This window comes from Nocardia cyriacigeorgica GUH-2, from assembly GCF_000284035.1.
GTDB lineage: Bacteria > Actinomycetota > Actinomycetes > Mycobacteriales > Mycobacteriaceae > Nocardia > Nocardia cyriacigeorgica_B.
Window position 1 is genome coordinate 1,945,809 of record NC_016887.1, and the last position, 919,562, is coordinate 2,865,370.

General features: G+C 68.3%; 827 protein-coding genes, 2 tRNA genes, 6 rRNA genes, 8 pseudogenes and 2 riboswitches (2 of these 845 cut by a window edge). Of the genes and pseudogenes, 446 read left to right on the forward strand and 397 right to left on the reverse strand.

The genetic code is table 11. The features are described 5' to 3' along the window. The 3 genes from NOCYR_RS08775 to NOCYR_RS30880 all read right to left on the reverse strand — a co-directional run. Positions 1–609 carry the 5' portion of an elongation factor G-like protein EF-G2 gene (locus NOCYR_RS08775; RefSeq protein WP_014350000.1) on the reverse strand. The gene continues 1,554 nt to the left of window position 1, outside the view, so the window shows 609 of its 2,163 coding nt (coding positions 1–609); it begins with the start codon at positions 607–609; its stop codon lies beyond the left edge, outside the window. Positions 610–728: 119 nt separating this feature from the next. Then, positions 729–2,738, reverse strand: coding sequence for a UvrD-helicase domain-containing protein (locus NOCYR_RS08780; RefSeq protein ID WP_014350001.1), 2,010 nt, complete (start codon positions 2,736–2,738; stop codon positions 729–731). A gap of 191 nt (positions 2,739–2,929) precedes the next feature. Then, the gene (locus NOCYR_RS30880) at positions 2,930–3,253 is read right to left on the reverse strand and encodes an Rv3235 family protein (protein ID WP_014350002.1); all 324 of its coding nucleotides are present in this window, start codon (positions 3,251–3,253) and stop codon (positions 2,930–2,932) included. 769 nt (positions 3,254–4,022) lie between these two features. Here NOCYR_RS30880 and NOCYR_RS08790 point away from each other — a divergent pair. Both NOCYR_RS08790 and NOCYR_RS08795 read left to right on the forward strand, forming a co-directional pair. Further along, positions 4,023–5,975 (forward strand): UvrD-helicase domain-containing protein, encoded by a 1,953-nt coding sequence (locus tag NOCYR_RS08790; RefSeq protein ID WP_081505350.1) that lies wholly within the window; start codon positions 4,023–4,025, stop codon positions 5,973–5,975. A gap of 4 nt (positions 5,976–5,979) precedes the next feature. After that, positions 5,980–6,678: a histidine phosphatase family protein gene (locus tag NOCYR_RS08795; protein ID WP_048833194.1), complete on the forward strand. Its 699-nt coding sequence runs from the start codon at positions 5,980–5,982 to the stop codon at positions 6,676–6,678. A gap of 16 nt (positions 6,679–6,694) precedes the next feature. Here NOCYR_RS08795 and NOCYR_RS08800 read toward each other — a convergent pair whose 3' ends face one another. Both NOCYR_RS08800 and NOCYR_RS08805 read right to left on the reverse strand, forming a co-directional pair. Further along, the gene (locus tag NOCYR_RS08800) at positions 6,695–8,365 is read right to left on the reverse strand and encodes a bifunctional metallophosphatase/5'-nucleotidase (RefSeq protein ID WP_081505351.1); all 1,671 of its coding nucleotides are present in this window, start codon (positions 8,363–8,365) and stop codon (positions 6,695–6,697) included. Between the two features lie 76 nt (positions 8,366–8,441). Continuing rightward, entirely contained in the window at positions 8,442–9,491 is a 1,050-nt protein-coding gene (locus tag NOCYR_RS08805; RefSeq protein ID WP_014350006.1) for a flavin-containing monooxygenase, read from the reverse strand. Positions 9,492–9,648: 157 nt separating this feature from the next. On the opposite strand from NOCYR_RS08805, the gene NOCYR_RS30335 reads away from it, so the two are divergent. Continuing rightward, entirely contained in the window at positions 9,649–9,903 is a 255-nt protein-coding gene (locus NOCYR_RS30335; RefSeq protein WP_014350007.1) for a hypothetical protein, read from the forward strand. A gap of 53 nt (positions 9,904–9,956) precedes the next feature. On the opposite strand, the gene NOCYR_RS08810 is transcribed toward NOCYR_RS30335, so the two are convergent. From NOCYR_RS08810 to NOCYR_RS30135, 4 genes are all read right to left on the reverse strand, one after another. Then, positions 9,957–10,271 carry a hypothetical protein gene (locus NOCYR_RS08810; protein WP_014350008.1) on the reverse strand — a complete coding sequence of 105 codons (315 nt, stop codon included), beginning with the start codon at positions 10,269–10,271 and terminating at the stop codon, positions 9,957–9,959. A gap of 75 nt (positions 10,272–10,346) precedes the next feature. Next, positions 10,347–10,829, reverse strand: a complete 483-nt coding sequence (locus tag NOCYR_RS08815) for a hypothetical protein (RefSeq protein WP_014350009.1) — start codon at positions 10,827–10,829, stop codon at positions 10,347–10,349. 621 nt (positions 10,830–11,450) lie between these two features. Continuing rightward, a complete protein-coding gene (locus NOCYR_RS08820; RefSeq protein WP_081505352.1) occupies positions 11,451–15,089 on the reverse strand; it encodes a caspase, EACC1-associated type in 3,639 nt (1,212 codons plus the stop codon). Between the two features lie 5 nt (positions 15,090–15,094). Then, complete coding sequence (locus tag NOCYR_RS30135) at positions 15,095–15,490, reverse strand: hypothetical protein (RefSeq protein WP_197538410.1); 396 nt, start codon at positions 15,488–15,490, stop codon at positions 15,095–15,097. 354 nt (positions 15,491–15,844) lie between these two features. On the opposite strand from NOCYR_RS30135, the gene NOCYR_RS08830 reads away from it, so the two are divergent. Next, complete coding sequence (locus tag NOCYR_RS08830) at positions 15,845–16,543, forward strand: class I SAM-dependent methyltransferase (protein ID WP_014350012.1); 699 nt, start codon at positions 15,845–15,847, stop codon at positions 16,541–16,543. A 68-nt stretch (positions 16,544–16,611) separates the two neighbouring features. On the opposite strand, the gene NOCYR_RS08835 is transcribed toward NOCYR_RS08830, so the two are convergent. Beyond that, positions 16,612–17,256 carry a DUF4352 domain-containing protein gene (locus NOCYR_RS08835; RefSeq protein WP_231856048.1) on the reverse strand — a complete coding sequence of 215 codons (645 nt, stop codon included), beginning with the start codon at positions 17,254–17,256 and terminating at the stop codon, positions 16,612–16,614. Between the two features lie 522 nt (positions 17,257–17,778). Here NOCYR_RS08835 and NOCYR_RS08840 point away from each other — a divergent pair. Beyond that, positions 17,779–18,207 (forward strand): NIPSNAP family protein, encoded by a 429-nt coding sequence (locus NOCYR_RS08840; RefSeq protein WP_197538411.1) that lies wholly within the window; start codon positions 17,779–17,781, stop codon positions 18,205–18,207. Here the strand turns inward: NOCYR_RS08840 and NOCYR_RS08845 are convergent. The 4 genes from NOCYR_RS08845 to NOCYR_RS08860 all read right to left on the reverse strand — a co-directional run bounded on the left by NOCYR_RS08845 (position 18,201) and on the right by NOCYR_RS08860 (position 22,947). Continuing rightward, entirely contained in the window at positions 18,201–21,668 is a 3,468-nt protein-coding gene (locus NOCYR_RS08845) for an AAA family ATPase (RefSeq protein WP_158430144.1), read from the reverse strand. The genes NOCYR_RS08840 and NOCYR_RS08845 overlap by 7 nt on opposite strands. A 206-nt stretch (positions 21,669–21,874) precedes the next feature. Then, entirely contained in the window at positions 21,875–22,099 is a 225-nt protein-coding gene (locus NOCYR_RS08850; RefSeq protein ID WP_231856049.1) for a hypothetical protein, read from the reverse strand. Between the two features lie 144 nt (positions 22,100–22,243). Then, the gene (locus NOCYR_RS08855; protein WP_231856050.1) at positions 22,244–22,387 is read right to left on the reverse strand and encodes a hypothetical protein; all 144 of its coding nucleotides are present in this window, start codon (positions 22,385–22,387) and stop codon (positions 22,244–22,246) included. Between the two features lie 53 nt (positions 22,388–22,440). After that, a complete protein-coding gene (locus tag NOCYR_RS08860) occupies positions 22,441–22,947 on the reverse strand; it encodes a hypothetical protein (protein WP_048833195.1) in 507 nt (168 codons plus the stop codon). A 254-nt stretch (positions 22,948–23,201) separates the two neighbouring features. Here NOCYR_RS08860 and NOCYR_RS08865 point away from each other — a divergent pair, with 254 nt between their 5' ends. Further along, positions 23,202–24,086 (forward strand): helix-turn-helix domain-containing protein, encoded by an 885-nt coding sequence (locus NOCYR_RS08865; RefSeq protein ID WP_048833196.1) that lies wholly within the window; start codon positions 23,202–23,204, stop codon positions 24,084–24,086. After that, complete coding sequence (locus NOCYR_RS08870) at positions 24,076–24,276, forward strand: DUF397 domain-containing protein (protein ID WP_048833197.1); 201 nt, start codon at positions 24,076–24,078, stop codon at positions 24,274–24,276. The genes NOCYR_RS08865 and NOCYR_RS08870 overlap by 11 nt, the downstream gene beginning before the upstream one ends. A gap of 390 nt (positions 24,277–24,666) precedes the next feature. Here NOCYR_RS08870 and NOCYR_RS08875 read toward each other — a convergent pair whose 3' ends face one another. The 13 genes from NOCYR_RS08875 to NOCYR_RS29690 all read right to left on the reverse strand — a co-directional run bounded on the left by NOCYR_RS08875 (position 24,667) and on the right by NOCYR_RS29690 (position 48,281). Then, complete coding sequence (locus NOCYR_RS08875; protein ID WP_014350021.1) at positions 24,667–25,716, reverse strand: DUF3644 domain-containing protein; 1,050 nt, start codon at positions 25,714–25,716, stop codon at positions 24,667–24,669. Positions 25,717–25,953: 237 nt separating this feature from the next. Beyond that, the gene (locus tag NOCYR_RS08880; protein ID WP_014350022.1) at positions 25,954–26,595 is read right to left on the reverse strand and encodes a DUF4352 domain-containing protein; all 642 of its coding nucleotides are present in this window, start codon (positions 26,593–26,595) and stop codon (positions 25,954–25,956) included. Positions 26,596–26,682: 87 nt separating this feature from the next. Further along, positions 26,683–27,057 carry a DUF732 domain-containing protein gene (locus tag NOCYR_RS08885; RefSeq protein WP_014350023.1) on the reverse strand — a complete coding sequence of 125 codons (375 nt, stop codon included), beginning with the start codon at positions 27,055–27,057 and terminating at the stop codon, positions 26,683–26,685. A gap of 35 nt (positions 27,058–27,092) precedes the next feature. Beyond that, positions 27,093–27,683 (reverse strand): hypothetical protein, encoded by a 591-nt coding sequence (locus NOCYR_RS08890; protein ID WP_148280574.1) that lies wholly within the window; start codon positions 27,681–27,683, stop codon positions 27,093–27,095. Then, a complete protein-coding gene (locus NOCYR_RS08895) occupies positions 27,680–28,276 on the reverse strand; it encodes an exonuclease domain-containing protein (protein ID WP_014350025.1) in 597 nt (198 codons plus the stop codon). Before NOCYR_RS08895 ends, NOCYR_RS08890 begins: the two co-directional genes overlap by 4 nt. A gap of 174 nt (positions 28,277–28,450) precedes the next feature. Next, positions 28,451–28,750 carry a hypothetical protein gene (locus NOCYR_RS08900; protein ID WP_148280575.1) on the reverse strand — a complete coding sequence of 100 codons (300 nt, stop codon included), beginning with the start codon at positions 28,748–28,750 and terminating at the stop codon, positions 28,451–28,453. 404 nt (positions 28,751–29,154) lie between these two features. After that, a complete protein-coding gene (locus NOCYR_RS08905) occupies positions 29,155–31,287 on the reverse strand; it encodes a DEAD/DEAH box helicase (protein ID WP_014350027.1) in 2,133 nt (710 codons plus the stop codon). After that, complete coding sequence (gene brxD, locus NOCYR_RS08910) at positions 31,284–32,597, reverse strand: BREX system ATP-binding protein BrxD (protein WP_014350028.1); 1,314 nt, start codon at positions 32,595–32,597, stop codon at positions 31,284–31,286. Before brxD ends, NOCYR_RS08905 begins: the two co-directional genes overlap by 4 nt. Positions 32,598–32,998: 401 nt before the next feature. Then, on the reverse strand, positions 32,999–35,818 hold the full coding sequence (gene pglZ / locus NOCYR_RS08915; RefSeq protein ID WP_014350029.1) for a BREX-2 system phosphatase PglZ: 2,820 nt from the start codon (positions 35,816–35,818) through the stop codon (positions 32,999–33,001). Next, positions 35,815–39,723 carry a BREX-2 system ATPase PglY gene (gene pglY / locus NOCYR_RS08920; protein WP_014350030.1) on the reverse strand — a complete coding sequence of 1,303 codons (3,909 nt, stop codon included), beginning with the start codon at positions 39,721–39,723 and terminating at the stop codon, positions 35,815–35,817. Before pglY ends, pglZ begins: the two co-directional genes overlap by 4 nt. Then, positions 39,723–43,352, reverse strand: a complete 3,630-nt coding sequence (gene pglX, locus NOCYR_RS08925; RefSeq protein WP_014350031.1) for a BREX-2 system adenine-specific DNA-methyltransferase PglX — start codon at positions 43,350–43,352, stop codon at positions 39,723–39,725. The genes pglY and pglX overlap by 1 nt, the downstream gene beginning before the upstream one ends. After that, the gene (pglW, locus tag NOCYR_RS08930; RefSeq protein ID WP_014350032.1) at positions 43,349–47,833 is read right to left on the reverse strand and encodes a BREX system serine/threonine kinase PglW; all 4,485 of its coding nucleotides are present in this window, start codon (positions 47,831–47,833) and stop codon (positions 43,349–43,351) included. The genes pglX and pglW overlap by 4 nt, the downstream gene beginning before the upstream one ends. 274 nt (positions 47,834–48,107) lie before the next feature. Next, the gene (locus NOCYR_RS29690; RefSeq protein ID WP_158430146.1) at positions 48,108–48,281 is read right to left on the reverse strand and encodes a hypothetical protein; all 174 of its coding nucleotides are present in this window, start codon (positions 48,279–48,281) and stop codon (positions 48,108–48,110) included. Positions 48,282–48,445: 164 nt separating this feature from the next. Between NOCYR_RS29690 and NOCYR_RS08940 the strand changes: the two genes are divergently transcribed. The 5 genes and pseudogenes from NOCYR_RS08940 to NOCYR_RS08955 all read left to right on the forward strand — a co-directional run bounded on the left by NOCYR_RS08940 (position 48,446) and on the right by NOCYR_RS08955 (position 54,436). Next, positions 48,446–50,437 carry an N-6 DNA methylase gene (locus tag NOCYR_RS08940; RefSeq protein ID WP_048833200.1) on the forward strand — a complete coding sequence of 664 codons (1,992 nt, stop codon included), beginning with the start codon at positions 48,446–48,448 and terminating at the stop codon, positions 50,435–50,437. Beyond that, positions 50,434–51,072, forward strand: coding sequence for a hypothetical protein (locus NOCYR_RS08945; RefSeq protein ID WP_048833201.1), 639 nt, complete (start codon positions 50,434–50,436; stop codon positions 51,070–51,072). The genes NOCYR_RS08940 and NOCYR_RS08945 overlap by 4 nt, the downstream gene beginning before the upstream one ends. A 41-nt stretch (positions 51,073–51,113) precedes the next feature. Beyond that, a complete protein-coding gene (locus NOCYR_RS08950) occupies positions 51,114–52,544 on the forward strand; it encodes a serine/threonine-protein kinase (RefSeq protein ID WP_014350036.1) in 1,431 nt (476 codons plus the stop codon). A 281-nt stretch (positions 52,545–52,825) separates the two neighbouring features. Continuing rightward, positions 52,826–52,990, forward strand: a pseudogene (locus NOCYR_RS30985) (HNH endonuclease); the annotation flags it as partial. A 15-nt stretch (positions 52,991–53,005) separates the two neighbouring features. After that, positions 53,006–54,436, forward strand: coding sequence for a hypothetical protein (locus NOCYR_RS08955; protein WP_148280576.1), 1,431 nt, complete (start codon positions 53,006–53,008; stop codon positions 54,434–54,436). A gap of 567 nt (positions 54,437–55,003) precedes the next feature. Here the strand turns inward: NOCYR_RS08955 and NOCYR_RS08965 are convergent. The 11 genes from NOCYR_RS08965 to NOCYR_RS09010 all read right to left on the reverse strand — a co-directional run bounded on the left by NOCYR_RS08965 (position 55,004) and on the right by NOCYR_RS09010 (position 68,608). Next, a complete protein-coding gene (locus NOCYR_RS08965; RefSeq protein ID WP_014350038.1) occupies positions 55,004–56,311 on the reverse strand; it encodes an AAA domain-containing protein in 1,308 nt (435 codons plus the stop codon). 129 nt (positions 56,312–56,440) lie between these two features. Further along, the gene (locus NOCYR_RS08970; protein ID WP_014350039.1) at positions 56,441–57,967 is read right to left on the reverse strand and encodes a hypothetical protein; all 1,527 of its coding nucleotides are present in this window, start codon (positions 57,965–57,967) and stop codon (positions 56,441–56,443) included. Next, a complete protein-coding gene (locus NOCYR_RS08975) occupies positions 57,964–59,049 on the reverse strand; it encodes a hypothetical protein (protein ID WP_014350040.1) in 1,086 nt (361 codons plus the stop codon). Before NOCYR_RS08975 ends, NOCYR_RS08970 begins: the two co-directional genes overlap by 4 nt. After that, positions 59,046–59,828 (reverse strand): hypothetical protein, encoded by a 783-nt coding sequence (locus tag NOCYR_RS08980; RefSeq protein WP_014350041.1) that lies wholly within the window; start codon positions 59,826–59,828, stop codon positions 59,046–59,048. Before NOCYR_RS08980 ends, NOCYR_RS08975 begins: the two co-directional genes overlap by 4 nt. A gap of 136 nt (positions 59,829–59,964) precedes the next feature. Continuing rightward, complete coding sequence (locus NOCYR_RS08985; RefSeq protein ID WP_014350042.1) at positions 59,965–61,374, reverse strand: wax ester/triacylglycerol synthase family O-acyltransferase; 1,410 nt, start codon at positions 61,372–61,374, stop codon at positions 59,965–59,967. After that, positions 61,374–62,312, reverse strand: a complete 939-nt coding sequence (locus NOCYR_RS08990; protein WP_014350043.1) for an alpha/beta hydrolase — start codon at positions 62,310–62,312, stop codon at positions 61,374–61,376. The genes NOCYR_RS08985 and NOCYR_RS08990 overlap by 1 nt, the downstream gene beginning before the upstream one ends. A 332-nt stretch (positions 62,313–62,644) precedes the next feature. After that, a complete protein-coding gene (locus NOCYR_RS30745) occupies positions 62,645–62,767 on the reverse strand; it encodes a hypothetical protein (RefSeq protein WP_014350045.1) in 123 nt (40 codons plus the stop codon). Between the two features lie 228 nt (positions 62,768–62,995). Further along, positions 62,996–64,174, reverse strand: a complete 1,179-nt coding sequence (locus NOCYR_RS08995; RefSeq protein WP_014350046.1) for an ABC transporter permease — start codon at positions 64,172–64,174, stop codon at positions 62,996–62,998. Continuing rightward, positions 64,171–65,049, reverse strand: a complete 879-nt coding sequence (locus NOCYR_RS09000; protein ID WP_014350047.1) for an ABC transporter ATP-binding protein — start codon at positions 65,047–65,049, stop codon at positions 64,171–64,173. Before NOCYR_RS09000 ends, NOCYR_RS08995 begins: the two co-directional genes overlap by 4 nt. Positions 65,050–65,214: 165 nt before the next feature. Then, a complete protein-coding gene (locus tag NOCYR_RS09005) occupies positions 65,215–67,275 on the reverse strand; it encodes an NB-ARC domain-containing protein (protein WP_014350048.1) in 2,061 nt (686 codons plus the stop codon). Between the two features lie 85 nt (positions 67,276–67,360). Then, positions 67,361–68,608 carry a hypothetical protein gene (locus NOCYR_RS09010; protein ID WP_014350049.1) on the reverse strand — a complete coding sequence of 416 codons (1,248 nt, stop codon included), beginning with the start codon at positions 68,606–68,608 and terminating at the stop codon, positions 67,361–67,363. A gap of 760 nt (positions 68,609–69,368) precedes the next feature. On the opposite strand from NOCYR_RS09010, the gene NOCYR_RS09020 reads away from it, so the two are divergent. Then, positions 69,369–69,845, forward strand: a complete 477-nt coding sequence (locus NOCYR_RS09020) for a hypothetical protein (RefSeq protein ID WP_014350050.1) — start codon at positions 69,369–69,371, stop codon at positions 69,843–69,845. Positions 69,846–69,878: 33 nt separating this feature from the next. Here the strand turns inward: NOCYR_RS09020 and NOCYR_RS09025 are convergent, their stop codons facing one another. The 6 genes from NOCYR_RS09025 to sucB all read right to left on the reverse strand — a co-directional run bounded on the left by NOCYR_RS09025 (position 69,879) and on the right by sucB (position 76,212). Further along, positions 69,879–70,871: an SMP-30/gluconolactonase/LRE family protein gene (locus NOCYR_RS09025; protein WP_014350051.1), complete on the reverse strand. Its 993-nt coding sequence runs from the start codon at positions 70,869–70,871 to the stop codon at positions 69,879–69,881. A gap of 254 nt (positions 70,872–71,125) precedes the next feature. Then, positions 71,126–72,142, reverse strand: coding sequence for a lipoyl synthase (lipA, locus tag NOCYR_RS09030; protein WP_014350052.1), 1,017 nt, complete (start codon positions 72,140–72,142; stop codon positions 71,126–71,128). Next, entirely contained in the window at positions 72,139–72,903 is a 765-nt protein-coding gene (gene lipB / locus NOCYR_RS09035) for a lipoyl(octanoyl) transferase LipB (protein WP_048834028.1), read from the reverse strand. Before lipB ends, lipA begins: the two co-directional genes overlap by 4 nt. A 10-nt stretch (positions 72,904–72,913) precedes the next feature. After that, entirely contained in the window at positions 72,914–73,498 is a 585-nt protein-coding gene (locus NOCYR_RS09040) for a GNAT family N-acetyltransferase (protein ID WP_014350054.1), read from the reverse strand. After that, entirely contained in the window at positions 73,495–74,397 is a 903-nt protein-coding gene (locus NOCYR_RS09045; RefSeq protein ID WP_014350055.1) for a TIGR01777 family oxidoreductase, read from the reverse strand. Before NOCYR_RS09045 ends, NOCYR_RS09040 begins: the two co-directional genes overlap by 4 nt. A gap of 15 nt (positions 74,398–74,412) precedes the next feature. Next, entirely contained in the window at positions 74,413–76,212 is a 1,800-nt protein-coding gene (gene sucB / locus NOCYR_RS09050) for a 2-oxoglutarate dehydrogenase, E2 component, dihydrolipoamide succinyltransferase (protein WP_014350056.1), read from the reverse strand. Between the two features lie 296 nt (positions 76,213–76,508). On the opposite strand from sucB, the gene NOCYR_RS09055 reads away from it, so the two are divergent. Continuing rightward, a complete protein-coding gene (locus NOCYR_RS09055; protein ID WP_014350057.1) occupies positions 76,509–76,862 on the forward strand; it encodes a hypothetical protein in 354 nt (117 codons plus the stop codon). 54 nt (positions 76,863–76,916) lie between these two features. Here the strand turns inward: NOCYR_RS09055 and NOCYR_RS09060 are convergent, their stop codons facing one another. Further along, complete coding sequence (locus tag NOCYR_RS09060) at positions 76,917–78,428, reverse strand: leucyl aminopeptidase (protein ID WP_014350058.1); 1,512 nt, start codon at positions 78,426–78,428, stop codon at positions 76,917–76,919. A gap of 74 nt (positions 78,429–78,502) precedes the next feature. Further along, complete coding sequence (locus NOCYR_RS09065) at positions 78,503–79,336, reverse strand: TetR/AcrR family transcriptional regulator C-terminal domain-containing protein (protein ID WP_014350059.1); 834 nt, start codon at positions 79,334–79,336, stop codon at positions 78,503–78,505. A gap of 98 nt (positions 79,337–79,434) precedes the next feature. Here NOCYR_RS09065 and NOCYR_RS09070 point away from each other — a divergent pair, with 98 nt between their 5' ends. The 3 genes from NOCYR_RS09070 (at position 79,435) to NOCYR_RS09080 (ending at position 82,379) form a co-directional block, all read left to right on the forward strand. Beyond that, positions 79,435–80,043 carry a GNAT family N-acetyltransferase gene (locus tag NOCYR_RS09070; RefSeq protein WP_014350060.1) on the forward strand — a complete coding sequence of 203 codons (609 nt, stop codon included), beginning with the start codon at positions 79,435–79,437 and terminating at the stop codon, positions 80,041–80,043. A gap of 57 nt (positions 80,044–80,100) precedes the next feature. Then, entirely contained in the window at positions 80,101–81,201 is a 1,101-nt protein-coding gene (gene gcvT / locus NOCYR_RS09075) for a glycine cleavage system aminomethyltransferase GcvT (RefSeq protein WP_014350061.1), read from the forward strand. Positions 81,202–81,278: 77 nt separating this feature from the next. Continuing rightward, positions 81,279–82,379, forward strand: a complete 1,101-nt coding sequence (locus tag NOCYR_RS09080; protein ID WP_014350062.1) for a branched-chain amino acid aminotransferase — start codon at positions 81,279–81,281, stop codon at positions 82,377–82,379. A 63-nt stretch (positions 82,380–82,442) separates the two neighbouring features. On the opposite strand, the gene NOCYR_RS09085 is transcribed toward NOCYR_RS09080, so the two are convergent. The 6 genes from NOCYR_RS09085 to NOCYR_RS09110 all read right to left on the reverse strand — a co-directional run bounded on the left by NOCYR_RS09085 (position 82,443) and on the right by NOCYR_RS09110 (position 87,626). Next, complete coding sequence (locus NOCYR_RS09085) at positions 82,443–83,156, reverse strand: MBL fold metallo-hydrolase (protein WP_014350063.1); 714 nt, start codon at positions 83,154–83,156, stop codon at positions 82,443–82,445. A 136-nt stretch (positions 83,157–83,292) separates the two neighbouring features. Beyond that, complete coding sequence (locus NOCYR_RS09090; protein WP_014350064.1) at positions 83,293–84,042, reverse strand: adenosylcobinamide-GDP ribazoletransferase; 750 nt, start codon at positions 84,040–84,042, stop codon at positions 83,293–83,295. Between the two features lie 82 nt (positions 84,043–84,124). Beyond that, the gene (gene cobT / locus NOCYR_RS09095) at positions 84,125–85,225 is read right to left on the reverse strand and encodes a nicotinate-nucleotide--dimethylbenzimidazole phosphoribosyltransferase (protein ID WP_048833205.1); all 1,101 of its coding nucleotides are present in this window, start codon (positions 85,223–85,225) and stop codon (positions 84,125–84,127) included. 67 nt (positions 85,226–85,292) lie between these two features. Then, positions 85,293–85,907 carry a TetR/AcrR family transcriptional regulator gene (locus NOCYR_RS09100; protein ID WP_014350066.1) on the reverse strand — a complete coding sequence of 205 codons (615 nt, stop codon included), beginning with the start codon at positions 85,905–85,907 and terminating at the stop codon, positions 85,293–85,295. Between the two features lie 23 nt (positions 85,908–85,930). Beyond that, a complete protein-coding gene (locus NOCYR_RS09105) occupies positions 85,931–86,476 on the reverse strand; it encodes a bifunctional adenosylcobinamide kinase/adenosylcobinamide-phosphate guanylyltransferase (protein WP_014350067.1) in 546 nt (181 codons plus the stop codon). 190 nt (positions 86,477–86,666) lie between these two features. Then, complete coding sequence (locus tag NOCYR_RS09110; RefSeq protein ID WP_014350068.1) at positions 86,667–87,626, reverse strand: helix-turn-helix domain-containing protein; 960 nt, start codon at positions 87,624–87,626, stop codon at positions 86,667–86,669. An 86-nt stretch (positions 87,627–87,712) separates the two neighbouring features. Between NOCYR_RS09110 and NOCYR_RS29695 the strand changes: the two genes are divergently transcribed. Further along, on the forward strand, positions 87,713–87,874 hold the full coding sequence (locus NOCYR_RS29695; protein ID WP_158430148.1) for a hypothetical protein: 162 nt from the start codon (positions 87,713–87,715) through the stop codon (positions 87,872–87,874). Positions 87,875–87,984: 110 nt separating this feature from the next. On the opposite strand, the gene NOCYR_RS09115 is transcribed toward NOCYR_RS29695, so the two are convergent. After that, positions 87,985–88,653, reverse strand: a complete 669-nt coding sequence (locus tag NOCYR_RS09115; RefSeq protein ID WP_014350069.1) for a DUF3043 domain-containing protein — start codon at positions 88,651–88,653, stop codon at positions 87,985–87,987. 195 nt (positions 88,654–88,848) lie between these two features. On the opposite strand from NOCYR_RS09115, the gene NOCYR_RS09120 reads away from it, so the two are divergent. Further along, positions 88,849–89,199 (forward strand): HesB/IscA family protein, encoded by a 351-nt coding sequence (locus tag NOCYR_RS09120; RefSeq protein ID WP_014350070.1) that lies wholly within the window; start codon positions 88,849–88,851, stop codon positions 89,197–89,199. Positions 89,200–89,301: 102 nt separating this feature from the next. Continuing rightward, positions 89,302–90,273 carry a carbohydrate kinase family protein gene (locus NOCYR_RS09125; protein WP_048833206.1) on the forward strand — a complete coding sequence of 324 codons (972 nt, stop codon included), beginning with the start codon at positions 89,302–89,304 and terminating at the stop codon, positions 90,271–90,273. A gap of 102 nt (positions 90,274–90,375) precedes the next feature. On the opposite strand, the gene asnB is transcribed toward NOCYR_RS09125, so the two are convergent. Next, entirely contained in the window at positions 90,376–92,319 is a 1,944-nt protein-coding gene (gene asnB, locus NOCYR_RS09130; RefSeq protein WP_048833207.1) for an asparagine synthase (glutamine-hydrolyzing), read from the reverse strand. Between the two features lie 494 nt (positions 92,320–92,813). Here asnB and NOCYR_RS09135 point away from each other — a divergent pair, with 494 nt between their 5' ends. The 3 genes from NOCYR_RS09135 (at position 92,814) to NOCYR_RS09145 (ending at position 94,904) form a co-directional block, all read left to right on the forward strand. Then, positions 92,814–93,800 (forward strand): cytochrome c oxidase subunit II, encoded by a 987-nt coding sequence (locus NOCYR_RS09135; RefSeq protein WP_228781265.1) that lies wholly within the window; start codon positions 92,814–92,816, stop codon positions 93,798–93,800. Between the two features lie 13 nt (positions 93,801–93,813). Beyond that, entirely contained in the window at positions 93,814–94,230 is a 417-nt protein-coding gene (locus NOCYR_RS09140; protein WP_014350074.1) for a cytochrome c oxidase subunit 4, read from the forward strand. A 119-nt stretch (positions 94,231–94,349) separates the two neighbouring features. Next, positions 94,350–94,904: a hypothetical protein gene (locus NOCYR_RS09145; protein WP_148280577.1), complete on the forward strand. Its 555-nt coding sequence runs from the start codon at positions 94,350–94,352 to the stop codon at positions 94,902–94,904. Positions 94,905–95,007: 103 nt separating this feature from the next. On the opposite strand, the gene NOCYR_RS09150 is transcribed toward NOCYR_RS09145, so the two are convergent. The 13 genes from NOCYR_RS09150 to NOCYR_RS09210 form a co-directional block, all read right to left on the reverse strand. Continuing rightward, positions 95,008–96,285, reverse strand: a complete 1,278-nt coding sequence (locus NOCYR_RS09150) for an FAD-binding oxidoreductase (protein WP_014350076.1) — start codon at positions 96,283–96,285, stop codon at positions 95,008–95,010. 53 nt (positions 96,286–96,338) lie between these two features. After that, positions 96,339–97,901 (reverse strand): alkaline phosphatase D family protein, encoded by a 1,563-nt coding sequence (locus NOCYR_RS09155; protein WP_014350077.1) that lies wholly within the window; start codon positions 97,899–97,901, stop codon positions 96,339–96,341. A gap of 87 nt (positions 97,902–97,988) precedes the next feature. Beyond that, positions 97,989–98,756, reverse strand: coding sequence for a sporulation protein (locus NOCYR_RS09160; protein ID WP_014350078.1), 768 nt, complete (start codon positions 98,754–98,756; stop codon positions 97,989–97,991). Positions 98,757–98,993: 237 nt separating this feature from the next. Continuing rightward, positions 98,994–99,719, reverse strand: a complete 726-nt coding sequence (locus tag NOCYR_RS09165; RefSeq protein WP_014350079.1) for a lysophospholipid acyltransferase family protein — start codon at positions 99,717–99,719, stop codon at positions 98,994–98,996. A gap of 352 nt (positions 99,720–100,071) precedes the next feature. Next, positions 100,072–101,082, reverse strand: coding sequence for an ROK family protein (locus NOCYR_RS09170; RefSeq protein WP_014350080.1), 1,011 nt, complete (start codon positions 101,080–101,082; stop codon positions 100,072–100,074). Beyond that, positions 101,079–101,765, reverse strand: a complete 687-nt coding sequence (locus NOCYR_RS30340) for a hypothetical protein (protein WP_014350081.1) — start codon at positions 101,763–101,765, stop codon at positions 101,079–101,081. The genes NOCYR_RS09170 and NOCYR_RS30340 overlap by 4 nt, the downstream gene beginning before the upstream one ends. Further along, the gene (locus tag NOCYR_RS09180) at positions 101,762–103,048 is read right to left on the reverse strand and encodes an ArsA family ATPase (RefSeq protein ID WP_014350082.1); all 1,287 of its coding nucleotides are present in this window, start codon (positions 103,046–103,048) and stop codon (positions 101,762–101,764) included. The genes NOCYR_RS30340 and NOCYR_RS09180 overlap by 4 nt, the downstream gene beginning before the upstream one ends. Positions 103,049–103,095: 47 nt before the next feature. After that, entirely contained in the window at positions 103,096–103,533 is a 438-nt protein-coding gene (locus NOCYR_RS09185; RefSeq protein ID WP_014350083.1) for an SRPBCC family protein, read from the reverse strand. A gap of 57 nt (positions 103,534–103,590) precedes the next feature. Next, on the reverse strand, positions 103,591–103,962 hold the full coding sequence (locus NOCYR_RS09190) for a hypothetical protein (RefSeq protein WP_014350084.1): 372 nt from the start codon (positions 103,960–103,962) through the stop codon (positions 103,591–103,593). Positions 103,963–103,991: 29 nt separating this feature from the next. Next, the gene (locus NOCYR_RS09195; protein WP_048833208.1) at positions 103,992–105,119 is read right to left on the reverse strand and encodes a glycosyltransferase family 4 protein; all 1,128 of its coding nucleotides are present in this window, start codon (positions 105,117–105,119) and stop codon (positions 103,992–103,994) included. 45 nt (positions 105,120–105,164) lie between these two features. Then, a complete protein-coding gene (locus NOCYR_RS09200) occupies positions 105,165–106,172 on the reverse strand; it encodes a peptidase MA family metallohydrolase (RefSeq protein ID WP_014350086.1) in 1,008 nt (335 codons plus the stop codon). A 6-nt stretch (positions 106,173–106,178) separates the two neighbouring features. Beyond that, on the reverse strand, positions 106,179–107,216 hold the full coding sequence (locus NOCYR_RS09205; protein WP_014350087.1) for an NlpC/P60 family protein: 1,038 nt from the start codon (positions 107,214–107,216) through the stop codon (positions 106,179–106,181). Between the two features lie 184 nt (positions 107,217–107,400). Continuing rightward, positions 107,401–107,988 carry a C40 family peptidase gene (locus NOCYR_RS09210; protein WP_014350088.1) on the reverse strand — a complete coding sequence of 196 codons (588 nt, stop codon included), beginning with the start codon at positions 107,986–107,988 and terminating at the stop codon, positions 107,401–107,403. A gap of 595 nt (positions 107,989–108,583) precedes the next feature. Here NOCYR_RS09210 and NOCYR_RS09215 point away from each other — a divergent pair. Both NOCYR_RS09215 and NOCYR_RS09220 read left to right on the forward strand, forming a co-directional pair. Further along, positions 108,584–110,335 carry a DEDD exonuclease domain-containing protein gene (locus NOCYR_RS09215; RefSeq protein ID WP_014350089.1) on the forward strand — a complete coding sequence of 584 codons (1,752 nt, stop codon included), beginning with the start codon at positions 108,584–108,586 and terminating at the stop codon, positions 110,333–110,335. A gap of 127 nt (positions 110,336–110,462) precedes the next feature. Beyond that, complete coding sequence (locus NOCYR_RS09220) at positions 110,463–110,738, forward strand: Lrp/AsnC family transcriptional regulator (RefSeq protein ID WP_014350090.1); 276 nt, start codon at positions 110,463–110,465, stop codon at positions 110,736–110,738. Positions 110,739–110,742: 4 nt separating this feature from the next. Here NOCYR_RS09220 and NOCYR_RS09225 read toward each other — a convergent pair whose 3' ends face one another. Further along, a complete protein-coding gene (locus NOCYR_RS09225) occupies positions 110,743–111,039 on the reverse strand; it encodes a hypothetical protein (protein ID WP_014350091.1) in 297 nt (98 codons plus the stop codon). 218 nt (positions 111,040–111,257) lie between these two features. Continuing rightward, positions 111,258–112,319 carry an anthranilate phosphoribosyltransferase gene (trpD, locus tag NOCYR_RS09230; protein WP_014350092.1) on the reverse strand — a complete coding sequence of 354 codons (1,062 nt, stop codon included), beginning with the start codon at positions 112,317–112,319 and terminating at the stop codon, positions 111,258–111,260. A gap of 239 nt (positions 112,320–112,558) precedes the next feature. Between trpD and NOCYR_RS09235 the strand changes: the two genes are divergently transcribed. The 4 genes from NOCYR_RS09235 to NOCYR_RS09250 all read left to right on the forward strand — a co-directional run bounded on the left by NOCYR_RS09235 (position 112,559) and on the right by NOCYR_RS09250 (position 117,002). Then, a complete protein-coding gene (locus tag NOCYR_RS09235) occupies positions 112,559–113,167 on the forward strand; it encodes a cytochrome c oxidase subunit 3 (protein ID WP_081505355.1) in 609 nt (202 codons plus the stop codon). Positions 113,168–113,225: 58 nt separating this feature from the next. After that, complete coding sequence (locus NOCYR_RS09240) at positions 113,226–114,089, forward strand: c-type cytochrome (protein ID WP_081505356.1); 864 nt, start codon at positions 113,226–113,228, stop codon at positions 114,087–114,089. A gap of 94 nt (positions 114,090–114,183) precedes the next feature. After that, on the forward strand, positions 114,184–115,365 hold the full coding sequence (locus NOCYR_RS09245; protein WP_014350095.1) for a ubiquinol-cytochrome c reductase iron-sulfur subunit: 1,182 nt from the start codon (positions 114,184–114,186) through the stop codon (positions 115,363–115,365). Further along, a complete protein-coding gene (locus NOCYR_RS09250) occupies positions 115,362–117,002 on the forward strand; it encodes a cytochrome b (protein WP_014350096.1) in 1,641 nt (546 codons plus the stop codon). The genes NOCYR_RS09245 and NOCYR_RS09250 overlap by 4 nt, the downstream gene beginning before the upstream one ends. 66 nt (positions 117,003–117,068) lie before the next feature. Here the strand turns inward: NOCYR_RS09250 and NOCYR_RS09255 are convergent, their stop codons facing one another. Next, a complete protein-coding gene (locus NOCYR_RS09255; RefSeq protein WP_014350097.1) occupies positions 117,069–117,557 on the reverse strand; it encodes a polyadenylate-specific 3'-exoribonuclease AS in 489 nt (162 codons plus the stop codon). Between the two features lie 172 nt (positions 117,558–117,729). Between NOCYR_RS09255 and NOCYR_RS09260 the strand changes: the two genes are divergently transcribed. Next, on the forward strand, positions 117,730–119,118 hold the full coding sequence (locus NOCYR_RS09260; RefSeq protein ID WP_014350098.1) for a class II 3-deoxy-7-phosphoheptulonate synthase: 1,389 nt from the start codon (positions 117,730–117,732) through the stop codon (positions 119,116–119,118). Positions 119,119–119,199: 81 nt separating this feature from the next. On the opposite strand, the gene NOCYR_RS09265 is transcribed toward NOCYR_RS09260, so the two are convergent. Next, on the reverse strand, positions 119,200–119,568 hold the full coding sequence (locus tag NOCYR_RS09265; protein WP_036535256.1) for an Rv2175c family DNA-binding protein: 369 nt from the start codon (positions 119,566–119,568) through the stop codon (positions 119,200–119,202). A 159-nt stretch (positions 119,569–119,727) separates the two neighbouring features. Here NOCYR_RS09265 and pknB point away from each other — a divergent pair, with 159 nt between their 5' ends. Further along, a complete protein-coding gene (pknB, locus tag NOCYR_RS09270) occupies positions 119,728–121,659 on the forward strand; it encodes a Stk1 family PASTA domain-containing Ser/Thr kinase (protein WP_048833209.1) in 1,932 nt (643 codons plus the stop codon). Between the two features lie 96 nt (positions 121,660–121,755). Beyond that, positions 121,756–121,956 (forward strand): cold-shock protein, encoded by a 201-nt coding sequence (locus NOCYR_RS09275; protein WP_014350101.1) that lies wholly within the window; start codon positions 121,756–121,758, stop codon positions 121,954–121,956. A gap of 4 nt (positions 121,957–121,960) precedes the next feature. Here NOCYR_RS09275 and NOCYR_RS09280 read toward each other — a convergent pair whose 3' ends face one another. The 4 genes from NOCYR_RS09280 to NOCYR_RS09295 all read right to left on the reverse strand — a co-directional run bounded on the left by NOCYR_RS09280 (position 121,961) and on the right by NOCYR_RS09295 (position 127,509). Then, entirely contained in the window at positions 121,961–122,971 is a 1,011-nt protein-coding gene (locus NOCYR_RS09280) for a phytoene/squalene synthase family protein (protein WP_014350102.1), read from the reverse strand. Next, positions 122,958–124,649: an alpha-(1->6)-mannopyranosyltransferase A gene (locus NOCYR_RS09285; RefSeq protein ID WP_081505357.1), complete on the reverse strand. Its 1,692-nt coding sequence runs from the start codon at positions 124,647–124,649 to the stop codon at positions 122,958–122,960. The genes NOCYR_RS09280 and NOCYR_RS09285 overlap by 14 nt, the downstream gene beginning before the upstream one ends. A 60-nt stretch (positions 124,650–124,709) precedes the next feature. Beyond that, positions 124,710–126,296, reverse strand: a complete 1,587-nt coding sequence (gene crtI, locus NOCYR_RS09290) for a phytoene desaturase family protein (protein WP_014350104.1) — start codon at positions 126,294–126,296, stop codon at positions 124,710–124,712. A 76-nt stretch (positions 126,297–126,372) separates the two neighbouring features. Next, positions 126,373–127,509, reverse strand: a complete 1,137-nt coding sequence (locus tag NOCYR_RS09295) for a polyprenyl synthetase family protein (RefSeq protein WP_014350105.1) — start codon at positions 127,507–127,509, stop codon at positions 126,373–126,375. Positions 127,510–127,658: 149 nt separating this feature from the next. Here NOCYR_RS09295 and NOCYR_RS09300 point away from each other — a divergent pair, with 149 nt between their 5' ends. Next, entirely contained in the window at positions 127,659–128,660 is a 1,002-nt protein-coding gene (locus tag NOCYR_RS09300) for a methylenetetrahydrofolate reductase (protein WP_081505571.1), read from the forward strand. A 111-nt stretch (positions 128,661–128,771) separates the two neighbouring features. On the opposite strand, the gene NOCYR_RS09305 is transcribed toward NOCYR_RS09300, so the two are convergent. The 7 genes from NOCYR_RS09305 to NOCYR_RS09335 form a co-directional block, all read right to left on the reverse strand. Further along, a complete protein-coding gene (locus tag NOCYR_RS09305; protein ID WP_014350107.1) occupies positions 128,772–129,575 on the reverse strand; it encodes a DUF1684 domain-containing protein in 804 nt (267 codons plus the stop codon). A 200-nt stretch (positions 129,576–129,775) separates the two neighbouring features. Continuing rightward, positions 129,776–130,933 (reverse strand): glycosyltransferase, encoded by a 1,158-nt coding sequence (locus tag NOCYR_RS09310; protein ID WP_014350108.1) that lies wholly within the window; start codon positions 130,931–130,933, stop codon positions 129,776–129,778. A 33-nt stretch (positions 130,934–130,966) separates the two neighbouring features. Beyond that, positions 130,967–131,746 carry an LppM family (lipo)protein gene (locus NOCYR_RS09315; RefSeq protein ID WP_048833210.1) on the reverse strand — a complete coding sequence of 260 codons (780 nt, stop codon included), beginning with the start codon at positions 131,744–131,746 and terminating at the stop codon, positions 130,967–130,969. Positions 131,747–131,815: 69 nt separating this feature from the next. Beyond that, positions 131,816–133,012 (reverse strand): TerC family protein, encoded by a 1,197-nt coding sequence (locus NOCYR_RS09320; RefSeq protein WP_014350110.1) that lies wholly within the window; start codon positions 133,010–133,012, stop codon positions 131,816–131,818. A gap of 167 nt (positions 133,013–133,179) precedes the next feature. After that, positions 133,180–134,049 carry a carotenoid biosynthesis protein gene (locus NOCYR_RS09325; RefSeq protein ID WP_014350111.1) on the reverse strand — a complete coding sequence of 290 codons (870 nt, stop codon included), beginning with the start codon at positions 134,047–134,049 and terminating at the stop codon, positions 133,180–133,182. Next, on the reverse strand, positions 134,046–135,608 hold the full coding sequence (locus tag NOCYR_RS09330) for a phytoene desaturase family protein (RefSeq protein ID WP_014350112.1): 1,563 nt from the start codon (positions 135,606–135,608) through the stop codon (positions 134,046–134,048). The genes NOCYR_RS09325 and NOCYR_RS09330 overlap by 4 nt, the downstream gene beginning before the upstream one ends. A 7-nt stretch (positions 135,609–135,615) precedes the next feature. Continuing rightward, positions 135,616–136,227 (reverse strand): GNAT family N-acetyltransferase, encoded by a 612-nt coding sequence (locus tag NOCYR_RS09335; RefSeq protein WP_014350113.1) that lies wholly within the window; start codon positions 136,225–136,227, stop codon positions 135,616–135,618. A 172-nt stretch (positions 136,228–136,399) separates the two neighbouring features. Here NOCYR_RS09335 and NOCYR_RS09340 point away from each other — a divergent pair, with 172 nt between their 5' ends. The 23 genes from NOCYR_RS09340 (at position 136,400) to NOCYR_RS09450 (ending at position 163,674) form a co-directional block, all read left to right on the forward strand. Beyond that, complete coding sequence (locus NOCYR_RS09340; protein ID WP_081505572.1) at positions 136,400–136,855, forward strand: SAV_6107 family HEPN domain-containing protein; 456 nt, start codon at positions 136,400–136,402, stop codon at positions 136,853–136,855. Between the two features lie 111 nt (positions 136,856–136,966). Then, positions 136,967–137,392 (forward strand): DUF3040 domain-containing protein, encoded by a 426-nt coding sequence (locus NOCYR_RS09345; RefSeq protein WP_014350115.1) that lies wholly within the window; start codon positions 136,967–136,969, stop codon positions 137,390–137,392. Between the two features lie 476 nt (positions 137,393–137,868). Then, on the forward strand, positions 137,869–138,300 hold the full coding sequence (mraZ, locus tag NOCYR_RS09350; protein WP_036535307.1) for a division/cell wall cluster transcriptional repressor MraZ: 432 nt from the start codon (positions 137,869–137,871) through the stop codon (positions 138,298–138,300). A 254-nt stretch (positions 138,301–138,554) separates the two neighbouring features. After that, positions 138,555–139,544: a 16S rRNA (cytosine(1402)-N(4))-methyltransferase RsmH gene (rsmH, locus tag NOCYR_RS09355; protein WP_309139355.1), complete on the forward strand. Its 990-nt coding sequence runs from the start codon at positions 138,555–138,557 to the stop codon at positions 139,542–139,544. Between the two features lie 134 nt (positions 139,545–139,678). After that, positions 139,679–141,166, forward strand: a complete 1,488-nt coding sequence (locus tag NOCYR_RS30040; protein WP_014350118.1) for a hypothetical protein — start codon at positions 139,679–139,681, stop codon at positions 141,164–141,166. Next, positions 141,163–143,040, forward strand: coding sequence for a peptidoglycan D,D-transpeptidase FtsI family protein (locus tag NOCYR_RS09365; RefSeq protein WP_081505358.1), 1,878 nt, complete (start codon positions 141,163–141,165; stop codon positions 143,038–143,040). The genes NOCYR_RS30040 and NOCYR_RS09365 overlap by 4 nt, the downstream gene beginning before the upstream one ends. Positions 143,041–143,208: 168 nt before the next feature. Continuing rightward, complete coding sequence (locus tag NOCYR_RS09370; RefSeq protein WP_014350120.1) at positions 143,209–144,795, forward strand: UDP-N-acetylmuramoyl-L-alanyl-D-glutamate--2,6-diaminopimelate ligase; 1,587 nt, start codon at positions 143,209–143,211, stop codon at positions 144,793–144,795. Further along, entirely contained in the window at positions 144,792–146,306 is a 1,515-nt protein-coding gene (locus NOCYR_RS09375) for a UDP-N-acetylmuramoyl-tripeptide--D-alanyl-D-alanine ligase (RefSeq protein ID WP_014350121.1), read from the forward strand. Before NOCYR_RS09370 ends, NOCYR_RS09375 begins: the two co-directional genes overlap by 4 nt. Further along, positions 146,303–147,379: a phospho-N-acetylmuramoyl-pentapeptide-transferase gene (gene mraY, locus NOCYR_RS09380; RefSeq protein WP_014350122.1), complete on the forward strand. Its 1,077-nt coding sequence runs from the start codon at positions 146,303–146,305 to the stop codon at positions 147,377–147,379. Before NOCYR_RS09375 ends, mraY begins: the two co-directional genes overlap by 4 nt. 49 nt (positions 147,380–147,428) lie before the next feature. Further along, positions 147,429–148,871: a UDP-N-acetylmuramoyl-L-alanine--D-glutamate ligase gene (gene murD / locus NOCYR_RS09385; protein ID WP_048833211.1), complete on the forward strand. Its 1,443-nt coding sequence runs from the start codon at positions 147,429–147,431 to the stop codon at positions 148,869–148,871. Then, positions 148,868–150,313, forward strand: coding sequence for a putative lipid II flippase FtsW (gene ftsW / locus NOCYR_RS09390; protein WP_014350124.1), 1,446 nt, complete (start codon positions 148,868–148,870; stop codon positions 150,311–150,313). The genes murD and ftsW overlap by 4 nt, the downstream gene beginning before the upstream one ends. Before the next feature lie 125 nt (positions 150,314–150,438). Beyond that, positions 150,439–151,485: an undecaprenyldiphospho-muramoylpentapeptide beta-N-acetylglucosaminyltransferase gene (gene murG, locus NOCYR_RS09395; RefSeq protein WP_228798288.1), complete on the forward strand. Its 1,047-nt coding sequence runs from the start codon at positions 150,439–150,441 to the stop codon at positions 151,483–151,485. Then, positions 151,482–152,984: a UDP-N-acetylmuramate--L-alanine ligase gene (gene murC / locus NOCYR_RS09400; RefSeq protein WP_014350126.1), complete on the forward strand. Its 1,503-nt coding sequence runs from the start codon at positions 151,482–151,484 to the stop codon at positions 152,982–152,984. The genes murG and murC overlap by 4 nt, the downstream gene beginning before the upstream one ends. Positions 152,985–152,990: 6 nt before the next feature. Next, complete coding sequence (locus tag NOCYR_RS09405; protein WP_014350127.1) at positions 152,991–153,683, forward strand: cell division protein FtsQ/DivIB; 693 nt, start codon at positions 152,991–152,993, stop codon at positions 153,681–153,683. A gap of 364 nt (positions 153,684–154,047) precedes the next feature. After that, complete coding sequence (gene ftsZ, locus NOCYR_RS09410; RefSeq protein ID WP_014350128.1) at positions 154,048–155,289, forward strand: cell division protein FtsZ; 1,242 nt, start codon at positions 154,048–154,050, stop codon at positions 155,287–155,289. Between the two features lie 59 nt (positions 155,290–155,348). Next, the gene (pgeF, locus tag NOCYR_RS09415; protein WP_048833212.1) at positions 155,349–156,086 is read left to right on the forward strand and encodes a peptidoglycan editing factor PgeF; all 738 of its coding nucleotides are present in this window, start codon (positions 155,349–155,351) and stop codon (positions 156,084–156,086) included. Then, complete coding sequence (locus tag NOCYR_RS09420; protein ID WP_014350130.1) at positions 156,083–156,829, forward strand: YggS family pyridoxal phosphate-dependent enzyme; 747 nt, start codon at positions 156,083–156,085, stop codon at positions 156,827–156,829. The genes pgeF and NOCYR_RS09420 overlap by 4 nt, the downstream gene beginning before the upstream one ends. A 253-nt stretch (positions 156,830–157,082) precedes the next feature. Beyond that, positions 157,083–157,847 carry a cell division protein SepF gene (locus NOCYR_RS09425; protein ID WP_014350131.1) on the forward strand — a complete coding sequence of 255 codons (765 nt, stop codon included), beginning with the start codon at positions 157,083–157,085 and terminating at the stop codon, positions 157,845–157,847. Positions 157,848–157,936: 89 nt separating this feature from the next. Then, positions 157,937–158,239 (forward strand): YggT family protein, encoded by a 303-nt coding sequence (locus NOCYR_RS09430; protein WP_036535351.1) that lies wholly within the window; start codon positions 157,937–157,939, stop codon positions 158,237–158,239. Positions 158,240–158,308: 69 nt separating this feature from the next. Next, positions 158,309–159,157, forward strand: a complete 849-nt coding sequence (locus tag NOCYR_RS09435) for a DivIVA domain-containing protein (protein ID WP_014350133.1) — start codon at positions 158,309–158,311, stop codon at positions 159,155–159,157. Between the two features lie 48 nt (positions 159,158–159,205). Continuing rightward, positions 159,206–159,406, forward strand: a complete 201-nt coding sequence (locus NOCYR_RS09440; protein ID WP_014350134.1) for a hypothetical protein — start codon at positions 159,206–159,208, stop codon at positions 159,404–159,406. A gap of 318 nt (positions 159,407–159,724) precedes the next feature. After that, complete coding sequence (gene ileS / locus NOCYR_RS09445; protein WP_014350135.1) at positions 159,725–162,874, forward strand: isoleucine--tRNA ligase; 3,150 nt, start codon at positions 159,725–159,727, stop codon at positions 162,872–162,874. A 254-nt stretch (positions 162,875–163,128) separates the two neighbouring features. After that, positions 163,129–163,674 (forward strand): NlpC/P60 family protein, encoded by a 546-nt coding sequence (locus tag NOCYR_RS09450; protein WP_014350136.1) that lies wholly within the window; start codon positions 163,129–163,131, stop codon positions 163,672–163,674. 79 nt (positions 163,675–163,753) lie between these two features. On the opposite strand, the gene NOCYR_RS09455 is transcribed toward NOCYR_RS09450, so the two are convergent. Then, complete coding sequence (locus tag NOCYR_RS09455) at positions 163,754–164,629, reverse strand: UTP--glucose-1-phosphate uridylyltransferase (RefSeq protein ID WP_014350137.1); 876 nt, start codon at positions 164,627–164,629, stop codon at positions 163,754–163,756. 330 nt (positions 164,630–164,959) lie between these two features. Here NOCYR_RS09455 and NOCYR_RS09460 point away from each other — a divergent pair, with 330 nt between their 5' ends. The 3 genes from NOCYR_RS09460 to NOCYR_RS09470 all read left to right on the forward strand — a co-directional run bounded on the left by NOCYR_RS09460 (position 164,960) and on the right by NOCYR_RS09470 (position 170,520). Next, positions 164,960–166,483 carry a DNA polymerase IV gene (locus tag NOCYR_RS09460; RefSeq protein WP_014350138.1) on the forward strand — a complete coding sequence of 508 codons (1,524 nt, stop codon included), beginning with the start codon at positions 164,960–164,962 and terminating at the stop codon, positions 166,481–166,483. A 117-nt stretch (positions 166,484–166,600) separates the two neighbouring features. Continuing rightward, complete coding sequence (locus tag NOCYR_RS09465; protein ID WP_014350139.1) at positions 166,601–167,107, forward strand: hypothetical protein; 507 nt, start codon at positions 166,601–166,603, stop codon at positions 167,105–167,107. 137 nt (positions 167,108–167,244) lie between these two features. After that, entirely contained in the window at positions 167,245–170,520 is a 3,276-nt protein-coding gene (locus tag NOCYR_RS09470) for an arabinosyltransferase domain-containing protein (RefSeq protein ID WP_014350140.1), read from the forward strand. An 11-nt stretch (positions 170,521–170,531) separates the two neighbouring features. Here NOCYR_RS09470 and NOCYR_RS09475 read toward each other — a convergent pair whose 3' ends face one another. Beyond that, positions 170,532–171,461, reverse strand: coding sequence for an ADP-ribosylglycohydrolase family protein (locus NOCYR_RS09475; protein ID WP_048833213.1), 930 nt, complete (start codon positions 171,459–171,461; stop codon positions 170,532–170,534). A 106-nt stretch (positions 171,462–171,567) separates the two neighbouring features. After that, on the reverse strand, positions 171,568–172,512 hold the full coding sequence (gene rarD, locus NOCYR_RS09480; RefSeq protein ID WP_048833214.1) for an EamA family transporter RarD: 945 nt from the start codon (positions 172,510–172,512) through the stop codon (positions 171,568–171,570). Positions 172,513–172,569: 57 nt separating this feature from the next. Between rarD and NOCYR_RS09485 the strand changes: the two genes are divergently transcribed. Continuing rightward, positions 172,570–174,951, forward strand: a complete 2,382-nt coding sequence (locus NOCYR_RS09485) for a cation-translocating P-type ATPase (protein ID WP_048833215.1) — start codon at positions 172,570–172,572, stop codon at positions 174,949–174,951. A gap of 94 nt (positions 174,952–175,045) precedes the next feature. Here the strand turns inward: NOCYR_RS09485 and NOCYR_RS09490 are convergent, their stop codons facing one another. Beyond that, positions 175,046–175,513: a VOC family protein gene (locus NOCYR_RS09490; protein ID WP_014350144.1), complete on the reverse strand. Its 468-nt coding sequence runs from the start codon at positions 175,511–175,513 to the stop codon at positions 175,046–175,048. Between the two features lie 92 nt (positions 175,514–175,605). Further along, complete coding sequence (locus NOCYR_RS09495; protein ID WP_148280849.1) at positions 175,606–176,496, reverse strand: hypothetical protein; 891 nt, start codon at positions 176,494–176,496, stop codon at positions 175,606–175,608. Between the two features lie 196 nt (positions 176,497–176,692). On the opposite strand from NOCYR_RS09495, the gene lspA reads away from it, so the two are divergent. From lspA to NOCYR_RS09510, 3 genes are read left to right on the forward strand one after another with little or no spacing between them, the layout of a single operon-like run. Next, positions 176,693–177,328, forward strand: coding sequence for a signal peptidase II (lspA, locus tag NOCYR_RS09500; RefSeq protein WP_014350146.1), 636 nt, complete (start codon positions 176,693–176,695; stop codon positions 177,326–177,328). Further along, the gene (locus NOCYR_RS09505) at positions 177,325–178,251 is read left to right on the forward strand and encodes an RluA family pseudouridine synthase (protein ID WP_048833216.1); all 927 of its coding nucleotides are present in this window, start codon (positions 177,325–177,327) and stop codon (positions 178,249–178,251) included. Before lspA ends, NOCYR_RS09505 begins: the two co-directional genes overlap by 4 nt. Before the next feature lie 42 nt (positions 178,252–178,293). After that, positions 178,294–179,031: a hypothetical protein gene (locus NOCYR_RS09510; protein WP_014350148.1), complete on the forward strand. Its 738-nt coding sequence runs from the start codon at positions 178,294–178,296 to the stop codon at positions 179,029–179,031. A 56-nt stretch (positions 179,032–179,087) separates the two neighbouring features. Here NOCYR_RS09510 and NOCYR_RS09515 read toward each other — a convergent pair whose 3' ends face one another. The 5 genes from NOCYR_RS09515 to NOCYR_RS09535 form a co-directional block, all read right to left on the reverse strand. Continuing rightward, a complete protein-coding gene (locus NOCYR_RS09515) occupies positions 179,088–180,602 on the reverse strand; it encodes a flavin-containing monooxygenase (protein WP_014350149.1) in 1,515 nt (504 codons plus the stop codon). Continuing rightward, the gene (locus NOCYR_RS09520; RefSeq protein ID WP_014350150.1) at positions 180,599–181,519 is read right to left on the reverse strand and encodes a hypothetical protein; all 921 of its coding nucleotides are present in this window, start codon (positions 181,517–181,519) and stop codon (positions 180,599–180,601) included. The genes NOCYR_RS09515 and NOCYR_RS09520 overlap by 4 nt, the downstream gene beginning before the upstream one ends. 1 nt (position 181,520) lies before the next feature. After that, on the reverse strand, positions 181,521–182,393 hold the full coding sequence (locus NOCYR_RS09525) for an SDR family NAD(P)-dependent oxidoreductase (RefSeq protein WP_014350151.1): 873 nt from the start codon (positions 182,391–182,393) through the stop codon (positions 181,521–181,523). Position 182,394: 1 nt separating this feature from the next. Then, complete coding sequence (locus tag NOCYR_RS09530; protein WP_048833217.1) at positions 182,395–183,393, reverse strand: alpha/beta hydrolase; 999 nt, start codon at positions 183,391–183,393, stop codon at positions 182,395–182,397. A 135-nt stretch (positions 183,394–183,528) separates the two neighbouring features. After that, positions 183,529–184,350 (reverse strand): PhzF family phenazine biosynthesis protein, encoded by an 822-nt coding sequence (locus NOCYR_RS09535; RefSeq protein WP_048833218.1) that lies wholly within the window; start codon positions 184,348–184,350, stop codon positions 183,529–183,531. Positions 184,351–184,518: 168 nt separating this feature from the next. Between NOCYR_RS09535 and NOCYR_RS09540 the strand changes: the two genes are divergently transcribed. Beyond that, positions 184,519–185,103 (forward strand): maleylpyruvate isomerase family mycothiol-dependent enzyme, encoded by a 585-nt coding sequence (locus tag NOCYR_RS09540; RefSeq protein ID WP_014350154.1) that lies wholly within the window; start codon positions 184,519–184,521, stop codon positions 185,101–185,103. Between the two features lie 50 nt (positions 185,104–185,153). On the opposite strand, the gene acs is transcribed toward NOCYR_RS09540, so the two are convergent. The 8 genes from acs to NOCYR_RS09585 all read right to left on the reverse strand — a co-directional run bounded on the left by acs (position 185,154) and on the right by NOCYR_RS09585 (position 194,223). Next, positions 185,154–187,106 carry an acetate--CoA ligase gene (gene acs, locus NOCYR_RS09545; protein ID WP_014350155.1) on the reverse strand — a complete coding sequence of 651 codons (1,953 nt, stop codon included), beginning with the start codon at positions 187,104–187,106 and terminating at the stop codon, positions 185,154–185,156. 52 nt (positions 187,107–187,158) lie between these two features. Then, the gene (locus NOCYR_RS09550; RefSeq protein ID WP_014350156.1) at positions 187,159–188,799 is read right to left on the reverse strand and encodes a cation acetate symporter; all 1,641 of its coding nucleotides are present in this window, start codon (positions 188,797–188,799) and stop codon (positions 187,159–187,161) included. Beyond that, positions 188,796–189,152: a DUF485 domain-containing protein gene (locus NOCYR_RS09555; RefSeq protein WP_048834042.1), complete on the reverse strand. Its 357-nt coding sequence runs from the start codon at positions 189,150–189,152 to the stop codon at positions 188,796–188,798. The genes NOCYR_RS09550 and NOCYR_RS09555 overlap by 4 nt, the downstream gene beginning before the upstream one ends. 140 nt (positions 189,153–189,292) lie before the next feature. Then, entirely contained in the window at positions 189,293–191,053 is a 1,761-nt protein-coding gene (locus NOCYR_RS09560) for a cation acetate symporter (protein ID WP_014350158.1), read from the reverse strand. Positions 191,054–191,067: 14 nt separating this feature from the next. Next, a complete protein-coding gene (locus NOCYR_RS09565) occupies positions 191,068–191,433 on the reverse strand; it encodes a hypothetical protein (protein WP_014350159.1) in 366 nt (121 codons plus the stop codon). Continuing rightward, the gene (locus NOCYR_RS09570; protein ID WP_014350160.1) at positions 191,430–192,206 is read right to left on the reverse strand and encodes a LytR/AlgR family response regulator transcription factor; all 777 of its coding nucleotides are present in this window, start codon (positions 192,204–192,206) and stop codon (positions 191,430–191,432) included. Before NOCYR_RS09570 ends, NOCYR_RS09565 begins: the two co-directional genes overlap by 4 nt. A 64-nt stretch (positions 192,207–192,270) precedes the next feature. Next, positions 192,271–193,488 (reverse strand): sensor histidine kinase, encoded by a 1,218-nt coding sequence (locus NOCYR_RS09575; RefSeq protein ID WP_014350161.1) that lies wholly within the window; start codon positions 193,486–193,488, stop codon positions 192,271–192,273. 288 nt (positions 193,489–193,776) lie between these two features. Then, a complete protein-coding gene (locus NOCYR_RS09585) occupies positions 193,777–194,223 on the reverse strand; it encodes a hypothetical protein (protein ID WP_014350163.1) in 447 nt (148 codons plus the stop codon). Between the two features lie 224 nt (positions 194,224–194,447). Between NOCYR_RS09585 and NOCYR_RS09590 the strand changes: the two genes are divergently transcribed. Further along, complete coding sequence (locus NOCYR_RS09590) at positions 194,448–195,407, forward strand: phosphotransferase (RefSeq protein ID WP_086008222.1); 960 nt, start codon at positions 194,448–194,450, stop codon at positions 195,405–195,407. A 71-nt stretch (positions 195,408–195,478) separates the two neighbouring features. After that, positions 195,479–195,739: a zf-TFIIB domain-containing protein gene (locus NOCYR_RS09595; protein WP_081505573.1), complete on the forward strand. Its 261-nt coding sequence runs from the start codon at positions 195,479–195,481 to the stop codon at positions 195,737–195,739. A gap of 193 nt (positions 195,740–195,932) precedes the next feature. Here the strand turns inward: NOCYR_RS09595 and dnaE are convergent, their stop codons facing one another. Then, on the reverse strand, positions 195,933–199,481 hold the full coding sequence (dnaE, locus tag NOCYR_RS09600; RefSeq protein ID WP_014350166.1) for a DNA polymerase III subunit alpha: 3,549 nt from the start codon (positions 199,479–199,481) through the stop codon (positions 195,933–195,935). Between the two features lie 334 nt (positions 199,482–199,815). Here dnaE and NOCYR_RS09605 point away from each other — a divergent pair, with 334 nt between their 5' ends. Further along, entirely contained in the window at positions 199,816–201,021 is a 1,206-nt protein-coding gene (locus NOCYR_RS09605) for a cytochrome P450 (RefSeq protein WP_231856055.1), read from the forward strand. A gap of 18 nt (positions 201,022–201,039) precedes the next feature. On the opposite strand, the gene NOCYR_RS09610 is transcribed toward NOCYR_RS09605, so the two are convergent. Continuing rightward, positions 201,040–202,239 (reverse strand): styrene monooxygenase/indole monooxygenase family protein, encoded by a 1,200-nt coding sequence (locus NOCYR_RS09610; protein ID WP_014350168.1) that lies wholly within the window; start codon positions 202,237–202,239, stop codon positions 201,040–201,042. A gap of 207 nt (positions 202,240–202,446) precedes the next feature. On the opposite strand from NOCYR_RS09610, the gene NOCYR_RS09615 reads away from it, so the two are divergent. Then, positions 202,447–205,020 (forward strand): AAA family ATPase, encoded by a 2,574-nt coding sequence (locus NOCYR_RS09615; protein ID WP_014350169.1) that lies wholly within the window; start codon positions 202,447–202,449, stop codon positions 205,018–205,020. Between the two features lie 54 nt (positions 205,021–205,074). Here the strand turns inward: NOCYR_RS09615 and NOCYR_RS09620 are convergent, their stop codons facing one another. The 3 genes from NOCYR_RS09620 to NOCYR_RS09630 form a co-directional block, all read right to left on the reverse strand. Then, complete coding sequence (locus tag NOCYR_RS09620; RefSeq protein ID WP_014350170.1) at positions 205,075–206,280, reverse strand: Cmx/CmrA family chloramphenicol efflux MFS transporter; 1,206 nt, start codon at positions 206,278–206,280, stop codon at positions 205,075–205,077. Positions 206,281–206,356: 76 nt separating this feature from the next. Further along, positions 206,357–206,929: a TetR/AcrR family transcriptional regulator gene (locus NOCYR_RS09625; protein ID WP_014350171.1), complete on the reverse strand. Its 573-nt coding sequence runs from the start codon at positions 206,927–206,929 to the stop codon at positions 206,357–206,359. A gap of 74 nt (positions 206,930–207,003) precedes the next feature. Continuing rightward, positions 207,004–207,618: a class I SAM-dependent methyltransferase gene (locus NOCYR_RS09630; RefSeq protein WP_048834046.1), complete on the reverse strand. Its 615-nt coding sequence runs from the start codon at positions 207,616–207,618 to the stop codon at positions 207,004–207,006. Positions 207,619–207,702: 84 nt separating this feature from the next. On the opposite strand from NOCYR_RS09630, the gene treZ reads away from it, so the two are divergent. Next, on the forward strand, positions 207,703–209,433 hold the full coding sequence (treZ, locus tag NOCYR_RS09635; protein ID WP_014350173.1) for a malto-oligosyltrehalose trehalohydrolase: 1,731 nt from the start codon (positions 207,703–207,705) through the stop codon (positions 209,431–209,433). Between the two features lie 91 nt (positions 209,434–209,524). Here treZ and ilvA read toward each other — a convergent pair whose 3' ends face one another. Both ilvA and NOCYR_RS09645 read right to left on the reverse strand, forming a co-directional pair. Beyond that, on the reverse strand, positions 209,525–210,877 hold the full coding sequence (gene ilvA / locus NOCYR_RS09640) for a threonine ammonia-lyase IlvA (protein WP_014350174.1): 1,353 nt from the start codon (positions 210,875–210,877) through the stop codon (positions 209,525–209,527). Between the two features lie 54 nt (positions 210,878–210,931). Further along, positions 210,932–211,366, reverse strand: a complete 435-nt coding sequence (locus tag NOCYR_RS09645) for a nitroreductase family deazaflavin-dependent oxidoreductase (RefSeq protein WP_048833219.1) — start codon at positions 211,364–211,366, stop codon at positions 210,932–210,934. A gap of 130 nt (positions 211,367–211,496) precedes the next feature. Here NOCYR_RS09645 and NOCYR_RS09650 point away from each other — a divergent pair, with 130 nt between their 5' ends. Then, positions 211,497–211,730 (forward strand): hypothetical protein, encoded by a 234-nt coding sequence (locus NOCYR_RS09650; protein WP_014350176.1) that lies wholly within the window; start codon positions 211,497–211,499, stop codon positions 211,728–211,730. A gap of 3 nt (positions 211,731–211,733) precedes the next feature. On the opposite strand, the gene NOCYR_RS09655 is transcribed toward NOCYR_RS09650, so the two are convergent. Both NOCYR_RS09655 and NOCYR_RS09660 read right to left on the reverse strand, forming a co-directional pair. Continuing rightward, complete coding sequence (locus NOCYR_RS09655) at positions 211,734–214,685, reverse strand: helix-turn-helix transcriptional regulator (protein ID WP_014350177.1); 2,952 nt, start codon at positions 214,683–214,685, stop codon at positions 211,734–211,736. Between the two features lie 125 nt (positions 214,686–214,810). Continuing rightward, positions 214,811–215,440, reverse strand: a complete 630-nt coding sequence (locus NOCYR_RS09660; protein ID WP_014350178.1) for a TetR/AcrR family transcriptional regulator — start codon at positions 215,438–215,440, stop codon at positions 214,811–214,813. 157 nt (positions 215,441–215,597) lie between these two features. Here NOCYR_RS09660 and abc-f point away from each other — a divergent pair, with 157 nt between their 5' ends. Beyond that, on the forward strand, positions 215,598–217,205 hold the full coding sequence (gene abc-f / locus NOCYR_RS09665; protein ID WP_014350179.1) for a ribosomal protection-like ABC-F family protein: 1,608 nt from the start codon (positions 215,598–215,600) through the stop codon (positions 217,203–217,205). A 28-nt stretch (positions 217,206–217,233) separates the two neighbouring features. On the opposite strand, the gene NOCYR_RS09670 is transcribed toward abc-f, so the two are convergent. Beyond that, positions 217,234–217,737, reverse strand: coding sequence for a hypothetical protein (locus NOCYR_RS09670; RefSeq protein WP_148280580.1), 504 nt, complete (start codon positions 217,735–217,737; stop codon positions 217,234–217,236). 289 nt (positions 217,738–218,026) lie between these two features. Between NOCYR_RS09670 and NOCYR_RS09675 the strand changes: the two genes are divergently transcribed. Continuing rightward, positions 218,027–218,383, forward strand: coding sequence for a nuclear transport factor 2 family protein (locus NOCYR_RS09675; protein ID WP_014350181.1), 357 nt, complete (start codon positions 218,027–218,029; stop codon positions 218,381–218,383). 34 nt (positions 218,384–218,417) lie between these two features. Continuing rightward, positions 218,418–218,834, forward strand: a complete 417-nt coding sequence (locus NOCYR_RS09680) for a hypothetical protein (RefSeq protein WP_014350182.1) — start codon at positions 218,418–218,420, stop codon at positions 218,832–218,834. 526 nt (positions 218,835–219,360) lie between these two features. Here the strand turns inward: NOCYR_RS09680 and NOCYR_RS28265 are convergent. Further along, positions 219,361–219,681 (reverse strand): hypothetical protein, encoded by a 321-nt coding sequence (locus NOCYR_RS28265; RefSeq protein ID WP_148280581.1) that lies wholly within the window; start codon positions 219,679–219,681, stop codon positions 219,361–219,363. 280 nt (positions 219,682–219,961) lie between these two features. Between NOCYR_RS28265 and NOCYR_RS09685 the strand changes: the two genes are divergently transcribed. The 3 genes from NOCYR_RS09685 (at position 219,962) to NOCYR_RS27915 (ending at position 223,230) form a co-directional block, all read left to right on the forward strand. Then, positions 219,962–220,843, forward strand: a complete 882-nt coding sequence (locus NOCYR_RS09685; protein ID WP_231856056.1) for a helix-turn-helix domain-containing protein — start codon at positions 219,962–219,964, stop codon at positions 220,841–220,843. Then, positions 220,840–221,046, forward strand: coding sequence for a DUF397 domain-containing protein (locus NOCYR_RS28270; protein WP_081505359.1), 207 nt, complete (start codon positions 220,840–220,842; stop codon positions 221,044–221,046). The genes NOCYR_RS09685 and NOCYR_RS28270 overlap by 4 nt, the downstream gene beginning before the upstream one ends. A 339-nt stretch (positions 221,047–221,385) precedes the next feature. After that, positions 221,386–223,230: an HNH endonuclease signature motif containing protein gene (locus NOCYR_RS27915; protein ID WP_081505360.1), complete on the forward strand. Its 1,845-nt coding sequence runs from the start codon at positions 221,386–221,388 to the stop codon at positions 223,228–223,230. Positions 223,231–223,626: 396 nt separating this feature from the next. Here the strand turns inward: NOCYR_RS27915 and NOCYR_RS09700 are convergent, their stop codons facing one another. From NOCYR_RS09700 to NOCYR_RS09710, 3 genes are read right to left on the reverse strand one after another with little or no spacing between them, the layout of a single operon-like run. After that, positions 223,627–224,091, reverse strand: a complete 465-nt coding sequence (locus NOCYR_RS09700; RefSeq protein WP_014350186.1) for a pyridoxamine 5'-phosphate oxidase family protein — start codon at positions 224,089–224,091, stop codon at positions 223,627–223,629. Continuing rightward, on the reverse strand, positions 224,088–224,603 hold the full coding sequence (locus tag NOCYR_RS09705; RefSeq protein ID WP_193364734.1) for a DoxX family membrane protein: 516 nt from the start codon (positions 224,601–224,603) through the stop codon (positions 224,088–224,090). Before NOCYR_RS09705 ends, NOCYR_RS09700 begins: the two co-directional genes overlap by 4 nt. A gap of 31 nt (positions 224,604–224,634) precedes the next feature. Next, positions 224,635–225,138, reverse strand: coding sequence for a hypothetical protein (locus tag NOCYR_RS09710; protein WP_148280582.1), 504 nt, complete (start codon positions 225,136–225,138; stop codon positions 224,635–224,637). 210 nt (positions 225,139–225,348) lie between these two features. Here NOCYR_RS09710 and NOCYR_RS30990 point away from each other — a divergent pair, with 210 nt between their 5' ends. Continuing rightward, complete coding sequence (locus NOCYR_RS30990) at positions 225,349–225,552, forward strand: hypothetical protein (RefSeq protein ID WP_419538297.1); 204 nt, start codon at positions 225,349–225,351, stop codon at positions 225,550–225,552. A gap of 45 nt (positions 225,553–225,597) precedes the next feature. Here the strand turns inward: NOCYR_RS30990 and NOCYR_RS09720 are convergent, their stop codons facing one another. Further along, complete coding sequence (locus NOCYR_RS09720; RefSeq protein WP_048833225.1) at positions 225,598–226,155, reverse strand: TetR/AcrR family transcriptional regulator; 558 nt, start codon at positions 226,153–226,155, stop codon at positions 225,598–225,600. A gap of 181 nt (positions 226,156–226,336) precedes the next feature. On the opposite strand from NOCYR_RS09720, the gene NOCYR_RS09725 reads away from it, so the two are divergent. Together NOCYR_RS09725 and NOCYR_RS09730 are read left to right on the forward strand one after the other, a co-directional pair. Further along, positions 226,337–227,284, forward strand: coding sequence for a cupin domain-containing protein (locus tag NOCYR_RS09725; RefSeq protein WP_014350191.1), 948 nt, complete (start codon positions 226,337–226,339; stop codon positions 227,282–227,284). Between the two features lie 169 nt (positions 227,285–227,453). Further along, positions 227,454–228,596 (forward strand): DUF2235 domain-containing protein, encoded by a 1,143-nt coding sequence (locus tag NOCYR_RS09730; RefSeq protein WP_014350192.1) that lies wholly within the window; start codon positions 227,454–227,456, stop codon positions 228,594–228,596. A 6-nt stretch (positions 228,597–228,602) separates the two neighbouring features. On the opposite strand, the gene treY is transcribed toward NOCYR_RS09730, so the two are convergent. Then, complete coding sequence (treY, locus tag NOCYR_RS09735) at positions 228,603–230,999, reverse strand: malto-oligosyltrehalose synthase (protein WP_048834051.1); 2,397 nt, start codon at positions 230,997–230,999, stop codon at positions 228,603–228,605. Between the two features lie 53 nt (positions 231,000–231,052). Further along, positions 231,053–233,170 (reverse strand): glycogen debranching protein GlgX, encoded by a 2,118-nt coding sequence (glgX, locus tag NOCYR_RS09740; protein WP_014350194.1) that lies wholly within the window; start codon positions 233,168–233,170, stop codon positions 231,053–231,055. A 216-nt stretch (positions 233,171–233,386) separates the two neighbouring features. On the opposite strand from glgX, the gene NOCYR_RS09745 reads away from it, so the two are divergent. Continuing rightward, complete coding sequence (locus tag NOCYR_RS09745; protein WP_048833226.1) at positions 233,387–234,658, forward strand: adenosylmethionine--8-amino-7-oxononanoate transaminase; 1,272 nt, start codon at positions 233,387–233,389, stop codon at positions 234,656–234,658. Between the two features lie 24 nt (positions 234,659–234,682). Here the strand turns inward: NOCYR_RS09745 and NOCYR_RS09750 are convergent, their stop codons facing one another. Further along, positions 234,683–235,057: a cupin domain-containing protein gene (locus tag NOCYR_RS09750; protein WP_014350196.1), complete on the reverse strand. Its 375-nt coding sequence runs from the start codon at positions 235,055–235,057 to the stop codon at positions 234,683–234,685. 60 nt (positions 235,058–235,117) lie between these two features. Here NOCYR_RS09750 and NOCYR_RS09755 point away from each other — a divergent pair, with 60 nt between their 5' ends. The 5 genes from NOCYR_RS09755 to NOCYR_RS09775 all read left to right on the forward strand — a co-directional run bounded on the left by NOCYR_RS09755 (position 235,118) and on the right by NOCYR_RS09775 (position 240,587). After that, positions 235,118–235,594, forward strand: coding sequence for a MarR family winged helix-turn-helix transcriptional regulator (locus NOCYR_RS09755; RefSeq protein WP_014350197.1), 477 nt, complete (start codon positions 235,118–235,120; stop codon positions 235,592–235,594). 71 nt (positions 235,595–235,665) lie between these two features. Beyond that, entirely contained in the window at positions 235,666–236,814 is a 1,149-nt protein-coding gene (locus NOCYR_RS09760) for an 8-amino-7-oxononanoate synthase (protein WP_048833227.1), read from the forward strand. A 25-nt stretch (positions 236,815–236,839) separates the two neighbouring features. Continuing rightward, positions 236,840–237,520: a dethiobiotin synthase gene (gene bioD, locus NOCYR_RS09765; protein WP_014350199.1), complete on the forward strand. Its 681-nt coding sequence runs from the start codon at positions 236,840–236,842 to the stop codon at positions 237,518–237,520. 248 nt (positions 237,521–237,768) lie between these two features. Further along, positions 237,769–239,364, forward strand: a complete 1,596-nt coding sequence (locus NOCYR_RS09770; protein WP_014350200.1) for a GMC oxidoreductase — start codon at positions 237,769–237,771, stop codon at positions 239,362–239,364. 44 nt (positions 239,365–239,408) lie between these two features. Further along, the gene (locus NOCYR_RS09775) at positions 239,409–240,587 is read left to right on the forward strand and encodes a phage tail tip lysozyme (RefSeq protein WP_148280583.1); all 1,179 of its coding nucleotides are present in this window, start codon (positions 239,409–239,411) and stop codon (positions 240,585–240,587) included. 155 nt (positions 240,588–240,742) lie between these two features. On the opposite strand, the gene NOCYR_RS09780 is transcribed toward NOCYR_RS09775, so the two are convergent. The 5 genes from NOCYR_RS09780 to NOCYR_RS09800 all read right to left on the reverse strand — a co-directional run bounded on the left by NOCYR_RS09780 (position 240,743) and on the right by NOCYR_RS09800 (position 246,056). After that, positions 240,743–242,314 (reverse strand): DHA2 family efflux MFS transporter permease subunit, encoded by a 1,572-nt coding sequence (locus tag NOCYR_RS09780; protein WP_014350202.1) that lies wholly within the window; start codon positions 242,312–242,314, stop codon positions 240,743–240,745. Further along, positions 242,311–242,796 (reverse strand): MarR family winged helix-turn-helix transcriptional regulator, encoded by a 486-nt coding sequence (locus NOCYR_RS09785; protein ID WP_014350203.1) that lies wholly within the window; start codon positions 242,794–242,796, stop codon positions 242,311–242,313. Before NOCYR_RS09785 ends, NOCYR_RS09780 begins: the two co-directional genes overlap by 4 nt. A 236-nt stretch (positions 242,797–243,032) precedes the next feature. Continuing rightward, positions 243,033–244,058, reverse strand: coding sequence for an ABC transporter substrate-binding protein (locus NOCYR_RS09790; protein ID WP_193364735.1), 1,026 nt, complete (start codon positions 244,056–244,058; stop codon positions 243,033–243,035). Next, positions 244,055–244,858, reverse strand: a complete 804-nt coding sequence (locus tag NOCYR_RS09795) for an ABC transporter ATP-binding protein (RefSeq protein ID WP_052315496.1) — start codon at positions 244,856–244,858, stop codon at positions 244,055–244,057. Before NOCYR_RS09795 ends, NOCYR_RS09790 begins: the two co-directional genes overlap by 4 nt. 166 nt (positions 244,859–245,024) lie before the next feature. Further along, the gene (locus tag NOCYR_RS09800; RefSeq protein ID WP_014350206.1) at positions 245,025–246,056 is read right to left on the reverse strand and encodes a FecCD family ABC transporter permease; all 1,032 of its coding nucleotides are present in this window, start codon (positions 246,054–246,056) and stop codon (positions 245,025–245,027) included. Between the two features lie 72 nt (positions 246,057–246,128). After that, positions 246,129–246,195: riboswitch (cobalamin riboswitch) on the reverse strand. Positions 246,196–246,299: 104 nt separating this feature from the next. Between NOCYR_RS09800 and NOCYR_RS09805 the strand changes: the two genes are divergently transcribed. From NOCYR_RS09805 to NOCYR_RS09820, 4 genes are all read left to right on the forward strand, one after another. Then, positions 246,300–247,454 carry an alpha/beta fold hydrolase gene (locus NOCYR_RS09805; RefSeq protein ID WP_048833229.1) on the forward strand — a complete coding sequence of 385 codons (1,155 nt, stop codon included), beginning with the start codon at positions 246,300–246,302 and terminating at the stop codon, positions 247,452–247,454. A gap of 69 nt (positions 247,455–247,523) precedes the next feature. Beyond that, positions 247,524–248,615 (forward strand): ABC transporter substrate-binding protein, encoded by a 1,092-nt coding sequence (locus NOCYR_RS09810; protein WP_081505575.1) that lies wholly within the window; start codon positions 247,524–247,526, stop codon positions 248,613–248,615. Further along, positions 248,615–249,469 carry an ABC transporter permease gene (locus NOCYR_RS09815; RefSeq protein WP_014350209.1) on the forward strand — a complete coding sequence of 285 codons (855 nt, stop codon included), beginning with the start codon at positions 248,615–248,617 and terminating at the stop codon, positions 249,467–249,469. Before NOCYR_RS09810 ends, NOCYR_RS09815 begins: the two co-directional genes overlap by 1 nt. Then, positions 249,445–250,176 (forward strand): ABC transporter ATP-binding protein, encoded by a 732-nt coding sequence (locus tag NOCYR_RS09820; RefSeq protein ID WP_014350210.1) that lies wholly within the window; start codon positions 249,445–249,447, stop codon positions 250,174–250,176. The genes NOCYR_RS09815 and NOCYR_RS09820 overlap by 25 nt, the downstream gene beginning before the upstream one ends. Before the next feature lie 69 nt (positions 250,177–250,245). Here NOCYR_RS09820 and NOCYR_RS09825 read toward each other — a convergent pair whose 3' ends face one another. Continuing rightward, positions 250,246–250,836, reverse strand: coding sequence for a TetR/AcrR family transcriptional regulator C-terminal domain-containing protein (locus NOCYR_RS09825; RefSeq protein WP_014350211.1), 591 nt, complete (start codon positions 250,834–250,836; stop codon positions 250,246–250,248). Positions 250,837–250,981: 145 nt separating this feature from the next. On the opposite strand from NOCYR_RS09825, the gene bioB reads away from it, so the two are divergent. The 5 genes from bioB to NOCYR_RS28275 all read left to right on the forward strand — a co-directional run bounded on the left by bioB (position 250,982) and on the right by NOCYR_RS28275 (position 253,969). Next, complete coding sequence (gene bioB, locus NOCYR_RS09830) at positions 250,982–251,995, forward strand: biotin synthase BioB (protein WP_014350212.1); 1,014 nt, start codon at positions 250,982–250,984, stop codon at positions 251,993–251,995. 30 nt (positions 251,996–252,025) lie between these two features. Then, on the forward strand, positions 252,026–252,235 hold the full coding sequence (locus tag NOCYR_RS09835; RefSeq protein ID WP_193364736.1) for a hypothetical protein: 210 nt from the start codon (positions 252,026–252,028) through the stop codon (positions 252,233–252,235). A 35-nt stretch (positions 252,236–252,270) separates the two neighbouring features. After that, complete coding sequence (locus NOCYR_RS09840; protein ID WP_014350214.1) at positions 252,271–252,993, forward strand: DUF2567 domain-containing protein; 723 nt, start codon at positions 252,271–252,273, stop codon at positions 252,991–252,993. Between the two features lie 109 nt (positions 252,994–253,102). Beyond that, complete coding sequence (locus tag NOCYR_RS09845) at positions 253,103–253,633, forward strand: DUF1353 domain-containing protein (protein ID WP_014350215.1); 531 nt, start codon at positions 253,103–253,105, stop codon at positions 253,631–253,633. 150 nt (positions 253,634–253,783) lie between these two features. After that, complete coding sequence (locus tag NOCYR_RS28275) at positions 253,784–253,969, forward strand: hypothetical protein (protein WP_014350216.1); 186 nt, start codon at positions 253,784–253,786, stop codon at positions 253,967–253,969. Positions 253,970–254,023: 54 nt separating this feature from the next. Here the strand turns inward: NOCYR_RS28275 and NOCYR_RS09850 are convergent, their stop codons facing one another. After that, entirely contained in the window at positions 254,024–254,650 is a 627-nt protein-coding gene (locus NOCYR_RS09850) for a hypothetical protein (RefSeq protein ID WP_014350217.1), read from the reverse strand. 68 nt (positions 254,651–254,718) lie between these two features. Then, positions 254,719–255,477: an NUDIX hydrolase gene (locus NOCYR_RS09855; protein ID WP_048834058.1), complete on the reverse strand. Its 759-nt coding sequence runs from the start codon at positions 255,475–255,477 to the stop codon at positions 254,719–254,721. A 77-nt stretch (positions 255,478–255,554) separates the two neighbouring features. Here NOCYR_RS09855 and nadA point away from each other — a divergent pair, with 77 nt between their 5' ends. From nadA to nadC, 3 genes are all read left to right on the forward strand, one after another. Then, positions 255,555–256,598 carry a quinolinate synthase NadA gene (nadA, locus tag NOCYR_RS09860; protein WP_014350219.1) on the forward strand — a complete coding sequence of 348 codons (1,044 nt, stop codon included), beginning with the start codon at positions 255,555–255,557 and terminating at the stop codon, positions 256,596–256,598. A gap of 133 nt (positions 256,599–256,731) precedes the next feature. Continuing rightward, positions 256,732–258,378: an L-aspartate oxidase gene (locus NOCYR_RS09865; RefSeq protein ID WP_014350220.1), complete on the forward strand. Its 1,647-nt coding sequence runs from the start codon at positions 256,732–256,734 to the stop codon at positions 258,376–258,378. A gap of 95 nt (positions 258,379–258,473) precedes the next feature. Beyond that, positions 258,474–259,334, forward strand: coding sequence for a carboxylating nicotinate-nucleotide diphosphorylase (nadC, locus tag NOCYR_RS09870; RefSeq protein WP_014350221.1), 861 nt, complete (start codon positions 258,474–258,476; stop codon positions 259,332–259,334). A 28-nt stretch (positions 259,335–259,362) separates the two neighbouring features. Here the strand turns inward: nadC and NOCYR_RS09875 are convergent, their stop codons facing one another. After that, positions 259,363–260,910, reverse strand: coding sequence for a long-chain-fatty-acid--CoA ligase (locus NOCYR_RS09875; protein ID WP_014350222.1), 1,548 nt, complete (start codon positions 260,908–260,910; stop codon positions 259,363–259,365). Positions 260,911–261,094: 184 nt separating this feature from the next. Here NOCYR_RS09875 and NOCYR_RS09880 point away from each other — a divergent pair, with 184 nt between their 5' ends. The 5 genes from NOCYR_RS09880 to NOCYR_RS09900 all read left to right on the forward strand — a co-directional run bounded on the left by NOCYR_RS09880 (position 261,095) and on the right by NOCYR_RS09900 (position 265,317). Further along, positions 261,095–262,279, forward strand: a complete 1,185-nt coding sequence (locus tag NOCYR_RS09880; protein ID WP_014350223.1) for a lipid-transfer protein — start codon at positions 261,095–261,097, stop codon at positions 262,277–262,279. Between the two features lie 3 nt (positions 262,280–262,282). Continuing rightward, positions 262,283–262,741: a MaoC family dehydratase N-terminal domain-containing protein gene (locus tag NOCYR_RS09885; protein WP_014350224.1), complete on the forward strand. Its 459-nt coding sequence runs from the start codon at positions 262,283–262,285 to the stop codon at positions 262,739–262,741. Further along, complete coding sequence (locus tag NOCYR_RS09890) at positions 262,738–263,151, forward strand: MaoC/PaaZ C-terminal domain-containing protein (RefSeq protein WP_014350225.1); 414 nt, start codon at positions 262,738–262,740, stop codon at positions 263,149–263,151. Before NOCYR_RS09885 ends, NOCYR_RS09890 begins: the two co-directional genes overlap by 4 nt. A 24-nt stretch (positions 263,152–263,175) precedes the next feature. Continuing rightward, the gene (locus NOCYR_RS09895) at positions 263,176–264,006 is read left to right on the forward strand and encodes an SDR family NAD(P)-dependent oxidoreductase (protein ID WP_014350226.1); all 831 of its coding nucleotides are present in this window, start codon (positions 263,176–263,178) and stop codon (positions 264,004–264,006) included. Positions 264,007–264,087: 81 nt separating this feature from the next. After that, positions 264,088–265,317, forward strand: a complete 1,230-nt coding sequence (locus NOCYR_RS09900; protein WP_014350227.1) for a TetR/AcrR family transcriptional regulator — start codon at positions 264,088–264,090, stop codon at positions 265,315–265,317. Positions 265,318–265,325: 8 nt separating this feature from the next. On the opposite strand, the gene NOCYR_RS09905 is transcribed toward NOCYR_RS09900, so the two are convergent. After that, positions 265,326–266,504 (reverse strand): winged helix DNA-binding domain-containing protein, encoded by a 1,179-nt coding sequence (locus tag NOCYR_RS09905; RefSeq protein ID WP_014350228.1) that lies wholly within the window; start codon positions 266,502–266,504, stop codon positions 265,326–265,328. A gap of 172 nt (positions 266,505–266,676) precedes the next feature. On the opposite strand from NOCYR_RS09905, the gene NOCYR_RS09910 reads away from it, so the two are divergent. The 3 genes from NOCYR_RS09910 (at position 266,677) to NOCYR_RS09920 (ending at position 269,097) form a co-directional block, all read left to right on the forward strand. Continuing rightward, entirely contained in the window at positions 266,677–267,627 is a 951-nt protein-coding gene (locus tag NOCYR_RS09910; RefSeq protein WP_014350229.1) for a phosphotransferase, read from the forward strand. Positions 267,628–267,704: 77 nt separating this feature from the next. Continuing rightward, complete coding sequence (locus tag NOCYR_RS09915; protein WP_014350230.1) at positions 267,705–268,580, forward strand: LLM class F420-dependent oxidoreductase; 876 nt, start codon at positions 267,705–267,707, stop codon at positions 268,578–268,580. Between the two features lie 106 nt (positions 268,581–268,686). Continuing rightward, positions 268,687–269,097 (forward strand): hypothetical protein, encoded by a 411-nt coding sequence (locus tag NOCYR_RS09920; protein ID WP_014350231.1) that lies wholly within the window; start codon positions 268,687–268,689, stop codon positions 269,095–269,097. A gap of 87 nt (positions 269,098–269,184) precedes the next feature. Here NOCYR_RS09920 and NOCYR_RS09925 read toward each other — a convergent pair whose 3' ends face one another. Then, positions 269,185–269,727, reverse strand: a complete 543-nt coding sequence (locus tag NOCYR_RS09925) for a YaeQ family protein (RefSeq protein WP_014350232.1) — start codon at positions 269,725–269,727, stop codon at positions 269,185–269,187. A 70-nt stretch (positions 269,728–269,797) separates the two neighbouring features. Further along, entirely contained in the window at positions 269,798–270,151 is a 354-nt protein-coding gene (locus tag NOCYR_RS09930; RefSeq protein ID WP_014350233.1) for a DoxX family protein, read from the reverse strand. Between the two features lie 90 nt (positions 270,152–270,241). Here NOCYR_RS09930 and NOCYR_RS09935 point away from each other — a divergent pair, with 90 nt between their 5' ends. The 3 genes from NOCYR_RS09935 (at position 270,242) to NOCYR_RS09945 (ending at position 273,067) form a co-directional block, all read left to right on the forward strand. After that, positions 270,242–271,132, forward strand: coding sequence for a LysR family transcriptional regulator (locus tag NOCYR_RS09935; protein WP_014350234.1), 891 nt, complete (start codon positions 270,242–270,244; stop codon positions 271,130–271,132). 118 nt (positions 271,133–271,250) lie between these two features. Further along, entirely contained in the window at positions 271,251–272,087 is an 837-nt protein-coding gene (locus NOCYR_RS09940) for an SGNH/GDSL hydrolase family protein (RefSeq protein WP_014350235.1), read from the forward strand. 23 nt (positions 272,088–272,110) lie between these two features. Further along, entirely contained in the window at positions 272,111–273,067 is a 957-nt protein-coding gene (locus NOCYR_RS09945; protein WP_014350236.1) for an esterase/lipase family protein, read from the forward strand. A 6-nt stretch (positions 273,068–273,073) separates the two neighbouring features. Here the strand turns inward: NOCYR_RS09945 and NOCYR_RS09950 are convergent, their stop codons facing one another. Both NOCYR_RS09950 and NOCYR_RS09955 read right to left on the reverse strand, forming a co-directional pair. Further along, entirely contained in the window at positions 273,074–273,265 is a 192-nt protein-coding gene (locus tag NOCYR_RS09950) for a hypothetical protein (RefSeq protein ID WP_014350237.1), read from the reverse strand. After that, entirely contained in the window at positions 273,262–273,600 is a 339-nt protein-coding gene (locus NOCYR_RS09955) for a hypothetical protein (RefSeq protein WP_014350238.1), read from the reverse strand. The genes NOCYR_RS09950 and NOCYR_RS09955 overlap by 4 nt, the downstream gene beginning before the upstream one ends. 289 nt (positions 273,601–273,889) lie before the next feature. Here NOCYR_RS09955 and NOCYR_RS09960 point away from each other — a divergent pair, with 289 nt between their 5' ends. Further along, the gene (locus NOCYR_RS09960; protein WP_014350239.1) at positions 273,890–274,819 is read left to right on the forward strand and encodes a helix-turn-helix domain-containing protein; all 930 of its coding nucleotides are present in this window, start codon (positions 273,890–273,892) and stop codon (positions 274,817–274,819) included. Between the two features lie 119 nt (positions 274,820–274,938). Continuing rightward, positions 274,939–275,034, forward strand: a pseudogene (locus NOCYR_RS30885) (DUF397 domain-containing protein); the annotation flags it as partial. 122 nt (positions 275,035–275,156) lie between these two features. Here the strand turns inward: NOCYR_RS30885 and NOCYR_RS09965 are convergent. Then, positions 275,157–275,864, reverse strand: coding sequence for an NAD(P)-dependent oxidoreductase (locus NOCYR_RS09965; RefSeq protein WP_014350240.1), 708 nt, complete (start codon positions 275,862–275,864; stop codon positions 275,157–275,159). A gap of 87 nt (positions 275,865–275,951) precedes the next feature. Here NOCYR_RS09965 and NOCYR_RS09970 point away from each other — a divergent pair, with 87 nt between their 5' ends. Then, a complete protein-coding gene (locus NOCYR_RS09970) occupies positions 275,952–276,623 on the forward strand; it encodes a TetR/AcrR family transcriptional regulator (protein WP_014350241.1) in 672 nt (223 codons plus the stop codon). Between the two features lie 22 nt (positions 276,624–276,645). Then, a complete protein-coding gene (locus NOCYR_RS09975) occupies positions 276,646–277,053 on the forward strand; it encodes a VOC family protein (RefSeq protein WP_014350242.1) in 408 nt (135 codons plus the stop codon). 397 nt (positions 277,054–277,450) lie between these two features. On the opposite strand, the gene NOCYR_RS09980 is transcribed toward NOCYR_RS09975, so the two are convergent. Continuing rightward, positions 277,451–277,738 carry a hypothetical protein gene (locus tag NOCYR_RS09980; protein ID WP_014350243.1) on the reverse strand — a complete coding sequence of 96 codons (288 nt, stop codon included), beginning with the start codon at positions 277,736–277,738 and terminating at the stop codon, positions 277,451–277,453. Between the two features lie 189 nt (positions 277,739–277,927). On the opposite strand from NOCYR_RS09980, the gene NOCYR_RS09985 reads away from it, so the two are divergent. The 3 genes from NOCYR_RS09985 to NOCYR_RS09995 all read left to right on the forward strand — a co-directional run bounded on the left by NOCYR_RS09985 (position 277,928) and on the right by NOCYR_RS09995 (position 282,668). After that, positions 277,928–278,794: an arylamine N-acetyltransferase family protein gene (locus tag NOCYR_RS09985; RefSeq protein ID WP_014350244.1), complete on the forward strand. Its 867-nt coding sequence runs from the start codon at positions 277,928–277,930 to the stop codon at positions 278,792–278,794. A gap of 253 nt (positions 278,795–279,047) precedes the next feature. Beyond that, complete coding sequence (locus NOCYR_RS09990) at positions 279,048–280,799, forward strand: penicillin-binding transpeptidase domain-containing protein (protein ID WP_048833232.1); 1,752 nt, start codon at positions 279,048–279,050, stop codon at positions 280,797–280,799. Positions 280,800–281,078: 279 nt separating this feature from the next. Further along, positions 281,079–282,668, forward strand: a complete 1,590-nt coding sequence (locus NOCYR_RS09995; protein ID WP_048833233.1) for a serine/threonine-protein kinase — start codon at positions 281,079–281,081, stop codon at positions 282,666–282,668. 29 nt (positions 282,669–282,697) lie between these two features. On the opposite strand, the gene NOCYR_RS10000 is transcribed toward NOCYR_RS09995, so the two are convergent. Beyond that, entirely contained in the window at positions 282,698–283,546 is an 849-nt protein-coding gene (locus NOCYR_RS10000) for a helix-turn-helix transcriptional regulator (protein ID WP_048834060.1), read from the reverse strand. A gap of 141 nt (positions 283,547–283,687) precedes the next feature. Between NOCYR_RS10000 and NOCYR_RS10005 the strand changes: the two genes are divergently transcribed. From NOCYR_RS10005 to NOCYR_RS10035, 7 genes are all read left to right on the forward strand, one after another. Beyond that, positions 283,688–284,728, forward strand: a complete 1,041-nt coding sequence (locus NOCYR_RS10005; protein ID WP_014350248.1) for an aldo/keto reductase — start codon at positions 283,688–283,690, stop codon at positions 284,726–284,728. 95 nt (positions 284,729–284,823) lie between these two features. Continuing rightward, positions 284,824–285,111, forward strand: a complete 288-nt coding sequence (locus NOCYR_RS10010; protein ID WP_014350249.1) for a putative quinol monooxygenase — start codon at positions 284,824–284,826, stop codon at positions 285,109–285,111. Positions 285,112–285,579: 468 nt separating this feature from the next. Further along, positions 285,580–286,917 carry a histidinol dehydrogenase gene (gene hisD / locus NOCYR_RS10015; protein ID WP_014350250.1) on the forward strand — a complete coding sequence of 446 codons (1,338 nt, stop codon included), beginning with the start codon at positions 285,580–285,582 and terminating at the stop codon, positions 286,915–286,917. Beyond that, a complete protein-coding gene (locus tag NOCYR_RS10020; protein WP_014350251.1) occupies positions 286,914–288,047 on the forward strand; it encodes a histidinol-phosphate transaminase in 1,134 nt (377 codons plus the stop codon). The genes hisD and NOCYR_RS10020 overlap by 4 nt, the downstream gene beginning before the upstream one ends. Positions 288,048–288,061: 14 nt before the next feature. Beyond that, a complete protein-coding gene (gene hisB, locus NOCYR_RS10025; RefSeq protein WP_085996188.1) occupies positions 288,062–288,694 on the forward strand; it encodes an imidazoleglycerol-phosphate dehydratase HisB in 633 nt (210 codons plus the stop codon). After that, the gene (gene hisH / locus NOCYR_RS10030; protein WP_048833234.1) at positions 288,691–289,323 is read left to right on the forward strand and encodes an imidazole glycerol phosphate synthase subunit HisH; all 633 of its coding nucleotides are present in this window, start codon (positions 288,691–288,693) and stop codon (positions 289,321–289,323) included. The genes hisB and hisH overlap by 4 nt, the downstream gene beginning before the upstream one ends. Positions 289,324–289,634: 311 nt before the next feature. After that, positions 289,635–290,162 (forward strand): hypothetical protein, encoded by a 528-nt coding sequence (locus tag NOCYR_RS10035; RefSeq protein ID WP_014350254.1) that lies wholly within the window; start codon positions 289,635–289,637, stop codon positions 290,160–290,162. Positions 290,163–290,334: 172 nt separating this feature from the next. Here NOCYR_RS10035 and NOCYR_RS10040 read toward each other — a convergent pair whose 3' ends face one another. Further along, on the reverse strand, positions 290,335–290,910 hold the full coding sequence (locus NOCYR_RS10040) for a DUF6223 family protein (protein WP_197538413.1): 576 nt from the start codon (positions 290,908–290,910) through the stop codon (positions 290,335–290,337). A gap of 211 nt (positions 290,911–291,121) precedes the next feature. On the opposite strand from NOCYR_RS10040, the gene NOCYR_RS10045 reads away from it, so the two are divergent. From NOCYR_RS10045 to hisI, 9 genes are all read left to right on the forward strand, one after another. Continuing rightward, positions 291,122–292,225 carry a sensor histidine kinase gene (locus NOCYR_RS10045; protein WP_014350256.1) on the forward strand — a complete coding sequence of 368 codons (1,104 nt, stop codon included), beginning with the start codon at positions 291,122–291,124 and terminating at the stop codon, positions 292,223–292,225. Further along, complete coding sequence (locus tag NOCYR_RS10050; RefSeq protein ID WP_014350257.1) at positions 292,222–292,896, forward strand: response regulator; 675 nt, start codon at positions 292,222–292,224, stop codon at positions 292,894–292,896. Before NOCYR_RS10045 ends, NOCYR_RS10050 begins: the two co-directional genes overlap by 4 nt. Positions 292,897–293,011: 115 nt before the next feature. Continuing rightward, entirely contained in the window at positions 293,012–293,743 is a 732-nt protein-coding gene (priA, locus tag NOCYR_RS10055) for a bifunctional 1-(5-phosphoribosyl)-5-((5-phosphoribosylamino)methylideneamino)imidazole-4-carboxamide isomerase/phosphoribosylanthranilate isomerase PriA (protein WP_048833235.1), read from the forward strand. Positions 293,744–293,752: 9 nt separating this feature from the next. Next, positions 293,753–294,595: an inositol monophosphatase family protein gene (locus NOCYR_RS10060; RefSeq protein WP_014350259.1), complete on the forward strand. Its 843-nt coding sequence runs from the start codon at positions 293,753–293,755 to the stop codon at positions 294,593–294,595. A gap of 4 nt (positions 294,596–294,599) precedes the next feature. Then, complete coding sequence (gene hisF, locus NOCYR_RS10065; RefSeq protein ID WP_036535683.1) at positions 294,600–295,373, forward strand: imidazole glycerol phosphate synthase subunit HisF; 774 nt, start codon at positions 294,600–294,602, stop codon at positions 295,371–295,373. A gap of 136 nt (positions 295,374–295,509) precedes the next feature. Then, on the forward strand, positions 295,510–297,165 hold the full coding sequence (locus NOCYR_RS10070) for a fatty acyl-AMP ligase (protein WP_014350261.1): 1,656 nt from the start codon (positions 295,510–295,512) through the stop codon (positions 297,163–297,165). Positions 297,166–297,197: 32 nt separating this feature from the next. Then, positions 297,198–297,464, forward strand: a complete 267-nt coding sequence (locus tag NOCYR_RS10075) for an acyl carrier protein (RefSeq protein WP_014350262.1) — start codon at positions 297,198–297,200, stop codon at positions 297,462–297,464. After that, positions 297,461–302,293, forward strand: coding sequence for a type I polyketide synthase (locus tag NOCYR_RS10080; protein ID WP_014350263.1), 4,833 nt, complete (start codon positions 297,461–297,463; stop codon positions 302,291–302,293). The genes NOCYR_RS10075 and NOCYR_RS10080 overlap by 4 nt, the downstream gene beginning before the upstream one ends. Positions 302,294–302,300: 7 nt before the next feature. Then, on the forward strand, positions 302,301–302,648 hold the full coding sequence (gene hisI, locus NOCYR_RS10085; RefSeq protein ID WP_014350264.1) for a phosphoribosyl-AMP cyclohydrolase: 348 nt from the start codon (positions 302,301–302,303) through the stop codon (positions 302,646–302,648). 6 nt (positions 302,649–302,654) lie between these two features. On the opposite strand, the gene NOCYR_RS10090 is transcribed toward hisI, so the two are convergent. The 3 genes from NOCYR_RS10090 to NOCYR_RS10100 form a co-directional block, all read right to left on the reverse strand. After that, entirely contained in the window at positions 302,655–303,086 is a 432-nt protein-coding gene (locus NOCYR_RS10090) for a MarR family winged helix-turn-helix transcriptional regulator (RefSeq protein ID WP_148280585.1), read from the reverse strand. Positions 303,087–303,258: 172 nt separating this feature from the next. Beyond that, positions 303,259–303,876 (reverse strand): hypothetical protein, encoded by a 618-nt coding sequence (locus NOCYR_RS10095; protein ID WP_014350266.1) that lies wholly within the window; start codon positions 303,874–303,876, stop codon positions 303,259–303,261. Positions 303,877–303,977: 101 nt separating this feature from the next. Further along, a complete protein-coding gene (locus NOCYR_RS10100) occupies positions 303,978–304,439 on the reverse strand; it encodes a peroxiredoxin (protein ID WP_014350267.1) in 462 nt (153 codons plus the stop codon). A 62-nt stretch (positions 304,440–304,501) separates the two neighbouring features. On the opposite strand from NOCYR_RS10100, the gene NOCYR_RS10105 reads away from it, so the two are divergent. The 9 genes from NOCYR_RS10105 (at position 304,502) to NOCYR_RS10145 (ending at position 314,377) form a co-directional block, all read left to right on the forward strand. Next, entirely contained in the window at positions 304,502–306,106 is a 1,605-nt protein-coding gene (locus tag NOCYR_RS10105; RefSeq protein ID WP_014350268.1) for an anthranilate synthase component I, read from the forward strand. After that, a complete protein-coding gene (locus tag NOCYR_RS10110; RefSeq protein ID WP_014350269.1) occupies positions 306,103–306,834 on the forward strand; it encodes a TIGR02234 family membrane protein in 732 nt (243 codons plus the stop codon). The genes NOCYR_RS10105 and NOCYR_RS10110 overlap by 4 nt, the downstream gene beginning before the upstream one ends. 175 nt (positions 306,835–307,009) lie before the next feature. Next, positions 307,010–307,828: an indole-3-glycerol phosphate synthase TrpC gene (gene trpC / locus NOCYR_RS10115; RefSeq protein ID WP_014350270.1), complete on the forward strand. Its 819-nt coding sequence runs from the start codon at positions 307,010–307,012 to the stop codon at positions 307,826–307,828. Continuing rightward, the gene (trpB, locus tag NOCYR_RS10120) at positions 307,828–309,099 is read left to right on the forward strand and encodes a tryptophan synthase subunit beta (RefSeq protein ID WP_014350271.1); all 1,272 of its coding nucleotides are present in this window, start codon (positions 307,828–307,830) and stop codon (positions 309,097–309,099) included. Before trpC ends, trpB begins: the two co-directional genes overlap by 1 nt. After that, positions 309,099–309,899, forward strand: coding sequence for a tryptophan synthase subunit alpha (gene trpA / locus NOCYR_RS10125; protein WP_014350272.1), 801 nt, complete (start codon positions 309,099–309,101; stop codon positions 309,897–309,899). The genes trpB and trpA overlap by 1 nt, the downstream gene beginning before the upstream one ends. Positions 309,900–310,001: 102 nt before the next feature. Next, a complete protein-coding gene (lgt, locus tag NOCYR_RS10130; protein WP_081505576.1) occupies positions 310,002–311,249 on the forward strand; it encodes a prolipoprotein diacylglyceryl transferase in 1,248 nt (415 codons plus the stop codon). A 115-nt stretch (positions 311,250–311,364) separates the two neighbouring features. Continuing rightward, entirely contained in the window at positions 311,365–311,982 is a 618-nt protein-coding gene (locus tag NOCYR_RS30350; protein ID WP_014350274.1) for a hypothetical protein, read from the forward strand. Between the two features lie 66 nt (positions 311,983–312,048). After that, the gene (gene pyk, locus NOCYR_RS10140) at positions 312,049–313,467 is read left to right on the forward strand and encodes a pyruvate kinase (RefSeq protein ID WP_174343920.1); all 1,419 of its coding nucleotides are present in this window, start codon (positions 312,049–312,051) and stop codon (positions 313,465–313,467) included. A gap of 97 nt (positions 313,468–313,564) precedes the next feature. Beyond that, on the forward strand, positions 313,565–314,377 hold the full coding sequence (locus tag NOCYR_RS10145) for an acyl-CoA thioesterase (RefSeq protein WP_228781298.1): 813 nt from the start codon (positions 313,565–313,567) through the stop codon (positions 314,375–314,377). A gap of 75 nt (positions 314,378–314,452) precedes the next feature. Here the strand turns inward: NOCYR_RS10145 and NOCYR_RS10150 are convergent, their stop codons facing one another. The 4 genes from NOCYR_RS10150 to NOCYR_RS10165 form a co-directional block, all read right to left on the reverse strand. After that, positions 314,453–314,860 (reverse strand): hypothetical protein, encoded by a 408-nt coding sequence (locus NOCYR_RS10150; protein ID WP_014350277.1) that lies wholly within the window; start codon positions 314,858–314,860, stop codon positions 314,453–314,455. Between the two features lie 96 nt (positions 314,861–314,956). After that, positions 314,957–315,583: a low molecular weight phosphatase family protein gene (locus tag NOCYR_RS10155; protein ID WP_014350278.1), complete on the reverse strand. Its 627-nt coding sequence runs from the start codon at positions 315,581–315,583 to the stop codon at positions 314,957–314,959. Positions 315,584–315,753: 170 nt separating this feature from the next. Continuing rightward, a complete protein-coding gene (locus tag NOCYR_RS10160; RefSeq protein WP_014350279.1) occupies positions 315,754–316,269 on the reverse strand; it encodes a phenylacetaldoxime dehydratase family protein in 516 nt (171 codons plus the stop codon). A 51-nt stretch (positions 316,270–316,320) separates the two neighbouring features. Beyond that, entirely contained in the window at positions 316,321–317,238 is a 918-nt protein-coding gene (locus tag NOCYR_RS10165; protein ID WP_014350280.1) for a hypothetical protein, read from the reverse strand. A 27-nt stretch (positions 317,239–317,265) separates the two neighbouring features. On the opposite strand from NOCYR_RS10165, the gene NOCYR_RS10170 reads away from it, so the two are divergent. Next, positions 317,266–317,883, forward strand: a complete 618-nt coding sequence (locus tag NOCYR_RS10170; RefSeq protein WP_014350281.1) for a TetR/AcrR family transcriptional regulator — start codon at positions 317,266–317,268, stop codon at positions 317,881–317,883. 49 nt (positions 317,884–317,932) lie between these two features. Here the strand turns inward: NOCYR_RS10170 and NOCYR_RS10175 are convergent, their stop codons facing one another. Further along, positions 317,933–318,349, reverse strand: a complete 417-nt coding sequence (locus NOCYR_RS10175) for a nuclear transport factor 2 family protein (protein ID WP_014350282.1) — start codon at positions 318,347–318,349, stop codon at positions 317,933–317,935. A 124-nt stretch (positions 318,350–318,473) separates the two neighbouring features. Here NOCYR_RS10175 and NOCYR_RS10180 point away from each other — a divergent pair, with 124 nt between their 5' ends. Then, positions 318,474–319,037 carry a PadR family transcriptional regulator gene (locus NOCYR_RS10180; protein WP_048834062.1) on the forward strand — a complete coding sequence of 188 codons (564 nt, stop codon included), beginning with the start codon at positions 318,474–318,476 and terminating at the stop codon, positions 319,035–319,037. 79 nt (positions 319,038–319,116) lie between these two features. Here the strand turns inward: NOCYR_RS10180 and NOCYR_RS10185 are convergent, their stop codons facing one another. Further along, positions 319,117–320,064 carry an RNA polymerase sigma-70 factor gene (locus NOCYR_RS10185; RefSeq protein WP_014350284.1) on the reverse strand — a complete coding sequence of 316 codons (948 nt, stop codon included), beginning with the start codon at positions 320,062–320,064 and terminating at the stop codon, positions 319,117–319,119. A gap of 130 nt (positions 320,065–320,194) precedes the next feature. Next, a complete protein-coding gene (locus tag NOCYR_RS10190) occupies positions 320,195–321,274 on the reverse strand; it encodes an NADP-dependent oxidoreductase (protein ID WP_014350285.1) in 1,080 nt (359 codons plus the stop codon). A gap of 196 nt (positions 321,275–321,470) precedes the next feature. Between NOCYR_RS10190 and NOCYR_RS10195 the strand changes: the two genes are divergently transcribed. Both NOCYR_RS10195 and NOCYR_RS10200 read left to right on the forward strand, forming a co-directional pair. Next, positions 321,471–321,863: a DoxX family protein gene (locus NOCYR_RS10195; protein ID WP_014350287.1), complete on the forward strand. Its 393-nt coding sequence runs from the start codon at positions 321,471–321,473 to the stop codon at positions 321,861–321,863. Between the two features lie 165 nt (positions 321,864–322,028). After that, entirely contained in the window at positions 322,029–323,282 is a 1,254-nt protein-coding gene (locus NOCYR_RS10200; protein ID WP_014350288.1) for an MFS transporter, read from the forward strand. 86 nt (positions 323,283–323,368) lie between these two features. On the opposite strand, the gene NOCYR_RS10205 is transcribed toward NOCYR_RS10200, so the two are convergent. After that, positions 323,369–323,962, reverse strand: a complete 594-nt coding sequence (locus tag NOCYR_RS10205; RefSeq protein WP_014350289.1) for a TetR family transcriptional regulator — start codon at positions 323,960–323,962, stop codon at positions 323,369–323,371. 154 nt (positions 323,963–324,116) lie between these two features. Here NOCYR_RS10205 and NOCYR_RS10210 point away from each other — a divergent pair, with 154 nt between their 5' ends. From NOCYR_RS10210 to NOCYR_RS10225, 4 genes are read left to right on the forward strand one after another with little or no spacing between them, the layout of a single operon-like run. Continuing rightward, the gene (locus NOCYR_RS10210) at positions 324,117–325,337 is read left to right on the forward strand and encodes an acetyl-CoA C-acetyltransferase (protein ID WP_014350290.1); all 1,221 of its coding nucleotides are present in this window, start codon (positions 324,117–324,119) and stop codon (positions 325,335–325,337) included. Then, a complete protein-coding gene (locus NOCYR_RS10215; protein WP_014350291.1) occupies positions 325,334–326,089 on the forward strand; it encodes an SDR family oxidoreductase in 756 nt (251 codons plus the stop codon). The genes NOCYR_RS10210 and NOCYR_RS10215 overlap by 4 nt, the downstream gene beginning before the upstream one ends. A gap of 29 nt (positions 326,090–326,118) precedes the next feature. Beyond that, positions 326,119–326,877: an SDR family oxidoreductase gene (locus NOCYR_RS10220; protein WP_014350292.1), complete on the forward strand. Its 759-nt coding sequence runs from the start codon at positions 326,119–326,121 to the stop codon at positions 326,875–326,877. Continuing rightward, the gene (locus NOCYR_RS10225; protein WP_014350293.1) at positions 326,874–327,326 is read left to right on the forward strand and encodes a MaoC family dehydratase; all 453 of its coding nucleotides are present in this window, start codon (positions 326,874–326,876) and stop codon (positions 327,324–327,326) included. The genes NOCYR_RS10220 and NOCYR_RS10225 overlap by 4 nt, the downstream gene beginning before the upstream one ends. A gap of 93 nt (positions 327,327–327,419) precedes the next feature. Here the strand turns inward: NOCYR_RS10225 and NOCYR_RS10230 are convergent, their stop codons facing one another. Then, positions 327,420–328,142 carry a lipase family protein gene (locus NOCYR_RS10230; RefSeq protein WP_081505363.1) on the reverse strand — a complete coding sequence of 241 codons (723 nt, stop codon included), beginning with the start codon at positions 328,140–328,142 and terminating at the stop codon, positions 327,420–327,422. 567 nt (positions 328,143–328,709) lie between these two features. Here NOCYR_RS10230 and NOCYR_RS10235 point away from each other — a divergent pair. Both NOCYR_RS10235 and NOCYR_RS30750 read left to right on the forward strand, forming a co-directional pair. Next, positions 328,710–329,768 carry a hypothetical protein gene (locus NOCYR_RS10235; protein ID WP_014350295.1) on the forward strand — a complete coding sequence of 353 codons (1,059 nt, stop codon included), beginning with the start codon at positions 328,710–328,712 and terminating at the stop codon, positions 329,766–329,768. Positions 329,769–329,969: 201 nt separating this feature from the next. After that, positions 329,970–330,158: an SDR family oxidoreductase gene (locus NOCYR_RS30750; RefSeq protein ID WP_048833237.1), complete on the forward strand. Its 189-nt coding sequence runs from the start codon at positions 329,970–329,972 to the stop codon at positions 330,156–330,158. 198 nt (positions 330,159–330,356) lie between these two features. On the opposite strand, the pseudogene NOCYR_RS30360 reads toward NOCYR_RS30750, so the two are convergent. The 10 genes and pseudogenes from NOCYR_RS30360 to NOCYR_RS10275 all read right to left on the reverse strand — a co-directional run. Then, positions 330,357–330,494 (reverse strand): annotated as a pseudogene (locus NOCYR_RS30360) (Tn3 family transposase); the annotation flags it as partial. Positions 330,495–330,665: 171 nt separating this feature from the next. After that, a complete protein-coding gene (locus NOCYR_RS10245; protein WP_014350296.1) occupies positions 330,666–331,676 on the reverse strand; it encodes a hypothetical protein in 1,011 nt (336 codons plus the stop codon). 139 nt (positions 331,677–331,815) lie between these two features. Continuing rightward, a complete protein-coding gene (locus NOCYR_RS10250; RefSeq protein ID WP_014350297.1) occupies positions 331,816–333,054 on the reverse strand; it encodes a WD40 repeat domain-containing protein in 1,239 nt (412 codons plus the stop codon). Then, positions 333,055–334,203, reverse strand: coding sequence for an effector-associated domain 2-containing protein (locus tag NOCYR_RS10255; protein ID WP_148280588.1), 1,149 nt, complete (start codon positions 334,201–334,203; stop codon positions 333,055–333,057). It abuts the gene before it with no gap. Between the two features lie 166 nt (positions 334,204–334,369). Further along, entirely contained in the window at positions 334,370–335,320 is a 951-nt protein-coding gene (locus NOCYR_RS29190) for an alpha/beta fold hydrolase (protein WP_148280589.1), read from the reverse strand. An 804-nt stretch (positions 335,321–336,124) separates the two neighbouring features. Then, positions 336,125–336,505 (reverse strand): NUDIX hydrolase, encoded by a 381-nt coding sequence (locus tag NOCYR_RS10260; protein WP_231856058.1) that lies wholly within the window; start codon positions 336,503–336,505, stop codon positions 336,125–336,127. 230 nt (positions 336,506–336,735) lie between these two features. Next, a complete protein-coding gene (locus NOCYR_RS10265) occupies positions 336,736–337,497 on the reverse strand; it encodes a hypothetical protein (RefSeq protein WP_014350301.1) in 762 nt (253 codons plus the stop codon). Positions 337,498–337,502: 5 nt separating this feature from the next. After that, on the reverse strand, positions 337,503–338,405 hold the full coding sequence (locus NOCYR_RS10270; protein WP_231856059.1) for a radical SAM protein: 903 nt from the start codon (positions 338,403–338,405) through the stop codon (positions 337,503–337,505). Between the two features lie 5 nt (positions 338,406–338,410). Next, positions 338,411–338,641, reverse strand: a complete 231-nt coding sequence (locus tag NOCYR_RS30365) for a hypothetical protein (RefSeq protein ID WP_231856060.1) — start codon at positions 338,639–338,641, stop codon at positions 338,411–338,413. A 154-nt stretch (positions 338,642–338,795) separates the two neighbouring features. Further along, positions 338,796–339,320, reverse strand: coding sequence for a hypothetical protein (locus tag NOCYR_RS10275; protein ID WP_014350302.1), 525 nt, complete (start codon positions 339,318–339,320; stop codon positions 338,796–338,798). 292 nt (positions 339,321–339,612) lie between these two features. Between NOCYR_RS10275 and NOCYR_RS10280 the strand changes: the two genes are divergently transcribed. The 6 genes from NOCYR_RS10280 to NOCYR_RS10295 all read left to right on the forward strand — a co-directional run bounded on the left by NOCYR_RS10280 (position 339,613) and on the right by NOCYR_RS10295 (position 345,461). Then, positions 339,613–340,929: a helix-turn-helix domain-containing protein gene (locus tag NOCYR_RS10280; RefSeq protein WP_148280590.1), complete on the forward strand. Its 1,317-nt coding sequence runs from the start codon at positions 339,613–339,615 to the stop codon at positions 340,927–340,929. Next, entirely contained in the window at positions 340,926–341,819 is an 894-nt protein-coding gene (locus NOCYR_RS10285; protein WP_014350304.1) for a phosphotransferase family protein, read from the forward strand. Before NOCYR_RS10280 ends, NOCYR_RS10285 begins: the two co-directional genes overlap by 4 nt. Positions 341,820–342,166: 347 nt before the next feature. Continuing rightward, a complete protein-coding gene (locus NOCYR_RS30995) occupies positions 342,167–342,484 on the forward strand; it encodes a DUF6083 domain-containing protein (RefSeq protein ID WP_419538298.1) in 318 nt (105 codons plus the stop codon). A 158-nt stretch (positions 342,485–342,642) separates the two neighbouring features. Beyond that, positions 342,643–343,242 (forward strand): hypothetical protein, encoded by a 600-nt coding sequence (locus NOCYR_RS29195; RefSeq protein ID WP_148280591.1) that lies wholly within the window; start codon positions 342,643–342,645, stop codon positions 343,240–343,242. 795 nt (positions 343,243–344,037) lie between these two features. Continuing rightward, positions 344,038–344,250 (forward strand): helix-turn-helix transcriptional regulator, encoded by a 213-nt coding sequence (locus NOCYR_RS10290; protein WP_048833238.1) that lies wholly within the window; start codon positions 344,038–344,040, stop codon positions 344,248–344,250. Between the two features lie 53 nt (positions 344,251–344,303). Further along, on the forward strand, positions 344,304–345,461 hold the full coding sequence (locus NOCYR_RS10295; protein WP_330981623.1) for a tyrosine-type recombinase/integrase: 1,158 nt from the start codon (positions 344,304–344,306) through the stop codon (positions 345,459–345,461). Between the two features lie 487 nt (positions 345,462–345,948). On the opposite strand, the gene NOCYR_RS10300 is transcribed toward NOCYR_RS10295, so the two are convergent. Continuing rightward, complete coding sequence (locus tag NOCYR_RS10300; protein ID WP_014350307.1) at positions 345,949–346,692, reverse strand: ABC transporter ATP-binding protein; 744 nt, start codon at positions 346,690–346,692, stop codon at positions 345,949–345,951. 17 nt (positions 346,693–346,709) lie between these two features. Continuing rightward, positions 346,710–347,765, reverse strand: a complete 1,056-nt coding sequence (locus NOCYR_RS10305) for an FtsX-like permease family protein (RefSeq protein WP_048834066.1) — start codon at positions 347,763–347,765, stop codon at positions 346,710–346,712. Positions 347,766–347,896: 131 nt separating this feature from the next. Between NOCYR_RS10305 and NOCYR_RS10310 the strand changes: the two genes are divergently transcribed. Both NOCYR_RS10310 and NOCYR_RS10315 read left to right on the forward strand, forming a co-directional pair. Continuing rightward, the gene (locus tag NOCYR_RS10310; protein ID WP_014350309.1) at positions 347,897–349,096 is read left to right on the forward strand and encodes a sensor histidine kinase; all 1,200 of its coding nucleotides are present in this window, start codon (positions 347,897–347,899) and stop codon (positions 349,094–349,096) included. Beyond that, the gene (locus NOCYR_RS10315; protein ID WP_014350310.1) at positions 349,093–349,710 is read left to right on the forward strand and encodes a response regulator; all 618 of its coding nucleotides are present in this window, start codon (positions 349,093–349,095) and stop codon (positions 349,708–349,710) included. The genes NOCYR_RS10310 and NOCYR_RS10315 overlap by 4 nt, the downstream gene beginning before the upstream one ends. A gap of 716 nt (positions 349,711–350,426) precedes the next feature. Here the strand turns inward: NOCYR_RS10315 and NOCYR_RS10320 are convergent. After that, positions 350,427–351,191: an NAD(P)/FAD-dependent oxidoreductase gene (locus NOCYR_RS10320; protein ID WP_014350311.1), complete on the reverse strand. Its 765-nt coding sequence runs from the start codon at positions 351,189–351,191 to the stop codon at positions 350,427–350,429. 572 nt (positions 351,192–351,763) lie between these two features. On the opposite strand from NOCYR_RS10320, the gene NOCYR_RS10330 reads away from it, so the two are divergent. Both NOCYR_RS10330 and NOCYR_RS29200 read left to right on the forward strand, forming a co-directional pair. After that, positions 351,764–353,848, forward strand: a complete 2,085-nt coding sequence (locus NOCYR_RS10330; RefSeq protein ID WP_048834067.1) for an acyltransferase family protein — start codon at positions 351,764–351,766, stop codon at positions 353,846–353,848. 194 nt (positions 353,849–354,042) lie between these two features. Beyond that, on the forward strand, positions 354,043–354,705 hold the full coding sequence (locus NOCYR_RS29200) for a hypothetical protein (RefSeq protein WP_148280593.1): 663 nt from the start codon (positions 354,043–354,045) through the stop codon (positions 354,703–354,705). Positions 354,706–354,830: 125 nt separating this feature from the next. On the opposite strand, the gene nhaA is transcribed toward NOCYR_RS29200, so the two are convergent. Both nhaA and NOCYR_RS10345 read right to left on the reverse strand, forming a co-directional pair. Further along, positions 354,831–356,132: a Na+/H+ antiporter NhaA gene (nhaA, locus tag NOCYR_RS10340; protein WP_014350314.1), complete on the reverse strand. Its 1,302-nt coding sequence runs from the start codon at positions 356,130–356,132 to the stop codon at positions 354,831–354,833. Positions 356,133–356,584: 452 nt separating this feature from the next. After that, positions 356,585–358,024, reverse strand: coding sequence for a sodium/glutamate symporter (locus NOCYR_RS10345; protein ID WP_014350315.1), 1,440 nt, complete (start codon positions 358,022–358,024; stop codon positions 356,585–356,587). Between the two features lie 224 nt (positions 358,025–358,248). Between NOCYR_RS10345 and NOCYR_RS10350 the strand changes: the two genes are divergently transcribed. Next, positions 358,249–358,596: a hypothetical protein gene (locus tag NOCYR_RS10350; protein WP_148280594.1), complete on the forward strand. Its 348-nt coding sequence runs from the start codon at positions 358,249–358,251 to the stop codon at positions 358,594–358,596. 22 nt (positions 358,597–358,618) lie between these two features. On the opposite strand, the gene NOCYR_RS10355 is transcribed toward NOCYR_RS10350, so the two are convergent. Continuing rightward, positions 358,619–359,113: a GbsR/MarR family transcriptional regulator gene (locus tag NOCYR_RS10355; protein ID WP_014350317.1), complete on the reverse strand. Its 495-nt coding sequence runs from the start codon at positions 359,111–359,113 to the stop codon at positions 358,619–358,621. Then, positions 359,110–359,625, reverse strand: coding sequence for a GbsR/MarR family transcriptional regulator (locus NOCYR_RS10360; protein WP_014350318.1), 516 nt, complete (start codon positions 359,623–359,625; stop codon positions 359,110–359,112). Before NOCYR_RS10360 ends, NOCYR_RS10355 begins: the two co-directional genes overlap by 4 nt. A gap of 93 nt (positions 359,626–359,718) precedes the next feature. Here NOCYR_RS10360 and NOCYR_RS10365 point away from each other — a divergent pair, with 93 nt between their 5' ends. After that, positions 359,719–360,636 carry an ABC transporter ATP-binding protein gene (locus tag NOCYR_RS10365; RefSeq protein ID WP_048833240.1) on the forward strand — a complete coding sequence of 306 codons (918 nt, stop codon included), beginning with the start codon at positions 359,719–359,721 and terminating at the stop codon, positions 360,634–360,636. A 68-nt stretch (positions 360,637–360,704) separates the two neighbouring features. Further along, a complete protein-coding gene (locus NOCYR_RS10370) occupies positions 360,705–362,297 on the forward strand; it encodes an ABC transporter permease (RefSeq protein WP_014350320.1) in 1,593 nt (530 codons plus the stop codon). Positions 362,298–362,450: 153 nt separating this feature from the next. Here NOCYR_RS10370 and NOCYR_RS10375 read toward each other — a convergent pair whose 3' ends face one another. After that, positions 362,451–362,999, reverse strand: a complete 549-nt coding sequence (locus NOCYR_RS10375) for a TerD family protein (protein ID WP_014350321.1) — start codon at positions 362,997–362,999, stop codon at positions 362,451–362,453. Positions 363,000–363,325: 326 nt separating this feature from the next. On the opposite strand from NOCYR_RS10375, the gene NOCYR_RS10380 reads away from it, so the two are divergent. From NOCYR_RS10380 to NOCYR_RS28300, 3 genes are all read left to right on the forward strand, one after another. Further along, positions 363,326–364,390: a potassium channel family protein gene (locus tag NOCYR_RS10380; RefSeq protein ID WP_048833241.1), complete on the forward strand. Its 1,065-nt coding sequence runs from the start codon at positions 363,326–363,328 to the stop codon at positions 364,388–364,390. A gap of 135 nt (positions 364,391–364,525) precedes the next feature. Beyond that, on the forward strand, positions 364,526–366,079 hold the full coding sequence (locus NOCYR_RS10385) for a sodium-dependent transporter (protein ID WP_014350323.1): 1,554 nt from the start codon (positions 364,526–364,528) through the stop codon (positions 366,077–366,079). Then, positions 366,079–366,195, forward strand: coding sequence for a methionine/alanine import family NSS transporter small subunit (locus NOCYR_RS28300; RefSeq protein ID WP_081505366.1), 117 nt, complete (start codon positions 366,079–366,081; stop codon positions 366,193–366,195). Before NOCYR_RS10385 ends, NOCYR_RS28300 begins: the two co-directional genes overlap by 1 nt. 32 nt (positions 366,196–366,227) lie before the next feature. On the opposite strand, the gene NOCYR_RS29700 is transcribed toward NOCYR_RS28300, so the two are convergent. Continuing rightward, complete coding sequence (locus tag NOCYR_RS29700) at positions 366,228–366,491, reverse strand: hypothetical protein (RefSeq protein ID WP_014350324.1); 264 nt, start codon at positions 366,489–366,491, stop codon at positions 366,228–366,230. A 55-nt stretch (positions 366,492–366,546) separates the two neighbouring features. On the opposite strand from NOCYR_RS29700, the gene NOCYR_RS10395 reads away from it, so the two are divergent. The 4 genes from NOCYR_RS10395 (at position 366,547) to NOCYR_RS10410 (ending at position 368,685) form a co-directional block, all read left to right on the forward strand. Beyond that, positions 366,547–366,873 carry a type VII secretion target gene (locus NOCYR_RS10395; protein WP_158430150.1) on the forward strand — a complete coding sequence of 109 codons (327 nt, stop codon included), beginning with the start codon at positions 366,547–366,549 and terminating at the stop codon, positions 366,871–366,873. Then, positions 366,870–367,604, forward strand: coding sequence for a hypothetical protein (locus tag NOCYR_RS10400; RefSeq protein ID WP_014350326.1), 735 nt, complete (start codon positions 366,870–366,872; stop codon positions 367,602–367,604). Before NOCYR_RS10395 ends, NOCYR_RS10400 begins: the two co-directional genes overlap by 4 nt. Then, complete coding sequence (locus NOCYR_RS10405) at positions 367,601–368,116, forward strand: hypothetical protein (protein ID WP_014350327.1); 516 nt, start codon at positions 367,601–367,603, stop codon at positions 368,114–368,116. Before NOCYR_RS10400 ends, NOCYR_RS10405 begins: the two co-directional genes overlap by 4 nt. A 293-nt stretch (positions 368,117–368,409) precedes the next feature. Continuing rightward, the gene (locus NOCYR_RS10410) at positions 368,410–368,685 is read left to right on the forward strand and encodes a hypothetical protein (protein ID WP_048833242.1); all 276 of its coding nucleotides are present in this window, start codon (positions 368,410–368,412) and stop codon (positions 368,683–368,685) included. Between the two features lie 820 nt (positions 368,686–369,505). Here NOCYR_RS10410 and NOCYR_RS10415 read toward each other — a convergent pair. After that, positions 369,506–369,592, reverse strand: a tRNA-Leu gene (locus NOCYR_RS10415). Between the two features lie 221 nt (positions 369,593–369,813). On the opposite strand from NOCYR_RS10415, the gene NOCYR_RS10420 reads away from it, so the two are divergent. From NOCYR_RS10420 to NOCYR_RS10460, 10 genes are all read left to right on the forward strand, one after another. Continuing rightward, positions 369,814–370,428, forward strand: a complete 615-nt coding sequence (locus NOCYR_RS10420; protein ID WP_014350328.1) for an ANTAR domain-containing response regulator — start codon at positions 369,814–369,816, stop codon at positions 370,426–370,428. Between the two features lie 228 nt (positions 370,429–370,656). Next, positions 370,657–371,853: a branched-chain amino acid ABC transporter substrate-binding protein gene (locus NOCYR_RS10425; protein ID WP_014350329.1), complete on the forward strand. Its 1,197-nt coding sequence runs from the start codon at positions 370,657–370,659 to the stop codon at positions 371,851–371,853. A gap of 93 nt (positions 371,854–371,946) precedes the next feature. Beyond that, a complete protein-coding gene (locus tag NOCYR_RS10430) occupies positions 371,947–372,984 on the forward strand; it encodes a branched-chain amino acid ABC transporter permease (protein ID WP_048833243.1) in 1,038 nt (345 codons plus the stop codon). Then, positions 372,981–374,408 (forward strand): branched-chain amino acid ABC transporter permease, encoded by a 1,428-nt coding sequence (locus tag NOCYR_RS10435; RefSeq protein WP_014350331.1) that lies wholly within the window; start codon positions 372,981–372,983, stop codon positions 374,406–374,408. Before NOCYR_RS10430 ends, NOCYR_RS10435 begins: the two co-directional genes overlap by 4 nt. Beyond that, positions 374,405–375,373, forward strand: coding sequence for an ABC transporter ATP-binding protein (locus tag NOCYR_RS10440; RefSeq protein WP_048833244.1), 969 nt, complete (start codon positions 374,405–374,407; stop codon positions 375,371–375,373). The genes NOCYR_RS10435 and NOCYR_RS10440 overlap by 4 nt, the downstream gene beginning before the upstream one ends. Next, positions 375,370–376,101 (forward strand): ABC transporter ATP-binding protein, encoded by a 732-nt coding sequence (locus tag NOCYR_RS10445; RefSeq protein WP_048833245.1) that lies wholly within the window; start codon positions 375,370–375,372, stop codon positions 376,099–376,101. The genes NOCYR_RS10440 and NOCYR_RS10445 overlap by 4 nt, the downstream gene beginning before the upstream one ends. Positions 376,102–376,161: 60 nt before the next feature. Continuing rightward, positions 376,162–378,933, forward strand: coding sequence for a DNA polymerase I (polA, locus tag NOCYR_RS10450; RefSeq protein WP_081505368.1), 2,772 nt, complete (start codon positions 376,162–376,164; stop codon positions 378,931–378,933). A 361-nt stretch (positions 378,934–379,294) separates the two neighbouring features. Continuing rightward, a complete protein-coding gene (locus NOCYR_RS10455; RefSeq protein WP_014350333.1) occupies positions 379,295–379,744 on the forward strand; it encodes a hypothetical protein in 450 nt (149 codons plus the stop codon). Positions 379,745–379,921: 177 nt separating this feature from the next. Beyond that, on the forward strand, positions 379,922–380,053 hold the full coding sequence (locus tag NOCYR_RS30755) for a hypothetical protein (RefSeq protein ID WP_256666670.1): 132 nt from the start codon (positions 379,922–379,924) through the stop codon (positions 380,051–380,053). 91 nt (positions 380,054–380,144) lie between these two features. Next, positions 380,145–380,573, forward strand: coding sequence for an alpha-isopropylmalate synthase regulatory domain-containing protein (locus NOCYR_RS10460; protein WP_014350335.1), 429 nt, complete (start codon positions 380,145–380,147; stop codon positions 380,571–380,573). A 66-nt stretch (positions 380,574–380,639) separates the two neighbouring features. Here NOCYR_RS10460 and trxA read toward each other — a convergent pair whose 3' ends face one another. Both trxA and NOCYR_RS10470 read right to left on the reverse strand, forming a co-directional pair. Further along, positions 380,640–381,011, reverse strand: coding sequence for a thioredoxin (gene trxA, locus NOCYR_RS10465; protein WP_014350336.1), 372 nt, complete (start codon positions 381,009–381,011; stop codon positions 380,640–380,642). Between the two features lie 47 nt (positions 381,012–381,058). After that, positions 381,059–381,589, reverse strand: coding sequence for a 2'-5' RNA ligase family protein (locus tag NOCYR_RS10470; RefSeq protein WP_014350337.1), 531 nt, complete (start codon positions 381,587–381,589; stop codon positions 381,059–381,061). A gap of 68 nt (positions 381,590–381,657) precedes the next feature. Here NOCYR_RS10470 and NOCYR_RS10475 point away from each other — a divergent pair, with 68 nt between their 5' ends. The 4 genes from NOCYR_RS10475 (at position 381,658) to NOCYR_RS10490 (ending at position 385,503) form a co-directional block, all read left to right on the forward strand. Then, positions 381,658–382,749, forward strand: coding sequence for an isocitrate/isopropylmalate dehydrogenase family protein (locus tag NOCYR_RS10475; RefSeq protein ID WP_014350338.1), 1,092 nt, complete (start codon positions 381,658–381,660; stop codon positions 382,747–382,749). A 174-nt stretch (positions 382,750–382,923) separates the two neighbouring features. Continuing rightward, entirely contained in the window at positions 382,924–383,796 is an 873-nt protein-coding gene (locus tag NOCYR_RS10480) for an ABC transporter substrate-binding protein (protein ID WP_014350339.1), read from the forward strand. 1 nt (position 383,797) lies between these two features. Next, positions 383,798–384,709 (forward strand): amino acid ABC transporter permease, encoded by a 912-nt coding sequence (locus NOCYR_RS10485; RefSeq protein WP_014350340.1) that lies wholly within the window; start codon positions 383,798–383,800, stop codon positions 384,707–384,709. 41 nt (positions 384,710–384,750) lie between these two features. Then, a complete protein-coding gene (locus tag NOCYR_RS10490) occupies positions 384,751–385,503 on the forward strand; it encodes an amino acid ABC transporter ATP-binding protein (RefSeq protein WP_048834070.1) in 753 nt (250 codons plus the stop codon). 17 nt (positions 385,504–385,520) lie between these two features. Here NOCYR_RS10490 and NOCYR_RS10495 read toward each other — a convergent pair whose 3' ends face one another. Then, positions 385,521–386,423 carry a LysR family transcriptional regulator gene (locus NOCYR_RS10495; RefSeq protein WP_014350342.1) on the reverse strand — a complete coding sequence of 301 codons (903 nt, stop codon included), beginning with the start codon at positions 386,421–386,423 and terminating at the stop codon, positions 385,521–385,523. 71 nt (positions 386,424–386,494) lie between these two features. Between NOCYR_RS10495 and NOCYR_RS10500 the strand changes: the two genes are divergently transcribed. From NOCYR_RS10500 to NOCYR_RS10510, 3 genes are all read left to right on the forward strand, one after another. After that, the gene (locus NOCYR_RS10500) at positions 386,495–387,880 is read left to right on the forward strand and encodes an FAD-binding oxidoreductase (protein WP_014350343.1); all 1,386 of its coding nucleotides are present in this window, start codon (positions 386,495–386,497) and stop codon (positions 387,878–387,880) included. A 75-nt stretch (positions 387,881–387,955) separates the two neighbouring features. Next, a complete protein-coding gene (locus NOCYR_RS10505) occupies positions 387,956–388,840 on the forward strand; it encodes an SPFH domain-containing protein (RefSeq protein ID WP_014350344.1) in 885 nt (294 codons plus the stop codon). An 11-nt stretch (positions 388,841–388,851) separates the two neighbouring features. Continuing rightward, positions 388,852–389,031: a hypothetical protein gene (locus NOCYR_RS10510; RefSeq protein WP_014350345.1), complete on the forward strand. Its 180-nt coding sequence runs from the start codon at positions 388,852–388,854 to the stop codon at positions 389,029–389,031. A 41-nt stretch (positions 389,032–389,072) separates the two neighbouring features. Here the strand turns inward: NOCYR_RS10510 and NOCYR_RS10515 are convergent, their stop codons facing one another. Beyond that, on the reverse strand, positions 389,073–389,930 hold the full coding sequence (locus NOCYR_RS10515; protein WP_048833246.1) for a class I SAM-dependent methyltransferase: 858 nt from the start codon (positions 389,928–389,930) through the stop codon (positions 389,073–389,075). Between the two features lie 167 nt (positions 389,931–390,097). Here NOCYR_RS10515 and rpsA point away from each other — a divergent pair, with 167 nt between their 5' ends. Next, complete coding sequence (gene rpsA, locus NOCYR_RS10520; protein ID WP_014350347.1) at positions 390,098–391,564, forward strand: 30S ribosomal protein S1; 1,467 nt, start codon at positions 390,098–390,100, stop codon at positions 391,562–391,564. 252 nt (positions 391,565–391,816) lie between these two features. Here rpsA and NOCYR_RS29205 read toward each other — a convergent pair whose 3' ends face one another. Beyond that, on the reverse strand, positions 391,817–391,975 hold the full coding sequence (locus tag NOCYR_RS29205) for a hypothetical protein (RefSeq protein WP_162471523.1): 159 nt from the start codon (positions 391,973–391,975) through the stop codon (positions 391,817–391,819). A 456-nt stretch (positions 391,976–392,431) separates the two neighbouring features. On the opposite strand from NOCYR_RS29205, the gene coaE reads away from it, so the two are divergent. Then, on the forward strand, positions 392,432–393,640 hold the full coding sequence (gene coaE, locus NOCYR_RS10525; protein WP_081505369.1) for a dephospho-CoA kinase: 1,209 nt from the start codon (positions 392,432–392,434) through the stop codon (positions 393,638–393,640). A gap of 8 nt (positions 393,641–393,648) precedes the next feature. On the opposite strand, the gene NOCYR_RS10530 is transcribed toward coaE, so the two are convergent. Continuing rightward, on the reverse strand, positions 393,649–394,173 hold the full coding sequence (locus NOCYR_RS10530) for a DUF402 domain-containing protein (RefSeq protein ID WP_048833247.1): 525 nt from the start codon (positions 394,171–394,173) through the stop codon (positions 393,649–393,651). A gap of 100 nt (positions 394,174–394,273) precedes the next feature. Here NOCYR_RS10530 and uvrB point away from each other — a divergent pair, with 100 nt between their 5' ends. Beyond that, the gene (gene uvrB, locus NOCYR_RS10535) at positions 394,274–396,448 is read left to right on the forward strand and encodes an excinuclease ABC subunit UvrB (RefSeq protein WP_014350350.1); all 2,175 of its coding nucleotides are present in this window, start codon (positions 394,274–394,276) and stop codon (positions 396,446–396,448) included. Between the two features lie 63 nt (positions 396,449–396,511). On the opposite strand, the gene NOCYR_RS10540 is transcribed toward uvrB, so the two are convergent. Further along, positions 396,512–397,054, reverse strand: coding sequence for a PadR family transcriptional regulator (locus NOCYR_RS10540; protein WP_014350351.1), 543 nt, complete (start codon positions 397,052–397,054; stop codon positions 396,512–396,514). Between the two features lie 97 nt (positions 397,055–397,151). On the opposite strand from NOCYR_RS10540, the gene NOCYR_RS10545 reads away from it, so the two are divergent. After that, positions 397,152–398,456: a carotenoid oxygenase family protein gene (locus tag NOCYR_RS10545; protein ID WP_014350352.1), complete on the forward strand. Its 1,305-nt coding sequence runs from the start codon at positions 397,152–397,154 to the stop codon at positions 398,454–398,456. Positions 398,457–398,467: 11 nt separating this feature from the next. Here the strand turns inward: NOCYR_RS10545 and NOCYR_RS10550 are convergent, their stop codons facing one another. After that, entirely contained in the window at positions 398,468–398,938 is a 471-nt protein-coding gene (locus NOCYR_RS10550; RefSeq protein ID WP_048834072.1) for a VOC family protein, read from the reverse strand. Between the two features lie 52 nt (positions 398,939–398,990). Here NOCYR_RS10550 and NOCYR_RS10555 point away from each other — a divergent pair, with 52 nt between their 5' ends. From NOCYR_RS10555 to NOCYR_RS10565, 3 genes are all read left to right on the forward strand, one after another. After that, a complete protein-coding gene (locus NOCYR_RS10555) occupies positions 398,991–399,881 on the forward strand; it encodes a helix-turn-helix domain-containing protein (RefSeq protein WP_014350354.1) in 891 nt (296 codons plus the stop codon). A gap of 79 nt (positions 399,882–399,960) precedes the next feature. Continuing rightward, positions 399,961–400,374: a DoxX family protein gene (locus NOCYR_RS10560; RefSeq protein ID WP_014350355.1), complete on the forward strand. Its 414-nt coding sequence runs from the start codon at positions 399,961–399,963 to the stop codon at positions 400,372–400,374. A 463-nt stretch (positions 400,375–400,837) separates the two neighbouring features. Continuing rightward, positions 400,838–401,290 (forward strand): universal stress protein, encoded by a 453-nt coding sequence (locus tag NOCYR_RS10565; protein WP_014350356.1) that lies wholly within the window; start codon positions 400,838–400,840, stop codon positions 401,288–401,290. Positions 401,291–401,340: 50 nt separating this feature from the next. Here the strand turns inward: NOCYR_RS10565 and NOCYR_RS10570 are convergent, their stop codons facing one another. Next, positions 401,341–403,647 carry a HelD family protein gene (locus NOCYR_RS10570; protein ID WP_048834073.1) on the reverse strand — a complete coding sequence of 769 codons (2,307 nt, stop codon included), beginning with the start codon at positions 403,645–403,647 and terminating at the stop codon, positions 401,341–401,343. Positions 403,648–403,811: 164 nt separating this feature from the next. Then, on the reverse strand, positions 403,812–405,143 hold the full coding sequence (locus tag NOCYR_RS10575) for a diguanylate cyclase domain-containing protein (protein WP_048834074.1): 1,332 nt from the start codon (positions 405,141–405,143) through the stop codon (positions 403,812–403,814). 236 nt (positions 405,144–405,379) lie between these two features. Here NOCYR_RS10575 and NOCYR_RS10580 point away from each other — a divergent pair, with 236 nt between their 5' ends. Then, entirely contained in the window at positions 405,380–406,525 is a 1,146-nt protein-coding gene (locus tag NOCYR_RS10580; RefSeq protein WP_014350359.1) for a beta-ketoacyl synthase N-terminal-like domain-containing protein, read from the forward strand. Positions 406,526–406,532: 7 nt separating this feature from the next. Here the strand turns inward: NOCYR_RS10580 and NOCYR_RS10585 are convergent, their stop codons facing one another. Further along, positions 406,533–408,350 carry a GAF domain-containing sensor histidine kinase gene (locus NOCYR_RS10585; RefSeq protein ID WP_014350360.1) on the reverse strand — a complete coding sequence of 606 codons (1,818 nt, stop codon included), beginning with the start codon at positions 408,348–408,350 and terminating at the stop codon, positions 406,533–406,535. Positions 408,351–408,515: 165 nt separating this feature from the next. Between NOCYR_RS10585 and NOCYR_RS10590 the strand changes: the two genes are divergently transcribed. Then, complete coding sequence (locus NOCYR_RS10590) at positions 408,516–409,271, forward strand: sigma 54 modulation/S30EA ribosomal C-terminal domain-containing protein (RefSeq protein ID WP_014350361.1); 756 nt, start codon at positions 408,516–408,518, stop codon at positions 409,269–409,271. Here the strand turns inward: NOCYR_RS10590 and NOCYR_RS10595 are convergent. Then, positions 409,268–409,900, reverse strand: a complete 633-nt coding sequence (locus NOCYR_RS10595; protein WP_014350362.1) for a response regulator transcription factor — start codon at positions 409,898–409,900, stop codon at positions 409,268–409,270. The two genes, NOCYR_RS10590 and NOCYR_RS10595, sit on opposite strands and share 4 nt — an antisense overlap. 201 nt (positions 409,901–410,101) lie before the next feature. On the opposite strand from NOCYR_RS10595, the gene uvrA reads away from it, so the two are divergent. Further along, positions 410,102–413,029: an excinuclease ABC subunit UvrA gene (gene uvrA / locus NOCYR_RS10600; protein WP_014350363.1), complete on the forward strand. Its 2,928-nt coding sequence runs from the start codon at positions 410,102–410,104 to the stop codon at positions 413,027–413,029. Between the two features lie 76 nt (positions 413,030–413,105). On the opposite strand, the gene NOCYR_RS10605 is transcribed toward uvrA, so the two are convergent. The 3 genes from NOCYR_RS10605 to NOCYR_RS10615 form a co-directional block, all read right to left on the reverse strand. Continuing rightward, positions 413,106–413,810, reverse strand: coding sequence for an alpha/beta fold hydrolase (locus NOCYR_RS10605; RefSeq protein WP_048833248.1), 705 nt, complete (start codon positions 413,808–413,810; stop codon positions 413,106–413,108). 607 nt (positions 413,811–414,417) lie between these two features. Further along, positions 414,418–414,759 (reverse strand): DUF1844 domain-containing protein, encoded by a 342-nt coding sequence (locus NOCYR_RS10610; protein ID WP_048833249.1) that lies wholly within the window; start codon positions 414,757–414,759, stop codon positions 414,418–414,420. Positions 414,760–414,793: 34 nt separating this feature from the next. After that, the gene (locus NOCYR_RS10615; protein ID WP_048833250.1) at positions 414,794–415,315 is read right to left on the reverse strand and encodes a DinB family protein; all 522 of its coding nucleotides are present in this window, start codon (positions 415,313–415,315) and stop codon (positions 414,794–414,796) included. A 335-nt stretch (positions 415,316–415,650) separates the two neighbouring features. On the opposite strand from NOCYR_RS10615, the gene infC reads away from it, so the two are divergent. From infC to NOCYR_RS10635, 4 genes are all read left to right on the forward strand, one after another. Next, entirely contained in the window at positions 415,651–416,346 is a 696-nt protein-coding gene (gene infC, locus NOCYR_RS10620) for a translation initiation factor IF-3 (protein ID WP_370012530.1), read from the forward strand. 61 nt (positions 416,347–416,407) lie between these two features. Next, positions 416,408–416,602 (forward strand): 50S ribosomal protein L35, encoded by a 195-nt coding sequence (gene rpmI, locus NOCYR_RS10625; RefSeq protein WP_014350368.1) that lies wholly within the window; start codon positions 416,408–416,410, stop codon positions 416,600–416,602. A 102-nt stretch (positions 416,603–416,704) separates the two neighbouring features. Beyond that, positions 416,705–417,085, forward strand: coding sequence for a 50S ribosomal protein L20 (rplT, locus tag NOCYR_RS10630; protein WP_011208447.1), 381 nt, complete (start codon positions 416,705–416,707; stop codon positions 417,083–417,085). 40 nt (positions 417,086–417,125) lie between these two features. Next, positions 417,126–417,926, forward strand: a complete 801-nt coding sequence (locus tag NOCYR_RS10635; protein ID WP_014350369.1) for a TrmH family RNA methyltransferase — start codon at positions 417,126–417,128, stop codon at positions 417,924–417,926. A gap of 39 nt (positions 417,927–417,965) precedes the next feature. Here the strand turns inward: NOCYR_RS10635 and NOCYR_RS10640 are convergent, their stop codons facing one another. After that, entirely contained in the window at positions 417,966–418,523 is a 558-nt protein-coding gene (locus NOCYR_RS10640) for a TetR/AcrR family transcriptional regulator (RefSeq protein ID WP_228794574.1), read from the reverse strand. A gap of 105 nt (positions 418,524–418,628) precedes the next feature. Between NOCYR_RS10640 and NOCYR_RS10645 the strand changes: the two genes are divergently transcribed. From NOCYR_RS10645 to NOCYR_RS10670, 6 genes are all read left to right on the forward strand, one after another. Continuing rightward, on the forward strand, positions 418,629–420,080 hold the full coding sequence (locus NOCYR_RS10645) for an MFS transporter (RefSeq protein ID WP_014350371.1): 1,452 nt from the start codon (positions 418,629–418,631) through the stop codon (positions 420,078–420,080). Between the two features lie 270 nt (positions 420,081–420,350). After that, on the forward strand, positions 420,351–421,412 hold the full coding sequence (gene pheS / locus NOCYR_RS10650; protein ID WP_014350372.1) for a phenylalanine--tRNA ligase subunit alpha: 1,062 nt from the start codon (positions 420,351–420,353) through the stop codon (positions 421,410–421,412). A gap of 30 nt (positions 421,413–421,442) precedes the next feature. Then, positions 421,443–423,944, forward strand: coding sequence for a phenylalanine--tRNA ligase subunit beta (pheT, locus tag NOCYR_RS10655; RefSeq protein ID WP_014350373.1), 2,502 nt, complete (start codon positions 421,443–421,445; stop codon positions 423,942–423,944). 102 nt (positions 423,945–424,046) lie between these two features. Next, entirely contained in the window at positions 424,047–424,817 is a 771-nt protein-coding gene (locus tag NOCYR_RS10660; RefSeq protein WP_014350374.1) for an alpha/beta hydrolase, read from the forward strand. A gap of 58 nt (positions 424,818–424,875) precedes the next feature. Then, on the forward strand, positions 424,876–425,373 hold the full coding sequence (locus tag NOCYR_RS30045; RefSeq protein ID WP_014350375.1) for a PspA/IM30 family protein: 498 nt from the start codon (positions 424,876–424,878) through the stop codon (positions 425,371–425,373). A gap of 47 nt (positions 425,374–425,420) precedes the next feature. Continuing rightward, a complete protein-coding gene (locus tag NOCYR_RS10670; protein ID WP_048834076.1) occupies positions 425,421–426,452 on the forward strand; it encodes a hypothetical protein in 1,032 nt (343 codons plus the stop codon). Positions 426,453–426,459: 7 nt separating this feature from the next. On the opposite strand, the gene NOCYR_RS10675 is transcribed toward NOCYR_RS10670, so the two are convergent. Further along, complete coding sequence (locus NOCYR_RS10675; protein WP_048833251.1) at positions 426,460–426,984, reverse strand: copper chaperone PCu(A)C; 525 nt, start codon at positions 426,982–426,984, stop codon at positions 426,460–426,462. A 342-nt stretch (positions 426,985–427,326) separates the two neighbouring features. Between NOCYR_RS10675 and NOCYR_RS10680 the strand changes: the two genes are divergently transcribed. Further along, on the forward strand, positions 427,327–428,310 hold the full coding sequence (locus NOCYR_RS10680; RefSeq protein WP_014350378.1) for a GlxA family transcriptional regulator: 984 nt from the start codon (positions 427,327–427,329) through the stop codon (positions 428,308–428,310). Here NOCYR_RS10680 and NOCYR_RS27920 read toward each other — a convergent pair. Then, on the reverse strand, positions 428,300–431,560 hold the full coding sequence (locus NOCYR_RS27920; RefSeq protein ID WP_014350379.1) for a protein kinase domain-containing protein: 3,261 nt from the start codon (positions 431,558–431,560) through the stop codon (positions 428,300–428,302). The two genes, NOCYR_RS10680 and NOCYR_RS27920, sit on opposite strands and share 11 nt — an antisense overlap. Before the next feature lie 170 nt (positions 431,561–431,730). Between NOCYR_RS27920 and NOCYR_RS10690 the strand changes: the two genes are divergently transcribed. Then, positions 431,731–432,288 (forward strand): sugar O-acetyltransferase, encoded by a 558-nt coding sequence (locus NOCYR_RS10690; protein WP_048833252.1) that lies wholly within the window; start codon positions 431,731–431,733, stop codon positions 432,286–432,288. A gap of 79 nt (positions 432,289–432,367) precedes the next feature. After that, on the forward strand, positions 432,368–435,217 hold the full coding sequence (gene ppc, locus NOCYR_RS10695; RefSeq protein ID WP_048834078.1) for a phosphoenolpyruvate carboxylase: 2,850 nt from the start codon (positions 432,368–432,370) through the stop codon (positions 435,215–435,217). Between the two features lie 6 nt (positions 435,218–435,223). Here the strand turns inward: ppc and NOCYR_RS10700 are convergent, their stop codons facing one another. Continuing rightward, the gene (locus NOCYR_RS10700) at positions 435,224–435,850 is read right to left on the reverse strand and encodes a TetR/AcrR family transcriptional regulator (RefSeq protein WP_081505370.1); all 627 of its coding nucleotides are present in this window, start codon (positions 435,848–435,850) and stop codon (positions 435,224–435,226) included. Between the two features lie 45 nt (positions 435,851–435,895). Here NOCYR_RS10700 and NOCYR_RS10705 point away from each other — a divergent pair, with 45 nt between their 5' ends. After that, positions 435,896–437,056, forward strand: a complete 1,161-nt coding sequence (locus NOCYR_RS10705) for an FAD-dependent oxidoreductase (protein ID WP_014350383.1) — start codon at positions 435,896–435,898, stop codon at positions 437,054–437,056. Positions 437,057–437,220: 164 nt separating this feature from the next. Here the strand turns inward: NOCYR_RS10705 and NOCYR_RS10710 are convergent, their stop codons facing one another. Continuing rightward, on the reverse strand, positions 437,221–438,186 hold the full coding sequence (locus tag NOCYR_RS10710) for a helix-turn-helix transcriptional regulator (protein ID WP_048833253.1): 966 nt from the start codon (positions 438,184–438,186) through the stop codon (positions 437,221–437,223). Positions 438,187–438,247: 61 nt separating this feature from the next. Between NOCYR_RS10710 and NOCYR_RS10715 the strand changes: the two genes are divergently transcribed. Then, the gene (locus tag NOCYR_RS10715; RefSeq protein ID WP_014350385.1) at positions 438,248–438,739 is read left to right on the forward strand and encodes a pyridoxamine 5'-phosphate oxidase family protein; all 492 of its coding nucleotides are present in this window, start codon (positions 438,248–438,250) and stop codon (positions 438,737–438,739) included. Positions 438,740–438,853: 114 nt separating this feature from the next. Then, positions 438,854–439,729 carry an alpha/beta fold hydrolase gene (locus NOCYR_RS10720; RefSeq protein WP_014350386.1) on the forward strand — a complete coding sequence of 292 codons (876 nt, stop codon included), beginning with the start codon at positions 438,854–438,856 and terminating at the stop codon, positions 439,727–439,729. Here NOCYR_RS10720 and NOCYR_RS10725 read toward each other — a convergent pair. From NOCYR_RS10725 to NOCYR_RS10735, 3 genes are read right to left on the reverse strand one after another with little or no spacing between them, the layout of a single operon-like run. Beyond that, positions 439,712–440,986: an RNA polymerase sigma factor gene (locus NOCYR_RS10725; RefSeq protein WP_014350387.1), complete on the reverse strand. Its 1,275-nt coding sequence runs from the start codon at positions 440,984–440,986 to the stop codon at positions 439,712–439,714. The two genes, NOCYR_RS10720 and NOCYR_RS10725, sit on opposite strands and share 18 nt — an antisense overlap. Continuing rightward, positions 440,986–441,327 carry a YciI family protein gene (locus NOCYR_RS10730; protein WP_014350388.1) on the reverse strand — a complete coding sequence of 114 codons (342 nt, stop codon included), beginning with the start codon at positions 441,325–441,327 and terminating at the stop codon, positions 440,986–440,988. The genes NOCYR_RS10725 and NOCYR_RS10730 overlap by 1 nt, the downstream gene beginning before the upstream one ends. Positions 441,328–441,329: 2 nt before the next feature. Then, entirely contained in the window at positions 441,330–441,926 is a 597-nt protein-coding gene (locus tag NOCYR_RS10735) for a dihydrofolate reductase family protein (RefSeq protein WP_014350389.1), read from the reverse strand. A gap of 171 nt (positions 441,927–442,097) precedes the next feature. Between NOCYR_RS10735 and NOCYR_RS10740 the strand changes: the two genes are divergently transcribed. Beyond that, positions 442,098–443,402, forward strand: a complete 1,305-nt coding sequence (locus tag NOCYR_RS10740) for a cation:proton antiporter (RefSeq protein ID WP_014350390.1) — start codon at positions 442,098–442,100, stop codon at positions 443,400–443,402. 125 nt (positions 443,403–443,527) lie between these two features. Here NOCYR_RS10740 and NOCYR_RS10745 read toward each other — a convergent pair whose 3' ends face one another. Continuing rightward, complete coding sequence (locus NOCYR_RS10745) at positions 443,528–443,728, reverse strand: hypothetical protein (protein ID WP_014350391.1); 201 nt, start codon at positions 443,726–443,728, stop codon at positions 443,528–443,530. Positions 443,729–443,820: 92 nt separating this feature from the next. Between NOCYR_RS10745 and argC the strand changes: the two genes are divergently transcribed. The 11 genes from argC to NOCYR_RS10800 all read left to right on the forward strand — a co-directional run bounded on the left by argC (position 443,821) and on the right by NOCYR_RS10800 (position 453,940). Further along, the gene (argC, locus tag NOCYR_RS10750; RefSeq protein ID WP_014350392.1) at positions 443,821–444,879 is read left to right on the forward strand and encodes an N-acetyl-gamma-glutamyl-phosphate reductase; all 1,059 of its coding nucleotides are present in this window, start codon (positions 443,821–443,823) and stop codon (positions 444,877–444,879) included. Then, positions 444,876–446,093, forward strand: coding sequence for a bifunctional glutamate N-acetyltransferase/amino-acid acetyltransferase ArgJ (gene argJ / locus NOCYR_RS10755; RefSeq protein WP_014350393.1), 1,218 nt, complete (start codon positions 444,876–444,878; stop codon positions 446,091–446,093). The genes argC and argJ overlap by 4 nt, the downstream gene beginning before the upstream one ends. Then, the gene (gene argB / locus NOCYR_RS10760; RefSeq protein WP_014350394.1) at positions 446,090–447,016 is read left to right on the forward strand and encodes an acetylglutamate kinase; all 927 of its coding nucleotides are present in this window, start codon (positions 446,090–446,092) and stop codon (positions 447,014–447,016) included. Before argJ ends, argB begins: the two co-directional genes overlap by 4 nt. Next, complete coding sequence (locus tag NOCYR_RS10765; protein ID WP_014350395.1) at positions 447,013–448,221, forward strand: acetylornithine transaminase; 1,209 nt, start codon at positions 447,013–447,015, stop codon at positions 448,219–448,221. The genes argB and NOCYR_RS10765 overlap by 4 nt, the downstream gene beginning before the upstream one ends. After that, on the forward strand, positions 448,218–449,201 hold the full coding sequence (argF, locus tag NOCYR_RS10770) for an ornithine carbamoyltransferase (protein ID WP_014350396.1): 984 nt from the start codon (positions 448,218–448,220) through the stop codon (positions 449,199–449,201). Before NOCYR_RS10765 ends, argF begins: the two co-directional genes overlap by 4 nt. Further along, positions 449,198–449,713, forward strand: a complete 516-nt coding sequence (locus tag NOCYR_RS10775) for an arginine repressor (RefSeq protein WP_014350397.1) — start codon at positions 449,198–449,200, stop codon at positions 449,711–449,713. The genes argF and NOCYR_RS10775 overlap by 4 nt, the downstream gene beginning before the upstream one ends. Positions 449,714–449,935: 222 nt before the next feature. Beyond that, entirely contained in the window at positions 449,936–450,256 is a 321-nt protein-coding gene (locus tag NOCYR_RS10780; protein WP_014350398.1) for a GYD domain-containing protein, read from the forward strand. Positions 450,257–450,349: 93 nt separating this feature from the next. Continuing rightward, positions 450,350–451,000: a DedA family protein gene (locus NOCYR_RS10785; RefSeq protein WP_014350399.1), complete on the forward strand. Its 651-nt coding sequence runs from the start codon at positions 450,350–450,352 to the stop codon at positions 450,998–451,000. A gap of 9 nt (positions 451,001–451,009) precedes the next feature. Continuing rightward, positions 451,010–452,101 (forward strand): sensor histidine kinase, encoded by a 1,092-nt coding sequence (locus NOCYR_RS10790; RefSeq protein WP_148280596.1) that lies wholly within the window; start codon positions 451,010–451,012, stop codon positions 452,099–452,101. Next, positions 452,089–452,760 carry a response regulator gene (locus tag NOCYR_RS10795; protein WP_048833255.1) on the forward strand — a complete coding sequence of 224 codons (672 nt, stop codon included), beginning with the start codon at positions 452,089–452,091 and terminating at the stop codon, positions 452,758–452,760. Before NOCYR_RS10790 ends, NOCYR_RS10795 begins: the two co-directional genes overlap by 13 nt. A 148-nt stretch (positions 452,761–452,908) precedes the next feature. Further along, entirely contained in the window at positions 452,909–453,940 is a 1,032-nt protein-coding gene (locus tag NOCYR_RS10800) for a serine hydrolase domain-containing protein (RefSeq protein ID WP_148280597.1), read from the forward strand. A gap of 72 nt (positions 453,941–454,012) precedes the next feature. Here NOCYR_RS10800 and NOCYR_RS10805 read toward each other — a convergent pair whose 3' ends face one another. Then, a complete protein-coding gene (locus NOCYR_RS10805; RefSeq protein WP_014350403.1) occupies positions 454,013–454,192 on the reverse strand; it encodes a hypothetical protein in 180 nt (59 codons plus the stop codon). A gap of 230 nt (positions 454,193–454,422) precedes the next feature. On the opposite strand from NOCYR_RS10805, the gene NOCYR_RS10810 reads away from it, so the two are divergent. From NOCYR_RS10810 to NOCYR_RS10820, 3 genes are all read left to right on the forward strand, one after another. Beyond that, positions 454,423–455,625 (forward strand): argininosuccinate synthase, encoded by a 1,203-nt coding sequence (locus tag NOCYR_RS10810; RefSeq protein ID WP_014350404.1) that lies wholly within the window; start codon positions 454,423–454,425, stop codon positions 455,623–455,625. A gap of 170 nt (positions 455,626–455,795) precedes the next feature. After that, positions 455,796–457,217 (forward strand): argininosuccinate lyase, encoded by a 1,422-nt coding sequence (gene argH / locus NOCYR_RS10815; protein ID WP_014350405.1) that lies wholly within the window; start codon positions 455,796–455,798, stop codon positions 457,215–457,217. A gap of 110 nt (positions 457,218–457,327) precedes the next feature. Then, positions 457,328–457,651: a DMT family transporter gene (locus tag NOCYR_RS10820; protein ID WP_014350406.1), complete on the forward strand. Its 324-nt coding sequence runs from the start codon at positions 457,328–457,330 to the stop codon at positions 457,649–457,651. Between the two features lie 205 nt (positions 457,652–457,856). On the opposite strand, the gene idi is transcribed toward NOCYR_RS10820, so the two are convergent. Further along, a complete protein-coding gene (gene idi, locus NOCYR_RS10825) occupies positions 457,857–458,417 on the reverse strand; it encodes an isopentenyl-diphosphate Delta-isomerase (RefSeq protein ID WP_014350407.1) in 561 nt (186 codons plus the stop codon). 163 nt (positions 458,418–458,580) lie between these two features. Here idi and NOCYR_RS10830 point away from each other — a divergent pair, with 163 nt between their 5' ends. Then, positions 458,581–461,526 (forward strand): acyl-CoA synthetase, encoded by a 2,946-nt coding sequence (locus NOCYR_RS10830; RefSeq protein WP_014350408.1) that lies wholly within the window; start codon positions 458,581–458,583, stop codon positions 461,524–461,526. 39 nt (positions 461,527–461,565) lie between these two features. Here the strand turns inward: NOCYR_RS10830 and rffA are convergent, their stop codons facing one another. Both rffA and NOCYR_RS10840 read right to left on the reverse strand, forming a co-directional pair. Continuing rightward, on the reverse strand, positions 461,566–462,705 hold the full coding sequence (gene rffA, locus NOCYR_RS10835) for a dTDP-4-amino-4,6-dideoxygalactose transaminase (protein WP_086008262.1): 1,140 nt from the start codon (positions 462,703–462,705) through the stop codon (positions 461,566–461,568). Then, on the reverse strand, positions 462,699–463,697 hold the full coding sequence (locus NOCYR_RS10840; protein WP_048834083.1) for a glycosyltransferase: 999 nt from the start codon (positions 463,695–463,697) through the stop codon (positions 462,699–462,701). The genes rffA and NOCYR_RS10840 overlap by 7 nt, the downstream gene beginning before the upstream one ends. 255 nt (positions 463,698–463,952) lie before the next feature. On the opposite strand from NOCYR_RS10840, the gene NOCYR_RS10845 reads away from it, so the two are divergent. The 3 genes from NOCYR_RS10845 to NOCYR_RS10855 are packed head-to-tail and all read left to right on the forward strand — an operon-like array spanning position 463,953 to position 467,112. Beyond that, positions 463,953–466,223, forward strand: coding sequence for a hypothetical protein (locus tag NOCYR_RS10845; RefSeq protein ID WP_086008227.1), 2,271 nt, complete (start codon positions 463,953–463,955; stop codon positions 466,221–466,223). Continuing rightward, positions 466,220–466,873 (forward strand): GtrA family protein, encoded by a 654-nt coding sequence (locus NOCYR_RS10850; protein ID WP_014350412.1) that lies wholly within the window; start codon positions 466,220–466,222, stop codon positions 466,871–466,873. Before NOCYR_RS10845 ends, NOCYR_RS10850 begins: the two co-directional genes overlap by 4 nt. A gap of 5 nt (positions 466,874–466,878) precedes the next feature. Next, positions 466,879–467,112: a Trm112 family protein gene (locus NOCYR_RS10855; RefSeq protein ID WP_014350413.1), complete on the forward strand. Its 234-nt coding sequence runs from the start codon at positions 466,879–466,881 to the stop codon at positions 467,110–467,112. On the opposite strand, the gene NOCYR_RS10860 is transcribed toward NOCYR_RS10855, so the two are convergent. The 4 genes from NOCYR_RS10860 to NOCYR_RS10875 form a co-directional block, all read right to left on the reverse strand. After that, a complete protein-coding gene (locus NOCYR_RS10860) occupies positions 467,094–467,765 on the reverse strand; it encodes a TetR family transcriptional regulator (protein ID WP_014350414.1) in 672 nt (223 codons plus the stop codon). The genes NOCYR_RS10855 and NOCYR_RS10860 overlap by 19 nt on opposite strands. Then, positions 467,762–468,556, reverse strand: coding sequence for an ABC transporter permease (locus tag NOCYR_RS10865; RefSeq protein ID WP_014350415.1), 795 nt, complete (start codon positions 468,554–468,556; stop codon positions 467,762–467,764). The genes NOCYR_RS10860 and NOCYR_RS10865 overlap by 4 nt, the downstream gene beginning before the upstream one ends. Next, complete coding sequence (locus NOCYR_RS10870; RefSeq protein WP_014350416.1) at positions 468,553–469,284, reverse strand: ABC transporter ATP-binding protein; 732 nt, start codon at positions 469,282–469,284, stop codon at positions 468,553–468,555. Before NOCYR_RS10870 ends, NOCYR_RS10865 begins: the two co-directional genes overlap by 4 nt. A gap of 92 nt (positions 469,285–469,376) precedes the next feature. Continuing rightward, positions 469,377–470,894 carry a multicopper oxidase family protein gene (locus NOCYR_RS10875; protein ID WP_048833257.1) on the reverse strand — a complete coding sequence of 506 codons (1,518 nt, stop codon included), beginning with the start codon at positions 470,892–470,894 and terminating at the stop codon, positions 469,377–469,379. A gap of 199 nt (positions 470,895–471,093) precedes the next feature. Between NOCYR_RS10875 and NOCYR_RS10880 the strand changes: the two genes are divergently transcribed. From NOCYR_RS10880 to rrf (NOCYR_RS10915), 9 genes are all read left to right on the forward strand, one after another. After that, positions 471,094–472,272, forward strand: a complete 1,179-nt coding sequence (locus NOCYR_RS10880) for an NAD(P)/FAD-dependent oxidoreductase (RefSeq protein WP_014350418.1) — start codon at positions 471,094–471,096, stop codon at positions 472,270–472,272. Then, positions 472,269–473,222, forward strand: coding sequence for an RNA polymerase sigma-70 factor (locus NOCYR_RS10885; protein ID WP_014350419.1), 954 nt, complete (start codon positions 472,269–472,271; stop codon positions 473,220–473,222). The genes NOCYR_RS10880 and NOCYR_RS10885 overlap by 4 nt, the downstream gene beginning before the upstream one ends. A gap of 54 nt (positions 473,223–473,276) precedes the next feature. Next, entirely contained in the window at positions 473,277–473,906 is a 630-nt protein-coding gene (locus NOCYR_RS10890; RefSeq protein WP_048833258.1) for a DNA-3-methyladenine glycosylase, read from the forward strand. 206 nt (positions 473,907–474,112) lie between these two features. Then, a complete protein-coding gene (locus tag NOCYR_RS10895) occupies positions 474,113–474,544 on the forward strand; it encodes a DoxX family protein (RefSeq protein WP_014350421.1) in 432 nt (143 codons plus the stop codon). A 58-nt stretch (positions 474,545–474,602) separates the two neighbouring features. Then, on the forward strand, positions 474,603–474,770 hold the full coding sequence (locus NOCYR_RS29705; RefSeq protein ID WP_158430152.1) for a hypothetical protein: 168 nt from the start codon (positions 474,603–474,605) through the stop codon (positions 474,768–474,770). A 25-nt stretch (positions 474,771–474,795) separates the two neighbouring features. Beyond that, positions 474,796–476,088: a tyrosine--tRNA ligase gene (tyrS, locus tag NOCYR_RS10900; RefSeq protein ID WP_014350422.1), complete on the forward strand. Its 1,293-nt coding sequence runs from the start codon at positions 474,796–474,798 to the stop codon at positions 476,086–476,088. 498 nt (positions 476,089–476,586) lie between these two features. After that, positions 476,587–478,105 (forward strand): 16S ribosomal RNA (locus NOCYR_RS10905). Positions 478,106–478,425: 320 nt separating this feature from the next. Beyond that, positions 478,426–481,562: ribosomal RNA gene (locus NOCYR_RS10910) — 23S ribosomal RNA — on the forward strand. Between the two features lie 228 nt (positions 481,563–481,790). Further along, positions 481,791–481,907: ribosomal RNA gene (rrf, locus tag NOCYR_RS10915) — 5S ribosomal RNA — on the forward strand. The 16S, 23S and 5S rRNA genes sit together here, the layout of an rRNA operon. A gap of 711 nt (positions 481,908–482,618) precedes the next feature. Here rrf (NOCYR_RS10915) and NOCYR_RS10920 read toward each other — a convergent pair. After that, a complete protein-coding gene (locus tag NOCYR_RS10920; protein ID WP_048833259.1) occupies positions 482,619–482,978 on the reverse strand; it encodes a hypothetical protein in 360 nt (119 codons plus the stop codon). A gap of 99 nt (positions 482,979–483,077) precedes the next feature. Further along, entirely contained in the window at positions 483,078–483,476 is a 399-nt protein-coding gene (locus tag NOCYR_RS10925) for a hypothetical protein (protein ID WP_148280598.1), read from the reverse strand. 507 nt (positions 483,477–483,983) lie between these two features. Here NOCYR_RS10925 and NOCYR_RS28315 point away from each other — a divergent pair. The 6 genes from NOCYR_RS28315 (at position 483,984) to recN (ending at position 489,894) form a co-directional block, all read left to right on the forward strand. Then, a complete protein-coding gene (locus tag NOCYR_RS28315; protein ID WP_370012180.1) occupies positions 483,984–484,901 on the forward strand; it encodes a tetratricopeptide repeat protein in 918 nt (305 codons plus the stop codon). Between the two features lie 275 nt (positions 484,902–485,176). Next, the gene (locus NOCYR_RS10935) at positions 485,177–486,064 is read left to right on the forward strand and encodes an HAD-IIA family hydrolase (RefSeq protein ID WP_014350425.1); all 888 of its coding nucleotides are present in this window, start codon (positions 485,177–485,179) and stop codon (positions 486,062–486,064) included. A 13-nt stretch (positions 486,065–486,077) separates the two neighbouring features. Continuing rightward, positions 486,078–486,353 (forward strand): hypothetical protein, encoded by a 276-nt coding sequence (locus tag NOCYR_RS10940; protein ID WP_048833261.1) that lies wholly within the window; start codon positions 486,078–486,080, stop codon positions 486,351–486,353. Between the two features lies 1 nt (position 486,354). Further along, on the forward strand, positions 486,355–487,176 hold the full coding sequence (locus NOCYR_RS10945; protein WP_048833262.1) for a TlyA family RNA methyltransferase: 822 nt from the start codon (positions 486,355–486,357) through the stop codon (positions 487,174–487,176). Then, positions 487,173–488,144, forward strand: a complete 972-nt coding sequence (locus NOCYR_RS10950) for an NAD kinase (protein ID WP_014350428.1) — start codon at positions 487,173–487,175, stop codon at positions 488,142–488,144. Before NOCYR_RS10945 ends, NOCYR_RS10950 begins: the two co-directional genes overlap by 4 nt. Then, complete coding sequence (gene recN, locus NOCYR_RS10955) at positions 488,122–489,894, forward strand: DNA repair protein RecN (protein ID WP_014350429.1); 1,773 nt, start codon at positions 488,122–488,124, stop codon at positions 489,892–489,894. Before NOCYR_RS10950 ends, recN begins: the two co-directional genes overlap by 23 nt. A gap of 65 nt (positions 489,895–489,959) precedes the next feature. Here recN and NOCYR_RS10960 read toward each other — a convergent pair whose 3' ends face one another. The 3 genes from NOCYR_RS10960 to NOCYR_RS10970 all read right to left on the reverse strand — a co-directional run bounded on the left by NOCYR_RS10960 (position 489,960) and on the right by NOCYR_RS10970 (position 492,316). Then, positions 489,960–490,379, reverse strand: coding sequence for an SRPBCC family protein (locus NOCYR_RS10960; RefSeq protein WP_014350430.1), 420 nt, complete (start codon positions 490,377–490,379; stop codon positions 489,960–489,962). Between the two features lie 93 nt (positions 490,380–490,472). Then, complete coding sequence (locus NOCYR_RS10965; RefSeq protein ID WP_048833263.1) at positions 490,473–491,012, reverse strand: gluconokinase; 540 nt, start codon at positions 491,010–491,012, stop codon at positions 490,473–490,475. Continuing rightward, the gene (locus NOCYR_RS10970) at positions 490,970–492,316 is read right to left on the reverse strand and encodes a GntP family permease (RefSeq protein ID WP_014350432.1); all 1,347 of its coding nucleotides are present in this window, start codon (positions 492,314–492,316) and stop codon (positions 490,970–490,972) included. The genes NOCYR_RS10965 and NOCYR_RS10970 overlap by 43 nt, the downstream gene beginning before the upstream one ends. Before the next feature lie 145 nt (positions 492,317–492,461). On the opposite strand from NOCYR_RS10970, the gene steA reads away from it, so the two are divergent. From steA to der, 11 genes are all read left to right on the forward strand, one after another. Next, a complete protein-coding gene (gene steA, locus NOCYR_RS10975; RefSeq protein WP_014350433.1) occupies positions 492,462–493,676 on the forward strand; it encodes a putative cytokinetic ring protein SteA in 1,215 nt (404 codons plus the stop codon). Next, positions 493,673–494,617: a copper transporter gene (locus NOCYR_RS10980; protein ID WP_014350434.1), complete on the forward strand. Its 945-nt coding sequence runs from the start codon at positions 493,673–493,675 to the stop codon at positions 494,615–494,617. Before steA ends, NOCYR_RS10980 begins: the two co-directional genes overlap by 4 nt. Before the next feature lie 270 nt (positions 494,618–494,887). Then, positions 494,888–496,612, forward strand: a complete 1,725-nt coding sequence (locus NOCYR_RS10985; RefSeq protein ID WP_048833265.1) for a CTP synthase — start codon at positions 494,888–494,890, stop codon at positions 496,610–496,612. Next, the gene (locus NOCYR_RS10990) at positions 496,613–497,266 is read left to right on the forward strand and encodes an NUDIX domain-containing protein (RefSeq protein ID WP_014350436.1); all 654 of its coding nucleotides are present in this window, start codon (positions 496,613–496,615) and stop codon (positions 497,264–497,266) included. Between the two features lie 12 nt (positions 497,267–497,278). Continuing rightward, on the forward strand, positions 497,279–498,208 hold the full coding sequence (gene xerD / locus NOCYR_RS10995) for a site-specific tyrosine recombinase XerD (RefSeq protein WP_014350437.1): 930 nt from the start codon (positions 497,279–497,281) through the stop codon (positions 498,206–498,208). Between the two features lie 259 nt (positions 498,209–498,467). After that, positions 498,468–499,448 carry a ParA family protein gene (locus NOCYR_RS11000; RefSeq protein ID WP_231856061.1) on the forward strand — a complete coding sequence of 327 codons (981 nt, stop codon included), beginning with the start codon at positions 498,468–498,470 and terminating at the stop codon, positions 499,446–499,448. A 62-nt stretch (positions 499,449–499,510) separates the two neighbouring features. Further along, positions 499,511–500,377, forward strand: a complete 867-nt coding sequence (locus tag NOCYR_RS11005) for a segregation and condensation protein A (protein WP_014350439.1) — start codon at positions 499,511–499,513, stop codon at positions 500,375–500,377. Next, complete coding sequence (scpB, locus tag NOCYR_RS11010) at positions 500,374–501,030, forward strand: SMC-Scp complex subunit ScpB (RefSeq protein ID WP_014350440.1); 657 nt, start codon at positions 500,374–500,376, stop codon at positions 501,028–501,030. Before NOCYR_RS11005 ends, scpB begins: the two co-directional genes overlap by 4 nt. 9 nt (positions 501,031–501,039) lie before the next feature. Then, positions 501,040–502,152 (forward strand): pseudouridine synthase, encoded by a 1,113-nt coding sequence (locus NOCYR_RS11015; protein ID WP_014350441.1) that lies wholly within the window; start codon positions 501,040–501,042, stop codon positions 502,150–502,152. A gap of 65 nt (positions 502,153–502,217) precedes the next feature. Beyond that, positions 502,218–502,895 (forward strand): (d)CMP kinase, encoded by a 678-nt coding sequence (gene cmk / locus NOCYR_RS11020; RefSeq protein ID WP_048834091.1) that lies wholly within the window; start codon positions 502,218–502,220, stop codon positions 502,893–502,895. Beyond that, a complete protein-coding gene (der, locus tag NOCYR_RS11025; RefSeq protein ID WP_014350443.1) occupies positions 502,892–504,304 on the forward strand; it encodes a ribosome biogenesis GTPase Der in 1,413 nt (470 codons plus the stop codon). The genes cmk and der overlap by 4 nt, the downstream gene beginning before the upstream one ends. Positions 504,305–504,389: 85 nt before the next feature. Here der and NOCYR_RS11030 read toward each other — a convergent pair whose 3' ends face one another. The 4 genes from NOCYR_RS11030 to NOCYR_RS11045 form a co-directional block, all read right to left on the reverse strand. Beyond that, positions 504,390–504,647, reverse strand: a complete 258-nt coding sequence (locus NOCYR_RS11030; protein ID WP_014350444.1) for an HPr family phosphocarrier protein — start codon at positions 504,645–504,647, stop codon at positions 504,390–504,392. Between the two features lie 71 nt (positions 504,648–504,718). After that, on the reverse strand, positions 504,719–506,989 hold the full coding sequence (locus NOCYR_RS11035; RefSeq protein WP_014350445.1) for a PTS fructose transporter subunit IIABC: 2,271 nt from the start codon (positions 506,987–506,989) through the stop codon (positions 504,719–504,721). A 13-nt stretch (positions 506,990–507,002) separates the two neighbouring features. Further along, the gene (locus tag NOCYR_RS11040) at positions 507,003–507,953 is read right to left on the reverse strand and encodes a 1-phosphofructokinase family hexose kinase (RefSeq protein WP_014350446.1); all 951 of its coding nucleotides are present in this window, start codon (positions 507,951–507,953) and stop codon (positions 507,003–507,005) included. Continuing rightward, positions 507,950–508,717 carry a DeoR/GlpR family DNA-binding transcription regulator gene (locus tag NOCYR_RS11045; protein WP_014350447.1) on the reverse strand — a complete coding sequence of 256 codons (768 nt, stop codon included), beginning with the start codon at positions 508,715–508,717 and terminating at the stop codon, positions 507,950–507,952. The genes NOCYR_RS11040 and NOCYR_RS11045 overlap by 4 nt, the downstream gene beginning before the upstream one ends. Positions 508,718–508,860: 143 nt before the next feature. Between NOCYR_RS11045 and NOCYR_RS11050 the strand changes: the two genes are divergently transcribed. Further along, on the forward strand, positions 508,861–510,546 hold the full coding sequence (locus tag NOCYR_RS11050; protein ID WP_048833266.1) for a putative PEP-binding protein: 1,686 nt from the start codon (positions 508,861–508,863) through the stop codon (positions 510,544–510,546). Between the two features lie 39 nt (positions 510,547–510,585). Here NOCYR_RS11050 and NOCYR_RS11055 read toward each other — a convergent pair whose 3' ends face one another. Then, entirely contained in the window at positions 510,586–511,728 is a 1,143-nt protein-coding gene (locus NOCYR_RS11055; protein ID WP_014350449.1) for a glutamate--cysteine ligase, read from the reverse strand. Positions 511,729–511,800: 72 nt separating this feature from the next. Between NOCYR_RS11055 and NOCYR_RS11060 the strand changes: the two genes are divergently transcribed. Continuing rightward, positions 511,801–513,267 (forward strand): aminotransferase class I/II-fold pyridoxal phosphate-dependent enzyme, encoded by a 1,467-nt coding sequence (locus NOCYR_RS11060; protein WP_014350450.1) that lies wholly within the window; start codon positions 511,801–511,803, stop codon positions 513,265–513,267. Positions 513,268–513,281: 14 nt separating this feature from the next. On the opposite strand, the gene NOCYR_RS11065 is transcribed toward NOCYR_RS11060, so the two are convergent. Both NOCYR_RS11065 and NOCYR_RS11070 read right to left on the reverse strand, forming a co-directional pair. Beyond that, positions 513,282–513,515: a hypothetical protein gene (locus NOCYR_RS11065; protein ID WP_014350451.1), complete on the reverse strand. Its 234-nt coding sequence runs from the start codon at positions 513,513–513,515 to the stop codon at positions 513,282–513,284. Between the two features lie 5 nt (positions 513,516–513,520). Next, positions 513,521–513,751 carry a hypothetical protein gene (locus NOCYR_RS11070; protein WP_014350452.1) on the reverse strand — a complete coding sequence of 77 codons (231 nt, stop codon included), beginning with the start codon at positions 513,749–513,751 and terminating at the stop codon, positions 513,521–513,523. Between the two features lie 198 nt (positions 513,752–513,949). Here NOCYR_RS11070 and NOCYR_RS11075 point away from each other — a divergent pair, with 198 nt between their 5' ends. The 6 genes from NOCYR_RS11075 to NOCYR_RS11100 all read left to right on the forward strand — a co-directional run bounded on the left by NOCYR_RS11075 (position 513,950) and on the right by NOCYR_RS11100 (position 519,193). Beyond that, positions 513,950–514,192: a hypothetical protein gene (locus tag NOCYR_RS11075; RefSeq protein ID WP_014350453.1), complete on the forward strand. Its 243-nt coding sequence runs from the start codon at positions 513,950–513,952 to the stop codon at positions 514,190–514,192. Positions 514,193–514,404: 212 nt separating this feature from the next. After that, positions 514,405–516,474: a catalase gene (locus tag NOCYR_RS11080; RefSeq protein WP_048834092.1), complete on the forward strand. Its 2,070-nt coding sequence runs from the start codon at positions 514,405–514,407 to the stop codon at positions 516,472–516,474. Positions 516,475–516,674: 200 nt separating this feature from the next. Continuing rightward, positions 516,675–517,085: an STAS domain-containing protein gene (locus NOCYR_RS11085; RefSeq protein ID WP_014350455.1), complete on the forward strand. Its 411-nt coding sequence runs from the start codon at positions 516,675–516,677 to the stop codon at positions 517,083–517,085. Between the two features lie 126 nt (positions 517,086–517,211). Continuing rightward, positions 517,212–517,874 carry a PAS and ANTAR domain-containing protein gene (locus NOCYR_RS11090; RefSeq protein WP_048834094.1) on the forward strand — a complete coding sequence of 221 codons (663 nt, stop codon included), beginning with the start codon at positions 517,212–517,214 and terminating at the stop codon, positions 517,872–517,874. Between the two features lie 79 nt (positions 517,875–517,953). Further along, on the forward strand, positions 517,954–518,391 hold the full coding sequence (locus NOCYR_RS11095; protein WP_014350457.1) for an ATP-binding protein: 438 nt from the start codon (positions 517,954–517,956) through the stop codon (positions 518,389–518,391). After that, on the forward strand, positions 518,381–519,193 hold the full coding sequence (locus NOCYR_RS11100; RefSeq protein ID WP_014350458.1) for an RNA polymerase sigma factor SigF: 813 nt from the start codon (positions 518,381–518,383) through the stop codon (positions 519,191–519,193). The genes NOCYR_RS11095 and NOCYR_RS11100 overlap by 11 nt, the downstream gene beginning before the upstream one ends. A 12-nt stretch (positions 519,194–519,205) precedes the next feature. Here the strand turns inward: NOCYR_RS11100 and NOCYR_RS30760 are convergent, their stop codons facing one another. The 10 genes from NOCYR_RS30760 to NOCYR_RS30380 form a co-directional block, all read right to left on the reverse strand. Continuing rightward, positions 519,206–519,403 carry a hypothetical protein gene (locus NOCYR_RS30760; protein WP_014350459.1) on the reverse strand — a complete coding sequence of 66 codons (198 nt, stop codon included), beginning with the start codon at positions 519,401–519,403 and terminating at the stop codon, positions 519,206–519,208. A gap of 31 nt (positions 519,404–519,434) precedes the next feature. Next, positions 519,435–520,076: a UdgX family uracil-DNA binding protein gene (locus tag NOCYR_RS11110; RefSeq protein ID WP_014350460.1), complete on the reverse strand. Its 642-nt coding sequence runs from the start codon at positions 520,074–520,076 to the stop codon at positions 519,435–519,437. A 5-nt stretch (positions 520,077–520,081) separates the two neighbouring features. Beyond that, positions 520,082–520,408, reverse strand: a complete 327-nt coding sequence (locus NOCYR_RS11115; protein WP_014350461.1) for a hypothetical protein — start codon at positions 520,406–520,408, stop codon at positions 520,082–520,084. 56 nt (positions 520,409–520,464) lie between these two features. Further along, positions 520,465–520,797 (reverse strand): DUF6766 family protein, encoded by a 333-nt coding sequence (locus NOCYR_RS11120; protein ID WP_014350462.1) that lies wholly within the window; start codon positions 520,795–520,797, stop codon positions 520,465–520,467. Positions 520,798–520,864: 67 nt separating this feature from the next. Continuing rightward, positions 520,865–521,833, reverse strand: a complete 969-nt coding sequence (locus NOCYR_RS11125; RefSeq protein WP_014350463.1) for a TIGR03557 family F420-dependent LLM class oxidoreductase — start codon at positions 521,831–521,833, stop codon at positions 520,865–520,867. A 37-nt stretch (positions 521,834–521,870) separates the two neighbouring features. Beyond that, the gene (locus NOCYR_RS11130; RefSeq protein WP_014350464.1) at positions 521,871–522,623 is read right to left on the reverse strand and encodes a metallophosphoesterase family protein; all 753 of its coding nucleotides are present in this window, start codon (positions 522,621–522,623) and stop codon (positions 521,871–521,873) included. A 27-nt stretch (positions 522,624–522,650) separates the two neighbouring features. Beyond that, the gene (locus tag NOCYR_RS29930) at positions 522,651–522,926 is read right to left on the reverse strand and encodes a BON domain-containing protein (protein WP_014350465.1); all 276 of its coding nucleotides are present in this window, start codon (positions 522,924–522,926) and stop codon (positions 522,651–522,653) included. Further along, on the reverse strand, positions 522,926–523,489 hold the full coding sequence (locus tag NOCYR_RS11140; RefSeq protein ID WP_014350466.1) for a nucleotidyltransferase: 564 nt from the start codon (positions 523,487–523,489) through the stop codon (positions 522,926–522,928). The genes NOCYR_RS29930 and NOCYR_RS11140 overlap by 1 nt, the downstream gene beginning before the upstream one ends. 46 nt (positions 523,490–523,535) lie before the next feature. Next, on the reverse strand, positions 523,536–523,757 hold the full coding sequence (locus NOCYR_RS11145) for a DUF6480 family protein (protein WP_014350467.1): 222 nt from the start codon (positions 523,755–523,757) through the stop codon (positions 523,536–523,538). 117 nt (positions 523,758–523,874) lie between these two features. Then, the gene (locus tag NOCYR_RS30380) at positions 523,875–524,378 is read right to left on the reverse strand and encodes a hypothetical protein (protein ID WP_228794468.1); all 504 of its coding nucleotides are present in this window, start codon (positions 524,376–524,378) and stop codon (positions 523,875–523,877) included. Positions 524,379–524,525: 147 nt separating this feature from the next. Here NOCYR_RS30380 and NOCYR_RS11150 point away from each other — a divergent pair, with 147 nt between their 5' ends. After that, complete coding sequence (locus NOCYR_RS11150; RefSeq protein ID WP_014350469.1) at positions 524,526–526,505, forward strand: copper-translocating P-type ATPase; 1,980 nt, start codon at positions 524,526–524,528, stop codon at positions 526,503–526,505. A gap of 150 nt (positions 526,506–526,655) precedes the next feature. Here NOCYR_RS11150 and NOCYR_RS11155 read toward each other — a convergent pair whose 3' ends face one another. Continuing rightward, positions 526,656–529,181: an MFS transporter gene (locus NOCYR_RS11155; RefSeq protein WP_014350470.1), complete on the reverse strand. Its 2,526-nt coding sequence runs from the start codon at positions 529,179–529,181 to the stop codon at positions 526,656–526,658. 309 nt (positions 529,182–529,490) lie between these two features. Between NOCYR_RS11155 and NOCYR_RS11160 the strand changes: the two genes are divergently transcribed. After that, positions 529,491–531,092 (forward strand): hypothetical protein, encoded by a 1,602-nt coding sequence (locus NOCYR_RS11160; protein WP_014350471.1) that lies wholly within the window; start codon positions 529,491–529,493, stop codon positions 531,090–531,092. A gap of 13 nt (positions 531,093–531,105) precedes the next feature. Here NOCYR_RS11160 and NOCYR_RS11165 read toward each other — a convergent pair whose 3' ends face one another. Then, positions 531,106–531,339: a hypothetical protein gene (locus tag NOCYR_RS11165; RefSeq protein WP_048833268.1), complete on the reverse strand. Its 234-nt coding sequence runs from the start codon at positions 531,337–531,339 to the stop codon at positions 531,106–531,108. 145 nt (positions 531,340–531,484) lie between these two features. Here NOCYR_RS11165 and NOCYR_RS11170 point away from each other — a divergent pair, with 145 nt between their 5' ends. Continuing rightward, a complete protein-coding gene (locus NOCYR_RS11170; protein WP_014350472.1) occupies positions 531,485–531,820 on the forward strand; it encodes an ArsR/SmtB family transcription factor in 336 nt (111 codons plus the stop codon). Positions 531,821–531,842: 22 nt separating this feature from the next. After that, the gene (locus NOCYR_RS11175) at positions 531,843–532,193 is read left to right on the forward strand and encodes a hypothetical protein (protein WP_014350473.1); all 351 of its coding nucleotides are present in this window, start codon (positions 531,843–531,845) and stop codon (positions 532,191–532,193) included. Here NOCYR_RS11175 and NOCYR_RS11180 read toward each other — a convergent pair. Then, a complete protein-coding gene (locus NOCYR_RS11180) occupies positions 532,190–532,987 on the reverse strand; it encodes a class I SAM-dependent methyltransferase (RefSeq protein ID WP_014350474.1) in 798 nt (265 codons plus the stop codon). The genes NOCYR_RS11175 and NOCYR_RS11180 overlap by 4 nt on opposite strands. A 97-nt stretch (positions 532,988–533,084) precedes the next feature. After that, a complete protein-coding gene (locus tag NOCYR_RS11185) occupies positions 533,085–534,026 on the reverse strand; it encodes a hypothetical protein (RefSeq protein WP_014350475.1) in 942 nt (313 codons plus the stop codon). A gap of 213 nt (positions 534,027–534,239) precedes the next feature. Here NOCYR_RS11185 and NOCYR_RS11190 point away from each other — a divergent pair, with 213 nt between their 5' ends. From NOCYR_RS11190 to NOCYR_RS11210, 5 genes are all read left to right on the forward strand, one after another. Beyond that, positions 534,240–534,632: a YciI family protein gene (locus NOCYR_RS11190; RefSeq protein ID WP_014350476.1), complete on the forward strand. Its 393-nt coding sequence runs from the start codon at positions 534,240–534,242 to the stop codon at positions 534,630–534,632. Beyond that, positions 534,629–535,876 carry an RNA polymerase sigma factor gene (locus tag NOCYR_RS11195; RefSeq protein WP_014350477.1) on the forward strand — a complete coding sequence of 416 codons (1,248 nt, stop codon included), beginning with the start codon at positions 534,629–534,631 and terminating at the stop codon, positions 535,874–535,876. Before NOCYR_RS11190 ends, NOCYR_RS11195 begins: the two co-directional genes overlap by 4 nt. An 87-nt stretch (positions 535,877–535,963) precedes the next feature. Further along, a complete protein-coding gene (locus NOCYR_RS11200; protein WP_014350478.1) occupies positions 535,964–537,304 on the forward strand; it encodes a hypothetical protein in 1,341 nt (446 codons plus the stop codon). After that, positions 537,304–538,695: a PQQ-binding-like beta-propeller repeat protein gene (locus tag NOCYR_RS11205; protein ID WP_014350479.1), complete on the forward strand. Its 1,392-nt coding sequence runs from the start codon at positions 537,304–537,306 to the stop codon at positions 538,693–538,695. Before NOCYR_RS11200 ends, NOCYR_RS11205 begins: the two co-directional genes overlap by 1 nt. A 94-nt stretch (positions 538,696–538,789) precedes the next feature. Further along, entirely contained in the window at positions 538,790–539,017 is a 228-nt protein-coding gene (locus NOCYR_RS11210; RefSeq protein WP_014350480.1) for a hypothetical protein, read from the forward strand. 39 nt (positions 539,018–539,056) lie between these two features. Here the strand turns inward: NOCYR_RS11210 and NOCYR_RS11215 are convergent, their stop codons facing one another. Beyond that, positions 539,057–540,097 carry an alpha/beta hydrolase gene (locus NOCYR_RS11215; RefSeq protein WP_014350481.1) on the reverse strand — a complete coding sequence of 347 codons (1,041 nt, stop codon included), beginning with the start codon at positions 540,095–540,097 and terminating at the stop codon, positions 539,057–539,059. Positions 540,098–540,227: 130 nt separating this feature from the next. After that, on the reverse strand, positions 540,228–540,809 hold the full coding sequence (locus tag NOCYR_RS11220; RefSeq protein ID WP_014350482.1) for a winged helix-turn-helix transcriptional regulator: 582 nt from the start codon (positions 540,807–540,809) through the stop codon (positions 540,228–540,230). A 92-nt stretch (positions 540,810–540,901) separates the two neighbouring features. On the opposite strand from NOCYR_RS11220, the gene NOCYR_RS11225 reads away from it, so the two are divergent. From NOCYR_RS11225 to NOCYR_RS11240, 4 genes are all read left to right on the forward strand, one after another. Continuing rightward, entirely contained in the window at positions 540,902–542,113 is a 1,212-nt protein-coding gene (locus NOCYR_RS11225) for a pyridoxal phosphate-dependent aminotransferase (protein ID WP_014350483.1), read from the forward strand. Between the two features lie 90 nt (positions 542,114–542,203). Then, positions 542,204–543,055: an SDR family oxidoreductase gene (locus NOCYR_RS11230; protein ID WP_014350484.1), complete on the forward strand. Its 852-nt coding sequence runs from the start codon at positions 542,204–542,206 to the stop codon at positions 543,053–543,055. A 178-nt stretch (positions 543,056–543,233) separates the two neighbouring features. Beyond that, positions 543,234–545,693 (forward strand): ATP-dependent Clp protease ATP-binding subunit, encoded by a 2,460-nt coding sequence (locus tag NOCYR_RS11235; protein WP_014350485.1) that lies wholly within the window; start codon positions 543,234–543,236, stop codon positions 545,691–545,693. A 132-nt stretch (positions 545,694–545,825) separates the two neighbouring features. Then, positions 545,826–546,935 (forward strand): mechanosensitive ion channel family protein, encoded by a 1,110-nt coding sequence (locus NOCYR_RS11240; protein WP_014350486.1) that lies wholly within the window; start codon positions 545,826–545,828, stop codon positions 546,933–546,935. Positions 546,936–546,960: 25 nt separating this feature from the next. On the opposite strand, the gene NOCYR_RS11245 is transcribed toward NOCYR_RS11240, so the two are convergent. Further along, on the reverse strand, positions 546,961–548,610 hold the full coding sequence (locus NOCYR_RS11245; protein WP_193364738.1) for an alkaline phosphatase D family protein: 1,650 nt from the start codon (positions 548,608–548,610) through the stop codon (positions 546,961–546,963). A gap of 173 nt (positions 548,611–548,783) precedes the next feature. On the opposite strand from NOCYR_RS11245, the gene NOCYR_RS11250 reads away from it, so the two are divergent. Further along, positions 548,784–549,290: a nuclear transport factor 2 family protein gene (locus NOCYR_RS11250; RefSeq protein ID WP_014350488.1), complete on the forward strand. Its 507-nt coding sequence runs from the start codon at positions 548,784–548,786 to the stop codon at positions 549,288–549,290. An 8-nt stretch (positions 549,291–549,298) separates the two neighbouring features. Here the strand turns inward: NOCYR_RS11250 and bla are convergent, their stop codons facing one another. Continuing rightward, positions 549,299–550,156 carry a class A beta-lactamase gene (bla, locus tag NOCYR_RS11255; protein ID WP_370012231.1) on the reverse strand — a complete coding sequence of 286 codons (858 nt, stop codon included), beginning with the start codon at positions 550,154–550,156 and terminating at the stop codon, positions 549,299–549,301. A 232-nt stretch (positions 550,157–550,388) separates the two neighbouring features. Between bla and NOCYR_RS11260 the strand changes: the two genes are divergently transcribed. The 4 genes from NOCYR_RS11260 (at position 550,389) to NOCYR_RS11275 (ending at position 554,775) form a co-directional block, all read left to right on the forward strand. Next, positions 550,389–551,273: a LysR family transcriptional regulator gene (locus NOCYR_RS11260; protein WP_014350490.1), complete on the forward strand. Its 885-nt coding sequence runs from the start codon at positions 550,389–550,391 to the stop codon at positions 551,271–551,273. After that, positions 551,270–552,208 (forward strand): serine hydrolase, encoded by a 939-nt coding sequence (locus tag NOCYR_RS11265; RefSeq protein WP_014350491.1) that lies wholly within the window; start codon positions 551,270–551,272, stop codon positions 552,206–552,208. Before NOCYR_RS11260 ends, NOCYR_RS11265 begins: the two co-directional genes overlap by 4 nt. Before the next feature lie 148 nt (positions 552,209–552,356). Continuing rightward, positions 552,357–553,583, forward strand: a complete 1,227-nt coding sequence (locus tag NOCYR_RS11270) for a cytochrome P450 (RefSeq protein ID WP_014350492.1) — start codon at positions 552,357–552,359, stop codon at positions 553,581–553,583. Between the two features lie 193 nt (positions 553,584–553,776). Beyond that, positions 553,777–554,775 (forward strand): NAD(P)H-dependent flavin oxidoreductase, encoded by a 999-nt coding sequence (locus NOCYR_RS11275; protein WP_269147618.1) that lies wholly within the window; start codon positions 553,777–553,779, stop codon positions 554,773–554,775. A 28-nt stretch (positions 554,776–554,803) separates the two neighbouring features. Here NOCYR_RS11275 and NOCYR_RS11280 read toward each other — a convergent pair whose 3' ends face one another. Both NOCYR_RS11280 and NOCYR_RS11285 read right to left on the reverse strand, forming a co-directional pair. Further along, the gene (locus NOCYR_RS11280; RefSeq protein WP_014350494.1) at positions 554,804–555,274 is read right to left on the reverse strand and encodes an NUDIX hydrolase; all 471 of its coding nucleotides are present in this window, start codon (positions 555,272–555,274) and stop codon (positions 554,804–554,806) included. 80 nt (positions 555,275–555,354) lie between these two features. Then, on the reverse strand, positions 555,355–555,921 hold the full coding sequence (locus tag NOCYR_RS11285; protein WP_081505374.1) for an SRPBCC family protein: 567 nt from the start codon (positions 555,919–555,921) through the stop codon (positions 555,355–555,357). A gap of 362 nt (positions 555,922–556,283) precedes the next feature. On the opposite strand from NOCYR_RS11285, the gene NOCYR_RS11290 reads away from it, so the two are divergent. Continuing rightward, on the forward strand, positions 556,284–556,658 hold the full coding sequence (locus tag NOCYR_RS11290) for an SHOCT domain-containing protein (protein ID WP_048833270.1): 375 nt from the start codon (positions 556,284–556,286) through the stop codon (positions 556,656–556,658). Positions 556,659–556,713: 55 nt separating this feature from the next. Here the strand turns inward: NOCYR_RS11290 and NOCYR_RS11295 are convergent, their stop codons facing one another. Further along, entirely contained in the window at positions 556,714–558,219 is a 1,506-nt protein-coding gene (locus NOCYR_RS11295; RefSeq protein ID WP_197538414.1) for an FAD-dependent oxidoreductase, read from the reverse strand. A 228-nt stretch (positions 558,220–558,447) separates the two neighbouring features. Here NOCYR_RS11295 and NOCYR_RS11300 point away from each other — a divergent pair, with 228 nt between their 5' ends. Together NOCYR_RS11300 and NOCYR_RS11305 are read left to right on the forward strand one after the other, a co-directional pair. Next, positions 558,448–559,500: an alpha/beta hydrolase gene (locus NOCYR_RS11300; RefSeq protein ID WP_014350498.1), complete on the forward strand. Its 1,053-nt coding sequence runs from the start codon at positions 558,448–558,450 to the stop codon at positions 559,498–559,500. 198 nt (positions 559,501–559,698) lie between these two features. Beyond that, complete coding sequence (locus NOCYR_RS11305; protein ID WP_014350499.1) at positions 559,699–560,670, forward strand: pirin family protein; 972 nt, start codon at positions 559,699–559,701, stop codon at positions 560,668–560,670. A gap of 45 nt (positions 560,671–560,715) precedes the next feature. On the opposite strand, the gene dapA is transcribed toward NOCYR_RS11305, so the two are convergent. Then, the gene (gene dapA, locus NOCYR_RS11310; protein WP_014350500.1) at positions 560,716–561,597 is read right to left on the reverse strand and encodes a 4-hydroxy-tetrahydrodipicolinate synthase; all 882 of its coding nucleotides are present in this window, start codon (positions 561,595–561,597) and stop codon (positions 560,716–560,718) included. 71 nt (positions 561,598–561,668) lie between these two features. Here dapA and NOCYR_RS11315 point away from each other — a divergent pair, with 71 nt between their 5' ends. Then, positions 561,669–562,556 (forward strand): LysR family transcriptional regulator, encoded by an 888-nt coding sequence (locus tag NOCYR_RS11315; protein WP_014350501.1) that lies wholly within the window; start codon positions 561,669–561,671, stop codon positions 562,554–562,556. Positions 562,557–562,590: 34 nt separating this feature from the next. Here the strand turns inward: NOCYR_RS11315 and NOCYR_RS11320 are convergent, their stop codons facing one another. The 5 genes from NOCYR_RS11320 to NOCYR_RS11335 all read right to left on the reverse strand — a co-directional run bounded on the left by NOCYR_RS11320 (position 562,591) and on the right by NOCYR_RS11335 (position 566,661). Beyond that, complete coding sequence (locus tag NOCYR_RS11320) at positions 562,591–563,871, reverse strand: RNA polymerase sigma factor (protein WP_014350502.1); 1,281 nt, start codon at positions 563,869–563,871, stop codon at positions 562,591–562,593. Positions 563,872–563,886: 15 nt separating this feature from the next. After that, the gene (locus NOCYR_RS11325) at positions 563,887–564,309 is read right to left on the reverse strand and encodes a YciI family protein (protein WP_014350503.1); all 423 of its coding nucleotides are present in this window, start codon (positions 564,307–564,309) and stop codon (positions 563,887–563,889) included. 127 nt (positions 564,310–564,436) lie between these two features. Beyond that, on the reverse strand, positions 564,437–564,583 hold the full coding sequence (locus NOCYR_RS28320; RefSeq protein ID WP_014350504.1) for a DUF1059 domain-containing protein: 147 nt from the start codon (positions 564,581–564,583) through the stop codon (positions 564,437–564,439). A gap of 87 nt (positions 564,584–564,670) precedes the next feature. Further along, positions 564,671–565,393 carry a cyclase family protein gene (locus NOCYR_RS11330; RefSeq protein ID WP_014350505.1) on the reverse strand — a complete coding sequence of 241 codons (723 nt, stop codon included), beginning with the start codon at positions 565,391–565,393 and terminating at the stop codon, positions 564,671–564,673. After that, on the reverse strand, positions 565,390–566,661 hold the full coding sequence (locus NOCYR_RS11335; protein ID WP_014350506.1) for a PucR family transcriptional regulator: 1,272 nt from the start codon (positions 566,659–566,661) through the stop codon (positions 565,390–565,392). The genes NOCYR_RS11330 and NOCYR_RS11335 overlap by 4 nt, the downstream gene beginning before the upstream one ends. A 164-nt stretch (positions 566,662–566,825) precedes the next feature. On the opposite strand from NOCYR_RS11335, the gene NOCYR_RS11340 reads away from it, so the two are divergent. The 4 genes from NOCYR_RS11340 to NOCYR_RS11355 all read left to right on the forward strand — a co-directional run bounded on the left by NOCYR_RS11340 (position 566,826) and on the right by NOCYR_RS11355 (position 572,698). Continuing rightward, on the forward strand, positions 566,826–568,283 hold the full coding sequence (locus tag NOCYR_RS11340) for a class I adenylate-forming enzyme family protein (protein WP_014350507.1): 1,458 nt from the start codon (positions 566,826–566,828) through the stop codon (positions 568,281–568,283). A gap of 42 nt (positions 568,284–568,325) precedes the next feature. Continuing rightward, positions 568,326–570,131 carry a DUF3556 domain-containing protein gene (locus NOCYR_RS11345; RefSeq protein WP_014350508.1) on the forward strand — a complete coding sequence of 602 codons (1,806 nt, stop codon included), beginning with the start codon at positions 568,326–568,328 and terminating at the stop codon, positions 570,129–570,131. A gap of 55 nt (positions 570,132–570,186) precedes the next feature. Continuing rightward, entirely contained in the window at positions 570,187–571,602 is a 1,416-nt protein-coding gene (locus tag NOCYR_RS11350; protein WP_014350509.1) for a phytoene desaturase family protein, read from the forward strand. A 448-nt stretch (positions 571,603–572,050) separates the two neighbouring features. Continuing rightward, positions 572,051–572,698: a DUF1579 family protein gene (locus NOCYR_RS11355; protein WP_148280599.1), complete on the forward strand. Its 648-nt coding sequence runs from the start codon at positions 572,051–572,053 to the stop codon at positions 572,696–572,698. A gap of 58 nt (positions 572,699–572,756) precedes the next feature. Here NOCYR_RS11355 and NOCYR_RS11360 read toward each other — a convergent pair whose 3' ends face one another. Next, the gene (locus NOCYR_RS11360) at positions 572,757–573,299 is read right to left on the reverse strand and encodes a hypothetical protein (protein WP_148280600.1); all 543 of its coding nucleotides are present in this window, start codon (positions 573,297–573,299) and stop codon (positions 572,757–572,759) included. Between the two features lie 129 nt (positions 573,300–573,428). On the opposite strand from NOCYR_RS11360, the gene NOCYR_RS11365 reads away from it, so the two are divergent. The 5 genes from NOCYR_RS11365 to NOCYR_RS11385 all read left to right on the forward strand — a co-directional run bounded on the left by NOCYR_RS11365 (position 573,429) and on the right by NOCYR_RS11385 (position 579,659). Further along, a complete protein-coding gene (locus NOCYR_RS11365; RefSeq protein ID WP_014350512.1) occupies positions 573,429–576,578 on the forward strand; it encodes an acetyl-CoA carboxylase family protein in 3,150 nt (1,049 codons plus the stop codon). Between the two features lie 24 nt (positions 576,579–576,602). Further along, positions 576,603–577,127: a VOC family protein gene (locus NOCYR_RS11370; protein ID WP_231856064.1), complete on the forward strand. Its 525-nt coding sequence runs from the start codon at positions 576,603–576,605 to the stop codon at positions 577,125–577,127. 26 nt (positions 577,128–577,153) lie between these two features. Beyond that, a complete protein-coding gene (locus NOCYR_RS11375) occupies positions 577,154–577,966 on the forward strand; it encodes a MerR family transcriptional regulator (protein ID WP_048834101.1) in 813 nt (270 codons plus the stop codon). Positions 577,967–578,192: 226 nt separating this feature from the next. Further along, positions 578,193–578,705, forward strand: coding sequence for a hypothetical protein (locus tag NOCYR_RS11380; protein WP_148280601.1), 513 nt, complete (start codon positions 578,193–578,195; stop codon positions 578,703–578,705). Positions 578,706–579,263: 558 nt separating this feature from the next. Continuing rightward, the gene (locus NOCYR_RS11385) at positions 579,264–579,659 is read left to right on the forward strand and encodes a hypothetical protein (RefSeq protein ID WP_014350516.1); all 396 of its coding nucleotides are present in this window, start codon (positions 579,264–579,266) and stop codon (positions 579,657–579,659) included. Positions 579,660–580,600: 941 nt separating this feature from the next. On the opposite strand, the gene NOCYR_RS11390 is transcribed toward NOCYR_RS11385, so the two are convergent. The 3 genes from NOCYR_RS11390 to NOCYR_RS30890 form a co-directional block, all read right to left on the reverse strand. Continuing rightward, a complete protein-coding gene (locus NOCYR_RS11390; protein ID WP_014350517.1) occupies positions 580,601–581,236 on the reverse strand; it encodes a DUF1345 domain-containing protein in 636 nt (211 codons plus the stop codon). A gap of 110 nt (positions 581,237–581,346) precedes the next feature. Further along, positions 581,347–582,273 (reverse strand): LysR family transcriptional regulator, encoded by a 927-nt coding sequence (locus NOCYR_RS11395; RefSeq protein ID WP_014350518.1) that lies wholly within the window; start codon positions 582,271–582,273, stop codon positions 581,347–581,349. A gap of 39 nt (positions 582,274–582,312) precedes the next feature. After that, on the reverse strand, positions 582,313–583,545 hold the full coding sequence (locus NOCYR_RS30890; RefSeq protein WP_014350519.1) for an FUSC family protein: 1,233 nt from the start codon (positions 583,543–583,545) through the stop codon (positions 582,313–582,315). Between the two features lie 366 nt (positions 583,546–583,911). On the opposite strand from NOCYR_RS30890, the gene NOCYR_RS11405 reads away from it, so the two are divergent. The 4 genes from NOCYR_RS11405 (at position 583,912) to NOCYR_RS11420 (ending at position 588,038) form a co-directional block, all read left to right on the forward strand. Continuing rightward, positions 583,912–586,242 (forward strand): FdhF/YdeP family oxidoreductase, encoded by a 2,331-nt coding sequence (locus tag NOCYR_RS11405; protein WP_014350520.1) that lies wholly within the window; start codon positions 583,912–583,914, stop codon positions 586,240–586,242. A 360-nt stretch (positions 586,243–586,602) separates the two neighbouring features. After that, entirely contained in the window at positions 586,603–586,815 is a 213-nt protein-coding gene (locus NOCYR_RS11410; RefSeq protein ID WP_014350521.1) for a hypothetical protein, read from the forward strand. Continuing rightward, entirely contained in the window at positions 586,812–587,045 is a 234-nt protein-coding gene (locus NOCYR_RS11415; protein WP_014350522.1) for a hypothetical protein, read from the forward strand. The genes NOCYR_RS11410 and NOCYR_RS11415 overlap by 4 nt, the downstream gene beginning before the upstream one ends. A gap of 126 nt (positions 587,046–587,171) precedes the next feature. After that, a complete protein-coding gene (locus NOCYR_RS11420) occupies positions 587,172–588,038 on the forward strand; it encodes an SDR family NAD(P)-dependent oxidoreductase (protein ID WP_175587273.1) in 867 nt (288 codons plus the stop codon). Positions 588,039–588,059: 21 nt separating this feature from the next. Here the strand turns inward: NOCYR_RS11420 and NOCYR_RS29215 are convergent, their stop codons facing one another. Further along, positions 588,060–588,758 (reverse strand): hypothetical protein, encoded by a 699-nt coding sequence (locus tag NOCYR_RS29215; RefSeq protein WP_014350524.1) that lies wholly within the window; start codon positions 588,756–588,758, stop codon positions 588,060–588,062. 276 nt (positions 588,759–589,034) lie between these two features. Here NOCYR_RS29215 and NOCYR_RS29710 point away from each other — a divergent pair, with 276 nt between their 5' ends. Further along, complete coding sequence (locus NOCYR_RS29710; RefSeq protein WP_014350525.1) at positions 589,035–589,949, forward strand: alpha/beta hydrolase family esterase; 915 nt, start codon at positions 589,035–589,037, stop codon at positions 589,947–589,949. Positions 589,950–590,011: 62 nt separating this feature from the next. Here the strand turns inward: NOCYR_RS29710 and NOCYR_RS11435 are convergent, their stop codons facing one another. The 3 genes from NOCYR_RS11435 to NOCYR_RS11445 are packed head-to-tail and all read right to left on the reverse strand — an operon-like array spanning position 590,012 to position 591,679. After that, positions 590,012–590,860 carry a helix-turn-helix domain-containing protein gene (locus tag NOCYR_RS11435; protein ID WP_014350526.1) on the reverse strand — a complete coding sequence of 283 codons (849 nt, stop codon included), beginning with the start codon at positions 590,858–590,860 and terminating at the stop codon, positions 590,012–590,014. After that, entirely contained in the window at positions 590,857–591,372 is a 516-nt protein-coding gene (locus tag NOCYR_RS30895) for a DUF6879 family protein (RefSeq protein WP_048833275.1), read from the reverse strand. The genes NOCYR_RS11435 and NOCYR_RS30895 overlap by 4 nt, the downstream gene beginning before the upstream one ends. Continuing rightward, positions 591,350–591,679 carry a hypothetical protein gene (locus tag NOCYR_RS11445; RefSeq protein WP_048833276.1) on the reverse strand — a complete coding sequence of 110 codons (330 nt, stop codon included), beginning with the start codon at positions 591,677–591,679 and terminating at the stop codon, positions 591,350–591,352. The genes NOCYR_RS30895 and NOCYR_RS11445 overlap by 23 nt, the downstream gene beginning before the upstream one ends. A gap of 192 nt (positions 591,680–591,871) precedes the next feature. Between NOCYR_RS11445 and NOCYR_RS30395 the strand changes: the two genes are divergently transcribed. Next, positions 591,872–592,231, forward strand: coding sequence for a hypothetical protein (locus NOCYR_RS30395; protein ID WP_231856066.1), 360 nt, complete (start codon positions 591,872–591,874; stop codon positions 592,229–592,231). Positions 592,232–592,329: 98 nt separating this feature from the next. Here the strand turns inward: NOCYR_RS30395 and NOCYR_RS11455 are convergent, their stop codons facing one another. Then, positions 592,330–593,457, reverse strand: a complete 1,128-nt coding sequence (locus NOCYR_RS11455; protein ID WP_014350530.1) for a transcription termination factor Rho, short form — start codon at positions 593,455–593,457, stop codon at positions 592,330–592,332. Between the two features lie 416 nt (positions 593,458–593,873). After that, positions 593,874–594,290 carry a hypothetical protein gene (locus tag NOCYR_RS11460; protein ID WP_014350531.1) on the reverse strand — a complete coding sequence of 139 codons (417 nt, stop codon included), beginning with the start codon at positions 594,288–594,290 and terminating at the stop codon, positions 593,874–593,876. Between the two features lie 270 nt (positions 594,291–594,560). Between NOCYR_RS11460 and NOCYR_RS11465 the strand changes: the two genes are divergently transcribed. Then, a complete protein-coding gene (locus NOCYR_RS11465; protein WP_193364739.1) occupies positions 594,561–595,223 on the forward strand; it encodes a HEAT repeat domain-containing protein in 663 nt (220 codons plus the stop codon). Positions 595,224–595,238: 15 nt separating this feature from the next. Beyond that, a complete protein-coding gene (locus NOCYR_RS11470; RefSeq protein ID WP_014350533.1) occupies positions 595,239–596,231 on the forward strand; it encodes a MerR family transcriptional regulator in 993 nt (330 codons plus the stop codon). 232 nt (positions 596,232–596,463) lie between these two features. Here the strand turns inward: NOCYR_RS11470 and NOCYR_RS11475 are convergent, their stop codons facing one another. Then, positions 596,464–597,381, reverse strand: coding sequence for an alpha/beta hydrolase (locus NOCYR_RS11475; protein WP_014350534.1), 918 nt, complete (start codon positions 597,379–597,381; stop codon positions 596,464–596,466). A 329-nt stretch (positions 597,382–597,710) separates the two neighbouring features. On the opposite strand from NOCYR_RS11475, the gene NOCYR_RS11480 reads away from it, so the two are divergent. Beyond that, positions 597,711–598,340, forward strand: a complete 630-nt coding sequence (locus NOCYR_RS11480) for a DoxX family protein (protein ID WP_014350535.1) — start codon at positions 597,711–597,713, stop codon at positions 598,338–598,340. Positions 598,341–598,384: 44 nt separating this feature from the next. Here NOCYR_RS11480 and NOCYR_RS11485 read toward each other — a convergent pair whose 3' ends face one another. Beyond that, complete coding sequence (locus NOCYR_RS11485) at positions 598,385–599,257, reverse strand: hypothetical protein (RefSeq protein ID WP_014350536.1); 873 nt, start codon at positions 599,255–599,257, stop codon at positions 598,385–598,387. Further along, positions 599,254–602,229 carry a LysM peptidoglycan-binding domain-containing protein gene (locus NOCYR_RS11490; protein ID WP_014350537.1) on the reverse strand — a complete coding sequence of 992 codons (2,976 nt, stop codon included), beginning with the start codon at positions 602,227–602,229 and terminating at the stop codon, positions 599,254–599,256. Before NOCYR_RS11490 ends, NOCYR_RS11485 begins: the two co-directional genes overlap by 4 nt. 219 nt (positions 602,230–602,448) lie before the next feature. Between NOCYR_RS11490 and NOCYR_RS11495 the strand changes: the two genes are divergently transcribed. After that, positions 602,449–603,402, forward strand: coding sequence for a DNA polymerase domain-containing protein (locus tag NOCYR_RS11495; protein ID WP_014350538.1), 954 nt, complete (start codon positions 602,449–602,451; stop codon positions 603,400–603,402). 166 nt (positions 603,403–603,568) lie between these two features. On the opposite strand, the gene NOCYR_RS30050 is transcribed toward NOCYR_RS11495, so the two are convergent. The 7 genes and pseudogenes from NOCYR_RS30050 to NOCYR_RS11525 form a co-directional block, all read right to left on the reverse strand. Further along, complete coding sequence (locus NOCYR_RS30050) at positions 603,569–604,549, reverse strand: hypothetical protein (protein WP_014350539.1); 981 nt, start codon at positions 604,547–604,549, stop codon at positions 603,569–603,571. A 38-nt stretch (positions 604,550–604,587) separates the two neighbouring features. Further along, positions 604,588–605,940, reverse strand: a complete 1,353-nt coding sequence (locus tag NOCYR_RS30400) for a phosphatase PAP2 family protein (RefSeq protein ID WP_081505378.1) — start codon at positions 605,938–605,940, stop codon at positions 604,588–604,590. A gap of 341 nt (positions 605,941–606,281) precedes the next feature. Beyond that, positions 606,282–606,416 carry a hypothetical protein gene (locus NOCYR_RS30900; RefSeq protein ID WP_330981624.1) on the reverse strand — a complete coding sequence of 45 codons (135 nt, stop codon included), beginning with the start codon at positions 606,414–606,416 and terminating at the stop codon, positions 606,282–606,284. Between the two features lie 217 nt (positions 606,417–606,633). After that, positions 606,634–607,245: pseudogene (locus NOCYR_RS31000) on the reverse strand (amidohydrolase family protein); the annotation flags it as partial. A gap of 364 nt (positions 607,246–607,609) precedes the next feature. After that, on the reverse strand, positions 607,610–608,452 hold the full coding sequence (locus NOCYR_RS11515; protein ID WP_014350541.1) for a helix-turn-helix domain-containing protein: 843 nt from the start codon (positions 608,450–608,452) through the stop codon (positions 607,610–607,612). After that, on the reverse strand, positions 608,449–608,943 hold the full coding sequence (locus tag NOCYR_RS11520; protein WP_014350542.1) for a DUF6879 family protein: 495 nt from the start codon (positions 608,941–608,943) through the stop codon (positions 608,449–608,451). Before NOCYR_RS11520 ends, NOCYR_RS11515 begins: the two co-directional genes overlap by 4 nt. Then, positions 608,940–609,260 (reverse strand): hypothetical protein, encoded by a 321-nt coding sequence (locus NOCYR_RS11525; protein ID WP_148280604.1) that lies wholly within the window; start codon positions 609,258–609,260, stop codon positions 608,940–608,942. Before NOCYR_RS11525 ends, NOCYR_RS11520 begins: the two co-directional genes overlap by 4 nt. Before the next feature lie 206 nt (positions 609,261–609,466). On the opposite strand from NOCYR_RS11525, the gene NOCYR_RS11530 reads away from it, so the two are divergent. Then, on the forward strand, positions 609,467–609,796 hold the full coding sequence (locus NOCYR_RS11530) for a hypothetical protein (RefSeq protein ID WP_231856067.1): 330 nt from the start codon (positions 609,467–609,469) through the stop codon (positions 609,794–609,796). Further along, positions 609,793–609,942 carry a CcoQ/FixQ family Cbb3-type cytochrome c oxidase assembly chaperone gene (locus tag NOCYR_RS29220; protein ID WP_148280605.1) on the forward strand — a complete coding sequence of 50 codons (150 nt, stop codon included), beginning with the start codon at positions 609,793–609,795 and terminating at the stop codon, positions 609,940–609,942. Before NOCYR_RS11530 ends, NOCYR_RS29220 begins: the two co-directional genes overlap by 4 nt. Before the next feature lie 117 nt (positions 609,943–610,059). Here the strand turns inward: NOCYR_RS29220 and NOCYR_RS11535 are convergent. Further along, positions 610,060–610,136, reverse strand: a tRNA-Pro gene (locus tag NOCYR_RS11535). 254 nt (positions 610,137–610,390) lie between these two features. On the opposite strand from NOCYR_RS11535, the gene NOCYR_RS11540 reads away from it, so the two are divergent. From NOCYR_RS11540 to NOCYR_RS11580, 9 genes are all read left to right on the forward strand, one after another. Next, positions 610,391–611,638: an acyl-CoA dehydrogenase family protein gene (locus NOCYR_RS11540; protein WP_014350545.1), complete on the forward strand. Its 1,248-nt coding sequence runs from the start codon at positions 610,391–610,393 to the stop codon at positions 611,636–611,638. Then, a complete protein-coding gene (locus NOCYR_RS11545; RefSeq protein WP_014350546.1) occupies positions 611,635–612,417 on the forward strand; it encodes an SDR family oxidoreductase in 783 nt (260 codons plus the stop codon). The genes NOCYR_RS11540 and NOCYR_RS11545 overlap by 4 nt, the downstream gene beginning before the upstream one ends. Next, on the forward strand, positions 612,410–613,441 hold the full coding sequence (locus NOCYR_RS11550) for a phosphotransferase family protein (RefSeq protein ID WP_014350547.1): 1,032 nt from the start codon (positions 612,410–612,412) through the stop codon (positions 613,439–613,441). The genes NOCYR_RS11545 and NOCYR_RS11550 overlap by 8 nt, the downstream gene beginning before the upstream one ends. Before the next feature lie 21 nt (positions 613,442–613,462). Next, complete coding sequence (gene fabG / locus NOCYR_RS11555; RefSeq protein WP_014350548.1) at positions 613,463–614,221, forward strand: 3-oxoacyl-ACP reductase FabG; 759 nt, start codon at positions 613,463–613,465, stop codon at positions 614,219–614,221. Between the two features lie 27 nt (positions 614,222–614,248). Then, positions 614,249–615,439, forward strand: a complete 1,191-nt coding sequence (locus NOCYR_RS11560) for an acyl-CoA dehydrogenase family protein (protein WP_014350549.1) — start codon at positions 614,249–614,251, stop codon at positions 615,437–615,439. Next, positions 615,436–616,557, forward strand: a complete 1,122-nt coding sequence (locus tag NOCYR_RS11565) for an acyl-CoA dehydrogenase family protein (protein ID WP_014350550.1) — start codon at positions 615,436–615,438, stop codon at positions 616,555–616,557. Before NOCYR_RS11560 ends, NOCYR_RS11565 begins: the two co-directional genes overlap by 4 nt. A 2-nt stretch (positions 616,558–616,559) precedes the next feature. Then, positions 616,560–617,543, forward strand: coding sequence for an NADPH:quinone oxidoreductase family protein (locus NOCYR_RS11570; protein WP_048834103.1), 984 nt, complete (start codon positions 616,560–616,562; stop codon positions 617,541–617,543). Next, the gene (locus tag NOCYR_RS11575) at positions 617,540–618,175 is read left to right on the forward strand and encodes an HAD family hydrolase (RefSeq protein WP_014350552.1); all 636 of its coding nucleotides are present in this window, start codon (positions 617,540–617,542) and stop codon (positions 618,173–618,175) included. The genes NOCYR_RS11570 and NOCYR_RS11575 overlap by 4 nt, the downstream gene beginning before the upstream one ends. Positions 618,176–618,312: 137 nt before the next feature. Then, the gene (locus tag NOCYR_RS11580; RefSeq protein WP_014350553.1) at positions 618,313–618,918 is read left to right on the forward strand and encodes a TetR/AcrR family transcriptional regulator; all 606 of its coding nucleotides are present in this window, start codon (positions 618,313–618,315) and stop codon (positions 618,916–618,918) included. Positions 618,919–618,927: 9 nt separating this feature from the next. Here the strand turns inward: NOCYR_RS11580 and NOCYR_RS11585 are convergent, their stop codons facing one another. Next, positions 618,928–620,415: an AMP-binding protein gene (locus NOCYR_RS11585; protein WP_014350554.1), complete on the reverse strand. Its 1,488-nt coding sequence runs from the start codon at positions 620,413–620,415 to the stop codon at positions 618,928–618,930. A 193-nt stretch (positions 620,416–620,608) separates the two neighbouring features. Between NOCYR_RS11585 and NOCYR_RS11590 the strand changes: the two genes are divergently transcribed. From NOCYR_RS11590 to NOCYR_RS11610, 5 genes are all read left to right on the forward strand, one after another. Beyond that, entirely contained in the window at positions 620,609–621,997 is a 1,389-nt protein-coding gene (locus tag NOCYR_RS11590) for an MFS transporter (protein WP_014350555.1), read from the forward strand. 55 nt (positions 621,998–622,052) lie between these two features. Continuing rightward, positions 622,053–623,252 (forward strand): acetyl-CoA C-acyltransferase, encoded by a 1,200-nt coding sequence (locus tag NOCYR_RS11595; protein WP_048833279.1) that lies wholly within the window; start codon positions 622,053–622,055, stop codon positions 623,250–623,252. 86 nt (positions 623,253–623,338) lie between these two features. Continuing rightward, the gene (locus NOCYR_RS11600; protein ID WP_014350557.1) at positions 623,339–623,812 is read left to right on the forward strand and encodes a MaoC family dehydratase; all 474 of its coding nucleotides are present in this window, start codon (positions 623,339–623,341) and stop codon (positions 623,810–623,812) included. A 40-nt stretch (positions 623,813–623,852) separates the two neighbouring features. Continuing rightward, entirely contained in the window at positions 623,853–624,554 is a 702-nt protein-coding gene (locus tag NOCYR_RS11605) for a hypothetical protein (RefSeq protein WP_014350558.1), read from the forward strand. Between the two features lie 130 nt (positions 624,555–624,684). Continuing rightward, the gene (locus tag NOCYR_RS11610) at positions 624,685–625,275 is read left to right on the forward strand and encodes a QsdR family transcriptional regulator (protein ID WP_014350559.1); all 591 of its coding nucleotides are present in this window, start codon (positions 624,685–624,687) and stop codon (positions 625,273–625,275) included. Positions 625,276–625,358: 83 nt separating this feature from the next. On the opposite strand, the gene NOCYR_RS11615 is transcribed toward NOCYR_RS11610, so the two are convergent. Beyond that, entirely contained in the window at positions 625,359–626,588 is a 1,230-nt protein-coding gene (locus NOCYR_RS11615; protein WP_014350560.1) for a lipase family protein, read from the reverse strand. 326 nt (positions 626,589–626,914) lie between these two features. Here NOCYR_RS11615 and NOCYR_RS11620 point away from each other — a divergent pair, with 326 nt between their 5' ends. Next, positions 626,915–627,730 (forward strand): SDR family oxidoreductase, encoded by an 816-nt coding sequence (locus NOCYR_RS11620; RefSeq protein ID WP_014350561.1) that lies wholly within the window; start codon positions 626,915–626,917, stop codon positions 627,728–627,730. Positions 627,731–627,738: 8 nt separating this feature from the next. After that, the gene (locus tag NOCYR_RS11625) at positions 627,739–628,461 is read left to right on the forward strand and encodes an HAD family hydrolase (RefSeq protein WP_014350562.1); all 723 of its coding nucleotides are present in this window, start codon (positions 627,739–627,741) and stop codon (positions 628,459–628,461) included. A 102-nt stretch (positions 628,462–628,563) separates the two neighbouring features. Here NOCYR_RS11625 and NOCYR_RS11630 read toward each other — a convergent pair whose 3' ends face one another. After that, positions 628,564–629,232, reverse strand: coding sequence for a CatB-related O-acetyltransferase (locus tag NOCYR_RS11630; RefSeq protein WP_014350563.1), 669 nt, complete (start codon positions 629,230–629,232; stop codon positions 628,564–628,566). 132 nt (positions 629,233–629,364) lie between these two features. Between NOCYR_RS11630 and NOCYR_RS11635 the strand changes: the two genes are divergently transcribed. The 3 genes from NOCYR_RS11635 to NOCYR_RS11645 all read left to right on the forward strand — a co-directional run bounded on the left by NOCYR_RS11635 (position 629,365) and on the right by NOCYR_RS11645 (position 631,485). Beyond that, positions 629,365–629,994, forward strand: a complete 630-nt coding sequence (locus NOCYR_RS11635) for a YczE/YyaS/YitT family protein (RefSeq protein ID WP_014350564.1) — start codon at positions 629,365–629,367, stop codon at positions 629,992–629,994. A 75-nt stretch (positions 629,995–630,069) separates the two neighbouring features. Continuing rightward, the gene (locus NOCYR_RS11640; RefSeq protein ID WP_014350565.1) at positions 630,070–630,900 is read left to right on the forward strand and encodes an SAM-dependent methyltransferase; all 831 of its coding nucleotides are present in this window, start codon (positions 630,070–630,072) and stop codon (positions 630,898–630,900) included. A gap of 78 nt (positions 630,901–630,978) precedes the next feature. Continuing rightward, positions 630,979–631,485: a GNAT family N-acetyltransferase gene (locus NOCYR_RS11645; RefSeq protein ID WP_048834106.1), complete on the forward strand. Its 507-nt coding sequence runs from the start codon at positions 630,979–630,981 to the stop codon at positions 631,483–631,485. 16 nt (positions 631,486–631,501) lie between these two features. On the opposite strand, the gene NOCYR_RS11650 is transcribed toward NOCYR_RS11645, so the two are convergent. Further along, positions 631,502–632,113: a TetR/AcrR family transcriptional regulator gene (locus NOCYR_RS11650; protein WP_014350567.1), complete on the reverse strand. Its 612-nt coding sequence runs from the start codon at positions 632,111–632,113 to the stop codon at positions 631,502–631,504. A gap of 163 nt (positions 632,114–632,276) precedes the next feature. On the opposite strand from NOCYR_RS11650, the gene NOCYR_RS11655 reads away from it, so the two are divergent. Beyond that, a complete protein-coding gene (locus tag NOCYR_RS11655) occupies positions 632,277–633,296 on the forward strand; it encodes a crotonase/enoyl-CoA hydratase family protein (protein ID WP_014350568.1) in 1,020 nt (339 codons plus the stop codon). A gap of 65 nt (positions 633,297–633,361) precedes the next feature. Next, a complete protein-coding gene (locus NOCYR_RS11660) occupies positions 633,362–634,228 on the forward strand; it encodes an alpha/beta fold hydrolase (protein WP_048834107.1) in 867 nt (288 codons plus the stop codon). A 36-nt stretch (positions 634,229–634,264) separates the two neighbouring features. On the opposite strand, the gene NOCYR_RS11665 is transcribed toward NOCYR_RS11660, so the two are convergent. From NOCYR_RS11665 to NOCYR_RS11685, 5 genes are all read right to left on the reverse strand, one after another. Further along, a complete protein-coding gene (locus NOCYR_RS11665; protein WP_148280606.1) occupies positions 634,265–634,471 on the reverse strand; it encodes a hypothetical protein in 207 nt (68 codons plus the stop codon). A gap of 293 nt (positions 634,472–634,764) precedes the next feature. Beyond that, entirely contained in the window at positions 634,765–636,738 is a 1,974-nt protein-coding gene (locus tag NOCYR_RS11670) for a hypothetical protein (protein ID WP_014350571.1), read from the reverse strand. A 35-nt stretch (positions 636,739–636,773) separates the two neighbouring features. Continuing rightward, positions 636,774–638,021 carry an ATP-grasp domain-containing protein gene (locus NOCYR_RS11675; RefSeq protein WP_014350572.1) on the reverse strand — a complete coding sequence of 416 codons (1,248 nt, stop codon included), beginning with the start codon at positions 638,019–638,021 and terminating at the stop codon, positions 636,774–636,776. Between the two features lie 349 nt (positions 638,022–638,370). After that, a complete protein-coding gene (locus NOCYR_RS11680) occupies positions 638,371–640,002 on the reverse strand; it encodes an ABC-F family ATP-binding cassette domain-containing protein (protein WP_014350573.1) in 1,632 nt (543 codons plus the stop codon). Between the two features lie 143 nt (positions 640,003–640,145). Next, positions 640,146–640,901: a MerR family transcriptional regulator gene (locus NOCYR_RS11685; protein WP_014350574.1), complete on the reverse strand. Its 756-nt coding sequence runs from the start codon at positions 640,899–640,901 to the stop codon at positions 640,146–640,148. A 73-nt stretch (positions 640,902–640,974) separates the two neighbouring features. Between NOCYR_RS11685 and NOCYR_RS11690 the strand changes: the two genes are divergently transcribed. Continuing rightward, entirely contained in the window at positions 640,975–641,445 is a 471-nt protein-coding gene (locus NOCYR_RS11690; protein ID WP_014350575.1) for a DUF6194 family protein, read from the forward strand. A gap of 4 nt (positions 641,446–641,449) precedes the next feature. Here the strand turns inward: NOCYR_RS11690 and NOCYR_RS11695 are convergent, their stop codons facing one another. From NOCYR_RS11695 to NOCYR_RS11710, 4 genes are all read right to left on the reverse strand, one after another. Beyond that, positions 641,450–641,980 (reverse strand): GNAT family N-acetyltransferase, encoded by a 531-nt coding sequence (locus NOCYR_RS11695; RefSeq protein WP_014350576.1) that lies wholly within the window; start codon positions 641,978–641,980, stop codon positions 641,450–641,452. Between the two features lie 29 nt (positions 641,981–642,009). After that, positions 642,010–642,912: a Ku protein gene (locus NOCYR_RS11700; protein WP_014350577.1), complete on the reverse strand. Its 903-nt coding sequence runs from the start codon at positions 642,910–642,912 to the stop codon at positions 642,010–642,012. Then, entirely contained in the window at positions 642,912–644,024 is a 1,113-nt protein-coding gene (locus tag NOCYR_RS11705; protein ID WP_048833280.1) for a lycopene cyclase family protein, read from the reverse strand. The genes NOCYR_RS11700 and NOCYR_RS11705 overlap by 1 nt, the downstream gene beginning before the upstream one ends. Before the next feature lie 127 nt (positions 644,025–644,151). Further along, positions 644,152–644,844 (reverse strand): TetR/AcrR family transcriptional regulator, encoded by a 693-nt coding sequence (locus NOCYR_RS11710; RefSeq protein ID WP_014350579.1) that lies wholly within the window; start codon positions 644,842–644,844, stop codon positions 644,152–644,154. A gap of 91 nt (positions 644,845–644,935) precedes the next feature. Here NOCYR_RS11710 and NOCYR_RS11715 point away from each other — a divergent pair, with 91 nt between their 5' ends. Then, positions 644,936–646,411 (forward strand): MFS transporter, encoded by a 1,476-nt coding sequence (locus NOCYR_RS11715; RefSeq protein WP_014350580.1) that lies wholly within the window; start codon positions 644,936–644,938, stop codon positions 646,409–646,411. Between the two features lie 136 nt (positions 646,412–646,547). Here the strand turns inward: NOCYR_RS11715 and NOCYR_RS11720 are convergent, their stop codons facing one another. Both NOCYR_RS11720 and NOCYR_RS11725 read right to left on the reverse strand, forming a co-directional pair. Then, on the reverse strand, positions 646,548–647,411 hold the full coding sequence (locus NOCYR_RS11720; RefSeq protein ID WP_228781379.1) for a hypothetical protein: 864 nt from the start codon (positions 647,409–647,411) through the stop codon (positions 646,548–646,550). Positions 647,412–647,520: 109 nt separating this feature from the next. Further along, a complete protein-coding gene (locus NOCYR_RS11725) occupies positions 647,521–649,017 on the reverse strand; it encodes an NAD(P)/FAD-dependent oxidoreductase (protein ID WP_014350582.1) in 1,497 nt (498 codons plus the stop codon). Between the two features lie 229 nt (positions 649,018–649,246). On the opposite strand from NOCYR_RS11725, the gene NOCYR_RS11730 reads away from it, so the two are divergent. Further along, a complete protein-coding gene (locus tag NOCYR_RS11730) occupies positions 649,247–650,731 on the forward strand; it encodes a cytochrome P450 (protein WP_014350583.1) in 1,485 nt (494 codons plus the stop codon). A 43-nt stretch (positions 650,732–650,774) separates the two neighbouring features. On the opposite strand, the gene NOCYR_RS11735 is transcribed toward NOCYR_RS11730, so the two are convergent. Both NOCYR_RS11735 and NOCYR_RS11740 read right to left on the reverse strand, forming a co-directional pair. Continuing rightward, a complete protein-coding gene (locus tag NOCYR_RS11735) occupies positions 650,775–651,671 on the reverse strand; it encodes a hypothetical protein (protein ID WP_014350584.1) in 897 nt (298 codons plus the stop codon). 97 nt (positions 651,672–651,768) lie between these two features. After that, complete coding sequence (locus NOCYR_RS11740; protein ID WP_228781380.1) at positions 651,769–651,966, reverse strand: hypothetical protein; 198 nt, start codon at positions 651,964–651,966, stop codon at positions 651,769–651,771. A gap of 276 nt (positions 651,967–652,242) precedes the next feature. On the opposite strand from NOCYR_RS11740, the gene recC reads away from it, so the two are divergent. From recC to NOCYR_RS29225, 6 genes are all read left to right on the forward strand, one after another. Beyond that, the gene (gene recC / locus NOCYR_RS11745; RefSeq protein WP_014350586.1) at positions 652,243–655,974 is read left to right on the forward strand and encodes an exodeoxyribonuclease V subunit gamma; all 3,732 of its coding nucleotides are present in this window, start codon (positions 652,243–652,245) and stop codon (positions 655,972–655,974) included. Continuing rightward, positions 655,971–659,294 (forward strand): UvrD-helicase domain-containing protein, encoded by a 3,324-nt coding sequence (locus NOCYR_RS11750; RefSeq protein ID WP_014350587.1) that lies wholly within the window; start codon positions 655,971–655,973, stop codon positions 659,292–659,294. The genes recC and NOCYR_RS11750 overlap by 4 nt, the downstream gene beginning before the upstream one ends. 238 nt (positions 659,295–659,532) lie before the next feature. Beyond that, the gene (recD, locus tag NOCYR_RS11755; RefSeq protein WP_014350588.1) at positions 659,533–661,422 is read left to right on the forward strand and encodes an exodeoxyribonuclease V subunit alpha; all 1,890 of its coding nucleotides are present in this window, start codon (positions 659,533–659,535) and stop codon (positions 661,420–661,422) included. 191 nt (positions 661,423–661,613) lie between these two features. Next, positions 661,614–662,816 carry an NAD(P)/FAD-dependent oxidoreductase gene (locus NOCYR_RS11760; protein ID WP_014350589.1) on the forward strand — a complete coding sequence of 401 codons (1,203 nt, stop codon included), beginning with the start codon at positions 661,614–661,616 and terminating at the stop codon, positions 662,814–662,816. Then, positions 662,816–663,730, forward strand: a complete 915-nt coding sequence (locus NOCYR_RS11765; RefSeq protein WP_014350590.1) for an RNA polymerase sigma-70 factor — start codon at positions 662,816–662,818, stop codon at positions 663,728–663,730. The genes NOCYR_RS11760 and NOCYR_RS11765 overlap by 1 nt, the downstream gene beginning before the upstream one ends. Before the next feature lie 324 nt (positions 663,731–664,054). Then, positions 664,055–664,456, forward strand: coding sequence for an Rv3235 family protein (locus NOCYR_RS29225; RefSeq protein ID WP_148280608.1), 402 nt, complete (start codon positions 664,055–664,057; stop codon positions 664,454–664,456). Between the two features lie 172 nt (positions 664,457–664,628). On the opposite strand, the gene NOCYR_RS11775 is transcribed toward NOCYR_RS29225, so the two are convergent. The 8 genes from NOCYR_RS11775 to NOCYR_RS11810 all read right to left on the reverse strand — a co-directional run bounded on the left by NOCYR_RS11775 (position 664,629) and on the right by NOCYR_RS11810 (position 673,998). Continuing rightward, positions 664,629–666,761: an MMPL family transporter gene (locus NOCYR_RS11775; RefSeq protein ID WP_014350592.1), complete on the reverse strand. Its 2,133-nt coding sequence runs from the start codon at positions 666,759–666,761 to the stop codon at positions 664,629–664,631. Further along, the gene (locus NOCYR_RS11780) at positions 666,758–667,951 is read right to left on the reverse strand and encodes a hypothetical protein (RefSeq protein ID WP_014350593.1); all 1,194 of its coding nucleotides are present in this window, start codon (positions 667,949–667,951) and stop codon (positions 666,758–666,760) included. Before NOCYR_RS11780 ends, NOCYR_RS11775 begins: the two co-directional genes overlap by 4 nt. Positions 667,952–667,979: 28 nt before the next feature. After that, on the reverse strand, positions 667,980–669,026 hold the full coding sequence (locus NOCYR_RS11785; RefSeq protein ID WP_014350594.1) for an NAD-dependent epimerase/dehydratase family protein: 1,047 nt from the start codon (positions 669,024–669,026) through the stop codon (positions 667,980–667,982). After that, entirely contained in the window at positions 669,023–669,310 is a 288-nt protein-coding gene (locus NOCYR_RS11790) for a hypothetical protein (RefSeq protein ID WP_148280609.1), read from the reverse strand. The genes NOCYR_RS11785 and NOCYR_RS11790 overlap by 4 nt, the downstream gene beginning before the upstream one ends. Continuing rightward, on the reverse strand, positions 669,307–670,983 hold the full coding sequence (locus NOCYR_RS11795) for a fatty acid CoA ligase family protein (RefSeq protein WP_014350596.1): 1,677 nt from the start codon (positions 670,981–670,983) through the stop codon (positions 669,307–669,309). Before NOCYR_RS11795 ends, NOCYR_RS11790 begins: the two co-directional genes overlap by 4 nt. After that, on the reverse strand, positions 670,980–671,903 hold the full coding sequence (locus tag NOCYR_RS11800) for a hypothetical protein (RefSeq protein ID WP_014350597.1): 924 nt from the start codon (positions 671,901–671,903) through the stop codon (positions 670,980–670,982). The genes NOCYR_RS11795 and NOCYR_RS11800 overlap by 4 nt, the downstream gene beginning before the upstream one ends. 2 nt (positions 671,904–671,905) lie before the next feature. Continuing rightward, positions 671,906–672,955 (reverse strand): 3-oxoacyl-ACP synthase III family protein, encoded by a 1,050-nt coding sequence (locus NOCYR_RS11805; protein ID WP_014350598.1) that lies wholly within the window; start codon positions 672,953–672,955, stop codon positions 671,906–671,908. 362 nt (positions 672,956–673,317) lie between these two features. Next, on the reverse strand, positions 673,318–673,998 hold the full coding sequence (locus NOCYR_RS11810; protein WP_014350599.1) for a TetR/AcrR family transcriptional regulator: 681 nt from the start codon (positions 673,996–673,998) through the stop codon (positions 673,318–673,320). Between the two features lie 130 nt (positions 673,999–674,128). Here NOCYR_RS11810 and NOCYR_RS11815 point away from each other — a divergent pair, with 130 nt between their 5' ends. Continuing rightward, the gene (locus NOCYR_RS11815; protein ID WP_014350601.1) at positions 674,129–675,697 is read left to right on the forward strand and encodes a succinic semialdehyde dehydrogenase; all 1,569 of its coding nucleotides are present in this window, start codon (positions 674,129–674,131) and stop codon (positions 675,695–675,697) included. Between the two features lie 37 nt (positions 675,698–675,734). Then, positions 675,735–676,562 carry an SDR family oxidoreductase gene (locus tag NOCYR_RS11820; protein ID WP_014350602.1) on the forward strand — a complete coding sequence of 276 codons (828 nt, stop codon included), beginning with the start codon at positions 675,735–675,737 and terminating at the stop codon, positions 676,560–676,562. Between the two features lie 80 nt (positions 676,563–676,642). Here NOCYR_RS11820 and NOCYR_RS11825 read toward each other — a convergent pair whose 3' ends face one another. Both NOCYR_RS11825 and NOCYR_RS11830 read right to left on the reverse strand, forming a co-directional pair. Next, on the reverse strand, positions 676,643–677,440 hold the full coding sequence (locus NOCYR_RS11825; protein WP_148280610.1) for a putative protein N(5)-glutamine methyltransferase: 798 nt from the start codon (positions 677,438–677,440) through the stop codon (positions 676,643–676,645). Positions 677,441–677,563: 123 nt separating this feature from the next. Further along, the gene (locus tag NOCYR_RS11830; protein ID WP_014350604.1) at positions 677,564–678,418 is read right to left on the reverse strand and encodes a YdcF family protein; all 855 of its coding nucleotides are present in this window, start codon (positions 678,416–678,418) and stop codon (positions 677,564–677,566) included. Between the two features lie 224 nt (positions 678,419–678,642). On the opposite strand from NOCYR_RS11830, the gene NOCYR_RS11835 reads away from it, so the two are divergent. Continuing rightward, positions 678,643–679,494 (forward strand): bifunctional 5,10-methylenetetrahydrofolate dehydrogenase/5,10-methenyltetrahydrofolate cyclohydrolase, encoded by an 852-nt coding sequence (locus tag NOCYR_RS11835; RefSeq protein ID WP_014350605.1) that lies wholly within the window; start codon positions 678,643–678,645, stop codon positions 679,492–679,494. A gap of 96 nt (positions 679,495–679,590) precedes the next feature. Continuing rightward, entirely contained in the window at positions 679,591–680,025 is a 435-nt protein-coding gene (locus tag NOCYR_RS11840; protein WP_014350606.1) for a DUF6653 family protein, read from the forward strand. 19 nt (positions 680,026–680,044) lie between these two features. Here NOCYR_RS11840 and NOCYR_RS11845 read toward each other — a convergent pair whose 3' ends face one another. Both NOCYR_RS11845 and NOCYR_RS11850 read right to left on the reverse strand, forming a co-directional pair. Beyond that, on the reverse strand, positions 680,045–680,233 hold the full coding sequence (locus NOCYR_RS11845; RefSeq protein WP_014350607.1) for a DUF397 domain-containing protein: 189 nt from the start codon (positions 680,231–680,233) through the stop codon (positions 680,045–680,047). After that, complete coding sequence (locus NOCYR_RS11850) at positions 680,230–681,027, reverse strand: DUF5753 domain-containing protein (RefSeq protein ID WP_014350608.1); 798 nt, start codon at positions 681,025–681,027, stop codon at positions 680,230–680,232. Before NOCYR_RS11850 ends, NOCYR_RS11845 begins: the two co-directional genes overlap by 4 nt. 380 nt (positions 681,028–681,407) lie before the next feature. On the opposite strand from NOCYR_RS11850, the gene NOCYR_RS11855 reads away from it, so the two are divergent. Together NOCYR_RS11855 and NOCYR_RS11860 are read left to right on the forward strand one after the other, a co-directional pair. After that, positions 681,408–681,728, forward strand: a complete 321-nt coding sequence (locus NOCYR_RS11855) for a hypothetical protein (RefSeq protein ID WP_014350609.1) — start codon at positions 681,408–681,410, stop codon at positions 681,726–681,728. Continuing rightward, positions 681,725–681,955 carry a hypothetical protein gene (locus tag NOCYR_RS11860; RefSeq protein ID WP_014350610.1) on the forward strand — a complete coding sequence of 77 codons (231 nt, stop codon included), beginning with the start codon at positions 681,725–681,727 and terminating at the stop codon, positions 681,953–681,955. Before NOCYR_RS11855 ends, NOCYR_RS11860 begins: the two co-directional genes overlap by 4 nt. A 325-nt stretch (positions 681,956–682,280) precedes the next feature. Here NOCYR_RS11860 and NOCYR_RS28350 read toward each other — a convergent pair whose 3' ends face one another. Both NOCYR_RS28350 and NOCYR_RS28355 read right to left on the reverse strand, forming a co-directional pair. After that, positions 682,281–684,158, reverse strand: coding sequence for an HNH endonuclease signature motif containing protein (locus NOCYR_RS28350; RefSeq protein WP_014350611.1), 1,878 nt, complete (start codon positions 684,156–684,158; stop codon positions 682,281–682,283). Next, positions 684,145–685,251 carry a glycosyltransferase gene (locus NOCYR_RS28355; RefSeq protein ID WP_014350612.1) on the reverse strand — a complete coding sequence of 369 codons (1,107 nt, stop codon included), beginning with the start codon at positions 685,249–685,251 and terminating at the stop codon, positions 684,145–684,147. The genes NOCYR_RS28350 and NOCYR_RS28355 overlap by 14 nt, the downstream gene beginning before the upstream one ends. Positions 685,252–685,342: 91 nt before the next feature. Between NOCYR_RS28355 and NOCYR_RS11880 the strand changes: the two genes are divergently transcribed. The 5 genes from NOCYR_RS11880 to NOCYR_RS11895 all read left to right on the forward strand — a co-directional run bounded on the left by NOCYR_RS11880 (position 685,343) and on the right by NOCYR_RS11895 (position 689,691). Then, a complete protein-coding gene (locus NOCYR_RS11880) occupies positions 685,343–686,581 on the forward strand; it encodes a hypothetical protein (protein ID WP_014350613.1) in 1,239 nt (412 codons plus the stop codon). Between the two features lie 267 nt (positions 686,582–686,848). Beyond that, a complete protein-coding gene (locus tag NOCYR_RS29715; protein WP_158430156.1) occupies positions 686,849–687,010 on the forward strand; it encodes a hypothetical protein in 162 nt (53 codons plus the stop codon). A gap of 123 nt (positions 687,011–687,133) precedes the next feature. Further along, positions 687,134–687,616 (forward strand): cation:proton antiporter regulatory subunit, encoded by a 483-nt coding sequence (locus NOCYR_RS11885; RefSeq protein ID WP_048833284.1) that lies wholly within the window; start codon positions 687,134–687,136, stop codon positions 687,614–687,616. A gap of 9 nt (positions 687,617–687,625) precedes the next feature. Further along, a complete protein-coding gene (locus tag NOCYR_RS11890) occupies positions 687,626–688,816 on the forward strand; it encodes a cation:proton antiporter (RefSeq protein ID WP_086008264.1) in 1,191 nt (396 codons plus the stop codon). 92 nt (positions 688,817–688,908) lie between these two features. Then, positions 688,909–689,691, forward strand: a complete 783-nt coding sequence (locus tag NOCYR_RS11895) for an ESX secretion-associated protein EspG (protein ID WP_014350617.1) — start codon at positions 688,909–688,911, stop codon at positions 689,689–689,691. 190 nt (positions 689,692–689,881) lie between these two features. Here the strand turns inward: NOCYR_RS11895 and NOCYR_RS11900 are convergent, their stop codons facing one another. Beyond that, positions 689,882–691,012, reverse strand: coding sequence for a TerD family protein (locus tag NOCYR_RS11900; RefSeq protein ID WP_014350618.1), 1,131 nt, complete (start codon positions 691,010–691,012; stop codon positions 689,882–689,884). Between the two features lie 207 nt (positions 691,013–691,219). Here NOCYR_RS11900 and NOCYR_RS11905 point away from each other — a divergent pair, with 207 nt between their 5' ends. Both NOCYR_RS11905 and NOCYR_RS11910 read left to right on the forward strand, forming a co-directional pair. After that, entirely contained in the window at positions 691,220–692,776 is a 1,557-nt protein-coding gene (locus NOCYR_RS11905; RefSeq protein ID WP_014350619.1) for a phytoene desaturase family protein, read from the forward strand. 129 nt (positions 692,777–692,905) lie between these two features. After that, on the forward strand, positions 692,906–694,315 hold the full coding sequence (locus tag NOCYR_RS11910; RefSeq protein WP_014350620.1) for a three-helix bundle dimerization domain-containing protein: 1,410 nt from the start codon (positions 692,906–692,908) through the stop codon (positions 694,313–694,315). Positions 694,316–694,353: 38 nt separating this feature from the next. Here NOCYR_RS11910 and NOCYR_RS11915 read toward each other — a convergent pair whose 3' ends face one another. The 4 genes from NOCYR_RS11915 to NOCYR_RS11930 form a co-directional block, all read right to left on the reverse strand. Next, positions 694,354–695,505: a PQQ-dependent sugar dehydrogenase gene (locus NOCYR_RS11915; protein ID WP_081505584.1), complete on the reverse strand. Its 1,152-nt coding sequence runs from the start codon at positions 695,503–695,505 to the stop codon at positions 694,354–694,356. 184 nt (positions 695,506–695,689) lie between these two features. Beyond that, positions 695,690–697,030, reverse strand: a complete 1,341-nt coding sequence (locus tag NOCYR_RS11920) for an MFS transporter (protein ID WP_014350622.1) — start codon at positions 697,028–697,030, stop codon at positions 695,690–695,692. Positions 697,031–697,090: 60 nt separating this feature from the next. After that, complete coding sequence (locus NOCYR_RS11925; RefSeq protein WP_014350623.1) at positions 697,091–698,011, reverse strand: LLM class F420-dependent oxidoreductase; 921 nt, start codon at positions 698,009–698,011, stop codon at positions 697,091–697,093. 56 nt (positions 698,012–698,067) lie between these two features. Then, a complete protein-coding gene (locus tag NOCYR_RS11930) occupies positions 698,068–698,292 on the reverse strand; it encodes a hypothetical protein (RefSeq protein WP_014350624.1) in 225 nt (74 codons plus the stop codon). A gap of 313 nt (positions 698,293–698,605) precedes the next feature. On the opposite strand from NOCYR_RS11930, the gene NOCYR_RS11935 reads away from it, so the two are divergent. Continuing rightward, positions 698,606–700,711 (forward strand): AMP-binding protein, encoded by a 2,106-nt coding sequence (locus NOCYR_RS11935; RefSeq protein ID WP_048833287.1) that lies wholly within the window; start codon positions 698,606–698,608, stop codon positions 700,709–700,711. An 81-nt stretch (positions 700,712–700,792) separates the two neighbouring features. Continuing rightward, entirely contained in the window at positions 700,793–702,160 is a 1,368-nt protein-coding gene (locus NOCYR_RS11940) for a metallophosphoesterase (protein WP_014350626.1), read from the forward strand. Here NOCYR_RS11940 and NOCYR_RS11945 read toward each other — a convergent pair. Next, complete coding sequence (locus NOCYR_RS11945; protein ID WP_048833288.1) at positions 702,141–703,361, reverse strand: phthiocerol/phthiodiolone dimycocerosyl transferase family protein; 1,221 nt, start codon at positions 703,359–703,361, stop codon at positions 702,141–702,143. The two genes, NOCYR_RS11940 and NOCYR_RS11945, sit on opposite strands and share 20 nt — an antisense overlap. A gap of 150 nt (positions 703,362–703,511) precedes the next feature. Between NOCYR_RS11945 and NOCYR_RS11950 the strand changes: the two genes are divergently transcribed. Further along, entirely contained in the window at positions 703,512–704,294 is a 783-nt protein-coding gene (locus NOCYR_RS11950) for a siderophore-interacting protein (protein ID WP_014350628.1), read from the forward strand. Here the strand turns inward: NOCYR_RS11950 and NOCYR_RS11955 are convergent, their stop codons facing one another. Further along, positions 704,295–705,077 (reverse strand): M50 family metallopeptidase, encoded by a 783-nt coding sequence (locus NOCYR_RS11955; RefSeq protein ID WP_014350629.1) that lies wholly within the window; start codon positions 705,075–705,077, stop codon positions 704,295–704,297. It lies immediately after the preceding gene. Between the two features lie 221 nt (positions 705,078–705,298). Between NOCYR_RS11955 and NOCYR_RS11960 the strand changes: the two genes are divergently transcribed. Further along, on the forward strand, positions 705,299–705,691 hold the full coding sequence (locus NOCYR_RS11960; RefSeq protein WP_014350630.1) for a hypothetical protein: 393 nt from the start codon (positions 705,299–705,301) through the stop codon (positions 705,689–705,691). A 19-nt stretch (positions 705,692–705,710) separates the two neighbouring features. Here NOCYR_RS11960 and NOCYR_RS11965 read toward each other — a convergent pair whose 3' ends face one another. Together NOCYR_RS11965 and NOCYR_RS11970 are read right to left on the reverse strand one after the other, a co-directional pair. Beyond that, a complete protein-coding gene (locus NOCYR_RS11965) occupies positions 705,711–706,931 on the reverse strand; it encodes a PucR family transcriptional regulator (protein WP_014350631.1) in 1,221 nt (406 codons plus the stop codon). Positions 706,932–707,092: 161 nt separating this feature from the next. Next, the gene (locus NOCYR_RS11970; protein WP_014350632.1) at positions 707,093–707,590 is read right to left on the reverse strand and encodes a DUF3558 family protein; all 498 of its coding nucleotides are present in this window, start codon (positions 707,588–707,590) and stop codon (positions 707,093–707,095) included. 186 nt (positions 707,591–707,776) lie between these two features. On the opposite strand from NOCYR_RS11970, the pseudogene NOCYR_RS11975 reads away from it, so the two are divergent. Then, a pseudogene (locus NOCYR_RS11975) lies at positions 707,777–708,534 on the forward strand (pirin family protein). Positions 708,535–708,599: 65 nt separating this feature from the next. On the opposite strand, the gene NOCYR_RS11980 reads toward NOCYR_RS11975, so the two are convergent. From NOCYR_RS11980 to NOCYR_RS11990, 3 genes are all read right to left on the reverse strand, one after another. Beyond that, positions 708,600–709,706 carry a DoxX family protein gene (locus NOCYR_RS11980; RefSeq protein ID WP_048833289.1) on the reverse strand — a complete coding sequence of 369 codons (1,107 nt, stop codon included), beginning with the start codon at positions 709,704–709,706 and terminating at the stop codon, positions 708,600–708,602. A gap of 231 nt (positions 709,707–709,937) precedes the next feature. Further along, entirely contained in the window at positions 709,938–711,350 is a 1,413-nt protein-coding gene (locus NOCYR_RS11985) for an MDR family MFS transporter (protein WP_014350636.1), read from the reverse strand. 76 nt (positions 711,351–711,426) lie between these two features. After that, a complete protein-coding gene (locus tag NOCYR_RS11990; RefSeq protein WP_014350637.1) occupies positions 711,427–712,476 on the reverse strand; it encodes a ferredoxin--NADP reductase in 1,050 nt (349 codons plus the stop codon). Between the two features lie 187 nt (positions 712,477–712,663). Between NOCYR_RS11990 and NOCYR_RS11995 the strand changes: the two genes are divergently transcribed. The 3 genes from NOCYR_RS11995 to NOCYR_RS12005 all read left to right on the forward strand — a co-directional run bounded on the left by NOCYR_RS11995 (position 712,664) and on the right by NOCYR_RS12005 (position 715,234). Continuing rightward, positions 712,664–713,461 (forward strand): mycofactocin-coupled SDR family oxidoreductase, encoded by a 798-nt coding sequence (locus tag NOCYR_RS11995; RefSeq protein WP_014350638.1) that lies wholly within the window; start codon positions 712,664–712,666, stop codon positions 713,459–713,461. Positions 713,462–713,463: 2 nt separating this feature from the next. Further along, positions 713,464–714,291 (forward strand): mycofactocin-coupled SDR family oxidoreductase, encoded by an 828-nt coding sequence (locus tag NOCYR_RS12000; RefSeq protein ID WP_014350639.1) that lies wholly within the window; start codon positions 713,464–713,466, stop codon positions 714,289–714,291. A gap of 79 nt (positions 714,292–714,370) precedes the next feature. Next, positions 714,371–715,234 (forward strand): alpha/beta fold hydrolase, encoded by an 864-nt coding sequence (locus NOCYR_RS12005; protein WP_014350640.1) that lies wholly within the window; start codon positions 714,371–714,373, stop codon positions 715,232–715,234. A gap of 331 nt (positions 715,235–715,565) precedes the next feature. Here the strand turns inward: NOCYR_RS12005 and NOCYR_RS12010 are convergent, their stop codons facing one another. The 6 genes from NOCYR_RS12010 to NOCYR_RS12035 all read right to left on the reverse strand — a co-directional run bounded on the left by NOCYR_RS12010 (position 715,566) and on the right by NOCYR_RS12035 (position 722,124). Next, a complete protein-coding gene (locus tag NOCYR_RS12010; RefSeq protein ID WP_014350641.1) occupies positions 715,566–717,065 on the reverse strand; it encodes an MFS transporter in 1,500 nt (499 codons plus the stop codon). A 302-nt stretch (positions 717,066–717,367) separates the two neighbouring features. Then, positions 717,368–718,159, reverse strand: coding sequence for an SDR family NAD(P)-dependent oxidoreductase (locus NOCYR_RS12015; RefSeq protein WP_014350642.1), 792 nt, complete (start codon positions 718,157–718,159; stop codon positions 717,368–717,370). Between the two features lie 27 nt (positions 718,160–718,186). Continuing rightward, positions 718,187–718,444, reverse strand: coding sequence for a hypothetical protein (locus tag NOCYR_RS12020; RefSeq protein WP_048834119.1), 258 nt, complete (start codon positions 718,442–718,444; stop codon positions 718,187–718,189). A 13-nt stretch (positions 718,445–718,457) separates the two neighbouring features. Beyond that, positions 718,458–720,119: an FAD-binding protein gene (locus tag NOCYR_RS12025; protein ID WP_014350644.1), complete on the reverse strand. Its 1,662-nt coding sequence runs from the start codon at positions 720,117–720,119 to the stop codon at positions 718,458–718,460. A gap of 30 nt (positions 720,120–720,149) precedes the next feature. Beyond that, positions 720,150–720,521 (reverse strand): nuclear transport factor 2 family protein, encoded by a 372-nt coding sequence (locus tag NOCYR_RS12030; RefSeq protein WP_014350645.1) that lies wholly within the window; start codon positions 720,519–720,521, stop codon positions 720,150–720,152. Between the two features lie 37 nt (positions 720,522–720,558). Next, the gene (locus NOCYR_RS12035) at positions 720,559–722,124 is read right to left on the reverse strand and encodes an FAD-binding protein (RefSeq protein WP_048833290.1); all 1,566 of its coding nucleotides are present in this window, start codon (positions 722,122–722,124) and stop codon (positions 720,559–720,561) included. A 166-nt stretch (positions 722,125–722,290) separates the two neighbouring features. On the opposite strand from NOCYR_RS12035, the gene NOCYR_RS12040 reads away from it, so the two are divergent. Next, entirely contained in the window at positions 722,291–723,922 is a 1,632-nt protein-coding gene (locus tag NOCYR_RS12040) for a flavin-containing monooxygenase (RefSeq protein ID WP_014350647.1), read from the forward strand. 60 nt (positions 723,923–723,982) lie between these two features. On the opposite strand, the gene NOCYR_RS12045 is transcribed toward NOCYR_RS12040, so the two are convergent. Continuing rightward, on the reverse strand, positions 723,983–724,489 hold the full coding sequence (locus NOCYR_RS12045) for a flavin reductase family protein (RefSeq protein WP_014350648.1): 507 nt from the start codon (positions 724,487–724,489) through the stop codon (positions 723,983–723,985). Between the two features lie 195 nt (positions 724,490–724,684). Here NOCYR_RS12045 and NOCYR_RS12050 point away from each other — a divergent pair, with 195 nt between their 5' ends. Beyond that, positions 724,685–725,305, forward strand: a complete 621-nt coding sequence (locus NOCYR_RS12050; protein WP_081505585.1) for a helix-turn-helix transcriptional regulator — start codon at positions 724,685–724,687, stop codon at positions 725,303–725,305. 181 nt (positions 725,306–725,486) lie between these two features. Here the strand turns inward: NOCYR_RS12050 and NOCYR_RS12055 are convergent, their stop codons facing one another. The 8 genes from NOCYR_RS12055 to NOCYR_RS12090 all read right to left on the reverse strand — a co-directional run bounded on the left by NOCYR_RS12055 (position 725,487) and on the right by NOCYR_RS12090 (position 732,962). After that, complete coding sequence (locus NOCYR_RS12055; protein WP_048834121.1) at positions 725,487–726,416, reverse strand: alpha/beta hydrolase; 930 nt, start codon at positions 726,414–726,416, stop codon at positions 725,487–725,489. 186 nt (positions 726,417–726,602) lie between these two features. Beyond that, complete coding sequence (locus tag NOCYR_RS12060) at positions 726,603–727,457, reverse strand: IclR family transcriptional regulator (RefSeq protein ID WP_014350651.1); 855 nt, start codon at positions 727,455–727,457, stop codon at positions 726,603–726,605. Positions 727,458–727,643: 186 nt separating this feature from the next. After that, positions 727,644–728,549 (reverse strand): biphenyl-2,3-diol 1,2-dioxygenase, encoded by a 906-nt coding sequence (gene bphC, locus NOCYR_RS12065; protein ID WP_014350652.1) that lies wholly within the window; start codon positions 728,547–728,549, stop codon positions 727,644–727,646. Positions 728,550–728,576: 27 nt separating this feature from the next. Continuing rightward, positions 728,577–729,755, reverse strand: a complete 1,179-nt coding sequence (locus NOCYR_RS12070) for an acyl-CoA dehydrogenase family protein (protein WP_014350653.1) — start codon at positions 729,753–729,755, stop codon at positions 728,577–728,579. 33 nt (positions 729,756–729,788) lie between these two features. Continuing rightward, entirely contained in the window at positions 729,789–730,970 is a 1,182-nt protein-coding gene (locus NOCYR_RS12075; RefSeq protein ID WP_048833291.1) for a Rieske 2Fe-2S domain-containing protein, read from the reverse strand. A gap of 143 nt (positions 730,971–731,113) precedes the next feature. Then, the gene (locus tag NOCYR_RS12080; protein ID WP_048833292.1) at positions 731,114–731,818 is read right to left on the reverse strand and encodes a Dabb family protein; all 705 of its coding nucleotides are present in this window, start codon (positions 731,816–731,818) and stop codon (positions 731,114–731,116) included. After that, the gene (locus NOCYR_RS12085; RefSeq protein ID WP_014350656.1) at positions 731,811–732,161 is read right to left on the reverse strand and encodes a hypothetical protein; all 351 of its coding nucleotides are present in this window, start codon (positions 732,159–732,161) and stop codon (positions 731,811–731,813) included. The genes NOCYR_RS12080 and NOCYR_RS12085 overlap by 8 nt, the downstream gene beginning before the upstream one ends. A 3-nt stretch (positions 732,162–732,164) precedes the next feature. After that, entirely contained in the window at positions 732,165–732,962 is a 798-nt protein-coding gene (locus NOCYR_RS12090) for an SDR family oxidoreductase (RefSeq protein WP_081505385.1), read from the reverse strand. 160 nt (positions 732,963–733,122) lie between these two features. On the opposite strand from NOCYR_RS12090, the gene NOCYR_RS12095 reads away from it, so the two are divergent. The 3 genes from NOCYR_RS12095 (at position 733,123) to NOCYR_RS12105 (ending at position 734,892) form a co-directional block, all read left to right on the forward strand. After that, on the forward strand, positions 733,123–733,548 hold the full coding sequence (locus NOCYR_RS12095) for a hypothetical protein (protein WP_014350658.1): 426 nt from the start codon (positions 733,123–733,125) through the stop codon (positions 733,546–733,548). Beyond that, complete coding sequence (locus NOCYR_RS12100) at positions 733,545–733,931, forward strand: hypothetical protein (protein ID WP_014350659.1); 387 nt, start codon at positions 733,545–733,547, stop codon at positions 733,929–733,931. The genes NOCYR_RS12095 and NOCYR_RS12100 overlap by 4 nt, the downstream gene beginning before the upstream one ends. 103 nt (positions 733,932–734,034) lie before the next feature. Then, complete coding sequence (locus NOCYR_RS12105; protein WP_014350660.1) at positions 734,035–734,892, forward strand: alpha/beta fold hydrolase; 858 nt, start codon at positions 734,035–734,037, stop codon at positions 734,890–734,892. Between the two features lie 6 nt (positions 734,893–734,898). Here NOCYR_RS12105 and NOCYR_RS12110 read toward each other — a convergent pair whose 3' ends face one another. Further along, positions 734,899–735,891, reverse strand: coding sequence for an LLM class flavin-dependent oxidoreductase (locus tag NOCYR_RS12110; RefSeq protein WP_014350661.1), 993 nt, complete (start codon positions 735,889–735,891; stop codon positions 734,899–734,901). A gap of 174 nt (positions 735,892–736,065) precedes the next feature. On the opposite strand from NOCYR_RS12110, the gene NOCYR_RS12115 reads away from it, so the two are divergent. From NOCYR_RS12115 to rrf (NOCYR_RS12130), 4 genes are all read left to right on the forward strand, one after another. Beyond that, positions 736,066–736,920 (forward strand): SDR family oxidoreductase, encoded by an 855-nt coding sequence (locus NOCYR_RS12115; RefSeq protein ID WP_048834122.1) that lies wholly within the window; start codon positions 736,066–736,068, stop codon positions 736,918–736,920. 565 nt (positions 736,921–737,485) lie between these two features. Continuing rightward, positions 737,486–739,004: ribosomal RNA gene (locus NOCYR_RS12120) — 16S ribosomal RNA — on the forward strand. A gap of 322 nt (positions 739,005–739,326) precedes the next feature. Then, positions 739,327–742,462: ribosomal RNA gene (locus NOCYR_RS12125) — 23S ribosomal RNA — on the forward strand. A gap of 228 nt (positions 742,463–742,690) precedes the next feature. Further along, positions 742,691–742,807, forward strand: a 5S ribosomal RNA gene (gene rrf, locus NOCYR_RS12130). A gap of 72 nt (positions 742,808–742,879) precedes the next feature. On the opposite strand, the gene NOCYR_RS12135 is transcribed toward rrf (NOCYR_RS12130), so the two are convergent. Continuing rightward, complete coding sequence (locus NOCYR_RS12135) at positions 742,880–743,536, reverse strand: response regulator (protein ID WP_014350666.1); 657 nt, start codon at positions 743,534–743,536, stop codon at positions 742,880–742,882. Next, positions 743,533–744,546 carry a HAMP domain-containing sensor histidine kinase gene (locus tag NOCYR_RS12140; RefSeq protein WP_048834123.1) on the reverse strand — a complete coding sequence of 338 codons (1,014 nt, stop codon included), beginning with the start codon at positions 744,544–744,546 and terminating at the stop codon, positions 743,533–743,535. The genes NOCYR_RS12135 and NOCYR_RS12140 overlap by 4 nt, the downstream gene beginning before the upstream one ends. A 177-nt stretch (positions 744,547–744,723) precedes the next feature. Here NOCYR_RS12140 and NOCYR_RS12145 point away from each other — a divergent pair, with 177 nt between their 5' ends. Genes NOCYR_RS12145 through NOCYR_RS12155 form a run of 3 tightly spaced genes read left to right on the forward strand, consistent with a single transcriptional unit; the run spans position 744,724 to position 746,805 of the window. Continuing rightward, positions 744,724–744,996, forward strand: a complete 273-nt coding sequence (locus tag NOCYR_RS12145; RefSeq protein ID WP_048834124.1) for a hypothetical protein — start codon at positions 744,724–744,726, stop codon at positions 744,994–744,996. Beyond that, positions 744,996–745,493 carry a CBS domain-containing protein gene (locus tag NOCYR_RS12150; RefSeq protein ID WP_014350668.1) on the forward strand — a complete coding sequence of 166 codons (498 nt, stop codon included), beginning with the start codon at positions 744,996–744,998 and terminating at the stop codon, positions 745,491–745,493. Before NOCYR_RS12145 ends, NOCYR_RS12150 begins: the two co-directional genes overlap by 1 nt. 28 nt (positions 745,494–745,521) lie before the next feature. Then, complete coding sequence (locus NOCYR_RS12155; RefSeq protein ID WP_014350669.1) at positions 745,522–746,805, forward strand: SLC13 family permease; 1,284 nt, start codon at positions 745,522–745,524, stop codon at positions 746,803–746,805. Between the two features lie 499 nt (positions 746,806–747,304). Here NOCYR_RS12155 and NOCYR_RS12160 read toward each other — a convergent pair. The 3 genes and pseudogenes from NOCYR_RS12160 to NOCYR_RS12170 form a co-directional block, all read right to left on the reverse strand. Then, positions 747,305–747,703, reverse strand: a pseudogene (locus NOCYR_RS12160) (arsenate reductase ArsC); the annotation flags it as partial. Between the two features lie 34 nt (positions 747,704–747,737). Beyond that, on the reverse strand, positions 747,738–748,823 hold the full coding sequence (arsB, locus tag NOCYR_RS12165) for an ACR3 family arsenite efflux transporter (RefSeq protein WP_014350671.1): 1,086 nt from the start codon (positions 748,821–748,823) through the stop codon (positions 747,738–747,740). Continuing rightward, on the reverse strand, positions 748,820–749,182 hold the full coding sequence (locus NOCYR_RS12170; protein ID WP_048833294.1) for an ArsR/SmtB family transcription factor: 363 nt from the start codon (positions 749,180–749,182) through the stop codon (positions 748,820–748,822). Before NOCYR_RS12170 ends, arsB begins: the two co-directional genes overlap by 4 nt. 94 nt (positions 749,183–749,276) lie before the next feature. Between NOCYR_RS12170 and NOCYR_RS12175 the strand changes: the two genes are divergently transcribed. Then, positions 749,277–749,567, forward strand: coding sequence for an antibiotic biosynthesis monooxygenase family protein (locus NOCYR_RS12175; protein WP_014350673.1), 291 nt, complete (start codon positions 749,277–749,279; stop codon positions 749,565–749,567). A gap of 5 nt (positions 749,568–749,572) precedes the next feature. Here NOCYR_RS12175 and NOCYR_RS12180 read toward each other — a convergent pair whose 3' ends face one another. After that, the gene (locus NOCYR_RS12180; RefSeq protein WP_014350674.1) at positions 749,573–749,971 is read right to left on the reverse strand and encodes a MerR family transcriptional regulator; all 399 of its coding nucleotides are present in this window, start codon (positions 749,969–749,971) and stop codon (positions 749,573–749,575) included. Between the two features lie 112 nt (positions 749,972–750,083). Between NOCYR_RS12180 and NOCYR_RS12185 the strand changes: the two genes are divergently transcribed. The 3 genes from NOCYR_RS12185 (at position 750,084) to NOCYR_RS12195 (ending at position 753,468) form a co-directional block, all read left to right on the forward strand. Then, on the forward strand, positions 750,084–750,815 hold the full coding sequence (locus NOCYR_RS12185; protein ID WP_014350675.1) for a VTT domain-containing protein: 732 nt from the start codon (positions 750,084–750,086) through the stop codon (positions 750,813–750,815). A gap of 264 nt (positions 750,816–751,079) precedes the next feature. Next, positions 751,080–752,444, forward strand: coding sequence for a hemolysin family protein (locus NOCYR_RS12190; protein WP_014350676.1), 1,365 nt, complete (start codon positions 751,080–751,082; stop codon positions 752,442–752,444). Beyond that, positions 752,437–753,468 carry a hemolysin family protein gene (locus NOCYR_RS12195; RefSeq protein WP_048833295.1) on the forward strand — a complete coding sequence of 344 codons (1,032 nt, stop codon included), beginning with the start codon at positions 752,437–752,439 and terminating at the stop codon, positions 753,466–753,468. The genes NOCYR_RS12190 and NOCYR_RS12195 overlap by 8 nt, the downstream gene beginning before the upstream one ends. Here the strand turns inward: NOCYR_RS12195 and NOCYR_RS12200 are convergent. Continuing rightward, positions 753,453–754,205 (reverse strand): SDR family oxidoreductase, encoded by a 753-nt coding sequence (locus NOCYR_RS12200; RefSeq protein WP_014350678.1) that lies wholly within the window; start codon positions 754,203–754,205, stop codon positions 753,453–753,455. The two genes, NOCYR_RS12195 and NOCYR_RS12200, sit on opposite strands and share 16 nt — an antisense overlap. Before the next feature lie 114 nt (positions 754,206–754,319). On the opposite strand from NOCYR_RS12200, the gene NOCYR_RS12205 reads away from it, so the two are divergent. Then, the gene (locus tag NOCYR_RS12205; protein ID WP_014350679.1) at positions 754,320–755,279 is read left to right on the forward strand and encodes a LysR family transcriptional regulator; all 960 of its coding nucleotides are present in this window, start codon (positions 754,320–754,322) and stop codon (positions 755,277–755,279) included. Here NOCYR_RS12205 and NOCYR_RS12210 read toward each other — a convergent pair. Continuing rightward, a complete protein-coding gene (locus NOCYR_RS12210) occupies positions 755,205–756,044 on the reverse strand; it encodes an SDR family oxidoreductase (protein ID WP_014350680.1) in 840 nt (279 codons plus the stop codon). The two genes, NOCYR_RS12205 and NOCYR_RS12210, sit on opposite strands and share 75 nt — an antisense overlap. A 21-nt stretch (positions 756,045–756,065) precedes the next feature. Continuing rightward, on the reverse strand, positions 756,066–757,121 hold the full coding sequence (locus NOCYR_RS12215) for a glucose 1-dehydrogenase (protein WP_014350681.1): 1,056 nt from the start codon (positions 757,119–757,121) through the stop codon (positions 756,066–756,068). Positions 757,122–757,303: 182 nt separating this feature from the next. Here NOCYR_RS12215 and NOCYR_RS12220 point away from each other — a divergent pair, with 182 nt between their 5' ends. Further along, entirely contained in the window at positions 757,304–757,504 is a 201-nt protein-coding gene (locus NOCYR_RS12220; protein WP_014350682.1) for a hypothetical protein, read from the forward strand. 159 nt (positions 757,505–757,663) lie between these two features. Here the strand turns inward: NOCYR_RS12220 and NOCYR_RS12225 are convergent, their stop codons facing one another. Further along, positions 757,664–758,263: a DUF6328 family protein gene (locus tag NOCYR_RS12225; RefSeq protein WP_228794399.1), complete on the reverse strand. Its 600-nt coding sequence runs from the start codon at positions 758,261–758,263 to the stop codon at positions 757,664–757,666. Positions 758,264–758,489: 226 nt separating this feature from the next. Between NOCYR_RS12225 and NOCYR_RS12230 the strand changes: the two genes are divergently transcribed. Then, positions 758,490–758,912: a ChaB family protein gene (locus NOCYR_RS12230; RefSeq protein ID WP_014350684.1), complete on the forward strand. Its 423-nt coding sequence runs from the start codon at positions 758,490–758,492 to the stop codon at positions 758,910–758,912. Positions 758,913–758,924: 12 nt separating this feature from the next. Here the strand turns inward: NOCYR_RS12230 and NOCYR_RS12235 are convergent, their stop codons facing one another. The 5 genes from NOCYR_RS12235 to NOCYR_RS12255 are packed head-to-tail and all read right to left on the reverse strand — an operon-like array spanning position 758,925 to position 763,425. Further along, positions 758,925–759,128, reverse strand: a complete 204-nt coding sequence (locus tag NOCYR_RS12235; protein WP_048833296.1) for a CDGSH iron-sulfur domain-containing protein — start codon at positions 759,126–759,128, stop codon at positions 758,925–758,927. Then, on the reverse strand, positions 759,106–759,762 hold the full coding sequence (locus NOCYR_RS12240; RefSeq protein ID WP_081505386.1) for a HemK2/MTQ2 family protein methyltransferase: 657 nt from the start codon (positions 759,760–759,762) through the stop codon (positions 759,106–759,108). The genes NOCYR_RS12235 and NOCYR_RS12240 overlap by 23 nt, the downstream gene beginning before the upstream one ends. A gap of 18 nt (positions 759,763–759,780) precedes the next feature. Continuing rightward, positions 759,781–760,812 (reverse strand): iron-containing redox enzyme family protein, encoded by a 1,032-nt coding sequence (locus tag NOCYR_RS12245; protein WP_014350687.1) that lies wholly within the window; start codon positions 760,810–760,812, stop codon positions 759,781–759,783. Positions 760,813–760,849: 37 nt separating this feature from the next. Further along, positions 760,850–762,301: an NAD-dependent succinate-semialdehyde dehydrogenase gene (locus NOCYR_RS12250; protein ID WP_014350688.1), complete on the reverse strand. Its 1,452-nt coding sequence runs from the start codon at positions 762,299–762,301 to the stop codon at positions 760,850–760,852. Then, the gene (locus NOCYR_RS12255; protein ID WP_014350689.1) at positions 762,298–763,425 is read right to left on the reverse strand and encodes a zinc-binding dehydrogenase; all 1,128 of its coding nucleotides are present in this window, start codon (positions 763,423–763,425) and stop codon (positions 762,298–762,300) included. Before NOCYR_RS12255 ends, NOCYR_RS12250 begins: the two co-directional genes overlap by 4 nt. Before the next feature lie 129 nt (positions 763,426–763,554). On the opposite strand from NOCYR_RS12255, the gene NOCYR_RS12260 reads away from it, so the two are divergent. From NOCYR_RS12260 to NOCYR_RS12270, 3 genes are read left to right on the forward strand one after another with little or no spacing between them, the layout of a single operon-like run. Further along, positions 763,555–765,408 carry a helix-turn-helix domain-containing protein gene (locus NOCYR_RS12260; protein ID WP_014350690.1) on the forward strand — a complete coding sequence of 618 codons (1,854 nt, stop codon included), beginning with the start codon at positions 763,555–763,557 and terminating at the stop codon, positions 765,406–765,408. A 43-nt stretch (positions 765,409–765,451) separates the two neighbouring features. Further along, positions 765,452–766,072 carry a TetR/AcrR family transcriptional regulator gene (locus tag NOCYR_RS12265; RefSeq protein WP_014350691.1) on the forward strand — a complete coding sequence of 207 codons (621 nt, stop codon included), beginning with the start codon at positions 765,452–765,454 and terminating at the stop codon, positions 766,070–766,072. Then, entirely contained in the window at positions 766,059–766,823 is a 765-nt protein-coding gene (locus NOCYR_RS12270) for a glucose 1-dehydrogenase (protein ID WP_014350692.1), read from the forward strand. Before NOCYR_RS12265 ends, NOCYR_RS12270 begins: the two co-directional genes overlap by 14 nt. A 38-nt stretch (positions 766,824–766,861) precedes the next feature. Here NOCYR_RS12270 and NOCYR_RS12275 read toward each other — a convergent pair whose 3' ends face one another. The 4 genes from NOCYR_RS12275 to NOCYR_RS12290 are packed head-to-tail and all read right to left on the reverse strand — an operon-like array spanning position 766,862 to position 771,193. Further along, positions 766,862–767,740 (reverse strand): SDR family oxidoreductase, encoded by an 879-nt coding sequence (locus NOCYR_RS12275; protein ID WP_014350693.1) that lies wholly within the window; start codon positions 767,738–767,740, stop codon positions 766,862–766,864. Further along, positions 767,737–769,200, reverse strand: coding sequence for a flavin-containing monooxygenase (locus NOCYR_RS12280; protein ID WP_014350694.1), 1,464 nt, complete (start codon positions 769,198–769,200; stop codon positions 767,737–767,739). Before NOCYR_RS12280 ends, NOCYR_RS12275 begins: the two co-directional genes overlap by 4 nt. A 29-nt stretch (positions 769,201–769,229) precedes the next feature. Beyond that, positions 769,230–770,276 (reverse strand): PDR/VanB family oxidoreductase, encoded by a 1,047-nt coding sequence (locus NOCYR_RS12285; RefSeq protein ID WP_014350695.1) that lies wholly within the window; start codon positions 770,274–770,276, stop codon positions 769,230–769,232. After that, positions 770,273–771,193, reverse strand: a complete 921-nt coding sequence (locus NOCYR_RS12290; RefSeq protein ID WP_014350696.1) for a metal-dependent hydrolase — start codon at positions 771,191–771,193, stop codon at positions 770,273–770,275. Before NOCYR_RS12290 ends, NOCYR_RS12285 begins: the two co-directional genes overlap by 4 nt. Positions 771,194–771,292: 99 nt before the next feature. Here NOCYR_RS12290 and NOCYR_RS12295 point away from each other — a divergent pair, with 99 nt between their 5' ends. Further along, positions 771,293–771,895, forward strand: coding sequence for a TetR/AcrR family transcriptional regulator (locus NOCYR_RS12295; protein ID WP_014350697.1), 603 nt, complete (start codon positions 771,293–771,295; stop codon positions 771,893–771,895). A gap of 5 nt (positions 771,896–771,900) precedes the next feature. Here NOCYR_RS12295 and NOCYR_RS29720 read toward each other — a convergent pair whose 3' ends face one another. Beyond that, positions 771,901–772,047, reverse strand: coding sequence for a hypothetical protein (locus NOCYR_RS29720; protein WP_014350698.1), 147 nt, complete (start codon positions 772,045–772,047; stop codon positions 771,901–771,903). Positions 772,048–772,472: 425 nt separating this feature from the next. Here NOCYR_RS29720 and NOCYR_RS12305 point away from each other — a divergent pair, with 425 nt between their 5' ends. Genes NOCYR_RS12305 through NOCYR_RS12320 form a run of 4 tightly spaced genes read left to right on the forward strand, consistent with a single transcriptional unit; the run spans position 772,473 to position 776,177 of the window. Next, positions 772,473–774,242, forward strand: coding sequence for a hypothetical protein (locus NOCYR_RS12305; protein WP_231856111.1), 1,770 nt, complete (start codon positions 772,473–772,475; stop codon positions 774,240–774,242). Beyond that, positions 774,239–774,439, forward strand: coding sequence for a hypothetical protein (locus NOCYR_RS12310; RefSeq protein ID WP_014350700.1), 201 nt, complete (start codon positions 774,239–774,241; stop codon positions 774,437–774,439). Before NOCYR_RS12305 ends, NOCYR_RS12310 begins: the two co-directional genes overlap by 4 nt. Further along, positions 774,436–774,843 carry a hypothetical protein gene (locus NOCYR_RS12315; protein WP_014350701.1) on the forward strand — a complete coding sequence of 136 codons (408 nt, stop codon included), beginning with the start codon at positions 774,436–774,438 and terminating at the stop codon, positions 774,841–774,843. The genes NOCYR_RS12310 and NOCYR_RS12315 overlap by 4 nt, the downstream gene beginning before the upstream one ends. Next, entirely contained in the window at positions 774,840–776,177 is a 1,338-nt protein-coding gene (locus NOCYR_RS12320; protein WP_014350702.1) for a hypothetical protein, read from the forward strand. Before NOCYR_RS12315 ends, NOCYR_RS12320 begins: the two co-directional genes overlap by 4 nt. A gap of 7 nt (positions 776,178–776,184) precedes the next feature. On the opposite strand, the gene NOCYR_RS12325 is transcribed toward NOCYR_RS12320, so the two are convergent. The 7 genes from NOCYR_RS12325 to NOCYR_RS12355 form a co-directional block, all read right to left on the reverse strand. Continuing rightward, entirely contained in the window at positions 776,185–779,142 is a 2,958-nt protein-coding gene (locus tag NOCYR_RS12325; RefSeq protein WP_014350703.1) for a crotonase/enoyl-CoA hydratase family protein, read from the reverse strand. Positions 779,143–779,179: 37 nt separating this feature from the next. Then, positions 779,180–780,625, reverse strand: coding sequence for a flavin-containing monooxygenase (locus NOCYR_RS12330; RefSeq protein WP_014350704.1), 1,446 nt, complete (start codon positions 780,623–780,625; stop codon positions 779,180–779,182). A 143-nt stretch (positions 780,626–780,768) separates the two neighbouring features. Then, positions 780,769–781,191 (reverse strand): MerR family transcriptional regulator, encoded by a 423-nt coding sequence (locus tag NOCYR_RS12335; RefSeq protein ID WP_014350705.1) that lies wholly within the window; start codon positions 781,189–781,191, stop codon positions 780,769–780,771. A 1-nt stretch (position 781,192) separates the two neighbouring features. Next, positions 781,193–782,698, reverse strand: coding sequence for a SulP family inorganic anion transporter (locus NOCYR_RS12340; protein ID WP_048833298.1), 1,506 nt, complete (start codon positions 782,696–782,698; stop codon positions 781,193–781,195). Positions 782,699–782,842: 144 nt separating this feature from the next. Beyond that, entirely contained in the window at positions 782,843–784,774 is a 1,932-nt protein-coding gene (locus NOCYR_RS12345) for a glycosyltransferase (RefSeq protein WP_014350707.1), read from the reverse strand. Continuing rightward, the gene (locus NOCYR_RS12350; protein ID WP_014350708.1) at positions 784,771–786,672 is read right to left on the reverse strand and encodes a hypothetical protein; all 1,902 of its coding nucleotides are present in this window, start codon (positions 786,670–786,672) and stop codon (positions 784,771–784,773) included. Before NOCYR_RS12350 ends, NOCYR_RS12345 begins: the two co-directional genes overlap by 4 nt. Next, complete coding sequence (locus NOCYR_RS12355) at positions 786,665–787,864, reverse strand: NAD-dependent epimerase/dehydratase family protein (protein ID WP_014350709.1); 1,200 nt, start codon at positions 787,862–787,864, stop codon at positions 786,665–786,667. Before NOCYR_RS12355 ends, NOCYR_RS12350 begins: the two co-directional genes overlap by 8 nt. A 236-nt stretch (positions 787,865–788,100) precedes the next feature. Between NOCYR_RS12355 and NOCYR_RS12360 the strand changes: the two genes are divergently transcribed. The 10 genes from NOCYR_RS12360 (at position 788,101) to NOCYR_RS12405 (ending at position 799,188) form a co-directional block, all read left to right on the forward strand. Further along, complete coding sequence (locus NOCYR_RS12360) at positions 788,101–789,777, forward strand: SulP family inorganic anion transporter (protein ID WP_014350710.1); 1,677 nt, start codon at positions 788,101–788,103, stop codon at positions 789,775–789,777. Between the two features lie 88 nt (positions 789,778–789,865). Next, positions 789,866–790,531: a GAP family protein gene (locus NOCYR_RS12365; protein ID WP_014350711.1), complete on the forward strand. Its 666-nt coding sequence runs from the start codon at positions 789,866–789,868 to the stop codon at positions 790,529–790,531. Positions 790,532–790,701: 170 nt separating this feature from the next. Next, the gene (locus NOCYR_RS12370; RefSeq protein ID WP_014350712.1) at positions 790,702–792,519 is read left to right on the forward strand and encodes an alkyl/aryl-sulfatase; all 1,818 of its coding nucleotides are present in this window, start codon (positions 790,702–790,704) and stop codon (positions 792,517–792,519) included. A gap of 341 nt (positions 792,520–792,860) precedes the next feature. After that, a complete protein-coding gene (locus tag NOCYR_RS12375; protein ID WP_330981625.1) occupies positions 792,861–795,338 on the forward strand; it encodes a LuxR C-terminal-related transcriptional regulator in 2,478 nt (825 codons plus the stop codon). Between the two features lie 129 nt (positions 795,339–795,467). Continuing rightward, entirely contained in the window at positions 795,468–795,674 is a 207-nt protein-coding gene (locus NOCYR_RS12380; RefSeq protein ID WP_014350714.1) for a hypothetical protein, read from the forward strand. Positions 795,675–795,685: 11 nt separating this feature from the next. After that, complete coding sequence (locus NOCYR_RS12385) at positions 795,686–796,651, forward strand: DUF389 domain-containing protein (protein WP_048833300.1); 966 nt, start codon at positions 795,686–795,688, stop codon at positions 796,649–796,651. A gap of 88 nt (positions 796,652–796,739) precedes the next feature. Beyond that, entirely contained in the window at positions 796,740–797,153 is a 414-nt protein-coding gene (locus tag NOCYR_RS12390) for a DUF7144 family membrane protein (protein WP_014350716.1), read from the forward strand. A 3-nt stretch (positions 797,154–797,156) separates the two neighbouring features. Then, positions 797,157–797,579 carry a DUF6325 family protein gene (locus tag NOCYR_RS12395; RefSeq protein ID WP_014350717.1) on the forward strand — a complete coding sequence of 141 codons (423 nt, stop codon included), beginning with the start codon at positions 797,157–797,159 and terminating at the stop codon, positions 797,577–797,579. Positions 797,580–797,610: 31 nt separating this feature from the next. Beyond that, positions 797,611–797,940: an SHOCT domain-containing protein gene (locus tag NOCYR_RS12400; RefSeq protein ID WP_048833301.1), complete on the forward strand. Its 330-nt coding sequence runs from the start codon at positions 797,611–797,613 to the stop codon at positions 797,938–797,940. A 99-nt stretch (positions 797,941–798,039) separates the two neighbouring features. Continuing rightward, a complete protein-coding gene (locus NOCYR_RS12405) occupies positions 798,040–799,188 on the forward strand; it encodes an AI-2E family transporter (protein WP_014350718.1) in 1,149 nt (382 codons plus the stop codon). A gap of 13 nt (positions 799,189–799,201) precedes the next feature. Here NOCYR_RS12405 and NOCYR_RS12410 read toward each other — a convergent pair whose 3' ends face one another. From NOCYR_RS12410 to NOCYR_RS12420, 3 genes are all read right to left on the reverse strand, one after another. Continuing rightward, complete coding sequence (locus tag NOCYR_RS12410; protein ID WP_014350719.1) at positions 799,202–800,908, reverse strand: SulP family inorganic anion transporter; 1,707 nt, start codon at positions 800,906–800,908, stop codon at positions 799,202–799,204. Next, positions 800,908–801,567 carry a GAP family protein gene (locus tag NOCYR_RS12415; protein ID WP_014350720.1) on the reverse strand — a complete coding sequence of 220 codons (660 nt, stop codon included), beginning with the start codon at positions 801,565–801,567 and terminating at the stop codon, positions 800,908–800,910. Before NOCYR_RS12415 ends, NOCYR_RS12410 begins: the two co-directional genes overlap by 1 nt. Positions 801,568–801,634: 67 nt before the next feature. Beyond that, positions 801,635–802,045: a DUF7144 family membrane protein gene (locus NOCYR_RS12420; RefSeq protein ID WP_014350721.1), complete on the reverse strand. Its 411-nt coding sequence runs from the start codon at positions 802,043–802,045 to the stop codon at positions 801,635–801,637. Between the two features lie 336 nt (positions 802,046–802,381). Between NOCYR_RS12420 and NOCYR_RS12425 the strand changes: the two genes are divergently transcribed. Beyond that, positions 802,382–803,425: an alpha/beta hydrolase gene (locus NOCYR_RS12425; RefSeq protein WP_014350722.1), complete on the forward strand. Its 1,044-nt coding sequence runs from the start codon at positions 802,382–802,384 to the stop codon at positions 803,423–803,425. 105 nt (positions 803,426–803,530) lie between these two features. On the opposite strand, the gene NOCYR_RS12430 is transcribed toward NOCYR_RS12425, so the two are convergent. After that, a complete protein-coding gene (locus NOCYR_RS12430; RefSeq protein WP_014350723.1) occupies positions 803,531–805,738 on the reverse strand; it encodes an MMPL family transporter in 2,208 nt (735 codons plus the stop codon). A gap of 494 nt (positions 805,739–806,232) precedes the next feature. Between NOCYR_RS12430 and NOCYR_RS12435 the strand changes: the two genes are divergently transcribed. From NOCYR_RS12435 to NOCYR_RS12450, 4 genes are read left to right on the forward strand one after another with little or no spacing between them, the layout of a single operon-like run. Then, positions 806,233–812,694, forward strand: a complete 6,462-nt coding sequence (locus NOCYR_RS12435; protein WP_048834130.1) for a type I polyketide synthase — start codon at positions 806,233–806,235, stop codon at positions 812,692–812,694. Positions 812,695–812,712: 18 nt separating this feature from the next. After that, entirely contained in the window at positions 812,713–814,116 is a 1,404-nt protein-coding gene (locus NOCYR_RS12440; RefSeq protein WP_014350725.1) for a condensation domain-containing protein, read from the forward strand. Positions 814,117–814,128: 12 nt separating this feature from the next. Continuing rightward, on the forward strand, positions 814,129–814,827 hold the full coding sequence (locus NOCYR_RS12445; RefSeq protein ID WP_014350726.1) for a hypothetical protein: 699 nt from the start codon (positions 814,129–814,131) through the stop codon (positions 814,825–814,827). Then, complete coding sequence (locus NOCYR_RS12450) at positions 814,824–816,254, forward strand: MFS transporter (RefSeq protein ID WP_014350727.1); 1,431 nt, start codon at positions 814,824–814,826, stop codon at positions 816,252–816,254. The genes NOCYR_RS12445 and NOCYR_RS12450 overlap by 4 nt, the downstream gene beginning before the upstream one ends. Positions 816,255–816,258: 4 nt before the next feature. Here the strand turns inward: NOCYR_RS12450 and msrA are convergent, their stop codons facing one another. Continuing rightward, positions 816,259–816,774 carry a peptide-methionine (S)-S-oxide reductase MsrA gene (gene msrA / locus NOCYR_RS12455; RefSeq protein ID WP_014350728.1) on the reverse strand — a complete coding sequence of 172 codons (516 nt, stop codon included), beginning with the start codon at positions 816,772–816,774 and terminating at the stop codon, positions 816,259–816,261. 289 nt (positions 816,775–817,063) lie between these two features. On the opposite strand from msrA, the gene NOCYR_RS12460 reads away from it, so the two are divergent. After that, positions 817,064–817,624, forward strand: a complete 561-nt coding sequence (locus NOCYR_RS12460; RefSeq protein ID WP_048833302.1) for a hypothetical protein — start codon at positions 817,064–817,066, stop codon at positions 817,622–817,624. A 164-nt stretch (positions 817,625–817,788) separates the two neighbouring features. Here NOCYR_RS12460 and NOCYR_RS12465 read toward each other — a convergent pair whose 3' ends face one another. Further along, positions 817,789–819,315, reverse strand: coding sequence for an alpha/beta hydrolase (locus NOCYR_RS12465; protein WP_158430158.1), 1,527 nt, complete (start codon positions 819,313–819,315; stop codon positions 817,789–817,791). A gap of 146 nt (positions 819,316–819,461) precedes the next feature. Here NOCYR_RS12465 and NOCYR_RS29230 point away from each other — a divergent pair, with 146 nt between their 5' ends. From NOCYR_RS29230 to NOCYR_RS12490, 4 genes are all read left to right on the forward strand, one after another. After that, positions 819,462–819,833, forward strand: a complete 372-nt coding sequence (locus tag NOCYR_RS29230; RefSeq protein WP_081505388.1) for a DUF397 domain-containing protein — start codon at positions 819,462–819,464, stop codon at positions 819,831–819,833. Between the two features lie 162 nt (positions 819,834–819,995). Then, on the forward strand, positions 819,996–821,267 hold the full coding sequence (locus NOCYR_RS12480; RefSeq protein WP_014350731.1) for an ABC transporter substrate-binding protein: 1,272 nt from the start codon (positions 819,996–819,998) through the stop codon (positions 821,265–821,267). A gap of 9 nt (positions 821,268–821,276) precedes the next feature. Further along, positions 821,277–823,082 (forward strand): hypothetical protein, encoded by a 1,806-nt coding sequence (locus tag NOCYR_RS12485; RefSeq protein WP_148280613.1) that lies wholly within the window; start codon positions 821,277–821,279, stop codon positions 823,080–823,082. Beyond that, complete coding sequence (locus NOCYR_RS12490) at positions 823,079–824,725, forward strand: hypothetical protein (protein ID WP_014350733.1); 1,647 nt, start codon at positions 823,079–823,081, stop codon at positions 824,723–824,725. The genes NOCYR_RS12485 and NOCYR_RS12490 overlap by 4 nt, the downstream gene beginning before the upstream one ends. Here the strand turns inward: NOCYR_RS12490 and NOCYR_RS29940 are convergent, their stop codons facing one another. Then, on the reverse strand, positions 824,726–824,875 hold the full coding sequence (locus NOCYR_RS29940; protein ID WP_014350734.1) for a hypothetical protein: 150 nt from the start codon (positions 824,873–824,875) through the stop codon (positions 824,726–824,728). It lies immediately after the preceding gene. Between the two features lie 131 nt (positions 824,876–825,006). Next, entirely contained in the window at positions 825,007–826,230 is a 1,224-nt protein-coding gene (locus NOCYR_RS12495) for an oxygenase MpaB family protein (protein WP_014350735.1), read from the reverse strand. 257 nt (positions 826,231–826,487) lie between these two features. On the opposite strand from NOCYR_RS12495, the gene NOCYR_RS12500 reads away from it, so the two are divergent. Next, positions 826,488–827,111, forward strand: coding sequence for a hypothetical protein (locus tag NOCYR_RS12500; RefSeq protein WP_014350736.1), 624 nt, complete (start codon positions 826,488–826,490; stop codon positions 827,109–827,111). 127 nt (positions 827,112–827,238) lie between these two features. Then, entirely contained in the window at positions 827,239–828,702 is a 1,464-nt protein-coding gene (locus NOCYR_RS12505) for a glyceraldehyde-3-phosphate dehydrogenase (RefSeq protein WP_014350737.1), read from the forward strand. Positions 828,703–828,885: 183 nt separating this feature from the next. Here the strand turns inward: NOCYR_RS12505 and NOCYR_RS12510 are convergent, their stop codons facing one another. Continuing rightward, complete coding sequence (locus NOCYR_RS12510; protein ID WP_048833305.1) at positions 828,886–829,077, reverse strand: hypothetical protein; 192 nt, start codon at positions 829,075–829,077, stop codon at positions 828,886–828,888. A gap of 544 nt (positions 829,078–829,621) precedes the next feature. Here NOCYR_RS12510 and NOCYR_RS12515 point away from each other — a divergent pair. The 3 genes and pseudogenes from NOCYR_RS12515 to NOCYR_RS31005 all read left to right on the forward strand — a co-directional run. Beyond that, the gene (locus NOCYR_RS12515) at positions 829,622–830,974 is read left to right on the forward strand and encodes a helix-turn-helix domain-containing protein (protein ID WP_014350738.1); all 1,353 of its coding nucleotides are present in this window, start codon (positions 829,622–829,624) and stop codon (positions 830,972–830,974) included. Continuing rightward, on the forward strand, positions 830,971–831,624 hold the full coding sequence (locus NOCYR_RS12520; RefSeq protein WP_014350739.1) for a GDSL-type esterase/lipase family protein: 654 nt from the start codon (positions 830,971–830,973) through the stop codon (positions 831,622–831,624). The genes NOCYR_RS12515 and NOCYR_RS12520 overlap by 4 nt, the downstream gene beginning before the upstream one ends. A gap of 93 nt (positions 831,625–831,717) precedes the next feature. Continuing rightward, positions 831,718–831,777: pseudogene (locus tag NOCYR_RS31005) on the forward strand (hypothetical protein); the annotation flags it as partial. A gap of 124 nt (positions 831,778–831,901) precedes the next feature. Here NOCYR_RS31005 and NOCYR_RS12525 read toward each other — a convergent pair. Together NOCYR_RS12525 and NOCYR_RS12530 are read right to left on the reverse strand one after the other, a co-directional pair. Further along, the gene (locus NOCYR_RS12525; protein ID WP_014350740.1) at positions 831,902–832,636 is read right to left on the reverse strand and encodes a flavodoxin family protein; all 735 of its coding nucleotides are present in this window, start codon (positions 832,634–832,636) and stop codon (positions 831,902–831,904) included. A 38-nt stretch (positions 832,637–832,674) separates the two neighbouring features. Beyond that, a complete protein-coding gene (locus tag NOCYR_RS12530) occupies positions 832,675–833,154 on the reverse strand; it encodes a hypothetical protein (RefSeq protein WP_048833306.1) in 480 nt (159 codons plus the stop codon). Positions 833,155–833,611: 457 nt separating this feature from the next. Between NOCYR_RS12530 and NOCYR_RS12535 the strand changes: the two genes are divergently transcribed. Both NOCYR_RS12535 and NOCYR_RS28385 read left to right on the forward strand, forming a co-directional pair. Continuing rightward, positions 833,612–834,763, forward strand: a complete 1,152-nt coding sequence (locus tag NOCYR_RS12535; protein ID WP_014350742.1) for a Rieske 2Fe-2S domain-containing protein — start codon at positions 833,612–833,614, stop codon at positions 834,761–834,763. After that, complete coding sequence (locus NOCYR_RS28385; protein WP_014350743.1) at positions 834,760–835,029, forward strand: hypothetical protein; 270 nt, start codon at positions 834,760–834,762, stop codon at positions 835,027–835,029. Before NOCYR_RS12535 ends, NOCYR_RS28385 begins: the two co-directional genes overlap by 4 nt. Positions 835,030–835,088: 59 nt before the next feature. Here NOCYR_RS28385 and NOCYR_RS12540 read toward each other — a convergent pair whose 3' ends face one another. From NOCYR_RS12540 to NOCYR_RS12565, 6 genes are all read right to left on the reverse strand, one after another. After that, positions 835,089–835,652 carry an LGFP repeat-containing protein gene (locus NOCYR_RS12540; RefSeq protein ID WP_014350744.1) on the reverse strand — a complete coding sequence of 188 codons (564 nt, stop codon included), beginning with the start codon at positions 835,650–835,652 and terminating at the stop codon, positions 835,089–835,091. A gap of 40 nt (positions 835,653–835,692) precedes the next feature. Then, on the reverse strand, positions 835,693–836,031 hold the full coding sequence (locus NOCYR_RS12545; RefSeq protein WP_014350745.1) for a hypothetical protein: 339 nt from the start codon (positions 836,029–836,031) through the stop codon (positions 835,693–835,695). A 137-nt stretch (positions 836,032–836,168) separates the two neighbouring features. Continuing rightward, positions 836,169–836,384, reverse strand: a complete 216-nt coding sequence (locus tag NOCYR_RS12550; RefSeq protein ID WP_036539053.1) for a dodecin — start codon at positions 836,382–836,384, stop codon at positions 836,169–836,171. Positions 836,385–836,433: 49 nt separating this feature from the next. Then, positions 836,434–837,402, reverse strand: coding sequence for an Acg family FMN-binding oxidoreductase (locus NOCYR_RS12555; RefSeq protein ID WP_014350747.1), 969 nt, complete (start codon positions 837,400–837,402; stop codon positions 836,434–836,436). Between the two features lie 284 nt (positions 837,403–837,686). Next, entirely contained in the window at positions 837,687–839,480 is a 1,794-nt protein-coding gene (locus tag NOCYR_RS12560; protein WP_048833307.1) for a hydroxysqualene dehydroxylase, read from the reverse strand. Then, entirely contained in the window at positions 839,473–840,894 is a 1,422-nt protein-coding gene (locus NOCYR_RS12565; protein WP_014350749.1) for an NAD(P)/FAD-dependent oxidoreductase, read from the reverse strand. The genes NOCYR_RS12560 and NOCYR_RS12565 overlap by 8 nt, the downstream gene beginning before the upstream one ends. Before the next feature lie 152 nt (positions 840,895–841,046). Between NOCYR_RS12565 and NOCYR_RS12570 the strand changes: the two genes are divergently transcribed. The 6 genes from NOCYR_RS12570 (at position 841,047) to narI (ending at position 849,290) form a co-directional block, all read left to right on the forward strand. Next, positions 841,047–841,697: a TetR/AcrR family transcriptional regulator gene (locus tag NOCYR_RS12570; protein ID WP_014350750.1), complete on the forward strand. Its 651-nt coding sequence runs from the start codon at positions 841,047–841,049 to the stop codon at positions 841,695–841,697. Positions 841,698–841,965: 268 nt separating this feature from the next. Continuing rightward, on the forward strand, positions 841,966–842,256 hold the full coding sequence (locus NOCYR_RS12575; RefSeq protein ID WP_171048237.1) for a hypothetical protein: 291 nt from the start codon (positions 841,966–841,968) through the stop codon (positions 842,254–842,256). Between the two features lie 281 nt (positions 842,257–842,537). Further along, on the forward strand, positions 842,538–846,221 hold the full coding sequence (locus NOCYR_RS12580; RefSeq protein WP_014350752.1) for a nitrate reductase subunit alpha: 3,684 nt from the start codon (positions 842,538–842,540) through the stop codon (positions 846,219–846,221). Then, a complete protein-coding gene (narH, locus tag NOCYR_RS12585) occupies positions 846,221–847,894 on the forward strand; it encodes a nitrate reductase subunit beta (protein ID WP_014350753.1) in 1,674 nt (557 codons plus the stop codon). The genes NOCYR_RS12580 and narH overlap by 1 nt, the downstream gene beginning before the upstream one ends. Further along, positions 847,891–848,556, forward strand: coding sequence for a nitrate reductase molybdenum cofactor assembly chaperone (gene narJ, locus NOCYR_RS12590; RefSeq protein ID WP_014350754.1), 666 nt, complete (start codon positions 847,891–847,893; stop codon positions 848,554–848,556). Before narH ends, narJ begins: the two co-directional genes overlap by 4 nt. Positions 848,557–848,558: 2 nt before the next feature. Beyond that, positions 848,559–849,290 carry a respiratory nitrate reductase subunit gamma gene (gene narI / locus NOCYR_RS12595; protein ID WP_014350755.1) on the forward strand — a complete coding sequence of 244 codons (732 nt, stop codon included), beginning with the start codon at positions 848,559–848,561 and terminating at the stop codon, positions 849,288–849,290. A 47-nt stretch (positions 849,291–849,337) separates the two neighbouring features. On the opposite strand, the gene NOCYR_RS12600 is transcribed toward narI, so the two are convergent. The 10 genes and pseudogenes from NOCYR_RS12600 to NOCYR_RS12645 form a co-directional block, all read right to left on the reverse strand. Next, positions 849,338–852,031 (reverse strand): fumarate reductase/succinate dehydrogenase flavoprotein subunit, encoded by a 2,694-nt coding sequence (locus NOCYR_RS12600; RefSeq protein WP_014350756.1) that lies wholly within the window; start codon positions 852,029–852,031, stop codon positions 849,338–849,340. 230 nt (positions 852,032–852,261) lie between these two features. Then, positions 852,262–853,644, reverse strand: coding sequence for an ABC transporter substrate-binding protein (locus NOCYR_RS12605; RefSeq protein WP_014350757.1), 1,383 nt, complete (start codon positions 853,642–853,644; stop codon positions 852,262–852,264). An 8-nt stretch (positions 853,645–853,652) separates the two neighbouring features. After that, complete coding sequence (locus NOCYR_RS12610) at positions 853,653–853,880, reverse strand: 4Fe-4S dicluster domain-containing protein (RefSeq protein ID WP_014350758.1); 228 nt, start codon at positions 853,878–853,880, stop codon at positions 853,653–853,655. Beyond that, the gene (locus NOCYR_RS12615) at positions 853,881–854,654 is read right to left on the reverse strand and encodes a GntR family transcriptional regulator (protein ID WP_048833308.1); all 774 of its coding nucleotides are present in this window, start codon (positions 854,652–854,654) and stop codon (positions 853,881–853,883) included. Positions 854,655–854,815: 161 nt separating this feature from the next. Next, positions 854,816–855,460, reverse strand: a complete 645-nt coding sequence (locus NOCYR_RS12620) for a QsdR family transcriptional regulator (RefSeq protein WP_231856069.1) — start codon at positions 855,458–855,460, stop codon at positions 854,816–854,818. A gap of 43 nt (positions 855,461–855,503) precedes the next feature. Continuing rightward, positions 855,504–857,297, reverse strand: a complete 1,794-nt coding sequence (locus NOCYR_RS12625; protein WP_014350761.1) for an acyl-CoA dehydrogenase — start codon at positions 857,295–857,297, stop codon at positions 855,504–855,506. Between the two features lie 96 nt (positions 857,298–857,393). Then, positions 857,394–857,938, reverse strand: a pseudogene (locus NOCYR_RS12630) (dihydrofolate reductase family protein). Between the two features lie 138 nt (positions 857,939–858,076). Then, positions 858,077–859,909, reverse strand: coding sequence for an adenylyl-sulfate kinase (gene cysC / locus NOCYR_RS12635; protein ID WP_014350763.1), 1,833 nt, complete (start codon positions 859,907–859,909; stop codon positions 858,077–858,079). Then, on the reverse strand, positions 859,909–860,841 hold the full coding sequence (gene cysD / locus NOCYR_RS12640; RefSeq protein WP_014350764.1) for a sulfate adenylyltransferase subunit CysD: 933 nt from the start codon (positions 860,839–860,841) through the stop codon (positions 859,909–859,911). The genes cysC and cysD overlap by 1 nt, the downstream gene beginning before the upstream one ends. A gap of 9 nt (positions 860,842–860,850) precedes the next feature. Continuing rightward, a complete protein-coding gene (locus NOCYR_RS12645) occupies positions 860,851–861,750 on the reverse strand; it encodes a helix-turn-helix domain-containing protein (protein WP_014350765.1) in 900 nt (299 codons plus the stop codon). 82 nt (positions 861,751–861,832) lie between these two features. Here NOCYR_RS12645 and NOCYR_RS12650 point away from each other — a divergent pair, with 82 nt between their 5' ends. Genes NOCYR_RS12650 through NOCYR_RS12660 form a run of 3 tightly spaced genes read left to right on the forward strand, consistent with a single transcriptional unit; the run spans position 861,833 to position 864,950 of the window. Continuing rightward, complete coding sequence (locus NOCYR_RS12650; protein WP_014350766.1) at positions 861,833–862,996, forward strand: hypothetical protein; 1,164 nt, start codon at positions 861,833–861,835, stop codon at positions 862,994–862,996. After that, positions 862,996–863,772, forward strand: coding sequence for an SDR family oxidoreductase (locus NOCYR_RS12655; protein ID WP_014350767.1), 777 nt, complete (start codon positions 862,996–862,998; stop codon positions 863,770–863,772). The genes NOCYR_RS12650 and NOCYR_RS12655 overlap by 1 nt, the downstream gene beginning before the upstream one ends. A gap of 14 nt (positions 863,773–863,786) precedes the next feature. Then, positions 863,787–864,950, forward strand: a complete 1,164-nt coding sequence (locus NOCYR_RS12660; protein ID WP_014350768.1) for a sulfotransferase family protein — start codon at positions 863,787–863,789, stop codon at positions 864,948–864,950. A 195-nt stretch (positions 864,951–865,145) separates the two neighbouring features. On the opposite strand, the gene NOCYR_RS12665 is transcribed toward NOCYR_RS12660, so the two are convergent. Beyond that, entirely contained in the window at positions 865,146–865,814 is a 669-nt protein-coding gene (locus NOCYR_RS12665) for a PaaI family thioesterase (RefSeq protein ID WP_014350769.1), read from the reverse strand. Positions 865,815–865,866: 52 nt separating this feature from the next. Continuing rightward, on the reverse strand, positions 865,867–866,463 hold the full coding sequence (locus NOCYR_RS12670; RefSeq protein ID WP_014350770.1) for a TetR/AcrR family transcriptional regulator: 597 nt from the start codon (positions 866,461–866,463) through the stop codon (positions 865,867–865,869). Positions 866,464–866,484: 21 nt separating this feature from the next. Between NOCYR_RS12670 and NOCYR_RS12675 the strand changes: the two genes are divergently transcribed. The 4 genes from NOCYR_RS12675 to NOCYR_RS12690 all read left to right on the forward strand — a co-directional run bounded on the left by NOCYR_RS12675 (position 866,485) and on the right by NOCYR_RS12690 (position 869,571). After that, a complete protein-coding gene (locus tag NOCYR_RS12675) occupies positions 866,485–866,853 on the forward strand; it encodes a hypothetical protein (protein WP_048833310.1) in 369 nt (122 codons plus the stop codon). Continuing rightward, a complete protein-coding gene (locus tag NOCYR_RS12680; protein ID WP_014350772.1) occupies positions 866,850–867,338 on the forward strand; it encodes a hypothetical protein in 489 nt (162 codons plus the stop codon). Before NOCYR_RS12675 ends, NOCYR_RS12680 begins: the two co-directional genes overlap by 4 nt. A gap of 316 nt (positions 867,339–867,654) precedes the next feature. Beyond that, positions 867,655–868,968 (forward strand): cytochrome P450 family protein, encoded by a 1,314-nt coding sequence (locus NOCYR_RS12685; protein ID WP_218582852.1) that lies wholly within the window; start codon positions 867,655–867,657, stop codon positions 868,966–868,968. 90 nt (positions 868,969–869,058) lie between these two features. Beyond that, a complete protein-coding gene (locus NOCYR_RS12690; RefSeq protein WP_014350774.1) occupies positions 869,059–869,571 on the forward strand; it encodes a mycothiol transferase in 513 nt (170 codons plus the stop codon). A gap of 19 nt (positions 869,572–869,590) precedes the next feature. Here the strand turns inward: NOCYR_RS12690 and NOCYR_RS12695 are convergent, their stop codons facing one another. Both NOCYR_RS12695 and NOCYR_RS12700 read right to left on the reverse strand, forming a co-directional pair. Next, complete coding sequence (locus NOCYR_RS12695) at positions 869,591–870,394, reverse strand: ABC transporter ATP-binding protein (protein ID WP_014350775.1); 804 nt, start codon at positions 870,392–870,394, stop codon at positions 869,591–869,593. Further along, positions 870,391–871,062, reverse strand: coding sequence for a FadR/GntR family transcriptional regulator (locus tag NOCYR_RS12700; protein ID WP_014350776.1), 672 nt, complete (start codon positions 871,060–871,062; stop codon positions 870,391–870,393). The genes NOCYR_RS12695 and NOCYR_RS12700 overlap by 4 nt, the downstream gene beginning before the upstream one ends. Before the next feature lie 172 nt (positions 871,063–871,234). Between NOCYR_RS12700 and NOCYR_RS12705 the strand changes: the two genes are divergently transcribed. Further along, complete coding sequence (locus NOCYR_RS12705) at positions 871,235–873,001, forward strand: 2-isopropylmalate synthase (RefSeq protein WP_014350777.1); 1,767 nt, start codon at positions 871,235–871,237, stop codon at positions 872,999–873,001. Between the two features lie 81 nt (positions 873,002–873,082). Here NOCYR_RS12705 and NOCYR_RS12710 read toward each other — a convergent pair whose 3' ends face one another. Together NOCYR_RS12710 and NOCYR_RS12715 are read right to left on the reverse strand one after the other, a co-directional pair. Then, entirely contained in the window at positions 873,083–873,604 is a 522-nt protein-coding gene (locus NOCYR_RS12710) for a DinB family protein (protein WP_014350778.1), read from the reverse strand. Between the two features lie 71 nt (positions 873,605–873,675). Then, positions 873,676–874,305 (reverse strand): maleylpyruvate isomerase family mycothiol-dependent enzyme, encoded by a 630-nt coding sequence (locus NOCYR_RS12715; protein WP_014350779.1) that lies wholly within the window; start codon positions 874,303–874,305, stop codon positions 873,676–873,678. A 266-nt stretch (positions 874,306–874,571) separates the two neighbouring features. On the opposite strand from NOCYR_RS12715, the gene NOCYR_RS12720 reads away from it, so the two are divergent. The 5 genes from NOCYR_RS12720 (at position 874,572) to NOCYR_RS12740 (ending at position 879,411) form a co-directional block, all read left to right on the forward strand. Beyond that, a complete protein-coding gene (locus tag NOCYR_RS12720; RefSeq protein ID WP_014350780.1) occupies positions 874,572–875,033 on the forward strand; it encodes a thioredoxin family protein in 462 nt (153 codons plus the stop codon). A gap of 2 nt (positions 875,034–875,035) precedes the next feature. Beyond that, the gene (locus NOCYR_RS12725) at positions 875,036–875,824 is read left to right on the forward strand and encodes a class I SAM-dependent methyltransferase (RefSeq protein ID WP_014350781.1); all 789 of its coding nucleotides are present in this window, start codon (positions 875,036–875,038) and stop codon (positions 875,822–875,824) included. Positions 875,825–875,987: 163 nt separating this feature from the next. Continuing rightward, a complete protein-coding gene (locus NOCYR_RS12730) occupies positions 875,988–877,448 on the forward strand; it encodes a serine/threonine-protein kinase (protein WP_014350782.1) in 1,461 nt (486 codons plus the stop codon). Between the two features lie 119 nt (positions 877,449–877,567). Further along, positions 877,568–878,398, forward strand: coding sequence for an IclR family transcriptional regulator (locus NOCYR_RS12735; RefSeq protein ID WP_014350783.1), 831 nt, complete (start codon positions 877,568–877,570; stop codon positions 878,396–878,398). Between the two features lie 359 nt (positions 878,399–878,757). After that, positions 878,758–879,411: a cutinase family protein gene (locus NOCYR_RS12740; protein ID WP_148280614.1), complete on the forward strand. Its 654-nt coding sequence runs from the start codon at positions 878,758–878,760 to the stop codon at positions 879,409–879,411. 8 nt (positions 879,412–879,419) lie between these two features. Here the strand turns inward: NOCYR_RS12740 and NOCYR_RS12745 are convergent, their stop codons facing one another. The 3 genes from NOCYR_RS12745 to NOCYR_RS12755 form a co-directional block, all read right to left on the reverse strand. Further along, positions 879,420–881,450 carry an SDR family oxidoreductase gene (locus NOCYR_RS12745; protein WP_048833311.1) on the reverse strand — a complete coding sequence of 677 codons (2,031 nt, stop codon included), beginning with the start codon at positions 881,448–881,450 and terminating at the stop codon, positions 879,420–879,422. Between the two features lie 292 nt (positions 881,451–881,742). After that, entirely contained in the window at positions 881,743–882,444 is a 702-nt protein-coding gene (locus NOCYR_RS12750; RefSeq protein ID WP_014350786.1) for a heme oxygenase (biliverdin-producing), read from the reverse strand. Positions 882,445–882,574: 130 nt separating this feature from the next. Further along, entirely contained in the window at positions 882,575–884,137 is a 1,563-nt protein-coding gene (locus NOCYR_RS12755; protein WP_081505390.1) for a threonine/serine ThrE exporter family protein, read from the reverse strand. A 167-nt stretch (positions 884,138–884,304) separates the two neighbouring features. Here NOCYR_RS12755 and NOCYR_RS12760 point away from each other — a divergent pair, with 167 nt between their 5' ends. Further along, positions 884,305–886,236 (forward strand): acyl-CoA dehydrogenase, encoded by a 1,932-nt coding sequence (locus NOCYR_RS12760; RefSeq protein WP_048833312.1) that lies wholly within the window; start codon positions 884,305–884,307, stop codon positions 886,234–886,236. A 129-nt stretch (positions 886,237–886,365) separates the two neighbouring features. Here the strand turns inward: NOCYR_RS12760 and NOCYR_RS12765 are convergent, their stop codons facing one another. From NOCYR_RS12765 to NOCYR_RS12775, 3 genes are all read right to left on the reverse strand, one after another. Beyond that, positions 886,366–887,034: a phosphatase PAP2 family protein gene (locus NOCYR_RS12765; protein WP_014350789.1), complete on the reverse strand. Its 669-nt coding sequence runs from the start codon at positions 887,032–887,034 to the stop codon at positions 886,366–886,368. A gap of 34 nt (positions 887,035–887,068) precedes the next feature. Next, the gene (locus NOCYR_RS12770) at positions 887,069–887,947 is read right to left on the reverse strand and encodes a nuclease-related domain-containing protein (protein ID WP_231856071.1); all 879 of its coding nucleotides are present in this window, start codon (positions 887,945–887,947) and stop codon (positions 887,069–887,071) included. A 134-nt stretch (positions 887,948–888,081) separates the two neighbouring features. Further along, positions 888,082–889,491, reverse strand: a complete 1,410-nt coding sequence (locus tag NOCYR_RS12775) for a DUF2252 domain-containing protein (RefSeq protein ID WP_014350791.1) — start codon at positions 889,489–889,491, stop codon at positions 888,082–888,084. Positions 889,492–889,676: 185 nt separating this feature from the next. On the opposite strand from NOCYR_RS12775, the gene NOCYR_RS12780 reads away from it, so the two are divergent. From NOCYR_RS12780 to gcvP, 7 genes are all read left to right on the forward strand, one after another. Next, positions 889,677–890,267, forward strand: coding sequence for a CDP-alcohol phosphatidyltransferase family protein (locus tag NOCYR_RS12780; protein ID WP_014350792.1), 591 nt, complete (start codon positions 889,677–889,679; stop codon positions 890,265–890,267). A gap of 63 nt (positions 890,268–890,330) precedes the next feature. Continuing rightward, positions 890,331–890,729 carry a glycine cleavage system protein GcvH gene (gene gcvH, locus NOCYR_RS12785; RefSeq protein WP_014350793.1) on the forward strand — a complete coding sequence of 133 codons (399 nt, stop codon included), beginning with the start codon at positions 890,331–890,333 and terminating at the stop codon, positions 890,727–890,729. A 166-nt stretch (positions 890,730–890,895) separates the two neighbouring features. Then, a complete protein-coding gene (locus NOCYR_RS12790; protein ID WP_014350794.1) occupies positions 890,896–891,381 on the forward strand; it encodes an FHA domain-containing protein in 486 nt (161 codons plus the stop codon). Between the two features lie 54 nt (positions 891,382–891,435). Continuing rightward, positions 891,436–892,248 carry a MerR family transcriptional regulator gene (locus NOCYR_RS12795; protein WP_048833313.1) on the forward strand — a complete coding sequence of 271 codons (813 nt, stop codon included), beginning with the start codon at positions 891,436–891,438 and terminating at the stop codon, positions 892,246–892,248. A 157-nt stretch (positions 892,249–892,405) separates the two neighbouring features. Next, positions 892,406–892,879: a bifunctional nuclease family protein gene (locus NOCYR_RS12800; RefSeq protein WP_014350796.1), complete on the forward strand. Its 474-nt coding sequence runs from the start codon at positions 892,406–892,408 to the stop codon at positions 892,877–892,879. A 228-nt stretch (positions 892,880–893,107) separates the two neighbouring features. Beyond that, positions 893,108–893,665 (forward strand): MerR family transcriptional regulator, encoded by a 558-nt coding sequence (locus NOCYR_RS12805; protein ID WP_014350797.1) that lies wholly within the window; start codon positions 893,108–893,110, stop codon positions 893,663–893,665. A 294-nt stretch (positions 893,666–893,959) separates the two neighbouring features. Continuing rightward, a riboswitch (glycine riboswitch) is annotated at positions 893,960–894,056 on the forward strand. Between the two features lie 212 nt (positions 894,057–894,268). Beyond that, on the forward strand, positions 894,269–897,019 hold the full coding sequence (gcvP, locus tag NOCYR_RS12810; RefSeq protein ID WP_231856113.1) for an aminomethyl-transferring glycine dehydrogenase: 2,751 nt from the start codon (positions 894,269–894,271) through the stop codon (positions 897,017–897,019). Positions 897,020–897,161: 142 nt separating this feature from the next. On the opposite strand, the gene NOCYR_RS12815 is transcribed toward gcvP, so the two are convergent. Beyond that, positions 897,162–897,749: a TetR/AcrR family transcriptional regulator gene (locus tag NOCYR_RS12815; protein WP_014350799.1), complete on the reverse strand. Its 588-nt coding sequence runs from the start codon at positions 897,747–897,749 to the stop codon at positions 897,162–897,164. 139 nt (positions 897,750–897,888) lie between these two features. Between NOCYR_RS12815 and NOCYR_RS12820 the strand changes: the two genes are divergently transcribed. Then, entirely contained in the window at positions 897,889–898,746 is an 858-nt protein-coding gene (locus NOCYR_RS12820) for a Virginiamycin B lyase (Streptogramin B lyase) (protein ID WP_014350800.1), read from the forward strand. A gap of 182 nt (positions 898,747–898,928) precedes the next feature. Here NOCYR_RS12820 and NOCYR_RS12825 read toward each other — a convergent pair whose 3' ends face one another. The 6 genes from NOCYR_RS12825 to NOCYR_RS12850 all read right to left on the reverse strand — a co-directional run bounded on the left by NOCYR_RS12825 (position 898,929) and on the right by NOCYR_RS12850 (position 904,836). Continuing rightward, positions 898,929–900,599 carry a VWA domain-containing protein gene (locus tag NOCYR_RS12825; protein WP_148280616.1) on the reverse strand — a complete coding sequence of 557 codons (1,671 nt, stop codon included), beginning with the start codon at positions 900,597–900,599 and terminating at the stop codon, positions 898,929–898,931. Positions 900,600–900,681: 82 nt separating this feature from the next. After that, positions 900,682–900,930 carry a WhiB family transcriptional regulator gene (locus NOCYR_RS12830; RefSeq protein WP_014350802.1) on the reverse strand — a complete coding sequence of 83 codons (249 nt, stop codon included), beginning with the start codon at positions 900,928–900,930 and terminating at the stop codon, positions 900,682–900,684. A 28-nt stretch (positions 900,931–900,958) separates the two neighbouring features. Then, complete coding sequence (locus NOCYR_RS12835) at positions 900,959–901,507, reverse strand: HNH endonuclease (protein ID WP_014350803.1); 549 nt, start codon at positions 901,505–901,507, stop codon at positions 900,959–900,961. A gap of 313 nt (positions 901,508–901,820) precedes the next feature. After that, positions 901,821–902,354 carry a DM13 domain-containing protein gene (locus tag NOCYR_RS12840; RefSeq protein WP_048834135.1) on the reverse strand — a complete coding sequence of 178 codons (534 nt, stop codon included), beginning with the start codon at positions 902,352–902,354 and terminating at the stop codon, positions 901,821–901,823. 22 nt (positions 902,355–902,376) lie between these two features. Beyond that, complete coding sequence (locus NOCYR_RS12845) at positions 902,377–903,510, reverse strand: acyl-CoA dehydrogenase family protein (RefSeq protein ID WP_014350805.1); 1,134 nt, start codon at positions 903,508–903,510, stop codon at positions 902,377–902,379. A gap of 36 nt (positions 903,511–903,546) precedes the next feature. Continuing rightward, entirely contained in the window at positions 903,547–904,836 is a 1,290-nt protein-coding gene (locus NOCYR_RS12850) for an acyl-CoA dehydrogenase family protein (RefSeq protein WP_014350806.1), read from the reverse strand. A 272-nt stretch (positions 904,837–905,108) separates the two neighbouring features. Here NOCYR_RS12850 and NOCYR_RS12855 point away from each other — a divergent pair, with 272 nt between their 5' ends. Then, complete coding sequence (locus tag NOCYR_RS12855) at positions 905,109–907,289, forward strand: malate synthase G (protein WP_014350807.1); 2,181 nt, start codon at positions 905,109–905,111, stop codon at positions 907,287–907,289. Positions 907,290–907,568: 279 nt separating this feature from the next. On the opposite strand, the gene NOCYR_RS12860 is transcribed toward NOCYR_RS12855, so the two are convergent. Next, positions 907,569–908,252 carry a TetR/AcrR family transcriptional regulator gene (locus tag NOCYR_RS12860; protein ID WP_014350808.1) on the reverse strand — a complete coding sequence of 228 codons (684 nt, stop codon included), beginning with the start codon at positions 908,250–908,252 and terminating at the stop codon, positions 907,569–907,571. 43 nt (positions 908,253–908,295) lie between these two features. Here NOCYR_RS12860 and NOCYR_RS12865 point away from each other — a divergent pair, with 43 nt between their 5' ends. Together NOCYR_RS12865 and NOCYR_RS12870 are read left to right on the forward strand one after the other, a co-directional pair. Further along, positions 908,296–910,320, forward strand: a complete 2,025-nt coding sequence (locus tag NOCYR_RS12865) for an ABC transporter ATP-binding protein (RefSeq protein ID WP_231856072.1) — start codon at positions 908,296–908,298, stop codon at positions 910,318–910,320. Beyond that, the gene (locus NOCYR_RS12870) at positions 910,317–912,062 is read left to right on the forward strand and encodes an ABC transporter ATP-binding protein (RefSeq protein WP_014350810.1); all 1,746 of its coding nucleotides are present in this window, start codon (positions 910,317–910,319) and stop codon (positions 912,060–912,062) included. Before NOCYR_RS12865 ends, NOCYR_RS12870 begins: the two co-directional genes overlap by 4 nt. Positions 912,063–912,094: 32 nt before the next feature. Here NOCYR_RS12870 and NOCYR_RS12875 read toward each other — a convergent pair whose 3' ends face one another. Genes NOCYR_RS12875 through NOCYR_RS12885 form a run of 4 tightly spaced genes read right to left on the reverse strand, consistent with a single transcriptional unit; the run spans position 912,095 to position 915,887 of the window. Beyond that, entirely contained in the window at positions 912,095–913,414 is a 1,320-nt protein-coding gene (locus NOCYR_RS12875) for a salicylate synthase (RefSeq protein ID WP_014350811.1), read from the reverse strand. Positions 913,415–913,419: 5 nt separating this feature from the next. Beyond that, complete coding sequence (locus NOCYR_RS29725) at positions 913,420–913,584, reverse strand: hypothetical protein (protein ID WP_158430160.1); 165 nt, start codon at positions 913,582–913,584, stop codon at positions 913,420–913,422. 45 nt (positions 913,585–913,629) lie between these two features. Further along, positions 913,630–914,862: a cytochrome P450 family protein gene (locus NOCYR_RS12880; RefSeq protein WP_014350812.1), complete on the reverse strand. Its 1,233-nt coding sequence runs from the start codon at positions 914,860–914,862 to the stop codon at positions 913,630–913,632. A 14-nt stretch (positions 914,863–914,876) separates the two neighbouring features. Beyond that, the gene (locus NOCYR_RS12885; protein ID WP_014350813.1) at positions 914,877–915,887 is read right to left on the reverse strand and encodes a methyltransferase; all 1,011 of its coding nucleotides are present in this window, start codon (positions 915,885–915,887) and stop codon (positions 914,877–914,879) included. Between the two features lie 144 nt (positions 915,888–916,031). Between NOCYR_RS12885 and NOCYR_RS12890 the strand changes: the two genes are divergently transcribed. Further along, positions 916,032–919,562 carry the beginning of a non-ribosomal peptide synthetase gene (locus NOCYR_RS12890; RefSeq protein WP_014350814.1) on the forward strand. Its footprint extends 6,321 nt past the window's final position, so the window shows 3,531 of its 9,852 coding nt (coding positions 1–3,531); its start codon is at positions 916,032–916,034; its stop codon lies off the right edge, out of view.

The following is a 919,562-nucleotide window of genomic DNA, read 5'->3' on the forward strand; positions in this document are numbered from 1 at the left end:
GTAATCGGCGATCCGCTGCTCGAGCAGCTCCATCAGCCCGGTCGCCGGCCTATGCCCATCGGCACTTGCGGCCCCGTACACCGGCAGATGCAGCGGCAGCACATTCTCCGCCGATTCGCCGCCGAGCAGCGCCTGACAGGTCCGTGTCATCTCCTCGAAGTCGGCGCGCGCGGTATCCAGATGCGTCAGCACGATCGCCCGCGGCATCCCCACGCTCGCGCATTCCTCCCACAGCGCCCGCGTCGACCCGGCCACCCCCTCGACTCCTTCGGCCGCCGACACCACGAACAACGCCGCATCCGCCGCCCGCAACCCGGCCCGCAGCTCACCCACGAAATCCGCATACCCCGGCGTATCGATCAGATTGATCTTCACCCCCTCCCATTGCACCGGCACCACCGACAGCTGCACCGACCGATGCTGACGTTGCTCGATCTCGTCGTAATCCGACAGCGACGTCCCGTCCTCCACCCGCCCCGCCCGGTTCACCGACCCGGTGGCCAGCGCCAACGCCTCCACCAACGTCGTCTTCCCCGACCCGCTACCACCGACCAGCGCCACATTCCGGATGGCCTCCGGCCGCCCCACCCCGTTCGCTCTGTCCACCATGACTCACCGTCCTCGGGAATCGACACGCGGTTACATCGAGCTTCCCACCGCCGAGGTGTTCACGTCCACGGTTCCGGTGAACAGTTCAGGCGGCGAATCGGCCGAGGTCACGAGCAGGTCTATCCGCTCGGTCCGATCGGTGTCACCCGGTTGCTGCGATCGCGCCCGTGATCGTGTCGATCCGGCGGGCGAGCGGCGACGAACCCGACCCAGGCGAAGTCGCGAGCCCTGGTGATCGCGACCATCGTCTGCCGGTCCCACAGCTCCGACCGCTGCCGGTCGGCTCCCGAGGAACCGGGCGTCAAGGGGCGGGGTGGTTCGGTGACGTAGAAGATTCCTCGGAACTCGAGCCCCTTCGCCCGGTGAACGGTGCCCACCTTTACTCCTCCCGTCCGCTCGCCCCGATAATCCTCGAGGGGAGTGGCGGGAATGCCGGCCCTGCGCAGTCCGTCGATGACAGCGCCACCGAGCTGACGGCTCGTGGTGATGACGGCGAGTTCGGCCAGCGGGGCCGAGCATCTGCGGATGGCAGCGACCAGGGTGGCGTTCAGTTCGTCGACCGAGCCCTGCCAGTCGACGGTGTGGCCGTCGGGCAGCACGAACTGCGCCTCGTTGAGTGCGCAACCGGGGAGCCCTTCGAATCGACCGAGGGTGTTCAATGCGTTGACCGTCGCCGCCCGGCGGAACACCGCCTCTCTGTTGCGATAGTTCACGCGCAGCAGCGCGGTGCGTCCGCGCACGTCGATACCGGCATCGGCCGGTCGGCACCCACCCTCGTACACCTGTTGCTGGCCGTCGCCGACGAGCAGCAGCGGTGCGTCGTCACCGCCGCCGGCGATGGCATGCGCCAGCCGGAGCCCGTTGAGCGTGATGTCCTGGATCTCATCGACGACGACCATGCCGTAGGGCTGCTCATACGGCTTGTCGCTCAGCATTTCGAGCGCCAGGGAGATCATGTCGTTGAAGTCCGAAATTCCCTGTCGCCGGAGATTGTCGCAGTATTGGAGATAGAGCTCGTTCCAGACGAGTTCGCGTTGATCGCGATCCAGATCGGGACCGCTGCGGCCGGTGCGATCGTGTTCCCAGTAATGCGGGAGGTCGGGGATGCCGCGCCCTTTGATGACCCGGTCGATTTCGGTTCGCCAGTAGTCGGCGCGGGGATCGATGGCGGCCAGCGTGGCTCCGGCGTGGCGCCAGGCGTGCTGGAAGGCGCCATCGGTCTGCCTGGGCTCCACCTTGATGTAGCCGCCGCGATCGATGATCAGCTGGTGCGCCCACGCGTGCAGTCCGACGAACTCGGCGCGGTCGCTCACCTCGCGGGCGAGGCGTCGGAAGTGGGTTCGCTGACAGGCCGCGAGGGTGGTGACGAAGGTCGTGTACAACGCGCGCCCGCTGTTGTACCGGAGGTGCCGCGCCATCCGATGTAGCGCGACCACCGTTTTCCCGGTACCCGCCGGACCACTGATCCGCGCCGGGCCGCGGAATGTGCGATTGACCAGGCTGATCAGTTCGGGGTCTCGAAAGGTCGTCCACTCGTCGAGTGGGCGGCCGGCAGCCGCCGCCCGTTCTTGCCCCCTCAGCTCCGCCGGGTCGAGCAAGGCCTGCTCCGCTGAACTCCGCGGCGAGACATCAATGCGTAGTCGCCGGTAGTTCGACGCCCGCGACTCGACCTGGTCCGCGATCGCCCTGGCTCGTGCCGCACTGAATTCCGCGCCACCTCGCGACAGATGCGCGGCGAAGTCGGCCAGGCGCGTCGGGATTTCACGACCGGATGCCGCTACCTCCACACCATCCGGCAGCAGCAGGATCGCGCGCAGACGTTGTGCGACGAGGAAATGCCGATCATTGTGCAGCCCGGCAACGAGTGTCCGTGCCGCGCGGATGATCTCGTCGGTCCGGTGAAACCGCTGTCCAGGCTCGACGAAGACCAGCAGATACACTCCGCGACTGCCGATCACGATGGCGGCTGCCTCGTTCGCGGGCTGGTGGGGCAGTTCGCGGTGTACAAGGACATGCCAGGCCTCGTCGTTCAACGGCACGCTCAGGAAGTTGCGCTGCCGCGGTGTGAGGTCTGGGATCTGCCGGAGGACTTGGTAGACCCTGGTCCGCCGCGAGTCGCTGTTGGTCATCGCAGAACCCCCTTGCTGCTCGACTTCCAGCAATCAACAGTACGGTTAATCCATTGCAGCCGTGAGTGATTCGATAGCAGAGATCGGAATGTAACCAACCCGCGCGTCCGGACGGATGCGGTGCAGGAGTTGTCAGTACGACCTTCGACGCCACAACCGCTGCCTGCGGAGGCGGGTGTGTGCCCGGCGGTTCAGCTCAATCGCAGCGCGGTCAGGTGCCAATCTCGGCTCCCGGATCGCTCGATGCGGGCGGCCAGCGCCAGTCGTCGCGAGCCGCGTATGTATCGAGCACAGATCTCCGCTGTCTGTTCGTCGACCATCTCCACATGGAGACCGGCCAGAACAGCGGCGCCGAGCTCTCTGCTGGGCACGAGGTCGGCCCGCACCAAGGTGCCGACCGCCGCGACGGTGCGTTCGTCGGCGATCCCGGACAGCTGGGAGACCGGGCGCCGATGGTCGAGTACTTCCAACGCCACTCGCAGCGATCGTTCGGCGGCCAGCCGTGCCTGTTCCAACGCCTCACCGCCATGGTTCGACCGCGCCGCCGAGCACGCCGCCCGGCGGATTCCTGCGGGTTCTCGATGAGTGGATGATCCGGTCCGGGGTCGTAGGCGACTGCGGCACGGCAATGTTTCCGGGCCCGCAGGTAGGGGTGCCCGCGAACCGTTCGGCACGTACGGCCGTGCCGGAGGTTCGTACATGGGAATGGGCAGCAGTTCTATCCGGAACTCATCCATCGGTATCCCCCTCGCAGATGATCGCCGGAGCGCGATCGGCTGGTTGCAGCATGGCATTCGGGAAAATCTGTTCGCCGGGTTTCGCGCCGGATTCGTCGCACACCCGCTGTCGGATCGGCGTTTTCGGAATCGACGGCGTGTCGTGTCGAGTCGGCGGATGGGCGTCGAGTGAGCGAACGGGCAATCATCCGTGGTTCGCCTCACCGGAGTAGGCGGCGTCGGCGATCTTGGGTTACCCGAACGCCGAACAGGGGGGGCTGTCACCCGACTCGCCGCGTTGCTGGGCTGCCGCGCCGAGCGGTTCGAGGCAGCGGGTCGGCGTCCACGATTTGCGACCGGGCCCGGCGCGGTGCCGGGGCTCTGCGCCCGACCCCCACTGCTGTCGCTCACCCCGTACCTTCGGGAACTGGTGCGCAGCAAATGCAACGACATCTGCAAGAACATTCCCAATTCCATTGGCAATAAGCAGATTTCACTGTTGAAACAACAACATTCCGGTAAACTTCCTCCTCGGATGCAAACATCATCCGAAGGTAGGGGATCACTCATGACCGATATTGCTCGTGAGCGCAGGCGCCGGTGGGTGGAGCGCGAACTCGCTGACCTACCGCGGCTCACGGCGGCGCAGCGGCGGTTTCTATCCGTGCCGCTGTCCGAGCGGGATTGGCACATTTTGGTCGACCGCGCGGGTGACAACGAGGGACGGGCGTCGGGGTTCGCGATCGGGCGTACGGGTGTGTATGCCTTGGTGTTCACCGATGTGGTGCCGTCCCGAGGGTATTTGGCGCGGGTGCGCAAACATGCGGAGGAGGCCTTTGCGGGCCTGCTGTTCGGGCGCGAACAGTTCGTCCCGCACATGCTCGACATCATGTTGCTGATGTCCTCGGCGGTGCGGGCGCAGGCACACGATCAGTTCCTCGCGGTCGACGAGTCGACCATTCGGGAAACGTTGATCACGGGCGAAACCAAACTATCGAAACGGCGGGCACGCGATATCGCGCTCTCGGTGGCGGACCGATTGACCTGGTACCAGCACATTTCCACCGAATCGGCGCCTGCAGGGGATGCGGTGGCCGCCGACGGATTGTTCGGTGAATCCACGCTGGCCGAGGAGGCGAGAGCGAATGGTCTGGCCCGCCCGTTCCGCGACTGGATGACGTTCCTGGATCCCGAACAGCTCGCGCTGGTCCACGCGAACTTCAACGGCCCGGCCAGATTCAGCGGACCCGCCGGCACCGGAAAGTCCGTCGTCGCGCTGCATCGCATGGCGCATTTCGCCAAACACCATCCCGGCCGCCTGCTGTTCACCAGCTTCGTCAAGACCCTCCCCGCTTATCACGAGCAGAGCTTCGCCCACCTGGCTCCGCACGCGCGGGGTCGAGCGAAGTTCATCGGCCTGCACGCGTGGACGATCGACTTCCTCAAGCGCCGTGAAGTGCCCTACTACCTCGACTCCACCATTCGGGAAGACGCTTTCGCCCGCGCCTGGAGCCGTGCTCGTGACGTGCTCGGACGGATCGAGGGCACCGATTATCAGTATTGGCAAGATGAGCTGGATCGCACCATCAAGGGCCGCGGCCTGGAGACCCGCGATGCCTACAAGGCGATCAAACGCACCGGCCGCGACGGCATTCAACTGCACGGCAGTCGCCGCGATTACGTGTGGGAACACCTCTATCGCCCCTACCAGGCGCGCATGGCCAATCGTGGCGCCGACGATTTCAACGACATCATCCGCAAAGCGATCGACGAGCTGCGGGCGCGGCCCTTGGACAGCACCGAGGATTACGCCATGGTCGTCGTGGATGAAGTGCAGGATTTCACCCTCATGCAGTTGCGCCTGGTCCATCAGATCGCCGGTGGCGGCCCGGACGCGAACCTGCTCATGGTCGGTGACGGCCAGCAGCAGGTCTATGCGGGCGGCTGGCGCATCTCCGACGCCGGAATTCCGCTGCTGGGTCGCGGCCGTATCCTGCGGCGCAATTACCGCAACCGGGAAGCGATTCTGCGCTACACCCAGCAGATCGAGGCCGGAAACAGCGTCGACGATCTCGACGGGGGCCGCGGATTCGTGTTGCGCGACAGCGACTCCGTACTCCCGGGCGGCGAGGCCAGCGAGCGATTAGTCAGCCGGGCCGAGATCGACACGCTGCTGGTCCGGGCGATCAAGGATTCCGGCCTGCCCGCCACCGATATCGCCGTCATTGTCAGCACCAGGAAGGACGCCGCGCACTTCCAAGCGGTCCTGGAACAGGCCAACTTCCCGGTGCTGTCGCTCGAGGAATACGACGGCACCCAGCTCGACTGCATCAAGGTCGGCACCGTCTACCGGGCCAAGGGCATGGATTTCGCCGCCGTCTTCCACATCGCCGACAAACCCATCGACACCACCCACCTCACCGGCGGGGCCCGCGACCGCGCCGAACTGCTCGCCCGCCAGCGACTGGTGGCCGTGAGCCGTCCACGCGACTACCTGTGGGTCGCGTATCTGACAGACTGACCGGGTGCACGAAGCGCTCGCATACCCGCTTCCACGGCCGACCGAACTCGCCGGAGTCTGGGCGGTCAGACACGGCCAGAGCACCGTGAATGCCGCAGCTGGCGGACCAGACGCCGACTCCCGCAACCGCGTGCCCGACTGGACGATCGAGCTGTCGCCGCTGGGGGAGCAGCAGGCCGCGGCACTCGGCCGATGGTGGTCCGGGCTGGGTGGCGATCGCCCCGGGCTGGTCCTCTGCTCGCCCTATCTGCGCACGAGAAAGACCTGGGCTGCGATGGAGCAGGCCGCACGAGGTTCCGGTGCCCAGCCGGTGGTGGTCGTCGACGAACGGCTACGCGACCGCGAGATGGGGTCGCTGGAACTGTGGTCGCCCGCCAGAATCCGCCGCGACGCACCCGAGGAAGCCGAACGCCGACAGCGCCTGGGGGATTGGTTCTATCGCCCGCCGGGTGGCGAATCGCTGGCCGACGTCACATTGCGCGTGCGCGATCTCATCAACGACATCGAACGGCCCGCCGCGCGCACGCAGGTGCTGATCGTCGCCCACGACGCGACCATCGCTGCGCTGCGCCGAATCTTCTCCGGTCCGGGTTCCGAGCTGCCCGAGGAACTTCCGCCGGTCCCGAATGCGTCTGTTTCCCAGTGGGTTCAGGACCGGGGGCGGCTGAAGTTGGTTCGGTGGGGGGAAAGCGTTTTCGCCTGATCGACCAGCAACCCGATCACCGACGTTCGATCCGCACCGCCGGCGGCGCGACCGGCCCGCGCTCGGTGAGGTAGCCCTCCAGCACGTCGAGATCCACCGGCCCCACCGTCATATCCGTCCCCCGCGTGAACACGCTGAATCCATCACCCCCGGAGGCGAGGAAGTTGTTCGTCGTGACCCGGTACACCGCAACCTCGTTCAACGGCTGGCCACCGATCCGGACGCTGCTCTCGTCGATCTTGTCGCCCGCCGGCGCCGCATCGTCGTAGGCGTAGGAGATGCCGGCCACTGACAGAATGGTCGCCTTGTCCGGGCGACTCCATTGCTGTTCGAGCAGGTCCACGATCTGGCGTCCGGTCAGGCTGACGGTCACCACCTGATTACCGAACGGCTGCGACTGATAGATGCTGCCGAACGTGATCGGCCCTGCTCCGATATCGGCCCGCACACCACCCGGGTTCATGAACGCCGCCACCGCCTGCGCGGGCCCGGCGGTAGCGTCGAGCATGGCGTCGGCGATCAGATTGCCCAACGGCGATTCACCGCCCGGAGCAGCGGATTTGGGCAACGGCGCCGCCGCGGCACCCACTACCCGCTCGGCCCGGGGCGCGGCTTCGGCAGCGAAGAAGTCGATCAGCTCGACCGTCGCCGGATCGGGTGCCACATCCCGCGTCACCACCCGGTTCACGGCCCGCACATCGACATCGCCGTCCCCGAAACGCAACGTGACGTCGGTGATCAGCCGCCCATACGACGCCGCCTGCGTCACGACCTTCCCGTCGAATTCGCACACGTAGGACTGGTGGCTGTGCGCGGTCATCAACACCCGCACCGCCGGATCGGTGCGGCGGGCCAGCTCGGGCACGTTCGGCGTGATGTTCGCGCAACCGTTGTAGTCGGCGTCGGGCACCTGCTGCTTCCCACCGTCGTGCACCAACCCGACGATCACCTCCGCACCCGCGGCGAGCATCTCGGGCACATGCCGGTTGATCGCTTCCGCCGGGTCGCCGAAGCTGTATCCGCGAATCCCTTCCGGGAAGACGATCTGCGCGGTCTCGGGCGTCACCACGCCGACCACACCGATCTTGTGCCCGCCCGCCTCGACCATTGTCCACGGCCGCAGACCGGGCGGCAGCTGCCCGTCACCGTTGGTCATATTCGCCGCCAGATACGGAAACTCCGCCCCGGTGAACGGCGCTCCGGGCGAGCACCCGTCGAGCGCGCAGCCACCCTGCTGCATCCGCGCCAGCTCCAGCACACCGTCATCGAGCTCGTGGTTCCCGACCGCCGACGCCGCCGGCCGCAGCGAATTCAAGTACTTCACCGTCGGCTCGTCATGGAACAGCGACGACACCAGCGGACTCGCCCCGAAATTGTCACCCGCCAACAGCACCGCGCTGTCCGGGTAAGCCGCCCGCAACCGCGCCACATGCGTCGCCAGGTAGGCAGCACCACCCGCGTCCCGGCCCGCGATCTGCCCGTTGGAACCCTCCGGCGGCTGCAGATGCCCGTGCAGATCGTTGAACCCGAACAGATGCACCTCACCAGACTGCGCTTCGGGCAGATCGTCCGTCGAGACGAGCGGGGTCTGGCCGGGAGAAGTCGGCGGCTCGGCGGTACAGCCGACGAGAAGGATCACGCTGAGCAGGCCGGCGCAAGCAGCGGCGACGCGATGAGAGGCGCTCATGCGTCCCGACGGTGACATATCAGGTGGGCCGGAATGCGACGGAGGGGTGAATTCTGACGAATGCCGCCGAGTCGCTTCACCTGGTGCTGCGCCGATAATCCCTGGTCAGCTTCCGTGCGAGGTAGTGGCTGTCGCGACCCACACCGTGCAGCGTTCCGGACAGGATGGACCGCTGGTACTCCAAGCCGATGAACGCCAGACCTGGACGAGCGGTGGACAGGCCGTTGCGATGCGACGGAAACCCGGCCGCATCGACGGTGATCAGACCGTCCAGGTACTGGAGCGCGGGCCGATAACCGGTGGCCAGGATGACGGCGTCGACCCGAGCGGTCCGCCCATCAGCCCAACGCAACTCCGTGCCGTCGGCGGCGGTGAACATCTCGGTGGCCTCGAGCTTTCCGCTGTCGATGAGCTCGCGGTGACCGTCGGTGTCGATGACCGGAATCGTCCCGCTGTGAAAGAACCGGCCCGCCGGCAGCCGCGCGGCCAGCGACAGCACTCGCCAGAACCGAGAATCCGCCGGGATCGGCTCGGTGGTCGCGTAGCGCAGCGGGGTGCGCGAGGCCAGGATCACCTCAGCGTAGGAGGCGAGTTCCACCGCGATCTGGAACGCCGAATTCCCCGAACCGACCACGACAACCCGCTGTCCCGCAAAGGGTTCCGGCGCCCGGTAGTCAGAGCTGTGGCTGACTTCGCCGGTGTAGGAATTCAGCGCAGGAATGTCCGGGCGGTGCGGATTGCCGAACATGCCAGAGGCCGCGATCACCATGGGTGCGGTGAATTCCGTGCCCTCCGTTGTCTGTACGCGGTATCCGCCGTCGACGCGCGACACTCTGTGCACCCGCTGTCCGGTGCGAACCGTCAGGTCTTCGGCGCAGCGCCGCAGGTAGTCGGCGACTTCGTCGCGAGTCGGGTAGCGGTTCGGGTCGCCGGGGAACGGCCGACCCGGCAGTCCGTCGAGGTGAGCCGGCGTGAACAGCCGGAGGCTGTCGTAGTAGTGCGGCCACGAGCCCGCGGTATCGTCACCGGCTTCCAGCACCAGTGGTCGCAACCCACGTTCCTGAAGCGCCAGTGCCGCGGCGATACCGGCCTGACCGGCGCCGATGACGATCGCTGAGGTATCCATGACGGCCCGATCGTGACAGCCGGCCATGCGCGGACGCAAACGAATTACGCCCGGCTGATCACGGATACGAGCATCAGGTCGTTCGACCCCGTCTGCCTCACAAGCACTCCCGACCGCATGAGAGAATCGTCAGCGTTTCACAAGTGAATGGAGCAAGATGAGAATCGCCGCTGTTCTCGGGACGTCCGCTGTTGCTGTCGGATTGGTCCTGTCGGTTCCGGTGCAGGCTTCGGCGCAGCCGGGGTCGGGGTGCCATGAGTCCTATGACCCGTGTGTGCCGATCACTTCTGATGTGGACTGTGCCGGTGGGAGTGGGAACGGGCCGGAGTACACCGGGCGGGTTCGGGTGATCGGGCCGGATGAGTACGACCTCGACCGCGACGGAAACGGAATCGGCTGCGAGAACAGCTGATTCCTGGTTGGCCGGGTCCGGGCCACCGGTCCGGACCCCAGGCCACGGCCGCATCACCCTCCAGGCTGCAACCCCGAGGAAATCTCGACCACGATCTGCTGATCGGTCACCTCACGCACCGTGATCGTGTTGCCCTCGGCCGACCCCGATTCACCCACCGGAACCGTGACTTCCTGCCCGCCCACCGAGAGGGTCACCAGGTTCCCCTCCACCGAGACGACCTTGACCTTCAACCCGAGCACGTTCGCCTCGGCATCAACGCCACGCTCGAACGTGATAACGCAGCCCTCAACCTTGCACTCGCTGGTGTACCCGTCACCCTGAATGGTGCAGGCGCCCGCACCGAACGCGGTCAGGGCGGCGAACATGGACGCTGCGATCAGCCGTCGAACAAACACGCCACCAGTGTAGATCCGCAATTGGCCACAGACCGCCCAACCGCGTCAGTCCTGCCCCTCCGCCATCACCACCACCCGATCCACCCCCGGCGAATACCCCAGCACCGGCCGCTCGACATCCCCCTCCGCGTACATCACCACCGCCTTCCCCAACAGCCGCCCGATCGTGCCGAGAAACCCCGCCAGCACATCAACCCCACCCTGCCCCCGCAACTCCTGCAGATCGACATCGAATTCCACCTGCGACTCGAACCACGGCCGAAAGATCGCCAACAGCTCCGGCCCCACCCGAACATGCAGACTGACGACCTCATCGTCCTCACCCCGCCCCAACACCTCCGCCGCCCCCGGCAACGGCCGCACCTCATCGCCTACCCGAAACTCCCACTCCCACCCACTCGACCGAATCAGGTCGAACACGGCCTGCCAGTCGTCGACGGTGGTGTCGTGCACGTAGATGTCCGGTAGCGCACCCATGACCGCGGGATCGAAGAAGCCCTTGACGTCGTCCCATTTCAAATCCGACATGGGTTCATCATGGTCGACTGGAGTAATACGGCGTGATCGGATCCGTGGATTCACCTCATCGCGGGCAGGTGACGGTCCCCATAGATATGTTCACCTCCTAAGACCCCACCCTTCAAACACCAGCCTGACCATCGGTATCGCGAGGACTATGCCGATTCCCATGCAAATGAGTCCCCACATGTCGTAGATGCTCGCTCGGTGCGATCGGATCTGGCAGCGCCGCAGGAACCCATGTCGGCGGTTGCGACACCGATCGCCCGTGGTTTCCGTCCAAGCCCAACACCGTGAGAAGAACCAGCCCCCGGCGGCAAATGGAGCGGCGAATGTAGTGACAGCGGCGATGGTCATCCACCGCGGTTGAGGAAATATGTCGGCGGGACCGAGCAGAGCGATCGTGCCGCTGATTGCGGAGATGATCAGGGATACGCTCAGCGCGCATGCGACCCGTGTTCTGTCGTGATTCCACCATGACGGGCCGGCTTGGTTCGAGTAGGACCCACGCGGTGCAACATATGTCGACCGGTACGTGGTTCGGTACCTGCAAGCCTGCGCGGATCGATGTCTGCCTACCGGGCATCGGATGTCGTACTGGCACACGGGTCTTCCACCATTTGCGCGTTGTCAGTCCATGTACAGCCGCCAGGCCGGAACTCTGCTGCCGAAGATCCGGTGGCCATGGTCGGTACGGAGTCGCGCCCGCTCGAGCATCACGCGGAGATGGCGGTCGGGGGACGCGTCGCCGCATCCGGCGTCGAGTACATATGCATTGGTGGTTCCGTCACCGGCTCGAGTAACAGCGTCGGTGTAGTGCCCGAGAACGGTGACTCCGAAGTCGGTTTCGGTAGCGTCGCGTAGCCATCCGTACAGCCTTTTCGTCAGGTCGTTGGACGGCTGAGGCTCGAAGGGCCGGCCCGCCGCGGCGGCCAGCAGCTCTTGGCCGATGCGACGCTGCTGCCAGACTCGTTCGTCTCCGACCACGTGGAGTTGGGATCGTGCTCTGGTGATGGCGACGTTCCATAGATTCGGCTGCTTGTCGATCCAGTCGATCGAGCCTCGTGGCATATTCGGCGCGGCAACCAAGGAGAAGATGATGATGTCGCACTCGCCACCCTGGAACGTATGTACAGTCCCGACGCGAATATCCGCTCTGCCCAGCTGTTTTTGGATGGCATCGGCTTGTGGGCGGTACGGCGTAACGATGCCGATCGTGATGTCGTCTTGGTACCCGCCGGGCCGACTCAATTGAGCAACCAGATCCGTGACTGCTCGGACCTCGGAAGGGTTGGTCCAGGAGCCCTTCTTTGCTCGCTCGGCGGCGCCATCGGTCTTGTGCCAGATAATCGAATCATCGGCGGCGGACGCGCGCTGCATCCTGACGTCGGTCATCACCGTGAGGCGGCCATTGTAGAATAGATTGCTGGCAGTTGTGGCAATCGTCGGATGGCAGCGGAAGTGCTCGTCGAGCAGGAGACTGCCGCCCATTTTGCGTTCGGCCGCATTGAAGGCCGAGTGCCGGAGGTATGACATATCGTTGCGGTCCAGCCAGACCGGCGAGACATCCGCCATGCGTTCGGCAGCCGCCGCGCCTTGTATGTCGAGTGTCGCGATATGAGTGAGCTGCATCGGGTCGCCGATCACCAGCGCCCGCTTTGCGCGGAACAGCAAGGGAAGCACCGCAGGAACTGAGCACTGGCTCGCCTCATCGATAACGACGAGGTCGAACAGGCCGGGATTCGGGGGAAAACTACGCGCCGACTGGGCGGTCACCGCCCAGGCCGGTGCCCCACGCAACGCGCCGGTCTTGGCTGCCCAATCGCTGCCGGACCTGTGGTTCAGGAGGGCGGTGATCGATCGCCGGTTCGAATGAGCGACGGTGCGGACCGTCGAGTCGAGCAAGGTCTGTGATGCCGTTCGGGCCGCTTCCGCGGCCTGTTGTAGACGGGACCGCAGTTCATAGTCCGGAAGCTGTGCAGCTTGTCGATCGATTGCCTCAGTCCAGGAAACCTCGGCTCGGGCGGTTTCGGCCAACAGCTCGATAGTTCGGAGCGGGTCACGTTCTTCATCCTCGAAACCGAGGCGACGCATTAGTCGTCTGCAGCGCCGCTTGGCAATCAGCCCGAAACGCAGCGCCTTCTTGCATCTGCGGGCCACCGTCTTGGGATCATGGTTTTCGAACAGTGTCCGGCGTTGGCCATCGTCGAATTCCAGTTTTCCAATCAGTATTGCGCGGTGTCGCGCGATGTCGAGCAGCCGCTGTTCCGCGAGGGCGATCTGGCCGAGCGATTCGCGCTGGCGATTGAGTTCCTCGCTTGTGAAATCCACCTTCAGCGCCGCGGTCTGAATATTGATGTCGGGTGGACTCAGCCGGGTGAGGCTGGTGAGGCCTGCCTGCTCATTGCCTTGATTCGCGACGTTTCCGCTGCGGATGACTGTGCCCGGAAGCAGTTTCTCGCACCGCTTCCACACCTCGTCGACAGCTCGGTTGTTGGTCGAGGCCACCAACACGGTGTGGCCGGTGGAAATCGCCGTCGCGACAAGGTTGACCACCAGGTCGGTCTTCCCTGTTCCCGGAGGCCCGGTCGCGACAGTGAGCGGCTGTGTCATAGCCGAACGGATCACCGCTTCTTGCGCTTCGTTGCAGCGCAGTGGGGTGACAATCCGGATCGAGTGCTCGGGCTCGGCACGATGTGGGGGTGCCGCACCAGGTGAAATCGCGCCGAGCGCAGTCCGCGGTATTTCGGCCACTTTGGCCCTGATGTCCTGAAGATCGGCGAGGAGCTTTTTGTTGGGGCCGGAATCGACATCGGGCATGCGAAACAGGATGGCGGCATTGCGGGCCCCATCAGTCGGTGTATCGACATCCAGCGTTGATTCCAGAAATTCTGGTTCGAGTTCCTGGACCTGATGAATCTCGAAGTCATTGCGCAGGATCTGCCTGATGTCGTTGGCCATCTCCGCTCGTCCGCCGGCATGCCAGTGCGGCTGGTAGGCCTGTACGAAGACTGCGGCCTCGTCCGAGTTCATGAACTCACTGAGTACCGCGGGGTGCACGATCGGCGGCCCGATGGGGCAGAGCCGGCGGGAACCTGCGGATTCGACAACCTCGACGCGCCGGATCAACAATGGAGCGAATTGCTTCTTGACCCGAGTGTTGCGGCGTTTGCGCTGTAGGCGGTGTTGTACGACGACGGCCGGGTATCCTGCCCATAGCTGCTGGTGTCCAGCGACCGAGTCGGACACCAGATCACGCGCCTCATCGGGCACCGCGATCGAATGGTCTGAGTCCATGTCACCGACAAGGAGCCGCTCGCTGCCCTGTAGCACGACGAAGGTCTCACCGTCGTCATCAGCCGAGAGCCAGGAATCCGACTCTGCGCGCAGACAATTGCTGAAATAATCGAGGAGCTGATCCCACGACGGGGGGCCTGATTTACCGGATGCGGTCGGCAGGTCCGCTCCCGGGATCGGCGGCGGTCCGGCAATGAGTTCGATGGGTGTTCGCGGGCAGGCAGCCAGGACGATCCGATCGTCGACACCGGCCGCCGAGATGACCGGAATCTGCCCTGCACCGCTACTGCGTAGCTTGGTGTTGACGTACTCGAACAGGTCCTTCACCGACACGTCGGTCCTGCCACGAGCCGCTTCGCCAGTCCGCAGGGCTTCGACCAGCACGTTGGTGAACACGGAGGGCTCCGACTCGTCACGGCCGGCGAACGATCGTTCGCCGGCTCGTGATGACGAGACCACGTACACGCCACGGCTTTCCAGCGGGGAGATCTGCCTGACCGGATCACCATTCGCCGCGCCCTTAGGCGTGGGGTCCGACGTGCGGAAGCCCGTCGCGAAGCCTCCGCTGAGACAGCTGTCGATGATGACGACCTTCTGCGCGGCCGGGCACTGGTCGAGCTGGTCGTTCACGTAGTGAGCACGGACCGCGGTGTGCTCGAGTCGACGCGTGTCTGTGTCCGTAGCGATGAAATGGAACTCGCCGTTGGCATCTATCGCTCGCGTGCCATGCCCGGAAAAGTAGAGTACGGCGAGTTCGTCCTCACGGCTTTCCTGGAAGAAGTCGTATATCGCCTCTCTCATCTGGTTCGCGGTGAGATCCAGCAGGGATCTGATCTCGGTGAAGCCGCCTATCCGCCGGTCGTCGAGCACCTGCCCGACGAAGGCGAGGTCAGCATTGACAGACGGCAGATCGTCAAGGTTCGCGTCGGCATAGGTTTGGTTCCCGATAAGCAGCGCGCGCCGCCTCGCCATCCGGCTCAACTGTCCAGCTCCGTCTGAGGTTCGCCGTCGCGCCGTTCCGCGACTTCGCCGAGGAATTTGTCGACGATATCGAGCTGATCTGCCGTGTTGCCACTGAGGACGAGCTCGGCGTCGCCGATACGAAGCTCGACCTGACGACGGCGATCCCGTTCGCACCACTCCCGGATCAGGGTCGTCAGCACCCGTGCAGCGCCGGCCGAAAGCCCTGCGCTCACGAGTAGAACCAGTTCTTGACTAATTCCGCTCTTGTGTCCTGCTGACGCGGACGCGGAGGTGGCAAACGCCGCATCGACACCTTGTAAGCCGAGGTGGGAACGCAACTCGCGGGTCAACCGCTCAGTCAACAGGCTGTTGCCCCCGGTCAGGACCCGCAGCTCCCAGGCATCGCTCATCGAAACCCCCTGCTCTGGCGAAAAGTTCGCATCGCCATTGTGCCCGACCGAGATCGATCTTGCCGCCTACACCAGTAACGTTCCGAGTGGTTTGGTTCGTGAGTTACTCATGAGCCCAGTGAAATTCAGTGGTTGAAGCCGTTCCGTCGGATTCACCCTCGTCCCGCCTGCGGCTTGATCGCCAGTGACAGCTACCGCGCTCTTCGAGCCTGCGCTGCTTCGCTTACGCCGCCCTGCGGCCGGATCGAGCAACCGTTCGGCAAGTTGATCTCCTGGCACTAGGGCCGGCGAGTCGGCAGGATGGTGCGCATGCCTGCAATTCCCGAAAGCTCGGTCGGACCCACAGACGTGCCCGTGGAGAACGACTACGACAGCTTTGCCGAGGGGTATACCGCCGAAACCGAAAACAACCTTATCAACGGCTATTACGCGAGGCCCGCGATCGTCGGCCTGGCCGGTGATGTGGCCGGTCGGCAGATCCTCGACGCCGGCTGTGGCTCCGGCCCGATACTCGCAGCGCTGCGCGACCGAGGCGCCATCGTGACCGGCTTCGACTCCAGCGCCAAAATGGTGGAGCTGGCCCGGCGGCGACTCGGTGCCGATGCTGCTCTCCACGTCGCCGATATCGCAGGCCGGCTGCCGTTCACCGACCGCGCATTCGACGATGTCATCGCGTCCCTGGTACTGCACTACTTAGAGGACTGGGCAGGGCCGCTGGCGGAGCTGCGGCGCGTCCTGAAGCCCGGCGGCCGCCTGATCGTGGCCGTCAATCATCCCTTCGTTTACAAACTGCGTTACCCGGAGGCTGATTATTTCGCGACCGTCAAGCACTCCGAGGAGTACACCTTCGACGGTCAGAAGGCCGTGCTCACCTACTGGCATCGGCCGCTGCATGCGATGACGGATGCCTTTACCGCGGCCGGGTTTCGCACTATCACGATCAGCGAACCGCCTCCGGCGCCGGAAGCTCAGGAACTCTTCCCCGACGTCTTGGCGAGATCCTCTTCCGGTAGGTTTTTGAGCTTCCTGTTCTTCGTTCTGGAATCCGTCTAGTGCTTCGAGGGCTTCCGCGCTCCAATGCGGCGAAAGCCCTTTGACAGCAGTCCGATCAGTCGGAACGATCAGGTCACTGCGACGAATACCTTGTCGGAGAGTAATGCCGGCTCAACGGCGAGGGTGCCTTGTGCCGCCGATGCGGACGGCACAAGGAATTCGACGTTGCCGGTAGTCGACGCTCCCTCGAACAGCGGGCTATTCGTGTCGAGCGCATCGGGTGCCACGGCGTTGCTGTCGTAAGAGTTCACGGTGTTCCCGTCCGCGGTTACATAGCTGATCGTTGCGAAGGGCGTATCGCCTTGAGGGTCGTTTCCGATATAGGTGATCGTGACGTTGGCCAGGAGATACTGCGAGCCTGGCGGGGGCGCTTCGTTGTACGAGTTCTCCGCGGCGACAGCATCATTCGCGTTGAGCGTCACGCTGTTGACGGTCACCTGCCAGTCGCCGTCAGTTATCACCGACCCCAGTGGGTACGGATTCGCGCGGGTTCCTTGATCCGTTGAGGTGTCCTGGTCAGCTGCGCCGGACTCGGTTGCCTGGCCTGGTGCCGCCGGGGTGGCCACGGATACGTCGCTGGTGTCGAACGCGTCATCGAAAGCATCGGAGACCACGGCGAAGAAGACGACGAAACCAACGACTGTGCCGACCACTGAGATGATAATCGCGGCGATGCTGGTGCCTTTGGTTTTTCCGGTCTGGCACACGCCCACGATTCGAGAATGAAAGCGATCGGCAGCAGGACCCACCCGACGATCAGGGCCCCGGGTATGCAGGCGAAGAGGAAGCCGACGACTGCGGTAATGACCGCAATTATCCCTAGCGTGTTCCGCTCTTTTCCTGGCGCGACGGGCGGCCCTGGGTAAGGGCCGGCAGGCGACCATGGAGGCGGCGGCGAGGGCGGGTAGGGAGGCGAGGTCATAGTTGCGCACCTTCGGTTGTGCAGGACTCGGGGTGGAGTGTTCGATCAGCGCGGTACGTGGCGTTCACTGACTAATAGCCGGCACTGTGAGCTACGTTACAAAGCAGTTTCGGCTGCTCCCGCTTGGGGAGGAAATTGCTGGTCATCGCCTTAGGGTCGGGTTGGTGCCGCGCCCAGATGCCTGACGTCAGACCATGCGAGGCTGGTAGCCAACCTGAGAGGCTCATGCCGCGTAGGCGGGCTGCTCTGCTCTTGGGTTCGCCGATATCGGCACTATCACCGCGCAGGCCGAGCCCGGACGGCAAGCGACGGGGTGAGCGGGCTGGCCCTAATTCATCGAGCTGGCCCGGAACGACCCCGCGCGCCGCTGCCGGGCGAGGGTGGCCCGAAATGGCGGCAATATGGGGTCGCAGACGCCACGCCCGTCGTGAAAGATACGAATATGCCACGCACAACACAGTTACGGACCTACACCATCCGTGAAGGTCTCCTCGACGAGTGGGCCGGCAAGTGGCGCGACCTGGTGGTGCCGCTGCGCCTGGAGCTCGGTTTCGAGATCGGTGGAGCCTGGTTGGATCGCGAACGCAGCCAGTTCATCTGGCTGATCTCCTATGAGGGGGAGGACACGTTCGAGGAAGCCAACGAGCGCTACTGGGCTTCGCCGAAGCGGGAGGCGCTCGGGCTCGATCCGGCGGAGTATCTCGTCGGGCGGGACGTCCGGGTTGTCGATCCGGTTCAGTGAGCCGGGAGTAAGTGCGCGGATCGTTCCTCCGGGGTCAGTGACCGGTATGCCCGGGCTCTTGCGCGGGCACGGAGGTCGTCGAGGTCGACGTCGACCGGCCAGATGCGGGCCGTGCCGTCGAAGGATGCAGTCAACACCTGGTCTCCCGAGGGCAGCCATTCGACATCGGTGATTCGGTCCCGGTGGACGCCGATGACGCCGATCTCGTTGTGGGTATGTGCGTCCCAGACGCGCACGGTGCGGTCGTAGGAGCCGGTTGCTATCCGGGTGCCGTCCGGCGACCACGCGACGGTTTTGACTCGGCCGGTGTGCCCGAGCAGGACCACGGTGGACTCGCCGGCGACCCTGTCCCACACGCGTGCGGTGTTGTCGGCGCCGCTGGTGACGAGCTGCGACTCGTCGGGCGCCCACGAGACGGCGTCGACCCAGTTCCCGTGTCCGATGAGCGTGGTCACGAGCTCGGCGCGGGGGCCTTCGGGTGTCGACGTCACTCGCCAGACGGCGCCGGTGCGGTCGTCGGAGACGGTGGCCAGATAGCGGCTCGTCGGTGACCACGCGAGACCGGTGATCCAGTCGGTGTGATGGTGCACGCGGAAGGTAGCGGGCGAGGGGGTCGAGTAGGCGAGGTAGAGGCACCGGTCGTGTCCCGCGTAGGCGAGATAACGGCCGTCGGGGGACAGCTGCGCAGCTTCGCAGGTCATGTCGGTCTCGATGGTGGCGAGACGAGTCCACTCGCTGCCGATTCGCCAGAGTGCGACGCTGGAATCCTTGGCGCATGTGGCCGCGTATGAGTTCGTCGCCGAGACGTCGAGGACTGGCTCGTGATGGCTCGCGGCGACACTCGACCGCTCGGGTCGCAGGATGTCCGAGACCCGAATGGTCGCGTCGGTGCCCGCTGTGACGATCGAGTCGCCGACCGGCAGGGCTCGCTGCACGGGACCTCGGTGGCCGGTGACCTGCCGGCTCTCGGCGCCCCGCGGGGAGAACGCCCACACGCGTGCGGTGGCATCCGCGCCACCGGTGACCAAGCGGGAGCCGTCCGGCGACCAGCGTATGGACCACACATCACCCGTGTGGCCGCGCAGGACGAACTTCTCCTCGGCATTGACGGGATTCCAGATCCTCGCCGTTGCATCCCCACCACAGGTCGCCAGCATCGAACCGTCCGGTGACCAGTCGCAGTTCCAGGCCCTGTCGTCGTGGCAACGGATTAGCATCGTCTGGGTTGCGCTTGAAACATCCCAGATACGCACGGTCGCGTCGCCACCGGCCGAGGCCAACCGTGCGCCGTCCGGAGACCACGCCACACCTTCGACGAAGTCCTCGTGCCCTTCGAGAGCTATGGCGGTGTGGTCGGTGAGGTCCCAGACTCGGACCGTGCGGTCGTGACAACCGCTGGCCAGTCGGCTGTTGTCCGGGCTGAACGCCAGCCCGAGAATGTTGTCGGTATGTCCGGTGAGTTCCGCGCGGAGAGTATAGGTTTCGGCGTTCCAGAGCCGGATCACGCGGTCTCGGCAACCTGTGGCTATCAGGGTGCCGTCGCCGGACCAGGCTACGGCACGGCAGACGTCGCCACCCGCCGGAAGTTCCCCCAGGACCCGGCCGGTCGCCGCTTCCCACACCCGCGCGGTTCGGTCACGCGAGGCCGTCACCACTTTCGTCGAGTCCGGAGACCAGGCCACCATTTCGACCATGTCCCCATGCCCTCGCAGGGTCTGCGTGCACTGACGTGATTCCGCGGCCCACACGCGGGCGGTGCCGTCCCGTGAAGCGGTAGCGATCAGCCGCCCATCCGGTGACCATGCGACATTGCGCACGGTATCGGTGTGCAGATCGAGCACATCGATGAGCCGGTGGTGCGCCAGCACAGCCATCAACGCGCGGGTCGCTACGGGGGTAGGTGGGCATTCGGCCAGCGCGGCGAGGCACAGCAGGACGGAGAGATCCGGATAGTCCTCGACATGGGTGAGCACGTATTCGCCGATGCCCTCCGACACCCGGCGCAGGAACGCGGCATCCCGGCGCGCGGACTCGTCGACGAACGCCACGACCGCCGGACCAGCGAGTTCCGGATGATCCCGGATCCACTGCCGGGCCTGCTCCAGCCGGTCGCCGGTAAGTAGATAGTCGGGGTTCCGGCCGGCCTGCTCCCAATCGCCCGCCCACCGCTCCAGCTCGGCGCGACGCCGCAACTGGGCCGCTCGCGCTTCGACCTCCTGGCGCAGCGGCACCCACTGACGGAACAGTGCCTCATGAGCTGCCTGCGCTATCGGTCTACCGTCGACAGCACCGGTCACCAGGAGGCGTGCATCGACAAATGCGTCGATGACATCTCGCTCTTCTGTCCCGATCTCTGGGAGTGGCACGCGGCGCCGGTAGGCCTGCTCCCCATCGATGGTGACGAACTCGAGCAAGACACGCAGGATCCGCGGTGTCGCTTCCGGCCCACCGAGCCGTTCGACCGCTTCTGCGGCCTGCCGCGACAGCGAGCCGGCGACACCACCGAGACGTTGATAGTGCTCGAATGTCGCGCGGCGGGATGGTCCGGCGGCGAGGTACAGCTCCTGGAGCAGATACGCGAGCAACGGCAGGGCGTCAGCGGTTGCCGTATCGCCGAGGATGTGGTCGACCAGTCCTGGAGCGAATTCGAGTCCGACCAACTCGGCGGGACCGGTGACAGCAGACCGCAGTTCGGTATCGGTGAGCGCGCCGAGAGCGAGCGGGCGCCGGAACAGTCCCGAGTACGGGGTGTCGAGGAAGTCGGCGAGATGCTCGATCCGCACCGTCAGGGTCACCCACAGCCGGCGGTCGTCGCGCAACGCGGTATCGACGCAGCGCAGAAACCGCGCTCGCTCCTGCTCGCCGGCCAGGGTGAACAGCTCCTCACCCTGATCCACCAGCAGCAGAGTCTTCGACCTCGAGTGTCCCGCACGCTGCCGAGCCTGAATGATCATGTGGCCGAATGCCTCGTGGTTACGGCGCAACTCGTCGATGTCGCCGCCGACCGCTCGCGCCAAGGCGGCAACAGGGTCGGGGCCAGGCGTCAGGGTCGGTAGTACCGTCCATCGCCTTTCGGCCAACCGCGGCACTACGCCCGCTTGCACCAGGGACGACTTGCCGCTGCCGGAAGCACCCACCACGACGACGAGCCGGTCCCGCCCGTCGCCGTGCATCCGCTCGACAAGCTCTTCGATCTCTTCTTCCCGGCCGAAGAACACCGAGGCTTCCTCGGCGGTATAGGAGTCGAGGCCGGGATAGGGCATTCGGGACGGATCCCACCGGCGTGACCTGCGCCGTGGTTGTTGCGTCCGCGTCGTCATTACCGTGCCGACGATAAGGACGAGGAGCACGACGATTATTGCCGGTCCGGCATATTGCTGGACCAGACGCAGCGCAAGCGGCGGCGAGGGCTGGTTTGTGGCGTAGTTGGTCGCGATGCCGAGTAGCGCTGTAGACAGCACCAAGAGCACCTGCAGGCTACCCGTGAACCGTGGCCGCCCCATATCCCACGTTCCTCCCCACCGAGCCGGAGACCGGACAACTCTACCGCGGTGAGGGTGAAAAGTATTGGGGGTGTTCTGTTTCGGTTCAGGTGTACGGCTCGGGACCGTGTTGTCCCCGTGCGGTGCCGGGGAACGGGCCGCGACTATGGCCTCGGTGCCGCAGGCTATTCGCTCAAATAGCGCTCGATCTCGGCCAGGGAAGCGGACTCGAACAGTCGCTCGCCATCCTCGAGGTCTACGAGTGTCCATCGGTTGGGCTCTTTGGGTTCGGCGATCAGCTGGTACCCGGCGCGGCGGGCACGTGCCATCAGGAAGCGCAGTCGGGCGGTGTCCGGGGCGACCCGGTGATCGTGGGTCACCGCGGGCTTCCGTTGGTCGTGGGCTGCCATTTCCGCAGGGCCTCGGCAATGCGCGTCAGTTCGGTGAGGTTCGGTGGCGGTTGGCAAACCAGACGGACTCTCGGTGAGGGTATCCAGGTTCGGCCGGGTTCACGCCGCGGCAGTTCGTCGAGCATGTGTACCTCCGGGTCTTGGTTAGAAGCCCATATGCGGGCGGTCGGCCGGCACCATACGGCGCGTGGCCACCAGCCGGGCTTTGGCTTGTTGTTTGATCGGGCAGATCGAGATCGGGCACTCGATGTGCTGCTGCATCACCGCGTGGGCGAGTTCGATGGTCATCGTCGGCACGCCGCGATGTTCGGTGACAGATAGTCCGAAGGTGCCCGGTGACGTCATCGGACGGGCACGTAGGTCGGGATGCTGCGCCAGCCGGTGCGGGCGGTGCAGGCGCGGATCGAGTCGATGACTGCTAGTCCGGACGGGCGGATCGTGCAGGGCGGGAGGTGGATCCAGCGTCGGAAGAGCTCGCCGCGATCGCTGGGGGAGGGGAGCGCGATGGTGGCACCGGTTCGGACGATGGATACGTTGAGGCGGAACATCTCGGCGAACAAGGCGGTGTCGTCGGGGATGTCGGGTTCGACGAGGAAGCTCCAACGGCCCGACCGGACGTGAGAGAGGATCGAGCCAGCGCCGATGCCGGCATCATGGTTGCGGCAGCGTTCCAGGTCGGATTTGACGGCGAGCCCGAGAGCCGACGGCATCATCAGCGCCCAAACCTGCTCTGCCGGTAAAACAATGCGGCCGAGTTCGGTCGGGTGAATCCGGGCCGGCAGGCCGCAGACGTCGCGGTAGTACCGGCAGCGAGTGCGTGGCGTGTCGCCGAATGGAACATGCTCCATGGCAAGGACCTTCGGAGTTCGAGGGGTTGATGGGAGCGCCCGGCCCGGTGCGATGACGGACACCGGAGCGGGAGTTACGGAACGGATTCGGGGCGTCTCCCTGCCGGGCGCAGATCCAGTTGACCACGTCGGTGCCGCGACGGGAACGTTCCGAAGTGGCCGGGTGCGAGAAATTTCGCAAAGTTCCAGAATTGCTGCCACACTGGGGTTCCAGAACTGACCACCATCGTTAGCGACCCTTCGGAGATACGCCGATGACGACTGGTTCGACCCTTCCTCGCCGAATACTGGCCCGACAGCTCCGCACCCTTCGCGACAAGGCCGGCGTCAGCGCTGAAGCCGCTCGCAGCGAGATCGGAGTCAGCAAACAGACCCTATGGCGCATGGAGAACGGCCTACCGGTCAAGCTCAACCCGCTTTTCATTCGGCGGCTCTGCGAGATCTATGGCGCGCCCGAAGAACTGACTACAGCGCTCGTGGCTCTGGCAGAGGAAGCGAAGACCAAGGGCTGGTGGCACGCCTTCGACGACGCGATCCCCCAGAGCTTCGGCCTGTTCGTGGGGCTGGAGGACGCGGCGCATCACATCGTGTCCTTCCAGACGACGTTGATACCGGGCCTGCTGCAAACGGCCGAGTACCGGCGGGCGCTCTCCTGGATCGACTCGCCCAACAGCCCCACCGAGCAGATCGAGACCGGAGTGGCGATCGGCGCCCGCCGTCAGCTTCGGCTGACCAACACGAGCCATCCGCTGACGCTCGACGTGTTCATCGACGAGACCATTCTGCGTCGAGTCACGGGCAGCACGGCGATCATGGCGGACCAGCTCCGGCACCTCGAGAAGATGTCGCGGTTGCCGAACGTTTCGATTCGCGTCATACCGTCGAGAGTCGGAAGCTATCGGGGCCTGATCGTCGGGCCGTTTGTCCTGCTCGAGTTTCCGCAGCATCCGACCGCCTACCTGACCGAGCCGCCAGTCGTCTTCGTTCAGGGCTTCACCGGCGACTTGTACCTCGATCGCCCAGAGGAGATCGAACGGTATCGTGAGGTCTGCACAGACTTGAAGCGTCTGGCACTCGACGAGGCCGAAAGCCGTGCGCTATGCCTCGAGCTTGCAGAGGAGTTCGACCGTGTCCGCTGAGTTATCCGATGCCCGCTGGTTCAAGAGCAGCCGCAGCGCACCGTCGAAGGATTGCGTGGAGGTTGCGTTCTTGGGTTCGGCGGGCGTTGGGGTCCGCGACTCAAAGAACCCCACCGGCTCGGCCCTCATCTTCACCCCGGAGATCTGGAGCGGTTTCACCGCAGCTGTCCGTCGCGGCGAGTTCCGTTAGGCCTGACTCCCGGACACGGCCCATCCGCCCCCGCTGGATCGCTTCGGGGAGGGCTGAGTCGGCAACCAGGGCTGCGCAGTAGACCACCGAGCCCGGACAACCCGAGCGCAGGATCGAGGCACCCCAGGTGAGGGCGACAGCACCCCTGGTCCGCGACGCCGTTGCGGCATTTCGCTATTTGTCCGGACCTGACCTCGACTGGGCGCTGGGCAGTGGATCCGAGTGGGGAGGGAAGGCCACCGGATACCTGCAGGAAGGCACCACGATCCTGGTGCTGTCGGCATCCGCAGGCGGTTGATCTCTGTGGCGACCTCAGAATATCAAGATCGTGGCAGCTATTAGCTGATTGAACGCTGGCTATCTATCGAGTCGATGTTTGGGTGCGTCTAACTACTTCGGCTTCGGCAGTTTGCCGACTAGCTTTTTATATTTTTCGGCCGTATCAAGTTCGCTAACCATTCGTTCGACGAGTTTTGGGAGATAGGTGAACCGATTGAACGTGGGCGAATATAGACAATATCCGTCAGACTTGGGAAGCTGCTCCTTAGATCCAAATTTGACGGGACCGATCTGCCATTCTTTCCGAACGGTGGTAAATTCATTCAACCCGAACTTATACGGGATTCGTGATTCAACTGCCGCGGCCGCAGCGCCCGGCAACATTTCGTCACCGCTGGCGGCGTTTCGATACTTCTCGGCGATAATCACGCTTCCTTCTCGTCCGACCAGTGCCTGCAGGTCCTCTCTGCTAAGGTCATCCTGCCTCACGAAGTTGAGCGCCATGTCGGCATCGGTCTTCGGCCCCTTCATCGGTAGCAACAGCAAGCGGTAGGCGTATCGCTCATCGCTTCGAATGGCTTCGGCCAACGACCGTTCGTATTCTGTGATGAACGTTGATACCGAGGAGGGCAGCTGTCGGCGAAGGATGCGTTGCTCGTCATAGTGTGACGGGCTGAGTGATTGAATGAAGACTGGGAATTTGAGTTCGTTTCCCAAAGTTTCGGATTCGCCGAATCTGCGTATGACTTCGCTCTCGAAGTTGATAATGCACGCGTGCGCTTCAGCGGCCGTTACCGTCAGGATGGAATCCTGGAAACGATGCTCGATGTGATTGCGGAGCCCAATAAAGAATTCGATATTAGCGCGTATTGGATCGTTTTCCTGGAACTCATGTTTGAGGCACTGCGTCAAGTCCCACGTTTTTTTCGATCCATCAGGGTTGCGCTTGAATTTTCGTTGTTTTCCCAATTCACGATAGAAGATCTCAGCTTTTTTGCGCATCCGATCGGCATGAAGGAGGTTTTGCCACGCAAGGTGAATGTGCACGATGAAGTCGGCCATGCTCCGCCGGTCCCCAGGGCGGTTGTAAAAGTCAATCGCGACGAGGGCCTGACGACGTCCTTCGTCGAGTGTATGCCTCCAGGCGGGTGGACGCGCCAATGCTCACCTCCGGCTGGCTTGAACCCAAGTTTTCTGGATGTAATTCCATGCGCCCGTTGAACGTACTGGCCAGCGGACGCCATTCAATCGTGACACACATAGCGGCGGTCATTTGCTAGATTTGTAGGTATCGGGTGGCGGATCGTGGGAGATATCAGGTTGATCCTCAATCGGTTTGATCCTCAATCGGTGCCCACCGTCTGCCGAGGTAGGGGTCGTCTGGCAGGTCACCTGGCGTCACCGCAGCGCGACCTTCGCGCCACCCGAGAACATCGAGTCGTGCAGTTCCAGCGATGCCGGCGCCGTGCCGACCGGCACATCGAAGACGATGGTGACGTCGACCGAGTTCCCCGGATTGATGGGCGTCGAGAGGTGATCGTTGACGTTCAACTCGGCCATGGTGTCGTTCTCGTGCCGGCGCCCTTGGTCGTCGAACAGCTTCTGGTTGCTGCTGAAGTAGGTCTGCGGGCGGTCGCCGATATTGGTGACGGTGACGTGCACGAGGATGTATTCGCCCTGCGCGGTCTTCTGCATGTACGGGTTGTCGCCGATGGTGGATACCGGGGGATCCACCGCGGTGACGGTGAATTCGAACTTGCCGTCGCGGACCGAGGCGCCGGCGGGAGCGGTGTCGGAATCCTTATCGGCAGGCTTTCCGAGTTCGCCGGGCTTACCGGGTTCCGGGTTCGCGGCGGAGGTGAAGGTGGTGTCGCTGTCGGACGAGTTGTTGGCGGCAACGCCGACAATGCCGAAGCACCCGCCGCACAGCAGGATGACGGCGCCGATCAGGATCCACGGCCAGACGGGCATCTTGCGTTTGGGCGGCTGCGGCGGCTGGAACGGCTGCGGGTAGGGCTGGGGGCCGGAGGGGTAGGTCATGGTGACTCCTGGGAAAGTGGTTCGGCGCGTGATATGCGAGGTATGCCGGTCGCGTAACGGCGCGTGCGTGTTTCGGTGGTCGGTAGATCAGGAGCGGTTCCACGGGCAATACGCGTCGATCGCGGCGTGCAAGAAGATGTACGGGTACTCGACCGCATCCCTCGAACTTTCGGCCAGGTAGATCCGGTTGCGTGCCGAGTTGCCGTACGTGTCGAGGTACCCGCACTGACTGTGTGCCAGGCCGATGGCGGCGTCCTGGACGTCGTAGCTCCGCTCGTCGTAGTAGCTTTCGCGAAGGAACTGGCGGTCTGCCGCGCTTCGCTGCGGGCCCGCGCTGCCGGAACCCGCGCTGCCACTGGCCGATCCGGAGTCGAACGGAGCGGCGTCAGCGGTGTGCGCGCCGCCGACGACGAGGGCCGCGCTGATGGGAAGCAGGGCGAACAGGTGCGCGAGTTTGCGCATGGTGAACCTCTGATCTGCTCAGGTGGGGAACTGTTTCAGTCGATGGGGGCTGAGGTCTCGGGCCAACGGACTATGGGCGCGGGAATCGGCAATCCGTGCACACCGGCTTCGACGATGATCTCGATATCGACGAGCCGCGCGGCGGGGAAGTGCCCATCGCGGTTGGTCAGGTACCAGCCACCGCCGACGGCGAACACACCCGCCACAGGTGCGGCGACCGCGAATCCGGTAATGGTGAACAAGCCGTACGGCACCTGCTCGAACACCGCGGTCACAATGTCGCCGTGGTTCAGGCCGGCGACCATGCGGGTCGTGTCGCCTCGACCTACCTGAGGCTCGCTCGACAACTCGAGCGAGAAGAGCTCCGGAACCGGTCGTCGTAGCTGCCCACTGGTATCGAGCGGTTGTCCGCCCAGCAGATATCCGCCGGTTGCTCCGGATCTAACAATGGTTCCGGTGACGAGGTGCGGCCCGAACAGCTCCGAACGGAATGCCGCCGTCGCGATGGTCCCGGCTTGGATCGTGGCCAACTTCTCGTTGAGGCGCAGCACATTTCGTCTGCCGGAGAATTTCAGGGTATCGAGAGAATGCATGGTGGCTCCTGTGATGGCCGGCGGGATCGTCATCGACAGTCGCGCTTGCCGGCCGGGCTCAGATGCCCGAGCTGGGTGCGCGTGGCGCGAGCGAGGCTGGCGAGATCGTCCGCGCCGGCGAGCTGGGCCAGGCGGATCGCGATATCCGCGGCGGCCGTGGCGTCGGCGCCGGCATCATGATGGTCGTCAAGCCGGACATCGAGGGCGTGGGCAACCGTCTTCAGCTGGTACTTCTCCAGCAGCAGTTGACGTTTCGCCCAGACCTTCGTGCACCCGTACACCCAGGTTGGTACCGGAATGCGGCTGTGTCCGCAGGCCTGGTGGACGGCGCCCATGTCGAACTGGGCATTATGCGCGACCACCGGCAGGTCGCCGATGACCGACCGGATCTCCTGCCACCGCTGCCCGAAGCTGGGCTGGTCGGCCACCATCGAAGGTGTGATCTTGTGGATGCCCACGTTGCGTGGCGCGAACGTGGACACCGCGTCCGGCGGGCGGCACAGCCATTGGCGCGTGCTCACACGTTCGCCGTTACGGACGATCGCGACGCCGATCGAGCAGATACTGCCGTACTTCGGGTTGGCGGTTTCGACGTCGAATGCCGCGAAGGACAGATTCCTTGTCATCGGGATTTATCTCCGGGGAATGAATCGGCCCATGGCCGTGGTGTCGGGGTTCGCGTACGGACCGGGCGAAGGGACGGTGTGGCCTCGTCTGGGCAGGCGTGATCGGACCGCGAATCATGCTGGTTCGCGGTCGACGAAAGTGACGGCGGCCCGCCGTCAGGGAAGTGTCAGGGGCTAGGACAGTCCGTCGAAGCTGCCGGTTGCCATCAGCGCGAGCATGTGCAGCGGAATCTCCGCATGCGGTACGACCGAGAGCCGGTACCGCCCGCCGTTGAGTCGATCGCACAGAACGACTGATCCGGGCACACTTCCCATAGCTGCTTTATCGGCATTGCAGGCCCATTCGGCGTCGTAGCCGGAGTAGTGGCGAATGTGGGTTTCGGCCTGAGCAGTGCCGGCGCCGATCCCGGCGACGAGTGCGGCCGCGGCGGAGGCGGTCACAGCGGTTGCGGTGAGTCGAGCGCGAGTGAACATTGTTCTCCTTGATCACGGCACTGGCATCGCGCCGATGGTGTGGGTAGGGGCCTGGCGGTGTGGCCGGCTCGTCGGTTGCCGGCCCGTGCACGTGGGGCAGCGGTAGCCGTGCTGGTCGCGTTTAACGAGCTGATCGTGGCGACGACGCATGGCAAACCTCCTGTGACACAACCTGATCGTTGCGGGTGCGGAGGAGGGTCGGTTAGCCTCGCGGATGCAATGCAACCATAGACGATGGCTGAAAACATTGTCAAACACTATCTGGGTCATTGACTTAAATCCGGCGAAGGTTGTAGCTATCGAGACGCAAGAGGAAGAGCTTTACCTGAGGACGTCTGGTAGCTGACGAATGACGCGTTAGTGACGCGTTTGGTGGAAGTCTCCCGATGCAGGTTGCGAGCGGATCAGACGGTGTAGAACACCGTATCCTCGCCGAGTACCCGCCGTGCCGATTCGGGATCGGCCAGACGTGCGGCGATCGTCGCCCTCGCCGCATGGTCGGGCAGCACCTCGGAGAACTTCAATCCGCGGCATGCGCGCTCGTCGACCTGCGGCAGTTCGAGTGCTGGCAGGCGTGTGATCCGGTCGAGGATCGCGTTACGCCACATATCGACCGATAGATCCGGTCGCAGGCGGATACTGAAATCGTTCGGCCGCTGCGTCGGATCGACAATGCCGGAAAGAGACGCTACCAACGTGGCATTGGCCCGGAACCCCGCCCAGGTCCACCAGTGGACATGTTCGCCGTCGCGATGGATGACAGTCGCGGTCGGGTGAGCGTGGCCCGTCCCTTCGGTGGCCCGGATGTCGGACAGCTGGGTTTTAGCTCGCCGGGTCAACTCCACCGGCGGATCTGCCCCGAGATATATCTCGCGCATCGCGCGGGTGAGTTCGAATGACAATCCGCGCAAGCCCAGGTTCGACCATTTGGCTACGCCGCCACCCTCCGCCGGTTCCACGAAGGCACGCCGACGGCCCCAGTCGATATACGTGACCTTCCAACTTCGCCCACCGAGCAGCAGCAGCCGGGGTCCCGGCCTGTCGTCGGTGAGTACCGATGGATCGGTTCGGCCGATCTCGTCGCGGCCGGCCAGGACAGTGAACTGCGGTGGTGCGGTGAAGGCCGCTGTGAGGTCGAGGAAATGTCGGCGACCGAATCGCTTCTCAGCAACCGGGCCCATATGCAGTAGTCCGCCGTCATCGTCGAGGTAGCCCTCGGCGAGAAGATGCTGAAGTATCGGGGCAGCGGAGGCGTCGAAAGGTGCGATGCCGTTCCATTCCTGTGGCCATAGCCGGTCGCCGATATGGTGATGCTGCAGCGTTAAGGCCATCAGCTGCTGTGCGACAAGATGTCGTGGTTCGGGCGGTGCCGTGATGGGCTCGACCCACCCGCGACCCCACAGGAGCAGCAGGCCGGCGGCCTGTACGAGCGCGTCGTTGGTGGTTGCGAGAAACAGACAGTTGCGGACGCTGCCGGCGCGGCGACCGGTGCGCCCGATTCGCTGGAGGAACGACGCGACCGTCGTCGGTGCATCGATCTGGATCACCCGGTCGAGGTCGCCGACGTCGATCCCGAGCTCGAGGGTGGATGTGGAGACGATGACGCAGTCGCGTGCCTCGGCAAATGCTTGTTCAGCGCGGGTGCGTTCGTCGACCGAGAGTGAGGAATGGGAGAGAAATACCGTAACGTCGCGTTCTCGTAAAGCGGCGCCTAGATGTTCGACTTGTCGCCTGGAGTCGCAGAAGACCAGCCGCTTCTCGCCGCGATGTAGGGCAGCGATCACTTTCGCGGCATTGTCGAGCGATCCGACATAGTCGAGTTCGACCTCACCCGGTGGAGGTGTGGAGGTCTTCACCGTCGTCGGCAGCTGGACATCCGGGGCGACCACTCGGCCCGGCCGGATGCCAGCGCCTGAACCCTGTAGCCAGGTGAGAAGGTGGTCCGGGTTTCCGACCGTGGCCGACAAGCCGACTCGCTGAATCGGGCGGCCTGAGATCCGCTGCAGTCGTTCCAGTACCGCCAGTAGGTGCCACCCACGGTCATCGCCGGCAAAAGCATGCACCTCGTCGACCACGACCGCGCGGATACTGCTGAGAAACGCGTTGTGGTCGGTCTTTGTGCCGATCAGCATGGCTTCCAAAGACTCCGGCGTCGTCAGCAGGATATCGGGGTGCTCGCGGCGGATCCGGTCACGCTTGGAGTTCGAGATATCGCCGTGCCATAGAGCAGCGCTTCTACCGAGCCACTGCGCGTACGCGTCGATTCGCGTGACCAGGTTGTTCAGCAAGGCCTTCAGCGGGCACAGGTAGAGGATCGACGTGCCGGTCCACTGATTCTGTGCCATGGCACTCAACAAGGGGAAGCAGGCGGCCTCGGTCTTCCCTCCTGCGGTCGGCGCGAGCAGAACGGCGTCCTCGCCGTCGATCAGCGGTGTGATCGCGGCCTGTTGAAGTGGCCGAAGGCCCGGCCAGCCCAGTGTGTTGACAATGTGGTGGACAACCACGGGGTCGAGCCGATCCCAGGGGTTCTCGGTCATGGGTCCAGGTCGATGTCGTCGGCGCGTACGAGGTTCCGCTCGGCATTGGTGAGTTCGGCGGACTTGACCGTCAACCTGTAGTGCTGTCGCGGATCGAAGTCGGGAAACTGGTCGACCCGGTCGAGAACGTCGGCGACGAGCTTCTTGAGGAAGAGACGAGGTGCCACGCCGACTTTGCCGCCGAGAGTGCCGCAGACGGCAGCGGCCAGATCAGCGATGTACGCGTCATCGGCGATATCGCGAATCCTCGCTGGGTGCTCACTACCATCGGCATATAGATCGCGGATGGTAATACCCAGTGCGACAAGGGAGTCCATGGTGAATCCAGGCAATCGCAGCTGCACAGCGCGAGGATTGTCGAAGCGGGGGTCGGTGGTGAAATCCGTAGCGACACGCTGCGCCAGCGGTGCGAGGCGTTGCACCCCCTGCTGGCCGTCATAGAACGCGGGAGTGCCGGTGATCAGCAAGTACAGTCCAGGAAACCGGCCGGAGTAGACCTCGTCGATCAGTTGGCGCAGTGCGTTGAGTGCTTTGTCCCTGGCGTCGGAGCGCACCCGCTGGAGAGTCTCGACCTCGTCGAGTACCAGCAGCAGACCACGATGCCCACTGTCGCGCAGCGCGGTGAGCAGCCCCTGGAGGAATCCGAAGGCGCCGAAATGGTCGAGTTCGCCGCGCACACCCGCGGCCCGCCGCGCCGACGCGGCAACGTTCGGCTGCCCGCCCAGCCACGCCAGGATCGCGGCGGCTGTCGCCTCGTCACCGTCGACCATCGCCGACCGATATCCACGTAGCGCCGTCGCGAAGGACGGCGCATGCCGGGAAACCTCGATCAACCGGGCGGCCATGAGGTGATCGACCGCTTCGATGAGCGAGTCGTCGTCGGCGCCCGTCGCCAGGGCGTCTTCCTCGAGAGCGTAGAACCAGGCATCGACCACCGAGCGCAGTGCACTCGGCGGGAAACTCGATGTGGTGAGTCGCTCGGTAAGTCGCCGGTATACCGTTTCCAGCTTGTGCAATGGAGTCTCGGTTTCGGAGATCTGCACCTCCGACACGGCGAAATTGCGCCGTTTCGCACGCTCGCCCAGCCATCGGGCGAAGAACGTCTTACCAGATCCGTACTCACCACGTACAGCTTTGAACACCGAACCGCCGGATTCGACCAGGTCCAGCTCGTCGTCGAGAGCGGCCTCGAACCGGTCCAGCCCGGTCGCCAGCAGGTCCAGTCCGCTCTCGGGCACCGCGCCGCGTCGCAGCGCATCGATGACGGTGCGCCGCCGGGCCGCGCTGACCTGGGTTGGCTGGCTACTCACCAGGACAGTCTCGCATGGTCCAGTGCCAAGCCGACCAGCACGCGTATGAGGAATGTGGCGATGCGTGGCGTCGAAAAGTGTCGGTCCGGTGCGGCATCATGGCTCGAAGTGGTGCATCGATCGGTCCTCCGATTCAGAGGTAGCGGATGAGAAACGAATTCGAAGCGGTGTGCGCGAGGTGCGGGTACGCACTCGGCCCAGGTCAAGGAGTAGTGCATACGCGGTCTCCTCGGCCGTTCCCGGTCCTCTGCGATTCGTGCATGTTCGAGGTCGCCGATGAGGAGCGCGAGGCTGCCGAGCAATTCGATTGAATCCGTCCCGGCTGTCGTCCCAGTGCGAGCTCCCTGACGAGCTCGATCCATGCGGGTGGCGTCGGACCAGGTCCGGCGCCACCCGCACGGTCAGCGCAGACCGAATTGCGACCGCAGCAGCGCTACGTTCAGCTTCAGGGTGCGTCCATCCGGAAGGACCTCGAGCACTTGTGCTCCGTCCACATTGAGCAGTTGTCCGAGTATCGCGGCGAAGCCGGCGGCCCGGGCCGGTGGGTCGCCGACACGCTGGGCGAGTGCGGTCGTCGATTGTGGTCCGTCGAAGAGCGCTCGAATCGCCTTCTCCAACTTGGCGGTAGTGGGCTTACGCGCCAGCTGTTCGAGTTGCGTGGCAAAGATCTCAGAACTGAGCAGTCCGTTGATCAGCCCGTCGGCGGCGCTAGTCGGTGGTGACAGAGGCTGGGCGCTAGGCAATGGAATATCCAGCGTGATCTGGGCGGTCAACTTCTCGGCGGCCTTGCCGGCGACACGAGCCCGCGTTGTCGGAGCTGCCGCGGCGGCGCTCGCCTGCGGCAGTGCTTCGGCGCTGTCGCGCCACCATGCGGGACGCTGATCGCCGAGCTCGCGCCATCCAGAAGGTGGCGGGGCGCCGAAGGGCAGGAACGCCAGTACCGGAATGGTGATCTCAGCCAGTGCGGCGCCGCCGTGATAGCCGGCCTTCTGCGCGCTGTAGCGGGAGTCGTTATCCCACAGCGCAACGATTGACGCACCGGATTCGGGCCACACGACGCGGGGTCCGTGCAGGGCGATTTCCGTTTCGGCCAGGCGGTCGTACTCGCCGAGTGGCAGGCGGTGCCGTGCCGACTCGATGTTTTCCGCTTCGACCGACTTTCCGCGCCGGTCGATGACGTGGCCGTGATCGCTGGTGATCAGCACAACCATGCCCTGGGCCGTTGCCACCGAGATCAACGCTCGCAGATCTCCGATTTCGCGAGTCTCCCAGCCGGAGTCGTCGAGTTTGGCTTCCTTGGCGAGTCGGTCGTCGATGGTGTTGAGCACGATCGCGACATGGCAATCGGGGTCGGCGAGTGCCGCACCGAGGTCGGCGCCGAATCGTTCACCCGGTGTGCTGCGCAGGTCGCTCTTGTGGAAGACCTGGGCTCGCTTCGCACCCCAGAACCGGTGTTGTGGGAACAATCGTTGCTCGGTTTTCTGGTCACCTTTCATCAGCTTGCCCGCGAACAGGGAGGTACGCGATACCGCGGTCAGGCTCGGCAATGCCGCGGCCATGCACCGGCGATAGGGGGTGCCGGTGCCGGGCAATGGGTCGTATTCGGCGAAGGTTCCGCGCAGTTCGCCGGCCAGCTCGGTCGCGATCGCGGCGCTCATGCCGTCGACAACCAGCAGCAGCACACGATGATCGGAGGCCAACGGCCGAACGACGCGATGCAGGAAGCTCTCGACGGTCAACATTTCCCCCGGCGAGCTGCCCGATTCGGTCCACACCGCGAAGTTTGTCGCGAACTCTCGATCGAACTCGTAGCGGATTTCGCGAGCTCTTGTCACCAGCGTGTGGTACGCGATGCGTAGCGAGGGGTCGTCGTCACCGCCCGCCTCCAGATAATCGATGGCGCGATCGGCCCATGCGGTGTCGCGCATCTGCTGGTCGAGAGCTTCGGCGACACTTCGGCCGGTCGGGTCGGGGTTGGTGCGCAACCACCGGTGGAGGCGCTGCGCCATCCGAACTCGACCGACTCGAACTCGGTGGTCGGGGGCGAGGTCGTGCTCACGCAGCCTGATCACGGCCTTATCGATATCGTCGCTCACACCGCCACCGAGTGCCTGGCCCGCGGCCGTGAATCGAGCCTCGAGACCCGCGGGGAGCAGGGGGCTGTGCTCGGCCGCCGTTGCTGCGCCGAACTGGCGCACCAGGAGATCGGCTTCGGCGAGTACGGTATCGGTGATCTTGCGCGCATGCCGAGCCGCCTCGTCGGCTTCGTCGTGCAGGTCGGTCGAGGAGCGCGCTTTCACGAGCAGATCACGGATGTAGTCCTCGCAGGTGCGGCCGAAGGTTGCCAGCATCCGGTCCAGCCCCTGCCCCACCGCGGGCGGATGTTCACCGAGCCAACGTTCTACACGCCCACGCGCTTGGTACACCGCATTGTCCGGGGCGGCATGCTGCCACAGGGCTGCGCACACCAGTCCGTAGGCGACCGATTCGGGCCCGTGTCCGGCGCGAACGAGGGCAGTGATTATCGCCCCGGTGGCACCGGACTGCTCCGTTTCGCTGAGGAAGCCGATGAGCCCATCTCGTTCGGGCGCCCGCAGATCCAGTAGCAGTTGCGGACCGCCCGGACGCTGGGACCATTCGAGCAGGCTGAGTGGATCGATCCGGTCGACCTCGGCCCGAATGCCCAGTCGGCGAGTGGCGAGCGCGGTGAGAGCGGGAACACGGGAGAGGACACCGCCGGCAAGGGCCGTCGGCCACCCGTGCGCGCCGGCCGCATCTAGCAGCGCCTCGCACGCCCACCCGTCACGTTTGAGCAAGGGGTCGACCGCCGTGGCACCGAAGGTTTCCCGCACGATGTCCCAACGGTCCACGGTGTGCACGCGCCCGCGGTGGGTCCGTACCAGAATGGCCGGATCGAGGTCGTGCTCCTCGACACTGGTCAGCACCACCAGCACACGCGGATCGGGCGCGATCTCCCGAGCATGTGCCAGGACTGTTTCATGCACCGACAGCGGGGAAGTGCCGACCGATACCCGCGCGCGCCGTCCATCGGCAAGGGTCAGGACCGGGTCTCCCTCCCACTCGGGTTCACCGCGTAACAGCAGCGTGACAGGGTCACCGGGGGCGCCGAGAACCTCGGCGAGCCGTTTGTGCGAGGAGAGGTACTGGGCGACCGTCGTTCTCGACAGTCGCATCGCGGTTGTGACGGTGGTACCGGTCATTCGATGACCCGCCACAGGATTTCGACCGAGGCGCCGGGTTCCAGCTCGGCGAGCTCGGCCACCTCGGCAGAGAACTTGGCCACCGCATCACGAGCAGTTGTGGTGTATTTGCCGGACCGACGCCTGGACCGCGTGCTCTGCGGTGTGCTGCCATCGAGCGGCGGATTGCTCGTTCGGGTCCCGAGGTCGACATCATCCGCTTCGGCGGTGCGTCTCGTGGTCCCCTCGGATATCGGTGAGATCGGTGTTGGAGATGCTTCCCTACGCTTGCGCTCGTCCTCCTCACGGAGTTTGCGGGTCGTCAGCGCGGTGATCTTGGCATCGGTGCTGCGCAGCGCGTCGGCCAGATCGGCGGAGCGCTGGTCGGATCGGGCGACGTTCCGCAAAGAGTCCAGCAGTGCGGCGCCTTCGGGTCCGAGCAAACTGGCTTGTTCGAGATTTCGCCAGGCAGCATGAGTTAGCGCCGCGATCACATTCTCGGCGGATTTGATCGAGGTGGCATAGCGGTCCGCGTTCACCTCGGCGAGGTCGAAGTGGGCGAGCGCTTCAACGGTCTTCTTGGCGCCCGCCGAGCCGCCGCCACCGGTAGAAACGAGCGCCGACAACAGGGCGAGCGAGCGACGAGCGAGCGCGAGCCGCCCGCTGGGTTCGTTGTCGTCGAGCCCGAGGAACTCGGCATGCTTCTCCAACTGTTCGACCAGTCGGGTCGCAGCGTCGTGGTACTTCGTCGCGGAGCTGCTGATCTGCCGGGCGAACAGCTGCACCGGCCCGCCGCGTCGCAGTGTCGGCGGCTTCTCGCCGAAGATCACTTCGAAACGATTTCGGGCCGTGTCCCAATCCGATTCGCTCGGTAGCGGCTGGGTGCGCAGCGCGTCCCCGGCGTGAATCTTGGTGAGTTCGGGCGTGTCGATCGGCACGCCGCCACGTACCCAGATCCTGTCGTCCATTTCAGCGAAGGACGCGATCACGAGATTGGCGATGTGTGGTTCCAGGCCGCGCGGCTGAGGCAAGTCGATCCAGTCGCCGAGCGAGATCACCGACAAGTCGCCGGTGCTGCCCGCGTTCTGCGCCGACTTGCGGAAGTGGTCGGCCCACCGCCTGGACAGCTCGAAGTACGCCTCCTTCTGCTGGCCCAGGCCGAGGGGTTCAGCCACCCGCCGCATGAGCGCACGGTCCTTCGCTGGAACCTCGAAGCGGTTATCGCGCGCCTCGGCTGCCCCTTTCACGTGCGCGAGAATGGTTTTCGCATCGGTGGGCTTGACGGCGGTGCCGGTGCCGTCCGGGTCCAGGTTCGGGTGCTCCGGAAACTGGTGGGCGAGGAGTTTGCCCGCCAGCGTGCGGATGGCGTCGTGCATCGACTGGCCGATGGAGATGGTGAGGCCATCGATATCGGGCAGCGGGTGGAACAGCTGGTCCAAATCGTTGGTCACATCGTCGGGTTTGCGTTCTGCCAAGCCGTACGCCTGTTTGAACGTGGCCAGTACCCGCTTGCGCAGGGTTTCGCGCTGGGACTCCAATAGCTGCTTAGCGCTGGCCCGATTGTCGGGATTGAGATGCTGAGCGTATTGCGTATCGAACCGGTACGGGTCAGCGAGCGCCTTGGTGACCACGAGCAGGCGCCGGAAATCCTCCCAGCGCGGTTTGGTCAGATGCGACGGCAACCATGCCACCGTGCGTGGATGGTTGCCGCCCTGCTCCTGCTTGAGCCGCCGGATACGGTCGGCGTCCTCCACCGGCCCGAGCAGGCCCTCGTCGTAGGGCAGGTCGACGACGATCCGCCAGAGCCCCTCGTACGTGGGCTGTAGATCATGGTTGGGCAGGGCGTCTTCGTCGCTGACATTGCCGAAGATCACTTCCACGGTGCGATTCGAGCCGCGCCAGACGAACCGCAGCTCATCGGCATCGAACCGGCCGTTGGCGCGATCGAGACCGAATTCCTCGGCGAGGAGGTCGCGAGCGAGTGCGAGCCGGTTCGATGGGTTGTCGTTGACCTGTGCGTTGGCGAGCACCAGCTCCACGTCCACGCCGGACAGCTCGAGGCGCACACCGGGATTTACGTCGGTACCGGTGAGTTTGATCTCCGGGAACCGAGCGGCCCACTCGCCGATCATATCCTTGATCACGCCCTCTTCCCGCCCGGGAATCATGGTCGTGATCGAACCGTGGTTGAGCGCGCCGAGGCGGCGAATGGTCAAGTCGCGCAATGCTGGAACGCTGGGTGCGAGTGCCGCGAGCAACACTGTGCAGGCAAGACGGTTCTGGCCGACGAACTTCTTGCAGTTGCCGGCGAGCTTCGGATCGGTGATGGTCTCGCGCCGGTTGAGGTAGGCGTCGATGTCGTCTTCGGTGACCTCGCACGAGCTGAGCAGGTACGGACGCAGCCGCGTCTTGTACAGCTTGTCGGCGGCTTCGAAGAGCACCTTCTTGTCGGCGACGAACGGCCGGTCACCGCCCCGGGTGAGCTGCTGGTAGAGATCGCCCAGCGGAACCAGATCGCCGAGGCGCAGCTCGTTGCGGTGGTCGGCGAGAAGCTGGCCCATCAATTTCAAGCCGGTGCGAGAACGCTGCAGGGCCGCCGAAATATGTACCAGCGTGTCGAGGAACGCGGGGGAGAACGGGTAGCTCAACCGGAACGACGCTTCGTCGGCGCCGGTGGTGCTCTCGTCGGAACCGAGAAGGGTGTCCCACACCTTCGGTCCGAGCTTCTTGGTCTTCTCGAACGCGGCGTCGATCTCCGCGCGCGCGGCGGCATCGCGCGGCTTCAACAATCGAGCATGAGCGATTTGTGGAAGGTTGCGGTCCTCGAGGCTGATCAGGTCGAACCGGCCGGAGGCATGGTTGAGCGCATCCTGGATCGCCGATTCCGCAGCACCCGCGAGCTCTTCACCGACCAGCTCGCGCAGGTCGCGCTGGCGGGCGATGAACGAGACGATCGGGATCGCTCGGCGAGCATCACCACCCTCACGGAAGTTGGTGATCTTGCTGGCCTCGCGCGCCACGCGTTTCTCGTCGTGGATGAGGCTGGCCAGCCAGAGGATCAGCTCGTCGAGGAACAGGATAATCGCGTCGTAGCCGAGCGACTTCGCGTGCGCGGCAATGACGCTGAGGCCGGCATCGAGGGAGATGAATCCGCTTTCGTCCTCGGCGGCGCGCTGAGCGAACCCCGGAAGCAGATGGGTGCCCGCGTCGTGCACCAACTTGGCGCGCAGCTCCGGCGGCGTGGTCGGATTCACCAGGTTCAGGCCGCCACCGTCATGCGATTCCGATGCCGACAGAGCGGTATCGACCTTCTGGGTAGTCCAGAACGCGGTCGACTCACCCCATTCGTCGTCCTCGCCGGCCTGATCCTGGTTGAGGACAGCAAGGAAACGATCCTCGCCCATCGAGGCACGCAGTGCCCGCAGGTCGGTGAAAAGGGCGTCCGTGCGATACACCGGGGGAATCGGTGCCTCCGGGTGCTTCTTGCGGACGAACTCGACGTAGCCGCCGAGCACCCGTTGCTCCATCGCCTTGGCGTCGATCATGTGATACGGCACCATCAGGAACTTCTTGTTGTCCGACAGCAGCCAGTCGTGCTTGGTGATGACCGGATCGAACTCGCCGCGGGAACGGGCCACCGGGTTGCCGGAGAGCAAGGCGTAGAGCACCGCCATGAAGTGCGACTTACCGGCACCGAACGAGCCATGCAGGAACGCGGGCTTGGAGGTGTTCCCGTCGAGCGCGGACTTGATCAGCGCGAGAGCTTCGTCGAAATTGCCGAGTAGGCGGTCGGTGAGGACATAGTCCTCTACAGCTTTCGTGGAGCCTTCCTCGGTGACCGCATCGGCGAGGGTGAGGACGTAGTCCGAGCCGGCGACGTGTTCCTTGATGTCGATGAGGTCGCGCAGCAGTGGGCGCTGGTCCATCAGTTGTCCCCCTCCGCCGTTGCGGACTTCTTCTTCGTGGTGCGTTTGGTGGTGGCGCGGCGGCCTCGGGTCGCGGGCTGCGGCCGCCAGTTGCGGAGATCGTCGTCGGTGAGGCCGTGTTCGTCTTGCCGGTCTCGGCGGTCACCCGCGAGGAAGGTCGAGGGCGCGATGCCAAAATTCGGGTCGACCTCGTTATGCCACTGGTCCAGCCAAGGCTGGAGCTCGAGCAGACCTGCCAGGAACGGAGTGATCTCTTCGGTGGAGAGATTGTGTTCGGCGAGGTAGATGGCGATCGCCATGGCCTGCTCGCGATGGTCCCAGCCCGCCCAACCGTAGAGTTCAGGGGTGGCGACGTTGGCGGAGCCGTAGGAGATGAAGCGTTCCTTGGGCACGTCGAGCTTGCCGCGCGCCTGCCAGAAGGAAGTGCGCAGGAAGTCCGCCGAAGTGTACTTGGGTGGGACCGGGATGGAGTCGCGGAATTTGTTCTTGTTGTGGCCGTCGGGCATCGCGTCTTCTTGGCGCTGCATGTCCCAGACGTGTTCCCAATCCGCGCGCTTCTTCAAGCCGGAGGGCTTGTAGCGCAGGGCGGCCAGGAAGGGGACGTGCTCGTCGGTGATCAGGTCTGCCACGACCTGCGCCAAATCAGTGCGGGGGGAGTACAGGGCAGCGACGGAGACGAAGTCTTCGTCAGCGGCGAGACGGTCGGTGAGCCTGGACAACGTGAGTACTTGGGGTTGGCCGGTGTCGCCGAACCACAGATCGTATGACTCCATGCGATCGAGCAGCCATGCGCGCAACGCCTTTTCTTGTAAGGCCTCCCAGCCGTCCGTGGCCCAGCGACGCTTATACTCCGGCCGTTCGATCATCCCGATAGCGCGATTGGACTCTATGACTTCGATACGTCGACGGACGATTTTCTGGTACGTGTCGGGCCAGTGGTTAGGAAGGCTCGTAACAGGCTGCGCGGCGTGCCTAGCGAACCACTCACCAGATGCTTCGCCACGCGCCGCTTTACGCGCCAATACGATCTCAAATGCGCGTTCTCCGAAGGTTATTTCCGGAATCTCGTCCTTGACTGCTGTCAGGTCATCCCGCAGCAGGCTGTAGAGCCCGTAGACCTGCCAATCGAGTTCTTCCTGAAGTGCGATCATCTTCCGCCTGATGGACTCCCAGCGGCGCTTGCCGTTTCGAAGAGTTTCCGCGGTCGGCGTGGCGTTCGATGTGATGGTCGCAGGTTGCGTCTCCGCCAGCTGTTCCGCGAGCGAGTCCAAGGCTTCGCCGAGGGACCCCGGGTACCTGCCCGGGAGGGGGAAATCCTGCAGCTTGGTGCCGGTGAACTCGAAGAACTTCTCCCATGACTCACTGGCGATGCCACCGCCAATGCCACCGTTACCCTTGTCGTGGCTCACCATCTTGAGCCAGAAGCAGGCGGTGGAGCTGTTGAGCAGCCCGACCAGCCGCAGATGCTCCTCCTCGCTCGCCCCCTCCGGCAACTTGATCACCGGCGCGGACTGCTTGAACACCTTCCCGCCCCGGTCCAGCACGAAATGGTTGTGCGTCGCCACGAAGGCGAAGGGAATGCCGAGTGGTTTCCTGTACCTCTCGGTGAAAAACATCGAGTATTCGAACCACGTAAGTCCGCGTGCGACCTGGGATTTACCGAAAGCTACCCGATTGCGAAGAATAACTCGATGTGGCCACAAAGCCCGCGTGACCCGTTCTGAGGCTTGCGCTTTGAGGGTGGATTCAGAATATGGCCACAACGACGCGGTGGCCTCAGCGATGGAGTAATCCCGGACCTCAGTGCCCTCGACGATTGCGCGTCGGTAGTCGGGTTCGATTCCCTTGCGTCTCAAGCAACCGTTGCCCAACATGTACGCGCTATCTTCACGCGTGATGGCGCCTGTTCCTATTTCGGTGGTGACAGATCGAAGCTTGTCTTTTGCGGATTCATGCAGACGCTCGACCATCTCAAGACCGCCGTCGAGGAGGATCCATGGCTGCTTGTTGAAGTAGCGGGTTCGCTCAAGATCATCGACTGAAACCCACTGGCTGACGCTTCCGGGATTGTCGATTTGCTCGACAATTGCACTCCAGACCCGTCCATTCTCAGGACGCTCGGGAGCCCGTGGTTCACCCTGTACGCTTCGTACCGTTCGAACGGTCGTGCTGCGGCTGTTGCCGGAACGTCGCGTGCCAATCAGGATTACTGTCGGTGTGCCGTGGCCTGGTATATACGCTCCGGAAGTATCGATGACCTCGGTGAGTTCTACGGTTTGAGCAAAGTACTCCTCAATCAGCTTGGTGCCGAACTCGCGCTTCATAAAGGAATTTGCGGTGATCTGCCCGACTCGACCGAATCCGTGCCCGTCGTGTTGGCCAAGTCTTGCGAGTTCGAAGAACCGCTCCGCGAATGGAACGGATAGTGCGTACGACCCGGAGCAAGACTTGTAGAGGCCGCGGTACAGCTCGTTGAGGTTCTTGTCTTTAACGGTGATGTAGGGCGGGTTTCCCACGACGACGTGGTACCGACCTGGTTCGAGAATTCCCGGGTAGTCGTGGACGTCCTCGGTAGCGTAGGAGAATTCGGCCAGCGGGTCCCGGTGGTCGCCGTCGAAGGTGAGCTCTAGCTGCCGTGCCTTGATCAGCGAGTCACCGACCGCCAGTTTGATCGGCCACTCGTATCGCGCGGCCTCGGCCAGCGTGCGCACGTTGGCGGCAGCCATGGCGGCTACCAACAGACGGAAGCGGGCAATGGCGATAGCGAACGGGTTGATGTCGACCCCGTGCACCGAGTTCAACGCTGCGTGGACGCGTTCATGCCGATCCTTCGTCGGTTGTTCATCGGCCCACCGCTGAGTCAGCCGCCGGAACGCACCGAGAACGAAGTGTCCCGATCCGCAGGTCGGATCGATGAGTTGGATGGTTTCGTAACCGAATTCGCGGATCGCGGGCTCGAGGGTGCGGTCGAGGATGAACTCCTCGACGAACTCCGGGGTCTGGAGTAGCGCGTAGTTCTTGCGGATGTCCTCGGAGAGATCTTGATAGAGGTCGCCGAGGAAGCGGGTGTCCCAGCCGTTGATGCCGTCTTCGTCAAGAGGGTCGGTGAAGTTGTGGACGAGGACGCCGTGTTCGTCACGGGTGCGCCAGAATTCGATGAGTTCGCGGGCGCCGTCGTGAGAGACGGGGATCTGGTAGAGGGCGTTGTGGTTGGGGTCGAAGAGGAGTTTTCCGGCTTGCCCGGCGCCGAGTTCGGCGAAGGCGTTCTCGAGCCAGCCTCGGTAGGTCGGGTCGGGATCGGTCTCGACGTAGGCGTCGTAGCGGGCGTGGGCGAGTTCGCGACGGTCGTCCGTGGGGCCGGTGAGGTAGGGGTCGGCGATGAGGTGGTTGTCTTCGCAGAAGCGGACGAAGACGGTGCCGAGGACCCACGCGACGGCGACCTGCGTGACGCGCTCGCCAAGCCACGAGGACTCGGTGGCGGCGGTGCGGTTGAGTTTGCGGGCTTGGGCCCATTCGTCGTGCAGGCGTGCTTTGACCTCGGGCAGCACGTCCAGCTGCTTCTCGAGGTCGGTCTCGACCGCGACCACCTGCTTCTTCAGGTCGGCGAGCAGTGCGGCGCGGTCGATCATGCGGTTACTCCTGTGTCGGTCGAGGCGCTGGTGCGATGGATATTGCGGATCCACGCTTCGGGCAACTGGATCCATTCGTTGAGGGAGGATTGGTACGGCACCGCTTCGGTGCCGAGGTGAGGTTGGCGGAGGGGATCGGACTGCGGGCACAGCAGCCACAGGCCGCCCTTACCGCGTCGTGCCTGTTCAGCCAGGCGGCCGAGGACGCCCATGGCGTCGTAGCGGGCGAACACGAGTGTGTCGGTGAGCAGCAGTGGGCCGTCTCCCGCGATATTGTCGGCGATCTCGGTTTCGATGCGGCCCCACGCGGTGCGCGCGTACTCACTGAACTTCAAGGCAGCGCGCGACCCCGGCTCGGCGATATCGGCGCGCAGGATGGTGTCCCAGGTGGGTTTTGTGCCCGGAGGAACCAGATCGTGCATGTTCGCCAGGAACAATGCCGTCGCCGACATCGGGCGCACCGAGAAACGCTCGCGCAGTTCGCGAATGGCAGCGGGGGTGGCTGAGGTCGGTGAAGTGGGGGAGGTGAGTACCCGGAATCCGTCCCGTGGTGCGGCACCGGTCAGCAGCTCCTCGGCGCGGGCGGCCTTGGCCATGTCCGGATCGTCCGAGTAGCTACCGGCCGCGTGGCTGTTGACGGCGGTCGACCAGCGCGGTGCGTGCGCGGTATAGCTGGACTGCAGGTCGGCGTGCTCGGGGATATAGCGCTGGATGCGGGACTCGGGGTGGGTTGCCACCACCAGGTCGAATCCGGCCTCGCGCAGCGCTTTCGTCAGCTCCGGGGTCGGTACATCGCGGTCGCTTCCCGCGATGACCAGCTCCGGGAATCGTGCCAGGATCCGCTCGAAGACGCGCTCGGCCCGCAGCCCGGTCTGCTGCTTCAGCGGAACTCCGGGGGTGAGGGTCAGCAGTCCGGCCTGGGTCAGCCGGACGGCGCGCACCAACGGGAGGTCGCGCGGATAGATCTCGAGCCTGGGTGTCACGGCGGCGTTGCGCGACGCGCTGACCGCTACCTGCACGAGGCGCCGCTCGTCCAAGGCGAAAGTGCCCGCGGGAGGTTCGATCGCGCCCAGCCGATCCAACACGGTCGCGGCCGTCGGCAGTGTCTCCTGGGCAGCCAATGCATCAGCGGTTCTGCCCAGGCGAAGGGCGTAATTCGCCAGCGCCGGTGCAGCCGGGGCACCTGGGCCGGCTTCCTCGCCCGCCTCGAGTGCCAGCACGACCACCGGATTGGCGCCGGAATCGCGTTTCTGCGCGGTGTAGAGGGCCGCCTCATCCGGCGTCAGCTGCTCGACCTCGACCACGACGCGCACGGCAGCCAGACCCAGTGCGCGGCGCTGAGCTCGGTCGTCCAGCCGGGTGCCACGCCGGGCGGCCAACGCATCGGCGAGTTCGGTGGCCGCCGCGACCCGTCCGAATTCCTCGAGCAGCTCCAGCACCTGGTCGCGGAGAGCCTGGACTGCGGGGTCTTTCTTCCACTGCTGCCGTTGAGCTTTCAGCAGTTGCGCGACCCGGCCCGAGGTCAGATTCAGGGATTCGGCGACCGACGATTGGGTCGGCCACGCATCCAGTTCGGGGAGATCGCCCGCACCGGGAATGCGCAACAGTCGTGCCACCGCATCGACCTTGCTGGCATTGGAGCCATTGTTATTGCGCTCCGGCACAAATCGAGCGGCCAGGGTATCCAGGCTCAGCGTGCGGAGCAGGCCGGCGCCCAGATCGGCCTCAGCGGCGTCGAGTTCCTGCTTCGCTTCCTTCCGTGCTTGCGGTGTGAGCGGTGCGGGCTCCTCTTTGCCGAAGCGACGGCCCCATTCCTTCAGCCGGTCCTGGATCTCGCGGCGGGCGCGAGCGCCGAGGCCGGGTGCGTTGATCAGTTTGCCTCGGCCGTAATCCAGCAGCTCACCGACCGTGTTCACGCCCAACCCATAGAGGAACTGCTCGGTGGCAGCGGTCAGGCCCGCCTGCGACAGGTGGGTTTCGACGGTCGCCTGCTCGGCGATGAGGCGGCGCTGATCTTCCGGCGAGACCTCATCGACATCGACGGGCTCTGACGGATGTGAGCTGAGCGGTCGGGACGGCACCGAGCGACTCATGTCGAGGAAGATTTTGCGCCACGCATCGCGCATCGGCTTCAGATCCGAAAAGCGTTGTCCTGCATCGCGATGTAGCGCCTTCCGGAAAAAGGCGACCAAACCGTCACGCACAGAAGCGTCGAAAGCGTCGGCTGCGATCTTCGGATATGGGAACTCCGCGGGGTCCAGCTGGCGCGGCAATACGCTGCCGTCACCCCATCGAGGCAACTCGCCCGACGCCATCTCGTGCAGTGTCACGGCCAGCGCGTAGCGTTCCGCCTGGGCGTCGTAGACGCTGCGAGTTAGGGTACCGATGAACGGGTCGAGGTAACCGTCTGTGCCCGCATCGGTGTTCTGTACCGGGTACCCCGCCAGTGAGAAGTCGATGAGGACGAGTTCGCGGGTTCGGTTGGGACGCACGCGGATCGCGATGTTGTCCGGTTTCAGGTCGCGATGCCAGACGCCTTCGCCCTCGAGGAAATCGCTGGCAGCGAAGAGGTAGTCGCTGTAGGTCTCCAGGCGCCCGACCTGAAGGCGACCGTTGTCGCGCAGCTCGCGGGCGACGGTCGCCTCGGTGCGGTGGTCCGAGTCCTGGTCCAGGCCCTGCTCGTCGCCGACGTACTCGAGGACCAGCGTCTTGCGCCCCCCGAGTACCAGCACACCCGGATCGACCAAATTGATCACACCGGAATGTCGCCGCAGGCCACGCAGCACGCCGGCCTCGCGCTCGAGTAGGTCGGCTCGGTCGTCGGAGAGCGCGATCTTCAGCACCACATAGGTTTTGGCGCCCCGCTTGTCGGTCTCGGCCTGCAGATCGCGAACGAGCAAGGCGCGGCTGGTCGATCCGGTGCCCAGGCGGCGGCGCACCAGCCAGCGGCCGGCAAGCACATCGCCTGGGACAGCGTCCAGTGGGTCCTTCTCCTCGGTCACGACCTCCTCTTCCGCGGGTGCGGTCAGCGACTCCTCGACATCCTCGACCAACTCGAGGAACTCATCCATGGAGGTGAGCCGCTTCGACGGTCGATAGTCCGTCGCCGCTGCCACCAGGAGATCGACATCGGAGGGCAGGTTGTCGACCAGTGCGCTCGGACGCAGGTCCTCACCGGCCTCGAAGCGGGCCAGCAGTTCCGCCTGTGTTGCCGCGGGAGCGCGACCCGTCACCAGGAGATAGGTGAGCAAGCCCAGACCGTAGACATCCATGGCGATGGGGTCGGGCGATGGCGCGGACACTTCGGGCGCGAGATAGGCGTCTGAACCGGCGGACAGGTGGTGTGCCGACAGCAGAGTCGGGGCATGCCGGGTCATCGTCAGCGCCGTGCCGGCTGAACGTTGGGTAGCAACCTGCCAGTCCGAGATCTGCAGCCGCGGTGAGCGCCACCGCTGCGCCTCGCCGGCTCCCGGCCGCGGAACGACATGGATCGAACGAGCGGCCAGTGCCCGGTGATACAGCCGGGCCGAATGCGCCGACCGCAAGGTTTCCGCGAGCTGTCGCACTAGTTCGATGCGGTCACCGATATCCAGTGACGCGCCGTGGCGGGCAAGGTAATCGTCCAGGTGCAGTGTGTCCGGGTGGTACCGGAAGATCAGCGCCGGTCCCGCAGTATGGGCCGACGGGTCGAACAGCTCCAATTGCACGGCCCCTGGATGCCGGAACCTGCGTAGCACTGCGGCTTCTCGTCGAGCGGCGGCGTCCACCGACTTGCGGGCCTCCTCATCGGCGCCGCGTTCACGCAGGTAGAGGCGAACTCGGACGGGCTCCCGCAGCTCGGTGTGAACGGCCAGATAATCCTGCCAGGTCGGGCCCGCGTCGAGCGGCTTGCGCTCCAGCAGATACGGGCCGACGGTGAAGTCCGCGTCGCTGCGCCGGATGCCGATCTGCTCCAGTGCCTTCTTGATCGCCCGCGCACGCTGGGCGTTGATCGTGTGCTTGATGTCGCGGACCGGAGCGTGCAGCCGATCGATCAACTCCCGGACCGTGTACGTGCTCGCGCGGTCACCTGTCGGCAGATCGAAGCGCAGCCCCGAATTGGTGAGGCAGACCGCCGAGCTCAGGAAAACGCGGGCGCCGTTGTCGCCGAGCAGGCCGGCCAGCTCTTTGCTCTTCTGGTTCACCAGGTGCAGCGGGTTCCGGTGGAACCGGCGATCGCCGCGCGTGGTGGTCTGGACCCAATCCCCACCCTCGCTGGTGAGCCGGCCGCTCCAGTCCTTGAGTTCGATCATGTAGACGCCGTTCGCGGCGATCACCAACAGATCGACCTCACGGATGTGCCCGGTCTTGGCGGTGAAGGTGAAGTTCGACCAGGCGTACCACGGATCGACATTCGGCAGCTGCGTCCGGATCGCCTCCAGCCCCCGGCGCTCATGCTCGAAACTCGACTCGGTGACCGTTGTCCACCGACCCTCGTCCATAGATGCGCGTCCTGTCCTCGTAGTCTCGTACGCCTCTCGACCTTCGCGAAGGACGATCGACCGTGCGATGTCCACACCGTTCGTACGGTACGTGCGTACCGAGCGATCTACCGCCGATACGGCCCCATCTGCCGCAGCCACAGTAGCCTGCCCAGGTGGTGTGCCGATCCATCGGTCGACCTGCCGATCTTCGGCCGTCCGATGGGTAGCGTGCCGTCATCTAGAGGTGGATCGGCGCGACTCCGCTTTGTGTTTCGCGGCTCACCGATCACGTCTACTGATCGGGCAGCAGCCCCAGTCGTGCCCGGACCTTGTCGACGGCCTCGCGTGCCGGACCGCGCTGTATGGCCACCTTGCCGTCGTCGAAGACGATGTTGTTGCGCGCCGCGGCGTCCGCCGACGCGGCAGTCAGCGCCTTGTCCAGCCCGTCGTGTTCGGAAAGTCCCATGCGATTGTGATCCATGGCGCGCCTATCTGGTCGTTCGCTGAGGCATGATCGAGTGGTCGATGTAAACTCTAAGAATAACTGAAAGCAATGTCAATCAGGCCTGGGAGTTGATTTTTGCTCACAGCGCGGCGAAGGTTTCCGGTGGGGACCACAGAGGAGGCGGTATGTCGGAGGTGAGTGCGGCCGAGGTATCTCGGCTCGCCGGCGTTACGCGCGCGACCGTCAGCAACTGGCGCCGTCGACACGACGACTTTCCGCCAGCGGTTGCCGGCACTGATTCGCGCCCGCTGTTCGACCTGCAGCAGGTGCGGTCATGGCTGCTCGACCACGGGTTCACCGTGCCGGATTCCCCGGCGACGGACCTGCGTACCCTGGTTCGCTCGCAGGAACCCCGGCTTATCGCGCAGGTGATGACGGAATTGCGCAAGTCGGCTGACGGTTGGTCCGTCGGCGGCGCGAATCGTCGTAGTTCGAGCTTCGCCGCGGAGGTAGTGGACGCGGTTGCCCGGACTGCCGAGAGAGATGGGGCTCGGACCGCGATCGACACCTTGGCGGAGCGGGCGATGGAGAGCTCTCCCATGACTGGGGTGTACACCACGCCCCCTGAGATCGCGGCGCTCATGGCGGCACTGTCGAAGACATCGACCGGTCCCGAGCTCCGAAGTTGCTTCGATCCGGCGTGCGGGAGCGGTTCATTGCTGTTGGCGGCAGCTGAAGCGGGGGCGACCGAGCTGCACGGTCAAGACCTGTCGAAGATCCAAGTCGATCGCACCCGGCTCATGATCGAGGCGGATACCGACCTCGATGCCGACGTTCGGCAAGGCGACAGTCTGATCGCGGATGCCTTCGCCGGTCGCCAGTTCGACGCCGTGCTATGCAACCCTCCTTACGGCCAACGTGATTGGGGTTCCGGTGAGCTCGCGCTGGATCCACGATGGGACTACGGTCTGCCGCCCCGTGGTGAACCAGAACTCGCCTGGGTGCAGCACGCCCTCGCGCACTTGCATCCAGGGGCCGGCGCGGTGTTGTTGCTTCCGCCGGCGGTGTCGACACGGCCCTCCGGACGCAAGATTCGCGCCAATCTCGTGCGGACCGGCGCCTTGCGAGCAGTGATCGGTCTGGCTCCGGGCGCTGCGCAGCCATGGCATATCGGGCTGCAGATCTGGGTCTTGCGCCGTCCGCAGCCGGATAGCGAGGTGCCGGATGCCGTGCTCTTCATGGACACCGCGACATCATCAACGAGTACCTCGACCGATGACCAGGCCGAATGGGGCGGAGTGACCGCAGACGTCGTACCTGTTTGGCGCGCTTTCGATATGGGGGACTACGACCGGGCCGAGATATCCGGCGTGGCGGCAGTGGTTCGGCTCGTCGACGTCCTCGACGAGATCGTTGATCTCACACCGGCCCGGTATGTGCGATCGTCGATGGACGCGGAAGTGGTTTCCAAGCAGGTCGAACAGGCTGTGAACAGCCTCGCCACCGCTGCCACCGAGTTGACCTCGTTGACGTCGGAGCTGACCGGCTCGTCGGGACGAGCGGGGAGTGCATGGCGCTCGGTGACGGTCGCGGACCTGGTGTCGCACGGTCAACTCGAATGGATTCGCGCCCGACCAGAAGCTGCCGACCGTGCCGTGCCGACCGACGTCAGGCCGGTGCTGACGGCTCCAGATGTGGCGACTGGAAATCCCGCATCGGCCACCACTGCGTCTGTGCGTCCGGCCGAGATCATCGAAATCCGGCCTGGCGATGTTCTGATTCCGGCGGTCCGCAGTGATCGACGTGCCGGCCGCACAGCACGAGTCGCCGGAACCGAGGATGCCGGCGTGGTCCTCGGACCGCACGTGCACGCGCTGCGTCTCGATACCGACGTACTCGACCCGTGGTTCGTCGCGGGGTTTCTCACCGGAGCCGAGAACGTCTCTGCCACAAGAACCTCGACCATTCGGTTCGATCCCAGTCGTCTGCGGCTGCCCGTGCTGTCAATGCCGGACCAGCAACGATATGGTGTGGCATTCCGTCAGCTGTTCCGGCTTCGCACGGCCGCAAGCCGCGCGTGTACAGCCGCCGAACACGTCGCGGAACTCATGACGACTGGATTCACCGCTGGGGCGATAGTTCCGGGCTCCGACGAGCGCGGGACGGTGCGACGGTGACCGACCACTGGGACGATTACGCCATGCTGCGCACCGCGCTGCTCGAACACCCGATGACGGTTCCGCCCGCCCTGCGCTCGAGTCTCAGATCCTACGGTTCGGTCCAGATCGAGGATCTGGTAGAGGCGGAGGCTGTCACGGTGTACCTGTCACCGCCGACACTCGCGTCCGACAACGGCGACCTGCCCATGTTGTCGGTGAAGGACGTTCGGCTCGGCCGACCACCATCGAGATATGGCTCCGCCGATACCCCCGGAGCCGTCACCGTGCGGTCCGGGGACATCGCCGTCGTTGTCGGGGTGGGTGCCGCGATCAGTGTGTGTACAGACGGTGGAATTCTGCTAGGCCCCGGGATTCACCTCGTGCGCTGTAATCCCGACACATTAGATCCGCATTTTCTCGCATGCGTGCTCCGCGGAGCGATCGATACCGACGATGGTTCTCCGGTTGATCTGTACGGGATCGAGGTTCCGCGCGTTCCGCTCGCCGAGCAACGCCGCTACGGTGTCGCATACGCGAGATTGTGCGAGCTGGAAGCGTCTTGGCGCCGCCGACGTGCGAACATTGAACAATTGGTGCGCACGGGCATCCGAGGACTGGCGACGGGCGCGCTGCAGCCAGACCCTGGTGAATAGCGCGGCGTATCGGCTCATCAGGACTCACGGAGGTAGCGGCGGTGAAACCGCAGGTCGTCGGAGATCGGTACGAGCTCATCGGGGAGATCGGCTCCGGCGGGATGGGGCAGGTCTACGAGGGATTCGATCGCCATCTGAAACGCCGGATCGCCGTCAAGTTCACCCAGCAGGGACTCAACGCCGACCCTGACTGGACAAAGCGTTTCTTCCGGGAAGCGGAACTGATGGCGCGGCTGCACCATCCCGGGTTGCCGACTATCCACGATGCCGGCAGTGTTCCGGATAGCCCCGAGCGCCCCTACCTCGTGATGGAGTTCATCGAAGGTGTTACCTTCGGCGAACTGCTGGCCCGGCGTGGGCCGCTACCAGTGGGTGTCGTCGCCACACTCGGTGCGCAAGTGGCGGCAGTGCTCGCGGCTGCCCACCGGCACCGCATTTACCACCGCGACCTGAAGCCATCGAACCTCATGCTGTGCGCTGACGGGACCGTGAAGGTCCTCGACTTCGGTCTCGCTGTGGCCCTCGACGCCGATATGAGCCGCTACACCAGCACCGGCCACACACTCGGGACGCCCGCATTCATGGCGCCGGAACAGGTCGAAGGTCGATCGGTTGTCCCGCAAACCGACCTCTACGCACTCGGTCTGGTGCTGCACGAACTCCTCACCGGTGATCGAGTCATGACCGGCAGTACGCCATATGCGTTGTGGCAGAATCAGGTCCACCTGCCCTCCCCCGAGATTCAGGAGATCTGCCCGGACGTACCGGACGATATGGCACGGCTCATCATGAGCATGCTCGCCAAGTCGCCGGACCAGCGGCCTGAGGACGCCGCCACTGTGCATTCTGTGTTGCTTCGGCATGCGATCGACCTGGGTGCGCTTCCGGAGATCAATGACCTGCGCGGTCCTGCTCTGATGTATGCGAAGGCCGTTGGTGTGACCGGGTCGCCAGCTGTCAGCGCGCCCGATGCGGTACGTGCTCCAGTGGTCTCGGAGCCAGATGACGCGCCCGAAGGGGATGCGGTAACGGTCGAATTCAGCCGCGGGGACCTGCAACGCGCAGTCGAGCGCGCGGGCGACCTCGCGGATGACTCACGCTACGACCCGGCACTTAGGCAGCTGGAATCCGCGGTGGAACGCGCCGCTACCTTGTTCGGTTCCCGAGATGCGGATGTGGTCGAGGCTCGGTTGCGGCTCGCCCAACTCCGATTCGAAACCGAGAATTACGCGGGTGCCGCCGAGGTATATCGGCACCTCGTCGATGACATCGGTGCCGAGCGTGGGCCGTACGACGATCAGGTCATGTTCTGTCAACGGAGTCTGGCCATCTGCGAAGTGCGAAACGGTGATGTCGACGCCGCCATCGCCCGCCTGCGACATCTGCACAGTCAGATGGCAGTTCGGTACGGCGAGCAGGATCGTCGCGTCATCGAGCTGGCGGCGTTGATCAGGAGTATCGAAGGCCCCTAGGGTCGAAGAATCGCGATTGCGCGTGGTTGCGATCGACTGTGAGGAAAGCGCCTGTACAGTCACTGCGTATCGGCAGGTTTCTGGCTCGAGTTCAGGCGTGCCGGGGCCGAGTCGCGCTGCGGTGGCTATGCTGTGCCGCATGGGGGGTTCACCTGACTACCTGTTGGTGGGTTCATCGGATCCTCTGCAGCACAAGAATTGTCGGGATAGGGGTGTGCATGGGGCGTAGTGGCGAGGTCAAGGGCTCTGTAAAGCGCGAGCTCTGGCGGGCGGCGAACGGTATGTGTTATCGGTGCCGCCGCGAGCTCGACGTCGGCGTTGCGGGGGCGGTACCCACTGCGGAGACTGCACATATCCACGCCCTTTCGGATGCGGGCCCACGCGCTGATCCTGGGATGTCCACGGAAGAACGGAATTCCGTAGAAAACCTGTTGCTACTGTGCCCCAGCTGTCACGACATCGTGGACAAGACCGAGGTGGGCGCCGAGGAATTGCGCACATTGAAGGCGGTGCATGAGCATTGGTGTGCAGTGCTGCGAAAGGCTGGCCGATCCTGGAATGCCCGCTACAGCAGCGTCGACTACCTCAATCTACCGCGCATAAGTATGCAGACAGACGGACTTGGTCTACATACGATTGCGAATGAGGTGGGACTGGATCCGACGCGACCATTCAACGGTCAGCGCTCCGCAGTGGGCATGTTCGTGCACCGCATTCAGCCGATCTTCGAGAACTGGAATGAGCAGGCAGTGCAGCTCGATGTCGAGAATGTTGATGTGCTGACGCAGGGTCTGACGGTTGCCTTCGATGGACCCATGTGGGTGGTGAACCCGCCAGGGCGTCCTCCGCGGCCGATCACCGGTTCGTGGGCACAGGATCCATATCTGACTTTCACGCTCGGCGACCGAAGGGTGAAGATCCGATTCGACCCTGAGTGGCTGACCACCGCTACGGCCACGACCGATCTAAATGCGGCTCAGAGAGAGCCGATTGTATACACGGGGCTAGGCGTGATCGTCGGTATTTCGGAGACCGAAATCAAGGTATCGGCGAGGCTTTTCGGGCAACCAAAAAGTCCGATTCAAGCCATGTTTGAGTATGCACGCCTGGGAAGCCGGCGCGAGCTGGATCTGGCGGACTTCGCTGACGAGCTGTCAGGATCCAGGGCGGAGGACGTCGCCGCGCGGCAGCAACCCATCTCGATGACCCTGCATAGGGTCGTATTGCATTTCGATGAGGTTCAGGTCGTTCCCATGCAGATCGAGAAGGAGGTATTCCGAAGGCTGTTGCGCGTTGTTCCGGAGTATCGCCGCGAGCTTACTGCTACTGCAGCATTTTCTCCTTCCACATGGGAGATGAATCGGGCAGGGTTGTCCCCGGCCGAGATCGCATTGAAGGTTTTCGATGGGGCCGGCTTGCGGGAAGGTCTGTCCGTTCCTGGTTTCGCCAACATGATTCGCCAATACAACGTCGCTGCCATCGTTGTTGCTGGACTCACTGCCTCCCAGTTGCAAGACCTAAATGATCTGCTCCGACTCGATATTGATTACTATTTGGGAGCCCTCGAGTATTCACAGGATAAGTCGATTCATCGGAGGCTATACGAATACCCGACCAAATACAAGATCGTGGAGAGAGACCTCCGCATCCTCTACAGCGCAGCGGATGTAGCATTCAGTAATGACGAGTTGCCGGACGACCTGATCGACGATTGGACGCACACTGGGCTGTTCAGCACCGTCGAATGGGAAGAGGATCCGGAACGCAGTAGACGCGATGAGGCGGAGGCGCGTCGAATTTTGGAGATGTTCACCCCGTACGGGGAGGACCCCGCCCCACCACCCACTGACGAGCTGATGGACGAGCCCGGTGATCCTCCGACTTTATGGTGAGAGGCATGGACGCTTGGCGGCACGATCCACGGCTGATGTGGCTCAGGTAAGCGGTCGGGTAGGTTTGATCGGTTATGCATGAGCATTTCGAAGCTGCTAGGAAAAGCACTGCCGTAGCCGAGAGAAGGAGTCCTGCGACAGCGGCCGCAGACCCTTCTGGAGGTCGGTGTTCTGGATTCCGAACTTGATGCCGCGCTGGTTGTTCGGGAATTGATCCGGAATTGGCGTCGCGAGCTCTGCGACGACTTTAATGGGTATGACGTAGCTGTAGAGCTCGGGTTCTGGCCAGGGCACATTCCGGGCAGGTCGTGCTGGGCCTGTAACGGTGGTCATTGCGATCAAGCCGGCTCCAGGGCGCTGTCCGCCGCCACGCCAAACGAACACGATGTCATCCTGGTGTACCTGGAGAGCGCTACGTTGCGCCGAAGCGCTGGAACGAACACCGATCAAACCTGTGTCCTTACAGATTGGCCAGTTGGCAGAATCGCTATAGCTGAGACTGAATACGAAGGCGGCCAAAGTCTCTCTCCTGGTTGTCAGAATCTGTTGAGGTTTGAAGTCATCTTGTCAGCCGTGGTGCGCGGCTGGAACCCGGTGCTCGGCAAGGTGACTCAACACCGACTGGTTCGCCTCCCACCCGTCCGGGAACTTCACCGGCACACCGAGATGCACCGGCTCCGCTGACGGGTGCGCATCCAGTAGCTCGGGGATTCCGGCGCGCCCGACCACGATGCAGGCGTGGCGGTGGCGGGAGGTGAGGACACACAGTCGGCCCGCTTCCAGGTGGAAGGCGCTGGCGTCGCGGCGGCCGGAGAGGGGGTGGAGGACGATGGTGATGTCGTATTCGCGGCCTTGGAGGCGGTTAGCGGTGTCGACGGTGATCGGTTCGGCGGGGGTGCCGCGCAATGCGGCTCGGACGGCGTCGGCCTGGTCGCGGTGAGCTGTGCCGATGGCTACGCGCTCGGTGGTGACCGGGTGGGTGCCTTGTTCGGAATGCGCTGTCGCGCCTCGCTCGAGGAGGCGGCAGGCCAAGGCGGCGATGGCGGATACCGCTTCGCGGTCGGTGCGCAGCGTGTGGCGGGCCGGTAGCTCGTACCAGGCCCAGCCGGTTTCGGCGGCCATGTCCAATGCTTCGTCCAACGGGCTGCGGAGGCCGCGGGTCGCGTAGTCGAGGCGGCGTTGGCCGGGGTCGGTGCCGGCGCGGAACGGAGTGAAGGGGTAGAAGGCTGCCGAGACCACGGAGGCGGCGGAGGTGGGAAGGCGCCAGGACACCGGAAGGCGATGCGGTTCGGGAAGGTCCGGGTTGTTGGCGAGCATGACGCTGACAGCGCTCATGGTGGGATCCCAGGACAGGCCGGCCCAGCGGTCGACGTCGACCGTGGCGAAGGGGTCGAGTTGGCCGGGGTCGCCCACGAATAGTGCGCGGTCGAAGCGGTTGGCGATGCGTAGCAGCATGTCGGAGCGCATCTGGTAGGCCTCGTCGACGATGGCCCAGGACCAGGTGCCGTCGTCGACGGTGGCCCATTTGGCGGCGGTGCCGATGACGATGGCGCGGTCGGTGAGGTCGGTGTGCTTCTGGGCGATGCGGACGTTGGGGCGTTGGACGCGTTCGGATTCGGTGTAGTTGGCGGCGGAGAGGCGGCCGATGCGCAGGGCCGGGTCGGCGGTGGCGAGGCGGTCGATGAGGTCGTCGACCTGCTCGTTGGTTTGGGCGACGATCATCTTTTGGGCGTCGTCTTCGGCGAGTTGGCGGGCGGCGCGGACGACGAGGGTGGATTTGCCCGCGCCGGGCGGGGAATCGACGACGAGGGCGCGGTGAGGTGGGTCGCGCAGGTCGTCGAGGATGTTGGTGACTACCTGGTCAGGGGTGGTCATGCTAGGGCCTCCGACGGTGAGCTGCGGGCGACGACGATCCGCGCCGGGGAATCGGAGAGCCGACACCGAACAATGGCGTCACTGGGCAGTGCTTGTTGCCGGCGGCGAGCGGCAACGCGGCGAACCACCTCATGACCACTCCTCGGCGGGCTCGTCGGCAATCGGCACGTACTCTGGCGGCGGCCCACCGTGTGTCCACGGAGTTTCTTCGCGCGCAGGCAGTTTGGCCGGTGCGTTGAAGCTCGCGGGAGAGAAGCGGGCGAAACTCACGACTTCGCCGACTTCGGGGACGGAACCGGGTGGTGCGGTGAGGGCTCGGCCCATGCCGCCTTCGAGTTCGAGTACGAAGCTGTCGTCCTCGATGGCGACGACCTTGCCCTTCTGTTTCACCCGGTCGACGCTGAACACTGTTTCGTCAAGGGAAGCGCGGAAGGGGTCGTCGGTTCGGACCCGGATGTGCGGGCGCAGTTTGCGGCGGGAACCGCTGGTGTCGATGCGGTCTGGCTCGCTGTCGACCACCTCGCCACGGAAGGCTTCGCCGTCGAGGCGGCGTTCGATCATGACGCGCGGGTCGTCGAAGGCCCGTTCGGCTTCGAAGACGTCGAGGGCGCGTTCGCGGTCGAGCAGGCGGCGCACGGCCGGGACGGCGGAATCGCGGCGGGCCTGCGGGAACCCTTCGGGGATGTCGGCGGTGAAGCGGGAGAAGGCGGAGCGGTCGTTGAGCCAGCGACGGGCGACGCTCCCGCCTTCTGGTAGCGCGCGGAGTAGGTCGATGCCCTGCCACATGAGCTGCCAGGTGGGTTCGAGTTGGGCCCGCAGCGCACTTTCGAGCCGGTGCACGGCAACGGTTTTCGCTTCGTCACCAGCGGCCTTGTCGTAGGCGGCGATGAGTGGGGCCAGTTCCTCGTTGTCGAAGCCGGGGTCGGTGGCGGGACCCGCGGGAGGGCACCGCAGCGGGTCCTCGGCGCGGGCGGCGGCCTGTGGGCCGGTGAGGCCGTCGGGTGGGGCGATCCAGCCGAGCAGGGCGGCGAGATTGGCGTCTTCGAGTGCGGACTGGCCGGTGGCCCAATGCATGGCGAGCACGGTCGTCAGGGGCAGTAGGGTGCTGGAACCGGGATGTTCGGCGCGGTCGGCGAACCAGGTGAGCCAGCGGCCCAGCAGCGGCACCGATTCGGGCACGGCGTTGGGGCCCTCGATGGGCTGGAAACGGACGGCGCGGCCGAGTAGGCGGAGGAATTCGACGCCGCCGGTGTTGGGTACGAGCAGCTGCGGGGCGTCGTTGTAGCGCTTCCATTCCTGGGGCGCGTCCTCATCAGCCTGCTGTTCGGTTCCACCGCGGGACTTGATCGGCACCAATTCGAACGAGTCGGATTCGTCGGCGAACGACGAGATATACGGCAGCACACGGTCGGCGAGCTGCGCGATGAAACGCAGGCGCAGCACGCGGTCGCGAGGCTGCGGAACAATGAGGAATTCGACGTCATCAGGTGCGGTGCCGGTGAGCACGGCCAGCGGTGCGGCAGCCTCCCCGGCCAGCCGCAACGGAACCATGACCAGTGGACGGTCGGACAGGTGGACGTGGCGGACATCGGCGATGGGCTGGGCCCGTCCCGCCTGCGCGGCCTCGATTCGGGCGAGGGCAGTGAGCACACTCATCCGGCGATCTCCAGCCGCAGGCGGTGCGCGACACGCAGCTTCTCGGCGATATCCGCGTGCTCCGGCCCCGGTGTGAGGGTTCCGTCGGCCAGGCCGAGAACCGTGTCCATCTGATCGATGCCGCCGACGTCATCGCAGACGCCACGGCCGAGCACATCGACCGAGCCTCCCACCCGCGCCTCGGCGCGGCACGCGAAAGCCAGATCGCAGGTCGACATGCATTCGGGCGCGTAGCGGGCCGGAATGGCGGACAGGGTGCTCTCGAGGCGCTCACCGGGCTCGAACGTGGCATCCGGGGGCAGCGTGTCGGTGAGGGCGGTGATGGCGGTGAGCCGGGAGAGCTGGCGGGAGATGACCGCGAGCTGTTTGCGCAGATCCACCTTCTCGGCGGTGGGACGGTTGCTGAAGTCCTTGGTGCACACCAGGATCGCGGTGTCGGCAACCAGACTTGGTGACTCCCCGATGGCCGTCATCAGCTCGCGCAGTGCCAGCACGTAGACCGCGGACTGCCGGGCCGCGGAGGCGACCTGGACGGGATCGGCGCGGCCGTCCACGACAGGGAAGGACTTGATCTCCACGACGTGGAACTGGCCCTCGATCTGCAGCGCCACCACGTCGGGTTCGAGGTAGGCGGGGACGCCGGCGATGTCCAGGCGCAGCATCGGATGGTCGAACAACGTGCCCGTCCCGGACCGGATGGCGTCGGCGAGCAGCTGACGAGTGCGCTGGTAGCGGACCGCGTTGCCGGCGTTGTCGCCGACGGTCGCGAGATCGTGGTAGGCCACCTCGGGCAGAGTGAGATCGAGCTTGTCCCGCAGCAGGGCGAGCAGTTCAGCGCAACCGTTGGCTTTGACCATCGCCTCGAAGGCATTACCGCGGGTGATGGCGAACTGCGACTGACCGAACTGCGGTGGATGGCCGAGGGCCTGCGCGATTGCGGCCTTGTCGACTGCGGCGGCGTCGAGCAGCGCGCGGCGTGCGCAGCCGGGATTCGCCGTCAGCGCCGCGATGGTGCGGGCATTGTGCCTGGTCGTCGGCGCGGTACCGCGCAGTTGGTCGAGCTTCGCTGTGAGAGTGGTCATCCGGCCTCGCTTCGACGGGCGGCGACGCCGAGCCGCGCACCGAAGAGCTGCGCGGCCGGGTCGTCGAGCTGACGGGCCGCGCGCTCGGCGGCCGCGGCACGATGACGGGTGTCTTCGTCGACGTGAACCGCCAGTTCGCCGCGGGCCGCCTCGATGACGGCTGCGGGGTCGAGGCGGCCCGGGGCACCGCTGATTCCCGGAATCGACGTGGAGATCTGCCAGAGCACCCGCTGTCCCGACGGCTCGGTGTGCTGCTGCGCGGCAACGTGTTCGGCAAGCCGGATCGCCGCGGTGAGCAGATCGACGCGCGGGCTGAGCGGCCCGACCATGCGCTTGGCCAGCGGCCAGGTGCTCACCGCGAGCAGCCCTCGTGCGGGGGCCAGCAGGTCGGTGGTCAGGGCCGAGCAGATGTAGTACGGGCGGGAGTATGGCGCGGCGCGGAAGGAGCGTTCCTCATCGCGGCGCAGGCTGGTCAACCGCGCGGGCACCAGCTCGCCGGAGAAGAACCCGGTGTGCACGGCCAACACGAGCTTCGGCGCGGCCGGTACCGACAGCAGGGTGAGTGCGCGGTGTACGTGTTCGCGCACGGGGACGGTGGAGCCGACGGGTTGCGCCTCTTGCGTGGCGCCGAGAACGACGGCATCCCAGGAATCCTCGGCTCGCCGCAGCTCGGCGCGCAATTGTCGGGCGGTGGCGCGATCGCCGGTGGCCGCCGCGCGCCGGACTTCGGCTCGCAACGCCGCGATCTGTGCCTCCAGCTGTTCTGCTGACGGGGTCACGGATGCACTGTATCCAGTGGTTCCAGTAAATGCCAGTATTTGCCAGTATTTGTGCGTGTTGAGGGTGAGGGCCGTTCTCGCGGCAGCATGGTCGATATGTCGGCGGTTCTCGCCTGGTTGTTTCGTGCGAGATGGTTTATCGCCGGTTGGCGGCGAACGATGCGAAGGGAGCGCGGAACGAGTCCAGCAGGTGTGCGGCGTACTCATCTGAATCGGGCATCATCGTCGCGTCTGTGCTGAAGGAGATGACGATCTCGTCGCCCTGTGAGGTGATCAGGTGGCGAAGACCGTCGCCGTCCATCGTCGGGAGCACGCCGAAGATTCGGGCGACGGGCCGGCCGCAGAATTCGAGGGCGGTGGCGACAGGGGGGACGTTGCTGATGGTGGTGTTGACCAGTGGGACGGTTTCGGCTGCTTCGAAGCTGCGCTGGGCGCGGGCCCAGCCGGCTAGGCGGAGGAGCCAGGAGGGGGAGGTTTCTACTCGGGATTCGGTGCGGAGGGTTGACGGGTCGGAGTTGCGGTGTTTCTCCGCGGTGGCGGATTTGCGGATTGCTTGGAGGCGTTCGAGGGGGTCGGGGATGTTGGTGTGGAGGTCGACGTACATCTGGACCAGTTGGTTGGCCGACGTCCAGGTGGTGAGGGGGCGCATGGACATGGGGACCATGGCGGCTAGGGAACCAGCAGGGGATTCACCCTTTTCGGCCAGGTAGGTGGATAAGGCGCCGGAGATCGTGGCCAGCATCAGGTCGTTGACGGTGATGCGGGTGGGACTGTTGGCTTTGGTTTTCAGGACTTCGGCTAGGGGGATGGTGACCAGGTCGAAGGTGAGGGGGTGGTGAGTGGGGCGGTTGAAGCGGGTGGCGGGGCGGTGGGGGAGAGGTTGTTCTATGAAGTGGGTGGGGGTTTCGGCGGCGGAGCGGGTGCGGTGGAGGCCGGTGGCGAAGCGGAGGGTGCCGAGGGTGAGGGCGTCGGCGGTGTTGAGGACGGTGGTGGGGGTCGGCCAGCGGGGGTCTAGTTGGGCGGGTGGTGGGAGGGGCACGTTGCCGAAAAGTTTGAGTTCGAGTTCTCGGGTGGCTACGCCGTCGCCGACGCTGTGGTGGAACTTCAGGACTACGACGGTGGTTTCGCCGGGGAGGCCGGGGACCTCGCGGACTCGGTCCATGACGTGGATTTCCCACGGGGGACGGGAGAGATCCATTCGGGTGGAGGTTATTTCGGCGATGTCGCGGCGGACGTCGGACCACGTGCCCGGTGTGGTGAGCGTGACGTGGTCGCGGAGGTCGACGATGGGGTCGGGAACCCAATAGGGGAGGTCGACATCGAGGGGGAGGCGCTGTAGCCGGCGGTGGAAGAGTTTGGCGTGGCCCAGGCGGGCCTGGACCCAATCGAGCACCTGATCCGTAGTCAGAGGGTCGGTGTCGGACGCGTCGAAGGCGTAGACGGCGACGATGTTCGACAGGTGGCGGTCGGTTTCGTCGTAGACGAAGACGGCGTCGCGGGGATGTAGGCGTTCGGCGGTGACGCGCAGTGGGGCAACGGGATTCATCAGGCGCCGATCGATTGGGCGATCATCGGCCAGGAGTCGTGCAGGTCGTCCTGCCAGTAGCCCCAGGAGTGGGTGCCCATGGGGCGGATGTTGTAGGTGATGTTGGTGCGGCCGAGTTCGGCGGTGCGTTGGGCCAGGCGGGTGGTGCAGAAGTTGGTGGCTGCCTCGATGGTGCCGCCGACGAGGGTTTGGTTGAGGAGTTTGCGGGTGTCGTTGTCGAGGCGGGCGTTGGCGAGGGTGTCGTGGATGCCGGGGAAGCCGCTGCCGCTGGAGATGTACATGGGGATGTTCGGCAGGCGGTGGGCTTGCAGGTAGGGGTCGTGTTCGCGCCACTGGTCGCTGTCGAAGGGGCCCCACATGTTTTCGGCTTCGCCGCCACCCATGTCGATGACGGTCTTGACGAACGCCTGGCCGATGGGGTCGCTGGTCATCGCGCAGCCGCTGTAGGCCGCGGCGCTGCGGTAGAGGGCGGGGGCCTGGATGGCGAGGTCGAGGACCGAGGTGCCGGCCATGGAGATGCCGGCGAGGGCGTTGACGCCGGTGGTGCCGAAGGTCGAATCGATCACCGGCGGAAGCTCTTTGGTGAGGAAGGTGGCCCACATGTTGCGGCCGTTGTTGTCCAGGGTTTCGGCCAGGCCCTCGTCGGGCGCGAGCCAGTCGGTGTAGTAGCTGAACGCGCCTTCCATCGGGATGACAACGTTGACGTGCTTGTCGGCGAAGAACTCGACGGCGTCGGTCTGGCCGAACCAGTTGGCCGCGTCCTCGCCGCCGCCGGCGCCGTTCAGTAGGTACAGGGTCGGCGCGGGCGTCTGAGTATCGCTGGGGCGCAGCACCTTCAAGGCGATCGAGCGTTGCATTGATGGCGAATAGACCTCGAGCTCCACCAGCTGGCCGACGGCGGATCGACTGACCACCGCGCTGGGTTCGGCGGACGCCATTGCCCCGCCAACCGCGACGGGCGTCGCCGCCAACGCGAAAGCGCATGCGGCCGAAGTGATTCCGCGCAACCTGCCAAGATTCATCATCAACTACCGATCACATAAAGATCGGGGGCACCCGCGTATGCGGGCGCCCCCGGACCGTTGCCTGGGAATTACTTGCCGGGGGCAGGTGTGCCGCCGCTCAGGGTGATCAGCGCGTTCACGATATTGGTGCCGTGCTCGCCGAGGCTCGCGGTGCCCATGCCCAGAATGTCGATGAGCGATCCCATGGTGTTCTCCTAGCGTTCGTGCGGGTCGAGCCCGGCTGGGCTCGGGGGAATATCCGGATGTCAGGCGATGAAGGTCTTGAGGCCCTCGAGCGAGCCGAGGAAGACGTCGAGCAGGCCGTCGCCGGCCACGGCCGAGCCGAGGGCGGGGATCAAGGCGCCGAGCAGGTCGCTGAGCGAACCCATAGCGAATCTCCTTCTATGAGACTTGGTGCGAAATCCTCACGGCGGTTGGAACCCGGACCGAGAGGTAGGTCACGTAAGGGTCTCTACTGTGACGTGGGCAACATAGCAAGCGACCGTTTGTGTTGACAAGGGGTTGTTTCACACTTTGTCGGGTCATGGGATGTAATGGCAGCTCAACCAGCGGAAACGCAGGTCACGCCCCTGGAATTAGGGGCGGTGGTAGGGAGTTCAGTCCTCGACGGCGAGAGCCTGGCGGAAAGTCAGGCGGCGCTGGGTCTGCATCAGGGAGCGTCGGTAGACCTTCTCGGCGACGAGCACGATCCCGTAGGTGGCCGCCGACATCAGGGCCAATGCGATGATCGGCTCCCACCAGGCGGCGGTTCCCTCGGCGAGCCGGGCGGGCATCGCGACGATCGACACGATCGGAACATAGGACGCCACGACACGCGCTGTACCAGACAGGAAAATTCCAGCAAACAACACGATCATGACGAACATGGTCATCGGAGTGGCCGTGGACTGGAGATCCTCGCTGCGGGTGGCCAGCGATCCGGCGACGGCCCACAGCCCGGCCAGCGCCAGGAATCCGACGACGAAGAAGACGATGAACCAGCCCGCCGCCCCCGCGATCTGCGCGACCTGACCGCCGCGTCCGGTTGCGGCCAGCCCGAGCAGACCGGCGACGATGAACAGCGTGAGCTGGGCGAAGGCCAGCACGGTATTGCCGGCGACCTTGCCGATCAGCAACTGGCGCACCGGGATCGCGCTGGCGAGGATCTCGACGATGCGGTTCTGCTTCTCCTCCACCACGCTCTGCGCGATGGACATGCCGAACAGGATCGACGACAGATAGAACAGGAACGCGAACACGATCGCGACGATGGTGGCCAGGCCGGTGTCGACGGCCGCTTCATCGAGCAGGTCATAGCTGACGGCGCTGCCGCGGGCGAGCTGTTCGAGGGTGACGCCGGCGGCGGTGGCGTTGTGCTCCAACGCGATCTGCTGGGCGGCGGCGGTGACGTAGGTGTCGACCTTGTCGTTTTCGGAGGTGTCGCCGAGCAAGCGCCATCCGTCGGGCGCGACGAGCAGGCCGGCGTCGACCGTGCCGTCGCGGACTTGCTGTTCGAGAGCGGCTTCGTCGGCCACGCGGTGCGCGGTGAAGTCGACATCGGCGTCGGCATGGTCGGCGAGCACGTTGGCGGTGCTGATCACCTGGCCGGCGGCGGGGTCGGTGATCGCCACATCGATCTTGTCGGTGCGGCTGGTCAGAAACCCGCTGACGGCCAGCGACGCGATGATCGCCACAATGGTGATGACGGTGGAAATCAGGAAGTTCCGGTCGCGCAGTTTCACCGCGATCTCGCGCTGGGCGACGATCAGCCAGGCGCGTCGGGGAGCGGTACTCATGCTGTCACCTCGCGGAAGATCTCGGCTATGGACGGTCGGACCTCGCCCAATTCGTGCACCGAGCCACGGATGAGCGCTTCGGTGAGCAGCGCGTCGGTGGTGATGCCGTCCAGCTCGAGCAGGACCGCCGAACCGTTGCTGTCGACCACGCGCACGCCGGTGAATTCCCGCAGCCACTCGGTGTCGCCGGCCATGCGCAGGCGATGGCGGACCGGGCCGGTGGAACGCAGCTGCTCGGCGGAACCGTCGGCGACGACGTGGCCCTTCGCGAGAATCACCAGGTGGTCGCACAGCCGCTCGACCAGATCGAGTTGGTGCGAGGAGAACAGCACCGGCACGCCGCGTGCGGCGTACTGTCCCAGCAGGTCGGCCATGGCGTCGACGGCCACCGGGTCCAGACCGGAGAACGGTTCGTCGAGGATCAGGGCGGTGGGGTGCGCGATGAGGGCTGCCGCGATCTGGACGCGCTGCTGGTTGCCGAGAGACAGCGATTCGAGTTTGTCGGTGCCGCGGTCCTGGAGGGAGAACCGTTCCAGCAGGTCAGAGGCTTGGTGTTTGGCTTCGGCGGCGGACAGGCCGCGCAGCCGAGCCAGGTAGACGAGCTGGTCGCGGACCGGCTGTTTGGGGTAGAGGCCGCGTTCTTCCGGCATGTAGCCGAACGAGCGGCGGTCGTCGGCGGTGACCGGGCGGCTGTTCCAGGTGATCGCGCCGCCATGTGCGGCGAGGACGCCCATGATCATGCGCATCGTGGTGGTTTTGCCCGCGCCGTTGGCGCCGACGAAGCCGGTCATCGTTCCCGGGGCGACGGTGAAGGAGACGTCGTCGACGGCGGTGTTGTCGCCGAATCTGCGCACCAGGTGTGCGACTTCCAGCATTGGGATCCCCACTTCGTCGTCCGGTGATGGTGTGAGCCGAGAACGCCGACATCCACCGTACTGTCTGGTTTTGTTTTCGCCATGGAGCTATGAGTCCGTGGGCGGGAAGGAGGTGGGGCCGACCGAGATGTGGGTCGCCCGGAGTTCCGTCCATCGGTGCGGAGCTCAACCGGATAGTTGGTCACGGAGTGCGGCGACGTCATTCGCGCGGTTGTCGCCTAACTCCTGGTACAGGGTATGAGCGAGATCGAGGTTGGTCAGCGCATCCGCCTGCCGGTGCGCGGCGGCCAGCGCCCTGGCGCGCCAGAATTCCGCGCCCGCCTGTTCGCGGGTCGCGCGTTCCTGCCCGAAGTGGGTGGCTGCCGTGGCGAACTCGGCTTCGGCGCCGGCGGCATCGCCCTGAGCGAGGAGAGCGCGACCGAGGACCAAGCGGGCCTTGGCCACGTTGTCGGTCTCGTTGTGCTGCCGGACGAAGTAGTCGAGTGCCGGGCAGATGTCGTCGACCATGCCGTCCCACTGGCCGACGTCGGCGCGGGCGCGGTTGCGTTGCAGCCGGAGCAGGGCGAAGACGCGCTCCTTGTCCGCGGGGCTGATGGCCTCGTCGGAGGCGGCGACGGTGACGTCCCAGGACCGTTGGTAGAAGTGTTCGGCGCGGTCGTAATCACCGGCGCGTGCTGCGGTTTTGCCCAGCCACTCGAGAGCACTCTGCTCGCCGATGGCGTGCGGCAGTCGCTGGGCGTAGTTGAGTGATTCGTCGAACTTCTGTTCCGCCGCGGTGAGTTCGCCGGTAGCCAAGTGCGCTGCACCGAGCTGGGAAGCGAGCTGCACGATGCCGACGTGGGCCTCGCCCCGCACCCGTGCGTCCGCATCGTCGGCCGCAGCGTGGGCCGAGGCCAGGCCGAGAACGTGGGTGTCGATCCACGTGTCGTGGAACCCGTAGAGGTGCTGGTACTTCCACATCACGACACACAATTGCCAGCACTGCTCGTACAGATCCGCACCATGCGCGGCGCGAATGGCGGCGATGAGGTTCGGATACTCTGCGTCGAACCAGGCCAGGCCCTCCGCGCGGCTCGGCGTGGGGATCTCGGCACCGTAGTACCGCATCGCTCGGTCGAGAACCGGCGTGACGAACCAGCGATTGGACAGCGCCAGACCGCGTGGTATCGCCTCGCGCAGTACCTGGTCGATCCAGCGCTCGAGCACCGCCGCGCGATCGGACGGCGAATCGGTCGTCTCGGCCCGCAGTTGCGCATCGCCGCGCAGCAGCGGATGGAACGCGTATCGGCCGGTACCGGACTTGGTGAGCAGGTGGAACGAGGCAAGCCGGGTGAGGGCCAGGGCCGCCCGAGTTTTTCCGATATCCAACGCCGCCGCTACGGTCGCTGCGTCGAAATCGGTGGCGGGGAGGACGCCGAGCAGTCGGTAAGCCGTGGCGAGTTCGGCGTCGAGGCTCTGATAGGTGCTGTCGAGGAATCGGGCGATGCGCTTTTCGTCGCCGATATCGAGAATCGAGAGGCCGGCGTCGCGCAGCTCGGCCAGGAGCGCATCGGCCGAGCTGGGGTCGCTGCGCACCTGGGCGGCGAGCAGTTTGATCGCCAGCGGGAGCCCACCGCACATCGCGACCAGCTCCACGGTCACGGCGGCATCGATCACCTCTGCCGCATCGCCTAGATCGTGCCGGAACAGTTCGGCTGCCGATTCCGCACTCAGCAGCTCCGGCTGGAACGGCGCGAAACCTTGCTCGGCTTCCAGCTCGAGCTGCGCGAACGGCGAGGTGGTGATGAGGACCGCGCCGGGTGCATCGCCGGGGAGCAGGAGCCTCGCCTGCGCTGTGCTGTCCATGTCATCGAGCACGATGACGAACTGCTTGTTGCGTGCGATCGCGTGGTACTGGTCGAGCTTCCCGCCATCGGAAACCGCTTGGTCTGCATCGGAAACGCCGAGTTTGCGCAGCACCCGGTTCAGCAATTCGCCTGATGCGACGGGGGTGCCGTCGGGTTCACGGCCACGCAACCAGATGAAGGTATGACCGAGGAGGTCGCGCTTGTCCTTGCCGAATCGGGCGACAGAGCTGGATACGCCGAGCCCCTCGAGCCCGAAGACGTGCAGGTAGGCCGGTCGGCCTTGCCTGCGGAAGGACTCGACACTGTCGGCCATGGCATTCAGGAGATCTTCGCGGTCGAAGAAGGGATCGGCCCACGGCGGTACCCAATTGCTACTCACAACGGCCTCCCCTGCTGTCGATCATCCCCACCCGGCGACTCTATCGGACGCCGCGCCGACCGGTAGTGCGAACGACCCGGTCGGCTCAGATCACCTTGAGGCGGAACGTTACTCGGTGTTGCCCGAGCCGGGCGACACCACCGTTGCCGTCGATATCGACCTGACGGCCGACATGGTGTGCGGCCGCGGCGAGCCCCGCCGGCCACATCGGAACAGCTACCGGCTCAGACACTTCGAGTTCGAATCTGCCGTGGCGTCGGTGCAGAATCATCAGCCGTTCGGGCTGGACGATGGTGACGACCATGATGGCGGCCGGATAGGCGCGCAGGATCTCGGCGTCGGTGGCGGCGTAATCGGCGCTCTGGACGAGGATGTCGGCGTTGGCGCGCAGATCCCTCCGGGAATGCGTGATCTCGACGGCGGCGTAGGTTTCGGTGGTGCGGTGGCCGCGCCGAGGTCGCGCAGCGACATCGCCCGGCCACATCTGTATGTGAAGGTCCACGCCGTCGGGGCGGCAGAAAATCCGGCATGAGCGGACGGGTTCTCGATCGGCATCCAGCCCGGCGACCGGATACGGCGGAACCGGTGCGGCGAAAGCTGGTTCCGCGAGGCCGATCAGCCGGTAGAAGACGGAGCGGAGTAGATCAGCGCATTGTCCAGGCCTCGAACTCACCCGTTGTGCGATCTGCTCGGAGAGGTCGGAGTCGTGTCGCGACCGAGCCTCGCCCAACTGTTCGGGCAGTGCTCGCCTGCGGTCCAGGCGGGGCGCGAACCGGCCGACCAGTTCTGCTGCTGACCCCGGCGCTACCTCACTTTCGGGGAAAGCGGCGAGCAGCGTCGGAATCGACAGGGCGGCAGCGTAACCGGTGACGGCGCCGTGATCGCCGATCACCACATCGGAGGCGATGAGCGTGGTCTGCCAGCCGTGGAGGGGTGGGATGAGGCGGAGTCCGGCGCGGCGGGCGCCGGCCAGCCAGCGGCGTAGCTGCCAGGGGCCGTGGGCGAACCAGACATTGGGATGGATGATCGCGGTGACGATGTGGTCTTGGAGGGTGAGTTCGGCGAGGGTGGCGTCGATGAGCTCGGGGTTACGGCCGAGCAGCGAGTTCGGGCCCCAGGTGGAGGTGAGGGTGACGACCGTGGTGTGCGAGTCGGCGCCGAGCGCGCGGCGATACTGTTGCCGCAGTGGGAGACTGGCGGTGAGGCGGTCGAGGCAGGGGTCGCCGGCGACCACGGCGTTCGGCACGGCTTCCGGGGTGGTGCGCGACAGCGCGGTGAGGTCGCTGTCGTGGGGGAGGATGACCGCCGCGGGGACGGTGCCCTCCCGGTACAACCAGCGGCGGCCGAGACCGTAAACGTCGTCGCTCGTCGCTCGTCGCTCGTCGCTCGTCGCTCGTCGCTCGTCGCTCGTCGCTCGTCGCTCGTCGCTCGTCGCTCGTCGCTCGTCGCTCGTCGCTCGTCGCTCGTCGCTCGTCGCTCGTCGCTCGTCGCTCGTCGCTCGTCGCTCGTCGCTCGTCGCTCGTCGCTCGTCGCTCGTCGCGATGCCGGACGATCTTAGAGAAGCCGATGCCGTGGGACAAGACTGCGAGAGGGGCTGATATGCGGTGTAATTCGCCGCTGTGGTGGACGGCGATGGCGGCGTCGAAGGTGCCGGTGAGGGCTTGCGACCAGGGGATGACGAGGGCGCCGTCGTCGGCGAGTTGACGTTCGACGTCGCCGGTGACGTCGGAGACGGCCGGGAAGGTGAACACGAGCTGGACGCGGCGGTCGGAGTCGAAGACCGTGAGGATATCGGCCAGGCGGTTCCAGGCGGTCATGGTGTGGACGACGACGAGGACCGTGCGCGAGGACTGGATGGTGATCCAATGCGGATGTCTCGGCCCCGCGGGGTCGAAGCGGTCCGCCGAACGCGACACGGTTGTTCTCCTCAGATCTGCACGAGCGCGACCACCGTAACCTGGCGTCGTCGGCGGCTGTTCCGCAGGTCGGCGGGGGCGTGCGTGGCGGAAGGCGCTGACCGGCGGCGCGGTGGTACGCCGATCGGGTGGTGCTGCGCGTGGCGGGACGCCAGCCATCGGTGGTAGATGTCGCACATGACCAGCCAACTGTGGTTGACGGCGGCGGTGGCGATCGCCGGGAATCTGACGCTCGTCGCCAACGTCATCCTGACCGGCCGCAACGCCACCGAGCTCGCCCACCGCAACCAGGCGATCGCGCTCCAGGCGGCACGGACCGGGAAACTCGAGGACGCCTGCCACCAGTTCCTCGTCGCCGCTCGGCAGGTGCGTTCGCCGGTGGAAGGGGTTCGCGGCGAGGAGAAGGATTCGGCGTTGTCGGAACTGCGGTCGGCCGTCGCGCGAATCGAGTTGTATGGGTCCGCGCAGGCACATGAGAAGGCGGTGGCGGCGTTGACGGCGCTGGAAAAGCTCGCGGCCGCGCGGTCCAGCGGGTCGTGGTCGGATTCGCTGGCTGCTGCCGAAGCGGATAGCGATACGGCGATGGAGGATGCCCGGGCTGCGTTGGCCGTGGAGATCGGCGGACAGGGCGAGGTGGAAGTTCGCCGCGCCTGACAGCGACCACCCGGCGCCGGCCGCGAATCCGCGTCAGGAGGAAGCGCCGGCGCCGGTCACTGCGGCCTGGAGCGTGCGTGCCGTGCGGTTACGGTGCCGCTGTGCGGGCGTTGGGTCGAAGCCGCCGGGGACCTCGTAGATCACGCCGGTGAACGTCGCGGCGAAGAGGCGGCCTGCGGAGAAGCCCTGGGTGCCGCGACCGTAGGTGACGACGCTGGTGAGGGGGTTGCCGGTGCTGAGGATGCAGTACTGGTTCGGCGCGTCGACGCGGATGACCTGGCCTGCGGTGTTCAGCGGGACGACGGGGCGGTCGGCCGAGTCCAGGGTCAAGCCGTCGGGTGCGGAGAGGGCGTCGGGGCCGGTGAGGTCGAGCACGGATTGGGGCGCTGCGGGGTTGGCGACGGGGATGCGGCTGACGCCGGGGTTGACGAAAGTGCGGGCCACGTAGAGGAATTCGTCGTTGCGGTCCAGGACGGCGCCGTTCGCGCTGGGGAAGCGGGCCCAATCGGCTTGCACGGTGCGATTCGGGTGGACCTTGCCGATCAGCGCAGCGAAGTCGTTGGTGGCGTAGACGCTGCCGTCGCGGGCGGTGGCCATGCCGTTGGCGGCGCTGAGGCCGGAGGCGAAGGGCGTGAGTGCGCCGGTGTTCGGGTCCATTTCGACGATGCCGGCGTGGCGCAGCGCATCGCCCACGACGACGCGGGCATCGGCGCCGTAGCCGACCAACAGCGTCCCGCGTGGGGTCCAGGCCAGCGCGCCCCCGCCGCCGCTGGGCACCGTGGCGATCGGGACGGCCGGTGCGCCGGGTGCGTCGATCCGGTAGACGCGGCCGGTGGTCAGATCCGTGGTGAAGGCTCGGCCGCGGTCGTCGACGGTCAAACCTTCCAGTGCGCCGCCGACGGTGGCCGCGACCGAGGTTGGTTGCCCGGCGCCGGGACAGATCGGTGCCGCCTGCGCTGTCCCGGTCGCGAGGGTGGAGAACATCGCGGCCGAGACGATTGCCATACCCGCTGCGAGTGTCTTCATGCGGGTTATCCCATCACAGGAACTCCGCGCCGACCGTCGTTTCGGAGCACGTGGCCGACGCCGCGTGCCGGGTTGTGGCTCTTACCTCGTATGTCGCCAACGCGAGGCTCGGTCGCGCTGGACCGGGCGAGCCCGCAGTAGTGGACACAGACACGGCGCACCTGCCGCCCGACGACGACCCGCGCCCCCGCCTGCGCCGGATACGCTGACCGAATCGCGGCGGCAGGAGATCGCCGCGCCGGGCAGTCCGCCCATCAGCTCCCGAACCGCGCCAGCACCGAACTGGCTTCCTGCGAAGCCGTCCCTTCCTCCGCGAGATGCGCCATCGCAGGGGCGATTTCCCGCCCATGATGCGCCATCGCCTGCGCGTACAGCCGGCCCGCGCGGTACGACGAGCGCACCAGCGGCCCCGCCATCACTCCGGCGAATCCGATCTCCTCGGCCACCTTCGAATGCTCCACGAACTCTTCCGGCTTCACCCAGCGATCGACCGGATGGTGGCGGGGGGACGGGCGCAGGTATTGGGTGATGGTGAGGATGTCGCAGCCGGCCTCGTGCAGGTCGCGCATGGCCTGGGTGACTTCTTCGGGGGTTTCGCCCATGCCGAGGATGAGGTTGGACTTGGTGACCAAGCCGGCCTCGCGGGCGGCGGTGAGCACTTCCAGGGAACGCTCGTAGCGGAAGGCCGGGCGGATGCGCTTGAACACCCGCGGCACGGTTTCCAGGTTGTGGGCCAGCACCTCGGGGCGCGAGGAGAAGACCTCGGCGAGCTGGTCGGGCTTGGCGTTGAAATCGGGGATCAGCAGTTCGACGCCGGTGTTGGGGTTCAACGCCTTGATGGCGCGCACGGTTTCGGCGTAGAGCCAGGCGCCGCCGTCGTCGAGGTCGTCGCGGGCGACGCCGGTGATGGTGGAGTAGCGCAGACCCATGGCCTGCACGCTCTCGGCCACACGGCGGGGCTCGTCGCGGTCGAGCGCGGCCGGCTTGCCGGTGTCGATCTGGCAGAAATCGCAGCGGCGGGTGCACTGTTCACCACCGATGAGGAAGGTGGCTTCGCGGTCTTCCCAGCATTCGAAGATGTTGGGACAGCCGGCTTCCTCGCAGACGGTGTGCAGGCCTTCGCGTTTCACCAGGCCCTTGAGCTCGGAGTATTCGGGGCCCATGGTGGCGCGGGTGCGGATCCATTTGGGCTTGCGCTCGATCGGGGTCTCCGCGTTGCGCGCCTCGATGCGCAGCAGCTTTCGGCCTGCCGGTGCTTGTGCTGAGGTCACGAGTTCGACCTTACGCCGGTGGGATCGGCGGCCGTGCCTGCCGTGTCCCCGGGTGTGAGATGTTCGATATCGTGCGCCTTAACGGGAATTTCTCCGTTCAACGCGGCAACAATCGCCTCGGCGACCAGCGGGCGCACCTCGTCGACGGTGACGTCGCGGCCGAGCTCACGCGAGAGCGTGGTGACGCCGGCGTCGCGGATTCCGCACGGGATGATCGCGCTGAAGCCTTCCATGCCGGAATTGCAGTTGAGCGAGATGCCGTGCAGGGCGACGCCGCGCTGCACACGCACGCCGATGGCGGCGATCTTGCGTTCGGCGAGCGGGCCCGCGGCCGGCAGCCAGACGCCGGAGCGGCCCTCGACCCGGCCGCATCTGACGCCGAGTCCGGTGCACACGGTGATCAGTGCTTCCTCGAGCCGGCGCACGTAATCGACGACGTCGACGGGTTCGGCGAGCCGGATGATCGGATAGCCGACCAGCTGACCGGGCCCGTGCCAGGTGATCTTGCCGCCGCGGTCCACCTCGACCACCGGGCTGCCGTCGATGGGCAGGTCCTCGGCCTCGGTGCGGCGGCCCGCGGTGAACACCGACGGATGTTCCAGCAGCAGCAGGTGATCGGCGCCGAGACCCTCGGCGCGCTGGGCGGCGATCTCGCGTTGGCGATCCCAGGCCCGGTGATAGTCGATGAGTCCCAGATCCTCGACGACGACGGGTGTGGTGTCGAAGCGAGCCGATCGGGTGACGGAGCGCGTGTGGTTCACGATCACGACGTTACGCCAGTCGTTGCGGGCCGGATGCGGGCCCGTCACCGGCGGCGGGCCACGACGCGGGATCGCCGAGCCCGATGGTCAGTTGCATGAGGGTGAGGTCGAGCCAGCGGCCGAATTTGATGCCGACCTGCGGCAGCACGCCGACCGTCCGGAAGCCGAAACGCTCGTGCAGCGCGATCGACCCGGTGTTGCCTGCTTCGATGGCCGCGACCATGACGTGCACGTCACCGGCCGCACGCGCCCGCGCGATCAGCTCGGTGAGCAGGGCCGAGGCGATGCCGCGCCGATGGAACCGGTCGGCGACGTAGACCGAATTCTCCACGGTGTGCCGGTATCCGGACTTCGGCCGCCAGGTGCCGTAGCTGGCGTATCCGGCGAGTTCGCCGTCGACCTCGGCGATCAGCACTGGACGTCCGGCGCCGGTGCGTTCGCGCAGCCAGGCCCGCCGATCGTCGAGGCCGACCAGCTCCTCGTCCCAGATGGCGGTGGTCTCGGCGATGGCGCGGTTGTGGATGTCGAGAATCGCCAGCAGGTCACCGTCGGTGGCGTCCCGGATGACGGAGGTGCTGCGGGTTTCCAGCGTCATCGGTGGTTCCCGCCCACTGCCGCCGCGAGCGCCGCGCCGATGGTGGGGTGCTGGAACTGGTAGCCCGCCGCCTCCAGGACGGTCGGGATCGCGCGTGGGCCGTGCAGGATTCCCTCCTGCGCGAACTCGCCCAGAACCGCGCGCAGCGCGAACGCAGGCACCACCATCGGCGTGGGCCGGTGCACCGCGCGGCCGAAGGCCCGATTGAACTCGGCATTGGTGACCGGCGCCGGACCGACGACGTTGACCGGCCCGGCGATCGCGTCGTTGCCGAGCGCGAACAGGATCGCGCCGATCTCGTCGTCGAGCGAGATCCACGGCGTGTACTGGCGGCCGTTGCCGAGCCGCCCACCCAGCCCGAGCTGGTACAGCGGTTTCAACATGCCGAGCATGCCGCCGTTGCGGGCCAGCACCACCGCGCTGCGCAGCAGCACGGTGCGGGTGCCCGCGGCGCTGGCGGGCAGCGTCGCGGCCTCCCAGTCCCGGCACAGGGTGGCCAGGAAGCCGGTGCCCGGCGGCGTGGATTCCTCCACCACGCGGTTGCCGGTGTCGCCGCCGTAGATGTGCACGCCGCTGGCATTGACCAGCACCGGCACCCCGGCGGCGACGACGGCACCGGCCAGCACGTCGGTCGGGGTGATCCGGCTGTCGCGCAGCTCCTGTTTGAAGCTGCCGGTCCAGCGGCGGCTGCCGATGCTCGCCCCGCACAGGTTCACCACGGCATCGGCACCGCGCAACGCCTGCTCGTCCAGATCGGCGCGGGCGGGATCCCACACGTACTCGTCGGCCGCGGCCGCCGGACGGCGCACCAAGCGGACGACCTGGTGCCCGTCGCGGCGCAGTGCCGCGACGAGCGCCGTACCGATCAACCCGGACGAGCCGGCGATCACGACCTTCATCCGTGAATGTCCCGGTTACAGGCCGAGGTCAGCCTCGAACGCCGCCTCTTCGAGCCGATGCCGGATCGTGGTGAGGAAACGACCCGCGTCGGCGCCGTCGATCAGGCGGTGATCGTAGGTCAGCGGCAGGTAGCACATCGACCGCACACCGATCGACTCGTTGCCGGTCTCGTCGGTGACCACGACCGGACGCTTGACGATCGCACCCGTACCGAGCATGGCCGCCTGCGGCGGAACCAGGATCGGGGTGTCGAACAGCGCGCCCTGGCTGCCGATATTGGTGATGGTGAAGGTGCCACCGGCCAGCTCGTCGGGCTTGAGGCCACCGTTGCGGGCGCGATCGGCGATATCGGCGATGGCGCGCGCGAGCCCGGCCAGCGACAGGTCGCTGGCGTTGTGGATCACCGGGGACAGCAGGCCCTGCTCGGTGTCCACGGCGATGCCCAGGTGCACCGCGGCGTGGTAGGTGATCTCCTTGGTGCCCTCGTCGTAGCTGGCGTTGACGTTGGGGTGCACACCCAGCGCCTCGACCACGGCCTTGGCGAAGAACGGCAGGAACGTCAGGTTGACGCCCTCGCGCTCCTTGAACGCGGCCTTGGCCTGTGCCCGCAGGGCCGCGATCTTGGTGACGTCGGCCTCGTGGACCTGGGTCAGCTGCGCGGTGGTCTGCAGCGATTCCCGCGTCTTGGTCGCGGTGATCTGGCGGATGCGGTTGGCCTTCTGGGTGGTGCCACGCAGATGCGCCAGTTCCGGCTTGGCGGCGGCGGGCGCCTTCGCGGCCGGAGCGGCCTTGGCGGGCGCGGCGGCGGCCGGAGCCGGGGCCTTCTTCGCCTCGGCGGCGGCCAGCACATCCTGCTTGCGGATGCGGCCACCGACACCGGAACCGGTGAGGGTGGACAGGTCGACGCCGTTCTCCTCGGCCAGCTTGCGCACCAGCGGGGTGACGTACGGCGTCGCGCCGTTCGCGGCGGGCGCGGGAGCGGCCGGAGCGGGAGCCTGCGCCGCGGGAGCCGGGGCGGGCTTGGGGGCCGGCTTGGGCTCCGGAGCCCGAGCCGGAGCCGGAGCAGGCGCGGGGGCCGGGGCGGCAGCAGCCGGAGCGGGCTCCGGCTTGGGCTCGGGCTTCGGTTCGGGAGCCGGGGCCGGAGCGGGCGCAGGCGCCGGAGCGGCGGCGGGCGACCCACTGCCGATGATGCCGAGCTGACCGCCGACAGAGACGGTGTCGTCTTCCTGCGCGGTGATCTCCAGCAGCGTGCCCGCGACCGGGGACGGGATCTCGGTGTCGACCTTGTCGGTGGAGACCTCGAGCAGCGGCTCGTCGACGGCGACCTCGTCACCGACGGCCTTGAGCCAGCGGGTGACGGTGCCCTCGGTGACGGATTCGCCCAGCTCCGGCATGTTCACCGGGGTGCCGGAAGCGCCGTCGCCGGAAGCCTGCGCGGCCGGTGCCGGTTCGGCCGGGGCCTGCTCGGCGGGAGCCTGTTCGGCCGGCGCCGGGGCCTGCGCGGCGGGCTCGGGTTCGGGGGCCGGTTCCGGGGCCGCGGCGGGTTCGGGGGACTCGGCGGGCGCGGCGTCCTCGCCGGCCTCGCTGATGATGCCGAGCTCGCCACCGACCTCGACCACGTCGTCTTCCTGGGCGACGATCTTCGACAGCACACCCGCCGTGGGGGACGGGATCTCGGTGTCGACCTTATCGGTGGAGACTTCGAGCAGCGGCTCGTCGACCTCGACCGTGTCTCCTTCCTGCTTCAGCCACCTGGTCACCGTTCCCTCGGTGACGCTCTCACCAAGAGCGGGCATCTGGACGGAGAAGGCCATGTCCGTTGACTCCTCTGACTGCTCGACGGGTCTACAACAGTTCGTACCCCGCTGGTAGCTCGCCGCGGGTCGTGGCGAATTACCGGCCACCGATCATTGTGCGTGACACAGGCATTGTGTGCCGCGCTCTTGGTTCGGCGCGTGGCTGCGGGGGTCCGTGTGGTTCTTGTACCGGGAACCATCCTTGCACTTATGGGCGCACGACGTCGCAGAGGGCGTCCCTCAGCCGGGAACTGGCAATATGGACTTACCGGTAACTACCACGGTTCCGGTGCGGGACTAGGAGGTCAGCGCGCGTGGGTTTGCTCGATCGTTTCCGCCGCGGTGCGCGCAAGCAGGTGAAAGCTACTCGCGGGTACGGAAATGACGCCCGCTATCTGGCCGACTGGGTACGCACCCACACCGGCGTCGAGGGCTTCATCGAACCGAAGACGACGCTGACGGATGTGACCGTGGTGCTGGTGGCCGCCGACGGGGAATGGACACGCCGGGCCATCGGCGAGCGCGGCTCCCAGAATCTCGCACGCGACCTGGGCATTCCGGTCTACGACGTGCACAAGACCGGATATCCGCAGCGCATGCGCGATTACGACGCGCGGCGCCGGATCGAACGTCAGCGCCAGATCGAACGCGATCTCGAGGATCTGTAGCGGTACCGGCGCGGCGTCCGCGTCTGGGACGCCGCATCCGGCCGATGCTGACCGCTACTCCGCGGCGATGTCTTCCAGCACGGCGATGAGCGTGCGGACCGGAACACCGGTGCCGCCCTTGCCGATGTAGCCGAACGGTCCGCCGGTGTTGTAGGCCGGGCCCGCGATATCGACGTGCGCCCACTGCACGCCCTCGGGCACGAACTCCTTCAGGAACAGCCCGGCCGCGAGCATGCCGCCCCAGCGGTGCGGGGTGACATTGGCCAGATCGGCGACCTTGGAGTTGAGGTCGGACCGCAGTTCGGCGGGCAGCGGCATCGCCCAGCCGTTCTCGCCGACCTCGCGCGAGATGCGGGCGACGCGATCGCGGAAGTCCTCGGTGCCCATCACGCCCGGGGTGCGGGTGCCGAGCGCGACCATCTGCGCACCGGTCAGGGTGGCGACGTCGATGAGGTAGTCGGGCTCGTCCTCGCCGGCGCGGACGATGGCGTCGGCCAGGATCAGCCGGCCCTCGGCGTCGGTATTGATGACCTCGACGGTGGTGCCGCCGTACTGGGTGAGCACATCGCCGGGGCGCTGCGCGGTCGCCGAGGGCATATTCTCGGCCATCGGCACGGTCGCGGTGACGGTGATCGGCAGGCTCAGCCGCGCGGCCAGCAGCGCGGTGGCCACGACCGCGGCGGCACCGGCCATATCCGAGGTCATGTTCTCCATGTTCTGCGCGGGCTTGATGGAGATGCCGCCGGTGTCGAAGGTGATGCCCTTACCGACCAGCGCGACCTTCTTCGGGCCGCCTGCATAGGTGAGCCGCACCAGCCGCGGCGGACGCGAGGAGCCCTTGCCGACGCCGATGATGCCGCCGTAACCGCCTGCCTCCAAGGCGTTCTCGTCGAGGACTTCGACCTCGAGCCCGGCGGCCTCGGCCAGAACCTGGGCGCGTGCGGCGAACTCGGCGGGGTAGAGGTGGCTGGGCGGAGTGTTGACGAAATCGCGTGCGGTGGCGACGGCTTCGGCCACCAGCTGCGCGCGCAGCAGCTCCATGATGCCGAAACTCGGCTCGGGCACCAGCAATTCGACGCGCACCACCGGACGCTCGTCGGGCTTGGGTGCGGTCTTGTCCGAGCGGAACGGGGTGAACGAGTAGGCGCCCAGATAGAAGCCCTCCGCCGCGGCGGCGAGGTCGAGCCCGGACAGCGTGGTCGACACCAGTTCGGTGCCCGACAGCGACCGTGCGGCCACACCGGCGCTGCGGCGGATCTGCTCGGCGTCGAGTTTGTCGGCGCTGCCGAGGCCGACGGCGAGCACGCTGGTGACGTTGTCGAGTCCGGCGGGCGCGGGAATCCGGGTCAGTTCCTCGGCCTTGCCCTTCGCGCCGACGGCGCCGAGCTGATCGAGCAGTTGTGCGCGCAGCTCGGGCCCGAGTACATCACTGAACATGTCCTCGGGCGCGATGGCCGGGCCGTCCTCCGACGAGGTCAGTCCGATGACGAGCACATCGGTGTCGGGGCCGATGGATTCGGTGCGATGCAGTTCGGGGCCCAGCGGGCGATCAGCGACAGCGGTCATGGGCTCAGGCTAGCCGCGGCGCGCCGATCGGCGAGCGCGACCTCGGGCGAACCCGCGGCAGGCCGGGTGGTCGGTCACGACGCGGGGTGCCGCCGGTAGCGCGCGGCGACACCGTCGAGGAGCAGGTCGATGCCGGCGTCGATGACTGCGTCGAAATCGACCTCCGGCGGCCCGGTGCCGAACAGTTTGCCCAGCACCGGACGTATTGCCGGATCGAGCAGCTCGGCCAGCTCGGCCTGCACCTGCTCACCGGGCTGGGCGTCCGGATCGAGCGCTCGCTCCACGTACTCCGCGCTCCACATCAGGGCGATGCCCTGGACCAGGCCGGACAGGGCGAGGTAGATCGACAGGATCTCGTGCGGCGTCATGGCCGGCTCGTCCAGTGCGCTGAAGGTGCGCTCCAGGATGTCGAACAAGGCGGGACCGATCGGTGGCCGGGTCCGGGCCAGCACCGGCAGCAACCACGGATGACGCTGGTAGAGCTGCCATTCCTGACGCGCCTCGTAAGCGACGCGGGCGCGCCATCCGGTCAACTCCGGTGGCGGCGGCGGTACCTCGGCGAGGACCAGTTCGGCCATGGCGGCCAGTAGCGCGTCGCGGTCGGCGTAGTGCCGGTACAGCGCGGCGGTGGTGACGCCGAGTTCGCCGGCCAGCCGCCGGGTGGACAGGCCGTCCAGGCCGAGGCGATCGGCCAGTTCGACGGCGGTGCGGGCGATGGTGACGGCGGTCGGCGGTGCGCCGGTGGCGCGGCGGCGGGTGGGTGCTGTGTGGTGCGCCGGGATGAGGGCGTCGCGGCGGGCACGGTACGCGCGGGCCTGGCAGGAGCGGGAGCAGTAGCGGCGGCGTCGTCCGCGGGCCGGGTGGGCGAGGGGTTGTCCGCAGGTCACGCATGCGTCCAAGGCCGCCATTTCATCACCCTAAGCAGTGTGACGAAATGATGGCAAGGGCATTGTCGTCGCTCTACTTTGGCACCCAGACACACTGTTCACGGCGGGAGGAAACGGATATGGGTACCACGCTGACGGTGCGGCGGGCGAGCGAGGCGGATCGGGATGCGGTGGTCGAGGCGTTCGGCAAATGCTCGGACGAGGCGGTGACGGCCTGGGTGCTGGAGGGGCATCCGGTCGAGGCCTACATCGACCAGCATGTGCCGATGATCATCGATCGCGGGTTGAAGGAGGACGAGATCTGGATCGCCGGGGCCGGCGAGGAGGTCTGGGCGGTATCGATCTGGCAGCACGTCACCTCGATGGACCGGTTCGTCGCCGAGGCCGAGGAGGCGCGGGCGATGCGGGAGCAGATGCCGGAGCTGAGCATCGCGCGGCGGCTGGACGCGGTGATGTCGTTGCTCGCCGCGGAGCACCCGCGCGAGATTCCGCATCGGTATCTCCAGGTGATCGTCACCGTGCCGGAACATCGCGGCAAGGGTGCGGGCGCGGCGATCCTCGCCGACCGGTTGCCGGTGTTCACCGCCGAACGGATTCCGGCGTTCCTCGAGGCCAGCACCGAGCGCTCGTCGCGGTTGTACGCGCGCCACGGATTCGAGGCCACCGGTATCAACCACACGCTGCCGGAGAACGGGCCTACGCTGCGGCCGATGTGGTTCCGGCCCTGATTCGGCCGGTCCCGACGGGTGGGACAGCGCCGCCGCCCGGCGGGTTAAGCTCGCCGGGTGAGCGACGCTGACCTGCTGCAAGGGCCGATCCATGATCTCCACGTCGAACTGGGTGCGAGTTTCGCGCCGTTCGGCGGGTGGGAGATGCCGGTGTCGTATGCGGGCACCGTGGCCGAGCATCAGGCGGTGCGGACCACGGTCGGGCTGTTCGACGTCAGCCATCTCGGCAAGGCGACGGTGCGCGGGCCCGGTGCGGCGGAGTTCGTCAACGCGACGCTGAGCAACGACCTGGGGCGGATCCGGCCGGGTAAGGCGCAGTACACGCTGTGCTGCACCGAGGACGGCGGCGTCATCGACGATCTGATCGCCTACTACGTCGCCGACGACGAGATCTTCCTCGTGCCCAATGCCGCCAACACCGCAACCGTCGTGGCGGAGCTGCGGAAGGTGGCGCCCGAGGGCATCACCGTGACCGACGAGCACCGCGACTACGCCGTGTTCGCGGTGCAGGGCCCGCGCTCCACCGAGGTGCTGACCGCGCTCGGCCTGCCGACCGACCTCGAGTACATGGCCTACGCCGACGCCGAATGGGATGGGCGGCCCGTGCGGGTCTGCCGCACCGGCTACACCGGCGAGCACGGCTACGAGCTGCTGCCGCGCTGGGCCGACGCCGAACCGCTGTTCCGCGCCCTGGTCCGCGAGGTGCAGGCCGCCGACGGACAGGTCGCCGGCCTCGGCGCCCGCGACACCCTGCGCACCGAGATGGGTTATCCACTGCACGGGCACGAGCTGTCCACCGAGATCTCGCCGGTGCAGGCGCGGGCCGGGTGGGCGGTCGGCTGGAAGAAGCCGGAGTTCTGGGGCAAGGCCGCGCTGGAACAGGAGAAGGCGGCCGGACCCAAGCGAATCCTGTTGGGGCTCAAGGCTCTCGATCGCGGTGTGCTGCGGCAGGGGCAGCAGGTCCTGCTCGGGGATCAGGTCGTGGGGGAGACCACCTCGGGAACGTTCTCGCCGTCGCTGAAGGTGGGTATCGCGCTCGCCCTGCTCGACACCGGGGCCGCGCTGGAACCGGGTGCCGAAGTCGCGGTGGATGTGCGTGGGCGGCGGCTGCGGTGCGAGGTGGTCCGGCCGCCGTTCGTCGAAGTCAAGGCGAAATAGCCGGCGCCATGTCGCGAGGTTGCCGAGCCGGACAACGCGCCGAAAAGCGGCGAAACCTCGACCGATAAGATCGCCGTATGACCGCTGCTGCACAGTTCACCCGTATTCCGCATCCGGCTCCGCTTCCGGAGCAGCGGGTACAGGAGATACTGACGGCGCCGGGTTTCGGTCGCTACTTCACCGACCACATGGTCTCCATCGACTACACCGAGGCCGCGGGCTGGAGCAACGCCCGCGTGGAACCGTACGGGCCGCTGTCGATGGATCCGGCGACCATGGTGTTCCACTACGGCCAGGCCATCTTCGAAGGGTTGAAGGCCTACCGCCAGCCCGACGGCAGCGTCTCCTGCTTCCGGATCGACGCCAACGCCGCCCGGTTCCGCCGGTCGGCGCGCCGGATGGCGATGGCCGAACTGCCGGACGAGCTGTTCATCGAATCGGTGCGTCAGCTGCTCGAGGTCGACGAGCGCTGGGTGCCCGCGGCCGGCGGTGAGGAATCGCTGTACCTGCGGCCGTTCATGTTCGCTACCGAATCCGGCCTCGGCGTGAAGCCGGCCGCGGCCTACAAGTACCTGCTGCTCGGCTCGCCCGCCGGTGCCTACTTCCCGCGCGGAGTGAAGCCGGTGCGCGTGTGGCTGTCCACCGAGTACGTGCGCGCGGCTCCCGGCGGCACCGGGGAGGCGAAAGTGGCGGGCAACTACGCGGCCTCGCTGCTGGCGCAAGCCGAGGCCACCGAGAAGGGCTGCGACCAGGTGGTATGGCTGGATGCCTGCGAGCGCCGCTACGTCGAGGAGATGGGCACCAACAACCTTTTCTTCGTCTTCGGGTCCGGTTCCGATGCCCGACTGGTGACGCCGGAACTGTCCGGTTCGCTGCTGCCCGGCATCACCCGCGATTCGCTGCTCACCCTGGCCGCCGACTCCGGCTACCAGGTCGAGGAACGCAAGATCTCGGTGGAGGAATGGCGTAAGGGCGCCGAATCGGGCGAGATCACCGAGGTGTTCGCTTGCGGCACCGCCGCGGTGATCACCCCGGTCGGCTGGGTGCGCACCGGGGACGAGGAGTTCGCCATCGGCGGCGGTGAGCCCGGCGAGGTCACCATGGCCCTGCGCGAGACGCTGACCGGGATCCAGCGCGGCACCTTCGCCGATATCCACCAGTGGATGCGCCGTCTGTGACGGTCCCCGGAAATCCGGCCGGCCGGCTGTGGCCGGGCCCGGCCGGAGGGGCGAATCGGCCGATCAGCCGGGCATGAGCGCCTGCCATTCGGCCAGTGACGTCGGGCGCAACACGTAGTTGTTGGCGCGGATCGTGTCGAGCGAGGCGTTCGGATCCTGGCTGTACCAGTGGCCGGGGTAGACCGTGGGATTGCCGTCCAATTCGGACAGATAGCGCAGGCTGCGGAACATCGCCTCGGAGTCGCCGCCGGGGAAGTCGGTGCGCCCGCACCCGTCGACGAACAGCGTGTCACCGGCGATCAGGCGGTTGTCGAACAGGAAGCACTGGCTGCCCGGGGTGTGTCCGGGGGTGTGCAGCAACTCGATGTCGAACGCGCCGACGCTCACCTTGTCGCCGTGGTCGTGGCCGGTGAGCTCGCTGGGCGCGATCCCGGTGACGTTGGCGACCCACGGTAGTTCCTGGTTGTTGACATGCACTGCGACGCTGGTCTTTTCGAGGAGCTCGCGCACCCCGCGCAGGGTGAAGCCGAGCATGGTCCCACCGACGTGGTCGGGGTGGTGATGGGTGGCGAGCACCCCCGTCAGCCGCAGCCCGTCCGCTTCGGCGATATCGGCCAGCTCACCGGCGGCATACGCCGGATCGACCACCACGCACTCACCGGCGTCCCGGTCGCCGATCAGATAGGCGAAATTGCGCATCTGCGTCGCGATGGGATCACCGACGGCGAAATCCCGTCCGGACAACAGCTGACGAAAGTACAGGCGCTCGGCTGACATACCCGTCACTGTAGGGCCATAGGTATCGGCGGTGTCGGGTCAGCTGGCCGATTCGACACCGTACGACCCGCCGAGTTGGAGATCCGCCCAGGTCGGGCGCTCTCCGGTGACTGGGACGGTCGTGTCCCCGGTGGTGTCAGGGGCCGAGGGAGAAGCCGAGGGCGGTGAGGGCGGTGGTGGTTTCAATGACGGTGCCGAGGACGTCGCCGGAGAGACCGCCGAAGCGGCGCAGGCAGTGGCGGACCAGGACCAGGACGGCGAGGGCGGTGAGTGCGACGACGAGGGGGCCGAGCCAGCCGTGGGCGGGGAGAGCGAAGAAAGCGGCGGCTACGGCTGCCAGGGTCCAGGCGGCGATCGTGATCGGCGATTGCGTGCCCGCGACCAGAGCGCCGAAGCCGGTACCCGGGGCGGCTGTGGTTCCCCTGCGGCAGGCCGCGACGACGGCGACCCTGGGCAGGGAGACGGCCAGGATCACCGCGAACCAGCGTCCCTCATCGGCGAGGGCGGCGAACGAAAAGGCTTGCAGGGCAACGGTGAAGACGATGGCGGCGACGCCGAATGGGCCGGCGCTGCCGCTCTTCATGATCTCGCGGGCCCGTTCGGGTGGGCCGTAGCTGCCGAGGCCGTCGGCGGTGTCGGCGAGCCCGTCCAGGTGCATGCCCCGGGTGCTCAGCGCGAGCACCCCGACGGTGACCAAGCCGGCCACCGCCGAACTCGCCCCGGCCACGGTGAGCAGCCACAGAACTCCGCACGCGAGCACACCGAGCGATGCCCCGACCACCGGGGCCCAGGCGATGGCGATCGCCGCGCTCTCGCGGTCGACGGTGTCGGGTCCGCGGACGGGGAGAACCGTCAGCCAGGAGAAGGCGAGACGCGGTCCGATCATGGGGTCGGCTCCGTCACCCCGTACGTGGTACCGGCGCCACGAGGCGGTCGGCGCGGCGCCGAGTGACCGAGCGGCTGGGCCGTCATTTGTGCAGGTCGACGGCGGCTGTGGCGTCCGAAGTGCTGACGCCGGCTTCGTCGAAGGTGGCCATCTCGGCGAGGGTGGCGACGGCAGCGCGCAGGATCGGCAGCGCGGTGAGAGCTCCGGAGCCTTCGCCCAGGCGCATCTCGAGATCGATCAGTGGGTCCAGCCGCAGGTTGGTCAGGGCCAGTGCGTGGGCCGGTTCGGTGGAGCGGTGGCCGGCCAGCCACCAGTCGCGGGCGCCTGCGGCGAAGTCCTCGGCGACCAGTGCGGCAGCGGTGGTGACGAGCCCGTCCAGGATGACAGGGGTGCGGCGGACAGCGGCCTGGGCCAGGAAACCCGCCATCGCGGCGATATCGGCGCCCGCCGCGACGCGCAGCAGATCGACCGGATCCTTCGCGACCGGGCGGGCGCGGCGCATGGCATCGCGGATGGCGGCGACCTTGCGGATCCAGCCCGCATCGTCGACACCGGTGCCGCGCCCGACCGCCGCCACCGGTTCGGTATTGGTGAGAGTCGCGATCAGCACGGTGGCGGGAGTGGTGTTGCCGATGCCCATATCGCCGGCGATCAACAGGTCGGCGCCCGCATCGATCTCCTCGTCGGCGATCGCGCGGCCCGCGGCCAGTGCGGCGGCGACCTCGTCGGCAGTGAGGGCGTCCTCGCGGTCGATGCACCCGCTGGACCGGCGCACTTTGTGCTGCGAGATGCCCGGATCGGTGTCGGCGTCGACCGCCATGTCGACCACCCGCACCGTCGCGCCGGCCACCCGCGCCACCGCGTTCACCGCCGCCCCGCCGCCGAGGAAGTTGGCGACCATCTGGGCGGTCACCTCGCTCGGATACGCCGAAACCCCTTCCCGTGCGATCCCGTGATCACCGGCGAACACCACCACCCGGGCCCGCTCGAACTGCTTCGGCGGGCACACCCCCTGACAGGCCGCGACCCAATTGCCCAGTGCCTCCAGCCGTCCCAGCGCACCGGCGGGCTTGGTCAGCCGGGCCTGCCGCTGCTGCGCCGCCGCCCGCACCTGCGCGTCCGGCGCCGCAACCGCCCCGAATCCGTCTGTCACTGTGCCGAGCTCCTCCGGTCGCACCTGCATCACTGCGCACCATCTTGCCCGGCGATGATCACCCGGCGCCCACCACCCGCCACGCCGTCATCGCTTCTCAGTCGGCCAGCAGTTCCCGCGCCAGCGCTTCGCCCCACCAGCGTTCGACCCGTTCGGGCGACCAGCCGCGCTCGACGGTGCAGGTGGTGTAGACGTCGACATTGCACAGGGCGGCGTAGATGTCGGTGGCGGTCGCGATATCGAGCCCGGGACGCAGGGTGGCGTCGGGCCAGGACGAGAACACCTCGACGCGGGTGCGATCACCCAGCTTGCGGGCGCGCTCGTAGACGTCGGCCAGTTCCGGTTCGGTGCGACCGGCCTCGCGCACCAGCTCGATGAGATTGCCGGCGCGCTCGAACAGCCTGCGGTCGTAGCCCGCCATGGCGGCGAGCTGCCCGGCCGGATCGGCGCGATCTTCCAGTTCGGCCAGCTGCTGCGGCTGGTCGGCGGCCAGATCCGCGGCGTTCACCAGGGCCCACACCAGGCCGGTCTTGTTCCCGTAGGCCGCGTACACCGTCGGCACCGAGACCCCGGCGGCCTCCGCGACGTCGCGCACGCTGGTCGCCGCCCAGCCCTTGGCGGTGAACAACCTGGCCGCGGCCTCGGCGATATCGCTGCGCGTGCGATCGGCCTGGGACTGGCGGCGCAGGGATTCGTAACGGCGGCGTTCCACGCGTTGACGCTCCAATCTTTCGGTCAGCTCAGGCGCAGGGGTAGTCCCGCGACGATGAGGACGGCTTCGTCGCAGACCTGGGCGAGGCGCTGGTTGAGGGTGCCGAGCTCGTCGCGGAAGAGGCGGCCGGAGCGGGTGGCGGGGATGACGCCCATGCCGACTTCCGGGGTGACGATGACGAGGCGGTGGTCGTAGCCGGCGACGGCGGCGACGAGGGCGTCGGTGTCGGGGGAGACGGTGCCGCGCGGTTCGTCCCAGGCATTGCGGGCGTCGATACGGGCGGTGAGCCAGGTGCCGAGGTCGTCGATCAGCGTGGCGCCGGGGAAGGGGTCGGCGAGAACCGTTGCGGTATCGGCGTTCTCGACGGTCTCCCAGTCGGCGGGTCGGCGTTCGCGGTGCTTGGCGATGCGTTCGGCGAAATCGACGTCGGCCGGGTCGGGGATCGCCGTGGCGATGTAGCGGACCGGGCCGCCCGCTACCAGCGACTCCGCATACGCCGACTTCCCCGATCGCGCGCCGCCGAGCACGAGCGTGCGGCGCGCGGGGGACGGGTGCGGGGTGGGCGACACCCGTGCACGCTACCAATTCGGCTGTCGGTGGTCGGATGCCGCGCGTAGCGGCTGCCCCACGCCCGATCGATGCGGCATCTGCCTGCGATTCGTCCGACTCGGCGTTCATACGGGGCTGGGCGAGAACGCGGATCGGCTGCATCGGCAATCGCGGTGGTTCGGCGTGCGAGGCGACGCGGAGGCCACCGCACTATGTCGTCCCCGTACCGAACCGCCGCCGATACTCCGTCGGCGCGATGCCGACCACCCGCTGGAAGTGGTGGCGCAGCAAGGCCGCCGATCCGAAGCCGGCGCGGGCGGCGATCTGCTCGAGTCCGAGGTCGGTGTCCTCCAGCAGGTGTTCGGCGGCCTGGACGCGCTGAGTCGTCAGCCATTTGACCGGGGTGGTGCCGGTTTCGGCGGCGAAGCGGCGGGCGAAGGTGCGGGTGGACATCATCGAGCGGGCGGCCAGCGATTCCACGGTGTGCGGGAGCTCGAGGTTCTCCTGCATCCATTGCAGGGTCGCGCCGAGGCTGTCGGAGGCACAGTCGGGGACGGGGCGTTCGATGAATTGGCGCTGGCCGCCGTCGCGCTGCGGTGGGACCACCATGCGGCGGGCGATGCCGTTGGCGGCGGCGCTGCCGATTTCCCGGCGCACCAGGTGCAAGCAGGCGTCGATGCCCGCGGCGGTGCCCGCGCTGGTGATGAGGTTGCCTTCGTCGACGAACAGCACGTCGGGGTCGACGGTCGCTTCCGGGAATTGGGCGGCGAGCTGGTCGACATAACGCCAGTGCGTGGTGCACTTGCGACCGTCGAGCAAACCCGCCGCACCCGCCAGGAACGCACCCGAGCAGACGGTGAGCACGATGGCCCCGGCCTCGGCGGCCGCGCGCACGGCATCGACGACGACGGGGTCGTGGCGGGCCGTGGCCGGGAAAGCGGGAATTGCCACCAGATCGGCGTGTGTGAGTTCGCCGAGGCCGTACTCGGGCGTGACCGAGATCCCCGGCGAGGTGGCAGGCAAGGGTCGTCCGGGTTCGCGCCCGCACACCCGGAAATCGAATCCGGGCAGGCCATCGGCGGTGCGGTCGAGGCCGAACACCTCGCAGACCACGCCGAACTCGAACATGGCCAGCCGTTCGGACAGCACGACGGCGACCTTGGACAACATGCCGACAGTTTATCTGGCCGAATATTGATGAACTATGTCAGTACTGCCACTTTCGGCCGGATCTTGCTCGGCAAACAATTACTGCCATGGCTGGATTGGTGATAACCCTGGTGGCATTGGCAGCGTTCGTCGCGGCGATAGGCTGGCTCGGATTCGGGCGAGCGGGTTCGACCGACGTCATCGATCGCGACGTCGAACGGGCGCGTGAAGAACTCGCGGCGATGCGGTCCCGAGCGCCGCACCGCTGATCAGCTGCGGAAAAGGGGAGGCTAGTCGAAGCGCCGTAGCCGGGGGCTGCCCGCCGCAGTGGCTACCGACAGTGGGACAGGCCGCCGCCGGCGACCGCAGGACGCGAACCTCAGACCGCGTCGCCCGGACCCACCCGCGGCTTCGGCGCCCGCATCTTGCGGATCTGCGAGGCGCGCACGAACGCGTACCACCCGAGCCGGAACCCGGTGTCGGTGGAATCGGGGAACCGCTCACGGACCCGGTTGTTGACGATGCGGCCGAGCATCACGCCCTCGATGGCCATGAACAGCATCATGACCAGCATGGCCAGCGTCACGATCGATTGCAGCGCGGGCGCAGCGAACATCGACAGGATCAGCACCAGCGCCATCGGCATGAACAGGCCGACGAGGTTGCGCCGGGCGTCGACGATATCGCGGACGAACGCCCGTACCGGGCCCTGATCGCGGGGCAGCAGGTACTTGTCTTCACCGGCGAGCATGCGGGCGCGCCGGTCCTGGGCGGCGGCGCGGCGCTCGGCGGCGGCCGTCTTGCGGTCCTGCTTGTTGCCGCGGGCTGCCTTGCGCCGGGCGCGGGCCTCTTTCGCGGTGAGCGGGGCGGGCGCGACCGGGCCGCGACGCCGGGCTTCGGCGTCACGGCGCTTCGGGGTGGGACGGCCCTTGCCCGCGGTTGCGGTGGCCGCCTGCCGCGTCGAGTTCGCGGCGGTATCGCCGTCCGCGCTCGTGCGGTCGGCGGGCTCGTCGGTGGTGCTGGAGTCGCCGCGGCGGAACAATTTCACAGCAACCAGGCTATTCGATGTATGTCATCGCCGGAAATGCGGTCTGCCCGACACACGTGGGCAGGGTCACCCGGGTCGCGTCCGGTGCAGGCGAGGAAGGTGGCAAGATGGGAATAGCAGCCCGCCCGGTGGTGTTGACTCCCGACGAGCCGTGCGCTGTTCACGGGATGACCACAGCTGTCCTTAGGAGAGTTCATGACAGTGCAGAACGAGACCGAAGTCCACGGTGTGACGCTCACCGACGCAGCCGCCGCGAAGGCGAAGGCGCTGCTGGACCAGGAGGGTCGTGACGACCTGGCACTGCGGATCGCCGTGCAGCCGGGTGGTTGCGCGGGCCTGCGCTACCAGCTGTTCTTCGACGACCGTTCGCTCGACGGCGACCTGACCGTCGATTTCGGTGGCGTCACCCTCGCGGTCGACCGGATGAGTGCCCCGTACGTGCAGGGCGCCTCGATCGACTTCGTCGACACCATCGAGAAGCAGGGTTTCACCATCGACAACCCCAACGCCACCGGCTCCTGCGCCTGCGGCGATTCGTTCAACTGATCTCAGTTGTTCCTTCAACGGACACGTAGTTGATACGGTGAAGACCCGGACTCCGGTCCAGGTCTTCGCCTTTTGCCGCCTTCTCCAGAGGGGTTCAGCTACGTGTCCATTGCCGTATCCGCGTCCATTGCGACCGACCATCTCATGCGTTTTCCCGGGCGGTTCGCCGACGTACTGCTGGCCGATCAGCTCGACCATGTTTCGCTGAGCTTCCTCGTCGACGATCTGGTGATCCGTCGCGGTGGGGTCGGCGGCAACATCGCCTATGCCATGGGTCTGCTCGGCCGCAATCCGCTGCTTCTGGGCGCCGTCGGCGCCGATTTCACCGAGTACCGGCAGTGGCTGGAACGCCACGGCGTCGACTGCTCGGCGGTCCGGATCTCCGATTCCGCGCACACCGCGCGCTTCGTCTGCACCACCGACGAGGACATGGCCCAGATCGCCTCGTTCTATCCCGGTGCGATGAGCGAGGCCCGCGACATCTCGATCGCCGGCCTGGTGGAGAACCGCACCCTCGACCTCGTGCTGGTCGGCGCGAACGATCCCGAGGCGATGCTGCGCCACACCGCCGAATGCCGGGAACTCGACATTCCCTTCGCCGCCGACCCCTCCCAGCAGCTGGCCCGCCTCGACGGCGATCAGACCGTCCAGCTCATCGACGGCGCCGCCTATCTGTTCACCAACGAATACGAGTGGGGCCTGCTCAAGCAGAAGTCCGGGCTGACCGAGGAGGAAGTCGCCTCGCGGGTCGGCATCCGGGTCACCACGCTCGGCAAGAACGGTGTGCTGGTCGTCGATCGTGACGGCACCGAGGTCCGCGTCGGCGTGGTGCCGGAGAACGCCAAGGTCGACCCGACCGGCGTCGGCGATGCCTTCCGCGCCGGCTTCCTCACCGGCCACACGGCGGGGTTGAGCCTGGAGCGCTCCGCGCAGCTGGGTTCGCTGGTGGCGGTGCTGGTGCTGGAGACTGTCGGTACCCAGGAATGGAGCCTGGACCCCGACGACGCCCTCAAGCGTCTGACCCAGGCGTACGGACCTGAAGCCGCCGCCGAATTGGAGCCGTTGCTGCGCTGAGGTTCTCTCGGGCGGCACGCCGCGTGTGCAGTCCGAACCGAACTCCGAACAACCGAGTGCCCCGCTCGAAAAGAGCGGGGCACTCGGGTTTTCAGCTCGCAGTTACAGCGACACCGGGTACGTCGGCTCCTGGATCTCCGGCTTGATCCGGTCCTCGACGAAGATGCCGTGCCACACCATGAACACCAGCAGCGTCCACAGCCGGCGGCTGTGATCCGACGTGCCGGCCCGGTGCGCTTCGAGCATCTTGGTGATCGCGGCCTTGTCCAGCAGGTGATCGGTCTGCGATTCGGCGATCTGCTGCTGGGCCCAGTCGTAGAGTTCGGTGCCGCGCAGCCAATGCCGCAGCGGGACAGGGAAACCCAGCTTCGCGCGGTGCAGCACATGCGCGGGCACGATGCCCTCGAGCGCCTGGCGCAGCGCGTACTTGGTGGTGTCCTTGGTGATCTTCTGCTCGAACGGGATCTGCTCGGCGACCGCGAAGACCTCCGAATCCAGGAACGGCACCCGCAGTTCCAGCGAATTGGCCATCGTCATCTTGTCGGCCTTGACCAGGATGTCGCCGCGCAACCAGGTGAACAGGTCCAGATGCTGCATCCGGGCCACCGGGTCCCAGCCGCGCGACTTCGCGTAGATCGGCGCGGTGACGTCCTGATGGGTCCATTCGGGCCGGAAATCGCGCAGCACCGCACGCAATTGGGCATCGTTGAAGCTGCGCGCATTGCCGTAGTAGCGCTCTTCCAGCGTGAGCGATCCGCGGTGCAGCAGGCTCTTGCCGCGGGTGCCCTCCGGAATCCGGTCCGAGAGCTTGCCCGCCAGCCGGCGCAACCCCTTCGGCAGCCGCTCGAACGGCTTCAGCGACAACGGTTCCCGGTAGATGGTGTACCCGCCGAACAGCTCGTCGGCGCCCTCGCCGGAGAGCACCACCTTGACGTGCTTGCGGGCCTCCTTGGCCACGAAATACAGCGGGACCAACGCGGGGTCGGCCACCGGATCGTCGAGGTACCAGACGATTTCGGGGATGGCGGCGGCGAACTCGGCGGGGGAGACCACCTTGACGATGTGGCGGGCCCCGATCGCGGCGGCACTCTCGGCGGCGACGTCGACTTCGGAGTAGCCCTCGCGCTCGAACCCGGTGGTGAAGGTGATCAGGTTCGGGTTGTGCCGCATGGCCAGCGCGGCGATGGCGGTGGAGTCGATACCGCCGGACAGGAACGAACCGACGGTCACATCGGCGCGCATGTGCTTGGCGACCGAATCCTCCAGCGCCGCCGCGATCTCCCGGTAGCGGGCCTGCTCGGACCCGGCCGCGAACGGCTTGACCCGGAACCGCGGCTCGAAGTAGCGGACGATCTTCGGCTGCTCGCCGGGCTGGACCATCGCGTAACTACCCGACTCCAGCCTGCGGATCGCCGCATGCAGGGTCTCCGGCTCCGGCACGTACTGCAGCACCGTGTAGTGCTCGAGCGCGCGCGGATCCAGCTCGTCGCCGGAACCGATCGCGGGCAGCAGCTCCAGCAGGCTCTTCTTCTCACTGCTGAACGCGGTGCCGCCGGGGCCGGTGGCCAGGAACAGCGGCTTGATGCCGAACGGGTCGCGGGCCAGGAACAGCTGCTCGGTCTCGGTATCCCAGATCGCGAATGCGAACATGCCGCGCAGCCGGCGCACTGCATCCGGGCCCCAGTAGTGGAAGGCCGCCACGATGGACTCACTGTCGCCCTCGGTGGCGAACATGGCCCCGTCGGGGAACTCGGCGGCGTGCTCGCGCGCCAGTTCCTCGCGCAGCTCCAGGTAGTTGTAGATCTCACCGTTGAAGGTGAGGGCATAACGCTGCGGGTTGTCGGCCGGACCCCAGCGCAGCGGCTGATGCGAATGCTCGATATCGATGATCGACAGCCGGTTGAAACCGAAGATCACATGCTCGTCGTGCCAGGTGCCGCGCTCGTCCGGGCCGCGGTGGCGGCCGCAGTGCAGGGCGTCGTACACCTGCTCCACCGTGTCGGGCGCTGCTTTGTCAGACGTCAGAAATCCGAGCAGTCCACACACGGCGTCGGCAACCTCTTTCCTGCGGTCGGTACCGCGCCGATCCGGGTCGCGCGCGGCGGGGGATTCCCTGGCGAAAATCTAGTGACCGAGTATGCCCCACTCGACGGCTGATCGCGTTGTTCAGGGGCGGTCGGCATTGCCGCGAACCCCCGCGTGCTGGGCGTATGTGCGCACCGGCGCGGATGCGTACCGCAGCACGGAGTGTCGAAGCCGACCCGACGCGGAACCAAGACCAGGTTTGGTCTACGCTGCGTAGTACTCGGGCCGTCCCGTGGTGCTCCGTGCGCGAAAGCGCCGGTCTCCGCGGCGAGGTTCGGACAAGCTGTTGACGTGCCGTCCCCAGCGGGCGGTGCAGTGTCGGAATGTGTGGCGACCAGGAAGGCGTGAGCGTGGCGCACAAGGCGAGCGACGAGATCGGGGCACACCCCGCCCGGGGGCGGCAGGGCCGTGTCCTTCGGCGGGCCGGGCTGGCGGTGTCCTTGGGGATCACCGCGATGCTCGTCTCGGGCTGCTCGATCGACAATGTCTGGCTCCGGTTCGGCTGGCCCTCGGGCATCACGCCGCAGGCCACCCGCATGCGCGAGCTGTGGACCTGGTCGGTCGTCGCCGCCCTGCTGATGGGTGTGCTGGTGTGGGGCCTGACCTTCTGGACCATCGCCTTCCACCGCAAGAAGAAGGACTCGCCGGAGTTCCCGCGCCAGACCGGCTACAACGTGCCGCTGGAGCTGACCTACACGGCGATCCCGTTCGTGATCATCGCGGTGCTGTTCTACTTCACCGTCGTCGTGCAGAACTACGTGCACGAAAAGGTCGACAACCCCGACGTGGTCGTGGACGTGACCGCCTTCCAGTGGAACTGGAAGTTCGGCTACCGCACCGTCGACCTGAAGAACGGTTTCACCTACAACGGCATCGATACCGAGCGTGAGGCCCTCAACCAGGAGCAGCTGAAGGCCTACGAGGAGCGCGTCGACGCCGAGCACGGCCACCCGCAGCCGGGCCCGGTGCACGGTAAGCCGGAAAACGACATCCTGTCCTACCTGCACTACGACAAGATCGAGACCGTCGGCTCCAGCAACGAGATCCCGGTGCTGGTGCTGCCGACCGGCAAGGTCATCGAGTTCCAGCTCGCCGCCGCCGACGTCATCCACGCCTTCTGGGTGCCGGAGTTCCTGTTCAAGCGCGACGTGATGCCGAACCCGAAGGAAAACCACTCCGACAACGTCTTCCAGATCACCAAGATCGAGAAGGAAGGCGCGTTCGTCGGGCGCTGCGCCGAGATGTGCGGTACCTACCACTCGATGATGAACTTCGAGGTCCGCGCCGTCTCGCCGGAGAAGTTCCAGGCCTACATCGAAGCGCGCGACAAGGGCATGACCAACGCCCAGGCGCTCGAGTCCATCGGTGAATCGCCGGTGGCCACCTCCACCCGGCCGTTCAACACCGACCGCACCGTCAAGAGCGCGGCCGAGAGCAACTGAGGACTGATCTGACATGAAGATCGAAGCGCGGATTTTCGAACTGCTGACGGTGTTCTTCGTCATCGTCGGCATCGTCTACGGCTTCTTCACGGCACAGTCGCGCACCGGCGTCGAATGGGCGGGCACCACCGCCATCGTGCTGACCGCGGGTCTGTCGCTGATCATCGGCACCTACTTCCGCTTCGTCGCCCGGCGCCTGGACCTGCGTCCGGAGGACTACGAAGACGCCGAGATCGTCGACGGTGCCGGTGACCTGGGCTTCTTCTCGCCCGGCAGCTTCTGGCCCATCTGCCTGGCGGCCGCCGGTTCGGTCACCGCCCTCGGCCTGGCCTTCTTCCAGTTCTGGCTGATCGGCATCGGCGTCGTGCTGGTCCTGATCGCCGCAGGCGGCCTGGTCTTCGAGTACCACATGGGTCCCGAGAAGCACTGAGCCACACATGACGAATGCCCCGCCGGTTACAACCGGCGGGGCATTCCTCGTTTCAGCGTCGGCCAGAGACGAAACCAGCCGGTGCTCGCCGCTCGCGTCGGTTCGGAGGGGTCGGCCGAGTGCCGCCTGAAGCGCGGTCGGCGCGCAAGTGGAGGTATCGATATGCTCACCGTGTGTCAGAGCTATGGATGTCACGCCGGGGGGAGCTCGGCGACACCGTGCGAGAGCCGGTGATCGGGTTTGTGGTCGGGCTGTTCTTGACCGTAGTCGGCATGTTCGTGCCGTTGTTCGCCACCGATCGTGGTGGTGACGGCCGGGAGACCTATTCGTTGTTCGCGTTGCGGGAAGAGGGGATCAGCGGCGTCTGGCTGCTGTTCGTGGTGGTCGCCGTGCTGGCCGTGATTGCGATCGCGTTTCCGCAGCGGTTCGCCACGTCCGCGGTTGGAACGTGCACGATGACCCTGACGTTCGCGTTGGTTATCGGAGAACTAATCCTGATCGCGTTCGGATATGCGGCCCTGGTCGCGCGATTGGAATCGACCAACGATTCGCGTAATTGGGCTCCCGACCATACCGACATGCTGCCGGGGCTGGTTGTCCCAGTGCTCGGCTTGGCGGTAACCACGGCGTGCGTCATCGCGTGGTGGTCCCGCACCGTGCGGGCACCCATGTGACCACTGGCAGCCACCGGTTGCCGGCGTAAGTAGCGCGAGACCGATCACGCGAGAAAACCGGCCGCCGGATTCGGGCGCGGCCGGGTTGCCCGCTGCTTCTGATCTACTCCGCCGATTCGTAGCGGAGGGCGTTCTCCGACCTGCAGATTTCGTCGATGGTGGTGACGATGTCGCGGAGCTGTTCGGAGGGGAGGGAGGCGGGGCGCAGGCGGCAGGTGAAGGTGATGAGGCCGTGGTCTTCGGTGGACAGGCCGCGGGTGGCCGATTCCTGGCGCAGGAAGTTCGAGCGGACGCCGTAGGTCATCGCGGAGATGACGGTGAAGCAGCCGGTGCGTTCGCGGTGGCCGGCGAACAGGTCGTGCAGGCGGTAGAAGACCGAGGTGTAGCTCGACAGTGGGGCGAAGACGCCGACGCGATAGGCGGGGCCGCGTTCGGAGGAGCTGATGACGGTGTCGGCGAGGTATTCGGCGTCGCGCAGGGTGAGCACCTTCGGAGTGAGCATGACCGCGCCCGCGGCGGCGTTGCGCACCGGCATGCCCGCACGCCCGCCGGCGGCCGAGGCGATCACGCCCAGCGATTTGCGGGCCCTGGTGCCGACCTCGCGACGCGCGCGCAGCGACCGGGTGGGCGCGGTGGGGTAGAGGCTCGACCACTGTCCGAACCGCACGGTGCCCAGCTGCACATGCCCGGTGCCCACCGGCCGCGACACCTTCAGCGGCGCGGTGTCGACCCAGCGGCCCACCTGCAACACCGCCTCACCGGGCCGCGCGACCTGACCGTGCGCGTACTCGACGAAGGAATCGAAATCCAGGAAGCGGTGCGCGTTGGTGCTGAGCCAGCTGTGGTCCTTGTCGACCTCGACGGTGTCCAGGGTCAGCGCGGTGATGATGCCCGCGCGCCCGCCGGCGCCGAGGATGCGGTGGAAACGCTCGGTGTGGTGGTCGCGCCCGCAGGTGCCGATACGCCCGTCCGGGTCGACGTATTCCAGGTCGACGATCTGGTCGATGAACATGCCGTATTTGTGCGAGGCCGTGCTCACCCCGCCGACGGAGGCGAAGCCGCCCGCGGTGATATCGCGGTGGTCGCCGACGATCGGCAGGCCCAGCCCGTGCGCGCCGAGCCGCCGGTCGATCTCGGACAGCCGGGCACCGGCCTGCACCCGGACCGTCCCGCGCCCGAGGTTGATATCGAGCACCGAGTTCATCCGGCGCATCGACACCACGGCGCGCTGATCGGGCACCGACACGCCGTCATCGGCCAGCTCACCACCGCAAACGGTGAGCGGCTCGGCGCGCTGACGCGAATCGCGCACGGTGCGAACGACATCCGCGGTGTCACGAGGGAGATGTTCTTCGGCGGCGACAGTGTGCGGCGTGCTCATGGCACGCAAGCTAACCACAGCGCGGCCCCTCGTGCGCGGCCGATCCATCCTCGTCACCGGCCCGGCGCGGGCAGCCGTCGGCTGAACAGCACCGATCCGTTCGCGTCGCACAGATTCACCGTCAGCTCCCTTGACCGGCCGTCGATCAGCACCTCGCCGAAATGCTGGTAGGCGCCGTCGAGCGGGGAGGTATTGGGCTGCGGCGGGGCGTGCACGAACACCGCTTCCGGCCCGAAGGTGGGGTCGAGGGTGTTGGGTCCGAATGCGCCGGCGTTGAGCGGTCCGGAGACGAATTCCCAGAACTCGTCGAAGTCGGTGAACGCCGCCCGCTCGGGGGAGTAGTGGTGGGCGGCGGTGTAGTGGACGTCGGCGGTCAGCCACACGACGCCGGTCACCCGATCGCGTTTGATGGCCGAGAGCACCTGGGCGATCTCGGATTCGCGACCGGACGGCGCGCCGGCCTTGCCGTTGGCGGGGCCCTCGTAGGCGGTCTTGCCGTCCGGCACCACCACCCCGAGCGGCAGGTCGTTGGCGATGATCTTCCAGGTGGCGGTTGAGGCGCGCAGGCCGTCGATGAGCCAGCGGGTCTGCTGCGGGCCGAAGATGCGGCCGTCGGGTGCGGTGTTGGCGCCGTTGGTGTCTTTGTAGGTGCGCATATCGAGCACGAAGACGTCGAGTAGCGGGCCGTAGGAGATGGCGCGGTAGAGCCTGCCGTCGGCGGCCTCGTGCGGATCGAGCGGATTCCATTCGTGGAAGGCCTGCCAGGCGCGGGCGGCGAGGACGTTCATATCCCGCTCGGTGTAGCCCTTGTCGGCGGCGACGGTGCCGCCGGGTGACCAGTTGTTGGTGGTTTCGTGATCATCCCACTGGACCAGTTGCGCGACCGAGGCATTGAAGCGGCGGACGTTGTCGTCGGAGAGGTTGTAGGCGTACTGGCCGCGGTACTGGTCGAGCGTTTCCGCGACCGCGCTCTTGGCCTCGGTGACGATGTTCTTCCAGACCCGGCCGTCGGGCAGGGCCACGGTTTCCTGCAATGGTCCGTCGGCGTAGACGACGTCGCCGGAGTGCAGGAACAGATGCGGGTCGCGGGCGGCCATGGTGGAGAAGATCTTCATGCCGCCGATGTCGGGGTTGATGCCGAAGCCCTGGCCGGCGACGTCACCGGACCAGTGCAGCCGGATATCTGCGGGCGCCAGCGGTGCCGTGCGGAAGACGCCGGTCAGCGGTTCGGAGGTGGCGCCGTCCTCACCTTCCAGGGTGACCCGGTAGTGCACGAGTTCACCGGCGGGCAGCCCGGAGACCCGCAGGCGCCCGGTGCCGTCCGAATCGGGGGTGAGCAGCGGCCCGGTGAATCGTTTGGCGTCGGTGAACGATTCGGTGGCCGCGGTTTCCACGATCAGCGTGGCCGGGCGGTCCGACCGCGCCCAGAGCAGGGCGCCGTCGCTGCGCGGATCGCCGACGGCGACGCCGTGGGTGAGCGTCGGCCGCTGCCGGACCAGTGCGGGCCCGGTGTCGTTCGAACACGCTGCCAGCGCGGGTGCGGCCACCAGGCCGAGCGCGGAGGTGCGCAGCAGTGCGCGCCGGGAGAAGCCGTTGCCGGGGCGGAGAACAACCATGGCGTCGACCTTGGCGGAGCCGGGGCAACGCAATGTGAACGGGCGTCGTCGGCTGGGTCAACGACTCGCCGAGCCGCGGTGAGCGCCTCAGCGCGAGGCGAGTGTGTTCAACCGGTGCCCGATCGCGGCGGTCCAATCCACTTGGCCCACTGTCGCGTAGTCGATCCACATGGTCCCGATATCGTCGCGGCCGGCTGCCAGGAAGCTGCCGCGCTTGTCCGCTTCCAGCACCACGTTCATCCCGTTGTCGGCGGCGAGGAAGGTCAGTTCGAGCTGGTTGATGCGCGGGAAACGCACGGAGGGACCGAATTCGATCTCCTGATAGAACGGCAGCTGCTGCACGGCGCCGGCGATGCGGCCGGATTCGACGTCGGTGCTGCGCAAGGCGAAACCCCAGCGCAGGATGGCGTCGAGCACCGCCTGCTGGGCGGGGAGTGCCGCGACGGCGATGGGGTCGGTGTCGGTGGCGTCCACGCCGCCGTCGAGGTCGACCACGGTGCGGACCGCGATGGCCGCGCCGGGCAGGTAGCGGCCGTTGTAGAAGGTGATCGGCGTTTCCATCGGAACCCGCAGCGCGAACGGGAATTCCGCGAACGATCCCGGCCCGACCTCGAAGCCGCCGTTGAGCGGCAGCTGCGCGAACGACGCTTCACCGATGGCTTCGCCGTCGCCGTATTCCACTTCCACGCGGGTCACCAGCTCGACGCCGACCCGCGATACGCGTTGCCGCGCCTGTCCGCCGCGCAACCGAACCACGCCCTGCACCACCCCGCCGGGCTGCACCCCGGTACCGGACAACTCGGTTTCCACTTCGGCCGCACCCACCCCGACCGACGCAAGCAACTTCTTGAACATGACCGCGACTCTGCCATCCCGGCCGCGGGGCGCCATTACCGATCGGTTGCGCTGTGATCGAGGTCATTCGGACGAAACCGGCACGGGCCACGGCGATTTCGGTGGTGACGACGGACGTGCCGCATCGGGGCTGTCGCGATGGTGTGAATCCGGGGCGGCGACGGCCACCCGCGCACCGTCCTTCAACGCCGACGCCCCGCCCACCGGAAGGGTGAGCGGGGCGTGGCAGACCTGGTGTCAGCTCGCGGCGGACTCGGGGATACGGGTGGCTTCGGGAGCCGAGCCCGAGGGCACACCCTTCTTCAGGCTGGCCGCGTAGACGTCGACGTACTCCTGGCCGCTCAGGCGCATCAGCTCGTACATGACCTCGTCGGTGACGGCGCGCTCGACGAAACGGTTGCCGCCCATGCCCTCGTAGCGGGAGAAGTCGATCGGCTCACCGAACTTGACGGTGACCTTGCGGCGACGCCAGCGGAACGGTCCGGGCGGGCTGACCTCGTCGGTGCCGATCACCGCGACCGGGATGACCGGGACGCCGGTCTCCAGCGCCAGCCGCGCCATACCGGTCTTGCCCTTGTAGAGGCGGCCGTCGGGGGAGCGGGTGCCCTCTGGGTAGAGCCCGACCAGGCGGCCCTGATCGATGAGCTTGCGGGCGGCGTTGAGCGCGTCCTCGGCGGCGCTGGCGCCACTGCGGTCGATCGGGTACTGGCCGGTGCCGCTGAAGAAGAACTTCTGCAGGCGGCCCTTGACACCGGGGGTGTTGAAGTATTCGGCCTTGGCCAGGTAGTTGATCCGGCGCGGGCTCATCAGGGGCGCGAACAACCAGTCCGCGAAGGAGAGGTGGTTACCGGCGAGGATGGCGGCGCCGTCGGCGGGAATGTTCTCCACGCCTTCTACCGTCGGCCGGTTGTAGATGTGGATGAGCGGGCCGATCAGCACGTACTTCAGCAGCCAGTAGAACATGACGTCCTTACCCCCGGGAGCGGGATCGTAGGCGGGCACCTCTCGGTTGCCGACTTTACCGCTGGACGCAGATCACATCCAAGCGCAGAGGCGAATCTCACCACACCGCGTCGGCGCGATGCCGTCCCGGGCAGCGTGCTGACGGGAGTTTCCGCGACTGCGGCGCGAGTCCGGCGGTACGCGCGGATGGCGCCGATTCGGTTTGCTGCGGGTGTGCTCGCGGGTCGTCCGGGCGCCGTTCTGCGAGGCCCGAGTTCGGCCGATGACCGCGTTCGGAGACGCTGGCGTTCGGCGACGATTGCGATCAACGGCGACCATGCCCCGCGGCGACCGGGTTCGGCGCCGACAGCGATCAGCGACCGGTGTGCGCGACCGAGGACATGTCACCGCCGGGCGAGGCGAGGGCGGCCCGTGCCATCTCCGCGGCGCCGATCATGCCCGCCGCCTCCCCGAGCTGGGTGGTGCGGATGCGGGCCAGCGGGCGGTGGCCGCGGCCGGTGAGGGTGGCGGCGTACTCGTCGCGGGCGTCGTCGAGGAACAGCGGCGCCGAACTGCTCACCCCGCCCGCGATCACGACCAGATCCGGATCGAAGATGTCGGCGACGAAGGCCAGGCCGAGTCCGAGCCAGCGGGCGAAATCGGTCATGGCGCGCAGCGCGAGCGGATCACCGTCCTGGGCCGCGCCCGCGACGCGACGGCCGGTGAGCGAACCCGGATCCCGCAGCACCTCCCTGGCCAGCATCGATGGGCCGGGTTCGGTGGCGAGCAGTTCGATTGCGGTATCGGCCAGTGCCGTCCCGCTGCAATAACGCTCCCAGCAGCCGCGTTTACCGCAGGCGCAGGCGCGCCCGTCCGGAACCACTTGCAGATGGCCGAGTTCGGGTGCGATGCCGTGGGTGCCGCGATAGAGCTTGCCGTCGATGAGCAGCGCGGCGCCGATGCCGGTGCCGATCGCGACCAGCACCACGTTGTGCCCGCCGGCCGCCGCGCCGAACCGGTATTCGGCCCACATGGCCGCGTTCGCGTCGTGTTCCAGCAGCACCGGCAGGCCCAGCCGGTCGGTCAGCCGCGCCGCGACGGGTGCGTCCTGCCAGGGCAGATGCGGTGCGAACCGGACGGTGGTGTGATCGCCGTTGACGAACCCGGCCACCGCGAGCCCCACCGCGTCGATGCGATGCCGGGAGGCGAGTTCGCGCACGGCCCGGTCGAGAGCGTCGTCGAGCGCGCGCGCCGAATGCGGTGTGGGCGCCTGCACGGTGTCGAGCACCGAACCCTCGCTGTCGACGACCGAGGCACGGATATTGGTGCCGCCGACGTCGATTCCGACGGTCAGTGGGTGCGAACCCGCCGCCGCTGCGGTCATGGCTTGATCGTCACGGGGATGGTGACGTAACGAGCGCGAGTGCGGGTGCCCTCGGCTGATGGGTGCGCTCCGGGTGCGGCCGCGCTGCCCGCCGGTGTGCCGCCGCTGCGGATGTCATCCCGGACGGCGTCGGCGGGATTGTCCGTGCGCGAGGCGCGGCGCCGGCCTTCGGCCCTGGACCGTCGAAGCCTGCCGCGCTCGGGTCGCGCGGAGTCGGCGCCGCCAGCGGGATCGGCGCTGGGCTCGAAGGACCCGGCGCCGGGTTCTGCGTCGGGCTGGGGGTCCTGCGGATCCGTACCCGCAGCATCCGCACTCGTCGACTCGTCCGAATCCGCCCGCTGGCCCGCGTCCTCCGGCCGAGCCCCGTGATGACGATGCCGCACACCGGGTTCCGTCCCGTCGGGCATCACCGGATCCACCGGCACACCGGCGAGCGCTTCCCGCAGCACCGTCACGATCGCGGTGCCGTGATCGGCGATGGCCGTGAGCACATCGTGCTGTTCGCCGCGTACCAGCGCGGCGGCCGCGCACACCGGGCACCAACTGCAGTTGTCCCATTCGGGTTTGCCGTCGGCGGCCGCGCGGCGCAGGACCGGTTCGACCCGTTCCAGGACGGCTTCGGCGAGCAGTTTGAGTTCGACGGCGAATTCGGCGAGGCCGTCGGGTTCGGCGGTGGCGGTCACAGCGGCCACACCTCCGGGTCGGGCTGGAAGCGGACGATGAGATAGCCGCCGTCGAGTTCGGCGGCGGCGACCGTGCACCGCCGCAACACCGGCGCCAGCCGCACCCGGCGCCTGACCCCGTCCGCTCCCACGATCAAATCGTCCTCCACTCGTCCCAGCCGCAACGTCGCCGGATCGGCGACCGGCAAATGCATCCGCATCGCGTACACCGAATGCAGCCCGGCGCCCGATTCCAGACGAACCTTCGGTTCGCCCGATCGTGTGCCGCCCTCCGCCGGATTGTTGCCCAGGACCGGGCCGGTGTCGAGTTCCGCGCCCGCGTCGCCGGTGCGCGTCGCGGCTGCGGCGCCCTCGTCCACCGCGTACGACAGCGCCGCCAGCGAACCCACACCCACCGGTTCCGGGCCGGTATGCGCGGCGACCAGCACCGGGACCTCGGGCATCGCGCGGCGCAGCCCGGCGATCACATCGTGCTGTTCGGCGCGCCGGTTCTGATACCAGTGCACCGCCGGATGCGCGGAATCGGCGGGCCCGGTCGGTTCCGGCATCGCGGGCAGCACCTTGTTCACCACCACCGCGTCCAGCCGCAACCCCAGCAGTGCCGCGGCCGAGCGCACCCGCGCCGATTCGGCGACCGCCACCCGCTCGGCGACGGTGATCAGGCGCGCGCCGGTGCGTTCGTGATCGGCCAGCAGATCACGCACCTCAGTCACCGCCGCGACGATGCGCTGCACGGTCGTGGCCAGCACCACGCGGCGCAGATCGGTGCCGATACTGCTCATCGCCCGCGCGTGCGGCGGCCACACCCGATCGAGATAGCCGAGCAGGGTGTCCGGCGCGGTGACGATGCGCAGCATGTCCGCCGACGGCGGGCAGTCCACCACGATGACATCCCAATCGTCTTCGCCCGCGTACCCGGCGATCTCGACCAGCATGAGCAGTTCCTGCACGCCGGGCAGCCCGGTGAGTTCGGCCGGATCCAGCGCGCCGAGGTCGATGCCGTGATCGTGGCCGGTGTCGGCCGACAGCAGCCGCGCGACCTCACGAAACCGGTCTTCCAGCAGCGCCAGCGAATCGATCTCGATCACCTCGAGGCCCGGCACCACCGAGGTGATGCCCGCGACCGTGCCCGGATCGTGCGGGAACCGGAATCCGAGGGCATCGCCCAGGGAATGGGCCTGATCGAGCGAGGCGACCAGCACCCGGGAACCCCCGCGCGCGTAGGACATCGCGGTCGCGCAGGCCAGCGTGGTCTTACCGACGCCGCCCTTGCCGATGAACAACTCGACCCGGGTGCGGTGCGCACCGCCCCGGCCGGTGCTGTGCGCGGTCAGCCTTCGACCCGTTTCTTCAGCTCCTTCAACGCGGTATCGGTGATCACCTTCTCGGCTTTGCGCTTGAACATGCCGATCATCGGGATGTTCAGGTCCACCGTGAGCTGGTAGATCACCTCGGTGCCGCCGTCGGGCAGATCGACCAATTCGTAGCTGCCGTCCTGGGCTTTTTGCAGATCACCGCTGAGCAGGGTCCAGGTGACGGCTTTGCCGTCCGGGCGCCAGGTGTAGGAGAGCACGTAGGTGTCCTTGACGACGCCGGCGTCGAGCACGAAACGCGCGGTGCGGGCGCGGCCGTCGGGACCGGATTCGAGCACCTCGACCGATTTCGCCGCCGACACCCACTCCGGGTAGGAGGGCAGATCGGCGATAACGGACATCACCTGCTGCGACGGGGCCGCGATGACGATCGATCTCTGGGTCCGGTCGGCCATGACGGTCAACGGTTCCTTTCCGGCGACGATGCTGGCGGTGAAACGTCGGGACGTGAGCTACGGGGCGACCCCGGCCGGGCGGTCGGCCTCCAGCCGGGACTTCACCTCGAACGACATCTTCTTACCCGCGACCCGGCGCAACCGGTTGGCCTCGGCCAGCCTGCGCGGCTCGATCGGGCGCGTGGGCTCGGCATGCAGGAAATAGTGCAGGATCACCCCGTCCAGCGAGGGTTCCAGCCACACTTCCATGGTTCCGGTCAGCGCGCCGCCGACGGTCCAGCGGATTCCCTTGTCGCCACGGTCTTCTCGCACGTCCAACGTCAGATCCGGCCACCAGCGCCGCCATTTCCCCGGCGCGGAGAGCACCTCACCGACCGCCGCGCCCGAGGCGGCGACGAACGTCTGATCTGCGACCTGGATACTGCTCACGGCCTGAGACTACAGCGCGGTGCGGGCGATCAGCTCAGCAGTTGGCGCAGGCGCGCGCCGAGGGTGTCCCAGCGCCACTGCTGTTCCACCCATTGGCGGCCTGCGGTGCCCATGCGGGCGGCGGCGTCGGGGTCGGCGAGGATGCCGACGAGGGCGTCGACGATCTGGTCGATCTTGCGGCCGTCGACCACGCGGCCGGTTTTGCCCTCGATGACGGTTTCCGGTGCGCCGCCGGAACGCCCGGCCACGACGGGCACGCCGGCGGCGGAGGCCTCGAGGTAGACGATGCCGAGGCCCTCGACGTCCAGGCCGGCGCCGCGGGTGCGGGCGGGCATGGCGAACACGTCGGCGAGGGTGTGGTGAGCGGCCAGCTCATCGGAACGGACCCGTCCGGTGAAGACGACCGAATCGCTGACGCCGAGCGCTTCGGCCAGGCCACGCAGCTTCTGCTCGTACGGGCCGCCGCCGGCGATGACCAGCACCGCGCCGTCCACCCGCTCACGGATCTCACGCATCGCCACGATCAGCGCGTCCTGGCCCTTGCGTGGCACCAGCCGCGACAGGCACAGGATCGTCGGCCGCTCGCCCAGGCCGTAGCGCTGCCGCAGTTCGGCGCGCGCGGCGGGATCGGGGCGGAAGACATCGGGGTCGACACCCGGCGGCAGATACTCGAGCGCGGCATTGCGGCCGAACGCCGCGGCGAACCGCGCCCGGGTGTACTTGCTGACGTAGGTGATCACATCGGTCTGCTCACCGATCACCCGCAATGCCTGCCGGGCCGCGGGCAGCATCGACCAGCCGACCTCATGCCCATGCGTGCTGGCCAGAATCCGCTCGGCACCCGCCCGGCGCAGCACCGGCGACATCAATGCCAGCGGCGCGGCGGCCCCGAACCAGACGGTGTCGCAGTTCTCGCTACGCAACAACTTCGCCGCCCGCCGCATCACCAGCGGCGTGGGCAGCATCAGCGTGGTGGGATGGCGCACCACCTGGAATTTCTGCTCGGCATCGAACTTCACATGACTGTCGCCCCGCCACCGCGGCGCATAGACCACCAGGTCATCCGGCGGCAACTGCCCGGCCAATGCCTGAAGATAGGACTGGATACCTCCCGGGCGCGGCGGGAAATCATTGGTAACCAGCAGAGTTCGAGCCATGCCCCCCAACTTACTGTGTTTGTTTGGCGTCGCCTGCGTCGCCGTTCACGCGCTGCTTGCCCGCAACCAGTTCTGCCAGCCGTTGATGACCTCCGCGCGGCCGACGCCGAAGATCTCGCGCATGGCCGCGTCTTCGGTGGCGGGGGTCTGGGGCCCGGTGGCGAGGCGGCGGTAGAGGGTGACCAGGCGGGCGTCGTCGTAGGTGGCGGCGAGGTAGGCGCAGATCGACCAGGCCGTTTCGTAGGCGGCGGCGGCGTCCGGGCCGGTGAATTCCGGGTCGCCGGGGAGGTCGGCAGGGACGGTGCCGGTGGCCAGCCGGGTGGTGAGCGTGGGGGCGATGTCGGTGAAGGAGTGGTCGCGGCCGCGGTGGGCGGCGTATTCGGCGAAACCTTCCAGCAGCCACTGTGGGGAACCGTCGACCGTCGCGGCCCTGGTGGCGACGTGGGTGAGTTCGTGGCGCAGCAGTGCGCGCAGACCGTCGGGGTCGAGGCGGCGCCCGGCGTCGGGGCCGAACACCACCCGCTGGCCGGTGGGCCGGGTGCCGGGAGTGAACGGATCCGACACCGTCGCGGCCGCGATCTCGCCGGGTAGTTCGGTGGTGGCGTGGACCAGGGCGGCGAATTCGGCGGGTGCGGACGACACGACCACCACCGGTGACCGGGACCAGTCCGGGCCCCACAGTTCGGTGACGGCATTGCTCGCGGTGGCCAGCTCGGCGGCGAGCAGGTCGACTTCGCGCTGATGTTGCGGATGTCCGGCGACCAGCGCGGGCTGGGCGCCGCCGGTGGGCACCTGCCTGGTCACCAGCGGGCCGAAGGGTTCGGTGATGCGCTGGATCTGCGCCAGCCGCGCGTCACCGGCGGCCTGCTGCGCCGCGACCGGAGCCGTGGTTGTGCCGGCCCGCGCCGCCCGCAACGGCGCCATCACCGAATCGGGGAGTAGCAGTAGCGCGGCACAGGTGCCGGTCAGCAGGACCACCATGACGGTGGTGAGGCAGAACTCGAAGCGCCGTCGTTGCGACAGCCAGTCACGGACGCGCCGCACACCGTTCATCGGTGCTCAGTATCGCCGAGCCGAGTGATAAGGCGTGGAACCCATGGGCGCGACGGCGACCGGCACGCCGAAGGTGGAGGCGTGCAGCATCAGGCCGTTGCCCGCGTAGATACCGACGTGCGAGATATCGGGGTAGAAGAAGACGACGTCGCCGGGCCGCAGATCTTCCTTGGCGACCGGCGTGCCGTAGGACGCCTGCGCCGAACTGGTGCGCGGCACATCCTTGCCGACCTGCTTGAACGCCCACTGCACCAGACCGGAGCAGTCGAATTGGTCCGGGCCGGTGGCGCCCCAGACATAGGGATCGCCCACCCGGGTGAGCCCGGCGGCCAGCGCGCTGGTGCCGCTGCCGGGGACCAGCCCGCGCAGCAGCGTGTCGCGATCGAAGCCGGGCGGGAACGGCGAGCCGGCCAGCGCCGACTTGTCCTGCGCCGACAGCGTGCCCCACGCCTCGATCACCTGGACGATGGCGCCCTGCAGATCGGCGCGTTTGCGTTCCAGGTCGCCGCGCACGGCATCGGCCTTCTCGGCGGCGGTGCGGGCATTGTCGGCGGCGGTGCGCGCGGTGGACTCGGCCGCTGTGGCCGCGTCGGTGGCCTTCTTGTACTGCTTCAGTTGCGTCGAGGTCTGGGTGGCCACCACATCGAGGGTGGACATCTGGTCGAGCAGCTGCTGCGGCGAATCGCTGACCAGCACCGAGAACAGGCGGTTGGTGCGCGCGCCCTGATAGGCGGCGATCGCGGTGCGGTCGATGACCGGCTGATACTTGCGGACCTCGTTGCGCGCGGCGGTGACGGCGTCGGTGGCCGTCGCGAGCGCGGCCTCGGCATCGCGCTGGACGGCGAGCTTGGCGTCGTAGTCGGCCTGGGCGCCGAGGGCCTGCTGATTGAGCTGCTCGGATTCGCGCGACAGATCGATCATGCGCTGCACGGCCGCGCTCGCGGTGGTGGGCATGGTGGCCGGGTCCGCGCCCGCCGGACCGCCGCCGTAGAGCGCCACCGACAGCAGTGCTGCCGTGATCGTCGCTGCTGCCAGGCGTTTCATCCCTCGACTGCGATGCTGTGCTGCCACTGCCTGCCGTGCCCCGTTCTCGTGTGAAGCCGCGGAAAGGTCTCGATTAGGTTACGGAACGGCGACCATCGGTGTCCAGTAGAGCACGAACCGATCACAGCCGCCCGGACCGGGCGAGGCCCGCACCGTCGGACGGTGCGGGCCTCGAAGCTGCGGGTCAGAAGCGGACGGCGCCCGCGACCGGCATGGAGGAAATCGGCGCGACCTGCACCGGGGTACCCGCGGTGGAGGCGTGCACGACGTTGCCGTCACCGGCGTAGAGGCCGGAGTGGCCGCCGCCGTAGAACGACACCACGTCGCCGGGCTGGAGCTGGTCCATCGAGACCGGGGTGCCCGAGGCGAGCTGGGCGCCGCTGGTGCGGGGCACCTCGCGGCCGGCCTGGCGGTAGGACCACTGCACGAGGCCGGAGCAGTCGAAGGCGTTCGGGCCTGCGGCGCCGTACACGTACGGCGAGCCGATCTTGCTCATCGCGGCATCGAGCGCGGCCTCGCCGAGGGTCTTGGTCGGCGCGGTGAAGGGCAGCGGCGCGGGGCCCGGGATCTGCAGACCCGGCACGGCGGGCAGGCCGCCGGGGATCTGGTTCACGATCTCGTCCGGGACGTCGAAGGTGCCGACGCCGGGGACGGTGACCGGTGCGGCCGCCGCAGGTGCGGCGGGCAGCAGGAACGCGCCGATGGTGGCAGCGCCGACGGCTCCGGCCGCAACGGCACGCTTGGCCTGTCGTTTGACGGTGGTGGACGCCATGATGCGGTACTCCCAATCTGCCCCACGACGCCGCACCGGGGTGGTGGGTCGGACTCCGTGAGGTCTCGATGAGGTTACGAACCGATCACGGTGGTTTGTAAAGCCGCGAACAAGCGAAACGGCGGTGGTCAACAATTCCGCCGGAAACCCGTGCGATATGCGTCACAACAATCACGAAACGATAACGACGCGTTGTTATCCGGATGAACTCGAACCGCGAACAGGCGTTACTTGCGGTAACAGTAACTACGCCTGCTCGCCCGGCCCTCGGCATTTCTCGCAGTTCACGGGACATCTCTCGGAGTTAGCGGGGTGGTCGCGGGGTGTCGGACGGCCTGTCCGAGGTTCGGAGGAGGGGTGGACGGGCTCCGGCCCCATGGCGTGAATCCGACACGCCCGGCGATTGATACCCGTCGACTTTCTCTGTGAGCTACGCCGCTTTCAGGCATCGAAGATCATTTCGGGGGTACCGAAACGAAAAGCTCGTCTGTGTAATTCGGGCATTTTCGCGCTGTCCGCACCTGCGCGCACCGGGGGGATCACCAGCTCATCGCCGCGGCCGAACCTGTCGGACCCCGGTCGTACGCTGCACGCCGTGTCCGACTCCGTCCCGCGCCGCCGCGCCGCCGCGCAACTGGCCTTCGACGAGCTCGACACCCCGCTCTACGACACCACCTTCGTGGTCGTCGACCTGGAAACCACCGGCACCAGCCCGGAATCGGACGCCATCACCGAGATCGGTGCGGTCAAGGTGCGCGGCGGCGAGGTGCTCGGTGAATTCGCCACCCTGGTCGACCCCGGACGCGCCATCCCGCCCGCGGTCGTGCACGTCACCGGCATCACCACTGCCATGGTCTGCGCCGCCCCGCCGATCGAAGCGGTGCTGCCCGGCTTCCTGGAGTTCGCGGCCGGCGCGGTGCTCGTCGCGCACAATGCCCGATTCGATATGGCGTTCCTGCGCGCCGCGGCTGCTCGCTGCGGCACGCCCTGGCCCGCCGCCCAGGTGGTGTGCACCGTGCGCCTCGCGCGCCGGGTGCTGGCCCGCGACGAGGCGCCGTCGGTGCGGTTGAGCGTGCTGGCCAGGGTGCTCGGCGCGAGCACCCAGCCCACTCATCGCGCTCTCGCCGATGCCCGCGCCACCGTCGACGTCCTGCACGCGCTGATGGCGCGGGTGGGCAATCAGGGCGTGCACAGCCTCACCGAGCTGATCGACTACCTGCCCGACGTCAGCTCGGGGCAGCGCGCCAAACGTGGGCTGGCCGCCGACTTGCCCGCGAGCCCCGGGGTCTATCTGTTCCGTGGACCGTCCGATGAAGTCCTCTATATAGGGACGGCGGTGAACCTGCGCCGCCGCGTGCGCAACTACTTCACCGGCTCGGAGACCCGGGGCCGGATCAAGGAGATGGTCGCGCTGGCCACCCGCGTCGATCACGTCGAATGCGCGCACGGCCTCGAGGCGGGGGTGCGCGAGTTGCGGCTGCTGGTCGCGCATGCGCCGCCGTACAACCGGCGCTCGAAGTTTCCCAAGCGCGGCTGGTGGATCACCCTCACCGAGGAGGCGTTTCCGCGCTTCGCGATCGTGCGCGCGCCGGCCGCCGAGGCGCTCGGACCCTTCGGCGCCCGAGCCGACGCCGCTGACGTCGCCGCCACCATCGCCGAGTTCAGCGGGCTGCGCACCTGCACAACTCGGTTGTCGCGCACGGCAATTCACGACTGCCCGCCCGCCGCCGTCGGTGGCTGCCCGGCCGCGGCCGATGGAATGACCCGTAATAGTAAGGAATACGCGTCCGCGCCCGCCGCCGTGCGCGCGCTGTTCGCGGGCACCGACGACACGGTCCTGCGCATGGTGCTCGAACAGATCCGAACCCGTTCCGCCGCCGAACATTTCGAGGCAGCTGCCCGGTTGCGCGACCGCGCGGTGACGGTGATCCGCGCGCTGTATCGTACCCAGCGCCTGGCCGCCGTCGCCCGCATCGCCGAACTCGTCGCCGCGCACCCCGACGGCGCGGGCGGCTGGGAATTCGCGGTGATCCGCTTCGGCCGCCTGGCGGGCGCGGGCACGGCCGCCAGGGGAGTGGCGCCGATGCCGGTGGTGGAACGGATCGTGGCCGCCGCGGAAACCGTGGTCTGCGACGGTGATCTGTCGCCGCTGCGTGGCGGGTCACCGGAGGAGGTGGGGCTGGTCGTGCGCTGGCTGGCCCGGCCCGGTGTGCGGATCGTGCGCACCAGCGAGGGCTACTGCGAACCGGCACACGGCGCGGGCGCATGGCAGGCCTGGGTCGCGACGGCCGAGGCCGCGGCAGCCGCTGAGTCCGCGGCGCAGGACTACGAACGCATGTCCGGCTGAGTCGGCTCAGCTTCGCGACTGCTGTTGCGCCCCGCTACGTCCGCAGGCAAATCCGGCACAGCCACCCAGGGACCCGGACACGCAGCAACACGGCAGCCGGCACCCGATCACCGCCTAGGCTGAGCCCATGATTACCGCCATCGTCATGATCAACGCCGCCAATGCCCGTATCCCGGAAACCGCGCAGGCGGTCGCCGATATCGAGGGCGTCAGCGAGGTCTACTCCTGTGCGGGCGATGTCGACCTCATCGCGGTGGTCCGGGTGCGCGACCACGAGCAGATCGCCGAGGTGGTGACCGGCCGCATCGATAAGACCGACGGCGTGGTGCGGACCACCACGCATATCGCGTTCAAGTCCTATTCGCGCGCCGACGTCGAGGCAGGGTTCTCGCTGGGCGAATGACGGTCTAGGGGACCTGGATCGAGGTGCCGACGACGGTGCGCACCTCGCGGGAGGTGAGGGTGGCGGTGATGTCGCCGCGGCAGCCGCGCCCGTAATACACCGTCACCGGTTCGTCGGTGTGGTTTTCCACCTTCAGGGTGCGCGCACCGCCGCTGACCTCCAGGCAGCCCACGGGATCGTGATGCACGGTGCCGTCGACGACGAGTCCGCCGCGCGCGGCGGTCGCGGGCCCGGCACTCAGCACCCCCACCGCCAGCGCGGCGAGCAGGGTGCCGGACACCACGGGCACACCGTGATTCATACCTACCTCCACGATCGACGGATTCACTGAGGGCGCGGACCATCACCGGTCCATGGCAGGACGGCACCGCCGGGATGTCTGCGCCGAGTCGTCGCACGAGGGCACAGCGATGTGCCCGGACGACCGCGCAACTCTATAGCGCCGATCGATGGTTTGCCGGTCCAGGCAAGACGGCGTTTCTCCCCGGCCCCGCGGATCGCGGGCTCGAACGGGACGGATCAGGCGTCGCCGAGGGTGTTGGTCAGCTTCGCCCAGCGATCCAGCAGCGCCGCGCCGCGCCCGCTGTCGATGGCGTCGGCGGCGCGTTCGACGGCCGCGCCCAGCTGATCGTCCAGGTCGGCGTCCGGATCGCCGGCGCCCTGGGACAGGTCGTAGGCCACGATGGCGGCCGCGGAGTTGACCAGCACCGCGTCGCGGACCGCGCCGGGCGTTCCGGCCAGCACATCGCGGGCCACACCGGCATTGACCTGCGCGTCGCCGCCGCGCAGCGCGTCCAGCTCGACCCGGGGGAAGCCGAGCCGGGCGGGGTCGATAGTGGCCTCACGCATGCGGCCGCCGGAGACCACCCAGACGTCGGTGGTGTCGGAGGTGGTGATCTCGTCGAGTCCGTCATTGCCGCGCACCACCAGCGCGGAGCTGCCGCGTGCGGCGAACACCCCGGCGATCTTGGGCAGCAGATCGGCGAACGCGCAGCCGACCAGGCCCGCGCGCGGCTGGGCCGGGTTGGTGAGCGGCCCGAGCACGTTGAACACGGTCGGGATGCCGATCTCCTTGCGTGCCGGCCCGGCGAAGCGCAGCGCGGGATGGAACAGCGGCGCGAAACAGAACCCGATGCCGACCTCGCGCACACATCGCGCCACCGACTCCGGGCCCAGCGCCAGTCGAACACCGAGCGCCTCGAGCACGTCGGCGCCGCCGCTCTTGGAGGTGGCCGCGCGATTGCCGTGCTTGATGACCGGCACACCGGCCGCGGCGACGACTATCGACGACATCGTGGAGATGTTGACCGAGCCCGACCGATCACCGCCGGTGCCGACGATATCGACCGCGTCGCCGTCGATATGGACCAGCCGAGCGTGCCCGAGCATGCCCGAGGCCAGGCCCGACAGCTCCTCGGCGGTCGGCCCCTTGATCTTGATCGCCACCCCGAACGCGGCGATCTGCGCCTGCGTCGCATTGTCGGAGAAGATCTCGTTGATCACCCATTCGGTGTCGTCCGCGGTCAGGTCGCCACCGTCGGCAAGGGTGCCGAGCACCTGGGGCCAGCTGCGCACGCTCATCAACATCTCCCATCACACTGGTACGCCCAGCAGTCTCGTAGGGCACAACCCTAATGGGCCCGGCGCGGGCGGTCGCTCGATATCTGTCCGCGGGCGCCCGCGGGGGCGGTCCGAACTTGATCTTCGCGGCCCGATTTTCCGGCGTTCCCGCAGGAAGCGGCACAACCGAATCCGACACGCACAGCCAAGTTTCATACCCGGGTACTGCTGTCGTACTACGACGAGTCATACTTACCCCCGTGACGACCGCAGTAGGCACCCCAGGATCGGCCATTACCCAGCGTGTGCATTCGCTGAACCGGCCCAACATGGTCAGTGTCGGCACCATCATCTGGCTGTCCAGCGAGCTGATGTTCTTCGCCGGCCTGTTCGCGATGTACTTCGTCGCGCGTGCGCAGTCCACCGAGTGGCCGCCGGAGCCGACCGAGCTGAACATGAAGCTCGCCGTCCCGGTCACCGCCGTGCTGATCGCGTCGTCGTTCACCTGCCAGCTGGGTGTCTTCGCCGCCGAGCGTGGTGACGTCTTCGGCCTGCGCCGCTGGTACGTGCTGACCCTCGCCATGGGCACCTTCTTCGTGCTCGGCCAGGGCTACGAGTACTACCACCTCGTGCACGAGGGCACCTCGATCTCGAGCAGCTCCTACGGCTCGGTGTTCTACATCACCACCGGGTTCCACGGTCTGCACGTCATCGGTGGTCTGATCGCGTTCGTGTTCCTGCTGGTGCGCACCAAGCTGAGCAAGTTCACCCCGGCGCAGGCCACCGCAGCGATCGTCGTCTCCTACTACTGGCACTTCGTCGACATCGTCTGGATCGGGCTGTTCGCCACGATCTACTTCGTCCGCTGACCCGGGCTCAGTGGAAGCTTTAGCACCAGTCGGTTCCGTCTACTCCAAAGGGACACAGATGAGTTCATCTCCCCCATCAGCGCCAGAGCCCGCCAGCCCCGGGCACGGCCAGGCCAGCAAGACGCGCAGGCAGCGCCGCGTCCGCCGCCGCATCGCGGGCGGGCTCGCGCTTCTGGTGGGTCTCGTCGGAGCCGGCTTTCTCGCCTCGGCCCTCACTCCCGACCCGCAGATCGCGACGGCCAACCAGGACACCTCGGCGCTGATCCGCGAGGGTCAGCAGCTGTATGAGACCTCCTGCATCACCTGTCACGGCGCGAACCTGCAGGGCGTGCAGGACCGCGGTCCCAGCCTGATCGGTGTCGGCGAGGCCGCGGTGTACTTCCAGGTCTCCTCCGGTCGTATGCCGATGACGCGCAACGAGGCCCAGGCCGAGCGCAAGCCCGTCAAGTTCGACGCCCACCAGACCGACGCCATCGGCGCCTACGTGGCGGCCAACGGCGGCGGCCCGACGGTGGTCCGCAACGCCGACGGCACCATCGCCCAGGAATCGCTGCGCGGCGACGACATCGCCCGCGGTAGCGAGCTGTTCCGGATGAACTGCGCCTCCTGCCACAACTTCACCGGTCGTGGTGGCGCGCTGTCGTCGGGTAAGTTCGCGCCGCCGCTCGAGCCCGCCTCCGAGCAGCAGATCTACGCCGCGATGCTCACCGGCCCGCAGAACATGCCGAAGTTCTCCGACCGGCAGCTGACGCCGGAGGAGAAGCGCGACATCATCGCCTACGTCAAGGACTCGATGGAGGCCAAGTCGCCCGGCGGTTACGGCCTCGGCGGCTTCGGCCCCGCGACCGAGGGCCTGGCGATCTGGGTGGTCGGCATCGTGCTGACCGTCGGCGCCGCGATGTGGATCGGATCCCGGTCATGACCGGTCAGCGCCCGGAGAAGGCAGCTTGCGTAACCGCGCAGGGCGCCCGGGCATGCCGAGAGGGAATCGCATGACAGACAAGGAGCGAGACGACATGGGGCGCCCGGATGAGGGATCCAGTGCCGAGCCGTCGAAAGAAACGGTGAAGCCCACCGGCCACGCCGCCGCGGAGCCCACCGAGGCCGAGCTGGACGCGATGTCGCGCGACGAGCTGGTCAAGCTCGGCACCGAGATGGACGGCGTCGACGTCGCCTACCGGCGTGAGCGGTTCCCGGTTCCGGGTACCCGCGCCGAGAAGCGCGCCGAGCGTCAGGTGGCGCTGTGGTTCGCCATCTCCGGTCTGGCCGCAGCCGCGCTGGTCGGGGTGTTCCTGTTCTGGCCCTGGGAGTACAAGGGCAAGGAGTCCGAGGGACACGACCTCTACTCGCTGGCCACCCCGCTCTACGGCCTCACCTTCGGTGTCTCGATCCTCGCGATCGGCATCGCGGTGGTGCTGATCCGCAAGAAGTTCATCCCGGCCGAGCTGTCCATCCAGGAGCGCCACGACGGCCGCTCCAGCGAGGTGGACCGCCGCACCCTGGTGGCGGAGTTGCAGGACGCGCTCGACACCTCCACGCTGGGTCGTCGCAAGATGATCACCCGCACCGCCGGCGCCGGCCTCGGCATCGTCGGCCTGGGTTCGGCCGCGCTGTTCGTCGGCGGCATGATCAAGAACCCGTGGGCCAAGGGCGACAAGTCGCCGCTGTGGGTGTCGGGCTGGACCCCGGACTGGGAGGGCCAGACCATCTACCTGCGCCGCGACACCGGCCGTCCGGAAGACATCGTGCTGGTGCGCCCGGAGGATCTGGACGCGGGCGGTATGGAAACCGTCTTCCCGTGGAAGGAAGTCTGGCGTGGTGACGAGCACGCGACCCTGCAGTCGCTGCGCGGTATCCGCAACGCCGTCATGCTGATCCGGCTGCGCACCGAAGACGCGCAGAAGGCGGTCAAGCGCAAGGGCCAGGAGAGCTTCAACTTCGGCGACTACTTCGCCTACTCGAAGATCTGCACCCACCTCGGTTGCCCGACCTCGCTCTACGAGCAGCAGACCAACCGGATCCTGTGCCCCTGCCACCAGTCGCAGTTCTCGGCGACCGAGTGGGGTAAGCCGGTCTTCGGTCCGGCCGCCCGCGCGCTGCCGCAGCTGCCGATCACCGTCAACTCCGAGGGCTTCCTGGTCGCCAACGGCGACTTCATCGAGCCGCTCGGCCCGGCCTTCTGGGAGCGTCGTTCATGAGTTCTCCATCAGCAATCGGCCGGAAGGTCGGTGCCCACGCCGACGCCGTGGACGAGCGGTACCGCGCCGCCGCGTTCATGCGCCGGTCGATCAACAAGGTCTTCCCGACCCACTGGTCGTTCCTGCTGGGTGAGATCGCGCTGTACGCGTTCATCATCCTGCTGCTGTCGGGTGTCTACCTGACGCTGTACTTCGACCCGTCGATGAGCCACGTCGTGTACGACGGCGCCTACCAGCCGCTGCGCGGTGTCGGTATGTCGCGGGCCTACGAGACCGCGCTGAACATCTCCTTCGAGGTGCGCGGCGGCCTGTTCGTGCGCCAGGTGCATCACTGGGCGGCGCTGCTGTTCGCGGCCTCGATCATCGTGCACTTGCTGCGCATCTTCTTCACCGGTGCGTTCCGCAAGCCGCGTGAGGCGAACTGGGTGATCGGTTCGCTGCTGCTGATCCTGGCGATGTTCGAGGGCTTCTTCGGTTACTCGCTGCCCGACGACCTGCTCTCCGGTACCGGTCTGCGGGCCGCGTTCTCCGGCATCACCATCGGTGTTCCGGTCATCGGCACCTGGTTGCACTGGCTGATGTTCGGTGGCGACTTCCCGGGCGAGATCATCATCCCGCGCCTCTACATCGCGCACGTGCTGCTGTTCCCCGGCATCATGCTGGCGCTGATCGCCGCGCACGTGGCCATCGTCTGGTACCAGAAGCACACCCAGTTCCCCGGCCCGGGCCGCACCGAGAACAACGTCGTCGGTGCCCGCATCGTGCCGGTGTTCGCCGCCGACCAGGGCGCGTTCTTCGCCTTCACCCTCGGCTTCGTCGGCATCATGGGTGGCGTCCTGCAGATCAACCCGATCTGGAACCTGGGCCCGTACAACCCGTCGCAGGTCTCGGCCGGTTCACAGCCCGACTTCTACATGATGTGGACCGACGGTATGGCGCGTCTGATGCCGCCGTGGGAGCTCTACCTGGGCCGCTACACGGTCCCGGCGGTGTTCTGGGTCGCGCTGGTGATGGGCCTGGTGTTCACCCTGCTGATCGCCTACCCGTGGATCGAGAAGCGGCTCACCAAGGACAACGCCAACCACAACCTGTTGCAGCGTCCGCGCGACGTGCCGGTGCGTACCGCGATCGGTGCCATGGCGATCACCTTCTACGTGATCCTGACCCTGGCCTGCGTCAACGACATCATCTCGTTGAAGTTCGACATCTCGCTGAACGCCACCACCTGGGTCGGCCGTATCGGCCTGCTGCTCGGACCGCCGATCGCGTACTTCCTGACCTACCGGTTCTGCATCGGCCTGCAGCGCAGTGACCGCGCGGTGCTCGAGCACGGCATCGAGACCGGTGTGATCAAGCGCCTGCCGCACGGTGAGTACATCGAGGTGCACCAGCCGCTGGGCCCGGTCGACGACCACGGCCACCCGATCCCGCTGGAGTACCAGGGCGCCCCGGTGCCCAAGAAGATGAACCAGCTGGGTTCGGCCGGCCAGCCCGGTACCGGTAGCTTCCTGCGCCCGGATCCGTGGCAGGAGAGCGAGCAGCACTTCGCCACCGAGCTGGAGGAGGAGCACAAGCAGCTCGCGGTGCTGAGGAAGGCACAGGAGAACGCCAACGGCCATGGCAAGCACAGCCACTGACCGCTGAACGCGAAGCAGGCCCCGAGTCGAATCCGACTCGGGGCCTGCTCGTGTTCGAGGCCGGGTTCAGCGGCGCCGGGCGGCCTCGATGGCCTCGTATTTGGCCAGGTTGTGGCGGGCGTCGGCGAGCGCGTCATGGGCGTCGACCGGGATCGGCGGCAGATCCGGGCGCCCGTGCGCGTCCCAATGCTGGCGCAGCTCATTGGTGTAGCGCGGCAGTGCGGGCGGCAGATCCACCATCGAACCCCACAGCTGGCACAGCACCACATGGTCGTAGGCGCCCACCCAGGCCCACAGCTCCGGCTGCACCGTCGGGCGCGGCACCAGGAACCTGTAGAGCTCGTCGCGGATCTGGCGGCGGCTGCGCCACAGCGGCGACGACGGCGACGGCAACTTGGGCAGCACGTTCTTGCGCACCCACGGCCCGGCCCGCTCGGGATCGAATTCGGTGGATACAGCGTAGTATTCGCGCCCGTCCTCGCACACCACCCCGATCGAGACGAGGTCGATCACCTTCCCGTCCTCGATGAATTCCGCGTCATAGAAGTACTTCACAAAGCCGGTCTCCTCCCGAAACTTGTCCGCCCGAGGGTACGGCCTGGTGGTATGCCCACCGAACGACGGCCCCGCCCGCAACCCGGCCACATCGCCGCGCGGGCGGCCGGTGCGCGGTGGTAGTTGGCCGCTCGGATGCTCACCGCCCGGAGCAGGTCCGTATCCTGAATGGGTGAACTGGACCGTCGACGTACCCATCGATCGTTTGCCCGAGCTGCCGCCGCTGCCCACGCAGCTGCGTGAGCGGCTCGACGACGCGCTGGCCCGTCCCGCGCTGCAACAGCCGTCCTGGGATCCCGGGCAGGCGGCGATGATGCGGACCGTGCTGGAGAGCGTCCCGCCGATCTGCGTGCCCGCCGAGGTGGAGGAGCTGCGTGAGCGGCTGGCCGAGGTGGCGCGCGGCGAGGCCTTCCTGCTCCAGGGCGGTGACTGCGCGGAGACCTTCGCCGACAACACCGAGCCGCACATCCGCGGCAATATCCGCACCCTGTTGCAGATGGCGGTGGTGCTCACCTACGGCGCGAGCCTGCCGGTGGTGAAGGTTGCGCGGATCGCGGGCCAGTACGCGAAGCCGCGCTCGTCGGATACCGACGCGCTGGGCCTGAAGTCCTACCGCGGCGACATGGTCAACTCGCTGGCCGCCGATGCCGCGCTGCGCGAGCACGACCCGTCGCGGCTGGTGCGCGCCTACGCCAATGCCAGCGCCGCGATGAACCTGGTGCGCGCGCTGACCGACGCGGGCATGGCCGATCTGCACCGGGTGCACGACTGGAACCGCGACTTCGTCGCCCAGTCGCCCGCGGGTGCCCGCTACGAGGCGCTGGCCGAGGAGATCGACCGTGGCCTGCGGTTCATGACCGCCTGCCGGGTCAACGACCCGAGCCTGCAGACCGCGCGCATCTACGCCAGTCACGAGGCGCTGGTGCTCGACTACGAGCGGGCCATGCTGCGGCTGGGGGAGAGCCCGGCGACCGGTGAGCCGGTGCTCTACGACCTGTCGGCGCACTTCCTGTGGATCGGTGAGCGCACCCGTCAGCTCGACGGCGCGCACATCGCCTTCGCCGAACTGCTGGCCAACCCGATCGGCCTCAAGATCGGCCCCACCACCACCCCCGATCAGGCGGTGGAGTACGTGGAGCGGCTGGACCCGAACAACGAGCCCGGGCGTCTGACGATTGTGTCGCGGATGGGCAACGGCAAGGTGCGCGAAGTGCTGCCGCCGATCATCGAGAAGGTGCAGGCCACCGGTCATCAGGTGATCTGGCAGTGCGACCCGATGCACGGCAACACCCACGAATCGTCCACCGGTTTCAAGACCCGCCATTTCGACCGCGTGGTCGACGAGGTGCAGGGCTTCTTCGAGGTGCACCACGCGCTGGGCACCCACCCCGGCGGCCTGCACATCGAGCTGACCGGTGAGGACGTCACCGAATGCCTCGGCGGCGCCCAGGACATCTCCGATCTGGATCTGTCCGGCCGCTACGAGACCGCCTGCGACCCGCGCCTGAACACCCAGCAGTCGCTGGAGCTGGCGTTCCTGGTCGCGGAGATGCTGCGCTGAGCTGATCCGCGGCTACCCGGACCCGAGCACCCGGCCGGCGCGTCGATCGCGCCGGCCGGATCGGTTTTCGGGGGAGTCGGCTCAGAACGGTTCGGCGGCGGCCCGGCGCAGCACCTCGCGGGCCAGCGGGCCGTGCAGGGCCTCGACCGGTTTACCCGGCAGCGAATCGTCGTCGGTGAAGATCCATTCCAGGATCTCCTCATCGGTGTATTTGGCATCACGCATGACGGTGATCAGGCCGGGCAGGAACCGGATGACGTTGCCGTCTTTGTCGAAGAAGATCTCCGGCACCCCGGCTACGCCGTCACGGCGCACGGCCAGGAGTTGATGGTCGCGCAGCATCTGATGCACCCTGGTCACCACGATGCCGAGCCGTTCTGCCACATCGGGGAGCGACAACAGGGTCACCGAGGCGGGCAGAACATCGTCACTACAGGGAAATGCGCTCACCCGGATAACGGTAGACGCTGGCGCCGACCACGTCGTGAGACACCCGGGGGCGTTCGGTCGATACCATCGTGGGGGCCGCAGGGCGCGGCTGCTCTTGTCGCGCGCAGCGAGGGGTGGAGAGGGTTTGTGAAAGCCGGAGGACATCAATTGATCGGCCACATGCTGGAAGGGCGTTACCGCATCGATGCGCCGATCGCTCGGGGTGGGATGTCCATGGTGTTCCACGGCGAGGACACCCGTCTGGATCGCCCGGTCGCGATCAAGGTGATGGATCCCAAATTCGCCGGTGATCCGCAGTTCCTGTCGCGGTTCGAGTTCGAAGCGCGCGCGGTCGCCAAGCTGAAACATCCGTCGCTGGTCGCGGTGTACGACCAGGGCGTCGACGGTGATCATCCGTTCCTGATCATGGAGTTGGTCGAGGGCGGCACGCTGCGTGAACTGCTGCGCGAGCGCGGGCCGATGCCGCCGCACGCGGTGCGCGCGGTCGCCGAGCCGGTGCTCGCGGCGATCGGGGTGGCGCATTCGGCGGGGCTGGTGCACCGCGACATCAAACCGGAGAACGTGCTGATCTCCGATTCCGGCGAGGTCAAGATCGCCGACTTCGGCCTGGTGCGGGCGGTGGCCGCGGCCAACACCACCTCCGCCAGCGTCATCCTCGGCACCGCCGCGTACCTGTCCCCGGAACAGGTCACCTCCGGCACCGCCGACGCCCGCAGCGACGTCTACTCCTTCGGCATCCTGATCTTCGAACTGCTCACCGGGCAGGTTCCGTTCACGGGCGACACCTCGCTGTCGGTGGCCTATCAGCGCATCGAGAACGATGTGCCGAGCCCCAGCCAGTTCATCGCCGGTGTGCCGCCGGAATTCGACGCGCTCATCGCCCGGGCCACCGCCCGCGAACCCGCGCACCGGTTCGCCGACGCCAATGAGATGGTCGCCGAATTGCGGGCCATCAGCGCGTCGCTGGAGCTGCCCGCCTACCGTGTGCCCGCACCGCAGGAATCGGCCGAACACCTGAGCTCGTCCTACCGGGCGGCGGGACCCGCGGCGGACCGGCCGCGCCCGCCCGAGCCGCGTCCGCATCCGGCGCCGCCGCAGCACACCAAGGTGGTGACGGCGCAGCGGCCACGCACCGAGTTCGCCGCGCCGCCGCCACCGCCGCAGCACGTGCGCCCGCATCCGGGGCCCGCGCCGGCCTTCGCCGGTGACCGCAACAATTCCCGCCGGACCGCCGCGGTCTGGATCGCCGTCGTCGCGGTGCTGACGCTACTGGTCGGCGTCGGCGGTTGGTGGCTGGGGGTGGGCCGGTTCGAGGCGGTGCCGAGCATCGCAGGCATGGACGTGGAGAAGGCCACGGCCGTGCTCACCAGCGCCGGATTCGAGACCACCACCCGGCAGAAGGCCTCCGACACCATCCCGGTGGGTGGTGTGGTGGGCAGCGATCCGTCTGCCGGTTCCCGCGTCACCAAGGGCTCCACGGTCGCGGTGCTGATCTCCAGCGGTAAGCCGCAGGTCCCCGACGTGGCGCCCGGTGCCGACATCAGCGAGGTGAACCAGCTGATCCGCGACCAGGGCCTGCAACCGGTGGATGCCGGCGAGGCGCCGAGCTCGGCACCCGAGGGCACCCTGGCCAAGGTCGATCCGGCGCCGGGCACCGTGCTGCCGATGGGCGCGCACGTGAAGGTGTATTCCAGCAAGGGTTCGCAGCCGGTGACGCTGCCCGACCTGCGCGGCAAGACCACCGCCGAGGCCCAGCAGATGCTCACCGACCTCGGCATCACCGTCAGCGAGAACCGTCCGCAGTTCGACCGCACGGTGGCCGCCGGCGACGTCGTCGGCACCGACCCGAAGGCAGGCACGACCGTCGAGGCCGGTTCCTCGGTGGTGCTGCTGGTGTCGGATGCGGTGAAGATGCCGGAGGTGCTCGGCAAGTCGGTCGCCGAAGCGCGCGACGTGCTCGAGGGCCTCGGCCTGACGGTGCAGGTCCGCCAACTGGCCCCACTGGATTCCTCGGTGGTGGTGTCGCAGACCCCTGCGATGAACGCCAACGTGCAGGCGGGCGCCACCGTCACCATCGTCGCCCTGCCTTGACCACCCGGGCCCTCCGGTGCCCTTGCCCGAAACGCGGCGCGGGCGCATTGTGATGTACCGGGTGGGAGCCGATGGTGTTCGAGGAGGAAATGGCCGATGGTGCGAGGCACCGTGCGCTGGTTCGACCGTGAGAAAGGGTTCGGGTTCATCGCCCGTCCCGGCGGCGCGGATGTGTTCGTCGAGTACTCGGTGATCCTCGGCGAGGGTTTCCGCTCGCTGGAGGCCGGACAGGAAGTCGAATTCGACGTCGAGGAGGCGCGCCGGGGGCCCGAGGCGCGCGCGGTGCGGCCGGTGTAGGGGCTTAGCGGCCGGTCAGGTACGCGCCCGCGGCGACGCGCAGCTTGCGGTGCACCGGCACCACGGCGCGCCGGTCGAAGACCGCGTAGTCACTGGCTTCGATCTGCTCGAGGATCGCGCCGTACAAGGTGGCGGCGGTGCGGATCGCCGGACGTACTCGCGGGGCGAGTAATTCGATGCCCGGTGCCGCGGTGCGGTAGAGATCGCGGTTGACGGCGATGAGATAGGCCAGCGCGCGCCGCACCCGTCGATCGGTGCGGCCGCTGCGGCGGCAATCGGCCAGCAGCTCGTCGTCCACGCCGAATGCCACGAGTTCGTCGGCGGGCAGATAGATCCGCCCGCGATCGAGGTCTTCACCGATATCGCGCAGGAAGTTGGTGAGCTGGAAGGCATTACCCAGCGCGGCGGCCGCCGGTTCGGCCTCGGCCACCGGCACCACGGTCCCGAGCACCGGCAGCAGTTGCAGGCCGATCGCGGCGGCCGAACCCCGCATGTACTCGTTCAGCTCGGCCATATCGGCGTAGCGGTTGCGGAACCGCGGCGTGCCGGGGATATCCATGCGCATGGAGTCCAGGAACGTCCAGAAGTGTTCGGCGGCAATGCCGTACCGCCGGCTGGTGTCGGTGACGGCGAGCAGGATCGCGTCGCGCTGCCGATCGGTGGGGCCGGCCGCCGGGATCGCTGCCGCGCCGGGAGTCAGTGCGGTCCGGAGCCGATCCTCGATGAGATCGAGCCGAGCGGTGAGTCCGTGTGCTGCCAGGGTGGCCGATGACGGCGGTGCTGTGCTGGCCGAACCGTCGACGATGTCGTCCACCATGCGCGCGAACGCGTACAGCGCGTGCACCGCGGGCCGCTGCGGGGCCGACAGCAGCCGCGTCGCCAGGAAGTAGGTGCGCCCGTGTTCGGCGGCGATCCGCCGGCACAGCCGATACGCCGCGGCGAGTTCGGTGGTCCCGGCAGGGCGGGACCGATCGGTGGCTGCGGTGAGCTCGAGACCGCGCTCAGCGCCGGTCATGGATGACGGGATCGGCCGGCGAGGGCACCACCGGGCCGGTGACCGCGCGGGTGCTGCGCAGCCGCAGCGGGTCGACCGTGCGCAACGACAGCGCCGCCACCACCGAGGCGAAGGTCGCCGCGGCCACATGCCAGAACTCGTAGAGCCCGATCGCGCCGCCGGGCTGGAACACCAGCATCAACCAGGTACACAACCCCACCAGCACCATGAGCGTCCTGGTGGACAGCGCGAACGCGGCGGCCAGCGCCAGCGGCCACGAGTAGTACCAGGGCAGCGCGGCGGGGGAGAGGATGACGATCGCGACGAAGGCGATCAGGATGCCCAGCACCGCCTCGCGCTCGCTGTGCCGGAACCGCCACCAGGTCCACACCAGCGTCGCCACCAGCGCGGCGGCGCACAGCGCGCGGGTCACGGCGAGCACCGGATCGAACGGCAGCGGACCGATCCAGGTCATGCCGTGCGCCATGATGGTCGGCAGCGACAGCCAGTTGATGATCTTCTTCGAACCCGACAGCGCCGTCAGCCAGCCGATACCCACACCGGCGGCGGCCGAGGCGAGCGCGAACACCGCGGCGAACACACACAGGCCGAGTCCGGCGATCTTGGCGAACAACAGCGCCGGATGCGGCAGGGCGGCTTCGGATTCCTTCGTCGCCAGTTCGGCGCGCCGATCGCGTTCGTGCAGCATCCAGATCCACACCAGGAACGGCAGCGCGACACCGGCGGTGGCCTTGATGGCGACCGCGATCGCGACCACCACGATGCCCAGCACATGCCTGCGCTCGAGCACCAGCGCGATACCGGCGCACATCAGCCCGACCATCAGCACCTCGTTGTGCACACCGCCGATGAGGTGGATCAGCACCAGCGGGTTGAGCACCGCCAGCCACAGCGCGACGGTGGGTTTACCGCCGAGGTGTTTGGTCAGGTACGGGATGGCCCACATCATCAGCGCCAGGCCGGGCAGCATGACCAGCCGCAGCGCGATGGTGCCCGCGACGACATTGTCGTCGGTGACGGTGGTGATGGCCCGGCCGATCAGCAGGAAGATCGGGCCGTACGGTGCGGTGGTGGTGGTCCAGACCGGGCTGACGTTGTCCAGCAGCACACCCGGATTGGCGACCGGACCCACCTTGTAGGGGTCGAAACCGTCGCGCAGCAGCGCGCCCTGGGCCAGGTAGGAGTAGGCGTCCTGGCTGAACATCGGCACCGCGAACAGCATCGGGGCCACCCAGATCGCGACGATGGCGCGCAATTCGTTCAGCGTGACGCCCGCGCCGGAGTAGTTGCCGCGACCGAGCGTGGCCCGGCCCAGCCGCACCCAGGCGGTGATCATCAGCAGCACGCCGATCCAGATGGTGATCGTCGACAGCGCGTAGCCGTGCCCGAAGCGCAACCAGGACAGGTGCATCGCTTCCAGTAGCGGATCGCGTTTGCGGACGGCGCCCGCGCCGAAACCGCCGAAGGTGATCATGATCGCGCCGACCAGGCCGAGCAGCGCCGCATGTCCCTCGGGACTGCGAGCGAAATCGGCGGAGGTGCGCAGCCAGGACCGCAGGGTCCGCGGGCTGCCCGCGGCCGGTGCGATGCCGGAGGTCGAAGGTCGTGTCGCGGGCTTCGAGGACACGGAGGCCGGTACCGGGGTAGTCACTGGGGCAGTCGTTTCCGGGGGTGGCATGTGGTGTCGTTCCCCCCGGGTGTGGTCGGCGGTCGCAACCGCGAGCTGATAGGTCGGCGCTTAGTTTACGGCTTGTTCGCGCGGGGCTGTCCCGATGGTGCGCGGGGTTTCGCCGCGACGCGGATTTTCCGGCCCGATCAGCCGGTTTGCCGCAAGTTTTCCGGACAGCAGCGCGGTCGGTACGCCGACGCCCGGCGTCGTGCCGCAACCGGCGATAACCACGTTGTCGCTGCCGCGCGGCAGGTTGCGTGGCCGGAACGGCCCGGTCTGCCGGAAAAGATGGGCCGCGGAGAACGGCGTGCCGCTGAGCATGCCCTGGTCCAGCCAGGTCTGCGGGGTGTCGAGGTGGTCGAGCCGGAAGTGCGTGGCGAGGCCGTGGTAGCCGCGTTGCTCCAGCACACCGAGCAGCTCGCGCAGGTAGGCCGGGCCCAGGTTCGCCCAGTCCAGCGGCGCCGAATCCAGGTTCGGGCAGGGCGCCAGCAGCGAGAACGGCTCGTAGCGGCCGTCGGCGCGGTCCAGATACAGGCCCGGATCAGAGAGGGCTGGCCTGGTCAGCAGCAGCGAGGGATCGCTCATCAAGCGGCCACCGCGCGGTGCGGCGATCTCGGCGAAGGTGCGTTCCCAGGCGGCGCCGAAGTCGATGGTGTGGTGGGCTTGGTTCGGCCAGCGTTCGGTGATTTCGACCGGGATGGTGCCGTGCGCGACCACCGCCGACGGGGAGGCGCGCAGTCCGCGCCTGCGCTTCAGGCCGAACCGCTCGATCGTGCCGAGATCGGCGGTGACGACCACCGCATCGCAGTCTCGGGCGGTCCCGTCGGCCAGCCGCACCCGGCGGGCCCGTCGCCCGGCGTAGTCGATGCCGGTGACCTCGGCACCGAGTTCGAGCCGCCCACCCGCGGCGACCAGCGCCTCGGCCATGGTCTCGGCGACCGCGCGCATCCCTCCCTCGGGGAAATACACCCCGAGGGAGGTGTCCATATGCGGGATCGCGCCGTAGACGGCCAGCGCCTGGTTCGGCGGCATGCCCGCATACAGCGCCTGGAAGGTGAACAGCCTGGTCAGCCGGGGATCGCGGAGGAAATGCCGCACCCGTGGCCCGAGCCTGCCGAAGCCGCCGAGGCGCACCAGTTCCAGCAGGGCGGCGCGTTTGCGCGGCAGCCGCACCATGTCCAGTGGCGAGTCGAAGTTGGTGTCCATGAACTCGCCGAATTCGGCCCGGTAGATCTGCGCCAGCCACCGGCGCAGGCGACGGTAGCGTGCGGCCTCGTCGGGGCCGCAGGTGCGCGCGACCTCGGCCGCCATCTGATCCGGGTCCGCGAAGACCCGGATATCGGAGCCGTCGGCGAAGCGCGCGTGATACGACGGCGCGAGCTGGCGGATCCGCAGCGGGCGCGCACCGGATTCGCGGTCGCGGCCGACGGCGGCAAGGGCGTCGTCGATCAGCTCGGGCAGCGTCAACACCGTTGCGCCGGAATCGATCTCGTAATCGTCGAAGCGGTAGCGACCGACCCGCCCGCCGACATGGTCGGCCCGCTCCAGCACAGTGACCTGGCGCCCGGCGCCGGTGAGGTACAGCGCAGCGGCCAGCCCGGACAGTCCGGCGCCGATGACGACGACCCGATCGGTCGGTCCGGTCACAGTCTTCATCGGCCCGGCCTCCGTGCGCAGGCGAAGGTCGCGCAGGCGTGGATGCGCACCGCGGCGCGACCGGAGAGCAATCCGTTCATGCCGTGCGGCGGGTGGCGGCCAGTGCCATGGCGTGCAGGTGCTCCTTGGCGGCGGGGGTGGCCGAACTGGTGTCGATAGCGGCCAGCGCGCGTTCGGTGAGCTCGCCGATGCGCGCTTCGACCGCCTCGACAGCACCCAGGCGCACCAGCACTTCACGCAGCTGGCCGACGTCCTCGCCGCTGAGATCGGTGCCGACCTTGGTGCGCAGCAGCTCGGCGGCGGCCGGATCGGACTTGTCGCCGCGGGCGAGCGCCTCGGCGATCAGCACGGTGCGCTTGCCCTCGCGCAGATCGTCACCGGAGGGCTTGCCGGTGACCGAGGGGTCGCCGAAGACGCCGAGCAGGTCGTCCCGCAGCTGGAAGGCGATGCCGATATCGGTGCCGAAGTCGCGGTAGGAGCGGATCAGCTCCGGGCCGGCGTCGGCGAGGGCGGCGCCCAGGTGCAGCGGCCGCTCGACGGTGTAGGCGGCGGTCTTGTACCGGTTGATCCGCAGCGCCGCGGCCGCCGATTCGTCGCCGCTGGCCTCGCCGTGGATGTCGAGCAGCTGCCCGCCCAGCACCTCGGTGCGCATCTTCGCCCACACCGCGGCGAACCGGGCGACGGCCCGCGGGTCCAGCCCGGAGGCGTGCACCATGTCATCGGCCCAGGCCAGGGCCAGATCGCCGATCAGGATGGCCACGCCGGTGCCGAAGCGCGGCGCGTCGCCGGCCCAGCCGCGGTCGCGGTGGCGCTGTTCGAAGTCGACGTGCACGGTGGGGAAGCGGCGCCGGGTGCGGGAGGCGTCGATGATGTCGTCGTGGATGAGCGCACACGCCTGCACCAGCTCGAGGGCCGCGCAGGCGTTGAGCACCGCGGGTGCGTCGGGACCGTCGGGGTCGCCGCCCGCGCCCAGCCAGCCGGTCCAGGCGAAACCGGGCCGGGTGCGTTTGCCGCCGCGCAGCACGAACGATTCCAGCGCCTCGGCGGCGTCGACGAAGATCGGCCCCAGCTCGCCGACGGTCTCTCGGCGAGTGGCGAAGAAGGCGGTCAGCGCCTGTTCCACGGCGGTGGCGAAGGCGGGCGTCCCTGGGGTCGCCGAGGTCGGGCTCGGCCTGGTCGGGGTACCGGGTCCGGCGGACAGGATGACCTCCAAGGATGTCCGGGGAAGGGGTCGGCTCGGCGGATGCGGCCCGGCCGGCCGCTGTCGGCCACCGCGGCGGTGCACCCGCTCTCGACTCGAACAATACGCGTCCGCTCCGACGACGCTCCGGCCCGCAGGCCGCTCACCTCTACACTGAACCGGTGACTTTCGACAACGTGCGGGGACGTTCGACCCCAGGCCGGCCGTCCTCGACGCCGCCGATCGTCTCGGCGACGCCCTCGGTGGTGCAGAGTCTGCGGCTGCACGCGAGCCGGGCGGTGCCGTTCTCCGTCGAGTTCAACCCGCCGCGCGACGCCGCCGGCGAGGCCCGGCTGTGGCGTGCGGTGCGCACCTTCGAACGCATGCATCCGGCGTTCGTGTCGATGACCTACGGCGCGGGCGGGTCCACCAAGGACCGCACCGTGCGCGTCACCGGTGAGCTGGCCGGCGAGACCACGCTGCTGCCGGTCGCCCACCTCACCGCCGTCGGGCACAGCGTCGCCGAGCTGCGCTCGCTGGTCGGCGCCTACGCCGACTCCGGGATCCGCAATATCCTCGTGCTGCGCGGCGACCCGCCCGGCGATCCGCTCGGCGAATGGCATAAGCACCCCGAGGGCGTCGAGTACGCCGAGGAACTGGTGCGCATCGTGCGCGATCTCGGCGATTTCCACGTCGGTGTCGCCTCGTTCCCGCAGGGGCATCACCGCTCGCCCGACCTGGACCACGACACCCGGTTCCTGGCGGCGAAACTGCGTGCGGGCGCGGAGTATTCGATCACCCAGATGTTCTTCGACGTGGAGCACTATCTTCGGCTGCGCGATCGCCTCATCGCCATGGACCCGGTCGAGGGCGCCAAGCCGATCATTCCCGAACTCATGCCGATCACCTCGCTGCGCACCGTCAAGCGCGCCGAGGAACTGTGCGGGCGGCCGCTGCCGCGTGCGGTGATCGAACGGCTCGAGCGCGCGGCGGGCAGCGGTCCCGAGGAGGACGCCGCCGCGGTGCGCGCGGTGGGCATCGAGATCGCCACCGAGATGGGCCAGCGGCTCATCGACGAGGGCGCGCCCTGCCTGCACTTCATCACCCTGAACTTCGCCAAGGCGACCAGCGAGGTGCTCACCAACCTCGGCTACGGCGTCACCGCGGCGCCGATCAGCGCCTGAGCCGGGATTCCGGCCCCGCTCGAGCGGGTGTGGGACACGCGTGAACCGAGCTGATTCCACCGGTCGGGGTGGTCGTCGGCGCTGCCGGTGATCAGCGGGTCGTCCGCGCCGTCACCTCGCAGCGCCGAGCCGTGGATCCTGCTCGCCCGCCTCGATCGCCACCCGCAGCCGGTTCTGCGCGGGCGCCACCGGGCAGGTCGCGTAGTCGGTGAAGGCGCACGGCAGGTTGAGCGCGCGATTGAAGTCCAGCACTACGGTGCCATCGTCGTCGGCGGCTCCCACTTCGAGCAGGCGTGCCGCGGGGTAGGTGGTGATGCCGCTGGTGGCGTCGGTGAACAGCACCCGCAATGCCTCGGGGGTGCCGAAGGCGACGACCCATTCGGTTACCGCGCCGACGGTGAATTCGATGACGCCGGCCGCCCGATGACGGTGTTCGAGCCCAGCCACCACCGCCCCCGTGGTGATCGTGGCCGGCTCGCCGAATGCCTCGAACCGCCCACGCACCACCCACCGTTCGTCGGGTGCGTACGCGGGCACACCGGCGAAGGTGGCCAGGGTCGGCGCGGCCGGATCGTGTACCCGCACAGCCGATCGCCCGCCGCGCCGGATCACCTCGAGCACCCGCTGCTCGTGCCGGATGAGCGCGCCCGGCGCCCCCTCGTCCGCGACGACGATGTGCACGCCGCCGATGCGTTCGCCGTCGTGATCGAGCCGGTCGCCGGGTTTGGCGGCGACGAACACCCGGTCCTCGATGACCCACCAGGTGCCGGGCACCCCGGGCAATCGCTCGGGCCGGTCGGTGAGCCAGTGCAGGGCGGTCAGGCTGAGGAAACCGAGTGGGTCACGCAGGACCGCTTCGCGTTCGGTGCGCCAGGCGGCCCAGTCGGTGGCGAACGAAGTGAGGCCGGTGGTCATGGGAGGTCTCCTTCGTGGGGCGGTGCGTTGGGTGAGAGGCCGGCTCCGGCGCATCACCGCCGGGTCGTGACCGGTATCGCCGGACCCGGATCCCGGCGCGGATCCGGTCGGCCGAATCATCATGCGTCGCAGCGAAACCGCAGCACAACGGTAGTAATCAGGCTGAGTTCAGCCCTTGCCCGGCGCGAAGCGCTTCGCCATCACGGCGTGAGTGCGCGCCCCTTCCACATCAGCGCGTGCTGTCGTCGGGCTCGCCGTGACCGGGTCCAGAGGTAGAGGTAGGCCGCGACCGACGCCGGATGCGCACACGCGGCAACGACCTCGTCGCGACCGGGCGCCGTACCGCTGTCCAGACAGCCGGCCACGATGCGCCCCGCGACGGCGGCCGTATAACCGAGCAGGCCGATCCGGCGCACCCGCCCGTGTCCGGCGAGCGCGGCCAGCGGCGGCAGCCAATAGGCCAGGCCGGCAACGGCTCCCACCGCGAGACCACCGGCCGCCGACCCGCCGTATGCCGACCACAGCCACCGCGTGTAGCCGGCCTCCAGCTCTGCCTCGTCGCGGTACATGCGGGTGCGTGCCATCGATCCGGCCGCGACCACAGCAGTGCGCATCCCATGGCGCCGCAAGGCCCTGGCGATATCGAGGTCCTCGGTGACGCTGCCCGCCACCGCCGCATGCCCGCCGATCGCCCGGTAATCCGCCGCGTCGAAAGCGAGGAACTGCCCGCACGCCACCGCCATCGAGGGACGCGTGCCGCGCTCGGCGAGCACCACCGGCAGCGTCGTGGCCCACGACCAGCACAGCAAGGGCTGGACCAGGCGTTCGGCGGGGGAGTGCGCGAGCTGCCGGGGCCAAGGCGAGACCAGCGCGAAACGGCGTGCGCGCAATTCCGTCACCGCGGCGGCGATCGCCGCAGGTGCCAGCCGCACATCGGCATCGATGAAGACCAGTACCGTGGCGCCGGTCGCCGCGGCGGCTTCGGCCAGCCGGGCACAGGCGGCGGCCTTACCGGTCCAGCCCGGTTCGGGCTCGTCGTCGCCGCGCAGCACCGTGATGCGCGGGTCGTCGCCCGCCGCGTGCCGGGCCGCCGCTTCCGTATCGTCCGTCGACCCGTCGTCCAGGATCAGCACCCACAGCCCGGGCACGCCGGTCTGTGCGCGCAGATCCTCGATCAGCTCCGGCAACCGCTCGGCCTCATTGCGTGCCGGAACGCAGACGGCCACGGTCTCGTCCACCGGCGGGCCCGGGCGCAACCGGCGCATCGTCAGCAGATTCCCCATCGCCACAGCGCAACCCGCAACCGCGATCCCGGTACCCACCCGAATCGCCGACACCACCCGCGTCTCGCCAGGCATCGTCGCTCGGCCAATCCGCCCGGCCGGCAACCCTTACCTACCGCTGCGCACTTCGCGCCACCATCGCCCGAGGTCGAAGTTCGGTGCCGGCGCGTTCGGCGGAGCCGGATTGCGGTTGACGTAGGCCATGGCCGCGACCACCGCGGCGACGGCGAGAGTGATGCCGCCGACGATGCCCGCCCAGCCCGCGAACGAGCGGGTATTCGGGTCGGCGTAGCTCACCTCGGCGTGCAGCCTGGTCACATCGCCCGGCGGCAGCTTCCAGGTGACCACTGAATCGCCCTCACGATTGCCGTTGGTCTTGGCCACGCGAGCGGGGAACGCGACGCTGAACTGCACGTCCGAGCCGTGCGGCGGAACCGATTTCAGGTCCACCCGGCCGTCGAGGGCCACCAGGTCGCCGGTGCGCTGGAACTGTAACTGGAACATGCCCTGGGTCTGGTCGGACAGCTGGCCGAGCTGCTGCACCTCACCGAAGTTCAGATCGTCGAAGAACACCTGGCTGCCGACGTAACCGTCTTGGCTGTAGGGCTCCACCCGCATCTTGGTGGCGAGGGTGTCCGGCGCCTTCAGCTGCGGGCCCTTGTCCTCGGGGTTGGCGGGGATCACCGCGGCGACGATACGTCCGGAGACGCGGTCGTTGGACGAAACACCCATCGACGCCTGCACCCGCAGGCAACCGGCCAGCACCGGCACCAGCAGAGCCGCCAGCAGGACGGCCGCCGTCACCCGGATCCCGGGGCGGGGCGAACGCGGCGAGGTGACCGGAGCGTCGGGCGTCGTGGTGTCGGGACTCGGCTGCACGGGTGACATCGTGCCAGGCGTGCGGCGCGCCGTGCACGCGACACCGCGCATCGGCCGCGTCGTCCCAGGTGGGCGTGACTATCTGCTGCGCATCGCCACGTTCTCGTCGTGACGGCGGTGGGCATCGCGCAGCAGCTGCATCAGTTCGTCCTCTTGCCGGATCCGGCGCCGGTACTTCTCCGGCAGGGCGCGCAGCCGCTGCTCCTCACTGCGCAGCAGGCCGAAGATCCGGTCGCGTTCGGCCTGGTCGGCGGTGTAGCCGAGGTCGAGGTAGTCGGTGGCATGCCTGCGCGCGTTGGCCACCGCCTGCTGGGCCCGTCCGCGCGGACTCACCACCGACACCACCACGGTGACCACCAGCACGAGCAGGATCACCAGCAGCGACGCACCGGTACTGATCTCACCCACGTGCACGGGCTCGCCGTGGTTGATGAACGGCAGGTTGTTCTCGTGCAGCGCGTGCAGGATCAGCTTGATCCCGATGAATCCGAGGATCGCGGCCAGCCCGAACGACAGGTAGATCAACCGGTCGAGCAGCCCGTCGATCAGGAAGTACAGCTGCCGCAACCCCATCAGCGAGAATGCCGTCACCGTGAACACCACATAGACGTTCTGGGTGAGGCCGAAGATCGCCGGAATGGAATCGAGGGCGAACATCACGTCGGTGCCGCCGATGGCCACCATCACCAGCAGCATCGGGGTGAGCATGCGCTTGCCGTCGCGCACGGTGAACAGTTTGTCGCCGTCGTAATCGGGTGAGGTGCGAAACCATCGCCTCGCCACCCGGATCACGAGATTGTCCGCCGACCGGGTCTCGGTCTCCGACGGCGCGAGCATATTTCCCGCCGTCACCAGCAGCAGCAGACCGAAGACGTAGAAGACCCACGCGAAAGCATTGATCAGGGAGGCGCCGAGAAAGATGAACCCGGTCCGCGCCACCAGCGAGAACACGATGCCGACCAGCAGTACCTTCTGCTGGTCCTCGCGCGGCACCCGGAAACTGCCGATGATGACCAGGAAGACGAACAGGTTGTCCACCGACAACGCCTTCTCGGTGACATAGCCCGCGAAGTACTCGGTGCCCATCTGCACGCCGCCGAAGATCAGCACCCCGATCCCGAACAGCACCGCGATCCCCACATAGATCCCCGACCAGATCGCCGCCTCGCGCAGGGTGGGGGTGTGCGCCTTGCGCACGTGGAAGACATAGTCGAACAGCAGCAGCCCGGCGATCAGGATCAGGGTCGGGATCCATACCGCGGTCGATACCTGCATCTTCCCTCCGGATCGTGGACGACGAAGCCGAGCGGGCGCCGGGCCGCGTCACGATCGGGTTCCGCACGCGCTGCCGCGACCGGGCCCGCCGCCGCGACAGCCGACTGCCCCGAACCTACTCGATCCGGGCCGCGACGTGGGCGAACCCGCCCGCAACCGCCCGGCGATCAGCCGGACCGGCGGCCGGACGCTGCGCGCGCATCGCGAATCAACCGCACCAGCAACGGCACCCCGAGCAGGCCCATGCCCACCGCGCCGTACCAGGCCGAGGCGGGTAGATCCAGGAACACCGCGTGCGCCAGCGTCGATCCGAGCCAGGTCCACGCGAACATCGCCACCGGCACCGCGTCCCCGCCACGGCGCCGCGGTGCCGTGCGTTCCCAGCCGGTGAGCAGCACCGCCATCACGATCCCGACCAGCAGCCAGCCCAGATAGTTGGTGAGCGGAATGTGTTCGACGCCCGGCAGTCCCGCATCGGTGACACACCACCGCCAGTGGCCGTCGGCCACCATCTGCGGGTCCAGGAACAGATCCCACCCCACCGCGCCCACCGCGGTGACCGGAATCCGCTGCCACACCCGCCTGGCCAGCAATCCGGCCACCACCCAGATCGGATACACCCCGCCGGTCCAGGCCAGCGGCACCACCAGCGGCACGCCGGCCAGAGCGGGACCCAGCCGATCGGTGGCGTAGTCGTAACAGCCGAACGGCATTCCGGTGGCGGTGCCGATGATCTCGGCGAGCAGACCGGTGCCGGACAGGATGACCAGCACGCCGACGGCATAACGCGGGCCGCGGGTGTAGGCGGCGTGGGTCAACGCGGTCGCGGCCGCCAGCGCCACCACCAGCACCGTCACCCGGTCGCGGGCGGCGCCGCCGGTCAACGGATACGCGATCTGACTGAGCACCCACAGCACCGCGAGCACGCCGGGGACCAGTGCACCGGCAGCCGGCCGGGGATCGACCGTGATCCGCCCGAACCATCGGCGGTCGTTGGCGCTCACGGTGCGACCCGCCCGCGGCCCGACCCCGCTCATCGCCGGCGCAGCCGCGCGAACCGGCCCTGATCACGCAGCACCAGCCGCGCCGCAGTGCGCCCGCTGGCACCGGAGACGCCGCCGCCGGGATGGGTCGAGGCGCCGGTCAGATACAGCCCCGGCGCGCCCGGCACCCGCTGTCCCGACAGCTCCGGCAGCGGCCGCCACAGCATCATCTGGTCCAGCGACATCTCCACATGCATCACATTGCCGCCGAGCAACCCGAGCTCCCGCTCCAGATCGGCCGGCGTCTGCACGAACCGGCGCAGCACCGACCCGGCGAAACCGGGTGCGTAGGAATCGACTTCGCCGATGATCCGGTCGGCCTCGGCCTCGGCGTGCCCCGCCCAGTCAGTGCCGTCGGCCAGCCGGTAGGGATGCCACTGCGACCACAGCGACAGCTGATGCTCGCCGGGCGCGGCGATACTCGGGTCCAGCGCACTGAAGCTCATCGCCAGCACCACCGGACGCGGCGGCAGCGCCCCGGCGAGCGCGGCACCGTGCGCGGCCCGCAACTGCCTGCGCTCGGCCACCAGGAATTGCAGCCCGCGCGCGGATTCCCCGGCCGAGCTGCCCGGATACGACGGCAGCGCGTTCGTCGCCGCGCGCACCACCATCCCGATGCCCGGACCCACCCGGATCCGCCGGCGCCAGTCCGCCAGCGTCGCAGCATCGAAACCGCCCGCACCCAGCAGATCCAGCGTGGTCAGAATGTGCGTGCCCGCGATGACGGCGCGCGCCGCCAGTTCCCGCCCGGAAGCCGTGCGCACCCGCCAGCCGTCACCGTCGCGGCGCAGCTCGCGCACCGCGTCACCGCCGGTGACCACACCGCCGTCGGATCGCAGCCGCGCCACCAACGCCGAGGTCAGCGCCCCGCTGCCGCCGACGGCCCGACCCGGCGGCAGCGTATGCATCAGCGCCGCGAACCCCACCATCGGCGCGGTACCCGGCTCCGACATGGGCGGCCCGGACTGCGCGCCGAACCAGGCCAGCGAGGTCTTGAGCCGCTCGTCGTCGAACAGGCTGTCCAGCAGCGCGTCTCCGGATTGCAGGAATTCGTGCGACAGCGCGCTACCGCCGGCTCGCGCGTCCAGCCCCCAGAACGAGCGCAGCAGATGCCCGGGTGTGGGCCCGCCGCCGAAGGCGCGCATCACCCGCGCGCTGCGCGGCCCCCAGTCCCGCACGAACCGGCGGTAGGCGTCGGCGTCGCGTTCCCCGCAGGCCGCGGCGATCGACGCGCAGGTGCGGTCCAGATCGCGATGGAACACGATCGGCGCGCCGCCCTCGGGGCCCGCGGGCGTGAAACCCCATGGATCGCAATCGATGTAGCGCAGCCCGAAGCGCGCCAGCTCCAGCTCCTCGATGATGCCGGTGTGCCGGATCATGATGTGCGCCGAGGACCCGCGATCGACCAGATGCCCCGGGAAGCGCTCGACCGTCGACACCGCACCGCCGAACACCTCGTCGCGCTCGAGCACCTCCACCCGGTGCCCGGCCCGCGCCAGATAACAGGCCGCGACCAGCGCGTTGTGGCCGGAACCGACGACAACGACGGTCATCGCGAGCTCACAGCGGCAACCGCCGGCCCAGGATGGCGAACTCCCTGGTATCGCCGGCGAAGATGAAATGCCGCACCACATCGCCGAACCCGGCGCGGCGATACAGCCGCCAGGCCCGGTTGTCCTCGGCGTCGACCTCCGGCGTCGACAGCAGCACCGCGCGCTCGGGACGGTCCCGCAGCAGCCGCTCCAGCAGCGTCGACCCGATGCCGCGGCCCTGCGCCGACGGATGCACATGCAATTCGGTGAGCTCGAAATAATCCGACAGCAGCTCCCGCGCCGAATGCTCCGGCCAGCTCGACCGGCGCATACCCGTATAGACCTGCTGCTGCCACCACTGATGCGGCGCGCCCCGGTAGCCGTAGCCGATGGCCACGATCGGCGAGGTGCGCACGTCGAAGTAGCCGGAGTCGTCCGGGATCACCGCGGCCACGGCCTGCCAGCCCGCGCGCGAGGTGTGCTCGGTCCACATGGGCGCGCGATGGTGTCCGGTGCCGCGCGGATAATCCATCGCCGCGACGTACACCGCGAGCGCGTCGTGCAACCGGGCGCGCAGCGCCGTGACCGAGAGGTCGACGACGACCGGTGCGGGGGTGTGATGTGGCTTGACGGCGGTCATGGCTCTCGTGAGGTGGGGACGCTGGAGGCGCGTGCGGAAAAACATGTCGGTGGTCGTCCTTATATTCAAGCTCAATTCAAACGTTCGAATACCTGTTCGGTTCGTGCGGTGCCGACCGTCCGGTCGGCCATCGGTCTCGGGCCGGGGTGTGCGACTGGTGGAGGGACGGCTGATGTCTGGTCGAAACGTTCATCCGGGCCGGCCCGGGCGTGCGGGCATGTTGTTGCGGCGCGCCGACGGGCTCTTGATGGAAGCCGCGGGGGAGCACGATCCCCGCGAGCGTTTCCGCACCGCCTACCTGGCCGCCCTGCGCGGTGCGGGTGCGGTGCTGGCGGCCACCGGCGCCGATGCCGCGCCGCGCGCCCGCTCCCGCAACGCCTGGGTCATGCTGCAACGCGCCGCCCCGGAATTCGTGATGTGGGCCGACTACTTCAGCGCCCATTCCGAGACCCGCGCCGCGCTCGAGGCCGGCCTGCCCCGCGAGATAGGCCACACCCAGGCCGACGAGTTCTACTCGCGGGTCGGTGCGTTCCTGCACGACGTGGAGGATTTGATCGCGCCCGCGGCCCGATTACGTGGTCCGGCCGAGCCGGAGTTGCGGATCGGCCCGCGAGTTATCGGCGAGTAGGTGGTACGGCCCTGATCGAACTCGTATCATTGGAGACAGATAGCCGCCAAGGTCGGCTATCTGTCGCCTACCCGGAGGCGACAGCCACGTCCTAGTGCCGGGGGAGGTACCGTGCCACTCTCCGAGCACGAGCAGCGCATGCTCGAACAGATCGAGAGCGCGCTCTATGCTGAGGATCCGAAGTTCGCCTCGTCCGTCCGCGGCGGACGCCTTCGTACGACCTCGAGTAGACGCAGACTTCAGGCCGCCGCCTTGTTCGTCCTCGGCCTGTTCCTACTCGTCGCAGGTATCGCCGCGCCGGTGAAGCCGGGCGGCTTCCCGATCATCAGCTTGATCGGATTCATCGTCATGTTCGGTGCCGGAGTGCTGCTGCTGCTCGGTGGCTCCAAGAAGGCCGGCGGCAGCGACCGCGGCGGCGACGCGCCGTCGAGCGGTCCGTCCGGTCCCGGCTCCGGTGGACGCGGGCGTCAGCGCCGCTCCGGCGGCTTCTCCGAGCGCATGGAAGATCGCTTCCGCAGAAGGTTCGAGCAGGAGTAACTGCACCCGCTCGCCCACAGGTTCACAGCGAACGGCGGTGCGGTACCGGAAACCCGGTGCCGCACCGCCGTTCGTCTGTCTGTCCATACCCCTTGGCGCCCACGGCGTGTCGTGCCGACCGGTCGGCCCGTTCCCGCTCGGCCCGCTGATCCCCACATCGCCCCACGACGCGCTCCACCTTCCCCCACCACACCCGGATTCCTGGACGCACCTGGGAGTTTGCTGGTAGTTGTCGGGCTCGCCCGGATCGGACGCGCGCGGGGAGGTGAAGCGCCGGAAAAGTTCTTCCACCCAGTGATAGCTGGGATGACCTGGGCAATCGCGAAAGCGGGGAGCCAGATCACCCCGTGTTTCGATTGAAAGTGGGGGAAAGTGGGGTAATGTGGAGCGCGCACTACAGGAGAGGCCGTAAGGCGCTCGGCCGGAGCGAGTTCCGGCCATGCGTGATCGAGGTGGTCCGGTAGGGAGGTGTCGAGTTGTTTCTCGGTACCTACACACCTCGATTGGACGACAAAGGGCGACTCACGTTGCCTGCGAAGTTTCGAGACGATCTGGCGGGAGGGTTGATGGTCACGAAGGGGCAGGACCACAGCCTGGCCGTGTACCCCAAAGAGGAGTTCACCGCGCTCGCGCGGCGGGCCGCGGCGGCGTCTCGAAGCAATCCGCAGGCACGGGCTTTCGTCCGGGCTCTCGCGGCAGGCACGGACGAACAGCGTCCGGACGCTCAGGGCCGGATCGTGCTGTCGGCCGACCATCGTCGCTACGCCAACCTGTCACGGGACTGCGTGGTGATCGGCTCGGTCGACTTCCTCGAAATATGGGACAAGCAGGCGTGGGAGTCCTACCTCGCCGAACACGAGGAGGACTACGCACAAGCGAGAGACGAGTCGCTGGGCGGGATCTTCTAGCGCCGCACGAGTGCCACGCGGCCTCTGCCCGGATGCGGACCCTGACGTACTTCCCCGACGCCAGGTGCCGCTTCGGTCAGAGACCACGGGGCATTCGTCACCGACATCCGGTCCGAATCCCGCAGCATTCGCTGCTCACAGCAACCATTCCAGAGCCATCACTCACTACAGCACTACCCATCTACCCGCAGTGTCCGCCGAAAACACTGTGGAACAAGGCGACCCGATATCGGTGCGTGACGAAGCGAGGCAAGATCCGGGAGGTCGAGGTGAACCGTGAACAGCACGGCCCGCGCCATGTCCCGGTCCTGCTCGAGCGCGCCGACGAATTGCTCGGGCCCGCGCTCGGTGAGTCCGGCGCCGTCTACCTCGACGCCACCCTCGGATTGGGCGGGCACGCCGAACATTTCCTGCGCACCTACCCGCAGATCCGGCTGGTCGGGCTCGACCGCGACACCAATGCTCTCGCGCTCGCCGGCGAGCGGTTGCGGCCGTACCAGGACCGAATCAGCTTGGTGCACACCCGATACGACGGCATCGCCGACGCCCTCGCCGAAGCGGGCCTGCCCGCCACCGGCTCGGTCAGCGCCATCCTGATGGACCTGGGTGTCTCGTCGATGCAACTGGACGAGACCGACCGCGGCTTCGCCTACTCGGTGGACGCCCCGCTGGACATGCGGATGGACCCGACCACCAGGCCCACCGCCGCCGATGTGCTCAACACCTACAGCCACGGCGATCTGGCCCGGATCCTGAAAACCTATGGCGAGGAACGCTTCGCCGGCCGGATCGCCAGTGAGATCGTGCGGCGCAGGCAGCAGCGGCCGTTCACCACCAGCGCCCAGCTGGTCGAACTGCTCTACGACACCATCCCCGCCGCCACCCGGCGCACCGGCGGACACCCGGCCAAACGCACCTTCCAGGCGCTGCGGATCGAGGTCAACGGTGAACTGGAATCGCTGCGGGCCGCACTGCCCGCGGCGCTTAACGCGCTGCGCGTGGGTGGCCGGATCGTGGTCATGTCGTATCAGTCGCTCGAGGACCGCGTCGTCAAACACGAACTGGCCCAGCGTGCGGCCTCGCGCACGCCGGTCGGCCTGCCGGTGGAACTGCCGGGGATGGGGCCGGAATTCCGGCTGCTCACCCGGGGCGCCGAACAGGCCACCGAAGCAGAGATCGAGGACAACCCGCGCGCCGCCCCGGTGCGGATGCGCGCAGCGGAACGGATTCAGGAGGGTGCATGAGCAGGGCGACGACAACGCTCGGGCAGCCTCCGACGGGGAGACGGGAGGCGGTCCGCACGAGCGGGTCGGTGCCCGCGGGCGGCGGTTCGGCTGAACCCGGACAGCGGCCCGGTCAGGCAAAAGGAGGGCGCAGCGTGAGCGTGCGGACACGGACCGTCGCCGAGCCCGGGCGGATCGCCCGCCGAGTGCAGGCCGCCGAGCGGGTGAAATCGGGTGCGGCGCAACGGGCCTACGCCCGCCGCAAGCTGCGCGCCGAAGGGGTCGCGGGCGGCGATGCGGTGCTGCCGCGGACCTCGCTCATGGCCACCCGGATCCCGTTCGTCGCGGCGATCCTGGCCCTGCTCGCCTGCGGGCTCGCCCTCACCCTGCTGCTCACCACCCGTGCCGCCGAGGACAGCTACCTGCTCAGCGACGCCAGGAAGCTGAACCAGACCCTCGCCGACGAGCGGGCCGCCCTGCAACGGGAGGTGGAGGCCGCCGACTCGGCGCCCGAACTCGCCGCGCGGGCCCGCGAACTCGGCATGATCCCGGCCAAGGACCCGGCGCGCCTGGTGGTCGCGCCCGACGGCAGCATCATCGTCATCGGCGACCCCAAGCCGGCCGAGGGCGCACCGGTGCCCCCGCTGAGCCCGCCGCCCACCCGCGCCACAGACCGCCCGGGCACCCCGCAGAGCCAGGGCGAGCGCGTCGTCCCGGTCACCTCGACCCCCCGCGCCCCCGCCGACCGCCCCGACGGCGCCCAGATCAACGCCGCACCCCCGGTAGGCGCCGGATTGACCCCGGCCGCGCCGAGCCCGGCGCCTGCGCCGAACCAGGCGGCTGCGCCGAACCCGGCGGTTGCGCCGAACCCGGCCGCTGCCGGCGTTCCGGCTCCGGAAGGCGCGGCGGGCCCGGCACCCGCAGAGGGACCGGCACCGGCCGGCGAGCCGGCACCCGTGCCCGCCGCGGCCCCGGCTCCGGGCGCGGCACCCGAACCTGCTCCCGCTCCGGCAGGAGCCCAAGCGCCCGTGCCTGCCGACCCGGCGGCTGGCCCTGCTCCCGCCGCCCCCGCGCCCGGCCCTGCGGCCGCCCCGGCGGCCGCGCCCGGACCTGCGGCTGACGCGCCTGCACCGCCGGCCGCCCCGGCCGCCGGACTTGCCCCCACCCCCGCCGCCGCCCCGGCAGACGGAGCGCCCGCTCCCGCCACCGCACCGGCTCCTCCCGCGGCTCCGGTCCCCGCACCGGCCAACGCCCCGGCATCGGCTCCCGCATCCGGCCCCGCCGAAAATCCGGCGCCCGCACAGATGCCCGGACAAACCGCGGCTTCGGCCCCGGCGGCAGCCGTCGCGCCCGCCGCACGTCAGCAGGCTGCTGTCGAGGTACCCGTCCCGGCCCCCGCGGCCGCCGTCGCTGGGTCGAACCCGGCGTCCACCAGGGATCAGAGCACGCCCGCACCGGCAGGCGATCGTCCTTCGGCCGCAGGACCGGCTGTCCCGGCCACCGCCCCTGCGCCCGCACCGGTAGACCCACCACATCCATCCGCCGAATCCGCTCCCGCCGCACCGGCTCTCATCGAGAACGCCCCCGGGCACCCCGCCGTCGCGCCGACCGTGCGGCCGAACGCCGGTGAGGCCGCACGATGAGGCGGCCCGGACCCGCGAGGCGTTCCCGTCGCGGGCCGGTGAACAGACGGCGGCCCGCGGCGGCGCAGCTGGACCGGCCGGTGCGGATGCGGTTGGGGGTGGGGCGGATCGCGATGCTCGGTGCGCTCGCCGTCGTCGCGATCCAATTGCTGTGGGTGCAGAGCATTTCCGCGCCGGGGCTGTCGGCGCAGGCGGCCAGCCAGCGCACCGCGCACTGGGTGGACGAGGCCATGCGCGGCCCGATCACCGACCGCAACGGTAAGGCACTCGCGTTCACCGTCACGGCCAAGGAACTGCACTTCCAGCCCGTGAAGGTGCGTAAGGATCTGGCCGAGGCCAAGGCCAAGGACGATTCCGCGCCCGATCCCGAACAGCGGCTGCGCGATATCGCCGCCACCATCCACGAGAAACTCGGCGACAAAGGCCCCAGCGAGAAGAAGCTGCTGGAGCTGCTCAACAGCGACGAGCCGTTCGTGTACCTGGCCCGCAATGTCGATCCGCGTATCGCCGCCGAGATCGTGGTCGAGTTCAAGGAAGTCGGCGCCGACTCGCAGAACCCGCGCGAGTATCCGGGCGATTCGCTGGCGGCCAACATCATCGGCGCCGTCGGCTGGGACGGCCACGGCCAGATCGGGCTGGAATCGTCGATGGACTCGCTGCTGGCCGGCACCGACGGCTCGCACACCTACGACCGCGGTGCCGATGGCGCGGTGATTCCCGGCAGCTGGCGCGACCGGGTGCCCGCGGTCAACGGCTACGGCATCGAACTCACGCTCGATTCGGATCTGCAGTACTACGTTCAGCAGCAGGTGCAGCAGGCCAAGGATCTGTCCGGCGCGCAGTCGGCCTCGGCGGTGGTGCTGGACGCCAAGACCGGCCAGGTGCTGGCGATGGCCAACGACAACACGTTCAATCCGTCGCTGGGCCCGGAACATTGGAAACCGGAGACGCTGGACAATCCGTCGGTGACGCACGCGTTCGAACCGGGCTCGGTGAACAAGATCGTCACCGCCGCGGCCGCCATCGAATACGGTCTCACCACTCCCGACGAGGTCCATCAGGTGCCGGGCCAGATCCACATGGCCGGTGTCACCGTCGGCGACGCCTGGGAACACGGGGTCGCGCCCTACACCACCACCGGGATCTTCGGAAAGTCCTCCAATGTCGGCACCCTCATGCTCGCCCAGCGGGTGGGTGAGGACCGTTTCGCCGACATGCTCCAGCGGTTCGGTCTCGGCCAGCGCACCGGCGTCGGCCTGCCCGGTGAGAGCCCGGGCCGGGTGCCCGCCCGCGACCAGTGGTCCGGCGGCACCTTCGCGAACCTGCCGATCGGCCAGGGCCTTTCGATGACGACCTTGCAGATGACCAGCATGTACCAGGCCATCGCCAACGACGGCCTGCGGATCCCGCCGCGCATCGTGCGCGCCGAGATCGCCCCCGACAAAACCCGCACCGAGCGGCCGACGCCGGAGGGTGTGCGGGTGGTCAGCCCGCAGACCGCGCAGACCTTGCGCACCATGTTCCAGGCGGTCGTGCAGCGCGATCCGATGGGCGTGCAGATGGGCACCGGCGTCCCGGCCGCGATCGAGGGCTATCAGATCGCGGGCAAGACCGGTACCGCGCAGAAAGTGGACCCGGCCTGCGGCTGCTATTCGACCTCGTCGTACTGGATCACCTTCGCCGGAATAGCCCCGGCCGACGACCCGCGCTACGTCATCGGCATGATGCTCGATGCCCCGGTGCGCAGCGCCGACGGCAGCGGCGGCCAGTCGGCCGCGCCGCTGTTCCACAACATCGCCTCCTGGGCGTTGCAGCGCGACCGTATCCCGCCGTCCACCGAGCCGGCCAGGCGTTTCGTGCTCCAGGCCTCGTGAGCTCATGCCGTTGCCCGCAACCGCTGGACCTGCCGCGACCGCTGTCGCGGTGGGCCGGCCCGGGCGCGGCGGACCCGAATCCGTGAACCGCGTTGCCTGCCCTCGAGCAGGCGTCGGTAACCTGACTCGTCGTCGGTGTACGCACCATAAATCGCAGAGAGGAACCTTGTGCCCGCGCAGTCCAGCCAGCACGCGCTACGACCGGCCGAGCCGAAGTCGTCGACGCTGCCCGACCTGCTGGATCTGACCGGCGCCGAGCCGCGCTCGGACCTGCCGTCCGGCCTGGTGATCACCGGTATCGAACAGCGTTCGGACGCGGTCGTGCCCGGTGATCTGTTCGCCGCGCTGCCCGGCTCCCGCGCCCATGGCGCCCGCTTCGCCCGCGCTGCCGTCGACCGCGGCGCGGTGGCGGTGTTCACCGACGCCGAAGGCGCCGAGCTGGCCGGTGATCTGGGCGTGCCGGTGCTGGTGCGTGAACGTCCGCGCGAGGTGCTCGGCGAGCTGTCGGCCGCGATCTACGGCAACCCCTCGGGCCGGCTGCGCATCGTCGGCATCACCGGAACCTCCGGCAAGACCACCACCTCCTATCTGGTGGAGGCCGGCCTGGCCGCCGCCGGGCTGTCCACCGCGCTGATCGGCACCATCGAGACCCGCATCGGCGGACGCCGGGTGCCGAGCGCGCTGACCACGCCGGAAGCGCCGCAGCTGCACGCGATGTTCGCGCTGATGGTCGAGCAGGGCGTGGACGCGGTGGTGATGGAGGTGTCCAGCCACGCGCTGGCGCTGGGCCGGGTCGACGGCGTGCGTTTCGCGGTGGGCGGATTCACCAATCTGTCCCAGGACCACCTGGATTTCCACGCCGACTTCGAGGATTACTTCGCCGCCAAGCGCAGGCTGTTCGAGCCGCAGTCGCCGGTGGCCGCGCGCACCTCGGTGATCTGCATCGACGACGAATGGGGCCGCCGCCTGGCCGGCGACCTGCCCGCACCGGTCACCGTCGCCACCACCGGCCCGGCCGACTGGCAGGTCGCGGGCCCGGTGCGCACCCACGGCGCTGAACAGGAGTTCACCGCGGCCGGTCCGCACGGCGAAACCGCTGTGCGCCTGCGTCTTCCGGGCCGCTACAACGTCGCCAACGGACTGCTGGCGCTGGCGCTGTGCGCGGCCGCGGGGGTCGAGCCCGCGGTCGCCGGACCGGCCCTGGCCACCGTCGACGTGCCCGGCCGCATGCAGCGGGTCGAGCGCGGCCAGGATTTTCTCGCGCTGGTCGACTACGCGCACAAACCGGCCGCGGTGGAATCGGTCATCGCCACCCTGCGCGCCCATCTGGACGAGGCGGGCACCGGCGGCAGGCTCGCCGTGGTGGTCGGCGCGGGCGGCGACCGCGACACGGGCAAACGCACGCTGATGGGCGCGGCCGGTGCGCGCGGCGCCGATCTGCTGATCATCACCGACGACAATCCGCGCACCGAGGATCCGGCGGCCATCCGGGCCGCCCTGCGCGCAGGCGCGCTCGGTGTGCCGGAATCCGAACGCGGCGAGATCCGCGAAATCGGCGACCGGGCCGCCGCCATCGACGCGGCGGTGGCCTGGGCCCGCGCCGGTGACGTGGTGCTGGTCGCGGGCAAGGGACACGAGGCAGGGCAGGAGATCCACGGGGTGAAGCACCCGTTCGACGACCGCGAGGTGCTCGCGGCCGCGATACAGCAGCGAAGTCCGCAGGGTTCGGACGCGGAGGACTTGACGGTTTCATGATCGAGATGACACTGCGGGATATCGCGGACGTCGTCGGCGGCACGCTGCACGACGTCGCGTACCCGGAGGTGACGGTGACCGGTTCGGTCGAATTCGACTCGCGCAACATCGGTCCCGGAGATGTTTTCCTCGCCCTTCCGGGTGAGCGCGCCGACGGCCACGATTACGCGGCCGCGGCGGTCGAGGCCGGTGCGGTCGCCGTGCTGGCGGCGCGTCCGGTGGGGGTGCCCGCGATCGTGGTGACGCCCAGTCCCGGGACGCTGCCCGCGAATTCGGCGGTGGTGGCCGGCGACACCGACGGTTCCGGCGCGGCGGTGTTGTCGGCGCTGGCGAAGCTGGCGCGCGCGAGTGTCGAACGGTTGGTCGCGGCGGGCGGTTTGACCGTCGTCGGCGTGACCGGCTCCTCCGGCAAGACCTCCACGAAAGATCTGCTGGCCGCAGTTTTGGCGCCGCTGGGCCCGGTGGTGGCCCCGCCCGGCTCGTTCAACAACGAACTCGGCCATCCGTGGACGGCCCTGCGGGCCGACGCCTCCACCCGCTTCCTGGTGCTGGAGTTGTCGGCGCGCGGTGTCGGCCATATCGCCGCGCTCACCGAGATCGCCCCGCCGAACATCGGCGTCGTGCTCAATGTCGGCACCGCTCATCTCGGCGAGTTCGGCAGCCGCGAGGCGATCGCCAAGGCCAAGGGTGAACTCGTCGAGGCACTGCCCTCGACCGGCCTCGCCGTGCTCAACGCCGACGATCCGCAGGTCGCGGCCATGGCCGCGCGCACCGAGGCCCGCGTGGTGCTGGTCGGCCAGGCCGATCGCGCCGAGATCCGGGCCACCGACGTCGTCCTCGATGACCAGGCGCGCGCGCAATTCACCCTGCACACCCCGGCCGGCAGCGCGCCGGTGCGGCTGTCGGTGCACGGGGAACACCAGGTCGGCAATGCGCTGTCGGCGGTGGCCGTGGCGCTGGAATGCGGCGCCGATCTCGACTCCATCGTCGCGGCGCTGTCCGGTGCCCGCGCGGCCTCGGCCCGCCGGATGGATGTGCGCACCACCACCGACGGCATCACCGTCATCAACGATTCCTACAACGCCAACCCGGATTCGGTGCGGGCCGCGCTCAAGGCGCTGGTCACCATGTCCAAGGCCGGTGACACCCCGCGCCGCAGCTGGGCGGTGCTGGGGGAGATGGCCGAACTCGGCGAGGAGTCGGTGATCGAACACGACGCCATCGGACGGCTCGCGGTCCGCCTGGACGTGGACCGGCTGGTGGTGGTCGGCACCGGACGTCCGTCCCGGGCGATGCATCAGGGTGCGGTGATGGAAGGCTCATGGGGCGAGGAATCGGTCCTCGTTCCCGATATCGGCGCGGCCATCGCGCTGCTCGACGACGCGGTCGAGCCGGGTGATGTGGTGCTGGTCAAGGCGTCGCAGTCGGTCGGCCTGTGGGCCGTCGCCGAGCATGTGACCGGCGAGGCTCGCCCGGATGGACGCAGGGGTAGCGCGGAGGCAGTGCGATGAGACAGATTCTGTTCGCGGCGGGGATCGCGCTGGCGGTGTCGATCCTCTTGACGCCCCTACTGATCAAGATGTTCGCCAAGCAGGGCTTCGGCCAGGAGATCCGGGTCGACGGCCCGGCCAGCCATCAGGCCAAGCGCGGCACGCCCACCATGGGTGGCGTTGCCATCATCATCGGTATGTGGGCCGGTTACCTCGGCTCGCACCTGATCGGCATCGGCTACGACGCCGAGGGCCCGTCGGCGTCGGCGCTGCTGGTGCTCGGCCTGGCCACCGCGCTCGGCGCGGTCGGTTTCGTCGACGACTTCATCAAGATCCGCAAGGGGCGCAACCTCGGCCTGACCGCCGCCGGTAAGTACATCGGCCAGCTCACCGCCGCGGTGGTGTTCGGTGTGCTGGCGTTGCAGTTCCGCGGTGACAGCGGCCTGACCCCGGCCAGCAGGCATCTGTCCTACGTCCGCGACATCACCACGGTGTCGATGGGCGTGATCGTGTTCCTGGCCTTCGTCTGCCTGCTGGTGGTGGCCTGGTCGAACGCGGTGAACCTCACCGACGGCCTCGACGGCCTGGCCGCCGGATCGATGAGCCTGGTGCTCGGCGGGTACGTGATCATCACGTTCTGGCAGTACTACCACGCGTGCGAGACCAAGCCGGAGACCGGCTGCTACAACGTGCGCGACCCACTGGACCTGGCGCTGGTGTGCGCCGCCGGCGCCGCGGCCTGCATGGGCTTCCTGTGGTGGAACGCGGCCCCGGCCAAGATCTTCATGGGCGACACCGGATCGCTGGCCCTGGGTGGTCTGCTGGCCGGGCTGTCCATCACCACCCGCACCGAGCTGCTGATGGTGGTCATCGGCGCGCTGTTCGTCGCCGAGGCGGCGTCGGTGGTGTTGCAGGTGGCGGTGTTCCGCACCACCCGTAACCGGTTGTTCAAGATGGCGCCGTTCCATCACCATTTCGAGTTGAGTAAATGGGCGGAGACGACGGTGATCATCCGGTTCTGGTTGCTGGCCGCGATGGCCTCGGCGGTCGGACTCGGCCTGTTCTACAGCGAATATCTCTCCGCGGTCGGGTGAGCTGACAATGGTCGAACATTCTCCGCGGGCCCTGCGTTCGCCGGGCCCCATGCTCGAATTCCTGCGCGGCCGTGAGGTACTGGTGGCCGGCTGGGGTGTGTCCGGGCGCTCGCTGATCGAGCCGCTCCAGGACATCGGCGCCAAACCGGTCGTCACCGATGGTGGCGCCAAGGCGCTGGCCGAGGCCGCCGAACTCGGCCTCGAGGTCGCCACCTGCGCCGAACTCGAATACGCCGACTGGAGCCGATTCGCGCTGGTGATCACCAGCCCCGGCTGGCGGCCGGACTCGCCGGTGCTGGTCTCGGCGGTCTCGGAAGGCATTCCGGTCTGGGGCGATGTGGAGTTCGCCTGGTGGGTCGATCAGGCCCGCCTCTATGGCGAAGTCCGCAAATGGCTGGTGGTGACCGGCACCAACGGCAAGACCACCACCACCAACATGGTGCATTCGATCCTGCGCGCGGCCGGTATCGCGAGCGTGGCCTGCGGCAATATCGGTCTGCCGATCCTGGACGCGCTGCGCCGCAACCCGGGCCCGCAGGTGCTGGCGGTGGAACTGTCGTCGTTCCAGCTGCATTGGGCGCCGTCGGTGCGCCCGGAGGCCGGCGTGGTGCTCAATGTGGCCGAGGATCACCTGGATTGGCACGGCGGGCTCGACGCCTACGCCGCCGCGAAGGCGCGGGCGCTGGTGGGCCGGGTCGGCGTGGTCGGCCTCGACGATCCGGTGGCCGCCTCGCTGGCGCGCAAGTCCAAGGCCAAACGCACCGTCGGCTTCCGGGTCGGCGTCCCCGCCGACGGTGAACTCGGCGTGGTCGACGGCAAACTGCTCGACCGGGCCTTCACCAAGGCCGCGATCCTGGCCGAAACCAAGGAGGTCAGCCCGCCCGGCCCGGCCGGTGTCGCCGACGCCCTCGCCGCCGCCGCGCTGACCCGCGCCATCGACGTGGCCCCGCAGTTCGTGCGCGAGGGCCTGATCGAACACAAGGTCGGCCCGCACCGGGCGGCGTTCGTGCGCGAGGTGGGCGGGGTCGAATTCATCGACGACTCCAAGGCCACCAACCCGCATGCCGCGCGGTCGTCGATCCTGGCGCATCCGCACGTGGTGTGGGTGGCCGGCGGTCAACTCAAAGGCGCCGGGGTGGAGGACCTCATCGAAGAGGTCGCCGACCGGCTGGTCGGGGCGGTACTGATCGGCACCGATGCGGAGGTCATCGCCACCGCGTTGGCGCGACACGCGCCCGAAGTCCCCGTGGTGGAGCTGGCCTCGGGAGACTATGCAGGCATGGGTGATGACGATGCGGGCAGAGCCGGCGCCGACGAGGTGATGGCACAGGCGGTGCGCGCGGCGGCCGGGTTGGCCCGCCGCGGCGACACGGTGCTGCTGGCCCCGGCCGCGGCCTCACTGGACATGTTCGCCGACTACACCCATCGTGGCCGTAGCTTCGCCGCCGCGGTGCACACCCTGGAAGACGGGGACATCGGGCGGCGGTTGTGACCCCGGCGCGGGCTCCGCGGCCGGGCACGCGCTTCGGCGCCTGGCTGGCGCGTCCGCTGGCCTCGTTCCACTTGGTCGTCACCATCGCCACCCTGCTCACCGTGCTCGGTCTGGTGATGGTGCTGTCGGCGTCGAGTGTGGAGGCCTACGCCGACGGCAAGTCGGCCTATTCGCTGTTCGTGCAGCAGGCGGTCTACGCCGCGCTCGGTGCGGTGCTGTTCTATCTGGCGTTGCGGATCCCGCTGCGGCGGCTGCGTCAGCTGTCGTTCCCGCTGTTCGCGCTGTCGGTGGTGGCGCTGGTGCTGGTGCTGATCCCGGGCATCGGCTCGCAGGTCAACGGCGCCCGCCGCTGGATCGACCTGGGCGCGTTCTCGATCCAGCCGTCGGAGATCGTCAAGGTGACGCTGGTGGTGTGGGGTGCGCATCTGCTGGCCTCGCGCCGCTCCGAGCACGCCGCGCTCAAGGACATCCTGGTGCCGCTGGTGCCCGCGGGCCTGCTGGTGTGTCTGCTGATCGTGTTGCAGCCCAACCTGTCCACCACCATCGCCGTCGGCATCGTGCTGGCGGCGCTGCTGTGGTTCGGCGGGCTGCCGGTGCGGCTGTTCGTGACGATCGCGATCTCCGGTGTGATCGCCGCCGGTGTGCTCGCGCTGTCGGCCGGGTACCGCTCCGACCGCATGCGTGCCTTCTTCAACCCCGGCGACGACCCGCAGGGCATCAACTATCAGGCCATGCAGGCCAAGTTCTCCCTCGCCGACGGCGGCATCTGGGGCCGCGGACTGGGCCAGAGCCGCGCCAAATGGAACTACCTGCCCAACTCGCACAACGACTTCATCTTCGCCATCATCGGCGAGGAACTCGGCTTCCTGGGCTGCGCGCTGGTGCTGGGGCTGTTCGCGCTGTTCGTCTACACCGGTCTGCGCATCGCCGCCCGCTCGGCCGACCCGTTCCTGCGGCTGCTGACCGCCACCGCGACCACCTGGATCACCGGGCAGGCGCTGATCAATATCGGCTACGTCGTCGGGCTGCTGCCGGTGACCGGCTTGCAGCTGCCGCTGGTCTCGGCCGGTGGTTCCTCGCTGGCGATCACGCTGCTGATGTTCGGCATCATCGCCAATGCCGCCCGGCACGAACCCGAGGCCGTCGCGGCCTTGCACGCCGGGCAGGACGGGCGGTTCAGTAGATTGCTTCGACTGCCCAAACCGGAGGTGTACGCCCCGGCCAAGGCCGAGGCGGCCCGGGCTCGGTCGGCGGCGCGGGCCAAGCCCGGACAGCGCGGCGGGCCGCCGCCGGCGCGCCGACCACGCACCGGGGCGCAACGCGGCGCCGAACCACGGCGGCGCTCGGCCCAGAGCCGCGGCACCAGCTCGGCGCGCGCGACCCGCGCCTGGGAGCCGAACTATCCGGTCACACACGCGAGAGAACGAGGAAGATCCAGGTGAGTGCAAGCCAGTCCGCGAACGAGCACACCGCGGTGAGCGGGGCCACCCGCACCTCGGACGCGCAAGGGACGGCACTCTCGGTGGTCGTCGCGGGCGGCGGCACCGCAGGTCATATCGAACCGGCGATGGCCGTGGCCGATGCCCTGCGCCGCCTCGACCCGGCGATCCGGGTGACCGCACTCGGCACCGCCCGTGGCCTCGAGACGACGCTGGTGCCCGAGCGCGGCTACCCGCTGGAACTGATCCCGCCGGTGCCGCTGCCCCGCAAACCCAGCGCCGACCTGCTGCGCCTGCCCGGACGGGTGCGCGCGTCGGTGGCCGCCGCCCGTGCTGTCATCGACGCGGTCGACGCCGATGTGATCATCGGCTTCGGCGGCTATGTGGCGTTGCCCGCCTACCTGGCCGCCGGACGCGGTGTGCTGCGGCGCAGGCGCGCGGTGCCGGTGGTGGTGCACGAGGCCAACGCCAAGGCCGGTATCGCCAACAAGGTCGGCGCGCGCGTGGCGGCCCGGGTGCTGGCCGCCGTGCCGGATTCCGGACTCAGCGGTGCCGAGGTCATCGGCATCCCGGTGCGCTCGGCCATCACCTCGCTGGACCGGGCCGCGCTGCGCGCCGAGGCCCGCGCCCACTTCGGCCTGCCCGCCGACGGTCCGGTGCTGCTGGTGTTCGGCGGCTCGCAGGGCGCGCGCACGCTGAACGAGGCGGTTTCGGGCGCGGCGAAGGAACTGGCCGCGGCCGGTATCTCGGTGCTGCACGCGCACGGGCCCAAGAACACCCTGGAGTTGCCGCCGGGCACGCCGTCGGCGCCCTATGTCGCGGTGCCGTACCTTTCCCGGATGGATCTGGCCTACGCCGCCGCCGACGCGGTGGTCTGCCGCTCCGGCGCGATGACCGTCGCGGAGGTATCCGCGGTGGGACTGCCCGCGGTGTATGTTCCGCTGCCGCACGGCAACGGCGAGCAGGAGCTCAACGCCCGCCCCGTCGTCGCCGCCGGTGGTGGCACAATTGTGGCCGACTCCCAGCTGACGTCCTCCTATGTGATCGATGAGGTGATTGCCCTGCTCACCGACCCCGCACGGCTGACCGAGATGGGCCGCGCCGCCGCAGGCGCCGGCCATCGCGACGCCGCCGACGAGGTTGCCCGCATCGCCATCCGGGCGGCGCGCCGATGACCGGGGACGCGAGCACCGAGGCACGGGCGGCGCTGCCGCCGGCACTGGAACGGGTGCACATGGTCGGCATCGGCGGGGCCGGAATGTCGGGCATCGCCCGGATCCTGCTCTCCCGCGGCGGCGCGGTATCGGGCTCGGACGCCAAGGAGAGCCGCGGTGTGCTCGCGCTGCGCGCCCGCGGCGCCCAGGTGCGCATCGGTCACGACGCCAGCGCGCTGGACCTGCTGCCCGGCGGCCCCACCGCCGTCGTCACCACCTACGCCGCCATCCCCAAATCCAATCCTGAACTGGTCGAGGCGAATCGGCGCGATATCCCGGTGCTGCTGCGTCCGGCCGTGCTGGCCTCGCTGATGAGCGGGCATCGCACGCTGCTGGTCTCGGGTACCCACGGCAAGACCTCCACCACCTCGATGCTGATCGTGGCGTTGCAGCACTGCGGCGTCGACCCGTCGTTCGCGGTCGGCGGTGAACTCAACGAGGCGGGCACCAACGCCCATCACGGCAGCGGCGACATCTTCGTGGCCGAGGCCGACGAGAGCGACGGTTCACTGCTGCAATACGACCCCGACGTCGCCGTGGTCACCAATATCGAATCCGATCACCTGGACTACTTCGGCTCCGACGAGGCCTACACCCAGGTCTTCGACGATTTCGCCGACCGGCTCGCCCCCGGCGGACTGCTGGTGGTCTGTCTCGACGATCCCGGCTCCCGCGCGCTGGCCGAGCGGGTCGGTGACCGGCTGGCCGCCAAGGGCATCCAGGTCCTCGGCTACGGCTCCGGCGAGCTGAGCGACGCGCCGGTCCCGGTCGGGGTGCGGCTGCACAGCTGGGAGCCGCGCGATGTCGGCGGTCTGGCGCAATTCCAGCTCGACGGCGAGCCCGCCCCGCGCACCCTGCGGCTGTCGGTGCCCGGCCGGCATATGGCGCTCAACGCGCTGGCCGCGCTGCTGGCCGCCCGGGCCGCCGGCGCCGATATCGACGAGATCATCCAGGGCCTGGAGGGCTTCGGCGGCGTGCACCGCCGGTTCCAGTTCGTCGGCCGGGAGAACGGTGTGCGCGTCTTCGACGATTACGCCCACCATCCCACCGAGGTCCGCGCGGTGCTCGGCGCCGCCGCGGCGCTGGTCGAGCAGGAAGCCGCCGACGGTGCGCGTTCGCGGCGCGGCCGGGTGATCGTGGTGTTCCAGCCGCACCTCTACAGCCGCACCGCGACATTCGCCGGTGAGTTCGGCGCCGCGCTCGGCCTGGCCGACGAGGTGGTGGTGCTCGACGTCTACGGCGCCCGCGAGGAGCCGCTGCCCGGCGTCAACGGCGCGCTGGTGGCCCAGTCGGTCACCAAACCGGTGCACTACCAACCCGATATGTCCCGGGTGGGACGGCAGGTGGCGGGGTTGGCGCTGCCCGGCGACGTGGTGATCACCATGGGCGCGGGTGATGTCACCATGCTCGGCAGCCAGATCCTCGACGGACTACGCGCGCGTCCGCAGTTCGGGCGGTGAGCGTCGGTGCGATCCGGAGCCGAACTGTTCGGTGCGCGTGGATGGCGCCGGATCCGGCTGTGGGGATTGCCCGCGGTGTGCCTGCTGATCACCCTGTTCGTCGCGGCTTGGTTCACGCCACTGCTGTCGGTGCGGACGGTGCAGATCGAGGGCCTGTCGGCGGTGCCGGAGGAGCGGGTGCGGGAGTTACTCGAGATTCCGGACGGGCAGTCCATGCTGCGCATTGATACCGCCGCCATGGCCGGACGGGTGGCGAGCATCCCGAAGGTGGGTTCGGTGCGGGTGCAGCGCTCGTTCCCGTCGACGGTGCGGGTGACGATCACCGAGCGCACACCGGTGCTGTTCTACACCAGCGAACGCGGCGCGCACCTGCTCGACGCCCAGGGCGTGGAGTACGCGATCGAGCCGCCGCCGATCGGGGTGCCGGAGTTACGCGCCGACCATCCCGGCAGTGCCGACCCGGCCACCCGGGCCGCGGTGTCGGTGGTGACGGCCTTGCCGCCGGCGCTGCGAGTGCAGGTGGGCGAGGTTGCGGTGCGGTCGATTTCGGATATCGCGCTGCGGCTGCGCGACGGCCGCACGGTACTGTGGGGTGGGGCAGGCGATGCCGAACGCAAGGTCGCGGTGGTCGGGCCGCTGTTGACCCGCCCCGGCACGGTGTTCGACGTATCGAGCCCCAACCTGGTGACGGTAAAATGATCGAAGTCCATCGAACTCGGCGTGATACCTCTTGTGTCCGGCGAGTTTTCGGTGGCAATCCGGGAGGCGTCCCCGCAACGGGATTCCCGCCGGGGGGCAACCGACCACGATACGACGTCCGGCGTGTCGGCACGAGTGGGATCACACAAGATTCTGATTCTCGTCTCGGCGCGCCTGCGCGCGGATCGCGTCGGCTGCGAATAGCGTTCGGCACCAGTCGGATACTTGACATAACGCCAACCCTATGGTTGAGGTTTAGGGTTTGCTCGAGTCGCGGACCGCTGGGAGACACGGCCCGGCCGACGCGGATCGGTGCCGAGCATCCGGAAACGACAGGCTTTGGATCGAAGGAAGGCGAGAGCCCATGACGCCCCCGCACAACTACCTTGCAGTGATCAAGGTCGTCGGTATCGGCGGCGGCGGCGTGAACGCCGTCAACCGGATGATCGAACAGGGACTCAAGGGAGTCGAGTTCATCGCGGTCAACACCGACGCCCAGGCGCTGCTGATGAGTGACGCCGACGTCAAGCTCGACGTCGGCCGCGAACTCACCCGCGGCCTGGGCGCGGGCGCCGATCCCGAGGTGGGCCGCAAGGCCGCCGAGGATCACAAGGACGAGATCGAAGAGGTGCTCAAGGGCGCCGACATGGTCTTCGTCACCGCGGGCGAGGGCGGCGGCACCGGTACCGGTGGTGCGCCGGTCGTCGCCAGCATCGCGCGCAAGCTCGGCGCGCTCACCATCGGTGTGGTCACCCGCCCGTTCTCCTTCGAGGGCAAGCGGCGCGGCAACCAGGCCGAGGTCGGCATCAATATGCTGCGCGAATCCTGCGACACCCTGATCGTCATCCCGAACGACCGGCTGTTGCAGCTCGGCGACGCGGCGGTGAGCCTGATGGACGCCTTCCGCTCCGCCGACGAGGTGCTGCTCAACGGTGTCCAGGGCATCACCGACCTGATCACCACCCCGGGCCTGATCAACGTCGACTTCGCCGACGTCAAGAGCGTCATGTCCGGTGCCGGTAGCGCCCTCATGGGCATCGGCTCCTCGCGCGGTGAGGGCAGATCGGTGAAGGCGGCCGAGGCGGCGATCAACTCGCCGCTGCTGGAAGCGTCGATGGACGGCGCGCACGGCGTGCTGCTGTCGATCGCCGGCGGCTCGGACCTGGGCCTGTTCGAGATCAACGAGGCGGCCTCGCTGGTGCAGGAAGCCGCCCACATCGAGGCCAACATCATCTTCGGTACCGTCATCGACGATTCGCTCGGCGACGAAGTGCGCGTCACCGTCATCGCGGCGGGCTTCGACGGCGGCGGACCGGCCCGGCGCACCTTCGACCCGGCCACCACCCGCGGCACCATCGGCGCGGGCCGGGCCGGCGAGATCGGCCAGAGCCGCAGCAGCGAGTCGAGCACGCGTCCGGCCGAGAGCCCGGCCGCCACCAGTTCGAGCAGTGTGAGCCGGGGACCGGCGCCGAGCTACCGCGACGAACGGCCCCGTCCGGCAGCCGATCCCATCGCCGGCCACACCGGCCGCTCGCACACCCCGCCGCCCGACACCGGCGACGATGACGACGACGATGTCGACGTCCCGTCGTTCATGCGACGCTGATCACCCCGGCGTACCCGCGCTGACCGGGGAATACCCGGCAGCCGACTACGCTCGTCGGCATGACATCGGTATCGGTTCGCACTGTCCGGCGAGTGGTCACCACGCGGGCCGGCGGCTACTCCGCCGCCCCGTACGACTCGTTCAATCTCGGCGACCATGTCGGTGACGATCCGCAGGCCGTGCGCCGCAACCGCAACCGGCTCGCCGAGACCATCGGCCTGGCGCCGCAGCGACTGGTCTGGATGGAACAGATCCACAGCCGCAACGTCGAGATCGTCGACGGGCCGCGCAGCGAACCGGTACCGGCCACCGACGCCCTGGTGACCACCGTTCCCGGGTTGGCGCTGGTGGTCGTCACCGCCGACTGTGTGCCGATCCTGCTCTCCGATGACGAGGCCGGGGTGATCGCCGCCGTGCACGCGGGCCGCATCGGCGCCCGGATCGGCATCGTCCCCCGAGTACTCGACGCCATGGTCTCGGTCGGCGCCCGCATCGATCGGATCGGCGCCTTCCTCGGGCCCGCCGCCAGTGGCCGCCAGTACGAGGTGCCCGCCGAGATGCGCGCCGATGTGGAACGGCACCTACCCGGCAGCGCCACCACCACCGAGCGCGGCACACCCGGCCTGGACCTGCGGGCCGGGCTGCGCCGTCAGCTCACCACCGCGGGCGTCGGCGCCGTCGCCGTCGACCCGCGCTGCACGATCGAGGACACGACATTGTTCAGCCACCGCCGCGGCGCGCCGACCGGCCGCCTCGGCGGGGTGATCTGGATGGAGGAAGGGGAGCCGCACGCGTGAGTCCTACGAGCACCGCTCAGACCCTCGACCGCCGCACCACCGAACTGGCCACCAATCTGGCCGGCCTAATCGATCGCATCGACGCCGCCTGCGCGGCCGCCGGGCGCGATCCGGGCAGCGTCCGGCTGCTGCCGGTGACCAAATTCTTCCCCGCCGCGGACGTGGAAATCCTTTATAGCCTCGGCCGCCGCGAGTTCGGTGAATCACGTGAGCAGGAGGCCAGTGCAAAGGTGTCCGAACTCACCCGGCACCCGGATATCCGGTGGCACATGATCGGCCGGCTGCAACGCAACAAGGCCAAATCGGTGGCCCGGTGGGCACATACCGTGCACTCGGTGGACAGCGAACGATTGGCAACGGCCCTTGACGCCGGGGCCGCCGCCGCGCTGGACGCCGGTGACCGCGACACCGCGCTGAACGTGCTCATCCAGGTGAGCCTGGACGCGGACCCGAGTCGCGGCGGGGTCGCACCGGATGACGTTGCGGCACTTGCCGATCGGATCGCCGAGGCACCCGCGCTGCGGCTGTCGGGCCTGATGGCGATACCTCCGCTGGAGGTCGAGCCGGCCGCCGCCTTCGCTCGTCTGGCGGCTGTACACGCCGAGCTGACCGCCGCTCACCCCGGCGCGTCGGAATTGTCGGCCGGAATGTCGGGAGATCTGGAATCGGCAATCGAACACGGATCCACCTGTGTGCGTGTCGGTACCGCTCTCATGGGCGCCCGACCGATAACCTCGGCGTAGCAAAGAAACCTCATCAGTCACATTCGACACATATGCTGGGACCGACGAGGGGCTGAGCAAGACTTCAACACCCGGCCGTCACCGGGGCCGAAGGAAGGTCGACCAGGATGAGCGAGCGAAGTGAGCGAGCGATACACACCGCCACCATCGTGGTCACGGCGGAGTCGGGTGTCGGCACGGGGGAGGATATGAGCGAGCGTGGGACCAGGGCCGTCGTGGCCATGCCCGAGGCGAGCGTTAGCGAGGTGGAACGATGAGTACCCTGCACAAATTCAAGGCCTACTTCGGCATGGTTCCGCTCGAGGATTACGAAGACGACTACGTCGACGACCGTGGCCCTCGCCCGATGGACGAGCGCGGTACGCGCCGGCCTCGCGACTACGCCGACCGTCCCGGTTACGGCGCCGACCGCTACGCCGACGACCGCTACGACGACGCGGAATTCGACGAGCCGGCCTACAAGTCGCCGTACCAGGCCGGCTACCCGGCCGCGCGTCGCGACGACTACACCGCCGACAGCTACGGCGACGACCGCTACGAGGCGCCGCGGCGCCCCACCCGCATCGACTCCGCGGGCGCGGCCCGGTTCCGCGCCGGTGGCAGCGCGCCGGTGATGCGTGGCGCCACCCGTGGTGCGCTCGCCGTCGACCCCGAGGCCGAGGAACGGCGACTGGAGGAGCGGATGCGTCCCGATCCCGTCGTCGCCCGCCGTCCCGCGATCTTCGAGGACGGAGGTCCCTTGTCCAAGATCACGACGCTGCGCCCGCGCGACTACAGCGAGGCCCGGATCATCGGCGAGCGGTTCCGCGAGGGCAACCCGGTGATCATGGACCTGGTCGACCTCAGCAACGCCGATGCGAAACGGCTGGTCGACTTCGCCGCCGGCCTGGCCTTCGCGCTGCGCGGCTCCTTCGACAAGGTGGCCACCAAGGTGTTCCTGCTCTCACCTGCCGATGTCGACGTATCGGCCGAGGAACGCCGCCGGATCGCCGAAACGGGCTTCTACAACCAGAAATAGGAACATGAACCGGGGGGAGAGCCGGATGCGGGTCGAACTGGTCGGCGCGGTCATTTTGCGCGACGCCGATTTTGCGGCAGAGTGAGGTCGTGGCCTTGTTCGCGGTGCTGTACTTCGTGCTGTTCATCTTCTGGCTGTTGCTGATCAGCCGGGTGATCGTCGAGTTCATCCGTAGCTTCGCCCGTGACTGGCGCCCCAGTGGCATCGTGGTCGTCATCCTGGAGGTGATCTTCACGATCACCGATCCTCCGGTGAAACTCCTGAGGCGGTTGATACCACCGGTGTCATTGGGGGGAATTCGGCTCGATCTGTCGATAATGGTCCTGCTATTCATCGTCTTCATCCTGATGTCGATCGTGAGCAGGCTCGGGCAGCCGGTAGCCCCGGTGTGACAGAATGGGCCGAGGACACAGCTCGCCAGATCTGCTAGATCTCCAAAAGACGCGTGAAGGGATCCTTCCATGCCGCTGACCCCAGCCGATGTGCACAACGTCGCGTTCAGCAAACCGCCGATCGGGAAGCGCGGCTACAACGAAGACGAAGTAGACGCCTTCCTGGATCTCGTGGAGCAGGAGCTTTCGCGTCTGATCGAGGAGAACGCGGATCTGCGCCAGCGGGTTGCCGAGCTCGATTCCGAGCTGGCCGAGGCGAAGAAGAATCGTGGTAACGCGGCGGTCGCCACCGCGAAACAGCCGGTCCAGCAGGCACCTCCGCCGGAACCGGTGAAACCGCCGGTGCCCGCGGCGCCGCCGGCCCCGATTGCCGCGCCGGCGCCGGCCGCCAAGGATCCCGCGGGTGCCGACTCCAACCTCCAGGCCGCGAAGGTGCTCAGCCTCGCCCAGGAGATGGCCGACCGGCTCACCAGCGATGCCAAGACCGAAGCTGAGAATTTGCTGTCGAATGCCCGGGCGAATTCCGAGCGGCTCGTCGGCGATGCCCGCACCCGGTCCGAGGCGATGATCGCCGACGCCCGGCAGAAGTCGGACGCGATGCTGTCGGACGCGCAGACCCGTTCGGACAACCAGCTGCGCCAGGCCAAGGAGAAGGCCGACGCCCTGCAGGCCGATGCCGAGCGCAAGCACACCGAGATCATGGCCACCATCACCCAGCAGCGCACGGTGCTGGAGAGCCGGATCGAGCAGCTCAAGACCTTCGAGCGCGAGTACCGCGTGCGGCTGAAGTCCTACCTGGAATCGCAGCTCGAAGAGCTGGAGAACCGCGGTTCCGCGGTGCCCGTCGACGGCGGCGAGGCCTTCGACACCGGTTCGAACAACCTCGCGCCCGCGTCGTTCGCCAAGGGTGGCAAATAGTCACACCCCAGACGCAGTCGGGCCGCCTGGCATCCCCTGGGGGTCACCATGCTCGTCTTGACGCTTGTCCTCGCCGCGATCGGCTTCGCCCTGCTGGTCGCAGCACTGACCACCGGTTCGGTGGTCTGGGCATGGGGCTGCATCGTGGTGTGTGTGATCGGCGCGGTATTGCTGCTGGTGAGCGCCTTGTCGATGGGCAAACCCGAAGGTGACGACGGGCCGCCACAGGGCAGGCATGCCAAGCGCTGAGCGGGTATGGCCTCGCGGTAGCGCGGCGCTCGCAATACTGGTTTGACCGAACTGGTTAGAATCAAACATGAATACGGCGTCGATCCGGCCATCACCGGGGAGCCTTCGGAAGAACGGTGTGTTCGCCCTGGTCGGGGCGCCGCACACTCACTAGAACCGAACGGGAGAGCCCGTCACAGCTCATGACGAGAGGTCCGGCGCCGGTAGGGCGCCAGGACAAGCGGGGTGGTACCGCGGTTTCGGCGCACCGGGCGCCGGAGTCGTCCCCGTGCCGAGGAGAGTGCGCTACGGCGCACGGGCACGAGGAGACGCACCGCGATGGCGGACGAGACATCCAGTAGCAGCGCATATCCCCGCGTCGACCTCGGCGCCGGGCCGGGCGCGTCGTTCCCCGACCTGGAACGCGCCGTGCTCGACGCCTGGGCCGCCGACGACACCTTCCGCGCCAGCATCGAAAACCGCTCGCAGGCAGGCGAATCGGGTTCCGGCGAGTTCGTCTTCTACGATGGCCCGCCGTTTGCCAACGGTCTGCCGCATTACGGTCATTTGCTCACCGGATATGTGAAGGATCTGATCCCGCGTTTCCAGACGATGCGCGGTAAGCGCGTCGATCGCCGATTCGGCTGGGACTGTCATGGACTTCCCGCGGAAATCGAGGCGGAAAAGCAGCTCGGTATCACGGACAAATCACAGATCGACGCGATGGGGCTCGCGGAATTCAATGCCGCCTGTAAAACGTCGGTACTTCGGTATACCGGGGAATGGCGCGACTATGTCACCCGTCAGGCCCGCTGGGTCGACTTCGACAACGACTACAAGACCCTCGATCTCGACTTCATGGAGTCGGTCATGTGGGCGTTCAAGTCGCTCTACGACAAGGGCCTGATCTATCAGGGTTTCCGGGTGCTGCCCTACAGCTGGTACGAGCAGACCCCGCTGTCGAACCAGGAGACCCGCCTCGACGACGCCTACAAGATGCGTCAGGACCCGGCGGTCACCGTGGACATGGTGCTGACGGTGCCCGCCGAGCATCCACTGCACGAACTCGACGGCGCCAACGCCCTGATCTGGACAACCACGCCATGGACGCTGCCGTCCAACTTGGCCATCGCGGTGCACCCCGACGTGCGCTACGTGCATCTGCGCGGCGCCGACGGCAAGCGCTATGTGCTCGCCGCCGAACGGGTTTCGCATTACGCGCGCGAGTTCGGCGAGCAGCCCGAGGTGCTCGCCGAGTACGACGGCGCCGCCCTGGTGGGGCTGTCGTATCAGCCGCCGTTCGACTTCTTCCTCGGCCACCCCAACGCGCACCGGGTGCTGTCGGCCGACTACGTCACCACCGACTCCGGTACCGGCGTGGTGCACCTGGCGCCGGCGTTCGGTGAGGAGGACATGGACGTCGCCTCGGCCAACGGCATCACGATCGTGCAGCCGCTGGACCCGGGCGGTAAGTTCACCTCGATGGTGCCGCCGTACGAGGGCCTGATGGTCTTCGACGCCAACCCGGTGATCATCAAGGACCTCAAGGCGGCAGGCAAGCTGCTGCGGCACGAGACCATCGAGCACTCCTACCCGCACAGCTGGCGCTCCGGTCAGCCGCTGATCTACATGGCGGTGCCGTCGTGGTTCGTGGCGGTCACCCAGTTCCGGGACCGGATGGTGGAGCTGAACAAGCAGATCACCTGGGTGCCCGAACACATCCGCGACGGCCAGTTCGGCAAGTGGCTCGAGGGTGCACGGGACTGGAACATCAGCCGTAACCGCTACTGGGGCAGCCCGATCCCGGTGTGGGTCTCCGATGATCCGGCCTACCCGCGGGTGGACGTCTACGGCTCGCTCGACGAGCTCGAACGCGACTTCGGCGTGCGCCCGACCGATCTGCACCGGCCGATGATCGACGAGCTCACCCGCCCGAACCCGGACGACCCGACCGGCAAGTCCACCATGCGCCGGGTGCCGGAGGTGCTCGACTGCTGGTTCGAATCCGGGTCCATGCCCTACGCGCAGGTGCACTACCCGTTCGAGAACAAGGACTGGTTCGACAGCCACTTCCCGGGCGATTTCATCGTCGAGTACAACGGCCAGACCCGCGGCTGGTTCTACACCCTGCACGTGCTGGCCACCGCGCTGTTCGACAGCCCGGCGTTCAAAACCGTTGCCGCGCACGGCATCGTGCTCGGTGACGACGGGCTGAAGATGAGCAAGTCCAAGGGCAACTACCCGGATGTGAAGGAGGTGTTCGACCGCGACGGCTCCGATGCGATGCGCTGGTTCCTGATGAGCTCGCCGATCCTGCGCGGCGGCAACCTCATCGTCACCGAGCGCGGCATCCGCGAGGGCGTGAGCCACGCGCTGCGCCCGCTGTGGAACGCGTGGACCTTCTTGCAGCTGTATGCCTCGAAACCGGGTGTGTGGCGCACGGATTCGGCGCATGTGCTCGACCGCTACATCCTGGCCAAGCTCGCGGTGACCAGGGACGCGATCACCGAGGCGCTCGAGGTCTACGACATCGCCGGCGCCTGCGACGAGCTGCGCACCTTCGCCGACGCGCTGACCAATTGGTATGTGCGCCGCTCGCGGGCGCGGTTCTGGGAAGAGGACCGTGACGCCGTCGACACCCTGCACACGGTGCTGGAGGTGACCACCCGGCTGGCCGCTCCGCTGCTGCCGCTGGTCACCGAGGTGATCTGGCGCGGGCTGACCGGCGGGCGTTCGGTGCATCTGACCGATTGGCCCACCGCCGAGGAGCTGCTGCACGACGCCGAGCTGGTCGCGGCCATGGACGAGGCGCGCACGGTGTGCTCGACGGTGCTGAGCCTGCGTAAGGCGCAGAACCTGCGGGTGCGCCTGCCGCTGGCCGAGGTCACCATCGCCGCGGCCGACGCCGACCGGCTGGCGCCCTACGCCGACATCATCGCCGACGAGGTGAACGTCAAGAAGGTGGATCTGACCACCGATGTGGCCTCGCACGGCCGGTTCGAGCTGGTCGTCAATGCCCGCGCGGCGGGTCCGCGGCTGGGCAAGGACGTGCAGACGGTGATCAAGGCGGTCAAGGCCGGCGAGTGGTCGGAGAACGCCGAGGGCGTGGTCAGCGCGGCCGGGATCGAGCTGCTGCCCGAGGAGTACACCCAGCGCCTGGTGGCGGCCGAACCGGAGTCGACCGCCGCGCTGCCGGGCAATGCCGGTCTGGTGGTGCTGAATTCGGTGGTCACCGAGGAGCTGGAGGCCGAGGGCTGGGCTCGCGACCTGATCCGTGATCTCCAGGAGACTCGTAAGTCGCTCGGCCTGGAGGTTTCCGACCGGATCACCGTGGTGCTCGAGGTGCCGGAGGAGCGGCAGGCGTGGGCGCAGACCCATCGGGATCTGATCGCCGGCGAAATCCTGGCTACCGAGCTGAGCTTCGGTGCGGCGGGCGCCGACGCGGCCGAACTGGTCGGCGGGGTCCGCGCTGCGGTCGCGAAGGTCTGAGATAGGGGCCGGTGTGGGCGGTGGATGCGTTCTGCCGTCCACACCGGCTCGCGCTCGCCGCAAAGTGACGTAAATCACACCCCAGCTATTTGCTGAACCCGCCGTGCGCGCATTTCCCGCGCGGCACAATCAGGGCTGTTGCTGCTGGGGCTGATGATCCTGCCGGTGCCGCAGTGACTATCGGTACGGATTGTTCTACCTGATACGCGTCCCGGTGGACGGCTCGTCGGCCGGGCCGACCGAAGGGCGAGCACGTGACGAGAACCCCGCTGCGCCGGATCATCACCGGCTTCTGCTTCGCCGCCCTCGCGGCATTCACCCTGGCCACCCCCGCCGTGGCCGCACCCGACACCGGAAGCGCCTCCGGCAGCGGCGGCTCCGGATCGTCGTCGGGTTCCGGGTCGGGTTCGGGCTCGGGCAGTTCCAGCGGCTCGGCCGCGCTGCCGCTGCCCAGCCCCGCCGGGCTCGGCGCCCTCGCGGTCGCGGTCACCCAGACCGGTAAGCCCTACGAATGGGGGAGCGAGGGGCCGCATTCCTGGGACTGCTCGGCGCTGGTGCAATGGGCTTTCGCGCAGGTCGGGGTGCGGTTGCCGCGCACCACCTGGGAACAGGCCGAGGTGGGCGCGGAGGTGCCGCGCTATGCCCTCTCACCCGGCGATGTGGTGATCCTGAACGCCGACGCCTCGCACGTCGGGATCTACGCCGGCTTCGGCCAGATATTCAACGCCTACGGCCGCGGCGTCCCGGTCGGTCTCGCGCCGCTGAGCCAGTTCGAGATCTACAGCATCCGCCGATTCTGACCGTTGCGGATGGCAACGGCCGGGCCACCGGGGAAATGTCACCGGCGGCCCGGCCGTGCTCGCTCTGTGCGGTGCCGGCTCAGTCGATCAGCTGACGCAACCGCGGACCGTAATCGGGATGCGCCAGCGCCGAAGCGAACTGCGCCACCAGGTAGTCGGCCGGGTTGCCGGTGTCGTACCAGCGGCCCTTGATGACCTGGCCGTAGACGGCGTGCCCGGCGGCGAAGGCGTTGATGGCGTCGGTGAGGTAGACCTCGCCGGTGCGGTGGGTGTACCAGGCCTCGGTCTGCTTGCGCAGTTCCTCGATGATGCCGGGCGTCACCACGTACCCGCCGATCGCCGCGTACGCCGACGGGGCGTCCTCCGGCTTCGGCTTCTCCATCAGGCCGGAGATGCGCAGCAGTCCGTTGTCGAGGTCCTCGTGCACCATCGGCACGCCGTAGCGCTGCGATTCGGCCGGATCCATCGGCATCAGCGCCAGCACCGGGCAGCCGGTGGTCTCGTAGGCGGTGATGAGCTGCTGGGCGCGCGGGGTCTCGGCGACGAAGACGTCATCGGGCCACAGCACCAGCATCGGCTCGTCGCCCAGCGCGCGGGCGGCGTTGAGCACCGGGGTGCCGTTGCCGTACGGGCCGTGCTGGTCCAGGTAGGTGATGTGGCCCAGGCGCGAGAGTTCGCCCACCTCTTCGACCGCATCGGCGTAGGCGGTCTTGCCGTCGGCGCGCAGCTGCGCCACCAGCGCCGGATTGGGCCGGAAGTGGTCCTGGATCAGCGATTTACCGCCGCTGACCACGATGGTGATATCGGTGATCCCGGAGGCGACCAGTTCGCGCACGGTGTGCTCGATCACCGGCTTGTCGCCGACCGGCAGCATCTCCTTGGGGATCGCCTTGGTCAGCGGTAGCAGGCGGGAACCGATACCGGCGGCGGGAATCACAGCCTTGCGGATCATCATGGACCGATCATCACATATCCGGCGCGCCACCGAGTCCGATCCCCGGTCCGGATCGGCGGTTCACCGGTACCTGAGCCGGCGTGATCGGGGCAGGTCACGGCCGATTCCGGCGCGTCCGCGGGAGCAGGAACCGTCCGGCTATCCGGCAGCGACGCCCGGGCATCGGCCCGCGCCGTGCCCGGCACAGGTGAGGGTGCCGGACCTGTCGGTGCCCGCGCGTACATTCCTGGGCATGCGTGCCAGTCCCGGGATCGTCACCGCGCACAGTGACCTGCGTCCGGCACCCGGAACTCTCGCCGCCCGGACCAGCCAACGCCCGGCGACGCGCCGGTGAGCGCGCAGCATCCGGCGGGGTCCGGCGGCGCTGCCGCCTACCCCGACGCCGTCACTTCCCGGCGCTGGGTACTGCACATCGACATGGACGCGTTCTTCGCCTCCTGTGAACAGCTCACCCGGCCGACGCTGCGCGGCCGTCCGGTGCTCGTCGGCGGCACCGGCGGACGCGGTGTGGTCGCGGGAGCCAGCTACGAGGCGCGGGTGTACGGGGCGCGCTCGGCGATGCCGATGCATCAGGCGCGGCGCCTGGTCGGGGTGACGGCGGTGGTGGTGCCGCCGCGCGGCGCCGTCTACGGGGTGATGAGCGGGCGGGTGTTCGACGCTCTGCGCGCCCGGATCCCGGTGCTCGAGACGTTGTCGTTCGACGAGGCGTTCGGCGAGCCGGACGAGCTGGCGGGCGCGTCGGTGCGCCGGGTCCACGAGTTCTGCGCCGAGCTGCGGGCGCTGGTGCGCGAACGCACCGGGCTGGTCGCCTCGGTCGGCGCCGGTACCGGCAAACAGCTCGCCAAGATCGCCTCCGGCCTGGCAAAACCCGATGGCATCCGGGTCGTGTCGCCCGCCGAACAGCAGCAGCTGCTGGCCGCGCTGCCGGTGCGCAAGCTGTGGGGGATCGGTCCGGTGGCCGATGCGAAACTGCGGTCACTGGGCATCGAGACGGTCGGTGCGTTCGCGGCGCTGCCGGAGCAGGAGGCGGTGTCGATTCTGGGCAGCAGCGTCGGCGCCGCGCTGCACCGGCTGGCCCGCGGTATCGACGACCGGCCGGTCACCGAGCGGGCCGAGGCCAAACAGATCAGCGCCGAGACCACCGTCGAGCACGACATCGTGACCCTGGATCGGCTGCGCCTGGCCATCGACGAGATGGCCGCTGCCGCCCACCGCCGCCTGGCCCGCGACGGCCGCGCCGCCCGCACCGTGGTGCTCAAACTCAAGAAATCCGACATGAGCATCGTCACCAGATCCTTCACCCTGCCCTACGCAACTGAGGATCTGGCCACCCTCACCGCCGCCGCCCAGCGTTCGGCCATCGACCCGCAGGACCTCGGGCCCATCCGCCTGGTGGGTGTCGGTTACGCGGGGCTGTCGGATGTGCGTCAGGAGTCGCTGTTCCCGGATCTGGACCGGATGCCGGAGCTCGCTGCCGTGGGGCGCGCGGACGAGGCGGAAATCGACGAACCGGTGTTCACCGCCGCGGGCCGTGGTGCCGGTCCGGGGCCGTCGGCGGAGGCGGATGCGGTGCCGGTCGCCGTCTCGCCCCTGGTAGGAGCGATCGCCGAGGGCGCGGCGGCGTCCGGTTCGGGTGAGGCGCGTGACGGTGCGCCGACGCAGTCCGCCCCGCACTGGCAGCCCGGCAGCGACGTGCGTCATCCCGAGTTCGGCCACGGCTGGGTGCAGGGTGCGGGCCACGGCCGGGTGACGGTGCGGTTCGAGACCCGCTCGACGGGGCCCGGTCCGGCGCGTACCTTCGCGGCAGACGATCCCGCACTGTCGCGGGCCGACCCGCTGGGCAGTCTGGACTGACGGGTACGCGCCCGACCGACCGGCGGGTAGCCTTGGTACCTCGTGCAGCGTCGCCGGTCGGGCGGGGCTGCCATAGTGCCAACGACACAACCCCACTCGAACGCAAAGGACGAGCAGTTGAAGCTTCGTAAGACCGGACGCATCGCCATCGCGGGTCTGGCCGTCGCCGCCGCGCTGACCATGACCGCGTGTGGTGGCGACGACAAGGATTCGGACAAGCCGGCCAAGTCGACCACCACCAGCCAGTCGACGACTGCCGAAGCGGCCGCCGATCTGCCGCCGGTTCCGACCGTCGATGAGCTCAACGCTCAGTTGCAGCGCGCGCTCGACCCGAACGTGCCGAACGAAGAGAAGCTGGAAATGATCCAGGGCGCCGAGGCGGATCCGAACCTGCCGACCACGCTGACGCAGGTCTACCAGCAGTCCGGCGCCTCCATCCAGGTGGTCAGCGTGGCGCCGTTGGGCGACACGATCAGCGCCACCACGAACTTCGTGATCAACGGTCAGACCAACGAGGTCACGGTGCCGTTCGTCGCTGAGGACGGCAAGTGGAAGGTCCAGCAGCAGTGGGCTTGCGACATGCTGACGGCGGCCAGCATGCAGTCGCCCGCTTGCCCGGCTTGATCGGCGAAACAGCAGTCGCATAGCAGCGGCCGGTGCCCTGGCTGGGCGCCGGCCGCTCTCGATTGCCCGTCAGCTCGCTCGCCGGCGAAATCTCACCGCCGCCCTACCCGCTAGTATCGGGCTCCGTGGCTGACACGATGGTGTGGGCGGGCGAACGGCCCGGCGAGACAACCGAACCCCGTCCGGCGCCCGCTGATCGTGGTGGCTGGGCGCGGCCGGTCGCCATCGTCGCCGCCCTCATCGGTGCGCTGTGCGCCCTCGCGGTGCCGTTCCTGCCGGTGCGCATGGATGCCGCCACGATCACCTGGCCGCAGGACGACGCCGCCCGCAGTGTCGCCGCGCCACTGGTGTCGTACGCGCCGATCGGACTGACCGCCGAGGTGCCGTGCGCGGCGATCTCGCAGCTGGCCGATTCCGGCGGTGTGGTGTTCTCGACCATCCCGCGTCAGTCGGCCGATATGGAGCGCTACGGCTTCGTCGTCAAGGTCGTCGCCGATACCCCCGAGCGTCCCGGCCGGGTGGACGCGGTCTCGCGCAACACCCTGCTGTGGTCGGCGCCGCTGGATCAGGTGCGCGGTCAGGGCTGCGCGCTGTCGATCGACGTCTCCACCGCGCGGGCCGCCGTCACGGTCGCCGGCGCCGGACCCGCGGGTGCGGCCACCGAGCGTGATCTGCGGCCGCAGGTGGTCGGCGTGTTCAGCGACCTGGCGGGTGCCGTGCCCGACGGGATGCGCGTCGATGTCGAGGTCGACTCCCGCTATGCCACCTCGCCGACGCCGATCAAGCTCATCGTCATCGCGCTCGCCGTGCTGGCCACACTGTTCTCGCTGGTGGCGCTGTACCGGCTGGACCGTCTCGACGGCCGCCGCTCCCGCCGGTTCCTGCCGTCGCGCTGGTGGCGGTTGACGCCGGTCGACTGGGTGGTCTTCGCGACCCTGGGCGTCTGGCATTTCATCGGCGCCAACACCTCCGACGACGGCTACATCCTCGGCATGGCGCGCGGTGCCCAGAGTTCGGGCTACATGTCCAACTACTACCGCTGGTTCTCCGTCGACGAGGCGCCGTTCTACACCCCCTACACCGATGTCATCGGCTGGATGACGCATGTGTCGGTGGCGAGCACCTGGGTGCGGCTGCCGGTGCTGTTGTCGGCGCTGGTCTGCTGGTGGGTGATCAGCCGTGAGGTGATCCCGCGCCTCGGTGCCGGCGTGCGCGACAGCAGGATCGCGGTGTGGACCTCCGCGTTGATGTTCCTGGCGTTCTGGCTGCCCTACAACAACGGCCTGCGCGCGGAGTTCGTGGTGGCCACCGGTGTGATCCTGACCTGGGTGTCGGTCGAACGCGCCATCGCCACCCGGCGGCTGCTGCCCGCCGCGCTGGCGATCGGTATCGCCGCGATGACGTTGACCGCCGCACCCTCGGGCGTGATCTGTGTGGCGGCGCTGATCGCCGGCGCCCGCACGGTGACGGCGGTGATCGTGCACCGCGCCAAGACCATCGGCTACCTGGCCCAGCTGCTGCCGCTGTTCGCGGTGGGCGTGCTGGTGCTGACGGTGATCTTCGCCGACCGCAGCTTCGCCGCCTTCACCGAGATGCTCTATGTGCACGACCGGATCGGTCCCGGTGAGTCCTGGTTCTTCGAATACCTGCGCTACCAGTACCTGATCCAGCCCAGCGGCGACGGCTGGCTGACCCGCCGGTTCGGTGTGTTCCTGATGTTCCTGTGCCTGCTGGTGTGCGTGGTCACCATGCTGCGCCGCGGCGGCCACATCCCCGGCACGGCGGCCGGACCCTCGCGGCGCATCATCGGCATCACCTTCGGCGCCATGGTGCTGATGATGTTCGCGCCCACCAAGTGGAACCACCAGTTCGGTGTCTTCGCCGGCCTGGCCGCCTGCGCCGCCGCGCTGGCCGCCGTCGCGGTGAGCGCGAAGGTGATGCGTCCGGTACGTAACCGCGCGCTGTTCGCGGCGGCGGTCTTCTTCACCCTCGCGATGAGTTTCGTTGCCGCCAACGGCTATTGGTATGTCTCGTCGTGGGGCATCCCATGGTGGGACAAGCCGCCGTCGTTCGCCGGTTTCGGGTTCTCGACGTTCATGATGGGCCTGACGGTGCTGGCGCTCGCCGTGGCCGCGTGGTTCCACATCCGCCCGGGCACCGAACCGGCGCCACAGTCGGCGGCGGGGCGGCTCGCGCGCACACCGGTGCTGATGATCGTGGCCGCCGCCATGGTGGTCTTCGAGGTGGCCTCCTTCGCCAAGGCCGCCGTCGCCCAGTACCCGGCCTATTCGCTCGCGAAATCGAATATCGCCGCGACCTTCTCCGACGGCTGCGGCCTGGCCGATGACGTGCTCGTCGAGCCGGATCCGAACGCCTCGATGTTGCGGCCACTGTCCGGCGATACCGCCGCCGCGCTGGCCGGTCCGGAATCCACCGGGTTCACCCCGAACGGTGTCGCGCCCGTGCTGGTATCCGAGGAACTCGAAACCAGTACCGGGCGGGCCAATACGGTGTCGTCGGATCCGGACGAGATCCGCGATGCGGCGGCCTCGGCGGGTTCGACCTCCGACACCTCGACCGGCCGCGGCGTCAATGGCAGCAACGTGCCGTTGCCGTTCGGCCTGGACCCGGCCACCACGCCGGTGCTCGGCACCTACAGCCCGGCCGATCAGGTGCCGGCGAGTTTGACCACCGACTGGTACCGGCTGCCGGAGGCGGTCGACGGCAGCCGCGGCGACATCATCGCCATCGCGGTCGCCGGGCGGATCCGCTCGGTCGACGCCGACGGTATCGAACGCCCGGGTCAGCGCCTGGAACTCGAATACGGCAGCACCCAGCCCGACGGCAGCGTCGCCCCGCGCGGCATGATCCTGCCGCTGGATATCGGCCCGGCGCCGGTGTGGCGCAATCTGCGGGTCCCGCTGGATCAGCTGCCCGGCGACGCCGATGTGGTGCGCCTGGTCGCCGAGGACAAGGATCTCGGCGCCGACCAATGGCTGGCGGTCACCCCGCCGCGCGTCCCGCAGACCACCACCGTGACCGAACTGCTCGGCTCGCAGACCCCGGTGCTGCTGGACTGGGCGGTCGGCCTGAATTTCCCGTGCCAGAACCACCTGCCCACCCGCTACGGCGTCTCCGAACTGCCGCAGTACCGGATCCTGCCCGACCGCAACGGCGCCTCCATCACGACCATGTGGCAGGCCCACGACGGCGGCGGCCCGCTCGGCTGGACCCAGCTGCTGTTCACCGCGCGCACCCTGCCCGCGTATCTGGATCAGGACTGGGACCGGGACTGGGGTTCCATCGAACAGTTCATCCCGGTGGACCCGGAGGCCGAGCCGGCCCGTCTCACGGTCGAGCAGGTCCAGCGCTCGGGGACGTGGACGCCGGGCCACATCATCACCTCGTACTGAGGTGTGCCCGGCTAACCCGCGTTCTTCAGCACGATCCGATGAGCCAGCGCGATCAGATCGTTCCCGGTCAACCCCGGGTACCCGTGCAGCATCTCGCGCCACCGCGCCGGCACTGCCGAGGCACCCCACCGCGCTCCCAGTAGCGCGCCCGCGATGGCGGCGGTGGTGTCGGTGTCGTTGCCCGCGCGCACGCACTGTTCCAGGGCGCGCGGCAGGTGTTCGGGTCCGGATCGGTCGGTGGTGGTGATGGCCCACCACGCGGTTTGCAGGGCGTGCACCACCCAGCCGTTCTTCGGGAAGTCCTGCGGGGTACCGGTTTCGGCTTGGTCGAGCAGCGGCGTCCAGTAGTCGGCGGCCGGGCTCGCGGCCACGTACTCGCGCACGCCGTCGAAGTTCGCTTCCAGGATCGCGTGCCGGATGGCGTGGCTCCAGATTTTGCACGCCTCGACGGCCTGCTGATCGTGGTGGGTCAGCAGCCCGATGGCGCCCGCCGCCCGGGCGCATTCGACCGGATCGGCGAGGTAGGCGAGGGCGACCGGCCCGGTGCGCATGAGCGAGCCGTTGCCGCCGGTCAGGCCTGGTAGTGACATGGCGACGGCCTGCATGCCGCGCGCCGAGGACGGCCGCACGCCGAGCACCTTCGAGGTCTGCACCCCGACGTCCGGCGGCTGCGAATCCCACCAGGCGACGAACCCGGCCGCCACCTCGTCCAGGTCGATGCCGCGGTCGGTCTTGTCGGCGGCCAGCGCGATGGCCATGGCCATGGCGGTGTCGTCGGTCCACTGGCCGGGTGCCCAGCCGAACATGCCGCCGCCGACCATTTCGATCACCTGATCCGCGGCCGGATAGGTGAATTCGTAGCCGGCGCCCAGCGCGTCACCGGCCGCGCCGCCGAGCAGCGCGCCGGCGGCCCGGTCCAGATGCGCGTCATCCAATATCACTGGTACCCCTTGTCACAGAAAAACCCCTTGTCACAGGACATTTGAGCTCGATTCGACGGCAGAATGTAACCCACGCGGGCGAGATGCGCTCCCCGTCTGTGGGTGATCACAACCTGCTATCGCTGTGAGCTGTCTCTCTTCTGCGCCGGGAACGAATCACCGCGTGCCCGGTGAACACCGCCAGCGCCGCCCAGATCAGCGCGAAACCGGCCCAGCGTGAGGCCGGCATCGGCTCACCGGCCACCGCCACACCCCACGCCAGCTGCAGCGCGGGCGTCAGATATTGCAGAATCCCCATGGTCGACAGCGGGACCCGTTGCGCGGCAACCGCGAACAGCAGCAGCGGAACCAGCGTGACCGGCCCGGTCGACATCAGCAGCGCGGTTTCGGACAGGTCGCCGCCGAAACTGCCCTGGCCGGTCACGGCCAGCACGATCACGAACACCAGCGCGAACGGCGCCGCCAGCAGGCCCTCGGCCGCCACTCCGCGCAGCGCGTCCAGCGGGATCACCTTCTTGACCAACCCGTAGATGGCGAATGAGCAGGCCAGCGTCAGCGCGATCCACGGCGGCCGCCCGTAATCGATGGTGAGCACCGCGACCGCCGACGCGCCGAGCCCGAGCGCCACCCACTGCGCCGCGGCCAGCCGTTCCCGGAAGATGATTACCCCGAACGCCACCGTCACCAGTGGATTGATGAAGTAGCCGAGCGCGCACTGCACGACCTGCTCGGAGATCACCCCGTAGACGTACACACCCCAGTTCAGCGAGATCGCCGCCGACGCCACGGCCGCGTAGCGCCAGGTGCTCGTCGAGATCCGGCGCAGCTCGCCCAGCCTGCCCACCGCGATCAGCACGATGAGTACCACCACCAGCGTCCACAGAATGCGTTGCGCGAGCACCTCGGTGGCCGGGGCGAAGGCCAGCAGGCCGAAGAAGGCCGGGAACGCACCCCACGACGCGTACGCCCCCACCCCGAACGCCACACCCGGAATCGACTCGGTCCGCCGCACCCATCCGACGGTACTTCGCGGCGCCGCCCGCCGCCGCATCCGCCATCCGTGGCTGGTGACAGTTCGCGCCCGGCGTCGTCGCTTAGGCTGGCTGCCATGTCGATATCCGTGCAGGCGCCGCGTTCGACCGGGTTGACCGCTGCCGAGGTGGACGAACGTCGTCGCGACGGGCGCACCAACGATGTGCCCGACCGGGCCAGCCGTTCGGTGCGCGATATCGTCCGCGCCAATGTGTTCACCCGGATCAACGCGATCCTCGGTGTGCTGTTCGTGCTGGTGATGGCGACCGGTTCGGTGATCGACGGCATGTTCGGGCTGCTCATCGTGGCCAACAGCGCGGTCGGCATCATCCAGGAGATCCGCGCCAAGCGCACCCTGGATCAGCTGGCCATCGTCAGCCAGGCCAAGCCGACGGTGCGCCGCGACGGCCGCTCGGAGCAGATCGCGCCCAAGGATGTAGTGCTCGACGAGCTGATCGAGCTCGGCCCCGGCGATCAGATCGTGGTCGACGGTGAGGTGGTCGAATCCGAACTACTCGAGGTCGACGAGTCGCTGCTCACCGGCGAGGCCGATCCGGTGCACAAAGAGCTGGGCGCCCAGGTGCTCTCGGGCAGCTATGTGGTCTCCGGCTCGGGCGCCTATCGCGCCACCAAGGTCGGCCGTGACGCCTATGCGGCCAAGCTGGCCGAGGAGGCCAGCAAGTTCACCCTGGTCAATTCCGAACTGCGCAACGGCATCAACACCATCCTCAAGGTCATCACCTACCTGTTGATCCCGGCGGGCGCGCTGATCATCTACAACCAGCTGTTCTCCAGCGGCCAGTCGTGGCGGCCCGCGGTCACCGGGATGGTGGCGGCGCTGGTGCCGATGGTGCCGGAGGGCCTGGTGCTGATGACCTCCATCGCGTTCGCGGTCGGGGTGGTGCGGTTGGGCCGGCGCAAATGCCTGGTGCAGGAGCTGCCCGCGATCGAGGGCTTGGCCCGTGTCGATGTGGTGTGCGCGGACAAGACCGGCACGCTCACCGAGAACGGGATGCGGCTGGCCGATATCAAACTGCTCGATGGCGGCGACGACGCCGAGATCCGCCGCGCGCTCGCGGCCATGGCCGGTGATGATCCGCGCCCCAATGCCAGCGTGCAGGCCATCGCCGAGGCGCTGCCCGAGCGTCCGGGCTGGGACTACACCGCCGTCGCGCCGTTCTCCTCGGCGAAGAAATGGAGCGGCTTCTCCTACGGCGAGCACGGCAACTGGCTGCTCGGCGCGCCGGATGTGCTGCTCGATCCCGAGTCCGAGGACGCCCGCACCGCCGAGGAACTCGGTTCGTCGGGGTTGCGGATCCTGCTGCTGGCCACCAGCGATCGCCCCGTCGACGCCCCCGACGCACCGGGTGTGGTCACCCCGGCCGCGCTGGTGGTGCTCGAGCAGAAGGTGCGCCCCGACGCCCGCGACACCCTCGACTATTTCGCGAGCCAGGACGTCGCGATCAAGGTCATCTCCGGCGACAACGCCGTCTCGGTCGGCGCGGTGGCCGCCTCGCTGGATCTGCCCGGCGGCGAGCACGCCGTCGACGCGCGTGGCCTGCCCGAGGATCGCGACGCGCTCGCCGACGTGCTGGACCGCGAGACCACCTTCGGCCGGGTGCGCCCGGATCAGAAGCGCGCCATGGTCGGTGCATTGCAGTCGCGCGGGCACACCGTCGCCATGACCGGTGACGGCGTCAACGATGTGCTGGCGCTCAAGGACGCCGATATCGGCGTCGCCATGGGCTCGGGCAGCCCCGCCACCCGCGCGGTGGCCCAGATCGTGCTGCTGGACAACAAGTTCGCGACCCTGCCGTATGTGGTGGGCGAGGGCCGCCGGGTGATCGGCAATATCGAGCGCGTCTCGAATCTGTTCCTCACCAAGACGGTGTACTCGGTGCTGCTGGCGTTCCTGGTCGGCCTGGCCGGGGTCGGGTCGCAGATCTTCGACTACGAGCCGATCGGCTATCCGTTCCTGCCGCGCCATGTCACCATCGCGGCCTGGTTCACCATCGGCATTCCGGCGTTCATCCTGTCGCTGGCACCCAATAACGAGCGCGCCCGGACCGGGTTCGTGGGCCGGGTGATGCGGTTGGCGATCCCGTCCGGTGTGGTGATCGGCGTGGCCACCTTCGTCGCGTACCTGATCGCCTACGCGGGACCGGAAGCCACCGAGGAGCAGACCGTGCAGGCTGGCACCACCGCGCTCATCACCTTGATCATGATCGCGGTGTGGGTGCTGGCCATCGTGGCCCGCCCGTATGTGTGGTGGAAGGTGGTGCTGCTGGGCGCCTCGGTGCTGGCCTACCTGCTGCTGTTCACCATCCCGTTCACCCGGGAGTTCTTCAAGCTGGACCCGTCCAACGTCGGGCTCACCACCGCCGCGGTGATCTGCGGTGTGGTGGGCATCGTGCTGGTGGAGGCGGCCTGGTGGGGTCACCGCGTCACTGCGCGATGAGGAGCACAAGCTCATCCCGGCGTCCCCGGGCGGGGCAGCCTGAACCAGGCACCGAACCCGGCCGCGCATCGATGCCGCGGCCGGGGTGCGGTCGTTACGACGCGCCGCTGAACTCGGCCATGCGCCGTTCCATCTCCTCGGGCGAGACGTCCTCGACGTGGGTCGCGACGGTCCACTGGTGGCCCCACGGATCGGTGAAGCTGCCCGTGCGGTCGCCGTAGAACTGGTTTTCCATCGGCGCGATCTCGGTGGCGCCCGCGGCGATGGCGGCGTTGAACGCGGCATCGGAGTCGGGGACGTAGATGTTGAAGTTGACCGGGGTGCCGCCGACGGACTTGGGGTCGCGGAACTGCATCTCCGGCGCCGGATCGCCGAGCATGATCACCGACTCGCCGACCAGCAGCTCACAGTGGGCGACCTTGCCGTCCGGGCGCGGCATGCGCATGCGCTCGGTGGCGCCGAAAACCTTCTTGTAGAACTCGATCGCTTCGGCCGCGCCGTCGATGGCCAGGCCGGGACAGACGCGCGGATAACCCTCGGGAATCGGGGAGACATCGGACATCGCAAGACCTCCAGGTCTCGATCGGTTGTCGGACGGTTCGAGCCTATGCCCGGGCACCGACAGAAACCGCCGATCCGGCGATCCGGACGGGATCAATCGCCCCAGGACACCCGGGTGCTGATGGTCTGGCGCAGCAGGGTGTCGGTGCGCGGATCCCGGTAGGACTGGTGCCCGCCGATATCGATCGCCCCCGACACCGGCAACGGCAGGCCGAGATCGACGATGATGGTGCCCGAGCCGGTCATCGCGTAGTCCTCGATGTGCAGGGTGCCCGCGTCGTTGGGCAGATTCCAGGTGCGCGATTTCGGCGTCTGGGCGACGGTCAGGTCGATGGTGAGCCGGTTGCCGTCGCGTTCGGTGAGCGTCGCCGTGGTCACCTGGTCCAGCGCCACGCCACCGGTGACCTCCTGGCGCACCGTCCACACCGCGCCCACGCCCACCGGGGCGTCCGGGAACGTGATCGACTGGTACACCGCCTGATAGAACGCCTGCTCGATGGCCGCGCGGGCGGAGTTGGAGGTGTCCGGCGAGGGCGCCAGCCGCAGCGCGGTGATCGCACCGAGTTCGCTCATGTCCAGTCCGGCGTGCGAGCCGTCGGCGGCGGTCAACGCCTGCGACAAGGCCGGGTCGGGGGTGGTGATCGCGCCGAGGGTGAGGTCGACGTCGGAATCGTCGGTGCGCGCGGTCAACGGGATGGTCAGCGCCGGGTGCGAGAAATCGCGCGGCGGCTGGTCGTTGATCTGCTGCTGGATGCGGTGATCGGTGCGCAGCGTCACCTCCTGCACGGTGCCGTCCGGGAAACCGGCGCGCAGTGCGGCGCGCGGCTCGTCGCCCGGCGATTCCACGGTGGCCACCGCGGCGGCGATCGGCACCGTAACTTCGCGCCCGATCCCCAGCGGCTCGGTGCCCTCGGCGTCCGCGGACGGCTCGGCGCCGTCGCTGCAACCGACACCGAACGCCGACAACCCGACCGCGAGCACCATGATCAGCACTCCGGAACGGCCGATCCGGGGTGCGTGGGGAGAAGACAACACCGTCACGAGCAACAGAGTACGACCGGATCCTGAGTGTCAGCTGGGACATGCGGGCGGTGCATGCTGAGGATCACCTGGGACTCGCGCCGCGCACCGCGCCCGGACATGCGGTGCCCGCAGCACCGGGCCGATCCCGCCTCGAGAGATGATGGTCGGCGTGAGTGAGGACCAGCCACCCGAGCCGAGCACCGCCGAACAGCCCACCGAGGCCCCGGCGCGCCCACCGCAGCGTCTGCGGTTGTTGCTGGTGATCGCGGCGGTGCTGTTCGCACTCGACCTGCTGACCAAGGTCATCGTGGTCGCCACCCTGACTCCCGGCGAGCCGGTGTATCTCATCGGCGATGTCGCCCGCTTGAGCCTGGTGCGCAACCCCGGCGCCGCGTTCTCCATGGCCACCGGCATGACCTGGCTGCTGACGCTGGTCGCGGCCGCGGTGGTGATCGGTGTGATCCGCATCGGGCGCACGCTGCGCTCGCTGTGGTGGGCCATCGGCCTGGGCATGGTGCTCGGCGGCGCGCTGGGCAACCTGGTCGACCGGCTGTTCCGGTCGCCGGGGCCGTTGCAGGGCCATGTGGTCGATTTCGTCGCCGTCGGCTGGTGGCCGGTGTTCAATGTGGCCGATTCGGCCATCGTGTGCGGTGCCATCCTGCTGGTGGTGCTGACGGTGTTCGGGTTCGAGCCCAACGGCAGCCGGGTCGGGCGCGAGAAGAAGACGCCCGACAGCAGCGGCGATGCCGGCAACAGCGAGAACTCCGGGGCGGGCGAGGGGAGCGCGGCGTGAGGGAAACCAGGACCATGCCGGTGCCCGACGGGCTCGACGGCATGCGGGTCGACGCCGGTCTGTCGCGGCTGCTTGGCCTGTCGCGCACGGCGGTGGCGGCATTGGCCGAAGAGGGTTCGGTGCAGCTCGACGGTGTCGCCGCCGGGAAGTCGGATCGGCTGACCGCGGGCGCCTGGCTCGAAGTGGTGTTCCCCGAGCCCAAACGCGAACTCACCATCGAGGCCGAACCGGTGGAGGGGATGAAGATCCTCTACGCCGACGACGACATCGTCGCGGTCGACAAGCCGGTCGGTGTGGCCGCGCACACCGGTGTGGGCTGGTCCGGCCCGACGGTGGTGGGCGGGCTGGCCGCGGCCGGCTACCGCATCTCCACCTCCGGCGCGCACGAACGCCAGGGGATCGTGCACCGGCTCGATGTCGGCACCTCCGGGGTGATGGTGGTGGCCCAGTCCGAGCATGCCTACACGGTGCTCAAGCGCGCCTTCAAACAGCGCACCGTCGACAAGCGGTATCACGCACTGGTCCAGGGACATCCGGATCCCAGCAGCGGCACCATCGACGCCCCGATCGGCCGCGCCCGCGGCAACGACTGGAAGTTCGCCGTCACCGCCGACGGCCGCCCCAGCATCACCCACTACGACACCGTCGAGGCGTTCCAGGCGGCGAGCCTGCTCGATATCCACCTGGAAACCGGCCGCACCCACCAGATCCGGGTGCATTTCTCCGCGATCCGCCACCCGTGCTGCGGCGACCTCACCTACGGTGCCGACCCGCGCCTGGCCGAGCGGCTGGGTTTGCAGCGGCAGTGGTTGCACGCGCGTTCGCTGGGCTTCCAGCACCCGGCCGACGGCCGGTACCTGGAGATCACCAGCGAATACCCGGCCGATCTGACCCACGCCCTCGACGTGCTGCGCAATGCGTGAGAACCGCTCGCGTCGCACCGGGGACGACCGTCGCCGGAGGACGTGCTGACCGTGTCCGACGAGCCGGAATCCGGCCCGCGTGACGACGCGGAGGAACCCACCGGACTGCGATCCACGCGAACCCTGCGGGCGGTGTTCGCCGCGGTGGTCGGGGTGGTCGTGGTCGTCTTGGTAGCCGTCGGCGCCATGCAGCAGCCGCGTACCGAGACGGTATCCACCGACCGGCTCGGCCCCGAACAGGGCGAGTCGGTCGCGGAATACCTGGCGCGAGCGCGGGATTCGCTGAGCGGCACCGATTCCGCCGAGCACTGGGCGCTGGTGTCGTTCACCGAATACCAGAGCCCGCACCGTCTTCCGGAGCTGGCGGGCGGGCTGCGGATCGGGCGGGTGCTCTACCAGGTGCCGCTGCCCCGGGTGCAGACCCAGCTGGTGACCGTGCAGGTCCCGGCGACCGAGGAAGTGGTGCTGCGGTCGGCCGAGGACGCCGCCTGGCAACTGCTGGACCAGCTGCGCCGCGCCACCGCGATCGATGAACGCACCGAGAAGGTCATCACCGTCTCGGCCGCCCGGCTCCGCGAGGGATGCGCGTGCGCGGTGGGACTGATCGTGCGCGGCACCCTGGATCAGCTGCGAGACCTGGCCGCGCGCAACGGTATCCGTGCGGTGGAGGCCCTACCGGCGGATGCCGTGGCGGGTGCGTTCGCGGTGGTGCCGCTGCTGCCCGACGCCACCGGCGTCATCGGCCCCACGCCCGACGACGGCCCGGTTCCCGACCGGTAGCACCGCGGGCGGGCGAACTCCGTGCCCGATCGGGCACGGAGCCCTGCTGCCCCGACCTATCCGGCCCGCGCCCCACTCGCCGCGAGCGCCCGTGCCTGCACCCGTGGCGTGAGCACGTAATCGTCGAGATCCACCTGCGCGAGCTGCCGCACATACTGCGTGCCGAACCCCGGATACATGGTCGCGTTGAACCCGTCCTCGGTGAGATACCAGCTGCGGCAGCCGGAATTCCAGGTCGTCGCGGCCAGCCGGCGTTGCAGCCGGGCGTTGTAGCGGTCCTGCCGGACCCGGTCGACCTCCATCGCCCGCAGGTCGCGGCGCAGCAGGATGCCGATCGCCTGGGTGATGTAGTCGATCTGCGCCTCCATGTACACCAGCGCCGAATTGTGGCCAGGCCCGGAGTTCGGGCCGAAGGTGAGGAACATATTCGGGTAGCCCGCCACCGCGACGCTCTTGTAGGCGTAGGCACCGCGGCGCCATTCCTCGTCGAGCGTGCGGCCATCGCGTCCGGTCACCGGGATCGGTGCGCCGGCCTTGGACACATCGAATCCGGTGGCGAAGACGATGCAGTCGGCGCTGTGCACGATGCCTTCGGCGGTCTGGATGCCTTCGGGTACCAGCCGCACGATCGGCCAGGTGATCAGCGAGCAGTTGTCGGCCTGGAGCGCGGGGTAGTAGTCGTTGCTCATCAGCAAACGTTTGCAGCCGGCCCGGAATTCGGGGGTGAGCTGGCGGCGCAGCCACGGGTCGCGCACCTGCGTCCGCAGATGCAGCCGCGATACCTGCTCGACCACCCGGGTCAGCGGACTCGACCACACCACACCGAGTGCGACCGACTCGTGCCCCCAGAACCAGGCCTCCCGCGCCAGCGTCTGGGCCAGCGGCAACCGCCGGTACAGCTCCTTCGTCGTGGCCGTGGTCTCGCGGTTGACGCGCGGCAGGACCCAGCCCGGCGTGCGCTGGAACACCGTCACCGAACCGGCCTGCTGCACGAGCTCCGGCACGATCTGCACCGCACTGGCGCCGGTGCCGACCACGGCCACCTTCTTGCCCGCGAAGTCGTAGTCGTGATCCCAGCGGGCGCTGTGGATCTTGTGCCCGGCGAAGTCGTCGAGACCCTCGATTGCGGGGAAGCTGGCATTGGACAGCGGCCCGGAGGCGATCACCACGGCCCGCGCGCGCAGTGAGCGCTTGCGTCCGGCGATCGCGATGGACCACAGGCCGGCGTCCTCGTCGTAGTCCAGCCCGGTCACGGTGTGCCCGAACCGGATATGCGGCCGCACCCCGAACTGGTCGACCATGGACTCGATGTAGCCCAGGATCTCGGCGCTGCCCGAATAGGTCTGCGACCACGCCGGATTCGGCGCGAAACTGTAGGAATACAGCCGCGACGGAATATCGCAGGCGGCTCCGGGATAGGTGTTGTCGCGCCAGGTGCCGCCCACCCGGGTATCGCGTTCGAGCACCGCGAAGTCGGTGATGCCGCGCTGACGCAACCGGATCGCCACCCCGATGCCGGCGAAACCCGCCCCGATGACCGCCACGTCCAGTGGCTTGGCTGCCGCGCTCATGCGACCGGCTCGTGGGTCAGCGCCTTCGACCAGGTCGGCTGCTCGGCGAAGAATCGTTCGGGAATGCGCCCGGTCACCTTGACCAGGGCGTCGGCGAACAGGTGGTACGGGTGATCACGGTTGATCACCCAATCGCTGTGCATCTTGACCAGTCGGTACATCGGCAGCCGGTTCACCACCGGGGTCCGCTCACCGACGGCCTTGAACCGGGCCATCGCCGCGTACAGCTTCTCCTCCGACACACCCATCTCCACGATGTTGTCGCGCATCTTGTTCAGCAGCGGGAAGTAACTCAGCGCGCCGACGATCAGCGACGGCTTGGCCCAGCCGCCGATGAAGTCGATGGCCAGTTTGCGCGCGGTGGCGTGCCCGAGCAGCTCCATCACCGCGTAATCGGTGGCCAGATGCCGGGATTCGTCGGCATTGATCTTATTGAACACCTCTTGGGCGACGGGGTCCTTGATCTCATCGGTGACGAATTTGATCAGCGCGCCGTCCAGCGCCACTTCCAGCATCGGGATCACGGTGCCGAGGAACGACAGCGACATGCCGTCGGCGTGCTTGTCCAGGAAGTCGATCACCAGCTTGACGTTGATGTTCGGTTCCGGCATCTCGTCGCCGTCGAGCATGCCCCAGCGCCGCATCAGGGCCAGTTCGGCGTTGGCGTGGCGCTGTTCCTCGGCATGGAAGTAGCGGTAGATCTCCTTCAGGGTGTCGGTGGGCGCCTTCTTGGCCATGGCGGCGAAACCGCGGGCGCCGACGTTCTCGATCCACATCAGATCGGACATGAAGGGCTTGAGCTTGCCCCACAGTTCGGGGTCGATCTCCTCGGCGCCGGGAGCGTCCCAGTCGATATCGGCCAGGGCCCATTGGCGGGCCTTGATCTTGGTGAGCATGTCGTCGAAATTGAAGGCCATCTCAGGCTCCTGTGTGGTCGAGGTCGGTGGTCTTGCTCGTCTCGCCCTGTGGCAGAAGGCGATTGAGCAGGCCGAGTGCGGTGGCGTAGGTGGCGGGGAAGGTGCGCTTGAGCTGCCACACCAGCCGCGCGTCCAGCTGCGGCAGCACGTAGAGGCGGCCGCGGTCGAGGGCGTCGAGGGCGTCGGCGGCGACGCGTTGGGGGGCGAATCCGGTCCAGCGCATGAGCTGATCGGCCAGCCGGGAGGGGCCGGAGGTGATCCGGCCGTCGGTGACCACGTTGGTCTTGACGAAGGTCGGGCACAGCGCCGTCACCGCGACGCCGCTGCCCGCGAGTTCGGCGTACATGGTTTCCGATAGCGACAGCACCGCGGCCTTGGAGGTGTTGTACACCGCCATACCGGGAGCAGCCGCGAAACCCGCGGCCGAGGCGACATTGACGATGCCGCCCCGCCCCGCGGCGCGCAGGCGCGGTGCGAAGATCTCGCAGCCGTGCACCACACCCCACAGGTTGATGCCGAGGGCCCAGTCCCAGTCGTCGAATCCGATGTCGCCGACCGGTTTTCCGCCGATGCCGACCCCGGCGTTGTTCACCACCACCGTCGGCGGTCCGGCGAACACCTCCTCGGCGAAGTCGGCCAGCCGCTGCACATCGGCGCGCTGGGCCACATCGCAGAAGAACGCATGGGCGGGTCGGCCGTGGCGGCGTTCGATCAGCCGCACGGTCTCATCGGCGCGATCCTTGTCGATATCGGCACACACCACCTCGCCACCACGTGCGGCGAGTTCGAGGGCGAAGGCCCGGCCGATGCCGCTGCCCGCTCCGGTGACGACCGCCTTCGCGTTTCGCGTGCGGTCGGTGCTGAAAGGCCACATCTCAACTCACCCGCTCACGTCGCGGCTCCTCGGCCTGCGCCAGTACCTCGCTGACGAAGGCCGCGGTCCGGCGCAGCGCCGCGCTCGCCTCGGGCACGATCAGCGGCAGCGCCTGGAAGACGTGGATGCGGCCGGGCCACAGCTCCAGCCGGCAGGAATTGCCGGTCGCGGTGGCCATCTCGTGCAGGTGGCGGGCGTCGTCGGCGAGCATCTCCCCGGCGGCGGCCTGGACGAACAGCGGTGGCAGTGACACGCCGGGAGGGATGGTCAGGCGCAGCCGGGCCGAATCCGCGGGCTCGTCGCGGGTGTAGAGCTGGATCATCCGGCGCCCGACCGGTGCGGGCGCCATCGGATCCGGGCGACGCCGGTCCAGCGTTTCGGCCGCGGTCAACGTGAGGTCCATCAGCGGCGAGAACATGAAGGCCCCGGCGGGCTGCGCCGTCCCGGTCCGGGCGTTCTCCAGCAGCAGATCGAGGGTGAGGTGACAGCCGGCCGAGTCGCCGCCCATCACGATGTTCTCGGCGGCGTACCCGTTGGCCAGCAGCCACCGGTAACCGGCGGCCACGTCGTCGGCGGCGGCGGGAAAACGGTGCTCGGGGGCCAGCCGGTAGTCGACGACGAAGACCGGCAGCCCGGTCACCGACGACAGCCGCGAGGCCAGCCCGCGATGGGTGCGCGCCGAGCAGATCACATACCCACTGCCGTGTACGTAATAGATCACCCGCTCACCCAGCGGCACACCGGGCGCCCGCACCATCTCGCCGCGGACGCCGGCCGCGCGCACCGGAATCGTGGTGGTGCCGGGAATGGGTGGCCCGCCCAGCGCCATGACCGTGGCGATCAGGCCGCGACCTGTGCCGATGCCCCATCGGGTGGGCGGCAGGATGCCATTGATCTGCCGGATGCTCAGAACCGATCCGGTGGCCGCGATACGCGTCCGTACGGACGCGGACCGGGGGACCGGGCGTGGCAAAGTCGCCGTTGACTTCGTTGTCACCATGCAGCCAGCATCAGCGCTGAATGCGCCATTTGTCAATGGCACATTCCCGACTTCCGCTAGCGCGCTGCTAGCGGCCTGCTACCGCGACCGGCGGGTGGGACCGCGCGCACCGCGAGACCGAGGGTTGAAGGCGACTCAGTCGTCCGGCAGCGTGACCACCCCATCGAGGTAGCGCCGGCACCGGCCGATCAGCAGCACCCGGTCGCCGACGAGTTCGCACCGCAGCAGCCCGCCCCGCCGGGACAGCTGCCGGGCCGTCATCGTGGTGCGGCCGAGTTCGCGACTCCACAGCGGCACCAGTTGCGCATGCGCCGAACCGGTCACCGGATCCTCGGGCACACCGACCCCGGGCCCGAAAAACCGGGACACGACGTCGACGTCCTCGCCGCGGGCGGTGACGATGGCGCCGCGCGGCAGCGGCGGAAACCGGTCCAGCGCCGGGCGCAGGCTGCGTACCTCCTGCTCACTGCCGACGACGATGACCGCGTCCGCCCCGGTGTAGGCGCGCACCGGCCGCACACCCAGCGCGGCCACCAGAACCGGATCGGGATCGGTCTCGATCGACGGCACCACCGGCAGGTCGAGCACGTATTCGTCGTCGTCGGTGCGGTCGACGTGCAGCCAGCCGCTGCGGGTGTAGAAGCTCACCCGGTCGGCGCCGGGCTGGATATCGGTGAGGATCTGCGCCGCGCTGGCCAGCGTCGCGTGCCCGCACATGTCCACCTCCACCCGCGGGGTGAACCAGCGCAGGTGGAAGGCGGGCCAGTCACCCGGCGGCGGGCCCGCCTCGGCGGGTAACTCGGGGGTATAGAAGGCGGTCTCGGCGAGGTTGTTCTCCTCGGCCAGGTGTTGCAACAGCGCATCGGGCAGCCAGCTCGGCAACGGCATCACCGCGGCCGGATTACCCGAGAACGGTGCGTCGGCGAACGCGTCGATCTGATGCAGCAGAACCTCCATGCGCAAGAAGGTACTCCAACTCTGAATAACCGCTTCGCGCAAGGTATCTCGGAGCCCCGCCAGGTCGTGCGTCCATTTGGGGAAGAGGCCGATCGGGTCGCGGCGATGAATTCGGCCGCCGCGCGCCGTCGTTATCGGTGACGCCCCTTCGAACCGGGAGAATCGACGATGGACCCTGATCTGATCTCGGCGTGGTTGCGGGAGGAACGGCTGGCCTTCGCCGACTTCTTCGACCAGCTGACGCCCGGGGAATGGCAGCGCGAATCCTTGTGCGCGGGCTGGACCGTCCACGATGTGCTCGCTCACATCACCACGGTCGACACCCTCGGATCCACCGTCGTCGGCCTGATCCGGACCGGGGGCAATTGGGATCGGATGAATGCCGAGGAGGCGCGGCGAGTATCGGCGCGCCACCGCCCCGACGAGCTGATCGCGCGGCTGCGGGCCTCGGCGGGGTCGACGCGACGCTCACCCGGCGCAGCACCGGCCGACCCGCTGGTGGACATCATCGTCCACGAACAAGACGTGGCCCGCCCGCTCGGCCGCACCCTGCACACAGCGCCCGAACGCGTCGCCCACGCCCTGGACCACGTGCTGGCCAGCCGGTTCTACGGCGCCCGCAAACGCGTGCGCGGCCTGCGGCTGACGGCGACAGACGCGGACTGGACCTACGGCGACGGCCCGGAGCAGGTGCGCGCGCCGGTGATCGACCTACTGTTCCTGGCGACCGGTCGCGAGTTCTCCCGTACCTGACCGGCGGACCCGATCCCCCTCATGGACCGGGTCCGCCGCACCCTCGGGGATTACCCGCGGGCGATGGACTCGAACACCGCCGGGTCGACCAGGGTGGAGGTGTCGCCGAGTTCGCGGCCCTCGGCCACATCGCGCAGCAGCCGGCGCATGATCTTGCCGCTGCGGGTCTTGGGCAGCTCCGGTACCAGGTGGATATCGCGCGGCCGGGCGATCGGGCTGATCTGCTGGGCCACTTCGGCTTTCAGCTGGGCGATCAGTGCGTCGCGGTCCGGCTCGCCGGCGCCGGCCTCGGCGGTGAGGATGGCGAAGGCGACGATGGCCTGGCCGGTGGTGGCATCGCTGGCGCCCACCACGGCGGCTTCGGCGACGGCGCGGTGGGAGACCAGCGCCGACTCCACTTCGGCGGTGGAGATGCGGTGGCCGGAGACATTCATGACGTCGTCGACGCGGCCCAGCACCCACAGGTCGCCGTCGGCGTCCAGGCGGGCGCCGTCACCGGCGAAATACCAGCCGGATTCGCGGAACCGGTCCCAGTAGGTCTCCTGGAACCGTTGCGGATCGTTCCAGATGCCGCGCAGCATCGACGGCCACGGCTGATCGAGCACCAGCAGGCCGGACCGGTCACGGTCGAGTCCGGCGCCGTCGTCGTCGACGACCCGGGCCGAGATGCCGGGCAGCGGTGCCATGGCCGCACCCGGTTTGGTGGCGGTGACGCCGGGCAGCGGCGAGATCATGATCGACCCGGTCTCGGTCTGCCACCAGGTATCGACGATGGGCGCCGTGCCCGCGCCGATCACCTCGCGGTACCACCGCCAGGCCTCCGGATTGATCGGCTCACCGACCGAACCCAGCAGGCGGATCGAGGACAGGTCGTGCGCGTCCGGAATCTGCCTGCCCCACTTCATGAACGTCCGGATCAAAGTGGGCGCCGTGTAATAGATGGTGACGCCGTACTTTTCGATGATCTCGAAATGCCGGTGCTCGTCCGGCGAGTTGGGTGTGCCCTCGTAGACGACCTGGGTGGCGCGGTTGGCGAGGGGGCCGTAGACGATGTAGCTGTGGCCGGTGACCCAGCCGATGTCGGCGGTGCACCAGTAGACGTCGGCGCCGGGTTTGTGGTCGAAGGCGTAGTGGTGGGTGTAGGCGGTCTGGGTGAGGTAGCCGCCGCTGGTGTGCAGGATGCCTTTGGGTTTTCCGGTGGTGCCGGAGGTGTAGAGGATGAACAGCGGGTGTTCGGCGTCGAAGGCTTGGGCTTCGTGTTCGGGGGAGGCCTGCGCGACGGTCTCGTGCCACCACAGGTCCCGGCCCTCGGTCCACGGAGTGTCGATCTCGGTGCGGCGCACCACCAGGACGTGTTCGACGGTGGTCTCGCCGGCCGCGCCCAGTGCTTCGTCCACCGCAGCCTTCAGCGGTGCGGGCTTACCGCGCCGCCACTGCCCGTCGGTGGTCACCACCAGCCGCGCGCCGGCATCGTCGACGCGCTGGCGCAGCGCGGCCGGCGAGAAACCGGCGAACACCACCGAATGCGTCAGGCCCAGCCGCGCACACGCGAGCATCGCCACGATCGCCTCCGGCACCATCGGCATGTAGATGGCGACCCGATCCCCGGCGACCAGCCCCAGCTCGGTGAAGTAGTTCGCAGCCTTGCTGACCTCCGCCAGCAGCTCGCGGTAGGTGATCGAGCGGGAATCGCCCGGCTCACCTTCCCAATGGATGGCGACCTGATCGCCGTGGCCGTCGAGCACATGCCGGTCGACGCAGTTGTAGGCCACATTGAGGGTGCCGCCGGCAAACCACTCCGCGTACGGCGCGTTGCTCCAATCCAGCACCTGGCTCCACGGCCGGTCCCAGTGCAGCCGGCGGGCCTGTTCGGCCCAGAATTCGAGCCGGTCCGCGGCCGCCCGGTCGTACAGGGCGGCACCGGCATTGGCGTTCGCGGCGAAGTCGGCGGGCGGCGGGTAGGCGGCGGGGCTGTCGAGATGGTCGACGGTGACGGTGGTCAACGCGTGCACTCCTATCGAATGAGCAAGGGGGACAACGGGTATCGGGCAGTTATCAGTGCACCACCGCCTTCTCCGCGCCCACGCCGGTCAGCGAGCGCACCTCCATCTCGGCGGCCTTGGCCGGATCCTCGCCGCCGCGGCGTCCGCCGTAGTAGGTGCCGGCGACGCCGAGCGCGAACGCCAGCGGGATGGACACGATGCCCGGGTTGGACAGCGGGAACCAGGAGAAGTCCGAGCCGGGGATCATCGCCGACTTCGAACCCGACACCGCGGGGGAGAACACGATCAGCACGATGGTCGAGATCAGGCCGCCGTACATGCTCCACAGCGCGCCGGTGGTGTTGAACCGCCGCCAGAACAGCGAGTACAGAATGGTCGGCAGGTTCGCCGCCGCCGCCACCGCGAAGGCCAGCGCCACCAGGAAGGCGATGTTCTGGCCGTTGGCCAGGATGCCGAGGCCGATGGCCAGCACGCCGATCACCACCGCGGTGATCCGCGAGACCCGCACCTGAGCGGCCTCATCGGCCTTGCCGCGCTTGAGCACGCTGGCGTAGATGTCGTGGGCGAAGGAGGCCGAGGCGGTGATCGTCAGCCCGGCCACCACCGCGAGGATGGTGGCGAACGCGACCGCGGAGATCACGCCCAGCAGCAGCACACCGCCGAGCTCGAAGGCCAGCAGCGGCGCCGCCGAGTTCTGCCCACCGGCCGCGGCGAGGATCTTATCCGGGCCGACGATGGCCGCCGCGCCGTACCCGAGCACCAGGGTGAACAGGTAGAACGCACCGATCAGGGCGATGGCCCAGACCACCGAGCGCCGCGCTTCCTTGGCCGTGGGCACGGTGTAGAACCGCATCAGCACATGCGGCAGACCGGCGGTGCCGAGCACCAGCGCCAGACCCAGCGACAGGAAGTTCAGCTTCGACATCTCGCTGCCGCCGTACTGGGCGCCCGGGGCGAGCACATCGCGGGCGGCGACGGCGTCGTTGGCCGAACCGCTCACCGCGGCCTGCGCGGAACCGAGGATGTCGGAGAGGTTGAACCCGTACTTGGCGAACACCACCACCGTCATCACCGCGGCGCCGGTGATCAGCAGCACCGCCTTGATGATCTGCACCCAGGTGGTGCCCTTCATGCCGCCGACCAGCACGTAGACGATCATCAGCACGCCGACCACGGCGATCACGATGGCCTGTCCGGTCTTGCTGGAGATATCGAGCAGCAGCGCCACCAGGCCACCGGCGCCGGCCATCTGGGCCAGCAGGTAGAACAGCGAGACCGTCAGCGTCGTCAGGGCCGCCGCGGTGCGCACCGGGCCCTGCTTCAACCGGAAACTCAGCACATCGGCCATGGTGAATTTGCCGGTGTTACGCAGCATTTCGGCCACCAGCAGCAGTGCGACCAGCCAGGCCACCAGGAAGCCGATGGAGTAGAGGAACCCGTCGTAGCCGTAGACGGCGATGGCGCCGGCGATGCCGAGGAAGCTCGCCGCCGACAGGTAGTCACCGGCGATGGCGATGCCGTTCTGCGGGCCGGAGAACCCGCGTCCGCCGGTGAAATAGTCGGCGGCGGTGGTGTTCTTGCGGCTGGCGCGGATGACCACGACCATGGTGACCGCGACGAACAGCGCGAAAATGCTGATATTGGCGACCGGATTGCCGACCGTGGCATCGGCGGCGAGGTAGTGCAGGTTCATGCCTTGACCCCTTCGAGTTCCTCGCGAATGGCCGCGGCACGCGGGTCGAGTTCCCGGTTGGCGAACCGGACGTAGAGCCCGGTGATGACGAAGGTGGACACGAACTGCCCGAGCCCAAGCACCAGTCCGACGTTGATATTGCCGAACAGCGTGGTGGCCATGAAGTCGTGCGCGTACGCACCCAGCAGCACGTACACCAGGTACCAGGTGAGGAACAGCGCGGTCATCGGGAAGACGAAGCGCCGCAATCGGGTTCGCAGTTCCTGGAATTCCGGGCTGGCCTGCATCCGGAGGAATTCCTCTGGCGTCGGCGTACGCGGCGGCGGTGCGGCGTCGGTATCGGTTGTGGTCATCACCCGGTCCTACCTGTGACGTGGCTTACGGTGTGTATCGAAGTTACGACCGTCAGGGCGCGCACAGAATGGTGTGGCCTGAGTCACTCGGCAGGCGGAATCGACCGTGCGGTGAACGGTCGGATCGGCGCGACGAACGGTCAGCCCGCCGACAGCCCGCGCTCGCGATCGGCGCCCATACCGAGGCGTTCGGGGGCGTGCATGCGCACGAAGATCCGCGCCACCGTCAGCGCGTCCTGGCGGCGGGTGAGCAAGCTGACCACGATCATCGTCGCGAAGGCCAGCGGCACACTGACCGCCGCCGGATAGCCGAGCAGTACCGCGGGCCAGCCGCCGGCCAGCTCGTCAGAGATGCCGCCGAGCACCGACACCACGGTCGCGCCACCCGAGGCCAGACCGCCGGCGATCAACCCGCTGACCGCGCCGGCGGCGGTGAGCCCGCGCCACCAGATGCCGAGCACCAGCAGCGGGCACAGCGTCGAGGCGGCGACCGCGAACGCCAGCCCGACCGTGCGCGACAGATCCAGCGACACCACCGTCAGCGACAGCCCGAGCGGCACCGCACCGGCCACCAGCGCCGCCGCCCGGAAGTCGCGGATGCGTCCGCGCAGCACGTCGGTACTGAGCACGCCCGCGATGCTGACCAGCAGGCCCGACGAGGTGGCGAGGAAGGCCGCGATCGCCCCCGCTGCCGCCAGCGCCGCCAGCAGTTGGCCGGGGAGGCCGTCGAGGACCGAACCGGGCAGCAGTAGCACCGCCGCATCGGAGGTGCCGGTGATCAGCAGTTGCGGCACATACAGCCGCGCGAACACCCCGAGCAGGATCGGGAACAGATAGAACCCGCCGACCAGACCGATCACCGCCAGCGCGGTGGCACGGGCGGCGCGCCCGTCGGGGTTGGTGTAGAAGCGCACCAGCACATGCGGCAGGCCCATGGTGCCGAGGAAGGTCGCGATGATCAGCGAATACACCTGATACAGCGGATGCGGGTCGCCGAATCCACCGCCGGGTAGCAGCCATGCCGCGCCGTCGGCGGGTGCGCCCGCGACCACCGGCACCGTCGCGCCGGCGTCGAGCACGAGCCGGGTATCGGCGGCCAGTTCGTGTTCACCGGGGCCCAGCACGATCGGGCCGTCGACGGCCCGGTCGTCGACCGTGCCGGTGATCGTCACCCGCTGCGCCGCGTCGACCTGCACGATCACCGGCGTGGTGACCTCGACGGTGGTGGTCTGGGCGATGGTCGGCGGGGCCGGGGAGCCGACGGACTGCTGGGCGCCGAGGAAATGCCCGAGCAACACCAGCGCGGGCAATGCGACGGCGGTGAGCTTGAGCCAGTACTGAAACGCCTGCACCAGCGTGATCGAGCGCATCCCGCCGCCCACCACATTGGCGATCACGATCGCACCCACCGCCACCGCACCCACCCAGCCCGGCACCCCGAGCAGAATGCGCAACGTCAGCCCCGCGCCCTGGAACTGCGGGATCAGATACACCCCGCAGATCAACACCACCACCAGCGCCGCGAGCCGCCGCAAACGCAAGGAACCGAGCCGGAATTCGGCGAAATCCGGCACCGTGTAGGCGCCGGAGCGTCGCAGCGGCGCGGCGACGAACAGCAGCAAGCCGACATAGCCCGCGGTGAACCCGACCGGATACCACAGCGCGTCGGCACCGTACTTGGCGATCAACCCGGCGACGCCGAGAAACGAAGCGGCCGAGAGATATTCACCCGAGACCGCCGCGGCGTTCCAGCGCGGGCCGACGCTGCGCGAGGCCACCAGGAAGTCGGAGGTGGTGCGCGCCAAGCGAACTCCGTAGCCGCCGATGATCACCGTGGCCGCCGCCGCCAGCAGCAGCGCCGCCACCGTCAGCCAGGTACCGGCCGTCGACGTCTCGGTCATCGCGCCCGGCCCTCTCAGTCCTCGGCCAGTTCGAGGAAGTCGTGCTCGTTGCGCTCGGCCAGCCGGACATAGAGGCGGCCGATCAGATACAGCGCCGGATAGGCCGCGGCGCCCAGCAGCAGCCACGGCAGGCGGATGCCGAGAACATGGGCGGTCGCGACCGATTCGATGCCGAACAGCAGGGGCAGCGCGCCGAGCGTCGCTACGGTCACCAGGGCCAGCCGCAGCGCGAGCCCCAACTGCGCGCGGATCAATCCGCCGATCATGGCGGCGCCGATCTCGGTCTGCTCGGCCACTTCCATCCGGGTGTGCACCCGGCGGGCACCGCGCCGTTCGGCCAGCACGACGCGTTCGCGGGGTGGCCGCTGCGGGCTCGTCATCGGCCGGTCCAGGTCTGGCGCGGGCCGCGCACGAGCCGCTGTTTGAGTTCGCGCACCTGCCGCCGGCTCACCGGCAGCTCCACCGCCGCCGCCTCACCCTCGCCGCGCAGGCACACCACCGTGCCGCTGCCGACCGTGCGCAGCCCGGTGACCTGCCGCAACGCCACCAGATACGACCGGTGCACCCGCAGGAACCCGGCGTCCTGCCAGCGCGCCTCCAGCGCCGAGAGCGGGATACGCACCAGATGCGATCCGGCGCTGGTGTGCAGCCGGGCGTAGTCGCCGTCGGCCTCCACCCAGCTCACGCTCGAGCGGTGCACCAGGGTCGTCACCCCGGCCAGCTCGACCGGGATCACCTCGTTGGCATCGGTGGGCTCCGGCGCGGCCTCGGTGCCGGGCGTGGCGGCGGCCGCGCGGGCGGCGGCGATCCGGCGCACCGCCTCGGCCAGCCGCGCCTCCCGCAGGGGTTTGAGCAGGTAGTCGACCGCACCCAGGTCGAAGGCCGCCACGGCCTTGTCGTCGTGAGCGGTGACGAACACGACCGCCGGCGGCGCGGCGAACTCGGACAGGATGCCGGCCAGTTCCATGCCGTCGAGGCCGGGCATATTGATATCGAGGAACACCGCGTCGACCGGGTTGGCGCGCAGCAACCGCAGCGCGCTGGTGGCATCGCTCGCGGCATGGACCTCGCCCACTGCCGGCTGCGCCCGCAGCAGGTAGACCAGCTCGTCCAGCGCGGGCTTCTCATCGTCGACGGCCAGCACCCGCAGCATCGCCAGCCCCTTCCGGTGTCCTACATCACAGCTCAACCATCGTAGCCAGGGCCTGCGGCAGCATTCACGCTTGGATTCCGGCCCGGAATTTCGGCACCCGCATGCTGACCTTGGTGCCCGCGCCGGGCGCGGTCTCGACCACCAGCCCGTAATCATCACCGAACGCCGCGCGCAACCGGTCGTCGACGTTGGCCAGGCCCACATGCGCCGATTCGACGGCCGCCGTGGCGCCGGAACCGGATTCGATGGCGTCGAGTTCACCGGAGCGCAGCAGCTCCGGATCCATGCCCGCGCCGTCGTCCTCGACGCTGATCACACAGTCGGTGCCCGCGTCGGCGGCGACGATGCTGACCGTCCCGCCGGTCGGCGATCCGGCCAAGCCGTGCCGCACCGCGTTCTCCACCAGCGGTTGCAGCGCCAGGAACGGCAGCACCACGCCCAGCACCTCCGGCGCGATCTGCAACTTGACCTGAAGCGCGTCACCGAAGCGGGCCCGCTCCAGCGCCAGATAGCGTTCGATATTGCGCAATTCGTCGGCCAGCACGGTGTATTCGCCCGCGGCGCGGAACGAATAGCGGGTGAAGTCGGCGAATTCCAGGATCAGCTCGCGGGCGCGGGCCGGATCGGTGCGCACAAACGAGGCAATCGTGTTGAGCGCGTTGTAGATGAAATGCGGGCTGATCTGCGCCCGCAGCGCCCGCACCTCGGCCCGGTCCAGCCGCGCCCGCGAGGCATCGAGCTCGGCCAGCTCCAACTGCCCGCAGGCGTACCGCGCCACCTCGGCGACCGCCCCGAGCGTGCCGGGGCCGGGAGTGCCGGTGGTGACCACCCCCAGCGCGCCCACCACGCCGGTGCCCTCGATGATCAGCGGCTGCGCGATGAGCGTGCGGCCGGCATGGTCGTTGGCGCGGCCGCGCGCCTGCCCACCCGGCCCGCCGACAAGCACCGGACGCTCACCCGTGACGGCCCGCCGCGCCGCCTCGGAGAACTGCTCGGCCAGATCCGCATGCGGGCCGTCCCAGGCCAGCAGCGCACCCTCCGCATCCGCCACCCCGAGCCCTTCGGCCCCGGTCAGCGCCCGCAGATGCGGCGCCGCCTCACCCGCCGACTTCTCATCGAGCCCGCGCCGCAACGGCCGCGCCGCGAGCGAAGCGGTATGCAGGGCGGTATGCACGGCACGCTCAGCCGGAGTGGTGACCACGCGCCGGGTCCGCGACCAGACCAGCAGGGCCACACCGAGCAGCGCTGCGGCGACCGCGATCGCGATGATCGTGGTGGTCATGCGCGGGTGTGGTCGCCGGGAACGCCGAGATCGACGCGCAGGGACGGGTGGATGCCGGAGCCGACCTGTTGTCTATCGCGCACGGCCGGGTATTCGACGCCTGCGCGACGCTGTATGCCAGTTGGGCTGGGGCGCCTATCGCGGACGGCCAGGTGTCCCGCGTGCGTGGACTGTCCTCCGCCGTCGTGCACGCGGCATCTCGCGCGCAGCCCCGCCTGCCGATGACCGTTCATGCCCTGATTGTGCCGCTGATCATCGGCCGGGAGGAGTACCGCTCAGCCTCGGTACTCAGCCCTGGTACTCGGCCACCGTGAACTCGATGGTCCCCGGCTCGGGCACATGCGCCGCGCCGATGGTGATCGTCGCCGAGAACTTCCCGATGCCCGGTGCGAACAGCGCGGCCTTGCCGTCGTTCATCCAGTACCCGGGCCCGTGCGGCGTCTGCGTCTTGCTGCCCGTCTCACCGGTCTCGAGATTGCGCCAGTTCAACGTGACGGGAAGCTGGCAGTCACCCACGCCCCACATCGTCGAGCCGACCGTGAACGCGGCATGCTCGGGGTAGGCGTCCCCGTTGACCGACGCCTCGATCTGCGCGACACACAGACCTTGGGTCAGCGAATACACCGTCTGGAACTTGCCACCGTTGACCGCCGTTGCGGGCGCCGCCGTCACCGCCAGCGCGGCCACGGCCAGCGCGGACGCCGCCGGAACAGCGAATGCGAGCTTGCTTGTCATCATCGACCACCTCTGAGGGTTCGTCATGGATGGGACCACGCTTGCTGCCCGGCGACGCTACCAGCGCGCCGGACGGAGCCGGGTCGGATTCGCGAGTGCCGTAGTGGCGGCTAGCCTGCCATGGTGGCGGCCAGGGTGTCGTAGTGGCGGAGGTTGGTGCGGGGATGCCGGGCGAGGATGGCGGGACGGCAGACGGATTCGTCGTGTTCCCAGGTTCGGATGCCATGGGTCTCCGTGCGGAGATCGCCGCCCACGGGGAGGGGACCGTTGTGGTGCGGGCTGATGGCGGGGGAGCGCCCAGCCCCGAACTGGTGGCAGTACTGGCCGAGATCGCCTGCCGGGCAGGGGCATCCGGCGAACCGGAAGTGCTGGCCGATCGAGTGGACGCTCTGGTGATCCGGGTGGGCGACGTCGTAGTCAAAGCCCACCCGGCCGACTCCGATCCCGCCGCCCTCCGCGCTCGGCTCCGTCTGGCCGATTCGCCCGGGCCGCGATCGGTGCTGCTCGCCCCGATCCCCGTCGACGGTGCGGTGCTACTCACCTGCGCAGGCAGGCCGGTCACGGTGTGGCCGCACGGCACGCCGGTCGATCCGGGTGCCCCCGACGCCGCGCCATGGGAAGCAGCCGCACAACTGCTGGCCACCCTGCATGCCGCACCGGTGCACGGCTGTTGCGACCTCCCTGTCGCCGGTGGTCCGGCCCGGGTCCGCCGGGCGATGCGCCGATTGCACAACGCAGGCCACATTCCCGACGCCACGGCAGCGGCGGTGGTGCGCCGAGCCTTCGACAGTCTCCCCGAATTGTACTGCGCACCAAAAGCATTCACACACGGCGACTTCCACCTAGGTCAGCTGGTCTGCCCCGCCGACGGCGCGTGGCGGCTGATCGACCTCGACGATCTCGGCCTCGGCGACCCCGCGTGGGACCTCGCCCGCCCCGCCGCCTTCTTCGCCGCGGGCATCCTCGATCCAGCCGCCTGGACCCGCTTCCTGACCGCCTACCGCGCCGCGGGCGGGCCCGCCATCCCACCCGACGGCGACATCTGGCCGACGCTGGATCTCCCGGCCCGCGCCGTCGTCGTCCAGGCGGCGGCCTTGGCGGTCGCGTCAGGCCGGCCGCTCGACGACCTGGAAACCGCACTCGTCGACACCTGCCTGCGCCTCACCGAAACTCCCGCTCCCTGAGCCGGTCCCGTCGTCAGCGGCACAGATTGCCGTCTCTGCATGAAACCCGCGAACCCGGTAACGTCACCAGCATGCAGTGTCCGAAATGTCGTGGAATGATGCAGACTTACAACCGCAGCGGGGTGCATATCGAGCAGTGCGGTCACTGCCGGGGGATCTTCCTGGACTATGGCGAGCTCGAGAACCTCACCCGGCTCGAAGCGGGTTACCCGGCCCCGCCGCCGCCTCCGCCCGCCGCACCGGCCCCGGCCTGGGGCGCTCCCGCCCCGCACTACCGGCACGGGCACCACTACCAGCACCGCGGCTTCGGCAAGATGCTGTTCTCGTCCTGAGCCTCTGACGCGCGTAGCCAGGCAATCCGGTTCTCGCGCAGCACACTTCATCGCCCGGGCCCTCGATCACCGCAAGGTATCGAGACCCGGGCGAATCCGTCTCATGCCACGCGCGGTCCACCGTCCACGCTCACCCGGCCGTACGCGTGGCGTGGCCGAGCCGGTCGCTTTCCTAGGCACGTTGCCCGAGGCCCTAGCTCGTCAGGCACCCCGGCCCGAGCAACGCCTTCAAATCACCCATCAACGCCGACGACGGCGAAACCCGCAGGCTGTCATCCAGTTTCAGCAGCGTGGTCTTGTCGCGTGCACCCACATGCCGCAGGTGCACATCGGAGGTGCCGGGATGGCTGGACAGCACCCGCTTGAGCGCTGACACCTTCTCCGGGGTGCACATGCGGGTCGGGATGGTGACCGCGAGCGGTTTGGCGACCCCGATGGCGGACAGGTCGGGTACGGCCAGGTCGTTGGCGATCAACGAGATCCGGTCGTCACGCACCGACACCCGCGCCTTCACCAGCACCACCGCGTCTTCGACGACGTCCATGCCGTACACCGAATACGCCTGCGGGAAGAACAGCACCTCCACCCCACCGGTGAGGTCTTCCAGCTGCGCCGACGCCCAGGCCAGGCCGTTTTTGTTGATCCGGCGGTTCACCGAGGCGAGGATGCCGCCGATGGTGACCTGCTGACCGTCCTTGACCTCACCCTCGAGAATGGTGGGAATCGGGGTATCCACCTGGGCGGCCAGCACATGCTCCACACCGTTGAGCGGATGCCCGGACACATACAGGCCCAGCATCTCCCGTTCCAGAGCGAGCTTGTGCTTGGTCTCCCACTCCTCGTCGGGCACCTTCACATTGAAGACCGAGGCCACCGAATCGTCGTCGTCCATGCCGCCGAACAGGTCGAACTGACCCATCGCCTCGGCCTTCTTGGTCGACATCACCGCGTCGATGGCGTCGGAATGAATCAGCATCAGGCCCTTGCGCGGATGCCCCAGCGAATCGAAGGCGCCTGCCTTGATGAGGGATTCGGTGACCTTCTTGGTGCAGGCGATGGCGTCGATCTTGTTGAGGTAGTCGGAGAAGTCGGTGAACTTCGACTTCTCCTTGCGCGCGGCGATGATCGAGGCCACCACGTTCGAGCCGACATTGCGCACCGCGCCGAGACCGAAGCGGATATCGGTGCCCACCGAGGCGAAGTTCTGCTCGGATTCGTTGACGTCCGGCGGCAGCACGGTGATACCGAGCTTGCGGCAGTCCGACAGGTAGATCGCCGCCTTGTCCTTGTCGTCGCCGACGGAGGTGAGCAGGCCCGCCATGTATTCGGCCGGATAGTTGGCCTTGAGGTAGGCGGTCCAGAACGAGACCAGGCCGTAGCCGGCGGCATGCGATTTGTTGAACGCGTACCCGGCGAAGGGCAGAATCGTGTCCCACAGGGCCTTGATGGCGGGTTTGGAGAATCCGTTGTCCAGCATGCCCTTTTCGAAGCCCTCGAATTCGGCTTCCAGGACCTCGGCCTTCTTCTTACCCATGGCGCGGCGCAGAATGTCGGCTCGGCCGAGGGAGTACCCGGCCACCTTCTGCGCGATCTGCATGATCTGTTCCTGATAGACGATCAGGCCGTAGGTGTCGGCCAGGATCTCCTTCAGCGGCTCTTCCAGCTCCGGATGGATCGGCTTGACTTCTTGGCGCCCGTTCTTGCGGTCGGCGTAGTCGTTGTGGGCGTTCATGCCCATCGGGCCGGGGCGATACAGCGCCAGCACGGCCACGATGTCTTCGAAGCCGGTGGGCTGCATGCGGCGCAGCAGATCGCGCATGGCGCTGCCGTCGAGCTGGAACACCCCGAGGGTGTCGCCGCGGGCCAGCAGCTCGTAGGTGGGCGGATCGTCGAGCGGCAGGTGATCCATATCCAGATCGATGCCGCGGTTGGCCTTGATGTTGTCGAGCGCGTCACCGATGACGGTGAGGTTGCGCAGGCCCAGGAAGTCCATCTTCAGCAGGCCGATGGCCTCACACGACGGGTAGTCCCAGCCGGTGATGATGGCGCCGTCCTGGGCCCGCTTCCACACCGGGATGGCGTCGGTGAGCGGTTCCGAGGACATGATGACCGCGCAGGCGTGGACACCGGCGTTGCGGATCAGGCCTTCCAGCCCGCGCGCGGTCTCGTAGATTTTGGCGATATCGGGATTGCTGTTGATGAGTTCCCGGACCTCGGCGGCTTCCTTGTAGCGCTCGTGGTCGGGGTCGGTGATGCCGGAGACCGAGATGTCCTTGGCCATGATCGGCGGCGGCAGCGCCTTGGTGATCTGGTCGGCGATGGCGAAACCGGGCTGGCCGAACAGCACTCGCGCGGAGTCCTTGATCGCGGCCTTGGTCTTGATGGTGCCGAAGGTGATGACCTGCGCGACCCGGTCGCTGCCCCATTTGTCGGTGGCGTAGCGGACCATCTCACCGCGGCGGCGATCGTCGAAGTCGATATCGATATCGGGCATCGACACGCGCTCGGGGTTGAGGAACCGCTCGAACAGCAGGCCGTGCGGGATGGGGTCGATATTGGTGATGCCCATCGCGTACGCCACCAGCGAACCGGCGGCCGAACCACGGCCGGGGCCGACCCGGATGCCGACCTCGAGCGCGTGGTTGATCAGGTCACCGACGACGAGGAAGTAGGCCGGGAAGCCCATCTCGCAGATGACGCTGAGCTCGTACTCGGCACGGCTGATGTACTCCTGCGGGACGCCGCCGGGGAAGCGGCGCTCCAGCCCGCGCATGACCTCCTTGTGCAGCCAGCTGGCCTGGGTCTCGCCCTCGGGCACCGGGAAGACCGGCATCCGGTCGCGGTGGGTCCACACGTCGTCGTAGGACTGCACCCGTTCGCCGATGAGCACGGTGTTGTCGCAGGCGCCGGGCACCTCGGCGTCCCAGATGGCGCGCATCTCGGCGGCGGATTTGAGGTAGTAGCCGTCACCGTCGAACTTGAACCGGGTGGGGTCCGACAGCGTCTTGCCGGTCTGAATGCACAGCAGCGCTTCGTGATTGGTGGACTGGTCCTTGGTGACGTAATGGCAGTCGTTGGTGGCCAGCGGCGGGATGCCGAGCTTGTTGCTGATGTCGAGCAGGCCCTCGCGCACCCGGCGTTCGATGGACAGGCCGTGGTCCATCACTTCGAGGAAGAAGTTCTCCGGCCCGAAGATCTCCTGCCACTTGGCGGCGGCTTCGAGGGCTTCGCGGTCGTGGCCCAGGCGCAACCTGGTCTGCACCTCACCGGACGGGCAGCCGGTGGTGGCGATGATGCCCTCGGAGTACTGGGCGATGAGCTCTTCGTCCATGCGCGCCCATTTGCCGAGCTGACCCTCGATCGAGGCCAGCGACGACAGCTTGAACAGGTTGCGCAGGCCGGTCGCGTTCTCGGCGACCATCGTCATATGGGTGTAGGCACCCGAACCGGAGACATCGTCGCCCTTCTGGCTGGGATCGCCCCACTGCACGCGCTTGGTGTCGAACCGGGAGCCCGGCGCGATGTAGGCCTCGATGCCGATGATCGGTTTGATGCCTGCCTTCTTGGCGGAGTTGTAGAACTCCGAGGCGCCGTACATATTGCCGTGGTCGGTCATCCCGACTGCCGTCATGCCCAACCGGTTGGCCTCGGCGAACAGCGGCGAGATCTTGGCCGCGCCGTCGAGCATCGAGTACTCGGTGTGGTTGTGCAGGTGAACGAACGATCCGGACGAGTCGGCCAAGACGGTCCTTCCTCCCAAGGTCTCGACGGGGGTTGGCGGATCAGATTCTAGGCCGGGGGACCGACAAGATTTCCGAGGCTCTCCGGCGGGGAGGCCGACGTCGCACCCCACTCGGCGTGTCGCCGGAAAGGCACCCTCGGCGCGTCGTAAAGGGGACACGGCGCGACTGAGACACCCCGGACGCGACTACCGATGCCGCCGGTCTACCTATCGGCGCATCCTCGGTCCGTCCGACCGCGCCGAACGGCCCGGTCATGGCCTTCGACGCCGGTCTATCAGGGGAGCTCCACCGTTGCACATCTCGCCCGAATCCGTTCGTACCGGACAGTGCCCGGTGCCCCATCACAGCTCACCGGTCCATACCGACCACGACCGGGTCCGGCTCTACACCCCCGAGTTCGCCGCCGACCCGCACCGCGCCTACCGGGACATGCGCGAGCGGTACGGGTCGATGGTGCCGGTGGAGCTGGCGCCGGGGGTACCCGCGACGCTGGTGGTCGGCTATCGGGTCGCGGTGCGGATCCTGCACGATCCCGACCACTTCCCGGCCGATCCGCGCGGCTGGCAGCGCCACATCGACCCCGGTTGCCCGGTGCTGCCGATCCTGGCTTGGCGTCCCAACGCCCTGCGCAGCGCGGGCGCCGAACACGACCGCTACCGGCGCGCGGCCATCGCAGGCATCGATGGCGTCGACCTGCACCGGCTGCACGACGTCGTCGAACGCATCGCCACCGCCTTGATCGATACCTTCTCCGGGAACGGCAGCGCCGATCTGCTGCGCGACTATGCCGCGCCGCTGGCGTTCGAGGCGATCAACGCGTTGCTGGGCTGCCCGCCCGAGATCGGCAACGAGATCGCGGCGGCGACCGCGGCCATCTTCGAGGGGGTCGACACCGGACAGGCCGATCTGCGGCTGGCCGCGGCGATCCTGCGGCTGATCGAGCGCAAACGCGCCGAACCCGGCGCCGACATCACCACCCGGTTGATCACGCATCCGGCCGGATTCACCGATGAGGAGCTCATTCATCAGCTGGGCATCCTGTACGGCGCGGGCACCGAGCCGACGCTGAACCTGATCACCAATTCGCTGCTGTTGATGGTCACCGACGAGCGGTTCGCCGGCAGCATGCTCGACGGCAGCCTGTCCACCCGCGACGCCCTCGACGAGGTGCTGTTCCACGATCCGCCGATGGCCAACTTCAGCGTCACCTATCCACGTCAGCCGATCCTCATCGACAACACCTGGCTGCCCGCCGATCAGCCGGTGGTGATCGGGCTCGCGGCCTGCAACAACGACCCCGAGATCGGCGCGGGCCCGGTCACCGGCAACCGCTCGCACCTGGCGTGGGGTGCGGGCCCGCATGCCTGCCCGGCCAAGAACGTGGCCTATCTGATCGCCCAGGACGCCGTCGACCAGCTGCTCGACGCGCTGCCCGAGCTGCGCCTGGCCGTGCCGGTGCCCGAATTGACCTGGCGGCCAGGGCCGTTCCATCGGGCCCTGGCCGCGCTGCCGGTCGTCTTTCCCGCATCCCCGGCGTGAGAGCCGACCGGCGCCGGCTCAGGGTTGCAGCAGCGCCAGCTGGGACATGTTCGCCGGGACGATGAAGGTCTCGGCGAACGCGTCGGCGCGGGTGCGGTCGTGCCGGGCGGCGTCCATCAGCCGCTGCAAGGCCGGCGGCGGGTCCAGCAGCGTCATTGTCCACAGTGCTGCGGGCCGGGCGATATCGGTGATCCACGGCTTGGCCGCGGCCGCCATCCAGGTCGCATCGAACTCGCGGTCGGGGCTGTCGAGCACGGCGGCGGCGTAGTAGGCGGCGCACTGGGCGGCGCTGTTGGCGCCCTGGGCACCGCCGGGATCCATCCGGCAGACGACGTCACCGCCGCCGAGCACCGCCCGCCCCGACGGCAGCGTGCCGACCGGCTGACGCACCACCGGCGTCACCGCGCCCGCGATGGTCGCGCCGGCGTCGGTGAGTTCGGCGTCGCGGAACCGTGCCGCCAGCGCGGGCGGCAGATGCCGGTCCAGGATCTCGCGGGCCAGCCGCCAGCGCTCGGCGGGTGTGTCCGCGGCGTCGAACACATCGAGCCCGCCGCCCGGCAGCGCCTCGAACATCAAAGTGGCACAGGGCCTTTCCTGTCCCGGCGCGCCGGTGACGGCGGCCGTGGAGACCATCTCGCCGAGCCCGGGCAGCGCCACATAGGTGCCGAGGTCGTCCGGGTCGGGAGCGACGCCGTCCAGGTACAGCGCGGCCAGCTTGCGGACCGGCTTGCCGGGCACGGTCAGCGACGTATCGATGGGGAAGCAGGCGGCCAGCTCGCCGGAGGCACGGGTGACGACGGTGAGCTCGTGCTCGGCGGCCCGGCGATCGACGTCGTCCACCGAGGCCTCGGTGAGCTCGATCCGCCCCCCGCTCGCCTCGAACTCACTGAACCAGCGGGCGAATACGGTGCGCTGGTCGACGCTGCGCGCCGGTGCGCTGAACCGTCCGGACCAGCCGGCCACCGCGTTGCGGTCCACGACCATGGTGAACCGGATACCGGCGATCGCGGGCGCGGTCTCGGCCCAGTAATCCAGCCCCGCCTCTTCCTCGAGCGCCACCGTGCGCGCGAACTTGACCTGGGTGCTGGTGACCGAACCGGCCAGCACCGCCTCGGCGTCGCGGTCGGTGACCAGCGTGACCTCGCGCCCGGCCCGCTGCAAGCGCAGCGCCAGCGGCAAACCGCATTCGCCGGCACCCACCACCTGTATCTGTCCCATGTACGGATCCTTCCGGTATCGATCGGCGTGTACCGGAATCGTCGGATGATAGGTAGAGCGCACACATCGGTAGCCGATCGGCGGCCGGAATCCCGGATGCGTTGGGCGGCAGGTGGATCCCAGCACCGCGCGCCGATAGGTAGGTCCCGCATATCCGTCGCCACAACCGCGTTTTCCGGCAGTGTCGAACCGCTATGCTGCACCACCGTGACGGCCAGAACTGCGCGCGCCGGTGCTCCGCCGGCGGCCACCAGCGATTTCATCGGCCGCGAGCGTGAGCTGGAGAAGATCGGCACGCTGCTGCTCGGCTCGACCCGGCTGATCACGCTGATCGGTGCGGGCGGCATCGGCAAGACGCGGTTGGCGACCGAGGCGGTGCATCGATTCCACAAGGCCAAACGGGTGCCGGTGCATTGGGCCCGGCTGGCCCGGCTGCCTCATCATGCCGACGCCGCCGCGATCGAGAACGAACTGGCCCAGTCGCTGGTGCACGACGATTTCTCCGGCCGTCCGGCCTGGGACGCCCTGGTCGATACCCTCGCCCGCACCGACGCCGTCGGCCGCACCTTGCAGACCATTCTGGTGATGGACAACTGCGAGCACGTCCTCGACGGCGCGGGCCGGGTGATCGCCGATCTGATCGGCGCCGTGCCCGGCCTGACCGTGGTCGCGACCAGCCGCGAAGCCATCGGCTGGGTGGATGAGCATCTGGTGCCGGTCGGAGCGCTGTCGGGGGAGCAGGCGCTGATCATGTTCCGGGGCCGGGCCGAGTTGACCGGGCACACCGTCGCGGGCGAGGCCGACCGGGAATTGGCCGCGGCCATCTGCCGCCATGTGCACAACCATCCGCTGTCGATTCAGCTGGCCGCGGCCCGGCTGCGCAGGCAACCGCTGTCGATGATCCTGCGCGATCTCACCGGGGAGGCCTCCGACCGCCGGCTGGGCTGGTCGCCGGGGCACCGGGTCGGCGCCGACGGCAGGCATCAGGGCATTCGCGACGTCATCGCCTGGTCCTACGACCTGTGCCACGACAAGGAACGGCTGCTGTTCGAGCGGCTGTCGGTGTTCGCCGCCGGCTACGACCCCGACCCCGGCGACGCCGGTGAGCGCGATATCGGCGCCGAACTCGAGGCCATCGAAGCGGTCTGCTCCGATGACGATCCCGCCGGCCCGGACGGTATCGCCCGCGCGGAGGTCGAGGGCCTGCTGGAGCGGCTGGTCGATCAATCGCTGGTCTCGGTCCACCTGACCGCCGACGCGGTGCGCTATTCGCTGCTGGAGAGCTTTCGGGTCTTCGCCCAGCAGCGTTTGCGCGAACGCGGCGACGGCGCGGAACTGGCGCGGTTCAGCGATCGGCACCGCCGCTACTACCGCGACAAGGTGGCGCAGGCGCACCGCGACTGGCTCGGCCCGCGCGAGCAGGAACTGCTGGACTGGGCGCGCGCGGCCTGGGACAACCTGTTGTGCGCGATCGACAGCGCCGAGGCCACGCCGGGTGAGGCAGCGGTGGGGCTCGAGATCATGGTGGGGTTGATCGCCATCCGGGTGCCGTTCTTCAAGGGCTCGCTGCGCGAGTCGCGGCATCTGGCCGAACGCGCGCTGGCCGCCACCCGCCTGCTGGACCCCCAGCCGGTCGAGTTGCAGGTGACGGCGATGGCCATGATCGGCTGGATCAGCATGTGCCAGGGCATCCCGGCCGACGCCGAGGTGCTGCTCGACGACTGCATCGCCGCCTGCCTGCCGGAGCCGGATGCGGTGGCGCGGGTGCGCCGGGAACCAGAGGCCGATCTCGGCCTGCCCGCGCCGGTGGAATTCACCCACGGCAGCCTGCTCATGTTGGTGCACAACGATTCTCGCGCGATCGAGGTGCTCGCGCGGGCGCGGCGCAAATTCCTCGCGGCGGGCGATCGCGGTGCCGCGTCGTTGAGCGAGATGTTCGAAGTGCTCGCCACCGGGTTCGCCGGCACACCCGAGCAGGCCCGCGAGATCGCCCGGCGACATCTGGAGGAGTCGAGTCGGTCCGCGGCGCCGTGGGATATGTCGTGGGCCGAACTCGGCTGGGCGCTGGCGTTGATCAAGAACAGCGACGCCGCCTCCGCGCTGGAGCGGGTGCGCGTCACGCTGGCCGAGCAACTCGCCATGCGGGACCGGTGGGGCACGGTCTGGGCGGTGCACATCTACGCGTGGGCGCTGGCCGGCACGATCACCGACGGGTCCGGACACGGCGGGCAATCGCGCGTGCGCGCACTCGAGATCGCCTGGATCCTCGGCGGTGCGGCATCGCTGCGGCGCCGCCTCGGCGTTGACCTGGTGCACCTGTCCTCGTTCCGCACCGAAACCGAACGCGCCGCCCGGACCGCGCGTTCGGTACTCGGGGAGTCCGCGTTCACCGCCGCCGAGCGGGAGGGCGCGATGCTGCGCCCCGAACACGACGAGGTGGCCCAGCTGGCGCTCGGCACGTTGTCGCTGGACGCGCTGCCGGTGCGGCACCCGGTCCGGCGCCAGCGCCCGACCCGCTGGCAGGAGCTGTCGGCCGCCGAACGGGATGTGGCGACGCTGGCGGCCGCAGGCTGGACCAATACCGCGATCGCCGCCCGCCGCGGCAGCTCCTTCAAGACCGTCGACGCGCAAATGGCCGCGATCTTCCAGAAGCTCACCATCGGCTCGCGCGAGGACATCATCGCCCTGGTCCCCGCCGAACACCGCGCCACCGTCGCCGAGGAAGCGGCCCGCCGCCCCAGCACGTCACGGAAGCGGGAGCCGCGGCCGCCGGGTGGTTAGCCGCGAACGCCGCGCCCGGACAATGGTTTCCGGCCGCGGCGTCGCGAACTTGACTCAGACGTGGACCGGTTCCGCGACCGGAAGTTCGCCGGGAACCTCGGCCGCCCGCTCGCTACCGTCTCGCCGCTGAACAGCCGCAACACACCCCACCAGACCCAGCCCCACCAGCCCGAGCACCGCACCGATCCACGCCGTCGCCGGATACCCGAGCCCGGCGGTGAGTGCGAGCCCGCCCAGCCACGGACCCGCTGTGATACCCACATTGAACGCCGAGGTGTTCACCGCCGCCGCCATGGTCGGTGCTTCGGGAGCGAGGGCGAACACGCGGGAGGTCAGCACCGGGTTGGTGCCGAATCCGAAGGCCCCCAAGGCAATCGAGAGCACGACCATCGGCGCGATGTGGGAGGCGGTCACCGCGATCAGCGCCGAGGTCACGATCAACCCGCCGACGCCGACGGTCAGCGTGCGCATCGGATACCGGTCGGCCACCCGGCCGCCGACGACGATGCCGGCCAGCGCGCCCGCACCGTAGCCGGCCAGCACCGCAGGCACCCAGGATTCGGCCAGCCCGGTGGTCTCGGTGAGCATGGCGCCCAGGTACGAGAAGGTGACGAGCAGGGCGCCGGTCGCCACGGCCGTCAGGGCATAGGACAACCACAGCCGCGGCCGGATCATCGCGGCCAGTTCGGTACGCACCCGCGGGGTTCGGGCCGGGCGGCCGCCGGGAATCTTGGCCAGCACACCGGCCATCGCCGGCGCTGACAGGATCGCGACCGCCCAGAACGCGGCCCGCCAGCCGAAATGCTGTCCGATGACGGTGCCCAGCGGCAGTCCGACGACGGTGGCGACGGTCAACCCGCCGGCCACCACGCTCATCGCCCGCCCGCGCATCGTCGCCGGCACCAGGCTGATCGCCGTGGCGGCCGCCACCGCCCAGAATCCGGCGTAGACGAATGCCGCGACCACGCGCGTCGCGAACACCACCCAGTAGTCGGTGGCCAGCGCGCCGACGATATGCGCGCCGATGAAGATCGCGAGGAACACCAGCAGTGCGGTGCGCCGCGACCACCGCAAGGTCAGCACGGCCAGCACGGGCGCGCCGGCCAGCATGCCCAGCGCGAAGGCCGAGATCAGCAGTCCGGCACGGGGAACCGAGACACCGAGGTCGGCCGACATCTCGGTGAGCAGTCCGGCGAGCATCAGCTCCGAAGTGCCCTGGGCGAATATCGATAGGCCCAGGATGTAGATGGCTACGGGCACGAGAAACCTTCCTAGTTTTGAATTGATCAGTCCAAAATATGGACAGCATGAGCCGAATCTGCTGGGGCGGTCCGGGTTACAGGGCTCCGAGAGCGGTGGCGGCGATGGCCGCGCGTTCGTCGCGATCGGCGCCGCCGCGCGCGGCCACCTGGAGTCCGCCGATGGTGGCGATCACGAACAGGGCGAGGGTGCGCGCGTCCTTGTCGCGGCTGATCTCACCGTCGCGTTGCCCGCGCTCGATGACGGCGGTGAGCAACTCGGCCCGATAGCGCTGGTCGGCACGAAGCCTCGCCGCTACCTCGGGGTCGCGCGGGCCGAGTTCGACGGTCGAGTTCACCACCAGGCAGCCGATCGGGTCGTCGTCGGGGGCGTCGACCACGCGCCACAGCAGCGTCCGCAGTTTCTCCCTGGCCGGCGCGTCGGAGTCGAGGACCTCCTCGGTGGCCGCGTTCTTGACCGTCATATAGCGGCCGAGGGCGCGCTCGAACAGGTCGTGCTTGCTGGTGAAGGTGTTGTAGATGCTGCTGCGGCCCAGTCCGGTCGCCGCGCACAGGTCCTGGGTGGAGGTGGCCTCGTAGCCGGCGGACCAGAACGCGCGCATGGCCGCGTCGACCGCCGCGTCCTCGTCGAAGCCTCGTGGTCGTGCCATGACGCAACCGTAGCAGTTTTGGACTGGTCAATACAATATGGGCCCGGCGCCGGAAATCAGCGGAACCCACCGCTCTACGGCGAGACGGCGACTCCGATGGTCTGCGCGACCATGAACTTCGGCCACCCGCCGTAGAAGACCTCGACCTCGCGCATCTGGAACCCGGCGTTCTCGATCAGCCCGCGGATATCACGATTCAGATTGCACCCGCCGGCGACGGCGTTCTGGATCGGATTGAGCCGGTGCTGCCAGGCCTGCACCTTGGCGTCCGGCGCGAGCCCGTGTTCGACGAAATGCAGCGTGCCACCGGGAACGAGTACCCGGCGGACCTCCGCCAGCGCGGCGTCGATATCGGGGATGGTGCACATGGTCCAGGTCGATACCGCCGCGTCGAAACTGTTGTCGGCGAAGGGCAGCGACTGGCCGTCCAACCCGGCGCGCTCGATCGGCACCGTCGCCGCTGCCACCCGTTTCCCAGCCAGTTTCCAGCCGAGATCGGCCGGTTCGACCGCGCTCACCGACTGCACGGCAGGCGGATAGAACGGCACGTTCAGCCCGGATCCGAAGCCGATCTCGACCACCCGGCCGGACAGTCCGCCGCACACCTGCGCGCGCAGCTTGTCGTTGGCCTTGATCCCGCACGCGACCTCGACGAGCCGGGGGACCACCTGATCGTTGTAGATACCCACGGCCTCCACTGTGTCAGCAACCACACCCGCGCACCAGTGTCGCGCCGGACTGCCCGGGCGGCGCCGCCGTGCCATGCTGGCCCGGTGACCTTGTTCGAGGTGTGGGCGCCGACGCCGGATCGGGTGCGCCTGGATGTCGGCGGCGCCGTCCATCCGATGACGCGGGCGGCCGACGGCTGGTGGCGCGCGCAGGTCGAGGCCGCACCCGGCGCCCGCTACGGCTACCTGCTCGACGACGACCCCGTCGTCCTCCCGGACCCGCGCTCACCCCGGCAACCCGACGGCGTGCACGCCCGCTCGGCGCTGCACCGCATCGACCCGAGCGCCTGGACCGATACCCACTGGACCGGCAGGCAGCTCGCGGGCGCGGTGTTCTACGAACTGCACATCGGCACCTTCACCCCGGCCGGGACCTTCGACGCCGCGATCGAACGCCTCGATCATCTGGTGCGGCTGGGTGTGACGGTGGTGCAGGTGATGCCGGTCAACGCCTTCGACGGCCCGCGCAACTGGGGCTACGACGGGGTGCTCTGGTATGCGGTGCACGAGGCGTACGGCGGGCCGGACGGTCTGGTCCGCTTTGTCGATGCCTGTCATGCGCGCGGTCTGGCGGTCGCGCTCGATGTGGTCTACAACCATCTCGGCCCCGTCGGCAACTATCTGCCGCGGTTCGGCCCCTATCTGGCCGAGCAGCGCAACACCTGGGGGCAGCGGCTGAACCTGGACGGTCCCGGATCGGATGAGGTGCGCCGCTACATCATCGGCAATGCGCTGCGCTGGTTCCGTGATTTCCATATCGATGCGCTGCGCCTGGACGCGGTGCACGCGCTCGCCGACACCACCGCCATCCACCTGCTGGCCGAACTGGCCGCCGAAACCGACCGCCTCGCCGCGCATCTGGGCCGCCCGCTGACGTTGATCGCCGAAAGCGACCTCAACGATCCGCGACTGATCACCGCACGCGCGGCCGGCGGGTACGGGCTCGCCGGGCAGTGGAACGACGACCTGCACCATGCCATCCATGCGGCCGTCTCGGGTGAACGGCAGGGCTACTACGTCGATTTCGGTTCCCTGGACTGCCTGGCCCGCACCTGGTCGCACGGGTTCTTCCACGCCGCAACCTATTCCACCTTCCGTGGTCGCAGGCATGGCCGGCCCATCGACCAGGCGACCATCCCACCGTCGGCCCTGTTGGCCTACACCTGCACCCACGACCAGATCGGCAACCGCGCCCTCGGCGATCGGCCCAGCGCCTACCTATCCGACGGGCAGCTCGCGGTCAAGGCGGCGCTGGCGCTGCTCGCGCCAAACACGCCGATGCTGTTCATGGGGGAGGAGTGGGGTGCGCGCACACCGTTCCAGTTCTTCACCTCGCACACCGATCCCGAGGTCGGTGCCGCCACCGCCGCCGGGCGTCGCGAAGAATTCGCCGAGCACGGCTGGTCCACCGACGTCATCCCCGATCCGCAGGACCCTGTCACGTTCGCGCGCTCGAAGCTGAACTGGGCCGAACCCACCGAGCCCACCCATGCCCGTCTGCTCGACTGCTACCGCGAGCTGCTCGCACTACGCCGCGGCCGCCCGGAGTTCACCGACGGCTGGGCGTCCTTGTCCGACATCGACTTCGACGAAGAGGCCCGCTGGATCGTGATCCGCCGAGGTGCCTTGGCGCTGGTGTGCAACCTCTCCAACGCGCCCGTGACGCTGCCGGTGACGGGAACCGTGGTGCTCTGCTGGGCTCCGCCGATTCAGAGCGATGGCGCGACCGAGGTGCCCGGCCATTGCTTCGTGGTCCTCGATACCGAGTCGCGGTGAGGCTCGATGCGGGGGCGCGACAGCGACCGCGAAACCGCCTGTCGTGGCGCCCGCATCGACCCGTGTGGGCGACTGGAAAGATCGCAGCAGCTCAGGTCAGGTACCGGTAAGCCGGCGAGTCCGGTTCGAGCCGCTCGCACTGGATCGGCGAGGCGTCGATCCGCGCCAGCAACGACTCCAATTCCTCCGGCGCGCCCAGTTCGATACCCACCAGCGCGGCCCCGGTCTCGCGGTTGTTGCGCTTGACGTACTCGAACAGTGTGATGTCGTCGTCGGGCCCGAGGACCTCGTCGAGGAAGCGGCGCAGCGCACCCGGTTCCTGCGGGAAGTCCACCAGGAAGTAGTGCTTGAGCCCTTGATGCACCAGGGACCGTTCGATCACCTCGCCGTAGCGGGAGACGTCGTTGTTGCCGCCGGACACCAGGCACACCACGGTCGAGCCGGGTTCGATATCGAGCCCGGCCAGCGCCGTCACCGCGAGCGCACCCGCGGGCTCGGCGATGATGCCTTCGTTCTGGTAGAGGTCGAGCATGGCGGTGCAGATGGCGCCCTCGTCGACCTGCATCATCCGGAACGAGCCTGCCCCCGAGGGAGATTCGGTGGCCACCAGCAGCGGAAGCGAACCGTGCGAGACCACCCGGCCGCCGAACCCGGACACCGCCGCGTACGGCACGTCGCCGATGCGGCGCACCGCGGCGCCGTCGACGAACGGGTCGATCTCCGGCAGCGTCACCGGGCCACCGGCCACCAGCGCCGCCGTCATCGAGGCCGCGCCCGCCGGTTCGACCCCGAGGATCGCGGTGCGCGGGGACCGTTCGCGCAGGTAGGTGCCGATGCCGGCGAGGCAGCCGCCACCGCCCACCGGGACCACCACCAGATCCGGGGTGCGGCCCAGCTGGTCCAGGATTTCCGCGGCGATGGTGCCCTGCCCGGCGGCGGTGCGGGTGTCGTCGAACGGCGGGACCATGGTCGCGCCGGTGCGCGCCACGTCGGCGGCGGCGGCCGCGGCGGCGGCGTCGTAGGTCTCACCGACGGCGATCAGTTCCACGAACTCGCCGCCGTGGATGCGGATGCGGTCGCGTTTCTGCTTGGGCGTGGTGGTCGGCACGTAGATGCGGCCGTTGATGCCCATGGCCTTGCACGCGAACGCCACGCCCTGCGCGTGATTGCCCGCGCTGGCGGTGACCACGCCCGCGGCGCGTTCGAGCTCGCTGAGCTGAACCACCAGGTTGTAGGCGCCGCGCAGCTTGTAGGAGCGCACCACGGTGAGGTCTTCGCGCTTGAGGTACACCTGCGCGCCGGTGAGCTGGGACAACCGCGGGCATAGTTGCAGCGGCGTCGGGTCGATGATGTCGGAAATTCGCTTCGCAGCCGCGTCGATCTCGTCCGCGTTCAACGGCGGACGGGTGGGCAGTTCAGCGAGGACATCGACGGGATCCGACACCCGAATATCGTGCCACCCGCCGCGGGCGAGCGCTGCGGCGGGTGGTAGGCGCGCTCAGTGCGGGGTGAGGACGAAGACCGGGATCTCGCGGGTGGTCTTCTTCTGGTACTCGGCGTAGTCGGGCCAGACCGCGACGGCCCGCTCCCACCACAGCGCCTTCTCCGCGCCGATGACCTCACGCGCGGTGTAGTCCCTGGTGACGGTGCCGTCGCGCAGTTCGACATGCGGATCGGCCTTGATGTTGTGGTACCAGACCGGATGCTTGGGCGCGCCGCCCAGCGAGGCGACGACCGCGTACTCACCGTCGTGCTCGACCCGCATCAACGGCGTCTTGCGCAGTTTGCCGGTCTTGGCGCCGCGGGTGGTGAGCAGCACGACGGGCACGCCGTTGAGCGTGGTGCCCTTCTCGCCGCCGGAGTTCTCGTAGGTTTCGGCCTGCTTGCGGGCCCAGTCGGAGGTGCTCGGTGCGTATTCCCCTGTCAATGGCATATCTGCGAGAACAGCGCGGGGGAGCGCGGTTGTTCCCGCGGCCCGCATTCCCGGCCGCGACCGGCGGATGTGGTCACCGCGACAAAAAGTTCGCTGGCCCGAACTTTGCAGTCCGGTATACCCTGAAGACATGACCGCGTCCTACCCCCACATTCGCGCCGCGAGCCGCACCCTGCCGGCCCGCCCGGCGGCGATCGATATCGCGGGGAGCGCCTGGCCGGTGTACAAGCTGGAGGCGCTGGCCGCCGGTCTGGCCACGTTGCTGGCGCTGGCGCTGATCGTGGGTTCCGCGCAGGTCGCGGTGCTCGCCGCCGCCGCGGTCGGCAGCCTGGTGTGGATCGCCGGAATCCTGCGCACCCGGTAGACCTCAGTCCGGATCCAGCGGCAGATCCGCCAGTTCCCCGCGCGAGACCACCCCGAGCTTCGGATACGCCTTGTACAGGTGATGACCGACCGTGCGCGGGCTCAGCACCAGCTGCGCGGCGATATCCCGATTCGACATCCCCTGCGCCGCCAACCGGACGATCTGCAATTCCTGCGGCGTCAACGCGGCGGCGAGCCCGTGCGCGGGCCGGGTCGCCGCACCGACGCCGAGCGCGGCGAGTTCGGTGCGCGCACGCTGGGCCCACGGCGTGAACCCGAGCCGACCGAAGGTTTCGGCCGCGGCCTCGAGCTGGGTGCGCGCCTCGGTCTTGCGTTTGTCGCGACGCAACCATTCCCCGAAAAGCAGCTGGGTGCGCGCGGTGTCGAACGGGCGGCCGCCGGGAATGAGGGCGGCGCGGAAGTGCTGTTCGGCGCTCTCGTCCGGTGTGGTGAGCGCGCGGGCTCGGTGATCGAGGGCGCCGATCCAGTCGGCGCCGGTGGTCTGCGCCCACGTCGTCAGCCTGGTGCGGGCCTCGTTTGCTGCGGGCATGGCATCGGCCCGCACCGCCGCCTCCACCAGATCCGGCAGCACCCGCAACCCGATCACCTGGTGCCGTGCCGGTTCCACGGTGAGTGCGGTGAGCCGCGACAACGCGCCGTCGACGCGGCCGAGCCCGAGGTCGAGCAGGCCGAGCGCGGCATGGGTCCAGGTCGCACCCGCCGCGTCGGGGCCGCCGAGGTCCTCGGCCAGCGCCTTGCCGACCAGCTCGCCGCACTCGGCTTCCGAACCTTCGAGCGCGCCGAGATAGGCCAGGAAGCCACACAACTGACTGACCCAATGCCCATTGCCGATGTCCTCGGCGATCCGCACCCCCTCCGCCGCTGCGACCCGCGACTCCCGCGGCCGGCCGAGAAACAGTTCGGCCTCCGCGCGGAAGAACAGCAGCGGCGGTAAAAGCGCGATCCGTCCCTGCTCGCGGCATTGCGCCAGCAGAGTCCGGGCCAGCTCACCAACCTGCTCATCCGCGCCGACGACCAGTCCCGCGCCACACATCTGCACCAGATCACGCGGGCTGTCGGCGCCGTTGCGTTGCGCGGCGGCTGCGGCGGTGCGCAGGTCCGTGCGTGCGAGTCTCGGGTGCGGATCGGTTCCCGCGAGTCGCGAGCGAACCGATGATGCAGGGCTGGCCTGCGAGTTAGTGGCGGGTGCCTGGTCACCTCCGTCGGCGGCCGGTGCGGTGATGGGGCGCTCGGAGTCGACCGCCGGTACCTGCTGGAGGTGCCGGGTATCGAGTTGCGACGGGCTATTCACCGGTCTGGCGGAGCTGCTGGTCGTGGTCACCGCCCTCGGCGCGGACTGGCCCGCAGCGGCGTACCGCCCCGCGGGCTCGGGCCGGATATCCAGCGTCGCTGCGAGCAGATACTCGATGATCGGCGCCATCGGATCGTCCGGCGGCAATCGCAGTCCCCGGACCCGCTCGGCGACCTCGGCGAGTTCCCCCGCGCCGACATACCATGCGGCATGCACGGCCTGAGCCAGAATCCGCGCGGCCCGAGACGGATCGCCCGTGCCGTCGGCGGCGCTCAGCAGCAGTTCATGGGCGGTGCGCGGGCGGCCGGCGCCGAATTCGGCGGTGCCGCGCACCGAATCGAGTCGCGCCGCCACCGATGGGTCGCGGCCGAGCGGCGCGGCGCGTTCGGCCAGCAGCCGTGCGCGGTCGAATTGCCCGGCCTCCACGGCGGTTTCGGCAGCGAGCACCAGCCTGCGCACGCGGGCTTCAGCGTCGGTACTCAGGTCCGCTGCCCGCTCGTAGGCCGCGACCGCGCCGTGGTAGCCGCTGCGCACGCGGGCCCGTTCGGCAGTCTCCTCCAACGCTGCCGCTGCCGATTCATCGGTGCCGGTCGCGGCGGCGGCGAGATGCCAGGCGCGCAGGTCGGCATCCTCGGGTGCGGTCGAGACGTCGGCCAGCGCGCGATGGGCTTCCAGGCGCCGGCTCAGTCCCGCGCCCTGATACACCGCCGAGCGCAGCATCGGATGACGGAACGCGAGCGTGCTTCCGTCGCTGTGCACCAGCCCCGCATCCTCGGCCGGCCGCAGATCACTCAGCCGGGCGCCCAGCGTTTCGGCTGCGCGCAGCACCGTCGCCAGATCGGCGGTGTGCGCGGCCGCCGCCACCAGCAGCGCCGTCGACGTGGCGTCCGGTAGCCCACTGATCTGCCCGTGGAAGGCCATGCGTAGCCGGTCGGTGATCGGCAGCGGATTCGCGCCCGCGCCTGGCGCTTCGGCCGCCAGTAATGCGGGCAGTTCCCGCAGCGCCAGCGGGTTTCCGGCCGCTTCGGTGAGCAGCCGGTAGCGCAGCACCGGCGCGAGGTCGGGGGCTGTGCTGTCGATCAGGGCGGCCGCGGCCTCCTGCCGCAAGCCGGTCAACCGCAGTTCCGGGATACCCGGCGCCGGGAAATCGGAAGCGCCTGCGCGCGTGGCGAACAGCATCACCACGCCCTCGGCGTCGAGCCTGCGCGCGGCGAACAGCAGGGCTTCGGCCGTGGCGCGGTCGAGCCAGTGCGCGTCGTCGATCAGGCACAGCAGCGGCCCGTCGGCGGACTCCTCCGCCAGCAGGGTCAGCACCGCCAGCCCGATCAGCATCCGATCACCAGGATCGCGCGGCGCCAGCCCGAACGCCCCGCGCAGTGCGTCACGCTGCTGCTCCGGCAGCCGCTCCACCAACTCCATGCCCGGACGCACCAACATGTGCAGCCCCGCGAACGGCAGCTCAGCCTCGGACTCGATTCCCGCACTGCGCGCCGCCGGAATACCCTGCGCCGCAGCATAATCAAGCAACGCCGTCTTTCCGATCCCGGCGTCCCCGCGCAAAACGAGTGCCCCACTGCGTCCGGCGCGCGCCGCCTCGAGCAGCCGATCGATCTCGGCTTGTTCGGCTTCGCGTCCATGCAGCATGGGGCCAACGGTAGCGCCCTGGCCCGCACGGTTGCCTGGAGTTGCGATGCGCGGTGTCGAGGCTCGTCGCAGAGTTCGTCCATGCCCGCAGGCTCACCTCCATCCGCGCCCGCGACCGCCGGCGATCACCCGTCCCGCGCGACGAACGCCCCGGCCGCCGCCGCCCGCGCCGCGCTCTCGGCCACCCGCTCGGCGAGTCCCGGCTCGGCCGGCGCCCGCAACAACACCAGCCGGTGATACAACGGCGCTGTCGCCGCGATCAACAGCTCCCGCGCATCGGTCCCCGCGGGAACCTCCCCGCGCTGCACCGCCCGCTCGACGACGATCTCCGACTGCCCATACCGCTGCTCCCACAGCTGTTGCAGCGCGCGGGCGGCCTCCTCCGACCGGAACGACACCGCGATCAGCGCGGCGGCGATCGACGGCTGCTCGGTCAGCGACGCCTCGATCTCCTCGTTGAGCGCGGCCAGATCCCCGCGCAGCGACCCGGTGTCGCGTGGCTGCCAGTCGATATCGGCCGCGGCGGCGAACACATCGGCGATCAATCCGCCGACATCGCGCCAGCGCCGGTACACCGTCGCGCGGTGCACGCCCGCGCGCGCGGCGACGCTGTCGATGGTGAGCGCGTCGTAGCCGTGTTCTGTCAGCTCGGCGTGCACCGCGTCCAGGACCTGGGTGCGGATACGGGCTGTGCGCCCGCCCGGCCGGGGCTTGGGAGCGCTGGTGGGCGGGTCGTTGTCCGGTGCGGAGTTCATCGTCGTTCATCCGATGCTTGACGGAACGGGTCGGGGCTGTCATTCTATTACGACAGTTGTCGCACTAACGAGGTATTGCCGATGCTCATTCGAAGTGTTCACCCGTCCCCGCGGTCCGTCACGGCCGCCTCGACCTCGAATGCTTCGGAGCGTGTGCATGCCCACTCAGATCACCGCACTGGCGGTCACCAAGTCCTTCCACGGTCGCGTCGTTCTCGACGAGATCAGCTGCTCGCTCGGCGCGGGTGAGCGCACCGGCATCATCGGCGAAAACGGGTCCGGCAAGTCCACCTTGCTGCGCCTGTTCGCCGGCGTCGAACGGCCCGACCGGGGTGAGATCGTCGTCCAATCCGACGGCGGCGTCGGCTATCTCGCCCAAGACGAGCATCTGCCACCGCAGCTGACGGTCCAGCAGGTCGTCGACCGCGCCATGAGCGAATTGCGCGCGATCGAACGCCGCATGCGCGACCTCGAGACCGCGATGGCCGACGGCGACGACTCGGTGATGACCGAATACGGCGAGCTGATGACTGCCTTCGAGCTGCGCGGCGGCTACGACGCCGACGCCCGCCTCGAACAGGCCCTGCACGGACTCGGACTCGGCCTGGTCCCGCGTTCGCGCACCGTCGGCGGACTCTCCGGCGGCGAACAGGTGCGCTTGCGCCTGGCCGCCCTACTGGCCGCGGCCCCCGAGGTGCTGCTGCTCGACGAGCCCACCAACCATCTCGACGATGGCGCCCTCACCTGGCTCGAGGAGCACCTGCGCACCCGCCGTGGCACCACCGTGGCCGTCTCTCACGACCGGGTCTTCCTCGATCGCGTCGCGACCAGCCTGCTCGAGGTCGACGCGGACCGCCGCCGGGTAGTACGCCACGGCAACGGCTACGCCGGCTTCCTTGCCGAGCAGGCCGCGGCCCGGCAGCGCTGGGCCCAGTCGTATGAGCAGTGGCAATCCGATGTCGCCCGGCAGCGCGAGACGGCCGCGACCACCGCCCGCCAGGTGGCACCCGGACGAGCCATGCGCGACAACAACAAAATGGCCTACGACCGGGCGGGCGGCCGCGTGCAGCAGTCGCTGGCGAGCCGGGTCCGCAATGCCGAGGAGCGGCTGCGCCGCCTGCTCGACGACCCGGTGCCGCCGCCCCCGGAACCGCTGCGCTTCACGCCGACCCTGGCGGGCGGCCGGGTGCGCGGCACAGTGCTCGAGGCCACCGAGGTCACAGTCGAGGGGCGTCTCGACCGGACCGGCCTCACCCTCGCCGCCGGTGACCGCCTGCTGATCACCGGACCCAACGGCGCGGGCAAATCCACGCTGCTGCGGGTACTCGCCGGTGAACTTGCCCCAGACACGGGCACGGTGGTGCGTCGCGGCCGCATCGGCTACCTCGCCCAGCAACCGCCGGCGCCGAAGCCGGGGGAGACCGTGCTCGCGGCATTCGCCCGCGGCCGCGGCGAACCCGATCGCCAGGCCGAACGCTTGCTGTCGCTCGGCTTGTTCCACCGCACCCAGCTCACCGCGCGCGTCGCAGAGCTGTCGACCGGACAACGCCAACGCCTCGCCCTGGCCCGCCTGGTCAGCGAGCCCACCGATGCCCTGCTCCTCGACGAACCCACCAACCACCTCTCACCCGGGTTGGTCGAGGATCTGGAAGCCGCGCTGGCCGACTACCCCGGCGCACTGGTGATTGTCAGCCACGACCGCCGGTTGCGTCAGCGATGGCGCGGAGCACAGCTGGAGATCGGTGCGGTGCCTGCCGCTGTGTGACAACTGCCGCGGGGCGCTACCCGCGCAATCACTGCGGCCGCTTGAACCAGTCCGCCGCGCTGCGCTGCGACAACAGGATCACAATCGCCAGGCACATGCCCAGGCCCAGGAGCCCGGGTGGCAGTCCTTGGGTCAGCCCGCCGAGTCCGAACACGATGCCGAAACTGGCGGCAACGATCGCGGCCACGCGGACGCCGTTGCCGTTCACCCCGAAGCCGAACGCCAGGATCACGAGAAAAACGGCGGGCAGATAGCCACCGATGAGCGCACCGACCAATTCCCAGTTGTCCACCGACACCGCCACCGCCATCAGGGCGGCGCCCATAGCGCCGAACACCCAGGAGATGATCTGCGCCGCCCGTACCGGCGCGGGCATCGTGCGGGGAAATTCCCGCGAGTCCTGCGGTGCCGACCAGGCGTCCGGGGCGCCGTTGGCTCCAGCGGGGTACGGCTCGTATCCCGTATCGGTCGCCATATCGTCGTTCTTGCCGAAATCCACTGGGATCCCTGTCTTTCCGTCCGGCCGGTCCACGCGCCGGTCCCTCGGCGGCGAACACTACAGTGCCGGAGCCGGTGCGATGCACGGGCTCGCCGGTCACCGGCTACCGGTCAGCTGGACGCGATGCCCGCGCCGAGGAGTCGCGCGGTTGTATTCGTGACCCGACGTTCGGGTACGTGAGTGCTCGACCCTCCCTGTAGGTAATGGCGCCGGAAAAGTACTTATAGGCGACTGATTCGGGCACCCCCTGCCCGCCCATAACGTAGTTCTCATCAGCCGATCGAGCGGAGAAACCGCAGATCAGAACGTTATGGAGGACCCGATGAACACTCTCGTCGCGCAGTACCTGGAAGCCTGGAACACCACCGACGAGGCGGCCCGTGCCGCGGCTGTCGAGCGCATCTTCACCCCCGACGCCACCTACGTCGACCCGCTGGTCTCGGTCACTGGCCACGAGCAGCTGGCCGCCGCCATCGCCGGCGTGCAGGCCCAGTTCCCCGGCTGGGTGTTCCGCCCGGCCGGCCCGGTCGACGGCCACCACGATCAGGTGCGCTTCACCTGGGAGCTCGGCCCCGCCGACGGACCCGCCGTCGTCGTCGGATTCGACGTCGCGATCATCGCCGACGGCCGCATCGCCAGCGTCTACGGCTTCCTCGACAAGGTCCCCACCGCCGCCTGACCCGATCTGCCATCCGAACCTCCCAGGAGTCATCATGACCACCACCGCCTCCGGCCACCTGTCCACCCTGCTCGCCCCCGGACCCGCGCTGCTGCGTTTCTCACTGCGCCTCGACGCGGTGGTGACCGCCGCCAACGGCCTGGCCTACCTGGCGCTGTCCGGCCCGATCGAATCCCTGCTCGGCCTCGACACCGCCGTCGGTATCCCGATCGGCATTTTCCTCACTCTCTACGGGATCGGGGTAGCCCTCGTCGGCCTCCCGGCGACCATCAACCCGGCCGCCGTCCGCACCGTCATCGCGGGCAACGCCGCCTGGGTGGTACTCAGCCTGGTCGCCCTCCTCACCCTCGACCTGGACCTGACCGTGGCCGGCGCCATCTGGACCGTCCTGCAAGCCCTCGTCGTCGGCGCCTTCGCAGCCTTGCAATACCTCGGCCTGCGCCGCGTGTGAATGCCGAAAGAAGTGCAACCACAAATGAATAACCCGAATCCGGTCGGCTCGCTCGACCGGATTTCGGCGTGAGCGGGTGTTCACCGCGCAGACCGGTCCCGGCTAGTGAATATCGCATCAGCCGATATCGACAAGGTCTCACCAGATTTCGCCGATGTACTCGACCGGGTTGATTCTGCGGCAGTTGCGGTCTGTTCCGTTCGGCATAGCCGAGAAAGGTTGTGCAGCAGCAACCACGCGGTTCGGTCGATCACGTCGCTGCGGTTGGTCTGATGGCAGTCGACCCGGACCACTATCACGGTCTGCTCGTTGGTCGCGGCGGCATTCGAAGGAAATCCACACCCTGTCGGTTCATCGAATCGAGCATTTTCAGAAGCACGGCCTTGAATGCACACGGCGGACAGTCGGCATGGTAAGTCAACATCGATTCGAGTTCGTCGCGAAAGAATCCCGTTCCGGGTGCGGGGTGGATCGTGGTTCACCGGAATGTCGTCGGCCGGCAACAGGTCTGGTCCGTAGGGGCCGGTCATCGGCGGCTGCCCGGCATCGTCGCAGCCAGGCGAGTTCCCCGTGGGAGGAAACGCTTGGGGTGCACGGTCAGCAGATCGCAGCGGCCCAGGACGGCGTCGGCCCGCGAGCCGAGATGATCGAGCGTCGGGGTGACGATCGCCGACACCCCGAGCTGCTCGGTTTTCACCAACAGCCAAACGAGTGCGTCGTTTCCGACATCGACAACCGTACGCGCTACCGAATAACCATGCCTGGCAGCACAGGCCCGCGTCTCCATTTCATAGCCCTGCTGACGGTTCGCGCAAAACGAGGAATTCAGGTAGACAACGGCTTTCATGGCTGACCTCGCGGTGAGTGGTGGGGCGCACGACGGCGAGGTCCAACGGGGCTGCGGGCGAACCCGATGGACCATCCGGGATGGAGTACTCCGGACTCCGAACCGGATGTGCGGCGAGGCTTTCCCGCCGTCGTGCGCTGCGCTCAGTAGACACGCGACGCGCCGAATTCATCACCCGCGCAGTGGCTTTTCTCGCCGCCGGCTGTCAGACTTCGTATGCGGGCATCTCTAGGTCAAAGCGTTCCAATTCGGAGCATTCCAGTACGGAGAGGTGAGCAGGGTGGGATCGACACTTCCGCGCAGGGCATTGGGGCGGGAACTGCGCAAACTGCGCGAGCGAGCCGGAATCAGCCAGTCGGCGGCGGCTCGCGCCATAGAGCTGTCCCCGCAGAGCATCGGCCGGATCGAGGAGGGGCATGGGACGCGGGTGTCGTCCCTGCAGGTCAACGCGCTGTGCGATCGGTATGCGGCTAGTGATAAGGACCGGCGTGTGTTGTTGGGGCTGCTTCAGGAGTTCCGGACGGCTCAGAAGTCGGGTGGAGCCTGGTGGCGTGGGTACGCCGACCAGTTAGCTGCGGGTTTCGACCACTACCTGGCGCTGGAAGATGCCGCAAGCCGAGTGACGGCATGGAAGACGGTGGTGGTCCCCGGGCTGTTGCAGACCCCAGAGTATCGACGTGCTCTCGCCTGGGCAGAGTCGCCAGAGGTCGATTCTGAAGCCATCGAGCGCCGTGTCGCAGTGACGACTCGTCGACAGTCGCGGCTCGAGGATCCGGGATTCTCGGTGGATGTGCTGTTGTCGGAGGCCGTGATCTACGAGCAGACCGGGGGTCCCGGGGTCGCAGCCGCGCAACTTGAACATTTGGCCCTAATGATGGACCGGCCCAACGTTTCACTCCGATTGGTTCCGTTCAACGCGGCCAGTCACCCTGGTCTCCTCGTGGGTAGCTTCCTACTCTTGGAGTTCCCGGCGCTTTCGGTTTCCAAAGTGGCCGAGCCGCCGGTGGTGTACGTGGAGGGCTACACCGGCGATTTGTACATCGAAGACGAGCCCGAGGTGGACCGTTATCGGCAGGTCCTGACCCGGATTTCCCGTGTAGCGTTGGATCAGCAACGGAGCCGCGACCGGCTCTTGCAAGTGGCAAAGGAGTATCAGCGGTGACCGTCGATCTAACTGGAGCCCGGTGGTTCAAGAGCAGCAGGAGTTCGTCAACCAAGGAGTGTGTTGAGGTTGCACATCTCGACAATGGCGTCGTCGGCGTCCGTGACTCCAAGAACCCTTCCGGCCCGGCTCTCGTGTTCGCCCCGGCCGAGTGGGACTCTTTTCTGACCAGCACCCGTAAAGGCGATTTCGACCGACTGTAGCCCGTGGAGACAATCCCGGAGCCCGTGGAGACAATCCCGGCGCCCCATGGCCTGAGCGGCTGTGGGGCGCCGGATTCTTCTCCCGCAGCGTTGAGTTCGCCTGCTGCCGAAGTGCTTCCCCGCCGAGTACGTCGCGCGCCCGTTCCACGATGTCGACGACATCGCCGATACCGTTGCCAGGGCGCTGGGAGTGCCGGCAAGTGGTCGGTACTCACCCTGCCCGGTCCGCAGCCTGGGTCGGCGACCTCCGCAAGTTCGGTCGGTCGTCCAGTGTGAAGACATCCAGTTCAGATCTCGTTTGCACTAGTGCGCGAGCGTCGGCTGCGATAGCATTCGAACATGCATTCGACTGGGGGGATCGGAGAAGAAGGTGCGGCGGGCCGCTTGCATGCCGCCGTCGCCGACCTGCTGGATGAACCGCTGACCCCGCTCTCGGATGCCGCCGTGATCGCGGCGATGCGGGAGGTGGAGCGTTGCTCGCGGATGCTGACCATGGTCCGCCACCGCCTGCTCGTGGAGGCCTCCGAACGGTCACTGCCTGCCCGGCACGGGTCGAAATCGCTGAAGCGGTTCCTGATGGAGACGCTGAACCTTGCCTCCGCCGACGCCGGTGCCCGTGTGCACCAAGCCCATTCGGTCGCGACGTTCCACGACATGGGCGGCGATCCCGTCGAACCCCGGTTGCCGCACACCGCTCAAGCCCTGACCGCCGGCGACATCTCCGCCGACCACGCCCGCGGCATCGCCACCGTGATGAACCGCGTCCCCTGTGGCGCCACCGCCGACGACCGAGCCGCTGCCGAAGAAATCCTCACCGATTTCGCCCGCACCGGCTCCCCGGACGATATCGGCAAAGTCGGCGACAAGATCCTGGCCTACCTCGACCCCGACGGCCACCTCACCACCGACAACGACCGGGCCCGCATGCGCGGCATCATCATCGGCCGCCAACGCCCCGACGGTATGAGCCCCATCCGCGGCGAGATCGACCCGGTCCTGCGCGCCCTGCTCGACCCACTGCTCGCCAAATACGCCCGCCCCGGCATGTGCAACCCCGACGACCCCGAAAGCCCCAGCCCGGCCCGGCGATCGTCCGGCATGGATGATCCCACCCGGGCGGGACGGCGGTCCGGCAACAGCGGCCCCGCCCGCCCTCCGGTCTCTTCTGACGACTCCAGCACCCGGTCTGGCGCGCAGCCTGTCCCTGCTTCTTCTGCGCTTGCTGACCATGCCGGCGACTCCGGCCGTGGGGCTGCTTGTGCTCACGCGCCTGTCACGGGCGTCGGCGGCGCTGGCGGTTCCGGTCATGACGCTGTTCCTGCCGAGGGCGCTGCGCCTGTTTCCGGCGCAGGCATCGCCCGGGCCTCTGCCTCGTGCCGCGGCCCCCTGGGCGGTGGTGAATCCCGAGGCGCACTCACCGATTCCACGCCCGAGCCGCCCGACACTTGGATCGATCCCATCGCTCTCGCCGAGGCCGCTGAACGTGACCACCGCAGCGCGGCCCAGCGCAACCACGATGCGCTCAAAGCCATCCTCGATTCCGGGATCGTCGCCGAGCATCTCGGCGCCCACCGCGGCCTGCCGGTCTCGACAATTCTGACCATCAGCGTCGACGACATCGAACGCGGCGCCGGGATCGCGACCACCGCCACCGGCGGCAACGTCCCCCTCGAGGATGCACTCACCCTTGCCCAACGATCTCAGCCCTGGCTGGCAGTCTTCGACCACACCGGCCTACCCCTGCATCTCGGCCGATCCAAGCGCCTCGCCTCCGCTGCCCAGCGGCTCGCGCTGATCGCTGCCCTGAAGGGCTGCTCGCGTCCGGGCTGCGACGCTCCGGCGAGCCTGTCCGCGGTGCATCATGTCCTCGACTACCGCAAGAACGGCCACACCGATATCGAGAACCTGACTCTCGCCTGCGATTCCTGCCACGCCCTCATCCACGACGGCGTCGGTGGCTGGAAGACCCGCGTCGAGGGCCCACGTTCGCCGTACGCCGGGCGCACCGCCTGGATCGCTCCACCCCACATCGACCCCGAGCAGAAACCGCGGATCAACCACCGCCACCACGCCGGCGAACTACTTGCCGAGACGCTGTCGCGAATTCACCTTCGCAACGAGCAAGACCGCGAATCCCACCGCGTGCGAAGTGACAACCAGCAGCCGAACTCCACGGCTGCCTGATCGAGGCGAGCGCCGGCTGAGAACCTGACCGTCGAGTGCAGCGGGGTCTTCCTGTGGTTTTCGCCGAATTGCTGTCTCCGCGATCAGGGCATGCGTTGATCGCGATAGATAGTGTTGTGCCGCATGGAGTCTGAACGAGCCGAGGAGATCACCGGGCTGCCTCGTAAACGGATGGGTGCGGGGCGAAGCTGAGCGTGGTGTGACGAGCCCGAAGCCGCGAACCTGCTGCCACCAGTGCTGGCTCGGCGCGTCGCGGCCGCGCGCCGAGCCAGAAGTGAGACCGCACTGAACTATCTGAAGGACGGTGTCGGGATGGTGTAGCTCCGAGCCACCGCCATCACCCGCGCTTGCTGGCCTCGAACCTCCTGCGGTTCGGCGCAGTTTCAATAGTCGTTCTTATTCAGCCGCCGCTTCGGTGTAGACCGTGCGCCACTGCTCCGAGAGCTGCTGCTCGGTGGCGTTGCCGAATTCGTAGGCGGGGGAATTGATCGGCGATATCTCCTCGACCCGGACGATGACGGCGCGATGTGCGGGGTATCCGGGTCCGTTGCGGTCCAGCAGCCAGGTCTGCAGCCACGAGTACTCCGGGGTGCCTGGATCGCGGAATTCCGCCAGGCCGGTGAATCGGTAGCCGCGGCGGGCGATGAAGTCCACCACGGCGATGTCGATTCCCGGGTTCTGCGCCAGGTTCGCCACGGTGCCCGGTGAGGCGATGTCCATGAACACCAGGTGCTGGTCGTCGTAGACCCGCACCGATCCCTTCGGTGAGACGCTGGGCGAATTGTCCGGCCGCACGGTGGCGACGAAGGCCAGCTTGGCGCGGTCGACAATGCGCCGCATGTCCTCATCTATGTAGGTCATTTCCCGGCTCCTGCGCGTGTGGACGGGCGGCGGCGAAGACTGTCGATGCTGAGCACGTGGGCGCGTTCGGGAGACAGCGCCAGCAGTGCCGCGGCGGCGGCGGCGCTGAACACCGAGGCGTTCAACGGCGATTCGAAGCCCGAGAAGAAGAACATCGATCCGCCGAACGCGAGCAGCGTGGCCAGGGAAGCGACGGCCGTCCACCGCAGCGCGATGCCGAGCAGCAGGGCCACACCCAACACCACCTCGGCGGCTGTGGAGGCCCACGCGGTGATATCGACCAGTACATCGGGCATATAGGGCGCCAGATCGTCGACGTAGGCGGTAAAGGAATCGAATTCTCCCCAGGCGACGTTTCCGGTACCGGGTTCGCCCCACAGGCCGAATCGGTCGGCAACCGCGGACAGCAAGCCCGCGCCGAGCGCGAGTCTCGCGAAAATCGTTGCTGCCGACCAGTATTTCAATCGCACAGCTGCGTCCGATGGAGTATCGGTGGTGTACGTGTAGGTCATCTGGGTTCCTCGCTGCTCGATGTTCGATGCGTCAGGCCGCCGCGACGCGACCCGTTGTGGCGCGGGCGCACATCACCACGGTGACCGCGACCGCCAGTGCGATCGGTATGAAGGCTGCAATCACCTCGGTGGGGCGAGCGGCCATGAGGTAGGCGCCGGCCAGAGTGAAGGCCGGTGTGCCCCACTGCGACGCGGCGATAGTCACCGCGGCAGCCACGCCGATGGTGACCGAGGTCGTCTGCCGTCGACCCAGTACCCGTAGCGCATTCAGGGACGTGAGGAAGATGAGTGTGCTGGAGACCATTCCGGCAGCTGCCCAGGCGCCGACGTGCGATCCCGAATTCAGTAGCCGGCCACCGGTTCCCGCGACGAACAAGGTGACCGGCAGAATCGCGCCGATCGAGATCAGAACTCGTCTCGGCGCCTGAGTCGTCGACGCCCGCCGCAGCCGGCTCAGCTCACCGCACTGCACACCGAGCAATACCGCGAGTAGCAGGGCCGCCGTCACGTGCGTGGCGAGAAGCGTTGTGCTCATGAAGTTTTCAGACCTCCCTGTGCAGGACGGTGAGAGCTACCTGACCTATCCGGAAGCGGAATCATATTCCGATACGGTACAGGATGGGCTATCGCGGTTGTCAAGACATTGCGGGACGACCGTGCGCGCGGATGACGGCCTGGGCTGGTCCGGAGTGTCGACCAGTATCAGCGAGTCGCCCAGCGGCACGGTGCGGGCCCGCGGGTGGCGGTGAATCGACTCGCCGACCACCTGCGTGCCGAGCAGGAACTCGGCCGCCTTCGCGACGAAGTCGATCCGCGAGTTGCGGCCATGGTGCTCGTCGGCGTGGCACAGAACGTCGCGATAACCGAGTTGGCGACCGGTTCTTCGTCGCAACCGGATGGCGACCTCGACGACATCGGCCGGCACCTTGCGACATTCCTCGCGGTGTGAGCGGGTGCTCGCGGCCGGGTCGCGTGTGTCACCGAACGCGGAGGATCAGGGCTTCAAGCCGTCCAGGATGATGTCGATGAACCGCTGCCAATCTCCGAGATCGGCCCGTACCACGGCCGCGAGCGAGCCGATGATCATGTAGAGGTCGTCGGAGGTGACATCCGGTCGCAGCGATCCGTCGGTCTTGCCCTGCTCGAGAATCGCAGTGGCGAACTCGAAGAGGTCGGCCTTGACGGGGCCTTGGGGTGCGATATTGCCGAGTGTCGACTCGATCATCCTCGACAGGGTGCGCCCTTGTTCGTGCACCTGTCCGACATGCGTCAGCAGCCATCGGACCGACTCGATGCCGGTGGCGAACTCCGGGCACTTCGTACGAGCGGAGTCGAGAATCTGGATGAAGCGCTGTTCGGCGATGGCTTCCATGAGCGCTTGCCGAGTAGGGAAGTGGCGATAGATCGTTCCGACGCCCACGCCCGCGGCGCCGGCGACTTCCGACATCTGGACCTCGTCCCCGCGTTCGGCGAAGAGCGTGGTCGCGGCTTCGAGAACGCGAGCGCGATTACGTCCGGCATCGGCGCGCAAGCGGCGTGGTGGGTTCGGCATGAGATGACGGGCCTTCGGTCGACGGAAGTGGATTCCGATTCGGCAGCGTACTCCATGGTCACGGCCGGGCTACCTGATCGACAACCGGAAATGGGCTACCTGGGGATTGACAGCGGCATCTCGCTCTGGGAAGGTCGCAATCGGAATCGGAATCCGACTCCGGTTCTGGAAAGGATTCGCGATGTCCAAGGATCGCTTCTATCTGCTCGAGGCCGGTGCCTCGCGACCCACCCGCGTCCCGCTGTCCCCGTGGACGACGGTCAAGGCGGGAACCGACGACACCGAGGGCCGGTTCACCCTGATGGAGAACCGCAGCAACGGCGACATTCCCGCCCATGTGCACGACAACTTCGACGAGTTCGTCTATGTCATCGACGGCGAGCTCGGACTGGACTACCGCGGTAGCACCCATCGCTTCACCAGCGGAATGTGCTTCCTGGTTCCGCGCGGCATCACCCATGCCATGCGCAACCTCGGCGGCGAAGACAGCCCGGTGCACGCATTGCAGCTATCGGCGCCGTCCGGTTGGGAGCGCTACCTCGAGGCGGTAGCCGAAGCGCGGCAGAGTGGCGACTGGGCGGCCGATCGTGACTGGGTCAAGGCCAACGAGATCGGCAAGCCCTTCGGCATGCGCTACCACCTGGGTCACGACGACCCGAAGGAGTGGGGCGACCCCGATCGCTTCTACCTGCTCGGCAAGGGCGACGCCAGGCCCGGCCGGATCCCGATCCCCCCGGCATTCAGTGTGAAGGCCAGATCCGAGGACACCGACGGCCTGTTCTCGGCACTGGAAGTCACTGTCGCCCAGCCGATCCCGCGGCACGCCCACCACGTCGCCGACGAGTGCATCTATGTGCTGGACGGTGTACTGGAGGTCGAATTCGACGACCGCGTCCAGATGGCGGGCCCGGGCCAGGTGGTGCTGCTGCCGCACGGCGTGCCGCACGCGCTGCGCCCTGGCTCGAATCCACCCCCGCGCGTCATCCAGATCTCCTCGCCCGGCGGCTGGGAATGCGTGGTCGAGGCGATCATCGAACACCGCTCCGAGGTCAGCGCCGGAGGCCGGTTCGATCCGGCCGCACTCAATCGCTACACCCGCCGCTACCACGTCGTCTACGAAGAGGACTGAGCAACCGGCGCGCGAAATGATCGCGCGCCGCAACGGGTCTGGCGTGGCGAACCCGCGGGTGGTTACGGTGGGGCGAGTAATCGCTCATTAACGGTCCCGGGGGCGGGAACGAATATTCGGGTAGTCGAGTACGCGGTTGCCGGAGCGGGCGCGGCGGGAGGATCGGGGTATGAAACGACTGGTGGTGTGCTGCGACGGCACCTGGAAGGCCGAGTCGAGCACGACAGTATCCAATATCATCAAGATCGCGCAGACCATTCGGATCGAAGCGCCCGACGAGCAGGGCCGGCCGATCCACCAGTGGGTCACCTATGTACCGGGGCCGGGCACCCAGGGGTTCCTGGCCGACCGGTTGATGGGCGGGGCGTTCGGGCTGGGACTGGAGGCGAATCTGTCGGCTGCCTACTGGCATCTGGCATTGAACTGGGAGCCTGGCGACCAGATCTTCATCTTCGGTTTCAGCCGCGGCGCCTTCACCGCGCGCAGCCTCGCGGGCCTGATCGGGCGGATCGGCATCATGACGCCGGAAGCGATGATCGACGGTAAATACCCGGAGGCGTTGAAGATCCACAAGCAGCCGGTGCCGCCCGACGGTGTCACGCCGCCGGAGTGGGAGAAGTTCCGCGAGCAGAACTGCCACCCCGGCCTGGCCAAGATCGATTTCCTCGGCGTCTTCGACACCGTCGGCGCGCTGGGCGTGCCCGGGCTGACGTCGCTGCGGCACAAGTTCCACGACGTGCGCCTGGGCCCCAACGTGCACTGCGCGCGCCAGGCCCTGGCCATCGATGAGCGCCGCCGCAATTTCGAGCCCTGCCTGTGGGAGGTTCCGGTGGAGCCGAACGTGAAGTACCGCAGGGGTTTCCAGCGGGTGAAGCAGGTGTGGTTCGAGGGCGTGCACAGCGATATCGGCGGAGGGTATGCCGAATGCGGGCTGTCGGACATCACCTTGCGGTGGATGGTGGCCGAGGCCGAATCGGTGGGGCTGGTGTTCGACCGGGACCGTCTCGACGCCCTATCGGAACGCTGCACGGCCGGCGCCGATCACATGCGCAGGCACGATTCGCTGGGCATCGGCTACCGCATCCTGAATCTGATGCGGGCGCTGCGTAATCCGCGCAGCCCGCGGTTTCACTGGGATTCCTGGCGCAAGCTGGGCGTCGCCGATGACATCGGCATCCGGTTGGCGTCCTGCACTCAGAACGACGAGTACCGCCCGGCCAATCTGCGGCGCTGGCGTGAGGAGCTGGGCGGCATGTTCCCCGAGGAGCTCATCGAGAAGACCGTCCCGGTGACCGCGAAGCTGGGTGTGTGAGCGCGTTCAGCGCACCAGCAGCGCCACAGGGAGCCGGGCGAATAGCTTCTCCAACCGCGCTCGGCCCTGGAAGGTGTGGCCGGTGAGCCGGTCGGTCCAGGTGCCGGGCGGCAGGTCCAGCACCGTATCGGCCCAGCCGGTCTCGGCCAGCGAGACGCTGTGCCGGGTCGCGGCCACGATCACCTCCGGTGAATCACCGGCCCGTCCACGCGCATAGGACACCAGCTTGCTCGCCTGCTCTCCGGTCGCGAACAGCGGCAGGTAGGTGCCGCCGACGAAGCAGTCCGGCCGCTCCCGGCGCAACCACAGTGCGTAGGCGACGATCCACATCTTCGCCGCGCCGGTGGTGTCCAATCCTGGTGTGCCCGTGAGCGATTGCAGTAGGCCGGCGCGGGTCGCGAAGTCCACCGGACGCCGATTGTCCGGATCGACCAGCGAGTCCTCCCACAACTCGCAGCCCTGGTAGATATCGGGAATGCCGGGCCCGCACAGTTGCAGCAGCTTCTGCGACAGTGCGTCCGACCAGGCATGCGGGGCCAGCTCGTGCACCAGATCGCCCAGGCCCGAGCCGACCGGCCCGTCGATGACGGCGTCGATCCAGGTGTGCACGGCGGCCTCGAATTCGGGATCGGGCTCCTCCCAGGAGGTGTGCTCACCGGCCTCGCGGATCGCCTTCTCGGCGAACCGGTGCAGCCGGTCGCGCAGCCCGGGCACCGAGGCGGCCGGGCGGCCGTCGGCGGGCCACACCCCGAACATGTTCTGCAACAGGAACAGCGTCGTCGCGCCGTCGGGACCGGGGGTGAGCTCCTGCCAGGTCGCCACCGAGCGCGCCCACCGCGTCGCCACCTGCGACAGCACCCCGATCCGGGCGCGCACGTCCTCACCGCGTTTGGTGTCGTGGGTGGACAGCGTGGTCATGGTGGCCGGCCAGCGCTGCGCGCGTTCACTGTTGGCGAGGTGGAATTCGTTGAGCGAATGCCCGAACCGGGCCGGGTTGCCGCCCACCTCCTGCAAGGAGACCAGCCGCGCCGCCCGGTAGAACATGGTGTCCTCGACGGCCTTGGCGGTGATCGCACCACCCACCTGGCTGAACCGCACCGCCGCCTCACCACCGGCGGCCAGCGCCGCCACCAGCACCGACAGCGGTTCGGTGAGTTCGCTGTTGCGTCGCTCCACATCCGCGACGACGGCGCCCGTCATCCCGGCCAGCGGGGCGTAATCCACCCGGTAGACCGGCAGGAACGCCAGCACCTCGATGGTGGCGTTGGTCAGCGCCATATCGCTGATCCCGGAGGCGTCGAAGCCGTTCACGCCCGCGTCGCGTTTGACCGCCGCCACCAGCCGCCGGATCTCCGGCGCCAGAATGCTCTCGGCCACCGCGCGTTTGATGCGGTGCTGCTTCTCACCGATCCAGGCGCGGTCGCTGCCGTGGCCAGCGAAATGCTGGGAGAGTTCGGTCAGCGTCTGCTCACCGTCGGGGTCGATCAGCACACCGCCGATATCGGCGAGGGCGTCGTAGCCGGTGGTGCCGTCGATGGGCAGCGTGGCGTCGAGTGGCTCGCGGTTGGCCAGGATCTTCTCCGCCAGCAGCAGCCGATGTGGCCCGATGAGGCTGCGCAGCCGCGACAGGTAGGCCGCCGGGTAGGACAGGCCATCGGGATGATCGACCCGCACCCCGTCGATCAGATCGTGCTCGCACCAGGCCGCGAGCTCGCGGTGGGTGGCTTCGAAGACCTCCGGATCCTCCTGCCGCAGCGCCGCCAGCCCGCTGACCGCGAAGAACCGGCGATAGCTGCACAGCCCCGCCTTCCAGCTGACCAGGCGATAGTGCTGTTTGTCGTGGATGCGCAGGGCGTTGTCGCCGTCGGTGTCCGGCGCGATCGGGAACCGCAGATCGTGCAACGCCAGCATCGGTTCCGGGCCGGACCGGTCCACCGTCAACGCCGCCGGATCGTTCTCGCTCTGCAACACCGGCAACGCCAGCCGCCCGCCCGCACCGTTGACCGGGCTCCAGTCGATATCGAAGTAGTGCGCGAACTGCGATTCGGGCCCGTGCCGCAGCACATCCCACCACCACGGATTCTGCCGCGGATCGCCCACGCCCACATGATTGGGCACCAGGTCGATGATCAAGCCCATGCCGCGGCTGCGCACCTCGTCCGAGAGCGCCTTGAGCCCGATCGGGCCGCCCAGCGCCGCCGACACCGTGGTGGGATCGGTGACGTCGTAGCCGTGTGTGGAACCGTGCGCGGCGGTCATCACCGGAGACAGGTACAGATGCGAGATGCCCAGCTGCTGCAGGTACTCGGCGATCGCGGCGGCGTCGGCGAAGGTGAGCAGATCCGGGCGCAGTTGCAGCCGGTAGGTGCTGCGCACCGGCGTCGACCGGGCGGGGCGGCGCATGGACTGTGGATCGGTGAGATGCGTGGCGGTCAGGTTCTCGGTCATGTTCTCGGTCAGGCGGTGCGGCGGAGGACGAGCAGACAACGGGCGGAGACGGTGACGGTGCCGGCCGCGGCGTAGGTGGCCTCGGCGCGTCCGTCGGGTGCTGAACAATCCAGGGCGACCGACCACTCGGCGCCGAAATCGGGGGAGGGCAGGGTGAAATCCAGGCTGCTGTCGTGGGCGTTGAAGCACAGCAGGAAGGAATCGTCGGTGATGCGCTCACCGCGCGGGCCCGGTTCCGGGATACCGTCGCCGTCCAGGAACACCGCCAGCGATCGGCCGAAACCGCTGTCCCAGTCGGCGACCGTCATCTCGGCGCCGTCGGGCGTGAGCCAGGCGATATCGCGGGGACGGCCGCCCTCGCGGACCGGGCCGCCGGCCAGGAACCTGCGGCGCCGGAACACCGGATGCGCGGTGCGCAACGCGATCGCGGCGCGGGTGAACGCGAGCAGGTCGGCGTTCTTGTGCGCCAGCGACCAATCCATCCAGGACAGTTCCGAATCCTGGCAATAGACATTGTTGTTGCCCAGCTGGGTACGGCCCATCTCGTCGCCGTGGGCGAGCATCGGGGTGCCCTGGCTGAGGATCAGCGTGGCCAGCAGGTTGCGGGACTGCCTGGCCCGCAGGGCGAGGACTTCCGGATCGTCGGTCGGGCCTTCCACCCCGCAGTTCCAGGACCGGTTATGGCTTTCGCCGTCGCGGTTGCCTTCGCCGTTGGCCTCGTTGTGTTTGTCGTTGTAGGACACCAGGTCCCGCAGGGTGAACCCGTCGTGGGCGGTGACGAAGTTGATCGAGGCGCTGGGCCTGCGCCCGGTGGCCTCGTACAGATCCGAGGAGCCGGTGAACCGGGACGCGAATTCGCCGAGCGTGGCATGCTCACCGCGCCAGTAGTCGCGTACCGTGTCGCGGTATTTGCCGTTCCATTCGGTCCACAGGCTGGGGAAATTGCCCACCTGATAGCCGCCCTCACCCACATCCCACGGCTCGGCGATGAGTTTGACCTGGCTGACCACCGGGTCCTGCTGCACCAGATCGAAGAACGTGGACAGCCGGTCCACATCGTGCAGTTCGCGGGCCAGGGTGGCGGCCAGATCGAAGCGGAATCCGTCGACGTGCATCTCCAGCACCCAGTACCGCAGCGAATCCATGATCAGCTGCAAGGTGTGCGGATGACGCACATTGAGACTGTTGCCGGTGCCGGTGTAGTCCATATAGTGCGCAGGATCGTCGTCCATCAGGCGGTAGTAGGCGGCGTTGTCGATGCCGCGGAAGCCGATGGTGGGCCCCAGGTGATTGCCCTCGGCGGTGTGGTTGTAGACCACGTCGAGGATCACTTCGATGCCCTCGGCGTGCAATGCCCGCACCATCGCCTTGAATTCGGTCACCGCCGCGCCGGCTCGGGTGCCCGCCGCGTACTCGTGATGCGGGGCGAGATAGCCGAAGCTGTTGTAACCCCAGTAGTTGCGCATGCCCTGGTCGAGCAGGATGCGGTCGTGCAGGAACTGGTGCACCGGCATCAGTTCGATCGCGGTGACGCCGAGCCCGCGCAGATGGTTGATGATCGCCGGATGCGCCAGGCCCGCGTAGGTGCCGCGTAGTTCCTCCGGCACGTCGGGATGGGTGATCGTCATGCCCTTGACGTGGGCCTCGTAGATCACCGTCTCGTGATAGGGCCGCTTCGGCGGGCGGTCGGCGCCCCAATCGAAGAACGGATTGATGACCACACCGGTCATGGTGTGGCCGAGGGAATCCTGACCGTAGGTGTAGAGCGAGGGATGGTCGGCGAAACTGCCGTCGAAGGCCTTGCCGTAGGGATCGAGCAGCAACTTGCTCGGATCGCAGCGCAAACCTCGTTCCGGGTCGTACGGTCCGTGTACCCGGAACCCGTACCGTTGTCCGGGGCCGACGCCCGGCAGGTACGCGTGCCAGACATGCCCGTCGACCTCGTCCAACGCGATCCGGGTCTCGCCGCCGTGCTTGTCGACCAGGCACAATTCGACCGCGTCGGCGACCTCGGTGAACAGCGAGAAATTGGTTCCGGCCCCGTCGTAGGTGGCGCCCAGCGGATACGCGCTACCCGGCCAGACACCGAGCGGTGCCGCGGCGGACGCGGGATCGGGCGAAACCATGGCAACGACACTAACCGGCGCACGTGCGTCGCTGCTGCGGCCCTGGCCATTGGACTGACCGGTGCGTGCGGTAGCGGGGGCGCGACGGCGGTGCCGGGAGTGTTCGAGGCGTCCGCTGAGTGAGCCGCCGTGGCGTCGGCCGCAGCTCCGGTGCTAACTTGAACGGCGTTCAAGGCCGCTCATCGGGGCGGTGGGTCGACCGTGCGAAGGGTTGCTGTGGTGCTGACGCCCGACGAGATCACCGCCATCGACGCGAAACATGTGTGGCATCCCTACGGCGGTTTCCCGGCCACGACCGAGCCGCTGGTGGTGGCCTCGGCGTCGGGGACCCGGCTGCGGCTGGCCGACGGGCGCGAGCTCGTCGACGGGATGAGTTCGTGGTGGGCGGCGGTGCACGGGTATCGGCATCCGGTGCTGGACTCGGCGCTGCTGATGCAGTCGCAGCGGATGAGTCACGTGATGTTCGGCGGGCTCACCCACGAACCGGCGGCGCGGCTGTCGGAGCTGCTGGTGCGGCTGACTCCGGCGGGCCTGGACAAGGTGTTCCTCTGCGACTCCGGTTCGGTGTCGGTGGAGGTCGCGGTAAAGATGTGCCTGCAATATCAGCGCGCACTCGGCCATCCCGGTAGACGCCGCCTGCTCACCTGGCGCGGCGGCTATCACGGCGACACCTTCACCCCGATGAGCGTGTGCGACCCGGAGGGCGGCATGCACTCGCTGTGGACCGACATCCTCGCCGAACAGGTCTTCGTGCCCGCGCCGCCGCGGGAATACGATCCCGGTTATGTCGCCCAGCTCGAGCGGGCGGTGGCCGAGCACGCCGACGAACTCGCCGCCGTCATCGTGGAACCGGTGGTGCAGGGTGCGGGCGGCATGCGCTGGCACGATCCGCGCTATCTCGGTGAATTGCGCCGGATCTGCGACGCACGCGGCGTGCTGCTGATCTTCGACGAGATCGCCACCGGATTCGGCCGCACCGGCACGTTGTTCGCCGCCGAACAGGCCGGGGTGAGGCCGGATGTCATGTGCGTCGGCAAGGCGCTGACCGGCGGGTATATGACGCTGGCCGCCGCCTTGTGTACCGAGCGGATCGCGGAAACGCTGAGCGCCGCGCACGGTGGGCTCATGCACGGGCCCACCTTCATGGGCAATCCGCTGGCGTGCGCGGTTGCCGTCGCGTCGATCGAACTGCTGCTGTCGCGGGATTGGCAGGGCGAGGTGAAACGCATCGAAGCCGAGCTGGAAGCCGGGCTGGCGCCGGCGCGAGAGTTGCCCGGTGTCACCGAGGTTCGGGTGCTCGGCGCGATCGGGGTGATCGAACTCGACCACCCCGTCGACATGCGCGCCGCCACCGATGCGGCGGTGGCGGCCGGTGCGTGGTTGCGGCCGTTCCGCAATCTCATCTACTGCATGCCGCCGTTCATCAGTAGTACCGCTGATATCGGCGCCGTCACGTCCGCGATGATCGCCGCCGCCCGAGTCGGGTGATCGGCAGCCGCGCGGGAGTTTCCGCTACGCGATCCAGGGCGGCACGATGGTGCCCTCCTTGTCCGGGGTTCCGGCTCGCGCGCCCGCCGGCGCGGTGACGATGGCGGCGAAACCTTCGGCACCACTGGAGATCTGGCGCAGAATGGCGGGCGGCAGGATGATCGTGTCCCCGGCGGCGATGAGGTGATCGACGCCGTCGACCGTGATCTCGGCGCTCCCGCTGAGGATGGTCCAGACCTGCTCGGCATCGATGAAATGCAGCGGGCCGGTCTGGCCGGGCGCGACGTCGACGCGCCACAGGGGAAGGGAGGCGCCGCCCTGCGTGGGAGAGGCGAAGGTGGTCATGACGGCGCCGGGGGTTTCGGTGCGGCGGGTTTCGGAGTGTCGGATGACGGTCACGAGAAGACGTCCTTAAGATAGACAACGATGTTGTCCATATAGTTAACGAGGTTGTCCATCATGTCAAGGGATGCCGGTGGCTTCGAGCTACCGCTGCGGATGCTGGCCGCCTTCCGCGCGGCCATCGACGAAGTGCACGCCGACCTGGCCGAGCACGGGCACCCCGAGCTGCGACCGATGCACGGATTCCTGTTCCAGGCGATCGCGCGCAGCGGGCCGCAAGGGTGCACGGCGGCCGACCTCGGGCGGGCGCTCGGCATCTCCAAGCAGGCTGCCGGTAAGCACATCGACACCTTGGAACGCCTCGGCTACCTGCGTCGCGGTCACGATCCGGCCGACGCGCGGCGCAAGGTCTACACCCTCAGCGACCGCGGCATCGCGGTACTGGAGCGGTCGGCCGTGTCCTTCGACCGCGTGCACGCGCGTTGGTCGGCCATGCTGGGCGCCGGCCGGATGGCCGCATTGGAGGCCGATCTCCGGACGCTGGCGCCGGGTGAGCTGTTCCGGATGGATACGCCGAGCTGGTTCGGTTCCTGATCGCGTCGCCCGGTGCGTTTTCGGTGGCCCCGGTCACGCTCCTGAACGCCGTTCAAGTATGGTGTTCAGCTGTGAGTACCGATCCATTGAGCTGGCTGGACGCGCGTGCTGCCGAGCGGGTGGGGGCGGGGCTGCGGCGGCAGCTGCGGGCACGGGAACCGCAGTCGCCGTCGATCGATCTGGCATCCAACGACTATCTGGGGCTGGTGCACCACCCCGAGGTGATCGAGGGCGCGGTCGCTGCCGTACGCCGGTGGGGCGCCGGGTCGACCGGCTCGCGGCTGGTGACCGGGACGACCACCGAACACGAGCTGCTCGAGGCCGAACTCGCCGAATTCATGGGCGCCGAAGCCGGACTGGTCTTCGCCTCCGGGTACGCCGCCAACCTCGGCGTGGTGACGGCGCTGGCCGGACGGGGATCGCTGATCGTCTCCGATGCCGGTAGCCATGCCTCGCTGGTCGACGCCTGCCGGTTGTCGCGGGCGCGGGTGGAGATCGCGCCCCATTGCGATGTCGCGGCGGTGGATCGGCTGCTGGCGAGCCGCACCGAGGAGCGCGCGCTGGTGCTCACCGATTCGGTGTTCAGTGCCGACGGCGATCTGGCGCCGCTGGCCGATCTGCATCGGGTGACGCGCGCGAACGGCGCGGTACTCGTCGTCGATGAAGCCCACGGGCTCGGCGTCCGCGGCACCGGTGGCCGCGGGCTGGTGCAGGAAGTGGGACTGGCCGGGGAGCCGGATCTGGTGATCACCGCGACGCTGTCGAAAGCCCTTGCCGCGCAAGGGGGAGCGGTGCTGGCCAGTGGCCGGGTGCGTGCCCATCTCATCGACGCGGCCCGCACGTTCATCTTCGATACCGGGCTGGCGCCGGCTGCGGTCGGCGCCGCCCGTGCGGCCTTGGGCGTCTTGCGCCGCGATCCGGGTATCGCACAGCGGGTGCTCGATCGCGCCGCCGATATCGCGCGAATCGCCGGTGTGCCGCAACCGGATTCGGCTGTGGTGTCGGTGGTGCTGGGTGAGGCGCAGGTGGCCTTCGACGCCGCGCAGCAGTGCCGGGAATGTGGGCTGGACGTGGGGTGTTTCCGCCCGCCGTCGGTGCCGGAAGGTACTTCGCGGCTGCGGTTGACGGCTCGGGCGAATCTCACCGCCGCGGAACTCGACACGATCGCCACCGTGCTCGGCGAGGTGCTGGCGACCGCGCGGGAGGCGGTGCCGGCATGAGGCGCTCGAGGGTGGAGGCGATCCGATGACACTGCTGTTCGTGACCGGAACATCGACCGATATCGGCAAGACCGTCGTCACCGCCGCATTGGCCGCCACCGCGATCGCCGCAGGGCGTACGGTCGCGGTATGTAAACCGGCCCAGACCGGTGTCGCGCAGGACGAGCCCGGCGATCTCGCGACCGTCACGCAGTTGGCCGGGGTCACTCGTACGGTCGAGCTGGCCCGTTACCCCGAGCCCCTGGCCCCCGATACGGCCGCCCGCCGCTGCGGTGCGCCCCTGCTCACCATCGACGAAACGCTTTCGGCCATCACCGAACTCACCGCCGACGTCGTCTTGGTCGAGGGCGCGGGCGGGCTGCTGGTGCGCATCGGCGAGTTCACTCTGCTCGATCTGGCGGCCAAGCTGTCGGCTCCGGTGCTCGTGGTGACGGCTCCCGGTCTCGGCACGCTGAACCACACCGAACTCACCACTCGCGCGCTGGACGCTGCGGGTGTGGAATGCGCGGGCCTGGTGATCGGGTCGTGGCCTGCGGTCCCTGACCTGGCCATGGAAACCAACCGCGTCGACCTGCCGCGGGTGACCGGCGCCGAAGTGGTCGGTTCGGTACCGGCGGGGGCGGGCGCGTGGTCGGCGGATGAGTTCCGGGCCGGGGCGTCCGCATGGTTCGACTCCGGCTGGGTGCGCCGCCATCTGCTGAGCTGAGTGCGGCGCGCGAGTGGATTCAGAACCGAGTTCTTCGATTCGCGAGCGCCACACCGCCCGGTGCAGTAACGTCGTTACTCGGTAACCGGGTTACCGGCGCGGAGAGGTCGCGCCGGGTGCCCGGCGACCGACGCACGGCGCATCCGGACCATCACGTGACCAGCGCTGGCCACCCGATGGCAGGACTCGCCAGTGCTGTCGAGCGATGCGCCGTGCACCCCGCACTCGGCTCGTCGTAAGGATCGTTCATGTCGCAGCTCTCCCGCCGCTCACTGCTGACCGGCGCGGTGGCCGCTGGGGCCGTGCTCGCCGGAGCCCGGGTCCTCGACCCGAAGCCCGCCATCGCCGCCCGGGTCAATGATGTTCGGCTCACCCGGGAAGAGCATCGGGTCGTGGTGATCGGGTCCGGATTCGGCGGCGGGGTGACGGCGCTGCGGCTGGCCGAGGCGGGCGTGCCGGTGCTGCTGCTGGAACGCGGAATGCGCTGGCCGACCGGGCCGAACGCGGAGACCTTCCCGCGCGCATCGGCGCCGGACAAGCGCATCCTGTGGCACCGCTCCAGCCCGAATCTGTTCGGGCAGCCCTTGGCTTTCGAGCCCTACACCGGCCTGGTCGAAGCCGTACCGGGGGAGAACATGACGGCGCTGTGCGCGGCCGGGCTCGGCGGCGGTTCGCTGATCTACCAAGGCATGTCGTTGCAGCCCGATGAAGCGGTGTTCAACACGCATTTCCCGGCCGAACTCGACTGGGCCACCATGGATCGCGTGCACTATCCGCGGGTCGCGCGGATGCTCGGGCTCGCCGTCGCGCCCGAAGAACTGATCGCGCACCCCAACTACGCCGCCGCCCGCGTCTTCGCCGACCACGTCCGCCGCGCCGGGCTGCCGCTGTCGAAGATCCCGATGCCCATCGACTGGAACTTCGCGCTCGCCGAACTACGCGGGGAGATGAAACCGTCCTACACGAACGGTGACGGCGCGATGGGTGTGAACAACGGCGGCAAACACTCCGTCGACGTCACCTATATCGCCGCCGCGGAGGCCACCGGACGGGTGCAGGTCCGCACCCAGCACGAGGTCACCGATATCGAACGCGCCCCCGACGGACGCTGGATCGTCCACGTCGACCGCATCGACACCACCGGCGCCGTCCAGGAGAACATCGTCATCACCGCCGGTGCGCTGGTGCTGGCCGCGGGCAGCCTCAATACGACGAAACTGCTGGTGCGGGCCGGGGCCCGCGGCCTGATCCCCGACCTGCCCGATGGGCTGGGCGGCAACTGGGGCACCAATGCCGACCGGATCTATGTGTGGACCAACCCGGCCGCCGATTTCGGTCCGGCACAGGGCGGCCCGGTGGTATACGGCAGCCTGAACTGGTCGGATCCGAACTCCGCGTGCACGCTGATCCAGGCCTCGATCCCGCCGATGCCGGTGGATCCGAAGTCGACCATGATGGTCGGCTACGGCGTCAGCGCCGGGCGCGGCAGCTTCGGCTACGACACGGCCTCCGAGCAGGCGGTACTGCGCTGGCCCGCCGACGGCGATGCGTTCATCCAGGACAACCACATCGGCCCCACCGCGCACCGCATCGCCGGCCCGGGCACCGTCCTGCTCGACACCAATGCCGCGTTCCCGTCCACCTGGCATCCGCTGGGCGGGGCGAGCATGGGCAGCGTCTGCGATCTGGAGGGCCGGGTGCTCGGCCAGCGTGGTTTGTACGTGCTCGACGGTGCGTTGATGCCGGGCAATACCGCCGCCTGCAATCCGTCGATGACGATCGCCGCGGTCGCCGAACGCGCGCTCGATCATCTCGTCGCCACCGATGTGGGCACCATGATCTGAGCTGAACCCGCAGGCTTCCCGCGGCGGGGAATAGCACCGATCGTGTGAGCAGCCGGATTCTGCTATTTCTTGCGGTGGTCATCTACGCCTGTCGATCAGGGCGAGATGCGCATGCTGCGGCATCGTGTTGGTGGAGGTGGACGGTGGCTCCGGAACCAGTGAAGTTTCGGCGATTCACGGACGCACCCATCCTGAATCCCTATATCGCCCGGGCGGAAGCGACGCTCGAGGCGCTGAAAAAGGGTCTGGGCAACAAGAACGCGACCCGGATCACGGCGAAATACCTCGATGGGCTCGGCGGGGCCGAGATGCCGGGCACCGGCGAGATGAAGCAGCAGTACAAGCTGCGCGCCGCCGACGTCAAGGACTATCAGGACCAGTGGAACTCCCTCGACGACCAGATCGCCGAGATGGCCGCCGCCTCGGCCGATGTGGCCAATGAGGTGACCACCCAGGTCGATCAGCTCGAAGACGCGATCAAGGATGTCCTGGCCACCGTCGTCGACGATCCACCGGACCGCCCGACGCCCGGCGAGCAGGTCGGTGCGGTGGGCGCCATCGACAAGGTGATCGGCAAGGCCGTGGACGCGGTGTGGACCGCCTTCAACGAGTTGGACCGGCAGGCCTGGAATTCGCCACCGGGCGGGGCGAATTCGAATGGCGGCGGCGGTGGTGGGTACGGCGGCGGTGGGGCGCCGCCGTGGACGCCGACCTTCGGCAGCAACCTGCCCGGCGATGTCTACACCGGCGGCGACATCCCGACGTCAGCGGATGCGCGGCCGCTGGAGGGCGGTGAGCGGACCACGGCCGAGAAGATCTACGACCGGCTGGTCAACAAGTACCACCTCACACCGGCCCAGGCGGCGGGCATTATCGGCAATATGCAGGTCGAGGCACCGGGTTTGAACACCGGGGCCTACAACCCGAACGAGGGCGCCTACGGGCTGTGCCAGTGGCTGGGCGGGCGTCGCGCCAACCTGGAAGCATTTGCCGCGGCCCAGGGTAAATCGGCCGGCGACTGGGAAACTCAGGTCGACTTCATGATGCACGAGCTGCAAGGCAGTGAGTCCGCGGCCTACGCGCGGCTGCGGGCCACCGATACCCCGGCCGCCGCCGCGGCAGTGTTCGACCAGTACTACGAACGAAGCTCCGGCGAGGCGCGCGCTCAGCGAATTGCCAATGCCAACAATGTCGCCACCGCGATGGCCGGTGCGTCCGCCTGAGCCGGCTTGTGGGCCCGAGCTGCGGCGTTGTGCGCATGGGTTCGGCCTGTGTGCCCGAGGTCCGGCGTGTGCTCGACCGGTTCTGATAATCGAAACAACCGACCCCCGCGCGATTCATTCGCACGGGGGCCGGCTGTTGACTAATTTTGCGCAGCTCAGTGCATCATGACCGGCGCCTTGGGCTGCTCGCCCTCGGCCGGCGCGGCCTCCTTCTTGCGCGGCAGGAACAGCGAGGCGACCAAGGTCACCAGGCACAGGAACGCCGCCACCAGGTAGCTGGTGGAGAACGCCGAGGCCATATCGTCGAGCACGATCGACTCGAACTTCGCGCCGAGGGACTGGATGTACTCCAGGATCGACGGATCCGGCGGCGTGCCGGTGCGTTCGGCCTCGCCGACAGCCTGGGCCGCCGACACCGGCTCGGACGCCTTGAACTGGTTGGTCAGCACCACCGAGATGATGGCGACACCGACCGAGCTGGCGATCTGCTGCGCGATATTGAGCAGCGTGGAACCACGGGCCACCTCGTGCTCGGTGAGAGTGCGCAGCGCGGCCGTCATCAGCGGCATCATGGTGCCACCCATGCCCAGACCCAGCACGAACAGCAGACCCAGCAGCACCGGGTAGGAGGTGTGCGCATCGGTCTGCGACAGCCCGAACATCGCGACGGTGATGGTCAGCATGCCGATCGGCACGATCCGGCCCACCGGGAGCTTGTCGGCCAGCGCGCCCGCCAGCGGCATGGTGAGCATGGTGCCCAGACCCTGCGGTGCCACCAGCAGACCCGCCATCAGCGGGCTCTCCCCGCGCACCTGCTGGAAGTAGGTGGGCACCAGCAGCAGGCCACCGAAGAACGAGGCCGCGAACAAGAACATGGTGATCGTGGAGATCGACAGGTTGAAGTTCTTGAACAGCCGCAGATCCAGCAGCGGATGCTTGGGCTTGAACGAGTAGAACACGAACGCGATCACCAGCAGTGCGCCCAGCAGCATCGTCGCCCACACCTTCGGCGCGGTGACGGTGCCCTCCTCCGGAATCGTGGAGACACCGAACAGGAACAGCGCCAGACCGGGCGAGAGCATCAGCATGCCGACGAAGTCGAAGGTCTCACTCGGCTGCGGGTCGTCCTTGGGCAGCACCACGTAGGCGTAGACCAGCGAGATGGCGCCGATGGGCAGGTTGATCAGGAAGATCCAGTGCCAGGAGGCGTTGTCGATCAGCCAGCCACCCAGGATCGGGCCGAGGATCGGGCCCAGCAGCATCGGGATGCCGAGGATGGCCATCAGCCGGCCGATCCGCTCGGGTCCGGCGGCCTTGGTCATGATCGTCATGCCCAGCGGCATCAGCATGCCGCCGCCGAGGCCCTGGATCACCCGGAACGCGATCAGCGCCTCGATGTTCCAGGCCAGCGCGCACAGCACCGAGCCGCCGGTGAACAGCACCAGCGCGGCCAGGTAGAGGCGTTTGGTGCCGAATCGGTCGGCAGCCCAACCGGTCAGCGGGATCACCGTCGCCAGGGCGAGGGTGTAGGCGGTGACCGTCCAGGCCACGGTGGAGTAGTTGGCGACGTCGAACTCGGTCTGGAACGTCGGCAGCGCGACGTTGACCACGGTGATGTCGAGGATCGACATGATGGCGCCGAGGACGACGACACCGGCGACCTTGAGTACGGCGCCGTCTATCTTGTCGGGTACCGCTGCGGCGGTACTGCCGGCGGAGTTGCTCACGAGGGATCTCCCGTCGATACGGCTGGGATGGATTGCACCGAGGCGAGCGCCCCGGAGTCGAGCACGCCGATGAGGGCGGCGTGCAGATCGTCACGCACGCTGTCGGGCAGGCGTTCGACCAGGCGGTCGATCGCTTCGCGATGGCACATCATCTGATCGCGGATGACCTCACGGCCCTGCGCGCTGAGGCCGACCAGTTTCACCCGCCGGTCCTCTGGGCTTTCGTCCCTGGTCAGCAGGCCGAGACGAACGAGCCGATCCACATTGCGCCCCGCCGCGGTCACCGACAACGAGAGTCGTTCGGCAATGGTGTGGATGGGCAGCTGCTGACGATCGTCGTGGCCGAGCACGAACAGGGTGCGTGCCTGGGAGAGCGAGAGATCCAGTTCGACCAGCCGATCGGCACCCCCGGAGCGGCTCGCGCTGAACAGGCCGGTCAGAAAACGCTCCAGCGTTTCGCTGATTCCCAATTCACTCGCCACCGCGCGATCATATTGGCAATGCAATAGTCGCGTGCAAGCGAATATTGCGCGTTTGTGTCTGATGTCACGCCCGCGGAGCGGGACGTCTGAATGGTGGCCGTGCGACAGATGCGTCACAGGACAGACGCTAGACCCGGGGTCTGACACAAAGCATGTGAGATTCGCCGGAAACGCCGCACTACCTGGGCGAATGTGGTGAGCATCACCTCACGGCCACCGGGACGGCACCCGTGCGGTCAGCGGATCGCGTCGTCGGAGCGCGGCGTGATGGCCGACGGCGGCACCAGACCCCACTGTTCGAGTTGCTTGCGGATCTGTTCGGCCGCATCGATGTTGAGTGGCCCGCTAGTCCACATCGCATACGGAAGGTTCAGGAAGCGTCCCTCGGTGACGGCGCGCAGCTGATTGATGCCCGGCTTGGCACGCAGCATCTCGACCTTCTGTGCGTAGCTCTGCATCGGGTAGTCGACGAACATGATGGCGTCCGGATCGGCGCCGGCCAGCCGCTCCCAGGACACCGCGGTCCAGGTGTCGGGCACGTCGGAGAGCACATTGCGGCCACCGGCGGCATCCAGGATCGCCTGCGGCGCACCGAAACTGCCGCTGGAGAAGATGGTGTCGCTGCCGCTGTCGAACAGGAAGATCCGCGGTGTGCGTTCGGGTTTCGGTGCGGCCGCGAGCGTGGCGAGACGCTGGTCGAGGTCGTCGACGAGTGCGGTGGCGCGGTCGGTGCGGCCGGTGATGGCGCCGAGATTGGTGAGATCCTCGCGCAGCGCCGTCCACGGTTCGACCACGCCGCGCGGGCGTTCACCGGCGCGTTGCCGGCAGCTCTCGGTGAGGATGTAGGCGGCGATGCCCGAGGCGCGCAGCGAATCCGGGGTGAGGTTCTTGGATTCGTCGTAACCGTAATTCCAGCCCGCGACCACGACGTCGGGGCCCTGCGCGAGAACCGTTTCGCGAGAGGGAGATTCGTTGGCGACCGAATTCAGCTCGTCCACCGCGGGCCCGTAGTGGTCGCGCAGCACGGTGATGTCCTGCTGCATGCTCGACACCGCGGTGACCTGATCCTGCGCGCCGAGCGCCAGCACCATCGAGATCATATTGCTGTCGTTGACGAACATGCGCTGCGCCGGCGCCGGAAAGCTCGACTCCACACCGCAATTGCGCACGGTCCGATCACCGGTCGCGGCCTGCGGGTTGCCGCAGGCGGCCAGCGTCACCGCCAGCGCCGCCGCGGACAGCATTCGGATCGAGTGTTTCATAGCGCCGCCTCTCGCGGGGTGATCAACAGATGGTGCTCGCCGGTCTCGGGGTGCGGGACGCGGGTGGCCTTGACGCCGAACACGGTGTCGACGACGTCGGCGTGCAGGGCGATCTCCGGTGGCGCGAGCGGATGGGCCCGGCCGTCGTGCACGACCAGCACCCGGTCGCAGTAGCGGTCGGCCAGCGTCAGGTCGTGCAGTGCGGCGATGACGGTGCGGTCCAGGCGCCGGGCGCGGTCGAGCAGCTCGAGCCGGTGGGTGATGTCGAGATGGTTGGTGGGCTCGTCCAGCAGCAGCACCGGTGTGTCCTGGACCAGGGCGCGGGCCAGCAGCACCCGCTGCCGTTCGCCGCCGGAGAGCCGATGCACCGGCCGGTCGCCGAATCCGGCGAGGTCCACCGCGGCCAGGGCCTCGTCGACGATGCCGCGTTCGCGCGCCGAGCCCGCGCCCCACGGCGGCAGATACGGCGTGAGACCGAGCGCGACTACCTCGCAGGCCAGCAGATCGTCGGGCGGGCGTTCGTCCTGCGCGACCAGGGCGACGGTGCGCGCACGGCGGCGGGGTGGCAGGGCGTGCAGGTCGTCGGCGCCGACCACGACACGGCCACGGTGCGGCTTGGTGAGCCCGGCGAGGGTGCGCAGCAGGGTTGTCTTGCCCGCGCCGTTCGGCCCGACGATGCCGACCATTTCGCCGGGGCGTACGTCGAACGTGACGTCGATCAGCACTTGGCGCCGCCCCGCCGCGCACGCCAGATCACGGGCAGCGACTGCCGCGCCTCGTATGCCCTCAGCCACGGTCATGGAGCGCTCCGGTGTGATTGTGCGGTCGGTTCGACGCCACCAGGCACCGGCCCGTTCGACCAGGCAGACATCCAGTGGGTGCGCATGCCGGCGGGACGCCGACGCCGGTGAACGACATTGTCACGGGCTCCGTCGTCACGAGCTCGGACCACGGTGAAGGCAGTGCTCATGACGTGCCGAATCGGTAATGTCGCCGTCCCATCAACAGCAGAAACGCGGGCGCGCCGATCAGCCCGGTGAGGACGCCGACCGGTATCTCTGTGGGCCGCACCAGGACTCGTGTCGCGGCATCGGCGATCACCAGGAACAGTGCCCCCAGCAGCGCGCAGGTGGGCAGCAGCGCACGATGACGGGGTCCGACCACCAGGCGCGCGGCATGCGGCACCACCAGGCCGACGAAGCCGATCCCGCCCGACACCGCCACCAGCACCCCGACCAGCACCGCGAGCAGCACGAACAGCGCGATCCGCAGCTCACGCACGGGCACGCCGATGGAACCGGCGGTATCGGCGCCCAGATGCAGCGCGTCCAGCCAGCCCGCGGCCGCGATCAAGCTGAGGGCGCTGATCGCGACCACCGCCAGCGGCACCGCGATCTTGGTCCAGTCCGCGCCCGCCAGGCTGCCCAGCAGCCAGAACAGCACCGACTGTGCGGCCGCCGGATCGGTGCTGCGGAAGATCAGGTAGCTGGTCAGCGCCGAGAACGCCGAGGCGAGCACGGTGCCGGTCAGCACCAGCCGCAGCGGCGTCAGCCCGCCCTGGGTGACCGCGATGGTGAACACCAGCGCCGCCGCCGCGAACGCACCCAGCAGCGCACCACCGGACAACGCCCAGATGCCCGCCCCCGCGAGCACCCCCGAGGTGATGACCGTGGCCGCCCCGACTCCGGCACCGGAGGACACACCGAGCAGGAACGGATCGGCCAGCGGATTGCGCACCAGCGTCTGCATCGCGGCGCCGGCCAGCGCCAGCCCGGCCCCGACGATCGCGGCGAGCACGGTGCGCGGCACCCGCAGCTGCCAGACGATGGTGTCCAGGCCCGGGTCCGGCGGTATCCGGCCGGTCAGGCGGTGCGTCAGCACCTCGACCACACCCGAGACCGGCAGCGATTCCGCGCCGAATCCGGTGGCCAGCACCATGACCGCCGCCAGCGAAGTCAGCAATAGGGGTACGACGACAACGGTGGTGACACGGGTCATCGCGCACGCACCATCGATGAACAGCGCTCCACAGGCAAGTCGCGGCCTCTCCAGAGTTCGTCCGGTGGGGGAGGTCTGACTCGCGCCCGCAGGGGGCGCTCACAGTGGCGCGACCGTCCCGGATTTGCACCGGATTCCCGCACCCACCGAGGGTGAGGCCGAACTCTACCGATCGGTCGGGTGCGCCATGGCGCCGGGTCGCGACGATGGCAGAGGTTCGCGCGCCATGCCTACAGTGAAAATATGTCGCCGCTGGACGATCGACACCCGTCCACTGTCACCGACTGGGACGACGCGCGACGGCGGGCCCGACTAGCCGAGACCCGGCCCGGGCACAACTGGACGACGTTGCGCCGCACCCGGTTGGCGTTGTCGCGGGTCGGGGTGCTGGTGCTGGTCGTGCTGGTCGGCATGGTCCAGTACTGGGTGCGCGATGTGGCGCCGGAGCGGGCCCGGCTGGCCGGCACCGAGCCGTCGCTGCTGCCGATCTCCGCGCCCGCCGATCCCGGCGACTGGGATACCGCCGTCGTCGACATGGTCGGTCTGGGCGGACTCAATGCCTCCGACACCGCCGAAGCGCTGCCCGCGCTGAGCACGATGGGCGTGGTGTGGGCGATCCGCTACGACAACCGCGGTATCGACACCAAGGTGATCGCCGACCTGATCATCCGGGCCGCGATCATGTCCGGGATCCGCAATATCGTGCTCACCGGGCACAGCATGGGCGGGGTGATCGCGCTCGAGGTGGGCCAGCACATCCACACCGACAGCGAACTGCGACTGGTCGCGGTGCTGCTGGACTGCACACCGCTCGACCTCGATGCCGTGCGGCCCGATAAACGCGGCCGCGGCCAGGACATGGTGCGCTGGATGGGCTGGTTGCCCGGTGCCCGGGAGAGCCGGACCTTGCGGCTGGTCGTCGAAACCTACGCGCGGCGGGACCGTTTCGTCGACCGCGCGGGTGTGCCCGGTATCCGGGTCGGTGAGCTGCGGGAGGTGATCGGCGAGGTGCTGCGGGACAAGATCTTCAACCCCGACGCCGCCAGCAACGGGCTGATCGAATCGCAGTTCCTGGCCATCGTCGCCGGTGGTTCGGTCGACAATCTGCGCGCGCTGGCCGAGCCCGCCGACGGCAAACCGCGTCCGGCGATCGTGTTCATCCGCCCGCACGACGCTCACCGCGACGAGGTGGTCGACGTCGAACGCACCCATCAGGTCCTCATCGACGAGGTCGGCGGCGTGGACGGCGCGCTACTGGTGGTGCTGCCCTACGGCACCGGCCACGCCAATCCACGCCAGCGCCCGCACGAATACAACACCGTGCTCGCCCAGCAGGTGCAGCCGTTCGTGGAGCGGTTCGAACAGCAGATCACCGTGCGCGTCGACGCCGGGCGGTGAGGTGGCCGAGTTCGGATCACGGTGCCGTTAACGGTGTTCGGCACCGCGCCCGGATTGTTGAATTCCCGCATGGCTCGACCTCGTATCTCCCGCACCGGCCCGCGCGGCCGCACCGCCGCCCTCCTGCTCGCCGCAGTATCGTTCGCGACGTTCGCGCTGACCGGTTGTGCCGCCGACACGACGGAGGCGGGGTCGGTGGTCGACGGCCCGCTGCCCACCGAGGTGCCGCCGGGCACCAAGCTCGTGCTCGCTGACCAGTCCGAATTATTACGCCACCAACTGTTGCTCTCGGGTGAGCTGGACAAGCTGCCGTTCGAGGTCGAGTTCGCCAACTTCGTGGGCGGACCGGCGATCCTGGAATCGTTCCGTGCCGGGGCCGCCGATGCGGCCTGGGTCGGCGACGTCCCGCCCATCCACGCGCTCGCCGCCAAACAGGATGTGCCGATCGTCGCGGCGGCGCAGATCGATTCGAGCGCCTTGCGATTCGCGGTGGCGCCCGGCGTTTCGGTGCAGGCTGCGGCCGAGATCAAGGGCAAGAAGATCGCCTACGCGGAGGGCACCGCACAGCAGGCCGCGGTGCTGCGCCTACTGGACCGGGCCGGGCTGGCGACCTCCGATGTGGAGCTGGTGCGCATCCAGCTGGCCGAATTCCTGGACGCGGTGCGCACCGGCCAGGTCGATCTCGCCCCGCTCAACGAACCCAACACCACCCGCTTCCTGCGTACGCCGGGCACCTCGCTGATCCCGGCCGAGCTCACCGACGGCACCTATCCGGGGCTGACCTATCTGTACGCGCGCCGCGAAGTGGTGCGCGATCCGGCGAAGGCCGCGGCGGTCCGGGCGCTGGTGGCCGCGTACGTGCGGTCGTGGCAGTGGGTCAACGAGCACCGGGGCGAATGGGCGCAGAAGTATTACGTCGACAACCAGAAAGTCAGCCTCGACGACGCCACCCGCATCGTGGAATCGCGGGGCACCATCACCTTCCCGCATCTGGACCAGCAGCTGATCGACCGCCAGCAGGCCACCATCGACGTCATCGACGCCGCCGGTGAACTGCCGCGCGAGATCCGCGCCGCCGACGGATTCGATCTGCGCTTCGACGCCGTCATCACCGAAACCGTCGGCCAGGTCGGCGCCGCCTTCGCACCCGGGAGCAACTGATGGCCGTACATACCGCGGGCGTCCTCGGACGGGCATCGCGCACCGCCCCTCCCGCGCTGGCCGCGCGCACCCGCACCCGGCGCTCCCTCGGCCCGGGCCGGGCGATCCCGTTCGGCGCGGCGCTCGGGCCGGCCCTGCTGGTGGGGGCGTGGGTGATCGGATCCGCCTCGGGCGCAATCGATCCGGAGACGCTGCCCGCACCCTGGACGGTCGCGCAGACCGCGGCCGATCTCATCGCCGACGGCAGCCTGCAATCCAACCTGCTCACCTCGCTGCAACGGGCCGGAATCAGTCTGGTGCTGGGCGTCGTCATCGGTGTGGTGCTGGCGTTGATCGCCGGGCTGAGCCGACTCGGTGAAGCGCTGGTGGACGGGCCGATCCAGATCAAACGCTCGATCCCGACGCTGGCGTTGATTCCGCTGTTCATCGTGTGGTTCGGCATCGGGGAGCAGATGAAGCTCATCGTCATCACCACCAGTGTGCTGATCCCCGTCTACATCAACACCCATGCGCATCTGCGCAGCGTCGACGCACGCTACGTCGAACTCGCCGAGACGGTGGGTCTGTCGCGGACGGCGTTCATCCGCCGGATCGCGCTGCCCGGTTCGCTGCCCGGCTTCTTCACCGGGCTGCGGCTGGCGGTGACCATCTCCTGGCTGGCGCTGGTGGTGGTCGAACAGGTCAATGCCACCAGCGGCATCGGCTATCTGATGACCCAGGCCCGCACCTACGGCCAGATCGACGTCATCGTGGTCGGCCTGGTCATCTACGGCCTGCTCGGTCTGCTCGGCGATCTCGCCGTACGCACAGTGGAAAGGAAGGCCCTGTCATGGCGGCAGACGCTCGGCGACTGAATCTGGTCCGGGCCCGTGCCCTCACCCGCGGTTTCGGCGATCGGGTGGTCCTCGACGGCCTCGACCTCGACATCGCCCGCGGCGAATTCGTGGCCCTGCTCGGGCGCAGCGGCTCCGGGAAGAGCACCCTGCTGCGGGCGCTGGCCGAACTCGATGACGGCGTACCCGGCTCCGGTGAGCTGTCGGTGCCGGCGGAAAAGGCTGTGGTGTTCCAGGATTCGCGGCTGCTGCCGTGGACGCGGGTGCTCGACAACGTCACGCTCGGGTTGAACGGCGCCGCCGACCGCGCCCGCGCCGCCCTCGCCGAAGTGGGCCTGGCCGGGCGGGAGCGTGCCTGGCCGCGCGAACTGTCCGGCGGCGAACAGCAGCGGGTGGCGCTGGCCCGTTCGCTGGTGCGCGAACCCGCCCTGCTGCTGGCCGACGAACCGTTCGGCGCCCTCGACGCGCTGACCCGGATCCGGATGCACGCCCTGCTGCGCGAGCTGTGCGCCAAACACAATCCGGCCGTCTTGCTGGTCACCCACGACGTGGACGAGGCGATCACGCTGGCCGACCGCGTGCTCGTCCTCGATGCCGGGCGCATCGCGCTCGATCGCCGCATCACCCTGGAACATCCACGACGGCACAGTGATCCGGCCTTCGAGCGGTTCCGGGAGGAACTGCTGAGCGGGCTCGGCGTCGAGCAGTCGGTGCGTCAGGCCTCGTGACCGAACGGCGCACGGGTCGGCGATAGTCACGGCGCCCACCGGCCGCGGTGTCGCAACGCAGCGCGGCGTTCAGCGCACGCGCGAGCCGAGCAGATGCCGGATGCCGCCGACGAACAACTGCAAGCCGAAATCGAAACGGGCTGTGGGGTCGGCGGATTCGGCGTCGCCCAGCGGTGAGGCCGCCTCGGTGAGTGCGCCGGCGGAGTCCATCTGCATCCGCGACTGTTCGTCGACGGTGTGCCCGAGCACGTAGTACAGCAGGGTGAACGCGGCGAGTTCGGCCTCGGCCCGGGGCATCCCGGCGCGGATCGCGGCGCCGGCGAAACGTTCGCGGCCCTTGCTGGTGGTCAGGCGGGAGGCGTAGGTGGCCGAGACGAGTTCGGCGCCATCACGGTAGGCCAGCAGGCAGTTGCGCAGCCGGTGGGCGAGTTCGCTGAGCTGGCCCGGCCAGTCGGTGGCGTCGAGTGGATCCTCCATCGGCGCGAGGATGCGGTCGGCCACCGCGCCGAGCAGGGCCTGCTTGTTCGGGAAGTGCCAGTACAGGGCGCCCGGCTGCACCCGCAGCGATCCGGCCAGCCGACGCATGGTCAGGTCGGCGAGACCGTACTGGTCGAGGATGGCGATGGCGCCGTCGACCACATCGGACCGGTGCAGTTGCACGCTGGAACCCTCCCGTCGTGTTGTGTCTCACTCTCGAGCTACCCTATCCTGAACACCGTTCAAGTTGCATGGTCGTTCCAGTGTGAATGCCATCTCGACCGGCCAACCGACGGCCGTACCCGGCCGGATGAAAGGGATTCGTGCAGTGACCCAGGCACCCGTGACCACCGACATTCTGGCCGTCGCCCGCGAGCAGGTGCTCGAGCGCGGCGTCGGACTCACCCAGGACCAGACCCTCGAGGTGCTGAAGCTCGGCGACGACAAGCTCGAAGAGCTGCTCGCGCTCGCCCACGACGTGCGGATGAAGTGGTGTGGCCCGGAGGTCGAGGTCGAGGGCATCATCAGCCTCAAGACCGGCGGCTGCCCCGAGGACTGCCACTTCTGCTCGCAGTCGGGCCTGTTCCAGTCGCCGGTGCGCGCCGCCTGGCTCGATATCCCGAGCCTGGTCGAGGCCGCGAAGCAGACCGCCAAGACCGGTGCCACCGAGTTCTGCATCGTCGCCGCCGTGCGCGGCCCGGACGAGCGGCTGATGGCGCAGGTCGCCGCCGGTGTCGAGGCCATCCGCAACGAGGTCGACATCCAGGTCGCCTGCTCGCTGGGCATGCTCACCCAGGAACAGGTCGACCAGCTCGCCGCCATGGGCGTGCACCGCTACAACCACAACCTGGAGACCTCCCGCTCGCACTTCCCGAACGTGGTCACCACCCACACCTGGGAGGAGCGCTGGGACACCCTGCGCATGGTGCGCGAAGCCGGTATGGAGGTCTGCTGCGGCGGCATCCTCGGCATGGGCGAGACCCTGGAGCAGCGCGCCGAATTCGCCGCCAACCTGGCCGAACTCGAGCCCGACGAGGTACCGCTGAACTTCCTCAACCCGCGTCCGGGCACCCCGTTCGGTGATCTCGAGGTGCTGCCCGCCGCCGACGCGCTGCGCGCCGTCGCCGCCTTCCGGCTGGCCCTGCCACGCACCATTCTGCGGTTCGCCGGCGGCCGCGAGATCACCCTCGGCGACCTGGGCGCCAAGCAGGGCATCCTCGGCGGCATCAACGCCGTCATCGTCGGCAACTACCTCACCACCCTCGGTCGTCCCGCCGAAAGCGATATCGACCTGCTGGGTGAGCTGAAGATGCCGATCAAGGCGCTCAACGAAACCCTCTGAGCCGGGCCCGCGGTGAGTACTGTCATGGACATGGACGAGCGCTACAACCCGTTCACCGGCAAGCGGATCGTGCCCGGACTCGATGATCCGCTGCCGCAGGCCGCCGCGCTCGGGCTGGAACCGCCCCGGTTCTGCGAGCACTGCGGCCGCCGGATGATCGTGCAGGTCAACCCCGACGGCTGGTGGGCCAAATGCTCCCGGCACGGGGTGATCGATTCCAGCAGCCTAGAGCGCCGGTAACACGCGGGCGGCGCCGGTCGGCCATAATCGCCGACATGGGCGGAGCGAACGCACAGGTGCACCCGGAGACCGGCGACCCGGGCGTTGCCGTGCGCCGCGAGGTGGGCGCGGCGGGCGTCATCGCGGCCGCGGTGATCGTCGCCAACCTCATCGGCGCCGTCGTCTGGGGCCTGCTCGCGCCCGCCGAACAGCTGCTCGTCGTGCAGCCCGGGCGGGGCGCCCCGCTGACCGGCGAGAGTGCGCACCGCTTCGACGCGGTGGCGATCTTCGTCTGCATCGGTGCGGTGATCGGGCTGCTCGCGGCCGTCGGCGCCTGGCGGTGGCGGCGGGTGCGCGGCCCCATCGCCTACGCCGGACTGCTGTTCGGTTCGGTCGCGGGCGGGTATCTGATGGCGTGGCTGGGGGAGTACATCGCCGAGGCGAACCATCCGCGCCCGGACGATCCGCCGGTCGGCCAGATCGTGGCCTTGCCGCCGGAGGTGGGGACCTGGATGGCGTTGGTGCCGCAGCCGTTGATCGCGTCGCTGGTGGTGTTGTTCCTCGCCGCGCTGAGCACCTCGGAGGATCTGGGCACCGGATACGCGGGGCCGCTGGGCGGGTCCCGGCCGGTCGCCGCCGACGGCTACGACCCGGCGTTGGTGTACGACCCGTACGGACAGGTGCCGGTGGGATATGGCTCTGCACCGCAGGCAGTTGCGCCGCCGCAGCAGCAGGCGCCCCAGCCGGGTGTGCTACCGGAACGGGATTCGACCAACTGATCTCGCCCCGCGCCGGTGTTGGCCCAACCGTTGCCTCGCGTTCGGCCGAATAGCTACCTGCCGACCCTAGAATTGGTGCATACGCTGGACTTTCAAGGGGAGGCGAGCAATGCCGTTCTCCGATGGCGGGATCGTCGTCGAGGAGCTCGACGAGCAATTCTGGGAAGTGGCCGAACCGCTCGAGTATCGCGGCGCCACCGAGCGATTCGTGGTGCCCAAGGGTTTCCGCACTGATTTCGCCTCGGTTCCGCGTCCGGTGGTGTGGCTGATCCCGCGCTACGGCGCGTACACGAAAGCCGCCATCCTGCACGACTATCTGCTGAGTTCGGGTGCGGTGAGCGTGGCCGACGCCGACGGCATCTTCCGCCGCACGCTCGGCGAACTCGGGGTGTCGGTGCCGCGCCGGTGGATGATGTGGGCTGCGGTGCGCTTCGCCACTCGGCTGCGCGGCGCGACCGCCGGCGATATCGCGATCTTCACGGTCGTAGCGGTGCTGTCGATCCTGTTTCTCGCGGTCCCCGTCGTCGTGGTGACGGTGTTCCTGATCCTGTTCTGGTTCATCGAACTCATCGCGTGGGCGATCACCCGCCTGTTCCGGCGGCCCGAGCCCGCGCCGGCGCCGGATATGAAATCCGCCTGAGCGGGTGCCGGGCCGGTTCGGCCGCGAAAACGGGTGGATCGGCGTGGCGTCCGGCGCCTACCGTGGCACGGCAATCATTCGCGGACGGCAGCGTTGTACGACAGCCTGCCGTGCGCGAGCCCGCCACGGATCGGCGAAAGGAGGTGAACCATGCCCAGCACAAGCCCACTGCGGCCAGGGGATTCGCTATCGAGCGACAGGGGAGAGGCTTCGGAGCGACCCGACCTGACCGCGTGGCGCAAACGTCACGCACTCCGCAGTTCCAATGCCGCCCGGCCGCTGCCGAACAAGCGGCGCTACCGGCGCGAACGCAAACACGCCAAGGCCGATTATTGATACCGGCTCAGCCCTGGGTGCGGGCGAGGAGTTCGCGCCGGCTGTGAGGAGCGGTCAGGACGGCGCTTCGGGCGCGTATTCGGGCAGTGGGGATCCGTCGAGGGTGTGCTGGGTGGGCGTCAATTCGAGCACCGTGGCGACCATTCCGGGGTGCAGCGCGGTAGCCATGCACTGGAAGCCGATCTTGGTCCGGTCGCGGCGGCCCGTTCCGCTCGCGCCGCCGCTGTCGCAGGCGGTGACGACCATCCGGGCGAACCAGTCGCGGTAATGCTGTGCGCCGGTGCGGTCCTCGGCGAGGTCGGCCAGCGTGTCGATGCGTGAGGCGCGCATGCAGTCGACGTAGACCGCGGCGATGAAGTCCGGGTCCGGGATGACGACGACCTGGACCTGCAATCGTTGAAAGGCGTGCTGTGCGTTGAACTCCCACGCTCCGTGCGCCTCGGCGATCTCGCCGATCTGCGGTTGTCCGGTGACGATCCACTGGTAGTACTCGCCGGATGCGCTGAAGATGTGCTCGAACGCGTCGAACTGGTCGCGCGAGAATCCGAGGTAGGGCGACGGAAACTCCGGCAGCGGTTCCCAGCGCATGTGCGGGAACTGCCAGCTGTCGAGCCACTCGGCCGCCTGTTCCCGGTTGCGCGATATGTGCGCCCAGTGGTTCGCCCCTGGTTGCCCCGACATGCCGACGCTCCTCGGTCTCGACTCGGCCGGGGCCCGCAGACGGGCCCCGGCTCATTGTGACGCACAACTCATGTCGGGGGGCGCAGTGCGGCGAATTCGTCGGTGACGCGGAGTTCGGAGTCGGTGAAGCGGTAGACGGCGGCGGGGCGGCCGCCCGCTCGGCCGGGGGCGGCGGTCTCGCCGGTGGGCGTGATTACCTTGCGGCGGCTGAGGACTCGCTGCAGGTTCGTCGTGTCGACGTCGTAACCGAGTGCTACGCAATAGATTTTGCGCAACGTCGACATGGTGAACGTCGCGGGCGCCAGGGCGAAGGCGATGTTGGTGTAGGACAGCTTGGCGGCCAAGCGAGTTCGCGCATGCTCGACGACGATGCCGTGGTCGAACGACATGTTCGGCAGGGCCGACACCGGATGCCAGGCGGTATCGGGCGGCAGCTGCGGGTCGGCGGTCAACGGCACCAGGCCCAGATAGGCCGAGGCGATGCGGCGCGGCGGCGGCACCCGGTCGGGCGCGCTGAACACCGACAGCTGTTCGAGGTGGGTCAGCTCGCGCACATCGACCTTCTCCGCCAACTGCCTGCGGGCGGAGAAATCCAGGTCCTCGTCGTCGCGTAACCGGCCGCCGGGTAGCGACCAGGTGCCGGCCTGCGGGTCCAGCGCCCGCTCCCAGAGCAACACCGCCAATTCGGTCCGTTGACCAGAACGGCGGCGCCCGCCCCGCTCGCTCGAGCCCTCATCGCAGCCCTGACCTGCGGTGACATCGGTAGGGAAGCGGCGAACCTGGAACACCGCGGTGAGCGATTCATGGATGGTGCTACTATGGGCCATGTTTTCGATCATAAGTCGAAAACCTGGTGTGGTGCGAATCGGCGGCGATGCCGGGGCGCACGAAGGAAGGAGCCATCATGGCGACGATGGGAGCTGAACTCGCCCCCGCACTGTTGGAGCGGGTCACCGACACCCCGTCGGGGTTCGCCGGGGTCGACGCGACACCCGAGTGGGCGAGCGAGGTCAAACGCCTGGCCAGGATGCGCAACGCGACGATCCTCGCGCACAACTACCAGCTGCCCGAGATCCAGGACGTGGCCGACCACGTCGGTGACTCGCTGGCGCTGTCGCGGATCGCGGCCGAGGCGCCCGAGGACACCATCGTGTTCTGCGGTGTGCACTTCATGGCCGAGACCGCCAAGATCCTCAGCCCGGACAAGACCGTCCTGATCCCGGATCAGCGCGCCGGCTGCTCGCTGGCCGATTCGATCACCGCCGACGAACTGCGCGAGTGGAAAGCCGAACATCCGGGCGCGGTCGTGGTGTCGTATGTGAACACCACCGCCGCGGTGAAGGCGCTCACCGACATCTGCTGCACCTCGTCCAACGCCGTCGACGTGGTCGCCTCCATCGACCCCGACCGCGAAGTGCTGTTCCTGCCCGACCAGTTTCTCGGCGCGCACGTCAAGCGCGTCACCGGCCGGGAGAACATGCACATCTGGGCCGGCGAATGCCACGTGCACGCCGGCATCAACGGCGACGAGCTGCAGGAGCAGGCGCGCACCCACCCCGACGCCGAGCTGTTCGTGCACCCCGAATGCGGCTGCGCGACCTCCGCGCTGTACCTGGCGGGCGAGGGTTCGTTCCCGGCCGACCGGGTGCACATCCTGTCCACCGGCGGCATGATCGACGCGGCCAAGGCGGCCAAGTCGAATCAGGTGCTGGTGGCCACCGAGGTCGGCATGCTGCACCAGCTGCGCAAGGCCGCACCGGGCATCGACTTCCAGGCCGTCAACGATCGTGCCGCCTGCAAGTACATGAAGATGATCACCCCGGCCGCCCTGCTGCGCAGCCTCGCCGAGAACACCGACGAGGTGCACGTCGACCCGGAAACCGCCGCCCTGGCCCGCAATTCGGTCCAGCGCATGATCGAGATCGGCAACCCCGGCGGCGGGGAGTGAACCGGTCCCGGCTCGGTGCCGGGAGTGCCCGGCCGTCGGCCGTCGCGCCGATCGTGCAGGCGCCGACCTCGCCGACGGGCCCGGCGGGCCCCGCTGACCTGCGGGGCCGCGGGCGAATCCACCTGGAGAAGAGATGAACGCGCCGGCTTTCGAGTGGACCGAGGACGCGGATTTCGTCGTCATCGGTGGCGGCGTCGCGGGACTGACCGCGGCCCGAGCCGCATCGCAGCGTGGTCTGCGGGTGCTGGTGCTGAGCAAGGGCGGTCCGACCGACACGTCGACCCAATACGCCCAGGGCGGCATCGCGGTGGTCGCGCCGCACGGCGATTCGGTCGAATCACATGTGCGTGACACAGTGGCAGCCGGTGGCGGGCTCTGCGATGTCGCGGCGGTCGAATCCATCGTCACGGGCGGGCAGGATGCTGTGGCCGCGCTGACGGACCTGGGTGCGGTCTTCGACCTCGGCCGCGACGGTCAGATCTCGCGCACCCGCGAGGGCGGGCACAGCACTCGCCGGATCATCCACGCCGGCGGCGACGCCACCGGCGCGGAGGTGCAGCGGGCGTTGAACGCGGCCGGGTTGCCGGTGCTGTTCCGTACCGCGGCGGTGCGGATCGTCACCGGTGAGCGCGGCGTGCGTGGGGTGATCGCGGTGTCCGGGCGCGGCATCGGTGCGGTGCACGCTCCGGCGGTGCTGCTGGCCACCGGTGGGCTCGGGCAGCTCTACGCGCTGAGCACCAATCCGCCCGGCGCCACCGCCGACGGCCTCGGGCTCGCCCTGTGGGCCGGTGCCGAGGTGGCCGACCTGGAATTCGTGCAGTTCCATCCGACGGTCCTGCACACCCCGGGCGGGCTCGGACGCAGGCCGTTGATCAGTGAGGCGGTGCGCGGTGAGGGCGCGGTGCTGGTCGATTCGCGGGGCGAGCCGGTGACGGCCGGGGTGCACCCGCTCGGTGATCTCGCGCCTCGGGACGTGGTCTCGCGGGCCATCGCCGACCGCATGCGACAGCTCGGTGAGGATCACGTGTACCTGGACGCGCGTGCCGTCGAGGACTTCACTCGTCGCTTCCCGACGATCACCGCGTCCTGCCTGGCGGCCGGGATCGACCCGCGCACCGACTTGATCCCCGTGGCGCCCGCCGCGCACTACCAGTGCGGTGGTGTCGTGACCGACGTCTGCGGCCGCACCTCGGTGCCGGGGCTGTACGCGGCGGGTGAGGTCGCGCGCACCGGCTTGCACGGGGCGAATCGCCTGGCTTCCAACAGCCTGCTGGAGGGGCTGGTGGTGGGCGAACGCGCGGGTGCCGCCGCGGTGACGCGCCTCGGCGAACCGACCGGCTTCGCGCCGGATGAGCACGTCGACGTTCCCTCGGCGCCTCGAGAGCTCGTGCAGCAGATGATGACCACCCATGCCGCGGTGGTCCGCGATGCTGCCGGACTGACGACGGCAACCGAGGTCCTCGAGCGGGCGGTGCGCAGCGTGGATCCTGCTGGGCCGGTCGTGATCGGCGCGGATGCCACTGCACCCGGCCAACCCGCGACCGTTCCTGACGCCGCATCGCTGACCGCGCGTATCGCCGCCTTCGAAGACGCAGCCCTCACTGTCACCGCACGGGCGCTGTTGCTGGCGGCGGCGGCGCGGCGGGAGAGCCGTGGCTGCCACACCCGCTCGGACCATCCGGCGCCGGACGAGACCGCCCGCCACAGCACCGCGATCCGCCTGGCCCCCGACGGCACCCCGCACCTCACCCCGCTGACGGTGCCCGTCACCACCGGATGACGTCGCCGAGAGTTACATGGCCGAGGCGAAACGCGAGAAGACCTCTCGGCCATGTAGCGCTCGCCGACCAGAGACATGAGAGTAGGGAGTTCGTGATGGGATTGGATGTGGGTTTGGGGCGCGAGGAAGTGCTCGCGTTGATCCGGACCGCTTTGGATGAGGACCTGCGGTACGGACCCGACGTCACGACCGTGGCGACCGTTCCCGAGGACGCCGTGGTGAAGGCGTCGGTGGTGTCGCGGCAGCCGGGGACGGTCGCCGGGATCGACGTGGGGCTGCTGGTGCTCGATGAGGTCATCGGCGCGGGCAACTACGAGGTCGCCGAGCGGGTGGCCGACGGAACCCGGGTGACGCCGGGGCAGACGGTGCTGGGCATCGTCGCTCCGACGCGCGGGCTGCTCACCGCCGAACGCACCATGCTCAACCTGATGTGCCACCTGTCCGGCATCGCCACCGCCACCGCCGCGTGGGTGGACGCGGTGTTCGGCACCGACTGCCGGATCCGCGACAGCCGCAAGACCCTGCCGGGCCTGCGCGCACTCCAGAAGTACGCGGTGCGCGTGGGTGGCGGGGTGAATCACCGGATGGGTCTCGGCGATGCGGCGCTGATCAAGGACAACCACGTCGTCGCGGCCGGTTCGGTGGTCGAGGCTTTGCGCGCGGTGCGCGAACTCGCCCCGGACATCGAATGCGAGGTCGAGGTCGACAGCCTCGAACAGCTCGACGCGGTACTGGCCGAGGACGTGCAACTGGTCCTGCTCGACAACTTCCCGCTCTGGCAGACCCAGGCCGCAGTGCAGCGCCGCAACGCCAAGTCACCGGACACGAAGCTGGAATCCTCCGGCGGGCTGACCCTCGATGTGGCCGCCGACTACGCCCGTACCGGCGTCGATTACCTCGCCGTCGGCGCCCTGACGCACTCGGTGACCGTGCTGGATCTCGGCCTGGACATGTAGGTCCCCCGCCGGCCGGGTGCTGCGCCACTCAGTGCACAGCAGCCGCCGACTCGCCCCAGAACTCTTTGCGCAGTTCGCGTTTGAGGATCTTGCCCGCTCCCGACACGGGTAGCGCGTCCACGAACGCGACGCTGCGCGGGATCTTGTAGTTCGCGATCAGGCTCTTGCAGTGCTCACGCACGTCGTTGTCGTCGAGTTCGGCGCCCGGCTGCAACACGATGACCGCGTGCACCCGCTCGCCCCACTGGTCGTCCGGTACCCCGATCACCGCGCACGCGGCGACGGACGGGTGTGCGGCCACGGCGTTTTCGACTTCCACCGAATACACGTTCTCGCCGCCGGTGATGATCATGTCCTTGATCCGGTCGACGATGAACACATAGCCCTGTTCGTCCATCCGGCCGCCGTCGCCGGTATGCATCCAGCCGTCGCGGATCGCCTCGGCGGTCGCCTCGGGCTTGTTCCAGTAGCCGAGCATCACGTTGTCGCCGCGTGCGACCACCTCGCCGACCTCGCCGCGCGGCACTTCCGTACCGGTCTCGTCGACGATGCGGACCTCCACGTGCGGCGCCGCCCGTCCGGCCGAGCGGCGCAATTCCGGGCGCAGGTGGTCGGCCGGGGAGAGCAGTGTGGCGATCGGGGAGAGTTCGGTCATGCCGTAGGCCTGGGTGAAGCCCGCGTCGGGGAACGTCGCCATGGCCCGTTCCAGCACGGCCTCCGAAATCGGTGAGGCGCCGTAGACCAGGTGCCGCACACTGCTGAGGTCATGCGAGGCGGCGGCCGGATCGTCGACCAGCATCTGGATCATGGTCGGCACCAGCAGCGCGTCGGTGACCCGGTGCCGGGCAATGGCTTCCAGCACGCCCGCGGGCGTGAAGGCCGGGACGAACACATGCGTCGCGTCGGCCAGGTTCCCGCAGGTCCACAGCGCGAAATCGGCGAGATGGAACATCGGCGCCGCGTGCAACAGCCTGCCGCCGCGGGAGAGCACATGACCGGTGGACAGCGAGCCCAGTGCCGAGGTGACCAGATTGTCGTGGCTGAGCATGACGCCCTTGGGATGTCCGGTGGTGCCGCCGGTGTAGAAGACGCCGAGCAGGGTGTCGCCGCCGGTGCGGGTATCGGGGACGGGGTCGTGGCCGGCGAGGAGTTCTTCGTAGGCGAGCGCGTCCGGCGGAGTCTGGCCGTCGCCGATGAAGATCACCGTGCGCAGCCGGTCGAAGGCGGCGCGAATCGGCGCGATCATCGGCGCGAACGCATCGTCGACCAGCAGCACGGTGGTGTCGGAATCCTGCAGGGAGTAGACGATCTCCGCGACGCTCCAGCGGATGTTGACCGGGTTGGCGACCGCGCCCAGCCACGGTACCGCCAGGTAGTACTCGTGGTAGCGGTCGCTGTTCAAGGCCAGGATCCCCACCCGCTCGCCCCGCTGCACACCGAGCGCCTGCAGGGCGCCGGCCAACCGCGCGACCCGATCCGCCGATTCGGCGACGGTGCGCACCCGGTCGCCGCAGATCGTGGCGATATCGCCGGGCCGCTGCTGTAGCGCGCGATGCAGGGATTGCGTGAGGTACATCGGGTCCTCCTGAAGAGATTGGCCGGTCTGCGACCTAGGTCACAGCTACGAGTGTAAGTGAACTGCTGATAGGTGTAAATGGCCTCTATCGACGTAGTCAACGCTTCAAACCGGTATTGACAAGAGCGGCAGGGCTAGTGCAACCATGTAAGTGAATTCCAAATAGTTGATTGGAGAAGCGCTTATGGGTGCGACCACCCTCGTCGCCGGCGTCGGGATGATCCCGTTCACCACCCCGCGCACGAGCCAGACCTACGACGTGATGGGTGAACGCGCGGTCCGCGCCGCACTCGCCGATGCCGGCGTCGACTACACCGCGATCCAGCAGGCCTACGCGGGCTACGTCTACGGAGATTCCACCTCCGGCCAGGCCGCCCTGTACAGGGTCGGTGTCACCGGCATCCCGGTGGTCAACGTCAACAACAACTGCTCCACCGGTTCGTCGGCGCTGTTCCTGGCCCGGCAGGCGATCGAGCACGGGGTCGCGGACGTGGTGCTCGCGGTCGGTTTCGAGCAGATGCAGCGCGGCGCGCTGACCATGTCCTACACCGATCGGCCGAGCCCGTTCGACAGCTTCGGCGCGGTCGTCGACCGCCTCCAGGGCGGCAGCGACGCACCGTTCGCGGCGCAGTACTTCGGCGGTGCGGGCCGTGAGTACGCCGACAAGTACGGCATGGACCCGGCGGTGTTCGCCCAGATCGCGGTGAAGGCCCGCAAGCACGCGGCCAACAACCCGTACGCGGTGTTCCGCGACCCGGTGACCGCCGAGCAGGTGCTGGCCGCACCACAGATCTACGGTCCGCTGACCCGATTGCAGTGCTGCCCGCCGACCTGCGGAGCGGCCGCGGCCGTGCTGGTCAGCGAGGAGTACGCCCGCAAGCACGGCCTGCGCCGCGACGTCGCGATCGCCGCGCAGGCCATGACCACCGACGGTCCCGCGACCTTCGACAGCGACTCGATGATGAACATCGTCGGCGCCGATATGGCCCGCTCCGCCGCACAGCAGGTATACGAGCGGGCGGGTATCGGACCCGAAGACATCCGCGTGGTCGAACTGCACGACTGCTTCACCACCAACGAACTGCTCACCTATGAAGCGCTCGGGCTCACCCCGGAGGGGACGGCCGAGAAGTTCATCGCCGACGGGGACAACACCTACGGCGGCCGGGTGGTCACCAACCCGTCGGGCGGGCTGCTGTCGAAGGGCCATCCGCTGGGCGCGACCGGTCTGGCGCAGTGCGCGGAACTGGTCTGGCAGCTGCGCGGCCAGGCCGAGCAGCGTCAGGTCGAGGATGTGCGGGTCGGCCTGCAACACAACATCGGACTCGGCGGCGCTGCCGTCGTCACCCTGTACCAGAAAGTGGGCTGAGGTATGCCACTCGACCCCGCCGTCATCGGCACCGAGCTACCGCCGTCGACGCTCACCGTCGACGCCGGACGACTGCGATTCCTCGCCAAGGCCATCGGCGAGACCAACCCGGTCTTCACCGACGATGCCGCGGCGAAAGCCGCAGGCCACCAATCGCTTCCGGTGCCGCCGACGTTCCTGTTCTCGATCGAACTGGAGCAGCCCGACCCGTTCGCGTGGATGGCGCGACTGGGCGTGGACCTGCGCACCGTGCTGCACGGTGAGCAGCGGTTCGACTACCACTCGGTGGCCCACGCCGGTGACACGCTCACCGCCCGGCCGCGCATCGTCGACATCTACAGCAAGAAGGGCGGTGCGCTCGAGTTCGTGGTGAAACAGACCGACGTCACCCGAGCCGACGGCACCGCCGTCGCCGAACTGACCTCGGTGATCGTCATCCGCAATCCGGGAGCCGCCGCATGAGCCTGCCCACCACCGAGATCGCCGTCGGTACCGAACTCCCCGCACTGGCGGTCGGACCCATCACCCGCACCACGCTCGCGTTGTTCGCGGGCGCCTCCGGCGACCACAATCCGATGCACATCGACATCGACGTCGCGCGGTCGGCCGGCCTCGACGACGTCTTCGCCCACGGCATGCTGTCGATGGCCTACCTCGGCCGCATCCTCACCGATTGGGTAGCGCCCGAACGCATCCGGTCGTTCGGCGTGCGCTTCGGCGCGATCACTCCGGTCGGGGCCGAACCCACCGCGACCGCCACCGTCGCCGCGATCGAAGACGTCGACGGTGAGTCCCGCGCCCACCTCGACCTCGCGATCACGCTGCCCGACGGCACCGTCACCCTCACCGGCACAGCCGTCATCGCCCTCTGACACCCGCACACAAGGACATTCACCATGGGAAATCTGGACAACAAGGTCGCCATCGTCTCCGGTTCCGGCCGCGGCATCGGCCGCGAGATCGCACTGAAGTTCGCCGCGCAGGGGGCGCGGGTGGTCGTCAACGATCTCGATGCCGAACCGGCGAAGGAGACCGTCGCCGCCATCGAGGCCGCGGGCGGTCAGGCCGTGGCGGTGCCGGGCAGCGTCACCGACGAGGACTTCGCGCAGCGGTTCGTCTCCGCCGCCGTCGACACCTATGGCGGGCTCGACATCATCGTCAACAATGCCGGCTACACCTGGGATTCGGTGATCCAGAAGATGACCGACGAACAGTGGGATGCCATCCTCGACGTGCACCTCAAGGCGCCGTTTCGCATCTTGCGGGCCGCCCAGCCGGTGATCGCGGGGCTGGTGAAGCAGGCCAAGGAAGCGGGCGAGGCGGTGCCGTGCCGCAAGGTGGTCAATATTTCGTCGATGGCGGGCACCGGAGGCAATGCAGGTCAGTCGAATTACTCCGCGGCCAAAGCCGGTGTGCTCGGCCTGACCAAGACCCTGTCGAAGGAATGGGGCCGCTACAACGTCACCGTCAACGCGGTCGCGTTCGGGCTCATCAAGACCCGGCTCACCGAGGCGCCGGCCGACGGCAGCTCCACCATCGACGTGCAGGGCCGGGAGCTGAAGGTGGGCGTCAATCCGGATCTGCTGGCGGCGATGGAACGGTCGATCCCGCTGGGCCGGGCGGGCACACCGGCCGAGGCGGCCGGCGCGGTGTATCTGCTGTGCACCCCGGAATCCGACTACATCAGCGGCCAGACCCTGCTCTGTGGTGGCGGGTTCAACGTCTGATCTCGCCGCGGTGGGCCGCGCTGTCCGAGCCGGCGGCCCGCTCGCAGTACCCTTGCCCGGACGATGCAGGAGGAGCAGACAGTGACCGCGAGCCGAGCCGACCCCACGCCGGTATCCCGGCCGGCTCGCGGTACCCGTCCGGCCAACCGGCGCAGCCTGATCATCGCCGCGGCGGCCGATCTGTACTTCCGGCACGGCTACGCCGGTGTGTCGATGCGCGATGTCGCCGACGCGGTCGCGATCGGACCGTCGGCGTTGTATCGCCACTTCACCGGCAAGCATGACCTGCTGCATGCCGTGGTCGCCGACGCGCTCACCACGGTGGACGCCGCGCTCGACGGCCTGCTGAGCGATCCGAGCGCTGATCCGGCCGTCGTCCTGGCCGAAACCATGCTCGAGCATCGTGGCGTCGGCGTCCTCTGGCATGCCGAAGCCCGGCATCTGAGCGCCGAAGCGCGCACCGAGCTGCGCCATCAGTTGCGCGGCATCGGCGCGCGGCTGGCCGAGATCCTGCGCCGCGGCCGTCCCGGGCTCGGTCCTACGGAGGCCGATTACCTGTCGTGGTGCGTGCTGGGTGTCACGACCAGCGCCTCCTACTACCACCTCGAACTGCCGAAAGAGCGATTCGTCGGATTGATCGCCGGTATCAGCAGGGCGGTCGCCGCGGTACCCATCGCGGCGCTGCCCGGCCCGAGTCGAGCGGCCGAGCCCACGCCGCAGTGGGCGCCGAACCGGCGCGAAGCGATCCTGCGCACGGCCACCGCATTGTTCGCCCGGCACGGATTCGCCGGGGTCGGCAACGACGAGATCGGCGCCGCCGTCGGCATCGCGGGCCCCAGTATCTACAACCATTTCGACAGCAAAGCCGCCATCCTCGCCACGGCCATGCGTCGCGGTAACGAGCTGCTGCACGCCGATATGATCCGCCAGCTCGGCCGCGCGCACAGCGCCGTCGACGCCGTGCGCCTGCTCATCACCAGCTACTGCGAATTCGTCGTCGAATACCACGAGTTGATGCGCCTGCTGATCTCGGAAACCGATCGGCTACCCGAGGACGAACGCCACCGCATCCGCCGCGTGCAGCGCGAGTACATCGCCGAATGGGCGCAGCTGCTGCGCCAGATCCACCCGGAATGGGACGCCGATGAGACCCGCATCCGGATCCAAGCCGCGTTCACCGTCGTCAACGACATCGCGGCCACCCCGCACCTGCGGGCCATCGACACCATCGCCGAGCCGACAGCGGCGGTGTGCCGCGCGATTCTCGACGTCGGTGAGCAGGCTCAGGATTCCCGCACCATGGTCGGCTGACGCACCCTTCAGGCGGTCAGTTCCTTTTCCAGCGGGGTGCGGAAGCGGGGGACCGGGCGGACATCGCCGAACCAGGCGCCGATCCGTTCGGCTTCCGCGTCGATCATCGCGACGGCGTCGGACCCGACGTCCTCGAGCAGCCGCAGCGCGATCTCGCCGTCCTTGCGTTGTGCCCAGCCGCCGACGATGCGGCCGTCGCACCAGATGGTCGGTCCGATATTGCCGTTGCGGTCGAACAGGGCGGCGGCATGGTCGCCGAGGTACCAGGCGCGGGACTGCCAGCCCATAGGGGTGGGGTCGAGGGCGGGCAGCAGGGCGGCCCACCGTTCGGGCTCGGGGACGGGCTCGAGGTCGTCGGTGAGGATGACGCCGGTGCCCTCGTCCAGGTCGACTTCGGTGATGTCGAGGCGGGCCAGGGTCTTGCGGACCTCGCCCAGTGTCCATCCGGTCCACCATTTGATATCGCTGACCGGCGCGGGCCCGAACGTGCGCAACCATTGCCGGACCAGTTCGTCGCGGGCGTCGTCGGCGGGGATGACGGGCACGCCGCCGGGCAACCAGGATTCGATCGGCGACCAGGTGTACTGGCTGCTCGACCAGCTGCCGTTCGGGCGTCCGCGCACGATGCGGCCTTCGGCGCCTAGCGTCACCAGCACCCAGGTGGTGATATTGGTGGGGCGCGAATACGCCTTATCCGGCGCGGTATTCACCTGTGTGCGCAGCTGCGGCACATCTTTGCTCAGTTGCGCACCGGTCGCGGCACCGCGGGTCAGCAGCGCCCGATGAGTGTGTTCCTCGACCTCGGCCCACCACGATCGCACATCGCCGTCGCCGATTCCGGCCTGCTCCAAGGACTTTCCGTAGGTACGGCGCTGCTTGTCGGCCAGGGCGTCCGCGCAGGAGGCCTGCAACACCGGAACCAGCTCCACCGGCGCGACGAACATGGTGCGCCGCATCGCCAGCATCCGCAGCAGCGAACGATCCTCGTACAGTGCCCGCTCGATATCGGCGGGCGCGATCCCGTCGCCCCGCGCGGCCACCGACAGGGACACCGTTGCGGGATCGGTCGCGTGCAGCACCACCATCGACCGCGCGATCTCCGCGACGTCGGCGGTGCGCTGCTGATAGGCCAGCCGGTGGCGAACCCCGAGCCGTGCGCGCCGCTGCGCGGTGGTGATCGAACGCATATGCGAATAGTACCGGCCGGCCTGCGGGATTACCCGGCGTCAGCGGCCAGGCGTCGACCAGCGTCAGCCCGATACCCAGAGATATCTACGGTGGAGCTGCCAAGAATTCATCAGTGCACCCGGTCACAGCCCGCCCCGCAGGTGTGCCGGCCGCCCTGGCAGGATCGGGCGCATGTCCGATTTCCTGAGCGCGCAGGATCTTGCCCGTCGCACCGCCTCCGCAGTCGACGCCGCGGTCGGTGCGGCCGGCGAGCTCGGGCTCACCGTCACCGATGCGCGGGTACTGCACGACCTGTTCTCCGTGGTGGTGCATCTGGCGCCCGCACCGGTCGTGGCACGGATTCCCACCGTGCTGCCCGGCAATGGCGGACTCGACGCACTCGCGCGCCGTCAGCGATCGGAACTGGACGTGGCGCAGTGGCTCGCGGAGCAGGGGATGCCCGTGATCGCGCCCAGCCCGATGGTGCCGCGTGAACCCGTTGAGCGCGACGGCTTCTCGATGACGTTCTGGCAGTTCGTATCCCAAGATCCGGACAAGGTGCCCGACTACGCGGTGAACTCCGAACGCGTCGCCGATCTGCACGCCGCGCTGCGCGACTACCCGGGCCCGCTGTCGTTTCTGTCTTCGGCAGAGCCCGATTTCGTCACCGACAGTTTGGCTCTGCTCGGTGACCGCCCCGATCTCCTCGGGCCCGCCGACCTCGATCGCGCCCGCCGCGAATGGACCGTCCTGGAACCGCTCGTGCGTTCGCGGGCGGCTTTTGAGCAGGCGTTCCCGGGGATCGATCTTCAGCCCATCCACGGTGATTCACCGCCCGCCAATATCTTCGCCGGGGTGGACGGTGACCTGTTCTCTGATTTCGAACTGGTCACCTTGGGTCCGATCGAATGGGATCTGGCCGCGCTCGGCCCTGACCTCGAAGCCGCCTACAACCGCGGTGCGCTGCGCAACGGCATGCGGCCGCTGGACGAGGGTGTCATGAAGTTCGTCAACGCCATCGGCATGCTGCGGGTGGTCGCCTATCTCGCGCTCGCACCGCAACTTCCGGTGCTGGTCGAGGTGATGAAACCGGCTGTCGATCAGTGGCGGTCCATGCCGTTCGCCGGTGGGCTCGCCACCTGAGCCGTTCGCCTTGACTTGGAGTGCACTCCAGGTCATAGCCTGTGCCGTACATCCTGACGATCTGAGGAGACCATCGTATGGACCTCGGCTTTCACATCCCGAACTTCGATATCGATGGCGGCACCGGTGCGATCGCCGGCGAGCTGGCCCGGGTGGGCGCGGCGGCCGAAGAAGCCGGCGCCACCTGGCTGTCGTTGATGGACCACTACTTCCAGATCCCGCCGACCGGCCTGCCCGCCGAGGCGAACATGCTCGAGGGCTACACCACGCTCGGCTACCTGGCCGCGCACACTTCGACCGTCGAACTCGGCCTGCTCGTCACCGGCGTCACCTACCGTCATCCCGGCCTGCTCGCCAAGATCGTCACCACCCTCGACGTGCTCTCCGGTGGCCGCGCCGCCCTCGGTCTCGGCGCGGCCTGGTTCGACCGTGAACACGAGGGCCTCGGCGTCCCGTTCCCCGCCATCTCCGAACGCTTCGAACGTCTCGAGGAGGCATTGCAGATCTGCGCCCAGATGTGGGACCCGGCCGACAACGGGCCCTTCACCGGCAAGCACTACCAGCTCACCGAAACCCTGTGCGCCCCACAACCACTGCACCGCCCGACCGTCCTCATCGGCGGCGGCGGCGAACGCAAAACCCTGCGCCTGGTCGCACAATACGGCGACGCCTGCAACCTCTTCGCCACCTCACCCGCCGAAGTAGCCCACAAACTCGACGTCCTGCGCAAACACTGCGACACCCTCGGCCGCGACTACGACACGATCCGCAAAACCGTCATGGCCGACCGCACCTACGCCACCCCCGAAACCCGCGACGAATTCGTCCGCACCATGGCCGAATACGCCGCCCTCGGCATCGACGCCGTCATGGCCATCCCCCTCACCGGCTCCCCAGCGAAGTGGATCGACGGCATAGCCCCGGTCGTCCCCCAATTCGCCGACCTCGGCTGAGGAGTGAGCTTTACCCGTCCGCCGCGGAATTGTCGGACCCCACCGGCATACTCGCGGTGAGACGCCCGCCAGGACGGTGCGGGCGCCGGGCGAAGGGGGGGCGACGGTGACCTACGACGATGCGGAGTGGCACTGCGATTCGGTGAGCGAGTTCGATCTGCCGGGTGAGGCGGCGGGCACTCATATCGGGATATTCATGGCGTGGCTCGTGCTGCACGACCTGGCGTCACCGGAGTATGCGCAGCGTGGGTGGGTGCTGCATGCCCGGACATCCACTCCCGGCGAATTCCTGTTCGCCTCCTGCTGCGGCCAGATCGACCCGGGCATGCTCACCGTCACCGGTAACGCCTTCATCGATGACGCCTACCGCGCCTACCTGCGCATGTACGACAACATCCCAGAGGTCGCCATCCACGACAACATGTACGCCGCGCCGGATACCTGGCAGCTCTACGACGCGGTGGCGCAGGAGATCGACGGGTTGTTCCAGGAATGGGTTCGCTACCGGGGCGGGTGAACACGGGCGCCGCCTGCGCGCCGGAGGCTCCGCAGTCCGCGTTCGGCAACCGGGTAGGGCAGTCCGGGGCGGACGGGGTGACGCGATTTACGCGAGCGAGTGCTCCTCGATGGCGGTCGTGAACCCTGTCCCGTTGATTTCCAAGTACAACTGGCGTTCGGTGATCGAGACCGTGGCGGTGGTGCGGCGGCCGAGGGTGGTGGCGGCAGATTCGATGAAGGGGCGGTCGAAGCTGTAGAGGGGGATGGATTCGGCATTGTGGATGCGTTTGCCGGTGAGGGCGGCCAACACTTTGGCAGGGTCGCGGTGGGTGTAGATGGCGACGCGGTCGGCGAGTTTGGCGGCGCGGTGGATGCGGTCGGCGTCGGGGGCGCCGATGTCGATCCAGGTGGTGAGGCGGCCGGTGAGGTCGCGGATGAGGACGGGCGGCTCGTCGGTGGAGGAGACGCCGCCGTCGCTGAAGGTGATGCCGTCGTCGTACTCGAGGCAGTAGGCGAGCACGCGGGTGAGCATGTATTCGGCGGTCTCGGAGGGGTGGCGCGCGACCCGCAACTCCAGGTCCTGGTAGACGCCGCGGTCGACGTCGGCCAGGTGGATGGTGAAGGTGTAGAGGGTTGCGCTGAGGGCCATGGGAGGAGCCTACGGTGGGCTCGGCGACGGTCGGCCATTGCGGGCGGGCGGAGTGAGGCACCCTGCGGGATCACCCGAGGTGATACGCCAACGTCACGCCCAGATTCACCCCCATGAGCACCAGCGCACCCCCTGCTTTCCCGAGATCGAGATCGTGCACCCGCAGGTGGGCGATGATCGCGCCGACGAAATGGAAGACGAGCCCGGCCGCCGCCGCCACACCGACGACCGGCAGCGCGAATCCGGCGAGCACACCCAGCCCACCGGCCGCGAACACCAACCCGATGGGGCGCGTCCACGACAGCGGCACCTGCACCTGCTCGGCCGCCGCCACCGTGACCGGATGACGGGTGAAGTTCATCCACGCCCCGCCGGCGCACAGCAGCGCGGTGAGGACGGTCGAGATCACGTACAGCGCGAACATCGGTGGCCTTTCTTCCTGTGATGGGATCTGCTTCCACCCTCGCCGCCACCGGTGTTGCCCGTCCAATACCTGCATCCATAACCTGATGGCATGGATGTCGACACCAGGTTGCTGCGGTACTTCGCGGCGGTCGCCGAGGAGGGCAACCTCACCCGCGCGGCGCAGCGGCTCTACGTGTCGCAACCGTCGTTGACCAAGCAGATCCGCCGCCTGGAGGAACTGCTCGGGGTGTCGCTGTTCGTGCGCTCGCGCACCGGAATGGGGCTCACCGAAGCGGGCAATGCGCTCGCGCGTTCGGTGCCGCCGCTGCTGACCGATTGGCAGCGTGCGGTCACGGAGGTGAAAAATGCTGCGGCCGAGCAGGATCGAGTGCTGCGCGTCGGGTTTCTCGCCAGCGCCGCCAACGAGGCCACGCCGGACATCATCGCCGCGTTCGGCGAAACGCGTCCCGGTTGGCGGGTGGAGATGCGGCAGAGCTCATGGTGGGATCCGACGGCCGGGCTCGCGGCGGGCGAGGTCGATGTGGCATTACTGCGTGTGCCGTTCCCCGATCAGCACGCCTGGGGTGTGGAGGTGCTGCTGACCGAACTGCGCGGCGTCATGCTGCCCAGCACCCACCCGCTCGCCGGCGCCGAGGTCATCGCTTTCGAGCAGCTGTGGGATGAGCCGTTCATTTCCGCACCGGAGGCGACCGGCGCGTGGCGCGATTACTGGCTCGCGGTCGAGGAACGCCAGGGGCATCCGGTGCGCATCGGCGCCGTCACCGAGCACACCGACGAATGGCTCAGCGCCATCGCCAATGGTTACGGCGTCGCGCTCGCACCGGAATCGGCCGCGCGCTACTTCCAGCGACCGGGCGTCGTGTACCGCCCGGTCACGGGCATCGCGCCGACGCAGGTCGCGGTCGCGTGGGATCGGGCCCTGGCGTCGTCGGCGGTGCACGACTTCGTCGCCTGCTGCCTGCGCTTTCGTCAGGACTGAGTAGTGAATCGGCACAAAAGAGGTCCGGCCCACCGCCGGTCTCGTTAAGCTGCGAGCCACTGAGACGGATCCGTCTCGAGGCGGCGCCGCCCGCCACCGCTCGACACCGAGGACCCCGATGCGCTTCACCCTCGCCGCACTGCTCGCGCTGGCCCTGGTTCCCGCGGCGGCCGTTCACGCGGCCCCCGACGCCGGTGCGCAGTACGTGGCGCTCGGCGATTCGGGCGCCGCGACCGCCGGGGTGGTCGACGTCGATCCGACAGCGCCGCTGCGGTGCGTCCGGTCGAATTCGAACGCACCGACGCTGGTGGCCCGGCAACTCGGTCTCGAACTGGACGACCGGACATGCAGCTCAGCGAAGCTCCCCGACCTCGCCGGTTCACAAGCCCCCGGTGTCGCACCGCAATTCGAGGCGCTCGGCCCGAACACCGAGATCGTGACCCTGCACGTCGGTGCCAACGACGCGAACATGACGAAATACATCCTCGGCTGCCACGCCCGGTTCGCGACCGGCGGCTGCGCGGCCGCCCCGGATCCGCAGTGGGACGCCGACATCGACGCCATCGCCCCCGCCTACGCCGCGGCCCTGGACGAGATCTCGCGCCGCGCACCGCACGCCACGATCATCGTCGACGGCTGGCCGACCTACCTGGGCGCAACGAGCTGCCCGGCCATGCTCGGCCTGAACGACGCCGACGCGCCCTACATCCAGTCGAAGTTCGCCCGGCTCAACGCCGTCGTCGCCCGCGAGGCCACCGCGCACGGCGCCTTCTACGTCGACACCGTCGCCGCCTCGCCGCGCGCGGGCATGTGCGCCGATCCGGCGGTGCGCTGGTTCGATCCGGTCGTCGCCGACCAGACGTTGCTGCCCTACCATCCGACGCTCGCCGGCCACCGCGGCGTCGCCGAACTCGTCACCGCCGCGATCACCGCGTCCGGCGCGCTCGCCCGCTGAACCGACTCGAAGGACCCTCGACGATGAGGCTGACCACCGCTGTCCTGACCGCCGCCGCCCTGTGCCTGCTGAGTCCGGGCGTCTCCACCGCCGCCCCCGCCCAGCCGACGCCGCGCCCCTCGGTGCAGGCCGTCGAAGACGCGTTGACCTGCACCGGCGACCCGCGCACCGGCCCCACACCGTTGCTGCTGCTACACGGCACCACCTCGACCCCGACGGCCAACTGGTCTTGGAACTGGGACCGCTACCTGGACGCGCAGGGTTGGGCGCACTGCGATCTGCGGTCGCCCGACAACGCCAACAGCGATATCCAGGTCAACGGCGAATACGTCGCCCGCGCGATCGGCATTCTGGCCGAGCGCGCCGGCCGGCCGATCTCGATCCTGGGGCACAGTCAGGGCGGGATGGTGGCGCGCTGGGCGTTCGCCTTCTTCCCGGAAACCCGGGCGCTGGTCGACGACTATGTCGGCCTCGCCTCGTCGAACCACGGCTCCCGCAACCCGATCCAGGACTGTCACAGCACCAAGGAATGCTCGGCGGCCCGCTGGCAGCAGACCGCGGGCTCGAACTTCCTCACCGCCCTCAACCGTGACACCGAGACGTTCCCGCAGATCGACTACACCGTCGTTGCCACCACCCTCGACGAAATCGTTGTGCCCTACACCTCGGCCTACCTCGCCGCCGGACCGAATGTGACCAATATGGCCGTGCAGGATCTGTGCCCCGGCCGTGTGGTCGAGCATTTCGGCATGGCATACGACAACACGGCATTTCAGGTGGCCATCGATGCCTTCACCCATGACGGCCCGGCGGTGGTCGACCGGGTCGGACGGTCCAGCTGCGGGCAGATGCTGATGCCCGGCGTCGACCCGGCCGTGTTCGTGCAGAACACCGCGATGGCATTGAACGTCACCGTCCAGTCGACATTGTCGTCGCCGCGTCTCGACGCGGAACCACCGCTCATGCCGTACGCGCGCTGACCGCGCCTACATGTGCGGCCAGTCCGCCGGGACCATCCGTTTAGCCTGCACCAGGCGGATTTTCGCCTGATGCCGGATCGGGCAGTTGGTGGTCAGGCAGTGCCGATGCTTCTGCATCACCAGATGCGCGGTGGTCACATCCATCACCGGTAGGCGGGCGTGGCCGAGCAGCGGTTCCAGCATGGCTTCGGTGATCATTCGAAGGTCTCCAGATTCTTCAGCGGCCAGCGGGCATAGACGTGGAACGGGTCCAGCGTGATCACGTCCACCAGTTGCTCGAGAGCACGGAATGCGTGATCGAGATGGATCAGTGACGGCACGAACAGCGCTTCGGCGCGGTAGCGGCGAATGGCGTCGGCGGTATCGGATTCCCAGAACGAAGGCCCGGGCCCGAACACCAGCAGCGGCCGATGCAACCGGTAACCCAGGCGCGTGGCCAGCCGCTGCATGCGGGTGTCGTCCCAGCTCGTGCAGGTCGCCGACTCGTACCGAAACCGGATGAGCCCCAGCGCGACCGGTGTATCGTCGTCCACATCATCCTCACGATTCGTTGGGTGCCACCAGGGCCGGGGCGAGGGGCAATCGCCATCCGCAACCCGCGCTCCACGGCATCGTGCAGATGTCTGTTCCGGGCATTCGCAGGGGGCACATCCCCCGGAACAGCTGGCCCGGCCCTGGTGACCGGCGTCAGGTAAACACCCCTCTGCCAGCGGATTCCAGTTTCTGGGGGGTGCACAGAAGTATCCTGAGATGGCCGTTCGTCAGCGGGGCGTGTTCCATCCACCACGGGCTGCCAAGCCATCCACACGGGGAAGGTGAACGATGATCGACCAGCCGGTGCCGACCAACATTCCGCGCAGGCACCTCGGTTGCCAGTTGAGGGAAATACGCCAGGGCGCGGGGCTGTCCATCGAGAACATGGCGAGGTTGCTCGGGCGTGGGGCGACAACGATCCAGCGCCTGGAGACGGGTACGGCAAGTACGATCCGCATGAGCGACGTCGAAGGAATCTGTCAGTTCAGCAATGCCGAGGACGAGCTGCCGAGGCTGAAGCGACTGGTCGCTGAGATCGAAGCCGCCGACGACGGTCTATGGCATATGGATCACGATGATCGATACGAAAACTTCGCCACTTACCTGAGCTTGGAGGCCAGCTCTACCACCATGACTCAGTATCAGGGTGTTTTGTGTCCAGGTCTGCTCCAAACGCCGGACTACGCACGGGCGCTGGCAAGGATGTCTGCTATGGATCCCGAAGAGGTCGAACTCTCGGCCCAGGTTCGAGCCACGCGACAACGGCGCCTCACGCGATCACGCGATCCGTTGAACCTTGACGTCATCATCGAGGAGTCGGTGCTACGGCGAGTGGTCGGTAGCCCGGCCTTGATGGCTGACCAAGTAAGAAAGCTCGCAGATGTCCCGGCGAACGTGCAGTTGCGGGTGGTGCCGATCGGCGCGCCGTACCCGCATTCCCAGCTCGTCGCGGCGTACGTGATCCTCGAGCCAGTCGGTGAGCAACCAGTGGTGCACGTCGAGCAGATGAGCGGATGCCTGTTCTACAGTCGGCCGGAAACGGTCATGGAGTATCGCCGTGCACATGCCGCTGCACAGCGAGTAGCGCTGTCGGTGTCCGACAGCAAGCTGCTGTTGAGAAGAATCGCAGCAGACCATGCGAGGGCAGCGGCTGCTTCGAGGACGCGTAGCGGCTCCAGTGCGCCTGGCGTTCGACCAGCGGTGAATGTGACGAGGTGATGCGACGTTGCCGTAAGTTTCGGTGCGCGGTGGTTCAAGTCCACTAAGAGCGCACACCGAACAGTGAATGCGTCGAAGTAGCCCACCTCCCCGCAGACCACGTCGCCGTCCGAGACTCCAAGAACCCCACCGGCCCAGCCCTCATCTTCACCCCCACCGCCTGGGACTCCTTCCTCACCCGAACCCGCACAGGCAGCCCCACGAGGGAGACATGAGACCGGCCCCATCGCCGTGTCGCCAGTCCCACGTCTCCCTCGTCAAAAAGGCGAGTGGTACATGAGGCAGTGGATATCGGTGTGTCGGCGGCGTCATGTACCACTCATCGGTGTGGGGCGGGCTAGCTTCCTGCCGGGAGGACGGGCTGGGCGCTGGGGGAGAGGCGGCCGACTATGGCGGGGGCCTGGTGGATGAGGGTGTTGTTGGTTAGGGCTTCTAGCATGAAGAGGGCGAAGTCGGTGCGGCGGGTGGTGTTGGTGGCGAGGGCGGGGTCGCCGACGTGGGGGCGCCAGATGGGGAGGCCTTGGCTTTCGCCTTCTTCGAGGTCGCTGGCGCGGACGAGGGTCCAGGGGCGGTCGCTGGCGTAGATGCGGCGGGCGGCCTCGACCTGGTCGTCGATTTCGACCGCGCGGACCAGGCGGGCCAGCCAGGTGGTGATCCGGACGATGGTCTTGAACTGCCAGGTGTAGGTGTCGTTCTCGTCGCGGGCGACGTGCCAGCCGCACGAGAAGATCAGGCGGGCATGGGGTTCGGCGTAATCGAGGACGGCCTGTGCGGTACCCGACGAGTACTGCTGGATTCCCCACGGTGCCAGCACGGTCAGGACGCCGTCGCAGCCGGCCACCGCCGTGCGGATCACCTCGCGGTCGTTGGTGGGGCCGGGGACGATGGTGATGCGGTCGGCGTACTCGGCCAGCTTCGGCACGCTTTTTTCGCGGCAGACGCCGACGACTTCGTAACCCCGATCCAGAGCGTGGCGCACCATGTACTGCCCGAGCTTGCCCGAGGCGCCGACAATGCACACCTTCCGGATCTGATCCGTGCTCATGTCCGCACTCCTGCCTGTCATTGTGAGACTTACGTTGTAAGTCAGGGTAGACTTACGATGTAAGTGCGTCAAGGGTGGAGGAGTGGGATGGCCGAACAGGGCACGCGCCGGAAGCGAACGGATCGGGCGCCGCTGAGCAGGGACCGGGTGATCGCGGTCGCGGTGCGGCTGGCCGACGAGAAGGGTGAAGCCGGGGTCACGATGCGGGCGGTCGCGGCCGGGCTGGGCGTGGAGGCGATGTCGCTCTACAACCATGTGCGCGGTCGCGACGACATCCTCGACGGGATGGTCGACGCGGTGTTCGGCGAGATCGACCTCCCCGCCGCGGGCCCGGACTGGAAGGTTGCGATGCGCGAGCGCGCCCACTCCACCCGGGCGGCATTGCGGCGGCATCGCTGGGCCGTCGGCCTGATGGATTCCCGCAGCCATCCGGGCCCGGCCACGTTGCGTCACCACGATGCCGTACTCGGAGTGCTGCGTGCGGGCGGCTTCTCGACAACCATGGCCGCCCATGCGTTTTCGGTGATCGACAGCTACATCTACGGTTTCGTGCTCCAGGAACTGAGCCTGCCGTTCAGCAACCGCGCCGAACTCGACGAAGTCGCCACCGGCATCCTGACCGAAGCGCCCGTCGATGAGTACCCGCATTTGGCCGAACTCATTGCCGACCAAGCTCTCCGGCCGGACTACTCCTACGCCGACGAATTCGAGTTCGGACTCACGCTGATCCTCGATGCGTTACATCCCGACGAGGAGTAGCCCGCGTTAGGCTCGGGCCACCATGCCCGATTTGTACGGAATCAATCACCTCACGCTGTCCACTTCCGACCTCGACCGATTGGTGCGCTACTACACCGAAATGCTGGGAGCGCGGCTCGCTTTCGAGCGCGCGGCTACCACCGGCGATCCACGGATCGCGGTCCTGGATGTCGGCGGCGCCGATCACTTGATGATCGTCGAAACCGAGAGCGCCACGCCGGCCGAGCTCGATCCGCTGGGCCGGGCGGGGTGGGGGCTGCGAGTGGGCAGTTACGAGAGTTTGGTGCAGGTCCGGGAACGGCTCCTCGGCGCCGGGTGGCCGGCTGGGGAGATCGAGACCTTGCCGACGCAATGGACGATCACGGCGCGCGACCCGGATGGGCGGCCGGTGGATATCCGCGCGCATCGCCCTCGCCCAGCGTCGGGCTGATTCGCTGGGATTCGTCGGTAATAGACCGCGTCCAGGGACTCCGGACGTGCGGTGATTGCCGCGCCGGCTGTCGTGCCCCGCCGGCTGTTGTGCCCCGACCGGCTGTTTTGTCGCGCCGGCCTGCCGCCCTTAGCCGCCGCAGCTGTCGTGCCGCCCCTAGCTGCTGCAGCCGCCCGGCCGCCCGCAGCCGTGGTGCCGCCCGGTCGGCGCAGCCGTCGTGTCGCCGCATCCGCCGTAGCGTCGCTGCTGCCGCGCCGGGGCGCAACCGTGCCGCCCAAGAGCCGGTCGATGCCGCCCGATCTGCCGTGCCGCCCCAGCTGCTGCGGCCGTTGTGCCGCCCAGCCGCCGCAGCTGCCGTGCAGCCGCAGCGTAGGGCGGCACCGCGCCGAACAGACCGTCAGTGGTCGGCCGACGGCTGCGGCGGGCGGCCGTCGGGGCCGACCGGCGGCGGGCACGGCTTGCCGTCGGCGCCAATCGGCGGGGGCAGTGGCTTGCCGTCCGGGCCCAGCGGGGGCGGCAGCGGCCGGCCGTCGGGGCCCAGCGGCGGGGGCGGGCAGCCATTGCCCGGGACGCCGGACAGCACCACCCCGGCGTCGATCGGCGCGGCCGAGGCCGATCCGGTGGCGAACGCACCGAAACCGGCGATTGCGGCCGCCGCGATGACGCTTGCAGTCCGAAGTTTCATGTCGAATTCCTCACTCGAATGACGTTGTCGTACAACGTTTTGGACGCATCAGGGGCCGCTCGGTTCCCGGCGGAGAGGGAATGTGATCGCAATCACTCAGCCGTCGGCGTGGTGCCTTCGCGTTCCCGGCAGGAACATGTGCGCCGACGCCGCGGTTGTCCGAGACGACTGCGACGAAACGAGGAGACCATGAACAAGCCCGCGGACCCGGCCTACCACTGGAACGGCGACGACCTGGATCTGGACGCCTACCTGTCCCGGATCGGGTTCGCGGGCGAGCGCGCACCGACCCTCGCGACACTGCGGGAGCTGGTGGCCGCGCACACCACCTCGATTCCGTTCGAGAATCTGGAGGCGGTGCTGGGCCGGCCGGTGCCGCTGGATGTCGAATCCTTGCAGGACAAGCTGGTCCGGCGTCGTCGTGGCGGGTACTGCTACGAGAACGTCGGGGTATTCGCGGCGACGCTGGAACGGCTCGGATTCGGCGTCACCGGGCTCAGTGGTCGCGTGACGATGGGCTCGGGCGGGCTGCGTCCGGCAACGCACGCTCTGCTGCGCGTCACCGCCGCCGATGACGATCGGGTCTGGATCGTGGACGTCGGATTCGGGGCCGGGCCGGCAGCGCCGTACGAACTCGCCGATTCCGGCGGCGAATTCACCCTGGGGGAGTGGAGATTCCGTCTCGAGCGCGGTGAGGGTGAGCTCGGCAGCGAATTGTGGACGCTGCACCAATTCGCCCGCGACGGCTGGGTCGACCGCTACACCTTCACCCTGAACCCGCAATACCGCATCGATTTCGAAGTGGGCAACCATTTCGTCTCCACCTCACCGCGCTCCCCGTTCACCCAGCGCCCCTTCGTCCAGCGCTTCCACCCCGCCGCCCACCACATTCTCGACGGCGCCACCTGGACCACCGAATACCCCGACGGCACAAGCGAATCCCGTGACGTGGAACTCGCCGAATTGCCGAAGGTGCTGACAGAAGTATTCGATATCGAACTCACCGATGACGACGCGCAGGCGGTGATTTCCGCTCCTTGGACCCAGCGCGCTTGACAGCGCAGTGGGGTACGCCGCTCGATCTTTTGCGACGGCGTGCCACGGGGCCAGGGGGGCAAACCTCCAGCCTGATCGAAAGTCCGGACCGCCCGATTGGTGGGGGAATATCCGCTTTCTGCCGGGCGGTCCGGCAGGCTCCGTGCGGTAGTGGGGATTCCCGCGCCCCGCTGCGGCGCCCGGTACGGCATCCGGCGCGCCGCGCCAACCGCAGGCCCGGTCGGATCGCCCGTATCTCGCTACCCTCGGGCGGGTGCGTACCGATCGGAAAGTCATCGTGTTACTGGCCGCCGTCGCATTGTTGTCCGCGGGATGCTCGTCGGGGCCGGAACAGCCCGACACCGTGGCCGGCGAGTTCGTCGAGGCTCTGAACAGGGACGATCTGCCTGCGGCGGCGGCGCTGACCGATAATCCGGCGCAGGCGGGGGACGCGCTGCGCGGGCTGTACGAGGGGTTGGGGTCGGAGGTGGTGTTCCGGGTCGACAGTGCCGACGACGACCGGTTCACCCTCGCCGCCACCTGGAAGCTCGGCAAGGACGGCAAAAATGAATGGACCTACACCACCACGGGTACCGCTGCCGAATCCGGTGATGACTGGAAGATCGACTGGAACCCGGCGACGGTCGCGCCCGGCCTGGAGAAGGGGCCGCTGAGTTACGCGCCGGTGTATCCGGACCCCGCGCGGGTGCTCGACGCGAGCGGGGGCGAACTCATGACCGAGCAGGTCGTCACCCTGGTGAACCTCGCGCCCGGCGCCGACACCGCCGCCGTCGCCGCGCTGCTCGCCCCGCTGGCGCCCACCATCACCGCCGAATCGCTGAACGCCGACCTCGCCGCTGCCGCAGGCAAATCCATCACGCCGATCACCCTGCGCGCCGGCGATATCGCGCCGATCCAGGAGGCCCTGGCCGCGACGCCCGGCGTCACCTTGGCCCCGCAGACCAGGCTGCTGACCACCGACAAATCGCTGTCCGCGCCGACGCTGTCCGGCCTCAACGAACTGTGGCAGCAGCGCGCCGACGAGGCCGCGGGCTGGGCCGTGCACGCACAGACACCGCAGGGCACCGAACGCGTCGCGGGCCAGGATCCCCGCCCGGCCGCCGACATCACCACCACCCTCGATATAAATCTCCAGCACGCGGCCGAGGCGGCGCTGGCGCCGATCGCCCAGCCGGCCGCGGTCGTCGCTCTCCAGCCGTCGACGGGCAAGGTCGTGGCCGTCGCCCAGAACGAGGCCGCCGACGCGCAGGGGCCGATCGCGCTGACCGGGCTGTATCCACCCGGTTCGACGTTCAAGACGGTGACGGTGTCGGCGGCGCTCGCGAACGGCGCCGTCACCCCGGACACCGTGCTGCCCTGCCCGGGCGAGGCGAATATCGAGGGCCGCCGCATCCCCAACGACGACAAATTCGACCTGGGTGAGGTACCGCTGCACACCGCTTTCGCCCGCTCCTGCAACACCACCATGGCGCGGCTCGCGGTGAACCTGCCGCCGAACGCGCTCACCGACACCGCCGCGCAGCTGGGCCTCGGCATCGACTACGTCACTCCCGGCCTCACCACCGTCACCGGCTCGGTCCCGCCCGCGGACACCCCCGCCGAACGAGTCGAATCGAGCATCGGCCAGGGCACCGTTACCGCCTCGCCGTTCGGCATGGCGCTGGTCGCGGCCTCGCTCGCGCACGGGAGCCCACCGGCGCCGATGATCGTCGCGGATGCGCCAGGCGTCGCAGATCGGACACCGCCACCGCTGCCCGCGGGCGTGGCCGAGCAGGTGCGCACCATGATGCGCGAGACGATCACCGCGGGCACGGCCACCCAGCTCGCCGACATCCCCGGCCTGCTCGGCAAGACCGGCACCGCTGAATACGGCGACAACTCTAGTGCGCACGGCTGGTTCGTCGGCATCGACGGTGATCTGGCGTTCGCGGTGTTCGTGGCGGACGCGGGCAGTTCCGCCCCTGCCGTGGAGGCCGCGGGACGCATGCTGCGCGGGAGTCGCTGACCAGGGCTGAGGCGGCCGGGCTCCGAGGCCCGCAAAGGAACCGCGCGTTCCGGCGCGTCGCGCGGCGTGTCGAGCTGAATTCGCACCCATCCGGCACGGTGCCGGTGCCGTGCTCGCAGGTGGCGGGGTAGTGGGGAGCGCCGGCGGCGAGTGAGGGGTGTATCAGTGGCCGGTGCGGCCCGCACGCCAGCTACACTCGTGCCGAACGCGCGAGCGGTCAAGTACGCGATTTGTCACATTTCGAGAAGGTTCGGAGTAGGCGCCATCGATACCGGTCAGTTGATCGCGGAGCATTACCGCCTGGTCGAGCGGATTGGTAGCGGCGGCACAGGCGTAGTTTGGCGTGCCATCGACGAGCGCTTGCAGCGATCGGTCGCGGTCAAGCAGATCCACATCAAACCCAGTCTGCCCGAGGCGGAACGCGATGTGCTGCGCCAGCGCGCCATCCGGGAAGCGCGCAACGCGGCCAGGTTCCAGCATCCGAACGCGATCGTCGTCTTCGACATCACCGAACACAACGGCGACCCGTGCCTGGTGATGGAATACCTGAAATCGCGCAGCCTCGCCCAAGTGCTGTCGGCGCAGGGCGCGGTGCCGTTGAACCAGGTCGCGCGCATCGGCGAACAGGTCGCCTCGGCGCTGATCGCGGCGCATCAGGCCGGAATCGTGCACCGTGACGTCAAACCCGGCAATGTGCTGCTCGACGACCACGGCACCGTGAAGATCACCGACTTCGGCATCTCGCGCGCCGCGGGCGATGTGACTCTCACCGAAACCGGCCTGATCTGCGGTACCGCCGCCTATCTCGCGCCGGAGGTGGCGCGCGGCGCCGACCCGACGCCCGCCGCCGACGTTTTCGCCCTGGGCGCCACCCTCTTTCACGCCCTCGAAGGCGAACCGCCTTACGGCGCAAGCTCGAACCCGCTGGCCGTGCTGTACGCAGCGGCCAACGGGCAGGTCAGCGAGCCGCGCAATGCCGGTCCCGCAACCGATTTCCTGCTGCAACTGCTGAGCCCGCAGCCCGAGGACCGGCCCACCATGCGGATGGCGCGCGATCAGCTCGCCGCCTTCGCCGACGCCGGCGAGGACGCGGTGCCCGCCGGATTCGTCCCGGCCAGTGAGGCCTACGGCCGCCGCAACGGCGACGGCGCCACCGAGGTGGTCGCCACCCGCGCGTTGCGTTCCCGCGCCGCGGCCGCTGGCCCGGCCACCGAACGTCAGCCCGCGCCGCGGCGCAGTTCGGTCGCGGTGGATACCGCCGCGCATCGCCCGGTGGAGCCCGCGCGCGATCATCCCGAGACCGCGGCCCATCCGCGCACCACCACCCAGCCACGCCCGGCCTCACCGGCTGCGGGCAAACGACGGGCCGTGCTCATCGGCGCCCTCGTCGGTGCGGTGGTGGCTGTGTCGGCGCTGCTGGTGAGCGCCTTCAACAGCGCCGACGACGACTCCTCACCGCAGGCCTCGGCCTCGTCGGTGGCCACCGCGCCCTCGGGCGATCCGAGCACCTCGGCGGCGGTGCCGCTGCTCGGGCAGACCCCGAGCGTCGGCGGCAAGGTCACCGATATCGGCGCCGCCGGGCAGCTGGTCGAGCGGTTCTACAGCGACCCGGAGAGCTCCTGGTCGCTGCTGACACCCGCCGCCCAGAAGGTCTACACCGACCAGCAAGGTTTCCGGCAGTACTGGAGCGCCGACGGCCGCACCATCCAGAGCTTCGGCCGCATTTACGCCCCCAACGGCGTCAACGCAGACGGCTCGGTCGACATGCGCGTCACCGGCCTCACCTACGGCGGCCAGAGCAAGAACCCCAGCCTGCGCATCATCGACGCCGGCGGTGGGCGGCTGCTCATCGACAGCGACACCCGGTAGGGGTCGCGGCGCGCGATAACGCGGCCGAACTATCCGTGCAGCGCGTTCGACGCCATCGTCGCAAGCAGCCGTAGCGAATCCGCGCTGGGCGATCCCGGTTCGGTGGTGTGGGCGATGAGGGCCTGGTCCGGATCGTCGGGCAGGCGCAGGGTTTCGAAACCGAGATCGAGCCGACCCACCACGGGGTGCAGGTAGACGTAGCGGCCGTGGGTCTTGTCCTTCAACTCGTGCCGATCCCAGTGCCCGCGGAAATCCGGTGCGGTGGCGCAGAGTTCGTCGACCAGTTCGGTGATGCTCGGGTCGGCCGGATGCCGGGACAGGTCCAAACGCAGATAGGCCACCACATCGGCGGCTTTACCCGGCCAATCCTCGTACAACGCGCGGATGCCCTCGTCGAGAAACACCAACCGGGCCAGATTGCGTTCCCGCGGTGGCAGTGCACCGAAATCGGTGATCAGGGCCGCTGCCATGGCGTTCCAGGCGAGCACGGTGGTGCCGCGCCCGACGATATAGGCGGGCACGTCGGTCACCGCATCCAGCAGCCGCGACAGCCCGGGGCGCACCCGCTGCCGCTCCAGCGGATCGGTACCCGACCAGGGCCGGGCCAGCCGATACAGATGATCGCGCTCCACCGGATTCAATCGCAGCGCGCGGGCGACCGAATCCAGCACGGACTCCGAAAAGTGCAGGGTGCGGCCCTGTTCCAGGCGCACGTAATGGTCGACGCTGACCCCGGCCAGCAAGGCCAGCTCCTCCCGGCGTAATCCGGGAACGCGCCGCCGGCCACCGTGCTCGGGGAGCCCGACCTGCTCTGGGCGTAGCCGCGCGCGCCGGGAACGCAGGAATTCACCGAGTTCAGCCCGTCGATCCAAGGTCATGGGGTCCAGTATCGCGGTGCGGCGGCGTCCATGCCTGGTCATCGGATGCCCAGGCTCGACCAGCACTGTTTACCGGGTGCCGGACGCCGGACAGTGGTGGTCGAACCGGAACCGCTCCGGTGCGAAAGGAAGAAAACGAACATGAGCACCACTCGCGCATTCGGCGACACCGGCATGAACCTCACCCCGCTCGGTCTCGGGACCTGGGTGATGGCCGGTGCGGGCTGGGAGTATTCCTGGGGCGCGACCGAGGACGCGGATTCGATCGCCGCCATCCGGCATGCGGTGAGCTCCGGCCTGAACTGGCTCGACACGGCACCGGCCTACGGCCTCGGACACGCGGAGGAACTTGTGGGCCGCGCTCTGGCGGACATCCCCGAATCCGACCGCCCCTACATCTTCACCAAAACCGGCCTGATCTGGGGCGAGGGCGATGACCGGAGCGGACCGCCGCGGCGGGTCATGCGACCGGAGATCGTGCGCGCCGAACTCGAGAACTCGCTGCGCCGGCTGCGCGTCGACCACATCGACCTGTACCAGGTGCATTGGCCGGACACCGGCGCGATCTTCGTCTACGGCGAGGAGGGCCGGGCAGGTGAGCACGCCACCCCGCTCGAGGAGTACTGGCAGCTCATGGCGGATCTGAAGAAGGAAGGTAAGGTGCGCGCGATCGGGCTGTCCAATCACGACCTGGCCCAGCTCGCCACCGCGGAGTCGATCGCCCACGTCGACGCCATCCAGCCGCCGTTCTCCGCGATCAACCGGTCGGCGGCTCCGGAGATCGCCTGGGCGCGCGACAACGGCACCGGCGTGATCGTCTATTCACCGCTGCAATCGGGCCTGCTGACCGGTGCGTTCACCGCCGAGCGCGCCCGCACCCTCGGCGCCGACGACTGGCGCGCTGCCCATGCCGATTTCACCACCGGTCTCACGGCCAACCTGGCGCTGGTCGAAGCGCTGCGACCGATCGCGGCCAGGCATGGCGTCACCGTCGCCGAGGTGGCCCTGGCCTGGGCCACCTCCTGGTCCGGGGTGACCGGTGCGATCACCGGAGCACGTACGGCAGCCCAGATCGATGGGTGGATCGGCGCGTCGTCGCTGCGGCTGACCGATCAGGACCTCGCCGAGGTCGCCGCGGCGCTCACCGCCACCGGAGCCGGGACCGGGCCGATACGGCCGTGACCGGCCCATCGTCGCCGGGTCGTTCCCCCCGGGCACCCGCGGCGATCGACGACCACCAGCAGCGCTGCCGTCCCACCGCATCGAAGGAGCACCGCATGACCTTGTTCGTGATCGCCGAATTCCGCGCCACGCCGGGACGGGAAGACCGGCTGCGCACGGCCCTGGAAGCGATGATCGAACTATCGCTGGACGAACCGGGCTGTCTGGCCTACCACCCGTACTCCGATCCCAATGATCCGGCGCGGATGGTGCTGGTCGAACAATGGACCGGAGCGCGGGCGCTGGACGAGCATTTCACCACCGCCCACTTCCAGCACGTGCGCGCGGTGCTCGACCAGGTGCTGGCCGAGCCGATGACGATCCACCGGCTGGTCCCGGCCTGAGGGTACCGGGCCGGAGGCACCCGGCAGGTGCGGTCCGGCCCGCGGACGGCCTGCGTTTCGTCGCCACCGACGTGTCGTGGTCCTCGGGTGACGGGCCGGAGGTGTCTGGCCCTGGCGAGGCGCTGGCCTTGGCGATGGTCGGCCGCACGGCCGCGCTCGACGACCTCACCGGCGAGGGCGTCGCGGAGCTGCGCCGCCGCTGCGCTCGAGAACAGGCGGGGCCAGGATCCCGAGGTCGCTGGGCCAGTGCCTGCCGCCCGGCTTGTGTGCTGATGTCGCGGATGCCGAGCGGTGGCCGGTGAGCCTACGACCCGTGGTGCGGACGTCGTGACGTGCCGATTCGGACGACGGTGTGGGGCCCGGCGCACACTGGGCAGCCCGCGAGGATAACCGGTGGCGTCCGACCATTAGGCTGGTAGAGGCAACTTTCCCGTTGCGAACCCGCTGGAGACAAGGATCGACACCGATATGACATCCCGCATCGAGCTCGCCCGCGTCGATTTGCGCGGTCGTACTCCCTCCGCTGCCGAGCTGCGCACCGCGCTGCCGCGCGGGGGAGTCGACGTGGACTCGGTGCTGCATCAGGTGCGTCCGGTGGTCGAGGCGATCCGCGACCGTGGCGTGGCCGCGGCACAGGAATTCAGCGAGAAGTTCGACGGGGTCGTCCCGCCCGCCGTGCGCGTGCCCGAGGCCGAACTGGCCGCCGCGCTCGACAAGCTCGACCCGGCCGTGCGGGCCGCGCTCGAGGTCGCCATCGAACGCACCAGGACCGTGCACGCCGATCAGCGGCGCACCGACACCGTCACCGAGGTAGTGCCCGGCGGCACCGTCACCGAGCGGTGGGTTCCGGTCGAGCGGGTCGGGCTGTACGTGCCGGGCGGCAACGCGGTCTACCCGTCCAGCGTCGTGATGAACGTGGTCCCGGCGCAGGCCGCGGGCGTGGAATCGCTGGTGGTGGCCTCGCCGCCGCAGGCCCAGTTCGGCGGACTGCCGCACCCGACCATCCTGGCCGCGGCGCGACTGCTCGGCGTCGACGAGGTGTGGGCGGTCGGCGGCGCGCAGGCCGTGGCCTTGCTGACCTACGGCGGCACCGACACCACCGGTGAGCAGCTGGCGCCGGTCGACATGATCACCGGCCCCGGCAATATTTACGTCACCGCCGCCAAGCGGCTGTGCCGCGGTCTGGTGGGTATCGACGCCGAGGCGGGCCCCACCGAGATCGCCATCCTCGCCGACTCCACCGCCGATCCGGTGCACGTGGCCGCCGACCTGATCAGCCAGGCCGAACACGATGTGCTGGCCGCCAGCGTGCTGGTCACCGACAGCGTCGCCCTCGCCGACGCCGTCGACGCCGCGCTCTCGGCGCAGCTGACGGTGGTCAAGCACGCGCACCGGGTCACCGAGGCGCTCACCGGCGCCCAGTCCGGCACGGTGCTGGTCGACGACATCGAACAGGGCCTGCGCGTGGTCAACGCTTACGCCGCCGAACACCTCGAGATCCAGACCGCCGACGCCCCGGCCGTGGCCGCGCGGGTGCGCAGTGCGGGTGCGGTGTTCGTCGGCGCGTATGCCCCGGTCAGCCTGGGTGACTATTGCGCGGGCTCCAACCACGTGCTGCCCACCGCGGGCTGTGCGCGGCACTCCTCGGGCCTGAGCGTGCAAACCTTCCTGCGCGGCATCCACGTCGTGGAGTACACCGAGGCGGCATTGAAGGACGTCGCCGGTCACGTGGTGGCGCTGGCCAATGCCGAGGATCTGCCCGCCCACGGGCAGGCCGTGCAGGCGCGGTTCGAGGCGCTGTCGTGAGCGCCGTGCCCGGTGCGCGCATCGGCCTGGCGGATCTGCCGCTGCGGGACAACCTGCGCGGCAAGAGCCCCTACGGCGCGCCCCAGCTGACGGTGCCGGTGCAGCTCAACACCAACGAGAACCCGCACCCGCCCAGCCGTGCCCTGGTCGACGACGTCGCCGAAGCCATCCGCGCCGCCGCCGCCGACCTGCACCGCTATCCCGACCGCGATGCCGTCGCCCTGCGCACCGATCTGGCCGCCTACCTGACCAGGCAGACCGGCGTGGCGGTGGATGCGAGCAACGTGTGGGCGGCCAACGGCTCCAACGAGATCCTGCAACAGCTGTTGCAGGCCTTCGGCGGGCCGGGACGGCGCGCGCTCGGCTTCGTGCCCTCGTACTCGATGCACCCGATCATCTCCGAGGGCATCGACACCGAATGGATCGAAGCCAAGCGGTCCGCCGATTTCTCCCTCGATATCGACACCGCGCTGGCCGCCATCGCCGAACGCCGGCCCGACGTGGTGTTCGTGACCAGCCCGAACAACCCCACCGGGCACAGTGTGCCGTCGGCGGAGCTGGCACGGATCCTGGAGGCGGCGCCGGGCATCGTCATCGTCGACGAGGCCTACGGTGAGTTCTCCGCCCAGCCCAGCGCCATCGGCCTGATCGACGCCTACCCGACCAAACTGGTGGTCAGCCGAACCATGAGCAAGGCCTTCGCCTTCGCCGGCGGGCGGCTGGGCTACCTGGTCGCCGCGCCCGCGGTGATCGATGCGCTGCTGCTGGTGCGGTTGCCGTATCACCTGTCGGTGGTCACCCAGGCCGCCGCTCGCGCCGCCCTGCGCCACGCCGACGAAACCCTCGGCAGCGTCGCGGAGTTGGCGGCCCAGCGCGACCGGGTCGCGGCCGAACTGGCCGCCCTCGGCTTCGAGGTGGTGCCGAGTGACGCCAACTTCCTGCTGTTCGGGCGCTTCACCGACGCGGCCCGCGCCTGGCAGCACTACCTGGACGAGGGCGTGCTCATCCGCGATGTCGGCATCCCAGGCTTCCTGCGCACCACCATCGGCCTGGCCGCCGAGAACGACGAATTCCTGCGGGTCAGCGCGAAACTGGCCGGCACCGAACTGACCACCGGGACCGCCCGATGAGCACGGAAGCGAGCATGAACCGAACCGCGCGGGTGGAGCGCACCACCAAGGAGTCGAGCATCGTCGTCGAGCTGAACCTCGACGGCACCGGCCGCACCGACATCTCCACCGGTGTCCCGTTCTACGACCACATGCTGACCGCGCTCGGCGCGCACGCCAGCTTCGACCTGACCGTGCGCGCGGACGGCGATATCGAGATCGAGGCCCACCACACCGTGGAGGACACCGCGATCGTGTTCGGCCAGGCACTCGGCCAGGCGCTCGGCGACAAGAAGGGCATCCGCCGCTTCGGCGACGCCTACATCCCGATGGACGAAACCCTCGCCCACGCCGCCGTCGACGTGTCCGGGCGGCCGTACTGCGTGCACGTCGGCGAGCCGGACCACCTGCTGCACGCGGTGATCCCGGGATCGCCGGTGCGCGGGCGCGGTGAGCCGGGCGCGCCGTATTCGACAGTGCTCAACCGGCACGTCTTCGAATCGATCGCGCTCAACGCCCGCATCGCACTGCACGTACGGGTGCTGTACGGGCGCGACCAGCACCATGTGACCGAGGCCGAATTCAAGGCGGTGGCACGGGCGCTGCGCGCGGCCGTCGAACCCGATCCCCGGGTCAGCGGCGTTCCGTCGACGAAGGGGGCGCTGTGAGTACCTCGGTGGTTCTGCTGGACTACGGCTCCGGCAACCTGCATTCGGCCGAACGCGCGCTCGCGCGGGCCGGCGCCCAGGTGGAGGTGACCGCCGACCCGAAAGCCGCCTTGGCCGCTGATGGTCTGGTGGTGCCCGGCGTCGGCGCCTTCGCGGCCTGTATGGCCGGGCTGCGCGCGGCGCGCGGGGAACGGATCATCGGCCAGCGCCTGGCCGGAGGACGGCCGGTGCTTGGCATCTGCGTCGGCATGCAGATCATGTTCGACCGCGGTGTGGAGTTCGATGTGGAAACCGAAGGCTGCGGTGAGTGGCCCGGCACCGTCGCCCGCCTCGATGCCCCCGTGCTCCCGCACATGGGCTGGAACACCGTCGAGGCCCCCGCCGACAGCGTGCTCTTCGCCGGTATGGACGCCGACACCCGCTTCTACTTCGTGCACTCCTACGCCGCCCAGCAGTGGGACCTGCCCACCAGCGACCACATCGCCGCCCCGAAACTCACCTGGGCCGAACACGGGACGAAATTCCTGGCCGCGGTGGAGAACGGTGCGCTGTCGGCGACGCAGTTCCATCCGGAGAAGTCCGGGGACGCCGGGGCGCATCTGCTGCGCAACTGGGTGCGGTCGCTGTAGGTCAGCGGAGGACCGGACCGTTCCTTGATGTGATCGGCGATCTCGCGGTCCATATGCTCCGCGGCTCTCGCGCGGCCGCTGTGGAAGACCGGTAGCGGCGGGTGCGCTGTGCCCTCGACGGCCGAGCGCGTGTCGAGTTCTGGGGGCAGGTCTTCGGGCATATCCGCGATCGTGCCGGGCTCGCAGGCGAGCGGTGGCGACCGTCGGGCGCCGCGTCGGGGACAACCCTGAGCCCGGGGTCGGAAATTCCAGGGCCGCGCCCGGATTCGCCCGCCTGCCCGCCGTTCTAGCGTGGGGACCAGGAGGTCGCCATGAGGTCCGTCACCGTAGCGTCGACCGTGATCGGGGTGTACGCGGTCGTCGCGAGTTTCGCGTTCGCCACTACCGCGGTCGAGACAATGCTGTTGTACCCGAACATCTTTCGTGACGTGCCGCAGTCGCTGGCGCAGACCGAGGAATTCATGAGCGTGGTCGCCGTCGGCGATGTGATGCGGCCGATGGGCGGGGTACTGACGCTGACGGCGCTGATCGCGTGCGCCGTCGCGGTGCGCTACCGCCTCGCCCGCGGGTGGATGGTCGCCTCGCTGGTCTCGCTGATCAGCGGGCAGTTCCTGCTGTCGGTGCTCTACCAGTGGCCGCGTGCGTCGATCCTGTTCGACGATCGCGACCAGCACACCCTGGCGGAGATAGAACAGGCGGCGACGGAATTCCTGGTCGGGCAGGGTTTCCGGATTCTCGCGGCAGGAGTCACCGCGGCATGTGCGGTAGTGGCGGCGCTGCTGTGCTACCGGGCGCGAGTGCTGGCGACGGCAGCCGACGACATCGTGGCAGCGCTGTAATCGGTGTCGGGCCGGTGCCGCCCCGCTGCCCGTGCCAGTGCCGGTGTCGGAGCGGTGCCTGTGCAGGTGCAGCACGGGCACCGCGGGTGCTGATTCGACGCGCGCGACACTGCTCGCGCGGGCTTGCCCGCTATCCGACGGGAAGGAGCGGGTGCGCCACCGTGACGATCGATCACGGCGCTGTGCCGGCAGCTCCCCGGGCGCGGGCGAGGCTCACGCCGCCGAGCGCCGCGCCGATGAGGCCGAGCGCGATGGCGATCCAGGCTCCGACAATGCCATTGCCGGTGCCGGGACCGCCGTCCGCGGTGACGGCGAACCAGGCGCCCGCCGGCACGGCGATGGCTCCCGTCGTCAGTGCGATGGCGCCGGCTCGGCTGCCTGCCGCGCCGCGCCGTGCGCGGGCCAGCGCCAGGCCGCCCGCGATGACGCCGACCAACCCGATCAACGCGGTCAGCGTCGGGCCCAGCCGCCCCGAGGTCATCCCGGTCGGCGCGGCGACCTGGTGTACCGCGGCCGCCGCGGGCGCGACAGCGAACCCGGTGAACACCACGGCCGCCGCCGATACGAGCAGAGCGCGAACCGACGTGGGTGTGGACAGGGTGCGGGCGGATGTGGGTGTGGGCAAGGCGCGGGCGGACGTGGCTGTGGGCAGGGCGTGAACCGATGAGGGTGTGGGCAGGGCGCGAGCCGACGTGAGGGCGGGCAACGCGCGAACAGACATCTGTGCGGGCACAGTACGAACGGACATGAGTGGCTCCTTCGACGATCCTGATGTTGCGATCATCCGCCTCGCCACCACGGCCGAACATCCTGCGGGAGAAGGCAATTCATCCTGCGCGAAGGGCAGTAGGCGAGTACCGCGAGCGCAGCGCGGCGCCGGCGATCTACTGCGTCCGCGGTAGCGCGGAATCATTCGGGTAGCGGATTTGCCGCCGCTCATGGCCCGTTAGGGTTCATTCATGACCAGGGGATTGCTGGGTGACGCGGTGATCGCCGCCGCCGTGGCGGTGATCTTGCTCGTCGCCGGGCTCTCCGATCACGAGGCCGGCGGTGCCCTCGTTCCGCTGGGTTACGCTTTGCTGGCCGGTAGCGGGCTGGCCCTGGCCGCGAGCCGGCGCGCTCCGGTGGCGGTGCTGGCCGTGACGGGGCTGTGCGCCCTCGGATACCGCGCCATCGGCTTCGACGTACCCGCGGTGGCCTTCCTGTTCGCGGTCTACGCTGCGATGCGGGCCGGGCACCGCGTGCTCACGGTGACCGCGGCGGTGCTGTTGCTCATCGCGTTCCAGCTCACGGCCCTGATCGAGCTGCGTGATCCCGCTGCCGCGTTCGCGCGGGCCCGCGGCGCGCTCGAGCTGGCCTGGCTGCTCGCGGCGGGCGCGGCGGGGGAAGCCCTGCGGCAGGCCGAGCGGCGCGCCGACGAGGCCGAACGGACCCGCGAGCAGGCCGCGCGCCGCCGCGCCGACGAGGAACGCCTGCATATCGCGCGCGAATTGCACGATTCGCTCACCCACCAGATCTCGGTCATCAAGGTGCAATCCGAGGCGGCGGTACATGTCGCGCGCAAACGCGGTGAGGACGTTCCGCAGACGCTGCTGACGATCCGGGACGCGGGCCGGGAAGCCGCCAGGGAGCTCCGGGCGACCCTCGAGGCGCTGCGCGACGACGACAAAACCCCGCCGCACGGACTCGCCGACGTGCCCGCTCTAGTGGACAGGGCCCGCGCGAGCGGACTGGACGCGACGCTCACCGTCGACGGTGAACGCCACGGTCTGCCCGCCGCGGTAGACCGCACCGGCTACCGGATCGCGCAGGAGTCGCTGACCAATGTCGCCCGCCATGCCGCCGCGGACACGGTGTCGGTGCATATCGACTACCGGCCCGACGCCCTCGTCATCCGGGTCGATGACGACGGCATCGCGGTTCCAGGCAGCAGGCCGGTCCACGGAGTCGGGTTGCTCGGGATGCGCGAGCGAGTCACCGCCCTCGGCGGACGCCTGCGTGCGGCGCCGCGCGGCGACGGCGGATTCTCCGTACACGCCGAACTCCCCGTGGAGCGGCCATGATCCGGGTGCTGCTGGTCGACGATCAGCCGCTGATCCGCAGCGGATTCCGGGCGCTACTCGACCTCGAGGACGATATCGAGGTCGTCGCCGAGGCCGGCGACGGGAGCGCGGGGCTGGCGCTGGCCCGGCAGCATCGTCCCGATATCGCGCTGATCGACATCCAGATGCCGGTCCTCGACGGTATCGAGGCGACCAGGCGCATCGCCGCGGACCCGGAGCTGGCTGGGCTGCACGTGGTCATCCTGACCAACTACGGCATGGACGAGTACGTCTTCGAGGCGCTGCGCGCCGGGGCCGCCGGGTTCCTGGTCAAAGACATCGAGCCGGAGGATTTTCTGCATGCGGTGCGGGTCGCGGCCCGGGGGGACGCGCTGCTCGCGCCGTCGATCACCCGGAGATTGATCGACCGCTACGTGACCAGCGGCCCGGCCCGGCCGGTAACCGCCGGACTGGACGAACTGACCCAGCGAGAACGCGAAGCCGTCGTGCTGGTCGCCCGGGGACTGTCCAATCACGAGATCGCCGAACGCCTGGTGATCAGCCCGCTCACCGCGAAAACCCACATCAATCGGGCGATGATGAAACTGCACGCCCGCGATCGCGCGCAGCTGGTGATCCTGGCCTACGAATCCGGCCTGGTCGCGCCACACAGAGGTGACCTGCGAGGCTGACGCCGGCTCCTGGCCGCGCGACCCGGATTCGACGCGGGCAGCGCGGCGCCGCACAGGCATCGTCACCGCAGGCCCGAAGCGGGGTTGCCGGAGGTGAGCTACTAGGCTGTACGGAGTGAGTCTTGTGCTGCTGCCCGCCGTCGATGTTGCCAATGGAGAGGCCGTGCGCCTGGTACAGGGGGAGGCCGGGAGCGAGACCAGCTACGGTTCGCCCCGTGAGGCTGCGCTCGCCTGGCAGGAAGCCGGCGCGGAATGGGTGCATCTGGTGGATCTGGATGCCGCGTTCGGGCGCGGATCCAATCGGGAACTGCTGGCCGAGGTGGTCGGCGAACTCGATGTGAAGGTGGAGCTGTCCGGCGGCATCCGCGATGACGAATCGCTGAAGGCCGCGATGGCCACCGGCTGCGCGCGGGTCAACCTCGGCACCGCCGCGCTGGAGGATCCGGTGTGGTGCGCCCGGGCCATCGCCGAGTACGGCGAGCGGGTCGCGGTGGGCCTGGATGTGCGGATCATCGACGGTGAGTACCGGCTGCGCGGACGCGGCTGGGTCAGCGACGGCGGCGACCTGTGGGAGGTGCTCGAGCGCCTCGAACGCGACGGCTGCTCGCGCTACGTCGTCACCGACGTCACCAAGGACGGCACGCTGACCGGCCCCAACCTGGACCTGCTGCGCGAGGTCTGCGCCGCCACCGACGCCCCGGTGATCGCCTCCGGCGGCGTGTCCACCATCGCGGACCTGGTCGCCATCGCCGAACTGGTGCCCGAGGGCGTGGAGGGCTCGATCGTCGGCAAGGCGCTCTACGCGGGCCGGTTCACGCTGCCCGAGGCGCTCGCCGCGGTGCGCTGACCCACCGATATGACCGTCACCTACCCCGATCCCGCCACCCTGCTGCCGCTGGCGGCCGAAGTGCTGGACGCGGCCGCGGTGCGCTTCGTCGACGGCCTCGGCGCGCCCAGCGCGGTCGACAAGGGCCACAACGATTTCGCCACCGAACTCGACCTGGAACTGGAGCGCACCATTTCCGCGCGGCTGCACCAGCTCACCGGGATCGAGGTGCACGGTGAGGAATTCGGCGGCCCGCAGCTGACCAGCGGCACCGCCTGGGTGCTCGACCCCATCGACGGCACCTTCAACTATTCGTCCGGCCATCCGCTGTCGGGCATGCTGCTGGCGCTGGTCCGCGACGGCGAACCGGTGCTCGGCCTGACCTGGCTGCCGGTGCTGGGCCGCCGCTATGCCGCCGTGGCCGGTGGTCCGGTGCTGCTCGACGGTGTGCCGCTGCCGCCGCTGCCCACCGGGACGCTGTCGGAGGCGATGATCGGTTTCGGCGCGTTCAACGTCGACTCGCGCGGCCGCATCCCGGGCCGTTTCCGGTTCGATCTGCTGGGTGCGCTGAGCCGGCTGTCGTCGCGGGTGCGGATGCATGGCTCCACCGGCATCGACCTGGCCTTCACCGCCTCGGGCGCGCTGGGCGGGGCGATCGTGTTCGGGCATCATCCGTGGGACAACGCGGCCGGGGTGGCGCTGGTGCGGGCGGCCGGGGGCGTGGTGACCGATCTGGCCGGTGAACCGTGGCATATCGAATCGGGCTCGGTGCTGGCCGCCGCGCCGGGTGTGCACAGCGAACTGCTGGAGATGATCGGTTCGGTGTCGGCGGACAAAGACATCGCGGCGGCCGGTCCCGGCCGGGAAGGATGAGGCCATGACGGTTGCTGTACGCGTGATCCCGTGCCTGGACGTGGATGCGGGCCGAGTGGTCAAGGGCGTCAAGTTCGAGAACCTGCGCGATGCGGGCGATCCGGTGCAGCTGGCCGCCCTCTACGACGCCCAGGGCGCCGACGAGCTGACCTTCCTCGACGTCAGCGCCTCCTCCGCCGATCGCGGCACCATGATCGACGTGGTCACCCGCACCGCCGAGCAGATCTTCATCCCGCTCACCGTCGGCGGCGGGGTGCGCACCGTCGACGATGTGGACCGGCTGCTGCGCGCCGGGGCGGACAAGGTGTCGGTCAATACCGCGGCCATCGCCCGGCCCGAGGTGCTGCGGGAGATGTCGCAGCGGTTCGGTTCGCAGTGCATCGTGCTCTCGGTCGATGCCCGCACGGTGCCCGACGGTCAGCCAGACACCCCGTCGGGCTGGGAGGTCACCACCCACGGCGGCAAGCGCGGCACCGGCATCGACGCGGTCGAATGGGCGGTGCGCGGCGCCGAGCTCGGGGTGGGGGAGATCCTGCTCAACTCGATGGACGCCGACGGCACCAAGGCGGGTTTCGACCTGCCGATGATCCGCGCGGTGCGCGCGGCGGTGTCGATTCCGGTGATCGCCAGCGGCGGCGCGGGCGCGGTCGAGCACTTCGTGCCCGCGGTGGAGGCCGGCGCGGACGCGGTGCTGGCGGCGAGCGTGTTCCACTTCGGCGATCTGAGCATTCCGCAGGTGAAGGACGCGATGCGCAAGGCCGACATCGTCGTCCGGTAGGAGCGTGGCCTCACCCCCAGGGTGCAGGTTGGCACACCCTGCGGGTGCGGGGAGCGGTCCCTGAGGGTGCTGTCGCGGGCGCGGTGCGTCGGTGAGAGTGGGAACTCCCCACCTCCCACCGCGAAGGAATCCTCCCGTGCACGACAGTTTTGTGCAGCACGTCAGGCAGCAGGTCGCCCGGTACGGCAATACCAGGACCTACACCTACCTCCACGAAGACGGCCGTGAGCTGCGCGAGGAGATCGCCGGGTACCGCGATCTGGACCGCGATGCCCGGGCGGTAGCGGTCTGGCTGGCCGCGCAGCCGGAGTCGGCGCGGCCGGTGGTGCTGCTCTACGTCGACGCGATGGCGTTCCTGCGGGCGTTTCTCGGCTGCCTCTACGCCGGCGTCATCGCGGTGCCCGCGCCGGTTCCGCACGATGAACGCAGTGCGCGGCGGGTCGCCGGTGTGATCGCCGATTGCGGCGCCGGTCTGGTGCTGACCACCGCTGATCTCGCGCCGTTGATCGCGCAGGCGGCGCCGGACGTCGTCGTCGCGCCCACCGATGGCCCGCTCGGTGAGCCCGATGCCTGGCAGCCGCCCGCCATCGACCACGACTCCATCGCGTTTCTCCAGTACACCTCGGGATCGACCGGCAACCCCAAGGGCGTGGTGGTCACCCACGACAATCTGCTGCACAACGAGGCCGCGATCGCCGCGCTCGGATTCGACGATTCCGCGACCGCCGTCAGCTGGATCCCGCACTTCCACGATATGGGCCTGATCGGCCTGCTGCTCGGTGCCGTCCACGTCGGCGGGAACCTGGTGTTCATGGCGCCGACGACCTTCCTGAAGCGCCCGGTGCGCTGGCTGCAAGCCATCGACAAGTACCGCGCAACCGCCACGGCCGCACCGAATTTCGCCTACGACCTGATCGCCCGGCGGGTGACCGACGAGCAGCTGGCCGAGCTGGATCTGTCCAGCCTCGAACTCGCCCTGTGCGGAGCGGAGCCGGTGCGCGCCCGCACCATGACGGCGGTGCGCGAACGGCTCGCACCGGCGGGCTGGCGGGCGACGGCGTTCCGTCCGGCGTACGGCCTGGCCGAGGTGACGTTGCTGGCCGGCGCCGCGCGCGAGGCGTCGATCCCGGGGTCGTTCGACACCGGCGCCGACGCACCTCTGGTCGGCTGCGGGCAACCTGCTCGCGGTCTCGACATCCGCATTGTCGACCCGGGAACCCGGAAACCGTTGCCCGACGACGTCGTCGGTGAGATCTGGATCCGTGGTGCCAGCGTCGCGGCCGGCTATTGGCAGCGCCCGGCCGAGACCCGCGAGGACTTCGGCGCCTACCTCGGCGACGAAGGGCCGTTCCTGCGCACCGGCGATCTCGGGCTCTTCTCCGGCGGTGAGCTGTTCGTCGCCGGGCGCCGCAAGGATCTGCTGATCGTCAACGGCCGCAATATCTATCCGCAGGACATCGAGGAACTGGTGCGCGGGCTGCACCCAGCGCTGGCCGGCACCGGCGTCGCTGTCTCCGTCGACGCCGGCGACCGGGAACGGCTGGTGGTGCTGCACAGCGTGAAGACGGCACTGCAAGACGGCATCACCCTCACCGAACTCACCGCGGTGATCAAGACCGCCGTCGCCCGCGAATTCGCCGTCCCCGCACCGAATGTCGTGCTGGTCGAACCGCGCTCGGTGCACCGCACCACCAGCGGCAAGGTGCAGCGCAGTTCGATGCGCACAGCACTGCTGCACCGCCGCGTCGACGGCGTGCTGCACCACGATCTCGAACCGGCACCGAGCCGCTGACCGCCCACCCACACCCCACTCAGGAGACGACTGTGTTCGCCACCGCCCCCACCCACCCGTCCGCCCTCACCGGCTGGCTCGCCGAGCGCGTCGCCGAATACACCGGCCGCGCGCCACACCAGGTCGATCCGGCCGTGCCGCTCGCCGAACTCGGCATCGACTCCGTCTCGGCGGTCGCGCTGTGCGGCGAGATCGAGGACCGGTGGTCGATCGAGGTGGATCCCACGCTGGTGTTCGACTATCCGACCATCGCCGAGATCGCGGTTTTCCTCGCCGGCGAAACGACGTCCGCCGCATGATGAGCACGCCGACCGCCAGCGACAGTTCCGATATCGCGATCGTGGGCATCGACTGCCGATTCCCCGGCGCGGCCGATCCCGCCGCACTGTGGCGACTGCTGATCGACGGCGGCGAGGCCATCACCGAGGTCCCGGCCGACCGCTGGCCCGTCGGTGACTTCCACGATCCGTCCGGGCGTCCGGGCACCATCAACAACCGCAGCGGTGGATTCCTCGCCGACGCCGACGTCTTCGATCACGAATTCTTCGGCATCACACCGCGCGAGGCCGCCGCCATGGATCCACAGCAGCGGCTGCTGTTGCACACCGCATGGCGGGCAATGGAGGACGCCACCCTCGATCCGCGCGCCCAGGCGGGTTCCCGCACCGGCGTCTACGTCGGCGTGATGGCCAACGAGTGGGCGAACCTGCAGATGAGCGACTACGGCGCGATCACCGCGCAGCACGGTTCGGGCAACGGGTATTTCATGACCGCCAACCGGCTGTCCTACCAGCTGGATCTGCGCGGTCCGAGTATGGCGGTCGACACCGCGTGCTCGTCGTCGCTGGCCGCCATCCACCTCGCCTGCACCGCGCTGGCCTCGGGGGAGTGCGATCAGGCACTGGCCGGCGGTGTGAACCTGGTCCTGTCACCTGCGGTCGGCATCTTCTACACCCAGGCCGGGCTGTCGGCGCCCGACGCGCGGTGCAAACCATTCAGCGGCCGGGCCGACGGCATCGTGCGCGGTGAAGGCGCGGCCGTGCTGGTGCTGCGCCGCCTGGCCGACGCGCAGGCTGCGGGGCTGCCGATCTACGCGGTGATCAAGGGCAGCGCCGTCAACTCCGACGGCCGCAGCAACGGCATCACCGCACCGAACCGGTGGGCGCAACAGCAGGTCGTCGAGCAGGCCTACGAGCGCGCCGGCGTGCGGGCCCAGGACGTGGATTTCATCGAAGCCCACGGCACCGGCACCGTCCTCGGCGACATGATCGAGGTCAAGGCGCTGGGCGCGCTGCACGCGGGCCGCCCCCGGCCCTGCGGAATCGGCTCCGTCAAGGGCAATCTCGGCCACACCGAGGGCGCCGCCGGGATCGCGGGCGTGATCAAGGCCGCGCTCGCCCTGCACCACCGCCTGGTGCCGCCGACCCGATACGCCGACACCGAGAACCCGACACTGCGGCTGGCGCACCACGGTCTGCGGTTGCTGGGAGAGGCGCTGCCGCTGGGCGAGCGGGCCGTAGGTGGGGTGAGTAGCTTCGGGGTCGGCGGGACGAATGCGCATATCGTGCTGGGGAGTGCGCCGGTGGCCGGTTCGCACGGCGCCAGTGGGAAGCTCGGATCGACGGTCGGCGCTGGGCCGGTTCGAGATGTGGTGTCGCATGACCTCGGTGGCACCGGACACGGGGCCGGCGATGTGGCCGAACGTTCCTCGGACCCGGCCGGTCGGCGCGCCGGCGCCGTCGGTGAAGGGCAGATGTCGTCGGCGGAGGGCGCTGCGGGCGCGCGTCGAAACGGTCTGCCGGTCGGGGGCCGCGGCAGTCGTGGCGGTGTGTTGACACTGTCGTCGGACAATGTCGAGGGGCTGCGGCGTAACGCGGTGCGCGTGGCCGAGGCGTTGCCGGAGCTGTCCGAGGAGCATTTCGCGCAGTTGTGCTGGACCAGCAATCAGGTCAAGGCGTCCGGTCGGCGGCGGCTCGCGGTAGTTGCCGCTGATCGGGACGAGGCGGTGAAGTCGCTGCTCGAGGGGCCGGAAAGTGCTGTGGCTCAACCGGTGTCCGCCGGGTGGATGTTCAGCGGACAGGGCTCGCAGTTCGCCGGGATGGCGCAACCGCTCGCGGCGGCGAGCCCGGGGTTCCGGCGTGCGCTCTGGCTCGTGGACGAGGCGATGAGCGCCCACCTCGGCCGGTCCATCCGCGACCTGCTGCTCGATGACGCCACCGATATCGACCGCACCGAACTGGCGCAACCGGCGATCTTCGCGATGGAGTACGCGCTCGCGAGTGCCCTGGCCGAGACGGGGCTGCGGCCGGCCTGGCTGCTCGGGCACAGCATCGGCGAATACGCGGCGGCCGCCGTCGCCGGAGGGCTCGAGCTGGATGACGCCTGCCGGCTGGTAGTGCTGCGCGGTGCGCTGATGGGCAGGCTGCCCGACGGCGGCGCGATGCTGGCCGTGCGCGCCGGGGAGGCAGCCGCCGAGGCCCACGCGACACGGCTGGGCACCGACGGCGTCGCGGCGGTCGCCGACCTGCTCGCCGACGAGCCGGATGTCGCCATTGCCGCCGTCAACGGGCCGGCCGATCTCGTCCTGTCCGGCGACGCCGCCGCGATCGCCCGCATCGACAAGGTGCTGCGCGAGCGGACCGTGACCACCAAGGCGCTCAGCGTTTCCCACGCCTTCCACAGCCCGCTCATGGAACCGATGTTGGCCGAATTCGAGGCAGCGGCGGGGGAATGCACCTACCGCGCGCCGAGCCTGCCGATCTACTCGACCGTCTACGGCCGCCTGCTCGAACCCGGCGAGACGATGGACGCCGCGTACTGGACCACCCACATCCGCACCACCGTCCGCTTCGGCCAGGCCGCCGAGGCCGCGCTCGACACCGCACCCACGCATGTGATCGAGGTGGGACCGCGACGCGTGCTCACCCCGCTGATCAGCCGCATCCGTCCGGAATTCGCCGGCCGCTGCCTGGCACCCAGCCCCGGCCCGGGCGCCACCGGCAGCGAGTTCGCCGAAACCATCGCCGCGCTGTACCGCGACGGGTTCGATCCGGACTGGGATCGGCTCTACGAGCCCGAGCAGCGGGTGCGTCGCCGGCTGCCGGTGTACGAGTTCTCGACCGAACACCGGTTCTGGGTCGAGTCGCCGGCCCAACCCGAATCACCAACCCCCACAGCATCACCCGACCACTCCGAGGACACCACCACCATGGACCAGATGATCGCGCTCTTCCGCGAACAGAACGCGCTACTGGCACAGCTCGCGCATAGGGCTGCCGGCTCGCAGACGCCGAAGGGCGGCGGGCACGATGGGGCGGCCGCGGGGTTTGCGGACCGGGGCTGCTCCCCGGTAGGCGCGGGGGTCAGCGACACAACTGCCGTCGGCTCTGCGCCTGCCGTCACGCTTCCCGTCGGCTCCGCGCTTGTCCGGGCGGAGGTCGTCGGCACTCAGACAGTCGCCCCCAAGGCTGTCGCGGCCACTGGTGTACGCGCTGCCGCCGGCGCTGCGACCACCGCAACCCCATCCGCTAGCGACCGCGAGGCCACCACCATCGTCTACGCCGAGGCGGCCCGGGTGAGCGGCTATCCCGTCGAACGGCTCACCGCAGCCCAAACCCTGAGCGGCGACCTGGGTTTCGATTCGATCATGACCGCCGATCTGTTCACCGGCATCGTCCGCCGGATGCCCGGGCTGGTCATGGATCCGGCGCGGTTCGGGGAGCAGGTGACGCTCGGCGATGTGGTCGGGTATGTCGCGGATGGTGGCGCCGCCTCGGCATCGAGCCGTGACACCGACCTCGCGGTCGCCGACCAGCGCGTGAACGCGGGGGCCGCGGCACAGGCACCGGGAGCCGAGGCCGAGGCGATCGCCCCGCCTCGGCATGCTGAGCCCACCACGCCGACTCCCGCGCCCGAACCGCACGTCGCCCCCGAATTCCGCATCAGCGAATTCCCCGAGGTGATGGCCATCGAGGGCCGGCTCGCGGGAGCCGAGGCACTCGGCCTGACCAACCCGTACTTCCTGGTCAACGACGGCGTCACCCGTGACACCTCGATGATCGACGGCAAGCCGGTGCTGAACTTCTCCAGCTACAACTACCTCGGCCTGTCCGGCGACCCGGCCGTGGCCGAAGCGGTGCAGGACGCCGTCGTCCGCTACGGCAGTTCCTGCTCGGCCAGCCGGGTGCTGTCCGGGGAGAAGCCGGTGCACCGGGAACTGGAAGCCGAACTCGCCGCACTGCTCGGCACCGAGGACGCGATGGCGCTGGTGGGCGGGCATTCCACGAATGTCACCATCATCGGGCACATCGTCGGCCCGCAGGATCTGGTGCTCCACGACAGCCTGGCCCACGACAGCATCGTGCAGGGCTGCAAGCTCTCCGGCGCCACCCGCAGGCCGTTCCCGCACAATGATCACGCCGCGCTCGACCGGCTGCTGAGCGAGCTACGGCACCGCTACCGTCGCGTACTGATCCTCATCGAAGGCGTGTACAGCCAGGACGGCGACATCCCCGACTTGCCCGCCCTCATCGCGGTCAAGAACAAGCACAAGGCGCTGCTGATGATCGACGAGGCGCACAGCATCGGCGTGCTCGGCGCCGGCGGCGGTGGGATCGGCGAATACTTCGACGTCGACCGGCGCGAGGTCGAGCTGTGGTCGGGCACCATGTCGAAGGCGCTGGCCGGTTGCGGCGGGTATGTGGCGGGCAGCGCGGAGCTGATCCGCTTCCTGAAATACACCACGCCCGGGTTCGTCTACAGCGTCGGCATGACGCCGATGAACGCGGCGGCCTCGGCCGCGGCGATCCGCCGGCTGCGCACCGACCGCGAACCGCTGCGACAACTGCGGCGCAATGCCGAGCTGTTCCTGACGCTGGCCAAGGAGGCCGGGATCGACACCGGCGACAGCCACGACACCCCGATCATTCCGTGCATCGTCGGCGATTCGCTGAAAACGCTGAAGCTGTCGGCCGCGCTGCTGCGGCGCGGGATCAACGTGAACCCGATCCTGTACCCGGCCGTCCCGGAAGACCTCGCGCGGCTGCGGTTCTTCGTCACCGCCTGCCACAGCGAGCAGCAGATCCGCGAGGCCGTCGCGATCCTGGCCGAGCAACTGGCACTGCTATAACGGTGACATGACATTGGACCCAGCCATCGCCGCCCGCCTCAAGCGCAATGACAACGGCCTGTTCGCCGCCGTCGCGCAGGAACGCGGGACCGGCGATGTGCTGATGGTCGCGTGGATGGACGACGAGGCACTGGCCCGCACCCTCGCCACCCGCAAGGCCACCTACTACTCGCGCTCGCGCGGGCAGTACTGGGTCAAGGGCGAGACCTCCGGCCACACCCAGTACGTGCACGAGGTGCGGCTGGATTGCGACGGCGACACCGTGCTGCTCACCGTCGACCAGGAGGGCGCGGCCTGCCACACCGGCACCCACACCTGCTTCGATGCGGATGTGCTGCTGGCCGCGAACTCCTGAACCGGCTCAGAAGCCGGACGGCTCGCCTTTGGCGCGGGGGACACCGAGCCGGTCGGCCAGCTGGGTGCTCATCGACTCGCCGAGATCGGCGAGCGTGGCGATCTGACCGGCGTCCAATCCGTCGAACACCAGCGTGCGGACCGCGTCGAGATAGCCGGGCGCGGCCTCGACGACCTTCTTGTACCCGTCGTCGGTGAGGACCGCTTGGACGCCTCTGCGTCCGGCGGTGACGGTGCGCTCGGCCCAGCCCATCCGCTCCAGCTTGGACACCACATGCGACAGACGCGATAGCGATGCGTTTGCCCTGTGGGCAAGCTCACTCATCTGCAGCCGGTGGGCCGGCTCCTCCGACAGCAGCGACAGCACCCAGAATTCGAAGTGCGTAAGACCGGCCTCGCGTTGCAGCTGGGTGTCCAAAGCGCCCGGCAAGCGTGTCATCAACGCGACAATCGCCCGCCAAGCTCGCTGTTCTACTGGGTTTAGCCACTTCGTCACTGTGCGCCTTCTCTCGAGCCAAGTGACGTGGTCGTGCCCTGACAGTCACCCGCGCCCATGAGTTTGCCACGACTTCGCTCGACCGTCTGCGAGACACGAAATGACGTGAGGGCACTCACAGGTTGTCGGGGCGGCGTCCCTCGGTGCCGGGTGCGGTGCCGGGCTCGCGAATCGCGTCGGCCGGCGTAGTAGGTGCCGACGCGCCCTGCACGACGGCCTTGGCTTCCGCGCGCCGCCGCCAGCCGCGGCGCACCACCAGGTACACCACGGGCAGGAAGATCAGCACGGCCAAGATCGCGCCGGCCAGGGAGGCGCCGCGGAAGGCGGGCGCGTCGACGTCCATGATGCGTTCGCCCGCGTGCGCGGCATTGTTGCCGCCGAGCACCACCGTCAGGGTCATCAGATTCGGGATCGCGAAGATCAGCGCGAGCACTACCGCCCCGCCCGCGATCGCCTTGCCGCCGCGGCGCTTCCAAACCAGTACGGCGACCAGCAACAGAAACAGCGGCACGGCGGTACACAGGCCGCCGTAGACCAGGCCCCAGCCGATGCCCTTGGAGAAGCTGCCCGCCACCATCTCGCCGACGCGCTGAGCCCACCAGCGGGGGATGAACGCCGCGAGGATCAGATAGGCGACGACCAGCACCACGACCAAGGCGGCTCCGGCGATGATCCGGGTGCGCCAGGAGATCGAGGAGGTCCGCGTGTCCGGCGTGCGCTGGGGCGTGGTCATGGCTCCAGCGTAGGTCGCCCGAGCGCGCCCGCGCGGCTGCCCGGACGGTGTTTCGGCAGGAAAAGTGCCGGTCCGGGGCGTGCGCCCGGACCGGCGACGGATCACTTGGCGCGCTCGCGCAGGAACTTCAGCGCCTCGTCGGCGTGCACGTTGGCGCGCAGTTCACCGGTGACGACGGTGAGCACGGTGCGGTCGGTATCGATGACGAAGGTCTGCCGCTTGACCGGCGCCAGCTTGCCCAGCAGGCCCCGCTTGACGCCGAACTGCTCGGCCACCACGCCGTCGGGATCCGACAGCAGCGGATAGCCGAGGCGCTGCTTGTCGGCGAACCCGGCCTGGGTGTCGACCGCGTCGGCGCTGATGCCGGCGCAGCTCGCGCCGAGCGCGGCGAATTCGCCCGCCAGATCACGGAAATGGCAGGCCTCGGCCGTGCACACCGGGGTGTTGGCGGCGGGGTAGAAGAAGAGCACGAGCGGCCCGTCGGCGAGCAACTCGTCGAGGGAACGTTTGGTGCCGGATTGATCGGGGAGCTCGAATTGCGGAGCGAGCTGGCCAGTCTTCATGGATCGACCCTACCGGCGGGTGCGCCCATCGGCCGGTCGGAGCGGCCTGGGATGATGGACCGATGCAGGGCGCATCCCACCGCCAGGACACCACGGCCACCACGACCCGCGAACAGTTCCATCAGCTGGCCGCCGAGCATCGGGTGGTGCCGGTGACCCGAAAGGTGCTGGCGGACTCCGAGACTCCGCTGTCGGCCTACCGCAAACTGGCCGGTGACCGGGCGGGCACCTTCCTGTTCGAGTCCGCGGAGAACGGGCGTTCCTGGTCGCGCTGGTCGTTCATCGGGGCCGGCAGCCCGTCGGCGCTGACCGTGGTCGACGGTGAGGCCGCCTGGCTCGGTGCGACCCCCGCCGACGCCCCCTCGGGTGGCGACCCGCTCGACGCGCTGCACCAGACGCTGGAACTGCTGCGCACCGAACGCATGCCCGGACTGCCGCCGTTGACCAGCGGCATGGTCGGTTACCTCGGCTACGACACGGTGCGGCGGATGGAACGGCTGCCCAACCTTGCCGCCGACGATCTCCAGCTGCCCGACCTGGTGCTGCTGCTGGCCACCGATCTGGCCGCCTTCGACCACCACGAGGGCGCCATCACCCTCATCGCCAACGCCGTCAACTGGAACGGCACCGCCGAACGCGTGGACGAGGCCTACGACGACGCCGTGGCCCGGCTGGACCGGATGACCGCCGCGCTCGCCGCGCCCGCCGCATCGACGGTGTCGGTGTTCGACCAGCCCGAACCGCAGTTCCGGCGTCAGCGCACCACCGAGGAATTCGGCGCCGGGGTGCGCAGGCTGGTCAAGGAGATCGAGGCCGGCGAGGCCTTCCAGGTGGTGCTGTCGCAGCGCTTCGAGATGGATTACGACGGCGCGCCCATCGACCTCTACCGGATGCTGCGCGCGTCCAACCCGAGCCCGTACATGTACCTGCTGCACGTGCCCGACGGCTCCGGCGGCACCGCGTTCTCCATCGTCGGCTCCAGCCCGGAATCGCTGGTGACGGTGCAGGACGGCGTGGCCACCACCCACCCGATCGCCGGTACCCGCTGGCGCGGGGCCACCGAAGAGGACGATCTGCTGCTGGAGAAGGGCCTGCTCGCCGACGAGAAAGAGAACGCCGAGCATCTGATGCTCGTCGACCTCGGCCGCAATGATCTGGGCCGGGTCTGTCAGCCGGGGACGGTGCGCGTCACCGACTACCGGCACGTCGAGCGCTACAGCCACGTCATGCACCTGGTGTCGACGGTGTCCGGGCGGCTGGCGCCGGGCAAGATCGCCCTGGACGCGGTGCGCGCCTGCTTCCCGGCGGGCACGCTGTCGGGCGCGCCGAAGGTGCGGGCCATGGAGTTGATCGAGGAGCTCGAACCCACCCGCCGCGGCATCTACGGCGGCGTGGTCGGTTACCTGGATTTCGCCGGTGACGCCGACACCGCGATCGCCATCCGCACCGCGCTGCTCAAGGACGGCACCGCTTACGTGCAGGCCGGCGCCGGTGTGGTCGCCGACTCCGAACCCGAATACGAGGACACCGAATCGCGCAACAAGGCGATGGCGGTGCTGCGGGCGGTCGCCGCGGCGAAGACCGTGCGGGCCTATCGCGCCGACGCCGGCAACACCGGCGACACGGCTGCCGCGACCGGCGCGGACAGCGGTGAGGTATCCGCATGAGCGACGAGAACGATTCGGACACCGGCACCACGCAGCAGCAGGCAGCGGCGAGCTCGCCCGGCCGTAACCGTCCCGTCGTCCCGGTGGTGCTGCTGGCCGTGTCCGCGGCCGCGCTGTGGGGCGCCTCCCGGATGACGTGGGTGAGCGTGCGTTCCTCGGACGGACTCACCGAACCCCGCACCGACGACCTCGACGGCGGCACCTGGTTCGGCGCGCTCACCCCGCTGGCCCTGGTGCTGCTGGCCGCCATCGCCGCGGTGCTGGCCACCAAGGGCTGGCTGCGCCGCGTCGTCGGGGTGCTGGTGGCGCTGGTCGGCGCGGTCGTCGCGGTGCCCGCGCTGGCGCTGCTCACCGGCTCCGGCGCCACCGCCCAGCGCGCGGCCACCCTCGCCGAACTCCCGGGCCGCGCCCAGGTCGAGCAGGTGAGCACCGCCGCCGGGCCCGCCGTCCTGACCATGGCGGGCGCGCTGGCCGCGTTCGCCGCCGGTGTGCTGCTGGCCAGGATGCCGAAGGACAGCGCCCAGCTGTCGGCCAAATACGACAATCCGGTCGCCCGCCGCGCCGCCGCCACCGATCTGGTCGCCGGGCGTGGCGAAGGTGGCGACAGCACCGCCCCGCCCGTCACCGAACGAGTCCTGTGGGACGCGCTCGACGCGGGCACCGACCCCACCGAAGATCGCCCGCGGACCGGCCCCGATGACGACCCGTCCAGGCCCGACAGCAGGTGATCCGATGATCGGGCGACCCGGCACAGCACATGTGGCGGGCGCCCGCAACCCGGGTGCCAACCCCGGCGCACGCGCGCCACACCCGCCCCTTTACTCTTGATCAGCACCGGTGAGACAGCGCCTGGGGGGATTTCTCAGGCAGTGAGTCCGTCTCCCCAGAAAGGATTCGAGCCAGATGACGGTACTCGACTCGATTCTCGACGGGGTCCGCGCGGATGTGGCCGCACGGGAATCCCTGCTGGACTTCCAAGCCATCAAGGCCGCGGCCGCCGCCGCGCCGCCGCCGAAGGACGCGCTCGCCGCGCTGCATGAAGACGGCATCGGCGTCATCGCCGAGGTGAAGCGGGCCAGCCCCTCCAAGGGAGCGCTCGCCGAGATCGCCGACCCCGCCAGCCTGGCCAAGGCCTACGAAGACGGCGGCGCCCGCATCATCAGCGTGCTCACCGAGGGCCGTCGCTTCCACGGCTCGCTCGACGACCTCGACGCCGTCCGTGCCGCCGTGAACATCCCGGTGCTGCGCAAGGACTTCGTGGTCGGGCCGTACCAGATCCACGAGGCGCGCGCGCACGGCGCCGACGTCATCCTGCTGATCGTCGCCGCGCTGGAACAGGACACCCTGAGCTCGCTCATCGACCGCACCGAATCGCTCGGCATGACCGCGCTGGTCGAGGTGCACACCGAAGAAGAGGCCGACCGGGCGCTCAACGCCGGTGCCTCGGTCGTCGGCATCAACGCCCGCAACCTCAAGACCCTGGAAGTCGACCGCGACTGCTTCGCGCGGATCGCGCCCGGCCTGCCCACCGAGGTCATCCGGGTCGCCGAGTCCGGCGTGCGTGGCACCGCCGACCTGATGGCCTACGCCGGCGCGGGCGCGGACGCCGTGCTCGTCGGCGAGGGCCTGGTGACCAGCGGCGACCCGCGCGCGGCGGTCTCCCAGCTGGTGACCGCGGGTACCCACCCGTCCTGCCCGAAGCCCGCCCGGCGGACCCGCTGATGGCCGGCACCCGGCTGCCCGCGGCCAGCGAGGGCGTCGCCCACCGCAGCGGACACGAACCCGACGGCGGCGGCCACTTCGGCGTCTACGGCGGCAGGCATGTGCCCGAGGCGCTGATGGCCGTCATCGAAGAGGTCACCGCCGAATACGACAAGGTGCGCAGCGACCGCGAGTTCCTGGGCGAACTCGACCGGCTGCAGCGCGACTACACCGGCCGCCCCTCGCCGGTCTTCGAATGCACCCGACTGGCCGAGCACGCCGGCGGCGCCCGCATCCTGCTCAAGCGCGAAGACCTCAACCACACCGGCTCGCACAAGATCAACAACGTGCTGGGCCAGGCGTTGCTGGCCAAGCGCATGGGCAAGACCCGCGTCATCGCCGAGACCGGCGCCGGCCAGCACGGCGTGGCCACCGCGACGGCCTGTGCGCTGCTCGGGCTGGACTGCATCGTCTACATGGGCGCGGTCGACACCGCCCGCCAGGCGCTCAACGTGGCCCGGATGCGGCTGCTCGGCGCCGAGGTCGTATCCGTGAGCACCGGCTCCGCCACGCTCAAGGACGCCATCAACGAGGCCCTGCGCGACTGGGTCTCCAACGCCGACGACACCTACTACTGCTTCGGCACCGCCGCGGGCCCGCACCCGTTCCCGCTGATGGTGCGCGATTTCCAGCGCGTGGTCGGCCTCGAGGCGCGTGAGCAGGTGCAGGAGCTCACCGGCAGGCTGCCCGACGCCGTCGCGGCCTGCGTCGGCGGCGGCTCCAACGCCATCGGCATCTTCCACGCCTTCATCGACGATCCGGGCGTGCGCCTGGTCGGTTACGAAGCCGCGGGCGACGGTGTCGAGACCGGCCGCCACGCCGCCACCTTCACCGGCGGATCGCCCGGCGCGTTCCAGGGCGCCTACTCGTACCTGTTGCAGGACGAGGACGGCCAGACCATCGAATCGCATTCCATCTCCGCCGGACTCGACTATCCCGGCGTCGGCCCCGAGCACGCCTACCTCAAGGACACCGGCCGCGCCGAATACCTGCCGGTCACCGATACCGCCGCGATGGACGCGCTGCTGCTGCTCAGCCGCTCCGAAGGCATCATCCCGGCGATCGAATCCGCGCACGCGGTGGCGGGCGCGCTCGAGCTCGGCAAGCAGCTCGGCCCGGGCGCGATCATCCTGGTGAACCTGTCCGGTCGCGGCGACAAGGACATGGACACCGCGGCCCGCTGGTTCGGGCTGTTCGACGACGACGCCGCCGAAGGCAAGGGGAACGGGTAGTGAGCCAGCAGTCCAGACTCGCCGACACCTTCGCGGCCTGCCGCGCCGAACACCGCGCCGCCCTGATCGGCTACCTGCCCGCCGGCTACCCGGATCTGGACGGCTCCATCGCCACCGTGCGCGCCATGGTCGAGGCCGGCTGCGACATCGTCGAGGTCGGTGTGGCCTACTCCGATCCGGTGATGGACGGGCCGACCATCCAGCAGGCCGCCGAGCAGGCGCTGCGCAACGGAGTGCGGGTGCGCGATGTGTTCTCCGTGGTCGAGGCCGTCACCGCGGCCGGTGCCCAGGCCGTGGTGATGAGCTACTGGAATCCGGTGCTCAAGTACGGCGTGGACCGGTTCGCCCGGGACCTCGCGGCCGCGGGCGGCGCCGGCATCATCACCCCGAACCTGATCCCCGACGAGGCCGACGAGTGGTTCGCCGCTTCGACCGCCCATGATTTGGACCGGATCTTCCTGGTCGCCCCGTCCTCGACCGAGGAGCGCCTGGTCAAGACCCTGGAGGCTTCGCGCGGATTCGTCTACGCCGCCTCCACCATGGGCGTGACCGGCGCCCGTGACGCCGTGTCCTCGGCCGCGCCCGCGCTGTGTGCCCGGGTCCGCGCACACTCCGACATCCCGATCGGGGTGGGTCTCGGCGTGCGTTCCGGTGCCCAGGCCGCCGAGATCGCCGCCTACGCCGACGGCGTGATCGTCGGTTCGGCGTTGGTCACCGCGGCCGCCGAGGGCTTGGACGCGGTGCGGACGCTGACGGCCGAGCTGGCCGACGGCGTGCGCTCGGCGACCGTCGCGTCCTGACCCGAAGGCACACCGCCGGGCTCCTCGACTACGGTGGCCCCCGTGACCTTACGAGTCCTGGCAGACAGTGTTTCCAGCATCGGCACGCGCGGTGACGGCGTTCTGAGCGCAGGCGCCGCCGACGTGCTCGCCTATATCCCGAGCCCGCCCCAGGGCGTATGGCAGATCGGGCCGTTCCCGCTGCGGGCCTACGCGCTGTGCATCATCGTCGGCATCATCGTCGCCATCTGGTGGGGTGAGCGGCGCTGGCGCGAACGCGGCGGGCAGCCGGGCGCGGTGCTGGATGTGGCGATGTTCGCCGTCCCGTTCGGTCTCATCGGCGGCAGGCTCTACCACGTCGCCACCGACTGGCAGAAATACTTCGGCGCCGACGGCAACCCGATGGACGCGCTCAAGATCTACCAGGGCGGTCTCGGCATCTGGGGCGCGGTCTTCCTCGGCGGTATCGGCGCCTGGATCGGCTGCCGCGTCTACAAGATCCCGCTGCCCGCCCTCGGCGACGCGATCGCACCGCCGATCCTGCTGGCCCAGGCCATCGGCCGCCTCGGCAACTACTTCAACCAGGAACTCTACGGCCGCGAGACCGAAGTCCCCTGGGGCCTCGAGATCTACCAGCGCTTCGACGACCAGGGCCGCCTGGACATGATGAACGGCGTCTCCACCGGCGTGGTGGAGAAGGTCGTGCACCCGACATTCCTGTACGAGCTGCTGTGGAACGTGCTGGTGGTGCTGCTGCTGGTCTACATCGACAAGCGTTTCCGCATCGGCCACGGCCGCCTGTTCGCGCTCTACGTCGCCGGCTACAGCTTCGGCCGCTTCTTCGTCGAACTCATGCGCGACGACGAAGCCACCCACATCGCCGGCATCCGCATCAACTCCTTCACCTCCGCGCTGGTCTTCCTCGCCGCCATCGCCTACTTCGTGTTCGCGACGAAGGGCCGCGAGACTGCCGCGCAGCTCCAGCCCGGCGCGGAGAAGCGTCCATGGCCGTGGCAGATCGGCGCGCTGCGCCGGGCGGGGGCGGAGTCGGCGGCGGCGGACAAGGACGCCGCTGAGGGCGAGGAGGCCGGAACGGCAACCGACCTGGCCAAGGACGGGAAGTCCGACAAGGGCGCGGAGTCCGATGAGGATGCGAAGTCCGGGAAGGACGCAGAGTCTGACAAGGACGGGAAGTCCGAGAAAGACGCAGAGTCCGGCAAGGATGCGAAGTCCGGCAAGGATGCGAAGTCGGAGAAGGACGCGGACACCGGTAAGGGCGCGAAGTCCGGCGAGGCCGACGAGCCCAGCGATGCCGAATCCGGCAAGGACGCCGATTCCGCCGAAACCGCCGAGGCGAAGAAGGGCGGCTAGTTCGGGCGACAGCGGCGGCCGTCCCCGACAGAATGGGCGGTAGGCCCGCGCGATCGGCGGGCCGGGATACGCACCGGGGGGCGGCACGGGCGCCCGGGAGAGCAGGAGGACGCGAGTGGCCGAGTCGGATCAGCATGCGCCGGGAGCTGGGGGACCGCAGTACGGTCCGCCCGGCACCGGGCCGAGTCTGCGCAAGGCCACCGATCCGCAGCCGTCGCATCCGGGTGATCAGGCGTACCCGGCCGACGGCGGCCCGGGCCTGCCGGTGAACTTCCCGCCGCAGCCCGCCGGTCCGCGCCCCACGAGGGCCTTCCCGCCAATGGCGAGCGGAATGCATCCCGGGATGCCGCCCGGTATGCCCGGCCCGATGCCCATGGGCGTGCCGGGCGGGTTCGTGATGTCGATCGGCGATATCGGCATCTCCGAGGATTCGGTCACCACCCCGGCGGGCACCATGCCGCTGCGGGGCGCGGTGTGGACGATCACCGATATGTCGCAGACCTCGGAGAAGATTCCGACCTATGCGGTGGTGCTGGCGATCCTGTTCTTCCCGCTGTGTTTCCTCGGCCTGCTGTTCTTGCTGGTCAAGGAGCGGACGACGGTCGGTTATGTGCAGGTCACCGTCACCAGCGAGGGTCGCTACCACTCGACGATGATCCCGGTGCAGAATCAGCAGACGTTCCCGATGTTGCTGCACCAGGTGAACTACGCCCGCTCACTCAGCGCGCGGTGAGCCACCACACGCCGCACTCGGCATGGCCAACGCGCCGGTAGTCCCGGTCAGGACTAGGCTCGACTCGTGATGCGACGGACGAAGATTGTGTGCACCCTCGGACCGGCCACTGCCACCGAGGACCGTATTCGAGAACTCGTCGAGAGCGGTATGGACGTAGCGCGGCTGAACTTCAGCCACGGTGAGCACTCCGACCATGCCGACAACTACAAGAAGGTGCGGCAGGCCTCCGACCATGTCGGCCGCGCCGTCGGCATTCTCGCCGATCTACAGGGCCCCAAGATCCGCCTCGGCCGCTTCATCGAAGGCCGGACGGTCTGGGCGACGGGCGAAGAGGTGCGCATCACCGTCGACGACGTCGATGGCACCCACGACCGCGTCTCGACCACCTACAAAGAACTCGCCGCCGACGCCAAGCCCGGCGACCGACTGCTCGTCGACGACGGCAAGGTCGGCCTGACCGTCACCGCCGTCGACGGCAACGACGTGGTCTGCCGGGTCACCGAGGGTGGCCCCGTCAGCAACAACAAGGGCGTCTCTCTGCCCGGCATGGACGTGTCGGTGCCCGCGCTGTCGGACAAGGACATCGAGGACCTGGAGTTCGCCCTGAAACTGGGCGTCGACTTCATCGCGTTGTCATTCGTGCGTTCGCCCTCGGATGTCGAGCTGGTGCACGACGTGATGGATCGCGTCGGCCGCCGCGTCCCGGTGATCGGCAAACTGGAAAAGCCCGAGGCCATCGACAACCTCGAGGCCGTGGTGCTCGCCTTCGACGCGGTGATGGTCGCGCGCGGTGATCTCGGTGTGGAGCTGCCGCTCGAGCAGGTGCCGATCGTGCAGAAGCGCGCCATCCAAATGGCAAGGGAGAACGCCAAACCCGTCATCGTGGCGACCCAGATGCTGGAGTCGATGATCGACAACTCGCGCCCCACCCGGGCCGAGGCCTCCGACGTCGCCAATGCCGTGCTCGACGGCGCCGACGCGGTGATGCTCTCCGGTGAAACCTCGGTCGGCAAGTACCCGATCGAGACCGTGCGCACCATGGCGCGCATCGTGCACGCGGTGGAGACCGAATCCACCCGGGTGCCGCCGCTGACGCATGTGCCGCGCACCAAGCGCGGTGTCATCTCCTACGCGGCCCGCGATATCGGCGAGCGGCTCAATGCCAAGGCGCTGGTGGCGTTCACCCAGTCCGGGGACACGGTGCGCCGGCTGGCCCGCCTGCACACCCCGCTGCCGCTGCTGGCGTTCACCCCGCTGCCGGAGGTGCGCAGCCAGCTGGCCTTGACGTGGGGCACGGAAACGTTCATCGTGCCTACCGTGGACAGCACCGACGCCATGATCAAGCAGGTCGATCAGGCGCTGCTGAGCATGAACCGGTACCAGAAGGGCGACTTGGTGGTTATCGTCGCGGGCTCCCCGCCCGGTACCGTCGGTTCCACGAACCTGATCCACGTGCACCGTATCGGTGAGGAGGACCATTAGAGTGAGCGTTTCGCTTGACGACTCCGTCGGCGTCGATGTGACGCGGGCGCAGCGTACCGATCTGGACGTACTGCTGGATCTGCTGGATCTGGAACAGATGGACGAAGACGTCTTCGTCGGTCAGCACCCGGAGAAGGTGTGGAGCCGCACGTTCGGCGGGCAGCTGGTGTCGCAGGCGATCATGGCCGCGGGCCGGACGGTCGGTGACCGTCCGGTGCACGCGGTCAACGCGCATTTCGTGCGCGGCGGCGATGTGAAGAAGCCGATCGAGTACCGGGTCGACCGGCACCGCGACGGCCGCTCCTTCGCCAACCGGACCGTCACGGCCAGCCAGGACGGTCAGGAACTGTTCGTGATGCTGGCCGCGTTCCAGGACTGGGGCAAGGGCCTCGAGCATGCCCATCAGCAGCCCGAGGTTCCCGATCCGGAGACGTTGCCGCGGGTGGAGGAGAGCTTCGAAGGCTTGGAGGACAAGCTGGAGATGTTCGTCAACGCCCCGCATCCGATCGATATGCGCTACACCAACGATCCGGCCTGGATCCTCAAGGGCACCGGCGAACGGCTCAACCACAACCGGGTGTGGATGCGCGCCGACGGCACCCTGCCCGACGATCCGCTGATCCACGTGGCGACCCTCGGTTACTCCTCCGACACCACGGTGCTGGATTCGATCATCACCACCCACGGGCTGTCGTGGGGCTTGGACCGGATCGTCGCGGCCACGGTGAACCACTCGATCTGGTTCCATCGCCCGTTCCGCTTCGACGACTGGGCCCTCTACGCCACCGAGTCCCCGGTCGCGGCCGGTTCGCGTGGCCTGGCCACCGGTCGCTTCTACTCGCGCAGCGGTGAGCTGCTGGCCACCACGGTGCAGGAAGGGCTCATCCGCCACTTCCCGTCCCGGCGCTGATCTGCCCGGCCGGCGCCCGCGCAATGCTCGGGCGCCGGCCGAAAGGCCACGGCGGGGCCGGGATTCGGCGCCGGCTCAGATGCGTTCGATGGTGGGGTAGAGGTCGACGTCGGTGCGTTGATGTGCGCGGATGCGCAGCGGCACCTGCTGTGTGGTCGCCGACGCGATACCGGACCGCAGCCGAGATTGCAGTGCTGCCATATCGGTATCGGTGAGCTCAGCGGGATCGCCGACCAAGCTGAGGGCGATCTCATAGGTGCCGTATCCGGTCGGCGGCGCATCGGAATTCTCGGCGCGCCAATGAGTTTCGAATTCCGCGTGGAGTGGGTCGTCCGGGGCCGCCGGTAGTGTGAAACGCCAGGCGAAGACGTCACGATCGAGTAGGTGATCGTCGAGCGCCGTGCGCACGGCCTCGACGATGCGTTCGAGGTTTTCCGGTGTCACATAAACATGGAGCGAAACATCCGAAATGCGTTTCGGCATGTCTGATTCCTGTCGTGTGTGCGGAGGGCGCCACCGGGTCGAAACGTCGACGGCGGAGGTCTTTTCGCGGGAGTGTAGTCCTTTCCCGCGCGGGCGTCAGGCATACCAGCCCGTGCGCTGGGCGGCCAGAAAAGTCGCCAGCGGGGCAGGGCCGTGCGCCGGTTGCAGCACCAGGCCCGAATGCTCGTCCTCTTCGGGCTGCGGGGCGCCGGTATCGAGGGCGAGCAGCAGCGGCAGCAGGGCTTCGGCGATGCGGTCGCCGACGGCGCAATAGGCCGGTTCCGACAGCCCCACCGGGTCGGCGATGTTCTCCCGGCCGACCAGCGACAAGTCGTTGCGGGCCTGATGCAATTCGGCCACCGTCCGCGCACCGGTGACCTTGGCGATGCGGTGCGCCTCGAGCAGGGTGAAGGTGCGCGCGGCGGCCCCGAAGGCCATGCCCGCGGCCTGATCGCGGATCTGCTCGGTCATCGCCAGCACCAGGTCGGCGCGGTCGATGTGCTCGGGCTTGAGTTTGCGGGCGCGGAAGTTGTCCGGATCGGCGCCGAGGCCGGCGATGGTCTGCGCGGCCAGCGGTTCGATCGGGAATCCGACCAGTGCGCGAGTGCCCGCGCTCTCCGCGGTGAGGTCGGTGAGGCCGTGTTCGATCGCGATGGCGCGAGCGAGCCGTTCGGCAATCGCCGACCGGCACACATTGCCATTACAGACGAACAGGACGTGCATGCGGATACGGTAAATCCCCTGATTACCGACTAGAAGTACGAAAAGTGCAATATCACACTCGCTCGGCCACATATTCATCTGCGATTAGTGCGCTGTACACAAACGCCGCGCGCGATCGAATCGCCGTTCGGGTGTGTCGCGAGTGTTTCACCGGTACGTCCCGATGGGGATCATCGCACGGAATCGTCCGGGTAGTAATCGGTTTCGCTCACCACCGGTGGGAATGCCGCCGGTGTGCCATGCACCCGGCCGCGGGTGGAGAACATGCGCCCGCGGCTGGCGGTCACCGGCGCGAACCGGGCCAGGCCCGTCGGGGTGCTCATGTCGTCGTACATGGCGTCGATGCCGCCGCGTGCGAAGTAGGCCTCATGCCAGAACCCGGTCCCGCCCGAATCACGCAGGAACTGCTGCCACCAGTCCCGATGCGGGGCTGAGCGGGTCCAGCGTTCCAAGCTGTCGAGATCACGCCAGTACTGCCGGGCACCCCAATGCGGCGGGAACAGCGACCAGACGACGTCCTCGTGCAGCAGCAACCCATCGGGCCGGTCGCGATGCGACTGATACAACTTCGGCCCGACTCCGAGCAGCCGCAGCATCCCCCGCGGCTTGTTGACCCGCATCCCCAGGTAGATCACCACGAGGTCCGGATACCCCGACAGATCCACCGTCGCCCTGCTCACCCGCATGCGTAACCTCCACGACGTCGTAGGAGAGTACGGAACGAGGTCCGTTGCGGTTCACACCAGCCGCGCGCGTGCGGTGGGTGATCCGGCAGGTGAGCGTCTGCGCCTTCGTGCACGCCGGATCGCGAAGACTACACCGACACCCACGTGCACGGTGATGGTGAGCAACAGCAGTTGCGAGCAGAGGTTCGCCAGGCCGGTGGTGGCTGTGAAGAACGACAGCAGCTGGGCGGCGGCCAGGAGTGGGATGTTGGCGTAACCGAAGCCGGTGTGGAAGCGGCGCAACCGGTTGCCTTTCGGCGGAAGACCGTAGGTGGTGACGCCGAGTTGGGCGTGAATGATGAGCAACACCTGGTAGACCGCCTGCGCCAGGGCGGCCCAGTCGTTGCCGGCGGATGTGCCGGTCGATGGGCTCACCGTCGTCGCGATCAGCAGCGGAAACGCGATCCAGCCGAGAACGCGGGTGGCGCTGGTGATCCGGCCCGCGGGCAACGGTGCGATTGCCGGTGGGCGGGGCACCCAGTGCGCGGTGACGACGACCCCGGCGACGAAGATCAATTCGCCGATATTGCCCAGCAGCAGGGAGTTCGCCGCCAAGGACGCCGCGACGGTCATGATCGCGGCGGTGATCAGCAGCGGCAGGTAGCGGTGCCGCAGCCACAGGGCGACGGCGATGACCAGCACGAAAACCCCGGTGATGACCACGGGCAGGGCTTCGGTCTCGGGCGCGGGAATATTGCTGTAGCGCACGGTCCCTGCCCACTGCTGCGGCTGTAGCGACAGGCCGATCACGTCGTTGGCGACGCCCAGCCCGATCGCGCAGGCCGTCAAGGCCCAGGTGGTGATCTTCGCCCGCCGCGACCGTGCCCACGCCACGTCGGCCCGGTCCGCGACCGCACGTGCCCACGGAATCAGCAGGGGAGTGAGGACCGCATGGATGAGGTAGCGCGGCACGCTCAGTAGTTCGAGCAACGCGCCCGTCCCGCGCCGAGAGATGAGTTGCCCAAGATCACCGGCTCGTCGGTGGCCGAGCATCGCGCCGAGGTCGAGCAGCGGCTGATCCGGGCGTTCGGCGACCTGCTCGCCGAACGCGGATACGAGCGGCTCACGCTACGTGATGTCGCCGAACGCGCCGGCGTGTCGCGCAGCTCGATCTACTACTATCACCGCGACAAAACCGCGCTGTTGCTCGTCTGGGCCCGCGATCAGGTGGACCGGTACATGCGGCTGCTGGACCACGAACTCGCCGGCACCGACGACCCCGCGGAACATCTGCGGATCGTGGTGGTGACGGTGCTGTCGCAGTTCGCGCTGTCGACCTCGAGCGCCCAGAGCCTGGCCGCGGCCCTGCCGCCCGAGCAGCGCGACGTCATCCTCGACCACGTCACGCCCATCCGGGAGCGGCTATGCGAGATCGTCGAGCGTGGCATGGCCGAGGGGGTCTTCCGTGCCGACCAGGACCCCGGCGCCACCGCCGAGATGATCCTGGCCTGCCTGGAAACCCAGCGCCTGCGGCTGGCTCGCGGAGCGGAACTGGCCGGCGCGGTGCGACAGGTCTTGCCGTTCCTGCTCTTCGGCGTCACCCGGCAAGACCCCGGCGAGCCGCAGACCACCTGATCGCGGCTCGAAGCGGATGCCGTTGTCCACCAAGGCATCCGCGGCTAGCTCAGGGTTGGGCTGCCTCGCCGGTGAGCTGGGCGGTGGCCTCGGCCTTGATCTGCTCGAACTGCGCACCCATCCGGGCGGCCAGCGCCTGTGCCGCCGACAGCGGCCGCACCATCACCATGAAGTCGTCGATCTTGCCGTCATCGTCGAAGTGCAGGAAATCGCAGCCGGTCAGCTTCTTGCCGTCCACACTCGCCTCGAACACGAACGCATGGTCACGCCCGTTCGGATCCGCGATCTCGCGCACATACCGGAAGTCCTCGAACACCCGGATCACCGCACGCAGAATGGCCGCGGTGATCGCCTTGCCTGGATACGGCCGGAACGCGACCGGGCTGGTGAAGACCACGTTCTCGGCCAGCAGCGCCTCGATCGCGGCGTCGTCACGGGCTTCCACCGCCGCACGGAACGGATGCATGCTCCCGCCTTTCCTAGGCAATTAGTTGAGTATGTAGCTCGAACATTAGTGAGCGCTGAAGCGAGTGTCCAGAGGTAGATTGGACAAGAAACTGAATAATCTCGTGGCCTGCTACATTGTGCTGGTGGCGCTACGTGACGCGATTCTGGCCGCCCTGCTCGACGGCGAGGCCTCCGGCTACGAGCTGGCCAAGAGCTTCGACGCCTCGGTGGCCAACTTCTGGACCTCGACCCCGCAGCAGCTGTACAAGGAGCTCGAGCGCATGGCCGCCGACGGGCTCATCGAGACCCGCGTGGTCCAGCAGGAGCGCCGCCCCAACAAGCGCCTGCACACCATCACCCCCGCCGGCCGCGCCGCACTGCGCGAATTCCTCGACACCCCACCCAAACCCACCGCCATCCGCGACGAGATGCTGGTGCAGGTGCAAGGCATGGACACCGCCGACGCCCCCGCGGTCCGCGCCTCCATCGCCGAGCGCTTGGACTGGTCGACCGCGAAACTGGCCCGCTACGAACGCCTGCGCCAGCGCCTGCTGGACGGCCGCAGCGAACAGGCCTACCTCGCCGAAGCCGACCGCATCGGCCCCTACCTGACCCTGCTGCGCGGAATCTCCTTCGAGCAGGAGAACATTCGCTGGGCCGAGTTCGCGCTCGCCGCGATCGATCGGCGCATCACCACGTCCGCCTGACCGGCCGAGTTCGTTCGGTTGCCGACGTGCCGGCGAGACCGGCGGTACGGCATCGAGATATATGGTCCATTAAGGGTATTCACCGCAAGGTGAGTGTCGTCTCGGATTCGATGCGGGTCAGCTTGTGCGGATTGCGGACGAAGTAGAGACCGGTGATCCGGTCGTCCTCGACTCGGAACGCCATGACCCCGTCGACCTCGCTGTCCAGCCGGAAAACCAATGCCGGGCTGCCATTGAGGATGATCGGGTCGATGGTGATCGTGGCCTCGGTCCTGCCGATGCCGCCGAGGATGTAGCGGCACACGTTCTCGGCGCCGGCGACGGGCCGCAGCGCCGCCTGCTTCACGCCGCCGCCGTCGCTGACCAGCATGACCTCGGGTGCGAGCACGTCCAGCAGCGCCTGCGGTTCGCCGGATTCGAGGGCACGCCGGAACGACTCCAGTGCCGCACGGGTATCGCCGGCCGACACCACCGATCGTGGCCGGCGGGCCTGCACGTGTTTGCGGGCGCGGTGGGCGATCTGACGCACGGTGGCAGGGGATTTGTCGACAGCGGCGGCGATCTCCTCGTACCCGATGTCGAACACCTCACGCAGCACGAACACGGCGCGTTCGGTGGGCGTCAGCGTTTCGAGGACGAGCATCAGCGCCATCGACATGCTATCGGCGAGTTCGACGTCAGCGGCCACATCCGGTGTGGTGAGCAGCGGCTCGGGCAGCCAGGGCCCGACATAGGACTCCCTGCGGCGGCTGATGGTGCGCAGCCGGTTGAGCGACTGCCGCGTCGTGATCCGCACCAGATACGCGCGCGGATCACTCACTTGACCCAAGTCGACGGCGGTCCAGCGCAGCCACGTCTCCTGAAGCACGTCCTCGGCGTCGACAGCCGAGCCGAGCATCTCGTAGGCGACAGTGAACAGCAGGTTGCGATGAGTGAGGAACGCGTCGGTCGCCGGGTCGGTGACGTCCCGGCCGCTGTCCCTCGCAGCCGGCTCAGATAGGCGGCCTTTATCTCGCGGAGTGTTCACGGGCAATGTCCTCGTCGTCAGTAGCGGTGACTCTACGCATCCGGTGACGGCTCGCTCGCAGCCGAACCGGCCGTCACCGGATGCCTGGTCCGGGCAGCGAATTCCGGGGCAGCCAGCGTCTGCCGTTCGGTCAGGGAGTCAGGATGACCTTGCCGACGATCTCGCCACCCACGGCGCGGACGTCGACGGTGTCCGCCTCGGCCCGTAGCCGCGCGGCCACTGTGAATCCCAGCTCACGGCCCTCGGCCTGAGCCGCCAGCTCGGCGACTTGGGCGATCCGTTGCGCGGCGCGGGCATGAACGATGGGCAGTTCGGACAGCGAAAGTCGTTCGGTGACTGCGATCTTCAGCTCTCCGGCGTCGACGCGGGCAGCCAGCTCGGTGAGTTGCGCGGCATCGGCGTAGGCGAAGGGCCGCAATGCCCGGATCCCGCGGCCGACGTCCTGCGTGAGGGGAGTGGTCGTGCTGACAAAGGCCCCACCGTCGGCGACCAGGTCCGCCAGCGCCATGTTTTCCTCTGGGCTGCTGGGCGCGAGGTTCAGCACCACGTCGAACCGTTCTTCGTCGACTGCCCGCACCACGGGTGTGCGGGTGTAGTCGATGATCCGTTGCGCGCCGTAGGAGCGGGTGCGGTCACGGCTGCGCGGACCGGCGGTCGCGGTGACGATCGCACCGGCGTGCACGGCGAGCTGCACGGCGTACCCGCCCACCGCACTGCCCGCACCATTGATCAGCACACTCTGTCCCGGTCGCAGATCGGCGTGTTCGAACAACGACTGCCACGCCGTGAGCCCGACCAGAGGCAGGGCCGCGGCGTCGGCGAGGTCGACGATGCGGGGAGCGGGAGCCAGTATCCCGGCGGGCGCGGCGACGTACTCGGCGGCCGCACCGGGTGCGGTCACCGGCAACACCGCGATCACCGCGTCTCCGGCATTCCAGCCGCTCACCCCCTCGCCGACCTCGCAGATGACACCGGCCAGGTCGACGTTCGGAATATGCGGGAAGGTCACCGGCGCGACGTCGTGCCGGAAACCCGCGCGCAGCCCGGCGTCCGCGTCGTTGTACGAGGTGCCGGCCACCCGCACCACCACCTGACCCGCCTGCGCGACCGGGCGATCCGCCTCCTCGTAGACCAGCACCTCACTACCGCCGTAGGCGTGGTACCGCACTGCCTTCATCGATGCTCCGCGTGCCTTATCCGCTTCGGTCATCGGGGTTCTCCTTCGGTTCACCGGATTCGGCACACGAGACACCGCCCGTTCCTCTGTTGTGACAGCGGGTGAGGCAGATCACTGGCCGAGCGCCATGGCGAAGCGGGCGGTGGCGCACGTCACGTCGATGCGGCTGTCACGCGGCTGGGGCCTGCGGTGTCTGATGCCCGACCGCACGCACTAGAAGGAGAACTCCATGAACCTCGCCCTCTGGATCATCACCGGGCTGCTTGCCGCACTAGCCCTGTTCGGCGGTGCCACCAAGGCGTTCATGCCCAAGGACAAGCTCGACGAACTCGGCCGGAAATCCGGTGGCGGCTGGACCGAACACGCGAGCGCAGGCTTCGTCCGAACCCTCGGCGGCCTCGAGATCCTGGCCGCGGCAGGCCTGATCCTGCCCGCGACGCTCGACATCGCACCGGTCATGGTGCCGATCACCGCCGTCTGCTGGGTCCTGTTGATGATCGGCGCGATGATCACCCACGCGCGCTACGCCCAGTACAAATACGTCGCGCTCAACGCCGTCTACCTCGCCGCGGCCGCCTTCGTGGCCTGGGGCCGCTTCGGGCCGGAGTCGTTCATCGGCTGATCCGGGCCGGCTGCCGCATGGACCGGTCGACGCGCTCGTCGATTCTGCGACAATCGAGTTCGGAGCAGCGATGACCGAGCATCCGGTGCAACGGCGGTGAGCTGTGCGGGGGCCGGAGTCCGTTCGTCGACGCGGGCGATCGGCCGGTGTAGTGAAATGAGCACGATGAATACCACCATTGCCGGCCCGCACCCCGACCGCGACCGCGTGCAACGCCGCGTCCTCGCCGTCCTGGTCGCCGCCCAGATCCTGTCGGGGGCGGGTTTGGCCGCCGGTATCACGGTGCGGGCGCTGCTTGCCCAGGACATGCTCGGCTCGACCGGGTGGGCCGGGCTGCCCAGCGCGCTGTTCACGGTCGGTTCGGCGGCGGCCGCGGCCGGCGTCGGGCGGATCTCGCAACGATCGGGTCGCCGGGCGGGTTTGACGGTGGGTTATCTCGTCGGTGCGGTCGGCAGCTTCGGCGTCGTCCTGGCCGCGGTCGCCGGCAATGTGGCGCTGCTGTTCACGGCGTTCCTGGTCTACGGCGCGGGCACCGCGACCAGTCTGCAAGCCCGCTACGCCGGTGCCGACCTGGCGCGGTCGGCGCACCGAGCGCGCGCGATCAGCACCGTCCTCGTCGCGACCACGGTCGGCGCCGTCGCGGGCCCGAACCTGGTCACGGTGATGTCGAATCTCGCCGAGGGCTGGGGAATCCCGCCGCTGTCCGGGCCTTTCGTCCTTTCCGGCCTGGCCTACGCGCTCGCCGGGATCGTGCTGTGGGCGCTGTTGCGGCCGGACCCACTGCAACTGGCGCGCGCGAATGCCCCCGCCGAGGATCCCACCACCGCGGCAACGGGCATCATCGAGCCGCGACGCACCCCGGCGCCGGTCGTGCTCGGTGCGACGATCATGGTGCTGACCCAGCTGGTGATGGTCGCCATCATGACCATGACCCCGATTCACATGCAGCACCACGGCCACAGCGTGGGCGCGGCCGGATTCGTCATCGCCATCCATGTCGCGGGCATGTACCTGCCGTCGCTGCTGTCGGGAGTGCTGGTCGACCGATTCGGAGCCGGTCGTATCGCGGTGGCCGCGGCACTCACCCTGGTGGCCGCCGGCGTCGCCGCAGCCCTGGCCCCGCCATCATCGATGGCCGCTCTGGCGGTCGCGCTCGGGCTGCTCGGTCTGGGCTGGAACCTGGGCCTGGTCGCCGGCACCACCATGCTCACCGACGCCGTCCCCCTCGCCACCCGCGCCCGCACCCAGGGCGCCGTCGACCTGTGCATCGCCCTAGCCGGCGCGGGCGGCGGCCTCGGCTCCGGACTGATCGTCGCCACCACCGACTACCCCGGCCTCGCCCTCATCGGCGCGGTCCTCTCACTGGCCATCGTCCCGGCCCTGGCCATCACCGCCCGCCGGCATGCTCGCAGTGGTTGACCCGGAACGCCCGAGTTTCGGGCTGCTCGAGAGGACTGTTTTGGCGAATACGTAATCGTATGTCGGTCAAGAACTTTCACGCACCCTCACCTGGCGCCGACGATGCGTAATGCCATGTCGGCGTAGGCGCTTCCGATGTCCTCCGGTGACCAGTCGCCGGATTCGCGATACCAGCGGGCGATGTCGATGCCGAGTGACAGGAGGGCGACGGCGGCGATTCGGGGGTCGGGGGTGTGGAAGACGCCTGCTGCGACGCCGCGTTCGACCAGGTCCCGGATGGCTTGATCGATGCGGTGGCGGATGTCGAGGATTTCGGTGAGGTGTTCGGGGCTGAGTGACTTCAGCTCGTAGTTGACGATCCGCGCGTTGGTGTGCCCGCGGGCGTGGTACACGGCGAAATCGTGGATCACGTTGCGCAGTGCTGTGATCGGATCGCTGGACGAGGCGGCGGCTTTGTGGATCAGTTCGAGTGTCGCGTCGTGTCCCGATCGTGAGATCAGGTAGAGCAGTTCCTCTTTGGACCGGTGGTGGACGTAGACCGCGGCCGGGCTCATTCCCGCGGCGGCGGCGATGTCGCGCGTCGTCGTCGCGTTGAAGCCCTTGTCGGCGAATGCGGCGGCGGCGGCTTCCAGCAGCCGTGCGCGGGTCGCGTCGCCACGGGGTTCGGTCGTCTCGGTCATGGGATCGCCATTATCTCGCCTCGGCGCAGGCACCTGCTCGCGGGTGCTGTGATGTGGCTAACAGGTCACCGGGCCTGCGCGGCTATTGACGGCACTCGAGGTGCTCCTGCACGATGCAACCTAAGCAAGCGCTTAGTTACCTTGAGGAGATCCGATGCCGGAAGCCGTGATTGTCGCCGCTGCCCGATCCCCGATCGGCCGCGCCGGTAAGGGGTCGCTGAAGGACATGCGACCCGACGACCTGACCGTCCAGATGGTGCGTGCCGCATTGGCGCAGGTGCCGGCTCTCGACCCGGCCCAGGTCGAAGATCTCGTTCTCGGCTGCGGGCAGCCCGCCGGTGAGTCGGGGTTCAATATGGCGCGGGTGGTCGCGGTGCAGGCCGGCCTCGACACGGTCCCCGGGACCACCGTCAATCGCTACTGTTCGTCCAGCTTGCAGTCCACGCGGATGGCGCTGCACGCGATCAAGGCGGGCGAAGGCGATGTGTTCATCTCGGCCGGTGTCGAGACGGTGAGCCGCTTTGCCAAGGGCAGTGCCGACGGTATGCCCGGCACCGAGAACCCGATTTTCGCCGACGCGGTGGCCCGCACGGCCGAGCGTGCGAGCGGTGGCGCGGCCCCGTGGGCGGACCCGCGCAGCAACGGTGCGGTGCCGGATGTGTATATCGCCATGGGTCAGACCGCGGAGAACGTCGCCCAGCTCACCGGGATCAGCCGCGCCGAGCAGGACGCGTTCGGTGTCCGCTCGCAGAATCTGGCCGAGAAGGCGATCGCCGACGGCTTCTGGGCCACCGACATCACCCCGGTGACATTGCCCGACGGCACCGTTGTCAGCGCCGACGACGGCCCGCGCGCCGGTGTCACCCTGGAGGCGGTGAGTCAGTTGAAGCCGGTGTTCCGGCCCGACGGCACCGTCACTGCGGGTAACTGCTGCGCCCTCAACGACGGCGCGGCGGCCCTGGTGATCATGTCCGACACCAAGGCCAAGGAACTCGGCCTGACTCCGCTCGCGCGCATCGTCAGCACCGGCGTCTCCGGGCTGTCCCCGGAGATCATGGGTCTCGGTCCGATCGAGGCGTCCAAGCAGGCGCTGCGCCGCGCCGGCCTCACCATCGGCGACATCGACCTGGTCGAGATCAACGAGGCCTTCGCGGTGCAGGTCATCGGCTCGGCCCGGGAACTCGGCATCCCCGAGGACAAGCTCAACGTCAACGGTGGCGCGATCGCGGTGGGCCACCCGTTCGGCATGACTGGCGCCCGGATCACCTCCACGCTGATCAACTCGCTGCGCTACCACGACAAGCAGTTCGGTTTGGAGACCATGTGCGTGGGCGGCGGCCAGGGTATGGCCATGGTGCTGGAGCGTCTGTCGTGACCGGCCGATTCGCGGGCAAGACCGCGATCGTCACCGGCGCGAGCCGCGGTATCGGACTGGGTATCGCGCAACGGCTGGTGGACGACGGCGCGAAGGTCGTCATCACCGCCCGCAAACAAGACGCCCTCGACGCGGCGGTCGAGCAGCTGGGCGGGTCCGAGCACGCGCTCGGCGTGGCCGGGCGCGCCGACGATGCCGCGCACCAGGAAGACACCGTCGCCCGCGCCATCGCGACCTTCGGCAGCGCCGATCTACTGGTCAACAACACCGGCATCAATCCGGTGTACGGCCCGATGATCGACATGGATATGGCGGCCGCCCGCAAGATCATCGAGGTCAACTGCCTGGCCGCGTTGTCGTGGACCCAGCAGGTGCACAAGGCGTGGATGGGCGAGCACGGTGGCGCGGTGGTCAATGTGTCCTCGGTGGCCGGGATCCGGCCCGCGCCCGGAATCGGCTTCTACGGCGCGAGCAAGGCGATGCTGACCTACATCACCCAGGAGCTGGCGGTGGAGCTCGGTCCGCGGCTGCGGATCAACGCGGTCGCCCCGGCCGTGGTGAAGACGAAGTTCGCCACCGCACTGTACGAGGGCCGGGAACACGAACTCGCCGAGACCTACCCGCTCAAGCGACTCGGTGTGCCCGAGGACATCGCGGGCGCGGTGGCGTTCCTGCTCTCCGATGATGCTGCCTGGGTCACCGGTCAGCTTTTGATCCTCGACGGCGGCGTCATGCTGACCGGCGGCGTCTGACAACAACTTTCGATTCCAGGAGAATTCTCATGAGCACCCTGACCAAGACCGCGATCGTCACCGGCGCCGCCCGTGGCATCGGCGCCGGCGTGGCTCGCCGGCTCGCCGCGGACGGTATGGCCGTGGCCGTGATCGACCTCGACGAGGTCGCCTGCAAGCCTGTCGTCGAACAGATCGAGTCCGCGGGCGGCCGCGCGATCGCCGTCGGCGCGGACGTATCGGACGAAGCCGCCGTCCTCGCTGCCGTCGAGCGGGTCACCGCTGAGCTGGGCGCACCGACCGTTCTCGTCAACAACGCCGGCATCATCCGCGACAACATGCTGTTCAAGATGACCACCGACGACTGGGACGCGGTGATGAACGTGCACCTGCGCGGGTCGTTCCTGATGACCCGCGGGGTCCAGAAATACATGGTGGAAGCCGGATTCGGGCGCATCGTCAACCTGTCGAGCACCTCGGCCCTCGGCAATCGCGGCCAGGCCAACTACGCGGCAGCCAAAGCCGGGCTGCAGGGCTTCACCAAGACCCTGGCGTTCGAACTCGGGAAATTCGGGGTCACCGCCAATGCCGTTGCGCCCGGCTTCATCGAGACCGAGATGACCGCCGCCACCGCCGCGCGAGTCGGCATTCCGTTCGAGGATTTCAAAGCCGGTGCGGCCAAGGAGATCCCCGTCGCGCGCACCGGTGTGCCCGACGATATCGCCCATGCCGTGTCGTTCTTCGTCAGCGAAGGCGCCGGCTTCGTCTCCGGCCAGGTACTCTACGTCGCAGGAGGGCCGACGGTATGAGGACGTTCCAGGGAGTGGCCGAACTCGAGGCCGCGGTGGGTTCGCACCTCGGCTACTCCGAGTGGCACACCATCACCCAGTCGCAGATCAACGCCTTCGCCGACGCCACCGGCGACCACCAGTGGATCCACATCGACGCCGGCGAGGCCGCGCACGGCCCGTTCGGCACCACCATCGCCCACGGATACCTGACCTTGTCGCTGCTCCCGCTGCTGGTCGGGCAGATCTACCGGGTCGAAGGCGTGAAGATGGCAGTCAACTACGGCTCCAATAAATTGCGGTTCCCGGCCCCGGTACCCGTGGACTCTCGGGTGCGCGCCGGCGTCGAGCTGATCTCGGTCGCGGCCGGCCCCGCCGGGCACCTGGTCACCGCCAAAGTCACCGTCGAGCGCGAGGGCGGCGGCAAACCGGTCTGCGTGGTCGAGTCGCTCTCGCTCGTGGTGGCGTGAATCTACTTGCGGCTACACCGTCACCGGCGTGACAGCCCTACCGAAGCAGTGCTGACACGCCGGTGACCGATCGACGTCTCGCCGGTGGCCGGCTCAGGGCAGCGCGGCGCAGTTGCTCGGCGCCGGTGTACCGGCGAGGCGCTGGGTGAGCCAGTCGTGGGCGGCGAACGTGGCGGGCAAGTATGCCAGCAAGTGGCCGATCGCGGTACTGGGGAACAGCGGTGGCAGCCAGGCTGTTTTGTCCAGTTGCACGGTCGCACCTTGTGCGCACCAGTCGACGGCGAGCTGATGAACCTGCGGGTAGGTCAGGACGTCGTCGTTGGTGCCTGCGGCGATCAGGACCGGCGCGACGGGCTTGCGGCGGCCGATGCGCTGCTCGTCGATGATGGCCGACAATTCCGGTGAGCTGTCGATGATCTGGGCGGGGGTGCGGCCACCGGCGGTGTACCAGGTCGCCGGTCGCAGCATGGTGCGCAGGACTGCTTCGCCGATGCAGGTATTGGCCAGCTCGGCCATCATCTGCTTGCCGGCGGGGTTGGTGGCGGCGTCGATGATCGGCGCGGTTTCGGGGTGGTTTGCGACGATGCCGTTGAGCACGTAACCCAGCAGCCCGGTCGCGAAGCCGCCGATCACGCCGGGGACGAACCCGTTGATGGCGGGGGCAGTGAGCATGACTTTGCGCAGATCGGCGGGCGGGGCACCGGCGTATGTCCCGCGCAGGTCCACTTCGGGTGCGTATTCGCCCTGGAGTTCGGCGGCCGCAGCCGCGGCACCGCCGCCCTGGGAATAGCCGAAAATGGCGCTGGGCCGGGAGATTCCGGTTCTTCCAACGCGACTTCATCACCAAACAACGCACCGCCGGACTACCCCTGCACCTCATCACGCACGAAGACGTGATCGTTCTCCAGCGGCCATCCACCATCCGAACACCGCGGAGTCCAGAGAGTCACAACCAGACGTGCATGGCGGTCCCACCGACAAGCGGGGCACGGCAGTGTGGGGCGGCGAGGTGGCAGCGTGACCCGCCGTAGCCCTGGGTCCTGGACGGGCGGCAGGGGATGGGTGGGTTCGGCATTTTGGTTGATCGCGGCGGTCGGTCGATCGTGTGGCCCGCAGGACCTCCATCGCCCAGAAGTCCTCGTCCAGTTTTCCGACCTGGGCTGAGTATCCGAATGCCCTGACGTGCGAGCCGTCAACGCGAACTTGTAATCGACGTGGATGTTGCGGGTTATTAGCGAGGTGAAGGTTCGTTCGTTGCGCGTTGGTCCGGTGGTTCCAGGAATGTGGCGTCGTGGCGAGGGCCAGGACATGTCGGAGCGTCGCAGTATCCTGGTACCGCTCGGAGGTTGCCGGGCAGAACGTCTTGGGGCGAGGAGCCATTCATTGAGCGCGAACCAGTATCGAAGCCAGCTGAACAACAAGCGCAAGCAGCGCATTGACGCCGAGAAGAAGGCCGGTGAGTTTCGGACCAAGGAGTCGAAGAAGCGCGCCGAAGCTGCGGCAGCGCGATTGGCGGCCTCGAAATCCAAGACCGACTCGACCGTGAAAAGCAAACTCCGCGAGGCCGAGCGCAAGGACAAGGAAGCCGAAACCGCCGGGAAGGAAGCCGGTCAGTGGCAGCTGCGGGCTAGCACCTATGCCAAGAGCGAGGTCGACCTCCAGACCAAATTGGCCAAGGCCGAAAAGTCCGAAGCCGATGCCGCCGAGCTCAAGCGCAAACGAGAGGAGCAGCGGACTCAGCGCCTCGCGGCGGGCCAGCGGGCTGAACTCGAATCCCGGGTCGCGTCGACCGAATCCGCGGTCGAGCACGTGCTTCGCAAGCTGCCGGCGCCCAAACCAGAGAAGCTGCGAGTGCTGATCCTCGGGGCTTCCGGCGAGGGTGATCTCCGGGTGGGCCGCGAGCAGAAGCGGATCCGCATGGCCGTGGATGCAGCTCTTCATCGCGACCAGATCGACTTCGATGTCCGCCCCGCGGCGACCCCCGCGGACCTGCTCAACGGGCTCAGCGGGTTCCGCCCTCACGTGATCCATTTCTCCGGTCATAGTGGTGACGATTTCCTGGTGTTCGAGCAGGACACCGACGAACTCAACTCGGGTATGGATGTCGCCGCTGGCGCGTTCGCCCGCGCGATCCAGGCGACCGACACTCCGCCGCTGCTGGTGCTGTTGAACTCGTGCAACTCCGCAGCTCAGATCGATGGTCTTGTCGAAGTCGTGCCGTTCGCGATCGGCATGGCCGACGAGATCGACGACGGCGACGCGATCAACTATGCTGCCCAGTTCTATGCCTCGATCACCGACGGTCAGTCGATCAACTCCGCTCACCTGTCCGGACGATCAGCCCTCGAACTCGCAGGGTTGCGCGGCGCCGACCTGCCGACCCTGAAGTGGGCTCCCGACGTGGATCCGAGCGTGACGATCCTGGTCAAGGCCATGGAGTAGCAGCGACAACTCCTTGGCCGCGCGTGCACCCACGCCGAGTCGGCGTTCCCCGCATCACCCGTAGTGGGTGATGCGGGGGAACGCCGACTCGGCAGCCGTGCGTGGTGCCGCGATCGGGCATGGCGATCGTGTCGACCCTGGCGAGCAGGGTCGGTCTGGCCCCGAATATTCGATCATCGGCGTCGATGCCGCGCTGACCTCATGGGCGCTGGACGGCTGCGGGTGCGTGCCAGCGCGCAACCAGGCACCGTGGAGGGGGCCGCTGCGATGACCGCACTCGGTCGCATCGGCCAACCCACCGATATCGCCGACCTCGTGGCGCTCCTCGTTCACCCTGACAGCCGCTGGGTCACTGGCCAGAACATCCGCGCCGACGGCGGATTGACCTGACCGAATACCCGGGCGTGCCGCTGAATTTCGTTGTCGCAGTTCAGGACTAGGCTGAGCGCGTGAATCTTCTCTCCATGCCCTCGTAGTATGCCTGGCGCATCTCACTCTTGCGGCCGTGATACACCGTCCGAGCCAGGTCGGACGGCCTTCGGTGAGGTTGGACTGGCGTTTGCCCGCCCGCCGGCACGTTTCGTCGTCGGCCAGCCGCAGGATGTGCAAGGTTTTGAAGATCCGCCCATAGTGTGCGATCGCTTCGCCAAACGCGGTCGGGCGGCCGTCATGGGAGACCACGCGAGTGACCTCGTGCGCGGACACCTCACCGGTGTTGATCGACACCGTGCCCCTTAGTTCTGCAGCCGAAAGATCCCGGTCTCACCTCTCGCTTCGCCATCGATGGCGTATGCCGCGGTCTGGGGGCCACTGGCGAATACTCGCACTTATCCGCCCCGCATGCCGGTAGCCGGCTGCGAGTTCTCGTCAGCCACGAAGTGAATGGTCGGCGACGTGTTAGACCGGGGTCGGCGGAAGCCAGGGGTTGTCCGGATCGATGCCTGCCTCCTCGAGGTATCGACGTGACGAGATGATCCGGTGAAGTTCGCCGGTGGGCAGCGGCTTCCAGATCTGGTCGATCTGGCCGATGTCCACGTCGTCGCATAGTCGTTGGCATTCGATGCCGAGCGTGCTGTGGTCGCAGCGGGCGTGCTGATCCACATAGAGCCGACTGCCGTTGTTCGGGCCATAGATGAGGATGCCGCAGGCCAAGTTGAAGTCCCGGAACTGAGCCGGGATGACCTCCCAGAACGCGGCGGGGACTTCGGTCCACGGCAGCACCGTGCCGCGGAACGGTGGCAGGGGTGGCAGGGTCTCGGTGCGTTCCGGTGGAGCGAACTCGACCACCAGTCGGCTGCCGTCTGCGCCAGGAACGAGTTCCCAGGTGAATGGTTCGGTCCGCGCGAAGCCTGGGATTTGCAGCGGAATTCGGCCCGCTTCGCGTGCGTGCAGTGCGGGGACCAGCAGGGGGTCGACGTGGATCGGTAGGTGCACGAGCGCGACTTTGCCTCCCGATTCTTGGTCGAGCACGCCTACCAGCTCGAGTCCGTCGGTGGATGCAGCGTCAGTGCCGATCATGGCCATCACTGCGGTGGCTTGCCCCGGCGGCGCGCTGGGGACCTTGATGGCCGAAGCCGATAAGGAGGTGCCGCTGACTTCTCGTAGCTCGGATTCGGGGAACCAGAGGCACAGGGCGGCTCGCCAGCCTTCCAGGATCGGCGACGGCTGCAGTTCCCAGCGGTCGATTGCGTGCCGATCGCCTGGCCGTAGTGCATCGCGTGCCCGGTCTACGTAACCGAATTGCGCGTAGTTGTTGCTGTGCAGGCTGAATTTGAACTCCCCGGCCCTCCGTCGTGGAGCTAGGTAAAGTTCGTTGGTGACCCTGTTGCCGCTGCCGGTCCACGCTCGCCACTCTGCGGATCGCCGCCCGTCCGGCGCGACAATCACGAAACGCAGCGTGTTGATCATCGGCTGCTCTCCTCCGGCCATACTGACGACAACGAATCATGGCTGGCAATCGTTCCGCAGTCGGTCGCAGACTCTGCTCTACAGCGGTCGAATTCGGGTCGATCGTCGACGGCCCGCCTGTACGTAGTCGGCCTCTGCTCTACATCAGCGAGACGTCCCACAGTTGCACCGTACGTCCGACAGGAACTGCGAGGTGGCGCCCATCTGGGCTGAAGGCAACGGAGCCGTTCAACCCGCGGGCGGCCTCTGGCGCGGTCGTGAGGTTTAACGACCTACGAGCTGTGCGGCGTTGGACGTCCCAGATGTCAAGCCCATACCCATCGAAGGTGCCGGTAGCGAGCAGATCGCCCTGTCGGGTGAACTCGACCGCTCCGCCCTTACCTCGCAGGATTGATATCAGGCTCCGAGCGTTGACATCCCATACTTGCACTTCGTCGAATAGCGGGTTTCCCATAGGATTGCTGAGTGGATCGCTGAGGCTGATCGCGATCATCGAGCCATCCGCCGAGATGTCGAAATCGTCCACGTTCCGTGCGTGTCTATTAGGGTTGTCTGCAGCGATATCGGTCAACTCGGGCCGTGCCGATTTCTGTGTGATGTCGATGAAACCTACTAACGGGTGAGTTCCGGCTTCTCCGTACTCGCCGGAGCGGCCGGCATGGGCGAGAATCCGGTTGGCGTCGGAGAACTTGAGGGTATGAGGCTGATAGGGGAGGTGTGTCGAGTGGAGTAATTCAGGGGGGTCGACTCGCCATACGTCGAGGTAATTTCTATTGGGCCCGCCGGTTCCGCCGGGGGCGTATGTCACTGATGCAGCGAGTCGGGTTCCGTCGTCGCTCAGGGCTACGGTGGTGGAGCCGTTCTTCTGTCCGCACCGTACCGAGGGTGATGTGGAGATCGGCTTCGTTCTCTGCCAGACTCCTATGCAGCGCTCGTCGCGGTAGGCGACTCCTTCGGCGCCGACGGCGAAGGCGCCGAATCTGCCCAGCTCCAGCGTACCCGCCTTTATTCGGGATTCCTGTTCCAGGTTCCACACTTGCACATCGATGGCGGTGCCGTGGGTCGGTAATCGTGCCATCGTGAGGGTCGACCCGTCGTTGGAGAACGCGAGGTGTGCGCGCCTGAATCCGTTGCCGTAGGCGAAGAGAATTGCCCGCAGCGGTTTGTCGTCGCGAGGCGACATGCTGAGCCAGGACCCTGTTTGTCCGGCGGGGGTAGCTGACGGAGAGGCTGGCGCGGCCTCTTCGGCCGCGCCGACTCCGGGGTCGGTGAGGTCGATGCCGAGGGCTCCGGCACCGGTCACTGCCAGGGTCAGTGCAGTGCCTCCGAGGATCGCGCGACGTCGGGTGAGGAATGGCTGAGGATTCCTTTCATCCACTTACCATTTCACCCACTTCCCGTTGTTTACGGTATAGGTTGGAAGGCTGTTTGCTGTGGTGGCCGTTTGAAATGGTGCGCCGTCGTTGTCGATGGTTGTGCTGTGGTGCTGTCCCATGGAAGACCACTCGACGGCCAGTTTCCAATTCACGATACAATCGCATGCCGCTCGCGGGTCGAAAGTGGCCTTGATGTCGAATTGTTCGATCTCAGTATTGCTCACGGTGAAGGCAAAGCTCATGCCATTGTTGTAACTGATGCGTGGCGGAGAATCATTGAGGATGATCGTAAAATTGCGGACATTGGTACTGCCGCCGCAGGGCTCGTCGAGCACAGCTGTTTCGGCGTCCATCGGGGTTCGGCTGACCTCGATCACTCTCATACTCTGGATATTTACCGCGTCCGAACTTCTCCCTTGTATCGACAATTTCATGTAAGTCTCGTTTAGATCTATCCCCCCTGCGGCGTGGGCCCACGTGTAATCCATCTCACTGGGGTCTGGTACAGGTATCTCGTCCGGCGGCTTTCGAAAGGTCCACATGTTCCCGCAGCCAGGATCTCCGCTGTCGGCGTTGTTGTCGTCGTAGGCAATGGAGACGGTCAAGCCGGGACCTGATTCCTGTGTGGTCGGGTTCCCGGCCCCAGTTGTGTTGGGGCTTCTGTCTGGTCGCAGTAAGGCGTAGGTAACTATGATGGCAAGCGCCAGGGCCGGCATGCCGATCAGGATTGCAATGTTCGTTCTGCTTGCGTGGCGCTGCGGCGGGTTCCGTGGTGGCGGTGCCAAAGTGCCCTCGGGCCAGTGGTGATCGATCAGTTCGATTGCGGCGGCTACAGCTGGGTCTTGTATCGGCAGGGTGCTCTGTAGTGCGTAACGCAGCGCGGAACGTCCGTCCTCACCGAACTCGATGCAGACATCGACGAGTGTGGCAACGTCAAGTCCAGGTTTGCCTGAAATCGGGGTTCTGTCCCGAATGTATCCGGGCAGCAGCCCGGCGAACTGCTGACGCGCGATAGGGCTCCTGAGGTCGCCGATGCTGGACAGAGCATCGACGAGACGTCGCCTTGCTACGACGTTGGTTTGAGGGGCGGCCGCTCGTGCTTCGGATCGGCGTTCGTTAATGGGGTTTCCTGATGGATGGAAATCTGTCACGGTTCCGTCCGTGTCATCGTGTCCTCGTCGTGGGGCTGTGGCCATTCGGCTCGTATGACCTTGAGGGCTTGCCGGAGCATGGGATCGTCGGGGAAGCCGAATTCGAGAGACACCACCAACGCTTCCCGCCCGGTTTGGCCGAATTCGGCGCAGACCCGGACAAGTGTCACCAGGTCCAGCCGCGCGTTTCCGGATCCAACCGGTGCTCGCTCTTGGATGTAGGGGGGAGTTCCATACCCAGTTGTACCCGCGCCACAGGGTTTCGTAATGTCGGTACCTCAGCAAGGGCGGACGCGATACGACGCGCCGACTCTGCGGAACATCCTGTAGCGGGTTCGGTCACGCTGTCGTGTGAGGACTCCAGGAGCGGAAGCTCGTCGCGTGCTCCTGATTTGGATGCGCCGGCCCCATCGTGGTGATCCAATTCCGATTGAATCCGGGACTTCACGATTCTGTATACGAGGTCGGTAGATGCAGTCGGTTTGATAATCGACGAGTGGTCACCCGGAAGCGTACCGCTGAACCGGAAGACACTCGCGGCAGACTGTGGGAGGACGATCCTGTCCTCCAGTCCGGCGAATGTCTCGATTTCGATCGGGACCGAATTGCTGGTCGGCTCCTGGCAATAGACGATCTGCTGGAGAACCTTCTGCTGAGTCTCGAGAATCTTCGAAGACAGCGGGCGGAGGTCTCTTTCCTGCGGGTTCCGCAACAGCCATTTCCGGGCAGAAAGCATGAACTCGGAACCTGAGTTCGGCGTGGCGAACATCATGATACGTCGTATGCGCTGGAGTCGTTCGGCCCGTCCTTGGTCCAGTTGCTGTGCCAGATATCGCTGGACGATCAGACCACCTTGACTGTGGGCGAGCACCATAACCGGCTGATCCGGGTCGAACTCCTCACGCAACGCTGTGTCGAGATATCGAGCCAATTCGTCGAAGTCGGGTATCTTCCGCTGAACGCTCATGTTGACAAGACGGGTCGGATACTCGAAGGGCAGTACGCTCACGCGCCCAAATATCTCCGGATCCGCGCGCAAGAGCTCGATCATGGGTTGCCACGTGCGGCTGCTCGACAGTATCCCGTGTACCGTAATCAGCCCGATGGTTGCCGGCACGTACGTCCTCCCCGCCTGTCATCTGAGACCTAGGTTCTTCGGATCGTACTCGTAAACGGCGGCGCCGCAGCGAAATCAGGCGAGCTGTTCCTGGTCGGTGCAATCGGCTACGAGCTGATCCTCAGCTAACGATGCGTGGTGGGATGACCGCCAGCGCTGCCGAGCAGTAGGCGGCATGTTGGGCGAACGCGAAGCAGGATGGCGGGATGGGAAAGCCGCGCAGTAGTGCATGGCCCCAGAGCTCTTGTGGGGCAACACTGCGTGCACTCGACGGATCGCCTTGCAGCAGCCTTGAGCGTCTCAGAATGCTCTGTTCTGAGGAAGTGGTTACGGCATCTCGTATCGCCTCAAGTCTGCCCCTAGGACATCGCGGTTGCCTCTCCCGCACAGTGTGGAGGTCCGGTCTTAGGAGCATGCCGGTCTGTGGCAGAACCGCCCAGCAGGGATGGCGACCGGATCAAGCCCTCCAGTTACCATCTGTCGCAGTGTGGGGGTTTGACTTCCGTGTGTAGCTCGGCATCGATGATCTCGCTCAGCTGGGCGCGGGACCGTGGTTACGATACTGCGGATATGCGAGGCGCTGACGGGCCAGACGGAGCCGGGCAGGATCGGGCCGCTCCTGGGCGACTGCGAGCACACCGGTGGCGGAGATCAGTCTGATGCGCTATGTCGTGCCCGCGGATGACCTCAGCCATTGTGAGCTCATCCGCCGTGCGAAGCCGTAAGCATCGTCAGATGGCCTGTCCATGGCTGTGCGGGCGCGAAGAGGTCGTGCTCGAAGAATGGCTGCGGTGCCAGATCTGATTACCAGCCGTATATGGAAAAGGCTCTGTCCTCTGCGATGTGGTCTAACGCTGTCTGGCAGTAGTTGATCATGTGATCGGGGCGCGCGTTGATAGGGAACCAGCGCAGTTCGGCGCATTTATCGAGTTCCCGGTTGGTGGGTTCGCCTGCCCAGGTGTCGACGGTGAAGAAGAAGGCGATGCGTCCGCCGGTGGATGAGTTGTGCATGACGTGAGTGAACTCGATGTCGGCCGGGCGGATCCGGACACCGATCTCTTCGTCGGCTTCCCGAATGAGGGCGTCGATCACGGATTCGTCGGCCTCGAGGTGGCCCGAGGGCAGGTGCCATGCGCCGTCCTCGTAGCCGGTGTTCTGCCGCTGGCCGAAACAACACCTCGTCACCACGGCGCAGTAGCAGGTGAACGTCTCCAGTCACTTTGTGCCGCTGAGGTTTCGTCGTTTGGGCAGGACGTGTGGTGGCTTCCAAGGGACAGCGCTCCTTCAAGTGGTGTTTGGTACCGCGAGGACAGAGCGTAGGTCACTGGTCCACGCGCTGGTATTCGTCGGATGCATATCCGCGCGGCCGTCGCGCGCGGTGAGTCCCACGCGCTGTGTCCCGCCAAGATGCGCGGCTAGAAGCGCAGCTTCAGGACATGCAGACGAGCCCCGATGCCGAGCCGCACGGCTGTACTGCTTCGTTGCTGGGACGGATCTGTTCGTGGGCGTTCAGAACAGCTTCCATTTCCGGAGGCTTGGATGACCTCGGCCAGTTGTTCGCGTGTCATGCGTTTGCGGAGTGCGTCTTCGGAGGCTTCTCGGGCGGCGCCGTATTGCCACCAGACTTCTCCGGTCTTGCGGTCGGAGACGAGGAAGCGGTCCTTGAGTGCGGGTCCGCGGACGACCAGTGAGACGGTGTGTGGTTCGGCGACGACAGCGTGGACCATCGAGTGGTGCAGTGCGTAGGTCGCCCCGACTGGTTCGGTGCGTGCTTGGAGTACGGGCAGTTTCGCGGGGTCGATGTGTTCGTCGATGTCGGTGTTGCCGAACAGGTAGTGGCGGTAGTGGCCGCGCAGGATGCGGCTGGCGTAGCTCCAGCGGTGGTTGTGTGGACGGTCGAAGTAGCCGGGCAGGAAGATGTGCAAGCGTACGCGGACGCCGGTGTCGGGGTTGTCGTGCAGGACGATCTTGTCGAGGATGTCGTAGTGCTCGCACAGGTTCCACAGCTCGGGTCGGTCGGGGAGTTCGTCGAGGCGGTTGCGGACGAGGTCGGGTTCGGCGGCCAGGTCGTCGAAGAACTGGGCGGCGTGGTTTTCGACCTGGTCGATGTCGTGCCAGTCGATCCCGGAGAGCTTGTGTGCGACGGTGTCGAGGCTGCGCGTGGTGGGGTTGGTCATCTTTCTCATTCCTCGGGTTTGGCGCTGGATTTCCACAGTCGGCAGACGGGCACGATGTCGTCGTAGGCCGAGCATGACGAGGCGCCCATGACGAGTTCTTCGGCGGGGCAGCCGCCCATGCAGGAGCTGGCTTTGCAGCCGCCGCAGCTGCTGGTGGTGAGGGCGCTGGTGAACAGGTCGAATTCGTTGGCGCCGTGGTTGAGCTGGACGTGGCCGTCGACCATGTGGGCGAAGTGCAGGTCGGTGTCGAACAGGTAGGAGCAGACATAGGCGCGGCCGTCGGGGAAGATGGAGATGCGGTCGAGGGTGCGGCCGATGCAGCCTTGGTAGCCCTCGCGGGCGTAGCGGTCCATCTGGTCGCGGCGGGCGTAGGTGGGCTGATACCAGACGCGTGTCTGGTAGTGCGGGGCGATGGTGTTGAGGGTGTCGCAGAAGTCGATCCATTCCGGCGGTGTCATGGCCATGTCGGGGTTGCCGTGGCCGGTGCCGATGGTGGAGAAGACGTGGAATTTGAGCAGGCTGACGCCGAGTTGGTCGCTGATGTCGAGCAGGTGCAGGACGTCGGCTTCGTTGGCTTTGTTGTCGGTGCAGATGATGCGGGTGTCGAAGCCGCGTTCGGTGAGTTCGGCGGTGGTGGCCATGGCGGTGTCGAAGGTCCCGGTGCCGCGGACCGCGTCATGGGTGGCGGCGCTGCCGCCGTCGAGGCTGACCTGGATGTAGGCGAAGTCCGATGGTTCGAGTTGCCGGAACTTCTTGACTGCAGGGGTTTGTGCGTTGGTGGTGGTGATGACGTGCTCGTAGCCGAGCTTGCCGGCCGCGCGGATCGCGTCGCAGAAGTAGGGGTGCAGGGTTGGCTCCCCGCCGAGGAGGGTGACTTTGCTGCCGCCGAGCTTGCGCCAGGTGCTCAAGGTGTTCACGATCGCCGGTAGCGGCAGTTTGAGCGCGCGGTCGAGGCGTTCGCCATGTAGCAGTGTTCGCATCGCAGTTGGCAGGCTTCGGTGATGTAGAGGTAGACGTTGCGGAACCGGCCATAGGGGACGCGGTCGACGCGTTCGGGTTCGGGCATGTCGATGTTGCGCGGCATCCGCGCGTGGCCGTAGCCGTCGGTCCGCGGTGTCGGGATCGGCAAAGGGGTGGAAGTCATTGGGCAACACTCCGGGAGATGAGAAGCGGGGCAAGCAAGTTCGCCGCGCCGTTGATACTGGTGGTGGTGTCGAGCTGGGTGACGGGCACGCCCGAGTCCACGAACGCGGCTCGGATGCCCTCGGCGGCGTGCTGGTAGCGGCGAATGCGTGCCTTCAACAGCCGCGGGGCGTCCCGCGCCGCGGATGCAGTAACCCGCCGCACCTCGCGCACGCCCAGGCGTCGTCGGCGCGCGGAATGGCGGGCAGCCGTGGGTCGCCGATCGGATCGGGTTCACAGCGGTGGCAGACCTTCCTGTTCTTGGCCCGCTGCTGCAGCGTCTTGGCGTCGGTCGACACCTCGACCGCCTCGATGCGCGCCTCCGGAACGAGGGCTTGTCGTTCGGCGAGTAGTTGATCGACTTGTCGTGCGGCGCCGGGGAAGTTGTCCAACAGCACCGTGTGGAGGTGCGGGTCTTCGGCTGTCGCGGTGAAGAAGGCTCGTAGTGCGGCCGATACGGTGTAGTCGTCGATCCAGCCGAGGTGACGGCTGTCAGTCGCGGTCGCGGCCAGCACCTCGCGCGGGACATGCTCACGCAGCCGGAACACCCGCCGGCCTGGTGCCCCTCCGAGCAGGGTCGTCAGGGTCGTCTTCCCGGCTGCGGGTGGCCCGAACAACGCAACTATCAGCGACAGACCCATCTCGCTCCTCCTCGTCGAAATGCCGAAACCGACTGCGGCAAGCGTGCGGCGGGGCAGACCGTGAAACCATCACGGCGGCGCATAACGAGGTATGCGTCGAAGGCGTAACGTGTTGTGCGGCAGCGTGATAGCGTCGCTCGATCATGGAGTCTGAGGGGGCGATTGGTCCCGCGACTGATTCGGGAGCGGCGGGGTGACACGGAATCCACAGCCGGGACGGGCCTGTACGAGGTGCGGCGCACGACTCAACCGGTACAACACCGGCACCGTCTGCGGCCCCTGTGACTCCGGCGTGCTGGAACCACCCGACCTACCCCGAGCGTTCTGGGAAACCGAACGGATGCGGGAGGCCCTGGCCACCTGGCATATGGGCCGCGTCGTCTACGCCTACCGAACCCACCCACACCATGGACGCCCGTTCGGCCAGGAGACAGTCGCTGGCTGGCTCGGCCTCACCCAAGGCCAGCTCAGCAAGCTCGAATCCGGTCGAGCCCCCGAACAGCTGAGCAAACTCATCCGCTGGGCACAAACCCTGCGCATCCCCGCCGACCTGCTGTGGTTCTCCCTCCCGCCACACGACACCGATACCCTCGACCAGGTGAACCGCCAAGACTTCCTGCGCGCCGCAGCGTCGATCGCGGTCGCCCCCGCCGCGATGACCGACCTGATCGGCGCGCTGGAACCGACACCGGTGCCGTCGATGGTCGGGCCGCACGAGACCGCGCAGCTGCGCGAGGCGGCGAGCATGTTCCATTTCTGGGACCACGCCTACGGCGGCAGCGTTGTCCGCGACGCCGTCGCCGCCCAGCTCCGCTACGCCGTCCGGCTCCTCGAAGCCCGCTGCGCCGACCGCCACCGCGGCGAGTTGTTCTCCGCCGTCGGTGTCCTCAGCCACACCGCTGCGTTCATGGCCTTCGACGCCTACGCCCACACCGACGCCCGCACCATGTTCAAACTCGCCCTGTCCTGCGCCGAAGAAGTCGACGACTGGCAACTACGCGCCAAAATCCTGTCTTCGATGGCACGCCAATCCATCTGGTGCGAGAACCCCGACGCCGGACTCACCTTCGCGGAACTGGCCCTCGTCCGCGCCGATCGCCTCACCGCAACCCAGCGCGCCATGCTGCACACCACCCGCGCCCGCGCGTTCGCCAAAATGGGGCGCGTGCAGGACACCATGGCCGCCGTCGGCAGCGCCGACGACGAATTCGACCACGCCAGCCCTAGCAACGACCCCGTCTGGATGGCCTATTACGACCACGCACAACACGCCGGCGACACCGGACACGCACAGTTCGACCTGGCCACCGCCGGCCGATTCATCGAAGAGGCACGCACTCGGCTGGCCATCGCCGTCGACGGACATACCGACCAGTACGTCCGATCCCGTGCGATCTCGGGCACCAAACTGGCGACCCTGGTGATGACCGTCGGTGACCCCGCCGAGGCCGCCCTCATCGGACAACGCGCCCTCACGGACGCCGGTCATCTACGGTCCCGCCGCGCCACCGACGACCTGCATGCCCTGCGCCGCGCCGCCACCCAGCGTGCCGACCAGCCTGAGGTCGCTCCACTGTCTGCCCGTATCGACGAGCTGCTCAATCCATGACTACTGACACTCACGACGCTGCCCTGGAAACGCTGCAGGTCGCATGCATCAAGGCCGGGCTGACGCTCGACGGCGCGATCGTGCTGAGCCGCAGCGAAAACGTGCTCTACCGGCTCGAAGTAGGAATCGTCGCCCGCGTGACGCGCCCGGGCCAGCAAGCTGCAGCCCGCCGGGAAGCCGCCGTCGCCGACTGGCTCGAAGCTTCCGGTGTGCCGGCGGTGCAAACCTGGCCGGGCATCGACCAACCCGTCGTCGTCGACGACCGCGCGGTCACCTTCTGGCGCGAACTACCCCCACACCGGCACGGCCGCCCCGCCGAAATCGCGACCGCACTACGCCGACTCCACAACCTCCCACCACCCGAACTCGACCTCGGCACCATCGACCCATTCGTCCGCCTCGACCACCGCATCGCCACCGCCACCACCATCTCCGACGACGACCGCGCATGGATGCGTGACCACCTCGCCGAACTACGCGAGCGCTGGCGCAACGTGCCGGCCGGGCTGCCTTGGTGCGTCGTCCACGGCGACGCCTGGGGCGGCAACGTCGTCGCCACCGACAACGGCGAGGTCTACCTCCTCGACCTCGAACGCACCTCCCTCGGCCCACCCGAATGGGACACCGTCCACACCGCCATCAAACACCACACCTTCGGCTCCATCACCAACACCGACTACCGTGCATTCTGCGACGCCTACGGCCACGACGTCACCGTCTGGGCAGGCTACGAACTACTGCGCGACCTGCGCGAATTCCGCATGACCTGCATGGCCGCCCAAAGCGCCACCGAAAACCCCACCCATCGTGAACAGGCCGACCACCGAATCGCCTGCCTCCGAGGCAAATGCGGCCCGAGACCATGGCGAGGCTGGCGGCCCATTGCATGAAGTGTTGGTCAGTTCGAGCGGAGGCGATCCCACCGCGGTTTCCGGGGATGGGCACCCTCGCGCTGCGAGGTCTGACCATTCGGCCCACCTCCAGGTGTGGCTCTACATGAAATGCTAAGGACTACAGGAGAATTCCCGCCGCAACAACGTCAACATAGCGTACTGTCTTCCGTTGTGGAGATCGTTGCGTGCATGGTGTGCGGTGCCAGGAAGGGGCGCGAGAAAGGCCTGTGCCGCTACGCACGGTGGCGTGTGATGAATGCTGGGACAAGGCGGCTCAGTTTCCCGAGCGTGAACCAGCGCGCCCCGACGTCGAATTAGTCGCCGACCAACTCCGTACAGCGCCGGTGGTTGATCCGAGAGAAGGTTCGCCTACTTTCTGTAAGTATTGTGATATGGAAGCTTTGTGGCACCGGACGTTGAATGGCCGTTGGATACTGCTGGAATGCGGCGCCTACCCAACCTTTCAGGTCCCGCCAGGAAGGCGTTGGCGGGTCGCCGGTGATGGCACGGCTGTGAATCTCGGAGGAGCGAACCCGACCGACGAGTGTCGGATTACCCACTTCGACGTGTGTCCCGCGAGGCGAGCGCCTGAGGACAGTCCGCTGCTGCTCGCGGTGTGGCGGGGACATCGGCGCGAATGGATGGCGCGCGAACATCAGTAGGCCGCCGACTGCAGAACGCCTGCCCGGCCGGCATCGGAGGTACGCCACGATGGTGTCACGACTTGTGTGCAAGCCTCTGGGGTACACGACGGCGAACTGAACTTGGCTCAGCCTGCCAGTTTGCAAGGACCGATAGGTAGACCGTGGCTAGATATTTGGTGGCATGGCTGGCGGGCTGCGGCATCTGCGGCCGCGAGTTTCCCGAGGCAGAAGTGCGATTCCGTGTGAACCATGTCGGGGGCCAAGCCGCTGCAGACCGCACTGCTCGCGCCGCCCTGCGCGCCATCGCGCACGCCATGGGCTGGTATTTGCCAAGCGATTATGACCTGAATGACGAAACGCGGACGCGGTGCCCGGATTGTGCCCGTCAATGCCGCGCCAGCGAACCAACGACGCTGTATCTGGTCAAGTCAGAACGCCGTCGAGCTCTCAAGATCGGTGTGGCCCGAAGAACGTCCAGTCGGCTGCGAGTTCATGGCCGACGTGGTTGGCGCGTCGTCGAATTGAACGGCGAGCAATGTTGGTGGCTTCTTCGGCGGGTCGATGCGCTCGCCGTCGAGCAAGCCGTCATCGCGCGATGGCGAAGCGCGGGCGTGCCGATGGCTCCAGCGTGCGCCATCGCCGCCGAGAATGGCTACACCGAGACTGCCAGCCTGGATGCGGCTTCGGTGCCTGACACTGTCGGCTGGATCGAAGAACTCGCTCGTGGACACCTTCTGGAACTCGACACGTCAGGAACCGGAGAAGGCGGACACTAGACGCACATGGCGCATGCAAGTCAATCGCGCGGCGGTCGAAGCCAAGGGCTGGTTCGCAGAAACTAGAGCCACGGGAAACTCCCCCTCCGGGACGCGGTCCACAGGCGTCGTCGGTGTGATCGGCTTCAGCTTCTGCGTCGACATCCGGATCGACGGCCGGTTGGGCGTGGAGGACAACTGCGGTTGCCGGCTCCTCCGGTATGTCGTTTGTTATGCGGTGTTGAAAACGGCCGTCGCCGACGGAGTTGAAGGAATGTACCCGCCTCACTCGATGTCAGGAGCGTTCCCCATGCCCTCATCCGTGCACATTCGTTCACCGCGCTATAGCTCAACCGGTTGCGAGACCTAAACCTGGTCCACTGGGGTGTCCCAGTCGGCCACATACGACGCATAGCTTCGTGCGGCGTTATGGACTGACCTCGCGTCTGGTGTGCGGTCGTCTTCAAGCGCAAATGAGTCGGTCCCGATTGCACAGTTGAATCAACGGCAGAAGCTGCTTGCCGCGGCAGGTGATTGCTGATTGTCCACTGCTGGATCGCATTACCACGTTCGGCGCACGAGCCAGATCACATTCTCTCGCGGAGGCCGCCGTGTGCGCCGAACCCGATTGCCGCAGCGGGGATTGCCCGAATAGCGGGCAACAGGAAATGGGTGGGATTGATCGCTTGACGACTCCGGTCCCACAGAGCGTTGATTGACGACCCGTATTCAGCTGGACGTCTCAGTCGATCGTAACCGTCTGGGGCAGCGCTGATTTCGGTGTCGGAGTCCGAGAGATCGAGCAGGAGACATCTTATGAATGAGAACGAAGGTTACTTGCGGGCGAAGGACTGCGAGAAATTGACGGGAATTCCGGAGGCCACCTGGCGATGGTGGGCACATATCGGATACGGTCCGATCAGTTTCAAGCTGGGGCCCCGCCGCCGGGTATGGCGGAGGTCTGCGGTGCTGGCCTGGATTGCGGAGCAGGAGCAGGAGCAGGCGAGCCGACGTGGTGAGGCTGCGTGATGGCGGCGACTCGGAACCCGCGGTCGGGGATCGAGGATCGCTGGTATCCGACGGTGGTCAACGTGGATCCGGTGACCGGGAAGATAACCAAGAAGAAGGTCAAGTCCGCGGAGCGTTTCGGAAAGGGAAAACGTTGGCGGGCCCGGTACGTCGATCCGAATGGTGTCGAGCGGTCGCGATCGTTCGACACCAAGATTGCGGCGCAGGCCTTTCTCGACGCCGAGGTGACGACAAAAGTCACAACGGGCGCGTGGGTTGATCCCGATCGCAGTGGGGTGTTGTTCGGTGTTGTTGCCGAGAAGTGGTTCGCCACAAAGAAGTTCCGGAAACCGAAGACCGTGGCAGGTTATCGATCGCTTCTGGATACGGTTGTGCTGCCGAGGTGGGAGTCGGTCCCGCTGCGCGACATCGAGTTCGAGGACATCCAGGAATGGGTCGTCAGTCTGTCGGAGTCGGGTAGCACGCGGTTCGAGGGTCGTGGTCTGTCGGCGTCGCGGGTCATTCAGTCGTATCAGGTGTTGGGGCAGATTCTTCGGTTCGCGGTGAAGTCGAAGCGGTTGGCTTCCAATCCGGCCGAGGATGTCGAGTTGCCGTCGATGATGGCGGGGGAGCGGCCGTACCTGTCTCACCTTCAGGTGTTGAAGCTGGCGATGGCGGCTGGTCGGTTCCGGCCGTTGGTGCTGACGCTGGCCTACACCGGTCTCCGGTTCGGTGAGGCGACGGCGCTTCGGGTGATGGACGTCGATCTCGACGCCCGCCGCATCCGGGTGACGCGGTCGGCTACCTACGTCCGTGGTGCGGGCACGGTAGTGACCGACACTAAGAACCACACGGCCCGTGCTGTCCCGGTCCCGGAGACGTTGGCGAAGGAGCTCGCCAACCTCATGCAGGGGCGTCGGCTCGACGCGCTGGTGTTCCCGAGCTGGAAGGGCGGCTACCTCGAGTCGACGGAGTTCCGGTGGGTGTTCGACCAGGCCGCCAAGGCGGCGGGGTTGAGCAAGATCGCTCCGCATGGTCTGCGCCACACCGCAGCGTCGTTGGCGATCAGTGCCGGGGCGAATATCAAGGTGGTTCAGCGGATGCTGGGGCACAAGACGGCCACGCTGACGCTGGACCTGTATGGGCACCTGTTTGCGGACGATCTCGACGCTGTGGCGGTCGGGATGGACGCGGGGGCCAGGACTGCTGCGGACCGATTGCGGACTGCGTGAGATGACAACGTCGAAAGCGACGGCAAAAACACCGCCTGACCTGGTGCCGAGTGTGGGACTCGAACCCACACGTCCGTGAGGACAACGGTTTTTGAGGCGGTCGCTTTCGACGTTCGCAGTGGTGGGTCAGTGTTGGCTTCCATGGTGTTATCGCGCTGACCAGCGGATTTGTTTGTTGGTCTCGTTGGTCGATATCGGCACGCTCAGATGCTGCTGCGGACTGGTTGCGGTCTGAACCGCGGGGTGAACCACCTGCGATATCGACGTCCTTGCGCACGGAATTCAACGGTCGATCGAACAGCTCGCTTCCCGCGCCGGAGACAGCCGACCAGGCGACTGATCCGCCCGGAGACACATCGCGGTGTCCGGCGATGAATGGCCTGGTCGACCGGCCCGGCGCACATCACTACTCTGGTGTCGCCACCTGATACCAATGGGCCTGTGTCATGGCGATCCGAAGATCGTCGCGGCTGGTGCCCCGCGAGCACTACGCCAGGACGATTTCGCCTGGCCGGGTATTCGTGAACATGGTGTCGAGCCGTCCGTCGACCATGCGGTACACGGCGTCCATTCGGGACAGGTGGGTGCGGTCGTGCGTGACCAGCACGGTGGGGGCCCGGTGCGTACGCACCATCTCCAGGATGAGATCGATGACGGCCGCACCGCGTTCGGAATCGAGCGCGCTGGTCGGTTCATCGATCACCAGCAGCGCGGGTTCGTTCATCAACGCGCGGGCGATGTTCACCCGTTGACGCTGCCCGCCGGACAGCTGCGCGGGCCGTTTACCGGCGTGGGCGGCCAGCCCCACCGAGTCGAGCAATTCCATTGCCCTGGTGTGGGTTCGGCGGCGCCGGGCAGTGGAGCTGTACCAGCGCTGCCCGAGGTGACCCATTGCCTCGAGCTGTTCGACGGCGGTGAGCGCCGGAACCAGGTTGGCCTGCTGGAACACGATGCCGATGGACGAACGGCGCATCGCGGCAGCGTCGCGGCGCGACAATGCCGCCAGATCCACCCGTCCCGAGGCGGTGTCGAGGCGAACCTGCCCGGAATCGGGGCGGATCAGAGTGGAGACGACGGCGAGCAGGCTCGACTTCCCAGACCCCGACGGGCCGGTGACGGCCGCGATCGTCCCGGCGGGCACGTCCAGGCTCACCCGGTCGAGCGCCGTGATCCGGTCCGCGCCATCGGGGTAGGTGAGGGTGACGTCGTCGACGGACAAACCCGTGGTCATGGCAGTTCCTCCAAACATCAGCGGGCCGCGCCGAGCGCGGTGAGCGGGTCGGTGGTGAACAGGAAACGCAGTGCGAACGCGGCTCCGCCGAGTCCGAGCAGGATCAACGCGCCCGCGGGCAGCAGGGTGGTCGCGGGCGCGATGACGAACGGCACCGCATCGCCCATCAGGCTCGCCGAGGCCACCGTGATCCCCAGTCCTGCCGTGACGCCGGCCACCAGCACCATCGCCGCCTGCGCCACGGCGTCGCGTACCAGCGCGGCCGAGGTGGCGCCGAGGGCCTTCAGCGTCGCGATATCCGGCAGCCGCTGGATCGTCCACACGGTGAAGAACGCGCCGATCACCAGGGCGGAGATGGTCAGCAGCAGCAGCGTCATCAAGGTCAGCGAACCGTTTTCGGCCTGGTAGGAACCGATCGCTTCCAGCGCATCGGCGGGCGTGGCCGAGACGGTGGCGGCGGCGTCGTCCACGGCGTCGCGATCCGGCACTCCGGAGACCGCCAGCACCGTTGCCGCGCCCGAACGCGGACTCACCGACTGCCAATCGGACAACGTCATCCAGACCACGGGCGTGTGGCTGTACCACTCGTCCCCGCGGACCGCCGACACGGTGAAACCGCGGCCGCCGAGGTCGACCTCGTCGCCGGGGGACGCACCCAGCGCCGCGGCTGCTCCGGCACTGAGGATCACGGCGCCAGGATCGGTTGCAGTGCGATTGCCGAACGCGGTTCCGTCCGTCCCGAACAGCGCCACCTGGCTGGGGGCGGCCGAGCCGGTCGCCGGCGTGGCACGGGCGCGGCTGATTCCGATCGGTTCGACCGTTGCACCCGACTGCTGCCAGGTGGCGATCTGTTGTCCGGTCAGGGCGGAGGTGTCGAAGGACGCGGCCGCGCCGGTGTCGGCGAAGACGACCGCGTCGGCGTCGATTCGCTCGATGGCTGAAATGTTCTGGTGCGCGAGGCCCGCGGTGAGCCCGCTCAGAAAACTAACCAGCAGCGCGACCAATGTGACGACCGACGTGATGAGCGCGAAGCGGCCACGGGCGGCGCGAAGATCTCGGAGTGCGACGAACATGAGCCCCACGATGCCGGGATCGGGCGCGCGAACCATCGCGCGCGCGAACCAACCGCCGACGATCGAAGGTCGGTGCCGTCTTTACACCTTTCGATGGATGCCGCCCAGGTAGCCGGGCATAAGCTGGCACCGTGCATCCGTCGCCGCTCACCCCTGTCGTCACCGCCCTGCGACTGGGGTTGCATGTGCTGGTGACGGCGCTGGTCGCGGTGGTGGTGATCCGGGCGTTGCTGCCCGGCGCCAGTTATCCGGCCGCGGTGATCGGGCTGAGTGTGGCGTTGCTCGCCGTCTATTTCGCCGGCGCCGCGGTGGGAGATCGGCGCGGCGGGATGCTGTGCTGGCTCGGTGTGCTGACGGTCCTGTGGCTGCTGCTCGTCGCGTTCTCCGCCGACGCGATCTATCTCGCTTTCGGTCTGTTCTTCCTGTTCCTGCACCTGCTGCCGCGGCCGGTGAACTACCTGGCCGTCGCCGCTGCCACCGGTGTGGCCGTCGCCGGATTCGGCCTGCATCGCGGCTGGTCGGTGGCCGGTGTGATCGGCCCGGTGCTCGGCGCGGCCGTCGCCGTCGGAATCGCGGCCGGCTACCGGACGCTGTTTCGGGAATCGGCCGAACGCGAACGCCTCATCACCGAACTACTCAGCACCCGGGCCTCACTCGCCGAACAGGAACGCACCGCGGGCAAACTCGCCGAACGCGAACGCCTGGCCCAGGAAATCCACGACACCGTCGCGCAGGGGCTGAGCAGCATCCAGCTGCTGTTGCACGCGGCAGAACAGGCCGCACCGGATCACCCCGCCCTGCCGCAGATCCAGCTCGCCCGCGCGACTGCCGCCGAAGACCTGGCCGAAACACGAAGGCTCATCGCCGAATTGACCCCCGCTGCGCTGGTCGGCACATCGTTGGCCGAGGCCTTGGCGCGGGTCTGCCGTCGAGCCGAGAGTCCAGCTCTGGCCGCGCAGGTGGTGGTCGAAGGGACACCCGAACGGCTGCCGATGCCGATCGAAGCCGCGCTCGTCCGCATCGCGCAGGGCGCGGTGTCCAACGTCGTCCAGCACGCGCACGCCTCCCGCATGCGGCTCACCCTCACCTACGCCGAATCCGAGGTCCTGCTCGACGTGGTCGACGACGGGGCCGGCATCGCCCCTGGCATTCTCGACCAACCGCCACCAGGGTCGTTCGGTCTGGCCGCCACCCGCCGCCGGGTCGAGCAGCACGGTGGCACGATGACCGTCGAATCCGAGCCCGGCCATACCGCCGTGACGGTGTCGTTCCCGTTGCCGCCGCGGCGTGCGGGCGCGGTGAACTCCGATAACGCCGAGGAGGTCCCGTGATCCGACTGCTACTTGCCGACGATCACGCCATCGTCCGGGCCGGCTTGCGCGCCCTGCTCGAGGGGGCCGAAGACATCGGAGTCGTCGGCGATGTACCGACCGCGGAGGCCGCGGTCGCCTTCTGCGCGACCGAAGCCGTCGACGTCGTCTTGATGGACCTCAGCTTCGGCCCCGGCCGCTCCGGTGCGGACGCGACGGCCGAACTCCGTGCCCTGCCCGATCCGCCGAACGTCCTCGTGGTCACCAACTACGACACCGACGCCGATATCCTCGGCGCGATCGAAGCCGGTGCCTGCGGATACATCCTCAAAGACACCCCGCCTGCCGAACTCCTCGCCGCCGTCCGCTCGGCCGCGGCCGGTGAGAGCGTCCTCTCACCCACCGTCGCCTCCCGCCTGATGACCCGCGTCCGCCGCCCCGACACCACCCTCAGCCCACGCGAGATCGAAGTCCTGCGCCTGGTCGCCGACGGCCGCTCCAATCGCGATATCGCGCGCGAACTGTTCCTCAGCGAAACCACCGTCAAATCCCACCTGGTGCATATCTACGCGAAACTCGGCGTCCGCTCCCGAACCTCAGCGGTAGCCCGAGCCCGCGAACAAGGCGCGATCTAACCGGATGCCCGGCCGGAAAAAGCCGGCCGATCCTGCGTCGACCTGTCGAGAACACCATGGGGTCGTCGGCGAATCGAAGAACTCGGCTACCTGGAACTCGGCCGCCGCGGCACGGAGCTTCGGTGGTGCTACTTTCACGCACAAAATCGGCACGCAGGCCCCTGAACGATGTCGAGATTCGCGACCAAGCGACAGCAGGTTTCACGATCAGGGCCAGCTGATGATCACGCGATCGGACTGGCGACCGTCTCTCAAAAGCACTGAGTGATCTACACACGTGCGAGTCGGCGGCGGCAGCAGCGATATCCACCCAGCTGTTGACCGCGTCTCGAGATCTGCTCGTGAGCGTGGTCGAGGCGGGTGTCGCGGCGAGTTCGCGGACAGCGATCGGAGTGTCGGGCCCGCCGGCCTGGCCGAGGCCGGCTGCCATTGCTTGCAGCGTCTGGGCGACGGCGGTGCTTGCGGCCGAGGCGATGAGGACCTGCGGTGTGCCGGAGCTGAGGTCGATTGCCCCGTACACTTCCCGGTCGCCGATGAGTTGTTCGGCTGCCGCGGTGTCGTGGACCGCCGTGAGCGCGGCGACGGTTCCCGCCACGGTCGGCCATCGGGAGGTCGAGACATCGGTAGCGGGTGGCGCCGGGAGATTCATGTCTACTCCTCGAAGTTGGGGCGACCGCCGGTGTCCGGGGCACCGGCGGTCGATGATTGCTATGGCCTCAGGCGACCGGCGCTGATTCGCTGTCGCGCTTGGTTTCCAGCAGCATCGGCCGGTGCTTTCCGTTGGTGAACCAGTGGTGGGAGCCGGGCTTGTGGGCTTCGGTCGCCAGGTGTTTGATGCCGGCCGTGCAGGCGAATTCCTTGAGTTTCTTGCCGGCGAAGCCACTGAAGTACAGCCGCATCGGGGTGTCGTTTTTGTGGCCGAGCTGGTAGATCCCGGCGTCGCGGCCGAAGCTGAGGCACATGGCGGGGAACGACAGGTCGATCGGGGTGGGCTGCTCGCCGGCGATGCGGTGCAGGAGGGTGTCGGCGGCGTGTGCGCCCAGGCAGTAGGCGGTATAGGCGGCCATTCGGAAGGGGAGGTCCGACGGTGCCGAGCAGTCGCCCGCGGCGACGATGCGTTCGTCGTCGACGCTTGTCAGGGTTTCGTCGGTGAGCAGTCGTCCGGTGCTGTCGGTGCTCAATCCGCTGCGCGCGGCCAGGTCGGGGACGTCGAAGTCTGCTGTCCAGATCGTGACCGCACTGGGCATCGTCTGCCCGTCGGCGAGTTCCACGGTCTGACGGGTCACGGCGGTGACCATGGCTTCGGAACCCTCGATGACGTTGACCCCTAGCTTGGTGAAGTACTTGCGGGCCGTGCGCCGTGCCTTGGGGTGCAGGTAGGGGCCGAGGACCTTGCCGCAGACCAAGGTGACGTTGCGGCCTTGTTCGGCCAGCTCCGCGGCGGTTTCGATGCCGGTCGGGCTGCCGCCGATCACGGTCACCGGTGCGGTCGTGGGGGTGTCGAAGAGTGTCGACCGTAGCCGCTAGGCTGCTTCCAGAGTCGCGATGGGGGTAGGCGAATTCGGCCGCTTCCGGGACCCGCGGGGTGGCATCGCCGCTGCCGACCGCCCACCCCCGCGGACAACATATGGACCCCGCCCGCGGAAGTGGCGACGATCGACCGGGAATGGGGGACCGGCCATTCGTCCAAGGCCGACTCACACCACCGACGGATTGCGAGCCGACCGGCAGCGCTGCGGTATACCGAGGACACAGGATGAGCTCAGGTCCCAGATAGCCCTGGGCTCATGTCGATTCCGCCATCGGAGTGAAGCCGTCCGCGCAGACCATCGTGGATCGGTCGGTGCGGGCAGCTGTCGCGACAGGCAACCTCAGAATCGAGTTGGGCATCGGCGCGGGACGAGCGGTCTCCATGCTCGTGGCGTGGCCCGCACAGATTACGATTCAGGTCGCGCCGGCCGAGGTGCGTGATCGAGTCTGTGGTAGGTGAGGAAGTCGTGTCGATGACAGTAGGTATCGGTCCGTGTCGCGTGATCGGGTCATCGAATTCGACATGGTGAGCTCGACCGCCGTCGCAGCGCCGCCGTCGATGCCGAAGCCCGCTGCCTACCGCCGCGACCTGGATGGGTTGCGCGGTTTGGCGATCGCACTGGTGGTGGTGTTCCATGTCTGGTTCGGGCGGGTGTCCGGTGGCGTGGACGTGTTTCTGGTGCTGTCGGGCTATTTCTTCACCGGGTCACTGCTGCGTCGCGCCGAATCGACCGGCGCGGTAGCCGTCAGGTACACGATGGTGCGGACGGCGCGCAGATTGTTGCCGGCGCTGGCCGTCGTGCTCGCCGCTGTCGCGGCCGCGACGGTGCTGATACGGCCGTATACCCAGTGGTCGGATGTCGCCGGGCAAATAGTGGCGTCGCTGCTGTACTTCCAGAACTGGCAGTTGGCGCTGTCGTGGGCGGATTACCTGGCCGCGGACCCGTCGGTCAGCCCGCTGCAACATATCTGGTCGATGGCGATTCAGGGGCAGTACTATCTGGCGGCCGTGCTGGTCGTCGCGGCCGTCGCCTGGTTGTGCCGCGTGGCGGGCCGTCCGGCGGCTCTGCGTTTCGGTGTCGGCACGGTTGTGGTGTCGGTGGGTGTGGCGTCGTTCATCTACGCCGCGGTCGGTGCCGAGACTCAGCAGGGCTGGAATTACTACGACACTTTCGCCCGGTCGTGGGAGCTGTTGGCGGGTGCGGGTGCGGCGCTGCTGATCCGATCTGTGGTGGCCCCGCGTGCGGTCCGATCGGTGCTGGCGGTTGGTGGTCTGGTGGCGATCTCGGCATGTGGGTGGTTGGTCGATGGCGCTAATAGATTCCCGGGCCCGGCCGCACTGTTGCCGGTGATCGCAACTGTCGCTCTTATCGTCGCGGCGAGCGGTATCGATCCGGCGCAACGCCCGTGGGTGTCCAGGGTCCTCGCTTCGCCACCGCTTGTCCGGCTCGGCGACCTCTCCTACGGGCTGTACCTGTGGCATTGGCCGCTACTGATTTTCTACCTCGCCGAGCGCGGTACAGCCGAGGCCGGATGGCGTGGAGGAGTGCTGGTCATCGCGGCCTCGCTGGTATTGGCTTATGTGACATACAGATTCGTCGAACAGCCGCTTCGAATGCAGAGCGGTCACCGAGCCTCGTCGTCTGTTCGCTCCCCAGGGCATCCGCGCATCGCCGGAGCCCTTGTCGCCGCCACTATGGCGTTGGTATTCGCGTCGGCGGCGGGCTGGCAGTTGTATATGGCCGCGAATCCGCCACGCCCGGTCGGCGCGCTGGATCCCGTCGACTATCCGGGCGCCGAGGCACTCGTGAGTGGAGTCGAGGTGCCCCCTCGCCGGATGCGGCCGACGGTGTTCGAGGCGGCGGCCGAGCTGCCCCCGCCGACCGTCGACGGCTGCATCGCGGACTGGGACACCCGTGATGTGGTGACCTGCATCTACGGATCGGCCGACGCCGAGCGGACCATCGCCGTAGTCGGCAGTTCCCATTCCGAGCACTGGGTGCCCGCATTACAGGTGATCGCCGAGCAAGAGCATTTCCGGATCCTGGTCCATCTGAAGATGGGTTGTCCGCTCACGCTGTCCGACGACATCAGCTACAAAGGCGAGGCCAACCCCGATTGCCGGGATTGGTCGCGTGAGGTGATCGATCTGCTGGCCGAGGAACAACCGGACTGGGTGTTCACAGTCGGGACCCGTCCGGTCGACAGCGGAGGCGATGAAACCCCGGCCGAATACCTCGATGTGTGGACGGCGCTGTCGGAACGCGGGCTCAACGTGGTTGCCGTGCGGGACACCCCCTGGTTGCGCCGTGGGGGCGTTCGCTACAGCGCGCCGGACTGCCTCGCCGGCCGAGGCGATCGCATCGCTTGTGGAATGAGCCGATCGGATGCTCTCGCGCCGGTCAATCCCGCCGACGAGCCCGCGACTGCCTTCCCGAACGTCTACCCGCTCGATCTCAACGACGCGGTCTGCGGCCCGGAGATCTGCTCGGTCGCGGAGGGCAACATCCTGATCTACCACGACGAGCACCACCTCACCGCCACCTATTCGCGCTCGCTCGCGGCCGAGTTGAAACGTCGCCTCGGACCCGTGCTGGGCTGGTGGTGACCGCGAAAGGCGCTGAAAGTTCTCACCGACGGCGCGATCGTCGCCGATGACGTGTCGCAGCAGATCCACGAGCTCAGAGGCCGGGGAAGTTGGCGCGATCTGGCCCATAGCGATTCGTTTGCACGATTCACCGACCCTCTGCTGCAAGGTCGCCGAAGAAGATCGCGCGAAACGCCTGAGGAGATCCGGTTGGAATGAATAGAAAGCTAACTGACCGATCTCACGCCCAGATCAAGCTACGTCGATGCCGACAGCCGCTGCCGGACACCCGGCTGCTCTATCTGAAACGGCCGGATCGGGTTGTCGAACCGCTCGAGTTGGAGATCGCCGGTGGCGTTCCCGAGGTATGCAGCAACCACGGACGTGCGGCAGTCACGCTGAGGCCGTTCAGAACGCAGTTCTTCGACACACGGAAACATCCGCGAGCTGCCCGCTCGTTCTTGGCCGGGAGGAACCTGAACACTATCCCGCCGGTGTCGACAGTCCTGGTGGGTGCATGGCCGGTGTGCGCACGATGCGAGCATTCCGCTCGATGGTGGCGCCGTATCGGTGTCGCCCTGCTGTGGGCGATGGCTGCGATTTTCGCGGCCTTTGTGGTCGTGGTCGCGGCGGGATGGGCGGGGGCAAAGGTTCCGATTGCGGTGGCCATGGTCCTGGTGTTTGCGTTCTTCCCGGGTTCTCTGCCGATCGGGTTGGTTGTAGCACTCTGGTGCCTCAGGAAGTGCGGCCGGCCTGCGAAGTTCCAGTGCGTCGATGATGGTCTGCTGTTGAATGTCACGGCGCATCCCGACTTCTGCGCGGCGTCGCGGGCATCACCTGGGCGGGACGGGGCGTCGTACACGACGGAAGCGAACTGAACCTGTAAGGCAGCGGCATTTGGGCGGGCACCTGCCGGAGGCGCACGCTTCATGGCTGCTGCCGCTGAATCTAATCGAGGTCCGGGCTGGAGATCTGCCCTGATCCAGCGGGGACACCGACAGCCTCACGGTGTCTGTTGATAGATGTCGGGGATGCCGTCGTTGTCGTCGTCGCGTTGTTCCTGTTCGGCGATGCGACGGTAGGTGCGGTTGCGCAGGGTGAGCAGGGCGGTGGCGAGGACCGCGGCGGTCAGGGTGCCGACCAGGACGCCGATTCGGGCGGCGTCGATGCTGCCGGGGTGTTCGGCGAAGGCGAGTTCGCCGATCAGCAGTGAGACGGTGAAACCGATCCCGCCCAAGAGCGCGACGCCGATGACGTCGATCCAGCTGAGGTCGGAGTCGAGTTCGGCGCGGGTGAGTTTGGCGGTGAGGAATGTGGTGGCGGTGATGCCGATGGCTTTACCGCAGACGAGTCCGACGATGATGCCGAGGGTAAGACGGTCGGTGAGTGAATCGGTGAGCCCGGTGATTCCGCCGATGGTGACGCCTGCGGCGAAGAAGGCGAAGACCGGGACGGCGAAGCCGGCGGAGATCGGGCGCAGCAGGTGTTCGAAGCGTTCGGCGAGTCCCGGGTCGTCGGGGTGGTTGGCGGTGGACGGCTTGGTGAGGACTGGAACGGTGAATCCCAGCAGGACGCCGGCGACGGTGGCGTGGACGCCGGACTGGTGCACGAGCCACCAGGTGAGGACGGCCAGCGGTACCAGGATCCAGACCGAGTGCACCTTCCGCTGCACGGCGAGGCCGAACGCGGCCAGTGGGAGCGCGGCCAGTGCCAGGTATCCGAGGTGGAGTTCGTCGGTGTAGAAGACGGCGATGACGGTGACGGCGAGGAGGTCGTCGACGACGGCGAGGGTGAGCAGGAAGGTGCGCAGGGCGGTCGGCAGGTGTGAGCTGACGACGGCGAGGACGGCGAGGGCGAAGGCGATGTCGGTGGCGGTGGGTATTGCCCAGCCGTTGAGGGCGTCGCCGCCGAGGTTGAAGGCGACGAAGATCAGGGCCGGGCCGATCATGCCGCCGACGGCGGCGACGACCGGCAGCGCGGCTCGGCGCGGATCGCGCAGGTCACCGGCGACGAACTCGCGTTTGAGCTCGAGTCCGACGACGAAGAAGAAGATCGCTAGCAGTCCATCGGCCGCCCAGGTTTCCAGGGGCAGATGCAGGTGCAGGGCGTCGGGGCCGAGCTCGAAGTGGCGCACGTTCTCGTAGACGTCCGACCAGGGGGTGTTGGCCCAGATCAAGCCAATGGCCGCGGCGATGATCAGCAAGATGCCGCCCGCGGTTTCGGTCCGCAGGATCGAGGCGATGCGTCGGGCTTCCGGCCAGGATCCGGGGGCGAACAGGCGTTGGCGGGTTTGCGGTGTGTTCATCGGAGGCGTCTTTCCGATCGTCGGCTGGTTCAGGCAAGAGCGCTACGCCGGCGAGTCCGCACAGGGGGGCGGTCGGGAGGTTTCGGCGCGACGCAGCTCGGAATTTCCGGCCGCCGGATCGGGAGGGCGTCGACGCACCCGGTGGCGGCGTCGACGCGCGCAGGTGAACGGGGTGTTGTGGACCGCAGTGACGACGCCGGACGAGGACGTGCGCTTCGATTCTGTGGAAGCGGGGCTGGTGGCGGCTCGAATCTGCACTGCGCACCCACCCATCACTGGTCCCGACCCGACCCCACTCGGGTCGGGTTGCCGACCAGACTTCCCGGCGCACCTACCTGTAAAGATGCCGTAAACGGCCGCCGGGCGCAAACGCGGCGGCCGGGCAGGCCCGGTCCGCGCTGCGCAGGCGCACCACCACGATTGTGAGCGTCCGGTGGTGCGCCTGCGGACGGCTATGCCGAGGTATGCGCTGGTCGCTGTGGCTCGGGTGCTTTCTGACGGCCGAAGTAGAACAGCCCGGCCGACAACGCACCGAGGAACAGGGCGAGCATCCCGGCCAGCAACCATCCGGCGCCGAAACTCGCGATGATCGGGATGGCACCCGCGGTGACGAGGCCACCGCCGAAGAAGGGCTCGAGGATCAGTTGCTTGTAGCCGAAGGCCTGGTAGGCGGGTGTCTTCAGGTCCGGATCGACGACGCGGAGCAGGATCAGGCCGGTCGAGGTGACACCCATGGCCTGGCCGACGTCGGCGATGCCACGCTCGAACCAGAAGTCGGGCAGCATCCGTCGGGCCAGGAAGATGAAGGCGCCGAGTGTCCAGATCAGGCCGGTGCCGGCCAGCAGCAGGAAGGGGCCGATGTTGGCGGCGATGGCCTGCAGCGACAGGGTGCCGAGGGCGGCGATGACGAGCACGTCGAGGCTGAATCCCTGGATGCGTTCGATCAGCTGGACGTCGACGATCTCATCACGGTCGAACGCTTGGATCGCGATCTGGACGAGGATGCCGCCGACCATCGCGATCGGGAACAGCGGTACATGGGCGAAGAGTTCGAAACTGTCGGCCCACAGCCTCGACTCGATCCATTGCAGCGCCTCGAGGATCAGCCAACCGATCAACACCGCCACCGCCAGCAGCCCGAAGTGCAGGGTCAGCGGTTCGATGGAGGAGGGATTCACGGTGAGGGTTCCGGCCGAACGGCGGCGCTCCTTCTCGACCAGACCTGCTTGCTCGGACACCGAAGGTGAAGCATCTGACCGCAATTCGGCGGTCTTGCCGGTGCGCACACCCCAGTTGATGAGGGCGATGCCGCAGATGACGCCGGACAGGATGCCGACTGTGGCCAATCCGAGCGCCAGGTCCTGTCCTTCGGGGAAGCCGAACTCTTCGAAGGTGCCGCTCATGCCTGCGGCCGTGCCGTGGCCGCCCTCGAAGCCGATCTCGATCAGCGTGCCCGCCATCGCGGGCAGCCCGAACAGCGGCCCGAGGACCAGGATCGCCAGCAGCAGTCCGAAGACGTATTGGCCACTGGCGACGGTGATCCCGAACGCGATCTGCGGGCCGGCGATGCGGAAGGCCGCGCGCGGCGACGGCAGCTTGTGCCCCATCAGCAGGCCGGCGAACACAAGCGAAATCAGCAGCCCTGGCAGCGTTTTCCACACCTCGAGGACTTCTGGCGTGAACAGCCCTGCCTCGGCGAACCGGTCGGTGCCCAGTGCTGACGCGATCCGTCCGAACACATCCGGGCCGATGAGCAAGGCCAGCCCGCCGCCGAGGATGGAGCTGGGGATGAACAGTTTCTGTGCCAGTCGCCAGCGCACTCGGATGATTTTCGAGATCAGCATCATGACGCCGATCAGCAGTAGCGCGAATCCGATCACGTTCGGAGACACCGGGATACCTACTTTCGTCGTTCGCGTGGATAGCCACGACCGGTCGGGTGTGACGACGACAACATGCCGTTGGGTAACGGTACGATATGCGACGGCAAGTTCGTTGCCGGCCTTCCCCGTGGTGGAAATGCACGCGGGATAGCCGGTGTGGATCGGTCGGAATCGCGGGTGGCGCGCCTAGACTGAGGTTAAGACGCTACAACCAGGGTCTGGGGGAGGTCGGAGTGCGTGAATTCCTTGTCGCGCTGATTTTTTCCGCAATTTGTGCGGTCTCTGTCTACATGGCGGTGCGAGGGTGGCGCGGCACTGCCACCAACCTGACCGATGGATGGGGTGAGCGCATGCCGGAGCGATCGCTGACCGATCCCGTCGGCCGAGCGCGGGCGAACCGCATCTTCGCCTACTGTGGCTCGGCCGCTGCCCTGCTGTGCCTTCCCGCGATCGGCTACGCGTTGGCGGCGGCGATGGATACCGAACGGGCGCTGGGGCTTCCGGCGCTGGTGGCGCTCGCCGTCTACGGCATCGTGGTCTGCGCTGTGGCCGGTTATCCGCTGGAGAAGATCAAAGAGTGAGGGTGTCCGCTGATCGGAAGCGTCAGCGCATGTCTTTGGAGGTGCGCTGTGCGTGCCACCGGTCGAACAGCACGGGTAGTTCGGCGGCGAAGAACTCGAAGAAGTCGCGCATCTCGGCCAGTCGCCGCCCGGCCGGGGTGTCGGCGCCCAGGAGGTCGATGCCTTCGCCAGCCGTCTCCGCCCACATTTTCATCATTCTGTCGCGTTTGAGGAAGCTCGCATACCAGAGATCGTCGTAGAGGCGATAGGTATCGCGGCGGTGACCGGGCAGCCGTTCCTTGGCGACCATTCCCACCTGGTCGAGGTACTTCACCGCTCCCGACACCGCGGCCGGGCTGATCGAGAGTGTCTCGGCCAGCTCGCCGGCCGTCATCCGGCCCGCATCGCAGGTCTGTAACGTCGCGAAGACGCGAGCGGGCATTCGTGGCCAGCCCATCTCGACTAATCCCAGCGCGAGCTTCTCGGCGAACCGGGCCCTGTCGATGGCGGTAGCGGAATCCCCGGAGTCGGCGGTCATCGAGTTCCTCGGCCACTGGTTTCGGCGTCGGGGAACAACGCGTTGCGGTGTTCTTGCCAGCGTTTCATCGTTTCGGGTAGTTCGGCCCGCATGAATCGGTAGTACTCGAGGGTTTCGCGGACTCGCTGTCCGCCCGGACGTGCATGGTCGAGCAACTCGACGCCGTCGGTGAGGAACTTGATCGAGCGATCGAGCGCGTCCTTGCGTTGCATGGTGATCGCGTACCAGACATCGTCGTCGTAGACCCGGTAGGTGTCGTGGCGCGCGCCGGGCTCGCGTTCACGGCCGAGCAGTCCGATCCGGACCAGATGGCGAACCGCGCCCGAAATGGCGGCCGAGCTCACCCGCAGCCCCTGTGCGAGTTCTTGGGCGGTGTAGCGGTCGGCATCGTCGGCCAGGACGAAGGCGAACACTCGCGCCGACATCCGCGGCATGCCCGACTCGGTGAGCATCAGCGCGAACTGTTCGGCGAACCGCAGGACCGCTTCCTCCTGGGGGTCCGGATCGGCCAACCCTCACCTCCTCCACGGCATGACCTGATGTACAGCTACATATTAGCGTTCACAACATTCACAAAAGTGTGAAAAATGTGTACGCTGGCTGGTATGGACAACGCCATCGCAATCTCGGGTCTGCGCAAAACATTTGGGCCCACCACAGCGCTCGATGGCCTCGACCTCGATGTCGCTCGAGGTGAGGTGCACGGCTTCCTCGGCCCCAACGGTGCGGGGAAAACGACCACCATCCGGGTGCTACTCGGGCTACTTCGCGCCGATGACGGCGATGTGCGGCTACTGGGGGGAGATCCGTGGCTGGATGCGGTGGCTTTGCATCGGCGCCTGGCCTATGTACCCGGCGACGTCGAGCTGTGGCCGAACCTCACCGGCGGTGAGGCGATCGACCTGTTCGCGCGCCTGCGTGGCGGGCTGAACAAACGGCGACGGGACGAGCTGATCGAGCGGTTCGACCTCGACCCGACGAAGAAGGGGCGCACCTATTCCAAAGGCAACCGCCAGAAGGTCGCCTTGATCTCGGCGTTCGCCTCCGATGTCGAGGTCTTCCTGCTCGACGAACCCACCGCTGGCCTGGATCCGTTGATGGAGGTCGTTTTCCAGGAGGTGGTCGCCGAGGTGAAGGCAGCCGGTGCCACCGTCCTGTTGTCGAGTCACATCCTGGCCCAGGTGGAGAAGCTCGCCGACCGGGTCAGCATCATCCGGCTCGGCCGGATCGTGCAGTCGGGAACGCTGACCGAGCTGCGCCACCTGACCCGCACCAGCATCGAGGCGGTCACCACCGAACCGGTGACCGAACTCGGTGACATCCAGGGGGTGCACCACGTCGTCACCGAGGACGGACGGGTGCGATTCGACGTCGATACCGACGCTCTCGGTGCGGCCGTCGAGCGGCTCAACCGTGCCGGATTGCGCTCGTTGACCAGCCATCCGCCGACGCTCGAAGAGCTGATGCTGCGTCATTACGGTGACGAGCTCGCTGCCAGTGGCAACGGGGCTGATCGGACATGACCACGACAACCGAGCCCCGCCCAATCGGGGACAGGACGCAGCAGCCCGAGGCGAGTCGAGCCGATGCATTGACCGGCACCGGCACCTTGATTCGATTCATCCTGCGCCGCGACCGGATCAAATTGCCCGCCTGGATTCTCGGCATCACCGTGATGGGGCTCTATTACGCGAGTGCGTTGCCGCAGATATACAAGTCGACCGAGGATCTGCGAGCGGTCAGCCAGTTCTCCGAAGGCACGGTCGGCGCCCTCATCTCCGGCCCCGGCTACGGGCTCGCCGAGCCCACAGTGGAGTCGGTGATCGTCGCCGTCTACGGCCTGTACTTCCTGCTGCTGGCGGCGCTGATGAACATCCTGCTGATCTCACGCCACACCAGAGTCGAGGAACAGACCGGGCGTGCCGAACTCGTGCGCGCCAACGTCGTCGGCAGGCACGCCCAGCTCACCGCCGCGCTGCTGGTCGCCGTAGCCGCCAACGTGATCCTGTCGCTGCTGATCGCCGCGTCTTTCGCGATCGCGGGCCTGGACACCAGCGACGCCCTGCTGTTCGGCTGCAGCGTCGGCGCGGCCGGGCTGGTTTTCGCCGCCATCGCCACCATCACCGCGCAGATCAGCACCTACTCGCGGGCAGCATCCGGGATGGCCGGCGCGGCGCTCGGCATCGCCTACGTGATCCGCGCTGCGGGCGACAGCTTGCGTGAGGGCGGAAGCGCGCTGTCCTGGTTGTCGCCGCTGGCCTGGTCGCAGCAGACTCGCGCTTACGCCGATGGCCGGTGGTGGCCGCTGGCGTTGTCGATCGCGGCAGTGCTCGCGGCAAGTGCGATCGGCTACGCCTTGTCGGTGCGCCGCGATGTCGGTGCCGGACTGGTGGCCGCGCGTCGCGGCAGCCCGGTCGCGGCGGAGTGGCTGCGGACGCCGCCAGCATTGGCGTTGCGGCTCCAACGCGGCGGCTTGATCGGCTGGGCCTGCGCGCTGGCCGCGGCCGGGGCACTGTACGGCGGGATCGGCAAGCAGATCGTGGAGTCGTTCGACGACCTGCCCGACCAGGTCATCGACGTGATGGGCGGTGATCCCACCCGCATGCTGGACGGCTACGCCGGCACGATGGCGTTGTTCAACGCCTTGCTGGTGGCCGTCTTCGGCGTCCTCGGCGTGCAGACGCTGCGCGGTGAAGAGACCGGCGGCCGCACCGAGCCGGTCCTGGCGACCGCCACCGGCCGCACGGCGTGGCTGGGCAGCTATTCGCTGGTGCTCGCGGGCGGCGCCGTGGGGCTGCTGGCGCTGTCCGGGACCGTGCTCGGCGCGGCGATGGCGCTCTCGGTGGGCGAGGGACATTACCTCGGCGACGTCTTGGCCGGTCACCTGGCGTTCGCGCCCGCCGTCCTCGTGGTGATCGCCGTCGCGGTGCTGCTGTATGGTGTCGCGCCCCGTGTCATCGGACTCACCTGGGCGTTGCTCGGGTTCTCCATGGTCATCGGGTTCTTCGGCCCGATCATGGACCTGCCGCGCTGGGTGCACAACCTCTCACCGTTCGAACACGTGGCGCGGTTGCCGATGGATGACATCGGCTGGGTTCCGCTGGTGGTGATGGTCGTGCTGGCGTTCGCCCTCGCGGCAGCGGGTTCAGTAGCGTTCCGCCGCCGCGACCTCGACATGAAGTAGCGCCGAGGAGTGGGCGATTCCGGATGTGCGTTTCGCGCCCGTGACGCCCACTCCGAGAACGGCTCCGAGTGCGCGGCAAGACGGCGGCGATCCGGTGCTCTCGCACACGACCGATGGGACGGCCGGGACCCATGCGCATCCCGCGCTGGACTATCAAGCCATCAAACGCGCAAGGTGCGCCAAGGCCTCGCTCGGGTGCCGAGCGGAAATGTCTTCGCCGATCGGATGCACACGCCAACCGTCGTCGCCCAGCGCGACAGCGCCAACCACGAATCCCGTGCTCGCATAATGACCGAGGTCGACGCGGACGATCTCGGTTCCGGCGACACCGTCGACCATGCGGCAGAAGGCATTGTCTATGACATGCAAGGGCTGGCCGGTATAGGAGGTCACCACATACACGATCGAGGTGACGTCGCCGGATAGACGACCTAGATCGGCGACGATCACCTCATTGTCGCCATCGCCTTGACCGGTGGTGCTGTCACCGAGATGGCGCACCGCTCCATCCTTGGATGTTAGCTGCTCATGGAAAACGACATCGAACAGGACCTGGTCTGAGAACAGAAACGCGGAGGCGTTGAGGTCGATGTCGGCGACCGCGCGGCCGGGGTCGAAACGACCGGGCGCGGGATCCCAACCCAGCGCCATCGTGACGAATTCCAGTGCCGGACCGCGTGCAGCATCGGCCAAGTCGAACAAGGGATCTCCCTCCAGTGTTGTTGCGGGACAACCACGAGCGAGATCACGGATGCCCTCCCCGCTCCCACAGTACTGCCCGAACCTGCGGCGGTGCACGCGGCTCCGCGCCGACGGCGACCCGCCCTCACGTGCCTGCAATCAGTGAAGGCACCGAGAGTCGCTTGTGCCGCCAGGCCTGCTCGGCTGCTACCGTAGCCGTCGGTGTGCCGGGAAGCCTGGTCGGCGAGGTGACCGAGTCCTGCGACCAGGGAGATTTCCGTGAGCCATCCTGCCTCGCGACACCGCTGCTCGGCGGCATCCGATCGGGGAATGCTCGGAGCGCGAGGTTGAGCCCCGTGTTCCGGCGACGGCCGAGTACCCGGCTTGCGGACGTGCCGTACCGGGTAGCCGGAATCGTGCGCATACCCCGACACGCGCGCAGCCCCGCCAGGGCGATCGGGGTGCGCATCGGCAGCGCGATCGCTGCGCTCGGGTTGGCCGTGGTGGTGGTCTACTCGGATCGCGAGGGCTACACCGACGCCGTCGACGGCCAGGTCTCACTGCTGGACAGCGCCTACTACGCGACGGTGTCGCTGTCGACCACCGGCTACGGCGACATCGTCCCGCTCACCGACCGCGCCCGAGTGGCCAACACCTTCGTGGTCACTCCGTTGCGGGTGTTCTTCCTCATCGTCTTGGTCGGTACCACCCTCGCGGCTCTGACCGAGGACTCGCGTCAAGCGTTCCGAATCCAACGCTGGCGCCGCCGCATCCGTGACCACACCGTTGTCATCGGCTATGGCACGAAGGGACGTGCTGCCGTCCGAGCAATGCTCGGCGAAGGAGCCAGACGGCCCCTCCTCGTCGTCGATACCGATGCCGCCGCGCTCGAGATCGCGTCCGGCGAAGGGCTTGTGACGTTACGTGGCTCCGCGACCACAGCAGATGTCCTGCGGCTGGCCGGGGTTCAGCGTTGCCGCTCGGTTGTCGTCGCCACCAATCGTGACGACACCGCCATGTTGATCACCCTGGCCGCACGGCGCTTATCACCGACCGCTGAGATCATCGTCGCAGTCCGGGAGACCGACAATATCGAGCTGCTGCGTCGGTCGGGCGCAGATACCGTCGTGGCGTCGTCGGCGACGGCAGGACGGTTGCTGGGCCTTGCGACCACCAAGCCGAAGGCCGTGGAGCTCATGGAAAATCTGCTGATCCCCGAATCGGGTATCGCGCTCGCCCAACGCCCCGTGCGGCCTCAGGAGGTGGGCCGTGACCCCCGCACTCTCGGCGACGTCGTGCTGAGCCTCGTTCGCGATGGCCGACCGCGCCGCCTCGACTCACCGGAGGCCCAAGAGATCCAGCCCGGCGACCACCTCATCTACTTACGCGGCACCAACGACCGCAGGACCTGATCACCCGGTCGCTGACAGACCACCGGCCGTGGTTTGCGCTTCGATGACAGTGCTCGGTGAAGCAGGCACACGCACACCGGTTTCGCGTTACATTCACGCAGCGGTGGTTCGGTGACCGGACGGACGGAGGGCCCGATGCGAGAGGTGCAGGCGAGGGAGCAGTGGGGTTCGCGGGCCGGCTTCCTGTTGGCCGCGATCGGGTCGGCGGTCGGCCTCGGCAATATCTGGCGGTTTCCGTATGTCGCCTACGACAACGGAGGTGGCGCTTTTCTCCTCCCGTACCTGATCGCGCTGTTGACGGCCGGCATTCCGGTACTGGTGTTCGAATACGCCATCGGCCATAAGTTCCGCGGCTCGCCGCCGCGGGCATTCCTGCGGTTGTCCCGGCCGGCGGCGGCCATCGGGTGGTGGCAGGTCGCCATCTGTTTCGTCATCGCCACCTATTACGCGGTGATCATCGCCTGGGCCGTGCGTTACGTCGGATTCTCGGTCGGCCAGCAGTGGGGTGATGATCCCGACGCCTTCTTCTCGGGCTTCGTCCAGCAGGCCGACGAGCCCGGATTCAGCACAACCTACGTGGCCGGTGTGGCGATCCCACTCATCCTCGTCTGGGCGGTCACGCTGGGAGTGCTCGCCTTCGGTGTGCGGCGCGGGATCGAGACCGCCAGCAAGATCTTCATCCCGCTGTTGGCGGTGCTGTTCGTGATCCTGGTCGTACGGGCTTTGTTCCTGCCCGGGGCGGACAAGGGGCTGGACGCGTTCTTCTCGCCCGACTGGTCGGCGATCACCGACGGCAGTGTCTGGGTGGCAGCCTACGGGCAGATCTTCTTCTCGCTGTCGGTCGGCTTCGGCATCATGATCACCTACTCCTCATATCTGCGCCGGCGCGCGGACCTGACCGGTTCTGCGCTCGTTGCCGGGTTCGCCAACAGCTCGTTCGAGATCCTGGCCGGCATCGGCGTCTTCGCAGCGCTCGGGTTCATGGCCACCCAGTCCGGTGTCGGCGTCAACGAGGTAGCGACCAGTGGCATCGGGTTGGCGTTCGTTGCCTTCCCCGAGATCATCTCGCAACTGAGTTTCGGTGCGGGCTGGTTCGGACTGCTGTTCTTCGGCTCGCTGGTTATCGCCGGTCTGACGTCATTGATCAGTATCGTGCAGGTCATCATCGCCGCTGTCCAAGACCGCACCGGAATGGCGCGAGTGCCTGCGGTTCTCATCGTCGGCGGCGCCACCGCCGCGGTCTCGATCGCGCTGTTCCCGACCGAAGGTGGGCTGTTCCTGCTCGACGTGGCCGATCACTTCATCAACTCCTACGGCATCGCGCTCGCCGGATTGATCGCGTTGATCGTCGTGGTGTGGTTGCTGCGTAAACTGCCATTGCTGCAAGAGCACGTAGACGATATCTCGGCGATCAGGCTCGGCCGAGTGTGGACCCTGACCCTCGGAGTGATCACTCCTATTGTGCTCGGCTGGATGATGATCGACACACTGCGCGCCGAATTCACCGAGAACTACGGCGGATACTCGACGGGGTTCCTGATCATCGCGGGTTGGGGGGTTGCGATCGGGGCGGTGGTCGTTGGCGTCGTGCTCGCGATGATCCCGTGGCGCGACGTCGATTCGGCCGACCCGGCGATGGCCACCGAAACTGGTGGCGACCTGCCGCAGATGCGGAAGGCGGAGGACTGATGTCGACGGGTGCGATCATCATGATGATCATCGCGGTCACGGTGGTGTGGGGTGGCCTGGCGGCGTCCATTCTGCTGTTGCGGCGTTTCCCCGAGGCGCCGGACGACGAGGGATGAGCGGATGCGCCGAGCGGCGCACAAGCTGGTGGCTACCGCGCAAGCAGGTGCGCTGCCACCGCATCTGCCAGCCAGTCGCGGTATTTCCTTGCCGGCCAGCCACTCTCGCGGCGTAATAACCGGAACACGTGTGGTGAGCCGAGGGCGAACAAGCTGTCGGCCGCGGTCTCGGCATCGATGTCCGGCCGCAAGGTGCCGTGTTCGGCGAGGCTGCGCACGAAGGTCGCCCAGAAGGAGCGGGTGGCGGCGGCTCCGGCTTCGGACCAGCCTTCCAGACGCCGAGCATCCAGGCCCACGCGCGTAAAGCACCTGGGTTATGGTCGAACGAGGAAACGAACCGACGGGGGAGTGGTGAACGACAAGCTCGAAGTCGAGCCCGATCATTTGGACGGGGCATCTGCCAAGCTGGTCGAGCTGGCCGACGGCAACACGCAGACCGAGACATACTTGAAGGAATGGCTGGACCTTCCGAGTTCGGAAGGTGGCTTGGTGCTGCGCGGCGTGATCGATGTCATCCGGGACGCGCTGACCAGCCTGCAATCGAACTATGCGCGCCTTGGGCGTGTGACCAGCGAATCTGCTGCCGAGCTGTCCAGCGCGGCACAGATGTACCGGACGACGGACCGCGGTATAGCCGAGGCGCTGGACCGCACATATGCCAAGGACGGCGAGAAATGAGCCAGTCGCCGACCGATAGTCTGACCGCCCCGGAGCCCGACGATCCCGTCCCGGACATGGTCGAACTGGCCACCAACGCGAACGCTGTGTCCCCGGCGTATTGGTTGAACGGCATCATCAAGACCATCACCGGGTTCGACGCCTTGACGATCATCACCGATTACGTGGCCGGCGATTGGGCGGCTATGCAGAAGGCGGGAACCGCGATCGAGAACCTCGCGAAATACAACGCCGCCTACGCCGTCGGCATAGATTCGGCGGTCAAAGAGTTCGAGGCATCGTGGCGCGGAAACGCCGCGGAGAACTCCCGCACCTATTTCGCCTCGCTCACCGATGGATTGAACAAGCAGGTTGATCCCCTGCAACAGATTGCCGATGAGATCAAGGCCTTCGCGCTCTCGTCCTACGGGTTGGCGCAGACAGTGTCCGGCTTGGTGCAGACTCTGTTCGATCTCGCTGCGATGTATGCGATCAAGCAGGCGGCGGTAGCCGCGTTGAGTGCCACGGTAGCCGGTGCCCCGGCGGCGGCAGCGATGCAAGCAGCGGCAGCGTTCGACGCGGCGCGAATGATCAAGACCTGGATTGATATCTGGGGAAAGCTCGGTCTGATGTTCGCCGGGTCGGAAGGCGCGATCGGCCTGATCTCTGCCGGAATCAACGGCGTCGTCGAATCCGCCGAACTGCCCGCCATCAACGCCAGCGGCTACGACCACCCCGGAGCCTACGTATGAGTGCTCAGGAACCCATTCTGGACGTCGCCGGTGGTGACCCCGCGGTCTCGCGCCAGCTGTCGGATGCCCTTCGTGCAATCGCCGCGAACACGACCGATCCAGCTGTGAAAGATCAGATCGGTGCGGTCCTGGAAGGGAAGCTTGCAGTTCGTGACTTCGTTCGGGCGGAGGCGTTCAATCAGACACTCGACCGTGTCATGCCCGCCGCCCTGGAGGAGTTCGAGTCGATGCCGGAGGACCAGCGCCAACGGCTGGCCGAGCAAGGCGAGGCCGAACTGGAGCGGTACCGGGCCGAACTGCGCGAGCCGACGCCACCGGCCGAACCGATGAACCACAGCCAGCGCCCGCAATCCCCCGGACCGCCGGAAGCGGCGTCTACCACCACCGCCGGCGCCGGCCAGCTGATCCCCGGCACACGCAAACCCAACCGCGACGTCATTGTCACACCCGACGAGCCAGACGAGGACGACCTGTACTTCCAAGAACGTCGGCAGCGCGGATGGTTGGAATAGCTCGCGAGGTGACGGTGGCTGTTCGGGCCGACGTCGAACCGACACATCTGTCGATGCATGTAGTCAGCCCGATCCCACCTCTGTGTAGCCGGCATGGCGAGGCGGAAGTAGAGCGTCGACACGCGACCATACAGTTCCACCGGCACAACGAGGTTCGCGTCCAGACCACCATCTGGTCGGTCCTGTGGCAGGGCTGGCGCCGCCTTCGTAGGGTGCCGCCATCGACGACGTCAGAACTCTATGGTGAGTGGCCCCTGTGCCGGCGATGCGTGCGCCAACGGCGATGGTTGCGTGTGATCAGCGCCGCCCTGGTAGCAGTTGGCCTGGTACCGATGATCGGGTTGTTGCTGGGTGGATACCTGGGGCTCCTGAGCGCGCCGTTGTCGCCATTCGTGGCGCTGGCGTTCATGCCCGGCTGGTTCCCGGCCCTTCTGATCGCCGCCTACGCCGCGCACGAGCGGGCGACACGATACGTCCGTGTCCGTCCGATCCGAAGCGACGCGCAGGTGGTTGTGCTGATAGCACACCCCGCGTTCGCGGACGCATTCGAGAATCTGTCCACCACGTGATCTAGCGGTGGCTCTATGCGTCAGTCAGTGATTTCGAGGGGCGAGCCGAAGTTGACGGAACCACCAGAGCGCCTGGCCGGAGGAACTGTTCGCCGCACCGCCGATGCTCGCACTCCGGCGGAATGCGTTCCCATACAACGGGTCAGTGGCCGTTGTATGGTGCAGGGCGGCGGCGGTAGAGCCGGGGGCCTTCGAGGAGCAGCCGTGGCGCGCCGGTGCAACGCGTCCACGACCCGGATCGAACATGCCTGAGCCGCAGTCGCACAGGCCCGCCATATGCCGGCCCAGCGCGGTTACGTGGCCGTTTCCGCCACGGTTTCGGGGATACGGCCAGCTTGCGCAGCTCGGTGCCGTGTTCGACCAGGCCGAGACCAATGTCTCGAGTGCCGTCCGTAGTTGCCGGCCGTTGTGGCGCAGCAGTTCGGCGAGCAGACCATCACGATCGCCGATGTGATGGATGGCCCGGCATTGGTCATCTCGCCCCGCGCCGCGACGGGACGGACCAGCACGGCCGTGAATCCACCTTCCGCACGCAGCGCTGCCGCCGCGTAGAGAATTGCCCTCTCGGGGCCATGTGTAGCGCGTGCATGAATACATCGAGCGGCATCGCTGGCGATCAGCGCGGGGGCGAATATCAAGGTGGTTCAGCGGATGCTGGGCCACGAGACGGCCACGCTGACGCTGGACCTGGGGCACCTGTTCCCGGACAATCTCGACGCTGTGGCGTCGGGTCGGACGCGGGCGCCAGGACTACTGCGGACTGATTGCGGACTGCGCGAGATGACAAGAGGGCAAACGACGGCAAAAATACCGCCTGACCTGGTGCCGAGTGTGGGACTCGAACCCACACGTCCGTGAGGACAACGGTTTTTGAGACCGTCGCGTCTGCCAGTTCCGCCAACTCGGCGCACCGGAGGGAAAGCATAGCGGGTGGGTGGGGATTTCGGCGAACCGGCTGCCCTCGTTGTGACCTGGGTGAGGTTTGCGCTGGGTATATGCGTTCTATGCCGAAGTGAAAGGTACTCTTTACATCACTCGATGGCGTGGCGGTGGCTCTTCGGCCGGATTGGTCCGGCGGTGGCCGCGGTCGAGCGTCGGGGCTCGAGCATCGAACCAGAGGGGTCTTCTATGAGCACTACTGCGGGCGCGGACGCCAAGGCCGGCGCCGGGGCCAAGCGCGTCGTCGTCGCCGAGGACGAGGCCTTGATTCGCATGGATCTGGTGGAGATGCTCACCGAAGAGGGCTATCAGGTGGTCGGTGAGGCCGGCGATGGGCAGCAGGCGGTGGATCTGGCGGTGGAGCATCGCCCGGATCTGGTGATCATGGACGTGAAGATGCCGCGCCGCGACGGGATCGACGCGGCCGCCGAGATCGCCTCGAAACGTGTTGCGCCGGTGGTGATCCTGACCGCGTTCAGTCAGCGCGATCTGGTCGAGCGGGCCCGCGACGCGGGGGCGATGGCCTACCTGGTGAAGCCGTTCACGAAGTCGGATCTGGTGCCCGCGATCGAGCTGGCGGCGAGCCGGTTCCATGAGATCACCGCGCTGGAGGGTGAGGTCGCGAGCCTGTCGGAGCGGCTGGAGACGCGCAAGCTGGTCGAGCGCGCCAAGGGCGTGCTGATGCAGACCCAGGGGCTGTCGGAGCCGCAGGCCTTCAAGTGGATTCAGCGCACCGCGATGGATCGCCGCACCACCATGAAGGCGGTCGCGGAAGTGGTGCTGGAGAACCTCACGCCGCAGTGATCGGGTTCCGCGGCGGCACTCACAGTGCGTTTTACGTCGAGGAAACATAAACGCGAAAAAGAATTCGACACGATGTCATCTGCATGATCCGAATGTGATGCGGATCTAACGTGCCGACGCTATGTTTCTGCGCAGGCTGAGTGGTCGGCCTCCTCGGTTGGCCGGGGGAGCACAGGAACGCAGAGGTGAATCGTGCTTAGTTCGACGTGGCGAAACCGTACGGTGCGAGTGCTGGGGGTCGGCGCGGCCGCAGCCCTGGTGCTGACCGGATGCAGCGACAAATCGACGGGGGATTCGGAGGCCACCGGGACCGACACCGGGGGCCTGTCCATTCAGCCGGTGATGCAGATCGACGCTCAGGGCAAGGAAGTGCCCTCGGCCGATACCGCGACCGCCGCCGACCCCGCCGGTGACGGTTCGGCGACCTGCCCGGCGGGCACCTCCATCGCTATGGCGGGCGCGCTGACCGGGCCGAACGCGGCACTGGGCATCAATATCGTCAACGGCGCGAAGCTGGCCATCGAGCAACACAACAAGGCGAATCCGGGCTGCCAGATCGTGCTGAAGCAGTTCGACACCGAGGGCAACCCGCAGAAGGCGACGCAGGTCATCCCGCAGATCGTCAACGACCCCACGATCATCGGCCTGGTCGGCCCGGCCTTCTCCGGCGAGACCAAGGCCACCGGCCAGATCCTCAGCGACGCCGGTCTGGTGGCGGTGTCGTCGTCGGCGACCAACGCCTCGCTCACCCAGAACGGCTGGCGCAGCTTCTTCCGCGGCTTGGCCAACGACGACGTGCAGGGCCCGTCGGTGGCCAACTACATGATCAACACCGCCGGCTACAAGAAGGTGTGCGTCGTCCAGGACAACACCGACTACGGCACCGGCCTGGCCGCCAGCGTCACCGCCGCGCTGGGCCCGGTGGCCGATCCGGCCTGCGCGGCCGGCATCAAGGAAGGCGACAAGGACTTCTCCGCCACCGTCACCAAGATCGCGGCCGTGCAGCCGGACGCCATCTTCTACTCCGGCTACTACGCCGAGGCCGCACCGCTGGCCCAGCAGTTGAAGTCCGGCGGCGTGGACGCGACCTTCGTCTCCGCCGATGGCAGCAACGATCCGCAGTTCGTCTCCCAGGCCGGCAGCTCGGCCAAGGGCGCGGTGCTGTCGTGCCCGTGCGGCCCGGCGCCGAAGGAATTCACCACCGAGTACGAGGCACTCAACGGCCAGGCCCCCGGCGTCTACTCGGTGGAGGCCTACGACTTGGCCACCATCCTGGCCAAGGGCATCGACTCCGGCAAGATCACCCGGCCCGACCTGCTGGAATTCGTGCGCACCTATGACGGCGCCGGCCTGGCCCGTCAGTACAAGTGGAACCCCGACGGCGAGCTGTCCAACGCGCTGATCTGGGTGTACGAGGTCAAGTAGCGGGAGCGGCACCGGCGCGTACCCACGACCCTGCCGGAGGGTCGGGGTACGCGCCGATCCATCAGGGGCGACAGCGATGAGGGCTTGGCAGGGATGACTCCTAGCGTGTATGTCGGCGCGTTACCGCTTGCCGACGGTTCGATCGACTTCAACTACGAGGGGGTGATCGATCAATTCTGGCGGCTGACCGTCGACGGGCTGTCCTACGGCGCGATCTACGCCCTGGTGGCGGTGGGCTACACGCTGGTGTACGGCGTGCTGCGGCTGATCAACTTCGCCCATTCGGAAGTGTTCATGCTCGGTATGTTCGGGCAGTACGTCGGATTGATGCTGCTGGGGTTCTCGCCCAGCGGTGATGTGTACTCCCAGGGCGTCATCCTGACCGTCACCTATCTGGGCCTGGCGATGCTGTTCGGTATGGCGGTCTCGGGCGCGGCGGCGGTCGGATTGGAGCGGGTGGCGTATCGGCCGCTGCGCCGCCGCGGCGCCAAACCGCTGATCTTCTTGATCACCGCGATCGGAATGTCGTTCGTACTGCAGGAATTCGTGCACTTCATCCTGCCGAAGCTGTGGCCGGACCTAGGTGGCACCAATGCCCAGCAACCGATCATCCTGGTCGAGCCGACGGTGCAGTTCAGCTTCGGTGGCGCCGACGTCACCAATGTGACCATCGTGATCGTGGTGGCCGCGGTGGTGCTGGCGGCGGCGGCCGAGATGCTGATCAACCGCACCAAGTTCGGCCGCGGTATCCGGGCGGTGGCCCAGGATCCCGACACCGCGACGCTGATGGGCGTCTCGCGGGAACGGGTCATCATGCTGACCTTCCTCATCGGCGGTGTGCTGGCCGGTGCGGCGGCGCTGTTGTACGCGTTGAAAATTCCCAACGGCATCATCTACTCCGGCGGCTTCGTGCTCGGCATCAAGGCGTTCAGCGCGGCGGTGCTCGGCGGTATCGGCAATCTGCGCGGCGCGCTGCTGGGCGGGCTGCTGCTCGGGCTGGCCGAGAACTACGGGCAGATCCTGTTCGGCACCGAATGGCGCGATGTGGTGGCGTTCGTGGTGCTGGTGCTGGTGCTGATGTTCCGGCCGACGGGCATCCTCGGTGAAAGTCTCGGGAGGGCCCGCGCATGAGTGAGAAGACCACGCCGATCGAAGCGCCGAAGCCACCGCCGCGGCCCATGCACGGTGTCGGCGACGCGCTGCGCGGCTGGTGGGAAGGCCTGAGCCGGCCCGCGCAGTGGGCGGTCGGGGTTCCGGCGATCGTCGCGCTGGCGCTGCTTCCGCTGTTCCCGCCGCCGCTGCTGGACACCCCCGGCACCAGTTTCGGCGGCGTGATGGCCCAGTTCGCGATGTACGCGCTGATCGCCATCGGACTCAATGTGGTGGTCGGCCAGGCGGGGCTGCTCGACCTCGGCTATGTCGGTTTCTACGCCGTCGGCGCCTATACCGTCGGCCTGCTGACCAGCCCGAACAGCCCGTGGAACCAGACCGACGGCGGCTGGCTCGACTCCGACTGGGCCTGGCTGGCCTGCGTGCCGCTGGCGATCGCGGTGACTGCGGTATCGGGCCTGATTCTCGGCTCGCCCACGCTGCGGTTGCGCGGCGATTACTTGGCCATCGTCACCCTCGGGTTCGGTGAGATCGTGCGGCTGCTCGCCGACAATCTCGGCGATCTGACCAATGGCAGCCTGGGCCTGTCCGGTATCGCCTACCCGCGCGTCGGCGAATCCGAGGAGCGCCCGACCGGGGTGTTCTCGGCGGGCAATGTCGGCGACAGCGACAGCGCGAATCTGCTCGACCGCGCCAACTCCGGTACCTGGTGGTACTGGCTGGGCATGATCTTCGTGATTCTGGTGCTGCTCATCGTCGGCAACCTGGAACGCAGCCGGGTAGGCCGGGCCTGGGTCGCCATCCGCGAGGACGAGGACGCCGCCGAGATCATGGGCGTGCCCGCGTTCAAATTCAAGCTGTGGGCCTTCATGATCGGCGCCGCCGTCGGCGGGCTCTCCGGTGCGCTGTACGCCGGCCAGGTGCAGTTCATCAACCCGACCGGGTTCAACATCATCAATTCGATGCTGTTCCTGTGCGCGGTGGTGATCGGCGGTCAGGGCAATAAACTCGGCGTCATCGTCGGGGCGTTCCTCATCGTGTACCTGCCCAACCGGTTGATGTCGGTGCAGCTGGTCACCGACGAAACCGCCGGCTACATCCAGCTCGGTGTGCTCGCGGCGGTCTTCGCCGGGGCGGCGGTGGCGTGGAAGCTGTGGCTGCACGATCGCGGCGCCTGGGTGCGCAGACTGTTCGTCACCGCCACGGTGGTGCTCGGGGTGTACTGGCTGATCCTGCTCGGCAGCGTGCTGCTGTTCCGGCCGCAGGGCGCGCAGACCCTCGGCGACCTCAAGTACCTGTATTTCGGCATCGCGCTGGTGGTGATGATGATCCTGCGGCCACAGGGCCTGTTCCCGGTGCGGCAGAAATTGCTGGCCTACGGCAGGCAGATCTATCTCGCGGTGCGCAGACCGCTGTCCGGCGAGCTGGTGGGAGCGAAGCGATGACCGGGCCGGGCGCGGGTGACGCGCTGTTCGACAACGAGGACATGGCGGCCGGGTATGCCCCGGAACCGGAGGTGGAATCGGCGGGCACCGTCGACGTCGAGGCCGTCGATCCGGCCCTGGCGGATGCGGCCGCGGTCGCCGAGGTGGTCGCCCCGCATCGCGAGATCGAGACCGAGGTCGGCGCGCCGCTGCTGCGCACCGAGGGGTTGACGGTGAAGTTCGGTGGCCTGACCGCCCTGGACGCGGTGAGCTTCGAGATCCGCCGCGGTGAGATCCTCGGATTGATCGGCCCCAATGGTGCAGGCAAGACCACCTGCTTCAACGCCATCACCGGCGTGTACCGCCCGTCGGCGGGCACGGTCTATTTCGACGGCAAACCGCTGACCAAGACCAAACGCAACGCCATCACCCGGCTCGGCATCGCCCGCACCTTCCAGAACGTGCGGTTGTTCGGGGAGATGACAGCGCTGGAGAACGTGGTGGTCGGCACCGACGCCCGGCACAAGACCTCGGTGCCGGGCGCGATCTTCCGCACCGCCCGGCATCGGCGCGAGGAACGCGACGCCATCGAACGCGGCATGGCATTGCTCGAGTTCGTCGGTATCGCACCGCGCGCGGTGGAGAAGGCCCGCAACCTCTCCTACGGCGATCAGCGGCGTCTGGAGATCGCTCGTGCGCTGGCCACCGAACCGAAACTGCTGTGCCTGGACGAGCCGGCCGCCGGGTTCAATCCGAGCGAGAAATCGGCGTTGATGGATCTGATCCGCAAGATCCGTGACGACGGGTTCACGGTGCTGCTGATCGAGCACGATATGCGGCTGGTGATGGGGGTGACCGACCGGATCGTGGTGCTCGAATTCGGCCGCAAGATCGCCGACGGCCTGCCCGCCGATATCCGGGCCGATCCGGCGGTGATCGCCGCCTACCTCGGGGTGCCCGACGACGAGGACGGACAGGACGCATGAGCACAGCCGAACCGATGCTCGAAGTCGACGAGATCTACGTCAACTACGGCAGAATCCAAGCGCTGCACGGTATCTCGCTGCGGGTGGCCGAAGGGGAGTTGGTCACCCTGCTCGGCGCCAACGGTGCGGGCAAGACCACCACCATGCGGGCGCTGTCGGGGCTGCTGCCGCTGACCAAGGGCCGCATCGTGTTCGAAGGCCGCGACATCAGCCGGATGAAGGCCCATGAACGCGTCGTCGCCGGATTGATCCAGGCACCGGAAGGCCGCGGCATCTTCCCCGGCATGTCGGTGCAGGAAAACCTCGACATGGGTTGCTATGCACGGCCTTTCAAACAGAAGACCGAGTACGCCGCCACCTTGGACCGGGTGTTCGACCTGTTCCCGCGGCTGCAAGAACGACGCAAACAGGTCGGCGGCACCCTCTCCGGTGGTGAACAGCAGATGCTGGCCATCGGCCGATCGCTGATGGCGCGCCCGCGGCTGCTGCTGCTCGACGAACCGTCGATGGGGTTGGCGCCCATGGTGATCCAGCAGATCTTCCGCATCATCAGCGAGATCAACCAGCAGGGCACCACGGTCCTGCTGGTCGAGCAGAACGCCAGGCAGGCACTCAAACGCAGCGACCGCGGCTACATCCTGGAGACCGGTGCGGTGACCAAAACCGGCACCGGGGCCGACCTGCTCGTCGACCCCGCGGTGAAGTCGGCGTACCTGGGCGTGGGGTGAGCGCTCGCGCCCGGGTGTCGGCCGTTCGACTTGTCGGTGGCTGTCCCTAGACTCTGGGGGGTGAGTTCACCGACGACAGCCCCGCGTTCTGCCTCTTCCGGATCCGGCACGGCACCGAGCACCGCGTCGAGTGCCGCCGCGACGGCCACGGGGGAGCGGCCGACGCTATTGCTGATCGACGGCCACTCGGTGGCCTACCGCGCGTTCTACGCGCTACCGGCGGAGAACTTCAAGACCGTCACCGGGCAGACCACCAACGCGGTGTACGGGTTCACCGCCATGCTGATCAACCTGCTGCGCGATGAGAAGCCCACCCATATCGCGGCGGCGTTCGACGTCTCGCGCCAGACCTTCCGCACCGAGGCCTACCCGGAATACAAGGCCAACCGCACCAGCACGCCCGACGAGTTCCGCGGCCAGGTCGAGCTCGCCAAGGAGGTGCTCGGCGCGCTCGGCATCCCGGTGATGGCCATCGACGGCTACGAGGCCGACGACGTCATCGCCACGCTCACCACCCAGGCGGTGCCGCAGGGCTACCGGGTACTCATCGTCACCGGCGACCGCGACTCGATTCAGCTGGTCAACGACGACGTCACCGTGCTCTACCCGCGCAAGGGCGTCTCCGACCTGACCCGCTTCACCCCCGAGGAAGTGCAGGCCAAATACGGCCTCAGCCCGGCGCAGTACCCCGACTACGCGGCGCTGCGCGGCGACCCGAGCGACAACTTGCCCGGCATCCCCGGGGTGGGGGAGAAGACGGCTGCCAAGTGGATCCGCGAATACGGTGATCTGGCCACCCTGGTCGACAAGGTCGACGAGGTGCGCGGCAAGGTCGGCGACGCGCTGCGCGCCAACCTCAGCAGCGTGGTGCTCAACCGTCAGCTCACCGAGATGGTGCGCGATGTGCCGCTGCCCTACACCCCCGACCAGCTCGCTCAGGCCCCGTGGGACCGCGAACGCATCCACCGGCTCTTCGACGACCTGGAATTCCGGGTGCTGCGCGATCGGCTGTTCGAGACCCTCGCCCCGCCGAGCCCGGAGGCCGAATCCGGTTTCGAGATCAGCGGCTCCTCGCTGGCGCCGGGCAGCGTCGGCGACTGGCTCACCGATCACGCGCCGGTCGGCGTGCGCCACGGTGTGTCGGTGGTGGGGTCGGGTGCGCCCGCGCACGGCGACGTCAAGGCGATCGCCATCGCCGCGGCCGACGGTGAGGGCGCCTATATCGACGTCACCGGGATGACGCCGGAGGACGAGGCCCGCCTCGGTGCCTGGCTGGCCGACCCGGCCCGGCCCAAGGCCCTGCACGAAGCCAAGTCCGCCATCCACGCCCTGCGCGGGCGCGGGTGGTCGCTGGCCGGGCTCACCAGCGATACCGCGCTGGCCGCCTACCTGGTGCGGCCGGGGCAGCGCAGCTTCAACCTCGACGATCTGTCGTTGCGCTACCTGCACCGCGAGCTGCGCGCCGAGACCGACGAGACCCCGCAGCTGTCGTTGCTCGACGACGAAGACGCCGTCGATACCGAACTCGCGCAGACCGAGATGCTGCGGGCCCGCGCCGTCGCCGACCTGGCCGAGGCCCTCGACGGCGAGCTGGCCGGCATCGAATCCACCGCGCTGCTCGGCGAAATGGAGCTGCCGCTACTGGAAGTGCTGGCCACCCTCGAAGACGCGGGCATCGCCGTCGACGTCGACCAGCTCGAGACGCTGCAACGCCAGTTCGCCGACAAGGTGAACGAGGCGGCCGAGGCGGCCTACGGGGTGATCGGCAAGCAGATCAACCTCGGCTCGCCCAAGCAGTTGCAGGTGGTGCTGTTCGACGAGCTCGACATGCCCAAGACCAAACGCACCAAGACCGGCTACACCACCGACGCCGACGCGCTGGAATCGCTCTACGAGAAGACCGAGCACCCGTTCCTGGCGCATCTGCTGGCCCACCGCGACGCCACCCGGCTCAAGGTCACCGTGGACGGGCTGCTCAAATCCGTCGCCGACGACGGCCGCATCCACACCACGTTCAACCAGACCATCGCCGCCACCGGCCGGTTGTCGTCGACCGAGCCGAACTTGCAGAACATTCCCATCCGCACCGACACCGGCAGGCAGATTCGCGACACCTTCGTCGTCGGCCCCGGTTACGAATCGCTGATGACGGCCGACTACAGCCAGATCGAGATGCGGATCATGGCGCATCTGTCCGGCGACGCCGGCCTGATCGAGGCCTTCAACTCCGGGGAGGACCTGCACACCTTCGTCGCGTCCAAGGCCTTCGACATCCCGATCTCGGAAGTCAATCCGGAGATGCGGCGCCGGATCAAGGCCATGTCGTACGGTCTGGCCTACGGTTTGAGCTCCTACGGTCTGTCCGCGCAGCTGAAGATCAGCACGCAGGAGGCCAAGGATCAGATGGAGGTCTACTTCGCCCGGTTCGGCGGTATCCGCGATTACCTGCACGAGGTTGTGGAACAGGCCCGCAAGGTCGGCTACACCCAGACGCTGTTCGGCCGCCGCCGCTATCTGCCGGACCTCGATTCCAGCAACCGCCAGCGTCGTGAAGCTGCCGAGCGCATGGCGTTGAACGCGCCGATCCAGGGCACCGCCGCCGACATCATCAAGGTCGCGATGATCAACGTGCACAAGGCGATTCAGGATGCGGGCTTGCAGTCGCGGATGCTGCTGCAGATCCACGACGAACTGCTGTTCGAGGTGGCTCCGGGGGAACGGGAAGCCCTCGAAGAGCTGGCCCGGCGCGAAATGGCCGCAGCGATCGACCTGTCGGTCCCGCTCGATGTGTCCGTGGGCACCGGGCGCAGCTGGGACTCGGCCGCACACTGAACCGTCGCCCGGCTCGGAGCGGCTCCGAGCCGGGCTCACGGTACCGTGCGTCCGTCGCGACACGCAGTGCTGCACAGCGGATTCGGTGTTCGCGATGTCTGTCTGCTGTGTATTCGGTGGCGGGTCACATTACGGTTGAACACCCGCCGGAGAGCAGCGGTCTGTGCCGTCGTTTTAGACCACAGGCGCGGCAGCCCGCCCGTGCCGTTGCGCCGCGCCGCCGCGACCGCGGGTGTAACGTCCGGCCGGTGTCGTCCGACGACACCAAAGACGTCCGATCTCCGCGGCACTGTTCGACGTTCGCCACGTGGTCGGCGTATCTAGTTGCCAGACAATGCTTTCCGACGTCAGGAGAGACTTGATGCGTGCACTGCTCAAAACCGCGGCGGCCCTCGGTGCGGCCGCGCTCGCCCCGATTCTCTGTAGCGGACCGGCCCAGGCCGCACCCGCCGCCGACGGCACCGTGTACTTCTCCTACGGCTTCGCCGACTGCGCCATCGGCCCCGACGGCAGCGTCGGCTGCAACGCCGACGCTCCGGTGACGATGACCATGAAGATCGCCGGAGCCGAAATCGTGCTGCCGTTCCCGGTCGACGAGGCCGTCATCGACCTCGGCTGGGCACCCGCACACCCAGGCTTCGCGCCCGGGAAGCCGTACACGCTGCCCGGTGGCAACCCGCCGATCGAGCAGCTCGGCGGCAGCGTCAGCCACGCGGGCGCCACCTGCGCCATCGGCTTCCGCGCCAGCCTCAGCTGCGATGCCAAAGGCCACCGGCTCTCGCTTCTCGGCGGCACGTTCTACGGATCCTGACGCCGTCGGACGGTGCGGGTCGGCCGCGACTGCGACCCCGCACCGCCCCACGGTGATCCCTGCTACTCGCGCGTAACCCCGCACACCCGATGACCTGGGCGAACAGCGTCCGGCGCGAAAGGAAACAGCATGCGAATGTGGTTGCCTTCGCCGCATCGACTCTCTATCCTCGGACGCGTGCCGAATCCCTCCGACCGCCACAGCGCCGCGCTGCATGTCGCCGACCGCGACAGCGCTGCGCTAGTTCCGCACACCGCGATGGTGGCGCGTCGGCTACTGCTCGTAGTAACCCGCCGCAGCGGGGTCTGATTCGGACCGGCCCCCTCGCTGCGGGCCGTTTGACGTTAGTTGCTGGTCCCCTCTGCCGCCTTCAAGCATTCTCGGGAAGACCTACGTGACCATGCTCACCCTCGACAGCCATGACCTGATCGCCGCCGCCCCACGGAGCCTGCGCTCCGAAAGCGCCGGCCTGACCCCCGACCAGTTCCGCGACCGCTACGGCGAAGGCACCGGGCCCATCCGCCTCGGTGACTGGTCGCCCGCCGGGAACCGGAACGCGACCTTCACCGCGACCCTCGAATTCGCCGGGCATCTGCGCACCGTCGTGGCCACCGGCAACCCGGTCGCCGCCATGACCTCGGCCCTCTACGACGAGGGCTATCCGGTCGAAATCCTGCAATTCCATCAGCGCCGCACCGGCTCGGCCACCGCGACGTTCATCCAGTGCGAGTTCAACGGCCGTCGTGGCTGGGGTGCCGCACTGGCCGGCGACGGTGCCGAATCCACCGTCCGCGCCATGATCGCCGGGCTCAACCGCCTCGGAGCCTGACAGCACCACGGGTCCTGCCCTTCCCGGATCGGGAGGGGCAGGACCCGTGTTGTGGTGGCTGCGGACCTACTCCGCGGAGGCCTGCTGCTCGGCCAGCTGCTTGCGCACCTCGTCCATATCCAGCGCCTTCACCTGGGTGACCAGGTCCTCGAGCGCGGCCGGGGGCAGAGCACCGGGCTGGGCGAAGACCAGCACACCTTCGCGGAAAGCCATGATGGTCGGGATCGACCGGATGTTGGCGGCCGCCGCGAGACCCTGTTCGGCCTCGGTGTCGACCTTGCCGTGCACCACGTCGGGGTGCTGCTCCGAGGACTTCTCGAAGGTCGGGGCGAAGCTCTTGCACGGTCCGCACCACTCGGCCCAGAAATCGACGAGTACCACGTCGTTTCCGGTGACGATCTCATCGAAGTTCTGCTGGGTCAGCGTCTGCGTTGCCATGGGCGTCCTCTCGTGTGGTTTTCCGGGTCCAACGCCGGGCACCGGGGTTATCTTCCACCGGCGACCGGCCAGGCCCGCCGTTCGTCGCCGTCCCACCTCCGGATACCCACCGCGGTCGCGGGGAAATCACGATCCGACGCGACGGCGAGAATTGCCGCGCCGAGCTGCGGTGGTGGCACGCGTCTGGCCAGTGTGACATGCGGGGTCCACTGATCCGGATGCATGTTGCCCGGAACCCCGGGACACGGCGTCACCAGCGCGTGCACCCGGCGCTGCCAGGCCAGCAACTGTTCCGACGGCACCACCAGCCGCACCAGAATGGGCCGGCGGGACCCGAAGACGAGGACACCGCCCAGTCGCACCGGGAACGGGTGGAACGGCAATTTCTCCAGGTCGTGGTCGATGCGCGGCCAGATCTGCTTGGCCACCGCCAGGGTGATGTGCGGGCGTTTGGGCGGATCGCCCGCCGCCGGCCTGCGGATGACGCCCGGTAGGCCGGCCTCGGCCAGCGACGCCCACTGCTGCCGGATGTACTCCTCGGCCGTGTCGTCGAGCACCAGTTCCACCGACTGCACCATGATCTGCAGAAACTAGCCGCCGCGGACCCGCGCGCGGGCCGGTTCCACCGCGACGGGAGGATGTCGGAGTGCACGAGGCGAAGCGAACCGACGGTGAACGGCTGCGGTTGGGGCTCATCGATGGCGACGGCATCGGGCCCGAAGTGGTCGGCTCGGCGCGCGCGGTGGTGGACGAGGCACTCGCGGCCGCCGGCGCGGCCGGGGTGGACTGGGTGCCGCTGTCCATCGGTCACCGGGCCCTCGCGGAGTTCGGCACCGCGCTGCCGCGCCAGACCCTCGATGCGCTCGCCGAGCTGGACGGCTGGATCCTCGGCCCGCACGACAACGCCTCGTATCCGGCCGAACACCGGGTGGCTCCGGGCGGGGCGATCCGTAAGCACTTCGGGCTCTACGCCAATATCCGCCCGGCCCGCGCCTTTCCCGGCGTGCGCGCGGCGGCCCCCGATATCGATCTGGTGATCGTGCGGGAGAACAGCGAAGGCTTTTACGCCGATCGCAATATGTTCGCCGGATCGGGGGAGTTCCGGCCCACCGAGGACGTGGCCATGTCGGTCGGCGTGGTCACCCGCCGCGCCTGCGAGCTGATCGCGCACGAGGCGCTGCGGCTGGCGAGCACCCGGCGCAAACGGGTCACGATCGTGCACAAGGCCAATGTGCTGCCGATGACGATGGGCCTGTTCCGCGACGTCTGTTACGAGGTGGCGCACCAGTATCCCGGTGTCCAGGTCGACGACGAGCATGTCGATGCGACCGCCGCGCACCTGGTGCGTGCGCCCGGCGACTTCGACGTGCTGGTCACCGAGAACCTCTTCGGCGACATCCTCTCGGACCTGGCGGCCGAGCTCAGTGGCTCGCTCGGGCTCGCGGCCTCGCTGAACTGTTCGGCCGACCGCGCCATGGCCCAAGCGGTGCACGGCGCGGCGCCGACGCTGGCCGGCCGCAACCGGGCCAATCCGGCGGCGCTGCAATTGTCGTCGGCGATGTTGTTGCACTGGCTGGGAATTCGGCGCGCCGAGCCGACGCTCACCCAGGCCGCCGAGCGGATCGAGCGGGCCGTCGCGACGACGCTGGAAGCCGGTATCGCGACCGCCGATCTGGGCGGACTGGCCTCGACGAGTGAGTTCACCGAGCAGGTGAGCGCACGGGTACACCGCCGATGAGCGCGGGCCACGGACCGAGGGCCGGCTCGGTGTGTACTGGACCGCGGCGGCCGGATTCTCCGCTACTGTCCGGTACGCGAGTGCCCGGTCGCCTACATTGCGAGCAGGGCGGGTCGGAAGGTGGAGGCTGCGGTGGCTGATCGAACCGGATCCGGCGGGCGCGGACGTTGGGCGATGCTGGTGGCCGCCGTGCTGGGCGCGCTCGTGCTCGCGGTGGCCGGCTGCACCCACAACACCGAGGACCTGCCCGATGTGTCGAAGGTGCCGGTGAGCGAGGTGCCCGAACTCGCGGCACTGGTGCCGCCGGAGATCCGGCAGTCCGGCGTGCTGAAGGTGGGGGTGAACGTGCCGTATCAGCCCAACGAGTACCGCGACAGCGACGGCAATATCGCCGGCTTCGACGTCGACCTGATGGACGCGGTGACCACCGTGCTCGGGCTGCGGGCCGAATACATCGAGTCGGCATTCGAGAAGATCATTCCCGCCGTCCAGGCCGGCACCTACCACGTGGGCATGTCCTCGATCACCGACTCCCTGGAGCGGGAGAAGCAGGTCGATTTCGTCACCTACTTCAGCGCGGGCGTGCAGTGGGCCCAGCGGTCCGACCGCCCGGTCGACCCGAACAACGCCTGCGGCAAGCGAGTCGCCGTGCAGGCCACCACGTTCGAGCATCTGGAAGAGCTGCCCGCCAAGAGCCAGGCCTGCGTGGATGCGGGTAAGGACCCGATCATCATCCAGAGTTTCGACGAACAGAGCGCGGCGACCAACGCGCTGGTGCTCGGCCAGGTGGACGCCATGTCGGCCGACTCCCCGGTCACCGCGTACGCCATCAAACTGACCGAAGGCAAGATCGAACCTGCCGGTCCGGTGTTCGACGCCGCCCCGTACGGGTGGGCGGTCGCCAAGGGCTCGCCGTTGGGGCCGGTCTTGCAGAAGGCCCTGCAACATCTGATCGACAACGGCAAGTACCGCCAGATCACCGAGAACTGGGGTGTGCAGGATGGCGCGATCACCGAGTCCGTGATCAACGGAGCGGCGAAGGGATGACATGAGCGAATCACAGACCGAGCCGGAGCCGATCAAGGCCGTCCCGCTGCGCAGGCCGGGGCGCTGGCTGGCCGCGACCGCCATCCTGGTGCTGGTCGGGCTGTTCATCTACGGCGCCGCGACCAACCCGGCCTACCGCTGGGACGTCTACTGGCGGTACCTGCGCGACAGCCGCATCGCCGAGGGCGCGGTCGTCACGCTGGAGCTGACGGTGCTGTCCATGGCGATCGCGGTGGTGCTCGGCGCACTGCTCGCGGTCATGCGGCTGTCGCCGAATCCGGTGCTGCGCTCCACGGCGTGGGTCTATCTGTGGATCTTCCGCGGCACGCCGGTGTTCGTGCAGTTGGTGTTCTGGGGACTGGTGCCCTCGCTGTACAAGCAGATCAGTCTGGGTGTGCCGTTCGGGCCGCAGCTGGTGGAACTGGATGTGCAGGGCTTGCAGGCGGCGTTCGCGTTCGCGGTGATCGGCCTCGGTCTCAACGAGGCCGCGTATATGGCCGAAATCGTGCGCGCGGGCATCAATTCGGTGGGTGAGGGGCAGCGGGAGGCGTCGGTCGCGCTGGGGATGACCTGGTCGCAGACCATGCGACGTACGGTGCTGCCGCAGGCGATGCGGGTGATCATCCCGCCCACCGGCAACGAGCTGATCGGCATGCTCAAGACCACCTCGCTGGTGACCGCGATCCCGCTCAGCACCGACCTGTTCGGCCGCGCCCGTGACATCTACGGCGTCAACTTCCTGCCGATCCCGCTGCTGCTGGTCATCGCGACCTGGTACCTGGCGATCACCAGCGTGCTGATGGTCGGCCAGTACTACCTGGAGCGCTACTTCTCCCGCGGGGTCTCGCGGCAGCTGACCGCCAAACAGTTGCAGGAACTGGCCGATGCGCAGAATGTGGTGAAGGCGAAATGAGCGAGCAGGCGAAAGACGGTTCCGGGTCGGCGGCCACGCCGATGATCGTCGCCGACCGGGTGTGCAAATCCTTCGGCGCGTTGCAGGTGCTCAAGGGGATCTCGCTCGAGGTGCAGCGCGGCCAGGTGCTGTGCCTGGTCGGTCCGTCGGGTTCGGGCAAATCGACATTCCTGCGCTGCATCAACCATCTCGAGCAGGTCAATGCCGGGCGGCTCTACGTCGACGGCGAGCTGGTCGGCTACCGCGAGAAGGGCGACAAGCTCTACGAGCTGCATCCGCGGGAAGCGGCCCGGCAGCGCCGCGAGATCGGCATGGTGTTCCAGCATTTCAACCTGTTCCCGCACCGCACCGCGCTGGCCAACATCATCGAGGCGCCCACGCAGGTCAAGAAGCTGCGCAAGGCCGACGCGGTGAGCCGGGCCAAGGAACTGCTGGACCGGGTGGGGCTGGCCGACAAGGCCAATGCCTATCCCGCGCAACTGTCCGGCGGGCAGCAGCAGCGGGTGGCGATCGCCCGGGCGCTGGCGATGGATCCGAAGCTGATGCTGTTCGATGAGCCGACCTCCGCGCTGGACCCGGAGCTCGTCGGTGAGGTGCTCACCGTGATGCGCGAGCTGGCCGACGACGGCATGACCATGGTCGTGGTCACCCATGAGATGGGTTTCGCTCGTGAGGTCGCCGACCAGCTGGTGTTCATGGACGGGGGAGTGGTGGTCGAGGCCGGGCCGCCGCGTGAGGTGCTGGCGCAGCCGAAACACGAACGCACCCAGGCGTTCTTGTCGCGACTGCTCTGAGCGCGGCCGCGGCGGTGTCAGCGCACCGGCTTCCCCAGCGCGATGCGCAACTGGCCGAGCAGCACTTTCGCGGCCGGCGCGAGGGGCCGGTCGGTGCGCCAGGCGATGGCCAGCTGCCCGCGCAACTCCGGCGCCACGATCGGTAGTGTCCGCACCCCGAACGCCGCCGCTTCGGCGTCGGTGAGTTCCGGCACCACCGCCACGCCCAGGCCGTGCGCGGCCAGTCGCAGCAGTAGCGGTGGCGCCGCGGCCTCGAAGGCGATGTTCGGAGCGAAACCCGCTGCGGCGCAGGCTCGCTGGAAGACGCCGTGAATACCTGTGCCCGATGGCAGGCAGATCAGGGGCCGCTCGCGCAATTCGGGCAGCGGCATGACCTCGCCGACGCTGGGGTCCTCGGCGGCGACGGCGGCGACCACGGCGGTGTCGAGGATGACGTCGAGGGCGATGGCCGGATCCAGCTCGGCGCCGGTCAGCCCGATCAGCGCGATATCGAGCTCGCCGCGACTCACCGCGGCCAGCATGTCCTCCGAGGTGGCTTCGGTGAGGGAGATGCCGACCTGCGGGTGATCGTCGTGGAAGGCGGCCAGCGCGGCGGGCACATCGAACTCTTCGGTCGCCGCGCCGGAGATGAGCCCGACCCGCACTTGGCCGCGCAGCAGCCCGGTGAATTCGTCGACGGTGTGCGCGATCCGTTCGGCGGCCGCCAGCGCGGCCCGGGCGTCGGCCAGCACCGCGGCCCCCACCTCGGTCGGCGTGACCCGGCGCGCGCCCCGTTCCAGCAGTGGCTGCCCCAGCTCGCGTTCCAGCTGACGGATCTGCGCGCTGAGCCCCGGCTGGGTCAGATGCAGCCGTTGCGCGGCCCGGGTGAAACCGCCTTCCTCGACCACGGTGACGAAGTAGCGCAGTTGCCGCAATTCCATAACTGATGATTATGGCAGCGAGACGAACTAACTGTTTCCCTTATCGCTCAGCGGGCGGCATCGTCGAACGCATGGGAAACATCGCAGCCGACTACATCGCTCTGACGCCCGCCGCCGAGGCGGAATTGCCGTCCTTCCCCGCGCCCGTGCTCCGCCCCGGCGACGCGGACTACGCCACCGAAGTCGCCGGATTCCAGACCGCCTACCAGCACCGTCCCGCCGTGGTGGTCACCGCCCGGCACACCGAAGACGTGCGCGCCGCCATCGAATTCGCCGCTCGGCACGCACTGCCGGTCGCCGTGCAGGCCACCGGGCACGGCCTGTCGGTCGCCGCCGACGCAGGCGTGCTGATCAGCACCCGGCGGATGACCGCCATCGAGATCGACGCCGATGCCGCAACCGCGCGGATCGGCGCGGGCGTGCAGGCCGGCGCCTTGATCGAGGCGGCTGCCGGGCACGGACTGGCACCGCTGAACGGGTCATCGCCGTCGGTGGGCGTGGTCGGCTATGTCCTCGGCGGTGGCCTCGGGCTGCTGGGCCGTACCTATGGATACGCCGCCGACCACGTCCGGATGATCGAACTGGTCACCGCCGATGGCCGGGTACGCACGCTGCGGCCCGGCGACGAACTGTTCGGCGCCGTGCTCGGCAGCGGCGGCAATTTCGGCGTCGTCACGGCGCTGGAACTGGGCCTGGTGCCGGTCACCACCGTCTACGGCGGCCAGCTCATGTTCGACACCGCCCTGGTGCCGCGGGCGCTCGAGGTCTGGCGGGAGTGGACCGCCACCGTGCCCGACTCGGTCACCTCCACCGTGGCCATGTTCGCCTTCCCCGACATCCCACCGGTGCCGCAACCGCTGCGCGGGCGGTTCGTCGCCTCCATCCGGGTGGCCTGCACCGACGTCGAGGACGGCGATCGCCTGGTCGCGCCGCTGCGGGCGATCGGCACCCCGCTGAAGGATGACCTGCGCGTCATGCCCTACACCGAATCGCACACGATCCACTCCGACCCGGCCGATCCGCACGCCTACGCCGCCACCAATGCCCTGCTGGACGACCTCACTCCCGAAGCGCTGACGGCGCTGCTCGCGGTGGCCGGCCCCGAGTCCGGGCTCGGCGCCGTCATCGACATCCGGCAGCTGGGCGGCGCGCTCAGTGCGGGCTACGAGGAGTCGGCACTCGATCATCGCGACGCCCGCTACGTCGTCCGGGTCATCACCGCACCGAATCCGGCCGCGGGCCCGGTGGAGCCCGGTGCACGGGTGCGGGCCGCCCTGGCGCCGTGGACCATCGGCCACAGTCTCAACTTCCTCTACGGCGCCGGGGAGGCGGCCGATGAAGCGCAGACCAAGGCCGGATATCGGGCCGGCACCTATCAGCGGCTGGCCGCCCTGAAGTCGAAGTACGACCCGCACAACATGTTCCGCTTCAACCGCAATATCCGTCCGGCCGGCTGACCTCCGGTCGAACCGGGCGCGCGACGGCAGCGTCATGCTATTGTCGTGATATCACTTTGATACCGGGAGGATGTCATGAAGCTTCGCGCCGCTGTCCACGCCAATGGGTTCGTGGTGTTACTGACGTGGCTGGTGCTGACGCTGGCCGTCGGCGGCGGCACCGCGCTCGCCTTCGTCGTCGGCGCCAAGGACGGCAACGGCGCCGCGCTCGGGATCGGTATCGCGGGAGCCGTGGTGCTGGTCGTGCTCCTGCTCGCGATCACCGGGCTGATCGTGGTCAACCCGAACGAGGCGAAGGTGGTGCAGTTCTTCGGCCGCTACATCGGCTCGGTGAGCGAACCCGGCTTCTACTCGGTGCTCCCGCTCACCGACCGGCGCAGCATCTCGCTGCGGGTGCGTAACTTCGAGACCCAGAAGCTCAAGGTCAACGACGCCGACGGCAATCCGGTCGAGATCGCGGCGGTGGTCGTCTACCGGGTGGTCGACAGCTACAAAGCAGCCTTCGCCGTCGACGATTACGAGGAGTACGTGGAGACCCAGTCCGAGGCCGCGGTCCGGCACCTGGCCACCACCCACCCCTACGACGCTCACGACGCCGAGCGCACCAGCCTGCGCGACGGCACCGAAGTCGCCGAAGAACTCACCGTCGAACTGCGCGAACGCACCGAACTCGCCGGTATCGAGGTGCTCGAGGCCCGCATCACCCATCTCGCCTACGCCCCCGAGATCGCCCAGGCGATGCTGGTGCGTCAGCAGGCCGCGCAGGTGGTCGCCGCGCGCACCCACATCGTGGAGGGCGCGGTCGGCATGGTCGGCCTGGCGCTGGAGCGGCTCACCGCCGAGGGCATGGTGGAACTCGACGAGGAGCGGAAAGCGAGCATGGTGTCGAACCTGCTGGTGGTGCTGTGCGGTGATCGACCGACCCAGCCCGTGGTCAACGCCGGATCGCTGTACTCCTGACCGGCGAGCCGATGGCCGAACGCAAAAAGATCCTGCTGCGGCTCGATCCGGCGGTCTACGAGGCGGTGGCCCGCTGGGCCGCCGACGACCTGCGCAGCGTCAACGCCCAGATCGAATACGCACTACGGCTGGCCCTCGACAACGCCGGCCGGAAACCGCGACCGGGCAGATCGGACAACGGCGATGACTGAGAACCGGACCGCACGCTCCCGCGAGCGTCCGGTCCGGTCGTTCAGTTCGTCCCGCCCGGTTTACGCGCCACGAAGATCGCCGTACCCGGGAACAGGGCGCCGCGCAGCGGGCTCCACTGACCCCACTCCCGGTCCAGCCACTCCGGCCAGTCCGGTTCGATGATGTCCTCCAGGACCAGCCCTGCCGCGACGATCTCGCGGACACGATCGCCGATGGTCCGGTGATGTTCGACGTAGGTGGGTTCGCCGTCGACGTCGACCTCTATATAGGGGGTGCGGTCGAAATACGGCGTGGTGGCGACCAGCCCGGCCGGACCCGGATCGTCGGGGAAGATCCAGCGCATCGGATGGTTCACCGAGAACACCCAGCGCCCACCCGGCCGCAACACCCGCTCGACCTCACGCATGACCTGCGCCGAATCGGCGACGAACGGGATCGCTCCGAACGCCGAGCAGGCGGCATCGAAGGATGCGTCGGCGAAGGGCAACGCCTCGGCGCCGGCCTGCACCAGCGGCACCCGCGGCCCACCGCGCGCCATCGCCGCCACCCCGCGCGCGAGCATGCCCGCCGACAGGTCCAGGCCGACCGGATGCGCGCCATTGCTCGCCAGCCAGCGCGAACACGGCGCCGAACCACAGCCGATCTCCAGAATGCGCTGTCCGGCAATATCGCCGAGCAGATGCCAATCGCCCTCGTGCAGTCCCTCGGGACACCAGACGAATTCACCGCCGGGGGAGTCGACACCGAGAAATTCGGCATGGGTATCGTGGTACTGGCCGGCGTCGGCATCCCACCAGCGCCGGCTGGCACGTTCACTGTCCGTGGAATCGATTCGGGCACGTGCCGGACCCACGGTTCCGAGCAGTTCGTTTGCTTGTGCATGGCGATCGTCCGACACGCCGTAAGAGTATCGGCGTGGCGACGGGACCGGTTTGCCCGGCCCGATGCAGGTCGCGTACGCTGAACGCGCGAGTGATCACACCGCGCCCAATTTCGGTGTGTCGCACAGTACCGAAAGATCCAATGTCCGCAACCGACCACAATCCGTCCGGAGCAAATCCACATATGCCCACCACCGTCACCTCGCCGCAGGTAGCCGTCAACGACATCGGCTCCGCCGAGGATTTCCTCGCCGCCATCGACGCCACGATCAAGTACTTCAACGATGGCGACATCGTCGAGGGAACCATCGTCAAGGTCGATCGTGACGAGGTCCTGCTCGACATCGGTTACAAGACCGAAGGCGTCATCCCCTCCCGCGAGCTCTCCATCAAACACGATGTCGATCCCAACGAGGTCGTTTCCGTGGGCGATGAGGTCGAGGCCCTGGTTCTCACCAAGGAGGACAAGGAAGGCCGCCTGATCCTGTCGAAGAAGCGGGCGCAGTACGAGCGCGCGTGGGGCACGATCGAGGAGCTCAAGGAGAAGGACGAGGCCGTCAAGGGCACCGTCATCGAGGTCGTCAAGGGTGGCCTGATCCTCGACATCGGGCTGCGTGGCTTCCTGCCCGCCTCGCTGGTCGAGATGCGTCGCGTCCGCGATCTGCAGCCGTACGTCGGCAAGGAGATCGAGGCCAAGATCATCGAGCTCGACAAGAACCGCAACAACGTGGTTCTCTCGCGTCGCGCCTGGCTGGAGCAGACCCAGTCCGAGGTCCGCAGCGAGTTCCTGCACCAGCTGCAGAAGGGCCAGGTCCGCAAGGGTGTGGTCTCCTCGATCGTCAACTTCGGTGCCTTCGTGGACCTGGGCGGCGTCGACGGTCTGGTGCACGTGTCCGAGCTGTCCTGGAAGCACATCGACCACCCGTCCGAGGTCGTCGAGGTGGGCACCGAGGTCACCGTCGAGGTGCTCGACGTCGACCTGGACCGCGAGCGCGTCTCGCTGTCGCTGAAGGCCACCCAGGAAGACCCGTGGCGTCAGTTCGCCCGCACCCACGCGATCGGCCAGATCGTGCCGGGCAAGGTCACCAAGCTGGTTCCGTTCGGTGCGTTCGTGCGCGTCGAAGAGGGCATCGAGGGCCTGGTGCACATCTCCGAGCTGGCCGAGCGCCACGTCGAGGTGCCGGACCAGGTCGTCGCGGTCGGCGACGACGCGATGGTCAAGGTCATCGACATCGACCTGGAGCGTCGCCGGATCTCGCTGTCGCTGAAGCAGGCCAACGAGGACTACCACGCCGAGTTCGACCCGTCGAAGTACGGCATGGCCGACAGCTACGACGAGCAGGGCAACTACATCTTCCCCGAGGGCTTCGATCCCGAGACCAACGAATGGCTCGAGGGCTTCGACAAGCAGCGCGAGGAGTGGGAAGGCCGCTACGCCGAGGCGGAGCGTCGCCACAAGATGCACACCGCGCAAATGGAGAAGATGGCGGCCGACGCCGCGGCCGAGGCTGCCAACGGTGGCGGCTCGTCGAACTACTCCTCCGAGAGCGGTTCGCAGTCCACCTCCAGCCAGCCCGAGTCCGCCGGCGGCTCGCTCGCCAGCGACGCCCAGCTCGCGGCTCTGCGGGAGAAGCTCTCCGGCAACGCCTGATACGGGTAGAGCAACACCGAAGGCCCCGGTCCACCCAGGACCGGGGCCTTCGGGCTGTTCCGGGGAGGTGCCGCCCTACGCCGCCGCGACGGTGAACCGGCGTTGCAGGAACCGCCCCGATGGCGGGCTCGGATACGTCCACCGCCGGTCCGAGATTTCGGTGCCGGGCTATCAGCCGCCGCGCGGTTAGCCGCTCGCGCGTACGACAGTGGCCCGGTCGCGAGGACCGGGCCACTGACGTGGAAGTGGGCGTCAGCCCGCGGTGGCGGGGACCCAGCGCACCGAGGGCGTCGCCGAACGCCGGCGCATGGCGGCGAAACTATGCCGAGCCGGGCTGATCAACGAGGTGAACCATGTGCGGCGATGCTCGGCGAGCGCAGCCGCGACGGCGGGGATTTCGATGCAGTGCACGCCTCCCGCCATTCCCAGGCGGTGGCGACCCGTCTGGTTGTTACTGGTGCCCAATGGTCTTCCTTTGCTTGATGGTTCTCTGGCCTGGATCGCCACGGCGAAGATTAGCGGAACCGAAGTGGTCCGCAGTGTATTTTGCCGAAGTAATTGCCCGGCGTGTCGGAAAGTTATCGCTTGGAAACCGTCATCGGCAGGAAATGTTGCGAGATGGTCTCGGCCGCGTCACGGAACGGGCAATTGCCACGCGGGGTGGTGAAAAGGGATGCGGGAGTGGGTAACCGGCAGGGTCGGCGTTTCTCGCGAAAAAACGGTCGCCGATTCCGCGGCCGGGGCTGCGCGATTCCCGGACCCGATTCACGCGGGGCGTCGTCGACCCGCATCCAATGGTTCGTCGCTGCGCGGCCGGTGGATGGGTGCCGGGTGCGGGCTCGGCGGGCCGGATGCGAGACTGGTCGAATGTTACGAATCGGCCTCACCGGAGGTATGGGCGCCGGCAAGTCCACCGTGGCGCGAATCCTCGCCGAACGCGGCGCGGTGGTGATCGACTCCGACGCGATCGCGCGTGAGGTCGTCGCACCGGGCACCGAGGGTCTCGCCGCGTTGGTCGAGGCATTCGGCGCCGATATTCTCGCCGCCGACGGCAGCCTGGACCGGCCGGCGCTGGCGGCCAAGGCCTTCGGCGACGACGAGTCCCGCGCTCGCTTGAACGCGATCACCCATCCGCTGGTCGGCCGCCGCACCGGGGAACTGCTGGCCGCGGCCGCGCCGGATGCCATTGTGGTGCAGGATATTCCGCTGCTGGTGGAAAACGGTCTGGCGCCGTTGATGAATCTGGTGCTCGTGGTGGATGTGGCCGCCGAGACCCGAATTCAGCGGCTCGTGCAATTCCGTGGTGTTGCCGAAGTCGATGCGCGCGCCCGTATTTCGGCCCAGGCCACCGATGAACAGCGCCGCGCGGTCGCCGATGTGCTGCTGGATAACAATGGGCCGGCCGAGGCCGTCGAAGCCGAGGTGCACCGGCTGTGGGACGAGCGGCTGGTGCCGTTCGAACACAATCTGCGCGCGGGCTTGGTGGCCGAGCGCGAACTGCGGTTGGTGGCGCCGGATCCGGATTGGGACGCCCAGGCACAGCGATTGATCGCCCGGCTGTGGGTGGCCGCGGGAAACGCCGCCTCGCGCATCGACCACATCGGGTCCACCGCGGTGCCGGGGTTGCTCGCCAAGGACGTCATCGATATCCAGATCACCGTGGCCGATCTCGCCGCCGCCGACGGTCTGCGCGACGCACTCGCCGCAGCCGGGTTCCCGGCGAAGACCCACATCGTGCACGACAACCCGAAGCCGACCGCGGCCGACCCCGAGGGCATCGACACCGAACTGTGGGCCAAACGGCTGCACGGCAGCGCCGACCCCGGCCGTCCCGCCAATGTGCACGTGCGGGTCGCCGGCTCGCCCGGCCAGCAGTTCGCGCTGGCCTTCCGCGACTGGCTGCGCGCCGATGCCGCCGCGCGCGAGGAGTACGCGCAGGTCAAGCGGGACGGTGCGGCCAAGGCGGCGGGCCTGTCCGGCGACGAGGCGATGGTGGCCTACCTGGCGGTCAAGGAACCGTGGTTCGACCAGGCGTACTCGCGGGCCATGCGCGCGGCCGGCGAGCACGAGGCCTGAGGCGCCGGCTACAGCCAGGTGAGCGGCATACCGCGGGAGGCGGTCCAGGCCAGCAGGTCGTGACCGTGCGCGGCGATGCCGTCGATGGCGGCGGTGGCGGTGGCGATCGCCCGTTCCGCGGTGGGCGCGTCCACCAGACCGGCTTGCAGCGCCGCTAGCAGCTCATCGACATCGAGCAGCCGGGTATCGCGACCGGTGCGCACCAGCAGGTCCAGGTAGTGGTCCACCGACCGCCATTTCTTCGGCTCGACCTCGGCGAATTCGCCGATGTCGATGTAGTAGTCCTGGTTGCGCAGGTGGGCGGCGGTGTAGTGGAAGACCGTGGCCCGGATCGACAGCTCGGGCAGCAGCCACGACTCCATGTAATGGAACGACGGATGATCGGCGGTGCGCGCCATGTACAGGCCCCATGGTTCGACGCGGTAACTCTCGACCGGCCGCACGAACCCCTTGGGATCGGTATTGGTGAGTTCGGCGACGTTGAAGTACTCCACCTTCGGCCGGTGCACGTCCACGGATGGTGCCTGAGTCATGTCTCGAGAATCTACCGTCGACGGTGCCGTTGTCCAGGCCGCTCCGGCGGCGCGAGCCGGCGGCCGAAATCTGTCGGTGGCTACGCCTACCCTGGTGAACATGGCATTCGCAACCGAGATCCCGGCCGACGAACAGGGCCGCACGCCGCTGGCGCATTCGGAGTTCCGCCCGGTGGGCGAGATCGCGCGTACCGGTGGCCGGTTCGAGGTCGTCAGCCCGCATCAGCCGGCGGGCGATCAGCCGGCCGCCATCGACGAGCTGGAACGCCGCATCAAGGCGGGGGAGCGCGATGTGGTGCTGCTGGGCGCCACCGGTACCGGTAAATCGGCCACCACCGCTTGGCTGATCGAGCGGGTGCAGCGGCCCACGCTGGTGATGGCGCCGAACAAGACGCTGGCGGCGCAGCTGGCCAATGAATTGCGCGAGATGCTGCCGAACAACGCGGTCGAGTACTTCGTTTCGTACTACGACTACTACCAGCCCGAGGCCTATATCGCGCAGACCGATACCTATATCGAGAAGGACAGCTCGATCAACGACGATGTCGAGCGGTTGCGCCATTCGGCGACGTCGAGCCTGCTCTCGCGCCGCGATGTGGTGGTGGTCGCCTCGGTGTCGTGCATCTACGGCCTCGGCACCCCGCAGTCCTACCTCGATCGATCGGTGCAGCTGGAGGTGGGCACCGAGGTCGACCGCGACGCGCTGCTGCGCATGCTGGTCGACGTGCAGTACACCCGCAACGATATGGCCTTCACCCGTGGCTCGTTCCGGGTGCGCGGCGATACCGTCGAGATCATCCCCTCCTATGAGGAGCTGGCGGTCCGCATCGAATTCTTCGGCGACGAGATCGAGGCGCTGTACTACCTGCATCCGCTCACCGGCGATGTGGTGCGGCAGGTCGATATGCTGCGCATCTTCCCGGCCACCCATTATGTGGCCGGCCCCGACCGGATGGAGCGCGCCGTCCACGATATCGAGGCCGAACTCGAGCAGCGGCTGGCCGAATTCGAGCGTCAGGGCAAATTGCTCGAGGCCCAGCGCCTGCGTATGCGCACCCAGTACGACCTGGAGATGATCCGCCAGGTCGGGTTCTGCTCCGGTATCGAGAACTATTCGCGCCATATCGACGGCCGGCCGGCCGGGTCGGCGCCGGCCACTCTGCTCGACTATTTCCCCGAGGATTTCCTGCTGGTCATCGACGAGTCGCATGTCACGGTGCCGCAGATCGGCGGCATGTACGAAGGCGATATGTCGCGCAAGCGCAATCTCGTCGAATACGGATTCCGGCTGCCGTCGGCCATCGACAACCGCCCGCTCACCTGGGAAGAGTTCGCCGAACGCATCGGTCAGACGGTGTATCTGTCCGCCACGCCCGGCAATTACGAGCTGGGCCAGTCCGGTGGTGAGGTGGTCGAGCAGGTCATCCGCCCGACGGGTCTGGTGGATCCGAAGGTGATCGTCAAACCGACCAAGGGCCAGATCGACGATCTGGTGCACGAGATCCGCCAGCGCACCGACCGCGACGAACGAGTCCTGGTCACCACGCTCACCAAGAAGATGGCCGAGGATCTCACCGACTATCTGCTCGGGCTCGGGGTGCGGGTGCGGTATCTGCATTCGGAGATCGACACCTTGCGCCGGGTGGAGTTGCTGCGCCAGCTGCGCCTCGGCGAATACGACGTGCTGGTCGGCATCAACCTGCTGCGTGAGGGCCTGGACCTGCCCGAGGTCTCGCTGGTGGCGATCCTCGACGCGGACAAGGAAGGCTTCCTGCGCAGCAGCACCAGCCTGATCCAGACCATCGGCCGCGCGGCCCGCAATGTGTCCGGTGAGGTGCACATGTACGCGGACAAGATCACCGATTCGATGCAGCACGCCATCGACGAGACCGAACGCCGCCGGGCCAAGCAGATCGCCTACAACGAGGAAATGGGCATCGACCCGCAGCCGCTGCGCAAGAAGATCGCCGACATCCTCGATCAGGTGTACCAGGAGGCCGACGACGAGGTGGCCGTCGGCGGGTCGGGCCGCAATGCCAGTCGCGGCCGGCGCGCCCAGGGTGAGCCGGGGCGGGCGGTGAGCGCGGGCGTCATCGAGGGGCGCGACGTCAAGTCGATGCCGCGCGCCGAGCTGGCCGATCTGGTGAAGGAACTGACCGACCAGATGATGAACGCGGCACGGGAACTGCAATTCGAGCTGGCCGGTCGCCTGCGCGATGAGATCGCGGATCTGAAGAAGGAACTGCGTGGGATGGATGCGGCCGGGCTGAGCTGAGCGCCACAGGCGGCGGATCGGCGGGTATCCGGGCCGGAACCGGGGGCCGGCAGCCGGACTCGACTACTCGGCTGAACGCGACTTCTCGCGCGCCTCGACCTGCTCCCGGGCGCGGCGATACCAGTCGCGCCGGAAAGCGATGAACTGCTTGCCGTAGTCCAGCACCAGATGGCCGTAGAAGGAGAAGTCGTCCTCGCCCCAGGGGATCGACTGCTCCAGCTCGATCGTGTCCGCCCGCTCCGCCTCGAGAGCTGCGGCCTGTTCGTCCAGGAAACGCATCGCAGCCTCCGGTCCGAGGCGTCCGAGCAGGAAGATCCGCATCATGGCCTCGTCGCGGCCGATGGGCTTGGGGGTGGTCTCGGCGAGCCAGCGATGCAGTTGCACCCGCCCCGGCTCGGTGACGGCGTATTCCTTGCGACCCCGCGGACCCACCGCGGCGACCTCGATCAAGCCGTCGTCGGTCAGTTTGCCCAGTTCGGCGTAGATCTGACTCTGGGTGGCCGACCAGACGTTGCCCAGCGACATCTCGAACAACCGCACCAGGTCGTATCCACTGGCGCCGTCCAATTCAGCGACCAGTCCCAGGACGGCATAGCGCAGACTCATATCGCGATCCTACGACCCGGCATTGACATGTCTAAAAAGGAGGGTCTAGTTTCGACCTGTCTGAAGTGGAATATTAGGCGGCTGTGAGGAACCTACGATGACCAGCACCCGACCTGCCTGGCTGACCGGACACATGGCACCCGTGCCGGACGAGATCGACGCTGTCGCGCTGGAGGTGACCGGTGCGCTCCCCGCGGAACTGACCGGCCGCTACCTCCGCAACGGACCGAATCCGGCACCAGGCCAGGTGAGCGGCCATTGGTTCACCGGCCCCGGCATGCTGCACGGCATCCGGCTGCGCGACGGTCGCGCCGAGTGGTACCGCAACCGCTGGGTGCGCACCACGGCCTTCACCGACGGTGCGCCCTTCTTGCGCGAGGATTTCAGCGTCGACCGGACCGCGGTGAGTGCCAATACGCACGTAATCCCGCACGCCGACCGGATCTTCGCGCTGGTCGAAGCCGGTTTCCCGTACGAGGTGACGCCGGACCTGGACACCATCGGACCCTGTGACTTCGGGGGCCGGCTTACCACCGCGATGACCGCTCACCCCAAGCAGGATCCGGTCTCCGGCGACCTGCTGTTCTTCGGTTACGGGTTCCGGCCGCCCTATCTGACCTATCACCGGTTGTCGGCGGCGGGGGAACTGGTCGAGAGCCGCGAGGTACCGGTGCCGGGCCCGACGATGATGCACGACTTCGCGATCACCGAGAACCACGTCATCTGGCTCGACCTCCCGGTGGTCTTCGACATCGAGCTCGCGGCCGGAGCGGGCGGGATGCCCTATCGCTGGGACGCCGGCTACGGTGCGCGGCTCGGCGTGATGCCGCGCGCGGGCGGCCCGGTCCGGTGGTTCGATATCGAGCCCTGCTACATATTTCACGTCGGCAACGCCTACGAACACGACGGCCGGATCGTCGTCGACGGCGCGCGTTACCGTCCCGAGGATTTCGCCGCCATCTGGTCCGGAATCGGCGGTACGCCGACCAGTGCGATCGACCGGGCAGCAGCCGGGGCGCGCATGCATCGCTGGACCCTCGATCCGGCCACCGGTGCTGTCGCCGAGACGAGCATTGACGACCGCATCGTCGAATTCCCTACTCATAACGACACTCTCACCGGCTGTGGCCACCGCTATCTCTACACGGTGAGCTCCGATGCGATCGTGAAATACGACCTAGACACCGGCCGTTCGGCGGCGGTGGATGCCGAGCATCCCGGCGAGGCGGTGTTCGTCCCGGCCGACGGACGCCGAGCCGAAGACGAGGGCTGGCTGCTGTCCCTCGTCGCCGACGAGCTGCGGGTGCTCGACGCCACCGACATGTCACCGGTGGCGTCGGTGCGACTCCCGCGCCGGGTCCCGGCCGGCTTCCACGGCAGCTGGATACCCGACGCGGGCTGAGTCGCACCGGCTCAGCCCTGGGTGGCCAGCCACTCGTTGACGCGGCGCTCGGCCTCTTCCCTCGACACGTCCTCGACCTTGGTCATCACCGCCCACCGGTGGCCGAACGGGTCGATGAGCACGCCGAAGCGGTCCCCGGTGACGAAGGTCTGCGGTTCTTCGACGCAGCGGGCGCCGCGCTCGACCGCCCGGGCGACGGCCGCGTCGGCATCGGGGCAGTAGTGCACGATGGAGGTGTGCACCCATTCGCCGTTCGGTGCGAGCACCCCGTTGTCCGGAATCGGCATGCCCACCTGGAGCGTGGAATCGCCGATCTTCAGTTCCGCGTGCGCGGCCTGACCGTCGGGCAGATCGTTGCGGGTGATCAGCTCGGCGCCGAAGACCTCGGTATAGAAATCGATGGCCTTGTTGGCGTCGGCGACGGCCAGGAAACAGGTGATGGAGTGGTAGCCGGCGGGAATCGGGTTCACGGTGCTTGTCATGTCTTTCATCCTCGGCCGCGCGGGCGCGGTGATCTTGTAAGAAAGCGACACCATGGCCGAGCGCGGTGATCGCGGCGCCCTCACCGGGCGCAAAGGGATCCTGCATCCGGACGAGCAGGCCCGCTACCGCACGCTGAACCGGCTGCCGGCCGGACCAGCGGTGGCCGAGGTCATCGACTGGTACTGGTCGGTGCGCTGGGACCTGCGCGGCCGGGCACCGTATCTGGCGCAGGTGCTGCCGTTTCCGTGCGTGAACGTCACCTTCGAGCAATCGGAGATCAAGACCGGCGGCTTCGTCAACGGGGTCTGCACCACCAAGTTCGTCCGCGAATTGTCCGGCGCCGGGGAGACTTTCGGGATCCGGTTCCGGGCGGGCGGATTCGGCGCCTTCACCGGCCTCGATGTCGGCGAATTCCGCGACCGGACCGTCGCGCTGGCCGAGGTGTTGCCCGAGGCCGACCGTCTCACCGGGGCGGTGCTGGCTGAGTCCTCCGACGCGGGCCGCCGCGATATCGTCGAATCCTTCTTCGCCCGTGGCCCCGCCGCGCCGGACCCGAACTACGATCTGGTGCTACGCATCGTCGAGGCGATGGCCGCCGATCCGGAACTGACCCGGGTCGATCAGGTCACCGAACGGTTCGCGGTCTCCATCCGCACCCTGCAACGGCTGTTCCGCCGCTACGTCGGCGCGGGCCCGAAGTGGGTGCTGCGCCGCTACCGGCTGCAGGACGCCGCCGATCTGCTCGCCCGCGGCCGGGTCGAGGATCTCGCCGCGCTGTCGGCCGAGTTGGGCTATTACGACCAGGCCCATTTCACCCGGGAATTCACCGCGGAAGTGGGAATGGCGCCGCTGGAATACGCCAAGCATTCGGTGCGGGCCCGCAACGAGGTCACCGCGAAAATGCTGCCGCGCGGCGAAGAGATACCGGATCAGTTCCGATAGATCATTTCCGGCCGGATTCCGGCCGGGGGAGTGGTTGAATAACGCACCATCTACCCACCGGCGAATTGAGGAGCTGGACATGGATGTCGTGGTGTTGATCGGCCGGGTGTTGTTCGTGGTGCTCTTTCTCGGTTCGGCCTTCGGTCACTTCACCCAGACCGAGGCGATGACCGGCTATGCGCAGAGCCGGGGTGTGCCCTCACCCAAGGCCGGCGTGCTCGCCTCGGGCGTGCTGATGGTGCTCGGTGCGCTGAGTGTGCTGCTCGGCATCTGGGCCGATCTCGGTGCGCTGCTGCTGTTCATCATGCTGCTGCCCACGGCCGTGCTGATGCACGCGTTCTGGTCCGAGACCGATGAGCAGGCCAAGCAGACCGAGATGATCCAGTTCAACAAGGATCTCGCGCTGGCGGGCGCGTCGCTGATGCTGTTCGCCTTCTTCGCCCACACCGACGAACTGGGATTGACCATCACCGGGCCACTTTTCAGCATGTGACGCCGGGCACGCGCTAATATTGCCGTTCGCCTCGCAGTTGAAAGGGAACGCATGGACATCATCGGCGCGATTCTGGGTATTTTCTGGGCCGACTACCGGCAGTGGCCCTGAGCCCTGTACCCGCCAGACCATGCGGCCCGTTCGTGAGCGCGAACGGGCCGCAGGCGTTTCCGACGCCGATGATGTGATGAATCTCCCAGGGCGGCAACGCCGTTCACCGATGTTGTGGCAGATCACAGAACACCGCGCGCTTGTTTGGGTCCGCCCAGGTAGCGCGGGCCCTGCGGTATTCGCGCAGGCCGGGCCGCTGCCGCCGGCGCGAACACTCCGAATGTGATGTGTTGCGAATTCTGATAATTCCGGGCGTATTGCCGCTATGGTCGACCCAGTCGCCGCGCCGAAGCCCCGACACGCCGGGACGAAAACCTGACGCAGGCGTCCGACCCGCACAGTTGGAGGAGAGATGACCGCCTACCGGACCATTGTCGTCGGTACCGATGGCTCGGACTCGTCGTATGTCGCCGTCGACAAGGCCGCCGCACTGGCCGGGGCCGCCGGCTCGACCCTGATCGTGGCCTGCGCCTACTACCCGACCGATGACCGTGAGGTCGCCGCGGCCGCCGATGTGCTCAAGGACGAGGCCTACCAGGTGCGCGGTTCCGCGCCGACCAACGAGATCCTGCGCACCGCCCGCGACCGGGCCACCGCCGCGGGAGCCAAGGAGATCGTCGAGCGCGCCATCGTCGGCGAGCCGGTCGAATCGCTGCTCGACCTGGTCAAGGAGACCCAGGCCGATCTGCTCGTGGTCGGTAACCGCGGCCTCAACACCCTGACCGGGCGCCTGCTCGGCTCGGTGCCCTCGGACGTCGCGCGCAAGTCGCGCTCGGACGTCCTCATCGTGCACACCGTTCGCTGATAACCGGCTCCGCGTGGTCGCCGCCGCACCGGCGGCGACCACGCGCCGCCTCACGCCTCGAGGGCGCTGAGTACCTCGGGCAGATCCGTGCTGTGCAGCACCGTCAGCCGCTGCGTCGCGCGGGTGAGCGCGACGTAGAGATCATTGAGCCCGCGCGGTGATTCGCCGATGATCCGGTCCGGCTCGATCAGATACACCGCGTCGAATTCCAGGCCCTTCACCTCGTGCACCGTCAGCACGCGCACCGATTCCGCCGCCACCTCGGCCAGCTCGGTGGACAACTCGTGCGGCACGATCACCGCCGTGGTTCCCGGCCCGCGCTCGGCCGCGAGTAGTCGCGCGAGTTCGGTGCCCAGCTCCGCTCCCTCGCATCGATGTGCCTGCGGCGGATGCCCGGTCTCGCGGACCGACCGCGGCACCTGCGCTTGCGGGTCGATGGCCGCCAGGACCGGCGCCGCCACCGCCATGATCTCGGCGGGCGTGCGGTAGTTCACGGTCAGCTCGGTGCGCTTCCAGCGTTTGGCCACATACGGTTCCAGCACCGCCTGCCAGGTGGACGCGCCCGCCGGATCGCCGGTCTGGGCGACGTCGCCGACCACCGTCATCCAGCGGTTCGGGATCCGGCGCATCACCATCCGCCACGCCATCTCCGACAGCTCCTGCGCCTCGTCCACGATGACGTGGCCGTAGGTCCAGGTCCGGTCGCCGGCCGCGCGTTCGGCAGTGGTCTGGCGGGTACGCACCTGCTGGCGTTCGGCCAGCTGACTGGCATCGATCAGGTCGTAGGCCATCAGGATCTCCGGGTCGAGTTCGTCTTCGAGATCCTGTGGCGCGGAACCGGTGAGGATGTCGAGCGCATCCTGGGCCTCGGCCAGTTGGGCGCGCCAGCGGCGGCGGGCGCGTTCGCGTTCCTCGGCGTCATCGATGCCGAGCAGTTCGGCCAACTCGTCGAGCAGCGGGGCGTCGGCGGCGCTGAACTCCCCGGTGTCCGGGCGCAGCAATTCGGCCCGGTCGGCCGGATCCAGCGAGCTCGCGACCCGATCCAGCCGGGCCGGATCGGCGAGCAGATCGGCCAGGACCTGCTGTGGGGTGAGGATCGGCCACAGCGCGCTGATCGCGCGCTGGATCTGCGGGTCCGACCGCATCTCGTCGGCGATCTCGGCCAGGTCGGTGCTGCTGAGCAGGCTGCGGCCACCGTCGATGGGATCGGCGCCCATGGTGGCGGCCAGCTGCTCGGTGAGCGCGTCGATGACCGAAGAGGCGAAGATCGGGCGGGCCAGGTTGTGCGGGCGCCGAGAGGAGCGGGCCCGGCCCCTGGCCTTGGTGACGATCTTGCGGTTGAGCGTCAGCGGGTATCCGTCGAAGCTCAGCGCGATCGGCTCGGACGGCACTTCCTGCCGGTCCCGCACCGCCTGTTTGAGCACTTCCAGGATGTTCAGCGAGCCCTTGATCTCCCCGGCGCGCAGCGAATCCTCGCGGGTCGCCTTCACCCCGGGATACAGGTCGCCGATGGTCGACAGCAGCACACCGGTCTCACCCAGCGACGGCAGCACCTGGCCGATGTAGTCGAGGAAGGTCGCGTTCGGCCCGATGATCAGCACACCGGCCTTGGCCAGCTGCTGACGATAGGTGTAGAGCAGGTAGGCGGCGCGATGCAGCGCGACCGCGGTCTTGCCGGTACCCGGACCGCCCTGCACCACCAGCACGCTCTTGTGCTCGGCGCGGATGATGGCGTCCTGCTCGCTCTGGATGGTCTCGACGATGTCGTTCATGTGGCCGGTGCGGGCGGCGTTCAACGCCGATAGCAGGGCGCTCTCGCTGCCGACGCCGCCGTCGTCCTCGGTGACGCCGGCGCGCCGGGCCGCATCCAGATCCAGGTATTCGTCGTTGATCGCGGTGACCCGGCGATTGCGGGAACGGATGTGGCGCCGCCGCAGCACACCGTCGGGTGCCGCGGTGGTGGCCAGGTAGAACGGCCGGGCCAAGGGCGCGCGCCAGTCCAGTAGCAGGGTCTCGTAGTCGTTGTGTTCGTCGAGGATGCCGAGGCGGCCGATGTAGCGGCGCTCGGCTCCGGCCTCGTCCTCGGACCCGTCGCCGTCGAGGTCGATGCGGCCGAAGCACAGTCCGTGTTCGGCGGCGTCGTATTTGGCCAGGTCCTCGGTGTAGAGCTGGGTGAACGACTCGCGTTCGCTGCGGGCCTGCGGGGTGCCGCCGGTCTCGAGCAGCACGGTGCGCAGGCGTTCGGTGGCGTACTTGCGCATGCCGTCGAGGCGGTCGTAGAGCACGTTCAGGTGCGACTGTTCCCGGGCGATCTCGGTGTCGGCGCCCGGCTGCGGTGCGGGTGCGGCGTCCGGGATGGGGGAGCGGTGATCCTGAGTGAGGCGGTCGGGCAAAACGAACTCCTTGTCACCCGGTGAACAGGCACCAGTGGGCAGGCAGACGACAGCGTGGTGGCGGGCGCGGACGATCGGAAAACGGAATCGTCCAGTCTACTGCGCGTTCGGCGTGGTCGCCGCCGCGCTCAGGAGGCGTGGGTGTTGTTCGGCCGGCGCGCCGGTCCGATGTGGCCCTCCCGGTGGCCGGAGGGTTTCGCGCGATACATCGCCAGGTCGGCGTCGTGCAGTACCGCTTCGGGGGTGCGGCGATCGCCCGGACGCAGCGCGGTGACGCCGATCGAGGCATTGACCTCGATGCGATGCCCGCGCGCGACGATCGGCTCGGCCATGGTGCGCTGCAACCGCAGCACCAGCGCGTCCAGATCGGCCTGACGGGTGCGCCCGGACAGCAGCACCAGGAATTCGTCGCCGCCGAGGCGGCCCACGATGTCGTCGGCACGCAGCGCCCGCTGCAACCGCTGGGCCACGATCTGCAGCACGGTGTCGCCGATGGCGTGGCCGAGGGTGTCGTTGATCGCCTTGAACCCGTCCAGATCGATGAACATCACCACCGAGACCGGCAGATCCTCACTCGCGGCCAGCGCACCGGCCAGCTGCGACAGGATCAGCGACCGGTTGGCCAGCCCGGTCAGCGAATCGTGGGTGGCCTGATACTCCAGGTGCCGGCGGCTGGCCCGGTACTCGGTGATATCGGCGAACGAGGACACCGCCGAGGAATCCGGATCGCCCGGATTGAGCAGCCGGCTCGAGCCCGACAGCCAGCGCCGCTGCCCATCGGAGCGGTCGACACCGAAGACGTAGCCGGTGATGGTTTCGCCGGTGGCCAGCGTGCGCGCCACCGGATGCCGGGCGGTGGACATCGGCTGGGCATTGGTGTCGAGCAGCGTCAACGGCAGGTCGGCGATGGTCACCCCGGACAGGTCGCCGGCCTCCTCGATGCCGAAGATCCGCCGCGCCGCCGGATTGACCGATTCGATCCGGCCGTCCCGATCGATGACGGCCACCCCCTCCTCGAGCTGCGACACCACGGTGGTGAAATGCTGTTCGGCCCGGCGCTGGGCAGCCTCGGCCGCGCGCTGGGCGCTGAGATCGTGGATCACCACCTGATAGGCGGCCTGGTCCTGCCAGACGGTGAGTACCGAGACGGTTTCCACCGGAACCTGGGTGCCGTCCAGCCGCAACAGCGTCATCTCCGCGGGCTGGGAGGCCGCCCCCGCCCGGGTGAGCCGCGAGATCCGGTCCAGCATGCCCGGCACCGAATCCGGATGCACGAACTGCACCAGCGGCCTGCCGACGAGTTCCTCCGGACCGGAGGCGGCCAGCATCCGCACCGTCGCCGGATTGACGTAGACGATGATTCCGCGTTCGTGCACGCAGATACCGTCCGGGGTGTGTTCGACCAGTGACCGGTACCGCTGCGCCAGCTGCTCGGCGGCGCTGAGCCTGTCCTCTCCCACCTCGAACCCCCGATCGTCCACCGATAGCTGGTCATTGGAGCACGGGATTATTCTGGCTTCGACATGTGCGCCGTTCACATGATCGACGCGATTGCCGTCATCCGTGTGTCGGGTACTGCGCCCGGGCTCGATCCGGTGATCATGAAAAGAACCGGTACTTCACGACGGCGGGCCGGCGCGAGCGGCCGGTGAGGATCGGGCCGAGGAGCGATGCCATGTCCGAACCTGATCATCATATGTCCATCTGCGGTGTGGGTGCTGTCACCGGGTACGGATGGGGCCGCGAGGCGCTGTGGCGCGGGCTGCTGAGCGGCAAGTCGGCGGCCGATGTGCAACCCGGATACGGGGCGCGCCGCGACGAGCCGGCCTGGGTGTCGCTGGTGCCGCCCGGTGGTGATCCGCGGGTGAGTCCGAGTCGCTACGGGCGGGCCGTGCACGGGGCGGCGCGCGAGGCCATCGAGGACGCGGGCGCGCGCGGCTGGCGGCCGGGCCGCACGGTGGGTCTGCTGCACGCGATCGTGCTCGGCGATGTGGTGAACTGGCGCGACTTCTACACCGTCGACGGCGGCCATCGCCGTTCCCGCGAGTACCTGCCGCTGCTGCCGTCCACCCCGATCTCGGTGGTGATGCAGGAGTTCGGTTTCCACGGCCCGGCGATGAACGTCTCCGCGGCGTGCAGTTCCGGCAATGCCGCGCTGATCACGGCGAAGCTGTGGCTCGACAGCGGACTGGCCGACGACGTGGTGTGCGTGGTGAGCGATCTGTCGGCGACCCCGGAAATGGTCGAGCATTTCGTGCGGCTCGGCGCCGCCGTCACCGATGCCGAACCACTGCAGGCCTGCCGCCCGTTCCAGGAGGGCAGCCGCGGTTTCAGCATGGGGGAGGCGTCGGTGGGTTTCGTGCTCAGCCGCACGGCGCCGCGCCCGTATGCCCGGGTGCTTGGCGGCGCGATGACCAACGACGGCTATCACGTGGTGTCGGTGGATCCCGGGCACGGCCGGATCATCGACTGCGCGCGCCGGGCCCTGGCGGCGGCGGGCGTGTCCGCGGATCAGGTGCGGTACTTCAACGCGCACGGCACCGGCACCCGCCAATGCGACAACGCCGAGCGCGCCCTATTGGCCGAAGTGTTCGACGACCGGCCCGATATCTACGCCCTCAAACCGCTGACCGGCCACTGTCAGGGCGCGGCCGCGGCGGTGGAGATCGCCGCGACGGCGATGGGCTTCGAACGGGCGATCGTGCCGGCCGCACCCATCGTGTCGGCACCGCATCCGCGGTTGCTGGACGGACCGGTGCCGAGTACGGGCGGCATCACGGCGAAGCTGTCGCTGGGAATGGGCGGCAACAACGCGATGGTGGTGCTGGCGCCGCCGGAGTGAGCCGCGGCTAGGGCAGTGGGGCGGTCCAGCACAGCCGGGTGCCCGGTAGCGCGTCCTCGGTGTCGGCGCGGGCGTGCCGGGCGACGGCGGCGGTGATGGTGAACCGGCCCGCGGCCTCCTCGGCGCGCTGTTCGAGATTGCGCAGGCCGCTGCGGATGACGTGATTGGGCACGCCCCAGCCATTGTCGGTGACCACGATGGTCAGGTCGTCGGAGACCCCGATATCGACGGTGACGGTATCGCCGCCGGAATGGCGCACCGCATTGCTCACCGCCTCCCGCACCACCGCCTCGGCGTGGTCGGCCAGTTCGGGTTCGAGCACCGACAGCGGCCCGGAGAACTGGACGGTGGCGCGGATGGTGGTGTCGGCGGTCTGCTGCCGGATGGCGTGTTCGATGCGTTGCTGAAGCCGGGCGCTGTCGGCGCCGCCGTGCAGGTCGAAGATCGTCGTGCGGATCTCCTGCACCACCTCTTGTAAGTCGTTGATCACCCGCGAGAGCCGATCGCGCACGTCGGGCACGGTGGCGCGCGGTACCGCGCCCTGCAACGTCAGCCCGATCGCGAACAGCCGCTGGATCACATGATCGTGCAGGTCACGGGCGATGCGGTCGCGGTCGGCGAGGATGTCGACCTCACGCATCCGGCGTTGCGCGTCGGCCAGCTGCATCGCCAGCGCGGCCTGATCGGTGAACGCGGCGGTGAGCTCGACCAGCTCGTCGGAATAGGGGGCGGCGCCGGCGCGGCGCACGGTGACCAGCGTGCCGTGGGTGGCATCGGGCGTGCACAACGGCAGGATCAGCGCGGGCCCGGGGGAGGGCAGGGTGATACCGAGGGCGACCTGGCCGGCGTCGTCGAAACGCAGCGGAGTGCGCCGGCCGAACGCCTCACCGACCGCGGTGCCGGTCAGCGGGATCGGATGGCCGGCCCGGCGCGCGTCCGGGCCGGACCAGTGCGTGACCAGTAGTTCGCTGACGTCACCCGGCCCGGCCGCGGCGAGGAAACACAGCTGCGAGCCGGTCAAGGCCCGCGCGTGCTCGACCACCCGCTCCAACGCCCGCCCGGGAGTGCCGACGGCGAGGAATTCGGTGGCCACGTCCCGGGTCGCCTCGATCCACTCCTGCCGGGTGCGTGCCGACTCGTAGAGCCGGGCATTGTCGACCGCGATGCCCGCGGCGGCCGCCAGCGCCTGCACCAGTACCTCGTCCTCGGCGGTGAACGGCTGGTCACCGGCCTTTTCGCAGAGGTAGAGGCTGCCGAACACCTCATCGCGGATGCGCACCGGCACACCGAGGAAACTGCGCATGGGCGGATGGTGAGCCGGGAACCCGACCGAGGCCGGATGCTCGGTCAAATCGTCTAGGCGCAATGGCGTGGGCTGGGCGAACACCGCGCCGAGCACGCCGTGGCCCGCGGGTAGCCGGCCGATTCTGGCGCGGGTCCGCTCGTCGATGCCCTCGGCGACGAACTGGAAAACCTTGCCGCTGTGCTCGCGCACGCCGAGCGCGCCGTAGCGGGCATCGATCAGGGTGGTCGCGGTGCGGACGATGGCGCGCAGGGTGTCGTCGAGGTCGAGGCCGGAGGTGACCGTCAGCATGGCCTCGATCAGCCCGTCCATCCGGCCGCGTGAATCGGCCGAGACCTCCACCCGGTCGCTGACCTCGGCCAGCAGTTCGCGCAATCGCTGCTGGTAGAGCGCGCCGCGCACGGCGGGTGGGCTGCTGCGCTCGGTCTGCGCCGGCTCCCGCGCTGCGGCAGGGTGGTGCACCGAATGCGGACCAGGCGCGGCCGGGGACCTGCGGCGGTGGGCTCCGGTCTGCTCGGCCATGTCGGCTTCCTTGTCGTCTGCGCGCGATGCGGGCCGGTCCCCAGCGGCGGCCCGATGCGGCGTCGAACCCATGCTATGGCGCGATCGGGGACTTTCGGCCCTGTTCGTGATCTCCGCGTGATGGTGGCATATCCGCACGGCGAGAATAGAAAGCAGGGGTTTCCTATGAATTCGCTGGAGCTGTGGGCCACCGCGACCGAGCCCGATCTCGCGGTCACCACCCGTGGCGCGGTACCGCCGGCCGACGTGACCCGTGCGGTGCGGGCCATCGGACGGGTGCTGCGCCGTCATCATCTCGACGCGGCCGCGCATGTGCGGGTCACCGCGCCCGCCGACGCCGATCAGCCGACGGTCGTGCAGGCCAACATCCATTGCCGCGAGACCCGGACCCGGGTGCAGGTGCCTGGTCCACGCGGTTTCGCGGTGACCTTCGCCGCCGAGCGCCTGGACCGCCAGATCGCCCGGCTCGGCGCCGAGCCGATGCCGCGGATGTGGCCGGATCCCGCTCGGCCGCCGCTGGCGCGGGTCACCGAACAGCGCCCGATCACCCGGCGCAAGGACTATGTGCTGCTCGAGGGCAGCCCGGCCCAGGCGATCGAGGTGCTCGACGCGATGGACTACGACGTGCACCTGTTCACCGACGCCGAGACCGGTGAGGACGCGGTGGTGCACTGGATCGACCCGGACGGGGTGCACATGATCCGCCAGCACACCACCGACCCCATCGAATCCTCACCCGCCCCGATGGCGCTGACCGTCGACCCGGCGCCGGCGCCGCGGCTCGACGAAGGCGATGCCGCCACCCAGCTGTGCTGGCGGGGCTTGCCGTTCCTGTTCTATACCGATGCCCGCACCGGACGCGGGCATCTGCTCTACCGCCGCTACGACGGCGACCTGGCGCTGGTCCGGCCGGCCCGCTAGCGTTCGCCGAGCTTGGTGGCCAGCACCGCGGCCTGGGTGCGCCGCTCCACCCCGAGCTTGGCGAGCAGCCGGGAGACGTAGTTCTTCACCGTCTTCTCGGCCAGGAACATGCGCGCGGCGATCTGCCGGTTGGTCAGCCCCTCACCGAGCAGGGTGAGCAGTTTGCGTTCCTGTTCGGTGAGCCCGGCCAGCGGGCCGTCGTCCTCGGTGCTGCGCCGCAGCCGGGTCCGCAGCGCGGCGGCCGCGCGGGTATCGAGCAGCGAACGGCCCGCGCCGACCTCCTTGACGGCGTCGGCGAGCTCCATGCCTTTGATGTTCTTCACCACATATCCGCTGGCGCCGGCGAGGATCGCGTCCAGCATGGCCTGATCGTCGGTGTAGGAGGTCAGGATCAGGCAGCGCAGATCGTCGAACTCGGCGAGCAGATCGCGGCACAGCTCGATGCCGTTGCCGTCGGGTAATCGCACGTCCAGCACGGCAACTCGGGGCCGCAGCGCCCGGATGCCGATCATCGCGCTCGCCACATCGCCGGCCTGGCCGACGACGGTGAGATCCGGATCGCTCTCCAGCAGGTCGATCAGACCGCGGCGGACGATCTCGTGATCGTCGACCAGGAACACCTCGAGCACAGCCGACTCCTGTTCGTTTGTCTACCCTGGTCAAGGTAGCTCGCCGAACGGCCGTGGGGGATGGCCGAAAGTCATCTGGCGGGCCTCGACCCTCGCCCGGGAAAACTTGTCGGTGGTCCCGCCTAGCATGGCCGCCGGGGACATATCGGCATGCCAGAACCGCCGAACGCGGGATATCGAAGAAGAGAAGGGACCCACCTGGTGGCGGAACGCCTCACCGTGCGCGGAGCTCGGGAGCACAACCTCAAAGGGGTCGATCTCGACCTGCCCCGCGACAGCCTGATCGTGTTCACCGGGCTGTCGGGTTCGGGCAAGTCGAGCCTGGCCTTCGACACCATCTTCGCCGAAGGTCAGCGGCGCTATGTGGAGTCGCTGTCGGCGTACGCGCGCCAGTTCCTCGGGCAGATGGACAAGCCCGACGTCGATTTCATCGAGGGCCTTTCGCCCGCGGTCTCGATCGACCAGAAATCGACCAACCGCAACCCGCGCTCGACCGTCGGCACCATCACCGAGGTCTACGACTATCTGCGGCTGCTCTATGCGCGCGCGGGCACCCCGCACTGCCCGGTCTGCGGTGAACTCATCGCCAAGCAGACCCCGCAGCAGATCGTCGACCAGGTGCTGGCCATGGAGCCGGGCATCAAGTTCCAGGTGCTGGCCCCGGTGGTGCGCACCCGCAAGGGCGAGTTCGTCGACCTGTTCGACCAGCTCAACAGCCAGGGCTACGCCCGGGTCCGGGTCGACGGCGTGGTGTATCCGCTCACCGATCCGCCGAAGCTGAAGAAGCAGGAAAAGCACGACGTCGAGGTGGTCGTCGACCGCTTGGCCGTCAAGCCGAGCTCCAAGCAGCGGCTCACCGACTCCATCGAGACCGCGCTGCGGCTGGCCGACGGCATCGTGGTGCTCGACTTCGTCGACCGCGACGAACACGCCCACGACCGCGAGCGCCGTTTCTCCGAGCGGCTGGCCTGCCCGAACGGCCATCCGCTCGATATCGAGGATCTGGAGCCGCGCTCGTTCTCGTTCAACTCGCCCTACGGCGCCTGCCCCGACTGCACCGGCCTCGGCATCCGCAAGGAGGTCGACCCGGAACTGGTCGTGCCCGATCCGGACCTGAGCCTGGCCGAGGGCGCGATCGCACCGTGGTCGCGCGGGCAGACCGCCGAGTACTTCACCCGGCTACTGTCCGGCCTGGCCGAATCCATCGGTTTCTCCATGGACACGCCCTGGCGTGAGCTGCCGGTGAAGGCACGCAAGGCGGTGCTCGAGGGCAGCTCCGACCAGGTGCATGTGTCCTACACCAACCGGTACGGGCGCAAGCGCTCCTATTACGCCGATTTCGAGGGCGTGATGCCGTTCCTGCAGCGGCGCATGGAGAACACCGAGTCCGAGCAGATGAAGGAGCACTACGACGGGTACATGCGCGATGTGCCGTGCCCGGTCTGCAACGGGGCCCGGCTGCGCCCGGAGATCCTCGCGGTCACCATCGCCGCCGACGGCGACCGCAAGTCCATCGCCGAGGTCTGCGATCTGTCCATCGGCGACTGCTCGGCGTTCCTGAACGCGCTCACCCTGGGCGAGCGTGAGGCCGCTATCGCCGGGCAGGTGCTCAAGGAGGTGCAGGCGCGGCTGGGCTTCCTGCTCGACGTCGGCCTGGAATACCTGACGCTCTCGCGCGCCGCGGCGACGCTCTCCGGTGGTGAGGCGCAGCGCATCCGGCTCGCCACCCAGATCGGGTCCGGCCTGGTCGGCGTGCTGTACGTGCTCGACGAGCCGTCCATCGGCCTGCATCAGCGCGACAACCGCAGGCTCATCGAGACCCTGACCCGGCTCAAGAAGCTCGGCAACACCCTGATCGTGGTCGAACACGACGAGGACACCATTCGCGCCTCGGACTGGGTGGTCGATATCGGCCCGCTGGCCGGTGAGCACGGCGGCCGGGTGGTGCACAGCGGGCCCTATCAGGAGCTGCTCACCGACCCGAACTCACTGACCGGGGCCTACCTGTCCGGCCGCGAGCAGATCGAGGTGCCGCTGGTGCGCCGCCCGGTCAGCAAGAAGCGCCAGGTCACCGTGGTCGGCGCGAACGAGCACAATCTGCGGGGCATCGACGTCGCGTTCCCGCTCGGTGTGCTCACCGCCGTCACCGGTGTCTCCGGCTCCGGTAAATCCACCCTGGTCAACGACATCCTCGCCACCGTGCTGGCCAACCGGCTCAACGGTGCGCGGCAGGTGCCGGGCCGGCATACCCGGGTCAACGGGCTGGATCATCTGGACAAGCTGGTGCAGGTGGACCAGTCGCCGATCGGGCGCACCCCGCGCTCCAATCCGGCCACCTACACCGGGGTGTTCGACAAGATCCGCACCCTGTTCGCCGCCACCACCGAAGCCAAGGTGCGCGGATATCAGCCGGGCCGGTTCTCGTTCAACGTCAAGGGCGGGCGCTGCGAAGCCTGCTCCGGCGACGGCACCCTCAAGATCGAGATGAACTTCCTGCCGGACGTCTACGTCCCGTGCGAGGTGTGCCACGGCGCCCGCTACAACCGGGAAACCCTCGAGGTGCACTACAAGGGCAAGACCATCGCCGAGGTGCTGGACATGCCGATCGAGGAGGCCGCGGAGTTCTTCGAGCCGGTCACCTCGATCCACCGCTATCTCAAGACCCTCGTCGATGTGGGCCTGGGCTATGTGCGGCTGGGCCAGAGCGCGCCCACGCTCTCCGGTGGTGAGGCCCAGCGCGTCAAGCTGGCCGCCGAACTGCAGAAACGCTCCACCGGGCGCACGGTCTACATCCTGGACGAGCCGACCACCGGCCTGCATTTCGAGGACATCCGCAAACTGCTCGGCGTCATCAACGGCCTGGTCGACAAGGGCAACACGGTGATCGTCATCGAGCACAACCTCGACGTCATCAAGACCTCGGACTGGGTGATCGACATGGGCCCGGAGGGCGGTTCCGGCGGCGGCACCGTCGTCGCCCAGGGCACGCCCGAAGACGTCGCGGCCGTGCCCGGCAGCTACACCGGCCAGTTCCTGCGCGAGGTGCTGGACAAATCCAGTGCCCCCGCAGCGGTGAAGCCGAAGCGAGCCGCCAAGCGGGTCGCCAAGAAGGCCGCCGCCGTCGGCTGACCGCCGGGCCTTGACACCGGTTCCGCGGCGGGTGACCGTGCTGTCGCCGCGGAACCGGGGTTCCCGGACCGACCGCTCAGCGCTGCGCGATGGTGTGGATCAGGTCGGCGAGCTCGTGCGGCTTGGACCACATGGGCCAGTGACCGGTGGGCAGGTCGACGTAGTCGGCGTCGAGGCGAGCCAGCTCCGCGAACATCGGCATCTGGCCTTCGTCGCGCAGCTTGGCCACCACTTCGGCGGTGAAGGTATTGCAGATGATCGTGGTCGGGATGCGCCGGCCCGCGGGCTGGTCGCTCAGTCGCAGCGGCGCGGCGGCCACGGCGGTCGGTTCGGAGACCGCGCGGTCCCGGAACCTGTCCAGCGCTGCCTCGTCGAGTCCGGCCAGGTTGTCGCCGTCGGCGTCCAGGTCCCGCCATTCCGGTAACGGGTATTCGCGGGCGGCGAGGTCGAGTTCGGAATTGAGCACGAAGCCGTTGGGCAGTGGCGCGCTGTCGACATAGATCGCCCGGGAGAACCGCTCCGGCGCCAGATCGCAGGCCAGATACGCGGCCGCACCGCCGCCGGAGTGCGCGACCAGCACCGCGGGCTGCTCGCCCGCGGCGTCGACGATGGCACGGGCCTGCCGTTCGAGTGTGGCGTCGAGCCGGTTCTCGTCGTCTGGGTCGAGACCGGGCAGCGTCAGCGCCAGCACGTCGTCACCGTGGCGGCGCAGATCGTCGGCCACCTCGTCCCACGCCCATGCGCCCAACCAGAAACCGGGAACCAGAAGTATGCGTGCCATCCGGAGAGCATCGCATGCCGGTCCGGTGGGAAGACGCGCGGTGCCGGAGAAATCAATGAAATGTGGTGTGCGACACGGAATTTCGGCCAAGCTGTGGCCGCCGAGGCGGGCGTCGTCCTGGCCTGATCGGTCTCGCCGGTGGCGGGTGGACGATTTTGCCGGAAATCCGCCCTAAAAGTGAAACATGCGTGTGTAGGATCGGCGGCACCGTGTCCCAGAGGGTTGGGCGCGGCGAATGACAACCGGCCCGGCCGGCGGCGCATCGAGTATGCGGCGCCCGGCCGCGGCAGCCGGTGAGAACGAAAGGAAAGCCCGCCATGGAAGGCGTCGACATCGGGGCCCTGATCACTCAGATCCTCGGATTTCTGAGCAGCGGCTCGTCTATCAACTACACCCCCGGTACGCCTGCCTGAGCGCGGATCCACCGAAAGGAACCACCCACCATGAACTCCGGAAGCGCGGGCCTCGGCGACATCTTCACCGCCATCGCCAACATGCTGAGCACCGGTTCGGCCATCTCGGTGACGCCCGGGATGTGATCGACACGCAGAAGGCCGGGCCCGCACATCCGCGGGCCCGGCCTTCTGTCTGTTCGATGTCGTCCCGGTCAGTACACCGGACCGGTGTACTTCTCGCCCGGACCCTTGCCCGGCTCATCCGGATGCGCCGACGACTCCCGGAACGCCTTCTGCAACGACTGCAACCCCTCCCGGATCGGTCCGGCGTGCGGGCCCAGGTACTCCACCGACGCCGTCACCAGGCCGGCCAGCGCGGTGATCACCCGCCGTGCCTCGTCCAGATCGCGCCTGCTGCTGGTCTCCGGATCCTCATCGGCCAGCCCCAGCTTCTCCGCCGCCGAGCTCATCAACATCACCGCGGCCCGGCTGATCACCTCCACCGCGGGGATATCGGCCAGTTCGCGCACAGAGCTGTCGGGCTGTTCAGTCATGGCTACCAGGCTAGAACCCGCGCGCGCCGCGCCTTCACCCTGCCGCCCGCGCCAGGCGCAGCTGCCCGATCTCGGCGATGTTCTTCATGAGTTCCGCGTTCACCCACGCGGCCAGGTGCGCCACCGTCAGCCCGGCCTCCGCGGGCCACGGGTAGGCGACCGGCGCGTCCAGGCCGGCGTCGTCGAGCGCGCTCAGCCCCGCCGCCCATTCGCCGCGCAGTTGCCGGATCCGGTCGACGGCGCCGGCGCCGCTCCCCGCCCAGAGCACGCTCTCGCGGGTGCGCAGCGGCCGCCCGCTCAGTTGGTCGAGGGCGGTGCTCCACCACCAGTCGATATGCCAGCTCAGCCACGCGATGGTCGGGACGGGGATCGGATCGGGCTCGGTATCGGCCCAATCGGGTCGCCAGCGGCCGTCGGCGTCCCGGTGCACGGTCCAGCAGAGGGGACCGGACTCGGCGAGGAAGTCGTCCTCGGCCAAGGCGTCGAGGTGATACGCGGCGAGAGCCCAGGTCAGCTCGAATTGCCAGGTCAATAGGTTGCGACGAGAATCGGGCACCGGGGGACAGTGGCATGAGGCCCGCGCGTGAGCAACCCGTTTTCGCCGGTGTGGGCGGGCCGGCCGGCCCGATTGGGTTCCGGGCGGCGCAGCTGCTACGCTGTTCTGCGACGACCGCCCTGGGTGGTTCGTGCGTGTCACCGGAAACGGTACGCGGACGACGATGCCGGGGCAGATAAGTGGAGCCCGACTCCCACCGTTGCCGACGAGTATTCGTACGGTTCAACGGTCCGGTCGCCCGCCCTCCGCGGCGGGTTCCCGCATCGGCTGTCGATGTGGGATCGCAGGTGTGATCACCTGCGATGATCGGTCGACCTCGGGCCTCGTCGCGGGAAATACCGCAACGGGGCCTTTGTGTTGAACAAGGGGTTGCAGTTATTGCCTGCGGTCGTCCGACGACACCGCTTGACCTAGGAGGCCCCATCAGCACTGAGACCCGCATCAACGATCGCATCCGCGTTCCCGAAGTCCGCCTCATCGGACCCGGCGGTGAACAGGTTGGGATCGTGCGTGTTGAAGATGCACTACGCGTCGCTCTCGAAGCCGACCTCGACCTGGTCGAGGTGGCCCCGGATGCCAGACCGCCGGTCTGCAAGATCATGGACTACGGCAAGTTCAAGTACGAGACCGCGCAGAAGGCGCGCGAGTCCCGTAAGAACCAGGTCCAGACCGTCATCAAGGAGCAGAAGCTCCGTCCCAAGATCGACGACCACGACTACGAGACCAAGAAGCGCAACGTGGTTCGCTTCCTCGAAGCCGGGTCCAAGGTCAAGGTCACGATCATGTTCCGGGGTCGTGAACAGTCCAGGCCCGAGCTCGGTTTCCGGTTGTTGCAGCGGCTGGCCTCCGACGTCGCGGAGTTGGGTTTCGTCGAGACCTCGGCCAAGCAGGACGGCCGGAACATGACCATGGTCCTCGCGCCGCACAAGGGCGCGAAGACGCGCGCCAAGGCGCAGCAGGACTCGGCCGCCCGCCCGCAGCCGAGCGCCGCGGGACAAGCGGAGCAGGCCGAGCAGGCCGGCCCGCAGTAAGACCGATCAGAACGCCGGTGGTCCACGCGCGACCACGGGCACGAGACAGATTGAGGAATCCATGCCGAAGATGAAGAGCCACAGCGGCGCCTCGAAGCGATTCAAGGTGTCCGGCAAGGGCAAGCTGCTGCGTCAGCAGGCGAACCGTCGTCACTTGCTCGAGCACAAGCCCACGCGCCGTACTCGTCGTCTGGACGGCAAGGAGGTCGTCGCGCCCGCCGACGTCGCTCGCGTGAAGAAGCTGCTCGGTATCTGATACCGCCGCACAGGCACGCTCGCGCGTTCCGATCACGGACGCCGACCAATCCGACAACACCCGGGCGCCCGCACGCGCCCCCCGATCGAACAGGACTGACCAGTGGCACGCGTCAAAAGGGCCGTCAACGCTCAGAAGAAGCGCCGTTCCATCCTCGAGGCCTCCAAGGGCTACCGCGGCCAGCGCTCGCGGCTGTACCGCAAGGCCAAGGAACAGCAGCTGCACTCGCTCACCTACGCCTACCGGGACCGCCGGGCGCGCAAGGGTGACTTCCGCAAGCTGTGGATCGCCCGCATCAACGCCGCGGCGCGGCTGAACGACATCACCTACAACCGCTTCATCCAGGGCCTCAAGGCCGCCGGTGTGGAGGTCGACCGCAAGAACCTCGCCGAGCTGGCCGTCTCCGACGCCGAAGCCTTCGCCGGTCTGGTCGCCATCGCCAAGGCCGCGCTGCCGCAGGACGTCAACGCCCCGGCCGCCTGAGCCCGGTGCCGTGACTCGCGGACCTCATTCGGAACGACCCGTGGACGCGCTCTCCGAGCGCAATCCACGGGTCGTTTCCGCTGTCAAGCTCCATCGCTCCGCGCATCGCCGCAAGGCCGGTCTGTTCCTGGCCGAAGGTGCCAATTCGGTGACCGCGGCGCTGGAGACCGGGCGGGTACGTGAGCTGTTCTACTCGGCCGCCGCCGCGACTCGGGAGCATGAACTCGTCGCCGGCGCCGCCGCGTCGGGCGTGCGGACCACGCTGGTGAGCGATCGCGCCGCGCAGGCGCTGGGGGAGACCGTGACGCCGCCGGGGTTGGTCGCCGTGTGCGAGACGCTCGATGTCGAACCGGGTGCGATCTTCGGCGCCGGGCCGCGGATCCTGGCCGTGCCGGTGGAGATGGCCGACCCGGGTAATGCGGGCACGCTGATCCGCGTGGTCGACGCGGTCGGCGGCGACGGGGTGATCCTGGCAGGCGATTCCGTCGACCCGCACAACGGCAAATGTGTGCGTGCCGCGGCGGGCAGCCTGTTCCATGTGCCGATCGCCCGCAGCCGGGATGTGGGTGCGACGCTCGACAACCTCGCCGCCGCCGGCATCACGATCCTGGCCACCGCGGCCAAAGGCGAGGTCGAACTCGACGACGCCGACGCGCTGTTCACCGGACCTGTCGCCTGGCTGTTCGGTAACGAGGCCCACGGCCTGGGCCCGGCCGTCGCCGCCCGCGCCGACCACCGCATCCGCATCCCCATCCGGGGGCGCGCGGAAAGCCTCAACCTGGCCACCGCCGCCTCGATCTGCCTCTACGCGAACTCGCGGGTGCGTTACCGGCAGACGTGAGCGCGTGGATTCCGGGCCGCGAGGCCGGCGGGTGCGGCCTCAGTCGCCGAACTTCCCCAGATCCTCCAGGATCTCGGCCGCCCACGGCGCGGGCACCGCGTTCGGTCCTGCCACCTGCATCGACGTCATCACCGTCAGCAGCATGCCGGTGGCCATGAACCGGCGGACCTCGGTGGCCGGTGCGCCGGTCAGTTCGCGGGCCAGTTCGTAGATCCGCCCGAAGCGGGCCCGGGTCTGCTCGCCGATGACGGGGTCGGCGCTGGCGGCGAAGCCGTGCAGGAGCACCTGGAGCAGCTCGCGTTCGGCAAGAAACGTGGTGTAGCCGCGGCCCAGCGTCGCCGCCGTCGGGTTCGGATCGGTCGCCGCCGCCTGCCGGAACACCGCCTCGATGCGGTCGCATACCCGGTTCAGCGCGGCCAGGAACAGCTGCTGCTTGGTGCCGAACAATCGGATCACATACGGCTGGGATACGCCGGCGCGGCGCGCGATGTCATCGGTTTTCGTTGCCGCGTAACCGGTTTCGGCGAACGCCTGGACCGCCGCGGTCAGCACCTGCTCACCGCGTTCGGTCGCGCTCATCCGGGTTTTCGTCGTCAATGATGCTCCTGAAATCGTCTCGGGCCCGCCACGCATTGACATGTTATCAGTCGATGCATACTCTTCTCGGCGTTAGTTATCAGTCAATTACAACAAGGGCTGGACATGACCGAGACTCTCACCACCGCGCCGATCGCGGCGCCTCCGAAACCCACCCGTGAATCGGGCAAACGCCCACTGGCCGCCGTGCTGGCGGCGGTCGGCATCCCGATGTTCATGGTCACGCTGGACAACCTGGTGGTGACCAATGCGCTGCCGGTCATCCGCACCGAACTGGGCGCCTCCCTCACCGACCTGCAGTGGTTCGTCAACGCCTACACGCTCTCCTTCGCCGCGCTGCTGCTCACCGCGTCGGCCCTCGGTGACCGGCTGGGCCGGCGCCGGGTCTTCCTCGCCGGCATCGCGGTGTTCACCGTCGCGTCGGCGGCCTGCGCGCTGGCCACCGAACCGTGGATGCTGATCGCGGCCCGGGCCTTGCAGGGCCTCGGCGGCGCGGCCGTCATGCCGCTGTCGCTGACCCTGCTGTCGAGCGCGGTGCCGGAGCGGATGCGCAATGCCGCGATCGGTATCTGGGGCGGGATCTCCGGGATGGGGATCGCGGTCGGGCCGGTGGTCGGCGGTGCCGTGGTGGACGGATTCAGCTGGCAGTGGATCTTCTGGCTGAACGTGCCGATCGGACTGCTGGCGCTGCCGTTCGCGGCACGCATGCTCGACGAATCCTTCGGTGGCAGCCGCCGCCTCGATCTGCCGGGATTGCTGCTGTCGGCGGGCGGGGTGCTGGCGATCGTGTGGGGCATCATGCACGGCGCCGAGGACGGCTGGACCTCCGGTCCGGTGCTGGCGGCGTTGATCGCCGGTGCCGCCCTGCTGGCCGCGCTGATCGGCTGGGAACTGCGCACCCCGGATCCGATGCTGCCGCTGCGGCTGTTCCGGTCCAGGGCCTTCCGGGTGAGCAATACGACCAGCTTCACCTTCGCGGTCGGTGTGTTCGGTTCGATCTTCCTGATCTCGCAGTACTTCCAGGTGGTGCAGGGCTACAGCCCGCTCGAATCCGGTCTGCGCACCCTGCCCTGGACCGCCGCGCCGATGGTGGTGGCGCCGCTGGCCGGGCTGATCGTCAACCGGGTCGGTGCGCGCGTGGTGCTCTCGACCGGGCAGGCGATGCTGGCCGTCTCGCTGGTCTGGATGGCGGCGGTGAGCACCATCGACGCGCCCTACAGTGCGTTCCTCGGCGCCATGTTGCTCGGCGGCGTGGGCATGGGGCTGACTTTCGCCCCCAGCGCCACCGTGGTGATGGCCAGTGCGGCGCCCGAGGATCGGGCCATGGCCTCGGGCACCAACAGCACCCTGCGTGAGGTGGGTGTGGCCATGGGTATCGCGGTGCTGGCCTCGGTCTTCGCCTCGCACGGCTCCTACTCCGACCCGCAGAGCTATGTCGACGGGCTGGTCCCCGCGGTCTGGGTCGGCGCCGCCATCGTCGCCGTCGGTGTGCTGGTGTCGCTGCTGCTGCCGCGGACGATCGAGCCGGTGGGCGAGGCTGCCGTCTGCACCTCCTGACTGCGCTCCGCACCGGCCCGGTGGTCCGCGAAGACCGCCGGGCCGCTGCGCTGATACCCGAAGCGGGCAGCGAGTCTGCTGGGCCACATGTGGCGTTCGGGTGGGTGCGGCGACCAGCACTCGAGCCGCTACGGCACAGCGCACGGGTCCGGCGCGGGGTAATCCGGATGAATCACCCGATCCGCATCGCATACGATTCGACCAGCAGCAATGTGGGTAAGGAATGGTCCGCACCCGGAGAACCGATCCCCAGGGGAGAGACGAACGATCGTGGGCGACGACAACAGCGCAGTCGAGCAGAACGCCTCGCTGACCGAGGAGGCATTGGCCGCGGCCGCGGCGGCGGCCGAGAAGGCGTTCGCGGCGGCCGCCGACCTGGATGCGCTCGCGGTCGCCAAGACCGAGCACATCGGCGGCAAGTCGCCCATCGCGCTGGCCCAGCGGGCCGTCGGCGCGCTGCCCAAGACCGAGAAGGCCGACGCCGGCAAGCGCGTGAACGTGGCGCGCACCCGGGTCTCGGAGGCCTTCGAGGCCCGGCGTGCGGCGCTGCTGGCCGAACGCGACGCCGCGGTGCTGGTGGCCGAGAGCATCGACGTCACCCTGCCCGCGCGGCGGCAGCCGGTCGGTGCGCGGCATCCGATCACCGTCATCTCCGAGCAGATCGCCGACGTGTTCGTGGCGATGGGCTGGGAGGTCGCCGAGGGGCCGGAGGTGGAGACCGAGCACTTCAACTTCGACGCGCTCAACTTCCTGCCCGATCATCCGGCGCGCACCATGCAGGACACCTTCCACATCGCGCCCGAGGGCTCGCGGCAGGTGCTGCGCACGCACACCTCGCCGGTGCAGGTGCGGTCGATGCTGGAGCGCGACCTACCGATCTATGTGGTGTGCCCGGGCCGCACCTTCCGCACCGATGAGCTCGACGCCACCCACACCCCGGTCTTCTCGCAGGTCGAAGGACTGGCGGTGGACAAGGGCCTGACCATGGCGCATCTGCGCGGCACCCTGGACGCGTTCGCCCGCGCCCTGTTCGGGCCGCAGACGCGAACCCGCATGCGCCCCAACTACTTCCCCTTCACCGAACCGTCGGCCGAGGTCGACGTGTGGTTCCCGGACAAGAAGGGCGGCGCCGGCTGGGTCGAATGGGGTGGCTGCGGCATGGTCAACCCCAAGGTGCTCATCGCCAGCGGGATCGACCCCGAGGAATACAGCGGTTTCGCGTTCGGCATGGGCCTGGAGCGAACCCTCCAGTTCCGCAACGGCATTCCGGATATGCGCGACATCGTCGAGGGCGACGTGCGGTTCACGCTGCCCTTCGGTATCCGGTCCTGACCCCCTTCGATCGAGAGAGCGAAACGTCAAGTGCGAGTAGCGCAGTCCTGGCTGACCGACATCATCGCGCGCACCACCCCCGACTGGTCGGTGACGCCCGAGGAACTCGACGCCGGATTCGTCCGCGTCGGCCTCGAGGTCGAGGAAGTCGACACGCTGGAGCGGGTCGGCGGTGAGATCGACAAGCCGCTGGTGGTCGGCCGCGTCCTGGAGATCACCGAGCTGACCGAGTTCAAGAAGCCGATCCGCTTCTGCAAGGTCGACGTCGGCAATCCCGAGCCGCAGGAAATCGTCTGCGGTGCCCGCAATTTCGCCGTCGGCGATCTGGTGGTCGTGGTGCTGCCCGGCGGTGTGTTGCCCGGCGGTTTCGCCATCTCCTCGCGCAAGACCTACGGCCACGTCTCCAACGGCATGATCTGCTCGGTCGCCGAACTCGGTATCGGCAAGGATCATTCCGGCATCCTGGTGCTCGAGCCCGGCACCGCCGAGCCCGGGGCCGACGCCAATGAGCTGCTCGGTCTCGACGACACCGTCATCGAACTCAACATCACCCCCGACCGCGGCTACTGCTTCTCGGTGCGCGGCCTGGCGCGCGAGCTGGCCTGCGGCTTCGACCTGGAGTACGCCGATCCGGCGGTGCGCACCCTGCCCGACGACGAGGCCGACGCCTGGCCGGTGCGGCTGGAGCCGGCCTCGCAGTGCACCCGGTTCGCGGTGCGCCGGGTCACCGGGATCGACCCGGACGCGGTGAGCCCGTGGTGGTTGCAGCGGCGGCTGCTGCTGTCGGGGGTGCGGCCGATCTCGCCCGCGGTCGACGTCACCAATTATGTGATGCTCGAACTCGGTCAGCCGCTGCACGCCTTCGACGCCGCCAAGCTCAGCGGCGGCCTGGTGGTGCGCCCGGCGAACGCGGGGGAGACGCTGCGCACCCTCGACGACACCGAGCGCACCCTCGACGCCGAAGACGTGGTGATCGCCGACGATTCCGGCGTGATCTCGCTGGCCGGCGTGATGGGCGGTGCCAGCACCGAGGTGTCGGCCGAATCCACCGATATCGTGCTCGAGGCCGCGACCTGGAACCCACTGCTGGTCTACCGCACCGCCCGCAGGCACAAGCTGGTCTCCGAGGCGAGCAAGCGTTACGAGCGGGTGGTCGATCCGGAGATCAACGTTGCAGCGCTCGACCGGGCCGCCACCCTGCTGGCCGAAATCGCCGGTGGCACCATCGAATCCGCGCTCACCGACATCCGGGTGCCGCTGCCGGCGACCGAGCCGATCCACATGGACATCGATCTGGCCGACCGGGTGGCCGGCGTGACCTACCCGACCGGCACCTCCGCGCGGCGGCTGGCGCAGATCGGCTGCACCGTCGAGGTCGATGTGCCCGAGACCGGGCACGGCCAGCTGGTGGTCACCCCGCCGAGCTGGCGGCCGGACCTGGCCCAGCCCGCCGACCTGGTGGAGGAGGTGCTGCGGCTGGAGGGGCTCGAGCAGATCCCGTCGGTGCTGCCCGCGGCTCCCGCCGGTCGCGGTCTGACCCCCACCCAGCGACGCCGGCGCGCGGTGAGCCGGGCACTGGCCTTCGCCGGCTGCGCCGAGGTGCCGCCGCCGGTGTTCCTGCCCGCCGGAGTGTTCGACACCTGGGGCCTGGACGCCGACGATCCGCGCCGCACCACCACCCGGGTGCTCAATCCGCTCGACGTGGAGCGTCCCGAGCTGGCCACCACACTGCTGCCCGGTCTGCTCGAGGTCGCGGGCCGCAATATCTCCCGCGGCGCCAAGGACCTGGCGATCTACGGCATCGCGCAGGTCGTACTCCCCGGCCCGGACACCCGCCCGATCGATCCGCTGCCGGTGGACCGGCGGCCCACCGACGACGAGGTCGCCGAACTGCTGGCCTCGCTGCCGGACCAGCCGGTGCATGTCGCCGCCGTGCTGAGCGGTCGTCGTGAGCCGCGCGGACCGTGGGGCGACGGCCGTCCGGCCGAGGCCGCCGATGCCTTCGCGCTGGCCGATGCCGTCGCCGACGCCGCGGGCGTGGTCATCGAGCGCCGTGCGGGCGCCTACCTGCCGTGGCATCCGGGTCGCTGCGCCGAACTGGTCGTGGACGGCATGGTCGTCGGCCATGCCGGTGAACTGCATCCGGCCGTGCTCGAGCGGTCCGGTCTGCCGCCGCGCACCTGCGCGTTCGAGCTGAACCTGGACGCGCTGCCGTTGCGCGAGGATCGTCCGGTGCCGGTGGTCTCGCCGTTCCCGGCGGTGCTGCAGGACGTGTCGGTCAGCGTCGAAAAGGCCGTGCCCGCCGCTCAGGTCGAGACGGCGCTGCGCTCCGGTGGCGGTGAGCTGCTCGAGGACATCACGCTGTTCGACGTCTACGAGGGCGCCCAGGCCGGTGAGGGCCGCAAATCGCTGACCTACGCACTGCGGTTCCGCGCGCCGGATCGCACCCTGACCGAAGACGAGGCCAGCGCTGCCCGCGATGCCGCGGTCTCGGCCGCGTCGGAGGCTGTCGGCGCGGTGCTGCGCGGGTAGCGCGAGCACGCTGAGTTCCGGCCCGCGCCTGCATTCCCGGCGCGGGCCGGAAGCGTCCCCGGCACGCTCCGTCAGCGCCGCCGCATGCGGTAGGAAAGACACATGCGACACCCCGCGACACCCGTGCTCAATGCGCTGACCTTCCAGCCGCACCCCCGCCGCATCGAGCAGACCCCGGCACGGCTCGGGCTGGACTACGCGGAGCTGTCCATCCCCACCGCCGACGGCGAGACCCTGCACGGCTGGTGGGTGCGCGCGCCGCGCTCGATCGGGCATGTGCTGATCGCGCACGGCAACGGCGGCACTATCGGCGACCGGGTGCCGATGTTCGCGCTGCTGACCGAGGCGGGCTTCGATGTGCTGGCCTTCGACTACCGCGGGTACGGCCGCAGCACCGGGCGTCCCAGCGAACGCGGCACCGCACTCGATGCCCGAGCCGCGCGCACAATCCTGCTCGACCAGCCCGGTGTCGATGCCGAGCGGGTGCTGTACCTGGGGGAGTCGCTGGGTGGGGCGGTCATGCTCGAACTCGCGCTCGCCCACCCGCCCGCCGGCCTGATCCTGATGTCCACCTTCACTGGTCTGCGGGACGCGGCGCGGGCGGTGTATCCATTCCTGCCGGCACCGCTGGTCCCGGACGCGTATCCGAGCCTGCGCCGGATCCGGCAGCTGCGCGCGCCGCTGCTGATCATGCACGGCGACCGCGACGAACTGCTGCCGTTGCGGCACGCGCAGCGGCTGTATGAGGCGGCTCCGGAACCGAAAGAGCTGGTCGTCTATCCCGGCGCGGGTCACAACGACATCCTCGCGCTGGCCGCCGGACGCTGGATCGGCACCATTGCGCGCTGGGCCCGCGCGGTCTGCCCGACCTGATCGGATGCACCGCCGCCGAACCTGCGGCGATCCGGGCCGGACTGCGTAGCCTGTCGGTATGAGCGAGTTCACCGAGATCTCCGCGCGACTGGCCGAGCTGTCCGATGCCGACCTGCTGGCCGTCATCCGTACCGCCACCGCGGGCCGGGTCGCGCTGGCTCCGGTGCACGAGGCCGCGGTGAACATGCCCGCCGAAACCGGTCATATCCATCCGCATCCGGATGTGTCTCCTCCCACTGTGATAGACGCCGACTATGAATCGGCTCCGTCGGCTCCGGTATCGGGCCAGGTCGGAGACGTTTCGGCGGTACCGCCGGTACCGGGTTCGGCAGGCGGTGCGTCGGCCGCCGGATATTCCACCCACGGTGTACCTACTTTCGAGTCAGTTCGGGATAAGGTCGAGCAGCGCTACGGCACCGCGCAGGGGATGGGCGAACTCGATCGGCAGACTCCGGTGGGCCGCAGCGTGGACGAACAGTGGCAGGCGCGCGAAGAGGCCGCGCGTGAGCGCCTGGAACAGATCCGGAAATCGTTGCGCGACAACGACGACGAGTAACCCGCTCCGTGGTCTGGCCGGCGCCGGACAACGAATGGGTGGACCAGATGACCGAGCCGCGCGAGATCGCCGAACGGCTGCTCGACGCCCAGGTGGAATACCTGCTCGCCGAGGTGAGTGGTGAGCGATTCACCGAGGTCGTCGCCCGCGATGTGGCGGCGGTGCTCGAGGTGGCCGACACGATCGTCTTCCGGGACGTGGTGTCGATCGACCAGGCCGAGCAGACCGTGGCCACCGTCATCGACCTGATCGGCGGCAGTCCGGTGATCGCCGATATGGTCGGCGTCTTCGCCGACGCCATCTACGACAACATCGCAGGCAGCCACGACTACACCCTCGGCCAGGTGGTCGAGCGGGAGCCGGTGGAGGCGCTGCTGGAGAAGATCTTCGCCATGCACCAGGCCCAGGAACGCATCCTGGACCGGCTGACGGAGAGCCCGCTGGTGGCCACGGTCGCGTCGAAGTTCGTCGACAAGCTGATCAACGATTTCATGCAGGCCAACCGGGAACGCGCCGAGAAGATCCCCGGCGTTTCCTCGCTGATGTCGCTGGGTCAGTCGGCGGCCAACCGGGCCAAGAAGGTCGCCGCCGACAACACCTTCATCGGCGATATGGCGGGCAAAGGCGCGCTGTTCGCGCTGCGCCGCACCAACAACGCCATCCGCGAGATGCTGCGCGATGCCCCCGTACACGGTGCGGCGATGGAATTCTGGGACCTGCACGCCGACGAACCGGTCAGCGGACTCCGCGACTACCTCACCCAGAAGGACCTGCGCGAACTCGTGCTGATCTGCTACGAGATCGCCGTCACCACGCGGGAGAAGGAGTACTTCGGCCTGCTCGTCGACGAATGCGTGCAGGTGTTCTTCAGCAAGTACGGCGACTACACCCTGGGCGCGATGCTGCCCGAACTCGGCCTCACCGCCGAGGACGTCAGCACCGAAATCCTGCGCTACGGTCCCGCGGTGATCGAGGCGGCCAAGAAGAACGGCGTGCTGGCGGGGCTGATCCGGGAGCGGCTGGAGCCGTTCTACCTCTCCGATCAGGTGCTGGCGATCCTGGGCGGCGCGGCGAGCTGACCCGGGGTTACTCGGAGAGCTGGGTCGGGCAGGAGTCGATCGGGGCCGCGAAGGTTACTTCACCCGAGTGCTCGAAGGCGAAGGTGAGCTCGACATGCTTACCGGGGCGTACCGACTCGGCCGGATCCATCAGCAGCACCCGGATCGGCTGATCCGGCGCCGACGGCGGCCGCACCTGCTCGACCGGCTGACCCGCCGTGAGCATGGTCTCCGGACGCAGCGTCAGCTGCTCAGGGGTGGCCTCGATCCGCACCGATTCGGCCGCCGGGGTGTCGATGGAGACCAGGCGGTCGGATTCGGTCGGGTTGTTGTTCACCGCCGCGAACGCCAGCATCGCCGGTGCGTCGGCCTGGATGACGCATTGACCGGGCACCACCGCGGGCACGATGTGCACATTGCGCAGGGTGATGTCGCCGGTGCGCGCCTCACTGCCGGCCGCATGCGAACTCGAATCTCCAGGGGCGTCATCGGCCCCGCACCCGGCCACCAGCAGCAGCGCGGCAAGGGCCGCAAGGGGTATTCCGCGTCTCATACCGGCGGAATAACCGGTAAGCCGGCGCTCAACCAGGGGAGGCGATCGCGGCGACGGCTGCCGTTGGCCGCTCGACTAGCCGCACGCGCCGGGCTGTCGGGCGGGGTGGCCGGGCGGGACGGGGCGGCCGTGCCGGAGGCGGGAGAACGCGTCCACGCCACCGGCGATCTGGCGTGCCAGCCCGCGGACGGAGTTGCCGGCACGGCGAATTCGGCTCGGGTCCATACCGGTGGTGCATCGGGGGTCGGTCGGTGAAGTCGATGTGGGCATGTCTCGACGATCGCAGTCGACCGCCGTCGAGACGAGTGGCAGAATCGACAGAAAACGATGGGATTTTGCCACATGGGAGATCGTGCCGATTCGCCGCCGCGCCCGACCATCGCGGTCCCGCTCGTCGACGGCATGACGCTGTTCGAGATCGGTATGCCGCTCGAAGCCCTCGGCTACGACTGGGATCCGGGCGCGCCGCCGCTCTACGACGTCACACTCTGCGGTGACCTGCGTGGCGTCCGCACCCGCACCGGCGCCCGGCTGCACCCGCAACGCCCGCTGAGCGCCCTGTCGGCCGGCGACACCGTGCTGGTGCCGGCCGTACCGCCGGGCCGCTCGGTCGGCGCGCCGCTGGTGCGGGAACTGCGCCGGGCCGCCCGGCGCGGAGCCCGGATCGCCGCCCTGTGCACCGGCGCCTTCGCCCTGGCCGAGGCCGGGTTGCTCGACGGACGCCGGGCCACCACGCATTGGCGGCACGCGTCGCTGCTGCAACGGATGTACCCGGACGTCGAGGTCGACGCCCGCGCCATCTACGTCGAGGACGACGGCATCTTCACCAGCGCGGGATCCGCGGCCGGACTCGACCTGTGCCTGCACCTGGTCCGCCACGATCACGGCGAGCGCGCGGCGAACACCATCGCCCGCAACCTCGTCATTGCCGCGCACCGCGACGGCGACCAGGCCCAATACGTGTCCGCGGAACCGCTCGACGACGCCGCCTCCTGGCTCGACGAACTCCGCACCTGGCTGCGCGGGCAGCTGCCCCGGCCGATCACCCTCGCCGAACTCGGCCGCGCGGCCAAGATGTCGCCGCGAACTCTGGCCCGGCGGTTCGAGCGCGATGCCGGCATCACCCCGATGCGGTGGGTGGCGAGCGAACGGATCGCGGCGGCGCGCGAGCTGCTCGAAACGACCGATCAGCCGATCGAGCGGATCGCCTTCGACGTCGGCTTCGGTTCCCCGGTCACGTTCCGCGCGGTGTTCACGCAGGAGGTCGGGATCTCACCGCGGCGGTACCGGAGCAGGTTCACCGCCGCGGCGCGAGTCAGCGACTGATCACCAGCACCGACCCGCCGGTGCTCACATAGGCGATATGCGTGTCGGTATCCACCTCGATGTCCACCGCATCGCTGGCCGAAGGGATCTCAATGGTGCCGGCCCTGGCGCGCGTCTGTGTATCGACCATCGCAACGTCGTTGTAGTTGGCGATGTAGACGGTGCGCTCGTCAGAGTCCAGCGCAACATCGAGGGCGTTGCCCTCGGCCGGGACGGTGGCCAGGACGGTGCGAGTGCGCGGATCGATGATCGTGAGCGTCCGGCTGTCGGAGCTGTCCTCGCCGTACGCCGTCACATAGACGGTGTGTGTGGCCGGATCGACCGCCACGTCGAGCGGGTTCGGATAGTCGTAGGCGGGGATGGCCAGGCTGCCGGTGACGGTATCGGTGCTGGTGTCGATCATCATGAGGTCTTTGTCCGCGATGACGTAGAGGGTGTCGGCGGCCGGATCGAGGGCTGCTTTCCGAGTCCCGCTGTCGACCGGGATCGTCGCGGTCACCGCACGGGCGGCGGTGTCGACGACCGAGACCTCGCTGCCGCCGATGACGTAGATCGTTGGGGAGTCGGGGTCGACGATCACCGACTGCGGGTCGTAGCCGACCGGAATCGTGGCGACGGCCTCGCGGGTGCCGGTGTCGATCAGCGTCACGGTCCGGTTTTCGCGGTCGGTCAGGTAGAGCATGCCGCGGGCGGGGTCGACCGCCACGCCCCCGGGCTCGGGCACGGCGGGGATCGTCCCGACGACGGTGTTCGTCTTCGTATCGATCACCGACACCGGTCCACCGGTGCGCCCGGTGACGTAGGCCCGGCGGTTGCCCGGATCGACTGCGATCTCGTGCGCTCCGCCGGGTACCGCGATAGTGGCGACGATGTCGGGCAGGCGCGACGCGGCGTCGGATTTCGATTCGGCCTGCGTGACGGCAACCGCGACGCCCACGACCGCCACCACAGCGAGCACCGCACCACCCACCAGGAGTTCGGTGCGGCCCCGGTCCGGTTGGGACCCGGACTGTGGTGCGGCCGTCGGGGTCTGGGCGAGCTGGGTCACGGCCAGGCGCGGGTCCATGCCCGTGGCGTCCGGTCCTGAATCGGCCCTGCGGTTGGCCAGGTGTGCAGCCTCGCCTGACGTGGTCACTCGCTCGTCGACAGAGGCCACGGGCTGCGCGATGTGTGTGGTGGCCATTCGGGGATCGACAGCCGTGCGCGCGTCGTCCGTCGGGTGCGGGATCGGTGCGTTCGCGGCCCCGTTCGGATCGACCTCGGTTGCCCGGTGATTCGGCACTGGGCTCTGCGTATCGGCAGGATGTGCGGCCGGTGACTTCACGCCGGCGGCCGCGCCCTGGACCACGACCGAGCCGATCAACTTGTCGGCGAAGGTCTGCGCCTTGGCATCCCAGAGCGGGGACAGGAAACCCAGATAGCACGGCAACGCGTCGACGATATGCGCCAGCTGCCGGCTGATCGACATCCCGATGCCGAGCGACCGCCCTGTATGCGCCCCGATCACCGAGATGCCGATGACCTTCTTTCCCCATGTCTGGCCGGTAATGCCTTGGCGGAAGCCGACATTCCAGACCAGGTAGGCGAACGCGGCGGCGTAACACAGCACCATGACCGCGATGCCGCCGACGGAACCCCCGCCGGAATGGTCGCCGGGCGACGGGCCCGCGGCCCGCAGCATGCCCATTCCGAGCCCCATGAGCACCCCGGCAGGCAGACCGTCCAACAGCGCGGCGCCGACGCGCGAACCCCATGAGGCGTACCCGCCGAATCCGGGGCCCTCGCCCTCGCTTGCCCCGGCAGGGCGGCGCGGTGCGTTCGCGGCGACGCCGATACCCATCAGCACCGCCAGAGTCACGAAGACGACCAGCAGCCCCAGCGCCCGACTCGGCGCTCCCAACGCCGTCAGCATCGTGGCCGTGACATCGCCTCCCCAGTCGCCCAACGCCATCGGGAACGACGCGACCAGCAGCGCGCACGCGACCACGACGACCGCGGAGCGCCGCCGCACGACCAACGCGCGGACCGCGAGCGCCAGCACCGTCGCCAATGCGAGAACCGGCAGCCAATAGTCCGGAAAACTGATCGAATGCAGATCGCCGTAACCCGCGGCGGCCGCGATCAGCCGGGTCACCGCCAGCCCACAGACCACCACCAAGCAGGCCACGGCGAGACCACCGATGCCCGGGTCTTTCGCCCTCACAGTCGTCGCCATCGACCCGTCCGGAGCTGCCTCGCCGACCGCGTTTCCTCCGGGGTGCCACCCGGCCGGTGCCGCCTGTCGGGGCGCTGGTGGTGATCCCGTGCCTGGGGCAGATGCGCCGTGCGCCGGTGCTGCCGCCATGCCAGGTGCCGATCCACCGCCCCCCGAGCCGTGGCCCACAGCCCCGATCGCAGTTTCGGTGCCGCGTGGGCCCGGCCGCCCTGCCATCGATTCCAGCGCTGCCCGTGCGGCTGCCGCGAACTCACCGGCACTGCGAAAGCGCTGGTCCGCCGGCTTCGCCATCCCGCGCGCGATCACCTCGTCGAACGCGGCAGGCACACCCTCGCGGGCCTGGCTGGGCCGTGGGGGTTCGGCGGTGAGGTGCGCGGCGATCTGTTCGGCCACCACGGTGCCGGGGAAAGGCCGCGTACCGGTGAGGCATTCGTAGAACACGCAGGCCAGGGAGTACGTGTCGGCGCGGGCGTCGGTCGGCTGTCCGGGGGTGATTCGTTCCGGCGCCATATAGGCGAAGGTGCCGAGGGTGGTGCCGACGCTGGTCATCGCGGTCGCGGAATCATCGCGGGCGATGCCGAAATCGATCAGGTACGCGAAATCGCGGGCGCCGAGCACGATATTGGACGGTTTCACGTCCCGGTGCACCAGTCCGGCGGCGTGCGCGGCATCGAGTGCGGCGGCGACCTGCTCGATGACGTGCACCGCCCGCGCCGGTGGCAGCGGCCCGTCCTGCGCCAGCACGGTACCCAGATCCATTCCGTCGATCAGGCGCATGTCCAGGAACAGGCGCCCGTCGATCTCGCCGTAGTCGTGGATCGGCACGATATGCGGTTCGCTCAGCCTGGCCGCGGCGTGCGCCTCACGCCGGAAGCGTTCGCGGAATTCGCTGTTGGCGGCCAGCGCTTCGGGCAGCACCTTCAGCGCCACCGTCCGGTCGGTCACCGTGTCGAAGGCCTCGTACACCCGCCCCATGCCGCCCTCGCCGATGATTCGGCACAACCGGTACCGGCCGAAAACCGCCCCGTCCACCATTACGCCCTCCCGAAGCTCGCCGGTTCACCGTAGAGGTGACCAGCCCGCCGCAGGATATCGAATGACCCCGCCCGGTTCAGCGGAAGCGCACAGCCTGCCCGCATCCGGCGAGACGGCTGCGCGGGCCTCGAGCGGATACGGTCGCACCGGGCGCCGCTACCGTTGGGCTGATGGGTGAACAGAAGCAACGCATGCTGTCCGGGCAGTTGTACCGGGACAACGATCCCGAACTGGTAGCCGAACGCCGGCGCGCGCAGGCATTGTGCGACGAGTTCAACCGCACCGGCCCCGACGAAACCGACCGCCGCGACGACGTCCTGCGCCGGCTGCTCGGCAAGCTCGGCGAGGGTTCCTGGATCATGCCGCGCTTCCAATGCGATTACGGCTACCTGATCGAGATCGGCGCCAACAGTTTCCTCAACTACGACGCGATCCTGCTGGACTGCGCGCCCATCACCATCGGCGACGACGTCTCCATCGGCCCGCGCTGCCAACTGCTGACCGCCCTGCATCCGATGGAGGACCACGAGTTGCGCAGGCAGCGGTGGGAGTCGGCCGCGCCTATCGCCATCGGCAACAACGTGTGGTTCGGTGGCGGGGTGATCGTCTGCCCCGGCGTCACCATCGGCGACGACACCGTGGTCGGCGCAGGCAGTGTCGTCACCCGGGATCTGCCGGGCCGGGTATTCGCCGCAGGCAACCCCGCGCGCGTCATCCGCGAACTCTGATAACCGGCGGTCACGGGCACCGCCGACCCACCGTTCGACCGAGCAGATGTTCGGCAACCTGCGGCAGTACTGTCGGAACATGACCGAACCGCGGATCGAGACCGAGCAGGACGCGACCCGGCCGCTGCGCGAGGACATCCGATTCCTCGGCGGCGTACTCGGCGACACCATCCGGGATCACGAGGGCCCGGAGGTGTTCGACCTCATCGAACGGGTCCGGGTGGAGGCCTTCCGGGTGCGCCGGGAGGAGGTCGGGCGCAGCGCCGTCGCCGACATGCTCGACGGTGTCGACATCACGGTGGCGTTGCCGCTGATCCGCGCGTTCAGCTATTTCGTCCTGCTGGCGAATCTGGCCGAGGATCTGCAACGTGACCGCCGCCGCGAGGCGCACGAGGCGGCGGGGGAGCCGCCGCAGGATTCGTCGCTGGCCGCCACCTACCGCAAACTCGACGCGGCCGCGCTGCCCGAAGCCAAGGTCGCCGAGCTGCTCACCGACGCGCTGGTCTCGCCGGTGATCACCGCGCACCCCACCGAGACCCGGCGCCGCACGGTCTTCGATGTGCAGACCAAGATCACCGAACTGATGCGCAGGCGCAGGCACTATCCCGAACGCGATCGCGCGGGCCTGGAACTCGAGATCCGCCGTCAGGTGCTCACGCTGTGGCGGACGGCGCTGATCCGGTTGGCGCGCTTGCGGATTCAGGACGAGATCGCCGTCGGCCTGCGCTACTACGAGCTGACCCTCTTCGACGTGATCCCGGCCATCAATGCCGAAGTGCGCGCGGCGCTGCGGTCGCGCTGGCCCGATGCCGATCTGCTGCCGCGGCCGATCCTGCGCCCGGGTTCCTGGATCGGCGGTGACCGTGACGGCAACCCGTACGTCACCGCCGAGGTGGTGCGCACCGCGGCGGGGCAGGCGGCGGGCGTCGCGTTCGGGCGGTACCTGCGCGACCTGGTGGAGCTGGAGAAGACGCTGTCGCAGTCGGGCCGGTTGGTGCAGGTCAGCGCGACCGTCGCGGAACTGGCCGCCGCCGGATACGCCGACCCGAACGTGCACGCCGACGAGCCGTATCGCCGTGCGCTGCACCGTATCCGGGAGCGATTGACCACCACCGCGGAGCAGGCCCTCGGCGTCCCGATCCGCTCGACCGGCGCTCCCGCGCTCGGCGCAGCTGCCGAGCTCGGGGCGACACCGATCCCCGCCGTCCCAGCTCTCGGCGCGCCCGACACGACGACGGCGACCCCCGCACCCGCCTACCCCGGCCCGCAAGCGCTGCTCGACGATCTCGACGCGATCGACGCCTCCCTGCGCGACTCCGGTGACGGCCTACTCGCCGACGACCGCCTCGCCGCCCTGCGCCACGCCGTGGAAACCTTCGGCTTCCACCTCCAGGGCCTGGATATGCGGCAGAACTCCGAGGTGCACGAACAGGTCGTGGCCGAACTGCTGGCCTGGGCGGGCGTGCATCCCGACTATGCGAGCCTGCCCGAGCCGGAACGGGTGCGGATCCTGTCGACCGAGCTGAGCACCCGCCGTCCACTGCTCGGCCCGCACGCGCGGTTGAGCGAGCTTGCCGCCAAGGAACTCGGCATCGTCCGGGCCGCGGCCGATGTGGTCGCCACCTTCGGCGAGCCCGCCATCCCGAACTACATCATCAGCATGTGCACCTCGGTCAGCGACATGCTCGAGGCGGCGCTGCTGTTGAAAGAGGGCGGACTGCTCGACCCGGGCGCGCCTGACGGCTCACCGAGTTGCGCGGCGGGGATCGTGCCGTTGTTCGAGACGATCGAGGATCTCGGTGCGGGCGCGGCGACGCTGGCGGCGGTGCTGGAGGTGCCGGTGTACCGGGAGCTGGTGGCGGCCAAGGGTATGCGCCAGGAAGTGATGCTCGGCTACTCCGATTCCAACAAGGACGGCGGCTATCTGGCTGCCAATTGGGCGCTCTACCGGGCCGAGCTGGATCTGGTGGAGGTGGCGCGCAAGACCGGGATCCGGTTGCGGCTGTTCCACGGTCGCGGCGGCACCGTCGGCCGCGGTGGTGGCCGCAGCTACGACGCAATCCTGGCCCAGCCCGCCGGTGCGGTACACGGCTCGCTGCGGCTCACCGAACAGGGTGAGGTGATCGCGGCCAAGTACGCCGAATCCGGTTCCGCGCACCGGAATCTGGAGTCATTGATCGCAGGCACCCTGGAGTCGACGCTGCTCGACATGGAGGGCCTGGGCGCCGATGCCGAACCCTCGTACCAGCTGATGGACGAACTGGCCGCCCGCGCCCGCGCCGCATACGCTCGGTTGGTCCACGAGACACCGGGTTTCGTCGAATACTTCCGCCAATCCACCCCGGTCGCCGAGGTCGGTGACCTGAATATCGGCAGCAGGCCCGCCTCTCGCAAGCCCACCAATTCGGTTGCCGATCTGCGGGCCATCCCGTGGGTGATGTCGTGGAGCCAGGCGCGGGTGATGCTGCCCGGCTGGTACGGCACCGGCACCGCGCTCGAGGAATGGGTGGACGACGATCCGCAGCGGCTGGCGACGCTGGCCGACCTGTACCGGCGATGGCCGTTCTTCCGCACGGTGCTGTCGAATCTGGCGCAGGTGATGGCCAAGAGCGATCTCGCCATCGCCGCCCGCTACGCCGAACTCGTCGAGGACACGGCATTGCGCGAGCACATCTTCGGCATGATCCGCGACGAGCACGCCCGCACGATCCGCATGCACGCCGCCATCACCGGCAACGATCATCTGCTCTCGGACAACCCGTCGCTGGCCGAATCCATCCGCAACCGCTTCCCGTACCTGGAACCGCTCAATCAGATGCAGGTGGAGCTGCTGCGCCGGCTGCGCGCGGGTGACGATTCGGAACTGGTGAAGCGCGGGATCCTGCTCACCATGAACGGCCTGGCCACGGCCTTGCGCAACTCCGGGTAGGGCCGCTCATTCGCTGATCAGCACCCGCAACATGCGGCGCAGCTCCGGTTCCGGATCGTCGAGCGGGTGCGGTGCGGCCAGGCGGTGCATGATCGCGCCTTCGAGGTAGTCGACCAGCGGCCGCGTCGCCCGATGGTGCACGCCGACGGCGCGCACCATCGTGGCCGCCCAGTCCGTCAGCCGTGCGTGACCGCGCTGCAACGACTCCAGCACCGCCGGTGCGCTCTGCGCCTCCAGGAACAGCGCGTAGCGGGCGAGCGTGCGGGCACGGTCGGTGGTGACGGCGCGGGTCACGAATTCCGCCAGACCGGCGGCGAGCCGGTCCAGCGTTTCCGGTGCCGGTGCGCTGCTCGAGGCCGCCCAGTCGGCGTAATCGCGCTGCTCCAACCGCTCGGTGACGCCGATCAGCAGCGCATCGCGGGTGCGGAAGTAGTTGGAGGTGGTTCCGGTGGGCACACCCGCCGCGTCGTCGACCGCGCGGTGGGTGAGCGCGCGTGGTCCGCGGGTGCCGAGCACCTCGATCGCGGCATCGATCACGTGCTCGCGTCTGCTGGGCGTCGAACCGGCGGCGGGCGTCCTCGCGCCACTCGCTGTGTTCTCGGCCACCTGATATTTCTCTTCCACGCGATCCATACTACATTTGTAGTAACGGTTACTACGGATGTAGTGGAGGGTTCGATGGCGGAGACAACGCACAGCGGGCGGCGCGCGATCATCGTCGGCGCCGGAATCGGTGGCTTGGCGACCGGCATCGCGCTGGCCCGGCGTGGCTGGCAGGTGGAGATTCTCGAGCGCGCCGCGGAGGTCGGTGAGGCCGGTTCGGGTCTGACGTTGTGGGCCAACGGTTTACGCGCCCTCGATGTGCTCGGCATCGGCGCCCGGGTACGCGAGCGGGCCATGGCCGACACCGACGCCGGCATCCGCAACCCGGCCGGACGCTGGCTGACCCGCACCGATACCGACGAACTGGCGCGCCGCTTCGGCGAGGTGGTGATGATCCCGCGCACCGACCTGTTCGAGATCCTGCACGGCGCGCTGCCACCGGATTCGGTGCGGCTGGGCTGCGCCGTGACCGGCGTCGAACACCTCAGCGACGGTGTCGAGGTCACCCACAGCGGTGGAGTGTCGACCGCGGATCTCGTCGTGGGCGCGGACGGGATCCATAGCGCGGTACGGCAGGCGGTGTTCCCCGGCGCGCCCACACCCCGCTACGCCGGCTACACCGCCTGGCGGATGATCACCGCGCATCCGGTGCCCGCACTGCACGACGGCGGCCAGAGCTGGGGCCGCGGTGAGCGTTTCGGCATCATCGCGCTGCCCGACGACCGCGTCTACATGTTCGGCGTCGCCGATTCGGCACCAGGGCTGCGCGGCCCCGACGGCGAATATGCCGAAGTCCGGCGGCGTTTCGGCACCTGGCACGATCCGATTCCGGCGCTGCTCGATGCTGTCGACCCGGCGACGGTGCTGCGCCACGACATCTGCGAGCTGCCACCGCTGTCGAGCTATGTCCTCGGCCGCATCGCCCTGCTCGGCGACGCGGCTCACGCGATGACGCCGAATATGGGCCAGGGCGCCAACCAGGGCCTCGAAGACGCCGTCACCCTCGCCGCCCTGCTCGACCGAAACGCCTCCGTTCCCGCGGCTTTGGCGGAGTACGACCAAGTGCGCCGCCCCCGCACCCAGGACATCGCCCGCCGCTCACATCGCATCGGTGTGCTCGCCCAGCTGTCCTCGGCGCCTGCGGTGCTGCTGCGCGACACGGTGTTGCGGCTGACGCCGGGTAAGGCGATGCTCGGCTCGTTCGCGCCGGCACTCACCTGGCAGCCGCCCGCATGATCCGGCGCTGATCCGGCACCCGTCGCTCGCGTGATCTGGTGCCGGCTCGGCGGCCGCTCGCGTGGCCCACGCTGACCTGGCGGCCTCTCGCGTGATCGGGCGCTGATCGCCAGCGGCCCGCGCAATCCGCCGCTGACCTGGCAGTCGCCCCCATTGATCCGGCACTACCGGTACAGCGCGTGCATCCCCGCCGCCGTGGCGGCGAATCGGGCGCGCAGTTCCGGTGGGTCCAGCACCTCGGCGAATTCGCCCAGCGGGAGCAGGCCGGTGGTCAGGACGTCCCAGGATTCGGAGGGGACAGTCAGCTCCACCCAGCCGTCGGCGTCCGGTGGGCCTGCCGAGGCCAGCGCCTCGGTGACGACCGCCGGATCGTTCATCAACCGCAGCAGACCCAGGTGCGACTGCGCGATCCGGCACCTCGCCCGCACTCGCAGCATCGACCGCGCGAACTCCTGCGCCGACGCCGCCCAATGCGCGGCCAGGTCGAAATCGTCTGGCCGCTGGAAGGTTTCGCCGGTCGGCGTCGCGGAAACGATGCGGCCGACCCGGTAGGACCGCACCGCGCGGCCCTCGCGCGCCACCAGATACCAGGTGCCCGCCTTCGAGACCAGCCCGAGCGGGTCCAAAGTGCGCTCGACCGTGCGGTCCTTGCGCGCATAGCGGATCGTGAGCCTGCGGTCGTGCCACAGCGCGTCGGCGACCGTCGCCAGGGTCGGGGTTTCCTCGGGGCGATGGAACCAGCCTGGCGCGTCGATGTGCACCCGTTCGGCGACCCGGGTGGCTCGCCCGCGCAGCTCCGGCGGCAGCGCGGCGAGCACCTTGAGCTGTGCGGTGGCCAGCACCGTGCCCAGGCCCAGGTCGGCGGCGGCGCCCGGCAGGCCGGCCAGCAAGACCGCATCGGCTTCATCGCTGGTCAGGCCGGTGAGGCGGGTGCGGTAGCCGTCGACCAACTCGATCCCGCCGGCCCGTCCGGGCTCGGTGTACACCGGCACCCCGGCCGCCGACAGCGCCTCGATATCGCGGTAGACCGTGCGCACCGAGACCTCCAGCTCCCGCGCCAGTTGCGGCGCCGTGGACCGGCCCCGGGTCTGTAGCAGCAACAACAACTGCACCAATCGACTCGCCCGCACATCCGAAGACTAGCCGCAAACCTTGACAGCAGATGTCAGCAATTGCTCGTACCGTCGGAATATGACCACTTGGAGCCAGTTCACCGAAGAAGCGCCCCGGATCGCGACGATCTTTCTGCGCCGGCACAAGGCCACCGGCAACCTCTGCATGCTCGGCACGCTCCGCTCCGACGGGTTCCCCCGGATCAGTCCGGTCGAGCCGATCATCTTCGAAGACCAGCTGGTGATCGCCGGCATGCCGAACACCACGAAGTTCAACGACCTCGCCCGCGACCCCAGGTTCTGCCTGCACACCGCGACCGTCGACACCAATGTCTCCGACGGTGATGCCAAGATCTTCGGCCGGGTCGCCGACATCACCGACCGCGCCGTGCACGCCCGGTTCGCGCAGAAACTGTTCGACGACAGCGGGTTCGATATCCGCGATCAGGAGTTCGACCATTTCTTCGTCGCCGACCTCACGACGGCGTCGTCGGTCGAGGTGGTCGACGATCATCTCGAGATCACCATCTGGAAGCCGGGGGAAGGGGAGCGCGTGGTGCAGAAGGCCTGAGTGTCACACCCCGTTCCGTCGAACCCGGCCCACCCGCGTGCGGCGGCGGTAGGATTCGCCGCACAGCCAGTGGAATCGCAGCTGGCGGGGGCAACGAACAAGGAAGCTGCGCAATTGACCGACACCACACCGGCACTCGAGATCACCCATCACACGGTCGACGGCGTGCGTTGCGCCGTCTACGACAGCGATCCCGGCGGCAGCGCCGAAGCCGTGGTGTTCGTGCACGGCAACCCCGGGCCCATGGACGACTGGGCCGAGCTGGCTCCCGCGATCGCCCGATTCGCGCGGGTGATCGCCATGGACATGCCCGGTTTCGGGCGGTCGGAACGTCCGCGATCGTTCGATCACAGCGTCGTCGGGCACGCCCGGTTCCTGGGCCTGCTGCTCGGCCAACTGGGTGTGAACCGGGTGCATCTGGTGCTGCACGACTTCGGCGGTCCGTGGGGTATGCGCTGGATGCTCGACCACCCCGACAAACTGGCGAGCCTGACGGTGATCAACTGCGGTGTCCTCGACGGCTACCGCTGGCACCGCTACGCCAAGATCTGGCAGACCCCGGTGCTCGGCGAGCTGTTCCAGCTGATGAGCAGCCCCCGCGCCATGCGGATCGCGCTCAGCCGCGACAATCCGCGCCCGATCCCGCGGTCCTACGTCGAGCGCGTCAGCCGCTACGCCGACTGGCCGCACAAGCGGGCCGTGCTGCGGCTCTACCGCAACTCACGCGACCCCAGCGGCGCGTTCCCGGAGAAGGACTCCGGACTGTCCGCCGCGGGCCTGCCGGTGTGCGTGATCTGGGGCGACGGCGACCCCTACATCCCGGTGCGCTTCGCCGACCAGCAGCGAACCTTCTTCCCCGACGCCGAGATCCACATTCTCGAAGGCTTGGGGCACTGGCCGTTCGTCGACGATCCGCAGGCGGTGCTCACGCCGATGGAGACGTTTCTGCGCCGGCACGTCGGCACGCGCCCCTCATCGCCCGAAGCCTGACAGCCGGTCGCGGCGGCGGGTCAGGAAGCGGCGTTCGGCGTCGTTGACGGTGCGGCGGATCGCTTCCTCGAACGCGGCCCGCGCCTCGTCGATGCGGCCGAGCCGGCGCAGCAGCTCGGCGCGCACGGCATGGAACCGGTGCTGGTCCGCGAGCGGCAGATCCTCCAGCAGCGCCAGCGCGGTGGCCGGTCCGTCGGTTTCGGCGACGGCCACCGCCCGATTGAGGGCGACGACCGGGCTGGGCGCGATCGCCGTCAGCTGGTCGTAGAGCCGCACGATCTGCGACCACTGCGTGGCCTCGGCGGTCGCGGCGTCGGTGTGCACGGCATTGATCGCGGCCTGGATCTGATAGGGACCGGGAGTATTGCGGCGCAAGCATTCCCGGACCAGTGCGTGGCCCTCGGCGATGAGCGCCCGGTCCCACCGGCTGCGGTCCTGATCGGCCAGGGCGATCGGTGTTCCGTCGGCGTCGGTGCGGGCCGCGCGGCGGGCGTCGGTGAGCAGCATCAGCGCCAGCAGGCCGAGCACCTCCGGGTCGTCGGGCAGTAGCTCGCGCATCAGCCGGCCCAACCGGATCGCCTCGGCGCACAGCTCGCCGCGCACCAGTTCCGCACCGTCGGTGGCGGTGTGGCCTTCGGTGAAGATCAGATAGATCACCGCGAGCACGGAGTTCACGCGTTGCGGCAGCTCATCGGCGCCGGGCACCCGATACGGGATGTGTGCGTCGCGAATCTTGTTCTTGGCCCGCACAATTCGTTGCGCCATGGTCTGTTCCGACACCAGGAAGGCGCGGGCGATCTGGGCGGTGCTCAGCCCGCCGAGCAACCGCAACGTCAACGCCACCCGGGCGTTCATCGCCAGTGCCGGGTGGCAGCAGGTGAAGATCAGCCGCAGCCGGTCGTCGGGTACCGATTCCGGCGCCGCCGGTTCGTCGCGGGCATGCAGCAGTGCGGCCTGGGCATACCGGTCGGCGCGGGAGGCGTCGCGACGCAGCCGGTCGATCGCCCGGTTGCGCGCGGTGGTGATGATCCAGCCGGGCGGGCTCGGCGGCAGCCCATCGGCCGGCCAGCGCGCCACCGCGGCGGTGAACGCGTCCTGCACCGCGTCTTCGGCGAGGCCGATATCGCCGAAGACGCGGGTCAGCGAGGCCACCGCGCGACCGTAGTTGTCGCGGAACACTTCCCGGATGTGCGCGTCGGTCACCGCCGGTGCCGCCCGGTCGGCCCGGCCGCGATCCTGCTCGCCGGATCGCACCACTACCCCCCGGCCAGCGGCCGCACCTCGATCGGCAACGTCACCACCCCCGCCAGCCGGCTCGCCCAGCGCAGCGCCTCGTCCAGATCGGCCACCTCGATAATGGTGAAGCCGCCGATGTGTTCCTTCGCCTCGATGTAGGGCCCGTCGGTGATCAGCGTCTGCGCTCCCTCCGCCCGCACCACCGTCGACGCGCTCGGCGCGTGCAACCCGGCCGCGAACACCCACGCACCGGCCTCCTGGATCTCGGTATTGAGGGCGTCGAGGTCGCGCATGATCTCGTCGAGATTGTCGGGCACCTCATCGGTATCGGGTTGATAGATCCCCAGCAGGTACTGCGGCATGGTCAGCTCCTCTCGGCGGTGCGGTAGGTCGCGATCAGCACACCCGTCGTGGTCGGCACACAGTCGACGAGCTGGAGATCGCCGAGCGTGGTGCGCCCGTCGAACAGCCGCCGGCCGGATCCGAGCACCAGCGGATGGATCTGCAGCAGATACTCGTCGACCAGGTCGTGCGCCATCAGCGATTGCAGCAGATTGCCGCTGCCGAGCACCACCAGATCCAGCTCGGGGCGCTCCCGCCGCAACCGGGTGACCGCGGCCACCGCGTCCCCGTCGAGCAGGATCGAGTTCTGCCAGGGCAGCGGTTCGGACAGGGTGAACGACGCGACGTACTTGTCGGTCTTGTTCAGCACCTCGGTGAACGGGTTGCCGGACTGGTGCGGCCAGTACCCCGCGAAATCCAGGTAGGTGCGCCGGCCCAGCAGCAGGGCGCCCGAATGCCCGGACATGTGTTCGGCCATGACGCGGCCCTGCACCTCGTCGGTGAATCGGTACGCCCAGCCGCCGTGGGCGAATCCGTCGCGCGGATCCTCCTCGGCACGGCCCGGCGCCTGCATGACTCCGTCCAGGGTCAGGCTCACCACGGCGATGATCTTGCTCATTTTCCGGCTCCTTTCCGGACCGGCCGATGCCCGGTCTCATCACCTACACGAACGGGCCGGCCCGGAATCGACACCGCGAGGAAGAAATTTCTCGCGAGATGAGCAGAAGCGGGCCGATACCGACCGGTGTCGTACCCGTGAACGGCCGTTCGCGCGTGCCACCATGACCGGATGGTGAACCTGGCCGAGGCGGGCGAGACCGCGACCGTGGCACCGATCGTGTCGCTGTTCTGGATCGCCACCGCGGCTGTCGCGGCGCCGCTGCTCGCCCGGCTGCTGCGCGGCTACGTGCCGGACGTGGTGATCCTGCTGGTGTCCGGGGTGCTGCTCGGCCAGCACGCGCTCGGGCTCGCCGACACCGGGGGCGGGGTGGAACTGCTCAGCGAGCTCGGACTCGGCATGCTGTTCCTGCTGGCCGGCTACGAACTCGATCCGCAGCTGCTCGGCGGCAAGTCCGGGCGCACCGCCTGGTTCACCTGGCTCGCGTGCCTGCTGATGGCGATGTTGTTCGTGGCGCTGGTCGCCCGCGACGCGAAGTTCACCGCCGTCGCCGCCGTCGCGATCGCGATGACCTCGACCGCGCTCGGCACCCTGCTGCCCATCATCAAGGCGCGCGGCATCCTCGACACCGGCCTCGGCCGCGCGGTGCTGGCCCACGGCGCCGTCGGGGAACTCGGTCCGGTCGTCGCCATGTCGATTCTGCTGACCAGCCGCAACGTGGGCGCCGCGATCGTGGTGCTGCTGTTGTTCGCGGTCGCGGCCGGGCTGATCGGCCTGATGCACCAGCACATCCTGGACCGGGTGCCGGCGTTCGGGCGGTTGCTGACCGAGCTGTCGGCCGGTACCGCGCAACTGCCGGTGCGGGTGGTGTTCCTGCTGCTGTTGGTGTTGATGACGCTGGCCGAGGAGTTCGGGCTCGATGTGGTGCTCGGCGCCTTCGCCGCCGGCATCATCCTGCGCAAACTGATCGGCGGTGAACGACCGGAGATCGGGTCCTCGCTCGAGACCATCGGTTACGGCGTGCTCATCCCGATCTTCTTCGTCGTCTCCGGAATGGGCATCGACGTCGCCGCCGTCGCCGCCGAACCCGTCACCTGGGCCCTGTTCGTGCTGTCGATCGCGGTGGCGCGCGGGGTGCCGGTGTGGTTCAGCGAGCGCTTCGTCCAGCACGGCGCCAACCTCGCCACACCCCGCGAGCGCGTACAGCTGGCCCTCTACGCCGCCACCGGCCTGCCGATCATCGTCGCCGTCACGCAGGTCGCCACGAGCACGGGCCTGATGGAGCAGCAATTGGCGTCCACCATGGTCGCCGCAGGCGCGACGACGGTGCTGGTGTTTCCGTTGCTGGCGCGGTGGGTGGGTACCCGCGGCGACGTTTCGCCAGATGTGACCGGGCACGACGAAGTGACCGGCGATGAGGTTTCCGGGCGGGGCGACGCGGCGGGTTCGGGCGAGGTGCCGGCGAGCGATGAGTGACCAAGCGTGACGAGTGCCCCGGCGCGACGCATTGACCGAATGCAGCGAAGCGGCCGACCGCGACTCGACCGGCTGGCGCGGGGGCCCGGGGCGAGCGGCTACGGCGGCTTCAGGACAACCCCCGTCTACTCCCCGCGATCACCCCGCTGACGATGCCCTGCCACCCGCGCGACGAATCCCGCGAGATTCCGCGTGCGCGATTCCACTCGCCGCTGGAGTTCGGCCAAGTCGGCGTCGGAGGCTTGGGTGAGGTCGAGCGCGAGCAGGCCGTCGGTGGCCCTGTCCAGGGCTTTCAACCGATCGGCGAACACTCGATTCGAACGCATGTTCTAAGCCTAGCGCATCCGCGGCTACTATGGAGCGGGGAAATTCCTGGGCCACCCGTGAATGAGATTGCATTGTCGTGCATAATCATCACATGGTTGATTCCTCGGACGGGCCCGTCGTGCGGGTCGCGGTTGCTGGTGCCAGCGGATACGCGGGCGGTGAGGTGTTGCGCCTGCTGCTCGGTCATCCGGAGTACCGAACCGGGCGCCTCGTCATCGGGGCGCTGACCGCGGGATCCAATGCCGGCACCCGGCTGGGAGCGCTCCAGCCGCATCTGCTGCCACTCGCGGACCGGGTGCTCGCGCCCACCACCGTCGAGGAACTGGCCGGTCACGACGTCGTCTTCCTCGGTCTGCCGCACGGGCAGTCCGCCGCGATCGCCGAGCAGCTGCCGGACTCGACGGTCATCATCGACTGCGGCGCCGATTTCCGGCTCACCGACGCCGAGGCCTGGGAGAAGTACTACGGCACCCCGCACGCAGGCAGCTGGCCCTACGGTCTGCCGGAACTGCCCGGCGGTCGCGAGCGGCTGCGCGGCGCCACCCGGATCGCCGTCCCCGGCTGCTATCCGACCGTGGCCAGCCTGGCCCTGGCGCCCGCCATCGCGGCGGGGATCATCGAACCGAACGTCAACGTCGTCGCGGTCAGCGGCACCTCCGGCGCGGGCCGCAAGCTCGACGTGGGCCTGCTCGGCTCGGAGGTCATGGGCTCGGTGCGCGCCTACAACATCGCGGGCGCGCACCGGCATACCCCGGAGATCGCGCAGAACCTCAGTGCCGCCGGTGGCACCGAGGTGACGGTCTCGTTCACCCCGGTGCTCGCGCCGATGCCCCGCGGCATTCTCGCCACCTGCACCGCGCCGCTGCGGGCCGATGCCGCCGAAGCGCGCGCCGTCTACGACAAGGCCTACGCCGACGAACCTTTCGTGCATCTGCTGCCCGAAGGCGTGCTGCCGCAGACCGGTGCCGTGCTCGGCTCCAATGCCGTCGCACTCCAGGTCGCCGTCGACGAGGCCGCGGGCCTGCTCGTGGTGATCGGCGCGGTCGACAACCTGACCAAGGGCACCGCGGGCGCCGCGGTGCAATCGATGAATCTGGCCCTCGGGATCGAGGAGACCGCAGGACTTTCCACCGTAGGAGTGGCACCGTGACGACAACCGACACCGCCGACGGCAAGCTGATCCGCACCCAGGGTGTGACGGCGCCGCTCGGTTTCCGCGCCGCGGGCATCGCCGCCGGGATCAAGGCCAACGGCAACCCCGATCTGGCGCTGGTGTTCAACGAGGGACCCGAATACGCCGCGGCGGGCGTGTTCACCCGCAACAAGGTGAAGGCCGCGCCGGTGCTGTGGTCGCAGCAGGTGCTGAAGTCCGGTGCGCTGCGCGCGGTCATCCTCAATTCCGGTGGTGCCAACGCCTGCACCGGGCCCGGGGGCTTCCAGGATGCGCACCGCACCGCCGAGGAACTGGCCACCGCGTTGAGCAATTGGGGTACCGAGACCGGCGCGGGCGAGATCGCGGTCTGCTCCACCGGACTGATCGGTGACCGGCTGCCGATGGACAAGCTCATCCCGGCCGTCACCGAGATCGTGCACGAGATGGGCGGCGGCATGTCCGGCGGCACCGACGCCGCCTATGCCATCATGACCACCGACACCGTGCCGAAAGAGGCGTCGTTCCATCACAAGAACAAGTGGAACGTCGGCGGGATGGCCAAGGGTGCGGGCATGCTCGCCCCGTCGCTGGCCACCATGCTGGTCGTGCTCACCACCGACGCCCACGCCACCGCCGAACAGCTGGATCAGGCGCTGCGCAAGGCCACCCGCCTCACCTTCGACCGGCTCGACGTGGACGGGTCCTGCTCCACCAACGACACCGTGCTGCTGCTGGCCAACGGCGCCAGCGAGGTCACCCCCACCCAGGACGAACTCGACGCCGCCGTGCTCGCGGTCTGTGACGATCTGGCCGCCCAGCTGATGGCCGACGCGGAGGGTGTTACCAAGCGGGTGGTCGTCACCGTCACCGGCGCCGTCACCGAGGACGAGGCGTTGATCGCCGCCCGCGCGGTGGCCCGCGACAGCCTGGTCAAGACCGCGCTGTTCGGCTCGGACCCGAACTGGGGACGGGTGCTCGCCGCCGTCGGCATCGCCCCGATCACCTTGGACCCGAACGTGATCTCGGTGTCGTTCAACAGGCAGCCGGTGTGCGTGGACGGCATGGGCGCACCGGGAGCGCGCGAGATCGACCTGTCCGGCGCCGATATCGAGGTGCTCATCGACCTGCGGCTCGGCGAGGGCACCGCGAGCATCCGCACCACCGACCTCTCGCACGGCTACGTCGAAGAGAATTCGGCCTACAGCTCATGACCGGCGACATCCTGCACAGCCTCTCGGCGCTGGACAAGGCCCACGTCCTCGCCGGCGCGCTGCCGTGGTTGCAAAAGTTCCACGACAAGATCGTGGTGGTGAAGTACGGCGGCAACGCCATGATCGACGACCGGCTCAAGCGCGATTTCGCCGCCGACATGGCGTTCCTGCGCACCGTCGGCGTGCACCCGGTGGTGGTGCACGGCGGCGGCCCGCAGATCAACGCCATGCTGAAGCGGCTCGGGCTCACCGGTGAGTTCCGCGGCGGGTTCCGCGTCACCACACCGGAGATCATGGATGTGGTGCGGATGGTGCTGTTCGGCCAGGTCGGGCGCGAGCTGGTCGGGCTGATCAACGCGCACGGCCCGTACGCGGTCGGCATCTCCGGTGAAGACGCGCACTTGTTCACCGCCACCCGCCGCACCGTCGACGTCGACGGCGAGGCCACCGATATCGGCCTGGTCGGCGACGTCACCGAGGTGAACCCCGCCGCCGTGCTCGACCTCATCGGCGCGGGCCGCATCCCGGTCGTATCCACCATCGCCCCCGACGCCGACGGCATCGTGCACAACATCAACGCCGACACCGCCGCGGCCGCACTGGCCGAAGGCATCGGCGCGGAGAAACTGGTGGTCCTCACCGATGTCGAGGGCCTCTACACCGACTGGCCCGACCGCTCGTCGCTGACCTCGGCGATCGACGCCGACGCGCTGGCGGAGTTGCTCCCGCGCCTGGATGCGGGCATGGTGCCCAAGATGGAAGCCTGCCTGCGCGCGGTCCGCGGCGGGGTGCCGAGCGCGCACGTCATCGACGGGCGCGTCCCGCATTCGGTGCTGCTGGAACTGTTCACCGGAGAGGGCATCGGGACCATGGTCACTCCCGCGGCGCCCGGGCAGACGAACGAAAACGGAGCCGGAGCATGAGCACAGCGGAACTTCAGCAGCGGTGGTCGGCCGCGCTGATGCACAACTACAAGACCCCCGACATCGTGCTGGTGCGCGGCGCCGGCGCGGTGGTCTACGACGCCGACGGCAAACGCTATGTCGACTTCCTCGGCGGGATCGCCGTCAACAGTCTCGGCCACGCCCATCCGGCGATCCTGGAGGCGGTCACCCACCAGCTCGGCACGCTCGGGCACGTCTCCAACATCTACGGCAACGAGCCGGTGATCGAACTGGCCGAACGCCTGCTCGACCACTTCGGCGACGGCCGCACCGGCGACAGCAAGGCCTTCTTCTGCAATTCAGGCACCGAGGCCAACGAGGCCGCGTTCAAGATCGCCCGGCTCACCGGCCGGCGCAAGATCATCGCCTGCGACGAAGCCTTCCACGGCCGCACCATGGGCGCGCTCGCGCTCACCGGGCAGCCGTCCAAGCGGGCGCCGTTCGAACCGATGCCACCCGGCGTGGTGCACGTGCCCTACGGTGACGCCGCCGCGCTGGAGCGGGTGGTCGACGCCGACACCGCCGCGGTCTTCCTCGAACCGATGATGGGGGAGAGCGGTGTGGTCGTGCCGCCGCTGGACTACCTGGTGCGGGCCCGCGAGATCACCGCGAAGCACGGTGCCCTGCTGATCCTGGACGAGGTGCAGACCGGCATCGGACGCACCGGAAAGTTCTACGCCCACCAGGCCTTCGGCATCGTCCCCGATGTGATCACCCTGGCCAAGGGCCTCGGCGGTGGTCTGCCGATCGGTGCTGTCCTGGCCACCGGTAAGGCCGCCGAACTGCTCACCCCCGGGCTGCACGGCACGACCTTCGGCGGCAACCCGGTCTGCGCGGCGGCGGCGCTCGCGGTGCTGCGCACCATCGACGAGCAGGGCCTGCTGGCTCATGTGGAATCGCTGGGCAAGCGGCTCAGCGACGGCATCGCGCTGCTCGAGCATCCGCTGATCGATCACGTGCGCGGCGCCGGGCTGCTGATCGGCATCGTCCTCACCGACGAGGTGGCGCCGCAGGTGGAAGCACGCGCGCGGGAGGCCGGCTACCTGGTGAATCCGGCCAAGCCGAACGTCATCCGGTTGGCGCCGCCGCTGGTGCTCGCCGAAACCCAATCCGACAACTTCGTCGCCGATCTGCCCGAGATCCTCGATCTCGCCGCAGCCGACGCGAAGGGAGCCTCCGCATGACGCTGTCCGATTCCACCCCCGTGAACGGCTCGACCCCGGCCACCGCCGTGCGGCATTTCCTGCGCGACGACGACTTGACGCCATCGGAGCAGGCCGAGGTGCTGGCGCTGGCCGCCGAACTCAAGGGCGCGCCGTTCGCGCGGCGTCCGCTGGAGGGTCCGCGCGGGGTCGGGGTGATCTTCGAGAAGAACTCCACCCGCACCCGGTTCTCCTTCGAGTTGGGGATCGCCCAGCTCGCCGGGCACGCCGTCGTCGTCGATGGACGTGACACCCAGCTGGGCCGCGAGGAAACCCTCGGCGATACCGGGCGGGTGCTCTCGCGTTATGTCGACGCCATCGTCTGGCGCACCTTCGAACAGACTCGGCTCGACGAGATGGCCGCCACCGCAACGGTTCCCGTGGTGAACGCGCTGTCGGACGAGTTCCATCCGTGCCAGGTGCTCGCCGATCTGCTCACCCTCACCGAGCACCTCGGCCCGCTGCCCGGACGCAAGCTCGCCTACTTCGGCGACGGTGCCAACAATATGGCGCATTCGCTGCTGCTCGGCGGTGTCACCGCGGGCCTGCACGTCACCATCGCCGCGCCGGAGGGTTTCGCGCCGCTGCCGTGGGTCGTCGAGGCCGCGCAGGCCCGCGCCGCCGAGACCGGTGCGAGCATCACCCTTACCGACGATCCGCGCATCGCCGCCGAGGGCGCCGACGCCCTGGTCACCGATACTTGGACGTCGATGGGCCAGGAGAACGACGGTCTCGACCGGGTCGGCCCGTTCCGCCGCTTCCAGATCAACGCCGGCCTGCTCGCCAAGGCGCGGCCGAATGCCGTTGTGCTGCACTGCCTGCCGGCTCATCGCGGTGAGGAGATCACCGACGAGGTGCTCGACGGCCCGCAGAGCGTGGTCTGGGACGAGGCCGAAAACCGCCTGCACGCCCAGAAGGCGCTGCTGGTGTGGCTGCTCGACAGACAGAACGGCCGACGATGAGTGTGCCCAGCTCCGACACCGGCGCCCCGGGTCCGGCCACCGCCGCGACCCGGGCCGGCCGCCAGTCGCGCATCGTGGCACTGCTGTCGGCCCATTCCGTGCGCAGCCAAACCGAACTCGCCGCCCTGCTCGCGGCCGAGGGCATCGAAACCACCCAGGCCACCCTCTCGCGTGACTTGGACGAACTCGGCGCCGTGAAACTGCGTGCAGCCGACGGCGGCGCCGGCGTCTACGTCGTCCCCGAGGACGGCAGCCCCGTCCGCGGCGTCACCGGCGGCACCGGCCGCCTGTCGAAACTCCTCGGCGACCTGCTGGTCTCCACCGACGCCAGCGGCAACCTGGCCGTCCTGCGCACTCCACCCGGCGCGGCGCACTTCCTCGCGAGCGCCCTGGACCGGGCGTCGCTGCCCTACGTCGTCGGCACCATCGCCGGTGATGACACGATTGCGGTCATCGCGCGAGAACCGATGACCGGAGCCGAACTCGCCGCCGAGATCGAACGCCTGGCCTGAGCACCGGCGGCCTTACCTATTCCGCAGTGCGGTGCACCGGCCGACAGGGCAGCGGCACGACACGATGACACTGCCGGCTGCCGAGATCCGGCGTGAGTATCACCGCCATCACGGTGCCGCATCAGTGGTGTGACGGCGTCGTCGCAACTCCACCGAGGGCAGAGGCCGAGACCTAGGGTCGGGACTGGCCGAGATCGTCCTGCGAGAAGGAGGCGTCGCGTTATGCCGAAGTACTTGTGGCGGGTCAGCTACACCCAGGATGGGGCGTCGGGGTTGCTTGCGCAGGGCGGGAGTGTGCGGCGGGCGGCGATCACCGAGATGGTCGAGAGCGTGGGCGGGCACGTGGAGGCCTGTTATTTCGCGTTCGGCGAGGACGATCTGTTCGTGATCGGGGATGCGCCGGATGAAGTGTCGGCGGCCGCGCTCGCGATCCGGACCGCTGCGTCCGGGGCGGCGATATCGCATACGGTGCCGCTGCTGACGCCCGAGCAGGTGGATCAAGCCGTGGCGCGAGACGTCACCTATACGCCGCCGACTACGTAACTGCCAGGGGTGCGGTAATCCGCACCCCGAACCCGCCGAAACCGGCGGAAAACCGCAGTGACCTGCGTGTTCGTCGTTCATAACGTTGCGGGTATGAACTTCGTACACGCCATGACACAGACCGAGACCGGTGATCTGGACGGGCTCGCGGGGGCCGCGGTGCGGCTGATGGAGCAGTTGGGTGCGCCGGGGGCGGGGCTCGCGGTGGCGGCCGAGAATCTGTTTCCGCCGATTCCGAGTGAGGTGATCCTGCCGCTGGCGGGGTTCTCGGCCTCGCGCGGTGAGATCTCGCTCGTGGGGGCGATTGTGTGGACCACGATCGGGTCGGTGTTCGGCGCGCTGCTGCTGTATCTGATCGGGCAGGCCTTCGGGCGCAGGCGGATGTATGCGCTGTTCGACCGGCTGCCCTTGGTGAACACCGCCGACCTCGCGCGCAGCGAGGACTGGTTCGCCCGGCACGGCACCAAGGCGGTATTCCTCGGGCGGATGGTGCCGCTGGTGCGCAGCCTGGTGTCGGTGCCCGCGGGCCTGGAGGCGATGCCGGTGGGACGTTTCCTGGTATTGACCGCCGCCGGAAGCGCGCTGTGGAATTCGACGTTCGTGCTCGCCGGTTATGCGCTGGGAGAGAACTGGACTCGCATCGAACCGTACGCGGACTTCTTGCAGAAGCTGGTGATCGTCGCCGTGGTCGCGGCCGCTGGGCTGTTCGTGCTGCGTCGCGTGCGGTCCGTGCGTGCCCGTTAGGGTCGGATCGTGATCGCGCACCTTCGGCACTCGTTGCAGAGTTCGGGCCGTGCCGTGGCGGGCGTGGTCGTCGGTGCGGTGGCCGCCCTCGCGGGCGTCGCGGTGCTGGCGGGCGGTGGACGGGAAGCGTTGCGTGCGGCGGCGCGGCGTGATCGCGGACGGTTGCTGCGCTGGTACGGCGCCGATATCGTCCGCGATCTGCCGGACCGCGACCCGTCGGGGTACCTGCTGGTGCGCCTGGCCTACGGTCCGCTGTCCGGTCTCGCCGTCGCGGCGGTGCTGATTGCGAGCACCGGGTACGCCGGGTGGGGGCTCGTCCTGCTGATTCGCGGCAGCATCCCGGCCGCCGACGGTCTCGCCGCGCTCGTCGTCGCCGCGATCGCGTTCTACCTCGCGATTCGCCTGGCGATGATCACCGGCCAGTGGGATATCCGGCTGGCCCTGCGCACCCTCGGCAGCGATCCGGCCCAGTACCGGCTGCACGAGCTGCAACGCACCCGCGCGGACGTCGTCACCGCGATCGATGACGAGCGGCGTCGCATCGAGCGCGCCCTGCACGATGGCATCCAACAGCGTGTCGTCGCGCTCGCCCTGGAGATCGGCCGGGCCCGGCGCACCGCTGAACGCGCGGACGAGCGGCTGGCGAACCAACTCGACCGCGCCGTCGAGCAGGCACAGACCCTGCTGACCGAGCTACGTGAGGTGGCCTGGCGCATCTACCCGGCGGTGCTCGACGAGCACGGTCTCGTCGCGGCCTTGGAAGGGCTGTCCGCGCACACCTTCCTGCCGGTCGATCTCGACCTGCATCTCGAGAATGACCCGCCGCACGATGTTGCCGCAGCGGTGTATTACGTTGCCGCCGAAGCTGTCACGAACGCCACCAAACATTCCGGGGCCGACCGCGTCACGGTGCGGGTGGCCGCCGACGCGCACGCCGTCACCATCACCGCCACCGATGACGGCTGCGGCGGAGCCGAGCCATCGGGATCGGGTCTGACCGGTCTGCGCCGCCGGGTCGCGGCGCTCGACGGCACCCTGTCGGTCCAGAGCCCGCCGGGCGGGCCGACCGTTGTGGAAGCGAGGATTCCGTGCGCATCGTGATCGCCGAGGACTCGACCCTGCTGCGCGAGGGCCTGTCCCGACTGCTGGCCGACGAGGGGCACGAGGTGGTGGCCGCCGTCGGCAACGCGGTCGAACTCCAGCACGCCGTGGCCGCCGAACTGCCCGACCTCGTCCTGCTGGATGTGCGGATGCCACCGACCTTCTCCACCGAGGGCATCGACGCCGCCCGTCGCCTGAAGGACGAGCACCCGGATCTCGCCGTGCTCGTGCTCTCGCAATATGTGGAACATCGCAACGCCACCAGCCTGCTCACCAGCGGGCTGGGCGGTATCGGCTATCTGCTGAAGGACCGGGTGTCGGATGTCGACGCCTTCCTCACCGACCTCGAGCGGGTCGCGGCGGGCGGCACCGCGTTCGACCCCGAGGTGGTGCGGCAGCTGTTCACCAAGATGCGCCGCGCCGACCCGATCGCCGCCCTCACCGACCGCGAACGCGAGGTCCTCGAAGCGCTGGCGCAGGGGCTGACGAACACCGGCATCGCCGATCGTCTGCACATGTCGGTGAGTGCGGTGGAAAAGCACGTCAACGCGATCTTCGGGAAACTCGAGCTGCCCAAGGACACCGAGCGCAGCCGGCGAGTGGGCGCGGTGCTGTTGTACCTCGAGAGCATGGACTCGAGCCGGGTCGATCGCGGCTGACGACGTGAGTAGCCGGCCCGGACCCTGCGGAAAACCGCATCCGATCCGGCGGCCGACCGCAGCGCGCAGCACGGCATGCGTTCCTAGCGTTTCCGGTGTGAACACAGTGATTCGACCAGCCCGATGGCTCGCCGTCGCGGCGCTTGTGATGACCTCGGCAATGCTGACGACCGGCGCGGCCTCCGCCCACGATCAGACGCTGGACATACTCGTCAATGCACCCACCGAGGCCTCGGCCACCATCCTCACCGTCGACGACACCACCCGGACCGCCGGCGCCCGCACACCCGGCACCTCCGACCCCGTCACCGGATCCGAGCATTTCCGCATCGGCAGCATCACCAAGACCTTCGTCGCCACCGTCGTCCTGCAACTGGTCGACGAACACCGCGTCGAGCTGGACGCTCCGATCGAGAAATACCTGCCGGGCGTCGTCCGGGACGGCGACCGGATCACCGTCCGCCAGATCCTCCAGCACACCAGCGGCATCCCCGACTACATGAAGACGCCCGGCTGGTCGACCAACCGCTGGCGCGGTGACGACCGGTTCCGTGACTACCGCCCGCGCCAACTCCTCGAGCAGGCCTTCACCCGTCCGGCGGATTTCGCCCCTGGCGCGAAGTTCCGGTACTCCAACAGCAACTACATCGTCGCGGGCCTGCTGATCGAGGCGGTCACCGGCAACCCGTACGGCAGCGAGATCGAACGACGCATCCTGCGACCGCTGGACCTGAACGGCACTTCGCTGCCCGGCACGAACCCGCGTCTACCCGAACCGGCCCTGCGCGCCACCGCGGACGTCGAGGGCCGCACGGTGGAGGTCACCGAGCAGAACGAATCCCTCGACTGGGCCGCCGGCGAAATGATCTCCACTCAGACCGACCTGGCCACCTTCTTCGACGCCCTGCTCGGCGGCCGCCTGCTCTCGGCCGCAACCCTGGCCGAGATGCGCCGCACCGTCCCGATGGGGTCGGGGTTCCACTACGGCCTGGGCCTCGAACGATTCGATCTGCCCTGCGGCGGCCAGCTCTGGGGGCACGGCGGGCAGCTGCTCGGATACGTCACCTATGCCTACCGCCGCGACGACGGCCGCAGCTTCACCTTGCTCGAGGTGTCGGGCACGGACGACGGATTCCTGCGGTTCGCCGCGATGGCGACCGCGGCCTACTGCCCACGGTGACAGACGGGGACGGCGACCAGTCGTCCCCGGACTCACCGGGTGGCAACGGTCGGCGAAACAGCCTCGGCCGGATCAGTAGTTGCGGCCCGGCGGATACTCGGAGAAGAACTGCTGCAGCAGCGGAGTCGCCACGTCGAGACCGTGTTTGGCCAGGCCGAGCGCCGCATTGCCGAGGTTGATGACGACGAAACCGATGACGTCGCGGTTCTGTTCGGCCAGGTCCCGCAGTGGTTCGATGATGTTGGTGAACATGGTGTCGGTCCTTCGGCATCCGGTTCGGATGGGTACCGCCAGAGTCCCACACGCTGGATGCGCTGCCAAGGCTTGCGGCACAATCGCCGCAGGCAGCGGCCACCGCAACCCCGGTGGTGAATGAGATTGCATCGTCATGCATAATCATTTCCAGGCGCGAGCCGAACCGGCGACCAGCATGCTGCCCAGGGCAGCCGCGCAGACCCACACAGACTTAGGAGCACCAGATCATGTCCGATCGCGTCGTACTCGCCTACTCCGGTGGGCTGGACACCTCCGTGGCCATCAGCTGGATCGGCAAGGAGACCGGCGCCGAGGTCGTGGCCGTGGCCATCGACCTGGGTCAGGGCGGCGAGGACATGAACGTGGTGCGCCAGCGTGCCCTCGACTGCGGCGCCGTCGAGGCCATCGTGGTCGACGCCCGCGACGAGTTCGCCGACGACTACTGCCTGCCCACCATCCAGGCCAACGCCCTCTACATGGGCCGCTACCCGCTGGTGTCGGCGATCAGCCGCCCGCTCATCGTCAAGCACCTGGTCGAGGCGGCCAAGTTCCACGGCGCGAGCACCGTCGCGCACGGCTGCACCGGCAAGGGCAACGACCAGGTGCGCTTCGAGGTCGGCATCGGCGCGCTGGCGCCGGATCTCAACGTCATCGCGCCGGTCCGCGACTACGCCTGGACCCGCGAGAAGGCCATCGCATTCGCCGAGGAGAACGCGCTGCCGATCAACGTCACCAAGAAGTCGCCGTTCTCCATCGACCAGAACGTGTGGGGCCGCGCGGTCGAGACCGGCTTCCTCGAGGACCTGTGGAACGCGCCCACCAAGGACGTCTACGACTACACCTCCGACCCGACGGTCAACTTCGAGGCGCCCGACGAGCTGATCGTCACCTTCGAACGCGGTGTGCCGGTCGCCATCGACGGCCGCCAGGTCAGCGTGCTCGAGGCGATCGTCGAGCTGAACAAGCGGGCCGGCCGCCAGGGTGTGGGCCGCCTGGACATGGTCGAGGACCGGCTCGTCGGCATCAAGAGCCGCGAGATCTACGAGGCGCCCGGCGCCATCGCCCTGATCGCCGCGCACCAGGAGCTGGAAGCGGTCACCATCGAGCGCGAGCTGGGCCGCTACAAGCGCCAGGTCGAGCAGCGCTGGGGCGAGCTGGTCTACGACGGCCTGTGGTTCTCCCCGCTCAAGCGCGCCCTGGACGCCTTCGTCGGCGAGACCCAGGAGCACGTGTCCGGCGACATCCGGATGGTGCTGCACGGCGGCAACGTCGTCGTCAACGGCCGCCGTAGCGAGCAGTCGCTCTACGACTTCAACCTGGCCACCTACGACGAGGGCGACACCTTCGACCAGTCGCTGGCCAAGGGCTTCGTGCAGATCCACGGCCTGTCGTCGAAGGTCGCCGCGCGCCGGGACCTCAACCAGAAGTAAACCCCTGACCGTGTGATGCCGGGCCGGCTGCCGACAGCGAGGCCCGGCATCGCCGTGTCGGCCGCCGGGTCCGCACCGGATCCGGCCGATTACCGTAGTGCCCGATGTGCCCGGCGCGGTCGAAACCCTGCCACACACCCGTTACCAGAACCCGGAGGAGACAGCACACCATGACGCAGAGCGGTGCGACCAACGAAGGTGCGCTCTGGGGCGGCCGGTTCGCCTCCGGTCCGGCCGAGGCGATGGCGGCGCTGAGCAAGTCGACGCACTTCGACTGGGCGCTCGCGCCCTACGACATCCGTGCGTCCAAGGCGCACGCCCGGGTGCTGCACAAGGCCGGTCTGCTCTCCGACGGTGATCTCGACGGCATGCTCACCGCCCTCGACCAGCTGGCCGCCGATGTGGCCTCGGGTGCCTTCGGCCCGGCCGAATCCGACGAGGACGTGCACGGCGCGCTCGAGCGCGGCCTGATCGAACGCGCAGGCACCGAGCTGGGCGGGCGGTTGCGCGCCGGTCGTTCCCGCAACGATCAGGTGGCGACCCTGTTCCGGATGTGGCTGCGCGACGCCGTGCGCCGGGTGGCGGCCGGACTGCTCGAGGTGGTCGACGCACTGGTGGCGCAGGCGGCGGCGCATCCGGACGCGGTGATGCCAGGCAAGACTCATCTGCAGGCCGCCCAGCCGGTGCTGCTGGCGCATCAGCTGCTCGCACACGCGCATCCGCTGCTGCGCGATATCGATCGGCTGCGGGACTTCGACAAGCGGGCCGCGATCTCACCCTACGGCTCCGGCGCCCTCGCGGGCTCGTCGCTGGGCCTCGATCCCGAGCAGATCGCCGCCGAACTCGATTTCGATGCCGCCGCCGCGAACTCCATCGACGCCACTTCCGCCCGCGATTTCGCGGCCGAGGCCGCCTTCGTGCTCGCCATGATCGGGGTGGACCTGAGCCGGATGGCCGAAGAGGTGATCATCTGGAGCACACCGGAATTCGGTTACATCACCCTCGCCGACGCCTGGTCCACCGGCTCGTCGATCATGCCGCAGAAGAAGAACCCGGACGTGTCCGAACTCACCCGCGGCAAGGCCGGCCGCCTGATCGGCAACCTCACCGGCCTGCTCGCCACCCTCAAGGCGCAGCCGCTGGCCTACAACCGCGATCTCCAGGAAGACAAGGAGCCGCTGTTCGATTCGGTGGCCCAGCTCGAGCTGCTGCTGCCCGCCATCGCCGGCCTGGTCTCGACGCTGACCTTCCATCCCGACCGCATGGCCGAACTCGCGCCCGCCGGCTTCACTCTCGCCACCGATATCGCCGAATGGCTGGTGCGCCAAGGTGTTCCGTTCCGGGTGGCGCACGAAGCGGCCGGTGCCTGCGTGCGCGCCGCCGAGGCCAGGGGCGTCGGCCTGGACGAACTCACCGATGACGAGTTCGCCGCCATCGACCCCGCGCTCACCCCGCAGGTCCGCGAGGTGCTGACGGTCGCCGGGTCCATCGCCTCGCGCAACTCGCGCGGTGGTACGGCCGGCGTGCGGGTCGCCGAGCAGTTGGACGAGGTGCGTGCCGCCGCGGCTGAGGCGCGTAGCTGGGTTTCCTGAGCCAGTTACCCGGTAAGACGGTTGGGTAGGTACTCACTCCGCCGATGGCCGTGCGGTCGAACCGCTTTCGTGGCTGGGGGAGGGGAGTGGCCGTTCGCTAGTCTGCGGCCATGACCTTCCTGTTCCTGGCGCTGGCGATCGTGTCCGAGATCTCGGCGACTGTTTCGCTCAAACTGTCCGAGGGCTTCACCAAATTGGTCCCGTCGATCGTGGTCGTCGTCGGGTACGCCGCGGCTTTCGTTTTCCTGTCGCAGGCGTTGAAACGGGGGATGGCGGTCGGGGTGGCCTACGGGATCTGGTCGGCGGTGGGCGTGGCGGCGGTGGCGCTCATCGGGGCGTTGTTCCTGGACGAGCGGCTGACCCCGGTGCAGTTCGGTGGGATCGCGCTGGTGATCTTGGGTGTGGTGGCGCTGGAACTGGGTGGGGCGCACTGAGATTCGGGCTCGGGGTGCGGGCGCCCGCGGTGCCGCGGGATGAAAGCGAGCGGGATTCCGGCAGTGGTCTGCGGCGATCTGCCTTATCGGGAAACGGGTTGAGATCATTACCATACGTAGATATGCGCATCAGACTATGTCAGCACTCATAGAGTGTGCCGGGGCGGTGGCTCAGCGACGGTCTGAACGCAAGGACGGCCGGGACTCAGCGCGACTCGGCGCCGGTCGCCACCTCGAGCACCCCGCTCAACCACGGGCTGTACCGCTGCGGGTTCGCGGCCAGTGCGGTCCGCAATTCGCTCGGATCGACCCAGGCGTAATCGGCGACCTCGGCCGGGTGCGGGTGGGGAGTGGCGTCATCGAGGCGGCCGATGAGGACGTGATCCCATTCGTGCTCGACTCGGCCGGTGTCCGGGTCCTCGGCCTGGTACCGGAACACGCCGGCCTCACTGAGGGTGGCGCGCAGGCCCATTTCCTCGAGCATGCGCACATTGGCGGCGTCGATGACGGATTCACCCGGTGCCGGATGGCCGCAGCAGGTGTTCGCCCAGCGGCCGGGGAAGCGGGTCTTGATCTGGGCGCGCTGCTGGAGCAGCACGTGGCCGCGGCGATCGAACAGCAACACCGAGAACGCCCGGTGTAGCAAGCCGGGTGAACGATGGGCCTGGGCGACCTGACACGACCCCACCGCGCGTCCGGCATCGTCGACCAGCTCGACCTCCATGGTCTCGCGGTCGAGCAGCGGTTGGGTCAGGGTATCGGCCACGGCATCAGCTTATCTTCGGCATTTTCGCCGTTCGCGCCCGCGGCGGGCCATGATGGAACATGTCACAGCGGCCACATGAGCGAGGCGCGATATGGGAAGCTCGTTCGAACACATCGGGGTGTGTGATGGGCGTCACGTTTCAGGGTAGGGCTGGGAGCGGATCGTGAAGTTGAGTGTGCAAGAGATGGCCGGATCGGTGCAGCGGTTGATGGCGACCGCGCAGAACGGTCTGGAGGTGATCCGTTTCGGCGGGCTGAGTCATGATGTGGAGTCCTCGCCGTTCGAGGTGGTCGAGCGACGCCGCATGTACCGGCTGCGCCATTACTTCCCCGACGACACCACGCCGGGGCGCCCGGTGGCGGTGCTGGTGCCGCCGCTGATGGTCAATGCCGACATCTGGGACGTAAACGCCGAAGGCGGTGCCGTCGGCATCCTGCACAACGCCGGAATCGATTGCTGGGTGGTCGATTTCGGTTCGCCGGCGATCGAGGAGGGTGGCTGGGAACGCGATCTCGCCGATCACGTCCTCGCCGTGGACAGCGCCATCGACACCGTCTGCGAGGCCACCGGATCCGGCGTGCACCTGATGGGGTACTCGCAGGGCGGCATGTTCGCCTATCAGACCACCGCCTTCCGCTACGGCAAGGGCGTGTCCAGCATCGTGACCTTCGGCAGCCCGGTCGACATCGTCGCGGGCATGCCGTTCGGCCTGCCCTACGGCCTGGCCTCCGATGTGGCCGATTTCCTGGCCGACCACGTGGTGACCCGGCTGCCGATCACCGATTCCATGGTGCGCATCGGCTTTCAGATGCTCGATCCGGTGAAGACGGCCAAATCGCGGATCGATTTCCTGCGCCAGCTGCACGACCGTGAGGCACTGCTGCCCAAGGAGCGTCAGCGCCGGTTCCTCAACAGCGACGGCTGGGTGGGCTACGCGGGGCCGGCGGCGGCTGATCTGCTCAAGCAGTTCGTCGCGCACAACCGGATGATGCTCGGCGGATTCGTCATCCGCGATCAGCCGATCTCCCTCGCCGAATTGAAATGCCCGATCCTGGCGTTCGTCGGCGAGGTCGACGATATCGGCCAGCCCGCCGCCGTGCGCGGCATCGTCCGGGCCGCGCCGAACGCCGAGGTGTACGAGGCGACGCTGCTGGCCGGGCACTTCGGACTGGTCGCGGGCAGCGTCGCCACCAACCACACCTGGCCGATGGTGCGGGACTGGATCGGCTGGGTGGAGGGCAGTTCCGCGCTGCCCGAGGAGATCACCCCGATGACCGAGCACGTGGACAGCAAACGTCCACGCACCGCCGCCACCCGCGTCGTGCACACCGCGGCCGCGCTGGCCGAGGCCGGGACCGGCATGGGCCGCGCGCTCGAAGAGATCGCGGGCAACACGATGCGCGGTTCGCTGGAGCTGGCGGGCGAAGCCGCGCGCGCCCTGCCCCGGCTGACCCGACTCGGCATGATCCAGCCGCACACCCGCATCTCGCTCGGCAAGCTCATGGCCGAACAGGCCAAGCGGGCGCCGCTGCGCGAATGCTTCCTGTTCGACGACCGGGTGCACACCAACGCCGCTGTCGACGTCCGCATCGACAATGTGGTGCGCGGCCTGATCTCGGTCGGCATCCGGCCCGCGACCCGCGTCGGCGTGGTGATGGAGACCCGCCCCAGCGCGCTGGTCGCCGTGGCCGCGCTGTCGCGGCTCGGCGCCGTCGTGGTGCTGCTGGCGCCGGGCAGTGAGCTGCGCGGGGCGCTCGAGCAGACCGGCACCAAGATCCTCCTCTCCGACCCGGAGAACCTGCGGCATGCGGCCGCGACCGGCCATCGGGTGCTGGTGCTCGGCGGCGGCGACACCCGCGGGCTCGACATCCCGCTCGGCGATGACGTCATCGACCTCGAGCAGGTCGACCCCGCGAAGGTGCGGATGCCCGCCTGGTACCGCCCGAACCCGGGGCTGGCACGTGAGCTGGCCTTCGTGCTGGTCACCGGCACCGGCGACCGGCTCGACATCAAATACATCACCAATCACCGCTGGGCGCTGTCGGCGTTCGGCACCGCCTCGGCGGCCGACCTCGACCGCCGCGACACCGTCTACTGCCTGGCGCCGCTGCATCATTCGTCGGGGCTGCTGGTCAGCCTGGGCGGTGCGATCGCCGGCGGCAGCCGGATCGCGCTGGCGCGGTCGCTGGATCCGGCGCGCTTCGCCGAGGAGGTGCACCGCTACGGCGTCACCGTGGTCACCTACACCTGGACGATGCTGCGCGACATCCTCGACGCCCAGGTCTTCCCGGCCGGCCATCAGCATCCGATCCGGCTGTTCATCGGCTCCGGTATGCCCGCCGGTCTGTGGCGGCGCACCACCGAACAGTTCGCGCCGGCCCGGGTGCTGGAGTTCTACGCCTCCATCGAAGGCGATGTGGTGCTGGCGCACGTGTCGGGCAACAAGCCCGGTTGCAAGGGCAGGCCGGTGCCGGGCACCGCGCGGGTGGAGTTGGTGGCCTACGACCCGGTGACCGAGCAGATCGAGGTCGACGAGTCCGGTTTCGCGCGGCGCTGCGCCGACAACGAGGTCGGTCTGTTGATCGGTTCCGCTTCCGAAGGTGTGGACCTGTCGAGCGGCGGCCTGCGCGGTGTGTTCGCCGCAGGCGATTCGTGGATGCCGACGGAGAATCTGTTCCGTCGCGACTCCGACGGCGACTACTGGCTGGTCGACCGCACCGACACCGTCATGCTCACCCCGCGGGGGCCGGTGTTCACCCAGCCGATCGTCGACGCGCTCAACGACATCACCGCCGTCGACATGGAGGTCGCCTACGGGCTGCCGGCCGGTGACCGGACGCTGGCGGTCGCGGCGGTGAGCGTGCGCGCCGGTTTCCGGTTGGAGCCCAAGGACGTCACCGAGGGCTTGCGGGCGCTGGATCCGCAGCGGCGGCCCGATCTGGTGTACGTGGTGGACGAGATTCCGCGCAGCTCCTCCTACCGGCCGTCCACCCGCGCGGTGCAGGCGGCGGGCCGCCCGCAGCCGGGGCCGGACACCTGGTGGTACAACGCAGACACCGAGTCGTATGAGGTGCTGACGGAGGCCGCGGCACGCGAATTGCTGGGCTGAGCCACGATGCCCGGGGCCGGTCGTGCGGCCCCGGGTTGGTCAGGCGGTGAAGGCTGTCACCGCGTCGACCACCCGCTCGATCTGGGCGGTCTCGAGCATCGGCCACAGCGGCAACCGCACGATGGTCGCGGAGAATTCGGCACTGCGCACACACGGCACCGGCGTGCGGCCGTATTTGAGACCGGCCGGGCTGGAATCCAGCGGCACGTAGTGGAATGGTGCGACGATGCCGCGTTCGGCCAGCTGCCCGATCATGGCGTCGCGGGCGTCTTCGGTGGGCAGCCGCAGGTAGAACAGATGCGCGGTGTGCTCGCGGTCGCCGGGCACGTGCATCAACCGGACGTCGTTGCGCCGCGCCCAGTCCGGCAGCGCGGCAGCGTAGGCGTTCCACACCCGATGCCGCCCGGCCTGGATGCGATCGAATTCGGCCAGTTGGGCGTCGAGCACGGCGGCATTGAGTTCGCTGGGCAGATAACTGGATCCGATGTCCTGCCAGGAGTATTTGTCGACCTGCCCGCGCAGGAACCGGGCCCGGTCGGTGCCCTTCTCCCGGACGATCTCCGCGCGGCCCATCAGGATGTCGTCCGAGAGCAGCAGCGCCCCGCCTTCACCGCAGTGCACGTTCTTGGTGTCGTGGAAGCTCTGTGTGCCGAGGGTGCCGATGGTGCCGAGCGCGCGACCACGCCAGGTCCCACCGAGACCGTGCGCGTTGTCTTCGATGATTTCCAGCCCGTGCTCGGCGGCGACAGCGAGCAGCGGCCCCATCTCCGCGGCGACCCCGCCGTAATGCATCACCAGCACCGCCTTGGTGCGGGCGGTGACGGCATCGGCGACCGCGGCCGGGTCGATATTGCCGGTCTCGGGGTCGATATCGACGAACACGCAGGTCGCTCCGCGCAGGGCGATGGAGGTCGCGGCGGAGGTGAAGGCGAAGCTGGGGACGATCACCTCGTCGTCGGGGCCCAGTTCCAGCAGCAGCGCGCCCAATTCGAGGGCGTGCGTGCAGGAGGTGGTCAGCAGTGCGTGCGGGCTGCCGGTGATGGCTTTGATCTTGGCGGTCGCGGCCTTGGTGAACCGGCCGTCGCCGTGGCTGTGGTCGGAGTCCAGCACGGCGCGCACGTTCTCCAGTTCGGCGGCCGCACGGTAGGGCCTGCTGAAGATGATCCGGTCGTTCACGATGCTGCCCCCTCGCCGACGTCGGCGGTGACCTTCTCGCGGCGCGGCGGCGGCGAGGCGACGGTCAGGTACAGCGGTTTGCCGACCAGGATATGCAGTGCGACACCGAGATATTCGGCGATCAACCCGAGCGAGAACAGCACCGCACCCGAGCACAGCAGCAGCACGACGATGATCGAGGCCCAGCCTTCTGGATCGTTGTTGTCGCTGGTCAAGGCCGTGTAGATGATGACGGCCGCGAGGATTCCGCCGGCCAGCGCGAGCGTGATGCCGAGCAGGCTGACCAATCGCAGCCCGCGGGTGCCGGTGCACAGCACCATCTTCCAGAACAGCGAGAACAGCCGCCGGTAGTTGTAGCCGGATTCTTCGCGGCCCTCTGCGCGCAACGTCACCGGGACCGTCACCGTGGTGCCGACTACCCAGGTCAGGGCGACGTCGAGGTACACGCCGTTGGCGGCGACGTCGGCGAGCTGTCTGCCGATATCGCCGCGGATCAGCCGGAAGCTTTCGAACCGGGTGGAATCAGGGAAAGCGAACACCGTCGCCAGTACGATCTTCGCGCCGCGGGAGGTGAGGTTGCGCAGGAAGCCGTGCGGGCGGGTGTTGGTGGGTTTGGAATAGACGAGGTCGGCGCGCCCGGCCAGGGCGGCATCGAGAAACGCCGCGATACAGGCCGGATCGTGCTGGCCGTCCTCGTCCATGGTGACGATCCATTCGCCACGCGCGGCCGACATTCCGGCGATGGTGGCCGCGTCCTGGCCGAAGTTGCGGCTCAGCCACACCACCCGCACCTGCGGGTAGTCGCGGCGCAGTTGTTCGAGGACGACGTCGGAGCGGTCGGGGCCGTGGTCGTGCACCAGCACGATGTCGTCGACGACGAAGCTGATGCCCTCCGGGGTGAGCGTCGGTCGTGACAGCAGATCGAGTTCGCGCACCAGCGCGGCGATCGTGTGCTCGCCCCGGTATACCGGAACCACGACCGAGACCGAACGCACGGCGGCGCGGCCATTGGCCGAATCCGCGTCCCGAGCCGGCACGGCGGTATCAGGACCTGACGCCGGCGGCTGGGAAGGAACCGGCTGGGGAGGAATCGGCATTGGCGAGATCGACTTTCGATGACGGTGCACGTGCCGGTACTCGTCACGGATGGGTGAGCCCGAGCCGCCGTGAACAATAACACGGGGTCGGGGCCGCGCCGCCGACCCGATTCGCCGGTGCGTCATCGGATTCGCGACCGGCCGAGGCCGGGCATGTATGGTCTGGAACTCGTGGTGGAAAGTCGAGCCGGTACCCGGTCGGACGTGTTCAGGTGGGGCATCATCACCGCGGCCGGCGTGGTCGTGGCCTATCTCGCGGTGCTCGCCGCCAACGCCAGGCATTTCTACACCGACGACACCGAATCCCAGTACGCCCCGCTGTGGGTGATGACCGGCCGCTACCTGCGGGAAGGCCGTTTCCCGGCGATGGTGCCCGAACACTGGCTGGCCGGTAACTACACCATCGAGGAAGCGGGGCTGCTCAATCCTCCGCAGCTGCTGATCGATCTGATCGCGCCCTCGGTGCCCGATATCGGGCTGTACGCCACCGTCGTCAAACTGATCTTCGCGGTGATCCTCGGGCTCGGCGTGTACCGCGTCGCCCTGGTCTACGGCGCCCGTCCGGCGTGGTCGGCGGTGGCGGGTGTGTCGTTCCCGTTCACCGGTTTCCTGCTGTTCTTCGACGCTGCCAGCTGGATGACCGCCTTCACCGGAACCGCCTGGCTGGTGCACGCGTGGGCGTCGGGCGTCCGGTACGCGCGCGGCCGCAGCGGCCCGATCCCGGTTTTCGTGTTCCTGTACCTGGCGATTTCGGTGCAGTACATCTTCCCGGCGGTCGAAGCAGGGGTGATGATCGCCGCGGTCGTTATCGGTGAGGTGATCTACCAGCGGCGCTGGGCGCCGTCGCTGCGGCTGGCGCTGGTGGCCGGATGCGCGGCACTGGCGGGTCTGGCGACCTATCTGCCCAGTCTGCTGACCGCCGACGTCACCTGGCGCGGCGCCGACGAGATCAAGAACGATCCGTTCCTCACGGTGCCGTGGTCGGAGTCGCTGAATGCCAGCCTGCCCAGCACCCTGCCCGCGTTCACGTCGTGGTGGGGCTTCGTCCAGCCGCTGCCGATGGTCTACATCGCGTGGTTCCTGATTCCGGCGCTGGCGTTCGTCGACTGGCGTCGCGCGGCCGGTGCGGCCAGGGAACTGAGTGCCCTCGGCATCTTCACCGTGGTCGCCCTGCTGTGGACGGCCGGTCCGGGCACGATGGGGCCGTTGCGCTGGCCTGCGCGGGTGCTGCCGATGGTGGCTCTGGGCCTGTTGCTGCTGGTGTGTGTGCTGCTGGGCCGGTACGGGACCGTCGCGGGTTGGCGGCGACGCGGTATCGGCGCCGGGCTGCTGATCGGGCTGCTGTTGCTGCGGTCGCTGGCGGCGGCGCCGTCGGAAGCGGTGTGGCACATCGTCTCGGCGCTGGGGGTTGCCGCGCTCGGCGCCGCCGTGGTGTGGCTGGGCCGCACCCGCGGCGTCGCCCTGGCCTGCGCGCTCAGCATCGCGGCGGTCGGGCCGATCGCCTATCTGCAGGTGCGGGCCGCGCAACCGACGCCGATGAGCTGGAACCTGCCGTCCGACCGCAACGAGGCGAAGGCGGCCTTCCCGGATTTCGCCGGCACCACGCTGCAACTGGGCGAACGCGGCCTGATCCAGCCCGGGCAGAACACCGTCGACGGCGCCTACGGCTCGCTGGTCTTCGGCAACTACGCCAAGGACCTGGAACTGACCTACGTCGGCGGCTACACCCCCAACGGGCACTTCTACTTCGGTGAACTGCTGTGCATGCGCTGGGACACCAGCGTCTGCCCGGACGCCTTCCGCCGCGCCTTCGCCACCGAACCGACGACCGGGCGCACCATCGTCGACCTGATGAAGGTCGACCGGGTCGTGGTGCAGCGGGCCCTGTTCCCCGACGCGCGCTCGCAGCCCGCGCCCACCGGCTGGAAGTGGGTCGATTACCCCGGCCACGAGGACTACATCTGGGTGCTCGAACGCGAGAACGGGCCGGTCTCCACCGTCAACGGCCGCATCGCCCACACCGACGGCGTCACCGCCACCTCCCTCGGCGAATCGGATCTGACCAGCCGGGTCCGGGTCGACTCCGCCGACGGCGGCAAGGTCGTCTTCGCCCGGCTCGGCTGGCCCGGCTACCGCGCCAGTATCGACGGCCGTGAGGTGCCGATCAGCGTGGTCGCGAAAACCTTCGTCGCGGTCGAGATCCCGCCGGGCACCCAGGGCGCCGAACTGGTGCTGAGCTGGCGTCCGCCGGGCTGGAAGATCGGCGGCGCGGCCATCGTCGCCGGGCTGCTGGGGCTCGCGGTGATGGAGTGGGCGTACCTGCGCAGCCGTCGCCGCGACACCGGCGAGGCGACCGGGGATTCGCCGGCGGAAACGGAAGCGCCCGAACCCGGCAAGCCCGATCTGGTGGAAGCCCGGCCATGAGTGGGGCTCCCGGCGCACCGGATCGTCGCCCGCCCGGCCTGGCCGACGGCCCGCATGAGCACGTCTCGCCGGATGTCGCAGCCCCGGTCGCCGAGAGTGTGGCCTTCGAGCGGCAACCGCCGATCTCGGTCGAGGGTTCTGGCCGAGCCTTCGATGCCGAATCGCCGGCACCCGTCGACCCTTCCGCACCATCCGACAGCCGGTCCGCGGGGCAGGTGTCCGCGGATTCGCCGCCCGCGGATCCCGGCCCGCTGCTGCGCCTGGTCCGCCGCCAGGAGCTGGCCTTTGCCGTGGTCGGCGGCTTCAACACCCTGCTCGGCATCGTGCTCACCGTGGCCTGGCTGACGATCCTCGGCGACGGTGTGCCGCCGTCCGTCGCGGTCGTCGCCGCCTACTGCGTGAGCGTCGTCGTCGCCTTCGTGCTGCATCGCACGCTGGTGTTCCGGGTGCGCGGACACCTGCTGCGCGATTTCCTGGCGTTCGTCGCGGTCAATTCCGGTGGTCTGCTGATGAATGTCGTGCTTCTGGAACTCGCCGTGACGGTGCTCGGTTTCCCGGAGAAACCCGCCGCCGTGGTGGTGATGGGATTCGTTGCGGTGGTGAGCTTCTTCGGCCACCGTCATATCTCGTTCCGGCGGCGGGTAGGTTAGCCCTCATGCCGGAGGAAACCACCGTCGACGCCACCCTGCTGAGCCTGCTCGCCTGCCCGCAGGACAAGGGCCCGCTGCATCTGGTGCGCACGGGCGAGGGCGCGAGCGTGCTCTACAACCCGCGCCTGCGCCGCGCCTACCCGATCGACAACGGCATCCCGGTGCTGCTCATCGACGAGGCCCGCGATGTCGACGACGCCGAACACGAGCGGTTCAGCGCTCAGTTCACCGAATCCTGAATCGCACCGAGATCGCCGGTGAGGTAGTGCTGCACCGTCGGCCCGACCAGCGCCACCACCTGCGGTAGCGGCATCGAGGCCAGCGGTTCCAGCAGCGCGATCTTGCGCGCCACCAGCAGCCCGACCATCTGCGAAGCGGCCAGATCGACCCGCAGCCTGCCGTCGTCGTCGGGGGTGGCGATGCGCGAACGGATGCGTTCGAGCACCACCTCGAGCAGGAAGGTCCGAGTCAGCGACGGCCCGGAGCCGCCGAGGAAGCTGCGCACCATCGCGACCACCCCGGCGCCGGCGGGGGAGTCCCACACCGACACCACCGCCCGCACGATCGTCTCGCCGAGCTGGTTCAGCGGCGCCGCATCCACCGTCCGCAGGGTGATCTCCGGATCCACCGGCATCTCCACGACTTTCGCGAACAGCTGCTGCTTGGTCCCGAAATAGTGGTGCACCAGCGCCGGATCCACGCCGGCGTCGGCCGCGATCGCCCGGATCGAGGTCTTGCCGAACCCGGCGTCGGCGAACCGTGCCCGCGCCGCCTCCAAGATCGCCTCTTTGGCGCCGGACTGCCCGGGGCGTCGCCCGGTCCGGGTGGATCGCGGATTCGCCGGCGCTTCGCGGTCCGGGTGCGTGTCGTCGGCGGCCGCGGCCCGGTTCATGGGGTGCGCCGCCGCAGGGTCGCGGCCCCGAGCACCAACGCCACTACCGCGAAACCGGCCACCACCGCCAGATCCCGCCACATCGCCGCGGTCGGTTCGGCATGCACCGACACCTGCTGCAATGCGTCGACGGCGTAACTCAACGGCATCACATTGCTGATCGCCTCGAGCCAGCCGGGCAGCTGATTGCGCGGCACCAGCAGCCCGCACAGGAAAATCTGCGGTGCGACCACCACCGGCATGAACTGCACCGCCTGGAATTCGGTTCGGGCGAACGCGCTGGCCAGCAGCCCGAGGGCGACGCCGAGCACCGCGTCGACCACCGCGATCAGCACCACCCAGCCCGGATTGCCCGCCGCGTTCAGCCCGAGCAGCCCGAACGACACCAGGCACGCCGTCACCGCCTGCGCCGCGGCCGCGGACGAGAACGCGGTGCCGTAACCGCCGAGCAGATCCAGTTTCGACAGCGGGGTGGTGAGCAGCCGCTCCAAGGTGCCGGAGGTGCGTTCGCGCTGCATGGCGATCGCGGTGATCAGGAACATCACGATGAACGGCAGGATGCCGAGCATGCTGATGCCCACCCGGTCGAACAACGTCGTGGCCTGGTTCGGCGCCTTCGGGGTGTCTTTGTAGATGAAGTACAGCAACGTCATCAACAGCGCGGGGACGACGAGAATCATCGCCACCGTGCGATGGTCGTTGCGCAGCTGACGCAGGATGCGGCCGGTGGTCGCCAGGTACGGGCGCAGCGTCATCCGGCGGGCGGGGACGCGGTCGACGACGGTGCTCATGCTGTCTGTCCCATCGTGATGAGGCTGAGGAAGGCCTGTTCGAGGTTCTGTTCGCCGGTGCGCGAGCGCAGTTCGTCGGGGCTGAGCTGGGCCAGCAGGTTGCCCTCACGCATGAGCAGCAGCCGGTCGCAATGCTCGGCTTCGTCCATCACATGACTCGACACCAGCAGCGTGGTGCCGGTGGCGGCGAGCTCACGGAACTGTTTCCACAGATCGACCCGCAGCACCGGATCCAGCCCGACGGTCGGCTCATCGAGGACGAGTAGTTCCGGCGCCGCCACCAGCGCGCAGGCCAGCGACGCCCGGGTGCGCTGACCGCCGGACAGTTCGTCGCCGCGCTGATGCTGATAGTCCAGCAGCCCGACCGCGCCGAGGGCTTCGTCGATATCGCCGCGGTCGGCGCCGTAGAGCGCGGCGAAGTACGCGACGTTGTCACGCACGCTGATATCGGAATAGATGCTGGGGGACTGGGTGACGTAACCGATGCGCCGGCGCAGCGCCGCCGATCCGGCAGGCAGACCCATGGCCTGGACGGTGCCGGCCGCGACGATCTGGGTGCCGACGATGCAGCGCATCAGCGTGGTCTTCCCGCAGCCCGACGGCCCGAGCAGTCCGGTGATCGATCCGCGCGGGATGGTCAGTGACACGCCGTGCAGCACTTCGCGTCCGCCGCGGCGGACGGTGAGGCCGTCCACTTCGACGGCCGGCGATGACGGGGTCTGCGACATGGTCGCCTCAATTCATCGAGTGTTGAATTCACTGTGCGATGAATTGTGCGCCGACTCGGGCAGATGCGCAATGCCGGCCAGGAAAATGCCGGTCAATGCCCATGTGCGGGCGGCTCACCCGCCACCCCACCCGGCTCCACGACGACGAACTGGCCCATCATTCCGGTGTCCTCATGCCAGAGCAGATGGCAGTGATACATATACGGCGTATCCGGATCGGCCGGTCCGTCGAACCGCAAGGCCAGCCGCACCGCGGCGCCCGGCGGTAGGAACACAGTGTCCTTCGGCCCCGACAGCTCCACCGGCGGCGGCGCTCCGTCGACGCCGAGCACCCGGAACTGCACATCGTGGACATGGAAGTTGTGCGGCATCCCGTCGATATTGCGGACGGTCCAGATCTCCGTGCGCCCGCGTGTCACCGCGAAATCGATCCGATCCATCGCCATGGCCTGCCCGTTGATCGAGCCGAAACTCAGGTCGAACGACCGCTCGGTGGCGCCCGCGATATCGAGATCATCGTGCCGGACGAGCGTCGCGGGTAGCGGCGGCGACGGTCGCAGGGTGGCAGCCGGCCGGAACTGCATGATGTCGAAAGTGTCATCGCCTCCGCTGAACCGCTGGGTCCAGAAACCCAGCCCGGCGTCGAGCGGATAGCTGCGCAACACCGTGGGCGTGCCCGGTGCGAATCGGACGACGATCTCGGCGCGCTCACCGGGTGAGAGGCGGATCCGGTTCAGCTCGGCGGGTCGTTCCAGCAGCCCACCGTCGGTGCCGATGAGCGCGAAACCGCGGTTGTCGGAGAAACCGAAGGTGTAGGTGCGGGCGGTGGACGCGTTGAGCAGCCGCAGCCGCACCAGTTCGTCGGTCACCGTCCGGTACGGCGCGAGCGAGCCGTTGACCATGGTCTGATCTCCGAGAAACCCGACATCGCGGAACATCGCGTGCGCGCCGTCGAGCCGATCGCCGCGAAACTTCGCGTCCTGCACGATGATCGGCAGATCGTCCACACCGTAGGTCTGCGGCAGCGGGAGCGCGGCCGCGGCCGGATCGTCGAGCAGGAACACCCCGGCCAGCCCGCGCCGCACGTGGGATTCGGTCTCGCCGTGCGGATGCGGGTGGTACCAGAGGGTCGCGGCGGGCTGATCGATCGTCCACTCCGGTGCCCAGTCCGCGTCCGGCTCGACCATTTGATGCGGCCCGCCATCCATTCGTGCCGGCAGATGCATACCGTGCCAATGCACCGTCGACGCCTCGGGCAGCGCGTTGTGTACCTGGACGCGCACCTTCTCCCCGCGCGCCGCCCGCAATGTGGGGCCGAGGTAGTCACCGTTGAAACCCCAGGTCTCGGTGAACTGCCCCGGCCGGAATTCCCTGCGCCCCGCGCGCATCTCCAGATCGAACACGCGGGTGCCCTCTGCATCGATCCGCGATTGGGCCAGCGGCGGGATCGGCAGCTCTTCACTGAATTCGACCGCGCCGACGGTCGTGACATCGGCGCGCTGGTACACCACCAGCACACCAGCGAGGACGGCGAGCGCGATCACCGTCACCGTGGACGCGGCGACCACGATCAACCGCCGCACGGTGCCGGCCCTGATTCTGCGAAACATACTCCGACGCTAGGGATTACCAGGGCATTCACACATCGGGGAACGGCCCTGACCTGGCCCCCGTTCGACCCTGAAGCGTTCACCCATGCGTAGTGACCCAGATCACATCATCGACTGTCACGTCTGCGGGGACTCGTTTGTCTCATGGTCGTCACCAGCCGATCCAAGCCCCGGCTGACCGGACCGAGGAGCCCCTGCCATGACCACCACCGAACACCGCATCGTCATCGTCGGCGCCGGCTACACCGGCATGCTGGCCGCCGTGCAGCTGGCCCGGCGCACCCGAGGCCGCGGGGTCCGCATCACCCTGGTCAACCCGTCGGATCGCTTCACCGAGCGACTGCGCTCGCATCAGATCGCCGCCGGTCAACAGCTCGCCGACTACCGGATCCCCGATCTGATCGACGGCGCGGGCATCGACTTCGTGCGGGGCCGAGTCACCGCCATCGACCCGGCGGCCCGCCGCGTGAGCGTCGACGCCACCACCGAGCTGCCCTACGACGAACTGATCTACGCGCTCGGCAGCCGAGCCGACACCCACCGCGTACCCGGCGTGGCCGAACACGCCTGGACCCTCGACGACCCCCGCCGCGCCCACGCCTTCTCCGAACGCCTCGCCACCGTCGCCGCACACGGCGGCACCGTCGCGGTCTGCGGCGGCGGCCTGACCGGCATCGAGGCCGCCACCGAGATCGCCGAAAGCCACGCGGGTGCCCGCGTGAGTTTGATCAGCACCGGCGAGCCCGGCGCGATGATGGGCGCCCGGGCCCGCGCTCACCTCGACCGCGCCCTGGACCGGCTCGGTATCACCCGTCGAATCGGGACGCCCGTGGCCAAGGTGCTGCCCGACGCGATCGAACTCGCCGACGGCGAACTATTGCCCGCCGACCTCACCTTGTGGACCGCGGGTGTCCGGGTCGCCGGCCTGGCAGCCGAGTCCGGAATCGCCACCGACGAGCGCGGACTGGTTTTGGTCGACCCGACGCTGCGATCGGTGTCGCACCCGGAGATCTATGCCATCGGTGACGCCGCCGCGATCGACCAGCCCTGGGGCCGCATCCACGGCACCTGCCAGAGCGGCCTGCCCACCGCCGCCTACGTCGCCGATGCCATCGCCCGCAGATTGCGCGGCAAGCCGGTGCGCCCGTTCCGGTTCGGCTACTTCCACCAGCCGGTCAGCCTCGGCCGCCGCGACGCCGTCATCCAGTTCACCCACGCCGACGACACCCCGCGCCGGTGGTACCTGAAGGGCAGGCCCGCGATCTGGTACAAAGCCGCCGTCAGCAGCAGCCCGGTCCCCGTCTTCCGGATGAGCAAGCGGATGCCGGTGTCGGTCACCCTGTCCAAGGGCGGCCGGGCTACCCGAGTCCGGGCATGAGGTTCGCGATCGGCGGGAAGGATGACACCATGGTCCGCGAGCACACCGAACCTGCGTCCGCCGCCGAGCCTGCCGACCCGTTCACCGAACATCGGCGACTGCTGTTCAGCACCGCCTATCAGATGCTCGGCAGCGTCACCGACGCCGAGGACGTGCTGCAGGACACCTGGCTGAAATGGCATGCGACCGAGCAGCACACCGTCACCCACCCGAAGGCCTACCTGGTCCGCACCGTCACCAATCTGGCCTTGAACCGGCTCACCTCCGCCCGCGCCACCCGTGAGACCTATATCGGCCCGTGGCTGCCCGAACCCCTGCTGACCACGCCTGCCGAGGAGACCGACATGGCCGACACCGTCTCCACGGCCATGCTGGTCGTCCTGGAAACCCTCGGCCCGGTCGAACGCGCCGTCTTCGTGCTGCGCGAAGTCTTCGGGTACAGCCACGCCGAAATCGGCGAATTCCTCGACCGACCGGAGCCGACCGTGCGCCAGATCGCCCATCGGGCCCGCTCCCACGTGCAGTCCCGGCGCCCGCGCTTCGACACCGACAAGGCCGCCCGCGAGGCGGTGACCAGCCAGTTCCTCGCCGCCTGCCGTGGCGGCGACCTGAACGCCCTGATGGCATTGCTCGCCCCCGACGTCACGCTGTGGAACGACGGCGGCGGCAAGATCACCGCGGCGCGCCGCCCGCTGCACGGCCCCGACCACGTCGCCCGCTGGCTGCTCGGTGTGCTCGCCAAACCGATACTCACCGGCATCGAACTCGGCGCGGCCACCGTCAACGGCGAGCTCGGCCTCGTCGGTGTGCTCGGCGAATACCCCGTCGGCGCCATCACCTTCGACCTGGTCGACGGCCGGATCCAGAACGTGCGGTTCCAGGTCAACCCGGACAAGCTCGCCGGGCTGGCCGGGCTGGTGGACCGCGACGATTCCGGCTCCGCCGAGTGATCGTCCGGGCGGGCGCCGGGCCGTCCGCCGCCGCGGTGTCGGTGTGCTGGGAGAATGCCTGACGTGAGTGCCGAGGAACTTGCCGTCGAACCGCTGGCGGCCGCGCGCCGGATACTCGGCGCGACGCTGTGGTCGGGTCCGGTGGGCGTACGCATCGTCGAGGTCGAGGCCTACGGGGGAGACCCGGCCGGCCCCTGGCACGACCCGGCGGCACACTCCGGACGCGGTCGCACCCCACGCAACGCCGTCATGTTCGGCCCGCCCGGCATGCTCTACGTCTACCTCAGCTACGGGATGCACACCTGCGTCAACGTGACCAGCGGACCCGACGGTGTGGCCAGCGCCGTGCTGATCCGCTCCGGTGAGGTCGTCGCCGGCGAGGACGTGGCTCGCGGCCGCCGCGCCGCCGCCCGCAACGGGCACGACCTGGCCCGTGGGCCCGGCAATCTCGGCAGCGCGCTCGGAATCACGTTGGACGACTACGGGACTCGGCTGTTCGACCCCGAATCGCCGATCCGGCTCGAACTGGGCCCGGTGCTGGATCCGTCCGCCATCGCCGTCGGGCCGCGGGTGGGCGTGAGCCTGGCCGCCGACCGGCCGTGGCGGCTGTGGCTACCGGATTCGCCTGCGGTATCGGCCTATCGACGCAGCCCGCGAGCTCCACGGGCGGAGCGCAGCGCCTGAGCGTTCGCGGTATCCGATGCCCTCGCGCAGCGATGGGATCCCGCCGCGAATTTGCCTCGTGAACTGTGGTTTTCGGCGGCCGCGGATGGTCGTGTCCGAGTCAGCGCGAAAAAATTCTCCGGCGATGCGATGAATTCCGCGAGACACCCCCGTCTTGTCTGGTGAACGCGCTACCAACCCGGCGCGCACGACCCGAAGGAATCGACATGACCGCCAACATCGCCACCACCGCCCCCGCCGTCACCTACCGCCCCGGCTCCGTCCGCAACCGCGTCCTGTGGACCTTGCAGATCGTGCTCGGCCTGTTCTTCATCATCGCCTCCGGCGGACCCAAGCTGGTGATGCCGCAGACCCTGGTCGACAACGCCCCGGAAAACCTGACGATCCCGTTCGGCCTGCTGATCTTCATCGGCATCGTCGAGGTTGCCGGCGGCATCGGGCTGATGGTGCCGAAGCTGAGCGCCCTGGCCGCCGCCGGCCTGTCCGTGCTCACCGTGCTGGCCGCCGCCACCCAGGCGTTCATCGCCGGCGTCCCCGGCATGGCGATCTTCCCGCTGGTGCTGGCCGCGATCTTCGCCTGGATCGCCTACGAGCGCCGCTCCACCATCACCGACCTGCGCAACGCGGTGTCCCGATGATTCGACCCTGAGCACTGCGCGGCGATCGGTAGCCACCGGTCGCCGCACAGTGCTGTGCGTGATCGATCACCTGTCGGGTTGGCGGTGGTCGGTCCCGGCGGCCATCTGGTCGCGATGCGCCGAGGCCTCGCACCAGATGGCCGTCGCCGTCTCCAACGGAGATCACGCCGTCATCGGCTCCGGCCGGGCCGCGCAATTCGCCCGGGACCTGCGCAGCACCGCATGACCGGCGTACGGAAAGATGAGACGGCGTGAGCGGCCACATCATCGACGAACTGACCTGGCGCGGCTTGATCGCGCAGTCCACCGACCTCGACGCCCTGCGCGCCGCGCTGGCCGAGGGCCCGCAGAGCCTGTACGCCGGGTTCGATCCCACCGCGGCCAGCCTGCACGCCGGTCACCTGGTGCCGCTGCTGGCGCTGAAGCGGTTCCAGCGGGCGGGGCATCGGCCGATCGTGCTCGCCGGTGGCGCCACCGGCCTCATCGGCGACCCGCGTGATGTCGGCGAGCGCACCATGAACTCCGCCGACACCGTCGCCGAATGGGCCGGCCGCATCCGCTCCCAGCTCGAACGCTTCGTCGACATCGACGATTCGCCAACCGGGGCGATGATCGTCGACAACATGGCCTGGACCGGGCAGCTCTCCGCGGTGGACTTCCTGCGCGATATCGGCAAGCACTTCTCGGTCAACGTCATGCTCGCCCGCGACACCGTCAAACGGCGCCTCGACGGCGAAGGCATCTCCTACACCGAGTTCAGCTACATGCTGCTGCAAGCCAACGACTACTTGCAGCTGCGCCGCAATCACGGCTGCCTGCTCCAGGTCGGCGGTTCCGACCAGTGGGGCAACATCATCGCCGGCGTCGAACTCAACCGCCGCGTCGACGGAGCCCACGTGCACGCGCTCACCGTCCCCCTGGTGACTTCGGCCGACGGCAAGAAGTTCGGCAAGTCCACCGGCGGCGGCAGCCTCTGGCTCGATCCGGAGATGACCAGCCCCTACGCCTGGTACCAGTACTTCGTGAACACCGCCGACGCCGACGTCATCCGGTACCTGCGCTGGTTCACCTTCCTCGACCGCGAGGAACTGGCCGAACTCGAGCAGGCCACCGCCGAACGCCCGCATGCCAGGGAAGCGCAGCGCCGGCTGGCCGCAGAGATGACCGATCTGGTGCACGGCCCCGAGCACACCCGCGCCGTCCAACTGGCCAGCCAGGCCCTGTTCGGCCGCGCCGACCTGCGCGAGCTCGACGAATCGACCCTCGCCGCGGCCCTGCGGGAAGCGGCCGTCGACGGCACCGTCGCCGAGATCGCCCCCGGTCAGCCGAACACCATCGTCGACTTGCTGGTGGCCTCCGGCCTGTGCGAGAGCCGCGGCGCGGCCCGTCGCGCGGTGAACGAGGGTGGTGCTTCGGTGAACAACGAGCGCGTCACCGACATCGAATGGACTCCCGAAGCAGGCGACTACCTGCACGAACGGTGGCTGGTACTGCGCCGTGGCAAGCGCAACTTCGCGGGCGTCCTGCGGGCCGGCGGAAATTGATCTTGGTGGCCTGAGTCACATCCGTGTGATTCAGGCCGTTTCCAAGCCTTTCCGCGAGCCCCTGACCTGCACGAACAGCCCGCTGACGTGGCGATTTGACGTGATGTTCTCCGCCGCGTAACTTATTCAACGTCAGAGCGACACGGACACCGACCCGGAGCCCCGAGGGCCTGGGAAACGAGGTAGGACGAGGAGCGCCTGACGAAGCAGGTTCAGCCGGTGTTTGACTCCGAGTCTTGGACTGGCTAAGATAGAAAAGTTGCCTCACAGAAGCCCCAGCTAGTACCTGGAGTCGAAGTGTGTGCGTGTGTTCTTTGAGAACTCAATAGTGTGTCGATGAATGTCAGTGCCAATATTTTATTGGTTCCGGCCCCTCATACCCCCGTGTGTTGTGGGTCGGACATTTAGTCAGCAAACATTTTTGCTGGCGTTTTGTTTTGCTGGGTTTTCGGACTCTAGTTTAGATCTGATTGCACCTTCGGGTGTGATTGTGAGTCTTCAACGGAGAGTTTGATCCTGGCTCAGGACGAACGCTGGCGGCGTGCTTAACACATGCAAGTCGAGCGGTAAGGCCCTTCGGGGTACACGAGCGGCGAACGGGTGAGTAACACGTGGGTGATCTGCCTCGCACTCTGGGATAAGCCTGGGAAACTGGGTCTAATACCGGATATGACCTTACATCGCATGGTGTTTGGTGGAAAGATTTATCGGTGCGAGATGGGCCCGCGGCCTATCAGCTTGTTGGTGGGGTAATGGCCTACCAAGGCGACGACGGGTAGCCGGCCTGAGAGGGCGACCGGCCACACTGGGACTGAGACACGGCCCAGACTCCTACGGGAGGCAGCAGTGGGGAATATTGCACAATGGGCGAAAGCCTGATGCAGCGACGCCGCGTGAGGGATGACGGCCTTCGGGTTGTAAACCTCTTTCGACAGGGACGAAGCGCAAGTGACGGTACCTGTAGAAGAAGCACCGGCCAACTACGTGCCAGCAGCCGCGGTAATACGTAGGGTGCGAGCGTTGTCCGGAATTACTGGGCGTAAAGAGCTTGTAGGCGGCTTGTCGCGTCGATCGTGAAAACTTGGGGCTCAACCCCAAGCTTGCGGTCGATACGGGCAGGCTTGAGTACTTCAGGGGAGACTGGAATTCCTGGTGTAGCGGTGAAATGCGCAGATATCAGGAGGAACACCGGTGGCGAAGGCGGGTCTCTGGGAAGTAACTGACGCTGAGAAGCGAAAGCGTGGGTAGCGAACAGGATTAGATACCCTGGTAGTCCACGCCGTAAACGGTGGGTACTAGGTGTGGGTTTCCTTCCACGGGATCCGTGCCGTAGCTAACGCATTAAGTACCCCGCCTGGGGAGTACGGCCGCAAGGCTAAAACTCAAAGGAATTGACGGGGGCCCGCACAAGCGGCGGAGCATGTGGATTAATTCGATGCAACGCGAAGAACCTTACCTGGGTTTGACATACACCGGAAACCTGCAGAGATGTAGGCCCCCTTGTGGTCGGTGTACAGGTGGTGCATGGCTGTCGTCAGCTCGTGTCGTGAGATGTTGGGTTAAGTCCCGCAACGAGCGCAACCCTTATCTTATGTTGCCAGCGCGTAATGGCGGGGACTCGTGAGAGACTGCCGGGGTCAACTCGGAGGAAGGTGGGGACGACGTCAAGTCATCATGCCCCTTATGTCCAGGGCTTCACACATGCTACAATGGCCGGTACAGAGGGCTGCGATACCGTGAGGTGGAGCGAATCCCTTAAAGCCGGTCTCAGTTCGGATCGGGGTCTGCAACTCGACCCCGTGAAGTTGGAGTCGCTAGTAATCGCAGATCAGCAACGCTGCGGTGAATACGTTCCCGGGCCTTGTACACACCGCCCGTCACGTCATGAAAGTCGGTAACACCCGAAGCCGGTGGCCTAACCCCTCGTGGGAGGGAGCCGTCGAAGGTGGGATCGGCGATTGGGACGAAGTCGTAACAAGGTAGCCGTACCGGAAGGTGCGGCTGGATCACCTCCTTTCTAAGGAGCATCTGCACTGCTCGCTTCGTAGAGTCGAAGGTCGAGAGTGCCAGAGCCGCTTATGTTCCCGAATGTGGAACTGCGGAGCTCATGGGTGGAACGCTGACATGTGCCGGCATCAACTTCACTGCTGAGTCAGTGGGGCGCCGGATGTAGTCGACACACTGTTGGGTCCTGAAAGAACAGACGTTCTTTCCAGGCAAAAATACGACGAAATCTTCTTCGCGGACATACCGCAGGGTTTCTCTGGCTGGTGCCGCAGTAGCGAGAAGGTTTTGTGTGTTGTTTGAGAACTGCACAGTGGACGCGAGCATCTTTGTTAGTAAGTGTGTAAGAGCGTACGGTGGATGCCTTGGCACCAGGAGCCGATGAAGGACGTAGGAGGCTGCGATAAGCCTCGGGGAGCTGTCAACCGAGCTGAGATCCGAGGATGTCCGAATGGGGAAACCCAGCACGAGTGATGTCGTGTTACCCGCGCCTGAATGTATAGGGCGTGTGGAGGGAACGTGGGGAAGTGAAACATCTCAGTACCCACAGGAAGAGAAAACAATAGTGATTCCGTGAGTAGTGGCGAGCGAAAGCGGAAGAGGCTAAACCGTGTAGATGTGATAGCCGGCAGGCGTTGTCTATGCGGGGTTGTGGGGCTCATTTTCTCGTTACTGCCGTGGCGAGCAACAGTCAGAAAAGTTCGTGTTAGCTGAATTGGTCTGGGACGGCCAACCATAGACGGTGAGAGTCCGGTAAGCGAAAACACGTGCTCTGTTGTAGTGAGTACCCGAGTAGCAGCGGGCCCGTGAAATCTGCTGTGAATCTGCCGGGACCACCCGGTAAGCCTGAATACTCCCTGGTGACCGATAGCGGACTAGTACCGTGAGGGAAAGGTGAAAAGTACCCCGGGAGGGGAGTGAAATAGTACCTGAAACCGTGCGCTTACAATCCGTCAGAGCCTGCGCCTAGTTTACTAGGGTGGGTGATGGCGTGCCTTTTGAAGAATGAGCCTGCGAGTTAGTGGCATGTGGCGAGGTTAACCCGTGGTGGGGTAGCCGTAGCGAAAGCGAGTCCGAATAGGGCGGTTTGAGTCGCGTGTTCTAGACCCGAAGCGGAGTGATCTACCCATGGCCAGGGTGAAGCGACGGTAAGACGTCGTGGAGGCCCGAACCCACTTAGGTTGAAAACTGAGGGGATGAGCTGTGGGTAGGGGTGAAAGGCCAATCAAACTCCGTGATAGCTGGTTCTCCCCGAAATGCATTTAGGTGCAGCGTCACGTGTTTCACGCCGGAGGTAGAGCTACTGGATGGCCTAGGGGGCCCACAAGCTTACCGAAGTCAGCCAAACTCCGAATGCCGGTGTGTGAGAGCGTGGCAGTGAGACTGCGGGGGATAAGCTTCGTAGTCGAGAGGGAAACAGCCCAGATCGCCGGCTAAGGCCCCTAAGCGTGTACTAAGTGGAAAAGGATGTGGAGTCGCGAAGACAACCAGGAGGTTGGCTTAGAAGCAGCCACCCTTGAAAGAGTGCGTAATAGCTCACTGGTCAAGTGATTCTGCGCCGACAATGTAGCGGGGCTCAAGTACACCGCCGAAGCCGCGGCACTCCAACATGACATCCACATCCGACTACGGTTGGGTGTGCAGTGGTTGGGGTGGGTAGGGGAGCGTCGTACAGCCAGGGAAGCAGCGGTGTGAACCAGTTGTGGAGGCTGTGCGAGTGAGAATGCAGGCATGAGTAGCGAAAGACGAGTGAGAAACTCGTCCGCCGAATGACCAAGGGTTCCTGGGCCAGGTTAATCCGCCCAGGGTGAGTCGGGACCTAAGGCGAGGCCGACAGGCGTAGTCGATGGACAACGGGTTGATATTCCCGTACCCGTGTATCCGCGCCCATGCTGAATCAGTGGTACTAACCATCCAAATCCGGACGGATTCTCTTCGGAGAACCTGAAGGGGCTGCATGGGACCTTCGCTGGTAGTAGGCAAGCGATGGGGTGACGCAGGAAGGTAGCTGGGCCAGTCAGTGGTTGTACTGGTGTAAGCCTGTAGGGAGTCTGATAGGCAAATCCGTCAGACATGTATCCTGAGAGGTGATGCGTAGCCGATTGAGGCGAATTCAGTGATCCTATGCTGCCGAGAAAAGCCTCTAGTGAGTTGGTACACGGCCCGTACCCCAAACCGACACAGGTGGTCAGGTAGAGAATACTGAGGCGATCGAGAGAACTGTGGTTAAGGAACTCGGCAAAATGCCCCCGTAACTTCGGGAGAAGGGGGACCACGCCTGGTGACCGGATTTACTCCGTGAGCTGGGGGTGGTCGCAGAGACCAGAGAGAAGCGACTGTTTACTAAAAACACAGGTCCGTGCGAAGTCGTAAGACGATGTATACGGACTGACGCCTGCCCGGTGCCGGAAGGTTAAGAGGACCGGTTAGCGACCTTCGGGTTGCGAAGCTGAGAATTTAAGCCCCGGTAAACGGCGGTGGTAACTATAACCATCCTAAGGTAGCGAAATTCCTTGTCGGGTAAGTTCCGACCTGCACGAATGGCGTAACGACTTCTCTGCTGTCTCAACCACAGACTCGGCGAAATTGCATTACGAGTAAAGATGCTCGTTACGCGCGGCAGGACGAAAAGACCCCGGGACCTTCACTATAGCTTGGTATTGGTGTTCGGTACGGTTTGTGTAGGATAGGTGGGAGACTGTGAAGCATGCACGCCAGTGTGTGTGGAGTCGTCGTTGAAATACCACTCTGATCGTATTGGACCTCTAACCTCGGACCATGATCTGGTTCAGGGACAGTGCCTGGTGGGTAGTTTAACTGGGGCGGTTGCCTCCCAAAATGTAACGGAGGCGCCCAAAGGTTCCCTCAGCCTGGTTGGCAATCAGGTGTCGAGTGCAAGTGCACAAGGGAGCTTGACTGTGAGACAGACATGTCGAGCAGGGACGAAAGTCGGGACTAGTGATCCGGCACCGGCATGTGGAAGCGGTGTCGCTCAACGGATAAAAGGTACCCCGGGGATAACAGGCTGATCTTCCCCAAGAGTCCATATCGACGGGATGGTTTGGCACCTCGATGTCGGCTCGTCGCATCCTGGGGCTGGAGTAGGTCCCAAGGGTTGGGCTGTTCGCCCATTAAAGCGGCACGCGAGCTGGGTTTAGAACGTCGTGAGACAGTTCGGTCTCTATCCGCCGCGCGCGTCAGAAACTTGAGGAAGGCTGTCCCTAGTACGAGAGGACCGGGACGGACGAACCTCTGGTGTGCCAGTTGTCCTGCCAAGGGCACTGCTGGTTGGCTACGTTCGGAAGGGATAACCGCTGAAAGCATCTAAGCGGGAAGCCTGTTCCAAGATGAGGTTTCTCACCCACTCGATGGGTTAAGGCCCCCTACAGACCATGGGGTTGATAGGCCAGAACTGGAAGCCCGGTAACGGGTGGAGGTGACTGGTACTAATAGGCCGAGGACTTACCAACAAAGAAGCTACGCGTCCACTGTGCAGTATCTGAAACAACACACGAACCGTGTGATCCAGGTGAAAGGGGCTGCGCCCCTTTCGAACCCCGAGGGATCGGGGTTGGGTTTCCCGGGGGCGAGGCCCCCGAACCCCCCGGGAAGAGAGAGGTTTTCTCTCCGGATCGGGTGCTCGAGGGCCAGGCCCTCGAAAACCTTGGGTCCGTCACGGTGTGACAGTTTCATAGAGTTACGGCGGCTATAGCGGTGGGGAAACGCCCGGTCCCATTCCGAACCCGGAAGCTAAGGCCACCTGCGCCGATGGTACTGCACTCGACAGGGTGTGGGAGAGTAGGACACCGCCGGAACATCCTTCACGATAGGGGACCCATACACTGGGTCCCCTATCGTCGTTTGTATACCAATAACGTCCGGCAAACGCCGGGCACACGTCGGATTTCGTGGCCGAGCCACCTATGCGCGAAACTCAGAAAGGGACCACCGTGCCGGAACAGAACGACGGTCGGAAACCCTTCCGCCGCAACGACCCCGAGCGCGGATTCGGAGGCCGCGGCGACAATCGGGGCGACCGCGGTACTTCGGGTGACCGCGGCGGTCGGGGCGGCCACCACGGCGGTGGACGCGACAGCTGGGAGCCGCGCGAAGGCGGCCCCGCTCGGCGCGGACCGCGCAACGACAGCGGCGACCGTAATGAGCAGCGGGGCGGGAATTGGGGTCGCGGCGAGGATCGCGGATATCGGGACCGGCGCGACTCCGATCGACGTAGCTCGTCCGAAGGGCGGCCGCAGTGGCGGGACCGCCGCGACGACGCACCGCGGCGCGATTCGGGCGACCGGCCCTGGAACGACCGCGGCGGAGACCGTCGCGGCGGCGAACGCGGTTCTTCTGCCGGCTCGGACCGTCGTGGTTACGGCCGGACCGGTGATCGCGATGACCGGCGCGGTGGCGAACGACGTGACTGGGGGTCGTCGGACCAGGACCGTCGCGGATTTGGCCGCACGGGTGACCGCGACGACCGGCGAGGGGCCGGCGACCGGCGCCGATACGACGACACCGGCTCATCGGACCGCGGTGGATTCCGCCGCGACCGCGACCGTCCCGAATCCGGCGGGCGCCCGAACTTCGGCGACAAGCCCGGTGGCTACCGGCGCTCCACCGACGATGCGCGCGGTGGACGCGACGACCGCCGCGGTGACGATCGCTACCAGGCTTCCGATCGGGGCGGTTTCCGGCGGTCCGCGGACAAGGGCGGATTCCGGCGCACCTCCGATGACGCCGGCGACCGGCGCAACGTTGAACAGAGCGGTTTCCGCCGACGCGACAGTGACACCGAACGACCGGGCCGCTCCGGCGATCGTCCCGGCGGGTTCCGGCGTTCCTCGGATGATCCTCGTGGCGGCCGCGATGACCGTCGGCATGGTGGAGATCAGGGCGGGTTCCGTCGTCGCGACAGCGAAAGCGGGCGGCCGAGCAGCTCCGGGAACCGTCCCGGCGGGTTCCGTCGCTCCGGCGAGGAATCACGCGGCGGGAGCGGCGGTGGGTTCCGTCGACGTGAGCACGAAGGCGGACGTCCGGGTCAGTCCGAGCGTGGATACGGCAGGCGCGACGACTCGGGCTACCAGGGCAATCGCGGCGGTGGTTTCCGTCGACAGGACGACCGATCGTCGCAGCGCTCCTTCCCCAGCAATGAAGCGAAGAACCGCGCCGACACCGGCCGTGACGCCGGCAAGCGTGGTCGACGTGACGATATTGCGCAGACCGGCCCCGAAGATTCGTTCGAGGACAGCCAGAACCTCGGCGTCGGCGAGACAGTTTCGGAGCAGGCGCCCAGCCGTGGCGCGCAGGCCGGATCGTCGGAAAGCACCCGACCAGGAGAAGGCGCACCGCAGGCCGAGTTGGCCGGCGACCCAGGACACGCGGGAGAGCGCGCCGAATCTACCGAGACTGCTCGTGCTGATGCGCGCGCCGATCGCACCGGTACACCGGATGACACGCACGCCCGGGCGGGCGAGTCCCCTGCCGAGTCGACGACGACCTCCGACACCTCCGCGCGTCGAGTCGAAGCGCCCTCTGGCGGACAAGAGCAGTCGGGGTCGGGCGAGTCGCGCATTGGGTCGCCAGGTACATCTGAAGAGTCTGCTGAGTCCGCGCGTGGAGTCGAGCCGGCCGCGTCCGCAGCATCCGGCCACGATCTACCGCTGTTCCAGGCGGCAGGATCGCCCCAGGCTCAGGGCCAGAGCTCCTCGGCTGACGACGTCGCGTCGCACCGCACCGACGAGACAGCGGCACGCGATGCGGAGCGGAACTCGGCCGCCGCGGGGGATGACCGAACCGCCGCCGACGCACCGTCCGGTCGGCGTGGCGATTCGGATCAGGCGGGCCGACCGGCAGACTTGACCGAAGGCGGTGGCTCGGGCCCGGACGTGTCTGTCGACCGCCGCGACGATGCCGCCGAACAGCGGTCCACGGTGGCCGCACAGACCGGAGAGCGGGGCGATGTGACCGAGAATGGCGACCGTGGCCGGCGCGGAGGAGATCGCGGCTGGAACGAGCGCGGGCCGCGGCGTGAGGAGGGCCGTCGAGGCGACGGGCCCGGTGGCGACCGGCGGCGTGGCGGAGAAGGTGGCCGTGGACCCGGCGGCCGGATGATGGATCGCCGTCCGCCTCGCCCGGAAGAGCCGGATCTGCCTGACGACGTTCAGGCCTCCGATCTCGACACCACCATCCGGCGCGACCTGCTGAGCCTGGACAAGGGCAATGCCGAGACCGTTGCCAGGCATCTGGTGATGGCGGCGCGGCTGCTCGACGACGATCCTGGTCTGGCGCTCGCGCACGCTCGCGCCGCCCGTCAGCGGGCGGGTCGTATCGCTGTGGTCCGCGAGACCGCGGGCGTCGTGGCCTATCACGCGGGCGAATGGGCCGAAGCCCTGTCCGAGCTGCGGACCGCGCGGCGCATGTCGGGCGGGTCCGGTCTGCTCGCGGTGATGGCCGACTGCGAACGCGGGCTCGGCCGGCCCGAACGGGCCATCGAACTGGGCCGCAGCGAGGAAGCCAGGGCGTTGCGTGGCGACGAGGCCACCGAGCTGCGCATCGTGGTGGCCGGGGCCCGGATGGACCTCGGCCAGTACGACCAGGCCGTGGTGACGTTGCAGACCAACGACCTCGACCCGTCCCGCACCGGCTCGGCCGCGGCCCGCCTGTTCTACGCCTACGCCGACGCCCTCGTGGCCGCAGGCCGCACCGACGAGGGCCTGACCTGGTTCCTCAATGCGGCCGCCGCCGACCTCGACGGCGAAACCGACGCCGAGGAACGGGCCGCGGAACTCACCGGCGACGCCTGATCGGAGCGCTGGGCCCGGAGGACCGAACTCCTCGGACAGCTGAGCGACTCCGACGGCGGAGCCGGCCGCCGATGTGCGCGCCGTCGCGCAAACCCTGGCGAGCGGGTGCACGTGCTCCGCGCCGGCTGCTATCGAGTTCCCGGCCACCACTTGTCGGTGGCCGGGCTTACAGTGCCAGGCGGTGGGATCAACTGCCCGCTGATACCGGTCGGCCGTCGGGCCGCGAGGGGTGGGAGGATTTCGATGGTGACGCTCGATCGGTGCGAGGGAGTGAAATGATGCGGGTGCGGGACCGATACGGGGCGCTGCTGCTGGACCTGGACGGGACGCTGTATCGCGGGCAGGCCGTGATCGACGGGGCGCCGGCGGCGCTGGCGGACGGATCGCAGCGGCTGGTCTACGTCACCAATAACGCCAGCCGCGGGCCCGCGGTGGTGGCCGAACATCTGGCCGAGCTCGGATTCCGGGCCGGCACCGGCGACGTGGTCACCAGCGCGCAGGCGGCGGCACGGCTGCTGGCGGAGCGGCTGGAACCGCAGGCGCAGGTGCTGGTCGTCGGCACCGACGATCTCGCCGCCGAAGTGAGCGCCGTCGGACTACGGCCGGTGCGCCGGTTCAATGGCTCGGCACCGGCGGCGGTCGTCCAGGGGCATTCACCCGAGACCGGCTGGCCCGACCTCGCCGAAGCCGCCTACGCGCTGCGTGCGGACGCGCTGTGGATCGCCGCCAATACCGATAAGACGCTGCCGAACGAGCGCGGGCTGGCCCCGGGCAACGGTTCGATGGTGGCGGCGCTGCGGGCGGCGTCGGATCGCGAGCCGATCGTCGCGGGCAAGCCGTACGCCCCGCTGCTCGAAGACGCGCTGGTGCGGGCGGGTACCCGGGACGCGCTGGTGGTGGGTGATCGGCTCGACACCGATATCGAGGGCGCGCAGTGCGTCGAGCTGGATTCGTTGCTGGTGCTCACCGGTGTCAGCACGCTGGCCGACCTCGCCGAATGGCCGGAACACCTCTGGCCCACCTATGTCGCGAACTCGCTGGACGCGCTGAACCAGCCGCCGGTGCCCGCCAGCGGCGGCGGGATCGGTGATCTCGCCGACACCCTGCGCGACAATCCTGGTCGCGCCGTGACGGTACGCGCGTCCCGATCCGAAATCCGATAGCGTTGTCGCCACGATGAGTACTCCCACGCCCCGCCCGCCTGTGCCCGGCCCCCGCCCCGGGGCGCCGCTGCCCGGTCAGCATCTGCCGGGTGCGCAGGGACGTCCGGAACCGGCCGACCCCGACCGCATCCGCACCGAGATCGATGCCCTGCTGGCCGAACTCGGTGCCGGTGCCGGCCCCGGTGACGGTGATCCCGACAGCGGCACCGACATCGCCCGGCGAGCGCACATCCTGGAACAGGCCCACGAGGTCCTGGTGCAGGCGCTGGCGACGGTGGACAAGATCTGAGGTGGCCAGGCGCGCACGAGTGGACGCCGAGCTGGTACGCCGCGGATTGGCCAGATCGCGAGAACACGCGGTCGAGCTGATCGGCGCGGGCCGCGTCCTCATCAATGGCACCGTCGCGGTGAAACCGGCGACGGCGGTGGAACCGGGAACGCCGCTGCTGGTCCGGGAGCAACCTGACGAGGTCTCCTGGGCATCGCGCGGTGCGCACAAACTGCTGGGAGCGCTCGAAGCGTTCGAACCCGAAGGTTTGACCGTCGCGGGGAAACGCTGCTTGGACGCCGGTGCGTCGACCGGTGGGTTCACCGATGTGCTGCTGTCGCGGCAGGCAAGCGAAGTCGTCGCCGCCGACGTCGGCTACGGCCAGCTGGTGTGGCGGTTGCAGAACGACGAACGCGTGCACGTCATGGACCGCACCAACGTGCGCACGCTGAGCGCCGAGGCGATCGGCGGCCCGGTGCAGCTGGTGGTGACCGACCTGTCGTTCATCTCGCTCGCGCTGGTGCTGCCCGCTCTGGCCGCCTGTGCGGCGCCCGGCGCGGATCTGCTGCCGATGGTGAAGCCGCAGTTCGAGGTGGGCAAGGAAAGAGTAGGCTCCGGCGGTGTGGTGCGCGATCCGGCGCTGCGGGCCGAAGCGGTCCGCACGGTGGCCGCGGCCGCGGCCGAATTGGGTTTGCGCACCCTGGCGGCGGTTGCCAGCCCACTGCCGGGGCCGTCGGGCAACGTCGAGTACTTCCTGTGGTTGCGCAACGACGGACCGTTCGACTACGACGAAGCGGCGGTCGCGGCTCTGGTCGAAGGTGCGGTTGAGGAGGGTCCACAGTGAACGCGCTGACGGGCGAGGCCGGCGGGCGGGAGATCCTGCTGGTATCGCATCCGGGCCGGGCCGAGATCATCGAGACCTCGCATCGGGTGGCGAAGATCCTCGCCGACGCGGGCATCGGGCTGCGCGTGCTGGCCGACGAGGCCTACAGCACCAAGTTCGAAGCCGATTCCGGCGCCAGCGGTGGTTATCCGGTGCGGGTCGTCGAACACAAACCCGACGCTGCGCTGGGCTGCGAGATGGTGCTCGCCCTCGGCGGTGACGGCACGTTCCTGCGCGGGGCCGAACTGGCGCGCACCGCGTCGGTGCCGGTGCTGGGAATCAACTTGGGTCGCATCGGATTCCTGACCGAAGCCGAGGCCGAACACCTGGACGAGGCGCTGGCGCAGGTGGTGCGCCGCGACTACCGCGTCGAACAGCGGATGACCATCGACGTGTCGATCCGCGTGGACGACGAGGTGGTCGAAAGCGGTTGGGCGCTCAACGAAGCCAGCATCGAGAACGCCGTGCGCATGGGTGTGCTGGAGGTGGTGCTCGAGGTCGACGGCCGCCCGGTGTCGGCGTTCGGCTGCGACGGCATCCTCATCGCCACGCCCACCGGATCCACGGCCTACGCGTTCTCCGCGGGCGGTCCGGTGGTGTGGCCGGAACTGGAAGCGCTGCTGGTCATCCCCAGTAACGCCCACGCCCTGTTCGCGCGTCCGCTGGTGACCAGCCCGGATTCCCGCATCGCGGTCGAATCCGTTGCCACGGGCCATGATGCGATAGTTTTCCTGGATGGCAGGCGCACCCTCGCCCTGCCGAGGGGTGGTCGAGTGGAAGCGGTCCGCGGCGCCGAACCGGTGCAGTGGGTGCGGTTGGATTCCGCGCCGTTCGCCGACCGGATGGTGCGCAAATTCCAATTGCCCGTGACAGGCTGGCGTGGCCGACGGCGAACGGAGAGCACACGTGCTGACAGAGATCAGGATTGACGGACTCGGCGTCATCTCCACGGCGACCGCGCAATTCCATGAGGGTCTGACGGTCCTGACCGGTGAGACCGGCGCCGGAAAAACGATGGTCGTCACCAGTTTGCATCTGCTGAGTGGTGCGCGTGCCGACGCGGGACGGGTGCGGTTGGGCGCCTCGCGTGCGGTGGTGGAGGGCCGGTTCACCATCGATGAGGTGAACGAGGCGGCGCGCGCCGAGGTGGCCGAGGTGCTGGAAGCGGCGGCCGCCGAACGTGACGACGACGGCAGCGTGATCGCGATCCGCACCGTCGGCAGCGACGGACGATCCCGGGCGCATCTGGGCGGGCGCGGGGTGCCTGCCTCGGTGCTGTCGGATTTCACGGCCCCGCTGCTGACCGTGCACGGGCAGAACGACCAGTTGCGGTTGCAGCGCCCGGATCAGCAGCTGAGCGCGCTGGACCAGTTCGCGGCCGACACCGTCGGGCCGCTGCTGCGCAAATACCAGCAGCATCGCCGGGCCTGGCTGGATGCGCGCACCGAACTGCTCGAACGCACCGCGCACAGCCGCGAACTCGCACTCGAAGCCGACCGGCTCAAGCATTCGCTGGCCGAGATCGACGCCATCGCACCGGAACCGGGCGAGGACGAACGCTTGGTCGCCGAGATTCGCAGGCTCAGCGATCTGGATTCACTGCGCGAGGCCGCCGCCACCGCGCACGATGCGCTGGCCGGCCCGGCCGACAGCCCCGAAACGAACGCCGGTGCGCTGGATGCGCTGGGCACGGCCCGATCCCGGCTCGAGTCGGCCGAGGACCCGGCCCTCGCGGCATTGGCGCCGCGACTGGGTGAGGCGATCGCGGTGGTAGTCGATCTGACGACGGAGCTGAGCGGTTATCTTTCGGATCTGCCGTCCGATCCCGGCGCGCTGGATTCGATGCTCACCCGTCAGGCCGAACTCAAAACGCTCACCCGCAAATACGCGCCCGATATCGACGGGGTGATCGCCTGGGCCGAGGAATCGCGCACCCGGCTGGAATCGCTGGACGTCTCCGAGGAGACCCTCGCGTCGCTGGCCAAAGAGGTCGAGGTGGCCGCCGACAAGGTGCGCGCGGCGGCGAGCAAGCTGACGGCGGCGCGGACCAAGGCAGCCGGCAAGCTCGCCGAGGCGGTGAGCGCCGAGCTGGGCGGGCTGGCCATGGGTAAGGCGCGGCTCGAGGTGGTGGTGCGGCCGGTGCCTGCGGCGCCACAGGATTCGGCACCGCTGACCATCGGGGATACCGAGCTGCACGCAGGCTCATCCGGCGTGGACGAGGTCGAGTTCCGGTTGTCGGCACATTCCGGGGCGCAGTCGCTGCCGTTGAGCAAGAGCGCCTCCGGTGGTGAGCTCTCCCGGGTGATGCTGGCGCTGGAAGTGGTGCTCGCCGGCAGCGAACACGGCGCGACGATGGTGTTCGACGAGGTCGACGCCGGCGTCGGCGGCCGGGCCGCGGTGGAGATCGGGCGCAGGCTGGCGCGTTTGGCGCGCACCCATCAGGTGATCGTGGTGACCCACCTGCCGCAGGTGGCGGCGTTCGCGGACACGCATCTGGTGGTCAACAAGTCCGATGACGGTGACGGTGCGGTGAATTCCGGTGTCCGCGCGCTCACCAACGACGAGCGGGTGATCGAACTGGCGCGCATGCTGGCCGGGCTCGACGACACCGAGACCGGGCGCGCGCATGCCGAGGAGCTGTTGCAGATCGCGCGCTCCGAGCGCGCCACCGCACGCTGAGTCCCCGAAACAAGAGATGGTCGCGCCCGGGCAACCGGACGCGACCATCGTCGTCTGCGGTCAGCTCAGCGCACGGCCTTCTTGGCGCCGTTGATGAACTGGGTGATCAGCACCTTCAGGCCGGCCTCGAGCACCTTGGCGGGCACGGGCAGCGACGGCTCCGACTCCATGGTGTAGGTGACGCGGGTGCCGCCGTCGGCGTCGGCGAAGGTGACGATCCCGACGTGCCGCTTGACCGGCGCGCCCTTGACGATCTTGTATTCCATCCGCTCGCCGGGAACCAGCGCGGTGATCTCCTCGGTGACGCCGACCGGCCCCACGCCGACGTGATGCTGGGCGCCGACGCCTTCGCGTTCGGTGGTGCCCGGCTTGACCAGCTTGAGCTGGACGGGCAGGTAGGGGCTGATGCTCTCGCGGTCGGCGAACAGCCGGTACACGGTCTCCCGCGGTGCGGCGATGACGGTATCGACGGTGGTGCTGGCCATGACGTCTCCTCTTCGGATATCTGTGACCCGGAGAATACGGGTAGTGCCGGGTGCTGCGAAAGGCGCACCCCGGATAATTGCGGGCAGGTGGTGTCAGTTTCCGGGCGGCAGCTGTGCGATCACCTCGGCCACCTCTTCCGCTGGCGGGCGCCCGATTTCGACGACGATGCCGTTCTCGTCGGGCTCGAGCGGTTCGAGGGTGTCGAGTTGGGATTGCAGCAGTGAGGCGGGCATGAAGTGGCCGGCGCGGTGGCCGATGCGGTCGCGGATCTGCTCGGGGCTGCCGGTCAGGTGCACGAAGATCACGCCGTCGCGGCGCAGCACGTCCCGGTAGCTGCGTTTGAGCGCCGAACAGGTGACGATGCCGGGGCGGCGGGCGGACTGACGGGTGTCGATCCAGGCGGCGATACGGTGCAGCCAGGGCGAGCGGTCGTCATCGGTGAGCGGGGTGCCCGAGGCCATCTTGGCCACATTGGTCTCGGGGTGCAGGTCGTCGCCCTCGAGCATGTCCCAGCCCAGCTTCTCCGCCAGCAGCCGCGCCACCGTCGATTTACCGGACCCCGACACACCCATGACGACCAGGACCGGCGTCACACGACCACGCTCAACGCCAGCACTCCGGCCAGACCGCATACCGATATCAGGCATTCCATCACCGTCCACGATTTGAGGTTTTGCGCAACCGACAGCCCGAGAAACTCTTTCACCAACCAAAACCCGGCGTCGTTGACATGGGACAGGAACAGCGAGCCGGATCCGATCGCCAGCACCATCAGCGAGACGTGGGTGTTGGACAGGTCGGCGGCCACCGGCGCCAGAATCCCGGACGCGGTGACGGTGGCGACGGTAGCCGATCCGGTCGCGACCCGGATGAGCACAGCCACCAGCCAGGCCAGAAACAGCACCGGCAGGCTGCTGTCCTGCACGGCGTCGGCGATCAGGTCGGCAATGCCGGTATCGACCAGGACCTGTTTGAAACCGCCGCCGGCGCCGACGATCAGCAGGATGCCCGCGATCGGTGGCAAGGAGCTGTTCATGGTCGCGGCGATGTCGTCGCGGCTCATCCGGGCGGTGTAGCCGAGCAGCACGATGCCGGCCAGCAGACCGATGCCGAGCGCGACGACGGGCGTGCCGAGGAAATCCAGGACGGTCTTCAGCGCCGACGTGGAGTCGGGAGCGATCACGTCGGCGAGAGTTTTGCCGAGCATGAGCAGCACCGGCAACAGGATCGTGCCGATGGCGACCAGGAAGGGCGGCTGGGGCTTCTTGTCGCCGGGTTCGTCGTCGTCGGAGTCGGTGAACAGCTCCGGTACCGGGACGTCGACCCAGCGGGCCGCCAGGGTGCCGAACAGCGGGCCCGCCACGACGACCGTCGGGATCGCAACCAGCACGCCGAAGGCCAGGGTGAGTCCGAGATTGGCATCGAGAGCGTCGACGGCGACGAGTGGGCCGGGGTGCGGCGGCACCAGTCCGTGCATCGCCGACAGGCCCGCCAGCGTCGGGATGGCGATGCGCATCAACGGCAGCCCGGAATGGCGGGCCACCAAGATGATCACCGGCATCAGCAGCACGACACCGATCTCGAAGAACATCGGCAGGCCGATGACGGCACCGACCAGGCCCATCGTCCACGGCATCAGTTTCGGGCCGGACAGATTCAGCAGGGTGTCGACCACGCGGGTAGCGCCGCCGGAGTCTGCCAGCAGTTTGCCGAACATCGCGCCGAAGCCGATCAGGATGCCGACACTGCCCATGGTGGAGCCGAAACCAGTGACGAAACTGTCCACGGTCTCGGCGGCGCCGGACCCGGCCCCGAGGCCGACGCCGATGGCGCCGACGGTGAGTGCGATGAACGGATGAATCTTCAGCCAGGTGATCGCGGCGACGATGACGACGATGCCCGCGACCGCGGCGATGACCAGGTGCCCGGTGCTCACTCGGGTAACCTACGTGGCCTGGGCGGTTTCCCGGCTCGGACTCGCCGGTAGTGAGAGTGCCTCGTTGGTATCACAGTGACGAATGTGGTAGAGCGTCCGGCGCGCCTCCACCAAAGGTTGAGGGTTTGCGGCCATCATCGGCGTCATGAAGATGCTGGCGTTGTTGTCGAAGAACACCGAGACGCTGCCCGGTCGCACCGGAATAGCCCGGGTGGACCGCAACACCCGGCGTTTGCTCAAACGGGTCGGCCCCGGCGATATCGTGGTGCTCGACGAGATGGATCTGGACCGGCTCACCGCCGATCGCCTCGTCGAGGCGGGCGTGGTCGCGGTCATCAATACCTCGCCGTCGATCTCCGGGCGCTACCCCAACCTCGGCCCGGAAGTCCTGGTGGCCAACGACATTCTGCTGCTGGACACGGTCAGCTCGGATGCGTTCACCAAGATCAAGGACGGTGCCAAGATCCGCATCGACGGCGGCGTCGTCTATGCGGATCGGCTCACCAAGAAGGAGCCCGAGGTTCTCGTCGAGGCCATCGAACTCACCGAGGCGGCCATCGCGGAGCGGATGATCGAGGCGCGCAACGGACTCGCCGATCATCTGGAAGCCTTCGCCGGCAACACGATCGAATTCGTGCGCACCGAATCGGCGCTGCTCATCGACGGTATCGGGGTGCCGGATCTGGAGCTGGAGATGCGCGGCAGGCATGTGGTCGTCGTCGGTGACGGCCCCGGTCATGCCGAGGATCTGAAGAAGCTCAAGCCGTTCATCAAGGAGTACGCCCCGATCATGGTGGGCGTCGGGCGCGGCGCCGACACCCTCACCAAAGGCGGCTACCAGCCGGACCTGATCGTCGGCGACCCGGACGAGATCACCACCGCCACATTGAAATCCGGAGCCGAGGTGATCCTGCCCGCCGACACCGACGGGCATGCCAAGGGCCTGGAACGCATCCAGGATCTCGGCATCGGCGCGACGACGTTCCCGTCCTCGGGTGCGCCGACGGATCTGGCGCTGCTGCTGGCCCACCATCACGGTGCGGCGCTGATCGTCACCGCCGGAGCCGCCGCCTCGCTCGACGAATTCTTCGACCGCGGGCGCCGCGACAGCAATCCGGCGACGTTCCTGACCCGGCTCAAGGTCGGCTCCACGCTGATGGACGCCACCGCGGTGGCCACGCTGTATCGCAACCGGGCCTCCGGTACCGCGATCGCGCTGGTGGTGCTGGCCGCGCTGATCGCGGTGATCGTGGTGGTGCTGGCCTCCAATTCCGGTGCCGAGGTGCTGGATTGGACGGTGCAGACCTGGGATCGGCTCGTGCTGTGGGCGCGGGATCTATGGCGTGGGGGAGGCGCGTGATCTCGCTGCGCCAGCATGCGATCTCGATCGCGGCGATCTTTCTCGCGCTCGCCCTCGGTGTGGTGCTCGGCTCGCAGACCCTGGCCTCGGATCTGCTGTCGGGGCTGCGCAGCGACAAGGATGATCTGCGTGCCCAGGTCGACTCGCTCAGCGCGCAGAACCAGCGCTTGACCGGGCAGTTGAACGGCGCCGATGCCTTCATCGCCGGTTCCGCGCCGCGCATACTCGGCGGAACTCTCGCCGACCGCAGCGTGGTCGTGTTCACCACCCCCGACGCCGATCCCGGTGACGTGGACGGCGTCGTGGCGGCCTTGCAGACCGCCGGTGCCGCCGTCGCCGGACGGATCGCGTTCACCGACGCCTTCGTCGACGCCACCGAGGGCGACCGGATGCGCTCCACCCTCACCAACATCATTCCCGCGGGCGCCGAACTGCGCACCGGCGCCGTCGACCAGGGCAGCCTGGCCGGCGATCTGCTCGGCCTGGTGCTGCTGCTCGACCCGGCCACCGGACAGCCGCGCAGCACCCCGCAGGAGCTCGGCCTGGCGCTGGAAACGCTGCGCGGCGGCGGATTCCTCGCCTACGGCGACACCCCCGTGCAGCCGGCGCAGCTGGCCGTCGTCGTCACCGGTGACGGTGCGAAGGCCGACGAGAACAGTCGCGGCGCCAATATCGCCCGCTTCGCCGGCACCCTGCGCGCCCGCGCCGCCGGCGTCGTCCTCGCCGGCCGCCCCGGCGCCGCCGAAGGCGCGGGCCCCCTCGCCGTCGTCCGCGACGACGCCCCCCTCGCCGCCGCCGTCACCACCGTCGACAACCTCGACCGCGACCTCGGCCGCATCACCACCGCCCTCGCCCTATCTGAACAACTGGCCGGCCGCACCGGCCGCTACGGCACCGGCCCCACCGCCACCTCCCTCACCCTCGCCGCCCTCCCGGGCTGAGGGGGCTCGCCCTGCACCAGCTCGATCATCGGCGGTGCTTCTCAGTGAGGCGGGCAGATGTCTCGAGAGGTGTCCCTGCCGCGCGACCGTCGGAGCCCGCACGGCCAGGCTCCGCGGGCATCTCGGCAGCATTCGGGTCATGCTGCGGGGCTCGGGTGCGTGAGCTGGGTCGCAGGCGGTGAGGGAATGGATGACCGGGGTGTGGCGATCGGGTGGCAAACCGGGCGTGGCGTGCGGGGGAGCGGGGGTTTCGTGTTACCGTGAAGACCCGTGGGTCAAACACGGATTCAGGCGCGAACTGCCACGAAACACATCTTCGTCAGCGGTGGTGTCGCCTCCTCACTCGGTAAGGGTCTTACCGCCTCCAGCCTCGGTCAATTGCTGACCGCGCGGGGACTGCGGGTCACGATGCAGAAGCTCGATCCGTACTTGAACGTCGATCCGGGCACCATGAATCCGTTCCAGCACGGAGAGGTGTTCGTGACCGAGGACGGTGCTGAGACCGACCTCGACGTCGGACACTACGAGCGGTTCCTGGACCGGGATCTGTCCCGGGACGCCAACGTCACGACCGGGCAGATCTACTCCTCGGTCATCGCCAAGGAGCGCCGCGGTGAGTACCTCGGCGACACCGTGCAGGTCATCCCGCACATCACCGACGAGATCAAGGCGCGCATCCTGGCCATGCGCGGCCCGGACCTGCAAGGGCAGGAACCGGATGTGGTGATCACCGAGATCGGCGGCACCGTCGGCGACATCGAATCGCAGCCGTTCCTCGAGGCCGCGCGCCAGATCCGGCACGACGTCGGCCGCGACAACGTCTTCTTCCTGCACGTCTCGCTGGTGCCGTACTTGGCGCCATCGGGTGAGCTCAAGACCAAGCCCACCCAGCATTCGGTGGCCGCGCTGCGCAATATCGGTATCCAGCCCGACGCGCTGATCCTGCGCTGCGACCGTGAGGTGCCGCAGTCGCTCAAGAGCAAGATCGCGCTGATGTGCGACGTCGAGGTCGACGCCTGCATCTCCACCCCGGACGCGCCCTCGATCTACGACATCCCGAAGGTGCTGCACCGCGAGGGCCTCGACGCCTATGTGGTGCGCAAGCTGGGCCTGCCGTTCCGCGACGTGGACTGGACGGTGTGGGGCGATCTGCTCGACCGCGTGCATTCTCCGCGCGAGACCGTCGAGGTGGCGCTGGTCGGCAAGTACGTCGACCTGCCCGACGCCTACCTGTCGGTCACCGAGGCGCTGCGCGCGGGCGGCTTCGCCTCGCGGGCCAAGGTGCAGATCCGCTGGGTGCAGTCCGACGACTGCGAGACCCCGGCCGGCGCCCAAGCCGCATTGCGTGACGTCGACGCGGTGCTGATCCCCGGTGGGTTCGGAATCCGCGGTATCGAGGGCAAGGTCGGCGCCATCCGCTACGCCCGCACCCGCGGCCTGCCGCTGCTGGGCCTGTGCCTGGGCCTGCAGTGCATGGTGATCGAGGCCGCGCGGTCGGTGGGTCTCACCGACGCCAATTCGGCCGAATTCGAGCCCGACACCACTCATCCGGTCATCTCCACCATGGCCGATCAGGAGCAGGCGGTGGCCGGTGAAGCCGATCTCGGCGGCACCATGCGCCTGGGTGCCTACCCCGCGGTGCTGGCCAAGGGTTCGGTGGTGGCGCAGGCCTACGGCGCCACGGAGGTCTCCGAGCGGCACCGTCATCGCTACGAGGTGAACAACGCCTACCGCGACAAGATCGCCAAGAGCGGACTGAAGTTCAGCGGCACGTCGCCCGACGGGCACTTGGTCGAGTTCGTCGAACTGCCCGCCGACAAGCACCCGTTCTTCGTCGCCACCCAGGCCCACCCCGAACTCAAGTCGCGCCCGACCCGTCCGCATCCGCTGTTCGCGGCGCTGATCGCGGCGGCGTTGAAATACAAGGCGGCCGAACGGCTTCCGGTCGACATTCCGGGTGAGGAATTGGCCAATGCGGGTGATCAGGCCTCGTAGATGAGCGACAATTCCACCGTGCCGGGTAGCCACGACTTCGAGACCGTGTCCAGCCGGACGGTGTATTCCGGCGCCATCCTGGCGCTGCGGCTGGACCAGGTGGCGATGCCCGATGGCCGGGTCGTGGAACGGGAAGTGGTCGAACATCACGGCGCCGTCGCCGTCTCCGCCCTGGACGACGACGACAACATCGTGCTGATCCGCCAGTACCGGCATCCGCTGGGCACCCGGCTGCTGGAACTGCCGGCCGGGCTGCTCGACATCGACGGCGAGGACCCGCTCGAGGCGGCGAAACGTGAGCTGGCCGAGGAGACCGGGCTGGCGGCCCGGGAGTGGTCCGTGCTGGTGGACGTGGCGCTGTCGCCGGGGTTCACCGACGAGGCGCTGCGGGTGTATCTGGCGCGCGGGCTCTTCGAGACCGAACGGCCCGAACCCGAACACGAGGAAGCCGATCTGGAAGTGGTGCGGATGCCGCTGGCCCAGGCGGTGCGTGCCGCCCTGGCCGGCGAGATCGTCAACGCCACCGCCGTGGCCGGTGTGCTCGCGGTGTCGGCGGCGCGGGCCGAAGGGATGGCCCCGCGCGCGGAGGATGTGCCGTGGCCCGGGCAGCCGACTGCGCTGCTGCGCAGGCAAGCCGGCCGGGCGCGGGACTGACGGGCCACGACGGTGCGTGAGGTGGACGCCTACCTCGACCATCTGGCAGTCGAGCGGGGCGCCGCACGCAACACCCTCGCCGCCTATCGGCGCGACCTGGAGCGGTATCGGGCGTTCCTGGCCGGGCGCGGCATCACCGAACTCGACGCCGTCGTCGAAAGCGATGTCGCCGAGTTCGCCATGGCACTGCGCTCCGGCGGGGCCGGGCATCCGCCGCTGGCGGCCGGTTCGGTGGCGCGTGCCCTGATCGCGGTGCGCGGGCTGCACCGGTTCGCCACCGCCGAGGGCATGACGAGCACCGATGTGGCGCATGCGGTGAAACCGCCGGCACCGGGACGCAGGCTGCCCAAAGCGCTGCCCTACGACGAGGTGCTGAAGCTGCTGGAGGCCGCGGGTGGCGACTGCGGCACCAGCGGTGACGGCGTCGCACGCGGTTTGCGGGACCGGGCGCTGCTGGAGCTGCTGTATTCCACCGGCGCCCGGATCTCGGAGATGGTCGGCCTCGACGTCGACGATCTCGATATGCCCGAGCGTGCGGTGGTGCTGCGCGGTAAGGGCGGTAAACAGCGGATCGTGCCGATCGGCCGTCCGGCGCTGTCGGCGGTGGACGCCTACCTGGTGCGCGGGCGTCCGGTGCTCGCGGCCAGGGGCCGTGGCAACGCCGGTGCGTTGTTCCTGAACGCGCGCGGCGGGCGGCTGTCGCGGCAGAGCGCGTGGCAGGTGTTGCAGAGCGCGGCCGAACGCTCCGGCATCGGCGCCAGCGTCTCCCCGCACACGCTGCGGCACTCGTTCGCCACCCACCTGCTCGACGGTGGCGCCGACGTGCGGGTGGTGCAGGAACTGCTCGGCCACGCCTCGGTGACCACCACCCAGATCTACACGCTGGTCACCGTCAAGACCTTGCGCGAGGTCTGGGCCACCGCCCATCCGCGCGCGACGTGAGCGGCGGTGCGAGCCCCGACGGCCCGTCCGACACCGGTTCGACAGTGCTCCGCAATGGCAACGACAACGAACAGGTAGCGTTTTGTTATCCGTGACGCGGCGTGGCGTCGCGAACACGCCGGTCGGACTCGCGGCACTCGGGGACGAACTAGCGGTAGCGTCTACCGAGAGCTGGACCATCCGAAAGTGAGGTCGTGCACTGATCGGCCTCGCTACGCTCGGCGGGGAACGGGCAGGAACGTAAAAGGAGCAGCGGATCGTGACGACAGCCGGAGCGGCAGAGCCGCCGATGGGTGCTGGGACGGAGCCGCTTACGGACGCCGGCGCGGGACTCGACGCCGACACCGGAGCCTCCTCGGTATGGGGCAATGCCGTGGAGGCGGCGCCGGTGCCCGACGACGTCGAGCTCGGCCCGACCGGGCGTCCGTTGCGTCTGGTTCCCGAACCGCCCGCCGCGGCACCCGGCGGTGACGCCCTGATCATCGCCATGTGCAACCAGAAGGGTGGGGTCGGCAAGACCACCTCCACCATCAACCTCGGTGCCGCGCTGGCCGAATACGGCCGCAAGGTGCTGCTGGTCGATCTCGACCCGCAGGGCGCGCTCTCGGCCGGGCTGGGGGTGGCCCACCACGATCTCGAACTCACCGTGCACAACCTGCTGGTCGGCTCCAAGGTCGCCATCGACGACGTGCTGATGCAGACCAGGGTCGAGAACATGGATCTGCTGCCCAGCAATATCGACCTGTCGGCGGCGGAGATCCAGCTGGTCAACGAGGTCGGCCGGGAACAGACCCTGGGCCGCGCCCTGGAATCGGTGCGCTCGCGCTACGACTACATCCTCATCGACTGTCAGCCCTCGCTGGGCCTGCTCACGGTGAACGCGCTGGCCTGCTCCGACGGGGTCATCATCCCGATGGAATGCGAGTACTTCTCGCTGCGCGGGCTGGCCCTGCTCAACGACACCGTGGAGAAGGTGCGCGACCGGCTCAATCCGCGGCTGAGCCTGTACGGCATCGTGGTCACCATGTTCGATGCGCGGCTGCTGCATTCGCGGCAGGTCATGTCGCGCGTGGTCGAGGTGTTCGGTGATCTGGTGTACGACACCGCGATCTCGCGCACCGTGCGCTTCCCCGACGCCAGCGTCGCGGGTGAGCCGATCACCACGTGGGCGCCGAAATCCGGTGGGGCCGAGGCATATCGGGCGATGGCGCGGGAAGTCATCCACCGGTCCGGCCGGTGACCGGAGCCGCCGAGCCAGCACTGTCGACCGGTACCGATATTTCAGGCTCCACCGATTCATCCATGGGCACCGAGCCCGGCTCGACCACGGCTCCCGAACCCACGTCCGGATTCCATCTGCGGCTGAGCAATTTCGAGGGCCCGTTCGACCTGCTGCTGACGCTGATCAGCCAGCGCCGTCTCGACGTCACCGAGGTGGCGCTGCACAAGGTGACCGACGAGTTCATCGCCTACACCAAGGCGCTGACGGCGGACCTGGCCGAGCAGTCGGGCCTGCGGGCGGACAAGATCCTCGATCAGACCACCGAATTCCTGGTCGTCGCCGCGACCCTGCTCGATCTGAAGGCGGCCCGGCTGCTGCCGTCGGGTGAGGTGACCGACGCCGAGGATCTGGAACTGCTCGAGGCGCGCGATCTGCTGTTCGCCCGGCTGCTGCAATACCGGGCCTTCAAGCAGGTCGCCGAACTGCTCGGCGAGCTGGAGGCGGCGGCGCTGCGCCGGTATCCGCGCGCCGTCGGGCTCGAGGACCGTTTCACCGACCTGCTGCCCGAGGTGACCCTCGGCGTGGATGCGGCCGGATTCGCCGAGATCGCGGCCGCGGCGTTCCGGCCACGGCCGGTGCCGACGGTCGGCCTGGACCACCTGCACGCGCATGCGGTCTCGGTCGCCGAACAGGCCACGATCGTGCTGGAACGGCTCAAGGAACGCGGTGCGGGCGGCTGGACCACCTTCGCCGAACTGGTCGCCGACTGCACCGCCCCGATCGAGATCGTGGCCCGGTTCCTGGCGCTGCTCGAGCTCTATCGCGGCAAGACCATCGAGTTCGAGCAGCCCGATCCGCTCGGCCCGCTGGCGGTGAGCTGGATCGGCGAACGCCCCGACGACGAGCACGCGCAGGACCCGGTGACCATCGAAGAGGATTACGGATGACCGACGCAGTGGCAGAGTTCACCCCCGAGCCCCTCGACGACGACGAATTCCGCTCGGCGCTCGAGGCGATTCTGCTCGTCGTCGACACTCCCGCCCCGGTAGAACAGCTGGCGGCGGCCCTCGACGACAGCACCGAACGGGTCGAACGCACCCTGCGGGAGATGTCGGCGCAGCTGTCGGCGCGGCGGTCCGGGATCGATCTGCGTTTCGCCGGTGACGGGTGGCGCTTCTATACTCGCAGCGAGTACGCGCCGTATGTGGAACGGTTGCTGCTCGATGGCGCCCGGTCGAAATTGACCAGGGCCGCCTTGGAAACGCTGGCGGTGGTGGCATACCGCCAGCCGGTGACCCGGACCAGGGTCAGCGCGGTGCGCGGGGTGAACGTCGACGGCGTCATGCGCACCCTGCTGGCCAGAGGGTTGATCGCCGAAGCAGGCGTCGACCCGGAGACCAACGGGACGCTCTACCGCACGACCGAACTGTTCCTGGAACGGGTCGGGCTGGCGTCACTGAGCGATCTGCCACCACTGGCGCCCCTGCTACCGGGCGTCGACCTGATCGATGAGATCAACGAGAGCCTGGAGACGGACCCCCGCTACACCAGGCTGAAGAAGCCCGCCGAGGACGATCTGGATCTCGGCACCGAGGATTGACAGGACAACGTGAATACACCCGCTCGCCGAGATGGCACACCGGACCGTAGGAAACGTAACGACCAGCACCCCAGGAGTGGGCGGCCGGTCGGCACCCGCGATGCGCGGGCAGCCCAGCGCGGCGTCACCCCGCGCGGCGCTGCCGGCGCCGACCCTCGGCGCGGCAGCGGCGGATCGGCCGGCGCCCAGCGTGGCGGCTCGGCGACCCCGGCGCAGCGCGGTGCACAGGGCGCCGCCCGCAGGCCCGATCGGGCGCAGCCGCCCCGCAAGAACAAGCCGCCCAAGCCGCAGCGCCAGACCGCCTCGGCGCCGCAGCTGAGCAACGCCAAGCCGGCCAAGCGCCAGCATGTCGAACCCGCCGAGGGCACCCACACCAAACTGCCCTGGGGCGAGGGTGAGCGCTTGCAGAAGGTGCTGGCCAAGGCCGGTGTCGCCTCCCGGCGCGCCGCCGAGGACATGATCGCGCAGGGCCGCGTCGAGGTCGACGGGATGATCGTGCGCGAGCAGGGTCTGCGCATCGACCCGCAGCACGCCGTCATCCGGGTGGACGGCACCCGCGTGGTGGTGCGCGAGGAACTGGTGCACCTGGCGCTGAACAAGCCCAAGGGCTGGCAGTCGACCATGTCCGACGATCTGGGCCGCCCGTGCGTCGGCGATATCGTCGCCGAACGCATCGCCGCCGGTCAGCGGCTGTTCCATGTGGGTCGCCTGGACGCCGACACCGAGGGCCTGCTGCTGCTCACCAACGATGGCGATCTGGCGCATCGGCTGATGCATCCGTCGTTCGAGGTGTCCAAGACGTATCTGGCCACCGTCAACGGTGAGGTGCACCGCGCGGTCGGCAAGCAGCTGCGCGACGGTGTCGAACTGGAGGACGGTCCCGCGAAGGTCGACCGTTTCCAGGTGCTCGATATCGGTGAGGGACGTTCGCTGGTCAAGATCGTGTTGCACGAAGGGCGCAAGCACATCGTGCGCCGGCTGCTGGACGCGGTCGGCCATCCGGTGACGCGGCTGGTGCGCACCGATATCGGCCCGGTGGCGCTGGGCGATCAACGACCGGGCACCCTGCGGGTGCTGGGTCGCGATGAAATCGGCAAACTCTACGAGGCGGTGTCGTTGTGAACGGTGTGGAGAGCGCGGTCGAGGTGCCCGGGCAGCTGTCGGGGTCCGCGTCGCTGGTGGTGGCGATGGACGGGCCGTCGGGGACCGGCAAGTCCAGCGTGTCGCGCCGGCTCGCCGCCCGGCTGGGCGCCCGCTACCTCGACACCGGTGCCATGTACCGGGTCGCGACGCTGCGGGTGCTGCGCGAAGGCGTCGACCTGACCGACCCTGCCGCCATCGCGGCCGCGGTCGCGGATCTGCCGCTGACCATCGGCACCGACCCCAGCCATGAGCTGATTCAGCTCGACGGCGCCGACGTGTCCGGCGAGATCCGTGGTGACGCGGTCACCAAGGCGGTGTCGGCGGTGTCGGCGGTGCCCGAGGTGCGTGAGGCGCTGGTGGCGTTGCAGCGCGAAATCGCGGTGTCGGCGGGCCGGATCGTGGTCGAGGGCCGCGATATCGGCACCGTCGTGCTCACCGACGCCGACGCCAAGATCTACCTGACCGCCTCCGCCGAGGCGCGGGCCCAGCGGCGCAACCAGCAGAACATCGCCGAGGGGCGAGGTGACGACTACGCCGCGGTGCTGGCCGACGTGCAGCGCCGCGACACCCTCGATTCCACCCGCAAGGTGTCCCCACTGCGCCCCGCCGCGGACGCGGTGCTGGTCGACACCAGCGAACTGAGTATGGACGAGGTCATCGACGAGCTGTATCGCGTTGTCGCGCAGCAGGTTTCGGTGCGCACGACGGGAGAGGCCAAATGAGCGAGGATGTGCTCGCCGGCGACGGTGTATGGAGCGACGAATCCGAATGGGAGATCACCGATCTCGACGGTGATCTGGAGGCGGGCGAACATATCGCGATGCCGACCCTCGCCGTCGTCGGGCGGCCCAACGTCGGCAAGTCGACGCTGGTCAACCGGATCCTCGGCCGTCGCGAGGCGGTGGTGGAAGACGTGCCAGGGGTGACCCGCGACCGCGTCTCCTACGAGGCCAACTGGGCCGGGCGCCGGTTCCTGGTGCAGGACACCGGCGGCTGGGAACCCGACGCCAAGGGGTTACAGCAGTCGGTGGCCCGGCAGGCCGAACTGGCGATGAACACCGCCGACGCGATCCTGCTCGTCGTCGACGCGACCGTCGGCGCGACCGCGACCGACGAGGCCGCGGTGAAGGTGCTGCGCCGGTCGAAGACGCCGGTCATCCTGGTCGCGAACAAGGTCGACGATCAGCGCGTCGAGGCCGATGCCGCCACGCTGTGGTCGCTGGGTCTGGGTGAGCCGCGGATGGTGTCGGCCGCGCACGGTCGTGGCACCGGCGATCTGCTCGACGACGTGCTCGAGGTGCTGCCGGAAACCCCGCGTGAGGGCACCGGCGGGACCGGTCCGCGCCGTGTCGCGTTGGTCGGCAAGCCGAATGTGGGCAAGTCGAGCCTGCTCAACAAGCTGTCCGGCGATGAGCGCTCGGTCGTGCACGATGTCGCCGGTACCACCGTCGACCCGGTCGACACGCTGGTCGAATTGGGCGGCAAGGTCTGGAAATTCGTCGATACCGCCGGCTTGCGCCGCAAGGTGTCCACGGCCAGCGGCACCGAGTTCTACGCCTCGCTGCGCACCAAGTCGGCGCTGGAGGCCTCCGAGGTGGCGATCATGCTGATCGATGCCTCGCAGCCGATCACCGAACAGGATCTGCGGGTGATCAGCCTGGTCGCCGATTCCGGGCGCGCGCTGGTGCTGGCGTTCAACAAGTGGGATCTGGTCGACGAGGACCGCCGCTTGCAGTTGGAGAAGGAGATCGACCGCGAGTTGGTACGGGTGCCGTGGGCGCAGCGGGTCAATATCTCCGCCCACACCGGCCGGGCCGTGCAGAAGCTGGTGCCGGCCATGGAGACCGCGCTCGAATCCTGGGACAAGCGCATTCCGACGGGCCGGTTGAACAATTGGCTCAAGGAAGTCGTCGCCGCGACCCCGCCGCCGATGCGGGGCGGGCGTCTGCCGCGCATTCTGTTCGCCACCCAGGCCACCACCCGTCCGCCGACATTCGTGCTCTTCACCACCGGCTTCCTGGAGGCGGGCTACCGTCGCTTCCTGGAGCGCAGGCTGCGCGAGGAATTCGGTTTCGACGGTTCGCCGGTGCGGATCTCGGTGCGAGTGCGGGAGAAGCGGCCCCGCAAGTAGGCGCACAGTCAGCGCGTCAGTCGCTGGAGCCGCTGCAACTGCGGTCCGACGGGCCCGTCCTCGCCGGGACGGGCCCGTACGCGGCTCAGGCGTCGAGGTCGCTGGCGACCATGCCGACGATCTTGTCCAGGGTGGGCTGATCGTCGCTGGTGACGACGACTTCGGTGCCGAAGGTGGCGCCGAGGGTCATGATCATCAGCGACGAGCCGGCATCGACGGGCTCACCGCCGGGCAGGGCAAGGGTGACCGGGACCCCGGAGGCGGCGACGGCCTCGGCGATCAGGGCGGCGGGGCGGGCGTGCAGGCCGATCGAGGAACCGACGGTGACGGTGGTGCTCGGCATTTCTACTCCTTGTTTCCGGTGGGTACGAGTGTGCAGTGCGGACGGGCGCCGGGGCGCGGGTTTCGGTCTGTTCAAGCGGTGACCAGGGCCGCGTCGGTGCGGGTGCGGGCGCGGCCGAAGCTCTTGGCGGCGGTGACGCAGACGGCGGCGGTGACGGTGCCCGCCGCGATCGCCACGAGATACCAGGCGATCTGCCCGACGGCGAAGAAGACGAAGATGCCACCGTGTGGTGCGCTCAGCGTCACCCCGGTCGCCATCACCAGTGCCCCGGTGACCGCCCCGCCGGCCATCATCGACGGGATCACCCGCAGCGGGTCGGCGGCGGCGAAGGGGATGGCGCCCTCGGAGATGAACGAGGCGCCGAGCAACCAGGCGGCCTTGCCGTTCTCCCGTTCGGCCGGGGTGAACAGGCCCGGCCGCAGCACGGTCGAGGCCAGCGCCATGGCCAGCGGCGGCACCATCCCGGCGGCCATCACCGCGGCCATGATCTTCAGCGTCGCCGGGTCGTTCACCGACAGCCCCGCCGCCGCGAACGAATACGCGGCCTTGTTCACCGGACCGCCCAGGTCGAAGCACATCATCAGGCCGAGGATGATGCCCAGCGCCACGGCCGAGGTCCCGGACAGACCGTTGAGCCAGTCGGTGAGGCTTTCGGTCACCACCGCCAGCGGTTTGCCGAGCACGGTGAGCATGAGCAGCCCGACGATGAGCGAGGCGAACAGCGGGATCATCACCACCGGCATCAGCCCGCGGGCCCACTGCGGCACCGGAATCCGGCTCACCCACAGCGCCGCGAACCCGGCGATCAGGCCACCGACCAGCCCGCCGAGGAAACCGGCGCCGACGAACACCGCCACCGCGCCCGCCGTGAAACCTGGTGCCAGGCCGGGCCGGTCGGCAATGGCGAAGGCGATATAGCCGGCCAGCGCGGGCACCAGGAAACTGAACGCCAGCGAGCCGAGTTGGTACAGCACCGCGCCGAGATAGGTGGCCAGCCCGCCCGGCGGAAGGGAGGTCAGCGAATTGTCCAGCACGATGGTCGAGGCGTTGTCGGCGATGTCGTAGCCGCCGACCAGGAAGCCCAGCGCGATCAGCAGTCCGCCCGCGGCGACGAACGGAATCATGTAGCTGACGCCGGTGAGCAGGATCTGCCGCAACCGGGTGCCCCAGCCCAGCGCCGCGGCCTCGGGCTCCGGCGCGGCAGCCGTCGTCGCTCGCGCCGCGGCGGGATCGCGAGCCACACGCAGTGCGTCGGCGATCATCGCGTCGGGTTCGTTGATCGCCCGCTTCACCCCCGATTCGACCACCGGCTTGCCCGCGAACCGCTCCCGGTCCTTCACCCCGACGTCGGTGGCGAGGATGACGGCATCGGCGGCGGCGATGGTGGCGGCCGACAGCGGGGTGGTGCCGCTGGACCCCTGCGTTTCCACCTGGACCCGCACCCCGGCGCGTTCACCGGCGGCGACAAGGGCATCGGCGGCCATGTAGGTGTGCGCGATGCCGGTGGGGCAGGCGGTGACGGCGACGATCGTGCGGGTCGATGCGGGGGTGTGCTCAGCCGAAAGACCCTCGCCGGCAGGCGGTGTCGCTGCGTAGGTGTGCGGCCCGCTGTCGGATGCGTCGGCCGATATGCCGATAAGTGCACCCGCACCCGAGGCTGCATCCGAGACCGCCGACTGGGCCCCGGCGCCGCCCGCCGGCGAGGCCGCATCGCGAGCTGCCGCCGATTCCGCCGGAGAGGCTGTGCCCGCTGCCGAGGGCCCGGGAGTTGATCCCGGGGAAGCCGAACCGGCGGTCGAGACTGCCGCAGCGGATGAAGTCGCCGGGGACGCCGGAGCGCCGGTTTTCGTTGCCGATGCGGTCGAACCCGCGGCACCTGCACCGGCTGCCGGTTCCAGCACCGAATCCACGAGCGCGACAACCGCATCCGCCGATTCGGCCGCACGCAGCCGGTCGACGAACTCCGGTTTGACCAGTGCCCGCGCCAGGCTCGACAGCAGCTTCATATGCTCGGCGCCCGCGCCCTCCGGGGCGGCGATCAGGAACACCAGATCGGCGGGGCCGTCGGGAGCACCGAAATCGACCTTCGGTGCGAGCCGGGCGAAGCCGAGGGAGGCGGTGGTGACGGTGGCCGCGCGGCAGTGCGGGATGGCCAGGCCGTTCGGTAAGCCGGTGGCGGACTGCTCCTCGCGGGCCAGGGCGGCGGCGGTGAGGGCGTCCGCGTCCTCGGCGCGGCCCGCAGCGGTGAGCCGCTGCGCGAGGGCGGCGATCACGTCCTGTTTCGACGGGCCGAGATCGGCGTCGAGAGTGATCGTTGCGGGGGTGATGATCGGATCGGCCATCGCGATGCGCCCTTCAGGGATGGGGGAGGAGGTCCAGCGACGTCACTGAGACGGCGTCGGGGTCGGTGTGGTGCGGGCCGGGCAGGCCCGTGCCGGGCAGGGCGGCCGCGGCGCTGCCGTAGGCGACGGCGCGGCGCAACCGGTCGGCCGGTGCGGCACCGGCCAGGTCGGCGAGCAGATAGCCGGCCAGGGCGGAATCGCCCGCGCCGACCGTGCTGCGCGGGCGGATCGAGGGTGCGCCGGCATGCCAGGCGCCCTCCGGGGTGACCAGCACCGCGCCCGCCGCGCCGAGAGTGGCCAGCACCGCACCGAACCCGCGGTCGACCAGTGCGGCGGCGGCCCGGGCGGCGGCGAGCGGATCGTCGAGCGCGTCGGCCGCGCCGCCGGTGAGCTGAGCCAGTTCCTCGGCGTTGGGTTTGATCAATGCCGGTGCGGCCGAATAGGTCCGGTCGGCGAGCGCGCACAGCGGAGCGTCGGAGGTGTCGACGGCGATCCGCGTGTTCGGCAGCCGCTGGATCAACTCGACATACCAGTCCTGCGGTACGGCCGGCGGCAGCGAACCCGACAGCACCACCCACTCGGCCTGCGGGGCGAGTTCACTCAGCAGGCCGGCGAGCGCTTCCCGTGCGGCCGTATCGAGCGGGTGCCCCGGTTCGTTGATTTTGGTGGTGGTGCCGTCGGCTTCGGTGACGGTGAGGTTGATGCGCGCCGACCCCGCGGTCGGCACGCTGCGATGCTCGATCCCGGCGTCGGTGAGCGCGCGCAGCAGCGGATCGTCGGCGTTGCCCGGCAGCACGGCGACGGTCGGCACACCCGCGGCGGCGACCACCCGGGACACGTTGACGCCCTTGCCGCCCGGATGGGTGACGACCCCGCGCGCCCGATGCACCGCACCGCGCAGCAGCGGTTCGGCCAGCGTGACGGTGCGGTCGATACTCGGGTTCGCGGTGAGTGTGACGATCATGCCGCCACCACCTCGATGCCGCTGCCGGTGAGCTCATTGCGCACCGATGCCGGAATCCCGGAATCGGTGACCAGCACGTCGATTTCGTCGATGCCTGCGAAGCGGACGAAATCCTCGCGGCCGATCTTGGACGAATCGGCGACCACCACCACGCGATGGGCGCTGGCCACCATGGCCCGCTTCACCGCGGCCTCGTCCACGTCGGGAGTGGACAGGCCGTGGGCCGGGGTGAGGGCATTGGTGCCGATGAACGCGGTATCGACGCGCAGCCCAGCGAGCACGCGCAGGGTGTCGGCGCCGACGGCGGCCTGGGTGACGCCGCGCACGCGCCCGCCGAGCAGATGCAACTGCACGCCGGCGTGGCCGCTGAGCCGGGTGGCCACGGGAAGGGAATTCGTGACTCCGACCAGCTCGCGGTCGGCGGGTAGCAGCGCGGCGACCCGGGCGGTGGTGGTGCCCGCGTCGAAGAGCACGCTGCCGCCGGTCGGTGGCAGGAATTCCACGGCCGCCTTGGCGATGCGTTCCTTTTCGGCGGTATGCGCGGTTTCGCGTTCGGAGGTGCCCAGTTCGATGGCGGTGAGCGCGGCGGCCGGAACCGCGCCGCCGTGTACCCGGCGCACCAGGCCCATCCGGTCCAGGACCGCGAGGTCGCGGCGCACGGTCTCGCTCGTGACGCCGTACTGCTCGGACAGATCGGTCACCGATACGCGACCGCGCTGACCCACCAGCGTGGCGATGGCCTGCTGCCGCTCCTCTGCGTACATCCCGATCCTCCTGCGAATGTTGGTTTATGTTGTTTTACGTCTGAGTGTGTTGCTTTGTCAATGGTTTGGAGTAGTCTGGATCACATCCACTCATTCGGTGATATGAAGGCCACAGTCCGAGTTCGGTGCGAAGGAGACCGCGAATGACTCGATCGCAGCAGGTAGAAGCCGTTGAATCGGTGCTGCGCGGAACGCCGGCGGTCCCCGGTGTAGCGGCCGCGCCCGCGATTCGTCCCAATCCGCGGGCGACCGTCGATGCCCGAACGGACACAATTGCGGAGTCCGATCGGGCATCGGAAACCACCGCACTGCACGCGGCGGCCGAGGTGGTGGCCCAGCGGCTGCGCGATCGGTCGGGCGCGGCGAGCGGGGCGGCGGCCGAGGTGCTCGCGGCCAACGCGGCCATGGCCACCGACCGCGGTTGGCTCGGCGCGGCCGAGAAGCAGATCGCCACCGGGATGGCGGCACCCGCCGCGGCCGCGGCCGCCACCGAGCAGTTCGCCGCGATGTTCACCAAACTCGGCGGCGTGATGGCCGAACGGGTCACCGACCTGCGCGATGTCTGCGACCGGGTGGTGGCCGAACTGCTCGGGCTGCCCGAGCCCGGCGTCCCCACGCCGGATCGCCCCTCCATCCTGATCGCGCGCGACCTGGCACCCGCCGATACCGCGGGGTTGGATCCCGCTAGCATCGTCGGGCTGGCCACCTCGCTCGGCGGTGCCACCAGCCACACCGCGATCATCGCCCGTCAGCTCGGCATCCCGTGCGTGGTCGCGGTGACCGGTCTGGACGACGTGGCGGCAGGCACCGAACTGCTGGTCGACGGCGCGGCGGGCACCGTGACCGTCGACCCGGACCCGGCTGTCGCCCGGGCCGCCGTGGCGGGCTATCGCGCGACCGCCGCCCGGAACGCGAGCTGGACCGGGCCCGGCGCCACCAGCGACGGTCACCGCGTCGACATCCTCGCCAACGTCCAGGACGGTGCCGGTGCGCGGGCGGCGACGCAGACGCCTGCCGCGGGCATCGGACTGTTCCGCACCGAATTGTGTTTCCTCGACCGCGATTCCGAGCCGTCGGTGCCGGAGCAGGCCGGCATCTACCGCGAGGTGCTCGACGCCTATCCCACCGCCAAGGTGGTGATCCGCACGCTGGACGCCGGCTCGGACAAGCCGCTGCGTTTCGCCGACCATCCCGAGGAAGCCAACCCGGCGCTCGGTGTGCGCGGCATCCGGATCACGGCCCGCGACAGCGGCATCCTGGACCGCCAGCTCGACGCCATCGCCGCCGCGGCCGCCGGTCGCGACACCCCGCCGATGGTGATGGCGCCGATGATCGCCACCGTCGGCGAGGCCCGTAGCTTCGCCGGCAAGGTGCGCGATCGCGGACTGGTTGCGGGGGTGATGATCGAGGTGCCCGCTGCGGCCCTGCTGGCCGAGGCGATCCTGGCCGAGGTCGATTTCGTCTCGATCGGCACCAATGATCTCGCCCAGTACACGATGGCCGCCGACCGGATGTCACCGGATCTGGCCGCGCTCACCGATCCGTGGCAGCCCGCCGTACTGACGCTGGTGGCGCGCACCGCCGCCGCGGGCAGGCGGGCGGGAAAACCGGTGGGTGTGTGCGGCGAAGCGGCCGCCGACCCGTTGCTGGCCTGCGTGCTGACCGGCCTCGGCGTCACCTCGCTGTCGGCCGCCGCGCCGGCCGTCGCGGGAGTCGGCGCGCAACTGTCCACGGTGACGCTGGCCGACTGCGAAGCCGCCGCGGCCGCAGTGCTCGAGGCGACCGATCCCGAGGACGCACGCGCACGGGCGCGCCGAATCCTGCACTGACCCAGCGGAACCCGCGCACGGCAGGAGGTGCGCCGCAACCTATCCCGCCGGAGCCGAACCCGCCGCTCCAGCAGACGACGTCGCGCAGCCCTCGAGCGTGGCGTCTTGAAGTACCGCGAGAACATCCGCGATCTCGCCGTGGGCGTGCAGGGCGGCCCGTTGACGATGGGCTCCATTGCCCCGCGCGAGCACCGCGCTCAGCGTCTCGCGGACGAAGTCGTGCGCGTCCAGCGCGGTCAGCGCCGGTCCGATTCGGTCCAGCAGGTCGCTCAGCAGCGTGCGCATCGGCGCCACCCGGCCGTCGATCGGGTCGACGCCGTCGCCGTCGAGGCCGGATCGGGCGGCCTTCCAGTACGCGGTCCGCAGCACTTCCGCCGAGATCATCGGCGCGGTGCGTCCGCGGTCGAGGTCGGCGCGCGCGGTCATCACGGTGGCCCGGACCAGTGTGGCCAGCATGGCGGTTTCGGCGACGGTGGCGGGCACATCGCTGACCCGGATCTCCACGGTGGGGAAGGTGATCGAGGGCCGGACATCCCAATAAACCATTTTCTTGTCCAGGATGCTGCCGCTGGACAGCATCATCTCAACCATTGCGTCGTAGGCCTCGGCGTCGGCGAAATACGGTGGCGGACCGGCGCTGGGCCAGCGCCGCCACAGCACACTGCGCCAGCTGGCATATCCGGTATCGGAGCCGCGGTAGATCGAGGAATTGGCGGTCAGCGCCAGGAAAATCGGCAACGACGGGCGCATGAAATTGCTGACCTGCACGGCGGTCTCCCGGTCGGGGATACCCACGTGGATATGGCACCCGCACAGGCCCTGCTCATGGGCGAGCATGCCGAAATTGCGGGCGATCCGCTGATAGCGCGGGGTGTCGGTGACCGGGAATCCCTCGGGCACCGTGGGGGGAATCGCGACCGCGAGCAGGCGTGTGTCCTGTTCGCGCGCACAACAGGCCACGCCGCTGCGCAGGGCGCGCAATTCGGTGAGCAATTCCCCGGTGTCGGTGTGCACGCCGGTGCACGTCTCCACCTGGCAGCGGGTCAATTCCAATTGCAGATCGATACCGATGTCCTTGGCGGACCGGGCCACCTCGACGTTTTTCGCCGCGGGAGCCCCGCTGCGCGGATCCGCCAGCAGAAATTCCTCTTCAACGCCGACTGTCGATGAGGCCGGGTCCATTCTCGTAGGCTACTCGCCCTCCGCGCGGGTGGTATCGACATATTTCCGGCCCGATCGGGTAGGACAACGATCATGGACCATGCACGAGCTCCGCTGCTCGATGCGCTGGCCGACTACCGGCGCACGGGCAGGTATGGATACACACCACCGGGACATCGACAGGGTCGTGGAGTCGACAAGCGAGTCGCCGAGACCATCGGCCTCGACGCGTTCCGCTCCGATGTGCTCGCCGGGCCCGGTCTCGACGATCGGCTTTCGCGCGGGGGCTACCTCACCGAGGCCGAAGCTCTGATGGCCGACGCGGTCGGCGCCGACACCACCTTCTTCTCCACCTGCGGCAGCTCGCTGTCGGTGAAGGCGGCGATGATGGCGGTGGCCGGCGGCAAGGACGGCGGACTACTGGTCGCCCGCGACAGCCACAAATCGATCGTGGCCGGGTTGATCTTCTCCGGTGTGCAGCCGCACTGGATCACCCCACGCTGGGATGCCGAACGGCATATGTCGCACCCACCGTCCCCGCAGCAGGTGCGCGAGGCCTGGGAACGCCAACCCGATGCCGCCGGTGCGCTCGTCGTCAGCCCCAGCCCGTACGGCACCTGCGCGGATCTGGCCGGCATCGTCGAGGTCTGCCACGAACGCGGCAAACCGGTGATCGTGGACGAGGCGTGGGGCGCGCACCTGCCGTTCCATTCGGACCTGCCCACCTGGGCGATGGACGTCGGCGCCGACGTCTGCGTGGTGAGCGTGCACAAGATGGGCATGGGCTTCGAGCAGGGCTCGGTCTTCCATGTCCAGGGCGATCTGATCGACCGCGCGCTGCTGAGCGCGTGCGCGGACCTGCTGATGACCACCAGCCCCAATGTGCTGATCTATTCGGCGCTGGACGGCTGGCGCAGGCAGATGGTGCAGGAGGGGCACGAATTGCTCGGCGCCGCATTGCGAGTCGCCGAACGGGCGCGTCACGAACTCGATCAGATTCCCGATATCGATGTCCTCGACGACGTGCTGCTCGGCCATCAGGCCTCCCACGACCTGGACCGCTTGCAGGTGCTGATGGATGTCGCGGGCACTGGCGCCACCGGCTATCAGGCCGCCGACTGGCTGCGTGAGCAGCGCCTGCTCGATCTCGGGCTCTGCGATCACCGCCGGATCCTGGCGACGCTGTCCACCGCCGACGACGACACCAGCATCGACGCGCTGGTGGAAGGAGTGCGGGCTTGGCGCGAGCAGGTCGATCCGGCCGACGCGCCGCCGCCGATCCGGTTGCCGTCACCGTCGGAGATCCAGCTGGACACGGTGATGCTGCCGCGGGATGCGTTCTTCGGACCGCTGGAATCGGTGCCCATCGACGAGGCGCCGGGCCGCATCGCCGCAGAGCAGCTCACCCCGTACCCACCGGGGATTCCGGTGGTGGTACCGGGTGAGCTGATCGACGACGCGGTGGCGGATTACTTGCGTTCCGGGGTGGCGGCCGGGATGAATGTGCCCGATGCCGCCGACCCGTCGTTGCGCACCATCCGCGTCGTCGCGCGACGCTGATCGGCCACCGGCATTTACGCGTGATCGACGAGTTGGTCGTGGCCCGCCCGGCGCGCGCAGTGCGCGCAGCAGTACACCTGCTGGGCGGCCTCGACACCGTGCCCGAGCACCCGGCATCCGCAGTGCGCGCACGCGGGTGCCAGTTCGCTCGCGGCACATTCGAAACTGTCGAACGTCCACGACTGCCCGTTGCGACTGACCGTGAAGGTCTTGTCGTAGTCGTTGCCGCAGGTATCGCAGATCGCCATGATGATCAGCCCAGTCGCTTGGCGAGCAGTGCCTTGGCCTGCTCAGCGCCCTTGCGGCTCTCGCCCTGGGCCCGCTTGAAGAATTCGGCCAGTTCGTTGTCGCCGGCGCGTTCGGCGTCCTGGCTGTAGATCTCCATCCGCAGCGCGTTGCTCATCGAGGCTTCGGCGAACCAGATGAGGTTGTAGTCCTTGTCCTTGGTTCCGGTGATCTGTCCGGTTTCCTGATCGATGGCCATGTTTTTCGCACCTCCTGGGCGGTACTGATCGTCGTCGGTGATGACCGTCGACGGCGGATTTCGCCGTCACCGAGGCGCTACCCGGCGTCCGGCGGAACAAACACCACGCGGTGACGGCGGCCACCCCCGGATTGAGCCCGCTCATACCGGGTATGCGGCGACTGTCCAGCAGGAACCGAAAACACGGAGGTGACTATCGTGTCGGAGTCCAACAGCGGTCCCCGCGAGGGCGTCGAAGGCGTCGTCGAAGGTGTCAAGGGCAAGGTCAAGGAGACCGCCGGGACGGTAATGGGTAACGACGAGCTGCGCGACGAAGGTCGTGCGCAGCAGGAAAAGGCCGATTCCCAGCGCGAAGCCGCCAAGAAAGAGGCCGAAGCCGAAAAGCAGCGTCGTGAAGCCGATCTCGACGAGGCGCGGCAGCGGTCGCATCAAGGCGAATAACAGCTGCACCGCCCCGAGACGGTGGTAACGAACAGCGGTTGCCGTGGCCTGTGCCCGGCAACCGCTGTCGTGTGTGGGGCGGTTTAGTCCGCGCGCGGCGGGGAAGCCGCCCTGCGACAGGGTTTGGTCGACCAGCCTGGAGGCCCATCGTGGACGAACGCACCGAACAGCCGACCGAGACGTCACCGGTCCCCGACGCCAAGAGCGAACAGTTGCAGCCGGTCCGCCAGGACCGCGACCGCGGCTACCTGACCACCCAGCAGGGAGTGCGGGTGGACCACACCGACGACGCGCTGTCGGCCGGTGAGCGTGGCCCCACCCTCCTCGACGACTTCCACGCCAGGGAAAAGGTCACCCACTTCGATCACGAACGCATCCCCGAGCGGGTGGTGCATGCCCGTGGCGCCGGCGCCTACGGTTTCTTCCAGCCCTATGACAGCTGGCTCGCCGACTACACGGTGGCGAAATTCCTCACCGAACCGCAGGTGCGGACGCCGGTGTTCGTGCGGTTCTCCACCGTCGCCGGCTCGCGCGGCTCGGCCGATACCGTGCGCGATGTGCGCGGATTCGCCACCAAGTTCTATACCGAGCAGGGCAATTACGACCTGGTCGGCAATAACTTCCCGGTTTTCTTCATCCAGGACGGGATCAAGTTCCCCGATTTCGTGCACGCGGTCAAACCCGAACCACACAACGAGATCCCACAGGCGCAATCCGCGCACGACACCCTGTGGGATTTCGTCGCCGAACAGCCCGAGACGCTGCACGCCATCATGTGGTTGATGTCGGACCGGGCGCTGCCGCGCAGCTACCGGATGATGCAGGGTTTCGGCGTGCACACCTTCCGCTTCGTCAACGCGGACGGCAAGGGCACCTTCGTGAAGTTTCACTGGAAGCCGCGCCTCGGTGTGCATTCGCTGCTGTGGGACGAATGCCAGCAGGTGGCCGGCCGTGACCCCGATTTCAACCGGCGCGATCTCTGGGACGCCATCGAGGCCGGCGACTACCCCAGCTGGGAACTGGGTGTGCAGCTGGTGCCGGAGGACAAGGAGTTCGATTTCGATTTCGATCTGCTCGACCCCACCAAGATCATCCCGGAGGAGCAGGTGCCGGTCCGGCCGGTGGGCGAGATGGTGCTCAACCGCAATCCGGACAATTTCTTCGCCGAAACCGAGCAGGTGGCTTTCCACACCGCCAACGTGGTGCCCGGCATCGATTTCACCAACGACCCGCTGTTGCAGATGCGCAACTTCTCCTACCTCGACACCCAGCTGATCCGGCTGGGCGGGCCGAACTTCGCGCAACTGCCGGTCAACCGTCCGCTCGCCGATGTGCGCAATCATCAGCAGGACGGCTACGGCCAGCACGCGGTGCCGCGCGGTGAGGCGTTCTACACCAAGAACACCATCGGCGGCGGCTGCCCGGCGCTGGCCGACGCCGACGTCTATCGGCACTACACCCGCCGAGTCGACGGCGAGACCATGCGGGCGCGCGCGGAAAGCTTCAAGGAGTACTACCGGCAGCCGCGGATGTTCTGGCGCAGCATGTCACCGCCGGAGGCCGAGCACATCGTCGAGGCGTTCGGCTTCGAACTCGGCAAGGTGCGGCGGGTGGAGATCCGCTCGCGGGTGCTCGACCACCTGGTCCGCATCGATCCCGGGCTGGCCGGCCGGGTCGCGGTGGAGCTGGGCCTTCCGGTGCCGGAGAGCGAACGCGTCGACGACGTACCGGTCTCCCCGGCGCTGTCGCAGCTCAATCTCGCCCCTGATTCCATCGCCACCCGCAAGATCGCGATCCTCGCCGCCGACGGCGCCGACTCCACCGGCATCGACACCCTCCGGGCCGCGCTGGCCGACCGGGGCGCGACGGCCGAGGTGCTGGCCCCGCACGGTGGCCGGTTGCGGTCCGACGGCTCCGGCGATCCGGTCGTGGTCGATCGCGCACTGCCGACCATGGCCTCGGTGCTCTACGACGGTGTGATCGTCGCCGGCGGCGGTGACAGCGCCGCCACCCTGGTCGAATCCGGGCCTGCCGTGCACTTCGTGCTGGAGGCGTTCAAGCACGCGAAGCCGGTCGGGGCGGTCGGCGCGGGTGCGCGGGTCTTGCAGGCCGCGGGACTGCCCGGGGAGCTGAATCCGGGCGAGCAGGACTTCGCCGTCGACGGCGTGGTGGTCGCCGCGGCGGAGGGTGCGAGTATTCCGGACGGATTCGTCGCAGCCTTTGCCGAGGCGCTGGCCGGACATCGGATCTGGCAGCGGGTCACCGATCGAGTCCCCGCCTGAGCGGATGACAGGGGCCGGTTCGCATGCCAGAATGGGGCCAGGTTGAGACCCCAGCCGACCCCGGTTCCTAGCCAGAACGTCGTAGTTCGGTAACGGTGGTCGTCTCACCGTTGTCGATCTCGCCGTTTCGGCCGTCGCTTCGTCGGCCGCTCGCTGGTACAAAAGACGAATCGGAAGCCCCTGTCCCACAGGAGGATTCGATGTCGTTGGTGAGCGAACATCAACAAGCCGAAGAATGGCACCGGCTGGCCAGACCGCAGCACGGGCGCGATATCCGGCGGTTGACCCAGCAGGACAGCGTTCGCCGTGGCTGCGCCGTCGCGCGGGTGGAAGGCGAACTCGATGCCGCGATGTACGACGATTTCTACGATCTGCTGCGCCGATGCCTGCACACCGATCGGTCCATCGTCGTGCTGGATCTGCGGGCCGCGGGTTTCATGAGTATCCGGTCGGCGAGCCTGCTCGTCTCCGCCAAAGCCGACGCGTGCGCGCGCGGGCTGGACCTGCGCCTGGTGTGCGGGCGCAAAGAGGTCGAGCGGGTACTCGAGGTGACCGGCGTCCGGCCACTGTTCCGCCATTATCCGACCATCGAGGCAGCGCTCGGCGGCTGACCTGTGCGAGCTGATTCCCACCGCGACCCGGCGGCGGTGCCGCCGGATGCGCGTTTCCTGGCATGTGCCGCGCCGGCGGCCGATAATCGAACGGTGACGGACAACGCATCGGTCTCCACGACCGGAATCGACACCGACGACGTCGAGGCTTTCGAGCATCTCGCCGAAACCAGCTGCGTCGAGGACGTCGGCGGATTCCGGTTCTGGTTCCGCGACCAGCGCTGGGAATGGTCCGACGAGGTCGCCCGCATGCACGGATACGAGCCCGGCGCCGTCACCCCGACGACCGAGTTGCTGCTCGGCCACAAACACCCCGAGGACCGCGACCACGTGGCCGATCTGCTCGAGCACACCGTCGCGAATGCCGAACCGTTCTGTAGCCGCCACCGCATCGTCGACACCGACGGCCGCACCCATCATGTGATCGTCGTCGCCGACACCATGACCGACGACGACGGCGCGGTGATCGGCACCGCCGGCTACTACATCGACGTCACCGACACCCTCGAAGAACATCGCAAGGAAACCCTGGACGACGCGCTACCGGAACTGCTGTCCACCCGCGCGATCATCGAACAGGCCAAGGGCGTGCTGATGCTGGTCTACGGCATCAGCGCCGACCAGGCGTTCCGGGTACTGACCTGGCGGTCCCAGGAAACCAACGTCAAGGTGCGGTTGCTGGCCGCCCAATTGATCGCCGAGCTGCCCGCCCTGCGGCCCGCGCCACCGCGGTTGCGTTCGGAGTTCGACCACCTGTTGCTGACGGTGCACCAACGCGTCCCCGGCTAACCCGCACCGCGCGTTTCGCGCGAATCATCCCGGGTAAGCGAGCAGATGACACCCGATCAGGGCGGACAAGGTGGTGCGCATGACCGAGGACGTAACCCGCATAACCGCGGACACCACGACGACGGTGGGTGTGCGCGTGCCCGCGGATCTCGACCAGTTGCTGATGCTGCGCGCCTTGGCCGAGACGGTGTCGCTGATCGCCGACTTCGCGCTCGACGAGGTCACCGATATCCGGCTCGCACTGGATGAAGTGGCGACCTCGCTGATTCTCGACGCCGTGCCGGATACCGAACTCACCTGCGATTTCAGCTACGGCGACAACCGCATGACGGTAGCGGTGTCGTCGGTGGCGGCCACCGAATCGGTCGGCGACCGGCACAGCTTCGGCTGGCATATCGTGCGCACCCTGACCGAGTCGATCAGCACCGAACAGCGGCCCTTCGACCAGAACGCGGGCGGATACCCCACCACGGCGCAGTTCACCTGGGTGCGCGGCGGGGGCTCCGATGGCAGCTGAGCGGCAGCGGCCGAGACAGGCCCGCCGCCATCCCGGCGAGGACAGCTACGACCACATCGAGCCGCTGCTGGAAAAACTCGCCGCCATTCCCGGCGACGACCCGCGCCGCGCCGAAACGCGCGCGGAGGTCGTCGACCGTTGTCTGCCGCTGGCCGAGCACATCGCGCGCAAATTCGCCGGGCGCGGCGAGATGTTCGAAGACCTGTTGCAGGTCGCGCGGGTGGGGCTGCTGCACGCGATCGACCGATTCGACCCCGCGCGCGGCTCATCGTTCCTGTCGTTCGCGGTCCCGACGATCATGGGCGAGGTACGCCGGTATTTCCGCGACAACACCTGGTCGGTGCGAGTGCCACGGCGGGTCAAGGAGATTCAGCTGAGCATCGGACCCGCAACCGACAAGCTCTCCCAGCAGCTGGGCCGGATGCCGCGCGCCCGCGAACTCGCCGACGAACTCGGCGTCGACCTGGTGGAGGTGACCCAGGCGCTGATCGCGGGCAACGCGTACCAGAGTTCGTCGATCGACACGGTGAGCGGCGGCGAGGACGCCGACAACGCGCCGCTGCCGCTCACCGAATCGCTCGGGGTGGAGGAACCGTCCTACCGCTACGTCGAGGACTACCTGGCCGTGCAGCCCTATATCGCCGAACTGCCCGAACGTGAGCAGCAGGTGCTGCGGATGCGCTTTTTCGAATCGATGACCCAGAATCAGATCGCCGAACAGCTCGGTGTCTCACAGATGCACATCTCCCGCATCCTGTCCCGCACCCTGGACTGGGTGCGCGAACAAGCCTTGCGCGACTGAGGTTTTCGCACCTCACACCGGCGTCGGCGGAACCGGATCCGGTGACGGGCCGGGGTCCGGCGGCGGCGGGATCGGGGGTGCCGGCGGGTCGCCGGGCTGCGGGGCCGGCGGCACCGGCTCCGGTTCGGGCACCGGATGCGGGGGCGGCGGCGCGGGCACCGGATCGGGTTCGCGCGGGGGATTCGGGCGGGTCAGCTGGTCGGTTCGCACGGCCGGCTCCTTCGGGTCGATGCGCGTGGTCTCAGGGCAGGGCCATGTCGTGGATGCGGGCCAGATCGCCGACGAATTCGGCGTAGGCGGCCTTGCGGTCGGTGGAGCGCAGCACCGCCGACGGATGCACGGTCGCGGTCACCTGATAGTCGGGCCGGTCGAGCACGACGCCGCGCACCTCACCGACGGTGGCGGAGGGGCCGAGCACGGCCTTGGTGGCCACCGCGCCCAGGCACACCACCAGATCCGGTGCCAGCACGCCGAGTTCGGCGTTCAACCAGGCCGAACAGGCCACCACCTCGGTGCGGCTGGGCTGTTTGTGGATGCGGCGCTTACCGCGTTCGACGAACTTGAAATGCTTGACCGCATTGGTCACATACACCTCGTCGCGGTCGAAACCGGCCTCGGCCAAGGCGCGATCGAGCAGCCGGCCGGCCGGGCCGACGAACGGATGGCCCGCGCGATCCTCCTGATCGCCGGGCTGTTCACCGACCATGACCACCCGGGCGGCGGGCGGGCCCTCGCCGAACACGGTCTGGGTGGCGTCGCGGTACAGCTCGCAGCCGCGACAACCCGCCGCCGCCTCGCGCAGTTGCGCCAGATCGGCGTCGGGCGGCACGAATTCGGCGGCACCGGGCGGTTTGCGCGCCGGGCGCCGCGCCGCGGTGCTCACTGCTCCTACGACCGGCCGAGGGCCTTGGCCAGCTGAGCCTTGGTCATCTTCGACCGGCCCTCGATATTGCGCTTGCGGGCCTCGTTGTACAGCTGGTCGCGGGTCGGGCCCTTCGAACCGCTGTGCGAGCGCTTGCCGCCGCGATGCTGCGGGGAGACATCACGGGTGGAGGAGCGGCTGGCGGTCTTGGACTGGCCGGATTGCGCGCGATTCTTGTTCACCGTGCGGGCCGCGATCTCCTTGGCGCGCTTGGTGCCCGCGCCGCGGTCCTTGGCCGAATCCTTGATGTGTTCGTACTGCCGTTCCTGTTTGTCGGTCCATTCCTTCGGCATGACACACCTCCTGTCTGCGGGACGGATACCCGCCTCGCGCGTGCACAATCAACGGCTCAGACAACCGGTCCGGTGCGGGCCAGCGTCGCGTTGACCGCGTCGATCTTGTTCTCGATCCGTTCGAGATCCTCGGCATCGACGGCGAACAGCCAATGCTTGGCACCGAGCAGCAGGATCGCCTGGAAGATCAGCTGTAGCCACTCGCTCTGCCAGTTCTCGAACGTGCTGGCAAAGAAGTTGTGCAGGTAGCCGCCCCATTCGAAGGGCTGCCCGAGCGCTTCCTGGGTGCTGCGGTAATCGCTGAGCTGGGTGACGAACTGCGCGGCCCAGGAGCCCGCGAACAACAGCACCAGCAGATAGACAGCGCCCCATCGTCTGAAGTGGGTCATACCGCAGCGATACCCGGCACGGCGCCGTATACGCAGGCCACCGCGCCCCCGCGACCGGACCGGCTGCTCAGGACTGGGCGACGAGCTCGCGCATCGGCTTGTCGAGCTCACGGCGGTAGAAGTCGATGAACCCGTCGGGATCAGGGCCGGCGTTCTGCATCACCAGATGGTCGTAACCGGCGTCGACATAGTTCTGCGCCACCTCGAGATAGCGGGCGGGATCGGACCCGCAGGCCATCGCCTCGCGGATGTCGTCCACGCGCACCGTGGTGGTCGCGGCGGCGAAGTTCACCGGATTCGGCAACTCGCTCATCACCTTCCAGCCCGTCACCGACCAACGGGTCGTCTCGTGTGCGGCCTCGGCGGCGCTCTGTTCATCGGGTGCCCAGGCCATACCGACCTCGGCATAGCGCGGTCCCGTTCCGCCCGCGGCCCGGTACTCGTCGACGATGCGGGCTTCGGGTGCGGTGGCGAACAGGCCATCGCCCAGTTCACCGGCGATCCGCGCCGCCTCGGGACCACCGGCGGCCACGGCGATGGGCGGCGGGCTCTCGGGCAGATCGAAGACCCGGGCATCGGAGATCGACAGATACCGCCCGTCATAGGACTGATACCCACCGCGCCACAGCAACCGGATGATCTCGAGCGCCTCGCGCAGCATGTCCTGGCGCACCGCGACCGGCGGGAACTCCTTCGCCACGACATGCTCGTTGAGCCGCTCACCGGATCCGACACCGAGGGTGAACCGGCCCTGCGAGATCAGCGCGAGGGTGGCGGCGGCCTGCGCCACGATCGCCGGGTGATACCGGATGATCGGGCAGGTGACGCCGGTGGCGATGCCGATCCGCTCGGTGCGCGCGGCGATGGCGCCGAGCGCGGACCAGGCGAAACAGGAATGGCCCTGGTTGTCCAGCCACGGATGGAAGTGATCGCTCATCTCCACGAAATCGAAGCCCGCGGCCTCGGCCTGCACCGCCTGACGGATCAGCTCCTCGGGACCGAACGCCTCGGCCGCCAATTTGTACCCGATCTGCATGGTTGCCTCCTGTCGATGGTGCCTGTGGTGGACGCGCTCAGCGCACCGCACCGGGCCTGCCGACCTGCGCCGGCTCGGGTGCCGTGCGCAGGTCGTAGATGGTGTAGGCAGCCCGGATCACCGGTTGCGCGACATTGCGGACCCGGATGCCACCCGGCGTCGTGCCGTGTTCGCGTCCGGCGTGCGCGTGCCCGTGCAGCGCCAGGTCGGCGCCGGCGTCGTCGATCGCCTCACCGAGCAGATACGAACCGAGGAACGGATAGATCTCTGGTGGTTCGCCGTGCAGGGTGTCGGTGACGGGCGAGTAGTGGGTCAGCGCGACGGTGATATCGGCGTCGCAGCCGGCCAGCGCCACCCGCAGCGAATCGGCCAGGGCCACCGAGCGTCCGGCGAATTCGCGCATCATGCGTTCACCGAACACGCTGGCGCATTTACCGGCGAAGCCGCCGCCGAAGCCGATGGTGCCCGCGACCGCGAGGGTCGAGTCGCCGACGCGCACCGTGGTGGACGAACCCTCCAGCACGGTGATGTGGTGCCCGCCGAGCAGATCGGTGATCTCGTCCTGGGCGTCGCTGTGATAGTCGTGATTGCCGAGCACGGCGATCACCGGGACCGGCAGATCGGCGAATTCCTCGGCGACGACGCGGGCCTCGTCCACCGTGCCGTGCTTGGTCAGATCGCCGGCCAGCAGCAGCACATCGGCGCGCTCGGGCAGCGATTCCAGCGCCGGGCGCAGCAGCCCGCGTGAATCGGTCCCCAGATGAATGTCTCCGACCGCCGCGATCCGCATGCCTGCCAACTCCTTCCGCTCGACGCCCTACCGCAATTCCTCGCTCGGCCCCGGCTGTGCGGGCGTACCGACCCGGACCTCGTTGTGAATGCGGGCCCCTGGCACCAGTTCGCGCACCGTGTCCTCGAGCCGCTGTTTGCGTTCGGCGCTGGTCACCTCGCCGTCGAGCACGACGACACCGCCGCGGATATGGATCTGCACACCCAGTTCGGCGGTGCGCGGGTCCTCGGCCAGCGCTCGGCGCAGCCGCGCGACCAGATACTGCGGCGGAGTGGATCCGGGTTCGTGGGTGGTGCCTGGCATCAGTTGCCTCTTCCGGTGTCGGCGATTCCGAGGTCATCGATGAGACCGAGGAATGCCTTCGCGTAGGGCGAATGTTCGGTCTGCGCGCGCACCGACCGCCAATCCACCTGTTCGCGCAGATCGCGGGCGATGCGCAGCAGCGGGCTGAGATCGAGCCGGTGCGCGCTGAAGACCAGCAGCTTGTCGACCATCAGATCGGTGCCGTCGATGACCGGTGCCCGGACCGGGCCCACCGGCATCACCTCCGCACGCCCCAGCATCTCCTCGGTGACCTCACGGTCATTGGGGCGGTGGACCACGTCGATGAGGGTGTCGCCGTCGTAGGCCTTGGTCAGCCAGTCCTCGGCGGCATCGGCCACCCGCAGGCCCGCGCGGGCCAGCACACTGCGCACCTCGGCGATATCGGCGGGCCGGACGAACAGGTCCACGTCATGGTCGGAGGCGGGCCCGCCGCGCGCGTACACCGCACAGCCGCCGGCCACCGCGAACGGTATCCCGGCCTCGGACAGTGCGTTCGCCGCGCGGGTGAGCGCGTGCAGCAGCTGGTCGATCGTCGGTGCCATGTTGGGTGCCTACCCGGGTTCGCGGTGCTCAATCGCGCAGCGGCGCTCACCCGAGCGAGATCACCAAGGCCACCGCGACCACCAGGAACACCGCCACCACCAGGACCGTCACCAGGATCGCGGCGATTCCGGTGAACGGAAAATGATGGCGGGTATCGGGCTCGGGCGCCGACAGCCCTGAGGTCTGCGGAGTATCCGGTGGGGTCGCACCGGGCGCGACCCCACCACCGGGTTCGAGATCGGGGGTGCGGGACGGGTCGGGATCCATGGAAGTCATGACAGGCCTACTCACCGTCGTTGTCCGGGGTCAACGGCTCATTCGGGCGTTTCCCGGTCGCCTTGCGGTAGATGATCACCGCCGCGACCAGCACAGGTATTGCGAGGATCACGAGTAGCTCCATGCTTGCCGCGTACCCGGTGCGATGCTGGTCAATCGGCACCGGCCGGTTCGGCGTTTCCCGGCCTCCGCGATCACCCCGGCATCGGCCACACCCATCCGGATCCACTGTTTGGAATACCCCGGCTGGGTACCCTCGGGTGTATGGGCTCCGATCACGGATCGCATCAGGACCATCACGCACCCGCCGGCGGGAACACGAGACCGCCGAACGGCGGCTCGGATATCGGCTCGGATGAGCAGGCCGGGCATCCCGAGCGCGCAGGCGCCAGCGGGCAGCCGCTCCCCGGCGGACCCCCGGGCCCGACCGGGTCTGCCGGCGACAGCCAGCACCCGGGCCACGTCGCCGACAGTGCCCACAGCGCCCACGCCGGTCAGGATGCCGGCGCGGGTCGCGGCGCCGACGATGACCGCAGCGGCGCGGACGACCGGACGGTGCGCGGCGACGGCCACGAGCACCGTGCAGACCAGCACGGCGCCCATGACAGTCATGAAGGAAAGGGTGCGATCTCCGGCCATGAGGCGCATGAGGCGCACACAGGACACGCAGGTCACGGCGGTGACGGGGGCCATGGCGGGCATGGCGGGCACGGCGGCCATGGCGATCATGTGGCTCAGTTCCGGCGATTGTTCTGGTACATGCTGGTGCTGGCGGTGCCGGTGGTGGGGGCGAACGCGATGTTCGCGGATCTGCTGGGGTACGAGTTGCCGCACAGCGGGCCGGTCACCTGGATTTCGCCGGTGCTGGGGACGGTCATGTACGTGTGGGGTGGGCGGCCGTTTCTCACCGGTGCGGTCAGCGAGATCCGGGCGCGGCAGCCGGGGATGATGCTGCTGATCGCACTCGCCATCACGGTGGCGTTCGTCGCGTCCTGGGGTGCGGTGCTCGGGATCGTGTCGCATGAGCTGGACTTCTGGTGGGAGCTGGCGCTGCTGATCGTGATCATGCTGCTCGGGCATTGGATCGAGATGCGCTCGCTCGGGCAGGCCTCCAGCGCCCTGGAATCGCTGGCGGCGCTGCTGCCCGACGAGGCCGAGCGGGTCGACGGCGCGGAGATCACCACCGTCGCGGTCACCGAACTGGCCGAAGGCGATCTGGTGGTGGTGCGTCCGGGTGGGCGGGTGCCCGCCGACGGTGTGGTCGAATCCGGGAGCGCCGACGTCGACGAATCCATGATCACCGGCGAATCCATCGCCGTGCGGCGCGCCGCGGGTGATCGGGTGGTCGCGGGCACCGTCAGCACCGATTCGGCGCTGCGCGTGCGCATCACGGCGGTGGGGGAGGACACCGCGCTGGCCGGGATCCAGCGCCTGGTCAGCGAGGCGCAGAACTCGACCTCACGGGCGCAGGTGCTGGCCGACCGGGCCGCGGCCTGGCTGTTCTGGTTCGCGGCGGGCGCCGCGGCGATCACCGCGACGGTGTGGCTGGCGCTCGGCGAACCCGACGCCGCCGTCACCCGCACCATCACCGTCCTGGTCATCGCCTGCCCGCACGCACTGGGCCTGGCCATTCCGCTGGTGGTGTCCATCGCGACCGAACGCGCGGCCAAGGCCGGTGTACTGATCACCGACCGCCGTGCGCTGGAGGCGATGCGCACCGTCGACGCGGTGCTGTTCGACAAGACCGGCACCCTCACCAAGGGCGAACCCGCGGTGGTCGAGGTCGCCGGCAGCGACGGCTTCGACAGCGACCGCGTGCTCGCGCTGGCCGCCGCCGTGGAAGGCGACAGCGAACATCCGCTCGGCCGCGCCATCGTCACCGCGGCCGAACAGCGCGGCACCGATATCCCGGCCGCCAGGGATTTCGCGGCCCGCAACGGCGTCGGCGTCACCGCGCGTGTCGAGGACGCAACCGTCAGCGTGGGTGGGCCCGGCATGCTGAGTGAACACGGATTGGCCGAACTACCCGAATCCGCCGCCTGGGCCGAGCAGGGCGCCACCGTGCTGCACGTCATCCGCGACGATGCCGTGGTCGGTGCGCTCGCGCTGGCCGACGAGATCCGCCCGGAATCCCAGCAGGCCGTCGACGCCCTGCATGAGCGCGGCGTTCATGTCGCCATGATCACCGGCGACGCCGCCCCGGTGGCGCACGCGGTGGCGCGCACGCTGGGAATCGACGAGGTCTTCGCCGGTGTGCTGCCGCAGGACAAGGGCGCCAAGGTGAAGTCGCTGCAAGCGGCGGGCCGCACCGTCGCCATGGTCGGCGACGGCGTCAACGACGCACCCGCGCTCGCGCAGGCCGACGTGGGCCTGGCCATCGGCGCGGGCACCGACGTGGCCATCGCCTCGGCGGGCGTGGTGCTGGCCGGCGACGATCCGCGCTCGGTGCTGTCGGTCATGGCTCTCTCGCGTGCCACCTACCGCAAGATGATCCAAAACCTCAGCTGGGCAGCGGGATACAACCTGATCGCGGTGCCGCTGGCCGCCGGTGTGCTCGCGCCGTGGGGCTTCACCCTGCCGATGGAGGTGGGCGCGCTGCTGATGTCGGCGTCCACGGTGGTCGTTGCGATCAATGCCCAGCTGTTGCGGCGGCTGGACCTGCGCCCGGCGGCGGTGCTGGGGGTGGCGGATCCGGATGCGAATTCCCTGGTCCCGCAGCAGCTTCCGGTTGCTCGATAGGTTAGGGATCCCGCAACGGCGCAGAAGTCGCCGCCGGATCCGGTGATAGCCGTCATCCGCGGTCGAGTTCAGCGACAGCCGACCGCCGCCGCCCGCCCAGCGCGGGTTCAGCGGCAGCCGGCAGCGGCCGTCGCGTAGCCTGCCCGAACCTCAGTCGTCGTACCCCAGCCGCACGTCGTGCGAGACCTCACCGCCGGACACCAGCACCTGCCCGGTGACGGCCGGATAACCGCGCGCCACGATCGTGTACCGGCCGACCGGAAGATCCGGCACCACATAACGTCCGTGCTCGTCGGTGCGGGTGGTGGCGGTCAGTTCGCCGGACTCGTCCAGCACGGTGATCTGCGCATCGGCGACGGTCCGGCCGTCGGCGGTTTCGGCCGTGCCGACCAGCACCGCCATCGGTGTCAGCTCGATGTCGTGGCGCAGTACACCGGTGTCGGGCACCGCGAGGGTGATCGCGTCGGGCCGCATATGGTCGGCCACCGCCACCAGCGTGTACGACCCGGCGACGACGCCCTCGCACACATAGCCGCCGTCGGCCCCGGTCACCGCGGCTGCCACCACCTCGCCGCGCTGATCGGTGAGCGTGACGGTCGCTCCGGCCAGCGGATCACCGCTGCCCGCCGAACGCACCACTCCGGACAGTCGCCCCGAGCCGAGCAGGGTCAGATCGAGGCGCTGCGGCTGCGACCCGACCGTCACGTTGACTGCCGTCGGCTGATGCCCGCTCGCTGACGCGATCAGCACATAACTGCCGGCGTCCGCGCTCGCGAAGACGAACTCGCCGTGCGCGTCACCGGTGGCCCGCGCCGCCTGGCGGCCCTTCGGGTCGATCAGCGTGAGCGCGGCGTCGGGGACCGGCTGCCCGTCCTCACGATGGACGCGCCCGCTGATCGCGACGTCCGCGCCGTAGCCGGCGTCGAATGCCGAGGTCGCGGAACTCTCGTGCGCGCCATGACCATTGGCCTCGGCGTGCCGGGCCGCGGCGGCGGCCAGTACCGGTTCCGGTTCCGACAGCGCCTGCGCCGCGCCTTCCCACACCTGGTCCTCGTCCCAGGAGGACGCCGCCTCGGCCGGTTCCGCATCAGGCGCGGTCGCCGCCACCGGCGCGTCCTGGAGCGGGATCTCCTTCATGAACATCAGCACCACGCACGCCAGCAGCGCCACCGCGGCGGCGGCATAGAACACGCCCTGCATGGAATCGGTGAAACCGGTCAAGATCGGTGCCCGCACCTCCGGCGGCAGCGTCGCGATCACGCTGGTGTTGCTCTGCAGATCACCGAGCGCGGCCGCGTCGAAGCCGGGCGGCAGGGTCCCCCCGAAGGCCTCGGTGATCTTGCGCGGCAGCAGATTGAACAGAATGGTCAGGAAGATCGCGACGCCGAGGGTGCCGCCCATCTGCCGGAAGAACGTCGCCGACGCCGTCGACACGCCCATATCCGAGCGCGGGCCCGCGTTCTGCGCGGCGATGATCAGCGTCTGCATACAGGCGCCGAGACCCAGCCCGATCACACCGCCGTAGACCAGCGGCTGCCACAGCGCGCTGTCGTAATGCACCTGCGCGTACAGTACGGCGCCCACCGCGATGATGAAGGTGCCGGCCACCGGCAGGATCTTGTAGCGCCCGGTGCGTTTGGTGATCTGGCCCGCGATCCCGGAACCGACCATGATGCCCAGCACCAGCGGCAGCATCAGCAGGCCCGCCTTCGTCGGCGAATAGCCGCGCACCACCTGGAAATACTGCGGCACCATGGTGATCGCGCCGAACATCGCCACACCGACGATGAACCCGCCCGCGATCGTCACACTGAACGTCGAGTTCTTGAACAGCCGCAGCGGGATCAGCGCCGCGTCCTTCATCAGGAATTCGATCAGCACGAACAGCAGCAGCCCGGCCGCGCCGATGCCGTAGCAGGTCAGCGCCTTGTGCGAGTCCCAGCCCCAATGCCTGCCCTGTTCGGCCACGATCAGCAACGGCACCACACAGATCGCCAGCGCGATGGCACCGAGCCAGTCGATGCGATGGTTCTGCCGTTGATGCGGCACGTTGAGCACCTTGGCGACCACGATCATCGCCAGCACGCCGACCGGCACGTTAACGAGGAACACCCAGCGCCAGCCCTCGATGCCGCCGAGGATGTCGTAATCGGAGAAGAACCCGCCCAGCACCGGGCCGAGCACCGTCGCACCACCGAAGACGATCATGAAATAGCCCTGGTAGCGCACCCGTTCGCGGGCCGGGACGATATCGCCGATGATGGTGAACGCCAGCGACATCAGGCCGCCGGCGCCGAGGCCCTGGAAGGCGCGGAACGCGGCGAGCTGATACATCGAGGTGGCGAAGGTGCAGGCCACCGAACCGATGACGAACAGCCCGATCGCGAGGAGATAGAACGGTTTGCGACCGTAGATGTCGGCGAGTTTGCCGTACAGCGGTGTGGTGATGGTCGCGGTGATCAGATAGGCGGTGGTGGCCCACGCCTGTTCGTCGAAACCGTGCAAGCTGTTGGCGATCTTGACGATCGCGACACTCACGATGTTCTGGTCCAGCGCGGCCAGGAACATGCCGAGCAACAGGCCGGAGAGAATCGTCAGCACCTGCCGATGCGACAGAGTGGTGCTCTCGCCGGTCTCCGGGGGCCCCGCGTCCGCCCGGGTGGTCGATGTGGTCATGTGAGCCCTGATTCTGATCTGGTAGCCGTGGCTGGGGAGCGCGCGCTGCGGCGCGGCGGTGGACCGGATCGGCGGCGCGTGATCAGGCTGTGCGCCCCAGCAGAATTGTTTAGCAACAGCAACTAGTTGCGTCGGCCAACTATACAATCGCCGGGTGTGTCGGCCGTCACCGGGTGCGACCGTCCCCGCGCGCGCCGTCGATGGGAATCAATGGTTTCGCCGACAACGGTGCATCGACTATGAATGTGGGGTGCCACAGCCACGTGTGATCGTCTGCCCGCCTTCCGATCTGTGCCGCCGGGAGTCGATGTGACCATCGAGCACCCCATCGAGCAGCCCGTCGAGGACGAGGTCTCCCAGCTGGCGCAGCGGGTCGAGAAGGCCCGCGGCCGGCTGGCGTATCAGTTCGATCCGGCGCTCACCGACGCGCTGTCGGAAGAGGAATTGCGCGCCGAACGCGAACTCGCCGAGCGCATTCGGGTCCAGGACCGGGAGCAACGCTGGAAACAGGCGCAGGCCGCGGCCGCCGCCTCCGACCGTGCCAGGCAGACCACCGAAGAAATCGAGAAGGCCGACATTCGAGATCTATTGCTCGCCCGCAAGGCAATCGCCAACCAGCAGCGCGAATCCAGCCCGCACGCCAAACTGGCCTCGCTCTACCGGCACCGCGCCTGGTCGCTGCGTGCGCTGGCCGGTGTGGTGGCCGCAGGCATGCTGTGGTCGGCGGTCAATGTGCAGCACAACATCGCCCCCGGCGGACCCGGCGATCCGCTGTACTGGTTCAGCTACCTGATCGAGGCGATGATCAGTGTCTGCCTCATCATCATCATGATCGGCACCAACAAGGTGTCGGAATGGGGTGTGGTCGACAACCGGCAGAAGGTCGCCGCCGCCGAAATCGCCCTGCTGGCATTGACGGTCAGTCTCAACACCTACCCGTATGTGCGCGACGCGCAATGGTACGAGGCGGCCGTGCACGCGGTGGCGCCGGTGATGATCGGTGTCGCACTGCTCATCCACGACGCCGTCAGCGCGCGTTACGGCCTGGCCATCGCGCGGGCGACCGAGCAGGTCAAGGAGCTGCCCGATCCGGCCGAGCAGATCCGCAACCGGCTGCCCGACATCAACAGCTTCCGGTTGAGCGCGCCCGATTACGCGTTGCAGCAGCCGGTCGCCGCGGAACCGGTGGTCCAGGAGGAGATTCCGGCCGAAGCGCCGGAGGAGCAGCAGGCCGAGGCCGACGGTGGTGAGCCCGAGGTCGAGACCGAGGTGCTCGAGCAGCAGCCGGCGCCCGCCGCCGAGCCGGCACCCAAGGCCGCGTTCCGCGGTTCGGCTAAGCCGTCGACGCCGAAGATTCCGGTCTCGTTCGACGACGATGTGTTCCTCGGTTCTACCGAGCAGCCGGTGCCGGCCACGCCCGCGCGGGCGGCGTCCAACGGTGCGGCCGAGAGCAAGTCCGCGGCCACCAAGACCGCCGAGCTGAACGGCTCCGCCACCGGTGCCAAGGTGGGCTCCACGTCCTCGAACGGGGCCGCGAAGACCACCCCGCAGCCGACCGCCGCCAAGACGACCGCCGCACCGGCCAAGGCGCCCGCGCCGGAACAGCCCTCGACCTCCACCGCGTTCCGCTCGACGGCAGCACCGAAGCCGGCCGAGTCCACGGTGGGAATCGACCGCCCCGAACCGGCTCCGGCATTCAGTGCTCTCGGTTCCTCCGAGAGCCCCAAGGCCGGCGCGCTCCGGGGCCGCAAGGCCAAGGGCAAGGCGGCCGACAGCGAACCCACTCTGCACGAGGTCGTCAGCGCCACCAGCATCTACGACACCGGCCAGTTCCGGATCGCCGAAGAGCTCGAGCGCGAACTCGCCGAGATGCAGGCCGCGCGCCGCCGCGCCAGGACCAGCAAACGCTGACCGTCCGCCGCCGCTACCGCGTCACGGCCGCAACGCCTGTTTGCCGATCGTGGCGCGGTCGGCCAATGCTGTGAGCACGGCCGACACCACCCGCCGCCGCATGCACCAGCATGGTTTCCCCGGCGGACAACCTGCCGAGCGGTTTCAGGGCGGCCAGTGCGGTGGCCCAATTGAGCACCAGCCCCAATGCCTGCTCATCGGCCCACCCGGCAGGAACCGGTGCGAGCCCGGCCACCGGCGTGACCATGAATTCGGCGAATGCGCCTGGGCCCGTGCCGATTACCCGGGGCTCGTCCCGGGCCGCAGGGGCGGCGCATTCTTTTCGATGACAGGCGAAGAGAACGCGGCTAAGCTTCCATTTATTCGATAGGTATCGAAGAGAGGATGTAGCGGTGCCACTGGGGAGATGGAAGTCCGCCGACCATCCCGCGATCGAGGAGGTCGCGATCGACGATGTGCTGCACGCGCTGGCCGATCCGACTCGTCGCCGCATCGTGCGGACCCTGCTCGCCGAGGGCGATCGGCCGTGCGGCACCTTCGATCTCGACGTCGCCGCCTCCACCCTCAGTCATCACTTCAAGGCCCTGCGCCGAGCCGGGGTCATCCGGCAATTCGACGTCGGACGTCAGCGGATGAACACGCTACGACTCGATGAACTCGGCACCCGGTTCCCCGGATTGGTCGATTCCATCCTCGCGATGTCCGAACCCGAGGCCCCGAACCGCTGATTTCACACCGTCAGGAGTCACCATGCCGACGATCATGTTCGCGCGGACCGCCGCCGTCCCCGTCAGCGCCTGGCTCATCATCCAGCTGACCTTCGACGCCGGCTACCGCGCCGACAATATCTTCGCCGCACCGGATTTCGCCTTCTCGCTGGTGCTGCTGATCGCGGCCTTCCTGCCCACTCGCATCGCGGTGCCTGCCTTGACCGCCGGTTTCTTCTTCGGGTCCGGCGTGATCACCGTCGCCGCGCTCGACCGCTTCGACCGAGCGCAGGTCGGTGCCGGTGTGCTCGACCTCGTCATCGCCGCGATCTACCTGGTCTGTGCCGGACTGCTGGTGTCGCGCGTTCCGCGTCGGATGGCGCCTGCTTCCTAGGGAACGGGCTTGCGCACCAAGATCTCCAGACGTACGAAGGTCTGGGCGTAACTGCCGTCCGGGGCGCGCAATTCGTCGACTGCGCCGGCCAGTTCATCGGCCAGTCGTGCGTGTTCGGCGGGTGGCGCCTGGCGGGTCAGCGATACCGCCGCGGTGGTGCGCAGCATGTCGGCGAGTTGGTCGCGGGTGAACGGGCGGCGCTGGGGGACCGCGCGTACGCCGTCATCGGGGATGTCGAACCCTTCCTCGGCGAGCAGACCGGCCACCGGCTCGGGTTCCGGGAACGGCTCGGGTGGGCGCAGGTCGTTGTCGCGGGCGATGCGACCGATGAGCCGGATCAGTTCGGCCGCGTTACCCGCCGCCGCGGACTCGGAGTGATACCAGCCATCGGGGCGCAGCACCCGGTGCACGGCGGCGAAGACCCGCGGGTAAGCCGAGATCGGCAGCCAGTGCAACATCGCGCGACTGACCACGAGGTCGACCGTCCGAGCAGGGATCAGGCGGTCGAAATCGGTGGCCGAAGCGGTGACGAACTCCAGGTCGGCGCCGGCCCGGCGCCGCGCGGTAGCGAGCATGGACGGGTCCTGATCGACTCCGATGACGAGCCCGTCGGGCACCAGCGCAGCGAGTTTCGCGGTGAATTCGCCGGTACCGCATCCGAGATCGACCACCGTATCCCACGCACGCGGCGGGTGGCGGGTCAGGAACCAGTCGTCGACCGCGCGATGATGCTCGGCGGCGGCCGAGTACTCCTCGCCGCGCCAGCCTGCGCCGGCATGCCCGCCAGGGGTCATGGTTCCGATGCTAGTCATGCGGCAGCGGGGGTGCTCGATCGTCGAGCCCCCCGCTGCCGGTGTGTGCGCGGACCAGGTCGCGGTGGGGCGGGCAACCTCAGCCCGCGGTGCGCAGGGTGAAGGCGGCGGTGCGGACGGTGTCGCCGTGCTTGAAGTCCAGGAACAGCCGGTAGGTGCCGGGGCCGGGGACGGCGGTGTGGAAGGAGACCTCCGGCCCGGGTGCGGTGATGCCGTCACCGGGTTCACCGTTCGGGTGGACGTGGACGTAGGCGAGATCGCCGGCGCGAATGACGACGAGGTGACCGTATGCGGCGAGGTAGGGCTGCAGATCGGTGACCGGAGCGCCGTCCTTGCGCACTGTCAGGGTGAGCAGGCTGCCCGCGCCGGTGCTGAGGTCGCCCGTCAGCTCGACCTCGTAGCCGTCGACGTGGTAGGTGCGCACCGGCTCCGGAACCTGATGCGGCGCATACTCACCCGCCACCGCCAGATCCGCGCCCAGGGTGATCGTCTTGCCGAGCGCCTGCGGTGCGATGTCGGTGAACACCCGGTAGGCGCCGGCCGCCGGCAGGTTCAATCGCACCGACCAGGTGCCATCGGCCGCCAGCTCCGGATGCACGTGCCAAAAGCCGGTCAGCTCGCGCGGCACGACGATCAGGTGCAGTTCCTTGTCGTGAATCGGGGAGTAGGCGGTGACCGGCCGGCCATCGGGGCCGATGATCCGGAACCGGAAATCGACGTCGCCGGGCTGCAGGATCGTGTCGGCCAGTTCGAGGGTGTAGCCGTCCTGGGTGATCAGCAGGCCACCGGGGAATTCGGCTGCGCCGTGGGCGGCGTGATCGCCGTGAGTCGCGGCGTGCCCGGTCGGCGCGTGGGCGCTGTGGGCTGCGTGGTCGCCATGATTTGCGCCGGGGCCGGCGGAGGCCGAGTGGGCGTTGTGGTCACCGTGAATTTCACCAGCCGCCGGTGCGTGGTTGGCGTGACCTGCCTGCGCCTTGTGGGCGTGGTGTGCGGAATGGTCGGCGTGGGAATTGGTGCTCATGATCGTGGTCCTCGGTTCGTCGTCTCGTGGCTGTCCGTCTGTCATGAACATATACCCCCTGGGGGTATCTAGCAACGCAACTTCCAGTGATCCCGATCACAGCATCGCGCATAATTTTGGCCGGCGATGTCGATTACCGCCCCCGTGGATCCGACGTTCCGGGCGAGGATGGACCGAACCGGTCCGTCACCAGCACCAGACCGAGGAGCGCTCATGAAGTACGTGATCCTGATTCATTCCAACCCGCAGCCGTGGGGACACCCCACCGGCGACTTCCTGCCCGAGGTGCAGGCCCTGCCCGAGCCGGAGCGGGAGCGGATCAACGCCGATTTCGAGCGGTTGCTCACCGAGATGCAGGACAACGGCGAGCTGGTGGGTGGTGAGGCGCTCGGCGCGCCGGAGGCGGCCCGGCTCTACCGCTGGGAGGACGGCAAACCGCTGCCCACCGACGGCCCCTATTCGGAGGCGAAGGAGCATCTGGCGGGGTTCTTCCTGATCGACGTCGACAGCCTCGAGCGCGCCGAACAGATCGCCGCGCAGTTCGCGGGACCGGGCGAAACGGTCGAACTGCGCCCCACCATGTGGCCGGGCGGCGACGACCAGTGAGCGCGGAGGCGGTGGGACAGGTGTGGCGTCGGGAGGCGCCGCATGTGCTCACCGCCCTGTTGCGCAGGCATGGCGACCTCGGCGAGTGCGAGGACGCCGCGCAGGAAGCCGCCGAGGCCGCGGCGGCGCAGTGGGCCCGCGACGGGGTGCCGGACAATCCGCGCGGGTGGCTGATCCGGGTGGCGTCGCGGCGCCTGATCGACCGGCAGCGTGCCGATCGCGCCCGGGCCGAACGCGAAGACGCCGTGATGCGAGCCCGCCCCGCCGACGATGGCCTCGCACCGGCGGCGGACGCCGATCCGCCCGCGACCGGCGACGACACCCTGCGCCTGTTCCTGCTCTGCTGTCATCCGAGCCTGAGTCGTCCCTCGCAGGTCGCATTGACACTGCATGCCGTGGCCGGACTGAGCACCGCCGAGATCGCGGCTGCCTACCTGGTGCCGGAACGCACCATGGCCCAGCGGCTCTCCCGCGCCCGAGCCGGATTGCGCACCGCGGGAGCGACTTTCGACCTGCCCGCCGCGAGCGAACTCCCGGCTCGGGTCGCGGCGGTGCTCGACGTGTGCCATCTGCTGTTCACCGAGGGCCACACCCGCACCGGCGGGACCGCGGTGCTCGACCCGGGCTTGGCCGGCGAGGCGATCCGCCTGACCCGGCAACTGCACCTCCTGGTGCCCGATCACGACGAGGTCGCCGGCGCCCTGGCCCTCATGCTCCTCACCCACGCCCGTGCCGCCACCCGCAGCGACCACGGCGATCTGGTCCCACTCGCCGAACAGGACCGCAGCCGGTGGGATCCTGCGTTGATCGCCGAGGGCGTGCGCATCCTCGAAACCGTCCTGCCGCGCGGCCATGTCGGCCGCTACCAGCTCCAGGCCGCGATTGCCGCCGTCCATGCCGAGGCGCCCACCTGGGAGTCGACCGACTGGGCGCAGATCTGCGTCCTCTACGCGATGCTCGCCCGGCTGGCGCCGAGCCCGGCCGTCACGCTCAATCGCGCGGTGGCCGTCGCCATGGCCTTCGGCCCCGGCCGGGGCCTCGCCCTGATCGAGCCGCTGCTGAGCGACCCGGCCATGCGCCGCCACCACCGCACGCACGCCGTCCGCGCTCACCTGTTGGAAATGTCCGGCGACCACACCGGGGCGCTGGCGAGCTACGCCGAAGCTGCTCGGCTGAGCACGAGCCTTCCCGAGCAGCGCTACCTCAATGCTCGAATGCGGCGCCTGGCTGTGGATTCGGACTGAACCGGCGGGCTCTCGGAAGCCCGATGGACCGTCGCTGGTTTCTGCCGGTGGCTGCTGATCTAATGGCGTGATCGGAAGGAGCCGAGGGTGCGGGAGACGATGGGGGACGGGCGGTCGCCGGAACCGTCGCGGGCAGTCAGCGGCTGGACCACCGGCCTGATGTGTGTGGCGATCGTGGCCGGCGGGGTGATCGCCGGAGGGTTGTTGCATGAACCCGAGCGGGAACTGACGACGGCGCCACCGACCACAACGAGCATGGCGCCGCAGCCGGCCGAGGAACACACGTATGTGACTCCTCCGGTGACGTACCCGACTCAGATCCCGGGCTGCCCGCAGGTCGAGCCACCTGGCGAGGACGGGCTCTTCGGCTGGGTCGCGACCGGCCGATCCAGTTACGACAACCCGGCGTACCCGTGGTTCTCCGGCCCCAAAGCGATGGCGATGTCGGCCGCCTTGCAGGAGGCGCTACCCGACGGGGTCGTCATCGACTTCGCGCCGGCCGATCAGGCGCTGGTCTTCCAACCCATCCTCGACCCGCCCGAGGAGAGCGAGTTCGGCGGGTACACCGACGCGATGGCCTCGGTGCGGCGCGGTGATCGAGCGGGGTGGTTGTCGGTGACGGTGCGGCAGTCGAGCGATCCGGCGCCGGCGTGCGTGGCCGGGGCGCTGGACGAGCGGCGTCATCTACCCGACGGGACGATCGTCGACACCCACGACACCTGGTCGGAGACCAATGGCGTGCGCACGTTGTCCCGCAGTGCCACCGCCTACCTGCAGGACGGCAGCGTGGTGGGCGCCTACGCCACGAATTCCCCGGCCGACGGCGCCCCGGCCGGGGAGGTGCCGATGTCGATCGATGAGCTCGTCGCCGTCGTCACCGCACCGGGTTTGCGCGTCACCGCTCCCGTCCCACCGGGCACCCCGGGCCCGCCCGAGGAATGCTTCACCCGCGCCGATGGGGCGCCTGTCATCGACGAACCCACCGCTCGTCGCCTGAACGCGGTGCTGGCCGGAATCCGCCTCGACGGTGTGACGCCGGATCGTCCGCTGGGCGCGCTGCGGCCGGACGGATGGGGCGACGGCGGGCTCTGCCAGACGGTCCCGGTCGACTCCAACGGGCAACGAACTCAGCTGAGCATCACGATCGTCGGTGGGCAAGCCCTGCCGACAGAGTCGTCCTCACTCGGCGAGCGCACGGCCACCAGGCGGCAGTTGTCCGACGGTTCGCTCGTGGACATCGAGGAATCCCAGGTCGGAGTCGCCTCCCAAACGGGGGTCTCGGGAACCGAATCGACGCGCAGCGTGACGGTTACGCGCCCGTCCGGCACCAGGGTCGAAGTATCCTCCCGCGCCCTGGAACCCGCGCAACCGCTCACCACGGCGCAGCTCGAGACCATCGCCCTGGCCCCCGGACTGGAGGTGTCGTGATGGCATGGGCCCCGGGTGTTCGCAATCTCGTGCTCGCCGCTGTCGCCGCGGTTCTCACCAGCGCCGGCGCGGTGGCGGTGCTGCTGCATCCGGCCGACGACACACGCAAGATCACCGGAACCAATGACGCGGCACCGGGCCTGGGCTGGTCGATCGACGCCGCCGCCGTCTACGGCGCACCCGGCGCGCAGTTTCGCGATCCGGTCGGTGGCACCGAATACGACTACAGCGGCGCGGGTTTCGTCGACGCCGGTGACACGCTGGTCTCGGTGATCAGCGTGACCGACGACGACGGCACGTCGGCGGGGGAGCCGGAACTCTATGGCTTCGATGCCGCGACCGGTGCGAAGAAATGGGAGGCGCCCGCCGGCGGTCTCGGCGGTTGTGCGGCCGAACCGGTCGACGGTGCGCTCGTCTGCTACACCGGCTTCTCGGTCGAGGATTCCGCGCTGATCGGATTCGATATCGACGACGGAACGGTCACCCGCACCCCGGTGGACTGGTTCATCTTCGCGCTCGCCGCCACCGATAACCGTCTCTATATCGCCGAGGGCGATGTCGAATCCGACGACGTCCGCGTGCAGTCGGGCACCCTCACCGATCCGGACGCCCACTGGACCCGCCCCTTCACCATGGGCACCCTGTGGGAAGACCTGCCCTGGGACGCGCTCGACGTCTCCCACGGCCAGGGCGTGTTCACCCTTGGCGTCGATGTTGCCGGGTTCGACCTGCGCAGCGGCGAAACCACCTGGACCGCCCAGCTCACCGGATGCTCCCGCACCACACCGGCGTTCGACGCGCTCGTCGTCCGGGTCAACAACGAATGCGACGCCGACCCGGCCGTCAGCACCGATCTGATCGACCGCACCGGCCGCACCCTCGCCACCACCGACCGACCGGGCGAGCACGACCTCAGCCTCGACCGCCCCGCCGACGACACGACGCCGATCCTGCTCGGCGACACCGCCTACGACCGCCGCGCCGGCACCGTCCGCTGGACCAGCCCCGACCTGCTCTACACCGCGTCCGACGGCACCACCGTCAACGGCAGCGCGATCGCCGTGCTCGGCGAGACCGCCCTCCTGCACGATCCCGTGGCCAAGACCGTCTCCGGACTGGACCTGCGCACCGGCCAACGCCTGTGGCGCACCCCGACCGAACGCCACGGCACCCTGCACGACTGGCGCGACGGCACAGCGGTGTTCACCGACCCTACGGGCATCTACGCCCTCGACCCGCGCACCGGCGAAACCCTCTGGGATGCGCCGTTCCGCGCTATCGAGGCCGACTCCGATGCCCTCCTCGACAGCGGCGAACTCACCGCCAAGGGCGCGGGCCGCTATGTCTTCGCCGCGCCACGCACCATGATCGGCCTACGCCCGCTCGACTAGCGATCAGCAGCCCACTGCATTGGGGTCTTCCACGAGCCGCCGATCACCCCCTAGCCTTCGTCGTGGTCGGGAACCCGGACAACCTGGAGGCATCTTGAAACGCACTTTCGCTGCGGTAGCCGTCGCTGCCGCACTCCTGCCCGCGGCACAGCTCGCCACCGCGACGACCGCTTCCGCGGCACCGCAGCAGGCCTTCGTCGACGGCCCCATGCTCGGTTCCGCCGATGTCGGCTGCGGTGCCCAAGGATGCACGAGCCCGCTGGTGAAGTTCCTGCTCATCGACCTGCCGCAGCTCCTCGGCTCCGGTTCGGCCGCCGCCTAGGACGCCGATGCCGGCCTCGGAGTGTTCTCCGAGAGCCGGCTATTCGGCCAAAGCCGCCCGGAACAACTCCCACGACCGGTGCAGGTCCTGCTCCCAGTACCCCCACGAATGGGTTCCGGTGTCACGGAAGTCGAAGGTGGCGGGGATGGAGAGTTCCTCGAATCGGTCACGCAGGCGATGCGTGCAGACGTTGGTGACCTGCTCGAGGGGCGCGCCGAAGACGAGTTGATAGGCGAGGGCGAGCGGGTCGCCGGCACTGGGCAGATTGTCCAGCGGGCCGGGCAGGCCGGTGCCGGTGGAGACGTAGATGGCGGTGTCGCGCAGTTCACCGGCGTGCAGGTACGGGTCCTTGGCGGCCCAGACCTCACGGCTCGCACCCCACATATTCGCCGGATTGCCGCCATTGCTTGCCACCACGGCCGTGATCAGTGCGCGCCCGCTCAGATCGCTGGTCTGCACGCATCCGCTGTAGGAACCGATGGCTTGGTACAGCTTGGGAGCGGCCAGCGCCAGCTGGAAGACCGCGGTGCCCGCCATGGAAATACCGGCGATGGCGTTCTTGCCGGTGCTGTCGAAGGCGCTGTCGATAATCGGTGGCAGTTCCTCGGTGAGGAAGGTGGTCCAGCGCTGTTTGCCCAGCACCGGGTCGTCGGCACGCCAGTCGGCGAAGTAGCTGCCGCGCCCGCCCATCGGGACCACGAGCGTGACCTGCTCGTCGGCGAAGAAATCGGCGATATCGGTGGCATTGGTCCAGTTCCGGTCGGCGCCACCGTCGGCGCCGTTGAGCAGATACAGCACCGGAGCCGGCTCCGAATCACTGGGCGCCGGGCGCACTTTCACGGTGATCTCGGTGTCCATCGCCGTCGAGTGCACGCGCATATCGAGGAATTCGTCGGCGCCCCGGTTGATGGCGACGATCCGGGAGCCATCGGGCGCGGACTGCGTCCCGGCGGGAATCGGCGCCTCGGGAGTGCCGGACGCGACCGCCGGTTCCGCCACCGTGCACAGGGCAGCGACGACCGTCAACGGCATCAGCACGCTCATGGCCCGCCACCGGATGCGGCTGGAACCGATGCTCACCGGACACCTCCGAATACCCGCCTGTAGCTGGCACCGACGGTAGGGGAGCGCGGGCGCTACGAATGCCGATCGCGAATTCGCTGGGAACCTCACCAGATCAGTGCGAACCGGCTGGGGCCGATCACAAAGGTCAGGAACGGCTCTGTGCGAGGACGTCGGCCAAGGCGCGCGTGCCCTTGGCGATCTCGGTGGCCAGGTCCAAGTCCAGGCGCACTTCCAGATCCGGTTGCTCGGCGGGGCCGTCGCGGTGGGTGAGGCCGGTCTCGTCGATGACGTAGTGGAACGTCGTCTCGCCGATGTGCACGGTGACCGTCCCGTTCGGCACCACCCCGGCCACGGCCCGCCCGAGCGGTAACGCGAACCAATGCGCGCGCACCGCATCGGTGCTGCGGCGTTCACCGAGCAGCGGCGTCCCCCATACCGACAGCGCCTCCAGCACCGGGCGCAGTGCCGCGCCCGAGTCGGTGAGTTCGTACAACGCCGTCGTCGCGCGGGGACCGACCCGGCGCCGGGTGAGAATGCCGTCGCGTTCGAGGTCCTTGAGCCGGGCGGCGAGCACATCGGTGCTGATGCCGGGCAGATCGGCGAAAAGATCGCTGTAGCGGCGCGGGCCCGCGGTGAGTTCGCGAACGACCAGCAGATTCCAGCGGTCCCCGACAACCTCGAGCGCGCGGCTAACAGCACAGTGATGGTCGTAGCTTCGGCGTGGCACCCGGCTACTCTAACCCAGTACTTGGAAAATCAAAGTGCATACTTGGGATTTCCAAGTACAGTAGCGGCAGCCGTATCGAGAAGAGGATGTCCATGCAGGTCAAGCAGTCGAGCAAGTTGTCGGGAGTGTCGTACGAGATTCGCGGCCCGGTGGCCGAGCATGCCGCGCGCCTGGAAGCCGAGGGGCATCACGTCGTCAAGCTCAATACCGGCAACCCGCTGCCGTTCGGGTTCGAGGCGCCCGAGGAGATCTTGCAGGACATCGTTCGGACCCTGCCGAATTCGAGCGGCTACTCGAGTTCCAAGGGGCTGCTGTCGGCCAGGCGCGCGGTGGTGCAGTACTACCAGACGCTCGGCTTGCCCGACGTCGGCGTGGAAGAGGTATTCCTGGGCAACGGCGTCTCCGAACTCATCATGATGGCCATGACGGCGCTGCTGGAAAACGGCGATGAAGTGCTGGTTCCCGCGCCGGATTTCCCGTTGTGGACCGCCTCCACCGCGCTCAACGGGGGCCGTCCGGTGCACTACATGTGCGATGAGGGCGCCAACTGGTTCCCCGATGTGGCCGATATCGAATCGAAGGTCACCGAACGCACCCGCGCGATTGTCATCATCAACCCGAACAACCCCACCGGCGCGGTGTATTCGCAGGACGTGCTGCGCGACATCCTGGAAGTGGCGCGGCGCCACAACCTCATCGTGTTCTCCGATGAGATCTACGACAAGATCTACTACGACGGCGGCACCCACACCGCGACCGCCGCCCTGGCTCCGGACCTGCTGTGCCTGACCTTCTCCGGCCTGTCGAAGGGCTACCGCTGCGCCGGTTTCCGGTCCGGCTGGATGGTTGTGTCCGGCCCGACCCAGCACGCCGCGAACTATCTCGAGGGCCTGACCATGCTCGCCGGTCTGCGCCTGTGCGCGAATGTGCCCGGCCAGCAGGTGATTCAGGCCGCGCTCGGCGGACATCAGAGCATCTACGATCTCACTCTGCCCGGCGGCCGGCTGCGCGAACAGCGTGACCGGGCCTGGGAGGCGCTCAATGCCATCCCCGGCATCTCGTGCGTGAAACCCAAGGGTGCGCTCTACGCCTTCCCCAAGATCGACCTGGACATGTATCCGATCGTCGACGACGAAAAGCTCGTCCTGGATCTGCTGCTGCAAGAGAAGCTGCACATCGTGCAGGGCACCGGCTTCAATTGGCCACGCCCCGACCACTTCCGCATTGTCACCCTGCCGCACGCCGACGACCTCGAGGCCATCATCGAACGGATCGGCCGGTTCCTGGCGACCTACCGCCAGTAGGACCCGGCCCGCACGGATTCGGCTCGTGACCGACTCGCCCGCCGCCGCGATGTTCGCGGCACCGCCGCCCGGCCCCCATACGATCGACGCATGAGTGAGCTGATCGCAGTCAGTGGGGCGACGGGGGCGATCGGGGGACGGGTGGCGCGCCGGTTGGCGGCCGAGGGCATCGAGCAACGGCTGCTCGGCCGCAATGCCGCGCGCGCCCCGCAGTTGCCGGGCGCGCACTTCATGGCGGCCGACTATGCCGATCCCGCGAGCGTGCGCGCGGCGCTCGACAGCGTCGACACCTTCCTGTTCGTTTCGGCGAGCGAAGCGCGCAACCGCGCCGATCAGCAGCGAGCCGTCGTCGGTGCGGCCGTCGACGCGGGGGTGCGGCGCATCGTCTACGTCTCCTTCGTCGGCGCGGCACCGGAGTGCACCTTCACCTTCGGGCGCGACCACTGGTGGACCGAGCAGGAAATCCGTTCCTGCGGGCTGGAATTCACCTTCCTGCGGGACAACTTCTATCAGGACATGCTGCCGTTGCTGGTCGGCGAGGACGGAGTCATCCGCGGCCCGGCCGGTACCGGCCGGATCGGCGCGGTCGCCCGTGACGATGTCGCCGATGTCGCGGCCGCGGTGCTCACCGGCACCGGCCACGACGGCCACACCTACGACGTCACCGGCCCCCGTGCCATCACGCTGACCGAGGCCGCCGCCATGATCAGCGAAGCGACCGGGCGCACCGTCACCTATCACGCCGAATCCCTCGACGAGGCGTATGAGAGCCGGGCGGGCTACGGCGCCGAGGACTGGGAGGTCGCCGGCTGGGTGAGCTCCTATCAGGCGATGGCCACCGGCGAACTGGACATCGTCACCGATACCGTGCCCCGGCTCACCGGCCACCCCGCCAAGGACTTCACCCAACTGCTGGCCGAATCCGCGCCACGCGAAGCCTGAGGACCCACGCCGCCGGTTGCTCTCGGATAGCTACGCGCGGAGGATGAACCGCGTAAGCTGACGCCCAGTTGCCGAAGCACTGGCATGGGTGGGTGAAGACCCCCGGAGGAAGCAGGCGCCGGCCACGGCCCGCCGGCGCCGATGACCGCAGCAGGTAACGCCGAGATGGGATACGACCATGACCGAGTCCTGGCCCAGTTCGATGAGCTCCTTCGACGACATCTTCCAGCGCTTCTTCGGACCCGGAATGTCGGCGCGGCCGCCGGTGCAGCGCACCGACCTGGGCCGGCTGCTCAGCGATAACGCCAAACAACTCGTCGCCACCGCACAAGCCGCGGCCAAGGACTGGCGCAGCCCCGAACTCACCACCGAACACCTGCTCTACGCCGCCACCCTGGTCGAACCCACGCGCGGCATCCTCACCGAAATCGGCCACGACCCCGACGAGCTGAGCATGAAGATGCGCGACGCGGTCTCCGGGCTCAGCGGCAATGGCAACGGCAACGGCGGCGCCATCGCCCTCAGCCCCGCGGCCAAACGCGCCATGCGCAACGCCCAGCGCAGCGCCGCCGAAGCCGGCAGCAGCTACATCGGCCCCGAACACATCCTGCTCGGCATCGCCGAAACCGAGACACCCGCTGCGCAGGCCATGGCGGGCGCGCAACTGCCGGGCACCGACGGCCAGCGCAAGACCAGCGACACTCCCACCCTCGACGAATACGGCCGCGACCTGACCGCCGAGGCCCGCGCGGGCAAGGTGGACCCGGTGGTCGGGCGCGCCGAGGAGATCGAGCAGACCGTCGAGATCCTGTCGCGGCGGCGCAAGAACAACCCGGTGCTCATCGGCGATCCCGGCGTCGGTAAGACCGCCATCGTGGAGGGGCTGGCCCAGCGCATCGTCAACGGGGATGTGCCGAGCACGCTCGCCGACCGTCGTGTGGTAGCCCTCGATGTCGGTTCCCTGGTCGCGGGCAGCAAGTACCGGGGCGAATTCGAGGAACGGCTGACCAAGATCCTCGACGAGGTGCGCGCCCACTCCGACGAACTGGTGGTCTTCATCGACGAACTACACACCATCGTCGGCGCGGGCAGTGGCTCGGAGGGTTCGATGGACGCGGGCAATCTGCTCAAACCGGCGCTCGCGCGCGGTGAACTGCACGCCATCGGCGCCACCACCATCGACGAATACCGGCGTCACATCGAAAAGGACGCCGCCCTGGAACGCCGCTTCCAGCCGGTGATGGTGTCCGAACCGTCGGTCGCCGACACCATCGAGATCCTGCGCGGACTCGCCGACGTCTACGAAGAACACCACCAGGTGCACTACACCGACGAGTCGCTGATCGCCGCCGCGGAACTGTCCGACCGCTACCTCACCGACCGATTCATGCCCGACAAGGCCATCGACATGATCGATCAGGCAGGCGCGCGGGTGCGCCTGCGGACCCGCACTCCGGACCCCGACATGCGCGAACGCGAGGAAGAGGTGGCCCGGCTGCGCCGGGAGAAGGACGCCGCCGTCGCCGCCGAAGACTACGAGAAGGCCAAGGAACTCAAATCCGAGATCGCCGTCGCCGAAGAGCAGCTCGCCGGCGCCGGGCAGACCGAGGCGCCGCAGGTCACCGTCACCGATATCGCGGAGGTCATCTCCCGCCAGACAGGTATCCCGGTATCGGAGTTGACCACCGAAGAACGCCAGCGGCTGCTCGGGCTCGAGGATGTGCTGCACAAGCGGGTGATCGGCCAGGACGAGGCGATCGTCGCGGTGGCCGAAGCGGTGCGGCGGGCGCGGGCCGGACTCAAGGATCCGAATCGGCCCATCGGCTCGTTCCTGTTCCTCGGACCCACCGGCGTCGGCAAGACCGAGCTGGCCAAAGCGCTGGCCGAGGCCGTCTTCGGTGACGAGGACCGGCTCATCCGCTTCGATATGAGCGAATTCCAGGAAAAGCACACCGTCTCCCGGCTGGTCGGCGCCCCGCCCGGATATGTCGGCTACGACGACGCCGCTCAGCTCACCGACAAGGTTCGCCGCCAGCCCTATTCGGTGATCCTGTTCGACGAGATCGAGAAGGCGCATCCGGATGTGTTCAATGTGCTGCTGCAATTGCTCGACGACGGCCGGGTCACCGATTCCAAGGGCCGCACGGTGGACTTCAAGAACACCATCGTCATCATGACCAGCAATATCGGCTCCGATCTGATCCTGTCCGCGCCCGACGGCGATCTGGATTCCATCACACCGACGCTGAACGAGCGCCTGCGCTCGCATTTCCGCCCCGAATTCCTCAACCGCATCGACGACACCATCGTCTTCCACCGGCTCGACCAGGCGCAGATCCACCGCATCGTCGACCTGGTGCTCGACGGCACCCGCAGGCTGCTGCACGCCCAGGACATCGACCTCGACGTCACCGATCCGGCGGTGGACTGGCTCGCCGAACACGGCTACCAACCCGAATTCGGCGCCCGCCCGCTGCGGCGCACGGTGCAGAAAGAGGTGGACAACAAGCTGTCGCGGCTGCTGCTCGACGGTGATCTGAAATCCGGCGATACCGTGCGGCTGGACGCCGACGGTGGTGGGTTGCAGTTGGCGGCCGTGGAGCGTCGTGGGGCGAAAACGGTAGAAGCGGCACCGTAATTCCGCCGGTGCTCCGGCACTGGTGAGGGGCTTGTTGTTCGCTCGCGGCGCTCGCGTGCGCTGGCGGCGGCGCGCGTCATCGGTAGCCTGTGCGTTGGACGTTTTGACGACCAACGACAAGGAGCTTTCGCCTTGGAGGATGTACTACGGCCGCTCATCGTCTTCTGCGGGACCATCGCGCTCACCGTGGTTGCCGGTCTGCTCTTCGATCGGCTGATGCGCTTTTCGGCACGGAAACGCCCCGATACCCGGCTACCGCTGCTGTTGCGGCGGGTGCGGATGCCGTTGCAGGTCTTCCTCGGTGCGGTGGCATTGCACGCGACCTATCCGTTGGCGGAGCTGGAGTTACGCCAGGACGCGGTGATCCGCAATGTGCTGGCCACGATGGCGATCATGGCCGCGGTGTGGCTGGTGATCCGTGCCGCCGACGCGGTGGCCGACAATACGCTCAGCCGCTACGCCCAGCGCACCCGTGATGTCGCGCGGGTGCGTCAGCTGCGCACCCAGCTCGGGCTGGTGCGCCGCATCGTCACCTCGGTGCTGGTGGTGACCACGGCCGCGGTGGCGATCCTGCTGCTGTTCCCTGGCCTGCGCACCCTCGGCACGTCGCTGCTGGCCTCGGCCGGTGTGATCGGCATCATCGCCGGTGTGGCGGCGCAGTCGACATTGAGCAACCTGATGGCCGGATTGCAGATCGCGTTCGGTGATTCGGTGAAGATCGGCGACACCGTGGTGGTGGAAGGGGAGATGGGCACCGTCGAGGAGATCACCCTCGCGTTCCTGACGGTGCGGATCTGGGACGACCGCAGGCTGACGATGCCGGTGTCCTACTTCAACAGCAAGCCGTACGAGAACTGGTCGCGCGGCGGGTCCGAACTGACCGGCACAGTGTATCTGCACCTCGATCACAGCACGCCGGTGCCGCTGTTGCGTGAACACCTGCACGAATACCTGAAGCAGCGTCCCGATTGGGACGGACGTTCGTGGAATCTGCTGGTCACCGACTCCACGCCGACCAATATCGTGGTGCGCGCGGCCATGTCGGCCGCCGACTCCGACGACGTGTGGACGCTGCGGTGCGCGGTCCGCGAGGAACTGCTGCACTGGCTCGGCCGCAATCACCCCTACGCGCTACCGAAGATCTCCACGACCTTCGCCGGCCCGGACGAGGACCGCGCGCTGGCGTTGGCGGGTGCCGGGATGCTGGCCGAGTCCGGAGCCAAGGGCGGCTACCAGGCCTGATACCCGACAGCGTGGTCCCGGCGTCTCAGTTCCCACCGGCTCGGGTCTGCTCGGTTCGCGTGAGGTCCTGACCGGCCGCGCCCTGATCCGGCCGCCAGGCTTCCACGACCCCAGGGCGCCCGTCTTCCAGCACGAACGCCGCGCGCGTCTCGATCGGCGCGCCGGGCCGTCGGACGTAGGGCATGACGCGGAAATCGCTGCGCCACAGCCGGTGATCGAGCTCGACGCGGACATATCCGCGCTGCCCGTTGTAGAACTTCATGTCCGGATTGGCTTCCAGCAGTACGCGGCCGCGATGCGGGAGATCGGCCCCGTCACCGCCGGTGGTGATGGAGGTTCCGGTGAATTCGGCGGCCACCACCGGCGTCTCGGGTTCGGTGGGGTCGCGGCGCAGGTCGGCGGCGTAGTTCTCGTGCCGGTCGCCGGTGATGACCACGAGGTTGCGCACGCCGTGGTCCACGGCTGCCCCGAGGACCGCCGAGCGCTCGGCGACGTAGCCGTCCCAGGCATCGGTGCCGACATCCAATTCCGGGCCGGGGTCGTAATCGCTCTGGCTCATGGCGACCTGATTGCCGAGGATCTGCCATCGCGCCGGTGAATCGGCGAATCCCTGGATCAGCCAATCCCGTTGCGGGCGCCCGAGAATGGTGCGGTCGGCGTCGAATCGGCCGGAGCAATCGGTGGTGAGGCCGCCGTCCCCGCAGACTTGCCGGTCCCGGTATTGCCGGGTGTCGAGCATGGTGAAATCGGCGAGATCGCCGAAACCGTAGCGGCGGTGCAGGCGCATATCCGGTCCGGACGGCAGCTGCGCCAACCGCAGCGGAAGGTGTTCGTACAGCGCCTGGAAGGCGGCCGCCCGGCGACCGCGGAACAAGGCCGGAATGCGGTAGATATCGATGCCGAGGCCGGGGGCGTCGGCGGCCCAATTGTTGTCGACCTCATGGTCGTCCATGGTGACCAGCCACGGGAACGCCGCATGCGCGGCCTGCAACGGCTGTTCGGCTTTGGCCTGGGCGTACAGCAGCCGATAGCCGGCCAGATCGAAAGCCTCGTCCCGCAAGTGGACCGGGATCGTCGCACCTTCGCGGCCCAGCCGCCAGGATCGTTCGTAGATGTAGTCGCCCAGATGCACCACCAGATCCAGATCTTCGGCGCTCATATGGTCATAGGCGGTGTAGTAGCCCGAGCTCCACGATTGGCAGGACGCGAACGCGAACCGCATCCGGTTCACCGGCTGCCCGAGGGCGGGCGCGGTGCGGGTGCGGCCGACCGGCGAGAGGGCCGAGCCGGCGCGGAATCGGTAGAAGTACCAGCGGTCCGGAGCCAGCCCGCGCACCTCCGGATGCACGCTGTGACCGAGTTCGCGCGCGGCCACCGCCGTGCCGCGGGCGACCACCCGCCGGAACTGTTCGTCCTCGGCGACCTCGTAGTCCACACTCACCGGCGCCAGCGGCGTCCCGCCCAGCCCGTCCGGAGCCAGCGGGTCCGGGGCCAGCCGGGTCCACAGCACCACGCCGTCGGGTGTGGGATCGCCCGACGCGACACCGAGGGAGAACGGATCGCCCAGCCATCGCGGCGCCCGGAACCGGGCACTGCTCGCGACGCCGGCGCCCACCAGCACCGTCGCCGTCCCCGCGGCCCCGATCCGCAACAGCTGCCGACGAGACAGATCCATGCCGTCCAGCATGCCCTGATCCGGCGGTCGCGGGAACACGGCGGGCCGTGCCGCCGGACGTCCGGTCCGCTGTCCGGGACATCGAATGCGTCGCGACCGCGGGCCCGGCTAAGTTCACCCCACGTGGGTAGTGCGTCTCGGTCGTGACCGAGCAGCCGACAAGGAGGACACCGATGTCCGTTTCACCGTCGCCGGAAACAGTGGACGCCGATCTGGCGCGCCGACTGGCCCGGATCGAGGCCGTCGAGTCGATCAAGGCGCTCAAACACCGGTACTTCCGGGCTTGTGATGCCAAGGACCCGAAGGGTTTCCGCGACTGCTTCATCGCCGCCGGCTCGGCCCTCGATTATGGCGAACTCGGCGCCTTCGATGCCGACGGGATGGCCGCGGTCTTCGAATCCATCGCGCTGAAGCAGGTCGACGGCAAGCACGTCATCCTCGATATGCACCACGGCCTGCACCCCGACATCACGATCATCGACACCGGCACCGCCTCGGGACGCTGGACGCTGCAATTCCGGCAGGTGAACCTGGTCGAGAGGACCGAAACGGTCTCCACCGGCGAATACACCGACGAATACGTCATCGAGGACGGGGCCTGGAAGATCGCGACCTGCCGGTTCGAGCGGCTCTGGTCGATCACCAGGCCGATCGACGACTCCTGCCGCATCACGCAGTAGACGAGCCGCTATCCGAGCGCGTCGACCACCACGCGGGTGGCCTCGGCGAGCAGGGCGTTGTCGGGTTCGGCGTCCTGCTCGGACTTAGTCGACAGCACCGCGATGACGATCGGCGCGCGACCGGGCGGCCAGGCCACCGCGACATCGAGGGCCGAACCGTAGGCCGGGCTGCCGGTCTTGTCGCCGACGGTCCAGTCCGCGGGCAGACCCGCGCGAATCCGGGTGGCACCGGTGGTGTTGGCGACGAGCCATGCCTTCAGCTGGTCGCGTTCGGGTGCGCCGAGGACATCGCCGACGACGAGCGCGCGGTAGTCGGCGGCGAGCGCGGCCGGGGTGGTGGTATCGCGCTCATCGCCGGGAATCGCGGTGTTCAGGTCGGTCTCCCAGCGGTCCAGCCGCGAGGTGGCGTCGCCGAGGGAACGCAGAGACGCGGTGAATCCCTCCGGTCCACCGAGCAGTTTCAGCAACTGATTGCCCGCCGTGTTGTCGGAGACGGTGATCGCGGCGTCGCACAGTTCCCGGACCGTCATGCCGGTCTCGACCCGGGTCTCGGTCACCGGCGAATACTCGACCAGCTCGGCGGCGGAGTAGTGGATCACCTGATCGAAGTAGCCCGTCGACAGGGGATGCTCGCGCAGCAGCGCCCCGCACGCCAGGCCCTTGAACGTGGACGCCATCGGGAACCGTTCGTCGGCGCGGTGGGCGACGGTGCGCCCGGAGCCGGTGTCGACGGCGAACACGCCCAGCCGGGCGCCGGACGTGGTTTCCAGTTCGGCGAAGCGGGGATCGGCCACCGCCGAGGTGGTTACCGAGCCCGTCGCCGGAACCGTGACGGTGCCGGAATCACAGGCCGCGGTCAGGGTCAGTGCGCAGGCCGCGAGCGCGGCGGCGAGCAGGCGCCGGCGGTCGGCCCGGCGGAAGGGGAGAGCGGAGAAAGTCACCGCTGCAGGACACCACCGTGGTGACCGTCGCGGCCAATAGCGGGCACGGGCCGCGGCGAGTCGACCTCGATATCGCCGCAGGTCACAGTGCCTGTCCGGGCACAGATGCCGAGCGCCCGCGCGTGATGGACCGGCGACGAGGCGACCGGCTGGTTCAATGACCGCCATGGACCTGATCCGCCACCTCCGCTTCTTCGTCGCCGTCGCCGACGAGGGGCATTTCGGGCGGGCGGCGGCCGCACTCGACATGACCCAGCCGCCGGTCTCACAGGGACTGCGGCGGCTCGAACAGTTCCTCGGCGTCGAACTGGTGCATCGCACACCGCAGGGCGCGCTGCTCACCTCCGCCGGACGGCACCTGCTGCCGCGCTCGCGGCTGCTGGTCGACGACGCCGAGCGCCTGCTCGCCGAGGCCCAACGGATCGCTCACGCCCGCGGTGATGTGCACTGGGGTGTGGCCGCGGCCCTGCCGGATCCGCTGGTCACCGCCTGTGTGACCGCGCTGCGCGGCTCCGCCGGTGCCGGCGCGAGCGTCACCACCACGGTCGGTTCCACCACCGATCTGCTCGCGGATCTGCGGGCCGGACACTCCGATGTGGCGGTGATCGAGCATCCCGCCCTGGTCGACGGCGTCGAGGCCGGTCCAGTGGTCAAGATCGCGCGCTGGCTGGTGGTGCCGTCGGATCATCGCAGCGCCACCGCCGAACGCCCGACCTTCCGCATGCTCGCGGATCTGACCTTCGCGCACCCGCCCCGCGCGGGCAATCCGCCCGCCTTCGACACCGTGATCGACCTGCTGCGCGAACGCGGTCTCGACGCGCGGATCGACACTGCTCGCGACGACCGTGCGGTGCTGGCCGCCGTCGCCGCGGGCACTAGTTTCGGGCTGACCGCGATGGCCCCGACCCCCACACCGGGCGTGCGCTGGCTGACGATGGCCCCGCAGGCGCTGGCGCTGCGCCTGCGCGTGGTCCGTCGCCCGAACGCCGCGGAACACGCCGCCGCCCTGGATCGGGTGCTGTATCGGGAGCGGTTGCGATGAGCCACGCCCGGTACCCCGCGCTCCCACTCGGCACCGACACCGGAGAGGTCACCGACCGGATCCGGGCCGTCTTCGCCGACGCGGGCTGCACCGGCTGGCTGCACGCCCGCCGATGCGGTTCGCCGGCCGAAATCTCCGTTGACGCCCACGACCGCGTCGTCATCGCCTCGGTGTACAAACTGGTGCTGCTCGTGGCGTTCTGCCGGCGCGTCGATGCCGGGCTGATCGATCCTCGCGCACCGCTGACCGTGCACCCGGCCGACTGCACGCCCGGCCCCACCGGCATTGCCGCCCTGCACGATCCGGTGACCATGAGCAGGCGCGATCTGGCCACCTCGATGATGACGGTCTCCGACAACGCCGCCGCCGACGTCCTGCTCGGCGAGATCGGCCTCGGCGCCGTCGAGGAACTGCTGACGGAACTGGGCCTGACCGAGACCCGCATCGTCGGCGGCACCGCCGACGTGCACCGCAGCCTGGTCCGCGACACCGATACCCACAGCACCGCCGAGGCCTTCGCCGCGCTCGCCGACAACGACGAGGCCTGGTCGGTCTCGGCGTACGACCCCTCGTACGCCAGCGCCACTACGCCCGAGGAGATGACTCGTTTCCTGGATCTGATCTGGGCCGGCGGCGTACTGTCGCCCGAGCAGACCGGCTTCGTGCGCGCGGTGATGGGCAAGCAGGTGTGGCCGCATCGCATCGCCTCGGCGTTCCCGCACCGCGGGGTCGGTGTGGCGGGCAAGACCGGCACCATCGGCGTCATCCGCAACGAGGTCGCCGTGGTCGAGTTCCCGGACGAGTATCCGGTGGCGGTCGCGGTGTTCACCCGGGCGGCCAGGGCCGACCCGCAGCTGGCCGTGGTCGATGCCGCCATCGCCGAGGCCGCGCGGATCGCCGTCACCGCGCTGCGGCACCCGCTCACCCAGGACTGACGCGCTCGGCCGGGGCCGGCCGGAACTCTGATAAACAGGTATTACTAAATCCTGTTCACCGACTCCGTTCTTATGGTCTAATCGGAGTGGAACGTGTTCTACACAACGCTGTGAGGTCTGCGTCGGAGCAGGCCGCAAGGAGGTACTCGTGGCCGCACCGTCCATCCCCGCCGGGTTCGACTTCACCGACCCCGACCTGTACGCCGAGCGCTTGCCGATCGAGGAATTCGCCGAGCTGCGCCGGGTCGCGCCGGTGTGGTGGTGCCCGCAGGAGAAGGGCCGCAGCGGCTTCGACGACGGCGGTTACTGGGTGGTCACCAAGCTCGACGACATCAAGGAGATCTCCAAGAGCCCCGACCTGTTCTCCTCGGAGGAGAACACCGCGATCATCCGCTTCAACGGCGATATCGCCCGCAACGAGATCGAAATGCTGCGCATGCTCATGCTCAACATGGATCCGCCGAACCACACCAAGATGCGCCGCATCGTGTCCAAGGGCTTCACCCCGCGCGCGGTCAACAGCCTGCGCGAGGCCCTCACCGAGCGCGCCGAACGCATCGTGCACGAGGCCAAGAAGGAAGGCCGCGGCGATTTCGTCCAGCAGGTCGCCTGTGAGCTGCCGTTGCAGGCCATCGCCGAGCTGATCGGCGTCCCGCAGGAAGATCGCGGCAAGATCTTCGACTGGACCAACCAGATGATCTCCTACGACGACCCGGACTTCGAGGGCGACCACAAGATGGCCACCGCGGAGGTCATGGGCTACGCGTGGAACCTGGCCGAGGAAAAGCGCAAGTGCCCGATGGACGACATCGTGACCACGCTGCTCGACGCCGACCTCGACGGTGAGGCGCTGGGCTCCGACGAATTCGCCTGGTTCGTGATCCTGCTCGCCGTCGCGGGCAACGAGACCACCCGCAACGCCATCACCCACGGCATGAAGGCCTTCGTGGACAACCCCGAGCAGTGGGAGCTGTACAAGGAGCAGCGTCCGCGCACCGCGCCCGATGAGATCGTCCGCTGGGCCACCCCGGTCACCGCCTTCCAGCGCACCGCGACGGCCGACACCGAACTCGGTGGTCAGCTGATCAAGAAGGGCCAGCGCGTCGGCATGTTCTACAGCGCGGCCAACTTCGATCCGGAGTCGTTCGAGGATCCGTTCTCGTTCAACGTCCTGCGCAACCCCAACCCGCACGTCGGCTTCGGCGGCACCGGCACCCACTTCTGCGTGGGCGCCAACCTGGCCCGCCTCGAGATCGACCTGATGTTCAACGCCATCGCCGATGCGATGCCGAACCTGCGTCAGCTCTCGGAGCCGGTGCGGCTGCGGTCGGGCTGGCTCAACGGCATCAAGCGCTGGGAAGTCGCCTACGAGTGAGTTCTGCGCTCGCGCGCACCGGGCGCGAGTGATTACTACGCGGCACCGTCCGATGGGGCGGTGCCGCGTTCGTGCGTGACCGGGAACCGTGTGCGGGCGCAATCCGAACCGGCCTCGATGTGATGGGAACCGGCTCCGGTGTGCGGGCTAGGGTCACCAGGAGCCCGGTTCGCCCGCGGCCCGGACCGTGACAGTGGAGGAGGAACCCCGGATGTTGTCGACAGCGTGGTCACGCGAGATGGGCCTGCGGGTCCCGATCGTGAACGCCCCCATGGGCGGCGTGGCCGGCGGCAGGCTGGCCGCCGCTGTCACCGCCGCCGGTGGACTCGGCATGATCGGGATGGGCAGCGCGGGCTCGGCGGCGCGTCTGACGGCCGAGTTAAAACAGCTCGGCCCGGACCCGGGGCCGTTCGGCATCGGGATGATCGACTGGGTCCGCACTCGTGAACCGGAACTGTTCGACACCGCGCTCGCCGCGCGGCCCACCCTCATCTCGATCAGCTTCACCACCGACCTGTCCTGGGTCGAGCGCGTGCACGCGGCCGGAATCCTGGCCGCCACCCAGGTCTACGACCGTGAGCAGGCGCTGCGGGCCGAAGCCGCGGGCATCGACGTCATCGTGGCCAGGGGAGCCGAGGGCGGCGGGCACGGCGAACCTACGCTGGCCACGCTGCCGTTGCTGGAGATCGTCTGCGAGGCCGTCGAGGTACCGGTGCTGGCGGCCGGTGGGATCGCCACCGGGCACGCGCTGGCCGCGGTGCTCGGTGCGGGCGCGTCCGGTGCCTGGCTCGGCACCCGCCTGGCCGTGTGCCCGGAAGCGCTCACCACCGACCGGGCCCGCGCGGCACTGCTGCGCGCCGACGCGACCGACACCATCACCACCCGCGTCTTCGATATCGGCCAGGGCCTGCCCTGGCCGTCGCGCTATCCGGCGCGGGTGCTGCGCAATGACTTCACCGATCGCTGGGACGGCGCGGAAGACGCGTTGGCCACCGACCCACGCGCCCGCGCCGAACTGGCCGCCGCCGTCGACGCCGACGATCCGCGACTCGAGCCGATCGACGCCGGTCAGGGCATCGGCCTGGTGACCAGCAGCCAGCCGGTCGCCGAGGTGTTCGACGACATCTGCACCGCCGCCGCCCGGTATCTCACCGCCCGTTCCACCATCGTCGAGCCCGACGCCGCCACGTGATCCGCGGCCCGCGCGCACATCTCGCGGGTCAGAAGCCCATCGCGGACAGGCGCGGCAGCTGCCCGGTGCGACAGCCGTCGATCACGAAGGCCTCGTGCTCGACCAGCGGTTCGGGCAGCTTGTCGATCGGCCACCAGCGCAGGTCGGCGGCCTTGTCCGGCTCCATCAGCCGCGGCTCACCGGACCAGGTGCGGCATTCCAGGAAGAAATCGACCCGGTGATCGATATCCAGGGCACCGTCGCCGTAGCGGCGATGAAGGACGGTGAGCGGCAACAGATCCGACGCCTCGACCGTGACACCGAGCTCTTCGGCGGCCTCGCGTGCGCCCGCGCTGAACACCGATTCGCCGAGCTCGACGTGCCCCGCGGCGGCATGCGCCCAGAAGCCGTCCATGAAGCCGGTGTTGTGCCGCAATTGCAGCAACACTTCCTCACCGTCGGCGGTGCTCCGCCGAAACAGCACGTACACCGCGGGCACCAGCCGGAATCGCTCGGTCACTCGTGCAGGGTAGCGAAATCCCGGCACATCCCGCCGGGCGTCGGTGGACGAACCATGTTCGGGCCGGCGGCGGACCCGATTCAGCGCAAGGTCGGCGCGGCCGTACTGGCCGCGTTCGCCGAAGCCACGTTGTCGTGAGCGTCTTCGGGTAGCACCCGCGGAGCCACCGGCGTAGTCGCGGCCGGTCGGTGATCGCGTGGTCCACCGGCCGGGAATTGGGCCGCGAGAAGTTTGGCGCTGCGGTTCATCTCGTCGGCGACGATCGGCATGATGACGGAAAAGTCGGTGTCGTGGCGTGCGGTACCGGTGTAGCGGGTTTCCAGCGTCACCACCGTCGGTGAGTTGCGCGCCTCGGCAAGGGAAATCGAATAGGTGAAATGGTTGCCGGTGAGGCCGACGCCGCTGAGCTCGAGCCGTTCGGGCGGAATGCATTCGGTGACGGTGAGATCGAGTTCGTGGATGATGCTCGCGATGGTGGCCTGAGCGCGCAGGGTGACCTCGCGCGCGAAGGTCACGGGCACCGCCCCGATCCAGAAATCATGGTTCGGCATCCAGGTCTTCCACTGGTCCGGACGTGAAATCAACGCCCATACCTTTTCTCTTGTCGCGTTCACCGCGCAGGAAGCGCTACTGCGGGCCAGGGCCACTGCTGTTGCCTCTCCATCGACTGGGGTTGAAGGTTACAGCATCGTAGGGTCATCAAGCCCTGGACTCGCCATAATTCATTCCGACGGATTCCGAACTGCGCGAGCCGAATTCGAATGTTCCGAATGCCATTGTGCGAATGCAAGAACATTTGCACCGTGCAGCTGCAATTGCCGTTTGTTGCGGCAAACTCCGGGCGTCCGAGGCGGGGGACCGGTAGACCGGTCTCGACGTGCGGCGGCGCGGCCTCCCGCGACCGCCGGACCCGTCGTGTCCGGACAGCCCACATTCCGGGCAACTCTGTGATGTAATCCCGAGGACCAGTCAGTTCTGGTCACACGATCACAACACGCTAGGGGACGTCATGTCAGTGTGGGATGTGTTCTGGCTCATCATCATGAGCTTCGCGTTCGTCGCGTATTTGATTCTGTTGTTCACCATCATCACCGACCTGTTCCGCGACCGGCAGACCTCCGGTTGGGTCAAGGCGATCTGGGTGGTCTTCCTGTTCATCCTGCCGCTGATCACCTCGCTGGTGTATCTGATCGTGCGGGGCAACGGCATGGCCGAGCGCGCCAACGCCGAAGCCGATCGGATGCAGGCCGCCACCGACTCCTACATCAAGCAAACGGCGGGCACCAATTCCGCCGCGCAGATCGCCGATGCGAAGAAGCTGCTCGACGAGGGCACCATCACCCAGGAGGAATTCGACCGGCTCAAGGCCAAAGCGCTGGCCTGATCCGGCTGCACACGGCGGGGCGGTGGGCGTTTCCACTGCCCCGTGAGCCGGCGCCTCAATCGATCTGCTTCGGCGGCAGCGGTCGGGTCGCCGGGCCCTGGATGACGGCGCCGTCGACGGTGAATCGGGAACCGTGGCAGGGACATTCCCAGGTCCGCTCGGCATCGTTGAACGCCACCAGGCAACCCAGATGCGTGCAGGTCGCCGAGACCGCGTGCACCACACCGTCTTCGTCGCGGTAGACCGCGCACGGCGAGCCCGACACCCGGATGACCGCGCCGGTGCACGGCGCGATGTCGGCCACCGATCCGGTGCGCACGGTGCGCAACCGGTCACCGACGAAATGCGTGGCGACCTTGGTCTGGGCGCGCACGAACGGGACGGCCTCGGTCACCGGGTGCACCCGGACGGGGTCGTAGAGGTCGGTCCACGGCAAGGGCTCGCCGGTGATCCGACCGGCGAGCACGCGCGCGGCGACGATGCCGTTGCTCATGCCCCACGAGTTGAAGCCGGTCGCCACATAGGCGTGGCTGCTCAGCGGATGCAGGCGGCCGATGAACGGCAGGTGGTCGGTGGTCGAATTGTCCTGCGCCGCCCAGCGATAACGGATCTCGGCGTCCGGGAAGCGCTGGGTCGTCCAGGAGGTGAGCGCCTCGAATCGCTGACGGACATCCCCGTCGCCGGGCGTGAATTTCTCGCCGGTGACGATCAGCAGCCGCTGCCCCTCGGAGAGGGGAGCGGTGCGCACGGAGCGGGTATTGCCCTCGGGCGTGACATAACAGCCCTGCGGATCTTGATCTTCCGGAATGGCTGCCGCGACGACGAGTTCGCGGTGCGGCGTCAGGCGGGGGAACAGCAGCGACCGGTCGAACACCGGATAGTGCGTGGCCACCACGACGTCCGCCGCGGTCAACCTGCCGCCCGATGCGGTCGTCAGCATCGGGGCCCGGCCCTCGCTCAGGTTCGTGACGCGGCTGTTCTCATAGATCAGGCCGCCGCGTTCGGTGATCGCCCGGGCCAGCGCCAGCAGATATCGGCGCGGATGGAACTGCGCCTGCTGCCCGACCCGGACGGCGCCGGTCACTGGAAACGGCAATCCCGTCTCGGTGACGAACTCCGCGGGCAGGCCGGCCGCGATCGCGGCATCGACCTCGCGGCGGATCGCCTCGACGCCGTCGGCGGTCTCGGAGTAGGTGTAGGCCGCGCACTGCTCGAGCTGACAGTCGATGCCGAGCTCGTCGACCGTCTGCGCGAGATGGCCGAGCGCGTCCTGCTGCGAGGCGGCGTAGAGGCGGGCCGCGGGCTCGCCGAGCGAACTCGCCAGCCGGTGGTAGATGAGCGTGTGCAGGGAGGTCACCTTGGCGGTGGTGTAGCCGGTGACGCCCGCCGCGATCGGGCCGGCCTCGACCACCGCGACCGAGCGGCCGGTGCGCAGCAGCTCCCACGCGGTGCTCAGCCCGGCGATCCCGGCGCCGATCACCGCCACATCGACGTGGGCGTCGCGATCCAGCGCGGGGTAGGCGGTGATGTCGCTGGTGTCCATCCAGAACGATTCGTTCACGACTCGCAGGCTCACATTCGGCGTCTTCCCCGTCCGGACGTGCTCAAACGGGCGCGCCCGGCGGTCATGGGTCACGGGCAGGCCGCGAGGCAAATGTCACAGCGAGGTAACGGCGCGGTCGCCGGACTCGACAGCATGGACGACTCATGTGGCCGGTCGGCCCGGCGGTGTCGGGGCCGCGGACCGAGGTCGCATGGATACCCCTGTGCCGTCGAGAAAGGTTCATCGATGCGGTTGCGCCGCCAAGGCCCCCGGCCCGAATCCTCCCGTACCGGCCTCGGCCGGGCTCTGCTCGCACCGTTGGTCGCCCTGCTCATGGCGGTGGGCGCGGTCGCAGTCGGCGCGCCGAGCGCCTCGGCCGCGTTCAACCCCGCCGGCTTCGACTTCTGGGTCGACTCCAGCATGGGCCCGATCAAATCGCGGGTGTTCCGGGCCGCCGACGGCAATACCGATCGAGTGGTCTACGCCTTGGACGGCATGCGCGCCCGGGAAGATCTCAACGGCTGGGAGATCGAAACCGAGGTGGCCAGGGAGCTGACGAAGTGGAATATCAACGTCGTCATGCCGGTCGGCGGCCAGTCCAGCTTCTACATCGACTGGAACGCGCCGTCCAGCTTCCTCGGGGTGCCGCCCGGCGCGGCCGGTTCCTCCAGCGGGTCCGGCGGCCTGAACGTCTTCTCCGGTGGTCCGGGCAAGGATTACACCTACAAGTGGGAGACCTTCCTGACGCAGGAACTGCGGTTCGCCCTGCGCGACCGGCTCGGCTTCAACCCCAACCGCAACGGTGTGTTCGGCCTGTCGATGGGCGGCAGCGCCGCGCTCACCCTGGCCGCCTACCACCCCGACCAGTTCAGCTTCGCCGGATCGTTCTCCGGGTACTTGAACATCTCCGCGCCCGGTATGCGCGAGGCGATCCGCGTCGCGATGATCGACGCCGGCGGTTACAACGTCGACTCCATGGCCGCGCCGTGGGATCCCAAGTGGTTGCGCATGGACCCGTTCGTCTTCGCGCCGCGCCTGATCGCCAACAACACCCGCCTGTGGGTGTCGGCCGCCAGTGGCCTGCCGACCGCCTCCGACGGCCCGAGCGTCGGCACCCTCAACGGTATGGCGCTGGAGGCGCTCGCGCTGGTCAATACCCGCGCCTTCCAGGTGCGCATGGCCACCCTCGGCGCGAACAATGCCACCTTCGATTTCCCGGCGTTCGGTATCCACGCCTGGAACAACTGGCAGGACCAGGTCATCCGGATGCTGCCGGCGCTGTCGTCGTCCATCGGCTGACGCCACCCGCATCTCGGTCGAAACCGGCGAAGTGATCCTCGGATCGCTTCGCCGGTTTTCGCGTTTGCGGCCCGGGTCGGCGGACCGTGGAAGAAACTCGGCCCGGATGTGGTTAAAAGTTGAACTAGTTCGTTCCGATACCGAGCAGCATCCCGCATCCTGGTCTAGATCAGGTGAGCGGCACAGAATGGAGACGCTATGCCTGCTGTCACGGCCGATACGCTGACCCTGCCCCGGATCGCGGCTGCCGGGCCCGAGGCCACCGAACGTCCGGTGCGCTCGGTGACCACCGGTCCGCGCGGGTACGAGGGCGAGGGCTTCCCGGTGGTCCGGGCCTTCGCCGGAGTGTCGAGCGCCGATCTCGACCCGTTCATCCACATGGATCAGATGGGCGAGGTCGAGTACGAGCCCGGTGAGCCCAAGGGCACCGACTGGCATCCGCACCGTGGATTCGAAACCGTCACCTACATGATCGACGGCCGCTTCCAGCATCAGGATTCGCACGGCGGCGGCGGATTGATCGACAACGGCGCCACCCAATGGATGACGGCCGGTTCGGGCGTGCTGCACATCGAGACCCCGCCCGCGGAGCTGGTCGATTCCGGCGGCCTGTTCCACGGTGTGCAGCTGTGGGTGAACCTGCCCGCCAAGGACAAATTCCTCGCCCCGAAGTATCAGAGCCTGGAGGGCGGGCAGGTGCGGTTGCTGTCCTCGGCCGACGGCGGCGCGCTGGTCCGGGTGATCGCGGGTGCCATCGACGGCCACCAGGGGCCGGGCGCCACCCATACCCCCATCACCTTCGCGCACGCCACCATCGCACCAGGCGCACAGTTGTCGGCGCCGTGGCAGCCGGACTACAACGCGCTGGTCTACGTGCTATCCGGTCGCGGCACGGTCGGCGCGGAGGGCAGGCCGGTCGAGCAGGGGCAGTTGGTGGTGTTCGGTAAGGGTGATCGCATCACCGTCGCCGCGGACCCCACGCAGGATGCGAACCGTCCCGCGCTCGAGGTGCTGCTGTTGGGTGGCCGGCCGATCCGGGAACCGGTCGCGCACTACGGGCCATTCGTGATGAACACCCGCGCCGAATTGATCCAGGCCATCGAGGACTACCAGGCCGGCCGGCTCGGGGTGGTCCCGGAGAACGCGCTGATGCCGCACCGCCCGCACTGACGCGGGTGGGTTCATTGCGGTAGTGCCGCGTGGGCCACCCGGTGGTCACCGGACGTGGAGTCCGTCGAGTGCCCGGAGCGCGGCATGCGTCGCCCGCGGGGACGCGGGCAGCAGCGGCAGCCGGACCGCGGGGCTGGGAATGTGGCCTTGCGCGGCCAGGACCGATTTGATGACGACCGGATTCGGTTCGGCGAAAACGGCTTCCGCGAGATCGGCGAGGTGATGGCCGAGGGAGCGGGCGGTGCCGACCGGGCCGTCCTGCCAGCGGCGGATGAGCTCGGCGTAGGCGGCGGTGGCGAGATTCGCGCAGGCGAGGATCGCGCCGTGGGCGCCGAGGGCGAGCATCGGGGCGGTGTACAGGTCGTCGCCGGCGAGGACGGCGACGTCATCGGGGAGCCTGCTCATCATGGTGACGGTGGTGTCGTCGATCGAGCCGACCGCGTGTTTGAAGCCGATGACACCGGGCGTACGGGCCAGCTCGAGCACGGTGTCGAGGCCGAGGGTGCGGCCGGTGCGATACGGGATGTTGTAGACGATCAGCGGCACCGGTCCGGCGGCCAGCCTGCGGAAATGGGTCAGCACACCGGCTTCTGAAGGGCGGGTGTAATAGGGCACCACCGTCAGGGCGGCCGTGATCCGCTCGTCCAGGGCCGACAGCGCGGCGAGGGAGTCGGCGGTGGCGTTGGTGCCCGCTCCGGCGATCAGCGCCGCGCCGCGCTCGGTGCAGACCCGCAGGCAGATGTCGAGCACGCGGGCGCGTTCGGTGGCGGTGAGGGTGGCCGGTTCGGCCGTGGTGCCGAGGGCGACCAAGCCCGTTGCGCCGTCGTCGAGCACCCGGTGCGCGTGCTCTTCCAGGGCGTCGGCGGCGAGTTCGCCGTCGGCGGTGAACGGCGTGATGAGGGGGACGAAGAGCCCGGTCAGAGTCATGGGACCAGGGTGCGGCCCAGTGAGTCTTCAGGTCCAGTTCATGTTTCTACCGGCGAGCGTAAGCTGAGCTGATGCTCGATGTGCGCAAACTGCGCCTGCTGCGCGAACTGGCGCACCGGCAGACCATCGCCGCCGTCGCCGAAGCGATGAACTACACGCCGTCGGCGGTATCGCAGCAGTTGAGCGCGCTCGAACGGGAAGCGGGCGTGCCGCTGCTGGAACGCACCGGCCGTCGGGTCACCCTGACCCCTGCCGCGCTGACCCTCGTCGACCACACCGAGACCATCCTCGCCACGCTGGAACGCGCGGCCGCCGACCTCACCCGCGCGACCGAACAACTTGCCGGCACTCTCCGGATCGGCGCCTTCCCCTCGGCGGTGCCGACCATCCTGACCCCCGCATTGATCGCCCTCACCGGCCAGCACCCCGGACTGGAAGTCGTTGTGACCGAACTCGATCCAGCGACCGCGCCGGCCGCACTGCGCACCGAGGCCGTCGACGTCGCCCTGGTCCAGGAGTACGACCACGTGCCCGTACCGCCGGATCCGGCCCTGGATACCGATCCGCTGCTCGCGGAAACGATCTACCTCGCCGCCCTCGATGACGACCCGCTGCCGCAGCACCGGGATGCACCGTGGATCGCGGGCACGCCCGGCACCCTGTGCCATGCGATGACCATCAGGGTCTGTGAGGCCGCAGGCTTCACGCCCCGAATCCGCCACCACGTCGACGATTTCAGCGCGGTGCTCGCGCTCGTCGCCGCCGGCCGCGGCGTCAGCCTGGTGCCCGAACTCGGCGCCCGCACCCCACCCGGGAATGTAGTGCTGAGCCCGCTGCCGACTAGACGCCATACCCGACTGGCCTACCGTCGTGGTACCCGGGCTCATCCCATTGTGAGCGCTGCCCGTGCCGCCCTGCACGACTGTGCGGCAAGCCAATTCCCGCAGGCTCTGCCCTAGACGGACGCGTCGAAAACGACGCATACCGGCTTCGTCAGCCCAGATCGGCGAGCTTGTCGTGCAGGACCGCCCGTTCCTGCTCGTTGCCGCACAACTTCACCGCCCGTTCCAATTCGACGCGGGCATCCTCGCGGCGGCCGAGACGGATGAACAGCTCGCCGCGCACACTGGGCAGCAGATGCGAATTCGCGAACGCTCCGCCCGCCGCGAGCTCGTCGACGATCGGCAACGCGGCCGCCGGACCCTCTGCCATCGACACCGCCACCGCCCGGTTCAACTCGACCACCGGTGAGGGTGTCAGCCGGCCGAGCGCCTCGTACAGCAGCACGATGCGCTCCCAGTTCGTCTCCTCGACCGACGCTGCGACGGCATGGCATTCGGCGATCGCGGCTTGTAATCCGTAGGCGCCCAAGCCACGTCCGAGTTGTTCGGTGCGTGCCAGCGCGGCCCGCCCTCGCCGGATGGCCGAACGATCCCAGCGGCGCCGGTCCTGCTGTTCCAGCAGCACCGGTCGTCCGGCGGTGTCGGTGCGGGCCGGGAAGCGCGCCGCGGTCAGTTCCAGCAGCGCCAGCAGGCTGTGCACCTCGGGCTCGCCGGGCATCAGCCGTGCCAGCACTCGCGCCAGCCGCAACGCCTCACCGGCCAGGTCCAGGCGCATCCAGTCGCGGCCGGAACTGGCCGAGGAGCCCTCGGTGAAGATCAGGTAGATCACGCTCAGCACCGAACCCAGCCGTTCGGCGCGTTCGGCGGCGGCCGGCACCTCGAACGGGACCCGGGCGGCGGCCAGCGTCTTCTTCGCCCGGGTGATGCGCGCCTGCACGGTCGCGGTCGGCACCAGGAAGGCCCGGGCGATCTCGTCGCTGGTCAAACCGCCCACCACGCGCAGGGTGAGCGCGATGCGGGCCTCGCGCGCGAGCACCGGATGGCAGGAGACGAAGATCAATGCCAGTAGATCGTCATCGATCTGGTCCGGGTCCCACAGCACATCATCGGCCTGGTGCATCGGTTCGGTGTTGCCCGCTACGACGCCGCCCTCGCCCAGTCCGTGGGCGAGAGCGGCGTATTTGTCGTCGCGGACGGCGCGGCGGCGGAAGGCGTCGATCGCGCGCCGCTTGCCGACGGTCAGCAACCACCCCGCGGGCTGCTGCGGCACCCCTTCGCGCGGCCAGGTCACCAGCGCCTCGGCGAAGGCTTCCTGGGCGAGATCCTCGGCCAGCGCGAAATCGCCGGTGTAGCGCGCGAGCGCACCGACGATGCGCGCCGACTCGATCCGCCAGACGGCGGCGACGGCCTCACGGCCGGTGTGCTCGACCATCGCCCGCGTGCCCGCTCAGAGCTGACCGGTGGCCTCGCGCCACGCCCGCTCCTTCTCGATCCAGATGTTGTCCGCGGGGAATTCGTCGATCGTGGTGACGCGGCGGATCTCGCACTTGGAGCCCGGTCCCGCCATCGGCGCGCGCTTGGCCCATTCGATGGCCTCTTCCCGCGAGGCCACATTGAGAATCCAGAAGCCGCCGAACAATTCCTTGGTCTCACCGTACGGGCCGTCGGTGACCACCGGTGTCTCCGAGGAGTAGTCCACCACGACGCCCGATTCCGGGTCGGGGTCGAGCCCCTCGGCCGCGACCAGCACGCCGGCCCGGATCATCTCGTCGTTGAACTTGCCCATCGACTCCATGATTTCGGTGAAGTCGGCGTTCTGGAAGGCCTCGAAGGTCTCGTCGGTGGCGCGCATGATCAGCATGTACTTCATGGTGTGTCTCCTCGGTATGTTCCGGGTCCTTGTGACCCTCTCATCCCTAGGTCGAACGGGAGGTGCGTCCGATCGACACGGCCGTGAAATTTTTCCGAGAATTTTTTCCCGGCCCTGTTCGCGCAGGTCAGTACGCGATGAACAGGATCTCTTCGCGGGAGTAGTCGTGGCCGGGGTGCTCGGCGGCCAGATGGGCCTGGGTCTTGGCGACGAGGTCGTCCTCGTCGGTGCCGGTGATGTGTTCGCCGCACGGGCAGTTCAGTCTGGTCTTCACGTGGGTTGCCCTTCGTCCTCGTGGAACACGGTGGGTCGAGTGAACCACGGCGGAAGCTATTTGTGAACGCGTTTTAGTAATTCGGCTTCACGTCCGGCCTGCCGCGTGCGGGATGATGCCGACGACCGTCGCGGGGGAGCCGGAGCCGCCACGGTAGATCGGCCCGCCCGCCAGTACCCACGCCCCCGTCGCCGGGAGTGCGCCCAGGTTGGCCAGGCATTCCAGGCTGATCCGGTGCTCCCGATAGAGCATCTTCGACACCGTGTACTCGTGGTCGGTGCCGAGATCGGGACCGAAGGTGTCGATGCCGAGCGCGCCGCGCCGCCCGAGCCTGCCGGTCTCGAGCAGCCACTCGACGGCGTCGACCGCGAACCCCGGCATATGGCCCGCCGCGGCGCCGGCGCCGAGGAAGTCCGGGGTACCCCACTTCGCGTCCCACCCGGTCCAGGCGATCACGGCCGCGCCCTCGGGTATGCGCCCGTGCCGTCTCTCCCATTGACGGAGGTCGGCCGCCGTGATGGCGTGATCGCGATCCCGCGCACACTCTGCCCGCACATCGATGGTCACCGCGGGCAGCAGCAGATCTTCGAGATCGAGTTCGTCGGCGGCCCGGCCGGCGGGGTCGAAGTGGATCGGCGCCCCCCAATGCGTCCCCGTGTGCTCGCCTTGCCGCACATAACGCAGGTAGTAGCCGTCCTCGGCGATGGTCGCCACCGTATCGATCTCGAACGCGGGATCGCCGGGATAGACCGGCGTGCTCGCCGGATCGTGCACATGCGACAGGTTCACCAGCCGTCCGAACGGATTCATCGGCCCTCCGGTCGCAGCACCGATCCGCCGAACCAGTGGCACAGCAGCAGCGCCATCTCCACATCCAGCCGGTCGTCGCCGATGGGTTCGCCGCGCCGTTCGATCGCCCGGTTGACCCGGTACTTCACCGAATTGGCATGCAGGTTCAGCGCTTCCGCGGCGGCCTTATGGCTCGACCCGGCGAGCAGGAACACCCGCAGCGTCTCCCGCAGCCGCGCATCACCGTCGCTGTCGGCGGCCAGCGGCCCGAGCACCCGCCACACCCATTCGCGGGCCTCGGTGAGATCGCGCCCCAGCAGCGCGGCGGCGGTCAGTCCGGGATCGGACGCGGCGGTGACGCGCTCGGCGGCGGTCCCACCCGCCAACGCCACCGTCCGGGCCCGCAGCGCCTGCCGGTGCGAATCCCGGAAGCCCTCGACGCCCGGGAGCGGGGTGCCGAGCGCGATCCACGGCGCGTCCGGCCGCGTCGCGGTGAATCGGCGCACCTGCCGGGCGCAGTCGGCGCCGGTGATCGAGGCCAGCGGGATCCAGCCCCACCCGGTCAAACGGTCTGCCGCGACGAACAATCCGGCGCCCAGGGCATCCATGGATTCGGCGAGCTCACGTACGAACCGCTCCAGCCTGCCGAGCTCGTCGCCGCCGCCGGGCACCCACAGCACCAGCGCCAGGTGGGTGCGCCGCAACGGATAACGGATCGCCTCGCTCACCGCGTCGACATCGACGGCGTGCCCGTCGAGCACCTCGCGCACCCGCACCGCGCGCACGCTGTTGCGGTTCTCCAGCCAGTGATCGCGTTCGATCTGATAGGTCTGCACCACCTGCTGGGAGATCCAGTCGATATAGCCGAAGGTGATGGTGGTGATCTGCTCGAAGACGTCCAGCCGCAGCTGCGGATCGAGCACGAGGGCCCGGACTTCCTCGGAGACGATGCTGAGCAGTTTCTGCTGCCCGAGCCGGTAGGCGCGGACCAGGGCGTTCGGGGCGATGCCGTGCTGGGCGAGCCGCCGCGCGTACTCCAGCGCGGCGGTCGGCGGCTCCACGTTCTCGATCGGGATGGCGTGCTGGATCGCGGAGAAGATCGTGTCCACATTGCCCTCGACACTGTCGCGCAGCAATTCGTGCAACTGCTGGTCGCCTTGAAGATCTTCGATCTCGGCGAGCAGATGCCGCTGGATCGTGCGGCTGACCTCGCCGAGGCGGTCGGCGAGTCGTTCGACCGCCAGCGCGGCCTGGATCCCGACCGGCGATTCGGCGTCTGGACTGGGCATGGCCAACAGTAGAACGCGGCGCCGGCGCTGGTCAGCGCATTGACGCGACCTTGTCTCCGCGAGACAAACCGGGCCGCGACCTTCATCGCCGCGCGACGGTGTGATCTACATCGCTTCTTCCTAGCTTGATGGCACAGACCACATCAGGACCGCCAGGAGTGACGATGAACCTGTCCACGCTGCCCGATCGCCGCGCCGCGCAGCATCCGACCGCGCCCGCCCTCGCCGACGATCACACCGCACTCGACAACGCCGGGTTCCTGGACGCGGTATGCCGCGCCGCGGGCACCTTGCGCGCGCACGGGGTCGGCGCGGGTGACGTCGTCGCGGTGATGCTGCCCAACACCGTGGACCTGGTCGTCACGCTGTTCGCCGCCTGGCGCCTCGGTGCGGCGGTGACCCCGTTGAACCCGGGCCTGGTTGCCGAGGAGGTCGCCTATCAGGTCGCGGATTCGGCCGCGGCCGCGCTGGTCGTCGCCCACCCGCTCGACACCATTGTCGACGTGCCGGTGGTGTTGCCGGTCGAAGCGCTCGCCGAGGGTGCGGCCACGGATGCGATCGAGGTCCCGGCCGACGCTCTCGCCCTGCTCATCTACACCAGCGGCACGACCGGCAGGCCGAAAGGGGTGATGCTCGACCACGCCAATCTGAACGCGATGTGCGCCATGGTGATCGAGGCCTTCGGGTTGACCTCGGCCGACCGCAGCCTGCTCGTGCTGCCGCTGTTCCACGTCAACGGCATCGTGGTCAGTACGCTCTCGCCGCTGCTGGTGGGCGCGAGCACCACCATCGCAGGCCGGTTCAGCGCGCAGACGTTCTTCGACCGGCTCGAGCGCAGCGCCGCCACGTATTTCTCGGCGGTGCCGACGATCTACACCATGCTCGCCGACCTGCCGGGCGATGTGCGCCCGGATACCTCCGCGGTGCGGTTCGCGATCTGCGGTGCGGCGCCGGCGAGCGTGGAGTTGCTGGAGAAGTTCGAATCCCGTTACCGCATCCCGATCATCGAGGGCTATGGGTTGTCGGAGGGGACGTGCGCCAGCACGGTCAATCCACTGACCGGGCGCCGCAAGCCGGGCACGGTGGGCCTTCCGTTGCCCGGTCAGCGGGTGCGCATCGTCGACCCGGACGGTGCGGAGGCCGGTCCGGGGGAGACCGGTGAGGTGCTGATCGCCGGACCGAATGTGATGCGCGGCTATCTGAATCGCCCGCAGGAGACGGCGCGCACCGTCGTCGACGGCTGGTTGCGCACCGGTGACGTCGGCCGTTTCGATGAGGACGGCTACCTGGTGCTGGTCGATCGCGCCAAGGACATGATCATCCGCGGCGGGGAGAACATCTACCCGAAGGAAATCGAGGCCGTCGTCTACCAGTTGCCCGAGATCGCCACCGCGGCGGTCGTGGGCCGCGGCCACGCCGTCTACGGCGAGGAGCCGGTGCTGTACGTGGCGCTGAATTCCGGCGCGCACCTCGACGAGCAGCGCATCCACGACCATCTCAGCGCGTCGCTGTCGAAATACAAGCGGCCCGTGGAGATCACGATTCTCGACGCCCTGCCCGTCAACGCGGTCGGCAAGCTCGACAAACCGGCACTGCGGCAGCTGATCCGCGCCGAGCGTTAGCGGCGACTCCATCCACTCGTTCACCCAGAAGGAGAAGACATCATGGGTTTCACGACACCGGATCTGCCCGCGGTGGATCCTGACGAATTCTTGCGCAAACCGCTCATGGAACGCATGCGCATCCTCGCGCTCGACTGGGCCGAAAACGGTTTCGGTTCACCGAAAATGGTGCACTGCGTCTATATCGCGAAACTGATCGTGCTCTACGCCATCGGCGGGATCACGCTCGCGACCGCGACCTCCGGGCTGCCCGCGTTCTGGCATGTCACCGAATGGTGGAACCAGCCGATCGTCTATCAGAAGCTCATCATCTGGACCGTCCTGCTCGAAGCGATCGGCGTGGCCGGCTCCTGGGGTCCGCTGGCGGGCAAGGTGAAGCCGATGACCGGCGGCATCCTGTTCTGGGCCCGGCCGGGCACCATCCGGCTGCGGCCATGGGCGTGGGTGCCGGGCACCAACGGTGACCGGCGGACCTGGTTCGATGTGGTGCTCTATCTCGCGCTGCTGGTGAGCCTGTTCGTGGCGTTGGTGCGGCCCGGGGTGATCACCGCGTCGATGGCGGCGGCACTACCGGACAACACCTCGGGGCTGGTGAATCCCGTTCTGGTGGCAGCGCCGATCGCCCTGCTGATCCTGAACGGCTTGCGTGACAAGACGATTTTCCTCGCGGCTCGTGGCGAACAGTATCTGCCCGCGCTGGTCTTCTTCGCGACGCTGCCTTTCGTGGACATGATCATCGCGCTGAAATTGCTGATCGTGATCGTGTGGCTGGGCGCCGGGTTCTCCAAATTCGGCCTGCATTTCTCGAATGTGGTGCCGCCCATGGTGAGCAACAGCCCGTCGATGCCGGTCAAGGCGATCAAGCGCGCGCACTACCGGAAGTTCCCGACCGATATGCGGCCGTCGCGGGTCGCCGGTTTCCTGGCCCATGTCGGCGGCACCACCGTCGAGATCGTGACTCCGCTGGTCCTGCTGTTCTCCACGAACGCCTACCTGACCGTGGCCGCCGTCGCCATGATGGTGATCTTCCACCTGTTCATCATCTCGACTTTCCCGCTGGCGGTGCCGCTGGAATGGAATCTGCTGTTCGCCTACGCGTCGGTGTTTTTGTTCCTCGGTTTCCCCAATGCCGGCGGCTATGCGCCCTGGGACATGTCGGCGCCGTGGCTGCTCGCGGTGATCGTCGCGGCGCTGGTGTTCTTCCCGATTCTGGGTAACCTGCGTCCCGACAAGGTGTCGTTCCTGCCTTCCATGCGGCAGTACGCGGGCAACTGGGCGTCGGCGATCTGGACCTTCGCACCCGGTACCGAGGCGAAACTCGATCGGGTGACCCGTTCGGCGAAGAATCAGATCGACCAGTTCGTCGAGTTCGGCTACGAACCCGCGTGGGCGGAGATCACCTTGCAGAAGACCATTGCCTGGCGCAGTATGCACAGCCAGGCGCGCGGGTTGTTCTCGCTGCTGCTGTCGCGGCTGCCCGATATCGACGCCCGGACCGTGCGCGAGGCCGAATTCCTGTGCAACTCGATCATCGGGTTCAACTTCGGTGACGCGCATCTGCACGGGCCGGAGATGATTCGCGCGGTCCAGGACGAGGCGCGGTTCGAGCCGGGCGAATGCGTGATCGCGTGGGTCGAGTCGGAGGCGTTCGGCAGCGGTATCCAGCGCTACCTGCTGATCGATGCGGCGCTCGGAGTGATCGAGCGCGGCTCGTGGAAGGTCGCCGACGCCGTCGCCGAGCAGCCGTGGCTGCCCAATGGGCCGATCCCCTTGCAGGTCAGCTGGACCTGCGCGGCGGCCGGTGAGGCGCAGTCCCCGCGGCAGGACGATTTCGGGGTCGTCGCGTAGCGACCGCGCGCGTGGCAACGTGAGTGGTGAAGGCAAGCGGAGGAGAGGAACCGGGATGAGTACCGCAGTCGTGGTCGGTGGTGGGCCGAACGGGCTCGCCGCCGCCGTCACCCTCGCCGCCGAAGGCGTGCAGGTGACGGTCCTCGAGGCCGCCGAGCAGGTCGGTGGCGGGGTGAGCTCCGGCGAGGCGATTGTGCCGGGCCTGCGGCACGATCACTGCGCGGCCATCCATCCGATGGCGGTCGGTTCACCGCTGCTGACCGGCCTCGGTCTCGAACGCTACGGCCTGCGCTGGCGGTGGCCGGAGATCGACTGCGCGCATCCGCTCGACGACGGCCGGGCGGGCGTGCTGTACCGCTCTGTCGACGATACGGCCGCCGGTCTCGGCGATGACGGTACCCGCTGGCGGCTGGCGTTCGCCCGCCCCGCGGCCCGATTCGATGCCCTCGCCGAGGACATCATGGGCCCGTTGCTGCATCTGCCCCGGCACCCGCTGACCTTGGCCCGGTTCGGCGCACCCACCGTGCTGCCCGCCTCGGCGGTGGCGCGGTGGTTCCGGACAACGGAAGGCCGGGCCCTGTTCGGCGGAATCGCCGCCCACACCTTCCGCCCGCTGCACTACCCGATGACGGCGGCGATCGGCATGGGCATCATCGCCGCCGGCCACCGGCACGGCTGGCCGGTCGCCGAGGGCGGTTCGCAGGCCATCACCGATGCGCTGACCGCACTGCTGGGTGACCTGGGCGGCAAGATCGAGACCGGTGTCCGGGTCACCTCGGCCGCCCAGTTGCCATCTGCTGAGGTGACCCTGTTCGATCTCGAACCCGGTGCGGTCGCGGGGATTCTCGGTGATCGGCTGCCCGCGCGCATCGCCCGCGCGTACCGCCGCTTCCGGCGCGCGCCGGGTGCGTTCAAGGTGGATTTCGCCGTCGAGGGCGGTGTGCCGTGGGCGAATCCCGCGGCGCGCCGGGCCGGCACCGTGCATCTCGGTGGCGAGTATGCCGAAGTGGCGGCGACCGAGCGCGATATCCATGCGGGACGGATGCCGCAGCGCCCGTTCGTGCTGGTCGGCCAGCAATATCTGGCCGATCCCGGGCGCTCCGTGGGCGATATCCACCCTCTGTATGCCTACGCCCACGTCCCGCACGGCTACACCGGCGACGCCACCGAGGCCATCATCGCGCAGATCGAACGCTTCGCACCCGGCTTCCGCGACCGCATCATCGGCACCGCCGTCCGCTCCACCACCGAAATGAGCATCTACAACGCCAATTACGTAGGCGGCGACATCATCACCGGTGCCAAGGACATCCGGCAGCTCGTCTTCGGGCCCCGGATCGCGCTCAACCCCTACCGGATCGGCATCCCCGGGATGTACATCTGCTCGGCCGCGACTGCTCCCGGCCCGGGCGCGCACGGAATGTGCGGATACCACGCGGCCCAGGATGCGCTGGCCCGGCTCTGCCGCTGAACGTGGGTCCGGCCCACCCGCCCGGACCTCGACGCCGACCCGGTCATCGTCGATTGCGTCGCCGGCGCGCCGGTGACGATGGCCGAAGCCGTGATCGGCGTCGAGGCCCAGGGTCTCGGTGGTCCTTGGCCCGGCCGCGGGGTGCGCGGACGTTGCCGCCCGAGCCGGGAACACCGAGAGTCCGGCGCCGAAACGGTTCCGCGGGCCGTCCCGGCACCGCCGAATGAGTGGGCCGAACCCACGGTGCCCCGGCCGTCGACGCGAATCACGCGTAGTGGACTACTCGTTCGGACGACTCGTGTGCCGCAAACCGATAACCGGTGGTTCTCAGAACGGGTATTGGACGACGCGCTCCGCTATCACGCAGGATCGGAGACGGCCGTCGCCGAGCCCAGCGGATCGGTGAGCTCATCGCCTGGAGCGGTCACCGAGCGAGACAGGAAACCCCGTGACAACCACCAAGTTCCGCCGTCTTTTTATCGCAACGTCGATTGCCGCGGTCATGCTGAGCACCGCGTGCAGCTCACCCGGCGCGGAGCCGGCAACCGACCCGTCGCCCTCCGTCGCATCCACGAGCAGCGCTCCCGCACATCAGGACCCCGGTCATGCCAGGCTGAACGCGCTGGTCGGGGAGTGGACAGCCGACAAGTCCACGTTTGTGGCCGGCGGGACTCCCGAGGCTCCGCTGCGCGGGAACGACCTGGTCTCGCGGTGGCACTGGATCTCCGAAACCGGCGGCAACTTCCTCCAGGAGGAGGTGGCCGGAACCCTCAGCGGCAAGCCCTACTACCGGATGGGCCTGCTCGGCTACTCCCCACTCGACGACCGCTACGAATGGACAACCGTCGACAGCGTCACACCCATGACCATGACCTACCGCGGCGCCAAGGGCAGTGCCGGCGAGGAAGTCATCACGATGTCGGGCGAGTTCACCGACCCCGGCGTCCTCGGCCCCGACAACACCGGCAGGACCACCCCCATGCGAACCCAGATCCGCCTCGAATCACCCGACCGAGTAGTCATGGAAATCTTCTTCACCCCCGCCGCCCAACCCGAACGCCTCGCCGACCGCGTCATCCTGACGCGCCGTCACTGAGCGACGATCCGTAGCGGTCATCGGGTGTGGGCGTCAGGACGTAGTGGTTCGCAGCGGATTACGCGCGCCCCGGACGCTTCTCGGGAAAGAAGGCGTACGGCGCCGACGCCGGGATTCGCCGTGCCTTCCGGCGCGCCGCGGTGTCGAGAAGGTCGAAGCGTTGTAGGAGTGACACACCTCGGACGGCGGTGTGTTTGTGCGCTGTGATCACGTCATCGAAGGAGACGATCGGATCGTCGTTTCGAAAGATCTTGGCAGTCGCATGGATCGCATGGTTGCGTTCCTCGGCCCAAGCCCGTATCTCCATGATGACGGTGCGGAATTCGTCGTCACGCTCGAGTCCGGGATCCTTCGAGTTTTCTTTGCTTCCGACCAGAGATCGGCAGAGTTGCCCGAGTGCACGTGCAGGGGGTTCGCAGCCTTGGAGATACCCGAGCCGGCTGGTCAGCCGGTCGGTGATCAACGAGTCCAGAATTGCCACGGCCTCGAGCTGATACCCGTGTTCGATGCAGTGGAGAACCCGATCGAACGCACTGACATATCGGCGCCAACGCTCCATGCCGAGCGTCACGCCTGCTGCCTGTTCACGTATTTCGCCCACCGGTGCCCCCTCCGAAGAATCAGATGACGTTGATCGTAGCGATGAGTTCGGAGATGGCATCAGGTATCAGGGTCGTGCAGGGCTCGACCTTTATTGACATTGACGTCAAGGTCAACGACGATCGGCCGCATGGATATCGTCGTGGCGAACCGGGGCGAGATCGCCGTTCGTGTCGTGCGGGCGGCCCGGGAGCGCGGGTATCGCACGCATGTGCTGCATACCGGGGAGGAGGCGGATTCGCTGGCGGTGCGGCTGGCCGATGAGGCGGTGCGGCTGGGCGACGAGGGTGCGGCGGCGTATCTCGAGGTCGCGGGTGTGGTCGCGGCGGCTCGTGCTGCCGGGCCGGGGGCACTCGTGCATCCGGGTTACGGATTCCTCAGTGAGAGTGCGGATCTGGCGCAGGCGTGTGCGGTGGCGGGGCTGAACTTCGTCGGTCCGGACCCGGTGGTGCTGCGCACGTTCGGCGACAAGGTGGCGGCGCGTGCGGCGGCGGAGAAGGCCGGCGTACCGGTGCTGTCTGCCACTCAGGCGGCCGGTCCCGGCGATATCGAGGCCCTGCTGGCCGAGCATCCGGACGGCGTGATGGTGAAAGCCGCGGCCGGCGGCGGTGGTCGCGGGATGCGGATGGTGTTCGAGGCGGGCGAGGTCGCGGTGGCCTACGAACGGTGTCGCGCCGAAGCCGCCAGCGCCTTCGGTGACCCGACCGTCTACGCCGAAGCCCTCATCGCCGATGCCCGACATGTGGAGGTGCAGGTCGTCGCCGACGGTACGCACGCGGTGGCGCTGGGGGACCGGGATTGCAGTGTGCAGCGCCGGCATCAGAAGCTCATCGAGATCGCGCCCGCGCCGGCTCTCGATCCGGACCTGCGGGAGCGGTTGCATCGTGACGCGGTGCGCCTGGCCGAGTCGGTCGGGTGCCGCGGTGTGATCACGGTGGAGTTCCTGGTCGCGGGCCAAGATGGCTGGTTCCTGGAGGTCAATCCCCGGCTTCAGGTCGAACACACCATCACCGAGGAGATCACCGGCGCCGACCTCGTCGGCATCCAGTTCGACCTCGCCCTCGGCCGCACCCTGGCCGAACTCGACCTCGGCCATGACCCGCGCGGCTGCGCGGTGCAGGCCCGCATCAATGCCGAACTCGTCGGAGCGGACGGCGATCTGCTGCCGACCAGTGGCGCCATCACCGAGTTCAACCCACCCACCGGCACGGGTGTCCGCGTCGACACCGCGCTCTATCCGGGCATGCGGCACGGCACCCGATTCGATTCCCTGCTGGCGAAGGTGATCACCCGCGGCCCGACAATGGACAGTGCGATGCGCCGCTGCCGCGACGCACTGGCCGAGCTGACGATCTCCGGCGTCGACACCAATATCGCCCTCCTGCGCGCGATTCTGGACGCGCTGGACGGCCCCGTTCCGACCTCGTGGTTCGAGCGCAACGCGGGCGAACTCCGCACGCGCGCAGAAGATTACGCCGAACCGGCGACCGATCAGATCGCTGAGGTAGCCGATCTTGGCGCGGATGAGTGGGTGGTCCGTTCCCCGATGGGCGCGACCGTGGTGTCGGTCGCCGCGCCCGGCACCGTGCTCCCCGCCCGGGCCGAGGTCGCGGTGCTGGAGGCGATGAAGATGCAGCATGTGGTGCGCGCCGAGCGTCCACTGCGGGTGCTGCGTCACGCCGTGGCCGCCGGCGAGGTGGTCGACCCGCACGCGGTGCTGCTGATCGTCACCGACGCCGACCATGAGGGTGACGACGCCGAGGCAGCCGCCGTCGACCTCGATCGGGTGCGCGACGATCTCGCCGAAGTGCGCCGCCGCCACGACACCCTTCTCGACGATGCCCGCCCCGACGCCGTCGCGAAACGTCATCGCCTCGGCCGCCGCACCGCCCGGGAGAACATCGCCGATCTGGTCGACGCCGGCAGTTTCGTCGAATACGGCGGACTGGCGATCGCCGCGCAGAGCCGCCGCCGCAGCGCCGAGGACCTCATCGTGAACACTCCGGCCGACGGTCTCGTCACCGGCATCGCCACTATCAACGCCGACCGCTTCGGCGAGCAGAACTCGCGCGCGGTCGTGCTGTCCTACGACTACACCGTGCTGGCGGGCACCCAGGGCATGCGCAATCACGCCAAGACCGACCGCATGCTCGAACTCGCCCGCGAACGCGAACTGCCGGTGGTGTTCTTCACCGAAGGCGGCGGCGGACGCCCCGGCGACACCGATTACGCCGGGATATCCGGCCTGGACGTCACCACGTTCCGGGCCATGGGCGCGCTCTCGGGCCGGGTTCCGTTGATCGGCATCGTGTCCGGACGTTGTTTCGCCGGGAACGCGGCCCTGCTGGGGATGTGCGATGTTGTCATCGCCACGCCGGACGCGAACATCGGCATGGGCGGGCCCGCCATGATCGAGGGCGGTGGGCTCGGCGTCTACAAACCCGAGGACATCGGTCCCATCGAGGTACAGCGCCGCAATGGCGTGGTGCATCTGGTGGCCGCCGACGAAGCCGAAGCGGTCGCCCTCGCCCGGAAGTATCTGGCCTACTTCCAAGGCTCGATCGGCGAATGGGAGGCACCGGACCCGCGCCTGGCCCGCCATATCGTGCCGGAGAACCGGTTGCGCGCCTTCGACATTCGCACGGCGATCGAGGCGATCGCCGATATCGGCTCGGTACTCGAGCTGCGTCGCGACTGGGGCATCGGCATGGTCACCGCCCTGATGCGGGTGGAGGGCAGGCCGTTCGGAGTGATCGCCAACGACTGCCATCACCTCGGCGGCGCCATCGACGCCCCCGCCGCCGACAAGCTCAGCGCATTCCTGCGGCTCTGCGGCACCCACGGGCTGCCGATCGTCTCCCTCTGTGACACACCAGGTTTCATGGTCGGACCCGATATCGAGACCGAAGGCGTGGTGACCCGCTTCGCCCGCCTGTTCATCGATGCCGCGGCGCTCACCGTCCCGTTCGGCACGATCATCCTGCGCAAGGGATACGGACTCGGCGCGCAGGCGATGGCCGCCGGATCGTTTCGCGCGCCACGGTTCGTCGTCGCCTGGCCGACCGGCGAGATCGGCGGGATGGGGCTGGAAGGGGCGGTGCGGCTCGGCTTCGCGAAGGAACTCGCCGCCATCGAAGACCCCCGGCAGCGTCAGGAAACGTTCGACAACCTCGTCGAACTCGCCTACGCCAACGGCAAGGCACTCACCGCCGCCACCGTGCTCGAACTGGACGACGTCATCGATCCCGCCGATACCCGCCGCTGGATCAGCACCCTCTGACATTCGATTTGACCCTGACGTAGCGTGAGGCTCGACGATGACGTCATGACCGACCTCTACGACGCTTTCGAGATCAGCCCGGTACCCGTCCCCGGACCCGACGCCGAACCGCCCGAGCTGTACCGCGGCATCTACGGGATGCCCATGTTCGTCACCGCACCGACGCCCGACCTGGCGGCCTCGGTGGATTTCTGGGTCCGCGGACTCGGCTTCCTGGAGTTCTTCACCGCACCCGGACAGGTCACCCACCTGCGCCGATGGGCCTTCCAGGATGTGCTGCTCGTGCCGGGGGAGCGGCCTGCCGACAGCCCCGGTCCGACAGTCAGCTTCTCCTGCGTGCTCAAACAACTCGACGAGATCGCAGCGGCCTGCGAGCGCCTCGTGCCCGGTTCGACCACCGGGCCCCGGCACATGCCGTGGAATTCGGTGGAGCTGGAAGTCCGGACGCCGGAGAACACCCGCGTCATCATGACCGCGGCGCGGCCCTGGGACCCGGACAGTGCCGAGGCCAAGCACCTGCGCGACATCGGCATCACCCGCGACCGGTGAGCGGTGCCGCTGTCACACTGGCCGGTGTGGCGGATCCAGCGGTGCACGACAACGAGTCCGGTCGCACCGTCGGTGCGGTCGCGGCACGGGCGGGTGTCACCGTGCGGGCCCTGCACCACTGGGATGCGATCGGCCTGGTCCGCCCCTCCGCCCGCACCGACGGCGGGTACCGGCTCTACACCGCCGCGGATCTGACCCGGCTGCACCGCGTGCTGGTCTACCGCGAACTCGGGGTGCCGCTCACCGAGATCGCCGCGCTACTAGACGCGCCGTCGGCCGATGCCACGGATTCACTGCGCCGCCAGCGCGACCACCTGCGTGACCGCATCGCGGAGCTGGAACAGATGGGCGCGGCGCTCGACCGCATGATCGAGGCCCGGCAGTCCGGGATCCTGCTCTCGGCCGAGGAGCAGGTCGCGATGTTCGGCAGGCACTGGCAGCCGGAGTGGGTCGGCCAGGCCCGGGAACGGTGGGGCGACACCGCGCAGTGGGCGCAATACGCCGAACGGGCCGCCGAGCGCACGCCGGAACAGTGGCAGCAGATCGCCGACTCCGTCGACGCGCTCAACGCGGATTTGGCGGCGGCCTGTCGCCGGGGTGTGCGGCCCGGCAGTGCGGAAGCCGATGCGCTGGCCGAACGTCATCGGGCGTCGATCGGGGTGTACTTCGATTGCACCTATTCGATGCAGGTCTGCCTGGGGCGCAAGTACGTCGCCGATCCCGGGTACCGCGAGTTCTACGACGAGTTCGCGCCTGGCCTGACGGTGTGGTTGCGGGAGATCATCGACGCCAATGCGCGGCGTCACGGTGTTGATCCTGAGACGGCGATCTGGGAATGAACGGTGCGGCGCTCGCCGCATCGGGCGGTCACGCTGTTGGACACCATGCGATGCCGAGCCGGCTATCCGCGTGTTACGCCGGCCAGGATGGAAAGCTCCATCTGGCTCTGCCGTCTTGGGCGTGCTTGTCCTGCTGACATCGTGCCGGTCGCAGACCCGGCCGACCGGGGCCTCCCGCCGGTGCCCGTTTTGTCCCGGTTCCGGGTGTGGGTAGGGTCCTGGGTGCATGGATACGGAGGACGATATGGACGCGCAGCAGCCGGCGGCGACCCGCACGCCGTGGCTCGACCTGGAGCGGGTCGTGGACGGCGCGCTGTCGCGACAGATCGTGCTGACCTTCCTCCGGTCGGCGATCGGCCGGCCCGTCCTGGTCGCGCTCGTCATCATCTGGCTCGGCATCTGGGTGGTCGTCGCGCCGGTCGGCGGACTGTATCTGCCGGTGTTCCTATCGGTGCTGATGACGTTCATGGCGCTGGCCCTGCCTTTGGGCCCGGCTCTGCGCACGACCACCCTGCACGCCCGCACCGGCGCCGTCCTGCGCGCCCGCTACTTCGAGGACTCCTTTACGACCGGCGCCGACGGCGAAGCCGACCGCCACCGCTACGACGAGGTCACCTCCGTCGACGTCCGCGGCCCCGTCGTAGTCCTCCGCTACACCGACCACCGCCGCGAAATCCTCCCGCGCGACCTCGTACCTGACGCAGCCCTGACCTTGCTGCGGCCCGGGTCTCCTTCCTGACCGAGCTACGCGGGAGCTGCAGCGTCCCTCCGCCGCGACATCCTCTCGCGCGATCTCGTACTCGACGCGGCCCTGATTTGTTGCGGCCTGGCACCTCTTCCTGACCGCGCTTCGCAGGAGCCGCAAGGGCCCTCCGCCGCGAAACCCTCCCGCGTCACCTCGTACGCGACGCGGCCGTGCGCCTGTTCCGCCCCAGGACCCCTCGTGACCGAGCTTCGCGGAAATCGCAAGTGCCGTCCACCGCCGGTCACCGACCCGTACCGAAGAATTCGGCCCGCGCCGCATCAACCCGCGCCTGCGCCGCCGCCGCACTCTGAAAACTCACCGCACCGGACCCGACCCCCGCCAGCACCAGCGCAGCAAGCCCACCGAAAACGGTCAACAGATCCGGCTCCGGCAGCCCATCATCGGAACCCGTAGGACGCACCTCCGGGTCCGCCGCTCCGGACCCGACCGCCGGCGGGGGAGCAGCAGGCACCGGCGCACCTCCGGGTGCCGCCTCCGCGCCAGACCCTGGAGTCTGCGGCGCGGGATCCAATGGAGCCTCGGGCCCCTCGAGTGCGGGCGCCGGCGCCGGTGCGGATTCTGGCGCAGGCGGTGCGGGCGCAGGCGGAGGAGGAGCAGGCGGAGGCGGAGCGGGCGCAGGCGGGACGGGCGGCGCGGGCGGCGCGGGCGGAGCAGGCGGGACGGGTGGCGCAGGCGGTGCAGGTGCAGGTGGCACCACCAGTGGCGGCACTGGAACCGGAGGCACCGGAACCGGAGGCACAGGCACCGGGATCAGCGGCGGTGGAGGCGCTGGCAGCACGGGAACCGGATCGGGAAACACCGGTGCGGGAGCAGGCAGCGCGGGCATGGGACCGGGTAACGCAGGTGTGGGATCCGGAAGCATGGGTGCGGGAGGGGGTAGCGCGGGTGCGGAACCCGGTACCTTCGGCGCGGGTACGGCAGGAGTAGGCGGCCTCGGAGCGGGAGCTGTTGGCGCAGGAAAAGTGTGCGGTAGAACGGGATTTCGCTCGTCAGGCCATAGACTCGGCGCAGCGGGCGCTGGCATCGTCGGGCCCGGCAGAGCGGGCGTCGGCGCGGCATGGCCGGGCGGCTGTTGAGGAACCGGAGCTCTGTTCTGCGGTAGCGGCTGTGTCGGAGCGGCGGGGTGCACCGGGGCGGGGGTGAGTGAGGGGGTGCATGGGGGTGGGTGGGGCGAGTTACCTTGCGGGAAGGTCGGTTCGGTCGACGGGGTCGGCCACGATTGCTGCTGCGGCTGCGATCCGGGCGGCTGACACCAGGGTTTGGGGTCTGGGGGCTGTGCACCTGAGGTCGGACCGATGCGCGTGTTGTTCTGCTCGTTCCGGGGGCGATGGGGAGGTGTGGTGGTTCCGGGCGTACGACTGGAACTTCGCGGGACCGATGTCGCCTGGGGACCGGTTTCTTGATCGTGCTGGGTCGGGTGGCTTTGTGTCCCTGTGGAAGTGGGAGGCGGCGCCGAGGAAGGCACGTGCGGGCCGGGATCGGCTTCGGGGCGGTTCGCGTCGGGACGGCCGGGGGAGTTGCTCAGTTCCGGCCGGATGGGGCGGGGCGTGGACGGGCTGATCGTTGTCGAATCGCCCTCGGAGCGGGGCGGTTCGGCGGTGGTGGTGGGAGCCAGGAGGGTGAGGCCGGCTATCGCGCCGGCCAGTGCCAGCACACGTTCGGTGCGACCGGCCATGTGCGCGCCTTCCTCCTCCGGGCGCGGGCTGGCGCCGCGCGCTGCCCAGCTGATCGGCCGACGTGTCGGCGGTCCGTCGCTCGCGCGAGCAGAGCCTGCGGCCGGGGCTTTTCCATGGTAGACGGCCGTCGGCGCAACTCTCCAGCACGAGCCGAGCAATCGTTGAGCGGCAGGCGCTTTCAGTGAGCTGCGCTCACCCGGTGGCGATGTCCATCACGAGGTTGATCGTCGTCGCCAGGATGACGGTGCCGAAGGCGTAGGACAGCAGGTTGTGGCGCAGGGTGATGGCGCGGATGCGGGAGCTGGCGACGTCGGTGTCGGAGACCTGGTAGGTCATCCCGAGGTTGTAGCTGAAGTAGAAGAAATCACGGTAGGCCGGCGCGTCGTCGGAGTTGAAATCGATCCCGCCGGTGGGTGATTCGTAGAAGAGGTAGGCGTAGCGGGCGGCGTACATCAGATGCAGTGCCGCCCACGCCATGAACACTCCGCCCAGGGCGAGGGCCGCCGCCGCTTCGCCCGCTCCGGAGCTGCCGAGCGCGAGGATCACCACGATGCCGATGAGCCCGCTCGAGGCTGCGCTGACCACCGCCAGCTCCTCGATGACGGGCCGGAAGTCTTCGCGCCGCGCATTCGCCCGTGTCTGCTCGGCATTCATCGGCCAGAGCGCGAGCCATCCACCGATGACGAAAAGCGTGTCCGCCGTGGCGATACCGGCGAGCACCCCGAGTGGCCATTCGGTCAGCACCCCGACCAGCACCCCGATCACGACGCCGACCAGCGCCGACGCGATGAGCCGACCGACAGCGGAACGCAGGAGCCGAGTCCTCATGCTCGCCCACTGTACCGATCGGGTTGCCGTGATGTAGCTGCTTCGGTACCCGTGCCGCAGTGAGAACCTGGCACTGTGGTAACAGCGCGCACGGCTTTCGGCCGGCGCGATCAGTTCGAATGAGACCCCGGCATCCGCCCGAGCGCGTCCTCGATCCCCGCCGCCCGAGCGGCCTCGGTCAGCGCCCGAGTAAGCACCGAACTCGGTTCACCCGCATGGGTGACCAGCGCGATCTTCGCGTAGACGGCCGGGTCGTCGAGCGCGAGCACCCGCACCCCCGCGGGCGGTCGCAGCGTATGCAACCAGGGCTGCGGAACGACACAGGCCCACCGCCCGGTCCCCGCGTGCGCCAGCATCGCCACCACCGAGTCGCTGTCCAGTTGCGGGGTCGCGGTGAGCCCCCGTGCGGCGAGGGCGTCGTCGATGAGCTGACGCCCGTGCATCCCCTTGTGCAGCAGGCACATCGGCATCTCCAGCGCCTCCGCCCAGGTGATCGTGCCGGTGCGTCCGGCGAGCAGTTCGGCGCCCGCCACCAGCACGTGACGTTCCTCGTAGAGCGGGGTGACGGTGAGATCGCCGGTGTCGATGCCGTCCGGATAGACGATCCCGGCGTCGAGTTCGAAGCGGCGGATCCGGTCGACGATGTCGGAGGATCGCAGGCTGGTCTCCAGGTGAACGCGCACCAGTGGATGTTCGGTGCAGAACGGATCGGTGAGCAGCGCGACCGTGCTCGACGCGGCCGGAATCACCCCGATCCGCAGTTGTCCGGTCAGCCCGGTCCGCAGCGCGCTGACCTCGTGCTTGAGCGCCTCGTGGTCGGCGAGAATGCGTCGCGCCCACAACACGAGCCGCTCACCTTCGGGCGTGAGCCCTTCGAAGGTGCGCCCGCGCCGGACCAGCGGCACTTCCAGCTCGCGTTCGAGCTTGCGGATCGCCTCGGACAGCGCGGGCTGGGAGACGTAGCAGGCGCGGGCCGCGCGGGCGAAGTGACGTTCCCGCGCGAGCGCGACGAAGTACTCGAGCTGGCGAAACAGCATGAGCTATTCGACCATGCCTGCGCCGCGACCGGCGGGTGGCTAGTCCTCGTCCTGTGCGTCGGCGATGCGATTGCGGGCTTGGGCGATCTCCAGGGCCTTCTCCGCGGTCGCCTGATCGGGATACGGCCCCATCCGGTCGCCCACCCAGCAGTTCTTGCCCTGCTCCGCGCGGTGATGTTCGAGGCAGTAGTACCAGGCGTCGTTGTCGGAAGTCATGGCGCCAGTATGCGCGAGTTCGCATATCGGCGTCGCGACGACGGGCGGCGTGGCGGCCGGTTGGTGGATCAGCAGCGCCACCGCGACCCCGACCGCGACGCCGATGAGCGTGTCGACGGCCCGGTCGCCGAGCATGGTCAGCGGATCGGCCGGATCGGCGAGTTCGGTCATCAACATGATCAGCGGCGTGAAGAATCCCAGCGCCACCGCGTAGTGGCGGGCCATGAACAGCTCCGTCGGGTACAGCAACGCGATGATCGCCAGCGCGAGCACCGTCGCGCTCGGCCCGGGAATCAATAGGGGAGCGGTGCCGGCGAGACCGGCGAAGGTGCCGACGACCCGATGCACACCCCGCTGCACCCCGCCTTTGCGGTCGGCCGCCACCAACGGCACCGCGGCCCCCGCCATCGCCCAATTGGCATGTCCCACACCGAGCAAGAGCCCGATCCCACCGGCCACCGCAATGGCCACCGCATACCGTCCGGCCTGCACGAGTGAGGCGACGCCGTGCCGGCGCGGCGGGTACGCCGGGTACAGGTCGGTGCGGGGTTGCCGGATGGCGTCGAGGTATCCGACCACCACACACAGCCCGGCGGTCGCCGCGCAGATCGCCAGCGCCAGCGCAGGGTCGTCCTGTGTGCCCGCGACCATGGCGATGGCGCCGAAGGCGAAGATCCCGAAGAATGGGCCTTCCGGCCGCAGCCCGAACCGATCGGTCAACGGTGAGGCCAGCCCGCCGAAGATCGCGACCGCCACCACCAGCGCCCACGCCGGCGCATGCGAGCGCCCTAGCGCGATGCCCGCCGCCACACCACCGACCAACAGCACCGACGCTTCCACCTGGTGGGTCAACCTGTGCCGCGGTGACTCGGCGTAGCCGTACATCCCGGTGAAGGATCCGAACACCGCGTAGATGAGCAGATCGGTCCGCCCGGCCGCGATCAGCATCAGTCCGGGGATCGCCAGCCCGGCGAACACCCGGGTGGCGGGCAGATGGTCGATCTCGGTGGTGAGGTGCCGCAGCAGTGGACGCGGCCGTGGTCGCGTGGTGGGCAAGGAACCTCCGAAGCTCGCATCGCGGGCGCGATGACATCTGTTTGCTGCCCGGTCGCGACGCGTCCCCTGGGCCGGGTGATCAGGGTGCCGGAGCCGGGCGCACGCCGTCAACCAGCGGTTATTCGCTTCCCGGCGCGATTTTCCGGCGCGACCGGCGGTGATAAGCACCGCCTATCGACTGGTCGGAAGTTCGTCTTGGACGGCGCGGGTGAATGCGGTGAACACTGGAGGGCGCCGCGCCCGGATTCGCCAGGGTATTGCCGTCCCGCCGGGATCGGGGCGAGGATTCTGAACGCGGGACATTCAGCAGCTTCGCAAATCTCGGACGGGGTGAGAGCCGCGTTCGAACCGTCGAAGGGATATGTCATGGCCGATCGTGTTCGTACGGAGTTCGACCGCGCGGGATCCGGTCCGGACGAGGGCCCCGGCGCCGGCCGCGACAAGGCCGAGCCCGAATTCCGTCCGTATCGCCATCCGGCCGCCGGCTGGGGCGCGGCCAAGAGCGTCACCAAGTTCCTGGCCAAGGAAGGCGAACCGATCGCGGGCCCGCACGCCATCCTGAAGATGAACCACGAGGACGGCGGCTTCGACTGCCCGGGCTGCGCCTGGCCCGACGATATGAAGGGCCTGCATCTCGACATCTGCGAGAACGGCATCAAACACGTCGCCTGGGAGATGACCCACAAGCGGGTCGACCGTGAGTTCTTCGCCGCGCACACCGTCACCGAGCTGTCCCGGTGGAGCGAATTCGACCTGGAGAACCAGGGCAGGCTCACCGAGCCGATGAGCTACGACCCCGGCACCGACCGTTACGTCCCGATCAGCTGGCAGGAGGCCTTCGAACTGATCGGGCGCACCCTGCGCGAACTCGACGACCCGAATCAGGCCGCCTTCTACACCTCGGGCCGGCTCGGCAACGAAGCGACGTTCCTGTATCAGCTGCTGGCCCGCGAACTCGGCACCAACAACCTGCCGGATTGCTCGAATATGTGTCATGAGGCCAGCGGCCGCGCGCTCCAGGCCGCGCTGGGCACCGGCAAGGGCACCGTCGACCTGGTGGACTGGGAAACCACCGACGCGCTGTTCATCCTCGGCGTCAACGCGGCCTCGAACGCCCCGCGCATGCTCACCGCTCTGGTGGAGGCGCACAAGCGTGGCGCGCAGATCGTGCACATCAACCCGCTGGTCGAGGCGGCCGCCCGCAAAGCGATCATCCCGCACGACTTCCTGCAAATGGCCACCTTCCGCGCCACCCCGACCAGCTCGCTGAATCTCCAGCCGCGCATCGGCGGCGATATGGCCCTGGTGCGCGGAATGGCGAAAGCCGTTCTGGAAGAGGCGCGCTCGAATCCGAAAGCGATCGATACCGAGTTCATCGAGCGCTACACCCACGGGTTCGAGGAATATCGCGCGGTCTGTGACGCGACCTCGTGGACGGAGATCGAACGGCAGTCCGGTGTCGAGGTCGCCGACATCCGCAAGGCGGCGCGCATCTACTGCGATGCCGATCGCAGCATCATCAGCTGGTGCCTCGGGGTGACCCAGCACGAACACGGCGTCGATACCGTCCGCGAAATCGTGAATCTGCTCCTGCTGCGCGGCAATCTGGGCCGGGAGGGCACGGGCCCATCGCCGGTGCGTGGGCACAGCAACGTGCAGGGCAACCGGACCTGCGGTATCGACCATCGCCCGACGGCGGCGTTCCTGGATCGGCTGGCGCAGGTATGCGGCATCGATCCGCCGCGTGCCCACGGACTCGACACCGTCGGCGCTATAGATGCGATGCACGCCGGGACGGTCAAAGTATTCGTCGGCATGGGCGGCAATTTCGCCATCGCCGCCCCCGACACCGCCTACACCTTCGACGCCCTGCGCAACTGCGAACTCACGGTGCAGGTCAGCACGAAACTCAACCGCAGCCATCTCGTGCACGGTAGGCGCGCGGTGATCCTGCCCTGCCTGGGCCGCACCGAGAAGGACGAGCAGCGCGGCGGTATCCAGGAGACCTCGGTGGAGGACTCGATGAGCATGGTGCACTTGTCGCGCGGGATGAAGAAGCCGGCCTCGCCGCACCTGATGTCCGAGCCCGCGATCATCGCCGGGATCGCCCGCGCCGCATTGCCCGGCAGTGCGACGCCGTGGGAGTACTACATCGAGGATTACGACCGCATCCGCGACACGATGGCCCAGGTGCTCGACGGGTTCGAGGATTTCAACCGCCGCGTCCGGCTGCCGCTCGGCTTCCGGATCCGCCAACCCGCACGGGAACTGGTGTTCCGCACACCGTCCGGCCGCGCCGAATTCTCCGCCGCCGCCCTGCCCGATCTGACCCGTGAACCCGGCACCCTCGCCCTCGCGACCATGCGCTCGCACGACCAGTGGAACACCACCATCTACTCCGACAACGACCGCTACCGCGGCGTGAAGAACCTGCGCACGTTGATCTTCATGAATGCCGGCGATATGCGTGAGCGCGGCCTCCAGCAGTTCGACGAGGTCGATATCACCAGCATCGCCCGCGACGGCAGCACCCGATCGCTGCGCAACTACAAGGTCATTCCGTACGACATCCCGCCCGGTTGTGCCGCCGGGTACATGCCGGAGATGAATGTGCTGTGCGCGATCGGCGATGTGAGTACGCAGAGCGATCAGCCGATCATGAAGAACGTGAAGGTGAAGGTCGAGCGTTCGGGCTGATGTCCAGCTTCGCCGAGATGCTCGCCGAAGTTGGGGTTGGCGGCAGGGATGGCCTGCCGCTAATGGCTAGCAAACTGTATAAGCCGAGGTTTTCGCGAACGCTACCCAAGAATCGTTGTCTCAGTTACTCTTGAGCGAACGCTAGTCGAAGTTGTCCCTGCGGACCCCTGACAGGGAACGCGCCCCGGTCGGCCGGGGACGGTGGTTCCAGTATGCCATCGCCCGCGGCCGCCGATCTGCTCGTGAGTTTCTCGACGACAACGCTCGGACGTGCGCTCGATGTCCGTGCGGGAGAGGCCGTTACGACATGCCGACCTCGGCTTCAGCTGGTTCTGATCATGGTGGCGCGGGCGGTGATCGGTGGAGGGGGTAGAACCGCTGGACAATTCATCCGATGCCCCCGCGGCACGCGCCGCCGACGATCCCGCCTACGAGCATTGTCATGAAGCGCCGGTGCTGTTCAGCGACCGGCACGCGCGCGGCATCATCGCGATCCACGAACGCATCGGTTGCAGCTTCGACACCTGCAATCGGCTGCGCGCCGCCCGCCTGTATCTGGGGACGGTCGAATGACGGCATCCGACGAGCCCGAACCGCAGAGCTGGGTGCAATGGTCGGACGGTTCGTGGGCGCCGGTCTACGCCGACGGCTGGACGGGTGAACCGGTCACTGTGTCCGGGATCATCGACGCCGCGACCTCGCGCGGGGAGCTGACGGGTCCGTGCATCGACGTCGATCCGCTGTCGGTCACCGACATCGAGGCGACCGAAACCGATGGGGGAGAGGGTGACCAATTGCGCTGAGCCCTGATGGCGTCGGCGTACAGGTTCCCGCCCAGCGGGACGGTATACCCACCACTCACCGCCGGCGCGGTTCAGTGATCCAGACGTGGACCACGGGTGTGGTCCGACCGGCGGCGAATGGAGTCGATGGTGGGTCTGAATTCGGAGCGGATCGTGGTGGTGACCGGCGCCAGTCGCGGCGCGGGTAAGGGAATCGCGTTGGCGCTGGGGGAAACCGGGGCCACGGTCTACGTCACCGGCCGTACGCGCCACGAGGGCGAGGCGCCGTTGCCCGGCACGGTGTTCGCCACCGCTGAGGAGATCACCCGGCGCGGCGGACGCGGTGTGGCGGTGGTGCTCGACCATGGTGACGACGCACAGGTCGAGGCTTTCTTCGCGGAGCTGGGCAATCAGCACGGTCGCCTCGACATCCTGGTCAACAATGCCCTCGCGGTGCCGGACGGCCTGACCGACAAGGGTCCGTTCTGGGACAAGCCGCTCGACCTGCTCGACCTGTTCGACGTCGGGATGCGCTCGAGCTACGTCAGCAGCTATTACGCGGCCCCGCTGCTGGTCGCCAATGGTGCTGGGCTGGTGGTGAATACCTCGTCGTTCGGCGGCACCTGCTACATGCACGGCCCGGCCTACGGAGCGGGCAAGGCGGCGGTGGACAAGATGGCCCACGATATGGCGGTCGATTTCCGTCCGTGGAACGTCGCCGTGGTCTCGATCTGGATGGGCCTGCTGAAAACCGAACGCACGCTGGCCGGTTTCGCCGCGAACCCGGGTGCTTACGAGGGCCTGGCCGCCACCGCCGAATCGCCGGAGTTCACCGGCCGCGTCATCGACGCACTGGCGCGTGATCCGGAGTTGATGAAGCGCAGCGGTCAGGTGCTCATCGGCGCCGAGATCGCCCAGGAGCTCGGCGTCGAGGACGTCGACGGGAATCGGCCCCCGTCGCACCGACCCTTCCTCGGCGACCCGCCGGTGTTCTCCGACGCGGTCATCGATTGAACGTCAGCACGGCGAGACTGATCACGGGCGGTTGTCGAAGCCTTCGGAATCCCATTCGTCGACCTGGATGGCCTCCAGGACCTCGATGCCGCCGCCGAACATGGTCGCGATGAGAGAGCCGGGTTCGGGTTCCAGCGGCTCTCCGTCACGCAGCACCTCGGGCGGTCCGTCGGAGACGAAGACGGTGCAACCCTGCGGGAGTCCGAGGTAGCCGACGATGGCCCGGTTCGCCACGGCGAGTTCGTAGAGGGTCGCCGAGCGTAGCGTGTCGTCGTCATGGTCGTGCGCTTCGCCGAGGCAGCCGATGAACCAGCCCGACTCGTCCTCATCGTGCTCGTAGCGGTGCATCACCACGGTGTCGGCGTCGTGGAACGCCTCGCAGGTGACGGCGTACTGGACGTAGTGCGGGACATCCAGCTCGGCGCCCAGCCCGAAACTGTCGGCGACCTCGCGCTGGTTCCACAGATGGGTGACCGCGAGCGTCGGGCCTTCGGCGAGGATCGGCGGCACGTTGACGAAGTCGGGCTCGCACAAACCGAGCGTCCCGTCCGCGCGTTCGATCACGTAGCAGTTCAGCCAGCCGAGGCCGATGGTCTGGCCCGCGGTGAAGCGGCTGCCCGCACGAATGGACTCCTCCAGCCACTGGACGAGCCATTCGATACCGAGTTCGGTGACGATCTCGGGCTCGTAGTCGAAGGTGAACTCGGTTTGCCCGGCCACTCCCGCCGCAGTTCTACGCTGCTTCACAATCCTCCGATTCGCGTCGGCCTGGACAGCCGGGGACGACAGTCTCGGTCCCTAACCCACTCAGCCACACGGACATTCACGCCGACGGCTGCGAGCAATGTATCGCACCGGCGATGGAGCCGACCTGACGAATCGGTGAACAGTCGGCAACCGCGCCACCGTCCTGCCACCGACACTGTTGGCTTGCGCACTGAGGTTTTCCGGGGTGAGGTGGAGCGGAAAAGCCGACTGCGCAAGGGAGTTTCGAATATGCAGTCATGGACATCGAGAATCGGCCGGCTGATCGCGATCGCCGCCGGAACCCTACTCGCCGCCACCCTCACCGGACCGCCGGCCCACGCAGCGGGCCAGGGGCCACTACCGCCACCGGGACCGTCGTGCTCGACCACATCGACCGGCACCGGCAGCATCGAAGAACGCCTCGCCGACTCGACCGGCACAGTGCGCGAATACCGGCTGTTCGTACCGGACGGACTCACCGGCCCCGCACCGCTGATCATCGCCCTGCACGGCGGCCAGAGCAATCCGGCCAAGTTCGAAGGCGAGGCCGGTTGGACCGGGTTCGCCAAGACGAACAAGGCCATCGTCGCCTATCCGCGCGGCAGCAAACCCGATGGCGGCTTGGGCAAATGGGCCTGGGAGTTCGCCCGCAACACCGGCCCCGACGTCGCCTACCTGCGCAGTCTCGCGGAAACCATCGCGGGCAAATACTGTGTCGCCCCCAACCGCGTCCACTTCGTCGGCCACTCCAACGGCGGCCAGATGACCACCCGCATGGCCTGCGAAGGCGCCGATTGGATCGCCTCCGCCGCCGTCTGGGCCGGTGCGAAAGGCGCATGGGATGCCGCCGACTGCCCCGCCGGCCGGGACATCTCCTTCGCCGTCATGGTCAACGACAACGACCCCATCATCTGGCAGTGGCTCGCCGAACAACACCGCGACCACTGGCGCATGATGAACAACTGCGGCACCGAACACGCCGAATCGGCCCCCGGCGTCCTACGCGGGCAGCGATTCGACTGCGCCTCCGGTACCGAAGTCGTCTATCGCCTTTACGACGGCCCGGACGACGTCACCAAGGCCCACGACTGGCCCACCGGCTCCGCCGGAGCGTCTGTGCGTGCCCGCATGTGGGAGTTATTCGACGAGCACCGGCTGCCGTAGGGGAGCGGGTCGGCGCGGAGGGCCACACACCGCCCTTCGCGCCGCGTCATCGCGAGGGAACCTCACCGATTCGACGGGTCGTTCGTTCGCCGGACCAATTCCGCGGTGATCAGTTCGCGTGCCGCGTCGCCGTGCACGGCCTGGTCGGCCAACGCCGTGAACACCTTTTCGTAGAGGGCGATCTCGCGCGGCTGAGTGATGGCCGACTCGGCAGTGATGGTCTCCACCAGTACCTTTCGCCGGTCGTAGATCACGAAGTCCGTGGTGCGGCGGAAGAATGAACTACCCGCCGGGACGATTCCGAATACCAAGCGCGGCAGGCTCATCACGCTGAGCAGATGGTTCAGCTGACCGGCCATCACATCATTGCTGCCGACGGTCGTGCGGAGCGCCTGTTCCCCGACCAGCAGATAGAAGCGGTGCCGTCCTTGATGTAGGACCCGTTGGCGTTCCATCCGTGCTGCGACGGCTTGATCCAGGTCCCGGCTGGTGTCGAGAAACGCCATGCCTGCGGCCATGAGGGCGCGCGCATAATCGGCGGTCTGAACAAGGCCGTGGAACACCTGCGGGTCGAAGCCGCGCAGTAGCTCGGTGCGCTCTTCGATACCACTGATCTGGCGTTGGTGATTGGTGTAGCCGAGTCCGACTATGCGTCGCCATTCGGTCCACGCCGCGGAAATATTGCGGACGGTCGCGAGGAGATCGGGGTATTCGTCTTCGGCGCCGGTGATCCGGCACCAGACGGCCAGGTCGTCTTCGGATGTGGCTTGTGCGCCATTCTCGATCCGGGAGACTTTCGCCGGATGCCAGCCGGCCTGCTCGGCCAGCTGGTAACCACGCAGACGCGCCGCGATCCGCAGCCCGCGCAACCGGGCACCCAGATCGCGGCGCGCTTCTCCCGCATTGGTCACTTGGCGTAGTCGGCGTGCTCGATCGCCTTCGCCCACAGGTCGTCTCGCCGCTGCGCACAGTGCGCGACGACCACCGGATCGCTGGTCGCCACCCAGCCTGGAAGCGCTTCGCCATCTGCGGTGAACACCGTGAACGCCGCCAGGTCTTCGTCGAACAACCACCAATCGTCGTCCGGCAGGTCGACCGGCGCGTCGTGTCGGGGTAGCCACCGGATGTCCTCGCCCGCCTCGAGGTTCGCTGCAGTGGTGCCGATTGAGAACCGGGTGTAATCCCCATGCGGTTCGGAGACCACACGCACGCGCTGTACGACGCGGCCGGAACCGGTGACTTCCCGCATGAGCGCGTGCCATCGCGCACTCGCCTCGGGATCTTGCGGCTCACCGTCGAGGAATCGACGTACTCGATCGGCTTCACCGGCCACGCCGCTGTAATCGTCGCGCACCTCGAGATGGAATGCCCGCCGATGAGTGCGGAAAGCTGCTGCTAGATCATCGAACGACAGGTGCCGCATCGCGCCTCCGCTCCACTCCGATGCCGACTTCCACCGCCGATTCGTGGCCGGGCAACCGCATCTGAGCGAGCGCTCCGGGATCGGTGACCGGATCGCCGGTGAGCAGGAATGTACCGTGCCCGGTGTCGTGTAGCAACGCCCCTAGGCAGGTTCCCGGCCGGAGGTGCCGGATCAGGCGGTGCGGAATCTCGATCGTGGCGAGACTGTCGGTGCGCCACCCTTGTACGACATACGTGTCTCGGTCACTGAGGAACAGTGTCGGGCTCTGCCCGTCCGTACTGTCGCCACCGAGTCGTTCCAGCTCCATGGTTCCTCCCTTGGTCTGTGTGCGGCTCAATCATCAGCCCTCGGCCCAGGCGTTGCGGCGGAATCGGGCGCAATATGCCGCAATTTTCTACCGACGCCGAACTCGCCACTCATAGCTTTTCTTTCAGCCCCGCCGCCGGGTGCGCCCTCGGTACAGCGCAGATGAGCCACCCGGTGCGATCTCTCCTCGGCGGTGGGTGCCATCCAACAACGTGACGAGGCGGTGCGGATGTCGCTAGGACAGGTGCGAGCTATCGGATTGATTCGGCGCGGAATCTCCGGAGGGGGTGAGGATCTCGATACGCTCGCGCGGCGGCACGGCTATCGGCTGGTCTTCACTGTCACCATGGATGTCGGTCCGGTAATGGCCGCTGTGGTGGTCAGGCAGCACATCGTCGAGCATGGTGCGGCTGCGGTTGTCGTTCCGGGGTTCGAGCACGTCGACTGCCTCCGGCATGTGGTGACCGATCTCGCCGCGCTGATCACGCCCATGCAGGTCTATCCGCGCGGATACAGGTGGCCTGCCGGTGGCGCCGAATTGTCGCGGTCGTGACGGACACGGTCGCGCTCATCGCGCTGGTCGTCACCCTTGTCGGTCTGACGGTGTGGCTGTACTGGCCCGAAGGTGGCAGCTGAACGGTCGGTCCGGGATCAGCTCGATGTGCGGATCTGGCGCAGGAATTCCGCATTCGAATCGGTCTGCTTCAGCCCGGTGAGCAGCAATTCCAGGGCTTGCTGGGATTCGCGGGTGGACAGGGTTTTGCGGAGGGCGTGGGTGGCGGTGAGTTCGGCGGGGGTGAGGAGGAGTTCTTCTTTGCGGGTGCTGGAGCGGTCGATATCGATGGCGGGGAAGGTGCGGCGGTCGGCCAGCTGGCGGTCGAGTTTCAACTCGGCATTTCCGGTGCCCTTGTATTCCTCGAAGATGACGGTGTCGGCGAGGGAGCCGGTTTCGACGAGGGCGGTGGCGATGATGGTGAGCGAGCCGCCGTTGTCGATATTGCGGGCGGCGCCGAGGAATTTCTTGGGCGGCGCGAGGGCGCCGGCGTCGACGCCACCGGACAGGATTCGGCCGGAACCGGTGGCGGCCAGGTTGTAGGCGCGGGCCAGGCGGGTCAGCGAATCCAGCAGCACCACCACGTCGCGACCCATTTCGACCAGTCGTTTGGCGTGTTCGATGGCCAGTTCGGCGAGGGCGATGTGTTCGCGGGCGGGTTGGTCGAAGGTCGCGGCGGCGACCTCGGCGGGCACCGCGCGCGATAGGTCGGTCACCTCCTCGGGGCGTTCGCCGACCAGCACCAGCATCAGGTGGCATTCGGGATGATTCTTGGCGATGCCGTGCGCGATCGATTGCAGCACCGAGGTTTTGCCCGCTTTCGGTGGTGCCACGATCATGGCGCGCTGTCCTTTGCCGATGGGCATGACGAGATCGGTGGCGCGCGTGGTCATTTCGTGCGCTTCGGTTTCGAGCCGAAGGCGGTCGTTCGGATAGATCGGTACCAGGTCACCGAAGTGCGGGCGGGCTTTTGCGGTCGCGGGTGGTAGTCCGTTGACGGTGTCGACGCGAATCAGTGGTGCGAGTTTCCCGCCATCGCCGGTGCCGACGACGCCGGTGACGGCATCACCGCGCCGCAGCCCGTACTCGCGGATCAACCGGGCCGATATGTGGGCGTCGCGCGGTCCGGGCAGATACCCGTCGACGCGCAACGCGGCATGCCTGTCGGAGATGTCGAGAATCCCGGTAACCGTTGGTTCCGGTTCGTGAATATGGTTGTTGTGCATGGGTTTTCTCCTTCAGGAGGGAATCGGTGAGGGCAGGGCGAAGCGAATGCCGCCTGCGGAATCGCGCTGATCGATGCGCGCGGCCGGTCCGGACACGTTGCCGGTGTGCACGGAATATCAGACCGTGGAGAGAAATCGAACTCTTGTGGGAGGGATCAGTCACCTGCATCCACAAGATGGAGACGTGCCTACGGTAGCGCTGACAGGGTCAACGCGCAAGGGTGGCCGGTTGTTCCCGGGTCGTTGCGGGCGATGCTGGGTGCTGTGCGCGAGAGTGACGGTGGTCAGCGCGCTGGCGCATGCCGCACTGAACGTCGACCGCTGAACGTCGACCCGCTGGGCGTTGACCGCTGGGCGTCGACCGCCGACCGTCGGTCCCGGTGACGGTCAGGCGGCGGTGAGGTCGTTGACCAGGATCAGGTGTACCCGACCAGCCCGGATGACAGACTGTCGAGATTCAGGGCGTCGATCGCTCGGTCACGGATATCGGGGCAGTAGTGGATCGTGACATCGTCGACGAAGGTGTGATCGCGGATGATGGCGCCCTCGAATTCCTGGTACTCGGCCGCCCAGGTCCGCACGTGTCCTTCGAAGGAGATCAGCCCGACATCGGGATGCTCGCGCCAGGTGGCGGTGTCGACGAGAAGCATGTCGCACAGATAGCCGGCGGCGACCGGGCCGACATCCTCGACGGTCGGCTGGGGCGGTGGCGGCTGGGACGCGGGTTCGTCACCGGAATCCCGGGAACAGGCTCCGACCAGGCCGGCCGCGACGATCATGCTCACGGCGAGCGATGCGCGACGCATCCGGCGGCCGGACGGGGGAGTACTCATGGCGAAACCTCCTTTCGACCTGGGAGTACCCGGCCTGGCGCGGTCGATGCCGCGGTCGGTGAGGGTCGTGCGTCAGGTTCCGGCGCGCGTGTCGTGGACGGGGAGCCGCGATCGTCGCCGGTGCGAGCCTGGATGCGGCGCGCCGGGTGCGCATGTCGTGGACGGGGCTGCTGCGCTCATCGCCGGTGGCGGGCCGGGAGAAGGCGCGCCGGTGCGCGAAGTCACTTGACCTTGACACTGTGACAAGCCCTTGAGTGGTCGGTGAAGGAGGTGGTTGTCGTGAACACAACCAACAACGAGGTGGACGTCCGCCTCGTCGACGCCCTCGCCGGGCCGGATTCGTCGGCTCGCCTACGGGCGGCGCTGTCGGCAGGCACGCTCGGCGATCCGAGCCTGGCGCGGACCCTTATCGACCGATGCGCCGTCGAACCGGACTTCTTCGTCCGGGACATGCTGACCTGGGCGCTGTGCCGGCTGCCCGCCGACGTCACGGTGCCGATGCTGCTCGCCGAACTCGAGTCCGCGACGCCGCAGGCCCGCAGTCAGGCGCTGCACACGCTGTCCAAGATCGGTGATCCGCGTGCCTGGCCTGCGGTGTCGGCCCGGCTGCACGATGAGCACGACGAGGTCGCGCTGAGCGCCTGGCGAGCGGCCGCTGTGCTGGTGCCGCCCGGCGCCGAGAGCGGGCTCGCGCAGGACCTCGCGAGTGCGCTGGGCCGCGGCGACCATCAGATGTGGTTGAGTCTGAGCCGTGCGTTCGCCGCGCTCGGCGAGGCCGCCGCGCCCGTGCTGGAGGCCGCGATGGCGCATCCCGATCCGCACGTGCGCGCGCACGCCGAGGCCAGTGAGCAGCTGCGCCTGGATCCCGACAGCGGGTTCGCGTCGGCGATCGAGCTGGCCAAGCGGGCGGCCGTGCTGGGTCCGGACGCATGATGAGGAGGCGACGGCATGTTGATCGGTGAAGTCTCACGGCGCTCCGGCGTCAGCAGCCGGATGTTGCGGCATTACGACGCCCTGGGCCTGGTGACTCCGTCGGTCCGCACCTCGACCGGCTACCGCGAGTACTCCGCCGACGACATCCGTCGCCTGTTCCATGTCGAATGCCTGCGCACCCTCGGGTTATCGCTGACCGAAGCCAAACGCGCGCTCGACGATCCCGGCTTCGCCCCCGGCGACATGGTGGAACAGCTGGTCCGGCGCACCCGCGCCCGGATCGCCGCCGAGCAGGAGCTGCTCGGCAAACTCGAGCGGGTGGACGCGGCCGCGCCGGAGCAGTGGGAGGCGGTGCTGAGCATCGTCACCCTGCTGCATGCCCTCGAATCGGAGTCCGGCGCCGACCGGCAACAGGCGGTGCTCGCCCGGTACGAGGACGCGCCGGTCGACGCACTGGTGGCGGCGGCGCTGTCGGAGGAGGACCTCAATGTCGCGGGCGCGCTGCGGTGGTCGCTGGCGCGGGCGGCCGGCGCCGCGCTCACCGATCTCGCGGCCGGACTGGATTCGCCGGAGGTCGATGTCCGGCGCCGTGCGGTCGCCGCGATCGTCGCCGTTCCCTCCGCGGAAGCCACGGACCTGCTCCGCACCGCTGTCGGCGACGCAGACCTGGTGGTGGCCGACCGTGCCGCCCTGGCGCTGGGCGCGCGCCGCGCCACCGAGGCGATACCGCACCTGCTGGACATGGTGACCGAGGGCCGCACCGACGTCGAAGCAGCCGAGATGCTCGGCCTGCTCGCCGCGACCAGCGCCGACGAGATCGTCCGGCAGCTCCGGGATCGGCTCGACACCAGCGACCAGAAGACTCGCTTGCGGATCACGCAGGCGCTCGGCGAGGTCCCCGCTCCCGCCGCCCGCCAGGCCTTGGTCGAATTGACCGAGGACGACGATCGGTGGGTCGCCGCGACCGCCGCCGCCGTCTTGGAAAGTACACACGATTCGTCGGGATGACATCGCGGTTCGGTATCGGGCTGTCCGGCTCACGGCTCGATGTGATGTCGCGTCAGCAACGAGCCGCCGGCTGGGTCCTGAACCGGGCGGCGTGAACCGCAGCTCCGCCGCGCCCGGCCGTCGCCGGCCCGCCAAGTCGGCACGCCGGAGGTCGACGTCGATGCGCCGAACCTTCGGGCCGCCCGAGCCCGGACGCGCCGCCGGTATTGCGCGGGATCGACCGGAGCGCCGGTCAGGGCCTGGCGCCGAGCTGCCCACTGACCCACGTCTCGATGTCATCGAGCGCGGCCTTCGCCATAGCAGTCGGGTGCCCCGTAAACCCATGCGGCGCTTCGGGATAGATGCGCAGATCGACGTTTCCACCGAATGCCGAGATCCGTGCCGCCATGGCGAGATTGTCCTGGAGCAGGATGTCCTGCTCGCCGACAACCATCAAAACGGACGGCAGCCCGCCGAGTTCGGCGTAGATCGGCGAGATGTCGGGGTGCGTGCGGTCCGGCGCTGTCCCGGCGTAGGCCTCGAGGAAGTATTCGTCGGCGATCAAACGACCTGCCGGAGTCTGTGTGCTCAGGTCGTAGGTTCCGAATTGCAGCACGGCGCAATCGAATGCGTTGATCCCGCGGTCGCGCAGGCGCAACAGCGTCGTCATGGCCAGCGTCGACCCGGCCGAGAAACCGCCCACCGCGAGCTTGCGGGTGCCGAAGCGCTGTACGGCATGCTCGACCAGCCATAGCGCGGCGGTTTCGCCGTCGTCCGGAGCGGCCGGCCACGGATGTTCCGGCGCCAGCCGGTAATCCACGCTCACCACCGCGACCCCCAGCGCATCCGCCAGCCGCCGATTCCGCACATCGCTACCGGCCGCCGATCCCATGTAGAACCCGCCACCGTGGAACTCCAGGAACACGCCGTTCGCGACGCCGCCCGCGGGCGCGTGCACCCGCACCGGCACGCTGCGTCCTTCGGCTTCGACCACCTCGTCGACCGCCGGCGGATCCACCGGCGCGGGATCGCCGGCCCCGGCGCGGACCGCGCGCAGTTCCTCGAAATCCCGTGGTCCTCGCCCCGGGGGTCGGTTCTCGTAGAACCCGCGTGACTCATCGGCGAGCAGCCGCAGGCGCGGGTCGATCAGGTCGTCCAGTCCGAGTCGCATGCAGACCGACGGTACCTGGGCCGAGGGTTGCCTCCCGTCCGAAGCGGTGGCCGGATCCTCCCGTCCAGGTGCGCGCCAGGCCGACAGTGCACCGGGTGACCGGCAGACCACGCGCACATCATCCACGCCGGTGTCCGCCGAGCACCTGACATTCCGGTCACGTGGGTCGTCGGAATAGGTATCACCGTTTCCGCACCGGAGATTCGCCGATGACCGAGTCAGCGCGCCGTGATCACCGTGGGCAACCGGGCTTCCTTCGGAGCCGGGCGAGATATTCCGGGGTGGTGACGGCGGAACTCATGCTCACCGACACCACGAGGAACTCCGACATGATCACTCGAGCGACCCCGGCCCTGCCGCACACATCCGCCGACGAGCCCCCGGTCACCGCGCGAAACAACTCGTCTCGAACGCGACGCATCGCGTTCTGGGCAACCACACTCATCATCGTCTTCGAACTGGTCGCCGGATCGGTCTGGAACCTGGTGCCGATCGAATGGGTCGAAATCCAGCTCGAACATTTGGGATACCCGCACTTCTTCGCCTACCTCCTGGGTGTGTGGCAGGTCGGCGCCGCGGTCGCGATCATCGCGCCCGGATTCCCACTGATCAAGGAATGGGCCTACGCCGGTGCCTTTCTCCTGTGGTCGGGCGGCGTGGTGTCGCATCTGGCGGTCGGCGACGGTGTCCAGTCGTGGTCGGCGCCGCTGATGTTCGCGATCCTGGCCGTCGCATCCTGGATGCTGCGGCCCGCCGACCGGCGACTGCCCCAGACCTGGCTGCGGGGCACCGCTGACGGCAGCCGGACCGACGCCACTCGGCCGGAAACAAGCCGCCGAGGGTGGGCCATCGCCCTCGGTGTCCTCGTTGTTCTCTACGCCGCGTCCGTCCTCACCCTGCCTGTCGTCGACGAGGTCATGCACGACAACGCTGTCCGGCTCGGCTGGATCGAGGAATAGCGCGCCGCTGTCGCCGCAGCAGCAGACTGCGGCGCATGCGTGATCTAGGGAAAGTCGACGCCGACGATCCTTTGCGCGCGCTTTAGTTCTCCATTGATAGCGCGCTGTGCTTCCGCGATGTTCTTCCACTCTTTCCCGGCTTGGCCATCGATGATGATCAGTTCGGCCTCGGTCACCTGCCCATAGACGACGTGTCCGCCGTTCGGGCGTTCGAAGAAGAGAACGTAGCGGCCGACTTGTCCGCCCTGCCTGGCAGGTGCGAACCCGCCCAACTTCTCGGCGAACTTGAAGCCCACCTCCTCGAACCACTTGATTGCGTAATTCATGGCATCCTTGAATCCGTACATCGATTCGGGCGGCAATCCGTACATCTTTACCAGTCGATCGGCCGCGACGTCGTGTCCGGCGACTTCGCGGATCACGATCGACGCGGTATGCGCGGCACAATCGCGATTACGCGTGACGATCGACCCGATCATGCTCGGCGAGGGGGTCGCCGCCTTATCGATGACAACGATCATGGCGAGTTCACAGGCCACCCAGACGGCACGGTTGAGAAATCGTGCGGCCTCGTAGCTGGTGCGTCGGCGAGCAATGAATCCTTCTCGCAAGGCCGCTGCAAGGTCCGCGCTCGCCGTCTTGGGCAGCGCCGGTAGCGATTCCACCCCACGCTTGATCAGCGACAGCGCTTTTGACCGCTCCTCTGGGCTCAGTCGATCCCACAAACGGACGCCACCGGTGAGCGTCGCGGAGTCGAACAGTTCGCTGAGCTTGTCGACCCATGCGTCGAACTGTCCGTACAGCTCGCCGAGCTTAGCGCCCTGTGCATAGGCATCCTGGCGACTACCGGGCACCGGCGGCAGCGGGGGAGCGACACCGGCCGCCGGTGCCGGCGACCACGCCGGAGTGCCGCTCATGCGATGCTCGCCAGGTTGGAGGTGACGGCGATGTCAGTTCCCGACGTCGGCGTGTACTCGTTCCATTCGGCGATCAGGGTGCCGCGCTCGCCGGGCTGGATCACCGGGAACGGGGTCTGCGAGCCGTGCGTGTGCCCCACCTTCTCCACGGTGATCTGGTGATCGTTCGGAATCGCAACGATCCGCACTGATTCCTGCACGTGCGTGTCGTCGTAGGTGTCGAGCACCACGGGCAGTCCCACGACGAAACCCTTGCTGCTGTCCACGCCGAGCGTCACCGGTTGCGCGGACGCCGCCACCTGTTGCGCGCAGGTCGCGTAAACCGACTCTTGTAGCCGAGTAGCGGTTTTCGCTGGATTCGCCGGAGCGATACCGGGGTAATTGCGGTCGTCGTAGGCGGCGATTTCACGTGCGATGGATAGATAAGGGGCAGCGGGGGCACCATCAATACTGCCGGTTTCAGCGAAACGCACCCACTTGTCCTCCCACCCTTTCCGGACGGTCAGTACCACCCGCGCCGCGCCTGCCCGGAGAAACGCCTGGCGATTCGGGTCGGGGTGCCTTAGCGACCGAATGAAGTTCCAGCTCGGCGGCACATCCCAGAAGTACGAGTACAGGAAGGTCACTACGTTTTCCCACTCGATTGCCTGGTTGATGAACCGGACAATGTGCTCGTGTTGTCGAACCAGCGTCCATTGCTCGGTCGTCATGCCGAGTTGCGAGGAGTCGAATCCACTGCCATGGACGAGGTCCACCCCTGCAGCACCGAAGGCATCGAGCACTGGCTTGGGCATGAATTCGAAAGCCGGGCCGAGAATCCAGCGGATGACACTTTTCATGATCTCGTCGCTTTCTTCGCGGCGTAGGGTGAGCGTGTCGACATCGGCGAGGCGTTCTTCGAGGGCAGCTATCTTGCCGGCGATCTCCTGTTGCTCGACGAAGTGTCTGTTCTGGGCGGCGCTCAGCAACGCCGTCCACACGTCGTTCTTCCACTGGTCGATGCCCTGCGCGCGGGTCCGGGACAGCACCTTCAACTGGATGAAGGGGGCCGAGACCCGATGAAAGAACACGGTAACCACGCGGTGGCCGGTATGGCCGGCCATGAACGGCTTGCCGTCGAATCCCATCGCCTTTTCATCATGTACCGCGAGGAAGTCGCCGTTATGCGTGCGACCGAGGGTACTGCCCATCACGGCGAAGACGATGGGTCCGCCGTCCTCGTGCTTTCCGATGTTGGCTGTGACGAGAATTTCGCTGATCTCGGCCCCGGCAGGCACGTCGAATTCGATTTCCATATACGCCCATGAACTGTTTGTTCCGCCGACCTTGCCCTTTGTCACCGGCTCCGGGGCGGCGGGGTAGGCAGGGACGGCCGCGTCGTACTTGTCGGCGAGCCATTGGTACTTCGGCTGGCCGGTCGGGTCCGGGTTACCGTGGGCATCGACCTTCAGGTTCGGATCGAGATCGGCGAAAACGGCCGGGAAATCGAACGGTTTCAATTGACTACGCCAGTGGTCGAGCTCGGCATAGAGCTTGCGCATGGCCGCGGCCGGCTCGGGCACGACGACGTCGTAGGTGAGGCGAAGTCCGTAGCGATAGAGCCGGACCCGCCATTGCCGCATCATGCTGAAATAGTCGATCCGGACGGGATGCGTGGCAGAGTTCTTCAGCACCCGCGTCGATGTCTCCGACATTCCCGTTTCCGTCCGCGTCGCAATGGTGACCTTGTGCTCCTGGCGTGATCGCGACGATGCCTTCTGTGTTAGCGACCGGGCATGCTTACGGCTCTCGGCCGCCGATGTCGACTGGCCGTCCTGGGCGGTGAATCCCGTGGTTGTCGACCCCGAGACGATCGAGATTCCGCCTTGGACCGTACCTGTGATATTGAACTGATTCGAATGCTGGGTCTGCGAACTCGTGGATTGAGCGATATCGGTGTTGTCGGTGACCCCGGTTTCGCTGAACTCTTCAAGTGTGTCGGTGACGATCGTGGTGAACTCCTTGGAGGTCACCGACCACTCCTTATGCGTGACCGCCGTCTCCTCCCCGGGTGCGAGCGGGATGGTGGACACCAGCTCACCGCGCTCGATTCCCACCGGAACCATCTCGATGCGTTCGAGGTTGAGCATCCCGATCGGGTGCGCAACGGCGCGCTCACGGAGCCCGCGAGCGGCAACGATGGCTGCGTTGAGCCGGACGACCTCTCGACCGATCTCGTCGGTCGGCGCCGGCTCGCGAGCCTCTCGAAGGGAATCCAGCGCCGCGCGGCGCCGCTCCACCAGTAAGTCGGTGAATGCCAGCAACTCTGCCATCGGAACCTGCGCGAGGGCGTTGATTTCGGGCTGCAATGCGGGGACGAGTGATTGCTCGAACGTCGCGATCGTATCGAAGGTAGCGTTGGAGACGGCCGTGTGACGAGCGGATTCAACTCCGCCCGATCCCCGGAGGGCATCGGTCTCACCGGGAGTGAGCTGAAGCTGGCGAATGGCCGCGACCTTCACCAGCGCACCGCTTGATCCCCGCTCCGGCGCGTCCTCGCCGCCAGGCTCTTGGATCTCGATCGGGACCAGCGTGGCCTTCAACACCTCGCGAGCACACCCCTGCAATGGTTGCTGCGGGGTCGGTGCGGTCCCGGCGCCGGGCGCAGCGCTGTCCGGAATCCACAGAAGTTGTCCGATCGGCAGCGCCGCCGGATCGGTGATCCCGTTCGCGTCGGCGATGAGAGACCACTTGCCCGCATCGCCGTAGTAGCGGGCCGCCAGCTCGGCGAGCGTATCGCCTTCGACGGTCTCATGAGTCCGGGCAGACCCCAAGTCGGGGACCGTCAGGACCAGCCCGACGGCTATCGACGTCGGGTCGTCGATCCGATTCGCCGCCCTGAGCACCGGATGCAGCCGCGGTTCGCCGTAATACTGTTGCGCGAGGCCCCACAATGTGTCGCCGCTGGCAACGATATGAGAGTGCGTGGTCATGGCCCTGTGCCTTTCCGAAGTGCTACCAGTGCCGAAATCGTGCCAGCGTCGACGACGATTCAAACGAGTAGCGAACTACTCGTTCAGCCGGGACGACCGGCGACGATGTCCGTCCGAGGCAGTGGCGGAACGAGTATCCGGGCATTGAGCGAACAGGTCGCTGTCCAGAGAACGATGCGGCTGATTGACGGGCGGCCGGCGGCGGGGGAGTGTGGAGCGATGACGGGTGACCTGACGCGCCACGGTGTCGACGTGTCCAATCTCGATCAACCCTTGTTCGACCGGGCCGAAGCGACCAAGGCGGATCTGCTCGACTACCTGGAGTTCGCCGGCGAGCGGTTGCTCCGGGTGCTCCGCGGGCGACCGCTGTCGGTGGTGCGTGTGCGGCCGGGGCAGCCGCCGTTCATGCAGAAGAACCTGCCGAAGTACACACCGGAGTGGGTGCCGAGGACGACGGTGTGGGCGGAGAGTTCGCGGCGCGAGATCAGCTACGCGCTGTGCGACGACCTGCGGACGTTGATCTGGTTCGGCAACCAGCGTGCCGTCGAATACCACCCGACGCTGTTCCTCGCCGACTCCGCGCCGCATCCCACCTACCTCGTGCTCGATCTCGATCCCTCCCCGGGCCAGACCTTCGCCGACGCGGTGGCGGGCGCCCGGTTGATCCGGCAGGCTCTGACCGCCGATGGGCTGGCGGGTGCGGTGAAGACCAGCGGATCGAAGGGGCTGCACGTCTTCGTGCCGGTCGTTGCGGGTCTCGACGTCGAGGATGCCGCCGCGGCCACGCGCGCGATCGCGGCCCGTGCCGAACGCATCGACCCCTCGGTCGGCACCACCGCGTTCATCCGAGAAGACCGCCACGGCAAGGTCTTCCTCGACGCCACCCGCTCGGGCGGCGCCACCGTAGCCGCGGCCTACAGCCCACGCATCCGCCCGGGCGTCACCGTATCCTTTCCGCTGCGCTGGTCTGGCCTGGACGACGTCACACCGGCCGATTTCACGCTGCGAACCGTGCCGGAACTCCTCGGCGACAGCGACCCCTGGCAGTCGGAAATGCCCGCCCCACAGGAACTTCCCCAAGACCTGATCGATGAGGGCCACACGATACCGGTGGCGCGCGTGCAGGCCATGCACGAAGGCAAGCGGCGAGCACGGGCCAGGCGCGAGCAATAGGCGGCCCGCAGCGCGCACCGGTTCAGAGAACGCGCTACATGGCACACCGCGGGTAAAGGTCAGAGCAAGCGGGCGATCAGTGACCGGCATCGCGCCCAAGCGCGGGCGAGCACGGAACCTGACTCGCTGGCCGGTTCTTTCCTGACCTCGGTAGCGCCGGCCTGGTCTACCGCCCTGCAATACGGCGTTGCCGATCGACCGGCTCGCCGGGATGCAGTTGCTGCTGGAGCTGGGCGACCGCCTCGTCATCGAGGTCGGCATCGATGACTGCGGCTGCCCAATCCCACTGTGGCGTCGACCAGACGTAGTGCAGCGCGCCCCATCGCGGTGTCCAGCCCTCGGCGGTGCGTGGGCGACGGGACAGGAGGGTTCGGCGGCTGTGCGCGTCGAAGGCGCCGGTTTCCGGGTCGCGGAAGGGGACGGATTCGGGGGTGAAGTCCACCGGCACGCGTGCGGTGAGCGGTGCGGAGGTGACGGTTTCGGCGAACCATCCGGCCTGCTCACGTTGCACGGCGGCGCGTTGCTCTTCGAGCAGCTGCTGATACTGCTGAGGCGTGTATACCGGCCCGTCCCAATGGAACAGCGAGTCGTCGGCATCCGCGCCGACGACCGGATCGACGAAACGTGCGCCTTGTCCGCCGGCCTCGGAATGGAATCCGAGCATATGGCCGGATTCGATATCCACCCAGATCCGCAGCGGATGCGGCTTGCCGGGTGGCGGTGCCAGCTCGACGGTCCAGCACCGCCGTCCCGCGAACTCGATTTCTTCTACTTCTCCGGCCGGCCGGGTGAAATCGTTGCCCTGCCAGTCGGCGGCGCTGCGGCGTTGTACCAGGAATTGGTTCGGTCCGAGGTAGATCACGCGGTCGACGGCGCCGGTTCGGGGACGCTTCGCATCGACGGTGAAGTCCCAGGCCCGGGCACCGTCGGTGATGAAGACCAGGGCGCCGTCCTCCCGTTCGACGCGCAGCCGATCACCGTGCCGCCACACCCGGCAACCATCGCCGACCGGGATCACCATCTGATCCGCATGGCCCGCCCAGCCGAAGCCGGCGGGCTCCTCCGCACGGACCTCGCGAACCGTCCCGCGCAGGGGTATCCGCGGGACGGTGGTGAGCGCGGTCAGGACCTCCAGCCAGGTCGTCATCGCGCCAGCCTAGCCCGGCAAGATCGCGGCGACGCGCGTCATCGATGCTCGAGCTCGGCCTCGCGCGCGACGACGACTGGCGGTTGCGGAGCGAACCAGGTCCGGTAGAACACGACACACAACGCGGTGAGCATGCCCAGGATCGCGATGCCGAACGGGACCGGATGGGTCGCCATCGGCATGGCGAGGTAGCGGACGCACAGCAGTACCGCCGCGAACGTGGCGATTCCCATCGCCACCACCCGGATGCGCGCCCGGTCCCAGCCACGGCCGGGATCGCGCAGGACGGACTCGATCGTCAGGCAGAACGCGGCGCCCGCCACCAGGTCGAGGCCGTAGTGCGCGCCGAGGCCGAGCGTCGCCGTCAGCGTGCACACCAGCCAGAAAGTACCGCCCCAGCGCAACCAGGTCGGCCCGCGTCGGGAGTGGATGAACAGGGCGAGCGCCCACGCGGTATGCAGCGAGGGCATACAGTTGCGCGGTGTGATGCCGTCGAAGGGCATCGATTCGACCGAGATAGGTAGCGCCGGAATGATATTCGGCCAGACATCGGCGATCTCCATGCCGTGCCCCTGCGGTCCGTACGCGAGCACCGGCCCCACCACCGGGAAGATCACATAGAAGATCGGGCCGATGAGTCCGATCGCCAAGAACGTGCGCACCAAGTGATGCTGCGGCCACACACCCGTGGTCACGCCACGCAACTGCCAGACCGCGACGACGATGGCCGCCACCGGAAGCTCGAAGTACACCCAGCGCACCACGCCGGTCGGTATCGGCCCGGCCAGCTCGAGCGCCCGCCCGACGAGCCACGACGGATTGCCGAGGGCGCGATCGGCCACTTCCACATACGGATCCAGAACCTGCGGACACACCCAGGCGGTGATGTCCAGCCAGATCTCGCCGACCTTCGTCGCGAGGATGAGCAGCGCTCCGAGCGCGATCGTTCGCAGCGCGGTCCGCCGTCGCACCCCGGACCACCGCACCGCGGCGATCACCGCCAGCGCCGTCAGCACGATTGTCGGTCCGTTGCCCACGGTGAACGGCCGTTCGTCGAGTGTCCGAACTGCCACGAAGACCAGATCGATGGCGACCGCCGCTGCCAGGGCGCTCACCCGCACCCGGGTGGTGACACCGACCAATGCCAGCAGGAATCCCGCCCACGGCGTCGTCGCCGACTTGGGTGTCCCGGCGTAGTCACGTAAAAGGCTGGTCAACGGACCGAGCGCGTTGATGTGAACAGCGATGAGCTGTCCCGCAACCAATACCAGCACCGCGGCGGCGATACCGCCCCACACCACGTACGGCGAAATCCGACGTCCCCCGGCCCGATCGACGTCCGCAGGCTCCGGGGGAGAGGTCGAACTGCCGTGCGTGTCGTGAATAAGCATTCGGACATCGTAAATACGTCGTGAACGCGGCTTGACGGGGCACTGAACGGGGAGGGCTCCCGAACGAGAATGCCTGCGCGCCAGGAAGGAACGTTGCCGGGGCTTCGCGCCTTTTTCGGCGCGCGACCCAGACCGGGTTCCCTCCGGGCATCGGCCCATGCACAGGCCTAGGCTCGAGGAGGCACCCAAGCCATCCCCGGATCCGGACTCGGCCTGGCCATCGTCGACGACATCATCGCCGCCCACCACGGCACCGTGTATGCCGAACCGGGTCCCGGTGGGCGTGTGGGCTTCGGGTTGCCGCCGGGCCAACCGTCCAGGTGACCGTGGTGGCGGTCGAGCTAGGTGTTCTTGTGGATCACGCCGTCTTTCATGATCACGTGGAAGTTCTTGGCCGGGCCGGCGATGAGGTTGATGTCGGCCAACGGGTCGCCGTCGACGAGGATCAGGTCGGCCAGCGCGTTGGGTTCGACCACGCCGAGCGTTCCCTGGTAGGGGCTGCGGGGCCCGCTCAGTGCCAGTAGTGCGGCGTTGTCGATGGTGGCGAGGCGGAGCAGTTCCGCTGGGTTGAACCACTCGCTCAGCCGGAGCAGGTAGGCGGTTCTGTTCGGCGTTCATGGCGGGCTCGAACAGGAAGTCGGTGCCCCATGCCAGTTTGACGCCGGCGTTTTTGGCCATCGGCCAGACGATCGCGTTACCGGCCACGATGCCCTCGCGTTTGGCGCGGCGCTCTGCGGGCATGCTGTCGTTGCTGGGTTGCAGGTATTGGCCGCTGAGCAAGACACCGCGTTCGGCGAGCAGGTCCACGGTCGGTTCGTCGAGCAACTGTCCGTGTTCGATGCAGAGGACACCGGCTTCGACCGACCGGCGCACCGCCTTGGGCGTGTAGGCATGCACTGCCACGTAGGTGTTCCAATCGCTGGCCGCGTCGACGGCGGCGCGCAACTCGTCGAGTGTGAATTGGGTGACGTCGATCGGGTCGTAGGCCGAGGAGGTGCCGCCGCCTGCGGTCAGCTTCAACTGGCTCGCGCCCATCCGCAGGTTCTCCCGCGACGCGGTGAGCACTTCGTCGCGGCCGTCGACGATGAAGGTCGCGCCGATTTCCTCGGCCCGCGACTGTTTTCCGGTGAAGCGGCGTGACTTTTCCTCGGGTGTGCGGAAGTCACCGTGGCCGGCGGTCTGGGAGATCATCGCTCCCGACGGCCATACCCGTGGGCCGGTGGCCTTGCCTGCGTCGATGGCTGCCTTGAGCGGGAAGATCGGACCGCCCATATCGCGGACGCTGGTGAATCCGCGCAGCAGCATCTCACCTGCCGAGGTGAGTGCGGCCCGCGCGAAGAACTCGGGGTCTTTGCCAGGGTCGTTGAGATCGGCCAGGAGGCGCTGCCGAACACCAGATGCACGTGGTTGTCGATGAGCCCGGGCATCAGTGTGCGCCCGCGTCCTTCGATGATCTCGGTTTGGTCGGTGCCGGGCATCCGGCGCTCCGACGGCGATCGTGTCGCGAAACCGTGACCACCGTCGATCTTGAGGCGACCACTTGTGCCCCAGTGAGTCGAATTCATTCTCTGGCGTCTGGGCTGGACCGTTCCATCCACCCCGCACGTGCCCGTCGGAGCACACTGGCGGCGCTCTGGATTCGATGGCTGACCAGGGCGGAGTCAGATCCTCACGTTCCGCTGTCGCGCAGGTGGAGCGCGGCGTTGATCAGCTCCCGGGCGGACTCACCGTGGACCGATTGCGCGGCCAGCAGGGCGAAGGATTTCTCATAGAGGGCGATTTCGGATGGTCTGGTGATGGTCAGCTCGGCGGCAACGGTTTCGACCAGCACCGTCTTGCGGTCGTGGATCACGAAGTTGGTGGCGGGTGCACGATACTCAGCTGTCCGGGGGATGATGCCCACTGCCAGACGCGGCAGTCGCATCACGTCCAGAAGGCGGCGGAGTTGTCCGGCCATCACGGCGTCCTCGCCGATGGTGGTGTAGAGCGCCTGTTCTTCAATCAGATAGTGGATGCGGTGGTCGCCACGGTGGAGCACATGTTGTCGCTGCATCCGCGTCGCTACGGCGGCCTCCAGGTCGTTGGGTGACCCGTAGAACTCGGCCACGCTCTGAAAGATCGCCGACGCGTACTCGCGGGTCTGCACCAGGCCCGGGACGACGCGCGGGTGATAGCCACGGATGCAGCGGGTGCCCGATTCCAGAGTGATGGCCTGACGTTGCCGATGGGCGTGCCCGGACACGACGATGCGCCGCCATTCCACGTAGGCGGCGGTCAGATTGCGCAGCGTGGCAACGAGGTCCGGCACAGCGTATTCGGCCCGGCACCACCGGCACCATTCCTGGATGTCGGCCTCGGTCGGAGTTTGACGCCCGTACTCGATCTTCGAGACCTTCGATCCCTGCCATCCGGCAGCCCTCGCCAACGCGACGCCGGATAGGCCGGCGTCGCGCCGGAGTTCGCGCAGCCGCTCACCGAGTGCGCGGCGGGCGTCGTCGGGTGGTGCGGTCACTGCCGCCCGGCGTGCTCGGATTGTAGGTAGTCCTCGTGCCGGATCGCCTGTTTCCAGGTGCGCAGGTAGATGTCCCGGCAGAGCTGGACTTGCCGTGCCTCGGTGGTGATCCCGATTCCGGCCGGCCCGCCGGTCTCGGTGAACATTGTGTAGGCGACGATCCGGCCGTCGATCAACCAGAAGTCATCCGACGCCTGGTCCCGCGCATCCGCCAAGTGCCTTGGCAGCCAGCGGATATCCTCGCCGTTGGCGACGGCGTTTCCGGTTCGCGACAGCAGCCATGTGATGTAGTCGCTGTGCGGCGTGGTGACGATCCGAGTCCGTTGAATCTGCACCCCGCGTGCCACGGTGTCTCGGACCAGCGGCACCCACGGGTCGTAGCTCGCGCCCTCGGCTGCGGCGTAGTCGTCTTGCGTCTCGAGGTGGAACGCATAGCCGCGCGCCTCACCGAACAGCCGGGTGAACGTGTCCGGCGTATCACGATGGATCATGCGTCGCGCCTGATCTGTCGGCCGAGGGGAACGACTACCGCCGTCTCGTGGCCTGGTAGCTGAATCTGTTCCAGCGCTTCGGCGTCAGTGACCGGCTCGCCCGTCAGCATGAACGTGCCGTGGCCGGTGTCGCGCAGCAACGCACCCAGGCACGTACGCGGCTCCAGGTAGGTGAGCAGACCGTGGGGAATTTCGATCTGGTCGGCCTCGTCGGTGCGCCAGCCCTGGACGACGTAGCGCGGCGGATTCGTTTCGGTCAGGAACAAGGTCGGGCTGTGCCCGACCTCGGAGTCGCCGCCGAGTCGTCGCAATCTCATGGTCCTGGCCTCCGGTTTGCTCGTTCTCTCGTGGGTAGGTCCATCGTCACTGCTCATCCGTGTGATGGTCAACGTTCCGAGCAAAGCCGAGCAAGAACATGGCTCGGGTGAACTACGCACTCATAGCGTGCTTTTCAGCCCCGCCGCCGGGTGGATACGCCCTCGGCGGCGGGTGCCGACCAACGACATGACAAGGGGCGGTGGGGATGGACGGCAGGCAGACAGCAGCGATAGGTCTGGTCCGGCGCGGGATACCGGGCAGCGGAACCGACCTCGGCGCGTTGGCGCAGCGGCACGGTTACCGGATGGTGTTCACGGTGGAGTTGGATGTCGGCCCGCTGGTGGGTGCGATGGTGATCGCGCAGCACGTCTACGAATACGGTGCCGCCGCGGTGGTCGTCCCGGGATTCGAGCATGCGGACACCGTGCGCCACGTCGTGACCGACCTCGCCGCACTGATCACGCCGATGCAGGTCTATCCGCGCGGATACCGTTGGCCGGTGGTAGATCTGGATGACGACCGGGTGCTGTCATGAGCGGAACCAGCGTACTCGTCATCCTCGTGCTCATCTTGGTCGGCCTGACGGTCTGGCTCTACTGGCCCGAGCGAGCCGATCGCGACCGGCCGTCCGTGGCCGAAATCGGGCGCCGGCTCACCGCCGAGCGAGACGAGCTTCCCTGAGCGGATCAGCGCGGTGCGGTGAGCAGCGACGGCGGATCGTGGGTCCCGCCTAGGTCCCGCCCTACGGGTTGTCGATACGAAGAAACCCCTCTGACGTAGGTCAGAGGGGTTTCTTGCTGGTCGGGCTGACAGGATTTGAACCTGCGACCACTTGACCCCCAGTCAAGTGCGCTACCAAACTGCGCCACAGCCCGTTGCGCCGCGTTTGCGGGCGCTCGAAGAGATTACCTCAGGGGGTGTGTGGAGAGCTAATCCGCTGGTCAGGGTCGTGTTTAGGGGTTGAGAGGGAGGGGCGGGTGGTATCGGCGGGGCGGGTGGGGTCCAGCACTTGAAATTGACGCCGGGTTCAATATACGGTTCGTGCGGTGTGGTTCGCAGGTCGTGGCCCGAGTCGGGTCGACCGCACCCCCGCTGATCGCCGACAGCCGTCTTACCGTCAGGAGCCAGGATGTCCCTGTTCGACACCTCCGAACGTGCCGAGAAGTATCGGGCGGATCTGCTCGACTTCATGGATTCGCATGTCTACCCGGCCGAGGCCGTGTACGACCAGCAGATGCGGGAGTCCGGGGATCCGCATTTCCATCCGCCGATCTTGGAGGAGCTCAAGGCCGAGGCTCGGCGGCGCGGGCTGTGGAATCTGTTTCATCCGCATCCGGAGTGGGGGCCGGGGCTGACCAATCTGGAGTACGCGCCGCTGGCCGAGATCATGGGGCGCAGCTTCATTGCGCCGGAGGCGTGTAACTGCAATGCGCCCGACACCGGCAATATGGAGGTGCTGACGCTCTTCGGTACCGAGGAGCACAAGGAGAAGTACCTGAAGCCGCTGCTCGAGGGCACGATCAGGTCGGCGTTCGCGATGACCGAGCCGCGGGTGGCCAGCTCCGACGCCACCAATGTCGAGTTGTCGATGGTGCGCGACGGGGACGGCTACGTGCTCAACGGCCGGAAGTGGTTCGCCTCCAACGCGATGCACAAGAACTGCAAGGTGCTGATCGTGATGGGCAAGACCGATCCGGACGCGGCACCGCATCGTCAGCAGTCGATGATGGTGGTTCCGATCGACGCGCCGGGTGTCACTGTGATGCGCAACCTGCCGGTCTTCGGGTATCAGGACCGGGAAGGCCACGCCGAAATCGATTTCGACAACGTCCGGGTGCCGGCCAAGGACGTGCTCAAGGGGGAGGGCGAGGGCTTCGCGATCAGCCAGGCTCGCCTCGGCCCCGGCCGCATCCATCACTGCATGCGTTCGATCGGCATGGCCGAGCGTGCCTTGGAGCTGATGTGCACGCGGGCGCGTTCGCGCACGACGTTCGGCAAGCCGATCAGCGACAACGCCAATATCCAGGACTGGATCGCCGAATCGCGGATCGACATCGAGATGATCCGGCTGCTCACCCTCAAAGCCGCCTATCTGATGGACACCGTCGGCAACAAGGAGGCGCGCACCGAGATCGCGGCCATCAAGGTCGCCGCGCCGAATATCGCGCTGAAGGTGGTGGATCGGGCGATTCAGGTGCACGGCGGTGGCGGCGTCACCGATGACTTCCCGCTCGCCATGGCGTGGGCGCATCTGCGCACCCTGCGTCTGGCCGACGGCCCGGACGAGGTGCACAAGCGCGCCATCGCCCGCCAGGAACTCGGCAAGTACCGTACGGCCGACCTCGCCGCGCACAACGGGCAGCAGGTGAAGGCATGACCGGCATCGACCTGAGCGGCCGCACGGCCATCGTCACCGGCGCCTCGCGTGGCATCGGGCTCGCCGCGGCGCAGGCCATCGCTGCCGCGGGCGGCAATGTCGTGCTGACGTCGCGGTCGCAGGAATCCGCGGACGCGGCGGCGAAAGAGGTGGGCGGCAACGCACTGGGCGTCGGCGCGCACGCGGTCGACGAGGACGCCGCGCGCCGCTGCATCGACCTGACCCTCGAAAAGTTCGGCAGCGTTGACATTCTCGTCAACAATGCCGGCACCAACCCGGCCTACGGTCCGGTGATCGACCAGGACCACGCCCGGTTCCAGAAGACCTTCGACGTGAACCTGTGGGCGCCGATCCTGTGGACGTCGCTGGCCACCCGCGCCTGGATGAGGGAGCACGGCGGCGCGGTGGTCAACACCGCCTCCATCGGCGGGATGGGGTTCGAGGCCAACCTCGGGCTCTACAACGCGAGCAAGGCCGCGCTGATCCATCTGACCAAGCAGATGGCGCTGGAGCTGTCGCCGCGGATCCGGGTCAACGCGGTCGCGCCGGGTGTGGTGCGCACCAAGCTGGCCGCGGCGCTGTGGCAGGAGCACGAGCAGCTGCTCAACGAGGCGACGGCGCTCAACCGGATCGGCGAGCCCGGCGATATCGGTTCGGCGATCGCGTTCCTGGTCTCCGATGCCGCGAGCTGGGTGACCGGGGAGACGATGGTGATCGACGGCGGGCAGCGACTCGGTGACGCCAGCCAGTTCCGTAAGGGCCCGGTCGCCGATGGGTGAGAACCTCGCGGTGGACCCGGTCGCGATCGCCGGATGGCTCGACGCACTCGGCCTCGAATTCGATGGCCCGCTGCGTTTCACCCGGATCGGTCTCGGCCAGTCCAATCTCACCTACCTGCTCACCGATGCCGCCGACCGGCGCTGGGTGTTGCGGCGCCCGCCGGTGGGGCACCTGCTGGCCTCGGCGCACGACGTCGTCCGTGAGGCCCGCATCATCGCTGCCCTGGAAGACACCGCGGTGCCCGCGCCGCGCATCCTTGGCGTCAGCACCGATAGCGCGGTGTCCGAAGTCCCGCTGGTGCTGATGGAGTTCGTCGACGGGCTGGTGATCGACACCATGGATGTCGCGCGGTCGCTCACACCGCAGCGGCGGGGCGAGATCGCCCTGTCGCTACCGCGCACGCTGGCGAAGATCCATGCCGTCGACATCGAAGCGGTCGGGCTCGCGGATCTGGCCAGTCACAAGCCGTACGCGCAACGTCAGCTCAAGCGCTGGGCCGGGCAGTGGGAGCAATCCAAGACGCGCGAGCTTCCCGAGCTCGACGACCTCACGCGCAGGCTCGTAGCCGCAGTGCCCGACCAACACGAGATCACCCTCGTGCACGGCGATTTCCATCTCCGCAACATCATCGCCGACCCCGGATCCGGCGAACTGAAAGCCGCATTGGACTGGGAACTGTCCACGCTCGGTGAGCCACTCGCCGATATGGGCAGTCTGCTGGCCTACTGGCCCGAACCCGGCGAGGAAGCCCTCGGCGGCGATTTCCCCGCCTCCACTCTGCCGGGATTCCCGACCCGCGCGGAACTGGCGCAGGTGTATCTGACCGAAACCGGTCGCGATCCGGCCGCTTTGCAGTACTGGCACGTGCTGGGCCTGTGGAAGCTGGCGGTGATCGCCGAAGGCGTGATGCGTCGCGCGATGGACGAACCCCAGAACCGGGCCGCGGCCGGCACCCCGACCGTCGAGCGGATCGATGCGGTGGTGCAGAAGGCCACCGAAGTCGCCGACGCCGCCGGACTCTGACGACATCTTCAGGAGAACGACATGACTCAGGAAACCAGAACCGCCATCGTCACCGGCGCCGCCCGCGGCATCGGCGCGGCCGTGGCCAAGCGGCTCGCCGCCGACGGAATGGCCGTCGCCGTGCTCGATCTCGATGCGTCCGCCTGCGCAGGCACCGTCGACGCGATCACCGCGGCCGGTGGGCGCGCGCTCGCCGTCGGGGCCGATGTCGCCGGCGAAGCCGCGGTCACCAGGGCCGTCGAGCAGATCACCGACGCGCTCGGCGCGCCGACCGTGCTGGTCAACAATGCCGGCATCATCCGCGACAACCTGCTGTTCAAGATGACCGTCGACGACTGGGACGCGGTGATGAACGTGCATCTGCGCGGTGCGTTCCTGATGACGCGCGCGGTGCAGCAGCACATGGTGGAAGCCGGTTTCGGCCGCATCGTCAATCTGTCGAGCACCTCCGCGCTGGGCAATCGCGGCCAGGCCAACTACTCGGCCGCCAAGGCGGGCATGCAGGGCCTGACCAAAACCCTCGCCATCGAACTCGGCAAGTTCGGCGTGACCGCGAACGCCATCGCGCCCGGCTTCATCGAAACCGAGATGACCGCCGCCACCGCCGCCCGCGTCGGCATGCCCTTCGATGACTTCAAAAAGGCGATGGCCCAGCAGATTCCGGTGCAGCGCACCGGAACGCCCGACGATATCGCGCACACCGCCTCGTTCCTGGTGAGTCCGGGCGCGGGCTTCGTGTCCGGGCAGGTCATCTACGTCGCCGGCGGGCCGACGGACTGATCCGCCGGCCAGGACAAGGACGACGATATGACGATCGATACCGCGATCGCCGCCGATCTCGACGCGCGCATCGCTGAACTGCTCGCGACCAACGATCCCGCGGCGACCGACGCCCGCGAATTCCTCGGCGCCCGTTTCGACGACGGCCTGGCCTGGGTGCATTTCCCCGTCGGTAACGGTGGCCTCGGACTGCCGCAGATCTATCAGGCTCATGTCGATGCCGCGCTCGCCGCCGCCGGAGCGCCCGGCCCCGCGGTCGAGCGCAACGGGATCGGCCTCGGCATGGCCGCCCCGACGATCGCCGCCTTCGGCACGCCGGAACAGCAGCGAAAGTTCTTGCGGCCGTTGTTCACCGGCGAACACATCTACTGTCAGCTGTTCAGCGAACCCGGTGCGGGCTCGGACCTGGCCGCGGTGGCCACCCGCGCGGCCCGGGACGGCGCCGACTGGGTGGTGGACGGACAAAAGGTGTGGACCTCCGGCGCGCAGAACGCGCACATGGCCATCCTGGTCGCGCGCACCGACCCCACGGTGCCCAAACACGCCGGGCTGACCTACTTCCTGTGCGAGATGAGCGATCCCGGCATCGAGATCCGCCCGTTGCGCCAGATCACCGGTGAGGCCGAGTTCAACGAGGTCTTCCTGTCCGGTGTCCGCATCCCCGACGAGAACCGCCTCGGCGGCGAGGGCCAAGGCTGGCGGGTCGCCACCACCACGCTCAACAACGAGCGGGTCGCCATCGGATCCGGCGCACCACGCGAAGGCGGCATGATCGGCACGGTGGTGCGGGCCTGGCGGGAACAGCCGCAATTGCGCGATCCGGCCATGCACGACGAGCTGCTGCGACTGTGGGTGGACGCCGAAGTCGCCCGGCTGACCGGGGAACGGCTGCGTCAGCAGCTGGCCTCCGGGCAACCGGGACCCGAGGGCTCGGCGATGAAACTGGCCTTCGCCAGGCTGGCCCAGCGCATCTCCGGCTTTGCCATCGAACTGCACGGCGAAGCGGGATTGCGCTACGACGACTGGACGTTGCGCAGGCCGGAACGGGTCGATTTCACCGGCCGCGGACCGGGCTACCGCTATCTGCGCGCCAAGGGCAACTCGATCGAGGGCGGCACCTCGGAGATCCTGCGCAATGTGATCGCCGAGCGGGTGCTCGGCCTGCCGCCGGAACAACGCGTCGACAAGACCGTCGCCTGGAAGGACCTGGCCCGATGAGCACCGCGGATCTGCTGTATTCCGACACCGAGCAGGCGCTGCGCGACAGCGTGCGGCGACTGCTGGCCGACCGCTGCCCGCCCGAGGCGGTGATGAGCGTGTACGATTCGGCGCCAACGGATTTCGCGCCGGTGTGGAAGACGATCGCCGCCGATCTCGGCGTCGCCGGGCTGCTGGTACCCGAGGAACTCGGTGGTGCGGGCGCCACGGCGCGGGAAGCGGCGGTGGTGCTGGAGGAGATCGGCCGCGCCGTGGCGCCGGTGCCGTTCCTGTCGAGTGCGGTGCTCGCGACGGTGGCGCTGCTGCGGGCCGGTGACACCGAGACGGTGCGTGAGCTCGCCGAGGGCAACCGCACCGCGGCGCTCGTGGTGCCGCTGTCGGCCGTGCCGCATGCGGCCGTCACCGGGGTACTGGCCACCGACGGCGGATTGACCGGCACGGTCACCAGTGTGGCGGGTGCGCTCGACGCGGATCTGCTCGTCGTACCGGCGACGGGGCCGCGGGGGCTGGAGCTGCACGTCGTCGAGCGGCGGGTCCGGGGTGTGACGGTGACGCCGGTGCCGGCGCTGGATATGACCAGGCCGCTGGCCGATATCTCCTTCGGTGCCACACCATCGACGCGGGTGAGCGCCGAAGCCGCCGACGCCGTCGCCGAAGCCCTGCGCTGCGGCGCGGCCCTGCTGGCCTCCGAGCAGTACGGGGTCGCGCGCTGGTGCTTCGACACCACGCTGGCCTACGTCAAGGAGCGCAAGCAGTTCGGCCGGGTCATCGGCTCCTACCAGGCGATCAAGCATCGGCTGGCCGAGTTGTGGCTGGAACTGGGGTCGGCGGCCTCGGCGGCCCGCTATGCCGCCGACACCTATGCCCGCGGTGACGATGACGCCGAGATCGCCTCCGCGCTCGCCCAGTCCTATTGCGGCGACGTCGCCGTGCACGCCGCCGAGGAATGCGTGCAACTACATGGCGGCATCGGGATGACCTGGGAATATCCGGCGCACCTGTATCTGAAGCGCGCCAAGAGTGCACAACTGGCGTTCGGCACCGGCTACCGGCATCGGGCCCGGCTCGCCGAACTCATCGATCTGCCGGTGACGGCGGATCCGACCACAAGGAGTTGACGGTGAAAGCATGGCGAGTCGACGAACTCGGCGAACCGCGCGATGTGCTGCGCCTCGAGGAGGTCGCCGACCCGGTGGCCGGCCCGGGACAGCTGCTGGTGCGGGTGCTGGCCGCGCCGGCGAACTTTCCGGACGTGCTGCTGTGCCGGGGCAAATACCAGATCACCCCGCCGCTGCCGTTCACCCCTGGCGTGGAGCTGTGTGGTGAGGTGGTGGCGGTCGGCGCGGGCGTCACCCGGTTTGCGGTGGGCGACCGCGTGATCGGCAACCCGAATCTGCCCGACGGTGCGTTCGCCGAGCTGACCGTTGTCGACGAGGCCAATGCCTTCCCGGCACCGGCCGCCCTCGACGACGCCGAGGCCTCTGCCTTGAGCATCGGCTACCAGACCAGCTGGTTCGCCCTGCATCGGCGCACCACCCTGCAGCCGGGGGAGACGCTGCTGGTGCATGCCGCCGCGGGCGGCGTCGGCAGCGCGGCGGTGCAACTCGGTAAGGCGGCCGGTGCCACGGTGATCGGTGTCGTCGGCGGTGCGGACAAGGCCGAGTACTGCCGCGAGCTGGGCGCCGACCTGGTGATCGACCGGCAGACCGAGGACTTCCTGCCGATCGTCAAGGAATTCACCGGCGGCCGCGGCGTCGACGTCGTCTACGACCCGGTGGGCGGTGAGGCCTACGCCAAATCCACCAAATGCATTGCCTTCGAAGGCCGCATCCTGGTGATCGGTTTCGCCGGCGGCACCATCCCGCAGCCCGCACTCAACCACGCGCTGATCAAGAACTACTCGATCATCGGATTGCACTGGGGCCTGTACAAGCAGTACAACACCCAAGCCATCCAGGACTGCCACGACGAGCTGACCCGGCTCGCCGCCTCCGGGGCGATCAAGCCGCTGGTCAGTGAGCGGCTCGCGCTCGCCGACGTGGCCGACGGGCTCGGCCGCCTCGGTGAGGGCAGCACCGCCGGGCGAATCGTGTTCCAGCCATGACGGCCACCGCACTCGACCCGCGCCAGGCGATCCTGGTCGATTTCGGCGGCGTCCTGACCACCAGCGTGCTCGAGGCGTTCCGCGCGTTCGGCGCCTCGCTCGGGCACCCGGATCTGCCGATCACCCTGCTCGGCACCGACCCGCAGTCGCGCACGCTGCTGGCCGACCACGAGTCCGGACGCATCGACGCCGACACCTTCGAAGCCGGTTTCGCCGAACGGCTGCGGGCCCACGGCGCCGAGGTCGACGCGGCCGGATTGAGCGGGCGAATGCAAGGCGGACTGCGTCCGGACGAGGACAGCATCGCGCTGATCCGGCGGTTGCGCGACGCCGGTGTTCCGGTGGCACTGGTGTCCAATGCCTTCGGCCGCGATTGTTATGCCGGATTCGATCTGTCCGAGCTTGCCGATGTCGTCGTGATCTCCTCGGAGGTCGGCGTGCGTAAGCCGTCGCGGCGGATCTACCAGATCGCCTGTGACGAGTTGGGTGTGCGGCCGGATCAGTCGGTGATGATCGATGATCTACGGCAGAACCTCGACGGTGCCGCGCGGCTCGGCATCGCCGGAGTGTTGCATACCACCGCTGCCGATACCGGTCGCCAGCTTGCCGAGCGGCATGGTATCGGCACCTGATATCGCCGGGCGCGGGCCCGCCGACCGGCTGTCGAGTCCGGTCGGCGGGCCCGTCGGTGCTCACATCCCCAGTGATTTGCGACGATAGTGCCGTGTCGCACTCGGTGAATTCGCGAGCCGGTAAACAAGCACCGGCATTGACTCCACGCGGAGAGCGGACTCGGACGAAACTGGTCGACGCCGCCGAACTGGTGTTCGCGCGCCTCGGCTTCGTCGAAACCCGGGTGGCCGACATCGTCGCCGAAGCCGGCGTCGCGCACGGCACCTTCTACGTGTATTTCGACTCCAAAGAAGCGATCTTCCACGCGGTCGTGCTGAACCTGATCACCGATATGCGCGACAAGGTCCGCGCGCGCATGGGCACCCAGCCGGAGACCGCTGTCGAAGCCATCGAGTCGGCTGTGCGCGCCTACGTGCAGGCCTTCCGTGATCATCAGCGCCTGATGCTGCTGTGGGGTGAGGTCGCCGGCCTGAATCCGGAGATCGGCAGGCTCGCACAGACCGAGATCGATCTGTTCATCGATCGTGCCGAATCCATGATCATCCGGTTGCAGGACAATCGTCTCGCCGCCCGCGATATCGACGCCCGCTACGCCGCGACCGCCTTGTGCGGGATGGTGCGCGAATTCTGCATCCAACAGGCGAAACTCGGCACCGATATCGACGCCGACGCGGCCGCGGCCACCCTCTCGACGCTCTGGGTGCGCGGTATCGGGGTGGTCCACGGCGCGCCGCCGGTATAAACCGGGGAGCTACTGGCGCAGCGATTCCCGGTCGATGGCCCGTTTGAGAATCTTGCCGGTGGCACCCTTGGGCAGGGCGTCGGTGAATCGGATGATGCGCGGAATCTTGTAGGCCGACAGCCGCTCCCGGCTCCAGTGCGAGACACCCTCGGCATCCAGGCCCGAGTCGGGTGCGGTGACGATGACGGCGGCGACCTCCTCGCCGTAATGGTCGTCCGGCACGCCGACCACTGCGGCTTCGACGATCTCGGGGTGCTCGTACAGGACCTCCTCGACCTCGCCCGGATAGACGTTGTAGCCGCCCCGGATGATCAGGTCCTTGACCCGGTCGACGATGCGCAGATCGCCGTCGGCGTCGAATTCGCCCAGGTCGCCGGTGCGGAACCAGCCGTCGGGGGACAGGACATCGGCGGTGGCCTCGGGCCTGCGCCAGTAGCCCTTCATCACCGTCTCACCGCGCACGAACACCTCCCCGACCTCGCCGGGCGGGCACGGCGCCCCGTCGTGGTCGCGGACCTCGACGCGGGTGCGCTCGACCGCGCGGCCGGTGTAGCCGATCTTGGCGCCGCGGTCGAGATCGTTGAAGGTGCCGAAGGCGGTGGTCTCGGTGAGGCCGTAGCCCTCGAGAATCGTGCACCCGAACGTCTTCTGGAACTCGCGCGCGACCTCACCGGGTAGCGACGCACCGCCGGAGATGGCGACGCGCAACTGGACGAAATCGGCCGGGTCGGCGGAATCGGCGGCGCGCAGCATGGCGTTCCACATCGTCGGTACACCGGCCATGATGGTCAACCGGTCCCGGCGCAGCATTTCCAGCATGGCGACGGGGTCGAAACGCGCCAGCAGCGACAGCGATCCGCCGGCGGTGAAACACGACATCATGACCGCGGCCTGGCCGAACACATGGAACAGCGGCAGCCCGGTGCCGGTGCGGTCGGCGGCGGTGCCGCGGCTGCTCGCAGCGCCGATCTCGCCGCCGGCCAGCAGGTTCCCGACCGTCAGCTGTGCGCCCTTGGGGCGTCCGGTGGTGCCCGAGGTGTAGAGGATGGCCGCAGTATCGGTGCGGTCGCGGTCGGCGCATTCGACGGGTTCGGCGGCCACCTGCGCGCCGGCGGGCAGCGACCAGAACGGTGTCCCGGTGTGGTCGGCGGCCTCGGTGACCGCAGGCCCGAGCTCATGCCAGGCGATGGCGAGCGCGCAGTCGGCGTCGGTGAGGAAGTAGTCGACCTCGGCGCGGGTCGACATGGTGTTCACCGGCACCACCACACACCCGGCCGCCTGAATTCCCAAGTACGCCACCACGAATTCGGGTACCGACGGCGCGGCGAGCAGGACCCGGTCACCCGGGCGCAGGCCGGCGGCGACGAGTGCGCCGCCGTACCGCGTGGCGAGCCGGTGCAGCTGGCGATAGGTCCATTCGCCGCGCTCACTGCGCAGCGCGACACTGTCGGGCGCGGTCTCGGCGTGGGTGCGAACGGGATCGCAGACGTTGGCCATGGGTGATCCTTCGATGGCAAGAGGGGAGCGAGAGCACACCGAGCGTATCTGAAGCTGACGTCAGGTTTATTGGTTTTGTGTGATTGACATTACTTCCGGCCTCCGCCACACTGATCGCACCAACTTGAACTTGGTGTCAACTTCTACTTCCGTCAGGTCGATGACCGGGCGCTCCAGCCCGAGGAGTACACGCATGACCGCACCCCCCGTAGAACCCGCAGGCCAGGCCGCCGAGGCGGCCGCCGACGATGTGCACCGCCGGCGCGCCCATCGCAAACTGCTCACCGCCGGCCTGGTCGGCAGCTCGATCGAGTGGTACGACTTCTTCCTCTACGGAACCGCCGCCGCCCTGGTCTTCCCGGACGTCTTCTTCCCCGATAGCTCCGCGCTGATGGGCACCTTGCTCTCATTCAGTACGTTCTGGGCGGGCTTCGTGGCCCGGCCGATCGGCGGTGTGCTGGCCGGCCATTTCGGTGACAAGTACGGCCGCAAACCCGCCGTGGTGGCCTGTCTGCTCGGCATGGGCCTGGCCACTTTCCTCATCGGCTGTCTGCCCGGCGCGCACGCGATCGGTGTCGTCGCGCCGATCCTGCTGGTGACGCTGCGGTTCCTGCAGGGCATGGCCTGCGGCGGGCAGTGGGGCGGAATTGTGCTGCTGCTCACCGAATCCGCGAGTCCGAAGCGCCGCGGGTTCGCCGGCACCTTCGGCCAGATGGGTGTGCCGCTCGGGGTGATCCTCGGCAACCTGGTGTTCCTCATCGCCGCCGAGGCGATCTCCGAGGAGGCCTTCCTGAGCTGGGGCTGGCGGGTGCCGTTCTTCTGTAGCGCACTGTTGTTCCCGGTGGTGCTCTACATCCAGACCAAGGTCGAGGACACCCCCGAATTCCGGGACCTGCAAAAGGAAGTGGCCGACAAACGCGCCACCGCGGTCGCCCAGGCCCCGCTGGCCGAGGCGATCCGGCTGCACTGGCGCAAGATCCTGCTCGGCTGCGGCTTGCTGGCCGCCACCAATACCGCCTTCTACATCAGCATCGCCGGCGTGCTCAGCTACGGAACCCAGGAATTGGGTATGAAGCACAACGACATCCTGTCGATTTCGCTGGTCGTGTCCCTGCTCGGCGGCGGCGTCATCCTGTGGTCGGGTGCGCTCTCGGATCGGGTCGGCCGCAGACCGTTGATCCTGATCGGCGGTATCGGGCTGGCGGTGTGGGCGTTTCCGTACTTCTGGCTGGTCGACACCGCGAAACTGCCGATGTTCTTCATCGCTGTTGCCGTCGGCACGCTGTTCCAATCGATGACCTACGGTCCGCTGGCGGCGTTCATGGGCGAGCTGTTCGAACCACGACTGCGCTACTCGGGTGCGTCGCTGGCCTATCAGTTGGCCGCGATCACCGTCAGCGGCGGCACGCCGTTCATCATGACCGCGCTGATCGCCAATACCGGCTCCACCGTGCTGGTTTCGGTATATCTGGCCGCGATGGGCCTGGTGACCGTCTTCAGCGCCTGGATCCTGCGCGAGACCAACCCCGCCGCCGTGCGCGCCGACCCCGCCGCCGTCCCGGGCGAGCAGTTCTACCGCTGATCGCCCGCGGTGGCGAATCCGGCTGTGTGACAACAAGAGAGGACAACAACCGGTAATGAGACAAGCAGTGATCGTGTCGACGGCGCGCACGCCGATCGGCAAGGCCTATCGAGGCGCGTTCAGCGATACCTCGGGCCAGCGGTTGGCCGCCCACGCGATCGAACATGCGGTGCGCCGCGCCGGAATCGAGGGCGCGGAGATCGATGACGTCGTGCTCGGCTGCGCGTTGCAGCAGGGTTCGACCGGCAACAATGTCGCCCGCCAGGCGGCGCTGCGGGCCGGTCTACCCGACGCGGTGTCCGGGATGACCATCGACCGGCAGTGCTCATCGGGGCTGATGGCGATCGCCACCGCGGCCAAACAGATCGTCGCCGACGGCATGCGGATCACGGTCGGCGGCGGTGTCGAATCGATCTCGCTGGTGCAGAACGACCACGCCAACACCTATCGCGCCACCGACCCCTGGCTGAACGAGCATGTGCCGTCGATCTATATGCCGATGCTGCACACCGCCGAGATCGTCGCCGAACGCTACGGCGTGACCCGCGAGCGTCAGGACGAGTTCGCGCTGCTGTCCCAGCAGCGCACCGCCGCGGCGCAGCAGGCCGGTCGCTTCGACGACGAGATCGTCGCGCTGCCCTCGGTCGTCCGCGGCGCCGACCCCGAGACCGGCGAGGTCGTCGAGCGACAGGTGAGCTTGGCCGAGGACGAGGGCAACCGGCCCGGTACCACGCTCGACACCCTGGCCGGCCTGCGGCCCGTGCTGCCGGACGGCCGGATCACCCAGGTGTCGACCGTGACCGCGGGCAATGCGTCGCAACTCTCCGACGGCGCGTCGGCGTCGGTGCTGATGGAGGCCGGTGAGGCCGAACGGCGCGGGCTGACCCCACTGGGGATCTACCGCGGCATCGCGGTGGCCGGTCGTGCGCCCGACGAGATGGGCATCGGGCCGGTGTTCGCCATCCCGAAGCTGCTCGACACCCACGGTCTCACCATCGACGACATCGGGCTGTGGGAGCTCAACGAGGCGTTCGCCTCCCAGGCGGTGTACTGCCGGGACAAGCTCGGGATCGATCCGGAGCGGCTCAACGTCAACGGTGGTGGCATTTCCATCGGGCACCCGTACGGGATGACCGGTGCGCGGCTGGTCGGGCACGCGCTGATCGAAGGCCGGCGACGCGGGGTCCGATACGTCGTGATCACCATGTGCGTCGGCGGCGGCATGGGCGCGGCCGGGCTGTTCGAGGTGGTCTGACGCCAGTGCGTCGACGCGCCAGCGACATCTGCGCAGGCCATCGAAATTAGAACTGATGTCAATATTGAAACTGTAGGAGAATCAGCATGGTCGATACGACCGTCCTTCCGGTTCGGCCGAAGAGCTACGCCGAACTCACCGAACTGATCGGCCGCGAACTCGGCCCGACCGACTGGCACGAGGTGACCCAGCAGCGGGTCGACGCCTTCGCCGACGCCACCGGCGATCACCAGTGGATCCACGTCGATCCCGAACGCGCCGCGGCGAGCCCGCTCGGCGGCACCATCGCGCACGGGCTCTACAGCCTGTCGCTGGGACCGGCGCTGTCGTACACGTTGCTGGCCTTCGACGGATTCACCCACAGCCTGAACTACGGCTACAACAAGGTCCGTTTCCCGGGCCCGGTTCCGGTGGGATCGCGAATCCGCATGCGCGCCACCATCGTTTCCGCCGAGCAGGTCGCGGGCGGCATCCAGATCGTCATGCGCCAGGTCGTGGAACGCGAGGGCAGTGACAAGCCCGTGGTCGTGGCCGAATCGGTCGCTCGCGTCGTCGAATAACCGCCCACCCGAACAGAATCCCACCGAAAGAGGAATCTCCATGAAGGTACGCAAACTCGCGGTATCGACGGCTGCCGGCCTGGCCGCGCTGACGCTGTGTTCGGCCACCGCCACCGCTGAGCCGTTGAGTGTGGACATCGCACCGAAGGTCAACTACACCGCCTATCAGGACGGTAAGACGGCGGTGATCACCGTCGATGCCGGCCAACTCGTCATCGATGACGGCAAATTCCAGATCCGCGCCGACGACGGCTCGGTGCTGGCCGGTGTGCCGCTCGAATTCAACGTCAACAATGTGGCCTTCCCCATCGACGCCGAGATCGACGGGCACACCGCGCGGCTCACCCCATCGCTGGACCCGGCCCGCGCGGTGGAGAAGCCGGTCGCCCTGCCGTTCCAGGAGCACGCGCCGTGGAAGACACCCTACGACCGTGAGGTCGCGGCCTTCTCCCGGATGGCGGGCACCATCACCATGGCCGGTGTGGCAGGCGGTGTCGTCGGCGCGGTCGGTGCCGGCGTCATCGGCTGCCTCGTCGGCGGTGTCACCCTGGCCGCCGCGACCAGCCCGGTGGCCATGATGTTCGGTGCCGGACCGATCGCCGGTTGCCTCATCGGTGCGGGCGCGCTCGCGCCGATCGGCGCCGTCGCCGGAGCGCTGATCGTCGGCGCGCCGGTGATGACGGCCGCGGTGATCCAGTACTTCACCACGATCAACGAGCCGTTCCCGGCGCCGGTGAAGTAACCGCGCTGCCGGATTGTTCGAGCGCCCTACGGCAGTCGGCCGTAGGGCGCTCGCTCATGTCCGGCTCGGCGAGCCGGACGGCGATGGGTCCTGGTGATGCCGGGCTGGGTGAGCGCATACGGTGACGGGTATGTCGATCTCACCCGATGACGTCTACCGTCGAGCCGCGCGGACGATCGCGCACGGGCAGCGCCTGGAAGTGAACGCGCTGATCGACCAATTGCATGTCTCGCGGGCCACGCTGTTCCGCAAGGCGGGCAACCGCGAACAGATCCTCGGCGAGGCGATCTGGCGGATAGCCGACCACAGCTTCGGTGCCGCGAGCGCTCGGTGGCGGCGGGCCTACGGCGGTGCGGTCCGCGACGGGTCCGGGACGTTGCGATCGGTCCGCATCATCACCGATCACGGTGCCGCGATCGCGGCGGACCGCGGTATGCGGCGACTGCTGGACGAGGAACCGAAGGTGGCGATGCGGGTGCTGACCGACCCGTACGGCGCGGTACAGCCCCGCACGATCGCGCGGGTGCAGCAGCTGATCGCCGACGACGTGCGCGAGGCCGGTCTCGAGCCGGCGGTCGAACTCGACGATCTGGCCTATGCCGTTGTGCGGCTGGGGGAATCGATGTTGTACGCCGATCTCCTGGCCGGGCGCCGGCCGAATATCGACAACGCCAACACCCTGGTCGCCGCACTCATCACCGGCGTGCTGGCTGCGCGCTGAGCAGGTTTCGCCGGCACGCCGAAGAGGCTGCCACGAACACGTGACAGCCTCTCGGCCCCGGGACGGGTGGTCTGTTCGGTTGGTCAGGACCCGCAGTTACCTTGTGCGGGCCTGCCGTTCAAGCGTTCGCCGAGCCAATCCACGGCGTCGTCGCCGCCGATCATGACCGCGCCCGCATGATCGGCCAGCGGGTAGGCATGCCATTCGACGGTATTGCCGCCCGCGCACCAGTCGGCGCGCAATTGCTCGCCGAGACCGTAGGACACGACCTGATCGGTGGTTCCGTGGAAGAGGTAGAGCGGGAAAGCAGTGCGAACGCTGCCCAGACGGTCCTCGCCGAGCCGTTGCCGCCACTGCGGATCGTCGAGTGGGTTGCGTGCGAGTGCCTCGTTCAGCGAATGGCCCTCGCCGGCGCGCACATTGTCCAGGACGCAGCCACCGCGCAGCTGCTGCACGAGGTCACGGCCCTGGGCGGTCAGATACGAGTCCAGATCGAGTTCGGGATAGGCCGCGTCGTGGCCGATCGCGACCATGAGCGAGGCCGCTGGATTCCCGTCGCTGCCGTTCTTGTCGAGTGCGTCTTTCAGCACATCGGCGGGAACGCCGCCGCTGGCCGCGGCCTTCACCTGGAGCTCCGGTGCGTACTCACCGGCGAGTTCGGCCGCCCAGGCGCTGGCCTGGCCACCCTGGGAGTAGCCCATGATCCCGACCGGCGAGGCCGGGCTCACCCCCGCCTGCCGCAGCTCGGGCAGGCGCTGGGCGGCGCGGGCGGCATCGAGGACGGCGGTGCCTTCGGAGCGGCCGACGAGATACGGGTGGTCGCCGGGAGTGCCCAGGCCGGGGTAGTCGGTGACGGCCACGGCCCAGCCGCGCATCAGCAGCTCACCGACCGACATGCCCTCGAGATTCTTGCCCTGGATGAACGTAGCCGATGGCGCGCACTGATCGCCCATACCGACGGTGCCGACAGCGTAGGTCACCAACGGCCGGGTTCCGGTCTTGCCGTCCTCGGGCACGATCACGGTGCCGGACACGACGCTCGGCTGGCCCAGGGCGTCGGTCGAGTGGTAGAAGATCTTCCACGCCTTGGTCGGGGTCGGCAGGCCCGGCACCACCTTGAAGGAATAGGGCTCCGCGCTGATCACGTCACCGGGTGCGCCGGCTGGGGCGGTGGGGGCGGTGGCGCCGGGTTGCTCCTCGGCGCCGGCCGGGCCTAGCCCGGTGAAAGTGCTCGCTGCCAGCGTGACAGCGATGGTGAGCAGTGCCAGCCGGCCGGCGAATGCGGGCCGCGCTCGGCGGCGGGTGTGGTTCATGGGTTCTCCTGGATGTCCTGGGCGAGAACGGGGTTCGGCACGACACGCGCGACTTTCCGATCTCTGCGCCCAGATGACTGGTTGATGTCGGCGCCACAGTCATGAAACATCGCTCACAAGTGATTCACAATACTTGACTTTGTTGGTTCGGTTAAAGTATTGGGCGCGCCTCGGAATGTGAAGCCTTGACCTGCTGAACAGGGCGCTATAGCTTTATTGAAGCTGACGTCAGATTCAATGAAATCGCCGGTCCGGCGGCGTCCGACTGGCGTGAGAACACATCACGGCGGGCTATCCCGGCATCGTCTTCGAACAAAGGAACCTCAGTGAAGGTCAACGCAAAGACCGCCATCGTGACCGGCGCCGGGCGCGGGATCGGCGCCGCGCTCTGCGCTCGGCTGGTGCAGGCCGGCGCCCGGGTCGTCGTCGCGGATCTCGATGAAGCCGCCGCCGGCGACGTGGCGGATGCGCTATGTGCCGAACGGCCGGATGCCGCGGTCGCGGTGGCGGGAGACGTCGCCGATGAAAGCTATCTGCGCGAGCTGATCGCGACGGCCGAGGACCGCTTCGGACCGGTGCAGCTGTTCTTCGCCAATGCCGGAATCCCCGGTCGTCCAGGCCTCGGCGACGACGACGGCTGGACTCGCGCCTTCGATGTGCACGTCCTGGCGCATGTGCGGGCGGCGCGGATGTTGGTCGACGGCTGGGTCGAGCGCGGCGAGGGCTACTTCGTCTCGACCGCGTCGGCCGCGGGTCTGCTGACCCAGATCGGGGCCGCCGACTATTCGGTCACCAAGCACGCCGCGGTGGCCTTCGCCGAATGGCTCAGCGTGACCTACGGCGGCCAGGGCGTTCGGGTGAGCTGCCTGTGCCCGATGGGAGTGGACACCGCGATGTTGCAGGCCGGCACGGAATCCGATGATCGCTGGGGTGCCGCCGCCGCGCGTGCCGTCACCGCGGCGGGTGCGGTGCTGAGCCCCGACGACGTCGCCGGCGAGGTGCTCGCCGCCGTCGAGGACGAACGCTTCCTGATCCTGCCGCACGCTCAGGTCGCTGAGATGCATCGGCAGAAGGTCACCGACTACGACAGGTGGTTGCGCGGCATGCGCCGCTACCAGGCCTCACTGCTCGCCGTCGAGTGAGGCACCGGATGTCCACGGGGCAGCCGTGCGCACCGGAACCGAAGCGGCGCAGGGCGATTCTGGTCGATTTCGGCGGCGTCCTCACCACCAGTGTGCTCGCCGGCTTCCGGGCGTTCGGTGCGCGCATCAGCGTCGATCCGGATCTGCCGGTCCGCTTGATCATCGGCGATCCGGTGGTTCGCGGATGCTTCGCGGCCTTCGAGGCGGGGCAGTGCGGCGATCAGCACTTCGAGCGGGTGCTGGCCGCGGCGCTGGCCCGGCACGGCGGCCGCGTCGAAGCCGAGGGTCTCCTGCGCGACATTCGCGCCGAAATCGCACCCGACGCCGAGATGATCGAGCTGGTCGCCGGTCTGCGCGCGGCGGGCCATCCGGTGGCATTGGTGTCGAACTCGATGGGACACGGCTGTTTCGACGGGTACGACCTCGCCACCCTGGTCGATGTGACGGTCGTATCCACCGAGGTCGGTCTGCGCAAACCGAGCCGCGAGATCTTCCGGCTGGCCTGCCGCGAACTCGGAGTCGAACCCGCCGACGCACTGCTCATCGATGACCTGCCGCACAATATCGCCGGTGCCGAGCGCGCCGGGATCGACGGCATCCTGCACGGCAGCGCGCACCGCACCGCCGAGGAGCTCGCGACTCGCTACGGCATCTTCCCGCTCCTGCCGCCCTCCCCGCCGACGGCGAACTGGTGCTGGCGCCGCTCGGGCATGAGTTCCTGGCTTCGCTGATCGCGCCACCGTGATCGGCACGCGGCCATATTGATCGGGAGCCGGGTGCGCTCGGCCGTGACGGCTCACCGCACCGTACCCGCCGCGGGAGTCGGCCGGAACTCAGTCGGCCGGGTCGGCCAGCAGCCCGTTGTCGCGCGCGATCTTCTCGATCTGCTCGGGCGTGCCGCCCATGATCGTGCGCACGTGTTCGGTGACCAGCTCGATGGGCCAGTTCCACCAGGCCGCGCGCAGCAGCCGGTCGATGTCGTCGTCGGAGAAGCGCTTCTTGACCGGCCGGGCCGGGTTGCCGCCGACGATGGTGTACGGGGCGACATCGCCGGTGACGACGGCACCGGTGGCGATGATCGCGCCGTCGCCGATGCGCACACCCGGCATCACCAAGCTGTTGTAACCGAACCAGACATCATTGCCGACGACGGTGTCGCCGCGGCTGGGGATCGAGGTGATGATGTCCATGGTCTCCTCGGCCCAGGTGCCGCCGAAGATGGTGAACGGAAACGTGGACACGCCATGGGTCGGATGGTTGGCGCCGGCCATGATGAACCGGGTGTTCGTCGCAATGGCGCAGTAGCGGCCGATGATCAGCTTCTCCGGGCCGTACGGGTAGAGCACGTTGTTCGTTTCGAACTCGGTGGGGGCGTGCGGATCGTCGAAATAGGTGTAGTCACCGACTTCGATGCGATCGGAGGTGATGTGCGGTGCGAGGAAAACCGTGCGGTCGGTATGTGGCAGCGGAAACCGGGCCGCGGGATCAGGAATGGTCGACACCCGGTCGAGCCTAGTTCCGGGCTACCCCGCCGGGCGAGCCACGCATCCGACGGCTACTGGAGTTCTCTGAAGAGGCCAGAGATCAGCAACTGGATATGGAATGCAGGTCCAGTTACCGGCGATGCTGGTGCGATGGTGCGTCGGCTGGTCGCGTTGTACGCGGGATTGTGGTTGTACGGGTTCTCCATGGCCGTGATGGTGCGGGCGGGGCTCGGTCTGGACCCGTGGGATGTCTTTCACCAGGGCGTGGCCGAGCACGTGCCGCTGAGCTTCGGGATGGTGACCGCACTGACGGGTGTGGCGGTCCTGCTCGCGTGGATTCCGTTGCGGCAGCGGCCCGGACTGGGCACGGTGAGCAATGTCGTGGTGATCGCGGTGGCGGTCGATGTGGGCCTGTGGCTGCTGCCGGCCTGGCAGCCGTTGCCCGTGCGAGTGGGCGCGATGATCGCCGCGGTGGTGCTGAACGCGGTGGCGACGGTGTTCTACATCGGCGCAGGCATGGGTCCTGGCCCGCGCGACGGCCTGATGACAGGCCTGGTGCGGCGCACCGGACTGTCGGTGCGCGCCGTGCGCACCACCATCGAGGTGACCGTCCTGGCCACCGGATGGCTGCTCGGCGGCTCGGTCGGCATCGGCACTGTGGTCTACGCGTTCGGTATCGGCCCGCTGATCCAACTGCTGATCCCGGTGGCGAATCGCTGGCTGCCGGGATTCCAGGAAGTGCCCGCTCGGCCACCGCAACCGGTGCCCGCGACCGCGTAATGGGTTGTGCCCCCACGACGTTTGCCCAACGCCTACGATGTGCGCACGGGAGATCTCCGTCGATGGGAGAGCGTGATGAACGACAGTGCGAGCGTGGTGGATCCGAACACCCCCAGTATCGCGCGGGTGTACGACTACCTGCTCGGCGGGAAGGACAACTATCCCGTCGACCAGGAGATCGGCGACCACTTCAAGATCAATCTGCCGGGTTCGGTGTCCATCGCCTTCGGTAACCGGCAGGCCCTGGTCCGTGCGGTGCGCGATATCGCCTGCAGTGGGGTCAAGCAATTCATCGACCTGGGCAGCGGACTCCCGACCGCCGACAATGTGCACCAGATCGCGGCCCGCTACACCGAGGGCGCCAAGGTGGTCTACGTCGACAACGACCCCATCGTGCTCGCACACGGCCGCGCCCTGCTGGCCACCGACGAGAACACCACCGTGGTGCAGGCGGATGTGCGTGAGCCCGAGCGTATTCGCGACAGCGCCGAGGTGGCGCGGCTGATCGATTTCGACGAACCGGTCGCGATGGTGTTCAGCGCGATCCTGCACCACCTCAACGACGATGAAGACCCCAACGGTGTGGTGAACTACTGGCGCGACCAGATCCCCTCCGGTAGCCAGGTTTTCATCTCGCATTTCCGCTCCGGAGGCAATGCCGAGACCGAGGCCGCGGAGCAGAAGTTGCAGTCGACGTTCGGCCGGGGACGCTGGCGCACCGACGACGAGATCCGCGCGCTGTTCGGCGATCTCGAGATTCTGGAACCGGGTATCGTGCCCGCGGTGCTGTGGCGCCCGGATGCCCCGGACGCCGCCGACCCCGCGGTCTCCACCATCGGCACGCCGGAAAGGGAACTGACCGTATGGGATCAGCTGATCGTCGCGGGCCTGGCCCGCAAACCCTGAGGGACTTAAGCCACATCTTCGCGCGGCGCGCCGACTCGGCACTTGTCCGAGCGGCGTGTCTGCGCCGATCATGATCACGTGTTGATTTCAGATGGGGTGATTGGGCTGCGGCCGATCACGGTGGCCGATGCGCAGTCGCATCTGGCGGGGGAGGACGTGGAGTCGGCCCGATGGCGTGACGGTGGGCAGGGCACGCTCGCCGCCGTGACCGAACACTTCCAGCGTTGTGTGGCCGAATGGGAGGCCGACGGCCCGAGTAAAACCTTCGCGATCGTGGGTCTGGATGACGGCGTGCTGGTGGGGACGCTCGACATCCAGATCGATCAGGAATATCTGGCCGCCCGGCAGGCGAACGTGGCCTACGGCATCTACCCGCAGTTCCGGCGCCGCGGCCTGGCCGCCCGCGCCGTGGTGCTGGCGTGCCGCTATATCGCCGCCCACGATCTGGCCGACGAGGCCGTGCTGCGGATCGATCCGGCCAACAAGGCGTCGGTGGCGGTGGCGCACCGGGTCGGCTTCGCCTATCACCACACCACCGACGATCCCGACGAGGGCACGCTCGACTGGTTCTTGCAGGCGGTCTGAGCTTCGAGGCGTTGCTTCAGCCAGGTGTGGTGCTCGAGTCCGGCCCGATCAGGGCCCGGATCGCCTCCGCCCAATAGCGCAAGGTGCGCGTCTCGGCATGGCCGGTGGTGCGCAGCGGATGGGCGGCGGCCACACCGCGCAGCATGGCGATGGTGAGGTCGCGGATGGCGGGGTAGCGGGGGTGGGCGGTGATCTCGGGCCCGAACAGGGTGTCGATCACCCGGTGCAGGTCGCGTCCGGCGCGGCGTTCGGACTCCCGCAGGACGGTCGCGAGGCCGGCGTCGGTACGCGCGGCCGCCCAGAGTTCCTGTTCGGCCTGGGCCGCGGGCCGGGTCAGCGTGTCCAGCAGCGCGGTCAGGGTGCGTTCGATGGGGTCGGCGGCGGCGCCGATGGCGTCGGCGGCCTGATGAGCGGCCCGTTCGTTGAGCTCGACCACATGCTCGACCAGCGCGGCGGTGAGCGCGTCGAGGGTGGGGAAGTGATGCAGCAGGGCGCCGCGGCTCAGCCCGGCCGCATGCTGTACCGCCAGCGTCGACCAGCCCGCGTAGCCGCGTTCGACCAGCAGGTCGGTCGCGGCGTCCAGGATGCGTGCGCGGGTGGCGGCGCGCTGTTGCTCGCGGGTGGGCATCGCGGTATCCCCTCGGTGCGGTGGTCCCGACCAGAATTTCACGGTCACTATTGACTGTCAACCCGGTCGTGGGTCAGGCTGCTCGGTAGCGGCGAACCGTCCTCGCCGGCGCCGACGATCGGTGGCCCGGCATCCGGGGCACCGCCTTGCGAAAGGAAAAGCATTGTCCGACAAGCAATCCCATTCCGGAACCCGGCCCGCGGCGTGGTACGAGAACTGGACCGAAGGGCCGGAATCGCCGTGGCAGGGCCGGCCCGAACCTGCCGACGAACACGAGTATCCGACGCTGACCTACCAGCGCGACGGGCGCATCGCCCGCCTCACGTTCAACCGGCCCGAGAAGGGCAACACGATCACCCCCGACACCCCGCGCGATCTGGCCGACGCGGTCGAGCGCGCGGATCTGGATCCGCGGGTGCACGTCATCCTGCTGTCGGGCCGCGGTAAGGGCTTCTGCGGCGGCTACGACCTGGACATGTTCGCCGAAAAGGGGTTCACGCCGACCGGTGGGCCCGATGAGGTGTCCGGGACCGTGGTGGATCCGCTGGTCAACGCGGTCAACCACAACCCGTGGGGCACCTGGGATCCGATGATCGACTACGCGATGATGAGCCGGTTCAACCGTGGCTTCGCCAGCCTCATGCAGGCCAACAAGCCGACGGTGGCCAAACTGCACGGTTTCGCCATCGCGGGCGGCACCGATATCGCCCTGTATGCCGATCAGATCATCTGCGCCGACGACACCAAGATCGGCTACCCGCCCACCCGCACCTGGGGCATTCCCGCCGGCGGCATGTGGGCGCACCGGCTCGGCGACCAGCGCGCCAAGCGGTTGCTGTTCACCGGCGACTGTCTCAGCGGCAAACAGGCCGAGGAGTGGGGTCTCGCGGTGGAATCGTGCCCGGCCGACGAACTCGACGAACGCACCGAAGCGCTGGTGGCGCGAATCGCGCGGATGCCGGTCAACCAGCTGATGATGGCCAAACTCGCCCTGAACTCGGCGCTCTACAACCAGGGCGTGGCCAACTCCGGGATGATCAGCACGGTCTTCGACGGAATCTCCCGGCACACCCGCGAGGGGTACGCCTTCCAGTTGCGCGCGGCCACCGTCGGTTTCCGGGAGGCGGTGCGTGAACGCGACGAGCCGTACGGCGATTACAAGCGGGCGCAGTTCGAGCGCTGAACCGGAACCGGCGGCCGCGATTCCGGGAGCGATGAGTTTCCGTGCCCGGCACCGTCATCACGGGTATGACGACACGTTTTCTCGATACCGGTGACGCCGCCATCGCCTATGACGTGCACGGCCCGCTGCCCACGACCGACGGGCGGCCTCCGCTGGTCCTGATCGCCCAGCCGATGGACGCCACCGGCTTCGCCGCGCTGGTCGAGCAGTTCGCCGACCGCACCGTGGTCACCTACGACCCGCGCGGGCTGGGCCGCAGTACTCGCCGCGACGGCCGCAGCGATCATTCGCCGACCGTTCAAGCCGAGGACGTGCACGCGCTGATCGAGGCGATCGGCGGCGGTCCGGTCGAACTGTTCGCCAGCAGTGGCGGCGCGATCACCGCGCTCGCGCTGGTGGCCGCGCATCCGCACGATGTGTCGACGCTGGTCGCACACGAGCCGCCGTTGCTGCCGGTGTTGCCCGACGCCGGCGCCGCCGAACGAGCCCAGGCTCGCACCAATGCGGCCTATGTGGCGAACGGATTCGGCGCCGGGATGGCCGAATTCATCGCGATGACCTCATGGCAGGGCGAGTTCACCGAGGAGTACTTCGCGCAACCCGCCGCCGATCCCGCGCAATTCGGACTGCCCGCCGACGACGACGGTTCACGCGACGATCCACTCCTGTCGGACCGGTCCTGGGCGGTCACCGCCTACCGTCCCGACACCGACGTCCTCGCCGCGGCGCCGACCCGGATCGTCATCGCCGTCGGCGAGGAATCGCTCGGCGTGCTCACCGGCCGGACCGCGCTGGCCACCGCTGAGTTGCTCGGACAGCGGGCCACGGTGTTCCCGAGCCATCACGGCGGGTTCATGGGCGGCGAATACGGCTACGCCGGCGAACCCGAGGCGTTCGCGAAGAAGCTGCGGGAAGTGCTCGACGAACAGTGAGGTGCGCCGGCGCGCTCGGTCGCGGGGTGAGCGCGCCTATTCACCCAGCGAGTCGGGCAGCAGACCCTCGGACGCGCGGAAGCGGCGGGCGAAACCCGCGAGCAGTTCTTGCGATTCCGGCGACAGATCGACCGCCAGCCGCATCAGGCGCCGGAAATGCGGATCGGAGAATTCGGCGACGAGCTTCGCCTGTGCCGCCCCGGGGCACGGACCATCGAAATAGGAATCCGACACAGCACCCACTTCAACGCTCCCGATCGTCTAGTTGCTGTAAGTAACATACCGGCAAATGCGGCAAAACGACGGAGTTCGAGAATACCGGTGTTGCGGTGTGTTGGCCGAGAAGCTTTGCGCATAGCACGGATTCGTTCGCGCAGGCTCCCCAGCAGTGGCGATGGCGTGCCCTACCGGCGAGTGACGGTGGACGCGACCACTTCGATTCAGGCCGATAGGTGAGGTGATGGCCGGTAGCTCCGCGGACAGCACACAACCGGCAACCCTCATCTGTGAGGACTTTGCGGAACCGCGTCGGTGGTCTAGATCCGGTCCGCACCCCAGCTGCGATGGACATAGCCGATGACGCGGTCCAGCTCCGCGCGATCGACGGAGGCGGATTCCCCCGGCTCCAGCGGGTCGAAGTGGAAGATGTAGAGCCGGGAAGCGAACTGCTCGAACGGCAGTGACGCCTCACCGAATCGTTCGCCGTGACCCGCGGTGCCGACGATGACGCCGTCGCCCCAGTCCTGCCCGCTGTCGTTGTTGGGGTTGTAGAAGTACACCCGCATCTGATCCTGCGGATCCAGATTCACCCGCAGCACCGAAATGGCGTGCCAGCCGACGAATCGCGCCGCGCTGTCGGTGATGGCGATGCCGGCCGGTTGCGGGTGGATCAGGGGCTGATTGCCGTTGTAGAAGGGGTGGTAGCTGGCATAGAAGTGGCGCAGGAAGTCGTCGAGGTCGGTGAGATCGCCGGTCGCGACATCGACATTGATGCGGAAGCCGCGCCCGGACCACCAGCCGTGGAATTCGGGGTTGATCCATCGGTGCGGATCGCCTTCGCGGCCCAGGCAGTGCCTGCCCATTTCGGCGTAGATCCGATCAAGATGCGGAACCACCAGCACCGACACCGGATCGAGGTCGATCGGCGGACCGGCGGTGCCCGCGTCGCCGTCGCGTGAGGAAATCGGCGCGCCCTCGAAATGCATCACGATCTCGTCGTCGCGGGCCGCCCAGGTCACCGCGTGCAGCAGATAGTCGGGGTCGTTGTAGGCCCACATCGACAACGCGCGCGCCGACTGACAGGTGGGATTGTCGCCCTGCCCGACGCCAAGCGGCAGCCCCAGCATCGACAGCACACCCGCCAGCAACCAGACCCGCGCCTCGGGCGTCGGCCCGAACACCCCGCTCAGCCGCTGCTGGGATTTCGGTGAGAGCTGCAAGCCGATCTGGCGCCACAGGGCCGGCGCGACCGGCGGTTGATAGAGGATGCCCCGCTCGAGCAGCAACGCCAGCCCGTAGATGCATTGCGCCGTCTCGACCCGCACCGCCTCGGCGATCAGGGTGTGCACGAGTTCGTGGTAGCAGAGCAGGCAGTCGCGGCCGGTGTTGGACAGGCCCATGGCCTCGGCGATGAGGTAGTCGCCCTTGTCCAGCAGATGACGCAGCAGCACGGCGTGATACGGCGACACCAGCCCGGTGTCGTGCATCGAGCGCGCGAAACCCGAAGCCTCGTACTGGAGAGCGCCCTCATCCATCGTCTCCAGGCGTTCGCGGTAGATGTCGACGCCCGGATCTTCCCGGCAGGCGTCGGTGGTGCCGTAGAGGCTGCTGATCAGCCGGTCGGCGCCGAGCGCACCGGCGCCGAGGTCGATATCGGGGTTGGCGCGGGCGACCGCGATCTGGGTGATCATCCGTTTGACCGCATCGACCTGGATGGGTCGCTGGCGCAGGATTCGCCAGATCTCGTCGACCAGATGCTCGAGCACCTTCTCGTAGCCGACTTCGGCGACCAGGTGGTGCAGCAGTTCCCGGCTCACCTGCGCCATCCGGCCCTGTTGCGCGCGTTCGGCTTCGGTGGGCGGGGCGAACAGCAGCGACAGGTTGACCGCAAGCACCTGCGACAGATGGCTGTCGGCCTGTTCGGCGGTGATCAGCGGATGCGGATAGTCACCCTTGGCGACGGCGAGCAGGCGCAGGTTGCTCACCGTCTCCAGCACGACGGTGTCGGCGTTCGGGCTGCGCAGCGAGCCGGTGCTCAGCGAGGGGATCAAGATCTGCGGTGCGGCCCAGTCGGTGCCGAGGAACAGGCCCGCGTTCTCCAACTCGGCGGCCCGGGCGCGCACCGCGGCACATCCACCCGGCAGCACCAGGACTCGCCGCAGGGCGTCGAACACCCGCGGCAGTTTGACCTGCTTGCCGAAATCGCCAGTCTCGGCCAGCGATCCGGTGGCATGATCAAGGGTGGCCAGGCGCCGCTGCAATGCGGGCCCGTCGCTGCTGAGCTGGTTCAATCGGGGTCCTCCCGTGATCGGTGGCGCGGCACCGATCAGATATAGAAGTCGAGCTCTTCCTGCCGCTTCAGCAGATCCCGCAGCGTGTACGGGTCCTCACCGAAGAAATACAGCAGGCCCCAATGGTTTCCGAAGGCCGTGCGCTTGGTGACCTTCTCCGACAGCGGGGAGGTGAGCTCATGCGATTCGAAGTAGTCATGGTCCTCGGTTTCGGCCGGCATCGACAGGTGGGTGACCACGCGCCGCCGCGGGTATACGCCGAAGCAGCCCGCGTGCCCCTTGGCATCGACCACTTCCCGGGGGAAGAAGGCGTCGATTTCCTCCTCGGTCGTCTTCGGATCGAAGGCGAGCACCAGCGCGTGGTAGGCGTTGAAACCGTAGGTGCGTTCCAGCAGTTCGAACACCTTGAATCCGGGCGGGCGGTAGGCCACCTCGCCGAAGTACATCTCGCCGTCACTGGTGACGAAGTACTCCGGATGCACGAAGCCGAATTCGATATCGAAGGTCTTGATCAGTTTCTCGACCTGCCGGGTGATCTCCGGCCGGTACCGCTCCAGCTCCGGGGTGGCCGGGACGAAGACCGAATAGCCGAGGGTGACGTATTCGGAGATATTGAGGAAGCGGATCTTGCCCTGGTGGATCCACGCTTCCACCGCGAACTCCCATCCGTCCAGATGCGATTCCATCAGCAGCGGGAATTCCTCGTCGGGGATGGTGTCGATCTCGTCGGGAGTCCGGATCACTCGATGGCCGAGGCAGCCGGCTTTGTCGAAGGCCTTGATGTGGATCGGGTCGTTGGGATCGCCGTCGAGCTTGAGCAAGGTCTGGTTCACCCGCTTGAGGAAGCGTACGACGTCATCGCGCTCGTGGGCCTCTTCGAAGATGCCGACCCGGATGCCGCCGAGCTGGGCGCGCCGCTTCATCAGCGCCTTGTCGCGCAGCAGCATGGCCTGCCCGAACAGGCGCGGGTTGTCCATCAGCACCGCGTTGATCGCGCCGGCCCACTCCACGGTTTCCTCGAAGATCGGAATCGCCACATCCACGCCCATGTCGCGCAGGGTTTCGGCGATCTCCATCGATCGGTCGTTGAGCCGTTCGAAGTTCCACGGGATATAGGGGATACCGTTCGCGGCGCAGTAGTCCGCGATCCATTCCGGGGCCACTACCACGTAGCGCCGGTCGAAGCGGTCGACGGCTTCGACGGCGTTCAAACTCCACCCCAGCAGGGCGACATATCCTTTATCGGTATTGCGGCCTTCCAATTCCTGTACTGCGATCGACAACTCTCGTCCCCTCTCGGCCGCGTGCGATCGGTTGATCTCGCGACCTTTTCTCGGCTACGGCAGCGACTGCCCGCGGACATGTTCGACGTCTGCCCGGCAGTGTGCGCGCCTTATTCGCCTGGTTCTCTCGTCGGCGGTCAACCTCATCCGCGCTGATACCGGGCCGGCCGCCGTTGTGATCGAAACCCGTTGTGGGGGTTGGGATTCATGGACCTACCCTCCGTATTGCCGCCATTGACACGATTACCCAGGACGATCCGTTCCCAAACTGTTGCCATATCACGGGGCGAATCCGCGTTGGGCGGACCGAGGGCGCGACGGTCACCGCCGCGCCCTCGGCAACGCGCGATCAGCCGTCCGCGGCGATCTCCCGCAGCCGGCCATCGGCCAGCTCCAGTCGGCGCTGCACGCGGATGTCGGCGAGGAACCGTTCGTCGTGGCTGACCACGACGAACGCGCCACGGTAGGCATCGAGCGCGCTGACCAGTTGGCCGACGCTGACCAGATCGAGATTGTTGGTCGGCTCGTCCAGCAGCAGCACTTGCGGGGCCGGCTCGGCGAACAGCACACACGCCAGCGTGGCGCGCAATCGTTCACCGCCCGACAACACTCGCACCGGCAGGTGCACCCGGGCGCCGCGGAACAGGAACCGGGCCAGCAGGTTCATCCGTTGGGCGTCGGGTAAGTCCGGGGCGAACGCGGCCAGATTGGCTGCGACAGTGCGGTCGAGGTCGAGCAGGTCCAGGCGTTGCGACAGGTAGGCGACTCGGCCGTCGGCGCGGGCGATGGTGCCGGCCTCGGGGGTGAGCTCGCCGTGGATCAGGCGCAGCAAGGAGGACTTGCCTGCCCCGTTGGGTCCGGTCAGCGCGATCCGTTCGGGTCCGCGGATCACCAGATCGGCGCCGTCGCCGGCGAAGAGTTCGCGGTCACCGAACCGCAACCGCATCCCGGCGCCGCTGAACACCGTGCGCCCGGCGGGTACCTCGGTGCCGGGCAGTTCGAGGCTGATCTTCTGTTCGGTCCGCAGCGCGCGAGCGGCCTCGTCGAGCCTGGTCTTCGCCGCGGCGACGCGGGCGCTGTGGGTGCCGTCGGCCTTGCCCGCCGACTCCTGCGCATTGCGTTTCATGGTGCCGGCGAAGATCTTGGGCAGGCCGGCATTGCCGAGATTGCGGGCGGCGGTGCTCGCCCGGCGCGCGGCCCGTTCGCGAGCCTGCTGCAGTTCGCGCTTCTCTCGTTTGACCTCCTGTTCGGCGGTGCGGATGTTCTTCTCGGCGGTCTCGCGTTCGGCACGGATGGCCGTCTCGTATTCGCTGAAGGAACCACCGTAGAAACGGATCTCGCCGCTGTGCAGTTCGGCGATGCGGTCCATCCGATCCAGCAGCGCCCGGTCGTGGCTGACCAGCAGCAGGCATCCGGTCCAGTCGCCCAGCACGTCGTAGAGCTTGTGCCGAGCGGCGAGATCGAGATTGTTGGTCGGCTCGTCCAGTAGCAGCACATCGGGCCTGCGCAGCAGTTGCGCCGCGAGGCCGAGCGAGACGATCTGGCCGCCGCTGAGCGTGTGTGAGCGCCGGGTGAACGCGAGCTCGCCGAGTCCGAGCCGGTCGAGTTGGGCTCGGGTGCGCTCCTCGATATCCCAGTCGGTGCCGATCGTGGTGAAGTGTTCCTCGCTGGTATCGCCGGACTCGACCGCGTCCAGGGCGGTCAAGATCGGTGCGATGCCGAGGATTTCGGCGACGGTGAGGTCCGCGGTCAGTGGCAGGGTCTGCGGCAGATAGCCGAGCACGCCGTCGATGGAGACGCTGCCACCGCTCGGGCGCAGCTCGCCGGCGATCAGCCGCAGCAAAGTGCTCTTACCGGCGCCGTTGGGGGCGACGAGGCCGGTGCGGCCGCCGGGAACGCTGACCGACAGATTCCGGAAGACCGGAGTGTCGTCGGGCCAGGTGAAAGTCAGGTCGGAACAGACGATAAACGCATCGGACATGGCTGAGTCCTCGGGTGTGGGATGAGTAGACGAACGGCGACATGGCCACGTCAGCGGCGCCGCGCGCCTGCTGGTGGCCGTCAGAGCCGGGTGACCCCGGAGATGTCGAGTTCACCTACCATGCCGGTACTCCCTGGATGCGATTACTTCCGCTCGACCATAGCAGTGGAGTCTGCCGCGCCTAACCGATTATTCGACTGGGGCAGGACGGCGGCGAGTGCGGCGGCGGCCTCGAGCAGGGCACGCGAACGCGCTGTGATGCTCGACTCGCGCGCGGTCAGGGCGGTGGCGATGGTGTCGTCGTGGTGTGCGCGCGGGAGGTCCGGCACCAGCGTCCGCAGGGTGTCGATGCGGTATCCGGCGGTGCGGAGCTGGTGGATGATCCGGGCGTCGCGCACCTGCGCGGGGGAATAGCGGCGCGCGCGCTGGGTGACCCGGTCCGGGGCCAGCAGCCCTTCGGCTTCCCAGTGCCGCAGGGTCGACGGTCGCACGCCGAGTGCGTCGGCCAGTTCCGAGACGGACATGGCATCCGAGTCGCGGACGTCGGCGATCGGTTCGGCCGAGATCGCCGCGGCGGCCGCGCGGGCCAACCGCAGATCGGTGCGTTCGCGGGCGAGCCCGGCGTGCGCGTCGTCGAGCAGGGCGAGCGCATCGGCCAGCGGCTCGCGGTGGACTGCGCGCAGAATGCGTTTGGCCTCGACCGGTCCGACGGCCGCGGCGAGCGCGCGATAGGCGAGCGCCGACCGCACATGCACCTCGCCGTAGGTGCGGTAGCCCGCGGCGGTGCGGTGCGCGGGTGGGAGCACGCCGTGATGTTCGAGATTGCGCACCTGCTGCACGGAGTATCCGGCGCGGCGGGCGACGTCGACCGTTCGCAACGGCGAGTGGAGAGTTTCCACAGTATGTTCCTTGTCTACCTGCGCAGTGGCCGGATCAGGTCTCCATAAGCACTTTAATGAAACGCTGGAACACATGACCATCGATGAGATCTTCGATTACGTGGCCGAGATGGACGGTGTCCTCACCCTGCGGCCGGGCCCCGGCGACGGCTCACCCGAGATCGCCTGGGGTGATCTGTTCTTCTACTACTCGCCCAGCGGCGTCGTTCCGACCAGCACCCAGCCCTTCGCGACGATCGTCACCAAGAACTACCCGGGTGACGAGAAATCGGATCTGGACCGGCCGGACGTGTTCCGCGTCAATATCGCGGCGAGCCGGGATGCCTTCGTCGCCTGGACCGGGCACACGCCGCGCGAGACCGACCCCGACGCCGACTACGCCGTCACCGATACCGTGCTGGCCCACCCCGTCTACGCCGGCGCCGGCTGGCTGGCGGTGGTGAATCCCGGGCAACGGACCGGCGAGACCGTGCGTGAGCTACTCCGCGCCGCCTATGAGCGGGCACGGACCAGGTATCACCGGAACGAGCCTGCCGGCAGCTGAGATCTCAGCGGCGCAGGCGGCCGGTGCGGGCCAGGTTGCGTTTGATCGACGGCGACAGATCGGGGGAGTCGGCGTCGAGTTCGGGTTCGGCGGGATCGGCGCGGACGAACAGGGTGATGGTGGTCGACGCGCCGAAACCGTTGCGCTGCATGAGTTTCGCCGACGCCTCGTTACTCGATTCCACATCGGTGACGATGCGGCGGGCGCCACGGGTGAACAGTGCGGTGCAGCAGGCTTCCACGAGCCGCCCGGCGATGCCGTGGCCCTGCATATCCGGGGCGACGGCGATCCATTCCAGATAGCCCCAGTCGTCGCGCAATTCGAATTCCATCGAGCCGAGCACGAAACCGACTACCCGGTCGGAATCCAGTGCGACCCAGCACGCGTTGTCGGGGCTGTCGAGATGTTCAGCCACCGAGGTCAGCGACCAGGACGTATACGGTTTGACCGAGGTGTCGTACACCTGGTGTCCGAGGTCGAGCACCTGGCGCAGATGGCCGAGGCCCATGGGGACGATCGCGATGGCGGGGTCCATGCGATCAGTTTGCCAGCGGTATGCGCGATTCAGGCGCCTTTGCGGGTGGCGGTCTTCTTCGCCGTCGTCTTCTTGGCCGGTGCGCGCTTGCTCGCCGACTTCTTGGCGGCGGTCTTCTTCGCCGGGGCCTTCTTGCCGTCGTCGGCGCGGCGGCCGCTGGCTTCCAGGCTGCGCTGCAAAGCGGCCACCAGGTCGACCACCTCGGCGTCCTGGGCGACGGGCTCGGCCTCCGGTTGTTCGGGGACCTTGCCGGTCCCGCTGGCGATGGCCTCGTCGAGAACCCGTTTGAGTTCGATCTGATATTCGTCGGTGAACTCGCTCGGATCGAAATCCTCCGACATGGAATCGACCAGTGTCTCGGCCATCTTGATTTCCTGCGGACGCGGTTTGGTCGCGTTCTCCAGCGATTCGAACGACACCGAGCGCACCTCGTCGGGCCACAGCAAGGTCTGGAGCACGAGCATGCCGTCGCGCACCCGCAGGGCGGCCAACCGGGTTTTCTGGCGCAGGGTGAAGTGCACCAGGGCTGTGCGTTCGATGCGCTCGAGGGTGGCCGCGAGCAGCACGTAGGCCTTGGGCGTGGTGGAGTCGGGCTCGAGGTAGTAGGTCTTGTCGAACAGGATCGGGTCGATCTGATCGCTGGGCACGAATTGCAGGACCGGGATTTCGTGTTTCTCGGCCACCGGGAGTTTGGCGAAATCCTCGTCGGTCAGGATCACCTTGTCGCCATCCGGTGATTCGTAGGCCTTGTCGATATCGGCGTATTGGACCGATTTCCCGCACACCGTGCAGACCCGGTCGTATTTGATCCGCCCGCCGTCTTTGGCGTGCACCTGATGGAATCGGATGTCGTGGTCCTCGGTGGCGGTATAGACCTTCACCGGGACGTTAACCAGCCCGAACGCGATCGAGCCTTTCCAGATTGACCGCATCACCCCATCATGGACGAATCTCGCCGAGCGCGCTCGTCAACCGGTAACCGGAGTGTCGCTGTTGTGATCTGCCAGCGCAGCCGTCCCGGTAGGCGCAGGAAAAGCGCGCGCATGGCCGCGGCGGTGCCCGACGCGTCGCTACGGCCGGACAGATATGCGTGCTGTAGATGGTCCGGTAGTTCGAAGAAAGCGTCGAAAAAGACGGGCAGATCCTCGGGCGCGAGCCTGAGCAGGGCGCGCAATCCCGCCTCACGCAAGCCGTGCACGAGACGGGCCGATACCGGTGCGGGCGAACCACCCGCCGCGACGGCATCGGCGGCGGTCAGCGCGGCGGCGACGCTGTACCCGGTGGCCTGGTGGATGAATCCGCCGGCCGCGCCGAAACGCGCGCGGCCCGGCGTGGCACCGGTGACCGTAAACCGCACCCGTTCGATGCGTTCGCGGCCGTCGACGTCGATTCCTCGTGCTCGCAGCCGGTAGTGCAGGCGTTCGGCCAGCGTGCGCTGATCTAGGGCCGGGCGGCCGGCCAGACAGGTCTCCTCGAGCAGCATGGCGCCGCCGCCCAGCGGCACGGCGTAGAGAAACGACCGCGGCGCATGCGCGGGTGCGCCGTTGTCGAGACGCCAGTCCATGAACAGCGGTGGGAAGCCCGCGCAGCGCTCGTCCTCGACGACGATGCCGTAGGCCGTCTGCTCGGCCCGGGCCGGCGAGCGGGCCAGGCCGCGCGCGTCGATCACCCGCTCGGCCCGCAGCTCCGCTCCCGACGCCAGCGTCGCGGTGTGCGGGGTCAAGGTCGTCACGCGATCGGCATGTATTTCGGCGCCGGTGAGGTCGAGTGACTGCTGGAGACGGGAGGTGTCGAGCACCGCATAGCGGCGGTCGATGCGGTGTTCGCGGCCACCCCAGGCCACGGGCTGGTCGATGGTCGCCGCCACCACGGTGGGGTCCAGCCAGCCGGGGAGTTCGTCGGACCAGGCCGCATATGTCGCCGTCCAGGTGCGGTGCGGTGCCGGGTCGACCACCGCGACGGAAAGTCCGCGTGCCAGGCAGCGGTGGGCGAGTGCCCGCCCCGCCGGACCCAGTCCGCAGACCAAAACATCTGGGCGCGTCAACCCATCACCTCGTCGCGCTCCGCGTTGAGTCGCCGCGCGACGCCGCCGTTCCATCGCAGACCGGCGCATCGTTCGGCCTCAGCGCGCGTCCGGTCGACGGCCGCGGCGGCTCGTGGGTCGAGGCCGGTCATCGCAGCGTCGGCGTCTCACCGGCCCGGGCGGCGGCTCGCGCGGCGAAACCGTCGCAGAGTGCGTCCAGACCCAGTTGCAGCAGGTCGACCTGGGCGAAGCGGCCGTCGTCGGCGCCTTCGAGTTCGGCCAGCGCGGGCGGCACCGGATGCAGCGGGCGGCCGGCCAGCAGCGCGCGCAAGCCGTTCTCGTCGTCGGAGTCGAGGCCCTTGCTGGTGAGCAGCGCCGAACTGATGTGCGGCAGCGTCGCGCCGGAGATGTAGTTCCACACCGCGAATGCCATCTGGGTGGCTTCGTGAGTGCTGACGTCGAGTTCGCGGAAGCCCTCGACAAGCCAGGCCAGGCAACCCATGCTGCTGGGCCCGAAGCTGTAGCGCGGCACCGCGAAGGTCAGCAGCACCCACGGATGCTGCTGATAGAGATTCCAGTCGATCTCGGCGGCGATGCGGACGCGATCGCGCCAGGTCCACCCGCGTTCGGCCGTCGACGGATAGGGGTAGCGGCCGGCGACCTCATCGGTCATCGCCGCGATCAGCTCGTCTTTGTTGGTGACATGCCGGTACAGCGACATGGCTCCGACGCCGAGACGATCGGCGATGCGGCGCATCGACAACGCCTCGAGCCCGTCGCTGTCGGCGAGTTCGATCGCCACGTCGACGATGGCCGCTTTTGTGAGCTTCGGCTCGGTCATCCCATGACTGCCTTTCGATGTCCGGCCAGGATGCGTACACTGTACCCGGACTTCATGCGTACGTCGTACGCGTCAGGGAGAGGAATCGCGGATGACGAACGTGGAGGCGGTGCGGCCCGCCCCGGATGCGGGGGTGGCCTCGCGGCGGGCCTGGCTCGGCCTCGGGGTGCTGGTGCTGCCGGTGCTGCTGGTGTCGATGGACGTCTCGGTGCTGTTCCTCGCGCTGCCCACGCTCACCGTCGACCTGGATCCGTCGGCGTCGGAACAACTCTGGATCCTCGACATCTACGGCTTCCTGATCGCGGGTCTGCTCATCACGATGGGCAACCTCGGTGACCGGATCGGACGCAGGCGCATCCTGCTGGCCGGCGCCACCGTCTTCGGCATCGCCTCGGCCATGGCGGCCTTCGCGCCCAGCGCGGGCGTGCTCATCGCGGCGCGGGCGCTCATGGGCATCGGCGGCGCCACCCTGCTGCCGTCGAGCCTGTCACTGATCTCCACGCTGTTCGCCGATGCCAAACAGCGCGCTACCGCCATCGGTGTGTGGACGGCGTTCTTCGCGGGCGGTTCGGCGGTGGGCCCGATCATCGGCGGGGTGCTGCTGCACCACTTCTGGTGGGGGTCGGTGTTCCTGATCAATGTGCCGGTCCTGCTGATCCTGCTCGCGCTGGCTCCGGTGCTGCTGCCCGAGCACCGCGCGAGTTCGCTGGGCCCGCTGGACCTGCCGAGTGTGGCGCTGTCCATCGGCGGCATCCTGCCGCTGGTGTACGCGGTCAAGCATGCCGCCGAGCACGGCCCCGATGCCGAGGCCGCGGTGATCGGGCTGATCGGCGCGGTCGTGCTGACGTTGTTCGTGCGCAGGCAGCGTCATCTGGCTGAACCGCTGCTGGATCTGGGGCTGTTCGGTCGCGGGCAGTTCTCGGTGGCGATCGGCTCGAGCCTGGCCGGGATGATGTCGCTGGCCGCGATGAGCTATCTGGCCAGCATCTATCTGCAGTCGGTCACCGGCCGCGACCCGCTGGTGGCGGCGCTGCTCGGGATCCCGATGGCGATCGCGGTGTTCCTCTTCTCGATGACGGGTGCGGCGGTGGGCCACCGGTTCGGCGTGCGGATCACCTTCGCGGCGGCGTTGATCGCCGCGGCCGTCGGCAATCTGATGCTGCTCGGCGTCGGCGTGGACGGCGGGCTGGCGTGGTACATCGCCGGCTCCGCGATCGCGGGCATCGGCTACGGCATCACCTTCACGCTGGTGTCGGAGGTGGCGGTGTCGTCGGTGCCGCCGGAGCGCGCGGGTTCGGCGGTTGGCATCTCGGAGACCAGTTTCGAGCTCGGCAATGCGCTGGGCCTGGCGCTACTCGGCTCGCTGGCGGCGGTGGTGTTCCGGTCGGGCGGGAATTTCGAATCGACGCTGGGGGAGACGCTGGCACGGGACGGTGACCAGCCGGCGATCGTCGAGGCCGCGCGCGAGTCGTTCGTCGACGGGATGCATGCCGCCACGACGGTCGGTGCCCTCATCCTGGTGGCGATGGCGATCATCGTGCTGGTGGCGACACCGAAAGGTCGCTGACGGTATCGACGAGCCGGCCCCTGGCGGGAGCCTGGTTCGCTCGGTCGTGCCCCCACTGTCGATGCAGCGGGGCCCGACCTCGTGAATCCGGCTGTCCGCCAGGGGCCGAACGCGTATTCGGGTGTTGCCGCCCGGATCAGGAGTTGACGACTCCACCCGGTGCGGGCTGGGCCTCGACCGGCTGACCGTGCGGCGGGGCCGCGAGCGCGTCGGCGGCACCGATGGCGGCACCGGCGGCGGCACCGATCGCGGCGGCGGGCACCGCGATCACCGCGGCACCGATGGCGGCACCGAGCATCGGCCCCGCGACGAGCCCGGCCGGCAGGAACGGCACACCGGCGACCAAACCGGCGACCGCACCGACGACGGCCGAGGTGGCCGCCAGCGGAGTGCTCGCGCTCGCACCGGCCACCGCGCCGACCGCGGCCGCGCCGATGGTCTGGCTGGCGACCCGGTCCGAGCGGCTGCGTTCCATGCCGACCGAGTCGAGGAACGTCGCCAGCCCCGCCTCGGCGTTCGCGGCGCCGTCGTTGACCTGGGCGGCCTGCTGCGGATCGAGCCAGGCCGGCGACTCGATGGCGACGTCACCGAACCGCAGCTGACCCGGCGGTGGCGCGATGGGCGCGACCGGCTCGACCTGGGTGGGCGCGTGCAGATCGCCGAGCGGAGCGAGGTAGTCCTTCTCGGGGACCGGACGCGACCAGGCGAGCGTGGTGTGCGCGCCGGGCTCGGCCGCCGACTGCCGCGCGGGCGCCGGGTTCGCCGTCAGCGCCTCGGGGGCTACCTGAGTTTCGGCGATCGGCGCCGCCGGCGCGGAAACACCGAGCGGTGTCGTGCTGGGCGAGTGGTCGGTCACCGTCGCCGACTGCGCCGGCTGGGTGGTGGCCGTGGCGGTGCCCGTGCCGACGAGCGCCATGACGAGTGGAACCGCGCCCGCCACAACGATCGACCCGACCTTCTGCCGCTGCGGGTGGGTCATCCTGTGCTTGGCTGTGGCCATGATTGCCTTTCATCCGGAGTGAGTCCGATGTCTGTTCGACATTCGGACTCGGCGCACACCCGGATGGGTGCTTTCACGGGCCGGTCGGATCAGCCGTTATTGCCGGAAGTTAGCCGGTGGCGCGGGTGCGGTCGGATTCGGCCGGCGCGGTTTCCGGCTTGCCGTCCGTGGCCACCTCGGTCGTGGGTCCGGCGCCGCTGGTGGCGGCTTTCCAGCTGTTCGCCGAGGGATCGCCGAGGGCCGACATCACCACTTCGGCTTCGCCCTCATCCTCGCCGTTCATCGCCTCCAGTGCCAAGCGGGCGAACACCCACTGCTCGGTGGCGGCCATCTGACCGCGGGTGCGGCCGAGGAAGGTGACGAACCACTGGATGACGGTGATGATCCGGCTGCGGTAGCCGACCAGGTAGTACAGGTGCAGCGCCAGCCACGCCAGCCAGGCGATGAATCCGCCGAACTCCAGCTTGCCGACCTGGCAGACGGCGCTGAACCGCGACACCGTCGCCATGCTGCCCTTGTTGAAGTACTTGAACGGCTTGCGCTCTTCGGGGGTGTGGCCCTTGAGGCCGGCCTTGATCTGCTTGGCGGCGTAGGTGGAGCCCTGGATCGCGCCCTGCGCCTGACCGGGCACATTCGGCACCGACATCAGGTCGCCCACGACGAAGACGTTGGGGTGGCCCTTGATAGTGAGGTCCGGCTCGACGATGACGCGCCCGGCCCGGTCCACCTCGGTGCCGTCGGAGCGGTCGGCGAGCATCTTGCCCAGCGGGCTGGCCTGCACACCGGCCGACCACACCTTGCACGCGGATTCGATGCGCCGGATGGTGCCGTCGGGATCCTTGACCGTGACCCCGTGCGCGTCGACATCGGTGACCATGGCGTTGAGCTGGATCTCCACGCCCATCTTCTCCAGCCGGCGCTGCGCCTTGCCGCCCAGCTTGGGGCCCATCGGGCCGAGCACCGCGCCCGCGCCCTCAACCAGCACCACCCGCGCGTCGCGCGGGTCGATGTTGTGGAAGGTGCCTTCCAGGGTGCGGTCGGCCAGTTCGGCGATCTGCCCGGCGAGTTCGACGCCGGTCGGGCCCGCGCCGACCACGACGAAGGTCAGCAGGCGTTCACGCTCTTCCTGGGTGGTCGCCAGCTCCGCCTGCTCGAACGCGCCGAGGATGCGACCGCGCAGCTCGAGGGCATCGTCGATGGTCTTCATGCCGGGGGCGAAGGTGGAGAAATGGTCGTTGCCGAAATACGACTGCTGCGCGCCGGTGGCCACGATCAGGCTGTCGAAGGAGGTGACGGTGTCCTGGTTGAGCAGCCGGGAGGTGACCGTTTTGGCCTTCAGGTCGATATCGATGACCTCACCCATCAGCACCTGGGCGTTCTTCTGCTTGCGCAGCACCAGGCGAGTGGCCGGGGCGATCTCGCCGACCGAGAGGATGCCGGTGGCGACCTGGTAGAGCAGGGGCTGGAACAGGTGGGTCGAGGTCTTGGAGATCAGGGTGACGTCGACATCGGCGTTCTTGAGGTGCTTGGTCCCGAACAAGCCGCCGAAGCCGGAACCGATCACCACCACCTGGTGACGACGGTTCTCCACGGTTTCAGTGCTCATCGTCGCTGCTCCTCGACAGACTGGGGGTCGACCCCGCCGAACGTTTCTGACAGTGGACACGGTAGTCGGCGCCTACCCGGTCGTCACGGTGAGATCCCCGTTGGCCGCGCGTGTCGGTGCGGACGCGCACCGTTGTTCGCCGTAAGAAGTGAAGCCGGATTCCGGTGAAGTGCCCGGCGAGCGACGGAAAACGAATACCATGGAGGTTCCTCGCCCAGGGAGGTCTGCCATGGTCACCGTCGACCGTGCCGGCGTCGAAAAAGCCCGCGTGCGTATCGAATCGGAGAATTCCGGACTGATCGAGATCCCGCGCGCGCACCCCATCGACCGGGCGTTGAGCCTGGTCCCGGCCCGACGCCGAGTACTCGCCAACCCGCCCTCCGGTAGCAGCGCCACCGCCGTCGACGGCGATGCCGGGCTGCCCTATCTCGGCCGCGCACTGCATTACATGCGCTGGGGCCCGGCGGAAATGATGGACCGCTACCGGCGCTACGGACCGGTCACGCTCAACAGCTCACTCGGCATGGAGCGGGTGATGGCCGCCGGACCGGAGGCCATCGACGAGGTGCTCGGCCGCCGGCGTCGCGATTTCGGCCAGGGCTGGGACTATTTCATCGGCCCGTTCTTCCGGCGCGGACTGCTGTTGCTGGAATTCGACGAGCACATGTTCCATCGCCGGATCATGCAGCAGGCCTTCACCCGCGATCGGCTCGAGGCCCATCTGGCCGCGCTGACGCCGGTGGTGCGGGAGGTCGTCGGCCGCTGGGTGCCGCCGGGCCGAGGCGCGAGCCGCACGGTGAAGCTGTTTCCCACCATCAAGGAACTGACCCTCGACATCGCCGGTGAGACGTTCATGGCCGCCGATGTCGGCCCGCAGCGTCGGCGGCTGACCGAGGCGTTCGTCGACTGCACGCACGCGGGGCTGGCCATCGTGCGCCACCCCATGCCGGGTGGGCGCTGGCGGGCGGGGCTGCGCGGACGCAAGGTGCTCGAGGAGTACTTCACCGCGATGTTGCCGCAGAAGCGGCGCAGCGAGGAGGCCGATTTCTTCTCCGGGTTGTGCCATGCCCGCGACGCCGACGGCTCGGTGTTCAGCGACGCCGACGTGGTCAATCACATGATCTTCCTGATCATGGCCGCCCACGACACCACCACGACCACCGCCACCGCGGTGGCCTACTACCTGGGCAAACACCCCGACTGGCAGCAGCGGGTGCGCGCGGAGGTGCGGGCGGCCGACCGCGCGGGCGCCCCGCCGACCATCGCCGAGTTGGAGAGCATGCGCGATCTGGATCTGGTGGTGAAGGAGAGTCTGCGGTTGATGCCGCCGGTGCCCGGTCTGGTGCGGCGGGCGGTGCGCGACACCGAGATCTGCGGGCACTACATCCCGGCGGGCACCCCGGTGGATCTGGCCTATCAGGTGAATCATTTGCTGCCGGAACTGTGGACCGATCCGGAGATCTTCGATCCGGAACGCTTTTCCGAGGCGCGCCGGGAGGACAAGTCGCATCGGCTGGCCTGGATGCCGTTCGGCGCGGGTTCGCACAAGTGCATCGGCATGCACTTCGGCACCTTCGAGGTGAAGACGGTGATCGCGGCGCTGGTGCGCGACTACGAGTGGACGATTCCGGACCCGTATCGGATGCCGTGGGGCTTCACCACCATCCCGTTCCCGCGCGACGACGCACCGATGCGTTTGCGCCGGATCAGCTGACCGCGGTGGCTCCGAGTGGCCGCACTCGGAGCCACCCGCGGGCTCAGCGTCCGGCCAGCAGCAGCTCGGCGATCTTGGTGTCGGTGTCGGCGCCGTCGGTGTAGCCGCCCTGGTCGCCCATCGAGGTCATGATCGACAGGGTGTAGCGCTCACCCGGGCCGGCGAAGCCGACCGAGTTGACCACCCAGCCGCCCTGTTCGGCCGACCAGCCGTTCTTCAGGCCCGGCCGCATCGCGGCGCCGGCGCCCCACACACCCCAGTGCTGATTCATATCGACCTTGCGCATCCGGTCGATGAGGTAGTTGCGGTCGTCGGGGTGCATCCGGTCGAGCACATGCGACATCAGCCGGTCCAGGTCGGCCGCGGTGCACTTCTGGAACGACCAGTCGGGGAACAGCGCGGTGTTGGTCGGTTGCGGGACCAGGCTGGTCATGCCGTTGGCGCGGAAGGCGTTGTTGTAGGCCATCCGGTCCAGGCCCGCGTACTTGTTCCAGAGGATGTCGGTGGCCTGGTCGTTGGAGGTGGCCAGCATCGCCTCCATCAGCGCGCGGTCCTCGGGGGGCAGGCCGATGGCGCCGACGCGCGCGCGGTTGAGCAGGTCGGCGGCGATGGCGAGCTTGATGGTCGAGGCGGTCCACACCGAGTTCTCGGCGTGCTCGTTGGCGTACACCCCGCCGCTCACCCGGTCGCGCAGCACATAGCCGGTGACGCCGGGGCGGTTCTTCAGATAGGCGTTCACACTGGCGATCCGGTTGCTCATATCGCAGTCGAACCCGGGCAGGCACGCTTGGGTGTGCGCGATCGGCGCGGCGGCAGCGGTCGGCAGGATGGCGGGCACGCCGGGAAGCGCGATGGCTGCGGCGGCAAGGACACAGGCGGATGCGGCGACGCGGGGACCGGCCCCGGTAGCGGCCATGGGGAAACGCACGAGGGACCACATTGGCATATCCGTGCGCGCGACGCACGTCTTGAGCTCAGCGGCCCCGTGTGCTAGTGGATTCGGAGATCTTGTGTGGCAAGAACTTTCGCCGGGCGGATCAGCGGTGCAGGGCCTGCCGCGCCGCGGTGGCGCCCTCGTTGAGCCGATGGCAGTGTTCGAACGCCTCGGCGTGCTGATCGCGCGGCCACGAGTGTAGAACGACGGTGCGCCCGTAGCAGCGCGAGTTGACGAGCTCCCAGCGGTCGCCGATGCGGCGGACAGTGAAGCCGCCTCTCGGTACCAGGGGAATCACCATCGCATCCATGAAACGCGAACCAGCCTTTCGGTGCAGTCTCCCGTTCCTCCCCGGGGAAGGACTGTGGCACAGCCCCCGGCAGATGCCCGGACGACACGGCCGAATATCGATCGGGTATGTGGCCTATGTCACGTGCGGTTCGCCGGGCCGCTGCGGTTGCGCGTCGGTCGCTGGGCGTATAACGGGTGCACGAAGCGCCGAGGTGCTCGACCCGGGGCCGGTGGTGGTGGCCGGGTGTGCCGAGGCGGACCGCATCGGGAGAGAGAGAGGGCGCGCATGCCGCTGCACATCCATCGCGGCGAACGCGCCGACGTGCTGGCCGACGCCCTGGCCGGGCTGCTGGCCGACCCACTGCCCGACCCGTTCGCCACCGAGGTGGTGGCGGTGCCGGCCAAGGGGGTGGAACGGTGGCTGACGCAGCGGCTTTCGGGTGTGCTCGGAGTTTCCGCGGCCCCCGGCGGTGACGGTATCGCCGCCAATATCGAGTTCCCCTCCCCGGCGCACCTGGTGGCCGAGGCGCTGGCCGCGGCCGGCGGGGTGGCACCGGCCGACGACCCGTGGGCGCACGATCGCGTGGTGTGGACGTTGCTGCGAGTGATCGACAGCTCGATCTCCCAGCCCTGGTGCGCGGTGCTGGCCCGCCATCTCGGCCTGCGCGACGGCGACGCCGGTCACCGGGCCGGGCGCCGGTATGCCACCGCCGCGCATCTGGCGGGCCTGTTCGATAGTTACGCAGCCCAGCGTCCGCAGCTCATCATCGACTGGGCCGCCGGTGCCGATACCGATGGCGCGGGATCGCCGGTTCCCGAGGATCTGCGCTGGCAGCCGACCTTGTGGCGGTGTCTGCGCGCGGAGATCGGCACGCCGAGCCCAGCCGAACGCCTCGCCCCCGCCTGCGACGTGCTGCGCGCCGATCCCGGGATCGTGGATCTGCCGGAGCGGGTGTCGTTGTTCGGCCCGACCCGGTTGCCCGCCGACCAGCTCGCGGTGATCGAAGCGCTGGCCGAGCGCCGCGAGGTGCACCTGTGGCTGACCCATCCGAGCCCGGCGATGTGGGACGCGCTGAGCGGTATCGCGCCGGCGCTCACCCGGGGCGAGGATAGGACCGCCGCAGCGGTGCATCATCCGTTGCTGGCCGGTCTGGCTCGCGATGTGCGGGAATTGCAGCAGCGGTTGCCTGCTGCGGCATCTGATCGGCGGCATGGTGGAGAGGGTGCGGCCGGTAGGAGTGACGAACATTTGGACGTCGCTGCTGGCGGTGCGGCCGACCGGCGCCATCGAGGAGACGGTGGTGCGGCCGATAGGCGTGACGAACACCTGGACGTCGACGAACACCTGGACATCGCTGCTGGCGGTGTGACCGACCGACGCCATGGGGGAGACGGTGGCGCCGCTGGTAGGAGCGATGAACACCTGGACGTCGCTGCTGCCGCCGCGGCCGACCGGAGCCATGGGGGAGACGGTGGTGCGGCTGGTAGGAGTGGCGAACACCTGGACGTCGCTGCCGACGGTGCAGGGACGGGTGGCGCGGACGCTCAGGTTTCCGAGCAGGGTGATCTCGATGCCGAACCGGCGGATCGCAGCGGGGCCGGCGATCCACCCGGGACCGGCCCAACGACCTTGCTGGGTGCGTTGCAAGACCATGTCCGCAACGACCGCTGGTCCGCGACCCCCGCCGTCGCCGACGGCACCGTCCAGATCCATGCCTGTCATGGCCCGGCGCGGCAGGTCGAGGTGCTGCGTGACTGTCTGCTCGCCCTGTTCACTGACGATCCGACGCTCGAGCCGCGCGATGTGCTGATCATGTGCCCGGAGGTGGAGGCGTACGCTCCGCTGGTGCGGGCGGCGTTCGGACAGAAGGTTCCGGGTTCGGTTGAGCCGGTGGGGGATTCGGGCCGGCCCGGGCATCCGGCGCATCGGTTGCGGGTGCGGTTGGCCGACCGCGGGCGGGCGGTCACCAATCCGCTGCTCGGTGTGATCTCGGTGCTGCTGGAGCTGGCCGACGGGCGCGTCACCGTCACCCAGGTGCTCGATCTGGCCGCATCCGAAACCGTCCGCCGCCGTTGCGGTTTCGATGACGACGATATCGAGCGGCTGCGCGAGTGGGCGGCCGAGACCGGTGCGCGGTGGGGGATCGGGCTGCGGCAGCGGCAGGCGTTCGGGCTGGCCGATTTCGCGCAGAACACCCTCAACAGCGCCGTCGATCGCATCCTGCTCGGCGTCACCGCCGGCGAGAGCTCCGAGGACTGGCTGGATCTGGCGCTGCCGCTCGACGACGTGGACAGCAACGACGTCGATCTCGCGGGGCGCTTCGCCGAATTCGTCGACCGGCTCGCCGTCGCGCTGCGCGACCTGCGCGGTCCGCGTCCCGCCGACGAGTGGGCCGCCGCGCTGGCACGCTCGCTGGACCTGCTGACCGACGTCCCCGAATCGCAGGCCTGGATCCGCACCGAGGCCCGCCGCGAACTCGCCGCCGCCCTGGCCTTCGCCGATACGGTGCCGCTGCGGCTGGCCGACATCGCGGTGCTGCTGGCCGGACGGCTGGCCGCCCGCCCCACCCGGGCCAACTTCCGCACCGGCGAGCTGACGGTGTGCACCATGGTCCCGATGCGCTCGGTGCCGCACCGGGTGGTGGTGCTGCTCGGCCTCGACGACGATGTGTTCCCCCGCGTGGGCGGCGTCGACGGTGACGACGTGCTGGCCCGCAATCCGCTGCTCGGCGAACGCGACCACCGCGCCGAGGATCGGCAACTGCTGCTGGATGCGATCATGGCGGCGGGCGAGCGGCTGGTATTGCTGCACACCGGGTCGGACCCGGTCTCCGGTAACCACCGCCCGCCGGCCATTCCGGTGGCCGAACTGCTCGATGTGCTGCGCGCGCACGTCGGGCCCGCGGGCATGGCCGAGGTGGTCACGCGCCATCCGTTGCAATCGTTCGATCGCCGCAACTTCCGCGCCGAGCGCCCGTTCAGTTTCGACACCGTCGCGCTGGCCGGTGCGCGGGCGGCGGGTGGTGTGCCGCAGCCGCGTCCGCCGTTTCTGGCCGAGCCGCTACCGCCGGCCGAGCCGGTGGATATCGGGCTGGCCGAATTGCTGTCGTTCGCCGAACATCCGGTGCGGGCATTCCTGTGGCAGCGGCTGGGGCTGCGGGTGCCCGATCAAGACGACGATATCGCCGACCGTCTGCCGATCGAGCTGGACGGCTTGGCGAAATGGGACCTCGGCGAACGGATGCTCGCCGCCCGGCTGACGGGCGCCGATCCGGCCGGGCTGCGGGCCGCGGAATGGCGACGCGGCACCCTGCCGCCGTTCGGGCTGGGCGGCGCGGTGCTCGACGAGGTGGAGCACACCGTCGACACCCTGGTGCGGATCGCGCTGCCGGAATACGAGCGGCCCGCGCGCGCCGTCGATATCGCGCTCGATCTGGGCGGCGGACGCCGGCTGACGGGGACGGTTCCTGAGGTCCGCGGTGACACCCTGGTGCGTACCACCTACTCCCGACTCGCCCCGAAACATCGCATCACAGCATGGGTATCGCTGCTGGCGCTGGCCGCGTCCGAGGACCGGCCGTGGCGGGCGGTGACCATCGGGCGCGGCCAATTCCGCCGTCCCGCATGGCGTTCGGAGCTGACCGCGCCGTCGGCTCCGGAAGCACTGGCAATCCTGCGCGAGCTGGTGGCACTGCGCGAGGCGGGGCTCACCGAGCCGCTGCCGATCGCCACCGCGGCCACCGCCGCCTACGCCGAGCGCCGCTTCCGGGGTGGCACCGTGGAGGAGGCGCTGGCGGCGGCCGAACGCGAATTCTTCGGCGGCCCCAATGGTCCGGGCCCCTACGGTGAGCACACCGATCGGCACCTGCGCTATATCTGGGGTCCTGCCCCGCGCCTGGACGATCTCGCGGCCGCACCCGCGCCACCCGGCGAACCGAGCGAAACCACCCGGTTCGGTGCGCTGGCGCGCCGGCTGTGGGCCCCGCTGCTGCGCGCCGAGGAACAGGGTCAGCCATGACCATCCACACCACGCCCGTCGCCGCGCCGCAGATCGACACCGCCTTCGACCCGATCGGGCCGCTGCCCACCGGCACCACCGTGCTCGAGGCCAGCGCGGGCACCGGTAAGACGTATGCGATCGTCGGACTCGCCGTCCGCTACGTCGCCGAAACCGGAATCGATATCTCGCAACTGCTGCTGGTGACCTTCAGCCGGGCGGCCACCCAGGAACTGCGCGAACGCACCCGCAGCCGGTTCGTCACCGTCGCCGCTGCTCTGGCCGATCCGGTGGCCGCCAGGTCGAGCGGAGATGGCCTGATCGAATATCTCGCCACCGCCGACGAGGACGAAGTCTGGCGGCGACGGGCCCGGCTGCTGGCCGCGCTGTCGGATTTCGATGCCGGCGCCATCGCCACCACGCACAGTTTCTGTCAGCGCATGCTCGATGAGCTGGGGTTGGCGGGCGAACACGATATGCGGTCGCGGCTGGTCGAGAACGTCGACGAACTGGTCGGCACCGTCGCCGACGACCTGTACCTGCACCGGTACGCGCGCACCACGCCGCCGTTCACCATCAAAGAGGCGCACACCCTGGCCTTGGCCGCGGTCCGGGACCGGCATGCGCGGCTGGTTCCCGACACCGACGACCTGGCCGGGGAACGGGTGGCGTTCGCGCTGGCCGTGCGCGCGGAAACCGAACGCCGCAAACGTCTTGCGGGCCTGCGCGATTTCGACGATCTGCTGGTGCTGCTGCACGAGGTGCTGACCGATCCCGAGCACGGCCCGCGCGCCTGCCTGCGCATCCGCGACCGGTTCCGGGTCGCGCTGGTCGACGAGTTCCAGGACACCGACCCGCTGCAGTGGGACATCCTGCGCCGCGTCTTCCACGGCCACACCACCATGGTGCTCGTCGGCGACCCCAAACAGGCCATCTACGCCTTCCGCGGCGCCGAGGTGCTGAGCTACCTCGATGCTGTCGGACATGCCGAGACCCGCCGGGAACTGACGGTGAACTGGCGCAGCGATGCCGGTCTGCTCAGGGCCATCGACCAGGTGATGGGCGGGGCCGCGCTGGGCCACGACGCCATCACCGTCTATCCCGTGGCTGCCACCCGGCCGTGGTCGCGCCTGTCCGCGCCGGATCGCACGCCGGCACCGTTGCGGCTGCGGGTGCTGCCGCGCACCGGGGCCGGACCGCTGAACAAAACCGGATTCCCGACCGTCGGCCGGATGCGGGCGAAGGTCGCCACCGATCTGGCGGCCGATATCGTGCGGTTGCTGGAATCCGGCACCACGATCGAGGCCGCCGGCGAGGCGAATCCGCGACCGGTCGGCCCGGGCGACATCGCGGTACTGGTGCGCACGCGCTCCCAGATCGACGTGGTGCGTGAGGCGCTGGATCGGGTCGGCGTCGCCTCCGTGCTGGCGGGCGGGACCAGCGTGTTCGCGACCGAGAGCGCCACCGATTGGCTGTGGGTCCTGCGGGCGTTGGAGCAGCCGCATCGCAGCGACCGGGTGCGGCTGGCGGCGTGCACGCCGCTGCTCGGGATCACCGCAGCCGAAATCGACAGTGGGGGAGCGGATCTGGTCGGCCGTGTCAGTGCCCAGCTGCGTGAGGCAGCTCGGCTGTTCACCCGGGCCGGGTTCGCGGCGGTGTTCGAAAAGCTGTCGGCGGAGTCGGAGCTGGCGCCGCGCCTGCTGGGGATCGAGAACGGGGAACGCCGGCTCACCGATCTGCGGCATATCGCACAACTGCTCGATCAGCTGGCCGTCTCGGAAGGTTATGGCCTGACCGCGCTGACGCGCTGGCTGGCCGACCGGGTCCGCGATCCGGCCTCCGGCGCCGTCGCCGACCGCAGCCGGCGGCTCGACCGGGACGCGGCCGCGGTGCAGATCGCCACCGTGCACGCCAGCAAGGGCCTGGAATTCCCGGTCGTGTACCTGCCATTCGCCTGGGACAGTGCCCGCAATCCCAAGGCCGCGACACTGCTGTTCCACGACGACGAGATCCGCGTTCTCGACGTGGGCGGCCCCGACGCACCCGGCTACAACGAGCGCAAACGCCGCGCCGAAGCCGAGGAAGCAGGGGAGGAGCTGCGACTGCTGTATGTGGCGCTGACCCGCGCCATGTGTCAGGTGGTGGCGTGGTGGGCGCCGGCGTTCACCACCGACAACGCGCCGCTGCATCGGATGTTGCTCGGTCGTTCCGGCGGCGCCGAGCAAGTCGCGCAACGGGTGCCGGTTCCGAAGGACTCCGTTGTGGCAGAACGGCTCTCGGCGTGGGCCGACGCCGCGGGGCCCTCGGTGGAAGTGGAGGTCGTCGACGGCGAACAACAGGTGCAGCCACGGCGGGTACGGGTGGAGACGATGACCGGCGACCTCGCCGCCGCCACCTTCGACCGCACCCTCGACCAGCAGTGGCGGCGCACCTCCTATTCGGCGCTGACCGCCGCTGCGCACGCCGTCGCCCCGGACAGTGAACCCGAGGACGGTCGCGGACCCGACGACGAACCGACCGGCGTCCCGGTGCTCGCCTCCGAACCCGAAACCGGTGCGCCGTCGCTGATGAACGAGCTGCCCTACGGTGCGGAGTTCGGCACCCTGGTGCATGCGGTGCTCGAACGGGTCGACACCGACGCCGCCGACCTGGCGGCCGAAGTGGAGGCGCGCTGCCGGGAGACAATCGAGGAGATGATGGCCGCCGCCGACCCCGCGCAGCTGGCCGTCGCGCTGCTGGCCGTTCTACGTACGCCGTCGCCGTTCGGTGCGCTCGCCGACATCAGCACCCGGGACAGGTTGTGCGAGCTGGAATTCGAACTGCCCCTCGCCGGCGGCGACACCGCGAGCGAACAGGCCGCGACATTGCGCGCCATCGCGGCCCTGTTGCGCGAGCATCTATCGCCCACCGACGACTTCGCCCCCTATGCCGACCACCTCGATGCTCTCGACGACAATCCGCTGCGCGGATACCTGACCGGCAGCATCGACGCGGTGCTGCGCGTCGCCGACGGGCGTTTCGTCATCGTCGACTACAAAACCAACCGGCTCGGCACCGGCGATCTCACCGTCGAGCACTACACCAGGGACCGGATGGGCGCCGAGATGATGCGCTCGCACTACCCGCTCCAGGCCCTGCTGTATTCCGTTGCGCTGCACCGGTATCTGCGCTGGCGGCTGCCAGGATACGATCCCGCACGGCACCTCGGCGGCGCGGCCTATCTGTTCGTGCGCGGCATGATCGGGCCGGACACACCGCCCGGGCGCGGGGTGTTCGACTGGACTCCGCCGGCGACATTGATCACCGCGCTGTCGGATCTGCTCGCGGGAGGTTCGCGGTGAGTGCAATGTTACGGCGGGCTGGAACCGCCACCCAGCGCCCGGCGCGAGCGCGGTTGGGGCGGGCTGGGACGGCCACGCAGGGCCCGACGTCAGTGCGGTTGCGGTGGGCTGGAACGGCTACGCAGGGCTCGACGCCAATGCGGCTACGGCGGGCTGGAACCGCCAAGCAGGGCTCGGCGCGAGCGCGGTTGTGGCGGACTGGGACGGTTACCCAGCGCCCGGCCCCGGAGGTGTTCTCATGACCTCCATTCAGATCGCCCAGCGCGGCACCGGATTGTTGCGGGCCTTCAACGAGGCCGGGGTGCTGTCGGCGGCGGATGTGCATGTCGCGGTGCGGTTGGGGCGGCTGGGGCGGGAGGAGTCCGAATCGGCGCTGTTCGCGGCGGCGCTGGCGGTGCGGGCGGTGCGGTCGGGCTCGGTGTGCCTGGAATTGGCGCGGATGCGTGAGATCGGTATCGACGCCGACGAAACCTGGGACACCACTGTCGATCCGGCTTCGCTGCCGTGGCCGGAATTCGACGATGTGCTCGCCGCGCTGCGGGTCAGCCCGCTGGTGGTGGGTGGCACGGCGGGGCCGTTGCGGCCGCTGCGCTTGGTCGAGGATCGCCGCGAGGGCGGCCCGCTGCTCTACCTCGACCGCTACTACCAGCAGGAACAGACCATCCGCCGGGTGCTCACCGAACGCTCGGACCGGCACCCGATGGTCGACCCGGCCGTGGTGCGGCGCGAACTGGACCGGCTGTTCGCCACGCCCGGCGCGGAACCGGAATCGGCCACGCCCGACCGGCAGCGCCTGGCCGCCGCCCTCGCCGCCACCCACTGGACCACTGTCGTGGCCGGCGGACCCGGCACCGGCAAAACCCACACCATCGCGCGCATCATCGCCCTGCTCGATGCGCACCAACGCGCGAATCCGAAATTACCCGTCCTGCGGGTCGCGCTCGCCGCACCCACCGGCAAGGCCGCCGCGCGATTGCAGGAAGCGGTGCGTGACCAGGCCACCGAACTCGGGCTGCCGGAACTGAGCGCCTCCACCCTGCATCGGCTGCTGGGCTGGCAGCGCGGGCGCGGCACTCGCTTCCGGTACCACGAGTTCAATCGGCTGCCCTACGACGTCATCGTGGTGGACGAAACCTCGATGGTGTCGCTGACCATGATGAGCAGGCTGCTCGCGGCGCTGCGTCCGGATACCCGGCTGGTGCTGGTCGGTGACCCGGATCAGCTCGCCTCGGTCGACGCCGGCGCCGTGCTCGCCGACCTGGTGGCCGGGCCGGTGGTGGGCACCCCGAACCCGGTGCTGGAGCAGATCATCGGCCCCGCCGGGGACACGACGGATCCGGAGGCGTTGACCGCGCTGGAGCGGACCCGGCTGCGCGGCGGCATCGTCCGGCTCACCCGGGGGCGTCGCTTCGGTGGTCGCATCGCCGATCTGGCGGTGGCGGTGCGCGCCGGTGACGCCGACACCGCGCTGGGGTTGCTGCGCGAAGGTGATGCGGCGCTGTCGCTGTGCGAACCGGAGGACACGGCTGCCGTGCGCGCCGACGTTGTCACCGCCGCCCGGCAGGTCACCGACGCCGCGCTCGCCGGTGACGCGGCGGCCGCGCTCGCCGCGCTGGAATCGCATCGACTGCTCTGCGCGCACCGGCAGGGCCCGTTCGGTGTGGAACGCTGGGACCGCATGGCCGGCGAATGGGCGGCCGCCGCCGGCGCGGGCCCGGAGTCCGGCCAGCCCACCTGGTATCCGGGCCAGCCGCTGCTGGTCACCGCCAATGATCACGAGGCCCGGATCTACAACGGCGACACCGGCGTCGTCATCCGCCAACCCGACGGATCCCTGCGCGTGGCGCTGCAACGCGGCAGCGAACCCTACCTGGTGCACCCCACCCAATTCCCTTCCGTCGTGACGGTTTTCGCCATGACGATCCACCGCAGCCAGGGCAGTCAGTACGACGCGGTGACCATCGTCCTCCCCGAACCCGAATCCACCCTGCTCACCCGCGAATTGCTCTACACCGCCATCACCCGCGCCCGCGGCCACGTCCGCATCATCGGCACCGACGCCGCCATCCGCGCCGCCACCGCCCGTCGGGTGCTGCGCGCGAGTGGGTTGAGTCATCGCGGGAACTGAGCTGACCGCCTCGCGCCGGTCCGGACGTTGCTGCCTTGGCGGAGCGCGAGCGGACGGCGGGGATGCACGCGGCGCCATCGTCCGACCCCGCAACCCAGTCGTGTGATGCAGGTCACGTATATGGATGTCACGTTCGGCCCGCCAACTTACGTCTCGGGTGCATCGGCTGTTCGATGGGAAGGGATACGGCAATGCACGAGCACAACGAGAAGGACGAGGCGACCGCGCGGGACATCCTGATCCTCGGCGCCGGATACGCCGGGCTGTCGGCGGCGGTGAATCTGGGGGCGCGGGTCAAGCGGCGGGCGGATGTGCGGGTCACCGTCGTCAATGCCGATGAGCGGTTCGTGGAGCGGCTGCGGCTGCATCAGACGGCCACCGGGCAGCCGACGGCCGAGTTCGATATTCCGGAGCTGCTCGAACGCGTCGGAGTCGGGTTCATCCGCGGCCGGGTCCGCGCGATCGACGCCGACGCGAACACGGTGCGCCTCGACGACCAGCGGTTGCTGCACTACGACAGCCTGGTCTACGCCCTGGGCGGGGTCGCCGACACCGGCCGCGTGCCCGGCGCCGACGAACACGCCTTCACCCTCGACAGCGCCGCGGAGGCAGTCGGCCTCGCCACACGCCTGGACGGGCTCGGCAGCGGGACGGTCATCGTCGGCGGGTCCGGGCTCACCGGCATCGAATCGGCCGCCGAGATCGCCGAACGGTATCCCCGATTGCGCGTGCTGCTGCTCGGCCGCGACGAACCCGGCGCCGCCATGGCCGATAAGCCGCGTGCCTACCTGCGGGCGGGGCTGGACCGGCTGGGTGTGCAGGTGCGCGCGGGGGTCGAGGTGGTGAAGGTGCTCGCGGATTCGGTCGAACTGGCCGACGGCGCGAGCCTGCCCGCCGATGTCGTGCTCTGGACCAGCGGGGTTCGTGCCAATCCGGTCGCGGCGGCGTCGGGCTTGGCGGTCGACGAGCGCGGGCGCATCGTCACCGATGCCACCCTGCGCTCGATCTCGCACCAGAACATCTACGCCGTCGGCGACGCCGCCGCCATCGAACAGCCCTACGGGCTGATGCACGGCACCTGCCAGAGCGGTATGCCGACCGGCGTGCACGCCGCGGTCTCGCTGGCGCGTGAGCTGAAAGGTAAGCAGCCCAAGGCGTTCCGCTTCGGCTACTACCACACCCCGGTCAGCCTCGGCCGCCACGGTGCCGTCGTGCAGTTCACCAAGCCGGACAACTCGCCGCGCCGCTGGTACCTGACGGGCAAGCGCGCCACCTGGTACAAGGAAACGGTGAACGCAGCACCCTGGCCGACCTTCGAGCGAATGACCAGGTTCCCCGGTTCGGGCGCCATCTGGCCCAGCGGCGGCCGCTACACCCGCCGGGCAGGTGCGTGATGACCTCGCCCGATGACGGCCAGCAGGTCTTCGACGAGTACCGCAACCTGCTCTTCGCCGTCGCCTACCGCATCCTCGGCACCGCCGCCGACGCCGAGGACGCGGTGCAGGACGCCTGGCTGAAGTGGTCGGCCGCCGAACGTTCCCGGGTGAGCGACCCCAAGGGCTACCTCGCGCGAATCGTGTCCAACCTGGCGATGGACCGGTTGCGCTCGACCCGCCACCAACGCGAAACCTACGTCGGCCCGTGGCTGCCGGAGCCCATTCTGACCAGCGGCGACATCGTCGACGACGTCACCGGCGCGGAATCGGTGTCGATGGCGATGCTGGTGGTGCTGGAGACGCTGAGCCCGATCGAGCGCGCGGTCTTCGTGCTCAAGGAGGTTTTCGACTTCAGCTACGCCGAAATCGCCGACGCCGTCGACCGCTCCGAGGAGGCCGTGCGCCAAGCCGCCCACCGCGCCCGCGGCCACGTCCAGGCGCGCCGCCCGCGGTTCAGCGCCGACCGCACCACCCAGCGCGACGTCACCACCCGGTTCGTCGCGGCCGCCGCCGGCGGCGACATCAACACCCTCATGGACCTGCTGGCCCCCGACGTCACACTGTGGACCGACGGCGGCGGCAAGGTCCGCCAGGCCCTGCGCCCAGTCGTGGGCGCCCAGCCGGTGGCCGCCTGGTTCGCCAAGCTCGGTTCCAGCAGCTACCAGGGCGTCGACCCCGCCGACATCCGCGCCGAACTGGTCGAGATCAACGGCGGCACCGGCATCCTCTTCCGCGCCCCCGACCGAATCCTGGCCACCCTCACCGTCACCATCGACCCGGACGGCCGCATCATCGCCCTCCACAACGTCGCCAACCCGGACAAGTTGCACGCCATCACCGAAGGCGCGGTGCACGATCTCGGTAATCGCTGAGGGCCTCCGGCGAACCCCGATGCGGTAACCGCCCAGGTCGCAGGCGGCGCCGTCCAGTCGTCGGCACGCTGTGGATGGCACTCGAATCGGCAGCCGGTTCCGGCAGCAGAACAGGTAGCGCACTACTCGTGGCAATCATTGTGCGCGACAGCAGAATCGGCGCGTGCGGGGCGGATGCACCGCACAACGCGGTTCCATCGGACGGTCGACTCGAGCAGGGGACGGTGCATGGTGCGAGGTCAGGGGCAGGACAGGAAGTCGGTATCCGCGAAGCCGAACGTGGTGTGCGGTAGCGGAATACGAAGGAGATCCACGGGAAACGCGGTGAGGTCTGGTTGCGGGGCCGGGGTCGCGGCGCCTCCTCGTCGAACACCATGCTCGGCTCCCGCGGCCGACCGGACTCCGGCTGCCGCACACGCCTTCGCCGAGCGAACCGTCCGCGCCATCCTCGAAGCCCTCGACCGCCGCCGCCCCCTCAACCAGCTCACGGCCCTGGTGAGTGCCGACGTGCACGCGCGACTGCGCACCCTGGCCGGCGGTGATCTCGCACCCGGACGCCGCCTGGGGCCCGCTGTTCTGGTGCGAGTCGACATTGCCCACGACAACACCCCGGACGCCGAAATCTTCGCCCGCTACCGGCGCGGACCACGCCACTTCGCCCTGGCCGGCCGCATCACCCGCTCACGCCGCCACGGCTGGCGCCTCACGGCACTCCGCATCAATTAGTCAGGCAGTGATCACGCGGTCGACGGGTGCGCTACCACTGCGGACGACTTGAATTCAGGGATCCCACTCGTGTGGCTAGTTCACCGAACACGTATCGATCGCGCAACCACCTGCACTCGACGGGCCCAGCCCGCTGTGCCAGCGGTACCGGGACAAGCGTTGGTTGCCGGCCTCACCCGCCTGCGGCGCTCGAGATCGGTTCTCGTGTCTTCGATTGCCGGGAATCGTCGACTGCACCACCACCCCGCTTCGACCCCGGCATCCACCAGTTGAGCGGCCCCATGAGCTGAACCAGCGCCGGGACCAGCAGCATGCGCACCAGGGTGGCGTCGATGATCAGGGCCAAGATCATGCCGAGGCCGAGGAAGCGCATCGGGGTGAGGGGGGAGAGGGTGAAGGCGCCGGTGACGATGATCAGCAGGACCGCGGCGGCGGTGATGACGCGGGCGGTGCGCAGGGTGCCGAGGCGGACCGATTCGGCGGTGCTCGCGCCGGCCTGGTGGGCTTCGACCATCCGTGACAGGAGGAACACCTCGTAGTCGGTGGACAGGCCGAACACCACCGCGATGATCAGCACGACCATGCCGGCGGCGAGCGGTCCCGGTGTCACGCCGAGTAATCCGGCCAGATGTCCGTCGTGGAAGATCCAGGTCAGGATGCCGAAGGTGGCGGCGAGGCTGACGAAGGCCATGGCCACCGCCTTGACCGGCAGCACGATCGAGCGGAAGGCGATGCCGAGCAACAGCAGTGTCGCCACCACCATCACCGCGATCATCCACGGCATGGCGGCGATGATCGAGTCCACGCTGTCCACGGTCGCGGCGGTATCGCCGCCGACGCGCAGTTCGGTTCCGGCCGGAGGTTCGAGCGCCCGCACCGCCTCGACGACGGCGATGGCCGCGTCGCTGCGGTCGGCACTGTCGAGCATCGCGTGCACGACCACGAAATCAGTGGCCCGCCCGGCCTGGAACACCGGTCCTACCCCGGGTATGGCGCCGATCTCACGCATCACCTGTGTGACCGCATCGGCCGACGGCGCGCCGTCGGCACCCCTCAGTACCGCGGTCACACCGCTGTTGGCGGCCGGGAACCGCTCGGTCAGTTCCTCGACCGTGGTGCGCATGGCATTGTCCGGCGGCAGCGCCCGATGGTCGATATCGCCGAGCCGGACCCCCAGCAGCGGCGCCGCCACCAGCAGCAACAGCGCCGACACCGCGACGGCGACCACACCCGGACGACGCAGCACCGCATCGACCACCCGGCCCCAGAACCGTTCGGTCCGACCGCGTTCCCGCCCGGCCCCGATCCTGGCGCCGAATAGCGCGAGCATCGCGGGCAGCACCGTCAGCGACAGCACGGCCGCCAGCGCGACCGCGGCGATCGCACCGAACCCGAGCGATTTCAGCACCGGCTGCGGGAAGACGAACGTCCCGGCGAAAGCGCAGATCAGCAGTGACGCCGAGAAGGCAACGGTGCGACCGGCCGTCGCGCAGGTCCGTTCGATCGCATCGTGCACGGCGTGACCGGCACCGATCTCCTCGCGGAACCGGGTGACCAGGAACAGTCCGTAGTCGATGGCCATACCGAGCCCGATCAACGACGCGATATTCACCGCGAACGTGGTGACCTCGGTGAACTCGGTCAGCGCCCGGATCGCCGCCAGCGAACCGCCCACCGCGAGCGCACCGACCAGCACCGGCATCGATGCGGCCGCCAGCCCACCGAACACCAGCACCAGGATCAGCAGCGTGATCGGGATCGAGATCGACTCGGCGACAATCAGATCGCGCTGGGATCGGGTGGTGATCTCGTCGGCCAGCGCGCTGTAGCCGGCCAGCCGGGTATCGATGCCGGGCACCAGCAGATCGGGTTCGACCGCATCGAAAGCGGTGATCCGCTGGTTCTCATCGCCTGCCAGGAACACCACCGCGAGCCCTTGGCGGCCGTCGGCCGAGCGCAGGAACTGGGTGCGCGGCGGCGTACTGTGCCAATAGCTTTCCACCGGCCGTTCCAGCAGTGCCGGGTCGATCCGGTCGAGTGCGGCGCTGATCCGCGGCCCGATCTCGTCGAGGGTCTGCCCGTCCGGCGCGGTGTAGATGGCGACGATATCGGCCATGGTCGGCCCCACCTGCGCACGGACCAGGGCGTCGACGCGACTGGATTCGCTACCGGGATCGGTGAATCCGGCGGCGCCGACCTTCTCGGCCGCGCTCGCGCCGTACAGCGCGCACAACAGCATCGCCCCGATCACGACCGCGAGCACAGTGCGCGGCCGGCCGACGACGAATCGCGCCCACGCCGTCATCGCGGGTTCTCGCCGGCGGGTAGCTCGGCTTCCAGCCCGGCCACGATCCGGTCGAGCAGCGCGTCCAGCCGTTCGGCGATCCCGCGTCCGTTGCGCGCGGAGACCGTCAGCTCGGTGCGTCCGCCCGATTCCATCAGCCCGAACAGCAGCGGCATCGCCACACTGTGCTGCGGCAGGATCAGCACCGAGGACGGCCGGAACTGCGGTGTGGCGAGTTCGTCCAGATCGAATCGGCCCATATGCGAGACGGTGGCCGAGGCCAGGTTGCGGCCGAACCGCGCGCCCAGCCAGTTCAGCGTGTGCAGCAGCGCCCGGCCCGCGGGCTGCGGGATCTCGGCGAGTCCGCTGTTGTCCATCTGATTCAGCTCGAGCCGTCGCGCGAGACCGTCGCGCTTGATCGCGTTGATCTCGGTCCCGGTGGTGCCCGCGGTGATGTCGAAGAACAGGGGGAGTGCGAGGTTCGCGGTGGAGCGCAACTGCGGATCGTGGCGGCGCAGATCCACCGGCATCATGATCCGGGAGGTGCCCGCGGTCTGCTCGGCCAGCAACGCCGCGATCTTGGCCACCGCACCGGGCGCGCTCGCCGCAATGGTGCGACGGCGCAGCAGATGTCGTGGTTCACCGGGCATCTGGCGGCCGTGCCCGACGGCGCTGCGGTACTTCGGCAACATCAGCGTCGGCTTGCCCGGTGCGCCGACGCGCCGCACCAGCTCCTGGTCGGCGACCGGATCCGGCATGGGCTCCGGCTCCTGACCACCCAGTGCCCGCAGCACCGCGAGCGCCCAGGTGACCAGGCCCATCCCGTCCATCACCCCGTGGAACGCCCGGAAGATCAGAGTGGTCGGGTGGGTGGTGAGCAGCAGCACCTCGCAGGTCGTCTCCTCGGTGGGCCCGATCGGGCTGTGCACCACCGGATCACTGTCGAGGGCGGTGTAGTCGATCGCCCAGTCGTCGATCACCCGCACCGCGGCGGGAATCCCGCTGTCGACCCAGTCGCGGCCCCGGCGCACCAGCCGCGACCCCGGGCACGCCGCCGACGCGACGGCCACCGCCCGCCGCAACCGCTCCGGATCGACCTCGCCTTCACCGGGGAAGACGAGCTGCATGAGGAACGGCGGCGCCAGATCCCGCATCGGGAAATACATGCGCTCGGTCGGGGAGATCCGGCGAAAGACGGTGCCGGTAGCCATATCTACCTCGCTGATCGGTGGGACGCGGCTAGCGCAGCGTCCGGGTGAGTTCGGTGATGCCGCCGTTGGCGTCGAGCCAGGACAGGAAGGACGCGAGGCCGGTGTCGCGGTCGATGACGGGGCGGTAGCCCAGGTCGCGGGCCGCGGCGGCGGTGTCGTATGTTGCGGAGCGGGTGAGCAGGGCGACCACATACCGCGACAACGGTGGCGACCAGCGGGTGGCGATCGGTGGCAGCAGCCAGATCGTCTCGATCACCGCGACGGCGGCGCGCACCACGCGGGGATTCGGGGTGCGACTCGGCGGGGCGTAGCCGAGGTCGGTGGCGACGGCGGCGAGAAAGCCCCAGACATCGGTGCGTTCGGCGTCGGCGATGAAGTACGCCTTGCCGCCGAGGGCGGCGCCGTCGGCGGTCGCGGCCTTCACACAGGCGTCCACGATATTGTCCACGTGGCACAGCGACGCGTAGACCGTCCGGCCGAACGACAGGTCCGGCAGCGCGCGCGCCGCGGTGCGTCCGAGCAGTCGCACGATCGGGCCGGAGCGGTCACCCGCGCCCCAGATCGCGCGCGGCCGCAAGGCACAGGTGCGGAATCCGGGCGCGTCGGCGGCCAGCACCGCGCGCTCGGCGGCGGCCTTGGTCTCCGAGTAGCGGTTCAGATACCGGCGCGGATACGGCAGTGATTCGTCGACGTCGAGCTGATCGCCGCCGTCGCGGTCCATCAGCGCGCTCGGACTGGAGATGAACACGAACCGCGACGCGCCGTGCCTGCGCGCGGAGTCCAGCAGCACCTCGGTCGCGCGGACGTTCTCGGCCCAGAACTGGCGGCGGGTGCCGCGTTCGTCGACCCGGGCCGCGCTGTGGAACACCACGTCGATGCCCTCGGTCGCGCGGCGCAGCGAGACTTCGTCGGTGAGATCGCCGGTGACCACGCGCACGCCGTCGAGTTCGGCCAGGTCGCCCAGATTGCTGCTGGGGCGCGCCAGGATCGTCACCTCGTACCCGCCCTCGCGCACCAGCCGGCGCACCAGCGCGCCACCGAGGAAACCGGACGCGCCGGTCACCAGAACCTTCATCGGGGGCCTTCCTGAGATTCGTGGTCCACCGTGCGCCACCAGGTGAGACCGAAAACTTGTGTCATCACAGCTATTTCGGCAGCCGAGCGGCCGCAGCCGCGAGCGGCGCGCACCGCGAACGGGATCTGGGCGGCGTGCACCACGATGCTCAGGAACGCATCGATCCACCACAGCGCACGCAGCAGCCGGTTCTCCGGCGCGTGCCCCGCGGCCGCCGCGATCAGCCCGGCCGTCAGGTACAACCAGCCGGCGATCGGAATCGCCCGCAATGCCGTCGTTTTCACCGGGCACTCCCGCGCAGTCGTTTCCCGGACCAGACCGCGAGTTTCTCCCGGCCGATCTTGGCGTTGTGCCGGATATCCACCGGGAACGAGGGGTGGATCAAGAAGTCGTCGACCGCCGTGGTGAGCTCCGACTGTGTAGCGAGAGCCCGCAGGGCCGACACCACCGACGCAGTGTCCGCCCCGGGCTCGGCTTCCACACACAGCACCGGACGCTGAGCGCCCGGCGCACCCACACCGACCAGGGCGGTGCGTGCCACGCCCGCGACGGCATTGAACATCTGCTCCACCTGGACAGTGAACATCGGTCCCGAGGCCGTGACGACGCGCTGACTCTTGCGTCCGCAGAACCAGATCCGGCCCTGCTCGTCGATGGTGGCCAGGTCACCGGTGCGGTGCCAGACGCGGTCACCCTCGGCGATTTTCCCGGCGGTGTTGGCCCGGTCCGGCCAGTAATACCGAGTGCTGACGTTGGGGCCGCAGACAACGAGCTCACCGACGCCCCGCGTACGGCTCAGTTCGCTCGCACGCGCTTCGGCATCGGCCCAGGTCGGCAGCGGATCGTCGGTGATGGCGATAACGCGGGCTTCGATCCGGTCCGAAGGGCGTCCGATGCAGACGCCGTCCCCGCGCCGAGTGCGTTCCACCAGACCGTCCAGCAGCTCCCGCGATTCGATCGTCGCCATCGGCAGCGCTTCGGTCGAGCCGTAGCCGGCGTAGACCCGGGCCTCGGCGTGCAGCACCTCGCGCAATCCCGCGATGCACCAGTGCGGCACGGGTGCGCCGCCGGAGAAGACACTGTCGAGGGTCGGCAGCGAGGTCGGTCGCTGCCGCAGCTGCCGCAACAGCGGAATCAGCACGGCAGGTGAGGCGAACATCGTCCGCACGCCGAACCGGTTGATCGCATCGACCACATGCGCCGGATCGGTGGACCCGACCTTGCTGGGAATCAGCGGCGGTAGCACACAGCGCGCACCGAGCAGCAGATCGAGAATCCCCACCAGCGGCAGCGTGATCAGCGAGGTGCCCGGGGCGATGCCATCGCGCGCCGCGTGCACCTGCTCCACCATGGCCGCGAGGTTGCCGTGGGTCAGTTCCACCGCTTTGGCCGGACCAGTGCTGCCGGTGGTGAAGGCGATCAGCAGCACCTCGCCCGGATCGGCGGGCGTCCGCTCGGGTGCGGCGCCGCTCGGTTCGCGACCCCAGCCGTCGAGCGTGTCGCCACCCCAGCCCCAGGTGCGGCCGACGGTGAGGCTGGTGCGCACGCGCCGGAAGCTGCGCCGGAACAGCAACCGCACCGCATGCGCCTGCGGGATACCGATGAACGCCTCGGCCTGCACCGCCCGCAAGCAGTGCACCATCTTGCGCAACCCCATGCCCGGATCGATGACGACGGGCACCGCACCGATCTTCAACAGCCCCAGCATGATCGCGTACAACTCGGGGCTCGGCAGCACCAGCACGATGGTGCGGGTTCCGGCCCGCACCCCGCGCGCGGTGAGCCGTTCGGCAATGGTGTCGGACCAGCGATCGAGCTCGCGGTAGCTCACCGTCCGGTAGGTGGGTGGGCTGCCCGCCGGCGCATCGGTGGCGAAGATGACCGCCTCGCGCTCCGGTTCGGCCTGCGCGACCGCCCGGAACCGGTCGATCGCCTGCCAGTAGGTCGCGGTACTCACGCCGCGGCTCCGGCAGCGGCCGCGCGTTCCGGCAGTCGGTACAGCACGGCCGCCGCCGACGGACCGGCACCGGCCGCGACAAACAGTACGTGCGTGTGACCGCCGAGACGCTCACCCGCGGACGCCAGGTCGTAGGCCTGGGTGAGAGCCGCGGTGTGCGGATCACCGTCGGTGAGATCGGGCAGCAGCACGGACTCGGCGGCGATCCCGAGTGACTCGGCCAGTCGTGCGGGGAATTCCGGGCCCGGCGTGGAGGCGATGAGCGCGGTGGTGGACAGGTCGGCGTGGCCGGCTTCGGTCAGCGCGGCGAGCGCGGCTTCGGTCGCCAGCGCCGTCAGCCGCTGTTCGACGTCGGGTTCGCGCACCACCGTCATCAGGCCACGGCCCTCTGTTCCCATGGTCGCGGTGTCGACATACGCTTCGACGCCCGGGCCGCCGGAGCCGGCGAGACTGTGCACCCGGCCGAATCCCTCCGGGCCGTCGGTCGATTCGAGCAACAGGGCCGCACCCGAGCTCGCATAGGGGAAATCCTCGGTGGCGGCGGTGCGGGCCAGCGACGGATGGGTATCGCCGGAGACGATCAGCACATGGCTCGCGCTGCCGGTCTCCAGGATCGCGGTGGCCACCCGCACGGCGTCGAGCACGCCGACCGCGCCGTTCATCAGGTCGAAGGAGAACGTACGCGGGTCGTCGGCACCGTACTCGAGCCCGATACCCGCGGCCTTCTGGATCAAGGCCGACACGGCCGGTTCCACGGTGTTGGAATCGCGGAAGATGCCCGCGTTGATGAGCACCCCGACCTGATCGGGCCGGACTCCGGCCCGTGCCAGGCAATCTCGCGCGGCCCGGCCGCTGTTCTCGACGACGCTGCGGGTCTCGCCGGCCCGGCAGACAGCGGTGGCGGTGATACGTACGCCCATGATCACACCTTCAGGGAGGAGATGGTGGTGGACAGGAACCCGGTCACGACCCCCGAGGCCGCCGGAATCATCAGCACCTTGGATCCGGCCGGAATTCCGTCCTGGCCGAGCTGATCGTGCAGCACGATGAAATGCGAGGTGGTGGAGGTGTTGCCGTACTTGTGGATCACATTGAGGTCCGGCGGCATCGGCGTACCGAACTCCCGCTCACCGATCGCGTTCATGTACGGGACCGCCGCCGCGCCGAACTGGTGATGGATGATGTAGTCGAATTCCTCGTCGGCGAAGCTGCGCCCACGCTTGGCCAGGAAGTCGCGCTGGGTGTCGGTCCACAGCAGGAACCGGGACTCGTTGTGCATCTTGCGGTTATCGGTGTACAGGGCCACGCCCTGGGTCTTGTCGCTCGGCATGCCCAGGCACAGGTGCGAGTATTCCGAGGCGGTCATCATCTCGATGTAGTGGATCTTGTCGGCGTCGTCGACGGCCTGATCGAGCATCAGCGCGCATCCGGAATCGCCGACGGTGAGCGAGGCGAATTGCAGATCGTATTTCTCCGAAATCTCGTTCACCGCGGTTTCGGAAATAGGGGTGATGGCCTCACCGCTCACCACGAGTCCATTGCGGACAGCACCCGAACGAATCATCCGATCGAGAATGTACGTTCCGGTGAGCATTCCGGCGCAGGCGTTCGAAATATCGAAAGTGATGGCCTGTTTCGCGCCGATCGCGCGGGCGATGGAGGAGGCGAACGACGGCTCCATGTACATGCGGGTCGCATGCTTGCTGCGCGTGATCGAGGTCGAGATGATGACGTCGATCTCCGTTGGCGCATAACGTGACCTGGATAAACAGTCACTCGCGGCGGCGACGGCCAGGGTGAACGAATCCTCGTGGCTCTCCGGGCGGGTATCGCGGACGCGGCGCTCGGCGACGCCGGTGATCCGCTCGAGATCGAATGACGGCGGAATCGCCAACTGCGCCAGCACCTCATCGGTGGTGACGGTCTTCGAAGGCAGATAGGCGCCGATGGATTCGAATCGAGAATGCAGCACGGGTGCTCCTGAAATCGATGACGAATACGTTCGGGGGATCGTTCCTGATGTCGACGCCGCGGACATTACCCGACGGTAACTAAGGCCGTAGACGCTCGAAGTGCCGAACCCTGCTGCGGTGCGGGCGGTTTGAACTTCGTGTTTCGTGCGGTATCACTAAACTGGACACCGATCGGCTATGACGCCGCGGAGCCCAGCCACCCTGATGACGGGAACGCCGCCGTTCCTCACTCGCCGACTGTGGCGATGCAGCGAATTCCTGGCTACCGCACCGAAAGGCGCGCCGCGGACCCGGGATTGAGCGCTGGCTGTGAGTGACTTCACTGCCCCGCGCGGGTCGGAGTGGGTGTCGAGAGCGTCGCTTACCGTGGCGCGGGCGGGAAGATCCCCGGCAATTCCATCGCGTAGGTGAGGTCGTCGGTATTGCCGAGCGTTGCCAGGACCACCCGGATCATGGTGACGCGTGCGGCCGCGACGGTATCCGGATCCGGTTCGGAGCCGGGCTCGGCGCCGGCCGAGATGCGGTAGACCACGTATTCGCAGACATGCAGCGCGGCATCCAGATCCAAGGGCGAGGGGACCGGCCTGCCGAGTTCGGTGAATTTCTCGCGCACGGTGGCGCGGATATCGTCGAGGGCCTGCTCGCGATAACCGGACACCGGTGAGGCCGGATCGTGCAGTTCGGCGAACAGCGGGCGCAGCATCGGCCCGTGTCCGCGCGCCCAGTCCAGGAACGCGTCGATGAGACGGATGCCGAGTTCGACGCCTTCGGCGGTGACGGTCAGGGCATTACGGATGCCGCTGACAAGGCCCTCATTGGACGCATCGAGCACCAGCAGCAGCGGTTCGTTTGCATTGGCGAAATAGCGATAGAACGTCGGCCGGGCGATGCCGGCCTGCTCGATGATCTGGGCGACGCTCAGACCGCGCGTGCCGGTCCTGCTGAAGACCTCGGCGGTGGCCAGCACGATCCGGGCCCGCACCTCTTCGGCCTGCTGTTTGGTCTGCGGTGGCCGGCCGCGTCGCGCGGTGGTCTCAGACATGGCCGACCGTCATTCCGCGGACGGGTTCACGGCTGTAGTGCACACCCGAGAGCTTGACACGCCACTCCTCACGCATATTAATCTAACACCAGTGTTCAATTAATCCACTGACCCCAGGAGAAGGCCGATCATGACGACTGCCCGGCACGCCGCCGCCGAAGTGCTGTCCCCGGCGCTGGTGAAACCGCTGCTCGCCCGCGCCGCCGCGGGCGGTGCGCCGTCGGTGGAGGTCTTCGCCCCGGCCACCGGCCGCAAGATCGCCGACCTGCCGCAGTCCTCGATCGCCGATCTCGACGCCGCCTTCGACCGCGCCCGCCAGGCCCAGCGCGCCTGGGCGGCGCGCCCGATCCGGGAGCGGGTCGCGGTGCTGCGCCGCTTCCACGACATCGTGCTGGCCGAACAGGACACCATCCTCGACATCGTGCAGACCGAGGCCGGCAAGTCCCGGGTGCACGCTTTCGACGAGGTCGGCGACGTCGCGGTCAACTCCCGCTACTACGCCTCGGTCGCGGAGAAGCTGCTGGCCACCCGCAAGCCGCGCGGGGTGCTGCCGGTGCTGACCAAGGTCGATGTGCGCAACCGGCCCAAGGGCGTCGTCGCGGTCATCTCGCCGTGGAACTACCCGCTGGCGCTGGCCGTATCCGACGCACTGCCGGCCCTGGTCGCGGGCAACGCCGTCGTCGGCCGCCCGGACAACCAGACCGCGCTGACCGCGCTGTGGGCGGTCGACGCCGCCGAACGCGCCGGGCTGCCCGCGGGCCTGTGGCAGATCGTGCTCGGCCGCGGCGCCGTCATCGGCGGTGAGGTGATCGCGCGCGCCGACTACGTCGACTACACCGGCTCCAGCGCCACCGGCCGCACCATCGCCAAGCAGGCGGGCGAGCGGCTCATCGGCTACTCCCTCGAACTCGGCGGCAAGAACCCGCTGCTGGTGCTCGCCGACGCCGACGTGTCGGCCGCCGCCAAGACCGCGGTGCGGGCCTGCTTCGCCTCGGCCGGCCAGCTGTGCGAATCGATGGAGCGCATCTACGTCCACGACGCCGTCTACGACCGGTTCGTGCGCGAGTTCGTCGCCAATGTGGAGGCCATGAAGCTCGGCGCCGAGCTGGACTACCGCGCCGATATGGGTTCGCTGACCTTCCAGCGACAACTGGACACGGTGCGCGCGCACGTCGAGGACGCGGTTGCCAAGGGCGCGACGGTACTCGCCGGCGGCAAGCACCGCCCCGATCTCGGCCCCTACTTCTTCGAGCCGACCGTGCTCGGCGATGTGAAGCCCGGCATGACCGTCTACCGCGAGGAAACCTTCGGCCCGGTGGTGTCGGTGTACCGCGTGAGCAGCGATGACGAGGCCGTCGAACAGGCCAACGACACCGCCTACGGCCTCAACGCCAGCGTCTGGACCAAGAACACCGCCCGCGGACGCGAGGTCGCGGCGCGGATCAATGCCGGTTCGGTCAACGTCAACGAGGGCTTCATCGCGGCCTGGGGCAGCGCTGACGCGCCGTCGGGCGGTCTCGGTATCTCCGGCACCGGCCGCCGCCACGGCCCCGAGGGCCTGCTCAAGTACATCGACACCCAGACCATCGCGGTGCAGCGGATGCTGCCCATCGCGCCGCTGCCCGGGATGTCGGAAGAGCTGTGGGCCAAGACTATGACGCTGTACTTCGGCCTGATGAAGACACTGCGCCAGAAGTGACCGGCCGCCACCACACGTCGAACAAGGGATGGGAATCATGAAACTGGAATCGGTCGCGGGCAAGAAGGTGCTGATCACCGGTGCCGCCATGGGGCTGGGCAAGCTGTTCGCCGAGCGCGCCGTGCGCGAGAACGCCGCGGCGGTGGTGCTGTGGGATATCAACGAGGTCGCGCTGAAGAGCACCGCCGCCGAACTGACCGCACTCGGCGGCACCATCCACCACTTCGTCGTCGACGTCTCCGCCCCCGAGCAGATCAGCGAGGCCGCTCGAGCGGTGCGCGAGGAAGTCGGCGATATCGACATCCTGGTCAACAACGCCGGAATCGTGCGCGGCAACACCTACTTCTGGGAGACCACCAACCGCGCCGACATCGACAAGACCATGGCGATCAACTCGCTGGCCCCGATGTATGTCACCCTCGAATTCCTGCCCGCCATGGTCGCAGGCAGCGGCCAGGCCCGGGTGCTGAACATCGCGTCCTCGGCCGGGCTGGTGTCGAACCCGCGGATGAGCGTCTACGCGGCCTCCAAGTGGGCGGCGCTCGGCTGGTCGGATTCGGTGCGCATCGAACTCGAGCAGGCCGGCCACGACCACGTCAAGGTGACCACGGTCTGCCCCACCTACATCGACACCGGAATGTTCGACGGCGCCAAAGGTTTCCTGCTCACCCCGATCCTGAAGCAGGAAGAGGTGGTCGAGACCTCCTGGCGGGAGATGAAAAACGGTGGCGCTCTGGTGATCCTGCCGTGGACCTCACGGCTGAACAAGGCGCTGTCGGGCATCCTGCCGCTCAAACTGCGCGACCTGTTCCTCGACACCGTGGGTGTGTACCGGTCGATGGAGGAGTTCACCGGGCGGAAGTAGGGCGCGTGCCCCGGCGCGGTATCACCGTGCCGGGGCACACCTGCGTCCGCGGTGGGTGTCGCCGGCCGGCATTCGCCGAATCAGCGCGTGCAGACGATGACCGTCGCATACCGGTCGGGGGAGTGGGCGATCACGGAATCGAGGCCGGCGCCGGTAGCGACCGCCGATGCGGCCTCGTCCTGCTCCTCGCCGATCTCCACCAGCAGATGCCCACCGGGCGCCAGCCATTCGGGGGCCTCGGCGGCTACGCGGCGGACGATGTCGAGCCCGTCGTGACCACCGTCGAGCGCGGTGACCGGTTCGTGGTCGCGGGCTTCCGGTGGCATCTGCGCGATCTCGTGCGACGGCACATACGGCGTATTGCAGAGCAGAATGTCGACGCGCCCGCGCAGGTGCGGCGGCAGTGCGGCGAACAGATCGCCCTGATGGGCTCGGCCGCCGACCGGCTCCAGGTTCTGCTGGGCGCAGGCGACCGCGAGCGGATCGATGTCGGCGGCGTCGAGGTCGATCCGGATCTCGTCGGGCGCGAGTTCGGTGACCAGCGCCAGTCCGAGCGCGCCGGATCCGCAGCACAGGTCCACGACCGCGAGCTCGGAGCGGCCCTCGGCACGGGCCAGTGCCGCGGCCTCGTCGACGAGAAACGCGGTGCGCTGCCGCGGCACGAACACGCCCGGCCGGATGTTTATTCGGAGCCCGCGGAATTCGACCCAGCCGAGCAGATACTCGAGCGGAACGCCCGATGCGCGCTGCTCGACCATCCGGTCCAGTTCGGCCGCCGAAGTGGTCGCACCCAGCAGCAGCCGGGCCTCGTCCTCAGCGAAGACGCAGCCGGCGGTGCGCAATCGGCCGACGACGGCGTCGTAATTCGGATCGTTCACGAGTCCAGTCTGCTGCGCCGCGGGATCGAGTTGCACGTGATTACCCGCCGAGCCCTGCCACCGGCCGCCGGTCGTGCGACTGTCCGGCCCGCTGTGCTGTTCACTCGGACCGCGTGCCCCAGCTCAGCGCGCGGTGGCGAGCTGGAAGGTGCGGGTGGCGTCGAGGTAGATGCCGCGCTGGGCCTGCCGGCTGGGCGGCGGTAGCTGCGAGACCAGCTGTTCCAGCGACGTCATCGCGCCGACCACATGCGTGCCCGCCACGATGAAGTCGGCGACGGCGCGGCGGATGTGGTTCGGGGAGGTCACCACGACCGCGCTGGTGGCGCCCAGATCACGCAACATGCGGGAACTGAACAGCGCGTTCTGCACCGTCGAGCCGGCCCGGTTCTCCACGTGGATGCGCGAGGCGGGTAGCCCGCGCCCGACCAGCCAGTGGAACATGGCGTCGGCCTCGGCGATCCCGTTCTGCGGGTTGCCGCCGGTGACGATCACCGGCGAGAACGGCGACGCCACCGCCTGAATCCACGCCGCGGTCAGGCGGTTCACCAGCTCGGGACGCAGCGAACCGTCGGGCAGCAGGCCGTACCCGAGCACCACGATGCCGGTCTGCGGGCCGACCAGCGCGGGCAGCGGATTGGGCAGGGTCGCCACCGCCGCGCCGATCGCGTTGATCACATGATCGGTACCGCCTGCCAGCCCCGCGTCGACCGCGCGCAACCGGCCCATCGCATCGGCGAAGGCGGGCACATCGCCCGCGTAATGCGACCAGATGGCTTGCAGCGACAGAGCCTCCGCGTCGTGCGGGTCCGCGCCGATGAGCCTGCGCAGATCGTCGCGGCCGGCGGCGTCGTTGCCGGCGGTGAAATGGCGCTGCGCGGAGTTGTAGAGGGCGTCGGTTTCCGGGCTGGCCTGGGCGGGCGCGGCGGCCAGCCCGGCGATGGTGGTCGCCGCGAACAGGGCGGCGACCAGGTTCTTCATATGCCTCGAGATCTTCACTACAGTCGACACCTTTCCACGTGTGACACGGGTTTTCGGTACGTCAGCTGGCAGTTAGCCGGTGGCAAACACTGATCACGATACGGCCGGTGGGCGCCGCAGCGGTGGAATTGCGGCCGGAAATCTGCGCCCGAAGCATTCCGGTCCGCGTGGCGGCGCCCTCCGGCGCGCGGACCCTGAGCCCGGCCCGGTTATGCTGAGGCCCCGTGGAGACCGTTTCGCTGACCGGCAAGGAACTTGCCGCCGCCATCAATGCCGATACCAAGCAGCGTGCCGCGGCACTGTCCGAGAGCGGGACCGCGCCCACGCTCGCATTGGTCGTCGCGAACGCCGACCCGGCGAGCGCCTGGTACGTCAACTCCCTCCGCAAAGCGGCCGAGCGGCTCGGAATCGCTTGCGACACCGTCGATCTCGGTGCTGACGCCTCCGCCGATGAGATTCGTGCGGAGCTGTCCACCCGCAGCGCCGACACAGCCACCGACGCGATCATGTTGCAGACCCCGCTGCCGTCGGGCGTCAACCTCGACGACGTCAGCTCCGCCATCGCGGCCATCAAGGACGTCGACGGCGTCAGCCCGCTGTCGCTCGGCCTGCTCGCCACCGGTCTCGACGGCTTCGTCCCAGCCACCTCCGAAGCCGTGGTCGAATTGCTGAAGCATCACCAGATCCCGCTGTCGGGCAAGCATGTCGCCGTCGTCGGCCGTTCCAACGTCGTCGGCAAGCCGCTGGCCCAGCTGCTGCTGGCCGAGAACGCCACCGTCACCGTCTGCCATTCCCGCACCACCGACCTGCCCGCCGTCACCTCGGCCGCCGATATCGTGGTCGCGGCTGCCGGCCGCATCGGCCTGGTCACCGGCGAGCACGTGCGCCCCGGCGCCGTCGTCATCGACGTGGGCACCAACGAGGCCGCCGATGGCAGCATCGTCGGCGATGTCGACGCCGACTCCGTGCGCGGCAAGGCCGAAGGCCTCAGCCCCGTCCCCGGCGGCGTCGGCCCCGTCACCACCGCGCTGCTGATGCGTCACGTGGTCGTCGCGGCGGAGAAGGCGCGCGCCTGAGCCGCGGCATTGCCGAACGACCGAAACGCGGCATCAGCGGCTGTCGGTGGAAGCCGAATTCGACCGCGCGGGCCACGGATGGTGGTAGGAAAGGTCGTGGACAGCTCGCAGCGGCTCCGTCACCGGATGTTCGCCCGACACGCCCATCCCGTCAGCGCCTGGACCAGGCTGTTGACCACGCCGCTGGTTGTCGTCCCCTTCTGGACCCGGCGGGCGGACGTGGGTGCCGCAGTGCTGGTCTGGTTCGCGATCAACCCGATCATCACTCCCGAGCCATCCGATCGGAATTCCTTTGCCACCCGGGCCATCCTCGGTGAGGAGCGGTGGGTGGCTCATCCCGAGCTGGACCGGACGATGAGCGCGGTCAACGGCGCAGGCGTTGTCGCCCTCGCCGCAGCGATTCTCGCGGCCGGGCGCCGCCGGATGGTTCCGACCGTCCTCGGCGTAGCGGCCGCCATGGCGTTCACGCTGTACGGCTGGCGGCGCTACGCCGACCTCTACGACGGAGAGCAGAACCCGGCTGAGGTCTAGTTGCCGGGTTGTGCCGAATTCATGGCCGGACGAACTCGCCTCTGCGTGCGTGGGCCAGGAATGCGTCCCACGCGGTGGGGGCGAAGGTCAATGCCGGGCCGGTGGGGTTCTTCGAGTCGCGGACGCCGACCTGACCGCCATCGAAGTGAGCTACCTCCACACAGTCTTGACTCGGCCCGCTGTAGCTGCTCTTGAACCATGTGGTCATGCTCGATGTTCCTTCGCTATCTCGATAACCCTGTTCCGACTGGCAGGTCTGTCCAGCGAGGCGTTCCGGATGCCGGCAGCGGCGGTTTCGTACAAATCGACCTCCGCTGGCCGCTCCAGGTACTGGGCCGACGCGTAACCCTCAAGGTACACAACAGGGGGCTCGCTCAGCCACGCGGTGCGCGAAGCTGGGAACGTCAAGATGTTGAATCGTCCTGCGGCCAAGCCGATATGGCACTTGGCCAACGGCACGACCCGGACCGTCACAGTGGGGAGCTCGGCAACGGCGGCGATGTGGTCCAGCTGTTCGGCCATCACTGACCAACCACCGACCTGATGGCGTAGTGCTGCCTCGTTCAGCAGGATTTCTACCTCGAACGAGGGGTCGTTCAGCCGGGTTTGCCTCCGAGTGGCGAGCTCGACCCGACGTTCCACTTCCTCGGTGGGCATCTCCGGATTCGCCGCCCAGATGAGGGCACGCCGGTACTCCTCGGTCTGCACAAGCCCCGGCAGCAACGACGGCTGATGAGTCACCAGTTTCGACGCAGCCGATTCGAGCCCCAAGTGGAGGTCGAAGTGTCGTGGAACCGCATCCCCGTACGCGTGCCACCAGGACTTCCGGCTCGCACCTTCCAGCAGCTCCAGCAGCACGAGCGTCGTGCTCTCCGGCGCCCCGTACAACCTGCACAGTTCCTTGATGTGCAATCGCCCGATCTTCGTCGGCTGCCCGGTCTCCATCCTCCAAATCGTCTGGGTGGAGACACCGAGCGCCTTCTTCACCACGTCGACGCTCACCCCGACGTCTCGCGTAGGTATCGCAGTTGCTTGCCGATCTGGCGTCGGGCGAAAGTACTGTCCCCTGTCTCCATCGAGTCCCCTTCACGCGGTGTGGATTCCGGATTGGAATGCGAACGTGCACCGGATTGGAATGTGGAACCTTCCGGTCCTGGAATCTTGCGAGAAAGTCCGGCGATCGGCTCTGCGAAAGCTTCCGTGACCTGGGCGGTCCCTGTCTACTGGTCCCAGCGCACGACGGCGGGAAAGCCTCGCCGCACATTCGTTGCCGAGCCTGGAGCGCTCGGGCCGCGGATGGTTCTGCCGGGTTCTCCTGCCCCTGAATCCCCTGAACCTCGCCGTCGTGCGCCCCACCATCGCATATCAGCAGGGGAGAAGCAATGAAAGCCGTTGTGTATCTGAACAAATCATGCTGCGCGAAGCGCCGTGCGGGCTTCGAGATGGAAGCCCGCGCCTTCGCGGCCCGGCGCGGGTACTCGGTGGCGCGCACCGTCATCGAATCCGACTCCGATGTCCTCCCATGGTTGCTGGTGAAAGTACAGCAGCTCGAGGTCTCGGCCATCGTGACCCCGAGCCTGGACCATCTCGCGCACCGAGCCCAGGACGTGCTCGCCCGCTGCGATCTGCTCGTCGTCCACCCCGCCGGCTACCTGCCCCGGGGCACCCGCCTGGCCCTGCTCCACCCCGGCGGCGACGCGTGACCGGCCCGAACGCCCCCGACCTCGCCTTCCCCGACGACACCCCGGTCAATCACGAAGCCCCGAAACCCGGCACCGGCTTCTTCCGCGACGAACTCGAATCCATGCTCACCTACCACACCACCTGCGCCCCATGCCCGTTCAAATCAGCACTGCTGCGCCTGCGCGCCCAGATGATCCGCACCGGTCACGATTTCGCTCGCGTACCGTCGCGCCGGGCGGACCGATAGCGGAACGGGCCGCTCGGCCATTTTCGCGGGCTCCCAGCTCGAGATCAGCGGCCTCACCACCCTGCGCGACGCTGCAATACCGCACCCCGCACAACGCTCCTGGTCAGTAGGTCCAGCTCGTGCCGGAGCCTCGGTACTGCTCGACCTCCTGGGCGACCAGGCGCGGGGAGACCGCGGTCGAACACGGTGAGCCGGCTCCCGTTACCCGAATACATAGGCTCGAGCGACGCGTTGGGTGCCAAGTTCAGTTCGGTGACGACTCGGCGGACGTCTTCGGCTTCGGTCGGCATATGAATTCACCGGCATATGGGGTTCGGCGGGACTGTCATGCCGCGGTGGAGTCTGGCTTCTCGTAGTGACGTTGTCGTTGGTGTCGCTCGCGGGTGTGTTGATTGCGATGATGTGCCCGTGTGAGTGTTTGGGCGAGTAGTTCGCTTGCGTGGTGGCGGTGGTTGATGCGCGGTTTCTGCTCGGGATCGATGTGGGGTGGGGCGATCCAGGCGGTCCGCCCGGCGTATGGCGAGTGGGGGCCTTCGACGCGGGTCTTCCAGCCGCCGGGTCCGTTGTGGATGAGTGCGTGGCAGGCGTCGCAGGCGAGGGTGAGGTTGTCGATGTCAGTGTGGCCGTTGTTGCGGTAGTCGAGGACATGATGCAGTGCGGACAAGCTCGCTGGAGCGTCGCAGCCGGGACGTGAGCAGCCTTTCAGGGCGGCGATCAGTGCCAGCCGTTGTGCGGCGGTGGCGAGGCGTTTGGTTCGGCCGAGGTGCAGGGGTAGGCCGGCGTGGTCGAAGACTGCGAGCCACGGCTGGGATCGCTGGGCCAGGGTGAGCGCGTCCTCGAGGGGGACGGTGCCGCCGGTGGCGGTAGTCGCGACTCCGGCGCCGCGTTCGATGTCATCGATACTGAGGGTGAGGATCGTGGAGACCGGCAGGCCGCGGTGGGCGCCGAGGTGTTCGGCGATGATGCCGGAGTCGAGGATGGCTTTGAGGGCGTCGTGGTTACGTTGTGCGGTGGTGCGGTGGTCGCGGGCGGCTGCTTCGGCTAGTGCGGTGGGGTCTACCCACGGGTGGTCGGGTGGTTCGGGTAGCGAATCAGTATGCGTGCCTGTTTTATTCCGTGATCGATCAGCGTCACTGCCGGCAGCAACACCGGCGCAAACGCCAGCGGCAGTAGCACGGCCAGGGTAACCGGCAGCGGCAGGACCAGCGACAGAGCTGCGGCCAGTGGTAGCGACCGACGCGGGACTGGTGCGGGCGTGGAGCGGATCGATTACCGAATCATTCTGCGCGCCAGCCACATCGCACGGTCGACGAGCGGCCGAGCCGGAGCCGACGTCAACGGCGCAGCCGGCGGCGGGGCCAGCACCAGCGCCAGCGGCACCCGCACCAGAGCCGGAGGCGGTGCCGGCGTCGGAGGCTAGACCAGGGCCGTCGGCTGTGCCAAGGCCTCGGACGGGTACTGGGGTGGGGCTTTCGGGGTCGTCGGGGTTGCACATGCCGGGGCGGGCGTATTTGGCCAGCAGTGGGTCGAGCAGGGCGCGCAGGACCGGGTCGATCTCGCCGCGGATGGGGCTCATGCCATCGGGGCGTTGGCGGCCGATGATGATGCCGCGCATGCGGGCCCGGTCGTTGTCGGTGGTGAGGCGGCCGTCGGGGTCGAGGTAGGCCAGGATCTTATCGCCTATCTTGCCGATATCGTCCGGGGAGCCGGTGCGGGCGAAATCGGTGAGGATTTCCTCGGCAGCGGCCCGATCGTCACCAGTGGCGCCGCACGGAACACGATTCATCACCGCCGCGATGCCGCGGGCGTGGTCGGCGGAGATGTCACCGGCGGTCAGAGCTTGGGCAACATTGGGCAGCAGGGGTTCGACTGGGTCGCCGCCCATGTCGTGGAAGGTGGCGACCGTCCGAGCTTGGTGGACGCGGGCTCCGGCATCAGCGGAGGCCAGGTTCAGCGTTTCCATCAGGAACCGCTTCAACGACTTCGACCCGTGCCGGGCAGGCAGGGAACGTTCGGATGCTTCCACCAATAGCCGGTGACGCACCATGGTCAGCATCCGCGAGCACCGCTCGACCTCCCGCATCACCGCGATGACACCCACGTCCGACAGTGGCGTCAACGGTTCATCGAGCAGTTCGGTCACTGCGGCATGCAACCGGGCGACAGCGCCCTCGTCTCCTTCGATCCCCTCACTCGAATGCATGTTCGAATGCTATCGCAGCGGCCGCCTCAGCGATAGCGAAATCAACACCTGAACTGCACATCTTCACACTGGCCACTCGACCGACAACGGTTGGGCGCCACCATGGTCCGATCTGACATGGCAGTGCGAGAACATCTTTCGCCCACAGGACCAGCCGCCCGGCGTAGCCGACAGCGACCCGATGTGGGGTCGATGCTATCGGCGGCCGCCGATCTCCGGTGGCTCGGCCGCGTCCGCGGTTACGGTCGCACGGCAGCCGGAACAGAGGTGCGAGGCCCGATCCGACCTCCGCCGACCGAGCGGACGGATTGGCGCAGCGAGCGCCGATCAGCCTGCTCATCTCGGTTCCCATTCGGGACCGGCGAGCAAAGTGGCCGCCCGCTGCCGAACGAACGAAATTTGCTCCCCCCCCCCCCTCGAAGATTCGTCTTTGTGTTGATCGTTGCAGCCGGTGCCGGCGATAACGCAACGTCACTTGCCCGACGACAACGCCGGGCGCCAAAGCCGATGCGGTCATCAGCAGTCCGGTGTCCTCCATATTGGACAGCGCCTGCCATCCACCGGCGGCGATGAGGAGTTCGCGCCGCCACATGATTCCTGCGGGATGCACGGGCAGCCGGTATGCCTCGTCATCGGTTACCCAGTGTTGAACGAGCGCACCGCGCGGGATCGGCCCCGGCGCGTAGGGAAGCGGAAAGTCCACGAGGTCGCCGGAGCCGAGCAGGTCGCGCGCCGTACCCACGGCGAATCCCGCCGCCGGGTGCTCGTCAAGGGCGGTGGAGAGGACGGCGAGCGCGTCCGGCTCGAGTTCGTCGTCGGCGTCCAGGTTCTGGATCAGTGCCGCGCGCGCCCGGCCCAATGCGACATTGCGGGTCACGGCGGGACCTTCTCTGGTGCCGTTGGTCGCGACATGAACGCGGTGGTCCTCCGCCGCGCCGCATTCGACCAGGGCTGTACGCACCGCACGGGCCGGACCATCGATCTGTACCAGCCACCGCCAGTCGGTGTGTGTCTGCGACAGCAGCGAAGCCCAAGCGGCAGAAAGGAATCGAGAATAGTCCGCATGTACCGCCGTGACCACCTCGACCCGCATGACCGAAAGTGTGCCATCCGAGCCGATCCGGCGCCCATGTGGTAGGTATGCACAAGGTCGGACTGGTGCCGTTCGGGAGGCAGGGGAAGGTATGGATCATGCGGTGATCGAGGCCGAATTGGCCGGTCTGGTAGTCGGTGCCATGCCGGGGACACGGGAACTCGAACGGGAGTGTGATGTCTTCGCGCGGCGATACCTCGCCGAGCCGGGGGTAGTGGAGCCACAATTCGACATCACGTCGGCGAACTTCACATCCGACCCGTTCTTGATCTGCGCGGACCGATACTGGAACCTTCGGTTCACCGCCGAGCCGACGCTGGCGACGGCGGTGCAGTGCGCCGGGTGGGCGACGGAGCGGATCGAGGCAGCGTACCGGCAGCCGATCCTGGAGAAGTGGGCCATCGGCTACGCGTTCATCACGCGCGGCACGGTCGAATCGCTCACCGAGATCGCCGACGCTACCGCCGACATCATCGCCGGCGACGATGCCGAATGCAGCCGGGCCTATTTCGCCACGCTCTACCACGCGGGCAAGTTGCGTGCGAACTTGTCCTTCGATGAGCTGAGCCTGTTTCTCGGCTCGTCGCCGCTGGCCAATGCGGCCGGCCGGAATCGCGACAAGCCCCTGTTCGTCGCCCTCCAGGCGTTCGCGGGATTCGGCAGCCGCCAGACTACCAACGAGCACGCCATGACGCTGTTCGAGAAGTCGTGGACCGCGCCGGACCGCACCCACGCCTCGATCGACATTGCCCTGCATGCGCTCGAGGCCGCCGTGCCATTCGACGAGCAGGGCGCCGTGCTGCGTACCAAGGCCGCTGAAGCGGTCGCCGAATACCCGGACAATGCTCTGTTCCGTTTCCGTCTCGGTCTCGGTGCTTTCCTCTGTGACGACCACGACGCCGCGCTCACCAGCATCGACGACGCCCTCCGGCTGCTGCCTGCAACCGGTTGGCGCAGCAGTCATGAACTGCTGTCCGAACAGTTCTTGCACGTCCGCCGCTCGATCCTGCTGGCCCGCAGCGACGCTCGCCGTGCCACGGATCAGCAGCGTCGCCTGGACCGGTACGAACAAGCCGTCGCCGAAACCGCCGACCTCGCACGCCGCTCGGTGATCAGGGCTGTCGAGCTGGTCGCGGTCTTCGCTGCCGTCATCGCCTTTGCCGTCGGGTCGCTCAACGTGACGTTGAACGGCAATCTCGATCTCGCTTCCCGTCTCTGGATCCTGGTCGTCTTCGGCGGCGGGCTACTGCTGTTCGTGCTTCTCGTTGTCGGCGGTACCTGGTTGATCACCCGCGACTCGCGCCGAAGCCCACGCGAACAAACGCGTTGACGGCACGACCGTGAGCGGTGAATGCATGACTGCATCGTCCCGGCCGGGCGACACTGCACGACCTGACTTTCGCGCGGAGCCGGACACGGCCGCGGAGTCGGGAAGGGCATTGCGATGGCACCCCTGATGTCGCTGGAGCGGTGATCGGCATCCGGCTGGTTACGCGTCCTCGATCACAGCCTAGTCTGAAGCTCTAGTGATTCACATCGTAGTGGCCATTTCCCTCTTTCGGGCCGACTTGTCCGGCTGCCGTGGGGAAAATCGGCGATGACTAGTCAGTCCTGCCCGCTACCGCGCGCCGTCGTGACCATGGTGATCGCGCCGACCAATGTCGGATACGACACATGCCTGCGCTTCATCTGGCCGTTGATGCTGCTCAACTTCGTGATCGTGTGTGTGGTGATCGGCGGCGCCGCGCTGCTGGAGTGATACGGGGCTGGACGACGACCTGACCACCGCCACCCGCGGTGGTCAGGTCGTTCGTGGTCGCGGCGGCGACGGTGCCCGAGCGGACCCGGCACCGCGACGACCACGCCCGTTAGGGTTGAGGGTGTGAACGTGGATGTGACCCCGCTGCCGGGAATCGGTGTGCGCAAAGATTTTCAGCTGACGGGTGCCCGTCGCCGCATCGGTGTGATCGACCACAAGGACGGCAGTATCGACCTGATCTTCACCAAGGCCGGCGATCCCGATACCACGGTGCAGATCCCGTTGAGCGCGGCCGAGGCCGGGGTGCTGGCCAATCTGCTCGGCGCACCGCAGCTGGTCGCCCAGCTGCGCGAGGAACACCGCGATATGGACGGGGTCAACACCCGTCAGCTGCCGATCCTGGAAGGTTCGCCCTACGATGGGCGCACGCTCGGTGAGACCGGAATGCGCACCAGGACCACCTCATCCATCGTCGCGGTGATGCGGGCCGGTCAGGTGATCGCCTCCCCGGGCCCGGATTTCGCGTTCACCGCGGGAGATCTGCTGGTCGTAGTCGGTACCGGCGAGGGGCTCGACGCCGCCGCCCGGATCCTGACCGACGGCTGAGCGGTGCAGATAAGTCCAACCGCGCTGGCCTTGATCCAGCTGGGGGCGGTGTTCTTCGGGCTGGGAGTGCTCGGCCGGATCGCGGCCAAGATCGGCATGTCGCCGATTCCGCTGTACCTGCTCGGTGGTCTGGTCTTCGGTGACGGCGGCGTCGTCGAACTGCACGAGGTGGACGAATTCATCCACCTGGCAAGCGAAATCGGTGTGGTGTTGCTGTTGCTGCTGCTCGGTCTCGAGTACAGCGCCGCCGAACTCGTCACCGGGATGCGAAGATCCTGGCCCGCCGGTCTGCTCGATATCGCGTTGAACGCGACGCCCGGCGTGATCGTGGCACTGCTGCTCGACCTCGGGGCGACCGGCGCCATCGCCATGGCCGGAGTCACCTACATCTCGTCGTCGGGCATCGTCGCCAAGGTGCTCAACGATCTGGGGCGCCTGGGTAACCGGGAAACGCCGGTGGTGCTGTCGATCCTGGTGTTCGAGGATCTGGCCATGGCCGGCTACCTGCCGGTGCTGACGGCGGTGCTCGCGGGCGTCGGATTCGTCGCGGGCCTGCAAACCCTCGGCATCGCGTTGATCGCCATCACGGTGGTGCTCGTCGTCGCCCTGCGCTACGGCAAGTACGTGTCCGCGGTGGTGGCCAGCGACGATCGAGAGATCTTCCTGCTCAAGCTGCTCGGCGCGGCGCTGCTGGTGGCCGGGGTCGCCTCGGCGGTGCAGGTGTCGGCGGCGGTCGGCGCGTTCCTGCTCGGCATCGCGATCTCCGACTCCACCGCGCACAATGCCACCAAGATCCTGGAACCGCTGCGCGATCTGTTCGCGGCGATGTTCTTCGTGCTGTTCGGGCTCAGTACCGATCCGGCCAGCATTCCGCCGGTGCTGGGCTGGGCGGTGCTGCTGGCGGTGGTCACCACCGCCACCAAGATCGCCACCGGTTGGTGGGCGGCCGGTCGTTCCGGCGCCACCGAACTCGGCCGGGCTCGCGCGGGGGCCGCTCTGGTCGCGCACGGCGAATTCTCCATCGTCATCGCGGGACTGGCGGTCGCCGCCGGTGCGGTGCCCGACGGATTCGCCGCGCTGGCCACCACCTATGTGCTGTTGATGGCGGTGCTCGGGCCGGTGGCCGCACGCGTGGTGGAACCGGTGGTGGCGCTGATCACGCGCCGCCCCAAGCCCGCACCGGACCCGGTCGAGGAATGAGCCGCCCGCCCGGGCAGCGGCCACGCGTGCGTGTTGCCGCGCCCGGAACCGGGCGGTAGGGTGCCCTGAAGTCCAGCTGGGGAGGTGAGCAATTGGCTACCTGGCGGTTCACCGGCCTGGAGTTCCAGATCCTCTGGTCCGCGTACGGCCACGACCGGCTGCCGTACCCGCTGCGTTATCGTCCGGTCGCCGATGATTTCGAGGACCTGCGCAGGCAACGCGAAGCCGCCGTCGACGTCCTGCTGGAGAAGTACTACTCGGTCGAACTGGTGGATGTGCTCACGATCCTGCGTGAGCCCGAGGTCCGCATCGAGGTCAAAGGGTACGGCGGCCGGGATATGGCCCGTACCTACCGTTTTCACGGCGCGATGCGCGGGTCCGCCGGCGCCACGCTGGTGCAGCTGCCGGGGACCGCGGCCGATATCGGCGGCGACGTGATCGTCACCAATTGCGCGGCCGACCAGGTTCCGGCGCAGGCCGTGGCCGCCTTACCGCCCGCACCCGCGGGCACCCGCCCGGCCGTGGAAGTGCGCCGCGCCGACCTCAGCGCCGACCGTTCCCGCTACGTCCGCAGGGTCGACGAACTCAGCCTCACCCAGCAGCTGGATCGGGTCTTCAAACGCCGCCGCCGCTCACTCGGCGAGATCATGATCTTCCCCGGCCCCGCCGTCGACGCCCGCCCCGCCTTCGGCCGCAGCTTCTGGTGGATGGACTACGAGGACGGCCGCTACTACGTCCGCACCGGCGACCCCATCATCGCCAAACCCGCGGGCCCCACCGCCCTCACCAACGAGATCACCCGCCTGGCCGGCCTCACCCGCCGCTTCTACCGCGAGGACCGCGAGCACGAGGAATACCTGCGCGTGCACCGGTGATCGGCGTTCGGCGCGAGGATGGTGGTGTCGGCTCGCGCAGTGTTCGACCGGCCCAGCGCGGTGTCATCCCCTCGCTGTCGAGGTCCTTCGCGGCCGTATTTCAGAAGGTGGCGGTCTCGGTGTGGTTGTGCCGGTGGGTCGCACCGCCCTCGGAGGCTGACGCGCCGGAACCGGATCGCGGTCCAACCGGTCAGGCGAGGTGGTGGGTGAGCTGGTGCACGGCTTCGCCGGGGTGGGTGGCGTAGACGGGTTCGCCGATGGCCTGCATTTTCCAGCCGGTGGCGGCCAGGTACAGCTTGGCCATCACCATGCCGGTGTGCGGGCCGCCGCCGTGCAGGTCCAGGTGGGCGAGTTCGGCGCCGGTGCTCGCGTCGACCAGGCGGCAGAACGCGTTGGCGATGCTGTCGAAGCTGTGGCCGTGGTAGCTGGTGACCACCAGGATCACCGTCGCCACCTGCGGGTGGATCCGGGACAGGTCGACGGTGATGACCTCGTTCTCGCCGCCGCCCTCGCCGGTCATGCTGTCGCCCAGGTGCCGCACCGAGCCGTCGTTGGAACTGAGCTGGGCGAAGTAGACGACGTCGAGCAGGTGATGGTTGTGGTCGAACAGCAGCGCGGCGGCATCCAGATCGGCGGGTGTCGCCGCACCACCGGCCAGTTTGTGACCCGGCACCGGATCCCAGCCCAGACCGAGGCGCACCATATCGAGCGTCGGTCCCGAGCCGGTGCGCAGCCGCACGACCTGGCCCGGCACCAGGCTGAGCGCCCGGCCTTCGGACAGCACGGTGGCGTCCACCTGCTCACGCCGAGCCGGCCGCGAACCCACCTGGACGTGGCTGTCGGCCAGCACGGCCGCGAACCCACCGGCATGGCCGCGCCCGACGACGGTGATGCCCCAGCCCGCGCCGCTGCGTTCGATATCGACCGCCACGACCGCCGACGACGCGTCCAACCCCGCGAGGCTGATGCGATAGGTCTCCCCGCCCCGGCTGTCGGCCACCTCGACCACGGGCGCGTCCGCTTCGGCGAACGTGCGGTGCGGATTGTCCAGCGCCAGCACGACCCGGACGGTGGTCGCGGCGTGCGGGATCGAGGACAGCTCGACGTGCAGTGTGGGCGCCGGCGCCATCCCGGGGCCGGCCAGCCGCAGACCCCGCGCCTCGGATTGAGTGCCGAAGACGAAGTCGGTCTCGTCGTGGATGGCGCCGTCGGGGCCCAGCAGAATCGCCGCGAGATGGGCGGGCAATGCCGAACGCGCGGTGATCACCAGGCTCTCCGCGCTGATCGGCATGATGTGTTGCTGACGCAGCCCTTCGGTCACGCGCATCCCCTTCGTCGAGTGCCGGCACACAGGCGGTGCGCCAACGCATTCCGCGCGAGTGTGCACCTGGTGCCGATCGGACCGGTTCGGGCCGACGGTCCCACTGTAGGTGCCAGGTATTTCGCGGCGGCCGATTCGGTGCAATCGCCGGGCGCACATCCCGCGGGGCAGCTTCCGGTGTCATCGGATCCGTGCTATCGAGGGACCATGACCTCGACGCGCGCGGACTACGACGTGGTGATCGTCGGCGGTGGCCACAACGGGCTGGTCGCCGCCGCGTATCTGGCCCGGGCGGGCCGTTCGGTGCTGGTGCTGGAACAGGGCTCGGAGCTGGGTGGTGCGGCGGTGTCGGCGCGGATCTTTCCCGGCGTCGATGTGCGGTTGTCGCGGTACTCGTACCTGGTGAGCCTGCTGCCTCGCCAGATCGTCACCGATCTGGGCCTGCGGTTCGAGACCAGACGGCGGCGCATCTCCTCCTACACGCCCGTCGGCGATTCCGGGCTGCTGGTCGATACCGGCGACGAATCACGCACCAGGGACAGCTTCGCCCGCCTGACCGGGTCCGATGGGGAATTCCTGGCGTGGCAGCGGTTCTCCGCAATGACCGGCACGCTCGCCCGCCGCGTCTTCCCGACCCTGACCAGGCCCCTGCCCACCCGGACGGAATTGCAACACGCGGTGGGGGATTCCAGCACCTGGGAGGCGATCTTCGAGCGCCCGCTCGGCGAAACGATCGAGGCCTGGTTCGCCGACGACACTGTGCGCGGGGTGGTGTTCACCGACGCGTTGATCGGCACCTTCACCCACGCCCACGACTCGGCCCTCCTGCCGAACCGCTGCTTCCTCTACCACGTGATCGGCGGCGGCACCGGCGACTGGGATGTGCCGATCGGCGGAATGGGCGCGCTCACCACGGCATTGGCCACCGCCGCGCGATCGGCGGGCGCGCAGCTGCGCACCGGTTGCCGCGTCACCGCCATCGAGACCGATGACGTCCGCGCCGAGGTCCGCTGGGCCGGCGGCGCGGTGGGCGCACGGCATGTCCTGGTCAACGCTGCTCCCACCGAACTGGCCCGGCTGCTGGGTGAACCGGCCGAGGAGGCACCCGAGGGCGCGCAGTTGAAGATCAATATGGTGTTGCACCGGCTTCCGCGCCTGCGCGATCCGGCGGTCGACCCCCGCGACGCGTTCGCCGGGACATGCCATGTGGCCGAATCGTATTCGCAGCTCGAGCACGCCTACACCGAAGCGGCGGCCGGCCGGATTCCGGCTGCTCCGCCCGCCGAGATCTACTGCCACACCCTCACCGACCCCACCATCCTCGGCGCCGAGTCCGCGGGCCTGCACACGCTGACGCTCTTCGGATTGCATGCTCCCGCACGGCTGTTCGAGGGCAATCCATCGGCGAAGGACGAGCTGGTCGCCGCGACACTGACGCAGCTGGACGAGGTGTTCGCCGAACCCCTCCGCGACTGCCTGGCCACCGATGCCGACGGCCAACCCTGCCTCGAAGCGAAGTCCCCGCTGGATCTCGAGGCCGAGGTCGGTCTGCCGCGCGGCCACATCTTCCATCGCGATCTCGCCTTCCCGTACCGGCCCGACGGCGATCCCCGCGACGATCCGGCCGCCCGGTGGGGTGTGGCCACCGGGCATCCGAATGTGCTGATCTGCGGTGCCGGCGCGGTGCGCGGCGGCGGGGTCAGCGGTATTCCCGGTCACAATGCCGCGATGGCTGTGCTGGAAGCCACCAGCGGCGGAAGATAATTCGCATAAGTCGCACGTTGTTCCTATTATTTCGACCCGAGTATCGGGCGCGCGAATATGGCGGTAGGGTTGACGCCCGGGGCGGCGCCGATGCCGTCCGTTCCGTTGATCCGGCGCCGAGGAGAACAGGTGGAGCTCGATACCGTCCGTGAGGAAAAAGCGATACGGGACTTGGAGAATCGCCTGGTCGACAGCCTGCCCGAGGCGACACCGGAGCAGGTCGGCAGTGCGGTGCAGAATGCGCACCAACGATTCGACGGACTGCCCATCCGTGATTTCGTTCCCATTCTTGTGGAGCGGATCGTGCGCCGCGAACTCGACCCGGAACCGGTCGTAGAAAAAGTCGTCACGCGAATCGAGACGGCACCGGAGAATTCTGCTAACGAAATTGTCGATTCGAATTCCGATGCTCGTCATCTGCCGGAAACCTTGCTGGCGGCGCTGCGCTCGCGCGGGCGGCTGATTCCGGTCCTCGGGGCCGTCGGCGTGCTGGTGGTGGCCGCGGTCGCGGTGGCCGCCGTGCGCGATTCCGAACCGGCTCCGGCCGCCGCTGCCGGCGCACCGCTCACGGTGGTCGAGGGCGTCGTCGGCTCGGAGAAGATGGCGTTCTTCGACGATCCGCGCGTGGTGGACGCGCTGGCGAAACACGGTATCGATGTCGATGTGCGTCCGGCCGGTTCCCGCCAGATCGCCACCTCGGTGGAACTCGATAATCTGGATTTCGCGTTTCCGTCGAGTCTTCCTGCGGCGGAACGTATTCAGCGCGAAGCCGGAGTGAGCAGGCAGTACACGCCGTTTTCCTCGCCGATGGTGATCGCGACCTTCCAGCCGATCGTCGATCTGCTCATCCGCGCGGGCGTCGTCACGGCAGGCACGGTATCGACTTTCGACATGTCCGCATACCTGGACATGGTTGCCCGCGGCGTGCAGTGGGACCAGATCGAGGGCAACACCAGCTACCCGGTGCGCAAGAACGTGCTGGTCTCCACCACCGATCCGCGCAGCTCCAACTCCGCCGCCATGTACCTGGCGGTGGCCAGCTATGTCGCCAACGGGAATGCGGTCGTGCGCGGCAGCGCGGCCGAAGCGCATGTGCTGCCGTTGCTTTCGCGCCTGTTCCTCGCCCAGGGCTACACCGAGAATTCCTCGGAAGGCCCGTTCGGTGAGTACCTGGCCGCGGGCATGGGCCCGGCACCGATGGTGTGGGCGTATGAGGCGCAGTACGTGGCGGCGGCGGTCGAGGGAAAGATCAAACCGGAGATGAAGCTGCTGTATCCCTCGCCCACCGTGCTGTCCCGGCACGCCCTGGTGCCGCTGAACGACGACGGCGACCGGGTCGGGCAGCTGCTGTCCACCGACCCTGAGCTGCAGGCCCTCGCCGCCGAGCACGGTTTCCGCACCGGCGATGCCGCGAAGTTCGACGCCGTCACCGTGGCGCACGATGTGCCGGTCGCGCGCGATCTCATCGACGTGGTCGACATCCCGGCCTACGAAACGCTGGAGAACCTGCTCAACGGTGTGGCGAACTCCTACAACTGACCATCGGGTGCGGTGCTGTCACAAGGGTTCCGGTGCGCTCACCGCGCCGGGAACCGCACGATCCGGTCGTCGCCGGCCCGGATATCACCACGTCCATCGGTATTGGACGTGGTGAGCCACAGCGCGCCGTCGGGTGCCACCATCACCGTGCGCAGGCGGCCGTAGCCGTCGCGAAAGTGATCGGCAGGCGGGCCCGTGCCGGTGTCGGTGAGAGGAACGGTCCACAGCCGCTCGCCCCGCAATGCCGCCGCGTAGAGCGTGTTCGCGGCGATGGCGATCCCGGAGGGTGAGGCTTCGTCGGTGGACCAGGTCACCAGCGGGTCGGTGAACCCGCGGTCGGTGCCGCCGGTCCCTTCGACCTCGGGCCAGCCGTAGTTGCGGCCGGGTTCGATGAGGTTGATCTCGTCGACGTCGTTCTGCCCGAACTCGGCGGCGAACAGCCGTCCCGTCGAATCCCACGCCAGGCCTTGAACATTGCGGTGGCCGAGGGAGTAGACGGGGGAGTCGGGGCGTGGATTGCCGGGGGCCGGGGCGCCCTCCGGTGTGAGGCGCAGGATCTTCCCGTTCGGGCTGTCGGGGTCTTGTGAGGTGTCGCGCCTGCCCGCGTCGCCGGTGTCCACGTACAGCATCCCGTCCGGACCGAAGGCGATCCGGCCGCCATTGTGGTTGCCCGCCTTGGCGATTCCGTCGAACACGACCTGCGGCGGTTGGCCGAGGCGGAACCGGACGATGCGGTTGTCGGACTCAGCGGTGAAGTAGGCGTACACGTAGCCGTCCTCGGCGTATCGCGGCGATATCGCGATCCCGAGCAGCCCACCCTCACCGCCCGCGACGACCCCCGGCACCTCGTACACCTGTTCGGCGGGTCGGCCCGGCACGACCCGCAGGATCCGTCCGGTGTCGCGTTCGGAGACCAGCGCGGCGCCATCGGGCAGGAAATCCAGGCCCCATGGCGTCTCGATCCCGCGCACCACCTCCTCGCCCGCGGCCAGATCCGGCGCACCGGCCGGTCGGCTCACCTCGGTCGTGGATGCGAGCGGCGGTGGTGGGGTCTCCGGCGGATCGGCGGATTCGTCGCCACATGCGGCCAGGCCGAAGACGAGTAGCAGGGCGGCCGCACCGCACGTCGCTCTCGCACGGCGAGATGATCTTGCGGTCGGGATGAGACCGGACTCCTGGCGTACGCGCATGATCACTGACCTCCGGGGGTAGCCGTCCCCTCGATCGTGCCTGCCGCCGCGCCGACAATCGATCACCGGCGAGGCGGCGTCGTCACGGGGTCTCCGGACTGCTGCGCGCGGTGCGTGCGTCCACGGGCGCCGCATAACTCGGGCCGATGGACTCCGCTAGCTCTCGAGCGATGCGGAACCGACGTCAGTTATGCACGATCTGCCGATCCTCGACGACCTCGACCATCGTGCCGGACCGCATCCCGGGCACCACCCAGAACAGCACATACGTGCAGATCAGACTCAGCGCACAGATGCCGACGGCGTACACACTGACCGCCGGCGACGACGACCCGGCGGTCCACAGTGCGGTCGCGATCAGCGGAGCCAACCCGCCGCCGAGGATCACCGACACCTGCACGATCAGCGAGGTACCGGAGTAGCGGACGGCCGGCGGAAAAAGTTCGGCCACGATGATGCCGCCCACGCTGTGACTGACCGGCAACGCCAGGCCCATACCCAACAGCGCCACGTACACCACCGCTCCATTGCCGGTGTTCAGCAGCGGGAAGTACACCGCCGACCAGATCAGCAACGCGGCCGTCCCCGCGAGAAACACCCACGCGGTACCGACGCGATCGGCCAGCGCACCCCACAGCGGCATGGTCAGACACCACAGCACCGACGCCACGATCACCCCGAGCAGCAGGAAGTCGCGGCTGAAGTCCAGTGACTTCGTGCCATAGGTCAGCGTGAAGACCATGAAGATGTAGACCACCGCCGAGGTCGCGATGGCGGCGCCGAGGATCAGCAGCAGCCGCACCGGACCGACCCGCAGCGCGTCCCGCAGCGGGAACGTGACCACCTCACCGCGCCGCACCAGGTCCGCGTACTGCGCCGACTCGGTGATGGTGAGCCGCACCGCGAGCCCGACCACCACCAGCAGCACGCTCAGCAGGAATGGAATCCGCCAGCCCCAAGAGAGAAAGGCGTCCTCGGGCAGCAGCGCGCTGGTACCGAGGAAGACCGCGTTGGCGAGGATGAGCCCGGCCGGTGTGCCCATCTGCGGGAAACTCGCATACCGGTTGAGCCGCCCGCCGGGCGCGTGCTCCATGGAGAACACCACCGCGCCCGCGCCCTCACCGCCGAGCCCGACGCCCTGGATCAGCCGCAGCACCACCAGCAGCACCGGAGCCCAGAACCCGATGCTGTCGTAATTCGGCAGCACCCCGATCAGCGTCGAGCTCACGCCCATCAGGATCAGCGAGACCACCAGCGTGGCGCGTCTGCCGATCCGGTCGCCGAAATGCCCGAACAGCAGCCCGCCCAGTGGCCGCGCACCGAAGCCGACCGCGAAGGTGGTGAACGCCGCCAGGGTCCCGGCCGCCGGGCTCATCGACGGGAAGAATTGCTTGCCGAAGATGAGCGCCGACGCCGTGCCGTAGAGCATGAAGTCGTACCACTCGAGGGTGGTGCCCACCAGCGTCGCCGTGGCGACCTTGCGGTGGGTCGGCGCGAGGGTCGATCCGGAGGGTCCAGCGGTCACTACTATCCGTTCAGCCTGCGGCGCGCGGCCGCGTCTCATCTGGTGAGGCCGGGGCGAGGCTCAGAGCTGAGCACCGACCTGCTGGGCGATGAGCTCGAGGTGGTCGAGATCGCGCAGGTCCAGGATCTGCAGGTAGATTCGCTGGGCGCCGATCTCGGCGTAGCGGCCGATCTTGTCGACCACTTCGGCGGGGGAGCCCGCCAGGCCGTTGGCCTTCAGCTCGTCCACCTCGCGGCCGATCGCGTCGGCCCGGCGCGCGACCTCGGCGTCGCTGCTGCCGACGCACGCTACCAGCGCACTCGAATAGATCATGTCGTCGGCCGGGCGGCAGCGCTCGGCCACCGCGGCGCGGACGCGATCGAACTGGGTGGCGGTCTCGTCGAGTGAGGAAAACGGCACATTGAACTCGGAGGCATAGCGCGCCGCCAGGCGAGGCGTGCGGCGCGCGCCCTTGCCGCCGATCAGCACCGGCACCGGACCCTGCACCGGCTTGGGCAGCGCGGGCGAATCGGTGAGCTGATAGTGGGCGCCGTCGAAGCTGAAGGTATCGCCCAGCTTGGTCTCCCACAGTCCGGTGATGATGGCGAGCTGCTCTTCGAATCGCGCGAACTTGTCGCCGGGGAACGGAATGCCGTAGGCGGCATGCTCTTCGGCGAACCACCCGGTGCCGAGGCCGAACTCGACGCGGCCACCCGACATCTGGTCGACCTGGGCGACCTGAATGGCCAGCGGTCCCGGTAGCCGGAAGGTCGCGGCGGTGACCAGGGTGCCGAGCCGGATGCGCTCGGTCTCCCTGGCCAGCCCCGCGAGGGTGATCCAGGCATCGGTCGGTCCTGGCAAACCGCTGGCATCGCCCATCGCGAGATAGTGATCGGATCGGAAGAACGCCCCGTAGCCGAGGTCTTCGGCGGCCTTGGCGACCTTCAGGAGCGTGTCGTAGTCGGCGCCCTGTTGCGGCTCGGTGAAGATACGCAGTTCCATATCGTCATCGTGCCGCACACCGGGACCGCGGGCGCGGCCGGCACCGCGCCGGGCACTCAGCCGCGGCGTTGACCGGCGGTCATGGTGGTGGGCCGGACTCGATCGGCCCAGCCGCACGGCAGCGAACAGGTGGCCGTCACCCAGGTCTCTTCGTCGCCGTTGTCGAAAATGTGCTTGGTGGTCGCTGCACGGGCGGGATAACCGCAGGCGCCGCATTTGCCGAAGTAGTTGAGGATCTCCTCGGTGTGGGTGATCGCCACGCGGCGATCGGGTTTCGTCATCGGGTCTCCTTTGTCGAGGGTGGCACCGTCCAGTGTGCCGAAAATGTGTCTGAGGTCACACCGGATTCGGTTGGGAGTTGTCATAGGGCTGGTCGGGCGGGTTTGGGGGAACGGCCAAGTGCGCGATCGGGGATCGGCGCAAAAGCCGTGGTGAACTTCGGGCAACAGGATTCCGGGGTACTTTCCGGCGGCTGCGGTGGCGCCGAAAGGTGGTGGTGGGAACCACAACCCCGCTGTATTGTGACTGACGTTACACAGTAGCTACCCGCCGACCCGAGTTGTTCGTTGCGGGCCGACGAGAAGATGTACGCAGTTGGTTACCGACGTCATCGATGTGGTCGCTGAATTAGCGGCAAGCCGGGCAGCCGTATGGGATCTGCTGCTCGACGCGCAAACTTATCCCCGGGTGTTCGCCGGCATCGGCGCCGCCGAACGGCTGGATGTGCCCGATCGCAACCCGCTGCTGGAGATGCGAGTCGGCACCCCCGACACCGGCATTCGCATCCATCAGATCCGGGTGACGATCGGCCGCTGGTACGAGAGCATGGAACTGCACAGCCCGATGCAGGGCAGTTTCGCCTCGGTCCGGTTGAGCGGCGAGGGCGAGCGCACCCGGGTCTGCGTGACCTACTTCAGCCCGGGCCGGATGCATCCGCGCCTGGCGAAGCTGTCCAACGGCGCGATCACCGCATGGACCGAGGCCGGGCTGCGCCGCATCGAAGACCTCGTGCGCGGCGCGCGCACCTCCGTCGTCGTCAACGGGGAGAACGCGCCGGTCCGCCGTCAGGTCGGTGTGCTGCGCCAGGTCATGACCACCGGCGTGGTCAACACCGGGCGACCGGACGTGGCCGTGAAACAGCTTCGGTCGCTGAGCAAATGGGGATTCAACCTGGCGGGCGGCTACGCCGCGGGCGCGGACCATTCGCCCGGCCGCATCGCCGTGGCCGACGATCGCGGCACCCGCACCTTCGCCGAGATGCACGAACGCACCAATGCCCTGGCCGGCGCCATGGGATCGCTCGGACTCACCTCCGGCGACGCCATCGGGCTGCTGTCGAACAACCACGCGGGCATGGTGGAAACCATGGTCGCCGCGGGCAAGCTCGGCGTCGATGTGGCCCTGCTCAATTCGGGCCTATCGGGGCGGCGCATCGAGGAGATCGTGCAGCGGCATCGGCTCTCGGCCTTGTTCGTCGACGGCGAACTCGAAGAATTGGTCCGCTACCTGCACACCGACGTCCCCCGCTACAACACCGACGGCAGACCGCCGGTGCCCGATCGCACCACCATCGACGAGCTGATCGCCATGGGGCAGTACGAGTTCCGTCGCCCGAGCCAACCCGGCCGGTTGATCGTGCTCACCTCCGGGACCAGCGGCCGTCCCAAGGGTGCGCGCCGTCCACACCCGAAGGGCTTCGGCACCATCGCGGCACTGCTGTCGCGGATCCCGCTGGGTATGGACGAGGCCATGCTCATCCCGGCGCCGCTGTTCCACACCTGGGGCCTGGCGGGGCTGCAGTTGAGCACCGCTCTGCGGTCCACAGTCGTGCTGCCGGAGAAGTTCGACGCCGAGGATTGCCTGCGCCGCATCGAAGAACATCGTGTCGTCACCCTGATCGTGGTGCCGACCATGGTCAAACGCATCATGGACCTGCCGGTGCAGGTGCGCTCCCGCTACGACACCTCCAGCCTGCGCCACGTGGTGAGCTGCGGTGCACCGCTGGCCGGGGCCACCGTGCTGCGGTTCATGGACATCTACGGCGACATCCTCTACAACGTCTACGGATCCACCGAGGTCAGCTGGGCGTCGGTGGCGACCCCCGAAGACCTGCGCACCTCACCGACCACCGCCGGCCGCCCGCCGCTGGGCACCAAGGTCGCGGTGCTGGGGGAGGACCGCAAACCAGTGCCCATCGGGGCCGCCGGACGCATCTTCGTCGGCAACCACATGCTGTTCGACGGGTACGTCAACGCGGCACCACCCGATGAAGCGGAGGGCATGCTCGACACCGGCGACCTGGGCTATTTCGATGTGGCGGGCCGGCTGTTCATCGCCGGCCGCGACGACGAGATGATCATCTCCGGCGGCGAGAACGTCTTCCCGCGCCCGGTGGAGGAGGCGCTGTCGCATCTGCCGCAGATCAGCGAGGTGGCCGTGGTCGGCGTCCCGGACGACGAATTCGGCCAGCGGCTGGCGGCTTTCGTGGTCAAACGCGAAGGCGCCGGGCTGGACCCGGACATGATCCGCACCTATATCCGGCATCGGCTCAGCCGCTTCTCGGTGCCGCGCGACGTCACCTTCCTGAACGCGCTGCCGCGCGGGGAGACCGGCAAAATCCTCAAGCGCCTGCTCACCGACGCCGGCGGCCCCGGACGGCCACCCGCGATCGGCGGACTGGCCTTGCCCGGCCCCATGTAGCGCGGTAGGTGCCGCTTCGGCAATCCGGCGCCATCGCGTAGGTTCGTCTACGCGAATGCCCGGCATGTTGGAAAGGCGCCAGTGATCGTCGTCTCGGTTCTCATGGGTCTGCTCGCGCTGACGGTGCTCGGTGCGTTGCACTGGTATCTGTGGCGGCGGCTGGTCCGCGATACCACCCGGCCGGGCTCGGTGGGCTGGTGGCTCGGAACCGGTGTGATCGTGGTCGGTGCGGTGCTGATGGTCGCGGCGCTCGTCGCGCAATTCGCCCGCGCGCCGATGGGTTTCGTCAGACTCGTGTCGTGGCCGGGATTCCTGTGGGCCGCGCTGGTGATCTATCTGCTGATCGGTGCGCTGGTGGGGGAGCTGCTGCGGCCGCTGGTGATGCGCTGGTACGACGGGGTGCGCGGGGACGGTGGGGAGGCGTCGGGCGGTGCCGGGTCGCCGCAGGTCTCGACCGAACCGAACTCGCCTGAGCCGGCGGTCGCTGAATCGCGGCAGCGTGCGGCCGAACCCGGTTCCCCGGATTCGGTGGGCGGGACCAGCTCGCGGCCCGATCCAGTGGCAACCCCGACCGAGACCGCCATCGTCGCGGCGACCGAGCCCGTGTCACGGCGGTTGTTCGTCTCGCGGATCCTTGGGGGCGCGGTGGTCGCGGCCGCGGTCGGCACGGTCGCGCTCGGCACCACCAACGTGCTCAGCGGTCCCGCCGTGAAACGCATGACGGTGCTGCTGCCCAAGCTGCCGCCGGAAGCCGACGGGTTCCGGATCACCCTGGTCAGCGATCTGCATGTGGGTCCGGCGCTGGGCCGTTCGTTCACCCGGCGGGTGGTCGACGCCGTCAACGGCACCGACCCGGATCTCATCGCGGTCGCCGGTGATCTGGTCGACGGTCGGGTCGCCGACCTGCGCTCGACGGTCGCGCCGCTGGCCGACCTGCGCGCCCGTCTGGGCACCTATTACGTCACCGGCAATCACGAGTACTACTCCGGCGCCGACGAATGGGTCGAACACGTCCAAGAGCTCGGCATGCGGGTGCTGATGAACAGCCGGGTCGAGCTACCGGGCTTCGATCTGGCGGGCGTGGACGACCTCGAAGGCGAGGCCGAAGGACGCGGCCCGGATGTCGCGGCCGCGCTGGCCGGCCGGGACCCGTCGCGGGCCTGCGTGCTGCTGGCGCATCAGCCGGTCATCATCCACGACGCCGTCGATCATGGCGTGGATCTGCAACTGTCCGGCCACACCCACGGCGGCCAGCTCTTCCCGGGCAACCTGATCGCCGACCTGGCCAATCCGACGCTCGCCGGTTTGGAACGCTACGGCGACACCCAGCTCTACGTCACCCGCGGCGCCGGCGCCTGGGGCCCGCCCGTGCGGGTCGCCGCCCCGTCGGACATCACCGTGCTCGAACTGCGCACCGTCCGGGACCGGATCACTCCGTCGCCGCGTTGAGCAGCGCGCCGATCCCGGCCAGCCGCGGCAGCTGTTCGTCGCGGAACGGCGGCGGGTGATGGACCTCGACGCTGAGTTGATCGTCGAAGGTGCTGATGATGGTGGTGCCACCGCCCGGTTGCGGAAGCCGCCGCCCGGTGCGGTCGCGTTTGGCGATCATGGTGGAACGAAAGTCGATGACGCGCAGGCCATCCGGGGTGACCAGCGGCGGAATCCGGCCCCAGTTGGTGGCGATCACCGTCCCGTGTGGCGTGGCGGGCATCTCGGGGATCTGCAATGGCGTCTGCTGGATGAACCCGGAATCGAGGCCCGCCCGCAGCGCGCCGCAGATCCCCCGGGCCAGCCCCACCAGGCTGGGCTCGGTGCCGGGGCCGGCGCGGTAGGAGGTGTAGCCGAGGACATTGGTGGCCTCGGTCGGCGCCACCGGCGGACGCAGCCGCCGCCGCAGATCGACCGAATAGGCGTAGTGCAGCCGATCGACCGGCACCCCGCGCGTGGCGGCCTCGGTGAGCAGCAGCGCCGCCGACACCAGCCCGTGCACGGTGACGCCGGTGCGATGGCCCAGATCGATCAACGCGGCCGTGGCGGCCTTGCTGAGCCGGCACCGGGTGGTGATCAGCGCCGGGTAGGGGTCGTCGGCCGCGGAGGTCGGGACCGAGGGCGCCGGTGTGCGCACAGCGCCCGATACCGGGCGTTTGACGATCCCGCGCGCGGCCAGCAGCCCCTCCACCGACGCCGGATACGGCCGCTCCGGCAGCACCGGCACCCGGCCCGCCGCGGCCTCCCGGTAGCAGCGCCACAGCTCGGCGAAGATCGACAGCGAATGCACGGCGTCGGCAATGCTGTGGTGGGTCAGCAGGGTGACGCTCGCCGTCGCGCCGTCGCGGACCACGCACAAAGCGCACGCCGCCCGGCGCTGATCCGGATCCGCGCCGGTCAGCAGCTGCTCGGGGACGCCGTCGACCACGGTCATCGCGGGTGCGTCACCGTCGGGTGCGAGCAGGACGTGACCGAGGTCGTCGACCGGAGCCAGCCGCGCGCCGAGCATCGGATGCGCCCGCAGCGCCGCCTCGAAGGCCACCGCCAATGCACCCGGATCCAGCCGTCCCGACACCCGCGCCGAATATCCGACGAAAACCTCCGCGAATGCGAAAATTTGCTCACTCGGCGCCAGCGGACGCAAAACAGTGGCAGCGGTCATATCAATGCCTTCCCCGGTGACCTGCTGTGAGACTATCCCAAAACCGCGGGGCCGCCGCGGATTTCACCAGCGCGATACAGTCGGGTCGGGGTCGGAAGACGGCTCGTGTATCGTTCGGTTAGGTAAACCTAACTCGTCGAGGGAGGCTGGATGGCCAGGAAGCGCACGACCTTGACCGTGGTCGGGACCGAGCGGATCGGCCCGCATTTCGTCCGGGTGCATCTCGGCGACCCCGGCTTCGATGATTTCACCCCGAACGAATTCACCGACGCCTACGTCAAGCTGCTCTTCGATCGTCCCGACGGCGAGGTGGCGCGCACCTACACCGTGCGCTCGGTCGACCCGATCGCCCGCCGGATCGCCATCGACTTCGTGGTGCACGGCGACGAGGGCATCGCCGGTCCGTGGGCGGCGAATGTGACTGTGGGCGAACAGATCACGATGTTCGGTCCGAGCGGCGCCTACGCGCCTCGCGCGGACGCCGACTGGCATCTGTTCGCCGGCGACGAATCGGCGCTGCCCGCCATCTCGGCGGCCGTGGAAGCCCTGCCCGACGGCGCGATCGCCAAGGTGTTCGTCGAGGTGGCCGACGCCGCCGACGAGATCGCTTTCAACTCCAAGGCCCAGCTCGAGGTGCACTGGATCCACCGCGGCGGCGCCGCCCACGAGGTCGGCGAAGACCGGGCCGGCGACAACGCCCCGATCATCGCCGCGGTCCGCGACGCACCGTGGTTGCCGGGCCAGGCCGGTGTGTTCATCCACGGCGAGGCGCAGGCGGTGATGCACAACCTGCGCCGCTACATCCGTAAGGAACGCGGCGTGCCCGCCGAGTTCGCCTCGATCTCCGGCTATTGGCGGCGCGGCCGCACCGAGGAGAGCTTCCGGGTCTGGAAGCGCGAACTCGCCGCCGCCGAAGCCGGCGACAACGCCTGATCAGGCGGCCGGGCAGGTGCTGCCCGGCACCACCGGCAGGCAGACGCCCGCCGTCGCCGACAGCAGCAACCCCGCACCCACCACGAGTGCGCCGAGGCTGATCGCGGCGAACACCAGCACCCACAGCAGCCCGGGCAGCCGGGTCAGGCGCGCGAGCTGATCGGCGTCGGTGGTCAGCTCGGCCGACCGCCGCCCCGACCGGGTGCGCTGCAATTCGATCACCGGCCGGATCCCCGCCAGCAGCAGCAACCAGGTCGCGAGGTAGGCGAACCCGGCCTGCAAAGTGTCCGAGCCGAACCGGGACACGCCGAAAACCAGTGCGCCGGTGAGGAATACCGAGATCACGCCGTAGATGTTGCGCACCATGATCAGCATGGCGGCCAGCGCGGCGATCGCGATCCACAGCATGAGCGTGATCCGGTTCGCGCCGAGCAGCGCGGCGAAACCGAGGCCGAGCAACGCCGGCGCCGGATAGCCCGCCAGTGCCGTGCAGATCATGCCGAGGCCATAGGGCTTACCGCTGGAGACGGTGAGCCCGGAGGTATCCGAGTGCAGGGTGATGCTGTTGAGCCGGCGTCCGGTGAGCAGCGCCACCAGCGCGTGCCCGCCTTCATGGGCGATGGTCACCACATTGCGCGTCAGCCGCCACAGCGGCCCGTATCCCACCAGCACCAGCGCCACCGCGGCGGCGCCGAGCACCAACCACGACGGCGGCGCCGCCTGCGTCGTCGTCAGTCGATCCGCGATCGAGCTGCCACGGTCGACCAATTCGGCTGTATCCACCGCCGCACCCTATTCGACGGCGCCCGGCGTCGCAGCTCGCCCGGGACCGCCGGTTTGCCACACTGTCGCCGCCACGAATCGAGATATGTGTGAATGGGACGTTTCACAATTCCGTGGCGTACCGATTCGGCGGATTGCCGAAGTACGGGGGATGTGGCCGGGTGGCTTGATAGACCGGGATACGTTCGGAGGGTCGGTGGTGGTTCGGTGGAGGGAATGCGATGAGCGAGGACGTCCCGTACGAAACGGCGGCGCGGGACTCCCCGGTAGCGCGGCGCGCGGAAAGCGACTTCGGGACCGCGCTGGGGCTCGGACTCGATATGGCGCTGGTGTTGCTCGACGACTCGGATCCCTCGTCGCGGCGGGTGATGGCCCGGCTGGAGCGGGCCGCCGCGCGCTGCGCCCGGGAGCAGGTGCCGCTGGAGGCGATCCAGCATGTGATCCACGACAGCGTCAAGACCGGGCTCGGTCTCGGTGATCCGGCCCGGCGACGGCTCGGTTTCGGCGTGGGCGGTACCGACGAATGCCTGATCGTCGATCTGCTCGACACGTTGACCTCGGCGGTCTCGCGCGCGTACGTGGCCCAGCTGCGATCGGCGTACGGGCCCGCGTGAGGCGGGCGCGGCGCGCCGATCAGGACGAACGGTAGGTGCGCGCCACCAGCGCCGAACGCAGGTACCACAGCCCCGAGGGCTGAGTCGGGTCGAAGCCGGTGAGCTGGGCGATCCGCTTGAGCCGGTAATCGATGGTGTTGGTGTGGATATGCATCACCCGGGCGGTGCGCTGCCGGTTGAGGTTGTTGGAGATGTGGCGCTGCAAGGTCTCCAGCAGCTCTGGGTGGTCGTCGAGCGGGTCGAGCAGCGAACCGAGGTACTCCCGGCCCGGCCCGGGTCTGGTGAGCTGGTATTCCAGGGCCATGTCGTCGAAGCGGTACAGCCCGCGCACGCACCGCAGCCGCTGCACCATGTCCAGCAGTTCATGGGCCTGGTCGGCGGCGCCGGGGATCTTGTCGGTGGGCGATTCCACCACCGCCGCGGTGATGGGCACCTGGGCCGCGCGTGACAACTGCGCGACGAGCTCGTCGAGTTCGTCATCGGAGAAGGTCGAGCTCGGGATGAGGATGGTGCCGCCGTCCACGCTCAGCAGTGACAGCGCCCGTTCCCCGCACCGGGTGGCCAGCTCGGCCTGCACCCGGCGCAGCTTGCGGCGGGCCACCACCTTGCCGTCCAGGGTGGCGTCGGCCTCGTCGGGGTGGGCGGGGATCGCCATCGCCAGCACGGTGTAGGACTCGGCGATCTCGATCCCGCATTCGCGGGCCATGGTCGAGGTGCTGTGCCCGCCCAGCAGTGCGGAGGTGAGGGTGTGCACCGCGGTGTGGTGTTCGCTGACGACCGCGCGCAGCTCCCGCACATAGGCCATGGAGATCGCCGAGGTCATCCGGTCCAGCATCTCCACCACGAGCTTGGCGCCGTCGACCAGGTTGGAGTAGTCGGTGACCGAGGCGTTCGACACCACCAGGTCGAAGCCGAGCTTGAAGCCCTCGTGGATGGCGTGGTGGATGGTGTCGATCGGCACGCCCTCGCGCGCCCAGCCCGCCGCGGCGTTCTCCAGTCTGCGGGTCTTCTCCGGGATATCTCGCCCGTCGAGCATGCTCACGGCGAGTTCGAGACAGACCCGGGTGATCGTGGTGACATCGCCGTAGATGGCGTCGCCGGGCAAGGTGCCGCACGGCACCACGTTCTCCACGAAATGGCCGACCATCTGCCGCGATAGGCTGCGAACATCTTGCAGGGGCGCCGACATGGGCTGCCCGGAAACCGTGAGTGCTGCTCGCATCGCGCTGTCGACGGCCATGGTGACTCCTTCTACCCCCCGATTGCGACTGTGCGGTAATACGCTAGCCAGCCCGTCACCGCAACCGGGGAGTTTTCCGAGTGGATTGGGCGGGCGCGAGTCTGTGAACGACATTGTTTGTGAGCGATCACAGGGGAAGCCTTCGTGGTGTGCGGACGCGCTCAGCCGGGTAGGCCGGGCGCGAGAACAGTGGTGATGTGCTCGACGCGGGCGCAGCTGGGTTCGCCCGCCGGGTCGGCGCTGCGGTCCACTCGGATCCGCACCACGCCGCCGTCCGCGGTGCCCAGAGCGAGCGAGCAGCTGGTGTCGGGGTCGCCGCCGGAGGTATGGAAGCGCAGCGCGGGGCGGTTGGCCACCGTGGTGTCGGTGGCGTCGGTGATGCCGGGCTCCTCGCGCAGTTGCGCGAGATCGGTGTCGTCGGCGAACTGAATGCGCACGGCGGCATCGGCGCTGCTCCACCCGCATCCGGCCCAGGCGTCGTCGCCACCGGCGGCCACGTCCTTGCGTTTGGACGTGGCGGCGAAACCGGCGTCGATGATCAGCTGATCGGACACCGTGCACGGATCCCAGGACGGCGCCGCCGGCGTCTCGGCCTCCTCCGAACCGCAGCCCGCCGCGAGCAGGCCCGCGCTGATCACTACCGCCACCAGACGAATCATGGCGCGGATGCTAGCGAGAACCGACCGCCGCGCACACGTCCGTTGTGCCGGTTCACAGGTTCGGGTGGCGCGAGATCGACCTTGCAACAACCGCGACGGCGTGCACGCGGCCGCCGGTCACGAACCCGGCGGAATATCGCGGAGGTAGTTGAAATTGGAATCAGTTGACGACGGTAAGGAGCTGCCATGGACAAGCCGATTCCAGCCGTGCGGGTGATCCCCTCGGCCGAACGGGCCCACTGGTGGAACGAATGGCTCGACTCCACGCAATCGTTCCCGGCCACCGGCAACTTCGACCTCGAGGCCAATGCGCACGGGATCCTGCTCGTGCACAACGACGACATCGTCGACGCGGGCGCGGGCTTCGACACCCACGAGCATCGCGAGATGGAGATCATCACCTGGGTGCTCGAGGGCACGGTGGTGCACCAGGACTCCCTCGGCAACTCCGGGCTCATCTACCCGGGCCTGGCCCAGCGCATGAGCGCGGGGACCGGCATCCGGCACTCCGAACGCAACGGCGCGGTCTGGCCGCAGCGCGAACCGCTGCGGGTGGTGCAGATGTGCCGCCGGATACGCGTGGTGCGACGCCCGGCTACCAGGAGATGGATGTCGACGCCGAACTGGCCGGGAACTCGCTGGTCGTGGTGGCCTCCGGCATGCGACGCGACCGCGACCGGACCGCCATCACCCTCGGCAACCGGCACGCCGCCCTGCACGTGGCCCGGCTGGATTCCGGCCATTCGATCAGCGTCCCCGACGCCCCGTTCGGGCACGTGTACGTCGCCGCGGGCTGCGTGGATTTCGAAGGCCACGGCACGCTCACCCACGGCGACGCCGTGCGACTCACCGCGACCGGCGGACACCGCGTGACCGCGATCGAGCCCGCCGAGCTACTGATCTGGGAGATGCACGCGGAATTCGCGCGGCCCGATATCGCTTGATGGCTACGCGTCGCGGTGAGCCGCCAGGTCCACCGCGACGCGAACGCCGACTGCCCAGCGGGTACCTAGCTGGACTTGCGCCAGAACCCGCGCTTGGGCGGCTCCATCTGATCGCGCGCGGAGGCGGCCGCCTGCGCGCCGGAGTCGGCCAGCTGCGCGCCCTGCTCGCGGGCGGCGGCGGCCAGTTCGGCGGCCCGGTGCCGGGCGATATCGGCCCATTCCGCACCGCGATGCTTGGCGACATCGGCGAACTCCGCGCCGCGATGCTTGGCGACGTCGGCGAACTCGGCGCCGCGCGATTTCGCGATCTCGGCCCATTCCGGTCCGTGCTGCTGGGCGGTACCGGCGAGCGCCGCCCCGCGCTGTTTGGCGGCCTCGGCCAGGACGGGCCCGCGTTGCTGAGCGGTTCCGGCGAGCGCCGCGCCGCGCTGTTTGGCGGCCTCGGCCAGCACGGGTCCACGCTGCTGGGCGGTTTCGGCCAGGGCAGCGCCGCGGTGTTTGGCGGCTTCGGCGAGTTCGGCGCCACGATGGCGGGCGGCTTCGGCGAGCACCGGTCCGCGCTCCTGAGCGGTTTCGGCCAGTGCCGCACCTTTGCTCGCGGCGACCCCGGCGATCTCGCGACCGCGCTCGGCGGCGTGCTGGAGTTGCTGGCGAAGAGCCTCACCGCTGCTCTCCTGCGCGGACGCGCCGAACGGCAGTGCCGCGCTCACCGCGGCCGCGGCGCCCTTGGCCGCGCGCCGTCCGCGCCAGCCCAGCGACGGTTTGCCCTCGGTGTCGGCGCTGGCGATCATCAGCCCGCCGAGCAGGCTGACGTCCTTGAGGAAAGCGGTCCGTTTCGCGGCTCGGCGTTCGGGATCGGATTCGGACCAGAAGTCCTGCTGGGTGAGGGTGGCCGGGACGACGGTCGCCGCCAGTGCCAGCGCCGCCAGCCGCGGTGCCTTGCCGAGCGCGAGCATCGCACCACCGGCGACCTGGGTCACCGCGGTCGCCTTGACCAGCAGATCCGGGTCGCTCGGCAGTTTCTGGGCCACATCCGACGGCAGCTTCTCATGGCCCTGCTGGACCACCGCCGACGCCGTTTTCACCCGGGGTTCCGGATGCATGAGGGTGTCGACGCCGTCCACGACAAAAGCACTCGCCAATAACGGTCGGGCGAGCCTGCGGATCAGCATGATGGGAACCCCTTTCCTCGGGAGTTTCGATCGTCGGTGCTGTCGTGCGGTCGAACTCTGGCGAAGCCGCGGCAGTGGGTCGTCGCGGACCTGTCCGGGGCTCGGCCGACCTCGTCGTCGGCCCGCCCACCAGGTGTTTTCGACCGTACCACCGCGTATACCCGCTATCACCGAGGTGAATCGGGGGCGCGCGGGACGCTGTGCGTGCTCAGCGGAAGACGTTCCGGCCCATCACAAGCTGTCGCCGCTGCGCCGCGGCATCATCGCGCAGGCGAGCACGGTCAGCACCGTCGTCACCAACACCGCGATGAACACCAGATGCACCGCGTCGGCGAGGACCTCCGGCGCCGGACTGTCGGTATCGCCGATGCGCGCGTTGACGATGGCGCCGAACACCGCCACACCCACCGCGCTACCCAGCGAGCGGGCGAACATATTCGCCGAGGTGACCACGCCGCGTTCGCTCCATTCGGCGCTGGTCTGGGCGGCGATCAGGGTCGGTGTGGCGACCAGGCCCATGCCGGAGCCGATGAGGAAACAGGAGGCCGCGACCTGCCACAGCGGGCTCTGCGCATCGATCAACAACATCGAGGCGGCGCCAACGGCCGCGAGGCTGCTGCCGATGAGCGCGGTGTTGCGGAAGCCGAGCCGCAGATACACCCGCCCGGCCTGCGAGGCGGCCAGTGGCCAGCCGAGGGTGAGCGCGCCCACGGTCAGTCCGGCCACCAGCGCGCCGGTGCCGAGCACACCCTGGGCGAAGGTCGGCACATAGGAGGTGAGTCCGAGCAGCAGCGCACCGACCATCAGCGACACGGCACTGCTGGCCACCACCACCCGCCGGGTGAACAACCACAGCGGCAGGATCGGATGCTCGGCGCGGGTCTGTACCCAGACGAACAGGCCGATCACCACCACTCCGCCGGTGAAGATCGCGATGCTGGCCGGTGACTGCCACGCCCACGCCTGTCCGCCTTCGAGCAGCCCCAGGATCAACGCGCCCGCACCGAGGGTGAGCAAGGTGGCGCCGAGGTAGTCCACCCGCTGACGTCGCCGCGGCGCGGTCTCGGTGAACTTGCGCAGCAGCATCCAGCCCGCCAACGCCGAGATCGGGATATTGATCAGGAAGATCCAGCGCCAGCCGATGTACTCGGCGAACACCCCGCCCAGCAGCGGCCCCGCCACCGACGAGATCGCCCACACGCTGGCCAGATAGCCCTGCACCTTCGCCCGTTCGGCGAGGTTGTAGAGGTCGCCGGCGATGGTCATCGTCATCGGCTGGATCGCGCCGGCGCCGACGCCTTGGATCGCGCGGAAGATGATCAACCCGAGCATGCTGCCCGCCAGCCCGCACAGCAGCGATCCGAGTGCGAACACCCCGATCCCGAACAGGATCACCGGTTTGCGGCCGACGATATCGGAGAGTTTGCCGTAGATCGGCACCGTGACGGCCTGGGCCAGCAGATAGATCGAGAACAACCACGGGAACTGCGCGAACCCGCCGAGGCTTTCGGTGATGGTGAGCACCGCGGTCGCGATGATGGTCGAGTCCAATGCCACCAGCGAGGTGGCCAGCATCAGCGAACCGAGGATGGCGCCGCGCTCCGAACGCAGGCCTACCGCTGATTCCGCTGTGTCGGTCACCATCGGCGGCCCCTATCGTTCGTTCGAGTAAACATCTCGAACGAACGCCGCCGCACCCGGAATATTCCACGCGCCACCATCAGAATCGGATCTTCAGCCGGTCACTGCGCGGGCGCGCCTGACAGCCGAGGATGTAGCCGGCGTCGATATCGTCCTGGTCGAGGATCGCGCTCGGCGGCATATCGACCTCGCCCTCGACCACGGTGCACGCGCAGGATCCGCATTCGCCTTCGCGGCAGGAGTAGGGCACGTCGAGTCCTTTGGACAGCATGACGTCGACCAGGGTGCGCGAACGTGGCCAGTCCAGCTCGTGCACCTCGCCGTCGAGTTCCACCGCGACGCCGGCCGCGTCCGCCTCCTCGGCGACGTCGTCGATGTCGGCGAACGGGTCGCCCGACAGCGAGGTGAACACCTCGGTGCGCACCCGCTCACGCGGCCATCCGGCGCCGGTGAGCGCCGCGCTCACCGCATCCATGAACGGGCCGGGACCGCAGATGAAGGACTCGTAGCTGCCGAACGGCTCGGCGAAAGCAGCCAACTGCGCGGGAGTCGGCAGGCCTTGCAGCGTCTCCAGCCGGTGCACCACGGTCAGCCGATCAGGATGACGCTGCACGAGTTCGCGCAGTTCGCCGGCGAAGATCACCGAATCCTGGTCGCGGTTGGCGTAATACAGCACCACCCGGCCCGAGCCCTCGGCCAGCGCGGACCGCAGGATCGACATCACCGGCGTGATCCCACTGCCCGCCGCCCACAGCAGGAAATCGGTGTCGAGCGAGGCGGGGGTGAAGGTGCCCGACGGTGGCAACACCTCGATCGAATCGCCCACGGAAATGTTGTCGCACAACCAGTTCGAGCCATAGCCGTCGGCCGTGCGCTTCACCGTCACCTTCGGGGCGTCGCCGGCGTAGGGGGAGCTGGCCAGCGAGTAGCAGCGCGCCACCGAGCCGGTCTGCTCGCTGGGAATGCGCAGGGTGAGGAACTGTCCCGGACGGTAGCGGAAGCGGTCGGCGGCGTCGGCGGGGATCTCGAACACCAGCGACCGGGCGTCGGCGGTTTCCTCGATCACCTGCGTCACCCGCAGCAGCACCGCACGCGCGCTGCGCGGTAGATCAACAGTCGCGGTTGTCACTTCGTCCTCCTGCGGTCACGTCTGGGCCGACCGCCATGCTCGCCGATCCGCCGGTTCATGCGGGACCGCGATCCCAATGGATGGGACGACGCCGGCGACCGCCCGCTCACCGGGACGACGCACCGCCACCGGCCCGGCCGAGCCCTACCGTCACGCCGGTGAGCAGTCGATTCCCCGGGAGCACCCCATGAACCGCATGCAGGACAAAGTCGCGTTGGTCACCGGCGCCGCGGGCGGGATGGGCCGCACCCACTGCCGCAGGCTGGCCGAGGAGGGCGCCGACCTCATCGCCCTGGATCTGGCCGGATCGGCCGACGATCTCGCGGCCACGGCGCAGGAGGTGGAGGCGCTCGGCCGCCGGTGCGTCACCGGATTCGCCGACGTCCGCGATCAGCAATCGCTCGACGTCGCTGTCGCCGAGGGCGCCGACCTGCTCGGCCGCCTCGATGTGATCGTCGCCAACGCCGGAATCTACGCCGACCTCGGTCCCTCGTGGGAACTGGCCGACGCCGCCTGGCAGCGCACCCTCGACATCAATCTCACCGGTGTCTGGCACACCGTGCGCGCCGGCGCGCCGTATCTGCCGAACGGTGCGTCCATCGTCATCGTGAGCTCCACCAACGGCCTCAAGGGCGGCGAGAACGCCGCGCACTATTCGGCCAGCAAGCACGCGGTGGTCGGCCTCGCCCGCACCCTCGCCAACGAGATGGGGCCGCTGGGCATCCGGGTCAATACCGTGCATCCCGGCTCGGTCGGCACCCCGATGATTTTGAACGAGAGCGTGTTCGCGAAGCTGCGTCCGGATCTGCCGAATCCGACCGAGACGGACGCCGCCGAGGCGCTCGCGCAACGCAATCTGCTGCCTGTGCCCTGGGTCGACCCGATCGACGTCAGCAATGCGGTGGTGTTCCTCGCGTCCGACGAGTCCCGCTATGTCACGGGAACCCAGCTCGTCGTGGATGCCGGACTGACTCAGAAGGTGTGAACATGGGACGGGTTTCAGGCAAGGTCGCGCTGGTCACCGGCGCGGCGCGCGGCATCGGCCGCGCGCAGGCGGTGCGGCTGGCCGAGGAAGGCGCCGATATCGTCGCGTTCGATATCTGCGCGCCGGTCGACACGGTGATCATTCCGCCGGCGACGCCGGAGGATCTCGCGGAGACCGCGCGGGCGGTCGAGGCAGCCGGTGCGAAGGTGGTCACCGCGACCGTCGACGTGCGTGACGGTGCGGCGCTGCGTGCGGCGACCGACGACGCCGTCGCCCGGCTGGGCGGCCTCGACATCGTCTGCGCCACCGCCGGCATCACCTCCAGCGCACCGGCATTGGAGCTGAGCGAGGCCGTCTGGCAGACCATGCTCGACGTCAACCTGACCGGCGTCTGGCAGACCTGCAAGGCCGCCACCCCGCACCTGATCGAACGCGGCGGCGGATCGATGATCCTCGTCAGCTCCATCGCCGGACTGCGCGGGCTGATGGGCGTGGCCCACTACACGGCCGCCAAGCATGGCGTGGTGGGCCTGATGCGTTCGCTCGCCAAGGAATTGGCGCCGCATCAGGTCCGCGTCAATTCGGTGCATCCCACCAACGTGGACACGCCCATGATCCAGAACGACATGGTGCGCAAGTCCTTCCGTCCCGACCGCGAACATCCGACCCGCGAGGAATTCGCCGAGGCCGCGGTCACCATGAACATGCTGCCCATCCCCTGGGTGGAGCCGATCGATATCGCCAACGCCTCGCTGTTCCTCGCCTCCGACGAGGCGCGCTACATCACCGCGGTGACGCTGCCGGTCGATGCGGGCAGCACCCAGCGGTAGGACCGTTTCGGCACGAAACAGCCACTGAATGCCGTGGGGGAGTGGCAACGTGGGGGCGATCAACGGAGATGGAGGACGAATGTCATCGGAGCTGAGTTATGAGGGCACCCGCCGGGAGGTGCGGACCGATGCCGGAGTGTTGCGATACCACGAGGCGGGGGACGGACCGCCGCTGTTGCTGCTGCACGGGTCCGGGCCCGGGGTCACGGGATGGCGGAACTTTCGCGGGAATCTGGGCGTATTCGCCGAGGATTTCCGGTGCCTGATTCTGGAGTTTCCCGGGTTCGGTGTGAGCGACGACTTCGGCGGCCACCCGATGGTGACCGCCCTGGAAGCGGTCGAACGATTCGTCGACGCGCTCGGCCTGGACCGGGTCGACATCATCGGCAATTCGATGGGCGGCGGGGTGGCCTTGAATTACGCCATCGCGCAACCGAATAAAGTCGGCAAGCTGGTGACCATCGGCGGTATCGGCAAGAACATCTTCAGCCCCGGTCCGGGCGAGGGCATCAAGCTGCTCCAGGAGTTCACCGAGAATCCGACACGTCCCCGGTTGATCGAATGGCTGCACTCGATGGTGTACGACCCGGCCCTGGTCACCGAGGAACTGATCGAAGAACGCTGGACCCAGGCCACCGACCCGGAAACCCTCGACAGCGCGCGCCGCATGTACAGCAAAGCGGCATTCACCGCGATGGTGCGCGCGATGGAGGCGTCCGACGCGCCGCCGCCATGGGCCATGCTGCACAAGGTCAAGGCCCCCACGCTGCTCACCTGGGGCCGCGACGACCGGGTGAGCCCCCTCGATATGGCCCTGATCCCGATGCGCACCATTCCCCGCGCGGAACTCCATGTATTCCCCAATTGCGGCCATTGGGCGATGATCGAACAGAAGGAAGCCTTCGAATCCGCGGTCCGCGCATTCCTGCTCCGCAAAGACTGAACAAGAGACCATAGGATTCGGCTCCGCACTTCGGTGCGGGGCCGAATTTCTGTGCCGGCTCGCCTATCCGTTCACGGAAACGCCGGCCCCAGCTTGATCCGGCGCCCATCGTGGTGCGGTTCCATAGAGCGCACCGTCCAGAGCCGTTCGCTGATTTCCGTGCCTGCCGCGGTGACGTAGGTGCCCACTTCCAGCACATAGCCGCCCGTGTCGTCGGTGTGGAGTGCGGCCGGCGCGCGGGAGCCGTCGGCGAATGGTCCGACACGCCGCCGCCATCCCGAGCACGAGAGAGCCGGCCGCGCGTATACGCGACCGGCTCGGCACGACTTGCTCAGTGGGCGAACACCAATCCTTCCTCACCGGGATCGGTGACCGTCTTCGGTGCCGACAGCTGGACGATCCGGCGCGGCAGCGCCGCCGCGACGACCGCGCCGATGACGGCGGTGGCGGCGCCGATCAAGAAGGCGATGGTGAACCCGCGGTCGAGGTAGAACACCGCGCCCTGGGTCATTTCCGGCGGGATCGGGGCGATGTAGGAGTTGTTCATGACCGTGAACGCGATGACCGGCAGTACGGCCGGGAACACGCTCTGCGAGACACCGACGATGCTGGCGGTGCTGGCCTGCAGTTGCGGCGGCACGGCCTCGATCAGCAGGTTCGGGATGGAGGCGTAGGCCATGCCCATGCCGGTGCCGAAGATGCCGGCGAACACGATCAGCAGCGGCTTGCTGTCGTGCACGGCGGCGGTCAGCGTGAATCCGGCGGCCATCAGCAGCATGCCGCAGGTCATCAGAACGCGCGGGCGCGCGTTACCGCGGCCGACCAGCAGGCCGACGAGCACGCCGCCGACCACTACCATCAGCCCGACCGGCGCCTGGAAGATCGCGAAACCCTCGGCGCTGACGCCGAATCCATAGCCCAGCCCGAGCGCTGCCGGTGTCATCGCCAGCATGGGCAGCAGGATGGTGAACAGACCGCTGGAGCCGTAGCACAGCCCGGCGCCGATGGTGGTCAGCAGGACCGGACGACGGCCGAGCACATCGAGGTCGATCAGCGGTTCCCGGATCATCCGCGCGGTCGCCAGCCACGCCAGCAGCAGCACCACACCACCGGCCAGGTAGGCCAGCGTCGAGCTGTCCCGCCAGCCCCAGGTGGGCCCGAAGCTCACCGCGATCAGCACGCCCGCGATACCGCCGCCGAGCAGCACCGCGCCCAGCAGATCGATCCGGGAGCGCAGCCGCACCGGCGATTCGGCGGTGGTGAGGAAGATCAGCGCACCCAGGACGGCCAGGCCGATGACGAAGAACCAGAAGATGCTGCGGAACCCGAAGTTGTCGATCAGCCACCCGGTGAGGAATGGCGCCGGAATCGCGATCAGCCCCATCCCGCTGGTGGCGATGCTGACCGCCAGCGCGATCGTCTTGGCCGGGAACACGTCCCGGATCAGCGAGTAGCTCAGGAACAGGCAGGGCACCAGCAGACCGGTGAGCGCACGGCCGGCGATGAGCACCGCGTAGCTGCCCGCGACGGCCGACAGCAACGATCCGGCCGCCGCCACGGTGACGCAGCCGAGCAGCGCTTTGCGCTTGCCGTACATGTCGGCGAGTTTGCCGATCAGCGGCGCGGTGACGGCGCCGACCAGCAGGAACGACGTCAACAGCCAAGCGCCCTGGGTGGTCTGGTAGTGCGCGGCGATCGACGGCAATGCGGTGGAGATCATCATGTAGCTCACCGCGAGCATTTCCAGCAGGAGCACGATCGAGGCTAGGGACAGGATCAGGCGCGGGGTCCAGCGCTGCGCGATGTCGGGTGTGGGGGTGGGAGCGACCATCAGCGGTCCTTTCGGGTGATTCTCGCATTCGACGATCGATCGGAATGCGTAACCGACATCACACTTTCCCCGGGCGTGTCGCGGTGCTGGAAATCCCACCCACTGGGAGATGAATATGTCTGTTAGGCAGATTGCGATGGTGAAATCGGTGCTGATCAGCGAATTCCACGCGTATCACATCGACAGAAAATGTGCTCGCGCCCGGAAACGACGAAACCCCCGCGGACATCAGTCCACGGGGGCATCGCGAAGCCGCCGAATTCCGTAAGGCCCGAGGGCATTACGCGAGACGCGTGATCAGCTCACGCGTGGGTACCGCCATCGATCCGGATCTCGGTACCGGTGATGAACGCACCGTCCTCGGACACCAGCATGGCGATCACACCGGCGACGGCACTCGGATCACCCATTCCCGCGCCGCCGGATTCCAGATTCGTCGGCAACACCGGAGACAATTTCGCGAACAGCGACCAGTCGGCATCGGCGGGCACGTAACCCGGTGTCGCATCGGTGATCCCGGATTTGATACTGCCCGGCGCCACGCACACCGCGCGCAGCCCTTTGCCGCCGAATTCCAGCGACAGCGCATGGGTGAACGACTGGATTCCGCCCTTGCTCGCGGCGTACGCCGCCATATACGGATGCGCGAACGCCGCCGACGTCGAACTGAAATTCACCACCGTCGCCCGCGGATTGGCCAGCAGCGCCGGCAGCGCTTCGCGCACCACCAGGAATGTGCCGGTGAGATTGATGCCGATGATCTGATTCCACAGGTCCAGCCCGGTCTGCTCGGTGTGCGAGGCGCGCAGGATGCCGGCGGCGTTCACCACCGAATCGAGCCCGCCGAGCGTCTCCACCGCGGTCCGCACACCGTCGACCACCGAACGCTCCGCGCCGATGTCCATGGTGAGGGTGGTCAACCGGTCGGCCGTCCCGCGCTCCCCGGCGCCGGCCCGGGTGGCGGCCAGGCCGTCGGACGAGACGTCGGCGGCCACGACCGCCGCCCCCTCGTCGAGCAGCCGCAGGGCGGTGGCCTGCCCGATGCCCGACGCCGCGCCGGTCACCACGGTGCGATGGCCTTCCAATCGCTTCATGAATTCTCCTCGTCGAAGATCAGTGGTTCAGCCGATCCGGCCCGGAACCGGTTCGTGTCGTAGCTCGTCGGTGGCCAGCGCGCCCTTGACGACGGCAGCCTCGATCGAATCGCGCAACGCCGGGCAGGTCGGAATCCATTTGCTGTGCTCGCCGAGGGCGGCGCGCCGGGCGAATTCCGGGCAGGCCGATTCGGCGTCGTCGAGCCACTGCACGCTGGTGTGGCTCGGACTGAACTTCTCCACCAGGACGCGGTTACCGCATGTGCCGCACTGTATCGCCTGCATCGGTTCCTCCTCGTCAGCGTGCGCTGGCGGCGTGCCGGGCCCCGACATAGCCGAACACCATGGCCGGGCCGATGGTGGCGCCCGCACCGGCGTAGTCGTTGCCCATCACCGCAGCCGAGGTATTGCCCGCGGCATAGAGCCCCTCGATGACGCTGCCGTCGGCGCGCAGCACCTGCGCGTTCTCGTTGTAGACCAGCCCGCCCTTGGTGCCCAGATCGCCGATGCGCACCCGCAGCGCGTAGTAGGGCGCCTTGTCCAGCACGTCCAGCGCGGGCTGCGGCAAAGTGGGATCGCCGTAGTAGTTGTCGTAGGCGCTGGCGCCGCGGCCGAAGTCGGCGTCGTGGCCGGCGCGCGCGAAATCGTTGAAGCGCCGCATGGTCTCGCGCAGCGATTCGGCCGGGGCCTCGATCGCGGCGGCGAGTTCTTCGACCGTGCCCGCCGTCCGGATCAGCCCGCTGTCGAGCCAGGTTTTCGGGAACTTCTGGCCCGGCATGATCCCGCCGATCGGGTAGCGGTTCTTGGCCTTGGTGTCGAAGATCAGCCAGGCCGGTTCGTGGCCGCCGGCCAGCTGGGCGTGCACGAACGTCACATACGGCGACGCCTCGTTGGTGAACCGCTTGCCCGCCCGGTCGACGATGATCGAGCGCGGGATCGAACGCTCCGACACCAGCACCTGATTGATGCCGTCGGGCCGCTGGAACGACGGCATCCACCAGGCGTCATCCATCAGATCCACCGCGGCGCCGACACGTTCACCGGCGACGATGCCGTCTCCGGTGTTGTCGGCGGAGGCGGCGCTGAAGTTGTCGCGCCCGCCCTCGGGCAGGTACTGCTTGCGCATCGCCTGGTTGTATTCGAAGCCGCCGGTGGCCAGCAGCACACCCTTGCGGGCGCGGATGCGGACTTCCCGGCCGTCGCGTTCGGCGACCACACCGACCACCGCGCCGGCGTCGTCGGTGAGCAGCGACCGCATCGGCGTTTCCAGCCACAGCGGCACCCCGGCATCGCGCATGGCCAGCCGCAGCCGGGCGATGAGCGCGCGGCCGAGGGTATCCATATGGCGGCGCAGCAGAATCGCCTTCACCGCGCGCAGACCGGTGAGCAGCGCGGTCCAGCGCGCCTTCCAGGTGCGCGTCACCATATTGAGCTGTACGAAATCCTTGGACGTGATGAACAATCCGGGCGGAGTCGCCAGCGCCGCCGGGCGCAGCAGGTCCTCATCGGGCCCGAGCTGCTTCAGATCGACCGGCAACGGTTCGATGGATCGTCCGGCGGGCCGTCCGCCCGGCGCCTCCGGGTGGTAGTCGGAATAGCCGGTGCACCACTGGAACCGCAGATGCGGGCTGGTCTCCAGGAACTCGAGCATCCGGGGACCCTCGTCGATGAACCGGTCGAGGTTCTTCGACGGGACCCGATCACCGACGACGGCATCGAGGTAGGCGCGCACATCGGCGCGGGTGTCGCCGAGACCTTCGCGCAGCAGCGTCGGATTGTTCGGCACCCAGATCCCGCCGCCCGAGAGCGCGGTACTGCCGCCGTAGACCGGCGCCTTCTCGATGACGAGGGTCTCGGCGCCACAATCGGCGGCCGCCAGCGCGGCGGTCAGGCCACCGGCGCCGCTACCGACGACCAGAACGTCGACCTCGTGGTCCCATTGTTGTTCGGCTGCAGGCACGTAACGTCTCTTTCTGCTGGTGTGCTCGGCTCAGCCGAGGCTGATGTCGTCCTGCGACCAGAACGCGCGCATGCTGGTGATCTGCGCGTTCTCGTCGAAGGTCATGACATCGATGGGGTCGATGGTGATGGTCTGCTCGCCGGTGTCGGTGACTACGCGGAAGGCGAACGCGGCCTCGTGGCCCGCCACCCGCACCGAGTGCAGTTCGGTGCTCACTCGCACCGATCCCAGTGCGCTGTAGAACTTTTCGATCGCGGCCCGGCCCACGTGCGGCGGGGTGCCCACCGGGTCCTCGACGGTGGCGTCTTCGGCGTAGAGCGCCGCGATGTCCGTGGCGGACCCGTCGGCGACGGTGTCGAGGTAGCGGCGGACCGCCGCGCGGATGTCGTCTGCTGAGGCCATCGAGGGCTCCTTCGGAAATTCTGGGGGTGGTGAGGGGTCAGTTGCCGAGCAGGTCGCGCACGGCCAGGTGGCTGAACAACATGGACGCGCCGATCGGGTTGCCGCCGCCGGGGTAGACGGTGCCGCTGACGGCCGCCATGGTGTTGCCCGCCGCGTACAGCCCGGGGATCGGCTCACCGTCGCGGCCCAGCACCCGCGCGGCGCTGTCGGTGCGCAGCCCGCCCTTGGTGCCCAGATCGGAGATGCCGAACGCGGCGGCGTGGAACGGTCCCTGATCGATCGACACCAGCGGCGGTTCACCGGCGGAGAACGCGCGATCGTAGGCCTCGTCGCCGCGTCCGAAATCCGGGTCGACGCCGGTCTCGACAAAGGAATTGAACCGCTGCACCGTCGCCACCAGCGCATCGGCGGGCACACCGATCTTCTCGGCGAGTTCGGGCAGCGTGTCGGCGGTGTGCCAGAGCCCGGCCGCCACGTACTTCTCCGGTTCGACCATCGAGACGTTGGTGGCCTTGACCGGCGGCACCTCGCCCTCTTTGTCGTCGTAGATCATCCAGTAGGGCAGGGTGAGCGAGCCGTCGTCGAGTTTGGTGATGATGTCGCGGCCGAGCCGGTCGTAGGGCGCGGATTCGTTGACGAAGCGTTTGCCGTCCTGGCCGACGAAGATGCCGCCGGTGAACCACAGCGCGAACGCCGAACGCCCGTCCGGGTGCGTCAAACCGGGCGACCACCACGCCTGATCCATCAGATCGGTATCCGCGCCCGCGGCCATGCCCGCCTGATGCGCTTTACCCTGGTTGCCCCACGGCCCCATGGTGTCGCGGGCCTCGCCGGGTACGCCGTAGTGCTTGCGCAGCTCGTCGTTCTGCTCGAACCCACCGGCCGCGAGCACCACACCCTTGCGGGCCCGGATCGCGAACGGCTTGCCCTCGCGTTCGGTGATCGCGCCGATCACGGCGCCGTCCTCGACCACCAGCTCCACCAGCGGCGTGTTCAGGTACAGCCGCACGTCCGGATACGACGACAGGGCGAGCAGGAAGCGCCCGATCAGGGCCTGGCCGCCGATCAGCATGTCCGGCAGTGGCGCGCCCAGCCGGTCGGTGTCCAGCGGGCCGCGCAGCTGCTCACGCATCTCGCCCAGCGCGGTGGCGGGCAGCGGGGTGGGCATGATGTGGCGCTGCCCGTCCAGCCGGGCCTTGGGCGCCTTACCGAAATAGTCCGGCCACGGCAGCATCTCGAACGCGAAATGCTCATCGGATTCGAGGTATTCGATGAGGTCGCCGCCGCGGCGGACGTAGGTCTCCTGCAGTTCGCGCGGGGTCCGGTCGCCGACGACGGCGTGGTAGTAGGTGAGCGCGTCCTCGATGGTGTCGTCGGTGCCTGCGCGGCGCAGCACCGGATTGCACGGGAACCACATGCCGCCGCCCCCGGAATAGGCGGTCGTGCCGCCGAACTTGTCGGTCGCCTCGACCACCGCGACGGTCAGCCCTTCGCGGGCCGCGGTGTAGGCGCCGGCCAGGCCGCCGCCCGAGCCCGCGACCAGCACGTCCACCTCGTCGTTCCAGTCCACCACTGTGAGTCCTCCTGTGCGTTTGCTCACCATCGACGCTAAGGCGCATGCGGCGTTTGCGGGCACGGCTTCTCCCGGTCACCGGGAACGTGCCGATGCTCACGGCGAACGTGCCGGTCAGCGGGAGAACGCCTGCTCGAGGGACCCGCGCAGTACTTAGCGTCGCGGGAGAACCGAATTTCCTCCGAAAGGTAGGCATGTGAACGCCGAGACGCCATCGTCTGTGCAGACCGGCCCGACCAGCGTCGACGTGGTGGTCGTCGGCGCGGGCATCGCCGGGCTGTACGCGCTGCACAAATTCCGCTCGCAAGGGTTGACCGTGCGGGTCTTCGAGGCCGCCGACGGAGTGGGCGGCGTGTGGTACTGGAACCGCTATCCGGGCGCCCGCTGCGACGTCGAGAGTGTGGACTATTCCTACTCCTTCGACGAAGCCCTGCAACAGGAATGGAACTGGAGCGAGAAGTACGCCACCCAGCCGGAGATCCTGGCTTACCTCAACCATGTGGCCGACCGCTTCGACCTGCGTCGCGATATCGAGTTCGGTGCCCGCGTCACCGACACCGTGCTCGACGAGTCGACCCTGCGGTGGGAGGTGCGTACCGATACCGGCACCGTGGTCTCGGCGCGGTTCGTCGTGCTCGCGGTCGGCCCGCTGTCGAATGCGAACACTCCCGACATCGCCGGACTCGACACCTTCGCCGGGCCGGTCCTGCACACCTCGCACTGGCCGCACGAGGGCGTGGATTTCACGGGGCAGCGCGTCGGCGTGATCGGCACGGGTTCCTCCGGCATCCAGGCGATCCCGTGCATTGCCGAACAGGCCGAGCGGCTGCACGTGTTCCAGCGGACCGCCAATTACAGCGTCCCCGCGGGCAATGTGCCGCTCGACGAGGAGACCCGGCGCGCGCAGAAGGCGAACTACGCCGAGCGGCGCCGGCTGTCGATGGCCAGCGGCGGCGGCTCACCGCATCAGCCGCATCCGAAGTCCGCGCTGGAAGTGTCCGAAGAAGAGCGCCGCGCGGCCTACCAGCAGCGCTGGGAGCTGGGCGGTGTGCTGTTCAGCAAGACCTTCCCGGACCAGATGGTGACCCGCGAGGCCAACGACACCGCCCGCCTGTTCTGGGAGGAGAAGGTGCGCGCGGTGATCGACGATCCCGCGGTCGCCGACCTGCTCATCCCGAACGATCACCCGATCGGCACCAAACGCATCTGCACCGACACGAACTACTACCAGACCTACAACCGCGCCAACGTCGAGCTGGTGAACCTGCGGGCCACCCCGATCGAGCGCATCGACGCCGAGGGCCTGCACACCACCGAGGCCTACTACCGGCTCGACGCGCTCGTGCTCGCCACCGGGTTCGACGCGATGACCGGTTCGGTGGCCAAGCTGAACATCGTCGGCCGCGACGGTCTGACGCTCAACCAGGCCTGGCAGGAAGGCCCGAAGACCTACCTCGGTCTCGGCGTCAGCGGCTTTCCCAATCTGTTCAACCTGACCGGCCCCGGCAGCCCGTCGGTGCTGGCGAACATGGTGCTGCATTCGGAACTGCACGTCGACTGGGTGGCCGCCGCCATCGACTACCTCGACCGCAATGGCGCGACCGCGCTGGAGGCCCGGCCCGACGCGGTGGAGGCGTGGGTGGCCGAATGCGCCGAACGGGCCGCGCGCACCCTCATGCCCACCGCCAATTCCTGGTACCTGGGCGCCAATGTGCCGGGTAAGCCTCGGGTGTTCATGCCGTTCGTCGGCGGGTTCGGCGTCTACGGCGAGATCATCGCCGAGGTGGCGGCCGCGGAGTACAAGGGCTTCGACGTCATCGCGGGCTGACCGACACGAAAAAGACGGGTGGTCGCACCGGCGACCACCCGTCTTTTCGGTTTCCGAGGTTCAGTCGGCGAATCCGCCGAAGCCGCCCTTGAAGAACAGCAGCGGCCGGCCGTCCTCGTCGGCGGCCAGCTCGGTGACCCGGGCCAGCACGATGGTGTGATCACCGGCGTCGTGTTCGAACTCCAGCGAGGCCTCGATATGAGCCAGGGCGCCGGTGAGCGCGGGCGCGCCGTTACTGCCGTGGGTCCAGTCGATCCCGGCGAACTTGTCGGCGCCGCTGACGGCGAACTGGCGGCAGAGCTCGCGCTGATCGTGGGCCAGCACATTGATGCACAGCGAACCCACCGAGCGCAGCAGCGGCCAGCTGGTGGAGGTCTTGGCGGGGCAGAACGACACGAGCGGCGGATCCAGCGACACCGACACCACCGTCTGGCAGGTGAAGCCCAGCGGCCGCGTCCCGTCGTGCGCGGCGATCACCGCGACACCGGTGGCGAAGTGCCCGAGCACCTTGCGGAGTGCGGCGGGCCCTGGGCAGCCCGGTTCGATGACGATGTTGTCTGCGCTCATGCGTGGGGTCCTCCCGAAGATCTGTCGAACTCCAGCATCGAGTGTGCCGGGTGGCAGTCTCAATGCGTCGTCCCGGTCAGCGGTTGTTCGGCGGGTACGGGTGATTTGCCTGGTTGCTAGCATTTGCCGGTGGCATCAAGTGAACCGGAAATCGGCCTGGTCAATCTCCCGCCGACCAGTTGGGCCGTGCTCGCCATGCTCTCCTACGAGGAAGAGATCTCGGGCTACGACCTCAAGAAGTGGGCCGACTGGAGTATCCGGTACTTCTATTGGAGCCCCTCACACAGCCAGATCTACTCGGAGCTGAAGAAGCTCGAAAAGCACGGCTACGCGACCTCACGCGTCGACAGCGACAACGCCATGCGCGGACGCAGGCTCTACCGCATCACCGACGAAGGCCGCGCCGCGGTCACCCAGTGGTGCAATGAGGCGCCGGTCGACAAGCCCGTCCTGAAGCATCACGTGATGCTGCGGATCATGTTCGGGCACCTGAGTTCACCGGAACGGCTCAAGGAGATCCTGCGCGACCACATCGACGATATCGACCGCCTCCGCAAGCGGGCCGCGATCGATTCCGCCGCGGCCAAATCCGAACCGGGCTGGGCGTATTCGCAGATCGTCTTGCAGTGGGCCGAGCGGCATTACGCGGCCGAACGCGATCTCGCCCAGGAGCTGATCGAGGAAATCGACGCCGCCGACTCGATCCTGGTCAAGGCCGAGCACGACGAAAAATCCGAATACCCGCATCCGACGCCGGGACGCTGGCGGGAGGTCGAGCAGCGGGTGCAGGAATCCGAGGCAGCGGTCGAGGAGTGAACGCGCGCTCGAGCGCGCTGGATCACGCTGCCCGATTCGACGCCGTGCCGCGGGTGACGGCGAATCCGGTAGCGCGTCGCGCAGATCAGGCGCCGGCTGGAAGAGCATCAGTCGGCGACCGTAACGCACGAAAACCGCCGGGCGCCGTTCGTGACGCCTCGACGGTTCGGTGCGACCGGACCTAACTCTGGTCGAGCCGGGTCAGCCGGCTGAGATCGGCCCATGCGTCTTTGCAGGCCTGTCCGGCGAGTTCGAGCACGGGCATGGTCATGAATCCGTGGATCGCGCCCTCGTAGCAACGGTGGACCGTCGCGACACCGGCCTCGGCGAGCGCGCCGGCGTAGGCGTCGCCTTCCGAGCGCAGCGGATCGCAGCCGGCGGTCACCATGACGGCCGGGGGCAGCCCGGTGAGATCGGCGGCCGCTGGGCTGGCGTACGGGTGCGTGCGGTCGGCGGCATCGGGCACATACTGATCCCAGTACCAGCTCATCGCGGCGTGGGTGTTGTAGAAGCCCGCGGCGAAGCGCCGGTAGGACGCGGTGCCGAAATCGGCCGCGATCACCGGATACAGCAGGGCCTGCGCGGTGATCGCCGGACCACCGCGATCGCGGGCCATCAGCGCGACGACGGCAGCGAGATTGCCGCCCGCACTGTCACCGGCCACGACGAGCCGCGCCGGATCCGCGCCGAACTCCGCGGCATGCTCGGTGGCCCACACCGCTGCCGCGTACACGTCCTCGGCGGCGGTCGGCCACCGATGTTCCGGCGCGAGCCGGTAATCCACCGACACCACCACCGCGCCGACTCCGTTGGCCATCGACCGGCACAGTCCGTCGTGGGTGTCCAGATCACAGAACACGAACCCGCCGCCGTGCGCGAACACGATGATCGGCACGGGGCCGTCCGATGACGTGGCCGGGCGATACACGCGAACTCCGATCCCCGAGGGCAGTTCTCGTTCGATGATCTCGGCGATTGGCTCGGGCTCGTCCGGCATCCGCAACCGCGCCCGGATCGCCGCCCGCGCCTGCGCCCCGGTCATGGTCTCGACCTTCGGGAAGCCGGCATCGAGCACCGGCAGTAGTGCCGCGACTTCGGGGGCGAGTTCGATGTTGTCGTCAGTGGTCATGAGGCACAACGCCTTTCCCGATGTGCGGCGCCGCGCACCGCGAGGCTTGGAGCATAGGCAGCCGGCTCTAGTGCAGTTGCCGGGGCGAATGGGAGCGCCGCGGTCTGGTCTCGTGCCGGTCGTGGGCAATGCCGGCGCGTATTGCTCCCGTGGCGCGGGGGAGCGCGGTTACACGTATTCCAGGGGCCGGCCGGCAGCGGCCGGTGTCCGCATCGCCGGCCCACCGCGCAGCGGACGCGACTGCTGCAAGGTCGGATGCACCCGCGACATCCCGTCCTCGATATTGCGCCAGATGCCCAGCGCGGTGGTGCGCACCGGCGCCGTGAGGCGGTAGTCGAAATTCATCCGGTCCACCGGCCCGCACACCGACACCGCGGCGATGGCCTCGCCGATATTGCCGATGGGCGCTGCCACACAACCGAAACCGGGCAGCGACTCCTCGCGCTCGTGCGCGATGCCGTGGGCGCGCACCTTGTCCAGCTCGGCCCGCAGCTGCGCCTTGTTGGAGATGGAGTACTTGGTGCTGCGGCTGAGCACGCCGGTGCCGAGCGCGGCGATGCGGTCGTCGTCGGAGTAGGCCAGGATCGCCTTGCCGACGCCGGTACAGTGCGCGGGCCTGCGGCCGCCGATGCGGGTGGGCACCGCCGCTGCCATCCGGCCGCCGATCTTCTCGAGGTACACCACGTCGGGCCCGTCCAGAACGGCCAGGTGCACCACGAAGCCGGTCGCGCGGTAGAGCTCGTGCAGGAACGGCATGGCCGCCCGGTGCAGCCGGTCCTGGTGCACGGCCAGCGAGCCCAGTTCCACCAGCCGGATGCCCAGCTCGTAGTCGCGGCCCTCACGGCGCAGCCAGCGCAATTGCACGAGTCGTTCGAGCATGCGATGCGCCGAGGACCGGGGCAGCCCGGTGCGGCGCACGATCTGGGCGAGGGTGAGCCTGCCCGGTCCGTCGAAGGCGTCCAGGACCAGCGAGACGCGGTCCAGCACAGCGCTCGGGGTGGCGGCGTCGGCCTGTGTGTTCATGTGGCCCTCCCTCGGGTCTACGAGCTGATGCCCAACGCAATATTTCTATTAGGCATATGACTATTCATACCATGTCTTTGTGGGCGCTGTCACACAAATCGGACACAGTGATGTAAATCACAACGACCCCGGGGTTTCAGCCGTGGTAGCTGAAACCCCGGGGTCGGGGGAGGGGGCGAGGTGCGACTACATCGCGGCCAGCGGCTCGCTACCGGACCAGTCGTGGCCCCAGTAGCTGTCAGCGGTGATTTCCTCTGCGGTGTAGTACTTTTCGTCGACGCGCATGCCCTCGGTGCCGAATTCGATATCCCAGCCGCCGGGGGCGCGCACGTAGAACGACACCATCTTGTCGTTGGTGTGGCGGCCCAGCGTCGAGGAGACGGAGAAACCGTCCTTGACAACCCGGTCCAGCGCCTGGCCCACCGCGTCGAGCGAATCGACCTCCACCATGATGTGCACCAGACCCGGCGCACCACCGTGCGGAGCCGGGCACAGCGCCAGGCTGTGATGCCGCTCGTTGACGCCCATGAACCGGATCCGCACCGGCCCGAACTCCGGCGGCGCCGGGATGCGGAAGGCGCCGCGCGGCAGGAAGCCGAGCACCTCGGTGTAGAACTCGAAGGCGCCATTGGGGTCCATAGTCGGCAGCACGACATGGCCGAGGCCCTGCGCGCCGGTGACGAACTTCGCCCCGAACGGGGTCACCACCGGGCTGTGGTCGAGCACCGCGCCATGGAAGACCTCGACGGTGGCGCCGGTGGGATCGACGAAGGTGATGACCTCCTCGACCCGGCGCGCGTCGGCCTCCTCGACCGACAGCGGCTTGACCGGGACGCCTGCCGCCGAGACCGCCTCCTGTACGCGCACCAGCGCCGCATGGTCGCGCACCTCCCAGCCGATGGTCACCACTTCATCGGTCTCACCCGGCACGATGACGATCCGCGCGGCCCGCTCGTCCATCCGCAGATACAGCGCGTTCTCATCCGGCCCGCTGCCTTCGGCGAAGCCGAGCACCTCGAAGGCGAACTTGCGCCAGCGGTCCATGTCGTTGGTCTGGATCTTGACGTAGCCAAGGCCCTTGATATCAGTCATTTCTCGGTCCTTCTTGATATTGCGAGGTCAGATCATCGAGCGCAGGTGCTGCGGCGGCTCCACGCCGAGCGAACTCAGCGCCGCCGCGTGGAACACCGTGCTCGGCACGTGGATCGCGTGGTTGAGGCCGGCGTGGGCGTCACGCCAGTACCGCTGCAACGGCTTGTCCATCCGCAGCGCGTTACCGCCGGAGCGGGCGAAGATCTGATCCACCGCCATCACCGCGCGCCACGCGGCCCGCACCTGGGTGCGTCGCCCGGCGGCACGATCGGCGAAGGAGACCTCCTTGCCCGCGTCCACCAGGTCCCACATCTTGTCCACATTGGCCAGCAGTTCCTGCCGGGCGGCATTGATATCGGCGGCCGCCTCGCTGATCGCGAACAGCACGTACGGGTCGTCCTTGATCGCGGTGCCCTGGGCACCGACGCGGTCGCGCTGGTAATCCAGATGCGCGGCCAGCGCGCCTTCAGCGATGCCGATGACCGCCGAGGTGATGCCCAGCGGGAACATGTTCGACCACGGCATCTTGTACAGCGTCTCGGTGACGCCGCACTCCTTCTGGGCGGTGCCGTCGATGACGTGATCGCCGTTCATCACCCGGTAGGACGGCACGAACGCGTCCTTGACGATGATGTCCTTGGAACCGGTGCCCTTGAGTCCCACCACATTCCACGAATCCTCGACGATCGTGTAGTCGCTGCGCGGCAGGATCATGTGCAGCATGGTCGGCGGGGTGGCGATATTGCCGTCGGTGTCGCCGAGCATGGCGCCGAGGAAGATCCAGTCACAGTGGTCGGTGCCGGAGCTGAACTGCCAGCGGCCGTTGAAGATGTAGCCGCCGTCCACCGGGCGGGCGATACCCGTCGGCGCGTACGGCGAGGCCATCCAGGTGTCGTTGTCGTCGCCCCACACCTCTTCCTGCACCTTCGGGTCGGCGAAGGCCAGCTGCCACGGGTGCACGCCGACGATGCCGCAGATCCAGCCGGTCGCCGGATCCAGTGCGGCCGCCGCCATGACCGTTTCGGCGAAGTCACGCGGATGGGCTTCGAAACCGCCGTACTTCTTGGGCTGGAGCAGCTTGATCGGGCCTGCCGCCTTCAGCATCTTCGCCGTCTCGTCGGGCAGTTGGCCGAGGCGCTCGGCCTCCGGGGACTGCTCGCGCAGCTGATCGGCGATGGCCGTGATGTTGTCGAGAACCTTGTTCATCGGGGCTGTAGTTCCTGTCGTGTGCGCGGGCGATTAGGTGGTGGTGATGACGGCGCCGCGGGCGATGTTGTCGGCCACTTCGGCCTCCCAGCTCGTGACGGCGCGCTCGGTATCGATTTCGAACTCGAACCGTTTGGTCATGTCTTCGGTGATGTCTTCGACATCGACGTAGAACTGCTTGTACCAGCGGCGCAGCTGATAGACCGGCCCGTCTTCCTCCGACAGCAGCGGATTGTCGATGGGCGCCTTGTTCTTCCAGATCGCCACGTCCTGCTCGAAACCGACCTCGACGCCGCGGGCGAACTGCGCGGCCATCGCGTTGGCATCCTCATCGGACATGCCCTGCGGCTTCTTGACCATGGCGCCGTACTGGAGCACGAAGGAGTTCTCGGTGACGGGGTAGTGGCAGTTGATCAGCACCGTCTCGATCGTCATGCCCTGGGCCTCGCTCCACAGCCAGTCGATCATGTAGGACGGGCCGAAATACGAAGCGTCCGAACGCAGGGTGGAGTTCGGGTCGTCGTAGTTGGTGCCGACCTCGATGTCCTGGCGCGGTGTCGAGCGCATGTACTGGGTGGCGACATGGCCTTCGAAGACGTTCTTGAAGTAGCGCGGGAAGGCGTAGTGCACGTAGAAGAAGTGCGCCATGTCCACCACGTTGTCGACGATCTCGCGGCAGTGCGAGCCCTCGATCAGCATCGAGTTCCAGGTCCAGTCGGTCCATTCCGAGCTGCCGTAGCCCTCGATCTCGGGGATGGTCACCTCATCGGTGGGCTTGCTGCCCTGCGGGTCGTGCCAGACGTAGAGCTGGCCGTTGCGCTCGAGCGTCGGCCAGGACCGGGTCTTGGCCAGCGGCGGCACCCGGCGCGCGTACGGGATGCCGGTGCAGCGGCCGTTGCCGCCCCAGCGCCAGTCGTGGAAGGGGCAGGCGATCGAATCGCCCTTGACGGTGCCGTGCGCGAGATTGCCGCCCATGTGCCGGCAGAACGCGTCGAGCACGTTCAGCTTGCCGTCGGATTCGGACTGGAAGACCACCAGCGTGGTGCCGAACGCCTTGATCTCGTGCGGCTTGCCGTCCTGGAAGGACTTCAACAGACCCAGGCAGTGCCAGCCGCGGGCGAACCGGGTGGGCGCCGCCGCCGCCTCGATCGTCCTGAATTCCTCCGTGCTCTGGGCTGAGCCGTTCGGTGATAGACCCGGCATCGAAACCTCCATGTTCCACCGGATGACTGTGATCTGAGTCAAATGGTGGACCCGCCGGGCGGCGTGCGGACGTCGTCCTCCCGGTCAGCGGACAGGTTTCGCCGGGTGCGAAACCGCTGGCCGCGGGGCTCCCGGTGAGTGGGAGAGCCGGCGGGTCACGGCGCGGACAGCAGCGGCCCGTCGAGGACGCCGAAGCTGTGGCACAGCCGGGTGAAGATCTTGGTGCCGCGTTCGGGATCGAACCAGCGGTCGATATGCGACCAGTGATATGGATGGGTCATATAAGGCCCGGTCAATCCGTCGAGATCGGCGAATTCCTGTTCCCAGACGTGGGTCCAGCCCGTGCCGCTGTCGACCCGGCTCAGTCGAGACGCGCCGATGGCGTGGATGTAGCCGGGCATGGCGGCGGTCTCGGATTCGAACTGGGCGACCTGCGCCGGATCGGTGTCCGGGTCGATCGCGACGAGCAGGGCGCGGTAGATGCGTGCGGCCGCGCCATGTCCGGTGGTCCGGGTCGTCGAGTATGGCGGCGCCGCCACGTCTGGCGCGGTGCCGGCCGTCCGCCCGATGGTGGCCGGCGCCGTCTCAGGCTTCCGAGCACCGGCGAATGCCGCCGTCTCGACCCGCTCGATGAACGATTCACGCAACCACGGGTCGACCACCTTCGCACCGGATCGCCGCTCGGCGTCGTCCGCGAAAGCGAGCCGCACGATCAGATCTCCCGCGTCGATCCCGCCCGGCAATGTCGTCGTGATCAGTGACCGGCGGATGTGTGCTCCCACCAGACCGCGCAGCTGCGCGGCGAGCTCGGCACCGCGTCCCGGATCGCGCAGGTGCACCAGGTGCACGACCTCAGACATCGCCCAACGCCTCCACGTCCTCGTACTCACAGCTGGTCGTGCGTCGCCGGCTGATCAAGACATCGTCGGCGCGACCCCACCACGCCGCGACCTCCGGATCACGGCTCGCCCCCAGCCGCTGTCTCCACCATTGCTCGGCACCGCGCACCGTCCAGCTGACGGTGATCGTGTTCGGCTGCCCGTCCAGCCACACCGGCGGACTGACCAGCACCCGGTCCAACTCGAGCCCCCGCTCCCGTGCGCCAGGCACATATTCCCGCAGGTAGAGATCCAGAAACGCGCGGCCCTGCCCCGGCGGCGCCACCATCTCGTCGACGATATAGATCAGCGGGTCACTGCCCATCGCTCACCCTTTCTGCGTGAACCCGGCATCGACCACGAGTTCGGTGCCGGTGACATAACGGGACTCGTCGGAGGCCAGGAACAACACCGCATTGCTGACGTCTACCGGGTCCACCCACGGCACCGGAATCAGGTTGCGTCGCGCCAGAACTGCCTCGGCGTCGGCAGCCGTGGGTCGTTCGATGTCGGGGCACAGGCGCGCGATCGCGTCCGGACCCAGCGGCCGGCCGCCGACGGCGCCGGGATGCACCGTATTGACCCGGATCCCACGCTGCCCCCATTCGGCCGCCACGGTGCGGGCGAGCCCGACCATGCCGTGCTTGGCCGCGGAATAATGAGCCCGCACCGGATCACCGCGCATGCCGGAGGTAGAGCCGACGATCACCACCGCGGCGCCATCGGACAGACGGGAACCGAAGGCGCGCAAGGTATTCCATGTGCCGGTGAGATTGATGTCGAGGGATCGCCGCCACGTGCCGTCATCGATATCGCCCGCCGGCCCCGGGGCATCGCACAATCCGGCATTGGCGACCAGGATGTCGACGCGGCCGAACGCGCGCACCGCCGTCTCGGCCGCGCGCTCGAGCGCGGCGACGTCACGGACGTCGGCTTCCGCGGTCAGCAGCCGGGAACCGGCAGGCTCGTCGGCCCGCAGTGCGTCGAACGGGCTCCCGGGCAGATCCACCGCGACGACATCGGCGCCTTCGGTCCGCAATCGGCGCACATGCGTCCGTCCGGTGCCGTTGGCGGCGCCCGTCACCACCGCCACCTTGCCGCGGACTCGTCCGGTCCTACCCCTCATCGCACTCCTCGCTCGCGGCGCACACGGACGCCGTTGTCCTGCGATGGTCGACGGCCGGCCGGGCCGCGGCGCACACCGTTCCCGATCAGTGGAACAGCGGCGGTCGGCAGGCGTTGTCCGGCTCTACCGTGGCCGCAGGATCGAAGGAAGGGATGTGGCGATGGTGCACGTTGCGACGGCCGGTGCGGTGGGGACCCGGCTCGACATCGACCTGGACGCGGACGGCATCCGCGAATTCGCCGCCGCGACACTGTCGCGCGCGAAGAGCCCCGCGACGGCCGGCGAACCGGTCGTCGCGCCCACCTTCCTGCCCGCCCGGATCGCTGCGGCGGGCGAGCCGGCGACAGCGAACTGGCCGGGCATCCCGATCGAGCAGGACCACCGGTTCTTCGGCCCACCGCCGCGCGCCGGCGAACGGCTCACCGCGCACTCGCGCATCGACCGCGTCCACCAGGTAGACGACGACCACGGAACGCCGGTGACCGTGATCGAGATGGTCACCCAGTACTTCGACCGCACCGGACGCCTGGTCGCCGAATCCTGGATGACCGGCACCCGCCCCGTCGCGCAGCAGGAGTCCGCATGACCGCGACCGCCCCGGCACCCACCACCTCGTTCGGCCCGCTCACCGACGCCGACTTCGCCAGGTACGCCGACGCCACGAAAGCGGTGCTGGGCGCAAACGACGAAACATCCACGCGGCCGGATGGTGTGACCGCCGCGGCGGGCCCACTCGCCGCCGCGCTGCTGGCCACCTACGCCACCGACTGGCTCGGCAGCGAGTCCGTCCGCCGGTTCCGCACCCGCTGCTCCCGCCCGCTGTGGCCGGGGGACACACTCACCTGCTCGGGATACGTGGTGCAGCACTACGTCCTGGACGGTGAATCCTGCGTGGACGTCACGCTCGTCGGCACCGACCAGGACGGACGCGTCGCCGCCCGGGCGTGGGCGACCTTCGTCTGCGAATAGCCGCTCGGCCACAGTCATTTCCGGCCGCGCCGGCTCACTGCCGGAGGTACCGTTCGTCAAGGGGAACCACCCGGTTTCTCTTCCAGGCAGCCCAGGAGCGACGATGCAGTGGTTCGAGTTCGACGCCATTCCCATCGCCTACCTGGAGCGCGGCAGCGGACCGGCCGTGGTCCTGCTGCACAATGCCGGCTCCTCGCATGTCATCTGGCGCGCGCAGATCGAGGCCTTGGCGCGCGACCGCCACGTGTACGCGCTCGACCTGTTCGGCTACGGCGAGTCCGGGCGTCCCGACAACGGCTACACCCTCGATCGTTACGCCGCCATGGTCGAGCAATTCCTCGACGACCGCGGGATCGCCTCGGCCGCCTTCGTCGGCAACTGCCTCGGCTCGGCAATCTCGCTCACCGTCGCCCGCCGCTCACCGCACCTGGTCGACGCCGTCGTCGCGTGCAACCCTTTGACCGAATCCACCGCCCTGGCCGGCGATCTCGGCCTGCCGGCCCGCCTCGCCCGCCACACGCCGGCCCTCGGCGTCGCCGCCATGCGTGCACTCACCATGCCGCGCTGGGCGGTCGCCGCGACGGTGCGGCTGTGGTTCTCCGACGGACAACGCTTCGCCGCCGAGCGCGCGGCGGTCGACGCCATCGCGGCCTGGCCGCCACGGGCATTGCTCGGCCTGGTGAAAGATCTGGAATCCTATGCGGCACTGGAGAAATGGTCGGAGGCCGAGCGGGCCGCCAGGCCGCCGGTATGCACGATCTGGGGGCGGGAGAACCGCGTGCTCAGTGCCGAAGCCGGCCTGGTGCTCAACCGGCAGCTGCGCCCGGCCCGTGCCGAGTTCCTCGACCGATGCGGCCACGTCCCGATGCTGGAGCGCCCGGACGAGGTCACCGCGATCATCCGCGAGTTCCTCGACGAACATGTCCCCGTCGGTGCACCAGGGGAGCGCGCCGGCAACTGAGGTCGATCAGTCCTCGGTGAGCTTGCGAATCAACTCGAACGACCGGGCGCGCGCTTCGATGTCGTAGACCAGGGTGTTCAACATGATCTCGTCGGCGCCGGTCTGTTCGATGAGTCCGGTGAGCTGGCGGCGCACGGTCTCGGGCGAGCCGAGTAGTTGACCTGCCCGACGCTGGGCGGCGAAATGACGTTCCCGATCGTTGGCGGGGAAGTCGACGGCTTCCTCCGGAGTCGGCAGCCGACGCGGACGCCCGGACATCAGATGCAGGAACGCCAGCTCGCGGGGCCGCGACAGCAGCTCGGCCTGCTCATCGGTGTCGGCGCAGATCGCGGCCGCGGCGACCATGGCATGCGGACGTTCCAGCTGCTCGGACGGACGGAAGTTCTCCCGATACAGATCGAGCGCGGCCACGGTGTTGTTCGGGCTGATGTGATGGGCGAAGGCGAAGCGAACCCCCAGAATGGCCGCCACCTGCGCGCTGTAACCGCTGGAGCCGAGTAGCCAGATCTCCGGCTCGTCGTCCTGGCCGGGCGTGGCCGCGATACCGTCCGGACTGGTGCCGCGGAAGTAGGCGAGCAGTGCGGCCAGCTCCTGCGGAAACGACTCGGCCGACAGTCCGTCCTTGGTGCGGCGCAAGGCCAGCGCCGTGGCCTGGTCCGTCCCCGGCGCCCGGCCGATGCCGAGGTCGATCCGGCCCGGATGCAGGGCGTGCAGCGTGCCGAACTGTTCGGCCACCACCAGCGGCGCGTGATTGGGCAGCATCACCCCGCCGGAGCCGACGCGGATCCGCGAGGTCGCCGCCGCCAGGTGGGCCAGCAGCACACTCGGTGCGGCGCTGGCGATCCCCGGCATGTTGTGATGCTCGGCCACCCAGAACCGCGCGTACCCCATCGCCTCGGTCCGCCGGGCCAGTTCGGTCGTGGCGGCCAGACCGTCACCGGCGGTGCTGCCTTCCTGTACCGGCGCCAAATCCAGCACGGAGAGCGGGACGTTGATCATGGGGCTCCTTCGCGATCGCGTTCCTCCTTGCGAACGCCGGACCTCGCCGCGGTATTTCGCCTGGCTCACGAATACGAACCAGATCAGCCGTCCCTAGTGTCATCTGACCTTTCGGTAAGTTACGGTGTGGTCAATTCGCTAGGATCATGGATGCCGACCACCGAGAGGACTCCGATGGCAACCGGACGTGCAGCAACGGCCCTTCTCAGCCCGCCCGCGCTCATGCGCACACTCACCGCGCTGCTACGGCCCGGTGACCAGGAGTCCATCGCCGGGAAAACCGTGCTGCTCACCGGCGCGTCCTCGGGTGTGGGCAAGGTCGCCGCGCACAAACTCGGCGCACACGGCGCGAACCTCGTGCTCGTGGCGCGTGGCGAACAGGCCCTCTGTGAGGTCCGCGACTCCATCCGCGCCGCCGGCGGCAAGGCCGAGGCCCTGGTCTGCGATCTGTCCGACGGCGGCGCCGTCGACGCACTCGCCGAACAGATCGGCATCGAGGTCGGCAAGGTGGACGTGCTGATCAACAACGCGGGTCGCTCGATCCGCCGTCGCGCCGGCGAGGCCACCGACCGCTTCCACGACTACGAGCGCACGATGGCTCTGAACTACTTCGGCGCCACCAGGCTCACCATGGCCCTGTTGCCGTCGATGCTCGCGGCCCGCGACGGGCACATCATCAATATCGCCACCTGGGGCGTGGCCGCCGGATCCATGCCGATGTTCACCGCCTACCACGCCTCCAAGGCCGCGCTCGGCGCCTTCGGCCGCAGCCTCGGCGCGGAGACCCGCCCGCACGGCGTGCACGTCACCACCATCGGCTATCCACTGGTGCGTACGGAGATGATCGCCCCGACCGTCAAGTACGACGCCGCTCCCGCACTCTCGGCAGAGGCGGCCGCCGACTGGATCCTCACCGCCATCCGTACTCGCCCGATCGAGCTCTACCCGCGATACGGACGGCTGTTGCAGGCGATCGGCGCGGTCTCGCCCCGCGCGGTGGACAACCTGATCTGGCGCATGGGCATCTGAGTCGTCCCTGATGGAAGCCCTGTAGGCGGGCCTCGTCCCAGGGCATTCGGTGATCCATGGAATTGATCTTGATGGCCTGAGTCACATTCGTGTCATCCGGGCCGTTCTACCGGCCGGGTGCGAACCGGCTGACCTGCGCAAATGCCAACGCGACCAGGGGATTTGACGAAGCGTTCGCCGCCGCGTAACTTATTCCAGGTCAGAGCGACACGGACACCGACCCGGAGCCCCGAGGGCCTGGGAAACGAGGTAGGACGAGGAGCGCCTGACAAGCCGGTCGAAGAGCGGATTTGACTCTGAGCCACTGATCGGTAAGCTAGGAACCCTGCCTCACTGAAGCCCCTGGTTAATAGCCGGGTCGGATGTGTGTGCGTGTGTTCTTTGAGAACTCAATAGTGTGTCGATGAATGTCAGTGCCAATATTTTATTGGTTCCGGCCCCTCATACCCCCGTGTGTTGTGGGTCGGACATTTAGTCAGCAAACATTTTTGCTGGCGTTTTGTTTTGCTGGGTTTTCGGACTCTAGTTTAGATCTGATTGCACCTTCGGGTGTGATTGTGAGTCTTCAACGGAGAGTTTGATCCTGGCTCAGGACGAACGCTGGCGGCGTGCTTAACACATGCAAGTCGAGCGGTAAGGCCCTTCGGGGTACACGAGCGGCGAACGGGTGAGTAACACGTGGGTGATCTGCCTCGCACTCTGGGATAAGCCTGGGAAACTGGGTCTAATACCGGATATGACCTTACATCGCATGGTGTTTGGTGGAAAGATTTATCGGTGCGAGATGGGCCCGCGGCCTATCAGCTTGTTGGTGGGGTAATGGCCTACCAAGGCGACGACGGGTAGCCGGCCTGAGAGGGCGACCGGCCACACTGGGACTGAGACACGGCCCAGACTCCTACGGGAGGCAGCAGTGGGGAATATTGCACAATGGGCGAAAGCCTGATGCAGCGACGCCGCGTGAGGGATGACGGCCTTCGGGTTGTAAACCTCTTTCGACAGGGACGAAGCGCAAGTGACGGTACCTGTAGAAGAAGCACCGGCCAACTACGTGCCAGCAGCCGCGGTAATACGTAGGGTGCGAGCGTTGTCCGGAATTACTGGGCGTAAAGAGCTTGTAGGCGGCTTGTCGCGTCGATCGTGAAAACTTGGGGCTCAACCCCAAGCTTGCGGTCGATACGGGCAGGCTTGAGTACTTCAGGGGAGACTGGAATTCCTGGTGTAGCGGTGAAATGCGCAGATATCAGGAGGAACACCGGTGGCGAAGGCGGGTCTCTGGGAAGTAACTGACGCTGAGAAGCGAAAGCGTGGGTAGCGAACAGGATTAGATACCCTGGTAGTCCACGCCGTAAACGGTGGGTACTAGGTGTGGGTTTCCTTCCACGGGATCCGTGCCGTAGCTAACGCATTAAGTACCCCGCCTGGGGAGTACGGCCGCAAGGCTAAAACTCAAAGGAATTGACGGGGGCCCGCACAAGCGGCGGAGCATGTGGATTAATTCGATGCAACGCGAAGAACCTTACCTGGGTTTGACATACACCGGAAACCTGCAGAGATGTAGGCCCCCTTGTGGTCGGTGTACAGGTGGTGCATGGCTGTCGTCAGCTCGTGTCGTGAGATGTTGGGTTAAGTCCCGCAACGAGCGCAACCCTTATCTTATGTTGCCAGCGCGTAATGGCGGGGACTCGTGAGAGACTGCCGGGGTCAACTCGGAGGAAGGTGGGGACGACGTCAAGTCATCATGCCCCTTATGTCCAGGGCTTCACACATGCTACAATGGCCGGTACAGAGGGCTGCGATACCGTGAGGTGGAGCGAATCCCTTAAAGCCGGTCTCAGTTCGGATCGGGGTCTGCAACTCGACCCCGTGAAGTTGGAGTCGCTAGTAATCGCAGATCAGCAACGCTGCGGTGAATACGTTCCCGGGCCTTGTACACACCGCCCGTCACGTCATGAAAGTCGGTAACACCCGAAGCCGGTGGCCTAACCCCTCGTGGGAGGGAGCCGTCGAAGGTGGGATCGGCGATTGGGACGAAGTCGTAACAAGGTAGCCGTACCGGAAGGTGCGGCTGGATCACCTCCTTTCTAAGGAGCATCTGCTCAGATCCTTCCGAAAAGTCGGAAGTGACTGTGCCAGAGCCGTTTCGGACTCACCTGTAGTCCGGCGGAGCTCATGGGTGGAACGCTGACAACCTCTCCCGCATCATGGTGCCAGCCGAGTCCGGTGCCGCGGTTGATATATCGACACACTGTTGGGTCCTGAAAGAACAGACGTTCTTTCCAGGCAAAAAATACGATCCGCTCGGATTTTCGGTTAGTACCGCAGGGCTTGCTCTGGCCGGCTTCGAGATTCAGTTCGAGTGGGTGTGTTGTTTGAGAACTGCACAGTGGACGCGAGCATCTTTGTTAGTAAGTGTGTAAGAGCGTACGGTGGATGCCTTGGCACCAGGAGCCGATGAAGGACGTAGGAGGCTGCGATAAGCCTCGGGGAGCTGTCAACCGAGCTGAGATCCGAGGATGTCCGAATGGGGAAACCCAGCACGAGTGATGTCGTGTTACCCGCGCCTGAATGTATAGGGCGTGTGGAGGGAACGTGGGGAAGTGAAACATCTCAGTACCCACAGGAAGAGAAAACAATAGTGATTCCGTGAGTAGTGGCGAGCGAAAGCGGAAGAGGCTAAACCGTGTAGATGTGATAGCCGGCAGGTGTTGTCTATGCGGGGTTGTGGGGCTCATTTTCTCGTTACTGCCGTGGCGAGCAACAGTCAGAAAAGTTCGTGTTAGCTGAATTGGTCTGGGACGGCCAACCATAGACGGTGAGAGTCCGGTAAGCGAAAACATGTGCTCTGTTGTAGTGAGTTCCCGAGTAGCAGCGGGCCCGTGAAATCTGCTGTGAATCTGCCGGGACCACCCGGTAAGCCTGAATACTCCCTGGTGACCGATAGCGGACTAGTACCGTGAGGGAAAGGTGAAAAGTACCCCGGGAGGGGAGTGAAATAGTACCTGAAACCGTGCGCTTACAATCCGTCAGAGCCTGCGCCACTTCGGTGGGTGGGTGATGGCGTGCCTTTTGAAGAATGAGCCTGCGAGTTAGTGGCATGTGGCGAGGTTAACCCGTGGTGGGGTAGCCGTAGCGAAAGCGAGTCCGAATAGGGCGATTTGAGTCGCGTGTTCTAGACCCGAAGCGGAGTGATCTACCCATGGCCAGGGTGAAGCGACGGTAAGACGTCGTGGAGGCCCGAACCCACTTAGGTTGAAAACTGAGGGGATGAGCTGTGGGTAGGGGTGAAAGGCCAATCAAACTCCGTGATAGCTGGTTCTCCCCGAAATGCATTTAGGTGCAGCGTCACGTGTTTCACGCCGGAGGTAGAGCTACTGGATGGCCTAGGGGGCCCACAAGCTTACCGAAGTCAGCCAAACTCCGAATGCCGGTGTGTGAGAGCGTGGCAGTGAGACTGCGGGGGATAAGCTTCGTAGTCGAGAGGGAAACAGCCCAGATCGCCGGCTAAGGCCCCTAAGCGTGTACTAAGTGGAAAAGGATGTGGAGTCGCGAAGACAACCAGGAGGTTGGCTTAGAAGCAGCCACCCTTGAAAGAGTGCGTAATAGCTCACTGGTCAAGTGATTCTGCGCCGACAATGTAGCGGGGCTCAAGTACACCGCCGAAGCCGCGGCACTCCAACATGACATCCACATCCGACTACGGTTGGGTGTGCAGTGGTTGGGGTGGGTAGGGGAGCGTCGTACAGCCAGGGAAGCAGCGGTGTGAACCAGTTGTGGAGGCTGTGCGAGTGAGAATGCAGGCATGAGTAGCGAAAGACGAGTGAGAAACTCGTCCGCCGAATGACCAAGGGTTCCTGGGCCAGGTTAATCCGCCCAGGGTGAGTCGGGACCTAAGGCGAGGCCGACAGGCGTAGTCGATGGACAACGGGTTGATATTCCCGTACCCGTGTATCCGCGCCCATGCTGAATCAGTTGTGCTAAGTGCCCAAATCCCCCGGGAAGACCTTCGGGTCTCGAGTGGGGTGCTGCGCATGACCCCGGCTGGTAGTAGGCAAGCGATGGGGTGACGCAGGAAGGTAGCTGGGCCAGTCAGTGGTTGTACTGGTGTAAGCCTGTAGGGAGTCTGATAGGCAAATCCGTCAGACATGTATCCTGAGAGGTGATGCGTAGCCGATTGAGGCGAATTCAGTGATCCTATGCTGCCGAGAAAAGCCTCTAGTGAGTTGGTACACGGCCCGTACCCCAAACCGACACAGGTGGTCAGGTAGAGAATACTGAGGCGATCGAGAGAACTGTGGTTAAGGAACTCGGCAAAATGCCCCCGTAACTTCGGGAGAAGGGGGACCACGCCTGGTGACCGGATTTACTCCGTGAGCTGGGGGTGGTCGCAGAGACCAGAGAGAAGCGACTGTTTACTAAAAACACAGGTCCGTGCGAAGTCGTAAGACGATGTATACGGACTGACGCCTGCCCGGTGCCGGAAGGTTAAGAGGACCGGTTAGCGACCTTCGGGTTGCGAAGCTGAGAATTTAAGCCCCGGTAAACGGCGGTGGTAACTATAACCATCCTAAGGTAGCGAAATTCCTTGTCGGGTAAGTTCCGACCTGCACGAATGGCGTAACGACTTCTCTGCTGTCTCAACCACAGACTCGGCGAAATTGCATTACGAGTAAAGATGCTCGTTACGCGCGGCAGGACGAAAAGACCCCGGGACCTTCACTATAGCTTGGTATTGGTGTTCGGTACGGTTTGTGTAGGATAGGTGGGAGACTGTGAAGCGGGCACGCCAGTGTTCGTGGAGTCGTCGTTGAAATACCACTCTGATCGTATTGGACCTCTAACCTCGGACCATGATCTGGTTCAGGGACAGTGCCTGGTGGGTAGTTTAACTGGGGCGGTTGCCTCCCAAAATGTAACGGAGGCGCCCAAAGGTTCCCTCAGCCTGGTTGGCAATCAGGTGTCGAGTGCAAGTGCACAAGGGAGCTTGACTGTGAGACAGACATGTCGAGCAGGGACGAAAGTCGGGACTAGTGATCCGGCACCGGCATGTGGAAGCGGTGTCGCTCAACGGATAAAAGGTACCCCGGGGATAACAGGCTGATCTTCCCCAAGAGTCCATATCGACGGGATGGTTTGGCACCTCGATGTCGGCTCGTCGCATCCTGGGGCTGGAGTAGGTCCCAAGGGTTGGGCTGTTCGCCCATTAAAGCGGCACGCGAGCTGGGTTTAGAACGTCGTGAGACAGTTCGGTCTCTATCCGCCGCGCGCGTCAGAAACTTGAGGAAGGCTGTCCCTAGTACGAGAGGACCGGGACGGACGAACCTCTGGTGTGCCAGTTGTCCTGCCAAGGGCACTGCTGGTTGGCTACGTTCGGAAGGGATAACCGCTGAAAGCATCTAAGCGGGAAGCCTGTTCCAAGATGAGGTTTCTCACCCACTCGATGGGTTAAGGCCCCCTACAGACCATGGGGTTGATAGGCCAGAACTGGAAGCCCGGTAACGGGTGGAGGTGACTGGTACTAATAGGCCGAGGACTTACCAACAAAGAAGCTACGCGTCCACTGTGCAGTATCTGAAACAACACACGAACCGTGTGATCCAGGTGAAAGGGGCTGCGCCCCTTTCAAACCCCGAGGGATCGGGGTTGGGTTTCCCGGGGGCGATGCCCCCGAACCCCCCGGGAGGAGAGAGGTTTTCTCTCCGGATCGGGTGCTCGAGGGCCAGGCCCTCGAAAACCCTTGGTCCGTCACGGTGTGACAGTTTCATAGAGTTACGGCGGCTATAGCGGTGGGGAAACGCCCGGTCCCATTCCGAACCCGGAAGCTAAGGCCACCTGCGCCGATGGTACTGCACTCGACAGGGTGTGGGAGAGTAGGACACCGCCGGAACATCCTTTCGCGAAAGCCCCCGACCACGGTCGGGGGCTTTCGTCGCTTCTATTTACTTTTACGGCCATAACTTCACGGCTCGATCAGGCCGGCCCGGATGGCGTATCGCGTGAGGGCGAGACGGTCGCGGAGGCCGAGTTTCTGTAAAACGTTGGCGCGGTGACGATCTACCGTCTTGATACTGATCACCAGATCGCCGGCGATTTCGCGGGAGGAATAGCCCTCCGCGACGAGCTTGACGATTTCCTCCTCACGGGGCGTGAGAGTCGTCGATGGCAGCGGGTCGCCCTGGTTGGCGCGTTCGAGCCAGTCGCGGATCAGCGAATTGACTGCCCCGGGATACAAATACGGCTCACCACGCAGAGTCGCGCGGCAGGCTTCGAGGAGATCGCGGTCGGCGACGGATTTCAGGACATAGCCGGACGCACCCACCCGCAACGATTCGAAGAAGTATTGCTCGTTGTCATACATCGACAGCATCAGGATCCGCACACCCGGATGATCGCGGTTGATCTCGCGGGCCGCCTGGATGCCCGTCATGCGGGGCATGGCGATATCGAGAATCGCGAGGTCCACGGGCACCTGCGTCAGCTGCTGCACCGCTTCATAGCCGTTGGCGGCTTCGGCGACGACGGTGAGGTCGGGTTCGGCGTCGAGGATCATCCGCAGGCCGGAACGGACGAGCGCGTGGTCGTCGGCGAGCAGGATGCGGGCCGGGCCGGGACTCATGAGCGGACGCCTCCGTTCGGATGCGGGATGGTCAGGCACACCGAGGTGCCGTGTCCGGGTGGGGATTCGATGGTGAGGTCGGCGTCGATGAGCAGAGCGCGTTCGCGCATCCCGCGGATGCCGGCGCCGTCCTCGTCCACGCCGCCGCGGCCATCGTCACGAACCCGGAGCACGAGCGAATCGCCGTGCGTGCGCAGGCCGAGTTCGACGCGGCCGGCCTGGGCGTGACGGGCGATATTCGTCAGGCTCTCCTGGGCGATTCGGTAGCAGACGAGTTCGACATCGGCGGCCAGGCGCGGCAGGTTTCGGTCGATATCGCGCGACACGGTGATCCCCGCGGTCGAAGCGAATTCGTTGCACAATGCGGCAAGCGCACTGGACAGGCCGAGGTCGTCGAGCACATCGGGGCGCAACCGGCGCGCGATGCCGCGCACTTCGTCCAGGCAGGACCGCACTGTTTCCTGCGCACCGTGCAGCACATCGACGACGTCGTCGGGTGCGCGGTCGGCCGCCCGCTTCATCGCCAGCAGTGCGACGGTGAGGCTTTGCCCGATCTCGTCGTGCAGCTCGCGGGCGATGCGCTGACGTTCGCCCTCTTGCGCCGCCAGGGCCGAGGCGCTGGCCGCGGCGCGTTCGGATTCCAGCCGCTGCACCATCGCGTTGAAGGAGTCGATCACCCGCGACATATCGCCGTTGCCGCGGTCGTCGAGTCGGCCGCTGCGCCGCAGCGGATCCACTCGTTGCATGGAGGCGATGAGCCGATCCAGTGGTGCCAGGCTCGTGCGCAGCAGGAAGGCGTTGGCGGCGAGGATCACCGCGAGCCCGATCAGCAGCACCGGAATCTCGGTCAGACGCACGCGCGCGGACACCGTGGCGGGCGACAGCGCGAGCACGAGCGTGCCGAAGGTGAACACCAATCCGTTGATGAGGAAGATCCGCCGGAACAGGGCATCCGCCGGTGTCCGGGTGTGTCGCCGGAACAGGCCCACTCCACTTCCCGGACGGTCCATGACCTCAGTGTGGCCGCTGGTGCACATGGTGTCCATGGGGTGCGCCACCCATTCCTGCGGGTCCGGATACATAGCTTCGTCCTGCACAGATGGGTGCGGGCACCGATAGTCGAGGGCCCGGCCCGTCACCAAGGATTGAGACCGGGACAGCAGCCGGTCACGGGAGGAGTGCTCGACATGGACGTCGACCGCACCACCGTGCCCGGGCAGGGCACGGTGCATCATCTGCTGACCCGGAGCGGCAGCCGCTTCGCTCTGGTCGCCAGTAGTGACGGCAGCAAACAGGTGCTCGTCTACGACCGCGGCGGCGACGAACCCGCCCGGACCATCTCGCTGGACGCCGACGAGGCCGATCAGCTCGCCGACCTGCTGCACAGTGCACCGATTCCGGACCGGATCGCTCGCCTGGAACGGCTGATGGACCAATTCACCGGCGAGCGGAGCCGCTGATGACCACCCTCTTCCCGCACGCGCGACGGGGCCAGCCGATGCAAGCACATGAGATCGCGATTCAAATGCCGACCGTCCACCCCGGTGATCCGGTCGCCAAGGCGATGCGGTTGATGGTGGTCAACCGGCTGCCGGGCATGATCGTCGTCGACGATGACGATCGCCCCCTCGCGGTGCTGCCCGGCACCCAGGTGCTGCGATTGGCGATTCCCAGTTCCTACCAGGACGATCCGGCGCTCGCGCGCACCATCGACGAAGTACATGCCGAGCTGTTCTGGCGCGAACCCGGGCATCTGACGGTGGGCGACTGCCTGCCGGAACGCTCGGCCAAGCCGGCCATCGTGCGCCCGGACGCGACGCTGCTCGAGATCGCGGCCCTGATGGCGCAGCGGCACAGCCCACTGGTGGCGGTGGTGAATCATTCGCGCACTCTGCTCGGTGCGGTGACCTTGGAACGGTTGCTGATCAGCCTGGCCGTCGCCGGTCCCGACGACTGAGCCGGATCCGGCCGAGGCGAGGTGAGCGATGAACCAGCTGCTGGCCGTTGCCATTTTCGTCGGCGCGTTCTGGTGCATTGCCACCGAGCGGGCCGACAAGGTGAAGATCGTGCTCATCGGCGCGGCGCTGATGACGGTGTTCGGGCTGGTGCCCGGCGAGGAAGTGTTCTACAACGCGCACGCCGGCATCGACTGGAACGTCATCTTTCTGCTGCTGGGCATGATGATCATCGTCGGCGTGGTCAAGCAGACCGGCTTGTTCGATTTTCTCGCGATCTGGGCCGCGAAACGCTCACACGGAAATCCGTTCCGGCTCTTGGTGATGCTGATGATCATCACTGCGGTCGCCTCGCCGATCCTGGACAACGTCACCATCGTCATGCTCATCGCTCCGGTGACGATCGTCGTCTGCGATCGGCTGGGCCTGGCCGCGCAGCCGTTCATCATCGCCGAAGTGCTCGCGGCCAATATCGGCGGCACCGCGACCCTCGTCGGCGATCCGCCCAACATCATCATCGGCAGCCGAGCGGGCTTGAGTTTCAACGACTTTCTGGTGCACATGGCGCCCGCGGTGACGGTGATCTTCGTGCTGTTCGTGGTGTTCACGCGGTGGTTGTTCCGCGCGCATCTGCGCCAGGATTCCGAGCACATCACCACCGTGATGGCATTGCAGGAGCGCCGCGCCATCACCGATACCAGGCTGCTCACCCGGGCGTTGCTGGTGCTCGGCGGGGTGATCGTCGGGTTCGGGCTGCATTCGGTACTGCACGTGGCGCCGTCGATCGTCGCACTGCTCGGTGCCGGGGCGATGGTGCTGATCTCGCGGCTCGACGTCGGCGAGATCCTGCGCGAAGTGGAGTGGGGGACATTGGTCTTCTTCATGGGGCTGTTCGTGATGGTGGCCGGGCTGGTGCATACCGGTGTCATCGACCGGATCGGTGACGCCGCGGTGGCCGCGTTCGGCGACAATCCGTTGCTCGCATCGGCGACGCTGGTGTTCGGTTCGGCGATCGTCGCGTCGTTCATCGACAACATCCCGTACACGACGACGATGGCGCCAGTGGTGGAGGGCCTCGTCGGGCAGACGCCCGATCCGGTTGAGGGGCAAGCGTTGTGGTGGTCGTTCGCCTTCGGCGCGGGCTTCAGCGGAAACGGGACGGCGGTCGCGGCCAGCGCCAACGTCGTCGCGCTGGATATCGCCCGTCGCGCGGGTCACCCGATCACCTTCTGGCAGTTCACCCGCTACGGCATCGTGGTGACGGCGTTGAGCAGCGTGCTCGCGTGGGCTTACGTCGCGATGCGCTACTTCTGACCGGCCCGGCGCCAGTGCGCGAGGAGCACCGGTACGACCACATCCCAGACGGAGCTATCCAGTGCTTGTGAATTGCAGCCACTGGATACCCCAGAAGGGGTGCTTGTGAAATGCAACCGTGCTATCGGGCCGTGTCGGGATGGGGTTGGGACAACAGCCCATCGAGCACAGGGACCTGGGTGGGCGGAACTTTGATGTCCATCTCGATCACATCACCTCCGACGGAGGTGAACTCGAACGAAAAGAAGGAGCAGCAGGCCGTCTCGCGAGCGGCGAGGTTGCGTGCGGTCTGCTCGGCTTCGGCGCGCAGGGTCAGCCGGACGTGGGTGGGGGAGAGGCGGTCGACGGAGGTCAGCGCGGCGGCGAACAGGTTCTCGAACTCCGCCTCGCGCAATAGTTGTTCGGCTGTCGGGAGGGTGCATGCATCGACCGGCGCCCATGTGGGGCCGGGACCGCTGTCGGCCGACGGATTCACGTCGCCGCCATCCGGGTTGTGCGGTGGGAGTAGTTCGGCGATCAGTTGTTCGACTCGCGCTCTGATTTGGTCCCGGATCGGGCGGACGGCCTCGATACCCTGACCTGCGGGGTCGTCGAGCACCCAGTCGCGGTAGCTGACACCCGGGAAGAAGGGGCAGGTGTCGCCGCAGCCCATGGTGATCACCACGTCGGAGGTTTCGACGGCCTCGGGGGTCAGGATTTTCGGTTGCTGGGCTGAGATGTCGATGCCTAGTTCGGCCATTGCCTGCACCGCGACCGGGTTGATGGATGCCGCCGGGGCGCTGCCGGCCGAGCGGACTTCGATGGCGTCGCCGGCGAGGTGGGCGAGGAAGCCGGCGGCCATCTGGGAGCGGCCCGCGTTGTGTACGCAGACGAACAGGACGCTGGGTTTGTCTGCCATGTGGTGGACCTTTCGGACGGTTCGGTGGCGCCGGTTAGGCAGGTTCGGTTATGCCGGTGGTCGAGTTCGTGAAGCGTTTGCGCAGTGCCAGCGACACATACACAAGGCCCACCAGGACCGGCACCTCGATGAGTGGCCCGACCACACCGGCGAGGGCCTGGCCCGAGGCGGCGCCGAAGGTGGCGATGGCTACGGCGATGGCGAGTTCGAAGTTGTTGCCCGCGGCGGTGAAGGCGAGGGTGGTGGTGCGGGCGTAGCCGAGGCCGAGGGTGGCGCCGAGCAGGTAGCCGCCGCCCCACATGATCGCGAAGTAGGCCAGCAGCGGGACGGCGATGCGCACGACATCCCAGGGGCGGGCGGTGATCTGCTCGCCTTGCAGGGCGAACAGGATCACGATGGTGAACAGCAGCCCGTACAGCGCCCACGGGCCGAGCCGGGGGAGCAGGGTGGACTCGTACCAGGAACGGCTCCTGGCCTTTTCGCCGAAGTGCCGGGTCAGGAATCCGGCCAGTAGGGGGATGCCGAGGAAGATCAGCACGGATTTCGCGATCTGCCAGGGCGAGGCGTCGATGGTGGCTTGTTCGAGGCCGAGCCAACCGGGCAGCACCGACAGGTAGAACCAGCCCAGCGCCGCGAACATGATCACCTGGAAGATCGAGTTCAGTGCGACGAGTACGGCGGCGGCTTCGCGATCACCGCAGGCCAGGTCGTTCCAGATGATGACCATGGCGATGCAGCGCGCGAGTCCGACGATGATCAGACCGGTCCGGTACTCCGGCAGATCCGGCAGCAGCAACCACGCCAGCGCGAACATCAGCGCCGGGCCGAGCACCCAGTTCAAGACCAGTGAACCGAGTAGGAGTGCGCGGTCGCCGGTGACGGTATCGAGCCGGTCGTAGCGAACCTTCGCCAGCACCGGGTACATCATGATGAGCAACCCGAGCGCGATCGGCAGCGAGATCCCGTCGACCTCCACCGCGCTCAGCGCATCGCCGAGGCCGGGAATCATCCGCCCGAGCAGTAGCCCGCCCACCATCGCCGCGCCGATCCACACTGGCAGGAACCGGTCGAGCGTGGAGAGCTTGCCGGCGACCGGCGCTGTCTCGGTGCCGACGCTCACGCCCGCACCTCCAAGGTACCGCTGTCGGCCAGCAGCACATCCGACAGCCGCCGCAAGGCCTCGGGCACCACGCGGTAGTACACCCACGACGCCCGGCGCTCACTAGCGAGCAACCCGGCTTCCCGCAGCACTTTCAGATGGTGCGAGATCGTCGGCTGACTCACCTCGATCCCCGCCGACAGATCGCACACGCACGCTTCCTGACCTGCGCGACTGGCGATACTGCTGAGCAAGCGCAGCCGCACCGGATCCGACAGCGCCTTGAACACCGCGGCAAGCTCGGCCGCCGATTCCGCACCCAGCGGCTCCCGGATCATGGGGGCGCCGGCGCATTGAGGTAGCGGTTCCGGATTCGACATGCATCGATATTGACGTATATCGAATCAGTTCGCAAGACGCGGTCCGTCTGTGGGCGAGTGGTCGCCGCTTGGCCTGCCTGCGAGGATCTGCGGGGTGATCACCGAGCATGCGCTGTTGACTGTCCTACCGGGCCGCGAGGCCGAGTTCGAAACCGCGTTCGGGCAGGCACGCGCGATCATCGCGGCGATGCCGGGTTTCCGCGAGCTGACGCTGTCGCGGTCGATCGAGGCTCCCGGCACCTACCTGTTGCTCGTCGGATGGGACCGGCTCGAGGATCACACAGTCGGTTTCCGGCAGTCACCGGAGTATCAGCGCTGGAAGGCGTTGCTGCATCACTTCTATGACCCCTTCCCGGACGTCACGCATTTCCGCCGGGTGTACTGACCCGCTCAGAGCATCGGGAGGTTCGGCGGGATCTGGAGGGCGACGGTCACCAGGGAGTGCACGCGGGCGGCGATGATCTCGAGTAGGCCTTGGATTTCGGCGGGGGCGGTTTCGGCCGCGGTCCTGAGGTTCTTGAGGTCCCCGTCGAGCTGGGCGAGGGCCTTGCCGGTGTCGCCGGGGCGGGCCGCGAGGGCGGCTGCGATCTCTTCCAGCGGGATGCCCTGGGCTTCCAGGCGCTGGATGAGGTGGATGCGGTCGACGTCGCCGGGGTGGTAGAGGCGGTAGCCGCCGGAGGTGCGTTCGGCGGGGGTGAGCAGGCCGAGGCCGGTGTAGTAGTCGATGGTCCGGTTGCTGACTCCCGCGCGGGTGGCCAATTCGCCGATGCGGACCAGAGTGTCGGGCATGGGCCTCCTTTCGCGCGGCGGTGAAACGATACAGCGCGTGCCGGGGCCGGCCTGCGAGGAGCGTCACGAGATACGCAAACCATACAGTTGCGCGTGTTACTGTGGGACCGCGATGACCACTTATCTGTCGGCCGAGTCGATCACCCACCTGGCGCTGCTGCCCGGTTTCCTGGACCCGGTGAACCTGCTGAATTCCTTCGGTACCTGGATGCTCGTCGGCCTGCTGGCCGTCGTCTTCATCGAGTCCGGGCTACTGTTCCCGCTGCTGCCGGGCGATTCGCTGCTGTTCACGGCCGGACTCATCGCAGCCTCGAAATCCACCGAGATCGAGCCGTTCGCGCCGATCTGGTTGCTGCTGATCCTGATTCCGCTGGCCGCCATCGCCGGGGATCAGGTGGGCTACTTGATCGGAGCGCGCGGCGGCACCGCGCTGTTCAAGAATAACGATGCCCGGCTGTTCAAGAAGAAGTACATCGACGAGTCGCACGAGTTCTTCGAAAAGCACGGGCCGATCACCATCGTGCTGGCCCGCTTCGTGCCCATCGTGCGCACGTTCGCGCCGGTCGTGGCGGGCGCGTCGGGTATGCGGTATCCGGTGTTCGCGCTCTACAACGTCGTCGGCGGCGTGCTGTGGGGTGCGGGCGTCACCTACCTGGGCTATCTGCTCGGTCAGATCGCGGTGGTCCGCGACAATATCGACCTGATCTTCCTGTTGATCGTGGCGGTGTCGGTGCTGCCGATCGTCATCGAGGTGGGCAAGCGCATGCTGGGGAACCGCGCGTCCGCCGAATCCGGTGCCGCGGAGCCCGAATCCGCCGAGGCCGAGGAATCCGTGCGGTACTGAAGGCCATCGGTGCGCGGGCCGAACGCTCGCCGGCCGGCCATCGGGTCGAACCGGATGGCCGTACACACGGCCGCGTCGTTCACCCGCCCGCTGCTGCGCCGCCGATATCGTTGGGCACCCGGTCCGGCGTCGCTCGACCGCACCGATCGGGTGCCTGTCCCGCCGTCGTTCCAGCCACGGAGAACCGATGAAACGCGCGTCGCGTAAAGGCCGAAAGCCCGGGCCGCCCCCGGCCGACCCACTCCCGAGACCGAGACCGCGCCCGTGCTGACCGCGGCGAGCATTGCGCTCGGAATCCTCGTCGTCCTGCTCATCACCGCCCTGACCGGGTACTTCGTCGCCCAGGAATTCGCCTACATGGCGGTGGACCGGTCCCGGTTGAAGGCACGCGCCGCAGCGGGGGACAAGCCGGCCGCCCGGGCGCTTGGCGTCACGCGGCGCACCTCGTTCATGCTCTCCGGTGCGCAGCTGGGTATCACCGTCACCGGTCTGCTCGTCGGCTATGTCGCCGAACCGTTGATCGGTCGCGGGCTGGGCGAGCTGCTCGGCGGAGTCGGTGTGCCCGCCGGCGCAGGAATCGCGGTCGGCGCGGTACTGGCCATCGCGTTCTCCACCCTGGTGCAGATGCTCTTCGGTGAGCTCTTTCCGAAGAACCTCGCCATTGCCAGACCCGAGCCGGTGGCGCGCCGGCTCGCCACCTCCACGACGGTGTATCTGAAGCTGTTCGGCTGGCTGATCTGGTTGTTCGACCAGTCCTCGAATGTGCTTCTGCGCGCGCTGCGCATCGAACCGGTGCACGACGTGGAACACTCGGCCACCCCGCGCGACCTCGAGCACATCGTCGCCAGCTCGCGGGCGGCCGGTGAGTTGCCGCGCGAGCTGTCGACACTGCTCGACCGGATCCTGGACTTCCCGACCGCCGACGCCGAGCACGCCATGATCCCGCGCTCGCGCGTCGACACCGTGCACCTCGATGATCCGGTCGCGCAGGTGCTGGCGCGCATGGGCACCGGACACACCCGATACCCGGTCGTCGGAACCTCGAGCGACGACCTGCGCGGCATCATCCATCTGCACGACCTGCTCGACGGCTCCGCGGCGGGCACGGCCGCCCAGCATCTGCGTCCGGCCGTCGTGGTCCCGGGTTCACTGGCCTTGCCCGAGGTCGTCGCGCAGTTGGATGCGGCCGGTGACGAGATGGCGCTGGTGGTCGACGAATACGGTGGGTTCGCCGGCATCGTCACGATCGAGGACATCGCCGAGGAGCTGGTCGGTGAGATCGCCGACGAGCATGACACCGGGCCTGATACCGGCATCGTCGCCGAGGGGGACGGCTGGGTGGTGGCCGGGGATGTCCACCTGGACGAGATCGAACGTGTGCTCGAGGTCGAACTGCCCGCCGGCGATTACGAAACCATCGCCGGGCTGGTCATTTCCGCCTACGGCGGACTGCCGGAGCCGGGGACGCGGGTCGAGATCGCGCTCGCACCCAGCGGCGCCGACTACCTCGACGGACACCCGGCGGGCGAGCGCAGCCTGGAGGCGGAGGTCCGGGCGGTGGCCAAACATGTGCCGGCCTCGGTGTTCATGACCCTGCGGACCGAGCGTCAGGTGGCTGGTGATGAGTAATCCGTGGGTCGTCGCGGTCGTCACGATCGGATTGATCGCGGCCAGCGCCTTCTTCGTCGCCGTCGAATTCGCCCTGATCGCCGCACGGCGCCATCGTCTCGAAGACGCCGCCGTCACCAGCACCGCCGCCCGGGCCGCGCTGCGCAGTTCCGCGGAACTGTCGGTGCTGCTGGCGGGTTCGCAGCTCGGCATCACCGTGTGCACCCTGGCGCTCGGTGCGATCACCAAACCCGCGGTGCACCATTGGCTCACGCCGTTGTTCGACGACGCCGGCGCGCCGTTGTGGGCCGCCGATGTGGCCGGGTTCGTGCTGGCGCTGGTGATCGTCACCTTCCTGCACCTGGTGGTGGGGGAGATGGCGCCGAAGTCGTGGGCGATCGCGCATCCCGAGCGGTCGGCCACGGTGCTCGCCATCCCGATGCGCGCCTTCATGGCCGTCACCCGACCGCTGTTGCACCTGCTGAACCAGATGGCGAACTGGTGCCTGCGCCGGGTAGGGGTGACGCCGGTCGACGAAGTCGATTCCGGACAGGACCCGGCCGCGTTGCGCCACCTCGTCGAATATTCCGCCACCGCGGGCACTCTCGACGAACGCTATCGCGGCAACCTGATCAGCGCCCTCGAGCTGGAGCAACTGACCGTCGGTGACCTGATGCGCCCGGACACCGATCCCGACGCGGTGGCGCCCAGCGCGCACCGCGACGAGATCCAGGCGGCCTCGCGCGCCACCGGCCACCTGCGGCTGCTGGTCCGCGACGGCAACGACTTCCGAGGCGTGGTGCACGTGCGCGACAGCCTCACCGCCCCGCCACAGTCCACCGCAGCGGAGCTGATGCGACCGGTGCTCACACTGTCCGTGGACACACCCATCTACGAAGCGCTGCACACCATGCGCGAGACCCGCACCCATCTGGCGGTGGTGACCGGCGAAACCGGCGGCATGGCCGGGCTGATCACCATCACCGATGTGCTGCGGCGCCTGCTGCCCACCGCGACGGGCGAGCCGGATCAGCGGGTGGTGTAGCCGCCGTTGGCGAAGATGGTCTGGCCGGTGATCCAGCCGCCGTCGGTGACCAGGAATTCCACCAGCGGCGCGATGTCGTCGATGCGGGTCAGGCGCCCACCCATCGCCTGCGATTTGTGGAACTCGACGCGCTCCGGGGTTTCCTGCGGGTAGAAGAACGGCGTGTCCATCGGGCCTGGGGCGACATTGTTGACGGCGATGCCGCGCGCGGCGAATTCCTTGGCGGCGGCGCGGGTGAAGTGTTCGACCGGGCTCTTGGCACCGGCATAGGTGGAGTAGCCGTCGGTGAACGCGGCCAGCAGTGAGGTGACGACGGTAACGATGCGTCCGCCGTCGGCCAGCCGTTTGCCCGCTTCTTGCAGGAAGAAGTAGGCGGCCTTGGCATTGATGTCGAACATGGCGTCGTACTCGGCCTCGGTGGTGTCGAGGATCGGTTTGCGCAATACCTTGCCGACAGTGTTCACAGCGATATCGACGGTGCCGAACGCGTCGGCGGCGGCGTCGAACAGAGCGGTCACATTCGCCGGCACGGTGAGGTCGCCCTGGTATGTGGCCGCTTTCGCGCCCGCTGCTTCGATGGCGGCCACGGTCTTCTCGGCGTCGGCTTCGGTGCTCGCGCTGTTGTAGTGCACCAGCACGTTGGCACCGCGCTCGGCGAGGGTGGTGCTGATCAGGCCGCCCAGGTTCTTCGCGCCCGCGGCGACGACGGCGGATTTGCCTGCCAGTGTGTCGGTCATCGTTGTATCCCTTGCTCGGTCGTTGGTTTCGCTACCGACGCTAGGACCAGGCTTCACAAATGGAAAACAGATCTTCAGCGTAGTTTCACAAGCAGTACTTGTTAGCCTTGCTGCATGGCTGACGACGTGCTGGATCCGCGTCGGCTCCGGCAATTCCTGGCGGTCGCCGAGCACATGAACATGAGCCGGGCAGCGGCCGAACTGCATCTCACCCAGCAGGCGGTGAGTAGCACGATCAAGACCCTCGAACGGGATCTGGGGGTGCGGTTGCTGCATCGGTCCGGCCGCCGGATCTCGCTGACTCCGGCCGGTGCGGCCCTGCGCGCGGGCGCCAGGCCGGTGATCGATGCCGCGGCGGCGTTGGCCCGCGACACCAGGCAAGCCGCCGATGCCGGTCGACGAGCCCACCTGGCGATCGCCCACACGCCGGCGATCTCCTCGGAGGAGGTATTCGACCTGACCGCCGGGGTGCGCGCCGCATACCCCGACGCCTCGATCACCGCGCGCCCCTGCTTTCCGGACGAACTCGTCGCCGCACTGCGCGACGGGTCGGCCGACGTGGCATTGCGGCGCGGCGCCACCTCACCCGACGACGTCGCCGCCGCCGTGATCGCCTACACCCCACTGCATGTGGCCGTGGCGGCCACGCACCGGCTGGCGCAGCACACCACGCTGACGATGGACCAGCTGGCCGGCGAACGGCTCATCGTGTGGGGCCCGCCCGGCACCTCGTTCTACGCCGACTACCTGCTGTCGGTGTGCCGGCGCGCCGGATTCGAGCCGCCCGTCGTCGTCAACCACATCCAGGGCACCGCGCCGACGACCGCGGTGATCGGCAGCGACTGCTTCGCCTTCGTGACCGCCGAACCGGGCACCTATCACCACGGGCAGGCGGTGGTGCGCTCGATCGATCAGCCGCCGGTCGCCCCGGTGCAGGCGCTGTGGTTGCGGCACACCGAATCCGCGTTGCGGCGTGCGTTTCTCGGTGGGCCGCAGGCGTCACAGGATGGGGCGGCCGCCGGTGACGGCGAGGCGGGCGCCGGAGATGTAGCTGCCGTCGTCGCAGGCGAGTAGGACGTAGGCGGCGGCCAGTTCAGCGGGCTGGCCGGCGCGGCCGAGCGGGACGTCGTCGCCGAAAGCGGTGACCTTCTCCACCGGCATGGTCGACGGGATCAGCGGAGTCCAGATCGGGCCGGGCGCCACGCTGTTGACGCGGATGCCCTGCTCGCCCAGCATCTGGGCGAGGCTGGCCGAGAAATTGGCGATCGCTGCTTTGGTCGCGGCGTAGGGCGCCAGCGTCGGGGAGGGCATGTCGGAATTCACCGAGGAACTGCCGATGATCGACGAGCCAGGCGGCATATGCGGCACCGCGGCCTTCACCAGATGGAAGTAGGCGCCGACGTTGACCCGGAAGGTGTAGTCGAATTCCTCGGCGCTGATCTCATCGAGCGTTTCGTGGGTCATCTGATAGGCGGCATTGCTGACCAGCACATCGATATGCCCGAATTCGCGCACGGCGTGCTCGATGACGGCGCGGCAGTGCTCGGGATCGGCGAGGTCGCCGGGCACCAGCTCCGCGCGCCGGCCCGCCTGCTCCACCAGCTCCGCCACTTCCTGCGCGTCTTCGTGCTCGTCGAGATAGGAGATGAGCACATCGGCGCCTTCGCGGGCGAAGGCGATGGCGACCGCCCGGCCGATACCGCTGTCGGCGCCGGTGACCACGGTGGCTTTGCCGGTCATCTTGCCCGAGCCGCGATAGCTGTCCTCCCCGCAGTCCGGGCGCGGCTGCATCTGTGCCTGGATGCCGGGAACCTTTTGCTGCTGTTCGGGAAAGCCCATGGTGGTGTCCCTTCTCAGCGGTCAGTGCGCATCGAGGGTGATGACGACCTTGACGTCATCGGGGTCGGGGGTGAACGCATCGGCGAACTTCGCCACGGGGAGGCGGCGGGTGATGAGGCGGTCGAGCCAGCCCGGGTCGGCGGCGGCGATGGCGTCGGCGGCGAGATGGTAGTGGCGCAGGTTGGCATTGACCGAGCCGACGACGACGTCGTTCTCCAGCACGATGTCGCGATGCATCGCACCCGCGTCGACGTCGATCAACCGGCCCATCGGTGATACGCCGGTCAGGCACACCACGCCGAAGGGGGCGGTATTGCCCATGGCGGCGAAGACCACCTCGTTGGCTCCGGTCGCTTCGATGATGATGTCGGCACGCAGCCGTTCGGCGATCGCGGCGGCGTCGCCGTGGTGGTAGGTGGCGCCGAGATCGCCGACCAGGCGCGGTTTGACGCCGTGCTCGACGCGGTCCAGCACGTGGACGTCGAGTCCGCGTTGGCTGCCGAGCAGCGCGGCGAGCAGACCGATCGGGCCGGCGCCGGTGACCAGCACCCGCGCGGGCTCGAACCAGCCGCGCTCGCCGATGCGTTCGACCTGCTCCCACGCCTTGGCGACCACGCTCGCCGGTTCCATCAGCACGCCCGCCCGCTGCAGCCGCGGATCGAGGGCGACCGCGTATTCGGGCTCCACACACCACTGTTCGGCGGCGTAGCCGTCGAGTTCCTTGATGCCGCGTTCGGTGTAGCGGCCGTTGCGGCAATTGTCGAACTCCCCGCGCGCGCACGCCCCGCATGGCACCGGATCGGGGCGGCGCACGACGCCAACGACGAGGTCACCGGCGGCGAAATCGCTGCCGTCGGGCGCGGTACGCACCCGGCCCAGGGATTCGTGGCCGAGGATCAGCCGGTCCTTGCCCGGTGGTGGCCAGCCGTAGCCGGCGCCGGCGATCTCGCGGTCGGTGCCGCAGACACCGACCGCGACACCGTCGACGAGCAGTTCACCCGGGCCGGGTTCGGGCTCGGGCAGCTCGTCCAGCCGCAGTGATTCGGTGCCGTTCGGGTCGACGGTGAGCGCGCGCATGCTGCCGGGCTACCCGTATCGCGGCAGGTCATGCGTGGGGAGCGAGTCATGCTGGCGGACAACCGGTTCGCCGGTGGAGTGGGCTTCGGAAAAAGTTGCGGTCTCGGTGATTAGCCCGGCCGAGTCCGGGAATCGCACCCCTCGAGGCCGGTGACGGTCTCACAACCAGAAAGGAGTACGAGATGGCAGACTCCAAGAACCCTGGTCAGTTCGGCAATCGTCCGGACACGGAGGAGCAGGCTCGCCGCGGTGGGCAGGCCAGTACGGGTAGCTTCGGCGAGCGCAACGCCGCCGACCCGAGCCAGGCCGGCCGCAAGGGCGCCGAAGCTCAGCCGACCGAAGCGAAGGCACGCGGTGGGCAGCACAGCCACGGCGGTCACTGACCGCCGGCCACCGGATGCCGACGGTCGCCGGTAGCGGCGACCTGAGACGGACCCGGCGTCGCCACGTTTTCCCGAACCCCTCCGGGAGGCGTGTGCGCGCCGGGTCCGTCGTCGTCTACCGGGAGAATGCGCTCCATCGAGCCCGGAAACATATGCGACCTAGTGCCCGTTGTGCCGGTGGACGCTGCGTGCCGAGTTCATCTCACCCAGTCGTCGCCGCATCGGCGCCACCAGCCACACCACGACGAACACCGCGGCCGTCGCCGCGCCGGTGACGATGGCCGCGACCGGCCCGACGACCACGTCGACGATCAGCGTGGTCACCCCGCACATCGCCACACCCAGCAGCGCCAGCCCGGCCAGTGTGTAGCGATGCGCCGCGGTCACGATCGTCTGCAAGCGGTGCCGGCGAAACAGCAGCCGATGCCACGACACCGGCGCGACCAGGAAGATGGTGCCGCCGACCGCCGCGCCCGCGGTGACCAGATACACCGCGCGCATGCCGCTGTCGAGCGAATCGAACGAGGACTGGAACGGCAGGATCATCAGGAAACCAGTCAGCAACTGCACGCCGGTCTGGAGGACGCGCAGCTCTTGCAGCAGGTGCGCCCAGTTCCGGTCTAGTCGTTGCGTAGGGGTTTCGGCACGAGCGTGCCAGTTCCAGGTGTCGTGGTCGGCGCCCGCGGTGGAACTACCGCGTCGTATGCCCGCACGTCGTGGACGGGCATTACCCGTGGAATGTGTGCGACGTACCGGCATGACTTTCCTCTGTGCTCACTGCGACGGTCCGGGTGGACCTGCTTGCCGCGTACCCGCATCGGTCCAGGTCATGCCCGCGATACGGGTGTGCGACCCGGGCGCGATGAGATCGCCGTAGCTCGACCGCCGGGCGATTCGGTGGCTGCGCACCGGGTACGCGATCGATATCGGAGCCGTCCGGCGATCTCGCACGGCCGGGCGCCTACCAGCAGAAAGGAGCTCTGCGATGCCGAAGACAACCGCACGCGGTGAGGCCAAGCGCTCGGAGTTGCCGAGCACACTGCAGCGTTCGAGTGAGAAGGCACAGCGAACCTTCGCCAAGGCCCACGACGCCGCTCTCGAGGAGTACGGCAGCGAATCACGGGCACACCGGGTGGCCTACAGCGCGCTCAAGCACAGCTACGAGAAGGTCGGCGACCACTGGGAGCCCAAGGAGCGCCGTGGTCCGTCCGACGAGCGGGCCGAGAGCGGCGGCCCGAACGCGACGGGCGGCACCGCCGAGGGCGTGAACGCCAACGCGACCAAGAAGCACCTGATCAACGTTGCCGGACGGCTGGAGATCGCCGGTCGCTGGAAGATGACCAAGAGCGAACTCATCGACGCCATCGAGAAGACCAACCGGCGCAAGACCGCGGCCCGGCGCCGCTGACGCCGCGCGGCCTCATTCCCGGCGATGCCTGCGGTGGCTGGTGTCGCACAGCGGATAACACTTGGAGCGCTTACACAGGCAGATCGCGACCTGGAAACGATCCGAGCGCACGATGCGCCCGTCGGCGGTGACCAGCTCGACCGGGCCGTCGACGAGGGCGGGACCGTCCTTGGTGAACCGCACGCGCGTGGGTTCAGGGCTTGGTTCGGTCGGCACGGATCACCACCAATTCCTCATGTCGCTGACCGGGTTCGATCAGGCCTTGCTCGGCCAGCCACTGCGCCCGCGAACGCATGATCGGCCCGAACGGAATCCGGGAGCGTGCCACCACGGCCGCCTTCAGCCCGCCGGCCCGCAACCGGGACACGGTGATGTGCGGCCCGCTGATCGCCGATTGCACCAGCAGGGCGACCCCGTTGTGGTCGAGAAGGCTCGGCAGCCGGGCGCACAGCGGGTCGAGCAGGGCCCGGCCGCGATCGCCGGCGTCCCAGGCCCGTGCGCCCAAGCGGGACCGGCTGCCCTCGGCGACCGGAACATACGGCGGGTTGGCCAGCACCACGTCGAAACGGCGATTGTGCATGACGGTGCGGAAATCGCCGTGCACCAGTTCGACGGCGAGCCTGCGCAGCCGGATGTTCATCCAGGCCGAGAGCACGGCCGCGCGGGAGATGTCGACCGCGGTCACGGTCGCGGCACCGGCCTTGGCCGCGGCGATCGCGACGGCGCCGGTGCCGGTACACAGATCGAGCACCCGTCCGCCGGGTGCCAGCCCGGCCTCGGTCAGGGCGCGGGCGAGCAGCCAGGAATCGGCCTGCGGGCGGTACACGCCTGGGGCGCAAATGAGTCTCATGTCGAGGGGATATCCCGTTTAGCCCGCATCATTCGTGCTGGTCGTCGGCTCGCTCGGCAGCACCGACGGATCCAGCAGCGAACTGCGCCCGGCGCGCCAGCAATCGACCACGTGATCACCGAAACGATCTTCGAGCAGATTGGTCGCCTGGATGCCGAACACCATCGACGGAATCAGGGCCGGTTCGCGCGCGGCCAGATCGCCGATGACGCCGTCGCGCATGACCTGCTCGTGCACGGCGTCGGCCTCCACGTGCTCGCGATAGAACAGCACACAGGCCGGATCGGCGCCCATCCGCTCGAGGACCTCCACCAGCCGCGCCGAACCGGGCGGCGAGGTGATCTCCACGGTGGCGAAATGCCCGACCAGCGCACCCCGCCATTTGCGGTGCAGCCCGAACAGCGACATGGTGTTGACCAGCGCGATCATCGGCGTCGGCACCGCATCCAGGTAGTGCAGGTAGCCCGGGTCGAGCCCGGCACCGGCCAGCAGATCGGCGAACAGCCGGGCGTGCACGCGTTCGCCGCGCCCGCCGCCGAACTCGTCGAACTCCACCGCCACCAGTGAGGCCTTGGCCTGCCCGCGCAGCCGCGGAATCACCCAGGCGTAGGGGTCGGCCTCCTTGTGGTGGTAGATGGAGCGGTGCACGAAGTATTCGCGCAGCTGAGTCCAATCCAGGTGCTCGCGCAGATACCGGCCGACGCCGGGGGCATCGACCGGGGCGGTGAGCAGATAGTCGAGTTCGCCGTCGAGGTCGCGGCCGCCGGCAACGTCGTCGTGCAGTGCCTCCGACCAGGCCTGCTCGAGTTCGGCGCGCAGCCGCAGCAGTCCCGGGTCCCACTCCCAGTCCGGATCCACCCCCTCGAAGCCGTGATAGTGCAGCTCATAGCAGGTGTGCAGGGCCAGGTGCAGATCATCGCTGTACGGGTCGATATGCCCGGCGGGCGGCACCGGATTGCCGGGCTGCCCGCGCAATGTCTGCGTCATGGCCTCCGACAGCGGGCCGCGTGGCCGGGGCAGCACGAGATGGTCCTCGATCGCTGGGGACATAGTGGCGGCATACCCGGTGCCGGGGACGGCAATCAGGTCACAGCGCGATCCCGATGTACTTGGTCTCCAGATACTCCTCGAGACCTTCGGCGCCGCCCTCGCGGCCCAGGCCCGAGGACTTCACCCCGCCGAACGGTGCGGCCGGGTTGGAGACGACGCCGGAGTTGAGGCCGATCATCCCGGTCTCCAGCCGCTCGGCGACGGTGAGGGCCTCGCCGATGTTCTCGGCGAACACGTAGCCGATGAGCCCGGCATCGGTGTCGTTGGCCATCGCCACCGCTTCGCCGGTGGTGGTGAAGGTGCGGATCGGGGCGATCGGGCCGAAGATCTCTCCGGTCAGGATCGCCGAGTCCGGGTCCAGGTCGGCCAGCACCGTCGGTTCGACGAAATGGCCGGGGCCGGGGAGGGTTTTGCCGCCGGTGAGCACGCGGGCGCCGCGGTCGGTGGCGTCCTCGACCAGGGCGCTCACCTTGGTGACTGCGGCGGCGTCGATGAGTGGCCCGACGTCGGTGCCTGCGTCCAGGCCGTTGCCGACCGTGAGCGCGGCGAGCGCGTCGGCCAGGCGGCGCGCGAACTCCTCGGCCAGCGATTCGTGCACCAGGAACAGGTTGGCGGCCGTGCAGGCCTCGCCGGTATTGCGCATTTTGGCGGCGACGGCTCCGGCGACGGCGCGATCGAGATCCGCCGACGCCAGCACCACGAACGGTGCGTTGCCGCCGAGTTCCATCGACACCCGCAGCATCCGCTCGGCGGCCTGCGCGGTGAGCGCGCGCCCGACGGCGGTGGAGCCGGTGAAGGTGAGCTTGCGCAGGCGCGGATCGGTGATGATCGGCTGCGACAGTTGCGGGGCCGCGGAGGTCGTCACGCAGTTGACCACCCCCGGTGGCAGCCCGGCCTCGTCCAGCACCGTCATCAATGCCAGCATGGTCAACGGTGTCTGCGGTGCCGGTTTGATCACCACCGTGCACCCGGCTGCCAGTGCGGGCGCGATCTTGCGGGTGCCCATGGCGAGCGGGAAATTCCACGGCGTGATCGCGAAGACCGGCCCGACGGGCTGTTTCAGCGTCATGATCCGGTTGCCGCCGGCCGGTGCGCGCTGATAGCTGCCCGACGCGCGCACGCCCTGTTCGGCGAACCAGCGCAAGAACTCCGCGCCGTAGGCGACCTCACCGCGCGCCTCGGCCAGCGGCTTGCCCATTTCCAGGGTGATCAGGGTGGCGAACTGGTCGGCGCGCTCGTGTAGCAGCGCGAACGCGGCCATCAGGATGTCGCTGCGGGCCCGCGGATCGGTGTCGGCCCAGGCGGATTGGGCGCGCGCGGCGGCGTCGAGCGCGGCCAGACCGGTGGCCGGGTCGGCGTCGGCGACGTGGGTCAGCGTCGTTGCGGTGGCGGGGTTCTCGACGGCGAGAGTGGCCGGGTGATCGGTCCAGTGACCGTCGATGAAGTGTCCGGTGGGCAGGTCGGCCAGGGCCTGATCGACGGGGCTCACGCGTTCGCCTGCTCGGGCTGATCGAACATGATGACCTGGCGGATCGCCAGGCCGTCGGCGAGCAGATCCATCGCCTCGTTGATCTCGGTCAGCGCGATGCGCGACGAAATGAGCTTGTCCACCGGCAATTTCCCGTCCCGCCACATCTGCGCGTAGCGGGGGATATCGCGCGCGGGGACGGCCGAACCGAGGTAGCTGCCGATCACCGTGCGTGCTTCGGCGGTGATCGTCAACGGTGAGATCGAGGCGCGCGCGGCCGGCGCGGGCAGGCCCACGGTGATCGTCGTGCCGCCGGATCGGGTTGCGGCGAAAGCGGTTTCGAAGGCACGCGGATGGCCGGCGCATTCGATGACGTAGCGGGCCTTGATGCCGGCCTCGGCGATCTGCTCGGGGGTGTAGACCTCGGTGGCGCCCAGCGCCTTGGCCTGCTCCAGTTTGTCCGCGACCGTATCGACCGCGATGATCTGGCGCACGTCCTGCGCCTTCGCGGTGATCACCGCCGCCATGCCGACTCCGCCGAGCCCGACCACCATCACCGAATCCGATGGCGCCGGCTTGGCCACATTGAGCACCGCACCGCCACCGGTGAGGACGGCGCAGCCCAGCACCGCGGCGACATCCGGCGGGATATCGGCGTCGACCGGGACCGCCGAGGCGCGGTCGATCACGGCGTGGGTGGCGAATCCGGAGACCCCGAGATGATGGTGCACGGTTTCGCCGTCGCGGGTCAGGTGCCGCGAATGGTGCAGCAGTTCGCCCGCGTTGTTGGTGAGGGTGCCCGCCGAACACGGCAGCCGCCCGTCCTCGGCGCAGGCCTCGCACTGTTCGCAGCGTGGCAGGAACGACATCACCACGCGCTGGCCGGGCACCAGGTCGGTGACGGCGTCGCCGGTGGCTTCCACAATGCCCGCCGCCTCGTGTCCGAGCAGCATCGGCGTCGGCCGCAGCCGGTTGCCGTCGACCACGCTCAGATCCGAATGGCACACGCCCGCCGCCTCGATGCGAACCAGCAGTTCGGTGGGCCCGGGCGGGCTGAGTTCGACCTCGCCCACGGTGATCGGCCGCGATCGGGCGAACGGCCGGGCCCGGCCGGATTCCTCGAGGACAGCTCCGGTGATCTTCATCGGCTCCCTGACGTCGTGACGGGTGGGTCGGCGGTTCCAAGATATGGCCGCGATCACCAGGTGTACATGACCTTGCCGTACATTCATTCCGACGACGAGTGTGCGTCGTGCACATAGGAAGGTCCGATCGTGGAGCTATCGCTGCTGGAAGGCATCGACGCCGGCATCACCGAGGACGAGCTCGACGCCCAACTCACCGAGGCTCTGCGGCGCCACGAGATCACCGAGGCCGCCGCGACCGCCGCCCGCGCCATCCACCGCAGGCTGGCCGAACGCCGCGAGCGCGAAGAACTGCTGCGGGTGCTGCACGACACCGCCACCGACCTGACCGGCATCCGCGACGTGGAGGCGGTGCTGGCCGCCATCGTGCGGCGCACCCGGCTGCTGACCGGCAGCGATATGGCCTACATCAGCCTCAACGACTACCGCACCCGCGAGACCTACATCCGCAAATCCGACGGCGTGATCACCCAGGCCTACCGGACCATCCGGATGCCCATCGGTACCGGCGTGCTCGGGAAGGCGGCGGCGGGGCTGTCGCCGTATCAGTCGGCCGACTATCTCGCCGACCCGGACATCGTGCATCTGCCACATATCGACGCCATCGTCCGCGCCGAAGGCGTGCGCGCGATCCTCGGGGTGCCGTTGAATCTGCACGGCAGCGTGATCGGCGCGCTGTTGATCGCGGATCGGTCGCCGCGCAGCTATCCCAGCGGGCTCATCGACCTCATCGATACCGTCGGCAAACACGCCGCGGTCGCGCTCGACAATGCCGAACGCTTCGCCGAGATCACCAGTGCGCTCGATGATCTCGCCACCCAGCAAGACACCCACATCGGCCGGGTGCGGCAGTTGCAGGACGTCATCGCGCTGGACGAGCGGCTGATCGAAACGGTGGTCGGCGGGCGCGGGCTCGAGGGCTTCGTCGAACTCGCCCACCAGGTGCTTGCCGCGCCCGCCGCCGTCCTCGATCCCGCGGGCGGGGTACTGGCCGCCCATCCCGGCGGTGCGTGGGTCGAGACGGTCGGCGTCGGCGGGCCGGAATTCGCGGGTGTCGTCGCCACCGGGAAGCCACGGGCGCTGCGGGACTACACGCTGGTGCCCGCGAAGGCCGGCGGCGCGCATCTGGCGACATTGGTCCTCGCCGGTGCGATTCCGGCGGCCCAGGGCGGACTGCTGGAGCGGCTGGCGATCTTCCTGACCGTGCTGCGGCTGTTCGACCAGGTGGCCCATGATGCCGAGCAACGGCAGCAGTTCGAGGTGCTCGACGACATCCTCTCCGAACGCGGGGTTGCGCTCGATCAGGTGCAGCGGCGGGCGGCGCGGTTCGGCCTGCGGGCGGGGGATGCGCTGACCAGCATCGTCATCGACACGCACGGCGCCGACCACCGGCGCGTCGACGAATACGTCCGGCGCGCGCTCGGATCGAGCCGAGCGCTGGTGGCCGAGCACGGCGGGCATATCTGCGTGCTCGTCGCCGACGGGCAGCACACGGTCGCCGCGCTGGAGCACGAATTCGCGGCGCACGGCGTTATGGCGACTATCGGATTCGCCGGTCCCGCTGCGGGTTTGGGTTCCGTGCGCAGCATGCACCGGCAGGCCGAACGGGCGCTGTCGACCTTGCAGCTGCTCGGTCGCACGGGCCAGAGCCTCGACGGCGCCCGGCTCGGTGCGGTCGGCCTGCTGCTCGACGCGGCAGGCGCGCTCGGCGCCGACTACGAACCACTCGGCGAGATCACGCCGCTGCTCGACTACGACCGCGACCATGCGACCGCGCTCACCGAGACCGCGTGGACGTTCCTGGAAACCAACGCAAGTCTGGCCGAGACGGCCGCGCGGCTGTTCATCCACCGCAATACGGTGCGGCAGCGCCTGGCCCGCATTGCCGAACTACTCGGCGCCGATTGGCTGGACAACACCCGCCGGCTCGACCTGCACCTCGCCCTGCGGATCTGGAAATTGCGGTCGGCTCCCACTCAGTAGGCCAATAATGGCAGTTTCTGCCACAAAGGCGTAGGCTGCGGATATGGCACGCAAGCCACTCGAGCCGGAAGTACTGGTGGAGATGTCTCGCACGTGCGCGGACCTGTTCGTCCGCGCGGGCGGTTCGTCGCCGACGGTGGCCGAACTGGCCGCGGCGGCCGGGCTCGCCGAACGCAGCTTCTACCGCTACTTCCCGACCAAGGAAGACAGCCTGCGCCCGATGTTCGACGACGGCAACCACGCCTTCGCCCGCGCCATCGACGCCCAACCCGAGGCCGACGGCTTCGCCGAGGTGCTCGTGCATGCCTTCGAACGCACCTTCGCAGGCACCGCCGACGAGCAGTCGCGCGCCATCATGGCGACCGTCTTCGCCGACCCGGCGCTGCGGCGGGTGTGGCTGGAGGCCAGCTACGAGACGGCCGCGATCATCCGGCCCGGCATCGCCCGGCGCATCGGCGCCGCGCAGACCGACATCGCCACCACGGTGGCCTGCGGACAGGCCGTGCTGTTCGTCATCGCGGGCATGACCCACATGGTGCGAGACGGGCTGTCCTCCGGTGCGGCCGCGGCCGCCGTCGCCCGCGCCATGTTCGGGCGCACCGACATCCCGAGCGATGCGGATTCCGCACCGCGAAACGAAAGGAATTCCCATGAATCTCGCTGACAAGGTCGTCCTGGTCACCGGCGGTGCCCGTGGTCTGGGCGAAGCGTTCGCGCGCGGCATCGTCGCTGCCGGCGGGCGCGTGATGATCGGTGATCTGCTCGATGAGGAAGGTGCGGCGGTGGCCGCCTCGCTCGGCGACAACGCGGGCTACGTGCACCTCGACGTCACCGACCCGGCCGACTGGCAGGCCGCCGTCGACGCCACCGTCGCCGCCTTCGGCAAGCTCACCGGCCTGGTCAACAACGCGGGCATCTCGGCCTCCGGGCAGACCGTGGCCGACGAACCGCTCGACACCTTCCAGCGCATCATCCAGATCAACCTGGTATCGGTGCACACCGGCATCCACACCGCGGTCCCGGCCATGCGCGCGGCGGGCGGCGGCTCCATCGTCAACATCTCGTCGGCCGCCGGCCTCATCGGCATGGCGTTGACCAGCGGATACGGCGCCGCGAAATGGGGAGTGCGCGGGCTCACCAAGGTAGCCGCGGTGGAACTCGGGCGGGAGAACATCCGCGTCAACTCCGTACATCCCGGCATGGTCTACACCCCGATGACCGCACCGACCGGCATCAGCCCCGAGCCGGGCGCCTTCCCGAACAATCCCTTCCAGCGGGTGGGCCGGGCCGAGGAACTGGTCGGCGCCGTCACCTACCTGCTCAGCGACGCCGCCTCCTACACCACCGGCGCCGAACTCGCCGTCGACGGCGGATGGACGGCCGGGCCTTCGGTGGAGTACATCACCGGGCAGTGAATCCGATCGGCCCGGCGAGTCGCGCGCTGTCGGCCGCCTCATGCGGTCAGCACGCGCTGCTCCAACCGGCGGATCAACCCGTGGAGCTTGGGGTCGGCGGCGAGGCGGCTGTCGAGGACGATGTTCACCGCGCCACGCAGTAGTGCGTAGGGCTCCCAGCCGGAGGGGGCGATGGTGCGGGGGGCGCGGCGGGTGATGCCGTCGGCGATGGTGCGGGCGGCCTGTTCGGCGGTGATGCGGGTGTTGAGGGGCCAGGGGAGCATGGCGTCGAGTTCGATGCCGAGTTCGTCGGCGTCGAGCATGTCGTGGGTCATGGCGGTCTCGACCACGCCGAAGTAGGCGATGCCGGCGCTGGCGCCGACGGCGGCGAGTTCGACGCGCAGGGCGCGGCCGAATTGTTCGACGGCGGCCTTGCTCATCATGTACGGCGAGCCACCCATACCGGGGGCGAACGCCGCGCACGAGGACACCACGACCACATGGCCTTTCGCCGCGATCACCGCATCGAGCGCGGGATGCACGGTGTTGAACACCCCGGTCAGGTTGATGCCGAGGACGCGGTCGAATTCGCGCGGATCCATGGTGCGGATGGTGGCGGGCGCGGGCGTCACGCCGGCATTGGCGACGACGATGTCGAGCGCGCCGAAGCGCTCCAGAGTGTGCGCCACGACCTCGGTCATCCCCGCGCGGTCGGCGACGTCGGCGCCGAGGGCGAGCGCCCGCGGACCCAGCGCGCGAGCGGCCGACTGTGCCGCCGCCTCATCGATATCCACCAGCACCACCGACGCCCCACGCGAGTACAAGATCTCGGCCAGTTCCAGGCCGATGCCCTGACCGGCGCCGGTGATCAGCGCCGTCCGTCCGGCCACCGGGTAGCTGCCGCGGCCGGCGAAGGGGTTGAATGGCAGGTCGATCACCGGGTCACCTCATAGGAATGCGCATCGAATTTGCTGGTGCGGCGGCGGTATTCGAAGCTCCAGTTGGGGTAGAGCCCGGCATTGCCGCCGTCGGGGGTGGTGTAGTAGCTGGTGCAGCCGCCCGTCAGCCAGACCGTCGAGGCACTGCGTTCGGCCATCTCCCGCACGAAGGCGTCCTGAACGTGGCGGCGCACCTCGACCCGCCGGGCACCGGTCTCGCGCATGGTCTTCACCGCGTCCACGATGTAGGCGATCTGCGATTCGATCATGTAGATGGCGGACTGGTTACCCGCCGCCCCGAACGGTGCCAGGGTGGCGAAGAAGTTCGGGAACTCCGCGACCGCTGTACCGAGATAGGACTGCGGACGCCGCTGATACAGCTGCGCGAGGGAGCGGCCCTTACGGCCGACGAACCGGTCGAACACCGACGGAATCGGGTCGAATCCGGTGCCGTAGATGATGGTGTCGACCGGTATCTCCACACCCGCCCCAGTGACGATGGAATGCGGCCTGACCTCGGCGATCGGGTCGGTGACCACATCAACATTGTGCTGGTCCAGCGCCGGCAGGTAGGCGTCGGAGAAGATCGCGCGTTTGCAGCCGATCATGTAGTCGGGCGTCACCTTCCTGCGCAGCTGCGGGTCGCGGATCTGGCGGCGCAACTGCATCCGGCCCAGCAGCTCATACGGATGACGGAACCGGTTGTCCACGAACCCGACCAGCCCGAAGCCCTCGATCAGCGTGTACCAGGTGCCGCGCATCGCCTTCTGCGCCAACGGCAGACGATCCAGCAGCATCCGCTCCCAGGCACCGGTACGCCGATCCATCCGCGGCACGATCCACGGCGCCGACCGCTGAAACACTGTGAGCTGCTCGACCTTCGGCTGGATTTCCGGAATGAACTGCACCGCCGACGCCCCGGTGCCGATCACCGCGACCCGCTCACCGGTCAGTTCATGGTCGTGATCCCAGTGCAGCGAATGGAAGGTGGTCCCCTCGAACGACTCCAGCCCGGGCAGCGACGGATACTTCGCCTCGGCGAACACCCCCGCTGCCGAGATCAGGAAATCCGCGGTCAACCGCCCGCGTGAGGTGTCGATGCGCCACAGCGCACGCTGCTCGTCCCAGTGCGCGGCGGTCAGTTCGGTATCGAACCGGATATGGCGCACCACATCGTGTTCGGTGGCCACCGAGCGCAGATACTCCAGGATCTCCGGCTGCTTGCCGTAGGTGCGTGACCAGCGCGGATTCGGCGCGAACGAATAGCTGTACAGGTGCGAGGGCACATCGCAGGCGCAACCGGGATAGGTGTTGGCTTGCCAGGTGCCGCCGAGATCACCGGCCCGTTCGAGCACCACCAGATCCGCGAAACCGGCCTCTCGCAGTTTGATGGCCAGCCCGATCCCGCCGAATCCGGCGCCGACGATGGCGATATGGGTGTGCTCAGGACTTGCGGACATGGGACTCCTCGTCGAGGCGGGACAGGGGTTCAGAGATCGATGACGAGCGAGGGTCCCGCCGCGCGCGAGACGCACGTGAGCATCCGGTCGTCGCGATCGGCGCCGGTGAGTAGCCGATCACGGTGATCGACCTGCCCGGCGAGCACGGCGACCTTGCACGTTCCGCAGAAACCCTGACGGCAGGAGTAGAGCACATCGGGCACCACGCGGCCGATCGCGGCCAAGGCGGTCTCCTCGGCGCCGACGCGCACCGTGGTCCCGGTGCGCGCGAGGGTGAGATCGAAGGGTTTCCCGTCGACCACCGGAAGTGCCGAAAAGCGTTCTGTGTGCAGCGAACCGGTGGGATTGAGGTCGAAGAAGACCCGCTGCGCCGCGGCCAGGACGGGCGGTGGGCCGCAGACGTACACCGCCGCACCCGGCTCGGCGCGGGCGATCAGCTCCGCGATGCGCGGCGGGCCGAATTCGTCGTCGGGCAGCACTTCGGCGGTGGCGGGCAGTTCATCGAGGAACGGCATCGTCGAGCGCGACCGGCCCAGATAGATCAGCTGCCCGCGCGCTCCCGCCGCACGCGCCATCGGCAGGATCGGCGTGATCCCGATGCCGGCCGCCAGGAACAGATACGACGGCGCCTCGACGAAGGTGAACGCATTGCGTGGTCCGCGCACCCGGATCGGGTCGCCGGTGCGCAACTCGTCGTGCACCTCGATCGAACCGCCGCCGCCGTCGGCGAGACGACGCACCGCGATCCGGTAGGAATACCGATCGGATGGGTCGCCGCACAGCGAGTACTGGCGTTGCCGGCTCGAGGGCAGAAAGATGTCCAGATGCGATCCCGGTGTCCAGGCCGGCAATCGGCCACCATCGGCCGCGCGCAAGGTCAGAACCCGCACGTCCCCGGCGGTCACGATGCTGGAATCCAGCACCAGGTCGAGGTCGAAACCGGTGCGCCGCAAAGGTTTGCGTCGCGACAGCAGCGCGGCCGCGGGCCCGGCGACGAACACGTGCTTGTACACATCGACCGCCGTGGCCAGCACCCGCAAACTCGCCAGGGGAGCGGGATGGTGGGTCACCGTCACCACGCCCCCAGCTGGTCGACGGCGGCGCTGTCGTGGGCGGCGCGGGCGGCCGGCGAATGTGCCAGGTACCGCAACGCGTTGTCCATCGAACCCAGTTGCGAGGGATGGAAACTCGGACGCAGGTACCGGGGCATCTCGGTGAAGAACACCGTCCAGCTGGGAATCACCCCGCGCGCGGTCGCGCTGACGAACTGCAGCGGCCAGAACCGGCCCTTGTCCGGCGAGGGATCCTTCCGGTACAGATACGCCGTCGAGACGATGAACAACGGCAGCAGCGTCGCGGTGGCCAGCAGCGCGGTGCGCGCCCGCCGGGCATAGCCGCCGTCCAGATGCATATAGGCGTCGAAGACGACGCTGCGGTGCTCGACTTCCTCGGCGCCGTGCCAGCGCACCAGGTCGAGCATCGTCGGATGCATCCCCTTCTGTTCGAGCACCTGCGCCTCCAGCAGCCATTCGCCGATCACCGCGGTGAAATGCTCCATGCCCGCGAACAAGCCGAGCCGCTCGCGCAGCCAGGCCCGCTTGGCCCGGCCGGTGAGACCGTGATCGCCGAGCACCCGGTCGACCAGCCACGCCACCGCCTGCACGTAGCCCTCGGCGTCCAGGCCGAGCGATTGCAGATGCTTGCGGGCGCCTTCGTGGCTGCTGGCGTGCATCGTCTCCTGGCCGACGAAGCCCTGCACTTCCTCGCGCAGCCGGGGGTCGTCGATATGGGGTAGCGCCTCGGCCAGCGCCATCGCCATGGCGCGTTCGCCCTCGGGCAGCACCAGATGCATCACGTTGACGATGTGGGTGGCCAGGACCTCGTCGGGGATGTAGTGCATGGGCACCGAATCGAAATCGAAGTGCACGTCACGGGCGTGGATCGCGTGCGCTTCTTCCCGGTACGGACGCCTCGTTGCGTCGATTTCCGCCATGTACCAGACCGTACAGTGCAACAAATAGCTTTGCAATGTTGCAGCAACAAATTGCCGCCGAATGTTGCACAAGTGCGTCGGGTTGCTACGTTGGAAGCTGTGACCACAGCGGCTGCCAGCAGGGACGACACCGATTCGATCGAATCGCGGATCCTCGACGCGGCGCTCGATCAATTCGGTCAGCTCGGCATCAAGAAGACGACGATCGAAGACATCGCCCGCAAGGCGGGCGTGGACCGGGTGACGGTCTACCGGCGCATCGGATCCCGCGACGACGTCGTGCGCGCGGTGGCGTTGCGCGAGGTGAATGCCGTGCTCACCGAACTCGACGACGTCGCCGCCCGCAACGACACCCTCGCCGACCTCGTCGCCGACATCTTCGTCACCGTCGTCACCCGCTGGCGTGAGCATCCGCTGGTGCAGCGGATGCTCACGGTGGAGTCCGATCGGTTGCTACCGCAGCTCACCACCGAGGGTGGTGCGGCGTTCACGGTGTCGACCTCCGCGGGCCTGGCCGCGCTCCAGCAGGCGGTCGAGCGGGGGCTGCTGCCGGATTCACCGGATCTGGGCACGCGGGTGGAGATCGCCTGCCGGTTCGTGCATTCGCTGATCCTGCAACCGGTCGGCTCGATTCCGCTCGACAGCGACGATCAGATGCGTGCGTTCGCGCGGCAGTACCTGGTGCCGATCGTCACCGGCTGACGCGGCTACTGCGCGTCGTCGCCCTCCTCGGCCTCGGCGTTGAGCGCCTTCTCCAGCTCCACCCGCAGGCGGTTGGCGGTCGAGGTGTCGCCGGCGTCTTCGGCGGTGGTGATGTCCTGGCGCAGCTGCGCGATCGTGTCCTGGGAAACCATGAATCCTCCTTCGAGGTCGCGCGGTCGGGTGTCCCTGACGGGATGTCCGGTTTCGCGCCGGAGAAACCGGCGGCGGCCGGGTCCGGAGAGGTACGGTGCCACTCCAGGTGTTCGCGATGAGATCGGCGTCACAGTGAATGAGTGAACGACTGTGCTCTGAAAGGGTGGACCACGTTCTCGTCGTGTGCGTCGATGCGTTTCGGGTATGGCAGTGGATGTAGTCCAAAACCGTCGGCCATCGGCATGATGACGGAGCTGTGCCGCAGCGGGAAAATATGTAGTACTGTCCGTAACATTCATGTGAGACGAGTGTTGACTCATTGCAGTGGGAGGTCTTCGTGTCCGGCGCGATCCACGTAGTGGCAGGAGGACTGTCCGCACAGGGCAGCGAAGGTGGTGGCGCGGCGCTCGACCAGGTCGCGATCATGACCGGCTCCGCCGGAGTCATCGCCCTGGTGCTGCTGTGGGTGGGTTACCTGCACCGCACTCGCCGCATCACCTGGCTGGGCTCGCTGGCCGACCGCCTCGGCGCGCTGGTGAACCGGCCGGGCTGGGTGGCGCTGCCCATCGTCATGTTCCTGGCCACCATCCTCACCGCGCTGCTCGGCTTCATCTGGGATGTCAGCCTGCATATCGGCAACGGCCGCGACGAAGGGCCGCTGGCCAACCCGGCGCACTACTTCATCCTGGCCGGGCTGTTCTTCTTGTTCACCGCGGGCATGCTGGCGATCGTGCTGCCGCTGGACGAAAAGCCCGGCGTGGCCTCCGTGCGGATCACCCGCACCTGGTACGCGCCCGTCGGCGGCATCCTGATCGCCGGTGCGGGACTGTACGCGCTGATCGGCTTTCCGCTCGACGACATCTGGCACCGGCTGTTCGGCCAGGACGTCACGCTGTGGGGTCCCACGCACCTGATGCTGATCGGTGGCGCCGGGCTGTCGCTGGTCGGTGTGCTGCTGCTGGAGTTCGAGGGCTCGCGCAACCGGCCCGACCCCGAACGCCCCGACAACCGGATCAACTGGCTGCTGCGCGCGTTCGCCTTCGGCGGCCTGATCATCGGATTGTCGGTGTTCCAGGTCGAATTCGATTTCGGCGTCGAGCAGTTCCGGCTGGTGTTGCAGCCCATGCTCATTGTCGCGGCGGCCACGATCACCCTCGTCGCCGCGCGGGTGACGCTCGGTGCGTTCAGCACGCTGGTTCTGGTGGCGTTCGCCACGGTGGTGCGCGGGGTGGTCGCCTATCTCGTGGGCGGTCCGATCATCGACGCGCCGCGCAATGTCTTCCCGCTGTATCTCGGCGCCGCCATCGTGGTGGAGCTGATGGCGCTGCTGCCGCTGGTCAAGCGCCGGGTGTGGTGGGGCGCGCTGACCGGTTTCGCGGTCGCGACGGTCGGGATCTGGCTGGAATCACTGTGGGTGTCGGCAATGTTCGTCGATCCGTGGCCCGCGGCGATGTGGCCGGAACTGCTGGCGATGACGGTGCCGACCGGCGTGGCCGGTGGTGTGGTCGGCGCGCTGTTCGGCATGGTGCTGCGCGGTGAGCCGCTGCCCAAGCCGCCGGTGCGCCGCGCGCTGGTGACGGCCGCGGTCGTGATCGTCGGCGCCACCACCGCCAACGGGCTGATCATCGAGGTGCCCGAGAACGCGCAGGCCACGGTGACGTTGCGCGAGGCCGAACCGGTGAACGGCGGGCGCATGGTGACCGCCGATATCCGCCTCACCCCCTCCGACCTGGTCAGTGACGACCCCGAATGGATCCAAATCCTGGCCTGGCAGGGCGGTGTCGGCTCCGACAGCCCGGGCCGCGGCCTGGTGGTCGACCACCTGCGACGCGTCGGCGAAGGCCACTACGTGTCCACCGAACCCGTTCCGGCGCACGGCACCTGGAAGACGGTACTGCGGGTGCAGGACGGCCGGATGCAGACCGCGCTGCCGATCTTCATGCCGGAGGATCCGGGCATCGGTGCGGCCGAGGTGGCGGCGCCGCCGGAGTTCACCCGGGATTTCGTCGCCGAGATCACCGTGTTGCAACGCGAACGCTCCTTCGACCATCCGGCCTGGTTGTTCGGTGCCGCCTCGCTGCTGGTACTGCTGTGCAGCCTGATCCTGATCGGTGCGCTGTCGTGGGGCGCGGCCCGGATCAACGACCGCTACCTGGCCGCGGCACCGCAGCCGAGTCCGGTGAGCGGAGGATGATCGCGGCCGTCGACCGGGTGGACGTGCTGGCCGACCATTCGGTCCTGCTGGCCGTCCCCGCCTTCGCCCCGGCATTCGTGGTGGTCGGGATCATCGTGTTCATCGCGGTGCGCGATCGCCGCGCCGAGAAACGCGAAGGCGATCCGGAAGCCGCACCACCCCAGCATGATTCACCCGATGAACAGGAGCCTCGATGACCCGCGCCCGGCGCTATTGCGCGCTGACCCTGCTGGCCGGTGCCACGCTGCTGGCCTGCTCGACCACCCAGGAGCCGAGCACACCGGCCCCGGTGTCGGCGCCGGCCACCTCCGCCACCGATACGCCCGGGGCGGATGCCCTGGTGATCGAGATGACGATCGCCGGCGGTTCGGTAACGCCGGTGAACGCGCGCCTGGACGCGACGGTGGGTCAGCCGATCCGGTTGGTCGTCGACAGTGACACCGAGGAAGAACTGCACGTGCACGCCACCCCGGAGCACACCTTCGCGGTGGTGCCCGGGGCCGGTCAGCGGTTCGAGTTCACCGTCGAGGTCCCCGGCCGGGTCGAGATCGAATTGCACGGATCGCATCGCACGGTCGCGACGGTGGACGTCCGCCCGTGAGCGGTGTGCTCGCGCACGGGATCTCCGGCGCGACCGATCTGCCGATCCCGCTGTCGTATGCCCTGATCGGCGCGGCCTGGGCATTGACGTTCTCGTTCGCGGTGCTGGCCTTCGCGTGGAAACAACCGCGGCTGGACCCGGAGTCGCCGGGTGTCCGGTTGCCCGCGATCGCGCGAACCGTGCTCGATGCGAGGCCGACGCGGATGCTGCTGGCTGCGGCCGGGTTGATCGGTGCCGCGGTTGTGGTCGCTGCCGGTTTCGCCGGTTCGCAGAACCCGGCGGACAATCCGGTGCCGGGCATCGTCTACATCTTCGTCTGGGTGGGCGTGCCGGTGGCGTCGCTGGTGTTCGGGCCGGTGTGGAAGCTGGTGTCGCCGCCGCGTGCCGCGCATCGGCTGCTGTGCCGGCTCACCGGCCGGGCCCCCGAGCATGGGCTGATCCGGTATCCCGAGTCGTGGGGGTACCGTCCCGCGGCGGTGTTGCTGTTCAGTTTCGTCTGGCTCGAATTGGCCTCGCCCGAGCCGGGTTCGGTGCTCGCGGTGACGGTGTGGTTCACCGGCTACCTGGTGCTCGACACGATAGGGCTGGTGGTTTTCGGCACCGTGTGGGCCGAGCGCGGCGACCCCCTCGAGACCTACAGCAGTCTGCTCGCGCGGCTGAGTCCGCTGGCACGGGGCGCGGACCGCTCGCTGGTCTTGCGGTGGCCGCTGAACAATCTCGCGGGTACCCCGGCACTGCTCGGCTCGGTCGCCGTCGCCGCCACGCTGCTGGGTTCGACTGCCTTCGACAGCTTTTCGATGTTCCCCGGCTGGCGCGATCTGCTGATCGAGGTGGGCGGCGATTCCACTGTGCTCACCACGCTGCTGCGGACCGCGGGACTGCTCGCCTTCATCCTGGTCGTCTGGGCGGTCTTCGAGCTGGCGACCCGCGCGAGCGGCGGACTGAGCCGGGACCAGCGCGCACGCTTGCCGATCCAGCTCGCGCACAGCCTGACGCCGATCGTGGCCGGCTACATCGTCGCCCACTACCTGACGTTCCTGGTGGAGAAGGGGCAGGCGACACTGATCCTGTGCGCCGACCCGTTCGGGCGCGGCTGGAATCTCGCGGGCCTGGCCGACCTCGACGTGCACTACATCCTGTCCAACCATCCGTCGGTGCTGGCCACCATCAAGGTGCTCGCCGTGCTCACCGGCCACATCCTCGGTGTCGCCGCCGCACACGATCGCTGCCTGCGGCTACTGCCGCCGCGCCACCGCCTGACCGGTCAGCTCGCGCTGATGCTGGTGATGGTCGGGTTCACCTTCACCGGGCTCTATCTGCTGTTCGAAGCCTGAGCCCGGATCACCGGCCCTTCCAGATCGGTTCGCGTTTCTCGGTGAACGCCCGCACGCCCTCGGCCGCGTCCTCGGAGGACAGGGCGGTGGCGGCGATCTCGTATTGCCGTTCGTAGGCGTCGTCGGAGGCCCAGTCCGCGGCTTCCTCGATGATGCGTTTGCTGCCGATGACGCTCAGCGGCGCGTTGGCGGCGATCCGCTCGGCCAGGGCGAGTGCGGCCGTCAATGCATCGCCCGGTTCGGCGAGCACGTTGACCAGGCCGAATTCGGCCAGCCGGGTGGCGGGCATCGGGTCGCCGGTGAGCGCGAGTTCCATGGCGACATTGCGGGGCAACCGTTCCCGCAACCGCATGACACCGCCCGCGGCCGCGATCAGCCCGCGTTTGGGTTCGGGAATACCGAACTGCGCGTCGCGCGCCGCCACGATCAAGTCCGCGGCCAGCGCGAGTTCACAACCACCCGCCAGCGCCGGACCCTCGACGGCGGCGATGAGCGGCTTCTTGGGCGGTTTACCCGTAAGTCCCAGCGTCCCACGGCCTTCGGTCAGCGGCGCTTCGCCCTTGGTCATGGCGGCCAAGTCCATGCCGGAACTGAAATAGCCGTCGGCACCGGTGAGAATCGCGACCCGCAGGGCAGGGTCGGCCTCGAACGCATCGCAAGCCCGTTCCACGGCGACGGCCATGGCGTGGTTGACGGCATTGCGGACCTCGGGCCGGTTCAGTGTGATGATCATGATCGGTCCGCGCCGCTCGACCCGCACGGGCGGCGGGGGAGCAGCGGGCAGCTCGACCGGGCGATCACCCTCGATGCTGATCTGCTCACCCCGCACCGAGACCGGCAGTCCGAGCCCATCGCCGTCGGTGAGGAGGTCGATCAGCCCGGAGTCCTTGTTGCGCAGCAGTACTCGAGCGCCGTCGGGCGTGATGAGGCTCAGGATGGCGGCTTCCGGGTCACCATCGCGGTCATAGGGCAGCGTGTAGGCCTCGACCACGGCGGGCCCTTCGTAGCTCTGACGGACCGGGCGCGCGGGTGGATGATCGACGATCGGCCGCAGGTGCGCGTACGCCTGACGCGGCGGTGTCGCGGAGTAGATGCCGATCGCGTGCTTGGTGACATACCAGCCGAGCGAGGTACTCAGCCCGAACGTTTCGGGATTCGCGCGCAACTGCTCGACCATCGTGGCGACCGCATGCGTGCCGTAGTTGTTGCCCGGCCCGCCGCCGAAGGTCAGCCCGCCCGTCACCGACAGCGGACGCTGCGGATCGTCCACCGTGAGACCGAGTTCCCGGGCCGCGATTTGCACCGCCACCGGGAAGCACGAGTACAGGTCGACCGGCCCGACCTGGTCGATCCCGATCCCCGCGTGCTCGAGGACCGCCGCGCCGATGGTGCGGATCGCCGGTGACGCGGCCAGTTCCGTGCGCTCGGAGACAAACCACTCGTCGTGCGCCGATGCTCCGGCGTGCACGAACACCCACTTGTCCTGCGCGATGCCCGCCGCCTCGGCCGCCGCGACACTGCACAGCACCAGGCCCGCGGCCATATCCACCTGGAGATTGGCGCACAGCAGCTTGGTGTAGGGCGCCGACACCATCCGGTTGTCGTCGGTGGGGGTGGTCAGCTCGTCGGCGGTGAATTCCTGGGGCAGCCAGGCATTCGGATTGCGTGCGCCGATGGCCGACATGCGCGACCACAGCTCGCCGATCGCGCGCAGATGCTGCTTGGGTTCGCGGCCGAGCCGATGCCGATTCGCCGATTCCATGAGGGCGTACATGTAGATCGGCGCGCCCAGGCCCGCGGCGATCTCGGCGGCGTTGTTGGGTTCGCGGTCGATACCCGCCGTTCGAATCGGTGCCGCCTCGGGGCCCTGCTCCGGCCAGGCGATCTCGGCGCCGGAGCGTTGCGCGGCCGCCAAAGTGGCACCGGCTTCGGCGCCGGTGACCAGCACCATCTCGTAGGTGCCCTCGGCAATGGCTTGGGCCGCTTCGTTGATCAGCAGCTGACCGCCGTCGCCGCCGTAGCGCGACGATTGGACGGTATCGACGCTTCGCGCGCCGACTGCCTCGGCGACCAGCGCCCCCATATCCCGGTACTGCCAGGAGGCGCTGGCCACCGAGAAGATCGCCTGGGCGCCGGCGAGCACATTCTCCGGTGCTCCGGCGTCGGCGGCGGCCAGGCGTAGCGCCCGGGCCGCCAGCGTGGCCGGGTCGGCGGCGGGATCCGGGGTGTGCGAGACGAATTGGCCCGCACCGACCAGGACCGGGGTATTCGGTGCCAGAGTTCGCCCCGACGCCGCGTGTACGACAGGTGTGCGTACGGCGCGGCGAGCGGGGAGTGGGCCTGCCGTCGCGATCTGGTCGGGCAGGCGGTCGAGCGATTCGCGCAGCGCCTCCGACAATGTGCGCACCAGCGAGGCGCCCAGCGGGCCGTCGACGGGTTGCCCGGACAGTCCCGCGTCGAAGCAGACCAGCGAGCCTGCGCCCTCGGAATAGATCGTGAGCCAGAACCCGAGCCTCAGCCCCATCGGCCCGCGGCCGCGCAGGGCGATCGCGGTGGGTTCGGCCGAGGTGACCGTCCACGCGATATCGGCGGGCAGCCCCATGAACTTCACCTGCTGGGCGAACTCCAGCCCGGCGTACGCACCGGCGGGCGTCTCGCCCCGGAAGGCGGCGTGCATGCTGAGCCAGTCGGGGAAGCGGCCGGGATCGGTGAGATAGGCCGCGACCGTCTCCGCGTCGGCATCGAGGTGGGTGGCGGCATGGGCGCGTTTGTCGAATTCCGCGAGACCGGCGGGCGGCTCATGGCCGGTGTCGGCAGGCTCGGTGGTCGCGGAATCCGCACCGCCGAACGCGCCGGCCGCGAGGTCGCGCAGGATGCGCGGATTGCCGATGACGGCGGCGGTGAGCTGCCGTACCGCCCGCACCTGGTTGCGCGCCTGCTTCAGCACGCGGGGAACACCGCCCACGTCGTCACCACCTCTAGTTGATCGAACTACCGGTATATCAGGACACGACCTGATAGTCGGCGGGATCGAACTTCGCCTGCGCCTTGTACTGGAATCCGAGCAGCGGCCAGTTGGTGGTGATCCGCCCGTCGGGCTGGCGGTACCACGACGAACACCGACTCCACACGCTGCCGGACAGCTCACCCTGGATCCGCTCGTCGAAGGCCTGCTCGACCTCGGGCCGCACCGCCAGCGGGGCCCCGACGCCGGTCATATGGCTCAGGTAATCGCCGAGGTATTTCGCCTGGGCCTCGAGGAAGTAGATGATCGAGCCGCCGCCGGTATTGGTGTTGGGGCCGTACATGATGAACAGGTTCGGGAAGCCCGGCACGGTCATGCCGTAGTAGGCGCGGGCGCCGTCCTTCCATTCCTCGTGCAGGTCGCGGCCCTCGGCTCCGGTGATGGTCATCGGGGCGAGGAATTCGGTGGCGGTGAAGCCGGTGCCCCAGATGAGTACATCGGCCGCGTGCTCGATCCCGTCGACGGTGCGTACACCCGCGGCGGTGATCTCGCTGATGCGCTCGGTGCACAGCTCCACATTCGGCTGGGTCAGCGCGGGCAGGTAGTCGTCGGAGAACAGGATGCGCTTGCAGCCGACCGGATAGTCGGGCCACACCTTCTCGAACAGGCCCGGCTTCGCCTTGGTCTGCCTGCGCATATGCCACTTCGAGACGCCTCGGATCGCGGCGGCCAGCGGTTTCGCGTACACCCAGGCGACGCTGAGCCCCTCCACCACGCCGTACCAGGTCACCCGCTCGCCGAGCTCGGTGATCGGCGCCTTCTCGAAGATCTTGTGATGCAGCGGCGAGAACTCGCGGTCCGGGCGCGGGACGATATAGGGCGCGGTGCGCTGGAACACCGTCAGCTGCTCGACCTGCGGCTGGATCTGCGGCACGAACTGGATGGCGCTGGCGCCGGTGCCGATCACCGCCACCCGCTTGCCCGTCAGGTCGATATCGTGGCGCCACTGCGCGGAATGGAAGGCCGCACCCGCGAACCGCTCGCGCCCGGCGATCTCCGGAAGCGAGGGCCGCGCGAGCTGACCGACCGCCGACACCAGTACATCGACGTCGACCGTCTCACCGGTGCTGAGCCGCACCGTCCACTTGCCGGTCGCTTCGTCGAATGCCGCGCCCAGCACCTCGATCCCGAACCGGATGTGGCGGCGCACGTCGTACTTGTCGGCGACGTGACGCATGTAGTCCAGAATCGCCGGCTGCCGGGAGAACCGGTGCGGCCAGCGCGGATTCGGCTCGAAGGAGAACGAATAGAACGGCGACGGCACATCGCAGGCCGCCCCCGGATAGGTGTTCTCCCGCCATACCCCGCCGACCTCGGCGCCCTTCTCGAAGACGACGATGTCGTCGAAGCCCCGCTTCTTCAACTCGATCACCGCCGCCAAGCCCCCGAAGCCGCTTCCGATGACCGCCACCGTGGGCCGCATACCGCATCCTCTCGCCGCGCCGCTCGGACACCTCCAGTGTTCAACATTGAAGGCTGCCCGCCCACGTGTTCGACGGAAGTGGTGCCGGCCGAATGCGGCTGATCAGCGGGCGAGGGCGGCAGCACCGCGTGCCGGGCGTCGCGCTAGCTGGTCTCGGCCGACTGCTGGGGGTCGATGCGGGCGGTGAGCAGTTCGGTGAACTCCTCGGCGTAGGCGAGTTGGCGGCGCAGTTTCGCGCAGCTGTCCTCGGCCTTGGCGCGTAGCTCGCGCACGACGGCGGCCGCTCGCGCGTGTTGCCCGAAGGCCGAGTGCGCGTCGGCGAGGGTGTCGAGCGCGTCGAGCAGTTCCTTCATCTCGGCAAGGGTGAAGCCCAGGGGTTTCATCCGCCGGATGACCAGCAGGCGGGCGATGTCGTCGTCGGTGTAGAGGCGGAAGCCGCCGGTGCTGCGGGCCGACGGCGTCACCAGGCCGACCTCGTCGTAGTGGCGAATCGTCTTGATGGACAGTTCGGTTCGGTCGGCGACCTGCCCGATCTGCCAGTGCGGGCGGGCGGTGGTCTCGCTCATCTCAGTGCGCTCCGGCGAGATGGCCGGACAGTCGCTCATGGCGCTGCTCGGACGCCTGATTCAAGCCGATGATCTCGACGTTCTTGCCCTTGCTCGCGTACTTGGTGGTGATCGCGTCGAGGGTGGCGACGGTGGAGGCGTCCCAGATGTGGGCTTCGGACATATCGATCACGATATTGGGCGGATCGCCGAGATAGTCGAACTGGTAGATCAAATCGTTGCTGGAGGCGAAGAACAACTCGCCGCGCACCTTGTACACGCGGGTGTCGTCGTCGGACTCGTCCACCGGGACCACGTCGGTGAAATGCGCGACCCGATGCGCGAACGCGACCATGGCGGTGAGCACGCCGACGATGACGCCGTAGGCCAGGTTGTGGGTGGCCACGGTGACGGCGACGGTCACCACCATCACGGTGGTCTCCGCGATCGGCATGCGCCGCAACGTCGCCGGGGCGATCGAATGCCAGTCCATGGTGCCCACCGACACCATGATCATCACCGCGACCAGCGCCGCCATCGGGATCAACGCGACCACATCGCCCAGGCCGACCACCAGGACCAGCAGGAACGCGCCCGCCAGGAAGGTCGAGATGCGGGTGCGGGCGCCGGAGACCTTCACATTGATCATGGTCTGGCCGATCATCGCGCAGCCGCCCATACCGCCGAAGAGGCCGGTGACAATATTGGCCACGCCCTGGCCCCAGCCCTCGCGGGTCTTGTCGGAGTGGGTGTCGGTGATGTCGTCGACGAGCTTGGCGGTCATCAGCGATTCGAGCAGGCCGACCAGCGCCATCGCCAGCGCGTACGGCGCGATGATCTTCAGCGTCTCCACCGTCAACGGCACCTGCGGGAGGAGTAGCGACGGCAGGCTCGACGGCAGCTCGCCCTCGTCGCCGACATTGGGCACATCCAGTGCGAACACGATCGTCGCGGCGGTCAGCGCCACGATCGCCACCAGCGGCGCCGGGACCACCGTGGTGAGTTTCGGCAGCGCCACGATGATTACCAGCCCCACCGCCACCATCGGATACACCAGCCACGGCACGCCGAGCAGATGCGGCAGCTGCGCCAGGAAGATCAGGATCGCCAGCGCGTTGACGAAGCCCACCATCACACTGCGCGGAATGAACCGCATCAGCTTGGCCACCCCTGCCACGCTCAGCACGATCTGCAACACACCGGCCAAAAGGACGGTGGCGATCAGATAATCCACCCCGTGCTCGGCCACCACCGGCGCGATCACCAGCGCGACCGCCCCCGTCGCGGCCGAGATCATGGCGCGCCGTCCGCCGACGATGGCGATGGTGACCGCCATGGTGAACGAGGCGAACAGCCCGACCCGCGGATCCACCCCGGCGATGATGGAAAACGAGATCGCCTCCGGAATCAGCGCCAGCGCCACCACCAGCCCGGCCAGCACCTCGGTACGCAACAGCCGCGGACTCCGCAGCGCGGCCAGCACCGAGCCGTCACCGTTTCTGGTCGCGGGCACAGGTGACGTCGGCATCGGCAAGCTCCAAGGTGGTCGAGCGCACGCGCCTGCGCCGACCTGTGGCCGGTGCGCGTGAACGAGAGTTCAGGAAAAGAGCCGACGACCCGCGAGGCGACATTGCCCGGTCGCGAATCCCGGTCGGCTTCAGCGCCCCGAACCCTACCCTCCCGTACGGGTAGAGTTGCAACTCGCCGCCGCGCCACGTGGTGCGGATCTCATCGCCGGACCACCCGGGCGCGACGAATATCCACGGGTACGGGCCGGTGGGCGACGACGGCGCCGGAGGGCCAGGCAGGGTTCGAGCGGTGGGTAGACCAGGCTCAATGCGGCACCCAGGGTGAAGTAGCTGCGTAGTACCCGGAAACAGAGGTAGGCCGGGATGTACTTGACCGAGCTGGATCGCCAGCACAGGCACACGATGGCCGCCATGATCATCTGCATACCCAAGACCGTGGCGACGATCGGCTGCCACCGCAGCTCGCCATAAGACGCCCGGAACGCCACCTCGACCACCACGGCGAAGATGAGCAGCGGCGCCAGCATGGCCCGGCGGGCGGCGTTGACGAGTTGGAAGGGCAGCACGAAACTGCCCGTCATCGATCGGCGGTCGAGCAGCGTCGCGCGGTTGTGGCCGGTGATGTGATAGATGCTGCGGAACCAGCGCACCCGCTGCTCGCGCAGGTGAGCGTAGGTGCGAGGGGTCTCGCTGAAGTAGATGGCCTTCGGGTCGGCGATCGTGTGATAGCCGGCCGCATCCATGCGCAGGCAGATATCGGTGTCCTCGCCGTTCATCCCCTCGACCATCCCGCCGACCTGCAACAACACGCTGCGCCGGTAGATGGCGAACATCCCGGGAATGCCGAGCACCCCTTGATATCCGTCCAGCGACACCTGGAAGAACCCGTGCCGCAGATACACCTCCACCAGCCGGACCTTGTCGATCCAGGTCTGCTGCGGCACCGGCATCGGCAGCGGCAAACCGCCGACCGAGCCGACGCGCGGATTGGTGAAATGACGCATCGCGGTCTGCAGGCAGCCGTCGCCGATCACGGTGTCGGCGTCGATGCGGACGATGAATTCCTCGGTGATGCGCTCGACCCCCATGTTCAACGCGATCGCCTTGCCCGGCCGCGGGCATTCGAGCACCTCACCGGTGATCGCGGTGCATTCGCTGATCGCCTGTTCGGCGACGGCGCTGGTGTCGTCGGTCGAGGCGTTGTCGACGACGTAGAGATGAATTCGCCCGGTGTAGGTGCGTGCGGCGCGATCGACGGCGAGGATGGTTGCCGCGATGTCGTGCGCTTCATCGTGCGCGGGCACCAGCACCGCGACCGGAGGCGAGAATTCGCCGCGCCGCGAGCGGGTGATCGCCTGCCAGCCGAGCAGAGCCGTCAACGCGGCGAAGATCTGCTGGGCGAGGAAGACGCCCGGACCCATACCGCCCAGCAATGCCCACTCCCGCAGATCCAGCACCAGCCGGAGGAAGACTTGCTCGAACAGCGCCGCCAGCGCCAGCGCGAGCGTGAACGGAATGAACAGTTTGACGTAGGCGCCGGCCGGCGTGCGTGGATTGATCGCCATCCGAACCGGTTCGGGCAACCGTGCCTGCCGCAGCACGGTATGCGGGAATATCGCCAGTGCGACCAGCGCCGAGGCGACCTGCTGACCGAATACCGAGATCCGCAACAGACCGATGTCATCGAGAAACCATGCGAGAACGTCGAAGAACACACAGGACAGCAGGAACTTGCCCAGCAGCGAGACACCGAGAAACAGCCGCCGCCACCGATTGCTGTAGGCGTAGTAGGCGTAGGTCAGGAAGAACACGACGATGAAGATGCGGGTCGGCATCGCGACGTTGCCGCGGTCGCCCGCCAGGATCACCAGGTCGTTGTGCTGGACGAGGTGGGTCTGGCGCAGGGCCAGCTGGATGCACATGACGACCACGCTCAATCCGGCGAACATGATCAGGAAGCCGTTGCTCGCGCTGGCGGGGCGGTCTACCGAATAGCCCGCGGGCGCGCTGTCCACCGAGCGGTAGAAGTCGGCGATGGCCGTGCGCGCCGGGCCTGCGGGCGGTGTGGTGCTCACTCGGGTATGCCCGTGTCCGCAGGGCCGGGCGGTGCCAGCGCGCCGCCGGGATCGAGGATGAAGTGTCCTGCGGGAGTGATCACCTGGACGCACTCGCGGCCGAACACCGGCAGCGCCACGGCATCGGTGTCACCGGCGAAGCTGATCGCGAGCCCCCGCGCGCCGGGCGCGGAGGCGCATTGGACCACCAAGCCCGTCTCGGCAGCGGAGACATCGAGCACCGCGGCCGTGTCGCCTGCGGTCAGCCGTCCGTCGCGGACGTGGACGAGGGTGTCCACCGCGGGGCTGTCGCCGATCAGCACGAAGGGGGCGCCGCCGGCGGGTTCGGCATTCCAGCGAAATTGCGGAGGTTGTTGCGCGGGCAGGAATCGCGCGAGGACCGGCACCGCAGCGTCGAGCAGATCCGTGGTGTCGCGAGAATCGGCCGCGGGCAGGTAGATCACCGGTCCGGCGGCGAGTTCGCGCGCGACGGCGGTGAACCCGCTGCCGGGATCGTCACCGAGTTCGAGCGCCGAGGTCGCCAGCAACTGGATCGGATAGGAGCTCACCCGCACATCGCAACCGCCGAGGTCGCGATCGCGTTGCACGGTGAGGGTCAGGGTGTTGTCCAGCAGTTGCGCATCCGGGGGCAGCGGTATCGAGAAGGGCTCGCTCGTGTGCGCGAGCGGACGACTGTCCACCAGCCTGCCGTTGAGTTCGACGTTGAGCAGCCAGGTCAGATCCGGGGGAGAGGCGGGCAGTTGAAAGGCGACGCGTACGGCCCGGGGTAGCCGGGCGCCGGGGAGCTGCGCCAGCGCGTACCGCGCACGCCAGCGGTGACTTTCGGTGATCTGCGCTTCGGACAGATCGGTGCCTAGGGCGTCGAGGCCGACGGCGTCTCCGGTGCGGGCGGCCGTGGCGACGGCCTGCGGATCGGTGGCCCCTTGGTCGGCGGTGACGACCGCCGGCGTTGTCAGCAACTGCGATATCACGCCCGGATCGGCTTCGACCACCGCCAGCACCGGTGTGTGGCCGACGGTGCCGAGCGCGACGCCGTCCTCGGTGCCCAGCCCTTCGGCGGCGTCCCAGTCGGTGGTGTCGGCCAGGCGCTGCGCCGGTCCGAGCAGAATCGCGTTGTGCACCTGCGAATCCGGCAGCTCGTCGCGGTAGGTGACCTCGTAGCCGGCCCGGGTCAATGCGATACCCAGCTCGGCCGCGGTACTGCGCCACTGATCGGACAGATCGGTCGGCACGAGCGTGAGGCTGTGGCCCCAGGTGGCGACGGCGTCGCGGACGGTGTGGATGGGCTCGTCGAGCGCGGCCTCCACGACAGTCGCGGGATCGAGGTGGATCACCATCCCGGCGGCGCGGTCGGAGGTGCAGGTTTCGTGATGCAGGTTGCCGCGGGTACGTACCTGCACACGGACCTGCCCGTCCGCGGCGGCTCGGCCGGGAATATCGATGAGGTCGTCGAGCGGGTTCTCGCCGCGCGGAAGTTCGCGCTGGTAGATCTGCTGGCCATCGACCGAGACGATCAGGAAGACGGTACTGTCCTCGGCCACCTGGGTGCTGCCCGACAACTGGATCCGAGTCTGGTCGCGGGCCGAATCGACCGGAAGGTCGACCAGGAAACTCGTCGAGGGCGCGTCGCTGGTGAGCCAGGTGCCGTCGGGCCGGCCGAGATCGGCCAGGCTCGTGCTGAAGTGCCGCTCCGGCGGGACGTCGAGGCTGGTGTCATCGGGTGAGCGGGTGAACCACACCGGCCGCACCACGGCGAAGACCAGCAGCAGCAAGCCGGCCAGGCCCAGCACCCACCACGCCGACCTGGGAACCCGGCGGCCGCGCTCACCGGGAAAGTAGTCGGGTTCCGTGGATTGCTCCGGTGGATCGGTCTGCGGTTCGGCCGTGTCGTCAGCCATGGACCTGCTCCTCGGCGCCGGCCCGGCGATCCGCGTTCCAATACGAGGTGCACGGAATCCGGTTCACATCCACCCGGTCGGCGTATTTCTGCGCGATGTCGACCGATTCCCGCAGCAGGCCCGTCGCCAGCCGGGTCGGTTCCAGACCCAGGCCGAGCAACTGGTCGTTGCGGGCGCTCAATTCGTTGGCATCGGCCTCGGCCCGCGGATTCGATACCCGGTGCACCGTGGCCCCGACGATGCCGGCGACCAGGTCGGCCAGATCCGAGACCCGGTGGGTCTCGGTCACCTGGTTCATCACTCGGACTCGCCCGTCGACCTCCGCCCCGGATTCGACCGCGAGCCGGATACACCGGACGGTGTCGCGGATATTGATGAAGGCCCGGGTCTGACCGCCGGTGCCGTGCACGGTGAGCGGGTAGCCGATCGCCGCCTCCACGAGAAACCGATTGAGCACCGTTCCGAAATCTCCGTCGTAGTCGAAACGGTTGATCAGGCGAGGGTCCAGCTCGGTCTCCTCGGTCTGGGTACCCCAGACGATGCCCTGGTGCAGGTCGGTGATCCGCACGCGGTCGTTGCGGGCATAGAACTGGAACAGCAACTGATCCAGCGATTTCGTCAAGTGGTAGACGCTGCCCGGTTGAGTGGGATACAGGATGTCGCGGCTGTGCTGGATGCCCTGACGATCGGGATAGCTGACGGTCAGATAGCCCTCGGGCAGATCGACCGGCACCGATTCGTAGCCGTAGACACCCATGGTGCCGAGGTGGACCAGGTGGGCGTCCAATCCCACCTGGACCAGCGCGGCGAGCACGTTGTGGGTGGCGTTGACATTGTTGTCGACGGTGTAGCGCTTGTGTTGCGGTGATTTCATCGAATACGGCGCGGCGCGCTGCTCGGCGAAATGCACGATGGTGTCCGGGCGCTCGGCTGCCAGCAGTTCGGTCAACTGCTGATAATCGCGGGAGAGGTCGAGCTGCACCGTCGCGATGTCGCGACCGGTGGCCGTCCGCCACGCGTGCACCCGTTCCGGCAGCGAACGGATCGGCGTCAGCGATCGCACGCCCAGTTCGTCATCGATGTGGCGGCGCACCAGACTGTCGCAGATCGTCACCTCGTGACCGTGCGCCGACAGGTGCAGCGCGCTCGGCCAACCGCAGAAACCGTCCCCGCCCAGTATCAGCGTCCGCATCTCGGCTCCCTTCGACAGTGGCGGAGCAGCAGCCGGCATCCCGGGTTCGGGTCAGCCTCGCATTCGCACGGGCCGGATTACCTCACCCTCATTGGGTGAAACCACACGGTGGACGGTGGCGCCGCCGTCTGCCCGGTCACCCGCATCGGGTGATGCGCACCGAACCCGGTCCGGGCGACAGTCGGAAGGGCCCACCGCGGAAGGAGCCGATCATGACCCACGGGAGTAGCTGAGCTGTGCGGGGGCTGCCGCGGCGGCTGCGGGCCGTGCTGCCACGCGAACGCATGCGTAAGGCGGATGTGCTCGCGGGGTTGTCCGGTGCCATCGGCAGTGTGCCCGACGGTATGGCGGCGGGGGCGCTGGCCGGGGTGAGCCCGGTGCACGGGTTGTACGGGAGCATGGCGGGGCGGCTGTTCGGCAGTTTCACCACGAGTACGCGGTTGATGGTGGTGACCGCGACCAGTGCGTCGGCGCTGGCGGCCGGGTCGGCGCTGACCGGGGTCGCGCCGGAGGATCGGGCGGCCGCGCTGACGATGCTGACGCTGATCGCAGGGGTGATGATGATCCTCGCGGCCGTCCTGCGGCTGGGCCGGTACACCCGGTTCGTCTCGCATTCGGTGATGACCGGATTCCTCATCGGGGTGTCGGCGAACATCGTGTTCGGCCAGCTCGCCCAGCTGACCGGGGTACCCGCCGACGACGATCTCGCGGTCATGAAAGCCGTGCACGTGCTGACCCATCCGGGCCAGATCGACTTCGCGTCGCTGACGGTCGGGGTGACGGCGTTCGCGCTGCTGGTGGGCCTGGGCCGGACCAGGTTCCGGCTGTTCGGGTCGCTGGCCGCGCTGGTGGTGCCCACCCTGATCGTGGTCGTCTTCGGCTGGGATTCGGTGGCGCGGGTCTCGGATGTGGGCCAGATCCCGACGGGGTTCCCGGTGCCACATCTGCCCGATCTCACGGTGCTCTCTCCCGGACTGATCGTCGGCGCGGCGGCGGTCACGGTCATCGTGCTCGTGCAGGGCGCGGGCGTATCGCAATCGGTGCCGAATCCCGATGGATCGCATGCGGATCCGAATCGCGACTTCCGGGCCCAGGGTGTCGGCAATATCGCCGCCGCGCTGTTTCGCGGCATGCCGGTCGGCGGCTCGGTCGGCCAGACCGCGCTCAACGCCACCGCCGGGGCACGCACCCGCTGGGGCGCGATCTGGTCCGGCATCTGGATGCTCGCCATCCTGGTGGTGTTCGCCCCGCTCGTCGGTGCAGTACCGATGCCGACGCTGGCGGCCGTGCTGATCCTGGCCGCGTTCGGCGCGATGGATCCGGTGCGGCTCTCGGCGATCTGGAGCAGCGGATCGACCTCCCGGATCGCGCTGGCCACCACCTTCCTGGCGACGCTGCTGCTGCCGGTCACCGCCGCCGTTGGCGTCGGGGTGGCGCTGTCGCTGCTGTTGCAGCTCAATCGCGAAGCCATGGACCTGAAGGTGGTGCGGCTGGCGGTGCGCGGCGATCATCTGGTGGAAGAACCCGCACCGCGCCGGTTGATCGACGGCGAAATCGTCATCCTCGACGTGTACGGCAGCCTGTTCTACGCTGGCGCCCGCACCCTGCAAGCGCGTCTGCCCGATCCGAAGGGCGCCGACTCGCCGACGGTCATTCTCCGGCTACGCGGCCGCACCACCGTGAGCGCGACCTTCCTTGCCGTAGTCGCCGATTACGTGCGCCGCCTCGACGAGGTGGACGGAGCGCTCTACCTCAGCGGCGTGGATCCGCGGGTGCGTGACTTCTGGACCGACGAACTGCTCGACAAACAGGGCGTGCGACTGGAATTCTTCCCCGCCACCCCGACCATCGGGGAGTCGACGCTGGCCGCTTACGCGCAGGCCCGGCTGCGTTCGGCCCGGCCGGGTGACTGAGTGGTTTCACCCCGAACGCATGAGGTGACCGGCCATCGCCGCTGCCTAGGGTGAGCTGCCGCGGTCGTACCGAGTCGAGGAGCCGAGCATGGCGGACTTGTTGGTGGCGCTGCTGCCGGAGATGACCGGCCTGGTCGTCACACCCGGCGCGATCGCCGGATGCATCCTGCTGCTGCATTCCCGGCGCCCGGTCGGCAACGCCCTCGCATTCGGTGGCGCCTTCTTCGCCGTCTACGCGCTCATCGCGATCTCTGCGCTGCTGGGTGGCGCCTCCGATCCCGGCTCGACCTCCAAGGATGTCTCGCACGGCACGGGGTTGGTCGTCGGGCTGCTGTTCCTGCTCGCGGGTTTGTGGGTGCTGTTTCGCCGCCCGGCCGACCGGGTGCGCACCGAACCGCCGAAAATGCTGCGGGAACTCGAAAGCAGCGGCCCGCAGCGCGCATTCGTGATCGGCATCGCTTTGGCTGTACTCAATCCCAACCTGTTCCTGATGATGTCGGGTATGAGCGCCATCTCCAGCTCGGACGCGAGCCCGTCGGCGGCGCTGGGTGCGACGGCGCTGCTGCTGCTCGCGGCATCACTGGACTTCCTCGTGCCGATCGCCGTCTATGTCATTGCCGGCCATCGGGCCCAGCGCTGGCTCGACGCTATGCAGATCTGGATGATCCGCAACTCGCGCCCGATGACCCTGGCGGTGCTGTTCGGCTTCGGCGCACTGTTCGCCGTGCGCGGCATCGTCGACTTGGCGGGGTGAGCGCGCAATTCACCCGGGACGGGTGAGCCGCGACCCGCGAGCAGCGGCCTAGCGTTCGCCTCATCCGCTTCCGGCCGGCAGGCGCCGGGACCGAAACGACCCCGGTGCGGTCTGGTGAATCCGGGTCCTACGCGACAGCACACGTGACGACTCTCGAGGTGAGGAAACCGATGACGACTCTGGACTTCGGCAATACGACCGACTTCGACAACGCCGACCGCGGATTCATCGGCGCCCTGGATCAGTCCGAGATCCGGACCGCCGACGGGCGGGTGATCTGGGACATCGGCGCGTACAAGTTCCTCTCCGGGGACTGCCCGCCCACCGCGAACCCGAGTCTGTGGCGGCAGGGCCAGCTCTGCAACAAACAGGGCCTGTTCGAGGTCACCGAAGGGATCTACCAGGTCCGCAATCTCGACCTGTCGAATATGACGCTGGTCGAGGGGCGCGAGGGCGTCATCGTGATCGACCCGCTGATCTCGGCCGAGGTGGCGTCCGCCGCCCTGGAGCTCTACCGCAAGCATCGCGGTGATCGGCCGGTGACCGGACTGATCTACACCCACTCCCATGTCGACCATTTCGGTGGCGCGCGGGGTGTCGTTCCGGAGGGTCATGATCCGGTGCCGGTCCTGGCACCGAGTGGGTTCCTCGAGCATTCCGTCAGTGAGAACGTCTACGCGGGCAATGCCATGACCCGCCGCGCGATCTACATGTACGGCGCCGCGCTGGACAAAGCGCCCGACGGCCAGATCGGCTGCGGGCTGGGCATGACCAACTCGACCGGCACAGTGACCCTGATTCCGCCCACCGTCGACATCACCCACACCGGGCAGGTCGAGGAGATCGACGGTGTGCAGATCGTCTTCCAGCTCACTCCGGGCACCGAGGCGCCGTCGGAGATGAACTTCCTGTTCCCGGAACGGCGCGCGCTGTGCATGGCCGAGAACGCCACCCACAACATGCACAACATCCTCACCCTGCGGGGCGCGCTCGTCCGCGACAGCCGGGTGTGGGCGCACTATCTGGACGAGGCCATCGGCATGTTCGCCGACAAGGCCGATGTCGCCTTCGCCTCGCACCATTGGCCCACCTGGGGCAGCGAACAGTGGACCGAACTGCTGGCGGTGCAGCGGGACATGTACGCCTACCTGCACGATCAGACCTTGCGGCTGACCAATCGTGGCCTCACCGGCACCGAGATCGCCGAAGAGCTCTCGCTGCCGCCGGCATTGGACGGTGCGTGGGCCAACCGGGGGTATTACGGCTCGCTGAGCCACAACGTGAAGGCGATCTACCAGCGGTACATGGGATGGTTCGACGGCAATCCCGCGCACCTGTGGGAACATCCGCCGGTCGAGATGGCGACCCGGTATGTCGCCGACTACGGCGGTGTCGACGCGGTGGTCGCCAAGGCACGCGACTATGCCGCCGGCGGTGATCTGCGCTTCGCGGCGACGCTGCTCAACCACGCGGTCTTCGCCCAGCCGGACAGCGACTCGGCGAAACAGGCGCTGGCCGAGGTCTACGACAAGCTGGGCTACGGCGCCGAGAACGGCACGTGGCGCAATTTCTTCCTGGTCGGCGCCCAGGAGCTGCGGCACGGAGTCACCGCCACGCCCGTCGAAATGACCGATCCGGAAATGATGGCCGCCCTGACCGTGGACATGATCATCGACTCGCTCGCGGTCCGCATCGACGGCCCGCGCGCCGCCGAACTCAACGGCACGATGGACTGGAAGCTCACCGACGAGAACCGGGTCGTGCGGCTCACCCTGTCCAACGGCGCGCTGACCCACCGGACCGGAACCGACGCGGCGCCGCTGCGAGGCCCCGCGGATCTCACCCTGACCATGACGAAACCGCAGCTGCTCGCGCTGCTGACCGGAAAGAGCGAAGGGGTCGCCTTCGAAGGCGATCACTCGGTGCTCACCACCTTGGTCGGGCTGCTCGACACGCCCGATCCGAAGTTCCCGATCGTCACGCCCTGACGCGGCGTCGGTTCCGGGCCCATCCTCGGTGTATGCCGAGGGTGGGCCCTTCGCCGTGCCGGGCAACGGTCATACGATCATCCGACGATGCGGAATCGAAATACCGCGACCCATTTTGAAAGGATCGCGTTCCGGTAAACTCCGGCGGGAGCAAGGTAGGTATTGAACCGTCACGCGTCGGAGGCATGATGGCTGGTTCGCACGACCTCGATTCGCATCATCCTGTGGGCCCGGCCGGCGGGCCCACTGATATTCCAGCACTGCCTTTCACGCCGATCCCGCGTCCCGCCCTTTTCACGGCGCTCGATGAATTCACCGCCACCGCCCAGGGGCGAGTGCTGATGATTTGCTCGCCCGTGGGGAGCGGAAAGACCGTCCTGCTGGCCGACTGGGCCAGGCGGGTGAATCGCCACGCGCACAATCGGCCTCGCCTCGCCTGGCTCACGATCGCCGAACACCCCTACACCGCCGGGGGACTGTGGTCGGACCTGCGTCGCCGCCTCGGCCTCACACCGAAAACCTCCGATCGGCTGGCCACCCCCACTACCGAGGCGGCCGAACTCGCCGCCGATATCGAACGGCTGGGCCGGCCGCGGATCGTCGTCCTCGATGACGCCCACCTGCTCACCGATCCCATGACCCTGGCCGGCCTCGAGCACCTGCTGCGGCATGCTCCGGCCAATCTCACCGTGCTGATCTGCGCGCGCTTCGACCCGCCCATCCGCTGGCATCTGCTCGAACTCGAGTCGCGCCTGATCCGCTGGGGCGCCGACGAACTGGCGCTCTCGGCCGAGGAGTCGCGGCGCCTGTGCCGCGAACACGGCTGCGATCTCGGCGACGCGGAACTGGCCACGCTGATGGAGCTCACGCACGGCTGGGCGGCGCTGATCCGGATCGCCGCGATCTACCTGGCCGCCCATCCCGGCGATTACGCCACCGCGCTGGCCGTGCTGGCCCGGATGCCGAATTCGGTATCGGATCTGCTGGTCGGCGAGCTGATCGACACCCTGCCGCCGGCCCTGCGCCAATTCCTCACCCACACCAGCGTGCCCACCGAGTTCACCGAGCAACTGGCCGACGAACTGGTCGGCGGCGGTGCGGCGTTCTGGCTGCATGAGCTGGAGCGGATGAGCTATCCGTTGACCGCCGTCGTCCGCGACGGCACGATCTGGTACGCCTATCACCCTTTCCTGCGCGGCTATTTCCTCGCCGAGGTGAACCGCCTCGGCGCCGGCGTTCACGACGATCTGCGGTTGCGCACGGCGCGTTCGCTGACGTCGTCGGGTGAGTCCAGGCAGGCCGTCCCGCACCTGATCGCCCTGTCGGACCCGCGCCCTTTGCTGGAATTCCTGTCCACCCACGCGCTCGCCGACATCATCGCCGGTGACGGCCCGGCCCTGTTCGACGCACTCGCCCAGTCCGATGCCGTGGTGCTCGAGGACCCGTTCATCCTGCTGCTGCGCACCGTCGACGCGCTGCTGAGCGGGGATTATCCGGCGGCGCTGGCCTTCCGGGACGCGCTGCGCAGCCGGACCGAGGCGGGCACAACTCTGGCCGCGCCCGAGGTGGTCGCCGCGCTGACCGGTGCCGTCGACGCCGAAATCACGGTGGCCACGGCCGGTTCGGTGGCCGGACTGGAACTACCACCGATGCGCGTCTCGGCCGAGCGTCCCGAACTCGAGTGCTATCTCGCCATCGCCGCGGCCACCGTCGCGATCCTGCGCGATGAGATCGACGACGGTGAGCAGCGACTGCGGGTGGCGCTGGCGCTGGCCGAAACCGGCGCGCATCCGCGTCTGCGATTGCGGGCGACCACCCGGTTGGCGGTGGCGGCAGGGCGGGCCGGAGCCATCACGAATATGCGCCACCGTGCGGCGCGGGCGCTGGCGCTGGCCGGCGAGTTCGAGCTGTGGCAGACCCCGGACGCCGCGCACGCCGCGGCGCTCGAGGTTTTCGGCGCCTACCTGCAGGGCGATGTCCCGCCGTCCGGCCTGATCACCGAGTTGCTGTGCGAGTCCACGGGCCTGGACGGACCAGGTGCCGGACTGCCTGCTCGGATCGTGGGCCACCTGGCGAGCTTCGACCAGGCCACCGACCGGCGCATCACGGCGGATGTCCTGCGCAACGCGGCCGCGGAGCTGCTGGGCGTGCACCCCTCCGCCGCGGTGAGCGGCGGGTTGATTCCGCATGTGGTGTGGGCGCTGCTGCGGGTGCAGGAACCGCGGACCGCGCATCTGCTGGTCGAGCAGGCCCGCACCACCTTCGGTGACGTTCCGGATGTCGCGGTGGCCGCCGCCTCCGTGGCCACCGCCGCGCACCGGCCCAAAACCGTGCTGACGCTGCTGGAACCGATGCTGAGCGCGGCCGAACCAGCGCACCGGCTGCCCTTGGTCGCGGCCTGGTTGCTGACCGCCGGCGCCAACCACGAACTCGGCAATACGACCAAGGCCATTCACGCCATGGAAATGGCGGTACGCAATGCGGCCCCCGAACGCCTGGTGCGCCCGTTCTTCGATATTCCTGGCGCGCTCGAGCAATTGGACGAATTCGCCGGAAGTTTCGGCACCGACGAGGATTTCGTGGCAGCGGTGCGCCGCAATTCCGCCGCGGCGCGTGAGCATCGCCATCCCGCGCTGACCACGACCCAGCAACGGATTCTGCGGCAATTACCCTCCGGCCGCACCACCCAGCAGATCGCCACCGATCTCGGCGTCTCGATCAATACGGTGAAGACCCATCTGCGCGGCATCTACACCAAGCTCGGCGTCAACTCCCGGACCGAGGTCCTGGTCGAAGCGCGCCGCAGCGGCCTGCTCTGAGACCGGCAAAGCCCACCCGCGAGTTCACCCCCGAGGGATGAAGCCCTCGGGTCCGGTGCCGACCACACTCGACCGGAGCCCACCATTGCGCCGCGAGGACAGCACGCACCGAAGGGAGGCCGCGCCCCGATGCCGATCCGCTACGAGTTCATCCTCGACGGGGAGCTGTCCGAACGCGCGCTCGCCGCGTTCCCCGAGCTCACCCCGGGGCGGCATCGACAGGGCACGACGGTGCTGTACGGGCCACTGACCGGACCGACCGCGATGCGCACCATCCTCGCGCGCATCGACAACCTCGGGCTGACCCTGCTCGAGATGCGTCAACTACCCGATTGAAGGGGGCGGCCATGCATCTGCTGGTACCGGCGAGTCAGCGGCGCACGCTCGACGAACTCACCGATCGGCTCGATCTCGGCGTCGGCGAGACCACCTCCAAGCGGTCGGCGTTCTGGATCATGCTCACGCTCTCCGGGATCATCGCCGCCTCCGGTGTGGTGGGCGATTCGACCGCGACGGTCATCGGCGCCATGATCGTCGCACCGCTGTCGGTGCCGATCCTCGGGGTGGGGCTCGGCATCGCGACCGGGCGCGGACCGTTGATCGCGCGCAGCCTGCTGCTGGTGCTGGCGGGCATCGTGCTCGTCGTGCTGGTCGGATTCCTGTTCTCGCAGTTGCTGCCCAACCCGACGAATGTGCTGTCGAATTCGCAAGTGCTGGGCCGCACTTCGCCGAAGCTGATGGATCTCACCGCGGCGCTCGCCACCGGGTTGGTCGGCGTCATCGCGATCATCCGCCGCGATGTCGGCGATGTGCTGCCGGGCGTGGCGATCGCCATCTCGCTGGTGCCGCCCTTGGCGGTGGTCGGGGTATGCCTCGGATCCGATGCCCCGGGTCTGGCGCTCGGCGCGTTCGTGCTGTTCGCCTCCAATATGGTCGCGATGATCATCACCGCGACCCTGGTGCTGGTGGCGACCGGATACGCGCGCGAAGCCGGCACCGCGGCGGTGCGCCGCGGCCGCGCCTACGCGGTGCTGGCGGCCGGGCTGATCCTGGTGGCGGTGCCGATGGTGGTGAACTCGCTGTCGTCGCTGTGGGCCGACCAGATCGCCGACGCGGCCCGCTCCTGGCTCGATGACGTCCCCGGCGCCCAGATCACCGACGTGAGCCTGCAGAACGACGCGGCGACCATCCACGTGCTGGCCCCGGACCAGTTACCGCCGGTCGACGAGCTCGAGCGCGCGGTCCGCGATCTGGTGCCGTGGCATCCCGAGGTGATCATCGTGCACACCGTCGGCAGCCGGATCATCCGGTAGCGCGGTTTCATCCGTTTCGGGTGACGCGGCGGCCACCGGCACTGCGGCATACCTGTACTACGGCCGATCACCGAGGAAAGGGCTGGCCATGACACAGATGACAGAACCCCGGCGCAATCCGGTGCGCCAGGGCGTCGCCGCGGTGACGACGATCGCCGTGGCGGTGCTGCTACTCGTCCTCGGCGTGCTGTCGATCGTCGAAGGGGTCTCCGCGGTCGCGAACGACGAATTGCTGGTCGAGGGACCGGAATACACCTACCAGTTCGATATGACGACCTGGGGCTGGATCCATATCGTGCTCGGCGCGCTGATCGCGCTCACCGCGCTGGCGCTGATGACCGGCGCCGTCTGGGCCCGGATCACCGCGGTGTTCCTGGCGGGACTGTCGATCGTGGCGAATTTCCTGTGGATTCCGTACTACCCGTGGTGGTCGTTGCTGGTCATCGCGCTCAACATCGTCGTGATCTGGGCGGTGTCCACCTGGCGGACCGGAGAGGTGTAGCCCATGTCCGATGCAACCGAACTCGGCCCGGTGGAGATGGTGGTGCTCGCGTTCCCGGGTACTCGCGTCGACGCCGCCGTCACCTCGGCCCTGGCCGAGGTGGTCGACCGCGGTTATGTCACGGTGCTCGACCTCATCTATCTGGCCATGGACGACGCCGGCGTGGTCCGCCAGATCGAAGTCGACGAATCGCTCACCGAGACCGGCCTCGACGGCGTCACCGTCGATCCGCGCGGTCTGGTCAGCGATGCGGACCTCGACGTGGTGCGCGAGGCGATGGACCCGGGGACCTCGGCGGTGGTGATCGTCTACGAGGAGAGCTGGGCCCGCAAGCTGGCCGGCACGGTACGCGGCGCAGGCGGCGAGGTCGCGTTGCATGTGCAGATTCCGCGCGACGCCGTCGACGCGGCGCTGTCGGTGTCATAGAGCAGAGTCGATGGAATAGAGGAGGGCGGCAATGGTTTTCCGTGGAGGACGGGTCGGGCGGCCGGGGCTGCTCGGCACCATCGCGCGCACGGCCGTGATTTCCGGGACCGCGCGGGCGACGGCGAATGCCGTGGATCGACGTGCGCAGCGGCGCGCGGCGGAGAGCCAGGCCTACGCCGCCCAGCAGCAAGCGCCGCCACCGATGCCCGCCGCGCCACCGCCCATGCCCGCGGCCCCGCCACCAGTGCCCGCTGGTGGCGACGATCTTGTCGCCAAGCTCCAGCAGCTGGGCCAGTTGCGTGATTCCGGCGTGCTGTCCGAGGAGGAGTTCGCGGCGGCGAAGCAGCAACTACTGGGGTGACACCGCGCTGCTTCGCCACGTCGAATCCGCCTCCCACCGGGCACGGCGAATATCGCGGCAGGCCGGTGGAATTGGCCTGATGCACCGAGGAGGTCACCGATGGGAGCCCAGGATTCGGCGCGAGTGGTGCGGTCGTCCCCGCCGCCCTGGGCCATCCCGCGCGGCCTGATCGTCCTGCTGGCAATCGCCGCCGCGGTGATCGTGGTGGCCGGAGCGAAATCGTTCGCGGGCATCATCGGCCCGGTGTTCCTGGCCTTGATGCTCACCATCGCGGTGCAGCCGGTTCAGGTGTGGGCCCGCAAGCGCGGCTGGCCGGGGTGGCTGGGAATGGTCGGCGCGCTGGTCGCCGTCGTCGCGATTCTGCTCGGATTGATCGGTGCGCTGCTGCTGTCGGCGGCTCAGCTCGCGACCGAACTACCGAAATACACCGACAGTCTGGACGATCTGCTCGCGGGCGTGCGTTCGAGGCTCGCGGATGCGGGGATCGACGACGAGCGAATCAACAACGCGCTCAGCGGAATCGATCTCGGCAAACTGGTCCGCCTCCTCGATGACGTGCTGGCCGGGCTGCTGGGCATCTTCTCCAATGTCTTCTTCCTGCTGGCATTGCTGCTGTTCATGGCTGTCGACGGGATGACGATCAGCGCCAGGATGCGGCTTGTCGAACGGGTCCGGCCCGATATCGCCTACGCGCTGGGCCGCTTCGTGGTGGGCACCCGCAAATACCTGCTCGTCTCCACGGTGTTCGGCCTGATCGTCGCCGTGCTCGACGGTGGGGCGCTGTGGTTGCTCGGGGTGCCGCTGCCGGTGCTGTGGGCGATCCTGTCGTTCATCACCAACTACATTCCCAATATCGGGTTCGTCATCGGCCTGATCCCGCCGGCGCTGCTGGCGTTGCTCGACGGCGGTCCGATGGCGATGGTCTGGGTGATCGTGGTCTACAGCGTCATCAATTTCGTGATCCAGTCGATCATTCAGCCGAAGTTCGTCGGCGATGCCGTGGGATTGAGTGTCACGGTGACCTTCTTGTCGCTGGTGTTCTGGTCCTGGGTACTGGGTGCGCTCGGCGCGTTGCTGGCCATCCCGTTGACGCTGCTGGTGAAGGCGCTGCTGCTCGATATCGACCCGTCGACGCGGTGGGTGGACGCGTTGATCGGCGGGGGAGCGCCCGAGGACGGCGAGCCGGAGGAACCGGTCGCCTCGCCGAAATCCACTGAAGACAAGTCTGCGACAGCGGATTCGGAGTAGGGCTACTGCGGAGTCAGCGGTCGAGGCGCTCGATGGCCTCGCGCACCGTCGGGTACACCGGCACCTGCTCGGCACCGGAGGCGCTGCGCCCGAGGGCATCGCGGAATTGGCCGACATCGCGCGCCACCGCGAACTCGATCCGCCGCCGGGCCAGCGTGGTGCGCAGTTCGGCCAGCATCTGCGCGGCGGTCACGTCGATGACGGGAGAGGTCTCGGCATCGAGGACGACGAGCTTGGTCCGGTCGGTGCACTCGTCCTCGATGTGCTGCTTGACGTAATCGGCATTGGCGAACAACAACCCGGACTCCACCCGCACCACCAGCACATCGGGCCGTCGTTCGAGATCCGGGCGGCGTTCGGCGTCCACCCAGCGGCTGCCCTCCTTGGCCAGGGTCGCGATATGCGGCTGTGAGGTGCGGTAGAGCAGCAGCAACATCGACACCCCGATGCCGATGATCAGCCCGGGCAGGGTGTCGAACAACAGCACGCCCGCCATGGCGGCGATGGCGGCGAGGAAATCGGCGCGGGCGGCGTGGCCGTAGATGCTGCCCAGCCGCGCGGTCCACACCCGGTAGAGGCGGCGCAACGCGTCGAGATCGACCAGTTCGATGACCGCGGCGATCACCACACCGGCCAGCGTCGCTTCCGGCAGGTTCTCGAACAGACCGGTGAGGAACAGCAGCGTCAGCACGACGAGCACGGCGACCACCAGCCCGCTCAGCTGGGTTTTCGCACCGGCACTGCCGTTGACGGCGGTCTTGGACAGGCTGCCGTTGACCACCATGCCCGATCCGAGCCCGGACCCCAGGTTCGCCGCACCGAGCCCGAACAGCTCCCGGTTCGCGTCGACCTCGTATCCCGCCTTGGCCGCATAAGTTTTCGCGGCGCCGAGCCCCTCGGCGAATCCGATCAGCAGCACCCCGACCGCGGGACCGAGCAGGTCGATGAGGTCGCCGGCGCCGATTCCGTCCGGTAGGCCGACCGCGGGCAGCCCGGCGTCGATATGGCCGACAATGGCGACCCCGTGCTCATCGAGGTCGAACAGCGTCACCGCGGCGATGCCCAGCAGCACCGCCAGCAGCGAACCGGGCACGAGCGGTAGCCAGCGTTTGAGCCCGAGCACCACCGCCAACGACAGCACGCCGATCAGCAGTGTGCGCCAGTGGGTGTCGCCCAGATGCCGCAGGACGCCCCACGCCTGCTCGAAGAAGTTGCCCGGCTCCTTCTCGATGCCGAACAGTTTGGGCACCTGGCCGATGATGATCGTCAACGCCAGGCCGACGATGAACCCCTTCAACACCGGTTCGGAGATGAACGCGGCGATGAACCCCAGCCGGATGAGCCCGGCGATCAACCCGACGATGCCGGTGGCGATGGCCAACGCGGTCGACAAGGCCACGAAGCGGGCGCCGTCACTGCCGGCCAGCGGGGTGATGATCGCTGCTGACAGCGCCGCCGTCGCCGACATCGGGCCCACCACCAGGTGCCGGGAACTGCCGGCCAGCGCGTACAGCACCAGAGAGGGGATCGCCGCGTAGAGGCCGACAACCGGAGGCACCCCGGCGATGGAGGCGTAGGCCAGTGCTTCGGGCACCAGCACCGCCCAGACCGTCAGCCCGGCCAGCACATCCGCGCGCAGCCAGCCGCGGCGGTAGTGCTGCAACGACAGGAACACCGGCCATGACCTGGCCGGTGTCGGTTCACCGCGCTGGGCATCCATCACAAGCCGCCGATGCCCTTGCCGAGCACCACTGCACCCATCACCAGCAGCACGATGGCCATCACGAGGTGGTTGTTGTCCTGGAGCCAGACCTTCATCGCGTCCAGCCCGCCGCGCAGCCGGTCGGCAGCCACCGCGTATCCGATGACCGGCACCAGCACCGTCGACGCCGCCAGCACGGTGAAGATCAGCACCGCGACCACGTCACCGCCGGCCGCGAGCCCGCCCGTGCCGATCACCACACCGGCGGACACGCACAGCAGCAGGTTCTTCGGGTTCACCGCCGACAGCAGCACCCCGAGCCCGGTGGCCTTGCCGAACCCGAACTGGTCGATGGCTTTCATCCAGCCGGGCTCGGCGGTGTCGGCGCGGTCCATCCACTGCTTGGCGGCCAGGCCGATGAGCAGCACGCCCAGGACGATCTTGACCCAGGAGGCGGCCGCGGAGGGCTGGTCATCGGTGGAGTCGCTCAGCGTCCCGGACAACGCGACGAAGAGGCCGGTCACCACCAGGATGCCGATCACCCAGCCGAGGCCGAAGCCGGTGCTGGTCTTGCCCGCGTCGGCCGACAGCAACATCAGGATGGCCGCCACGATCGGAATCGGCGAGATCGCCACTCCGACAGCCAAGGGGAGGAGATCGCCGATTACGGAGCCCATACCGGCAACCTAGGTGGACACGGCGGCCGCCGAATCACACGTTGCGGGTGAAACGGCGGCGCCAGGCTCACATCCTCGCGGGGTCCCACGTGGTGACGGCCCAGATGACGACGATGTTCAGGGCGATGATCAGAATCGACCACAGCGGGTAGTAGGGCAGCCAGAGGAAATTGGCGATGATCGACAGCGCCGCGATGGTCACCGCCGCGACGCGGCCCCAGGTCGTCCCGGACATCAGGCCGATCGCCGAGATCACCAGCACGATACCGAGGACGATGTGGATCCAGCCCCAGGTGGTGGTGTCGAATTCGTAGACGTATTCGATGCCGACGACGAACAGTTGATCCTCGGCGACCGCCGAGATGCCTTGGAGGATCGACAGCACGCCGACGGTGAGCAGCAGAATCGACGCGCCGATGGAGGTCCCCGCCGCGAAGCCCTGCTTGACCGGAGAGTCGGTTTCCGAGGAGTGCGACATCGTTCATCCCTTCGTGGGGTGCGGATAGTGATCCGAATGTGCCCGACTCCAGGCGTGATGGCTTCACCCGTCGAGGGTGATGACCGGGCCGATTCGGCGGTCTGAAGTGGGGAAGGGGCGTCTGGCGGCCCTGCGTTGGCCTTTTTGTCGCTGATACCAGCCGCGGGGCGAGCGGTGTTGGGCCTGTGCCCAAACCTCGATCGAACGGGCTCGGCCCAGGGAAGCCGGTCGTAATCTCGGCCGCACGTATGGCCGTCCGACCCGATTGTGAGGTTCCGCGTGGGTATCCACCGGGGTGACCGCGATTGTGCCCGTGCCGCGCGCGGCCGGTGCGCCGTGGTGCTGACACTCGCTCTCGCACTGGGCGGCTCGCACGGCGCGGCGATGGCCACTCCCGAACTCCCGGCCGAACAGTCGATCCCGGTGCGGGCGATGAGCGCCGCCCGGCCCGCGGACAACGGTTCCCGGCTGCTCACCGCGGTGCAGGGACCCGGGCGCATCCTGGAACTGACGGTGCATTCGGCGGCGATGGGGCGCGCCATCACCGTCGAAGTGCTCCCGGCAGCGGATAATTCGCGCCCCGCTCCGACGCTGTATCTGCTCAACGGCGTCGACGGCGGCGATGAGAACGGCTCGTGGACGTCGAGCAAGAACTGGTTCACCACCACCGATGCCGTGGACTTCTTCGCCGGCAAACACGTGAACGTGGTGATGCCGGTGGGCGGGACCGCCAGCTTCTACACCGACTGGCGCGCCGACGACCCGCAGCTGGGCCGCAACCAGTGGACGACCTTCCTCACCGAGGAACTGCCGCCGGTGATCGACTCCGCTTTCGCGACCACCGGCGTGAATGCGGTGGCGGGATTGTCGATGGCCGCCACCAGTGTCTTCCAGTTGGCGATCGAAGCGCCGGAGAAGTTCCGTGCCATCGCCTCCTACAGCGGCTGTGTGCGCACCAGCGATGCGCGCGGCCGGGCCCTGGTCAATACCGTCGTGCTGGGCAAACAGGGCGATCCCGCGAATATGTGGGGGCCGCCGTCGGACCCGCTGTGGGCGGCCAACGATCCCTACCTGCGCGCCGAGGAGCTGCGCGGCACTGCCATCTACGTCGCCACCGGCACCGGATGGCCGGGCCCGCTCGACACCCTCGCCGGGCCCGGAATCCATGGTGACCCGGTGAAACTCGCCGATCAGATCGTGCTCGGCGGCATGCTGGACGCGGTCGCGCACAGCTGCACCCTGCAACTGCGAGACCGTCTGCGCGAGTTGAACATTCCCGCGACCGTCGATATCCGCCCCAGCGGCACCCACTCGTGGGGTTACTGGCAGCAGGACCTGCACAACTCGTGGCCGATGATCGAGGACGCGATCAACGACTGAGTCGCGGTGCGCGGCCGATCATCGCGGTGTATCGAAAACGCGATGAGTGAGTCGCGGGGGCAAACGCCGGGGCCGGACGCCGTGCGACGGTGGCCGGATCGCGGCTCAGCGCAGTCCACCGGCGGCTGGCGCCGGGTCCGCGTCATCGGAGGCCACGGACGAACTTTCCCACTCGGCGGCCGGCGGCACTCGCCGCATCCACTTCGGCGCCCACCAGCACGCCTCACCGAGCAACCGCATACTCGCCGGCACCAGCAGCACGCGCAGCACCGTCGCGTCGACGAGCAGTGCCGTCACCATTCCGAAGGCGATGTACTGCATCATCACCAGATCCGAGAGCGCGAATGCGCCGGTGACCACGAGCAGGATCAACGCGGCCGCCGTGATGATCCGGCCGGTTTGGGCGACGCCCACTCGGATCGCGGCGGGGGTCGACAGGCCGGACGCCCGCGCCTCGACGATGCGGGAGAGCAGGAATATCTCGTAGTCGGTGGACAACCCGTAGATCACCGACACGATCACCACCAGCACCAGTGCCATGATCGGCTGCGGGGTGAAACCGAGCAGATCCGCGCCGTGGCCGTCGATGAAAACCCAGGTCAGCACGCCGAGGGTGGCGCCGAGGCCGAGCAGGTTCAGCGCGGCCGCCTTCACCGGCAGCACCAGCGACCCGAACGTCAGCGCCATCAGGATCGTGGTGGCGAGAAAGACCAGCGCGATCATGTACGGCATCCGCTGCACCAGCGCGTCGATACTGTCCTTCTCGACCGCCGGCTGACCGCCGACCAGCAGGGTCGTGCCCGGCGGTAATGGCATATCGCGCAGGTAGTCGATGGTTTCCTCGGCATCGGCGGAGGCACCGAGCACGGTCTGGGTGGCGAACACATTGGGCTGGGCGGGGCGCTGCATCAGCGCCGGGAACGGTGCCGCCAGGCCCGGCGCCTGATTGGCCCGGGCGAGTACCGTCTCGCCGGCGCCGGAGTCGAAGGTGACGATGACGAGGTCGACCGGATCGATCTGGCGCAGCGGGAACAGTTCGTCGAAATGCTGCTGGGCCAGCCGGGTCGGATGCTCCGGCGGCAGGAACCGCTCGTTGATGGAGCCGAAGGTGAGATTGCGCATCGGCAGGATCAACAGCAGCAATCCCAGGCAGACGACGATGCCCACGGCCAGCGGCCGCGCCATGACCCGTCCGGCGATGCGGCCCCAGACATTGTCGGGTTCGCGGTTCGGGGCGGTCGCACGGCGGAACCAGGCGACACCGAAGCGGTCCACCCGGCGCCCGAGCACGGCCAGCATGGCGGGCAACACCGTGATCGAGGTCAGCGCGGCGAGCGAGACGGTGATCATGGCGCCGTAGGCGAACGACTTCAGAAAGCCCTGTGGGAACACCAGAATCGCCCCCGCGGCCACGACCACGATGGTCGCGGAGAACAACACCGTGCGCCCGGCCGTCGTCACCGCGCGCCGTACCGCATCGTCCACCTCGCGGCCGTCGGCCAGCTCTTCGCGGAACCGGCTGAGCACGAACAGCCCGTAGTCGATGGCCAATCCGAGCCCCACCATCGACACCACCGGGGAGACGAACGAATTCACCTCCGTCACCGTGGTGAGCACCCGCAGCAGACCCCACGCGCCCAGCACGGTCAGCCCGCCGACGACGAGCGGTAGCGCCGCGGCCACCACCCCGCCGAACAGGAAGAACAGCAGGACCGCCACCGCCGGGATGGCGAACAACTCCATGCGCCGCTGATCGTGGGCCATGGTGTCGTTGAGCGCGCCCGCCACCGCCTGCCCACCGGCCACTTCCATATCGACACCCGGCAGGGTGAAAGCGTGGGCGACGGCACGGAAGTTGCGCATCTGCACGGTGTCGTCGCTGCCGCTGATCGCCACCGAGGCGAAGGCATGACGGCGGTCGTCGGTAGCGAAGATGTCGGGCATGGCCACACCGGTGTCGGTGGGCCAGTAGGCGCCGTTGACGCGGTCGATCTGCTCGGGGAACCGCTGCGGCAAGGTGTTCAGCCACGCCACGATCGGATCGGCGAACGCCGGATCGTCGATGCCGACGCCCTCGGGTGCGTGGAACAGCAACAGCACATCGGCACTGTGATCGGTCCCGAACACCTCATCGCGCAATTGCGCCGCGCGCACCGACTCCGAGCCGGGATCGTCCCAGCCGCTGGAACTGAGCTGCCCGCCGAGCCCGAGCCCGTACCAGCCCAGCGCGAGCAGCCCGGCCACCATCACCCCGATGACGGTGAAGCGCCGCCGGACCACCACATCGGCCCACTGGTTCAATTCGGCGAACACTGGCCGCCTCCCATATTCATCGCACGGTTCGGCCCGGTCTGCTGCTGCACGTCGCCGATTCCGCCGGGCATCATCGGACAAGGCGGGATGAAAATGTACTCACGAATTCACTGCCGGTAGCGGCGAATAATCGCGGCCGACGGCTGTGTGTATTGCGATCGACGCGACGATACAACTCGGTCCGCCGCGTTCTGAGCCGGACCGCTTCGATTTCTGTGACCTCACAACACAGGCCCGTAATCGGTTGTGACGCATGTGCATCGGCGCGCCTGGCACGGTCGAGAGCTCCTGAACCTGCGGGCGGTCTGGTGGACGATCACAAGCCGCGCCGGTTTGTGCCCGTGGAGTTGCCCAACCTCCGTCGAATCGTTTCCATACCGTTTCATTCGGTCATAGTTTGGGCCGCATCGGTCGACTGCGTAGGGCCGCATGAGACGAGTGTGATCGCCGAGAGCGTTGGGGCGATCACCATTACCGAGACACCGGAGGAATGTGTGTCTGATATTGCCATCGTGGGTATTGGTTGTCGGTTCGCGGGTGGAATCGACTCACCGGAGACCTTCTGGGATTTCGTGATCGAGAAGCGGGACGGCGTCGTCGACATGCCCGCCGATCGCTGGGACTACCGCCGCTACTACGACCCCGAGCCACGCACGCCGGGCCGTTCCTACACCAAGCGCGGCGCCTTCATGACCACCGATCCGTGGGAGTTCGATCCCGACTTCTTCGGCATCTCCCCGCGCGAGGCGACGGTGCTCGACCCGCAGCAGCGGTTGATGCTCGAGGTCACCTGGGAAGCGCTCGACGACGCCGGATACGCCGGGCGCGCGGCCGGCTCGTCGGTCGGGGTGTACGTCGGCGGGTTCGTGGTGGACCAGTCGGTGATCGGCGTGGTCGGGCCCGCGCTGTTCCACACCGATATGCACACCCCCGCCAGCGCCTCCTACACCATGCTGTCGAACCGGATCGCCTACGCACTGAACCTGGTCGGCCCCGCGATCACCGTCGATACCGCGTGCTCGTCGTCGCTGGTGGCGTTCCACCTGGCCTGCCAGGCGCTCGACAACGATGACTGTGAGGTCGCGCTGGCCGGTGGCGTCAATGTGATGTTGCAGCCGGAGACCTTCGTCCTGATGTGCAAGGGCGGCTTCCTCGCCGCCGACGGCCGCTGCAAATCCTTCGACGCCTCCGCCGACGGCTACGGTCGCGGCGAGGGCGCGGGCATGGTCGTGCTCAAGAAGCTCGACGCCGCCGTGCGCGACGGCGACCGGATCTACGCGGTGGTCAAGGCGACCGGTTCGAACCAGGACGGGCGCACCACCGCGATCACGGTGCCCAATGTCGATTCCCAGGAAGCGCTGGCGCGGTCGGTCTGCGAGCGCTCGGGTCTGGCACCGGATTCCATCACCTACCTCGAGGCGCACGGCACCGGCACGCTGGTCGGCGATCCGGTCGAATTGCGGGCGCTGGGCGCGGTTTTCGGCGCGGCCGCCGGACGCAGCGACACCGTCGGCGTCGGATCGGTGAAGGCCACCATCGGCCACACCGAGGCCGCCGCGGGCGTGGCCAGCGTGATCAAGGCGGCGCTGGCCATCCAGCACCGCACGCTGCCGCCGCAGGGCTGGCTGGAGAAACAGAACCCCGATATCCCGTTCGAGGAGCTGGGCCTGCACGTACAGACCGAGGCGCAGCCGCTGCCCGCCGACGCACCGCCGATGTCGGTGGCGGTCAACGGTTTCGGCTACGGCGGCACCAACGCCCACGCCATCTTGCAGGAGTACCGGGGCGAATCGCCGCAGCCGGTGCAGACGACCCGGACCCATCTCGGCATCCTGCCCATCTCCGCCCGCAGCACCGCCGCCGCCCGTGCGCTGGCGGGGCGTTTCGCCGATCTGATCAGCGCGGGCGCCGATCCCGAACACCTCGCCGAAGCCGCGTGGACCCGGATGGCGCACCACCCGTACCGCACCGGTGTGCTGCTCGGCGACTCCACCGACGACCTGGTGCGTGAACTGCGCGCCTACGCCGGCGGCGAGGGCCGCGACGCGTCCAAGACCATCATTTCCCGTGCCGCCGAACCGGTGTTCGTGTTCTCCGGTATGGGCCCACAGCATTGGAAGATGGGCCGCGAACTGCTGGCCGCCGGCGGGGCCTTCGCCGACGCTGCCGCCGAGGTCGACGCCGAGTTCCAGAAGATCGCGGGCTGGTCGATCATCGAGGAGCTGAACAAGCCCGAGGAGCAGTCGCGGGTCACCCGTACGGAGGTGGCGCAGCCGGCCAACTTCCTCGTGCAGGTCGGACTCGTCCGGGAGCTGGCGCAGTACGGAATCACGCCCGCCGCCATCGTCGGCCACAGTGTGGGCGAGGTGACGGCGGCCTACATCAGCGGGATGCTGACGTTGACCGACGCGGTGCGCGTGGCCTACCACCGGGCCCGCTTGCAGGCGAGCACCGCAGGCACGGGCGGCATGCTCGCGGTCGGCCTGAGCAAAGATCAGGCGCTCGAACTCATCGGCGACGATCCGCGCATCGATATCGCGGCCGTCAACAGCCCGACCGCCCTCACCCTCTCCGGCGATGTGCAGCGGCTCGACGAGCTGGCCGAAAAGCTCACCGAAGACGGTGTTTTCGCGCGGCGCCTGCGCGTGGAGGTGCCGTATCACAGCCGCCTGATGGAGCCGATCGAAGCCGAACTGCGTGCGGTGCTCGCCGAGCTCAGCCCGCAGGCGCCCACCGTGCCGCTGTATTCCACGGTCACCGGCGCGCAGGTCACCGAGGGCGACTGGAATGCCGAGTACTGGTGGTCGAATGTGCGTCAGCCGGTGCGCTTCTTCGACGCCATCGGGGCCCTGATGGCCGCGGGCAGCCGGGTGTTCCTCGAGGTCGGACCGCATCCGGTGCTGTCGGGCAATATTCGCGAGGCGATGCTCGGCGCCGACGTCAACGGCACGACCGTCGCCACCCTCGACCGCGAACAGCCCGACACCGTGAGCATCCGCCGCACCCTGATCGGCCTGCACGCCGCCGGTGTGCTCGATCGCGAGCTGCTGTTCCCGCCCGATCGCCCGGCCACTCCGCATCTGCCGCTGCCGCGCTACCCCTGGCAGCGCACCCGGCTGCATTCGGCGCTGCCGCTGTTCGAACAGGCCCGCCTCGGCACCCCGAATTCCTATGCGATGCTGGGCGATCCGGATGTCGAAGGCCGACCCGAGTGGTTGTTGCAGGTGGGCACCGAACTGCTGCCGTGGCTGGCCGACCACGTCGTCAACGGCATCAAGATCATGCCGGGTGCGGCCTACCTGGACGCGGCGCTCAGTGCCACCGCCTCCCGGATCGGCGCCAAACAGGTGGCGCTCGAAGGAGTTCGCTTCGTCGCGCCGCTGATCATGGGCGCGCCGGACGTGCCGCTGGTCGCGTTGACCGTGGAGGAGGCCAGCGGCCGCTTCCTGATCCGCTCGCGCAGCGCCACCGGCACCGCGTGGACGGTGCACGCCTCCGGCCGGACCCTCACCGGCAGCCATGAGCAGACCGTGGTCCGGGTGCCGTCCATCGACGTCGGCGTGGATGTGGATCCGGCGATGTTCTACTCCGGCCTCGCCGCGGCCGGCTTGCAGTACGGCCCGTCGTTCCAGCGGGTGACCTCGGTGCGGGTCGGCCGCGACGCCGTGGTGGCCACCGTCGACGGCTCCATCGCCGCCGATTCCGGGCACCTCGCCCATCCCGCCGTGGTCGACGCGGCGATGCAGTGCGCGGCGCTGCTGTTCGCCGACGAACGCATCAACGAGGGCGTCATGGTGCCGGTCGGCGTGGCCGCGGTGCGCCTGCTGGCCGATCTGCCGGACACGATCACCGTGGTGGCCCGCCGCGATCCGAACGCCCGGCTGCGCGCCGATGTGGACCTGCTGGACTCCGATCACCTGCTGGTCGCGCGGTTGAGCGGATTGCAGATCGGCGCGCTCAAACCCGGTGACGATCCGCTGCACCGGATGGCCGACTTCTACTACAGCGACACCATGGAGGAACGCGACCCGATCGACCCGGCCGCGCTCGACGGGGCAGGTACCGCCTCCACCGTCATCGTGCAGCTCGGGGCAGGCAGCCGCGCGGGCGAACTCGCGGCGGCGCTGCCCGGCTCCCGGCTCTACGTCGCCGACCCGGCAGGGCAGTCGCTGGAAACCGATCTGGTCGCGAACCTGACGGCGGCGAAGGCCGACGGCCTCGACCGGCTGCACGTCTGCATCGTCGCCGGTGCGGTGGACGACGATATGGCCGACCTGTGGACGTTGAAGCGCCTCGCGGTCGCCGTGGACGAATTCGCCAACCCACCCGTGGAGGGCGCCGACACGCCGCAATCGGTGTTCGGCGACGGCGTCGCGCACTGCACCCTCGTCACAGAGGGCGCGTTCAGCCTGCCCGTCAGCCCGGTCCAACCGGATCCCCGCCAGGCCGCGCTGGCCGGCGCGCGCCGCGTGCTGCTCAACGAGCAGACCCCGCTGCGCTGGCGGCTGATCGACACCGAACCGGGCACCCCCATCGCCGACATAGCGGCCGAACTGGCGGTACCCGGCGCCTTCTCGCACGACAACTGCGACGAGGTACTGCTGCGGGCAGGCAAGCGCTGGGCGCCGGTGGTCACCAAACCGCTGCCCGACCGTCTCGAGGAGCTGGACTCGACCCAGCCGCTCACCGACCCGGAAGCCAACTTCGCCCTCGACATTCCCCGCAACCGGTTGCTGTCGGCGCTGGGCTGGCGGGAATGCCCGCGCACGGCTCCCGGCGCCGGTCAGATCGAGGTCCGCATGCAGGTCATCGGCCTGAACTACAAGGACCCGCTCAAGATCATCGGCCTGCTCGGCGAACGTGAGCTGGCACCGACCTACTTCGGCACCGTGCCCGGTATGGAAGGCGTCGGGACCGTGGTGCGGGTCGGCGACGGCGTCGACGACGTCGCGGTCGGTGACCTGGTGGCGGTGGCGTCCAAGGGCATGATGCGCCGCTACGCCGTGGTGGACCGCCAGCTCGCGGTCGTCCTGCCCGCCGACACCGATCCCGCCCACTGCACCAGCACCATCGCCTTCGGCACCGCCGAATACGCGCTGCTGGACCTGGCCCGGCTGGAACCGGGGGAGACGGTGCTCATCCACGGCGCGGCCGGCGGTGTCGGCACCGCCGCCATCCAGGTGGCCAAGGCACGCGGCGCCCGCATCATCGGTACCGCGAGCACCGACGAACGGCGCGCCCACGTGCTGGCCCTCGGCGCCGATTACGCGGTGAATTCGCGCTCGCTCAACTTCGTCGACGATGTGCTGGCCCTGACCGGCGGCGCCGGCGCCGATGTGATCGTCAGCAGCGCACCGGGCGAGATCCTGCGGCAGAACTTCAATGCCGCCGCCGAATTCGGCCGGATCGTAGAGGTCGGCAAGGCCGACATCTACACCGGCGGCCTGCTGGAGCTGGCCAACTTCGACAAGAACCTCGCCTACTACTCGATGGACCTGGACCGGCTGGTGGCGGTGCAGCCGCAACGGCTGGCCCGGCTGCTGGAGCGGGTGTTCGAGAAGGTCACCGACGGCACCTACACCCCGCTGCCGTATCAGCTCTACGAAACCGAAGAGGTGAGCAAGGCGTTCGAAGAAACGCTGCGCTCCTCGCGACCGGCCCGGATCGCCTTGCGGATGGATTCACCGCAACCACCGGTGCGTCCGTACCTGCCCGAGGTCGAGATCAGCGATACCGCAAGCTATCTCGTGACCGGCGGGTTCGGCGGGTTCGGCCTGGCGATCGGCCGCTGGCTGGCCTTGCGCGGTGCGCGCCGGCTGGTGCTGCTCGGGCGCCGCGGTCCGGCGACCGAGGAGGCCCGTCAGCAGCTCGAGGCCTGGCGTACCGTCGGCATCGAGGTGATCGAGGAACTCGCCGACGTCACCGATGCCGCCGCGATCGCCGAGGTCGTGGCCCGTAACCACAGTGCCGAACATCCGCTGCGCGGTGTGTTCCACGCGGCGGGCGCGGTGGCCGACAACCGCATCTCCAAGATGGAGTTCGAACAGCTCGACAAGGTGTACCGGCCGAAGGTGCACGGCGCACAGGTGGTGCATCAGGCCGTCGCCGACGCCGGGATCACCCTGGACATGTTCGTGCTGTGCTCCTCGGGCGGTTCGATGTACGGTATCTACGGCCAGTACAACTACTGCGCGGCCAATGTCGCGGTGGAGGCGCTGGCGGAGAAATGGTCGCGGGCCGGCGAACGCGCGCTGTGCATCGGCTGGGGCCACCTCTCCGGTGCCACCGGCGGCATGGCCTCGGACGAAACCGCCGAAAAGTACCTCGACCTGGTCGGATTCGGGCCCATCGACATGGCCGACGCCACCGCCTACATGGAACAGACCCTGCGCCTCGGGGTCGCACGCGCGGCCATCATCCCCACCGACTGGGCCAAACTGACCGGCACCTTCCCGCAGCTGGCCCGCACCGGGCGCACCATCGCGCTGGCCAAGGCCTCCGCCAAGGACACTTCGGAACTGGCGCGGCTGCGTGAGGAACTGGCGGCCATGGAGGAAACCAAGCGCGGCCCGTACATCGCCCGCAAGATGGCCGAGGAACTGGCCGTGGTGATGGGCGTGCCGGTGGAGTCGATCGACATGACGGTCCCGGTGCCCGAACTGGGCCTGGACTCGCTGATGGCGGTGGAACTGGGTGCGCGCGTCACCAAGACGCTCGGCATCGACCTGATGTCGTTGCAGATGGGCCGCTCGTTCAGCCTGGAACAGGCCGGTCCGAAGGTGGCGGAGCTGATTCTCGCGCACGAGGCGGGTCAGTCCCAGCCGGTAGCGGAAGCGCCGGTGGTGGTCGCTGCCGCGACGAACGGCCACAGCGACGCGGCTGCCGTGCACTCGAATGGGAACGGTTCGGCGGCGAGCGAGATCGTCGACGAATCGTCCATGGCCGTGGCGCGATAGGGAAGCGAGGTCACCGCCATGGTCGATTTCGGTCTCATCGATGAATGGACACCGGCGCCCGGCCGGCTCATCACCTGGGTCGCCTCGCCGCGGTCGCTGGAACGCGCACAGCAGGCGCCGGTGCATCCGGCACCGCCGTCGTTGCAACAGGAACAGTATCTGCGGCTGGCCGACCGGCACGCGCACGCCGAATTCCGGTTCTCCGGGCTGTGCCTGGTCACCGCGGAAATCCCGATCGCGGACCTGGACCGCGACACGATGACGCGGGTCATCCACCAGTTCCTGCTGCGTCACGACACCTTCCGCACCTGGTTCGCCTTCGAACCCGGTGGGGCACTGCGACGGCACCTGGTGCCCGAGGACGCCGTCGAATTCGTACCGATCGACTACGGCATGATCGACGACCCGGAGTCGATTCGCACCCACGTGGAGAAGACGACTCCGGGCCCGTTCCAATGGGATTGCTTCACCTTCGGTGCGATCGAGCACGGCGAATCGACCACGGTGTACCTCGCCGTCGATCATCTGCATACCGACGGGCTGGGCCAGTACCTGTCCGCCTCCGATTTCGCCCAGCTGTACGCGGGCCAGATGTGGGGCGAGGCGGAGCCGCTGCCGCCGGCGGCGAGCTACCTGGACTACTGCGTCGCCGAACGCGCGCACGCCGACCAGCTGACCTTGTCCTCGCCGGGCGTGCGGAAATGGCTCGAGTTGTTGCGCGGCAACGACAACCGGTTGCCATCGTTCCCACTGGATCTCGGCAAGCGCGGCGACGGCTACAACCGCAGCGCCCACCGCAGCATCCTGCTGCTCGACGAGGACGACGCGGCCAGGTTCGAGCAGGTGTGCCGCGCCCACGACGCCGAATTCGTCGGAGGTGCGTTCGCGGCCGCGGCATTGGCCGAACGCGAACTCACCGATTCCGACTACTACTTCGGCATGACACCGATCAGCACCCGGACCTCGGCGGCCGAGGGCAATTCGGTGGGCTGGTACGTGACGCTGGTGCCGGTCGCCTTCCCGCTCGGACCGTCCACCCCGTACACCCGGGCACTGACCATCGCCCAGCGCGCCTACGAGAACGGGCTCCGGCTGGCGCCCACCTCGTTCCACCGGGTGCTGGAGCTGTTACCGGCCGATTCCGAGATCAAGGCCGAGCCGGGCTGGGTCACCCCGATGATCTCGTTCATCGACGCCAGGGATTTCGCCGGGCACGAATTCTTCGACGAGATCACCGCCGGGGTGTACGCCAACCGCGCGGCGTCGGAGGAGGTGCTCATCTGGATCAACCGGCTGCCGACGGGGACCTGGTTGAGCGTCATCTATCCCGGCACCGAGATCGCGCACGCCTCGGTGGACCGCTACGTCGCCGCCATGAAATCGGTGTTCGTGGCGATCGCCGCGACCGCGGAAGCCCACTGACCAGGAGGATATGTGCCCACCGTGTTCCGGGATCCGTGGATTCCCGACGGCGAGAAATCGGTGTATTCGGTCCGGCCCGCCGACCAGCCACAGGGCTTCGAGATGACCAACCTCATCGTCCGCGAGCCCGGCGGGTACCTGTCGACGGTCGAAGCGCGCATCGGCGGGGCCGGACGCGGTGGCACCGAACTGGCGATGACCATCGAGCAGCGGTTCAAACGGGCCGGTGAGCGGTTGCGCGCCGAGCACTATCGCGCCGAAACGCGTTCCGGCGGCACGGTGGTGTCGCGGGAAGAGGCGACCTTCCTGCACACCACGCACTTGCAATTCGGGGCGGGCCCGGCACCGTTCCCGCTGAACATCATGCCGATCGCCGGTGGTCTGACGCTGCTACGCGGGCTGGAATTCACCGAGGGCCACGTGGAGCAGATCGACGTGTGGCTGGCCTTCTCGGTGCATTGGCCGCTGATCGCCAAGATCGAGAAACGCATCACCGTCGAGGTGCCCGCCGGCGCGGTGCCGTGCTGGCAGGTGCGGCTGCGACCGGGATTCGCGCAGGTGAACATGTTGCTGGACAAGGTGATCGGTGGCATCCTGCCGCCGTTCATCGCTCATTTCGAGGAGGCGGCACCGCATCGGCTGGTGCGGATGAGCTTCCCCACCCAGCTGGCGCTGTCGGGTCAGCGGGCGCTACTGGAGCTCACCGCATGACGATGGTGCCGGATCTGGCGACGCTGCGGGCGAAGGTACGCGGCGAGCTGCCGGCCTGGCTGGCCTTCGCCGGCTGCCTGATCGCGGTGTTCATGCAGATGATCGACGTGACGATCGTCAACACCGCGCTGCCGAACCTGACCGCCGAACTCGGTGCGTCCCGGTCGGCGCAGCTGCTGGTGATCTCCGGTTACTCGCTGGCCTTCGCCTGCACTCTGCTGACGGCCGCCCGGATCGGCGCCATGGTGGGCCGGCGACTGATGTTTCTGGCCTCGGTGGCGGCGTTCACGGCCGCGTCGCTGTGGTGCGGGCTGGCTACCGGCGCGATGGAGCTGGTGATCGCGCGCGTGGTTCAGGGTGCGGCCGGTGCCGGGATGGCGGCCCAGACGATCGCTATTCTGACCGCCAGTTTTCCGCGGGAACGTCATCCGCTGGTGTTCGCGCTGTATGGAGGTGTGGCGGGGTTCGCCGGGATGCTCGGGCCCATTGTCGGCGGCGCGCTGATCACCCTCGATATCGGCGGCTGGGGGTGGCGGTCGGTGTTCTTGATCAACCTGCCCATCGGTGTGTTCGCCTTCGCGCTGGCCTGGCGATTCCTGCGGCTGGGGCGGCCGGAGGGTCGTGACCGGCTGGATCTGGGTGGGGTGGCGTTGTCCACGGCCGGGTTGTTCGCGTTGATCTTCGCGCTCGCCGAGATCCAGCAGCGCGGCTGGCGGACGGAGCTGGTCGCGGTGATCGCTGTCGGTGTGGCGTTGACGGCAATGTTCCTGGTCCATCAGCGCAGGCGGGCCGAGCGCGATGCGAGTGCGCTGCTGCGGCTGGACCTGTTCGCCGACCGCGGCTTCCGCATCGGATCCGTGCTGGTCGGCGCGTTCTTCGGGCTGTTCACCGCCTTCGTCTTCGCCGCCTCGATCACCATGCAGGATGTGTTCGGCTATTCGCCATGGCGCGCCGGGCTGGTGATGACGCTGTTCGCGGTAGGGGCCGGAACCGGGGCGATCAGTTCACTGATCCTGGTGCAGCGCTGGGGGATTCGCGTCCTCGCCGCAGGCCTCGCGCTGTTCGGTGGATGCATGGCCGCGGGTGCGACCTACCTGCACCTGAGCGGGGGCGAAATCAATGCGCTGCTGTGGGCCGGGCCGGTGTTCGCCTCCGGTTTCGGGGTCGGCATTTTCGGGGTGCAGTTGCAGCCGATCATGCTGTCCGGGCTGGACGCGGACCGCATGTCGGAGGCCTCCGGTGTGCTGCCGACGATCGAGCAGGTGGGGAACGCGGTCGGGCTCGCGGTCTTGACGACGCTGTTCTTCGGTTCCCACACCGTCGGCGGCACCATCACCATGATGGCGGCGATCGCCGTGGTGGCGATGGGGCTGGCCGGGTTGACGCTGGCGATGCCGGAGGCCGGCGACCGCGCTCACGTCGAGTAGCCGGCTACTGCGTCGCGGTGCTGCGCTTGGGTAGCTTCCAGCCCAGGCGCGGGAAGTGGCAGGTGTACCCGTCGGGGAAGCGTTCGAGGTAGTCCTGGTGCTCGGGCTCGGCCTCCCAGAACTCGCTTGCCGGCGTCACCTCGGTGACCACTTTGCCCGGCCACAGCCCGGAATCCTCGACGTCGGCGATGGTCTCCAGGGCGGTGCGGCGCTGGTCTTCGTCGAGGTAGAAGATGGCCGACCGGTAGCTGGTGCCGATGTCGTTGCCCTGGCGATCCTTGGTGGTCGGGTCGTGGATCTGGAAGAAGAACTCCAGCAGGGCGCGGTAGTCGGTCTGATCCGGGTCGTAGACGATCTCGACGGCCTCGGCGTGCCCGGGATGATTGCGGTAGGTCGGGTGGTCGTTGGTCCCGCCGGTGTAGCCGACACGGGTCGACAGGACTCCGGGCTGCTTGCGGATCAGGTCCTGCATTCCCCAGAAGCATCCGCCCGCCAGAACCGCTGTCCGTGGATCGCTCATGCCGTCTCCTTCTCCTCACCGTTCCGATGGCGAAGTCCGGGGTCTCGAACCCGTGCTTCCGGTCGACCATAGAACGTGTCGCGGCATCGGATAATTCCGCAACCCTCGGGCGAGAGTGGCTCGGTATACCGTCGCCGGCCAGTCGGTGCAGGGCACTCCGGCCGCCCGATAGCTACTCCTCGGCGAACACCCTTGTGGCGCAACGGTATATCGATGACAATGAAACGGGCCGTCATTCGGCTTCAGGGGACGTATCGGCCGTCGCGCCGCACCGACAAGTGGGGATCAGATGAGAGTCAAACGTTTCACCGTCACCGCTGTACTCGCCATCGCAATGCTCGGGGCAACCACGGGTGTCGTTCAGGCGGAACCGCCGGCCGTCCACACCGTCGCTGTGCAGGGCGCCGACCAGGGCATCGGCTACACCGCGGGCCCGACCGCCGACGGCAAGGCCGTTTCCGCCACCGTCGACCAAGGCAGCTTCGCCCTCACCACCGGGGGTACGGCCGTCACCCTCACCGACGGCGCAGGCCGGGTCGTCGCCACCCTCCCGATGGCCTTCGTCGCCGACGGCCACAAATTCGGCCTCACACCACAGATCACCGACGCGGGCCGCACCCTCACCCTCACCCCGGTCGGCGCGCCCGCCGCGACCACCGACCGCATCGCCTCCTTCGTCGACGACGACGCGGCCACCCTGGCCCGCAAACAGCACAATGCCGGCGTCGGGGCGCTGATCGGCGCCGGTATCGGCGCGGTCCTCGGATTCTTCCTCGGCGGCGTCGGCGCCCTGGTCACCGTGCCGATCGGCGCGGGGATCGGAGCGTTGATCGGATTCTCGACGCCGTAGTGTCGCCGGCCCCGCGATCGTGCGGGTGAGGCGCCCATCACGCCGTCACACAAGGGTCGCCCGGGCGAGCTCACGGAGCGCCCGGGCGACCCTGGCCTGCAGATCGGGTCGCCCGTCATCGGCTGCCGAGCGCGCACTGCGACAGTGGCGCTCGGCTCCGCGATTCACCTGGTGAACGGCACGTGCGCCGCCGGGCAGCCACTGTCGGGCAGTACCAGCTCGATCAGATAGCGCTCCTGAACGGCGCGCACGCACGGACTGGTCGGGTCGTGGCCGTAGCCGGGGATCACCATCAGGTGGGCGTTGCCGAGTTCCTGCTGCGCCCGCTGAGCGGCGGGCAGGGGAGTGGCGGGGTCGAACCGGTTGTTGATCAGCAGCGCCGGGGTCTGGGTGTGCAGCGTCCACGGTCCGGTGTAGCGCTGCGGGTACTCGGGCACCTGCCAGGAGGCGCACGCTTGCAGCGGGTACAGCCAGTAGCCGCCGAAAGTGGGTGCGGTCCGGTCGAGTTCGCGGGTGAGTTCGGGCCAGCGGCCCGGATCGCGCGGCAGGGTGTTGTCGGCGCAAGTGATCGCGACGAAGGACTCGAGGAAGTCGTAGCTGAACGGTGCCGCCGCCAGCACCGCGCGGGCGGCAGCCGGATCGCCGAGCGGCCCGCGTCCGAGTTCGGCCAGCAGCTGGGCCAGTGCGGACCAGCCCTGATCGGGGTCGTAGAGCAGGGCGGCATGCACCAGCATCAGATCGTGGTAGCTGAAAGGCAGGGCGTCGGTGCCCGATCCGATGACGATCGGGGCCTGCTCGAGCCGATCGAGCAACGCGGTATGCCGTTGCCGTACGTTCGCACCGGCGAAGGCGCATTCGGCGGTTCCACTGGCCTCGCACTGCCGGAGAAATTCGGTGAGCACCTCTTCGGTGCCTGCGGCGGCATCACCGAGCGCGGTCACGCTGTCGTTGGTGTACCGCTGCGGGTCGATCATCGAACCGAGCTGCAACGCGCGCACCCGCTCGGCGAACAGCGCGCCATACACCTGGCCCAGGTAGCTGGCGTAGGAGTACCCGATGTAGTTCATCTGCGAGTCACCGACGGCGCGCCGCAGGAGATCCAGGTCGCGCGCCGCGTCGACGGTGGTCAGGTACGGCAGCATGGGACCGCTGTGCTCGGCGCACCCCGCGGCCAATGCACGAGCCGCCGCGGCCGCGGCCTTTTCCTGATCGGGATTCACCGGTGGGATCCGAAGACCGTCCCAGAACTGTTGCTGTGCAGCGTCATCAGCGAAACACCTGACCTGCCCGCTGCGCCCGATCCCGCGCTGATCGAAGGTCACCACGTCGAAGCGTTGCGCGATCTCACCCGACATCAGATCGGTATCACGAGCCCAGTCGTACCCGGACCCACCGGGCCCGCCGACCGCGCCGAACACCGTCCCGATCCGACGTCCAGGATCGGCCGCGGGCCGGCGAATCACCGCCAGCGACAACGTCTCCCCATCCGGCCGTGCGTAGTCCAGCGGAACCTGCGCCCGCGCACACTCATACCGCTCGAGCCCCGGCTCCCCACACGGCACCCACTCCAGCCGGGGAGTAGGCGCAGCATCCGCCTCCGCGACCAGCCGCTCACGCTGCGCAGCCCCATCATCCGGGCGATCCTGCTGCCCCGAACTCACGCACCCGGCCACCACCAAAGCTGTAACCACCGCAAGAACCGTTCGAGTCCACCGCACGCCCCGATGATCCGCCGCCCCACCCGGCCGAGCATCCTCCTTTGGATCGACATCGACCCCTGATTCAGGCCGATATCCACCCGGATCGCTGGAGTTGATCGACCGTACAGCACGCCAGCATGCATCGACTGCACGAGCACGACCGGCGCGGCAACTACGTGGTTCAAGTCCAGCTTCGCCAAGGAGGCGGCCAACTGCGTGGAGGTCCGTTTCGCGGTGAGTCGGTGCTCATGCGGGACAGCAAGTACCTGCGTGCGCCAGCGGTCGATCCGGCTCGGCAGCCTGTGATCGAGATGCCGGCCGCGCGGTGGGGGGAGTTTCTCGACAGCGTTGTCGATGGCGAGTCCTCGGCGGGGACAGGGTTGCCGGTGGTGGCTCGGGGTGTCGATGGGGTGGTGGTGTCCTTCGGTGGGGTGTCGCTGCGGTTTACATGGGCCGAGTGGGAAGCGTTCGTCTCGGGCATCGCGGTGGGGGAATTCGCTGCGGCATAACCGCGAGAAGGTTGCTCGACGCGTCCCGGCGGGCAGGGGACGGCTGGCAACTCGAGGCCATGGGGTCGATCGCTGCAGATCACGCGTAACGCTACGAAAAGATCTGCCGCATAGCATAATAGGTCCCCATTCGGAGGAGACCACACCTGGATCTGGGGGACGATGCTGGCCCGTCGGACGTTTCTGCATGCGGCGCTGGCCGCCTCGCTGGCCGGGTGCGGTGATGGTGTGCTGGGGACGCCGGGGGCGGTGCGGATCGCGGTGTCGTGGAGCGGGTCGGAGCTCGCGGCGTTCCGGCGGGTGCTGGAGGCGCTGGGGTTGGCAGGGTCGGTGGATGTGATTCCGCTCGGTGACGAGATCGGTACCGCGTTGACCGGGGGACGTTCGGCGCCGGAACTGGTGATGTTGCCGCTGGCGGGGCGTGTGCGGGAGCTGGCGGCGCAGGGGGCGCTGCAGGAGGTACCCGAATCGCTGTGGGCCGATGAAGCGCAGGAGCCGCGCTATCCGCCGGTCTGGCGCGGGCTGCTCTATCACGACGGACGCCCTTACGGTGTGCCGTTCAAGACGGCGGACAAGTCGCTGGTCTGGTTCGACCGGGATTCGGCGCGGAAATACGAGATCGGCGATCCGTCCCGGTGGACATTGGAGGACTGGCTGACCCGCATCGAGTTCCTCGCCGGCAAGGACATCCACCTGCTCGCGCTCGCCGCCGGCGACGGCTGGGCGCTGACCGACCTGTTCGAAAACCTGCTCTACGCCGAATCTCCGGACACCTACACCGAACTCGCCGCCGCGGGCCCGGACGCGGTCTGGGAACGCGACGCCGTGCGCGCCGCCCTGCACCGGCTGGGCACCTGGTCGGTCCACGATGCGGCCTATCCCGGCGGCATCGGCACAGCGTTGACCATGCAGTTCTCGGATGCGGTGCGGGAGGTGTTCGAACGGCGCCGGGCCGTGATGGTGGTCGCACCGGATTTCGCCGAGCCGGTCGTGCGCAAAGCCGTCGTGGCCTCGGGCCGCAATCCTTATGACGTCGTGGGGGTCACGGGATTTCCGGCAGTGGAAGCCGATGGGCCCGAGCCCCGGATCTTCGGCGGCGATGCGCTGGTGCTGAACCGGGCCGCCGACGAGCGGGCAAAGCAGGTGCTCGTCGCGCTGGCCGCGCCCTCGGCACCGCTGCAGTGGATCAACTCCTTCCACGGCTTCCTCGCCCCGAATCTGGCCACCGACGCCGCCTATTCGCCGTTCTTGCGGATGTCGGCCCAGCGCCTGCGCGAGGCGGTGGTCTTCGAGCTGCCCGACCGGTTCGGCCCGGCCGGTGGGCGGCACGAATTGTGGCGGGTGCTGACCGAGTACCTGATCGCCGTCGACGCCGACCGCGCCCACGTCGTCCGCGCGGTCAATCAGGCCGTTCTCGCGCTGGCCGGACGGTGAGTGCACGGCATGACCACGAACCCCGGTTTCTCCAGCAACGGTGTGCGATTCGAGCTCGCGACGCGACGAATGCGTGGCGCGCTGATCGGCGGCAGGCACCCCTGGCGCGGATGGGAACGCACCCAGCTCGTGCCCGCGGCGCTGCTGCTGGCCGTATTACTCGTCGCCTCGGCGTGGACGGTGGCGACGGCCGGGGCCCGGGTGGGCGTGCCGCTGGCGGTGCTCGCGTGCGGGGTCGTCGCGGTCTTCGTGCTGCGGAAGGCGGTGCGTCCGCAGCCGCGAGCGCTCATGTGGACGGTCTATGCCGTGGTGCTGGCGCCCGGTCCGTTGCTGTTCTGCCGCCTCGCCGGCGCCGACGAGCTCGGGGTGTACGCGCGCACCTTGTTGTTCGTGGCCGCCGGTCTGGTGTTGATGGCGTTGGCGCTGGCCGCGGCCTGGTTCGGGCGCGGGGTGCGCTGGGTGTGGTTGCCGCTGGTGGTGCCGTTTGGGATCGCCGCGTTCGTCTCGGGTCTGGCGTTCCGGGTGATGTTCGACCAGGCGGTGCCCGTGGGCGACGTCGACACGTTCCGCACCGGATATCGGTGGATGCCGCTGTTCGCCTTCTGGTGGACCTGGTTCGGTTTCCTCGCCGGCATCTTCTCGGCGGCGCTGCGCGCGATCGAATCCGACTCCGTGCGCTGGGGTTACCTCACCGGACCCACCACCTCCTTCCGGCCCGCGGTGCTGATGTGGCGTCTGCTGCGGCTGATGCAGCCGGTGCTGCTGGTCACCGGCATTGCCGTGGTGGTCGCCGCGGCACGGGTTTTCGACGTGATCCTCATCGGCGTACCGGCCTCCTATCAGTACCAGCGCGACAGTGCGACCGTGCGCTGGTGGCGACTGGTGACAGGGGAGAGCAGCACCGCCGAGGCAGCGATGTATTCGGTGCCGTTGGCCGTCCTGGTGGGAATGTGCGCGTTCGCGCTGTGGAAAGCGGGCGGCGCCAGGGAGATTCGGCTACCGCTACGCCCGAATCCGCACGAACCATACGGTGTGCCGCGCACCCAGTGGCCCACCACCGTCTTCGCGGTGCTGGTGGCGGTGGTGTTCGCGACGCCGTTGCTCGTCTTGCTGTGGGTGTCGACGCGCCGGCCGGGTGGCCGCGGCTGGCCCGCGCTCGGCCGGGTCTGGGAGGCGGGCCTGCCGTCGACGCTCGGCCTGACGACCCTGGTAGCAACCGTCGCCACCGTGCTCGCGGTCTCGGCGGCGCTGCCGGTGGCACGCTGGCTGTCGACCACCGCCTCGGGCACCTGGCGATTCCGCATCGCCATCACCGGGCTGGTGGTGCTGGCCGTGCTGCCCGCCCAGATGTACCTAGGGCCGATCGACCAGGTGAGTGGGGCGCTGGGGTTCTCGGGCACGCAGTATCCGTTGATGCTGGTGCACGCGGCGGCCGGCATTCCGGTCACCGTGCTGATCCTGCGCGGCGCGCTGCGGGCGGCGGCGGAGAATCCGCGCACCGCGTCGATCCATGGCCTGGCCCGGCCGGGTGCAGTGGCGCGACGACTGTGGGCCGGGGTCGGCGGCGCGGTGGTCGCGGCCGCGGTGCTGGAGTTCGTGCAGGTGTGGAACGACTTCTTCGTCAGCCTGATGATCAGCGGCGCGGGGGTGAGCCCGTGGTCGCTGCTGCTGTGGGGCGAGGCCCGCCACTTCGAGGAGAACCTGCCGCAACTGGCCGCCGGTGCACTGGTTTTCGCGATCGTTCCGGTCACGCTGCTACTGGCGACCTGGCGACGGTTCCTGGTGCCTGCGCTCACCGGAGGAGTGCTGCGGTGACCGAGCAGACGCGGCGGCCGCGGTCCCCGGTGGTGCGTGCGGTGCCGTCGACCGGGATCCGGCTCCGGTTCGGCGGCGGGGCGCTGGCCGGCGCGATCCTGCTCGGTCTGGTGATCAATATCGTGTCGAGCCTGTTCCTCGAACGCGGTATCGGCCTGCTGATCTCGGTGGGGCTACTGGTGATCGGCGTGATCGTCGTCGTGGTGCTGGTGGTCCGGTGGTTGTCGGCCGAACAGCGCAGACTGCGCGAAAGCCCTTATACGGCACGTGAACTCGAACTACTCGCTCAGTTCGACGATGCCGAGACCCCGATCGGCGTGCACACGTGTGCCCCGCGCCCGGGCGCGGTGCGCGCCGGCTCCGGTGTCGAAGCGAGAGTGCTGGGTGCGCTGCCCGTGCACGAATACACCGCCGCTGCCTTGCTCGAGGTGCTGACGGCGATACTGGACGCCCCCACCCGCATCCCCGCGGCCGAGGACCCCGCGTACCCGACCGCGCCGCTGCTGCTCGCCGAACTAGAACGCCAGGGCTGCGTCGAGGTCGCCGGAGTGCAGCAGTACCGCGTCGTCACGATGCCACCGGCGCGCGCGATGGCCGGGATACAGACCCAAGTCCAGTGGCAAGCCGCGATCACCGCACTGGCACGTCACCACGCCGACCAGGCCGAACGCTGGGCGACCGGTCTCGGCACGCTCCGCTTCGCCGCCGCCGCGCGAGGCTGGTTCGAGGCGGAAGAATCGTTCCTGCGCCGGCTCGTCCTCGGCTGCGCGGCACACGGAGCTCGACTACCGCGCAGCGCGACACCCGGCCTGATCCGGATCACCGACGCTCTCGATGTGTGGCACGCGCGCACCGGTGGATACGACGTGGAACTGGCCGAGGCGGTGGCCGAGCTGCCCGGGCTCGACACCTTCGGCGCACACGCCGCCCAGGTGACGCTGCGCGCCGGCCGGACCGACCGCACACCCCGCAACGGCGAAGGCGGCCGCTATGCCGATCTGGCGGCCCGCCGCGAACACGCGACGGCCCTCGCCGAGCTGCCCGATCCGGCAGCGGCAGACCCGGAGCAACTGGAGCTGGGCCGCAAGCGGCTCGAACGAGTCTGGTGGCTGCTGCCGCGCGAGGACATCCCCGGCGAGGTGTGCGCGCTGGTCAACCTCGGTGTGGTCCTGCTGTGTCAGGGCCGCCTCGACGACGCACAGGATCGCCTCGAACTGGCCGAGGCGCTGACCAGCCAGGGCCGCGACCCGGGCGGCCGCGCGCACATGCACGAGATCCTCGGTCATGTGTGGTGGGCGCGCGGCGAGGGGATCCGGGCGCTGCGCTGCTGGCGCATCTCGCTCACCGCGAACCTCGCGCTCTGCGACGAACACGCGGTGGCCCGCTGCCTCCAGCACCTGGCCGCCGCTGTGATCGTCGACCCGCGCTGCGCCGACGATGTGCTCGGCCCCGACCCGCAACGCCTACCGCGCGTCGCGGTCAAGGAAGCGACCGGCTGGCTCGCCCACGCGCTCCGGCTCAACCCGCGCGCGCTGACCGCCGCCGACTACCGTGACCTCGCGATCCGGCAGTACGGCATCGCACCGCGCAGCAGCATCGGCCACTGGCCGCTGGCGCTCGAAGAGAGCGTGCCGGGCGATTGATCAGTCCGGCGGTTCCTGGGCGCCGTCGGTCTCGGCCAGCTCCGGAGCCACTTCGCGGGTCGCCATCCCGCCGTCGCGACCCTGATCGGTGGGGCCGGGACGTCCGCCCTCGGGCTCGTCGGTGTCGTCGGTGTCGTTCTGTCGCGGCATGAGTCCTCCTCGGTGTTTCCCACGCAGTACCCGCTCCCGACGAGTTCGATCACGCCGGTGCGAGGAACTTTCGCGGTGAACACGGGGCTGCGCTGCCGGGACGAAGACGCAGGGTTGCGCAGCCGGCCGGATCAGGCAGCCTGGTGGATCTGGTGCGCCGAATCCCCGACGACGGCGGTATCGGCCCCGGTCAGCGTGCGGATGAACGCGATCTGCGCGGCCCGCCCACGCGCCGCCGAGCGTTCGAACTGGCCAGGAATCACCCGCGCCCACGCCGAGCGGGCGAGGTTGATCGGCGCGCGCAGCATCGGGTACCACGGCGGCGTATAGGCGGGCAGGCCGAGTTTCTTCATCGCGTCGGGGCCGAGCAGCATGGTGGCGATCGACAGGTGCTGCGATCGGGCGATGCGGCGGCGCGGTCCGGCGAGATGGTCGTAATGCCAGCTCAGCGGTTCATCGCGCATCGGCAGCGCCAACTGGGGTGAGGTCTTGTCGGGGTTCGTGATGGCCGTCATGGTGTGGTACAGGATGCGCACGCTGTCGCGGAAATCCTTGGGCAGGAAGCGTTCTTGCACGCCCATCACCCAGCCGACGTAGCGGGTGAAGTGCGCGACGGCGTCGGCGTCGCGGGGCGTCACCAGCGCGCCCATACCGATCGCGCCGATCATGGGCGCGATGAGCGCGCCGATCAGGGTGGCGGCCATATCGGTCTGGTTGATCGGCAGACCCCACTCCTCGCCACGCCAGTCCGGCTGGGCCGCGATATGGCGGCGGACCATCGAATGGATCATCCGCACATGCACCGTCGACCGGTAGCCGAGACCGAGCCGGCGCATTCCGTCGGTCGAGGTGACGTCCATCGCCCACTGCGTCGTCTCGGCGAACCGCTTGGCCGGCCCCTTCTCCAAAGCCCCGGTGCGCAACAGGGTCTTGTTGAACCCGGAGGCCAGGTACCCGCCGAGGAACGACATATCCCGGGCGACGTAGAGCCCGTCACGTCCGCCGAGGCCGAAGACGAGCTCGGCATGGCGAATCTTGTTCCAATCGACCCAATCCGGAACCGCCTCGACGTAGTCGAAGAACCCCCGCAGCGGCTCGGGGGCTTCGGGCACCGCGGCGATCCCCTCGCGCAGGGCGCGCTCGAACAGCGGGCGGGTGTTCGCCATTCCTTCGCGGTACATCCAGGCGACCAGCTCGTCCATCGGCTCATCACCGATTGTCAGGGCCGCGCCCCATTCGGCGAACTGCGCCGAGGTGGGCTTGTGCAGGCCGAGCGCACGCGCGAACGGTGCCAGCCCGAGCCCCGGGACGGTCTGTGGTGCGTCCGGGTGGCGGCCGGGGATCGTCGAAGCCATGGTCACTCTCCTTTGAGTTGGCGCGCACAGCGGGCACCGGGATGGATCGACCGGTGCTCTCGTTCGCAGCTTCTGGCAAGAGTCTCTACCAGAAATGACGGTTTGGCAAGACTCTCTGCCAGAGCTGGTTCGGCGGGCATCGGCAGTTCACCCGCAGGGGGTGATTCGCCGGCTGCGGACGGCCCCTAGCGTCGGTTCCGCGCGTGGTGGGTCCGCCCGCTCGCCCAGTGATGGTCCGGCAGTCGAAAGGGGTGCCGATGAACGGCATCGTGGTCGCGGTCGTCGGCGTCCTGCTGTGCTTCTACGGCATCCGGTCGGTCCACCTGGGGATCCTGGCCATCGGATTCGGGCTCGGCTGGATGATCGCCGACCTGTTCAACGCCTCGTTCTGGTGGCTGCTGCTCATCGGCCTGATCGGTGCGATCTCGTCGTGGGTGGTGACCTCGCTGATCTTCCGGTTCGCCTCGTATTTCATCGGCGGGCTCACCGGCGCGATGATCGGCACCAAACTGGCGATGGTGCTGCAGCCCGGCGACAAGAACTGGGCGCTGAGCATGATCGTCGCGCTCGCGGTCTGTGTGGCCGGTGCGTTCCTCGCGCAGAAGTTCCGCGCCCGCGCCCTGCTGTGGCTGACCTCCATCGGTGGCGCCAGCATGATCCTCAGCGGCGTCGCCCGGATGAGCGACTCGCTCGAGTTCCTGCGCAGCCCCGACCCCGGCTGGCAGCAGGTCACCTCCACGCTGGCCTGGATCGGGCTGTCGGTGCTCGGCTGGATCACCCAGCGGCACCTGTTCGCGGAGAAGCTCGGCATCGAGCACCTCGCCGGCGACGCCCGCGCGAGCGATATGCGCCAACGCAACGGCGGCTGGCCCGCGGGCTGAGCCGCGACGGCGTATCGCGGTGCGCGCCATCAGCGGATCTCACAAGCCGGTAGCCGACTCCGGTGATATCACCGGGCCTGACTAGCATTTATGCGGCGAACACTTCGATCAAGCCCGAGGATCTGCGTTGACGACTGAACAACTCGACCGCTGGAACAGCCAGGAAGCAGCCGCGGAGGCGATGATCCCCATCATCGGCACGTTGTACCGAGACAAGGGCGTCACCATCCTGCTGCACAGCCGATCGCTGGTGAACAAGTCGGTGATCAGCATCCTGCGCACGCACCGCTTCGCCCGCCAGATCGAGGGCGAGGAACTGTCGGTCGAGCAGACGCTGCCCGTCCTGCAGACGCTCACCGAGCTGGACCTCGGCCCCTGCAAGATCGACCTCGGTCAGCTGATCATGGCCTACCGCGCCGACGACCGCGGCCTGTCGATCCGCGAATTCACCGCCACGATCCTCGCCGATGTGACCAACGGCAAGGTGCAGTCCAACGGGCCGCGCGATGTGGTCCTGTACGGCTTCGGGCGCATCGGCCGCCTGGTGGCCCGGCTGCTCATCGAGAAGGCCGGCTCCGGCAACGGCCTGAACCTGCGCGCGGTGGTGGTGCGCCGCGGCGGCGCCGACGACCTGGTCAAGCGCGCCTCGCTGCTGCGCCGCGATTCGGTGCACGGCCAGTTCAACGGCACCATCAAGGTCGACGCCGACAACGACACCATCATCGCCAACGGCAACGTCATCAAGTTCATTTACAGCAACGATCCGTCGGCCGTCGACTACACCGAGTACGGCATCAACGATGCCATCCTGATCGACAACACCGGCAAGTGGCGCGACCGCGAGGGTCTGTCCAAGCACCTGCGCCCCGGCATCGCGAAGGTCGTGCTCACCGCGCCCGGCAAGGGCGACGTCCCCAACATCGTGCACGGCGTCAATCACCGCAGCCTGGACCTGTCGCAGCAGATCTTCTCCTGCGCCTCCTGCACCACCAACGCGATCGTGCCGCCGCTGAAGGCCATGGACGACGAATTCGGCATCATCCGCGGCCACGTGGAGACGGTGCACTCGTTCACCAACGACCAGAACCTGCTCGACAACTACCACAACGCCGACCGCCGCGGCCGCTCCGCGCCGTTCAACCTGGTGCTCACCGAGACCGGCGCCGCCTCCGCCGTCGCCAAGGCGATGCCCGATTTCAAGGCCAAGATCACCGGCAACTCCATCCGCGTCCCCACCCCCGACGTCTCGATGGCCATCCTCAACCTGCACCTCGAGCGGGAAACCACCAAGGCCGAGGTGAACGATTACATGCGCCGGGTCTCCCTGTCCGGCCCGCTGAGCCGCAACGTCGACTACACCGCCGCCACCGACGTCGTCTCCAGCGACTTCATCGGCTCCCGCGCCGCCTCCATCATCGACGCCAACGCCACCATCGTCGAAGGCGACACCGCCATCCTCTACGTCTGGTACGACAACGAGTTCGGCTACTCGTGCCAGGTGGTGCGCACCGTGCAGTACATCTCGGGCATCGAATACCCGACGTACCCGCAGCTCGAGGCATCGCAGACGGTTGCGGCCGTCGCCGGCTGATTCGCCGGTCGGCTCTACGGCAACGCCGAGGTTCCCGGGGACCCCATACTCGTGAGGGCCCCGGGGACCTGTCCGCTGCCGGTGCAGCCGTAAGTCACTGCTTGTCCCGATGTTCGGGCAGCGTCAGCGCAAGGATCAGCACGGCCAGCGGCAGGCCGATCGCTATGACATACCCCAGTGTGATCACCGCGTCTGCCCGGTCGGTCCAATTGGTGCGGATTGCCGAGGATGCCGCTCAGCGCCGGTGATCAGGTCGACTGCTTCGGCGATTATCCACCACGGAGCGTCGGGCTCGAGTGCGCCGACGTGGGGGATCACCACCGCGTCGGCGACGTGGTCGAGCGCGTGCTGCACGGCGATGAGCGCCGCAAGCACGGCAGCTGTATCGGTATATACCGTGTAGACGATCCTCAGCCGGTGCCTTTGGATGAGTGCATCAAAGACAGCTGGGTCGTGTCGGCTGTGCAGAAGCGCGATCGCGCGTGTTCGTTTGTAGGGCCCTGTCGAAGCACCCGATGGTCCTTGAATCAACATTTCCTGGCCGATCGGGTGCCGGTCGATAGGTTGATCATTGTGAGGCCTCGATGAATTGCGCCGCGAGCTGGAACCGAGGGCATTTGTGTGGGGCGTGGTCAGCCATCACATGGATCGCGTGCGCTCGGCTGCGGACCGGGCCGGTGCTCTTGCAAGCTGCCGGATAATCAAGATGACGGAGGCCGGCGGCTACACGCTCGAGCAGATCACGGTCCTGGGTATGCCGGCGTCGGAAGGCCGGCGGGGTCGACTGGTTGCGTGTGAGTCTGGTGGGAAGTTTCATAGGCTTCTAGATTCGCGGGTGTCGCTTGATCGAAGAACACACCGGACCGCTACCGAGCCCGTACCCTGGCCGTACTACAGCTGAGGGGAGGAAGTCTGCGAGATGGCGATCGTTGTGTGGACCGGGCTCGAAGTCGCCGCACTGCGTGCAGCGTTGCGGGACACACAGGCTCAGTTCGCCGACCGGATCGGTTGTTCGCTCGAAGCGGTCGGCAAGTGGGAACGGCGGGGTTCCGGCATCACCCTGGGCGCGAAGTACTCCGAGTGCATGGACACCACCCACCGAAGGCTCGACGACGACCAGCGGGAGCGGTTCGAGGCCGCGCTCGAGGGTTGGCGGGAGAGTGCTCCCGCGACAGTGCCGCGGCTTGCCCCGACCATGGCCGCCCGATCGATGCCACGGTCACGTCTATCGGTGGCTCACCCGGCTGGTGACGTCATACTCGGCAAGCCGAAGCACGAGTCCCCCGAAGGCATCATTTTTCAAATCCGGCGAATGCTGTTGGGATGCATGCCCGACTCGCCACCCGGCGACCAGCGGGAAGCGGCCGCCTCGGTAATTCGCGCGTGGGACCTGTTCTTCTCGGCTCGATTCCACGAATTGGAGCGTGAGCTTCCCGCTGCTCTGGCAAGAGCATGCAGCACAGCGGATTCGGTGGTAGGGGAGCAGCGGCGCCCGATAAGTATCGCGTTGGCGAAACTGTTGCACGTCTCGTCGAACCTTCTGGGCTACGTAGCACACGAAGACCTGGCCGCCCTGGCGCTACTGCGGGCAAAGGCGCTTGCGGCGGAGAGCGGAGACGAGCTGTCACTAGCGGCGATCGAGGGCTCGCAGGCATGGCTTCTTGCGAAGAGCGGCATGTATGAAGACGCAGTAGCCCATGCAGACCAGGCAGCATCTCGCATCGAACCCCGCTTATCGGCGGCCAGCCCGCGGCGTATCGCCATCTGGGGAGAACTTCTGTGTTATGCCGCATTCGCGGCGTCGGGAGCCGGAGAACATCGCGAGGCGCGACGGTACCTTCGGCTTTGCGAATCCGCCGCGACACAACTGGACGGCAACTACCTCGATAGGCCTGAACCATCCAATGTTTTCGGGTACACGTCGGTCGCCGGCTTCGGTGTTGTCGTCGAGATCAGTGCCGGCCGCCCGACCGAGGCTCTGAAACTTGCCCGAGTAATCAGCGATGGCCGCAACGGAATTCCGCCTACGCTCCGCAGTCGCTGGCTCATCAACGTCGCACAAGCTCGAATCAGCAGTCGAGACGATGCAGGTGCCGTCGATACCATTCGCCAGGCGTGGTCGTTGGCGCCGGAATTCATCGGGCATCTACCTCAGGCACACACGCTCACCAACGAGCTGATCAATAGCCGGCGTGGGCACAAGCTGGACGGGCTTGTCGACCTTGCCGGGCGCCTGGGTATGTCGGCCCAAAGGGTCGGGACGCGGCCGTGATAGTCAACCCCGCGGCATTCACCGTCTTGTGCTACGGCGACTCCAACACCTTCGGTCAACCCTCGGATGGGCGCGGCCGATTGCCGTCCGACCTGCGGTGGACCGGGCGCCTCCAGCAACGTCTGGGTGCCGGATACGCGATTATCGAGGAAGGTCTCGGCGGGCGCACCACCGACCTGGACGACCCTGATCGGGATGACCGCAACGGCCGCATCTACTTTCGGCCATGCTTGCGCAGCCACTCACCGCTGGATCTGGTCGTCATCATGCTCGGCAATAACGATCTCAAGACGAAGTTCAATCGAGAAGCCGACGCGATCGCCGCCGCGCTCGAAGGGTATATCGACGACGTAGAGCGCACCGCCTGGACCCGTACCGGTGGGGTGCCCGCGATATTGCTGGTGAGTCCGATTCACCTCGATGCCGAACAACCCGGATTCGCCGAGCAGAGTTCTGAATACGATGCCGACTCCGTCCGCAAATCGCGCGAACTCAGCGCCGTGATACGCCGCCTCGCAGACAGGCGCAAGGCCTCGTTTGCAGACGCGGCAATTGTCGCCTGTCCGGGAGTTGACGGTGTTCACCTGAGCGCCGATTCGCACGAGGCACTTTCGCAGCTCATCGCGAACGAAATCCGCTCTATCGTATGATCGGGGGATAGCGATTCTGCTGAGGCTTGAGCGCATCGGGGCCGAGCGGCCCGCTGACCTTTCGCGCTGTACCTCCTCACCCACGCCGCCGCTATCGAGGAGTTCAATGCGCTCGAAGCCGAATTCGATGCGGCGGACAGCGAACTCGATACCACCGCTCGCGAGAAGATAGGTGAGGGCTTCTGGTTCGTGGCTCGTGCCTACGGTTTTCGAGGAGGCGAACGTGGAGGAGCTGATCGCCAGTCGGGAATGGTAGGCATCGGTGGTCGGTCGGCGGCTACCTATGCTCCGGGTTGGCGAAGTCGGGGCGGCAGCCCGCATCCCATTCGCTGCGGCGGTTGCCTTCGGCGGGGAAGCCGCCGGCGGCGCGGAGCATGGCGGCCAGGTGCATCAGGTTGTAGGTCATGAAGGTGAGGTTGCGGTTGGTGAAGTCGTTGTCGGGGCCGCCTGAGCCGGGGTCGAGGTAGGAGGGGCCGGGGCCGGCTTCACCGATCCAGCCGGCGTCGGCTTGCGGCGGGATGGCGTAGCCGAGGTGCTGCATGCTGTAGAGCAGGTTCATCGCGCAGTGTTTGACGCCGTCCTCGTTGCCGGTGATCAGGCAGCCGCCGACGCGCCCGTAGTAGGCGTACTGTCCGGCGTCGTTGAGCAGGCTCGAACAGGCATACAACCGTTCGACCACCCGCTTCATCACCGAACTGTTGTCACCCAGCCAGATCGGCCCGCACAACACCAGAATGTGCGCCGCCATCACTTTCTCGAACAGCGCGGGCCAGGCATCCCGCTCCCACCCGTGCTCGGTCATATCCGGCCACACGCCGGTCGCGATGTCGTGGTCGATCGCCCGAATGATTTCGACCTGCACACCGTGCTGGCGCATGATCCCCGCCGAACGATCGACCAGTCCCTCGGTATTGCTGACCTCGGGGGAGGGCTTGAGTGTTGCGTTGATGAACAGCGCTCGTAGCCCGGCGAACCGGTCGGAAACCTCACCTTCCGTCACCAACGGATCCACGCCAAGCTCCTTTCATAGAAGCAGCCGACTAGCTGTCGCTACCCGCGTGGCAGACGGGCTTCGCATTCCTCGAACGGCACGCCCGACTGGACGCAGTCGTAAAGACCGCTTTGAACGTCCCCGGAGGTTGGTGGCTCACCGCAGAGCAACCCGCAGCGCTTGTAGCCCGGCACGTCCGAGCCGTCAGGGTAGTGGCAACCGGAGTCGTCGCAGGTGTAGTCGCGCATGTTGGGGTCGTGTGGCCTGAGATTTCGCGACAGCGACCACACGTAGGCGTCGGTCTGCGACACCTGAGTGCAGTAGACAGTCCTGCCGTCGGCAAGCTGCGCGACAGCGCCAGGTTCTTCGCAATAGTCGTTCAGTTCGACCTGTTGCCGGGCGATCGGGGCGGCGGACCCACTGTCGAACGGCGGCGCAGCAGCCACCGCTCCGGTGGATACCGCCGCGAGGGCGACCGCACCGAAGACGGCTCCGGTGAGCCGGGTGATAAAAGTTGTCTGTGACGCGATGGACTGCATCGGAAAGGTCCCGTCTGTCGGCCCCGACCCGTCCTGTGTCGACTCTAGCGCCGAGGGCTCGCGGCCACGCTCGATTCGCCGGCGGGAATTCCGATGCGCTATTCGCGGCCGGCCGTTCGGCGTCCGACCACTCAACGAAGCCCTCCTCGACGAGCAGCACCGCGCGGCGGGCCCATCGGCCGGCAACGGCCTGCTGTCGCGCACGGTGGGCGTGCGTGACGCGGTCCTACCGTGGGTCGGGGGGCGCCTGACCTCTGTGGCCGCCGGTTCGACGGCGAGATCGGTTTCGGCAGTTGAGACTCCGGGCGCTGGGGGCCGGGCGATCGGACGTCCCGATGAGTGAGCATTGACCCACTTCAGCGCACCCGACCCGTGTTAGAACGTGTTCTCATCTTTCGGGATGCGGCAAGAAGATCAGCCTGCTGCCGCCCCGAACAGTTCCTCCGAGGAGGGTGCAATGAGAGCTCTGCAATCAGATCCGGAAATCCGGGAAATCGAGGCCGAATCCGCACCGGCCCGATTCGCGCGCGGCTGGCACTGCCTGGGCCTGCTCCGCGATTTCGCCGACGGGAACCCGCATACTGTCGAAGCATTCGGCACCAAGCTCGTCGTCTTCCGCGGCGAGAGCGGCGGAAAGATCAACATTCTCGACGCCTACTGCCGCCATATGGGCGGTGATCTGTCCGAAGGTGAGATCAAGGGGGATGAAATCGCCTGCCCCTTCCACGATTGGCGCTGGGGTGGTGACGGTCGCTGTAAGCAAATTCCCTACGCGCGTCGTGTTCCTCCCCTCGCCAGGACCCGGGCGTGGACCAGCCTGGAGCAGGACGGAATGCTGTTCGTCTGGCACGATCCGGAAGGCAAACCACCCACGGCCGAGGAAACGATTCCTCGTATCGAGGGCGCCGAGAGCGACGAGTGGACCGATTGGCACTGGTACACCACGGTCGTCGACAACAACTGCCGCGAGATCATCGACAACGTCGTCGACATGGCGCACTTCTATTACGTACACGGCTCTTTGCCGTCGTACTTCAAGAACGTTTTCGAGGGTCATATCGCCACCCAGTACTTCAAAAGCGAGGCCCGGGAGGACTTCGCGGCGCCGGAGGGACAGCCGAAGCTGCTCGGTTCCACATCGGTCGCCTCGTATTACGGGCCGGCGTTCATGATCGACGATCTCACCTATCACTACGAGACCGGCGATCAGCGGACGGTGTTGTTGAACTGCCACTACCCGGTCAGCTCCGACAAATTCATACTGATGTACGGCATCATCGGCAAGAAGATGCCCGGTGTTCCCGATGAGGTCGCGGTGCAGGCCGCGGTCGCGCTCGGAGATTACATCCGGCTCGGATTCGAGCAGGATGTCGAGATCTGGCGGCACAAGGCCCGCATCGACAATCCCCTGCTCTGCGAGGAGGACGGGCCGGTCTACCAGCTACGCCGCTGGTACAACCAGTTCTATCTGGACCGCGCCGACGTCACCCCGGAGATGGTGGACCGGTTCGAACACGAACTCGACCTCACCAGGGCTCAGGCGGTGTGGCGTAAGGAGGTCGCCGACAATATGGCTGATCAGGCGAAGTCGACCGGGACGGCGACGTGACCGCGAACCGTACCGACAACCGACTCGAAGACGTTCCGCTGCAACCGCTGCGTTGCCAGGAATGCGCAGCTCGAGTGCTGGTTCGCAAGAGCAGCCGGGCCCAGACGAGCGTGCAATGGAACGCCGAAGCGCGCTCGGCGTGTCAAGAGTTGGGAGCATCGCCGTTGCCGGGCCCGGCGCTGGCAGGGTGTTCACGGCTCCGGGAAACCATCGACGCGGCGGTTGCCTCCGGCGAACTGCACGTTGTCGAAACACAACTGGTGTGACAGCTCGCGGGCTCACCGAACGGTGAGCCCGCGAGTCGTTGTGCCCAGCTGGGTCGGTCTCACGGCTTCCAGGTGATCCGTCCACCCTGGAAGTCCTGGGCTTTGCCGCCCTGATGGTCGTATTCGTCGCTGGTCGGATAGCCGTAGCGCCCGTTTTCCGCGCCGGCGGCGAGCCAGGTGTCGCGGATGGAGCCCCAGATGATGTGGGCGCCGGTGGCCGGGGACCAGTAGATGTCGCCGCCGTTGAAGCGGTTGTAGCGGCCGTTGTTCTTGGCGACGGCTTCGTCGGTGATGGGGAAGCCGAGGGGGCTGTTCTCCCAGCCGACGGTGCCCCATTTGTCGCGGATGGCGCCGCCGATCTGGTGGGCGGCGGTGCCGAGGGACCAGTAGATGGAATTGTTGCGTTCGAAGGCCTGGAATTTGCCGCCGTTGGCGTCGAGTTCGGGGGTGATGGGGTTGCCGAAGGTGTTGTAGCCGCCGGCTTGGTCGTATTTGACTTCGATGGCGCCGCCGACGTCGAAGGGGCCGATGGGGCGGGCGCCGGCGGTGGTGGCGAAGGCGGTGGTGAGGGCCAGGCCGGTGGCGACCAGTGCGGTGGCGGTGGTGATCTTTCGGCGTGCCAAGTGAGCCTCCTGGTTCAGGTGGTGCGCGGTCGGATGCGGGTCAGTTGCCGGGGTTGAGCCATCCGCCGATCGGCATGGGCGGCAGCGCGCGGACGGCGGCCATCACGGCGTCGCAGTAGGCCGAGGGCAGCGGCTCCCACTGGTTGGTGTTGCACACGTACTCGCCGGTCTTGTCGTAATGCGAGGAATGACCCTTATAGCTCCACGTCAGGCCGTCTTCGGAGTGGCTCCAGGGACACTGACCGGGCTCCAGCCCGACGCACGGACCCTCCACTCCCCACGGACCGACGGGGTATGCGGCGGCCTGCGGAGCGAACGCGAGGGTGAGCGCGCCCGCGGCGGCAGCACCCGCCAGGACACGTGTGACGGTCGATTTCATCGACGTTCTCCTTCGGCAGATGTGGACGTGTGGCATCCCCGAATGCTCTCCAGCCCTATCGGCCCGCTGACGGCGACCGTTAGCGTGGCCGTCATCTCGCCGCGTCGACCCGCGCGGCGCGATCACACCGGACGGGTTCAGTCCGGTGGGTCGATCCGGAACCCGATCTTGACCGTGACCTGGGTGTGGGCGATGGCGCCGTCGACGATGTGACCGCGCACGCTCACCATCTCGAACCATTCGAGATTGCGCACGGTCTCGCCGGCCCGGGCGACCGCATTGGCGATCGCGGCGTCGACGCCGTCTGGAGAGGAACCGACCACCTCGATAACGCGATAGACGTGATCACTCATGACCATGAGTGTGGCACCTGTCACACGGCGGTGCGCGAAAGTTCGGCGATCAGGTCTCCAGGACGTCGGCGACGGGCCGCCGCGGCGTCGCGGTGAGCGGCGCGGCGGTGTGCGACATCCAGCCGACCCGGACCATGGCCTGCGGATAGGCACAGTCGTGCAGCAGGCTCGCCCGGATCTCCTGGCGCGGGTCGCTCATGCCGAGCGGTTCGGTTTGCAGGCTGGTGGCCAGGCCGAGGTCGGTCGCGGCGAGCAGCAAGGCGCTGGTGGCCTCACCGGCGCGCAGCTGCGCCTGCCGATCATCGCGCAAGGTGGCCACGACCAGCCAGACGGCGGCATCGGGCTGGTTCGCCGGGTCGCTCAGCGTGGCATCGGTGAAGGTGCGGACCGGAATCTCACCGGCGGGGCGGGGCGGCGGCGCATTCCGGCCGGGCACGCCGTCGATGCTGCGCTCCCCACCGCTCCACCGAGCGATTTCGGCCTGATAGCCGCGGTCGACGGCATGCGAGGCGGCGGCGCGGCGCATGGGCCGGGCCAGCCGTGGCAACCACGGTTCGGGGACCTGCCGGACCGCCGCGCCACAATTCGCGGCCCGCTGGGTGAGCGCGCGGATCACCCTGGCCGGAACCGGGCGGTGCAGGTAATGGCGCCGGTCGGTCTGCCGCATCAGGATCGCCGCGGCGAGTTCGATATCGGAGTCGCTCGGCGGCCGGCGGGTGATGGCGATGCGGGCGAGATGGTCCGGGTGGTGCGGGTCCGGTCCGCGCTCGACGCTGGTCGCCCACCCCAGCGCCGCGAACGCCACGCGCAGGTGATGGAGCACCACGCCACAGCTGACGACCAGCGCGCGCTGATGCGGATCGGTGACGCCGAGTCCGCGGCTCGTATCGGCGAACAGGTCGATCCCGCGCCGGCCGATCCGCCACCGCCACGGCTGCTTGTTGTGGATCGATGGCGCGCGGACCGCCAGGTTGAGCGCGATATCGGCGGTCTGGCGATCGAGGCTCGAGCAGGGCATCGGTGCGTATCCTTCCGGCCGCGAGCGTCCGGCGCGGCCGATGTCGTCGGTTCCGCGGCCCGAGGGTAGGCCGTTTTCGCAGTTCACGACGTCGCCGGGACGAGCGCCGCCCGGTCACACGAGGGATGCGGACACCGCGGAGCATTCGCAACCAGTGGCGAAAGGGGCAGTGGCCGAACGGTTGTGGATGTACCCGGACGCATACCGGCATTCAGATTATGACATCGCTCATAGAACGGTTTCGAGCTGCCCGAGCCCGCCGTCCCTACCGGGCACCAGCGATCTCACACGTCGAGCACATGCGGCAACCCCGCCCGGAAACGATCCGCATCCAGTTGCTTGGCGGCCTCGAAGACGGGCAGGCTGACCAGCGGGTGGATGACCGCCCGCGGCGCGGAGTCGCCTGCGGCGTCCAGGATGGCGTTGGCGGCGGCGCGACCGGCCTCGTTGGCGCCTTCCATGGTGGCCAGGTCGATATTGGTGCGCACGTGGTCGCCGCCGAAGAACAGATTCGGGATAGCGCAGTGGGCGTCGGGCCGGTGCTGGTACGAGCCGACAGTGTTGACCAGCAGCGGCGTCTCGTTATGGGTGGTACCGCCGGACCAGCTGATGCCCGGATCGAGATGCCAGGAGTGGATGGCGTCGGCATGCAGCCAACCGGTGCCGGTATTGAGCCACTGCTCGAGCTGCGCCCACACCTCGGCCGCGATCTCGTCTTTAGTGCACTGTTTGGCGGTTTTGCCGTAGAGGATGCCGGGAGTGTCCCAGTCGGAGACGTCGACGGACAGGCATTCGACCGTGCGGCCGTCACCGTAGCGCTGGGCGAAATCGCCGACCCACATCGGCGCCTGCCGCAGCGCGGTGATGGCCCACGGCGAGCCGAGCGCGGCGATATGGCCCTCCGGGATCTCGGTGGGCCGGGTCAGGTAGTACTGGATCCCGACCATCCAGTCGGTCACCAGTTCGGCCATCCCCGCCAGCCGCGGGTCGGCGGCCAGGATCGCCGGATTCAGCAGCGGCACCGTACGCTCCACCGGCATCGCGCACACGAACCAATCCGCCTCCACCCGTGACGCGGCGCCCCCGGAATCGACGACCGTCGCCCCGGTGATGCGCCCACCCTGAAGATCGAGTGCGGTCGCCCGCTGACCCATCACGAAACGCACACCGCGCCCCCGCAGATACGCGACCCACGGATCGATCCACGCCTCATTGGTCGGACGGTTGAGAATGCGGTCGATACCCGCCGCGTACTGCGGAATCAGCCCGGTGCCCGCCAGCACCAGCGCCTCACCGATCGTGCCGATGGTGCGCGCCGAACTCATATGCGGTTTGGCGGCCACGGTGATCCGGGTCAGCGCCGAGACCAGGTAGTCGCGGTAGGCCTGCGATTTCCCGTCCGCCCGCAGGATCTGTTCCCAGGTCAGGTATTCCCACTGCCCGAACCGCCGTTCGGTGCAGGAGGTGAACCACATCGTCATCTGTTTGGCGAAGAACGCCAGCTCGGCGGGCGGCAGCTCGGGGATGAAGCCGAACGCGGTGATGAGGGTGTTCTGCAACAGTTCCGGGGTGAGCTGCCCGATGGCCGCCGGTTCGACCGGCAGGAAAACCGGTGGCCTGCCCCGGAATCCGGCGACGGTGCCTTCGACTCGCACCAGGTTGCCCGCCACGCCGTCGGGGTTGCCGGGAAAAGGGATGCGGCGCATGGTGTCCGGCAGGTTCTGATAACAGCCGGGGAAGAATCGGAAGCCGTGCTCGCCCGGCAGATCCAGCCGTCCGCCGGTGGCGGTGCCCGGCACGCCGAGGCTGCGGGCCTTGCCGCCGAGATAGGCCGGTTCGTACACCGTCACCGTGTAGCCGCGCTCGATCAACTCGTGCGCAGCCGACAACCCGGCGACCCCGCCGCCGAGAATCGCGACCGTGCGACTGCCGCGCGCACCGGGGGAGCGGCGCACGGGGGCCGCGCCGGCGCTACCGGCACCGAGCGATAGAGCAGCCCCCGCTCCCGCGACGACGGCGCCGCGCAACACATCGCGGCGGGTCCAGGCTGCGGCCGTATTCGATTGCGATTCAGACATCTTCGTCTCCAGCGCGGGAAGGGTGAACTACGGGTGAAGGTGGCAGGGGGAACGCGGAAGGGTGGCGATGGGCGCGCAGCGCGGTACGAGCCTCGTGCCAGTCGGCGGCGGCATCCCGCAGTTCACGGGTCACATCGGCCAAGACCGCGCCGGCGGCGGTCGGGGCGTGCCGCAGCGCCCCCGCGGCCAGCCCGACGGCGCGGCGCGGAGTGAAGACCGCGCCGGGTTCGGTGGTGCGGGAGAAGATGCCGGTCACCGCGGCGGCCAGAGACGGATCGTGCGTCGCGGTGCGATAGAGCTCGATCTCCAAGGGGTGCATGTCTTCCGCGCGCGCGAGCCGATTGGTCCACTGATAGATCGGCAGGCATTCGCGCAGCCGCCGATCGGCCCAGTGCGCCAGCGCCACGTCGAGCGCCTTCGGATGTTCGAGCAGCGGGGCCGCGGCCTCGGCGAGCAACCTGCCGTAGCGCAGGGCGTCGCGAATGCCCTGCGCGGTGACCGGATCCTTGAAATGGCCCGCGTCCCCGGCCAATGCCCAGCCGGGTCCGCTCGAGCGGCGGAAGTAGGAGGCGATACCTGTCGCGGCACGAACCCGGCCGACCCGCTCGCACTCGCGCAGGCGCTCGGTGAGGCCGGGGATCCGGGCGATCGCCTCGGTGTAGCGCTGTTCGGCGCGACCCGGGCCGAGGGCGGATTCCGCGCTGACGGGCGGCTGGACCAGCGACAGGACGAGCCCGTCATCGCAGGGAAAAGCGGTGCCCAGATCGCGCCCCGCCCGCCACTGAGCGGCGATGTGACGCCACGACGGACTGCCGTCGCGCCAGTACGCGTAATAGCATTCGCGCCCACTCGGCGCGTGCAGGAACGGCTCGATCGCCCCGCACAGCCGCGCCACCGTGCTACGCCTGCCGTCGGCGCCGACCACCAGCGGCGCCCGCAGTTCGACGACGACGTCCGCGCGATCGCGATACCGCACGCCGGCGCAGCGATCGCCTGCCCACACCAACTCCACCACGCGACACCGTTCGCGCACCTGCGCACCCGCGGTGCGCGCGGCACCGACGAGCACCGCGTCCAACCCGGTGCGGCGCACACACATCGCGTAGTCGACGCCGCCGGCCGGCGCGAATTCCGAGGGCACCCGATACCCGGCACCGGCCGCGAAGGCCGAGGTCAACCGCGGCGCGCCGAGTTCTTCGACCTGCTCGAGCACACCGAGCGCTTGCAGTTCGGCCAGACCGCCCGGCCACAGCAGATGCGTCGAAAGCGTGTCGGACGGGAACTGCGCGCTGTCGAGCACGATCACCCGCCGCCCGGCCCTGGCCATGGTGACGGCGACGGCGGAGCCCGCGCAGCGCGCGCCCACGACGATGACGTCGGCGTATTCGACCGCCGTACTGGGGGAATCGGCCATTCTCACGCCTCGGTCATCGCGTCTCGGACACTGTGTCCGATCGATGGTGAACCGCCGCCGCCGCGCTGTCAACGGTTCCCGGCGCGTCGACCGGATATCCGCTGCCCGGGGCACAATGGCCGCATGGAGCCCTCCGAGCGAACGAGCAGCGGATGCCCTCGCTGACGCGCGTCCCCCGCGGCGCCCGCAAACCGACCGACGACCGTCGCGCCGAATTCGAACGGCGCGTCCTAGCCGCCGTCGAAGACCTGCTCGCCGACGGCACGCCCTACACCGAACTGGCCGTGCAGAAGATCGCCGCCGCCTCGCACTCGGCGAGATCGACCTTCTACCGCTACTTTCCGGACAAGAGCCGGCTGTTGATCCGGATGGCGGACCTGGCCACCACCGACCTGTTCGATGCCGCCGAACACTGGTGGACCGCCGACCACACCGACGGCGTCGACGGTGTGGTGCAAGCGATCCGGAGCATGATCGCCGGTTTCCGCAAGCACCGCTACCTGCTGCTGGCCCTGACCGAGGTCTCTTCCTACGACCGGGATGTGGGCGCGTACTGGCGTTCCCGGGTGGCCACCTTCGCCGCCATGGTCCGCGCGCGCCTCGACACCGACCGCGCCGCCGGAAAGATCGACCAGAGCATCGACCCCGCGGCGACCGCGCTGGTGCTGACCTCCATGGTGGAACGCTCGATCGCGGTCGCGTTCTCCGCCGACACCTGCATCTCCGACGACGTGCTCGCCGACACGCTCGGACGCGCGATCTGGCTCGTCGTCTACGGCGACGCGCCGGGCGCCACGCCGTGACGCGCCGCCAGTTCGTGTGTCTTCCCTCCGATGCCGAAGGCGTGCTGTTCAATTGATGCGGTCAGCGTGTTTCCAGCGACGAGCGCACTAGGAGACGACATGGCACGGCCCCCGATGAACGTCGGGCACCGGGCGGACTGCATCGTCAGCCGCAGATGATTTCGCGGCGTCGCGGTCGGTCGTTTCTGCACAGCGCCGCGATGCCCCGAGTCGTGATACGGAAATCTCCAGCATCACTCAGCATCCGAAAAGGAGCACGAACGTGAGCATGATTCTCGTTGCGCTGCACGACAGCTACGGCGCGGTGGTAGCACAGATCGGCAACCCCACTCCGGAAGCACCGCCGTTGGCGGACAAGATCATGCAGATGACCCGGTACCTGACCTGGTTCGTTCTGCTGTCCGGCGTCGCCGCGATCACCTACGGCGGCGGCCGATTCGCCTGGGAGAAGTGGAGCGGCGGCGGCCTGCAATCACCGAAGATGGTGGCGGGCGCCATGGCCGGTGGCGTGGTCGCCACCAGCGCGGGCACCATCATGAACGCGGTCATCGGCGCCTGAGGCCGGCCTGTGCCGGTATGCGGGCGGCCACGCCCGCGTAGCCGTCCGCATACCGCGCACACCACGGACCGGCGCATCGCGACCCCATTGTGGCCGAAACGTAATCTAGGTCGGCTGTTTCGGACGCAGCGAAACACCGCAGGCATGGTCTGCTGAGACGGTGACGTCAGTCCCCACTGAAACGCACATTCCGGCGCGAGCTAGCGCCGTCACCCCACGCGGTCCCTGCCCCTGAACGGACGTTGCGGCGAAACCCGTAGAGCGGACGAGAGGCAGACCACGTGGCGTCGAATGATCTCACCGGTGGCTCGATCGAAGACCTGCTGGTGCGTAGCGGACGATTCTTCACACCGGGCGACATCTCCCCGGACCGTCGCACCGTCACCCGGGAGGGCGGCCGCGAAGGCGACGTCTTCTACCGTGACCGCTGGAGTCACGACAAGGTCGTGCGCTCCACCCACGGCGTCAACTGCACCGGTTCCTGTTCGTGGAAGATCTACGTCAAAGACGACATCATCACCTGGGAAACCCAGGAAACCGACTATCCCTCGGTCGGGCCCGACCGCCCCGAATACGAACCCCGTGGCTGCCCGCGCGGCGCCGCGTTCTCCTGGTACACCTACTCACCCACCCGCGTGCGCTACCCGTACGTCCGGGGCGTGCTGCTCGACCTCTACCGCGCCGCCAAGGCCGAACACGGCGACCCGGTGACGGCCTGGGCGGCGATCCAGGCCGACCCCGCGTTGCGGCGGCGCTACCAGCAGGTGCGTGGCAAGGGCGGCCTGGTGCGGGTGAGCTGGGACGAGGCCACCGAGATCGTCGCCGCCGCGCACGTGCACACCATCAAGACCTACGGTCCGGACCGGATCGCCGGATTTTCGCCGATCCCGGCCATGTCGATGGTGTCATTCGCGGCGGGTTCGCGGTTCGTCGAACTGCTCGGCGGGGTGATGACCTCCTTCTACGACTGGTACGCCGACCTGCCGGTCGCCTCCCCGCAGGTGTTCGGCGACCAGACCGATGTCCCGGAATCCGGGGACTGGTGGGATGCGGCGTATCTGATGGTGTGGGGCTCCAACGTGCCCGTCACCCGCACGCCGGACGCGCATTGGATGGCGGAGGTGCGCTACCGCGGCACCAAGGTGGTCAGCGTCAGTCCCGATTACGCCGACAACACCAAGTTCGCCGATGAGTGGATGCCGTGCGCGGCGGGCACCGACGGTGCGATGGCCATGGCGATGGGGCATGTCATCGCCACCGAGTACTTCGTGCGCCGCCGGGAGCCGTTCTTCGTCGATTACGTCCGCCGGTACACCGATCTGCCGTTCCTGATCAAGCTCGAGGAGCGCGACGGCCGGCTGGTGCCCGGCAAGAACCTGACCGCCGCCGACCTGGGGGAGAGCTCGGAAAACGCGGCGTTCAAGCCGGTCTTGCTGGACGGCGCCACCGGCGAACCCGCCGTGCCACCCGGTTCGCTGGGCTTCCGGTTCGGCGCCGAAGGTGTCGGCAAATGGAATCTCGACCTCGGCGATCTGGTCCCGGCGCTGACGGTCGTGTCTCGTGACGGCGGGACGGCCGTCATCACGCTGCCGCGCTTCGACAGCCTCGACGGCCGCGGCAGCACCATCGAACGCGGCGTCCCGGTCCGCACCGTGGCCGGGCATCGGGTCTGCACGGTTTTCGATCTGCTGCTCGCCCAATACGGTGTGGCGCGTAAGGGCCTGCCGGGTCGCTGGCCCAGCGGCTACGACGATGCGGATTCGCCGTGCACGCCGGCCTGGCAGGAGCAGATCACCGGTGTCTGCGCCGCTCAGGTGATCCGGATCGCGCGCGAATTCGCCGACAACGCCATCGAGTCCGGTGGCCGGTCGATGATCATCATGGGTGCGGGCATCTGCCAGTGGTTCCACGGCGACGCCACCTACCGGGCGATCTTGAGCCTGTTGCTGTTGACCGGCTCGATGGGGCGCAATGGCGGCGGCTGGGCCCATTACGTCGGGCAGGAGAAATGCCGTCCGGTGACGGGCTGGGCGACCGTGGCGATGGGCACCGACTGGCATCGCCCGCCGCGCCAGATGGCGGGCACCTCGTACTGGTACGTGCACACCGACCAGTGGCGCTACGACGGCTACCGCGCCGACGCCCTGGCCGCACCGACCGCGCGGGGCCGCTTCCGCGACAAGCACACCATGGATGTGCTGGCCTCGGCGGCCGCGATGGGCTGGACCCCGTTCTACCCCCAGTTCGACCGGTCCACCTTGGCATTGGCCGACGAGGCGCGCGAGGCGGGCGCCGATCCGGTGACGTATGTGACCGAGAAACTGGCCGACGGCGAGCTGAAGTTCGCCCTGGCCGATCCGGATGCCCCGCAGAACTGGCCCCGGGTACTGAGCGTCTGGCGGGCCAACCTGCTCGGATCCTCCAGCAAGGGCAATGAGTACTTCCTGCGGCATCTGCTCGGGACGACGTCGAACGTGCAGGCCGAGGAGGCCGGTCCGGAACTGCGGCCCGCCGAGGTGGTCTGGCGGGAGCAGGCGCCCGAGGGCAAGCTCGATCTGCTGATGTCGATCGATTTCCGGATGACCTCCACCACGATGCTGTCGGATGTGGTGTTGCCCGCCGCCACCTGGTACGAGAAATCGGATCTGTCCAGCACCGATATGCACCCCTACATCCACGCCTTCACCCCGGCCATCGACCCGCCGTGGGAGGCCCGCTCCGATTTCGACGCCTTCGCCACCATCGCCCGCCGGTTCTCGGTCATGGCCGAGAAGCATCTGGGTAAGCGCACCGATCTCGTCCTCGGCACCTTGCAGCACGATACGCCCGGTGCGATGGCCTATCCCGGTGGCGTGGAAAAGGATTGGCGCACCACGCGGGTGGCGCCGGTGCCCGGGGCGACCATGGGTCCGCTGGTCGCGGTCGAGCGCGACTATCCGGCATTGGCCCAGAAGTGGTCGGCGCTCGGTCCGCTGGTGGAATCGGCGGGCCTGACCACCAAAGGCATTACCGTGCACCCGGATCAGGAGGTCGACGAACTCGCCCGCAGACACGGAGTGATGAATAGCGGTGTGGCGGCTGGTCGCCCGGCGTTGGACAGTGCGGAGAAGATGGCCGAGACGATCCTCGCGTTATCCGGCACCTCCAACGGCCGCCTCGCCGTCGAAGGGTTCCGTGAACTGGAGAAACGCACCGGTCGCCGGCTGGCGCATCTGGCCGAGGGCAGTGAGGAACGCCGGATCACCTTCGCCGACACCCAGGCCCGCCCGGTCCCGGTGATCACCAGCCCGGAGTGGTCGGGCAGCGAGACCGGCGGGCGGCGCTACGCCCCGTTCACGGTGAATATCGAAGAGCTCAAACCGTTTCACACGCTCACCGGCCGCATGCACTTCTACCTCGATCACGACTGGATCGAGGAACTGGGCGAGCAGTTGCCGATCTACCGGCCGCCGCTGGATATGGCGCTGCTGTTCCAGGAACCGCGGCTGGGGACCGGCCGCGACGGCATCGGCCTCACTGTGCGCTACCTGACCCCGCATTCCAAATGGTCGATCCACTCCGAATATCAGGACAACCTGCTGATGCTGTCGCTGTCGCGGGGCGGGCCGACGATGTGGATGAGCCCGGCCGACGCGGCGAAGATCGAGGTGGCCGACAACGACTGGGTGGAGGCGGTCAACCGCAACGGGGTGCTGGTGTGCCGCGCGATCGTCTCGCATCGGATGCCCGAGGGCGTCGTCTATGTCCACCACGCCCAGGAACGCACCATCGACGTGCCGCTCACCGAGACCACCGGCAACCGCGGCGGCATTCACAATTCGCTGACCCGGCTGCTGATCAAACCGACCCATCTGGCCGGCGGTTACGCCCAGACCTCGTTCGCCTTCAACTATCTGGGCCCGACCGGCAATCAACGCGACGAGGTGACCGTGGTGCGGCGCCGCAGCCAGGAGGTGAGGTACTGATGAAGGTGATGGCGCAGCTGGCGATGGTGATGAACCTCGACAAATGCATCGGCTGCCATACCTGCTCGGTGACCTGCAAGCAGGCATGGACCAACCGCGCGGGCATCGAGTACGTGTGGTTCAACAACGTGGAAACCCGTCCCGGACAAGGCTATCCACGCACCTACGAAGATCAGCAACGCTGGCGCGGCGGCTGGGTGCTCGACCGCAAGGGCCGGCTGCGCCTGCGCGACGGCGGCCGGCTCGCCAAGCTCGGCCGCATCTTCTCCAACCCGAAGATGCCTGCCATGGACGACTACTACGAGCCGTGGACCTACGACTACGACAACCTCACCAACGCACCGCTCGGTGACCAGATGCCGGTGGCGCCGCCGCGTAGCCTGCTCACCGGCAAACCGATGAAGGTGGGCTGGTCGGCGAACTGGGACGACGACCTCGGCGGTTCACCGGAAATCGTTCCGGGCGATCCGGTCCTGGCGCAGGTCAGCGAGAAGATCCGGCTGGAGCTGGAACAGACGTTCATGTTCTATCTGCCCCGCATCTGCGAACACTGCCTCAACCCGGCCTGTGTGGCGTCGTGCCCGTCGGGGGCGATGTACAAGCGCACCGAGGACGGCATCGTGCTGGTGGATCAAGACAAATGCCGGGGCTGGCGGATGTGTGTGTCCGGATGTCCGTACAAGAAGGTGTATTTCAACCACAAGACCGGCAAGGCCGAGAAATGCACGTTCTGTTATCCGCGTGTGGAGGTCGGCATTCCCACGGTGTGCGCGGAAACCTGCGTCGGCAGGCTGCGGTATATCGGCCTGGTTCTCTACGACGTGGACAAGGTGCTGGCCGCCGCGTCGGTCACCGATGAGCGCGACCTGTATGAGGCCCAGCTCGGTACGCTGCTCGACCCCAGCGACCCCGCGGTCGTCGCCGGTGCACGCGCCCAAGGTATTCCGGACAGCTGGATCGAGGCCGCGCGCCGCTCACCGGTGTACGCGCTGATCGCCCAGTACCGGGTGGCGTTGCCGCTGCATCCGGAATACCGCACCCTGCCGATGGTCTGGTACGTGCCGCCGCTGTCGCCGGTGGTGGATGCGGTGAGCCGCGACGGCCACGACGGCGAGGACGCGGGCAATCTATTCGGTGCGCTGGAAGCGCTGCGCATCCCCATCGAGTACCTGGCAGGCCTGTTCACCGCCGGTGATACCGAGGTGGTCGCGACCGTGCTGCGCAAACTGGCCGCGATGCGGTCGTATATGCGCGACATCAACCTCGGCCGCGAGCCGCAAGGCCATATTCCCGCGGCGGTCGGGATGAGCGAAGAGCAGATCTACGAGATGTACCGGCTGCTCGCGTTGGCGAAATACGAAGACCGGTATGTGATTCCGTCGGCCTATGCTGAGGAGGGGCATCGGCTCGAGGAAGCGGTGAGCGAATGCGCGCTGGACTTCGACGGCGGGCCCGGCATGTACGGCGAAGGGCCGTTCGGCGAATCCAGCGGTGCACCGGTACCGGTCGCAGTGGAAACCTTTCACGCGCTGCGGCAGCGGCAGACCAGCGAAGCGTTCGGTGCGACGGCGAGTAATCCGTCCCGGGTCAATCTGCTCAACTGGGACGGCAACGGTGTCCCGGAGGGGATGTTCCCGGCCGGCAACAATGGTCATCGCGGGGCGGACCGATGAGGTGGGGACGCCGGTCCGGCGGCGACACGGTCACCCATCGGCTGGTCTGGCAGTCGGCCTCGCTACTGCTGGCCTACCCGGACGACGCCCAGCCCGCGCGCCTGCACACCGTCGAGGCGCTGTGCGGCCGACTCGATGACGAGCGGGCCGAACCGCTGCGCGCCACCGTCGCGCACCTGCGCCGGACCCCGGTGTCCGAGGCCGCCCAACACTACGTCGATACCTTCGACCTGCACCGGAGCACCACCCTGCTGCTGACCTACTGGACCGATGGCGACACCCGCAACCGCGGGACCGCCATGCTCGCGTTCACGCAGGCCTACAAAGCCGCCGGAGCGACCCGGCCGCGTGGGGAGGCGCCCGATCATCTGGCGGTCGTGCTCGAATTCGCCGCCACCGTCGACCCGGATGCCGGCGGACGGTTGCTCGCGACGCACCGCCCGGCGATCGACGCCGTCCAGACCGCGCTGGCCGAACGGGGTTCGCCCTATGCCGGCGTCCTCGGGGCGGTGGCCCGGACCCTGCCCGCCGCGAGCGATCAGGACGTGCGCCGCGCCCGCGAGCTGGTGGCGGCCGGTCCACCCGCCGAACAGGTCGGCCTGCAACCGTTCACGTTGGCCGTGCCGCCGCGCCGCAGCGCGCCAGGACGAGGAGGTCGCTGACCATGTCGGCCGGAGAGATCTTCTGGGACGTCATTCCCTATGTGACCCTGGCGATTCTGGCGGTGGGGACCTGGTGGCGCTACCGCTACGACAAATTCGGCTGGACCACCCGCTCCTCCCAGCTGTACGAGAGCAGGCTGCTGCGGATCGGCAGCCCGCTGTTCCATTTCGGCATCCTGGTGGTGATCGTCGGCCACATCATCGGCCTGGTGATCCCGGAATCGTGGACCGACGCCATCGGTATGAGCCAACACCTCTACCACGTACAGGCGTTGACGCTGGGCACCATCGCCGGCATCGCCACGCTGACCGGCGCGGCGCTGCTGGTCTATCGCCGTCGCTCCACCGGCCCCGTCTTCACCGCGACCACCTGGAACGACAAGCTGATGTATGTCGTGCTGATCGCGGCGATCGTGGCGGGCCTGGCGACGACGCTGATGGGGTCGGGCGTCGTCGGTGAGGAACACAACTACCGCGAGACCGTCTCGCCGTGGTTCCGCTCGATCTGGATCCTGCAACCGCGCGGCGACCTGATGGCGCAGGCGCCGCTGTCGTTCCACATCCACGTGCTCATCGCATTGACCTTGTTCGCGCTGTGGCCGTTCACCCGTCTGGTGCACGCGTTCAGCGCGCCCGTGGCCTACCTGTTCCGGCCCTACATCGTCTACCGCAGTCGCGGCCATGCCCGTCCGGGCGAGCTGGTGGGGTCGCGGCCACAGCGCCGTGGCTGGTGAGCCTGCCGGGGCGAGCCGAACACAGTCTGCTTCGCCCCGGTTGCGGCTCACCCGGTGAGGGCGCGGCGGGCATAGGCGCGGACATCGGCGTCGGGGTCGTCGACGGCCTGTTTCAACGCGATCCGGGACGCTTCGAGGTCCGCCCAGGTCGACAGGGTCAAGACCGCCGCCTTGCGCACGTCCAGATGGGGATCCGACAGTGCCTCCGTCAACGCCGGCACCGCGACGTCCGGATCGGCGCCGGCCAGTCCTCGCGCTGCGCCGAGCCGCACCTGCCACGCCGAATGACGCAGCGCTGTCCCGAGTTCGGCGGTCGTGTCGGCATCGGTACCCAGCGCGGCGAAGCCGGCCAGGGCCGCCGCCTGCACCAACGGGTCGCGGTCGGCCGCTAGTCCGCGGATCGCCTCGACACCGGTGCCGATCGTGGCCAGTCCCTGGGCGACCGCGATGCGCACCTCGCGGTTCGGGTCGGCGGCCAGGGCGGCCACGGCGGGGCCGTCGTCGAGGGAGACCAGCGCGCGCACCGCTTCGATCCGGACCCGGTGATCGGGGTCGCCCAGCGCCGTCGCGAACTGTGCGGCGGTTCCGGCGCGCAAGGCTCGCAGCAGGTCGACAACCGTCGCGCGGACCACCGGGTCGGGGGAGTGCAGCCGCTGCGCGAGTCCGTCGGCCGAGGGCAAGACCTCGACCAGTTCGCGGAGCCCGGCGGCCGCCGCGGCGCGCACCGAGGCAGATTCGTCGTCCATGGCGGCGACCAGGGCCCCGGCGAACCCATCCGGGGTGTGCTCGGTGAGTACCGACAGCGCCGCCACCCGCACCACCGGATCGGGGTCGGCGAGGTACTCCGACAGCTGCGCCAGCGACGGCGCGTCCAATCCGAGCAAGGTGACCAGGCGCGGTGACGGCGGCGCGGCCGGCTCGCGATCGAACGCCGGGGCCGTCTGCGCGGCCGGGGCGCGACGGGCGATCAGTTCCGGCTGCTCGACCAGTTCGACTCCGGCATCCGCCGACGGCAGATCGTCCAATCCCGGCACCGGCACCAGATACGGCGCCACCGGCCGCTTGAGGAATTCCATCTCGCCGTCGGCGTTCTTGCGCAGGTTCAGGTGATACCGCCAGCCCACATCGTCGCGTTCGGGCAGGTCGGCGCGCTCGTGATAGAGCCCCCACCGCGATTCGGTGCGGGTCAGCGAGCTGCGCGCCGCCATTTCCGCGCAATCGCGGATGAACGACACCTCCACCGAACGCATCAACTCATGCGGGGTGCGCGCGCCCATCTCGGCGATCTCACCGCGCATCCGCTCGAAGGTCTCCACCGCGATCGACAGCTTCGCCGCGGTCTTGGGTGGCGCCACGTAATCGTTGACGAAGCGGCGCAGCTTGTATTCGACCTGCGGTTGCGGTGGCCCGTCCGGATGCCGCAGCGGTCGGTAGATCAGCTCGTGGGCGTCGGCCAGCTGATCCTGCGGCAGCTGCTGCGGCGCCGCCACGTCGGCGAGCGTGGACGCCGCGTGCGCACCGGCCAGATCGCCGAAGACGAAGGCGCCGATCATGTAGTTGTGCGGTACGCAGGCCAGGTCACCGGCCGCGTACAAGCCGGGCACGGTGGTGCGCGCATTCTCGTCCACCCACACGCCGGACGCAGAATGGCCGCTGCACAAGCCGATTTCGGAGATGTGCATCTCGATATCGTGGGTGCGGTAGTCGTGGCCGCGGTTGGCGTGGAAGGTGCCGCGGGTCGGGCGTTCGGTGGTGTGCAGGATGCCTTCCAGCGTAGACAGCGTCTCCTGCGGCAGATGCGACACCTTCAGATAGATGGGCCCGCGCGCGGATTCGATCTCGCGTTTGACCTCCGACATCATCTGCCCGGACCAATAGTCGGAGTCGACGAACCGTTCGCCCTCGGCATTGACCTGGTACCCGCCGAACGGATTGGCGACATACGCGCACGCCGGCCCGTTGTAGTCCTTGATCAGCGGATTGATCTGGAAGCATTCGATCCCGCTGAGCTCGGCACCGGCGTGATAGGCCATCGAATAGCCGTCACCGGCGTTGGTCGGGTTTTCGTAGGTGCCGTACAGGTACCCGGACGCCGGTAGCCCCAGCCGCCCGCACGGGCCGGTCGCGAGGACGACCGCTTTCGCGCCGACCGCCACGAATTCGCCGGTGCGCGTGTGCAATGCCGCCGCGCCGACCGCCCGGCCGTCCGCGGTGAGCACCCGCACCGGCATCAACCGGTTCTCGATCCGGATCCGCTCACGCATCCTGCGCTGTCGCAGCACCCGGTACAGCGCCTTCTTGACGTCCTTGCCCTCGGGCATCGGCAGCACATACGACCCCGACCGATGCACCCGGCGCACCGCGTACTCGCCGTACTCGTCCTTTTCGAACTTCACCCCGTAGCGCTCGAGCCGCTGCACCATCGCGAAACCACGGGTGGCGGTCTGGTAGACGGTGCGCTGGTCGACGATGCCGTCGTTGGCGCGGGTGATCTCTGCGACGTAGTCCTCCGGTTCGGCCTTGCCCGGGATGACGGCGTTGTTGACCCCGTCCATCCCCATGGCCAGCGCACCGGAGTGCCGCACGTGCGCCTTCTCCAGCAGCAGCACATTCGCGCCCTGCTCGGCGGCGGTGAGCGCGGCCATCGTGCCCGCCGTGCCACCGCCGATGACCAGCACATCGCAGTCCCAGCGGACGATATCGGCGAGATCCGGCGGGGCGAGCAGGGTCGGAGCGGTCACGTGAGGGCCTCCACCCGAATCAATCCTGGAACGCCGTCTGCGCGCCGGTTGCCGTGTGATGCTCGTGCCCGTCGCAGTGTCGGAGGTGCGCTCCGTGACGTCCACTCGCTGCGGGGCGGCGGTAGCCGCCCCTGTTACTGCGCCGGATTCGCCGATGGGCTCGGGTGCGGTGCCCGCGCCTCGCCCGTCGATCTCCGTACCGGCTGCGCGAGAACCAGTGCCTGACAGTGTCATGGGCGCACCTCCGCGACGGCTTGGTCGTAGCTCACCGGCTGGGCGGCGGGGTGGGCGTGACGGTAGCGTTGCGCGGCGGCCGCAGTGGTGAAGGGCAGGAAGGTGTTGCCATCGCGCAGCCAGACCGCCTTGTCGGCGAACCAGCGGGTGCCCAGTTCCGCATCGACGATGTACGCGGCTCGTACTGTGGCGCCTTGTGCGCGTGCGGCTTTCACCGCGCGCAGCAAGGCGGTCGGGTCGCCGGCGGGCTGGGTGGTGTTCTGGCCGTCGAGCCAGAGTTCGGTTCCCGAGCCGGTGGTCTGGTTGGTGGTGTCGGCGAGGGCGCTGTCGTAGTCACGGCCGCCGCGTGCGGCGAAGGCCGAGCGGATCAGGGTGTCGTCGACGAAGGCGTCGATATCGAGGTCGACGAAATCACCGATCGACTCGAGGTACCGCACATCGTCTTTGAACGCGCTGATCAGGCTCGGTTTGAGGGTGGTGTCGAACGAGGTGCCGCCGGGACCGTTGTAGAGATACACGACCTCCTGCGGCAGGCCCGATCCCTCGGCGACGAGGCGCGCCGCCTCCAGCGGTTCCCGCCACAGGAATTCGGTGGCATCGAGCTGGGCCTGCAGGAACGCGTCGACCACTTCGGGATGGGCGGCGGTGTAATCCTTGCGGGCGACCACACCGTGGAAGGTGGGCACGTTCAGTTCGGCGCCGTCGTAGAGCAGCTTCGCCTTGTTCTGGAACACCAGCAGTCCGGGCCAGGCCACGAACTGCGACAGCGCACTCACCTGTCCTGACTCCAGGGCCGAGGCGCCGACCTGCGGTTGCTGGTTGAGCACCTCCACACCACCGACGGGGTCGATACCGGCCCGGGTCAGCGCCTGCACCAGGGTGCCGTGCCCGGCCGAACCCACACTGGCCGACACCTTCTGGCCGGCAAGATCGCGCAACTCGTCGGCGGGCGAATCCGGCGCCACCACGACCATATTCAGCGCACCCTTGGGGTTGTATCCGGTGACGGAGATGAACTGGGTCCGTGATCGCTCATTGGCCTGGGTGCGAGACCCGTTGATCAGCAACGGATAATCGCCCATCGAACCGATATCGATCTTCTCCGCCACCATCTGCGCGGTGATCGGGGCGCCGGTGTCGTAGTCCTGCCATTCGACGTCGTATTTCGCACCGCCGCCGTCGGTGATCTTCTGTAACCGCTGTTCCAGATACCCCTGGGCGCGCAGCAGAGTGCCGGCGGTGACGGTGTTGATGGTCTTGGACTGATAGCCGACGACCACCTTGACGGTATCGCCGGAACCGGCCTCTTCCAGCGAGCATCCGGTCAGTGCCAGGACCGCCGCGGCTGCGACGACGACCAGGCGTTTCCACTGTTTCATGATCAGAACTACCTCAGGAGATACGGCATGTTGACGGTGACGGCGCCGGTGGGGCAGCGCGCGGAACAAGGGCCGCAGTACCAGCATTCGTCGACGGCCATGAAGGCTTTGCCGTTGTCGGGATTGATGGCCAGGGAGTCGAGCGGACAGATCTCGACGCACAGCGTGCAGCCCTGGATGCACAGCGATTCGTCGATGGTCACGGGGATATCGGTGCGCTGGTTCGCCAGTGCCATCTAGAGGACCTTCCATTCCGGGATGCTGCGGGACAGGCTGCCGCGCAGGGTGATTCGATCGCCGCGCAGGCGGATGTACTCGAGATCGACCGGGGTGCCGTCGTCGAGGCGGGTCAGTCGCTCGAGCATCAGCAAGGCCGAGCCGGGTGGGGTGTCGAGGGTGGCGGCGGTGTGCGGGTCGGCGCAGACGGCTTCGACCGCGAGATCGGCCGAACCCAAAGACTGCCCGCTGATCTGTTCCAGGAGCACGAAGATGTCGGTCCGCTCCAGGTCGTGCTCGAGCACCGCCGGGCCGACCTCGGGCGCCAGATAGGTCAGATCCAGGCTCAGCGGCAGATCCGCGAGAAAACGCAGGCGCTCGATGTAGACAACGCGCGTGCCCGGCTCCAGTGCCAGCCGGCGCGCCACGGCGGGAGGTGCGCTGATGCGGGTCGCGGTGCGCACCTCATTGCGGACCACACCGCGGCCTTCGAGCGTTTCCTGCAACCCCAGCAGCGTGTCCAGCCCGTGGTCGACCTTGCGCGCCGCCACCGTGGTGCCGACCCTGGGTGTGCGGGCGATGAGCCCCTCGTCTTGAAGTAGTGCCAGCGCCTCCCGCACGGTGTTGCGGGAGGCCTGATGTTCGGCGGCGAGGTCCTGCTCGCCGGGCAGCGTGTCGGCGAAGGCGCCGGTGTGGATCTGCTGGCGCAGGATGTCGGCGACCCGGCGCGCATGGTCGGCCCGCAGCCGCCGCACCGGGCTGTGCGTCTCCGTGTTTCTGTCGCTGACCTGCATGAACAGCGACGATAGTGGGAACTTCGGGCGGTCGATCCCGGCCGCGAATCGGGCCCGGGACCCGCGCGACTATTGCGCCGGTTCGGCGGGTGACCCGACCTGGGCAAACGCGCGCGCCGACCGCGATTGCGCCACCTGCGGCGGGCGGCGGGCGGTTGTGATCACGCCGATTCCAATGAATGCCGCGGTGCGTTGAGGCCGGTGCCGTCGGGGCTCAGGCCGAGCAGCGCGGCCTGCACCAGACGCAAACGGTCGACGTCGCCGCGCAGTCCGGTGACGTTGTCGCTGTAGAGGAAGGCCTCGGCGAGCCGGACCAGGGTGTAGGCCAGCAGCGAGCGCTCCAGCGGCGGACGGTAATCGTCCTGCTCCTCGGTGCGCGCGATGAGCGACTCCACCGCGGCCACCACCCGGGGCTGCACCGGCCCGTCGCCGGTGGTGAGGATGCGCAGCCCGGCGATGGGCTCGTTCTCGAAGTAGCGGCGGAACGGTTCGTTGCCCGCCATCCAGCGATTGACCCGGTACAGCACATCGAGGATGCGCTGCGCACCGGTGGCCCGGCGGCGGGCGTCCGCGCGCTCGATCAGGTTCTCGAACTCACCGGCCAGCACCGCGCCGAGCACGCCGTCGCGCGAGCCGAACCAGCGGTATACCGAGGCGCGGCTGAGCCGGAGTTTGGCCGCGATGGCCTGCACATCCACCCGCTCGCCGGCCAGGAACGCCACCCGCGCCAACTCCACGACCTCTTCCCGGGTCGCGGAGGCCGGGCGCCCCGGTGGGCGGGATACGGTAGGCTCGTCGCTGGTCACACCCAAATGATACATCCATGGCGATATGTATCTAATGGTGGTGTCAGAACCAGTCCTCCCGCATCTGCAGCGTGGTGGTGTCGCGGGCGGCCAGCAGGTCGAGTTGCGGTGCGGTACGGGGGAGTTCGAAGCGGAAGAAGTACCGGGCCGCATGGCGTTTACCGTCGTAGAAATCGCCCTCGCGGCCCTCTGCTGCCAGTAGCTGCTGCAACCAGATCCACGCCAGGGTGATGTGCCCGAACGCTTCCAGGTAGATCGAACTGTTGGCCAGCGCGGCTTCGATATCACCGTCGGCGAACAGGCCGGCGGTCACCTCGACCAGCCGCTGCCACGACGATTCCAGGCGGTCGGCCAGGTCGGCGGGTTCACCACCCTGCGCGCGGGCCTCGGCGATGGTCGCGCGGATACGTTCGTCGAGCGCGCGCAAGCTCGCCCCGCCCTGCTGGGTGACCTTGCGGCCGAGTAGGTCCAGGCCCTGAATGCCGTGTGTGCCTTCGTGAATCGGGTTGAGCCGGTTGTCCCGGTAGTGCTGTTCGACGTTGTATTCGCGAGTGTAGCCGTAACCGCCGAGCACCTGGATGGCCAGGCTGTTGGCCTCCAGGCACCACTGCGACGGCCAGCTCTTCGCGACGGGGGTGAGGATGTCCAGCAGCAGCGTCAGCGCGCGGCGTTCCTCCTCGGAGGCGGCGGTGCGGTGCTCGTCGACCAGCTTGGCGCAGTAGAGCACCAACGCGAGCGCGCCTTCGGCATAGGCCTTCTGCGCCAGCAGCATTCGCTTCACATCGGCGTGCTCGATGATCGGCCGCTGCGGCGTGGTGGGATCGGCTGCGCCCTTGGTCCGGCCCTGCGCGCGGGTGCGGGCGTAGTCGAGGGATTCGAGATAGCCGGTGTACCCGAGCGCGGTGGCGACCAGGCCGACGCCGATCCGCGCCTCGTTCATCATCGTGAACATGTAGGTGAGCCCGCGATGTTGCTCGCCGACCAGATAGCCGATCGCACCCGGCGCGCCGCCCGGCGTCCACTTGCCCTCGCCGAAGTTCAAGGCCGTATTGACGGTGCCGCGGTAGCCCATCTTGTGATTGAGCCCGGCCAGCGCCACGTCGTTGCGCTCACCGAGGGAACCGTCCTCGCCGACCAGGAACCGCGGCACCACGAACAGCGAGATCCCCTTGGTGCCCGCCGGCCCACCCGGAATCTTGGCCAGCACCAGGTGCACGATGTTCTCACCCAGCTCGTGGTCGCCGCCGGAGATCCACATCTTGGTGCCGAACAGCCGGTAGGTGCCGTCGGGCTGCGGCTCGGCGCGGGTGACGATATCGGCCAGCGACGACCCGGCCTGCGGCTCGGACAGGCACATGGTGCCGAAGAAGCGGCCCTCCACCATCGGGCGCACGAACCGGTCGATGTGCTCGCGACCATGGGTGAGCAGCAGGTTCGCATTCGCCATGGTGAGGAACGGATAGCCGGAGGTGCCGGGGTTGGCGGCCTGGAACCAGGCGAAACTGGCCTGGGCGACCGTCGCAGGCAACTGGGAACCACCCAGTTCGTAGTCCATCGCCGCGCCGGGCAGTCCGGCCTCTGCGAACGCGCGCAGCGCCGCACCCACCTCGGGAATGAGGGTGACCCGCTCGCCGTCGAAGATCGGCTCGTTGGCGTCGCCGAGCTTGTTGTGCGAGGCGAAGTACTTGGTCGCCAGCTGCTCGCTCAGGTCGAGGACGGCGTCGAAGGTCTCCCGCGAATGCTCGGCGTAGCGCTTGCGCTCGGTGAGGCGCTCGACGTCGAGCCATTCGTAGAGCAGGAAGTCGAGATCACGCCGGGACAGGAGAGTAGACCGCATCGAGCATCCCTTCGGTACAAGTTGGCTCCTGTGTACCATACTCCGCGCAGGATCGGCAGGGGCGGTCCCGTCGAGTATCAGGACCGCCCTGAGCGATCAATCCTTGGCAGGCCCGTAGTTCAGGTGCACCACGCCGTTGTCGTAGACGTCGGTCGACAGCAGCGCGAGCTTGGTCGTGGCGTCGTCGAAGAACCGCTGCCGGTGCCCAGGGCGATCGGGTACACGAACAGGTGCAGATTGTCGACGAGGCCGTCGCGGAGCAGGGCGCGGACCAACGTGCCGCTGCCGCTGATGTACAGGATGCCGTCGGTGTCGGCCTTGAGCTTGCGGATGACCTCGGGGTCATAAGCGCCGAGGCGGGTGCTGTTGGCCCACTCCACCGCGGGCTCCTGCGCACCGACGACGTACTTCATGGTGTCGTTGAAGAACGGCGCGCCCGGGTCGTCCTCTACCGTGCGGGTGGACCAGGCCGGCGCGAACATCTCGAAGGTGTTGCGCCCGAGCAGGATGCCGGTCGCGGCACCGGTGATCTCGCCGAGGGTGTCACCCATCTTCGGGTCGAACCCGTAGGCGAAGGTGAAACTCGGGTCGTCGTACATGCCGTCGAGGGAGATGAACTCGTGGACCGCGATGGTGCCCAAGATGCTTCCTTTCGTCAACCCGGCGCCCACCCGGATGCGGATCGAAGTGTCGAGCTGGAGCCGGCCGGATCGCCGTGCGATGCGTCGACGGGCGGGCGAGGCCGGCGTTGCGCCCGACGATAGGCGCTACGACCCCGCTCAGTCCATGGTCGCGAGCACCGCGAGCACCGTCGACGCCATCGCGGCCGGGTCCCCGTCGGCCGGGCGTAGCACCAAGCCGGGCGTGAGCGGATGCTCGTACGGTGCGTCGACGCCGGTGAAATCGCGGATCTCGCCCGCGCGGGCCTTGGCGTACATACCCTTCGGATCGCGCGATTCACACACCTCCAAAGGCGTATCGACGAAGACCTCGAGAAACGGGATGCCCGCGGCCTCATGCACTGCACGAGCCCTATCCCGGTCGGCCCGATACGGGCTGATGAGCGACACGATCGCGATCACGCCGGCCTCGGCGAACAGTCGCGCCACCTCGCCGACGCGGCGGATGTTCTCGACCCGGTCCTCGGCGGAGAATTCCAGGTCGGAGTTGAGGCCGTGACGCAGGTTGTCGCCGTCGAGCAGGAACGCCGGACGCCCGGACGCCACCAGCCGGCGCTCCAGCTCCACCGCCACCGTGGATTTGCCCGACCCGGACAGGCCCGTCAGCCACACCGTCATCCCGCGGGTCGCGCGCTCCTCGCGTTCGACGGCGGTGGAATGCCACACCACCCGCGAGGACGGCAGACTCGGGCCGGTGATCATGCCACCGGCGACGGTATTGCCGGTGGCGTCGTCGACCAGCAGGAAGCTGCCGGTCGTGCGGTTGCGCCGGTAGGGGTCGAACAGCAGCGGTTGCCGGGTGCGCAACTGGACGCGCCCGATCTCGTTGAGCGACAACGCCGTCGCGTTCTCATCTCGGTGCAGGGTGTTCACATCGAGGCGGTAGTCCAGCGTCCGCACCTCGACCGGAGTCGAGCGGGTGGTGTGGCGCAGGGTGTAGGTCGCGCCCGGGGTGAGGGTGGCGTCCTCGGCGAACCAGCACACCATGGCGTCGAGATCGCGCCCGACCTGCGGACGGTTGGCGGGACGGCAGATCAGGTCGCCGCGGGAGACGTCGAGCTCGTCGCTGAGTTGCACCGTCACCGCCTGCGGCGGGAAGGCTTCGTCGATGGGCCTGCCGCCCGGACCGAAGATCGACCGGACCGTGGTGTTCAATCCCGACGGCAGCACCGTCACCTCGTCGCCGGGTTTGAAGACGCCACCGGCGATCGTTCCGGCGTAACCGCGGAATTCCGGTGTGTGACTGCGGATCACGTACTGCACCGGCAGCCGGGCATCGATCAGGTTGCGGTCGGAGGCGATGTGCACCTCTTCGAGATGATGCAGCAGCGGGGTACCCTCGTACCAGGGCATAGAGGTGCCGCGATGCACGATATTGTCGCCGTGCAGCGCCGACATGGGCACGAAGGTCAGATCGGTGACGTCGAGCTTGGAGGCGAAACCGGCGAATTCCTCGCGGATCTCGGTGAACCGCTGCTGCGACCAGTCCACCAGATCCATCTTGTTCACACACAACACCAGGTGCGGGATGCCGAGCAGCCCAGCAAGGAAGGCGTGGCGGCGGGTCTGCTCCACCACCCCTTTGCGGGCGTCGACCAGCACCAGCGCCAGATCGGCGGTGGAGGCGCCGGTGACCATATTGCGGGTGTACTGGATGTGGCCGGGGGTGTCGGCGATGATGAATTTGCGGCGCGGCGTGGCGAAATAGCGGTGCGCGACGTCGATGGTGATGCCCTGTTCACGTTCGGCGCGCAGACCGTCGGTGAGCAGTGCGAGGTTCGGATAGTCCTCGCCGCGGTCGCGGCTGGTGCGTTCCACCGCATCGAGCTGATCGGTGAACAGCGTCTTGGAGTCGAACAGCAGCCGCCCGATCAGTGTCGATTTACCGTCGTCGACGCTGCCCGCGGTCGCCAGGCGCAGCAAAGTGGTCATCAGAAGTAGCCTTCTCGTTTGCGGTCTTCCATCCCGGCCTCGGAAATGCGGTCGTCAGCGCGGGTAGCGCCACGTTCGGTGACGCGGGCCGCCGCGACTTCGGCCACCACCTCGGCGGGGGAGGCGGCGCTGGATTCGACACAGCCGGTGCAGGTGGCATCGCCGACGGTACGGAACCGTACGGTCGACTCGTACGGTGTCTCGCCGTCGAGTAGCCGCAGAAAACGGGTGTGCGCCAACAGCATTCCGTCGCGCTGCACCACCGGTCGGCGATGGGCGTAGTACAGCGACGGCAGTTCGATGCCCTCGGCGGCGATATAGCTCCAGATATCGAGTTCGGTCCAGTTCGACAGCGGGAAGACCCGGATGTGCTCGCCGGGACGGTGGCTGCCGTTGTAGAGGTTCCACAGTTCGGGGCGCTGCCTGCGCGGATCCCACTGGCCGTATTCGTCGCGGAAGCTGAACACCCGCTCCTTGGCGCGCGCCTTCTCCTCATCGCGCCGGGCGCCGCCGAACACGGCGTCGAACCGGCCCTCGCGCACGCAGCGCAGCAGGGTAGTGGTCTGCAGCCGGTTGCGGGTGGCGCGCGGACCGCTGTCCTCGGTGACGCGGCCTGCGTCGATGTCGTCCTGGACCCGGCCCACGATCAGCCGCAGCCCCAGCCGCGCCACGGTGCGATCGCGGAACTCGATCACTTCGTCGAAATTGTGCCCGGTGTCGATATGCAGCACCGGGAACGGTAGTGGGGCGGGCCAAAAGGATTTGGCGGCCAGGTGCAGCATCACCACCGAATCCTTGCCGCCGGAAAACAACAGCACCGGGCGTTCGAAAGTCGCTGCGACTTCCCGGAATATATGTGCCGACTCGGCCTCGAGCGCGTCCAGATGGGGCAGCTCGTAGGTGTTCGCCGCCGACTTTGCGTACTGGCTCACGATGTAAAACTAGAACACGTTTCGGGAATTGGTCAACGGTTTGCGGCCACCGGAGTTTTCGGTGACGGCATCGGCGGCGCCGACCAGGGCCGCGCCGCGGCGGGCGATCTCCGCACCGGTGATCGACGCGCCGACGTACATGGTGAGCACCATGTTCTGCCTGCCGTCGGCATCGTAGGTCGGCGCGGCCAGCAGGCTCACCGGATGTTGTTGGCGCGGCCGCAGATCGGTGCCGAGATAGACCCGTTCGCCCAGGCTGGTGACCAGTTCGGCGACCACTTCGCGCAGCTCGTCGGGTAGCTCGCGGGCGGCGAAACCGGCCAGCAGCGAATACAGTCGCCGGCCCGCCGCGGTCATGGATTCCACCAGGTAGCCGCGTTCGCGGCATTCGGCGACGATCTGGCGCAACCGGGCCTCGTCCTGCTGCAGCGGCACCGTCGGCGGCATGGCCAGCCAGGCGTCGAAGGCCGCGTCGGTATCCCAGAGCACGTACATCAGGCCCACCGGCGGCGCGAAATGGTACGCGGCGCCGACCTTGACCATGCCGGGGCCGGCGCTCTCCAGCACGATGATCTGCTCGCCGACCACCGCCGAGGCCGTGCAGGTGGTGCGGTATTCCTGGCTGAGCCGGGCCAGCTCGGGGTGGGCGACGCCGGCGATGGCGAAGCTGTCCTGCGCCACCCGGCCCGCCGCGATGAGCGCGGGGCCGGGCCCGTAGGTGCGGGTGCGCGGATCGCGGACCAGATAGCCACCGGCGGTGAGTTCGGTGAGGATGCCGAGCGCGGTGGGTTTGGCCAGGCCGAGGGTGCGGGCCAGTTCCGAGAGCCCGACTCGCTTGCCCTGCTGTTCGACGATGAAATCCAGCACCTGCACCACCCGCTGGGTCGGCGCGGATCGGCGTTCGACCATTGACCACTCCTAGAACACGTTCTAATGTCCCTTGTATCGGAATGTACCAGAGCGGTACATATATGGAACACCGGAGAGTCTATTGCTGACCCAACCGTTCGCGGACGCCATCGCCGCCGCCGAGAAGATCATCACCGAGGCGCCGCATATCCGGACCGAACAGGACCTGATCGAGGGCTACGACTATCTGGCGGGCAGTATTCGGGCCGCCATTCAGATGGCGTGGGCGTATGAACGCGATTTTCCGTTCTTCGTCCAATCGACGGGGCCCTACACGAAAATGGGACTGGATAATCCCGACACCCTCTACTTCCATTCCTATCTGCGCCCGGATGCCGAATATGTGGTCACCGGTACCCGCGGGACCACGCGCGATCTGAGTTTCCAGGTATTGAATGGCGACTATTCGCCCGTCGACGTCCCCGACAGCACCACCGCATTCGACGATCGCGCCATCGACGTGGCTTCCGACGGGTCCTTCGAGGTCCGCTTCGGCCCGGGCGAGGCAGGCCCGAACTACATCACGCTGGCCCCCGATTCGGCCATGCTCGTGGTCCGCGAGGTGTTCAGCGACTGGAGCACCGAGAAGCCGGGCACCCTGCGCATCCACCGGGCCGACAAGGCCGGCGCCGCCCCGCCGCCGTTGACCAAGGATCTGATGACCAAACGCTACGGCGTCGCGGGCAAGATGCTGGTTTCGCGGCTACAGACCTTCCTCGCCTTTCCGCAGTGGTTCTACCTGAACCTGCCGGTCAACACCATGACCGAGCCACGCAGCACCCCGGGCGGGCTGACCACGCAGTTCTCCTCGGCCGGGCACTACGAACTCGCCGACGACGAGGCGATGATCATCACCGTCCCGAAGTCGGACGCGCCGTACCAGGGGTTCCAGCTCGGCAGCATGTGGTACCTGTCGCTGGACTACATCAACCACCAGACCAGCCTCACCGCCGATCAGGCGCACCTGGACCCGGACGGGATGATCCGGTTGGTGGTCAGCGAACGCGACCCGGGGCTGGCCAACTGGATCGAATGCACCGGCCACGCGCGCGGCTACTTGCAGTTCCGCTGGCAGCGGCTGTCGCGGGAGATGAAACCCGAGGACGGGCCGACGGTCGAGGTGGTGAAATTCGATGAGCTGGCGGCGCGGTTACCGCACTACGAGCAGGCTCGGGTGACGCCGCAGCAGTGGCGCGAGCGCATCGCGGCCCGGCAGGCGGCGGTGGCGGAAAGGATGCTCGGCTGATGTTGTTGCAGGACAGGGTAGTCGTCGTCTCCGGGGTCGGTCCCGGGCTCGGGCGGGCCATCGCGGTGCAGGCCGCGGTCGCCGGCGCCGACCTCGTACTGGCCTCGCGCACCGAATCGCGACTGGCCGAGGTGGCCAAGGAAATCACCGACCTCGGCCGCCGCGCGGTGGTGGTGCCCACCGATATCAACGACGACGCGGCGGCGGCGAATCTGGTGGAGACCGCGCACAGCGCCTTCGGCCGGGTGGACACACTGGTGAACAATGCCTTCGCCATCCCGCCCATCGTCGATCTGGCCGACGTGGACCTGGACGCGGTGCGGGCCGGTTTCGAGACCAATGTGCTCGCGGCGCTGCGCCTGACCCGGCTGTTCGTCCCCGCCCTCGAGGAATCCAAGGGTTCGGTCGTGATGATCAACTCCGCCGTACTGCACCACTCGCGACGCACCTTCGGCCCCTACAAGATGGCCAAGGCGAGCCTGCTGGCGCTGGCGCAGAGCCTGGCCACCGAACTCGGGCCGCGCGGTATCCGGGTGAATTCGGTTGCCCCCGGCTATATCTGGGCCGACAACCTGAAGTGGTACTTCAACTACCTGGCCCAGCAGCGCGGCATCACCCGCGACGAGGTGTACGCCGAAACCGCCGCCACCATCGACCTGCGCAAGCTCCCAGAGCCCGACGAGATCGCCGATGCGGTCGTCTTCTTCGCCTCGCCGATGGCGCGGGCGATCACCGGTGCGTGCCTGGATGTGAACTGCGGTGAGTACCACAAGTGAGGAGCGAAACGAACATGATCGGTAGGGACGACGTCGGCACCATCGACGACCTGCACGCCTCGGCGAGCAAGGTGGTCGGCTTGACCGATTTCGGGACCGACGACTACCGCGAGGGCCTCGCGGTCCTGCTCGAATCCTATGCGCGCGACGCGGAACTCACCCCGTTCGGCAACAAGGTCAACCGTGCTTTCCTGCGCGGAGCCCTGATCGCGCGGTTGCTGAGCGAAGCGGCCTGGAAACAGCACCCGCAGCACGCACAGGTGCCGATCGAGCGGCCCATCTTCGTTACCGGATTGCCGCGCTCGGGCACCACGGCCGTGCACCGGCTGCTGACCGCCGATCCGGCGCATCAGGGTTTGGAGATGTGGCTGACCGAGATGCCGCAGCCGCGTCCGCCGCGCGAGACCTGGGAACAGAATCCGATCTTCCAGCGGTTACAAGCCGCCTACGACAAGCATCATGTCGAGCACCCGGAATTCATGGGCGTGCACCATATTTCGGCCGACCAAGTCGAGGAATGCTGGCAGCTGCTGCGGCAGTCGGCGATGTCGATCTCCTACGAATGCCTGGGCTATCTGCCCACGTATTCGGAGTGGCTGCGCGAGCAGGACTGGACCGGCGCGTACCGCAGGCACCGGCGCAACCTGCAACTCATCGGCCTCAACGACGCCGACCGGCGCTGGGTGCTGAAGAATCCGAGCCACCTGTTCGCGCTGGACGCGCTGCTGGCGGTGTACCCGGACGCACTGGTCATCCAGATGCACCGCGAACCCAGCACCATCATCGCCTCGGTGTGCAGCCTCAATGAGCAGGCCTCGGCGGGCTGGTCGGACAAGTTCCGCGGACCGGTGGTCGGGCGCACCCAGCTCGAGCTGTGGTCACGCGGTGCGCAGCGGTTCCTCGACGACCGCAAGAACCACAACGCCGCGCAGTTCTGCGATGTGTACTACAGCGACTTCGTGGCCGACCCGATCGGCACCGTCGAGGGGATCTACCGGCACTTCGAACTGGACCTCACCGACGAGGCCCGCGCGGCGATGACCGCGCTGCACACGGAGTCCACCTCGGGTGCGGCGCGACCGGCGCACAAGTACACCCTTGCCGATTTCGACCTCACCGCCGACGCCGTCGACGCGAGCTTCGGGCCGTATCTGGAGGCGCATTTCCCGGCGCGCTGACATCGTTCCGGCCGGTCGCCTCACCTCGCAGGTTGGGGGACCGGCCGGTTAGTGACGTTCATCGTCTCCGGGGGGCGCCGGTGGTGCTGTCACCGCGTCCGGCATCGGGGCGTCTGGATATGGGCTAGGACGGCCTCGCGGATCATCCGGTCGAAGTCGGCGGCCCCACCTCGGTGACGACTGCGCTAGGTGTGCTCAGGGCTGGCCGGGCTTGAGCACGATGAACAGCCCGTTGGCCTCCGCGCACAGCCGCTCGCCGTCGTGCAGCGTCGCTCGCACGTACACCTTGCGGCCGTCACGGCGCTCGGCCCACGTGCGCAAGGTGAGTTCCTTGTTGAGCGGGGTGATCGAGCGGTAGTCGACGGTCAGCGACGCCGTCCGCGTGACCCCGCCCGCGTACAGTGCCGCCGCCATACCCAGCAGGTCGTCGAATCCGACCACGATCTGACCGCCGTGCGCGGCCGCGTTTCCGCCGAGGTGGAAGGTGCGGAAGGTGATCCTGGCCTCGACGCCGTCCTTGCTCGCCTTGTCGATCACATACGGCGGAATGGTGATGTTGCCGCGCGCCGGCAGGTCCGCCCTGGTCCAGGTGGGGGCCGACCACTCGTCGACGACGGCCGCGTCCAGCCGGTCATTGAGCTCCTTGAGGACCCCGATCGTTTCGACGGCGAGCTCGTCGGAGGGGCACGACAGCCGCACGCGGTCCATCAGCTTGCGGACTTCCTCGATGAACGCGCCGTAATGCGGACCACCGCGGGTGATGTCGGCGTTCTTGGCGGCGTCGATCAGCTCCGACATCGGCCGGAAACCGCCCTCGTGATGCTCGGCGTCGGGCAGTGCAGTGCCGGCCAGGTCTTCGGTCATGAGAACACGTTATCGGTAGCCCGGGGAATGCTCGATGACCGGGGCGGGCGGTTCAGGCACCGCGATAGGACTCGAGCAGGGTGCGGGCGGCGGCGGTGACGTCGTGCTCGAGCCACTCCGGGAGGCGGTCGGCATACGCGTGCCTGCGCAATGCGGCATAGGGCAGGTCGACGATCGCGCGGGCGACGGCATCGGTCTCGCGCTCACCGGCTCGCCCGAACAAGCCTTCGGCGATGCGCCGCAGATGCTCGATCAGCGGGGCGTTCATCCCGGCCAGCCGCGTGCCGAACTCCTCGTCCGGGCCGCCGTCGAGCAGATCGCTGGGCCGCAGGCTGAGCAGCAGCCGGGCGTCCTCGGGCAGGTCACGTCCGAATCCGAGCGACGCGCGCACCATCGCGGCGCCGGCCTCGACCGGGTCGGGGTCCGCGGCGGCGGCCTTCACTCGGTCCTGAAACCGTTCCAGCGCCCGGATCCATGCCGCGCTCAGCACGCCGTTGCGGTTGCCGAAACGGTGATAGAGCGTGCCGACCGGCGCGCCGCTGGCCTCGGCGATGGCGGCCACACTCGCCGCGCGCGGTCCCTCGGCCAGGACCAGGGTGCGGGCTGCGTCGAGGATCACATCGGTGTCGTGCTTGCGGGGCGGAGCCATGTACTAGTACGTTCCTTCCATATGGAGCGATTGCCCTATATCGATGAGCATGCCAGATCGGTCGACGCGAACCGCGACCGGACCTGGAAAGCATTGCTGAAAGTTGTCTGTAAGGATCCGGCCGATCCGTCGACCGTGCCCGGCGGCTTCGCGCTGGAGGAAGCCGATCCGCCGCGTCGTCTCGCCCTGGCCGGCCACCATCCCTTCTCCCGCTACAGCCTCACCTTCGAACTCGACGACGACGGCCCGCGACACACCGTCGTGCGGGCGATCACGCGCGCCGAATTCCCGGGCGTGGGCGGTTCGATCTACCGGGCGCTGGTGATCGGCACCGGCGGCCACAAACTGGTGGTGCGCCGGATGCTCGCCCGCATCGTGGCGGCGGCATGAACGCCGGATTGGTGTGGGGCGCCACCGAAGCCGAATGCGACGCGCCGCTGCCGTGCGATGCGGTCGAACCCGACGCGCTGACCGCCGACCGCGCCATCAGCATCGCCGCCCCACCGGCCGTGGTCTTCGCCTGGCTGTGCCAGATGCGGGTGGCCACCTACAGCTATCGCCTCGGCAATCGCTGGAAATCCAGTCCGCGGGTGCGTGATCCGCAGCTGACCGAACTCGCGGTCGGGCAGCGCTTCATGGGGCAGTTCGATCTGGAATCGTTCGCGCTGGGCAGGCATGTGACGTTGCGGGCCGGCGATATCTGCGTGACCTACGCGGTGCGGCCCGAGGGCGCGGGCACCCGGCTGGTCGCCCGGGTTCGCTTCGGTGGACCACGGCTGGTGGGCAGGCTGCTGGCCCTGGGCGACGTGATCATGATGCGCAAACAATTGCGGACGTTGAAGGAACGGGCCGAAGCCGAAGCCGCGGCCGACTGAGGACCACACCGCCGAATCCAGGGTGTCCGGTTCACTTTCACCGATCCGCTGAAACCGGTCCGTGCGGCCGTGCAATGATGTCACCCGGAAAAGCGGCCGCGGCGGATGATCGTCGCGCCGTCGGCCCTATCCGGTCGCAGCGCCGGGCTTTTCCTCGTCACACCGATCGACACTGCTCGACCACGCACCGTCGCAGACCTGATCGAGAGCACGTCGCGCCACACCGTCCGTCGGCAAGTTCCACGTGACCGTGCGCCGACCCCGGTTCGGGACTGCGCCGGGCACACGTCAGAACTGTTCGAACGTGGAAAGGACTGTGGCACGTGCACTCCCTGGATTCATGGCCGGACGCGGCAGCGCGGGACGGTGGTCGTTCGTGACGGCCGCGCACCAGATTCTCGAGTTGACCGACGAGTTCTATCAGGACCCGCACGCCGTCTACCGGACGCTGCGCGAGCGCGGGCCCATCCATCGCATCCGGCTGGACGGGGTGGTGGGCTGGCTGGTCGTCGACTACGAGGTCGCCAAGCAGGCCTTCGTCGAACCGAGCATCAGTAAGCGAATCGGGTCGCCGGAAGGCCAAGCGGTCCTCGCCAAGCACGGTGCCGCCGAGATGTTCAATGCCGCGATCAACGACAACATGCTCTTCTCGGACCCGCCGCAGCACACCCGGTTGCGCAAGCTGGTGTCGAAAGCCTTCGCCGGTCGCGCCATTCGCGGGCTCGGCCCGCGCATCACCGAACTCGCCGACACCTTGCTCGACGAGATGGCCGGACGCGAGGCCGTCGATCTGCTCGACAGCTACGCCTTCCCGCTGCCGATCGCGGTGATCTGCGAGCTGCTCGGCGTGCCCGACGACGACAAGGACGACTTCCGTTCCTGGACAGCCGTTCTGGTGAACGATTCGGCCCCCATCGAAGACCGCACCACCGCCGGGATCAGCTTCTTCACCTACCTCACCGAGCTGATCGCCACCCGCACCGATGATCCGCGCGAGGATCTGCTGTCGGAGCTGATCGTCGCCAAGGACGACGACGACCGGCTCGATCAGCAGGAACTGATCGCCATGCTGTTCCTGCTGCTGGCCGCAGGCCACGAAACCACGGTCAACCTGATCGGCAACGCCGTGCTCGAGTTGCTGCGCGACCCGGCCATCGCCGAACGGCTGCGCCACGATCCGGATGCCGTGCCGGGATTCCTCGACGAAGTACTGCGCTGTCAGGGCCCGGTGCATCTGGCCACCGCGCGCTACACCACGGCGCCGATCACGCTGGGCGGACAGGACATCGACGCCGGCGAGTTCATCATGATCTCCCTCGCCGCCGCCGACCGCGACCCCCGCCTGTTCACCGACCCCGACCGCGTCGACCCCACCCGCACCGACCATCGTCATATCGCGTTCGGGCACGGCATCCACTACTGCCTGGGCGCCGCCCTCGCCCGCATGGAAGCCACGATCGCCCTCACCCGGCTGCTCGACCGCATCCCGGCCATGTCGCTCGACGCCGAGTTCGGCGATCTGACCTGGCGTAAGAGTCTGCTGATCCGGGGGCTCACCCACCTGCCGGTGCGTCTGGGTGCCGAACCCGTCGCGGCCGCGGCCGAGGGTGCGCGGTATTCGATGAACTGATCGCCGCCGCCGGGCCGGTGGATGCCGGCCCGGCGTGCCGGACCTATCGCCGGCGGGAATAGGTGCCGACGCGGAGAGCTTGGAGATCCTATGACCAGTGCTGAGTTGTTGATCGACGGATTCGGACGGATCCAGGAGAACGTGCACCGGGCGGTCGACGGGTTGACCGGGGCCGAGCTGGGAACTCGGCTGGACGCCGAGGCCAACTCGATCGCGTGGCTGGTGTGGCACCTGACCCGGGTGCAGGACGACCACATCGCCGATGTGGCGGGCACCGAGCAGGTGTGGACACGCGAAGGCTGGGCGGACAGGTTCGGGCTGCCCTTCGATGACGGTGACACCGGATACGGGCACAGCGCCACCGACGTCGACGCATTCGCAGACGTGCCGGCGGACTTGCTACTCGGCTACCACGACGCGGTGCACGCCCAGACCATCGACTACGTATCCGGCCTCACCGATGCCGACCTGCCGCGGGTGGTCGATACGCGCTGGGATCCACCGGTGACGCTCGGCGTGCGATTGATCAGCGTCATCGACGACGACATCCAGCACTCCGGCCAGGCGGCGTTCATCCGGGGAATCCTGTTGCGGCGCAGGTAGTTACCTGGTCGATGGGCACCTATGTCCCGGCAGCGGCGGTGATGGGGGAGCGGGCGGTCCAGCGGTTGTGGGTGCGGTAGACCTCGACCGGGTGGGCGAAGGTCGTGGAGATGGTGTCGGTGGTGATGGTGGTGTCGGCGGGTCCGCAGGCTACTGTGCGGCCGGCGGCGATGAGCAGGGCGTGGGTGGTGGTGCTCGGCAGTTCTTCGAGATGGTGGGTGACCAGGATCGACGCCACGTCCGGGTGGGTGCGGTCGAGGGCGTCGATGGTTTCCAGGAGTTGTTCGCGGGCGGCGACGTCGAGGCCGGTGGACGGCTCGTCGAGCAGCAGTAGGCGCGGTTCGGCGATGAGGGCGCGGGCGATCAAGGTGCGGCCGCGTTCGCCCTGCGACAGGGTTGGCCACACTTCGTCGGATTTGCCGGACAGGCCGACGGTGTCGATCATGGCGTGCGCGCGGGCCAGGTCGTCGGCCGACGGGCTCCAGCGCATCGGGGTGTCGATGGTGCCGGTGAGTCCGGTGAGCACGACCTCGCGGATCGTCAGCGGATAGCGCAGGGGATGGCGCGGGTTCACATGTCCGATGGATCGGCGCAGCCGCTGCAATTCCACGCGGCCCAGCTGCTCGCCCAGCACCCGGACCGTCCCGGACGTGGGGTGGGTGACGGCGCCGCACAATCCGAGCAGAGTGCTCTTGCCCGCACCGTTGGGTCCCAGTAGCGCCCAGTGTTCGCCGGCCCGTACGGTGAGGGAGATGCCGTCGAGGATCTGTTTGCCCTCGCGTCGGAAGGTCACCTCGGTCAGGTCGAGCACCGGTGCGGTCACGAGAAGGCCTCCTTCAGGGCGGTGAGGTGGGTGCGGCTGAATTCTGCTGCCGCCGTGGAGTTTCGGGCCGCGATGGCGTCGGCGAGCTGTTCATGGGCGGCGTGATCGGCGCGCTCGGAGGGGACCGGGCGGATCTCGAGCATGTCGATCATCGCCAGGCGCAGGCGCGGCAGGAACGCGTCGAAGAGCTGCACCAGGATGTCGTTGTGCGCGGCGACCAGGACCGCGCGGTGGAATTCCATATCGGCGTCGACGTGTTCGGCGATCGTCTGGCCTTCGACGCTGCGGGCGGCCAGCGCGCGCCGGATCGCCCGTAGGTCGGCGGGAGTGCGCCGGTGTGCGGCCAGGGCCGCCGCCTCGGCTTCGATGGCGATGCGCGCCTCGATCACCGACGCGATGGTGGCGCGCCGCAGCACGATATCCCACTCCTCGCTGACGTCGAGCGCGGTCACGAACACCCCCGCACCTTGACGGCTGGCCAGCACACCCTTGCCCGCCAATTCGCGGATCGCCTCGCGCACCGTCGAGCGGCCCACGCCCAGCTGCGCGGCCAAGGTGGTCTCGCCGGGCAGTCGATGCCCCAAGGGCCATTCGCCACCACGAATCCGCGCGAGCAGCAGTTCGGCCGCCTGCTCGGCCAGTGGATGCCGCCGTACCTGGCTGTCCATCGCATGACCTATCTACTTGTCTGAGGAGTTGTGTATAGTCTAGGACATGCTCGCGCACCGCCTGCTCCTCGACCGCCACGGCGGGGCCTGACCGATCGGCCGCCCCGCCGTGGGGTTTCGCCGTCGGCCGGTCACCTCATTCGTGACGGCCGTCCGGCCAGGAAGCAGACCCATGACATCGCGTGCATTCCCCACCATCGACACTCCCGCGGGCACGGTCCCGCCGCAGGCGCCCGCCTGGAATCGTCAGCGGCAATCGCAGATGCGCTCGCACCGCTACCGCAATGTTTACGAGCGCGTGGAAGTGCCACTTGCGCATCGTGATTGGCCCTCTGCGCGGATTGCCCAGGCGCCGCTGTGGGTGCCGGTCGACCTGCGTGACGGCAATCAGGCACTGGCCGAGCCCATGGACCCCGAACGTAAACGCCGATTCTTCGAACTGCTGGTCGCCATGGGCTACAAGGAGATCGAGGTCGGCTACCCCTCCGCCTCGCAGACCGATTTCGACTTCGTGCGGCTGCTGGCGGATTCCGATATCGCACCGGACGACGTCACGATCGTGGTGTTCACGCCGGCGCGGCGGGATCTGATCGAACGAACCGTCGCGTCGGTGCGTGGGCTGCGCAACGAGGTCGTCATCCACATGTACACCGCGACCGCGCCGGTGTGGCGGGACGTCGTGCTGGGCAAGACGACTCGTGAACTGCGCGAATTGATCCTGGCCGGCGGCCGCGACGTGCTCGAACTGGCCGGCGATCTGCCGAACGTGCGTTTCGAGTTCTCCCCGGAGGTATTCAACCTGACCGAGCCGGGCTACGTCCGCGATATCTGCGATGCGATGACCGACCTGTGGGACGCGACGCCGCAACGCCCGGTGATCCTGAACCTGCCCGCCACGGTGGAGGTGGCGACGCCGAACGTGTACGCCGACCAGATCGAATACATGCACCGCACGCTGGCTCGGCGTGACAGCGTCATCCTGTCGGTGCATCCGCACAACGACCGAGGCACCGGCGTCGCCTGCGCCGAACTCGCGGTTCTGGCCGGTGCGCAGCGAGTGGAGGGCTGCGTGTTCGGTAACGGCGAACGCACCGGCAACGTCGACATCGCCACCCTCGCGCTGAATCTGCATGCCCAGGGCGTGGATCCGATGATCGACTTCTCCGATATCGACGAGATCCGCCGCACCGTCGAATACTGCACCCGCCTGCCCATCCCCGAACGCCACCCCTACGTCGGCGACCTGGTCCACACCGCGTTCTCGGGTACTCACCAGGACGCCATCAAGAAGGGCTTCGCCGAACACCGCGCCCGCGCCGCCGCCACCGGCCGCCCCGAACGCGACATCGACTGGCAGGTTCCGTACCTGCCCATCGACCCCGCCGACCTCGGCCGCAGCTACGACGCGGTGATCCGAGTGAATTCCCAATCCGGCAAAGGCGGCATCGCCTACCTGCTGCACACCGAATACGGCATGGACCTGCCCCGCCGCCTGCAGATCGACTTCGCCCGCCACGTGCAGCAACACACCGACGGAACCGGCGCGGAAATCACCGCGGCCGAACTGCGCGACCTGTTCGAGCAGGTGTACATGGGTTCCGGCGCCGATGCCGTGAGCCTTGACCACTGGCAGGCCGATGAATCAACCACCACAATCACCCTCACCGCCGACGGCCGCACCCACACCTCCGACCACCGCGACATCGGCCCGATCGACGCCCTGACCTCCGCGCTCGCAGCCATCGGCCGCCCGGTCGAGGTCCTGGCCCTGCACCAACAGTCCCTCACCACTGGAAATGCCAGCCCGGCAATCACCTACCTCGAGTACCGGATCAACGGCCGAACCGGTTGGTCCTGCGGACGCAGCGATTCCGTGCTGGCCGCGACGATGGCGGCGGTCATGAGCGCCGCGAACACGGACGTTCCGACGACGGTCTGATGCCCTGGGCGGTGCGATGGTCGCCCGCGACCACCGCACCGCCCAGCGTTCGCGTGTTTCGACCCGAGTAGGGGACCTCGGCTACTCTCCCGTCCGCCCGTCGATGCGTTCGCGGAGGAAGTCGGCGTGGCCGTTGTGGCGGGCGTACTCCTCGATCATGTGCAGGTAGATCCAGCGGAGGGTGTATTCGGTGCCGGTTACCGGGTGGGGGCAGCGGTGGTCGAGGGGGAGGGCGGCGACAGCGGCGTCGGCGAGGGCTCGTTCGCGGTGGTAGGTGGCCAGGTCGGTGGCCGGGTCGGCGGTGGGGACGTCGTCGAAATCGCCGTCGGGGTTGTCTTCGGAGCAGTAGAGGTAGTCGAGGGATTCGCCGGCGGCGGTGATGCGGAACCAGCCGCGTTCGTTTTCGGTGAGGTGGCGGATCAGGCCGTGCAGCGACATCGTGGAGGGAGCGACGCAGCGTTGGGCTAGTTGGGCGGCGTCGAGGCCCGCGCATTTCAGCAGCAGGGTCTGGCGGTGGTAGTCCAGCCACGACTGCAACATCGGCCGTTCGCCGGCCACGGACAACGTCTCGATCCGATCGATCTCGGGTGCGATCCATGCCACCGGGGGACTGTACCGCGCGGGCCGCGGATGCGTGGGATGAATTTCCGGCCGCGCCGGACGCCGGAACTGGACTATCCGACAGCGCTGAACCGGTCGGCGGCCGGCCCGTGTAGATGGCCGGCCGGGAGGGTGCGGCCGCACAGGACGAGCAGCAGGTCCTGGGCGCGTCCCGTGAGTGGAGTGCCTGTGCCGTAGGTCCAGTCGAGATCGTCGGCACGCAGCTGGACACCGGTGAGGTCGACGCCGAAATACTTCACCTGCTTCGGCTGCACCGATTCCAGGACCGGCCGGATCCGATGCTCGGGCAGCACATCGTCGAGGCCGAGCCCGACGGTGATGTCGAGACCGTGGATGACGTCGTGGCTGAGCGCGCCCACGAACCCACCACCCGGCGGCTTCCACGGATGATTCACGTTGTCGTGCAGGCAGGTGAGCAGCTGCGACGAGGTCAATCGTGCGGCGTCAGCGCGGGCGCTGCGGTCGGACATGCGGTTGAAATTGCCGCGCGCCTTGATCATGCCGAGCACGAAACCGGGCAGCGACAGACGGTAGGGCATGGTGATGTGGGCGACGACTTCACGCACCCGCCACCCCTCGCACAACGTCGGCGAGTCCCAGCCCGCTTCGTCCAGCCCGCCCAGCACCTCGGTCAGGTATCGCCGCTGCTCGGCAATCACCGCCCGGACGTCGGCTTCGGTCATCGTCGGCTCCTGTTCGTCGTGTCGGCACGGCTGCGCACCCCGGCCACTCAGGGATAGGACCGGGCGACGCGCCGGAATTCATCGGTGAGCAACCGAGTGCTACATGAGCGAGGCAAACGCCGAGAAGCCCGCACGCTCATGTAGCTCTCGACGGACAGCGGAGGCGCACACCGCCGCGCGTACGATCGAGTTCTGTGCGAGGATTCGAGGTCGGTTGCACGCGATGAGCGATTCGGGTCGGGAGCCGGTCGCCGGGAGGAACACAGATGCCGACGAGAGCGCTGACCCAGCAGACCTTCGACCAGGTCATCGCGAGCAACCACATCGTGCTGGTGGAGTTCTGGGCATCCTGGTGTGGCTGGTGCACCCGCTTCGCGCCGGTCTACGGCTCCTCCGCCGAAACCCATCCCGATATCGTGCACGCCACCGTCGACGGCGAAGCCGAACCCGCCCTGGTCGCCGCCGCCCAGGTCGACAGCTACCCCTGGCTGATGGGGTTCCGCGAAGGCCTGCTGGTGTACTCGCAGGCCGGTTACCTGCCCCCTGACCACCTCGAAGAACTGGTCCAGCAGATCCGCTGGATGGACATGGACGCCTTCCGTCGCACCATCGCCGACGCCGCCCGCACCCAGACCCCGCAATCCCAAGCGCCGGCCGAGCCTGCCGCCCCACCCCGGCTGGCGGGCATTGCGCCCGGCTCCGCCGCCTACGGCTGGCCCGGCCTCTGACGATGTCCTCCGACGTCGCCCGCGAGTACGCCGACCCCAGTGGCCTGCGCACCCGCATCGAGACCCACGCGCGGTACTCGGCGCGCCGCGACGACCCCATCGCCGACGTGCTGTCCGCCCTGGCGCTCAACGGCACCGAAGACCTCGCCGATATCGGCTGTGGTGACGGCCGGTTCCTGGCCGAACTCGCCGCGAGCGGTCACACCGGGCAGCTGGTCGGCTCCGATATCGCCACGCCCATGGCAGTCGCCGCGGCAGCCGTGCCTGGCTGCCACGGGGTGCGCGCGGATGCCCGGCGACTTCCCTTCGCCGCCAACGCCTTCGATGTGCTCACCGCACGTCATCTGCTGCACCATGTGCCGCAACCGCTGGCCGCCCTCGCCGAGTTCCGGCGCATCACCAGACCGGGCGGCGTCGTCGCGGTGGTGGCGAATCATCCACGCCCGTACCGGTCTCTCATGGACCTTCTCGCCAGGCACGGGGCCGGCCCGGCGGAAGGCACCATCGTCGACGTCCACACCGAGACGCTGCCCGCACTGCTGCACGACGTGTTCGGCGACACCGGCACCCGCCACCGCGTCGACAACGAACTGGTCTTCCCGGAACCCGAACCACTGATCCGTTTCGCGGAGTCCCTGTTCACCCTCTGCGGGTTCGCCCCGGATCACCCCGAGCGAGACAGCCTGCGCGCCGCCGTAGCCAACGATATCCACGCATGGTTCGCCGCCGACCCCGGCCGATGCTGGCGCGAACCCAAGGGCTACCTCGTCGCCACCGCCACCTGCCCCTGACCGACGAAGGTGGCAGCCGGCTTCCCGGCCCGGCTCGATGCGACGGCAGCTCCGCCCGGAGGCGGCGGCAGCCGGACGGACGGGATGCCGGGAGAAATCACGGCGCTCGAACCGCCCCACCCATCCGCTAAGGTAGGCCCAGTTTTTCGTGGAGGGACTTCGGGTGGAGCGACGGCTGGCGGTGGGGCAGGAGTTCGCCGGTTATCGGGTCGAACGGCTGCTCGGGGAGGGCGGCATGGGCCAGGTGTATTTGGCTCATGACCGGGATCTGCCCCGGATGGTGGCGTTGAAGCTGCTGAGTCCGGTGATCGGCGACGACGGGGAGGTGCGGGCGCGGTTTCTGCGGGAGGCCGATACCGCCGCGCGGCTGGCGCATCCGAATATCGTCGCGGTGTACGCGCGGGGGCAGGAGCAGGATCGGCTCTGGATGGCGATCCAGTACGTCGAGGGCACCGATGTGGCGACGGCGCTGCGGGAGGGTCCCATCCGGCCCGCCGACGCGGTGCGGATCACCGAGGAAACGGCGAAGGCCCTCGATCACGCGCACCGGTCCGGTGTGTTGCACCGAGATGTCAAGCCCGCCAACATCCTGCTGGAATGGGGTCCGCAACGGCAGGTCTACCTGACCGATTTCGGAATCGCGAAGGCCCTCGACAATGCCGACGGACTGACCCGCACCGGTGAGCTGTACGCCAGCTTCCACTACGCCGCGCCGGAGCAGTTCGAGTTGCGCGCCGATATCGACCACCGCGCCGACGTCTACGCTCTCGGCTGCACCCTCTACTACATGCTCACCGGTGAACTGCCCTTTCCCGCCGCCGGCACCGGCCAGCTCATCGCCGCCCATCTCAACGCACCGGTGCCGCGCCCGAGCCTGCACAACCCGGCCGTGCCGCCGGCCTTCGACGACGTCATCGCCCGCGCCATGGCGAAGAACCGCGACGAAAGATACGGCAGCTGCGGTGAACTGGCGGCCGCTGCCCGCCGGGCTTTGGCCGCCCCGCGCAACCCGGTACACCACGTCACCGGACCGACGATGCCCTCGTCGCCCGCTGCTCCGAGTACCGCCCCGGTCCGGCATACCACGCCGAATCCAGCGCCGGCCTCGCGCACGCGCAAGGTGCGTAAACCACTGGCCGCCGCCCTCGCCGCCGTCGCGGTCTTCACCGGGGCCGCCGTCGCCGCGGTGCTGTTGCGCGGCAACGATGGGCAGCAACCCATTCCACCCACCCCGCCCGCCGGCGCACAGGCCGCCGCGGAACACGCCGCCTGCGAATACAGCAAGCTCATGGCCACCTACGACTACGACGACCCCGACGGCTGGGAGCAACGCGTCTACGACGGCGCCACCGGCGAATGGGGAACCCAGGCCCAGGGCGTACTGCCGATGGTCGGCATGCTGGTCGCCTCCGACCCGGTCCGCACCCGCGCCACCGACGCCGAATGCACCGCCACCATGAGCGAGGCCGACACCGTCGCCGACGTCGATGTGCTGCTCACCCAGGTCAACTCGCCGCCGGGCAAACCGGAGGAAACCGAGCAGATCACGATGTCCACCCGGATGGAGCTGGTCGACGGCCGGTGGCTGTGTAGCCGGCTCGTCACCCCGCTGCTGCCCAACTGACAGCGACTCTTCATACCGAGACCAACCGGTATGTGATCGTGGTCTCGACCGCCCGAATCGATGCTGCCCGGCCACGTGCCGCTTCTAAGCTGTATCCGCTGCACGATGGAGGTTTGATCTTGACGGTCGAGGTGCCGACTCACCCCGGTCCCGGTGCGTTGCAGGCCGGTCGGGATCCGGCGCCACGCCCCGAGCCTCCGGTCTCGATGATCGAGCGGATGACGCTCATCCTGGACGCCTTCGACGGCGCGACCCCGACGCTGACCCTGCACCAGCTGGTCGAACGCACCGGCCTGCCGCGCTCCACCGTGCACCGCATCCTCGATCAGATGATCCGGCTGCGCTGGCTCGCCCACGCCCCGGGCGGCTACCGCTTGGGGCTGCGGGTGCTCGAACTGGGCGGATTGGCCGCGGGGCACAACGAGATCCGCGACGCGGTGAGTCCACTGCTGCACGATCTGTGCCGGCGCAGCGACCTCGACCTCGTCGGGCACCTCGGTGTGCTGGACGGCCGCGAGGTCCTCTACCTGGACAAGGTGAGCGGCCGCAACACGCCGAGCGTGCCGACGCGCCTGGGCGGCCGGATGCCCGCGCACAGCACCGCCCTCGGCAAGGCCATGCTGGCCGCGCTGGAGCCGAGCGTGGTCGACGCCTCGTTCCGCGACCGGCTGCCGCAGCTGACCGCGCGCACCATCGGCGACCGCGTCGAACTGCACCGCGAACTCACCCGGATCCGGCACCGTCAGGGTGTCGCGGTCGACAACGAGGAATCGGTGCCGGGTATCGGTTGTGTCGCGGTCCCGGTGCGCCGGCGCGGTGTGGCGGTGGCGGCGTTGTCGCTGAGTACCCGGGTAGGCGCCGATCGGTCCGCGACCGACATCAGCAGTCAGGCCCGCATGCTCATGGGCCTGGCGCGGGAAGCGACGGATCTGCTCGCGGCGCGGTTCTGAACCGGCAGTCGGTCGTCTCCGCGAAGTAGTCTGCGTTCCAGAACGTCCGCACCGCACGTCGTCGACCACGGGGCGCGCGATGGAGACAGCAGGCACCAGACGAGTACCGCCAGCGGGTGCCTGCGCCTGTGCCGATAGAGAGCGGGCCGCTGGAATTCAGCACGACCGGCCGCCCCGCGCCGCGGCGGTGCTCGTCCCGTGAAATGGCAGGACACGGTTGGGCCTTGAGTCGATATCGGTTGGCTCATTCGGCTTGACCCGCTACCGCCCCGTTCGTACCTTCGCGGATACAGCCGGGCAGGTGTAGCCGACACCGTCGTCCCGGCAGGCACTTTCGGGTGTGAACGGCGGTGATCGTAATGGCCGGTCAATGGGGACGGGCGAATATCCGTTATGCATCAGTAGTATTCGCGGCATTAATGCTCGCACTCGGTCTCGGATACGGGAGTTCCGCCGCACGCGCGGATTCCTGTGCCGCGGTCGAAATGGTGGTTGCCCGCGGCACACATGAGCCGGGGTATCTCGGTGCGGTGGTCGGTGATCCGCTGTACGCGGCGGTGACCGCGGCCGTACCGCTGAGTGTCGGGGCGTACGCGGTGCGGTATCCCGCGGACCTGCTCGATCCCGCGTCGTTGAGCCGCGGCACCAGCGATCTGGTCGACCACCTCGTCGAGCGATCCGCGCAATGCCCTGGTCAGCGCTATATCGTCAGCGGTTACTCACAAGGCGCGCTGGTGGTGCACGGCGCGCTGGGCACCGGCGTGATGGCGATGATGCCGGGCCTGCGTCAGCTGCCGCCGGTGCTGGCCCCGCGCGTCGCCGCGGTGCTGCTGTTCGGCGATCCGCTGCGCCTCAACGCGTGGTCGATCGCGGACATGTACGCCGGCCGGACCCGAAGCTATTGCGCCCCGGGCGATCCGATCTGTGAACTCGGCGCGACGAACCCGGACGCGCACGTCGGCTACCGCGACACCATCGCCGCGGCAGCCGACTTCGCCGCCTACATGCTCTGAGCAGCCGGTTACCAGTGCAGGCCGGGCACCACCCGCGCCACTCGTGCCGCCGGACCCGGCAATGCCATGAGCGGCAGCAGGACCGGCGACAAGACCGTCAACGGGCTACGCGGCCGTTCGGCGAGCTGATCGGCGGTCGCCGCGCCGGGACCTTCCGGCCGCGGCGCCGCCCCCACAGCCGCCTTGGACTCGCCGAAGATCCGGTACCCCTGATGCATGATGGTGCGCTTGACCGACGGCATCAGCAGCTCCACCGCCTGCGCGAAGGTGCCGACCGGGGTGTCGATCCGGTCCGGCCGATCGACGAGCGCGCGCACCACGATGTCGGCCGCCTGCGCCGGATCGGGCACCGGCAGCGAACGGTACAGATCGGTCGGCGCGATCATCGGCGTGCGCACCAGCGGCATCCGCACCGAGGTGAAGGTGATGCCCGCGTCGCGATTCTCCACCGCCGCGATCTCACTGAAGTTGTCCAGCGCCGACTTGCTGGCGACATAGGCGGCAAAACGCGGCACCTTCGTCTGCACCGCGATCGAGGAGATATTGACGATATGCCCGAAGCGGCGCTCGCGCATCGACGGCAGCAGCGCCAGGATCAACCGCACGGCGCCGAAGTAGTTGACCGCCATGGTTCGTTCGAAATCGTGCATCCGATCGGTGGAGTTGACCACCGCGCGGCGAATCGACCGGCCGGCATTGTTCACCAGGTAATCGACCCCGCCGTGCTCGGCGAGAATCGTGGTGACCAGCGCGTCGACCGCCTCGCCATCGGTGATATCGCACGAATAGGCATGAGCGTCACCGCCATCGGCACGCACTGCCTCGGCCGCCGCCTCCAATTCGGTGCGGCCCCGCGCCACCATCAGCACCGTCGCCCCGCGACGCGCCACGGCATGCGCGGTGGCCAGCCCGATTCCCGAGGACGCGCCGGTGATGAGCACGACGCGACCGGCGAAGATCTCCTCGCCCGAGGCGGGCCGGTGCCGGTCCGGGTCCAGGTTGGCCCGCCAGTAGTCCCACAGCCGTCCGGCGTAGCTGTCGAATTCCGGCACCGTCAGTCCGCGCAGCAGCGCGCGGGTGGAATCGGAGACGAATTCCGCCGAGAACGACACATGCGGCGCCACCTCGGCCGGAATTCCCAGCCGCTCCAACAGGAAATCGCGCACCGCGGGCACACCGGGCAGATGCGCCAGCCCGCTCAACGCGCGCCGGCTGCCCGGCAGCGGACCCATACCCGAGGGGGCGCCGGCCGCGGCCGCGAGCGCGCCGTAGATCTCGCCGAACGGCTGCGGGCACGGATTCACCAGGTGGAAGGTGCGCCCGTCCAGGCCCGGCCGGCGCACCAGTTCCACCATGGCCGCGGCGACGTAGTCGACCGGGACCACATTGGTCGCGCCGAGATCGGGCAGCGGCAGCGGCAATTCGGCGGGCAGCCCGCCGAGCGCGGCGATGGCGGGGAAGAAGTAGTAGGGGCCGTCGATCTTGTCCATTTCGCCGGTGCGCGAATCACCGACCACGATCGCCGGTCGATACACCCGCCACCGCACGCCCTCGGATTCGCGCACCATTTTCTCGGCCGCGAATTTGGTGCGATGGTACGGCGAGGTGAGCCGTTGCCCGAGGTCGAAATCCTCCTCGAAGAACTGGCCGCGATGATCACCGGCGACGGCGACCGACGACACGTGATGCAGCACCGCGCCGAGTTGTTTCGCCAGTGCCAGAACGGAATTCGTGCCACGCACATTCGCCGCGTGCGCGGTGGCCTCGTCGGCGGTCATGTCGTAGACCGCGCCGAGATGGATGATGTGATCGGCGGCGGGCGCGGGCTCGGTCAGCCCGAGGCCATCTACGGTGAGGTCGCCGACCAGTGGGTACACCCGTTCGCTGCCGCGCCAGCGGGTGGCCAGCGACTCGAACTTCGTCAGCGATTCGGCGCGCACCAGCACATGCACCCGGGCATCCGGCTCATTGTCCAGAATTCCTTGCACGACACGGCGACCCAGAAAACCGGTACCGCCTGTCACGATAAAAGAAACCATTGCCTACCCCTGCTGTTCGCTCGAACTCGTTGTCGCACAGAGCTGTCCGGCATGCAGCGGTGAATGCGGACAATCGAAAGATTTCGACCCTCCGAAAGATTTCGCCGGGCCGAAAGTAGGAACACCTTCGTCCTGACTGATCGGAACAGTAATCGGGGTTACCCGTCGGTAGCAAGCTGGATCGGCGGGAAGTCGTTGTGGGAATGGTCACGACGGCCCGCGGGGGATTTTGTGTGTTACAACAGTTTTCAGATAAGGAATATGCAACCGGGGGTGACAGATAACCGGCCGATCAGGACGGACGACGCGTCGGGAATTCCTCGGCCAGTTCCTCGAACACGGCGGTATTCATCGCGAAGGCCCGCTGGCCCTCGTCCAGCACCCGGCGCCGTTCCAGATCGTCGAGCGGCATCCGATCCAGCAGCGCCCGGTACTCGCGCTTGAACGCGGCCGGGTTGCCGACACCGTCGAAGACGTAGAAGCGCACACCGTCACCGCGATGCGGCAGATTCCACAGCTTCTCGGCGGTGCCGCGGATGACCTGCCCACCGGACAGATCGCCGAGATAGCGGGTGTAGTGGTGGGCCACATAGCCGCCGGGCCACTCGCGGGCGCAGTCATCGATCCGTGCGGCGTAGGCGGCGGTGGCGGCCAGCGGTTCGAGCCCATCGCGCCACCGCGGTCCGGCCAGGTGGGCGAGATCGCGTTCGAGTTCGGCGGTGCGGGCCAGCTCGGGACGGATGAACGGCCCCGCGATCGGGTCCTCGGCCAGGCTGTCCCAGCGGCCCTCCAGCGCACGGTAGATGAACCACAACTGGCCGGTGTAGCGCAGGTAGGACTCGACACCGAGTTCGCCGCCGAGCATGTCGGAGATGAACGAGGAGTTCTCCGCCTCTTCGTGCTGACGGGCGGTGGCGCGGCGGATCTGCGCCGAGAAGGGCACCGGCTCCGCGGCGGCGTGCTCGGTCTCCGACACATCCGGACCATGCGACATATCCGAAACCACCTCACCCTCACTGGAACCGTCGGCGCGACCGCCACGAGGCCGGGCGCCGTCGCCTGCGCGCACAGCGGCAGACCGATCGCTTCGACGATACCGGCTCACCTGTGATCCCGCGACGGGCTCATTTCTGCTTGCGCAGGTACGGCGGGATCTCCTTGCGCAGGTAGGGCGGCAGTCCGGCGGGCCGGCGCCGGCGCCGCACGATGGGCCTGCGCAGGTTGCCGAAGCGGCGCAGCACCGGCGGGCGCACCACCGTGCGGTCGAACCATTCACCGAGGGTGACTCCCGCGGCCAGCGCGCAACCCACACCGAGCGCGGCCAGCAACTGATTCGCACCGATCAGCAGCTCGTCGTTGAGGGTGCCGTAGAGGCCGCGGTAGACGCTCAGACCCGGCAGCAGCGGGGTGATGCCGGCGACCGCGACGATCAACGGCGGCGTCAGCGCACGACGGGCCATCAGACCACCGGCGAGGCCGATGATCGTGGCCGCGGCGCCGGAGGAGACCACCGGCCCGAATCCGGCGTGCTGCACCAGCAGGAAGACCACCGTGCCCACCGCGCCGCTGAGCGCCGCCGCGACCAGCGCCCGGCGCTCGGCATAACAGGCCAGCGCGTAGGCCAGCGCCGCCATCGCGCCGGCGAGCAGTTTGACCGGCAGATCGGTGAAGACCCGGGCGGGCGTGAGATCCAGCGGCGGTGACGTGGCGCCGAGGATCTGCCCGACCCGCAGCGCAAGCGCGATCCCGGCGACGATGCCGCCGGTCATCATCACCACCTCGAGCATCCGCGCCGCCGCGGTGATCGGACTGCCGGTGATCGCGTCCTGCACCGAGCCCACCAGTTGCAGACCACTCAGCAGTACCGTGATGCCGGCCGCGATGATCAGCGTGGGATCGACATCGATGCCGAGCGGCTCGGCCAGGGTCGCCAACACGATGGCGGGTGTGGCGGCGATCGCACCGCCCACCATGTGCTGGAAGAAGAACGGCAGCCCATACCGGTTGAGCACCCGGTTGACCCGGTCGATGGCCGCGGTGGCGGCGAAACTGACCACCGCCACCAGCGCGCCGGCACCGAGCAGCACCGCGATCGAGGCGGCCAGCAAAGACCAGCCGAAGGTCGCCATCCACCGCGGATAGGGATGTGGCGCGGAGGTGATGGCGTCGAGGGCGGCGCGCGCGTCCTCCGGATCGACGACCTGAGTGCGGATGCGCCGGGTCAGCCGGTCGACCGCGGCCAGCCGGGTGAAGTCCATCCCGCGGTAGTGCACGATGCGCATGCTGCTGGCCGGCGGCAGCGACCGCCCGCGGTCGGCCCAGATGCGGATCGCGTCGAAGGTGACATCGACATCGCAGCGCGCCAGACCGTAGGTGGCGGCGATGAACCGCACCGTCGTGGTGGTGTCGTTGACCGACGTTCCGGAGGCGAGCACCACCTCACCCATGCGCACCGCGAGATCGAGCACCTCGGCGACCTTGGCGTCGTCGGTGAGATCGATCGGCTGCAGCGGCGTCGGGGCGGCGACGATGGTGTCGGCGGTGGCCTGACGGTCACCGACAAGGCGCCCGAAGGCCTGCGTCACCACGGGCAGTCGCAGGATTCTGCGCCGGCGCGGACCGCGCGCGGCGAAATCCACGACCGGTGGTTCGCCGGTGTCTCCTCCCGAGGGCGCGCCGATTGCCATAGCCGTGAAGGTAGTCACCCGCACCCGGCCCGCGCATCGTGATCCCCGCAACCGCAGGCAGGTGGCGCCGTCGGGCCGGGCAGCGGGCGACCGGAGACGGGCGTGGTGACCCATCTCGCGCCGCGTTCTTTCGGCCCGCCGCGCGCGGATACGGCTATGGTCGGGTCATGGCTACCGGCAGCGCATCGACGGCAGATCACCTACGTGAAGCCCTGGACGGACCGTGGGGCGAGGTCAGGCAACAGGCGCGGGAGCAGTTGGTCGGCGACCGGTTCGCAGGCGATCCCGCACTCGACTATCGCGCGGCGCGGGCCCGGGTGCTCGAGCAGATGCGGGCGCTGGCCGGAATGGGTCTGGCCGAACGCGGCTTCCGGCGGGAGAACGGGGGTACCGGCGAGCCGGGTGCGGCCGTCGTCGGGCTGGAGATGCTGGCCTACACCGACCTGTCGCTGTGGGTGAAATCGGGTGTGCAGTGGGGCCTGTTCGGCGGGGCGGTGGAAAACCTCGGCACCGAGCGGCACCGCGATTTCATCAAGCGACTGATCTCGCTGGATCTGCTCGGCTGCTTCGCGATGACCGAATCCGGGCACGGCAGCGACGTCGCCAACCTCGAGACCACCGCCACCTACGATCCGGCGACCCAGGAATTCGTGGTGCACACCCCGACCCCGTCGGCGCGCAAGGACTACATCGGCGGTGCGGCCGAACATGCCCGGATGGCAGCGGTTTTCGCGCAACTCATCACCGCCGAGGGCAATCACGGCGTGCACTGTCTGCTGGTGCCCATCCGGGATGAGCAGGGCAACGACCTGCCCGGCGTCACCACCTCCGACTGCGGTCTCAAGGGTGGGCTGCCCGGGGTCGACAACGGCCGCATCGTCTTCGATCACGTGCGCGTGCCCCGCGAGAACCTGCTCAACCGCTACGCCGACGTCGCCCCCGACGGCACCTACAGCTCCGAGATCGAGAACCCGAGCCGCCGCTTCTTCACCACCCTCGGCACCCTGGTCCGCGGCCGGGTCAGCGTGGGCGGTGCCGCGGCCGCGGGCGCCCGGGTAGCGCTGAGCATCGCCGGCCGGTACGCCCTGAAGCGGCGCCAGTTCGGCGATCCCGACGACGGCGGTGAGATCCTGCTGCTGGACTACCGCAACCATCAGCGCAGGCTGCTGCCGCTCATCGCGCGCTCCTACGCGCTGGCCTTCGCGCAGAACGACCTGGTCCGCCGCATGCATCTGGTGCAGACCGGCCAGGACCTCGACCCGGGTGCCCAGCGCGCGCTGGAGAAGCGGGCCGCCGGCCTCAAGGTCGCCCAGACCCGGCACGCCACCCGGGCGATCCAGGAGTGCCGCGAGGCCTGCGGCGGCGCCGGCTACCTCACCGAGAACCGCCTCGTCACGCTCAAGGCCGACACCGACGTGTTCACCACCTTCGAAGGTGACAACGTCGTGCTGACCCAGCTGGTCGCCAAGGAACTACTGACCGCCTACTCCGACGAGGTGCGCGATCTGGACGCGCTGGGCTGGGTGCGCTTCGCCGCCACCATGGCCGGCGATGTGGTGCGCAAGCGGTCGGGGGTGCGTCAGCTGATCCAGACCCTGCGCGATCGCGGCGACGAATCCGTCGACGAGGGCGATCTGTCCAAGCGCGCAGTGCAGCTGCAATTGTTCGCCGACCGCGAGGACTATCTGGTCCGCACCGCGGCGCACCGGCTGCGCGCCCGGGCCGAGGAGACCAGCCCGTTCGAGGCGTTCAACAACGCCCAGGACCACATTCTCGCCGCGGGCTCGGCCCATATCGACCGGCTCGTGCTGGAGGCGTTCATCGAGGGCATCTCCGGAATCGACGACCCCGACGCCCGTGAGCTGGCGGAAACGGTCTGCGACCTGTTCGTCTACGCGACCCTGGAAGAGAACCTGTCCTGGTTCATCATGCACCGGTTCATGTCGGTGGAGCGGGGCAAGGCGGTGCGCCGTGGAGTGAACGAACTCGTCGACCGGTTGCGCCCGGACGCGCTGACCCTTATCGAGGCGATGGGCGTCCCGGAATCGATGCTGCGGGCAGCCATGCTCGACGACGCGAGCGTGTACGAGCGGCAGTAGAGCGCACCCGCGCCGAGCGGAGACGACACACTCGGCGTGGGCAGTTCTACCCGGGTTCTCGGCGGTGGACTACCGGCGTGCCGAGATGTGGCCAGTGTCGGGGCGCTGTCCGCCCCGAGCATGAAGTCCTTACCCGGCCCGCGCCGTCCGGCGCTGCACCTGGGCGATCGCCGAGCACAGCAGCACCGATATGGCGACGGCCGCACCGGCTCCGCCGATGATGTCGGTGGCGTGGTGATAGTCGAGCGCGATCATGCCGATCGCCGCCGACACCCACGCCACCACCGCGCATCCCGCGATCACCAGCCGCGCGCGCAGGGATTCGATCAGCACCAGGAACGTCGTCGCGACCGCCACCAGATGCACGGTGTGCCCGCTCGGGTAGGCGAGATAGTCGTGCAGCGGACGCCCCCAGAACGGTTTGAGCGCCCAGGTATTGAGTCCGGCCGCCACCTCCGGCACCGCCACCATCGTCGCCGCCCGCCACCACTGCTGCTGCCAGCCGAACCAGGCGGCGCCGGCCAGCATCAAGGCGATCACCACCCAGGTATTGCTCGCCAGCGCCAGCACCTCCGCCACCCACGGCCGCGGATCGAGGGCGGCGCTGATCGGCTCGCCGACGCGCTGATCCAGGCCGGTGGGCCCGCCGTCGGGTGGGAAGCTCAGCGGAATCGTGACGGTGATCGTGCCCGCCAGCGCGGCGGTGCCCAACGCGGCGGCCTGGTCGGGGATCGGCGCGTCGGGTGCGGTATCCGGTCCACGCGCGGCGGGTTCGCCCGTTCCGGGTGCTGCGATCACCGCAACGACGATAGTCACCCCCGCCGGGCCGCGCCTACGGGACGTAGGTCAGAACCGCGGTGATGACCATCCACAGCACCCACGCGAAGGCGATGACCATGCCGACCGCCAGCGTGGTCCGCATGAACGCGCGCCCGAAGTCGACGTCGCCGCGTTCCGGCGGATACAGCTTCCACGGGCTGTACCAGGGCGCTTGCAGCACGTTCGACTTGGCGGCCTCGCGCTCGGCCTGCGCCAGCTCCTCGGCATAGGCCTCGGCCTGGGCCTGCGCCGGGCCGCCGTGCCACAGCGTGATGTCGATGGGGCCGAGGAACCCCTCGTTGAGCAGCTCCTGCGGTGCGGGTAGGTACGGCAGGATGCCGAGGCCGCGGAAGGCGATGGCGACGTCGTTGGCTGTCCACAGGTGGTTCTCCGCCTGGGCCAGGGTGTCGAAATAGTGCCGCAACCGCTCCGGATCGTCGCCGAGGATGGCGTCGAAACTCGGGTCGCTCCAAGCCTGTTCGATCTGGATCCGGGCCCCGCGCATCGGCACGATCAGCGCAACGCCGTGCACGGCGCGCTGGCCCAGCCCACGGGCGGCCAGCCAGTTCTGCAGGGCGAAGGTGTGTTCGCGGGAGCGCTCCAGTGGGGTTCGCCGGTCGGTGTTCTCCCAGACGGCCGGCTCGCCCGACACCGTCCAGGCCCCGTTGAGCGGGATCTGGAGCACGCCCTCCTGGCGCGCCATCAGCGCTTCGGCCTCGATCACCACACAGCTGGTCGGCGTCCAGATCACCGCATCGAACTGATGCAGGGTGTCCTGATGGAACAGGCTGCAATTGATGGTGGCCACGCCGTGCGGGCTACCCGGGTCCTTCCAGGTGCGCAGCCAGTCGAGCAATGCCCGTTCGGCATTGGTGCCTGCGCTGTTCTGCACTCGCACGAGCATTGGCGACCGCCCTTCACGTCGACACCCGGTACCGGACAGGATACGAGGCGGGTCGGCGCCGACCCGAGATTTCCGGCTCCGCGCTGTGTCCGGGGCGGACGCGCGCGGTGCCGGTCCGAAGGCTACCCGTCCGCGGGCTCGGCGGGTAGTTGTCCGGCGCGGACCGCCGCGACCAGTTCGGCGTGATCGGCTTCGGTGCGGTCGGCGTAGCGCACCGCAAAATCGGCCACCGCCTCCTCGAAACGTTCGTCGTCGCCGAGATATCCGGCGGTAGCGCGCGGATCCAGCGACCGGGTGTGCGCGCGGGCCAGCAGCGCGCCGGCCAGCCTGCCGTAGTCGTCGAGATCCTTGGAATCCAGTTCGGCAGGGTCGATTCCGCCCTTGAGATTGCGGAATTGGCGCACCACGAAGGGTAACTCCCGTTCGGGTTCGGTGTCGGTCGCGGGCACTCGCATGCTCGTCCAGCCGAGCAGGATGTCGGTCTCGGCCTGAACGAGCCTGGCGCCCTGCACGATTCGCTCACCCTCGTGCCGCGGCGGCGCGGGCGCCACGAACGGCGTCAGGGCGGAGGGGTTGGCCTGCTTCAGTTGCAACACCAGGACCTCGCCGTCGTTGCCGTACAGCAGCGCCACATAGCTGTGCAGGCCGACGCTGCCGGTGCCGACGATCCGAAACGCGATGTCGGACACCGAGAATCGCGCCAGCAGCCCCTGCCGGGACTCCCGCAGCGTGCCCGCGTAGTTCTCCAGCGCATCGATCGCCGCCTCGGCCACCGGCTCCTCGACATGGGTCAGGATCGGCGGATCGTTGACGAAACGGTGCTTGCGGATCCCGGTTTCGTGATCGTCGAGGTGCTCGGTCCACTTGGCGACCACCTTCGCGCTGGTGTTCTTGCGGGCCTTCTTCGCCGCCTTCTTGAAATCGTCGAGCAGATCGTCGGCCTTGGCCTTGCCGATCATCGATTCGTCGGGCAAGGCGGTCCAGGACTCCATGAACGGCATCTCGGCCAGCGCGGCGATGGTGCGCCGATACGAACGCACCGCGTCGCGGGCGGCGTCGCGGCAGTCGTCCTCGCTGGAGCCGCCCTCGCGCCCGGCCAGCACCAGGCTCGCCGCCAGCCGCTCCAGATCCCATTCCCACGGTCCGGCCACGGTCTCGTCGAAGTCGTTGATATCCATGACGATGTCGCCGTGCGGGGTGCCGTAGAGGCCGAAGTTGGCCGCGTGCGCGTCACCGCACAGTTGCGCGGTGAGCCCGGTGACCGGTCCGGCGGCCAGATCGGCGGCCATCAGCCCGGCCGCGCCGCGGTAGAAGGTGAACGGCGAGGTGGTCATCCGTCCGATTCGCAGCGGCACCAGATGTGCCAGCCGGCCCGCGTTACTGGCCGCCACGAACGGGACCACGCCCGGGCGATCGGGGGCGGCGGCCTCGCGATCACGGGCACTGAAGGGGACCTGCTCGCGCAGTGCCGCACCGCGGGCGCGGGCGTCGTCGGCGCTGACGTGGCTACGGAGGTCGATTCGACTGCTCATCACCGCGTACGCTACCGACTCCCGCGCCGCGTACGGGTGCCCGGTACGGGAGTAGGGGCCTGGCGTGTGCCGGGCCCCGCCCGAGGCCCGGGCCGGATGGCGCGCACGGGCGCCGATGCGGTATGCACGGGGCTGTGACAAGCGAATCGGGGACGACCGAATCCGGCCAGGGGACCGGGCGCGAGGTGCTCGGCGGCGTCTTCGCCGACCGCATCCTGACCGTGCCCAACGCGCTGAGCGTGCTGCGGCTGATCGGCGTGCCGGTGTTCCTGTGGCTGATGCTGGTCGAGCGGGCCGACGGCTGGGCCTTCGCGCTACTGGTCGTCAGCGGGGTCACCGACTTCCTCGACGGCAAGCTGGCCCGGCTGCTGGACCAGTCCTCGAAACTGGGCGCGCTGCTGGATCCGTTCGTCGACCGGCTGTATCTGGTGACCACCCTGGCCGCCTTCGTGATCCGCGGGCTGATCCCCTGGTGGGTGGCGGCCCTGCTGATCGGCCGTGACCTGGTCCTGACCCTGACGCTGACGGTGTACCGGCGCCGTGATCTGGACCCGCCCGAGGTCATCTATCTGGGCAAGGCCGCCACCTTCGCGCTGATGTCGGCGCTGCCGTGGCTGCTGGCCGGGCAGATGGACTGGCCGGGCGATGGTTTCGGCCGGGCCTTCGGTGGGGCACTACTGGTCTGGGGCACCGCGGTCTATGTCTGGACCGGGGTTCTCTACACCGGGAAGGCCATCGCCGTAGCACGGGCGATCCCGCGCAGGACCGACCACTGACCCGCGCCCGGGTGGGCGCTCGCTATAGAGTTGCGTGCACCGTGCACAACGAAAGGATGCCTTGTGACCCAGACGCCCGAGGACCTGCGCTACACCGAAGAGCACGAGTGGGTGCGTCGGATCGGCCCCTCCAGGGTCCGGGTCGGCATCACCGACTACGCCCAGTCCCAGCTCGGTGACGTCGTGTTCGTTCAGTTGCCTGCCGTCGACGCCGATGTCGCGGCCGGTGACAGCATCGCCGAGGTCGAATCGACCAAGAGCGTCTCCGACATCTATGCTCCGCTGGACGCGAAAGTTGTTGGGGCGAACCAGGAATTGGAGAACGCACCGGAGACCTTGAACACCGACCCCTACGGTTCGGGGTGGCTGTTCGAGCTCGAGGTGAGCGATGCCGCGGCGCTGGACACCGCACTCGGTGAACTGCTCGATGCCGCAGGTTATCAAGGAGTTATCGGGGGCTGACCCGGCCTTCCCAGTTCTCCCTGCACGGGTCCGCCCCGGCAGGGTACGGTCAATGCCAACGGATGTGCTGCCGGCCGCTGGTGGGTTGTGCGGCCGCGACTCGAGGTCGCGGCGGTCGAGGCAGCAGCTGCCTGCATGATTATCAGGTTCGAGGAGGAGAGAAACGGTGAGCGAGAACAAAGACCCGGGTTACGGGGAGACCGCGGCCGAGACGACGTCGGTCTTCCGCGCGGATTTCCTGAACGAGGTCGACGCGTCACGCTCCGGAGAGGCGACCGGCGAGCAGCCGGTCCAGGGTGTCGAGGGACTGCCCGTCGGCGCGGCCCTGCTGGTGGTCAAGCGCGGTCCGAACGCGGGCTCGCGTTTCCTGCTGGACCAGCCGACCACTTCGGCCGGACGTCACCCCGACAGCGACATCTTCCTCGACGACGTGACCGTCAGCCGCAGGCATGCCGAGTTCCGCCAGGACGAGGATTCCTTCCAGGTGGTCGATGTGGGCAGCCTCAACGGCACCTACGTCAACCGTGAGCCGGTGGATTCCTCCGAGTTGCAAAACGGTGACGAGGTCCAGATCGGCAAGTTCCGCCTGGTATTCCTCACCGGTCCGCGCGCCCAGACCTCCGATTCGGCGGCGGGTGCGGGCAGCTTGTGACAGGCGGTGCGCCGGTACACGTGATCGGCGCTCTCACATGAAAGACTCGGTGTCATGACGGGCGCGGCGCAGTGGGCTCGCGGAGGCATGTCGATCGGCTCCGTGCTCGACCTGCTGCGGCCGGATTTCCCCGATATCACCATCTCCAAGATCCGCTTTTTGGAGGCGGAGGGGCTGATCCGGCCCGAACGCACGCCGTCTGGCTACCGCCGATTCTCGGTGGCCGACTGCGAGCGGTTGCGCTTCGTGCTCACCGCCCAGCGGGATCAGTACCTGCCGCTGAAGGTGATCAAGGAGCAGCTCGAGGCGATCGACAGTGGTGCGGCGACGCTCGGTGTGCGGGAAGCCCGCGCCCGGGCGCATTCCGTGCGTACCGAACCCGACCGCGCCTCCGGTGACGGCGAGCGCGCCGCGGCGGGGGAGCGGGCCGCGGCCCCACGCAGGCTCGGCGTGGTGCCCGGCGAGATCTCCCCGGATGAGCTGCGCTTCGACCACGAGGTCCGGCTCACCCGCGCCGACCTGCTCGAGCAGGCCGGTATCGACGAGAAATTCCTCAACGACCTGATCCGGGCCAATCTCATCACCCCCGGCGCCGCCGGATTCTTCGACGCCGACGCGGTGACGCTGGCCAAAACCGCCCGCGCGATGTCGGAGTTCGGTTTGGAGGCACGGCATCTGCGGGCGTTCAAGCTCGCCGCCGACCGGGAGGCCGCGCTGGTCGCCCAGATCGCCGCACCCATCGCCAAGAGCCGCGACGCGGGTGCGCGCGCCCGCGCCGAGGAGACCGTGCGCGAGCTCGCTGCGCTGTCGCTGACCCTGCACACCAGCCTGGTGAAGGCCTCGGTGCGGGCCTCGCTCGGCAACTGATCGAGCGGCGTCCGGGCGGGCTCGCGGCGCGGCCGGATTACCGCGCAACGCCGTGAACTCAGCCATCGCGGCACCGTCGGGAATTCGCTTAGACTCGTGTTACGGCGAGCTCGGTAGGGACACGGCGGGCTGTCGGCGAGTATTGGGAGGCAGTGCGATGAGCGAAATGCGCGTGATCGGCATCCGTGTCGAGCAGCCACAGAACCAGCCCGTGCTGTTGCTCCGGGAGGTATCCGGTGACCGGTATCTGCCCATCTGGATCGGGCAGGCCGAAGCCACCGCCATCGTGCTGGAGCAGGAGGGCGTCACCCCGATCCGGCCGCTCACCCACGACCTGATCAAGATCTTGATCGCCGATCTCGGGCACACCTTGAAAGAGGTCAGGATCGTCGATCTGCAAGAGGGCACCTTCTACGCCGATCTGGTCTTCGACAACGAGCTGCGCATCTCCGCGCGTCCGTCGGATTCGGTGGCGATCGCGCTGCGGGTGGGTTGCCCGATCTATGCCGAGGAAGCGGTGCTCGACGAGGCGGGTCTGGTCATGCCCGACGAGCGCGAGGACGAGGTGGAGAAGTTCAAGGAGTTCCTCGAGTCGGTCTCGCCCGACGATTTCAAGGCCACCGACAGCTGAACGCGCAGACTATTTTTTAGACCTTAAGTACAGGTCGAGACTCTTACCGCGCGTCGCGTTTGGTCGGACGAGACCGCTCCCGAGACAATCGAGAAGAGTAATCTCGATAGTTGGGCCACGTCCGTTTCGGCAGGGTCGCGCCGGGGTACCGGTGCTCGATTCGTGGCCGTGACGGAGCCGGGTCATCGATGAGGCTGAGAACGCGTCGGCGAAACAAGGGAGTGGTCAGTGGCAGAGCATTACCAGGACGAGGTACAGCCAGGACTGTTCCCGGACGACTCGGTGCCCGACGACCTGGTCGGCTACCGCGTGCCGAGCGCCTGCCAGGTGGCCGGCATCACCTACCGGCAGCTCGATTACTGGGCCCGCACCGGTCTTGTCGTGCCGTCGATCCGCGGCGCGGCGGGCTCGGGTAGTCAGCGGCTGTACTCGTTCAAGGACATCCTGGTCCTCAAGATCGTCAAGCGACTATTGGACGCTGGCATCTCGTTGCAGAACATCCGCATCGCGGTCGACCATCTGCGCAGCCGCGGTGTGCAGGATTTGGCGGGCATCACCCTGTTCTCCGACGGCACCTCGGTCTACGAGTGCACCTCGCCCGAGGAGGTCGTCGATTTACTGCAAGGCGGGCAGGGCGTGTTCGGGATCGCCGTCAGCGGTGCCATGCGTGAACTGACCGGCGCGATCGCCAACTTCCCGGCCGAACGCGCCACCGCGGCCAGCGACCGGCCCGAGGACGAGCTGGCCTACCGCCGAAAAGCCCGAATGAACCGTAAGACGGGATAGGTCCCGTCCGCCGGCCGCGAGCCGCGCCGAAACGATGGTCCCGACGCCGGGGATGCGCCGGGACCACCGTGTTCTCGAACACAGATCAAGATCACACGTCCGTGTCCGCCGCTATGGTCGTCGGCCGACCTCCGACCGCAAACTCCCAGGTAGACCTCCGGGTTTTCGGTCTGGTCCGGCTCGGCGCGGGTGCAGCGCATGCGACGAACACGCGCGTCGCGCCCGCGTACCCGCGCACCGCGAGGGGGCCGCGAACCCGCGACGCGGCCGGCGCGGCATAAACTAACCCTGCGTCGCCGCCGTGCGGGAGAGTTCCGGGCCTCGAGTCCGGGCGCCGAAGGAGCAGCACCTCCCCGTCAATCTCTCAGGCAACAGGGACCGTACGGGCTTCGGCGCCTCTGGAAAGCGGTGGCTGCGGGCTGCCCGCCCATGGGGAAAGGGGTCCGGCTGCGGCCGCGACCACCGAATCTCTCAGGCGCCACGACAGAGGGGGAGGGCCGGAAATCGTCGACCACCCGGTCGACCCGCCCGACCTGGGAGTATGCCGTGAGCCGCACCTTCGCCGACCGCCACATCGGACCCGACAGCACCGAACTCGACCGGATGTTGCCCGTCATCGGCGTCGGCTCGCTCGACGACCTGGCCACCGCCGCGATCCCCGCCGGCATCCTCGACGGTTCCGCGCTGACCGGGCTGCCGCCCGCCGCGAGCGAACACGAGGTGCTGGCCGAACTCGCCGCGCTCGCGCACTCCAACACCGTCGCCACCTCGATGATCGGGCTCGGCTACTACGACACGCTGACCCCGCCGGTGCTGGTGCGTAACCTGCTGGAGAACCCGGCCTGGTACACCGCCTACACCCCGTACCAGCCCGAGATCAGCCAGGGCCGCCTCGAGGCGCTGCTGAACTTCCAGACCATGGTCTCGGACCTGACCGGTATGGAGGTCGCCAACGCGTCCATGCTCGACGAGGCCACCGCCGCCGCCGAGGCGATGACGTTGCTGCGCCGCGCCAACCGGTCCACGTCCACGCGCCTGCTCATCGACACCGACCTGTTCCCGCAGACCCGCACCATCCTCTACACCCGCGCTGAACCGCTCGGCATCGAGATCGTGGAAGCCGACCTGGCCACCGGCCAGCTGCCGGACGGCGATTTCTTCGGTGTGCTCACCCAGGTTCCGGGTGCCTCCGGCCGGATCGTGGACATGGCGCCGATCATCGAGGCCGCTCACGAGCGCGGCGCGCTGGTGGCCGTCGGGGCCGATCTGCTGGCGCTGACGCTGATCACCCCGCCGGGTGAGCAGGGCGCCGACGCGTGCTTCGGCACCACGCAGCGGTTCGGCGTGCCGATGGGCTTCGGTGGCCCGCACGCCGGATACCTGTCGGTGCACGCCAAGCACGCCCGGCAGCTACCCGGTCGCCTGGTCGGTGTGTCGGTCGACGCCGACGGCGCGCCGGCCTACCGACTGGCCCTGCAGACCCGCGAACAGCACATCCGGCGTGAGAAGGCCACCTCCAATATCTGTACCGCGCAGGTGCTGCTGGCCATTGTCGCCGCCATGTACGCCAGTTATCACGGTGCCGATGGCTTGCGCGCGATCGCGCGGCGGGTGCACGGACATGCGACGGCGATCGCGGCCGGACTCGACGGTGCCGTCGTGCACGAGCGGTTCTTCGACACCGTGCTCGCCCACGTCCCCGGCGGCGCGGAAGCCGTGGTGGGCAAGGCGAAGTCGCGCGGCATCAATCTGCGGCTGGTGGACGCCGACCACGTGGGCATCGCCTGCGATGAGGCGACCACCGCGGCGCATGTGGCGGCCGTGCTCGAATCCTTCGGCACCGCACTGCCTTCCGACCAGCCGGGCGGCGAGCCGGTGTCGATCGAGACCCGCACCTCGGAGTTCCTGACCCATCCCGCCTTCACCAGCTACCGCACCGAGACGGCGATGCTGCGCTACCTGCGCCGGCTCTCCGACAAGGACATCGCCTTGGACCGCAGCATGATTCCGCTCGGTTCCTGCACCATGAAGCTGAACGCGACCGCCGAGATGGAGGCGATCACCTGGCCCGGGTTCGCGCGGGTACATCCGTACGCGCCGGTCGAGGACGCGCCCGGCCTGCTGCGCCTGATCGCTGATCTGGAGGGCTGGCTGTCCTCGATCACGGGATACGACTCGGTGAGCCTGCAGCCCAATGCCGGTAGCCAGGGCGAGTACGCGGGCCTGCTCGCGATCCGCCGCTATCACCTCGACCGCGGTGACACCCACCGTGACACCTGCCTGATCCCGTCCAGCGCGCACGGCACGAACGCGGCCTCGGCGGCCATGGCGGGCCTGCGGGTGGAGGTGGTGGCCTGCCGCGACAACGGTGACGTCGACCTGGACGATCTGCGCGCCAAGATCGCCGATCACGCCGACCGGCTGGCCTGCATCATGATCACCTACCCGTCCACGCACGGCGTGTACGAGCACGAGGTCGCCGAACTGTGCGAGCTGGTGCACGCGGCGGGCGGGCAGGTCTACATCGACGGCGCGAACCTGAACGCGCTGGTGGGGCTGGCGCGGCCGGGCCGATTCGGCGGCGACGTCAGCCATCTGAACCTGCACAAGACCTTCTGCATCCCGCACGGCGGCGGCGGTCCGGGCGTCGGACCGGTGGCGGTGCGCTCGCATCTGGCGCAGTACCTGCCGGGCGATCCGCTGGAGCCGGGTTCGCACGCGGTGTCGGCGGCCAAGTACGGTTCGGCCTCGATCCTGCCGATCACCTGGGCCTACATCCGGATGATGGGCGCCGAGGGGCTGCGCCGGGCCACCTTGTCGGCGATCGCCTCGGCCAACTACATCGCCCGCCGCTTGAACGAGTACTTCCCGGTGCTCTACACCGGCGAGAACGGCATGGTCGCCCACGAGTGCATCCTGGATCTGCGCGAGATCACCAAGCAGACCGGCGTCACCGTCGACGATGTGGCGAAGCGGTTGGCCGACTACGGCTTCCACGCACCGACCATGAGCTTCCCGGTGGCCGGCACCTTGATGGTGGAGCCGACCGAGAGTGAGGATCTCGCGGAACTCGACGATTTCATCGAGGCGATGATCTCCATCCGCCGCGAGATCGACCAGGTCGGCGCCGGCGTCTGGCCGGTCACCGACAACCCCTTGCGTGGCGCGCCGCACACCGCCGCCAGCCTCGTCGGCGAATGGGACCACCCCTACAGCCGCGAAACCGCCGTCTACCCCCGCGGTCTCGCCCACACCCGAGCCAAGGTCTGGCCCCCGGTCCGCCGTATCGACGGCGCCTTCGGCGACCGCAACCTGGTGTGCTCCTGCCCGCCCCTGGACGCCTACACCGACTGACCGACTCCGCCGCTCCGTCTCCGGATAGCCTTGGCGGGCACGTTTTCCCGTAGATCGACGCGCCGATCCTCGTAGGCGGCTGCTGCTGGCGCGGCCGGTTTTCGACCGGCGTCGGGTCCGGCACCGAGTGGGTGGCCGGATGTCAGAGCGTGCCGGCGCGGGCTGCGGCGAGGGCGGCTGCGGCGGCCGCGTCTGTGTCGGCGTCGGTGATCGGTTCGTGGGAGATGAACAGCCGGTAGTAGATCGGGGCGACGGCGAAGCGGATCAGGGCGTGGGCGTCGACGGTGGCGGGGAGTTCGCCGCGGCTGATGGCGCGGTGGACCACCTGGGCGGACTGGTCGTGGCGGGCGGTGAAGAAGGCATTCAATGCTGTTGCGGCCGCGGGGTTTTGCATGGCGGCGGTGATGAAGGCGGTGGAGATCGGGCCTGCTTGGGGGTCGGCGAAGCCGGTGCGCACGAGGTCGACGATGGCGCGCAGGTCATCGTCGAGGCTGCCGGTATCGGGGATCGGCCAGGGTTCGGTGGCGGCGAGGTCGAGAGCGTCGGCGATCAATCCTTCCGGGTTGGTCCAGCGCCGGTAGACCGTGGTCTTGTGCACCCCGGATCGTTTGGCGACGTTCTCCATGGTCAGACCGGTATAGCCGTGCTCGGCGAGCTCGGCGATGGTCGCTTCGCGGACGGCGTCGCGGACGCGGGCGCTGCGTCCGCCGGGCCGTTTCTTGACCTCCAAAGACAACTCCTGTTGCGTTAGATCGCCTAGTTCGGTAGCTTAAGGCTACACACGTTGCGATTGGAAAGGGGTGTCGGCTATCAGCGGAGAGTCGCCACAACGCCGTTTCGAGATGAACCGAGAAGGGATTTCCCCCGTTTTGACCGACTACATCCAGGCGATCGAGGTCCCAGGCGCTCCGTACGGCGTGACGACCACCCCCGACGGCACGATCTGGTTCTCCATGGCGACGACCGGCGCCATCGGCCGCTACCACGACGGCACGGTGACCACCTACGCCCTCGAACCCGCCGACGGCCAGCCGACCGTCATCGTTCCCGGTCCGGACGGAGCCGTGTGGTTCACCGAATTCCGCGGCAACCGGATCGGCCGGATCACCGCCGACGGTGAGCGGATCAGCATCGCGGCCGACGCCCCCTACGGCCTGTGCGTCGGACCCGACGGTGCGCTCTGGTTCACCGAACTCCAGTCCGGCCACATCGCCAGGCTCGGTGCCGACGGCGTCATCACCCGCTTCCCGGTGGCGGGCATGCCGTCGATGATCGTCCCGGGATCCGATGGGGCACTGTGGTTCACGCTGAATCAGGCCAATGCGATCGGCCGCAGCACTACCGACGGCGAGATCACCGTCTACCCACTGCCCACCGAGGCGGCCAACCCGGTCGGCATCACCGCCGGCCCGGACGGCGCGCTGTGGTTCGTGGAGATCGGCGCCGGGCAGATCGGCCGCATCGATACCGACGGCACCATCGACGAATTCCCGCTACCCGACCGTGCCGCGCGCCCGCACGCCATCATCGCCGGACCCGACCAGGCCCTGTGGTTCACCGAATGGGGTGCGGGACGGCTCGGCCGGGTCACCACCGACGGGACGATCACGAACCTGGACCTACCGGGCACCGAACCGCACGGGCTGACTGCGGGAAGCGATGGAATCATCACGGTGGCAATGGAATCCGGCATCCTCGCGCGGGTTCCGGTCGCGATACCGTCCTGACCTGCGGGTGAACCGGCGCCATCGACGCCCGCGCCGGTTTCTGCAGGCGCCGTTGCGGAAGCGCGACGATCGGATCGTGCGGCCCCCGGCGCGCAGCCCGCACAGCCGGACTGCGTGTGGTGACGAGGTCGACCGCCGGCCCGCCGCCCGTGGAGCGTGCGCCCCCGGGCGGCAGTTCCCGCCTACGTCGTGGTCAGGGCCTGCACCATCGCCGTGCCGAAGCTGATGTCATTGGACGTCGGAACACGGGTGTAGGTGCCGCCGGTGCGCTCGGTGATGGTGCGCAAGGTGTCGGTGCCCTGCCCGCCGACGACGATCACATCCACGCGGACCGGGGTGGCCGGGTCGGTGGCGGCGGTGAGGTCGGCCAGCAGTTGCGCGCCGGTGAGCGCCGAATCGTCCTCGGGCCCGTCGGTGATCAGCAGCACCGAATTCGTCCGGCCCGTGGTGTATCCGGCGACGGCGGCGCGGTAGGCCGCCAGCAGCGCGGGATAGCACTGGTCGGCGCGAGTATCGGCCGGGCGGATGCCGTTCAGCGATTCGGTCACCTCGGTGCGGTGCTCGGCCGCCAGCGGAGCGGTCGCCGCCTGCACTCGATACGGCGTGGTGCCGTCCAGGTTCTTGCCGAAAGTCCAGACGCCGAGGCCGAAATCGGGCGGCATGACATTCATGGTGGACTGCAGGGCGCCCAGGGTATTGGTGAGCCGGGTGGTCGAGCCGTCGGTGCTCGCCATCGAGGCGGACACGTCGATCAACACCGTCGCCGAGACTCCGAGCACCGGGTCGGCCAGGGTGGCCCGCACCTTGTCCAGGGCGGCTCGCGGCGGCACCGGCGCGGTCGCGGCGGGTGCGGCGCCGAAGCCGGCGGCGGTGAATTCCGCGGCCTGCTGCGGGGCGCGCAGATAGTCGGCGAAGACGCCGGCGGCCATGTTCTGGGCGCTGTCGACCCAATGGCCGGTCATCATCGCGGCCGGATAGTCGGCGACGGGTGCTGCCCCGGCGGGAACGAACGCGGTGAGTCCGCCGTGCGCGGTGATTTGCTGCTCAGTAGCGGCGACCGCGTGCAGAGAAGCCATGGCGGGCGGAGCGGAGGTGAGCGCACCGAGCGCGGCCCGGGTATCGGGCAGCTCCGGCGCGGTCGCCGCCAGCGCGGATACCGCCGCGACGACCTGACCGGACTGCGCGGCCTCCTCGGTCAGCGGATCGGCACCTGAGACCCCGGACGCGACGGCCGTTGCGGCGGCCAGCGTCGCATCACCGGGCGGCATCGCCATCGCCAAACCGCCCCACGGCAGCCCCAGTTCGTCGAGCGAACCCTGTTGCAGGCGAGGCAGATCCGCCCAGGTGAGCTGCGCACCCGCCAGTGCCGCACCGAGTTCGCCGGGGACGGCCACCGCGATCGGGCTGACCGCCACCGGCGCCGGTGTGCCCTGGATCAGCCCGGGCACCCGCACGGATTCGATCTGTCGCATCGACTCGGGGATCCACAGAGCGGGCTGCGGTCCCAGCACCGGATCCCACGGGGTGTTTCCGGTGAATGCGGCGACGACCGCGGCGGCCGGTTGCGCCTGCACCGCCACCGTCACGCAGTGGTCGCCGACGATCGGTTCGGTGGCGTTGTACCGATCGGCGATCGCCCGCACCGGCGCCTCGATCGTCGGGTCGACCGTGACATGCAGGACGGTGTCGCCCTCGACGCATTCGGCGGCCGCCGCGCTGGCGTCGCTGCTGGAGCGGTCGCGTAACTGGAACCAGCCGAACACCGCGCCGACGAGTAGCAGCACAGCCACCACGGCGATAACGGGGCCTTTGCTGATGCCCCGGGAGCTGGAACGGCTGCGATGTGTACCCACGGGGCACGAGTGTATGCGTGTGTGGGCCGCCACACCCGGGCTGTGGCCCGCCGCCTTCGACGGTGACGGGCCACCACCCGGATCATTCGCGGATCACGCGCCCGCGGTCGAACTCGTGCCCGCCCCACACACCGGACTGTCCGGTGCGCTCGGCGAAATCACCGCAGGCCGCCCGGATCGGGCACCCACCGCACACGGTGCGCGCGTAGTCGAAATCCTGCGACGGATACGGAAACCACGCCTCATGGTTGGGGTCGCCGCGGCAGGCGGCGCGATGCCACTCCCGGCTGTCCGACAGCGGGAGCAGGTCGGTCAAGGTGGTGACGGTCATGGCGATCCTCTCCTTTCTGCGGATCTGGTCAGGTGGTGGCGGCGAGCGTCTTCCAGATGTGGCGCTGCCGCTTGGCCAGCGGGTCGGGGGCCTTCGGCTCCCACAGCAACCGCATCCCGGCTTCCTCGGGGGTGCGGTCGGCCTTGCTGGTGTTGCAGGGCGCGCAGCAGGCGATCAGGTTGGCCCAGGTGTTGGGCCCACCCCGGCTGCGCGGGCGGATGTGGTCGACGGTGCGCGCCCAGCCCGCGCAGTAACCGCACCGGTGCTTGTCCCGGCGCAGCACACCGGCCAAGGTGGCGCGGCTCTCGTCGCGCACCTGGGTGACGTGCTCGAGGTAGACGTAGCGCAGCAGCCGAATCGTCTCGGGGAGAACGATTTCCAGATGCTTGGAGCGGATGGGGAAGGCCGGCTCCCGGTCGGCGATCGACTCGGCGGCACCGCTGAGCAACAGCACCACCGCGCGGTCGGCGGCGACCTCATCGATCGCCTCGTAGCTGGCATTGAGCACCAGCACCGGGGTGTGTATCCAGTTGTCGGCAGACGGGGCCACCATCGTGGTGGCATGGCGTATCGGCATGGGAATCACCATGTTTCGGCAGAGCGAGAAGGAGGGGCGATCAGCGGGATGGGGGAGCGGGGCTGGGAATCAGCGGCCGTCCTGGAGGCGGCCGGACTCGAGTTCCGCGCTCGTGAGGGCGGGCATCAGCCGCTGGGCGCAGACGTCCGCGGCCCGCACTGGTTTCCACGTCGAAATCACAGCCACCTCCTTTCCCGAGTCCTCATCGATCACCGCCGGATGCGGTCGATCGGCGTCGCGATCATGGTGGCACACCGGATGTGGTGTTGTCGGGCGATTTTTCGGCGGCCCGCCCCGGGAATGGCTCGGCCGGTCAGGCCTGTTGCAGCACGGCGGCGCCGAAGGAGACGTTGAACCGGTCGCACCAGATGGACACGCTGGTCAGTTGGGTCAGATCGATCTCGGCCGGGATCGGATAGTTCTGGTTGCCCTTGTTGCCGCGCAACTTGCCCAGATCGTGGTAGGCGCCGTCGTCGAAGACGCCCCACCCGTCGCGTCCGGACAGCACGGGCGCGTCCGACAACCAGACGTGCAGGTCGGGGCCGTCGGAGGTGTCCAGGTTCTCCAGCCGCAGCACCCGGCTGCCGTCGGGCAGACCGAGGACCACCACGGTGCCGGAGGTGTCGTGTTCATGGGAGATGAGCGCGCCACGCGCCAGGATCTGCGGCTCGACGGGCGCAGCCCCCGGGGTGACCGGTGCGCCGACCGTCGGCGCGGCCTCGTCGACGGTGGTGCTGGTGAACAGCCGCCACGGCTGGAAATACGCCATCCCGATCCCGAGACCGACAGCGACGATCAGCGCAAGAACCCAGGTCAGCGGCGAACGGACCAGTCGTTTCACGGCCATCTCCTCGGTGTGTGTCCCGTCCTCACCCCATCGGACCATGCCCGAGCAGCACACGCCCGGTGAATCGGGTCTGCTTGGCACGCGGCAGCGGATGGAACAGGCAGCCGTGGATGTCGCGGTAATACATCTCCAGCTCGCAGGTGCGCGAGTAGCCGGCACCGCCGACGGTCTCGATGGCCAGGCGCACCGTGTCGATCAACGCGTTCGCGGCGACCGTCTTGCGGCTGAGAATCCGGGCCGCGTACTGCTCGGTGGCGGCGAATCCCAGGTTGTCCGAGGCGGTGAACATCGCCTCGATGAGGTCCTCGGCGGTGGTGTAGGCGTTCATCATCTCGCCGGCCAGTTGCAGGGTGTGCGGGTCGGGCCGGCCGGACACCAGCGCGGCGGTCAGCTCGACGGCGGCGTCGGCGATGCCGAGATAGGCGGACATGACCAGCGGCATCGCGGCGCCGATGACAGTATTGAGAATCGGCGGCCAAGTGTCGGCGGGCCGCACCATCGCCACGGCGGCGTCGGGGACGAACACCTCGTCGAAGACGATGGTGTGCGAACCGCTGGCGCGAAGGCCGAGCGTGTCCCAGGTCTGCTCGATCCGGACGCCGGGCGCGTTCATCGGGATGGCGCAGTGCACGACCTGCGGCCCGTCCGGCGCGGTGTCCCAGCGGACACTGGTGACCGCCACCGTGCCCACCTCGCACCCACTGGCCGGTGCCTTCCGCGCACTGACCAGGTACCCGCCGTCGACGCGCTCGGCGCTGCCATTGGAGCCCACCCAGTCCGAGGCGCCGGTGCTCACCAGAATCGCGCCCGACACCACCTTGCCGAAGACCGCGCTCGCATCCATCCCGTGCCGGTGCCGCCACACCTGCGCGGCCACCAGATGCGAATGCATCGCGAACGCGACGGCGGTCGAGGGATCGTGGCGGCCGAGTTCGCGCAGGATCGCGCCCATCTCCCGGTGGGTGGCGCCACCGCCGCCGAATTCGACCGGGACCAGCGCTGCGGTCAGCCCGGCGGCACGGAGTCGGTCGAAGGCTTCGGTGGACAACCGGCCGTTGCGGTCGCGTTCGGCGACGCCGGGCCGCAGGGTTTCGCCGACCTCGCGGGCGCGGGCGATCCAGTCGGTGGTTTCGAGGAGGTCTGTGGTGACAGTCATGGACGAAGCTACGAGTGCGGGCCGCGTCCGGTTCAGTCACAGATTGCCGACGATGTGCTCCAGTCGCCGGGCGATGTGCTCGCGGGCCTGCTCACGCAGCGCCGGCCGATACCCGGATGGATACACCGGATCGCCCGGGGCGTAGTTCTTCAGCACTTCCTTCGCGAGAGTGATCTTGTGCACCTCGGTGGGCCCGTCGGCCAGCCCCATCACCTCGGCGTAATTCATCATGTCCACGAACGGCAGATCCTGGCTGACGCCGATCGCGCCGTGCAGGTGCAGCGCGCGCTGGGCGATATCGTGCATCACCTTCGGCATCGCCACCTTGATCGCGGCGATGTCCTTGCGCACCTTCAGATAATCCTGTTCCTTGTCGATGCGCCAGGCGGTGCGCAGCACCAGCAGCCGGAACTGTTCCATCTCGATCCAGCTGTCGGCGATGCGCTCCGGGGTCATCTGCAATCCGGCGAGCGGACCCTGGCGCATCGGGCGCGAGACCGCGCGTTCGCACATCATGTCGAAGGCCTTGCGCACCAACGCGACCGTGCGCATGGCGTGATGCACGCGCCCGCCGCCGAGCCGGGTCTGCGCGACGACGAACCCCTGCCCCTCGGCGCCGAGCAGATGATCGGCGGGCACCCGGACATCGGTGAACCGCAGGTGACCCTCGTGCTCGCTGAAGCCGGGCACATGGAAGTTCTTCACGATCTCGAGCCCCGGCGTGTCCGCAGGCACGATGAACATCGACATGCCCTGATACGGGCTGACATCGGGGTTCGTCACCACCATCACGATGTGGAAGGCGGCGAATTCGGCGTTGGAGTTGAACCACTTCTCGCCGTTGATGACCCAGTGGTCGCCGTCGCGCACCGCGCGGGTCTTGAACAGGGTGGGGTCGGACCCGCCGGTCGGTTCGGTCATCACGTAGCAGGAGCCGATCTCACCGGCCAGCAGCGGTTCGAGGTACTGCTGTTTCTGCTCCGGGGTGCCGTAATGGGCCAGGATTTCCGCGTTGCCGGAGTCAGGCGCCTGACACCCGAACACCGACGGCGCCCACACCGAGGTGCCGAGCACCTCGTTGAGCAGTGCGAGCTTCATCTGCCCGAACCCGGGTCCGCCCAGTTCCGGGCCGAGATGGCAGGCCCACAATCCCTGCTGCTTCACCTGCTCCTTCAGCGGCCGCATCAACGCCATCGCCTCGGCATCGCTGCGGTCGTAGGGGTTCGGGTAGATCAGATCCAGGGGCTCGACCTCGGTGCGCACGAAATCCGCGGCCCAGTCCAGCTTCGCCTGGTACTCCGGATCGGTCTCGAAATCCCAAGCCATGGGCGCCCTTTCGTCGGCGTCGGCACTGCGTCCGCCGAACCTCGGGGACCACAGGTGTTCGGTTCAGCACACTATCCACCGATGCCTACCCCAGCAAGGGCCGACAGGACCCCCGAGCACCCGGCAACGCCCGGTAAAACGCCCGGTAGGGTCGGGTGGCGGCGGAACATACCGGCCGGTGCCGGTGTTGACCCCGACGCACGGTCGCAGCACTACCGACGGGTAACATGACTGCGACTTTTCCTACTCGTTTCTCGACAAGTGAGGCTTAGATGACAGAGCGGATTCAGGTCGGCGGGCTACAGGTGGCACGCGTTCTCCACGAGTTCGTAGAGAACGAGGCGCTTCCGGGTACCGGCGTGGATTCCGCCGCGTTCTGGGCCGGTGCGGAGCAGGTGATCAACGATCTCGCCCCGCGTAACCGCGCCCTGCTCGCCGAACGCGACGAGATCCAGGGCAAGCTCGACGCCTGGCACGGGGAGAACCCGGGCGCGAACTACGACAAGGCCGCCTACAAGAACTTCCTGACCGAAATCGGCTACCTGCGTCCCGAGCCGGCCGATTTCCAGATCGACACCCAGAACGTCGACGACGAGATCGCCACCACCGCCGGCCCGCAGCTGGTGGTGCCGGTGATGAACGCGCGCTTCGCGATCAACGCCGCCAACGCCCGCTGGGGTTCGCTCTACGACGCCCTCTACGGCACCGACGCCATCTCCGAGGACAACGGCGCGGAGAAGGGCAAGGGCTACAACAAGGTCCGCGGCGACAAGGTCATCGAGTGGGCGCGCAACTTCCTCGACGACGCCGTCACCCTGATCACCGGCTCGCACATCGGCTCCACCTCCTACAAGATCGTCGACGGTGAGCTCGAGGTCGGCCTGGAGGACGGCACCGAGATCGGCCTGGCCGACGCCTCGCAGCTGGTCGGTTACAAGGGCGAGCCCGATGCCCCGACCTCGATCCTGCTGAAGCACAACGGCCTGCACATCGAGATCCAGATCGATCCCGAATCGCCGATCGGCAGCACCGACACCGCGGGCATCAAGGACGTGGTGCTCGAGTCCGCCGTCACCACGATCATGGACTTCGAGGACTCGGTCGCCGCGGTCGACGCCGAGGACAAGGTGCTCTGCTACCACAACTGGCTGGGCCTGATGAAGGGCACGCTGGCCGAAGAGGTCAGCAAGGGCGGCAAGACCTTCACCCGCACCATGAACCCCGACCGCGTCTACACCGCGCTCGACGGCTCCGAGCTGGTGCTGCACGGTCGCTCGCTGCTGTTCGTGCGCAACGTCGGCCACCTGATGACCTCCGACGCCATCCTCGACGCCGAAGGCAACGAGGTGCCCGAGGGCATCATGGACGGCCTGATCACCTCGCTGATCGCCAAGCACTCGCTGGGCGGCGACGCCGAGCTGAAGAACAGCCGCACCGGCTCGGTCTACATCGTGAAGCCGAAGATGCACGGCCCGGACGAGGTGGCCTTCACCAACGAGCTGTTCGGCCGCGTCGAGGACGTCATCGGGGTGCCGCGCAACACCCTCAAGGTCGGCATCATGGACGAGGAGCGCCGCACCACGGTCAACCTCAAGGCCTGTATCGCCGCCGCCAAGGACCGCGTGGTGTTCATCAACACCGGCTTCCTCGACCGCACCGGCGACGAGATCCACACCTCCATGGAGGCCGGGCCGATGGTCCGCAAGGCCGATATGAAGGCCCAGCAGTGGATCGCCTCCTACGAGGACTGGAATGTCGACACCGGCCTGGCCACCGGCCTGCCCGGCAAGGCGCAGATCGGTAAGGGCATGTGGGCCATGCCCGACCTGATGGCCGACATGCTGGTGCAGAAGATCGGCCACCCGAAGGCCGGCGCCAACACCGCCTGGGTGCCCTCGCCCACCGCCGCCACCCTGCACGCCACCCACTACCACCTGGTGGACGTGTTCAAGCGGCAGGCCGAGCTGGCCAAGGGCGGCGCCCGCGCCACCGTCGACCAGATCCTGGAGATCCCGCTGGCCGCCGACATCAACTGGTCGGCCGAGGAGAAGCAGCAGGAGCTGGACAACAACTCCCAGTCCATCCTCGGTTACGTGGTGCGCTGGATCGACCAGGGCGTCGGCTGCTCCAAGGTGCCCGACATCAAGGACGTCGCGCTGATGGAGGACCGCGCCACCCTGCGTATCTCCAGCCAGCTGATGGCCAACTGGCTGCGCCACGGCATCGTCTCCGCCGAGGACGTCATCGCCAGCCTCGAGCGGATGGCCCCGGTCGTCGACCGCCAGAACGCCGGCGACCCGAACTACCGTCCGATGGCACCCGACTTCGCCGGCAGCGTCGCCTTCCAGGCCGCCAAGGAACTCATCCTGGAGGGCACCAAGCAGCCCAACGGCTACACGGAACCGATCCTGCACCGTCGTCGCCGTGAGGCGAAGGCGCTGGCTGCCAAGTGATCTGCAGTGCGTGAAAAGTAGCTCCTAGCAGCTGTTTCGACGGAGGCCCCGTACCGGAGACGTTCCGGTGCGGGGCCTTTGTCGTAGCTGGGGATCAGCTCGAAGACGGGCGTGTCACGGGCAAAACGGCCACAAAACGGTCACACACAGAGATGTTTGACCGTGGTCGGTGAGAAGGTCTGACCAGCGGGTGTTCGGCTCTTCCGAAAGCTGTGCGACGGGCGTGCAGTTGATGCGCGCGTTGAGCCCTTCCGACAGTTCCGCAGTCCTGCGGTCCGGTCAGTCATGGGCCGACGGGAGGTTTGCGGCGAGGCCTTCGACGATGTCGCGGACGGCCTTCTCCGTGTCGTAGCGTGCCACCGCTGCCGTCCAGTGCGGCACCACGGCGAGCGCCGCCGGGAAGCTGTCGAGCAGATCGGGGGCGGCGGAATCGGTCCAGTGTGGCCGCGTTTGGCCGCGGGCGGCGGCGTCGGCGCGCTCATCCGCGGCCCGGCGGGCGGTGAGTTCGCCGAGGGTGAAGCGCCAGAGCACCGAATACCAGTAGATCGCTTGCTCGTCGGTGGCGCCGAGCGCCCTGGCGCAGCCGACGAACTCGTCGAGAATCCACATCGCTGCCCGGCCGTAGGTTTCCCCGGTGAGCAGAATGTCGACCACCCACGGTAGTTCGCGCAGGGTGTCGATGAGGTAGACGACGATGGCGACCAGCCGGTCTCGGGGATCGGCGGGGAGTCGCGGCTGCCGCAGGTCGTCGGCGCGGGCATTGAGGACAGCGAAGAACAACGCGCCTTTGGTGGGGAAGTGGTGGTAGATCGCCGCCGTGCTGACGCCGAGCCGCCCGGCGAGCCGCCGCATGCTGAAAGCGCCCGCGCCCTCGGTGGCGAGCATGTCGTCGGTGGCGGCAAGCACCGCCTCGCGTTCCAGTCGGATCGGTCGGCCGCGGCGGCGGGGGGCGGAGTTCGGCACGGCGCTCCATTCTTCCGGCGACGCTCTCGACAGGGTCGTCGGGGTGTGGTCCCATGATAAAAATACGCGTCAGGAAAATGCTGTTGCGGTCCGGGCTCGCACCTTCGCCGGATGTGCGAGCTGTGCTAGAGTCCAGCTCTCAGAAATGATAATCGTTTTCATTCATCGGCTGCCGGGGCTGCCGGGGCTGTGCGCGGGCGATCGAGGGAGCCGTGACATGACAGGGACCGGAGCGACGCTCCAGGTGGACGAGGCGGGGCAGGAGCCGCAGCAGGCCGACCACGCGGACGCGGTGCCACCGGGCAGCGCGCTCTTCCGGGTGACCGAGCCGGTCCGCGGGCGGCTCATGGCCGCGCTCGCCGTCGCCGCGCTCGGCGGCGCGGCGGGGGTCGCCGGCTTCGTCGGCCTGGCGCTGGCACTGCGGGAACTGCTGGCCGCGGACACCGCGAGCGACGCGGTCGTGGCCTATCTCGTGATCGCCGCTGCGGGGTTCCTCGCCCGATTCGCGTTGCGCGCCTGGTCTTTCCTGCTCTCGCACCTGGCATCGTTCGATCTCGAGCAGCGCCTGCGCCGCGATCTTGCCGCGCATCTGGCCCGGGTCCCGCTGGGGGAGGCGCAGCGGCTGGGCTCGGGCGCGGTGAAGAAGATCGTCCAGGACGATGTGCGCGGGCTGCACATGGCAGTGGCCGACGCCGTGCCGCTCGCCGGTTTCACGCTGGCGCAGCCCATCGCGGCATTGATCGCCCTGGGATTCGTGGACTGGCGGCTGCTGCTGGCGGTCGTGCTGGTGCTGCCGGTGGTGTTCATCGGGATGCAGCTGAGCCTGCGCGATTACGTCGAGACCCGGCGCCGCTACGACGAGGCCAACGAAGCGATCAACGCCGCGACGGTCGAGTTAGTGCAGGGCATGCCGGTGGTGCGGACCTTCGACGACGGCACCGCCTCCTTCCGCCGGTTCGTCGACCGGGTCCGGCAGTTCAACGTCGCTACGACCAACTGGCAGAACAACAATCGCGCCGCGATGATCTTCGCCAACCTGACCGTCGCGCCGCTGCCCACCATCGTCATCGTGACCGCGGTCGGCATCTGGCTGACCTCCGCCGGATCGATGTCGCCCGCCTCGCTCATCGCCGCCATCCTCATCGGCACCCTGCCGGTGGAGTCGGTGGTGCCGCTGATGAACCTGTCGAACCTGATCAACGACTCCAAGGCCGGTGCGGCGCGGATCGCCGAACTGCTCGATATCGCGCCGCTGCCTGAGCCGCAGCATCCGCAGGCCCCGGCCGACGGGTCGATCGAATTCCGCTCCGTCCGCTTCGGCTACACGGGCGCGGACCGGGCCGCCCTCGACGGTGTCGATCTGACGGTGCCGAGCGGGACGGTGTGCGCCCTGGTCGGGCCGTCCGGGTCCGGGAAATCGACGGTCGCACGGCTGATTCCGCGGTTCTGGGACGTCGATTCCGGTCAGGTCCTCGTCGGCGGCGTCGATGTGCGCCAGATCGGGTCCGAGGATCTGCTGCGGCACCTGGCGATGGTCTTCCAGGACCCGTTCCTGCTGTCCGACACCGTGGCCGCCAACATCCGGCTCGGCCGGCCTTCGGCCACCGACGCCGAGGTCGAGGCCGCTGCGCGGGCCGCGCGGGCACACGATTTCATCGTCTCGGAACTGCCGCACGGCTACGACACCCCGGTGGGCGAGCGCGGGGCACGGCTCTCCGGCGGCCAGCGGCAGCGGATCACCATCGCGCGGGCCCTGCTGACGGACGCGCCGATCGTCATCCTCGACGAAGCGACCTCGTTCGCCGACCCGGAGAACGAGGCCGCCATCCAGGACGCCATCGCCGAACTCACCCGCGGCCGCACCGTGCTCGTGGTCGCGCACCGGCTGTCGACGATCGTCGACGCCGATCAGATCGTGGTGCTCGAATCCGGTCGCGTGGCCGAAACCGGCACGCACACCGAACTCGTCGCGTCCGGCGGCACCTATGCCCGGCTCTGGGAGCACCACCAGCGCGCCAGGGGCTGGGGCCTCGGCGCGGGCACCATCGAGGAGGTCATGAACCGATGAGCAGAATCCTGCGACTCATGCTGCTCGCCGCCGGGGACTATCGCGACGAGTTCCGCCGCACCCTGTGGTTCGCGCTGCTCGCCTCGATCCTGCAGGCGGCCGCCTATGCCACGCTGATCCCGATTCTGTACCAGCTGAGCCGTCCCGAGGTCGACACCGCTGCGGCGTGGCGCTGGTTCGCGGTGCTGGTGGCGTGCTGGCTGCTCCAGGCGGCTTGCCACTACGGACAACTCAGGTTCGAGTTCGGCCGCTGGGCCGACGTGCTCGCTGCTACCCGGTTGCGACTGGGTGAGCGGCTGCGGACCATGCCGCAAGCCGACCTCGAGCGCCGGGCGGCGGGCGATCTCACCACGGTGATGGGCAGCAATGTCGCCAACGCGACGATGGGGTCGTCCGGGATGGCGCTGCTGTTCATCCAGATGGTGACCGTCCCGGTGATCATCGGCGCGATCGTCGTCGCGGTCGACTGGCGTCTGGGCTTGGTGCTGGCGGTGTCGCTGCCGTTCGCGGTGTTGTTCGTCCGCCGCATCCAGCAGATCACCGGTGCGGGTGCGCGCCGGACCGATGCGGCCGACGCCGCGGCCGCGAGCCGGGTGGTCGAGTACGTCCAGGGGCTGCCGGTGCTGCGCGCCACCGGCCAGGTGGGCAGCTCGTCGCAACGGCTGGTCGAGACCCTGGAGGAGCAGAACGCGGCCATGTCGGCGATGCAGAAGCGGCTGACCTGGCCCGGCCTGCTGGCGGCCGGCGTGGTCCAGCTGTGCCTGGTCGCGATGGTCGCTGCCGGCGCGGCCCTGGTGCTCGATCTGCGGCTGTCGGCGGCGCTGCTGATTGCCGTGGTGGCCGCCGCGGTGCGTTTCGCCGAACCGCTGTCGACGATGGCCAACATGTCGGCGATCTTCGAGGTCGTCGACTCGGCGCTGGAGCGCGTCGGCGAGGTGCTCGATACCGCGCCGTTGCCGGTGCGCGCGCCGGAGGCCCGGATCACCGGGCACGACGTGGAATTCGAGGACGTGCGTTTCGGGTACGGCGACGGTGCGCAGGTGCTGCGCGGGGTGTCGTTCACCGCGCCCGCGCGCTCGCTCACCGCACTGGTCGGACCCTCGGGCTCCGGGAAGTCGACGGTGACCCGGTTGCTGACCCGGTACGCCGACCCCGATGCCGGCGCGGTCCGGATCGGCGGGACCGACCTGCGCGACCTCGACCCGGTGCAGATCTACCGCGACGTCGCGGTCGTGTTCCAGGACGTCTACCTGTTCGACGACACCATCCGGGCGAACATCGCGATGGCGGCTCCGGAGGCCACCCAGGAACAGATCGAGGCCGCGGCCAGGGCCGCCAACGTGCACACCTTCGTCGAACGGCTGCCGCACGGCTACGACACCCGGGTCGGTGAGATCGGCGGCGCGCTGTCCGGCGGTGAGCGCCAGCGCATCTCGATCGCCCGCGCGATCCTCAAGGACGCGCCCATCGTCGTGCTGGATGAGCCGACCTCGGCACTGGACACCGAGAGCGAGGTCTTTGTGCAGGAGGCCATCGACGCCCTGGTCGCAGACAAGACCGTTGTCGTGATCGCCCACCGGCTCTCCACTGTCGTTGCCGCAGACCAGATCTTGGTGCTGGCGGACGGTGTGATCGCCGAGCGCGGCACCCACGCCGAACTACTGGCCAGGGAGGGTCGCTACAGCGCCATGTGGGCCGCGCAGACCAAGGCGCGGCACTGGAAGGTCGGTGCCGCGGTGTAGTCCCTGGCCGCCGGGCCGGAGTGCTGCGCTGTCTACCGGCCCGTGGCCGGGCCGGAGTGATCAGCGATGAGGTAGGGAGCGACGCAGGACAGCTTCTCGCGGGTCTCCTCGTGCTCCCGCTCCGGTGTCGACCCGGTGACAACTCCGGCGCCGGCACGCAGCCAGCTGCGGCCGTCGCGCTGGTAGACCGCCCGCAAAACCAGTGCGGCGTCCAGGTTTCCGGTGCTGTCGGCGCGCAGGACGGCGCCGCTGTACAGGCCGCGGGCGCCGGGCTCGAGTTCGTCGATGGCGGCGCAGGCCGGCGCCTTCGGGATGCCGGAGGCGGTGATCGCCGGGAAGACGGCAGCGAGGGCGTCCCAGCCGTCGCGATCGGCGGGCAGGAGCGTCTCGACCCGGGACGCGAGATGCTGCACGCTGCCGCGCTCCTTGACGGTCAAGAACTCGCTGACTCGGGTGGCGCTGCCGACACCGGCCAGCTCGGCGAAGGCCAGCCGCACGGAGGTCGCGTGCTCGTAGATCTCCTTCGGGTCGGCGAGCAGTTCATCGCGCAGCGCTCGGTCGCGTCCGGGATCGCCGGTGCGGGCCCGGGTGCCCGCCAGTGGCTGGGTGGTGGCCAGGCCCGCGCCGTCGGCCTCGAGCACGGTCTCCGGGCTGACGCCCGCGGCCTGCCAGCCGCCGAGGTCGAGCAGGAACGAGCGGGCCGGGGTGTTGGCGCGCCGGACCGCCGCGTAGGTGGCGGGCATATCGACCGCGAACGGCAGGTCGACCCGGCGGGACATGATCACCTTGTCGAACTCGCCGGCGCCGATGCGATCCAGCGCCGCGCGCACCCGCCGCAGGTAGGCGGTGTCGATCTCGTCCACCGGCATCGGCGTCGGTTCGGTTGCGGGGCGGTAGTTCTCGGGCAGGTCGAGATCGAATGGGGCGCCGTAGCTCCTGATATGGACCGCGTCGCCGGTGATCTCGAGTTCCACTCCGGGCACCATGATGTACGCGAGGACCTCGCCGGGCGGCGCTATCGACGGGTTCTGTAGCTCGAAACAGGCCCAGCCGTAGGCCCGCCACCCAGGAATCGGCGCTCGCGCGAGCGCGGCACGGATCTGCGGCCACGGTGTGCCGGACCAGGATTCGGTGTGGTCGCCGCCGAGGGTGCTGCGCACCCGATCCGGCCCGACGGTGATCGCGCCGACCGGGTTTCCCGCCACGTACCAGCGGCCGGGCTGTTCGTATACGGCGAAGTCAGTGAGCTGGCTGGAAGCCGCTATCGCGGTGGCCAGGGCGAGCGGGTCGCCGGTGTGCGGGCGCGTGCTGTGCACGTAGCCGTCGGCGTCGAGCGTGGTGGGCCGGTTCATTGTGCTCACTGTTCGGTTCGGGGTGCGGTGGGATCGGCAGGCGTCAGTGGGCGGTGCGCGGGTGGGCACGGGCCACCGGATCCGGCGAAGGACTCGCGGATCGGCCGCGGTGCGCCGAGGCGGGGGCCGACGTCGATGTACTCGAGTTCCGGCGGGTGCCGGGATGTCATGGTCGAACTCCTCATGCCGAGGCGCGGTCGGGATGCGGCGCGGTGTCAGGGCCGGACCGGAAGGGCGCGCAGGCCGCGCAGCCCCATACCGGGCCGCCAGCTCGGGTCGGTCGCGCCGTCGGCCGGGCGCAGGCCGGGCCAGCGAGCGACGAGGGTGGTGAGCGCGATCGCGACCTCGGTGCGGGCCAGTGCCGCGCCCAAGCAGTTGTGGATGCCGCCGCTGAACCCGAGGTGCGGACGCGGCGCGCGGTGGATGTCGAAGCGGTGCGGATCGGGGACGTGGGCGGGGTCGCGGTTGGCGGCAGCGGTGAACACCAGCACCCGATCGCCGCGTTCGATGCGCTGTCCGCCGAGTTCCAGCGTGGACAGCGCCAGGCGCATGGTCGCTGATTCGACCGGACCCCAGTAGCGCATGGTCTCCTCCACCGCGGCAGCGGCCAGCGACGGATCCGCGCGCAGGGCGGCCCACTGGTCCGGGTGGGTGAGCAGCGACAGCACAGCGCTGGCGATCAGGCCGGCCGAGGTTTCGAAGCCCGCGGCCACCAGCAGCCCGACCATGGCCTGGAGTTCGGGGTCCGACAGTGCTTCCCGGCCGGACTCCGGGTGCGCCAGCCTGCTGACCAGATCGTCACCGGGCGTGCGCCGTTTGCGCACGACGAGCTCACGGGTGTAGGCGTCGAGCCGGTCGCGCAGCACTGGATCCGGACCGGACAGCGGGGTGGCGGCGGTCGCGGCGCGGACGGCCAGGTCGCGCAAGCCGGGGTGCCATTCCTCGGGGAAGCCGAGGATGTCGCCGAGCACGGCCAGCGACAGTGGGTAGGCATAGGCGTGCAGCAGGTCCACCGTGTCGTCACCGTCGCCCGCCACCTGCTCCGCGTCGTCGAGCAGGCGTTCGGCGTGCCGGATCATGGTGGGGCGCAAGGCTGTCACCGACCGCGGCGTGAACGCCTGCTGCGCGACCCGGCGCAACCGGGTGTGTTCCGGCGGGTCCGACAGCAGCATGGTGTTGGGCGGCTCGGTGATGCCCGCGCGCGTCCGAGCCGCGAGCTGGGCGGGAGAGAGCAGCGCGCGGGGATTGTTGGCCAGCCTGCGGTCGCGCAGCGCGGCCTCGGCGGCCGCATATCCGGTGATCATCCAGAATCCGCGGCCCGGTTGTTCGGGGAGTTCGGCGAAGACGATCGGTGCGCGCGCCCGCAGTTCGTCGTAGACGGTGTGGGCGCGGGCGTGGAAATCGTCGGAGAGCAGGTCGACCACGATCGGCCGGGGCGTGACGGGCATCAGTGGTGTTCCGTTCAGACCGGGATGGCCTCGATCAGCGAGTACGAGGTGGGGAAGACCGTGGGGTGCACCGCGATGACGGCGAATCCGGCTCGGCCGCACAGGGTTTCGTACTCGGCACGGGTGCGCTCCTGGCCGCCCATGTTGACGAGCATGCTGATATCGGTGAGGTAGGGGGCCGGGTCGGCGGTGTCGACCACATCGGGCAGCACCGATTCCACGATCAGCAGCCTGCCGTCGGCCGGGATCACCCGGCGGCACCGGTCGAGGATGGTGGCGCAGCGCTCGTCGTCCCAGTCGTGCAGGATGTTCTTGAGCACGTACAGATCCCCGCCCACGGGGACCGCGTCGAAGAAATCGCCGGCCTCGACCCGGCAACGGTCGGCGACAGCGGCCCCGGCGAGCGTCGCGGGAGCCTCGGCCACCCCGGTCGGTGAGTCGAACACGATGCCACGCAGTGCGCGCGCGCCCTTCAGGATCTGCGACAGCAGGGTCCCGTCGCCGCCGCCGATATCGACGATCGTGCCGAACCGGGTGAAGTCGTAGCTCACCGGAACCAGTTGCGCGATAGGCAGACTGACCTGGCGCATGGTCGCGTTGAACCGCTCGGACAGCTCGGGCCGGGTGGCGAGGAAGCCGAAGAAATCGATGCCGTAGAGATCCTCGAAGGTCGGCTGCCCGGTGCGCACCGCCTGCTCGGTCAGCTTCCAGGAATCCAGCAGGGCCGGGTCGGTGAACAGCAGTACCGCGGCGGCCTGGGAATCGGGCCGATCGGTGCGCAGTGGCTTGCCCGTCTCGCCCAGCCGGAAGCGGCCGGGGGCGACCTCGACGACGATTTCCAGGGCTGCCAGCGCCCGCAGCAGCCGGGCCAGCGCGCCGGGGTGGGTTCCGGTCCGAACGGCCAGTTCCCGGTGATCGAGCTCGTCGTCGCCGAGGTGATCGGCCAGCCCGAGGCGGGCGGCGGTACCGACGACCTGCGAGCAGATCGTTCCGAACATCATGTTCATGAGTCGCTGAGCTGCCATGCCTGCTTCCTCTGCATTCCCGAAGGTGTTGTCCACCAGCGGTTTTCGTATGGCCGAAGGATTCGTCCAGCTTGACCGAATCGTCCGGCCGTCGTAGATTCTAGCCTAAGTGAAAATGATTGTCGTTTTATATAAGGGAACGTGATGCAGCAGAAGTTCGGTGTGCTCCCCACCCGCTCGAACTCCGGGAGCGAGGAAGCCGACGTCCTGCGCCGCGCCGTCACCGAGCTGACCGGACTGCCGGCGGAGGAACTGGCCGACGACGCGAATCTGCTGGATCTGGGCCTGGATTCGGTGACGGTCATGCGGATCTCCGGGCGGCTGCGCCGCGCGGGCACCCGGGTGGAGTTCCGCGACCTGGTGCGCGAACCCACCCTGCGGGCGTGGTCGGAACTGGTGCGGGCGCGCCGGCCCGGCGCCGCCGCCCCGGCTGACCCGGAACCGGCCGACCCGGAACCGGCCGCGGCCGATCCCACCGAACCTTTTCCCCTGGCCGTGATGCAGCACGCCTTCTGGATCGGGCGGGCGGGAACCCACGACCTCGGTGGCGTCGCCGCGCACTTCTACAGCGAGTTCGACCACGAGAGCGGGCTCGACCCGGATCGGCTCGAACGGGCCGTGCACGCCCTGCTGGCCCGGCATCCGATGCTGCGGGTGGCGGTCGATTCGACCGGTCTGCAACGGGTGGCCGAGCGCGCGGGGGCCGGTCTGGTGGTCCACGACCTGCGGGCTCTGCCAGAGCCGGAGCGGTCCGAGCGCCTGGCCACCATCCGGGACGATTGCTCGCACCGGGCCATGGACGTCGCGGCGGGCGAGGTCGTCGACGTCCGGCTCTCCCTACTGCCCGGCGGGCGGAGCCGGCTGCACCTGGACCTGGACATGATCGCGGGCGACGCACTGAGCCTGCGCAACCTGCTCGCCGACCTGACCGCCCTGTACGAGAACGGTCCCGAGGCGCTGCCGGCGCTCGGCTACCACTACGGCCGCTACCTCGCCGACCGTGCGGCCGCCCGCGCCGCGGCCAGGGAACAGGCGCGGCAGTGGTGGCAGACCCAACTGCCGCACCTGCCCGCCGCGCCGCAGCTTCCGCTGCTGAGCACCGAGGAGGCGAGCGGCGGGCCGCGGGTGAGTCGTCGCCACCACTGGCTGTCACCGGAGCGGGCGGAGTTGCTGCGGGAACGAGCCCAGCGGACCGGGCTGACCACCGCCGGTGTGCTCGCTACGGTCTTCGCTGAGACCATCGGTGCCTGGACCAGCACCGACCGGTTCCTGCTGAACCTGCCGGTCTTCGACCGGGAACCGCTGCACGACGACGTGGACCGGCTGGTCGGCGACTTCTCCAGTTCGGTGCTGCTCGACGTGGACCTGAGCGATCCGATGACGGTCACCGAGCGGGGCAGCGCGATCGCGCACCGGTTGCGCGAGGTGCTCGGCTACACCGCTTACACCGGCGTGGAGGTGCTGCGCGATCTCGGGCGCGGCGGCGAACGGGTGTACGCGCCGGTCGTGTACACCAGCGCGCTGAGTCTCGGCGAGCTGTACGCGCCCGAGGTACGGACTTGCCTCGGCGAGCCGGTTTGGACCATCTCGCAGGGTCCGCAGGTGTGGCTCGACGCGCAGGTGACCGAATTCGACGGCGGCATTCTGCTCAACTGGGATGCCCGCGTGTCGCTGTTCCCGCCCGGCCTGCTGGACACCATGTTCGATGCCTACACCCGGTTCGTCGAACTGTTGCTGCACGACGCGGACGCGTGGCACCGGCCCGCTCCCTGGCCCGCGGTGCCGCGCGGATCTGCCCCGGCCGCCGCCGCACCCGCCGTCCCGCTGCCTCGGCGGTTCTTCGCCCGCGCCGCCGCCGAACCGGAACGGACCGCGCTGCTCGCCGGCGACGCGGCGATCTCCTACGGCGAGCTGTCCGAACGAGCCCTGCGCTTGGCGGCCCTGCTGCGGGACCGGGGGATCGGGCGCGGGGACAGCGTCGGCATCACCCTGCCCAAGGGGGTCGAGCAGATTGTGGCCGTCCTCGGTGTGCTAGCCGTCGGCGCGACCTATGTGCCCTCGGGGATCGACCTGCCGCCCGCCCGGCGGGAACGGGTCTACCGCACCGCGGGCGCACGACTGGTGCTCACCGATGCCGCGACCGTCGCGGCGGGATGGCCGCGAGACATCGAAGCGCTCTCCCCGGATCAGGCTCGCACGCTCGCCCCGGCGGAGCGGATCGCCGATATCGATGCCGAGGACACGATGTACGTCATCTTCACCTCGGGCTCGACCGGAACGCCGAAGGGGGTCGAGGTGCCGCACCGGGCGGTCGCGGCCACCGTCGACGCGGTCAACGCACGATTCGGGATCGGCGCGGGTGACCGCACGATCGCGTTGTCGGCCCTGGATTTCGACCTCTCGGCCTACGACATCTTCGCGTTCCTGGCGTACGGCGGGTCGGTGGTCGTGGTGGACGAGCCGCAGCGCCGCGATGCCGCCGCATGGGCCGAGCTGATCCGGCGGTGGGAGGTCACCGTGGTGAGCGCGGTGCCCGCACTGCTGGACATGCTGCTGACCACGGCCGCGGGTTCGGGGCTGGGTACCGCGCTGCGAGTGGTCATGCTCGGCGGCGACCGGGTGACGGTCGATCTGCCCGATCGGTTGCGCACGCTGGTGCCCGGCTGCCGGTTCGCCGGTCTCGGCGGGATGACCGAGGCCGCCATCCACGCCACCGTCTGCGAGGTCGACGCCGTCGATCCGGGCTGGTCGAGCGTGCCGTACGGGGTGCCACTGCCGCATGCGGGCTGCCGCGTGGTCGACGGCCGCGGCCGGGACTGTCCCGACTGGGCGCCCGGCGAACTGTGGGTCACCGGCGCGGGGCTGGCACACGGCTATCGCGGTGATCCCGAGCGCACCTCGGAGAAGTTCGTCGAACACGCCGGGGTGCGCTGGTACCGGACCGGTGACCTGGTCCGGTATCGGCCGGACGGCACGCTGGAATTCCTCGGGCGCACCGACCACCAGGTGAAAATCCGGGGCCATCGCATCGAATTGGGGGAGATCGAGGCCGTCCTGGCCGACCATCCCCGGGTCGGCGCCGCGGCCGCCGTGGTGCTCGAGCAGCCGGCGCGCTCGCTCGGCGCACTGGTCGTCGCCGACACCGACCTCCCCGACGACGCGCTACGGGCCTGGCTCACCGCGCGGCTACCCGGATACATGGTGCCCCGGCGGTTCGCCCGCGGCACCGAGCTCCCCATCACCCGCAACGGCAAGATCGACCGCGAGGCGGTCCACGCGGCTCTCGCCGCCATGCCGGACCGCGACGCGGCCGGAGGCGGCGCGCCGCTGGAGGGGCTGGAGCAGACCGTCGCCGCCGCGTGGGCGGAACTGCTCGATGTCGCCGAGATCAGCCGCGACGACGACTTCTTCGCGCTCGGCGGGGACAGCCTGCTCGCCACCCGCCTGGTCCGGCGGCTACACGCCGACGGGGTGGCCGGTGCCGCCCTGGCCCACCTGTTCGCCACTCCGACCCTCGCCGGGTTCGCCGCAACCCTCACCCACGGCACGACCGACCGGCTCCCGGAGATCGTGGCCGACCCCGAGCACCGCAACGACCCGTTCCCGCTCACCGACATCCAGGTCGCCTACTGGCTCGGGCGCTCGGCCGATTTCGACCTCGGCGGGATCGGCGCC

What these genes read in the sequence shown, in the direction of transcription:
- NOCYR_RS08780 (WP_014350001.1), bottom strand. Translation starts at nt 2,738, where the DNA reads ATGACCAACAGCGACTCGCGGCGGACCAGGGTCTACCAAGTCCTCCGG.
- NOCYR_RS08790 (WP_081505350.1), top strand. Translation starts at nt 4,023, where the DNA reads ATGACCGATATTGCTCGTGAGCGCAGGCGCCGGTGGGTGGAGCGCGAA.
- NOCYR_RS08800 (WP_081505351.1), bottom strand. Translation starts at nt 8,365, where the DNA reads ATGAGCGCCTCTCATCGCGTCGCCGCTGCTTGCGCCGGCCTGCTCAGC.
- NOCYR_RS08805 (WP_014350006.1), bottom strand. Translation starts at nt 9,491, where the DNA reads ATGGATACCTCAGCGATCGTCATCGGCGCCGGTCAGGCCGGTATCGCC.
- NOCYR_RS30335 (WP_014350007.1), top strand. Translation starts at nt 9,649, where the DNA reads ATGAGAATCGCCGCTGTTCTCGGGACGTCCGCTGTTGCTGTCGGATTG.
- NOCYR_RS08810 (WP_014350008.1), bottom strand. Translation starts at nt 10,271, where the DNA reads ATGTTCGCCGCCCTGACCGCGTTCGGTGCGGGCGCCTGCACCATTCAG.
- NOCYR_RS08815 (WP_014350009.1), bottom strand. Translation starts at nt 10,829, where the DNA reads ATGTCGGATTTGAAATGGGACGACGTCAAGGGCTTCTTCGATCCCGCG.
- NOCYR_RS08820 (WP_081505352.1), bottom strand. Translation starts at nt 15,089, where the DNA reads ATGGCGAGGCGGCGCGCGCTGCTTATCGGGAACCAAACCTATGCCGAC.
- NOCYR_RS30135 (WP_197538410.1), bottom strand. Translation starts at nt 15,490, where the DNA reads ATGAGCGATGCCTGGGAGCTGCGGGTCCTGACCGGGGGCAACAGCCTG.
- NOCYR_RS08850 (WP_231856049.1), bottom strand. Translation starts at nt 22,099, where the DNA reads ATGGCAGCCCACGACCAACGGAAGCCCGCGGTGACCCACGATCACCGG.
- NOCYR_RS08855 (WP_231856050.1), bottom strand. Translation starts at nt 22,387, where the DNA reads ATGACCATCGAACTCGCCCACGCGGTGATGCAGCAGCACATCGAGTGC.
- NOCYR_RS08860 (WP_048833195.1), bottom strand. Translation starts at nt 22,947, where the DNA reads ATGGAGCATGTTCCATTCGGCGACACGCCACGCACTCGCTGCCGGTAC.
- NOCYR_RS08865 (WP_048833196.1), top strand. Translation starts at nt 23,202, where the DNA reads ATGACGACTGGTTCGACCCTTCCTCGCCGAATACTGGCCCGACAGCTC.
- NOCYR_RS08880 (WP_014350022.1), bottom strand. Translation starts at nt 26,595, where the DNA reads ATGACCTACCCCTCCGGCCCCCAGCCCTACCCGCAGCCGTTCCAGCCG.
- NOCYR_RS08885 (WP_014350023.1), bottom strand. Translation starts at nt 27,057, where the DNA reads ATGCGCAAACTCGCGCACCTGTTCGCCCTGCTTCCCATCAGCGCGGCC.
- NOCYR_RS08890 (WP_148280574.1), bottom strand. Translation starts at nt 27,683, where the DNA reads ATGACGATCCCGCCGGCCATCACAGGAGCCACCATGCATTCTCTCGAT.
- NOCYR_RS08895 (WP_014350025.1), bottom strand. Translation starts at nt 28,276, where the DNA reads ATGACAAGGAATCTGTCCTTCGCGGCATTCGACGTCGAAACCGCCAAC.
- NOCYR_RS08900 (WP_148280575.1), bottom strand. Translation starts at nt 28,750, where the DNA reads ATGTTCACTCGCGCTCGACTCACCGCAACCGCTGTGACCGCCTCCGCC.
- NOCYR_RS08905 (WP_014350027.1), bottom strand. Translation starts at nt 31,287, where the DNA reads ATGACCGAGAACCCCTGGGATCGGCTCGACCCCGTGGTTGTCCACCAC.
- pglZ (WP_014350029.1), bottom strand. Translation starts at nt 35,818, where the DNA reads ATGACCGGTACCACCGTCACAACCGCGATGCGACTGTCGAGAACGACG.
- pglY (WP_014350030.1), bottom strand. Translation starts at nt 39,723, where the DNA reads ATGGACCAGCGCCCACTGCTGCGCGACCTCATCGACATCAAGGAACAC.
- pglX (WP_014350031.1), bottom strand. Translation starts at nt 43,352, where the DNA reads ATGATCGACCGCGCCGCACTGCTCGCCGACCTGAAGAAGCAGGTGGTC.
- pglW (WP_014350032.1), bottom strand. Translation starts at nt 47,833, where the DNA reads ATGGACGAGGGTCGGTGGACAACGGTCACCGAGTCGAGTTTCGAGCAT.
- NOCYR_RS29690 (WP_158430146.1), bottom strand. Translation starts at nt 48,281, where the DNA reads ATGGGACTTTCCGAACACGACGGGCTGGACAAGGCGCTGACTGCCGCG.
- NOCYR_RS08940 (WP_048833200.1), top strand. Translation starts at nt 48,446, where the DNA reads ATGTCGGAGGTGAGTGCGGCCGAGGTATCTCGGCTCGCCGGCGTTACG.
- NOCYR_RS08965 (WP_014350038.1), bottom strand. Translation starts at nt 56,311, where the DNA reads ATGACCACCCCTGACCAGGTAGTCACCAACATCCTCGACGACCTGCGC.
- NOCYR_RS08970 (WP_014350039.1), bottom strand. Translation starts at nt 57,967, where the DNA reads ATGAGTGTGCTCACTGCCCTCGCCCGAATCGAGGCCGCGCAGGCGGGA.
- NOCYR_RS08975 (WP_014350040.1), bottom strand. Translation starts at nt 59,049, where the DNA reads ATGACCACTCTCACAGCGAAGCTCGACCAACTGCGCGGTACCGCGCCG.
- NOCYR_RS08985 (WP_014350042.1), bottom strand. Translation starts at nt 61,374, where the DNA reads ATGAATCCCGTTGCCCCACTGCGCGTCACCGCCGAACGCCTACATCCC.
- NOCYR_RS08990 (WP_014350043.1), bottom strand. Translation starts at nt 62,312, where the DNA reads ATGGCGTCCGCCGAACCCAGCGCGGTGGTCAGTCGATCCGCCGTCGGC.
- NOCYR_RS30745 (WP_014350045.1), bottom strand. Translation starts at nt 62,767, where the DNA reads ATGGGTTCGCTCAGCGACCTGCTCGGCGCCTTGATCCCCGCCCTCGGC.
- NOCYR_RS08995 (WP_014350046.1), bottom strand. Translation starts at nt 64,174, where the DNA reads ATGAGTACCGCTCCCCGACGCGCCTGGCTGATCGTCGCCCAGCGCGAG.
- NOCYR_RS09000 (WP_014350047.1), bottom strand. Translation starts at nt 65,049, where the DNA reads ATGCTGGAAGTCGCACACCTGGTGCGCAGATTCGGCGACAACACCGCC.
- NOCYR_RS09020 (WP_014350050.1), top strand. Translation starts at nt 69,369, where the DNA reads ATGACCAGCCAACTGTGGTTGACGGCGGCGGTGGCGATCGCCGGGAAT.
- NOCYR_RS09025 (WP_014350051.1), bottom strand. Translation starts at nt 70,871, where the DNA reads ATGAAGACACTCGCAGCGGGTATGGCAATCGTCTCGGCCGCGATGTTC.
- NOCYR_RS09040 (WP_014350054.1), bottom strand. Translation starts at nt 73,498, where the DNA reads ATGACGCTGGAAACCCGCAGCACCTCCGTCATCCGGGACGCCACCGAC.
- NOCYR_RS09045 (WP_014350055.1), bottom strand. Translation starts at nt 74,397, where the DNA reads ATGAAGGTCGTGATCGCCGGCTCGTCCGGGTTGATCGGTACGGCGCTC.
- sucB (WP_014350056.1), bottom strand. Translation starts at nt 76,212, where the DNA reads ATGGCCTTCTCCGTCCAGATGCCCGCTCTTGGTGAGAGCGTCACCGAG.
- NOCYR_RS09060 (WP_014350058.1), bottom strand. Translation starts at nt 78,428, where the DNA reads ATGACCGCTGTCGCTGATCGCCCGCTGGGCCCCGAACTGCATCGCACC.
- NOCYR_RS09065 (WP_014350059.1), bottom strand. Translation starts at nt 79,336, where the DNA reads ATGGCGGCCTTGGACGCATGCGTGACCTGCGGACAACCCCTCGCCCAC.
- NOCYR_RS09070 (WP_014350060.1), top strand. Translation starts at nt 79,435, where the DNA reads ATGGGTACCACGCTGACGGTGCGGCGGGCGAGCGAGGCGGATCGGGAT.
- NOCYR_RS09080 (WP_014350062.1), top strand. Translation starts at nt 81,279, where the DNA reads ATGACCGCTGCTGCACAGTTCACCCGTATTCCGCATCCGGCTCCGCTT.
- NOCYR_RS09085 (WP_014350063.1), bottom strand. Translation starts at nt 83,156, where the DNA reads ATGTCAGCCGAGCGCCTGTACTTTCGTCAGCTGTTGTCCGGACGGGAT.
- NOCYR_RS09090 (WP_014350064.1), bottom strand. Translation starts at nt 84,042, where the DNA reads ATGATCGGACCGCGTCTCGCCTTCTCCTGGCTGACGGTTCTCCCCGTC.
- cobT (WP_048833205.1), bottom strand. Translation starts at nt 85,225, where the DNA reads ATGCAGGTGCGACCGGAGGAGCTCGGCACAGTGACAGACGGATTCGGG.
- NOCYR_RS09110 (WP_014350068.1), bottom strand. Translation starts at nt 87,626, where the DNA reads ATGTTGTCCAAGGTCGCCGTCGTGCTGTCCGAACGGCTGGCCATGTTC.
- NOCYR_RS29695 (WP_158430148.1), top strand. Translation starts at nt 87,713, where the DNA reads ATGGCTGGATTGGTGATAACCCTGGTGGCATTGGCAGCGTTCGTCGCG.
- NOCYR_RS09120 (WP_014350070.1), top strand. Translation starts at nt 88,849, where the DNA reads ATGACAGTGCAGAACGAGACCGAAGTCCACGGTGTGACGCTCACCGAC.
- NOCYR_RS09135 (WP_228781265.1), top strand. Translation starts at nt 92,814, where the DNA reads ATGCTCGTCTCGGGCTGCTCGATCGACAATGTCTGGCTCCGGTTCGGC.
- NOCYR_RS09140 (WP_014350074.1), top strand. Translation starts at nt 93,814, where the DNA reads ATGAAGATCGAAGCGCGGATTTTCGAACTGCTGACGGTGTTCTTCGTC.
- NOCYR_RS09150 (WP_014350076.1), bottom strand. Translation starts at nt 96,285, where the DNA reads ATGAGCACGCCGCACACTGTCGCCGCCGAAGAACATCTCCCTCGTGAC.
- NOCYR_RS09155 (WP_014350077.1), bottom strand. Translation starts at nt 97,901, where the DNA reads ATGGTTGTTCTCCGCCCCGGCAACGGCTTCTCCCGGCGCGCACTGCTG.
- NOCYR_RS09160 (WP_014350078.1), bottom strand. Translation starts at nt 98,756, where the DNA reads ATGTTCAAGAAGTTGCTTGCGTCGGTCGGGGTGGGTGCGGCCGAAGTG.
- NOCYR_RS09165 (WP_014350079.1), bottom strand. Translation starts at nt 99,719, where the DNA reads ATGTTCTACTGGCTGCTGAAGTACGTGCTGATCGGCCCGCTCATCCAC.
- NOCYR_RS09170 (WP_014350080.1), bottom strand. Translation starts at nt 101,082, where the DNA reads ATGACCGCAGCGGCGGCGGGTTCGCACCCACTGACCGTCGGAATCGAC.
- NOCYR_RS09185 (WP_014350083.1), bottom strand. Translation starts at nt 103,533, where the DNA reads ATGGCCGACCGGACCCAGAGATCGATCGTCATCGCGGCCCCGTCGCAG.
- NOCYR_RS09195 (WP_048833208.1), bottom strand. Translation starts at nt 105,119, where the DNA reads ATGGCTCGAACTCTGCTGGTTACCAATGATTTCCCGCCGCGCCCGGGA.
- NOCYR_RS09200 (WP_014350086.1), bottom strand. Translation starts at nt 106,172, where the DNA reads ATGAACGGTGTGCGGCGCGTCCGTGACTGGCTGTCGCAACGACGGCGC.
- NOCYR_RS09205 (WP_014350087.1), bottom strand. Translation starts at nt 107,216, where the DNA reads ATGAAACGCCTGGCAGCAGCGACGATCACGGCAGCACTGCTGTCGGTG.
- NOCYR_RS09210 (WP_014350088.1), bottom strand. Translation starts at nt 107,988, where the DNA reads ATGGCGTCCACCACCGTCAAACGACAGGCCAAGCGTGCCGTTGCGGCC.
- NOCYR_RS09220 (WP_014350090.1), top strand. Translation starts at nt 110,463, where the DNA reads ATGATTACCGCCATCGTCATGATCAACGCCGCCAATGCCCGTATCCCG.
- NOCYR_RS09225 (WP_014350091.1), bottom strand. Translation starts at nt 111,039, where the DNA reads ATGAATCACGGTGTGCCCGTGGTGTCCGGCACCCTGCTCGCCGCGCTG.
- trpD (WP_014350092.1), bottom strand. Translation starts at nt 112,319, where the DNA reads ATGAGCGTGCGCAGCTGGCCCCAGGTGCTCGGCACCCTTGCCGACGGT.
- NOCYR_RS09240 (WP_081505356.1), top strand. Translation starts at nt 113,226, where the DNA reads ATGAGTTCATCTCCCCCATCAGCGCCAGAGCCCGCCAGCCCCGGGCAC.
- NOCYR_RS09245 (WP_014350095.1), top strand. Translation starts at nt 114,184, where the DNA reads ATGGGGCGCCCGGATGAGGGATCCAGTGCCGAGCCGTCGAAAGAAACG.
- NOCYR_RS09250 (WP_014350096.1), top strand. Translation starts at nt 115,362, where the DNA reads ATGAGTTCTCCATCAGCAATCGGCCGGAAGGTCGGTGCCCACGCCGAC.
- pknB (WP_048833209.1), top strand. Translation starts at nt 119,728, where the DNA reads ATGCTGGAAGGGCGTTACCGCATCGATGCGCCGATCGCTCGGGGTGGG.
- NOCYR_RS09275 (WP_014350101.1), top strand. Translation starts at nt 121,756, where the DNA reads ATGGTGCGAGGCACCGTGCGCTGGTTCGACCGTGAGAAAGGGTTCGGG.
- NOCYR_RS09280 (WP_014350102.1), bottom strand. Translation starts at nt 122,971, where the DNA reads ATGACCGGCGCTGAGCGCGGTCTCGAGCTCACCGCAGCCACCGATCGG.
- NOCYR_RS09285 (WP_081505357.1), bottom strand. Translation starts at nt 124,649, where the DNA reads ATGCCACCCCCGGAAACGACTGCCCCAGTGACTACCCCGGTACCGGCC.
- crtI (WP_014350104.1), bottom strand. Translation starts at nt 126,296, where the DNA reads ATGAAGACTGTGACCGGACCGACCGATCGGGTCGTCGTCATCGGCGCC.
- NOCYR_RS09305 (WP_014350107.1), bottom strand. Translation starts at nt 129,575, where the DNA reads ATGACCACCGGCCTCACTTCGTTCGCCACCGACTGGGCCGCCTGGCGC.
- NOCYR_RS09310 (WP_014350108.1), bottom strand. Translation starts at nt 130,933, where the DNA reads ATGCCTGGCGAGACGCGGGTGGTGTCGGCGATTCGGGTGGGTACCGGG.
- NOCYR_RS09315 (WP_048833210.1), bottom strand. Translation starts at nt 131,746, where the DNA reads ATGTCACCCGTGCAGCCGAGTCCCGACACCACGACGCCCGACGCTCCG.
- NOCYR_RS09320 (WP_014350110.1), bottom strand. Translation starts at nt 133,012, where the DNA reads ATGCAGGTATCGACCGCGGTATGGATCCCGACCCTGATCCTGATCGCC.
- NOCYR_RS09325 (WP_014350111.1), bottom strand. Translation starts at nt 134,049, where the DNA reads ATGAGCGGGGTCGGGCCGCGGGCGGGTCGCACCGTGAGCGCCAACGAC.
- NOCYR_RS09330 (WP_014350112.1), bottom strand. Translation starts at nt 135,608, where the DNA reads ATGACCGTCGTTGTCGTCGGTTCCGGCCACAACGCGCTGGTCGCGGCC.
- NOCYR_RS09335 (WP_014350113.1), bottom strand. Translation starts at nt 136,227, where the DNA reads ATGACCGCCGTCAAGCCACATCACACCCCCGCACCGGTCGTCGTCGAC.
- NOCYR_RS09340 (WP_081505572.1), top strand. Translation starts at nt 136,400, where the DNA reads ATGTCTGGTCGAAACGTTCATCCGGGCCGGCCCGGGCGTGCGGGCATG.
- NOCYR_RS09365 (WP_081505358.1), top strand. Translation starts at nt 141,163, where the DNA reads ATGAGGCGGCCCGGACCCGCGAGGCGTTCCCGTCGCGGGCCGGTGAAC.
- NOCYR_RS09375 (WP_014350121.1), top strand. Translation starts at nt 144,792, where the DNA reads ATGATCGAGATGACACTGCGGGATATCGCGGACGTCGTCGGCGGCACG.
- mraY (WP_014350122.1), top strand. Translation starts at nt 146,303, where the DNA reads ATGAGACAGATTCTGTTCGCGGCGGGGATCGCGCTGGCGGTGTCGATC.
- murD (WP_048833211.1), top strand. Translation starts at nt 147,429, where the DNA reads ATGCTCGAATTCCTGCGCGGCCGTGAGGTACTGGTGGCCGGCTGGGGT.
- murG (WP_228798288.1), top strand. Translation starts at nt 150,439, where the DNA reads ATGGCCGTGGCCGATGCCCTGCGCCGCCTCGACCCGGCGATCCGGGTG.
- murC (WP_014350126.1), top strand. Translation starts at nt 151,482, where the DNA reads ATGACCGGGGACGCGAGCACCGAGGCACGGGCGGCGCTGCCGCCGGCA.
- ftsZ (WP_014350128.1), top strand. Translation starts at nt 154,048, where the DNA reads ATGACGCCCCCGCACAACTACCTTGCAGTGATCAAGGTCGTCGGTATC.
- pgeF (WP_048833212.1), top strand. Translation starts at nt 155,349, where the DNA reads ATGACATCGGTATCGGTTCGCACTGTCCGGCGAGTGGTCACCACGCGG.
- NOCYR_RS09425 (WP_014350131.1), top strand. Translation starts at nt 157,083, where the DNA reads ATGAGTACCCTGCACAAATTCAAGGCCTACTTCGGCATGGTTCCGCTC.
- NOCYR_RS09435 (WP_014350133.1), top strand. Translation starts at nt 158,309, where the DNA reads ATGCCGCTGACCCCAGCCGATGTGCACAACGTCGCGTTCAGCAAACCG.
- NOCYR_RS09440 (WP_014350134.1), top strand. Translation starts at nt 159,206, where the DNA reads ATGCTCGTCTTGACGCTTGTCCTCGCCGCGATCGGCTTCGCCCTGCTG.
- ileS (WP_014350135.1), top strand. Translation starts at nt 159,725, where the DNA reads ATGGCGGACGAGACATCCAGTAGCAGCGCATATCCCCGCGTCGACCTC.
- NOCYR_RS09455 (WP_014350137.1), bottom strand. Translation starts at nt 164,629, where the DNA reads ATGATGATCCGCAAGGCTGTGATTCCCGCCGCCGGTATCGGTTCCCGC.
- NOCYR_RS09470 (WP_014350140.1), top strand. Translation starts at nt 167,245, where the DNA reads ATGGTGTGGGCGGGCGAACGGCCCGGCGAGACAACCGAACCCCGTCCG.
- rarD (WP_048833214.1), bottom strand. Translation starts at nt 172,512, where the DNA reads ATGCGGCGGCGGGCGGCGCCGCGAAGTACCGTCGGATGGGTGCGGCGG.
- NOCYR_RS09485 (WP_048833215.1), top strand. Translation starts at nt 172,570, where the DNA reads ATGTCGATATCCGTGCAGGCGCCGCGTTCGACCGGGTTGACCGCTGCC.
- NOCYR_RS09490 (WP_014350144.1), bottom strand. Translation starts at nt 175,513, where the DNA reads ATGTCCGATGTCTCCCCGATTCCCGAGGGTTATCCGCGCGTCTGTCCC.
- NOCYR_RS09495 (WP_148280849.1), bottom strand. Translation starts at nt 176,496, where the DNA reads ATGGTGCTCGCGGTCGGGTTGTCGGCGTTCGGTGTCGGTTGCAGCGAC.
- lspA (WP_014350146.1), top strand. Translation starts at nt 176,693, where the DNA reads ATGATGGTCGGCGTGAGTGAGGACCAGCCACCCGAGCCGAGCACCGCC.
- NOCYR_RS09515 (WP_014350149.1), bottom strand. Translation starts at nt 180,602, where the DNA reads ATGAGCGCGGCAGCCAAGCCACTGGACGTGGCGGTCATCGGGGCGGGT.
- NOCYR_RS09520 (WP_014350150.1), bottom strand. Translation starts at nt 181,519, where the DNA reads ATGGCCTTCAATTTCGACGACATGCTCACCAAGATCAAGGCCCGCCAA.
- NOCYR_RS09525 (WP_014350151.1), bottom strand. Translation starts at nt 182,393, where the DNA reads ATGTGGCCTTTCAGCACCGACCGCACGCGAAACGCGAAGGCGGTCGTC.
- NOCYR_RS09530 (WP_048833217.1), bottom strand. Translation starts at nt 183,393, where the DNA reads ATGGTGACAACGAAGTCAACGGCGACTTTGCCACGCCCGGTCCCCCGG.
- NOCYR_RS09535 (WP_048833218.1), bottom strand. Translation starts at nt 184,350, where the DNA reads ATGGAGGTTCTGCTGCATCAGATCGACGCGTTCGCCGACGCACCGTTC.
- NOCYR_RS09540 (WP_014350154.1), top strand. Translation starts at nt 184,519, where the DNA reads ATGGACCCTGATCTGATCTCGGCGTGGTTGCGGGAGGAACGGCTGGCC.
- NOCYR_RS09550 (WP_014350156.1), bottom strand. Translation starts at nt 188,799, where the DNA reads ATGAACCTGCACTACCTCGCCGCCGATGCCACGGTCGGCAATCCGGTC.
- NOCYR_RS09555 (WP_048834042.1), bottom strand. Translation starts at nt 189,152, where the DNA reads ATGACCACAACCGATACCGACGCCGCACCGCCGCCGCGTACGCCGACG.
- NOCYR_RS09560 (WP_014350158.1), bottom strand. Translation starts at nt 191,053, where the DNA reads ATGACCGAGACGTCGACGGCCGGTACCTGGCTGACGGTGGCGGCGCTG.
- NOCYR_RS09565 (WP_014350159.1), bottom strand. Translation starts at nt 191,433, where the DNA reads ATGACGAGCCCGCAGCGGCCACCCCGCGAACGCGTCGTGCTGGCCGAA.
- NOCYR_RS09570 (WP_014350160.1), bottom strand. Translation starts at nt 192,206, where the DNA reads ATGCTGCGGGTGCTGGCCGTCGACGATGAGAAGCCCGCGCTGGACGAG.
- NOCYR_RS09575 (WP_014350161.1), bottom strand. Translation starts at nt 193,488, where the DNA reads ATGACCACCACGATCATCGCGATCGCGGTCGCCGCAGCGCTGCTCGGT.
- NOCYR_RS09585 (WP_014350163.1), bottom strand. Translation starts at nt 194,223, where the DNA reads ATGACAAGCAAGCTCGCATTCGCTGTTCCGGCGGCGTCCGCGCTGGCC.
- NOCYR_RS09590 (WP_086008222.1), top strand. Translation starts at nt 194,448, where the DNA reads ATGGGTCTCCGTGCGGAGATCGCCGCCCACGGGGAGGGGACCGTTGTG.
- NOCYR_RS09595 (WP_081505573.1), top strand. Translation starts at nt 195,479, where the DNA reads ATGCAGTGTCCGAAATGTCGTGGAATGATGCAGACTTACAACCGCAGC.
- NOCYR_RS09610 (WP_014350168.1), bottom strand. Translation starts at nt 202,239, where the DNA reads ATGGGACAGATACAGGTGGTGGGTGCCGGCGAATGCGGTTTGCCGCTG.
- NOCYR_RS09625 (WP_014350171.1), bottom strand. Translation starts at nt 206,929, where the DNA reads ATGGCACGACCACGAGGCTTCGACGAGGACGCGGCGGTCGACGCGGCC.
- NOCYR_RS09645 (WP_048833219.1), bottom strand. Translation starts at nt 211,366, where the DNA reads ATGCCATTGACAGGGGAATACGCACCGAGCACCTCCGACTGGGCCCGC.
- NOCYR_RS09650 (WP_014350176.1), top strand. Translation starts at nt 211,497, where the DNA reads ATGACCGCGTCCTACCCCCACATTCGCGCCGCGAGCCGCACCCTGCCG.
- NOCYR_RS09655 (WP_014350177.1), bottom strand. Translation starts at nt 214,685, where the DNA reads ATGCTGCATGGACGCGAAGCCGAACAAGCCGAGATCGATCGGCTGCTC.
- NOCYR_RS09660 (WP_014350178.1), bottom strand. Translation starts at nt 215,440, where the DNA reads ATGAACTCCGCACCGGACAACGACCCGCCCACCAGCGCTCCCAAGCCC.
- abc-f (WP_014350179.1), top strand. Translation starts at nt 215,598, where the DNA reads ATGCCCACTCAGATCACCGCACTGGCGGTCACCAAGTCCTTCCACGGT.
- NOCYR_RS09675 (WP_014350181.1), top strand. Translation starts at nt 218,027, where the DNA reads ATGAACACTCTCGTCGCGCAGTACCTGGAAGCCTGGAACACCACCGAC.
- NOCYR_RS09680 (WP_014350182.1), top strand. Translation starts at nt 218,418, where the DNA reads ATGACCACCACCGCCTCCGGCCACCTGTCCACCCTGCTCGCCCCCGGA.
- NOCYR_RS28265 (WP_148280581.1), bottom strand. Translation starts at nt 219,681, where the DNA reads ATGAAAGCCGTTGTCTACCTGAATTCCTCGTTTTGCGCGAACCGTCAG.
- NOCYR_RS27915 (WP_081505360.1), top strand. Translation starts at nt 221,386, where the DNA reads ATGCATTCGACTGGGGGGATCGGAGAAGAAGGTGCGGCGGGCCGCTTG.
- NOCYR_RS09700 (WP_014350186.1), bottom strand. Translation starts at nt 224,091, where the DNA reads ATGACCTACATAGATGAGGACATGCGGCGCATTGTCGACCGCGCCAAG.
- NOCYR_RS09705 (WP_193364734.1), bottom strand. Translation starts at nt 224,603, where the DNA reads ATGACCTACACGTACACCACCGATACTCCATCGGACGCAGCTGTGCGA.
- NOCYR_RS09710 (WP_148280582.1), bottom strand. Translation starts at nt 225,138, where the DNA reads ATGAGCACAACGCTTCTCGCCACGCACGTGACGGCGGCCCTGCTACTC.
- NOCYR_RS09720 (WP_048833225.1), bottom strand. Translation starts at nt 226,155, where the DNA reads ATGCCGAACCCACCACGCCGCTTGCGCGCCGATGCCGGACGTAATCGC.
- NOCYR_RS09725 (WP_014350191.1), top strand. Translation starts at nt 226,337, where the DNA reads ATGTCCAAGGATCGCTTCTATCTGCTCGAGGCCGGTGCCTCGCGACCC.
- NOCYR_RS09730 (WP_014350192.1), top strand. Translation starts at nt 227,454, where the DNA reads ATGAAACGACTGGTGGTGTGCTGCGACGGCACCTGGAAGGCCGAGTCG.
- treY (WP_048834051.1), bottom strand. Translation starts at nt 230,999, where the DNA reads ATGCGCCGCCCCGCCCGGTCGACGCCGGTGCGCAGCACCTACCGGCTG.
- glgX (WP_014350194.1), bottom strand. Translation starts at nt 233,170, where the DNA reads ATGGTTTCGCCCGATCCCGCGTCCGCCGCGGCACCGCTCGGTGTCTGG.
- NOCYR_RS09755 (WP_014350197.1), top strand. Translation starts at nt 235,118, where the DNA reads ATGTCAAGGGATGCCGGTGGCTTCGAGCTACCGCTGCGGATGCTGGCC.
- bioD (WP_014350199.1), top strand. Translation starts at nt 236,840, where the DNA reads ATGACACTGCTGTTCGTGACCGGAACATCGACCGATATCGGCAAGACC.
- NOCYR_RS09770 (WP_014350200.1), top strand. Translation starts at nt 237,769, where the DNA reads ATGTCGCAGCTCTCCCGCCGCTCACTGCTGACCGGCGCGGTGGCCGCT.
- NOCYR_RS09790 (WP_193364735.1), bottom strand. Translation starts at nt 244,058, where the DNA reads ATGAAACACTCGATCCGAATGCTGTCCGCGGCGGCGCTGGCGGTGACG.
- NOCYR_RS09795 (WP_052315496.1), bottom strand. Translation starts at nt 244,858, where the DNA reads ATGACCGTGGCTGAGGGCATACGAGGCGCGGCAGTCGCTGCCCGTGAT.
- NOCYR_RS09800 (WP_014350206.1), bottom strand. Translation starts at nt 246,056, where the DNA reads ATGACCCGTGTCACCACCGTTGTCGTCGTACCCCTATTGCTGACTTCG.
- NOCYR_RS09805 (WP_048833229.1), top strand. Translation starts at nt 246,300, where the DNA reads ATGTCGCCGCTGGACGATCGACACCCGTCCACTGTCACCGACTGGGAC.
- NOCYR_RS09810 (WP_081505575.1), top strand. Translation starts at nt 247,524, where the DNA reads ATGGCTCGACCTCGTATCTCCCGCACCGGCCCGCGCGGCCGCACCGCC.
- NOCYR_RS09815 (WP_014350209.1), top strand. Translation starts at nt 248,615, where the DNA reads ATGGCCGTACATACCGCGGGCGTCCTCGGACGGGCATCGCGCACCGCC.
- NOCYR_RS09820 (WP_014350210.1), top strand. Translation starts at nt 249,445, where the DNA reads ATGGCGGCAGACGCTCGGCGACTGAATCTGGTCCGGGCCCGTGCCCTC.
- NOCYR_RS09835 (WP_193364736.1), top strand. Translation starts at nt 252,026, where the DNA reads ATGGACGAGCGCTACAACCCGTTCACCGGCAAGCGGATCGTGCCCGGA.
- NOCYR_RS09840 (WP_014350214.1), top strand. Translation starts at nt 252,271, where the DNA reads ATGGGCGGAGCGAACGCACAGGTGCACCCGGAGACCGGCGACCCGGGC.
- NOCYR_RS09845 (WP_014350215.1), top strand. Translation starts at nt 253,103, where the DNA reads ATGCCGTTCTCCGATGGCGGGATCGTCGTCGAGGAGCTCGACGAGCAA.
- NOCYR_RS28275 (WP_014350216.1), top strand. Translation starts at nt 253,784, where the DNA reads ATGCCCAGCACAAGCCCACTGCGGCCAGGGGATTCGCTATCGAGCGAC.
- NOCYR_RS09850 (WP_014350217.1), bottom strand. Translation starts at nt 254,650, where the DNA reads ATGTCGGGGCAACCAGGGGCGAACCACTGGGCGCACATATCGCGCAAC.
- NOCYR_RS09855 (WP_048834058.1), bottom strand. Translation starts at nt 255,477, where the DNA reads ATGGCCCATAGTAGCACCATCCATGAATCGCTCACCGCGGTGTTCCAG.
- nadA (WP_014350219.1), top strand. Translation starts at nt 255,555, where the DNA reads ATGGCGACGATGGGAGCTGAACTCGCCCCCGCACTGTTGGAGCGGGTC.
- NOCYR_RS09865 (WP_014350220.1), top strand. Translation starts at nt 256,732, where the DNA reads ATGAACGCGCCGGCTTTCGAGTGGACCGAGGACGCGGATTTCGTCGTC.
- nadC (WP_014350221.1), top strand. Translation starts at nt 258,474, where the DNA reads ATGGGATTGGATGTGGGTTTGGGGCGCGAGGAAGTGCTCGCGTTGATC.
- NOCYR_RS09875 (WP_014350222.1), bottom strand. Translation starts at nt 260,910, where the DNA reads ATGTACCTCACGCAATCCCTGCATCGCGCGCTACAGCAGCGGCCCGGC.
- NOCYR_RS09880 (WP_014350223.1), top strand. Translation starts at nt 261,095, where the DNA reads ATGGGTGCGACCACCCTCGTCGCCGGCGTCGGGATGATCCCGTTCACC.
- NOCYR_RS09885 (WP_014350224.1), top strand. Translation starts at nt 262,283, where the DNA reads ATGCCACTCGACCCCGCCGTCATCGGCACCGAGCTACCGCCGTCGACG.
- NOCYR_RS09890 (WP_014350225.1), top strand. Translation starts at nt 262,738, where the DNA reads ATGAGCCTGCCCACCACCGAGATCGCCGTCGGTACCGAACTCCCCGCA.
- NOCYR_RS09895 (WP_014350226.1), top strand. Translation starts at nt 263,176, where the DNA reads ATGGGAAATCTGGACAACAAGGTCGCCATCGTCTCCGGTTCCGGCCGC.
- NOCYR_RS09905 (WP_014350228.1), bottom strand. Translation starts at nt 266,504, where the DNA reads ATGCGTTCGATCACCACCGCGCAGCGGCGCGCACGGCTCGGGGTTCGC.
- NOCYR_RS09910 (WP_014350229.1), top strand. Translation starts at nt 266,677, where the DNA reads ATGTCCGATTTCCTGAGCGCGCAGGATCTTGCCCGTCGCACCGCCTCC.
- NOCYR_RS09915 (WP_014350230.1), top strand. Translation starts at nt 267,705, where the DNA reads ATGGACCTCGGCTTTCACATCCCGAACTTCGATATCGATGGCGGCACC.
- NOCYR_RS09925 (WP_014350232.1), bottom strand. Translation starts at nt 269,727, where the DNA reads ATGGCCCTCAGCGCAACCCTCTACACCTTCACCATCCACCTGGCCGAC.
- NOCYR_RS09930 (WP_014350233.1), bottom strand. Translation starts at nt 270,151, where the DNA reads ATGTTCGCGCTGTACGTGATCTCGACCGTCCTCACCGCGCTGCTGTGC.
- NOCYR_RS09935 (WP_014350234.1), top strand. Translation starts at nt 270,242, where the DNA reads ATGGATGTCGACACCAGGTTGCTGCGGTACTTCGCGGCGGTCGCCGAG.
- NOCYR_RS09940 (WP_014350235.1), top strand. Translation starts at nt 271,251, where the DNA reads ATGCGCTTCACCCTCGCCGCACTGCTCGCGCTGGCCCTGGTTCCCGCG.
- NOCYR_RS09945 (WP_014350236.1), top strand. Translation starts at nt 272,111, where the DNA reads ATGAGGCTGACCACCGCTGTCCTGACCGCCGCCGCCCTGTGCCTGCTG.
- NOCYR_RS09950 (WP_014350237.1), bottom strand. Translation starts at nt 273,265, where the DNA reads ATGATCACCGAAGCCATGCTGGAACCGCTGCTCGGCCACGCCCGCCTA.
- NOCYR_RS09960 (WP_014350239.1), top strand. Translation starts at nt 273,890, where the DNA reads ATGATCGACCAGCCGGTGCCGACCAACATTCCGCGCAGGCACCTCGGT.
- NOCYR_RS09965 (WP_014350240.1), bottom strand. Translation starts at nt 275,864, where the DNA reads ATGAGCACGGATCAGATCCGGAAGGTGTGCATTGTCGGCGCCTCGGGC.
- NOCYR_RS09970 (WP_014350241.1), top strand. Translation starts at nt 275,952, where the DNA reads ATGGCCGAACAGGGCACGCGCCGGAAGCGAACGGATCGGGCGCCGCTG.
- NOCYR_RS09975 (WP_014350242.1), top strand. Translation starts at nt 276,646, where the DNA reads ATGCCCGATTTGTACGGAATCAATCACCTCACGCTGTCCACTTCCGAC.
- NOCYR_RS09980 (WP_014350243.1), bottom strand. Translation starts at nt 277,738, where the DNA reads ATGAAACTTCGGACTGCAAGCGTCATCGCGGCGGCCGCAATCGCCGGT.
- NOCYR_RS09985 (WP_014350244.1), top strand. Translation starts at nt 277,928, where the DNA reads ATGAACAAGCCCGCGGACCCGGCCTACCACTGGAACGGCGACGACCTG.
- NOCYR_RS10000 (WP_048834060.1), bottom strand. Translation starts at nt 283,546, where the DNA reads ATGACCTTGGATCGACGGGCTGAACTCGGTGAATTCCTGCGTTCCCGG.
- NOCYR_RS10005 (WP_014350248.1), top strand. Translation starts at nt 283,688, where the DNA reads ATGAGCACCACTCGCGCATTCGGCGACACCGGCATGAACCTCACCCCG.
- NOCYR_RS10010 (WP_014350249.1), top strand. Translation starts at nt 284,824, where the DNA reads ATGACCTTGTTCGTGATCGCCGAATTCCGCGCCACGCCGGGACGGGAA.
- hisD (WP_014350250.1), top strand. Translation starts at nt 285,580, where the DNA reads ATGACATCCCGCATCGAGCTCGCCCGCGTCGATTTGCGCGGTCGTACT.
- hisB (WP_085996188.1), top strand. Translation starts at nt 288,062, where the DNA reads ATGAACCGAACCGCGCGGGTGGAGCGCACCACCAAGGAGTCGAGCATC.
- NOCYR_RS10035 (WP_014350254.1), top strand. Translation starts at nt 289,635, where the DNA reads ATGAGGTCCGTCACCGTAGCGTCGACCGTGATCGGGGTGTACGCGGTC.
- NOCYR_RS10040 (WP_197538413.1), bottom strand. Translation starts at nt 290,910, where the DNA reads ATGTCCGTTCGTACTGTGCCCGCACAGATGTCTGTTCGCGCGTTGCCC.
- NOCYR_RS10045 (WP_014350256.1), top strand. Translation starts at nt 291,122, where the DNA reads ATGACCAGGGGATTGCTGGGTGACGCGGTGATCGCCGCCGCCGTGGCG.
- NOCYR_RS10050 (WP_014350257.1), top strand. Translation starts at nt 292,222, where the DNA reads ATGATCCGGGTGCTGCTGGTCGACGATCAGCCGCTGATCCGCAGCGGA.
- NOCYR_RS10060 (WP_014350259.1), top strand. Translation starts at nt 293,753, where the DNA reads ATGACCGTCACCTACCCCGATCCCGCCACCCTGCTGCCGCTGGCGGCC.
- hisF (WP_036535683.1), top strand. Translation starts at nt 294,600, where the DNA reads ATGACGGTTGCTGTACGCGTGATCCCGTGCCTGGACGTGGATGCGGGC.
- NOCYR_RS10080 (WP_014350263.1), top strand. Translation starts at nt 297,461, where the DNA reads ATGATGAGCACGCCGACCGCCAGCGACAGTTCCGATATCGCGATCGTG.
- hisI (WP_014350264.1), top strand. Translation starts at nt 302,301, where the DNA reads ATGACATTGGACCCAGCCATCGCCGCCCGCCTCAAGCGCAATGACAAC.
- NOCYR_RS10090 (WP_148280585.1), bottom strand. Translation starts at nt 303,086, where the DNA reads ATGACACGCTTGCCGGGCGCTTTGGACACCCAGCTGCAACGCGAGGCC.
- NOCYR_RS10095 (WP_014350266.1), bottom strand. Translation starts at nt 303,876, where the DNA reads ATGACCACGCCCCAGCGCACGCCGGACACGCGGACCTCCTCGATCTCC.
- NOCYR_RS10100 (WP_014350267.1), bottom strand. Translation starts at nt 304,439, where the DNA reads ATGAAGACTGGCCAGCTCGCTCCGCAATTCGAGCTCCCCGATCAATCC.
- NOCYR_RS10105 (WP_014350268.1), top strand. Translation starts at nt 304,502, where the DNA reads ATGCAGGGCGCATCCCACCGCCAGGACACCACGGCCACCACGACCCGC.
- NOCYR_RS10110 (WP_014350269.1), top strand. Translation starts at nt 306,103, where the DNA reads ATGAGCGACGAGAACGATTCGGACACCGGCACCACGCAGCAGCAGGCA.
- trpC (WP_014350270.1), top strand. Translation starts at nt 307,010, where the DNA reads ATGACGGTACTCGACTCGATTCTCGACGGGGTCCGCGCGGATGTGGCC.
- trpB (WP_014350271.1), top strand. Translation starts at nt 307,828, where the DNA reads ATGGCCGGCACCCGGCTGCCCGCGGCCAGCGAGGGCGTCGCCCACCGC.
- NOCYR_RS10145 (WP_228781298.1), top strand. Translation starts at nt 313,565, where the DNA reads ATGGACGAAGACGTCTTCGTCGGTCAGCACCCGGAGAAGGTGTGGAGC.
- NOCYR_RS10150 (WP_014350277.1), bottom strand. Translation starts at nt 314,860, where the DNA reads ATGCCGAAACGCATTTCGGATGTTTCGCTCCATGTTTATGTGACACCG.
- NOCYR_RS10155 (WP_014350278.1), bottom strand. Translation starts at nt 315,583, where the DNA reads ATGCACGTCCTGTTCGTCTGTAATGGCAATGTGTGCCGGTCGGCGATT.
- NOCYR_RS10160 (WP_014350279.1), bottom strand. Translation starts at nt 316,269, where the DNA reads ATGCGGGTGAGCAGGGCGACGGTGGATCTGTCGGGGTATCCGGACCTC.
- NOCYR_RS10175 (WP_014350282.1), bottom strand. Translation starts at nt 318,349, where the DNA reads ATGCATCCGTTCCGTGCGGCGGTGGAAGCCCGTGACGACGCCGCGATC.
- NOCYR_RS10190 (WP_014350285.1), bottom strand. Translation starts at nt 321,274, where the DNA reads ATGACCGAAGCGGATAAGGCACGCGGAGCATCGATGAAGGCAGTGCGG.
- NOCYR_RS10195 (WP_014350287.1), top strand. Translation starts at nt 321,471, where the DNA reads ATGAACCTCGCCCTCTGGATCATCACCGGGCTGCTTGCCGCACTAGCC.
- NOCYR_RS10200 (WP_014350288.1), top strand. Translation starts at nt 322,029, where the DNA reads ATGAATACCACCATTGCCGGCCCGCACCCCGACCGCGACCGCGTGCAA.
- NOCYR_RS10205 (WP_014350289.1), bottom strand. Translation starts at nt 323,962, where the DNA reads ATGACCGAGACGACCGAACCCCGTGGCGACGCGACCCGCGCACGGCTG.
- NOCYR_RS10210 (WP_014350290.1), top strand. Translation starts at nt 324,117, where the DNA reads ATGCCGGAAGCCGTGATTGTCGCCGCTGCCCGATCCCCGATCGGCCGC.
- NOCYR_RS10220 (WP_014350292.1), top strand. Translation starts at nt 326,119, where the DNA reads ATGAGCACCCTGACCAAGACCGCGATCGTCACCGGCGCCGCCCGTGGC.
- NOCYR_RS10225 (WP_014350293.1), top strand. Translation starts at nt 326,874, where the DNA reads ATGAGGACGTTCCAGGGAGTGGCCGAACTCGAGGCCGCGGTGGGTTCG.
- NOCYR_RS30750 (WP_048833237.1), top strand. Translation starts at nt 329,970, where the DNA reads ATGGGCGCTGGACGGCTGCGGGTGCGTGCCAGCGCGCAACCAGGCACC.
- NOCYR_RS10245 (WP_014350296.1), bottom strand. Translation starts at nt 331,676, where the DNA reads ATGATCAACACGCTGCGTTTCGTGATTGTCGCGCCGGACGGGCGGCGA.
- NOCYR_RS10265 (WP_014350301.1), bottom strand. Translation starts at nt 337,497, where the DNA reads ATGACCAACCCCACCACGCGCAGCCTCGACACCGTCGCACACAAGCTC.
- NOCYR_RS30365 (WP_231856060.1), bottom strand. Translation starts at nt 338,641, where the DNA reads ATGACTTCCACCCCTTTGCCGATCCCGACACCGCGGACCGACGGCTAC.
- NOCYR_RS10275 (WP_014350302.1), bottom strand. Translation starts at nt 339,320, where the DNA reads ATGGGTCTGTCGCTGATAGTTGCGTTGTTCGGGCCACCCGCAGCCGGG.
- NOCYR_RS10285 (WP_014350304.1), top strand. Translation starts at nt 340,926, where the DNA reads ATGACTACTGACACTCACGACGCTGCCCTGGAAACGCTGCAGGTCGCA.
- NOCYR_RS10290 (WP_048833238.1), top strand. Translation starts at nt 344,038, where the DNA reads ATGAATGAGAACGAAGGTTACTTGCGGGCGAAGGACTGCGAGAAATTG.
- NOCYR_RS10300 (WP_014350307.1), bottom strand. Translation starts at nt 346,692, where the DNA reads ATGACCACGGGTTTGTCCGTCGACGACGTCACCCTCACCTACCCCGAT.
- NOCYR_RS10305 (WP_048834066.1), bottom strand. Translation starts at nt 347,765, where the DNA reads ATGTTCGTCGCACTCCGAGATCTTCGCGCCGCCCGTGGCCGCTTCGCG.
- NOCYR_RS10330 (WP_048834067.1), top strand. Translation starts at nt 351,764, where the DNA reads ATGGTGAGCTCGACCGCCGTCGCAGCGCCGCCGTCGATGCCGAAGCCC.
- NOCYR_RS29200 (WP_148280593.1), top strand. Translation starts at nt 354,043, where the DNA reads ATGAATAGAAAGCTAACTGACCGATCTCACGCCCAGATCAAGCTACGT.
- nhaA (WP_014350314.1), bottom strand. Translation starts at nt 356,132, where the DNA reads ATGAACACACCGCAAACCCGCCAACGCCTGTTCGCCCCCGGATCCTGG.
- NOCYR_RS10355 (WP_014350317.1), bottom strand. Translation starts at nt 359,113, where the DNA reads ATGACCGCCGACTCCGGGGATTCCGCTACCGCCATCGACAGGGCCCGG.
- NOCYR_RS10365 (WP_048833240.1), top strand. Translation starts at nt 359,719, where the DNA reads ATGGACAACGCCATCGCAATCTCGGGTCTGCGCAAAACATTTGGGCCC.
- NOCYR_RS10385 (WP_014350323.1), top strand. Translation starts at nt 364,526, where the DNA reads ATGCGAGAGGTGCAGGCGAGGGAGCAGTGGGGTTCGCGGGCCGGCTTC.
- NOCYR_RS28300 (WP_081505366.1), top strand. Translation starts at nt 366,079, where the DNA reads ATGTCGACGGGTGCGATCATCATGATGATCATCGCGGTCACGGTGGTG.
- NOCYR_RS10400 (WP_014350326.1), top strand. Translation starts at nt 366,870, where the DNA reads ATGAGCCAGTCGCCGACCGATAGTCTGACCGCCCCGGAGCCCGACGAT.
- NOCYR_RS10405 (WP_014350327.1), top strand. Translation starts at nt 367,601, where the DNA reads ATGAGTGCTCAGGAACCCATTCTGGACGTCGCCGGTGGTGACCCCGCG.
- NOCYR_RS10420 (WP_014350328.1), top strand. Translation starts at nt 369,814, where the DNA reads ATGAGCACTACTGCGGGCGCGGACGCCAAGGCCGGCGCCGGGGCCAAG.
- NOCYR_RS10430 (WP_048833243.1), top strand. Translation starts at nt 371,947, where the DNA reads ATGACTCCTAGCGTGTATGTCGGCGCGTTACCGCTTGCCGACGGTTCG.
- NOCYR_RS10435 (WP_014350331.1), top strand. Translation starts at nt 372,981, where the DNA reads ATGAGTGAGAAGACCACGCCGATCGAAGCGCCGAAGCCACCGCCGCGG.
- NOCYR_RS10440 (WP_048833244.1), top strand. Translation starts at nt 374,405, where the DNA reads ATGACCGGGCCGGGCGCGGGTGACGCGCTGTTCGACAACGAGGACATG.
- NOCYR_RS10445 (WP_048833245.1), top strand. Translation starts at nt 375,370, where the DNA reads ATGAGCACAGCCGAACCGATGCTCGAAGTCGACGAGATCTACGTCAAC.
- NOCYR_RS10455 (WP_014350333.1), top strand. Translation starts at nt 379,295, where the DNA reads ATGCGTGCACTGCTCAAAACCGCGGCGGCCCTCGGTGCGGCCGCGCTC.
- NOCYR_RS10460 (WP_014350335.1), top strand. Translation starts at nt 380,145, where the DNA reads ATGCTCACCCTCGACAGCCATGACCTGATCGCCGCCGCCCCACGGAGC.
- trxA (WP_014350336.1), bottom strand. Translation starts at nt 381,011, where the DNA reads ATGGCAACGCAGACGCTGACCCAGCAGAACTTCGATGAGATCGTCACC.
- NOCYR_RS10470 (WP_014350337.1), bottom strand. Translation starts at nt 381,589, where the DNA reads ATGGTGCAGTCGGTGGAACTGGTGCTCGACGACACGGCCGAGGAGTAC.
- NOCYR_RS10480 (WP_014350339.1), top strand. Translation starts at nt 382,924, where the DNA reads ATGCTGGTGGCCGCCGTGCTGGGCGCGCTCGTGCTCGCGGTGGCCGGC.
- NOCYR_RS10485 (WP_014350340.1), top strand. Translation starts at nt 383,798, where the DNA reads ATGAGCGAATCACAGACCGAGCCGGAGCCGATCAAGGCCGTCCCGCTG.
- NOCYR_RS10490 (WP_048834070.1), top strand. Translation starts at nt 384,751, where the DNA reads ATGATCGTCGCCGACCGGGTGTGCAAATCCTTCGGCGCGTTGCAGGTG.
- NOCYR_RS10495 (WP_014350342.1), bottom strand. Translation starts at nt 386,423, where the DNA reads ATGGAATTGCGGCAACTGCGCTACTTCGTCACCGTGGTCGAGGAAGGC.
- NOCYR_RS10500 (WP_014350343.1), top strand. Translation starts at nt 386,495, where the DNA reads ATGGGAAACATCGCAGCCGACTACATCGCTCTGACGCCCGCCGCCGAG.
- NOCYR_RS10505 (WP_014350344.1), top strand. Translation starts at nt 387,956, where the DNA reads ATGAAGCTTCGCGCCGCTGTCCACGCCAATGGGTTCGTGGTGTTACTG.
- NOCYR_RS10510 (WP_014350345.1), top strand. Translation starts at nt 388,852, where the DNA reads ATGGCCGAACGCAAAAAGATCCTGCTGCGGCTCGATCCGGCGGTCTAC.
- rpsA (WP_014350347.1), top strand. Translation starts at nt 390,098, where the DNA reads ATGCCCACCACCGTCACCTCGCCGCAGGTAGCCGTCAACGACATCGGC.
- coaE (WP_081505369.1), top strand. Translation starts at nt 392,432, where the DNA reads ATGTTACGAATCGGCCTCACCGGAGGTATGGGCGCCGGCAAGTCCACC.
- NOCYR_RS10530 (WP_048833247.1), bottom strand. Translation starts at nt 394,173, where the DNA reads ATGACTCAGGCACCATCCGTGGACGTGCACCGGCCGAAGGTGGAGTAC.
- uvrB (WP_014350350.1), top strand. Translation starts at nt 394,274, where the DNA reads ATGGCATTCGCAACCGAGATCCCGGCCGACGAACAGGGCCGCACGCCG.
- NOCYR_RS10540 (WP_014350351.1), bottom strand. Translation starts at nt 397,054, where the DNA reads ATGAGTCTGCGCTATGCCGTCCTGGGACTGGTCGCTGAATTGGACGGC.
- NOCYR_RS10545 (WP_014350352.1), top strand. Translation starts at nt 397,152, where the DNA reads ATGACCAGCACCCGACCTGCCTGGCTGACCGGACACATGGCACCCGTG.
- NOCYR_RS10550 (WP_048834072.1), bottom strand. Translation starts at nt 398,938, where the DNA reads ATGACAAGCACCGTGAACCCGATTCCCGCCGGCTACCACTCCATCACC.
- NOCYR_RS10555 (WP_014350354.1), top strand. Translation starts at nt 398,991, where the DNA reads ATGGCCGAGCGCGGTGATCGCGGCGCCCTCACCGGGCGCAAAGGGATC.
- NOCYR_RS10560 (WP_014350355.1), top strand. Translation starts at nt 399,961, where the DNA reads ATGGATGTCGTGGTGTTGATCGGCCGGGTGTTGTTCGTGGTGCTCTTT.
- NOCYR_RS10565 (WP_014350356.1), top strand. Translation starts at nt 400,838, where the DNA reads ATGACCGCCTACCGGACCATTGTCGTCGGTACCGATGGCTCGGACTCG.
- NOCYR_RS10580 (WP_014350359.1), top strand. Translation starts at nt 405,380, where the DNA reads ATGTCCATCTGCGGTGTGGGTGCTGTCACCGGGTACGGATGGGGCCGC.
- NOCYR_RS10585 (WP_014350360.1), bottom strand. Translation starts at nt 408,350, where the DNA reads ATGGCCGAGCAGACCGGAGCCCACCGCCGCAGGTCCCCGGCCGCGCCT.
- NOCYR_RS10590 (WP_014350361.1), top strand. Translation starts at nt 408,516, where the DNA reads ATGAATTCGCTGGAGCTGTGGGCCACCGCGACCGAGCCCGATCTCGCG.
- NOCYR_RS10605 (WP_048833248.1), bottom strand. Translation starts at nt 413,810, where the DNA reads ATGGCACGCATACTTCTGGTTCCCGGTTTCTGGTTGGGCGCATGGGCG.
- NOCYR_RS10610 (WP_048833249.1), bottom strand. Translation starts at nt 414,759, where the DNA reads ATGACTGAACAGCCCGACAGCTCTGTGCGCGAACTGGCCGATATCCCC.
- rpmI (WP_014350368.1), top strand. Translation starts at nt 416,408, where the DNA reads ATGCCGAAGATGAAGAGCCACAGCGGCGCCTCGAAGCGATTCAAGGTG.
- NOCYR_RS10645 (WP_014350371.1), top strand. Translation starts at nt 418,629, where the DNA reads ATGACCGAGACTCTCACCACCGCGCCGATCGCGGCGCCTCCGAAACCC.
- NOCYR_RS10660 (WP_014350374.1), top strand. Translation starts at nt 424,047, where the DNA reads ATGCGACACCCCGCGACACCCGTGCTCAATGCGCTGACCTTCCAGCCG.
- NOCYR_RS30045 (WP_014350375.1), top strand. Translation starts at nt 424,876, where the DNA reads ATGAGCGAGTTCACCGAGATCTCCGCGCGACTGGCCGAGCTGTCCGAT.
- NOCYR_RS10670 (WP_048834076.1), top strand. Translation starts at nt 425,421, where the DNA reads ATGACCGAGCCGCGCGAGATCGCCGAACGGCTGCTCGACGCCCAGGTG.
- NOCYR_RS10675 (WP_048833251.1), bottom strand. Translation starts at nt 426,984, where the DNA reads ATGAGACGCGGAATACCCCTTGCGGCCCTTGCCGCGCTGCTGCTGGTG.
- NOCYR_RS10680 (WP_014350378.1), top strand. Translation starts at nt 427,327, where the DNA reads ATGGGAGATCGTGCCGATTCGCCGCCGCGCCCGACCATCGCGGTCCCG.
- NOCYR_RS27920 (WP_014350379.1), bottom strand. Translation starts at nt 431,560, where the DNA reads ATGGTGGACGGGGCGGTTTTCGGCCGGTACCGGTTGTGCCGAATCATC.
- NOCYR_RS10690 (WP_048833252.1), top strand. Translation starts at nt 431,731, where the DNA reads ATGGGTGAACAGAAGCAACGCATGCTGTCCGGGCAGTTGTACCGGGAC.
- ppc (WP_048834078.1), top strand. Translation starts at nt 432,368, where the DNA reads ATGACCGAACCGCGGATCGAGACCGAGCAGGACGCGACCCGGCCGCTG.
- NOCYR_RS10700 (WP_081505370.1), bottom strand. Translation starts at nt 435,850, where the DNA reads ATGGATCGCGTGGAAGAGAAATATCAGGTGGCCGAGAACACAGCGAGT.
- NOCYR_RS10705 (WP_014350383.1), top strand. Translation starts at nt 435,896, where the DNA reads ATGGCGGAGACAACGCACAGCGGGCGGCGCGCGATCATCGTCGGCGCC.
- NOCYR_RS10715 (WP_014350385.1), top strand. Translation starts at nt 438,248, where the DNA reads ATGACCACTTGGAGCCAGTTCACCGAAGAAGCGCCCCGGATCGCGACG.
- NOCYR_RS10730 (WP_014350388.1), bottom strand. Translation starts at nt 441,327, where the DNA reads ATGCCGCAGTACCTGCTGGGGATCTATCAACCCGATACCGATGAGGTG.
- NOCYR_RS10735 (WP_014350389.1), bottom strand. Translation starts at nt 441,926, where the DNA reads ATGAGCAAGATCATCGCCGTGGTGAGCCTGACCCTGGACGGAGTCATG.
- NOCYR_RS10740 (WP_014350390.1), top strand. Translation starts at nt 442,098, where the DNA reads ATGGTGAACCTGGCCGAGGCGGGCGAGACCGCGACCGTGGCACCGATC.
- NOCYR_RS10745 (WP_014350391.1), bottom strand. Translation starts at nt 443,728, where the DNA reads ATGCGTTCGAATCGAGTGTTCGCCGATCGGTTGAAAGCCCTGGACAGG.
- argC (WP_014350392.1), top strand. Translation starts at nt 443,821, where the DNA reads ATGGTTGATTCCTCGGACGGGCCCGTCGTGCGGGTCGCGGTTGCTGGT.
- argB (WP_014350394.1), top strand. Translation starts at nt 446,090, where the DNA reads ATGACCGGCGACATCCTGCACAGCCTCTCGGCGCTGGACAAGGCCCAC.
- NOCYR_RS10765 (WP_014350395.1), top strand. Translation starts at nt 447,013, where the DNA reads ATGAGCACAGCGGAACTTCAGCAGCGGTGGTCGGCCGCGCTGATGCAC.
- argF (WP_014350396.1), top strand. Translation starts at nt 448,218, where the DNA reads ATGACGCTGTCCGATTCCACCCCCGTGAACGGCTCGACCCCGGCCACC.
- NOCYR_RS10775 (WP_014350397.1), top strand. Translation starts at nt 449,198, where the DNA reads ATGAGTGTGCCCAGCTCCGACACCGGCGCCCCGGGTCCGGCCACCGCC.
- NOCYR_RS10780 (WP_014350398.1), top strand. Translation starts at nt 449,936, where the DNA reads ATGCCGAAGTACTTGTGGCGGGTCAGCTACACCCAGGATGGGGCGTCG.
- NOCYR_RS10785 (WP_014350399.1), top strand. Translation starts at nt 450,350, where the DNA reads ATGAACTTCGTACACGCCATGACACAGACCGAGACCGGTGATCTGGAC.
- NOCYR_RS10800 (WP_148280597.1), top strand. Translation starts at nt 452,909, where the DNA reads ATGACCTCGGCAATGCTGACGACCGGCGCGGCCTCCGCCCACGATCAG.
- NOCYR_RS10805 (WP_014350403.1), bottom strand. Translation starts at nt 454,192, where the DNA reads ATGTTCACCAACATCATCGAACCACTGCGGGACCTGGCCGAACAGAAC.
- NOCYR_RS10810 (WP_014350404.1), top strand. Translation starts at nt 454,423, where the DNA reads ATGTCCGATCGCGTCGTACTCGCCTACTCCGGTGGGCTGGACACCTCC.
- argH (WP_014350405.1), top strand. Translation starts at nt 455,796, where the DNA reads ATGACGCAGAGCGGTGCGACCAACGAAGGTGCGCTCTGGGGCGGCCGG.
- NOCYR_RS10820 (WP_014350406.1), top strand. Translation starts at nt 457,328, where the DNA reads ATGACCTTCCTGTTCCTGGCGCTGGCGATCGTGTCCGAGATCTCGGCG.
- NOCYR_RS10845 (WP_086008227.1), top strand. Translation starts at nt 463,953, where the DNA reads ATGTATGGTCTGGAACTCGTGGTGGAAAGTCGAGCCGGTACCCGGTCG.
- NOCYR_RS10850 (WP_014350412.1), top strand. Translation starts at nt 466,220, where the DNA reads ATGAGTGGGGCTCCCGGCGCACCGGATCGTCGCCCGCCCGGCCTGGCC.
- NOCYR_RS10855 (WP_014350413.1), top strand. Translation starts at nt 466,879, where the DNA reads ATGCCGGAGGAAACCACCGTCGACGCCACCCTGCTGAGCCTGCTCGCC.
- NOCYR_RS10860 (WP_014350414.1), bottom strand. Translation starts at nt 467,765, where the DNA reads ATGAACCGGGCCGCGGCCGCCGACGACACGCACCCGGACCGCGAAGCG.
- NOCYR_RS10865 (WP_014350415.1), bottom strand. Translation starts at nt 468,556, where the DNA reads ATGAGCACCGTCGTCGACCGCGTCCCCGCCCGCCGGATGACGCTGCGC.
- NOCYR_RS10870 (WP_014350416.1), bottom strand. Translation starts at nt 469,284, where the DNA reads ATGTCGCAGACCCCGTCATCGCCGGCCGTCGAAGTGGACGGCCTCACC.
- NOCYR_RS10875 (WP_048833257.1), bottom strand. Translation starts at nt 470,894, where the DNA reads ATGTTTCGCAGAATCAGGGCCGGCACCGTGCGGCGGTTGATCGTGGTC.
- NOCYR_RS10880 (WP_014350418.1), top strand. Translation starts at nt 471,094, where the DNA reads ATGACCACCACCGAACACCGCATCGTCATCGTCGGCGCCGGCTACACC.
- NOCYR_RS10885 (WP_014350419.1), top strand. Translation starts at nt 472,269, where the DNA reads ATGAGGTTCGCGATCGGCGGGAAGGATGACACCATGGTCCGCGAGCAC.
- NOCYR_RS10890 (WP_048833258.1), top strand. Translation starts at nt 473,277, where the DNA reads ATGCCTGACGTGAGTGCCGAGGAACTTGCCGTCGAACCGCTGGCGGCC.
- NOCYR_RS10895 (WP_014350421.1), top strand. Translation starts at nt 474,113, where the DNA reads ATGACCGCCAACATCGCCACCACCGCCCCCGCCGTCACCTACCGCCCC.
- NOCYR_RS10920 (WP_048833259.1), bottom strand. Translation starts at nt 482,978, where the DNA reads ATGCCGACGGTCATCGCGGCCGCCACGAGGATCATCCGAGGAACGCCG.
- NOCYR_RS10935 (WP_014350425.1), top strand. Translation starts at nt 485,177, where the DNA reads ATGATGCGGGTGCGGGACCGATACGGGGCGCTGCTGCTGGACCTGGAC.
- NOCYR_RS10940 (WP_048833261.1), top strand. Translation starts at nt 486,078, where the DNA reads ATGAGTACTCCCACGCCCCGCCCGCCTGTGCCCGGCCCCCGCCCCGGG.
- NOCYR_RS10960 (WP_014350430.1), bottom strand. Translation starts at nt 490,379, where the DNA reads ATGGCCAGCACCACCGTCGATACCGTCATCGCCGCACCGCGGGAGACC.
- NOCYR_RS10965 (WP_048833263.1), bottom strand. Translation starts at nt 491,012, where the DNA reads ATGCGGTCTGGCCGGAGTGCTGGCGTTGAGCGTGGTCGTGTGACGCCG.
- steA (WP_014350433.1), top strand. Translation starts at nt 492,462, where the DNA reads ATGAAGATGCTGGCGTTGTTGTCGAAGAACACCGAGACGCTGCCCGGT.
- NOCYR_RS10990 (WP_014350436.1), top strand. Translation starts at nt 496,613, where the DNA reads ATGAGCGACAATTCCACCGTGCCGGGTAGCCACGACTTCGAGACCGTG.
- NOCYR_RS11005 (WP_014350439.1), top strand. Translation starts at nt 499,511, where the DNA reads ATGGGCACCGAGCCCGGCTCGACCACGGCTCCCGAACCCACGTCCGGA.
- scpB (WP_014350440.1), top strand. Translation starts at nt 500,374, where the DNA reads ATGACCGACGCAGTGGCAGAGTTCACCCCCGAGCCCCTCGACGACGAC.
- cmk (WP_048834091.1), top strand. Translation starts at nt 502,218, where the DNA reads ATGGACGGGCCGTCGGGGACCGGCAAGTCCAGCGTGTCGCGCCGGCTC.
- der (WP_014350443.1), top strand. Translation starts at nt 502,892, where the DNA reads ATGAGCGAGGATGTGCTCGCCGGCGACGGTGTATGGAGCGACGAATCC.
- NOCYR_RS11030 (WP_014350444.1), bottom strand. Translation starts at nt 504,647, where the DNA reads ATGCCGAGCACCACCGTCACCGTCGGTTCCTCGATCGGCCTGCACGCC.
- NOCYR_RS11035 (WP_014350445.1), bottom strand. Translation starts at nt 506,989, where the DNA reads ATGGCCGATCCGATCATCACCCCCGCAACGATCACTCTCGACGCCGAT.
- NOCYR_RS11040 (WP_014350446.1), bottom strand. Translation starts at nt 507,953, where the DNA reads ATGATCGTCACACTCACCGCGAACCCGAGTATCGACCGCACCGTCACG.
- NOCYR_RS11045 (WP_014350447.1), bottom strand. Translation starts at nt 508,717, where the DNA reads ATGTACGCAGAGGAGCGGCAGCAGGCCATCGCCACGCTGGTGGGTCAG.
- NOCYR_RS11050 (WP_048833266.1), top strand. Translation starts at nt 508,861, where the DNA reads ATGACTCGATCGCAGCAGGTAGAAGCCGTTGAATCGGTGCTGCGCGGA.
- NOCYR_RS11055 (WP_014350449.1), bottom strand. Translation starts at nt 511,728, where the DNA reads ATGGACCCGGCCTCATCGACAGTCGGCGTTGAAGAGGAATTTCTGCTG.
- NOCYR_RS11060 (WP_014350450.1), top strand. Translation starts at nt 511,801, where the DNA reads ATGGACCATGCACGAGCTCCGCTGCTCGATGCGCTGGCCGACTACCGG.
- NOCYR_RS11065 (WP_014350451.1), bottom strand. Translation starts at nt 513,515, where the DNA reads ATGGCGATCTGCGATACCTGCGGCAACGACTACGACAAGACCTTCACG.
- NOCYR_RS11070 (WP_014350452.1), bottom strand. Translation starts at nt 513,751, where the DNA reads ATGGCCATCGATCAGGAAACCGGACAGATCACCGGAACCAAGGACAAG.
- NOCYR_RS11085 (WP_014350455.1), top strand. Translation starts at nt 516,675, where the DNA reads ATGTCGTTGGTGAGCGAACATCAACAAGCCGAAGAATGGCACCGGCTG.
- NOCYR_RS11095 (WP_014350457.1), top strand. Translation starts at nt 517,954, where the DNA reads ATGACCGAGGACGTAACCCGCATAACCGCGGACACCACGACGACGGTG.
- NOCYR_RS11100 (WP_014350458.1), top strand. Translation starts at nt 518,381, where the DNA reads ATGGCAGCTGAGCGGCAGCGGCCGAGACAGGCCCGCCGCCATCCCGGC.
- NOCYR_RS11115 (WP_014350461.1), bottom strand. Translation starts at nt 520,408, where the DNA reads ATGCCGAAGGAATGGACCGACAAACAGGAACGGCAGTACGAACACATC.
- NOCYR_RS11120 (WP_014350462.1), bottom strand. Translation starts at nt 520,797, where the DNA reads ATGACCCACTTCAGACGATGGGGCGCTGTCTATCTGCTGGTGCTGTTG.
- NOCYR_RS11125 (WP_014350463.1), bottom strand. Translation starts at nt 521,833, where the DNA reads ATGCAGATCGGGTACAAATTGGCGGCCGAGGCGTTCGGTCCCGAGGAG.
- NOCYR_RS11130 (WP_014350464.1), bottom strand. Translation starts at nt 522,623, where the DNA reads ATGCGGATCGCGGCGGTCGGAGACATTCATCTGGGGACCGATTCACGC.
- NOCYR_RS29930 (WP_014350465.1), bottom strand. Translation starts at nt 522,926, where the DNA reads ATGCCAGGCACCACCCACGAACCCGGATCCACTCCGCCGCAGTATCTG.
- NOCYR_RS11140 (WP_014350466.1), bottom strand. Translation starts at nt 523,489, where the DNA reads ATGGCACCGACGATCGACCAGCTGCTGCACGCGCTCACCCGCGCGGCG.
- NOCYR_RS11145 (WP_014350467.1), bottom strand. Translation starts at nt 523,757, where the DNA reads ATGGATCCCGACCCGTCCCGCACCCCCGATCTCGAACCCGGTGGTGGG.
- NOCYR_RS30380 (WP_228794468.1), bottom strand. Translation starts at nt 524,378, where the DNA reads ATGACTGTCATGGGCGCCGTGCTGGTCTGCACGGTGCTCGTGGCCGTC.
- NOCYR_RS11150 (WP_014350469.1), top strand. Translation starts at nt 524,526, where the DNA reads ATGCTGGTGCTGGCGGTGCCGGTGGTGGGGGCGAACGCGATGTTCGCG.
- NOCYR_RS11155 (WP_014350470.1), bottom strand. Translation starts at nt 529,181, where the DNA reads ATGACCACATCGACCACCCGGGCGGACGCGGGGCCCCCGGAGACCGGC.
- NOCYR_RS11165 (WP_048833268.1), bottom strand. Translation starts at nt 531,339, where the DNA reads ATGGTCACGCCGGTGGCCGGGCTCGCACCGGTTCCTGCCGGGTGGGCC.
- NOCYR_RS11175 (WP_014350473.1), top strand. Translation starts at nt 531,843, where the DNA reads ATGCCGACGATCATGTTCGCGCGGACCGCCGCCGTCCCCGTCAGCGCC.
- NOCYR_RS11180 (WP_014350474.1), bottom strand. Translation starts at nt 532,987, where the DNA reads ATGACCCCTGGCGGGCATGCCGGCGCAGGCTGGCGCGGCGAGGAGTAC.
- NOCYR_RS11185 (WP_014350475.1), bottom strand. Translation starts at nt 534,026, where the DNA reads ATGAGCACCAATTCCCACGCCGACCATTCCGCACACCACGCCCACAAG.
- NOCYR_RS11190 (WP_014350476.1), top strand. Translation starts at nt 534,240, where the DNA reads ATGAAGTACGTGATCCTGATTCATTCCAACCCGCAGCCGTGGGGACAC.
- NOCYR_RS11205 (WP_014350479.1), top strand. Translation starts at nt 537,304, where the DNA reads ATGGCATGGGCCCCGGGTGTTCGCAATCTCGTGCTCGCCGCTGTCGCC.
- NOCYR_RS11225 (WP_014350483.1), top strand. Translation starts at nt 540,902, where the DNA reads ATGCAGGTCAAGCAGTCGAGCAAGTTGTCGGGAGTGTCGTACGAGATT.
- NOCYR_RS11230 (WP_014350484.1), top strand. Translation starts at nt 542,204, where the DNA reads ATGAGTGAGCTGATCGCAGTCAGTGGGGCGACGGGGGCGATCGGGGGA.
- NOCYR_RS11235 (WP_014350485.1), top strand. Translation starts at nt 543,234, where the DNA reads ATGACCGAGTCCTGGCCCAGTTCGATGAGCTCCTTCGACGACATCTTC.
- NOCYR_RS11245 (WP_193364738.1), bottom strand. Translation starts at nt 548,610, where the DNA reads ATGGATCTGTCTCGTCGGCAGCTGTTGCGGATCGGGGCCGCGGGGACG.
- NOCYR_RS11250 (WP_014350488.1), top strand. Translation starts at nt 548,784, where the DNA reads ATGTCCGTTTCACCGTCGCCGGAAACAGTGGACGCCGATCTGGCGCGC.
- NOCYR_RS11260 (WP_014350490.1), top strand. Translation starts at nt 550,389, where the DNA reads ATGACCGCCATGGACCTGATCCGCCACCTCCGCTTCTTCGTCGCCGTC.
- NOCYR_RS11265 (WP_014350491.1), top strand. Translation starts at nt 551,270, where the DNA reads ATGAGCCACGCCCGGTACCCCGCGCTCCCACTCGGCACCGACACCGGA.
- NOCYR_RS11290 (WP_048833270.1), top strand. Translation starts at nt 556,284, where the DNA reads ATGTCAGTGTGGGATGTGTTCTGGCTCATCATCATGAGCTTCGCGTTC.
- NOCYR_RS11300 (WP_014350498.1), top strand. Translation starts at nt 558,448, where the DNA reads ATGCGGTTGCGCCGCCAAGGCCCCCGGCCCGAATCCTCCCGTACCGGC.
- NOCYR_RS11305 (WP_014350499.1), top strand. Translation starts at nt 559,699, where the DNA reads ATGCCTGCTGTCACGGCCGATACGCTGACCCTGCCCCGGATCGCGGCT.
- dapA (WP_014350500.1), bottom strand. Translation starts at nt 561,597, where the DNA reads ATGACTCTGACCGGGCTCTTCGTCCCCCTCATCACGCCGTTCACCGCC.
- NOCYR_RS11315 (WP_014350501.1), top strand. Translation starts at nt 561,669, where the DNA reads ATGCTCGATGTGCGCAAACTGCGCCTGCTGCGCGAACTGGCGCACCGG.
- NOCYR_RS11320 (WP_014350502.1), bottom strand. Translation starts at nt 563,871, where the DNA reads ATGGTCGAGCACACCGGCCGTGAGGCCGTCGCCGCCGTCTGGCGGATC.
- NOCYR_RS11325 (WP_014350503.1), bottom strand. Translation starts at nt 564,309, where the DNA reads ATGAAGTACATGCTGATCATGCGCGCCACCGACGAGACCTTCGAGGCC.
- NOCYR_RS11330 (WP_014350505.1), bottom strand. Translation starts at nt 565,393, where the DNA reads ATGAATCCGTTCGGACGGCTGGTGAACCTGTCGCATGTGCACGATCCG.
- NOCYR_RS11335 (WP_014350506.1), bottom strand. Translation starts at nt 566,661, where the DNA reads ATGCCCAGTCCAGACGCCGAATCGCCGGTCGGGATCCAGGCCGCGCTG.
- NOCYR_RS11340 (WP_014350507.1), top strand. Translation starts at nt 566,826, where the DNA reads ATGAACCTGTCCACGCTGCCCGATCGCCGCGCCGCGCAGCATCCGACC.
- NOCYR_RS11345 (WP_014350508.1), top strand. Translation starts at nt 568,326, where the DNA reads ATGGGTTTCACGACACCGGATCTGCCCGCGGTGGATCCTGACGAATTC.
- NOCYR_RS11350 (WP_014350509.1), top strand. Translation starts at nt 570,187, where the DNA reads ATGAGTACCGCAGTCGTGGTCGGTGGTGGGCCGAACGGGCTCGCCGCC.
- NOCYR_RS11365 (WP_014350512.1), top strand. Translation starts at nt 573,429, where the DNA reads ATGGATATCGTCGTGGCGAACCGGGGCGAGATCGCCGTTCGTGTCGTG.
- NOCYR_RS11380 (WP_148280601.1), top strand. Translation starts at nt 578,193, where the DNA reads ATGGATACGGAGGACGATATGGACGCGCAGCAGCCGGCGGCGACCCGC.
- NOCYR_RS11390 (WP_014350517.1), bottom strand. Translation starts at nt 581,236, where the DNA reads ATGAGGACTCGGCTCCTGCGTTCCGCTGTCGGTCGGCTCATCGCGTCG.
- NOCYR_RS11395 (WP_014350518.1), bottom strand. Translation starts at nt 582,273, where the DNA reads ATGCTGTTTCGCCAGCTCGAGTACTTCGTCGCGCTCGCGCGGGAACGT.
- NOCYR_RS11405 (WP_014350520.1), top strand. Translation starts at nt 583,912, where the DNA reads ATGGCCGATCGTGTTCGTACGGAGTTCGACCGCGCGGGATCCGGTCCG.
- NOCYR_RS11415 (WP_014350522.1), top strand. Translation starts at nt 586,812, where the DNA reads ATGACGGCATCCGACGAGCCCGAACCGCAGAGCTGGGTGCAATGGTCG.
- NOCYR_RS11420 (WP_175587273.1), top strand. Translation starts at nt 587,172, where the DNA reads ATGGTGGGTCTGAATTCGGAGCGGATCGTGGTGGTGACCGGCGCCAGT.
- NOCYR_RS29710 (WP_014350525.1), top strand. Translation starts at nt 589,035, where the DNA reads ATGCAGTCATGGACATCGAGAATCGGCCGGCTGATCGCGATCGCCGCC.
- NOCYR_RS30895 (WP_048833275.1), bottom strand. Translation starts at nt 591,372, where the DNA reads ATGCGGCACCTGTCGTTCGATGATCTAGCAGCAGCTTTCCGCACTCAT.
- NOCYR_RS11445 (WP_048833276.1), bottom strand. Translation starts at nt 591,679, where the DNA reads ATGGAGCTGGAACGACTCGGTGGCGACAGTACGGACGGGCAGAGCCCG.
- NOCYR_RS11455 (WP_014350530.1), bottom strand. Translation starts at nt 593,457, where the DNA reads ATGCACAACAACCATATTCACGAACCGGAACCAACGGTTACCGGGATT.
- NOCYR_RS11460 (WP_014350531.1), bottom strand. Translation starts at nt 594,290, where the DNA reads ATGAGTACTCCCCCGTCCGGCCGCCGGATGCGTCGCGCATCGCTCGCC.
- NOCYR_RS11470 (WP_014350533.1), top strand. Translation starts at nt 595,239, where the DNA reads ATGTTGATCGGTGAAGTCTCACGGCGCTCCGGCGTCAGCAGCCGGATG.
- NOCYR_RS11475 (WP_014350534.1), bottom strand. Translation starts at nt 597,381, where the DNA reads ATGCGACTCGGACTGGACGACCTGATCGACCCGCGCCTGCGGCTGCTC.
- NOCYR_RS11480 (WP_014350535.1), top strand. Translation starts at nt 597,711, where the DNA reads ATGATCACTCGAGCGACCCCGGCCCTGCCGCACACATCCGCCGACGAG.
- NOCYR_RS11485 (WP_014350536.1), bottom strand. Translation starts at nt 599,257, where the DNA reads ATGAGCGGCACTCCGGCGTGGTCGCCGGCACCGGCGGCCGGTGTCGCT.
- NOCYR_RS11490 (WP_014350537.1), bottom strand. Translation starts at nt 602,229, where the DNA reads ATGACCACGCACTCTCATATCGTTGCCAGCGGCGACACATTGTGGGGC.
- NOCYR_RS11495 (WP_014350538.1), top strand. Translation starts at nt 602,449, where the DNA reads ATGACGGGTGACCTGACGCGCCACGGTGTCGACGTGTCCAATCTCGAT.
- NOCYR_RS30050 (WP_014350539.1), bottom strand. Translation starts at nt 604,549, where the DNA reads ATGACGACCTGGCTGGAGGTCCTGACCGCGCTCACCACCGTCCCGCGG.
- NOCYR_RS30400 (WP_081505378.1), bottom strand. Translation starts at nt 605,940, where the DNA reads ATGCTTATTCACGACACGCACGGCAGTTCGACCTCTCCCCCGGAGCCT.
- NOCYR_RS11520 (WP_014350542.1), bottom strand. Translation starts at nt 608,943, where the DNA reads ATGATCCATCGTGATACGCCGGACACGTTCACCCGGCTGTTCGGTGAG.
- NOCYR_RS11525 (WP_148280604.1), bottom strand. Translation starts at nt 609,260, where the DNA reads ATGAGATTGCGACGACTCGGCGGCGACTCCGAGGTCGGGCACAGCCCG.
- NOCYR_RS11530 (WP_231856067.1), top strand. Translation starts at nt 609,467, where the DNA reads ATGGACGGCAGGCAGACAGCAGCGATAGGTCTGGTCCGGCGCGGGATA.
- NOCYR_RS29220 (WP_148280605.1), top strand. Translation starts at nt 609,793, where the DNA reads ATGAGCGGAACCAGCGTACTCGTCATCCTCGTGCTCATCTTGGTCGGC.
- NOCYR_RS11540 (WP_014350545.1), top strand. Translation starts at nt 610,391, where the DNA reads ATGTCCCTGTTCGACACCTCCGAACGTGCCGAGAAGTATCGGGCGGAT.
- NOCYR_RS11545 (WP_014350546.1), top strand. Translation starts at nt 611,635, where the DNA reads ATGACCGGCATCGACCTGAGCGGCCGCACGGCCATCGTCACCGGCGCC.
- NOCYR_RS11550 (WP_014350547.1), top strand. Translation starts at nt 612,410, where the DNA reads ATGGGTGAGAACCTCGCGGTGGACCCGGTCGCGATCGCCGGATGGCTC.
- fabG (WP_014350548.1), top strand. Translation starts at nt 613,463, where the DNA reads ATGACTCAGGAAACCAGAACCGCCATCGTCACCGGCGCCGCCCGCGGC.
- NOCYR_RS11560 (WP_014350549.1), top strand. Translation starts at nt 614,249, where the DNA reads ATGACGATCGATACCGCGATCGCCGCCGATCTCGACGCGCGCATCGCT.
- NOCYR_RS11565 (WP_014350550.1), top strand. Translation starts at nt 615,436, where the DNA reads ATGAGCACCGCGGATCTGCTGTATTCCGACACCGAGCAGGCGCTGCGC.
- NOCYR_RS11575 (WP_014350552.1), top strand. Translation starts at nt 617,540, where the DNA reads ATGACGGCCACCGCACTCGACCCGCGCCAGGCGATCCTGGTCGATTTC.
- NOCYR_RS11585 (WP_014350554.1), bottom strand. Translation starts at nt 620,415, where the DNA reads ATGGCCAACGTCTGCGATCCCGTTCGCACCCACGCCGAGACCGCGCCC.
- NOCYR_RS11590 (WP_014350555.1), top strand. Translation starts at nt 620,609, where the DNA reads ATGACCGCACCCCCCGTAGAACCCGCAGGCCAGGCCGCCGAGGCGGCC.
- NOCYR_RS11595 (WP_048833279.1), top strand. Translation starts at nt 622,053, where the DNA reads ATGAGACAAGCAGTGATCGTGTCGACGGCGCGCACGCCGATCGGCAAG.
- NOCYR_RS11600 (WP_014350557.1), top strand. Translation starts at nt 623,339, where the DNA reads ATGGTCGATACGACCGTCCTTCCGGTTCGGCCGAAGAGCTACGCCGAA.
- NOCYR_RS11605 (WP_014350558.1), top strand. Translation starts at nt 623,853, where the DNA reads ATGAAGGTACGCAAACTCGCGGTATCGACGGCTGCCGGCCTGGCCGCG.
- NOCYR_RS11610 (WP_014350559.1), top strand. Translation starts at nt 624,685, where the DNA reads ATGTCGATCTCACCCGATGACGTCTACCGTCGAGCCGCGCGGACGATC.
- NOCYR_RS11615 (WP_014350560.1), bottom strand. Translation starts at nt 626,588, where the DNA reads ATGAACCACACCCGCCGCCGAGCGCGGCCCGCATTCGCCGGCCGGCTG.
- NOCYR_RS11625 (WP_014350562.1), top strand. Translation starts at nt 627,739, where the DNA reads ATGTCCACGGGGCAGCCGTGCGCACCGGAACCGAAGCGGCGCAGGGCG.
- NOCYR_RS11635 (WP_014350564.1), top strand. Translation starts at nt 629,365, where the DNA reads ATGGTGCGTCGGCTGGTCGCGTTGTACGCGGGATTGTGGTTGTACGGG.
- NOCYR_RS11640 (WP_014350565.1), top strand. Translation starts at nt 630,070, where the DNA reads ATGAACGACAGTGCGAGCGTGGTGGATCCGAACACCCCCAGTATCGCG.
- NOCYR_RS11650 (WP_014350567.1), bottom strand. Translation starts at nt 632,113, where the DNA reads ATGCCCACCCGCGAGCAACAGCGCGCCGCCACCCGCGCACGCATCCTG.
- NOCYR_RS11660 (WP_048834107.1), top strand. Translation starts at nt 633,362, where the DNA reads ATGACGACACGTTTTCTCGATACCGGTGACGCCGCCATCGCCTATGAC.
- NOCYR_RS11680 (WP_014350573.1), bottom strand. Translation starts at nt 640,002, where the DNA reads ATGTCCGATGCGTTTATCGTCTGTTCCGACCTGACTTTCACCTGGCCC.
- NOCYR_RS11690 (WP_014350575.1), top strand. Translation starts at nt 640,975, where the DNA reads ATGACCATCGATGAGATCTTCGATTACGTGGCCGAGATGGACGGTGTC.
- NOCYR_RS11695 (WP_014350576.1), bottom strand. Translation starts at nt 641,980, where the DNA reads ATGGACCCCGCCATCGCGATCGTCCCCATGGGCCTCGGCCATCTGCGC.
- NOCYR_RS11700 (WP_014350577.1), bottom strand. Translation starts at nt 642,912, where the DNA reads ATGCGGTCAATCTGGAAAGGCTCGATCGCGTTCGGGCTGGTTAACGTC.
- NOCYR_RS11710 (WP_014350579.1), bottom strand. Translation starts at nt 644,844, where the DNA reads ATGACCGAGCCGAAGCTCACAAAAGCGGCCATCGTCGACGTGGCGATC.
- NOCYR_RS11715 (WP_014350580.1), top strand. Translation starts at nt 644,936, where the DNA reads ATGACGAACGTGGAGGCGGTGCGGCCCGCCCCGGATGCGGGGGTGGCC.
- NOCYR_RS11720 (WP_228781379.1), bottom strand. Translation starts at nt 647,411, where the DNA reads ATGGCCACAGCCAAGCACAGGATGACCCACCCGCAGCGGCAGAAGGTC.
- NOCYR_RS11725 (WP_014350582.1), bottom strand. Translation starts at nt 649,017, where the DNA reads ATGAGCACTGAAACCGTGGAGAACCGTCGTCACCAGGTGGTGGTGATC.
- NOCYR_RS11730 (WP_014350583.1), top strand. Translation starts at nt 649,247, where the DNA reads ATGGTCACCGTCGACCGTGCCGGCGTCGAAAAAGCCCGCGTGCGTATC.
- NOCYR_RS11735 (WP_014350584.1), bottom strand. Translation starts at nt 651,671, where the DNA reads ATGTGGTCCCTCGTGCGTTTCCCCATGGCCGCTACCGGGGCCGGTCCC.
- NOCYR_RS11740 (WP_228781380.1), bottom strand. Translation starts at nt 651,966, where the DNA reads ATGGTGATTCCCCTGGTACCGAGAGGCGGCTTCACTGTCCGCCGCATC.
- recC (WP_014350586.1), top strand. Translation starts at nt 652,243, where the DNA reads ATGCCGCTGCACATCCATCGCGGCGAACGCGCCGACGTGCTGGCCGAC.
- NOCYR_RS11750 (WP_014350587.1), top strand. Translation starts at nt 655,971, where the DNA reads ATGACCATCCACACCACGCCCGTCGCCGCGCCGCAGATCGACACCGCC.
- recD (WP_014350588.1), top strand. Translation starts at nt 659,533, where the DNA reads ATGACCTCCATTCAGATCGCCCAGCGCGGCACCGGATTGTTGCGGGCC.
- NOCYR_RS11760 (WP_014350589.1), top strand. Translation starts at nt 661,614, where the DNA reads ATGCACGAGCACAACGAGAAGGACGAGGCGACCGCGCGGGACATCCTG.
- NOCYR_RS11765 (WP_014350590.1), top strand. Translation starts at nt 662,816, where the DNA reads ATGACCTCGCCCGATGACGGCCAGCAGGTCTTCGACGAGTACCGCAAC.
- NOCYR_RS11775 (WP_014350592.1), bottom strand. Translation starts at nt 666,761, where the DNA reads ATGACGGCGTGGGCGCGATTCGTCGTCGGCCGGCCGCGCACTGTGCTC.
- NOCYR_RS11780 (WP_014350593.1), bottom strand. Translation starts at nt 667,951, where the DNA reads ATGGCTACCGGCACCGTCTTTCGCCGGATCTCCCCGACCGAGCGCATG.
- NOCYR_RS11785 (WP_014350594.1), bottom strand. Translation starts at nt 669,026, where the DNA reads ATGAAGGTTCTGGTGACCGGCGCGTCCGGTTTCCTCGGTGGCGCGCTG.
- NOCYR_RS11800 (WP_014350597.1), bottom strand. Translation starts at nt 671,903, where the DNA reads ATGGGCGTACGTATCACCGCCACCGCTGTCTGCCGGGCCGGCGAGACC.
- NOCYR_RS11810 (WP_014350599.1), bottom strand. Translation starts at nt 673,998, where the DNA reads ATGTCTGAGACCACCGCGCGACGCGGCCGGCCACCGCAGACCAAACAG.
- NOCYR_RS11815 (WP_014350601.1), top strand. Translation starts at nt 674,129, where the DNA reads ATGACGACTGCCCGGCACGCCGCCGCCGAAGTGCTGTCCCCGGCGCTG.
- NOCYR_RS11820 (WP_014350602.1), top strand. Translation starts at nt 675,735, where the DNA reads ATGAAACTGGAATCGGTCGCGGGCAAGAAGGTGCTGATCACCGGTGCC.
- NOCYR_RS11830 (WP_014350604.1), bottom strand. Translation starts at nt 678,418, where the DNA reads ATGAAGAACCTGGTCGCCGCCCTGTTCGCGGCGACCACCATCGCCGGG.
- NOCYR_RS11845 (WP_014350607.1), bottom strand. Translation starts at nt 680,233, where the DNA reads ATGACCACATGGTTCAAGAGCAGCTACAGCGGGCCGAGTCAAGACTGT.
- NOCYR_RS11855 (WP_014350609.1), top strand. Translation starts at nt 681,408, where the DNA reads ATGAAAGCCGTTGTGTATCTGAACAAATCATGCTGCGCGAAGCGCCGT.
- NOCYR_RS28350 (WP_014350611.1), bottom strand. Translation starts at nt 684,158, where the DNA reads ATGCATTCGAGTGAGGGGATCGAAGGAGACGAGGGCGCTGTCGCCCGG.
- NOCYR_RS28355 (WP_014350612.1), bottom strand. Translation starts at nt 685,251, where the DNA reads ATGCGGGTCGAGGTGGTCACGGCGGTACATGCGGACTATTCTCGATTC.
- NOCYR_RS11880 (WP_014350613.1), top strand. Translation starts at nt 685,343, where the DNA reads ATGGATCATGCGGTGATCGAGGCCGAATTGGCCGGTCTGGTAGTCGGT.
- NOCYR_RS29715 (WP_158430156.1), top strand. Translation starts at nt 686,849, where the DNA reads ATGACTAGTCAGTCCTGCCCGCTACCGCGCGCCGTCGTGACCATGGTG.
- NOCYR_RS11905 (WP_014350619.1), top strand. Translation starts at nt 691,220, where the DNA reads ATGACCTCGACGCGCGCGGACTACGACGTGGTGATCGTCGGCGGTGGC.
- NOCYR_RS11915 (WP_081505584.1), bottom strand. Translation starts at nt 695,505, where the DNA reads ATGCGCGTACGCCAGGAGTCCGGTCTCATCCCGACCGCAAGATCATCT.
- NOCYR_RS11925 (WP_014350623.1), bottom strand. Translation starts at nt 698,011, where the DNA reads ATGGAACTGCGTATCTTCACCGAGCCGCAACAGGGCGCCGACTACGAC.
- NOCYR_RS11930 (WP_014350624.1), bottom strand. Translation starts at nt 698,292, where the DNA reads ATGACGAAACCCGATCGCCGCGTGGCGATCACCCACACCGAGGAGATC.
- NOCYR_RS11945 (WP_048833288.1), bottom strand. Translation starts at nt 703,361, where the DNA reads ATGACCGCTGCCACTGTTTTGCGTCCGCTGGCGCCGAGTGAGCAAATT.
- NOCYR_RS11950 (WP_014350628.1), top strand. Translation starts at nt 703,512, where the DNA reads ATGGCCAGGAAGCGCACGACCTTGACCGTGGTCGGGACCGAGCGGATC.
- NOCYR_RS11960 (WP_014350630.1), top strand. Translation starts at nt 705,299, where the DNA reads ATGAGCGAGGACGTCCCGTACGAAACGGCGGCGCGGGACTCCCCGGTA.
- NOCYR_RS11965 (WP_014350631.1), bottom strand. Translation starts at nt 706,931, where the DNA reads ATGGCCGTCGACAGCGCGATGCGAGCAGCACTCACGGTTTCCGGGCAG.
- NOCYR_RS11970 (WP_014350632.1), bottom strand. Translation starts at nt 707,590, where the DNA reads ATGATTCGTCTGGTGGCGGTAGTGATCAGCGCGGGCCTGCTCGCGGCG.
- NOCYR_RS11980 (WP_048833289.1), bottom strand. Translation starts at nt 709,706, where the DNA reads ATGCTGATCCGCAGGCTCGCCCGACCGTTATTGGCGAGTGCTTTTGTC.
- NOCYR_RS11985 (WP_014350636.1), bottom strand. Translation starts at nt 711,350, where the DNA reads ATGGTGACCGACACAGCGGAATCAGCGGTAGGCCTGCGTTCGGAGCGC.
- NOCYR_RS11995 (WP_014350638.1), top strand. Translation starts at nt 712,664, where the DNA reads ATGAACCGCATGCAGGACAAAGTCGCGTTGGTCACCGGCGCCGCGGGC.
- NOCYR_RS12000 (WP_014350639.1), top strand. Translation starts at nt 713,464, where the DNA reads ATGGGACGGGTTTCAGGCAAGGTCGCGCTGGTCACCGGCGCGGCGCGC.
- NOCYR_RS12005 (WP_014350640.1), top strand. Translation starts at nt 714,371, where the DNA reads ATGTCATCGGAGCTGAGTTATGAGGGCACCCGCCGGGAGGTGCGGACC.
- NOCYR_RS12010 (WP_014350641.1), bottom strand. Translation starts at nt 717,065, where the DNA reads ATGGTCGCTCCCACCCCCACACCCGACATCGCGCAGCGCTGGACCCCG.
- NOCYR_RS12015 (WP_014350642.1), bottom strand. Translation starts at nt 718,159, where the DNA reads ATGAAGCGATTGGAAGGCCATCGCACCGTGGTGACCGGCGCGGCGTCG.
- NOCYR_RS12020 (WP_048834119.1), bottom strand. Translation starts at nt 718,444, where the DNA reads ATGCAGGCGATACAGTGCGGCACATGCGGTAACCGCGTCCTGGTGGAG.
- NOCYR_RS12030 (WP_014350645.1), bottom strand. Translation starts at nt 720,521, where the DNA reads ATGGCCTCAGCAGACGACATCCGCGCGGCGGTCCGCCGCTACCTCGAC.
- NOCYR_RS12035 (WP_048833290.1), bottom strand. Translation starts at nt 722,124, where the DNA reads ATGGTGAGCAAACGCACAGGAGGACTCACAGTGGTGGACTGGAACGAC.
- NOCYR_RS12045 (WP_014350648.1), bottom strand. Translation starts at nt 724,489, where the DNA reads ATGAGCGCAGACAACATCGTCATCGAACCGGGCTGCCCAGGGCCCGCC.
- NOCYR_RS12050 (WP_081505585.1), top strand. Translation starts at nt 724,685, where the DNA reads ATGCTCTCCTACGAGGAAGAGATCTCGGGCTACGACCTCAAGAAGTGG.
- NOCYR_RS12060 (WP_014350651.1), bottom strand. Translation starts at nt 727,457, where the DNA reads ATGAACACACAGGCCGACGCCGCCACCCCGAGCGCTGTGCTGGACCGC.
- bphC (WP_014350652.1), bottom strand. Translation starts at nt 728,549, where the DNA reads ATGACTGATATCAAGGGCCTTGGCTACGTCAAGATCCAGACCAACGAC.
- NOCYR_RS12070 (WP_014350653.1), bottom strand. Translation starts at nt 729,755, where the DNA reads ATGAACAAGGTTCTCGACAACATCACGGCCATCGCCGATCAGCTGCGC.
- NOCYR_RS12075 (WP_048833291.1), bottom strand. Translation starts at nt 730,970, where the DNA reads ATGGAGGTTTCGATGCCGGGTCTATCACCGAACGGCTCAGCCCAGAGC.
- NOCYR_RS12080 (WP_048833292.1), bottom strand. Translation starts at nt 731,818, where the DNA reads ATGTCTGAGGTCGTGCACCTGGTGCACCTGCGCGATCCGGGACGCGGT.
- NOCYR_RS12085 (WP_014350656.1), bottom strand. Translation starts at nt 732,161, where the DNA reads ATGGGCAGTGACCCGCTGATCTATATCGTCGACGAGATGGTGGCGCCG.
- NOCYR_RS12090 (WP_081505385.1), bottom strand. Translation starts at nt 732,962, where the DNA reads ATGAGGGGTAGGACCGGACGAGTCCGCGGCAAGGTGGCGGTGGTGACG.
- NOCYR_RS12095 (WP_014350658.1), top strand. Translation starts at nt 733,123, where the DNA reads ATGGTGCACGTTGCGACGGCCGGTGCGGTGGGGACCCGGCTCGACATC.
- NOCYR_RS12100 (WP_014350659.1), top strand. Translation starts at nt 733,545, where the DNA reads ATGACCGCGACCGCCCCGGCACCCACCACCTCGTTCGGCCCGCTCACC.
- NOCYR_RS12105 (WP_014350660.1), top strand. Translation starts at nt 734,035, where the DNA reads ATGCAGTGGTTCGAGTTCGACGCCATTCCCATCGCCTACCTGGAGCGC.
- NOCYR_RS12110 (WP_014350661.1), bottom strand. Translation starts at nt 735,891, where the DNA reads ATGATCAACGTCCCGCTCTCCGTGCTGGATTTGGCGCCGGTACAGGAA.
- NOCYR_RS12115 (WP_048834122.1), top strand. Translation starts at nt 736,066, where the DNA reads ATGGCAACCGGACGTGCAGCAACGGCCCTTCTCAGCCCGCCCGCGCTC.
- NOCYR_RS12135 (WP_014350666.1), bottom strand. Translation starts at nt 743,536, where the DNA reads ATGAGTCCCGGCCCGGCCCGCATCCTGCTCGCCGACGACCACGCGCTC.
- NOCYR_RS12140 (WP_048834123.1), bottom strand. Translation starts at nt 744,546, where the DNA reads ATGGACCGTCCGGGAAGTGGAGTGGGCCTGTTCCGGCGACACACCCGG.
- NOCYR_RS12145 (WP_048834124.1), top strand. Translation starts at nt 744,724, where the DNA reads ATGGACGTCGACCGCACCACCGTGCCCGGGCAGGGCACGGTGCATCAT.
- NOCYR_RS12150 (WP_014350668.1), top strand. Translation starts at nt 744,996, where the DNA reads ATGACCACCCTCTTCCCGCACGCGCGACGGGGCCAGCCGATGCAAGCA.
- NOCYR_RS12155 (WP_014350669.1), top strand. Translation starts at nt 745,522, where the DNA reads ATGAACCAGCTGCTGGCCGTTGCCATTTTCGTCGGCGCGTTCTGGTGC.
- NOCYR_RS12170 (WP_048833294.1), bottom strand. Translation starts at nt 749,182, where the DNA reads ATGTCGAATCCGGAACCGCTACCTCAATGCGCCGGCGCCCCCATGATC.
- NOCYR_RS12180 (WP_014350674.1), bottom strand. Translation starts at nt 749,971, where the DNA reads ATGCCCGACACTCTGGTCCGCATCGGCGAATTGGCCACCCGCGCGGGA.
- NOCYR_RS12185 (WP_014350675.1), top strand. Translation starts at nt 750,084, where the DNA reads ATGACCACTTATCTGTCGGCCGAGTCGATCACCCACCTGGCGCTGCTG.
- NOCYR_RS12195 (WP_048833295.1), top strand. Translation starts at nt 752,437, where the DNA reads ATGAGTAATCCGTGGGTCGTCGCGGTCGTCACGATCGGATTGATCGCG.
- NOCYR_RS12200 (WP_014350678.1), bottom strand. Translation starts at nt 754,205, where the DNA reads ATGACCGACACACTGGCAGGCAAATCCGCCGTCGTCGCCGCGGGCGCG.
- NOCYR_RS12205 (WP_014350679.1), top strand. Translation starts at nt 754,320, where the DNA reads ATGGCTGACGACGTGCTGGATCCGCGTCGGCTCCGGCAATTCCTGGCG.
- NOCYR_RS12210 (WP_014350680.1), bottom strand. Translation starts at nt 756,044, where the DNA reads ATGGGCTTTCCCGAACAGCAGCAAAAGGTTCCCGGCATCCAGGCACAG.
- NOCYR_RS12215 (WP_014350681.1), bottom strand. Translation starts at nt 757,121, where the DNA reads ATGCGCGCGCTCACCGTCGACCCGAACGGCACCGAATCACTGCGGCTG.
- NOCYR_RS12220 (WP_014350682.1), top strand. Translation starts at nt 757,304, where the DNA reads ATGGCAGACTCCAAGAACCCTGGTCAGTTCGGCAATCGTCCGGACACG.
- NOCYR_RS12225 (WP_228794399.1), bottom strand. Translation starts at nt 758,263, where the DNA reads ATGCCGGTACGTCGCACACATTCCACGGGTAATGCCCGTCCACGACGT.
- NOCYR_RS12230 (WP_014350684.1), top strand. Translation starts at nt 758,490, where the DNA reads ATGCCGAAGACAACCGCACGCGGTGAGGCCAAGCGCTCGGAGTTGCCG.
- NOCYR_RS12240 (WP_081505386.1), bottom strand. Translation starts at nt 759,762, where the DNA reads ATGAGACTCATTTGCGCCCCAGGCGTGTACCGCCCGCAGGCCGATTCC.
- NOCYR_RS12245 (WP_014350687.1), bottom strand. Translation starts at nt 760,812, where the DNA reads ATGTCCCCAGCGATCGAGGACCATCTCGTGCTGCCCCGGCCACGCGGC.
- NOCYR_RS12255 (WP_014350689.1), bottom strand. Translation starts at nt 763,425, where the DNA reads ATGAAGATCACCGGAGCTGTCCTCGAGGAATCCGGCCGGGCCCGGCCG.
- NOCYR_RS12265 (WP_014350691.1), top strand. Translation starts at nt 765,452, where the DNA reads ATGGCACGCAAGCCACTCGAGCCGGAAGTACTGGTGGAGATGTCTCGC.
- NOCYR_RS12270 (WP_014350692.1), top strand. Translation starts at nt 766,059, where the DNA reads ATGAATCTCGCTGACAAGGTCGTCCTGGTCACCGGCGGTGCCCGTGGT.
- NOCYR_RS12280 (WP_014350694.1), bottom strand. Translation starts at nt 769,200, where the DNA reads ATGTCCGCAAGTCCTGAGCACACCCATATCGCCATCGTCGGCGCCGGA.
- NOCYR_RS12290 (WP_014350696.1), bottom strand. Translation starts at nt 771,193, where the DNA reads ATGGCGGAAATCGACGCAACGAGGCGTCCGTACCGGGAAGAAGCGCAC.
- NOCYR_RS29720 (WP_014350698.1), bottom strand. Translation starts at nt 772,047, where the DNA reads ATGGTTTCCCAGGACACGATCGCGCAGCTGCGCCAGGACATCACCACC.
- NOCYR_RS12305 (WP_231856111.1), top strand. Translation starts at nt 772,473, where the DNA reads ATGACCGGCTCCGCCGGAGTCATCGCCCTGGTGCTGCTGTGGGTGGGT.
- NOCYR_RS12310 (WP_014350700.1), top strand. Translation starts at nt 774,239, where the DNA reads ATGATCGCGGCCGTCGACCGGGTGGACGTGCTGGCCGACCATTCGGTC.
- NOCYR_RS12315 (WP_014350701.1), top strand. Translation starts at nt 774,436, where the DNA reads ATGACCCGCGCCCGGCGCTATTGCGCGCTGACCCTGCTGGCCGGTGCC.
- NOCYR_RS12330 (WP_014350704.1), bottom strand. Translation starts at nt 780,625, where the DNA reads ATGCGGCCCACGGTGGCGGTCATCGGAAGCGGCTTCGGGGGCTTGGCG.
- NOCYR_RS12335 (WP_014350705.1), bottom strand. Translation starts at nt 781,191, where the DNA reads ATGAGCGAGACCACCGCCCGCCCGCACTGGCAGATCGGGCAGGTCGCC.
- NOCYR_RS12340 (WP_048833298.1), bottom strand. Translation starts at nt 782,698, where the DNA reads ATGCCGACGTCACCTGTGCCCGCGACCAGAAACGGTGACGGCTCGGTG.
- NOCYR_RS12350 (WP_014350708.1), bottom strand. Translation starts at nt 786,672, where the DNA reads ATGGCTGACGACACGGCCGAACCGCAGACCGATCCACCGGAGCAATCC.
- NOCYR_RS12355 (WP_014350709.1), bottom strand. Translation starts at nt 787,864, where the DNA reads ATGCGGACGCTGATACTGGGCGGGGACGGTTTCTGCGGTTGGCCGAGC.
- NOCYR_RS12365 (WP_014350711.1), top strand. Translation starts at nt 789,866, where the DNA reads ATGGCGGACTTGTTGGTGGCGCTGCTGCCGGAGATGACCGGCCTGGTC.
- NOCYR_RS12370 (WP_014350712.1), top strand. Translation starts at nt 790,702, where the DNA reads ATGACGACTCTGGACTTCGGCAATACGACCGACTTCGACAACGCCGAC.
- NOCYR_RS12375 (WP_330981625.1), top strand. Translation starts at nt 792,861, where the DNA reads ATGATTTGCTCGCCCGTGGGGAGCGGAAAGACCGTCCTGCTGGCCGAC.
- NOCYR_RS12380 (WP_014350714.1), top strand. Translation starts at nt 795,468, where the DNA reads ATGCCGATCCGCTACGAGTTCATCCTCGACGGGGAGCTGTCCGAACGC.
- NOCYR_RS12385 (WP_048833300.1), top strand. Translation starts at nt 795,686, where the DNA reads ATGCATCTGCTGGTACCGGCGAGTCAGCGGCGCACGCTCGACGAACTC.
- NOCYR_RS12390 (WP_014350716.1), top strand. Translation starts at nt 796,740, where the DNA reads ATGACACAGATGACAGAACCCCGGCGCAATCCGGTGCGCCAGGGCGTC.
- NOCYR_RS12395 (WP_014350717.1), top strand. Translation starts at nt 797,157, where the DNA reads ATGTCCGATGCAACCGAACTCGGCCCGGTGGAGATGGTGGTGCTCGCG.
- NOCYR_RS12400 (WP_048833301.1), top strand. Translation starts at nt 797,611, where the DNA reads ATGGTTTTCCGTGGAGGACGGGTCGGGCGGCCGGGGCTGCTCGGCACC.
- NOCYR_RS12405 (WP_014350718.1), top strand. Translation starts at nt 798,040, where the DNA reads ATGGGAGCCCAGGATTCGGCGCGAGTGGTGCGGTCGTCCCCGCCGCCC.
- NOCYR_RS12410 (WP_014350719.1), bottom strand. Translation starts at nt 800,908, where the DNA reads ATGGATGCCCAGCGCGGTGAACCGACACCGGCCAGGTCATGGCCGGTG.
- NOCYR_RS12415 (WP_014350720.1), bottom strand. Translation starts at nt 801,567, where the DNA reads ATGGGCTCCGTAATCGGCGATCTCCTCCCCTTGGCTGTCGGAGTGGCG.
- NOCYR_RS12420 (WP_014350721.1), bottom strand. Translation starts at nt 802,045, where the DNA reads ATGTCGCACTCCTCGGAAACCGACTCTCCGGTCAAGCAGGGCTTCGCG.
- NOCYR_RS12440 (WP_014350725.1), top strand. Translation starts at nt 812,713, where the DNA reads ATGGTCGATTTCGGTCTCATCGATGAATGGACACCGGCGCCCGGCCGG.
- NOCYR_RS12450 (WP_014350727.1), top strand. Translation starts at nt 814,824, where the DNA reads ATGACGATGGTGCCGGATCTGGCGACGCTGCGGGCGAAGGTACGCGGC.
- msrA (WP_014350728.1), bottom strand. Translation starts at nt 816,774, where the DNA reads ATGAGCGATCCACGGACAGCGGTTCTGGCGGGCGGATGCTTCTGGGGA.
- NOCYR_RS12460 (WP_048833302.1), top strand. Translation starts at nt 817,064, where the DNA reads ATGAGAGTCAAACGTTTCACCGTCACCGCTGTACTCGCCATCGCAATG.
- NOCYR_RS29230 (WP_081505388.1), top strand. Translation starts at nt 819,462, where the DNA reads ATGCATCGACTGCACGAGCACGACCGGCGCGGCAACTACGTGGTTCAA.
- NOCYR_RS12480 (WP_014350731.1), top strand. Translation starts at nt 819,996, where the DNA reads ATGCTGGCCCGTCGGACGTTTCTGCATGCGGCGCTGGCCGCCTCGCTG.
- NOCYR_RS12485 (WP_148280613.1), top strand. Translation starts at nt 821,277, where the DNA reads ATGACCACGAACCCCGGTTTCTCCAGCAACGGTGTGCGATTCGAGCTC.
- NOCYR_RS29940 (WP_014350734.1), bottom strand. Translation starts at nt 824,875, where the DNA reads ATGCCGCGACAGAACGACACCGACGACACCGACGAGCCCGAGGGCGGA.
- NOCYR_RS12495 (WP_014350735.1), bottom strand. Translation starts at nt 826,230, where the DNA reads ATGGCTTCGACGATCCCCGGCCGCCACCCGGACGCACCACAGACCGTC.
- NOCYR_RS12500 (WP_014350736.1), top strand. Translation starts at nt 826,488, where the DNA reads ATGAACGGCATCGTGGTCGCGGTCGTCGGCGTCCTGCTGTGCTTCTAC.
- NOCYR_RS12515 (WP_014350738.1), top strand. Translation starts at nt 829,622, where the DNA reads ATGGCGATCGTTGTGTGGACCGGGCTCGAAGTCGCCGCACTGCGTGCA.
- NOCYR_RS12530 (WP_048833306.1), bottom strand. Translation starts at nt 833,154, where the DNA reads ATGCAGTCCATCGCGTCACAGACAACTTTTATCACCCGGCTCACCGGA.
- NOCYR_RS12535 (WP_014350742.1), top strand. Translation starts at nt 833,612, where the DNA reads ATGAGAGCTCTGCAATCAGATCCGGAAATCCGGGAAATCGAGGCCGAA.
- NOCYR_RS12545 (WP_014350745.1), bottom strand. Translation starts at nt 836,031, where the DNA reads ATGAAATCGACCGTCACACGTGTCCTGGCGGGTGCTGCCGCCGCGGGC.
- NOCYR_RS12550 (WP_036539053.1), bottom strand. Translation starts at nt 836,384, where the DNA reads ATGAGTGATCACGTCTATCGCGTTATCGAGGTGGTCGGTTCCTCTCCA.
- NOCYR_RS12555 (WP_014350747.1), bottom strand. Translation starts at nt 837,402, where the DNA reads ATGCCCTGCTCGAGCCTCGATCGCCAGACCGCCGATATCGCGCTCAAC.
- NOCYR_RS12560 (WP_048833307.1), bottom strand. Translation starts at nt 839,480, where the DNA reads ATGTCTGAATCGCAATCGAATACGGCCGCAGCCTGGACCCGCCGCGAT.
- NOCYR_RS12565 (WP_014350749.1), bottom strand. Translation starts at nt 840,894, where the DNA reads ATGGCCGATTCCCCCAGTACGGCGGTCGAATACGCCGACGTCATCGTC.
- NOCYR_RS12570 (WP_014350750.1), top strand. Translation starts at nt 841,047, where the DNA reads ATGCCCTCGCTGACGCGCGTCCCCCGCGGCGCCCGCAAACCGACCGAC.
- NOCYR_RS12575 (WP_171048237.1), top strand. Translation starts at nt 841,966, where the DNA reads ATGATTCTCGTTGCGCTGCACGACAGCTACGGCGCGGTGGTAGCACAG.
- narH (WP_014350753.1), top strand. Translation starts at nt 846,221, where the DNA reads ATGAAGGTGATGGCGCAGCTGGCGATGGTGATGAACCTCGACAAATGC.
- narJ (WP_014350754.1), top strand. Translation starts at nt 847,891, where the DNA reads ATGAGGTGGGGACGCCGGTCCGGCGGCGACACGGTCACCCATCGGCTG.
- narI (WP_014350755.1), top strand. Translation starts at nt 848,559, where the DNA reads ATGTCGGCCGGAGAGATCTTCTGGGACGTCATTCCCTATGTGACCCTG.
- NOCYR_RS12605 (WP_014350757.1), bottom strand. Translation starts at nt 853,644, where the DNA reads ATGAAACAGTGGAAACGCCTGGTCGTCGTCGCAGCCGCGGCGGTCCTG.
- NOCYR_RS12610 (WP_014350758.1), bottom strand. Translation starts at nt 853,880, where the DNA reads ATGGCACTGGCGAACCAGCGCACCGATATCCCCGTGACCATCGACGAA.
- NOCYR_RS12615 (WP_048833308.1), bottom strand. Translation starts at nt 854,654, where the DNA reads ATGCAGGTCAGCGACAGAAACACGGAGACGCACAGCCCGGTGCGGCGG.
- NOCYR_RS12625 (WP_014350761.1), bottom strand. Translation starts at nt 857,297, where the DNA reads ATGCGGTCTACTCTCCTGTCCCGGCGTGATCTCGACTTCCTGCTCTAC.
- cysC (WP_014350763.1), bottom strand. Translation starts at nt 859,909, where the DNA reads ATGACCACTTTGCTGCGCCTGGCGACCGCGGGCAGCGTCGACGACGGT.
- NOCYR_RS12645 (WP_014350765.1), bottom strand. Translation starts at nt 861,750, where the DNA reads ATGGTCGAACGCCGATCCGCGCCGACCCAGCGGGTGGTGCAGGTGCTG.
- NOCYR_RS12655 (WP_014350767.1), top strand. Translation starts at nt 862,996, where the DNA reads ATGTTGTTGCAGGACAGGGTAGTCGTCGTCTCCGGGGTCGGTCCCGGG.
- NOCYR_RS12660 (WP_014350768.1), top strand. Translation starts at nt 863,787, where the DNA reads ATGATCGGTAGGGACGACGTCGGCACCATCGACGACCTGCACGCCTCG.
- NOCYR_RS12665 (WP_014350769.1), bottom strand. Translation starts at nt 865,814, where the DNA reads ATGACCGAAGACCTGGCCGGCACTGCACTGCCCGACGCCGAGCATCAC.
- NOCYR_RS12670 (WP_014350770.1), bottom strand. Translation starts at nt 866,463, where the DNA reads ATGGCTCCGCCCCGCAAGCACGACACCGATGTGATCCTCGACGCAGCC.
- NOCYR_RS12675 (WP_048833310.1), top strand. Translation starts at nt 866,485, where the DNA reads ATGGAGCGATTGCCCTATATCGATGAGCATGCCAGATCGGTCGACGCG.
- NOCYR_RS12680 (WP_014350772.1), top strand. Translation starts at nt 866,850, where the DNA reads ATGAACGCCGGATTGGTGTGGGGCGCCACCGAAGCCGAATGCGACGCG.
- NOCYR_RS12690 (WP_014350774.1), top strand. Translation starts at nt 869,059, where the DNA reads ATGACCAGTGCTGAGTTGTTGATCGACGGATTCGGACGGATCCAGGAG.
- NOCYR_RS12700 (WP_014350776.1), bottom strand. Translation starts at nt 871,062, where the DNA reads ATGGACAGCCAGGTACGGCGGCATCCACTGGCCGAGCAGGCGGCCGAA.
- NOCYR_RS12705 (WP_014350777.1), top strand. Translation starts at nt 871,235, where the DNA reads ATGACATCGCGTGCATTCCCCACCATCGACACTCCCGCGGGCACGGTC.
- NOCYR_RS12715 (WP_014350779.1), bottom strand. Translation starts at nt 874,305, where the DNA reads ATGACCGAAGCCGACGTCCGGGCGGTGATTGCCGAGCAGCGGCGATAC.
- NOCYR_RS12720 (WP_014350780.1), top strand. Translation starts at nt 874,572, where the DNA reads ATGCCGACGAGAGCGCTGACCCAGCAGACCTTCGACCAGGTCATCGCG.
- NOCYR_RS12725 (WP_014350781.1), top strand. Translation starts at nt 875,036, where the DNA reads ATGTCCTCCGACGTCGCCCGCGAGTACGCCGACCCCAGTGGCCTGCGC.
- NOCYR_RS12740 (WP_148280614.1), top strand. Translation starts at nt 878,758, where the DNA reads ATGGCCGGTCAATGGGGACGGGCGAATATCCGTTATGCATCAGTAGTA.
- NOCYR_RS12745 (WP_048833311.1), bottom strand. Translation starts at nt 881,450, where the DNA reads ATGGTTTCTTTTATCGTGACAGGCGGTACCGGTTTTCTGGGTCGCCGT.
- NOCYR_RS12750 (WP_014350786.1), bottom strand. Translation starts at nt 882,444, where the DNA reads ATGTCGCATGGTCCGGATGTGTCGGAGACCGAGCACGCCGCCGCGGAG.
- NOCYR_RS12755 (WP_081505390.1), bottom strand. Translation starts at nt 884,137, where the DNA reads ATGGCAATCGGCGCGCCCTCGGGAGGAGACACCGGCGAACCACCGGTC.
- NOCYR_RS12760 (WP_048833312.1), top strand. Translation starts at nt 884,305, where the DNA reads ATGGCTACCGGCAGCGCATCGACGGCAGATCACCTACGTGAAGCCCTG.
- NOCYR_RS12775 (WP_014350791.1), bottom strand. Translation starts at nt 889,491, where the DNA reads ATGAGCAGTCGAATCGACCTCCGTAGCCACGTCAGCGCCGACGACGCC.
- NOCYR_RS12795 (WP_048833313.1), top strand. Translation starts at nt 891,436, where the DNA reads ATGACGGGCGCGGCGCAGTGGGCTCGCGGAGGCATGTCGATCGGCTCC.
- NOCYR_RS12800 (WP_014350796.1), top strand. Translation starts at nt 892,406, where the DNA reads ATGAGCGAAATGCGCGTGATCGGCATCCGTGTCGAGCAGCCACAGAAC.
- gcvP (WP_231856113.1), top strand. Translation starts at nt 894,269, where the DNA reads ATGTTGCCCGTCATCGGCGTCGGCTCGCTCGACGACCTGGCCACCGCC.
- NOCYR_RS12830 (WP_014350802.1), bottom strand. Translation starts at nt 900,930, where the DNA reads ATGACCGTCACCACCTTGACCGACCTGCTCCCGCTGTCGGACAGCCGG.
- NOCYR_RS12835 (WP_014350803.1), bottom strand. Translation starts at nt 901,507, where the DNA reads ATGCCGATACGCCATGCCACCACGATGGTGGCCCCGTCTGCCGACAAC.
- NOCYR_RS12840 (WP_048834135.1), bottom strand. Translation starts at nt 902,354, where the DNA reads ATGGCCGTGAAACGACTGGTCCGTTCGCCGCTGACCTGGGTTCTTGCG.
- NOCYR_RS12845 (WP_014350805.1), bottom strand. Translation starts at nt 903,510, where the DNA reads ATGACTGTCACCACAGACCTCCTCGAAACCACCGACTGGATCGCCCGC.
- NOCYR_RS12850 (WP_014350806.1), bottom strand. Translation starts at nt 904,836, where the DNA reads ATGGCTTGGGATTTCGAGACCGATCCGGAGTACCAGGCGAAGCTGGAC.
- NOCYR_RS12855 (WP_014350807.1), top strand. Translation starts at nt 905,109, where the DNA reads ATGACAGAGCGGATTCAGGTCGGCGGGCTACAGGTGGCACGCGTTCTC.
- NOCYR_RS12870 (WP_014350810.1), top strand. Translation starts at nt 910,317, where the DNA reads ATGAGCAGAATCCTGCGACTCATGCTGCTCGCCGCCGGGGACTATCGC.
- NOCYR_RS12875 (WP_014350811.1), bottom strand. Translation starts at nt 913,414, where the DNA reads ATGAACCGGCCCACCACGCTCGACGCCGACGGCTACGTGCACAGCACG.
- NOCYR_RS29725 (WP_158430160.1), bottom strand. Translation starts at nt 913,584, where the DNA reads ATGACATCCCGGCACCCGCCGGAACTCGAGTACATCGACGTCGGCCCC.
- NOCYR_RS12880 (WP_014350812.1), bottom strand. Translation starts at nt 914,862, where the DNA reads ATGCCCGTCACGCCCCGGCCGATCGTGGTCGACCTGCTCTCCGACGAT.
- NOCYR_RS12885 (WP_014350813.1), bottom strand. Translation starts at nt 915,887, where the DNA reads ATGGCAGCTCAGCGACTCATGAACATGATGTTCGGAACGATCTGCTCG.